The organism is Enterococcus sp. DIV0755b (assembly GCF_051713765.1).
In the GTDB taxonomy this organism is placed as follows: domain Bacteria; phylum Bacillota; class Bacilli; order Lactobacillales; family Enterococcaceae; genus Enterococcus_C; species Enterococcus_C canintestini.
This window is the reverse complement of the sequence record NZ_JBIOQN010000001.1, coordinates 1,586,201-2,508,946: the sequence shown is the minus strand read 5'-3', so window position 1 is coordinate 2,508,946 and position 922,746 is coordinate 1,586,201. Positions and strand designations below refer to the sequence as shown.

Sequence of the window (922,746 nt, the reverse complement as noted above, 5' to 3'; positions counted from 1 at the left end):
ATCCTGACCAGTTTAAACATGGATCAGTAAGTGCAAAATATGAGAAACCTAATACTCAAACAAAAGATGGTTCAGGATCCACAGGTGCTAATGGAGCTATAATCTTAGATCATAAGTTAACGAAAAATTATAATTTCTCATATTCATCTTCCGCAAAGGGCACGCCTTGGTATGCTAATTACAAAATTGATGAACGATTAGTTCCATATGTAGCGGGTATACAGATGCACATGGTTCAGTCTGACAAAGTAACATATGATGTTTCGTTTGAATCCGGAACAAAAGTGGCTGATTTATCAATTGAACGACGTAAGGATCATGAAAATTATGGTGTAGGATCAATTACTGATAATGATTTGACTAAACTTATCGATTTTGCTAATGCAAGTCCACGTCCAGTCGTTATTCGATATGTTTTACAATTGACTAAGCCATTAGATGAAATCTTAGAAGATATGAAAGCAACAGCACAAGTTGAAGAAAATAAACCATTTGGTGAAGATTTCATCTTTGATTCTTGGTTGTCGGATACGAATAAAAAATTAATCCAGAACACTTATGGAACAGGTTATTATTATTTGCAAGATATTGATGGTGATGGAAACCCTGACGATAAAGAAGAGAGCGGAGACACGAATCCATATATCGGGAAACCTGAATTAGAAGAAGTATATGATGTTGACACAACAGTTAAGGGGAAAGTATTCATCCACGAGTTAGCGGGAACAGGTCACAAAGCCCAGCTAATGAGTTGGTAGTGATAACAGTGGTTCGGGTAACAGACTTATTTGGGTAGACAAAGCTACAGGAGAGAGTAGTAAATTCCCGTTGGATCCTTTCCATACATCCATTGTACTCTGAGAAATCACGCAATAACGAAACAAATTCCGGAAGGAATTGATTGCAGAAGTCAAACAACGTTACCAAAAATATATTACTGAATTCGAGACCATTCCAGAAGAGTTGAAAAATAAGCGGATTGAAGAAGTTGATAAAACACCTTCTGAAAACTTATCTTATCAATTGGGCTGGTTAACCTTATTATTAGGGTGGGAAGAAAAAGAGAAGGCAGGAATTGAGGTTCAAACACCTGCAGAAGGTTATAAATGGAACAATTTAGGTGGACTTTATCAATCGTTTTATGAAGCATATGGAACAAAAACTTTGGCTGAACAAATTACACAATTAAATAAAAAAGTGATTGAATTATGTACTTGGATAGAAATGTTAAATGATAAAGAGCTGTTTGAACCTGAACAACGGAAGTGGGCAACGACGAAAGCCAAATGGCCCTTGTACAAGTGGATTCATATTAATAGCGTAGCACCATTTACAAATTTTAGAACTAAGATTCGTAAATGGAAGAAGATTGTCTTATGAAATATGTTTGTGCATAAGTAAGTACCCTCAACCAAAAGCAGTAATTTAAAAATAAAAAAGAAAAGATGGCAGGGCCAAGTGAGGTGAATATACAAATAAGTATAGTTATTTTGGCAGAGAAACCTAGTCAAACCTTAGCTTATGCTAATGCTTTGAATGCTTTGAAGTACAGTGGTGAGTAGTTCACAAAATTCGATCACTTCTTCTAAATCTTCCATGACAGCTACCGCATTGGTTTTTCAGAGATTCTATACGAGAGGATTTTACTGTTGAATAGATCCATAAATGGATCTAAATAAAGTTTTTTCTGACGAATGATAGTGTTTACTTCGAAATATTTAAATTCTGTTGTATCCGTTGTAATCTTTTGATGACAAACGCTAGTATAGAAACGATGATGGATAAGGTTTTTGGCAACTACACCAACTATTAATCTTTAAGAGCTAAAAAATACTCAAAACAATTGAGTGATTTCTTAGTTCTTTTTTCCAAATGAAGTGTTCATAAAATCAGACATAAAAGTTTGGAATATTTCATTGGGGAGTGATTAAGAAATAAATGATAAATTCATTTCTGCAGAGGCTGCTGTTTTGGATTATTACAATATCAGTCTGACCTAATTAATGTCTTTTGTTAAGAAAAGCAGTCATTTTTATAAACCTAAGTTTTAGCATCACTTTTTCTTACGATTTTTATGATTATCACCCAAGAGGTTTAAATCCTTAATTAAGAAATATATAAATATAGTTACAGGAATAAGCGAGAAAGCAATAATAAGAGTGTTTTCCATGATTATCACCCCTATCTATATAATGAGTTCAATTGATATGTTTAAAACAGTTAATTATTAAATAAAATCCATCAATTTACTTATCCATAGAGCGTGAGTATAGTTTTCCTACACATTCAAGTGCTATACGAAGTTCTTTAATTCTCTGTACAACACAATCATCACTACTGCGCGTCATCCAATCTGGATTAGCATCCATTAAATTCATTATTTTTATCCTAATTTCTTTTTGCCACTGTTTCCTTTTTTTCTTGTCCATTAATCTCTCACACCTCAGTTAATTATTATGTAGCAACAGATAGGAATAGATAGCTGAACAACAGAATCTCTATACTAGAATATTATAATTCTGAAAAGCTGATTAGTAAAGAAGTTGAACAGTAAATGCATTTAACCATCTTGTAATAGAAATACTGGGTAGAAAAAAATTAAATGTTATAGTATTATTAGCATTGAGAATAATTCTCAATTGTTTAGGGTCTAAAGTTGTTAAATCATGCCAATACATATTATGGTTACTTTTTCGGACATAATGAGGAGATAGTGTTTTGAATCTGTAGCATTTCATATTTTCCCGAATATGTGGATTTATGTGTTTAATGCCAATATAATAAGACTTACATCATCAGATTGGTTGAATCTTTAGAACTTTTGAATTTACTGTATCTATTTTGAAGTAAGAATAGCGTTTTCAGTGTCCATGCTCAAGAGAATTTTCATTAACAAGATTGCTAATTTATATTGTTTGCATACGTGTAAAATCATCCTACAGGGTGGGAGTTAATATACGAGGAGGAAAGAGACACATGAAAAAGATAGTTTTGTGTTTGCTTTTGTTGTCATCGCTTACATTTAATCAGCAAGTTTTTGCAGAATCTTATGAAAATTGGACTGAAGTTGCCACGGAAATGAATATTTATTTGGATAAAGCTGTGAAAAGTTACTTTTCCGGAGATATGGTCCAAGCTAAAGAAGATATTAACACTGCTTATTTCAAGTTTTATGAGAAGTTGGGGTTCGAAAAAACCGTTAAAACACATATCTCTGGAAGGAGGGTAAAAAATATCGAAGCTTTGTTTCATTTGTCTAAACGCTTGAGTGTGGAACGAGGAAACGAGGAAGAGTTAAGCGATACGATCAAAGAGTTAAAAATTAATCTTTTGGAAGATGCCACTAAGTTAGACAATTTCAACGGAGAAAAAACTTCAACTCAAGCAAGGAAAAATGTTAATAATAGCTCTGTTGTTTTTATTTCTTCGTTTGGACTAACGCTAAGAGAAGGATTGGAAGCGATTCTAGTCATTTCTGCAATTATTGCCTATCTAGTAAAAACTAATAATGGAGAATTAGTGAAGAAAGTTTATGTAGGAACAGGATTAGGCGTTGTTTTTAGTGTTATTTTAGCAATTATTTTCACCTATACTGCACAATTTTTAGGAGATGTAGTAAGTGGAAGGGCACAAGAATTATTTGAAGGTATCACTATGTTTTTAGCCGTAGCTGTTTTGTTTTATATGAGCAATTGGATGTTGTCGAAATCATCAATTGAAAATTGGAATAAATATGTTTCTCAAAAGGCACAAATCTCTGTTTCAACGGGTTCACAAGGAGCGTTAATATTTTCAGCATTTTTAGCCGTGGCAAGAGAAGGGGCAGAGTTAATTTTATTCTTTCAGGGACTTCAAACTACTGTAAGAGAGAATAGGCAGTATATTTGGTATGGGTTAGGTTTAGCAGTTCTCATTCTGCTTTTTGTGTTTGTTTTAGTTACAAAATTCAGTGTAAGACTGCCAGTAAAACCATTTTTTTATGGAACTAGCATTTTGATGTTTATTATGTGTTTTTCATTTTTAGGGAAGGGGGTATCGGAATTGCAAGAGGCTGACGTGGTCACGCAAACGTTTGTTCCATGGATGAATGGATTTAGTGTTGATTTTTTTGGAATCTATGATATGTATGAGTCGCTTATACCACAACTTATTTTGCTGGTTATTACTATAATGATGTTTATTAAATCTACTAAAGGTGGGGGAAAAAATGAAAGATTATAGAAAAAATTATTTTTATTTAACCGCATGTATGTTGCTATTATTTTTCACTCTGAGTGGTTGTAAAACAGTAGAGAAAGTAACAAATATGAGTGAGGAGAAGATGACTATAGTAAATGAAAGTACTATGGAAGAACATGATTTAAAGAGTGATGATTCTGAAGTGGCATCACCTAAAGATGTAGCTGGATTTGAAGAATTTGATATTGGTGATTCTGTTGAAAAAGGACCATTGCATATTGCAGCTGTGTATTTTCAGCCAGTAGATATGGAACCAGAAGGGAATAGTCTTGCCAAAGCTGATGCTGATGCGCATATTGAGGCGGATATTACTGCTACGCAAGAAGGTGCTGAGATGCTAGGTTACGGAAAAGATGAATTTGTTCCTGGATTAGGTGTCAAAGCAATTATTCAAAAAGAAGGTAGTGATGTAGTTCAGGAAGTAGCTTTTATGCCAATGAATGCTTCTGATGGCCCTCACTATGGATCGAATGTTAAATTTGAGGAGGGGTTAGGTACGTATAAAGTGAAATTTGTAATCAGTGCTCCAGGGAATGAATACTTACTTCATGTAGATAAAGAAACTGGTGTAAATGGTAAATTTTGGACAACTCCTATTGAAACAGAATGGCTCTTTGATTGGGAGGGCCCCAAGTGGTAATACTTCTTAATTAAGAAAGGTAATTATTTATCTATCAGGATAAAATTACGGTCAATAAGGAATGCTCTATTGCATTGTTAAAGCATTCTTTGCAGAGCATGTTTAATACTTGATAATGTTTTGATTTCTGGCATTTCCATATACCTAATTGAAGTAAAATCGTAAGTCATTTTTATTATTATGCTAAAGTTTATAAGGAGGAAGTGGAAGTGTTTAAGAGCTTTATTCTATATATCCAAACATTTTTGGTGCTGAGCTCTGTACTTTTTTGTTTTTATCAGTTAATTCAATCAAAGAAACTGAAAAAACAGACAACAATTTCTGCGTTATTACTATCTTCTCTAGTTATTTTGTTTGTTCGTATTCCGAATTTTTTTAATAAATCCGAATTTTTAAAATTGTTATCTTTGGTGTTAATCCTGCTCATATGTCTTTTCTATTTAAGTTTTCTATTGCAAAATAGGTCCAACCAAATAAAAAAATATAGTTTAATTGGAATTTTAGTGTTAACAATTGTTCAAGCTAGTCTAAAGCTATATGACACAGTCTCAAAGATTTCGGTTTATGAGCACAAACTTTTCGAAAAGAGTTCAGTGCTAGAAATCTCAGGCAATTTATTAGGAGTTTTATTCATTTTGCTTTGGGTAATTGGTTTAAAAAAAAGTGTATCAACTATGTTGGATAAAGAAAAAAATTTTTTTTCAAATTTAATATTGATAGTCTTTTTATTTCAACAATTTGGACTAGGGATGCTTTGGTTGTATCAAAAAACTATACTGCTCGACGGGAGCCCATACATTTTTCAAGTAATTTCTTTGTTAATAAATCAGCAATTGTGGTCGGTTTATGCTTTGTTGATAGTGATATCTTTCTTTTGCATAAGTTTAAATAAAAAGAAGAGAACGCAGCCACTGTATGTAGACAATATGACTGCTGCAGAAAGAAGGAAAGTCATCGCTTTGGATCGAAAAAACCGACGAGCTCTAATTTTTTTGGTTATGATGATGTTTTTAGTTTTGCTAAGTACAACAATTTTAAAAAGAGCGACAACACAGGAAGAAACTTTATCAGAACCAGAACCTTATGAAATCGAAGGTAGTGATATTATTATTCCTTTATCTAAAGTTTCAGATGGGGATTTACATCGTTATGAGTATATTACAGAAAGCGGAATTCCAATTAGATTTATTGTGATACAAAAAAGCGAAGGAGCTTACGGTGTGGGACTAGATGCGTGTGAAATTTGTGGAGCTAGTGGATATATTCAACGAGGGGATACAATTGTTTGTAAACTTTGTGATGTAGTTATGAACAAAGCCACGATTGGTTTTAAGGGAGGGTGTAATCCAATTCCTTTGGCGTATGACATAAATAAACAAAAAATAATTGTTCATGAGAATGATTTGAGCAAACATGAAACAACTTTTAAATAGCCTAATAACATTAATTGGTAAACTTTGAGGGGGGACTGAACAAAATCTGACAATGACCAATTTCAAAAAAGATTCATGTTAACAGTATTGCAGCTCCCTCCTGTAAACAATTTTAATGTTGTGTCTGATTAGGCTGGTGAGTTTCATGGTAGTTTATCATTAATTGCGGAAAGCTTCTCATAGTTAAGATAGATATTTGTGTTGTTGTTTTGGTTTCCTCTTTATATTTTAAGTGAAAATCTTGAAGCATAGGATGACTGATTTTGGAAAGATGGCACCTATATTTTACAGTATCCAAAATCGTACCATAATCGAAACAACTAGCACGTTAGGAGTATTAATAATCTCTTGGGTGCTAGTTTTTTACATGGATGTCATAGGTGTGGCTAGAAGGTTCTCGTTGCCAGTTCTTTTTTTGCTCTATTAAAAATGAGAAATCACGAATATTGAAACGTATTCTGCAAAGAATTTTGTTACTTATTGCTTTTAATAAGAGCAAGCAAGAAAGATAATCATTTTAGAATATATTTATTGAAAGGAGGCAAGGAGATGTTCTTAATAAAAATAATGATACACTCTATTTTCAGAAATAAGAGACATTCCTTGCTGATAGGTGTGACTACCATTATTGGTATCACTCTATCGGTCTCTATGCTGTCAACCATGCTTGGTATTCAAGAGAAAATAAATTTGGAATTAAAAAGTTATGGGGCTAACATCGAGGTAACACCAAAAACTACAGAAATTATTAGCGATTTATATGGAACCAAGAAACATATGAAACAAAGGGACAGTTTTATTAATGAAAAAGATATTATAAAGGTAAAATCTATGTTTTGGGGATTTAATATTTTGGATATTGCTCCTTACTTAATAACCTCAGTACAAATAGATCAAACTCATCAACCGGTAGAAATGGTTGGTACTTGGTTTAATAAAAAATTGACGCTTACCAATAATGATACGATGGTAACAGGCCTTCCAAAAATAAAAAAATGGTGGGCGATAGAAGGAACCTGGTTAAAAGATAACGATCTTACAGGACTCCTAGTTGGTGAAGGTATAGCTAAAAATAAAAATTGGCAAATTGGCGATATAATTGTTTTGAAAGGTATAGGAACTGAAAAAAAGCTCGAAATCAAGGGGATTTTTCATTCTGGTGAGGGGGATGACCAACGCCTTTTTGTCAATTTAAGGGTTGCTCAGCAATTGTCTGGTAATACAGGCAAAGTTTCTAAATTTGATGTAAGCGCATTAACGACACCAGATAATGAATTGGCCAAAAAAGCGGCAATTAATCCTAATCAATTAACAGTGAAGGAAAGGGAAATTTGGTATTGCACAGCTTACGCTAGCTCCATTGCGTATCAAATCCAAGAAGTGATGCCAGATGTGGTTGCAAAACCCGTCAGAAGAATTGCTGAGTCAGAAGGAAAAGTTTTAGAGAAAAATAAGCTACTTCTGATTTTCGTTTCAATTATTAGTGTTCTAGGTGCAGCAGTTGGGGCGGCTAATCTAGTATCCGTTACATTAATGTCACGAAATATTGAAGTTGGTCTGAAGGAAGCTCTTGGTATTACAATGGGCATGCTTTGTTGGGAATTACTTTCAAGTATTTTTTTGATCAATTGTGTGGCAGGTGTGATTGGTTTTATTTTAGGGCAAGGCGTAACACAAATTATTGGGCATATTGTCTTTGGTTCGGGAGTTCCGTTTTCAATTTATTCGGTTCCTTTAACGATTGGGCTAATTTTGTTTATTTCTGTGATTGGTAGTATTCCAATGATTCATTATTTACGGACTTTTAACCCAGCAGATGTGCTACATGGAAGGAGCTAAGTTCAATGAACATGAGGAGAAAGTTGCTTGTTAAGGCTATTTTTAATCGAAGAGGACGTTTTTTAGTTTCTTTGTTATCTTTGATTATTGGAACAGCAATTATTTTCAGCTTGCTAACATTATATTTTGATATTCCTAATCAATTTTCTGGTGCCTTTCGATCGTATGGTGCTAATATGATTTTTGTATCAAAAGACGCAAAACGTCCCTTGACTTTAAAAGATGTCGATAGTTTGTTAAAAACCATTGGTGATGAGAAATTGGTTGGTTTGGCACCGTACCATTATGAAACAGTTACGTTAAACCAACAGCCTTATTTACTAAGTTTAACAGATATAAATCAAGTAAAAGCGAACAATACTTCTTGGAGGGTAGAGGGAAAGTGGCCTAAAGCCAGCCATGATTTGTTAATTGGTAAAGAAATTGCTGAGTTTAGTGAAATTAAGGTAGGTAGCATTATTAAATTACAGACTATTTTAGATAAAACAGATATGGATTCCCGATTAAAGTCAGATAATTTCGTTGTAAGTGGGATTGTTACTACTGGAGGAAACGAAGAAAACAGCCTTTTTATGAACTGGTCTGGTGGTAATCAGTTATTTGGTCAGATGGGAGAAGTGGATGTGGTTGAGGCAAACTTAGAAGGAAACAAAGATGAGCTCACTCAGTTAAGTCAAACAATCAATAAAAAATTTGGCACTATTGAAGCGCGTTTAGCAAGTCGAATTAGTGAGGCGCAAGATAAAGTGTTTAAAAAAATTGCGCGTTTGTTTTTAGTTATTGTGATTTTTGTGGCTTTATTAGTGTCATTAATTTTATTCACCACATCTTATGCAATGATTTCTGAGCGTTGGAAAGAAATCAGTTTGAAAAAAACACTAGGGGCTTTTGAAACAATGATTTACCAAGAGTTTATGCGTGAGAATCTATTAATTTCATGCATTGGCTATGTACTAGGGTTTATTGGTGGGATTTTGGGAACAAAATGGGTGTCGGCAACATTTTTTCTAAGAGAAAGTCACTTGTATTGGTGGGTTTTTTTATTAGTCCTAGGTGTAATGATGTGTATTAGCTTTTTTTCTACATTAATTCCTCTAAGAAAGATAAAAAAAATAACTATTGAGCAGGTATTAAAGGGGGAATAATAGTGAAAAAGATTCTGGAAATGAAGAACGTATCTAAAATATATAAAGATGTTTATGCGTTATCAAAAATTAATTTTGATGTTTACGAGAAGGAGTGGGTGTCTATTGTAGGGTCCTCTGGATCAGGGAAAAGTACGTTGTTAAACATAATTGGTTGTATCAGCAATGCTAGTGAAGGAACGATTATTTTTGACAATCAAGAAATAACCCAATTAAAGCCTAAAGAATTAACTGCTATTCGTCGGGATAAGATTGGTTTTGTTTTTCAACAATTTCATTTGGTTCCCTATTTAAATGCTCTTGAGAATGTGATGCTCGCTCAATATTATCATAGCATTGTTGATAAAAAAGAGGTCATTGAAACCATGAAATCTGTTGGATTAGAGAATCGCATGTACCATTTTCCAAAACAATTATCTGGTGGTGAGCAGCAAAGGGTTTGTTTTGCTCGCGCAATTATTAATTCTCCGCGTCTAATTTTGGCGGATGAGCCAACTGGTAATTTGGATGAAGAAAATGAAAAAATTGTCTTAAGCTTACTACGTAAAGCACATAACCAAGGCTCGACCATTATTGTAGTGACACATGATGAGACAGTTGCTAAGGAAGGCGATCGTATTGTGAAACTTAATCACGGAAGAGTAATTGATTCATATGCATAGGCTTAATACATGTTGATTGAAAAGTCAGAGCTATTCTTCAATCGAGCAGGTTCATCTAAACAACTAAAGTCGCGAAAATTTTGGTTTTTAGATAAAATGTTATCAAAAATCAATGGTGAATTACTAATTATATTGATTAAAATAAGTAACGTTAAGAAGAGTAAAAAACGATTAGCGATTAGTTGCAAAAAACAAGGGTTCTATGTAGCATATAGTATATAGATGTTATAAACAACATCACTCCAGAAAAAGAGTAGCCGGTTCCAGAAGCTTGGGGAAGTCTTTCAAGGAAACTCGCTACTCTTTTATTGCACATAAGAATAGCATACTATGCGAAATTTAATCAAGATGGTATTGAAAAATCAATCGTGTTGGTCTTATGAAATCACTGGAAGGAAAGGCTCTAAGTCCTATTTGACAAAGAGCCATTATCTATTGAATTTCTTCACCAACACTCATTGACGAAGAGCCAGTTCTATTGAGACAGAGTAGTTTTTTTAATAGTATTAAAAGGGGTACACAGAAACTGTTATGAATTGTTATTCAACAGTTTCTGTGGTGAATATGAAATCAATTAATTTCGCATATTCTTTTTTTACAGAGTCAGTTAGTTGATTGTTAGTTACAATGTAATCGCCAGGATGTAAAGTATAAAAATCAAAGAAAGCACGTGTATTGAATTTATGCATATCTGAAACAATAAACCGTTTGGAAGAATTCAGTAAAACCATGTTCTGAAGCTCGCCCGCCTCAATATTATAGTTAGAGACGGAAAAGTTATTAATTCCATTAACGCCGATAAAAGCTTTGTCAAATTGTAATTTTGCTACTGTAGCATACGACAGCGGTCCGTTGAAAGATCCAGTGTCTGGATCATAACTCCCCCCAGTAATGATAACTTGGAAACGACGGTCAGTTTTTCGAATGCGATCAAAAACAGTATTGCTAGAAGTTACAACCTGAACATTTTGTGCTGTAATGAAATCTACCATTAATTCAATGGTGGTTCCTGGTCCAAGAAAAATAATATCATTATCTTGGACTTGTGTGGCAGCAGCTTTTGCAACAGCCAATTTTTCTTTTAAATGCAATTCCATGCGTTGGGAATAATCTAGTTGTCGATTTTGACCAAAAGTAAGACTAATGGCTCCACCATGAGTACGAATAATTAAGCCTCGTTCATCTAAAGTATCCAAGTCTCGACGAATCGTCATTTGTGAAACACGTAGCTCGTTTTCCAATTCAGTTACAGAGACTTCCCCGCGATCGTTGATTAAAGTAGTAATCAACTGTAAACGTTCTCTCTTTTTCATTATACCTCCTCAAACAATTAGTATTAATGATTAACTACTTACCTATTAAAAGTATTATACTAAATAAATCTAACTTTCTTTACAAGACTAACATATTTCTACCAAAATATAAAGAGAATAAGTAATCAAAGAACAATAAAAACAGTATTTTGTTAATAAACAAACAATTAATTAACACAAATCTCAAAAAAAGCACAAAAAATGTTGACTTATTTGTTCGAAAACGCTATCATTTGATTGTGAAAAAAATAATATGAATGGAGAGAGCAAATGAATTTTTTACTGATTAGTCATGGTCCTATGGCAGAAGCCGCAGTAATAAGTGCAGAAATGATTATGGGAAAACAAGAAAATGTCCGGACCTTATCTGTTACGCATGATACAACATTAGAAAGTATGGAAAAGGCTATCTCAGAAGTCTATGAATATTTTGGTTCGCATGACTTGATGATTTTTTGCGATATTCTAGGAGGAACACCTTCTAATGCTAGCTTGCGTTTCAAAGCTAGAAAGCCTTCGGTTGAAGTTGTGACAGGTTTTAATTTACCAGTTTTGATTGAAGCTTTCATGGCCAAAAATTTACCTGCTCCAGAACTATTAGAAATCGTTAAGATTGCTTATAGCAAAGGACAAACAATCTTGGAAACACCCCCGGCAGTTAAAACAACAGAAACAATGGATCTGTAAGTAAAAAGGTTACGGATTATTGAATCATGAAATTTGAGATTAATCAAGGAGGAAACAATTATGGCAATCGAGTTAGTTAGAATTGACGACCGTCTGATCCATGGACAAGTTGCAACAACATGGACACGTAATTATGAAATTGAACAAATTTTAATTATTGATGACAAGACTCGCAATGATCCCATTGCCCAATCAGTAGCAAACTATGCGGTACCTGTTGGAGTTAAGGTGATGATATTTGGTGTGGATCAATTTGCCGGAGTTTTGAAGAAGACAGAGATTAAGAAACGAACGATGCTATTATTTACAAATCCAATTGATATTTTAAGGCTTGTCAATGAAGGGCTGCAAATCTCTGAAGTGAATGCTGGAGGTATGCGCTTTAACGAAACACGCAGGCGCTTATCTAAAGCTATCTCTGTCACAGATGCAGAAGATGAAGCTTTCAAAAAATTGATGGATAAAGGGATTCACATCAATGTTCAAATGGTACCAAAAGACCCACGAGTAGACTATGGGACTTTGGAAAAATAATCCAATCTGTTAAGAAAGGGGCGATCGAATGTTTTTTCAATCATTACTGATTGCATTATGGGCCGGTATTTGTGCCCTAGACCAGTTTGGGCCGCATTTAGGATTTCGAAAGCCATTGCTGGCTGGGGTAGTTGTAGGTTTTATCCTTGGTGCACCTGTGGAAGGCTTGATAATTGCCGGAACGTTAGAACTGATGTGGCTGGGAACTAACAATGTAGGAGCTTACCAGCCACCAGATGTAATTTCTGGTGCTGTGGCCGGTGTAGCAATTGGAATCATGTCAGGTGGAAGCGAAGCTGCCGGTGTAGCAGTGGCAATCCCAGTAGCTTTATTAGTTCAACAACTGAGTATGGTTATCATGACCACGAATGTTACTTTGGTCCATAGTGCAGATAAATTAATTCAAGCTGGGGAATTTGGAAAAATTGATCTACTCCAATATCTTGGAGGCTGTTTCTTTTTCCTAAGTCGCGCAATTCCAGTATTTATGGCCGTTTTTTTAGGTGCACCTGCTATCGAGACAGTATTAGATGTAATTCCTGAGTTTGTTATGACAGGGTTAACTATTGCGTCTAAGATTATTCCTGCAGTTGGGTTGGCGATGCTATTGTCTATGATGATGAAAAAAAATATGTGGATTTTCTTAATATTGGGATTCACATTGGCAACTTTTTTACAATTACCAACTATTGCTATTGCCTTATTTGCTTTATGTGCAGCCGCTGTTTACGACATTATCATGAACCAAAGTTCTGATGATCAAGGAAAAAGTACTGATAGTGCAACAACAGTTACAGTAGCTGAAGATGATGGGGGGGGGTACGACCTTTAATGGGAAATAAAATTACAAAGAAAGATTTGAATAAAGTGTTCTGGCGTTCGCAATTGATTCAATTTTCTCATAATTATGAACGTATGCAGAGCTTAGGCACCTTGTTTGGGATGTCTCCCATTTTAAAGCGATTATATAAAAATCGTTCTAAAGAAGAACGAATTGCAGCGTATGCTCGTCATTTAGAATTTTTTAATAGCCATCCGGTGTTAATTCCGTTTATTTTAGGAGTAACAGCCGCTTTAGAAGAAAGCACAGAAGAAGATGAGAAAGAAACCGTAATTGCTGTAAAAACAAGTTTAATGGGACCGTTGGCCGGGCTTGGAGACAGTTTATTGAATTTTACTTGGTTTCCTATTGCTGGTAGTATTGGTGCTTCATTTGCTGTTGAGAAGAATTTTTTAGGTCCCATTCTAATGTTCTTAATGATTAACATACTTTATTTTCCATTGAAATACTATGGGGTTCATTTAGGGTATTCGAAAGGCCGGGATTTATTAATGTCTTCCAATGGCAAGAAAATTTTAGATCGAATAAGTACTTCTGCCAATGTTTTAGGTGTCATGGTAACGGGAGCTTTAATTGCATCTACTGTACAGATGAATCTGGGATTACAGTATGGTAAAGGGGACAGTGCTATTAAAGTTCAAGAAATGTTAGATAAAGTTATACCGAATCTCTTACCAATGCTGATGACTTTGTTGTGTTTGTATCTTTTTAAAAAATGGAATGGCAAACATGTAGTTGCTTTGATTTTTATAATTATTTTCGCGGCTATCGTTTTATCAGCTTTTGGAATATTAGTTTAAGTTGGTGGTTTTAAAATGAGGACAATTTTAGTTTTGATGGATACGCTACGTAAAGATGTATTGTCGGCGTATAATCCGCGTACCAAAGTAAAGACACCAAATATCGATGCTTTTGCTGCAGATTCGCTAGTATTTGACAATCATTATATTGGTTCAACTCCATGTATGCCTGCCAGACGAGACATTATGACTGGACGTTTAAATTTTTTAGAGCGGTCTTGGGGACCTATCGAGCCTTTTGATATTACATTTCCTAAATTGTTGCAAGAAAACGATATCTATTCGCATTTGACTACTGACCATACCCATTATTTTCGTTTGGGAGGGGAAGGATATATCAATCAATTCACAACTTGGGATTTTCATCGAGGACAAGAAGGTGATCCGTGGGTTTCAAAAATTCGTGATCCAGAATGGATGCCAGAGCAGTATTATGGCCGTTTGAGAAAACAATACCAGGCGAATAGAGAAAAATGGATTAATGATGAAGAAGCCTATCCAACACCACGTACTTTTCGCTCCGCCTGTGATTGGTTAGAGGAGAATAAAGGAGAAACGGACTTTTATTTGCAAGTAGAAGTCTTTGATCCCCATGAACCTTTTGATGTTCCAGATCAGTATATGAATATTTACAATTCAGCCTATGAAGGGCCCTTTTTTGAAACGCCTATCTATGGGAAAGTGGATGTACCTTGTGAGGCTGTTGAATATATTCAACAACGCTATGCAGCTTTAGTTACTATGACGGACAATCATTTTGGGAGATTGATTGCTAAGTTAAAGGAATTAGACATGTATGAAGATACTTTGATTATTTTGACTTCTGATCATGGCTATTTATTGGGTGAGCATGGTTTGTTTGGAAAAAATTATATGCACAATTACAATGAATTAGCAGCTATTCCTCTAATGGTTCGTGATCCAAAGGGAAAACGAAGGGGAGAGCACACGAACAACGTTTCCCAAAATATTGATATTATGCCAACAGTGTTGGAATATCATGGTATTGCAATCCCAGAAGATGTACGTGGACATTCTTGGGTGTCGATTATTAATGGCAGGAGCAATGGGAAAAACCACGCTATTTATGGTGCTCACGGCATTACTGTCAATATCACAGATGGTAACTATACGTATTTCCGTGCCCCAAAAGCAGACAATCAGCCGTTATTCGAGTATACCGGCATTCCAACAACTATCCGACATTATATTGGGGAGAGCGATCCAACATCTATCGAGATAGGACGTTTTTTAATGCGCACTCAGTACCCAGTATTTAAAGTGCCAATCAACCAACCTGCTATTTTAGATGGTTTGGGAGATATGTCTGCTTATACTAGAGATAGTTTGCTTTTTGATTTGAAAAGGGACCCACTACAGATGACTCCTCTACAAGAAAGAGAAAAAGAAGCCGAAATGATTGACCAGTTGATCCGTGTGATGACAGAAATGGATGCTCCGCAAGAACAATATCAGAGATTAGCGTTGAAGCGTTGATATGAAAATGAAAGGCAGAGTAGATTATGCTTTGCCTTTTTATACATAGAATATGTATCTAAAATAAAGGAGAACCCTTTAATGAAAAACATTACTGTATTAATAAAACCTGCCTCAGCGCTATGTAATATTCGCTGTAGCTACTGCTTTTATGCCAATGTCAGTTCCTTGCGGGAAGTCCGCTCGTTTGGCAAAATGAAAGAAAAAGTGACGGAGAAAATGATCGAAAATATTTATGCAGACTTAGAAGACGGTGATCAATTGACATTAGCGTTTCAAGGTGGAGAGCCAACGATGGCAGGTCTCAATTATTTTCGAAAAGTGACCCAATTAGTGGATCAACAGCAAAAGCAGATACAGGTTCATTATGCGATTCAAACGAATGGGACCATGATTAACGAGAATTGGTGTGCTTTTTTGAAGAAACATGATTTTTTAGTTGGTCTCTCGATCGATGGCCTTCCACTTTACCATGATCTATACCGAGTTGATCCAAAAGGAAGAGGCACTTTTCAGCGAGTGTTACAAACAAAACAGCTTTTTGATCAATATGAGATTGAGTACAATGTGCTTTGTGTCTTGACGAACCCGTTGGCTAAAGAGGGCAAGAAAGTCTTTCACTTTCTAAAAGAACAACAAATCAAGTTTGTTCAATTTATCCCTTGTTTGGATGATCTAGATGCGAAGAAAAAAAGTAGCTATGCTCTCACACCAAAACGTTTTGCGGGATTCTATAGACAGTTGTTCCCTTTATGGCTAGAACAGTTAAAAAAGGGCAATTATATCAGTATCAAGCTTTTTGATGACTTAATTAATTTGTTAGTACGAAAAGAGATTACTGCATGTGGTATATTAGGAAACTGCCAAGTGCAATATGTCATTGAAGCAGATGGCAGTGTTTATCCTTGCGATTTCTACGTATTAGACGAGTATCGAATGGGTTACATCCAAGAAAACACTTTAAAAGAGCTTTTTGAAAAAGAGATTACTTTTGATTTTGTTTGTAAAAAGCCAAATTTACCTAAAAAATGTGGCAATTGTCCTTTTATCAAAGTTTGTGGCGGAGGATGTAAACGTATGAAAAATGCCGTTTATGTTGACTCTTCTGGACAGTATTGTGGATACCAGGACTTTCTAAGATACTTCATACCTCGGATACAAGAGATTTTACAACTAATCAGTAGTAAAATAGTGTAACTATTGGTCTGTTATATTTATATTAATATTTGTGTAATTTAAAGTATGGGTAGCGAGTGTAATCATCAAGCTAATCTTGGATCTGGTAAAGCTCACTCAGTTATGGAAATATCTTTTTATTCAATAATATTACAGTCTTCATAATGTCTAAAGTTACTGTTTCTGGATGGAATAAAAAGTGGCTAGGAAATCTTATAACAGTTATTAGAACAGATTTTTGATGAAAGGGTTCTAGGTAGCTTTTTTAGAAATTCTGGGATGATGACGGTACTTAATAAAAGGAGCTCGGATAAAATAAATTTTCAGGCAGTAGCAATTATAAAAATTGAGACTGAATTACTTTGGCAATTTAAAAAATTAAAAACGAGTAAAAGATAACCACTAATAATCAGTTGTTTCCATTCCAATCAAAGGGCTATCGGGAAGAAGGTGATGCATGCCAATTAATTTAAGAAGTTATTCCCCTTTTTGTTTTGTATTGGCTATGCGCAACGTTTTTCCAAGAGGGATGCCTTTGCTGTCAACTTCATGGTTATGCTTACCAAAATCAATAAAGAATATAAAAACAAGTCCCTTCGTGGATTTGTCAGATAAGGTTGGGTTCTAATTTTTGGACGATATAGCATTGTGAGATATTCAGAAATGATGTTCTGTCTAGCTCAATCTATCTACTATTACAATAGAAGAAGACGTCAGTTTAAAAAGGGAAATTAAATTAGACTTCAAGACAAACTATGTGAATTGTCAATAGAAATTATTTCTAAAAATAACAAGAATGGAGGAATGCCAAATAACCGTTTAGAAACAAAAAATTTTAAACAGTCTGGAAAAAATATTCAGTAAAAAAAGCTTACTTAAGTTTCTGCTCATCAAATGGTTGATTAAATTTGAGAACAAAGAAGATAATACGCACGAGCTTTTTAGCAACGTGTGTGATAGCTACATTAAAATGTTTTCCTTCAGCTAATTTTTTATCTAGATAAGCGCCTATAGTAGGGGAGAAACGGGCAGCTAATCTAGCTGCTTGAATAAGCGCCCAACGAAGATGAGGAGACCCTCGCTTCACCATATGGCCTTCATTATCCAATTGTCCAGACCGGTGAATAGAAGGCTCTAATCCAGCGAATGCCAATAGTTGACTAGGAGATTGGAAATTTTGAATATCTCTAATTTCAGCCAATATAGTTTCACCAAGACGAAAGCCTATACTAGGAATAGATAGAATCGGCGAGTCCAACTGAGTCATTCATTTTTGAATTCTATTATCTGCTTTTTTGATTTGATTGGTTCGAAACTCGATGGCTTCAATCACTTGAAGAAGCTCAAAGGTTAGAGCCTCAGAGACACGACCGATAGATTGCTTAGCGGCTGTATGAATTTCGTGCGCTTTTTCAGCAGACATGTATGGAATTTTGACTAATGAGCTCTCACGAGCTCTAGAAATTTTTCCAGTTGTCGGGTACTTTTTGAAAAGTTCATAAATACACTGAGCATGTGTGCCAGTTTTCCCTACAATATCGGCTAATTCAGGGGAAATAATATCTAATATTTTGGTATATTGCACTTTTTCATAGGAACGTTGTTTAACTAAACGCTCTCTATGACGAGTATTAAATTTTAATTCTTGGATATGATCTTCCGCAACAAAATTATCTACGGGAGTATCTGTTCGTAACTTTTGCGCAATGGCTAGTGCATCCTTTTTGTCAGTCTTCGTTTTCCGTAAGGAAGTAGACTTGGCAAACTCTTTAATTAATAAAGGATTATAAGAAAATACTTTATAACCATTCGCACGCAAAAACCAAAGTAAATTGTAAGCGTAGTGCCCAGTATCCTCTAAAGCAATTTGAATATCAGTATCGAAAGATACTTGGCATAATTTTGAATGAAGACGATAGAAACCATCATAATTATTCCGAAATTTAAACTTTGTGAGGTCTTCTCTATTGTCATCTAAAAGAGCAACATCATGTTTCTTCTTCGATACATCGATACCAACCCAAATTGTCATAATAAATCTCCGTAATTGTATTTTGCGGTTGTGATAAGCTCCACTTGACTCTTTGCCGTGTATCCTTACTGGAGATTAAGCGTCGCTGGTATGGATAGAGTTACACGTTTTAATGTCATTGCCATGTCTGGAAAGGCAGTAGAAGCCTGTGGTGATGTAGACACAATGATTCTGGATAAAACTGGTACTATTTACTTATGGTAATCGTCTGGCGGCTGATTTTTTCCCGGTAGATGGTGTAGATCGCAAAGAACTAATCCATTATGCGGCGTTGACCTGTTTGCATGATGAAACTCCTGAAGGGAAGTCCATCCTGGAGCTTGCTCATCGAATGGGTGATAATAGCACAGAGATAGTAGGTTCTAGTTTTATTGAATTTACTGCTCAGACAAGAATGAGTGGTATTGACCTTCCTGATGGAACAAAAATCCGTAAGGGTGCATCTGATGCAATTGAAAAATATGTTAAGGGACAGGGCGGAAAGATTCCAAAGAATCTATGGGAAGAGGTAGAAAAAATTTCCAGCTTGGGGGGACACCTCTTACAGTCTGCGAAAATAGCCGTATTTTGGGAGTTATTTATTTGAAGGATACTGTAAAAGAAGGTATGACAGAGCGTTTTGAACGTTTTCATGCAATTGGAATAAAGACAATTATGTGTACTGGTGATAACCCTTTGACTGCAGCTACCATTGCAAAAGAGGCTGGCGTAGCTGGGTTTATTGCAGAATGCAAGCCAGAAGATAAAATTGAAGTAATCAAAAAGGAGCAAGCTGAGGGAAAAGTTGTGGCTATGACAGGGGATGGTACAAATGATGCTCCGGCCCTTGCACAGGCTAATGTAGGTCTCGCCATGAATAGTGGAACAACTGCTGCTAAGGAAGCTGCCAATATGGTAGATCTTGATTCGGATCCGACTAAGATGATACTTGAGGTCGTGGAAATAGGTAAACAATTGCTAATTACACGTGGTAGCCTAACTACGTTCTCTATTGCAAATGATATTGCAAAATATTTTGCGATTATCCCAGCGATGTTCATGCGGGCGATTCCTGAGCTGAATGTGCTTAATATCATGAATCTTGCAACACCGAACACTGCAATACTGTCAGCCTTGATTTTTAATGCCGTCATCATTCCTTGCCTGATTCCATTGGCTATGAAGGGCGTTCAGTACCGACCCATGTCTTCGGGGAAAATGCTTCTTAGGAATATGATGATTTTCGGTGTTGGTGGGATCATCACACCGTTTATTGGTATTAAAATTATCGATATGATTCTTTATCCAATATTAGGCTCATTAGGTATGTAAAGGAGAAAGTGGCTATGAACAAACAAATACAAATAAAGAATTTACTGCATGGTGCACGTCAGGCATTTTCTGTCTCCCTTGTTTTTATGTTGATATGCGGATTATTTTTCCCTACTCTATTAACAGGACTTTCAACTTTGTTTTTCCCGCACCAAGCAGAAGGAAGTCTACTGAAAGTTGAGGGGAAAACAATTGCGGCAGAAAATGTAGGACAAGAATTTTTGCAGGATTATTATATGTGGAGTCGCCCTTCTGCTTATCACTATAATGTGTATATAGAAAAGAAAGATGGAAACAAAACTTATAAAGATGGAACAAAATTTTCAGGCATTGCTTCTGGTTCCAATAACTATGCAGCATCTAATCCGGAGCTTACCAAACGAGTAGAAGCAGATATTGTGGACTTTCTAAAAAAGAATAGCAGTGTCAAGCGCGAAGATATCCCTACCGATCTGTTGACGGCTTCCGGTTCTGGACTTGATCCCCATATCTCTCCGAGATCAGCGAGCATTCAAATTCCTCGTATAGTTGAGGCTTCTGGTCTGACCGAAGAGTTAATTTGCTAGATTATCAAGAACAATACAAGCGGGAAATTTCTAGGTGTATTTGGGGAAGAAACAGTAAATGTAGTCAAGGTTAATCTTGATATTGGCACTGCCATGGGGTTGATTAAAAGATAAAAAGCTTTGTCTATAGTAACTCGGAATGGAGATGAGTCATATGTTATTGCGTCCTTATAAGGAGGCATCTAGGTTGAAAATTCCTGTGGAAATAGCTGATGTAAAAGTGACTCCCGGTCAGGCACTGCTTACTCTCCTATGTGATGTCAATGAGTGGTTGGACATTATAGAAGCAAATCCATGTATATGCGGTTCGAATGATGGGAAAGCCATATATGTTCTCTATCGCGACGTAGCTTTTGTTATTTCAGAGTTTTGGGAGTTCTTTGCATTGATAATGGCAAAGATCAATCAGACTTGGGAGATATGTGCGTTTGGAACAACAGAAAATTAGGATTCGATTATCTGCTGAAAAAGTTGGGCCATTTGTTGAGCTTACTCAACAGACAATTTCAGGAAGTAGTTCAGATGCTCTTCGGACACTTTGTTTTCAACTTATTTGTGATGAAAAAGAAACTGCAGATAATCTTCTTGAATTTCTCAAGAAAGTTAACTGGTTAGTTGATGTTGCCGTAATGAGTTGGCGAAAGTCAAGTTTTTTAAAAAGCAAAAGCTGGCTCTGCTGCCCAAAAGCAAAACCCACTTTTGCTACGCAGGATTAAGGAATGATATGAATACAAGAGATTTGTTGGAGGCTTTGAGCTTCAGCCAGAAGATGGAGCTTTGGGAAAGTTTTTTGCAGGATGGAGTTGAACCAACAGAGTTTGAGTGGTTACAAAATTCTATTTATCAGGATTGCCTAAGCAATCGCATAGAATGGGAACTTTCTTTGCATGAAGCTATGGATTAGTTAGGATTTCATATTACTAATCAAAACCAGAATTTTGAAATCTATGATCGAACAGGGAAAAGATACTATTTTGGTGCTAATATGCAGCATCCAGCGGAATGGATATTTATAAAAATCCTGTTTCCCATAAACTATCAATAAGCAATAAATTCCTTTTAGTTATAATGTAACTAATAAGAAGGAAGCTAGTACGACGACAATTTAAAAATAATCCATTAATGAGGAATTGTTTAGATAAAATTGCGAAGGGACCTCCTATACATCATATTATCTTACTACTTTGTTTTCTTCGCAATATTTCCTGGATGCCTACTCTTGTAAGTTGGGAACTTGAGATGATATTAGGATATATAACGAAACACTAAATGAAGGTAAGTAAATCGTGAAGTAATCACAAGTAAACATTGCAAAAGTAGTGGTTCCGAAAGTCTCGAGTGCTTTGCTACATGTAATGACATAGTGCGACAAGGGTGGAAGGTATGCATTATTACGGATTCACTGCAATACTAGTTTTGGATGAAATGAGGTGTACTTAGGTAGCGTGATAGAAAGTGATTTTCTTCGACTTGTTCTTGTAACTGGAAAAACAGATTTAAAAAGCTACGAATAATATTGAGATATATGAAATCTTTCGGAGAAGTTTTTGGAAGCCTCTCCATATTTACGCACTTCTATTTTAATTAGTTTTAACATCCCCAGAACAAAGTGTTACTCTTATTATGGATGATAGAGACTATCTTTGCGGCATTGTAACGAAGGGCCCTTTATTGCAGACTTATATTAGAAAGATAGTTAATACTATTTCTTTGATTGTGTAGATTATAATCTTAGCAATAGGAGAAAGTATTCTTATGCCTATTTAATTTGTGTCTAAAAATGAAATATCAATAGGTTGTTAGCCACAGTGACTTAGAGGCGTGTGGAGGTAAGTGATTATTTGTTGAATATTCGACACATTGCTTAATATGAGAGATAAAAGTTTGTGATTATGCCATTGAAACACAGTTCCATTGTGAGATAAATTTATGTATAAGCTAATACTTTTACAAACTTTATATTCTGGGTGTATATGTTTCTTAGGAGGTGATTACATGAAAAATTCTAACCAAACTCCGGAGCAACTATTAAAGGTGATTCAGGAGGAAGAACGAAATAAGGCAATAGGACGCTAGAAAATTTTCTTCGGCTATGCTGCCGGGGTCGGAAAGACGTACGCTATGTTGGGAGCTGCTCATTCGGCGAAAAATAGAGGAATAGATGTCGTTGTGGGTTATATTGAACCACATACGCGTCCAAAAACGATGGCTCTGCTACAAGGATTGGAGCAGTTGCCTAATTTTCAGCTAGAATACAACGGTATCAAACTGCGTGAATTCGACATAGATGCGGCTCTTCAGAGAAAGCCCGGAATTTTGCTTGTAGATGAACTTGCTCATACCAATGTAATAAGTTGCCGTCACGAAAAGCGTTATCAGGATATTGAAGAATTATTAAATGCTGGCATTGATGTCTATACGACGATTAATGTGCAACATATTGAGAGTTTAAACGACACGGTGGCATCAATTACTGGTGTTTTGGTCCATGAACGTATACCGGATTTTGTTTTTGATCGTGCTGATCAGGTGGAACTAGTGGATATTGAACCGCAAGATTTGATTAATCGATTTCAAGAGGGAGATGTATATAAAGAAAAACAGGCAAGGCAGGCGCTGCAGAATTTTTTTCCATTAAGAACCTGACTGCATTGAGAGAAATTGCTATGCGTCGGTGTGCAGATAAGGTCAATAAACTGACAGGTATTTTCAATATAAATAATCAGGCAGATTATCATACGGATGAGCATATTCTTGTATGCCTCTCATCTTCCCCTTCAAATGCTAAGGTTATTCGTACAGCTGCCAGAATGGCAAATGCTTTTCAAGGTACGTTCACGGCACTATTTGTAGAAACATCTGATTTTTCTAATATGAGTAAGAAAAACCAAAAACGCTTTCATGAAAATGTTCATCTTGCGGAGCAACTTGGGGCAACCATAGAGACTGTTCATGGAGAAGATATTCCTTTTCAGATAGCGGAATTTGCTCGGCTCTCAGGTGTTTCTCAAATTGTTATAGGGCGAAGTATAGCCATTAAAAAAAGATTGTTCAGCTCAAAAACATTGGCTGAAAAACTCATATCCTATGCTCCCAATATGGATGTGCATATTATTCCAGATATCATTTCAAGTGATTCTGTTTATCGAGCAATAAAAATAAATAGCAAGTTGAATATAAAATTTTCTTCTGCAGACATATTGAAAAACATTTTGACTTTATTAACTGTCAGTCTGATTGGTTTTTTGTTTCAGAGTCTTGGCTTTGTAGAAGCTAATATTATTATCATTTATGTTTTTGGAGTGCTCCTTATCTCTGTGGTCACGAGGAATCGGATATACAGCTTAATTTCCTCGGTTCTCAGTGTACTGTTGTTCAATTTTTTGTTCACTGACCCTAAATTTACTCTTCAGGCCACTGGTCAGGGATATCCGGTTACATTTGTTATTATGTTTTTTGCCGCTTTTCTAACAAGTTCTTTAGCTGTGCAACTAAAGAGGAATACAATTCAATCGGCCAAGGCAGCGTATAGGATAAAGGCTTTATTTGATACAAACCAACTTTTACAGAAAGCTTCTGATAAGGATGAAATTGTGTCTATAGCAGCTCATCAGTTGAATAAACTTCTTAGCAAAGATATTGTCTTTTATTTTGTTGAGAACAATATGCTTGGGACACCAAAAGTTTTTGCTTTGCAGAAAAAGACAGTAAATTCTGAACTTTTATCGAAAAGTGAAAAAGCTGTGGCAACATGGGTACTCAAAAACAACAAGTATGCAGGATCGACGACAAAAACTTTCTCCAATGCAAAGGGGAGGTATTTGGCCGTTCGCGCAAATGACCGAGTGTACGGTGTCGTGGGCATTGTGATGGAAGAAGAGACCCTGGATGCCTTTGAAAACAGCATTCTTTTATCTATTCTTGGTGAATGTGCGCTCTCCTTGGAGAGTGAAAATAACGCTAGAGAAAAAGAAGCGGCCACAATTCTTGCCCAAAACGAGCAACTTAGAGCGAATATTCTTCGAACAATATCTCACGATTTACGAACGCCGTTGACTTCAATTTCTGTGAATGCAAGTAATCTTATCTCAAACAGTGAGTCCTTCGATTATGATACGAAAAAGCAGTTATACAAAGATATTTATGATGACTCTATGTGGCTCATCAATCTTGTAGAAAACTTGCTTACCGTTACACGGATTGAGGAAGGACGAATGAACCTTCGTATGTCCGAGGACTTGGTTGATGATGCTATTGCAGAGGCCCTTCTCCATGTCAATCGAAAAAGCGTAGAGCACTATATTACTGTTGAGAGCAAACAAGAATATCTTCTAGCTAAAATGGATGCCAAGCTTATTGTACAAGTGATTATCAATATTCTAGACAATGCAATTAAATATACGCCAAAAGGTTCACATATCGTGATTCGGACAAAAAAGCAAGGAGATAAAGTTGTTATATCTATAGCAGATGATGGCGATGGCATCTCTGATGAAGCCAAGGCAAAGGTATTCGATAGGTTTTACAACGGAGCAAATAAATTTGCCAACAGCCGCAGAAGTCTTGGATTGGGTCTGTCGCTCTGTAAATCCATTGTTAACGCTCATGGTGGGGAAATCTTTGTTTCTGACAACAAACCACGCGGAACGGTGTTTACATTTACATTACCTAGAGGGGAGGTACAAATTCATGAATAATCCATTGATACTTGTTGTGGAAGATGATACATCTGTAAGAAATTTAATGACAACGACATTAAAGGCACATGATTATCGTTATCTTACTGTCTTTAATGGGGCATCGGCAATTCTGGAAGCTTCTTCTCATAATCCGGATATTCTACTGCTAGATTTAGGTTTGCCGGATATGGATGGAGTTGAAATTATTCAAAAAATCCGTACATGGTCGAATATGCCAATTATTGTTATAAGCGCACGTAGCGAAGACAGTGATAAAATTGATGAGCTTGATACTGGTGCAGATGACTATCTCACCAAACCGTTTTCTGTTGAGGAGTTACTTGCGAGGATTCGTGTAACCCAAAGACGGCTTCCAATTATGCAGAGAAGTTCATCTGAAGAAACTGCTGTTTTTACGAATGGGGCACTTCGAGTTGACTATGCTGCTGGTTGCGCATTTCTTAATGAAGAAGAGCTACACTTGACACCTATTGAATACAAATTGCTTTGCACGCTGTCCAAAAATGTTGGAAAGGTTCTGACACACACCTTTATAACGTAAGCCATTTGGGGGAGAAGTTGGGATAACGATCTTGCAAGCTTGCGTGTCTTTATGGCAACTTTGCGAAAAAAGATAGAGAATAAACCAGATTCTCCGCAATATATTCAAACCCACATTGGTGTCGGCTATCGGATGATGAAGATAGAGTAACCCATCTCTATGCAAAAAAAGTATAAGGTCAGTCGGGAGAAAGTAAGCTATCAAACAATCAGCAAAAGAAGGGATGAGATTTTAGAAAAACTAAGAGGGAGATTGAAAAATAAAATTTAAAAATAGTTAGTAAGATAATGCTGTTCAAAAAGAAGATGAAAGTTATTTTTTCATCTTCTCACCATATAAAATTCATAGTTCTTTCGTGTCTTATTAAGTCCCTACATATAGTTTTTGTAGAAGAATACTCTTGTATAGGAGCTTTCTTTTTTTTGCAGCTTATCAAGTTTAGCTATACCCTTTGAATTTGAGAGTGTAATATAAATCGTGTAAGTAACCATCACTCCTAGGCAGGTGGTTGCTTCACGGTTTTTCTTTTTTTTTAAATAAGAGCAAGGGGGAGTACACAGTGGCTAGAAAATCCCAATGTCGAAAAGTTAGTTAAATCCATTCTGAATGCCTATCAACCTGAATTTATCAATGGCATGTAAGATGCTTTAAAAGATGTACTTGAGCTTTTTTTTGAAAAGTAGGGTATGATGCCCATTCTAAAGAACCCAAGGAGCACAATAATCGCCGAAATGGTTATGAAATAAAACACTTCAAACCAGTTTTGGTGAAATAGCTATTGATAGATAAGTTTAATTCCTAGAAACTGTCAAAAGTTTTTTCATGAAAAACTTTTGTTTTAATAAGCCGAAAAATTTTCCGTTGTATCCGGTGTCATTTTTGATGGTAGATACTGGTGTAGAAACGACGATAACTCTGATTTTGGGCTATTGCTCCGACTTTTCTCCAATAAGAATTGTGGCAATGTGATTTACGCGTGTATGCGTTACTTTCATTCCTAGCTTCTTGATCGAGCGCTAAACTTTCTTTTTATTGATAGAGAAATCAAGAGTTCTAATTCATTAGCCATCCGTAATAGCCATAATTCTTATACTTTTCTCAAATTTAGAGCGCTTCTGATTCAATCTTCTGATCTGGTTTTTTACGGGCAAAGCGTTTTTGTAAGTAAATGAAGGTTGTCTTAAGAAACTTTAGGTTTTCTAGAGACTCAACTAATTAAATGATTCTCGGAGGCTTGCGATGATTCGTGCGATTGATTCATTCATTTTTGTTGGGCTTCCTATTTTCGCAGCTTTCCCAATACCAATATTTTAACAAGGCATTTTTAATTGAAGAGATCGTACTTATTTAATATAACTCTATCTCACCCAGCTTAACTTAAAATGAATAGAATATTTTTTACTTTGATGCTTTCTTATTAAATTTTCTTCACCAAATTCTTGACAGGCATTGATCTAGCGCTTCACTTGTGATGGAACCTTAATGGAATACTTCTTTGACAGATAATAGTTTCTATCTTTGTTTGACCGCATTATTAAAGATCTTATTTTACAGATTGCAGTCTTGATTGCAGGAAACAAGAGTATACGAAATCAAAACTAAGACAAGCACAGGAGGATTACCTTAGTGAAAGTAAAGGGAAACTATTGAAGATGTCTTATAGTTCATCCTCTATAAATCTAATTTTTTATGGTTGCTTAAAAAGTTTATGTGCAGACATCTGTTGATTCTTTATATTAGACTAGTGTATGATTAATTATGGAATTTTTAATCAGCTGATTTTATTAGTAAAAGGTTACTTTCTAAAAAATAATCATAAAAATGTAATTGAAATACTAGACTGAAAGTTATAATTTTTTTAAAAATAATGCAAAATTTATAAATGGATTATGAGCAATAAACGACTATGAATTGAGTATTTTTATATCATGGTATGTTATAGACTTTTTACAGATATCAATTTACATAGCTTTTGTTGAACTGTATTAGAGTCTCACTACAATATGAATTTACTGTAATACTCTTTTTTCATTTTTTGAAGAGAGTGTTTAGAATTATTTTGAGGTGATGAATTGATTACTATTAGTGATGTTGTTAAATTGGATGAACTTTCAAGAGGAAACTGTGTAATGGCCGTAAATAGCCTTGAAGTTGAAGTAACAGGGATTAATATCATGGATACCCAGGACATGAAAAATTGGATAAAGCAAGGGGAACTAATAATTGTTGGAGGGGAATACATTAAAGTTTTTTTTACGGAAGATTATTTGTTACAAATTATTAAAAGAAAAATTAGTGGCATTATAACTAAAAAAAGATATAAAGAAATTATCGATGGAAATTTGATAAAACTATGTATTGCTCATGGTATATCTATTTTTTTTGTAGATAATTTTTTTAGTTGGAGCGATATTATGTCCCCTATCCAACGTTTAATAATAAGTAATCAAAGTAAGATGCTTCAAGATGTAGATATTTTTCATAAAAAGATGTTAATAACACTGTCAGATAAGAAAAGTTATAAAGATATGTGTGAGATTTTTTATGAATTAGTAGGTTACTCTGCAGCTGTAATTAATTCTCACTTTAATTTGATTGATCATAGTTTAGATTTTGAGTGGGAAAACTATCTTAGTAACATTGCTCAAATTGTTCCAGGTATATTTGAAAAAATCGGTACAAGTTATGAAGGAAAGCATATTACGGGGATAATTGATCAACGCGTAAACGATTACACTAAAAAAAGTAATTTTTTTTATATACCTATCATAGATTCTCGAAAGGATTCCCCATATTTAATAATAAGGCAAGAAAAGCAAACAAAACTATTAACGGAAGATGTTTTAGCAAAAATAGAATTTTTTTGTTTAATATATAGATTAAAAGCATCCTATCAATATGAATATAAATTAGCGAGTAATCATTATAGAAATTTAGTATTTGAGGATTTGTTGAGCATAAAAGAAAACAATGAAAATGAAAAAAATAGAATTAGTTACTCATTGGAAAGTAAAATCTTTGATAACTATAGATTGATTTTAATCAAGGATGTTTCAGAAAAAAGTAATTATACTTCCATTCAAAAAAATAGTATCTTTATAAAATTTAGAGAAGAGCTCTCACAATGTTCCTTTTTTAATGATAATTATTTGGTTTTTTTCAAAGGTGATTATTGGGTAATACTTGTTCCTTATATAAGTAGTAAAATCGAGCCGTTTATTTCTGAACTTTTTAAATTTCTCCAAGACAAATATCGCAGTGGTAAATTTTGTATGGGGGTAAGTGAAGTACATCCTTATTGGAAGCTACATTTAGCTTTTAAAGAAGCTGAACAGTCAGTATATGTACTAATTTCAAATCATTCTGATAAAAAATACTTTCTATATCAGAAATTAGGAATCTTAAAGTTGTTTTTAGATGATCAGGGGAAAATTAATCAACTATATGTTAATAAGATGCTAGAAACGTATGTTTATCCGCTTGTTAATTATGATCAAAATCATCATACTTCTTTGCTTTCAACACTAGAAGTATTTCTAGAGTCTGATTTTTCTCACAGTAAAACAAGTAAGAAACTTTTTATTCATAAAAATACTTTATATGCAAGAATAAAACGAATCGAACAAATTTTAGATGTAGATATTAATCATTCAGATAGTTTAATGAACATATATATAGCGTTGCAAATTTATCAACTATCCAACGAATAATATTTTGAATTGTACAAACGTCCAAAGAAATCGCTTTCATTTTAGGTGTTTGTACAATTTCTTTTTTTATAGATTTAGATAGAATGAAGGTATCAAAGGAACAAGGAGATGTTAATTATGAGAAACAGATTCAAAGGGAAAGATTTTTTAGCTTTTAAAGATATGGATCGTGAAGAAATTGAATTCCTTACGGAGTTATCTTTAGATTTTAAACGTAAATGGACTGCCAGAGAACCACATGAATATTTAAAGGGACAAGTATGGGCAGGGTTATTTGAAAAAAATAGTACTCGTACACGTAACGCATTGGAGAGAGCTGCTGCTGATTTAGGTATTAAAATTGTTTATCTTCGTCCAGATGAAATGCAAATGACTCGTGGAGAGCCTTTAAAAGATACATGTCGTATTTTAGATCGCTACTTTGATGGTTTATTTATTAGAACGTTTGGTCATGAGATTGTTGAGGAATGCTCTAAGTGGATGCAGACTCCAGTTATTAATGGTCTAACAGCATTAGAACATCCCACACAAGGCATTGCAGATTTAATGACTATCAAAGAGAAAAAAGGTAAATTTGAAGGTTTGAAGATTTGCTATTCGGGTAATTTATACAATGTATGTTATACGACAATGATTATGTGTGCTTCTTTAGGAATGGATTTGTATATTGCATGCCCAGAAGGACTTGAACCAGATGCAGAAATTGTTGAAGAAACCAAACGCAGAGCTACATTAACTGGCGTAAAGGTAGTATTTACTCAGGATTTTGATGAAGCTCTAAAGGATGCAGATATTGTATATGGAATGTCTCAATATAGTATGGGCCAATCTGATGAAGAAATTAAATATTTGAAGAAAGCTTTTGCACCTTATCAAATTACAATGGATGCAATGAAAAAAGCTAAACCAGATGCAATTTTCATGCATTGTCTGCCAGCTCATAGAGGAGAAGAAGTAACAGATGAAGTTATGGAATGTAGTCAATCAGTTATTTTCGATGAAGGTGAAAATAGAATGCACTCTATTAAAGCAATTTTAGCAGCTTATGCAAATTAATTAAGAGAAATTAGGTGAAAGTATGGCAAAAATAGTTGTAGCGTTAGGTGGAAACGCTCTTGGGGATAGTGCGATTGAACAAAAAAGAGCAATACAGAAAGTAGTTCCTGGATTAGTTGATTTAGTTGAGAAGGGTCATCAGCTAATTGTGAGTCATGGGAATGGACCGCAAGTTGGAATGATTAATCTTGCATTTACAGAGTATTACGAGAACATAGAATCGAATGATGAATTACCATTTCCTGAATGTAATGCCATGAGTGAAGGGTATATCGGTTTTCATTTACAGAATGAGATAACAAATGAGTGCAATAAAAGAAGTATTACTACGAAAGCACAGACGATTATTACACAGGTTGAAGTAAGTTCGAATGATCCAGCTTTTCTTAATCCTACCAAGCCTATTGGAAAATTTTATACAAAAGAAGAAGGGAAAAATATATCTCAAAAATATGGACATACTATAAAAGAAGATGCTGGACGTGGCTATCGGCGAATGGTACCTTCTCCAAAGCCATTGGATATAGTTGAACTAGATACAATTAATTCATTATTTAGTGAGGGGAAAATTGTAATCGCTTGCGGTGGTGGTGGTATTCCAGTAATAAAAAATGAAGGGCGATATGAAGGAGTTGCTGCAGTTATTGATAAGGACTTTACAAGTGCCCGATTAGCAGAATTACTGAATGCTGATTATTTAATTATCCTTACTGCTGTTCCAAATGTTTTTATCAATTATGGGAAAGAAAATCAAGAAGCTCTTCAAAATGTTACAGTTGAGAAACTAAGTAAATATATTGCTCAAAATCAGTTTAGCAAAGGTTCTATGTTACCTAAAGTTGAAGCAATCCTTAAATTTGTTGATTCAAGTAAACTAAGAGTGGGAATAATTACATCGATAGATTACTTAAATGAAGCTTTGCGTGGAGAAGAGGGGACGATAGTTGTAGGGAGTTGATGAAAGATGGAAAAGAAGAAATTTAAATCTCCAAATACTTATGTAATAATCTTCTTTATTTTAATTTTAGTTGCGATTTTAACATGGTTTATCCCGGGTGGAAAATATGAAATCAATGGAGCAGGCCAAAATATAGCGGGAACGTACCAAAGAATTTCAGCAAATCGACAAGGACTATGGGATGTTATTATGGCTCCAATTATTGGTATGGTTGGAAATGAAAAAATATCTGGGGCTATTACGATTTCATTAAATGTTATGTTATTCGGCGCATTTTTAGAAATGATGGATACTATTGGAGTTATTAATATTGCACTTAAGGGTATCGCATCAAAATATAAAGAAAAGACAGCAGTTTTGATAACGGTTCTTACATTCGTAATGGGAATATTTGGAACTGTTCAAGGTGCATATGAAGAAGGCTTTGTGTATTTATTGATGTTTCTTCCAATAATTTTGTCTCTTGAATTAGACACAATTACAGCACTGATGATTGTTATTTTTGGTACTCAAGCAGGTTGTGCATCATCTATAATAAATCCATTTTCAACAGGAATTGCATCTGGTATTGCTGGTATAAGTCCTGGTGAAGGAATTGTGTTTAGAGCGTTTGTTTTTGTAGTTTTATTATCTCTGGCTGCATTTTTCATTTGTCAATATGCAAAAAAAGTTCAAAAGAATCCTCAAAGTTCCCCACAGTATTATAGACTTCAACAAGACATTGAAGAATTTACTAGTGCAGAAGGGAAACAAGAAGTAATGAATAGCCGCCAAAGAAAAGTATTTTATATTTTTTTGGCTACTTTTTCTATAATGATTATTTCTTTGATTCCATGGACGGCTTTAAATGAGAACTTTACATTTTTTGAAGAAGCTACCAATTGGTTGAATAATAATATTATTATTGGAACAATTATAGGTAATCATTTAGTGCCATTTGGAGATTGGTATTTCAATGAAATTAATGGTCTATTGATTATTATGACTTTCTTGGCTGGTTTTGTAATGAAATATGATGTTGATAAAATCATTAAAATATTGATCAAAGGATCGGCTGCTTTAGTTTCTACAGCGTTTATCGTGCCTTTAGCACGAGGAATTCAAGTAATTATGACAGATGGGAATATTACCGCAACTGTATTAAATGCATGTGAAAAGACATTAGGTAGTTTGCCAACCTCAATTTTTGTAGTAGTTTGCTTCATTGTTTATATTGTTTTAGCTGTATTTATTCCTAGTTCAACAGGTTTAGCAGCGGCAACAATGTCGATTATGGCTCCACTAGCTATTTTTGCAGGGGTTAGTGAATCAACAATGGTCGTTATCTACAATTTTTCTTTAGGGTTAGTCAAAATAATTGCACCAACCTCAATTATTGTAATGACGTGCACCCAAGCTGTACATGTTGATTATGGTACATGGATAAAAGTTACTTCTAAGTATTTACTTATATTCTTTTTAGCGTGTGTGGGCTTATTACTATTAAATATTATAGTGCTTTCTTAAAAAATTAAACTATTATAAGGAGTGTTCGATTATGTCAGAAAACATTTTTGTAAGTAATGCAACAAATGTATTGAAAGAGGTTGTAGTATGTTCACCTAAATTTTATGTATTCAATGCCATTAATGAAATTACTAAATCTTGGATGGAAAAAGGTGAAACTGAGCAAAATGAACGTATGGTAGCTGAATGGCAAACTTTAGTAGATGCATACAAGGCTAATGAAGTAATTGTTCATGAAGTGGATGCATATAAAGAATTAGAAGTTCAAACTTTTGCACGTGACTTCGGTGCAATGGTTAAAGAAGGAGCAATCATTGGGAAATTTCGTCACCCTGCTCGTCAAAAAGAAACAGAAGTATATGAAGAAAAATTAAAAGAATTAGGCGTTCCAATCATTGCGCGTGTGAATGCAGGCTGTTTTGAAGGTGGCGATTTCTGGATGATTGACGAGCACACTCTTGCTTTTGGTTTAGTGGATAGAACAGATCAAGCTGGTGTTGATAATTTACGTGAACAGTTGGCAAAATATGGTTATACGGTTGTTGGCGTTCCTGTGCCGCCTGCTAATTTACATTTAGACATGGTTTTTAATATTGTTGCTGAAAAAATATGTATTGCTGCTACAGAACAATTACCTTATAACTTTATTCAAATGTTGAAACGTAGAAATTTTAAGATTATTGATGTTCCAAGTGAATTGGTATTTAAACATGGATGTAACGTTCAAGCATTAGGAAATGGTAAAGTGCTAGGAATTGAAAATAATAAATCTGTTAACGAAGCAATGGAAGCTGAAGGGCTCAAGGTAATTAAATTACCGTTAGAACAAATTCTAAAAGCTGGTGGTGGTCCTCACTGTATGACTTATCCAGTACGTCGTGCATAAAACTTTTATAAAAGAAGGGAGTGAAGAGCTCATAGTAATTTATTTACTTTGGGATAATATGAAAATAGTAATTTCTGATTATAAGGATTCTATGATGCCTACCCATGATGTTGAATTAGAAGTATTGAAAGAAGGATTAGGCGAAGATGTTGAAATAGTCATTTATGAATATATTGATGAAAAAAAAGAAGAATTTTATGAAATTATCAAAGATGCTGATGCTTTATTGACAGCTTTTATTCAATTTAATAAAGAAATGTTTGAACATGCGCCAAACATCAAAGTTATTTCAATAAATGCAACAGGATATGATAACGTTGATTTATCAGTAGCTAAAAGTCGTCACATAGGTGTTTGCCCTGTTGGCGAATATTGTACAATTGATGTTGCAGAATATACAATGTCATTAATCTTATCACTTGTCAAAAATCTGAAAATATATTCTTATGATGTAGAAAAAAATCATCAGTGGAGATATGAAGTTGGAGAAGAAAATAAGAGAATTCAAGATTTAACACTTGGAATATTTGGTTTTGGGAAAATAGGTAAAGCAGTAGCAAAAAGGGCTATTGCTTTAGGGATGCGGGTATTAGCTTGTGACCCATTTGTTGATAAAGAAGAAGCAGTTAAATTAGATGTTCAAATTGTTGACATTGAGCATTTGCTACAAGAAGCAGAGGTGATTACAAATCACATGAACTTGAATGAGAGTAATTATCAGTTCTTTGATTTAGACAAGTTTTCGCAAATGACTAAAAAACCATACTTTATTAATACGGGGCGCGGGGCATGTGTAGTAGAAGAAGATTTATCTAAAGCTTTAGCTTTAGGGTATATCAAAGGTGCAGGCTTTGATGTATTAAAAGACGAACATCCTGATTTAGCTCATCATGAATTAGTGAACAAGGACAATGTGATCATCACACCGCATGCAGCTTTTTATACAAGTTCATCAATTGCGGAATTACAACGTATATCAACGCAAAATATTGTTTACTATCTGACTAACCAAAAAAACAAAGTATTTAAATTAGTTAGTGACTAGGATGGTATTGATACTGTATCGAAGTATATTCATTATTTTGTAAACTTCAATACAGTATTTTTAGTATTGAGTTGATTGTAATTGGAAAAAATATACAAAATAAATTAAAATATGATACAAAGGATGGCTTGAAGTTTATATATGCATCTCCTGGGGGGAATTATTCTTTTGATTTGCTTATTAGAGGACCCAATAAAGGTAGTCGACTGTATAGTTTTGCGAACACTGGACAGAAACGCACAAAGAGTCAATAATTAGTGATTTTCCCCGAGCAATTTAACACTTTTAGATAAGCTTTTGCTATTTTCCCATCATATTGGATAGAAACTTCATCGTTTTTTCTTTTGAATTGGCCTGATAAACAACTGTAAAATCAGCACAGATTTCTTTGAGATTTTTGATGCGTACTTTATAAGCGATGTTATGGTGGATAGGGACACAACACTGTTGGTATTTTTCTTTAAGGTATAGCGGGGGCGTGTGTCTTTCACCCTTTTTAAGCTATTTGTGATGAAGAGCAATATATTTTGAACCCCTCTGGAGTAGATGCTCTGTAGTATAGTATCTCATTCCAAATGAGGTCGATTTAGTTTCATAATTACAGAGCTATATAATATTGGGGAAAGAATAGTGAGTTGCTTTTCTATAAGTAAAATTAACTAAAAAAGTTTTGAAATGTAAGGCATATTATGATGTATCTCTATACAAAAATTGCAATAAAAGCAGTGTTAAAATCAAACCATACTAGTAGAGATGTTTTTTAGGATTAGGTTTCCCTGTACATTTCTAGAATACATAGACACATCTCTTTAAGTAATATCAATTCAGTTTGATAATAACTTCAGCGAAAACTAGCTAGGAGTGTACCTTCGCTTTGAAACTACGATAGTAAATATTATGTAATAATTCTATAGTTAGGAGAGAAAGGAATTGGATTTTGACAAAAAATTTTTTTGGGAAATTACTGACTTGAGTTGTTTTGTAGAATCTGAGCGTCTCAGTAATGGTAATAATAGTATATTAAATGAGTATGACAAAGTAGTAATTAATAGAGTAAAAAACTTATGTGAAGAAGCTAAAGAATCCATCAATCACATTAATGACAGCAATTTTAAACAAACACTTTTGCATCTGATAAAGCTGGATGCTAAAATATCGAGTTATTTATTCTTTTTAATATATAACGAATTTATAGACTATCAAAGATTAGATCAGTTCGTAGAAAGGGATAGCCTAGACGACTATTATGTTGGACTAACTTTTCAAGAGAACTTAAATATTTATAAGCTAATCGATTATCGATTATCAATATACGAATAAAACAACTGATTATATTTTTCATATATTAAAGATATCTTAAACGGATAGTTAAGTTAGTATATAGTTTATTTGGTCATTAATAAATTCAGTGATGTGCGATAAGAAATCTTATCCTGTTGTTTGAGTGATTTGAGAGCTAATTTTAGAAGAAAAGTAATTTTTAGAATTGCCTTCATCGCTTAGAAGATCTAATAAGTTTATATATGTTGGTTGCTTGATGCAACTAAAGCCAAACTTCAATTGGAAATATTCCATCTATACGGACACGACTAAAGTCGCAAGTATTCTCAGTTATTTTAGAAATGGTTTCAAAAGAATACTCACTATCTTTATGTAGTTTTAACTAATGTGAAAAATGTAACAGGAGAAAATGATGAAGAAATATTCTTTTTATTGAGATAAATTACTATTTTAAGTGCAACACCAATCAAAAATAAAAGTCCACATGACTCTTTGATAAAATGTGAGTGACAAAACTAACATTTACAAGGAGAACACATGAACTACCATCATCTTAACATAGAAGAAAGAATAGTTATATTGCAACTATCTGTTTCGGGAGTATCCATTAGAGAAATAGCTAAGCAACTAGATAGGAGTCCAAGTACTATTTCTCGAGAACTAAAGCGAAATAGTTATAAGACTGAGGGAAATGATTCTGCGTCGCCTTATAACCCTGCTATAGCTCAAAAACGCTATATTTCCAATAAAAGCAGATGTGGAAGGAAAGCAATAACAGAAAAAGCTGTCTTACGTTACATCAAAACAAAAATTGAAGCACACTGGTCACCAGAACAGATCGCCAATCGATTAACCTCTGATGTCAAGTTACCTTCAACCACAACTATCTATCGAATGATCCATCAAAACCGTTCAGGAAATATTTTGATGAAAGATTTGAGAAGAAAGGGACATTTTCTAAGACCAGCTGAAACCCGAGGTAAGTTTAATGATGGAGGTAGATCCATTAAGAAAAGAGATAAAGCGGTATATAAAAGAATAGAAATAGGTCATTGGGAAGGGGATACTATCGAATCAGGGAGAAGAGATCATAAAAGAAAATCAAAATGTTGTTTCGTTGCATTAGTAGAAAGAAAATCAAGAAATACCTAGCTATAAAAGTTCCAGATAGAACAGCTACAAATGTCACACCGGCCATTATCAATGTACTGAAAGAATATCCTCAAGAATTAGTAAGAACGATTACTTTTGATCGAGGAAAGGAGTTTTCTGGTTACTTAGAAATAGAATTTGCTCTTGGATGCAAAACATACTTCTGTGATCCTTATTGTGCATGGCAAAAAGGAACGAATGAAAATTCAAACGGATTACTTAGAGAATTTTATCCGAAAGGAATGGATCTATCAGAGGTGAAAGAAAACGAATTATCACATTATTTAGAATTGATGAATAATCGGCCTAGAAAATGTTTAGACTATTTAACACCTAATGAAGTTATCCACTCACATATGTTGCAATTAATTTGACAAATTATCTTGAAAAAATTATCCATATTGCAATGAAAAAGTATATATCATAAGTGTTCATAATTCCAACTTGATAGATAATACTTATGGAGTTATTTTTATCTTTTTCTTACTCACACTAAAGAATAATTATTGAAAGAGTCGATTTGAGTATGGTTGATAAGAATAACAAGGACCTAATATTTAGAAAAATAAGGAACAAGTATTGGAAGTGGAGCAACAGTCTTTGCAGTGAAAGATGGCGGAAGTTTGTCAGAAGACAAACTTCCGGTGTTAAAAGCAAAAGATGGTTATAAGTAGGCAAAATGGACACAACGCAACCAATTACAGCGGATGATACAGAATTTGTATCAAGTGCAACAAAACTAGAGGGTAAAACTGATACTGACAAGTATAAACCTGAAGGTTAAAAAGTGATGACAGAATTAAATAAAGAACCAGATGTATCTGAGGGAATAAAAAATAAAGATGATTTACCCAGGGATTCTACGTTCACTCGGAAAGAAAAAGTAGATGTTGGCACACCTAGGAACAAAAAAGTTACTGTTGTAGTAACCCTATAAGGCTGGATCATTTGATGAAGTTGAAGTAGATGTTACGGTGACAGACAATCGTTCTGACGCTGATAAATATGAACCAATGCAGAGGGGACAGTTACATTACCAGACGGAGGTCAATACCATGGGACAGCTGATAAGAATTGTAATTTTACAGTTAAGGGTCCTAATTAGAGGCAGGGACAAAAGTGAAAGTAACTGCAACGGATGGATCTGGCAATACTAGTGAACTTACTAATGTATTTGTTTCTTCCAACGAAAAAGACAGTGGAAAAGATAATAGTAAAGATAATAAGTCTAATAATCAAGGCAACAATCGAGTCAAAAATCAATTCTTAAAACTTAACCTAAGGAGGGAGAGATTGATAGGAGAGATTGATAGCAATATCGTTACTATTAGGGGCGGTTTAATCCTGTTAATAATTTTAGGGTTATTAGAGTATAAAAATCGAAGAAAAGAGAATGAATAGAAAATCAATTTCTTAAATCTCCCCTAAAAAGAGGAAGAAAAAGATTCTTCCTCTTTTTATTTACTATTTGGTATTGTTTATAGTGAAACATGAAGCAGGGGCGCACTAATTTATAAATTATGGTTACTTGTACTGTACAGGGTTAACGTGCTTAAATATCTATAAAACAATTTTGAGATAAAAGCAAAAAGAGAAGTAAACTTACGTAGAAAAAAGAGTTTTGTGAAATTAATTCTACTGTAAAACAATCTATCTGTAAGGATTCTATTCTATTTAGAATTTTTTATCAAGGGAATAGCGGACATTATTAACTAAGGAAGTTTTGCAAAAATATACTGCAAATGTAATAGCGTCTAGATCGGTATTAGCTATTAGCTTAATTAAGTGTAACAAAAAACTATGAGAGAGCTGTAGAAAAGCTAAATCTTTCTGATGCTATAAAAATCACTGAGTTTGCTAGAAAAACAGAGAAGTAAAAATTGAAATTTGGAATAATGGAAGCACTTATTGTCTCTTCACTCATCGCGAAAATGTAATATAAACCGTGTAAGGAACCATCAATCCTGGACAAGTGGTGGTGGGCTACCTATCAATAGGACAACGAATAAAGAACGATTTTTCAGAACTACTCTTTCATCTTTGAAGAGTAGTTTTTTTGTTTTTTTTCAAGCAGTAACTGCCGTGCTACTGCTTGCTTGATCATGCTTTAGGTAGGCTATTTCATAATATAAATGATGATATTCCATAAGCGTTAATACATGCAATTTTGAGACTCCCTTCCTAAAAAAACCCTTAACCATATTCGCTCAAAAGTAAAAACTAGCGCTGTCTTTGAATCTATTCAATCAAATATCAACGCTCAGATGTAAAACAGATGTGTACAGTTCTGGAGGTGGGCAAATCTAGTTATTATGACTGGGTGAAGAGGAAGCCCTTCAAATGTCAATCAGGAAATGAACACTTAAGTCGCTTGATTTCAAGAATCTACTTTGAAAATAAGGAGATCTATGGCGCACCCAAAATCTATAAGATTCGTATTGGTCGGGGTGAGACTAGCTCTCTAAAAAGAGTCCAAAAGTTGATGTGGGAGTTAGGTCTACGCTCAATCATCATGAAGAAATACAAAACAGACAAACAAGCAAACGTTGGACCTTAGGGACGAAAAAATTTGTTAAACCAAGATTTTACCAATACGGCAATCAGCCAAAAAGGGCAACGGGTATCACTTACATTCATACAAAAAATATCGGGTAGAAATTTGGCAAGAAAATGACCTAAAAATTGGTTATGGAAACCCTTGAAGATGTGTGTTTAAATCATATGTTCTCAGAGAACTTGATTCCCACTCAGATTTAGGTTCTCAATACACTAGCGAGGCCTATGAAGCAAAACTAAAAGAATTAAACATCCATCATTCCTTCAGTCTTTCAGCCGGAAAGATTGCCCATACAACAACGTTGGTATTGAATCGTTCCACACATCAATTAAGAAGGAAGAAGTGTGTATGTCAAAAGCATATGAAAGTTTTGAAGTCACTCATTTAGATCTGTTTCAGTATTATTGAGGGATTTTGCAATCATAAACGAATCCACAGCAGTATCGACTATTTAACACCAAATCAGATGGAGGAGTTGGCTTTACAAGCTTAGGTATTATCAACCGTCTACATTTTATTGATGAGAATTCCACAAGGGGAATCCTTCATCGCTTCAACCAGCAAGTCGAAGTGATGAGATGCCTACCTGCCGGAATCTCGAAAAATTCTCGCAAGTCGTGTTCGAGGTATTGACTCAAATCCATACCTTTAGAAGTATTGTAGATCTGATTCAAAAATTTATGAAGTATCACTTCAACAATCTGAATATATTGCGAAAGCTATCTTTAAAAGCACTCATAGTTTCTATCGTTTAGAACGTTCCATCGAGATACTTGTAAATACTGTTTCAGGGTGTTCTTGTTAAAGAAATCCGAAAAATTTAATTAAAGACTTAGATAAAGTTATTTAGTGTATGCAAATCAAAGAAAGGCCAATAGTCAAAGAACCGAGATTTCTGATATAAAGACATACTATTTTTACGGCTAGAAGTGTAAAAGAAAAAATAGAGAAGATTACTATATAAATGATAGGATTGAGAAAGGTCATTTGTAAGTAAATTAAAAGAAACTAGTACTAGAATACAATGTGAATAGAGAAGCTTAAGTAACTAAGGTTTTAGATTTTAATATATCAACCATATCTCCTTTTTTATTACCTTGTAGGCAGTGATCAAATAATAGTCTAGAGAATCTATATAAATTGCATTTTTATTAGTTAATAAAAAATGATCAATCATTATCAAAGATTGAATTATAATCAATAAACTAACTTTAGAAAGTATATTTTAATATCCCTGTTTTTTTCATAATGATACTCTTAGATTGCTGAAGAGTCGCTCCTTTAAAAAGAGGGATTCTTTTTTTATAAAAAAATCATTTTTATATACAAAATAAATAAAAAGCGCTGTTTGAAATTGTTGCTAATATGAAGGGAGGAAAATAGTTTAAGAAGACACTTTACTTATTAAAACTTTACGCGAAGGGGAGTGATCTGTAAATGCTTAAATTCTTTTATGAAAAGGATGTAAAGAGTATGCACTTTTCTATTAAAATATTTTAATAGAAAAGAATATTGTTAACAGAAAAAACATGTAATAAATGCACTTTTTTAAGTACTTAAACATAAAGAATATGTTGTTTTATGGGAGAAAAAACTAAATACTCTGTAGACTATAAAAGGAGTAAAGATTAACTATTCTCATCTCTTCAAAATTAAGGAGAGAGAACTATGGTTAAAGAGACAAAGTATAGGAACAATAAAGTTGAAAATCAAATTATCAGTTATTTTAATAGAGTAATAAAGAATGCTGCAGTAAATTATTATAATCAAAAAATAAATAGAAAGAAAAAAGAATTTCTAACTGATAGTTTTGATAGAATTATTTCTGAAAATTATACTATAGATTCTGAAATACCAAATACTGTTATTAATGGAATTCCACTTCACATTGAGGATGATTTTGTTTTCAACTTGCTAATAAACTTAGAGGAAAAAGAATCATTATTCTTAGTTTATTATTATTTTCTAGACTTAAGCATAGAAGAAATTGCGTATTTATTTGAAATGAAGGTATCAAGTGTCTATGGTTTAAAAAGAAGATTGTTAGAGAAAATTCGTCAAAAATATTCTCTCTAAGGAAGTGCTTAGATATGCTAGAGAATTTAATAAAAGAAGCACAAAATGGAGATTCAACGGCTTATTATGAACTCTTTCTTCGTTTTCAACCACTTTTAATAAAAGTATCTACTAATAATGGTTACTTTGATCAGGATTGTTTTGATGAATGCTTACGTATTTTTTATTTATCTATCAGTAAATTTCGGTTTTTGGAAAGAGATTCGTAGTTATGAATAACTAGCATGTAAAAAGTTGTTATTAATAGTGAAGAAAGTTTGCTTATAAAAGTAAGTCAGAAGTAGATTTTCTTTTATGATCTTTGATAATTAAATAGAATCTATTAACTACTTTAATCTAGTATGAGCTGGATTGAGTCTGCGCCAAAACTCAAATAATTTTGATGAGCGGAAAAATGACGATAAATCAAATTAATTTTGTCAAAATTAATTGCGATGACTTACTAGAGGATAATGATACTTCCGCAAGGCTGCTCAATGACTGAGGAGAAGTTTTATAACTTATGTGCTTGACGAGCAAGTTAATAGAATTTTCTTATGTTAAATTACATGAAGAGTTTTTAGGAGGTTATAGTATGGAAAAAGATTTCGATACGATGGTTAATCGGTCAGATCTTATAAATTTGGGATTTAAAGCTAATCAGGCTACACAAATGATAAAAGAAGCGAAGAAATTTTTAATAAATATTGAAGGAATTGAGTTATACAATAATCGACAAATAAATATGGTTCCATCGAGAGTAATCGAAGAATTATTTCATTTGAAAATAAATAAATGAGCGTTATACTTATTATAGATGGTAGATGTTCATTATAATGAGAGGTTATTCGTTATGGTGAAAATACAAAATATTTATCGTGATAATAAGACGAAAAAGTGGTATTTTAAAGTATATTTAGGTACTGATGCTGATGGTAAAAAAATACAAAAGACAAAACGAGGCTTTTCTAGTCAGAAAGAAGCTAAATTAGCTTATGATAGATACATGGCTACTCAAGGGTTTCATGAATTTTATGGGAATCACCTTAATTTATTAAGTAAACAAATGACATTTGAAGAGTTTTATAAAGTACGATTTGTTAGGTGGTATGAGAAACAAGTTAAGAGACAAACTTTCGAAAATGCTCAGTTTATTTTCGAAAAAAAGATGAGATACTTTTACCATATGAGAGTGAGAGACATTACAAGTGTAGATATTGAAGACTGGATGTTTGAATTAAGCCAAACTATTACTCGGAATTCTAGATTGCAAGAAAAGCAATCTACTTTGTCAAATAGTTATATTAACCGTATCAGAGGACATTTAAAAATTGTTTTAGATAGAGCACAAAAGGAGGGCCTGATTGATCAAAATCCTATAGATAATGTTTGTTGTTTGCCAAAAGAAAATGAAAAAATAGACTTTTGGGAGTTTAAAGAATTCCAAAAAGTAATGGAATATTTCAATGGTAATAACATGCAAATGAAGCATAGGCGCTTGGTGTATGAACTATTATTTTTTACTGGAATGAGAATTGGAGAATTGTCTGCTCTTCCGTGGAAATATGTTGATTTGGAAAAGCAACAAATTACAATAGAAAAAACACTAGTATACTCAAAAAAAGATGAATGGTATCTTTCTACACCCAAGACCAAAAATGCTTATCGCACAATAGGTATTGGTAGTCATTTATCAAAAAAATTATACGAATGGAAAAAGCTACAAAGTTTACTAGGAAACTTCGAATATGTAATTCAATTAGATGGTACGTTTACTCCCCCATATTCTTTTGCTAGTTGGTTAAAAGAAGCAGCTCTTGCGATGGGAGTTAAACCTATTAAGTTACATTCCTTACGGCACTCACATGTTGCTTTTTTAATTGAACAGAATATTCAACCTTTAGTAATACAAGAAAGAATGGGACATTCTAATATTAATATTACTTTAGGAACATACGGACACTTATATGCAAAGGCGGATGATCGCGTAATCCATGCAATAGATAGTTTTGAGTCGGATACTGTTATTTAAGGTAAAACGTAAAAGAATTTATAGTCTATTTTCTCTCATTTTTCTCTCAAAGATGGTAATAATACTATAAAATCAATGAGGAAAGAATGTTCTTTCCAGTTTAAGATGTATCGGAAGTAATAAGTGTTTACGTTTAAATTAAGATAATTTTCCCTATTATAAAACTTCATAAAAAACTCTCTACGCTAAAAAGCTGAACGATTTCGTTCAGCTTTTTGTTTTATTAAATAAAGATAGTAAAGAAAAAAATTTGCATCAGGAGATGAATTAAGCACAGTGTTTTTTTCGATATTGTCCAGGAGTTAATTGATATGTTTCTTTAAATAATTTGAAAAAGTGGGCTTTATCGCTATAGCCTAATTCTTCAATAATATTTTGAATGGTCAAATTAGTTTGTAATAAGTATTTTTTCGCATACTCTAAGCGATAAAATGCAAGCCACTCCGAAAAAGTTTTATCGGTATTCTTTTTGATAAAACTGGAAAGATAATTTGGATGGAAATGAAACTTTTCTGCGGTAGTCGTCAAATTGATTTCTGCTAAATGCGTTTGAATGTAGGCAAGTATTTCTTCCACAAGTAGTGAAGACGAAAGATTGGAATCTTTCATCTGAAGACATTTATCTGATAGTTGACTAATTTCAATAATAAATAAGACAAAAGCAGCTTTTGTCACTTTATTATTGAAATAACGCATTTTTACAATTTGTTTGAGTAAAAGTAAAGCATAGAAATGAACATCATCAGTTGGAGAAAATTGAAAAATAAAGTAGTGACTTTGCTTTTCTGTATCTTTAATACTTTCAACAAAAAAGCGATAAAGCATTGATTCTTCTACAAACTGTGCCAACAGTGCATCATTAAAATACTCTTTTTTAAAGTAAAAACTTAATAAAGCGGTATTCGCTTCTAATTCCTCATATTCAATAGTGGTATATTGATTTGCCATGATAAGTGCGCCAGCTTGGTATGAAAATTCTTTTCCATCCACAAAGACTCTAACTGAACCACTCAGTACATATAATATTCGAATGTATGGGGCGGGATATGAGAGGCGAGTGCGAGAATTAAGACAGACAAAAGAGGCAATCTGGCGTTCATCGTTTTCAGTAAATGCGGCTAACTCATTGATCATGCCACTTTGCGTTTTATTGTAACAGTCTAAAGTTTTCAAATAACTAAAAAAGTTTTGAAATTGTTCATTGGAAAAATGATACATAAAATACTCCTCACCTTATAATAACCTACTAAAGAACTTCAATTTAACTAATTCAATAGTGAACAAATTTAAGTATAATGATTCCGAGCTCACAAGTAAATAGCTATTTAACGAATACAATTAATTGTGAATTAAATTTCAAATGGTTGGCTTTTAAAAAAAGGTAGATGGAATACGCTACTTTATTTGGTGAGGAGAAAACAGATATGGAAACAAGTACCAAGAAATATCCAAGTAAATTAACGATTGCGATTGCAGCAATTGTTACAAACGTCATTTGGGGAACCCCTTTTAAGTTAATCAAAATTATGAATGATGAAATGGGAATTTCCCGCGAAGCATTTGGTGAAAATTATATGGGTCAAGTACTCGCAACAATAAGTATCCGTTTTTTTATTGCAGGTATTATGACATTAATATTTGCTATGTTTATTAAACAAGATATTTTCAAAATAAAAAAATCACAATGGAAAGAAGTTATTGTGATGGGGTTATTATCGACCACTGCTGCTTATTTTTTCTTTAATATTGGGAATGTTAATATTTCATCGACCATAAATTCTACGATTTTAGCCCAGTCTACGATATTTTTTGCTGCAATTTTAGCTCATTTTGCTTACAAGAATGATAAATTAACTTTTCCTAAAATTACCGCACTTATTATTGGTTTTATTGGCTTGATTGTTTCGCAATTGACTGGTGGTACTACCCTCCAAGACATGTTCCAATTTTCTTTAACTGGTGAAGGTTTCATGCTTATCTATGGTTTAATTGCAGCACTTGCGACTATGTTAGCAAAAAAAATTGGTTCCACGCTAAATTCTTTTGTGATGACCGGTTGGAATCTTGTTATTGGTTCTATTGTACTTTTATTCATCGGTATTTTGATGGGCGGCAGTCTTTTTGCAATTAATTGGACTCCCTTAGGAATATTACTATTAATTATTTTAGCAGCTGCTTCAGCAATTCCATTTAGTTTATGGTATTGGTGTGCACAATACGCTAATTTAGGCGAGATTACAGTTTATAAATTTATTATGCCAATCTCAGGGAGTTTACTAGCTGTAGCATTTGGGGAAAGATTTACTGCACCATTAGCAATTGGTTTAGTGTTGGTTTGTATTTCCATTATTATGATTAACAAACCACCCAAATTTATACAAAAACTAAATCAAAATGAAAAGAATGCTTTTTAGTGAGGAGAAAAAAATGAAAATTGGATTTATTGGAACAGGAAATATGGCTTCAGCAATTATATTAGGGGCTGTTAAAAGTAATTTTATTCCAGGAAAAGATATTTACTTATACGATGTTTTTACCCAAAAAGCTCAAGAGTTAAGTAATGAAATTGATGGAAATGCTTGCGCGACAGCAAAAGAAGCCATAAAAGAAGTAGATATCGTATTTTTGGCAGTTAAACCCAATATGATCGAAAAAGTATTAGCTGATTTAAAGGAAGAAATTGTTAACCAGAAAAAAATTGTTGTTTCAATAGCAGCTGGTACAACAATTGATAAATTGGAAAAGAATTTGAGTAAACAAACACCCATTATTCGAGTTATGCCAAATGTCAACGCGATGATTAATCTGGGTGCAGCAGCGGTTACAGGAAATACAGCCTCAAATAGCGAACAAGTTCACTATATTATTGATTTATTTGCTTCCATTGGTAAAGCGTGGGAAGTTGAAGAAAAAGATTTCTCTACCTTCACTGCGTTAGCTGGTAGTTCACCAGCTTATGCTTACCTTTTTATTGACAGCCTGGCACGGGCAGGGGTAAAGCATGGTATTGCTAAAGATAAAGCTTTACAGTATGCAGCTCAAGCAGTTTTAGGAAGTGCACAAATGATACTAGATTCCAATGAAAACCCCTGGACTTTAATCGATCGAGTATGTTCACCGGGTGGAACAACTGTTGCTGGTTTACTGAAGTTAGAAGAAGAAGCTTTCTTAGCAACTGTTGTTAAAGGAATCGACGCAACGATAGCAAGAGATGAAGAATTGAGCCAAAATTCAAAATAGACAAAGAGATAATCATACTCAGTTTTTATTAAAACATATAAAATTTAGATAGAATCATATTTTTCTGAAATTTATGCAATAAAAAAACGGCTATATAGTTTATATAGTCGTTTTTTTTATTGCATAAATTTTAATTCAAATATTTAATAAATAATCTATTTTCCTTTTTTTATCTATATTCTTAATATTTCAATAGATACAGCTATTTTTCATTTGATTCATATGAATATTAGTGAATGAAGTATAAATAATAATTGAAAAGTACTATTTAAAATAACGAATAGAGGTTAAACTTAAATTATGTTTCTTCAATTAACTTACATAGGTTAAAACTTTAATATTTTGCTCATGGTTTCCCCAATGTTCGCCAAAAAGGGTTAAACCACCAACATGTTCCATATTTTCTTCTGAAGCGATACGTAATGTAAAATAATCAGTTCCTTTTAATTCTAAATCATTAATATTTAGATTGGTTGTTGGAACGCCATCAATGCTTGTATCGTATTGATTAATACGAATATGCTTTAATTCTCCATACTGACTACAGGTATCAGGCCACCACGTTGGTGTCAAACGTCCGCGCACATCAGCATAATTACCGCGTACTGTATCACTGCCTAGTTTTTTGCCATTGATGTAATAAGTAATATCACTGGGCCACGTGTTGTTAGAGATAGGAAATTCAGAAGCAATTTCAAAGCTAATATCTAATAATTCGAGATGATCATCAGCTTGGACTAAATTAGGAATCTTGTATTCTAAAAATCCTTTACCAGTCCAAACTAGCTGAGCATTGACACGTTGTCCATCAAGAAAAGAACGGGGTTGATCTGCCATTCCAATATGTCCTTCTTCTGAAGCAAGACCGCACGTTGGTTCTGCGTGATAATCGGTAAAATGTCCAACTTTTACATCTGCATGGTAATGACGGTATTCCGGAAAAATTTTTTCTGGAAATTCAATTCCAATTTGATCAATTGCTAAGGCCGCGATTTTTTGCAAGCCGAATTTGCCAGGACATCTTCTGGTTTTCACAATACCAGCGTCTTCTAATTGTTGGATGTGGCGTGTTGTAATAGCATTTGAAATCGAAAGTGTTTCTGCTATTTCCCCAATATTCATTTCTTTTTTTGCTAGTTGATTCACTATTCCCAAACGAGTTTCATTTGCTAAAGCTTGTAAAACGGGAAGTGATTTTGTAGAAGTATCAATTATCATGGATAAGCTCCTTTACTTATTTGTTAAATATAAATATTGTAGTCGTTGTAATTTTATATCTTCGTTTACTAATTGGTTAAAATAATTAAGGTTGATATATCGGGATTGACGGTGAATGAAAACGCTGTTATTATTTTGTGTGTTGACATATAAGTTAAATAGTAATGTTATTATAAGTCTTTTTTAACCAAAAGGTCAATAAAGATTTTTTGAAATAGAGCAAAGAAATTTTGGAGGTAACAATGCTAAATAGAAAAGAACATCCTCGACCGCAGCTAATAAGAAAGAAATGGCAAAGTTTAGATGGAAAATGGGATTTCACTTTTGACGATGAAGATATCGGCTTATTAAAACATTGGTATAACAGTTTTCCTAAATCCCATGAAATTGTCGTTCCGTTTACATATGAGACGGAATTGAGTGGTATTCAAGATACGTCTCACCATAAAATAGTTTGGTACCAACGAGCATTTGAAATAGAAAATGATCAAAATCAAGTTTTGTATTTCGAAGGTGTCGATTTTGAAGCAAAGGTCTGGCTGAATGGAAACTTTCTAGGTACGCATAAAGGTGGTTATGAAAGATTTTCTTTTGACTTAAAAACTTATTTAACTAAAGGAACAAATACTATTACAGTACGAGTTGAAGATTCACTTTCATGTGAACAACCAAGAGGTAAACAACGTTGGTTAAAAGATAACTTTGGGTGCTGGTATGTTCAAACCACAGGGATTTGGAAATCAGTTTGGATAGAAGAAGCCAATGAGCAAAGGATAAATCACTTAAAACTGACACCTGATTTGGATTCTGATCTAATAAAAATCGAGACTGAATTGAAAGATGCCACTGTTCTGCCTGAAAGTAAGAGTTACTTTATTGAAGCAGAGGCAAGTTTTAAAGGCGAGATAATTAGTTATTATAAAGGACTGTTTCATCATAATAGTAGTAGTTTTACTTTAGATACACGATCAAAAGAAAATGCTGATTCCGGAACGCATCGTTGGAGTCCGCATACCCCCAATTTATATGACTTAACAATTCGTTTATATAACGAGACAGGTGAGTTATTAGATGAAGTCGATAGTTATTTTGGGATGCGAAAGATTAGTATCGAAAATGGTCAAATTTTACTGAATAATCGGCAGTTATACCAACGCTTAATTTTAGATCAAGGTTATTGGCCTGAATCGGGCATTACACCTCCTTCGATTGCAGCAATGGAAAAAGATTTAGAAAAAATTTCCCAAATGGGCTATAACGGCTTGCGTAAACATCAAAAAATTGAAGATGAGCGTTTTTTATATTTGTGCGATGAAAAAGGGATTCTTGTGTGGGTGGAGATGCCTTCAACGTATGTCTTTAACGATGTAGCAATTGAGCAGTTTACCAAAGAATGGTTGGAAGTGGTTAAACAGCACTACAATCATCCGGCTGTTATTACATGGGTACCTTTTAACGAAAGCTGGGGGATTAAAGGGGTCAATGAGCAATCGCGCCCGCAACATTTTACTGAAGGAATTTATCATCTCACAAAAGCGATTGATTCCAATCGTCCTGTTATTACAAATGATGGGTGGGAACATACAATTTCAGATATTTTGACTTTGCATGATTATGAAGAAACGGGACTCGCATTTGCAAAACGATATTCAGATCATCAAGATTTTGCTGCTTATGGCTATTCAAATAAAGAAAAGATTGTGTCAAATGAAATTCAATTTAATGATGGCTGGTTTGCTTTTGCAAAAGGCTTCGAGTATAAAGGGCAACCAATTATGATTAGTGAATTTGGTGGTATTGCTTTTACAGTTGATAGTGAGGGGCAATGGGGATACGGTAATCAGGTGAAAAATGAAAACGAATTCATTGTTCGCTTTGAAAAAATACATGCCGCCATCCAGAGCATTCCATATATTGCTGGTTTCTGTTATACGCAGTTAACAGATGTAGAGCAAGAAGTAAATGGTCTATTAACTGCAGATCGTCAGGACAAAGTTGACTTGGAAAAAGTGAGAGAAATTAACGAACGTCGGCTCAATTTTAGTGAGATGAAAATAGAAAATAATTTTTGAACCAGGTACTAATTCGCAGTTTTTTTGTAAAAGAAACTAGCAATTTTATTATTTTTGGAGGAAGAGACATGAAAAAATGGAAGAAATCTTTATTGGGATTAACATTGTCAGCGGCTGTATTGGTATCACTTAGCGCTTGTGGGTCAGGTAGTGCAAGTTCTGAAGACAAAGGAGGAGACAGTAAAGGTTTTACTTTGTTGAGTCCTGACCACAGTGCGGACCATCCAAAAAATAAAGATCTTTGGATGTGGAAAGAGTATGAGAAAAAAACAGGTATTCCCATTACATGGCAAGAAACAAAAGATATTAACGAAAAGAAAAATTTACTTTTATCAGAATCAAAATTACCTGATGCTTTTTATCAAGTTTATTGGACATCAGATGAATTAGTTAAATATGGTGGACAAGGAATGTTTCAACCTATAGAAGATTTAATTGAAGAACATGCGCCAAACTTTAATAAATTAATGGAAGAACATCCTGAAATCAGAAAAAGTATTACTGCGCCAGATGGGCATATTTATTTCTTACCAGAATTGTCTATTGATCCACAAATTATGGGGCTAACATTTAGATATTATATCAATCAAGAATGGCTGGATAAATTAGGTCTTGAAAAACCACGTACAACAGAAGAATTAAAAGATGTGTTAACACAGTTTGTTACAAAAGATCCAAATGGAAATGGTAAAGCGGATGAACAAGGCTGGTATATGAATAGTGGCGAACTACCAAATAGTTTTGAAAAACTATTAATGGCAGCTTACGGTATGGGAACAGGCGGAAGAACAGGAATTGAGTCTTCAGTTTATTTTGAAAAAGATGGTTCAATGCAACTAACTTTAAACAGTGATCGGATGAAAGATGTCTGGAAATACGAAGCTGACCTTTACCAAAACGGTTTAATGTCTAAGAACTCTTTTGCGGGCGCTGATGGAGATAAATGGCGTGCAGATGCAGCAAATAATACAGTTGGGCTTTGGACGTGGGTTAGTCCAGAATTTATTGGGGGTTCAATTCAAGATAAATATACACCAATTAATGTCATTGCAGGTCCTGAAGGGGATAAGAGTTTAGTAATTAATGGCCCAGTAGGAACATCGGGCTTAGTTATTACTAAAGACTGTAAAGATCCAGGAAAACTATTGGAATGGACAGATTACTGGTACAGCCAGGAAGGTTCCGACTTTGGCTATTTAGGATCAGAAGATGTTACTTACCATAAAGTAGGAGATAAAAATGTTTATGTTGATAAAATTTTGAACTATGACAAAGGTGCGCAATTAGGGGCGTATCAGTACCTAGATAACGTTTACGGTGGAGGTTATCCTTATTTAAATCCTGCACAAGCTAATCGTGATATTGCACAAGGATTAGAACCAATTCAATATGATGATTTTAAAGAAGAATATATGCCAGAAAAAATGTTATCTCCGGTAATGCCAACACCAGAAGAATCTGGGCAGTTATCGACAATTATGACAGATATGAATAACTATGTTGAACAATCTCGAGTTAAATTTGTGACTGGAGAATGGAACTTTACTAGTGATTGGGATAAATATGTCAAACAGTTGAAAAAAATTGGTTCTGACAAATTACTCGAGATTCGCCGTACACAATATGAACGTTACGATAAGGAATAGCTAAATTTTTGTCCAGGCTTAAAGCAAAATGACAAAATCTGCTTTAAGCCTGGTTTTTTGAGAAATTGTTTTATTGATCTAATCAGCTTAGTATCAAGATACTGCGCTGAACAGTTTAATAAAACATGGAGAAAGGAAGAATAATAGATGGTAGAAAAAATATTATTCGATATGAAAAAACATAAATGGCTTAATACGTTATTCGTTGCACCGATGGAATCTTTTCACAAGTTATTATTTGATATAAAAAAGCATAAGTGGCTGTATATTATGCTCGTTATTCCCGTTTTATTTGTACTTATTTGGAATTACTGGCCAATGTATGGTGTTGTGATTGCTTTTAAAGATTATTCCCCTGCTTTTGGTATTTGGGGTAGTCCATGGGTTGGGTTCAAACATTTTCAACGTTTCTTTGATTCTTATTTCTTTTTAGAAATTATTATCAACACCATTCGCGTTAGTTTTTATAGTTTATTAGTTGGTATCCCATTACCGATTATTTTAGCACTGATGTTTAATGAAATTAAACGGAAATGGTTCAAATCGACAGTTCAAACAGTTTCATATATACCAAATTTTATTTCAGTAGTTGTAGTTATTGGAATGGTAACCTTCTTTTTCTCTGAGCAAGGTTCAATCAATCAGATTTTGACTTCATTACACATGAAACCAATTGATTTTTTAGGCGATGCAAAATGGTTTCCTCATGTCTATGTATGGTCAGGGGTATGGCAAGGCGTTGGTTGGGGAACGTTAATTTACACTGCTGCAATGTCTGGTGTACCTCAAGATCAATATGAAGCTGCTTATCTTGAAGGGGCAACACGGATGCAATGTATTCGCAACATCACAATCCCTGCGATTATGCCTACAATTGTTATTTCAGCAATTTTAGCAACAGGGAGTGTTATGTCCGTAGGTTTTGAGAAAGCTTATTTATTACAAAACGCCTCGAACCTTGCAACTTCTGAAGTATTGTCGACTTATACATATAAAGTCGGTTTGATTAATGGAGAATATAGTTTTTCTGCTGCAGTTGGGTTATTTAATAATATCGTCAATTTCATTATGCTTTTTGTTGTAAATAAAATTGCACAAAAAACTGGTGAAAATAGTTTGTGGTAGAAAGGCAGGTCTTTTAAATGGAAAAAATGCGATATATTTCAACTAAATCAGATAAAGTTTTTGATGTCGTAAATATTATTATTATTACATTACTGACGTTAATTCTGTTATATCCAATTATTTTTGTAGTAAATGCTTCTTTTAGTAATCCCAATAAAATTTACGAAGTACCTTTATTACTTTGGCCACGAGGATTTAATGTAAATGGTTACACAGAAATTTTAAAAAACAAAGATATTTTAGTTGGTTTTAAAAATGCAGTCATTTACACCGGGTTAGGAACGCTTGTTAGTGTTCTTGTTACGACGTTAGGCGCATATCCACTTTCTCGCAAAGATTTGCGTGGCCGCTCTATGTTCACCTTATTTTTCACTATTACGATGTTTTTTGGTGGAGGTCTAATTCTCACATATTTGGTAAACCAGCGTTTAGGTATCATCAATACGTTATGGGTAATGATTTTACCAGGTGCTGTAGGTGTCTATAATATGATTTTGATGCGAACATATTTCCAACAAAATATTCCTTCTGAATTAGTAGAAAGTGCTTATATGGACGGTGCCAATGATTTACAACTACTATATAAAATTGTGTTACCGCTTTCTACACCGATTATTGTTGTGATTGCTATGTTTAATGGGGTAGGGCGTTGGAATTCATATTTTGATGCCATGATTTATTTACGTGATCGAGCACTTTTTCCTTTGCAGTTAATTTTACGTGAAATCTTAATACAAGGACAATTTGGCGATGACGTGAATCAAACTTTAGTAGGAAGTGCACAAGCTGAATTAATGATGTTGAAATTGACCTTAAAATATAGTGTCGTTATTGTTTCAACGTTACCGGTTTTATTGTTTTATCCAATTGTTGCAAAATATTTTGAAAAAGGGATTTTAGTTGGAGCTATAAAGGGGTAAGAAAAATGGTTAATAAAATTTATGAAGTTTTTAATCGGATTTACTATTTAATGAAATTAAACGGATTGTGGCTTTTATTTACCCTTTTGGGTGGCGTTGTTTTTGGTGTTGTACCAGCGACGATTGCTCTTTATGCCTGCATTCGTCAACAGATCCGAAATGAAACCGAAAATCATTTGTATCAAATGTTTAAAAATTATTATGTGGAAAACTTTCGCCGTAGCATATTGTTTAGTATGGTTTTTGCCGTGGTTGTTGCCTTTTTCTTAGGTGAAACTATTATTTTGACAAATATTGGTTCAGGAAATTTATTACTTGAAATTGCAATTAAAGTAACGCGTTTATTAATAATTTTAAGTGTTGCCATGTTTTTTCCAATTTTTGTTCATTTCGATGTTAGAGGAATAAAAACAGTAGTACAACCTTTAATTTTCTTACTTATTTGTCCGTTTGAAGTCATTTATATGGGGTTGGTTTTTCTTGTAGTTAGTTTATTGTTTGCCGTTAGTCCATTTTTAATTCTTTTTATTGGCATTTCATTGCCGGCTTATGGGATGAGTGTAATCATGTTAAAAAAATTTGCTCGACTAGAAAAAAATATTAATTTTACAGCATCAGCTTAAGCAAAACAACTTGATTTTAAGGAGCATTTAAATGGATATTAATCAGATCGATACACGTCATGGTACGAGTAACTCTTTTGAGTTATCGCGAGGTAATTGCTTTCCCTTTACTGGAGTCCCTTTTGGAATGAATTATTTTGCTATTGAAACTCATGAAGATAATTGGTGGTTTCGGCCAGAAGCATTGCACTATCGTGGAATTCGTCTTTCGCATCAGCCAACGATGTGGGCAGGGACCAAAGGTGATTTTTGTTCTTTGAGAATTTTACCATTTACTAAAAATACCAAAGGTTTAACAGTAGTTCCTTACACACCACAACAATCGGATTTTCATCCTAATTATTTAAGAATTAGACAACTAAATAATCAGCTGGATACCACTTTAATCCCTTCTGAATATGGTGCAATTATTACAATGGAGTCACCACAAGAAAATAAAGGAATTATGATTAGCTTTCCAACTGATGGAATAATTACAAAAGCACAAGGTCATATAATTGAAGGGTATTCGAAACAATTACACGTTCATCGTACCGTTCCGTTGAAGTTTTATTTTCATATTGAAGTAAGTGAAGAGATTGTTAGTTTTAATGAAAAAGATGGTTCCTTTGAGATTGACTTTGCGGATGCAAATACTGTTGAATTGCGGCTAGGAACATCGTTTATCTCTTCAGAGTTCGCAGAAAAAAATTTACCAAAAATAAAAAAGGAGCTGCAATTACAACAAGTTACAACGCAATGGAATGAAAAGTTAGCTAAAATTACTGTTTTTGATCAAGATTTAGAAAAAGTAAAAACTTTTTATCACAATATGTATCGAGTATTTTTATATCCACAAAGATTGTATGAGTGGGATGAAAATGGAGAACCTATTCACAGAGATGCCTATGCGAATGAAGTGAAGCCGGGATATCTGTATATGAATAATGGTTTTTGGGATACGGCACGAACGGTTTATCCATTATTTTCTTTAATTGAGCTAGAAGAATATAAAAAAATATTAGCTGGTTTTTTAAATAGTTATCGGGAGAGTGGTTACTTACCAAAGTGGCTAGCGCCTGAAGATTCTGGGGGGATGCCAGGAAATTATATCGATGGCGTTATTGCAGATGCGGCAGTAAAAGGTATTGCGACAGAATTAATGCCTGAGTTCTTAGAGGGCATGTTACATTCTGCTAACTATCAAGAACCAAGTCGTAGTGCAGGGCGGTCATATGCTAATGAATACAATGCTTATGGTTATGTTCCGTCAGATCTTCACGAATCGGTCAATCACACATTGGATTATAGCTATAGTGACTATTGCATTGCAAAAGTTGCCGAAAAATTAGGCGAAAAAGAGATAGCTGAGATTTTTATAAATCAGTCTACTCGTTATCAAAATTTATTTTCTCATAAGGATAAGTTTATGGTGGCAAAAGACCGAAAAGGAAAATTTAAAGTGAATTTTAGTCCGTTTTCTTGGGGTGGTGATTACACAGAGGGATCTGCTTGGCAGTCTACCTTTTCTGTAAACCATGATATTGGTGGACTCATCGCATTATATGGCGGAGAAGATGCATTTGAAGAAATACTAGTAAAACTTGCCAATACGCCACCAGAATATACGGTTGAAGGTTATGGTCATGTGATTCATGAAATGGCAGAAATGGAAGTAAATGGTTTTGGTCAGATTAACGTGGGCAATCAACCAAGTTTTCATTTGCCATACTTATTTCACTTTATAAAAAAACCGTATTTTGCTCAACCTTTGTTAAAACAAGCCGTTAACCGTTTGTTTTCGGCTGGCTTTAAAGGATATCCTGGTGATGAAGATAATGGTAGTATGGCAGCTTGGTATATTTTTAACGCTTTGGGTTTTTATCCATTTTGCCCAGGTAGTGGTGAATATCTGATAGGGATTCCGAATTTTGATAAAGCGATTATACATTTAGCTAATAAAAAAGAGATTAAAATTACAACTAATTTAAACAATCCACAACAACAATTTATTCATCATATTACTGAGTGTGGAGAAAATTTTAAAAAATGTGTGCTTTCCCATGATGAATTAATGAAGGGAAAAGATTTCACTTTTGATTTGGGAATGGTACCCAATTTAAAATGTTTTGATGAAATTTTACCAGCTAGTGTAAGTAAAAAATTAGTACAAGAAAATAGTTATTAACTAATTAAAAATGCTTTAAAAGAATTATTGTAGACATAGAAATGGAGTTATTAGAAGATGACAAAAGTAAAAAGAGGAGCTTCAATTCCTCTAATTGTAAATGACCCTTATTTTTCAATCTGGTCCCCAGCGGACTGCCTAACAGATTGTGATACACAAAGTTGGACAGGAAAAGAACAGCCAGTTCGGGGGTACATTCGAGTAGGAAAAAGCACATATCGCTTTATGGGAGCAGATGATATTATTCCAGTAATTGATCAGACGGGTTTAGATGTCAGTGCAACGCAAACAACGTATACCTTTGAAAACGAAGTTGTTTTTTTAGAGGTAACATTTGCAGTTGATTTAGATTTACAGGATTTAAATAAAATTAGCGAGCCTGTGACGATGATAACAGTAAAAGCAGATATAAAAAATGGTAATGAAGCAGCAATAACATTTGCTTTTTCAGAAGAAATTTGTCGGGATCAAGCATCGGAGGAGCTTCACTGGCAAGCGATTACAACACCAAGTGAAAAAATGGTTTGGATGGGGAAAGGGAGACAAACACCACTGAGTTCTTCTGGAGATTTGATTGACATTGATTGGGGCTATCTATACCTAGCAGCTAAAAGTAATTTGGCAATTAATTACCAAAAAAAACATGGTATGTTATTAGCTAATTTTGCTGTTTGTTCGGGAGAAGAAGCAACAATTTTAGCTGCATACGATGATGTTCATGCAATTAATTATTTTGGTAGAGCAACTAATGCTTTATGGAAAGAAAATTATACGGGGATGTATGATTTACTACAAAATTATTTAGCCAATCTAGCACAAAGAAAAGCAAGTTGCAAAAAAATTGATAAAATGATTCAACAAGATGCCCATACAGCGGGTGGAGAAACACTTGATTTTATTACAGCATTTAGTTACCGCCAGTCAATATGTGCTCATAAGCTGATTCGAGATTCAGATGGAGAAATCGTCTTTTTGTCAAAAGAATGTAGCTCAAATGGATGTATTGGCACTGTGGATGTAAGCTATCCATCAATTCCTTTATATTTACTTTATCAGACAGAATTAGCCAAAGGTATGTTACGTCCGGTATATAAATTTGCTAATATGCCCGTATGGGAGTATGATTTTGCCCCTCATGATATTGGACGCTATCCTTATGCGACAGGTCAAGTCTATGGTGAGATAACTCATCCAAATAGTAAAGGCTGGTCAGATCGTGGTCCTCACGATACAGTATATGACTATTATCAGTTACCTAAAGGACAAAACGTCTATTGTTTTGAACAACAAATGCCGATTGAAGAATGTGGCAATATGTTAGCGATGATTTCAGCAGTTTATTTGCGGGATAAAGATGATAAGTTTTTTACGCAGTATTTAGCAACGAATCTAAAGTGGGCTGACTATTTAGCAACTTTTGGTCAGGATCCTGAAAATCAATTATGTACCGATGATTTTGCCGGCCATTTAGCACACAATTGTAATTTGTCACTAAAAGCAATTACTGCGCTCGGAATGTTTGGTACTGCATTACAAGTAGCCGGATATGAAGAAGAAGGAAATCTTTATTTCAATCAGGCTAAAAAAATGGCGGAAATTTGGCAAAAAAATGCTATTTCTAGTGGAGAGCACACACCATTAGCTTTTGACAAACCTGATAGTTGGAGTATGAAGTATAATATCGTATGGGACGATTTATTTAATTTAGGTTTATTTCCTGAGAAATTAATGCAAAAAGAAATTACCAAATATTTAGCAGAAGCAAATGAGTATGGAATTCCATTAGATCAACGTGCAGAATATACAAAAGCTGACTGGATTATGTGGATTTCAATTTTTGCTCAAAATGAAGAAGAGATGGAACAAATTATTGGGCCTGTACGTTACTATTTAGAAAATACAACAAATCGTGTACCATTTTCTGATTGGTACGACACAAAAGATGCCCGTGTGATGAACTTTAAAAATAGAACAGTTGTGGGTGCTATGTTTATGCCAATATTAAAACAGGCATTGATTAAAAACTTAGTGAATGTATAGAAAAAGAGGAAATTAAGATTAATCTTAGTTTCCTCTTTTGGTTTAATCAACTTGTCTACTCTTTTTAGAATGCAAAACAACTCTTTTTACCTATATCAAAGTAGATAACTCTGTGTGCGGTAGATTTAAATCCTCTGCCACTGCCTGCATTGTTAATTTACCTTGATAAGTATTAACACCGTGGTAAAGAGCGTTATTGTATTGCAATAAATCGGCTAAATTAGTCGAGGCTAAGAGTTTTACATAAGGTAAAGTAGCATTACTTAATGCATAAGTTGAAGTTTGGGGAACAGCTCCAGGCATATTTGCCACGGCATAATGAATGACCCCAGAATGTATATATGTGGGAGCTTCATGGGTGGTTACTTTACTACCGGTTGCAAAAATTCCACCTTGATCAATAGCAATATCCACAATAACCGATTCATTAGGCATGCTAGCTACCATTTCTTCTGTAACTAAAGTTGGTGCTTTGTGACCTGGAAGTAAAACCGCACCAATAACCAAATCAGCTGTTTTCAGTGAGGTACGAATATTTAATTCATTTGAAATAAGCGTTTGGACTTGACCGTTAAAGATATCATCTAATTCTTTTAAGCGGTCTAAGTTAATGTCCAAAATCGTCACGTGCGCGCCTAATCCAAGAGCCATTCGAGCCGCATTATAGCCTGAAACACCGCCCCCGATAATTACCACATTTCCTTGTCTTACCCCGGGAACTCCGGCTAGTAAAATTCCTTTTCCTCCAAAAGTTCGTTGTAAATATTGGGCTCCAATTTGTGCGGCCATTCTACCGGCGATTTCACTCATCGGTGCTAAAAGTGGGAGGGTATTGTCTGCTAACTGGACATTTTCATAGGCGATAGCAGTAACACCTTGATTCATTAATTCTTCTGTTAATTCTTTATTAGCAGCTAAATGCAGGTAAGTAAATAAGAGTAGTCCGGGTCTAAAATAATGGTATTCACTTGGCTGTGGTTCTTTTACTTTCATAACCAATTCACAATTCCAAACTTCAGCAACTGTTGTTAAGATTGCACCAACATCTAAATATTCTTTATCTGAAATGCCCGAACCCAAACCGGCACCTGTTTCAACTAAAACAGTATGTCCAGCTTTAATTAATTCTAAAACACCACTAGGCGGTAATGCGACGCGATTTTCATGATTTTTAATTTCTTTTGCGATTCCAATTTTCATGGACAAAACTCCTTTATTTAGTTATTTAGCTTATTATAATTACTATTTGCAAAAAAGGACTTCTCACTTTCTAGTATAGAATAAAAGAAAACGATTACAAAGTAACTTTTTGAAATTTAGAAAAAAAGTGACAAAATTCTTGTGATAAAACAATTCGATGGCTAGAATAAGAAAGACAAGAGGTGATGAGATGCTCAAAAAATTGCAAAAAAAATTAAATGAGTATAATCCACAATATCACGTTTTAAATTTAACTTTATCAATTATTTGGATTATTTTAATGTTACTAGATTTTGCATCTGTCATTAATATTAATGAAAATCCTTTTCGCATTTTAGATTATTTAATCTGGCTTTTATTTACTGTTGATTTTTGTGGCCGCTTAATTGTTGATCCAGATAAAAAAACTTTTTTCAAAAAGAATATTTTTGATTTAATCGCGATTTTACCGTTAAATTTTATTTTTGGTATTTTCGGTTTGGCTCATTTTGGCAAAATATCACGGATTAACCGAATCGCTCGCATTATTGGCTTATTTGGTAAGCTATCTCGCAATAAGCGAAGTATTTTATATACCAACGGTTTCATTTACGTCCTTTATATTAGTCTGGGGATTATTGTCATTGGTGCAGGTTTATTTTCAATTGCGGAAAATAGGTCTTTTGCCGATGCTTTGTGGTACGCAATTGTGACGGTAACAACAGTCGGTTATGGAGATATTGCCCCGACAACAGATGCTGGTAAACTGATTGCGGCTGTCTTAATGATTTTAGGGATTGGTTTTATCGGGATTTTAACTTCAACTATCACGTCTTACTTTAGTCATAAAAATGAAGCGATGCGGCAAGTTGAAGAAGATAGTGAGTTAGCGGAATTAAAAAAAGAAATTACAGCTTTGCATGCGCAGTTGGATCGGATTGAAAAATTATTAAAAAAATAGCTAAAAAGCAGGAGTAAATTGAACCAGATTTCAAAAGTTCAAATTACTCCTGCTTTTTTAGTTAATTAAAAGTAAATGTAACGCTGTTGGTAAAATTTTACATATCATACGCAGAAAACTTTAATTTTTGCTTTGGCTATATTAGCTTTTAGTAAACGTCCAATAGTGAACAATATCACCAGTTACGTCTTCAGGATGAAATAGTTCTTGATAAGTATTTTTTTCAGGGGTGTCATTGGGATCTAAAACCAACACTTGATTGTTTTTTTCTGCACCTAAGACCATAATGTGTCCCACTTCAGTAAAGCGGCCGGGTTTAACAGAAACAATAACTGGAATTTTTTGTTGTAAATACTTACTGGCGCTTTGAAAATCATTGCCCAAATCATGATACTGCAGATGATAATGACTAGCAAAATCACTGAAAATTTGCCATGAAGTTCCTTGTCCATTAACAAAATATTTGTTCTGTGCCCAAGATAATATGTCTTGAGGTGTTGCTTCTTTTTCTTCAAAATACGAAAGTACCATTGTTAAAGACAAAATGGCACAGCCGTTTTTTGCTAATGTATTGTCTTCACCAGTACCGTAACTATCTTGTGCCCAACGCTCATCTGTTTGAAGAATAAGCGGTGTCAGGACCTGGTTACCTTTTAATGTTTGATTTGCTTCTTGGCTATATTGTTGCTGCGTAATAGTTGGAGTAGTGTTAAAAAAAGTAGTATTAGCTGGTTTTGCGACTAAAAGCCAAAGTCCACCTAGTAACAACATGCAAAAACCAATAAAAATTATTTTAGGTTGCCGTGTTTTTTTACGGGTCATCAAAACACCTCGCTTTACTTGTTACTGATACTCTAAAGCAAATTGTATGAAAATAAAATCGGCCACAGGTCTGATTTAGGAAACTTTAAACTTTGAAAGAGCCATGAAGTTCTTTCATAAAGATCTATTAGCAGTGGTATTGATTAAATCAGTGGTTTTAGTGGTGGAATTAAAGAAAAGTAGAAGTTAGCTAATAGTTGACAAAATTTTTATTAGTTGATAATCTAGTGGAGTTCAAAACGAAACGATTACGATTTGCAAAAAAATAAAAAGTAAACTGAAAGGAGCTATTGTGATGGCTAAAAAATCAAAAATTGCAAAAGCGAATAAACAAATCGCACTGATTGAAAAATATGCAACACAACGAGCAGCACTCAAAGCTGCAAATGATTATGCTGCTTTGGCCAAGTTACCGAAAGATTCCAATCCCAATCGTTTGAAATTACGGGATCAAATTGATGGTCGACCACGAGCTTACATGCGTAAATTTGGTATGTCACGAATTAATTTTCGCAAACTCGCCCACGAAGGATTAATTCCGGGCGTGAAAAAAGCGAGCTGGTAAAAAAGTAGAGATATTTAGGAGGAATAGACGATGGCAGTCCCTGCACGAAAAACATCAAAAATGAAAAAACGCCTTAGAAGAACCCACCAAAATTTGAATCGCCCTGAAATTTCCTTTGATGAAGCAACGGGCGATTATAGACGTTCTCATCGTGTTTCTTTAAAGGGGTATTATAAAGGACGTAAAATTACGACTGATAAATAGGAGGTAAATATGCAAATTATTTATCCACCTTTAGTTGAAGAATACTTTAACTATCAACGGCATAAAACAAAAGAAGCGTTAGACAAGAGTTTAGTCTATCAAGATATGGTGGCCGCTGGTTTAATTACAGAAACAGGTATGCCTACAAAAGAAGCGTTAGCAAAAGGAATGATTAAAGATTTTTATGAAGAAGAAGATTTAAGCTTCCATGAGTTTTTAGCTTTGTATCCTGTTTTTGCCAATTACGATAAAGAACTGTTTCAACAAATTGCTGGTTTTTGGGAAATAACCCTCGACTTTAAAACAGAATTATTGGCTGCTTTGGCAGCAAAAAGTTTTGATTATGATGAGATGGTACAAATCCAAATGTATCTAGCAGATCGATAATAGGAGAGTAAAAATGCGACAAACGATTATTTTAGAAGGGGTTCAGAGTAAAGAACGCCTTTATTTAACTACTAAAAATAAGCGTAATCACCCAGAGCGCTTGGAACTTAAAAAATATTCACCCAAACTACGTCGGCATATCACGTTTAAAGAAGTGAAATAGACATTTTGTTTATCATCTTGGTTGAATAGTTGAAAGGAGCAAAGAAATTGGAAAAGACAGATCTAGCAACAGCATATAGACGATTAAAGAGCCCGAATATTCAAACGCGAAAGCGGGCCTTAAAAGTTATTAAAGAGCATAAAAGAGCGAAAATAAAAGCGTACTATGCAGCAAATTAAAAACAGATTGTGACAAAAGTGGTCTTCTTCAAGGATAAAAGAAGTTTTTAGAAGTTTTGCGCAAATTTCAGTTTATTTAAGAAGAAGTTGCTTCTTTAATAGTGTTTATAAAAAAACAGGGATGTGACAAGATTTTGGTCACATCCCTCTTTCATATGGTTCATTTTCTATTCGTATTCTTCTAACTCAAGACTTAATTCTTCCCATTGTTCTAATAGTTCATTTTGTTTGCTTCTAGCAGCCTCTAACTTCTCATTTAATTCTTGTAATTGGACATGATCGGCGAGAATTTCTGGTTTAACCATTTCGGCTTCTAACTGATCAATTGTAGCATCTGTTTGGCTCATGGTTTGTTCCACGTCGTTGACTTTTCGTTGCAGGCTACGGACGAGTTTTTGTTGCTCTTTACCTTTTTGGAAGTTTTCTTTGCCGGCAGAAATTACAACCGGCGTATCATTTTCTTCTGCTGCTAGTAATGCGGCAATTTCTTCTTCTTCCTTTTTCTTTTCCAAGTAATAATCGTAATCACCTAAAAATAGACGACTGCCTGTAGGGGAGAGTTCAATTACTTTTGTAGCAATTCGATTGATAAAATAGCGGTCATGAGAGACAAATAGCAATGTACCTTCATAATCAATTAAGGCATTTTCTAAGACTTCTTTATTATCGATATCCAAATGGTTTGTTGGTTCATCTAAAATTAGAAAGTTTTCTTCATCCATTGCTAATTTGGCTAAAGCCACTCGAGCTTTTTCGCCACCACTTAATAAGTTGATTGGTTTGTCGACATCTTCCCCTGAAAAAAGAAAGCTGCCTAAGATATTGCGAATTTCTAATTCTGGTGTAGTAGGATGTTCATCCCATAATTCTTGTAAAATCGTTTTGTTACTATTTAAATCTGCTTGTCCTTGATCGTAATAGCCGATCGAAACATTGGCACCTAATTGAACTTCACCACGAATAAAGGGCAATTGTCCAATAAGAGATTTCAATAGCGTCGATTTGCCAATCCCATTTGGTCCCACTAAAGCAATCGCATCTTGGCGGCGAATGTCTAAATCAACTGGCTGCGCTAAAATTTCATCAGCGCTATAGCCAATGGCTGCATCACTTAATTGCAAGACTACATTGCCGGAAACTTTGTCAATGTGAAAGAGAAAATGAGCAGATTTTTCTGCACCTTGCGGACGATCAAGACGGTCCATTTTTTCTAACTGTTTACGGCGGCTTTGGGCGCGTTTAGTCGTGGAGGCTCGCACTAAATTACGGGCGACAAAATCTTCTAGTTTATTGATTTCTTGCTGTTGTTTTTCGTAAGCTTTCCATTCACTAGCAAGTTGTGCAGCTTTTAAATCCAAATAACGGCTATAATTTCCTTTGTAATGGGTCATTTTATGCCGGCTTAACTCATAGATTTCATTGGTTACTTTATCTAAAAAGTAGCGGTCATGGGAAACAATTAAAAGCGCACCACTGTAATTTTGTAAATAATTTTCTAGCCAACTTAGTGTTTCAATATCTAAGTGGTTGGTGGGCTCATCCAAAATTAAAATGTCGGGTTTTTGTAATAACATTCTTGCTAGCGCTAAACGGGTTTTTTGTCCCCCGGAGAGATTGTTAATTTTTTGCTGATAAAAACTTTCATCAAATTGAAAGCCGTGTAAGACAGACCGAATCTCATTTTCGTAACCATAGCCATTTATATCGGCAAAATCATGTTGTAATTTATCGTATTCTTTTAAAATACTTTCATAATCACTACTAGTTTCATTACTCTTGGAAATTTTAATTTCTAAAGTGCGCATCCGCTGTTCCATTTGCCGCACTTTATCAAAAGCAGCTAGCATTTCATCCCATACCGTTGCATCTGAAGAAAGACCAGTATCTTGGGCTAAATAACCCAATGTAGCTGTTTTATTTTTGGCAATTGTCCCTTCATCCGGAGCTTCAATTCCAGCAATTATTTTTAATAAGGTTGATTTACCGGCGCCATTACGGCCAACTAGGCCAATCCGGGCTTTAGTAGCAATCTCTAAATGTATGTTACGAAATAAAACGTCTGCACCAAAAAGACGGGCGATTTGATTTGCTTGTAATAATATCATGGTTAATCTTCCTTTAAATGAATTCTCTCATTTGCGTAATTTCACAAATTTTAATAGATATCGTATCTAATAAGATAGTAGAAATTTAGCATATCAACTGTAGTCTATCATAATTTTCCTACTAGTGTATATTGTCCTCTGTTATAAAAATAAAAATTCACAAATTTATGAGCAGAGAAATTGCATTTCCCCAGTCACCCTGTTATGATTTGTCAGTAAATTACGTGAAAAATTCACAAATGGAGGCGTACACGTTGAAAGATCATCACATTCCAAAGGCAACAGCAAAGCGTTTGCCCTTATACTACCGTTATTTGCGGATTTTAAATAATGCTGGAAAACAAAAAGTTTCTTCAACAGAACTAAGTGAAGCCGTTCAAGTGGATAGTGCTACTATTCGCCGCGACTTTTCATATTTTGGAGAATTAGGAAAAAGAGGCTATGGTTATGATGTGGAAGCATTGATGAATTTCTTTGCCAAAACATTAAATGAAGACCACATGACCAATGTCGCATTAGTTGGGGTCGGGAATTTAGGAACTGCCCTTTTAAAATATAAATTTCATCAAAGTAATAGCATTCGGGTAAGCGCGGCTTTTGATGCAGATGAAAATATTACTGGTCGTATTATTGACGGTGTACCTGTTTATGCCATGAAAGATATGGTAGAACAAATTAAAATTCAAGAAATCGATATTGCGATTTTAACTGTACCGGCTGAATTTGCCCAAGGTATCGTAGATGAATTAGTTGGCGCGGGTATTAAGGGAATCTTGAACTTTACACCAGCACGTCTGAATGCTCCCAAAAGCATTTTAATTCAAAATGTTGATTTAACAAATGAATTACAAACTTTAATTTACTTCCTACATTCACAAGATGAAAAATAAAAAGAAAGACTGGAACTGAAATTGTAGGGATTTAATAAGTTAGACTAAAATCTAGCTTATTTTATCACTACAAAAGTTCCGGTCTTTTTTTGTGGTTAAAATTAAAGAAAAGTAAAAGCACTAAGAAAAAAGCTCTTCGTAGTTAGGTGTTTCGTCGGAAAATTCAGTAATAATTTTAGTTAAGGACAGATAATCGATGAAACGAGCCGAACGCGTTAATTCTTTACCATGACTAAGTAAGACAACTAACGGGGCAGTTAATGCTTGAAAATGACCTGCGACTTCCGGAAACTTGCTACCGTCAAAATGATAAATAGGTACATCTTGTCCAAAACGAGCTTCTAGTTGTGGCTTTACAGCAACACAAATACTACATCCTGGTTGGGAAATATAGGCAATCGCTAATTTTTCTTGATTTAATTGTTGTAAGTCTTGATTAAAATTTGTGACCTGAATCATATCGTTCACCTGCTTTTTATTCAATTTCAACTTTAATTTAAGATTTTGGTCAATAAAAGTCAAATAAACTGTCTGCTCCTTTTCAAAAAGTAAATGAAAGATTAATTTTTTTATCTCTAGCTTGTGAGTTTTAGTAAAAAAGCGTATATTAAGGCGACGAAAAAACAAAATAAAAAAATATTTTCTTATCTTAATCCTTTTGCTAAAGGATTTTTATTGTGATGAAAAAACAGATCTGATGACCAGATTGAAATGAATAAAGGAGTTTTTTATGTTTAATCATTTACCTGATTCGATTTTACAAATGAGCATGATATTTTTATCGATTGTGATTGAAGCTTTACCTTTTGTATTATTGGGCTGTATTATTTCTGGGGCACTTTATGTGTTTTTGACACCGGAAAGAGTGCAAAGGTTATTGCCCCAAAATAAATTAGCTTCTATTGTAGTGGGCTGTGTGTTGGGTTTTTTCTTTCCTTCTTGTGAATGTGGCATTGTGCCGATTGTTAATCAATTTGTGCGTAAAGGAGTACCAAATCACACTGCTTTTGCCTTTATGTTAACGGCTCCTATTATTAATCCAATTGTGATATTTTCCACGTTTATTGCATTTGGCAATTCGATGCAATTTGCTTTTTTACGGGTAATAGGAAGCTTAATGGTAGCACTAGTGATTGGTGTATGGTTGGCTTACTTTAATCAACGAAGCATTATTAAAGATGCGACTTTGCAACAAGCGGTTATGAACGTGAAACATTCGCATCACCATCATTTATCCGCAGAACAAGAACATCACGAAAAAACAAAAAATAGTTTTTTTCAACAAGTCGGACATGTTTTAGAACATAGTGTTGATGAATTTTTTGACACTGGGCGCTATTTAATAATTGGTGGCCTATTGGCTGCAGCAATGCAAACTTATTTACCAACTGGTGTAATGTTGACATTAGGCTCAAATAAAGTTTTAGCCGTTTTTGTGATGCTATTTTTAGCATTGGCAATGTCATTATGTTCAGAAGCAGATGCCTTTATTGGTTCTTCTTTGTTAAGTTTATTTGGTACTGGACCAGTAGTGGGCTTTTTAGTTTTTGGTCCCATGGTCGATATAAAAAATCTGTTAATGATGAAACGTTACTTTAGCGGCAGATTCATCGTCAGTTTAGTAGCGATTATTGTCGTTTGTGTAACAGGTTATGCATTGGTGGTGTCATTATGATTCGATTTTTAATTTTAGGCGGTTATTTTGAATTAATGATGTATTTGCAAGTTAGTGGCAAATTAAATCAATTTATTAACGTTCATTATCGTTACTTGGCTGTTTTATCGATGATCTTATCTTTGCTACTAGCAATGGTGCAATTAGTTTTATGGGTGAAAGCAGATGGTAAATCAAAAGAACACCATCATGAAGAGGGCATGGAACATGAACATGGGTTGAAAAAAAGATACCAACGCGTGATTGCGTATGTTTTATTAGCGCTACCGGTGATTGTTGGGACTTTTTTCCCAGTGGTAAGTCTGGATACAACAATTGTGCAAGCAAAAGGGTTTCAATTTCCCATTAGTAAAGAGTCTGTAGGAGATCTCCAAATGCAGACACAATATCTCCAACCCAACACAAGTATGTATTACAATAAGACTGAGTATCAAAAGCAAATGGATAAACTGATGAAAAAATATGATCAAGCCGGTACATTAGCTGTAACAGAAGAAAATTATTTAGAAGTCATGGAACTAATTTACAACTACCCAAGTTCATTTATTGGACGTAAGATTAGTTTTGATGGTTTCATCTATCATGCCAAACAAGACAAACAAGAAGATGATTTTGTTTTCCGTTTTGGAATCATTCATTGCGTAGCTGATTCAGGTGTTTTTGGTCTACGTATTCATTTACCAGAAGGAACGGCTTTGAAAAATGATCAATGGGTGCATATTGAAGGGGTTATTCAAAGTAACTTTTATCAACCGTTAAAAAGAGAATTACCAGTGGTACAGACAACAAAAACAAGTACGATTACCGCACCGAAAAATCAATATGTTTATCGCTCATTTTAAGCTCTTTTTTGTAGAAAAAAATGTTAAAATAAGAAGTGGATTTCATAAAAAAAACATATTCCTTTGCTAGGATAGGAATTGTAGACGCTTTGTTTGTAGTTTCAGATAAGTTTTAGTAAAATGAAAAGTAGCAATAGTGAGAAGAAAGAGGTGTTAACTGTGGGGTTTACAGATGAAACAGTCCGTTTTGATTTTGACGATAGTCGCAAAAAAGAAGTGAGCGAAACGTTGGCCATTGTTTATCGCGCTTTAGAGGAAAAAGGATATAACCCAATTAATCAGATTGTAGGGTATTTACTTTCCGGAGACCCGGCTTATATACCTCGTTATCGTGATGCACGTAATTTAATCCGTCGTCATGAAAGAGATGAGATTTTAGAAGTCTTAATTCGTTACTACCTTGGTAACCATGGGATTAGTCTTTAATGCGGATTATGGGATTAGACGTCGGCTCAAAGACTGTCGGAGTAGCTGTTAGTGATTTATTAGGTTGGACTGCCCAAGGAGTGGAGATTATCCGCATTGATGAAGCCCAAGGAGAATTTGGTTTTGACCGAATAAAAGAGCTGGTAGCAGAATACGAAGTGACACAATTTGTGGTCGGCTTACCAAAGAATATGAACAATACTATCGGCCCACGTGCCGAAGCGTCACAGGCGTATGGTAAAAAATTGGAAGAACTTTTTCATCTACCTGTTTTTTATCAAGATGAACGCCTAACAACAGTTCAAGCAGAGCGCATGTTAGTTGAACAAGCCAATACATCACGTGCTAAGCGCAAAAAGGTAATTGATAAATTAGCCGCCGTGATGATTTTGCAAAATTATTTAGATCGCAGCGATACCAAGTCGCCTTTATAGGAAAGAGGAAAGTATATGACAGAACATAATCACGACCACAACCACGATCATGAAGGACATGAACACATTACCTTAGTAGATGATCAAGGCAATGAAACACTTTACGAAATCTTATTAACCATTGATGGCCAAGAAGAATTTAATCGTAATTACGTTTTATTGTATCCAGCAGGCGCGTCAGAAGACGAAGATGTTGAATTACAAGCCTATGCTTACATCGAAAATGAAGATGGCACAGAAGGCGAATTAGAACAAATCGAAACAGAAGCAGAATGGGATATGATTGAAGAAGTTTTCAATACATTCATGGCTGAAGAAGAAGAATAAGATTTTTAGAGGGCAGAATCATTAGTATATAGGGATTCTGCCCTTTTTCTTCTTTTTTGAATGCCAAATTGAATGCCATTAGATTATCAGGCATTAAGATGTTGAACAAACTTATCAACAGTTTGTACTTTTGTCTCTTTACTTAGATGACCATAAGTATCCATTGTAATTTTGATTGAAGCATGTCTTAGCCGATCTTGTACGTCCTTTAATGATGCACCAGCGTCTAAAAGAAGGCTAGCATGTGTGTGCCTTGTCACATGGATACCTAGAAAGGGAACTCCAGCTTTTTCGGTAATTGTTTGTAACCGTACATAGATAGCATGATGAGTTACGATTTGTTTATAAATACCACAAAAAATCATTTCAGGATTGGTTAATCCAATGTGCAACATAAATTCTTTTTGATTTAATTGCCATTTTTTTAGGAAAGATAAGGTAACATCATCAACTGAAATTGTGGCTGTGCTGGTATCTGTTTTCGGTGAAGAGACCTTATAGCCATGTTTTGTTTGACTGAGAGTTTTGTTGATAGTGACTGTTTTTTCATCGAAGTTGATGTCATTCCAGTTTAAGGCAAGAGCCTCGCTGATTCGACAACCTGTGTAAAATAGGAATCGCATAAGTGTCTTATCATATTCAGAACGGTATGTCCCACTCTTTGATTGAAGATACTCAGAAATTTTTTTTACTTCTTCCTTGGTGTAGGCTTTAATCTTTTCTGTGGTTATTTGCTTTTCACGTTTTGGCATCATAATATGTGACAATGGATTGTTTGTTATAATGCCAAGATTTATCGCATATTCAAATACTCTTTTTGCAGTTGAATGCAGTATTCGGTACTGATCTGTTTCTTTTGCCCACTGATTAATGATTTCTTGTGCCATCCGTACAGTCACTTTATTCACTCTTAGATCACCATATTTTGGTAGAATCCATTTTCGAAACTTAATTTCGGTTTTCATGAAGGTTACTTCTTTTACAGTAGTTTTATAAGTGTCTAGCCACAAATCATAAACTTGTTGAAAAGTCTCATTTCCATCTTTTTCGAGACCTTTTTGTTCAAAGTCCACTTGCAATTTAGCTAAAGCAAGTTGGGCTTCTTTTTTTGTTTTAAAATTTCTTCGAGTGGTTTTAATGGGTTTACCTGTTACTTTGTCAGTTCCCAGATAAGCTTGGAATTTCCATGCTTTATCTCCGTTCTTTTTTTCATATTGATCAAAATTAGCCATTTTAATTTTCCTCCTATTGTGTGGGGCACATAGGAAAGGAATGAACTTTCGTTACTTGTTCTGTTGTGCTTCTTGAATGAAGGCTAAGTCTTTTGCGGTTTTTTCAATTTCCTCAAATGGTAAGTTGTCAAAGAAGACTGGTTTCATCTCTGGTTTCCCATGACGATCCAAAATCGGATTTCCTTCTTCATCCAAACGTATTTGTGGGGTAAAGAAACGTTCAATAAAGGCTAGCTTTTCTGCTACCTCATCTATTTCTTTCACTGTATGGCTATTCAAAATTTTCGCCAAAGTAAACAAGTTTTGGACTTTTTGATCGTATTCGTCAATGCGATCGAGAATAACCGTTGTTTCGGAGACCGCAATCTCTTTTGGTGAACCAAAGAGCTGAATCGGTGTCGCATGAAAGACCGTCGCAAATTTTTCCAAGCTCTCAAAGGTCGGGTAACGGATTCCCCGTTCGATATTGGAGATGGTTTGTTTTTGTACACCAATCTTTTCGGCCAATTCCGTTTGGGAAAGTCCCATTTCTTTTCGTAAACGTGCGACATTGCCGCCAAAGTTTTCTATCATTTTCCTCACCTCGGGTCTATCATAAGCGCTTTCTCTAAAAAATTCAAGTAAAAAATAAACTAAATAGTATTTCAAGTAAGCTTTTAAAATATACTTGACATCTATTTCGAATCGCGGTAGAGTGTACAAAAAGATACTATTTTATTTATTTATAGTTCTTTTAGTTTTAAAAAGAAAATATAAGGAGGTGGAAAGGATGTCGGTATTGGAACAAGCGCTCCTGGATTGGCAAAAAGATCAGACCAATCAATTCTTTGCCCTGTTAGAAACCCGCTTGGAAGAAACACAAACCCAACAGGATATCGTCAAACAAAAATACTGTGCGGCGCATTTCGATGTGAGTGTTAATACATTGAAATAATGGGTTCTTCAGGGCTGTCCAGAAATTCGATTGGACTCAGGTATGGTTTTATACAGCATTCAAGCGGTGAGAAGATGGTTATTAACCTATCAAAACTAAACAAAGGTGTGGGGCCAAGGAAAGGAGCCGGTGTCGGGTTGGTGTGGTTTCCGCAACCGTTGCCTCGTCTGCGATGGCTGAAAGCCAATCAGCATGCGAGGCTTACGGACGCGTGGAACGCACGGGTCTTTTGCGAACACCAGACGCCGGCTTAGGATAAGGTGCCTTTCTAATAGCACCTTATAAAGAGAAAAATAATGGCTAATAACTACCGGAAAAATGCGAAAAAAGCCGATACTACCAAGCTTTTGAACAACAAAAAAGATTTGCGAACAATCGCAAATTTTAAAGGAGGTGACCAAATGACCAAAAGTACCCAGAATGTGCTAGGAAAAGTAGATTGGTTTCAAGCGGTCTTGCATCAAGTCAGTTATCAGACCGTCTTTCAAGACTTATTAAAAATCAATTTAGAATCCGTCTCGATTCAAGCAGGTAGTTTAAAACATGAAGAATACGATATTGTGTACACCTGTGGTTTTCTCAAATACTATACCTATCATCAGCCAGAAAAGGCCAAAGAACGCGGAACCCTTGTCTTAAGCGGACAAGCTTGTACCACCTATGAATGGATTTTGCTTTCGTATAACCCCAAAGCGAATGTCTTTCAAGAACTCGCCACCCGCTTTTACGAGTATGCCAGCCAAACCGCCTTCACTTTTGAAATCAAGCGTCTAGATTTAGCCTTGGATGATTACAACGAAGTGCCCTATTTCACGGTGGATCAGATTCACAATAAAGTGAAGCGAAAACAGTTCCTTTCAAAAGGGCGAAGCTATCAACTCCATGACAGCGAGTTTGATGCCAAACAACGGGCAAAAACGGTTAGTATCGGCGTTCGAGGATCGGCTTGTATGTTTCGGGCCTACGACAAAGCCAAAGAAATGGCCAAAGATTTTGATGGAGTGAAACAAGAGGAAATTCTGGCGCGGGCTCCACAAATTCGTTTGGAAGTCGAGACACGAAATGACGTGGCAGAAAGCCTCTTTCGAACGATTGCCTTTTTACCGCAAGATCAATGTATCGCAAACTTAATTCGAGGATTTCTACAAACGGAACTTACCTTTTACACGGACGGCTCCTTAAAGCAGGTCTGTCGTTGGTGGCAAGACTACCTAAAACCAAGTCTGGTTCCTACTATCACTCGGCAGTATCAAGTGAGTAGCTTTGACCGTTCCTTGAACTGGTATGAATATGGTGGACCCATGGCATTAACTCAGGCACTCTTTTTCTTGCATCATGAGGGTGTCGGGATTGATCCAAGTTTGTTAGAGATTCGCCCCAATTATGAATGGACCCCTGAACTTTCTGACCGCATGATTCAATACGTAAGTGAACAACAACGTCCCGATTTGATTCCGCTTATTCAAGAACGCACCAAAAAAGCGTCCGTCACTTCCCAATAAGTGAACGAACGCTCGGTTAAAAAATTTTTCTAAACCAAGTATAGCAAAGAAAGGAAGAAAACACGATGCCAAAAATGTTAAGTATCAACGATTTTGATTTTGGAGCCATTGGTCCAACCTTTGAACTAGATGAGGTCACTCCGAAATTTGCGACCGAAACCCGCACTGATGAAAATGGTCAAGTCATTCTAGATCGTGAAAACAAACCAAGAAACTTCTATACCGATGAGATTATCGGGTACAAATACTCAGTGACCATCCTGGAAGGAAAGTTCCGTAAAAAAGCAACGCAAGTCACCGTCAACACCTTAGATCATCCGATTGACAATGACGAAATTATGAAACGTGAAAGTGTCAAATGCCGGTTTGAGAACTTACAACCAAGTAGACCTGGGCACCCGATGTATTACAAGGCAGATAAGATTGTATTGTTAGGAAATCAGAAATAGAAATGTATATTCATAAATAGCAAAGACTCCATCAATTTATTTTTGAAAACTCATTAAACAGCCTAATCTATCATGTCAATTTAGAAAAGGCTACTTCTCTCGATTCAGGACAGTTTTTTAGTGTTTTGAGATAAATACCCAAACAAAGAAGAAACTGGTGGTACCTTGTATATGTAGCATAAATCTATTTGAAAGGGAGTTTTATCATGCAAAAGTTTCAAAAATTAAACGAACAAGAATTGAAACGATTAATGGGAGGGTATAGCTCAAAAGATTGTCTAAAAGACATTGGTAAAGGAATAGGGGCAGGAACTGTAGCTGGTGCAGCTGGTGGCGGATTAGCTGCTGGATTAGGTGCTATTCCAGGAGCATTTGTTGGAGCGCATTTTGGAGTAATTGGTGGTTCTGCTGCATGTATTGGTGGACTATTAGGAAATTAGGAGGAACTATTAATGAAAAAAGAAACACTGAATCAAGCAGAAATGTTAAAAGTAATTGGTGGAAAAATTAACTGGGGTAGTGTAGGTGGTTCTTGCGTTGGAGGAGCAATAATTGGTGGTGCCCTAGGTGGACTTGGTGGAGCTGCTGGCGGTTGTCTGACGGGAGCTGTTGGAAGTATTTGGGACCAATGGTAAAAGCATTAGTTTTCTCTGCTGTAATCTCTTTAATTGCATTGGGTAACTACCTAAAGAAGAAAGATTTACCTTCGAAAAAGAAATTGATTTTAACAGTTGCCATAGCAATCTTTTTGATTATCTATGAATTTTTCTGGAGTATTCTAACTTGATAGATAATGTCATTTACATTTTAGAGAACAGAATAAAGACAAATTGTTACTAACTTAAAATTTTTTGAGAAATTAATCTGCATCATGGATTTGTATTGAGACGTTCTATGATGCAGATTTCTATTTTCTTAACAATTTATTAGCTAATAATTCAATTAATTGAAAAAATTGAAGGTGTTCGTTTTGAAAAAAATTGTCAAAGCAGCAATAAGTGTACTAATTGTAGTATCAATTTTCTCGGCTTACCTGCCACAAACTGTTTTTGCAGCAGAATCTGTCATTGATACAAATGAACAACAGCAATCAATAAAAAAGTAACTACAAATGAATAAATGTTAAAAGTAAAATAATATAGAGTCATTACTAAAATAATGGTGGTGGCTCTATTTGGGTATTGTCTAGCCTTAAGCTAATTTATCTCCATTTGTGAGGTACATGACAAAAGAATTAAGGCTAAATTACTACCAAGCAAATTAAATGTATTGTTGTACTAGAGATTATTGGAAGAAATGCTAGGTTGAATGGGAATCAATCGGATTAAGATGATAAGAATCAATTGAAAAATAATCCAAATGATTGGAGAGCCTAAAAAATTCTTCATTTTTCCCTTACGAGAAGCTAGGAAAATATTGTATAGAACAAACTATTTGGGTAAATAAAAAAGAAAACTCCTTAGACTCTATCTTTTAAACCATAAAGAAACAAGGAGCATGCAACCCTCTATCTTTTCAAATAGGGATTCTGACCCTTGTTTCTGATTTTAATATAGAAAATCTTTGTTTTGGATCTACAGATACATCAGGAGTCGGAAACAAACCAATTATTAATAGTTTCTAACAAGTTATCTGTTCCTTGAGAAGATAGAAGATCTTGATCACTATCCTTTAGTAATGAAAAATCGACCTTATAATCTGGAGGAATGGGTTGGTTATTAAAAATACACTGTCCATTTATTGGGAAGTTAACTTCATAATACCCTACGGTGTAAATAAGCCACCAAAGCTCCTTTGAGTTATGATTAGAAAAAAAGCGATTCATATTAACTGAAGTATAACCGGCGGATGGGAGGCCAAAAACTCTTACGTTAGGATTATTTCGTAGTGCTAGTATAAGGCTTTCTGCTGCGCTGGAAGTTTTATCATTTGTTATAACAGCGACTTTTTGATTTAAGATTTTTTCTTGTTGTGAAGGAAGCCAAGATGTAGATAACGTATTGATAGTGCCAGGAATACCTCCGAGTAGTTGAGCATTTTTTAATAATACAGGGTATCTATTTCTGTGGTTGTCTATTTCGTTAAAAAGTACACCATCAGGAATCAAAGAACTGGTACCAAGAATCATTGGTTCTCGAGCGCCTCCGTGATTATTAGATAGATTTAAAACAATATTTCCTGATGCGTGATTAATCAGTTTAGCAAGTGTAGAAGCATAATCTTCTAAAAAGTTCTTATCGTCTGGACTGTATGCACTTGGAATATTGATGATTGTCAAGTTTTTATATTTTGAGATTGTAGGGAAATTACTATTTTCGAATGTTTGAAACTCTTCATCAGAAGTAATTTTCACTAAAGAGCTATGTTTATTGATACTATAAAGCAACCCATTCCAATCATCTACATTATTTATTTTTTTCCCGTAACTAGTTAGTTTTGAAATAGTTTTCCATGTGGGTTGATCGTTGATAATTTCGTATTGTGATAGAGTAGAAAAAATTTCATATCCACGGGAATCAATTGATTTCGGATGTATCCAAAATAGAGAAAGAGAACCAAAAATAATGATCCCGATACCGCTGATAAAACTTAGATATTTTTTGATACGCATAATGCTGCTCCTACAGATAAATTAAACAGATGATTCTATCTTTTACGACAAAGGTTCTGACCGCCACCGATGTAACCAAGTGTATCGGAATCAATTGGGCAGGCGCCTTGATGGGGATAGGTAGTGCCACCTAATGCCATATCGTAAGGATTAGTTTTCCCATCGGGATTAAAAAAGGCACCTTTGGGAGGTGTAACTCCACCCCCACTGATTTTAGTCAATTTCAAATGACTTAGTTCTTTCAAGTTTTGCATAATAAAACTCCCTCTTAAAAAGATTTATGTTACATATACAAGATACTACTGATTTCTTTTCTATTTGTTTTTTTATCTCAAGACAAAAAAAACTATCCTAAAACGTAAAAAGTGGTTCTTTTCTAAATTGTCGTGATAGATTAGCAACTTGATTGTTTCTTTAGAATCAAATAAAACCTCTGAAAATCTACGATATGTGAGAGAACGTATATGAGTTAAAATCTACTTTGAAATATAGTAATTGATGAAAATAATCGAAAAAGACATCATACTTTTTTCTACCACTAAAAGTAGTGATTTTTTGAAATTACAGTTCGTCGCAAGTTATATCTTATTTATTTTATCAATTCGTTTTTCCAATTATTTCCTAAAAATAAAAAAATAGATAATTTGAACCGCCCCCCAAAAGTTAGACCAAAAATCTAGGCTTTTGGGGTCGGTATTTTTATGTCTAAATATAGTTTTGAATTCAAATTGGAAATTGTTCAAGAATACCTAGATGGGAAAGGAGAGTATGTTTTTTTAGCAGAGCTGTAGGCAGTCAAGCAGGGAGCTAAATCAGAGATTGGATGAATTTCTACTGTGAGCTCGGTGGCACTTCAGTTCTTTAACCTACTGCTTTTTCCATGATTTAAAATTGGTTTTTATCACCATAATCTGATCGGTAAACTCCATTCAACCCGGCTTTCCTTCCAATGGTACTTAGCTCCATTATCCATTCATTTTGCATAGAGGAAAACTTGAGCTTTTTTGTAACAGCAGTAAACGAAATGTAATTCACGAGCCGATTGACCAGTGGGGCCTGCTCAATCTTAGGATCGTCAAGTTTTTGATAGACTTTCATTAACACATCTTGAATATCCTTAAACGAGCTATCTTTGCTTTTTTCAAGATCGTTGAAGAGATCATGAATAATTTTCTGTGCTGCTCGTTCCCTTTGATTTAACATTTTCCTGGCACCGCCCCACCAAGCCAGCCTCCAATTGCGTACTGGGCTAGACAGCCTCCAGTAATTCCCCATTCAACCCAGCACTTCTTTGAATCACAGTATAGACCATTACCATAGTAAGTTGCTCCTCCGGTTACTTTTTTTAATTCTACTAATGAGATTTTCTCCACGTTTTTCATTTTCTATTCCTTCTTTCCAAATTATATTATTTGAAATATCACTTTTAAGCTAGCGATACTATTTTGGGCTTTTCTTTGTAATTGAATGAATATTTAAAAGTAGTACAACTGCTAAAATAACTATCTTAATAGTTAGCGACCCTGTATTTTTATATGGCTTTAAAATAAAGAAGAATAAGCTAAATGTAATTACTAGAACAAAAATATCTACTGGTTCCATCCGTTCTTTTATTTCATTGCCTTTTTTAAGGAGCATTATAGCCGATAACTCCTCCAATAATTCCTCCAATTACACCACAACCAGCCATAGCCCACGGTCCTCCAGCAGTACACCACTTTACGCCCGTTGCAGCACCACTTAAGCCACAGGTTAATGTATTAGTAGCTTTTCCACTACCTGTAATATCTTTTAAATTGTGCAATTCTGATGTTTCATATTTCATTTTTTTCGTCTCAATCTACTTTTATTTTTTTGAATCAAGCCCAGCTGTAAATCCTCCAGCTACTGCACCGTATATTGCTCCTAAAGCGCTACATACTGGAGAACCAACTACTGTTGGTACGCAAATTGCCGCTCCCACCGCTGCACCACCGGCAGCTCCGCCACCCATAGCATATATAAGATCCTTAAAAGAGCCACCTCCTTGAACGACTTTCATTTCCAAAGTTGATAATTTTTCCCCTATTTTCATAACAAACACACCCCATTTTTTATTTTTTGGTACGAGAAAATTGTATTCAAATCTACATCTTTGATATGATTTCTTCAATTGTATAAAGCTTAGAAGATGCTATACCAGTTCCTAGTACAGTATAATTTTTTAATTGGTTCGGAGTGACTTGAGTAGCTTCATAAATATTTTTTTGTAAAGTAGTATCGATTCTATTTAAATAATCCGTAATTAATCTGCGCTGTTTCTTTTTTCTGATTTGAACTGGTAGAGTAGTTAAGACTATTATGCCGATTAATAAAAACGACATCGCTAAACTATTCAAAAATACATTTGAAAAGTATATTGCTGTCAACCCAATTATCGCTATAGAAGCAGTTAAAAAGAGATCCTTTTTTTCGTTCTTCGGCATAGTCATCCTCCTTATAAAGATTTATTTTTGTGAAATCCAGTCTTGTCCTGCACCGACTAGAAGTATCAATTCTTCTTTGCTTAAACTTTGAACATTTTTCATAGTAAAACTTCCCATATAATTTTTATTACGAGAAAAATATATCATTCGAATTGAATTTTTAATTTAATTTGTCTCAAGATGATAATATTTTGTACTGAAATGTAAACGACCCTATTCATCTGTGTCTTTTTAGTGTAATTTTTGTTTATTTTCGTTTCAGCTGCAGTTCTATTCACTTTAGGATACGAATGAGAGATTTCAGGACAATTCGGAATAATATTCTGTGAATACAAGTATATTTACACCATATTAAGTGCTAGAGAAGGTGTAAGTACAATGAGAAAAATAAAATTGATTAAGCAACATGATGAAAAAGATTGTGGTGTTGCCTGTCTTTCTATGATCCTAAATTTTTATGATACGAGCGTTCCTATCAGTAAATTACGCTTAATGTCAGGGACAAACAGCCAAGGTACCTCAGCTTTTGGATTAGTCCAAGCATTAAATGATTTCCAATTTCAAACGCAGGTTTTTCAAACTGATGAATCAATTTGGAATGAAGAATACGTGACCTATCCATTGATTGCTCACGTAATCATTGATGGAGCATTCTTCCATTACGTTGTCGTTTATGGAATGAAAAATGGGAAGTTGCTTCTGGCTGATCCGGCTAAAGGAAAAATTGAACGAACGCCAGAAGAATTTTCTTCGATATGGACAGGAATCTTATTAACTACTACTCCTACTGAGAATTATCATCCCATACAAGATAGATCCAATGGTTTATTCTCTTTTGTTCCGTTATTGGCAAGTCATAAGAAGACAATTGCCGGTATTGTACTTCTTTCTTTTATATTAACTGTGTTTGGCATCATAGGTTCTTATTATTTTCAAGTGATAATTGATCGAATTGTTCCTTCAAGATCTGTTAACTTATTAGAAATCATCTCAATAGGTCTTTTGTCAATGTATGTGATACAAACACTATTCCAGTATTTTAAACAGTATCTTTTAATTAGGTTAGGACAACAGCTGAGTTCTTCGATTATGCTGAAGTATTTCAATCATGTTTTGAATTTACCAATGAACTTCTTTTCAACAAGAAAATCAGGGGAGATTGTCTCAAGATTTTTAGATGCCAACAAAATTATCGATGCCTTAGCAAATGCCACACTATCCCTATTTTTAGATGTATCCATGGTTACATTTATTGGAACTGCTTTGTTTTTACAAAATCGTCTTTTGTTTTTAATTAGTTTCAGCACACTTCCAATTTACGGTTTAATCGTCTTTCTATTCATGAAACCATTTGATCGAACAAATGAAGAGCAAATGGAATCTAGTGCTGTAGTCAATTCTCAGATTATTGAAAGTTTGAAGGGGATAGAGACAATAAAGTCCTTTAATGCGACAGATCAAGTATTTGAGAAAGTACAGAGTCAATTCAAAGAGATGATGGATAAGTCATTTAAAAATGCGAATCTTGATAACCTGCAATCGAACCTAAAAACGGCACTTCAAGTAATAGGTTCTACTACGTTATTGTGGGTAGGTACGTACTTAGTAATCGAAGGGAGCTTGTCTATCGGGCAATTGATTACTTACAATGCCCTGATGTCTTTCTTCACAACACCTTTGCAAAATATCATCAATCTTCAGGTAAAGATTCAAACAGCTAAAGTAGCTAACGATCGATTAAATGAAGTTTTCTTTCTGGATCGAGAATCGATGGGTGAACCAACCGGTCAACAAACGAATAATGTTGAATTGTTTACGAAAGAGCCATTAATCAAAGTAAAGCACTTATCCTTTGCATATGGATTTGATGAAAACGTTCTAAATGATCTTTCCTTTTCAATTAAATCAAATGAGAAAGTAGCAATCGTTGGAATGAGTGGATCAGGAAAATCGACTTTAGCTAAATTGTTCGTGAACTTCTATACTGCTCAAAAAGGCGAAATAGAAATTCAAGGAAAATCTATTCAAGATATTCCAAGAATCGATTTGAGAAATAAGATTGGGTATGTATCACAAGAAACCTTCTTTTTTAGTGGCAGTATCTTTGAAAACTTAATTTTTGGTTTAGACTATCAACCCACGGAAGAACAGATTATTTGGGCATGTGAAATAGCTCAGATAAAAGAATACATTGAAAGGCTGCCCCTTCAATACCAGTCTCCTATTGAAGAAGGTGCCAGCAATCTTTCAGGGGGTCAGAAACAGCGCTTAGCTCTTGCGAGAGCGTTGTTAAAGAATTCAGAAATACTCATCCTCGATGAAATAACTAGCGGTTTAGATACACGCTCAGAGCATCAAATAATTGAAAATTTGATGAACCTAGAGAGTAAAACCATTCTGTTCATCGCGCATCACTTATCCATTGCAAAAGATTGTGATCAGGTATTTGTCTTAGATAAAGGGCAACTTGTCGAATCGGGAACACATACCCAATTAAGAGCACTACATGGGACGTATGAAGAGCTTTGGGAAATGATGGCAATTGCTTAAAAAAGAACAATATAGATCACTTTAAACACTCTGCCTATTTTTATTGATCCTTGTTATAATTAGATATCAAAAATAATAGGGAAGTGTTTATATGGTTTTTGTAGATTCTTTCTCGTATTTCTTTAAAGAATTATTTGATCTGTTGCTGTTTCTATTCATGATTGGGTTATTAACAAATATTCGAAAAAAATCATTCTATTTTTTTCTACTTATATTCCTTTTTCCGCTCACATTACTTTCAGTAACAGATGCACTTTTGACTGGAATCGCATTGATTTCTTTAATTATGATACTAAGATTTAGGTCTTGGAGAAAGGAACCAGAAGCTAAATTTACCGAGTTATTGGGTCTCTTGCTTTCTTTAACAATTTATTGCATAGTGCCACTCTTTTCATCCATCATTGTATCCAGAATCTTTAAACTCGAATTCAACGTATTGAATAAACGAGGACTTCCGTTAGTAATTATTTTGATCGGAATTGATTGGATTCTGTCAATTATTATTGCGTTGATAATAAAATCAAAGGTAATGAGCCGTTCAATTTCTTCCGAAGAAGCAAAGATATATTGTATGCAGCTGGGAATATTTTTGACTTTTGTCTATTTGTTTGGCGAAGTATTAAGAAGGATGCAGATTCTAGGTATTTTTCAAATTGTAATGATGAGTTTTTTAATTACTCAATTCTCGGTTACAATGTATTTTACTTATCTTACTTTGAAAAAGAATCACGAAAAAACTGAATTGAGCAACCTGAAAGAACAGATGGAAATGATGCGAGTATATACTGCGGACATTGAAAGAAACTATCAGGAATTGCGTAAATTTCGTCACGATTATAAAAATATGCTACTAGGTCTCAAGGCAATGTCAAATGAATCTGCGATCGATGAAGGGTATTTAAATAAAATGATTGATTACTCTCATCAGATGATAGATAACAGTGTGATGCGTTTTTCAGGACTAAGCAACTTAAATGTAGACTCCGTAAAATCTTTGATGATAGCAAAGTTAATCCACGCAGAACAATCTGGCATTGAGGTAAATTTTGAATGTCTTTTTCCTATGGCAAATATCAATATGGATGAAATAAAACTTATCCGAATCTTAGGTATATTAATCGACAATGCGGTAGAAGCAGCAATTGAATCAGAAGAAAAAAAAATGAACATATTGTTCATTGATTCCACCGATTCGCTTGAGATTTCAATTGAAAATTCTTTCCTTGGCAAGCTGCCTTCTTTATCAGAGATGAAAAAAGTAGGGTTTAGCAAAAAGGGAAAGAACAGGGGGCTAGGCTTATCCAATGCACAGGATATCATTACTGCAACCAAGCAAGCTGATCTGGCACATTACTCAAATCTAGGAATGTTTGTTTCTACACTAACTATAAGAAAGAGTGAATAATATGACATTACCAATTATTCTCTGCGAAGATGACATAATATTGATGTCACATTACAAGGCAATTATCGATAATTGGGTCATGATCAATGATTATGATATGCAATTGGTTTTAGCAACGACTGATCCGGAAGATATTTTCTTGTATTTATCAAAAAACAAGATAACAAATAGTTTATACTTTTTGGATATCGATCTTGGAAAAGATTTTGATGGAATTGATGTTGCACAACATATTAGAACTGATAACGAGTTCGCCCAAATCGTCTTTATCACTTCTCATCAAGAATTGGCAATGGAGACGTTAAAAAGACAAATAGCACCGTTAGATTATATTGTTAAGGGCGAACAAAGTGAAAAAGGACAAATAGAAAATGTATTAGATGGACGCCACAAGTCAACATTTGTAGACAATAGGACCAATGAACGTCATCTATCCTTTATGATTGGTGCAAGGAATTTTAGAGTAGATATTACTTCGATTTATTTCTTAGAAACGTCGGTTACGCCTCATAAAATTATATTATACGGCGAAAACCTGATGTATGAATTTTATGGAAAGATGAATGATTTAGAAAAAGAATATCCTGAATTACTTCGTGTTCATAAGTCGTTTTTGATCAATCCAAAAAAAGTAATTTCTGTAGATTATAAGAGTAGAATGATATTTTTTCCAGACGAGTATTCTTGTAGGTTTCCATTGGCTAAAAACAAAATCTTAAGAAAAACCCTAGATAGCATTGAAAGATCAAATCGTAAATAGGTGCATTACTATGCTATAACGATTGATAGGACGATAAACAGGAATAATCAGCGAATTTAGTTAAATGATGCTGCAACAATTTAGTGGTGGATTGTAATTTATTCTTGTAATTTTTCGATAATATTAAATTTCAGGTCTCTTAATCATAATACATTACCTAGTATCTATTGGTGTTTTTAGATAATCTCAATTCGAATAGCTAATTGCGATTTAACATTAAACTGTAATAGATTAATAGATTGAAAAACTCAAGAACCTTCAAACTCAAGAACCTTCGCTCTTGAGTTTTTTTCTATTGCGGAATTATCTTTTGAGGAAAATTATAAAAGAATCATCTTTTGAACTCAAAATAGGGATTCATTTCAAGACACAAATTGTTGATTTCCGGATATAAGCCACTAAATAGTCAAAGATAAAAATATACTAATGTTATCAATTAGAAGGAGAGTGGTTCATATGACAAATCGAAAAACATTACCAAAAGAAGAGTTGAAAAAAATAAAAGGAGGAACTCCTGGAGGAATTGATTTCATTTCTGGCGGTCCTCATGTCGCCCAGGACGTATTAAATGCAATAAAGAACTTTTTTAAATAGAAGTGGAGAGAGAAGAATGAAGAAAAAATTTTTACCCCTAATAGCATTATTATTTTCAATTACAATTGGGCTGTCATTTGCTCCGCAAAATTCCTATGCAGATGAGAATAGTCCTGGCACAAATTCCACTGAGGTTGACCATCAAAATGCGACAAATGTAACAGAAGAAGAATATCTACAAAATATATCTGGTATTAAGGAAGTAAATGATTCAGAACTAATCAATCTACTGAAAAGTGATGATTCATATTTTATGTTGATTGGTTATAAAGGATGTCCGTACTGTCGAGAGTTATCAAAAGTGTTGTCTGAATTCAAAGAGACTAGTAAATTGCCAATCTATTATGTTAATTTAGAAAAAAAATATGGTGAAACGTTATCAAGTGAAGACAAACAATTGATGCTATCATTCTTTAATGAAAAAATTGGACTTCTATATACTCCAACATTTATTAGAATCGAGCATCAGATTCCAGTAAATGGGTTTATTGGCTCAAGCACTACATTAGTTGATCTTCAGTCTTTGAATTACTAATTCAAAGCAACACTATTATGAATGAAAAATCAATTTAATCGGTAGAGGACGAGATTAATATCTTGTCCTCTATTTATTTTGAAAGAATCATCTTTCTGAAAAATGTTACTTTTTGCGAATATTACTTTTTCGAAAAGATAAAAACAATTAATACGTATATCTGAGAAGCCCAGATATCTGCATATTGGCTGAAACTTGGATATTCATGAAAATGTTCACTACATGTGGTTTAAGTCCTGAAATCATTATTAATGCCTAATTATTTGAACGTTTCAGGTAAATGAAGTCACTTTAGAAGTGTTGAAACTAAAATTACTCTATATTACTTTCCTATGTGCCCCAATTTTGAATGCTATTTTGAATGCCATTCTTTTGATTTTTAGTTCTATTTAGTGATATTTGAAGGTTCTCTCTGCTTTTAAAAATATTGATATTCCATAGAATGATGTCTACTGCTTCGTAGATATCATTCATGTGATGATGATTCATCATTAGTTCAATACTATAAGTCTGTGATTGAAAACTGGATCATGATCAATGATTATGATATGGAGCTCATTTTCGCAACTACAGATCCGGATGATATTTTTCTATATCTGAAAAAAAATAGTATTACCAATTGTTTATTCTTTTTGGATATTGATCTCGGTACGTATCTTGATGGTATCGATATTGCTCAATAAATTAGAAGTGATAACGAGTTCGCACAAATTGTTTTTATTACTTCACATCAGGAACTAGCAATAAAGACCCTACAAAGACAGATATCACCATTAAATTATATCGTGAAGGATAGTCAGACTGAAAAAAATCAAATTCAAAAAGTACTAAATAGTTGTCACCAAAAAACTTTTATTGATCGTTTACCGAACCAACGACATTTATCATTTTTGATGGGTTCAAGAAGTATCAGAGTAGATATTTCGACTATTTATTTCATCGAAACTTCTCCAACCCCCCATAAATTAATTCTATATGGTGAGGATATTATGTATGAATTTTATGGAAAGATGGATGATTTAACAGATGAGTATCCTGAATTGCTTCGTGTACACAAATCATTTTTGATCAATCCACATCAAATAAAATCAATTGATTACAAATCTCGCACTATAATATTTCCAGAGGAATACTCATGTAATTTTCCACTTGTTAAAACTAAGCTATTGAAAAAAATGTTTCATAATTAGTTGATTAGGCTTTATCAGTATGCATCTAAAAATCTCGCAGATTTATTCGGTGAGTTTTTAGATGCTTTTTTGCCATTTTTCAGTCATATGAATACAAAGATGTAAAAATTGTTGTATACAAAACGAATTTTACATACTTGTACATATCGCAAGTGTTAAATTTTGTTATAGTGAATATATTAAAATTAGTTTCATTTTTTCAAAAAATATGTTCATATGGCTTAATTTAGATTTTGAGATAAAAAAATACGATGTTATGACAATTTAATCCCTTCTTATATGGAGAGTCATATAATTTAGTTACTAATTAAGAGGAGTGATTACATATTGAATAAGAAGAAGCTTACGAAGCAAGAAGCAAAAGCTATCAGAGGGGAGCGCCAAGTGGTGGATCAATATTTTCGGGAGGGAAAAATGCAGTACAAGATTTGTTTAATAAAGTTAAAGACTACTTTAAATAGTTAATGTCTCATACCGTAACATTCATGATTTGATCTGTGAGTTGAGAGTTTAATTACTTGATACTACTATCGTTCTTGTATTTTTCAAGATTGATTTTAGTTATTTCATGATAAAATTATTTTTTGTAATGTTCCCTGTGCTAGAATTTTCTTGTGAAAATAATAAATTGGAGGTTTTTTGAATGGGAAAAGTAATGATGTTGTCAGTTGAAGATACCAAAAAAGTAATTGGGGGTAGTGCTTGGAGTAAATTAGGACAAGTTGTTGGTGGGTTAGCTACAGGAGCTGCTGGAGGTGCAGGATTAGGAACCGCGATTTGTGGACCTGCTTGTGGTGTTGTTGGTGGACTGTATGGTGCTGTAGCCGGTGGTGCTGCCGCTGGTTGGGATGCAAAAAAATAAAGGGGTGTTTTGACTATGAATGAAAAAGTATGCACAGTTTATCTTTCTAATCAGGAATTAAAAGCAATTGGGGGAGGTAGTGCAGTAGGAATTTTAGGTACTACTTTATCAGGAGCAACCGCAGGTGTAAAAATATGTTCGGCTGGTGGACCATATGCAATGGCTGCTTGTGGGGTAGGTGGTGCTTTGCTAGGAGCTGGTTTCGGTGCATGGACAGGTGCCTAAGAAAATCTTTGGAATAAAAGTTCAAGACTGGTTCATTTCAATAACTAACATAGTAATGTTTGTCATTTTTTCTAAAATATGGAATGGGGAAAGAGTGTTATCGAAATTTCTATTTTTAGGCTTTGTTATATTAGTAAATATTTTTATTTTATGTAATTCAAAATCAACAGGTTCAAAAGAATAACTCTATGGAAATTCATCTACAATTAAAATAGACTAAAAATAAAATTGAAGGCCTATAACAATCTGTAAAGATTAAGGAAGTAAATGATTCTGAACTAATTAATCTACTGAAAAGTGATGATTCATATTGAATTTTGGTTGGCTATAAAGAATGCCCTTACTGCCGAGAGTTTTCAAAAATGTTAACACTACATTAGCTGATCTTAAGTCTTTTAATTACTAATTCGAATCAGTACAATTAAGAATCAAAATACAATTTAATTGGTAGAGGATGAGATTAATATCTCGTCCTCAATTTATTCTGAAAAATGGTACTTTTTCGAAAAGATTAAAACAAATAATTAATCCGTATATCTGAAAAGCTCAGACATCTGCATATTGACTGGCATATAGATCTTCACGAAAATGTTCACTACATGAGGTTTAAGTATTGAACTCATTATTAATGCCTAATTCTTTGAACACCTCAGATAAATGAAGTCTTTTTGAAAGTGTTGGAACTAAAATTTCTCTATATTACTTTCCTATGTGCCCCAATTTTGAATGCCAATTTGAATGCCATTCTTTTGATTTTTAGTTCTATTTAGTGATATTTGAAGGTTCTCTCTGCTTTTAAAAATATTGATATTCCATAGAATGATGTCTACTGCTTCGTAGATATCATTCATGGCTGAAGAAGAAGAATAGTCTTAAAATGACGGCTGAACCCTTGATGGATAAGGGTTCAGCTTTTTTGTGTTTTGAATTGAATACGAGATTGAATACGTTCCACTAGAAATTTAGGTGCTCTGCAAGTTTTTCTACGGTTTTTTCTTTCGTTTCTTTAGTTAGATGAGCATAAGTATCCATTGTTAATTTAATTGATGAGTGTCTAAGACGTTCTTGAACTTCCTTCATAGAGACGCCTGACTCTAACAGCATACTAGCATGAGTGTGTCTAGTTACATGGTTGCCAAGAAATGGAATACCAGAATTCTTGCAGATTGTGATCATACGAGAATAAATAGCGTGTTTAGTAATGATTTCCTTGTATATTCCACAAAAAATCATTGTTGGATCAGTAATACCGAGGGTTAACATATATCTTTTTTGATTGATTTGCCATTTCTTTAGCCAATTAATGGTTTTATTGTCTAAAGATAGGGAACCATAGCTATTTCTCGTTTTTGGACTTGAAATTTTGTACCCATATTTTGTTTGGCTTAAGGTTTTGTTTATAGTGACGGTGTTTGAATCAAAGTCAATATCTGACCAATCTAAAGCTAAAGCTTCGCTAATTCGACAACCACTAAAAAATAGAAAGCGAAGTAGCGTTTTATCGTAGTCGGCTCTATAGGTGCTTCTTTTTGATTCCAAGTATTGGAAGAGACTTTCTAGTTGATCCCGTGAATAAATTTTGACAGTATCTTTCTTTTTTTCAATGTTTCTATTGGGCATGATTACAAGTTCACAGGGGTTTTTAGTAATTAGCCCTAAAGTCATTGCATATTTGAAAATACGGCTCACAGTAGAATGTAGGACTTTATATTGATCTGTTGTTTTAGCCCACTGATTCAATATCTTCTGAACATGTTTTGTAGTAATTTCTTTAATTCTAAACTGCCCATATTTTGGAAGAATCCATTTATTAAACTTAATCTCAATTTTTAATTGAGTCACTTCTTTTACAGTAGTTTTATAGCTTTCATACCAGAGAGTATACACTTCTTGGAAAGTTTCGTTGGTTTCCCTTTTAAGTCCATTCTCTTCAAAGTCTACAAGTAGTCTATTAAGCTCGATTTGAGCTTCTTTTTTTGTTTTAAAATTCCTACGTGTAGTACGGACTTCTTTACCAGTTAGTGGACTGATTCCAAGGTAGGTTTGAAACATCCATGCTTTAGTTCCGTCTTTCTTTTCATATTGTTTAATTGTTGCCATTATTTTTCCTCCTATCAGTTGCGTGGCGTGCTTTTGATAGGAATTTAATAAATTATTTTGATACATCTTCTGAAAACTTCATTTGAAAATAATTTTGTTTACTTTCTTTAATTATTTTTAGCTCTTCAATAAAATTTTGAGCTTGTGTAAGGTACTCCTTTGAAATCTGTGTAGATGGAAGTTTCTTTGCTTCTATTAACTCAGACTCCATCAATTCCAAGGCAACTTCTAAATAATTAAAGACTTCTCTGTTTACGGAGCTAGTATTTTTTGATAATAAATCTATTTCTTTTTGTAATTCATTATATATGTTCCCAACTATTCTTCTTTCATCGTTAATATTAGCAATAATTACGCGTTCAAAAACCTTGTCTGTTAATTTAGAAATACGATAGTTGTATATCTCTTTATTACCTAGTCTAAATGAAGAAATATATGAATCAATAAGTGTCTCTAAAGTAGGATTAGAATGGGCATCTTTATAATTATGATATCTTTCGAAAATGTCTCCTTGTTTTAAAACTATGTTCTCAATCAAACCATATATATACTCTTTTGTTTGTGTCGTATCTCCAGTCAATAAAAAGTCAACAGAGACATCTCCTAGTTCAGCAATACTTTTTAATCTTTCATTATTAGGTAAATTTTTGCCCGTTTCCCAGTTGCTTACTGTTCCGCTTTTAGCCTTTTTGTCAATTTTTTTTGCAAAAGCAGACATACTTAATCCTAAGTTTTTTCGAATATTACGTATTCTGAGTCCTACTTCCTCAGGAGAATACATATACTTCACCTCCTGAAGAATATTATATATTAGGGGACAAAGAAATGCAAAGTTGTGTATTGATTTTTTCAACAGTGTATATTACAATATGAGTACAAAACAAAGAAATACAAAGATTTTAATAAGGAGGTGAAATAAATGAATAATAAAATTGCTGGATATAGAAAAATATGTAATTTAACACAGCAACAGTTAGCGGATATTTTTGAGATAACTAGACAATCGTATTCTTTAAAAGAGCGGGGTATAATTCCTTTTAGAGATAAAGAAAAATTGATTTTTAAAAAATTGGTTCAAAATAAGTTGCCAAACGTAAAAATTGACGATATTTTTTTTTAATCTATTTAGCAAAGAAATGCAAAGAACGCGTTTGCTGAAGGAGGGAACAATGAAATGAAGCAACAAAGTTTTCAGGTTTTACTACCACCAGATTTAGATCAAGAATTACGAAAATATTTCTATCATGTTGCAAAAGAAGCAGTCGATCAGGTTAGAATTGAAACTAGTCTAAATAAAGAGATTTTTAGACTGGGAGAAGCGTGTGAATATTTAAGTGTGAGTAGAAGTACATTAAAGAAATTTATACATGAAAAAGGATTGAAAGTCAGTACTATCAACGATTGTAAATTTATTAGAAAAGAAGAATTAGCAAGGTTTATCAAAGAATATGAAGTATAAAAAGTTGCGTGGCGTGCTTTTGATATGAAAAAGGAAGTGACTATTTGAACGATGATGAAGAAGCAAAGTTGAGTTTAAAAGAAATCAAGATTTATTTTCTATTTGATTTAATAAAAGGTGAATATACAGAAAAAGAGTGCTCCTTACAGTTTGCAGACCGGAAGAACACTCAATAATAAAGTTCTGTGAAAACTTTATTTGACTACATTTTAAAATACTTTAAAAATAGGGAGAAAGTATATGAGTGATGAACAAAAGATTCAAAGAAATTACTATGCTATCATCCCCGCTAATGTTAGATATGACCGAGACTTAATTCCAAGTGCGAAACTTTTATATGGTGAAATCACTGCTTTATGCAATGAAAAAGGATTTTGCTGGGCGAAAACACAGTATTTTCAAAATTTGTACGGCGTCAGCAGGGTATCTATTCAAAAATGGCTTAAATCTTTAGAAACAAATGGCTACATTTCGAGAGAAGTTATATATAAAGAAAATTCGAAAGAGGTAGCTAAAAGAATAATAAGAATTGTTAACACCCCTTATAAAGAAAAGTTAGCTACCCCGCTAACAAAAGTTAACTCCCCTAGTAAAGAAAAGTTAACAGAGAATAATACATCTAATAATACAATTAATGAAGAAGAGGATAATATAAGAAAAAATATTTACGATAATATCTATTTTCTTTATGAAAAAAACAAAGAAGATGGTCAAAAATTATTGCAAGTTTATTACTATCTGAAAAACGCTAGCGTAGATATAGAAGATATCAGAAAAATCATTGAATTTTTATATGGAAATAATCAGTATCTTATTGCTGAGTGTATTATAAAACAACATGAAGCATGCGTTTTTCAATCAAAAACTGAAGAAGGATTATACGATTATTCAATTTACTTTTTGAATGGACTTCGAAAAAGATATAAAAGTCAATTTTTAGAAAATATAGAAACTACAAGTCAGTTTAAACGAGTATTCGGGATTAGAGAACTGCCAGTAATTCCATTGCACAATTGGCTAGAAGGAGATTTAAAATGATTGAAAATCATCTAGTAGATAAGATTTACTGTCTTGATCATAACACAGATGCTCTTGAGTTAATCGAGAGTATCTGCTTCAACACTATAGTTCTCGATTTAAGAGCTGAAAATGACAATTGTGTAACCCATATCATAATTAATCAAAAAATGGCTCAGAAACTCTCTGACAGTCTCAGCAAATGGGTTGAGGGAGGTAACAATGAAAATAGTTAAAGAAAAGATTGCTGTTAGGAAAATAAATTGGTTAGCCATGAGCATACTTGTTTTAATGTTTATCATTGTTTTCACCGGTAATATTGCTTATGCCAGTGTTTTTAATTGGTTCGATGATACAGAAAATCAGACAGAATTTTTGAATAACCCTGTATATCAACCATACTTAAAAAAATATAACGGAAATCTTTACAGTCAGTTTGGATTGTGGATAGGATGGTCTGTTATAAAATCAATGTTCGCAATCGTAGATGGAATTCAAAATATGATTCCCGATGTTTTAGATTTGTTCACTTTTGTTGAAAGTACCGGTTTAGATGAAATTTACCAGTCCGTTCTGAATACCATTGTTGTTGGATTGATGGTGCTTTCACTTATTTTTATTGGTTATAAAATGATTACAGGTAGAGGAACGGTTGATCTAAAATCTGTTGGAATGAATGTTGCCATGTCGATTGCATTGATTCTTTTAATGCCAACGTTGATTTCTAGTGGGATAGAATTTGCTAAAACCTTTTATAATGATTCAACTACGGTTACAGATTCGGATGAAGGCGTGGCGTGGTCGTTGATTGAACAGGGAGTGACAGATTTAGCTTATATCAATAAAACAGATCAGTATTCAGTGATTGATAAAACGAATGAACGGAATAATTTAACAAAAGAAAATTTTTGGAAAACGGATCTTACACAAGTGTTGACAGATAAAGTTGTTGATAAATTAGAAAAAGAAAACCCAATCGCTGACAATTTACGCTATGAATTAGTTGAAAATTCCGATAATGAATTTATTGCAACAAAATTTGCGGATAACTTCTTATCTACTTTTTCTGAGGGACTAAAGTCGGGTTATTATCGCTACCAAGCAAATTTATGGGGTATTTCAATTGGCCTGATAGCTTTGGCAATTGCATATCTTTTTAGCGCTTTTGTGATTATTACCGCAATTTTAGAATTGGCATTTAAACGAGTTTTGGGAGTTTTAGTATTTGCCACAGATTTAGAAACAGGTCAGCGCTCAAAATTAGTGTTATCAGATATTTTACAGTGCTATTTGACGGTCGGTTTTCAAGGTTTTGGGTTATCAATGTTCGCTATGTTCATCAATTTTCTAAATGCAGGGCAAGGTATTTCAACCAATATTTTTATAAAAACAATTGCTTATATTTGTGCCGTGATTGTATTGATTAAAGGTAGTGGCACAGTAATGCGGTATTTTGGTGTTGATATTGGCTTGAAAGAAGGATACGGACAACTTGCTTCAGCATTCGGTATGGGCGCAATGCTGATGAAAAAAGGTTCGGGTCTTACCAATCGTGCTAAAAGTGGAAAAAGTATCGGTAGCAATGATCCAATTGATGGTGAAGAACGAAAACCAGAACGGAACTTTGGAGAATCTTTATCTCAAAAAGCTAATAAAACAGGGAAAGCACTTGGGTACGCTCGTGAGAGAGGAATATCAGGGCTTGCTTCAGATGGCATGTCAATGGCTACTGAAAAAGCGACAAAACCATTTAAAGATGTCCGTGGGGGTGCTGAAGTAGCCGGAAAAGGCTTTAGAGATGGCTTAGATGATGGTACTGTATCAGCTATCAAGAAAAACAGTAAGCCTATGTCAGTTTCAGATAATGAGAAGGAAACTGGCCGATACGATACTTCTGCTCCAACAAGATTATCAGATCGTCAAGATAGTGCGAAAACACCTGATAAAGTCTTATCAAGTTCCGAACGTATGAGAGAAATGCAACAAAATGGTAGTTCTTTAGGAACTCAACAAACACAATCTCAATTACAACAAGACTTGAAACAGCGTATCATTAAAGCAAATGAAAGCGAAACAAATGAAGCAAGAGAAGAATATATCCACCAGAAGCGACAAGAAGCGAAATATACGCCTGAAGCGCTTAGTCGTGAGGAAATGGTTAAGCAACGAGCAGAAGGGCATACAAGCGCAAATACAGGCTTAAAAGATATGCAAGTTCGGGAAAGCCTACAAAATACTACAAGTAGTCAAGGCAATAGCCGGACAGTAGATGTTCGTGAAAACGTACAGACCGGAGGGACAAGTCAACCAAGAACGGTAGACGTTCGGGAAAACTTACAAAATACTACAAGTAGTCAAGGCAGTGGCCGGACAGTAGATGTTCGTGAGAACGTACAAACCGGAGGAACAAGTCAACCAAGAACGGTAGATGTTCGGGAAAACTTACAAAATACTACAAGTAGTCAAGGCGGTAGCCGGACAGTAGATGTTCGTGAGAACGTGCAAAGCGGAGGAACAAGTCAACCAAGAACGGTAGACGTTCGAGAAAATCGGGTATCTGATAGTCGTAATGAAGTTAAATTGGATGATATGACACAAAAAATAAATATTATTGAAGAACGGAAAGGAACACAAAACGAAAAAGTAACCGTTGAGAAAGAAGTAAAAGAGCAGAAAAAACCACGGTTTACTTACGAGAACAACTCATTATTCCAAGATAATTCGGATAAGCCCAATCCACTTTTCGATAGTCTTTTCAAAAAATGAAGAGGGGAGTGGATTGCAATTGATTCTACAGATAAGTACGAATGATTTTTCAATGCTTGACGAGTTGTATAGGGAAATTAGCAATGTGACAAATGAAAAAATAACCGTTACGGATTACATTGAATTCATGATTCAAGAGGAGTTAAAGCTGAAAAGTACGATAGAGGGCATTCTAAAAAAATGTCCTCTATCAGAAAAAAGGGGTTGTAACCAATGAATGATAAGCAAAAATTGTATGAAAAAAATCGCAAACATAGTGAAGCCTTAAATTTTCGTGTCGATAAAAAGACGTATCTTGAATTAACATTGATTGCAAAGCAAAAAGGAATTTCTAGATCAGATGTTTGTCGTGAACGACTAAGAGGACTTAGATATGAGCCACCATTATTTGCTGAAGAGGATAAAGTAGTTTTAAACAAACAGTTAAATCAAATTGGCAACAATTTGAATCAAGCTGTCAAAGCATTAAATATCATTGCAAAATATTTTAAAGAACAATCTGAATACAAAAAAGAAAAGAGTATAAGTTTTAGTTTTGGCAGCATTCGTTATGACATCTTTAAAGATGAAATTGCAAATAGCATTGCAAAAAAATTGATGATTAGTCATCCAGATGATGTTTTTTTAGAGTCCAATCGTAGTAGTAGTTCTTTTCTTAAACTATCTGAAATAGAAAAAAATTGTTTTGAGTATTGGATAGGAAAACAAGATAGACCAGATACAAAAGAAGAGTATTCACAAAAAATTGATCGGAATTTAATTCAATCTATTCAGATTATTGTCAAAATAGAAAAGGAAGTTGATCGTGTTTGGGAGCTACTATAACGTCAAAGGGGCGCAAGAAAAATTTATCCTCATTGTTACAATATGCAGCTAAGCCCTCAAAAAAAGAGAAATGTGTAGCTGTAACAGGAATAAATTGCAGTGATGATAGTACAAAAGCGTTGGCTCAAATGAATAGATTAAGAACTAAGATGAATAAATCAAAAGATATAGCGCAGGCTTGGCATGTCATTCACTCATTTGATAAGAGTATTTCTAAAGAATTAAGTATTGAAAAAATGCACGAAATAGCTATTGAGTTTGCTGAAAAAGCTTTTCCGAATTCGCAAATAATTGTTGCGAGTCACAATGATAAAGATCATTTTCACAGCCATCTTGTTATTAATAATATTGATATGGAGACATGTAAAAGATTGCGTATTGACCCTAAAGATTTAGAACGATTTCGGAAAATTAACGATGAGGTGCTCATTAAAAATGGACTCGATCCAGTGGACAATGAGTACTATGAAAATTTAGAAAAGAGAACGAATCTCTATTCAAATGATCCGAGTAAGTTGAAAAGTGGAAAAATTAATTATCAAGAATTTGTGCAAAATGCGATTGAATCCACGTTGGAAAATCGAGAGGTCAATTCTTTTGAACATTTTTCGGATTACTTAGCGAAGGAATATAATATCGAAGTTTATCAATTTTCAAAAACAAATAACAAGCTTGGCTATGTTCTTTACAAAGATGATGTAGATTTTTATAAGCGTAGAGATGAGCTCATAAATTTGGGTAGAGATAAACAAACACGGAAAGAAAAAAGTCAGTATGTTGAACGTACTTTTAGTGCGAGAAAGTTAGGGAAAAGATATTCATTTGAATCTGTTTATGAACGACTTGAAAATAATTTAGAAGAAACACATCAGAATAATCTTGTTGAGTTAGATACGGAACAAATCATGTCATTAGCTAGTGGGGTCGATTATAAAACTGGGGAGTTAAATGTACCGTTTGTTGAATTGGATTCCATTGCACAAAAGCAGTTTAGCAATCATAATGGTGATAAAAAATTCATTAAATATGATGATTTCTTGCGAGAAGTAGACAAGCATTATGATAGCACAACATTTTTAGAAGATGACCAAGAATATACAATTAAACTCCATACTGATGTGAATCCTCGAAATTTACGTAGTACTAACAATAAAAAAATTGCTATTAAAAAGACAGATCAAAAAGAACTATTTCTACCGGCAGAAGGTTTTAAAAATTGTTCCCACACACCTTCAGCTAAGCATCTTCATTATCAAATTAGTCGTATAATAAATGACGATGTAAAAATGTACCGTGCGAAAAAGGATTTTGAATTCACACAACAAATGATTGAAAACCAACAAAAAAGGCAACAAAATTTTGAAATGGAATTCTGAATGGACTTATCATTGGTCTTTCCAGTTTTCTATCGATAAAACCGTCTCTTGGAAAGAGACGGTTTTCAGGACATACGCCAGCTACCCATCTACTTGCCAGTCAATCCGCCTTTGCTTACGCTAGGCTACTTTCTGGCAAGTTAGATGGTGAAAATCTCTGAGGGAGCAAGCTCCCTACAGACTCCCTGAATAAAAAAGAAAGGTAGAGAATAGAAATATGAGTGATCCATATTTTAGAGTTTCTGCTTCAGAAGAAACAAAAGAAATATTCAACAGTTTTTATAAAAAAAATAAAGGTGTGTTTGGTTCAAAGGCAAATATGTTTCGTGTAATTGTTTCAAATTTAAAAATACTTGTTAAAGAAGAATCAGAATATATTGATAAAGATTATCAGCACTTAGAAAAGAAACTAAGAAAAGCAGAAGAGAAAATTTTTATTTTAGAAGCCTTTCTCGCTACAAAAGAAGAATCTGAAAATGATATAAAACAAATAATTGAGAAACTAAATAAAATTGACAAAATGTTAGAAACTATTTCATTGAGGGAGAAAAAATATGTTTAGGATGTTGGCAAAAGGAACTCTTTTATTTCTAGTAGGAATGTTTCTCTTCGGAAGTTATTTAACAATTAAAGCAAGATATTTTCCAGAAGAAAAACCGTTGCAACTTATAAAAAAAGATTTAATAATAGGAGAAACTTATCAAGCAGACGGCGTTGAACTAACATTTAAAAATATTGAACTAACTGGAAAAAGAAATGAGTTTTCACAACATGATCGTGTATTACAAGTAACCTATGCACTGAAAAATGAGACTGGAAATCCAATACGTCCGCAACAGTGGTTGATTGAAAATAAAGATGGTGAGGAACTTTACGAGTATGCTATGATACTAGATAATCCAGAATATGTTGAAAGTGGCAAAGAAGAAACAGTTCATTATTATTATGAATTACCAAGTGAAGTGCGAGATTATCAGATTGTAATACGTCGAGCAAATGGTTATTTTGTGAGATTACCTTTTACTTTGTAAGTTTTATTTTGGCATATGTTATTAAGCTTTATACCTGTCAATCAGGTGAAATAGATGATTTATTGGCTATCTATGGCTGATTGAATACGAAGAAAATAATAGTAGTTTAGCGACTTTTGAAAATGAAAGTGGGGAAATTGGAAGAATGGTTGATGAAAATAAATTTGTTCCTATTAAAACATTAGTAATAAATAAAGAAGAATTTGATAAGAGTTTTTTGGATTTTTTTGTTCAATATGACAGGACTTACGAGTTCGGTTCTTCACTAGATTTATTTGAATTAGAAGCAGAAATAATAAAAAATAGTCGAGAAGAAGAGGGAAATATCATCATTTTAGTAGAAAAATTCAAAGAATTATTCGCAGAAACATTTGAAACGGATATAGAGTATTATCAACCGCAAGAAGTTTTTCAAGAGTTTAAAAATCAAATTATTCGTTTGAATCAAACTACAAAATGAAACCTTAATAAGCAAGCGTTGAAAGAATTATTCCTCAACGCTTGCTTTATTTTATGGGCGATTCATAATAGAGGTATAGAGAAGAGAGGTGTTCATTTTGGATACTATTACTCCAACAAATTTCAAAAAGAATATAGGTAAAGTGTTGCAAGAAGTAGTTCATTCCAATTCTGAAATAGAAATTACTAGGGATTCTAGAAATGGATTGAACGATGGCGTCATTATGATTTCTAAGAGAAAATGGGAGCTACTACAAGAAGAACTTTATTTACAACGAACGGGTACATGGGCTTATGTATCTGATTTAATGAAAAACGAGAAGGAAGATGATTTTAAAGTAGTTTAGTATGAAGGACAATTGATAAAATCGATGTGAAGTGATACTAAATAATGAGTAATTTTTCAATAATATAAAAACTGTGTACAATAGTAGTAGAGAAAAGCTAGTGTCGAAAAAAGGTATTTTTTGTGAAAAATACTAGGGATTAGAAAAAAATACACAATTTATCTATGTTTCTAAGCATATAAAAAAGAGCGTTGAAAGGAATATTTCTCCTTCAACGCTTCTTTTTAGAATGTTTTAATAATCAAATCAGCTTCATTTTCAGGAGTAGGCAGTTCATGGAAACTTGTGTTTATAGTACTTAATTGATCAAGTAACCATGTTTTATTTTTTGAATCGTAAACAAATCTGAAATTAATATCATTGTTATCATGTTGAAGAGGTGTCTCCAAATAATCTGGTGAATATTTATAGTCAACGTAACCTGCTAATACGAAAGAGAGCAATCCATTATTTAGTGTCAGATTTAATGGTTGATCATAAGCCTTTATTTTTTTCAATGTCATATTATACATATCTTCAGCCATAAAAGTCGAGTTTGTAATTTCATCTTGTGTTTCATTAAAGAAGTTATCTGAATAATCGGTTATTTTTGAGAAGTCTTTATTGGAACCAGCTTCAAAAAATTGTTCAACTTTTTTAGTGTAAAGTTGTGCTAATGTTCCTTTTTTTATATTTGTCTTAATATTGTCATGCCAGTCAATTTCTGTACTGTTTAGTAATGGCAGGTCTGCTTTTAGTAGGATATCCTCTTGATTTTTTTGTATTTCAATTGGCAAAATATTTTCAATAGAATCAGTTTCAGATAAAGAAATATCTAGTTTCTTGTCATGATAGTAAGCGTTAAATCCATCTGGAACCGGTAAAAAGCGTACAGGATAATTCTTTTCAGATATTGTTGTATTGCTTTCTGTGTTGACAGAGCTTGTTTCAGAAGTGGTACAACCGCTAATACCTAATAAAAATACAGTGCTAGTTAGAATGACTATAAATCTCTTCAAAAAAATTCCTCCTTGAAATTAGATGTGGACTATTACGAGTCCCATTCTAGCATACCTAATCTTTAAAATTAACAAGAAAAAGGACTAATTTTAGTCCAAAAGGTGTGCTATTCTTGAAAGAAGAAAAGATTATTGATAAAGAGAATATAATCGGAAGTAATATAAGACGAATTCGATTAGAAAAAGGGATTGGTCAAACAGAACTTGTTAGAGAATTACAGCTTAGTAAAATAGCTATGACAAGAGAAACATTAGTGAAAATTGAAGGCGGTAGACAACATATTAAGTTAGATCAGTTAAGAGCTATTAAGAAGATTCTGCAGGTATCCTATGAAGAATTACTACAGTGACTACATGTAGTCACTGGCAGAAGGATGGGTGAGGAATGAAAGTATATACTATCCAAGCAATTGATTTTTTAGATCATGTTGATAATGAAGGGTTTATTATTCCAAGACGTATTGAGTCTGAACTATCCATTTTTACTGACAATCCAAATGCTCTAGGAGCACTCAAATGGATGAAAAAAGAATATAGCAAACGAATTTCACTGCCTTTGGATCGAGATTTCATTTGGTTGTGGCGAGATACCTGTCATTTAAAGTATGCTCGTAAAGATAAATTTACAGATTTCAGCAAATACAACTTTTATTGTTTTGAAATCCCTATTGATTTTTATAGAACGAATATTTTATGGTCAAGGTTTGTAGAGTGGCATGAGCCATTGAATCATGAGTGGGAGACAGATGAAGATCAGGAATTTGAGCGTATTTTTGATATTCCGAAACGTCCGAGGTATGGTGATATACAAGGGGTAACAACAAGGTTACACAAGGATTGGATAAAGAGAGTTACTCGTAAATAATGGTGACTACTTGTAGTCTTTCGGTGAGAAGTCTCAATGTTACACCCTTATGTATCACGGATAAATACTGGTATAATGGTAAATAAGGTGTGTAACAATAGTGTATACTCTTGCGTTGCTTTTTTAGAAGTATGAATAAATCTCTAACTATTTTATCCTTGTTTGGTGTGATATTATTTGTTTCTAAAGCAGATGATTTATTTAAAAGAGGCGGTATTATATGGGACAATTATTATCAAGTGTGGCTGAAAACACTCAAAAATTTTTGAGCACAAAAAATAGAAGTGAGAGAAAAAAAATTGGGCAATTTTTTACAGATAAATCTACAGCAAGCTTTATGGCTGGGTTATTCGAATTATCTAAGTCACCTAAGAAGATAAGTGTTTTAGACCCTGGAGCAGGATCCGGGATTCTTTCTGCGGCATTGATAGAAGAAGCAGAGATTCATTCTTCTATCGAGGAGATTGATTTAACGCTTGTTGAAAATAATATAGAAGTGCTTGAAGTTTTAAAAGAAAATGCTCAAATTATGATAGAGAAAACTAAACTTAAAGTTAATATAAAAATTATTGAGGAAAATTATATCACAATGCAGTCTTTAGAATTCTCCATGGGATATTCTGATAGTTTCAGTAGTTTTGATTATGTTATAAGCAATCCTCCGTATAAGAAGATTTTACGAAATGAAGCAGAAACCGTTGGTATGGAGAAAGTTATTTCAGGCGCGCCAAATCTTTATTTCCTTTTCATGACTTTAGCGATATTTAACCTAAAGAAAAATGGCGAATTAGTTTTTATTGTTCCAAGGTCATGGACTTCGGGTGCTTATTTTAAGAAATTTAGAGAGTATTTTTTTTCTGAGGGAGTTATTGAAAACATTCATCTTTTTGTGAGTAGAAAAGATGTCTTCAAAGGAGAAAAAGTTCTTCAGGAAACTATGATCATTAGATTTGTCAAAAAAGAAGCTGAACCAGTGAACGTGAATATAACTAGCTCTGAGAATACTGAGTTTAAGAACTTAAAAAGAATATTAGCTCCATACAGTATTGTTGTACACGGTGAAAACAATTATATATTTTTACCTGTAGATGAGTTTCAAATAAAGGTATTGAAAGACGTGGATTCGTTTAAATATATATTGCCGACATTAGGGCTAAAAGTAAAAACAGGATTAACTGTAGATTTTAGGAATAGGGCTCTGTTAAGAAAAATACCGGAAAAAGGAACTATTCCTCTACTATATTCATCAAATATAAGCCGAGGTAGAATTGTTTTTCCTAGTGAAGCGGATAAAGAGCAGTATTTAAAGCCGGATAAAAGTGGATTGATTCAAAAAAATAAAGACTACCTACTACTGAAGCGACTTACAAGTAAAGAAGAGAGGAGAAGATTACAGGTAGGAATATACTTAGAGGAAGATTTAGATGTAACTCATATTTCTACTGATAACAAACTAAACTTTATTGAAAGACAGGATGGAGGAGTATTATCTCGAAATGCAGTATACGGATTATTTTGTCTATTCAATTCTTCTTTATATGATGAATATTACAGAATAATGAATGGTTCAACTCAAGTAAATGCAACTGAAATTAATCAGATTCCAGTCCCTGATATGGAAGATATCGAATTTTTAGGGGAAAAATTAATTAATATGAATGACTTATCAACTACTGTCTGTGATATTTTACTAAATGAAATACTTTATAAGGAGCAGAGTTATGCCTAAAATCGAAGAATCTAAAGACATATTAAAAGCGGTAGGAATGCCAATCAAACAACAAGCAGATATAGTAGCACTTACGTTACTAGCTATGACAACGTTGACCGAGGGGCAAACGTGGAAAGATGCTCAAAATGAATGGATTAGAATACATGATATAATTCAATTTGTTAATATAAATTATGAACGAACTTATGCAGAAAATAGTCGAGAAACGTTTAGAAAACAAGCCTTACACCATTTTAGAAATGCTGCTCTAATCGAAGATAATGGCAAAGCCACGAACTCCCCAAATTATCGTTATCGGATTACAAATGAGTTTTTGGAGTTGATTAGAAGCTATAACTCTGATTCTTGGGAGCTTGAACTAGCTGATTTTATGAGTACACATGAATCCTTGATCTCAATTTATGCTTCGAAGAAAAGAATGAAAAAAATGCCAGTTACTATCAATGGTGAAAGTTTGACTTTTTCTCCGGGAAACCATAATCAATTACAAAAAGCTATTATTGAAGAATTTGCTCCCAGATTTGCCCCAAATTCGGAGGTTATATACGTTGGGGATACCACTGATAAGGCAATGGTTCTAGATAGAGAGCGACTTGGGAATTTAGGCTTTAGCGTTATTGTACATGACAAAATGCCTGATGTTGTTTTATATTCTTCTGAAAAAAATTGGTTATTCTTTATTGAAGCTGTGACTTCTGTGGGACCGGTAAGTCCGAAAAGAAAGTTAGAAATTGAAGAAATGACAAAAAATGTTAATTCAGGAAATATCTATGTAACAGCGTTTTTAGATTTTAAGACATATAAAAGATTCTCTAACGAATTAGCGTGGGATACGGAAGTTTGGATAGAAGAAATGCCAAATCATATGATCCATTTAAATGGTGATAGATTTTTAGGGCCTAGATAAATAGGGCCCAGATAAAAAAATCTGATTTTTTTCAAAGGAAATTTCGAGGAACATTTTTATGGATGAACAAAAATTGAGAAATTTGATTGAATCTAAAAAGGTAGAAAACGATAGATTTGATTATAAACAAAAATGGCATAACGAAAACGGAGAGTTGCTTAGAGATATACTTTCTTTTACGAATACGGCACATAATGATGACTGCTTTCTTATTTTTGGCGTGGAGGATAAGACTAAAGAAATTATCGGAGTCAAGAGTGATTCGAAGAGAAAAAATACTCAAATGTTAGTGGACATGCTACTTAATATGAAGTTTTCGAGTGAAATTCCAACAGTGCTTGTAGAAACTTTTTTTATTGAGGATAAAGAAATTGATGTTTTGACAATTTTTGATACGAAAGAAACACCCATATTTTTACTAGAACCTTACCTCCGAGGGGGGAGACGGGTTAATGCAGGACAAATATTTGCAAGGATAGGTGATACTAATACACCCAGTAATCACTCTGCTAATGACAAAATCGTAGAAGGGCTCTATAAAAAAAGACTGAGGTTAGATACAACGATTTACGATCGATACAAGTATTTAATCGAGCAAGTAAACGATTGGACTTATATTGACCATGAACAGAAGCTACTTTATAACTACGATCCTAATTTTTATATTTTAATAGTTCCAGATGAGGAAGAGGAGCGTAAAATCCATTCAGGTGACAATTATTCTTGGTTAGTTGAATCAAGCACGTTCCCTAATGAGTGGGTAATCAAAGAATACAGATTTGTAGAATTTATGTATGGAAATCATCAAATTTTTGGAATAGGTCCGCTTTTTTATTTTGATAGATTCCGAGGTGTAACAGTCTCTCCAAAGCATGGTAAATTAGGATACGATAAAGAAACCGCATATAACTATCTCATTGAAGATTCTTTTGAAATTAAATTTATGAAGCTATTTGCCACAGCTTGGGACAATATCATGGGTGAGGAATTTTATGAGAGTCATTATTCTGCAAATAACATTTTAAAAAATGTTGTTATGTACAAAAATGTCGAAGAAAAGGAAAATATTGAGAGTAGATTTTATTTGGAAACCAAGTTAGAGGATATTGAGTTAGAGCTAGATTCAATAATCCATCCATCAGAAGAAGAGGTTTTGGCACTTCAAAGTTTAAATGCTGAGTATGGTCGCAGCTCATTGATTCAAAATAGAATTGCTAAGGCGATAATGAGAAAATTAGAAAAAATGCGAAAAAATACTTAGCTTCTCGGAAATGCTGAAAGCTTGTTATCTGAACAATCTCCTAACAAAAGCACGCCACGCAACTTGAATACGTTTTTGAATACGATTAGAAAACCAATCAAGGTGATTTATTATCAATAAAGCGATTATCTCTATTCAAAAATCGTTGAAATACCAACTATCTTCAATTATATTTAATGGACTTAACTTCATGGCTGAAGAAGAAGAATAGTATTAAATCTCTAGAAACCTTGCGAAGCAAGGTTTCTTTTTTTGACTGATTTATCTTTTCATCAGAACCCATGCAGATTACCTTAGCTGTACACGCATAAAAAAACTCAGAGCATAATTGAAACATGCTCTGAGTTAATAGATCAAATATTTTACTGTGACATAAAAATGAGTTAACTATTTTTTGCAACTGAAATTTATTCTCTACTATATTAGTAACCTGTAAAATTAAACCGTTAAATATTTTTCAAAAAAGGCAGTTAATTTTTCGACTGCGGGATCGACCGCTTTTGGTTGATCGTATAAGTCATAGTGACTGATATTAGGTAAAACTAGAATATCTTTTTCCTTTGATGCTGCTCTGGTATAGACTTCAAAGCCATTGCGGTAAGAAGCAAAGCCACCAACTTTATCTCCAACGATAATCTGAAGGGGTTGGGTTAAGAATTTTTCCAATAAAATATTAGTATCAAAACCAAGAATAGCTGCATAGTTTGTAAATGGTACCAAGTTTGTTGCAAGTGAATTGTAACCTCTGTCTGTGCGGTAGTAGTCGACAGCTTCTACAAAATCAATATCTGTCATCCCAGATTCTTTTAATTCTTTTGGTGAATTGGGAATCCAATTTACTTCTAAGACATCTGCGCCACGAGCTTCTGCAGTGCGTTGTTGCCCAATTTTATCTAGCATGGCTAACAAATTATCTTCTGGACCAAAAGCACCACGGAATGTTGCGCCAATATTAGCCGGAGCGACACCTGCGACAGCTTTAATGCGGCGTTCTGTTTTTGCAGCATTAATCGTGTAACCACCGCCTGCACAAATTCCTACTGCGCCAATTCGATTTTCATCGACATAATTAAGTGTAACGAGGTAATCAATTGCTGAACTAATATCTTCAGTCCGTACAAAAGGATCTTCTGTATTACGAGGATCACCTTCACTACGGCCTTGATAAGAAGCATCAAAAGCGATTGTGACAAAACCATTTTGTGCTAATCTTTCGGCATATAAGCCTGATGTTTGCTCACCTACGCTACTGGTGGGATGAGAAACGACAAGTGCAGGATATTTTTTGTGGGCATCAAAATTATTTGGTACAAAAATATCGCCAACAAGATTAAAATGACGTCCTTTAAATGTTACAGTTTTTTTATCTACCATCCTATTTCCTCCTTTATTAATTCCCTTGTGTTGTTTATGACACACATGTATAATAACTCTCGAGATGAGCAGTAGGCAACTACCACTTAAAGGTAGAATGTAAAATAATACCCACTTTTTCATAAATTGGGTATTATTTAAGAAAGAAGGATAAATAATGCAACTAGAGGGAAAAAAAGTTGATCGTCGGATTTTGAAAACAAAGAAGGCAATCAAAGCTGCTTTTACTGACTTAATTATGAAAAATGAAATTGATGCTATCTCAATTGCGATGATCACAGAACAAGCTGATATTGGACGCAAAACTTTTTATCTTCATTATTATGATAAATACGATTTAATGGATCAGATTATCGCAGAATATTTAGTGCAATTAGGTCTACGTTGTGATCAGAATAAAATGAAGCGCTTAGGCTTTGAAGCCTCCACTTTGGAGTGGTTTACCTTTTTAGATGAGAACTTTTCACTTTTTGCGCGTTTATTTCAAAGTAAGGCGGCTAATTCCTTTCGCAAGCAGTTTTTAGTTTTTGTGGGAGAGCAATTGCGTAAAAAAGAAAAATTAGTTGGATCAGCGATTAATCTGGAATTTAAATTACAATTTTTGAGTTATGCAATTACGGGGATTATTGAGGAGTATATTACGAAAGATTACCGACATAAAAAACAAGATGTAGCCAAACAATTAAGTATTATCGTCAAACAAAATTTAACGCTCTAGCTGAAAATTGTGATGGCTCAATCTTAGCAGCTTAAAAATATTTTTTCAAAAGTAATTGTCAAAAAATTATAAATACGCAAAAAATTAGGAAGAAGGGGTAATATGAAAGTTTTAGTCGTAGGTGCCAACGGGAAAGTAGCACGACACTTTGCAGATCAAGTTAAAGAACACCCTACAATTGCAGAAAAAGCAGTTATTCGCAGTGAGGAGCAGCTTGCATTTTTTAAAGATCGGAAGATTGAAACAGTTTTGTTAGATATTATCAATAACTCAATTGAAGAATTTTCTGCAGCAATGAAAGATGTGGATGCAGTCGTTTTTAGTGCTGGTGCTGGTGGTAAGGGATTGGATAAAACAATTATGGTCGATTTAGACGGAGCGATAAAGATAATGACTGCTGCCCAACAAGCAGAAGTTAAGCGGTTTGTGATGGTAAGTACATTTAAAACTGGTCGCAAAGAAATTAGTCGTGAAATAAAAGCCAATTCTAGTTTAGCTCCATATACAATCGCTAAAAATTATGCGGATGAATGGCTAAAAAATCGGACTGATCTTGATTGGACCATTATTCATCCTGGCTCTTTAACAGATGAGAAGGGGACTGGAAAAATTACTTTAGCGGATAGTTTAACTAAAGAACTTGAAAAAGCGTTTATTTCACGAGAAGATGTCGCTACTGTGATTTTGGCAGTCTTAGAAAATCCCAATACGATTGGTAAAGAATTTGAAATTATTACAGGCGAGACACCAATTAACACTGCGTTAGAGTCTTACAAATAAATTTTAAATTCATAATGAAAAGAAAATAAAGCAGGGTTTTATTTTTAAATCTTTAAGTAAAAATCATAACAGTTGTCTTTGATAGATAAAAAGTATATTTTGAAATTAGTGACGATACAATCAATTGCTTATGAGTAGTTGTAGATGAACTAATGGAGGGGTAAGCGTGAAATTTACGAAGCGTCGTAAAAATAAGGATAAGTTAACAGATAATAAAGAAGTAGTCATGGTAGAAAATAAAGTGGACGTAGATGATGTCGATGATGCGGCCTTTCAATCTTTTTTTGGTGATGTCTTAAAACGGCTCCCCGCTCCTGCGGCAAAGATTATTTCAAAAACTTTTTCCAGCACTAAGAAAAAAGCAGAAGTGTTATTAGCAGATACGCGTGAGCGATTTGATAAGGTGTTTGCTGATTTTTTAAAAGATGTTGATTTGCCTACTCGCAAAAAGGCGCACCAAATTATTCATATGGCTTCATTGAGTGCCGCCATTATTGGATTATCGCCCATTCCATTTTCTGATGCTATTTTACTTGTTCCTGTCCAATTAGTGATGATGGCCCGCTTATATAAACTTTTTGGTCGCTCTTGGTCTGAAGGTATCGCCAAAAGCATCACCAAAGAATTAGTCGTTGTTAGTTTTGGTCGAAGTGCAGTGGGAAATGTTTTGAAATTTATTCCAGTGGCCGGAACAATTAGTGGTGGTGCAGTTAATGCGGTGGTAGCCATGGCGGTTACGGAATCTTTGGGCTGGGTAACGGTTAAGATGTTATATGACGGCGAAGATATGTTTGAGCAGGTGATGTCGTTTAAAGGTCAATTTAATACCTTATTTAAGGCATTACAGTCTGCTAGTAAAAAATAATACGATTTAAAAAGATATAGATGAATAGATTATGTACCTGCCCCCAAAAGTTAGATTTTTAGTCTAACTTTTGGGGGCAGGATTTTTTAGCTATAATGCATGAATTAGCGAATTGATTGCAGTGCCACTAAGATAGTTTCTGTGACAAAGTCGCAGTCTGCTGAAAGTTTTGGCACATAAAATTGTTCATGAAAAAGCAATTCTTCCAGCTTTCTTTGGTCTGCCACTGCTTGGGCAAAAAAGTTAATCAATTCTAAAACTTCACGAAAGTTTGTGATTAATTGTGCGCCTAAAAGTAAATGGCTTTTTTTATCAAAGATAATTTTGATGGTCAAGGTAAAATTCGCATATTCAGGTAAATCAGAATAGTGTTGAAAATTTTTAGTCACGGTATGAATAGTAAAGTCTTGTAGGGCAGCTTCTGTGGCGGTGATACCAGTACTACCTAAATAATAGTCAAAAATTTTTGTAGCAATAGTACGTTCCATCGGCTTAATTGCTATATTTGGAATACCTGCTATATGGCTTGCGGCAATAAGGGCAGTTTTTCTTGCGATTGAAATTAGTGGGATATATGCTTTATTGATTGCTGAACTAAAAGGAACTTTTACTAAATCACCAATCGCATAAATATATGGATCTGTCGTTTGCATATAAGCGTTGGTATTAATCGTTTTGTCAAAATCTACTGCTACAGTAGAAGGAACAATAGCAATATTTGGTTTAGGATTAATTGCCAGAACTGCTACATCACTAGTTTTTGTTGTATTGTCAAAAAAAGATAGTTTTATCCCTTTGCCTTTTTTTTTCGACTGATAAAAAGTCTTATTGAAGACAAAAGTTAAACAGTCGGGTTTGTGTTCTAATAATATTTGTGTGATTTCTTCGTCAAAATAGCGAAATAAAGGACGACTCATCTGCTCAAAAATAGTAATTTCTTTATTTTGCAACAGGGCCAAACTGCTTGCTAATTCTAAACCAATTAATCCTGCCCCGATAATGGCAATATTTTGACTGTTCGCTAGTTTATCATAAGCAGAGGCTGTTTCACTAGGGGATTTATATGTTAGTAGTTTCAAATCTTCAGCAGTTTTATTTGTTTCAGGCAAATGAAATTTAGCAGATCCCATCGCCAATATTAAATAATCATATGATAGGTGTTCTATTTTGTTAGAAGTAGAATATAAAATCTTCTTTTCAGCCGGCAAAATAGTAGTTACTTGGCAATCAAGTAAGACACTAATCCCTAGCTCTTCAAGTGTTTCTTTTTTAGTAAAATCTTTTGTATGAATAGTTTCATCTGACATAGAGCCTTCAAAAATGAAATTTATACTACTGGGTATGAACCCTAATTTATTATTTTCATTTATAAGAATAACTTCATCTGTTGGTTTTAGTTGTTTTAAATAGCCCGCAGCAGATGTGCCTGCGTGGGAGCCGCCGATTATTATAATTCGCATGGTATTTCCTTTCTTGTATCAGCATGTAAAATTTCTTGGATTGGTAGTAAATTAATTTGATCTATTTGATTTGTATAAAAAAAGTGATCAAATGAAAAGCTATATTGGCAGGCATCGGTATCTGCGATTAAAATATCGTAATGCTTTGATTCATCGGCTATATCAATTGAAATATTTTCAAATTGTTTATACGTCCGTTGTAGTTGGTCAATGTAAATCATGGATAATAACGGCGTTTTACTTAGATGTACGCCAATTGAAATCGGACGTTTGTGTTCTAAAATGTGCATAATTACATAGGAATAAACCCAGGATAAATAGAGTTTGTCATAGTAATCAAAGTTTTGTCCTATCACTTTTTCGGTTGTTTGAATTAAGCGATCAATTAGTGACTGCTCCGAAGTTTTAACCAATTTATGGCGTAGATGTTTAAAAAAAGTTTCATTATTGTAATCGATAATTTTCCCTTTGAGATAGAGTAATTTGGAATGTGTTTGTGATAAAAGAAAGCGAGAATAAAAATCGTTAAACATTTGATTACTTTTTGTTTCAAGTGATAAAGCCAAATCGATTTGTTCCAAAACAAGTTCATTTAAGTCGACAACATCAGCTAAATAAGTCGGCCAGCCATCTGCACTTAGTTCGTAACGAACGTGCATCGCGTAAGGAAATGAAGAGAGTAAAAATAGGTAAATATAGGCAGCACTATAATCAGAACCAAAGACGGCCGAATAGCTTAAAGAGATAAAGTAAGTTTCTTTTACAAGTTGAAAGACCGGATCTAAACGAAATGAGTTTAAAAGCTGGAAAGCAGTTTTCGATAAGGTTTTATTCCGGGAACTACTGACTTTTAAGGTTTGACACCAAAGAGAAATTCTTAAGCGCGTAATCGGTGTTAAATGGATATCAATTCGCTTTTCTAACAAATCGGTAAATCGTAGAATATCTTGATCGCAAACAAATTGTTCAATTTCTGTTTGAGACATCGAATTCCAAAAAAATTGAAAGTAAAAATGACACCATTGCAGATCATCACCGTGAATTTTGCCATTTTTGATTACAAGCTTAAATTCAGCTAATAGCTTATTCGCGTGGTTGATATTACGATAAACGGTCGCTTCACTAATAGCCAATTCTTGGCATAGAATAGGAACAGTATAGGTTGTGTTGTTATATAGATACCAAATAAGTTTATAAAAAAGAGACCCTCTTATGAATTCATAATATAAGGTCTCGAGATCTTGTTGATGATAATCGTTTATTTTGTAACTACTTGTTTTTTTGTAATAGTGAATATGCATATTCAAGCGTAGTTGTGTCATCAAATCATTTAATTCTTCATAAGACCGTTCCAAAATGAATGTAGAAATATTCAATTGTTCTTTTATTTCTTCTTTTTTTACAGAGCCTCCTTTCTCGATTAAGAATAACAGGATAGAAAATTGTACTTTTGTTTTTTTATCAAAGAAATCTCTAAAATCCATTATCGTTAATCCCCGTTTCTCAAGTACATATTATCTATCTTTGTACTTGTTTCATTTTATTTGTATTATTATAAAGCTTTATTATAACAATTTTTTATCACGTATTTTAATTTTTTTGTGAATAGTTGATAAATAATCCACTATATTTCTTTTATCATGAAGGTGTGGAAATGATAAGTGAAAGGGGGATGTTTATAAACATGCACAAACACAAAAAAAGGTTTATTTCTTTGATAGTCGTAACTTTTTTTGTCATGTCATTTTTTATTAGTGTTGGTGCTGTTACTGTAAGTGCCATATCTATCAATGATTCTGACACATCACAATTAAAAACCAAGTCTGCTGATTTTACTTTGTCTACTGATACGGCTGAAAAAAATGGTACGCTCTTACAGCTTAATGTTCACAATAAGACCCAAGATGATACTTCTTTTCAATTAGAAATTACATACGATGGTATGAAAAAAAATGTAGTTTTGCAAAACCAAACAAAACAATTATCAATTGAAAAAAATGATGCGGGTTATTATGAGCTACCAAATGAAGATGCTACGTGGCTTTTTGAAGTAGGAGAAGCAAAAAATATCGTGGTTGCCGTCAATGCAAACGAAAATAAAGAACATTTGGGAGAATTACATGCCTTTTTATCTACAGATCAATTCACTGATGAAGAGATGACCAAAGAAAGTGAAGATACACATTCTTCGACTACTAGTGAGGAAATGATAAATGAAAGTAGCGTAGCTAAAGAAACTGAAAATACGACTACAAGTATGACTGAAACCACACAAACAAGTTCTTTGTCACAAATAAAAGAGTCTAAACCTGCTGAAAACGGACAATCTCGTAGTAAAAAAGCAGTCCGAGACGGATTAACAGGTAATCCTGAAGTGCCAAAAGGAGCGATTTTATTAGATGGCATTTTTGGTGATATTAATGAAGCAGGTAGTGGTAGTAAGGCTAGTAGCGGTGTTAATACAATTCATGACCCGGATGTTAATAATGGTATGCCTTATTCTGAAATTACACTTTCTGGTAAAAAGAATTGGCTTTCTATCTGGTCTAATGATCAATATAAAATGGACTTTTCCGATAGTTTTCATGGGCGCACATATATTAACTTCGGTGAAGGAACGGATGCTGATGGGTTGGCTTTTGTTATGCAAAATGATAATGCCAATGCGCTAACAGGCGCAAATACGTCAGATGATGGTCAAAACTTAGGAGTTTATGGTAACAACCAAATGACACTACTTTTTGGAAATAAGCCCAATGAAAAGGCAGTTCAAAATTCTGTAGCAATAGAATTTGACTTATACACTAATAACAGTGGTGCGCACATTTTTGATAGAGATAACCCAACTACCCCGCATATGGCGTATACATTTCCTGGCGATTTAAAAAAAGGTTATAAGTCTGCCAGTCTTCTAGGTGAAAATGTTTGGGCTGTAGGGGATAAGGCAATTGTGCGACATCAAGGATCGCAAACTTTGAACGGAGTAGTAGGGGATAATATTCGTGATGGTACTTGGTATGAATTTCGTTACGATTTTGATGTGACAACACAAACTTTTTCTTATTATCTGAAAAATCCGCTGACAGATAATAAAACGGAGGTTGTTACGATTCCATGGGATGATTTAAGTTCAGAATTGGCGTTGTCTGATAATAATATGAAGGCTTATTGGGGCTTTACTGGTTCTAATGGCTCAGCGCAAGGGACAGTCAAATTTGTCTTTACTCAAGTGCCGGTTAATTTGAGTACACAAATTGAAAATGATGTATTAGTCAATGAAGAATCAATTGTTGATGTGGATGAACATGATCAATTTAGTCCTGAATTACCTAGTGCCTCTGATAAAGACGAGCTTACTTTTCGTACGCACTTTTCTGTAGAAGAAGGAGAAGCGGGCTTAGATATCACAGCTTGGAAGTCAACAATTAGTGGCAATGATATTGATTTAACACAAGATTTAACCAATGTTTGCGCCCAAATGGATGGGAAAACCTATAGCGGAGAAGCTGTTGTTAATGAGCAAACGGGTGAAATTGAGGTTACTTTTTCTGATTTAGTCGTTCAACCAGGACATGATGTCTATCTGTCTTATACCGCCAAGCCATTACAACATATTGAAGCAAGTAAATCCTATTTTTCAAGTCAAGTATTGACAACCGAGATTGGGAACGATACTTCCAGCGATTTTTTAAGTAATCAAGTAGCTTTTTGGTTTAGAGGTAATCAGCCACCGGTATTAAGTCAAGTAAAAACAGAAAAAGACACTTTTTCTGATTTTGTTGATTCCTTTGGGTACTCTTTTTCTTATCAAGATGTAGATGATGATGATCTAACCTTTGATGTTGCAATTAACGGCATTTTAGTAGCAGAAAAGCAACCGTTAAAAGGAACGAGCCTGAATCAAACTTTTCAAGCTAACGAAAACGAAAAAATTGACTTATTAAATGATACGACGGCTTTTAAAACAGGGGAAAATATATTAACAATTACACTTAGTGATGGTATTCATGCTGCTGTGACGAAAGAAGTTTCTTTTACAGTGGTAGGGTACTTTGGTTTTGAAGAATTAACCGATCATTATGAGTGGCAATATGCGAAATCTGATTTAGGTAAGACAGATGTTGGCATGCCACGGCAAAAAGAGATGAGGATTAAGATTAGAGATACAAGACAGTTAAATCAAAGCGAAAATGTAAAAGTGAAATTTAGTGCAACATCAACTGACGGCGCTTTAGAAACAGAACGATTTGTCTTTGATGATCAACCTCTGGACGATTTGTCTTTACCAATTAATAAAGAATTGGTTTATGCCAAAGACCAAGGTTTACTGTTGAAATTAAACGATCAAACTAACGCAAAAAAAGTCACAGGAAATGTAGTGTGGACAATTGTAGATGCACCATAAAGGAGGACTGAAAAGATGAAAAAAAATAATAAGCGATTAAAAAAATTTCTTTGCGCATGTATCATCTTTTTCTGCCTAAGTGGCTATGCTCCTTCTGTCAGAGCTGCTACTGTGTCTGATCACGATCAAAATAGTAGTGTGATTGAATTGTATAAAGGAAATTCAGCAGATGACCAAATAAGTGATCCAGGTAGTAAACACGGGAACTATCCACAAACAGGTGAGTTAAAAACAATGGGCTATTCTTTTTTAGGTACAACTGTTGTATTACTCGTGTTGATTACTTTTTTTAAAAAAAGGAGGCAACTAGATGAAGAAAATTAGTTTAATTTTTTTCAGTCTCTTGTTTTTAATCTTTTTTAACAGTGGCATTACTCACGCATCTGTTGGACAAACGAGTTTAGAAATTACGCCGTTAGATGAAGTTTTACCCCGTATTTATTACATTAGTGATTTAGATTTTGGTTCACATTCACTCGCCCAATCCAATCAAACAATCCATCCTAAGGAAGATTTGATTATTAAATTATTAGATGCTAGAAAAAAGACACAAAAGTGGCGTCTGGAAGTGAAATTTGCCCCTTTAAAAAGTAAAGAAGAAATTTTAACGGATGTCCGTTTTAATTTAAAAGAAGGTATTTTAACTGGTGAAAATACAGCAGAAGTTACGAAAAAAGAGTTGAGTCAGTCATTAGATGATGCAAAATATCAAGGAATTCTAGAATCTCAGGCAACTTCTGATCGTGGTTGGTTAACTTATCGGATCAAAAAAGAGGATATTTCACTTTACTTTGGTAAAAATAACAAAGCAGGGAAATATGAAGCAGTAAATAATTGGCGTTTTGTCAATGCTGTATAGTCGGGAATAACAATTTTCATATTAAATTGTTAAAATATAAAAATTTAAAATAAAAAATTGGAGGAAGTAACAATGAAAAAACTACTAGGGACATTATTTTTAAGTGGAATTATTTTAGGTAGTACAACACCAGCTGCACTAGCGGCAGAACAAGAACTTAACTCAGGAGATGGGATCACAACATTAGAAATTACAGATTATACCATCGACCCAGATACAAACTTACCTTCTGATCCAGGTACATTTAAGTTGAATGAAGTTCCAGATATTGACTTCGGACAACATGCATTAGATAGTGTAGCAGCAGAAAACCAAACATTTACTGGTACTTATGTAGGTGACTTTAATATCACTGATACACGTCCAACGCAAGCTTCCATCGATACTGCAAAAAGTCAAATTGAAACTGTAACCCCTAGTGACAAAGTAACACAAGAACAAATTGATGCAGCAAAAGACAAGTGGGATCAAGCAGTGGCAGCATCAGCTTGGCGGATTGATGCAACAGCAACTCAATTAGACGCAATTGGTACATCTTTAAAAATTGGAGATGTAGAAGTCTTAGGTGAAAGTGGCACTGTTTTATCAGAAGCTGCGACAGCGCCTGTTGGAACAAAATCATATTTAGACCAATTAAACAGTCCTGTCTTAACAATTGCTAACAATAATTTAAGTATTCAAAAATACGAAGGTACAATTAGCTATTCTGCAATCAATGCATTGTAAAAGAACTTTTCTATTAACTTTTTAGCGTACTGGTATTGAAAATTAATGTTTTACAGCATTAGTATTTAGCTTTAAAAATGGCGGTTATTTGCAATCTGAGACTGTGACAAGTTTTTGTCACAGTCTCTACATAATGGAGGAATAAAAGTGAAGAGCAAGTTATTGATTTGTTTACTTTTTGTGACGTTTTTTTTACCAATAAAAGGCTATGCAGCAGAAACAAATAATGTTGATTACAGTGTTGAACCGATTTTACCGACTAACCAAATCGACAGGGGAAATACATTTTTTGATTTAAAAGTCCAACCGAAAACAGAGCAGAAAATTCAATTGCAAATTAATAATTTTGCCAAAACTGAACAAACCTTTCAAATTAGCGTAAACGATGCCAAAACAAATAGTAATTTAGTTATTGATTATAGCCAAAAAAATAAAACACAAACAACTAGTGAAAAGCAACTGTCTGATTGTTTTAATTATCCCAAAAAAGTAACGATTCCAGCTCAAAAAGCTGGCATCGTTAGCCTAACGTTAAAAGTACCAAAAGAAAAATTTGATGGAATTTTACTAGGCGGGATTCAAATAAAAAAAGATTCAAATGCCAAAAAAACTAAAATTAATGGTATTACGACCGATTATGATTATATTGTCGGGGTAATGTTAAGTGAAACAGACAAAGTAATTACACCAAAGTTAACGTTAGAAAGTATTAAACCAGATGTCATTCATAATAATGCTGGCATAAAAGTGACACTTAAGAATAGTCAACCGATTAATCTTACCGCAGTCAAAATGCAAGGCAATATTTATAAAGCAGAAAAAAAAGAGCCCGTTATTACCCGTGTCATTGAAAAAGGCAGTATAGCGCCTGCCTCTACTTTTGATTTGGCTTTTTATAACGGACAGCAAGGCACAACTAAACCGCTTAAAGCGGGAAAATATCGGCTTGAGTTAACTTTTCAAGATGAAAAAAACCACCGGTGGGATTTCAAAAGTGACTTTACTATCAGCAAAAAGCAGGCTGAAGTGGTAAATAATCAAGTCTTCGTTGTAAAAAAAGACAATACTCTTTTATATATTGTGATTGGAATTTTATTGGCTTTGTTATTTGTGGTTATTTTGCTGTGGTTAAAGCATCGAAAAAAGAATGGGACTGAATGAAAAATAGGTTAAAGAATTTTACTTCTCGTTGCAGGATGAACAACCAATAATAACTCTATAGCAGAAGCGGTTTTCATAAGTGATGAAATTTTAGATAGTCTATATATTCATATAGGAGGAAAGAAGATGAACTTATCGAGGTTAAAAAAGCTTGCTATGGTCTTTGTGGTCATATTGATGGCTTTCAATCAGATTAGTAGCGTGAATGTAGTAGCTGCAACAAAAGCTCAAGGAGATGATCCAGGAGTAACTATTCATTCTCCTGAAAAAATAAACTCTCAAGGGCTAGTTGACATTGATGTAACACTTTCAGCCTCTGCTGGAAAATTAAGTGAGAACGGTCAGATAGAGGTGAAAATTCCTAAAGAAATAGTGGACGATCCCATACAGTTATCTTCCATGATTAGACTTACAGACCCCTTTTATTTAAATGATCTAGCTTATAGGGAGGACGGAATTGGAAATTATATTTTAAGTGTCAATTATGATGCAACTAAAATAAATCAAAATGAGGCAGTAGGATATAGCTTCACGATAGAATTTAGAGCGCCATATTTTACAGATAATACAGCCGTAGCTGATAATGTTGCTTTTACCTCAGATCTAAAAATTTCTAACAAGGTCGTAAGCACGGATAGAGATAGTTCTAAAATCCTACCTTCAACTAAAGGAAATCCGGCTTTTTTAAAGTACAGTGGCTCGGGTTCAATTAACGATAATGGTGTTACAAAATATGTCATGTCACCAAGTAACTCTCAATTGAATAATTTTGTGATTGTATTTAACTACAACCATCAAACTTATGAGAACGTTACAATATCTGATACTCTACCTGAAGGATTAAGTTTAGCGGATACTTATCCGTTATTTAATGGTGCACCAGGCAATACAGAACGTGTAGGCCACTTATACGTTTATAAAGTAACCGTGGATGACAAGGGTAATCCTACTAATCCACAACTAGTAACCGATAACTTTTCTAACAATATCCAAGCAGATAGTAGAGGATTTTCTTTACATTTAGGAAAAGTTGAAGCAAATGAGTCTTATGCAATTACCTATGGAGCAGTTGTAAACGAAGGATACACGGTAGAAAATTTTGGTACACAGTATAATCAAGCTACATTAATGAATGAGACAGTAGAGCTTTATAGTAGTAAGGTTCCTTTGATTATGCAGGACTTATCACCATCCGCAACTAGCTTAAAAAAACAGGTAAATCAAGATTTATTGGCAACAAATAGTGCAAGTCTAGTGTATACACTAACTTTAAGAAATAATACGGGTAATCTTAAGGCTGGAACAGTAGTATCCGATCCATTGCCAGATTATGTTTCCTTTGACTCTACATTATCGAATAACAATTTTAGTGATGCGGTCTATGACAAAAGTACAAACACGGTAAGTTATACGCTGTTGAGTGATATACCTCAAGGAGAAAGTAGAGAAATTCAGCTTAAAGTTAATTATACAAATAGTTCAGCTCAGATTGGGGATAAGATTATAAACAAAGCTAGCTATGTCTACGCTGGTTCGACAATATATAGTAATGATTCGGTAACTATTATATCAGGGTCAGCTGTTTTGCAAAAATTAGATAGCAAATCAGCTAAACCATTAGCTGGTGCTATATTTAAAATTATAGATAATGAAGGAAGTATAGTTGCTGATAATCTTGCAACAGATGCTGATGGGAAAGTAAATTCAGGTTTACTCTCACCCGGAGAATATTCATTTGTAGAAACTAAAGCGCCTGAGGGTTATGTTTTGGATACTACTCCGAATAAATTTACTGTGACTAGTAATCAAGAGACTCAAGTTAATATGACTATGTATAATACACAGTCAACGAGAATATCTGGAACAAAAACATGGATTGATGATAATGATGCTAACAAATTACGTCCTAAAAATATAACAATAAATCTATATAGAGACAACCAAAAGATTGATTCTACAAAAATAGGTGCAGTAAACAGTTGGAAGTATTCTTTTACAGATCTTCCTAAATATAATAAAGATGGGAAAGAATATGTGTATTCAGTGAAAGAAGTTTCAGTTAAGAACTATACTTGTGAACAAGATGGTTTTAATTTTATTAATACACTGAATAAAAATGAAAAGCCATCTATAACATCACCAAGTTCAGAAAATACCGGCACGGTTTCTTCATCGACACCTCTTGAAACAAATAATTTAGAGGGTAACAAAATTAAACCGACAAATGGAAAATCATATCCTAAAACTGGAGAAAAAAGTTCGTTTGGGCTTGTGGTGGGCGGTATTATCCTGATACTTTTATCTGTTTGTTTTTTTTATAAAAGAAAGAGAGTTTAGAACTAGCTTAAGTAGGTTCTAGACTAACTATCATATTCTGCGATAAAAGATATATAAAGAAGGCATACTCTTTTATATATTGTGATTGGAATTTTATTGGCTTCGTTATTTTTGGTTATTTTGCTGTGGTTAAAGCATCGAAAAAAGAATGGGACTGAATAAAAAATAGGTTAAAGAATTTTATCTTAACTTACATGGGTATAAGTTTCTCACTTTGTAACGAATATGTGGATTTCCTCTTGGACTACACTGGACTAAGTTATATTTTTACTAAAATTTTGATGGAAAAGGAAAATATAAACATGAAAATATTTAACAAAATGAATGGATTGAAGCGTATTTTTACTATTGGGGTCAGTTGTGGAATTATACTAAATGTCTTTGCTCCTGCTTTTGTTGTGCGTGCGGATAGTCAAAGTACACAGACGGCACAGGAGACTTCTATCGCAACTGATTCTTTAGCGTCTCAAAAGGAAAGTGACTTAAATTCTACAGTAGAAGAGGCACGTATTTGGATTCCCAATGAAACAGTGCGACAAGCCATCAATAAAGCGCTTAAACGAACAATCGATATTAATACGTATTCACCAACAAAAAGTGAATTAGCGTCTATTAAAGGCGACTTTAGACTAGACTTTAAAGATCCGGTTGATTCCCTTGAAGGTATTCAATATTTGACTGGAATTTCTAGTTTATACACGACAAATACAAAAATTCTCAATGAAGAAGAGTTAAGTAAAATTGGTGAACTAACACAGTTAACGTATTTGAGTATGGGCAATAGTAATCTCACTTCGATTGCTTTTGTCAAAAATCTAACAAATTTGACGGGAATGGTTTTACCAAATAATGCTGTAAGAGATGTAAGTTTCAGTCATGATTTTTATTATTCAAATAACCGCAAACAGTACAATTTTCAATCGCAACAAATTGAGGAGACAATTGAAACAACCCAAACAAGTAATGTGACTATTCCTGAATTAAAAGTGATCGGTGTTAATAATAATCAAGTTTCTTTTGAGGGATTTGCTATTAATAGCTCAAATAATCCCAATCATGTCGAAAATAATTTTATAATCGATAATTTAAAACCGGGTGAAGTGAAAAAATTTACTTATCGTTTTGCGGATAGAAGCATCAATCACGCCGGTGCTTTTAGCGGAACGGTCACAATAACGGTCAAAAATACTTTAGAAGAAGCCATGCCTTTGACAGTGAAGTATCAAGATGTTAATGGGAATCAGATTGCTGAAGATCAAGTGATAAACGGTTATATTGGTGATTCATATGATGTTTCTACAGAAAAGTATAATTTAAAAATTGATGGCTACACTTTAAAAGAAGTACAGGGAAGTCTCAATGGTATTTTGGCAGAGACGCCCCAAACTGTTACTTACATTTATGAAAAAAATGCAACGAAGGCAAAAGATGTTGTTGTTCACTACCAAGACGCAAACGGTAGTAAAATCGCTGATGATCAATTTTTTTCTGGGAATGTGAATGCTCCTTATGACGTATCGACAAAAGAATATCAGCTTGAAATATCTGGCTATACATTAGAAAAAGTTGTAGGTAGTGTAACAGGCTTTTTATCTGAAGAAGAACAAAATGTGACGTATGTGTATGAAAGAGCAGAAGGGCAACCCGTGACTGTAAACTATGAAGATGAAGAAGGTAATAGTCTAAGTCCATCTGAAATTCTAAACGGCAAAATTGGTTTGCCTTATGAAACAACGGCAAAAACAATCGCAGGATGGGTATTAAAGACAACCCCTGAAAATGCGCAAGGAGTATTTTCTGAAGAAGAGCAAAATGTGACGTATGTGTATGAAAGAGCAGAAGGGCAACCCGTGACTGTAAACTATGAAGATGAAGAAGGTAATAGTCTAAGTCCATCTGAAATTCTAAACGGCAAAATTGGTTTGTCTTATGAAGCAGCGGCAAAAACAATCGCAGGATGGGTATTAAAGACAACCCCTGAAAATGCGCAAGGAGTATTTTCTGAAGAAGAGCAAAATGTGACGTATGTGTATAGCAAACTTTCTGATAATGAAAAAAATGACGATGACTCTGCCACTATTGGTAAAGATAAAATACCAGTTAATCAAGCTGAAACACCAAAAAATAAAGGTAAAACAATAACGAAGAAAAATAAAACCACAGTCAGCAAAGATAAATCTTCTCTGACTGCGGATAAATTGCCCAAAACAGGGGAAATAATGAACCATAGTGGGGTTATAATTGGTCTTTTGGTAATTATCGTAGTTTTCTTTATCGCAGTAATCAAACACACACGTAAAAAATAGCTGTGTAATAAAATGAATACCAGTGCAATATTCCTAATTTTAAGATAGATGAACAGGCAGAGATGTCTTTTCATCTATCTTTTTTATTTATTATACATTTCTAAAACAGCTAGAACTTTAAGGGTTTCATCATAATAATTTTTACCTTGAATAGGCTCTTCAATCACCCATTTTTGCGAAGTGACAAGACCGCTATAAGGTTCATCTTTGTAGGCAGCAGCTAAAACTGGAGCAGAAAAACTTTGATTTTGGTAATCAACTAGTGCTTTTCCTTTCAATGTGTAGCCAGCATAAACAAATTTTTGTTCAGTAAAGAAGTCCAACATTTTATTTAAAATGGGTGTTAGCTTCTCGTTATCCGATTGCATTAGGCGTAACGGGATCCGACAAGCATTTGCTGAGTAATCACCATCAAATTGATTGTTAATTTGATGGGGTTTGGCTGGTATCAAAATGTTATCTGTTTTTATCCAAGCAAAATCAGGCATGAGGCCAGTTTTTGTTTGTTTGCTTAAAATTTGGAGCAATTCAATTCCTCGGGTATTCAATTCATCCCAAAATGGATCTTTTGTAAAATGGTAAAAATCACTAAAATAAGCCGGCATAATATCAGAAGGACGTAAAATTGTACTGGCTTTTTGATCAACTGTGGCCCAATCACCTACCGTTAAAAAGCCGGTGGTCGCATTATAATTATATTGTTTGATATCAGCTAAAAGATTTCTTGCCGCATTGGCGTAGTCGTGTTTACTTTTCGGCCATAATTTGCTTGCTTTAATTAAACTATAAGCGATATCCAAATCACCATCTGTAGCATTGTGCAAACTATCAGACTGCCATTTATTTTTTGTTTGGCTTTGGCGCCACTGCATGAGATGATTGCCTTTACCAATTTGGTAGTGGGTATAGTAAGTATAAAGGGCATTAAAATCGTCTTGGGTTGCAAAACCTTTTTCAGCCGCTAAAGTCGTGATAACCATTCCATAACCTTGTGCTTCAGAAAGTGCTGTTTGCTTAGTTGTGCCGGTATTAACAAACGCGCCTTCTTTTGTAGAAACGATGTAGTGTTCTTTCCAGTTTTGATAAATCTCGACTTGAATATTGTGTTCATTATCTGCGATGGTTCGAAATAAAATCGCAACATAAGAGGCTAATAATAAAATTGCTACGCCCCATAATAATAATGGCTTTTGTTTCATTGTTGACCTCTACTTTCTAAAAAATATTCTTAGTCATTAAAACGCTGTGTTTTATACCATTTAGTTCCGTCGCGTTTAAAAATTCGATCTAACATCAGAGAAAAAAAGGCAACAACAGATACAGCTAAAAATAGTTGGGAATAAGTGAAATAAGAGGCAACTGAGTATAAAAAGTTTTCCGTTGTTGCCTGCCCATATTGACTTACTAAAGCAACGTTAATTTGCAGTAGATAAATGGCAAACATTAAAGCCCAGTTGACCAGTAAGATTGCAGCAATTTGACGATTACCACCGCCAAAAGTAAAAGGTACTGGTAAGTTTAGCTGGAAAAAATTGAGCAATGTCGTAATCAAATTGGTCCAAAAAATAAGGGTCGAAACGACAATGGCACAATTAAACCAAAAGAAGGTATTGATATAGTAAAAAATTTCCCATTTAATGCGCCAATTACTACGGTCAAATAAGTGTTTTAAATTACCTGTAATAACTTCATAATTTCCTTTAGCCCAACGCTTGCGTTGGTTGTAGTAAACATTTATAGTTTCGGGTTCTTGTTGAAAAGCTTCTGATTGGGCTGCAAGGGCAATTAATTCTCCCTGTTCCATGATTTTAAAAGATAATGCGGTATCTTCTGTTAAGGCGCCGTTATCCCAACCACCGATTTTTTTGACATAATCTTTTTTGATAATAAAGTTAGTCCCTGGAATGTGACCAATTTTAAAAAGTTCCCACAGTCCTGTATGTTGAATACGTTGGGTAGTCACGACTTCTAAATTAATGCAACGAGTCAAAAAATTTTGTTTATAGTTCCGTGTTTTATTACGGCCGAAAACTGCAGCGTAACGTTTAGGATTTTCTAGTGCTTTTTTGACAAGAAAATATAAAGCATTTTGTTCTGGCATCGCATCAGCATCATAGACACATAACCAATCACCTTTTGCCCTTTTTAGCGCATCGTTTAAAACACCGGATTTTCCGCCTGTTCCTGTTCGCTCAATGATCTGAATATCATGATTTGAAAATTGCGGTAAATTTTTAACACTCATCGCTTCAGCATAGGTATTATCCGTACAATTATCGGCAAAAACTAAAAATTCCAACCGATTGACAGGGTAATTTAAGCGCAAAATGGACTGGACGGTATCTTTAATCACAATTTCTTCATTGTGGGCGGGTACGACAACGGTGATTAAAGGATATTCTTTTAACGGCTCTAAAAAGCGCTTTGGTGGCTTTAAATTTTTTAATAGGAATTTAATTGCACCAAAAACTGTCATCAAAGAAAAGAAGACAGAAATCCAAATTGAAACAATCGTAAAAATCATGAGTCCCTTAGCCATTTAAGTTCCTCCTTTTAAAATATTTCCAGACTCTTGATTGAATAATTAAAGCTGAAATAAAAAGAGCGACGGTTGCAATGAAAAATAAAATAGTAACCACAATACTCAACCAATAAAAAATATTTAACAAGCCACTCACTCCTTAAACGATGTATTCTGCCATTAAATCTGTTTCCGCTCTGCGATTTAATCTTCCTAAAACTTGTTCTGCTGTTAGTTGTGAATCTCGTTGTAACACAATCATACTTTGGCGAATTGTGATATCTTGTTGGTGATTAAAAGGAATAAGCATTAATTGTGTTTTGGTAATTTGATTCAAAGTCTCTGTCTCTGTGCTACATTGATTGTTAAAAAGGGGAGAGATAACAATAAATGTTCCTTCGTCTACATAAAAAAGTTGTTCTTCTGGTAAACGAATAATTTCTAAGTCATCAGCTAAACTAAGCAGTAGTTCATTGGTTTTACTTTCACTTTGATAACGATATTGGTCCAGATTATCAACATAAAACATGGAGATCGCTAAAGAACGATTGAGTTTGGGACGAATGGTCATCGTATTTAAAAACTTATCATAGCGTGCAATAAATTTATTCATCGTACCAAGTCCAGTTAGGGCATCGGTATTTTGTAAAAAAGTCGCAATTTCTTTACGACTACTAATCAGTCGTTTGCGTAAAAAGATATCGATTTTGATGAAATAACCGGCAATTGTAAAGGTCGGAACAATAATAATCAGATAAATTTTTAACCAGCCGCTCATAACAACAGGGAAAAAGTAAAGTATAAAACTACCAATAGCAATCATAAACATCGTAATAATAACTACAAAAAGAGAGCTCCCCATCATCCCAAATAAAATGCCTAAAAAGACGAGCAAATTTGCATAGTAAAAAGTCTGGCGATCGACAAAATTATATAAAAGCATATCTTGGATCAAACTAAGCACCATTAAAAGTAAGACGCCGACTTCTAATGGAATGCGATAACGAATTTTCTTCACAAATTACACCTCATTTAAAAGTTAGTTGTATTAAAACAAGCCTACCACAGCCGGTTGCATTCTACCTTTATTTTGTTTATTTTTCAAAACAAATCTATTGAGAATTGAAGATTTTAATTTTTTTTTGAATGTTTTAAAAAAATTTGATGAGAATATAAAGTGCTACATCTTGTTATTCTGTACTAAACTAAAGTGTCATTTAAGTTTTATTTGCTGATATAAACTTAATTTCAGTGATTTGATACAGATTTTTTAGTTGTACTATTTTGGGGAGTATGGTAAAAATAAATAAAAAAGCGCTTGCGTATAAGTTTAGTTGTAAAAATAAAGTTCAAGGTGAGGAGTAAGAAAATGAAAGACGCAACAGATTATGCCCTGGCATTAAAAAACGATACTCTTACAATTGATGAAGTACTCGGGATAATTGTTAAAAAAGCCCAAGTAAATAAAGAATTAAATGCTTTTATTCATGATTTTGATATAGAAAGTGCAAAACGTGATTATAAAAAAACAAAAGACGGTCTTTTTGGTGGCCTTCCTGTTCCTTTGAAAATTTTAGGTCAAAACAAAGCGGGGTGGCCTGCGACATCTGCTTCGCGAATTTTTAAAGATGCAAAAGCTAGTAAAAGCAACAATTATGTGAAAGCTTTGCAAAAAAGTGGGTTAACACCTTTTGGGCAAACCAACGCACCAGAATTTGGCTTTAAAAATATTACTGACCCAACACTTTATGGGCCTAGTCGCAATCCGTGGAATCTTAGTCATTCACCTGGTGGTTCTAGTGGTGGTGCCGCTGCAGCAGTAGCAGCCGGAATTTTCCCTTTAGCAGGTGCCAGTGACGGCGGCGGCTCGATTCGCATTCCCGCTTCTTTTAGCGGCTTAATTGGGTTAAAACCAACACGCGGCACAATTCCCACCGGTCCTGATTCATGGCGGGATTGGCAAGGTGCGGCGATTAATTTTGCGCTGACTATTTCGATGCGGGATACAGAAAAGCTTTTTTATAGTATTAGAGGGCAACATCCTGCGGCACCTTATCAGGCACCACAAAGCGAGTGGGAAAGAAGACCTTTAAAAAATAAATTGAAGATTGCTTACACAACGACTTCTCCTGTGGGCAGTAAAGTATCTCCAGACGCCAAAAAAGCAGTTGCAGATGCGGTTGTCTTTTTAGAAAAGTTAGGTCATGAAGTGGTAGAAATTAATTATCCCTTAGATGGTCATAGACTTATCTCTGATTATTACAAAATGAATGGTGCTGAAACGGCAGCGATGTTTGCCGACATTGAACAAGGTATTGGGCGTGCGGTTACAAAAGAAGATATGGAACCAATGACTTGGGGCATTTATCAAGCAGGATTAAAGACGCCAGCGGCAAAATATGTCGCTACCTTGCAAAATTGGGATCGCGCTGCATTTGTGATGGAAGAATTGTTTAAAAATTACGATTTATTTTTAACACCAACCACAGCTTATTCTGCACCAAAAATTGATGCCAAATTGCAAAGTGAAGTAATTTTTCAAAAGTTGGCTCATGCTGAAGAATTAAATGAAATTCAAGCTGATGAATTGGTTTATGAAATGTTTGAAAAAAGTTTAGCATTGTCTCCTTTTACACAATTAGCGAATTTAACCGGTGAGCCGGCAATTAGCTTGCCAACTTTTATCACGCCAGCAGGGTTACCACTAGGGATTCAGTTTATGGCGGCTAAAGGGCGAGAAGATTTATTGTTTCAAATTGGTAAAATTTTTGAATCTGAAGGTCAATTTCGTTTACCAAAAGCTTATCAAAATGAGGCTTTTTAAATAAAATATAGGAATTACAGGGGGAAGACAATGAAAAAATGGGCAACAATAATGGTAGTAGCAATCAGTGGGGTAGTTTTAACTGCATGTAGCAGTAATGAAACAAAAGCAAAGACAGTCAAAGATATTAGTTGGAGTAAAGTTGAAAAGGATAAAACCTTAACCGTAGCTACTTCTGGTACGTTATTTCCATCTTCTTATTACAATGATAAAAATGAATTGAATGGCTATGACGTGGATATTGCCAAAGAAGTAGGCAAACGTTTAGGGGTTAAAGTTGTCTTTAAAGAATACAATGTGGATGGTCAGATTGCTTCGATTAATCGTAATGAAGCAGATTTTGCCGCTAATGATTTTGGCTTATCAAAAGAGCGGGCCAAGAAATTTTCTTTATCTGTACCGATTAAATATTCTTTTGATAGCATGATTGTTAGAAAAAGCGATGATTCAGGCATTCATTCTCTTGAGGATTTAAAAGGGAAAAAAGCGGCGGGAGAACCTAACACTAGTTACATGAAAATCGCTGAAAAATATGGTGCAACACCAGTAACTTATGATAATGCTACCAACGATCAATATTTAACCGACGTTGCAAATGGTCGGACTGATGTTATTTTAAATGATTACTATTTACAAAAAATGTCTGTTGCTGCGCTACCAGATATTCCCGTGAAAATTTTAGAAGATGTGTATTTCAACGCTAATCATACCGGTTTTTTATTTGTTAAAGATCACAAAGCGCTAAAAGCTAAAGTTGATGCGGCATTAAAAGAAATGCAAAAAGACGGCACTTTGAAAAAAATCTCTGAAGCGTATTTCCAAACCGATGTTTCAGTTAAACCAAAACAAGAAATTAAAGAAACGGTGTCAGCGGATTAATGTATATTCCAAAACTTGATTTTCCTTTAATGATAGAGTCGTTACCGTTTGTTTTACAAGGATTACGCTATACGTTAGGAATTAGTATTTTAACGTTTTTATTAGGTAATATCATTGGGATTTGTTTAACGGTACTTTCTTTTTTAAAAAGTAAACTATTGCGTCATTTCATTCGCTTTTATATTTCTTTTTTAAGGGGAGTACCAGCGTTAGTTTTGTTATTTTTACTCTACTTTGGTCTACCTTATCAACTGCCTGCGCTGAGTGCGACGATTATTTGTTTTAGTTTAACCAGTAGCGCGTTTATCGCAGAAATTTATCGCGGAGCAATTACTGGAGTTGATCGGGGACAATGGGATGCAGCCTATGCGACGGGGTTAAATTTTTGGCAAACGATGTATTTGATTGTTTTACCGCAAGCTTTTCGTCTGTCAGTTCCGGCTTTAGGCAATGTCGCGATGGATTTAGTTAAAGGAACTTCACTAGCAGCTATGATTACGATTCCGGATATTTTTCAAAAAGCTAAAATTGTTGGTGGGCGGACGTTTGATTATATGTCAATGTATATTCTGGTAGCTGTCATTTATTGGCTTTTGTGTATTTTGATTGGCCTTGGGCAAAAGCAGTTAGAAAAATATTTCCAAAAACGTTTTGGCGCTATGACTTAAGTGTAAAATCTGATAGATAAAGCTTTTTTAGGAATACGGCCTTACCTAAAAAGGATGATTAAAAGTACAAAAAAGCAAATATTTTTAAATATTTATGAATAAAATGCTTGTGTAATTTTTTAGAACCTGCTATTCTTTGTGTAACGTTTACAAAAAATTGGGAAGGAGGAAAGCATGATGATCAAATTAACAAAAAAAGAATTAACCCTATTCATCGCAAATAATTCCTTACTCCCGTATGATATTTCCAATTAGCTAAGCTGCTGAATTAACACTCAGACTCTGCCCTTGGTATACACGGGTAGAGTCTTTTTTGTGTGCAAAAATACAGAATATTAAAAAAATATTTGCGATAAACAAATACGCGGTTTATGGTGAATTTTAAATTGGAGGTTATCATGAGTTACGTTTTAAAGCACTTATTCACTTATATTAAACAACATAAAAAACGTTACGCTGTCGTTTTATTCTTTATGGTTTTAAACAGCGCATTAGCAGTTGTACCCACATATATTATTCGTCTTTTTATCGATGCGATTATTCAAAAGACGTTGACATTTTCTTTATTGCTACAATATGGTGGTATTTTTTCATTGACGATAATTTTATGTTATCTAGCAGATTTCACTTGGACCTATCTGTTATTTATTGGCTCGTATGACTTACAAAAAAGTTTACGCGAACAATTAATGGCCCATTTTCTAAAAATGGGCGCACCCTTTTACGAACGATTTCGTACGGGCGATTTAATGACACGTTCTAGTGACGATGTACAAGTGATGGGAATGACAGTCGGGTATGGCCTGATGGTATTTATGAATACGAGTTTATTTTTAGGCTTTATTTTGCTGATGATGGCAACTACTGTTTCGGGTCTATTAACACTTATCGCTTTACTTCCGATGCCAGTTTTAGCCTACTTCATTTTTAAATGGGGATCAAAAGTAGACCAACTTTTCACCGAAGCCCAAAAATCAGTTTCCGATTTAAATAGCGAAGTGCTAGAAATCATTGATGGTATTCGAGTGGTGCGAGCTTTTGGTCTAGAGGCAGAAACAACGACTGCTTTTGAAGCAAAAACAACTGCAGTGAAGGAAAAAAATAATCAAGTTTCAGAACTTGATTCACGTTTTGGTCCGTTAATTACGATTATTTTGGCCATTAGCTTTGTAGCAAGCTTTGGCGTAGGGGCATTTATGGTTCAAAACCAACAAATTACCGTTGGGGCTATGGTTTCTTTTCAAGTTTATTTAACAATGATTGTATGGCCGATGATTTCTGCGGGCGATTTGGTAAACGTCATGCAACAAGGGGCTGCTTCTTGGCGGCGGATTAATGAAGTCTTAAAAGCAAAAGATAATTTAGAAGAAGATGGAACGAAAGAATTAACCCAAATTGAAGAAATTAGTTTTGAAAACTATGATTTTTCATATCCGTCAAGTACTCAAAACGTTTTACAGCAGGTAAATCTGACGATTAATAAAGGCCAATTGATTGGTATTGTTGGTAAAACCGGTAGTGGTAAAACGACGTTACTACGCCAATTACTTCACCGCTATCCTTATTCGGCGCAAGTGCCACAATTAAACGGACATCCATTAACGGACTATAAGTCCTGTGATGTACGGGGGCAATTTGCGGAAGTACCACAAGAACATACACTATTTTCACGTACGATTAAAGAAAATTTATTGTTTGGTAAAAGTGATGCCACCGAAGCTGAACTTTGGCAAGCTTTAAAGGCCGCTGCTTTGGCCGATGATATCAAAAAAATGCCAGAACAGTTGGAAACGTTAATTGGTGAAAAAGGAATGTCACTATCTGGCGGACAAAAACAGCGTTTGGCTTTAGCCCGTGCTTTTTTACGTCAGAGTCACGTTTTATTATTAGATGATGCGCTTTCTGCTGTCGATGCCAAAACGGAACAAGCAATTATTGATCAGTTAAAGCAAGTACAAGAAAAACAAACAGCGATTATTGTGACGCATCGGCTCTCTGCAATTACCACAGCCGATCAAATCATTGTGTTAGAAGAGGGAAAAGTGGTGCAACAAGGCACGCATCACGCGTTAATTCAAACACCAGGCTGGTATCAAGAGCAATATTACCATCAGCAATTAAATGAAGAAAAAACGAAAAGTTAAAACGCCATACCGCAATAATTAACGAAAATTAAGCTAATTTCTTTTGCTAGCTTTAATTTTAAAGGGTTGTTTTACTTATTTAAAAGGAGTTGAAAACATGCTTCAGACAATCAGAAGGCTTTTAGGTTATGTCAAAGCTCATAAATTGATTTTTAGTATTAGTGTGGGCTTACTAATTGTAGCATCTGGCTTGGAACTTATCTCACCTTTAATTGCCAAGCGCATGATTGATAGTGTAATGACGCCAGCTTTTGATACGGGAAATTTGCCGCTATTATTATTAATTCAGTTGCTGTCATTTTATTTATTGTTAAATATCGCTGGTTCCCTTTTTCGCTATTTTAGTATTTTACAGTTGCGTAAAATGGCCAATCAAATTGTTAAAAGAATGCGAGATCAGCTATTTAACCATTTGCATCAATTACCGATTTCTTATTTTGATAAATTACCTGCCGGCAAAATCGTGGCGCGTATCACAAATGATACAGAGGTTTTACGCTCCAGTTTTTACGTCAGTGTCATTAGTAATTTATTAAGCAATATTATTCAAATTATTGGTGTTTATATTGCGATATTTCTATTAGATCCCCGCTTAGGTACAGCTTTATTGCTGCTGTTACCACTATTAGTATTATGGCAACATTTTTATACAAAACGAGCTTCTAAATATAATCTGGCTATGCGGGAGTATATTTCACAAATTAGTGGGCAATTAAACGAATTCATTCAAGGGGTAGCGATAATTCAAGCCTTTCAAAAAGAAAAACAATTATTAAATGAATTTCGCCAAACTGTAACCAAATGGTTTAACGTCGGTAAAAAAGCTTTATTCTTAGATGCCGGAGCGGCTTGGGGACTTGGTACCTTTTTACGCAATGCCACCATTTTATTAGTAGTGACCACTTTAGCTAGTTTCTTTTTAAACGGTCAGTTGGCTATTTCAGCGGGATTACTGTATGCCTTTATTGACTACATTAACAGACTGTTTGATCCAATTGAAGGAATGGTCCAAACTGTTGCTGGTGTGCAACAATCACTAGCGGCAGGGACTAGAATTTTTGACTTGGCGGATGAAAAGATTGAAAGTCAAGAAACGAAAAGCATTCAAATAGAAAAAGGCGCAGTTGCTTTTCAAGATGTTTCGTTTGGCTATACAGCCGATCAAACCGTTTTACATGATATTAACTTTACCGCCAAACCAGGAGAAACGGTGGCTTTAGTGGGGCATACTGGTTCGGGTAAGTCGAGTATTTTAAATTTACTTTTTCGTTTTTATGAACCCAATAGCGGGGCTATTTTCATCGATAATCAAAAAATTTCAGATTATAGTCGTCAGTCACTGCGACACTTTATGGCCATTGTGATGCAAGACCCTTATTTATTTAGTGGCACGATTGCTAGTAATATTAATATGGGGGATAAAAGTATTAGTGACGCGATGGTTTTAGATGCTTTAAAACAAGTTGGCGCAGAATATTTGGTCAAACGCTATCCTAAAGGTATTCACCAGCCGGTAGTGGAAAAAGGTCAAGCATTTTCTAGCGGTGAAAGACAGTTAATTAGTTTTGCGCGGGCGTTAGTATTTAATCCTAAAATTTTAATTTTAGATGAAGCAACTAGTCATGTGGATACTCAAACGGAAACGATTATCCAAAAAGCGATGGAAGTCTTGCAAAAAGGACGGACGACTTTTATCATTGCCCATCGTCTTTCGACAATTAAAGAGGCAGATGAAATTTTAGTTTTAGAAGATGGTCGTATTATTGAGCGAGGCTCGCATCAAAGCTTACTGGAAAAATCGGGTATTTATTATCAAATGTATCAGATGCAAGCGGCACAATTGTCGGCTTAAGAGCTCGGTTTTGACATTTAAAGTCCCTGTGTTAAAATCGAAACAGACATTTTTGATGTTTGAAATTGATTTTTAACGGATTGGAAGTTTAACATGATCAGTGATATTTTGAGTTTATTTATTATGATTTTAGTCGGAATTTATAGTGCGCTGTTTTTGAGTACAGGGGTTTGGTTATTGTACCTTCAAATTAAAAGTAGGATCAGTAAAATGGATCAAAATAGCTGGGAAAACTATTTTAATAAAATTAAACCTAAAGGTGTTATCCTGCGTGTTTTAATTTGTTATGTAATTGTCTTGGCGTTAATTGCGACTTTAAATACTTTTGCAATTTGGCAAGGTAATTTTTACTATGGTATTTTAATGGTTGCTTGTGGTTTATTCCATATTTTTTATAAATTCCAAACGCAAAAAGGTGATTTCAGCAAACTTTTTAAAGGTCCTAAATCTTAGTTTACTTTTTAAGCTGAAAATACCCAAAAGATGTATCTGCCAGTCGTTTTTGACGACTACTGCTTCGTATAAAAAAGAAGTAGTAAAACAGTCATATATCTTTTGGGTATTTATTTTTTAGAAGCCGGCGATCTTTTCTGCTTTTTTTGTATTGGCAAAATGCAACTTGGCATATTTAGCTAGTAAGTTTATGCCACCTTGTTGTAATATTTTGGCAGCTACTTGATCAGATTTATTGCCCGCACCAGAAGGAAGTAAAAAGCCCAGATTTTTAGAAGCCCTCTCTAACTCTTCTAAAAAACTAGCCCGACATAAAATAGAGGCGGCTGCGACAGCTAAATGATATTGTTCTCCTTTTGTAATAAAGTGAAGATCTGTCGTGACTGGGTTTTTTTCTTGCCGTAAATATTTTTTGTAGTTTGCCTCTGAGGTAAATTGGTCAATGAGGATACCTTCTGCTTTTGTAGGGGCAATTTTTTGTTGCAATAGGTAAATCGCTTGATTGTGCAGCGCGACCTTCATTCGCACGGCATTATATTTGGGCTGAATCTCGTTATATTTTTCTGGTGTAACCACTAGTTTTTGAAAAGGAACTGTTTCAGCAATTTTTGGTGCCAGTTGGCGAATTTCTTTGTCGGTCAACATTTTAGAATCTTTGACGCCGATTTTTTTTAAATAAGAGAGGTTTTCTTTTGCTGCATAGACAGCACAAACTACTAAAGGTCCAAAATAACTACCGTTGCCTACTTCGTCACTGCCAATGATACTTTTTTTAGAAAAATCTTTTGGTAAATGGGTTGCGACTGCGCTTGTTTTTTGAGGGGCATTTTTATTGTCATTTGGCTTTATACTGGCTTGTGCTTTGTCCCATTTTGCGGCTTCTGACTGTGCATTTGGTCCTTGAAACATTACTTTTCCTGAAGTATAGCCGGTGATAGTGACACCGTTTTTTTTAGCGACAAATAATGTATATGGGTTTTTATTTGGAACGCTTTTTGTCGCATAATGAGTTTTTAGCTGGTCTAATTGGACATTACTAAGTTTTAAGACAATCGTATTCATATAAACTTCCTTTGTTTAGTATTTCTTTATTTTAATAATTGATAGGCTTTCACTGTATCATCGTAATAGTAAAAGAGCCATTTTTAGTCAGTCTTTTTTACTAGATTGGCTCTTAGATTTTAACATAGATTCAAAAAAGCGTAAGGGAAGTAAGAGATTTTTATCTAATCATGGAAATTTTATCTTTTTTCCCCTATAATATACAGGAGTTTGCCACTTAAACATTTCGTGGTAAAAATGCTATAATAGTGCAGTTGTTTTTGTGAAAGTTATGAAGAAGGGAAGACAAAGCATGGTAGCGGAACGCAAACGCTATAAAGCTGTGATTGCCAATCGCACCTATACGATTATTGGTGAGAAGAGTGGACAGCATATGAAGCTGGTCACAAAACTGGTTAATGAACAGCTTAATGAAATTAAAGCTATTTCACCCCAAATAAATGATGAACAAGCCGCAATTTTACTGGCAGTTAATGCGGTCTCAGATCAAGTCGACAAGCAAGAAGAAGTACTGCGTTTACAAAAAGAAGTGCAAGAATTGCGGGAAAAAACTGTTAGAATTGTTGAATTAGAAAATCGCGTAAAACGAATTGAAGCAATTGAAAACGAAGCCCGTAAGTATTTAGCCGAGCAAGGCAAATCAGATATTAAAATAAAAAATCATGTTCAGGCACAGCAAATTTTAAATGAAGCCCGTAAAAATCAAATTAAACAAAAGACGTCTTTGGACAGAAAGGATTAACAGATGATCGGATTACTTATCATCCTGATACTCGTGATTGCGTTTTATATCGGAGGTCGCAGGGGAGCACCGTTACAGCTGGCCCATACGTTAGGTTATGCTTTATCTTTTGCGATAGCGTGTTTTAGCTATCAGAGTTTGGCAAAGAAATTAGAATTATTTGTTCCTTATCCTTCCATTACGCCAGATGCGAAAATGGCTTTTTACAGTCAAACCGAATCGTTAGATCTGGATAAGGCTTATTATGCTGCGATTGCTTTTTTACTAGTTATGTTTATTGGCTGGCTGATTACGAGTTTAGTCGCGGTATTTTTAAACAATTTGCGTTTTAAACGCTTATTGGAAAATTACGATTGGGTTTTAGGCGGCTTATTAAACGCACTGACAGCGTATATAGTTATCTTTTTTGTGCTATTTGTGTTAGCAATGATTCCTCTAGCAACCGTGCAAAATATCTTTTTTAATCACTTTTCTGCTCGCATGATTGTGGAACATTCTTTTATTTTGTCTTGGCTTTTTAAAAATCTGTGGGTAACAAGTATTCTTGGTTAAAAAACAGGGCAGTGTTTGGCAGTAGCTAAACTGTCCTGTTTTTCATAATGAAATAGGTAGGTGAAACAAATGAATAAAAGAATCTATGAAACATTAGAACTTTCCCGTGTGAAGCAAATGGTCGCAAATTACCTTCAAACTGCCCAAGGGCAAGAAGAGTTAGAAAATTTAGTACCAAGTATTGATGAAACGGTAATAAATAGTTGGTTAAATGAAACCGAAGATGGTTTAAAAGTCCAACGTTTACGCGGTGGCATCCCAATTCCAAAAATTGAAAATATCCGGCCCCAAATGAAACGAATTGAAATTGGCGCGGATTTAAATGGTCCTGAATTAGCGCAAATCGCCCGTGTTTTATCCACAGCCGGACAAGTCAGAAAATTTATCGCTGACTTAAAGGAAAGTGAAATCGAATTTTTGCGTCTTTATGATTGGGCCGAACAATTGGAACACTTACCAGATTTAACCCGTCGCTTACAGACGGCAATTGATGAAGATGGCTATGTGACAGATGAAGCCTCTAGTGAGCTAAAAATGATTCGCCAAAATATTCGGCGCAGTGAACAAACTATTCGAGAACAATTAGATGGAATTTTGCGGGGGAATAATGCGCGCTATTTAAGTGATACGATTATTACAATGCGTAACGATCGTTATGTCATTCCAGTCAAACAAGAATATCGCAGCGTTTTTGGCGGTGTCGTCCACGATCAAAGCTCCTCTGGTCAAACTCTTTTCATCGAACCTAAACAAATTGTTGACTCCAATAATCGCTTGCGTCAGCATCAAATTAATGAACGGCAAGAAATTGAACGAATTTTAGCCGAACTTTCAGCGGAATTAGTACCTTATCAAAAAGAAATCATTCATAATGCTTTTGTCTTAGGAAAATTTGATTTGATGAACGCAAAAGCTCGTTTTGGTAAAGAATTAAATGCAGTTGTGCCTGCTATTAGCGCTGAAAATCACGTCTACTTTAAACAAGCGCGTCATCCTTTAATTGATCAAGAAGTCGTGGTGGCAAACGATATTATGATTGGTCAAGATTTTCAAGCCGTAGTGATTACGGGCCCAAATACAGGTGGTAAAACGATTACGTTAAAAACTTTAGGCTTATTGCAATTAATGGGTCAGTCAGGGCTACCCCTTCCAGTAGCTGAAGAGAGTCAAATGGGGATTTTCCATGAGATTTTTGCCGATATTGGTGACGAACAGTCAATCGAACAAAGCTTATCAACCTTTTCTTCTCATATGACAAATATTGTTGCGATTTTAGCAAAAGTGGATGAACACAGTTTAGTTTTATTTGATGAACTGGGTGCTGGGACTGATCCACAAGAAGGTGCTGCACTGGCTATTGCGATTTTAGACGCATTGGGCGCTAAATCTGCTTATGTAATGGCAACAACTCACTATCCGGAATTAAAAGTCTATGGCTATAATCGTAGCAACACAATTAATGCGAGCATGGAATTTGATGTTGATACGCTTAGTCCGACTTATCGTTTATTAATTGGGGTACCAGGGAGTAGTAATGCCTTTGAAATCTCGAAACGTTTAGGCTTGGATAACCACATTATTGATGCCGCCAAACAAATTATGGATGGTGAAAGTCAAGACTTAAATGAAATGATTGCAGATTTAGAAAACAGACGGAAGATGACGGAAACGGAATATTTAGAAGTTCGCCATTATGTCGATGAAGCGGAAAAATTACAACGAGAATTAAAAGAGGCTTATAGTTATTTCTTTGAAGAACGGGAAAAAGAGTTAGCCAAAGCTAAAAAAGAGGCCAATCAAATTATCGATGAAGCCAAGTCAGAAGCTGAGGTCATTATTTCAGACTTACGTAAAAAGCAGTTGGCAGCTGGTCAAGCGCAAGTAAAAGAGCATGAATTGATCGATGCTCGCAGTAAACTAGATAATTTACGGCAAGAAGACAATCAACTTAAGAAAAATAAAGTTTTGCAAAAAGCGAAACAAAAGAAAAAACTAAAAGTTGGCGATGAAGTATTAGTGGCTTCTTACGGTCAAAGAGGAACCTTGATTCAAAAAATGAGCGATGGCAATTGGCAAGTACAATTAGGTATTTTGAAGATGACACTACCAGAAAGTGAATTACAAAGTGTAGCGCCTGTTAAAGAACCAATCCAACGTGTTGTAAGTACTGTTCGTTCTGATAATAGTAGTCATGTTGCGACTCAACTGGATTTAAGAGGGAAGCGGTATGAGGAAGCTTTAAATGAAGTTGATCAGTATTTAGATGCCGCTATTTTAGCTGGTTATCCCCAAGTAACGATTGTTCATGGCAAGGGAACTGGCGCTTTACGCCAAGGAATTACAGATTATTTGAAAAATCATCGGAGTGTCAAAAGCTTTGAATTTGCTCCGCCAAATCAAGGTGGAAATGGGGCAACAGTGGTTAAATTTAAATAATTAAAAAAGATTTAACACGTTTGCTTTTAAAAAGCGCGTTGTTTAGCGCGTTTGGTGCTATCTTTTTGAGCACTTACCAATTGTAAGCAAAAAAATGTCATCATAAACTTTTCAGTGCTATACTCTCTTTAGAGAAATGATCAATCTTACTTAAGGTTATCATTTGGGGAAATCCAATTGGGAAGATGCCCAATAGTAAAATCGGAGGTAATATTATGTCAAAAGCAGTTACAGATGCAACATTTGCAAGTGAAACAGATGAAGGTTTAGTTTTAGTCGATTTTTGGGCAACTTGGTGTGGTCCTTGTCGCATGCAAGCACCGATTTTAGATCAATTAGCCGCTAGTCATGACGAAGATGAATTAAAAATTGTAAAAATGGATGTGGATGAAAACCCTGAAACACCCGCACAATTTGGCGTTATGAGTATCCCAACTTTATTACTTAAAAAAGACGGGGAAGTTGTCGATAAAGTAATCGGGGTTCACACAAAAGATCAATTAGAACAATTAATTGCATCTCATTTATAAAATATTGTTTTGCTGATTAGCCGGCATTTAGCCGGCTTTTTTCATTTTTACATAAAAAAATAATCTTAAGTGGTTGCAATTTAAGATTAAATCATTTATATTATCTGTGTAAACGGTTACACACGAAAGATGGTGAACAGATGGCAACGATTCGCGATGTCGCAAAATTGGCAGGATTATCTGTCGCAACAGTTTCAAGAGCAATTAACGGTAGTGGCTATGTAAGTGAAGAATCCCGCCAAAAAATTGAGCATGCAGTAGCAGAACTAGATTTTCGTCCGAATGAAGTCGCACGCTCGCTTTTTCAAAAAAAATCAAAACTAGTGGGCCTACTGTTACCCGATATCTCTAATCCTTTTTTCCCTTTATTGGCTAAAGGAGTAGAAGATTTTTTACAAAAAAAAGGCTATCAAGTTATTTTAGGCAATGTGCAAGAAAATCCTGAACGCGCTAACGACTATCTTCATGCTTTTCATCAAAATAATGTAGCTGGCGTCTTATCAGCAGTTGATAACGACTATGCTTTTTATGATAATGTTCATCCGCTAGTATTTTTAGATCGGGTGGGTAATGATTCAGAGTACTCGATTCACGCCGATGATGTTTCCGGTGGTGCCATAGCAGCAAGAGCTGTTTTAAAAAGAAAGACCAAACAAATTATCGTGATTTCTGGTCCAAAAGAAATTGATCGTTCTAAAGAAAGGCTACAAGGTGTTTTGAGTGTTTTAGAGGAATCAAAAAAAGATTATTCCCTCGTACACTCAGCCTCGTTTTTACTAGAAGATGCGATTATTACCGCACAAACAGTTTTTAAACAATTTCCCACAGTCGATACAGTTATTGCGCCAAGTGACATTCATGCGATTGCATTAATTCAAGAGGCTTATCGACACAATATAAAAGTCCCTGAAGACTTGCAAGTAATCGGTTATGATGATATTCCCATTAGTAATTTAGTGGTGCCGCCACTAACAACGATTCATCAACCAGCTTATGAAATGGGATATAAAGGAGCAGAGATGCTTTACAAGCTGATGAATGAACAAGAAGTAAAACAAAAAAAATTGATTTTACCTACTCGTTTAATTGAACGGGATACTCTACGAAAGAAGGAAACACAATGAAAATAACAGTGGTAGGAAGTATGTCGACTGATTTTGTAGTGACGACAAAAGTGAAACCAAATCAAGGCGAAACAGTTTTTGGTGAAAAATTTTCGACTGCTTTTGGTGGTAAAGGAGCCAATCAAGCGGTAGCGGCCAGTCGCTTAGGTTTGGATGTTGCAATGGTAGGAGCAGTGGGGAAGGATGATTTTGGCACAGAAATTGTTGCAAATTTAGTTAAAAATGGTGTTGATGTAACTTGTGTGGAACGGGTTACACATACTGAGAGTGGTTCAGCTCACATTGTTTTATACGAAAATGATAACAGTATTATTGTAATTCCTGGTGCGAATAATGAAGTAAAGCCGGCAACTATGACTAAGTTCCAATCCCAACTACTAGCCAGTGATTTAGTTATTTTACAAAATGAAATCCCGCAAGAAACAAATGAGGCAATCATTGATTTTTGTTGGCAAAATGGTATTAAAACGCTTTTAAATCCAGCGCCAGCCCGCAGTATTGCTAAAGAGTATATTGAAAAATTAACGTATTTAACACCCAATGAACATGAATCAGCCATTATCTTTCCTGACCAGAGCCGTTCAGAAGTTTTGGCACAATACCCAAACAAATTAATTATCACGCTTGGTGCGATGGGCGCCATTTATCACGACGGAACAAAAGAAGAAATTATTCCCGCTTTTGAAGTTCAGCCGGTCGATACAACTGGTGCTGGCGATACATTTAACGCTGCCATGGCAACTGCTTTACTACAAGGATTAAAAATGTCTGAGGCTTTACGTTTTGCTAATTTAGCTGCGGCAATTTCTGTCCAAGGTTTCGGTGCTCAAGGTGGTATGCCAACACTAGAAAAAATAAAGGAGCAAAAACAGTATGAAAAAGCATGGAATTTTGAATAGTGAGGTTACCAAAGTTTTAACCGATTTAGGACATACTGATCAAATTACCATTGGAGATGCCGGCTTACCGGTACCCAATGATGTTAAGAAAATTGATTTGGCTTTAAAATTTGGCTTACCTAGCTTTCAAGAAGTGTTACAAACGGTTTTAAGTGATATGGCAATTGAAAAAGTTTTTTTAGCTGAAGAGATTAAAAGTCAAAATAGCAGTCAATTGCAAGCAATTTTGAAAGCGCTACCTGATGATATCGAAATAATTTATCTCAGTCATGAGGAATTTAAAATACAAACACAGACGAGTAAAGCCATTATCCGTAGCGGTGAAGTAACGCCTTTTTCCAATATTATTTTACAATCGGCTGTCATCTTTTAAGGAGGTTCTATGATGCATGTTGCAATGAAAAATATTTCAAAATCTTTTGGTACCAATCAGGTTTTACGCGACGTTAGTATTGAATTAAAAAGCGGCGAAATTCACGCATTGATGGGGGAAAATGGCGCAGGTAAGTCAACGCTTATGAACATCTTAACCGGACTACACAAAAAAGATTCTGGCACGATTTTAATTGATGGCCAAGAAAAAGTCTTTTCTAGTCCCAAAGAAGCCGAAGAATTTGGCATTAGCTTTATTCACCAAGAAATGAATTCATGGCCCCAAATGACAGTGCTAGAAAATTTATTTCTAAATAGTGAATTAAAAAATTCTTTTGGCTTACTGGATATAAAAAAAATGAGGAATGTTGCGTTGGAACATTTTCATGATTTAGGAATCTCCCTTGATTTGGATAAAGAGTTAGAAGAGCTTTCAGTAGGTCAGCAACAAATGATTGAGATTACAAAGTCGCTTATGACGGATGCAAAAATTTTGATTATGGATGAACCTACTGCTGCACTATCTGAAACAGAAATTAAAGCATTGTTTAAAATTATTATGCAACTAAAAGAACAAGGAGTGGCAATTGTTTATATTTCTCACCGGATGGAAGAAATTTTCCAAATTAGTGATGAAATTACGGTGATGCGAGACGGTTTATCGATTGATACAACCAAAACAAGTGAAACCAATGTAAATGAAGTGGTGCGTAAAATGGTTGGAAGAGAAATTTCTGATTATTATCCAGAAAAAAACGCGGCGATTGGTGAAGTAATCTTTACCGCTGAGAACTTAACTGCTACAAATGGTACTTTTAAAGATATTTCTTTTAGCGTTAGAAGTGGTGAAATTGTCGGTTTTTCTGGCTTAATGGGAGCTGGTCGAACAGAAATTATGCGGGGAATCTTTGGTTTGGACCCCTTATCAAAAGGCACTATTACAATTGAAGGAGTTATTAAAAAAATTGAATCACCAGCTAAATCGATTCAAAATGGTATCGGCTTTTTGACAGAAGATCGAAAGTCAGAAGGATTAGTCTTAGATTTTTCTGTGTTAGATAATATTAGCTTGCCTTCCATTGATGGTTTTGTAAAAAATGGTGTAATTGATAAAAAAACTGAAGCAGAATTTGCCGAGCTATTGATCAAACGCCTATTAATTAAAGTGCAATCAGCTGAAGATATCGTCGGAGATTTATCGGGAGGTAATCAGCAAAAAGTCGTTTTAGCCAAATGGATTGGAGCCGGCCCTAAAGTTTTAATTTTAGATGAACCAACTCGTGGTGTCGACGTCGGGGCTAAACGGGAAATTTATCAACTAATCAATGAACTAGCTGATCGTGGTGTCGCGATTATCGTTGTCTCAAGTGACTTACCTGAAGTAATGGGGATAAGCGATCGTATTTTAGTGATACACGAAGGCAAAATTAACGGTGAATTACAAAAGAAAGATTTTGACCAAGAAAAAATTATGACCTATGCCACAGGAGGAAAATAAAATGGAGAATAAAAAGAACGTCGCAAAAAAGAGCAATTTTGACGCAGCCGGTATTGTCACAAAGCTAGGGCCCTTATTGGCACTGATTGTCTTGGTTATTGTCGTTTCGGTTATGAATCGTGAATTTTTAAACCCAAATAATTTATTAAATTTACTACGCCAAGTAGCAGCGAACGGTTTTATTGCCTTTGGGATGACCTTTGTTATTTTGACAGGTGGAATTGATTTGTCTGTTGGATCGACTTTAGCACTCTCTAGCGCATTAACAGCTGGCTTTATTGCAAATGGAATGAGTGCGCCATTGGCAGTTTTAATTGGCCTTTTAACCGGTGCAATCTTAGGTGCGATTAATGGCTTGTTAATCTCAAAAGGAAGTATGGCGCCTTTTATTGCCACTTTGGCGACAATGACAATTTATCGCGGTGCAACACTTGTTTACACCAAAGGAAATCCGATTACAGGTTTAGGAGATAGTTTCTTCTTTAGCTTTTTAGGTCGTGGTTATTTATTTGGCATTCCTTTTCCTGTCGTTTTACTTTTCATTATGTTTATTATTTTGTTTGTCTTGTTGCACAAAACGGCATTTGGTAAGAAAACTTACGCTATTGGTGGAAATGAAAAAGCGGCCTTTGTGGCAGGGGTAAAAATTGATAAAATTAAAATCTTAATTTACTCCTTATCAGGCTTAATGGCAGCTATTAGCGGCATGATTATTACCTCACGTCTAAATTCAGCGCAACCGACTGCTGGCCAATCTTATGAAATGGATGCCATCGCTTCTGTTGTGTTAGGGGGAACGAGCCTTTCAGGCGGGAAAGGTCGGATTTTTGGTACGCTAGTGGGTGCTTTAATCATTGGAACATTAAACAACGGCTTGAATTTACTAGGCGTTTCAAGTTTTTATCAACAAATTGTCAAAGGGATCGTCATTGTTATTGCTGTATTATTAGACCGTAAAAAGAAATAAGCACAATTTTGCGTAAAGTATTGTAAGCCCTTTAATTACTTTTTTATAAACAGCAGCACTTTAAACGGTTTTTAGGAAAATGATTTTCCTTTAAAAGAAATTCACTCATATGAGGAGGAAGAAACGATGAAAAAATTTTTCGTATTAGCGGCAAGTGTTCTTATGTTAGCAGGCTGTGGTGCAACAGGTCTTGAAGGTGGTTCTAGTAGTTCAGAGGGGAAAACAGCTGAGAAAAAACCCGCAGAATTGACAGTTGGTGTTTCGGTTTCAACATTAAACAATCCTTTCTTTGTATCGTTACGAGATGGTGTCCAAAAATTAGCAGATGAAAACAAAACGACGATTAAAGTTGTTGACGCTCAAGATGACACAGCCAAACAAAGTAATGATATTGATGATTTAATTCAACAAAAAGTCGATGTCATTTTAGTAAATCCAGTTGATTCTTCGGCTATTGTGCCAGCAGTGGAAGCTGCTAATAGTGCTGATATTCCAGTGATTGCCATTGACCGTAGTAGTGACGGCGGTAAATTGTTAACGACGGTTGCTTCAAATAATGAAGAAGGCGGTAAAATGGCGGCGCAATTTATTATTGAAAAATTAGGTGAAAATGCTAAAGTAGCAGAACTTGAAGGCGTACCTGGAGCTTCTGCGACCCGTGAACGAGGCAAAGGGTTTGATGATTACGCAAAAGATAAATTAGACGTTGTCGACAAGCAATCTGCTAACTTTGACCGTGCTAAAGGTTTAACAGTTATGGAAAATATTTTGCAAGCTCACTCTGATTTACAAGGTGTATTTGCCCAAAATGACGAAATGGCTTTAGGGGCTTCTGAAGCTGCTAGCAGTAAAGGCAAAGATTTTATTATCGTTGGTTTTGACGGTACCGAAGATGGTTTAAAGGCAATTAAAGACGGTAAGATGAGTGCGACGATCGCTCAAAAACCAGAAGAAATGGGTAAACTTGCCCTACAAGCGGCTTATGATCATTTTGCAGGTAAAAAAGTTGATGAAAAAATCGATTCACCACTAGATTTAGTGACAGAATAAAAGTAAGTAGTCGTACTTTTATAAAACAATAAAGCAATTTAAAAGTAAGTTTTTCATGAGGCTGTGACAGATGCTTTGTCACAGCCTTTTTGCGATGTAAAAATTATGCGTTAACAAAAATATAGTCGAGCTGAGGAGCAGTATTTGCGGACTAAAAATTCTCATTTTATTAAGAATAATTTCTAGATTTTAAATAACACAAAAATTCAATTTTAAAGCAGATTATTCGACACCATTTTTTTAATAAAAAGTTGTTTTTTTGGTGGTTTCTCACTTCTGTTTTTTCTGAGAGAACGATATAATAAGTTTGTAAAGATAAAAAAATAATTAAAGAAAAAGGAGTAGAAGATGAAAAAAAGTAAATGGGTTAAAGTGTTGTTGGTTGCAAGTATTTTAACGACTTCATTGCCACTAAATGTTTGGGGGCAGGAAGCTACTGGGGAAACTAGTGAGTCAAATATAACAAGTTCTTTATCAGAGCTACAGACAAATGAAACAACTACTGAAGAAAGTACAACAAGTCAAGAGGTAACAGCTACTACAACTGATTCAAGTACAACAAGCCAAACAGATTCTTCTTCAACGAGTACACCAAGTGCAACAAGTACACCGCCAACAACTGCGACAAGTGAAACTGCGCCGGTAGAAAAAGTTCAACCGCAACAAGATGAAGCTTTAGAAACTGTGGTTGGGAAAAAAGAAGCTTTAAAAACATATGCCAAACTAACCGATGGACAAGAATTTGCTTATCGCTTAAACGAGCAAAATCAATTTATTAAACAAACAAGTTTAGCTGAATATAAAAATCAAGTTTTCCGTGTAACAGATAAGGTAAAGACTAGTGGAGATAAAGAAATGATTCGACTAGTTAAAGAAGATAGCGCCAATACAGAGTTTGGTTGGGTACCAAAAACAGCACTAGTATTACATAATGGCACATACACGAAAAAAACAGGCTATGTTGCCGTTACAACTTCAAAATTAAGCCTACAAAAAGATGTCTTTAGTAATGCCCAAATTAAAAACTTTAACAAAAAGACTTTGCAATATCGGGAAATTTATACAGTAAATAAAAAAGAATATTACGCTCTTTATAATTATCAAAATCAATTTGTAGGTTTTACCGCTAAAGGGAATGGCTTAGTGCTGAATACAAGTGCTGGCGGTAAATTTTATAGTGAAAATCGTTATGCTACTTTTATGCAAAAAGGAAAAGTCTTGTGGAACAACTTTTCTTTTAACAGTGCCCGCGGCAATACTTCTTCTTACTATGGTAAGACAGTAAAAATTAAAGGTTACTATCAGCACTTTAACGGTAAAAAGTACTATACTCTTTATGAAAATAAAAACAAAAAAGATACTTGGGTAGGTTATCTGGAAGCTAAAGATATTAAACTTGCTGCCGGTAGTCAAGGTGTCTATCAAAGTTTGAATCGTTATGTCACCATTACCAATAAAAACTATAATACTTGGAGTAATTTTAGTTGGAAAAAACGTGCGACGACTGCTTCAATGGCAACCAAAACTTACTTGGCTAAAGGCATGTATCGCCATTACAATGGGGCAACTTATTATAGTTTAAGCGATAATAAAAATCATTGGGTGGGCTACTTAAATGCTAGTGCTGCAAAACAAGCTAAAAGTGCTGGCGGAATTGCCCAAAAAGAAAATCGTAAAGTAAGAATTAATTCAAAAACAGCAACTTTCTGGCGTAACTTTAATTGGCAGAAAAAAGAAAGTGCCGCAAAATACTATGGCAAAGTTTATACAGTGAAATGTAAATATCGTCATTTTAATGGTGCTTGGTATTATTCCATTTATAACGGCAATACTTGGATAGGCTATTTAAATGCTGGTTTTACTGGAACACCTCATACAATTTACAGTACTAAAAACATTAACCGTTACGTCCGGATTAATTCCAATAGTGGTAATTTTTATAGTCAGGCAGATCCCAACAGTAGTAAAAAAGGCGCGAAAAAGACTTATAAAGGCTACATGGCGCAAGCGACAAAAGAGGCAAAAACAAGTAGCGGTACGTATTATTATGTGGTTTTACCAGGTGGAGCTTTGGGCTGGTTAAAGGCAAGTGAAACGACGAATGTTCATAATCGCTTTTACATGTATACTACCGGTGGACGCTATCCTTCTTTAAAAGTTAAAAACTTGAATATTCAAGTTTCAGTCAAAAAACAACGGGTATATATTCGTTCAGGTTCTAAAACGATTTATACGATGTTATGTTCAACGGGTTTGGGCTTGTGGCCTAATAATTTAAGTACGCCTTATGGCAATTTCAAAATTCAAGCAGAACGAGGAAATTCCTTCTGGTTTGGTGGCTCTGGTGGTGCGTTTTATCGTTCTTACCACCAACATGGTGTGTACTTGTTCCACACTGTTCCAATCGCTTATCCTGGTACAACGACTGCCTTTAATCATATTGAAGGTATGAAATTAGGACGGCGGGCATCTCATGGTTGTATTCGTATGTCAGTAGCAGATGCGAAATGGTTCTATTATAATATGCCAGGAAACACACCGGTAAAAATTTACTATTAAATTGACACAAGTAAAAGCAGCGAAAAAATCTTTTCGCTGCTTTTGGCTTTTCCAATGGCTTTATGAACGAACTCTCTACGGCAATAAGCCAAAATCTTGCGAAATTTGAGAAACAATTTAACAAGATTTAGTCTTATTGCTTGAGAGCTGTGCGAGTTCCTTTAGCTTTTCTTATGATTTGACGTGCATGTTATAATGGAAGGTGCTTTTAAAGCATACCATTAGCAAAAGAAATGGGTGAAAAAGACGTGAATGAACGAATTAAAAATAAATTGGCACTTTTACCAGATCAGCCTGGCTGTTATCTAATGAAAGATAAAAATGGCACGATTATTTATGTCGGAAAAGCCAAAATTTTGAAAAATCGAGTTCGTTCTTACTTTACCGGTAGCCACGATACTAAAACAGAGCGACTGGTATCTGAGATTGAAGACTTTGAATATATTGTGACCGAATCAAATATTGAAGCGTTATTGCTTGAGATTAATTTAATTAAAAAGAACGATCCCAAATACAATATCATGTTAAAAGATGATAAGACGTATCCTTTTATTAAAATTACTAATGAAGCGTATCCACGCTTATTAATTACCCGTAAAGTTTTAAAAGATAAAGCGTTATATTTTGGGCCGTATCCAGATGTGGGGGCAGCTAATGAAACCAAAAAACTTTTAGACCGTCTTTTTCCTTTACGAAAATGTAAAGTATTACCAAAAGAAGTCTGTCTGTACTACCATATGGGGCAATGTTTAGCACCTTGTGTGTTTGATGTCCCAACGAAGGTTTATGAAGAAATGGTTGCTGAAATTAAACGCTTTTTAAGTGGAGGACACACGGAAATTCGCGACAATATTGCAGCAGAAATGGAAACGGCCGCTGCAAATTTGGAATTTGAAAAAGCAGCGGAATTACGGGACCAAATTAAAGCAATTGATACGGTAATGACCAAGCAAAAAATGACCCAAACTGACTTTATGGATCGCGATGTTTTTGGTTATGCAATTGATAAAGGTTGGATGTGCGTCCAAGTCTTTTTTGTCCGCCAAGGTAAATTAATTGAACGCGATGTTTCCATCTTTCCTTTTTATAATGAAGCCCAAGATGATTTTTTAACCTATATTGGACAATTCTATCAAGAAAACGAGCATTTTATTCCAAAAGAAGTTTTAATCCCTGATGATATTGATAAAGAGTCTGTGGAAGCTTTATTGCAAACTAAAATTTTACAGCCTAAACGCGGTGAAAAGAAAAAATTAGTAGAATTGGCGAATAAAAATGCTGGCGTTGCGCTAAAAGAAAAATTTGATTTAATTGAACGTAAAGAAGAGCGAACAATTGGCGCAATTGAAAGTCTGGGAAATGCGATGGGTATTCCTACTCCTGTTCGAATTGAGGCCTTTGATAACTCTAATATTATGGGGACAAATCCGGTTTCTGCGATGGTAGTTTTTATTGATGGCAAACCGGCTAAAAATGAATACCGCAAATATAAAATTAAAACCGTAACAGGGCCAGATGACTATGCATCGATGCGGGAAGTGATTTATCGGCGTTATTCTCGTGTTTTAAAAGAAAACCTTCCTTTTCCTGATTTAATTGTCATTGATGGAGGAAAAGGACAAGTAGATGCGGCTAAAGAAGTTTTAGATAACCAGTTGGGTCTTGATATTCCGATTGCTGGTTTAGCGAAAAATGATAAACATAAAACTAGTGAAATGCTCTTTGGTCCTGAATTAGAAGTGGTACCGCTGGAACGAAATTCACCTGAATTTTTCTTGTTACAACGAATTCAAGATGAAGTCCATCGTTTTGCGATTACTTTTCATCGGCAACTTCGCAGTAAGAATAGTTTCGCGTCAAAATTAGACGGTATCGCAGGTCTTGGGCCCAAACGAAAAAAAGCTTTATTAAAAGAATTCAAATCGTTAAAAAATATTCAGGCTGCTTCATTAGCAGAAATTAAAGCGATTGGGATTCCAGAGGCAGTAGCCAAAACAATTCAAACAACATTAACTGAAGACAAAAAAAATGAAGAACAATAAATTTTATGTTTTATATCGTTGGGGACAAAAGGTTACTAGACTGTAAATGCAAACAGCTTAGTTATTTCATCCCAATTATTAAAGCGTAAAAAATATCTAATCGTTACAGATGGGAGAAGTGGTTAGATTACAGAATAAGAAGCAATATTCGAAATTTCGGTTTATTAAGAAGTTACTTCTTTCAATCCCGTTTGTTTAAAATTAGGGGTGTGACAAGTTTTTTGTCACGCCTCTTTTTTGACAAAATCATTATTTTTTTCGTTGTTAAATTAAAGGGGGGAAAAATAATGTATTTGATTGTTAGTCCCAATCAACTGGGATATTTTAAGCCAGAAACAACAGCGCGACGTTTAAAGACGTTTTTACAAGCCGAATCAGATGAAGCTCGTTTTTTGGCGTACATTGATTTTATTCAAATTTGTCATAAATTATTTGTTAAAGTCGCCCCTTTAAAACCTGCCCTTTATCAAAAAGAAGTCGATACAATTTATCGGCGCTCCGATTGGACACCGTATATGGCTTTTTATTTTGAAAAGTTAAGTGTTTTTTTCACAAGGTTACTTGGGTTTATCTGTTAAAAAAATACCAACTATATCAACGGCAATTTTTAGTTTGCTTACTTTTTTTGCAAGCAGAAAGAAAAAGAATAAAAAGGTGGTTACGGTGGCATTTGATTTTGACAAATCCAGTTGGTTACAAGAATAGTAGCTAATAAAAAAAGCAAATAGGAGTGAAAAAAACAGCTTTCTATGATTGACAGTAGTGAAAGTCTAGCATACTATATCATTAAGTGATATATCATGGTGTGATATAGAGGAGGGTTAAAATGGAAGATGCACTGTCAGATAGTGTATATGTGATTTTGCTCGTATTGTTAAAACCCCAACATGGTTATGGAATTATGAAAGAAATTAGTGAAATAACTAGTGGCGAAATGGAGATTGGTCCGGCTAGTATGTATACGAATTTAAAAAAATTACAAAAGACTGGATTTATTACACTGACAGAAAATTCGGATCGTAAAAAAGTTTATCAGATTACAGCAAAAGGAAAAAAAGCATTAGCCAAAGATGTCCAAAGACGACGCATTTTTTATGAAGCTGGTGCAACGTTACTTGCAAATCACGACATTTACTGATTAAAAAAGTTGCCATAAAAAGTGGTTATTTTGACAGGTTATTTAAAAGTGAGGGGTACGTATGAAGATTGGGAATAGAAAATATTTGTTAAGTTTAGGCGTTGCTTTTTATCCTGAAAAAGAAATGTTGCGCTTAAACCAGCAGGCACAGCTAGGCTGGCATTTTGTTAAGATGAACGTATTTGGCTTATTAGTCTTTCAAAAAGCAGCCCCGCAAAATCTTTTTTATGCGGTAGATTATTTTGCAGGACCAAAAGGGGAATTAGCTGACTATCTGGCGTTATATGCCAGTAGTGGTTGGAACCATGTCACGACATTTGGCAAACGTTATTGTTATTTTGTCAGCACTAATAATAAAAGCATACCACTTTTTACCGATGAACAAAGTTATCGTAGTCGAATTTTGCAAGAATGGCAGCAACAATTACTGCGCTCTTGCTGGGCAACACTACTGGGAATTATTTTTTATTTTTGTGGCAAAATAATATTCGGTAGTGATTTGGTTACTTGGCCCCTTCTTTTTTTGGCGGCAACTTTATTGCTAGCCAGTTTTCCTGTTATTTTTTTTATGTGTATGCTCACAACGAAATTAATTTATCAAAAAAGAACAGCCTATTATAAACAACCACTTAAGTTTGCAAAAAAACAAAATATTATTCGTGACACACTAATATTGATGATTTTAGGAGGACTTTTTGGCGCTTTATTAGCCTTTATTGTAATTTAGACAATTTTTTTATGATGGAGCATAAACGAAATTAGGAGGAGTGAAGAAATGCTAACGGTTAAAAATTTGGAAAAAAGATTTGGAGATTATACAGCAGTTGATAACCTTTCTTTTACGATTCAAGATGGAACAATTATGGGATTGATTGGCCAAAATGGCGCGGGAAAAACAACGACTTTTCGCTTAATTTTAGATTTTTTGACGCCAGATAAAGGTGAAATTTTATGGAATGGGGAAAAGATTGGCAGTAAAGACTACAATATTATTGGTTACTTACCAGAAGAACGAGGACTCTATCCTAAAGTAACGATTGAAGACCAACTGATTTATTTTGCGGAATTACGAGGAAAAAAACGTAAGGATATTTTGCCAGAAATCGACAAGTGGATGGATAAATTCGAAGTAAAAGGGAAAAAAACAGATAAAGTAAAATCATTATCAAAAGGGAATCAACAAAAAGTACAACTCATTGCCACTTTAATTCATGAACCGAAACTGGTTATTTTAGATGAACCGTTTAGTGGCTTGGATCCGGTTAATGCTGAACTTTTAAAAAATGGCATTATTGAATTGCGACAAAAAGGAGCCTGTGTCATTTTTTCCAGTCATAATATGGATAATGTGGAGAAAATATGCGATCACCTGATTATGTTAAAAAATGGTCAGACAGTTTTAAATGGTAAAGTCCATGAAATTCGTGAATCATTTGGCCGCAGCAAGCTCTTTTTAGAATCGCCTTTAACAAAAGAAGAGGTGGAAGGAATTGATGGGGTAGCTGAGGTAGTTAAAGCAGAAGATAATACCTTAGCCATTAGCTTAAAAGATCCGGCGGCAGGGAAAGAAATTTTCATGCGCGCGACTCAAAATGGCTATATTCCGATGTTTAATCAGCAACCCCCAACCTTAGAAGAAATCTTTAAATGGAAAGCAGGTGATGACCATGAATAAGTTTTGGGTGATTGCAAAAGATGTCTATAAGAAAAATGTAAAGTCAGTCAGTTTCTTAATTTTAATTCTTGCACCCTTTATAATGGGAGCTTTTTATTACTTTACAGGTCAGCTGGCAGATAATTCAAGCGTTAATAAAATTGGTGTCTATTCTGAAAATGAAGCCCTAGCAAAGGCCTTTACACAATTGAATCATGATGATTATGAATTCCAAGTAATTTCTTCAAAAGAAAAAGCTGAAAAAGAATTGTCAGCAGAAAAATTAGATGCCTTTTTAGTTTTAACCGCCAAAGAAGATAGTTTTACCGGCAAAGTCTATGCTGAATCTTCGGTGGGACAAACGACGCAAATAATGTTACAACAACTATTAAGCCAAATGCAAAGTACTTCACGGGCAAAAGAAATAGGTCTAACTTCAGCAGAAGTAGCGCGTTTAAGTGAACCAGCCCAGCTCACCACACAAAAGGTCTCATTTGATAAGGCTGGTAATATGTCAACTGAAACCGATCACAGTAGTTTACAAATGATTGTCACCAATGTTTCGGCGATTATTTTATTTATTTTTGTCGTAACGTATTCAAGTATTATTGCCCAAGAAATTGCTTCTGAAAAAGGTACTCGGATTATGGAAGTTATCTTATCAAGTACCAAAGCCCAAACCCATTTTTATGGGAAATTAACCGGTGTTTTAATGGTGGCCTTAACACAGCTGGTGATTTATGGCGTCATGATTGTCTTTGGCTATCAGAAATTTAAAGATATGGATATTGTTAAACAATTCATCGGCGATACTTCTTTGGAGAGTCTTTTTGGTCCATTTCTAATTTTCTCAGCTATTTTTGTAATATTGGGAATTTTACTGTATGCCGTTTTAGCAGCTCTTTGTGGTTCTTTAGTGAATAAAGCCGAAGATACGTCAAAAGCGATTATTCCCGTGACTTATTTGTCAATGGGGGCTTACTTTTTAGCATTGTTTGTGGGAATGTTTGATCCGCAAAATATTGCGCTACGGATTTGTTCTTATATTCCTTTCTTTTCTTCTTTTGCGATGCCAGTACGTTTAGCCAATGATACTGCTAGTATCTCTAGCGCTATTGTTTCAGTGGTCATTTTAGCTGTCTTCACTATTTTCTTAATGCTGATTTCATCTGGTTTATATAAATCAAATGTTTTAGTTTATAACGAAAATGGTGTGATTGCAGCCTTAAAACAATCCTTTACCATGATGAAATCAGAAAGTAAAAAATAAAAAACAGCTTGTCTGAAGACTGATCGTTGTGGCGGTGTGACAAAACTTTTGTCACACCGCCTTTTTTGTAATACAGTTCTGCCCAAAAAACTTCTGTCACAACAGTATTACAACAATCTCTCAGATAAGCTGTTTCTAATTTTGGCTTTCCTTACGAGCAATTAAGCAAACTTTTGCACGAAATAATTGAAAAATTCGCGTTCTTTTTCAACAGTAAAATAAGCCAATTCTGGATGCCATTGAACCCCCATAATCGGATGGTTGATACTTTCAATACCTTCAATAACGCCATCTGGTGCTGTTGCAGTGACGATAAATTCATCTGCCAGTGTATCTATTACTTGATGGTGAAAAGAGTTGACTTGGTAAGTTTGAGGTAGAAATTCTCCCAAGCGCGTATTAATATCAATTTCAACGGTATGAGTTGGTAGCTCAAATGGTGTTGGCACTTGTACATGTTTTAAAAGCGGTTCGTCTGCTAAACTTAAATCTTGTAAAAGGGTACCACCAAAAGCAACGTTTAGCAATTGCATACCACGACAGACGCCAATAATTGGTTTTTTTGCTTTGACGGCTTCTTTAACGAGTGCCATTTCAAATAAATCACGGCGATGATTGGTTGCCCCTAGTTTTTGATGAGGCAAAGCACCATAACTTTCTGGCGATACATCTTGGCCACCTGCTAAAAGTAATTTATCAATTTGTTGAACATAGCTTTTAGCATCTTCTACTGAACCAATGGGTAAGAGTAGCGGTAAGCCACCGGCATTTTGTATGCCAGATACAAAGTTGCGGGGAGTATAGCTAATCCAGTGACTATCTGTGTCGATCATGGTTTGTTCATTGGCGGCAATGCCAATAATTGGCTTCATATTTTCACGTCCTTTTAAAAGAGAACTGTTATTAAAGAAGTTGACTAAAAATTGTACCGAGCATTTTTAGTGAAAACTAAAAGTTAAAGGTAATGAAGGCCTTTATTAACAGTTCAATTTAAATCCTATTATTTTTCTCGGATAACTTCGATTTTATAACCGTCAGGATCAACTACAAAATAATAAGAAGGAGCTGTACCAGGTAAGCCTTTTAAATCAGTTAGATTATATCCTGCTTCTTTTTGCTTTTTGTGTAAGGCCTCTAAATCACTAACGGCAATTGCAATATGACCATAACCATCACCCAAATCATAAGCACCATGATCGTAGTTATATGTTAATTCTAACTCGTAATCATCTTCTGGTAAGCTTAAGTAAACCAAAGTAAATTTATTTTCTGGAAAGTCACGGCGACTTTTTTCAACAAAGCCAAAAGCTCCCTCATAAAAGGCTAATGAAGCCTCTAAGTCTTTGACACGTACACAAGTATGAGCCATTTTCATAAAAAATCAGTCCTTTCTATTTTATAAAATCATCTTATCATAGCCAGTTAGCCCTGATAAGAAATACGCTTTAGCTTGTGAAAATAACAACATTTCGGTAAAATAAACAAAATGAAAAGTGGAGGTTGCAAAATGGAACCAGTGTTTGGGAAAAAGGAGCAAGATAAAACCTATCAAGCGCGCTATGGTGCTTATGTCGTAGTAAGCCGCAAAAAAGGACAAGAAGTTATTTTGGTACAAGCTCCAAATGGTGCCTATTTTTTACCGGGAGGAGAAATTGAAGGGGCTGAAACGCATCTTGAAGCTATAAAGCGGGAAATGTTAGAAGAATTGGGCTTTGAGGTTGTAGTGGGAAATTATTTAGGTGAAGCGGTAGAATATTTCTATTCAAGCCATCGGGATACATATTTTTATCATCCTGGTTATTTTTATGTGGTCAACAGTTGGGAAAAAGTTGCCGCCCCCACTGAAAAGACCAATAATTTACGTTGGGTAACTCCTGATGAGGCGATGCTTTTGTTAAAACGGGGCAGTCATCGTTGGGCAGTGCAAAAGTGGATGCAAACAGAAAATTAAAAAATTATAGGACTTTAACCAAGCTAATCTTTTTGGTTAAAGTCTTTTTGTATTTTTTACCAGAAAGAGGCGCGAATTGTACTGTGTTTTTGCCAAAACTTCGTTATAATGGATAAAGTTGTCTGCTGTTTTCGTGTTTCTGACAAGAAAAATCATCAGCGGTTTGTAGTAAATTATTTGCAAAGGAGCAAAAAGATGCTAAAACGTTTTTTTAAATATTATCGTCCTTATAAAGGACTATTCATCTTAGATTTTACCTGTGCTGTTTTAGCGGGTCTATTAGAGTTGGTATTTCCAGTGGCAGTCAATGAAGTTATTGATAAAATTATGCCCCAAAAAGAATTTCGCATTATTCTAATGGCTTGTTGCGCACTGTTTTTATTTTATATATTAAATACTGTTTTACAATATATCGTGGTCTTTTTTGGTCATAAATTGGGAGTTAATATTGAAACAGACATGCGTAAGGAATTATTTGCGCATTTACAAACCCAACCTTATGAGTATTACGACAATCAAAAGACTGGTAAATTAATCAGCCGTTTGACCACCGATTTATTTGAAATTTCAGAAGTTGCCCACCATGGTCCAGAAGATATTTTTATTACACTTATGACGTTAACGGGTTCGTTTTTATTAATGTTGCATACCCATGTGAAACTAGCAATTGCAACTTTTGCTTTATTGCCTTTAATTACGATTGCACTAGTGTTTTTCAATAAAAAAATGACGAAAGTAAATACGCGCATATACGAAAACTTAGGCGAATTTAACGCTGGGGTTGAAGCTTCGGTTAGTGGTATTCGAGTAACCCAATCTTTTGCAAATGAAAATTTTGAGGCAACTCGTTTTGCGGGCTTGAGTGAAGCCTATCGACAATCGAAGATTTTGTTTTATCGTGTGATGGCGGTAAGTTCAGCTTATAACTATTTACTAATTCGGCTAATCAATTTATTTACTTTAATATTTGGCTCTTATTATGTAATTCAAGGTGAGTTAACGAACGGTCAATTTGTTGGTTTTATATTATTAGCCAATGTTTTTGTGCGACCGATTGAAAAAGTGAATAATATGATTGAAAGTTATCCCAAAGGTATTGCTGGTTTTAAACGTTTAACAGAAGAATTAGATAAAAAACCTAACATTTTAGATCGTCCCGATGCTATTGCGGTGAAGGAATTAAAAGGAGATATTTTATATCGGGATGTTTCATTTTCTTATGGGGGAGAAAAACCAGTTTTAGACCATATTAATTTGGCTATTGCACCGGGAGAAACGGTGGCTTTTGTTGGTCAAAGTGGTTCTGGTAAAACAACTTTATGTAACTTATTGCCCCGCTTTTATGATGTAACCGGTGGTGCCATTACAATTGATGGCATCGATATTCGGCAAATGACATTAAAATCGTTACGCAATCAAATTGGGGTTGTGCAACAAGATGTTTTCTTATTTCCAGGCAGTATTAAAGAAAATATCGCTTATGGTCGTTTAGATGCAAGCGATGAAGAAATCATGGCCGCCGCTAAGCTTGCTCACTTGGATGGCGTCTTAGCGCAAATGCCTGATGGAATTGAAACTCAAATCGGGGAACGTGGAGTAAAATTATCTGGGGGACAAAAACAACGGGTTGCCATTGCACGTATGTTTTTAAAAAATCCGCCAATCTTAATATTAGATGAAGCAACTTCAGCGCTTGACACCGAGACAGAACAAGTCATTCAAGAATCGCTTAATTCGCTGGCTAAAGGCCGGACAACTTTAATCATCGCCCATCGATTAGCTTCTATTAAACATGCTAGCCGAATCGTTGTGGTCAGTCCAAAAGGAATCGTAGAACAAGGTAGCCATGAAGAATTAATGGCAAAAGGCGGCGCTTATCGGGCGCTTTATGAAGCACAGTTTAGAAAATAATAAAAAAATCGCTATTAAAGATTAGCCCCTAAGTTAGATTAAAATCTATGTTAGGGGTTTTTATATAGCATAATCTGCTGGCGGGCTGCTAAAATTTGTTATGCAAGTACTAAAGTTTGTTGCTATAAATTTATTTATTTTATCCGTATACTAAAATAGTGTTAGCGCGTTTTTGAACTTAGAATCAAAAGTCTTTTAATTAATATATTTTAGTGAATAACAAAAAAATGAAAGCGTAGACAATGTTATTTTAATGCGTTATAATCAAAGCTGTTGCAAAAGCATACAAAATGTGATTTTTAAAAGTAACTAATATTTCACATCTTGTTGCGATTTTACATAGGAAAAGGAAACCGAATGAAGGAAAACGAGGTGCCAAAATGAAGATTGTCGCAGTTGATATCGGCGGAACAGGGGTAAAAACTGGCTTGTTAAAATTAGACGGAGAAATAATGCAAAGCCATGATTTTAAGACACCAAGAGAAAATTATGCGCTTTTAACCGAGCAACTTATTGCGCATATTACGAAATATTACGACCGTCAGTTTGACGGTATTGCCATTAGTAGCACGGGCTTAGTCGATCCGCTAACACAAGAAATTGGGATGAGCTCACCTATTTATGAACCTTTTGGTAAAAAATTAGTAAGTACTTTATATAACCATTACCACGTTCCGGTGAGTGCAGAAAATGATGGGAATTGTGCGTTATTAGCCGAAAAATGGTTAGGAAATGGCAAAAATTGTCAAGATCTCGCGTTGATTGTCTTAGGGACTTCAGTCGGTGGGGCAGTTATGTTGAACAATCAATTGGTTCGTGGCAAACATTTATTGGCAGGGGAATTTGGTTTTATGCTATTTCCTGTTACATCCCCGCATAAAAAGTGGGAGATTTGGAGTATTACGGGTGCTACGCGTAGTTTAGTAAATGAGGTTGCTTGTAAAAAAGGGATAGCGGCTGAAAAATTAGATGGTCAAAAAGTCATAAAACTCTATCAGGCCAAAGATAAGAGTGCAATTTTAGCAATGGAGCACTTCATCGAAGAACTAGCGGTTGCTTGTTACAATTTACAGTATATTTTAGATCCAGAAAAAATTTTAATTGGTGGGGGAATTTCAAAAGCGGAAGTATTGTTACCGCTATTACAAATAAAAATCAATGAATTGGCGGCTAAAATTCCCAGCAATGTTTTAATCCCTAAAATTGAAAATTGCGCCTTCTTTAATCAATCTAACTTGTTGGGGGCTTGTTATGATTGGCAACAAAAATATCATTTGGATTAGCTAAAAGATTGTAGAAAAGTGATAGGGGAGAAAAAATGAAATTTAAGTTGAAGAAATTACCATTATTTCGCATGACTGGGCTGACGCGTTCCATTTTGTCTTATTTAGTCGTTTTTTTATTTCCATTTTTAATTGTTTCAGGAATTTGGTTTAAAACATCCAAAGACAGCATTAATCAACAAGTCACATTATCTGCACGCAATCATTTATTACAATTACAATCAGCCTTTGAGAATAATTTGATGCAATTAAATGATTTATCCCATCAAATTCCTTTTGATAACAAACTCTCTTTGGCACAAACAAATCATGCCTATTACGCCACAGAAGGACAACAAAGTCTAAAGAAAAATCGTCTAGCAGGTAGTATCGTAGCGGATGTCTTTTTGCTTTATTATGATAAGCCAGAGGCGCTTTTTTCGGCTGACGGTTGGCTTTCTCTTGATGTCTTTTTAAAAGAAGCTAAGGCAGAAAGCTTTGCTAAAAACCAAGTGGCAGAATTATTTCAAACTAAAGTACCACAACTGATCAATTTAGCGTCAAAAACAGCAATAAGTAAGCGCCTTTATTATCTTGTTCCCTTACAAAATCACGACCAAGTAGCTTATGGAACAGCTATCTATGCCATTAAAGACTCCAGTATTCAACAACTTTTAGACCAATCAACTTTTGGTGAAGAAAGTTCCAACTTTATTGTCAATAAACAAAATGAAGTTTTATTTCATACTGGCAAAAAAGAACTTTTGACCTACTTGAAAGAAAAAGAACAACTGCAACAAGTAACGAAAAAGACTCACGTAAAAATTGAGCAACAAGATTATCAAATCCAAGCTTTAGACAAGTCTAGCTTTGATTTAGCTTATATTTCTTTAGTAGATCCTAATAATGCACTAGACTCAGTAAATCAAGTGCAGCGAAATTTGCTTTATTTTATTGGTTTTATTTTAATCATTGGGGCTATGGTGGTCTATGTCTTAGGCAGGCGTAGTTATCAACCAATGCGTCAGTTGGAAAAATTGATTGCAAATTACACGACCCAAGAAGTGAAAGAAGGGGAATATGCGCCATCATTTGTGCATGAAAGAATTGAACAATTTCTAGACGAGAATAAAGCACTACACCAAGAAATTAAACGGCAAACACCCCATGCTAGAGAACAAGTTTTACGTAAATTAATTGGGGATAGGATTAAAACACAAGCGCAGTTGCAACTTTTATTAGACTCGGTGCACGTAAAACTGACGGGTCAACACTTTTTTGTTATGACAATTAGTACAAAAGAAAACACATTAAACGAATTTTCAACAGAGCATGACTTATTAATCGAATATTTACAAACGGTTAAAGGAAAAGGTTATACCGCTTATGCCACGGAAATTTTATCAACACAAGTTATTGCAATTTTAGTGGGCTATGAAGAGATAACTGGTGCCAAACGCATTGCAGAAGCTTTCCATCATGAGATTTTTGATTTAGTTGGCTTACAGTTAACCATTGCCATAGGAGATCCGGTGGATAACTTGATTGAAATTAACCGCTCCTTTATTGAAGCATTGGCAGCTTTGGAATATGCCTATAGTCAAAAAAGTCAAAAGATTATTTTTTACGATGCATTAAAAGATGAAACGAAAAAAGCTGGGATTCATTATCCTGACTCAGAAGAAATGAAACTAGTACAAAGTTTAACGCAAGGGGATTATGCAGTAGCCACAGAAACAATTCACGCTTTAATTGAAGTTGGAGTAAAACAAGGCTCCCCTAATGCCCAAAAAATGTTTGGTTTTTATTTATTAAATACACTAACCAAGTTTGCTAGTAAAATTGATAGTCACGACGCGCTAATGGTGGCTGAAAAAGCGACCGATTTTCATAGTTTATATGATTTAGAACCGAATCTACTGCAAATTGCTCAGCTTCTTTGCGCATTAGTGCAGGAGAAGCCACAAAATAAAGAATCGCAATTAAAGCAAGAATTATTTGACTTTATCAATAAAAATTATGCCGCCTCACAACTATCTTTGGAGTGGCTGGCTGAAGAATTTGACATGTCTGTTTCCTATTTAAGCCGTTTTATTAAAAAAGAAAGTGGACTCACTTTCTCAAAATACGTTCAAGAACTACGCTTAAATAAAATTAAACAAGCTTTAGTTGAAACCAATCGTCCGATTAAAGATATTATTCGTGATGCAGGATATTACGATGTTTCCAATTATACCCGTAAGTTTCGGACAATCGTAGGTGTAACGCCAGGGCAATACCGCACCTTACATCAAAATTAGCAGCCAGTAAATAGGTACAAACTGTATTTTATTATTATAGGAAAATAAAACATATAAATGAGAGCTCAAAATGACAAGCGAAGTTAAAGTCACACATTGTGGCAAAGACAGTAGCCTTTTATGATAAAAAAGTAAATAGAAATAAAGGAGCTTAATAAAATGATAACAACCAGTAAAAATAGTCTAGCCAATGTGACCAAACGAATTAACTTACTTTGCCAAGAGCTACAAGTGGAAAAACCGAATTTTATTTTTGAACTCACTGATAAGGTCACAGCTGATTTTGAAATTAAAAAAGAAGCAAATGGCATTTATATCAAAGCCCAAGAGGAAAAACAACTTTTTTACGGTGCCACCAAAGTTATGCAATCTCTACTGGTGAAAAGAAACTATAATAGCAGTTACAAAGGGGCGATTGCAGAACGCTGTGTGATGATTGACATGGGGCGCAAATTCTTTTCTTTGGCACATTTAAAACAGTTAATCCGCAGTTTAGCGCTATTTCAATTCACACATCTACAACTCCACTTTTCTGAAAATGAAGGATTTCGGATTGAATCGGAATTGCATCCAGAAGTCGTGTCAAAAGCGCATTTAAAAAAATCAGAAGTAAAAGAAATTATTGCTTATGCAAATTACTTCTTTATTCAAGTTATCCCAGATTTTGATACGCCTGGTCATTTGCAAAAAATTCTGGCCCATTATCCTCAATATCAATTAACGTGTTTTGATGAAGCGGGAAATTTAACCAAAGACAAAAAAGCGTTAAATATCCTTGATCCGGCTGCCGTTAAATTGATTCAAGATTTTTATCGGGAGTATGGAGAGCTATTTGCTGAAAGTTGCTATTTTCATATTGGGGCTGACGAGTTTGTCGATTTTGATCAAATCGAGCGCTATCCGACTTTAAGTGCTTACGCAAAGGAAAAATATGGGATTGATGCCAGTGGGATTGAAGTATTTATCGAATATGTGAATCAAACAATCGACTTTGTGCGTCAATTAGGTTTTATTCCGCGGGTTTGGAATGACGGCTTTTTCCGTTTGAATCGCTCAGAAAAGTTATCTCTATCACCAGACTGCGAAATTTCTTATTGGACGCGCTGGAATCAAAATATGGCACCAGTAGAAACTTTCTTTGAGAAAGGGTATGAAGTTATTAATCATAATGATAACTTTTTTTATTACGTTTTAGGGGAAGCCGCGAGTTATACTTATCCGACTTATGAAAAAATCAGTCAAGATTTTACTTTAACGACATATGCCGGCAATCAAGTAGTCGCTGAACAATACCTTTTACAAACGCCCCAAATTGCTTTAGCTATTTGGTCTGATATTCCGCAATCTAAAACACAAGCAGAAGTTATTGCAGATGTTTTTTATCTGCAAGCTGCGCTCAGTCAAAAAGTATTTGCTGAAGAGCCTTTAAAAAAGACTGATTTTGAGCCACTTTTTGATATTTGGCAACAGTCTTTAAAAGTTGAATAAACGTGTCTAGCTCACAAGTAATAAGCTGGAATTTCCGAAAATTGCTACTCAAATTTTTGCGAAATTTCAACTTATTACCGTAGAGAGTTCGTTTGTGAAACTAGACAATAAGAAAAGTTGAATAAACGCGTTTAACTTGCAAATAGAAGAAATAATTTAATAAATTATTCTTCACATCGCTAAAATTTTTGACATATTTAGTCAGAAGTTGCTTCTTTAACATTGTTTATTCGCAAAAAAAAGCTGTGACAAAAACTTGTCACAGCTTTTTTTAGTCTTTTAATGTGATTTCAATGACTGGAACTAAGACAGGTGGTTTTTCAACCGGCAAAGTAATGACGATATCATCAGGGTCAATGATAGCCTCAGTGGAAGTGATGACTTCGTCTTTGTCAAAACCACGGTAAAAAATTTCTGATCCATCATTTAATAAACGAATAAATGAAACATCTTTTGCTAATCCTTTTAAATGCAGATTGCGATAAGGATAAGAAAAGAGGTGTAAATATAGTTTATTTGCATTTTGCGTATAACGACAATCAAGTGGTGCTTCATAGTTGGCTTGTGTACAGCCGATTATAGCATCCTGATGAAGTCGCATCCAATCCCCGATTTCTCTTAAGCGTAGTGCTGTTTTGTCATCAATTTCGCCCCGCGGATTCGGCCCAATATTCATTAAGAAATTTCCATTTTTAGCAACCGTATCGATTAACATTTTTAATAACATTTCACTTGATTTCCATTCGTAATTATCTCGATCGTAACCCCAAGTGCCGTACATCGTTTGGCAAGCTTCCCACAAGACTGGTTTTCCATCTTTTACAAATGGTTTGTCAGGTTGGAATTGTTCGGGGGTGGTCACGCCTCTGTTTAAACCAAGCCGGTCATTGATTAAAATATGGGGTTGTAACTGTAAGCAAAGTGCCTCTAGTCGCTCACTGTCCCAATCGAATGCGCCTTTACCTTTTGCAAAGCCCCAATCGCGGTGGGCATAAGAAAAATCAAACCAAATATAATCAATTTTTCCATAATCTGTTAGTAATTCTTCGACTTGACCTGCTAAGTAATCTTGATATTTTTTTAGCTGGCGTAATTCATTACTCTTTTGATAGGTTTCGTTATTACGCATTGGATGTAAGCCGTCGATGGGAAAATCTGGATGATGCCAATCAATTAAAGAGTGATAGAGTCCAATTTTAATGCCTACTTTTCGAAAGGCTGGTAAAAGTTCGGCTAAAAAATCTCGTTTAAAAGGTGTATTGGTAACTTTATAATCGGTTAAGTGGGAATCCCACAGCGCAAAACCTTCGTGGTGCTTAGTGGTAAAAACCATGTATTTTACCCCGCAGTCTTTGGCTGCTTGCGCCCATTTTGTAGCATCAAATAAATCGGGATTAAAGTTTTTGAAATATTTTGCTTGATATTCTTTTGGATCGATTTGTTCTTTAGTCATAAACCACTCATGACGTGCTCCAACACTAAATAAACCAAAGTGGATAAATAAGCCAAAGCGATCATGAATAAACCAGCTGGGATCAGGGTAAGTAGTAGGCCAATTGGCAAAATTTGTCATTTTAAGAGAACTCCATTTCTATTATGTTAATCAATGAAATTTGTGTCTGCCATATTTGTTTCTTTAATTTTCCAGCTACCATCTTCTTTGACAAATAAATGCCGTGCTTCTGAGATATGGTTGCGGTATTTTTCTTTTCCTTGATTGATAGTTTTTTGTTGTGCTTTAATTACCATTTGATTTTGTTCTTGCTTGATTACCTCAAAGCTCAACAGTTCGTGATGTAAATCGTAGGAGGCAAAAAATTTATCCATCTCTTTTTTAGTAGCGGCTTGGGCTTTTTTGATTAAAGTATCTGCATAAGCGGTGCTATCTTTAGCATTGGCGGCTTGTAGATTTTGTTGTAACAAGGTTAAGCCTGCTTTTGCCGCTTTTTGGTCCGTAATTTTACCGGTAATTTGGATACTTTCTGTCTTATCTTTTGATGGCGTAATAATCGCTTCTGCTGCCTTTTGATGGGGAAAAACATAGAAGAAAATAACGCCTGACAAGATAATAAGAGTTAAAATCAGTTTGCAATAACTTTTATTCATAACAACACTGCCTTTCTAATTTTTGTAAAATTTTTATACGTCAGATAACTTACTAGCAGAATAGATGCCATAAAAGAGGTTACGGCCAATCGTGCCAGGATCTAATGGATAAGGTCCGTCAAAAGGTAATCTTGGTGCATCTAGTTCTTCAAGCGTGTTAATTTTTCCTGTTACATATTGTTCTATACGCCAAATTGCCGTTTGACAGCGTTTTATTAATCCTGCATAACGCAACTCTAAAATTTCCCAGCCAAAAGGTTTGTACCATTCAAACCATAAATTACGATGGGCCAGATGGAGTTTTTCTAGTGATAAAACCAATTCTTTTAGCTGTAAAATACTCTGTTTCAATTCCTCATCATTGTGATGTTGGTACGCCAAAAGAGTTGCATTATTAATCGTTGCCTTTTTAGCTAAGACGTTTGCAAGTTGCTGGTAGTAAGCAAATAAAGTAGCACTTACGGTGGTTGGCTGAACAGTTTTTAAAGTTCTAGCTAAGTTTTTATACCAGTTTTTTAAATCATAGGGTTGTAAAGTTTCTTCATAAAGCCCAAAAAGCAGATCTTGATAGAGAAGCAATTTACTAACATTGGAACCACCGGGATTATTTTTTGCCACGCCTGGCGTTTGATCAAAGCTATCTAAAAGTAGATAGTCATGGGCTGTTTGCCCATGAAAAAGTTTAAATCGTTTTTCTACTAATTGTTGACTGGTTTTTTTTGTATATTGTGCTTCGGCGAAATACTGAAGACCTAAAAGTGCAGCAATATGTGCTGTCTCCTGGCCGTCGTCACCCCATAACGTAGCGTAGACTTGTTTAATTTGTTGCTTTTTAGCAGCGCTGAGGCCCGCGCTAAGAGTAACAATCGACTTGCCATAGTTTGGCGCTAAGCCATTCCAAGTCCAAACGCCACTTGCAAAAATCACGGGTTTTGCTAATTTTTTGTGATTTTTAAAATTTGTAAGATAATCTTTTTCTTCATGGTGATAATAATCCCAATAGACCATGGCAACGTTTGGGATATTTTGCACCAATTTTTTTTGGAAATGAACTTCAGGATCATAATAGTCTCCAGATTTACTACCAATCCGAAAGAACATATCACTCCACATCATTGCTTCTAAGCCGTATTTTTCGCAAATAGGAATGACTTTATTTAAGTGTTTGGACATAATGCTAAAGGGATCTTCTAAACCATGTTGTTTTAAATAGTGTCCCAGACCTAATTGGTGGGCTTCATCCATACCAATGTGAATTTGTTTTGAGCGAAAAGAATTTGCACAAGTTTTAATCATACTTTCAATCAATAAATAAGTATTTTTATCATCCACTAAAAGAATGTCGGAAGTATCTTTTAGCTTGCGAGCGTAATTCCAACGTAACGGGTTACTAAGATGGGCTAATGTTTGAATCGCTGGAATTAATTCCACCCCCAAAATAGCAGCAAAATCATCTAATTCTTTTAATTCTGCTTGCGTATATCGCCCCCTAAAATGGCCAAAATAAGGATATTCTTCTATTTTATAAGTATCTTCTAAGTACAACATACAACTGTTTAATCCCATTTTTGCGATCAAAGTGAGCATTTTTTTTAATGCAGGCACCGTCATAACTGCATTGCGAGAAAAATCTAATAAGGGACCAATTTTTTCAAAATGAGGCTGTTCTTCATAATTAAAACGCTCGCCACGCTGATTATGCCAAAGGGTGAGGGCGCGAAATAATTGCGGTAAATTACCGTAAATGAAAGTAGCTTTTTGAAAACTGGCATAAATTTGTAAGTGCTCACCTGGTTGTAATTGTAATTGGTAATCACTTTGTTCTTTTGAAGTGAGTTCCCAGTTCAAATTTTTAGCTACAATGTTGCAAAATAGTGGCGAAATACCAGCTCCGCTTAAATGGACTTTCATTTTTTTCCATCCTTTATAAAAATTAAGTTTATTGTTAGGAAGTGTTACATGTACAACATTTTATTTCAAAGTATGACTAGCTTTTGGCGTTACAATTATTTGCTTCAATTTTTTTCATCGCTTGTAAAGAAAACCAGCTAATTGGTAAAAGTAAAAGCGGTACCGCTGCAATTAACATTAAGATGGGAAAAATTGTAGTAATAGCGGTGACAACCGCAATCCCAACACCAATGGCAATCGTTTCAACAATACTTGCAATCATTAAAAAAAAGGCTTGTTTGAAATAATTTAAGCAGCTGAGTTCGTAGCGCAAATAAACGGGAAATAAAAAGACTCCCACCAGTAGTGAAAAAACAAAAAAGATAAGTAAGAAAAGATGAATTAGCTGATTTTGTAGTAATTGACCTGCAACACGAATATCTAACCACAAGACAGCTAAGATAAATGTTTGGATAAAGCCTAAAAGATTAGTCTTTTTAAAGGCGACCTGATAGCTCTTTTTGAAATCTACAAAAAGTTGACTTGAAAATTCTTTAGTTTGGAAAAACTGAAAAAAGAGACTAATAACAGCACTTGTGGCAGGAAAAACGCCTAGCAAAATGCCTCCTTTTAAAACGCCGTACCACCAAAAAAATTGTAGTTTGAATAGTGCAATTAAAAATTCGCCTAAATTATAAGTTGCTTTGATCATACCTTTTTGTTTTTTTTCCATTGTTATGCCTCCATCGTATTAAAAATAGCAAAGTACAATTTTCTTATAAAAAAATGATAGCACTTACAAAGGCTGTAAAATAGAGGTTTATCTAAAATACATGCTGAGGTAAAAACTTACACATTCTACCAAATGCTAAAAAATCAAGCTCTTAAATCAAATTTGCAAAAAGAATGCGTTTACATATCCACTTTTGTTTTACATATTGTTAGCTCTAATATTTACCGCTACATTAAAAGAGAAAAGAGCAAACAAAACTTAAAAACAAAATTGAAAGGAGTATTAACGTGACAGTAATTAGAGGCGATATTGAAGTAGCTAAAAATAGTGATGTCATTGATCATAATATTTATCCTGAAACAGAGATGTTAGAAAAACGATTGGAATGGTTTCAGGATTTGAAATTAGGTGTCATTTTTCATTACGGTCTTTATGCGCAAGCGGGGATTGTTGAATCGTGGCAATTATCGCAAAAAGATGAATGGGCTAGAACGGGGCGCGCGTTTCGGCAAGACTTTAAACAACTGCAACTGGACTATTGGAACTTAATTTCAAAATTTAACCCTACCCAGCTAGATGCCAAAAAGTGGGCGAAAACATGTAAAGAAGCTGGTTTTAAATATTGTATTTTTACGACGAAACATCACGATGGCTTTAATATGTTTAATACAATGGAAAGCGAATATAAAATAGGTGGGAAATTGAGTCCGTTTAAACGCGATATTTTAAAGGAAGTTTTTGAGGCTTTTCGGGCTGAAGAAATGGCAATAGGCGCTTATTATTCCAAAGCAGATTGGTACTCGCCTTTTTATTGGTTAGACGATGAGACGATAAAAGGACGTACGGCAAGTTATGATCCAACAGCGCATCCTGAAATTTGGGCGCGCTATAAAGAATTTGTCCACCGTCAGATTCATGAAATTACCCATAATTATGGAACAGTAGATTTATTGTGGCTTGATGCTGGGTGGTGTGGTCAAGGAAAAGAAGATTTAGATATGGATCAATTGGCTGAAATTGCTCGTGAGCAACAAGAGGAATTGATTATCGTTGATCGCATGATGGGGGGACGGCATGAAAATTATGTTACCCCGGAACGAAAAATTCCAAGCTACGCAGAAATTCCTAATAAGCCATGGGAAAGTAATATTCCGATTGGGAATGATTGGGGATATGTCCCAAGTGACACCTTTAAATCTAGCCAAGAATTAATTGAAACATTTGTAGAAGTAGTAGCCAAAGGTGGCAATTTAATTTTAGGCGTTGGACCTACTCCAGAAGGAACTTTTACTAAAGAAGAAACTGCGATTTTAAATGATATTGGTAATTGGCTTAAAATATATGGTCATGGCATTTATGAAACGCGTGCTAAAGTCGAAGGAAAGATTAGTCCTTGGCAACTAACATACGCTAAAGATGAAAAAAGACATTTCGCTTTTTGCAGTATCAACCAGTTACCAAAAAGAATCTATTTAAATGAAATTAAAGCCCAAATAACCGATCAACTAGTCGATATGAAAACAGGTGTGCAGCTTAAAATTTATCACGAAAATGAAAACGCTTATCTAAATGTGAAAGATATTGAACTACCAAAGGTTGGTATGATAGGAATTGAAATTATCACACATTGAAAAAAATCCACACATTGCTAAGAAAGCGGATACATGATTAGATAAAAACAACAGATCACGATAATCAAAAAACAAGGAGGACTAGAAATGGAATTATCATCAAGAGAGCTTTTAAAAAAGAAGCAAGAGAAGACACGCTGGGAAAAAATAAAATTAAAATTTTATACAGGACGTCAGTTGTACTTATTCGTCTTACCAGCTTTTATCGTCGTCCTTATTTTTTCTTATATTCCGATGTACGGTGTAATCATTGCGTTTAAAGATTTTATTCCTTCATTAGGAATTTGGGGTAGCCCGTGGGTTGGGTTCAAACATTTTCAACGTTTCTTTGAATCGTATTACTTTTGGGATTTACTTAAAAATACGTTAGGGATTAGCTTATATTCTTTAGCAGTTGGCTTTCCTTTACCAATTATTTTGGCTTTAGCTTTAAATGAGCTAAAAGATAGTCGCTTTAAAAAATTCACGCAAACTGTTACATACGCACCGAATTTTATTTCAGTCGTAGTTGTCTGCGGGATGTTAATTGCCTTTTTAACTCCTTCCACCGGGATTATTAACCACTTATTAGACTTTTTAGGTTTTGAGCGAATTGCGTTTATGAATGATCCCCGTTGGTTTAAAACAGTTTATGTTTTATCTGGTGTTTGGCAAGGGACAGGTTGGGGTTCCGTGATTTATCTAGCAGCTTTGTCTGGTGTAGATACACAGCTTCATGAGGCTGCGACAGTGGATGGTGCCACACGTTTACAACGCGTTTTTTATATCAACATTCCGACGATTATTCCGACAATGGTTATTTTACTAATTATGAATGTTGGTAGCTTGATGTCTTTGGGCTATGAAAAAATTCTATTAATGCAAAATGCTTTAAATATGGATTCATCCAATGTTATTGCGACTTTTGTTTACAAACAAGGTCTATTAGATGCCCAATATAGTTATGCATCAGCAGTGGGACTTTTTAATGCCGCAATTAATGCGTTTTTATTAATTGTAGTCAATAAAATATCCCGTAAAGTCAGCGAAACGAGTTTGTGGTAGGAAAGGAGCAAGCAGATGAATACAAAAACTATTAGTGTATCTAAAACAGATCGACTTTTTATGGGCGTCGTCTACTTATTTATTGCCTTAGCACTATTTCTGGTTTTATATCCGTTAATTTATGTTGTAAGTGCCTCAATTTCGAGCCCAACAGCGGTCAATTCCGGTGAAATGTGGTTGTTACCAAAAAATATCACTTGGGAAGGATATAAAACGATTTTAGGTTATGACACGATTTGGCAAGGATATTGGAATACGATTAAATATACCGCCATTGGAACATTTATTAATTTGGCATTAACGCTTCCTTGTGCTTATGCAATGGGGAGACCAGAATTTTACGGTCGTAATTTATTTATGAAATTTTTGATGGTGCCAATGTTTATTGGTGGTGGATTAATTCCAAGTTATTTATTAATTAAAAACTTAGGGATGATTGATACAGTTTGGGCCATTACTTTACCAGGTGCGGTTTCTGTTTACAATATCGCCATTACTAGAACTTTTTTCCAAAGTACCATTCCAAGAGAGATGGAAGAAGCGGCGTTAATTGATGGCTGTACAGATTTTCAATTATTTTTCCGCATTATCTTACCACTTTCCATGCCAATCATTGCCGTAATGGGATTGTTTTGTGGCGTAGCTCATTGGAACAGTTACTTTAGCGCATTGATTTATTTCACTGATAAATCTATGTATCCATTGCAACTTGTTTTAAGAGAAATACTAGTTAATTCTGACATGGCAAAAGAAGGTGCGGCTATGAGTTCTGCGGCGGCTGAAGTGGCCTTTAGTAAACAACAATTAGCAGCCGTGATTAAATACGGCGTCATGATTGTATCGACATTGCCGATTATTATGATTTATCCGTTTTTACAGCGTTACTTTGTGAAGGGCGTAATGGTTGGCTCACTAAAAGGTTAACCGTCAAAATATAAATTTTTTAAAGTGAGGGAATGAAATGAAAAAGAAATATGTGTTAATCGCGTCATTATTAATGGCAACATCTTTATTAGCTGCTTGTGGGAGTAAAGAAGGTTCTGCCACGCAAAAAGAAAATATTAAAGTTGAAGAAAAAGGTATGCCAATTGTTAAAGAGAAAATCAAAATGACGATGATGGCTCCGGGTCTAACTAAAACTGAATGGGAAGATTTAGCCGCAGCCAAAGCTTTAGAAGACTTAACGAATATTGATTTTGACTATATTACACCACCCCAAACCGACTTTGAAACCAAATTAAACTTGGCTTTTGCTTCAGATGAATTACCAGATGTTATCTTTGGTGCAGGATCATCACTATTGAAAAATTCAGTTCAGTCTGATCAAGGGGCACAAGGAAATTTACTAGCTTTAGAAGATTTAATTAAAGAACACGCACCGAATTTAAATAAAATTTTGGAAGAAAATCCAGAATTTAAAAAATCGATTACAGCGCCTGATGGCCATATTTATTCACTACCGCGCTTATATCCTGAAGAAACATCAAATCCGCTTTATATTTCACCACTTTGGTATAACGGAGAATGGTTAGAAAAACTTGGCGTAAAAGAATTACCAAAAAATACAGACGAACTATATACATTATTGAAACGTTTTAAAACAGAAGATCCAAATGGAAATGGCAAACAAGATGAAATTCCATTATCAGATGGTAACAAATTGTTAATTATTCGGACTTGGTTACTACCAGCATTTGGAATGAAGTCACAAACGATTGAAGAACAAGACGGCAAAGTTCGATTTGCTGCGATGTCAAAAGACTATAAAGAATATTTAACTTTTATGAACAAGCTATATTCTGAAGGTTTATTGGATAAAGAAGTCTTCTCGCAATCACCTGATCAATTCCAAGGTAACACTGAAACAGATAAAGTTGGTTTGTTTAGCGCATATGCTTCTTACATGGCTACTGGTAAAAATCCAGCAGATGCTTTAAATGACCCAATGTTCCAACAACTAACTTCTGATATTCAAGATACACCACTAGCACCAGGGCATCCGCGGGTTGGTACCGGTACTTTTGCGATTACTAAAAAATGTCCATCACCTGAAGCTGCAATTCGTTGGGCAGATTACTTGTATACAGAAGAAGGCGCTGATTTAGCTGGTAATGGTCCAGAAGGTGCATTTTGGCAATATGAAACCAATAAAGATGGTGAAAAAGTCCGCGTTTATGTCGGAGAAGATAAACAAAAAATGGAAGAAGATCGCGGTAAAATCGGGATTGACTACGGCTTAGTAACACCAGGTTTACAAAACGACTACGTTACTTCAATTAGAGAAACCGCAGATGCACCAGCTCGTAGCATTTGGTCTGAATTCCAAGAAAAAGAAACTAAAGCAAAAGTAACGCCTTATGAAGAAGTTCCATTCCCAGTTGTGTATATGACTAAAGAAGAAACAGATCAAATTGCAACTACTAGCACTGACATTTTAACTTATGTGGAACAAATGGAAGCCAAATTTATTACCGGTGTGGAAAGCTTAGATAACTGGGATAAATATGTGAAAAATCTAAAAGGCATGGACGTTGATAAATATGTGAAAGTTTATCAACAAGCATACGATCGCTGGGCAAAAGCTGAGTAAAACTTGCAAAAAAAGGTGCTCGGTATAGCAAAATTACCTTTGGTGAAAATCGGATACCCATTTGTCTAACAGAGAGAAACTATTTTTTAAGGAACCTGATTTTGCTAAAAAGTTCTTTTAAAAATGCCGTTTATAGCTAATAAAGGGCTGTGACAAGTCTTTTGTCGCAGCCCTTTTCGATTTGACAACTATTTTTTTACTGATTGAAGGAGGAAAAAAATGTATCAATTTCCAAAAGATTTTTTATGGGGAGCAGCGACTTCTGCGCCACAATCAGAAGGAGCAGCTTTACTTGATGGGAAAAGTCCTTCTACATGGGACAAGTGGTTTGAAATGGAACCGGAACTTTTTTATGAAGGGGTGGGACCAAAAGATACATCCAATACGTATTATTGCTACAAAGAAGACGTCGCTAATATGAAAGCCATGCATTTAAATTCTTTTCGGACCTCAATTGCTTGGACCCGCTTATTACCAGATGGCAAAACATTAAATAAAAAAGCCGTGCGTTTTTATCGCAATTATTTTACCGAATTAATTGAAAATGGCATCGAACCTATTGTAAATTTGTTTCACTTTGATATGCCGTGGTGGCTAATGGAAAAAGGTGGTTGGGAAGCACGAGAATCTGTTGAGCATTTTGCCTATTATGCCCGCGTTGCTTTTGAACAGTTTGGGGATTTAGTAAAAAAATGGGCAACGTTTAATGAACCTCTTGTTCATATTGAATGTGGCTATTTTGGCAATGCGCATTGGCCTAAAGTAAGGGATTTTAAACGGGCTTTACAAGTGGGGTACCACACATTGTTGGCTCATGCCAAAGCTGTTGCTGAATATCGCAAAAGTATTCATGGGGATGGTAAGATTGCAATTATTTTAAATTTATCACCGGTTTATGCCAAAAGTGAAGCAAAAACCGATCAAGAGGCTGCGCAGTGGGCAGATTTACTTTATATTCGTAGCTTTTTAGATGTAGCTGTTTACGGACGATTTCCTAAAGAACTAGTGACGTTATTAAAAGAAGCAGATTTATTACCTGTTACTGCCCAAAATGATAAAGAAATCTTTGCCAATAATACTGTTGATTTTTTAGGTTGTAATTATTATCAACCGTTACGCGTACAAGCACCAAAAAATGCTCATTGTCCTATTACTGAACCGCGGGATTTGTTTAATGGTTATGATTGGCCACAAAAACGAATTAACCCGCATCGCGGTTGGGAAATTTATCCGACTGGGCTATATGATATTGCGATGCGTTTAAAAAATAGTTATCAAAATATTCCGTGGTTTGTTTCTGAAAATGGCATGGGAGTATCTGATGAAGAGCGCTTTACAAATAGTGAAGGGGTAATTGAGGATACGTATCGTATCGCATTTATCAAAGAACATTTAATCGCGTTACAGCGGGCAATTAACGACGGTTCGCCATGTTTTGGCTATCATTTATGGACTTTTGCTGATTGTTGGAGTTGGTTGAACGCTTATAAAAATCGCTATGGTTATTATCGCGTTGAGCTGGATGATCATTTTAAACGAATCCCTAAAAGTTCAAGTTTTTGGATGGCAGATGTGATTTTAAACAATGGCTTTAATCACGAATAGCGAGAATATTTAAGTAAATGTTATTTCTTAGTTAACGAGAAAAGATTCGTTTTTTACATGTTAATGAGATGGTTAAATTAAGGAGTAAAGATAAAGATGAAATTACAATATTTTGGTACCGCAGCAGCTGAAGGGGTACCGGCACTTTATTGCCAGTGTGATTTATGCAAAAAAGCACTCAAAAATGGTGGGAAAGATCTTCGTAGTCGTTGCCAATCACTAGTTGATGATTTTTTAATGATTGATTGGCCAGCAGATAGCTATTGGCACTATTTGACTTATCGTTATGATTTATACCACCTCGAGCATCTATTAATTACCCATAGTCATTCTGATCATTTTTATCCCGAAGATTTGGTGTTGCGTTTAAGTGGCTATGTGAAAAATACGCCAGCAACATTAAACGTATACGGCAATGAAATGGTTGCATCATTTTTAGAGCGTGTCTTTGATTTAGAAGGTTATAAAGAGCAAGAACGCATCCAATTTCATTTGATTCAGGCTTTTGAACCTTTTCAAATTGAAAACTATCAAATTACCCCATTAGTTGCAGATCATGATCCGCGGGAAAATTGTCTCATTTATGCTATTTCTGACGGCTTAAAAAATATGCTTTATGCACATGATACAGGAGAGTTTCCCTTAGCAACATGGGAGTATTTAGCAAAAAATGGTTCCTATTTTGATTATGTCTCACTAGATTGTAATAGCCAAAACAATGATACTATTCATAATCATATGGGCTTTCCTAATAATTTAAGGACAAAAACCCGATTAGCCCAATTAGGCTTAGTGGATGAAAAAACTATTTTTACTTGCAGTCACTTTTCCCATAATAGTCAACTTACTCATGGTGAAATGGAGGCGTTAGTTGCATCTGCAGGGTTTCAGGTAGCATATGATGGTTATGAGGTAATTTTTTAAGGTTAGATAGATAATGTGGAAAAAAGATAAGCTCGATATGAACAAGAAGAGTCAGGAAAATAGAGCGGCTAAAAAATGATCAAAATGTAGCTGTCTTCCTTTAATTAAGAAGCGTTTATCTAAGAGTAGAAAGTGAGTGCAGATGCAAGAAAGTGTGTTATTCAAAAGCGAATGGAGAAAAATCAGTAAAATTTTGTTTGGCAATAGTTTACTGGCAATCGCCTATGCAAAATGGATGGTTCCCCACAAAATTATTAATGGCGGCGTCACGAGTTTAGCCTTGGTTTGTAGTAAATTACTGGGAATAAATCACGTCTTTTTAACGAATTTGATCACAGTATTGTTGTTAATTTTATGTTTTTGTTATTTGGGTAAAGAATTATTAGTTAAATCGTTTTTTAGTAGTATTTGTTACCTTAGCTTTTTCTCCTTTTTTTCAAATTTGCCACTGCGTTTATCCGTAAATTTTATCGTCGATTTTAGTTTGGCGTGTCTTTTTATTGCAGCAGGATATTACTTTTGTTTGTCCGCTGCAGCATCGACAGTTGGAATGGATGTTGTTGCTTTAATTATTCAACAAAAAAGACCAAAATTTCAATTAGCGACCATTATCCGTAATTTAAATTTTGCCGTTTTATTATTAGGTTTTCTCGTTTATGGAAGCAAATCCGTTTTAATCGGTGTTGTCTTTAGTTTTTGCTATGCTTTTTTATTAGCAAAATTTTTGAAACCCAAAGAAAAGTTTAAAGCGTCTAAAAATTATCAAAACAACTAAAAATACGACCAGAAAACATCATTTGTTTTTTGGTCGTGTTTTTTTATAGTTTATTGCCTGTAAAGCTATTACTTTTTTAATGGTGTTTAATAACGGAGGGAACATTTTTTATTAGCAGAATTTTTCGATAGCTTCTTTAACCCCGTCTTCGTCGTTTGAAGCCGTGGTAATATAGTCAGCAACGGCTTTAGTTTTTTCCACGGCGTTTTGCATGGCAACGCCAATTCCAGCGTATTCCAACATTGCCATATCATTTTCATTATCGCCAATTGCCATTACTTCTGCCTGTTCAATCGCTAAGTGTTCGGCCAGTTTTTTTAAGGCAATGCCTTTATTGGCACCTTTGTGTAAGATTTCCAAATAAAAAGGAGCACTTTTTACAATATTATATTGTTCTTTAAATTCAGCTGGTAGTTGGGTAATGGCATGATCTAAAATTTCGGGTTCATCAATCATCATCATTTTAATCATTTCGTAATCGTTATGGATCATTTCATCGGAAGTACGATATTTAATGGGCATGTGAACCAACGTTGATTCGTGAACCGTATATGGACTGATATTGCGATTGGCTGTGAAAATGGCATCGACACCTGAAACATGGAAATGGACGCCTAATTTTTGAGCGATGTAATTGATTTTTAAATAATCATTTTTCGTTAAGTTGGCTGAAAAAACAGTGTGTTGGGTAGCGACGTTTTGCACCAACGAACCGTTATAGGTAATCACATAATCATCAGCACTTAATAAATCTAATGCCTTTAAATACTCTGTTACACCAGGAAGGGGACGACCGGTACATAAAACGATGCGGATACCCTTTTGTTTGGCTTCTTGTAGTGCTTTTTTGACGCCTTCACTTAATTGACCAGCACTATCGAGTAAAGTGCCGTCAATATCAATTGCAACTAGTTTGATACTCATGAAAATCCTCCTAAAATGAATCACTTTATTTATTTTTGCTACTGAAATTGTCTTAAAGTGACAAGATACGTGTTCTATTCTACTAAAAGAAAACTCCCTTTTCTAGTAGTGAAGTAAAGGGAGTTAAATTTAATGCAGTTATTCTACTAATTCACCATTTTTAATATGGCGGGCAAATTCAGCATAGGTTTCGCTAAATAAATCATAATTATCTTGTAAAGTACGATCGACCATCTCTTTTGGAAAGTAATAGCGATGATCGCCAGTTTTTTGGCCGGCTAAGGCGGCAACAAGTTGACTGACTTTTGAAAGTTCGACTAAGGTGCCATCTTTTTGTTGCAATTCGATTTGGGTACGATGGACACCAGATTTTGGCCGGTAAAAATCATAAGGCAAATCATAGCTGGAATTGATGGCGGTATAGTACTTGGGATTGTAGCCGACTTCTTCGACTAATTTACATAGTTTTTCAATTAAAGCAGTTTGATTTTCTTTAAATTTTGCCGATTTTAATGGTTTTCGCGATAACCAGCGATTAGCTAAGTCACTTAAAATCGCATCGTCTTCATCCACCCACTGAATAAAATAAGTGATTAAAACACCATCATCAAGCTTCAGATAATCGGCTAAAGTAAAGTCTTCTTTTAAAAAGGGAATTAATAGTTGTGAGTGTTGTTGGAACATATCTGAATTTTCGTTATAAAGTTCATGGGCACGATTTAATAGATGTTCCAATAAGACTTCCATACTCCGGGAAACTTGGTGGAAATAGACTTGGACATACATTTGATAACGACTAACAATGTAATCTTCCACCGCATGCATCCCATTCATCGAAAAAGCAATACCACCTTCATAAGGACGAATGACCCGCAAGATACGAGTTAAATCAAAGGTGCCGTATTCAGTGCCGGTAAAATAAGCATCCCGTAACAAATAATCCATTCGATCGGCATCAATTTGACTAGAAATCATCTGGACAACTTGGGGATTGGGATAGTCATGGGTAATGACACTGGCAACTTTTTCAGGAAAACCAGCTGCGACTTTATTTAAAATTTGATAAACCTCAGTTTCAGGCGAGGTGATAATTTCAACTGTGATTTTTTCGTGATCAGTATGAAAGATATGTTCAAAAGTATGAGAAAAAGGCCCGTGGCCGACATCGTGTAATAATGCAGCGCATAATGCGACAAGCCGTTCATTGTCATCCCAACCACCAGCGCCAATTTTTGAAACCGAAAAATTTCGTTCAAAAATATCACAAATGCGACGGGTAATCTCATAAACGCCTAAAGAATGAGAAAAACGGCTGTGTTCAGCTCCGTGAAAGGTAAATGAAGAGGTCCCTAGCTGTTTTACGCGTCTTAGCCGTTGCACTTCTTTTGAGTTGATTAAATCTAAAATTACTTGGTGTTGAACGTGAATATAGTTATGAACAGGATCGCGAAAAACTTTTTCAATTGGCAATTTTTGATCCTTATATAAAGTCATCATCGTGTTCCTCCTTTTGGTTGATGAATTTTTAAGTTACAAGCTACATTTGAATAGCTAGATTGTATCAAGAATTTGATTGCGGGTAATCATGTGACTGAGTTTGTCTTTATAAGTAGCAAGTCGATCTGCTTCATTCAGCCAATCACGACTATTAATAGAACTGATTGTATCATTTGTAAGCGCACTAAAGGCGTTTACAAAGCGTTTCTTTGTTTCTGCAATGGAAACTTCTTCTCCCATGACCGCAGTCACAGTGGTCATACTGGTGGGGTTTACCGGCGGATAGCCATCTTGGCCAAATTTTTCTGATAAACTTGTTAAATAGAAATCTCTCACAACTTCCCCGCGGGTAAGTTGCGAGCCAGTAACGCTTAAGTACATCATAATAGCGATTCCTGCTTTAATTTTTCGTTGGGCAATACCAGCGATTTTTTTTCCGTTACAACTTAAGTCATAACTTCCCGGACAATAAGAATCAAAAACTTCACCAGGCGTAATAATAAGTTCGGGAAAAGCTAGTTTAGTTAAGTGATACATCATTTCATAAGCAGAACTTGTGGTATGTTCACCTTGGGGAATTAAAAGCGAAATATTTAATATACCCGCGTCACTTATAACGCCCAAGCCACCGGCACTGCGCACTACTGGCGGATAACCTGCTTTTTGCAAGTGAGCTACTCCTTGTTTTAGGTTTAAAACACGAGTATCTTTCATACCTAAAATCATTGTGTTTTCCAGTTGCCAAAAATGCAGCAGCGGCTGTTTGGCTTGACTGACCGCTTCTATTAAGACATCGGTTAAGGCAAAAGGCAAAAGAGCCTGTTGATTGGCATAAATCGGTTGATCTAAACTTAAATTCATAACTTAACTCCTAAATATCTGGTTTTGTTGTCATCTAAAAAAAGTGCTAAAAGTAGGAGACTTTTGTGACAAACTTTTAATCGCAGAAAAAATATTCCACTTTTCTTTCATTATATACGAAAAAGACTTGAAAAAATAACAGAAGGCCTCAAAATAGACGCAATGTTTGACAAAAGAGGCAAAACTGTGAAGAATGAAACTAAAGGTGAAAAGTATCGTGGCTTTTTAAAATACTTTTTTACAATGATTGTGGGAAGTGGAGGATACAACAATGGATTTAAAGAATGGCGTACCGGTTTCAATCCATCTGAAAACAAAAGTAAAGCAACATCATGAAGTACAAGATTTTAGTTTTGATTTGCCGGGACAACTGGTGACAATTGGGGATAAACTGTATATTCGCTATCAAGAAGTACAAGAAAATGGGGAAAAAATTCCTGTTATTATTAAGATTATGCCAGATGGGACCGTGCAATTGACACGTTCAGGGGAAATGCGGTTGCGTTTAAAATTTGATTATAAGAAAAAATTAGAAACTAGCTATACGACGCCTTATGGGGTAATGTACTTTGGCACATTTACACGAAATCTACACATTAGTTTAAAAGATCGCCCAACCTCTGGGACTATTTTTATTGACTATGACTTGTACATGGCAGACGAACGAGTTGAAGAATATCAAATTAGCTTAGATTTCACAGCATAATTTTGCGAAATAAATTGATTTTTTCAAAACATTTTTGTATGATAAAGCGTAGACTGCGAAAGGACGTGTCCTATTTTGGAAATTACAGTATTTGAAGGGGCAAACAAAAACGAGTTGTCCATGATCGAAGTGGCTCATGCGATTTTAGAGCAAAAGGGCGACGTAATGGAGTTTTCAGATTTAGTAAACCAAATTCAAACCTATTTGGGTAAATCTGACAGCGAAATTCGTGATTCATTGGCCCAATTTTATACCGATTTAAACATTGACGGCAGCTTTATCTCATTAGGTGAGAATCGTTGGGGCTTGCGTTCATGGTATGCAATTGATTCAATTGACGAAGAATTGTCTCATGGTCTTGATGAAGACGAAGAAGACACACCACGCAAACGTAAACGTAAAAAGGTTAATGCCTTTATTAACGACGATGAAGATGCTATCGACTATAACGATGATGATCCAGAAGACGCTGATCCAGAAGATGAGGAAGACGACAAAGAATTGTATGACGATGATGATGAAGATGATGAAGAAATCTCAGCTTACAACAGCGACTTACAAGAAATTGGCGCCGACGATAATTCTGATGACGAAGAAGAAGTCCCTGGAAACATCGAAGAAGATCTAACCATTATCGATGATGACGATGATTTAGATGACTTTGATGACGATGATGAAGACGAGTAATAAAATTAGCAAAAAGAAAAATTTATTTTAAAGCACTCCACAAAAGTTAGACCAAAACGCTAACTTTTGTGGAGTGCTATTTTTATAGCAAAAGGAATAATTTTTAATTTTAACAAAACCCGTTTAATTTGCAAATTTTTATTACATACGAAATACTAAAATGAAAGGGAGGTATGCTTGTGAAAGAAAAAAAAGAAGAATTGAAGTCAGAAACAGCAGCTAAAAAAGACGAAAATACGGTTTTTGAGGACAAATTTTTTGAAAAAGGTCACTTTTGGCTAAAATTACGTACAATCATTCTGACAATAATTGCTTGGCTTGGAGTCGTGATTCCTATGTATTGGACTGTAACCTCTACATTGTTACGACATTATAAAAATGTAAAACCGGTTTGGTACTACCAAGAAGGTATTGACACGTTTTACTTTTTATTAAAAGTCTTTGTGCTATTTTTTATTGCCGCTACAATTTTTACTGTGCTGATGACATTGCGGAGTAATCGGCGTATAAAAGATAAGTACAGCCAGGAATTTACTTATGACTTTAATGCAATGCTAAGAAAAAGACATGCTTTAGAGGAGTTTTATACGAAACGTTTTGGGCCAATTGAAAAACGCGTTGTCCAAAAGACTTATTCTATACCACCAGAAAAAAATATTACAAAAGAGGAATTAGCTACAGCCTTAAAAGAGGAGGAAAATAAATGAAACTCCTACAAACTGGTAATACATATCTCGATTTTGTATTAAATGTGATCTTATTTATTCTCTTTACCTACCCAATTTTAGGTGCATTTATGTGGTTTATTGGGGTGGTGAGTTACCGCTTTTTATTTCGCTATCAGAAACTAGATTTTAAAGAGATTACCCCTTTTGATCAGCCCTGTGTTTCCATTATGGTTCCAGCTCACAATGAAGAAGTTGTAATTGAAAAAACGTTACATTATTTACTTCATGAATTAAATTATTCAAATTATGAAGTATTAGTAGTAGACGACGGCTCAACGGACAAAACACCTCAGATTCTAGCCGACTTAGCAGCACAAGAAGAGCGTTTACGGGTAATCACGATTGAAAAAAATAAAGGAAAAGCCCACGCTTTTGATATTGGTTTTGCTTTTTCTAATGGTGAATTTATTTTAAGTAATGATGCGGATACAATTCCTGAGCCTGATGCACTGGGCAAATATATCAATTATTTTAAGACCTCAAACGATGATAATATTGGTGCGGTTACTGGTAACATGGACGTTTTAAATCGTTCAAAAATTATTGAAAAAGCACAAACCGTAGAATTTTCAAGTATTGTTGGGGTAATTAAGCGTAGCCAACAAGGAACATTAAATACAATGTATGCTTTTAGTGGTGCTAACACGATGTATCGGAAAACAGCGCTGTTAGATGCAGGATTATTTCGCCAAGATCGTGCTACAGAAGACATCAGTATTGCTTGGGATGAGCAACTCTTAGGCTGGGTACCGGTTTTTGCGCCGGATATTATGTTTTATATGATGGTGCCAGATACACTTTCAATGCTTTACCGCCAACGTAAGCGCTGGGCAAAAGGTGGTACTGAAGTCTGGTTGACTAATTTTCCTAAAATCGCCTTACATCCGATTAAACATTTTAATCAGTTGGTGATGTTCATCGATCAAACCTTAAGTATTCTCTGGTCACTTTTCTTTTGGTTCTCAAGTTTGATTTTTGTTATAACCTTATTGTATTTTCTTGTAACTCAAAACTATGAACGGATTTTTCATATGTTTGCGATGGCTTTTATCTTTGTTAACTTCCAAATGGTAGCAGGCTTTTTACAACTTGGCGCTGCCTTATTTATCGATGACAATGGTAGAAAATTGCGTTACTTTATTTTTGCACCATTTTATATGCTTCTGTATTGGATGATGAACGCGTTAACAATTTTAACGACATTAATTCCTGCCATCAAAACAATTATGGGATATGGTAGTGGGACGTGGGTGAGTCCGGAAAGAAAACCAAACGAATAAAAAATGTAAAAGCCCCTGCGCATGAGATTTTCTTAAAAGAAAATCTAAATGCATAGGGGCTCTTTTAATAAGACGTGAGGCTAGTCAAAGCGTTTGCGTTTACTAGAGCTGGGGATTTTTAAAGCGTCGCGATACTTAGCGACTGTACGGCGGGAAATTTCAATTCCTTCAGCTTTTAGTAAATCGACTAATTTTTGATCAGATAATGGTTTATTTTTATCTTCTTCTGCGACTAGGGTTTGTAAACGAGTCTTCACATTATCAGTAGACAAATCTTCGCCACTTTCATTTTGAATGCCAACTTTTTGGCTAAAGAAGTGTTTTAATTCAAAGATGCCAAAATCCGTTTCTAAATATTTTCCATTCACGGCTCGACTGACAGTAGACTCGTGAATATCTAATTCTTCGGCGATATCTTTTAAAATTAAAGGCTTGATTGGGCGCTGTTCATCTAAGAAAAACGCTTGTTGGTGGGTAATAATTGCTTGTCCTACCCGTAAAATCGTATCGCCACGCTGTTGGACCATCTTTTTTAGTGATTCGAAATCTTGTTTCTTTTCATTTAAATACTTTTTAGTCTCATCATCGGCTTTTTTAGTCATCTGGTCAAAATAGCTTTGCTGAAAGTGCATCTCTGGCATGCCCCGACGATTGCTGGAGATCTTGATTTTACCATTGGCATTCACTTTAACAGTTAAATCGGGAATAATATAAAGGCCATCTGTTGTACCAAAGCTAGCACCAGGAGTGGGGGTTAGCGTTTGAATATAGTCAAATACTTCTTGCACTTCACTGATTGGGATTATTAGTTTTTTAGCTAATTCAGGCCATTTACGATTGACCAATTCTTCAAAGTGTTCTTCTAAAATAAGATATGCTAAATTAGGCGCAGTATCATCCCGCTCTGTTTGTAACATTAAGCATTCTTGTAAATTACGAGCCCCGACGCCTGCTGGATCTAATTGTTGTAGTAAAGTCAATGCATCTAAGACTTGAATTTTTGTAGCTTGCATTTTATTTGCCACTTCTGCTAAATCAATCGTCAAAAAACCGTTTAAATCAATGTATTCGATTAAAAATAAAACAATATCCCGTAAAAAAGTATCACGATAATTCAAATGAACTTGATCGAGTAAATACTCAAATAATGAAATTCGATCATCGGGGATTTGACTTAAATAATTTAATTCTTCGCCACTAGAAGAACGAGGTTTTGAATAAGTTAGCGCATAATTTGCTTCTGAAACTTCAATTAATGGATTTTCCATCGCTTGTGTTTCAACAAATTCAGCTAATTCATCAATTGAAAATTGTAAAACTTGAATCGATTGCTGTAACGACTGCGTCATAGCAAGCTTTTGCGATTGTTTTTGTTTTTGTGAAAAACTTTGTTGAAATTTCATGTATTTTCCTCTTGATTTTATTCTGATTATTAGCTAAACTAACATGTGTTCGGCGCTCTTAGTGTAGTGGATATCACGTAAGATTCCGGTTCTTGAGACAGGGGTTCGATTCCCTTAGAGCGCGTCACTGACATCTTCTAGCTAAGAAGATGTCTTTTTTTATGGTAAAAGGACCATCTTATTTGATAAAAAATGAAACAGAACTACAAAAGGCTTTGGTGTCAGCGCTATAAATGAATTTGCGTTGGTAATAAGCGAAAAGAATCATTCTGCTTTTCTGTTGGGAGAAAAAACGCTCTCACAACCACTGAGTTATTTTAACATGATTTTTAAAGGAAATGAATATTTCGGAAATGATTCTTATTATTTTTCCTAAGATCAATTATACTATTGCACAAATTAGTTGTGTTTTTTTTATTTTAATTAGGTTGTGCAAGATATCACTTAGCGTCAAATCAATTAGTAAAGCGATTTTACTGAAAAGAAGTGAATTTAGCGGGATTTTTTCTTCGCGTTTTAGTTGCACATTCGCCATGAAAATGGTACTATTACTTCCGTAAGGTTAATGGATTTTGACCTACAGGAAATTTTTTTTGGTCTTGATGGGTCGAAATAGGTCTACGATGGACGAAAAGCGTCCACCGTTAAAAGGAGAGTAATCATGCTTGATGACTTAAAATTGATCGAAGCAGTTGCTCCTGATATCCTCCATGTTTTGCAAGAACGGTATAAGATTTTGCGCAACATTTATTGGATGCAGCCTATTGGTCGCCGTAATTTAGCAGATAGTTTAAATATGACCGAACGGGTTTTACGAACTGAAACCGATCTATTAAAACGATTGGCGTTAATTGATGTCACCAAAAGTGGGATGAGTTTAACTAAAACTGGTGAAAAAGTTTTTACTGATTTAGGCAAAGTCATGGATCAATTATTTGGTATGCATCAATTGGAAAAGCAGTTGGCCAATTATTTTGGCATTACACGTTGCGTCATTTCTGCAGGAGATAGCGATCGTCAAGAAAAAGTCGTGAAAAACTTTGGTGAAAGTCTAAATGAATCTTTGGATTTACTTTTACCAGAAGGCAAAAATATTATCGCAGTTATGGGTGGGACAACGATGGCCCAAGTTGCGGAATGTTTGACAAACCTTGAAAGTGACGAACGACATAACCTTTTTGTTCCAGCCAGAGGTGGTATTGGAGAAGCTCTGACTGTACAAGCCAACTCAGTTTCTGCTATGATGGCTATGAGGTCTAATGGGGAACATCGGGCATTATATGTCCCAGAGCAACTCAGTTCAGATACGTATCGTTCGTTGATGAAAGAGCCTTCGATTCTGGAGGTCTTAAACTTGATAAGCCATGCCAACTGTGTTATTCATAGTATTGGACGGGCACTGCATATGGCGGCTAGACGCAAGATGAGTGAAAAAGAAATCTTGATGTTAAAAAAAGCCAATGCAGTTGCAGAATCATTTGGCTATTTCTTTGATGAAACTGGCAAAGTGGTTTATAAAGTCCCGCGTATTGGTTTACAATTAAAAGATTTACAAAAGGTGCCAATTATTTTGGCTATTGCTGGTGGCAAAAGTAAAGCCAAAGCAATTAATGCCTATATGCAAAATGCACCAAAACAAACGTGGCTTCTAACCGATGAAGCTGCTGCTAATGAGATTTTAAAAGGGGTAACCCTTTAAAATAAAAAACCTGATTTTCATAAGGAGGAAATCGCAATATGACAGTTAAAGTAGGTATCAATGGTTTTGGACGTATCGGTCGTTTAGCATTCCGTCGTATCCAAGATGTAGAAGGAATTGAAGTTGTTGCAATCAATGACTTGACAGATGCTAAAATGTTAGCTCATTTATTAAAATACGATACAACTCAAGGACGTTTCAACGGTTCTGTTGAAGTAAACGACGGTTCTTTCACTGTAAACGGTAAAGAAGTTAAAGTTTTATCTAACCGTAACCCTGAAGAATTACCTTGGGGCGACCTAGGCGTAGATATCGTGTTGGAATCAACAGGTTTCTTCACTTCTAAAGAAAAAGCTGAATTACACTTAAAAGGTGGCGCTAAACGCGTTATTATTACAGCTCCTGGTGGAAACGACGTACCAACAATCGTTTATAACGTTAACCATGAAACATTAACTGGTAAAGAAACAGTTATCTCTGGTGCTTCTTGTACTACTAACTGTTTAGCTCCTATGGCTAAAACTTTAAATGACAAATTTGGTGTTGTTGAAGGTTTAATGACAACTATCCACGCTTACACTGGCGACCAAATGACTTTAGATGGACCACACCCTAAAGGCGACTTCCGTCGTGCGCGTGCTGCTGCTGAAAACATCGTTCCTAACACAACTGGTGCTGCTAAAGCTATCGGCTTAGTAATCCCAGAATTGAACGGTAAATTAGACGGCGCTGCACAACGTGTTCCAATCGCAACTGGTTCATTAACTGAATTAGTAACAGTTCTTGACAAAGAAGTTACTGCTGATGAAGTAAATGCAGCGATGAAAGAAGCATCTAACGAATCTTATGGTTACAACACTGACGAAATCGTATCTTCTGATATTGTTGGTATGACTTACGGTTCATTATTTGACGAAACTCAAACTAAAGTATTGACAGTTGGTGGCAAACAATTAGTTAAAACTGTTGCTTGGTATGACAACGAAATGTCTTACACTGCACAATTAGTTCGTACTTTAGAATACTTCGCTAAATTATAAGATCTGCGCCTTTGCGTAATCTAATGTAGTACTTTTTAAAGCGGGGAAGCGACGCGCTTCTCCGCTTTTTTTATGAAATAAATTTAGGAGGCAAATTTTAAAGATGGCTAAAAAAACAATCGAAGACATTCAATTAAAAGATAAAAAAGTTTTAGTCCGTGTTGACTTTAACGTTCCTTTAAAAGATGGTGTAATCGGAGATGATACTCGTATCAAAGCTGCATTACCAACAATCAAATACGTTATCGACAACGGCGGTAAAGCAATTTTATTCTCTCACTTAGGTCGTGTGAAAACACAAGAAGATAAAGAAGGTAAATCTTTAGCTCCAGTTGCAAAACGCTTAGGTGAATTATTAGGTAAAGATGTAACATTTGTACCTGAAACACGCGGTAAAGAATTAGAAGACGCAATTGCAAATATGCAAGATGGCGATGTATTAGTATTTGAAAACACTCGTTTTGAAGACATCGACGGCAAAAAAGAAAGCGGCAATGACGCTGAATTAGGTAAATATTGGGCTTCTTTAGGTGATGTATTTGTAAACGATGCATTCGGTACTGCTCACCGTGCTCATGCTTCTAACGTAGGGATTGCTTCAACTGGTATCCCAACTGTTGCTGGCTTCTTAATGGAAAAAGAAATCAAATTCATCGGTGAAGCTGTTGAAAATCCTAAACGTCCAATGGTTGCTATCCTTGGTGGCGCAAAAGTATCAGATAAAATTGGCGTAATTGAAAACTTGATTCCAAAAGCTGACAAAATTTTGATCGGCGGCGGTATGACATATACTTTCTACGCAGCTAAAGGCATGAAAATTGGTAAATCATTAGTTGAAACAGACAAAATCGACTTAGCAAAAAGCTTAATCGAAAAAGCTGGCGACAAATTAGTCTTACCAATTGACAATATCTGTGCAGCAGAATTTTCAAATGATGTCCCAACACAAACAGTTGAAGGAGAAATTGAAGGCGACGTAATGGCATTAGACATTGGTCCTGCTTCAATCGCTTTGTTTGCTGAAACATTAGCAGGTGCAAAAACTGTTGTTTGGAACGGACCTATGGGTGTTTTTGAAATGTCTAACTTCGCTAATGGTACAATTGGTGTATGTGAAGCTATCGCAAACCTTGAAGATGCAACAACAATCATCGGTGGTGGGGACTCTGCAGCGGCTGCGGAACAATTAGGCTTTGCAGACAAATTTACTCACATCTCAACTGGTGGCGGTGCTTCTTTAGAATTATTAGAAGGTAAAACATTACCAGGTTTAGCTGCCATTAACGATAAATAATTTAAAACGTAATAGGAATATTACTGTTTAATTTAAAAAGAGGAGTTGCACAAAATGCGTAAACCAATTATCGCGGGTAACTGGAAAATGAATAAAACATTATCAGAAGCACAAAGCTTTGCAGAAGCAGTGAAATCAGCTGTTCCTTCAAAAGATGTTGTAGATTCTGTGATTGGTTCACCAGCATTATTTTTAGCACCATTAGCTTGGAGCTTAAAAGATTCTGATGTTCAATTATCTGCTCAAAACTGCTACTGGGAAAACGAAGGAGCATTCACTGGTGAAAACTCACCAGCTGCTATTGCAGACCTTGGCGTCCAATATGTGATTATTGGTCACTCTGAACGTCGTGAATATTTCCATGAAACAGACGAAGAAATCAATAAAAAAGCCAAAGCAATTTTTGCTAACGGTATGACACCAATCTTGTGCTGTGGTGAATCTTTAGAAACTTATGAAGCAGGAAAAACTGCTGAATGGATCGAAGGACAAATCACTGCCGGTTTAGCCGATTTATCTGCTGAACAAGTTTCAAGCATGGTAATTGCTTATGAACCAATCTGGGCAATCGGTACTGGTAAATCTGCTGATGCCAACATCGCAGACGAAATCTGTGGCGTGGTACGTCAAACTGTTGCAAAATTATACGGTTCAGAAGTAGCTGATAAAGTACGTATTCAATACGGCGGTTCAGTTAAACCTGAAAACATTGCAGAATATATGGCAAAAGAAAACGTTGACGGCGCATTAGTCGGTGGCGCAAGCTTACAAGCTGATTCATTCTTAGCCTTATTAGATGCAGTTAAGTAATCTAACAACAACATTAAAAAGCTGAGTTTTGATTTGCAGAAATGCACAAAATTCACTAAAATTGTGGATGAAGGGTTTTAACCCTTTTGAAATACAAATCAAAGGAGAGAGACAAACATGTCAATTATTACTGATGTTTACGCACGCGAAGTCCTTGATTCACGTGGTAACCCAACAATCGAAGTAGAAGTATACACAGAATCAGGTGCTTTTGGTCGCGGTATGGTTCCTTCAGGTGCTTCAACTGGTGAATACGAAGCCGTTGAATTACGTGATGGCGACAAATCTCGTTACGGCGGCAAAGGCGTTCAAAAAGCCGTAGACAACGTAAACAACATTATTGCAGAAGCTATCATTGGCTACGATGTTCGTGACCAAATGGCGATCGACAAAGCAATGATCGAATTAGACGGAACTCCTAACAAAGGTAAATTAGGTGCCAACGCAATTTTAGGCGTTTCAATCGCTGTTGCTCGTGCAGCTGCTGACTACTTGGAAGTACCTTTATACCACTACTTAGGCGGTTTCAATACTAAAGTGTTGCCAACTCCTATGATGAACATCATCAATGGTGGTTCTCACTCAGATGCGCCAATCGCATTCCAAGAATTCATGATCTTGCCTGTAGGTGCTCCTACATTTAAAGAAGGCTTGCGTATGGGTGCTGAAGTATTCCACGCATTGAAATCTATCTTATCAGAACGCGGCTTAGAAACTTCAGTCGGTGATGAAGGTGGTTTCGCACCTCGTTTTGAAGGTACTGAAGATGCTGTTGAAACAATCGTTAAAGCAGTTGAAAAAGCTGGCTACAAAATCGGCGACGATGTACGCTTAGGTTTTGACTGTGCAGCTTCTGAATTCTACGAAAACGGTGTTTACGACTATTCTAAATTCGAAGGTGAAGGCGGAGCAAAACGTACTTCTGAAGAACAAGTAGCTTACTTGAAAGAATTAGTTGAAAAATATCCATTCATCATCACTATTGAAGATGGTATGGACGAAAACGACTGGGATGGCTGGGAAAAATTAACAGCTGAACTAGGCGATAAAGTTCAATTAGTAGGTGACGATTTATTCGTTACAAATACTGAAAAATTATCTGAAGGTATCGAACGTAACGTTGGTAACTCAATCCTTATCAAAGTTAACCAAATCGGTACATTAACAGAAACATTCAACGCTATTGAAATGGCTAAAGAAGCTGGTTACACAGCAGTTGTTTCTCACCGTTCTGGTGAAACAGAAGATTCAACAATCTCTGATATCGCTGTTGCAACAAACGCTGGCCAAATCAAAACTGGTTCTCTTTCACGTACTGACCGGATTGCTAAATACAACCAATTATTACGTATCGAAGACCAATTAGGCGAAGTTGCTGAATACAAAGGCGTTAACGCATTCTACAACTTGAAAAACAAATAATCACTGAATTGTTTGAAGACTCCAGACTTATGTCTGGGGTCTTTTTTAGTATGAAAAGAGGGATAATATCCTTTTCACCAGAAGTGCAGCTAATTAAACGATTGACTTTTTATCTTATCAATAGAATAATTTAATTTGTAATGAGTAAAGGAAATGTTAGTGGATATAAAAAGGCGATTATTATTTTTCTATTTCTGTGGTTTACGTATTAATGAAATTAATACCTCAGGAGGTTACGGTAGTTTTATTTCATTTAGTAAGGAAATAAATATTTGGCTATCTTATTGTTAATTTTATCGCTTATGTAGTTAATTCTAACTTTTAACAATAAGGAAATTTCATTCATTGAGGTGGTGTGGTCACTTATTTTCATTGAATTAAGCAAGGGGGAGTAATTATGACGGAAAAAAATGCTCAAACTGAAGCAAATAAACGTTGGCAGGAAAAGAATAAAGAACGTGCAAAATATTTAAGAAATCGTAGTACATCAAGATCCTTCATCCGAAATCAAGCTACTTTAGAAGATCTTGAAGAGCTTAAACAGCTAATGTTAATACGTAAAGATGCTGTGATAGAAATGGACAGTTTCAAGAAATAAGAAGGAATTTCATTAAATTGCTACTTAAATTTTTTTCAAAATTTCGGCTTGTTTAATAAGAAGTGGTTTCTGAAATACCATTTATTTGTAAAAAAGTAGGTGTGACAAGATCTTGTCACACCTACTTTTTTACGTTCTTTTTTCAGCGAGAATGAATTTCTAATTGTTTCAAGGAGAAAAGTGCGCATAAAATAAAAATTATACCTGAAAGAGCGAGGCTTAAAGGTGTGAGCCGATAAAGTTGACCAATTAGTAAAGGGCCAATAATTCGGGCTAATGATTGAATACTTTGAGCACCTCCTTGAACTTGCCCTTGGCTGCTTTCAGCTGTCATTTTTGATAAAAGTCCATTAAAAGCAGGCCCAAAAATGGCATCACCGAGACTAAAAAGTATCATTCCGCCAACAAATATACTAGAAGCATGAGTAAGATAAGCAGTTCCAATAAAAAAATACCCCAAAACTTCAGCAATCATTCCTAAAGAAATAATTTTTTGATCCGAAAAATGCTGCAAAAGAAAAGGCATAATTAAACTTTGCGAAAAAATATCTAAAATACCCATCATAGCAAATATTAAGCCGATTAAGGCTGGTTTCCAAGCAAATGTATCGATTGAAAATTGTGAAAAAATTGCTTGTAGACCGCCATTTGGTAACCAAAGTAAAAATCCAGTGAACAAAATACGATTGATAACAGGTAGCGTTAAAATTTTAGTTAACTGTCTGATGGGAGATAAGTGGTGCCACGACATATTGTGATTTCTTTGGTTCAGGGGTAAAGTTTCTGGCATAAAAATGAAGCCATAACCGGCATTTAATAAGCAAATGATAGCGCCAATAAAAAATGGTACGCTATTACCAAAAGTGGCTAAAACACCGCCGATAACCGGACCAAGAGCTGTCCCAATACCTACAGTTGCACTAATCCAACCAAAATATTGTGTTCTTTTTTGTGAAGGAGTAATGTCAGCGAAGTAAGCAAAAATCGCTGCGATTTCCCCACCGGTCAGTCCATCGATAATCCGACCTAAAAATAAACACCAAAGTGAACCGCCAATGCCAAAAATGAGGTAGCCAAGAGCTGCTCCTAGTAAACTAATAAGCAAGACTGGCCGTCTGCCAAAATGATCACTTAATGCACCCAAAACAGGGGCAGCAAAAAATAGTGCTGCAGCATAAGCGGCTGCTAAAAATGTTATGATTGTTGCTTGTTGACTTGGCATAACATAAGGGGCCACTAAAAAAGGCACGACTGGATTGACAATTGTTAATCCTACTCCTGTTAAAAAGACTGAGATAAATCCAAAAATTAAAGCGTGTTTGTTTGTATTAGTACGATTCATAAAAAAGCCTCCAATGTTTTTGTTTCTTCGTTAACAAAAATGAGTGTAAGACTTTTATGTTTCCTTGTCAACAAAAAATGCTCAGCTAGAAAAATATTCTAACTGAGCATTTTTAATCAATTATTATTTTTAGAGCCTGATTTTGTATTAGCGGGCCGAACGACTTTTTTTAGATGTTGCCGATATCGTCCGATAAAACGGAAAATTGTGTCAAATTCTTCCTCGGTCATATTGGTAAAAACTTCTTGATCACGATTTGCAAAACTTTGATGCAACGCTTGGTGAATTTGATTGACTTGTTCACCTTGACTCGTTAGGCGAAAATAAATTTCTTTTTTGTTTGTTGGTAGTTGATAACTTTCAATCAAATTTTTTTCTGTTAGCTTTTTAGTAAGTTTGCTAATAGCACCACGGGTCATGTAAGTAGCAGCAGCAAGTTTAGTGACATTGGGTTCAGGAATTAAGCCAATTTTTTCAATTAAGTCAATTTCGTTTAACTTATAACCGTTTAGTGCTTGTTCCATTTTAGGTCGATTAAGCCATACTAATTCATTTGTTAAATCCATTAGCTGACTCATTAACAATTGTTGTCGTTTCAAAATTGTCCACCTCACAAAAATTTATTCTGGCGTTAGTATAGCATGTTTTGTTGCATCGGCAACATTTTTAGTTTTTTTAGTATTTTAAAAAAAGATAGCTGAAAACGATAAAAAAACAGCAAAATACTATTGTCATTTTACTTATTTTTGCGTATAGTTAATTGAAAGTGAGAATCATTATCAATTAGATAGTTAGGAATATGCTTGTGAAAAAATTAGGAATCTTTTTACTTGTCATTTTATTTTTTCTTTCCATTTTTAGTGGTGTAGGAAAGATGAGTTTGACAGGTTTACTACAAGGGACAAAAAGTCAGTGGCTTCTAATGGAAGAAACAAGATTACCCCGTAGTGTAAGTATAATATTGGCGGGAAGCATGTTAAGTATCTGTGGTTTAGTCATGCAAAAAGTACTACAAAATCGTTTTGTTTCGACTAGTTCGATTGGTATGATGGATTCTGCTCGTTTAGGAATCTTGTTAGTAATGTTATTTATGCCTAATAGTAGTATTTGGCAGCGCTCTTTGGTCGCTTTTATTTTTAGCTATGCTGGTGTTTTAGCCTTTCTCTTTTTAACACGATTACTACCAAAAAATAACCCTCTAATCGTCCCGTTAACCGGTATGATGTTTGGCAATATTATCGGGGCGGTCGCCAATTTTTTTGGTTATCAATTTCAGTTAGTACAAAATATGTCTTCTTGGTTGCAAGGTAATTTTGCAACGGTTATGAAAGAAGATTATCGCTTAATTTATTTAACCATTCCGGTATTTATTATTATTTTTTTACTATTGCAACAAATTATGGTGTTAAGTTTAGGTGATGATTTAGCGCAAAATTTGGGCGTGAATGTCAAAGGAATGCAGTTTGTCATTTTAGGTTTAGTCGCACTAGGTTCAAGTGTGGTATTAATCATGGTAGGAAGTGTACCATTTCTAGGAATTGTTGTCCCCAATCTGGTAACCTGGTATTTTGGTGATCATTTGAATCATTCTTTAGCATTTACTGGTATTTGGGGGGCAAACTTTTTATTGATTTGTGATTTACTTGCCCGCAACCTCATTAGGCCCTATGAATTACCTGTAAGCGTAGTGGTGGGTGTTATTGGCGGTATTATCTTTTTGCTGCTAATTGTGAGGAGGCGCAATTTTACATGAAAAAAGATAGTCACAAAATTTTAGCATTGGCGTTATGTGCGGGTTTATTTTTAGTCCTCTATCTTAGTTATGGTACTTATGGAAATTGGTCTTTTGCCTTTTCTTTGCGGGGCAAAAAAATCGTTGCTTTTATTTTAGTCGCTATTTTGTCGACAGTTAGCACGATTAGTTTTCAAACGCTAACGCAAAATAAGTTTTTAACTCCTGGCATTTTAGGAATCGATCAGCTATACGTGACAGTGCAAACGCTTTTGTTTTTTCTTGTTGGTGGTGTAGGCGTCTTAGCAGAAAAGTCTATCGCTTTGTTTTTATTAAATATTACCTTAATGGCAGGGCTTAGCGTACTTTTTATCACCTTCTTTTTAGGTAAATCTGGTAAAGATTTATTTACACTTTTAATGGTGGGAATGATTGCTTCTAGTTTATTTGGTAGCATCAGTACTTTTTTACAAGTTCTAATGGATCCAAACGAATATGATTTATTACAAGGTAGGCTTTTTGCCAGTTTCAGCAATGTTTTAGGCAATCATTTATTACTTAGTGCCGGTTTACTTTTGTTGATTGTTAGTTTTTTCTGGTACTTTTCACCGGAATTAGATGCGTTAAGATTAGGGGTTGATTTGGCTGTTAATCTTGGCATTTCAGTAGCGCGATTGCAAAAGATAATGCTATTTCTAATCGCTGCTGCAATCGGAGTTGCAACTGCTTTAGTAGGGCCAACTATCTTTTTAGGTTTTATTATTGCAACTATCAGCTATGAAGTTTTTCCAAAAGCGAATCATCGGCAACTTTTTGTGGGAGCGAGTCTAATTGCAATTATTTTTTTAATTGGCGGACAATTTTTATTAGAACAAGTATTTGGCTTGAACACCACAATTAGTATTTTAATTCAATTTATCGGTGGCCTATTTTTTATTGCCAAATTAGTTATAGAAAGGAAAAAGGCATGATTGAGCTAAAAGAAGTAAGTAAAAAGTATCAACAAAAAATCGTATTAGATAAAATTGGATTGCAGTTACCTAAAGGCGAATTGATTGCATTTATTGGTCCCAATGGTGCTGGTAAGAGTACGTTATTGAGTATCATGAGTCGTCTACAACAAGATTTTTCTGGTGAACTTTTTATTGATAATGGCGAAATTCGCACTTGGCACTCCAAAGAATTGGCTAAGCGTTTAGCCATTTTGAAACAGAATAATCAAGTGCAAGCCCGTCTAACGGTAGCTGAATTAGTCGCTTTTGGGCGTTTTCCTTATACACGAGGAAAATTAAATGAAACAGATCAACAAATCATCTCAGATGCATTAAAAGCAATGGCTCTAAGTGATTTAGCTGAAAATGAATTGCAAAATTTATCTGGCGGACAATTACAACGAGCCTATATTGCGATGATTTTAGCGCAAGATACCGAATATATATTGTTAGATGAACCGTTAAATAATTTGGATATGAATCATGCCAATCAGATGATGCGTTTATTAAAAAAATTAGTCAAAGAAACTGGGAAAACGATCTTCTTAGTAATTCACGATATTAATTTTGCAGCGGCTTTTGCCGATACTATCGTGGCGATGAAAGATGGAGCCATCTTCAAAAAAGGACCGGTGGAAGAAGTTATCACATCAGCAGTTTTGGGCGAGCTTTATGAGATGGACGTACGCGTTTGTGAGTTAATGGGTAAACGAGTTTGTATGTATTTTGATACAGATACTAGCGTTTAGACGCTTATCAATAATTTTTTAGGAGGATATGATGAAAAAAACAGTTTTTATGCTAACAGCAGTAGCGCTAATGATTTTAGCGGGTTGCAGTAATAGTGCTGCTAAAACAGATGGATCAAAAGATAGCCAAGCGCAAACAAAAAGTGAGGTAACCATTCAAGATGCTAACGGAGAAATAACGGTACCAAAAGCACCGGAAAAAGTAGTGGTTTTTGATAATAGTGCCTTAGATACAATGAACGTTTTAGGTGTAGGCGATAAAGTAGTAGGAGCGGCTACGAATAATTTACCTGACTTTTTAAAAGCTTATCAAAAGGTGGAGTCAGCCGGGGGAATTAAAGAGCCTGATTTAGAAAAAATTAATGCGCTGAAACCAGATTTGATTATTATTTCTGGACGTCAACGGGATTTTCAAGAAGATTTGGCGAAAATTGCGCCAACGGTTTTCTTTTCTACGGATAACAAAGACACTTGGAAATCAATTCAAAACCAAGTCAATGCCATTGCTAAAATTTTTGGCAAAGAAGATAAAGCCAAAAAGGAAATTGCAGCTTTACAAGAACAGATTGAAGCCACTAAGAAAAAAGCGGCTGATAGTGGTACGGCATTAGTGCTATTAGCCAATGAAGGTAGTATTTCAGCTTATGGCAAAGGATCACGTTTTGGTATTGTTCACGATACTTTTGGCTTTAAAGAAGCCGACGACACAATTAAAGCTTCTACCCACGGTCAAAATGTTTCTTATGAATACGTGTTAGAAAAAAATCCAGCCATCATTTTTGTAGTGGATCGTACTAAAGCAATTGGTGGCGATGACAGCCAAAATAATGTGGCGAATAATGCGTTAGTGAAACAAACCACTGCTGGTAAAAATCAAAAAGTGATTTCTTTAGACCCTAGTGTTTGGTATTTAGCCGGTTCAGGGCTGGAATCAGTTAAAATTATGATTGAAGATGTTAATCAAGCTTTTTAAAAAATAAAAGTCATTTTTATTATTCTGAAGCCCCGTAACAGTTTACTTTTAAGTGAACTGTTACGGGGCTTTTTTGTCAGATAGAAGATTGTGTAATCTTCAATTGAAGTGTGTGGATCAAGATTTCGACGAGTATTTGAAAATTAAGCTGTCCGTTTAGCTTTTTTTGCCCAATAGTTGCGTAAATCAGATAGTTGTTTCGTGATTATTGCTATAATGAAATTTTTGTATTATACTTTATGATACAAAGAGGTGAGAGTATGTTATTAGAGATTAATACACGTTCTGAAATTCCTATTTATCAGCAATTAAGTGAACAGATTATTATGGGAATTGCGACGGGGGAATTAGCAATTGGAGAAAGCTTACCGACAGTCCGACAATTAGCGGATGAATTAGGGGTCAATACGATGACGATTTCAAAATCATACAATCAATTAAAAGAAGCTGGTTATTTAATTACTGATCGTAGAAAAGGTTCCATCGTTACAACCCCAGACGCATATGAAGAAATAGATAAAAATGATTTAAAAAAACGATTGGCACAATTATTAGCCGAAGCGAAAATTCATCAATTCAAAGAAGCGGAATTAACTGCTTTTATTGATAAAACTTGGTCTGGTTTTGCAGAATTTAAAAAGGATGAAACTTCGTAACTAAGCCAATGATAAAGGAAGAAGGAATAAAAATGCTCGTAGTAATTTTAGTTGGAGTTCTGATTTTTTTGTAACGTTATCATGGCCTTTTCATTGGGACTGGCCGCTACACCACATAAAAATGTTGTTTTAGAAAATACATTGCCTAGTGAGGCTTTACTTCATCCTGAGGTAAAAGCTTTAACTAAAAAGTATCGTCTGAGCTTATGGAAAATTGCACTTGTTTTTAGTCTTTTGAATTTTACGATGTTTTTTGTGCACTATGAGTCCATTTTAATGACTTTGTTTTGGCTGTTCCTCCTTATTCCAATGGGAGCTTGTTATGGAACAGAGATATTTTATATTCGTCAAATGGCTCAGTTAAAAGTAGATAAAGGCTGGTTGCTGCCTGTCACACCTGTATTGGTGGATACAAAATTGACCCTCACCAAAAATAAGAAAATGTTACATTTTGGTTATCTAATTCCCGCTTTACTTTTATCGCTTGTTTTAGCTTTCATTATGTTAAATAGTCAAAATGATGGGGCAGTAATTTTATCGCTGTCATTATTAGTTGGCTGGTTGATTGCTTTTGCATGTTGGTATGGTGTGAAACGATTACCGGTAGCAGCACCAACAAACGTGGAAAAATTGAATCGTCAATATAATGATTTAACAAAGCATGATTGGTCAGTAGTGGCCGTAGGAACTGCTTATGCTATTTTATTTGCTTTAGCCTTGCCATTTTTTGCCAGTCAATTAAGTGGAATTTGGGCGCAAGTTACGATTTGGTTTTTGCTGATTGTCGTTGTTGGCTTTAGTCTTTTTACAGTCTGGTATTTAATTCGCTTGCGTAAAAAACAAGACGCCCTTTTAAATCAAGTAACCGATTATCGCTATCAAGGTGAAGATCAATATTGGCGTTTTGGAGTTTATATTAATCCAAGTGATCACCGCTTGATGCTGCCAGATCGTATTGGTTTAAATATGACAATGAATTTAGGTCGCCCAATCGGTAAAGTTATTATGGGAGCAATCGGCTTATTAGTAGTAGGCGTGCTATTTGCCACCTTAATTCCAGTCTATATGATGGATTTTAATAAAGAACCTTTTTCGGCTGAATTAAAGAGTGAGGAATTGGTTTTGAAGGCTCCTTTTGCTACTACTAGTGAAATTAAACTAGACGATATTGAGCAAGTTGCATTGGTGAATAAACTTAAAAAGCCAGTGGAACGTACCAATGGTTATGGAGGAGAAAATTATAGTACCGGATATTATATGGTCGCTAATAAAAAAGCGACACTTTACTTGGATAATCGCGTCCAGCCATTTTTAAAGATAACTACTAAAAAACGTGATTACTATTTTACTTTTAAAGAAGAAGAAAAAACCAAACAGCTCTATCAAGATTTAACCCAACAATTGCCATAATAGCACCATGAAGCGCAGGCCAGTATTGGTTTGCGTTTTTTTATTTGGATTTTTTTGAAATAACTGTAAAAAAAGTTTCATCTTTTTTGAAAAGGAATACATCTGTGCATTTTTTTTAATTTAATTTCTAGACAGTGGTTAAAAATTGTCTAAAAAGAAAAGAAACGCAGTTGCTTATTTTTGCACAATCAATTGTTCCGGTCTATCCTTTATTTAGAAAGAAAAAACTGTTGGAAAGTTTTAGTGAAAGGAAGTGATCAAGATGAAAAAAGGATTCATTCGTTTTGGCATCGGCGTTGCCGTTTTATCACTTGGTATTGCCTATGTAGCAAAGAAAACTGGCTTTTTTGAAGACGATAGTCATTTATATGATGAATTTGAAGCATAACAATTGGCTTAGATCCAATTGCCGTGTTCCTAATTGGAGGGAATTACAATGAGAAAAAAGAAAGCGATTATGATTGGAGCTGGCTTAGCCAATATGGCCGCTGCCGTTTATTTGATTCAAGAAGGAAAATGGTCTGGCGATAAAATTACCTTCTATTCTTTAGATGACCATGGTTCAAATGATGGTTCACCGTTAAAAGATGCAACAGATGACTATTGGAATGAAAATCATCCCTTAGAAAATCAAAAAGGTTATATTGCTCGGGGGGGACGGATGCTAAATTACCGCACATATGTTGATTTAATGGATTTGTTAGAAAGAGTCCCCTCTGCCACAGAAGCAAATATGACAGCCGCAGAAGATACAAGAGATTTTGACGCAAAGCATCGTACTTTTGATAAGGCGCGCCTTTTACAAGGGGGCAAAGGAATTGTGGATGGCGGTCATTTAGGTTTTAGTAACAAAGATCGTCTCTTATTGACCAAACTAATCGCACTACCTGATTCTGAAGAAGAAAAACTTGATAATGTGACAATTGCTGACTATTTTAAAGATGATCCTGGTTTTTTTGAAACCAACTTTTGGTATATGTGGGAAACAACCTTTGCATTTCGGACGAAAAGTTCAGCGCAAGAACTACGGCGCTATATGCACGAAATGATTTATGAATTTACCCAAATTGAACATCTAGTTGGGGTAAATAGAACCCGTTATAATCAATATGAAAGCATCATGTTACCTTTAATTAATTATTTAAAAGAACAAGGCGTTAAAATTATGTTAAATCGACTCGTAACGGATTGGGAGTTTAAAGAAACACCAATGCAAGATGAAATTACAGTCACAGGTTTATCTATGACCAATACAAAAACAAACGAAGAAGAATTTGTCCCAGTCGATGAAGATACGGCAGTTATCTTTACTAATGGTTCTATAACAGATGCTGCTAGCTTAGGCGATTATAATACACCGGCACCGGAAAATATGGATTATGGGGCAGCAGCTAGTTTGTGGAAAAAAGCCGCCGAAAGATTTTATAATCTAGGCAATCCTGATAAGTTCTTTGCAGATCGTGATGCCAGTGAGTGGGTAAGCTTTACTTTAACAACTAATGATCATTTGTTACTAAATGAAATCACACGGATTACCACGCAAGAACCAGGCAATGCCTTAAATTCGTTCTTGTCTACGACACCGATTACGCCTTTGAATCAAGTTGATGTTAATATGTCGATTGTTGCTCATCACCAACCCCACTTTACGAGTCAAAAACCAAATGAAACGGTCATTTGGGGGTACTTCTTGTATCCACGCCGTAAAGGAGAGTTCGTTGATAAACAATACATTAAGATGACAGGTAAAGAGATGGCCCAAGAATTAATTGGTCAACTATCAAAAGTAGATCCTGGTCCGGTAAATATAAAAGAACATGAAGCTGAGATTTTAGACAGTATTATTAACAACATCCCAGTCTATATGCCTTATGCCTCTGCTTTATTTAATAATCGTGCAAAATCAGATCGTCCGAAAGTTATCCCTAAACACAGTACGAATCTAGCTTTTACCGGTGAATTTGTCGAACAACCGTATCAAATGGTCTTTACTGAACAAAGTGCAGTTCGTTCTGGTGAAATTGCTGCCTTCCATTTTGCAGGAATTCCGATGAGTCGGTTGGTTAAAACACCGCGGTATGATAAAGATTTACCAACCTTAATGCGGGCTGCTAAAAAAATGTTTGCTTAAAAATTATTTTTGGTTGAAATGAAAAATCGTTTTATAAATTTAGTTAAAAAAGGGAATTTGAGTCTATTGAGAGGCTCAAATTCTTTTTTTTATAGGAAAGACTGATGGATAAAGGGTATTTTCTGAGCAAATTAGTTAAACTCGTCAGCTTTTTATGGCGTAGTAATTGATTCCCAAATTATAAATTCGTCAGTTTCCCTTTAATTATTGAAATTTTCAAAAAATTCATGACAAATTTAAAAAATTGTTGTACCATAGCAAAAAGCACTGTCAGTAATAAAAAGGAGTGAAGTTACATGGAAATAAATTGGGCCGAACTAGGTTTTGATTATATGAAATTGCCTTATCGTTTTATTGCTCATTTTAAAAACGGAGCTTGGGATAGTGGACAATTGACAGAAGATGAGTTTTTGCACATTCACGAAGGATCCACCGCCTTACATTATGGTCAGCAATGTTTTGAAGGTTTAAAAGCTTACGGACGAAAAGATGGTAAGGTTAATTTATTTCGTCCAGATCAAAATAGTGCCCGCTTAAATCGTAGTGCACGGCGCTTATTGATGCCAGAAGTTCCAGAGGAGTTGTTTTTAACCGCAATTAAACAAGTCGTTTTAGCCAATCGCGAATTTGTGCCGCCTTACGGTACTGGGGCAACGCTATATCTTCGCCCTTTATTAATTGGGGTTGGACCAAATATTGGCGTTCATGCGGCTCCTGAGTATATTTTTACTGTCTTTTGTATGCCAGTAGGTGCTTATTTTAAAGGTGGCTTAACGCCGACTAATTTTATTGTTTCTGATTATGATCGCGCGGCACCAAAAGGAACGGGGGCTGCTAAGGTTGGGGGGAATTATGCGGCGAGTCTTTTACCTGGGGAAGAAGCGAAAGCCCGTAATTTTTCTGATTGTATCTACCTTGACCCAGAAACACATACTAAAATTGAAGAAGTCGGTTCCGCTAACTTCTTTGGTATCACGCAAGATGAGCAATTTGTGACGCCTAAGTCACCATCAATTTTGCCAAGTATCACCAAATACTCCTTACTATTTTTAGCAAAAGAACGCCTTGGACTAGAAACACTAGAAGAAGATGTGCCAATTAATAATCTAGCACGTTTTAAAGAAGCGGGGGCTTGTGGTACGGCAGCGGTTATTTCTCCTATTGGTGGTATTCAATACGAAGATAAATTTCATGTCTTTTATTCTGAGAGTGAAGTCGGACCGGTAACACAAAAATTATATGATGAGTTAACGGAAATTCAATTTGGCGACAAACCAGCTCCAACGGGTTGGATTATCACTGTGGATTAAATAAATAAAACAAGAGGTGCGACCAAAAACTGGTCGTACCCCTTGTTTTTTAGAATAACTGATGTTAAAGCAGTAGCTTCTTAAATAAGGTGAAATTTCACGAAAATTTGAGACATGACTTTCTTAAAATTTCTTTCTATTGTTGAAGTTGACCACTTTGACAATAATTTTAGTTAGGATATTTTATTGTGCTAACAAATCAACTAATGTTGGCATGTCGTGAATTTCATAACGTTCTTTATAAGCGCTAATTTGGTCTGCACTAAAAGTATTAGGATCTAAGACCATTGATTCCACAGGTAGTGGGCGATCGTTGGCGATTTTCACTTCGATGACAACTGGACGATCACTATCTTTTGCTGCATCAAATGCAGGGGCTAATTGATCGTAATCTGTAACAGTAAATCCTTTTGCACCCATTGCTTCAGCAGCTTTACCAAAGTCTACATCATATAAATCGACCCCAAAAAGCGCTTTGTTGGTTTCTTCTTGTTCTGCTTCAATAAAACCAAGGGAGTCATTAGTTAAGATGACATTAATGATTGGCAATTTGTATTTAACTTGGGTGATGATATCTTGCATATTCATCGCAAAACCACCGTCACCATTAATGGTGAAGACTTGACGATTTGGATAACTCAATTGAGCACCAATCGCACCTGGAACAGCATAGCCCATAGTTGCAAACCAACCAGAAGTGGTAAATTGTTGTTTACCATTCATTTCTAAGTGACGGACAGAATGGGTAGTCACGTTACCAACATCAACGACAAAAATTGCGTCATCTTCAGCAATTCGGTTGATTTCTTTATAAACTGGTTCAGGGCGCATTGGTTTGCGTTTATCATCGTAAAAACTATGGCGCCAGTTATGCCAGTTTTTAATATTTGTTTGGTTTGCTTCATACCACTTATCTGCTGTGCGAGCTTCACCAAGTTCTGTTAGGCGTTGTAAAGTTAAAATACCATCACCTAAAATCGCCACATCGACATCATGACGACGACCAAATTTTGAACCATCAATATCGACTTGAATAAATTTGGCATCTTTGTTAAAGAACGCACCGCCAAATGGGAAGTTACTCCCAACGGAAATAATCAAATCAGCGTTCGCTAATGCTTCATTAGCAGGTTTTGTTGCGACGCGGGCAGCAGAACCTAAATAGTTTTCATAATCATCATTGATAATTCCTTTGGCTAATACAGCAGCTGCAACTGGCATACTAAAGTGTTCAGCAAAAGCTTTAACAGCATCTGCACCACCTCGTACCCCTTGGCCGATATACAAGACTGGTTGTTTTGCTGCTTGAATTAAAGGCAATGCTGCTTTTAATTGTGCTTCATTTGGTTGAATGGTAGTGGTTTGATAGGTTGCAGCAGTTGAAACAAATGTATCTTCAATTTCTTCGTAGCCATAATCAACAGGAATCGTAACCACCGCTACACCGCTATGACGGTAGGCAGCTTTGATTGCTTCATCCACCACAAAAGGTAAACTTTGCGCGTTCATGACTGTTCGATTGTAGACACTTACGTCAGCGAAAAGTGGATTTTCATTTAATTCTTGGAAAGCGTTCGTATTCATTGCACTAGAGGCAACTTGCCCCAATAAAGCTAAAACAGGTACATTATCCATTTGAGCATCATACAGACCATTGATTAAATGAGTAGCCCCAGGACCTGCTGAACCAAAAACAGCACCAATTTTACCAGTTACTTTAGCATCTGCTGCTGCAGCTAAAGAACCAGTTTCTTCATGACGGACTTGAATGTACTTGATGTGATCTTGTTCGTCGAATAAAGCATCCATTGTAGAGTTGAAGGAACCACCAGGTAAACCATATAGATGATCAATTCCCCAATCTTCCATGACTTTTAACATTGCGACACCGGCATTGATTTTTGTCATTTCAAACACTTCTTTCTTATTTTATCGAGCAAACTAAAAAATGTACTCGTTTTATTGACCTAAATTTATGTTACCGCCAATTCAAAAAAAATACCAATATTCTTACTCAAAGTAAGCGTAAAGGAAAGCTACTTTTTTCCTTAATTACTGCTAGTGGGAATAAAAGGAGCGATTAAATTTGCAAAGGCTTCAATATTACGACTTTGGATGATAATTTTGCCTTGTCCTGAAAAGTGATTGACCACGCCTTCACCGGTTTTAAAACCAAAAGTACCAGAAGCAAATTCAATATGGTAATCAAGGGACTTACTCCAAGCTAAGACGTGTTCGTTATCGACTACAAAATCTTGGCTACCATCCATAGTAATTTCAACTAAATCGCCATAACCATTGATTAACATTAAGCCTTCTCCAGAAGTTTCCATTACAAATAAACCACCAGTCCCTCCTAATAGCGCGCCTTCTAGTTTTTGTCGTTGCATTGTATAAGAAACGCTACTTTCACTAGCCAAAAAAGCACCAGTATTTAGTCGCCATTGGGTAGGGCCAATTGGCAGCTCACGAATAGTACCAGGTGTTGAAGGGGCAATTGTAACTTTGGCATTTGGTTCATCCCCGTGTACTTTAGTAATAAAGAAACTTTCACCGCTTGATAAAGAACGGCCCAATGCCCGGACCATTCCACCCAGTCCTTTTTTACCGTTACTATTCATGTGGCCTTCCAATGTAACTAAACCGTTGTGATAAACCATCGAGCCGGGTTCGATCTGAATTTCTTCTTCTTTATCTAGGGTAATGTCAACTAAAGGGAAAACTGAAGTGGAGCTTAAGTTGTATTTCATATGCTAACCTTCTTTCCTTTTGATACTTTTATTATAGGGCAAAGCGGGTTTTTGACAAAAAGTTAACTTCTGACTAAGAAGAGTGTTATTGATGGTGGTTTAATTTTTGAAATGATAAACTTAATTAAAGTGAAGGTCTGATGGGGAAATTACATTGTTGAGTTTAGATAGAAATAGGTGACGTGGATGTTAGTGATTATCGGAATAATTGTAGTGGTATTAGGAATTAGTTTGCTTTTTTATTTCTATTATTTGAGACGTTGGGCACGTTTTTTTGTTGATGCGATAGTCGAAAGAGATAATGATTGGTATTTAACTAAAGGACGAAGCACGTTAAACCCTAGTCTGAAAAAAGAAGAGCCAACAGATGAACTTTACAATTTTTGGTTAACGGAATATGAATGGGGAGCGATTAGTTTTGATCAGCAAAAACTAGTAGCTTCGACTTTTCTACAAGATAGCAATCGGTGGGTGGTCTGTGTTCACGGTTACCGTAGCACGGGTTTTGATGAAATGGCGCAGACGGCTAAAACATATTTTGAAGCCGGTTATAATGTCTTGGTGCCAGATCTTAGAGGGCATGGACGCAGTAGTGGTAAAGTGATCGGTCTTGGCTGGTTAGACCGCTTGGATTTGATTACATGGATAAACCTAATTACAGATAATAATCCTCAAGCTGAGATTATTCTGCATGGCGAAGGGATGGGAGCAGCAGCGGTCTTAATGACTAGTGGAGAAAAACTACCAGATCAAGTCAAGTTATTAATTGCTGATAGTAGTTATACTTCAGTTTACAGTGTCTTTAAATATCAATTACACCGCTTTACCAAATATCCGGTTAATCGTTTTATGGGCTTGGCAAACAGCTATGCTAAAAAACGCATTGGTTATTCATTACTTGAGGCTTCTGTGACGCGGCAGTTAGGAAGTAATCACTTACCCGTCTTGTTTTTACATGGAAAGGCAGATCAATTTATTCCTGTCAGTGAAACTGATACTTTAATGGAAGCTACAGCCGGTGTAAAAGAGCGACACATTTTTACGAATTGTGACCATTTAAAAGCTAAAGAAGAACAACCAGTAGCATATTGGCAGGTAATTTGGTCCTTTATTCATAAAAATTTAGGTTAATTTGGCCTAGATTAATCGTATTTTAGTTAAAAGGATAATTATTTGTCTAATACTAATACTACTGATAAAATGTAAGTGGTTATGGTTTGGTTTACCGAATCAATTAAAGTTATGATTCACAAAAAAGGAGGCAGACAGATGGAAGGTAATAAAATCGGAAATAAAGCTGTGACAGAAGAAATGTTAATTGCCGATGGCTATCGTAAGTATTCTGGTAAAGATATCGATATTTATTACAACAAAGACATTTGTGCCCATGTGGGAAATTGTGTGCGGGGAAACAGTGCTGTATTTGAAGTAGGGCGCAGACCGTGGATACTAGCAGATAATGCTAGCGCAGATGAAGATGCACGCGTTATTAATACATGTCCAACTGGGGCATTAAAATTTATTCGGAAGGATGTTTAAGATGGAATTTAAAGAAGAAAAAGATCGCTTTGCAGTATACGATGATGGAAAAGAAATTGGTGAAATGACTTGGTCTTCTGCCGACAACATGATGATCATTGATCACACTTTTGTTGATCCGGCTTATCGTGGTCAAAAAATTGCCGAAAATTTGGTTTTACACGGTGTGGAACGCGCGCGTCGCGATAATTTGAAAATTATTCCATTATGCCCGTTTGCTAAAAAGGAATTTGCGGAAAAACCTGAATATGACGATGTATTACGTAAATAATCCATTTAACGATTAATGACTATTAAAAGTGTTGTGACGTGGTTTGTCACAGCACTTTTTCTATTTTTGATAATAGTAAAGTAATTAACAAAGTATTTTCCCAAGGCTATTCCTTGTGGTAATCTCAGAACAATTATGCTAAAGTAAAATGGACGAATTGTATTTAAGGAGGAAGCGGCGAATGTATAATTTTTTATTGGGCGTAGTGATTGTGCTTTCAATCATTATCATTATCGCTATTATGATGCAGCCGAGCAAACAAAATAGTGCAGCCAGTGCCTTTACCGGCGGTGCCGATCAGTTATTCGGAAAACAAAAAGCCCGTGGTTTTGAAGCTGTTATGCAGCGCACAACAGCAGTTTTAGGTGCTATTTGGTTGATTTTGTTATTTGTATTAGCCTTTTTATCATCAAAATAAACGGATTAATCCGATCATTTTTTGGCTGAAGCTTGTGGCGTGTCTTGCGTCAGGTTTCAGCCTTCTTTTATTTTTATGGTAAAATTGGGCTAATGAGGTGAGAAATCGTGGAAAAAAAACCAACATCATTTTTTACAGCACAAGGAAAAACAGCTGTTTTACTCTTTCATGCCTATTCTGGTAGTCCCAATGACGTGAGAATGTTATCCCGTGCATTAGAAAAAGAAAACTATACCGTTTATGCGCCGCTTTTTTCAGGTCATGGGACAGTAGAACCAAAAGAGATTTTGGCGACTGATTTTAAACAATGGGAAGAAGATGCCGAAAATGCATTTAAATTTTTAGTTCAAAAAGGTTATCAAGAAATCGCTGTTTTCGGTCTTTCAATGGGCGGCATTTTCGCTATGAATTTATTGACAAAAGGCTATCCGCAAGTTATTGGTGGTGGCGCTTTTTGTTCGCCTTTATTCAAAACTAAAAACAATGTACCAGAAAACTTCCTATTATATGCAAGCCAGGTTTATGAACGACAAAAAATTATTGGTGATATAAAGGCAGAAAAATTACGAGAGTTAAAACCATTAGTAATAAAGCAATTAGAAAAAATTGAATTGTTTGGTGAAAAAGTGAGTCAAAATTTAGCCGCTGTTAAAGTACCTATTTATTTGGCCCAAGGTGGTGCCGATGAAATGATTGATGCAAAAACGGTATTTAAAACGGCAGCAGCGTTAGCACAAGTTGATGTCACACTAGCTTGGTATGCCAAGAGCGGTCATGTCATTACAGTAGATCCCGTTCACCAGCAATTTGAAAAAGATGTGAGCCACTTTTTGAAGAAAGTGGAATGAAAAGAGGTAGAAAATGAAATCAACAATTAAAGAGCAGATCCTTTCTTTTCTTACAACAAGTAATAAGAAGAGTTTTTCTGCTGAAGAAATTGCCGCAGGCTTAGCATTAAATAAAAGTAACGATTTTAAATTACTCGTGCAAACATTAGCGGCAATGGAGCGTGAAGGGGCAATTGTTTTTAATAAAAAAGGGAAAGTAAAATTGCCTCCTCAAAAAGTATTAGTCGAAGGTGTTTTTCGCGCCAATGAACGCGGCTTTGGCTTTGTGACGATTGATCCTGAAGAAGACGATGTTTTTATTCCCAAAGAAGCGACTGGTTATGCAATGGATGGTGATACAGTAGCAATTGATATTGTCAAAATTTCCGATCCTTTTTCTGACCGGGGAGCAGAAGGCCAAGTTGTTGCGATAAAAAAACGAGCAGTGACTCAAATTGTTGGGGAGTTTACTTTATTTGATGAAACAGAAATTGCTGAAAGTGATTTATACGGCAGTGTTAAACCAAAAGACAAAAACTTTAATGGCTTAAAAGTCTTAGTTGCCGCAGAAGGAATCAAGCCTGTTGATGGTAGTATCGTTATCGTCGAAATTACCCATTATCCTGAAAAAGGGTATCCTACTAGTATTGAAGGAATTGTAAAACAAGTTATTGGTCATAAAAATGATCCTGGGATGGATATTTTGTCGATAGTGATTAGTCATGGGATTCCGACTCGTTTTCCAGAAGATGTTTTAGCCCAAGCCGATCAAGTTCCTGAGACAATTAATCCAGCTGATTTTCCCGAACGCAAAGATCGCCGTGATCAGTTAATTGTGACCATTGATGGAGAAGACGCCAAAGATTTAGATGATGCGGTGACTGTCAAAAAATTAGCGAATGGTCATTTTTTCTTAGGCGTTCATATTGCAGACGTATCTTATTATGTCACAGAAGGTAGTCCACTAGACCAAGAAGCTTATGATAGAGGAACCAGTGTTTATTTAACTGATCGCGTGATTCCAATGATTCCCCAGCGCCTATCAAACGGAATTTGTTCTTTGAATCCTCACGTTCCGCGGTTAACCATGAGCTGTGAAATGGAAATTGATCAAACAGGGAAAATTGTGAAACACGAGATTTTTCCAAGTATCATTCAAACAACAGAACGAATGACTTATACTGCGGTAAACGCCATTATTGAAAAAAATGATCTCGAAGTTTCTAAACGTTATGAACAATTAGTGCCAATGTTTTTTGAGATGGCAGAATTGCATAATATTTTAGAACAAAATCGGATTCAAAGAGGTGCAGTGAGCTTTGAAGACCGCGAGGCCAAAGTTGTGGTAGACGAAAACGGTCAACCACAAGATATTCTTTTGCGTAGTCGGGGTGTAGGGGAGCGTTTAATTGAATCATTTATGTTAGCTGCCAATGAAACTGTGGCGGAACACTATAATAAATTAAATTTGCCATTTATTTATAGAATTCACGAAGATCCAAAAGAAGAAAAGTTACAACGTTTCTTTGATTTCGCTGCCGCTTTAGGGATGGTAGTGAAGCATACAAAAGGGACGATTACACCTAAAGACTTACAAAAAGTGGTAGCAGAAGTGGCAGAGCGCCCAGAAGCAATGGTCGTAAATATGATGTTATTACGTAGTATGCAACAGGCAAAGTATTCTGAACATAATGCCGGGCACTACGGCTTAGCCGCAGATTACTACACGCATTTTACTTCACCGATTAGACGTTATCCGGATTTAATTGTGCATCGCTTAATTAGAAGTTACGCTGAGGATATGAGTAAAAAAACGCAGAGCAAGTGGCAAGATAAATTGCCAGAAATCGCACATCATTCTTCTGATATGGAACGACGTGCTGTTTTGTGTGAACGAGAAGTAGACGCAATGAAAAAAGCGGAATTTATGCAGGCGCATATTGGTGAAGAATTTGACGGTGTCATTAGTTCGATTACGAAATTTGGTATTTTTATTGAGTTGCCAAATACAATTGAAGGTATGATTCACATCAGTAACTTAAAAGATGACTACTTCCATTTTGTCGAACAGCAATTGGCTTTAGTGGGTGAAAGAACCGGTATGACTTTTAAAATCGGTCAAAAAGTGCGGGTTAAAGTAACAAATGCCAACCCGGAAACTAGAGAAATTGATTTTGAATTGGTTTCGGCTGAAGAAGTAACCCAACTGCCTCGTCCACAAACAAGTAGGAGTAACAGAGGCGGTAAAAAAGCTGATAACCGCGCTAACCGAAGAAAGAAAAACGCCCCGAAAAAAGATCGCACTACAAATAAAAAAGGGAAACTAAAAGTTGATCTGAATAGTGGCAAAAAGAAAAAAGGTAAAAAGCCTTTTTATAAAGGCGCTAAAAAGAAAAAAGCGAAATAGAACTGTTTGAAAATAGAAAAAACAGGTCACAAATGAAGGAGGTAGCTTCTATGCCAAAAGGTGATGGAAAGTTAATCGCGCAAAATAAAAAAGCCCGTCACGATTATACAATCATTGATACTCTAGAAGCCGGAATTGTGTTACAAGGGACAGAAATTAAATCAATTCGTAACGCTCGGATTAACTTAAAAGACGGTTTTGTCCGCATTCGTAATGGCGAGGCATTTTTATATAATGTTCACATCTCTCCTTATGAACAAGGAAATTTATTTAACCATGATCCGCTAAGAACGCGTAAACTTTTACTGCATCGAAAACAGATTGATCGTTTATATGGTGAGATGAAAAGTGCGGGGATGACCGTGGTACCGTTAAAAGTTTATCTAAAAGACGGTTTTGCTAAAGTTTTAATTGGTCTGGCAAAAGGGAAAAAAGAATATGATAAACGCGAAACATTAAAACGAAAAGATCAAGAAAGACAAATCAGCCGTGTTTTAAAAAATTATTGAAGAAATTTGATTTTAACAGGGGCTATTGCTTTATAAAGTTAGGTCTTTTTGATAGCATTTACTCAGACGGTGTGCAAAATTTCATTTTTTTAGTTAATGATTCGTTTTACTGATTATAGGTATTACACATTTCTATTAGTCATTTTGCTAAAAGTGTCGAATCTTGCTGAAAATCTTTTGAAATTTTCTATCCGTGGTGGTATGATACGCATTGGTTATCATGCCAAAAGCATTGACAGCACTTATTTACCAGCTCTTTTTTAGCTGGAGCATACGTATGAAAAGAGGTGAGAAATATTGAAAGAAAAACCACTCGTTTTCAATATTGGTCCCATCTGGTTTGATGGCACCATCCTTTTGATGACACTTATCACGTGTGTTATTGTTTTTACACTAGTTTTTGTTTGTACCCGTAATTTACAATTGAAACCAAAAGGCAAACAAAACTTTATTGAGTGGGTAATTGATTTCGTTCGCGGTATCTTAGGAGATAACCTCCCAAGTAATGAAGTGAACAACTTCCATTTATTATCATTTGCCTTGTTTCTATTTGTTTTTGTCGCCAATGAGATTGGCCTTGTGACGAAAATCGTTGTCGGTGAAACAACTTTTTGGAAAAGTCCAACCGCGGATCCCTTTGTGACATTGACGTTGGCATTGATGATGATTGCCATGACCCATTTCTTCGGGGTGCAAAAATTTGGTTTAAAAGGGTATTTCAAAGTATCATTCCTACAACCCGTTGCCTTTTTATTACCAATTAAAATCATCGAAGAATTTACCAACATCATTACCCTAGGTTTACGTCTTTACGGGAATATTTTCGCCGGTGAAGTTTTGCTAGGTTTAATCGTCGATATGTTAAATAATGTCGGTTGGCTAACACTTCCTGTGGTTATTCCACTAGAGATGATTTGGATTGGCTTCTCTTTATTTATCGGGGCCATTCAAGCATATGTATTTGTCACCTTATCAATGGTATTTATGGGGCATAAATTGGAAACAGAAGAGTAGATTTAAAGGATTTTATCAACTGGTTTGACGAGAAAATGTAAATTACATTTATCCGATCGTCTCAACTTAATTATTTAGGAGGAAAAAAATTATGAACTTTATCGCAGCAGGTATCGCAATCGTCGGGGCAGCTATTGGGGCTGGTTATGGTAACGGGAAAGTTATCTCACAAACGATCGAATCAATGGCACGCCAACCAGAAATGTCTGGTCAATTACGTTCTACAATGTTTATCGGGGTTGCCTTAGTAGAAGCTGTGCCTATTCTTGGTGTGGTTATCGCTTTGTTACTTGTTTTCATGGGCTAAAACCATTGAAAAAGCAGAAACGGATCTTAACTGTTTTTGCTTTTTTGCCATGATATGGCACCCTTAATTAGTAGAAAAGGAGCTTACGCTTATGCTAAATATTGTATTAGCAGAAGTCGGGAATACAACAATCAGCAGTATTGTGGTAGTCTCTGGTTCTTTCTTATTATTGGTTGTACTTTTAAAGCATTTTGCTTGGGGTGCAATTTCAGATATGATGAAAAAACGGGAAGACAAAATTGCCAATGATTTAGATTCAGCTGAACAATCCCGCACTAAAGCAGCTAAGCTTGAACAAGAACGTCAAGCTCAATTGATGTCTTCCAAAAGCGAAGCAGCTGAAATCATTAAAAATGCAAAAGACAGCGGCGAGCTCAGCCGTCAAAATATTTTAAACGAAACCAAAGAAGAAGTATCTCGTTTAAAAGATAAGGCAAAAAGTGATATTTCAATGGAAAGAGACGCTGCTATGACAAGTGTTAAAGACGACGTAGCGGAACTTTCTTTACAAATTGCTGAAAAAATCTTGAATAAAGAGCTATCGCCAGAAGCCCACGAAGCTTTGATTAATCAATATATTGAAGGATTGGGCAGCAATGAAACTCGATAAATATACAGTAGGCAAACGCTACGGTAAGGCGTTGTTTGAACTGGCGACAGAAGAACGGGTTACCGAGACTGTCTACAACGATTTGCTCAGTTTGAAAGAAGTTTATAAAGCTATTCCAGACCTTGGTAATATGCTAAGTGATGTTCGCTTAGACTTAGGAGCAAAACGTGCTTTAATGGACAAAATCGTTTCCGAATTTGACGGAATTACGAAAAACTTTTTAGAAGTCGTTTTCCGTTACAATCGTATGGATGATTTAGAGTTAATTATCGATGAATACGAACGCCGTTATGATGAAGCCCAAAGCTTAGTGTTGGGTACGGTCACAACTGCTGTGACTTTATCAAATGAGCAAAAAGAACAATTAGAAACAAAAATTGCGGGCTTATTAGGCTATAAAAAAGCTAATTTGGTAGAAAAAGTCGATCCGCGTATTTTAGGCGGTGTCGTAGTTGAAGCCAACCATCAAGTAATTGATGGCAGTGTGAAAAGCCGATTAGAACAACTGCGATCTATGATCGGTAGATAAGTTTAATTAAAGAGGTGAAACAAATGGCCATCAAAGCAGAAGAAATCAGTGCTCTGATTAAAGAACAAATCAAAAATTACCAGAGTGAACTTGCAGTTGAAGAAATTGGAACTGTAACGTATGTCGGTGACGGGATTGCCCGGGCCCACGGTTTGGAAAATGCCATGAGTGGTGAATTACTAGAATTTTCCAATGGTTCATTTGGGATGGCACAAAACTTAGAAACAAACGATGTCGGGATTATTATCTTAGGTGATTTTGAGACCATTCGTGAAGGAGATAAAGTAAAACGAACTGGTAAGATTATGGAAGTTCCAGTTGGGGATGCTTTAATTGGTCGGGTCGTTAACCCATTGGGACAACCCATTGACGGCTTAGGTGAAATTTCTACCACGAGTACTCGTCCAGTCGAAACATTAGCACCTGGTGTTATGCAACGACAATCTGTCTCAGAACCAATGCAAACTGGTTTAAAAGCCATTGATGCGTTAGTTCCAATCGGTCGAGGACAACGGGAATTAGTTATCGGGGATAGAAAAACCGGTAAAACTTCAATTGCGATTGATACAATCATCAACCAAAAAGGTCAAAATATGATTTGTATCTACGTTGCCATCGGACAAAAAGATTCTACAGTACGGGCACAAGTTGAAACGTTACGCAAATATGGTGCGTTAGACTACACTATTGTTGTTTCAGCAGGGGCATCTCAACCCGCGCCATTATTATATATCGCGCCATATGCAGGAACTGCTATGGGTGAAGAATTTATGTATAACGGCAAACACGTTTTAATCGTCTTTGACGATTTATCAAAACAAGCGGTCGCTTATCGTGAACTTTCTTTACTATTACGTCGGCCACCAGGTCGTGAAGCATACCCTGGGGATGTTTTCTACTTACATTCTCGTTTATTGGAACGGGCAGCAAAATTATCTGACGAATTAGGCGGCGGCTCAATGACCGCTTTACCATTTGTGGAAACACAAGCTGGTGATATTTCTGCTTATATTCCAACTAACGTTATTTCAATTACCGATGGACAAATCTTCTTAGAAAGTGATTTGTTCTATTCAGGTGTTAGACCCGCTATTGATGCCGGTTTATCTGTTTCCCGTGTCGGGGGTTCTGCTCAAATTAAAGCGATGAAAAAAGTTGCCGGAACTTTGCGCTTAGACTTAGCTAGTTATCGTGAATTAGAAGCCTTTACTCAATTTGGTTCTGACTTAGACCAAGCGACCCAAGCAAAACTAAATCGTGGTCGTCGCACAGTGGAAATTTTAAAACAAAAATTACATGCACCATTGGCAGTTGAAAAACAAGTTTTAATTTTATATGCCTTAACTCATGGATTTATTGATAGTATCCCAGTAAATCGGGTTTTAGACTTTGAAGAAAACTTATTTGAATATATTGATGCTAACCATGCAGATATTTTTGAAACTATTCGGACCACTAAAGATTTACCTGCAGAAGAAGAATTAGATGCAGCAATTAAAGAAGCAAAAGATATCTTTATGGCAGCAGGTAATAGTAGTTCTGCTTCTGCTAAAGATACCGCCGCTTCAATCGAAAACGAACGTTCTTAAAAGAGGTGAGATAAATGGGAGCTTCCTTAAATGAGATTAAGCAACGGATTGCTTCAACAAAGAAAACTAGTCAAATCACCAACGCCATGCAAATGGTTTCGGCTGCCAAATTGACCAAATCTGAAGCTCACTCAAAACAGTTTCAAATTTATGCCTCAAAAGTTCGGGAAGTAGTTACGCATTTAACTGCACAACAGTTAAATGATATTTATTCTGCCGGCCCACAAGACGGGGTGAACTACAATAGTATGTTAATTAGCCGCCCAGTTAAAAAAACTGGTTACATCGTGATCACCTCTGATGGTGGTCTAGTTGGTGGCTATAATAGCTCGATTTTAAAACAAATGATGTCAATGTTAAAAGAAGATCATACTTCACCTGAGGAATACGTTATGATTGCCATTGGTGGTACTGGCGCAGACTTCTTTAAAGCCCGTGGTATTGATTTAGCTTATGAATTGCGTAACCTATCTGATCAACCAGGTTTTGAAGAAGTACGTAAGATTGTCACGATGGCAACTACGATGTATCAAAATGAAGTATTTGACGAATTGTATGTGTGCTATAACCACCATATTAATTCATTGACTAGTCAATTTCGGGTAGAAAAAATGTTGCCGATTGTTGACTTAGATCCAGAAGAAGCAGAAAGTTATGAACAAGAGTATTTGTTTGAACCTTCTAAAGAAGAAATTTTGGATCATTTACTACCCCAATATGCTGAAAGCCTGATTTATGGCGCAATTGTTGATGCTAAAACAGCAGAACATGCTGCGGGGATGACAGCAATGAAGACAGCAACTGACAACGCGAAGAATATTATCGCTGATTTGACGATTTCTTATAATCGCGCACGTCAAGGGGCAATTACCCAAGAAATTACCGAAATCGTAGCGGGTGCTGCGGCACTTGATTAATGATTTCGTAAGTGAATGGAGGAAAACAGATGAGTTCAGGCAAGATTGTTCAAGTAATCGGTCCCGTTGTTGACGTGGAATTCTCTTTAGATCAATCATTACCAGACATTAACAATGCTTTGGTTGTCTATAAAAATGACGAACAAAAAACCAAGATTGTACTAGAAGCTGCCTTAGAACTAGGCGATGGTGTGATTCGAACGATCGCAATGGAATCTACTGATGGCTTGCAACGGGGAATGGAAGTTGTTGATACAGGCAGTTCCATTTCTGTACCAGTGGGAAAAGATACTCTAGGTCGTGTATTTAACGTTTTAGGCGATACAATTGATTTAGAAGAACCTTTTGCTGCTGATCAAAAGCGGAGCGGGATTCACAAAAAAGCGCCTGATTTTGACGAATTAAGCACTAGTACTGAAATTTTAGAAACAGGGATTAAAGTTATCGACTTACTAGCTCCTTATTTAAAAGGTGGTAAAGTTGGTTTGTTCGGTGGTGCCGGTGTAGGTAAAACCGTTTTAATCCAAGAATTGATTCATAATATTGCACAAGAACATGGTGGTATTTCTGTTTTTACCGGTGTTGGTGAACGAACTCGAGAAGGTAACGACTTGTATTATGAAATGAAAGAGTCTGGCGTTATCGAAAAAACAGCCATGGTGTTTGGCCAAATGAACGAGCCACCTGGTGCCCGGATGCGGGTTGCTTTAACTGGTTTGACCATTGCAGAATATTTCCGCGATGTTGAAGGCCAAGATGTATTATTGTTTATTGATAATATCTTCCGTTTTACCCAAGCCGGTTCAGAAGTATCTGCTCTATTAGGCCGAATGCCTTCTGCCGTTGGTTATCAACCAACATTAGCTACTGAAATGGGGCAATTACAAGAACGGATTACCTCAACGAAAAAAGGTTCTATTACCTCAATCCAAGCGATTTATGTGCCAGCCGATGACTATACTGACCCAGCGCCAGCGACAGCCTTCGCTCACTTAGATGCAACAACCAACTTGGAACGTAAATTAACTGAACAAGGGATTTATCCAGCGGTGGATCCACTTGCTTCATCTTCCAGTGCTTTAGCGCCAGAAATTGTGGGAGAAGAGCACTATGAAGTAGCCAGTGAAGTCCAACACGTATTGCAACGTTACCGTGAATTACAAGATATTATTGCCATCTTAGGGATGGACGAATTATCTGATGAAGAAAAAATCTTGGTCGCTAGAGCGCGCCGAATTCAATTTTTCCTTTCACAAAATTTCCACGTTGCCGAACAATTTACCGGTCAACCAGGTTCTTATGTGCCTGTTGCTGAAACAATTAAAGGCTTTAAGGAAATTTTAGATGGGAAACACGATGAATTACCAGAAGAAGCCTTCCGTAATGTCGGTACAATTGAAGAAGCGGTGGAAAAAGCGAAAAAACTAGGCTACTAGAAAGGGGTGCACCATGGAATACTTAACTGTAAATGTGGTAACACCTAATGGTTTAGTCTATGACCATCATGCAAAAATTGTGGTGGCCAATACAACGGCTGGTGAAATTGGTATTTTACCAAAACACGCACCGATTATCACACCTTTAGCAATTGATGAAGTTCGGGTGAAACGGACCGATTCTGATACTCATGTCGATTGGATTGCAGTGAATGGTGGCATTATGGAAGTAAGAGATAATGTCGTATCCATTATTGCCGATAGTGCCGAAAGAGAACGAGATATTGATGTTTCTCGGGCAGAACGCGCAAAACAACGCGCGGAACGAATGATTGAAGAAGCCCGAGAAAAAGAAGACGTCGATCAACTACGGCGGGCAACGGTTGCTTTACATCGTGCCATTAACCGCATCAATGTTTCAAAACATCAATAAAATGAAAAGGTTATGACTCCTAGCAGTCATAACCTTTTTTTACATTCTTTTACTTTTATAGCTGTTGTTATTTTTGGAAAATCACTAGATCAGTCTTTTTGGTTTGCAGAAAAAGTAAAATAGACTAAAATATAAAAGAGATTTTAAAAAAACGTTTTAAAACCTTAAAAAAGTTTTTGTTTTTTTAAACTACCATTTGTGGTATTATGGGATTGTTGAATTTTTTATTCAGGAGGAAGAACGAATGCAAATCTACGGTATTGATGCTATTGTACGGATTATTAGTCATTTTGCATTTGTTTATTTAGCCTTCTGGGGATTGCGGTCATTACGGCTTGATACACAGTTTAAAACGTTTCAGACTGCGCAAATCAGAATCGTTCTTTTGATGCTGGCAATTAGCCTAGGCTTTTTAACCAGTAGTTTTTTCTTAGAAGTTCTGAATTTATTGAAAAGTGTTTTTCTATCAATCGTATAGTGAATACAAAAAACGTACTTTATGAAAAAGTTATGGTATAATAAAACAGATTTTGAGTGCAAAAGCATTCAGGCTATTTTCTGGAGGGAATTTTAATGGAAGAGATTATCGTTCAAAGTGGTAATCAGCTAAAGGGTACTGTCAAAATTGAAGGCGCCAAAAATGCCGTTTTACCAATCTTAGCTGCAAGCCTATTAGCTGAAGAAGGGACAACCACTTTACGGAATGTGCCAATTTTATCCGACGTTTTAACAATGAATGAAGTTATCCGCCACTTAAATGTGGATGTGAATTTTAATCAAGCTGCAAATGAAGTAACAATCAACGCTTCTCGTCAATTGGAAATTGAAGCACCGTATGAATTAGTAAGCCAAATGCGTGCCTCAATCGTTGTAATGGGACCACTTTTGGCTCGTAATGGTCATGCAAAAGTTGCCATGCCTGGTGGCTGTGCGATTGGTAAACGCCCAATTGACTTACATTTAAAAGGTTTTCAAGCCTTAGGTGCGAAAATTAACCAAAAAGAAGGTTACATCGAAGCAATTGCTGATGAATTACACGGCAATACAATTTATTTGGATTTCCCAAGTGTTGGCGCAACCCAAAATATTATGATGGCTGCTGTTAAAGCTAAAGGGACTACTATTATTGAAAATGTTGCTCGTGAACCAGAAATTGTTGATCTTGCCAACATTTTAAATAAAATGGGAGCTCAAATTTTTGGTGCTGGTACAGAAACAATGCGCATTGAAGGAGTAGAACATTTACATGCGGTTAATCACTCTATCGTTCAAGATAGAATTGAAGCCGGTACGTTTATGGTAGCTGCCGCAATGACCGAAGGAAATGTCTTAATTCAAGATGCTATTTCAGAACACAATCGCCCTTTAATTTCTAAATTGAGTGAAATGGGTGCTGAAATTATTGAAGAAGAAGATGGACTTCGTGTTATTGGCCCTAAAGTGTTACAACCAACGGATGTAAAAACAATGCCTCACCCAGGTTTTCCAACAGATATGCAGGCACAAATGACAGCTATTCAAATGATAGCTCCTGGCACTAGCGTTGTGACTGAAACAGTTTTTGAAAATCGTTTCCAACATTTAGAAGAAATGCGTCGCATGAATGCTCATGTAAAAATTGACGGTAACGTAGCTGTTATTGAAGGTGGACATGAAATGCAAGGTGCTTTAGTGTATGCCACTGACTTACGTGCTGCGGCTGCTTTAATTTTAGTTGGTTTACGTTCAAATGGTATTACACGTGTCCGTAATTTAAAATATTTAGACCGTGGCTACTATAACTTCCATAAGAAACTACAAGCGTTAGGCGGTAATGTTGAGCGCGTTGAGATTGAACACAAAGCAACTACTAAAAATGCGACAACGATTGCTTAAGAAATAGAGGTGTAACTGGATGAGGTTAAATCGTTATATCATTACGACATTAGTGAAAATTCTCTTTGTCCTTTTACTGGCTATGATTATGTTCATTATCGGAACAATGATTGGTTATGGCGGAATTGGTGAAGGAATGCCATTAAAAGTTTTCTATCCAGGACTTTGGACCCATATCTTAGATTTCATGAAATAAAACTTGTTGCCGGCCATTTTGGTCGGCTTTTTTAGTCTATACAACTTTTAATAATGGTAGCATTTTATCTTAAAAGAAATTTTTTTCCTGCCTCTAATTTTTTAAGTGGGAGAAAGAGAAGTTGTTACCGTTTTATATTTTGTCTTTTTTGTAAGGTAGGTGTAATAAAAGGTTGCTTTTGGTGCATCAGCCCAAATCTACTGTAATATTTTGCTGCTCACTCTTTTTTTATACCCATCTTTTTAAGTAAATTAATAGGAAAAATTACTACTTGTAATATTTGAAAATGTTGTTATACCAAGGTTTTTAAAGAAGAAATCAAAATTATAAGACAAATATTTCGTTTGTAACAAGAAATAAAGCTGTTCCTTTTTTCTTGTCAAAGAGGTTTAACTCTCTTGTAACCTACGCTTTTAAAAGAGATGCTATGATACTTCTCGTGGAAAATTTCAAATAATTGTAAAGGCTCATGTTTAGCCATTCGAATTTTTATTTTTTGAGGAGTGTCAAATAAATGCAAACCCGATTATTACCAATTTTAAGTGCAACAATTGTTATCGCAGTAGGAAGTATGTTGCCTGTTTATGCGGCAGAAAATGAAGTAACGAGCGAACCGACAGTGCATACAGAACTTGTGACGAAAAATCAAGCAACGAATTTATCTAGCTCACTATTAGTTGAAACGACAAATAATCAAGCAGTAGATTTGGTGAAAGAAGATATTAAAGCAAAAGAAGCTGCTAAAAAAGCAGCGGCTGAAAAAGCTAAAAAGGAAGCGGCCGAAAAAGCTGCTAAAGAAAAGGCAGCAAAAGCAGCCGCCGAAAAAGCAGCCGCCGAAAAGGAAGCGGCCAAAAAAGCGGAAGCTAGCGAACAAACCGCAGATCAAAGTCAGCCAAGTGGCCAAACGATGATGATGGAAGCGACTGCTTATAGTTCAGATCCAGCTGATGCACTAGGAGGCGGTTCAATTACCGCGACTGGCCAGAATTTATTAGAAAATCCAATGGCCGTTGCCGTTGATCCAAGTGTTATTCCACTAGGTACACGTTTATATGTCGAAGGTTATGGAGAAGCTTATGCAGTCGATACTGGTTCAGCCATTCAAGGTAATATTATCGATGTTCACTTTTCAACTGCCGGACAATGCGAAGCGTGGGGAAGACGACAAGTAAAGGTAACAATTTTAGGATAATACTAAAAAAGGTTCAAGTTATTTAAACTTGAACCTTTTTTACTTGTCTCAGTGCTAAAATTGACGTATGCTTTTGCCAGTATGAAATGTATACAATAGAAAGGACAGCTTTCATGAAAAAAATAATGATTGGGTTAGTCAGGGGCTATCAACGCTTTATTTCCCCGTTATTTCCGCCCAGTTGTCGCTATTATCCGACATGTTCTTCTTATATGATTCAAGCCGTGGAAAAACATGGCGCATTAAAAGGTGGTATCATGGGAACTGCGCGCATACTACGGTGTCACCCTTTTGTAAAAGGTGGTTTAGATTATGTGCCGGAGATATTTTCTCTGCGACGTAACCCGCAAAAGCCAGCAGATTCACAAACAAATTTACATCACCATCATCATTAAAGAGTAGCGATGACTTAGTCGCTACTCTTTTTTACTGGCGTAGAAGAAAACGTATTAAAATAAGTGGGCTCAAAAAATAGTGGATAAATTTTTGAACACTGAATTATCTTATTGCTTTTCTTTTAAAGTTAAATCAGATTTTATTATTAGGCGGGGAATAAATACATCTGACAAAGCGTGATTTTAAATTGCTTAAAAAAGCTACAAGTTTCTAAATAAAAAAAGCCTTTTAGGTTCTTTTGTTACGACATTTATAAAAAAACTATTCACTTTTAAATTTTTCACCTAAAAGCACTGCCACGACTGTTCCTAAAAGCATACCACCGGCAACGAAGAAGACCATTCTAAATGAAAGAAGGGTTAAATTAAAAATAAGTGCTGATAAAATATGTACCAGTAAAGCAACCAGCATAAAAAGAGGAATTGCTGTCCAGATATTCTCTTTGTTTTTCATCTTCTCTCCTTAAAATAAATCAACTTTATTCTTTAATAAGTGTAAAGCCAATCAAAATCTTTTTCATTATTAAGCATAAACTTTTCAAGCTAGCTTTTCAACCTGATTATTAAAAAGCGTAGGAAACTTGCAGGTTTAGGTTAAAATAGACTGCCAATTATTTATTTTACTTTTTGATCTTTTTTAGTGTGGGGTTAATGATAATAGCTTTTGTTTTAAATTTCTAAGCTTTTTGATTACACTTTAAATGAAAACGCTAAAAAAGGAGTGGAAGAAAAATGATGCTTTTAGTTTTTGCCTGTGATGAAAAGAAAATCATGCATGGCTATTGGAATGGTAGCCAATTTGAAGAACAAAGCTCTTTTAAGACACCAACGACGTGGGAGCAGTTAAAACAAGATTTTTTAACGGTTTATGAAAGTTTAAAAAAGCCAATTAATGGCATTGCTCTTTCTGTTCCTGGGATTGTGAACACAGAAAAACAACGAATTGAAGGAGCTACTGAAATTTCTTATTTACATGGTTTTAATATTTTTGCTGAGTTAGAGGAATTATTCCGCTTACCGGTTACAATTGAAAATGATATTAATTGTGCCGCCATGGCAGAGTTTTATCTAGGGGCAGCAAAGAATGCGCAAGATAGTGCTTTTGTTGCGGTTGCAGAGGATGAAATTAAAGGAGCCTTGTTTACAAAAGGTCAGTTACACAAAGGTAATCACCTGTATAGTGGACAATTTGGTTATATGTATCTCAATAACGGGAATACTTTTTCAGAATTAGCTACGCCAGCTCAAATGGCCTTTCGTTATTGCCAGAGAATGGAGTTGGATCCCACTGAAAAAAATAGCGATGCCGTTTTTACACTGGCTAAAACAGGAGATAAGTTAGCAAAAGAAGAAGTAAACAATTTTTATGAGTATTTGGTAGCGGGCTTATGGAATATTCAATTCCTGTATGATCCGGAATTAATTGTTTTAGCAGGTGATGGTATAGTTGGGAAAAATACCGAGTTGCTGGAGGAAATTAATCAGCGACTATTAAAAAAGCTATCAGAAAAAGGAATCGATGCGTTTGTGCCTAAAATAAAAATTTGTCACTATCCTAAGCAGGCACCGTTAATTGGTGCCGCTATGAATTTTAGCGCCAGACAACAAGGTGAAGTTTGAAGAATATATAAATGTAAACCTGAATGATAATATCTGACAAAGGTCCCTGCTTAAAAGTTGGTGACATCTTACTGTGAGATAAAAATTCAGGTTTTTTTGCGTGGACTTATTATAAATAATTATCTAAAAACAAGATTCTCTTCTGATATTATTTGTCTTAAAAAATATAAGATGATAATATTATTAAAACAAGATAATAAAAAAATTATTTTATGTGGTGATGTATACGTTAGAGTAATTAATTCCTATCAGTTACATCATGATGTTTAAGCCCAATATTTTTATTAAAAGGATTAAATAAAATAAAATAGCAAAAATTAACGAAATATTCTGAAAATTTATTGACTTTATTCTGAATTTTCAGTATATTTTATAGCATATCCCATTCACCATCGTCATGTTAGCAATAATTGATGAAATAGCTGGTATTTTTTAGACCATAATTTTATCTTGTTTAAAATTAAGTAGGCGAAAATTAAATGAAAAGTTTAAAGGGAAGTTTTGGTGAGAGTAAGAAAGAGGAGGAGTAGTATGAAGAAATTTGTATTTTTGTTTGCGGGATTAGTGTTGTTGTCTGCGTGTAGTGCAGCGCCAAAAGGAGGCGGTGCCACTGAAGGTTCTGCAGGCGGAAATAAACAAGAAGGTGACACAATTAAAATTGGGATGAATATGGAGTTGTCAGGTGCTGTTGCAGCTTATGGGACTGCTGAAAAAGAGGGAATTGAATTAGCGGTCGAACAAATTAATGCTGATGGCGGAATTGATGGCAAAAAAATTGACTTAATCTCTAAAGATAATAAGTCTGATAACAATGAAGCGGGGACTGTTGCGACGAATTTAACGACAAATAGTAAAGTCGTTGCTTTAATTGGGCCTGCAACTTCTGGGGCGGTAAAATCCGCTTTACCTAATGCAACGAAAGCCGAAGTACCATTAATTACACCTTCTGGAACTGATGACGCGATTACAAAACAAGGAAACAATGTGCAAGAATATGCTTTTCGTTCTTGTTTCCAGGATAGCTTCCAAGGCAAAATTTTAGCGAAATACGCCCACGAAAACTTAAAAGCAGATAAAGCGATTATTTTAGGCGATAATTCCAGTGATTATGGTATTGGTTTAACCAAAGCCTTTAAAGATGAATATAAAGGTGAAATCGTAGCGGAAGAAAACTTTACCGAAGGCGATAAAGATTTCCAAGCTGTCTTAACTAAAATCAAAGATAAAGATTTCAACGTTTTATATATTCCTGGTTATTACACAGAAGCCGGTTTAATTATTAAACAAGCACGGGAAATGGGCATTGATACACCAATTGTGGGAGCCGATGGTTTTGGCGATGCCAAATTAGTTGAAACAGCTGGTGCTAACAATGTCTCAAATGTATTTTATACTGGTCACTTCTCAACTAAAGCTCCTGCAACAGATAAAGTGGAACCATTTATTAAAGCCTTCAAGGAAAAATATGATAAAGAACCATCTTCATTTAACGCGTTAGCTTATGATGCGGTTTATATGGTAAAACAAGCAATTGAAGATGAAGGATCAGCAGATTCAAGCGCAATTAAAAAAGGTTTGGAAAACTTGAAAGACTTTAAAGGTGTAACTGGTGAAATGACGATTGATAAAGAACATAATCCGGAAAAATCGGCCGTTGTACTTGGTTTAACGGATGGAAAAGAAACTTCAGCGGAAACTGTGAATCCGTAAATATGAACTTTGAAAGGTTGGATAAAGTAAACTGTAGTTAAAAGGATCAGATAATTATTTATAGGCTACTATTAAAGCAATTACGTCTATGAATAATATCTGTATCTTGACTACAGTGCCTTTTATCTCAGCCTTTTTTTAAAAGATAAATGGATGTGATGAGATGGAAACGGTGATTCAACAATTGATAAACGGCCTATTTTTAGGAAGTATTTACGCGTTATTGGCACTAGGCTATACCATGGTTTATGGAATCATCAAATTAATTAACTTTGCCCATGGTGAAGTGTACATGATTGGGAGTTTTATTGGCTATTTTTTAATCAATTTAGGCGGATTGGGCTTTTTTTCTGCCCTATTTATTTCCATGATTGCCAGTGCTGCATTAGGCGTTGTAATTGAATTTTTAGCTTACCGCCCGCTGCGAAAATCAACGCGAATCGCAGCTTTAATTACGGCGATTGGGGTCTCTTATTTATTACAAAACGTGATGATTTTCTTCTTTAGTCCTGATGTACGAGCGTTTCCGCAAGTAATTAAGCGAACGACATACAGTTTGGGCTTTATTAAAGTCAGCAATATTCAAGTTTTGATTTTAGTGGTATCGGTAATTTTGATGATTTTATTGCAACTGATTGTTAAAAAAACCAAAATGGGTAAAGCGATGCGAGCAGTAAGTGTTGATCCTGATGCGGCGCAACTGATGGGAATTAATGTGAATCGGACGATTTCGTTTACTTTTGCCATCGGTTCAGCTTTAGCAGCAGCAGGGGGGATGTTAATTGGTCTTTACTACAACTCCATTGATCCGATGATGGGGGTAACCCCGGGGTTAAAATCATTTGTAGCAGCGGTTTTAGGTGGAATTGGAATTATTCCCGGAGCTGCATTAGGTGGCTTTGTGATTGGCTTAATTGAAACAATTGCTACCGCATTAGGCTTTTCTGATTTTAAAGATGCAATAGTGTACTTGGTTTTGATTTTAATTTTATTAATTCGGCCAGCGGGAATTTTAGGCAAGAATATTAAAGAGAAAGTGTAGGTGACCAGGATGAAAAAGAATTTGAAATACAATTTAACCTGGTTAGGCTTAGCAGTTTTTGTCTATCTGGTTTTATTAGTCCTATACAATACCGGTGTTATAACATTGTTTACCGATCGTATCATCGTTAATATTGGGATTAATATTATTTTAGCCGTGGGATTAAATTTAATCATCGGCTTTTCAGGTCAGTTTTCTTTAGGGCATGCGGGCTTTATGGCAATTGGTGCTTATTCTGGCGCGATTATGTCGATTAATAATCCGACTTATGGTGGTTTTTTCTCCGGCTTAGTGCTAGGAATGTTAATTTCTGGTGTTGTAGCTTTAGTGGTAGGTGTCCCAACGTTGCGGCTAAAAGGTGATTATTTAGCTATTGCAACTTTAGGAATTTCTGAAATTATTCGGATTTTAATCGTGAATATGCGGGATATCACCAATGGTCCGACAGGAATTTTTGGTATTTTACCATTTACGACGTGGGAAACAGTTTATATTTTTGCTGTTTTAACGCTACTCGTCGTTTCAAATTTTGTTCACAGTGGCCCTGGGCGCGCAACATTAGCGGTTAGAGAAGATGAAATTGCCGCCGAAGCGATGGGAGTAAATACAACAAAATATAAAGTTGTCGCCTTTACATTAGGAGCGGTGACGGCTAGTATTGCGGGAACTTTATTTGCCGGTTACCAACAATCAGTCTTTCCCAAAGATTATGGGTTTATGAAATCTATTGATATTTTGATTATTGTTGTTTTTGGTGGGATGGGCTCTACTACTGGGGCAGTTGTTTCTGCCATTGTATTAGGCGTCTTAAATATGTTTTTACAAGATTTTGGCTACGTGAGAATGATTGTCTATGCACTAGCGTTAATTATTATTATGATCTTTAAACCAAGTGGCTTATTAGGAACTTGGGAGTTTTCAGTGAAGAAGATTTGGCAAAAATTCACCAAGGGGGATGATGCAGATGCCTCTATTAACAGTTAAAAATATGACCAAAAATTTTGGTGGTTTAGCTGCTGTTTCACATGTAAATATGACTTTAGAAACGAATGAATTAGTCGGTTTAATTGGTCCAAATGGGGCAGGAAAAACTACTTTATTCAATCTTTTAACGGGCGTTTATGAGCCTAGTTCAGGAGATGTTTTCTTCTCACCCAATGGACAAGAAGAAAAATTAAACGGGATTAAGCCTTATCGGACTGCTAAAATGGGGTTATCGCGGACATTTCAAAATATTCGTCTTTTTAAAGATTTAAGTGTCTTAGATAATGTCTTAATCGCGATGAATGCCAAACATCAAGAAGGCTTTTTTACCAGTGTTTTACGTTTACCCAAGTTTTATCACAATGAAGAACATTTAAAGCAAAATGCAATTGAATTATTGGCAATTTTTGGGTTGGATCAGAAATTGACGACATTAGCAAAAAACTTACCTTACGGCGAACAACGCCGCTTAGAAATTGTGCGCGCCCTAGCAACGGAGCCGAAAATTTTATTTCTTGATGAACCAGCTGCCGGCATGAATCCCCAAGAAACAGCAGAATTAACGGAATTGATCCGTAAAATTCAAAAAGACTTCCAACTTACGATTCTCTTAATTGAACATGATATGAGTTTAGTTATGGATGTTTGCGAACGCATTTATGTCTTGGAGTATGGACGCATTATTGCAGAAGGTGAACCAGAACAAATTAAATCAGATCCCCGTGTTATTAAAGCGTATTTAGGAGGGGAGATGTAATGCTTAAAATAAAAAATTTAACAGTTCATTACGGTGTGATAGAAGCGGTTCATGACGTTTCCTTTGAAGTCAATAAAGGTGAAATTGTTTCTTTAATTGGCGCAAATGGTGCGGGTAAAACGACGATTTTGCGCACAATTTCGGGTTTGTTAAGTCCTAGCCGTGGCGAAATTACGTTTAATGAACAAACTATTACTAAAACGCCCCCGCAAAAAATTGTAGCGGCAGGATTGTCACAAGTGCCAGAAGGTCGTCATGTTTTTAGTGGTTTAACTGTCCAAGAAAATTTGGAAATGGGTGCTTTTTTACGTAAAGATGGTGCAGTGAAAAATGACTATGAACAAGTCTTTGAAAAGTTTCCTGTCTTAAAAGAACGACGCAATCAAGATGCCGCGACACTTTCAGGTGGTGAACAGCAAATGCTGGCAATGGGAAGGGCGTTAATGTCAAAACCGGAACTATTGCTTTTAGATGAACCTTCGATGGGGTTGGCACCAATTTTTATTAAAGAAATTTTCAATATCATTGAAGAAATCAAGCAACAAGGAACCACCATTTTACTCATTGAACAAAATGCAAAAATGGCTTTATCCATTGCAGATCGCGGCTATGTTTTAGAAACAGGTAGCGTAGTTTTAAACGGTACAGGTGAAGAGTTATTAGCCAGCGATGAAGTGAAAAAGGCATATTTAGGGGGATAAAAAATGAGTGTTAGTGACTTTATGACAAAAAATTTAGTAGTAGTAGCACCAGAAACTCCAATTTTTGATGCGATTGATTTAATGAAACAACACGATATTCATCGTTTACCAGTTTTAAAACATGAAAAATTAGTCGGTCTAATTACAGAAGGCATTATTCAAGCGGCAATGCCTTCACAAGCTACTAGTTTAAGTGTTTATGAAGCAAATTATTTATTGAATAAAACAACAGTCGGCGATGTCATGGAAAAAAATGTTTTAACTATCGCCCCAGATGCGTTATTAGAAGATGCCATTTATAAAATGCGTACCAATAAGATTGCGGTCTTACCAGTAGTTGAAGGTGATACGATTAAAGGCATCATCACCAATAATGATATCTTTGCTGCCTTTTTAAAAATTACAGGTTACAACGATGGCGGCACGCGGGTAACACTACAAATCTCAGAAGATCACGTGGGAATTTTAGCTGAAATTACACAGCTTTTAGCTGAACATAATTTTAGTATTTTAACTATTGTGGTTAATCGTATGGAGCTGGCAACCATTGTTGAAATTCAAGTTCAAAGTCGAAATGTTGAAACGGTAAAAGAAGTTCTTAGTGCTGCTGGTTATTTGGTGACTGCTGCAGTTTTAACAAATACTGTAAACGATTAAAGAAGGAATAACAAATACTCGAATAATCCCATTTTAGCTAGCTGGTTGGAAAACTGACGTTAATAATGGTCTTGTTTGGGTATTTCGTTTCCTTTTTATACCCAAGCAGAAAAGAATGTGATAAAATACTTTAGCGAGGTGAGAAGTTTGACAAAGAAAAAAGATATCGAAGTTAAAGTAGAAGAAATAAAAAAAGATATTAAAGGTAAAAATTATACTGTGAATCAATTATTGATTGGTAAAAAAATCATTGGCGAAATTTTGACAATGGGTGAAAAAAATTATGAAGCCTTTTTGGGAGAAGAAGATTTAGGTGCGTATAAATCGCTTGATTTAGCGGTAGAAGCGATTTTATTACAGCATAATTTGCACGACTAAAATTTCTGTAAAAAAAATTGAAATTACCACTTGCATTTTTTAGTTATTTTTTGTATTATAACTAAGTCAGGTTGATTAAAACCTTTCGGAGGAGTAGCGAAGTGGCTAAACGCGACGGACTGTAAATCCGTTCCTTAGGGTTCAGTGGTTCGAATCCACTCTCCTCCACCATTGGGGTATAGCCAAGCGGTAAGGCAAGGGACTTTGACTCCCTCATGCGTTGGTTCGAATCCAGCTACCCCAGTTATTGACACATCTTCTTTTGAAGGTGTGTTTTTTTTGTACAAAATTTTAGTCGAAAAATTTACTAAATGTTACTAAATAAATTGACGTTCTTTTATGGCACCGTTATACTAAAGAAGAGAATTGAAAAGGCTTTAATAAATAGGCTAAGTCAAACTAGAGGAGCGGTGTTAATGGCAACAGTTGAAAGGTTAACGAATCAAGCGTGGGGAACTTATTTTGAAGTGAAAAATAAAGATGGTGTAATTTTAGAACTCCATCCTTTTGGCGCACGAGCGCTATCATTAGTGCTGCCAGTTGATGATGGAAAGCGCGATATCTTAGTCGGTTGCAAAAACTTAGATGATTACAAAGAAAATAGCTATTATAACGCGGCGATTGGTCCGGTAGCTGGTCGGATTGCAGCTGCTCGTTTTGAATTAGAAGGTGTCGAATATAACACCGAAGCTAATCAAAAAGGTAATACATTACACGGTGGTTTTGAAGGGTTTGATCAACGAGTATGGAAAGCCGAACCATTTGTGGCAGAAAATCTGGCAGGCGTCGTTTTTAAATTAATTGATCCAGATGGCAATCATGGTTTTCCTGGCAATGTCAGTGCAAAAGTAACGTATACATTATCTGATGATAATCAATATAGTTTTACATTTGAAGCAACCACAGATAAACCAACATTATTCAATCCAACCAATCACGGCTATTACAATTTAACGGGTACACCAAGTAATGCAATTGATGAACATACACTACAAATCAATGCCAATTTTGTCGCCCAAACAAATGATGATGTCACGACTACTGGTGATAAAGTTGCGGTTACGGGGACAAAATTCGATTTTGTCTCAGGTAGAAAAATTGGACCGACGTTATTAGATGATCCATTTTTAATTGAAGCTGATGCGCCAGATGCACTCACTTTAACTGCTCCTGATGGAAAAGTCGCACTAACGCTTCTAACACAAGCTCCGGCTGTGGTGATTTATACGACCGGACAAGGAGAAGCTGGTACGAAGATGAATACTGGTGTTATGCACAATCATGGTGCGATTGCTATTGAACCACAAGGGGTACCAGGAACAGAAGTTTATCCGCAATTTGGCGATATTACGCTAAGACCAGAAAAAGAGTATTCGATGACAAGTACATTTAAACTCATTTTTTAATCGCAAAAAAACCTCACTAAAAATTTTAGTGGGGTTTTACTTGACCATTTTCGATTACAGTTGTAAACTTAAAAAGAAGTTGAGATTACATTTGTAAACGAGGTGAGAATTAATGATGTTAGAACCTGTGAAAATTAGTGATGCAGAGTGGGAAGTTATGCGTGTTTTGTGGACATTGCATGCGGCAACCGCTCATGAGATAGCAGAAATTTTGGCCGATAAAATGGATTGGAAGTTGGCGACGGTTAAGACGCTTTTGGGTCGCTTAAGTAAAAAAGAGGTGATCTATAGTGAACTAGATGGCAAAAAGTTCATTTATTATCCAAAGGTTTCAGAATCTGCCACCGTGCAAAGTGCAACCGAAAATCTATTTTCTCATATTTGTGCTAAAAAAATTGGTGCAACGATTGCAGATTTAATTGACGATGCGCAATTAACAGCACAAGATATAAGCGCTATTCAAAAAGCGTTGGCAGCTAAAACACCAGTAGCTAGTATTGCTTGTGATTGTATTCCTGGACAATGCGAATGTAGGATTCATCAAATAAAACATAATGATTAAGAAAAGAGGAAATAAAAATGAAACAAACTTTTAATATTAGTGGTATGAGTTGTGAACACTGTGTGGCCCGCGTAGAAGGTGCGATTAATGCGTTACCCGGTGTAAAAAAAGTCAAAATTAATTTAAAGAAAAATAACGGTGTGGTGAAATATGACGATACCCAATTAACGACTGACAAAATTGTTGAAGCTGTAAGTGCTGCTGGTTATCCCACAGAGGTGGCCTAATGAATAATGAACAAGTTGCGACATTTGTCATTACCGGAATGACTTGTGCCAATTGTTCGGCTCGAGTCGAAAAAGAATTAAATGCCCAACCTGGTGTGGCCCAGGCTACTGTCAATTTGGCAACTGAAAAAGCTACTGTTCAATTTAATGAAACTACTGCTGAAGCACTGATTGAAAGTGTGGAAAATATTGGCTATGGAGCTATTTTAGATGATGAGGCGCATCGGCAACAAGTTGCTGAAAAAAAACGTGGACAGATTAAAAAAATGCAACGGGACTTAATTTTTAGTGTCGTTTTAGTTGCACCTTTAATGATCGCTATGATTGCGATGTTATTGGGAGTGAATGCTTCATGGGTGCATTTTTTCCACCGTCCTTTCGTTCAGTTGATTTTAGTTACACCGATTCAATTTGGTGTGGGATTACGTTTTTATAAAGGCGCGTATCATGCGTTAAAAACGAAAGCACCTAATATGGATGTTTTAGTTTCTTTAGGAACAACTGCTGCTTTTTTGTTGAGTTTTTATAACGGATTTTTAGGAGGCAATCCCCATGAGCTGTATTTTGAAAGCAGTGGGATGATTATTGCTTTAATTTTATTAGGAAAATATCTAGAAATTACTGCGAAAAATAAAACCAGTTCAGCAATTAAGCAATTAATGCAGTTACAAGCCAAAACTGCTCGCGTTTTAAATGAAGATGGTAGTCAAAATGAAGTAGCTGTGGAAGCTGTAAAAAAAGGAATGAAAGTTATTATTTTTCCTGGCGAGCAAATTCCGGTAGATGGTCTTGTTATAAGCGGGCAGACGACAGTTGATGAAAGCATGTTAACTGGTGAAAGTATGCCAGTGGAAAAAAATGTAGATAGCACGGTTTTTGGTGGGACTGTTAATAAAAATGGTCAGTTCATCATTCAAACTTTAAAAGTGGGCGATGAGACAGTTTTAGCTCGAATTATTCGGATGGTAGAAGATGCTCAAGGTCAAAAAGCACCAATTCAACAAATTGCAGATCGAATTTCTGCAGTGTTTGTACCCAGCGTTTTAGCGATTGCTATGGTAACATTAATTGTAACAGGACTAGTGAGTGGTAACTGGCAAGAGGCTTTGATTCATAGCGTCGCCGTACTCGTAATTGCTTGTCCATGTGCGTTAGGGCTTGCAACGCCAACTGCGATTATGGTGGGAACAGGTTTAGGCGCGAAAAATGGGATTTTAATTAAAGGTGGCGCTGTTTTAGAACAAGCTGCGCAATTAAATGCGATTGTACTAGATAAAACAGGAACCATTACGAAAGGAAAACCCACTGTCACAAATTTACAATTAGTAGATGAGGCACTTTTACCTGTTTTGGTTAGTTTAGAGGCAGCTTCTGAACATCCTTTAGCGTCGGCAATTCTGGCTTATGCCAAAGAGAAAAAAGTAGTGCCTGATGGGATTGAGCAATTTGAAGCACTCCCAGGCTTAGGAATTAAAGGCAATGCGAATGGCAAAACGTATTATGTTGGGAATCCGAAACTAATGCTTGGAAAAGTGGATAATGAAAATTATCTTATAAAACTAGCGCAATGGACCAATGAAGGTCAGACAGTCATGTTATTAGCAGATGAAAAGGCAATTTTAGGAATCGTAGCAGTGGCAGATGAAATTAAAGCAACCTCAAAAGTTGCGATTGAAACCTTACAAAAACAAGGGATTTCAGTTTACATGTTGACAGGTGATAATCACGCAGCCGCAAACTATATTGGCAAGCAAGTAGGTATTCCGGTGGAAAATATTTTTTCTGAAGTATTGCCCGCTGAAAAATCGGCTAAAGTGGCAGAATTACAGCAACAAGGTAAATTAGTTGGTATGGTAGGTGATGGCATTAATGATGCGCCAGCCCTTGCATTAGCTGATGTAGGGATTGCGATGGGAAGTGGTACAGATATCGCTATGGAAACAGCAGACGTCACTTTGATTCACAGTGATTTGAATTATTTAGAGCAAATGTTGCAATTATCAAAAGCGACGATTAAAAAAATTAAGCAAAATCTTTTTTGGGCGTTTATTTACAATACTGTTGGAATACCGTTTGCAGCTTTGGGCTTTTTAAATCCAATTATCGCTGGAGGTGCCATGGCCTTTAGTTCCGTTAGTGTTTTATTAAACTCACTTAGTCTAAATCGATTAAAACTAGAAAAGAGGGAGTAGTGATGAAAGACCAAAAAGAAATGGATGAGAATATAAATCACCATAATCATAACCAAAAGCAACAGGATATGTCTCAGATGGCTCACAATCATGCTGATCATAAAATGCATGATGAAATGAATCATGGAATGCACCATGATATGGATCATAAGATGAGTGGTGATATGCATCATGATATGAATCATATGGATCACGATATGAATCACGCAGGTCATGATATGAGCCATATGGATCACGATATGGGGGGCATGGATCATTCCATGCACATGGGAAACTTTAAACAGAAGTTTTGGCTTTCGTTAGTCTTAGCGATTCCCATTATATTACTTTCACCTATGATGGGAATTAATTTACCGTTTCAATTTACTTTTCCAGGCTCAGATTATGTTGTTTTAATTTTAGCGACAATCTTATTTATTTATGGTGGTCAGCCATTTTTAAGTGGCGCCAAAATGGAACTGCAAATGAAAAATCCGGCAATGATGACTTTAATTGCGATGGGGATTTCCGTTTCTTACATTTATAGTCTTTACGCCTTTATTGCCAATCATTTCTTACAGACAAAACACGTAATGGACTTTTTCTGGGAATTGGCGACATTAATCGTGATTATGTTATTGGGACACTGGATTGAAATGAATGCCGTCTCAAATGCCAGCAGCGCCTTAAAAAAATTAGCGGAATTATTGCCTGATACGGTAACGCGTGTCCACGATAATGGCCATGAAGAAAAAATCTCCCTCCAAGCAGTACGTGAAGGTGATACTTTAATTGTGCGAGCTGGAGATAAAATGCCAACGGATGGCTTGATTTTAAAAGGGCAAACAACGGTGGATGAATCGGCAGTGACAGGTGAGTCTCGTGGGGTAGTACGCAAAACTGGCGATCAAGTAATTGGTGGTTCAGTGAATGGCGACGGCACAATTACAATTAAAGTAACCGGTACGGGTGAAAATGGCTACTTAGCCAAAGTAATGAAAATGGTAAAAGACGCACAAGCGGAAAAATCACATTTAGAAGCTTTATCAGATAAAGTCGCCAAATGGCTCTTTTATATCGCTTTGACAGCTGGTATTTTAGCTTTTATTGCGTGGCTAATCGTCGCAGATTTACCAACAGCCTTAGATCGAATGGTAACCGTCTTTGTGATTGCCTGTCCGCATGCTTTAGGGCTTGCGATTCCATTAGTAGTGGCCCGTTCGACTTCTTTAGCCGCCCAAAATGGTTTATTACTAAAAAATCGCAATGCAATTGAAAATACTCATGATTTAGATGCAATCCTCCTAGATAAAACAGGAACCTTAACAGAAGGAACCTTTGCTGTAACTGGGGTTGAAATATTAAATAAAGATTGGCAAAAAGATACAGTATTACAATATATTGGTGCGTTGGAAAAAAATGCTAATCATCCAATTGCCACGGGTATTATGAAATATATCAATGCTGAAAAAATCACTGTACCTAATAGCCACGATTTAAAAAATATTGCCGGAATTGGCTTATCAGGTATGGTAGCAGATCACCATATTTTGATTGCAAATGATAAAGAACTAACTAAGCGTAGTTTATCTATTCCAAAAGAAACACTGGCACCATATTTGGCCCAAGGGAATACAATTAGCTATTTATTTGTCGATGATGAATTAATTGCCTTAATTGCATTAGGTGATAAAGTTAAACCAGAGGCCAAAAAATTTATTCAAGCATTAAAAGATCGCGGGGTAGAACCTGTGATGTTAACTGGTGACAATCAAGAAGCCGCTTCTGCTGTAGCGAATTATTTAGGTATTGATAATTTTCATGCTGGTTTATTACCAGATGGCAAAGAAAAGATTGTTAGTGAAATGACAAAAGCAGGTAAAAAAGTTGCTATGGTTGGTGATGGTATTAACGATGCACCAGCACTGGCACGGGCGACAGTAGGGATTGCCATTGGTGCTGGAACAGATGTTGCGATCGATTCTGCTGATGTTGTATTAACCAATAGTAATCCAGAAGATATTTTACATTTCTTAGATTTATCTAAACAAACACGTAATAAAATGATTCAAAATCTATGGTGGGGCGCAGGTTATAATATTATTGCTATTCCTTTAGCAGCTGGTGTTTTAGCGCCACTTGGGATTATTTTAAGTCCTGCTGTCGGTGCCATTTTAATGTCGCTTAGTACGGTAATTGTCGCTATCAACGCGATGACTTTAAAAATAAAAAAATAGATTACTAAAAAACTGTTACCTCAATCTTGAGATGCTTTTTGATAAAGTAGACAAGGAAACAAGATCTCGCTACTTTTTCAGATCCATCTCATTTTTAAAGGGACAGTTTTTTCTTTTATCAATTTTCAGCTAAAAATTAATCAGAAAGAAAAAAATGAAGGAAAAAACCGTGACAGTATATACTTAGTGGTATATACTGTTTAAAAAGAGTGTCGGAGGTCTTTTATGCCACAACGGGTAAAAAAAGGATTAATCGCCATTTTATATGCTTTTTTAGCGACGGTTGCATTGAATATGTTTTGGTTACCAGGAAAAATTTATGCCAGTGGGATTACAGGTACCGCGCAGTTATTATCCCAAATTCTAAGCGATTATCTACACGTTGAATTTTCGCTTCCGTTACTGGTTTTATTTTTTAATATACCATTGTTAGCGGTTGCAGCAAAAGTAATTGATCGTGAGTTTACTTTATTGACGATTTTTGCAGTTGTTTTAACATCTGTTATGATGAAGATTGTGCCAGTGGTGACGTTAACGTCTGATCCAGTTATTTGTGCTGTATTTGGGGGCGCTCTTCATGGTGTTTCTGTTGGGCTGACGTTAAATAGTGATTTTTCTACTGGTGGTTTAGATATTTTAGGGATTTTAGTTAAAAAAGCTACTGGTCGCAGTATTGGTTCTTTTTTTATTTTTTATAATGTGACATTACAAATTTTTGCTGGTTTAATATACGGGTTTCCTTTTGCTTTTTATAGTGCAGTTTCCTTTTTTATTAGTGGTCGGATGGTTGATTATGTAAATGACAAACAAAAACGTGTTCAACTGATGGTGGTGACTGAAAAAGCACCAATGTTAACCGGAGTATTGCAAAGTTATTTTCAGCGGGGAATTACCGTGATTAATAATGTCGAAGGTGGGTTTGATCACCAAGAAAGAAAGTTATTACTATTAGTTATTTCAAAGCGAGAATTAAAAGCTGTCGAAAAAGTCATTGCTGATTTTGACCAAGAGGCTTTTGTCAGTGTCGCGACAGGGGTTAGTGCTAACCGCAACTTTTTTGAATGGTAAGAAAGTAGGATAAAAATGAAAAAACAAGCAGTATTTGAAGAAATTGCCGCAGAGATTTTGCAACGGGTGGAAAAAGGGGTCTATGTGACTAGCCAAAAATTGCCCTCAGAATATGATTTAGCTGAAGAATTTCAGTGTAGTCGCTTAACGGTTCGCCGCGCAGTGGAATCCTTGATTAAACAAAATGTGTTGATGAAAGAAAAAGGCAAAGGAACCTATGTTATGAAACAACCGAAAATTCAAAGTGGTTCAGGCGGTTTACAAAGTTTTACCGAAACGGCAAAAGCACAAGGAAAAACTACCCGTACTGAAGTCTTACAATTTGAAACAGTTTCCCACTTGCCTGAAAAAATGAAACAAGCCTTTGGTGCTTATGCTAATGAAGAGATTGTTTATTTAGTCCGGCGACGCTATTTTGATGAAGAACCGATGACAATTGAGAATTTGTATATCTTAAAGCGTTATTTAGGGGATTGTACTAAAGAGCAATTACGCGCTTCTTTATATCAAGTTATTGAGCAACATATTGAAATTGGCTATTCTCATCAAGAAGTTGAAGCTGTTAAAGTTACCACAGATTTAGCGGAATTGTTACAAGTGCCAGCCGGCGAACCACTTTTATTAGTACATTCAATGACCTATTCGCCTTCTGCTAAGCCAATTTTATTTGATACATCGTTTTATCGGGCGGATAAATACACCTTCAAAAATATTTTGGTAAGACAAAAATGATTTTTAAACTCATTTTAGGATAAAAAAGGAGATTGAAGAAATGGATCAAGTCAATACGTTAATTACTGCCAACTGGTCTGATTTTTTAAATGTTTTACAGCAAATAATGCAAGTTCCCAGTGTAAAAGGTGAACCTGAAACAAATGCGCCTTATGGCAGGGAACCTCGCCGCGTTTTAGATTTGGTTTTAGCTTTAGGTGAGGAATATGGGTTTAAAACTGGGCTTGTAGATGATGCGGTAGGCTACATTCAGTGGGGGGAAGATGAAGATTATCTTGGTGTTTTAGGACATTTAGATGTGGTGCCAGCAGGTAGTGGCTGGGATTTTCCACCTTTTGATTTAAGTGAAAAAGACGGGCGCTTTTACGGACGGGGGATTTTAGACAACAAGGGACCAATTATTAGTTGCTTTTATGCGTTAAAAATCTTAAAAGATGCCGGTTTTAAACCACAAAAAACGATTCGTATTTTATTTGGAACAGATGAAGAGAGTGGGATGTCTGATATTCCTAAATACTTAGCTAAGGAAAAACCTCCTGTTTTTGGCTTTACGCCTGATTGTAAATATCCGGTAGTTTATGGTGAACGTGGCATTGTCAATATTCAGATAGCAACAAATTTTAAAGCTGAAGAATTAAAGGTATTAGGGGAGTTTAAAGGCGATCAAGCCAGAGATCACGTTCCAGATGAATTGAGCGTTACTGTAAACCAAAATGAAGTGACTGTAAAAGGAAAACGTGCGCCTTCAAATGCGCCTGAATTAGGCGTGAATGCCATTGTTTTATTAGCAGAAAAACTCGCAAAAGAAAATGACTTAAGTGTCGCGTTAAAGCAATACTTTACTTGGTTAACCAAGGTATTAAAAGACCAACATTATGGTGAAGGTCTTGATTTAGCACTAGCCGATGAAGATTCCGGCAAATTAATTTTAACTCCTGTCATTTTGCAAAAAAATGATACTGGCTTGACATTAGAAATTGCTTTTCGCTATCCAGTTTCGGCTACGCAAGAAGACGTTGTAGCCGGTGTGTTAAAACAAGTACCAAAAAATTCCACAGTTAATATTGTTCGTAGTTTACCTGGCATTCGGCATGAAAAAGATTCGCCTGAAATTGAAAAATTATCAGCGATCTATGCCAGCGTGACTGGTAATGATAGTCGTCCTGTGACGACAACAGGCGCTACTTATGCGCGGAAAATGCCCAATATTTTAGCGTTTGGTCCTTCATTTCCTGGCCAAAAAGGCATTGCCCACAATGCCAATGAGTATATGGATGTTAGTGACTTAAAATTAAACTTGGAGATTTATCTACGGAGTATTCAAGCGTTGTTAAGTGAATAAGATAAAAAGGTGTGGCAAAAGTCTTGTCACATCTTTTTTTGCTTAAATAATGTGACAAGACTTTTGTCATAGGCTTTTCCTACAATGAAACACGAGATCACATCTTAGGGAGAATGCATACATTTATTATGCTTTTATTGACGAATACAATAAGTCAGAATTTGAAAACGTTTTTTGAAAATGATAAAAGACTAAAAAAATCAAGATAAAATGGAAAATAGTATAGACGTACTAGTATATACTATATAGAATATACAATATAAAGAAAACGCTCTATTATCTGATATAGGAGGAAAGAAAAATGTGGGGAATTATCGCAACGTGGCGAATGGCACACGATGGCATTATTGCAGCTAAAGAAATGTTAAGTAAAAATGCAACTGCTGCTGATGCCTTAGAGACAACGATTAAAACCGTAGAAGATTATCCATTTTATAAATCTGTTGGCTACGGCGGGTTACCAAATGAACACGGAATTTTAGAAATGGATGCAGCTTTTATGGATGGGGATACATATAAAATTGGTGCAGTGGCTGGAATTGTTGACGTTGCAAATCCAATTTCTGTTGCGCGTAAATTGAGCGATGACAAATTTAATAGTTTTCGCGTTGGTCAAGGGGCAACAGAGTATGCGATGTTAAATGGCTTTGAAATTAAAAATATGCTGACACCACGGGCAAAAAAAATCTGGGAAAAACGTGTTGAAGAAATTGCCAAGTCCAATCTAAGTCCATACGATGGTCATGATACTGTTGGGGTTGTCGCCTTAGACGAACACAATAGTATGGCTGCAGGGACATCAAGTTCTGGTTTATTTATGAAAAAAAGAGGGCGCGTGGGCGATTCACCATTATCTGGATCTGGTTTTTACGTCGATAGTGAAATCGGCGGAGCTACGGCAACAGGTTTAGGAGAAGATTTAATGAAAGGCTGTCTTTCTTATGAAATTGTTCGTCTGATGAAAGAAGGTCTGACCCCACAAGCTGCTTGTGATCAAGCTGTCTATGAATTTAGTGACCGTTTAACGAAACGTTATGGTAAAGCTGGTGCCTTTTCCCTTATTGCTCTTGATAAAAATGGCCGTTGGGGGGTTGCGACAAATGTAGAATTTACTTTTAGTGTTGCAACAAAAGACGAAAAACCAGCGATTTATATTGCCAATCCTGGTCCAAATCAAACAACAGTAATTGAACCTATCACCAAAGAATGGCTAGATGCCTACGAAAAACGGATTAAAGCACCAGTATAAACCACGTGTTTATTTGCAATATTGTAAATAAAAATAGGTAAAAATAAGGAGGAAATAACATGGCAACAAAGAAAATTTATTTATTCTGTGAAGCAGGAATGTCAACAAGTATTATGGTAAACAAAATGATGACGGTGGCAAAAGAACATAATATGCCAATTGAAATTGAAGCTTTTCCAGCAATTCGAGCTGAAGAAAAAGTGGCAGAAGAAAAACCAATTGCAATTTTATTAGGCCCGCAAGTACGTCATTTAGATGACAAAATGAAGGCGACGTTTGAACCACAAGGAATTCCGGTGGGTACAATTGCCACTGAAGCTTATGGCATGATGGATGGCGAACGTGCTTTAAAAGATGCCTTGAAATTAATCAAAGAAAATAAAAACAAATAAAAACTAAATAGGAGGCGTTAAAATGCAAAAGTTTCTGAACTGGTTGGAAAAAGTTTTAACCCCAATGGCAAAAGCAATCGGGGAAAATAAATATTTGATTGCCATTCGGGATGGTTTCTTACTTTCCACTCCTTTGTTAATTGTTGGTTCACTATTTTTAGTTTTAACTAATTTCCCAATTCCAAATTGGAATGAAATGATGAGTTCTTTTCTAGGTGATAATTGGGCTTCAATGTTAAATATGCCGGCAACAGCGAGCTTTGATATTATGACAATTTTAGCTGTGGCAGGTATTGGGTATAGTTTAGGGAGACAATTTCATGTAGATGCGATGCAATCAGCTATTATTTCATTGGTTTCTTTTTTCATCGTCACACCATTTTCTACCCCGTTTACCCCAGAAGGTACAACAGAAGTTTATGATGTCGCTAGCTTACCTTTACGTTGGATGGGTTCTAGCGGTTTGTTCTTAGGAATGGTAGTAGCGCTAATCTCAACTAGAATGTTTGTTGCTTTGTTAAATAAGGGCTGGACGATTAAAATGCCAGATGGCGTACCGCCAACTGTTGTGAAATCTTTTGAAGCATTAATTCCAAGTTTTGTAATTGTGACAGTTATGATGATTGCCAACTGGATTGCCCACGCAACGCCTTATGGCAACTTACAAGAAATCTTGTTTAAATTCTTACAAACGCCACTTTTAAGTCTAGGGAATACTTTAGGGGCAATGATTATCGCCTATTTATTCTTACATTTCTTCTGGTTTTTTGGGATCAATGGTTCTTCTGTTGTGGGTGCGGTCTTTAATCCAGTATTACGAGCGCTATCTGTAGAAAACATGGATGCCTTTAAGGCAGGAAAAGAAATTCCTAATATTATCACAGGGCAATTTCAAGATATGTTTGCAACTTTTGGTGGTGGCGGTTCTACTTTATCTTTAATTATCGTTATGATTATCTTTTGTAAGAGTCAACGAATTAAAAAACTATCACAACTATCTTTAGTACCAGGAATTTTTGGTATAAACGAACCTATTATTTTTGGTTTACCGATTGTGTTAAACCCAATTATTTTAGTTCCTTTTGTCTTAGTACCAACCATTAACATCATTATTTCTTATGTTTGTATGAATTTAGGTTTAGTCAATTATACCAATGGGATTCAGTTACCGTGGACAACACCGCCGATTATTTCTGGCTTTTTGGTAAGTGGCTGGCAAGCAGCAATTTTACAGGCTATTTTAATTGTTTTGGGAATGTTCATTTATTACCCATTTATTAAAGTGATGGATGATCAATACTTAAGAGAAGAAAAAGAAGCAGAAGAGCAAAAAGAAGACGATGATATCAATTTCGATGATTTTGACTTTGATGATTTATAAGAATTAGGTGAATGAAATGAAAAAAATTATTTTAATTTTAAATCATGTGCAAGCAGGCATGGGAAGTGACGAAAATGCACAACTTGCTCCGAGTGGGAAAAAAACTGCTTTAGGTCCAGGTCAAACATTGAATCCTCTTTTTAAAGAACACGATGCCCAGATTATTGCTACACTATTTTGTGGTGATCAATATTATGAAGGCCATCAAGCAGAAGTTCAAAAGAAATTTATTGGTTTTGCCAAAAAATTTGAAGCTGATGCAGTGTTATGTGGGCCGGCTATGCACTATCCTTACTTTGGTGAAATGGCAGCAAGCCTTACAGAAGCTTTAAATAAAGCTGACATTCCAGCAGCAGCTGCAATGTCTGAAGAAAATCCGGCAGTGGAAAAGTATGAAAAAAAAGTGGCAATTATTAAAATGCCTAAAAAAGGCGGAATTGGACTAAACGATTCTTTCAAAAATATGGCTGCTTACGTTTCTGCTCTGGCACATGGCGAAGATGTAAGTAACATGCAAGCAATGCTATTTTAAAGTTAGTAGACAAAAGCGCACTACGACTGGAATCGTGGTGCGCTTTGTTAAATTAGTCAAATCAAATTGGTAAGAAAAAATTCAATTTTTAGTTTTGAAAAATAATTTCAAAAAAGTAGCTGTTTTTTTTGCTATTTTTTCCAACTTTAATGTATTTGACAGCATTTGTGCTATAATGTGTTCGTTGAACTACTTTGCTATGGAATTGATAAAAAAGCAGTGCTTCTTGATTACTGCCTTTTCTATAGTGGGAATTTTTCAAGGAGGAAGGAATATGGAACTGAAAAAGTTAGAGGTGCCGACGACTTCTATTACCGAAGTGAAAAAATCTCCAATGGATGTTTTTAATCAGGCCCGAGAAGCGGGAACAGCTGTTTACGTTTTTAATCGTGAAAAAGTAGCAGGTGTCATGCTAACCCAAAAACAATATGAAAATTTATTACAAGAGCTACATAATCGTCCGGAAGTGGCAGAAGATGAGTTACAAACTGCCGATGGGTTAGAAGAATTTTTAGGCAAAATGCGTAACGCTTTAATTACGGGTGCCGCAATTTCAGCTAAAAATCTTGATGAACGGATGGTTGCATTAGGCTTTATTACGCGTAAAACTGGATTTGGCGGGGTAGTTGACATGATTTCCGAGCTAAAAGAAAGTGGTAAAATTGTCTACCAATTACGCAAAAAACATGAAGGTAAAACGATTGTGGCTGAAGTTATTGGTGAACAAGATAGCACTTCTAGTTTGTTTGATAAATTGATCATTAAAAAAATCTATTTGAAAGAATCATAAAAAAAACTTCGTGTTCGCAATTTTAAGCGAACACGAAGTTTTTTTATTTGGAGATATGAACCTGTAAGCTAGTTGCCCAAATAATACCCATTACTTGTGGAATTAAATACAGTAAAGATAAAAATAAGACTAAAAAGGCGGGATTAAACGGTTGATAAAAAAAATGCCATTCAGGATGTTGAAATTGTAAAATAACAGAAAATACTGTGGATAGAATATTTCCTGTCAACCATAAAATTAAATGATTGCAAGCTTTAAAATAAAAGCCGACCATAAAAGAAAAGACTAGAGTCATTAAAAAACCTAGAATAGAATGAAAATATGCATCAAGAAGTAATGATAAATAAACAAACGGAATTGCAAAAAACATAACCGGTAGTTTTAAAAATGTTTTTGACATCACGTACCTCCTCGTTTAATATGAATGAGCAGTATTACTCTAATATTTCATTCTTTAGTTAAGCTATAATTCATTTTAGGCACTAAAAATGATAAAAACAACGTTATTTAATAGGATTGTTTTAAATTTAATAAAATTCTTATTTATTTCTTTTTTAATTGAAATACAACGTTTTTTATTTTTTGCGATATTAGGGAATAAATAGGGTTGATTTGAAGTGATATAGTGAACTATTACTACTATATCACTAAAATAAGATTGAATTTTTATTGAGGAAATCAAAAATATCAGAGCTTTTTTAAAAGAATAAATGTTATTTTGTGGGTAAGGAGATAAACGGATGATTGAAGCAGATCAAATTTTGGCTAAGATGAAAAATCAAAAAATTAATTATGATTATGTGTTACGAAAAATGATTACTACTTGGGAAACTGAAGAAAAACGGCCACGGATTTTAATTCATAGCTGTTGTGCGCCTTGTAGTACTTATACATTAGAGTTTCTAACACAATATGCCGATGTGACTATCTACTTTGCCAATTCCAATATTCATCCCAAAAGTGAGTATGAACGTCGTTTGTTTGTGCAAAAGAAATTTGTGCAAGATTTCAATGAAAAAACGGGGGCGAATGTAGGTTTTATTGCCGCGGATTATAAACCCAATGAGTTTTTAGCCATTATCAAAGAAAATCATTTGCAAAACGAACCAGAAGGCGGTAAAAGATGTACGGCTTGTTTTCAAATGCGCCTGGATTTAGTCGCAGAAGAAGCATTAAAAAGAGGATACGATTACTTTGGGAGTGCATTAACCATTTCACCGAAGAAAAATGCGCAATTAATTAATCAAATCGGGATGGATATTCAAAAAATCTATAGCGTGAATTACTTGCCGAGTGACTTTAAAAAAAATAAAGGCTATGAACGGTCAATCCAGATGTGTAAAGAATACGATGTCTATCGCCAGTGTTATTGTGGCTGTGTTTTTGCCGCTAAACAACAAGGCGTAGATTTAAAAGCGGTTAATAAAGAGGCTAAAGCATTTTTGGCAGAGAATACTGAGTTAGTAAACTAAGAATAATATAGCATCTTTACGTGATAAGTAGGAAGTAGTTTTAATAATCAGACGCTAGCTTACTTTTTAACAACTATTTTATTCTGATTTAAACAGCAAGGAAATGAAAATTTCTTTGCTGTTTTTTTTCATTTTGTGGTAGGATAAAACATAAAAAGTAAGCGGACAAAAAAATTTTAAAAAGGAGTAGTGTAGATGGATTTAACACAACGCTTTAATAATCAAGTCTATCAAATTGCAGTATCTTTAATTCGCCAATTTGATGAAAAAGTTTCGGGAATTGAAGGAATACTAAAATTGACTTTAGGAGAGCCAGACTTTAATACGCCACTTCATATTAAAGAAGCAGGAAAAGATGCGATTGAACAAAATTATAGTCATTATACTGGCATGTCTGGTTTGGCGGACGTAAGAGAAGCCGCTGCGCTTTTTTTAAAACAAAAATATCATCTTACCTACGACTATACTAACGAAGTTTTGGTAACCATTGGTGCCACAGAAGCAATTTCTGCATCGTTATTAGCGATTTTAAATCCTGGTGATAAAGTTTTACTACCAGCACCGATTTATCCTGGGTATGAACCGGTAATTACTTTAGCTGCTGCACAACCAATTTATATGGATACCACAGCCGATGACTTTGTTTTAACACCAGCAGTCTTAGAAAAACATTTGTTAGAACACGGGGATGCAGTTAAAGCGGTAATTTTAAATTATCCAAGTAATCCGACTGGTGTGACCTATTCAAAAGAACAAGTCAAAGCGTTAGTGGCTGTTTTAAAAAAATATCCTGTCTTTGTAATTAGTGATGAAATTTATAGTGAGCTTTCTTATGATGAAGAACATGTCTCCATTGCCGAATTTTTACGGGAACAAACGATTTTGATCAATGGATTATCAAAATCTCATGCCATGACAGGGTGGCGCGTAGGTTTTATTTTTGCACCAGAAGACTTAACAAAAGAAATTATTAAAGTCCATCAGTATTTAGTAACCGCAGCTTCCACTATTTCTCAAAAAGCAGCTGTACGAGCTTTAATTGAAGGAATTGATGACGGCTTAATTATGAAAGAAGAATATCGCGTGCGCCGCGATTTCTTATATGAAAAAATGACAAGCTTTGGGTTTAAAGTAGCAAAACCAGCCGGAGCATTTTATCTTTTTGCCAAAATTCCTGACCATTTAGAACAAGATTCGATGAAGTTTTGTGTCGATTTGGCTCAAAAAGCTAAATTAGCGGTGATTCCTGGTATCGCCTTTGGTAAAGAGGCAGAAGGATATATCCGCTTAAGTTATGCAGCAAGTATGGAGCAATTAGAAGAAGCGGTCAGCCGTCTTAATCAATATCTTTTGCAAGCATAAAAAAATAGATGGTACTCTCTTAGCTTTCAGTTAGTAAAACAAAGACTAAGAGAGCGCCATCTTTTGTATTTATTGCGACGAAAAAAATTAGATGTTATTCGCTTACCTTTTTAGCAAAACGACGGGTTGCCCAATATTCCAAATCGTTTAGTAGAGCACTGATTTTTTGTAAGATTTCTTCTGTCAGCTCCTGTGGCACTGTATGGTTTGATAAAAAGCGATTAGGATAATCTTGTTCGGTAGCCAAAAAGGAGGTGACAAAAGCATTGAGTTCAGCTTTTAAATCAACATTTGTGTCTTCACCGGAATAATGGCGCCAAAAATCTACAGCATAGCCATAATTGGGTAATTCGTAATCTTGGTTTAAGTAGCAAACAGGGTAATTTTCAACTAATAGTACCAACTGATTGTAATACTCGGCAATTTCAAAGTGGTGGATACAAAAGTTTTCAAAGCGCGTATTTTTTAAGTGCATCAGTTCTTTTAAAATCGGTGAACACTCTCTTTGTTGTTGTTGCAAAGCCATTGCTTTTTTCTCCGCCCAGTCTGACAAATCACCTAAAAGGGGAGCAAGTAAAGAGAAACGGTATTGTGCGCCTAGCTGAATGTCTTTGACCACTGCATCATAATTTTTTAAAAGATAGCTATTTTTTGAAAAGAAAGCTTCTATATGCCGCTTTACGAAATCTTCTTTATCAACTGGGGCAAATTGTTCCCAAAGTGTACTAGCATAGCCCATGATATAGCGGTTTCCTACACCTTCATCGGTCTGTAAATAGGTAAATTTGGGGGTAGTTGCTATGACGGAGCCATTTTTACGATCTTTCATGTAATAGATAGTAAAATCTACTTCTTCGCCATCAAAATATTTTGTTACTTTTTCTTGAAAGCTGATAAAGTCCATTTGTTCTAATAAGCGGGTCGTTTGCTCTTTGCTTAGTAAGATTGTCATCACCTACTTTTTGTAATAGTTGTTATCTCATCTTAAATTAATTATAATTTAATTATAGCTGGGAATATAAAAGATGTAAACTGCGGTAAAATAAAGAAAAAAAGCAGTGAACAAAGGCCTATATTAGGAGGGAAAGCTTATGAAATATGCGTTAACAGAATTTTTTCGTCGTTATCGGCAAGGAATTATTTTCTTTGAACAATTACTTTTTATCCCAACTATGGTAATGATGTTGGCAACAGGACTGCAATATTTTGTTCGTTTTTTTATTGGCTTTCTTGGTGTCGGTCTGCTTTATACGGTTATTCATTTCTTTAGCTCTAAAAAGCAAAACCGGGAAGAACGATTGTATGCTTTACTCCATCCTAATCACGATCAACGGGAGACAGTTTTATTGGTAGTCCTTACAGCTTTTTTACTTTATGCTTTTATTGTTTTTAATTTTAGACCATAAAAAAACGGGACGATGACAATTTCTTGTCGTCGTCCCGTTTTAAAATATTCAAAAATTCTAATTTAGTCTAAAGACTTTTATTTGTTTAAGTAATTGAATAAACCACCGATAGTTTTATCGTCTAAGTCAATTTCTTTACCATCTAGTAATACTTTTGTTACTTGGTAGTTATCTTGTAGATCGGGTACTTCTTTATATTGCGCACCGACAAAGTCACTTGCTTTATCATATTTTTTTACTTCTTCTTGTGAACCGGCAATGCTGTAATGAATTTCTAACATAATAATCAATTCCTTTCTAATTGGAACATAATTGTCTTACTGAGTTAAGTATAGTCCTTTTTTTTTATTTAGGGGTGAAATACGCTCATACTTTTGGCTTTACGTAATCTTTACACAGCTTGATAGAATCTTTACATGCTACTTAAAGTAAGTTTACAAAACGTGTGTAAACTAAAGTTGTACCTAAAGAAAAAGGAGTGACAATTTTGAAAAAAGTTTATTTAGTAGTAACTGCAGCAGTTGTAACGCTTTTACTAGCGGCCTGTGGAAATGGTGGCAAAAAAGCTGAGAGTGCAAGTAATGAAAAAGACAGTGGTGTAAAAATCACGGCAGTAGGATCAACGGCGTTACAACCGCTAGTTGACGCAGCTAAGGAAAGTTTTGAAAGTGAAAATAAGACGTATCAAATTACCGTTCAAGGCGGTGGCAGTGGTACTGGTTTAAGTCAAGTATCTGCCGGTGCGGTAACAATTGGAAATTCAGATGTTTTTGCTGAAGAAAAAGAAGGCGTCAACGCAAAAGATTTAGTTGATCATAAAGTCGCAGTTGTCGGAATGGCACCGGTGGTGAATAAAGAAGTAGGGGTAAAAAATATCTCCAAAGAGCAACTTATTGCTATTTTTACAGGTAAAGTAACCAATTGGAAAGAAGTTGGTGGTAAAGATGAGAAAATTGCGGTCATCAACCGAGCTTCTGGTAGTGGCACGCGAGCAACGTTTGAAAAATGGGGACTAGATGGCGCGACAGCTATTCAATCCCAAGAACAAGATTCTTCAGGGACTGTCAAAAAAATTGTCGCTCAAACACCTGGTGCCATCAGTTACTTGGCGCTATCTTATATCGATGAAAGCTTGCAGGAACTTTCCCTTGATAATGTAGCTCCAACTGCTGAAAATATTGCTACTAATAAATGGCCTATTTGGTCTTATGAACATATGTACACAAAAGGTGAACCGGATAAAAACGTTAAAAAGTTTTTGGATTATCTTTTAGCTGATGAAATTCAAAGTGGACCAGTTAAAGAATTAGGTTATTTACCAATTACTAGTATGAAAATTGAGCGGACAGTTGATGGCAAAGTTACGCCAATTAAATAGAACTTGAAAATTCCCCAAGTCAGAGCAAAACCCCCGTAGTAAGCGTTAATTTACTACGGGGTTTTTTATGTTTTAGTAGTTAGAGGACAGGTAAAATGACAGTAAAAGTCGAGCCTACACCGGGGTGGCTTTGTACTTCAATTTTACCCCCTAGTTTTTCAATCGATTCTTTTACGATGGCTAACCCTAAGCCGGTGCCGCCAGATTGACGGTCTCGGGCTTTATCAACGCGATAAAAACGTTCAAAGATGCGCTGTTGGTCATCACTATCAATACCAAACCCTTCATCGGCAACCGTTAAAGTTAAAACATCTGTTACGGCGTAAGTGATAGTGATTTTTTTACCTTCTGGCGAATATTTAATCGCATTTTCAATTAAATTTTTTGCGATTGGATAAAAAAGCGCAACTTTAGTTGACCAAGTCAAATCAGGATTACCATTGATAGTTAAAGTTAAGTCCTTTGCTTTTCGTTGCGTCGCATAATTTTCTGCGATTTGATTTAATAACTCATAAAGGAAGACAGGTTGAACTGGATCATCCAAAGCTTGTTGTCCTTTTGAAAGTTGAATGATATCTTGAATCAATGCTTGCAGGCGTTTGGCATCTTTTTCCATAATTTGCAAAAAGGCAGTAGTCGTTTCAGGATCGTCTTTTGCGCCATCTAGTAAAGTCTCCGTAAAACCAATTAGTGAAGTAACGGGCGTCTTTAACTCGTGAGAGACATTACTCACAAAATCTTGTTGCATTTTTTCTAATTGGCGAACTTGGGTCATGTCATATGACATGACTAAAATTTGTCGTTCTTCATTGAAAAGACGGGCGTCAATATCTAAAACACGTTCACTTTCACCATGCAAGCGAATTTCTTCATGTAAAAAAGGATTTTTTAAAGAAATGCGATAAACAAGTTGAATCAATTGTGGCTCTTTAATTACTTCTGCAAAATTGACATTTTCAGGTAAGTTTTGAAATAGATTCAATTGTCGCTTCATCTCAGGGTTAATCATTACCAATTTGTTTTCACTGTCGACAATAAAAATACCAATCATTAAATCATTTAAAAGAGTGTGTAGTTGCTGTTCTGTTGCAGAATAGGCGTTGTAAGTGTCAGTCATCTGTTCACTTAATTGATTTAATGCTTGATATAATTCTTCCCATTGCGGTGTAGTTTGCATAATGGTTTCTGTTCGACTGGGATTAGCTACCATTTTTTTTATCGCTGGTAGTAGTGTTTCAAGCGGTCGATTTTTTTGGCGTAAAAAATAAAAGACGACAGCTGTAATTAAGCTGCATAAAATAAGATAGACAGTTAAAATTGATTTTTTTACGTTGCTTGCTTGTACCATAAAAGTATGAGTACTTTCTGCAATTCGTAAGATGCCAATTAAATGGTTGTCACTTACAATAGGGAGTGCAACATACAGTAATTCTTTTTTTAAAGTAGCGCTTTTTCGTAAAGCAGTTCCTATTTTTCCGCCGGCTAAGACTGTTTTTACTTCAGGACGATTGGAACGAGTGCCTGAAAGGGTTTGATTAGAAGTGTCAAAAATGATTTCACCGGTGGGAGATAAAAAAGTAACGCGCTCATCCGCATGTTCAATATAGTGCTGACTTAAAGTTTGGAACTTTTTTTCATCATAGTTATCTTCAGCGGCAAGGCGCAAAAGTAAATTACCTTTTTTTTCTAAATAATTTTCTTGCTGGCTTAAGACTTGATGTTCAAAAAAACCACTAATCAGTTGCCAAGCGCTAAAAAAGACCATGAGCAAGAGGAAAAACCAAAGAAAGTATTCCAGTAAACGTCTTTTTTTCATAGTTTTGGTTCCTGAAATTTATAGCCAAAGCCACGCACTGTCAATAGGTAACGAGGCTTTTTGGGATCAACTTCAATTTTTTCACGTAAATGGGAGATATGGACGTCGACAATGCGACTTTGACCGGCAAAGTCAAAATTCCAAATGCGATCTAGTAATGTATCGCGATCGATCACCCGATCTTTTCGTTTCATAAAGTAAACGAGTAACTCAAATTCTTTCGGGGTTAAAAAGATCTTTTGATCGTTAACGGTTACCTCATAATTATCCAAATCAGCTTTAATAGCCCCAATCTGCAAGATTTCCCCTGTTAATTCGTCATCTGTATTTTCAATTTCTGCACTTTTTTGTGTTTCTGCTGGTCGCATCCGTCTAAAGATAGCTTTCATCCGCGCTAACACTTCTCTTGGACTAAAGGGTTTTGTCAAATAATCATCTGCCCCAATTTCCAGTCCCAAAATTCGATCAATCGTATCATCTTTTGCGGTTAATAATAAAATGGGGGTTTCTTTTTTTTCTTGCCGTAATTTTTTGGTGATTTCAATCCCATCAATACCCGGTAGCATAATATCTAAAATAATAAAATCAAATTCTTTTGTTAAAGCTAATTCTAGCCCCTTGTTACCGTCAGTTGCGGCAGTAACAACATAACCTTCTTTTTCTAAATTAAAAGTCAGTAGCGTAACGATTGATGGTTCATCGTCTACGATTAACACTTTTTTCATAGTAAACTCCTTTGTGCGGTTTTACCTTTTAAGTAAAATTTTCAGGCATTTTTATTTTAGCATACAAACGCAGTGGGGACTATTTAAGGGGTAGAAATAATGCTATAATAAAGGGCGTTAAATCAATTTTTAGAAAAATTATTGCCTTCTTTTTAAAAAGAGCAAAAAGAGCAAAATTGAAATTTATGTCAAGACCACGTTAGCAAAGAGATTTATTAAAGGAGAGAACTATGCTGGGAATTAGTGCCTGTTTAGGAGGCATCTTTTGTCGTTATGATGGAAAAACACAAAAAATTACTGAATTAGCCCAACTAGTGGTAGAGAATAAGGCAATCTTAGTTTGTCCTGAAGTTATGGGAGGCTTAAATACTCCAAGAGATCCAGCAGAAATTATTGGAGGCGACGGCTTTGATGTTTGGAACGGAACAGCGCAAGTTTTAACGTGTCGGAAAGTCGATGTAACAGCCGCCTATAAAGCAGGAGCAATAGCAGCATATCAAAAACTAAAAGCAGCAGGGGTCACCCACCTAATCTTAAAAGAGCGGAGTCCATCTTGTGGGAGCAGTCAAATATATGACGGCACCTTTAGCGGTAACAAACAAAGTGGTGTCGGAGTTGCCACCGCCTATTTTATAAATAAAGGTTTAAAAATCTATTCTGAAAATAATTATCACCGATTATTAGCTAAAGAATAAGTTGGAGTTTTTTTGATAGGAGGGATTTTATGGAAATTGAAAAAACGAATCGGATGAACGCGCTATTTGAATTTTATTCCACGCTTTTGACCGAAAAACAAATGAATTACATGGAGTTGTATTATGCGGATGATTTTTCACTAGGGGAAATTGCTGAAGAATTTCAGGTGAGTCGTCAAGCAGTTTATGATAATATAAAACGGACAGAAAAAATTTTGGAAGATTATGAGCGCAAACTACATTTATTTTCCGATTATATAGTTCGCGGCGAAGTTTTAGATCGGGCCGAAAACTATATTAAAGCCCATTATCCAAAAGATGAAGAACTGCCAAAATTTTTGCAGGAACTTCAAGAAATTGATGAATAGTTTTTAGTTGAAAGGAACGAAGACAATGGCATTTGAAAATCTAACAGAACGTCTGCAACAAGCCATGAGCAAGTTGCGTAAAAAGGGAAAAATTACCGAGGCTGACGTCACGGAAATGATGCGGGAAATCCGCTTGGCATTACTAGAAGCCGATGTAAACTTAAAAGTAGTAAAAGAATTTGTTAAAAATGTACGCCAAAGAGCGGTGGGGACGGAAGTCTTAGATAGTTTATCGCCAGCCCAACAAATCGTTAAGATCGTTGATGAAGAATTGACCAAAACTTTGGGAAGTGAAACAGCGACTTTAAATAAATCGCCTAAAATCCCAACTGTTATTATGATGGTTGGTTTACAAGGTGCCGGTAAAACGACATTTGCGGGTAAATTAGCTAATCATTTGATGAAGACGGAAAAAGCACGCCCGTTGATGATTGCTGGTGACGTTTATCGACCAGCAGCGATTGATCAATTAAAAGTTTTAGGCCAACAATTAAATGTACCTGTTTTTGATATGGGGACAGATGTTAGTCCTGTTGAAATTGTGCGGCAAGGGATGGCATTAGCACGGGAAAAGAAAAATGATTATGTTTTAATCGATACGGCAGGTCGTCTGCATATTGATGAAAAGCTAATGGATGAGTTAAAACAGATCAAAGAAATTGCCCAGCCAAATGAAATTCTTTTAGTTGTCGATGCTATGACGGGTCAAGATGCGGTGACGGTAGCAGATAGTTTTAACCAACAACTCGGCATTACTGGGGTCGTGATTACTAAATTAGATGGGGATACGCGTGGTGGTGCAGCACTATCTATTCGCCAAGTAACAGGTGCTCCAATTAAATTTACCGGTACTGGGGAAAAATTAACCGATTTAGAAGTTTTCCATCCTGATCGTATGGCCAGCCGAATTTTAGGCATGGGGGATATGCTGACGTTAATTGAAAAAGCGCAGCAAGATTACGACGAGAAAAAAGCTGAAGAACTAGCGAAAAAGATGAAGGAAAATACCTTTGACTTTAATGATTTTATTGAACAAATGGATCAAGTCATGGGAATGGGACCGCTAGAAGATTTATTAAAGATGATTCCAGGAATGAATCAAGTGCCAGGAATTGAAAACGTCAAAGTTGATCCAAAACAAATTGCTCGTCAAAAAGCAATGGTCATGTCGATGACACCTGCAGAACGGGAAAATCCTGATTTATTAAATCCAAGTCGACGTCGACGAATTGCAGCAGGTTCTGGTAATTCAGTCGTTGAAGTTAACCGGATGATTAAACAGTTTAAAGAAGCCCGTAAAATGATGCAGCAGATGACAAAAGGTCAAATGCCAGCTGGGATGGATCAAATGTTTGGTTCTGGTATTAAAGGTAAAATGGGTAAAATGGCCATGAATCGGATGATGAAAAAACAAAAGAAAAAGAAAAAGCGTAAATAAGACGCAGCGCTACGTAAAAAATTAATAAAAAACCCGAATAATATATACAGCTTTTCTTATCAAAATGATGAGTAAAAGAGCAAAGCTTTTACTTGTATATAGTCTATTCGGGTTTTTATTGGCGCTAAATTTTGATAAGAAAAGGAGCAAGCAATGGAAATTGAAACAACGCGTTTGATTTTACGGCCGTGGCGAGCTGGCGAAGAAGCGTTTTTATCCCAATTTTTACAAGATGAACGTGTGATGTATGCTTATGAGGGAGCTTTTTCAGCTGAAGAAGTAAAAAATTGGTTGCAGTGGAATTTGCGTTTATACCAAGAAAAAGGTTACGGCCTTTTAGCTATCGTGCGTAAAGGTGATAATAAAATCATTGGTGAATGCGGTCTAACCGATCAAATAGTGCAAGATGAAACATATTTGGAAATTGGCTATCATTTAATTTATGATGCTTGGAAAAATGGCTATGCTATAGAGGCTGCTAAGGCGGTAAAAGAATATGCGCTTATGCAGTTAGGTGCAAAAGAAGTTGTGTCAATAGTAAGAGACACTAATTTGGCCTCCATGAATGTAGCCATTCGTAATGGTATGCTGGTAAAAAGACGATTTATCAAAAATTATCGCAATGTGGTTATGCCTCACTACTTATTTTCTACCTGTACATCTACAATAAGCCAGAAGTAAAAGGTTTAGCGCCTTTTACTTCTGGCTTATTTTGCTAAAAACTTTTATAAAAAATGATCGCCAGTTTATTACGAAAGATATAATTCCATGAGTTAAAATGTTCCACTTTTTAACTCAATTAGTTTTTGGCTTGGAGTGTGAGTAATTGTTTCATCGTCAATAAAACCCCGTTTTCATCATTACTGCGACAAATATAGTTGGCAGCCGCTTTTGTTTGTTCAAAAGCATTGCGCATAGCAAAGCTAAATGAACCAGCTTGCATCAATTCTAAATCGTTATGGCCATCACCAAAAACCATCGTTTCTTGTGGTGTGACGTTTAAAATTTGTTGTAATTGTGTCACGGTGTGGCGTTTATGTACGCCAAAATTAGTAATATCAATCCATGCGGCTTCAGAAGCGACAATGTGAGCTTGTTTTTTGAATTCAACTAGTTGTGGTGCGATTTTATAACTTCTTAATTTGTCATCGTAAACTGTAATTTTTACAAAGTCGGCTGTGATGCTATGATAGTCAGCGGTTTTTTCTACGATTTCATAAGAACCGCGCACCATTCTTTCGTTTTCAGCGGATGTGTTTTCATGAATAATAGCCGCTTGTTTTGTGCAAGCAATAATCGTTAGATCATTATGAATCGCTTGTAGTTTACGGATGATTTCTTTACCTAATTTGTTTGGTAATAAAGATTCATAGATATATTTGTCTTCATGCTTAATTCGAGTAGCGCTATCGCCTAAAATCCACAAATCTTTTGTTCCAACGTTTTGAAATAAAGCTTCTACGCGTTCACATTGTTTACCAGTACAAGGGGCAAAGGCCACGTTTTGTTGGTGCATATATTGGCGAACTTCTTGATACAATTTTTCGTCAAATGTACTTTGACTGTTCAAAAAGGTACCATCTAAATCGCTGATAATTAGTTTAATCATTGCTTTCTCCTGTAATCGTTTTTTTTAGTATAACAAGAAATGCTGTCAAAAAATAAAACGTCACAGCAGATTCCATGACGTTTTACAATTTGTAATTCAAATTTTTAGTTTTTTGTAAATTTTATTACGAAAAATCATTTATTTTTAAGTTGTGCTTTTTAGCACGATAAATCTCCCACTTTGTTTTGATAGCAGAAAAGAAAACTAAAGCAAAAAGAAGAATTCCTATTATCGTAATCGTAATGAAGGTACTTAAAATTGTTTGTGTAAAAGAGACTGCTTCCTGGCTGTCTTTTAAGATAAAGTAAAGTTGCCACGTATTTGTAAAGGCGTTTATTATAATAAAACTTGTAAACACCCACATCAAGCCCCAAATCGGCCAGCGTGAATCTTGGTGTAAGAGATAATCACCATCATTTTCTAACGAAAGAGTACGATATTTACGGGCAGTCCAGCCTAAAAATAAAAAGATCAGCACAAGAAAAATTGGTATCATCCACCAATAACCACCAGTTTTTCCTAAGGTGTAAATAAATAGATTCTCTGGATTAAATGAAAACGGGTCAGCGTTTTGGCGACTAAAGAGATTTAAAAAACTATTCCAAGCAGGGGGTAAAAAGCTAGCAAAAAAGACAAATCCTACCCAAGTTAGTGGTCCCAAAATCAAATTACCGACCATTGACCCAATGAACATACTACATGTAAATAAAAGCACATTTAAGGTAAAGCTAGTTACCACAGAATGGAGTAACTGCCCCCAAGTTACATTTAAATATGGAGCGGGAATACCTAGTTTTAAATAGCAAATATAAAAAAGTTGGCTAAAGAGTAAACTACCTAGAATTGGGAGCGCTACGTAAATTAATTTTTGAGTAAAAAGTTGGCTGCGTTTTTGTGGTAATGCAAATAAGAAACGATTAAAAGCTGTCTTTTCATCAATAAAAAAGATAAGAAACCCTGCTAATCCGACTAACAATAAGCTTAATAAAGCATATCCTTGTCCAGTCATGCCATAATAAACAGTCTTGGGGTTATAGTTTTGATGTTCTTTATTTGAATTTTGTTGGGCTTGGTAGGAATCACGATAAAAATAAAGTTGATCTGCAATATAATCTTGCCGAGAAGCGTAAGGAGTATCTTGATTTTTCTCACTATTCCAATAAGTAAACGCTTCTGAGTGATTTTCATATTCCGCTTTAAATTCTTGTGAATGAAGATAATTGTTTTGAGAATGCCAATTTGAAACCGCGCTAAAAGCATTTAAAAAGTAAATACCAAAAATTATTAGCGCAAAGGCGATGAGTGCTTTGCCATATCGTTTTAAATAGATTGTTTTTAACATAAGTAAACTCCTTTTCTAAGCTAGCAACTGCTCGTTTTTTAAGTTTGCTTCAAAAAGATCTTCCAATGATAATGGCAGTTCTTCAAAGACTAAAGGATCATAGCTTTTAATGAGCGCTGCTAATTCAGCGGTATAATTTTCAAATACCGCCACAATAACTCTACCTTGGATAGTAATAAGTTTTGAATTCTCTTTAATAAACGGTGGTACTTGTTTGGTACGAAAAACCAATTGAAGTTTGCGGGCGTTTTTTCGCATATTTTCTAACGTATAGTCTTTGGTTATTGTCTGTCCTTTTAATAATAAGGCTCGATCAATTAGTCCTTCTAATTCTTGTAAATTGTGCGATGCAATGAGGGCACAACGATTATTTGCTGCCAAATGGGTTAATAAAAGCCCGATGACTTTTTTACGAATAATGATATCTAAACCATCAAAAGGTTCATCTAGTAATAAATATTTGGCATTTGAGGCAATCGCTAAAATCATTTGATATAACCCTTGGATACCTTTAGAAGCTTTGCGATAAAGCATTTTAGGATTGAGTCCATGTTCTTTTAATAGCTGTAAATACAAATCTTGATCAAATTTTGGGTAAGCGGTACGATAAAATTCATTAATCGCTTGCAGGGAATAGTATTTTAAAAAATTATCCAATTCATCAATATAAAAAATTTCAGTTTTTAATTGACTATTTCGAGCAATATTTTGTCCGTTAATCGTAATCTCACCTGCATCTGGTAGATAATTGCCAGCAATCGTGCGGAATAAAGTCGTCTTACCAGAACCATTACGGCCGATTAAGCCGATAATTTCATTTTCATTCAAACTAAAATCAATATCTGTTAAGACAGTTTTCGTTCCAATCATTTTTGTTAGTTGTCTAATTTTCATTTTAAATTTTCTCCTTTAAATTGAGGATCTTTCAGCCAGCTAATTAGTTCAGCTTCTGAAACTTGTAGTTGTAACGCTTCGATGACGAGTTCTTGGAAGTGTTGTTTTAACTGGCTAATGCGCATTTCATCGCGGGGAATATTTTCCTGACTTTTAACAAATGTGCCTTTACCTTTCACTGTAATCAAAACATTTTCAGTTTCTAAAACTTTATAGGCCTTACTAATCGTATTGGGGTTCATTAAAAGATCTTTGGCTAATTCACGGACAGAGGGTAAGCGATCCCCAGGTTGTAATAAACCAGTCACAACCTGATGCTTAATATTTAAAATCAATTGCTCGTAATAAGGCTTGCTACTGTTTTTATCAATGGTAAACATGAGGCGCTCCTTTCTAGTGATAATTTTTATCTAAAACAATCTTGTGTCTATGTGTACTAATATACGCAGTACACTTTAAAAATGCAATAGGTTTTTGGCTAAAAAATTTAATTAACAACTTTTAAAGCGTAAATATAGCTAAGCAGATTACAAATAAATTTTATTTGTATTTTTTATTATTGAATTCGAAAAGAATTTATTATCTGATAAAATAAAAAGAAATGATTATTAAAGGAGAAAAGGATGAAACGATGTGATTGGGCAAAATCTGGCAATGCTGCGATGAAGGATTATCATGATACCGTCTGGGGAGTACCGGAATATCGGGATGACTATTTATTTCGTAAATTAATTTTAGATATCAATCAAGCGGGATTAAGCTGGCAGACAATTTTAAATAAGAGTGAGGCTTTTGATGAAGCGTATGCTAATTTTGTGATAGAAAAGGTCGCCGCTTTTGATGATAAAAAAGTGACAGAATTAATGAACAATGCAGGTATTATAAGAAATCGACGCAAAATTGAGGCAGCCATTCAAAATGCAAAATGTGTGTTAGCTATCCAACAAGAATGGGGGAGTTTTGCTAATTACTTATGGCATTTTGTGGCGGGAAAACCAGTTGTTTCAGGTTTTAAAACAGCAACAGAAGTTCCAGCGACCACCGCATTATCTGATGAAATCACAAAAGATTTAAAAAAACGTGGATTCAAATTTGTTGGCAGCACCATTATTTATGCTTTTTTACAAGCAACCGGAATTGTAAATGATCATTTGACCACCTGTTTTCGTTATGAAGAGATTATAGAAGAAACTATGGATAAGAAAAGTTGAATAGATGAATAGAGTGAACCTGTTTACTTGTAAAAATTAGGCTATTAGCTTTAATCATGGTGAAAATAGGCTATCTTGTCTAATAAAAAATACCAAAACGACAATAAAGTCGTTTTGGTATTTTTAATCTTCAATTAGGCTGTTAATTTATTGAAAAATGTTACATATTTGTCAACGATTAATTGGAAGAATTTCGCTGTGTCTTCCACGATAGTGCCATCTTCTTTAACTAAATTATGAATGCCGCCGATATATGCTTCTGGTTGTTGCAAGGTAGGCATATCTAAAAAGACTAATGATTGACGTAAATGATGATTAGCGCCAAAACCGCCAATACCACCAGGAGAAGCAGTTACAACAAGCGCTGGTTTACCGCCCCAAACACTTGAACCCATTGGACGTGAACCAACATCTAAAGCATTTTTTAATGCCGCTGGTACAGAACGATTATATTCAGGTGAGAAGAAGAAGACACCATCTACATCTGCAACTTCGGAACGAAATCTTTTCCAAGCTGCGGGCATATTGTCATTTTCTAAATCTTCATTGTAAAATGGTAAATCGGCAATCTCAATGAATTTGGCCTCAAAACCAGCTGGTAATAGTTTTGCAAATTCTTTAGCGACCGCTAAGTTGTATGAGTCTTTGCGTAAACTCCCGACGATAAAACCAATAGTTTTCATAAATACAATTCCTCCTAAAATTTTATGAGTTACTAACTTTTGTTACCATAATCATAACAAGAAAAGTAGGCAGAAAACAAAAGATACGTCTTGTTAAAAAACGAGCGATATTTTTTACTTGAAATACTGATTATTGCTCACAAAATTATGCGTCGAAAAAAATTATTTTACCTGTAAAGAAAAAACTCTTTACACCAAAGAAAAAACCTGTTAAACTACCTCTTGTGATTAAATTATATGGAGGTGGAATTGTAATGGCAGTAAAAATCCGTTTAAAACGTATGGGTTCTAAAAAGAAACCTTTTTATCGTATCGTAGTAGCAGACTCTCGTTCTCCTCGTGATGGACGTTTCATCGAAACTGTAGGTACTTACAATCCTTTGATTGACCCTGCAGAAGTAACAATCAAAGAAGATTTAGTTCTTGATTGGTTGCAAAAAGGTGCACAACCTTCTGATACTGTTCGTAACATCCTTTCAAAACAAGGCGTTATGAAAAAACACCACGAAGCAAAATATACGAAATAAGGTGACTGATGATGACTGATTTAACTGATTTAGTCTTGACGATTGTTCGTCCGTTAGTTACTCAGCCTGATCTTGTGAAACTTGATGTTGAAGAGTCAGCTGACTTTTATGAATATAATTTGAGCGTGGCACCAGAAGATATCGGTCGTATCATCGGCAAACAAGGTCGGGTCGCAAAAGCAATCCGTACCATTGTCTATGGCGTACGAACGGAAGGTACCAAAAAAATCCGACTAAATATTTTAGACGGGAAATAAACAAAGATTAAGGCAGTTCCTTTTAGGAACTGTCTTTTTTCATACTTCAGACGGAGGAAAAAGTTATTTTTTTAGGCGATAATAAAAGAAAAAGAGGAGGAAAAAACGATGACAGAATGGCTTGTAATTTTAGCAATTATTATTATTTTGTTTATTATTTTTAAACTGGGTTCTTTTTTATGGCGCTTTTTAGGCTTAGCAATGGCTATCTTTTTAGTGTGGGTCTTTAAAGATGATATTAGCAATTGGTTTAACCAAGCGGTAACACAAATTAATGCCAATGGTATTGAATCTGTGTTAAACAGTGGTGTCGACTTTGTGAAAGAATCGTTTACTAGCATCAGTAATTGGGTTTCTAATCAAATTGGCTAGTAAGATAAGTCGTATTAATTGTCAACTGACTTCAAATTGAGTACGCTTAATTTTAATCAATAAATCTTTTTTTATTGACGTAAAAAGATGAAATTTTAAGTCTTAAATTTGGAGGGTTAAAATGAAAAAGATAATCATAATGAGTGTATTACTTTTAACTTTAGCTGGCTGCGGACAAAAAGCAGCCGAGACAAAAGACACAGATCAAGCAGAAACGACAGTTACAACAACTGCCAAAAGTACTAATACGCAGTCGACTAGCAGTAGTACAAGTACAAAAAATAGTACAAACACAAAGCAAACAGATGCTTTGGCTGAATTAAAAAAGGAAAATCCCAAGGTATTACTACCCACTGATATTCCACGGGATGAAAATCGTGCTTTAAATATCGCAATGGATAAACAAAGTGACAGCTTGGCAGTGTTGTACTACATTATGGATACCCCATTAGTATTAAATGATCAAAGTTTAAACCAACAAACGCCTTTTGCTCGCTATAAAATGGAGCAATTTGACACAAAAGCCGCGGCTAAAAAAGCTGTTTCGTATCAATTTGATGACGGAGGCAAAAAAGTTGATTTAGGTCATAATATTACCGCTTATAGTCAAGGTGCCGCTGGTTCAACTTATTTAAATTGGCAGGAAGGTAACTGGTCAATTTTAGTGCGGGCTAGTAATGTAGCCGGCCAAGACGGAACTGCATTAGCAAAAGAAGTTGTCAATTATCTAGAAAAAGCAACTTTGCCAGCGCCAAAAGACGTAGGTCAAATTACAATTGATATGGCCCAAAACGGTTATGAAGCCAATCAGGTGGTTTGGCAAGAAGGTAAAACTGTTTATACTGTGGCCCATGAAGATACTATTCCAGCTCTAGAAATGGCTGTTTCGATGAACAAATAGCTAATTTGTCTTACTTTATAAAATTAATTCTTCCCAAATAAAATTATCTGCTTAGCTATTTAGAAGCTGGCAAAGATGATTTTGTTTGGGGATTTTTTTGGTTTTTTACTAATTGTTTAATTATTAGATGTAATCGCGATAGAAAAATATGGAAATGTTATAATAAAAGTATCGTTACCAAAATGATTTGTCCAATTGTTAGAAAAGTAGGTTGGTTTATGCAGTTATATCGTAATTTAAATTTATTAGAAGATGAAAAAATTATAAAAAAATTGAATATTGCTTCACTAATAGTGATGGCGGTTTGCTACGTTCTTTTATTATTACCCCCTATCAGTCAGCCTCCCTTTAAAAGTATGTTTTTTTTAGTTGAATTTTGTGCTATTGTCATTAGCCTTGTAATAGTGGTAATCCTTCATGAGGGCATACATGGTATCTTTTTCAAAATTTTTAATCGTAAAGGAAAAGTAAAATTTGGTTTTAAAAACCAAATGGTATACGCCACTAGTCCGGGATCTTTGTATCGAAAATGGCAGTTCTTTTTAATTAGTATTGCACCCTTTGTCATTTTGACGACATTGTTACTTATTGTCATGCGAGTATGGCCATATACTTGGCTACGTTTATTAATTGCGGCTCATAGTGGTGCTTGCGTCGGCGATTTTTATTGGTGCTATTTACTATTAACGACGCCTAAAAATTTATTAGTAGAAGATACTGAAGTAGGATTGAACCTCTACAAAGTAGGCTAGCAGAAAACTCTGAGGCATGATAAAATGAATCAGAAATTTTACTTGAGATAATAAGGGAAAAGAGGCTATAAAATGGAATATTTAAATGTTGGAAAAATTGTCAACACCCATGGCATTCGTGGGGAAGTGCGGGTTATTTCGCAAACAGATTTTCCCGATGAGCGCTATCAAAAAGGAGAAAAACTATTTTTATTTCGTGAAGGGATGCCACCGCTAGAATTGACTGTAGCGGGTCACCGTCGCCATAAAAACTTTGATTTGTTAACCTTTGAAGGTTATCCTAACATCAATGATGTTGAAAAATTTCGCGATGGTATTTTAAAAGTTGCTAAAGACAATCTTGCCCAACTGGCTGAAGATGAATATTATTATCATCAAATTATTGGCTTAATTGTTGTTGATGAAGATGACAAAGAAATTGGTAAGATAAAAGAAATTTTATCTCCGGGGGCAAATGATGTCTGGGTGGTGCAACGAAAAGGTAAAAAAGATGCTTTAATTCCTTACATCGCCTCAGTTGTAAAAGAGATTGATTTAGCAAATGGTATTGTAAAAGTAGAATTGCCAGAAGGGTTGATTGACGATGAGGATTGATGTATTGACTCTGTTTCCCCGTATGTTTGAAGGACCAATGGGAGAATCAATTATCGGCAAAGCACGAGACAAAGAGTTGTTAGAAATTAATGTTGCTAATTTTCGTGATTTTGCTAATAACAAGCATAAAACGGTCGATGATTATCCTTATGGTGGGGGCGCTGGGATGCTTTTAAAAGTGCAGCCGATTTATGATAATTTAAAAGCTATTGAAGAAGCAACTCCGAACGTAAAAAAAAGAGTCATTTTATTAGACCCTGCCGGTAAGAAATTTGACCAAAAAGTTGCCGAAGAGTTTGCCAAAGAAGAGCATCTGATTTTTATTTGTGGGCACTATGAGGGCTATGACGAACGGATTCGTAGTCTTGTCACCGATGAAGTTTCTTTAGGAGATTACGTTTTAACCGGTGGAGAACTCGGTGCGATGGTGATGATTGACGCTACTGTGCGCCTTTTACCAGATGTTTTAGGCAATGAGACTTCAGCAAAAACAGATTCCCATTCAACTGGTCTATTAGAACATCCGCAATATACCCGTCCAGCAGAATTTGCGGGGATGAAAGTGCCAGAAGTTTTAATGAATGGTAATCATAAATTAATTGAAGCTTGGCAATTAAAAGAATCCTTAAGACGGACTTATTTACGTCGTCCGGATATGCTGGCTTCTTATCCTCTAACTAAAGAAATGGAAAAAATGCTAGCAGAAATTAAACAAGAAGAGCAATCCGTGAAATCGTAATTTTTTTTATAACTAATAGCCATACTTATCTACTTTGTCTGTTTGTACAGTTGCGGTAGTTAAGTACATGGCTTTTTTTGTGTTTTAGCTCGGGTTGAATGTAAAATTGTTCAATTGCGATTTTTAATGGTGTTTAGATTTCATAAAAAACTTTTCTCTTGGTACAATTAAAAGAGAAATTGCTGTTAAAGGAGGGCTTCTTATCGTCAAAAGTGGGACATTAACCAATGAAGAGCTTTATGAAAAGATTTCTGCTGGTGTCAATATTAAAAAAGAAAATTTTGTTATTTTAGTTTGTGCTATTTTTATTGTTTCAATTGGCTTAAATATAAACTCGCAACCAATTTTAATTGGGGCTATGTTAATCTCGCCATTGATGGCACCAGTCCAAGGTCTAGGTATGGGGTTGGGCGTTTTTGATAGTCATTTAACGATTCGCGCGTTACGTTTATTAGTATTAGAAGCGCTTTTTGCAGTCGTAAGTGCCTTGCTTTATTTTTGGTTATCACCTCTAACTTATGCAAGTAGTGAAATTTTAGCACGGACAGAACCGACAATTTGGGATGCAATCATTGCTATTTTAGGTGGCACGGCAGGAATGATCGGTGCCAGACAAAAAGAAGCGAATAATATTGTACCCGGTGTAGCCATTGCGACAGCTCTGATGCCACCACTATGTGTGATGGGCTATGCGATTTATACCCAAGATTTGGGGATGTTTTTTGGATCGGGATATTTATTTTTAGTCAATGTTGCTTTTATTACGATTACAACATTTCTGGTGGTGCGGGTATTACATTTAAACTATCGAATAGCAGTTGATAATAAAATGGAAAAGCGGCGGCATTATCTTATGGTTGCAGTAGCTGTTTTAATTGCAATTCCCAGTTTTATTTCAGCGGGAAATTTGATTCAAACAGAAATGTCGCAACAACGGGCAAAAGGATTTGTTAATAATGCGATGGCTGATTATTATGTTTTAAATCAAAATATTGATGAAAATAAACAAATTTTAACTTTGGACCTATTAGGAAGAAAGCCCGATGACACTGAATTAGAGCAGTTGAATCAAAAACTAAACGACTATCATCTGGGAGAGTATCAATTGGTTATTAATCAAGTAGCCAATAACGAGACAATCAATATGCAAGATATCGATCACTATATTGATCAAAAAATACAAAACCAACAGCTACCTAATCGCGTAACGACGAAGCCCAGTCAGTCTTTATCAGATACTATGGATGAGATAAAACGGCAATTATTCTTAGATTATTCCACGCAAATAAAAAAAGTTAGTAGTGACACGCACACCACAAACGATAATGAAACAGGAAAAATAACCGTTACTTTAGCGCCAGATGTAACCAAAAACCAACAAGAGCAAATAAGACAATCATTAGAAAAACTAATTTCTGAGACTGATTATGACATTGATAGTGAACTAAAAAAATGAGTTTGACAAGAATTTCTTCTTTACATCTCGATTTAATATATGGTAGTATGTTTGAGTGAGTGTTTCACTCAACTATTACGATAATCCGCTGAGGTGACGCACCTTAAGATTGTTTGGAAATAAGGAGAATGATAAAAATGAATCCATTGATTCAAGAACTAACTCAAGAACAATTACGTACTGACATTCCTGCTTTTCGTCCTGGTGACACAGTTCGCGTTCATGCGAAAGTTGTCGAAGGTACAAGAGAACGTATCCAGTTATTTGAAGGTGTTGTTATCAAACGCCGCGGTGCTGGTATCAGCGAAACTTACACTGTTCGTAAAGTATCAAACGGTGTTGGTGTTGAACGTACTTTCCCATTACACACACCACGTGTTGCTAAAATTGAAGTCGTTCGCTACGGTAAAGTTCGTCGTGCAAAATTGTACTACTTACGTGCTTTACACGGCAAAGCTGCTCGTATCAAAGAAATCCGTCGTTAATAATAACTTATCGAATGGTAAAAGAACCCTTAACTGTAAAGGGTTCTTTTTTTTGTTGTCATTATTATTTAGGGGAAATGAGATGAGAAGTTTTTTGTAAATATGATTAGTACCTATCAACCATCAAAAAATCATATCGGACATTTTGAATTGGATAAATCAGTTCAACTACTACTTTCACCCCAGTATTTACTTTTAAATAACGACAATAAAATTTAAAAGATAAAAACTTGTTATAAAATATTTTTTACAATAAAGAAATAGTATATTAACATGGGATAAATGCGTATATTTTCAGATTTGAATAATATTTGTATTTAGAAGTGGTTGACAAGCTGTTTTTCGTTTGTTATTCTTTCAACGGAAAATAAAATATGATTTGTTAGGTGAGGCTCCTATACAAACACAGGCTACTGCCCAAAAATGTCGAGAGACGCCAATGGGTAGAACAGGAATTGTCGAATACAAGGCTCTTCTTAAGGTAGCTAAGATGTTTATCTTTACGTTGTATAGTGCCAAAACTCAACGATTAGATCAACGTCTATTTGTCATGTGTTTTGATAATTATGGTACGGCTTTTCGTGGAGTTTACTGCGAAAAGCCGTTTTTTTGTTGGTCTGATTGTGATTTTCCAATAAAGCGAAAGGAGAAAAAGGGATGTAGCTTTAAATTTACATTTTTTAAGAATAAGTAACTAGCCAAGTGGTAATTACTGCTAAATAAGCAAAGCATTTTGAAACGAGGAGATGAAAACAAATGGACGATAGTAGTTCGAAGAACATGGGTTTGCAGAAATGGGGAAAACAAACTAAAAGGCAATTATTGTCTATTTGTTTTTAGCTCCTCATCTCTCCAAACCCTAGCTCAGGAGGTTTTTTATGAAAACGCTAGGAGAATTTGTCCTATTTTTAGGGATAGGAATTTTATTGTGGCGAATGTTTATTGGAGAGAAGGAAGAGAAGATGGAAAAGAAAAAACTAAAACGAAACAATGTTAATTATGAATTAATGGCCAAAAAGACAGTAGACAATCTTTTTGAGACATTTCAAAGTTCCAACAGAGGATTATCCTTTGAACAAGCTGAAAACCAAAGAGCAAAATATGGTGATAACAAAATTGCATATGGAAAGAAAATGCCACTTTTCATTGAAGTGCTAAAAGCTTACATTACGCCATTTACTTTGGTTTTAATTGGACTTGGGATTACATCATTTGTGACAGATATTGTTATTGCATCTCCTGAAGAACGTGATTTTTTTGGTAGTGGGATAATTTTTACGATGGTATTAATTAGTGGTACTATGACTTTGATTCAGTCGGTTCGTTCTAATCAAGCTGCAGAAAAGTTGAAGTCTTTAGTTAAAGTGACAGCTACAGTTAAACGAGAAAATCAATATGTTGAAATTCCGATGTCAGAAATTGTTTGTGGGGATATTGTAAAATTAGCTGCCGGAGATATGATTCCGGCTGACATGCGTCTTGTAAATACAAAAGATTTATTTATTTCACAATCAGCTTTGACAGGAGAGAGTTATCCGGTCGAAAAACGTGCCGAAGCACTTATCACGAAACGGAATACAGAAACTAGTTATGAAAACATGGTGTATATGGGAAGCAATGTAGTCAGTGGAAGTGCTAAAGGAATTGTAATTGCGACTGGCAATCAGACATTATTTGGAAATATCGCAGAGTCATTAGCTAGTACACCGGTTAAGACCAGTTTTGAAACTGGTATCAAAAAGACCTCATTTGTGTTTATTAAATTTATGGCATTAATGGCACCAACCGTAATCATCATCAATGGGTTTACTAAAGGTGATTGGCTAGAAGCGTTTTTGTTTGGACTTTCGGTGGCTGTCGGTTTAACTCCAGAAATGTTACCAATGATTGTGACTACCAATTTGGTTAAGGGTGCTACTGTTATGGCAAAAAAAGGCACTGTCATTAAAAATTTGAATTCTATTCAAAACTTTGGCGCAATCGATGTTTTGTGTACGGATAAAACAGGAACTCTAACGCAAGATAAAATCATTTTAGAATATCATTTGGACTTAAATGGTAATGAAGATGCGCGGGTACTACGCCATGCTTATTTAAATAGCCATTATCAGACTGGGTTAAAGAATTTATTAGATGTTGCGATTATTGAAACGGCTAGAGAGCAATTGGACACAAATAAAATTCGTTATAAAAAGGTGGATGAAATTCCTTTTGATTTTGAACGTAGAAGAATGAGTGTAGTCGTAGAAGATCCAAGTGGAAAAACACAAATGATCACAAAAGGCGCAGTCGAAGAAATGCTGCAAATTGCTAGTTTTGTTGAGATTGATGGTAAAATTACGGCTTTGACACAAGCGGTTAAACAAAAGGTTTTAGAAAAAGTGAATGAGCTAAATGAAGATGGCTTGCGGGTAATTGCCGTAGCTCAAAAAACTAATCCAAGTGTTGCTGGTGAGTTTTCGATTTCTGACGAAGCTGAAATGGTTTTAATCGGTTATTTAGCCTTTCTTGATCCACCAAAGGAAACGACAAAACAAGCATTGGAAACACTAAAAAATCACGGTGTAGGGGTCAAAGTCTTAACTGGTGACAATGCATTAGTAACAAAATCTGTCTGCCAACAAGTGGGACTACAAGACGAAAACATTATTAGTGGAGAAGATCTTAGTAAAGTATCGAAGCAAAAACTAAGTAAATTAGTGGAAGAAAACAACATTTTTGTAAAGCTAAATCCACAGCAGAAACAACAAATTACGACCGTTTTAAGAGAAAACGGTCATACTGTAGGTTTTCTTGGTGATGGCATTAATGATGCGCCGGCAATGAAAGCCGCAGATGTCGGCATTTCGGTGGATACAGCAGTTGATATCGCCAAAGAATCTGCAGACGTTATCTTATTGGAAAAAGATTTAATGGTCTTAGAGCGTGGAATTATTTTGGGTCGCGAAACCTTTGGCAATATTATGAAGTATATTAAAGCGACTGCAAGTTCTAATTTTGGCAATATGTTTTCAGTTTTAGTAGCTAGTACTTTCTTGCCATTTTTACCAATGTTGCCATTACAAATTCTCTTTTTAAATCTTATTTATGATATCTCATGTGTTTCAATTCCTTGGGATCGGATGGATAATGAGTATTTAGTTACGCCAAAACGCTGGCAAGCTAAAACAATTGGAAAATTTATGCTATGGTTGGGCCCAACGAGTTCTTTTTTTGATATTACTACGTATTTATTAATGTATTTTATTATTTGTCCGGCTGTAATCGGAGGAAACTACCATACATTAAACCCACAACAACAACTAGCTTTTATGGCTCTCTTCCACGCTGGCTGGTTTGTAGAATCACTATGGTCCCAAACGCTTGTCTTACATGCATTACGTACACCTAAAATTCCATTTATTCAAAGTCGTGGCTCGTTTATTATGATGACGATCACTTCATTAGGAATTTTAATCGGTTCTATTTTACCTTTTACAACATTTGGTCACAATTTAGGGCTCGCGATATTACCAACGAATTACTGGTTATGGTTAATTCTGACGATTATAGCTTATCTTACATTAGTTACGTTAGTTAAACGATTTTATATTGGGCGTTACCAAGAATTATTGTGAGCATAAAAAGTAAAGTTTATAGACAATGAAAATACACTATAGTAAAAAAGGAGTCTGTTATTAACGACTCCTTTTTTGTTAGCTTAAATTATAATTTAGCGTCTTTTTGCTTTTTTATTAACGATTACTGTCAAATTAAGAAATTGGTAGTCATTTAATTCGTTTATCAATTAATCCCACTTGAAAGCCCGCTGCAATTTTATCGGTACGAGATGGATGGACAAGCATAAATTTATTCGTTACTTTAACAAGGGGATTATCAACTTCTGTGGTTAAGGGGGTATTTGTCCCTTTAATTAAAGCAATTGCCTGTTGATAGCCATCATCATTTGTTTCAATGGGACTGTAATGTAAAGTTGTACTGAATAGTTCAATTGCGGTGCCTTTTTCTAGTAAAAAACTTTCCATTAAAGTTGCATCGTAAGTATTATCTACAATATCGTAACGATGCCCTACAACCAAAATTGCATCAGTAAGTGCGACAATTACTTCACTACCTTGATGAAATTCAATGGCGGTGATTGCTTTGTTATGTCCAGCGCCAGAACCAAATTGAATTGGTAAGCCTGCAAAAATATTTTTTTGCACCCAATCAAATTCTGGCAAAGCTTCAATCGCTGGGACTGAAGCGAGATATTGATTTCCTTCTTTTGGTGTGGCGATCAGCTTTTTTTCTTCCATCGTGATCACCATATTGCTAAAATCGTATTCTGTTATAGTGCGGCCATAAGTTTTAAAAGATGGATCTTGAGTTGTTTTCATTTTTACTCCTTTCTTCTTTCCTTTTTATTTTACTCCCAAATGTTTTTATTTGCATCAATTTGTTTGGTTTTTAATATTTTTAGTTTTGTTTTGTTCGTTTTTATCGATTGATACGATAAAGATAGAAATCTGAGCTGATATATTTACTAATGAAGTAGAATAATTTTTTAGTTCTATACCACCATCTTAATGTGAAAAAAATAACTCTTGTCTCATGAAAAAAATTAAAAAATCTTGATTTAAAACTGATGAAGTAAAAACAAAATTTAAAATTCTCATTGACATTAAAAATGGTGGTTATTTAAATAAATTTCTCTCAGTTAATTATTCTTGAAATTTATAAATGAAAAGAATAAACTAGTCTCTGTGAATTTTCAGAAAAATTTATCTATTTATGATACTGAAGCAAAAGGAGCTTTTATATGGAAGAAAAAACTTTTATGGGGCAACCACGAGGGCTTGCGACGCTTTTTTTCACTGAGATGTGGGAACGATTTAGCTATTATGGTATGCGGGCAATTTTACTTTATTATATGTACGATGCTGTCACAAATGGTGGTCTGGGTTTACCAAAGGCAACAGCTGTGGCGATTATGTCTATTTATGGTTCAATGGTTTATATGTCAAGTATTGTTGGGGGCTGGATTTCAGATCGACTTCTAGGTTCTCACAAAACAGTCTTTTATGGCGGGATTTTCATTATGTTTGGCCATATCGTTTTAGCAACGCCATTTGGCTTAGCAGCGCTATTTATTTCAATGATTTTGATTGTAATTGGAACAGGGATGCTAAAATCAAATGTCTCCGGCATGGTTGGGCATTTGTATTCTAAAGAAGATTTAAGACGTGATACAGCTTTTTCAATTTTTTATATGGGGATTAATATTGGTAGTTTAATTGCGCCGATTATTGTGGGGACTTTAGGTCAAAAAGTTAATTATCACTTAGGATTTTCTATTGCTGCTGTCGGTATGTTTTTTGGTTTAGTACAATATCGTCTGCAAGGGCGGAAAACCTTGGCTAACGTTGGGGTAGAAGTCGCAAATCCACTTGTTGGCGCAGAACGAAAGAAATTTTTCCGTAATCTATTTATCGCATTAATCGCTGTAGTTATTATTTTTGGTGGAGCAGCGTTAACCAATCATTTAGACGTTGACTTTTTCATTGATAGTGTAAGTATTTTAGGTGTTTTATTGCCTATTTATTATTTCACTACGATGTTACGTTCAAAAGATGTAACAGCAGACGAAAAGAAAAAAGTATTGGCATACATTCCTTTATTTTTATCAGCGATTGTATTTTGGTCACTAGAAGAGCAAGGTTCTTCTATTTTGGCTTTATTTGCGGCGGATCGTACCCAAGCAACTATCTTTGGAATTACGATTCCTGCTAGCTTATATCAAACTTTAAATCCATTATTTGTTGTACTATTAACACCTGTGTTTGTCTGGTTATGGACAAAATTGGGTAAAAAACAACCAACAACAGAAGTGAAATTTGCAATTGGTTTAATTTTAGCCGGACTATCTTTTGTTTTATTAATGTTTCCAAGTTTAATTTATGGCGTAAATGAAAAAGTCAGTCCTTTGTGGCTAGTGGCTAGTTTCTTTATTATGATTGCAGGTGAAATGTGCTTGTCACCGGTTGGCTTATCTGTGACTACAAAATTAGCTCCTAAAGCGTTTGAAGCACAAACTTTAGCAATCTGGTTATTAGCAGATGCTTCTTCACAAGCAATCAATGCTCAGATTACGCGGTTTTATTCACCTAGTACAGAAGGTAGTTACTTTGCAATAGTTGGTGGGGTGGCAGTAATAGTCGGTATTTTACTTTACAGTGCAAAAAAACCAATTCGGCGCTTAATTGGTAATATTCACTAAAAATGTATTTTGTAAAAGGGTATTGAAAATGATTTTTAAATCATTTTCAATACCCTTTTTTGCATACTTACATTTTATAAAAAGAAGCTTTTTTATGGCTGAAATACTTTGAATTCTTTGATTTTAGGCAATTTGTGAAATAAGAATTTTACCAGTGATAAAATTATTTTTTTTACTTTCAGATTTTGAAAAAAATCGTCTTAAGAAATTCTTAATATTTTATTCTGTTTTTTTATTTATATAAAAGGAGCGAATTTTTTAAATAAAACCGCTATTTTTCTTTTCTTTTAATTAATTCCTCATAGACTAGTGACGTCATGGTTTAATGGGGTTGTTGAAAGACAATTCCAGTATAGATTAGAAAATATATTCAATTTAATTCAAAAAAAATTTGTTTTTTTATAATTATTTCTGTATTTATGAAGTACACTTTGTTTAATATTTTTTTCAGTAAATGCTATGATTTTTATAGAGATTGATCAAACGTAAACGTTTTAGATGGACGTTTAAATAAAAAGTGAAAGGAGTTTTATTTATGGGCTTATTATGGTCGTTAATTGTTGGAGGTGTCATCGGTGCGATTGCGGGTGCAATTACCAACAAAGGTTCTTCAATGGGGATAATTTACAATGTCATAGCTGGTTTAGTTGGATCGGCAATTGGCCAAGCGTTATTTGGTAGCTGGGGACCTGTGATTGGCGGAATGGCAATCATCCCTTCATTAATTGGAGCAGTAATTTTAGTTGCCGTCGTGTCCTTTTTCTTCGGACGAAAAGCAGCATAAAAAGGATGTGATTGTATGCGAAAAAGTATGAAGGTAGTCTTACTTTTAGTTATCTTTTTCTTGTTCTTTCCCTTAATGCATACGTTAATTACAACGCAATATGTTGCAAATCTATCGTTTTCATTATTACCTTTTAATGCTTATCCTTTTGTGGGTAGTGTAATGGGACAGTTTCTATTTTGGACAGCTGCTGGATTGTTGATTTTACTTGTCATTTGTATTTTTGTAATAATCTTTTTCCCAAAAGTCAGCAATCAATTAGAAATTGAGACTGAAAATGGTAGTTTAACGATTCAGAAAAAGGCGATTGAAAACTACGTCTTAACAGCAGTGAAAGAAGAACCATTTATTGCCAACCCAAATGTTAAAGCGGTAATTAAGAAAAAGAAAATTAAAATCTACGTTAGTGGTCAAATGCGCAAAGTCTTTCAGACAACACAGCGACAAGAACTTCTATCAGATAAAATCAAAAATGATTTAAACCAATTATTCGGTGCCAAACAGGAAATCGTAACCGATGTTATCTTTAAAGATTTTCGTGAACAAAAATACGAAGATGACGAACCAAGAGTTCAATAGGAGGGATAATAATGAAAGAATTAGTCGCACAATATAAATATCCTTTGATTTGCGGAGCCCTTGGTTTATTATTGGCAATTTTAATCCTTACGATTGGCATTTTGAAAACATTGCTTTTAATAATATTTACAGCAATTGGTTTATACTTGGGCTTTTATCTGCAATCAATTGGATTTTTCGAACAATTCCGTTCAAAAAATAAAAAATAGGTAATAAACCGCAAGTTCGGTTAAGAAATATTTAGGAGGAATTAAGCATGGAAAACAAAACACCAAACATGAAACCAGAAACAAAACCGGTACCACCAAAACCACCAGTAGAAAAAGCAGAGGGAATTAAAGGTGAATTGACTTTTGACGATAAAGTCGTTGAAAAAATCATCGGGATTGCTTTAGATGAAATTAGTGGTTTACTAACTGTTGATGGCGGCTTCTTCTCCAATATCGCTGGAAAATTAGTAAACACAGATAACCCAACTTCAGGTATTGATGTAGAAGTTGGTAAAAAACAAGTTGCTGTTGATCTTTCAATTGTAGCTGAATATGGTAAAGATATTACCAACATTTATAATCAAATTAAAGAAGTTATTGCCCGTGAAGTTAAAAAGATGACAGGTTTAGATGTGATTGAAGTAAATGTGGATGTTGTAGATGTGAAAACAAAAGAACAACATGAAAAAGATTCTGTAACTGTTCAAGATCAATTATCAGACGCAGCGTCTGCAACTGGTGATTTTGCTTCAAAACAAACTGAAAAAGCCAAAGCAGCGTTAGGAAAAGCTGGCGATAAAGTCAGTGATGGCGCACAAGATGTAAAAGAAAATGTCCAAGAAGCAAAAGAACCACGCGTTGAATAAAAATTAGTAAAGATTATCAGCCAGGCTGGAAAGAAAGTGATATTTTCTTTCCAGTCGCTTTTTTTATAGCTAAAAGGAGCGATGATTTTTACATAAAGTAAAATAATACATCTAGGTTATTATTTGAGAGCGGGTGTGACAGAAGTTTTGTCTCATCTCCTATTTCCGAATAAACGTGTGACAAAAGTAGCTTCTTCGGGGGTTCCATCTTATTTCTTGAAACTGGTCGCTTCTGTCGCAACCTTTTATGCTTTTATTTGTCTAACTTTCTGAGATAGCGTAACATAAAAGTAAACGACGACAGGAGGGGAAAAATGGAGAGTGAAGTCAGTGGTTTTTTGGAAAAAATTTTTACTGAAATAATTAATAATGTCAAAGATCCTAATCAATTAACTGGTAAAAGTGGTATATCTGTTATTTTGTTGATGATTTTAATCCTTTTAGAATGGTTTTTTAAAAAGTTTTGGCGTAAAATCATTGCCAATATTAAGCTATTAAATGTCGTGAACACACTGACTCATTTTGTTTTACGTTTTTTCTTTTTGATTAGCTTATTAGGTTTGTGGTTAAATGCGCTTGATGCACTTATCATTTTACTCGTCTTTATTGGTGTCATTATTTCGTTATCTATTAAAGGGTTAATCAGTAATCTTGCCGGCTGGTTTTTAATCGTTAATAAACATCACTTTCGAATTTATGACCGCATCGAAATCGATACAATCAAAGGAGAAGTAATTTCAGTTGGGCTATTGTATTTTACGTTAATGGAAATTAGTAATTGGTTTGAAGCAGAAGCACCAACTGGCCGCACAATTAAAATTCCAAATAGTAAAATATTAACGACAGCTGTTTACAACTACAATGATGTGACTCCTTTTGTTTGGAAAGAAATTTGCTATTTATTGGCTTTTGAAAGTGATTGGCAAAAAGCGCAAAAAATTATAACGGATATTCTCTTAACGTATTATCAAAATTTTGAAAAAGAATATTTAGCTGATTCGTTATATAAAGAAGTTGTGTTAAAACAATTACAACTTTTTGATGGCGAGTTAAAACCGGTTCAAATTGTGGATGTGAATGAAAATGGCGTGCTATTAAAAACACGTTATGTAGTTTACTACACAAAAGGGACAACGGTTGCGACTAAATTACATCAAGAAATATTATCGGCCCTCCAAGATGCTGCTATTCAAATGGCCGGTAAACGTATGTACTTCATTAAAAATAATGAGAGCGTTAGTTAAGGTATCTTTTTGCTAAGAATGGTGCCGGTATTGTCTACTGGCTTTGAGACAACGTTTTTATTATATATAGTTGGCGCCGTCAGCTATTTCATTTTAGCTTCAATGAAATAGGAGTTTGTTCCGATGTTTCTTTTTGAGATTTAGGAAATAAATTAATTTAGAAATAGATAAGTATTCGTGACTGCAAATAAGTAGATTAGCTGCTGATTTTTGCGGTCACTCTTTTTAATCTGAACATTAGGATATTAAAATGTTAAGCAGATTTCCTATATTTCATAAAAAAAATTTTTGAATTTGACTTTCGCTAAGTGAATAAAAACAAATTGATTTTTAAAGCGTTTTTATAAGCCGTGAGAACAGACAGATAAAGTAAACTAACTTATAATAAGTAAATCGAAATTCTTTTTTTAGAAAAACGATAAATTGTCACAAAAAATGTTAATGGAATTATTTGGGGGTATTTGATGACTACTGTATGGATCATAGCTGTATTGCTGGTTTTTGCGGCGTTACTTTTTGTTTTTTGGCGCCAACAAAAAAAACACTTGAAATTTTCAACCCGCGTTTTTGTAGCACTTTTTGCCGGTATCATTTTTGGCGGGGCACTACAATTAATTTTTGGAACTAAAGATGCCGTTGTAACTGGTGCTTTGGAATGGATTAAAATTGTCGGAAATGGGTATGTCAGCCTCTTACAAATGCTGGTTATGCCACTTGTTTTTGTCTCGATTGTTTGTGCTTTTACCCGCATGAAAGAAAGCAATAAATTAGGGAAAATTAGTTTTACTGTCTTGGCTACTTTACTTGCAACCACCGCTGTTGCAGCTTTAATAGGGTATACAAGTATTGTATTGTTCAATTTAGATGGTGCTTCTTTTACACAAGGTGCAGCTGAGTCTGCGCGGATCGCTGAGTTAGCAGAACGCCAAACGCAAGTACAAAACTTGTCGATTCCACAACAAATCTTATCTTTTATCCCGACGAATGTCTTTGCTGATTTAGCGGGAACTAGAGCGACAAGTACAATTGGTGTAGTTATCTTTTCTGCTTTTGTTGGAGTTGCTTATCTTGGTGTGAAAAGAAAAGCGCCTAAAGAAGCCGAGTTTTTTGCAAAATTAATGGATAGTCTTTATAAAATTGTGATGCGGATTGTAACATTAGTATTACGCTTAACACCATACGGCGTCTTTGCATTAATGACTAATGTGCTGGCATCAAGCGATTTTGCTGCGATTGTCAATTTAGGTAAATTTATTCTTGCTTCTTATAGTGCTTTAATTGTGGTCATGCTAGTTCATTTACTAGTTTTAAGTTTTGTCAAAGTAAACCCAGTAACGTATTTGAAAAAGGCAATGCCTGTTTTGAGTTTTGCTTTTACTTCACGTTCTTCAGCTGGCGCGATGCCGTTAAACATTGAAACACAGACTAAAGCTTTTGGTGTGGACGATGCGACTGCTAATTTTGCGGCAAGCTTTGGTATTTCCATTGGGCAAAACGGTTGTGCAGGCGTTTATCCTGCGATGTTAGCCACTATTGTTGCACCAACTGCAGGAATAGATATTTTTAGTGTCCAATTTGTATTAATGTTAGTAGCAGTCGTGACAATCAGTTCATTTGGTGTTGCTGGTGTCGGTGGCGGTGCAACTTTTGCTTCCTTAATTGTTTTAGGTTCTTTGAATTTACCAATCGCAATTGTTGGTTTGGTTATTTCTGTTGAACCGTTAATTGATATGGCACGGACAGCAATTAACGTGAGTGATGCAATGGTCGCTGGAATTGTAACTTCTACACGTATTAAAGAAATCGATCGTAAGGTGTTAGAAAATCCAGATGCTGTAATTGATACACAAGCCTAATTTAAAAGAATAAGGAACTACAAGACTAAAAGAGTTAGCCGCAAAAGGGCAACTTTTTTAGTCTTTTTTGTGAAAAGAAAATTTGAGTTTTAGATTGTTTCACAGCGACAGTCTAATTCTCCGCTGAGTTAGAAAATTTTTGGGGAAAATATAATGATATTTTTGCTTTTTTATCAGGTTTTAGAAATTTTATTTTGATGTCTATGTTATAATTACTTTGCTTTAAATGGTAAGCTGACCTACATTGCTGGATTTTAAAGCTAGAGAAGAGGTTATATTATGTACAGAAGAGAACTTCTAAATGATTGGGATAAAAAAATTATGGAGTTTCTCCGCTATCTTACCCAAAAAGGAAACCATGCCACAAAAAAAGAAGTTGCTGAAAAACTGTCACTTACACGTCCAACTCTGTTAAAACTGGTGGCAGATATTCAAGCAATTTTTAAAAGGATGGACGGTTTTAATCTAACGGCTTCTAATCACGAATATCACTTACATATTGATTTAACACAAAATTTAAGTTTTATTACTAAGTATCTAATGCTCTATTCTCGCAAGTATAAAATTTTAAAGGAAATTTTCGAGCAAGAAAACGTCAATATCCATTACTTTTGTGATTCCAACGGTCTGAGTATCGCGACTTACTATGCTGAAATTAGAGAACTAAATGAATTGATAGCTGAATTTAATCTGATAATAAAAAATAATCAAATTCATGGTTCAGAACTGCAAATTCGTCATTTTTTTAGCTCTTTATTTTTTCATACTTTACCTGTGGAAAAAATTGAGCTGTTAAAAGAGCAGTTACTGCCAGTTGATTTTGTCGCAGATCTAGAAGAACAGCTGGAAATTAGAGTAAACTATTCTTTTTTACATGAATTGACAATATACTTGTGGGTAGTAAAAGTTCGAACAGAACGTAAAAAGGATTATTCAACCAGTGAGTCTGATTTTGTTGAAGAGATTCGCAATTTGGGGAATCGTGAGAGTTTTGTAGCAGGAATAAAAGCGATAAAGAGTTTTACAATTTTACAAGATTTATGTCAAAAGTATTTGCCCTATTTTCCCAGCCAACAAGATAGTGAGATTAGTCGCTTGATTTGCTTTTTTATGAGCCATCATTTTTCTTCTTCAGATTCATTATTATTTAGAGAATTAAATGCATTAGGTCGCTATCATAACTTTGTTAGTTACAATTTTGTTCAAACTTTTTTTGATTTAACAGAAACTTCTGCAGCTGAAAATGAGTACATTGTATACAATGTACTCAAGTCTATTTGGCAGAATATTTTATTAGAAGGGCAAATTATGATGGATCAAACGATCTTTTTTAACCGTTATCTTGATGAATTAGATGCTATCAATCAAAAAAGACAGTTTGAACAACTTATTTTGCAACTAGAAAATCGCTTTCCAGAGTTATTTAATTATCAAAAAATTAAGGATCCACTAAAAGGGGACTTAGGACGCGCTTTTCTATATTTACAAGAAAAAAAAGAAGCGTTGTATCGTGTAGGTATTTATTATGTGGGTAATCAGCTACTCGCTCGTCAAATGACAGATTATTACTTATATGAGTTAAATAAGTATCCTAATTTATACGCCACTGCTTGGAATAAGGATAGTCAATTTGATATTGTATTAAGCAATTATGAAATTGGGGATTTAATTAAAAGTGAGCAACTGTTTTACATTAATGTTTCTCATCCGGATTTAAATATCCAAGAGATACTGCAATATGTTAAACAAGATAACAGCAGATAAATTAGATTAGTACTAAGTAAAAAATAAAAGTCACAATCTTAAGTAAAATGATTTTAAAGTTGAAACAAAAATTGAACGCTGCGAATTATTTTTGGGATAATGCGTTTTTTAGCCATTTATACCCGCGCATGCAAATATAAAATAAAGGATAAAAGAACGTCTGCTGTTTTTCATTTTTTACGAGGGTATAAAAAATAATAAAACTTTTCTTCTTGATGAATTGTTAAAATTTTATTAGATGAGGGGGAGTTATATGAGGAAAACAAAATTTACGAAAAAAATGATTCTTAATAAAGCGGCAAAATTTGTTCAGACATATGGCTTTGATGAATTAACAACTCGTAATTTGGCTGATTATATGAAGATGAGTACGCAGCCGATTTATAAGCAGTTTGATTCGATGGCGGATTTAAAACATGAATTAGTAGCGAATTATTTTAAAAAACTCCATTATGATTTTCAAAAAGATTTTCCAAATTCCCATGGATTAGCCGATTTTGCACAGCATTTTGTGCTGTACAATCAAAAATGTTATGACTTGTTTTTACATATCTTTTTTTATCCTAAAAAGAAACGAAGTACTTGTCAGGCCATTCATGATGTTTCCCATCAGTTTTTTTATGAATTAATTCAAGCTGACCCACAATGGTGTCACTTCGATTCAAAAGCAAGACGACAACTAGAAGATAAATATTTTTTACTGCTGATTGGTAGTGTGATGACGCATCGACGTTTTATGGAAATGAAACAAGAGAGTAGTTTATTGCTTCATCTAACGAGTTTAGTAGAAAATTTAAATCAAATTAAAGCAGCATAACGCATAAAAAGCCTGCTGAATTACATTTAAACCTGAGGAAAGTTTAGCTTTATTTCTGGTTTAACGACAATTCAGAAAAAGGCTTTTTTGTTGCGATTAATTCTCATAAATGGGGGTTTTTTTAATAGAGGGTACGAGGATGATTGTAAAATGATTATTTTTTGCTAAGCTAAATGAGAAAGTAGTTAGCAAAAATATTAGTCAGGAGTGATTTGATGAATTTAAGATCATTGCTAAATAAAAGTATGTTACGTCATTTGCGCTTAATCGAATTATTGTATGAAATAAAACAAGGACTACCTACTGATCGCCTGATGGCAGAATTGGGTTGCTCCTTGCCTGTTTTATTAAATGATATTCGCTTAGTCAATGAAGAACAAGACATTGCGACAATTGAGAAGTACAAAGGTTTGTATCAACTAAAAGTTCAAAAAAATTCTCCTGTCAGTAGATTATATGCTGAATTTTTACAGCGATCGTCAGAGTTTCAAATTTTTGAAGCACTACTTTATGAACAACATGAAAATATTACCGAATTAGCGAGTGATTTATATTTAAGTATTTCCAATACGCAACGCTACTTGAAGAAAATTCAACTTGTCTTAAAAGAGGCAGATATTGAGCTAAAACATCGTCCTTTGCGCTTAGAAGGTAAGGAAAGTGTGATTCGGCAATTATATTATCGTTATTTTAACGAAAAACATTTTCAAATGGGAATTAATTTACCAAAATTAAAAGGAGAACATCAAGAGGTAATTTTTGCATTTGTAACAGATTTTCTAGTGAAAAATAATTTTCCTGTTAAACATATTTTTATTCAGCGCTTGGCTTATAATTTTTATATTAGCTTGTGGCGTATGAAAAATCAGCATCATTTTCCCAAATGGCAATTAAAAAATGACTTTCTTCAGTTACCGCTAACGACCCGATTTATCACTTGTCAGCAATTAGTAAAAGAGTGTTTTGATTTTTCTTTAGATGAAAGAGGCTGTCAAGATGCCTTTTGGCTTTTATATAGTGATAGCTTGATTTTTAGTGAAGAACAGTTGGACTATATAGTAAAAAACAATGAACGAGGTAAAGTTCACTACGATATTCATGAGCAATTAATTACACAATTGAATGCAGCATTTATCAAACCTTTGACACAAAAAGAACAAGTCCAACTAATTTGTACTTTACAAAACTCTTCTTTTTTATACGCTACTAAAGGAACGTGTGTAAATATTCTTCGTTTAGATAAAGAAAGTTTTGTTTTAGCAATGGCAAAAACTTATCCAGTCGGTGTCGCTAAAATCACAAGGTTAGTTGAAGACATTACAGCGCAATATTATTTCTATTTTGAAAAAGATTTTGTGATTTCCTATGTCTATTGGATTTTAACCACTATACCAGACTGGGTGGAACGGATTTCATGGGGGCAAAAAAGAATCAAAATCTTATTACTTTCCAATTTGTCACCAACTGCCGAAAATTATTTGGCTAGTCAAATAGAGAAAAAAATATATGGTGATTTTGAAATATACCAAGGAAACCACGAAACAACAACACTTTTTCAAAACCTTGAGGCCTACGATTTAATCTTAACCACAGAAGACTTAAAGATTCCTTGTTCGGTGCCACTACTGCCCATTGACTCCTATTTATCTTGGCAAAATATCGCTTCAATTCAAGAAATAGTTAGTGAATTGATTGAACAATGTAACGTAAAACAAAGAATTGTTTCTTAACAGTGGCTACAATTCTAAAAATAAACCCTCAAAATGTCAGACGTGGTCCTGGATTTGAGGGTTAAGGTTTGAAACTAAATTTAGCCCGATTTATTTTTTTAACTGAAAATCGAGTGTAACCGGATTATGATCAGAATAAGCAAAAGATGTATTAACTACAGCTACGTTTTTAACTGCAATATTGTCTGAAACGATGAAGCCATCAATCAATGTGACAAACGTTTTACCTTCTTTGTAGGGTTCATTTAAATTTCTGGCAGAAGGAATTTTTGCGGTCGCTAAATTTTCTGTCGGGATATGAAAGCCTGGTGGCAATTGATCTTTTGGAAATGGATGTGTCCAAGTCAATGGCTCTTTGGTAGTGCCAAAAACAGTTGGTGCATTGCCCAAAATGTCATGATTAAAATCTCCTGCGACTAAAACATAGTTGTCTTTTTGATATTCCTGGGTTAAAAAATTAGTTAGTTTTTCTAATTGGGCTTTTTGGACAGCTTTATTTTTGGTATAAGCAGAAAGATGGATATTAATGACTACCATATCTTTACCATTTTCAACAGGTGATCTTGTGACGGTAAAAGCACGGTCATAATCTAAAATTTTCGTTACACCGGTATCAATCGGCAGTTGATAACGCTTGGCATTTGTTAAAGAGCTCTTACTTAAGGTCACTAAACCAGATTTTGTTTTTCCAATCGGTTGGGTAAACGGATAAAAGAGATAAGGGGAGTCATAATTAACCCCATAAACGGTATTATAATTCCCAAATTTTTGTTGGAGAAAATTCACTTCATTGACATGGTAGGAACGATCCCCAGTTTCATCAACCTCTTGATAAAAAATAAAGTCTGGATTTTGTGCTTTTACGGTTTTGGTGATGCCCCCAAGATTTTTATATACAATACCCTTACTATCGGCTCGTGACTGAGTGCCACCGTCCATAAAAAAACTATATGTTGGTGGATAAGAAGCATAACCAATATTATAAGTTAAGGCGCGGTATGATTTTTCTATTGCTAATTTTTTTGTTTGTCTTGTTTTGACCGTTAAATTTTGATTATCCGGAATGCGATGATAACTTAAAAATACGTAACCCAGATAACCAATTATAACGACAAGAAAAATGCTAATGAATGCTAAAATTATTTTGAACCATTTTTTCATGTACTTACCTCCCAGTTTATCCTACACAAAATTTTAAAAACTGTCACACGATTTCTTTTGTTAAAATTTTTGTCATTTCGTTCATTTTACAGAAGCATTTTGAAATAGATTAGCGTATAATGCCAACAAGAGGTGATGTGTGTGGCTTTTACAAAAGAAGAAAAAGTAGCTGCTTATGAATTACTATTATTACAACAAAAAGGATTACTTGAAATTGAAGATGATTTATTAGCAAATTTAGCAAATTCATCAGCTTTATTAAAAGAAACATTACCAGATACAGTTTTTGCGGGCTATTATTTGTTTAAAGCAGAGCAGTTAATCTTGGGACCTTTTCAAGGGCGAGTTTCTTGTACCAGAATACAAATGGGCAAAGGTGTGTGTGGCGAGAGCGCCCAAAAACGTCAAACTGTCATTGTCGGGAATGTCAAAGAATATGAAAATTATATTTCTTGTGATTCTGCTGCCATGTCAGAAATTGTTGTACCTTTGATTAAAAACAATGAATTAATTGGTGTTTTAGATTTAGATAGTAGTAAAACCAACAGCTATGACGAAATTGACCAAAAATTTTTAGAAGAATATGCGCAATTACTAATGAAATAAAGTGGTGCTGGCATTTTGTCAGCACTATTTTTTTATTTATTGTTAAAAATACTTGGCATAAACATTAAATAATGATATATTAATATTACAAAACAATTAAAAAAAGATTATAAAAGGAGTCGCGATGAATAAAGATAATATTATTTTAGGCCAAGTATACGAATGTAAACCAGTGGGACTTCAGCGTAGAGTAATTGGTGAAGTAGTGAAAAAATTGGAAAATTGTTTGGTATTAAGCGTTGAAAAATACGATTTGGTTGATCATGATGAAATTCAAGAACGCTTTGGAAAAGTAGTTGTTAAATATTCAGAAGTATATGGTAAAGCAGAAATAGAATGTTTCTTTAGTTAAAAATAAAAGGTTTTTAGAAAAAACAGGAGTCTAAAAATCAAAAATGCTTCAAAAAGTAGCTGGTAAATTTCCGCTGCCTTTTGAAGCATTTTTATTTCAAGATAATAAAGAATAAAGCCAATTAAATGGTGCAAAAAATAGTTTCTCCAAAGGGCAAACCTCCTTTGCTAAATTTTAACACGATAATCGATTACAAGATGATGAACTTTTTTTACAGTTTGAGGAAGTTTAAGACAAAGATGACAAAACCATAACGATAAGAACATGTTGTACTTAGATACTAGCAAAGAAATATTTTATCCATATACAAATTACTTTTTTAAAGGCTAATGAGGATCTATACCGTCTAGTAGAACAATAATGCTGGTAGTTGCTACAATCTCAGGACCATTGACATATCATTAAAAATAATAATTAGTCACTTTTGGAGCCTAATAAAAATAATTAAATAATTATTATAGCTCCCGTGACAGCTCCCGTACGCAGTTATTAAATATTCAGAAGATTATCAATCACTTTTAGAAGTGTGATATAAGTTTGCCAAATCTCTTTTTTAATGTAAATTATCGTTTGAAGTATTATAATTAAGAAATACTTAAACCTTAAATAAAAAATATTATGAAAATAAAAGGAGAATTCTTTATGTCTGATTCGAACATTATCGTAATTAGTGGCGTAACGGCAAGTGGAAAAACTACTTTAACAAAGGCTTTATTACAAAATGTTGAAAATGCATATGCTCTCTTTTTTGATGACTATAGTATTGACGCGTTGCCTAACGCTCCTACATTTAATTCCTTTCTAAAATCTCCTAAAGTAGCAATCAACCAATATGATATTTCCGCTTTAATTACTGATTTAAAACATGTCAAAAACCACTATCACCATATATTTATTGATTTTCCTTTTGGATATGAACATGACGTATTAGCACCTTTTATTGATACAGTCCTTTATATGAAAACACCATTGGATGTAACACTTGCACGACAAGTTCTTCGAGATTATACAAATAAAAGCAAAGAGGATATTATAGAATGGCTTGACATTTATCTAAACTACGCGCGGCGTTTATTTGTCATGCATGAGACTATTATAGCTCCTAGTGCGGATTATCTTCTTGATGGTACGAAGGATATAAAAAGTCAAATTGAGCAACTTAGCTTGTGGCAAGTTATATAATTAGAAAAGAATGTTTTCTATATAACGAATCTTACTTTTCTAATTAAAGGAAGTAGCAATTTTGCATACTATCTCACTCCATTAAAAATTTTTGCGGAACTTTTATTTTAATTTATTGCATAAGTAAGAGATTCCATCCTTATAGACAGATGTGTTTATCATATACGAAAGATTATTTCCTTTTGGATTAATATTTTTTTGAAATTCAATTAATGAAAAAGTAAACGACCTGGTCTCTTGGTTGAGGTCAGGTTTTTTTGAATGCCAAATTGAATGCCCTCTAATAATTTTTAGTGAAAACTAGCAAAAATAAAAATCAGCCACAAACCCTGATTTATAAAGGTTTGTGACTGATTTTTAATTCAGCGAAAACCGCCGAAAAGTACAATATGGAGACGGCGGGAGTCGAACCCGCGTCCAAACACATCGCCACCCAAAAGACTACGCTCATAGTCCGCTCTTTTGAGATTCGCGCGGTAAAACGCCGAGGGACAGGCTTTTTACTTTGCTAGTCTGATAATCTCTTCTAAGTTTTACAGACGGAAAAACTTAGCGTATCCCACTAAATTTGAGACCCTTACCCGAGCACATGGGCGATGCCGGGAGGATCTACGCTAACTGTTTTTAGGCAGCTAAGGCGTAAGAGTTTTCGTTTTTAGCAGTTATATTTAACTGTAACGTTTTAACGTAGCCGTAACCTACGAAGCGCCATTCAAGCTCGAACTATGCCTGTCGAATCCGTAACGTCCCCGTTATATAGGGCATCACAGCAAAATTAATTATAACATGAAAGCCAGACGATGAAAAGTCTGGCTACTTTTTCTGGCTACTTTTATAGTAATTAAATTAAGTCAAAATGTTTCAATGCATGGACAATTCCGCCCTCGGTATTACTTTTTGTCACAAAGTCTGCTTTTTCTTTTAACAACGGCACACCATTACCCATAGCTATTTTAATATCGCAAGCATCAAAAAGTGCGATATCATTAGGACCATCACCAAAAGCATAGGCGGGAACATTAGTTAATTGTAGTTTTTCTTGTAAAAGTTTAACGGCATTACCTTTTGAAACGGTCTTTTTAACCGTATCTAGTGAGTAAGGAGTATTGCGATAAAAATTCAACTGAGGGAAACGTTCAGTGTAATAAGTGTCATTATTTTGCCCTAAAACGAGTAACATGTTAACAGGTTTAGTCAGATAGCCGTCAGGGTCTAATGGCGGAACAGGTGTATGAATGAAGTTGTAAGCACCTAGTAAGAATTCATTGTGTTCGTTACACCATATTTCGTTTTCATTATAAAAAGAAATGGCATCACCATTTGCTTTGGCAGCATCATAAACTTCTTTAATTAGTGTTTTCTCGTATAAATCAGAAAAGATAATTTCACCGTCGACTCGAATAAAAGCGCCATTCATAATAATATCACTATCAATATTGGCTTGTTTCATTATTGACGCCACTTCCACTTCGGTACGTCCTGTGGCGATGACCGGTAAGACGTTGTTTTCTTTTAATTGTGTCATTGCACTTGCAATTTCAGGTCGTACTTGTGATTTATCATCCAGTAAGGTACCGTCTAAATCAAAAAAAGCTGTTGCTTTATACGTCGTCATGTATCATTCTCCTATCTTAGTTGTAAATATTTGAAAGTAAAGTAATCAAATAGCTTGCTACAACCGTTTTGTTTTCTCATTATCACTTTAGCAAATTAAACGTAACCTTACTAGCCTTTTTAATTTAAAAGCCAAGATACTCAATGGAAATAAAAGCGTGTAGAATTTTATATTTTGGTTGGTATTTAATTTGTTACCGTAATTTTTCTTAATAAAGGGTGAAAAAACAGGCAAGCTTACTTGAAGAAAATGTGAAGTTGTTGGTCTTGCTTTACAATTTCAGTTATACTATGAGCAAGGAGTGAGACAGTTGTGATTTTTTTATATGTGGGTGTTATCATGCTGGTTATCGGTTTTTGTTTCTTCTTATTTCCAGCTAAAAAACCAAATTTAATTTATGGATATCCTTCTGTTTTAGCAAAGAAAAACAGCCAAAATTGGCGCTATGCGCAAAAAGTAAATAGCTTGTTATTATTAGTAGTTGGCTTTATTTGTGCTGGAATTGGTTTTTTACTAAAAGAGACGGGAAATACAAATTATTTTATTGCAGAAATGCTTTTAATTCCATTACCAATTATTGGTGTTTTTGCTGGAACAGAAGAATTATTACAGCGATTTGATCGCCGGCATGCTGCAAAAGAAGCAGAAAGGTAGGGGAAAAAATGAATATTTTAATGATTGAAGATAATGAAGCTGTTTCAGAAATGATGCAGATGTTTTTTTTAAACGAAGGTTGGGAAGCAACCTTTAAGTATGATGGCCAAGAAGGTCTTGATGCATTTATGCAAGAACCAGAACATTGGGATATGATTACACTTGATTTGAATTTACCCAGCTTAGATGGTATGGCAGTTGCACGAGAAATTCGTAAAATTTCCAAGACAGTACCCATTATCATGTTAACGGCTAGAGATTCAGAAAGTGACCAAGTTATTGGTTTAGAAATGGGAGCAGATGATTATGTCACGAAACCATTTAGTCCTTTGACATTAATTGCAAGGATGAAGGCATTGCATCGTCGTAGTGAGCTGGCTGAAAGTGTTACGACTGAAAAAGAAGATGATAATACTTTTGATATTGTTACCAAGCACTTTAAAATGAATACGAAAACTAGAGAAGCGTATTTAGATGATACTTTAATTGATGGTTTAACACCAAAAGAATTTGATTTATTGTACACGCTAGCAAAAAAACCACGCCAAGTTTTTTCCCGCGAACAGTTATTAGAATTAGTTTGGGACTATCAGTATTTTGGGGATGAGCGGACGGTGGATGCTCATATTAAAAAACTACGGCAAAAAATAGAAAAAGTAGGACCACAAGTGATTCAAACTGTGTGGGGTGTTGGGTATAAATTTGATGATTCTGGGGTGGCATAATGCGTTACCTCTATCAGCAGTTGATGGCTTTTTGGGTCGTTATTGCCGTAATTTTATTAATTGTTGGTATTTCTTTTACGCAATTGACCAAACAAACCATGGAAGATAATAACTATCGGCAATTATTCGGATATGCAGAATCAGTGGCAAAAACTGCACAAAATTACGCGGAACTACCAAATGCTAATGTAACGACACCAGATGATAGTCTGCATAATTCGCTGATGTTCACAGAACTTGCCCTAAACCAACAAGACGTGAATTTTGTCTTTATTAATAAAAGTGGAAAATCCACTTATCCCAATAATGCTAACGTTCATTTTTCAATTACAGAAAGCCAGTGGAATGCTTTAAAAGCAGGCGAGCGGCAAAAAAAGACTTCTGATACGAATGTATTTGGTGAAAAAGAAGTAACTTCCTATGCCATGGTGCCTTTTAATTTGGAAGGTGAATTTTACGGAGCGCTCATTGTAACGCAACCGGCTAAAAATATTTCAGATAGTGTTAATTCTGTGACGTTGAACTTGTTTAAAGGTTTTATCATCTCTAGTGTTATTGCGCTAATTATCAGTTACTTTTATGCTAGCATGCAGGTGAGACGTATTAATCGTATGAAAAAAGCAACAAAAGAAATTGCCAATGGTAATTTCGATGTACAATTACCGGTTCATGATAAAGATGAATTTGATGAATTAGCAGATGATTTTAATAAAATGACGATCTCTCTAAAAGAATCACAAGAAGAAATTGAAAGACAAGAAGAACGGCGCAAGCAATTTATGGCCGATGCTTCTCATGAAATGCGAACACCTCTAACCACCATTAACGGGTTATTAGAAGGTTTAGAATATAATGCGATTCCGGAAAACCAAAAAGAAAACGCTGTGCGTCTAATGAAAAATGAAACGGAGCGCTTAATTCGTTTAGTAAATGAAAATCTGGACTATGAAAAAATTCGTACCAATCAAATTTCGATTGTAGTAAAAAAATTCAATGGAACAGAAGCCCTACAAAATATTTTGACACAGCTTGAGAAAAAAGCAGAAGCAGCGGGGGATAAATTACATTTTGACGTCACTGAACCGATTGATGTATATGCGGATTACGATCGGTTTGTCCAAATTGTGGTCAATATTATTCAAAATGCGATTCAGTTTACCCAAAATGGTGATATTTATATCAATTTGAAAAAAGGCTATTTGGAAACAATCGTTGAAATCAGTGATACAGGCATTGGCATGACAGAAGAACAACAACGTAATATTTGGGATCGTTATTACAAAGCGGATCCTTCCAGAAAAAATCGTAAATTTGGTGAGTCGGGTCTTGGGTTACCAATTGTCCAACAATTGGTTCGTTTACACAAAGGAAGCATTAAAGTAGATAGTAAATTAGACGAAGGAACTAAGTTTACGATAACTTTTCCAGATGTTGAAATTCCAGATGAAACAAACGAGTAAATATGTGAATAGTAGTGGTAATTGTATTACTACGCCAGTTAAAAAACCGGCTACACTTTTTAAGTGTAGCCGGTTTTTTAGTAAGGATTGCTTTTGAAATAACTGTTTTTTTAGTTTTGCTAAAATTATAAATCAACTTGTTTTAAGTTATCAACCAATGTTGCATCCGTAGTTAAAAGATAAATTACTAAGTCTTCTTTTTCAATTAAATCTCGAAACAAGTTAAAGAGTTGCTGGCGTTCGGGGATGGTTAAGGCCGTGATGATGTCTTCTAAACAAAGAATCTTATTTTCAGCTAGCAAGGCGCGAAAAATCTGTAATTGAATCATTTCTACTTGCGTTAAACTTTCCGGTTCTTTATTTAAAAGAACATCGCTTACTTGTAACTCTTTCGCCAGTGGCAGTTCAGTAATTTTTTGCTTATAAAATTTATTGGGAAAACCCATTAAAAGATTTTCGGTTAGTGAAAGATAAGGAATAAAATCAGGAGTGAGACTAATTTTTCCTACATCTGCGGTGAGACGTTGTAGTTCTCGTTGGAAATTTTGTTGTGCTTGAGCTAATGTTTCCCCGTAAAAAATTTTAAAATGCTGTTGTGAGCTGATTTTTTCCATGAAATCACTTCCTCTAACTTAAATATTTACGTCGTACAAAGTCAAATCAAAACGTTAAATTCTGCAATAGAAAATTGCGCTACTTTAATGCCTTCTAAAGAAGCGAATTTTACTTCCTAAGATAGCTAATGGTAACCCGACAGCAAAGTTAAATAACAATAAGCAGACTGTCTGTCCAATTGTGGTAGTCAAAACATTCAGCCAATCACGACTACTTATAAAAACAGATTGGATTAAAAGGGGATAGTTTTTGGGTAAACGAATACCAAATTGGGTGCCATTATTTAAATTTGTTAAGTCATTTGTTCGAATCATTTGCGCGGTTTGCGTATGGATTGTTTCACAAATTCGTTGGATGAAGGGTTGAAAAACCAAGGTAAGACACGTAATGACGCCTACCACCAACAGCGCAGGTAAAACAAATTCATATATAATTTGTAGGGCCACGTTAAAATGTGAACGTCCGGAAGCAAAAAATGTTTGTAATTCTTTTTGGCGCCGGTTATAAGAATAGCTTGCAAAAAAGAACGTCAAAACAGTCAACGCGACTAAAAAAACAAGTGTAAAAGATAAATAAATATTTTTCATTTGGCTAAAGAAAAATTGTAAAGCATTATCCCAATTTTTATCTTCATTTAGTGGGTTATTTGTGAGCATATCTTGTAAGCTGTGGTAAACAACTTGAGCTGAATTAATTAAACACAATGCAAAAAATATACCAACAGTCATCACGACTAATGCAATAAAATAGGGAAGATATATTTTTTTATGGTAGTGTAGACTGGCAACTGCATAATGGACTGTCCGCATCTTTTTCACCTCATAGAAATTATACGTGGTGAGTTTGAACAAAGTATGAAGTTGTTTTTGCAAAAAAAAGAAGTTCCGGTTAAAAAACCGAAACTTCTTTTTTTATTTATGACCTTCTGCTTCGTATTGCTTGTAGGTCTTTGTTTGGTATAAATCTTGCGTTGATTTATCGCCATGTTCAGAATAAACGCTGGTCGATTTATTTCCAAGTTTACTTTCTTGTTTTCCTAATTGATCCAAAGCATTCTTATAATTGAATTTTTCTGGATCGAGTTCTTTTAAATTACTGCCGGTGTAAAAGCGTAACAAGTCTCCATTATTAATTTGATCTGAAGTAGCAAGCTGTTTGCTGACTTCTTCTTTCCATTTGGTTACTTGGTTTTTTAACTTTTCATCTGGAGCGGTAATTGCTTGACCGGTCGCGTTATCGTACAATGTGCCACCGTAGTAGGTGTATTTATCTGTTACAAAATCACCGTCACGGAATGCCACTAGTTGTTCATGTTGTTTTGAGAATAAATCTTGACCAAGTTGAATGTAGTTTTTAGTATCAACACCCAACAAGTGTAATAAAGTTGGCAATGCATCGACTTGACCACCATAAGTATGGTTAATGCCACCTTTTGATTGACCTGGAATATGAATCATATAAGGAACACGTTGCATTTGTGCATCATCATAACCAGTCCAAGTTTCTTTGTCTTTGCCTAAAAGTTCAGCTAAGTTTTTATTCCGTGAAGTGGAAATACCATAATGGTCACCGTATAAAACAATCACGGAGTTATCATACAAACCGCTAGCTTTTAAGTAGTTAAAGAATTCTTCTACCGCACGATCCAAGTAGTTAGCAGTGGCAAAATAGCCATTGATTGTTTCATCGTTTGTGTTTGCCATTGGAAAACCAGCTTCATCATTTGTAAATTGTGAATAAGGGAAGTGGTTTGAAACTGCGATAAACTTAGTATAAAACGGCTGTTGTAACTGTTCTAGATATTTTACAGATTGTTCAAAGAATGGTTTATCATGTAAGCCATATTGGAATGAATTACTATCATTGACATCGTAATAAGAAGCATCGAAGAAGTTTTGATAACCCCAACGTTTATAAGTTTCATTACGATTCCAAAAAGTTCCGGCATTTCCGTGGAAAACAGCACTAGAGTAACCTTGTGTTTGATTTAAGATATTTGGCGCAGATTGGAATGTATTTTTACCACCTAATTGTGTCATCAAAGCGCCTTGGTTTAAACCAAATAATGAATTATCCATTAATGTTTCAGCATCGGATGTTTTCCCAGCTTTTACTTGATGGAAGAAATTGTCAAAACTAAAGGTACTCTTACTGTGATAGAGGCTATTGATAAATGGCATAACTTCATGTTCTTTACCTTCAGCATCTTTTAATTTGTAATCGATTAAAAATTGTTGCGTACTTTCCAAGTGAATATAAATGACATTTTTACCTTTTGCCATGCCAAAATAATCACTATTAGGTGCGGCATAATGGCTTTTCACATAGTTTTCGGCTTCTTTCATATCATTAGCACTGGCTTGTGCTCTTACTTGCGAAGCTTGGTAGGTTTGAATGCCATCATAAACGGTAAATGCGTTAATGCCGAGATATTTTACTAAATAATCACGAGAAAAAGTTCGCGTTAATAGTTCAGGTCGATCCACTTCAGCTAAGAATAAATTACCAGAGAAGATCATGACAGATAATGTCGAGATGGCAAATGCCATTCTAGCACGTACGGGTCTTTGGTCCATTTTTATCTTTTTGGTGAACAGTAACGCTACAATCACGACGATATCCACAAAGTAAAGTAAATCATAAGGACGGAATAAGCGGATGGCACTTTCACCTAGTCCACTTGCGACTTTGCCGGCCCCTAGCATTGTATTAATGGTAATAAAATCGGTGAATTCCCGATAGTAAGAGACGTTAGAAAAAAGAAGTAACGACATCAAAAAGTAAATTACCATCATGGTGATATAAGAAGCTTTGGTGCGCCTTACGTATAATGCAATTGACAACAAGAATAAAGTTGTCGCAATTGGATTAATAAATAAAATTAAGTATTGACGCATACTTTCAATGCCTAAGTTGAAATCAACAAAGTAGGCAAAAATGTTTTTGGCCCAAAAAAGAACGGCTAATAATGCAAAGAAGCCCAGCCGTTTATTTAAGAAAGCGGGAGTTTTAATATTTTTCACTGTTTTATCCTTCCTTTTCCAAGTCTGCTTTTGCAAGCTTAATGAAAAAATGAAAATATACACTGTTTACATTTTACTAATCACCGTTTTTTATGTCAATTGAAATTGCGGGCGGGCTAATTAATTAAGTAATTCTTTAACTTCAGAAAGCACAGACAAATACTGTTATTTTTGCTATACTTTTTTTGAAAGAAGAGCAGGTGAAAGTATGAAAATTCAAATGAATAAATTTGGTGTAAAAAAAATGCGCCAATCAAATCCGTTAGTTCAATTAGAAGATATCGCAACCAAATTAGAGCATGAGACAGGTTGGGTTGATTTTGTCGATCAAAAAGGTAATTTTTTAGCTAAAGGTTATTTAGGTAAACAAAACAAAGGAATCGGTTGGGTTCTTACTTGGCAAGATGAAGCAATTGATCAAAGCTTTTACGCCCGTGCCTTTGCTAAGGCAAAAGCCCTGCGACAAGCATTTTTTAACGATGATGCTACAAATGCCTTTCGCCTTTTTAATGGGGAAGGCGATGGTATTGGTGGAATTACGATTGAATGGTATAACCAATATGCTGTTTTTTCTTGGTACAATCAAACCTTGTTTGAAAAAAAGGATCAGATAATTGCTGCTTTTAAAGAAATTTTTCCCGAAGTTTTAGGCGCCTATGAAAAAATCCGTTTTACAAGTGATTTACCGGAATCTGACCATTTATACGGACAAAAAGCACCGGAACCATTACTTGTAAAAGAAAACTTTGTTAATTTTGCTACGTATTTAAATGAAGGGTTAATGACGGGCATCTTTTTAGACCAACGTGCTGTGCGTGGTCTTTTAGTTGATGGTCTGGCAGCAGGAAAAACAGTCTTAAATATGTTTAGTTATACAGGAGCTTTTTCAGTAGCTGCGGCAATGGGAGGTGCTAGTAGTACTACTAGCGTTGATTTAGCTAAGCGTAGCCTAGGGAAAACTCGTGAACAATTTGAAGTCAATGGTTTAGATGTTGCGGCCCAAAAAATACACGTGATGGATGTTTTTAATTATTTTTCGTATGCTTTAAAGAAGAACTTGAAATATGATGTAATCATTTTGGATCCACCGAGCTTTGCCCGTAATAAAAAACAAGTTTTTAAAGTGAAAAATAATTATGGTCAGCTGATTGCAGCAAGTCTGCCTATTTTAAATAATGAAGGAATTATTATCGCATCGGCCAACACGGCAAATGTAACTTTGGAAAAATTTCAACAGATGATTGAAAAAGAATTTATAACAGCAAAAGTAGACTACCAACTATTAGATACAAAACGTCTGCCTGCTGATTTTCAGGTTAATCCGGCTTTTAAAGAGGGGAATTACTTAAAAGTTTTAATTTATCGTGTACAACAATAGTTAGTAAATAAGAAAGTCAACTCGGAAGGTAAAAGGGGCAAGAGATAATGCAAATTACGATAAAAGATGTAGTTTTTGGTAAAGGTACACCTAAAATTTGTGTGCCACTGATAGGAAAAGATAGTCCAACACTTTTAGCACAGGCCCAAGTTGCGGCTGCTTCAGTCTGTGATGTTGTCGAATGGCGGGTAGATTATTTTGCGGATTTTGCAAGTGAAAGTGCCGTTTTAGAAGTTTTATCCCATTTACGAACGGTACTAAAAGAAAAGATTTTATTGTTTACTTTTCGGACTGAAAAAGAAGGGGGCGCAGCAGATTTATCTTTACGAGACTATCAAAGCTTATATGTAGCAGTGGCTGAAAGTGGCTTAGTTGATATTGTCGATGTAGAGTTAGAAAGAGCAGAATTTTTAGGGCGCGGCTTTTTAAATCAGTTAAAAAAACAACGTGCTGCCTTACTTTTAAGTAGTCATAACTTTGATAAAACACCTGCAGATGGTGAGCTGGTAATGAAACTTGGGGTGATGCGTCAATTTGAAGCAGACTTTGGTAAAATTGCTGTGATGCCGCATTCATTAAAAGATGTTTTACGGGTGATGGGCTTATCACAAAAAATGCAAGGCTTAGCTAGTGTTCCTTTAATACTGATTGCTATGGGTGATTTAGGTAAGGTTACGCGGGTAGCTGGGGAGTTGATGGGGTCTGTGATGACATTTGCGGCTTTAGAAGAAAGTTCTGCTCCAGGTCAAATTGACATTGTAGAAATGCCGAAAATCTTAGCGGCTTTGTCCTTAGAGGAGTGATTTTTCGTGGCAAAAAAGAAAATTGTTAAAACCAATGCAATTCGGCTAGTGGAACAAAAAAAGATTTCTTACAAAGAGTATGCCTATGAGTGGCAAGAAAATCATTTAGGTGCCGATGCGGTTGCCGCTAAATTAGGTCAAAATCCCGCCCAAGTTTTTAAAACCCTTGTGGCAGTGGGAAATAAAACTGGCGTTATTGTCGCTGTTATTCCTGGTAATCACGAGTTGGATTTGAAAAAATTAGCACAACTCAGTGGCAATAAGAAAGTCGAAATGCTTCATTTAAAAGATTTGGAACAAACAACCGGTTATATTCGCGGTGGATGTTCACCAATTGGCATGAAAAAATTATTTCCTACTTTTATTGATGAATCTGCTAACGATTTTGCTACCATCATTATTTCTGCAGGTAAACGGGGGTTGCAACTGGAAATTGCCCCAAGTGATCTGGCTTTTTTAGTCAGTGGAAAATTCGGTGCCTTAACGGAATAAAAAAGTGCTATCCTTTGCCATTTTTAGGGTAAAGGACAGCACTTTTTTTGATAAGAGAGTACCTCAATTTTTTATATGTTTTGCCAACTGGCAATTTCTGCGGCTGACTTTCCTGCGACATGGCCGGTACACAAAGCGGTCGTAATATTGTAACCGCCCGTATAGCCGTTTATATCCAAGACCTCTCCTGCAAAAAACAAGCCTTCGCAAAGTTTACTTTCAAGTGTTTTGGGATTCACTTCTTTTAAGTGAACGCCTCCACCGGTCACAAATGCCCGCTCAAGTCCAAACGTACGAATAATCGGAATTTCAAAATGTTTAACCAATGTGATTAAACTTTCTATTTCTTCGGTGCTTACTTTTTCGGCTGGTATATCATTTAGAGCCAATTTATCCAAATAAAACTGTAATAAGCGTTCAGGTAGCCACTGGGATAAAGCATTTTTTAAACTCTTTTTGGTTTGGAGACGAGCTGTTAAATCGGCTAATAGCATCTCTTTTGTTTGATTAGGAAAGCAGTCCAATGCGACAGGCACACTTACTTTACCGTTGCGTAATTCTTGATTGATAGCATAAGAACAACGAAGGGCGGCAGGTCCTGATAGACCAAAGTGAGTAAAAAGTAAATCCATCGTGTGGCTTGTCACTACTTTTTTATCTGCTAAAACACTTAATTTAACATCTTGTAAAGACAGGCCTTGTAAGGTCTTATCTAGAATAAAATCTGCATTTGAAATTAATGGCGCTTCGGTGGGAAAAAGTGGTGTCACTTTATGGCCACAAGCTTTCGCCATTTTATAGCCATCCCCTGTAGAACCGGTACCCGGATATGTTTTTCCACCGGTAGTTAGGATAACACAAGGGGCTTTGAACTCTTCTTTGTCAGTTTTAATGCCATAAATTTTGGTCTTGTCATGAACTAGTTTTGTAACCGTAGTATTGGTTAAAAGAGTCACGTTTTGTCTTTTTAATTCTTCATGAAGAGCATCAACAATTGTTTTAGAACGATCGGTTACCGGAAAAATCCGGCCATGATCTTCTTCTTTTAACGCAACATTACGGCTGTTAAAAAAGGCCATGATATCTTGATTGTTCCATTGTGAAAAAGTACTATATAAAAATTTACCATTGCCGGGAATATGGGTAATTAAGTCATCCACCGGTCGATTATTTGTGACGTTACAGCGTCCACCGCCAGTTAAGAGTAATTTTTTACCTAAGCGTTTGTTTTTTTCTACTAATAAAACGGTTGCCCCATTTTCTGCTGCGCTAATAGCCGCCATCATACCTGCAGGGCCTGCACCAATCACGATTACATCGTATTTTTTTTCCATGCTTTCACCTCAAGATGCAGTGTAGCATAGTTTGAAAATTTGTTCTATTATCAAATAATTCTGACGATATTGCGGTTTTTTGGTAAAATAAAAACGTGATAAATATTTTACTTGGAGGGAAATTATGACAAACGCAAAAGAATATATTCAACAAGTGCAACAAAGTCTCCATGAAAAAGATCAAGATCAAACAGAATTTTTACAAGCTGTAGATGAATTTTTCTCAACGATTGAACCTTTTTTAGCGGAGCATGATGTCTATCAAAAAAGTAATTTATTACAATTGATTACTTTGCCAGAACGGGTCATTCAATTTCGTGTTCCTTGGCAAGATGACAAAGGAAATTGGCAAGTAAATCGAGGATATCGAATCCAGTTTAATTCAGCTTTAGGACCTTATAAAGGCGGCTTGCGTTTTCATCCAAGTGTGAATTTAAGTATTCTAAAATTTTTAGCCTTTGAGCAAATTTTTAAAAATAGTTTAACAGATTTACCAATTGGCGGTGGTAAAGGTGGCGCCGATTTTGATCCAAAAGGCAAATCTGATAATGAAATCATGCGTTTTTGCCAAAGTTTCATGACCGAACTTGCTAAGCATGTAGGACCTGACACCGATGTTCCAGCCGGTGATATTGGGGTTGGTGGTAGAGAAATTGGCTATTTATTTGGGCAATACAAACGTTTAAAACAATACGATGCAGGTGTCTTGACTGGTAAGCCTTTGGAATTTTGGGGTAGTAAAGGTCGAACTGAAGCAACAGGTTATGGTGTCGTTTATTATGTAAAACATTTATTAGAAGACAAAAAAGATAGTTTAAAAGACAAGACAGTGATTGTTTCTGGTAGTGGTAACGTGGCGATTTATGCGATTGAAAAATTAATTGAACTTGGTGCAAAAGCTGTAACTGCCTCTGACTCTAGTGGTTATGTTTATGATCCAGATGGCATTGATTTAGCTTTATTAAAAGATGTAAAAGAAGTTCGTCGGGAAAGATTAACCGCTTATGCTAAAGAGCGACAAAATGCGCAATATTTTGATGGGGATAGTGTGTGGAATAGTGAGATAAAAGCAGATGTCGCCTTACCTTGTGCTACTCAAAATGAAATTGATATAAAACAAGCCCAGTTGATGGCTGAAAACGGAATAAAAGTCGTTGCAGAAGGAGCTAATATGCCTTGTACCATGGAAGCTGCGGAATACTTTATTGAGCAAAAAATTTTTTACTGTCCAGGTAAAGCTGCTAATGCTGGTGGAGTAGCTGTTTCCGCTTTAGAGATGGCACAAAATTCCCAACGGCAACAGTGGGGTAAAGAAGATGTAGACCAACAGCTGGATGATATTATGCTAAACATTTATGAAAACTGTCGTGATACTGCCGCACGGTATGGTCAAAAAGATAATTTAATGATGGGAGCGAATATTGCAGGTTTTGCCAAAGTAGCAAAAGCTATGCTGGCTCAAGGACTTGTCTAAAACTGGCAAACAGGTTGAATTCATGGCGTTTTCTTACAGTAAGTTACTTGAAAAAAAAGCATAAAAAACGTAAAGTATTACATGTATTAAATTTATCCATTTCAAGGAGGAGCTAAAATGTCACATATTAAATTTGACTATTCAAAAGTAGCACCATTTGTTAATGACCACGAATTAGGCTACATGCAAAGTCAAGTCACTGCCGCCCATGAAGCATTGCGTAATGGTACTGGTGCCGGAAGTGATTTTATTGGTTGGGTAAACTTACCAACAGAATATGACAAAGAAGAATTTGCTCGTATTAAAAAAGCAGCAGAAAAAATCAAATCTGATTCAGAAGTATTGGTTGTAATCGGAATTGGCGGATCTTACTTAGGTGCCCGCGCTGCGATTGATTTTCTAAATCATTCATTTTATAACTACATGAATGCAAATGACAAATCAGCTCCACAAATTTTCTTTGCTGGTAATTCTATTTCTTCAACTTACTTAGCTGATTTAATTGAAGTTATTGGCGATCGTGATTTTTCTGTTAACGTTATTTCAAAATCTGGCACAACAACAGAACCTGCGATTGCGTTTCGTGTCTTTAAAGAATTATTAATTAACAAATATGGTCAAGAAGAAGCTAATAAACGTATTTACGCTACAACTGATAAAGCAAAAGGTGCGGTAAAAGTTGAAGCAGACGCTGAAGGATGGGAAACTTTTGTTATTCCAGATGATGTAGGTGGACGCTTCTCTGTTTTAACTGCTGTAGGTTTATTACCAATTGCAGCTAGTGGAGCTGATATTGATGCCTTAATGCAAGGGGCAGCAGATGCTTCTAAAGCTTATGCTTCTGATAATTTAGCAGAAAACGAAGCTTATCAATATGCCGCAATGCGTAATATTTTGTACCGTAAAGGAAAAGTAACCGAATTACTAATTAACTATGAACCAGGTATGCAATACTTTTCTGAATGGTGGAAACAATTATTCGGCGAATCTGAAGGTAAAGACCAAAAAGGAATTTATCCTTCTAGTGCAAACTTCTCTACTGACTTACATTCATTAGGTCAATATATTCAAGAAGGTCGTCGTAATATCTTCGAAACTGTTGTGAAAGTAGAAAAACCACGGAAATCAGTTAAAATTCCAGTAACAAAAGAAGATCTAGATGGTTTAGGTTACTTACAAGGTAAAGAAGTAGACTTTGTTAATACAAAAGCCTTTGAAGGTGTTCTATTAGCTCACACTGATGGGGATGTACCAAACTTATTAGTGAAAATTCCTGAAATGGATGCATATACTTTAGGTTACTTGATGTACTTCTTTGAAATCGCAGTTGGTATTTCTGGTTACTTAAATGGTGTTAATCCGTTTGACCAACCAGGGGTAGAGGCATACAAGAAGAACATGTTCGCACTCCTTGGTAAACCAGGTTTTGAAGAATTATCAAAAGAATTAAATGAACGCTTATAATTAAGGCATAAAAAAGACAATAGCTTTTAGCTATTGTCTTTTTTTCGTTTATCATATGTGTTGTATCACTTCTTATTCGACTAAATAAATTGGAAGATTTCATATTGTTAGTAAAAACGTGGACGGCAGGAATCGAACCTGCCTCTCAAACATAGACAACCTGTCGTCACAGATCATCCTAGAGCAAAGCACCAAAACTCGCCCACCAAATGTATGAATTCATCATAGTTACTCCAACTTAAAGCTCCCTTAAATCTTACAAATTTATTGAGATGGGTGACAATTGTGTTAGACAAACTAAGTCTAAAGTACGATACTTTTGCGAGTGTTAGCCAGTATGATGAAAGCAATAAGAAAAGTCATAAAGGAGCGGAAATAAAATGTTAAAAGGATTAATTAAAGGTGCTGTGGGTGTTACATTAATTTTGGGTGTTTTGATGGGAGGGGCGTTAGTATTTTCTGACGATGCTTCTGGCGAGTTTGCTCAAATCGTGGATCGCCTGAATCCTTTAGTAAAAGAAGGTAACGTCTATGTGAAAACGGCACAACCTCTTGAGGTGAACGGTTATGGGACAGCCCATTACCGTCAAGTTGCTGCAGATGAGAAGGGGAATAAACGCACGATTGAATTTTCTGGGATGTCAAAACTAAGACAAGGACATTACTTAAAGTTAGAAAATAAAGGGTCCTTTGTAAAAACTTATGAAGAAGTTCAAAAAGAAGAAATTCCTAAAGCGGCACTAGCCGTTATCGACTAAAAATATAGCGCTACAACTGTTTTGTTATATTTTTTAATCCTCATTGGTTTTTATTGCAATTGAAAGTTTATCTTTATATCTCTATTGCTAATTGAGAAGAATTTTCGAATAAAAAACCTCAGCTCTAATCAAGTAGCTGAGGTTTTTTGCTGGAATTTTAAGAAATTTGAAAACCAGTTTATTAAAATTCTCGTCGATTACTAAAAGTTGAATGAATCAGCTTAGCTTTTCTTCGCAGAAATGCTGACGTTATTCTGGTGTACCAATAACTTTAATATAATCATCAATATTTTTAATTTGCATGTGCTTAATGACCAACTGATTGCGTTGATTACGTTTACCAGTAACTTTTAAAGTATATTTATTGTTTGGTAAGCGGAAAATATAATTTGAAAGATAGCGGTCTTTAATGATTCCTTCTGTAATTTCGCCATCTTTTGCAAGTTTGATTAGTGAAAGACGCATTGGTTGTTCTTGCAAAAGGACGGTTTTAATTAGAAGTCCTTCGAATTCTTCCATTTTTTTCACCTCATCTAAAGTCTTCTTTCGTCATTATAAAGGTTTTTTATAAATCCTGCATGAAAGAAGTCCAAGAAAATAAAATCCTGTTAAAAATTATTTTGACAAGTTAGCATAGGTTCTCTGTTTAACTACGCTAAAAAAAGATCATTTTTAAAGGGCGGAGTGTCTCCTTTTTATTGGGTCAATTTAAATAGTCTGGCAGAAACTGTCAGAATCATATTTCCTCAAAATGCTATTTATACAACAAAATGATATATACCTAGCGTTATTTTAAAATAGATATTTTCTAATGTAATTCATGAAAAATTGATTCTCTTTTTTGTTTAAATCTCTTTAATGATATTTCATTTTATAATTGGTATTGTTTGTTTTTTTGTCTCGTTAAGCTTTAACTTATAAAAACTTGAAAATAATCTCTAGTAAATATTAAGCAATATTAAAAGAATAGTAGTTCTGATGGTTTAGGATTATTCTCTTTTGAAGATACTTATTCAACACTAAGTGAAAAAACATCTCATTTGGTCTATATCAAAAAATAAAAAAATAGAAAAATTAAAAAAATCTACAAAAAGCGTTTCCAAATTTAATTTTTTCTGTTATGATATACCTGAAATTGAACAGAGGAGGTGTTATTAATGGAAGTGGAAATTGGGAAAACTTACATATGCCAACCAGTAGGATTCACAAGAGAAGTCACAGGATTTGTCGAACATACATATACGAACACAGTCTTAATTTCTGTGGCGGAATGTGAACATTGTGATCGACCACAAGTGATTGAAGCACAAAATCGCTTATTGGTGCGCTATGAAAATATTCGCGAAGTTGCGGTGGTAGCTTAACAAATGACAAATTTCTAGTGAAAACTAGAAAAACAGGAATTGTCATTTTAAAATGAAATATAGGTAAAATAAAAAGACTTCAAGTGGCCTATTACTTGAAGTCTTTTTATTGTATCGGTAAAAGGATTTCCTGTGTTTTTAGCCAACACCAATAACAAAGTTCAATAATTTATCGGAATAAGTGACTTTTTCTTTGGCATCACGAATGGTTTTGTTTAGCGTTTCCATTTGATCGGTGATGATGCCATCTACTTCGTAAAAAATCATTCGACTCATGTCCTCACTACTATTAGGAGTCCATACAAAAACTTTTTTACCATCCTCTTCTGCTGAAGTAATGAAATTATGGTTAATAGTTGAATATTCCATTGTTAAAAAATCAGCTTTTGTAATAGGAGGCCCAATGACATTAAAGGGTAAAATATAACCAACTGTTAGCTGAGGGGCTTTTTCTTTTAGTGATTCAACAATGGAAAAAGTTAGACTTTGTACCAGATGGTGTTCTGACTGAATTTCATTTTGATACTTTTTCAAAAAGGTATCCACGATTAATGTCGTATCTTTTTGTTGGGTTTTTATTTCTACTAATAGCTTTTGATTGAGCCGTTTTGCTTCAGCTAAATATGTGTCAAAGGTTGGGATTTTTGCGCTTTTACCATTTTCATGCAAAGTAACTTGTTGAATTTCAGCAAGCGTCATTTGCTCAGGTACGCCTTTTACAGCGGCTAAATTTTTTAAATTGAAATCGTGCATCACTACAAATTGATGATCTTTTGTCATTTGGATATCCATTTCAATATAATCAGGATGCCAAGTTTGACTCGTTTTTTCTAACGCTTCTAAACTATTTTGAACACCATTTTTGTCACTGACACCACGGTGAGAAATTGTCGCAGGTATCTTTTCGATTTCTTGGTCCAGATAGTCTAAATTATATAAACTCACACCCACCCCAAAAAGTATCGCAGTGAAAAGTAAAAGTGTGTTTTTGACACTTTCAAAACGAGGTGTCGGTAAATCTTCTTGGTAAAACCAATGAGGGATGTCTGGTAAAAAGCCTTCATCGTTCATAAAATCAATAATAATATAAAAAATACCAACAGTTGATAACACCAAATTTACTAATAGAAAAAATTGCAATAACGTCATGGCAAAAACAGCGCTAATTAGTGCATAGTCGGGGAAAAACTCTTCCACTAGTGCTTGAGCACCTACTACGACAGTAAAACTAATTCCGGTAATTAAAAGAATTGCCCCGCCAATAAAAATAAAGCGTCCCACAATTGCCAAAAAGCGGCGCTTGGTAATTAATAAGCTCTCTTTGAAAGCTTCTTTAAAAGGACGGTCCCGTAAAATCATTTCCGGTAGGGCAAAAATGAGTCGTATCCCAATATAAATTAAAATTAGATAGAAAAGAACAAAAGCTGAGATGATTAACAAACGATTGGTAAAAATAAAATCCATGATAAAGGCGGGGATTTTAATTCGCGCCAATAAATCTGAGTTAAAGCTCAAACCGCCGATTGGCAATATGAGTAAAAAATAGAAAAGGAAAAATAAGAATACGCTGGGACGTAATTTTTTTAATTGAATCGTTGTCATCCGTAATAGCTGTTTTAACGAAACGGCTTGCTTTTTTTCAATGAAATAGACACTTAATAATAAAAAAGTAAATTCAAAGAAAACGAGTAGTAAAATAAGAAGTAGTAGGGCGACTAATAAAAATGCTACTGCTGGATGCTGTGTAGCAATTTCGCTTAAATTGTCATAAGAGATATACTGAATCTGCCCGCGTTTTAAAATAAATTTAGTCGAACTACTTAGCAGTGGAATAACTACAAATAAAATAAAACCATGCATTAAAAGCACATCACGAAAGTAAACATTTGTTTTTACTAAAAAGTCCCACGTATTTTTCAACGAATCTTTTAAATACTTCATCTTCATCACCTATTTCCATTGTAGCTGAAAATCAAATTTCAACAAAGAAAAGCGAATAGTAAACCCAACAAAAAAACTCGAACACATTTGATTAGAACTACTTGCTTAAAGGAAGCGTAGAACTTTCAAAGGTGGTCGAGTTTTTATAGTAGATTTAACCCAGCAAGCCCGTTAAAAAGGAACCGCCATAAATTAAAGCCATACTATATAAGAAAATAGAAAGTGGCTTAGCTAATAGGATAATCCAGACGTACTTTTTGACAGAAATATTGGTCAAACCAGCCATCAAACAAAGCGCATCATCTGGTGCTACAGGTAAGAAGATGGCTAAAGCAAATAACTTTTCAAAGCGACTTTGGTTGTCTAACCAACCAATATATTTGTTATACGTTTTATCGCTAATCATACTTAAAATAAATGGCTTACCGTAACGACGTCCCAAAAGGAAAATAATAATGGAACCGATACAAATACCGACATAGTTATAAATAAAACCGGCAAAAGGACCAAATATTAAGACACCCGCAGCACTAGAAATGCCGCCAGGAATAATCGGGATCACTACTTGTAAAATTTGTAAAAGGATAAAGATGATAGGACCTAAGATAATAGAGTCGCCAACTAAACCTCTTAGGGCATTTATATCTTTAAAGACACCTAAATTAAAAAAATAGATTGTTAAAGCAATTGAAATTAAAATACCCACGATAGAAATCGTATTAATGATTTTGCGAGAAAGAGCGATACTCATGGTCTCATCTCCTTTGTTTGGTATACTTGTATTATACAAGGTTCTTTTTTATTTGCCCTCGTTTTTGTCTGACAAAAAACAAACAAAAATGTAAGAGAGGTTAAAAAAGTTACTTTAATCATCTGTATTATAAGCGCTTTTACTAGGTATTACCATCATACTAGAGTCTGATTTATAAAAACTAAAGATTTTTTAGTCTATTTGTTTGGTTTCTAGTTTACAGAAAAAAATTTTAGGTGTACACTCAATTTGTTAAATATTTCGGTTAACCTAAAAATTAATTAAGCTATATAGAAAAGAGTGATAGGATGAGTCATAATAAAGAAAAATTAATTGAATATGCCAACGGCCCTAGTTTAGAAGAAATTAATAATACCGTGGATGTCCCAAAAGATGCGAGTTTTTTTAGGACTTTGTTGGCTTATAGTGGCCCAGGTGCCCTTGTTGCAGTGGGCTATATGGACCCAGGTAACTGGATTACTTCAATCGCCGGGGGAGCAGAATATAAATATGCTTTGTTGAGTGTGATTTTATTATCGAGTTTAATAGCGATGCTTCTACAGAGTATGGCAGCAAAATTAGGTATTGTTACCGGACGTGATCTAGCTCAGGCAACCCGCGAGCATACTTCTAAAAAAACTGGTTTTGTTTTGTGGGTCATTACAGAGCTTGCTATTATGGCAACTGATATTGCAGAAGTTATTGGGGGCGCAGTTGCGTTACAATTATTATTTGGGCTACCGCTACTAGTCGGGGTATTGATTACGACACTAGATGTTTTATTATTGCTATTATTAACCAAATTAGGTTTTCGGAAAATCGAAGCAATTGTGGCTGTCTTAATTGCAGTGATTTTTATGGTTTTTGCTTATGAAGTTGCTCTAGCCCAACCTCATTTAGGTGAAGTTTTGCGTGGCTTTATTCCAGATACAAAAATTGCGACAGATAAATCAATGCTTTTATTAGCGTTGGGGATTGTAGGGGCAACGGTTATGCCTCATAACTTATACTTACATTCATCTATTTCCCAAGCTCGAAAATTTGATCGCAATGACGATGAAGAAAAAGCACGGGCAATTAAATTTACAACATGGGATTCTAATATTCAGTTGACAGTCGCTTTTGTCGTTAACTGTTTATTATTGGTTTTAGGTGGTGCATTATTTTATGGTACTAATAGCGATTTGGGTAAGTTTGTCGATTTATATGACGCATTAAAAGATCCAAGTATTGTAGGCGATATTGCCAGTCCTCTTTTAAGCACTTTGTTTGCTGTCGCTTTATTAGCTTCCGGTCAAAATTCGACAATCACAGGTACGCTTTCTGGTCAAATTGTGATGGAAGGTTTTATTAATTTAAGAATGCCTTTGTGGATGCGCCGAGTGGTCACACGATTACTTGCGATTGTACCGGTTATTATCTGTGTCATTTTGTATGGTGGTCGTGAGTCTGCTGTTGAAGATTTACTTTTATATACGCAAGTGTTTCTAAGTATCGCCTTACCAATTTCTATTATCCCCTTGACTATTTATACCAGTGATAAAAAAATCATGGGGCGCTTTGCAAATCCAACGTGGATGAAAATTTTAGCTTGGATTATTGCAATTGTACTAACGCTATTAAACTTGTTTTTAATTTACAGTACTTTAACAGGGGCTAATAGTTAAATAGGAAGGTGAGGGGAAATGAACAAATTTAATTGTATTTTAGTTGCAGTAGATGATTCCAAGGATTCAAAGAAAGCTTTTGATTACGCGGTGGCTTACGCTTTAGAGCATCAAGCAAAATTAACTATCACGACGATTTTTGAAATTAATCGTTTAAACGTCTATGAATATTTAACTAAAGAAACGATTGCAGCACATAAGGAACAGACAATTGCCATTGCAGAAGATTATCGCAAAAAAGCAATCGAAAAAGGATTAAAAGAAGTCACAATCGTTGTCGACGAAGGATCACCGGCACAAACGATTTTAAGTACAGTTATACCTGCCGTTAAACCAGATTTGTTAGTATGTGGCTCTAAAGGAGATGCCAATCACACGCCACTTGTTTTGGGTAGTCAAGCGGCTCTAATGGCCAAAGAAGCACATTGCTCGGTTTTAATTGTTCGCTAATAGGAAGTGTGACAAAAGCTACTTCTTTGAAAATAAGACGGAATTCCTCGAAATTTGAAAAATAATTTCCGGGAATTCCGTCTTATTTCTTGAAGCTGGTCGCTTCTGTCATAATCTTTTTTTTAGCGCAGTGTTGCATTTAAAAACTAATGTTTCAACGAGGGAGGTAATCATAAAACCTGCTGCAATTGCTCCGGCTGTGATCACAACAATTTTTAAATTATCAAACGATTTTGTTGAATCCCCTAATACAAGTTCGCGAATTGCTTGGTAGGCAGGCCCCCCGGGGACTAAAGGGACTAAGCTAGGAATGTTGAAGATAATCATAGGCATTTTTAGTCGGCGAGAGAAAAAAATACTCAAACAACCAATTGCGATTGCCGCAATGAAGTTAGCAAATCCCAATCCTTGCTCGTGTTGCCGTAATCCCCAATAGACCATCCAGCCAATCGCTCCGGTTAACCCACAAGCTGCTAAAGAGCGCTTGGGAATATTAGTGATGATACCAAAAGCTACGGTACTAATAAAACTAAATAGAAAATGGATGCCATAAGTTATCATGCAATTCCACCTCCAAATAAAAGGAGCGTGGTGGCAATTCCGACTCCAATTGCTGCAGCGACAAATAATGCTTCGATTCCACGGGCGGTACCGCTGAGTAGATCGCCAGATAAAATATCACGAAAAGAATTTGTTATCGCCACGCCCGGTACTAAAGGCATCACCGCTCCGATAATAATATGGTCAACGTTATTTGCCAGTCCCAGTTTTACACTAGCAATCGCCAAAGCACCAATCACAAAGGCAGCAACAAACATATCTAAAAAGCGCATTTGTAACCATTTTTTAATATATACACCAGCTACAAAACCGATGCAGCCAATGAGAAAAGTAGGAATAAAATCGCGCCATGTCCCTCCAAAAATATACATTAATGTACAACTAACCAAGCCTGCTGCTAATGTTTGCCATAGAAAAGAAAAACTCGGTGTATCGTAGTTGACTCGTTTCAAGCGGGTGTTTAACTCATTTAAAGAGATTTTTTTTGCTGCAAACTCGCGGGAAAGGTGATTTACAGCAACAATTTTTTCTAAATTAATCGAACGTTCGTGTACTTCTTCTAGTTGCGAAAAAGAAGAAGTACGAATGCTCATAAAAAGGCCTGTAGCCGTTACGTAACTCACTGTATTGGAGATGCCGGCATTTTCTGCAATTCGATTCATGGTATCTTCCACCCGGTAAACCTCAGAACCATTTTCCATCATAATTCGACCTGCTAATAAACAGGTGCTTAAAACCAATGCTTCTTTCATCTTTTTACCTCATTTATAAAGTTGCTTTTATTCTACCATTTCATTTTCAGAATTGCTTTTAATTTTTAGCAGGATAAAAATATTTGCTGTGTTCAAAAAACGAATCGAAATAAATGTCAGAAAATTAAGGAAATTTCTTTATTGCTTAAAATAAATTAATATAGATTTAATAAAAATAACGGTTGTAATAGCTTGTGAAATGCCTTAGTATCTTTTTAAGATATTTTATGTCATATATTTATTGAAAACTATTGATTAATTTATCATCCCTCGTTATCGTACGAATTTTTTTCTTTAAGATAGATAACTAGTTTTGAGGTATATCATTTCCCAAAAAATCTATTTTTGTTTACAATAAACGTATGAATGATAAATGTTATTATAAAGGAGAGGTGACTTTTTTATGCGTCGTAAAGTTTATACAAAAGATCAGATTTTGAAAGCTGCTTATGAAGTTATTTCAAAAGATGGTTTTAGTAAGTTTACAGCCCGTAATATTGCTAAAAAAATGGGAATTTCAACCCAGCCAATTTACTTAGAGTTTAAAAACATGCAAGATTTAAAAAATACGTTAGTTGAAACCGTGATGCGGGATCTACAAGAAAATGTATTTCCGATTGAACATACTGGCAATCAAATTGTTGATTTGGGTTTAAATTATATTAACTTTGCCCAAGAAAACCGCAATTTATATGTTGCCTTATTCGTAGACGAGTACGGTGGCGGTAAGATGATGCATGAGTTTTCTTATGAGTACTTTAAAAATATGGTGTCAAATTGCCCTGAATACGCTGACTTATCAGATGAATACATTAAAGCGTTACATGACGGTACTTGGATTACCGTAACAGGGATTGCTTCTTTGATGTCTTCAGGTATTATCCATCCATCACAAGAGCAAATTGCAGAACTTATTCAATCTGCTGTAGATGGCATTTTGAAAATGGATGAACCAGAAAAGATTTTTAATCCGGAAGATTAATAAAAAGCAACTTGGCGTATAAGTGCGCGTGTTAATTGCTAAAGTGCTAAAATCACCTGGTCTAGATTGCCAGCTGCATTTTTATGATAGGTGATTTTTTCTTTAGGGTTAGTACGCGTTTTTTGGCAGGTATTTCTTAATTGACTTTTTTTCAAATTTAGCGAAAATAAAAGAAGTGAGAACTTGGAGAGTTGGCAGAGTGGTAATGCACTGGACTCGAAATCCAGCGAGCCGGTTTACGCCGGTGCACGGGTTCAAATCCCGTACTCTCCTTATCGTACTTAGTACAACTTTTAGGCTGCTTGATTTTTATCAAGCAGCCTTTTTAAGTTGACTCTTCTGTTAACGCCTTTTATAAAGTTGAGAGAAATTATTAAGAGAAAGTAAAAAACAATTTTGTAAAAAAGGTCATTTGGCAAATTCTATCGTAGGATTTTTAATTTTATGGTATGATAATTCCTGGTTTGTAAAAATGAAATTTTAATAATAGGACGTGAAAATATGTGTGGCATTGTCGGTTTTGTGAATAGCAAGGACCAAAAACAAGAAATTATTGAAGATATGATGGATCGCATCGTCCACCGTGGTCCTAATAGTTCTGGTAAATATACAGATAAAAATGTAGCATTAGGCTTTCGTCGTCTGTCAATTATTGACTTAGAAGGCGGTTCTCAGCCTATTTATAATGAAGATCGTAGTAAAGTTATTATTTTTAATGGCGAAATTTACAATTTTCAACCATTAAGAGAACAACTTATTGCAGCTGGCCACGTTTTTTCTACTCATGCTGATACAGAAGTATTATTGCATGGTTATGAAGAATGGGGTGCTGAACTTTTACAAAAAGTGCGGGGGATGTTTGCCTTTGCCATTTGGGATATTGAAAAACAAGAATTATTTGGTGCCCGCGATCATTTTGGGATTAAACCTTACTATTATGCAGAAATGAACGGTACGTTTATGTTTGGTTCAGAAATCAAGAGCTTTTTACCACATCCAGATTTCAATAAAGAACTAAATACAGCAGCGTTAAAACCGTACATGACTTTTCAATATTCTCCTTTAAATGGAGAAACATTCTTTAAAAATGTGTATCGCTTACCAGAAGGTCATTATTATACTTATAAAGACGGCAAACTTACCATTAAAGAATACTGGGATGCTGACTTTACTAAAAAAGATGATCATTCTCGTGAAGAATGGGTCGATGAAATTGATAAAAGTGTTGAAGCTTCTATTGCAGCACATCGAATCGCTGATGTTGAAGTGGGTGCCTTTTTATCCAGCGGTGTGGACTCAAGTTATGTAACTTCTGTCTTGCGTCCAGATCATTCTTTTTCAATTGGGTTTGATGATAAGACGTATAATGAAGCCATTGAAGCTCGTAAATTAACGAAAATGCTCGATTTAAATAATACTGCCGCAGTAATTGATGGGGACATGTCTTTTAAGGCTTTTCCGCTTATTCAATATCATTTGGATGAACCGGATTCTAATCCTTCTTGTGTGCCACTTTACTTCTTAGCAAATTTGGCATCACAATCTGTGCGGGTAGTACAATCTGGTGAAGGTGCCGATGAGTTATTTGCCGGTTACCAAACTTATGGTTTCCATACCAACTCAAAAATGGTGCGTGTTTTTGCTCAAGGGTTGAAAAAATTACCAAAAGGCATGCGTTATTCCATTGGCCGTAAATTTGGCCACATGAAAAATTTCCATGGTCGAATTCATTTATATGAAGCGACTGCTCCTGCCCGTGACTTCTTTATTGGTCATGCGAAAGTTTTTGATGAACAAGAAGCTGCAAGTTATTTAAAACCTGAATTTCAAAATGCCCCTTCTGTTAAAGAAATTATGAATCCTCATTTTGATCAAACAGAAGGTATTGAAAGTGAAGTTAACAAAATGCAGTATGTCGATGTGCATCAATGGATGCCAAAAGACATTTTGTTAAAAGCCGACAAATTATCTATGGCAAGTTCACTTGAATTACGGGTGCCACTACTAGATATTGAAGTGATGAAATTAGCACAACGAATTCCAGCAAAATATGTGATGAATCAAAACAATACAAAAGATGTTTTCCGTCAAGCGGCGAACCGTCATTTACCAGAAGAATGGGCAAATCGGGAAAAATTAGGTTTCCCAGTGCCGATTAAAGCTTGGTTAAAAGAAGATCATGGTTATGAAGAAGTAAAAGCGTTATTTATGGCAGATTTTGCCAAACAATTCTTCGATCAAGATAAAATCATGAAATTATTAAATGATCACCACGAAGGTAAAGCAGAAGTGCAACGTAAAATTTGGACAATCTTTACTTTCTTGACTTGGTATAAAGTTTACTTTATCGATAAAGAAATTCCAAAAGCAGAAGCTATTACCTACGAAACATTATAATAAAAAAAGCCAAACGCTCGCTGTTGTCTAGCAGTTGAGCGTTTGGCTTTTTTTATAGTTTTAAGGCGTCACCGCTAATACCTACATCAACGATTTGCAAGTTGCCACAGGCTTCAAGTCCAGGTGAAATGGTGAAGCCGGTCTTTTTAAATTGAAAAGTAACCGTAGTGTCAGCATGAACAAACTTTCCTAATGAAGTGCCTGTTGAAGCATCAATTCCAGAAGGCACATCAACAGCCAGAATAGGTAGTTGGCTATGATTTATTTGGTCAATAACATTTTTAGCAGTTTCGTTTAACTCTCCATTAGCCCCAATGCCTAAAAAACTATCGATGATTAAAGTAAAACCCAAAAATGTTTCCAAATGATGCAAAATAGGAATCTTATAATAGTCGCAAATAGCGTATTGTTGTTGGCATTCAGTTGTACGATGAGTTAAGTTTCCGACAAAATAGACAGTAACATTTTTGCCAGCTAAATGAAGGAGTCTAGCAATAGCTAATCCATCGCCGCCATTATTCCCACTTCCACAGACGATTAAAACTTGTGAAAGGTCGTATTTTTCTTTTTCCATCAGTTCATTAAAAACTGCTAATGCTGCTCTTTCCATTAAAACCATACTCGGAATACCAATTGTGTCAATTGTATACTGATCACATGCTTTCATTTGCTTTGCATTCACTAATTGTGTCATGGTCACGCCTCCTGCTTTTGTTTTTGGATTGCTTTATTTTTATTGTAGCGGAAGTCTAACTTTTTGCCAAAAATCCTAAAGGGGACGTTTGCGGAAAATCAAAAGACTTAGAGTCAATAATAATATGATAAGCAAAACTGCAATCCAGACCGCAGGCCAATAATGATAAAATTCTGTTTTACCTGTTAACCAATTCAGCGAATTGCTTCCTAAAATAAAAGGATTATAATATGCGATTTTCTTTAATATACCACTAAAGCTACTGATTAAATAAAAACTAGCCAGAATCAAAAGGCTTTGCCCAGTGCTTTTAGCTAGTGTTGATGACAAAATCGTAGCTGCTAAAAAAATTGTTCCGTAGAGCCAAAAAGCAAAAAGCGGGAATAATAAATGAGGACTTTTATTATCATTAAAATAATAGGTAGTATAAGCAACATTAACTAAAAAGGAACTGATCAAGGTTACAGACCAAATAAAAACTAAATAGAGTGCTTTACTAATAACAAAGACGTTGCGAGAGAGTCCTTTAGTAATAAAAGGTAATAGCGTGCCTTTTTCTACTTCATTACTAATCGTACCAACTGCCAATAATGCGATAGCCAATAAAACAAATTGTGATAAATTCTTATAATATTGTGTCCAACTATCTATTGATGTTGGAGTTGGTAAAGAAACGGGTAGGTCAGCTGGTAATAAAGAAGACATTATATCAGGCATAATTTTCGCTAGAAAAGGGGATAAGATTCCAACAGCTACTGCAATAATCAATAAGATGGGGATTTTTTTAGTACGCCAATTAGCGAAGCATTCTTTTATGAAAAAAAGCTTGATTTGTTTCATTTTGCCACCACCTTTAAAAAGATATCTTCTAATGTGGGTTCGACTAATTTTAGTTTGCGAGGTACAACTTTTAGCCTAGCAAGAGTTTCGACAATTGCCAATCCAGAATCTTCCTGATTTAAAACTGGGAGAAGTAGCGTTAGACTATCTTTTTTTTGCCCATCAAAAGCAGTATGTTTTAGGAAATAAGATCTGTCAGCTGTGTCTTTAAATTGCAGTTCATAGTACTTGTTATGTTCAGCTTTAATATTTTTTAGTGCTCCTTCTAATTGAATTTTACCCTCATTTAAAATAGCAATATGATCACAGATAGATTCAACATCATGCAAAATATGAGTAGAAAACAAAACAGTTGTTTCGTTTTTTAGATTTTTTAAGATAGTTAATACTTCTTTGCGTCCAATAGGATCTAATGCTGAAGTGGGTTCATCACAAATTAGTAATTTTGGATCGTTTAAAAGTGCTTGTGCTAAACCTAAACGTTGTTTCATTCCGCGTGAAAAACCACCTATTTTTTGTGAAGTATTGTTTAGACCAACTTTTGAAAGTAATGTGGGGATTTTAGCGGCTATTACGTTTTTTGTTAGGCCGCTAACCTTTCCGCATAAAGCTAAGTATTCTTTAGCAGACAGATAGTTGTAAAAAGCCGGAACATCCGGTAGATAACCAATGTTTTGATTGGTTTTGCTATCTCCGTATTTTACGGTCTGACCTGCGATAGTAACTGTACCACTATCAGCGGCTAAAAGCCCTAAAATAATTTTCATCGTGGTAGTTTTACCTGCGCCATTTTCTCCCACAAAGCCATAAATACTTCCTGAGGGGATAGTTAAAGATAAATCATCTAAAATAAGACGTTGACCAATTTGTTTTTTTAGATTCTGAATGACAATCATAGATTCCATTTAATCTTCTCCTTTACCAAAAGCAAAATAAATAATTGGGCCTAAAAAAGAAATAAAAGCACAGATGATAACCCAAAACACACGGTTGCCAAATTTATAATGAGGATGTTTGAATACATCGACGACAGCGTAAATTGCAAGTCCGATTTGTAAAATAATGAGGGGAATTAAGATTGGAATATATTCTTGAATGTTTAATTGCATAGCAATCACTCCTTGTCTTATAGTGAAACTTTTTTGTATTAATAATTATAATACAAAGTATACAAAAACACAAAAAAAGCCTTGAAATTCTCAATAAGAGAGTTTCAAGGCCGATAAATCTTAATTTAGATGGCTAAATATTTTTCTAAATAATCAGCTAATCCATCTTCATCATTTGTTTTAGAAGTGATGTCATTACTAATAGCTTTTGCTTCGGGGCTGGCATTTTTCATAGCTACGCCCCAGCCGGCGTAATCTAGCATCTCAAGATCATTGTGTTCATCACCAAAGGCAATAATATTTTTACGATCAATCGCAAAAGAGTCCGCGATAATTTCTACCCCACGGGCTTTTTGAATGCCTTTTGCCACAATTTCTAAAATTGCATTGGGACCACCCCAAGTTCTAACATCGATATAGTCAGAAAACTGAGCTTTTAGTGTATCTGAAACAGTTTCGGCTAACTCGGTTTTGGTTTGAATTAACATCGAAGTGGGGTTTGTTTTTAAATTTTGGAGTAGATTATCATTGGTTGGTTTTTGATTATCAAAAAGATATTCACTACCAAAATCTAGGCGATCAACGTAAAAAGTATCACGATTTTCCGCTGCCACAAAATCCAATTGTAAATCATTTTTTTGTTTTAAAATTTCAAAGACAATATCACGACTAAAAAGTGTTTCCGATTCAGAAGCCCATTTTGTATAAGGTACGTGAACTAAAGCACCATTAAAATTGACCATTGGTGTGTTTAATGCTAATTGGTGATAAAATTTTTCGCTGATACGAAATGGACGACCAGTCGCAATACTGACAATATGACCACTAGCGACAGCTTTTTTTAAAACAGCTTCTGTTTTCGGGCTGATTTGAGATTGGGCATTTAAAGTAGTGCCATCTAAATCAATGGCAATTAATTTTTTGTTCATATCTATTTCTCCTTTCGTCTAAAAGATACGCTGTTTTAGTTTAACACATTTTGTTTTTTTCACAAGATTGCTAGTTTAAAAGTAAGATACCTTTAAAAAATGAGCATAAGAAAAAGGATTCGCTTTCATAGCAAAACACGAACATTAATGATAATATTTCAGTTGAGTGAAGATGAAATGTTGTTTTTTGGCTTTTTCCAAATTATAATCAGTCTTTGTTGGATGATAAATCCGAAATATGCCCTTATTCTTTTGTAGGAGTGAACAATTGATGGAAAAGTTTTTTAAATTAAAAGAAAGTAACACAAACGTTTCAACAGAATTTGTCGCAGGTTTAACTACCTTTTTTGCGATGAGTTATATTTTATTTGTAAATCCAACGATCTTATCAGCTTCAGGAATGCCATTTCAAGCGGTATTTCTAGCAACAATCATTGCTTCTGTAATCGGAACGTTAGTAATGGGACTTTTTGCGAATGTACCTTACGCGCAAGCTCCTGGGATGGGATTAAATGCCTTTTTCACATTTACAGTAGTATTTGGCCTAGGGTATACCTGGCAACAAGCGCTAGCGATGGTCTTCATTTGTGGTTTGATTAACATTTTCATTACCATTACGAAAATTAGAAAAATGATTATTCACGCGATTCCTGAAAGTATGCAACATGCAATTGGCGGCGGGATTGGGATTTTTGTCGCGTATGTTGGCTTGAAAAATGCTAACTTATTGAGTTTTAGTGCAGATTCAGCAACTATCACAAGTAGTGTGGTAGAAGGGGACAAAGCAGTCAATGTTACAATGAATGGTGGCATCGTGCCAGCTTTGGCTAATTTCAATAATGCACCTGTTTTATTAGCTGTGATTGGGCTAGTTTTAACTACAATTTTAGTTGTCCGCAATGTGCGGGGGGCTATTTTAATTGGAATTGTCGTTACAACTGTTCTGGGAATTTTCATGGGTGTTGTGGATTTAAGTGCAATTGATTGGAAAGCAAATTCACTAGGAAGTTCAATCAATGAGTTAAAGACCACATTCGGTGCCGCGTTTGGGGTAGATGGCATGCAATCACTGTTTAGTGATGCAAGTAAAATTCCTCAAGTTCTAATGACAATTATCGCCTTTAGCTTATCAGATACATTTGATACGATTGGAACCTTTATTGGGACTGGTCGTAGAACAGGAATTTTCTCTAAGGCAGATGAAGAAGCTTTAGAAGATAGTCGTGGCTTTAACACCAAAATGGACAAAGCGTTATTTGCAGATGCAATCGCTACTTCTATTGGCGCAATCTTTGGGACATCTAATACAACGACATACGTAGAGTCTGCTGCTGGTATTGGCGCTGGTGGACGTACTGGTTTAACTTCAGTTGTAGTTGCAGGTTTGTTTGCTATTAGTAGTTTCTTTTCTCCGTTAATTTCGATCGTTCCCGCCCAAGCAACTGCACCAGCGTTGATTTTAGTTGGGGTAATGATGATGGCTTCATTTAAAGATATTGAATGGACCGATTTAGAAGAAGCAGTTCCAGCCTTTTTTGCCGCTATTTTCATGGGCTTTTGTTACAGTATTTCTTACGGGATTGCCGCAGGATTTATCTTCTACACAATTGTGAAGGTGATTAAAGGGAAATTCAATGAAATTTCACCAATTCTTTGGGTAGTCGATATTTTATTTATTTTAAACTTTATCATTTTAGCTGTTATTGCATAAATTAGTTAAACATATTAGTTAATAAACCGTCTTTTAAAGAGGAGATTAATTCTACCTTTTAAAAGACGGTATTTTTATGCCAATCGATAATTTCAATAAAATTTTTAAAACATTGAAATTAATTGTGGAATAACGAGCATAAAACAAGGATAATTTTTACTTTTTTGAAAATTACATTAGCTTTCCAATTCACCTCTTTGAAAAAATAGGCTATAGTAGTAGTGAAAGAGGGTTGACTATGAAGCTGGATTGGAAACGAAATTTATTTATCTCATGGATTGGTTGCTTTTTTACCGGGGCGAGTTTTAGTTTGGTGATGCCATTTATTCCGCTTTACATCGAACAATTGGGCACACCTAAAAATCAAGTAGAGCTTTTTGCAGGGCTGGCTATTTCAGTGACCGCATTTGCTTCTGCTATTGTTGCACCTATCTGGGGAAATTTAGCCGATCGAAAAGGACGTCGTTTGATGATGATTCGTGCGGCAGTAGGAATGACATTTACAATGGGGTCGCTAGCTTTTGTTCCAAATGTTTATTGGCTGTTAATCATGCGTTTTATGACTGGGATTTTATCGGGCTATATCCCCAATGCAACAGCGTTAATTGCTTCGCAAGCACCACGAGAAAAAAGCGGTTGGGCACTTGGAACCCTAGCAACGGGGGCTGTAGCGGGAAATTTGATTGGTCCTTCAATGGGTGGCGCATTGGCACAGGCATTTGGTATGGAAAATGTCTTTATTATTACCGGGACGGTTTTGGCAATCACGACAATTTTGACGATTTTCTTTGTGAAAGAAGATTTTGTCCCAGTTCAAAAAACTGATCTTTTGTCGGTCAAACAAATCTTTAGTCGTATTTCAAATGTTCAAGTTTTAATCGGTCTATTTATCACTTCTTTAATTTTGCAAGTTGGAGTGACAAGTATCAGTCCAATTTTAACGCTTTATATTAGGCAGTTAAGTGGTAGCAGTGAAAATATTTTATTTGTTAGTGGCTTAATCGTGTCTATCGCAGGTGTGTCGGCAATTATCTCTTCGCCAACACTAGGAAAACTAGGAGATAAAATTGGCAATCAAAAAATCTTGCTGTTTGGCCTAGTGCTATCTTTTCTTTGTTTTATTCCGATGGGATTTGTTAAAACACCATTTCAACTAGGAGCTTTACGCTTTATTCTAGGCTTTTCAACTGGCGCTTTAATGCCATCGATTAATACGTTAATTTCTAAAATAACCCCACCAGAAGGCGTAAGTCGAATTTATAGCTATAATCAAATGTTTACCAATTTCGGTCAAGTGCTCGGTCCGATGGTAGGTTCTACAGTTGCCCATGGTATGGGTTATCGGGCTGTCTTTTTTGTCACAAGTGGTTTTGTATTTTTAAATATCTGCTTGTCGACATTTAATTTTCGCAAAGTTTTAAACCAAAGGCTTTAGTCTTTTGAAAAAACCCGTTACAATGTTTTGTAGCGAGTTTTTTTGTAGATAAAAGATTATATGATTTTCGCAAGGGAAAAGTCTTATATAAAAAGGCGACTACTTGGGAGGACAGGTTCATTAAGCTTTTTTGTGAGATGAAAAATGAGGGAACAAAAAAAGATTGCATCGCTGCAATCTTTTTAGTCAGTTACACCAGAAGGTAAAACTGTTTGTTTATGCGTGTTTCTTTTTGGGCGTAGCCACTTCAGCAATGAGGATAATGATGATTCCTACAATTAGAGAAATGATTGAGCTTAGTTTAAAATCATAAGTGCCGCTGTTTAAAGCACTACCTAGGTAGCCAACGACTTGACCCAAGATATACGTCCAAAACAAAGTAACCAAATATTTCATAGCAGACACCTCTTCTCTTGCGGGTTTCTCGAATACAGTGTACCATATTTTTCTTGAATGTAAAGTTTTCAAGTTTTTTCAAAAAGGAGGACATACAGTGTTACCGCAATTATATACCGTGACCGCTTATTCCTTACTACAAAGTACGATTGAAATTACACGTCTAGTAGAAGTAGCCAAACAAAGAGGTTACGATACATTAGGTTTATGTGATCGTAATGTCTTAGCAGGCGCAGTTTCTTTTTATACTGCGTGCCATAATGCCGGCTTAAAAGCTGTAATTGGTTTACATTTAGACTATTATTCTCCGGTCCAAAACGGAGAAAATGAAATTTTGCTCTTTGCTAAAAATCTAGCGGGCTATCACCAATTAATTGCGCTAAGTAGTCAAAAAGAAATCAAAGGGCAAGTGGATCTGGCTGACTTTGAATCTTTAACAGACGTCTATGCCATTTTACCACCCCGTAATGAAATTCAATACTTTATTACACGTGAGATAAAAAAAGCTGAGGAACGGCTCTATTTTTTACAAAATATTTTCTCAAAAGATCAGTTTTTTTATGGTGTTTCACCTCGACAAGAACTGAGTGAAATGGAAATAGCATTTTATCAGGAGCACCAAGTTGAACCTTTTGCAATTAATGAAGTAAATACAATTGATCCTAGTGAAAAAGGCGCGATTGCCGTGATGGAACACTTGAAAAACGGCACTCAGCTAGAAGATTTAGCAGAATTAGAACAAGGTAGTGGGGAATATCTGCTACCGTCTGAACAGATTACCAGTTACTTTGCAGAAAACCAGCCGCAAGCTTTAGCAAACACAAAAAAAGCAGCAGCGATTTGTAGTCAATTTGAATTGCCACTACACCAAAAATTATTACCACATTACCCTATTCAAGCTGATGTAACAGCAGCTACCTTTTTGCGCAATCTATGTCAAACACAGCTAGAACATCGTGTAAAAGAAGTAACAGTAGAGTATAGAGCAAGGCTTGATTACGAGCTGAATATTATTCATCAAATGGGTTTTGATGATTATTTTTTAATCGTCTGGGATGTAATGGATTTTGCCCATCGTAATAAAATAGTAACCGGCGCCGGAAGAGGTTCCGCGGCAGGGTCTTTAGTGGCTTTTGTGTTAGCTATTACAGATGTTGATCCAATTGAGTACGATTTACTTTTTGAACGTTTTTTAAATCCAGAACGTTTTACGATGCCTGATATTGATTTGGATATTCCTGATAATCGAAGAGAAGAAGTTTTGCATTATGTAAAAGAAAAATATGGGACTTATCAAGTGGCACAAATCGCTACTTTTGGGACGATGGCAGCCAAAATGGTTTTGCGAGATGTAGCTCGCGTTTTTGGTTTGTCACAAAGTGAGGCCAATCGTTGGAGTAAAGCAGTACCCAATACACTTAAAATAACCTTGAAAAAAGCTTACGAAGAATCAAGTAATTTAAGAGAACTTGTCGCTCGCAATGAACGTAATCGTCAGCTTTTCCAAGTGGCATTAACATTAGAAGGTTTACCGCGACATGTATCCACCCATGCAGCTGGTGTGGTTATTAGTGACCAGAATTTGCAACAGTTAATTCCGTTACAAGCAGGTGCTAATGATATTTTACTAACTCAATTTACTATGAATGATGTAGAAGCAGTTGGTTTATTAAAGATGGACTTTTTAGGCTTGCGTAATTTGTCGATTATTGACGATACGTTAAAGGGAATTAAAAAAGTTACCGGTAAAGAACTTTCACAAAAAGATATTCCTTTAACAGATGAACCTACACTTAAGTTGTTTCAGGCTGGGAATACGGCGGGGGTTTTTCAATTTGAGTCAGCAGGAATCAAAAACGTCTTGCGCCGCCTAGGTCCTGAGAATATTGAGGAAATTGCCGCTGTTAATGCGTTATATCGACCAGGACCGATGCAAAATATTGATCACTTCATCAAACGTAAAAAAGGTCAAGAAAAAGTAACTTATTTAGATGACAGTCTGATACCAATTTTACAAAATACTTATGGCATTATGGTCTATCAAGAGCAGGTCATGCAAGTTGCCGCTCAAATGGCTGGCTTCACTTTAGGGCAAGCCGATATTTTACGACGTGCTATAAGTAAAAAGAAAAAAGATGTTTTAGATGAAGAACGTCGTCATTTTGTAAACGGGGCTGTAAAGGTCGGTCATAGCCAGGAAAAAGCCAATAAAGTCTATGATTATATTGAGCGTTTTGCAGATTACGGCTTTAACCGCTCCCATGCTTTTGCTTATTCTTTTGTCGGCTTTCAAATGGGCTATTTAAAAGTTCATTATCCTGCGCCTTTTTTTGCCGCGCTCCTTCATTCGGTTCGTAATAATACAACTAAAGTGAAAGAATATTTAACAGAAGCCAAAAAACAAGGCATTAAAATTTTACCCCCTTCCATTAATACTAGTAGTTTCAGTTTTTATTTATTGAATAATGAAGCGATTCGTTTTGGACTAGGTAGTATTAAAGGGACGCGACGTGATTTTATTGCGGCAATCATTGCTGAACGCAAGGAAAATGGCCCGTTTCGTTCATTAGATAATTTTTTATATCGTCTGCCGGCAAAATGGTTAAAACTTGATTTGATTCAACCTTTAGTTGAAATTGGAGCTTTTGATGAATTGGAAAAAAATCGTCGTCAATTAGTAACAGGATTAGATAGTAAAATTCAAAATATCGAATACAGTGGGGGCAGTATGGATTTATTAGATATTATGGCACTAAAACCCACTGAAGTTAGTGACTATACTTTAACGCAACGTCTTGATTTGGAAGAACAGTACTTGGGTGTTTATGTTTCTGGCCACCCGACAGAAAGTTATCCCCTTTTAAAAAAAGAACGACAAGTACAACTAATTAGTGATTTATTACCAAAACAAAATGTTCGTCTTCTTTTATATGTCCGAGGAATTCGGGAAATCCGGACTAAAAAAGGGGAACAAATGGCTTTTGTAGAAGCTAATGATCCAACCGGAGAAGTAGCGTTAACCCTTTTTCCAAATGTCTATCGCCATGTGCGACAAACATTTGCAGTAGACGATGTCGTCTATGTAGAAGGAAAAACAGAGATTAGCACATATAATCAAGAAATGCAGGTAATTGTCGATCAAATTGTTTTAGCTCAACAAATAAAAGAATTAAAAATAGCGCCGACTTGCTATCTCCGCTTAACTGGTATAGCTGATCCAGACAAGCAGTTAAAAGAATTGTATGCCTTAATTAAACAGGCGCCTGGCGCAAGTAAAATAATACTTTTTTATGAAAAATCAAGAACTAAAAAAATACTGGCTGAAAAATATCAAATTGCTGATAATCCTAATGTAAGGCGAAGTTTGGTAGATATTTTTGGTGAAAATAACGTAATTTTCAAGTGACTTTCAGTAAATTTTACTTTTCGTTTTCAATTTTTTCAATTTTCTGCTCGTATCCCAAGACATTTTGGTTTTTTAATGGTAAAATGTACAACGTGGTTAATGCCAAAATGGTATTATTTAGGGGAACCTAAAAATATTTTAATGAGGTGAAAATGTAGATGAAACGCATCGGAATCTTAACCAGTGGCGGTGACGCTCCTGGTATGAACGCAGCAGTCCGTGCGGTGGTCCGTAAAGCAATCTTCGATGGAATTGAAGTATACGGAATCAATTATGGATATGCCGGTTTAGTAGCTGGTGATATTCGCCGTTTAGACGTTGCAGATGTTGGAGATAAAATCCAACGTGGTGGGACTTTCCTTTATTCAGCCCGCTATCCAGAATTTGCTACGCAAGAAGGACAATTAAAAGGTATTGAACAATTGAAAAAATTCGGCATTGAAGGCTTGGTCGTTATTGGTGGAGATGGCTCTTATCATGGCGCAATGGCGTTAACACGTCATGGTTTTCCTGCTGTTGGTATTCCAGGGACAATTGATAATGATATTCCTGGGACTGATTTTACAATTGGTTTTGATACAGCAATCAATACAGTCTTAGAATCAATCGACCGCATTCGTGATACTGCAACTTCTCACGTACGTACTTTTGTAATTGAAGTTATGGGTCGTGGCGCTGGCGATATCGCATTATGGTCAGGTGTAGCTGGTGGTGCTGATGAAATTATCATCCCAGAACATGACTTTGATATGGCAGCTGTAGCAAAACGGATTCAAGATGGACGCGATCGTGGTAAAAAACATTGTTTAATCGTTTTAGCAGAAGGCGTTATGGGCGGAAATGAATTCGCTGATAAGTTATCTGAATATGGCGATTTCCATACCCGAGTTTCTATCTTAGGACACGTTGTTCGTGGGGGTTCTCCAAGTGCGCGTGACCGGGTCTTGGCAAGTAAATTCGGAGCTTATGCGGTGGAATTACTTGAACAAGGTAAAGGTGGCTTATGTATTGGTATTGAAGACAATAAGGTTGTTGCCGCTGATATTATTGAAACGCTTGAAAGCAATAAACATAAACCTGACTTAAGTTTGTATGACTTAAATAAACAGTTATCATTCTAATTGACAGCTACTAAAAGATAATAAAACAGCTATGGTTGTTTTAAATAAAGGAATAGGGGCGTTTAAAGTAATGAAAAAAACTAAAATCGTTAGTACATTAGGACCAGCAAGTAATAATGTGGAGATTATTTCACAATTAATCGAATCTGGAGCTAATGTTTTCCGTTTTAATTTCTCTCATGGTGACCATGAAGAACAATTAGGTCGGATGAATATGGTTAGAGAAGCAGTTAAAAAGACTGGAAAAGATGTCGGTATCTTATTAGATACAAAAGGGGCAGAAATTCGGACTACTGTTCAAGACACTACTGAAGCAGACTTCGGTCGTGCGGGATATATCCAATTTAACGTTGGTGATACAACTCGTATCTCAATGGACCCTGAATTAAAAGGTACAAAAGAAAAAATTGCCGTAACTTACCCTGGTTTATTCGATGATGTTCACGTGGGTGGTCATATTTTATTTGATGATGGCTTAATCGACATGGAAATCACAGAAAAAGACGAAGCAAACCGTGAATTAGTCATGGTTGTAAAAAATGCTGGTATGCTAGGTTCAAGAAAAGGTGTTAACGCTCCTGGTGTTTCAATTAGCTTACCTGGTATTACTGAAAAAGATGCAGATGATATTCGTTTTGGTTTAGACAATGACATCGACTTTATCGCCGCTTCATTTGTACGTAAAGCACAAGACGTTCTTGAAATTCGTGAAATTTTAGAAGAAAAGAACATGACACATGTTCAAATTTTCCCTAAAATTGAATCACAAGAAGGTATTGATAATATCGACGAAATTATCAAAGTTTCAGACGGTATCATGGTCGCTCGTGGTGACATGGGTGTTGAAATTGCGCCTGAATTAGTACCAATGGTGCAAAAACGCATTATTCAAAAATGTAATGCAGCCGGTAAGGCAGTTATTACAGCAACTCAAATGTTAGAATCAATGCAACAAAATCCACGTCCAACTCGTGCGGAAGCTTCTGACGTTGCCAATGCCGTTTTTGATGGTACAGATGCAACTATGTTATCTGGTGAATCTGCAAATGGTGACTACCCAGTTCAAGCAGTTGCTACAATGGCACGTATTGATGTTGAAGCAGAAAAAGCTTTATCTGAATTAGGTTCATTCCAAATTAACGAATTTGATAAAACAGATGTAACTGAAACAATTGGTTTATCTGTTGCTCGTGCTGCGAAAAACTTAGGTGTTAAAACAATTGTTGCAGCAACTGAATCTGGTTATACAGCTAAAATGATTTCTAAATACCGTCCAGATGCTGATATTTTAGCCGTTACATTTGACGAACGGACAAAACGTGGTTTAATGCTTAACTGGGGTGTCTTCCCAACTGTTGCTGAAAAACCAACAACAACTGACGAAATGTTTGATTTAGCTGCTAAAAAAGCTGTAGAACTAGGCTTTGCTAAAGAAGGCGAATTAATTTTAATTACTGCTGGTGTGCCAGTTGGTGAACGCGGAACAACAAACGTAATGAAAATTCAATTAATTGGTTCTAAATTATTAGATGCACAAGGTGTTGGCGAAAGAACAGTTGTAGCCAATGCAGTTGTTGCAAAATCAGCTGAAGAAGCTAATTCTCGCGCTAAAGAAGGAATGGTCTTAGTTGTTCCAACAACTGATAAAGATTACATGCCTGCTTTTGAAAAAGCTGCTGCTGTCATCGTTGAAGAAGGTGGCTTAACTTCTCATGCCGCTGTTGTCGGAATTGCAAAAGATATTCCTGTAATCGTTGGTGCTACTGACGCTACAACAACAATTCAAGACGGTGAATTAGTAACTGTTGATCCTCGTCGTGGTATTGTTTATCGCGGTGAAACAACAGCCATCTAAAAAAACAAAAAAACTTTAATCGCTAGAACGAAGTAGTCTAGGCTACTTCGTTCTATTTTTTGAAAAGGTGTCAAGAAAATTTCATTGACAAGCTAAAATACTCCCTGTATAATAGCTTTTGTTGCTTAGAGGTGATAAAAATGAAGTGGTCTTTATTGGAATTAAACAAATACCATGAAACGCCGTTAACTTTTTCAGAGACTTTGGATTTGAAAAAGGAATTGATGAAACGGGACAATCAAATATTAGATATCACGCCTATTAAAGTAGATGGGCTCGTTACCGTCTCAAAAAGTGATTATCTTGTTCATTACACGTTGAAAACGACGTTGACACTTCCTTCTTCAAGAAGTTTAGAGCCAGTTGAATTACCGCTGGATTTAGTCGTTGACGAAGTTTTTATGACGCCTGAGCAGTTTCAAATGCGGACTGAACTGATTTCTGATGAAGAAGTCTTACTTGTAGAAGGTCAGACGATTAGTTTGGATGAATCAGTTGCTGATAATATTTTATTAGCGATTCCGTTGCAGATTTTAACAAAAGAGGAAGCTGAGTCTAATCAAATGCCTGCTGGCCAAGATTGGGAAGTGATCTCCGAAGATGATTTTCTGCAACAAAAAGAAACAGCCGCGCCCAAAATTGATCCTCGTCTTGCTAAATTATCAGAACTGTTGGATACAACAGATGATGATCAGTAAGATTGGAATAAATAGCAGGTAATATCGCTTGCTTTTCATAAACAAGGAGGTGTAACAAATGGCAGTACCAGCTCGTAAAACATCTAAAGCTAAGAAAAACAAACGTCGTACTCATTACAAATTGACTATTAACGGTTTGAACGAATGTCCAAACTGTGGTGAATTAAGAAAAAGCCACCACGTATGTGCCAACTGCGGTTACTACGATGGCAAGGACGTAACGACTAAAGAAGCATAATTCATTTTTTTCAGAAAATGAAGGATTAAAACCCACAAAGCTAACCATGGAGCTTTGTGGGTTTTTTATTTTATTTAAACGAATCTTGAACTGATAATAATGTAATGCTTCTAGAAGAAAAGCAGAATTTGCGAAGATAATAATCTAAAAAAAGCAATCAAAATAAAAAAAAGAAAAGAATACTCAAAAGTTTAGCTTCGGTTACTAATTCCAGCCACCTTTATTTTGAAAGCAGGACTTTTTACGTTATAATGAAAAAGATTAAAGCTACTAGGAGGAATTCAAAATGACAAAACAACAAATTGGTGTTGTCGGTATGGCCGTCATGGGGAAAAATCTAGCCCTAAACATTGAAAGCCGTGGCTATTCAGTAGCATTGTTTAACCGGACAGCTGCGAAGACAGAAGAAGTAGTAAAAGAACATCCTGATAAAAAATTTAAAGCAACCTATACAATTGAAGACTTTGTTGCTGCAATTGAAAAACCACGTCGAATCTTGTTAATGGTAAAAGCCGGTGCGCCAACAGATGCCACCATTAAAGAGTTATTACCGCATTTAGATAAAGGAGATATTTTAATCGACGGCGGGAATACTTTCTTTAAAGATACAATTCGTCGGAATGAAGAACTAGCTAACTCTGGAATTAATTTTATCGGCACTGGAGTATCTGGTGGTGAAGAAGGCGCGTTAAAAGGCCCTTCAATTATGCCTGGTGGGCAAAAAGAAGCTTATGATTTGGTAGCACCTATTTTAGAACAAATTTCCGCTAAAGCAGAAGACGGTGCACCTTGTGTTACTTACATTGGGCCAAACGGAGCTGGACATTATGTGAAGATGGTTCATAACGGAATTGAATATGGCGATATGCAACTGATTGCTGAATCTTATGATCTAATGAAAAATGTTTTAGGTCTTTCTGTTGCTGAAATGGCAGACATCTTCAAAGAATGGAATGAAGGAGAACTTGATAGCTACTTAATCGAGATCACTGCTGATATTTTAACTAGAAAAGATGACCTTGGTACGGGTAAGCCAATCGTTGACGTTATTTTAGATGCAGCTGGGAATAAAGGAACTGGTAAATGGACAAGCCAAAGCGCACTTGATTTGGGTGTGCCACTTCCTCTTATTACAGAATCAGTGTTTGCGCGTTATATTTCTGCATATAAAGAAGAACGTGTTATTGCAAGTAAAGTGTTGCCAGCACCTGCTACGTTTAAATACGATGGTGATAAAAAAGAATTGATTGAAAAAATTCGAGAAGCTTTATATTTCAGTAAAATCATGAGCTATGCGCAAGGTTTTGCCCAATTGCGTAGCGCTTCAAAAGAGTATGATTGGGATTTGCCATTTGGAGAAATTGCAAAAATTTGGCGCGCAGGTTGTATCATCCGTGCTCGTTTCTTACAAAAAATTACAGATGCCTATGATAAAAATCCGGATCTTGAAAACTTATTATTAGATGATTATTTCTTAGAAATTACCAAGAAATATCAACAAGCAGTAAGGGAAGTTGTTGCATTGGCAGTTCAAGCTGGCGTTCCTGTTCCAACATTTTCTTCTGCCATTGCTTATTTTGACTCTTATCGTTCAGAACGTTTACCTGCTAATCTGATTCAAGCACAACGAGATTACTTTGGTGCTCATACGTATGAACGTACTGATAAAGAAGGCATTTATCACTACAGTTGGTACCATGAAGAATAAGTAAAAAACAATGGAATTTTGCTGAATTCTAATTTATTGATGGGAAAGAGTAGCTGTGTTTTTTTGAAACATTGCTACTCTTTTTTTATTACGATTAGGAAAACTGTTGACGAATAAGAGTTTTGCTACTTATTAATACACTAATAAGATTTTCAGATAGCTCTTTTTTCTTTCATTGTTTCATGGTAAAATGACTATAGTATTTTAATAAAAAAACAACCATTTTTTTTAGAACAAAAATTTATAAAGAAAAGGGATCTAAGATCAAATGAGTAATATTTTAATTATTGAAGATGAAAAAAACTTAGCTCGTTTCGTAGAATTAGAACTAACGCATGAAGGGTATCATACAGAGGTTCATTATAACGGACGTACAGGTTTAGATGCAGCATTAAATAATGATTGGGACGCTATTTTATTAGATTTGATGTTGCCAGAATTAAACGGTTTAGAAGTATGTCGTAGAGTACGTCAAGTGAAGAATACACCGATTATCATGATGACAGCAAGAGATTCTGTGATTGATCGGGTTTCTGGCTTGGATCATGGCGCAGACGATTATATCGTGAAGCCTTTTGCAATTGAGGAGCTATTAGCTCGCCTACGTGCTTTACTTCGTCGTATCGACATTGAAGGTGACAAAAATGTTGCTAAACAGACAACGATTACGTATCGTGATTTAGTCATTGAAAAAGAAAACCGTGTTGTGCGTCGAGGCAACGAGGTTATTGAATTGACTAAGCGTGAGTACGAGTTATTGTTAACATTGATGGAAAATGTGAATGTTGTTTTAGCACGAGATGTTTTGTTAAATAAAGTTTGGGGTTATGAAACAGAAGTCGAAACAAACGTCGTGGATGTTTATATCCGTTATTTGCGCAATAAAATTGATGTTCCCGGGGATGAGAGCTATATTCAAACTGTACGGGGAACTGGCTATGTGATGCGCTCGTGAGCAAAAAAAATAAATCTTTTAACAAAGAACTGAAAGGCCCATCTTTAACAATTAAGTGGGCCTTTGCAAGTTCTTTCTTTATATTTATTGTTTTTACCATTTTTGCTGTAATTACTTATAAATCTTCAATTAATTTAATTGTCGCAAAAGAGCGCCACAATGTTGAAGAGGTTATTTCTGAAGTAACTTCTCGTCTGTCTAATTCTGAAGAAGAACTCACCACGCAAAGTGCCTATTTTGCTATTGCTAAAATTTCTGAAGAAAACCGGACGCCAGAAGCAATTTCTTATTTGGATAAGGATATTTTGAAGCTCGATCAATTTGTATCTGAATTAGGACAGCAACAACTCAACTTATACGTTTATAATCTAAAACAAGAACCGATATTAAAAACTCATGAAAATAAATTTGATCTCGTTCAAACAAAACGCAAAGAACCAACAATTATTACTATAAACGGCCATACTGGTTTTTTATCAATCCACCCAATATTTTCAAAAGTTACCCGAGAAAAAATTGGCTATGCCCAGACTTTTTATGAATTATCTTCATTTTATGAAATACGTAGTAAGCTATTATTAACTTTAATTATTTTAGAAGTCGTTTCTCTAATTTTATCAAGTTTTTTAGGTTTCTTTTTATCTACTTATTTTTTGAAGCCGTTAAAAGTATTACGCGATACAATGGATACTATCAGAAAAGATCCAGAGTCAGATGCCTATATGCCTAAAATTGATACAGATGATGAGCTAGCTGATTTAGCAGAAATCTTTAACGACATGTTAGAACGAATGCGCATGTATATTGAACAACAAAAGCAATTTGTTGAAGATGTTTCTCATGAACTTCGTACACCAGTAGCCGTTATTGAAGGTCATTTGAGCATGCTACAACGTTGGGGTAAAAACGATCCTGAGATTTTAGATGAAGCACTCGTTGCCAGCCAGCAAGAAATTAGTCGTATGAAAAGCCTAGTACAAGAAATGCTCGATTTATCTCGGGCGGAACAAGTGGAGTTACACTATGCCAACGAAACAACCCAGGCAAAAGAAGTAACGTATCAAGTTTTTAATAACTTTAAAATGCTCTATCCTGAGTTTTTGTTTACGATAGATGATGATCTAGCAGAAGAAGAAACGTTAGCAATCTATCGAAATCATTTTGAACAAGTTATTATTATTATTTTGGATAACGCTGTGAAATATTCGACTGATCGCAAAGAAGTACATTTGAAGATTGGAAATAGTGGCGCTTTTTTTGAAATTGATATTCAAGATTTTGGGGAAGGAATCGCACCAGAAGATTTAGAAAAAATATTTCATCGTTTTTATCGCGTGGATAAAGCGCGAGCGCGTACTAAAGGTGGCAACGGCTTAGGATTATCTATTGCAAAACAATTAATTGATAGTTATAAAGGTGAACTGACTGTCGATAGCGTTGTGGGACAAGGAACAATTTTCAAAATTTTTATTCCGATTAAATAAAATATCGCAAAATATTTAAATGAACTATAGAAGTAAAATTGCTACCAGATAGTAATTTTGGCTCTATAGTTTTTTATTATCAAATTTAGCAGGTAATACAAGCGAATAATTTTTACCGCAAAGATATTATTGTACGTCATTTTTTGGTGGAAAATGCTTTATTTAATCAGATTATAAGTGGAAAATTCGGTCATGAAAAAAATCGGAATTTATTGATGTTTTTTGTTGCTTTTTATATTCAGAATTGCTATATTAATATTTGTTCCAAGGGAATAGAACGTTCTGAAAGAAAAGTAAAAAAACTACTTGACGTTACTTAGTCAGCGTGATATTCTAATGAAGCTGTTGTAACTATTTGTTATTTACAGCAACAAATAGCAACTAAAAAAGTTGTTGACATCTGCTTTACAAGATGTTAAACTGGCAGAGTTGTTGTTATTAAAAAGCAAGTTATTGAAATATCGTTTCAAAAAGTTTTTAAAACTTTTTGAAAAAAACGGTTGACAAACAAAACGTCAGCTGATAAGATATAAGAGTTGCTGAAACATTTAAAAAGCAACAATCAAGTGGTTAAATAAATGAGGAACGACAGTAAGTTGATTTCTAAACACATTCTTTTAACAGCTGATGTAGACCTTTGAAAACTGAACAAAGCAAGCAAACGAACCAATGTGTAGGGCGCTTCTATTATAGAAGCAAACAACATGCAAGCAATAGCTAGCAAAGTTAATTTTATTGAGCTTAACAGTCTGATGACTGTTCAAACACTTTTTATGAGAGTTTGATCCTGGCTCAGGACGAACGCTGGCGGCGTGCCTAATACATGCAAGTCGAACGCTTCTTTTTCCACCGGAGCTTGCTCCACCGGAAAAAGAGGAGTGGCGAACGGGTGAGTAACACGTGGGTAACCTGCCCTCAAGCGGGGGATAACACTTGGAAACAGGTGCTAATACCGCATAACAATAGTAAACACATGTTTATTATTTGAAAGGCGCTTTTGCGTCACTTGAGGATGGACCCGCGGTGCATTAGCTAGTTGGTGAGGTAACGGCTCACCAAGGCCACGATGCATAGCCGACCTGAGAGGGTGATCGGCCACACTGGGACTGAGACACGGCCCAGACTCCTACGGGAGGCAGCAGTAGGGAATCTTCGGCAATGGACGAAAGTCTGACCGAGCAACGCCGCGTGAGTGAAGAAGGTTTTCGGATCGTAAAACTCTGTTGTTAGAGAAGAACAAGGATGAGAGTAAAAAGTTCATCCCTTGACGGTATCTAACCAGAAAGCCACGGCTAACTACGTGCCAGCAGCCGCGGTAATACGTAGGTGGCAAGCGTTGTCCGGATTTATTGGGCGTAAAGCGAGCGCAGGCGGTTTCTTAAGTCTGATGTGAAAGCCCCCGGCTCAACCGGGGAGGGTCATTGGAAACTGGGAGACTTGAGTGCAGAAGAGGAGAGTGGAATTCCATGTGTAGCGGTGAAATGCGTAGATATATGGAGGAACACCAGTGGCGAAGGCGGCTCTCTGGTCTGTAACTGACGCTGAGGCTCGAAAGCGTGGGGAGCAAACAGGATTAGATACCCTGGTAGTCCACGCCGTAAACGATGAGTGCTAAGTGTTGGAGGGTTTCCGCCCTTCAGTGCTGCAGCAAACGCATTAAGCACTCCGCCTGGGGAGTACGACCGCAAGGTTGAAACTCAAAGGAATTGACGGGGGCCCGCACAAGCGGTGGAGCATGTGGTTTAATTCGAAGCAACGCGAAGAACCTTACCAGGTCTTGACATCCTTTGACCACTCTAGAGATAGAGCTTCCCCTTCGGGGGCAAAGTGACAGGTGGTGCATGGTTGTCGTCAGCTCGTGTCGTGAGATGTTGGGTTAAGTCCCGCAACGAGCGCAACCCTTATTGTTAGTTGCCATCATTTAGTTGGGCACTCTAGCGAGACTGCCGGTGACAAACCGGAGGAAGGTGGGGATGACGTCAAATCATCATGCCCCTTATGACCTGGGCTACACACGTGCTACAATGGGAAGTACAACGAGTTGCGAAGTCGCGAGGCTAAGCTAATCTCTTAAAGCTTCTCTCAGTTCGGATTGTAGGCTGCAACTCGCCTACATGAAGCCGGAATCGCTAGTAATCGCGGATCAGCACGCCGCGGTGAATACGTTCCCGGGCCTTGTACACACCGCCCGTCACACCACGAGAGTTTGTAACACCCGAAGTCGGTGAGGTAACCATTTGGAGCCAGCCGCCTAAGGTGGGATAGATGATTGGGGTGAAGTCGTAACAAGGTAGCCGTATCGGAAGGTGCGGCTGGATCACCTCCTTTCTAAGGAATATTACGGAAACTACACAGTTTGTAACTTGTCTTTGTTCAGTTTTGAGAGGTCTACTCTCAACTTAAAAGTACGACGGGGCCTTAGCTCAGCTGGGAGAGCGCCTGCTTTGCACGCAGGAGGTCAGCGGTTCGATCCCGCTAGGCTCCATTGACAACTAAAGTTGTCAGAATTTGTTCATTGAAAACTGGATACTTGAAGAAAAAAATCAAAACAAACCGAGAACACCGCGTTGAATGAGTTTTTTAATAAGTTCAATTGCTTATTTTCTTGAGTAAGCTTCTATCGCTAGAAGAACTGCTCAAAACCAGACCGAAAGGTCTTATAAGGTTAAGTGAATAAGGGCGCACGGTGGATGCCTTGGCACTAGGAGCCGATGAAGGACGGGACTAACACCGATATGCTTTGGGGAGCTGTAAGTAAGCTATGATCCAGAGATTTCCGAATGGGGGAACCCAGCATCTTTTATAGGATGTTACGTATACGTGAATACATAGCGTATACGAGGTAGACGCAGAGAACTGAAACATCTAAGTACCTGCAGGAAGAGAAAGAAAAATCGATTCCCCAAGTAGCGGCGAGCGAAAAGGGACCAGCCCAAACCAAGATGCTTGCATCTTGGGGTTGTAGGACTCCGATATGGTAGTTCTTTCAGATAGTCGAATGACTTGGAAAAGTCAGTCAAAGAGGGTAAAAACCCCGTAGACGAAATTTGGAAGGCACCTAGGAGGATCCTGAGTACGGCGGAACACGAGGAATTCCGTCGGAATCCGGGAGGACCATCTCCCAAGGCTAAATACTCCCTAGTGACCGATAGTGAACCAGTACCGTGAGGGAAAGGTGAAAAGCACCCCGGAAGGGGAGTGAAATAGATCCTGAAACCGTGTGCCTACAACAAGTTAGAGCCCGTTAATGGGTGATAGCGTGCCTTTTGTAGAATGAACCGGCGAGTTACGATTGCATGCGAGGTTAAGTTGAAGAGACGGAGCCGCAGCGAAAGCGAGTCTGAATAGGGCGAATGAGTATGTAGTCGTAGACCCGAAACCATGTGATCTACCCATGTCCAGGTTGAAGGTGCGGTAAAACGCACTGGAGGACCGAACCCACGTACGTTGAAAAGTGCGGGGATGAGGTGTGGGTAGCGGAGAAATTCCAAACGAACTTGGAGATAGCTGGTTCTCTCCGAAATAGCTTTAGGGCTAGCGTCGAAGTGAAGAATGATGGAGGTAGAGCACTGTTTGGACTAGGGGCCCATCTCGGGTTACCGAATTCAGATAAACTCCGAATGCCATTCATTTATATTCGGCAGTCAGACTGTGAGTGATAAGATCCATAGTCGAAAGGGAAACAGCCCAGACCACCAGCTAAGGTCCCAAAATGTATGTTAAGTGGAAAAGGATGTGGGGTTGCACAGACAACTAGGATGTTGGCTCAGAAGCAGCCACCATTTAAAGAGTGCGTAATAGCTCACTAGTCGAGTGACCCTGCGCCGAAAATGTACCGGGGCTAAACATACTACCGAAGCTGTGGAGTACACCGTAAGGTGTATTGGTAGGAGAGCGTTCTAAGGGCGTTGAAGGTAGATCGTGAGGACTGCTGGAGCGCTTAGAAGTGAGAATGCCGGTATGAGTAGCGAAAGACAGGTGAGAATCCTGTCCACCGAATGACTAAGGTTTCCTGGGGAAGGCTCGTCCGCCCAGGGTTAGTCGGGACCTAAGCCGAGGCCGACAGGCGTAGGCGATGGACAACAGGTTGATATTCCTGTACCCGTTGTATTTGTTTGAGCAATGGAGGGACGCAGGAGGCTAAGAAGTGCAGACTGATGGATATGTCTGTTCAAGCAGTAAGTCTTGAGATGAGTCAAATGCTTATTTCTATAAGGACAAGCTGTGATGAGGAGGGAAATAATAGTACCGAAGCTTCTGATGTCACACTGCCGAGAAAAGCTTCTAGTGAGAAGACAACGGCCCGTACCGCAAACCGACACAGGTAGTCGAGGAGAGAATCCTAAGGTGAGCGAGAGAACTCTCGTTAAGGAACTCGGCAAAATGACCCCGTAACTTCGGGAGAAGGGGTGCTGACCGCAAGGTCAGCCGCAGTGAATAGGCCCAAGCGACTGTTTATCAAAAACACAGGTCTCTGCAAAATCGAAAGATGAAGTATAGGGGCTGACGCCTGCCCGGTGCTGGAAGGTTAAGAGGAGTGCTTAGCGTAAGCGAAGGTACGAATTGAAGCCCCAGTAAACGGCGGCCGTAACTATAACGGTCCTAAGGTAGCGAAATTCCTTGTCGGGTAAGTTCCGACCCGCACGAAAGGCGTAACGATTTGGGCACTGTCTCAACGAGAGACTCGGTGAAATTTTAGTACCTGTGAAGATGCAGGTTACCCGCGACAGGACGGAAAGACCCCATGGAGCTTTACTGTAGTTTGATATTGAGTGTCTGTACCACATGTACAGGATAGGTAGGAGCCGTAGAGATCGGGACGCTAGTTTCGAAGGAGGCAATGGTGGGATACTACCCTTGTGTTATGGCCACTCTAACCCGCACCACTAATCGTGGTGGGAGACAGTGTCAGATGGGCAGTTTGACTGGGGCGGTCGCCTCCTAAAAGGTAACGGAGGCGCCCAAAGGTTCCCTCAGAATGGTTGGAAATCATTCGCAGAGTGTAAAGGCAGAAGGGAGCTTGACTGCGAGACTTACAAGTCGAGCAGGGACGAAAGTCGGGCTTAGTGATCCGGTGGTTCCGCATGGAAGGGCCATCGCTCAACGGATAAAAGCTACCCTGGGGATAACAGGCTTATCTCCCCCAAGAGTCCACATCGACGGGGAGGTTTGGCACCTCGATGTCGGCTCGTCGCATCCTGGGGCTGTAGTCGGTCCCAAGGGTTGGGCTGTTCGCCCATTAAAGCGGCACGCGAGCTGGGTTCAGAACGTCGTGAGACAGTTCGGTCCCTATCCGTCGCGGGCGTTGGAAATTTGAGAGGAGCTGTCCTTAGTACGAGAGGACCGGGATGGACTTACCGCTGGTGTACCAGTTGTCTCGCCAGAGGCATCGCTGGGTAGCTATGTAGGGAAGGGATAAACGCTGAAAGCATCTAAGTGTGAAGCCCACCTCAAGATGAGATTTCCCATTTCTTAAAGAAAGTAAGATCCCTGAGAGATGATCAGGTAGATAGGTCAGGAGTGGAAGTACAGTGATGTATGGAGCGGACTGATACTAATCGATCGAGGACTTAACCAAAGTAAAAAAAAAACTCGGAAAGAGTTTTGATAACTTCAAGATCCAGTTTTGAGTGAATGAAATTCACTTAATTAAATAGTGTGGTGGCGATAGCGAGAAGGATACACCTGTAACCATGCCGAACACAGAAGTTAAGCTTCTTAGCGCCGATTGTAGTGAAGGGTTTCCCTTTGTGAGAGTAGGACGTCGCCACGCGGTTATTCCGGCATAGCTCAGTTGGTAGTAGCGCATGACTGTTAATCATGATGTCGTAGGTTCGAGTCCTACTGCCGGAGTTCTCAATTGTTTGAGAAAGAGTATTGAGCTTCTTTCACTCTGGAGAGTTGTCCGAGAGGCCGAAGGAGCATGATTGGAAATCATGTAGATGGCTACAGCTGTCTCAAGGGTTCGAATCCCTTACTCTCCGTATTTAAACTGACTGGTCCGTTGGTCAAGTGGTTAAGACACCGCCCTTTCACGGCGGTAACACGGGTTCGAATCCCGTACGGATCATTAAAATTTAATTGGGGGTTTAGCTCAGCTGGGAGAGCATCTGCCTTACAAGCAGAGGGTCAGCGGTTCGAACCCGTTAACCCCCATATAGTGTGGTCCCGTAGTGTAGTGGTTATCACGCCTGCCTGTCACGCAGGAGATCGCGGGTTCGAGTCCCGTCGGGACCGCCATTATAAATTTTAAATTGGCTCGGTAGCTCAGTTGGTAGAGCAATGGATTGAAGCTCCATGTGTCGGCAGTTCGATTCTGTCCCGCGCCACCACGGAGGAGTAGCGAAGTGGCTAAACGCGACGGACTGTAAATCCGTTCCTTAGGGTTCAGTGGTTCGAATCCACTCTCCTCCATTTGCTTTATTAGGGGCATAGTTTAAAGGTAGAACAGCGGTCTCCAAAACCGTTAGTGTGGGTTCAATTCCTGCTGCCCCTGCCATTAATTTAATACGGCGATCGTGGCGAAGTGGTTAACGCACCGGATTGTGGCTCCGGCACTCGTGGGTTCGATTCCCATCGATCGCCCTTTACATTGGGGTATAGCCAAGCGGTAAGGCAAGGGACTTTGACTCCCTCATGCGTTGGTTCGAATCCAGCTACCCCAGTTGATTTCTTGTTGAAATCATATTTGTTTTAATAGTATAATGGCGCTATAGCCAAGTGGTAAGGCAGAGGTCTGCAAAACCTTCATCACCGGTTCAAATCCGGTTAGCGCCTTAGTACTACTATTTTAATTATGCCGGCGTGGCGGAATTGGCAGACGCGCTGGACTCAAAATCCAGTGCCCGTTGAGGGCGTGCCGGTTCGACCCCGGCCGCCGGTATAAAAAACTAAGATGATATTTCATCTTAGTTTTTTATTTGAAATTAAATAGGATTTTGGCGATCGTGGCGAAGTGGTTAACGCACCGGATTGTGGCTCCGGCACTCGTGGGTTCGATTCCCATCGATCGCCCTAATGTAGACTCAGCAGAAATCTGCTGAGTCTTTTTTGTTTACGAAATAACCTTTTGTTCTGATTGAGATGAAGCTATTCACTTAAGTTAGCATATTCTATTTTTGTTTTAAATGCGTTTTTATATTAAAATGGCAAGGATGAATGAGAGAAAAGAGGAAAAATGATGAATGATACACAAGAAACGATGAAAAAGATTAATAAGTTTCGGGATGAAAGAAATTGGCGTCCATTTCATAATGAGAAAGATTTAGCGCTATCTATTTCGTTAGAGGCGAATGAATTACTAGAAATCTACCAATGGAAAACTTCTGAGGAAGGTAATTTAGACCAAGAACACCTGAAAGAAGAAATTGCAGATGTATTGATTTATAGTTACATGTTAGCAGATAATTTAGGCTTTGATATCAATGAAATTATTGCTGAAAAATTAGATAAAAATGCTATTAAATATCCCAAGCCTACAAAATAATAAAAATTTCGTTTAAGCTTATTTTTTATGTGCTAGTGTTGATAAAAGTTAAAATTTTGAGAAAAAAAGTAATTTATTATGATTTTTTTTTGTTTAAAAATTGAATGTCTCTGTTAAAACTTTTAATTTAACACATCGTTTTAAGACAATGTGTGCTGATTCAAACTAGTAACCTAGCAAGGAAAGTGATATAGTATTTCTGAACATCTTTGAAGGGAGTTATTTGATGAAATATCAAAAACCAAAAGGAACCATGGACATCTTACCTGGAAATTCTGCTAAATGGCAATATATAGAGGATACTGCACGTAAAGTCTTTGGTGAATATAATTTTAGAGAGCTACGTACACCAATTTTTGAACACTTTGAAGTAGTAGCTAGAAGTGTGGGGGAAACAACAGATATCGTAACTAAAGAAATGTATGATTTTTTTGATAAGGGAGAACGCCACATTACTTTGCGTCCAGAAGGTACGGCTCCTTTAGTTCGTAGTTATGTAGAAAATAAATTATTTGGCCCAGAACATATTAACCCTTTTAAAGGATACTATGTAGGTCCCATGTTTCGCTATGAGCGACCTCAAGCGGGGCGTCTACGTCAATTTCATCAGATTGGTGTAGAAGTAATTGGCAGTAAAAATCCAGCTACAGATGTAGAAACGATGGCAATGGCGCTAGATTTTTATCAAAAACTAGGCGTAAGTCATGTGAAGTTAGTGATTAATACTTTAGGAAATAAAGAAAGTCGCTTGCGTTATCGCGAGGCATTGATTGCTTATTTAGAAACAGTAGAAGAACAATTAAGCGAAGATTCTAAGCGTCGATTACATCAAAATCCATTACGTGTATTAGATAGTAAAGATAAAAAGGATAAGGCAATTGTTGAAAATGCACCTTCTATTTTAGATTATTTGGATGAGTATAGTGCTACTTTCTTTAATGAAGTAAAAGGTATGTTAGATGCTTTAAATATTCCTTTTGTAGTCGATCACCGGATGGTTCGTGGTCTTGACTATTATAACCATACTGTTTTTGAAATTATGAGTGAAGCTGAAGGTTTTGGTGGCGTTTTAACAACGATTTGTGCTGGTGGACGTTATGATGGCTTAATTAGTGAATTTGGAGGACCAGTTGATAAAGATACTGGTTTTGGATTTGCATTAGGAATAGAACGAGCTTTGATTGCCGTTGAAGCTGAAGGAAAGGAAATCCCTATCGATGAAAGTATCGACGTTTATGTAGCCTGTATGGATCAATTAGGCAATGTTTTAGCACAAGCTGTAGCTCAAAGTGCTCGTCATGCAGGTTTAACTTGTGAACGAGATATTGATTTCCGTAAATTAAAAGCGCAATTTAGAACCGCTAACCGTCTAGGGGCTAAACTAGTGGTGGTTATCGGTGATAATGAAGTGGAAGAACAAAAAGTAGTGATTAAAGATATGGAAAAAGGAACAGAAGAAAAAGTTGCCATTTCCCATTTAAATGACTATTTTAAAAATTACAGTAATTAACAAAAAAGGCATGTACCATCTGTATTTAAGATGGTACATGCCTTTTTATTTACTTTGTATCTTCATTACGATAAAAGCGGATGTTATCTTTAATAGTGGTAATACTAAATGGTAAAGGATCATTAAAAGTTGTTGTAGCGTTGTAATCTACTGCTTCTTTAAACATTTCTTCATATTCAAAAACAGAAAGCTTGGTGCGATTTGTTAATAAAGCTTTGTGATGATCAGGGAATAACTGTTTTTCATAGCCCGATTGCAGTATTCCAGTGAAAAATTGCGAAACGGCACCTGAGCCATAACTGAAAAGTCCCAATTTATCTCCTGCTTGTAATGATGTACTGTTTTCTAAAAGAGAGATGAGCCCTAAATATAAAGAACCAGTATAAAGATTTCCTACTTGCCGACTATAAGTAATACTTTCTTCATAACGGGCTAAAAGACGCTCTTGATCTTGTGGTGTAGCTTTGGGTAAAACAGCTTGCAAAGCTTTGCGCCCCATTTTGGTATAAGGAATATGAAAGGCTAGTGCTGCAAATGTATCAAAACTTTCCTGGTAAATTTCTTCATAACGTGTATAAACTTTTTTAAAAGAATTGATATAAGTTTCATTTGATAATGGACCATCTACTAACGGATAAGCATGTCCTGTTGGTCGCCAAAAATCATAAATATCTTGCGTTAAGTTCACAGTATCATCGCTTAAAGCTAATATTTTTGGTTCACTACTAATAATCATCGCCACAGCACCGGCTCCTTGTGTTGGTTCACCGCCGTTATTTAAACCATATCGAGCGATATCAGCAGCAATCACGAGTGCCTTACTTTTAGGATGTTGCCGAATGTGATTTTTAGCTGCTTCAATTCCTGCAGTTGCCCCATAACAGGCTTCTTTTATTTCAAAAGCGCGAGCAAACTCTTGAATCCCTAATAGGCGATGTAAAATGACTGCACTTGCCTTAGATTCATCAAAACTCGATTCTGTTCCAACTATAACTAAATCAATAGCTTCTTTATCTTCTTTAGTTAAAATGTTGCTGGCAGCATTTGCAGCGTAGGTGACAATATCTTGACTACTTGGACCAATCGCCATTTGTGACTGTCCAATCCCGATTAAATACTTCCCAGGATCAACTGCCCGTGCTGTTGCTAATTCGGCCATGTCAACATAGTATGGTGGTACAAAAAAGCTAATTTTATCTATTCCAACCTTCATAAACAAACCCCTATCTTAAAGTTTTTCTTTTGATGTGTTACTTTTGCAGTCATATTTGCTATTATAAGGTAGCATAAAAAAAGGTTTTTGACGAAAAAATTATTTTATAATTTAAAGTTTATTTAAACTTTGGATTCCAAATGGTCAGAATTAGTTAAGGTTATTTTTTTTTTATCAAAGAAATGATATATTCCCTAATGGAGGTGCTACATTTGAAAAGAATAGTCATTGTTGCTGCCTTGCGCAGTCCAATCGGAAAGTATAAGGGGGCGTTAGCCCAATATAGTGCTGTTGATCTAGGTACTACAGTTACTAAATCCTTATTATCACGTTATCCTGAAGTAAAAGCTGATATTAAACAAGTTATATTTGGTAATGTCTTACAGGCTGGAAATGGTCAAAATGTGGCAAGACAAATTAGTCTAAATAGTGGCTTATCTTATGAAGTTCCGGCAACAACTGTTAATGAAGTATGTGGTTCTGGCATGAAAGCTGTTATTATGGCTTGGCAAAGTCTGCAATTAGGCCAAGGAGAAGTTGCCATTGCAGGGGGAACAGAGAGCATGACCAATGCTCCTGAATTGCGCCATTTTAATTATGAAACAAATGAATATGGTGAACCACTATCAGCGATGATTGTGGACGGTCTAACGGATGCCTTTAGTCAAAAGCACATGGGGCTTACTGCTGAAAAAGTGGCAGAAGATTTCCAAGTTTCCCGTCGTCAACAAGATGAATTTGCTGTTTTTTCTCAAAAAAAAGCAGCCCAAGCACAAGCAAAGGGTGCCTTTGAAGCAGAAATTGTGCCGATTCAAACCAAAGTAGGCATGATGAGCCAAGATGAAGGAATAAGAGCAGATAGTTCTGTTGAAAAGTTAAGTCAGCTAAGGACCGTTTTTAAAGAAAATGGGACGGTAACAGCTGGTAACGCTTCTACCATTAATGATGGGGCGGCTGTTTTATTGCTGGCTACTAAAGAGTATGCAGATAGCCACAACTTGCCTTATTTAACTGAAATATGTGGCTTTAGTGAAGTTGGAATCGATCCTGCTATTATGGGAGTATCCCCAATTAAAGCGGTCACTGAATTATTGGCGACTCAAGAAAAAACGGTGGCAGACATCGATTTATTTGAAATTAATGAAGCTTTTGCTGCTTCTTCTGTAGCGGTAGAAAGAGAACTAGGCTTAGATCACAATAAAGTGAATCAATACGGTGGTGGTATTTCTTTAGGGCATGCCATTGGTGCCACTGGAGCCCGCCTGTTAACGACCCTTAGTCATCAGTTACAACAAGAAGATAAAAAGTATGGGGTAGCTTCTTTATGTATTGGTGGTGGGTTAGGTTTAGCGATGCTACTTAAAAGTCCCAACCAAAATATTCAAAAAAAAAAATTCTATCAAATGAGTCAAACTGAGCGTTTAGATAAGTTACAAAATGATGGCAAGCTGACTGCGAGTCAAACAGCCGAATTACAAAAGACTGCATTAGATTCCACTATTGCCAATCACATGATTGAAAATCAAATTAGTGAAACACAAACGCCAATGGGCTTGGCATTAAATCTGGTGGTAGATGATAAAGAGTATCTCGTTCCGCTTGCAACAGAAGAACCTTCAGTTGTTGCCGCTTGTAGTTATGGTGCAAAAATGGCAGAAAGCTTTAAAACTGTGATTAAAGAACGATTATTACGAGGTCAAATCGTTTTTTATGATGTAGTGGATGCAAAAAAATTAATTACATGGTTGGAACAGAATCAATCATTGCTATTTGATGTTGCTAGGGAAAGTTATCCTTCGATTGTCAAACGCGGGGGTGGGCTAAAAGAAGTCAGCTGGCGTCAAATTGAAAATTATCTTTCGGTTGATTTAAAAGTAGATGTAAAAGATGCCATGGGCGCTAATATTGTTAATGGTATTTTAGAAGGTGTTGCTACGAAATTACGCACAGTTTTTCCGACAGAAAACATTCTCTTTAGTATTTTAAGTAACTTAGCAACTGAGTCTTTAGTTGAAGTAAGTTGTCAGGTGCCAGTTAGTAATTTAGCCAAGGGCGGAAATGGCTATAAAGTAGCAGAAAAGATCGTTGTAGCAAGTGACTATGCTAAAAAAGATCCATATCGTGCTACTACTCATAATAAAGGAATTATGAATGGCGTGGATGGTGTTATTTTAGCCACTGGAAACGATACGCGAGCAGTGGCAGCCGCAGCCCATGCCTATGCAGCTCGTAATGGCCAATATGAAGGCTTAAGTGAGTGGCAATTAGACGGTGAGTATTTGAAAGGTCGCTTAGTTTTACCACTTGCAATTGCCACTGTCGGTGGTGCAACAAAAGTCTTACCAAAAGCCCAAGTTGCGTTAAATATTTTGGATGTTTCTGATGCAAAAGAATTAGCAGCAGTGGTCGCCTCAGTAGGATTAGCTCAAAACTTAGCGGCGTTACGAGCTTTAGTATCAGAAGGTATTCAAAAAGGCCACATGGCATTACAATCACGTTCTTTAGCAATGACAGTTGGCGCTAAGGGAAGTGAAATCGCAGTAGTTAGTCAGGCTTTGCAAAAAGAAGCAAAGATGAATCAAGCAACAGCAAAGAAAATTTTAGCACAACTACGCGACGAGTGATAATGGGTTAAAATAAAGAACAGGTCACTTCAATGTGACCTGTTCTTTTTAATGTAATGAGCTGTGATTGAAAGTAAAACTTGTTTATTTTACTTTTTATTAGCGGTCCGAAACAGGAGTTGCTGCAAAAGCCTCAATAATTGGAATGACATCTGTTTTCAATTTGTATTTTCGATCCAACGCTTTTTCAATTGTAAATGCGTCACTATCTTTTGCCACAGTAGCTAATAGCCGTTCTTCTTTTGGCGTTTTTTCGATAACTTCATAGTGATCGCCAGTGGTTTTAACTGTAAATTTAGGGAAGCTTTCAATTTTTTCTACAAAATTAGCGACCGTCATGGCATCGTGGTTCTCTTTTTTCTCATCTTGAACTTCAGCAACATTATTTTTTTCAGTTTCTTTTTGTGGTGTTGCTTGTTTAGTATCTGGTTCTTCTACAACTTCTTGGCTGTCTGCAGCGGTGGTACTTGACAATCCTTGTGGTAAATTCGGTTGTAGGTAAGAAGCGATACTGTCAGCTAGATTGGTACTAAAGCGATCCAATAATCCTTTTTCTTGTTTTTGAATCCGTTTAACCACGGTATTGAAATTTTCATCCATTGGTACAGTGAATTGTTGGACCTGTTGTCCATTGTTAAAGGCTACTGTCATATCGTCTTTTTTCTTCGGATCGATGAAAATATCCAAGCTTAAATTATAATCTTTTTTGGCTTTTGAAACGATCTCGTTGAATAATTGTAAACGGACTTGTTCAAAATTAGGACGAAATTGTTTTAATAATTTTTGTTTTTGTTTCTTCTTCATAAATATCTCCTTTTCTGAATTGAGTTCTTTATGATTATAAGAAAAGTTAGCGTAAATGAAAAGCGATAATGTAAAAAAAGTGAAAATAAAGACAATGATTGCCAAATTTGTCGTAAAATATGACAACCATTGTCTTTATTATTGTTCCATTCCCGGTAAAATCAGGATTAAGTCACTATTTTTTTCAAATACTACCGAATAATTTTGAAAAGTAGTATAAATTGGAGTAGTAAAATAGTCGGAAATGGTCTTTTTAAATTGTGCTTGACGCCAATTTCTAGCTGGAAAATGTTGAACTTTTTTAGGCCAAACTAAGAAAACGAAATCAGAATGAATAGCGTTCAAAACTGCAGTGGGTAAATTTTGCAGCCGCTGTTGTACATTTTCTTCTGTCATCTTAAAAGTTTGCAGTATCAGGGTTTTTCGCTTTACCGACAACCCCATCCAATTGGTTAATAGTAGCCATTTCTTCTTCAGTTAATTCAAAGTCAAAGATTTCACTGTTTTCTTTAATTCGGTCGGCATGAACAGATTTTGGTAATGGTAAAAAGCCGTGTTGTAATGACCAACGAAGAGCAACTTGAGCAATTGATTTATTGTGATTGGCGGCAATTGTTTGCATTTCCGGAACACTAAAAATTTTACCTGTGCCAAGAGGACTATATGCTTCTAATAAAATATCATGTTCTTGGGCATATTTCACGACTTCAGGTTGCAATTCACCTGGTGCTAAGAAAATTTGATTAACTTGTGGCATAATTTTAGCAGTCTTTTTTAACTCATCAAGGTGATGGGGTAAGAAATTGCTGACACCAATCGCTTTGATTTTACCTGCTTCGTATAATTCTTCCATTGCCTTCCAAGTTTGGGCATTAGCTTCTTGCCAGTTATCTCTAAAGGTCACAGGATTAGGCCAATGTATTAAGAATAAATCAACATAATCTGTATCAAGTTCTTTTAATGATTGGGCGAAACTTTCCATTACTAAATCATAACTATGATTTTCATTCCATAATTTTGTGGTTAAAAAAATTTCAGAACGTGGTACACCACTGTCTTTGATGCCTTTACCGACACTTTTTTCATTATGGTAACCTTGAGCAGTGTCAATATGGCGATAGCCGGCTGCTAGCGCTGCTTTAACAGATTCTACCGCAACATCCCCGTCAGGAGTTTGCCAAGTGCCAAAACCGACTTTAGGGATTTTGACGCCGTTTGCCAGAGTGTAAGTTGATGTAAGATTTTCCATCTTTAAAGCCTCCAATTCTATTTGTTACTCTTAGTGTAGCGTAATTATTGATTTTTTTCTTTCATTTTGTTTTTAGTAAACAAATTTTCCTCTTTGCAGTATAATCAGCACCAGAAAAGAGGCAACTTCATGAAAAAGAGATATTGGTTAATGATAAGTGTGGTATTCGGTGCATTATTTATTATTGTCTGGCAGTTCGTAAAAACACCTTTACCAGATAGTACCAAAGAGACAACTACAGTCTCCAGTATGCTGGTACAAAGTAATCCTTTAGTCAAGGCAGATATTAGCCAAATGGTCAATAAAGAGCATTTTAAAGGCGTGGTATTAGTGGTTAAAAACGGTGCTGTCATCAATCGTAGTGCTTATGGCTATGCCAATTTTGGTCGTCTCAAAAGAAATTCTAGCCGTTTGGCATATCCAATTGCTTCGTTACAAAAATTTATGACGGGTAGTTTAATTGCTCAATTAGTAGCGTCTGGAAAACTTTCTTACGATACCAAATTAGCAGAGTTTTATCCTGATCATCCAGAGCTTGCTGATATTAAAATCCGGCAACTTTTAGATCATACCTCAGGAATTCAAATGGCTGAAAGTAACCCTGGTAAACTACTGGGGTTAGAAGAAGATCAGTTAAACTATGTTTTAAGTGAGATTAACGTAGGAGAAGATCATAGTTTTCAATATACTAACGCAAATTATACTTTGTTGTCGGGTGTAATTAGTCAGCTGACAGGTGAAAAGTATGAGACTGTTCTGCAGAATAAAATTATTACACCACTGCATTTGAAACGTACATTTTCCTGGGAAAAGCGTCCGCCTAAAATGACATTACCAATTGCCTATTGCTACAAAGATGGTAAGGACTATCAAGATGATGCCTTTCACGCAGATAAAGCTCTTTTTTCTAGTTTATTAGGAGCAGGAAACTTATTTATGAGCATTGATGATATGTTGAAGGTGCAAGAAGGTTTAACAAATGGCAAAATTTTAACAGCCAAAGAGTATAAACAGTTAGCACAAATAGAAAATGCTGGTTACGCCGGTGGTATTTGGCATGATGAAGGACTAAAAAGCATTCATGGTTCACTGGGAGGTTATGATACTTTTGTTTACGGTGATGAAAGTAATCAAAACTTGGTTATTCTATTTGCCAATCAACCAGCTGTTGGCGGTGACGAACAGTTAGCAACAGAAATTTACGATTTTACTGTGGCTCTTTAAATTATTTTAATGAGGCTAAATGAGGATGAATTTTATCTTTTTAAGTAAAATCCATTTAAAAATAGCGGAAAGACTTGTCTTTTCGTTATTTTTTTCTGTACACTAGAACAGAATGTTAATTTAAGAAAAGAGCGAAGACAATGGATATCTATTTAAAAAAAGCAATTTTGCATATTATTGATCGTCAAAGTGGCGATCCTGTGTACTCTCAAATGGAATTGGATCTAACGACAGAATATATTCGGGATTACTTGACAAAGAAAATTCAAAAACTAGCAAGTGCACAAACAAAAACGGGAAGTTTAGTGCCAGGTTCTGCTTTTGAGGCATTAGCAAGTCAAGCACAAGATGATTTTGTCCAAGTATCTGAACAATTAGTCGCCCGTTGGTATGACATTTACAGTCAAAGTGAAGATGCGCCTAGTGCGGATGTTTTTGTCGTTTTATATGAATTAGATACAAAAATGCAGTTGGCGTTTTTAAAAGTTAATTATAATGACGGCTTTACACATTTTGTGGATGCGACAGAAACAGGACTAAACAATCAACTTATTATTAACCGTGCGATTTTAGCTGGCAAAACACAAAAAGCAGATGAAGGGATTACCATTGACTTAACGGAGATGGTGTATGAATTAATTGAAAAGAAATATACTTTTTCTGGTGAAAAGGGGTTCTATTTTTCAACGCGGGTCATCGAAAGTCAACCCATCCCGTCACTGGAAGAAAATGTTAAAGTTATAAAAAAAGTAGCTGAAAAAATTGGCAAAAAATATGAAGCAGCAAGTCATGACATTGTCGCTGATGTAAAAGACGCTGTTTATGAAGCGATTGAAGAAAAAGGACAGCTAGAAGTAAAAGAAGTCGCACAAAAAGTTTTTAAAGACAATATTACCGCCCAAATGGCTTTTGAAGAAGAAGTAGTAGAGAAGGGCTTTGTCAATGAGGCACCATTGTTAAGAGAAGTAAAAGAGATTACCGAAAAAAAATACAGCAAACAAAAATTAAAACTTTCCAATGGTATCGAATTAATCGTACCACTAGAAGTTTATCGCGACCCTAATTTAATTGAGTTTACTAATAATCCCGATGGCACAATTTCAGTGATGATTAAAAATGTAGAAGATGTGATTAATCGGTTATAAGTTAAAAGCTGTCGTTTTGAAGCGATGGCTTTTTTCTTTTGGCTTTTTTTAGTTGGAAATTTCAACTTATTTTGACCCAAGACATATCTTTTGACTTTGACTAAAATTGACCTATAATAAGAGTCAGATAAAAACTTATAAAAAGTAAGCAATTTACAAGCGTAAATTTTTTACAATTGTAAGGAAAAGTCTATAATAGATATCAGAGAGTCAGCAATGTTTGACCCGCTGATAATAATTATTGGAGGTTTTATTAATGGCAAAAGAACATTATGACAGAAGTAAACCACATGTTAATATCGGGACTATTGGACACGTCGACCATGGTAAAACGACATTAACTGCCGCAATCACGACTGTTTTAGGTAAAAAAGGATTAGCAAATCCACAAGATTACGCAAGTATTGACGCTGCACCAGAAGAACGTGAACGTGGGATTACAATTAACACTGCACACGTAGAATATGAAACAGAAAAACGTCACTATGCGCATATCGATGCTCCAGGGCACGCGGACTATGTTAAAAACATGATTACCGGTGCGGCCCAAATGGATGGTGCCATTTTAGTTGTATCTGCAACTGATGGTCCTATGCCACAAACTCGTGAACATATTCTATTAGCACGTCAAGTAGGGGTTAAATATTTAATCGTCTTCTTGAACAAAACAGACTTAGTTGATGACGAAGAATTATTAGAACTTGTTGAAATGGAAGTTCGTGAACTATTAAACGAATACAATTTCCCTGGTGATGATATTCCCGTTATCCGTGGCTCTGCTTTAAAAGCATTAGAAGGCGACCCAGAACAAGAAGAAGTCATCATGAACTTGATGGACACTGTGGACGAATACATCCCAACTCCAGAACGTGACAATGACAAACCATTCTTGTTACCAGTAGAAGATGTCTTCACTATCACTGGCCGTGGTACTGTTGCTTCAGGTCGTATTGACCGTGGTAAAGTTAACGTTGGTGATGAAGTTGAAATTATCGGGATTAAACCAGAAACACAAAAAGCTGTTGTAACTGGTTTGGAAATGTTCCGTAAAACTTTGGATTATGGTGAAGCAGGCGATAACGTCGGGGTATTATTACGTGGGATTACTCGTGATGAAGTCGAACGTGGTCAAGTTTTAGCTAAACCAGGTTCAATTACACCACATACAAAATTCAAAGGTGAAGTTTATATCTTAACAAAAGAAGAAGGTGGACGTCATACTCCATTCTTTAATAACTATCGCCCACAATTTTACTTCCGTACAACTGACGTAACTGGTAACATTTCATTACCTGAAGGAACTGAAATGGTAATGCCTGGTGATAACGTTACAATTGAAGTAGAATTGATTCATCCAATCGCGGTTGAAAAAGGGACTACTTTCTCAATTCGTGAAGGTGGACGTACTGTTGGTTCAGGTATGGTAACTGAAATCGAAAACTAATTTTAGTTTCTTTTAAAGGCACGCTGCAAATTTGCAGTGTGTCTTTTTTTAGGTGAAATTTATTGCGACGATGAAATTTTACTTGAAGGCTAAAGTAGTTCCTATATTTTTTCATCCTAGTTATTTATATGCCCCTTATTAGAGGGCTAAAATAGATTATATAAAGCTAAAAACTCAATAGAACACATTTTAAATTGTGAATTTTCATGTTAAAATGCCAAAGATGTGTGTTAAATGAGAGGAGTTGCCTAAAATGACAATTCAATGGTTCCCTGGACACATGGCAAAAGCCAAACGGGAAGTTACTGAAAAATTAAAGTTTGTTGATATTGTTTTTGAATTAGTTGATGCTAGATTACCACTATCTTCAAGAAATCCATTATTAGATCAAATTTTACAGCAAAAGCCACGCTTAGTGATATTAAATAAAGCAGACTTAGCGGATCCTGAGCAAACTCAAAAATGGCAAAATTATTTTGAAAATCAAGGATTTGCTGCCTTAGCTTTGAATGCTTTAGAAAATCAAGGGACTAAAAAAATTGTCGCTAAAGCCAAAACAGTTTTAGCAGCTAAATTTGCAAAAGATAAAGCGCGTGGGATTAAACCACGGGCCATTCGGGCTATGGTGATTGGAATTCCCAATGTCGGTAAATCTACTTTAATGAATCGGTTGGTAGGTAAAAAAATCGCCCAAACGGGAAATAAACCTGGAGTGACAAAAGGACAACAATGGTTGCGGTCTGGTAGCGAACTAGAGCTTTTAGACACACCAGGAATTTTATGGCCTAAATTTGAAGATGCTGAAATTGGTAAAAAATTAGCCCTCACCGGTGCGATTAAAGATCAGTTATTACATTTAGATGATATCGCATTGTATGGCTTGGACTTTTTTACGCGCTATTACCCTGGTCGCGTAGCCAAACGCTATCATTTGACGTTGGCAGATGAGGAGCTTCCCCTACCAGAATTACTAATGCTAATTACCGAAAAAAGAGGATTTCGAGATGATTATGATCGCGGGAGTGAATTGGTTGTCGTTGAAATACGTCAAAGTAAATTAGGACCGTTTACTTTAGATCGATATGAAGAAGCAGGAGCCTTTTATGAAAGCAGAAGCAATTAAAGAAATAAAATTAAAACTCGCAACATTAACAGATGCTCACGATCCTTATCTGACTATTTTAGCGGAGGATAAAAGATCAGGAGTGCAAAAATTATTGCAGCAATTTTATCGTCGCCTAGAAAAAGAGCAGGCACTAAAAGATCAGTATTTTGAAATGACGCGTTTTGAACGAGAATTGTACCAAAAGGGGCACCGTTTTGTGGCAGGGATCGATGAAGTAGGTAGAGGACCTTTAGCTGGACCAGTAGTAGCCGCAGCCGTAGTCTTACCTGCGAATATTGAAATTTTAGGCTTAAATGATTCCAAGCAATTGTCAGCTAAAAAAAGAGCAGAATTGTACGCTGAAATACAAGCTCAGGCCGTGAGTGTTGGAATTGGTGTAGTAGATCACGAGGAAATTGATCGCATCAATATTTTACAAGCCAGTAAAAAAGCGATGCTACTTGCTTTAGAAGACCTGACAATAAAACCTACTCATTTACTAGTCGATGCTGTGAAATTAGATTGTGATCTGCCGCAAGATAATTTAATCAAAGGGGATGCACGTTCTGTTTCTATCGCCGCAGCCAGTATTATCGCCAAGGAAATGCGGGATAATTTAATGAAAGAATACCATCAAATTTTTCCCTTTTATGCTTTTGACAAAAATGCAGGCTATGGGACAAAAGATCATTTAAATGGTTTGGCGCAGCATGGTATTTCACCAATTCACCGGAAGAGTTTTGCACCGGTAAAAAAATATTTATAAAAATTTTCCTTCTTTTTTGCGTATCTTTAGTTTGAAGATAAGTAGAAAGAAGGTTTTTTTATGAATAGAGAGTGGTTTTTATTAAAATTAGCTTTAGTTAAAGGTGCCGGTATCATTACGAAATGGCGTATTTTTGAATACGCGCAAAAGCAGAAATATTTTGATTTTACTGCCAGTGAATTGCGTCCATTTTTATCCAAAAGATGTGATACTTTTGTTTTTTGCAATGACTGGAATTTTTTGACTAAAGAAGTTTTGCAGCAAAAATTAAAGGGGCAAAAATACATTACACTGGATTCGCCACTTTATCCTGAACGCTTAAGACAACTTCCACAGCCGCCTTTTGTTTTATTTTATGAAGGTAAAATTGAATTATTACAACAAGAAAAAGTTATTGCTTTTGTCGGTTCACGTAATGTATCTGCCTATGGGCAAGAAATTGTTAAAAAATTTGTTCCACCTTTGTCAGTTCAAGGCTATACAATTGTTAGTGGCTTAGCAAAAGGGGTAGATAGCTATAGTCACTTAGCTGCCATGCAGTCTTTTGGAAATACCATTGGCGTTGTGGGTTGTGGCTTAGATATTTGTTATCCTAAAGAAGTTTTTTCAATTTATTGGGAAATGTTAAAAAAACAACTAGTGATTAGTGAATATCCATACGGGACACCGGTTAGAAAATATCATTTTCCTATGCGCAATCGAATTATTGCGGGGGTAGCACAAGCAGTATGTGTCGTCGAAGCGCGGGCCAAAAGTGGTTCGCTTACAACTGCGCAATTGGCACTTGATACAGGTACAGAAGTTTTTGCTTTTCCAGGTGATATATTAAATGGACGTTCAACCGGTTGTTTACAGCTAATTCAAGATGGTGCGAAATGTATTATTTCCTTAAAAGATATTTTAGAAGAGATGCCAAATTTTGAATAAGATTAATTGCCTTCCTTGACAAACATTTTTTTAATGGATATGATTACCTACGATTTGGTTACAAAATTTCAAGTATAATATAGTAGTAAAAATGTTAGGAAGGAGCCATCATTTTAATATGGCATATAAATATTTAGTAATTGTTGAGTCACCGGCCAAAGCCAAGACAATCGAAAAGTACCTCGGGCGAAACTATAAAGTCGTTGCCAGTGTAGGTCATATTCGAGATTTGCCAAAAAGCAAAATGGGGATTGATGTCGAAAATAATTATGAACCTCACTATATTTCCATTCGTGGTAAGGGCGATGTTATCAAAAGTTTAAGAAGTGCGGCTAAAAAAGCGCAAAAAGTTTATCTTGCAAGTGACCCGGACCGTGAAGGAGAAGCAATTGCTTGGCATTTAGCTCATTTATTAAATCTTGATTTAGCAGATAAAAATCGGGTCGTCTTTAATGAAATCACAAAAGATGCAGTTAAAGCAGCATTTAAAGAACCGCGAACTATCGATTTAGATTTAGTTGATGCCCAACAAGCACGCCGAGTTTTAGACCGGTTAGTGGGTTACTCGATTAGTCCTATTTTATGGCGAAAAGTTAAAAAAGGTTTAAGTGCAGGTCGCGTACAATCTATTGCTTTAAAAATGGTTATCGATCGCGAAAAAGAAATTCGCCAATTTATTCCCGAAGAATATTGGTCAATTGATGGTAATTTTCAAAAAGAACGCAAAAAATTCAAAGCGAATTTTTGGGGTGTCGATGGTAAGAAGAAAAAATTACCCAATGCTGAAAGTATTAAGGAAGTCACCAGCCGGTTAGATGGGAAAGATTACGCGGTTACCAAAGTTGAGAAAAAAGAACGCAAACGTAATCCTGCTGCACCTTTTACCACCAGTAGTATGCAACAAGAAGCTGCTCGTAAGCTTAATTTTCGTACTCGTAAAACGATGATGGTAGCCCAACAGCTTTATGAAGGGATTGCTTTAGGTAAACAAGGAACAGTTGGTTTGATTACGTATATGCGGACGGATTCAAAACGAATTGCAGATTCCGCTAAAGCTGAAGCAGCTGAATTTATTGAAACAACTTATGGTAAAGAGTATTCTTCTCATAGCCACAAGAAAGTAAAAAATGCACAAGGAGCACAAGATGCCCATGAAGCAGTGCGGCCTACTAGTGTAATGCGGACGCCGGATGAAATGAAAAAATATTTGGATAAAGATCAATTAAAACTTTATACGCTAATTTGGTCACGTTTTGTTGCCAGCCAAATGACACCGGCTATCTTAGATACGATGAAAGTGACATTGGAACAAAATGGCGTTATCTTTATTGCCAATGGTTCAAAGGTTAAATTTAAAGGCTTTATGCAGGTTTACGTAGAAGGTACAGACGACGGGAAAGAAGAAAAAGAAAATATTTTACCTGAATTGGTTGTCGGTGATGTGGTCAAAGCAGTTGACATTGAACCAAAACAACATTTCACACAGCCGCCAGCACGCTTTAGTGAAGCGACGTTGATTCGGACTTTGGAAGAAAAAGGGGTAGGCCGTCCTTCCACGTATGCGCCGACTATTGAAACGATTCAACGCCGCTATTATGTAAAACTCCAACAAAAGCGATTTGAACCAACTGAATTAGGGGAAATTGTGAATTCATTAATTGAAGAATTCTTCCCTCAAATCGTCAATGTGAACTTTACTGCTGAAATGGAAACAGATTTAGATAAGGTAGAAGAAGGTAAAGAAAACTGGATTAAAGTTGTCGATCGTTTCTACAAACCTTTTGAAGCTGAACTGACTACTGCGGAAGAAAAAATTGAAAAAATTCAAATTAAAGATGAACCAGCAGGCTTTGACTGTGATGTTTGTGGCCATCCAATGGTGATTAAATTGGGCCGTTATGGAAAATTTTATGCTTGTAGTAATTTTCCTGACTGTCGTAACACAAAACCCATCGTTAAAGAAATCGGTGTGACTTGTCCTGTTTGTCACGAAGGTCAAGTCATCGAAAGAAAATCTAAGAAAAACCGCTTATTCTATGGCTGTTCGCGCTATCCAGATTGTGACTTTACTTCTTGGGATAAACCAGTTGGTCGCGATTGTCCAAAATGTGGCCAGTATTTGGTGGAGAAAAAAGTCAAAGGTGGCAAACAAGTCGTATGTATTAATGGCGACTACGAAGAAAACGTGCAAAAATAAATCATACAAAAGGCTAGTAGCCATTTTCTAATGAAGAGGCTACTCCTTTTGTTAAAAATTAGGAACGGAAGAATAAAATGACTGAATTTGTAAATGTAATTGGTGCCGGTTTGGCCGGTAGTGAAGCTGCTTGGCAAATTGCTGAGGCAGGAGTTCCGGTACGCCTTTATGAAATGCGTCCGGAAAAATCAACAGAAGCACATCACACTTCTGATTTTGCGGAATTAGTATGTTCAAACTCATTAAGAGGCAATAGCTTAGCCAATGCGGTCGGTGTTTTAAAAGAAGAAATGCGCCGTCTAAACTCGGTAATTATAACATCTGCTGATGAAACAGCGGTGCCTGCAGGGGGTGCTTTAGCAGTAGATCGTGATTCATTTTCTGCTACAGTTACTAAAAAAGTTAAAAAGCATCCTAATGTAACTGTTATTTCAGAGGAAATCACTGAAATTCCTAGTGGGATTACAGTAATTGCTACGGGTCCTTTGACTTCTTCTAAATTAGCAGAATCCATTAAAACGTTTAATGGTTCAGATGGTTTTTATTTTTATGATGCGGCAGCACCGATTATTGATAAAAGTACGATTGATATGGATAAAGTCTACTTAAAATCTCGCTATGATAAAGGTGAAGCTGCATATCTTAATTGTCCTATGACCAAAGAAGAATTCGATGCTTTTCGTGAAGCTTTAATTACAGCTGAGGTTGCTCCTTTAAAAACTTTTGAAAAAGAAAAATATTTTGAAGGATGCATGCCTATTGAAGTTATGGCAGCCCGTGGAGAAAAAACGATGCTTTTTGGCCCGATGAAACCAGTGGGACTAGAAGACCCTAAAACAGGTAAGCGTCCATATGCTGTTATTCAATTACGGCAAGATAATGCTGCTGCTTCTTTATATAATATTGTTGGTTTCCAGACTCATTTAAAATGGGGCGAACAAAAACGGGTTTTCCAAATGATCCCTGGCTTAGAAAATGCAGAATTCGTGCGTTATGGCGTCATGCATCGTAATAGTTTTATGAATTCACCAGAATTATTACGTCCGACATATCAGTCTGTTAAACGAGATGATCTCTTTTTTGCCGGTCAAATGACTGGTGTAGAAGGTTATGTAGAAAGTGCTGCCAGCGGCTTATTAGCTGGCCGAAATGCTGCGCGTTTAGCTTTAGGACAAGATCTTTTAACGATGCCACAAGAAACTGTCATTGGTTCAATGGCATATTATATTACTCACGCAGAAGGCAAACATTTTCAACCGATGAATGCGAATTTTGGTCTGTTACCAGAATTACCTGAACGTATTCGTGATAAGAAATTGCGCTATCAAACATTAGCCGAACGGGCGTTAGATCACTTAGCTCAAACAGAAATTTAAAGCAAAAAGCTATGACTTATGTCATGGCTTTTTTGGCGTCATTTGAATAAAAATTTTTAATCGTTTGATGTAATTTCAAATATGTTAAGGTGAAATAGTTGCGACATTTTATCGATTGCAAAAGAGAATAAAGTTTGTTACCTTTTTTATGGTAAAGCTGACATGTGAATGACAAGTTTTAAAAAGCTTAAAAAGTTGTGTCATCCTTGTTAGCATCCTTTTTATCAGCATTTTTTTAGAAAAAAATATGACAATATTGTGTAAATTGTGATAAAAGAAGGAAATATTGTTTAAATTCTGACAATTTGTTTGTTTTTTAATTCGTTGTATGCTACATTAATTGCGGACAGAAATGAGGTGTATAATGACAACATTTGACTGGCCACAAGAATTTTTTCGTTACTTGCAATTTGAGAGAGGCTATTCTGTTTTAACGACGGCAGCTTATCAAGAAGATTTGCAAGATTTTCGTGACTTTTTAAAAGAAAGCGGCGACAGTGATTTTTTACACATTGACCATCGTGACGTACGGGTCTACTTGAGTTTTTTAAACGAACACCAATACAGTCGCAATTCAATTAGTCGCAAAATTGCCAGTTTGCGTTCTTTTTATCAATATTTATTAAAGCAAGAAGTAATTGAAGAAAATCCGTTTTCTTATATTCATTTAAAAAAGCAAAATAGCAAGTTACCTCGTTTTTTTTATGAAAATGAAATGGCAGCGCTCTTTCAAGCTGCCCAAGGGGATAAACCACTTGAGATTCGTAATCGAGCCTTGCTGGAAATTATCTATGGTTCTGGTTTACGGGTAAGCGAGTGTGCCAAATTAACATTAGATGCAATTGACTGGCAAGGTGAAGTCTTATTGATTCATGGTAAAGGCAGTAAAGATCGCTATGTTCCTTTTGGTTCGTATGCTCAAGTAGCTTTGCAAGAATATTTGACATTAGCTAGACCATACTTGATGGAAAAAAGTGCACAAGATCATCCTTTTGTGTTTGTTAATCAGCGAGGTGGCCCAATTACCACTAGAGGGATTGAGTATATTTTTAATCAGCTGATTAAAAAAAGTAGTTTAGATAGTAAAATTCATCCCCATATGTTACGGCATACTTTTGCCACTCATTTACTAAATAATGGGGCAGATATGCGAACCGTACAAGAATTATTAGGACATGCCAATTTATCATCAACTCAAATATATGCCCACGTAACAAAGGAGAGTTTACAAAATAATTACCGTAAATTTCATCCGCGGGCACACGAATAGGCAATTGAAAATTTAGGAGGACTAAAATGGAATCACAATTTCATTCCACTACTATTTGTGCAGTGGAAAAAGACGGCAAGTTTGCAATGGCCGGAGATGGCCAAGTTACCATGGGAGAACAAGTTGTAATGAAAGGGACTGCTAGAAAAGTACGCCGAATTTATCATGGCGAGGTAGTGGTCGGTTTTGCCGGTAGCGTGGCGGATGCTTTTACTTTAGAAGAAAAATTTGAAGCTAAATTAAATGAATATAATGGCAATTTGCAACGAGCAGCTGTTGAATTAGCCCAAGAGTGGCGCACCCAACAAGCTATGCAAAAATTAGAAGCAATGCTGATCGTGATGAATAAAGAAGAAATGCTACTTGTTTCAGGTACTGGTGAAGTGATTACGCCAGATGACGGAATTTTAGCCATCGGTTCTGGTGGCAATTACGCTTTAGCGGCAGCGCGGGCAATGAAAAAATACAACAATGATGAAATGACAGCTAAAGAAATTGCCGAAAATGCATTAAATATTGCAGCTGACATTTGTATTTTTACTAACCACAATATTATTGTGGAAGAAATGTAGTGAGGGAAGCTTATGAATGAAATGACAAAATCACCCCGGCAAATTGTGTCAGAACTCGATCAATATATTGTCGGTCAAAAAGACGCCAAAAAAGCGGTTGCTGTAGCGTTACGCAATCGTTATCGTCGTTTACAACTAGATGAAGAAATGCAACAAGATGTGACCCCTAAAAATATTCTTTTAATCGGACCAACTGGGGTCGGTAAAACAGAAATCGCACGTCGCTTAGCTAAAATTGTTCAAGCGCCGTTTGTAAAAGTGGAAGCAACAAAATTTACTGAAGTGGGTTATGTAGGGCGCGATGTTGAATCGATGGTTAGAGATTTAGTCGAAAATGCGATTCAAATTGTTCGTAAAGAGCAATATAGCCGTGTTTATACCCGGGCTGTAAAAAAAGCCAATCGTCGTTTGGTAAAAGTATTGGTGCCAGGAATTAAAAAAGAACAAAAGAAGACGAGTAATCCTTATGAACAAATGATGAATATTTTTAATACCCAACAAGAAGAGCCAAAAGAAGAATTAACTGAAGAAATTAAAACAAATCGTCAAGCGATTTTTGAACAGTTAGAACGTGGTGCCTTAGATGAAAGAGAAGTCACGATTGAAATTGATGAGCCCCAAACAAAAGGGCCAATGATGAATAATGGCTTGGAACAAATGGGGATTGATATTAACGAAACACTAGCTGCATTAAAACCGCAAAAGAAAGTAGAGCGTACTGTGACAGTCAAAGAAGCACGGGAACTTTTGGTCCAAGAAGAGTCGGCCAAACTGGTTAATGATGCAGATATTCACAGTGAAGCTATTCGTTTAGCTGAAGCAAATGGAATCATCTTTATCGATGAATTTGATAAAATTACATCTCGCTCTCAGCAATCTGGTGAAGTCTCAAGAGAAGGAGTTCAACGGGATATTTTACCTATTGTAGAAGGTTCTCAAGTAAATACCAAATATGGCATGATTCAAACAGATCATATTCTATTTATCGCTTCCGGTGCCTTTCATGTGGCAAAACCAAGTGATTTGATTCCAGAATTACAAGGCCGCTTCCCAATTCGAGTTGAATTAGATGACTTGAGTGCTGAAGACTTTGTTAAAATTTTAACAGAACCTAATAATTCGTTGATTAAACAATACATTGCATTAATTGGAACAGAAAATGTTAAAGTGATCTTCACCAAAGAAGCAATTGAAAAGATTGCTCAAATCGCCTTTGATGTTAACCGTGATACCGATAATATTGGCGCCAGACGCTTGCATACGATTTTAGAAAAACTGTTGGAAGACTTATTGTTTGAAGCTCCTGACATGCAAATGGGAGAAATTACAATTACAGCTGCGTATGTTGAAGAGAAACTGGATGCGATTGTTGAAAATCAAGATTTAAGTCGCTATATTTTGTAATCACAGGAAGGAAAATGAAAAAGATGACAACTTTATTAGACAAAACCCGCCGTATCAATCAATTACTCCAACAAAAGAATACGTTTGATATGACATTAGACCTGCCTTATAACAATATGGCGTTAATTTTAGGGGATATTTTAGATAGTAACGCCTATATTATCAGCAGTGAAGGTGTTTTGTTAGGGTTTAATGAAAAACATGATGTGAATAATGATCGCGTTAAAAATATGTTTGAAGAAAAACAATTTCCACAAATCTACACAGATATGGTAGATCATTTAACTAAAACTGAAGCCAATATTCCTATTTCTTCTGATATGACTGCCTTTCCAATTGAGCAACGAGAAAAATATCCGAATGGTTTAACGACAGTGGTGCCAATCTTTGGGGCAGGAGAACGTTTGGGAACAATTATTTTAGCCCGAATGGATACTGCTTTTGATGAAGATGATTTGGTATTAGCAGAGTATGGTGCGACGGTAGTAGGGATGCAATTTTTATATCAAAAATCCCGTGATATTGAAGCGGATGTCAGAAGTGCTACTGCTGTTCAAATGGCGATTAGCACCCTTTCTTATAGTGAATTAAAAGCAGTACAAGCGATTTTTGCCGCTCTACAAGGAGATGAAGGGCGTTTAACTGCTTCTAACATTGCCGATGAGATTGGCATCACCCGTTCTGTGATCGTTAATGCTTTACGTAAATTGGAATCTGCTGGTATTATTGAATCCCGTTCATTAGGAATGAAGGGGACATACCTACGAGTTTTAAATAAACGTTTTAAAGAAGAATTGGATAAACACAGTCACTAAGGGAAATAAGTAAAAGTTCAGATAGCTAAATGAGGAGGTGCCGTATATGACGGTTACAATTGAAAATGATCAATTACGTGCCAAAATTGCGTTACATGGTGCAGAGTTACAAAGTTTAGTTAGCAAAACGACAAATTTAGAATATATTTGGCAAGCAAATCCAAAGTATTGGGGCAAACACGCGCCAGTATTATTTCCGATTGTCGGGGCATTAAAAGAAGATAGTTATCAGTACAAAGGGGAAACATATCACATGTCCAAACATGGCTTTGCCCGGGATATGGATTTTGCACTATTAGAAAAAAGTGATGATAGTGCGAGTTTTATTTTGAAAGCAACTGAAAAAACAAAAGCTATTTTTCCTTTTGATTTTGAACTGATTATTCGTTATGAACTGGGTGGGGATGGTTTAACAGTAAAATATGAAGTCGAAAACTTAGCTGAAGACGAAATGTTCTTTTCAATTGGTGGGCACCCAGCTTTTAATGTGCCACTGGAAAAAGGCTTAAATTTTGAAGATTACTATTTAGCTTTCTCACCACGTAAATCGCGTTTAAGTTTACCTCTTGAAGGTAATTACATTGACTTAGAGCAACGAACATTGGGACAAACGAATACAAATCTAGCTTTAACCCATGATATGTTCAAAAATGATGCAGTAATTTTTGAAACAAAAGGTTTAAACGCAATCTCTATTTGTAGTGAAAAATCGCCGCATAGTGTGACCCTTAGTTATAAAGATATGCCTTATGTTGGAATTTGGTCGCCTTATCCAACAGAATCACCTTTTGTCTGTATTGAACCGTGGTGTGGGATTGCCGACACTACAGATGCTACAGGTGAATTAATTGAAAAACTAGGTATTCAGCAATTAGCAGGGCGAGAAAAATTCACTACGAAATACGCTATTACTGTCAAGTAACTATAAAAAGACCTTTAAAAGTTTTAAACTTTTAAAGGTCTTTTTGGGAATCAATCTTTTTTATCACGATTTAAACCAAAAGGGATATGGCTTTCAGTGCCATTTTTAATTCGGGTAATGTTATCGCGGTGCCGATAAAAAATGAAAATAGTTAATCCACAAGCGATTAAAGTTAACAACCAATTATGTTCTGGTAATACTTGTGGCCAAATCTCAGGTAAGATGACAGTCGACAGTGTAATTAAAACGGCTGCAATCATACTTGTTAAACTTACCATACTTGTCACAAACAAGCTGACAACAAAAATTGTAGCGGAGTATAAAAAGAAAATAGGGCTGTAACCTAATAACATCCCAGCGCTAGTTGCAACTGCTTTTCCACCTTTAAAGCCAGCAAAAATTGGAAAAGTATGACCTAAAATAGCACAGACACCAAACCATAATGGATTGATATTATTGACGTGAAATAACGTAGGTAAAAGTGTAGCGAAAGTTCCTTTTAAGATATCCATCAGTAAAACAATAGTGCCAGCAGTTTTACCTAAAACCCGAAAAGTATTAGTAGTACCAGTATTACCACTGCCAAATTGCCGAATATCTTTTTGATAGAATAGTTTTCCAATCCAAACGCCAGAGGGAATCGAGCCTAGTAAATAGGCGATTATTAGTAAAATAATTATTTTCATAAAAAACCTCAATTCTTCAAACTAGCGTCATTTTAGCATGAAAGAATTACAGGAACAACTCTTTGCCAATATTTCTTCATTAGCGTATAGTCTAATTGATTGCTATTTCATTTTAAAAGGAGTGTTTTTTATGTTTAAAAATCCTAATCAAGAACAAATTTTTCAAATCTTAAAGGATGCCAAAAATATTGCGGTGGTGGGTTTGAGTCCAAAAGAAGATCGCGTTAGTTTTCAAATTGCACGTTTGTTGCAAAATCGGGGCTATCGTATTATTCCCGTCAATCCTCAGTATGCTGGTGACGAAATTTTAGGTGAAAAAGTATATGCTGATTTAGTCAGTGTGCCAGAGAAAATTGACATTGTTGATATTTTCCGGCGTAGTGAATTTTTACCAGCAGTTGCAGCTGATTTTTTAAAAACCGATGCTAAAGTTTTTTGGGCCCAATTAGGTTTGCAAAGTGAAGAAGCTGCAGCGATGCTTGAAGAGGCGGGAAGAAATAACGTCATTATGGATCGTTGCATTAAAATCGAGTTAAATAAAATGATTGCTTAATTTAAAAACTAAGTAAGTTTTTGAAACCGACTTTTAAAAGTGGTGTAAAAAGAGCTTACTTAGTTTTTTCTATGTTTTTGTTGTGTAAATTAGAATCACACCCATCTAGCATAATTTGTTAAGGGGAAACTTAGAATTACGATAAAAAGGTCATATTTAGCTAGATAACTAAAAAAGAAAAAAATTAAGTAAAAATTTTTAACAGAGGAGAACGTACGTTTCCCTTGTGTTTGTAGCCTAAAAAAGCATGGCTTTAATTATCTGGGGATATTTAAGACTTTTTTTCACCGGTTTTTTAGAGTAAGATAGAGGAAGCGCACTTTTAAGTTGCGTGAAAAAAGGTATAAGCGGGCTTAGCCCATTACTTTTATCAAAGGAGCGTTTGCTTTGGCAAAAAAAACAACTGAGTATAATGATGCCTCCATTCAAGTCTTAGAAGGACTTGAGGCAGTTCGAAAACGTCCAGGAATGTACATTGGTTCAACTGATAGCCGGGGCTTACATCATTTAGTTTATGAAATAGTCGATAATTCTGTTGATGAGGCACTATCAGGTTTTGGAAATGAGATTGCTGTTACAATTAATCAAGATAATAGCATTACTGTTAGTGATAACGGTCGAGGTATGCCTGTTGGAATGCATGCGTCTGGCATCCCCACAGTCGAAGTAATCTTTACTGTTTTACATGCCGGCGGAAAATTTGGTCAGGGCGGTTACAAAACGTCTGGTGGTCTTCACGGTGTGGGAGCTAGTGTCGTTAACGCATTATCAAAATGGCTAACAGTAACTATTGTTCGTGATGGAATTGCGTATGAGGAGAAGTTCAAAGATGGTGGTAAGCCTCAAGGAACTTTAAAAAAACTGGGTAAAACAAAAAAGAAAAATGGAACCACCGTTACTTTTTTACCTGATGATACAATTTTTTCAACCATTAAATTTTCTTATGAAACTTTAGCAGAACGGTTAAGAGAATCAGCCTTTTTATTGCGAGATGTTAAAATTACGTTGACTGATTTAAGAGGTGAAGAACCTGTCGTTGATGTCTTTCATTTTGAAGAAGGCATTAAAGAATTCGTAAGCTATCTAAACGAAGAAAAAGATTCATTGACACCGGTTATTTATTTTAATGGTGAAAAAGATGGAATTGAAGTTGAAGTAGCAATGCAGTATAACGATGGCTATTCAGAAAATATTTTGTCCTTTGTTAATAATGTCCGCACAAAAGATGGCGGTACTCATGAAGCAGGGATGAAAGCTTCTTTAACGAAAGCTTTTAACGAGTATGCCCGTAAAGTAAACTTACTAAAAGAAAAAGACCGCAACTTAGAAGGTAGCGATTTTAGAGAAGGGTTAGCTGCTGTTCTTTCTGTCCGAGTACCAGAGAATTTATTACAATTTGAAGGTCAAACAAAAGAAAAACTTGGTACTCCTAGTGCTCGAAATGCAGTTGACGGTGTTTTAGGTGAGCAGCTTGGTTTTTATTTGCAAGAAAACAGTGAAATGAGCCAAATGCTTGTACGAAAAGCCATTAAAGCTAGAGAAGCTAGAGAAGCGGCACGCAAAGCACGAGAAGAAAGTCGTACCGGTAAAAAGCGCAAAAAAGGAGAGTCATTACTTTCTGGTAAATTGACGCCAGCGCAATCTCGCAATCCGAAGCGAAATGAACTGTATTTAGTCGAAGGGGATTCTGCCGGTGGTTCTGCCAAACAAGGGCGTGATCGCAAGTTTCAAGCGATTTTGCCATTGCGAGGAAAAGTGATTAACACTGAAAAAGCGAAACTACAAGATATTTTAAAAAATGAAGAAATCAATACGATGATTTATACTATTGGAGCGGGCGTGGGACCGGAATTTACAATTGCAGACTGTAATTATGACAAAGTTATTATTATGACCGATGCCGATACCGATGGCGCCCACATTCAGGTGCTGTTACTTACTTTCTTTTATCGCTACATGAAGCCATTAATTGAAGCGGGAAAAGTCTATATTGCGTTACCACCCCTTTACAAAGTTTCAAAAGGCGCAGGTAAAAAAGCAGTCACTGAATACGCTTGGACTGATGAAGAATTGCAACAAGTCATTCAAAAAGTAGGCAAAGGTTATATGTTGCAACGCTACAAAGGTTTGGGTGAAATGAATGCCGAACAGTTATGGGAGACCACGATGGATCCTGAAACGCGGACATTAATTCGCGTGCGAATTGACGACGCCGCAAAAGCTGAGCGACGCGTTACCACTTTAATGGGAGATAAAGTTGAACCTCGAAGAAAGTGGATTGAAAGTCATGTTCAGTTTTCATTGGAAGAAGACGGGAGTATTTTGGAGAAAAAAGTAGATGAAGAAGCTCCTAACAGCGAAATTTTTGATGAAGAAAAGGCACATGCCAAAAATTCAGATGACCAAAATGATGATTTTTCAGAAATTAATTTATTTGACGACTAGGAGGTGGCGAAGTGGAACACAATCATAATGTTCAAGAATTAACACTTGAAGAGGTCATGGGCGACCGCTTTGGCCGCTATTCAAAATATATTATTCAAGAGCGAGCTTTACCAGACATTCGTGATGGTTTAAAGCCAGTTCAACGCCGTATTTTATTTAGTATGAATAAAGATGGCAATACTTACGAAAAAGCATTTCGTAAATCAGCGAAATCTGTCGGTAATATCATGGGGAATTATCATCCCCATGGCGATAGTAGTATTTATGAAGCGATGGTTCGGATGAGTCAAGATTGGAAATTACGTGCAATTTTGATTGAAATGCATGGTAATAACGGGAGTATGGATGGTGACCCACCAGCTGCAATGCGTTATACCGAAGCAAGATTATCCCAATTAAGTAGTGAATTACTAAAAGATATTGAAAAAGAAACCATTGATATGGTCTGGAACTTTGATGATACAGAAAAAGAACCAACTGTTTTACCAGCGAAGTTTCCTAATCTTTTAGTCAATGGTTCTACCGGTATTTCAGCGGGGTATGCAACAGAAATTCCCACTCATAATTTAACTGAAGTTATTAATGGCACTATTTATTTGATTGATCATCCTAAGGCGACTTTGGATAAATTAATGGAATTTATTCCAGGACCTGACTTTCCTACTGGTGGTATTTTACAAGGGAAAGCCGAACTAAAAAAAGCCTATGAAACGGGTAGAGGAAAAGTCATCTTACGTTCAAAAACGGAGATTGAAAAAATTAAAGGAAATAAAGAACAAATTGTGGTGACTGAAATTCCTTATGAAGTTAATAAAGCGACGCTCGTGAAGAAAATTGATGAAATTCGTTTAGCCAAAAAAATTGACGGTATCGCAGAAGTACGGGATGAAACCGATCGTACCGGTTTACGAATTGTCGTGGAGCTAAAAAAGGATGCCAATGCAGAAGGAATCTTAAACTATTTATTCAAAAACACAGAATTACAAATTAACTATAACTTCAATATGGTCGCAATTGATGAAATGCGCCCGAAACAAGTCGGGTTACTGACAATTCTAAAAAGTTATATTAAACATCGACGCGATGTCGTTATAAGACGCAGCCGTTTTGAATTGGAGAAAGCACAAAAACGACAACATATTGTCGACGGTTTAATGAAAGCATTGTCGATTTTAGACGAAGTCATCGCCACTATTCGTGGTAGTAAAGACAAAAAAGATGCTAAAAACAATTTAATTATCGCTCATGGATTCACAGAAGCCCAGGCAGAAGCAATTGTGAATTTGCAATTATATCGCCTAACCAATACCGACATCACGCAATTACAACAAGAAGCAAAAGAATTAGCTGATTATATTGCTGAATTGAAAAAAATATTGGCGGATGAAGGAGAGCTTTTAAGTGTCATTAAAAAAGAGTTGAAAGAAGTTAAAAAGCAATATGGACAACCTCGTTTGACACAAATTGAAGCGGAAATTAAAGAGTTAAAAATTGAAACAGAAGTTCTTGTTGCCCAAGAAGATGTCGTTGTTTCCGTAACTCACGATGGCTATATTAAACGGAGTAGTCTACGTTCTTATGCAGCTTCTAAACCAGAAGAATTAGGAATGAAAGATGGCGACTTTGTTTTATACACCGGTGAAGTGAACACATTGGATCATCTTTTACTGATTACCAATAAAGGAAATGTCATCTACCGACCAGTTCATGAACTACCGGATTTACGCTGGAAAGAAATCGGAGAACACATTTCTCAAACGATGCTTAATATGGCTGTGGATGAAGCGATTATTGCAGTCTATCCTTATAAGCAGTTAGATCCTGCTAAGAATTTTGTTGTCATCACCAAAAATGGTTTAATTAAACAAACCAAAATGACAGAATTTGAGCCTTGGCGGACGTATAAGAGCAGACCGCTTGCGATTATAAAATTTAAAGATATTGAAGATGTAATCACAAATGTCTTTTTAGTGGATGAAAATGACGAATTAGATGTATTTTTAGTCAGCCATCGTGGTTTTGGTTTGCGTTATGCGTTAAGTGAAGTTCCTGTTGTTGGTCCTAAAGCATCTGGGGTTAAATCAATTAATCTAAAGGATGAAGATTTTGTCGTCAATGGCCAACTCGTATACCGAATGGGAGATAATCCAATTGTCATTGTGACCCAAAGAGGAGCAGTCAAACGCATGTTAGCGCAAGAGTTGAATCAATTAGGACGTGCAAAACGCGGCTTAATGGTCTTACGCGAATTAAAAAATAATCCTCATCGTGTCATTTATATGGGAAATGGCAGTGATCAAACCTTGTTACTTACAAATCAAAAAGGACAACAAACAGAAATCGATGTTGCCAATTTCAATATTTCAGATCGTACTTCAAATGGTTCTTTTGTTATGGATGAAAAAAAGGGTGGTCAAATAATAGATGTGCAAGAATTAAAACATCCGATTATTGTAAAAGATTAACCTGTTATAATGATTGTATTTGAAAAGCATTTCTGTGTTAATACAGAAATGCTTTTTTGTGAGCATGATAAATGATGAAAAGGCTTATTTAATAAAAAGATAAACTCTTCAAGTGTGTTGATATTACTGATATGACAGTGTTTACATAATGGTTTGTAAGATAACAAATGAAATTGTTCAATGAAACACAAGAAAATGCTTGCAAAGTAAAAACGATGTGTTATACTGTGTTCGTAAAGCTGTTACATAAAGTATAGCGAATTTTTAAGGAGGTCCATTCAATGGAACAATGGAACGGATTTAAAGGTAAAGCTTGGCAAAACGAAGTAAACGTACGTGATTTTATCCAAGCAAACTACACACAATTTGACGGTACTGATGAATTTCTAGCTGGTCCAACTGAAGCAACCACAAAACTTTGGGATCAAGTAATGAAATTAAACCAGAAAGAACGTGAAGCTGGTGGCGTTTTAGACATGGATACAAAAGTTGTCTCCACCATCACTTCTCATGGTCCTGGTTATTTAAACAAAGATTTAGAAACAGTAGTAGGTTTCCAAACGGAAAAACCATTTAAACGTAGCTTACAACCATTTGGCGGTATCCGCATGTCTGAACAAGCGGCAGAAGCTTATGGTTATGAAATTGATTCAGAAGTTTCACACATTTTCCGTGACTATCGTAAAACCCATAACCAAGGAGTATTTGATGCATACACGCCTGAAATGCGGGCAGCTCGTCGCTCAGGTGTTATTACAGGTTTACCAGATGCTTACGGTCGTGGTCGTATTATCGGGGATTACCGTCGTGTTGCCTTATACGGGGTTGACTTTTTAATCAAAGAAAAACAAAAAGACTTATTGAACTGTGGCAATGGGGTTATGTCTGATGATATCATTCGTCAACGGGAAGAATTAAACGAACAATTACGTGCCCTAAACGAATTAAAAGAATTGGGTACGATTTATGGTTTTGATATTTCACAACCCGCTTCAAATGCAAAAGAAGCTTTCCAATGGTTATACCTTGGTTACTTAGCTGCGATTAAAGAACAAAATGGTGCGGCAATGTCGCTTGGTCGTACCTCTACTTTCTTAGATATTTATGTAGAACGTGACTTACAAAACGGCGTTTTAACAGAAGAAGAAGCACAAGAAATTGTCGATCATTTTGTAATGAAATTACGTTTGGTGAAATTTGCCCGGACACCAGATTACAACGCTTTGTTCTCTGGAGATCCAACTTGGGTAACCGAATCAATCGCAGGTGTCGGAGAAGACGGACGCCACATGGTGACAAAAAATAGTTTCCGTTTCTTACACACGTTATCAAACTTAGGCCCTGCGCCAGAACCAAACTTAACGGTTTTATGGTCAACTCGTTTGCCACATAACTTCAAAACATTCTGTGCGAAAATGAGTATTCAAACGTCTGCCATCCAATATGAAAACGACGATGTAATGCGTCCACATTGGGGTGACGACTACGGAATTGCTTGTTGTGTTTCTGCAATGCGTATTGGTAAACAAATGCAATTCTTCGGTGCGCGTGCCAACTTAGCGAAAACATTGTTATATGCGATTAACGGTGGGGTAGATGAAAAATCTAAAGCGCAAGTCGGACCTAAATTCCAACCAATTACTTCAGAATACTTAGCGTATGACGAAGTCATGGAAAAATATGACACAATGATGGACTGGATCACAGAACTTTATGTGAACACTTTAAACATCATTCACTACATGCACGACAAATATTCTTACGAACGCATTGAAATGGCGTTACAAGATACTGATATCTTACGTACCATGGCAACTGGTATTGCCGGTTTCTCTGTTGCCGTTGACTCATTATCTGCCATTAAATACGCGAAAGTTAAAACAATTCGAGATGAAAATGGTATCGTAGAAGATTACGAAATTGAAGGGGATTATCCAAAATATGGGAACAACGATGATCGCGTAGACGAAATCGCTGTGAACTTATTGAAGACCTTCATGACAAAAGTAAAACGTAACAAAACTTACCGTGACTCAAAACATACGACTTCAATCCTTACGATTACGTCTAATGTGGTTTATGGTAAGAAAACAGGGAACACACCAGACGGACGTCGTGCCGGTGAACCATTCGCACCAGGGGCAAACCCAATGCACGGTCGCGACACTCACGGTGCTTTAGCTAGTCTTTCTTCTGTAGCGAAATTACCATACGATTACTCATTAGATGGTATTTCAAACACATTCTCTATCGTACCAAAAGCATTAGGGCGCGATGAAGCAACACAAGAAGAAAACTTAGCAACCATGTTAGACGGCTATGCTGCAAAAGGTGGTCACCACTTGAACATTAACGTCTTCAACCGTGACACATTACTAGATGCCCAAGCGCATCCAGAAAAATACCCACAATTAACTATTCGGGTATCTGGGTATGCCGTGAACTTCATCAAGTTAACAAAAGAACAACAAGATGATGTAATTGCACGGACTATGCACGAATCGATGTAATTAAAAAGTACGATACGGTGGCGGATGGGAAACTATCCGCCACTTTTGTTTTTAATAAAAGAAAACACGCGAGAAAATAAAAAGTAAGCCAAAAGTGCTGTTTTCAAATACGAAAGGAAGTCCTCTTTATGACTGTGACAGGACGTATTCATTCTACTGAAAGTTTTGGTTCCGTTGATGGCCCGGGAATTCGTTTTATCGTCTTTACCCAAGGCTGCCGCATGCGGTGTGAATTTTGTCATAACCCGGATACGTGGAAAATTGGGACCGGAACAGAACGTACCGCTGATGATGTTTTAGCAGAAGCGTTAAAATATCAAGAATTTTGGGGAGAAAAAGGCGGGATTACCGTAAGTGGTGGGGAGCCATTGCTTCAAATGGACTTTTTAATTGATTTATTTCAAAAAGCCAAAGCTGCCGGTGTACATACGACAATAGATACGTGTGGCCAACCCTTCACCAAAGCCGAACCTTTCTTTTCCAAATTCAATACGTTAATGGAATATACGGATTTATTGTTATTTGATATTAAACATATCGATAACGACGCCCATAAAAAACTGACCAAACAAGCCAATACACCGATTTTAGAAATGGCAACTTATTTATCTGAAATCCAAAAACCGGTTTGGATTCGGCATGTATTAGTCCCGCATCGAAGCGATTATGACGAGTATTTGATTCGTTTAGATGCCTTTATTCAAACTTTACAAAATGTCGATAAGGTAGAAATCTTACCGTATCATACGATGGGCAAATACAAATGGCAGGAAATGGGATTAAAATATCCTTTAGAAGGAATTGAACCGCCGGCTGAAGATCGGGTTAAAAATGCCAAAGAGCTTTTGCATACTGATAATTATACAAAATATTTAACCCGTTAAATTTAACAGGAAAGATGCATTTTTGATTGAATCTTTCCTGTTTTTTGCTATCATAAAGAAGAATGTAAAACCTATGATTATTAAAGGAGTGTCTTATATGTCAAAAATTTTAGTTTTTGGTCATCAAAATCCAGATACTGATGCAATCGGAGCAGCAATTGCCTTTGCTCATTTGCAAGATACATTACGTGAAGAAACAGTTGAAGCTGTTGCATTAGGTACACCAAGTGAAGAAACACAATACGCGTTAGATTACTTTGACTTAAAAGCTCCGCGTGTTATTACAAATGCTAAAGAAGATACAGAAAATGTAATGTTAGTTGACCACAATGAATTTCAACAAAGTGTAAACGATATTGCAGACGTTAATATTTTGGCCGTTGTAGACCATCATCGGATTGCCAACTTTGAAACTGCTAATCCGCTATACTACCGCGCTGAACCTGTTGGGTGTACTAGTACCATTGTTTTGAAATTATACAAAGAAGCAGGAGTAGAAATTCCTAAAGCAATTGCTGGAATGATGTTATCTGCGATTATTTCCGATACATTATTATTTAAATCTCCAACTTGTACACCAGAAGATATCGCTGCAGCAAAAGAACTTGCTGAACTAGCTGAAACAGATTATGAAAAATATGGTTTAGATATGTTGAAAGCTGGTACAAATTTAAGCGATAAATCTGCTAGCTTTTTATTAGATCTTGATGCTAAAAGCTTTCCAATGGGAGATAAAAACATTCGCATTGGCCAAGTTAATACAGTTGATTTAGATGAAGTTTTCAATCGTCAAGCTGAATTGGAAGCGGCCATGACAGAAGAAAATGAGAAAAATGGCTATGATTTATTCGTTTTAATTGTAACCAACATCTTAGATAGTGATTCTGAGTTATTAGTTGTAGGCGAGCCAAAAGAAAAAGTTGAAGCTGCTTTTGATACGAAGTTAGAAAATAGCCGCGCGTTATTAAAAGGTGTGGTTTCCCGTAAAAAACAAGTTGTACCGCAATTAACTGAAGCTTTTAGTTAAGCTAGTCGAGTTAAATACTAAATGATAAAGTACGCCCGAATGAGAGCAGGATTTTTCTTTATTACTATTGTGGTAATAAAGAAAACCGCTCTCTCGGGTTTTTTATATGGAATGTAAGCTTAAAAACAAGGAGTAATGTTAAAAGATGAAATTTTATTACGGTGGTGGTAAAAATGAGGACTATCAAAATTTAGCGCATAGTGCTACTTTTCAGCAACTTTGTAGCTATTTATATCTGCATGAAGGAACTATTTTACGTGATTTGAAGAAAAATATTCCGATGAAAAATTTAGAAAAAACAATTGACCTGGCGATTGAACTAAACTTAATTTTAAGAGAAGAGCGGCGGTATCGGTTATTGTTTCCAATCGTTACAAAAGAGTTAGTGACAGCCATAGAAAAGAAAGCAGATTTTCAAATTACACTAAGCCAATTACAACAAAGCTCTGCTGCTATAGTGGCAGCATTTGAGGATTATGAACATCTCATGAAGCAAGATTATTTTTACGGTGTAATAGATACGATTGCGTTAGCAGAAGTCGCTTTGTTTAAAAGTGATACTTTACAATTTGTTAGTTGTCAATTAGATGCTAAATATGACACTATCCCTTCTTACTTTGAAGCGTTAAAACAAGAACAATTAACTGAAACCAATCCTTTATATGCCATTTTAGGCGATGTAGATCCAATCTATGCAGGTTTGCAGTTTGCTTATATTATTGAAAGAGTAGTAAAGGGTAAAAAGGTTCGTCCGTCTATTTTTAGTCGGGCATTATCGTTGACTGGAATTTTAATGGTTAATGAAGAAAGTAGTTTAGAATTAAAGGTACCTCTTTTAGCTCATACTGATGAAAAAATGAAGTTTGAAAAGACAGATCTGCTAAAATGGCGACTATTATTAACGAGTTATTTAGCAGCACAAAACGCCCAAACGCTGCAGTTTATTTTATTAAATGAAAATTAAATGAGATAGCAAACGCTTTTTGTTTATCAAAGAGCGTTTTTTTAGCTAATAAGCTAATTTGTGGGGAATCGATACGAATAATATGATTTTTTGAGCAAAGCACTCATTTTTATTCGCGTAAAATTAAAAAACGATAATAAAATCATTGAAATTATAATAATAAAATGATATTATTATTATAGAATAAATTTGGGGGGACTTTTGGATGGAGAAAATCAAAAGGGAATATGTAAATGGGAAAGTAAAGGCGACAGGTTCAATGGTTCAATTTATTTCAATGGCAGAAGTAGAAGCTGCCCGATTAGAACTTAAAACCAATCAAATTGATGAGAGTCAATTTTCTGATGGCGAAGTTATTTTGGCAATTCAACAAAAACAAAAAATTGGCGCCCAAACCATTGTTCCTATTGTGGTGGATTGGTTAATTGAAAATAATTTTATTGTTACCGCCCCACAAGCAATTAAATATTTAATAGACAATGCAAACTACGATAATCGACCACTTTCATACAAAGTCGTAGGAGATCTGGATTATGATACTAACGGAAAGTTTTATTTAATTGTAGCCTCAAGTCCAAAACGTAAAGTTGAATCACTATATAAAGTTTATACTAATGGTGTCATTAAAGAATTGTGGGTTGAAAACTAGTTTGTTCTAGAAGTGAGTGATCACTTCTTTTTTATAACCTAACTTTTTAATGCTAAATGGTTGTGATAGAGGTGATTAATTTCTAGCATAATGAGAAATTTTAAGAAAATAATGGCTCAAATTTATAAATTTTTCCGCTGGTTTAAGTAGAAGTTCTTTCTTTGGCAGTCTTTATTTGAAAAAAATAGGTATGACGTATGACAAATCTTTTGTCATACGTCATACCTATTTTTTTAGATGGTTTTTTCTTTTTTTATTGGTGTTGTTAAAAAGAAAAGACTGAAAAAAGTAATATTAATGCTAGCTGCAATATTACTGCCTAGGTTAGGAAGAGAAAAATCCGTTAATAAGACACTATATAGTACACTTCCCATATATATTAAAATATCCACCATCATCAAAGCCGCAAATAAAAAAGGATATCTTCGGTTTAAAAAGACGATTAAAAAGAAGAAGAGTGCCATTAGAGTGGCTAATATTTGTATACCTGCAGCCAGAAGATAGGTAAAGGAGTGAACGTCGCCACTAGGAAGGAAGGTACGTAAAAATAAGATTAAAAAGGCAATGAAATAAAAAAAAGTGGCTTCTTTAAATTCCGATTTATCGGTTTTTTTGCAATAGTAATAGAGCAGGCCGCTAAAAACGACAGTAAAAAAAATAAAAAGATGATTAAAAAAATTTGCTACAATGTTACTTTCTCCTAGTACATTTAATGATAATTTACTTGCGAGTGTGCTAGCAAAATAATCAGTAAATACCGTAGAAATAAAAAGAATCGTAGCAATAAATCCACACGCTACGGTAAGATACTTTAGTAATTTTAAATTCGACATAACTTCGCTCCAAACATTTATTCTCATTAATAATAACAAAATAATAAGTAAATGTCGAATTATTCTCATAAAAAAAGTTGTTTATTAATTTAATCTGATAAAGAAAAAACTAACTTTTAAGTAATACGCTTAAAAGTTAGTTTAATTAAAAGAATTAGATGATTTTACAAGTGATAAGAGCAGTATTCCAAAATATTGTTATCTAGCAAAAAAGAGGCGATACAATTATATTTATTGTCGCTGTTGGCGTTTACGTACTTTTTTAGTCCAAAAGCCACCAGAAATATATTTGGGTTCATAAGAAATGATAAAGGCGCGTTCTTCTACGCTTTTAATGAGTTGGTATAATTGCCGCTCGTTTTTTCGTGGTGATAATATTTCTAACACGACTCGTTCGCCTTCAAGACCTTGTGCACTGCTTTGGGTAACACCATAGCCGTTGTCTCTTAATACTTTAGGTAAATGATTATCTTCATTTGTATTAGAAGGTAAAATTGCAGTAACCATAATATAGCCTAGGGCGAGTTTATCTTCTATTTTAATCCCCACACTAATCCCTACCGCATATCCTAAAGCATAAACAAATAAATTAATCGGGTCATCTAAGCGATCTAAGACCATTGAAAGACCTAAGATATAAATTGTAATCTCTACCATACTTACTAATGGCGCGATGATGCGATAACCTTTCATCGTCAACATAAAACGCAATGTATTTAGCGTAATATAAGCAAAATTAATAGCAAAAATCATAAATAAAAGTTTAAAGTCCAATTAAAACCCTCCTTATTGCTCCAAAATACACCACAAAGACAAAAATTACAATTGAAACACTAATCAAAATGGAACTTTATTGCGAAAATATTAAAAAAAGATTACAATTGTTATATAGAACGATTGTTATAAATGGAGGGGGAGAGGAAATGAGCCGACGCCTTTTATTAGTCAGTCATGGTATGGTGGCATTTTTTGGTTTATACTATTCGATTTATTTATTATTGATTAATCCAGAAACTTTGTTTTCCGTCCAACATGCACTCGATTATCATCCTGCTTTTGACCATTTTTTATTTGTCTTTTTTAAGTTTCTGTTGATTTCGATGGGTAGTCTTTTTGCTTATTTGGCGTTGCGCTTTGCCTTTCCTTTTGGCTACTATTATTCTTTTGTACAAGGTTTGATATTATTATTTATAGCATTACTTATTGTATATTTACCCATTAGTATCCGTATTTTTTTGATGATAATGGGGACACTCCAATGTAGCATTATCATCTACCATCGTTTTTCCTTATTGTAAAGGATTTTTTTAATTGGTAAGTCTCTAAATTATGAATTATTTTAAAGTATCTGATTTTTAAATCATCAGATGCTTTTTTCTTGAGCAAAAAAGAGACAATTCTACGATAATATTGCTCATCATAGTCTCATATAATATTGTGTCATCTTTTCAAGCGTACTTTTCGTTATATAACTTTTATTTTTTGTGCTGTCAAATCATTGGATTTTGCTGGGTCTTTATTTTAACAATAATGTTATCGTATTCAAAATAATATTTGAAAACGCTTTACATGTCAGCTTTTTTCATTAACGAAGATGTAATGGAATATTTTTAGGAAAAAGGAGTTATTTTTTTGCTAAAACTCTTTTCTTAGATTAGAAATGTGTTATTATTATATTAGAAAAACTTAGCGAGGTATTTAAGTTTTTTTCTAGTTTTTGGATTTGAAAAAATGAGTTGATGCGCAATATTCAGGATAGAAAGGAAACTGGTATGGTTGAAGAAAAGCAAGCAAATGACGTTCTAGTTGCAGAAGAACGTTTTTTAACAGGGGAAAATTTTTACAGCCAGCATTTATTAGGTGCACATAAAAAAACAGATGGCAGTTTTGTGTTCCGGGTTTGGGCTCCTAATGCCCAACAAGTGTGGTTAGTGGGCGATTTTAACGATTGGGACGATTCACTTCCTTTATCCAAAAGAGAATCTGGTATCTGGGAATTAACGACATCTCAATCTAATGAAGGTGATCTTTATAAATTTAAAGTGCGGCAAGCAAATGGTCGCGAGATTTTTAAAATAGATCCCTTTGCAATTCGTTTTGAAAAACGGCCCGGAAGTGCAGCTGTCTTACATACAATGGCAGAAAAGAAGTGGAAAGATGGCTTATGGCAAGGACGAAAAAAGCGTACTAATCACTTTAAGCGTCCAATGAATATTTATGAAGTCCATGCCAGTTCTTGGAAGCATCACAAAGACAACACCCCTTACACTTTTGCAGACTTAAAAGAAGAATTGGTTCCTTATGTGAAACAAATGGGCTATACCCATATTGAATTTATGCCTTTAATGGAACATCCGTTAGGGAAATCATGGGGTTATCAATTGGTTGGCTATTTTGCCCTAAGTTCTTATTATGGGACACCAGAAGAATTTCAGGATTTTGTTGAAGCTTGTCATAAAGAAAACATCGGTGTTTTAGTTGATTGGGTGCCGGGGCATTTTTGCATTAATGAAGATACATTACCTTACTATGATGGGACGCCGACTTTTGAATACGAAGATTATGATCGAGCTCAAAATGTGCGCTGGGGTGCGATTAATTTTGACCTAGGTAAGCCTCAAGTGCAAAGCTTTCTAATTTCAAGTGCACTTTTTTGGTTGGAATTTTATCACGTGGATGGTATTCGGGTGGATGCTGTTTCTAATATGATTTACCGCGATTATGATGAAGGCCCTTGGACGCCAAATCATGAAGGGGGAAATCGTAATTTTGAAGGGTATTACTTTTTGCAAAAATTGAATGCGGTTGTGAAATTAGCTCACCCTGATGCGTTAATGATTGCTGAGGAAAGTTCATCTGAGACCAAAGTTACGGGCATGATTGAAAGTGGTGCTTTAGGGTTTGATTACAAATGGAATATGGGCTGGATGAACGATGTGTTACGTTTTTACGAAATGGATCCTATCTATCGGCGTGACAATTTCAATCTCTTAACATTTTCTTTCATGTACATGATGCGTGAAAATTATATTTTGCCACTTTCCCATGATGAAGTTGTTCATGGCAAAAAAAGCTTAATGCATAAGATGTGGGGAGATCGCTATAAACAGTTTTCCCAACTCCGCAATCTATACACCTATATGATGACACACCCAGGGAAAAAACTACTCTTTATGGGTAGTGAGTGGGGACAGTTTTTAGAATGGAAGTACGACCATGGGCTAGAGTGGGTTGATTTAAATGATGACATGAATCATAACATGCAACATTTTACGCAAACTTTAAACGCTCTTTATAAGGATGAAAAAGCGCTTTTTGAATTAGAAGGCGATTACGATACCATTGAAATTATTGATGCGGACAATAAAGATGATACAGTTTTAAGTTTTATTCGACGCAGCAAAACAAAAAAAGATTTTGTCATCGTCGTTTTAAACTTAACACCAGTTGAGCGTAAAGATTTTGTCATTGGGGTGCCATATCCTGGTACCTATAAAGAAATTTTAAATACTGAGATGAAAGAATTTGGTGGGACTTGGACTAAGTCAAATCCCGTGAGAGAAACTTCTGCGTTACCTTTTAAAGATTATCATTATCAGTTTAAAACGATTGTACCAGCTTTGGGTGCATTGTTAATTAAACCTGAAGACATTAATACACGAGCAAAACCAAAAACTAAAAAAGCAAAAGCAGAAAAATAAAAGGGGGGAATGGTGAATTTTCACCGTAAAAATGAAAACAGAAATGTTAGCGATGATCTTAGCCGGTGGTCAAGGAACGCGGCTAGGAAAATTAACCAAAAATATTGCCAAACCAGCAGTTCCGTTTGGAGGCCGTTATCGGATCATTGATTTTACTTTAAGTAATTGTGCCAACTCTGGTATTCGTAATGTAGGTGTTGTTACACAGTATCAACCTTTAGCATTAAATAACCATATTGGAAATGGAGCAAGTTGGGGCTTAGACGGTATTAATTCTGGGGTGACAATTTTACAGCCGTTTTCAAGTTCTGAAGGAAGTAAATGGTTTGAAGGAACTGCCCATGCGATTTACCAAAATATCGCCTACATTGATCAAATGGATCCACAATATGTGCTTGTTTTATCTGGCGATCATATTTACAAAATGGACTATGAAGAAATGTTAGAAACGCATAAGGCAAATAACGCTTCATTATCTGTAGCAGTTATCGAAGTACCAATTAAAGAAGCATCCCGTTTTGGAATTATGAATACGGATGAAAATGATCGTATTATTGAATTTGAAGAAAAACCAGCTGAACCAAAAAACAATCTCGCTTCAATGGGAATTTATATTTTTAACTGGGGACGTTTACGCAATGTCTTAATGAATAGCTATTCAAAAGATGGCCAAATGATTGACTTTGGTAAACATGTAATTCCAAATTACCTTGAATCAGGTGAGAATGTTTTTGCTTATCGTTTTTCCGGTTATTGGAAAGATGTAGGGACTATTGATTCATTATGGGAAGCCAATATGGAATTTATTGAACCGGAAATGGAACTTGCAATTCGCGATAAATCATGGCGTGTCTTTTCAAAAAATACTATTTCACCGCCTCATTTCCTAACAGAAACAGCTGCTGTTAAAAATTCGCTAATTGTCGATGGTTGTTATGTTTCTGGTGAAATTAATCATTCTATTTTATCTGATGATGTCCAAGTAAAAGAAGGAACCACCATTACTGATAGTGTGATAATGCCTGGGGCAACAATTGGAAAAAATGTAAAAATTCATCGTGCGATTATTGGTGAAAATGCCATCGTAGGTGATAATGCAGTGATTGATGGCAGTGAAGAAATTGCTGTTGTCGGCTATTCTGAAGTGATTGGAGTGACTCTTGATGAGAACTAATAAAATGTGTGCGATTTTGGGTAATTTACATCGTTATAATGAGTTATTACCATTAACAGAAAACCGTCCCCTTGCAACACTACCTTTTGATTGTAAATATCGCTTGATCGATTTTAATTTATCTAGCATTGTCAATGCGAATATTAGTACTGTTTTTATGGTCTTTAACGAAGGAGAAACACAGTCAGTTTTTGACCATATCGGTGGCGGTAAAGAGTGGAACTTAGATAGTGTCCGCAATCGCTTCTTCATTCATGTTTACCAAGATTTTCTAAAACAAAAAGCAGAAAATAAACACTACTATGATACGTTAATTGACTATTTACAGAAATCAAAATCGGAATATACCGTTTTTATGGGTAGCAAAATGTTATGCAATATTGATTTGCGAGCAGTCTTGAAAATCCATCAAATGCAAGCAAACGATATGACAGTTGTATATAAACGTATGCCAAAATCACAAGTTTATCCGACTGATATGGTATTAGAAATGGAAGAAAATGGCAAAATTCTTCATGCCACACAAGCAAAAGATAGTAATTTAACTGATGCCGTTAATCTTTGTGCTGATATTTACATTGTGCAAACTGAAAGATTAATTGAAGCGTTGTCCCAAGGGCAAAATGAAGGCGTATCTGTTAATTTGGAAAGCTTCTTACGCTCAAAAATTACAAGTGTCAAAAGTTCAGCTTATGAATACACCGGCTATTTGAATAATATTTTTGATATTCACTCTTATTATCAAGCCAATATGGATATGTTGGACCCTCAAAAATTTAGTTCACTACTTTATTCAAGTAAAAAAATCTATACGAAGTTGAAAAATGAAGTTCCAACTTATTATGCACCAACTTCACAAGTGGAAAATTCACAATTTGCCACGGGTTCAATTATTGAAGGGACAGTGAAAAATTCTTTAGTTTCCCGTCATACTGTAATTAGTGAAGACGCGGTAGTAGAAGATGCGATTGTGATGGCTAATAATAAGATTGGTGCAGGTGCCACAGTGAAATATGCAATTTTAGATAAAGCCGTTCAAGTTGCTCCAGGGGTTAAAATTATTGGTACAAAAGAAGAACCAATTGTGATAAAGAAACAAAGTCATATTATTTCCGATGTTTACGGAGGCGAATAAGATGAAAGTATTGTTTGCTGCCGCTGAGTGTGCTCCTTTTTTTAAAACAGGTGGTCTAGGAGATGTCGCTGGTGCTTTGCCAAAAGAACTAGTCAAAAAAGGTATCGATTGTCGCGTCGTATTGCCTTATTTTGCCAAAAAAATACCTGCTGAATATGCTAATCAATGTGAAGACTTATTCTCTTTTTACGTAAATGTCGGTTGGCGAAATCAGTATTGTGGCGTAAAGCAACTAGTATTAAATGGCGTTACGTATTACTTCTTAGATAATTTATACTATTTTGGCGCTCGGGATGGTTTATATGGGTATTACGATGACGGTGAACGTTTTGCCTTTTTCCAATTGGCGCTAATTGAAATGATGGAGCGCATTGATTTTATCCCAGATCTTTTACATGCTAATGATTATCATACAGCAATGCTCCCGTTTTTATTAAAAGAAAAGTATCGTTGGATTCATGCATATAATAACATTAAGACCGTTTTGACTATCCATAATATTGAGTTTCAAGGGCAATATGCCGGTAGTGTTTTACCAGATTTATTTGGCGTCGGGATGGAACGCTATGAAGATGGTACGTTGCGCATGAACAATTGCTTAAACTTTATGAAAGCTGGGATTTTGTACGCTGATCGGGTCAACACGGTAAGCCCTTCTTATGCTGAAGAAATCAAAACGCCTCAATTTGGCTCTGGGTTAGATGTTATTTTGCGAATGGAAGCTGGTAAGTTAAGTGGTATTTTAAATGGTATCGATTACGATTTAAATGATCCTGATACTGATCTTTTATTACCTTATCACTACAATGCACAAAATCTAAGTGGAAAAGCAAAAAACAAGGCAGATTTACAAGCAAAAATGGGACTACCAGTCAAAGCAGATGTGCCACTTTTTGCAGTAGTTAGTCGTTTAACTTATCAAAAAGGCTTTAATCTTTTACTTGATGAGTTACACAGTCTTTTACAAAATGATGTCCAGCTAGTGCTATTAGGGACAGGAGAGAAAGATTTTGAAAATGGCTTTCGTTACTTTGCCGCAACTTATCCTGATAAATGTGCGGTCAGCATTTCATTTGATGTTAAACTGGCACAACAGATGTACGCAGCAGCAGATGCTTTTTTGATGCCGTCTGCTTTTGAACCGTGTGGCCTATCTCAAATGATTTCTATGCGTTATGGAACTTTACCAATCGTTCATGAAATCGGTGGCTTAAAAGATACAGTCATCCCATATAATATTGTCACAGGTGAGGGGACCGGTTTTGGTTTTGCTGAGTTTAGTTCTTATCAATTATTAAAAGCGATTGAAAAAGCAATTACTTTATATGTAGGTGACCCAAAAACTTGGCAAAATCTTATGCAACAAGCAATGGCAAAAGATTTTAGTTGGAAAACTTCTTCAAAACAATATGTTGCCTTATATGAAACGTTAGTTTAAAAAATATGTCGGTAAGAAACTGGGAAGCAGCCCGCTGTTTTTCAGCTTCTTACCGACTAAATTTTAAAATTGAAATAGCAAAAAATTAAGCTGAAGAAGCCTGCTTCTTCAACTTTTTATTATCTAGGAGGAAAAGAGATGAAAATTACTAAAAAGGTTTTTAAAGAAGAAATGATCCAACGGTTAAAAGAAAAATATGCGATGGACATTAATGATGCTACACCGCAGGAACTTTTTCACGTATTAGGTAGCGTGGTTAAAGCTTATTACGCTGATGACTGGGTGCAAACGTGGAAAGACTATCTCACAGAAGAAACAAAGCAAGTTTATTATTTTTCAATTGAGTTTTTACCAGGAAAAATGCTTAAAAGTAATTTGTTAAACTTAGGCATTTTAGATACCGTTCGGGATGGTTTAACCGAGTTGGGCTTTTCTTTAGATGCAATTGTTGAACAAGAAAAAGATATGGCATTAGGAAATGGTGGGCTAGGTCGATTAGCTTCTTGCTTTATGGATTCGATTGCTTCTTGTGGCTTACCGGGAAATGGGAATGGTATCCGTTATGATTATGGTTTATTTAAACAACGTTTTGTTGATGGTTATCAAGTAGAATTGCCTGATGAATGGTTAAACAATGGTAACGTTTGGGAAGTCCGTAAAGAAAGTAAGGCAGTGGATGTGCGTTTTGGCGGTAACGTATATATGTTACCTCTAGCAGACGGGCGCTTAAAGCCAGTTTATGAAAATAGTCGTTTAATTAAAGCTGTGCCTTATGATACCGCAATGGTAGGCTATCAAAATGACGTAGTAAATACGTTAAGACTATGGTCAGTAGAAATTCCCGTTTCAGAAGAAAACCGCTACCGCAGTTTAGAAGAGCGGCGGGAATTAGAAGATTTAACAGCGGTGTTATATCCAGATGATTCCAATGAAAGAGGAAGAAGAACGCGATTATTGCAAGAATACTTCTTTGTTTCGGCTGGAGTCCAAAGTATTGTCCGCTACTTTAAAAAATTGAATAAGCCATTAACGACCATGAGTCAATATATTGCCATTCATATTAACGATACACATCCAGCATTATGCATACCTGAAATGATGCGTATTTTGTTGGATGAATGTGATTTAACTTGGGAGCAAGCTTGGGAAGTAACAGTGAAGGTAATGAGTTATACTAATCACACGATTATGGCGGAAGCTTTAGAAAAATGGCCGATTGAATTGATGCAAGAAATGTTACCGCGCATGTATCAGATTATTGAAGAAATCAATCGCCGCTTTGTAAATCAATATAGTCAGTATTATGATATCGAATTAATTGAACGGACTAGCATTATTCAAAATGGACAAGTTCATATGGCTAATCTATCGATTATTGGTAGTCACAGTACCAATGGTGTTGCCAAATTGCATACGGATCTATTAAAAAATGTTGTATTGCATGATTTTTATACAATCTTCCCAGACCGCTTTAATAATAAAACTAATGGGATTGCCCAAAGACGCTGGCTGCAACTGTCAAATGAACCATTGGCTAATCTTTTAGATCAAACAATTAAGACTTCTTGGCGGAAAAAAAGTAATGACTTGCATTTACTACAAAATTATGTGGAAGATGATGCTATTTTAACTGCTTTAGCCAAAGCAAAAAAAGAAAATAAAGTAGCATTAGCACAATATATTGAAGAAACAACCGGAATTGCAGTTTCAGCTGATGCAATTTTTGATGTGCAAATCAAACGACTACACGCATATAAACGTCAATTATTAAATCTCTTACACATCTTAAAATTATATTTTGCGATTAAAGATAACCCTGATTTTCAAATGGTGCCACGGGTTTTCATTTTTGGAGCTAAAGCAGCGCCAAGTTATACGTATGCAAAGGCAATTATTAAAGCAATTAATGAAACTGCCCAATTAATTAATCACGATCCAGATGTAAAAGATCGCATCAAAATTGTCTTTTTAGAAAATTACAATGTAACTTTAGCAGAACGAATTATTCCAGCAGCAGATGTCAGTGAACAGATTTCACTAGCCTCAAAAGAAGCTTCTGGTACTAGCAATATGAAACTGATGTTAAATGGTGCGATTACACTTGCTACTTTAGATGGTGCTAACATTGAAATTCGCGACGCTGTGGGTAAAGAGAATATTGTTATTTTCGGTTTAACAGAAGAAGAAGTATACGGCTATTATCAATCGCAAAATTACAATGCCATGGACATTTATGAAAATTCACCTACACTACAACGAGTTTTAACTGCCTTTATTGATGGCACCATTCCTAATATTCACTTTGAAGGCCAAGAAATATTTGATTCTTTAATCAAATATAATGATGAATTTTTCGTCTTAAAAGACTTTGATTCTTATTGTGCTGCTCAAAAACAAATTGAAGAACTATATGGTGATAAAAGACGTTGGCAACAGATGAGTTTAATTAACATTGCAAATGCGGGCCAATTTTCTGCTGATCATACTGTTGCGCGTTATGCAGAAGATATCTGGCAAATAGAACCAGTCTTTGCCCATAAAGAGTTAATGAGGTAAGGTTTATGACAGCGGTATATTTTAATTCATGGTTAGAAGAGTATAAGAAACCATTTGGAGCGGTTTTGGAAAATGAGTTTGTCTCCTTTAAAATTAGTGTCGAAGATGATTTTGTTACAGGTGTTACGTTAGTCATCGCAAAAGATGGTAATAAACCTCACACCATTGCCATGGAAAGCTATGGCACGCAGCAGTATCACTTTGATTATTTTTTCAATGAAGGCAAAGGCGTTTATTTTTATTATTTTGAAGTTCATTATTTGGACGCTAATCGCGCTGAGCACACTCGCTATTATGGCGCAATTGAAGGTGGGGGAGCTGGGCATTTAGTCGATCATTTTGATGAAATTAAAAGGTATCAAGTTACCTGCTACAAAAAAGCTGAAGTGACACCTAAATGGTATCGTGAAGGCGTTTTTTATCAAATTTTTCCTGATCGTTTTTATAATGGCAATAAACACGGGTTAGTGAATCATCCCAAACCAAATACTTTTATTTATGGGAATCATCATGATGAACCAATGTATATTAAAGATGAGAATGGCGATATTAGTCGCTGGGACTTTTTTGGTGGTAATTTTAAAGGCATTAAAGAAAAAATCCCGTATTTAAAAGAGTTAGGAATCACTGGAATTTATTTGAATCCCATTTTTGAAGCGCGCAGTAATCATCGGTATGATACCAGTGACTATTTAGCCATCGACCCAATTTTAGGCACTGAAGCAGAGTTTTTAGAGTTATTGTCTGAACTACATGAAAATAATATTCATGTGATTTTAGATGGTGTTTTTAGTCATGTTGGTCGCAATAGTATCTACTTTAATTATGATGGCGCTTATGGACAAACAAAAGGTGCTTATCGGAACATCCATAGTCGCTATTATCCTTGGTTTAATTTTAATCGTTATCCTGATGATTACCGCTCTTGGTGGGGAGTAAAGGATTTGCCAGAGATTAATAAAGACAACCCAGAATTTCAGCAGTTCATTTATGGCGATAACAGTGTGTTGGCAAAGTGGAATCAGTTTGGCGTTGACGGTTGGCGTTTAGATGTAGCTGACGAACTGCCGGATGAATTTATTGCGGGAATCCGGCATAATCTCGATCAATTTGAAGAAAAAGTATTACTAGGCGAAGTGTGGGAAGATGCTTCAAATAAAATTTCTTATGGTAAAAGGCGCCAATATATTTTAGGTAATCATCTGCACGGTGTGATGAATTATCCGTTGCGCGAACAAGCGCTAGCATTTTTAACAGCAGGCTGTGCACCAGAGACGATTGCGAAACATTTTACTACCTTACAAGAAAACTATCCTCGTGATGTTTTTTACAATAGTTTTAATAACATTGGAACCCATGACACCGAACGAATTTTAACCCAATTAGATGGTGATACTCGTAAATTATCTTTAGCTTTTGGCTTGTTACATCTTTTTCCAGGAGTTCCTTGTGTTTATTATGGAGATGAAGCGGGCTTAACGGGCGGAAAAGATCCTGAAAATCGGAAGTTTTTCCCCTGGGATAACATCGATTTGAAATGTTATGAAGCCTGTCAAAGTTGGATTGCTTTACGTAAAGACAATCCTGTTATTCATCAAGGGGAATTTTTACTTTTATACACAAAGCGATTGTTGGGCGTTTTGCGTTATGATAGTGAAGATTTTGTTTTGGTCTTTTTTAATCCTAGCAACGGGATGCAAGCTATTGATGTAGCAGAAATTCAAACTTTACGTCCCTTGCCTATTACAAAAGAACGATTAAAAGTAATCATCGGAGAAAATCAGACGATTCAAGAGGCGGACACTTGTGTCTTTAGCGGGAAATTATTTGCTTAAGTTGGAATTTTAAAATTCCACTTAGCTGGGGTAAATTTTCAATAGATTTATTTGCTTTATGGTATGATAAAACAAAGTAGATAAAGGATGAAGTTATAATGGGAAAATATACCGATATAAAGCGGAAACATTACCGCTTTCCAGTTTACGATGACAATGAAGATGTTAAAATTCAAAAAGAAAAACGCAATCTTTTTGCCAAAGATCGTAGTTGGCTTTTAACTGATGAAACAGAACATAATGGAACTTCTTTTTACACGCCACCGAAAAAAAGTGTACTAAAAAGTGATCAATTAAAGGAAGAACGGGCTTTGCGCCGCTCCCGGAAAGCAACTGCCGCCAAACAAGGTCATACCTTAGCCCAAGAAGAAGAACTAAAGAAGCATCGGGCCAATTTACCAGATTACAGTAAAAAAATTAAGCCCGAAACAGATTTAGCTGGACGAACTTCTCTTTTTGGCAAAGAGTACAAACGGTCAACATATAAAGTGAAAAATGACACTTCAACACCAGAAAAGAGTACGGTGAAACGCTATAGTGGTGGGCGCTCTTATTTTGTACCTAAATATATTCCGGCTTCTTTAATTTCAGATGAAAAAAAAGAGACAGTTAATGAAACAGAATTGTTGGCCTCTTTATCCAAAAATAAAGATCAATATTTATTGTTTGATCATGAACCAGCCGCGTTTCAAGAAAAAAGAGCCGATGACCCTACGGTAGAAAAGTTTTATCATGATGAAGACTTAAAAATAGAGGAAGCCACCTCAAATTTAGAAGCAAAACAAGGAAAAAAAGGTAAAGTGTTGGAACGTGATTTAAAAGGTCTCATTGAAGACGGTCAATCTGAAGGGCGTCGTTCGAGTTATTTTGAAGAATAAGAGGGTAGCAGTAAATGGAAACATATGATGTACAATTAGAAAAGTTGAAAAATGGTGAAATCAAAAAAATTGAAGTCAGCCGCGAAAACTTCTTTTTATTTCGCAATGCGTGGGTTAACCGAGCTGATAAAAAATATTTTGTTGGTGAAGCTCATCATAATGGTGATATCACCTATCATTATGATCCAACTGTTTTATAAGTAAACAAAATTAGACTATAAAATAATCAGTCCCAATAAAAACCTCTCTGAGATGATAAATAATCATTTCAGAGAGGTTTTTGGGTAAAAAAGTTTAATGCTATCGTAAACTGAGTAATAGAATAAAAAATAGTCCTTGGTGACAATTACACTAAAGACTAAAGCTGTTATTATATAATTAGTAACTTACAAAGAACTTCATCAATCATGTTAATAGAAATACAATCATTTGAGTGTAAATGACCTTGAAATTGACCTTGAAGAAATAGCATTCCGTAAAAACATTATCATAAGAGCTGATCTGACGGTGTTTTAACATTCTGTAAAAACCTAAAAAAACGCGTAATGCAGAAGACGGGACTCGAACCCGCACGAGCTTACGCTCACAAGACCCTCAATCTTGCTTGTCTGCCAATTCCAACACTTCTGCGAGACAACAACTTATGATACCTTAGAAAAAAATCCTTTGTCAAGATGAAGACAAGAAATGTGAGGAGACAATGAAAAAATCAGATGGTACTTATCTTTTCCCAACTATTTTATTAGGACTTCTTATTGGTTTAATTTGTGACAACGTGTTAGCTGGTATTTTCTTAGGGATAGTAGCGAGTATTTTCATTGATATCGTCATTAATTTTTATCGGCAAAAAAATTAAAAGTTTTACGAAAAATCATAGGAAAGATTGCTTTTTAAAGGATAAAAAAGTAAAGTAATTACAACAATCCATTAAAAAAGGGGCGATGTTATGAAACACTTTGAGAAATCAAATAAATTAGAAGGTGTTAGCTATGATGTGCGTGGGCCGGTGTTAGAAGAAGCCGAACGTATGCAAGAAGAAGGAGTTAGCATTTTAAAATTAAACACTGGCAATCCCGCACCCTTTGGCTTTGAAGCCCCCGATGAAATCGTCAGAGACTTAATTATGAACGTTCGTTCTTCAGAGGGCTATTCTGATTCCAAAGGTATCTTTTCGGCTCGAAAAGCAATCGAGCAGTACTGTCAGTTAAAAGGCTTTCCCAATGTAACGATTAATGATATTTATACTGGTAATGGTGTTAGTGAATTGATTACTATGTGTATGCAAGGTTTATGTAACGATGGGGATGAAGTCTTGGTTCCTTCACCAGACTACCCATTGTGGACTGCCTCTGTTTCTTTAGCTGGCGGCAAACCGGTTCATTATATTTGTGATGAAGAAAGTGAATGGTATCCTGATTTAACTGATATGCGGGCTAAAATTACGAGCAAAACAAAAGCCATTGTCGTAATTAATCCGAATAATCCAACCGGCGCACTTTATCCTAAGGAAATCTTAGAAGGAATTGTTGAATTAGCGCGGGAGTTTGATTTAATTATTTTTTCTGATGAAATTTATGACCGTTTGGTGATGGATGGCTTAACCCATATTCCGATTGCGACATTAGCACCTGATCGTTTTGTTGTCACATTAAATGGGCTATCAAAATCGCATCGTGTAGCGGGCTTTCGGGTCGGCTGGATGGTATTGAGCGGTGATAAAAAAGGCGTTAAAGACTACATCGAAGGGTTAAATATGTTATCTTCGATGCGTTTGTGTTCAAATGTATTATCCCAACAAATCATTCAAACCGCTTTAGGTGGTTACCAAAGCAGTGATGAACTTTTATTACCTGGTGGTCGAATTTATGAACAACGAGAATATATTTACAATGCGTTAAATGATATTCCTGGACTTTCCGCTGTAAAACCGAAAGCTGCTTTTTACATTTTCCCTAAAATTGATAGCAAGCGGTTTAATATCACCAATGATGAACAGTTCGTTTTAGACTTTTTACATGAGCATAAAATATTACTCGTTCACGGTGGTGGATTTAACTGGCAAAAACCAGATCATTTCCGTATTGTTTATTTACCGAAAATGGATGATTTAAAATTTACGGCTGAAAAATTACGAGAATTTTTGGCCACTTATCAGCAAAAATAAAAATCGTGGTAATTTAATAGAGAAAGAGGTGTGATAAGACTTTTGTCGCACTTTCTTCTCTATTTTTTTAGCTATCTTTTAATAATTGGATTTTAGTAAAGTAATCTCAGCCTATCTTTTAGTTCGAAAAGTTAGGCTGAAGTTGCGGATTATGTAGGGAAAAAAGAAAGAATTCTTTTATAGAAGCTAGTGAAGTGAAAGTGTTAAGTATATAGTAATGGGGGTACTTTTTAAAACCATTTTAAACCCATTCACAGACTTTTTTACTGATGATAATTCGTTTTGCGTATTTTGTAATTAACTCTTTATTAGGATTTGTCACATTGATCAGAAATGAATTTTGATATTCTTTTTCAACCCAGACGTAAAACTGTTTATTTTGCCATTTAAAAATTATATTTGAAGCTTGTTCCATCTCAATTTCCTCCTGATTTTTTTCAATTATTGAGAAAAAGTTGTTCTTTTTCGGTCATACCTTTTGAGGTATTATGTGATAAAATTAACAAAAAGGGTAATGCTAATTCACATAATTGGAGGCATTAAAATGAAAAAGGAAACTGTTTCGTTTGGTCATGTGTTAAAACAAATTCGTAAAGAGCGCAAATTAACACAAAAAATGTTATCACAAAATATTTGCTCTCAAAGCGTTTTAAGTCGAATTGAAAATGATGAGGAGTTACCAAATGTCTTGGTAATGCAGAATCTGTGTGAGCGTCTAGGCGTGACAATTGATCAGGTCATGACGTTACATTCTGAAGAAATTCAAAAGGTAAACCAATTACTCAATCAAATGGCATATCATTTTTTTCATAAAGAATACACGGAGCTCGCTGACTTATTAAAGCAGCCCGCTATCTTGGATCAGTTGTATTTAGACACAGATTTACAATTGTATTATTACTATTTGGGTAGCTGTGAATATTTTTTAGGGCGTGATCTAGAATTAGCACTTCAGCATTTAAAACAAGGGCTTTCTTATACCTTTCAAGCAGATAAACACTATATTTCTTCTAATGAAATCCAATTGATTTCTTGTATTGGTCGAGTTCAGACTGACTTAGGTCAAAAAAAAGAAGGGGAGGATAACCTTGCTTATAGTATGGAACTGTTTGAGACATTGCCAAAAGAGCGGATTGATTGTCGCCTAGCAAAAGTTTTTTATAATTTCAGCTTATTTTTATATCAAGAGAAGCGTTACGAAGAAGCTCTTGCGGTGGTGAAAAGCGGTGCTGAAATGGTCCGAAAACAAAAAAGTTATTATTATTTAGAAGAACTCTTTCAGCTTAAAGGTTTGATTTACAAAGCACTAGGAAAAAAAGAGCATGGTGAGAAATATTTTAAAATATCAAACTCTGTCCAACGTATTACAAATCTCTAAAATGGTTTAGACCTTTCTTGACTTCTACGAAAAGAAGGAGTAATTTTAAGTTAGTAAATCAAAGGAGCGATTTAAATGCGAACATTTATTTATGCTGACAAATTTTTCTTAAACTCTGATACTAAACCTGCTGGCTATTTAGAAATTATTAACGACAAATTTGGTAATTATTATACTGAATTACCAGAAAAAGATGCTAATGTAGTGGATCATAGTGGGCAATGGATTGCTCCAGGTCTTGTAGATACACATATTCATGGCTATAAAAATCAAGACGTTATGGACAATAACGCTGAAGGTCTAAAAATTATGTCTGAAGGATTGTTGGAATGTGGAGTAACTTCTTATCTACCAACAACATTAACTTCAACTAAAGAATTATTAAAAGATGTTGCCAAAACAATTGGTGACACCTATCAAGAAGTTAAAGGAGCTAAAATCCAAGGTATTTATTTTGAAGGACCTTTCTTTACCGAAGAACATAAAGGTGCTCAAAATCCTTCTTATTTTGGTGATCCAGATATTGATACTTTCCACGAATGGCAAGAAGCTTCTGGTGGCTTGATTAAAAAGATTGCTTTAGCACCAGAACGAAAAGGGGTTAAAGAATTTGTTAATCAAGTAACCCAAGAAGGTGTTGTGGTAGCTTTAGGTCACAGTAATGCAACTTTAGAAGAAGCAACAGAAGCTGTAGAAGCTGGTGCTAGTGTGTTTGTACATGCTTATAACGGTATGCGCGGCTTAAACCATCGTGAACCAGGGATGGTCGGAGCACTACTTAGCTTACAACATGTATTTTCAGAATTAATTTGTGATGGACATCATGTTCATCCGCAAGCGGCAGAAATTTTAATGGAAAAAGCAGGTCATGATCATGTTGCTTTAATTACTGACTGTATGATGGCCGGTGGGATGCCTGATGGTGATTATGTATTAGGTGAATTTCCAGTGGTTGTAAAAGATGGTACTGCTCGCATGAAAGAAGGCAATTTAGCTGGTAGTATTTTAAAACTAAAAGAAGCAATTAAAAACGTTGTGGACTGGGAAATTGCAACCCCTGAAGAAGCAATCATGATGGCGACTTGGGTTCCAGCTGTCAGCTGTAAAATTGATGATAAATGTGGCTTAATTCGAAATGGTCGCGATGCTGACTTTATCGTCTTAAATCCTGATATGACCTTAGCGGCTACTTATTTAGATGGTGAAAAACGCTACGAAGCATAAAATTTTATTTATAAATTTTGACGACAGACAAATTAGTCTGTCGTTTTTTTTTTTTTTTTTTGATGGAAAATAATCTGATTTTCATAGATTGTACCTTTATATAGTGGTATGTTTGTTTAGCTTTTCTTTTGATCTAGCACACAAACGAACTCTCTACGGCAATAAGCTGAAATTTGAAGAAATTTGGAAAGCAATTTATTAAAATTCCATCTTATTACTTGAGAGTTTCCCACGTTTGTTTTGCTTTTCTTATTGCTCGTGCGTTATTTTTCGAAAAAAGAGTTTTTTGGCGGTAGAATTTTTGTTAAAAAAATATCTTATGTTAAACTTAATTTAACGAGAATTTATTTAAGGGAGCTAATTTTTATGAGTTATATTGAAGTATTTAATGAGGTGAAAAAGTATCAAATGGGAGATACTGAAATCATTGCCAATGACAAGATTACCTTCAGTGTTGAAAAAGGAGAGGTTGCTGTTATTTTAGGACCCAGTGGCGCGGGGAAATCGACAGTTTTAAACATTTTAGGTGGTATGGATACGTGCGATAGTGGCCAAGTGACAGTGGATGGGGTAGATATCGCTCGTTTTAATAACAAACAATTAACCGGTTATCGGCGCAATGATGTCGGCTTTGTCTTTCAATTTTATAACTTAGTTCCTAATTTAACGGCAAAAGAAAATGTTGAGTTGGCTGCTCAAATTGTACCAGATGCCATGGATGCTGAAGAAGTGTTGTTACAGGTTGGTCTAGGAAAACGAATGAACAATTTTCCCTCCCAATTATCAGGTGGTGAACAACAACGGGTAACAATTGCCCGTGCATTGGCAAAAAAGCCTAAAATTTTACTTTGTGATGAGCCAACGGGAGCATTGGATTATGAAACGGGAAAACAGATTTTAGAAATTTTAAAAGAGACTGCGACAAAATTTGGTACAACTGTCATTATTATTACCCATAATTCCGCGATTGCGCCAATGGCTGACCGAGTAATTAAAATAAACGATGCCAAGGTTAGAAGCATCACTTTAAATGAAAATCCACTTGCTGTTGAAGAGATTGCGTGGTGATGAAGCAGTGAAAAAGGCATTATTAAAAACCAGTATTCGCGAAATTCGTAATTCTCCGGCCCGCTTTTTGTCGATTTTAGGCATTATCTTTTTGGGAACCGCTTTTTTTGTCGGCATTGGGGCAACTGGACCGGATATGGTTACTTCAGGTGATGACTACTATGATCGCCAACAACTAGCTGACGCGACAATTGTTTCAACATTAGGTTTATCAAACACTGATTTAGCATTAATAAATGAAGATAATCAAGTTGCACAAGCACAAGCAGAGTACTTACTTGACTTAAATTTGAGTGATAAAAACCAAGTATTGCGCTTTTTTGGTTATAATAGTGACCAAAAATTAAATCATTATCAGATAGTAAAAGGTCGTCTACCCGAAAAAAGTGGGGAAATTGCCCTTGATAGTTTAGCTGATTACAACAAAGATTATCGCATTGGAGATAAATTCACAGTAGCAGTTGATGATGATAAAAAGCAACAGCTAAAAAAACGCGAATTTAAAGTAGTCGGTTTTGTGAACAGCCCAGAATATATTGAAAATATTAAAAGGGGCAATACAAATGTTGGCAGCGGGACCATTGATTATTTTGCCGTTATTAATGAAGCTGATTTAAATTTGTCTGCCTATAGCCGTATTTTAGTGCAATTTAAAGATACTAAAGGGCAGACGGCTTATTCTGATGCGTATGAAAAGTCAACAGACAAAGGAATGAAAAGTTTACGGGCAAAACTAGCAAATCGTCCGCAGTTGCGATTACAAGAAGTAAAAGAAGAAGCACAAACACAGCTAAAAAAAGTTCAAAATGAAATCGCAAGTGGTGAAAAAAGTTTAGACGACGGGGAAGCAAAGTTAGAAAAAGCGCAAGCTGAAATTAAAGCTGCCAAGGATAAATTAGCAGCTCAAAAAGAAGCGAGCCAAACAGAAGCGCAAACAAAACAAACAGCTTTAACACAACAAGAAGAAGAGTTAAAACAAGCGGAAATCACCTACAATGAACAAGTAGAAAAATTAACAAACCAACAAGCAGAAGTGGCAGATCAACGAAAAGCTGCTATGGCACCTACTAATAACCAAACGAAAGAAAAAATTCAGCAAACAGAAGAAAAAATTGCCAGTGGAAATAATTTACAAAAGCAATTTGAAGCATTAATGGTTGATGAAGAGGAGCTTGGGGGACTTATCGACGAACAAAAAAATACGTTGATACAGTTAGCCGAAAAAGTCGGCGATGACGCGCTTATTAATACTGTGAAAAACTGGGATGAAGAAAATACTACCAGTGAAGAAGTGGCTGTTGCAGTAAAAGATTTGACTCATGAATTGAGTGATTTAAAGACGCAATTAGAGCAATTAAAACAAAGTGAAGCTGCGACAGATCTTGATCTAAGTGAAATTGAAGCAAAAGAACGCACTTTACAAACAACAGCGACACAACTAGCCCAAACAAAAGAAACTCTTGATCAAAGGGCTGCTGAATTACAAACAGCTAAAGAGGAATTAACCAAAGCGAGTGAGAAAGCTGCAACGGCATTAAAAGAAGCAGAAACAAAAATTAATGCTAGTGAAGAAGAATATAAAACACAGTTGGCTGCATTTCAAGAGCAAACTAGTGCAAATATGCCGAAACTTTTAGATGCGGAATTACAATTGAAAAATGAACAAAAGCGTTTAGCAGCGTTAAAACCAGCAGAATATATTTTTAGTAATCGTGATGATAATCCAGGTTATACCGAATATAAGCAAAATGCTGATCGTATTACGTCACTAGCCACTGTTTTTCCACTGATTTTTTATTTAATTGCAGCTTTAGTTAGTCTAACTACTATGACGCGAATGGTTGAGGAAAAAAGAGGAGAAATTGGTACTTTTAAAGCACTAGGATATCGTAACCATGAAATTGCGCTAAAATTCTTTATTTATGCTTTATTGGCGGGAATTATTGGTTCGCTATTAGGATTAGTGGTTGGTTTTAAACTATTTCCTAGCATTATCATTAAAGCCTATGGACAACTTTATAATTTACCTTCCTTTGTGACACCGTGGTATTTAAATTATACAATCATTGGAATTGTGGTCGGCTTAATTTGTACGGTAGGTGTGGCGATGTTGACGGTGCGCTTTGATTTAATTGCACCACCAGCGACATTACTGCGTCCTAAAGCACCTAAGGCTGGGAAGCGGGTATGGTTAGAAAATATTAAACCGCTTTGGCGGCGGCTTAATTTTAATCAAAAGGTAACTTTGCGTAATTTATTCCGTTATAAATTGCGAATGTTAATGACAGTAGTGGGAATTGCAGGTTGTACAGCGATGATTGTAACCGGTTTTGGTTTGCGGGATTCGATTACAGATATTATTCCTTTACAATTTGAAAAGTTATGGCACTATCAAGCGGTCGTTTCTTTTAGTGACGAAGATCAAAATGCGCAAGCACGTTATGAAAAAGAAGTAAAACAGTTAAATCGATACAAAGCTAATATGCCAATTGCAACGGAAACATTAACACTTTCCGGTCACGGCAAAACACCACAAGATGTTAGCGTCTATGTGCCAAAAGATCCTAAAGATTTGGCTGAATTTGTTTTATTAAATAATCGCCAAAGTAAACGGGAATATTCTTTGCAAAATAATGGTGCGGTTATTAATGAAAAATTAGCCCAGCTTTTTGATGTGAAAATTGGCGACACAATTAATTTAAAAGATAATGACAAACAAACTTATCCAGTCAAAGTTACCGGCATCGCAGAAAATTATACTGGTCATTTTGCTTACTTGACACCTGATTATTATGAACAAGTTTTCCAAAAAGCACCAAGTTATAATGCAGCTTTTTTACTCTTTAAAAAAGATTTGAGTAGTAGTCAGGAAAAAGATGTCGCAGAAAAATTGATGGAAAATACTGGGATTGTCAATGTCAGCTTTTTATCTGATTCTTTAAATGCCTTAGATGATACCACGCAAGCTTTGACAATTGTCGTGTGGGTCTTGATCATCTCTGCTGGTTTATTAGCCTTTATTGTGTTGTATAATTTAAACAACATCAATATCTCAGAACGTATTCGTGAATTATCTACCATTAAAGTTTTAGGTTTTTATGATAATGAATTAACGATGTATATTTATCGCGAAAATATTATTTTAACGATCCTAGGAATTTTAGCTGGTCTTTTATTAGGTAAAATTGAACACGATTTTGTATTAAAAACAGTCGAATTGGATATGGTGATGTTTTCTCCTACGATTCAACCATTGAGTTATTTGTATGCAAGTCTCATTACAATTTTCTTTTCGATTATTGTGGGCATTTTTGTTTATTTTAAACTAAAAAATGTCGATATGATTGAAGCGTTAAAGTCAAATGAATAATGGGTAAGGTCAAACCACTAGTGTAATTGAAAAATAAAAGACTAGTGGTTTGATTTTTTTTGTTCTATTTGTATCCGTTTTCGTTTTGTCTTCAGAAGGGGTTTTGTTACAATTAAAGTAACGATAAAACAAAGGAGGTTTAAGATGTCACTAGTAGAAGCGGGGATGATTACACTTGTATCCATGTTGTTTGTTTTTTTTATCTTGGCAGCGTTATGGGGAGCGTTACTGCTATTTAAAAAAATTTTTAAGGAGATGAAAGATGACTGAGATTATTCAAAACATGTTAGAAACATCTGGTTTTGCCGGCATGACAGGTAAACATTTCATTATGATTATAATTGCGATTATCTTTTTATATTTAGCCATTTTTAAAGAATATGAACCGTATTTATTGTTGCCGATTTCTTTTGGAATTTTGTTAGTAAATTTGCCTTTAACTGGTATTTTTGCTAGTCCGACAGCAGCAGAACCAGGTGGTCTTTTATATTACCTCTATCAAGGAACTAATTTGGGAATTTATCCACCGTTAATCTTTTTATGTTTAGGTGCCTCAACGGATTTTGGCCCTTTAATTGCAAATCCTAAAACGTTACTTTTAGGCGCAGCCGCTCAATTTGGCATTTTCGCAGCTTTTTTCGGTGCAATTCTTTTAGGCATGACCGGTCCAGAAGCAGCGGCAACTGGAATTATCGGTGGGGCAGATGGTCCGACGGCTATTTATCTAACTACTAGATTGGCACCACATTTGTTATCAGTAATTGCGATTGCTGCGTATTCCTATATGGCGTTAGTGCCTCTTATTCAACCGCCGATTATTAATGCATTAACTACTGAAAAAGAGCGTAAAATTAAAATGCAGATGCAGCGAACAGTCACCAAAAAAGAACGTATTGTTTTTCCGATTTTTACGACGATTTTTGTTGCATTAGTAGTACCAGCGGCGACCACTTTAATTGGTTGTTTAATGTTAGGGAATTTGATTCGTGAATCACAAGTAGTACCAAAATTAACGGAAACGTTGCAAAATGCAATGATGTATATTATTACCATTTTACTGGGACTGACAGTTGGAGCAAAAGCAGAAGCCGATATTTTTTTATCGGTGGAAACAATAAAAATTATTGTTTTAGGTTTATTTGCTTTTTCGATCGGCACAGCAGCTGGAGTTTTATTTGGGAAGTTAATGTGTAAATTAACTAAAGGACAAGTAAACCCGATGATTGGTGCGGCTGGGGTATCAGCTGTACCGATGGCAGCCCGAGTTGTTCATAAAGAAGGGTTAAAAAATGATCCAACAAACTATTTGCTTATGCATGCGATGGGACCAAATGTAGCTGGAATCATTGGTTCTGCTGTTGCAGCGGGGACGTTACTAGCCTATTTTGGTTAATAAAAAAGGAGACGACCATTAATGGCCATCTCCTTTTTTATCTTTCCGTTTAATTTCAGCTTGGACTTCTGCTAGCATAAAATGTAGTTTTTCTTCTTTTTGTTTTAGTTCAACGAGATCTTCAGCGATTTCTTTTTCTTTTTCATTCGTGGGAGGTCGTAGGATAAAGTTAATGGCAAGCGCAATAAAAGTCCCAATAAAAGTATCCAAAACCCGATCGATGGCAAAATAAACAGATTGACTTTCCGTCACACTTAACGTGATTAAGAGCATCGTGGCAATAGCTGAAATAATTCCTGAGTTATTGTTGATGCCATCAGAAATAATGATTACTAATGCTACAAAAATCGGTAAAGCAATCAGTTCTACGAGGAAATCGTGGTGGAAATATTGCTTGATAAAAAAGTATAAAATCGCAGCGAAACCACCAATCGAATTACCTAAAACACGCGATTTACCAAAAGATACAGTGGTCGTTAAGTCTTGGCGCAGTGCAAAAACTGCTGCTAATGCTGCAATCAACGGCTGTCCACGATTAATAAAATGAAAAAGGAAAATACAAATCATAACAGCTAATGCTGTCTTCATCGTTCGCATTCCGATCCGAAAACGTCCTAAGTGCATCTTTTTGCTCCTATTCTAATTTTTTCACCGTAGCAGGTATTTTACTCTCTATTAATATGATAACTAAAATCTTTTAATATTGCCAGTTCGCTGTCAAATCAGTAAACTAAAACTAAAGGAGGTACTTATGAAAATTGGATTACGTACGATTAAAACGGTATTAGCTGCTAGTCTGGCAATGTTTTTTGCGCAATCATTAAATTTACTATATGCTCCAGCAGCAGGGATTATTGCAGTTTTAAGTGTCGGTAACACTAAAAAGGCTACTTTACTAACAGCTTTTTATCGCGTTGTATCTTTAATTATCGCCACAATCATTTCATTTTTTTGTTTCAATTTGTTAGGGTTTAATCCGTTTGCTTTTGGTGTTTTTTTATTACTTTTTATTCCGGTATCAGTTTATTTTAGGTTAGAAGATGGCATTGTTGTCAACTCTGTTTTAGTTACTCATTATTTATCCGAAAATTCTTTTGCGTGGCAACTAATTACTAATGAATTTTTACTCATGAGTTTAGGTGTTGGTTTAGCGCTCCTTGCTAATTTGTATATGCCAGATATTGGTAAGACATTAAAAGAAGAACAGGCAATTGTTGAGGTGATGTTTAAAAAGTTGTTGGGACAACTAGCTAATGGGCTAAACACTCCAAGTGCTGCGAGTAAGGCTCGTCAAACCTGTGCTGTCTTAGGTGATTATTTAGCACAAGCTCAAGTTAAAGCAAAACGTCATCAGCAAAATCGGTGGTTTCAAGAAGATTCTTCCTTTGCGACTTACTTTACCATGCGCCGTGGTCAGGTGTTGATTTTAAGAGATATGATTCAATTACTTGATCAAATTGAAGTAGAAGAAGAGTATTTAGCGGATATGCGCTATTTGTTACAAACGACAGCAAAAACATTTGGCTATGATAATGACGGACAAGAGCTATTGGCATTAATCAAAGCTATTAGTCAAAATTATGAAGCAAGCCCACTGCCTAAAAATCGCTCAGAGTTTGAAAATCGGGCCCGATTATTTCAATTTTTGCAGTTATTTACTAGTTTTATTGAAACAAAAGCTGAATTTAGTCGCAAATTAGAAAACTAAAAAGCAGTGAAACATTCGCAATTTGTTTCACTGCTTATGGTGACTTATTTTTAAATCAAGTTGGTATTTAAGCGTTTAAGCCCAATCCTTTTGCATTTGGTCCAAAATACGAATGACATCGTGGGTTAAAAAGAGCGACTTGTTAGGTTGGCCTTCAATTGTAGCTGTAAAATTATCAATTTCATATTGAAAAGCAACTTCACTTGCTCCGCTAATGATGGTCTCTTTGCTGCCATCAGTATAAGTTAAGGTTGCTTTTGCTGCCCGTGGATAATCGGGAATTTCTAGATAACCATTTTCAAAAGCGACAATGCCGACTTTGGGCATTTTAGCTTGAAAAGATAGACTGACAGTTGCTAATTCATTTTCTTGTGTGCGCAAAATAGTAACAGATTGCTCATCAACACCAGTTTCAAAAGGAACCATGGTCGAAGCGATTACTTTTGGTGCACTGGATAAAAAATAACGGGCAAAAGAAACTGCATAGGTCCCAATATCCAATAAAGCACCGCCGGCTAAATCAGGATTAAAGAAACGATTCTTAGGATCAGGCTCTTTATAGCTACCAAAAGGCGCTTGAATCATTTTTAATTTACCTAGTTTATTTTGATCAATTAAGCGGGTCAGCTCATCGTATAATGGCATATTAAAAATCGTCATAGCTTCTTGCAAGATTAAATTTTTTTCTGTCGCGATTTTCATGACATCTTCTAGCTCGGCTAAATTCATGGTGATGGCTTTTTCACATAAAACGTGTTTGCCGGCTAATAATGCTTTTTTAATATAGTTGTAATGGGCAGCATTAGGTACAGCGACATAAACAATATCTATATCACTTGTTAGCATCTCTTCATAAGTGCCATAACTAGCAGGAATTTCATAACGTTGGGCGAATTCAGCTGCTTTTTTTGTGGTACGTGAAGCAACGGCTGCTAAGCTACTTTGTTTTCCGTTAAAATTTGATGCAAATTCGTGGGCAATACCACCGGTTCCGGCAATACCCCATTTATAATTTTTCAATACTATCAGCTCCTTTAAATTTAGTTTAGCAATCTTTTAAAAAATAAGAAAGTTATGGGGATAAAACTATTATATCTAAAAAAATAAAGTAAAATAGACAAGAGGAGGATTTATTATGCACGAAGTTTATATTGCAATTTTACTACAAACAATTAAGGAACAATATACGTCTGAGACAACATTTTATCAAAATGTTTTAAATAGTGATGAAATCACTTGGGAAAAATGGAAAAGTGGTAATGGCACTTTGTTACCCGAACAAAATCAAAAAATTAAGAACTTATTTAGTGATTATGAGTGGATGCTGATGCAAAAAGTGTTGCGTCAAACGATTATCTTCCCAGAAAAAAGGACACAAGCTGTGAGTGAATATAGACGCTTAAAAACCAAAATTGCCCAAACGTGGTTGCAAAAACGCTTAGCCGACGTCGAAGTCATTCAACATACTGAAGACAATCGTAATCAGCAGTTACTTGATTTGCGTGTCTTTATTACGTATGATGAGTGGGGTTTTGATGATATTTTAAGTTTTCGTCTTCCAGCAAAAATTCAGCAACAACTACAGCAAGAAAAAGTTGGTCTGTTAGCATGGGTAAGTGAAAACTTAGAAGAAACCTACAATCAATAGTTATTAAAGGAGCGTTTTAGATTTTTGAATAAAATAATCGGAGCAGCTACGATTTTGATGGTAGCTGTGGCTGCTTTCTTTATATTTTTTGATGATTATCAAAAAAATAATTCCAGTTCAATTGCATCATCCACAGCAACTACGCTGACGTCAAGCACCGCAAGTACACAAGAAAGTACACAGGCAGTTTCCGACTCTTCAGGTGATATGCGACCAAAGGATTTGCCCCAAATAAAAAGTAATGATTGGCGTTTAGTACTGGTTAGTCCCGATCATAAAATAAAACAAGAAATATCAGAAGATCAACTTACCACCTTAGCTGATGGTCATATGGTAGATAAAAGAATCGCAACAAGTTATGAAGCGTTAAAAGCCGCTGCAAAAAAAGCAAATATTAATCTCCATTTGGTTTCCTCATATCGCTCGGTTGCTTATCAAAAACAAGTTTTTAATGAACGGGTTAGTCAATTAGAAAGTCAAGATCATTTAGGACGAGAAGCTGCAATTAAAAAAGCAAAATTAACTATGACAGAACCGGGTTATAGTGAGCATCACACTGGGTTAGCAGTTGATGTAGTCGATGAAAAGTGGCTCTCATCTAATCCGGATATGATTTTAGACGAAAGCTACAGTAAACAACCTGGTGCTCAGTGGTTACAAAAAAATGCCAGCCGCTTTGGCTTTATTGTGCGCTATCCTGCTGGAAAAGAAAACATTACAAAAATCACTTATGAACCTTGGCATTTGCGTTATGTAGGTATAGAAAGCGCCCAATATATTACTACGCATGATTTAACATTGGAAGAGTATTTGACCCAGTTAGAAAAGTGGGAGGGGTATGAGCATTAAAAGAAAATATCGTAAACGTAAAAAAGCCGGCTTCCCAGCAATTTTAGCTGGATTTCTACTTATTTTAGCGGCTTTTGTTTTTTCAATTCGGCAACTCAGTCAACCTGTTACTTCAACCCAAGTGGCACAAGTAACAGATGAAGATAAACTTCGTAAAAATTTTATTGAGCAATTGGCTCCTCATGCCAAAGAACTACAAAAAGGATATGGTGTTTTACCAAGTATTATATTGGGACAGGCTGCACTAGAATCGAATTTTGGTCAAAGTCAATTGGCTAGCGAATATAAAAATTTATTTGGAATTAAAGCTTATGGTGATGTACCTAAAGTGAAATTAGATACCCAAGAATTTGTAGATGAGCAATATATTACAATAAAAGGGGAATTTAAAGTTTATGATTCTTGGCAGGCTTCAATGGATGATCATACTATGCTTTTTGTTAATGGTGTGAATTGGGATCCAAAAAAATATGAAAAAGTATTGTTAGCCAATAATTATAAAGAAGCAGCTAAAGCGCTACAAGAGGCGGGATATGCGACAGATCCGCAATATGCTGATAAAATTATAACTATGATAGAGGAATATAATTTAATGCAATATGACGTATAATCTCTAGCATGAAAGGAGTGTTTTTATGGAGCAAAAAATGCCAAAAATTTCGACCGAATTACGGAAAGATATCGTTCGCGTTCCTAAAATTATTCGTGAAGCAACAGGGATTCAAATTTTTGGTCGGCGGGTGCGTTCCATCATCTTTACCACTGATATTGCGATTATTCGCAATACTGATGCGGACGCTGTAATTGCAGTTTATCCTTTTACCCCACATCCGGCGATCACCAAATCAATCATTGAAGCTGCAGATATTCCAGTTTTTTCTGGGGTTGGAGGCGGGCTAACCCAAGGGGAGCGTTCAACTTATATGTCGATGTTTGCCGAAGCCCAAGGATCGATTGGGGTTGTTTTAAATGCACCGACTTCGGTAGATACTGTTAAAATGGTTTGTCGGGTCGTCGATATTCCGGTAGTAAGTACGGTTACTTCTAAATTGACACCAATTGATGAAAAACTCGCAGTTGGCGTTAAGGTCATAAACATTAGCGCTGGCAAAGAAACGGCCGCTACTGTTCGGCATTTCCGTGAAAACTATCCCGATTTACCGATTATTGCTACAGGTGGACCTACTGAAGAGAGTATCTTAGAGACAATTGAAGCTGGCGCAAATGCCATCACGTATACGCCGCCTTCTAATGGCGAGTTATTTAGCCGTAAGATGGAACATTATCGTCAAATGGAAATAGATAAAGAATAAAAGATGGTCTGGTGTTATCATGCAATAACGCCAGACTATTTTTTGTGTAATTTTGTGTGAAATAGGAAAAAAATAGTCGAATTATTTATAAAATAATTTTTTTGTCTTTTTCTTTTATACCATAAACTTTCCGTTTTTGATTGTCTTTCAAATAATAAAGTTCACGACTTTTATTGGTCATCAGTAAAACTAAAATAGTTTGCAACGTAAGAGCAGGTTGACTATTTTCAGCGCTAAAAACAAAATCGTCTGCTGCATCTATTTTTAAATTGGTGACAGGTTGCTCACCAAGATAAAGCTGGTAGTGCTCTTTTTTTTGTGGCATAGTCGCTAAAATAGTAACCAATTCTTTTGCTTGCATTATGACACCTTCTACTTTTTACTTTAACGTTATAGTAGCATAATTTTTCTAAAAAGTAGCGCCAGTAAAAAAGTAGGGGCAGAAAAATGAAATGACTGCCGCGTGTTATTAAAGGGAAAATGCTAGCTTTTGAAAAAAGCTTACAAAAATTGTCATACTTTCACGAAAATTGGTTGCTAGTTTTCAAATGAGGTGTTATACTCCAATACATAATTTATTGCGCAAGACGCAGTAAGATACATACCTGCTTATATATCGTCGTAATCTGGTCGACAGTCTCTACCCAGTACCGTAAATACTGGACTATAAGCAAAAAACGTGCGTAAGGCGCTTTTTTTGCTTAGACTGGCAAAAAGCGTCTTTTTTTGCTAGTTTGGCAGTAAAGATGAAAATTAAAAAAGGAGCAGTGTGATTATGAAAGAATTAGTTGCAAGAATCAAAGAAGACGGACGTGTGTTAGGTGACGGTGTTTTAAAAGTGGATAGTTTTGTGACCCACCAAGTTGACCCGGTCTTAATGGAGGCGATTGGCAAACGCTTTGCCCAAGTATTCCAAGCGGCTAATATCACAAAAGTTGTTACGATTGAAGCTTCTGGCATTGCTCCTGCGCTTTATACTGCGCAAGAATTAGGGGTTCCCTTAGTTTTTGCTAGAAAGTCTAAAAGTTTAACAATGAACGAAGAACTTTTGACTGCGCAAGTTTATTCTTTTACTAAACAGGTGACGAGTACTGTTTCGATTTCTAAGAAATTTTTGACTGAAAACGACAATGTATTATTAATTGATGACTTTTTGGCTAATGGCCAAGCGGCTAAGGGCTTGATTGAACTTTGTCAACAAGCTGGTGCTCATGTAGAAGGAATTGGGATTGTGATTGAAAAATCATTCCAAGACGGCCGAGAACTTTTAGAAGACATGGGGATTAAAGTTGTTTCTTTAGCCCGAATTGCATCATTAAAAGCAGGTGAAGTAGAATTTATCGAGGAGGATGCTTAATTGGATAAGCAGACACAAAACGGAAAAGCAGCTGTTTTAGGGTTGCAACACTTACTTGCAATGTACGCTGGTGCAGTAGCAGTACCACTTTTAATTGGGACTGGTTTAGGTTTTAACGAAACACAAATGACATATTTAATTTCTATTGACATTTTTATGTGTGGGATTGCCACATTGTTACAATTAACGGTTACGAAATTTTTTGGGATTGGTTTACCAGTCGTACTAGGTTGTGCGATTCAAGCCGTTGCCCCTTTAATTTTAATTGGAAGTAAATCAGGTGTTGGTGCCATTTATGGTTCAATTATTGCTTCTGGTATTTTTGTTGTTTTAATCGCGGGCTTTTTTTCAAAGATCAAAAAGTTATTTCCTTCACTTGTGACAGGAACGGTTATTACGGTTATTGGTTTAACTTTAATTCCAGTTGCTATTACGAAAATGGGTGGTGGTGACGCTACAGCGCAAAACTTTGGCGAACCTGATCAATTGATCTTAGCTTTTGTCACGATTTTATTAATTATCGGGATTCAAGTTTTTGCTAAAGGATTTTTACGTTCAATTTCTGTATTAGTAGGACTTGTTGGGGGTACTCTTTTAGCTTACTTGATGGGGATGGTTGATTTTGCTGCCATTGGTCACGCACCTGTTTTCCATATTCCGCAACCTTTTTATTTTGGGAAACCTACGTTTGATGTGTGGTCTATTTTACTTATGATTATCATCTCGATTGTAAGTATGGTGGAATCTACTGGCGTTTACTTTGCTCTTGGTGATATTACCGGTCAAGCAATCAATGAAGATGATTTAAAACGCGGGTATCGTGCAGAAGGATTAGCTGTTATTCTAGGCGGAATTTTCAATACATTTCCTTACACAGGTTTTTCTCAAAATGTGGGCTTGGTGCAATTATCAGGGATTAAAACCAAAAAGCCGATTTATTTTTCCGCTATCTTTTTAATTATTTTAGGTCTATTTCCTAAGATTGGTGCGATTGCGCAAATTATTCCTGAGCCAGTATTAGGCGGTGGGATGTTAGTGATGTTTGGTATGGTAGCTGTCCAAGGAATGAAAATGTTAGCTAAAGTTGATTTTAATAATGATAAGAATTTATTAGTAATCGCTGTTTCACTTAGTTTTGGCTTAGGTTTTAATTTGATGCCTCAATTGTTCAGTCAATTACCAGAAACACTGCAAATGTTTACCGGTAACGGGATTGTGATGAGTAGTTTAACTGCCATTCTTTTAAATTTAATTTTTAATGGTTTAAAAGATGATAAAGAAACAACTTTAACTAAAGCAGTTAGTGAAACGAAATAAAAATGTGCAAATGACGTCAAATGATGTCATTTGCTTTTTTTGTCTATAAAGAGATTATTGAATTCTTGTAAGAAACAAGATTAAGGTATTAATATTTTAGCATTGCGTTTTATAAACAAATCTATCTAAGACAACGAGAAAAATAAGTTGTTCGGTGTGTTTGTTTAAAACACGAACGAACTTATAATTTGTATGTTTAATATTCGAGTAAATATTTACAGCTAAATTTTAACTTGCTACAATAATGACAAGTTAATTGTAAAGGAGCAAAACATGAAACCACAAGTTGCAGTTATTATGGGAAGCGTGTCAGATTGGGAAACGATGAAGTACGCATGCGAACAATTAGATGAGCTAGGAATTAGCTATATAAAGCAAGTTGTCTCTGCACATAGAACACCAGATTTAATGTTTGAATTTGCAGAAAACGCAAGAGATAACGGGTTAAAAGTAATTATCGCTGGTGCAGGTGGTGCTGCTCATTTGCCGGGGATGGTGGCAGCAAAAACTACATTACCGGTGATTGGTGTTCCGGTTAAATCCCGAACATTAAATGGTTTAGATTCGCTACTTTCAATTGTACAAATGCCTGGTGGAATTCCAGTAGCTACGACTGCAATTGGACAAGCTGGTGCAACCAATGCCGGACTACTTGCGGCGCAGATGCTTTCCATGTATGATTTAGACATAGCGCAAAAATTAGCTATTAAGCGAGAAAAAATGCGTGATATTGTGATGGAAAGTAGTGATCAACTTGGTTAAGCCTTTATTACCAGGCGCTGTAATTGGCATTGTGGGCGGTGGACAATTAGGTCGGATGATGACCATTAGCGCAAAAGAAATGGGTTTTCGGGTCGGCGTTTTAGATCCTGCTGCTGATTGTCCGACTGCACAAGTAGCAGATTGGCATATTGTGGCAGCGTATGACGATGTATTTGCTTTAGAAGAAATGGCCCGACGCTGTGATGTAATTACGTATGAGTTTGAAAATGTTAGTGTTGATGCCTTAAATGCCATTATTTATAGTGCTAATGTCCCTCAAGGAACGGATCTTTTAGCAATTACACAAGATCGGTTAATGGAGAAAGCTTTCTTGGAAGCAAATAATATTGTTATTGCACCGTATGAAACAATTATTAGTCCAACAGATATTCAAGATGCCATTGATAGTATTGGTTATCCTTGTGTCTTAAAAACAACTCGTGGTGGTTATGATGGTAAAGGACAATACGTTTTGTATAGTACTGCAGACTTAGCACCTTCAATGAATTTACTACGTTCTGGCACTTGTGAGCTGGAAGCTTGGATTCCTTTTGAAAAAGAAATATCTGTCATGGTAGCAGGAAATGGCAGTGGGGAGTTTATGGTGTTTCCAGTAGTAGAAAATATTCATCGCCATAATATCTTACATGAAACTATTGCACCGGCTAGAGTCGCACCAGAAGTAGTAGAAGAAGCCCAACGAATTGCTAAGGTGATTGCTAAAGCTCTGGATTTACGCGGAGTGTTAGCGATTGAGATGTTTTTGACCAAGACTGGCAGTATCTATGTCAATGAGCTTGCACCGCGTCCGCATAATTCAGGACATTATTCCATTGAAGCATGTAGCCAAAGTCAATTTGATGCCCATATTCGTGGGATTTGCGGTTGGCCTTTAGGGGAAGTAAAATTACTAAGCGATGCAGTTATGGTCAATATTTTAGGCGATGAGTTGCAAGAAACATATGATTTAATTGCTAGAAAGCCAAACTGGCAATTCCACTATTACGGCAAAGCGCAGGCCAAGCCAGGGCGTAAGATGGGACATATTACCATTACAACAGAAGACATCTATGCCACATTAGAAGAAATTTATCAAACAAATATTTGGGATTAGTCGTATTTTTTAGTATGAATAAACTATTTTTTCAAATTTAAAATAAGCGAGGAGCTATTGCATGTTAGAACGTTACACACGCCCGGAAATGGGTGCAATTTGGACTGATCAAAATCGTTATCAAGCCTGGTTAGAAGTTGAAATTTTAGCCGATGAAGCTTGGGCAGAACTAGGAGAAATTCCCAAAGAAGACGTTAAAAAAATTCGCGAGAACGCAAAATTTGATATTGATCGTATTTTAGAAATTGAAGAACAAACGCGTCACGACGTCGTAGCTTTTACCCGTGCTGTTTCTGAAAGTTTAGGATCAGAGCGCAAATGGGTTCATTACGGATTAACCAGTACCGATGTTGTTGATACTGCTTATGGCTATTTATTAAAACAAGCCAACGATATTCTACGTCAGGACTTACAAAATTTCTTAGAAATCATCGGCAATAAAGCTAGAGAACATAAAAATACAGTTTGTATGGGACGTACTCATGGGGTTCATGCCGAACCAACAACTTTTGGCTTGAAATTAGCTACTTGGTATTCAGAAATGAAACGTAACATCGAACGTTTTGAACATGCGGCAAAAGGAGTAGAAGCAGGTAAAATTTCCGGTGCAGTTGGAACTTTTGCGAATATTCCACCTTTTATTGAAGAATTCGTTTGTGAAAATTTAGGAATTCGTCCCCAAGAAATTTCTACGCAAGTGCTGCCGCGAGATTTACATGCGGAATACTTTGCAGCACTGGGATTAATTGCCACTAGTATCGAACGTTTTGCTACAGAAATTCGTAGCTTACAAAAATCCGAAACAAGAGAAGTAGAGGAATATTTTGCTAAAGGGCAAAAAGGTTCATCGGCAATGCCTCATAAACGTAATCCAATTGGTTCAGAAAATATGTGTGGTTTAGCGCGGGTTGTTAGAGGGCATATGCTAACTGCTTATGAAAATGTTCCATTATGGCATGAACGTGATATTTCACATTCTTCTGCTGAGCGTATTATCGTACCAGATACGACAATTTTATTAGATTATATGTTGAATCGTTTTGGTAATATTGTTAAAAATTTGACTGTTTTTCCGGAAAATATGAAACGCAACATGGACGCAACTTTTGGTTTAATTTATAGTCAAAGGGTGATGTTAAAATTAATTGATAAAGGTATGACAAGAGAAGAAGCCTACGATTTGGTACAGCCAAAAACAGCTTTTGCTTGGGATCATCAAACAAGTTTTAGACCTTTATTAGAAGAAGACGATAAAATCACGTCAATTTTGACTAAAGCGGATTTGGATGATGCTTTTGATTATCACTATCACCTTAAAAATGTTGACGCAATCTTTAAGCGAGTAGGTTTAGAATAAAAAGTAAAAGAAGTCGTGGCGATAATGCTAAGGCTTCTTTTTTGTAGATAAAAAGTTTGTGGCAGTAAAAAAAGGCGGTATGACAAAAAAATGTCATACCGCCTTTTTCGATTAAACGTTGTGTCAGAAGGAACTTTTATCACAACTACTTTAAATAAAGGCAACTTTTGGTTGTGTATAGTGGCGCAATCTTTCATCACGAAGGATTGCAAGTAAAGTCTCCACTAAAGAAAAATTATACTCTTCTAAATTGAAAAACACTTTAAAAGTGTAATGGTTTTTAAAAAAGCGTTGCTCGTGAATTTGTTCAATAATTAATTCTTCGTTGTGACTGTTTTGATAACGAAATATTCGTTTACGGCAGTCCACTTGACGTTTTGAAGCTTGTTTTACTTTGCGAAAAGTGTAAAAAGAAGTGTTCTTATTCAGTTGGTAAACTTCTTCTACTGCTAACAAGTCGTTAAATAAACGACGTCTATCATCAAAAGTAAGCGAATCTAAAAAATTGGCAATTACCTGATTGTCACTTTCCATCCATAAGCCCCCTAAAAATCCTATCAATGAATCTAAAAGTACTATATCACTTTTTTGTTTTGTTGTAAACGCTTCACTAAATACTAGTCTAAATTATAAAATTTAAATAAAATTTATTAAAAAGAAGACAATGAGAAAACTAAAAAATAAATCATGTGTTTTAAGGTTAAACACGAACAATATATTCGTTTTGATCATTAAATATCCTGAAAAATATTGACCTTGATTTTATCAGTTGTTAAAATAAGCACAAGTTAAACACGAACGATTTCGTTGTTTGTTCAATTTAATGTCAATAAAACGAGGTGCGAAATGCAAAAGAAGGAATTACGCTATGCCGGTAAAGCAAAAAAACTTTACGCTACTGATAATCCGGATGTTTTTTGGGTAGAGTATTTGGATCAAGCCACAGCTTTAAATGGTGTGAAAAAGGATAAAGTAGCTGGGAAAGGTGCTTTAAACAATCAAATTACTAGTTTGATTTTTGAACAACTAAAAAGCGAAGGGATTCCCTCACATTTTGTTAAAAATGTATCTAAAACCGAACAATTAGTCGAGTGTGTGGAAATTATTCCATTAGAGGTTGTCGTTCGCAATGTTGCTGCTGGGAGTTTTTCAAAAAGATTACAAATTGAAGAAGGAACGCCTTTAGATTTTCCAATTGTAGAATTTTATTACAAAGAAGATGCATTAGATGATCCATTTATTAATGATGACCATGTAAAACTGTTGAAACTTGCTACAGGTAAAGAAATTAACGACATCAAGCATTTGGCACGAGAAGTAAATGTGGCGTTGCAACAAATTTTTGAACAAATTGGAATTAAATTAATTGATTTTAAAATTGAAATTGGCCGTACCAAAACCGGTCAATTACTTTTAGCTGATGAAATCTCACCAGACACCTGCCGTTTGTGGGATTTATCAACTAATGAGCATTTAGATAAAGATATCTATCGTCGTGATTTAGGCGATTTGGTTCCAGTATATGAGGAAGTATTAATGCGTTTAGAAAATCAATTTTTAGTAGAGGAGCAATAGCATGTATTTCGTAAAAGTTTATGTAACGTATAAAGAATCAGTTTTAGATCCCCAAGGAGAAGCGGTTAAAGGGGCAGTTCACCGAATGGGTTATGAAGAAATCGATGAAATTCGGATTGGAAAATATTTTGAAATTAAGGTAGCAAAAAGTGATTATCCCGTTGAAGAGATGATTGAAAATATTTGTGACAAATTATTAGCCAATGTCAACATGGAAACTTATCGTTACGAAATTACTGCAATGGAGGAAGTCTAATATGAAATTCGCCGTAGTCGTATTTCCCGGCTCTAATTGTGATATGGATATGCTTTGGGCGATTAAAGATGTAATGGGAGCAGAAGCGGAATATGTACGCCACGATGTGAGTTCATTAGCAGGTTTTGATGGCGTGTTGTTGCCTGGGGGCTTTTCATATGGTGATTATTTGCGTTGTGGAGCGATTGCTCGTTTTTCGCCAATTATGGCAGAAGTAAAACGTTTTGCCCAAGAAGGAAAACCTGTCTTTGGTACTTGTAATGGTTTTCAAGTTTTAACAGAAGCTGGCTTGTTACCAGGTGCTTTAATTCGTAATAAATCATTACATTTTATTTGTAAAACAACACCCCTAAAAGTCAACAATCAAACAAAATTTACTTCTGAATATGAAACAGATGAAGTGATTGATCTTCCTGTTGCTCATGGGGAAGGTAATTATATTTGTGATGAACAAACTTTAGCGCAATTAAAAGCAAACAATCAAATCGTTTTTACTTATGAAGAGGATGTAAATGGTAGTGTAGAAAATATTGCTGGTATTTGTAATGAAGCTGGTAATGTCTTAGGGATGATGCCTCATCCAGAACGTGCAATGGAATCATTACTAGGCTCAACTGCTGGCAAGCGTTTTTTTGCCTCAATTTTGAAAAATTTCGGAAAGGTGTCCGTTAAATAATGATGAAAATAAGTGAACCAACACCACAAGAAATCAAAGAACATAAAATTTATGCCGAGTGGGGCTTAACTGATGAAGAGTATCGCTTGATTGCAGAAGATATTTTAGGTCGTATGCCTAATTACACAGAAACTGGTCTTTTTTCTGTTATGTGGAGTGAGCACTGTTCGTATAAAAATTCTAAACCCGTTTTGCGCAAATTCCCTACTAGTGGCCCACAAGTTTTACAAGGACCTGGTGAAGGTGCGGGAATTGTAGATATCGGTGATGGGAAAGCGGTAGTTTTTAAGGCAGAAAGTCATAATCACCCTTCCGCGGTTGAACCTTATGAAGGTGCAGCAACAGGTGTCGGTGGGATTATTCGCGATATTTTCAGCATGGGTGCCCGTCCAATTGCAATTTTAGATTCATTGCGTTTTGGCGAGTTAGACAATTCGCGAACGAAATACTTATTAGAAGAAGTAGTAGCTGGTATTTCCGGCTATGGCAACTGCATTGGGATTCCAACTGTTGGTGGAGAGGTATCCTTTGATCCTTGTTATGAAGGAAATCCACTAGTAAATGCTATGTGTGTTGGCTTAATCGAACATAAAGATATTCAAAAAGGACAGGCTAAAGGTGTCGGCAACGCCATTATGTACGTCGGAGCAAAAACAGGGCGCGATGGTATTCATGGTGCAACATTTGCTTCAGAAGAATTTGTTGAAGGCCAAGAGCAACAACGTTCTGCTGTTCAAGTTGGCGATCCTTTCATGGAAAAATTATTACTAGAGGCATGTTTGGAATTAATTTTAGAACACCAAGATATTTTAATTGGCATTCAGGATATGGGAGCAGCAGGACTAGTATCTTCTAGTGCAGAAATGGCATCAAAAGCCGGATCTGGGTTGAAATTATATCTCGATGACGTGCCACAAAGAGAAACTGGGATGACGCCTTATGAAATGATGTTATCTGAGTCACAAGAGCGGATGTTAATTTGTATCAAAAAAGGCGCAGAAAAAGAAGTTGAAGAACTTTTTTCTAAATATGAATTAGATGCCGTTACAATCGGTGAAGTGACAGATGACGGTCTTTATCGTCTCTATCATCATGGTGTTGAAGTGGCGAATTTACCTGTCGACGCTCTAGCAGAAGATGCTCCGACTTATTATAAGGAGTATGTAGAGCCGGCCCGCATTAAAGCATTCGCTGAAATGGAAGATTTCACTCCTGTAGTCGAAGATGCTACAGCGACGTTATTGCAATTGTTACAACAGCCGACGATTGCATCAAAAAAAATGATTTATGAAACGTATGATTCTCAAGTGCGCACGAATACTGTTGTAACACCAGGAAGTGATGCAGCAGTTTTACGAGTAAGAGGAACAAACAAAGCGCTGGCCATGACAACAGATTGTAATGCTCGCTATCTGTATTTAAATCCAGAAATTGGCGGACAAATTGCCGTCGCCGAAGCAGCCCGTAATATTGTTGCTAGTGGAGGGCAGCCTTTAGCAATCACAGATTGCTTAAACTATGGTTCTCCTGATAAACCAGAAGGATTCTGGGAATTATGGACTTCAGCAGATGGTATTAGTGCTGCTTGCCGTACTCTTAATACGCCAGTGATTTCAGGAAATGTTTCGTTATATAACGAAACAAACGGTAAAGCAATTTATCCAACACCTGTAATTGGAATGGTAGGGTTAATTGCGGATACAAAAGATATTACCACTCAAGATTTTAAAGCTTCTGATGATCTTATTTATATCGTCGGTGAAACTTTTGCTGATTTCAACGGTACAGAAATTCAAAAAATGCAAAAGGGTTTAATTGAAGGTAAACTAATGGATTTTGATTTGGCAACAGAAAAAGCTAATCAAGATTTGGTGTTAAAAGCAATTCAAACTGGACTTGTCACAAGCGCCCACGATTGCGCAGAAGGAGGTCTAGCGGTAGCTTTAGCGGAATGTACTTTTAAAAATGGTTTTGGGCTTAATGTAGCTGTAAAAATGCCAAAAGAAAACTTATTTGCAGAAACGCAATCTCGTTTTGTTTTATCCGTGAAAAAAGAAAAACAAGTAGCTTTTGAAAAATTGGTGGAAGACAAAGCGACATTAATTGGTAAAGTTACAGACGATGGTGAAATTAAGATTCAAGCCTTGGACGGCAATATCGCAGTTGCAACACATACTGCCAAAGAACTTTGGGAGGAAGCCATTGCATGTCTTATGAAGTAAAAAGTTTAAATGAAGAATGTGGCATTTTTGGCGTCTGGGGTCACCCAGACGCAGCACGTGTCACTTATTTTGGTCTTCACAGTTTGCAACATCGAGGACAAGAAGGCGCAGGAATTGTTTCAAATGATAACGGCAAACTATATGGCTATCGTGAATTAGGTTTATTATCTGAAGTCTTTAAAGACGATCGTCAATTGGCACAATTAAAGGGAAGTGCTGCAATCGGACATGTTCGTTACGCGACAGCCGGAAATGGTAGTGTGGATAACATCCAGCCTTTTTTGTTTAAGTTTTATGATGGTTCAGTTGGGTTGGCTCATAATGGCAATTTAACAAATGCGCGTAGTTTGCGGACTAGCTTAGAACAAGATGGCGCAATTTTTCACTCCAACTCCGATACAGAAATTTTAATGCACTTAATCCGACGCAGTAAAAAAGAAAATTGGTTGGAACAATTAAAAGAAGCGCTAAACGAGGTAAAAGGTGGTTTTGCCTATATCTTGATGCGAGAAGATTGTATGGTGGCAGCTTTAGATGCTAACGGTTTTCGCCCGCTAGCGATTGGTAAAATGAAAAATGGTGCCTATGTGGTCGCTTCTGAAACTTGTGCGTTGGAAGTAAGTGGGGCTGAATTTGTTCGTGACGTCCAACCCGGTGAAATTATTATCATTAATGACGGAGGCGTGACAATTGAGCACTTCACAGAAGATACACAACATGCGATTTGTTCAATGGAATATGTTTATTTTGCTCGACCAGATTCTAATATTGCTGGGGTGAATGTCCATACAGCTAGAAAAAACATGGGACGCAATTTAGCTAAAGAAGCCCCAGTTGACGCAGATATGGTAATTGGGGTTCCCAATTCCTCACTATCAGCAGCCAGTGGTTACGCCGAAGCATCAGGTATTCCTTATGAATTAGGCTTAGTAAAAAATCAATATGTCGCCAGAACTTTTATTCAACCGACACAAGAGTTAAGAGAACAAGGCGTGCGGATGAAATTATCTGCTGTTCGCGGAGTTGTTGCGGGCAAAAAAGTGATTATGGTCGATGATTCTATCGTTAGAGGTACCACCAGCCGTCGCATTGTCGATTTATTAAAAGAAGCAGGCGCAAAAGAAGTACATGTCAGAATCGCTTCGCCGCCTTTAAAATATCCTTGTTTTTATGGCATTGATATTCAAACTCGCAAAGAATTAATCGCAGCCAATCATTCAGTAGAAGAAATTCGTCAAGTTATTGGTGCGGACTCTTTAAGTTATTTGAGTGAAGATGGTTTAATCGATGCGATTGGATTAGACTTTGATGCACCATATGGGGGCTTATGTATGGCCTATTTTAACGGTGACTATCCGACCCCTTTATACGATTACGAAGAAAAGTATCAAGCTTCACTAAAAGAACAAACTTCATTTTTCTAAATAAAAGGAGCGAAAAAAGTGGCGAATGCATATGCAAAAGCTGGCGTTGATGTGAATGCTGGTTATGAGGTAGTAGAGCGAATTAAAAAACATGTCAAAAAAACGGAACGCTTAGGAGTTATGGGCGCTTTAGGTGGTTTTGGCGGTTGTTTTGATTTAAGTAGTTTGAAGATCAAAGAACCAGTTTTAATTTCTGGAACCGATGGTGTGGGGACCAAATTGATGGTGGCTTTTAAAGAAGATAAACACGATACAATCGGGATTGACTGTGTGGCAATGTGTGTTAATGACATCGTCGCCCAAGGAGCAGAACCGTTATATTTCTTAGATTATTTGGCAACTGGTAAAAATGAACCTGCCCGTTTAGAACAAGTCGTAGCAGGAGTTGCTGAAGGCTGTTTACAAGCAGGAGCCGCTTTAATTGGCGGCGAAACTGCTGAAATGCCTGGAATGTACGATGAACAAGAGTATGACTTAGCTGGTTTTGCAGTTGGTGTAGCCGAAAAAAGTCAACTAATAACAGGTGAAAATATTCAAGCCGGAGATGTGTTATTAGGCTTGCCTTCTACAGGGATTCATTCTAATGGTTTTTCTTTAGTACGTAAAATTTTCTTTACAGAACATAACTTAGCTGGTGACACGAAGATTGCAGCGTTAGAAGGTAAAACGTTAGGTGAAGTTCTTTTAACCCCAACGAAAATATATGTTAAAGCATTGATGCCTTTAATAAAAGAAAATTTAGTTAATGGAATCGCTCATATCACAGGCGGTGGCTTTGTGGAAAATATTCCGCGGATGCTACCAGAAAATGTGGCAGTTGAAATTACCGAAGGAGCTTGGCCGGTGTTACCGATTTTTACTGTTTTGGAAGAATACGGCCAGCTTAACCATAAAGAAATGTTTGAAATCTTTAACATGGGAATTGGGATGGTTTTAGCAGTAAGTAAAGAAAATGTAGCGCAAGTAAAAGCAGTATTGGCAGAGTTAGACGAGCCATGTTATGAGCTTGGTCAAGTGGTAGCTGCTACAAAAGATGCCCCTGCGATTACAATAAATGAGGAAAAGAAATGAGAATTGCCGTTTTAGCTTCTGGTAATGGGAGCAATTTTGCAGCGCTGGCGGATTTTTTTCAAAAAGAAAAGCTCCCCGCAGAAATTGCTCTTGTTTTTAGTGATAAAAAAGATGCTTTTGTTTTAAAACGAGCTGAGAAATTTAATGTGCCAACTTTCCACTTGGCACCAAAAGACTTTGCGGATAAAAAGGCCTATGAAACAGCACTGTTGGCGCTATTACAACGCGAAAAAATTGATTTAATTGTATTGGCAGGCTATATGCGCATTATTGGTGAAGGATTATTAACAGCTTTTCCTAAAAAAATTATTAATATCCACCCATCATTATTACCGGCTTTTCCGGGTCTTCATGGGATAAAGGATGCTTATGATTATGGTGTGAAAGTAACGGGTGTGACCGTTCATTATATTGATGCTGGAGTGGATACTGGACCAATTATTGCCCAAGCGCCAGTAAGCATTGCCCTAGAAGATGACTTAACTACTTTAGAGGCAAAAATTCATCAAGTGGAGCATCAACTGTATCCCGAAGTTCTAAAAAAAATTGTAATGTCTAAAGGGAAATAGCGCTAGAATAAGTACCTTTAGTTTATTCTTTTAAACTTAAATCAGAGGAGTTAATGAAATGAAGCGAGCTTTAATTAGTGTTTCAGATAAAACCGGTATTGTAGAATTTGCAACGGGATTACTTGCTGCAGGTTGGGAAATCATCTCTACAGGTGGGACTCAAACGGCCCTTAAAAATGCCGGTGTAAAAACTATTGGAATTGAAGAGGTGACCCATTTTCCCGAAATGATGGACGGACGAGTTAAAACGTTACATCCTCTTATTCATGGTGGCCTTTTAAGCCGAAGAGATAACAGTGAGCACGTTAAAGCGATGAAAGAACACGATATTCAACCAATTGATTTAGTAGTGGTGAACCTTTATCCTTTTAAAGAAACGATTTTAAAAGCTGATGTGCAAACAAAAGATGCCATTGAAAATATCGATATCGGTGGGCCAAGTATGTTACGTTCGGCGGCTAAAAATCATGAATTTGTTACAGTAGTGGTAGATCCGTCAGATTATGCAGCCGTGTTAGCTGAAATTAAGGAAAACAATCAGACAACATTTGCGACTAGACAAAAGTTAGCCGCTAAAGTTTTTCGTCACACTGCAGCTTATGATGCGTTAATTGCTGGCTTTATGACCGATTTAGTCAAAGAAAAAGAACCAGAAAAATTAACCTTAACTTATGAACTAAAACAAGATTTACGCTATGGTGAAAATTCTCATCAAGAAGCTTCTTTTTATAGTGATGCTTTACCTGTTTCTTACTCCATTGCCAAAGCGCAACAATTGCATGGCAAAGCACTTTCTTACAACAATATTAAAGATGCAGACGCAGCTATTCGAATTGCCAGAGAATTTACCAAACCGACTGTGGTTGCCTTAAAACATATGAACCCTTGTGGCATTGGAACAGCAGAGACGATTTTAAAAGCATACGATTTTGCCTATGAAGCAGATCCAGTCTCAATTTTTGGTGGTATTATCGTTTTAAATCGCGAAGTTGACTTACCTACAGCTGAAAAAATGCATCAATTATTCTTAGAAATCATTATTGCGCCAAGTTTTTCTGCTGAGGCTTTAGCGTTATTAAGCGGTAAGAAAAATATTCGTTTAATGACATTGGATTTTCGCGATGCCAAAGATGCAGCTTCACCTGAAAAAGTTTCCGTTTTAGGCGGACTTTTAGTCCAAGAGCAAGATGTGGTTGAAGAAAATTCGAGGGAATGGAAAGTTGTAACGAAACGACAACCAAGTGAAGCGGAATTAGAGGCGTTATCTTTTGCTTGGAAAGCGGTAAAACATGTCAAATCAAATGCGATTGTTTTGGCGAATCAACATCAAACTGTCGGTATTGGTGCGGGGCAAATGAATCGAGTGGGCTCGGTGAAAATTGCAATCGAGCAAGCTGAAACTGCAGGTAAAATGGATGGAGCAGTCTTAGCAAGTGACGCTTATTTCCCGATGGGGGATTCTGTAGAATTTGCAGCGCAACATGGGATTAAAGCCATTGTGCAACCTGGCGGCAGCATTCGCGATCAAGAATCCATTGATATGGCAGATAAATATGGAATAGCGATGGTCTTTACTGATATTCGTCATTTCCGTCATTAAGAAAAGGAGCTTCTATGAAATTATTAGTTATTGGTGGCGGCGGACGGGAACACGCCATCGCAAAAAAATTATTATGCGATCCAAAAGTGGTAACTGTTTTTTGTGCACCGGGAAACCCTGGTATGCAACAAGATGGTATTAAGACTGTCCCTATTGCAGAAGAGGATCACGGAAAACTAATCGATTTTGCAAAAGCGGAAAATATTGCATGGACTTTTGTAGGTCCAGAAGCGCCATTACAACGTGGGATTGTCGATGACTTTCAAAAAGCTGGTCTATTGATTTTTGGTCCAACTAAAAAAGCAGCTCAAATTGAAAGTTCAAAAGATTTTGCCAAACAGATTATGCAAAAAAACCAAATTCCTACCGCCGACTATCAGACTTTTTCCGATTACCAAAAAGCGGCTGCTTATGTAAAAGAAAAAGGAGCGCCGATTGTCATTAAAGCAGATGGACTTGCTGCTGGTAAAGGGGTCGTTGTGGCACAGACGGTTTCAGAAGCTTTAGTTGCATTATCTGATATGTTAGAAGCTAACCGTTTTGGTGAAAGTGGTGCAAAAGTTGTAGTGGAAGACTTTTTAGCAGGAGAAGAATTTTCATTATTGGCTTTTGTAAAAGATGAAGCTATCTACCCAATGGTCATCGCTCAAGATCATAAGCGGGCTTTTGATGGCGATAAAGGACCAAATACTGGCGGTATGGGTGCTTATTCGCCGGTGCCCCAAATTAGTGATGAAATGGTTGCAAAAGCGGTCAAAGAAAATTTACAACCTGCAGCTAGAGGGATGGTTAAAAATGGTACGCCTTTTACGGGGATTTTATATGCTGGCCTAATTGCCACCACAGAAGGTGCGAAAGTCATTGAATTTAACGCTCGTTTTGGTGATCCAGAAACACAAGTCGTCTTGCCTCGTTTAAAGTCAAGTTTGGTGGATATTATTACCGCTTTACTTACAGATGAAAAACCTGAACTATCCTGGCACGATAATGCTGCTTTTGGTGTCGTGGTAGCGGCTAAAGGTTATCCTGGTGAGTATCAAAAAGGGATGATTTTACCGCAAAAGACAACGGCAAATACAGAACTTTATTATGCTGGTGCGACACTCGCAGAAGATCAACTCGTGGCAAACGGGGGAAGAATTTTCTTGGTTGCCGCCCAAGCTGCTAGTTTAGATGAGGCTTGTCATGAGGTTTATACAGCGCTAAGTCAAATGGCATTACCAGAGATGTTTTACCGGCAAGATATTGGAGCTAAAGCGTTAAATAAGAGATGATAAAAAGCCAATTTAGCTAGAAATGAGGTGTGACAAAAGTCTTGTCACACCTTTTTTAATAAATCGTATTAATGAGCACCTTTTAAAGAAGTTGAAATTTCGTAATAATTTGGAATAGCAATTTTCTTAAAATGACTTCTCATTGCTTGTAGCTGACACTTTTATCACAACTACTTTTTCGGATTTAAAACGGTAAAATTTGTTAGCGTTTTCTAACAGGTGTGGTAAAATTTAGCAGTAGTTAAATTTTATCAATTGTGATTTTTAATGGAGGGAAGAAGATGAAGCAAGTTAATTTTGGCCCAAATGAACTGGGAGTTTCCAGTATAGTTTTAGGGTGTATGCGTATTACGGAGGCAAAAGATCCGGTAGCTGTAATTCAAACAGCGGTAGAAAATGGTATTAACTTTTTTGATCATGCCGATATTTATGGTCAAGGCAAATGTGAAGAGATATTTGCAGAAGCTTTTGCTAAAACCGGTTATAAAAGAGAAGATATGTTTATTCAAAGCAAATGTGGTATTGTTCCAGGCGAAATGTATGATTTTTCTAAAGAACATATTATTACTTCGGTGGAAAAAAGCTTACAACGTTTACAAGTAGATTATTTAGATGCCTTATTATTACATCGACCAGATACTTTGATGGAACCAGAAGAAGTAGCAGCTGCTTTTGACCAGTTGGAATCAGAAGGAAAAGTAAAATACTTTGGTGTTAGTAATCAATATTCTCGACAAATTGAGTTGTTGCAAAAATATGTCCGTCAGCCTTTAGTTGCAAATCAATTGCAATTTGGAATTATGCACACTGGTATGATTGATTTTGGCCTGCATGTTAATATGACAGATCCGCGTAGTGTCGATCATGATGATGGCATCTTGGAATTTTCTCGTTTAAATGATATGACCATCCAAGCTTGGTCGCCTTATCAATATGGTTTTTTTGAAGGAGTCTTTATTGGGAATGATAAATTTCCAAAATTGAATGAAAAATTGACTGAAATGGCAGAAAAATATCATACAACACCAACAGGGATTGCTTCTGCTTGGATTTTACGTCATCCGGCCAATATGCAAGTAATTATTGGCACCATGAATTTACAGCGCATTGAAGAAATTGCCAAGGCAAGTGATATCGTCTTATCAAAAGAAGACTGGTATAGCATTTATCTTGCGGCTGGTAATGATCTGCCATAAAGTAATTTCTAATAATATTTTAGGTTAAAGTGAAAATCGTTCGGAATTTCCGAACGATTTTTGCGTTTTATCACTTTTTTTACTTTCTTTTGTTGCATTTCTAATTTAGATGCGCTAAATTACATAGGGCGCAAAAAATGTGACCCAATAAACAAATGGAGGCTATTCATTATGTTTGATATGAAAGTTTTTGATTATGAAGATGTCCAATTGATTCCAAATAAATGTATCGTAAGTTCTCGTTCAGAATGTGATACGACTGTAACTTTAGGGAAGCATTCCTTTAAAATGCCAGTGGTTCCTGCTAATATGCAGACCATTATTGATGAAAATATTGCGGAATTTTTAGCTGAAAATGGCTATTTTTACATTATGCATCGTTTTAACGAAGATGCGCGCATTCCTTTTATTAAAAAAATGCAAAGTAAAAACTTAATTACTTCTATCAGTGTGGGAGTAAAACCCCATGAATATACTTTTGTAGAAGAATTGGCAGCAGAAAATTTAGTACCTGATTATATTACTATTGATATTGCCCATGGTCATGCCAATGCAGTGATTGAAATGATTCAACACATTAAACGACTTTTACCAGAAAGTTTTGTCATCGCCGGTAACGTTGGGACTCCAGAGGCTGTTCGCGAGTTAGAAAATGCTGGTGCAGATGCAACTAAGGTCGGAATTGGACCTGGTAAAGTTTGTATCACCAAAATTAAAACTGGTTTTGGGACAGGCGGATGGCAACTAGCGGCAGTTCGTTGGTGTGCAAAAGCTGCTCGTAAACCGATTATCGCCGATGGTGGAATTCGTACTCATGGTGATATTGCAAAATCTGTCCGTTTTGGGGCAACCATGGTGATGATTGGTTCTTTATTTGCCGGCCACGAGGAATCTCCTGGTGAAACTAAAGTGCAAGATGGTGTGGTTTTAAAAGAGTACTTTGGGAGTGCTTCTGAATTCCAAAAAGGCGAAAAGAAAAACGTCGAAGGAAAGAAAATTTGGATTCCTTATAAAGGTAAACTTTCTGATACACTGATTGAAATGCAACAAGATTTACAATCTTCTATTTCTTATGCCGGTGGTAAAGACTTAGAAGCAATTCGCAAAGTCGATTATGTAATTGTAAAAAATTCAATTTTCAATGGCGATACAATTTAATGATCTTTTTACCACGACTATTTTTAGTCGTGGTTTTTTTATCTAGTGGTTGGTTATGCTAAAATAAGTTCAAGAGAAAATAACTGTTTTTTTATCAATGGTTATTTCATTTTGAAAAGAGGAGATTAATGATGACAATTAAAGTAATGTCAATTTTTGGCACGAGACCAGAAGCAATAAAAATGGCGCCACTAGTTAAAGAGTTAGAAAAAGATGAACGTTTTGAATCAATTGTAGCAGTGACAGCGCAACATCGTGAGATGCTAGATCAAGTTATGAAAATTTTTACGTTAAAGGCTGATTTTGATTTGGATATTATGAGCCAAGGTCAGACATTAACGGATATTACAACCAAGGTGTTGTTAGAATTACAACCTGTCTTAAAACAAGCTAAACCAGATATTGTTTTAGTTCATGGGGACACCACTACGACTTTTGCAGCGGCAACGGCTGCTTTTTACCAACAAATCCCCATTGGACACGTTGAAGCAGGATTACGAACATACAATAAATATTCCCCTTACCCAGAAGAAGCCAATCGTCAACTAACAGATGTTTTAAGTGATCTTTATTTTGCACCAACAAAAACCAGTGAGGCTAATCTGCAACAAGAACACCATCTGCCAGCACGGATTTATGTAACCGGCAATACTGCTATTGATGCCATGAAGTACACGGTTCAAAAAGATTATCATCATCCGGCTTTGACTACTGATAAAAAGCAAATCTTAGTAACAATGCACCGGCGAGAAAATTTAGGTGAGCCTATGACCGCTGTTTTTCACGCTTTACGGCGTTTAGCTGAAGAATTTTCGGATGTTTCTATTGTGTTTCCAATGCATAAAAATCCTTTGGTCCGAGAAAATGCCCAGAAAAATCTTGGTGATCTTAAAAACGTGGCTTTAATTGAGCCACTAGACGTCGTGGATTTTCATAATTTGGCTGCTAGAAGCTATTTAATTATGACCGATTCAGGTGGAGTACAAGAAGAAGCGCCTTCTCTTGGGGTGCCTGTTTTAGTTTTACGAGATACAACTGAACGCCCAGAAGGCATTGAAGCAGGGACTTTACGTTTAGTGGGAACAGATGAAGAGCAAGTTTATGAGGCTGCAAAACAATTATTGACTGATAAAAATGCTTATGAAAAAATGGCGCAAGCAAAAAATCCCTATGGCGATGGTCAAGCAAGTGAAAGAATTTTAAATGCTATTGCCGATTACTTTTCCGCGTAATAAAAAAACTTTCTCGCAAATTTTATAGTGTTGCGGGAAAGTTTTTTTATTAAGTAAAGGAATTCTAGCTAATCACTGGAGAGCGAAACGAGTTCATTTTCTTTTCTTAATGTCTAGCATAATGAACTAACTCTCTGCGGTAATTAGCTAAAATTTGAAGAAATCTGAGGGGCAATTTATTAAAATTCTATCTAATTACTTGAGAGCGAAACAAGTTCATTTTCTTTTCTTAATGTCTAGCATAATGAACTAACTCTCTGCGGTAATTAGCTAAAATTTGAAGAAATCTGAGAGGAAATTTATTAAAATTCTATCTAATTACTTGAGAGCTAAACGAGTTCATTTTGCTTTTCTTATACTGGAGGGATTGGTTTCATTTTTTTATTAGTAGTCTGTTGTAAGGTGGTTTCGATTTTTAGAAAGTCATGAAAATCTGGTGTTGCTTTAATTGTTACCACTGGCAAATGTGCAAACATTTCTTGTGGTGAGAAAGTTGAGATGATTAAATCATAGGCTTCCAATTGTTCATGAACAGCATCTTGCTCGCTTGTAATAGTTTGAATAATTTCAAATTGTGTTTCAGTTGGAAAGTGTTGCCGTAATAATTGATGTAAATATTGAGGGTGAGTTAAAGAAACATCGGATAAGATCAAAGTTTTCGTTCTAATCTGCCAATATGCTAAAACTTGTGGTAATAAGGTAATAATAAGGAATAGTTGTTGATAAATTTGATCTGTCGTCACAATAAACTGGTGCTTTTGCTTATAATCCTCTATAAATCTTTTTAAACCCGCTATTATACTCGGATTTTTCTTTTCATAATTTAAAACAAATTCCCGTCTCGAATTAGATAAAATAGCGATGAAGTCACAGTCTTTTAGATAGATGTAATTTTCGTTACAGAAGTACCAAATTAAGTTATCTTTTTGTGTTTGCGTAACACTTTGTTTCGTTGTATTTAATAACTCCGTCAGAAAATGTTCCGTTTTTTTAGCCAGTTGATTGATGCGGGGATTTTTTAACTTTGCTTGTTTAAAATGTTCAAAAGATAATAATAAATAATCGTAGGCAACTGACCAAAAGGTTTCGGTAAAATCAAAGCGCCAGTTCATTTGTAGTAGCGTTTCTTTCAATTGTAATAAAGCATCTTGGGTCATTTTCCTTTCAGCTTTTAAAAAATCGCTTTTTTCTGTTTGCATTGGTAATTTATGCCCTGTATTTTGACGCCAGATAGCGACTGCCCCTGAAAAATAAAGTTCCTCATGTACTCGATAGTTTTCTGGCAGCTGATTTTCTTTTAAAATCGCTGTAACTAATGCACTTAAAGCGTTATCGCTTTGACTATCAGGCAACAAGTAAGCTGCCCCATGTCGTTTTTCGCAAAAATATAACGTATATAAACTACGGATGAAAATTTCATTGCCTTCGATGCGAAAAGGACGATTGCAAATTTTAACGCCATAAGGAGCTAAAAGATTTTGAAATTTTTTGCGTAGTCGATGAAAACCGGCATTACTTAAAAAAAGCGTGTTGGCACAATCAGAATATGTAAAACAGTCTTCAAATAAAAGGTGTTCTAAAAGTTTCATCTCACTTGTTTCTTGCATTAGATAGTCATAAAAACGGTCTAATCCTAAATTGCTAGGTGCTTGCCAATAATAATGTTGGCGGTGGGAAACAATTTTAAAAGCGGGAAAGCGCAATTGAAGCTCACCAATAATAGTGCGAATAGTTTTTTCAGATGCACGACTTAACTTCAAAAGTTCTGCTGAAGTAATACCACTAGGATGTTGATAGAGTGCTTCAACTACTTCTAATTGACGTTGTTCGCGCCAAGATATAAAATCACGTAAATTCATCCAGTTCTCCTATATATTGTTATTAAAAAATTAGTATTAGATTTTATTTAAATATAATAAAGGCAAAATATGCAACGTGCAATCAGAATCGGGGCTTTTTGCTATTCGCTAATATTTTTTAATTTATAACGATTGTTTTCAGATGATTAGTTATTTTCTAACTGAAAATTTTTTTTAATGGTTGACAAAATTTGCTAACTTCATTAGGATATAAATGAAAAGAGATTGAAATTTTCATAATCAAATATTTGTTAGGTGAGGCTCCTATATGGACATAAGCTGCTGCCGCGAAAGAATCGAGAGACTCTTAGTTGGTAGAACAGGGATAATCGTGAAGGTTATCCATAATGCAGCTGATAGTAATTGCTATCTACGCCCTATAGTGCTAAAGCTCAACATGAACATACGCTTATTAGACGCGTGCTCATTGTTGAGTACGTGTCTTTTTTATTTTGGTAATTGTCTTACAAGTTAGAAAGAAAGTCATGAGTGAAGTGAAACCTTTATTTAGCCAGTTTATTGGCACTCTTACCAAAAAAAGATAACGAATGTGACTTTCAAATAGTCCAAAAAATTTGAAATAAAATTTAGAAAGGTTGATGGATATGGAACACCCCAGTCCCTCGCGACAGAAATTAAATAAAATAGCTAAGAGGGAGTTTGTTCTCTCTTAGTAAAAGGAGAGAGAATATGTTATTTACAAAAAATACTAAAGAACAAGAATTGAAAAAATTAGCATTTTTATCAGAACGTGAATTATTTATGGAGTTACGAACATCGATTAATGGGTTATCCTCTGAAGATGCGAAAGAGCGTTTAGAAGAATATGGTGAAAATCGTGTAGATGCCCAAAAACCAACTCCAGCTTGGCTATTATTTATAGAAGGATTTAAAGATCCTTTTGTATTGGTATTGGCTGCTTTAGCAGTAGTATCTTTTGCTACGAGTGATTATGAAGCAGCAATTGTGATGTTGGTGATGATTTTAGCCAGTGTTACCATTACGTTTGTGCAAGAATTTCGTTCTCAAAAAGCTAGTTTAGCGCTAAAAGAATTAATTGAAAATACCTGTGCAGTTACCCGGGATGGTCGCACCAAAGAAATTCCAATGGATGAAATCGTACCAGGGGATATTGTGACTTTAGCTACAGGGGATATGATTCCAGCGGACGCTGTTTTAATTTGGACAAAGGACTTATTTGTTAATCAATCATCTTTAACAGGTGAATCGATGCCGGTGGAAAAATTTGTCGATGCCGGTGTAAAAAAAGATGAAGATATCTCAGCTTTAGATTTAGATGATTTAGTTTTTATGGGAACTGATGTATTAAGTGGACAAGGTAAAGCAATTATTTTAAAAACAGGTCAAGAAACGTTTTTTGGAGATATTGCTCGCAATGCCACTAGTAAACGAGGTAAAACAGCATTTGATGTAGGCTTAACGCGAGTGAGCAAATTACTATTGCGGATGGTAATGGTATTATTTCCAGTAGTTTTTTTAATTAATGGCTTAACAAAAGGTGACTGGACATCGGCGTTCTTTTTTGCGATTGCCGTGGCGGTTGGTTTAACCCCTGAAATGTTACCGATGATTGTAACGAGTAATTTAGCCAAAGGAGCTTTGGCATTATCCAAACAAAAAGTTATTGTAAAAGAACTTCCTTCTATTCAAAATCTTGGTAGTATGGATGTTTTGTGTACTGATAAAACTGGAACAATTACAGAAGACCGTGTAGTTTTAGTGCAACATTTAAATCCTTTAGGAAAAGAAAATCAAAATGTGTTGGCGATGACCTATTTAAATTCTCATTATCAAACCGGTTGGAAAAACTTGATGGATATTGCTGTTTTAAATTATTTTGAAGAAAATAACTGTACGCTACCTTTTAATGATGTGGTTAAAATTGATGAGATTCCATTTGATTTTTCGAGACGTCGCCTAACAGTTGTAGTTAAAGCGGACCAACATCAAATTATGGTCACAAAAGGTGCCGTTGAAGAGATGGAACAAGTATGTAAATACGCTGAAATTGATGGGGAAACGGTCCTTTTAGATGATAAGTTAAAAGAGAAAATGCGCAATGTTAATATTAAAATGAACGAACAAGGGATGCGTGTTTTAACTGTGGCGGTAAAAAAAGACGCGCATAGTGATGCAACTTATTCGGTGGCTGATGAAAAAGATATGACGTTAATTGGTTTTATGGGCTTTTTGGATCCAGCAAAAGAATCTGCTATTTCAGCGATTAAATCTTTACATGAACATGGTGTTGCTGTAAAGGTTTTGACTGGTGATAACGCCATTGTCGCAAAAAAAGTTTGTCAAGATGTTGGCATTGGTGTGACGAATATTTTGTTAGGAACAGATATTGAAGTATTATCCGATGAAGAATTAATGGATCAAGTCGATGAAACCAATCTATTTGCCAAATTAAATCCCATGCAAAAATCGCGTTTAATTGAAGTGATTCAAAGAAAAGGTCACACGGTTGGTTTTATGGGGGATGGTATTAATGATGCACCTGCTTTAAGAAAAGCGGATGTGGGTATATCTGTTGATACCGCAGCGGATATCACAAAAGATGCCAGTTCAATTATTTTACTAGAGAAAAGTTTAAATGTGTTAGAAACAGGTGTGATTGAAGGACGTCGTGTCTTTTCCAACATGATGAAATATATCAAATTTACGATTAGTTCAAACTTTGGTAATGTTTTTTCTATTTTAGTAGCGAGTGCTTTTTTACCATTTTTACCAATGCTTTCAATTCAACTATTGGTTCAAAATTTAGTCTATGATATGGCTCAATTAACAATTCCTTGGGATAATGTTGATGATGAAGAATTAGTAAAACCTGTGCGTTGGGAAATTGGTGATTTATTCAAATTTACCGTTGCAATTGGACCGGTCTCTAGTATCTTTGATATCTTGACCTTTTTAGTTATGTGGTTTGTCTTAGGGGCTAATACAGTAGCTGCACAAAGCCTATTCCAAACTGGCTGGTTTTTGGTGGGCTTAACAACACAAACATTAGTGGTCCACATGGTGCGTACTCGAAAACTACCATTTATTCAAAGTCGCGCCTCTTGGCCAGTTATTTTGACCAGTATCTTAGCGATTGTTACCGGCTTTGTACTCGTATTATCTCCATTACGAACTGTTTTTGAATTTACGACTTTACCACTGAATTATTGGTTGTGGTTTGTCCTAATTATTTTAGGCTATTTAATTGCAATTGAAATTGCTAAACGAATTTATATTAAGTTTACTTCTGATTGGGTATAACATAATGCGACAGTCCTTAAATGGCTGTCGCATTTTTTATATTGCTGTACTAAAATTTTTGAAGATCTTAAAAAAATAATGGTGTATTCTTTAAAGCGCTTTACACGTGTGATTGGTTTCACAAAAAACAAACTGCTGTTAAGCTATTTTTATTGATTTTTTTTCGTGATTTATTGAGCTTCTGAGTTGTATTTCTTTCCGATAAATGATAGTTTAATGATGTAAGTTCTACTAAATACCTAATACAGAATATTAAGCTGTTATACTTAGGGTCATTTATTTAAGAGAGGAATGGGTAATAAAATGGCGAAGAATGTAATCGATTTCCAAAAGATTTTGGATGAGATCAATGCTGATTTTCCAACATATCAGGCATTGGACAAAGATGGTAAGGTGGTTAACAAAGATTTAATCCCTGATTTAAGTGACGATGAGTTAGTTGAATTAATGACACAGATGGTATGGTCTCGGGTTTTAGATCAACGTTCAACTGCATTAAACCGTCAAGGTCGTCTTGGCTTTTACGCACCAACAGCAGGACAAGAAGCAAGTCAATTAGCAAGTCATTTTGCATTTGAAAAAGAAGATCGTCTATTTCCTGGTTACCGTGATGTACCACAACTTGTCCAACACGGATTACCTTTAAAAGAAGCATTTTTATGGTCTCGCGGACACGTGGCAGGGAATTTATATCCGGAAGATTTACACGCAATGCCACCTCAAATCATTATTGGGGCACAATATGTTCAAGCAGCTGGTGTGGCTTTAGGTCTTAAAAAACGCAATAGTAAAAACGTTACATTTGTCTATACTGGTGATGGCGGTTCATCCCAAGGGGACTTTTATGAAGCAATGAACTTTGCTGGTGCTTATCATGCCAATGCAGTTTTTTATATTCAAAATAACGGTTTTGCTATTTCAACACCAAGAGAAAAACAAACAGCGGCTAAAACATTAGCACAAAAAGCTGCAGCAGCAGGTATTCCAGGAATCCAAGTAGATGGCATGGATCCGCTTGCAGTTTACAGTGTATCAAAAGCAGCTAGAGAATGGGCTTCAGCCGGTAATGGTCCAGTTTTAATTGAAACATTAACTTATCGTTATGGTCCACATACACTTTCTGGTGACGATCCAACTCGTTACCGTTCAAAAGATTTAGATAATGAATGGCAACAAAAAGATCCATTGATTCGCATGCGTAACTACCTAACTGAAAAAGGCCTTTGGTCAGAAGAAAAAGAAGAAGAAGTTATTGAAAAAACAAAAGAAGAGATCAAAGCAGCAATTGCAGAAGCTGACCGTGTACCAAAACAAAAAGTTTCTGATTTCTTAAAGAGCATGTATGAAGTACAACCACAAAGTATTAAAGAGCAAATTGCATTTTATGAAGCGAAGGAGTCGAAATAGTCATGGCGCAAAAAACAATGATCCAAGCGATCACCGACGCATTGAGTTTGGAATTAGGTTCTGACGAAAATGTCTTAGTATTTGGTGAAGACGTAGGTAAAAACGGTGGGGTTTTCCGTGCAACTGAAGGTTTACAAGATAAATATGGCGAAGAACGTGTATTTGATACACCTTTAGCTGAATCTGGTATTGGTGGTTTAGCTTTTGGTTTAGCACTTGAAGGTTTCCGCCCTGTTCCTGAAATTCAATTCTTCGGTTTTGTCTTTGAAGTAATGGATGAAATTGTCGGTCAAATGGCCCGGACCCGTTACCGTATGGGAGGAACACGTAATTTGCCGATTACCATTCGTTCACCATTTGGTGGTGGCGTGCACACACCAGAACTTCACTCGGATAATTTAGAAGGTTTAATGGCACAATCTCCTGGTTTACGGGTGGTTATCCCTTCAAATCCTTATGATGCTAAAGGATTACTAATTGCTTCAATTCGTAGCAATGATCCAGTTGTCTTTTTAGAACACATGAAATTGTATCGCTCTTTCCGTGAGGAAGTGCCAGATGAAGCTTATGAAGTTCCGTTGGATAAAGCTGCTGTTACCCGTGAAGGTAAAGATGTTTCAATTATTACTTACGGAGCAATGGTACGTGAAGCTATTAAAGCAGCGGATAATTTAGCTAAAGAAAATATTGACGCTGAAATTATTGATCTTCGTACAATTGCGCCATTAGATATTGAAACAATTATTGCTTCTGTTGAAAAAACAGGTCGTGTTGTTGTCGTTCAAGAAGCGCAAAAACAAGCGGGTGTAGGCGCCCAAGTTGTTTCTGAAATTTCTGAACGCGCTATTTTATCACTTGAAGCACCTGTTGGTCGTGTTTCTGCGCCTGATACAGTTTTCCCATTTGGTCAAGCAGAAAACATCTGGTTACCAAATGCCGCGGATATTGAAGCTAAAGTAAAAGAAATCGTCAACTTTTAAATAGACGTAAGGCAGTGAATTTTATTTTCAGGAAGGAAAGATTATAAATGGCTTTTCAATTTAAATTACCGGATATCGGCGAAGGAATTGCTGAAGGCGAAATCGTAAAATGGTTTGTTAAACCCGGCGATACAATTAACGAAGATGATACTTTATTAGAAGTACAAAATGATAAATCAGTAGAAGAAATTCCATCACCTGTGACAGGTACAGTTAAAAATATTATTGTTCCAGAAGGTACAGTGGCAAACGTTGGCGATGTCTTAGTCGAAATCGATGCTCCTGGACACGAAGACAACGATGGAGATAGTGGTGTAGCAGCAAGTGAGCAAACACCGGCACAACCGGCTGCACTTCCTACCACTGAAGCACCTGCTGCAAGTGGCGGTGGTGTTTATCAGTTTAAATTACCAGATATCGGTGAAGGAATCGCTGAAGGCGAAATCGTAAAATGGTTCGTTAAAGCTGGCGATACAATCAATGAAGATGATACTTTATTAGAAGTGCAAAATGATAAATCAGTAGAAGAAATCCCATCACCTGTGACAGGTACAGTTAAAAACGTTATTGTTCCAGAAGGTACAGTGGCAAACGTTGGGGATGTCTTAGTTGAAATCGATGCTCCTGGGCATAATGATGCACCGACAGCTGCTGAAACACCAGCCACAAGTAGTGAAACGACAACATCATCAGCTGCTACAAGTAGCGTAGTAGAAGCGTCTGATCCAAATAAACGCGTTTTGGCAATGCCTTCAGTACGTCAATATGCTCGTGAAAAAGATGTTGATATTACGCAAGTAACTGCTACTGGTAAAGGTGGTCGGGTTACAAAAGAAGACATTGAAAGCTTCTTAAGTGGTAGTGGTGTGGCGACTAAACCTGCTGAAACACCAGCCCAAGAGTCTACAGCTCCAAGTTCTGAAAGCCAAGCACCTGCTAAGGCTGCAGCAGCACCAAAAGCCTTTACTTCAAACATGGGCGATATGGAAGAGCGTGTTGCTTTAACACCAACACGTAAAGCTATTGCTAAAGCTATGGTGACAAGTAAACAAACTGCTCCTCATGTAACATTACATGATGAAGTAGAAGTTTCAGCTCTTTGGGATCACCGTAAGAAATTTAAAGAAGTTGCTGCTGAAAACGGCACAAAATTAACTTTCTTACCATATGTTGTTAAAGCATTAACTGCTACTGTGAAGAAATTCCCAGTTTTAAATGCTTCAATTGATGATGCAAAACAAGAAATTGTTTATAAACATTATTATAATGTTGGGATTGCAACAGATACTGATCATGGCTTATACGTACCAAATGTTAAAAACGCTGATCAAAAAGGTATGTTTGCAATTGCCGATGAAATTAATAATAAAGCCCAATTAGCACATGATGGCAAACTTTCAGCTGATGATATGCGCAATGGTACAATCACAATTAGTAATATTGGTTCAGTTGGCGGTGGCTTCTTCACACCAGTTATCAATTATCCTGAAGTTGCTATTTTAGGTGTCGGTACAATTTCACAACAACCTGTCGTAAGTGCAGAAGGTGAAATCGTAGTTGGCCGCGTAATGAAACTTTCTTTAAGTTTTGATCATCGCATCGTCGATGGCGCGACTGCTCAAAAAGCAATGAATAATATTAAACGCTTGTTAGCTAATCCAGAGCTAATGTTAATGGAAGGATGATAGACTCATGGTAGTTGGAGATTTCGCTATCGAATTAGATACAGTTGTAATCGGAGCCGGACCTGGTGGCTATGTTGCTGCCATCCGCGCTGCGGAAATGGGACAAAAAGTTGCCATTGTTGAAAAAGAATACATTGGTGGTGTCTGCTTAAACGTTGGATGTATTCCTTCAAAAGCGTTAATTTCTGCTGGGCACCACTATCAAGAATCACTAGACTCTAAAATGTTTGGTGTTTCTAGTGAAAATGTAAAATTAGACTTTGCTGCAACACAAGAATGGAAACAAAATGGCGTCGTTAACAAATTAACGAGTGGTGTTGGTTTCTTATTGAAAAAACACAAAGTCGAAGTTTTAGAAGGGGAAGCTTATTTTGTTGATGATCATACATTACGTGTGATTCACCCTGATTCTGCTCAAACTTACTCTTTCAACAATGCTATTGTTGCGACTGGTTCAAGACCAATTGAAATCCCAGGCTTCAAATTTGGTGGACGCGTGTTAGACTCTACTGGCGGCTTAGCTTTAAAAGAAGTACCGAAAAACTTCGTCATTATTGGTGGCGGTGTAATCGGTGCAGAACTTGGTGGAGCTTACGCTAACCTAGGAGCCAATGTGACAATTTTAGAAGGTTCACCACAAATTTTGCCAACTTATGAAAAAGATATGGTTAAAATTGTTGAAGATGAATTTAAGAAAAAAGGGATGACTGTTATTACCAATGCAATGGCTAAAGAAGCCGTTGATAATGGTGATAGTGTGACTATCAAATACGCAGTTGATGGCAAAGAAGAAAGCATTACAGCGGATTATGTAATGGTGACAGTTGGTCGTCGTCCTAACACAGACGAGCTAGGTTTAGAACAAGCTGGTGTTGAAATCGGCGAACGTGGTTTAATTACTGTCGATAAACAAGGCCGTACAAATGTTTCTAATATTTTTGCAATTGGCGATATTGTTCCAGGTGCAGCTCTAGCACACAAAGCAAGCTATGAAGCAAAAATTGCTGCTGAAGCAATTAGTGGCAAAAAAGTTGCAGTTGACTATAAAGCTATGCCAGCAGTTGCCTTTACAGATCCAGAACTTGCCTCTGTAGGGATGACAATTGCAGAAGCTAAAGAAGCTGGTTTGGAAGCAAAAGCTTTTAAATTCCCATTTTCTGGTAATGGTCGCGCCTTGTCATTAGGTAAAACAGAAGGCTTTATTCGACTAGTAACAACTGTAGAAGACAATGTTTTAATTGGAGCACAACTTGCGGGTGTCGGTGCAAGTGATATGGTTTCAGAATTAGCCTTAGCCATTGAATCAGGTATGAATGCTGAAGATATTGCGCTAACGATTCATCCACACCCATCATTAGGGGAAATCGTGATGGATGCTTCTGAACTTGCTTTAGGTATGCCAATTCATATTTAAAAACTTGAAATGGTTATTTTGAGCTGCGCCAAATGGTGCAGCTCTTTCTTTTGTATCCGTTAGACCTATGCTAAACTAACATTTGAGGTGAAATATATGCGAGAATATCAATATCCCTTGGATTTATCTTGGTCCACTGAAGAAATGGTGACCGTTATGAAAATGTGGGAAGCACTAGAAGCAGCCAATGAAAAAGGGATACAAGCAACAACGTTTTTAAAATCCTATGAAAATTTCAAAAAAGTTGTCCCAAGTATTGGTGAAGAACGACGCTTAGGAAAAGAATTTGAAAATTTATCTGGTTATTCTTTATACCACACACTCAAGTTAGCAAAACAAAATCCAACTGGAAGGTTAAAGGTGAAAAACCAATATGGAAGAAATGATTAATGAAATTAAAAGCTGGATTTATGAAGCCGGTGAAGTGATTAAAAAAAGTTTTCAAGCAGATGATTTAGTAGTTGATACCAAAAGTGGCCGAACCGACTTAGTGACAAACTTAGATAAAGCTACTCAAGATTTTTTGACAGAACGCATTATGAATTTTGATCCTAGTGCCAAAATTTTAGGTGAAGAAAACGGCAAAGACCAACTTGAAGACTTTAGTGGCCGCGTTTTTATAATCGATCCAATTGACGGGACGATGAATTTTGTTTTAGAACATGAAAATTTTTGTATTATGGTTGCAGTTTATGAACAAGGTGTCGGAAAATTAGGCTTTGTTTATGACGTGATGAAAGATGAATTTTTATGGGGCGGACGTAACATTGGCGTGTATTGTAATGATCAAAAAATCAATCCACCAAAAGATATTTCCTTATCAGAAGGATTAGTAGGATTAAATCATGTGATGTATCAAAAAGATAGTTGGAATGTGCAAAAAATGGGAGAAGTTGCCTTGGGTGTGCGCATGACAGGTTGTGCCGGCTATGAATTGATTAGTTTAGCGATGGGAAGAAGAGCTGCTTATATTTCGCGACTTGCACCGTGGGATTATGCTGCCGGTGGCGTTTTGATTGAAGAATTAGGCTTGCGCATGTCAAATATCAATGGCGACCCGCTAAAATTAGCTGGACGGGAATTGTTTGTAGCAGCCACACCTAAAGCTTATGAAAATATTATGGAAATAAAAAATCAATAATCCCTTAGTAGTGGGATTTATAACAGATTTGTAAAAGTTATGACATGGAATGAATCTTTTTGAAAGTTTTCACTATATTTCAGAAAGATAATCTGTTATAATGAGCCGTCAGATTATACACAAGATTAAAGGAGCCAGATAAATTGAAATTAAGAAATGATATTCGCAATGTGGCAATTATCGCCCACGTTGACCATGGTAAAACGACACTCGTAGATGAATTATTGAAACAATCAGATACATTAGACAGCCACACTCGCTTAGAAGAGCGGGCCATGGACTCCAATGCATTGGAAAAAGAACGTGGTATCACGATTTTGGCAAAAAATACAGCTGTCGAATATCAAGGTACTAAAATTAACATCATGGATACACCAGGACACGCGGACTTCGGTGGTGAAGTAGAGCGGATTATGAAAATGGTTGATGGTGTTGTTTTAGTTGTCGATGCTTATGAAGGCACAATGCCACAAACACGCTTTGTATTGAAAAAAGCTTTAGAACAGCATTTAACTCCAATTGTAGTTGTAAATAAAATCGATAAAGATTCAGCTCGTCCTGCTGAAGTTGTGGATGAAGTTTTGGAATTATTTATTGAATTAGGTGCAGATGAAGATCAATTAGAATTCCCTGTTATTTATGCGTCTGCAGTTAATGGGACTTCTAGCTTATCAGATGATCCAAGTAAACAAGAACACACAATGGCGCCAGTCTTTGATACAATTTTAGAACACATTCCAGCACCAGTTGATAATAGCGACGAACCTTTACAATTCCAAGTTTCACTACTTGATTATAACGACTATGTCGGTCGTATTGGGATTGGCCGTGTTTTCCGTGGTAAAATTGCCGTTGGCGATCAAGTTTCTTTAATTAAATTAGATGGCACGATTAAAAACTTCCGTGTGACAAAATTATTTGGTTTCTTTGGTTTGAAACGTTTAGAGATTACAGAAGCAAAAGCTGGGGATTTAATTGCAGTTTCTGGGATGGAAGATATCTTCGTTGGGGAAACTGTTACACCTGTTGATCATCAAGATGCACTACCAATCTTACACATTGATGAACCAACTTTACAGATGACTTTCTTAGTTAATAATTCACCATTTGCTGGTCGTGAAGGTAAATGGGTTACAGCACGTAAAATTGAAGAACGTCTAATGTCACAATTACAAACTGACGTTTCGTTACGCGTTGAGTCAATTGCACCCGATGCTTGGACAGTTTCTGGCCGTGGTGAATTGCATTTGTCAATTTTAATTGAAAACATGCGTCGTGAAGGCTATGAATTACAAGTTTCACGTCCTGAAGTTATCGAACGTATCGTTGATGGTGTAAAATGTGAGCCCTTTGAACGAGTTCAAATTGATACACCAGAAGAATACATGGGTTCAGTCATTGAAGCCCTAGGACAACGGAAAGCTGAAATGCAAGATATGATTCACGTCGGCAACGGCCAAATCCGTTTAGTCTTTTTAGCACCTGCCCGTGGTTTAATTGGTTTTACTACTGAGTTTTTATCCATGACACGAGGCTATGGTATTATGAACCATACTTTTGATCAATACTTGCCAATGATTCAAGGAGTTATTGGTGGGCGTCACCATGGCGCTTTAGTTTCAATGGAAAATGGTAAAGCGACAACTTACTCTATTATGTCGGTTGAAGAACGTGGTACTGTCTTTGTTGAACCAGGTACAGAAGTTTACGAAGGAATGATCGTCGGCGAAAGCTCTCGTGATAAAGACCTTGCGGTAAACATTGTCAAAGCAAAACAAATGACTAACGTGCGTTCTGCTAACAAAGACCAAACTTCAGTTATTAAACGTCCACGTATTTTAACGTTAGAAGAATCACTAGAATTTTTAAATGATGATGAATACTGTGAAGTAACACCGGAAAGCATCCGTTTACGTAAACAAATTTTAAATAAGAGTGAACGTGAAAAAGCTGCTAAAAAGAAAAAATAATTACTTAAACCAATCTTCAATGGAAGATTGGTTTTTTGTATGAAAAGGATCATCTGTTTTTCGCTAAAAACAAGTTCATTATGGTGATGAACTGAAATTTGAAAAGCAATTTATTAAAATGCCAACGCATTGCTTGCGAGTTGTCCTAGTTCATTTAGCTTTTCTTGAGGTCTAGCTGATGAACTAGCTCTCTACGGCAATAAGCCAAAATCGTGAGAAATTTGAGGAACAATTTATCAAGATTTCGTCTTATTGCTTGATAGCTGGACGAGTTCATTTAGCTTTTCTTGTGGAAAAGTTTTACTGTTAAAAAGTTGTTTTGTCACTGTTTTTGCGTAAATAATTATAATTAGGTATTTTTGCAGCATTTTTTTTGTTTCACATTTATCTTTGTTTCACGCAACAAAAGATGAGAAACAAATTTACTGTTTTCTTTAAAAATGTTCGGATTAATGCGGTGGTTCGTGAAAATTTTAAGAAGGTTTTCCGGATTTTATCCCAATCAATTCGGGATTATGCTATAATAATGAAACTAAGAAAGAAAGGTTGGATTAGAGATGGATTCAGTTTCTCATGAATTTGCTTTGGAATTATTGATGCAAGATGCCGACCGCATTAAAAAATTAATTCGCAATCAAAAAAATAGTTTATGTATTTCTCAATGTAAAGCTTTTGAGGAAGTTGTTGATACACAAATGTATGGCTTGTCTCGTCAAGTAACTTTCGCGGTTCGCCTAGGTATTATTAGAAGCGACGAAGGTCACCAACTGTTAAGTGATTTAGAAAGAGAATTAAATCATTTATACGCAGAGGTCTACGAAGATCAAAAGACGAACAAGGAGGCGTAAGCCTTGCCACAAAAGATAAAAAAACGTCACCTTTTAGATTATAGTATTTTAATCCCTTACTTAATTTTATGTGTATTAGGTTTGGTAATGGTATTTAGTTCAACTTCTTATCTCTTAGTTGAACAAAACCAGAATTTTATGAGTTCGGTTATTAATCAAGCGGTTTTTTGGCTGATTAGTTTAGTCGCCATTAGTTTTATTTATAAGATGAAAACAGATGTCATTCGCAATAAAGCCTTTGCTTCGATGGCGATGATTATTGTTATCGCGTTGTTATTAGTTGTGTTAGTAATTGGTAAAGAGGTTAATGGGGCCAAAGGCTGGTTATCATTTGGTCCGGTTAATATCCAGCCAGCTGAATTTTTCAAAATTACCACTATCTGGTTTTTAGCGTTAAAATTGTCCACCCGTCAAAAAACAATTCAAGGCAGAACTTTTTTTAGCACAGTCTTTAGACCACTAGTTTATGTACTGGTAGGTTTAGGTTTAATTGCGTTACTTCCTGACTTTGGGAATGCGGCAGTTATCACTTTGATTGCTTTTTCTGTCATTATGGCTAGCGGAATTAATTATCTGTATACCTTAGTTTTAGGGGTAGCAGGTGTCATTGGATCATTTGGTGTGATTCAATTGATTAATTTGACAAAGGGAAAATTTATTCCAGCCCATGTTTATAGTCGTTTTGCAATTTATCAAAATCCATTTAAAGATGAGTTTAATTTGGGGCATCAAATGGTTAATGGCTATTATGCTATTTATAATGGCGGACTTTTTGGTCGTGGGCTAGGTAATAGTATTCAGAAAAAAGGTTTTTTGAAATTTGCCCATACCGACTATATTTTTGCAATTGTGATTGAAGAATTAGGCTTGATTATTGCGTTGTTGGTTTTAGCCTTATTATTTTACATGATTGCGCGTATTTTTCTAGTAGGAATTCGTTCAACCGATCCGTTTAATTCTATGATGTGTATTGGGATTGGTTCTCTTTTTTTAATTCAAGTTTTTGTTAACTTAGGTGGGATTACTGGAGTTATTCCTTTAACCGGGATTACATTTCCTTTCTTAAGCCAGGGCGGTTCGTCACTTTTGATGTTATCTATATGTGTTGGTTTTGCCTTGAATATTAGTGCGGATGAAAAGAAAAAACAATATGGTATTTTACCTGCTAAACAAGTTAAACAAAGAAAAAATGTATCAGCTAAAAAATGAGTTAAGCTAGCTTTTAGCTAACAATAGATTAATTCTCAAGGAGTGGTTTGATGAAAAAAATTCTCGTTGCTAACCGTGGTGAAATCGCCATCCGTGTTTTCCGTGCCTGTTCAGAATTACAGATAGGAACGGTGGGTATTTATGCTGCTGAAGATGAGTACTCAGTTCATCGATTTAAAGCTGATGAAGCTTATTTAGTTGGCAAGGGGAAAAAACCAATCGATGCCTACTTGGATATTGAAGATATTATCCGCATTGCAAAAGAATCTGGTGCAGAGGGAATTCACCCTGGTTATGGTTTTCTTTCTGAAAATTTGGCATTTGCAAAACGTTGTGCAGAAGAAGGATTGGTATTCATTGGGCCAAGTGTTCATCACCTTGATATTTTTGGTGATAAAATTAAAGCCAAAGAAGCTGCAATTGCAGCTGGTATTCAGTCAATTCCTGGTACAGATGGTCCAGTAGCTTCAATTGATGAAGTTTTAGCATTTGCTAACACCCATAGTTATCCGATTATGATTAAAGCGGCTTTGGGTGGTGGCGGTCGTGGTATGCGGGTAGCTCATGATGAAAAAGAAGCACGGGATGGCTATGAACGAGCGAAAAGTGAAGCAAAAGCGGCTTTTGGCAGTGATGAAGTTTATGTTGAAAAATATATCGGTAACCCTAAGCATATTGAAGTGCAAATTTTGGGAGATAGTCACGGAAATATTGTCCATCTATTTGAACGGGATTGTTCAGTACAACGTCGTCATCAAAAGGTAGTTGAAGTCGCGCCATGTGTTTCCTTAAGTGCATCCCAACGAATGGAAATTTGTCAAGCAGCTGTAAAACTTATGAAGCATGTTGGGTATGTAAATGCTGGAACAGTCGAATTTTTAGTAGAAGAAGATAAATTCTACTTCATCGAAGTTAATCCTCGTGTTCAAGTAGAGCATACGATTACTGAAATGATTACAGATATTGATATTGTGACTTCGCAGATTTTAATTGCACAAGGAAAAGACCTGCATACAGATATTGGTATCCCGCAACAAGCCGAGATTAAATACAAAGGGGCAGCAATCCAATGCCGCATTACGACAGAAGATCCGGTTAATAATTTTATGCCAGATACCGGTAAAATCGATACTTATCGTTCTCCAGGTGGCTTTGGCGTGCGTCTGGATGTTGGGAATGCTTATGCTGGTGCAGTGGTCACACCTTACTTTGATTCATTATTAGTAAAAGTTTGTACCCACGGTAGTACTTTTGAACAAGCCATTCAAAAAATGCAACGTTGCTTACGAGAATTTCGTATTCGTGGTGTGAAAACAAACATTCCTTTTATGACAAATGTCATCAATCATCCGCAATTTCAAAGTGGTGAAGCAAAAACGACATTTATCGACAATACTGCTAGTTTATTTGTCTTCCCGTCTACTCGAGATCGTGGGAATAAAACAATGAAATATATTAGTGAAATTACAATTAATGGTTTTCCGGGAATCGAAAAAAACAAGAAAAAATATTATGGTGAAGCGAGACTTCCGCATAAGTTGATTAAACCCGACCAAGAAATTGTAACGGCTAAAAATATTCTCGATCAAAATGGGGCAGAGGCAGTAGTTGCTTGGGTTAAGCAACAAAAAGAATTGCTTTTAACCGATACTACTTTTCGTGATGCTCACCAAAGTTTGTTAGCTACGCGAGTAAGAACCCACGATTTTGAAAAAATTGCCGCTAAAACGGAGCTCGCTTTACCACAATTGTTCTCGACTGAAATGTGGGGTGGGGCTACTTTTGATGTGGCTTATCGTTTCTTAAACGAAGATCCATGGGTTCGTTTGCGTACTTTGCGAAAATTAATGCCCAATACATTATTCCAAATGTTGTTCCGTGGCTCCAATGCGGTAGGATACTCTAATTATCCAGACAATGTGATTGCTGAATTTATCAAGGAATCAGCGCAACAAGGAATTGATGTTTTTCGTATTTTTGATAGCTTGAACTGGTTACCACAAATGGAAAAAAGTATTCAAGCAGTGCGAGATACAGGCAAAATCGCTGAAGCTGCTATTTGTTATACGGGTGATTTAAATGATCCAAGCCGGGCTAAATATAATGTTGATTACTATAAGAATATGGCCAAAGAATTAGAACATGCCGGTGCCCACATTATTGCGATTAAAGATATGGCAGGGTTATTAAAACCCCGAGCTGCTTATCGTTTAATCAGTGAATTAAAAGGTACAGTCTCATTGCCAATTCATCTACACACCCATGATACAAGTGGCAATGGGATTATCACATATTCTGCTGCTACCCAAGCTGGTGTGGATATTGTCGATGTTGCCACTAGCGCGATGAGTTCATCTACAAGTCAGCCAAGTATGAATAGTTTGTATTTTGCTTTAGATCAAGATGAAAGACAGCCTCAGATTAATATTGATAACGCGCAACAATTAAATCATTATTGGGAAGATGTCCGCATGTTTTATAAGCCATTTGAAAATGGCTTAAATGCACCTCAAACAGAAGTATATAAACATGAAATGCCAGGTGGACAATATTCTAATTTACAACAACAAGCAAAAGCCGTTGGTTTAGAAGCGCGTTGGGATGAAATCAAAGAAATGTATCAAACAGTTAACTTGATGTTTGGTGATATTGTCAAAGTAACGCCATCTTCAAAAGTTGTCGGAGATATGGCACTATTCATGGTGCAAAATAACTTAACTGAAGCAGATGTTTATAGTCGCGGAGATGAGTATAATTTCCCTGAGTCTGTAATCACATTTTTCCAAGGGGAATTGGGACAACCGGTAGGAGGATTTCCTGCAGACTTACAAAAGATCATTTTAAAAGGTCGTCCTGCCTTTACAGTTCGCCCCGGCTCGTTAGCAGAACCGGTTAATTTTGAAAAAATCAAAGCAGAATTAATGGAAAAAATCGGTCGTGAACCAAAACACGAAGAAGTATTGAGCTATTTGATGTATCCGCAAGTTTTCTTAGATTACCAAAAAGCTTATGAAAAATTTGCTGATATTACTGTTTTAGATACGCCAACTTTCTTCCAGGGCATGCGACTAGGTGAAACCATTAATGTCGAAATTGAAAAAGGTAAGATTTTAATTATTCGTCTGGATGAAATTGGTGAGCCAGACATTGAAGGGAATCGTGTCTTATTCTTTAACTTAAACGGTCAACGTCGTGAAGTGGTAGTAAAAGATACGTCGATTATTAGCGCGGTTCAAACCAAACAAAAAGCAGAACCAACTAATAAAGAACAAATTGGGGCAACAATGCCCGGATCGGTGTTAGAAGTTTTGGTGAAAAAAGGTGATTCCGTTAAACGAGGGGATACATTATTAATCACCGAAGCGATGAAAATGGAAACTGCAATTGAAGCTCGTTTTGATGGTGTGGTCAAACATATTTATGTAGCAAGTGGTGAACCAATTGCCCAAGATGATCTTTTAATTGAAGTTACTGAAAGCTAGAAAGTAGGGCTTGCTGTGAAACGTAGAATTATTTTTTTGTTGCTACTGGTAACTGCAATACTTGTGGTCTATTTACAACCGGTCTTCTTTGCGCGGCAAGCACCTGCCTATGATAGTCAAACAAATAAAGATATTAGTCAAACGAGCTTGAAATATAAACCAATTAAAGTTTCCGGCTATGCTGATTTAATTGGTAAAAGTTCAAGTGAATTAAGAAATCTTTTAGGCAAGCCACTGGTTAGTTATGACAGTGGCTTTGGCTATCGGGTGAATACGTATCAGACCGATAATGAAAAAAGCTATATTGCGGCAAATATCCGTAACGGGAAAGTTGCGGCAGTAAAAATTGCCGGTAATGATGATAAACATACCGCTCCTTTTAAATCAGGAATGACGATGAATGATTTAACCAAAGTAACCATGTTGTATCCCAATTTTTCATTGGATTATAATGGTGAGAAAATTCAGTTTGAACTGATGGAAGAGGACATGAATTATCGACCACTTGTGGCTTTTACTAACGATACCTTTGCGATTCTCTTTTTTAATCAAAAAAAATCTCAATTAATGGGAATTACTTATTTAGATAAACAAATGTTATTAGAATTAGCGCCTTATACTTCAATTGAAGGTCAATTACCTAAAGTGACAAAAGCACAGTTAACCAATTGGGATGAAGTCAATCGTTTAAAAGAAGCTTCGGCTTTTGAATTGTTAAATGTGTTAAGAAAATTAGAAGAGCGAGATGTCTATAAAACGAACTTTACTTTACAAGGACGTGCCGATGATATTAATGCCGACTTTTTGAAAGAACCAAAGCGATTTTTAAACGAAGAACGTTTTAAACAATTAGAACGAATGAATGATGTAAGCAATCCTCAACCTTTCTTAATTGTTAGTGATGAATTTGATCAAATGTTAAAAAAAATGAAAATGCCAGCGATGTCAGGTTTTTATTATCGCCGCATGATTGATACAATGTTTCAAATTTTGTCTTTTTATAGTGATCCTTATTTGCATACTCGTTTTTTAAATGAAGGACAACAAAAAGTTGGTGTTGGCATTGATGAAGACAATATGGTAATCTTGTTAGAGGATACTGAAGAAACTAAGGATAGTGAATAACGTGATTTACAACGAAGAAACATTACATCTAGTGCAGCTATGTGAAAATTTAAGTGAGACAATTTGTGAGAGTTTGACTTTCCAACAATATGAAAACGCCCGTAATGAGATGACTTTAGATAACTCTGCTTTAACAGCGAAAGCAACTTTTCAAAAGGCAAAGGAAAGTTATGAGGAGTTAAGTCGCTTTGGTGAATATGCTCCGGGAATCAAAGAACAGCGCAAAGCACTTTATCAAAAAAAGCGTCAGCTAGACTTATGCGAATCGGTCGCTAATTTTCGCCAGGCAGAAACCCAGTTACAAGAGCTATTAGATAGTATTTGTCAGCAAGTGGCCTATAGTTTTTCTGAAGATGTAAAAGTTGATTATGGAAATCCGTTTTTTGAAACAACCAAGTCTAATTGTGGAGGAAATTGTCATGCAAGTTGATACAACAGTAGAATTTAAACCAAAGCAAAGACGCGGATTAATCGTCTGGGTTTATAGCTTACGTCAATTAAAAAATTTGAAACGCTATGGTTTAGTGCATTACGTTTCCCGCAAACTAAAATATGTCGTGTTGTATCTAGATGAAACAGGATTTGAAGAAACGATGGAAAAAATTGAACATTTGCACTTTGTTCGGAATGTTGAACCTTCTTATCGACCTGATGTAGAAATGAATTTTGCAGACAAAATCGGTACAAAGGCTGCTTATCAAGTGGCAGATGATGACGGTTTTGATGTGGAAGAAATGAATACGACCATTCGTTTAGCTGAAAACGTCTAAAAGATTGCTGGCTTCTCATAAGAAGTCAGTGATCTTTTTTATATAGCAACAAATTATCTGATTTTTATAAAGAATAAAGCGGATCATGGAATGTGTTATTTCAAAACCAAAACAATCCAGTTATTTTTTATTAAGCGAGTAGTGATACCTTCTATTTGAAAAGTTTGAAGACAGTATAAAATTTTTTAGATTTGTCGCAGGCTTTAGACCCTCATTACTTCGCAGTTATGGTAAAATATTGTGGATACAACAGATGAGGTGAAATAAAATGAGAGTCGTAGCTGGAGAATACGGTGGACGAAAGTTAAAGAGTTTACCAGGAGACAATACACGACCAACCACTGATAAAGTAAAAGGAGCTATTTTTAATATGATTGGGCCTTTTTTTGATGGTGGCGATTGTTTAGATTTATATAGCGGCAGTGGTGGGTTAGCGATTGAAGCCGTTTCAAGAGGAATGGATCATGCTTATTGTGTTGAGCGTAACTTTAAAGCAATGCAAATTATTAAAGAAAATGTTGCTATTACAAAAGAACCCGAAAAATTTACGTTGTTAAAAAAAGATGCGCAACGAGCGTTAGCCGACTTTATAACGGATAAAAAGCAATTTGATTTGGTGCTTTTAGATCCCCCTTATGCAAAACAGCAATTAATTACCGAATTAGAAGAACTAGTTAACCAGCAACTATTAGCCAATCAAGCAATAATTGTATGTGAAACAGCAAAAGAGGTTGTTTTACCTTCCGTCATTGCTACTTTAAAACAAACCAGACAACAAAACTATGGTATAACGAGTATAACAATTTATAGAAATGAGGCGTCTCATGCGTAAAATAGCATTATTTCCTGGCAGTTTTGATCCTTTTACAAATGGACATTTAGATACCATTGAACGCGGAGCAAAACTATTTGATGAAATTATCGTTGGTGTCTTTGTGAATACCAATAAAAAAAGTTTATTTAGTCCAAAAGAGCGTAAAGCATTGGTAGAGGCCTCTGTGGCTCACTTGCCAAACATTCGTGTTATCGAACAAGATAGTGAATTAACAGTGACTAGTGCTAAAAAATTAGGGGCAAACTTTTTATTACGAGGAATTCGCAGCGTCAAAGATTATGAATATGAAAAAGAAATTATGACGATGAATCATCATCTTGATAGCGATATTGAAACAGTCTTTTTATTGGCACGACCAGAGTACACTCATATCAGTTCTAGTATCTTAAAAGAAGTTATCGCTTTTGGTGGCGATGTAAAAGAATATCTACCACAGCCTGTATTTGAGGCTTTGGTGAAAAAGAGTGACCACTATGAAGCGTAAAGTGCCAATTAAACGTCTTTTACTTTTATTATTCGCTTTAATTTTAATGGCTTGTGTGGCGTTACCGATTCCTTATTATATTGAAGCACCAGGATCTACCATTAAGTTAGATACTTTGGTTAAAGTAAATGACCAAAAAGATAAATTTAGCGGGTCTTTTTCATTAACTTCTGTAGGAATTCGCCAGGCGACAGTTGCAACCGCACTCTTTGCCAAAACGCAATCTTTTTCTGACTTAGTAACAAAAGAAGAATTGATGGGCTCTGCTAGTAATGATGATTATAATCGGATTCAAAATTTTTATATGGAAAGTTCGCAAAATAATGCAATCACCGCAGCACTAAATTTAGCTGAGAAACCTTTTAAAATGGATTATCTTGGTGTTTATGTTTTAGGAATTGAGCCAAATTCTGCTTTTTACGGTCAAATTAAAATTGGGGATACCGTAGTGCAGGTCGATTCAAAGGCTTTTAAAAGTAGTGATGATTTTATGAAATACGTCCAAAGTAAAAAAGTTGGTGATCAGGTAACGATTACTTATCTGCAAGATGGTAAAGAAAAAAAAGCTAGTGGTGCTCTCATTAAACTGCCAACTAATGGTAAAGCAGGTATTGGAATTACCTTAACAGACCACACTAAAGTCAACAGTCAAGAAAAAGTACAATTTGATGTCGATAATATTGGCGGACCATCAGCTGGATTAATGTTTACATTAGAGATTTATCAACAGTTAATCAAACAAGATTTACGCAATGGTCATGAAATTGCCGGTACTGGTACAATTGATAGTGAAGGTAATGTGGGCCAAATTGGTGGAATTGATAAAAAAGTAGTGAGTGCTTCTGAAAGTGGGGCGGAAGTTTTCTTTGCTCCAGCTGATTTAGAAAAAGGGGATACCAATTATCGTGATGCGAAAAAAGCCGCGAAAAAAATCAAGACGAAAATGAAAATTGTTCCAGTAAAAACCGCCGAAGAAGCGGTTAAATATTTAAAAGAACATGTAGCCAAATAATTTTTAAATGGTAGCTAAAAATATATCTTCAAATTTACCAGCATTCACAAACCAAACTTAGGTAATTTTAGCTACCATACTTTAAAAAAGCAATTCTAGCAAAAAGACAAAACTTAGGAGGAAAACAAGTGGAAATAAAACGCCAAAAACCAGTAGTGGCTGCGTATCACTATGATCAACCAAACCCAGAACAAACTATTGAAACTAAACTACAAGTAGGCTTCACCCCTTTAAACACAGAGGATCCAAACTATCCTAAAGAAAATTCAATTATTCGTTGTATTTTAGATTTTCGTTTAGTTTTTGAAGAATACATTATCTCAGGGCGGGTTAGTCAAATTAATCATGTAATTAATCGTAAAATAACTAATCAAGCAGATGTTACAGAAGAAGAAGTTAGTGAGATTGTTGCACCATTGTTTGATATTGTAAAACGGTTAACTTATGAAGTTACAGAAATCGCAACTGATGAACCAGGGTTAACACTTAACTTTCAAACCGAAGCATAGGAGAAAAAGATGTTTACAGAAGATATTCAAATTATGTTATATGTGGATGATGTTAAAAAAGCGGTGGCTTTTTGGCTGGCGTTGGGTTTTGTTATTATTGAAGAACAAGAAGTTGACGGCACCAGCGTAGTAGAAATTGCGGCAAGTAAAAATGCGCAGGCTCATTTTGTTTTGTACGATCGGGAATTCATTGAAAGCAACTCACCAGAAGTTGCCACCAACTCCCCTTCTCTAATGTTTTTTAGCCAAGATATTGTGGCACTTTATCAAAAAATTGAGGAAATGGCTGTACCTTTAGGTGAGATGATTTCATTAGGTGAGCGCATGGTCTTTAATTTCGCTGATCCAGATGGTAATTATTTTGCCGTTTCAAGTATGTAAAGAAAGAGGTTGTGACAAGACTTTTGTCACAACCTCTATTTTTTTGTGCATTTTAAAAATGATGGGTGCTACTTTTAGTGTTAACCATTATCTCGGGCAATAGCACCAGTATCTTTTGCTTCTTTTAAATCTTTTTTGAATTGCTGCATAAGTTTTGTCAGCTTATTCATAACGCAATGCCTCAATCGGATCCAATCGAGCGGCTTTACGGGCAGGATAGACACCAAAGAAAATCCCAATGGCACTAGAAAATAATAGGACAAAAGCAATCGCGCCTAATGAAAATTGAGCGGTAATATTTAAGGCGTTGGCGATGATTAAAGCCAATGAGGCCCCTAGTAATAAACCAATCAATCCGCCGATTAAACACAAGATAACTGATTCTGTTAAAAATTGGAATAAAATATTATTGTTTGTTGCCCCCAGCGCTTTTCTGGTACCAATTTCTCTGGTTCTTTCCGTTACAGAGACTAACATAATATTCATTACCCCAATACCACCTACTAATAATGCAATTGCAGCAACAGCAGCAATAAAGTTAATGAATAAACCTAAAACATTATTGACTTCATCTAAAGCTTTTAAAAAATTAGTGGCCGTATAAATTTTATCGCCTACAGTGTCATGACGTACCGATAAGATATTAACAATTTGTTTTGAGATGGTATCAATATCATCTTTTGATTTTGCGATAACGGTCAAGTCGCTCATTTTTGTAGCATCTGGTTGCAAAGTAACCGCCGTAGTGAGGGGCATTGCTAAGTAGCCTGGCATTTTCTCACTATCAAATGAACCCATCATGTTTTCCATTGTGCCTTTTGTCACGCCAATAATGCGCAGAGTAATTTGGCCAGTTTGGTTTTTAACCGAAATTTTTTCACCGACCACATTTTCTCGTCCATTGAAAAAATAGCGGGCAGTATCGGCACTGATGATCGTTACCTTAGCATTTTCTTCGTATTCCGTTTGATTAAAGTAGCGACCATAAAGTAGTGTTTTATCCATCATTTGATTGGTATATTGTAAATCTGGCATCCCGGCAATTGCCATCCCAAATTTACTTTTATCATTTGCAGTCAAGCTTCCTTGAATGTTTGTAACCGGTGAGATGTGGTCAATATTTGGAATGCTACGTTTTAATGCTAACACATCTTGAGAGGTAATCTTTTGACTTTCAGTAGCGTCTTGGCTAGTGGAAACTGAGATAGTAGAAGCACCAAGGTCACTGAAAGTACCGTTGATTTCTTTGGTGGCACCATTTCCGACTGCCAAGATTGCAATAACAGCACTAATCCCGATGATGATCCCTAGCATAGTCAAAAATGACCGCATTTTGTTGGCTAAGATACTATCTAATGCCATTTTAAAGCTTTCGCTTATCCCCATTTTTGACCCTCCCTATAATTTTTTTCGTTCTGAAACTGGATTGTCGGCGATAATTGCACCGTCTTTAAAGGACACAATCCGTTTGGTATATTGCGCAACATCCGGTTCATGGGTAACCATGACAACCGTCGTGCCGTTATCATTTAAGTCTTGAAAAATCTTCATGATTTCAAGTGTCGTTTTGGAATCAAGGTTACCAGTCGGCTCATCGGCCATTAAAACAACAGGATCATTAACAATCGCCCGCGCAATTGCTACCCGTTGTTTTTGTCCACCTGAAATAGCATTGGGACGATGGTGAACGCGATCGGCTAACCCAACTTGTTCCAGTGCTTTTAATGCTCTATCTTTGCGCTCTGATTTTGAGATACCGGCATAGACTAAAGGGAGCCCCACATTTTCTAATAACGTCATACGGGGCATTAAATTAAATGACTGAAAGACAAAGCCAATTTCTTGGTTGCGGACTTTCGCACTTTGTACATCTGTTAAATGGGTAACGTTTTGGCCATTTAACAGATAAGTACCATCATCAAAGCGATCCAATAAGCCTAAAATATTCATCATAGTCGACTTACCAGAACCACTTGGCCCCATAATAGAAGTGAATTCTCCTTCTGCGATATGAAGGTTGACATGTTTTAAAGCCATTAATTCTTCACCGCCAGTACGGTAAATTTTCACGACATTTTTCAAATCAATCATTTTATCACCTACTCTTTAGTGACGGCGCTACCGTCTTTAAGGTTAGAAGCAGGGGATAAGACAACACTAGCACCATTTGTAAGACCGTCTTTAATCACAATAAATTGATCAGATTGAATACCTGTTTGAACTTTTATCAGGTGAACTTTGTTATCTTTTACTTCGTAGACGATTGGTTCGTTTTTGTCATTATACGTTAGTGCTTCGATTGGAATCGCTAGGGCATCTTTTTCTGCTGCAATGGTGATAGTTACATCGGCTGAAAAGCCTGCGTATAATTCTTTTGGTTTATCGTCAAAAGTTACGACCGCGCCTAATGTAGCACCGCCAGTCGCTGTTTGAGATGCTGTAGCAGTAGGATCTTTTTCTGTCACTTTGCCATTATAGTCGTGGCCTCCAGATGAAATGACAGCTTTTTGATCTACATTTACTTGTCGTGCTTCTGAATTAGATAAGGCTAATTGCACTTTTAAATTGGCTAAATCAGCAATAACAATTGCAGCTTTTCCTTGTTGTGCGCTAGTATCTGATTGGCCACTTTTAATATTTACTTCTGTGACAGTGCCGGCCATGCCAGCAGATAAAGTTAAACCACTATCGTAAGTAGCTAAAACTTGATCTTTTTTGACTTCATCGCCAACTTTAACATTAAGTTCTGTGACATTCCCTGTGCCAATCAGGTTTTCAGTTTGATTGGGAATTAAAGTCCCGGTTGTGCTTAATGTTTCTGTGACATCCATTTTTTTGGCAGTAGCACTTCGAATGGCAATCGTTTCGTTTTTACTACTTCCGCCATTAAATAAAGCAAAGCCAACTGCTCCAATAATGACGATACCTGCTAATAGCATACCAATTGTTTTTTTCTGCATGTATTTCACTCTTTTCCCCATAGTTTATGACAAGGTGTCGTTTCCATTTTAAAGGTTTTTCTAACTGGTGTCCAAATATAGTTATTGAAAGTTTTGTGAAGTTTTTTGGTATAATTTAGGTGAGGTGAGGAAGATGAAAAAATATGTATATGCTATTGGCGATATTCACGGTGAGTACCAGTTGTTTAAAAAACTTTTAACATATTTTGATTCTACCCAACATCAGCTTGTCTTGCTGGGGGATTTAAATGATCGCGGAAAACGGAGTAAAGAATGTTTATTATTAGGGCAAAATTTGGTGGATCAATTTGGTGCAATTTATTTGCGAGGCAATCACGAAGAATACCTTTTGCAATTTTTAACCAAACCAGGAGATTGGTTTCCTTCTTATTTACACAATGGCGGCAAAGAAACGATTGAAAGTCTTTTGCATCCAGGGGCATGTGAGGAGTATTCTCCCACTGAAATTGCGTTAATGATTCGTAGCCGTTATCGCGATTTGCTTGATTTTTTAACAAAGCGCCCCTTATATTACGAATGGAATGATTACATTTTTGTCCATGCTGGTGTAGATTTAACTAAAAAAGATTGGCATGATACTGCTTTAGCTGATTTTATTTGGATCAGAGAACCCTTTCATCAAGGTAAAAACAAGACCGGAAAAAAGATTGTTTTTGGTCACACGATTACGCCGTTACTCCATGGCGATATGAAGACGACAGACTTATGGTTATCAGATAATAAAATTGGGATTGATGGCGGTGGTGTCTTTGGTGGTTCAATTCACGGTGTGGTTTTTAATCAAAAGGGAATTGTCCAAGATATTGAATACCAAAATTTAACGGGGCCATGGCAACCAGATTTTTAAGTGTTTAATAAAAAGAAGTGTTAAAAGAGGTGACGTTTTATCGTCACCTCCTTTTTTGCATAATCAAGGAGCTATTCTGTGTTAAAATAGATGGGTCAAAAGAAAGGTGAGATGACATGACAGCAGTTAATCAAGAATTAGTAACACTATTAAAAGAAGAACTGACTAATTATACGCAAAAACAATTACAACAAGTTTTAAACTTGTTATTAGATGGAAATACAGTACCTTTTATTGCTCGCTACCGAAAAGAAGCGACTGGCAATTTAGATGAGGTACAGATTCGTGAAATTGAAGAACGCTACCAATACTTAGAAAATTTAGAAAAACGCAAAAGCGAAGTATTGCGTTTAATTGAAGAACAAGAAAAATTAACGCCTGAGCTGGCTGCAAGTATTAAAGCTGCTAGTAAAATGCAGCAAGTGGAGGATTTATATCGTCCCTATAAGCAAAAACGTCGCACCAAAGCCACTATTGCTAAAGAACAAGGTTTAGAACCGTTAGCGAAATGGTTGTTGACTTTTTCTGCTGAATCAGTCCTTCAAAAAGCGGAAACTTTTGTCACGTCAGAAGTTGCCGATGCAACTGCCGCCTTAGCCGGTGCCCATGAAATTTTAGCAGAAACATTTGCTGATTCGGCTAAATTTAGAACTTGGATTCGCCAAAAAACTTTCGATCAAGGACTTTACACAAGTACCGGTAAAAAAGTCGAGCAAGATGAAAAAGGAGTATACGAAATGTATTACGCCTTTGAAGAACCTGTAAAAAAGATGGTGTCGCATCGTATTTTGGCAACAAATCGGGGTGAAAAAGAAGACATCTTAAAAGTTTCAATTTTAGCGCCAGAAGCTGAAATCTTCAGTTATTTGAACCGTCAAATTATTAAAGGCCAAGGAGAAGCAGTAGATTATGTCACTGCAGCCTATGAAGACGCTTATAAACGCTTTATCGCACCAGCAATTGAACGTGAAATTCGCAATGAATTAACCGAAAAAGCTGACGAACAGGCAATTGCAGTTTTTGGCGAAAACTTACGGAATTTATTATTACAACCACCATTGAAAGGAAAAGTGGTCTTAGGATTTGACCCTGCTTATCGAACGGGTTGTAAATTGGCAGTCTTAGATGAAACTGGTAAAGTTTTAGACATTGCTGTGATTTATCCGCATAAACCTGCGCCCCAAAACAAACGCCAAGCTGCCGGGCCACTTTTTAAAGACTTAATTACAAAATATGGCGTTCAAATGATTGCAATTGGAAATGGGACAGCAAGTCGAGAATCAGAACAATTCGTAGCCGAACAAATTCGTGATTTAAAACAAGAAGTCTATTATGTGATTGTAAATGAAGCGGGGGCTTCTGTGTATTCTGCCAGTGCGGTTGCCAGAAGTGAGTTTCCGGATTTACAAGTAGAGGAACGAAGCGCGATTAGTATTGGCCGTCGTCTGCAAGACCCATTAGCAGAATTAGTCAAAATTGATCCAAAAGCAGTAGGAGTAGGTCAATATCAACATGACGTTTCGCAAAAACGTCTAGCTGAGCAATTGGATTTTGTCGTTGAAACAGTGACAAACCAAGTCGGAGTGGACGTTAATACTGCTAGTCCACAGCTTTTACAACATATTGCCGGTTTAAATAAAACCACTGCCCAAAATATTTTTAACTACCGGGAAGAAAATGGTGCTTTTATTAAACGAAATCAATTGAAAAAAGTTCCGCGCCTCGGGCCTAAAGCTTATGAACAGGCAATTGGCTTTTTACGTATTCCAGGTGGCAGTGACATTTTAGACAATACTAGTATTCACCCAGAAAGTTATAGCTTAGCTAAAGAAATTTTAAATCGGGCACAGGTTCGATTAACCAACTTAGGTACCAAAGAGGCAAAGGAGCGTCTCGTAAGTTTAAACGCTGAAAAAATCGCCGTCGATTTAGCTGCTGGAACGGAGACTGTTAAAGATATTTTACAAGCTTTAGTTCAACCTGGCCGTGATATGCGGGATGAAATGCCAGCTCCGCTATTACGAAAAGACGTTTTAACTATGAGTGATTTAAAACCAGGGATGGAGTTAAAAGGAACTGTACGTAATGTGATTGATTTTGGTGCCTTTGTTGATATTGGTGTCAAACAAGATGGATTAGTTCATATTTCAAAATTAAGTCACCGTTTTGTAAAACAACCAAAAGATGTCGTAGCAGTTGGCGATGTGGTCACGGTTTGGGTTGAACAAGTGGACGAACAAAAAGGACGCATCAGCTTAACTATGTTAAATCCTACTGGTGAGTGAAATGACAGAGGCACAGTTGCAAACATTAGTAGAAGAAATATCATTACAATTTTTTAAGCGTCCTTTTAGGCATCGTGCTGTTTTTAATAAACGCTTAAAAACGACTGGTGGCAGGTATCATCTGTCTGATCATCACCTTGACTTTAATCCAACACTATTTGCAGCAATTTCTCCGAGTGAACAAGTCGGGATCATTAAGCATGAATTATGTCATTACCACTTACATCTATTAAAAAAAGGTTATCGTCATCAAGATCGTGATTTTAAAACGTTACTTGCTGCAGTGGGAGGAAGTCGCTATGCACCGCGTTTACCGCAAGAAAAAAGTAGTAAAGTTAAAAGGCAAGTAACCTATCGCTGTTGTGGTTGCGGTCAACTATTTATCCGCCAACGAAAAATTAATACAGAACTTTTTGTTTGTGGCAAGTGCGGTGACAAGCTGCAATTTTTAAAAATTGTTAGCTAATTTTTGGAAAAAAGTTGGCAAAAAGAGTCGTCAAGCGCTTTTTGAATAAAACTCATTGAATTTTTAGCGTTTTTGTTAGATAATGAAGCTCGTGCAAATTATTAGCTCGTTTTTTAGAAGATAAGATTGCATTTTATCTGAAAAAAATGATGCATTAGTTTAAAAAAGCAAGCAAAAACAAAAGAGTTTTTACACGACTGATAGAATGGAAGAAAAGAGGCTAAAAGTAGGATGAATGACAAAGATAAGCTTTATCATTTTGTTGGAATCAAAGGTTCTGGCATGAGTTCACTAGCATTAGTATTACATGAAAAAGGCTATAACGTACAAGGTTCTGACGTAGAAAAATATTTCTTCACCCAACGAGATTTAGAAAAAGCGGGAATTACAATTTTACCATTTAGCGCCGATAATATTAAACCGGACATGATTGTGATTGCAGGTAACGCATTTCCTGATACGCACGAAGAAATTGTTCGTGCCAAAGAATTGGGCTGTGAAGTAATTCGTTATCACGATTTTATTGGTCGCTTTATTAATGATTATACAAGTATCGCTGTGACTGGTTCTCACGGTAAAACGAGTACCACTGGTTTATTAGCTCACGTCTTTAGTGGTGTTTCACCAACGAGTTATTTGATTGGTGATGGTACTGGCCATGGTGTACCTGAGGCAGACTTTTTCGCTTTTGAAGCCTGTGAATATCGCCGCCACTTTTTAGCGTATGCACCAGATTATGCGATTATGACTAATATTGATTTTGATCATCCTGATTACTATAAGAGTATTGAAGATGTTTTCACTGCGTTTCAATCAATGGCGCATCAAGTGAAAAAAGGTATTTTTGCTTATGGTGATGATGTTTATTTACGTAAGTTAGAATCAGAAGCGCCGATTTACTACTATGGTTTAAATGATGACGATGACATTCAAGCTAAAAACATTAAACGGACAACAAAAGGTTCTGAGTTTGATGTTTTAGTCAAAGGTAAAGAAATTGGTCACTTTAGTTTACCGGCTTTTGGTAAACATAATATTTTAAATGCCTTAGGTGTCATTGGTATTGCCTACCTAGAAAAGATGGACATGCAGGAAGTTGCTGAAGAAATGCAAACATTTGCCGGTGTGAAACGCCGTTTTAGCGAGAAAAAAGTAGCAGATATGACAATTGTCGATGACTATGCCCATCATCCAGCTGAAATTAAAGCAACCATTGATGCAGCACGGCAAAAATATCCCGATAAAGAAATCATTGCTGTTTTCCAACCACATACATTTACCCGTACAATCGCTTTAATGGATGATTTTGCCCAAGCTCTTGATTTAGCGGATAAAGTATTTTTATGTGATATCTTTGGCTCTGCCCGCGAAGCAAAAGGTGACGTTAAGATTGAAGACTTAGGCGCTAAAATTAAAAAAGGTGGTCAAGTTATTAAAGAAGACAACGTTTCTCCTTTGCTTGATTTTGAAAATGCCGTGATGATTTTCATGGGTGCAGGGGATGTTCAAAAATTCGAAGCAGCTTATGAAAAACTTTTGAGCAATACTACGCGTAATCGTTCTTAATAAAAAAACTGGTGCACATTGTTGCGCCAGTTTTTTATTAATAAAGTGTTAGCTCTAGATTGAAAACTTGCACTTTTAAAGGGTTCTGATACAATAATAATGATAAAATCGACAAAATGAGATTAAAACATGGAGGAATCAAGTTTGCAGATCAATCGTGTTAAAAAAATAGGTAAAACCATCGAAGAAATTGAGGAAGGCGATTCGTTATCTTTAACAGAATCAATTGAAGATAATCAGCTACTATTATATCTCGGGTTAACCAATGATGCCAATCCGCTTTATATTCAGCATGACTATGCCCAACAAACAGCTTACCTGCGCCCAATTGTCCCTTCTGTGATGTTAATGGGGATTATTACTAGTGCAATTTCAAAACACTTGCCTGGTCCTGGCTCACATGTGGTGAATTTTTCGGTGAATTTTATCGAACCTGTCTATCATTATGAAACACTGACATTTGCTTTTGAAGTGATTAAAGTGGATAAAATGAAAGATGTGGTGACGATTTCTGTGGAAGCTACTAACGCAGAAGAAGACCGTGTGTTAGATGCGGTCGTGATGGTACAACCTCCAATAATTGAAACAGAAAGTGTAGGGGATATCCATGAATAATTATCAAATACCTGTGGTTGAAAAAGATACATTAAATCGCTTTTACGCAAAAGTTTATGCTTTCTTTGCAGTTGGCTTAGGTATTAGTGGTCTAGTTTCTTATCTTTGTGCTACTGCATTTTTACCCCAAACAATTAGTTTTATTAATGGCTTTCCATTAGGTTTTTTAGGCTTATGGATTGTGCAACTAATTTTGGTTTTTGTTTTAGCCGCTAAAGCAAGAAAAAATCCGGCGATGACGATTGCAGGCTTTCTAGTATACTCGTTATTAAACGGCGTGACTTTAACTGCTACACTTTTGTATTATGATATTAGTACGATTTACGTGGCTTTTGGTGCAGCTACTGCGACATTTGCAGCGACAGCACTTTTTGGTGTCTTTACTAAAAAAGACCTATCAATAGTTGGACGGATTGGTTTTATTGCTTTAATTGGGATTATTATTACCATGCTTTTAAATGGCTTAATCCTACACAGCGGTCCAATGGAATATTTGTTATCAATCGTAACTGTTTTTGTTTTTGCGGGCTTAACTGCCTATGATCACCAAATGATTAAAAAGTACTATGAACAAAGTCGTGGCACTGAAAATACAGGAATTGCGGTATTTGTCGCATTACAACTTTACTTAGACTTTATCAACTTGTTGTTAGCTTTCTTACGAATTTTTGGTCGGGATTAATTTTTTTACAAAATAAATTGTAGAATCTATAGCTGTGGCTATGGATTCTCTTTTTTTATTAGCGCTCATAAAAAAATGCTGTGTAATAAGGGGTTAAAAATCAAATTGCCCATCAAAACAGCACTATTTTATTTTTTGCTTAATTAAGCTCTATAATCACACTACTTTGTACTTTTTTATTAATTGATTTAAAAACAAGTAGTCAATAATCATCGCTAGTTTCTTTGAACTTTGTTAGAATAAAGAGGAACTTTTGTGGGGATGCAATAAAATATTGCAAGAAAACAACGAGATAAGGAGAATTTCCATGACGAAGAAAAAACTTTTATTAGTGGATGGCAATAGTGTGGCGTACCGCGCTTTTTTTGCTTTACACAATTCGCTGGAGCGCTTTAAAAACAAGAGTGGTTTGCATACCAACGCAATTTATGCTTTTAATACAATGTTTGAAAATGTAATGACAAAGGAAAAACCTACCCATGTCTTAGTTGCTTTTGATGCAGGGAAGACGACATTTCGGACTGAAATGTATCAGGATTATAAAGCAGGACGGGCTAAAACACCGGGGGAATTTCGCGAGCAACTGCCCTATATTCGTGAATTGATTACGGCTTTAGGTGTAAAACATTATGAGTTAGAAAATTATGAAGCTGACGATATTATTGGAACGTTAGCAACTCAAGTGGACAAAAATGAATTTGAAGTTGTCGTGTTATCAGGAGATCGTGATTTAACTCAGTTAGCCAGTGATGATATTACTGTCGATATTACAGTCAAAGGTGTTAGTGAAATTGAAGCATATACGCCTGCGCATATCGCTGAAAAATACGATGGCCTAACACCAAATCAAATTATTGATATGAAAGGTCTAGCAGGCGATGCATCTGACAACATCCCGGGCGTTACAAAAGTTGGCGAAAAAACTGCTATCAAGTTATTAAAAGAATATGGTTCAGTTGAAGGCATATATGAAAATATCGATCAGTTGAAAAAAAGCAAAATGAAAGAAAATTTGATTAATGATCGCCAACAAGCTTTCCTATCAAAAAAATTGGCTACAATCAACACCCAAGCTCCTGTCACAATTCAAATAGATGATTTAGTCTATGAGGGCAAAGATTTAGACAAACTCGTACCATTTTATAAAGAAATGGACTTCAAACAATTTTTAAGTAAATTAAATATCGCTGAAGAGCCAGCCGACCTTGCCGAAATTATGTTTGAAGTAGTCGATGAATTTACCCCTGAAATGTTCCAAGCTGATATGGCTTTATATCCTGAAATGTTATCTGATAATTATCATATTGCTGATATTGTTGGCGTTGCGTGGGGGAATGAGCAAAAAATTTATGTAACTGATAATTTAGCTTTATTTGAAAACCAAGCTTTTTGTGATTGGTTAACAAGCCAAAATAATAAAAAAGTTTACGATGCCAAACGGACGTATGTCGCTTTAAAACGTTATGCTAAAAGACCTGAAGGCATTAGCTTTGATGTTTTATTAGCAGCTTATTTACTTGATACTAATGACAGTAACAACGACATCGCTGGCGTGGCAGAGCACTATGGGTTTACCGATATTCAAACCGATGAAGCTGTTTATGGCAAAGGTGTGAAAAAAGGTCTGCCAGAAGATATGGAAGAGTTTTACGCCCACTTAGCCCGTAAAGTTAAAGCAATTTTATTCTTAAGTAATAAATTAGACGAGGATTTAAAAGAAAAAGATCAAAGTGATTTATTTTACCAAATGGAACTTCCTTTATCACAAATTTTGGCGGAAATGGAAATCGCCGGTATCACAGTCGACAGTAAACGATTGTTAGATATGAAAGGGGAGTTTGCAGCTCGTCTGCATGAAATTGAAGAAAAAATTTACGCCGAAGCAGGGGAAGAGTTCAACTTAAATTCACCAAAACAATTAGGTGTGATTCTTTTTGAAAAAATGGGACTACCTGTGATTAAAAAGACTAAAACTGGTTATTCCACCGCAGTCGATGTGTTAGAACAGTTACAAGATCAAGCACCGATTGTGGCAGACATATTAACTTATCGTCAAATTGCGAAAATTCAATCGACTTATGTGGAAGGCCTATTAAAAGTAATTCAACCCGATCACAAAATTCATACACGTTACGTGCAAACATTAACACAAACTGGACGCTTAAGTTCAGTGGATCCTAATTTACAAAATATTCCGATTCGTTTAGAAGAAGGAAGAAAAATTCGGCAAGCTTTTATTCCGCGAGCAAAAGACTGGGTTATTTATTCTTCTGACTATTCACAAATTGAATTGCGGGTATTGGCTCATATTTCAGATGACGAACATTTAAAGGCAGCTTTCCTAGAAGGGCAAGATATTCATGCCAGTACAGCGATGCGGGTTTTTGGTATCCAAAAACCAGAAGATGTGACACCAAATATGCGCCGGCAAGCAAAAGCCGTGAACTTTGGGATTGTTTATGGTATCTCCGATTACGGTCTATCCCAAAACTTAGGAATCTCTAGAAAAGAAGCCCAACAATATATAGATACTTACTTTGAAAAGTATCCAGGTGTTAAACAATATATGGAAAAAATTGTTAGAGATGCTAAAGATAAGGGGTATGTTGAAACGTTATATCACCGCCGTCGTTATTTACCTGATATTAATGCGCGTAACTTTAACGTGCGTTCTTTTGCTGAAAGAACGGCGATTAATACACCAATTCAAGGAAGTGCCGCTGATATTTTGAAGATTGCCATGATTGAGCTGGCAAAACGCTTAAAAGAAGAACAACTAGAAGCAGTTATGCTATTACAAGTACATGATGAGTTGGTCTTTGAAGTACCAGAAACTGAGCTTGAGAAATTAGACAAATTAGTTAAAGAAGTCATGGAACATGCCGTAAGTTTAAATGTACCACTTGTCACTGATAGTAGTTGGGGCAAGACGTGGTATGATGCCAAATAAGAAGGTGGAAAAATGCCAGAATTACCAGAGGTGGAAACTGTCCGTCAGGGGCTGTTACAGCTTGTTTTAAAAAAAGAAATTGCAAGTGTTGATGTCTTTTGGCCTAAGATTATTGCACTACCTGAAGTCGAAACTTTCAAACGCGAATTAGTTGGTCAAAAAATTGAAACAATTAACAGACGGGGAAAATATTTAATTTTTGAACTGTCTAATTATGAACTTATCTCCCATTTACGTATGGAAGGAAAATACGAATTCTTTTCAGCCGAAAAAAATGCTGAGGTAACAAAGCACACGCATGTCATTTTTCATTTTAATGATGGCAGTCAATTGCAATATCGTGATGTACGTAAATTTGGACGTATGGAGCTGGTTTTAAAAGGGGAAGCACAAAATTTTAAAAGTATTGCTCAATTAGGACCAGAACCAACGCCGGAAACTTTTAAATTAGCCGCCTTTAAAGAAAGCCTCGCTAAAACAAAGCGAGAAATTAAACCAGCCTTACTCGATCAAAAAATGGTGACAGGTTTAGGAAATATTTATGTAGATGAAGCTTTGTGGCAGGCTAAAATTCATCCTATGCAGCCTTGTGATACATTAACGGATTTAGAAATTAAACAGTTACGTTTAGCTATTATTGATGTTTTACAAAGAGCTGTAGCTGCTGGCGGAACGACTGTGCGCACTTACTTGAATGCCTTAGGAGAAGCGGGTAAATTTCAACTGTCATTAAATGTTTATGGCAAAACCGGTCAACCATGTCCCCGTTGTCAAACACCAATTGAAAAAATTAAAGTGGCACAACGCGGTACGCACTTATGTCCCCACTGCCAAAAATTAAGCATGAGGTGAATAGCATGGGATTTATCTTAGGAATTACCGGTGGTATTGCTAGTGGTAAAAGTACCGTTGTCAATGTTTTTAAAGAAAAGGGCTTTCCAATTGTGGACGGTGATATTGTCGCACGACAAATTGTAGAGCCTGGAAAACCAGCCCTAGCAGCGATTAAAGCAGCCTTTGGTTTAGAAGTGATATTACCAACAGGTGAACTAAATCGCAAAAAATTAGGGGAAATAGTCTTTCAAGACAGCGATAAACGTCAGCAACTGGATCGTATACTAAATCCGTATTTGCGTCAGCAGATAAAAGCGGAGATGGCTTTTTGGAAAAACAAAAGTCCGTTAGTTATTGCCGATATTCCGTTAATGTATGAAGGTCATTATGATCATTATATGGATGAAGTTGCAGTAGTGTATGTTGATTTTTTGCAACAAAAAAAACGACTGATGGCGCGAGATAATATTGATGAAAAAACCGCAGAAGCAAAAATTAATAGCCAAATGCCATTAGCTAAAAAAAGAGCGTTAGCTGATACTGTTTTTGATAATAACGGCAGTAAAGAAGAAACGGTGCAACAAGTATTAAATTGGTTGGAAAATCATTTTGAAAAGTAACCATAATTTGCTTTATTCTTTTTAATAATATGTAAGGTGTGAGGTGTGACAAAAGTCTTGTCGCACCTCATTTTTATTAATGTGAATCGTCTTCTGAAAATAACGTCTACTTTAATAAGTGGAAATTTTTCATCAGTTTTTTTGCGAAATACTTTTGCTAGATGCAAATGATAGCCTCGACTTTATTTCCTTTTTTAGTCGAACCCTTTAAAACTACAAAGGGACTGTGTTATTGACAATAAAATAAATAGCCAAAACTATTTTCTAAAAAGTTTATCAGTTTTTAAAATAATCTATTAAAAGCAGATAAATCCAGTCTTTTCTTAGGTACAAGACAATACAACACAAATTTTTTCTGTTATAATATAAGCAAAATTCCTAGAAATTAAATGAGGTGAGAAGATGCGTTGTCCAAAATGTCACCATAATAGTTCACGGGTGGTCGATAGCCGTCAAACCGATGATGGCCGTACAATCAGAAGAAGAAGAGAATGTGAAAATTGTGGCTTTCGTTTTACTACTTTTGAAAAAATTGAAGCAGCTCCTTTATTAGTGATCAAAAAAAACGGTGAACGAGAAGAATTTAACCGCGAGAAAATTTTACGTGGGCTGATTCGTTCAGCTGAAAAACGACCGGTTGCAATGGAGCAGATGGAACAAATTGTTGATCATGTAGAAAATCGGATACGCTCATTAGGTGAAAATGAAGTATCGACGACTTTAATCGGCGAATATGTCATGGAAGATTTGGTGGATGTTGATGAAATCGCCTATATTCGTTTTGCCAGCGTCTACCGCCAATTTAAAGATATGTCAGTTTTCTTGAAAGAATTACAGGATATCGTGGCAAAAGCTAACGGAAAAGATGAAACACAATAAAATTGGAGGCTGCATTTTTTGGAATATGCTTATGAAGCCAACTTACAACCAAAAACTGTTTATGAAGTAAAAAAAAGTGTTCCCCTCACTAGTGAAGGACAAAAGGCTTTAGTCAATTTGTACCAACCAATTATTGGCGCAGATGCTTTGGCTTTGTATTTTTGTTTATTACAAGACTTTGAAGATACACAAGAAAAATATACTCACCTGGAATTGCTTAATGCATTAGACATGGGAATTGGCACCATGAAGATTGCTAAAAAGCGTTTAGAAGGAATTGGTCTGTTAAAAACGTATTATAAAGAACAACCAGAAGTGGCCTTTTTATATGTTTTAACAGAACCACTGGCTCCAAAAGAATTTTTAAAAGATGAACTGATGTCTTTTTTATTAGTCGTAAAAGTTGGTCAAAGTAAGTTTCGCCAGTTAAATCGACGTTTTAATTCTCTTGTGATTAACACGGATGGCTTCCAGGAGGTCACGGCAAAGTTTGGTTCTGTTTATAATTTTTCTCAAAGCGAATATCAAGCCAATCAAAGCCTAGTAGAGAAAACTACAAGTGCTTTAGCAAACGAGCAGACAAGTCAATTACCTTTAGACGATAAACAGCTAAACTGGCCGTTATTACGAGATTTAGCCACCAAAAAATTTATTAATCCTGCCCAATTGACCGATACTTTGAAAAAGAGTTTACTTTTATACCACGAGTTGTTTGGCTATGATGAATTGCAATTAACTAATTTGATGGCTGAAGCGGTGGCTCTGACAGATGGTGTGATCGATCAGCGAAAATTAAAAAATATCGTTTATAAACAAAGCCAGCATCTGTTACCTGATAAAAAACAAACCAACCAAAATTATCAAAGTGATGAGCAGATAAGAAGAAAAAATACCTTGATGGCTCAAGGTTTTACGCAAGCTGATTGGCAGACCATTCTTGATAGTGAACGTTTGGCACCGATGGAGTATTTAACAGCGCTAAAAGCGGCTAAAGGTGGTTATGTAACCAAAAATGAAGAATGGTTATTAACCGACTTAGTAAGTAAATCACCGTTACCGCCTGCTGTAATTAATATCTTGTTAAATTACTTATTGGTAGTGCAAAATAAAGCACAATTACCCCAAGCGTTAACCAATCAGATCGCTAACGACTGGTCGCAAAATAAATTCAAGACACCAGAAGAAGCGATTTTGTATGTCAGAACAACTGTCAAAGAAAAACAAGTTGCTAAAGAACAACGGAAAAAAACAAGTGGACGTCCTCAAAATATTGTGAAAAAAGAAGACTTACCCGACTGGTCAAAAAATCAGGCTAGCAGTGATCCTAGCCGTAAAGCTGAAATTGATAAAATGATGCAAGAGTACTTTAATGATGAAGAAGGTGAGAAATAGTGGAAGATGTTGGTAAGGGTGTTAATGAACTGTTTGAACGCCGTAATTTTCAACAAAAATATGATGCCATGATGCAAGCCGTCTTAGCTGATTTAGATGTCAAACAATTTTTGGCTGAAAATAAAGAAAAACTAACTGCCGAAGAAGTGAAAAAGAGCTATCCGAAGCTGTATGAATTTGTCCAAGAAAAACGTAAATTCGAATTAAACGATCCCACCATGATGGCCCCAGGCTATGAGCCTCGCTTAGTTTTGAATTTTCATTACGTGGATGTCGCTTATGTACCGACAGAAGACTTATTAGCACGGCGCAAACAAGAAGAAATTAAAAATCGCGTGAGCACTATTGATATTCCTAAAGATATTCGCAATGCGAACATGAAAAATTTCGACAAAACAGATGAACGGGAAGAAGCTTTATTTGAGACGATGAAGTTTATTAAAAATTATGCTCAAAATCCAAAAGCGTTTCATAAAGGCTTATATTTAGCTGGTGATTTTGGGGTCGGTAAGACTTATTTATTAGGGGCGATGGCCAACGAATTAGCCAAACGAGGTTATACTTCTATGATGGTGCATATGCCTACTTTTACTTCAATGATGAAAAGTTCAGTGGCAGATAACACAGTCGCAGAGAAATTGGAACAAGTAAAAAAACCGAAAATCTTAATCTTAGATGATGTCGGCGCAGATGCACTGACAGCTTGGACCCGCGATGAAATTTTTGGGGTTATTTTGCAGTATCGCATGCAAGAACAGTTGCCCACATTTTTCACCTCTAATTTTACAATGGATGGGTTAGAAAATCATTTGCGGTTGACAAAGACTGCGGATGAACCCTTAAAAGCCAAACGGATTATGGAGCGTATTCGCTATTTAGCAAAAGAGATTATTATGTCTGGTCCTAATCGTCGCAATGACTAACTCCAATTGACACAAATTTTCTTTTTTTGAATTTTTGTGTCAATTTTTGCGAAATAATAGTCTGAGAATAAATAAGTGTTAATTTTTTAAAGGAGTGCAAAAAATGAATGAACAAGAACTCTCACAACGCCTGACAGTGGTGGGAAAAGCAGTACCAAAGGGAGCACGTTTAGCCGATATTGGCTCAGATCACGCTTATTTACCAGTTGCCTTAATGCTAGACGATAAAATTACTTACGCAGTTTGTGGCGAAGTGGTAGCAGGGCCTTTTCATTCCGCGCAAACACAAGTTGCAAAAAGTGGGCTGACAGAAAAAATTGTCGTACGCTTAGCAGACGGGTTAGCAGCGATTGAACCAGCAGATAATATTAATGCCATTACAATTGCTGGAATGGGTGGTACATTAATTGCTAATATTTTAGAAAATGGCAAGATACAAGGGCAATTGACCGGAAAAGAACGATTAATTTTGCAACCCAACGTTGGGGAAGCAAATGTGCGTTTTTGGTTGCAAAAAGAAGGTTACCAAATTATTGAAGAAGATATTTTAGCAGAAAATGACAAAATTTATGAAGTTATCGTTTCAGAAAAAACTGGTGTAAAACAACAGTTATCTGAAAAAGAAGTTTTCTTTGGTCCCCATTTGTTAGCAGAAAAAAATAGCGTCTTTTTAAAAAAATGGCAACAAGAGCAACAGGCATTAAAAAAAGTATTAACTCAATTACAAAAAGCCAAAGTCATACCAGAAGAAAAAGTAGCAGCTATCCAAAAAGAACTAAGCTGGATTGAGGAGGTTTTATCTTGTTAGGAACAGATTTTATCAAACGCTTTGAAGCTTATTGCCCTTTGTGGCTTGCTGAAGAAGGGGATCCGGTGGGGCTACATATTGGGACATTAAATAAGCCGATTAAACGGGTTATGATGACCTTAGATGTACGTCCAGAAGTAGTCAAAGAAGCCATTGATAAGAAAATTGATTTAATTGTGGCAAAACATCCACCTATTTTTCGGCCGATTAAACGCTTAACTGAAACAGATCCGCAAACTAAAATGTATTTGGATTTGGTGAAACACGATATTGCGGTTTATGCAGCTCATACGAATATGGATATTATTCCTGATGGGTTAAATGACTGGTTTTGCGAAATGTTAGACATTAAAGTTGAAGATTTTATGACGCAAACCCATGAAGTAAATTTTAAAAAATTAATTGTTTATGTGCCAGTTGAAGCTGCAGCCAGCATGCGTGAAGCACTAGGAAAAGCTGGAGCTGGCCAGCAAGGTAACTATCAATTTACCAGTTTTCAAACTGTGGGGATGGGACGCTTTACGCCAGTTGAAAATGCAAATCCTACCATTGGAAGTGTAGGGCAGCCACAAAGCGTGCAAGAAGCCAAAGTGGAAGTTATTTTACCTGCAACAATTGAAGCAGAAGTCTTAAAAGCGATGTATGCTACTCATCCTTATGAAGAACCCGCTTTTGATTTATTTACTTTAGACAATGAACCAATGCGCTATGGCATTGGTCGTGTCGGTTATCTTTCTCAGCCAATGACGATTGAAAACTTTACCGCTAAAGTCAAAGAAGTCTTTGAATTAGATGGCTTACGTTTAGTCGAACCGCTGGAAAATGCCAAAAAAATGGTACAAAAAATTGCTATTTGCGGTGGCTCTGGCGGAAATTTTTACCCAGATGCCATTAAAAAAAATGCCGACGTCTATCTAACCGGCGATGTTTATTATCATACGGCTCATGACATGCAGGCAAATGGATTGACGGTAATTGATCCAGGGCATAACATAGAACGTGTCTGCATTCCCCGTTTTATTGAAAAAATGAACGAGTGGAAAAAAGAGGAAAATTGGGAGGTAGAATTCATTCCTTCTACAACCAATACAAATCCTTTTCAATATCGTTAAATAAATAGTGTGACAAACACTTGGGAGGAATTATCATGTACGAAAACTTATTACCGCGTTTTTTACGCTATGTTAAAACGGAAACGCGCTCAGATGCAACCAGTAAGACAACACCTTCAACAAAAACACAAGTGGCTTTTGCCCATGAATTAAAAAAGGAACTAGAAGATTTAGGTTTAACAGATGTTATTTACAACGAAACAAATGGTTATGTCATTGCGACCTTACCAAGCAATACTGACAAACCTGTTAAGACAATTGGCTTTATCGCACATATGGATACGGCTGATTTTAACGCTGAAAATGTTAATCCCCAAATTATTGAAAATTACGATGGTGAATCGACGATTAATTTAGATAAAGAGGGCAAGTACACACTTAACACGAGTGACTTTCCTAATTTAAAAAATTACGCTGGTCAAACGTTAATTACAACTGATGGCACGACTCTTTTAGGCGCTGACGATAAAGCCGGAATTGCTGAAATCATGACGGCTTTAGAAATCTTAATTAAAAATCCTGAAATTAAACACGGCACAATTAAAGTCGGCTTTGGTCCAGACGAAGAAATTGGTGTCGGGGCAGATAAATTTGATGTTGCGCAATTTGGTGCAGACTTTGCTTATACTATGGATGGTGGACCAGTCGGCGAATTGCAATACGAAACCTTTAATGCGGCAGCCGCTGAAATTACAATTCACGGTAAAAATGTGCATCCAGGGACTGCCAAAGACACAATGATTAATGCGTTACGCTTAGCAATTGATTTTAACAATCAGTTGCCACAAAATGAAATCCCAGAAAAAACTGCTGGTTACGAAGGATTCTTTCATTTAATGGCATTAAATGGTAACGAAGAAGAAGCTACAATGAGCTATATTATTCGTGACCATGATCGAAATAAATTTGAAGAAAGAAAAGCATTAATTGAAAAAATTGCTGACAAAATGAATAGTCAATTTGATGAAAAACGGATTGATGTTAATATGTACGATCAATATTACAATATGAAAGAAATTATCGAAAAAGACTTGAGCATTGTCGAAATTGCTAAAAATGCGATGTTAGCGTTAGATATTGAGCCAATTATTGAACCTGTTCGTGGTGGTACTGACGGCTCTAAAATTTCACAATTAGGAACACCAACGCCGAATATTTTTGCCGGTGGCGAAAACATGCACGGTCGTTTTGAGTATGTTTCTTTACAAGCGATGGAAAAAGCGACAGATGTGATTGTGAAAATTGCCGAATTAAATGCTACAAACGCATAATTTAGTCAAAATTTTCAAATATACTTGTTATAATGAAGCGAGAGGCCTACGCTTGGCGTAAGTGTTCTCGCTTTTGTTTATTTTAGAAGCGTTAAATTTACAAAAAAAGGAGTCTTGTGAGTGTTTAATGAAAATCCATTGTGGTTTTATCTCGTTTTAGTAAATCTTTATGTCTTTTTCTTGATGTATTATGATAAACGGCAAGCTGTAAAAAAAGGCCAACGAATTTCAGAGAAGAATCTCTTATTTATGGGAATCGTCGGTGGTGGTTTAGGTGGCTTATTAGCGCAAAAAATATTTCGCCATAAAACCCGTAAGAAAAAGTTTTACCTGTGTTTTCTAATTGGGATTGCGGTTGATTTGTTGCTGATTGTTTACTATCACTAATAGTCTAAAGGAGTTTTTATGAAAATTAGTTCAAAAACAAAGTTACTCTTAAATATTTTACTATTAGTTGTAATTTTGGGTGTAATGTTTTATTTATTACAAAATTCATTTGCCGAAATTTTAGCGGAATTAAAAAGTACTTCCATTTACGCTTTAATCACTGTTTTTGGATGTGGTACGCTTTATCTAGTAGTAGAAGGGCTGAATATCAAAACCTTAGCCGAACCTTTTACCCATGATTTTAAAACACAAGATGGCTTTTTTGCAGTTTGTTATTATACTTTTTATCGGGTTGTCACTTTTGGTGCGGGAACATTAATCTCTGAGGTGAATTATTACCGGCGTAAAGGCCTGCGCCTTTCAGATGGCGTGGGGGTGACAGCATTGCATATGGTAATGTATAAATTGGCGCTGTTCATCTATGCTTTATTGGGACTAATCATTCAGTTTTCTTTATTTTATGATAAAGCACCGAATATGATTCCTCTTATTTTGGCGGGGATGGTGGTAACTTTTCTAATTATTGCGGTCTTGTTATTGCTTTCTTTAAGCTTAAATTTGCAAGTTTTTTTCGTCAAGGTAACCAATAAAATATTTAAGTCACAACGATTGCGAAACATAGTAGATAAAGTAAATTTACAAGTTTATTCGCTACGAATTGCAGTAAATGGGATTTTAAAAGAACGTCCCCGTATCTTTAAAATCTTCTTGTTGAATTTAGCGAAAATGGCTATTTGGTATGTATTGCCATATTTTGTATTAGTGGAAAATCACCCTTCATTAGATTTTCTTTTAGTCTTTTCGTTAATAAGTTTTACTGTTATTTTAGCTGGTGTTATTCCCACGCCGGCCGGAATAGGTTCCTTTGAATTTGTCTATTTATTACTGTTTAAACCATTAGTTGGTACCGTTGACGCTGTATCATCAATGTTATTGTATCGTTTTGCTACGTATCTGTGGCCCTTTATGTTGGGATTTTTATATGTTTTATGGGATAAACGAAAAACGATTAAAGGTGAGCTGAAAGAACTGAAAGATTGAATTTTAGTCATGAAGATACAAGCTACACAATGATTGTTTGAAAGAACTATAAATCGTGATTTTTGATTATCAGTAGTAATTGTTAAAGGGTAAGAAGATTGAATTATCAATCCTCTTACTCTTTTTTATTTTGTAATAGATTGTGAATTAATTAGAATGTTGCTTCTCATTTTTGACATGACTAAAAACTAGTATTTAGCCAATTATGATGAGTAAAAAGAGTTAGCTACTTTTTTTATTTGAAATTGATGAGATTTTTATGAGGAGTGCTCGATACAAAAAATGTTGTAAAAAATATTTTTACCTAAAGTAAAATAGCTGAAAATAGCCAAATGTTGTTGTTTTAAGCCAATTTTTTCGGTCAACATTAACAGAAATTTTTTGACTTTTTAGCGAGAACCTTTGTTTTAATGAATTACATAAATAAGAAATTAGTAAGAATATACTAACAACAAGGAAAAGAGGACAATAAATAACACTCATTTGATATTCTTCTTGTGCCAGTAGTATTTTGTGGCTTTTTGAACAAAAAAAGGAAGGTTGTTACAATTAGTGTAGTAAGATTCTAAGGAATATTTTACAAAGGAGGGAGCGAAAAATGAATAAGCGCAAAAAAATTATTGTCGTTATTGCTGTTTTAGCAATATTATTGCCTATTCTTGAAGGGTTACTTTCGATGTCATCATTATGGCGTACTTCGGCTAACGAACCTACATCTACAGAGATTATTAATACAGATTTTTTAAAAGTAAATTATACAGCTCAAAATGATACCGAAAAGGGCACTACCAGCTGGCTAGTTAATTATGATTACGATTTATCAAAAAGTACGGGTAATGAGCTGAATGGTGAATTTGAAAAGGTTAAATTGAAATTCAATCTAACAAATGGTAGCGCTATTCAAGCTAGTGATGCAGGATTGCAACTGGCAGAAAATGAGTTTCAAAATGGAGAAGATGGCTGGATTATACAAAGTGCGTTTTCTGACAAAGCAAAAGGGAGTTTTAAATACACTGCTTCGACTGGCACACAGCCACAACTGGCCTTTCAGATGGACGGTGAAAAACCACTAGTCATTGACACAATAAGCTCTGGTGTAACTTCTGAGTCGCAAGAAAAAGAAGCAACTTCTGTGTCAGAGGAATCTGAAATCATTCCCAATATTTTAGCAGATAGCTTAACAAAAAAACATACATTAGAAAGTTCACCAGCAACTGAAGAAATTAAGCAAAGTGCTGAGACTGAGCAAACCACAAAGCAAAATCAGTCTAAGGCAAAATCAATGCTACAAGCGAACACCCCAATTGCAGGCGAGGACTTAATTATTTCACAAGAATCAATTGTTGATAAAATTACTGTAATTTCAAAAGCAGCTAGTGAAGCGAATGTTTCTACAGACTATCAGCCAAAAATCTATCATAAAGACAACAATGTAGCTCACACTGGGGACTATAGTTCAGCAGCAGAAGCCGTCAAGACAAATGTAACGTATAAAAACTTTACACAAGGTGCTGCTGGAACAACAATCGCTTATGGTTATGATGTGGACAATAATCCTTTTTATAACGCAATCAAAGATTCTAAAACTGCTCCGCTTCAATTTTTACAAGGAGAAAAGTGGGTAAATGAAGAGTTGACTTTAATTTATCAAAATGTGGGTGCCTATAAGTCAATAGATGGCAAGTATCATCAAGTTGGAGCTGTTATTAATCTTACCAATATCATTATAGGTGGGACAGCTAGTAGTTGGACAGCAAAAGATGGTATTCCATGGATGGAGTTTTCACACAATTTATTCTCAGGTGTAATTTATGGTAATATTCATAAATTTGATATTGAATTTAACTTTTTTGATACTGCAACATTTCCAGAAATAAATGAAAATTCTGTTCCTAATCAGTTTATTGATTTTAGCGAGAGCTCTAAGGCAACGATGACGTTTGCTTCATTAAATGGTTACGGTGATATAAATCTTCATTTTAGTGGCACAGCAAAAAATGCACATGAATTTGCTGGGAAATTAGATGGTAACCCAAATGAAGCTACTGCTGGGAATACTCTAAAATACCATGGAAATGGTTCTTGTTCGTATGATAAGCAAAGTTACTACAGTGATGGAGAGAATAAATTTGATGATTATCTTGGGGGGGCTTCCTTTGCAACCGCAGCAGTAACTTTTCCTATGAGTGGTACGAGTCATAAATATAAATTTGGCTCCACGCAAGGACGTGCTTGGAATACATTTGCCAGTTCAAGTTTAGCGCAGGTAGAGCAAAATGAACCAACCAAAACCGTTCAACCGCTCAAGCAATATAAAAAGGGCGATACTTGGGACAATCCAACCGGAGAAGAATCAGGTTATGAACAACGTTATTACAATGATCTAGATCGTTATAATGATGGTGATGATCCATGGTCATTACCTGAAGAATATCGCGTAAAAGGTCACGATGCAGATAAAGCTAGTGAACTCACTTCAGGTGTACCAACTAAAGAATCTCGTTTTGTAAAAACAGGGCAAGAACATTACTATTTTATTAACCAAGAAACAATCGATGTCAGCTCCAAATCATTAGTTGTACCTAGCCAATATATTATTGAAGATACATTGCCGGCTGGTGTCGAGCTGTCTGAAAGTAATTGGTTAGATAGTATTACACTTTATAATGTCGACGGATCAACAAAATTTCAAACTAAAGAAATGAATGAATCTACTTGGAACTATGAATATACCGATGTTACTAAACTTTTTGATTCATCCGAATATGATCGTTCTACGGGAAAATTAAAACTCGTACTGACAGAAGAAGCATCCCGAGCTATTAATGAAAAATCTGGGGAAGATGGCTTCTATGGTAAAGACTTTAGTGTTCGACTTAAAGTAAAAGTCACAAATACAACTAATGATAACATTCCTGATCTAATGGCAAATAAAGCGCAAGTAACATTTGTGTATGGGGAGAAAGACGGGCAAAAACTAGTGTCTAAAACAAACTTTGTTCATACGAAGGTTCGTGACAATACTACTACAATTGAATTTGAGAAAGTGGATGGTATGGGAAATCCGCTAGCAGGCGTAGAATTTAAACTATATGATGAACAAGGTGATGGTAAACCGATAGCAACAGCTAAATCTACTAAAAACGGGCAAGTTAAATTTGATCGAGAAGTTGGTCCTGGTAAGTATATTATTAAAGAAACACAAGCGCTTGAAGGCTATGTAGCTATTGAAGACCTTAAAGTCACCGTGGATCAAAATTTGAATGTTATCATTACTGATAAGAATGATAACAAAATTGAGAAAAACAAAGTTAAAAACCATTTAGTGCCATTCCGATTAGAATTAATCAAATTAGATAGTTTTGGCAATGATTTAGCCAATGTAGAATTTACCTTGTCAAATGGAAATGACACTTATAAAGCAACATCAGGTGAAAAAGGTAAAATCACTTTTACAGAAGATTTAAAACCAGGGACATATACATTAACTGAAACAAAAACAGTAAATGGTTATACAGGTTCTGGTAATAAGTGGGAGATTATAATTGGTGAGGACAAGACTGCTAGAATGGCAGGTGAAAATTTATCGGTAAGTTACGATAAAGAAGCAGGTCGCTGGTTGATAACCGCAAATGATGAAATTGGAAAAATTGAGAATACAATCAAACCATTTGAGCTTTCAATTTTGAAGACCGACGAAGTCACCAATGGAAAACTAGCAGATGCCACATTTGAATTATTTGCCGCCGATGACACTGAGTTTAAAAATCCATTAGCAAAAGCAACTACAAATGGCGATGGACAAGCAACTTTCAAAAATAAAGATGACGTTTATGAATTAAAAGCTGGTGAAACTTACTACGTAAAAGAAACATCTGCGCCAACTGGCTACATTTTGTTAAAAGAACCTTTTAAAATTACGATTTCACAAGATGGTACCGTAGCAATTGAATATGCTGAAAAAGCGATTGCTAAAGACGATTTTAATTGGAAGTTAATAGAAGGTGAAGATCAAAATAATACAATTGAATTAATGGCTAAAAATACGCCGGAAGGTAGTTTACCAACAACTGGAGGACAAGGTATTAAGAAATTTATGACATTTTCATTAGTAGCTTTAGCACTTGTTGGAGGATTAGGTGCCTTTTATGTTTATCGAAATAAGAAAGGGGGCGCTTAAGATGAAAAAAATCATGACCAGCTTATTTGCTTTAGTGATGTTGTTACCATTATTAATGGGAGTTAATATTGGAGGAGAAAAAGTCGTAGAGGCCGCCGATAATCCAGATGAAGTGACGATTTATTTACACAAACGAATTTTCCGTGATTTACGTTGGAAAAATAATGAGCAGTTAGATAATTGGTTTTATGATAATGATGGTAAACCAATTGATCGTGAACAAACGACAGAACAAGATGACTTGATGCTAGAAAATTCTTTACCACTAAATGGCGCAATCTTTGATATTTATGATGCGACCCCTTGGTATCAAGCGGTGGAGAATAATCAGGCTTTACCAGATGGTAGTAAGTTTTCATCCACTAAAGATTTTGTCGATTATATTTCAAAATTAACTCGTAAAGAGGCCATTAAAATGGCGACCGACGAAAAATTGGAAAAAGTTTTTTCACAAGGAAAGGTTTCTGAAGAAACTGAAATGCCTGATGGAAGAACGTTAGAAGGAATTGCGACATTTCCTGGTTTAAAAGTTAAAGAGGGAAATCAATATAAAGCTTATCTCATTGTTGAAACAGGCTTGACGAATAAGAAAGATTTAAACGTCGACTTGGAAAAATTAGGTCGCCCTATTCTAGTAGCATTACCAATTACTACTGGAGGCGAGACCTTATCTGATATTCATATTTATCCTAAAAACGTCGGTTATGTCCGTGACCCGTATTTCTTCAAATTTGGTAAAGAAGCGGATGGCGATGATTTAGGGCCTGTCGCAGGTGCGAAATTTGCTATCTATCGAATTGAAAATGGTAAAAAACTTTACCTAGATATGAGTGATGTCAATGACCTTAAAAATAAATGGGTCGAGTCAGAAGATCCGCTTTATGATGATCGGGTAAATATTTTTGAATCAGATAAAGACGGTTTGGTGAATACAGGGGCCCGTTTCTTACCTTCTGGAACATTTTATTTTGAAGAGTTAGAAAGTGCTGAAGGTTTTGTGATCGGAAATGAAGAAAAAAGAATTAAAATTGAAATACCCGAGTCTTGGTATGATGAAGAGGGAAATTACTTGCCGGTTTTAATTGATGGACAACCAATGTTAGAAAATCCTGATGGTGAGGTCCCTGAACAAGCGATGGAAGAAAAGACACCCCGTGTTTATAATATAAAAGAAACCACAACGGAGTCTTCCACCACGCCGCCAACTCAGACAGAAGAAACAACTATTACACCGACACCGCAAACGCCGCAAACGCCAACTAGTACGCGTAGTCGTTTACCGCAAACACTTGGTCAATTAGTCGATACGGTCGCTACAACTGCAAGACGGATGTTACCAAGAACCAATGAAGGAAAAGCAGCATTCTCTTTATTAGGAGTTGTTGTTGCAGGTGGGGCAGTCTTCTTATGGAAGAAAAAAAATGATAAAGATGATAAGTAATTTATATGAAAAAAGCCGGAGAAATTTGAAGTGATCTCCAAAAGTGAGACTTTTTCGGAGTAGAGAATTCTACTCCGGCTTTTTTTTTGCCAAATATTTTGACAGTATCAGACTTTTTTTCGTTGTTAAGAAAAAAGGAGAAAAATAGATGTATCTTGTCGTGAGTCCAAATCAATTAGGCTATTTTAAACCGGAAACAACAGCGGTACGGTTAAAAAATTTTTTAAAAAAGAGCGAAGATGAAAAACGTTTTTTAACTTATTTACACTTCATTGAAATTTGCAGTAAATTATTTATAAAAGTCCAGCCATTACAGCCTGAGTTATATCAAAATGAGGTTATTTCGATCTTTCAAAAAGAAAGATGGGAACCGTTTTTAGCAGAATACTTATTATTTTTTCAACCATTTTTTAAAGATGAACGATGGGTTTATATGGTGCGCAAGTTGCGGCAATTTCAACGCCTTTCTTTAGTCAGACTATTAAAGATGGTGTTTTTTTGCTACTGGGAAAAAATAAATGCAGTTGATGAATTGTGCCGAAAGTTTAACTATTCAGCTCTTGAAAATTCCAGTTAATAAAGGCAACAGATTTTTCTAAAAAGAATAAAAAAATTGTTATAATGCAGACTTAGTTTTTGACCTTTACTGACCAAATAGGTATAATATTGTTGTGAGTAAAAAATCTTCTTGCGGTATTTATGCCAAAATAGGCGGATAGTAGTATGATAGAAGTAGTAAAACTCACTTTAATGATGAACTTTAGGAGGAATGGCAAATGAATATTGAAAAAATGACGACAACGCTACAAGAAGCGATTGCACAAGCGCAACAGATTGCAGTGACCCGTCATCATCAAGAAATCGACATTGCTCATTTATGGAAAATTTTCTTACAACCCAATCATTTTGGGCGTAATTTTTATACAGATGCTGGTGTCGATGTGGCAGGTTTTGAACGAGAAGTCGACAAAGCACTTGATGAGTATCCTAGTGTTGCAGGTGGTAACGTCGCTTATGGTCAAAGTATGAGTCAAAATCTCTTCAATTTATTGAATGAAGCAGATCAATTACGGGAAAGTTTCGGTGATGAATTTTTAGCAACTGAAATTGTAATTTTAGCCCTTATGAAATTGAAAAATTATCGTTTGACGAAATACTTGACGAGTCAAGGTGTGACAGAAAAAGAATTGCGTCAAAATATTGAGTCAATGCGAGGAGGGGAAAAAGTGACCTCAAAAAATCAAGAAGAGCAATATAAAGCACTGGAAAAATATGGTGTCGATTTAGTTCAACAAGTTAAAGCTGGTAAAATGGATCCCATTATCGGCCGGGATGAAGAAATTCGCGATGTTATTCGGATTTTATCCCGCAAAACAAAAAATAACCCTGTTCTAATTGGTGAACCTGGGGTGGGGAAAACAGCCATTGTTGAAGGGTTAGCTCAACGTATTGTTCGCAAAGATGTCCCTGAAAATCTAAAAGACAAAACAATCTTCTCACTAGATATGGGTTCATTAATTGCCGGAGCAAAATTTCGCGGTGAATTCGAAGAACGATTAAAAGCTGTTTTAAAAGAAGTAAAAAAAGCAGATGGTCGTATTATTTTATTCATTGATGAAATTCATAATATTGTTGGAGCTGGTAAAACAGAAGGTAGTATGGATGCTGGTAATTTATTAAAACCCATGTTAGCTCGAGGAGAGTTACACATGATTGGTGCTACTACCTTAGATGAATACCGGCAATATATGGAAAAAGATAAAGCATTAGAACGCCGTTTCCAAAAAGTATTGGTGGCAGAGCCAACCGTTGAAGATACTATCTCTATTTTGCGGGGCTTAAAAGAACGTTTTGAAATTCATCACAGCGTTAATATTCACGACAATGCGCTAGTTGCAGCAGCGACTCTTTCTGATCGTTATATTACTGATCGTTTTTTACCTGATAAAGCAATTGATTTGGTAGATGAAGCGAGTGCTACGATTCGCGTTGAAATGAATTCAATGCCAACAGAATTAGACCAAGTCACGAGACGTTTGATGCAATTAGAAATTGAAGAAGCTGCTTTGAAAAAAGAAAGTGATGACGCTTCTAAGAAACGTCTCGAAATACTACAAGCAGAATTGGCTGAATTACGTGAAGAAGCCAATGCAATGAAGATGCAATGGGAAACAGAAAAAGAAGAAGTAAATAAAATCACGACAAAACGTTCTGAAATTGATAAAGCAAAGCATGAATTAGAAGATGCTGAAAATAATTATGATTTAGAACGGGCAGCTGTTTTACGTCACGGTACTATTCCCCAATTAGAAAAAGAGTTGGCGGATCTTGAGGAAAAAGGTATCGATGATCACGTACGTCTAGTACAAGAATCAGTGACAGAAGAAGAAATCGCAACTGTTGTTGGTCGCATGACGGGTATCCCGGTTACTAAGCTAGTAGAAGGGGAACGAGAAAAATTAATGAAGTTAAATGAAACACTTCATCATCGTGTCATCGGTCAAGACGAAGCGGTAAATGCGGTTAGTGATGCGGTAATTCGCTCCCGAGCAGGCTTACAAGATCCAAACCGACCATTAGGTTCTTTCTTATTCTTAGGTCCAACCGGTGTCGGGAAAACAGAATTAGCCAAAGCCCTAGCAGAAAACTTATTTGATTCTGAAGATCACATGGTACGAATTGATATGAGTGAATATATGGAAAAACATTCAGTCTCTCGTCTTGTTGGAGCACCTCCAGGTTATGTAGGCTATGAAGAAGGTGGCCAATTAACCGAAGCAGTGCGCCGCAACCCATACACCATTGTTTTATTAGATGAAATCGAAAAAGCCCATCCTGATGTCTTTAATATTTTACTGCAAGTATTAGATGATGGTCGTTTAACCGATTCCAAAGGACGGGTAGTAGACTTTAAAAATACGGTTTTGATTATGACGAGTAACATTGGTTCACAGCTTCTTTTAGAAGGTGTGACAGGAGAAGGGACAATTCCAGAAGCTGTAAAAGAACAGGTTATGAATTTATTGCGTGGGCACTTTAAACCAGAGTTTTTAAACCGAATTGATGATACTATTTTATTTACGCCATTAAGTTTAGCGGATGTAACTGGTATCGTAGATAAAATCATTGGACAACTATCAAAACGATTGGAAGATCAAGAAATTGTCTTAGCTATTACCGAAGAGGCGAAAACCTGGATTGCTGAAAATGCCTATGAACCTGCTTATGGGGCACGACCTCTCCGTCGCTTCATTACCCGTGAGGTAGAAACCCCACTAGCAAAAGAAATTGTTTCTGGACGCGTGCTACCAAAAACAAAAGTTACAATTAGTCTTTTAAATGACCAATTGGTTTTTCAAAATGAAGCCATAACAGAAGCTTAATATAAAAAGTCACAACAAGTCTGAACCGACTCCAAAAGTTAGAGTAAAAATCTAACTTTTTGGGGTCGGTATTTTGATAGCTAAAGAAAAGACGATATGATTATTTAAGCGCAATTTGCTGCTATTTGCTTTCCTATGACAAATAATTAGGTGAAAAAATTAAACTCGACTATAATTAAAAGAAAGAGATAAAGGAGCGGGTGAAAATGGAAATCAAGACACAAACAATACCCGAGATATTATTATTAGAAAAAGAAGAAGAAATCGCAAGTGAAGACTTTGGTGCCGCTTTGGCCCAAGCGTATGAAGAAATGGCTACAGCCTTAATTTCAGCGGGTGTTTCAATTAAAGGAGAACCTTTCGTACATTACTTGGAAGTCAGTAGAGAAGGTGAAATCCATACAAATCCTTTAAAAGTGGGTTTTTGCTTGCCAATTGAAAAAGACTTTTTAGTGACTGCACCATTAAAAATTACGAAACGGCCTACTTTTAAAGCTGCAGTGGCGACTTTTATTGAAGACGATAATGATAGTGGTCTTATTTATCGCCTGCTATTAGAAGAAATTCAAAAAGAAAAAGGGACATTTCGCCAAGAAAGTTATGAGTATTATGAAGAGATAAATGGGAAAGCAGAAACCATTATTGAACTACCTTTTCAATAATTTCTCAACGCAAAATAGTGCTCTCTTTTTTTCGTGAACGAAAAAAGCGCTAAGTAACTCTATTTATAAAGAGTTAACTCAGCGTTTTTTTTTAGAAATAATCACTAAAATATGCTTCCATGTCCGGAATAATTTGTTCTAAGATATGGATGGCCTTTTTATCTGTTACTTGTAGACGTTCAATTCGATATAAATAGGAGGCGCGTCGGTAGTTCATTAAAAGACAGCTTAGTGTTTGAATGTCAATCTCAATTGCAGGCCCGACTGTTGTCCCTGTTTGAATAGTAATAGAATCATTCTCACCAATAATTGAAAAAGTATTATTATTCCACTCTGCCAAGGGATCATGGACGACAAAATGAAAAGCACCATTAAAAGACTCAAAAGGAAATCTTTTTAAAAATTGTTCGACATCCACGATTCTCGCCATATAATACGGTTCAATGGTCTCTCTAATTTGACTATCTTCTAATAGAAATGCTAATGGCTCGTTTTTATAAATATTGCCTTTCACCCAATAAACCATCGAAAAATGGGCTGAAATGAAATTCCATAATCCATTCCGAGCTTCTTGATTTAAGTAAAACATTTCTTTGACGTGAAAAACTTCTTCAGCTACCCAATAAAATAAAACGCCCGTTGGATTGCCTTTACTGTCGTAATAAATAGCAGCAGTTCGTTCTTCTTCGTTTTCGTAACGCCAATATTCTTCCCAATGAAAATGGCTGCGTTTTAAGGCACCATGATTTTGGGTTGCAAAAATATCGTAAACTTTAAAAACATCTGGATGATCGACATTTCGCCTCTCCACCATACCCGGCACATCAACTTGTTTTGGCAGCTGGGTATCACGGATTTTGAAAGTCAGTTTATCCGACATAATTTCCCAACCTTTGCGTCGATAGTAGGGGATATTGTAAGGGTACAAATAGGAAATCCACTGTTGGTCTGCCCGCATAGTTTCTAACGCTTTTTTCACTAAGTCTTGCATTAGTCCGTGACCTGCATACTCTGGATAAGTACCCACACCTGTAATTCCGCCCATTTTATATTCGGCACCATGAATATTTACTTCACAGGGGTAGATGGCAATTTGCGAAATTAACTGATCTTTATGAAACCAACCAAAGACTTTTGATAATTCTAAGATTGGTTTTTTTGATTTAATCATTTCCTTCTTACTATCAAAGCCACTTTCTTCAATATCAGACTCTGTGATTTGAAAAACATAACTTAATAGCTCGTTAAATTGATCGACATCTTTTTCTTCCACTGGTAGAATTTGTAATTCGTCGCGAAAGTGTTCTTCCATAATTTCAACTCCAATTTTTGTTCTTGATTTTAGTATAACAAAGATTGCCAAATTTGTTGTTTACAAGCTAGGGAAAACTCTTTAAATATCTAAGTTTCGTTGGTATAATAAAAAGGCTGAAGTTAGCAGACCGCAAGGATTTTTTCGCGGTAATAAAGAAATGAGGGTATATATGAATCTAGCAGATATGAAAAAAAGACAGGAAATGATTCGGAACTTCTCCATCATTGCCCATATTGACCACGGAAAATCTACCTTGGCAGACCGTATCTTAGAGCAAACCCACACGGTGACGAGTCGAGAAATGCAAGATCAATTGCTAGACTCAATGGATTTAGAACGTGAACGTGGGATCACAATTAAATTAAATGCTGTTGAATTAAATTACACGGCAAAAGACGGAAAAACATATATTTTCCATTTGATTGACACTCCAGGGCATGTCGATTTTACGTATGAGGTTTCCCGTAGTTTAGCTGCTTGTGAAGGGGCTGTTTTAGTCGTTGATGCAGCGCAAGGTATTGAGGCCCAAACTTTAGCTAATGTCTATTTGGCGTTGGATAATGATTTAGAGATTTTACCGGTTATTAATAAAATTGATTTACCTGCAGCAGATCCTGAACGAGTTCGCCAAGAAATTGAAGACGTCATTGGTATTGATGCCAGTGAAGCAGTGTTGGCTTCTGCTAAAGCAGGAATTGGGATTGAAGAGATTTTAGAACAAGTTGTTGAATATGTTCCCGCTCCAAGTGGCGACTTAAATGCACCGTTAAAAGCATTGATTTTTGACTCTGTCTACGATTCTTATCGGGGCGTAGTATTAAACGTGCGCGTAATGGATGGAGTAGTGAAACCTGGGGATAAAATCCAATTAATGAGTAACGGTAAAACTTTTGATGTAACAGAAGTTGGTGTCTTTTCACCTAAGGCAATCGCCCGTGATTATTTAATGGTAGGCGATGTGGGGTATATTACAGCAGCGATTAAGACAGTTCAAGATACACGTGTCGGGGACACAGTAACACTAGCCAATAACCCAGCTGAAAAAGCATTGGATGGCTATCGAAAAATGAACCCGATGGTATTTTGTGGGTTATATCCAATTGATACTTCCCGCTATAACGATTTGCGAGAAGCGTTGGAAAAACTACAATTAAATGATGCTGCACTACAGTTTGAACCTGAAACTTCCCAAGCATTAGGCTTTGGTTTCCGTTGTGGTTTTTTAGGCTTACTGCATATGGATGTTATTCAAGAGCGCTTGGAAAGAGAGTTTAATTTAGAGCTGATTACGACAGCTCCTTCTGTTATTTATCATGTAAATAAAACGGATGGCACTCAAGTTGTTGTGGATAATCCGGCTGATTTTCCTGATCCGGTCTCAATTCAAAATGTCGAAGAACCTTACGTGAAAGCCCAAATTATGGTGCCAAATGATTATGTTGGTGCGGTCATGGAATTGTCTCAGCGTAAACGTGGTGATTTTGTTACTATGGATTATTTAGACGATTATCGGGTGAATGTTGTTTATGAAATTCCATTATCTGAAATCGTGTTTGATTTCTTCGATAAATTAAAATCCAGCACCAAAGGCTACGCTTCTTTAGACTATGAAATATCTGGTTACCGTACCAGCAAGCTCGTTAAAATGGATATTTTATTAAATGGTGAAAAAGTTGATGCGCTAAGCTTTATCGTGCACCGCGATTTTGCTTTTGAACGTGGGAAAGCAATTGTTGAAAAGCTGAAAAAATTAATTCCTCGACAACAATTTGAAGTACCAGTCCAAGCTGCAATTGGCCAAAAAATTGTGGCCCGTTCTGATATTAAAGCACTGCGTAAAAATGTTTTGGCCAAGTGTTACGGTGGGGACGTTTCCCGTAAACGTAAACTGTTGGAAAAACAAAAAGAAGGTAAAAAACGCATGAAACAAATTGGTTCAGTTGAAGTCCCACAGGAAGCCTTCATGGCCGTTCTGAAAATGGACGATGATGAACCTAAGAAATAAGCAAGGGGTCTAGAGATTACTCTAGACCTTTCTTTTGTATTTTCCCACATTTTTCCCACCAAAAAAGACTCTACGGGCTAATGAAATAGCAAGGAATTTTTGAAAACAAGTGAAAGAAATAGGCTGTTTTCATCAAGACTTCCGCCCAATGTCCGCCCTGAAAAAATTAGGGCGGACATTTTTATGCCAACATCATTTCTAAATGACCTGTATTTTCATGATTTGCCTACGATTTGCCGACATAAAAATTATATCGTCGGCAAATCTTTTTTATTTTTGGTTTCCCATTGCTTTTGTAAAGATTTCAATTGATTCATTTTTCATCTTTTTTGTAACGTGAGCGTAGGTGTTGAATGTTGTAGAAATTTTATTGTGCCCCAGCCGTGCTTGAACAGATTTAGCGTTTGCTCCGTGCTCAAGTAAAATGACGTAAACCGTGGAAATTAAATCAGAATAAACTTGGTTACATTTCATTAGAGAAAAAGCGAATAGCTGATGATAAAATTCAGTCTCAGAATTTCAAGAGAAGAATATGAAGCTGCAATTATTAAGTCGGAAAAAGAGAAACAGACAACGATGGGTACTACAATTGTTGATTTAGAAACAGGTGAAGCAATAGCCGCTGTTGAAGATGAAACTACTCTAAAGACAATGACATTTACTTTAGAAATTTCTGGTACTTATCAAGCGTTGATGGCGATGAATATTTTTATAAAAAATTGAATAGATTTCGAATAATAATTCTATCAAAAGACAATGATAAAAAGGATATGGTTTCCTTGTTTTCAAAAACAGGTGAGAAAAGTTTATCTAAAATTTGGGTAATTATAGGAGTTTTATTAATTGGATTGTCTACTTATATTATCAAAAGACTTATAAAAAATAAGAAGTAGAAATACACTAATTTCTGGTGTGTTATTCATTTTTGCTAAGAGAGCTTCTGCTATGAAAGTAAGGACATCGAATGCTTTATATGAGTTTATAGAGTAAAAAAGTAATTAATTTAGAAAGAATGAAATATATTGGTATTTTTATTCTATAGACGTTGAATCAATAAATAGAAATTTTTGTAGAACTGATTTAGACGAATTATGTGGTTAAAAACTGGAATCTACAAAGACATAATAAAAAGACAAAAGTAGGCGATATATTTAAAGCTTAGAGTATTCAAAAAAAATATTATAAATAATTTCACTAATTATAAAGTTGTGGCAAAGCAATTATTGCGATATAAGCCGCAATATAAGGTGAAAAATGATTTCAAGTTCTTGACGGCGCTTTGAAATCATCTTTTTTATTATGGAATATTATTGTTGGGGCTTACCTTGACGGAATTTCAAAAAATATGAACTGAATTATTTTGAATCTAAATGTTCTTTTGTATATATTTCTGTGTCCAGAATCTTTTAAATATATTTTTATTTGTCAAGTTCTTTTAATACGGATGAAGGTACTTCTTCAGCTTTGACTTCTTCCCATCCTACCACGCCTTTTTGCTTGTTGAAATGTAAAATGAGATAAGCGTTTCTTTTCAGAGGTCTATCGGCATTAGAATCAAATGATAAATCTGATTCTTGGTTATCTTTTGTAAAGCTAGGTAAGTTGTAAGTATAACGATATTGTTTTTTTCCATTATTACTTTTTCCGATAAAAGTTCGGTTTCCTTCCGTAACGATTTTAGTATAGTAATCTGTTGTAGCAAAATTTTTTTCATAAATAAGCCAAGCACCTCCTATCAATAACAGTGCTAAGAAAGCATTAAAAATAATTTTTTTCATAATCGTCATTCCTTTCTAAAAATAGTGTAATAAAATCTAAAAACTAAAAAATAAAATTAGAGTCCTAAATATTGCAAACAGAATTGTAATCTGTTTTTTTGTGGTGGTAATTTTGGTTATTATTCAACGTCATAAATACCGGTGTTTAGTAATAGCCGACATGTAAAAATATGAAAGCTGGTCTACAATCTTTTTTTTAACAAATAATTATCTAACGACTGTACTATAAAATTGAAAGATTGTTCACTGTCTGTTTCTTCAATAAATACTACTTGTTGGTCTGAACGGATTAATTTATGAAGAGTATCAGTTATAATAATTTCTGCATCTTCAATAGAAGTAGTTATCTGAACCTGCCTTGATCCATAAAAATTTAACAGTTTATTCGCAATGAAGATTTCATTTGTCAGTGATTTATTGGAAAATAAGATATAGATTTTAGCTTGTACAGTTTCTCTTTTTTGAAGAAGTGCAAATACTAAATCAGTCAAAAAGTCAATATTCTTTCCTTCTGGAAAAAGAGAAAGTAATCTAGTTTTTAAATCTGAATATTTTTTTCCACTAGAGAACAGGGCAGTATGATTTACTAATGAATAGGTTTCTACCAAATCTTTTCCGGCACTTTCACATTCACCAAAAATATCTATTGAAAGAAAATATAGCGTTAGGTAATAAGTCAGTTCATACTTAAAAGCGTTTGAAGTATCTTTTAGATTGAGGGAGTTTAACAAGTAAGAAATCTGAGTAGTACATTCATTCTCAGTGTGATAAAGAATATTTCCGATTTTATATCGTGTCTTTTGATTATCAAGTTTAGGAAATAGTAATCGGAAAAAAAATTAGCAAAACATATTTCGTTAGATTTTTCTTGCAGTACCGTATTAAATTCAGAAACATTTAATTGTCCTTTATAGATATCTATAATATGTTGAGTCTGTTCGCTCATTTTATCTACATAATTTACCCCTAAAACTCTCATATGACATATAGCTAGAAGAAATAGAACTCTTTCTTCTTCAAGGGGATTCAATGTTTTAAGAACAGCAATTATTTTGGGTGAACATAATTTATATATATATTCTCTGGTCTGGGGGAAAGGCCAGTCTAACCCCAAGTAAATTTTACTAATTATAGAAAAGATAATTAATCGAATCATTGCTTCGTTTCCAGATAAACAAAGAAATTCGCCTTTTTGTATAATCTGGATTCTATATGGATTCAAGATACTATTGACAATACATAAATCGCTATTTAGCTGTTTTTTGGAGATAGATAGTTCTTCGCAAATATGGTTGAAACGTATTCTAGTTTTAAAAAATATTTTCTCGCAGATTTCAAATGGGTAATTTTGCTTTAAGTAGACTAATCGCAATTCGAAAAACGCTTTTTGAAATTCTTGATTATTGTTGCAACTTAATTTGTATAAAAAACCTGCACCTTGTTCAATTTCAAGAGAAGAGTCCGTATATTTTTTTATATCACAATTTATTTCTGTTAATGCCCTCTTGATACTTGATCTGGAATAATTGAATGTTGAAATCAGAGCTTGTATTGATACTTGTCTTTCTATATATATCAACCTTAGAATATCAAGCTTTAATAATACCGTCCTTTTTAGAAATTTATAAATCAATATAATCACCCTTTCTACAACACTCAAATAATAACTATATTATTGTATATTAAAGCGTTATTTTTGTATAGTTAGCGTTTTTTTGGTCACTAAGTTACCAAAAAAATCGTTTAGATGAAAAATAATCGTTTTATAATTGATGTAGGTAATGCTCTTAATAATAAAGTTAATTAGATTACAGAATGTATGTGAGGGGTTAGAAAAATGAAAAAAATATCTTTACTTATAGCTATTGCTGGACTCTGCGTGACAGGGTTGATACCACTAGTGTCTTCTTATGCATCAGAACAAGAGTATGTTAACAATTCTATGTTTACCCAAAAAGAAACTATTCAAGAATACTCATTTGATACTGACACAAGTTCCGTACTTAATAAATGGTTCGTACAAATGCCAAACAATTATGGATATGGATGGAATGCTACTCAAATTGGAAATGGTAAGGCTGTTATTTCAAGCAATGATGGGAATATTTCTACTATTCAATCCAATAATGGAGATCAAACTTCTCGAAGAAGCCCGACATTAAAACAAAATGTTCAAGTCTCCCCAAATAAAAAATACGTTCTTAATATTGAAATTGAGAAATTTAGCGGAGATAGTTCCTATCTAGTTATTAATAACGAAAATCTTAGTTCAGAGGTAAACGGGTTTATAAATGGGCCAGCTGTAAATACTCCTGTATATAATTATTCTTACAATCGTGAGGTAATGTCTGATGATAGTGGAGTAATTCCGATTTCGATTTATATGCAGCACGCAGCTGATAAATGGGTATTTAGTTGGGCTCCTTTTACCATAATAGTAGATAAAGTAAGCATAGTTGATATTACAGACCCCAGTTCAGATTCAAGTAGTGAATCTTCATCAGATTCAAGCACTCAAACTACCTCGGAGTCGGGTTCCGAAACCAGTTCTCAATCTGATACTGAAACTACTAATACTGAAATGGATTCTGGATCAACTAATCATTCAAGTGTAGATTCCACTACCAATTCACTTTTTCAATCAAATACAGATCCTAGCTCAGAAGTGAGCTCCAAGGCTGAGAAGAAAAAACAGATTGTTGCTATTACAAGTAGCTCCAGCAGCTCAAGTAATAAGGGAAAAAGAACTTTTCCTAAAACTGGTGAGAAATCCAACGAAAGTATAGCAGTCATTGGTGGGATTATTATTATTAGTTTAGGCGGTTATGTATATTTTCGGAAAATGAGATGATGGTAGCTATAAAAATAGACAAAAAATTTAGATTTAAAAACTTCAAAACTGACAACGTTCAAGATATGTCCGAAATGTTTAGTCGATCAATCAGGTTAAGAAATTTAGACCTATCAAGTTTTGATATAACAAACTGTGATGCAAAATGTATCAAGTATATTCAAAAACCATTCCTAATACTGCAACAAATTACTTTGCTAAAAATACTCGATTAAAAAAGGCTGAAATTATTACTGGTCAAAAAAATTTACACTATCTGATTGAAGATCGGTCAAATTTAGCTTTAGAAATGGTTAGGATTCAATCTGAGAATACCTTACTTGATTTTAGGAATCCATATTTAGCTTCGGAGTTTCTAAATCTAAGTGACGGGAATAAAACTTTTTTAATTCGAAAGTATATTTTAGGGTATTCTGACTATGAAATTTCTGTTCAATTGTCTTTGAGTAGACAAGGTGCAACAAAAAAGCGTCAAAGAATTCTAAAAAAATTCGCGAACGATTATTGAACTAATTAAGTTAATCTATATGATTCGTCATCCTACTCGAACTTCCACTGATTGAAGAAATAGTGAGAAGGAAATGGAGGATATAGAGAATGAAATCATGAGAAAACCTTGTCGCTCTAGTTCAAGAAAATGACGAAGATGCTTTTACACAAATTGTTAAGGATTTCAGACCATTGTTAATTAAAGAGTCTTGTCGAAATGGAAAATTTGACGATGATTGCTATCAGAAATGTTTGATTAGGTTATTTTTAGCTCTGAAGAATTACAAAATACGCAAATAATTTTTTTCAAAGTGTATTTAAAAAAAGAAAGTCATACAAAATCATACAAGGTAGGTTTGAACTTTTAAAGGATAAACCTACCTTGTATGATGACTATGAAGACATTTCTAGATTATGAATTATGAAAAAAGCATTGTAGTTATAAAAGGAGAATTTTTATGTGGTTGTTTCTATTAGGTTTATTTATCGGTTGTACAATTGGAGTCATCCTGATGGGGTGTTTATCTGCTGGGAAATATAATGATATAAAATCTGGAAGGGAATAGAAAACAAAAAAAGAAATAAAGCAATTATTGAGAGGAGTATTTATATATGAAACTCAAATTACTAGTAGTTACTTTATTGATATTAATATTAGCAATAATTTATTCATACTTGACGCCATTTTCTAAAGATGTTGTAAAAACAATACTTGCTATTGTGGGTACAGTCTCAATGATTATAGTTTTCTGTTACGGCATAATATTAAGGAAAATAAAAAAAAGAAACTAAAATAATTTATTCTATTAAGAAATAAAGAGCATGCTAATAAAAGATGCTTCTTCTTTACGGTTATACGATATTTAATTGGACCGTCTTTTATATATGTAGAATATCCAAGAATATTACCTCTTATGGTCCCAAGTAATTACGAGAAATGATGGATATAGTAGAGAAGTAGTTATTACATTATTCTTTACAGTTATACTTGATTAATTTGTTATAAAAAAGCGATAGGAGTTAAGTAGATGGATTTTTTAGCAGGAACTTTATTATTTGTTTCTCTAGTGGGAGGAAATATAGGAACTATACGGTGGCGAAAGAAAAAACAAGATGCAGATATCTTGTTTTTCTGCCTAATTTGGACGTGTATCTGTCTAATTTTCTATTTTTCTGGTATTGAGATTTCCTATGGTAGTTATTATTTTTTGCTTCCCCTTTTGTATTTGGCTTTTTTTTTAGGGGTATATTTCAAAAATAAGACGCGGCTGTTAAATGGGATGTTATTTAACGTTTTAATTATTGTTTTTGGAATTTATATGGTATATAACGTGAATCTTACAGCTAGTCCAGTGTCCTTTGCTCTGCTTGGAGGACTCGCTCTTGTTATAATCATCGGACTTTTACTTTTCGGTTTCATATCACTATTAATTTTTCTTTATTTGAATTCCTTGGTTGTATTAAAAAGAGAAGCCCATTCTTTGGCTAATATGCTGACTTTGCTTCTTGCAATTTTTTTGACTCTATTTCTAATTTATAACTTTTTTATTTCCAAACTCATACCAGATTGGCTAACGAGTCTTTTAGCAGCATTACCTTTTATAATGGGCTATTTCATTCTCATTTTTTTCAATTTCTTTAGTGTTTCCATTTTATATCAATTTAATCATCCTAAACCTGACCAAGATTACATCATTGTTTTGGGTGCTGGTCTTTTGAAAGGGGAGATAGTTTCCCCACTTTTAGCCAAAAGGATTGATGCTGCAATTAAATTCTACCAACATCAAATCAATGTTAGTGGTAAACATCCTAAAATTATAATGTCTGGGGGTCAAGGAGTAGACGAAAATATTCCTGAAAGCGTAGCGATGGCACAATATGCTAATCAAAATGGAATACCTGAAGAAGATATCCTGTTAGAAGATCAATCTACTACTACTTTAGAAAATATGAAGTTTTCTAAAAAAATTATGGATAGAAGATCCCCTCTACCCTACAAAGTGATTTTCACTTCGAATAACTATCATATTTTTCGTGCAGGTATTTATGCACATCAGGCAGGGTTAAAAGCAGACGGAATTGGAGCTAAAACAGCACTTTACTATTGGCCTAATGCTTTTTTAAGAGAATACATTGCCATTATAGCGCTTCACAGGAAAAGACATTTAGTTGTTTGTGGATTAATTGTAGTGTTATCTATTTCTTTATCGATTATATCCTTTTTTAGGGGTTAATAACTTATTGAAATATAGAGTTTAACTACAAAATTCAGCGATTAGCCTTCCAATATTTTTCAGCTCTTCGTCAGATAGTATTGGTGCTCCAACTTGAATGAAGACACGGTGAAGAACTCAAAAAAGAGCTATTTTTTGATGCGGTCTCCTAACCAAGATAACGAAAAAGATGAATCTTAATTAGGGTAGCCTGTCAGTTTACGTTAATTTGAATCTAAAAGAGTTTAACTAGCACTTTCTAGCATTATCAGAAAAATTCAGGAATGAATGCCAAAAACAAAAAAGTAAATTAGTTGGTCAAGTTCTAAAAATCAAATTAACAAGGAATCAGGCAACGAAAAATAGGCAATACAATAAGTTTGATTTAGAAGATATACAGTTCGTGGAAATGCGCCTGTGATGCAAGGTGATGCTTTTGGATTGAGATTTATTATACCAAATGAATTACCTAATCTGTTCACAGCACCATACAGATTGTAGAAAGTCGGAACCTATTGAGGGAGGTTATTATGATGAAGAGGGAAAATAGAATATTTTAACTATTAATTTGTGTACGGCTGTTGTTCATATTTTCTTATCTTAGTTTTTACAATGTAAAAAAGATAGTTTGTACTTTTAACGGAAAAAGAGAACTGACAATTTATATAGAAAATACAAAAATTCCAAAAAAGGATATTATGCCTATTGATGAAGGAATTGGAGGAAAAATGTTTACGATATTTTCTTATTCTAGAGATATAACTACCAAAAGAGATTATGAGAATTGGAAAAAAGAAATAAAAGATAGTGGTAATTTCTTAAATGGCGAGTCTGTTTCTAAAAATTATAAACCACAACCTAAGGATTGTGAATTGCAGTACTCTTTCACTTATGATTTTCAAAGAAAAAAAGTTGATTTTCAATATGTATTAGCTGGAACCTATACTGCTGACAAGAAAACTATAGAGCGGGCATTCAGTTATCCTAACATCCCTTTTTACTCTCCACCTGAATAAATTTTTAACGCATTCAGTCCTTTATCGTCCATCCTCTATAGATGGGTGATGAAGGCTATTTGATATGAGAATTACCATTGGCAATTCGAAAACTGATAATTAGGCACGTTACCTTTTTATTTTTCGGTGGCTATTCAATATTATAAGTGGTAACAATAATGTAGGAGACAGCAATTTGCCCTTGCTGCTTTTCCTCCATTTTTTATCTTGAGTGAATGAATGCAAGAGAAAAAAATCCACAATTAGTCTTGTATTCTCCTACTATTTTTATAGGAGAGAAGAATCTTTAGTTACTCTTCTTTCATGAAAAAAACAGGGCGTACATTTTTATGCCAACATCATTTCTAAATGACCTTTATTTTCATGATTTGCCTACGATTTGCCGACATAAAATTTTATGTTTTAGCAAATAAATTTTCGTAATAGTTGTGCAAAAAAAGTGAAAAATTCCATTCTCAAATAAGTAAGCCCCTAAAACTTGCCAATGGTGGTTAGTTTTAGGGGGCTTTTTCATTTTGAGACATATTATTTGAAAGCAAAAAATTCAAATAGTAGATTTTTATTAAATATTTTTGAGCAGAACATATGAAATAAAAAAACATAAGTATTATGCTATTAATGTATGGTAAAGGAATCTAGTTTTACCATTAAAAGGAAGGGGAGAATAGTATGAGTAAAAGCAAGGTTATTATCGTAGGTGCTTCACACGGCGGACACCAATCCATCCTTGAATTATTATCAAGATATGAAGACGATGTCGAAATTACATTATTTGAAGCAGGTGATTATATCTCATTTATGTCATGTGGGATGGAATTGTATCTGGAAGATCAAGTCACTGACGTCAATGATGTGCGTAACTTTAGACCTGAAAATTTCCCAGAATCTAATGTGCATATTTTAAATAATCAACTTGTTCAATCCATTAATGCCGATAATAAAACAGTAACAGTTAAAAATAAATTAGACGATACCACCGCAGACTATGAATATGACAAATTGATTTTAAGTTCTGGGGTGAAACCAAATTCACTTCCTGTCTCTGGCACCGAATTAGAAAACGTCTATTTAATGCGGGGTTATGACTGGGCGACAAAGATTAAAGATAAATTATCTAATCCTGAAATCAAGAAAGTAGCTGTAATCGGTGCGGGTTATATTGGGATTGAAGCTGCCGAAGCTTTTCAAAAAGCCGGCAAAGAAGTCATTTTGTTAGATATGATTGATCGGCCTTTAGGAACTTACCTTGATAAAGAAATGACTGATATATTAGCTGCGCATTTGACCGAAAACGGAATTAAAGTAATGACTGGGGCAAAGATTGAAGCATTTTTAGGAGATCAAAAAGTTTCAGCTATTCAAGTAAACAACGAAGAAATTCCAGTGGATTTAATTATCCAAGCAGCAGGGGTGAAACCGAATACAGAATGGCTAAAAGGCACTGTCGATTTGGATGACCGTGGCTTTATTATGACTAATGAATATTTACAAACCAATTTACCAGATGTTTATGCAGTCGGGGATGCAACTTTGGCTTATTCTGTTCCTGCTAATGCCAAGATGCCGATTGCGCTAGCGACAGTGGCTAGAAGAGAAGCGAGATATGTTGTAAAACATCTATTTGAAAAAGTACCAAGTAAACCATTTGGTGGCGTTGTAGGTTCTTCTGCATTGAGTGTCTTTGATTATCATTTTGCGGCTAGTGGCTTAAATAGTTTTACAGCGCAAAAAGTAGGTAAAAACCTTTACACTTCATATTACGAAGATACGTTACGACCTAAATATGTGCCAGAAAAATTTGGCAATAAAAAAGTTTCTGTCCAACTCTTCTTTGATCCAATCACGCATCAAATTTTAGGGGGAGCAGTTTTATCTACCTATGATATTACTGCCCAAGGAAATGTTTTAGCATTGGCGATTCAAAATAAAATGACCATTGAAGACTTAGCAGAAGCTGATTTCTTCTTCCAACCAGGTTTTGACCGTCAATGGAGCTTGTTAAACTTAGCGGCCCAACATGCATTAGGTGAAAAAGAATTTATTGAATAGACATTAAAAATGATTTTTTAGAGTAAACTAATTTTTAAAGGGAATTTTTGTAATGCAATTCAGACGCGTATATTGTTAGCAGAATTTTAAGAATGATGTGTAGTGATAGGAGTCCATTTTTGAAGACTGTAACGAATAATTGAAAAGAGAATCTGGTTTACAGGTAGACAAATTATATGTCTGCCTGTAAGCTTTTTTTATTTGCCTAAAATTTATTCTCAATCAAATGGTCTTAAAAAGCTAGTTATTTTAACAATAAGTGAATGCTGAAGATGACGTTAGTTTCTTTAGTAAGAATCCAGTAAGAAAACAACTTACCATATTCTTACGTTACTTGCTTTAAAGATTATCTTTGTTATGGTGGAGAAGTAGTTGTGACTTTATTTGCGATTAGAGGAGGTGATAGTCTTGCAAGATGAAGGTGTGGCGGTGGGCTATTGCCGTCTTAGTAAAATAATCAAAAATTAAGGAGCAAAATAAAATGTATCTGATTCACGGAGAACAACGAAAAATTAGTCATGTTTGGGCGCATATTAAGTGGCAACATACTGGAGAAAAAATTGCAGTAGTGGGATTTCCTAAAAAGTTACCAGAAAATTATTTGCGTAATAAACAAATCACTTTTTATGAGAGTTTGACAATTAAAGATAAATGGCTCGTACAAGCAGATCGGTTTTTAGCAAAATTTGAAGACGAATACGATGGAATCATCTTTTATGTTGATTGTACCTTAAAAGAAGCAAATGAAATGAAAAAAATTGCTGCAAAATATCGTAGTCTTGTTACACTAACGGTAGCCAGTGATTTGCCAATTTCTATTGAACATCATCCTTTAAAGCAGGTGGCATAAGTGTGGCGTCCGGTTATTTCTGAAAAGGTAATTAAAAGTGGTGTCTTAATTAGCGGATTACGGTTAATGCAAAATCAAGCTTGGCGCTCTAACAAGAAAAAAAGGGAATTAATGATTTTAGGAAATCAAATTTCTGAGATTATGGCTTTGCATATGACTTCAGATGAATTAATTGTGGGAATTCCTTTAAATCGGGTGGAAGTGAAGCTTTTAGAAGTACCACGGTATGAAAATGAACAAGGATTTCATGTTTTAAGCCAAATTAGCGAATCAATTGAGGGTTATTTTATTCAGATTGAAAAAATTGTCTAAACGGGTTTATTAAGTGGGAGACTATTCATTTTGGTAAAAACTTGATTTAAATTTTATAAATGAATTTGAAACGTACAAAAAGAGAGTTGGTAACTTATCATCTCCATCAGAGTATAGGTGGGACAGATAAAGCAACTCTCTTTTTAATTTAGTTTTTATAGTAGTTAGAAAATTATTTTTCTAATTCTTTAATTAAAGTTTTCATTTCCTCAATTTCTTTTTCCTGGGCTTCAATAATACTTTCTGCTAGCTTTTTAACTTCTGGATCGGTCAAATCTGCTCTTTTACTCGTTAAAATTGCAATAGAATGATGGGGAATCATCGCCTTCATCCACGCAACATCATCAACAGCGGTTTGACTGCGAACCATAAAAAGAGAGCCTAAAAATAGACAAATACTTGTAATCAAGATTGCTAGATTCATTTTTTTATTGGTGTACATTTTCCACATAAACAGCAACATTACAATAGCCATCGCCGCTCCCATCATAATAGCCATGAAAACGCGGGTTTGGCTAAAGAAAATATGGTCGATTTTATATACATTCAAATACATCATCAAAAACATCAGAATTGTGGAAACCCCAATCATCACTAAAAATTTTACATACTTTTTCATTTTTATTGCCCCTTTCTTTTATCCGTTATAATCAAATAACGTAAAAATTTTCTTATATAATTAGTATAACGAAAAAGATAATTTTAGGATAATTTCTTACATTTAGAGCTAGCTTTGGACCTCAGTTAGAATATTATGAAATTGTTTTAGCAGCGTATTGTAAATTGAACATAGTGTTAGGTAGAAGAGATATTTTGCTAGGAAGCTATCTTGTATTAACTAGCAGGACGCCAAATTGATACAAAGAGTTAGTTTTTACGCTATAATTAAAGATAATTGATATAAGTAAAAAATAGATAATTTTTTAGTGGATGTAAGGAGGGTGGCTATGAAAAAAATTGCAATTATCGGTGCCGGGCCATTTGGTTTGAGTGCATTAGCCAGTTTAGTTAAAACAGCTAGAACTTTAAATGAAGAAACTGAAATTTTAGTCTTTGATCCTTATGGGCCAGGAGGAAGTGTTTGGCGAAGTGATCAAAGTGGCGAAGTAATTATGAATACGGTGATGCAACACGTCACGTTATTTTCTGAAGATGAAGGACCAAATCTTGGACAATGGAGTCAAAACCTGGCATTGTCTTTTTTAGCTTCATTGTCTGTAGAGGAGCAAAAAAAGTTTATCCCAGAAACAAAATTAGCCAAAAATGATTATTGTTCGCGCCGGTATTATGGACTTTACCAGCGCTGGTTTTTCAATGAAATTATAAAAAAGTTGCCTGAAAATGTTCGCATTACATTCATTAGTGAAAAAATTACCGATTTAACCATTAGAGATGAAAATATCCAATTAATAGCAACGAAACTATATTTGGTATCTGATGTTATTCTAGCCACCGGTCATTCAAAAAATGAAGCGCGTAGGGGTGAAAAGAAACAGCAATTATTTGCCAAAGAAAATGGAATCTTTTACCAAAATCCAAGTAATCCTGCTGATGCTCCATTAGAATATTTGGTGTCAGGGCCTGTTATTATTAGAGGCTTGGGTTTGAGTTTTTATGATTATCTACCCTTACTCATAAACAAGTGGGGTGGAAAGTTTCAAGAAGAAAAAGGCGAACTCATCTATCTTCCTTCAGGTAAAGAAGAACAAATTATTGTTGGTTCCGGGCGGGGATTACCTTATCATGCGCGTCCTACTAATCAAAAAGAACCAGGAGAAGATGCACAACCACAAATTTTGACGCCAAAATTTATGACAACGTTTGATGGTTCGGTCAAAGAATTGGTGTCATTATTAAAAAAAGAAGCAGAATTAGTTTATTATGAAATTGCTTTAAAAGAAGCTAACTTAGATCTGACGGCCTTTTTAAGCGAGTATCGCCAGTCTGATGCCAGCAGTGTGTTAGAGAAATATCAGGTTCCCAAACAGATTCAACTCGATTGGGATAAGTTGTTAAAACCTGCGCAAAATGTTTCAGCGACTGATTTTCCTGATTTTGTAGGAAAGTATCTACAAGAAGATATCTTTAATGCGCAATTCGGTAATAAAACTGGAGCACTTGCCGCTGCAATTGATACTTTTAAAGAATTACAGGCACCTTTTGAGTACATGCTTGACCATGAGAAATTCCTACCAAAAGAATATTATGAAGATTTTTTTGGTACATTTAATCGAGATTATAGTTTCTTGACGATTGGTGCACCTGTAATCAGACAAAAACAATTATTGGCTTTTTTTAAGGCTGGTTTTATTACTTTTTTAGCGCCAGATATGACAGTAGAGCAAGGCGATAGTGAATTTATTGCATTTAGCAAACAAGATAAAAAGCGGATTTTTAAAGGTAAAAATCTGATTGAAGCGCGTTTACCAGGCACAAGTTTAGTTAGAACGAAAAATCCCTTACTTCGCAATATGCACCAAAAAGGTTACTTAACTCCTCATACTGTCACCTTTGATGGAAAAAAACATGAAACAGGAGCGCTTAGAGTGAGTCGCAAAACGCACCAAGTGATAGATTGCAAAGGTGAGATTCAAGAACATATCTACTGTTATGGGATCCCACTAGAAGGCTTAGATTGGCTCAATGCAGCCTCACCTCGACCTAAAAGTTGTGATCGCGTCTTTTATTTAGCCAATCAAATCAGTGAAACTATTTTTAAAGGAAATGACAGTCCAATTTCTTTTAAGCAATAAGACAGAAAACAGCGACTATAATTTTGCAACTAGCTGTGGGTGATGTTCAGTTAAGCTACTACTTTTCTAAAAAGCTTATAGGTAGTTGAAGGAGGTGTGACAGAAGTAGCTTCTTCAAAAAATAAGACGAAATTCCAAATAATTTTAAAAACAATTTTCAGGAATTCCGTCATATTTTTTGAAGCTAGTCGCTTCTGTCTCAACCGCCTTAAGATTTAGACTAGTTTTTCTTATCCCATTAATTTATCAGTAATGTTTGGCATCTTTGGTAGGATAGCGACTACTTTCAAATTCGATTACAATTTGGGGTTTCCCCAATACGCTGTATTTTCTTACTACCAATTGTTTGCGGGAATTATATGCGCCCAAAACGCTAATGGTGCTGCCAACGGTGACATCAGCCAAAAAATTTAATGCATGACGGCTGATTAAACAATGAATATCGTCTAATTGAAAATAGACGAGGGGATGTTCAGCTATTTTTAAAATTTTTATTTGACGAATTGTGCCTTTTAAATTAATCATCATCATCCCTCCAATGAAGACCATTTTTTGACAGTGATAAATTCTACGTTACGGATTTCATCATAATCAATTTTTTGATTGGCAATGTAAATACCTAATGTATCATAACCTTGTATCTTGCCGGTAATGTCTGGCAGATAGTGGCCTTCTTCATTTACTTCTTCTTTTTGGATAGCAATACTTTTGTCTTTTAAACGGGCTTCATATAAAATACGATCAATTTCAGTGGGCGATAGTGTCGGTTTTGCCGGCCAAGAGTAAGCTTTCGCAGCTTTTTTAGCGTCCATTTGAGCAGTGTGTTCGGATAAATAAAAACCATTCCACTTTAATAATTTGCGGTCTTCGTAAGGTGGCGGTGTGCGCATAAGATCACTTCCAACGATTTGATAATTTTATTATACGAACGTATGTTTGTTTTGTAAAGGAAGAAATAAAATTTTAGTATAAAATGGACAATAGCCCTCTCTATTACTAGAGAAGGCTATCTGACTAATCAATATTATTATTTAAGGTTGGATCAAGACTATTACTAAAATTCATGTTATTTCTCGTTTAAACGATGTATTCCCTAACCTCTAATACATCTTTGTAACTCTGAAGTTACGCCAGTTTGATTAAATTCAACGAAATAAATCAATCTATCGCATAACAATATTTTTCGCGTAGCATTAAGTATAACAGATAATAGGGCTACTTTTTATTTTAAACTATAACTTATTAAAAACTTAATTTTTCCTAAAAACTAGAAAAAATTAAATCATTGGCACCAATGAAATTTAAGATATAAAGAAATAAGACAATGCCGTTAATCAAAAAAGAAAGTAAAATAACGGCAAAACGAAACGTAACATAAGAATAACCTTCAGGACGATAGTTGGTATAGCGCTTGCCGCGATAACGTATCATGAGTAGCAGCAGACATAATGTCATTACGGCTTGAAAAATTAAGCCTAAAAAGCGTAATGCAGAACTATCAATATTTAACTGTAAAAAATAAGCAGCTAACGTCAGAAAATCAATCAAAATAGCAAGAAATGGCATAATTTTCTCCTTAAAATTGAGTCGTTTTTTTAAATTTATATTAGTAATAAGAAAAACAAGCAGAATTTTCTTGTTTTATAAAAATAAAATGCGGAGTAAGGGATTTGAACCCTCACGTCCGTAATGGACATATGCGCCTGAAGCATACGTGTCTGCCGTTCCACCAACTCCGCTAAAAATAAGCTATGATTTATTTTAGGACAAGGTGATTTTTATTTCAAGGAAAAGCATTGGTTATAAGACGCAGTCAAAAGGGGGCGAAAAACTATTTCTACTTGTTTTCAAGACCGCTGTTTGCTAGGGTATAAAGGAATACTAAATTTATAGAAAAGAAGGAAATAGATGGATACTGTTTTAATATTAGGTGGATTATTGGGGATAATAATTGGCGTTGTAACTTTAATCAATGCGACCACCAAACATCGTAAAAAAAAGTCTAGTTTAACACTCATTGCATTTTCGGCTGTGGCATTGTTAACAGGAAGTGGTCTGTTACCAGAAAATGAGCAACTGATGCCTACAACTAGCCAGACGTCAACTCTCAATCGTCAAGACACTTCTGATGAGCCAACAAATCAGACAGGAACGACTGCGAGTGAAGATGAAGAAAGCCCACAACAAAGTTTAAAAAAGCGCGAAGCTTTAAAAAAAGAGTTGGCAAAATTAAATTATGCAGGTAAACAAACTATCACAATCAACAAAGGACAGCCGACATTTACAAAAGCTGAATTAACGACAAAAAATGGCGCCTGGGAAAAATATTACCCATTGGATACATTAAATCGGGCTACAGGGGCAGAAGCATTACTAAATCAAAGTTTGATGCCAACTGAAAAGCGGGGCGATATTTCTAAAGTGAAACCAACAGGCTGGCGGAATAAAAAAATTGGCGGCAGCTATTTGTATAATCGTTCCCATTTGATTGGCTTTGCCTTAGCTGGTGAAAATGCCAACTGGCAAAATTTAATCACAGGTACGCGTCAATTAAATAATCCAGAAATGCTACGTTTTGAAATGGATATTAAATATTATTTAGAACAAGATAAAAAACATTTTGTGCGTTATGAAGTGACACCAGTATTTCGTAACGACGAACTTTTAGCGCGTGGCGTGCATTTAATGGCACAATCGGTGAATAGTGATGCGATAAAAATAAATGTCTATATTTTTAATGTTCAAGCAGGAGTAAAATTGAATTATCAAGATGGGTCAAGCCAAATTCTTGATTAGACACCGGTAAGATAAAATAAACAAAATACCCAAACTATCAAATGACGATAAATTTTTACAGTCGCAAGGATAGCTTGGGTATTTTTAATTTAAGGCTAAGAGATTATTTGCTTTTTGATAATGATTGAGTTGTTCATCTACTTTGTCTAAGCGACGGGTGATGCGCTGTAGTAACTCTTTTGGTGCTTCATTTTTTTCTTGCATTCTTTTGGCAAGGAGTAAAATACACCGTTCTTTATCCAAACGATTTTGCGTGTGGTATAAAGTAGCAACACGCTCGATGTATTCATAGCGTTGGTAGTGGGTCGCCTCACATAAGTAGATGAGTAGATCCTCGGCTTGATCATATTGTTTTAAGTAAAAGTAATTTAAAGCTTCGCGATAAAGTTTCAACTCAAAATCTTCTTTATCAGCGTTAAAAGGATGATTTTCTAACCATTCTTTGACTGAAACTTTCCGTAAAATTTGGCCATTATCGTCTTTTACAATGATTACGGGTTGTTGTTTTTGTTGGCTTTTTTCAATTGGCATATTTTCACCTCCTAGTCCATTATTCATAACAAAAGTAATTATAAAGGAAAAGGATTAAAAAAAGTGTTCATATTCTTTAAAAAGATTGTCATAATTAAAATTTTAACTATTTCTTAAGCGGAAAAAATCGACTAAACGCGAAATGCCTAAAACAACAAGCACACCTCCAAAAATTTGGAAAACAAGTAAGACACTGCGGAAAGGATTGAACAGTAATAAAGCACCTACAATCATTAATAAGATGCTAAAAACAAACCAACCTGTCCGGGCTACACCATCTTTTTTCAGTTGTAGTTCTTGAACTAATTGTGTGATACCGCTAATTAAAATAAATAGACCCAAGAAAACAGGAATAATAGAGACGAGTCCTTTAGCAAAAATTAAAATTAAAAGAGCCGCCACTAAAAGTAAGATACCAGTTGTTAATTGTGAACCTGAATACCCTTGCTTTTGCGCGCGATAATGGTTAAATAGGTTAATTGCGCCCATAATAGCAAAAAAGGCAGCGAAAATGTAGACAATCATATTGAAAAAAGGTTCTGGCTTAATTAAAATCAAAATCCCCAAAATACCATAGGCAATCCCACTTAATAAAAAATTCTCACGAAATGTTTTAAAAAAATTATCCATTATAAAAACCCCTTTTCTTCTATTCTCTTTTTTATTGTAACGAAAAGTGACGAATAAAGGAAATAGTAGGTTTAGTTGAGGTGGATAAAGTTAGAGGACTTCAAATTGGGCTACCAATCTTTTTATGGTAAGATAAATGAGAGAGGAGGTAATTATAGTGACGACATTTACCATTTTACTGTTTGTTTTTGTGGTCGTTTTATTTGCCTATTTGTTTTTGATCGAAAAAGAAATTGTTTTTAAATCACGCCGCAAATCCACCAGTTTTTATCTCATTTTATTGTTAGGCGTGGGAACGATTGTCATGGTTTTATTAAATCCGACAACTTTAGATGAAAATATGCGCAGGATATTGGCGGGACTGATTATTTTAAGTTTTTTAATGGACGCCAAAGGTTTTGCAGAAAATCATATTAGTGTGAATGCGATGGATAAAAAGGGAATTCCTTATAGTGAAGTGGAACGAATTGTTTTGTTAAAAACAAAAACTCAAGTGAAAGTTAATTTCTTTCGCCGCGGAATGCGCGGGCCATTGTTTGTGTTAAATGAACCGTTAGAAGAAATTGTTGAGTTTTTAGCAACGCATTTAAAAGAAGGTACACCCATCGATATTTTATTAGACGAAAAAAAATAGACTAGTGCCAAACGATCCGTTTAGCACTAGTCTATTTTTGTATTCAAATTATTTAAAAGTTAAGAAACGTTCGTCGTCACTTAAGAAATCTTTTTCGCCAGCTTCAGCTTCTTTTGAGCCAAATACTAATTGTGAACGTAATTGCCAGTTGGCAGGAATATTCCATTCTTTAGCAACAGCTTCATCAATAACTGGGTTGTAGTGTTGTAAGTTAGCACCAAGACCGGCTTCTTCTAAAGCAGTCCAAGTGTTAGCAGTAGCAATACCATTTGATTGTTCTGCCCAATCTGGGAAGTTGTCAGCATATAATGCAAATTCTTCTTGTAAGTTTTTCACTGTATCCGTATTTTTAAAGAATAACACAGTACCAAGGCCTGCTTTAAAACCAGCTAATTTAGCTTGTGTATTTGGAAAAGCTTCTGCAGGTGTTAATGGTTTTAATGCTTCTTCAGTCATTTCCCATAATTTTTCATGTGCGTCACCAAATAAGATGACAACGCGAGGAGATTGTGCGTTAAATGCAGTTGGGCTATATTTTACTGCTTCTTTAATAATTTCTTCGATCTCTGTTTCCTTAAGGTTAACGTTACGTCCTAATGCGTAGATTGAACGACGATTTTTGATTGCTGCTAAAAAGTTTGACATGTAATAACCACCTTTTTTTATTAAGTAACAACGTTAGTATACATACTTACATTTAGTTAGTAAAATAATATGCTCACTTAAATTTTTCTTATTACTAGTCGCAAATTTTGGTGAAAAAAAGAGTCTATGGTAAAATTATAGTACGAAACTTGAGGAAGAAGGATAAAACGTTTGAAAAATAAAAATTATGAATGGCTGAAATCAGCGCTTTTTTTAATCGGCTTAGTTGTCATTTTAGTAGCAGTGCGTTTATTTATTTTTACTCCCGTTGTAGTAAAAGGAGATTCAATGGATCCCACACTACAAGATGGCGAACGGGTCATTGCTTTGTTAAATACGAAGGTAAAACGTTTTGATATCGTTACTTTTCCAGCTCCTGATGAGCCTGATAAGTACTATATTAAGCGGGTGATTGGGTTACCAGGAGATGAAGTTAGCTACCAAAATGATCAACTGTTAATCAATGGTAAAAAAGTAGCCGAACCTTATTTGGAAGAATACAAAAAACAGTTGTCTGATGGTATGCCACTAACATTAAGCCCAAATCAAGAACCGAACTTTAGTTTTGAAAAAGTGCCGGCCGGTAAAATTTTAGTCTTAGGAGATAATCGTCGTATTTCAAAAGATACGCGTTCGATTGGATTCATTGATGAAAAGACGGTTTCTGGTGATGTGAAATTTATTTTTTGGCCCTTAAAAGAAATAGGTTTTATTAACAAGTAGTTATGAAATTAAAGCAAAATAAAAGTTGACGATTGACGCGATCCGTTCAATTTGTCGGCTTTTTTTTGTTATACTATGATAGTACCTGTACTAGGATAACTTCAACTTAATGCAAGAAAGGAAGTTTGAGATGACGTTACAATTTTTAATTGGTAATGGTGCTTTGGATCATCGCCAAATTTATATAAAAAAAGCGCAAGAGTGGCTCAGTCAAGATGAAGAAAATCAGGTTTTCTTTCTGGTACCTAACTATAATAAATTTGAACAAGAACAAGAAATTTTAAAGGCTTTAAAACCAGCAGATGTAGTATCATTTTCGACTATTCGCGCGCAAGTCTTTAGTTTTTACCGCTTGGCGTGGTTTTATCTGCAAAAAACAGGCCAACTGGCTAATCAAACATTATCTGAAGCAGGTAGTTTGATGCTTTTGCAAAAGGTATTAGAAGAAAGTGAAGAAGAGTTATTACTTTATCGTGGCGAAGTAGAAAAAGCCGGATTCTCCGCTAAATTATTAGGGTTATACCAAGAATTACAGGTGGGAAATTTAAAACCAGCAGATTTAGTAACTTCATTATCAAGTCAGGGTCAGCAGGCAAATGCCGATCAAACGTTAAAATTCGCGGAATTGAGTTTGGTGTTGAGTCGTTATGAAAACGAGTTAACAAAACGCCAACTACAAGTGGTGGATCCACTGGCTTTATTAACTGATTATTTTCAAGCTACAACAACTAATGGTCTTTTTGAAGCCCCTGATTTAACCAAAACCTTATTTATTGCCACCGACTTTCAAGAATTATATGCCCAAGAGCGCTGTCTATTGACGACATTGGCGCAAAAAGGGCACTTGTTGATGGATTTAGTTTTAGATAAAGCTTATGTAGAAACAGCGCCAGAAGTACTTGATTTATTTTACGATACTGGGAAAATTTACTACCAACTGTTACATGCGGCCCGCGAAAACGGCACAAAAGTATTAGTCGATTTAAAAGCTGCTCAAAAAAAGGAAGCAACTTTGCAAATTCCAGTTGAAGAATTTTGGCGTCAAACGCAAAACGATGGCAGTAAAGCTGTGGCTGCATTACCCAAAGAAAATATTCATCTTTTTCAGGCGTTAAAACCAACTGATGAAGTGAATCGTCTTGCGATTGAAATTCGTAAACTGGTTGCAAGTGGAAATTATCGCTATCAAGACATTCAAATTTTAACCAATGATTTAGAAACTTATGGGCACTTAATTCCACCGGTCTTTCGTGAATTTGAGATTCCTTTTTATTTGGATCAACAAGTTTCTATGGCGCAACATCCATTGGTGGAATTTTTACAAGCGTTGTTTGCTTTAGGGGAGTACCATTACCGCTTAAGTGATATTATGCGTCTATTAAAAACGGAATTGTTTATTCCAGATTATTTTTTTGAAAATACCACAACGGGTCTACAAGATTATCGTAATATTGTAGATCAGACGGAAAATATTGCTTTAAAGTTTAACTTTCAAGGGAGTTTTTGGACACGAGCAGAAGATTGGCAGATTGTTCAATATGATTTTGAAAATGAAACACAAGAAGATGTGGATGAATTAACCACTAATAGTAATCGTTTGCGGCAAGCTTTTTCTCAGCAGATTGGTGGATTTTTACAACGACTTGAAAAAAGTCGGACGGCAAAAGAAGCCGTAGTCGCCCTTTATCAATTTTTAATCGCTATTAAAGCAGATGTACGCGTTAAAGAATGGCGTGAAAAAGATATTGCCAAAGGAAATTTAGAATTGGCCCGCAATCATGAACAGACTTGGTCGGCTTTAATGGCTTTAATGGATGATTATGTAGAGATTTATGGTGAGGATCCATTTAATTTAGCTAATTTTAGTTTACTTTTTACTACAGGTTTAGAAAATACTTTTTATGGAAAAGTTCCTTCTGCAATAGATCAGGTGCAGCTAAATCAATTAGGCCTCGCTCGGATTGGTCAAGCTAAAATTACTTTTGCCATTGGCTTGAATGATAAAAATTTTCCTGCGCCAGTTTCAGATGATAGCTTATTAACTATTGAAGACAGAGTCGTTTTAAATACTGCTTTAACTACTGACAAACAGTTGCGGGATTTAAGAGAAGAAAGTGTTTCAAAAGCTCCTTTTGTCGCCTATAAAGTTTTTTTATCTGCTTGTGATGAACTTTTTTTAAGTTACGCTATAAATCACGACACGGAGCAAAATTTACGTATTTCACCATATCTCCAACGTTTTGTTACGCGCGGCAATCTAGCTGTAGTGGCGCTAGAGGAATTGTCAATTACCAGTGAACCGGAAAATTTTGTGGCGACGTATCGTAATTTAGTTGGGCAATTAAATTTATTGTATCGATATGCAAAAGATGAGAATTTATTGCTAAGTGCAAAGTGGCGTACCTTAGAAAAAATGTTATTGGAGTCGACTTATCATAATCTGGCACAGCGAGCTTTTGAAAGCCGTGATTATGTGAATCTACCGGTTACATTACCTAAAGAAGTCGCTGAAAAACTGTATGGTAAAGATTTATATTCCTCAATTTCACAAATGGAAAGTTTCTATCAGTGTGGCTATCGTTATTTCGCCAACTACGGATTACGCTTAAAAGAACGTGAGCTTTTCGGTTTAGATTCATTGACAACGGGTACATTGTTCCACGATGCGCTAGATCAATTTTTACAGGCAGTTTTTTCCAAACAGAAATTATTAGTCGAATTAGACGAACAAGAAGCACAACAATTAATTGATACAGTTTTACAACAAATCTTTGCCGAACCGCGCTTTATGATTTTAAAAAGTTCAGCGCGTATGCATTATTTGCGTTACCGTTTGGCAAAGACAATTAAAAAAGTGGTTTGGGCGCTACAAAAGCAAAGTCAGCGGACTAAAATGACACCTTTGGCAACGGAAATCGTTTTTGGTCAATTGGCCGGGACAAATGGTATCAAAGGAATCGAGGAGCCTTTATCAACTGGCGGCAAATTAGCGGTGCGAGGAAAAATTGACCGTCTGGATATCGCTACGACTTCAGAGCATACTTGGCTTGGGGTAATCGATTATAAATCTGGTGCCAAAGACTTTAATTTAACTGATGCTTACTTCGGTTTAGCGATGCAATTGTTAACTTATTTAGATGTTGCATTAGTGAATGCGGCGGAATTAGTAGGAAATAAAAATGTTAAAGCAGCAGGCGCTTATTATATGCGAATTCAAGATCCGGTTTTAAAAGCAGAAGAGGCAAGTTTAGCTGAAGTTTTAAAAGCATATAAATATAAAGGAATTTTCTTAGAAGACAGTGAACTCTATCCTTTATTTGATGAGACATTAGCGGTAAAAGAACGCTCTGTCATCTATCCAATCTTAAGTAATAAAGATGGTGTATTAAATAAAGAAAGTAATTCAAAAGCATTTTATAAAGAGGATGATTTAACGTTATTGCGCCGTCATAATCGCAATTTAATGAAAAATGCAGCCGAAAACATCGTGACAGGACAGATTACTTTAAATCCTTATAAAAAGAGCAGTGGGGAAAAAGCGTGTACGTTTTGTCCATTTCGAAGTTTATGTGGTTTTGATGCTATGTTAAAACAAAATGATTACCACGAAATTCCAACTTTAGCAAAAGATGAAATTTTAAATGAAATAAAGGAGGAAAACGGCGATGTCTAAAATAAACCCAATTATTCCAGTGCGACCAGAAAATGAACGCTTTACTGATCGTCAGTGGCAAGCCGTTTTTGATGGTGGAAATAACTTATTGGTTTCCGCTTCAGCAGGATCAGGCAAGACCACGGTTTTAGTCAGACGAGTGATTGAAAAACTGAAAAGTGGCAGTGATATTGATCGTTTACTGATTGTTACTTTTACAGAAGCTGCGGCAAGTGAGATGAAAGAGCGGATTGAAAAAGCATTGCGCCAAAGCATTAATGAAGAAGGAAATAGTCAACTGCGCGCGCATTACGTCAAACAACTCGTCCTTTTACCACAAGCCAATATCTCGACACTGCACGCTTTTTGTATGACTGTGATTAAACGATTTTATTATCTCATTGACTTAGATCCGGTTTTTCGCCTGTTAAGTGATGAAACGGAAAAATTGTTATTACAAGAAGAAGTTTGGACGCAATTAAGAGAAGACTATTATGCCAGTGATGATGAAGTGTTCTTTAAATTAACGGAAAATTTTGGTAGTGATCGGTCTGACGAAGGTCTGACGGATTTGGTTATGCGTTTGTATCAATTTGCTTGTGCAGCACCTGATCCTAATGCGTGGCTGGAAAAATTGTCGGAAAATTACCAGGCAAAAGAGGGGTTCCAAAATACTGCCTTATACCAAGAAAACATTAAGCCTGCTGTATCGGCAGAATTAGAGTTAGCGCGAGTAAACTATGCTAAAGCTATTGCTATGTGCCAAAATGAAGAAAAACTCTTAAAAGACTTGGAATTGTTAACGAATCAATTAGATCAAGTAAACCGGCTATCTACAGCTATTTCAAATGATGATATGACTGCTCTTTTTGCTCAAATGGAAGGCTTGGATTTAAAAACGAATATTCGAAAAAAAAGAGGAGAACTTGCTGAACTTTCCGTTAGTGTAAAAGAATTACAAGCAACCGCCAAAGAAAGTGTCAGTCAAGTTACGACATATTTTCCTTATCCAGAAGCGGTTATGAATGATTTGTTGGCTAAATCTTATGATCTTGTCGTAAAAATGAGTGAGGTGACAAAAGCGTTTAGCCTCGCTTACACGCAAAAAAAATTAGCGAAAGGCGTATTAGATTTTAACGATTTAGAACATTATACGTTAGCAATTTTGGCCTCTCCTCAAAGTCCAGCTGCCAATTATTACCAAGCTAAATTTACTGAAGTAATGGTTGATGAATACCAAGACGTCAATCGTTTGCAAGAAGCTATTTTGAGCTATGTTAGAGACAATACCGAAAATGCTGGGAATATGTTCATGGTCGGAGATGTTAAGCAGTCGATTTATGCTTTTCGTTTAGCAGATCCCACTTTATTTATCGAAAAATACAATAGCTATCACCACGAAGATAATGGACGGCGAATTGTTTTATCAGAAAATTTCCGTTCCCGTAAAGAAGTCCTAGATTTTACTAATTTAGTTTTTGAGCAATTAATGGATGAACGCGTCGGCCAGATAAATTATGATGAAGCCGCGGCGTTAGTCGCAGGTTTTCCTAACTTTCCTGCCAGTGAGGCATTTCAGACGGAATTACTTATTTTTGAAAAAGGTGGCAAAGAGGATGTTAAACATTTTGAAACGCGCCAAGCTGGTGAAATCCAATTAACTGCCTTGAAAATAAAAGAGTTAATGACGCAATCGTTTGAAATTTATGATAAAGAAAAAAAACAAATGCGTCCGGTAGAATATGGGGATATCGTTATATTAACTCCCACAAAAGGGAACAATCAGATAATTGTGGATACTTTTTATGAGCTCGGGATTCCTTTAGAAATTACGGATGCAGAAAGTTATTTCCAAACCACAGAAATTCAAACAATTACTAGTTTGTTAAAAATTATTGACAATCCTTATAATGACATTCCACTAGCATCAGTTTTGCGCTCGCCAATTGTCGGTTTATTAGAAGATGAATTGGCACAAATTCGGTTGCAAAATAAAACTGGTTTTTATTATGAAGCTTTAAGAGATTATGAAAGTTACGGTACCAATGAGCAATTAAAAGCTAAAATACAAGTCTTTTTAGCACAGTTGGAAAGCTGGCGGGCTTTTTCAAAACGCAATGCGTTACCTGATTTGATCTGGCGTCTTTATGAAGAAACGGCTTATTTAGATTATTGTTTAGGTTTACCAAATGGTATCCAACGTCACGCAAATTTAATTGCTTTAGTTGAGCGGGCAAAAAATTACGAAAAAAGTAATTTTCGTGGCTTATATCAATTTATTCGTTTAATTGAAAAAATGCAGGAAAAAGATTTGGATTTAGCCGAACCTGCTACAAAATCAGTGGAAAATGCAGTACGGGTGATGACAATCCATGGTAGTAAAGGATTAGAATTTCCGCTTGTCTTTTTATTGGATATGGCCAGAGATATTAATCGCCTTGATTTTAACCGTAATTATATTTTTGAAGAACATTTGGGAGCCGGCATTAAATACATTGATCAAATGCGTCAAGTGAGTTATGAAACAATGCCCTACCAAGCGATAAAACAAGTCCGTTTGAATAAAGCTTTTTCCGAGGAAATGCGCAAACTGTATGTCGCTTTAACGAGAGCAGAACAAAAATTGTATTTAGTTGGCTCTTATGAAAGTAAAGAAAAGACCTTACAAGCCTGGCAAGGTGTCCTTACGCAAGAAAGTCGCATCTTAAATCCCGCATTACGCTTAAAGGGAAGCCATGTCTTACTAAACTGGGTTGGCATGACTTTGATGCGTCATCCCGATATGGAAGCTATTTTTACTGAGGCCAAAGATCGTAGTTATACTGTGGAAAGTCCCGCGCATTTTACTATTCAATGGTTTGACCAAGAAGATGTGAAAAACTGGCGAGAAAACTACGAAAAGCTAGAAAATTCATCTGTTGGAATTCCTGAAGAAAATCTTTCATCAGATATAACAAGAATAAAGGAGCGTTTAGATTTTATTTATCCTTATGAAAAAGCAACCCAAACTACTAGCTATCAGTCAGTAACCGAAATTAAGCGCGTTTTTGAAGATCCTGATAATACACAGGAAAATCGCTTGGATTGGCAAAGTAATTTGGAAAAACAACAGACAGTAAATCGTTATACTGCAGAAAGTTTAGCAGTGCCAAAATTTGTGGCAGAAACCACGCAGGATGCTGCCAGTGTTGGAACGGCTACCCATACAGTTTTACAATTATTAGAACTTACACAAACACCGACTGAAACAACATTAGAGCAGTTTATTGCAAAATTAGTAGCTAACGGAATTTTAACCACGGAATTAGCACAAGAGGTTTCCATACCAGATATTCTTTGGTTTTTTAATACGCCATTAGGACAAGAGTTGCTCAGCCAACCTGAAAAAGTTCATCGGGAAGAACCGTTTGCCATGTTGCAAAAAACGACAACAATTTTTAAAGATTACGATAATAGTGTCGATGAATTGTTAATTCACGGTATTATCGATGGCTATGTATTAGATGATGAAATTTTACTTTATGATTTTAAAACGGATCATTTGTGGCAAGGCAATGAAGCCGAATTGGTAAATCGTTATCAAGGGCAAATTAATCTTTATCGTCAAGCATTGACAGAAACTTATCAGCGCCCTGTTACAAAGAGTTATCTAATTTTTTTAAAGGGACGTAAAATAATTTCACTTTTGTAATCTTTTGTGCTTACAAAATGTAAGAAGCGTGCTATAATGTGACAAAAGAGGTGACCGAAAGTGGAACAAGTTGTAGAAACTGAATTTTGTTTGTGTCCAAAATTTGAAAAAGCTTTTTCAATTTTGGGAAAGAAATGGAACGGTTTGATTCTCGATGTATTATTAGAAGATGGGTCCCAACGCTTTGTTGATCTGGCAAATAAAATTCCCGAAGTAAGTGATCGGGTTTTAGTGGAACGTTTGCGAGAATTAGATGCTGAAGGTATTGTTGAAAAAGACGATAACTTATATCAGTTAACTAAAAAAGGCCGCGATTTAGAAACTAGTTTAATTGCTGTTAAAGATTGGGGCAATAAATGGATTGATGCTTCAGAATGCAGTTGATTTTCAGACAAAAGTTTTGTAAACTAAATACAATTAAATAAAAAGCAATGATGGAAACAAGTAATTTGGTTGATACGAAAAAAGGGAGACCTGTCATAGACTGAAAGCAGGGGTCGTAATCGAAAAATGAAATTCACTTCCTAGCTTGCTTAGTGAGAGCTAAGCCGGTTGTCTAGCAATCGTTATTAAAATAAAGTGCGTTGATTTTTGACGAATTAGGATGGTATCGCGAGACCTCGTTCCTTTAGGAATGAGGTCTCTTTTTTTGATAAAATAAAGATTTTCTTAGGCTTTAAGCTTAAATAAAAAATGAGAAAGTCTTTTCATTAAGGAGGAACAAGAATGTCATTACAAGCCAAGTTGGAATCATTGAAAAATGAAACTATGGAAAAAATTGACAACGTAAGTGATTTACAAGCGCTAAATCAAATTCGGGTAGAAACGTTAGGGAAAAAAGGCCCGATTACTGAAGTATTGCGTGGAATGAAAGATTTATCAGCCGAAGAACGTCCCAAAGTGGGAAGTTTTGCTAATGAAATTCGTGATGCATTAACAAAAGCCATTGAGGCGCGTAAAGAAGTATTAGAAGAAGCGGCATTAACTGCTGCGCTTTCAAAAGAAAGTATCGATGTTACTCTACCGGGACAACAGATAAATAAAGGAAATCGCCATGTTTTAACCCAAATTATGGAAGAAATTGAAGATATTTTTGTCGGTATGGGGTATCAAGTTGTCGAAGGTTATGAAGTTGAAAGTGACCACTACAACTTTGAACGGATGAATTTACCAAAAGATCACCCAGCCAGAGATATGCAAGATACATTTTATATTTCCGATGATATTTTAATCAGAACCCATACTTCACCAGTTCAAGCACGGACAATGGAAAAACATGATTTTTCTAAAGGACCGTTACGAATGATTTCTCCAGGAAAAGTTTTTCGCCGTGATACTGATGATGCTACGCATAGTCATCAATTCCATCAAATTGAAGGTTTAGTTGTTGATAAACACGTTACGATGGGGGATTTAAAGGGAACTTTAGAGGTAATGATGCAAAAAATGTTTGGGGAAGATCGCAAAATTCGTCTGCGTCCAAGTTATTTTCCTTTTACCGAACCTTCTGTAGAAGTGGATGTAAGTTGCTTTAAGTGTGGCGGTGCGGGTTGTAATGTTTGCAAATATACTGGCTGGATTGAAATATTAGGCGCTGGTATGGTTCATCCAAACGTTTTAGAAATGTCTGGAATAAATCCAGAAGAATATGCTGGTTTTGCTTTTGGGATTGGACCAGATCGAGTTGCGATGTTGCGCTATGGTGTCAACGATATTCGTAACTTCTATCAAAATGATCTGCGCTTTTTAAGTCAATTCAAAGGAGAGTAAAAATTTATGTTAGTTTCTTATAAATGGTTAAACGAATATTTAGACCTTACTCAAATTTCTCCGAAAGAATTAGGGGATAAAATGTCTGTTACAGGCATTGAAGTAGAAGGTATTGAAGTGCCCGCAGAAGGATTAAAGAAAATTGTCGTTGGGAAAGTTGAAAAATGTGTACCTCATCCAAATTCTGATCACTTATCGATTTGCCAAGTCGATATTGGTGCAGAAGAATTATCGCAAATCGTCTGTGGTGCTCCTAATGTTAAAGAGGGAATTAAAGTAATTGTGGCATTACCTGGGGCACGTATTGCTGGTAATGTAAAAATTAAAAAAGGTAAAATGCGGGGCGAAGTTTCAAATGGTATGATTTGTTCTTTACAAGAACTTGGTATTTCAGAAAATGTCGTACCAAAAGAATTTGCTGATGGTATTTACTATTTGCCTGAAGATGCCATTGTAGGAGAATCTGTTTTTCCTTATTTAGATTTAGATGATAGTATTATTGAATTATCTATCACTCCTAATCGTGCAGATGCCTTATCTATGCGAGGTGTGGCTTATGAAGTCGGGGCAATTTACAATCAAAAACCGCACTTTAAAGATGAAAAATTAGTTGAAAGTAATCAGGCGGCTCGTGATAAAATTAAAGTGAGCGTAGCAGATGAAAAAGATGCGCCAGCTTATCAAATTCGTATCATTGAAAATGTTAAAATTGCGCCTTCACCACAGTGGCTACAAAATCGTTTAATGAATGAAGGAATTCGGCCGATTAATAACGTGGTGGATGTTACCAATTACATTTTATTATTATTTGGTCAACCGTTACATGCTTTTGACTATGCTAAATTAGGTAGTCAAGAAATTTTAGTTCGTCGGGCGAATGCTGGAGAAACACTTACTACTTTAGATGATGAACAAAGAAATTTAACCCCAGAAAATATTGTGATTACGAATGGAGAAAAACCAGTAGCCTTAGCTGGTGTAATGGGTGGATTAGATTCTGAAATTACAGATACGACGACAACAGTTGCCTTAGAAGCTGCTTTGTTTGATCCATTGTCTATTCGTCTAACCTCAAAACAATTTAATTTGCGAAGTGAATCTTCTGCTCGTTTTGAAAAAGGTATTAACAAAGGTGCTATTAACCAAGCCTGTGAAGTGGCGGCTGCAATGATTGCAAAACTTGCTGGCGGCACAGTTTTAAAAGGTGCGGTAGTAGGCTCTGCTGTTGAAGTTAGAAATGAAGAAGTTAGCATTACTTTAGCTAAAATCAATCGTTCTTTAGGAACTGACCTTTCTGTAGCGGACGTGGCGGCAGTGTTTGAAGCGTTACAATTTCCATTTACTGAAAGCGATGGATACTTTACAGTGACGATTCCACCTCGTCGCTGGGATATTCACATTGAAGCAGATATTCTTGAAGAAGTGGCCCGTATTTACGGTTATGATAAAATTCCAAGTACATTACCAAGTGGGGAAACTGTTGCAGGTTCTTTGACAGACGAACAATTAAAAACACGTGAAGTCCGTAGCACTTTAGAAGGTGCCGGGCTAACCGAAGCGATTAGTTACGCTTTAACCACAGAAGAAAAATCTAGTCAATTTATGCTACGTAAGAGTAATGTAACCCGTTTGGATTGGCCGATGACAGAAGATCGTGCTGTGTTACGTATGAACTTAATTAGTGGTTTATTAGATGATGTGGCTTATAATGTGGCGCGGAAAAATGATGCTATCGCATTATATGAAATTGGCCGTGTCTTTTACCAAGACGCAGATCCGTTGAAAAACTTGCCATTAGAAGAAAACCATGTTGCTTTTGCGTTGTCTGGGTTATGGCAAACAAAAGATTGGCAACAAGCAAGTGAAAAAGTTGACTTTTTCTTAGCCAAAGGAATTGTTGAAACACTTTTAACAACTTTAGGTGCAACAGATATTTCCTATGTTAAAACTACAGCAATAAAAGAAATGCATCCAGGTCAAACTGCTGAAATTTATGTGGGTAGTGAGAAAGTTGGTTTGGTGGGACAAGTCCATCCGACAGTCACGAAAGCTTATGATATTGGCGCAACTTTTGTAGCTGAATTAAACTTAGCAGCATTATTGGCAACTCAAAAAGCACCGTTAGTTTATCAAGCTGTTTCTAAGTTCCCGGCAGTCAGTCGTGATATTGCGATGTTAGTAAAAGAAGAGGTTACAAATCAAGAAGTTGTAGCGGTAATTAAAGAAGCAGCCGGTAAATTCTTAAATAAAGTTAGCTTATTTGATGTTTATCAAGGTGCTAACATTGAAAATGGTTATAAATCACTTGCTTACAGTTTGACTTTTGTAAATCCAGAAGCAACCTTAACCGATGAAGAAATCAATAAAGCAATGGAAAAAGTAACCAGAAATCTAACTGAAAAATTAAACGTAGAAATTCGGTAATTAAAAAAAGCTTTTATCAGCGTCATTGTGACGCTGATAAAAGCTTTTTAATGTTTTTCTTTAGTGAAATGAAGAATGAACAAAGGAATTAGTAAGATGAGAGCAGAAAGAATAATTGTGGCAAATCCTAAAACGTTTGCTAACAAACTATTTAAGGTAGCGCCACAGACAAAACTAAAAATGATAATCGCCGTATCTTTGAACTTGGCGCTAGCTTTTCGATCGTGATGAATAAAAGCATCCCAAGTTGTTTCACCTAGTGTCCGTAAATTTCCAGTCATCATTAAAGAAGTAAATGGACCCGCATGAAGCTTGCGGAACTCTTGTAATTGGGCAGCGGCCGCTAATGACAAAAGAGCGCTGGCGAATTTATCAGAAATATAAGGTGAGAGGAGTGCCACACCTACCATCAAGCTAATTTCTAGTATTAAAACAATTTTTTGACGGCTTCTTAGACTAGTATCATCTGCTAATTGATGTTGAAGAAAACGAGTGGCTACACTACCAATGAAAAAGGCTGTGATTGGCACTAGATAGCGTAAAATAGCAGCAAAATTACCTTGTCCTAAATTTAATCCTAATAAAATAAAGTTCCCCGTTTGTAGACCAGCAAATACTTCGCCGTGGAAAAGATAAGTGTAAGCATCTAAACCACCAGCAGCAGCGGCTAAAAACACCCCAATAATTAACCGTTCATGTAAAGGATATTCTCTATCTTTCAATTTTTTCACCTCACCAACATGTCTTATCTTTAATCTAGTCGCAAGAAAAGATTTTGACAACTATTTTGTCTTTACAAAAAAGCGCAATTTAAGAAAAGATTTTCTTAAATTGCGCTTTGGTAAAAAGATTAAAATGTAAAAAAATCAAAATAAAGAAGAATGTGAATTAATTGAAATAAGCAATCCCCATTGCTGCCTTGACTTCTGCTAATGTTTGAGCAGCCACTGCTTCAGCTTCTTTAGAGCCATTTTGTAAGATTGCCATAACGGCAGCTGGATCCTTTGCTAACTCTTCACGACGTGCGCGAATTGGGGCAAATTCAGCTTCTAAAACATCAATTAAGTAGCGTTTAATTTTGACATCACCTAAACCGCCACGACGATAATGATCTTTTAACTCCGCGATGTATTCTTTATCGGTTCCAAAAACATCTAAGTAGGTAAAAACCATATTACCCTCTACTTGCCCGAGATCTTCTACGTGAATATGATTGGGATCGGTATACATACTCATAACTTTCTTTTTAACAATATCGATAGAATCTGCAATATAAATGCCGTTACCAAGTGATTTACTCATTTTACCGTTACCGTCAATGCCTGGTAAACGTCCCATGCCTTTAGGTGGTAAAACAGCTTTTGGCTCAACCAAAACAGGACGGTAAGTATTATTAAAGCTATGAACGATTTCTTGTGTTTGTTCTAACATTGGTTTTTGATCTTCACCAACTGGGACAAGATTAGCTTTGAATGCGGTTATATCAGCAGCTTGGGAAACCGGATAAATGAAAAAGCCCGTTGGGACACCTTCACCGAAATTCTTTTGTTCAATTTCACTTTTTACTGTCGGATTGCGTCGCACACGTCCTACTGAAACTAAATTTAAAAAGTACATGGTCAATTCAGCTAGTTGCGGAATTTGAGATTGGATAAATAATGTCGATTTACTTGGATCAAGGCCGACAGCTAGATAATCCAAAGCGACCTCTAAGACATTAGAAGAAACTTTTTCAGGATTTTTGGCATTATCAGTTAGTGCTTGCATATCGGCAATCATAATGTAAAGTTTGTTGTTTGGATCAGCTTGCATTTCTACCCGTTTTTTTAAAGAGCCAACATAGTGACCTAAATGAAGGCGGCCTGTGGGACGATCCCCAGTTAAAATAGTATTTTTCAAGAGTTTTCACCTTTTCTACTTTCTATTCTCATACATGTCAGTTTACCTTTTTTTAAACTTTCCGGCAACTATCAAAAAAGCAAATAACTGGAAAATAGTAATGTAAACTGGGAGAATATGTTAGGGATAAAAATAAAGTTAAAATATTACTGAAAATAAGAGTAAGTAACATGAACGTGTGATAAAACTTATCAATTTGGCGAAATATTATTGTCAGAAAAATCTGTCGATTTAAATCTTTTTTTGTAAAAAAACTTTACAAATGTTTTTTAATTTGCTTATAATACTACTTAAACCAAACAACAATAGAATTTAAATTTAAAACAGGAGTGACGCCAATGTCTATGATCGAATTTCAAAACGTGGAAAAATACTATGGTAAATTTCACGCACTAAAAAATATTAATTTGAATTTTGAAAAAGGGGAAGTTGTCGTAGTTATTGGACCTTCCGGCTCAGGAAAAAGTACCATGTTACGCTGTATCAACGGTTTAGAAAACATTTCTTCAGGACATTTGTTAATTAATGATCAAGATTTATACAGTAAAAAGACGAAATTAACAGATATCAGAAAAAACATTGGGATGGTTTTCCAACACTTTAATTTGTATCCAAATAAAACTGTGTTAGAAAATATTACATTAGCGCCGATTAAAGTTTTAAAACAAAATGAACAAGATGCGATTGCTTTAGCAGAACGTTTATTAGATCGGGTAGGAATGTTGGATAAAAAAGATTCTTATCCTTCGATGCTTTCAGGTGGACAACAACAACGGGTTGCGATTGCCCGCGGATTAGCGATGCAGCCACAAATGCTGTTGTTTGATGAACCAACTTCAGCGTTAGACCCAGAAATGATTGGTGATGTTTTAAATGTTATGAAAAAAATCGCCAAAGATGGTATGTCGATGATTGTCGTTACCCATGAAATGGGTTTTGCTAAAGAGGTAGCCGATCGCGTTGTCTTTATGGCTGATGGCGAGGTAGTGGAAGAAAGTCGCGATGTCGAAAATTTCTTCAATAATCCAAAAACTGATCGCGCGAAACAATTTATTAGTAAAGTGATTAATCACTAATAAAAAAGTCTGTGATAAAAAGTGAAAAGGATTGGAGGAAAGTTGATGAAGAAAATCTTTTCGGCGTTTTTTGGATTTGCTGCAGTTTTACTTTTACTAAGCGGTTGTGGAAAAAGTGTAGCAGATCAAGATATCGCAAAAGTTAGTAAAGAAAATAATCAAATTATTTGGGGAGTAAAATACGATACCCGCTTGTTTGGAATGATGGATGTCACAACCAATGAAGTTAAAGGCTTTGATATTGATATTGCCCGCGGCATTACTGAAAAAATCTTAGGTAGAGATGGCAACGCTATTTTTGTGGAAGTTACCTCAAAAACGCGGATACCATTATTAAAAAACGGTAACATCGATGCCATTATCGCGACGATGACGATTACAGAAGAGCGTAAAAAGCAAGTGAATTTCTCACAAGTGTATTTTGACGCTGGTCAGTCATTACTTGTACCAAAAGATAGTAAAATTACGAGTGTTGATAGCTTAACAGCTGATGATACTGTCTTAGCTGTTAAAGGCTCTACTTCGGCGGTAAATATTCGTGAGCATGCACCTGATGCTAAAATTTTAGAGTTAGAAAATTATGCGGAAGCTTTCACTGCCTTACAGTCAGGCCAAGGCGATGCGATGACAACCGATAATGCAATTTTATTAGGTATGGCATCAGAAAATAAAAATTATAAATTGGCCGGTGAAACATTTACAGAAGAGCCGTATGGGATTGCCATCAATAAAGGGCAAGATAATTTCTTAAAAGAAGTGAACAAAGCCTTAGATGAAATGCATGCAGATGGCACGTATGATGAAATTTATAATAAATGGTTCCCAGGGGATAATACTGGGAAAGTAAAATAAAGGAGGCCGGTTATGCTGACACTATTTCAAGAATACAGCGGTATGTTTTTTGAAGGGTTCAAATTTACAATTTATTCCAGTGTAATTGCCCTTTTCTTTAGTTTAATTATTGGGACGTTAATGGCGATTTTGCAACTTTCCAGCAATCGAATTATCAAATTTTTAGCGCAAGCTTACGTGGAATTTTTCCGTAATATTCCACTGCTGATTATTGCCATGTTCTTTTTTGTCGTTGTACCTTTATACTGGGTTCAAATCGACGGGTTTCAGGCAGGGACAATTGGTTTAGTCATTTATACTTCGGCCTTTATCGCCGAAACGGTCCGTTCTGGGATTCAAACGGTTCCAAAAGGTCAGACAGAAGCGGGCCTTTCCCAAGGACTAACGTACAGTCAAACAATGCGTTACATTGTTTTGCCCCAGGCATTTAAAATTGTTGTCCCACCACTAGGTAATCAGTTTATCAACTTAGTCAAAAATTCTTCTGTCCTAGCGATGGTGGCAGGTCTTGATTTAATGTATCAAGGTGATCTAATTGCTAGTACCACCTTCAATACATTTGATACGTATATTATCGTCGCTTTGTTTTACTTAGTTTTAACATTGCCACTTTCTTATTTAATGAATCATTTAGAGAAAAAATGGGCCGTAACAGGCTAGAAAGGAGCGGGTTAGATGGATTTTTTTGATGCATTTTCTTTTGTTAATTTACGCTTTTTATTCGATGGTCTGCGGGTCACAGTAGAAGTGTCAATCTTATCGATTATTTTTAGTTTTATTATCGGTGGCGTCGTGGGGGTTATTCGTTTTAGTAATATCCCATTTTTATCCAAAATTTTAGGTTTTGTGATTGATATTATTCGTAATTTACCGTTATTGTTAATCATCTTCTTTACGTATTTTGCACTACCTCAAATTGGGATCCGCTTTGATATTTTCTGGTCTGCGGTTGTTGCGTTGACGATATTTGAATCGGCAATGTTATCAGAAGTTTTTCGAGCAGGGTTAAACGCAGTGCCAAAAGGGCAGATGGAAGCAGGTCTTTCGACTGGTCTAACTTATAGCGAAACCATGCGGGCTATTGTAATTCCACAAGCTTTTAAATCGATGATTCCGGCAATTGTTAGCCAGTTAATTTCTTTGATTAAAGATACTTCTTTGGCGGTAATTATTTCATTGCCAGAGCTGACTCATAACGCGAAAATTATTTATGGTCAAAATGAAAATTATGTATTGCCGATGTTTTTAGCTATGACGGTTGCTTATTTTGTCGTTTGTTACGCTTTATCTTTGGTATCGAAATATCTCGAAACAAAACAATACAACTATTAAATACTAGCAGCAATTTTTTAGGTGATGGGGTTATTGCCTAAAAATTTGCTGTTTTTAATTGCTGTAAGAAATGTAAATATTTTTTATTGTAGCGTTAAATAAAGCAGCGTTTTAAAGATAATCAGCAAGACTTGAAAAAAAAGGAAAAAAAAGCGAAAATAGAGACATTAGTGGAATAAATTTGCTTTAATTTTAATTAAAGCTTTAAAGGGTGAAAAAATATGGGAAATAAGCACGCAATCGGTTTAATCGATTCGGGTGTGGGTGGCTTAACCGTTTTAAAAGAAGCATTAAAACAGCTGCCAAATGAAAATTTAATTTATTTAGGTGATACAGCCCGATGTCCTTATGGTCCCAGACCAGCGGAACAAGTAATTGAATTTACCCGACAGATGACACATTTTTTAATCCAAAAAGAAATTAAACTTTTAGTTATTGCATGCAATACCGCCACAGCAGTCGCCCTTGATGTGATTCGCCAAGAAATTGATATTCCGGTTGTAGGGGTTATTTTACCGGGGACACGAGCGGCAGTTAAAGCCACAAAAAACCATAAAGTTGGGGTTATCGGCACACAAGGTACAATTAAAAGCGCCTCTTACCAACGAGCACTGCAAACTAAAACTCCTAATATTCAAGTATTTAGTCTAGCGTGTCCGAAATTTGTACCTTTGGTGGAGAGCAATCAATTTTCATCCCCAGTGGCTAAAAAAACGGTGGCAGAAACATTATCTCCTTTGCAATATAGCGGAATGGACACGTTGATTTTGGGTTGTACCCATTATCCGTTACTACGACCAATTATTCAAAATGTCGTAGGAAGCCAAGTGCAGCTCATTGATTCGGGTGCTGAAACAGTGGGGGAAGTTAGTGTGTTGTTGGATTACTTTGAAATTGCAAATAGTAGTGAAAATAAAAAACCGCAGTATGCGTTTTATACAACTGGTTCAACAAAAATGTTTGATGATATTGCAAATGAGTGGCTGGATAATATCACTGTTCAGTCTACGCACGTAAATTTAGAAGGGAATTAATAAAATGAGACATGATGGCCGCGCTGTGCAACAAATTCGTCCGGTAACAATTAAGACCAATGTTTTTAAACATCCAGAAGGGTCTGTGGTGATTTCTTTTGGCGATACGCAAGTCGTTTGTTCGGCTACAATTGAAAATCGCGTACCCCACTTTTTAAAAGATAGTGGTAAAGGTTGGGTCAGTGCGGAGTATAGTATGCTTCCGCGGGCGACTAGTTCTCGTAACCGAAGAGAAAGTGCAAAAGGAAAGTTATCCGGTCGAACCATGGAAATTCAACGTCTAATTGCCCGTTCTTTACGAGCGGTAGTAGATTTAGAGAAGCTGGGGGAAAAAAGTATTATTGTCGACTGTGACGTTTTACAAGCTGATGGTGGTACCAGAACAGCAAGTATTACGGGGGCTTTTGTTGCATTGCGCCTAGCTGTCAATAAATTATTACAGCAAAACGAATTGACAGAAGATCCGATTAAAGAACATCTAGCAGCAATTAGTGTGGGAATTTTACCCGATGGTACTTGTGTGACAGACTTAGATTATGCAGAAGATTTTTCTGCTTTAGTCGATATGAATGTGGTCATGACTGAAAGTGGTCAATTTGTTGAATTACAAGGTACCGGCGAGGAAAGCACATTTAGTGGTGAAGAATTAAATGAGATGTTAATTTACGCTAAACACGGCATCACTGATTTAATCGCTTTTCAAAAAGAGGCACTTTTAGGCAAAGAAAAAATTGACCAGGATGATAAAAATGAAGACGATGCACGAACAATCGTGATTGCGACTAAAAATCCTGGTAAAGCCAAAGAATTTGCTGCAATGTTTGGTCAAGCAGGCTATAAAATAAAAACATTATTGGACTATCCTTCTATCCCCGAAGTTCAAGAAACTGGAAAAACGTTTGAAGAAAATGCCCGCTTAAAAGCAGAAACGATTGCTCAATTATTACAACGTCCCGTTTTAGCTGATGATTCTGGTTTGGCTGTAGATGCTTTAAATGGAATGCCTGGGGTTTATTCGGCTCGTTTTGCAGGAGAAACTAAGAGTGATGCCGCTAACAATGCCAAATTGCTTCACGAATTAACCAATATTCCTGATGAAGATCGGACTGCTCATTTTCATTGTACGTTAGTATTTGCAGCACCTTTAAAAGAAAGTTTAGTTGTATCGGCAGATTGGCCTGGTAGAATCGGACGCATACCACGGGGAGACCACGGCTTTGGTTATGATCCACTATTTATTCCAGCCGGGATGGAAAAATCAGCAGCAGAATTATCAGGCTCTGAAAAAAATGCCATTAGCCATCGGGGGCAAGCGCTAAAAAAACTACAAAAAAATTGGCAGGCATGGTTAGAGGCGTAATGTCATTTTTTTCATTAAAAATAGTTAGTTAGAGGAGCGGAATATGAAGTATTTAGTCGTAAGTGATAACCATGGAGATCGTGAAATTCTTGTTGATATTTTAAATCGTCGTCAAAGTGAAGTTGATTACTTTTTTCACTGTGGTGATTCTGAATTAGCTAGTAATGATCCGTTATTTGAAACGTATAATGTCGTTGCGGGAAACTGTGATTTTGATCCCGGTTTTAAAAATCAGTTGGTTGTAAAAACGAAAGAAGATACAATTTATTTAACCCATGGACACTTGTCAAACGTTCGTTTTGGCTTAACCCAAATCTCATTAGAAGCAAAAGAAGTTGCTGCGGATATTTGTCTGTTTGGTCATACCCATCAAATTGGCTGTGAAGCGGTGAAAGGGTGCCTATATTTGAATCCAGGAAGTATTTCACAACCAAGAGGGCCGATTCAAATTCAAAGTTATGCGATTATTGAAAGTACAGAGAATAATTGGGAAATACAATATTACGATCGTACACACGCGGCAGTAGCAGATTTACATTTTACTTTTAAAAAATAATTTGTAAGTTTTTCATAAGGCTAATAACGCAAGATGTTTCCCCTTACAATTTTTTGTACAATAAGGTTGTATGTTGGGTGGAAATGGAGGCAATCAATTTGATAGGAACCACTGTCCAAGAACTTTTATTAGAAAATCAGCATAATTTTTTAGTGCCAGCAGAAAACGTTGCATCACTAATGTATTCGAATCCGTTAGATCACGCATTGTTAGTTTTATCAAAAGTCGGTTATTCAAAAATTCCAGTGTTGGATAAAGATGATCGCTTTGTAGGGTTAATTGGTTTAAATGATATCGTCGGGAAAATGATCGATTTAAGAAAGATTGATACCGATAATTTAGCCGGTTTAACTGTTGCTGATGTGATGGAAATTGGAGTTGATTATGCCAAAGAAGATGCACAATTAGAAGATGTATTACACTTATTAGTCAACAATGCTTTTTTACCAATTGTAAATAGTGAACGGATCTTTTTAGGAATCGTTACCCGCAAGGAAGTTTTAAAAGCAACCAATCATTTGGTTCATGAATTGGAAAAACGTTATGAACTGGTAGCAAAATCTGAAAAAAAGAAAGATAAGCTATTTGTTGTTTAGGTAGTTATAAATAAATAGCATTTCATAAAAAAACTTCCAGCCACCTCGTATTAACGTGAGGTTAGGCTGGAAGTTTTTTTGTTACATTATGGAGCCGGTAAAATTGGTGTGGATGGAATAGATAAACCTGCTTCATTTAATTCTGTGATAGAGGCGGCTAGTAAATCTTCTTTAATTTTGAATTGTTGGCCATTTAAAACGTAAAAAGTTGTCCGAATAGCATAATTACTATTACCTAAATCAACTAGACCGAAAATTGTCGGTGGTGTTTGAATTTCATCTTTATAAGTTGTGGCAATTTTATCGTTGGCGGTCTGAATAGCTGCTTTTATTTTATCTAAACCTTCATTTGGTTCAATTCGGACATCTACGATAACTTGCATATTGGAACGAGAATTATTACTAATGGTAGTGATATTACGATTTGGGATAAAGTGAACGGTACCATTGGCGGAACGCAATTCAAGCGTTCTAATACCCACTGAAGTCACAGTACCTTCAATAGACAAATTGCTTAAAATTACATAATCGCCGACATCAATTTGTTGTTCCATAATAATAAAGAATCCGGTGATAATATCATTCATAAAGCCTTGAGCACCAAGACCAATAGCTAAACCAGCAATTCCTGCTCCGGCTAATAGTGACCCAACTGGAACCCCTAAAGTCGAAAGAAGTGAATAAATAAAGAAAAAGCCTAACGTATAATGAATGACATTGCGAATCAAAGTATTTAATGTGTTCATGCGGCTTTCGCTGAATTTTTGTCTTTTTTGATAAGATTGATAGCTACGTTCAACTAAAAAATCACAGATACGTAATAAAACGCTAAATAATAAAATTAAAAAGAGAATCATTAATCCTTTTGAAATTAATAGTCCTGTGACTTTTTCCCAATCGATTGTATCCCACCAACGTTGAAACGCATTTAATTGGCGTACAGCAGGTTCTGTTAGACTAGAACCTGTCGAGTCTGTTGTTTGTGCTATGATGTGTAACATGCAAGTCCTCCCTTTATTGTACTATTCATTGAAGTGGAAAGATCCCACGTACTTATCTTAACAAAAAGAGTAAAAAAAAACTGCCTAGAATTCGGCAGTTTTCTATTTCTTAATTATTCGTCTAATTGTTGCAGGTATGAAGCAGGTGTTTTAAAGCCATAAACATTTCCTAAGATGTATTTTGCGATGTGTAGTGTTCGATCACTGCTGCGTTCTAAATTTGAACTGATATCGATAAATAAGACACTATCAGCGGCACGACCATCACCTTTACTCATTAAACGGAAGTATTTTCTTCTTAATAAGTCGACAAGTTCATTGACTTCTTTTTCCCGTGAAAGAATTTTTGTCGCTAAGTCGTGATCATCTGTTTCCAACACTGATAAGGCATCACGAATATTTTTTAAGACTTTATCAAATAACAAGACTAAATCTTCATCATATAAAAGTAAGGCAGTACGAGTAGGTTTGGGATTGTTGCCATTTCGCTTTTCTTTGTTCCGTTGTTTTTGTTCCAATTCACAAGCTTCTTCTACAAAGCCGACGATGTTTTTACAGTGATCTCCAATTCGTTCAAAATCTTTGGTAAATTCCAATAACATGGCTTGTTCTTGGCTTTCTGTTTGAGATAGTTCTACCGTAGCAACTTTTGCTAAGTATTCCGTTAATTCTACATCAAAACGATTTATCGCTTCTTCATATTGAAAAACATCGTCTTTTATATCTTCAGCTGGTTTAACATAAAAATCTTTTGTCGCTGACAAGGCACGTAGCGCATAATCTCCCATTTGAATAACTTCATTTGAAGCCTGACGCAATGCAATGCTTGGTGAAGTATAAAGAAAATCTTCATTTAATTCTACTGCGCGGATATCCAATGATTTTTCCGTACCTGGAATAATTTTTTTAACAAGTAATTCAATTTGTGGAATAAACCAAAATTGAATGGCTAAGTTAGAGAGATTAAATAAACCGTGGGCAAAAGCAATTTGCATGCTTGGGTTTAAATGGAAAACATCTGTCATTGCGATGACGACATGGGTAAAAGGTGTTAATAATAATGTGAAAATAATTGCACCGACCAAATTAAATACTACATGGGCACCTGCTGTACGTTTAGCAGCGATGCTAGCACCTAAAGCGGCAATCACGGCAGTAATCGTCGTCCCGATATTATCACCAAATAAAATTGGTAGTGCGGCTCCTAGAGCTAAACTATTTTGAGTGTACAGTTGCTGTAAAATCCCAATTGTCGCACTGGAACTTTGTAAAACCATTGTAAGCAATGTACCAATAAAAACACCTAAAACAGGATGGTGGGAAACGCTAATCATTAAATCGTTAAATTGAGGTAAATCTTTTAAAGGTTCCATACTGGTTCCCATTAATTTTAAACCAAAAAATAAACAGCCAAATCCAAATAAAATTTGTCCGCTATTTTGAAATAATTTACGCTTCGTGAAAAATAAAAGGATCGCGCCAATTCCAATGATAGGTAGGGCATAGGCACTTAAATTAAAACCAATAATGAAGGCTGTAACAGTTGTCCCGACATTTGCACCCATAATAACGCCAATCGCTTGACGCAAAGACATAAACCCGGCACTAACCAAACCGACGGTCAAGACCGTGGTACCTGAGCTGCTCTGAATCAGGCCAGTGACAATAATTCCGGCCAGCACAGCCCGCAGTGGGGTAGAGGTGAATTTATTCAGCACTTCTCGCAGGCGATCACCAGCGGCTTTTTGTAAGCCATCTCCCATATATTTAATACCAAACAGGAAAATTCCTAGACCACCTAAAAAACTAAATAGCATTTCTTGATACGACATAAAACTTCCTCCAGCAATAAATTTGACCAATTACTGCTAGCATAGCGAAAAGAAGCTTAGTTGTAAACGGTTTTTGACAATTGTGAACAAAAAGTATAGCCAGATTTGTACATCTTTTTAAATACTATGAAAAAATTTCGATAAATTGGTATTTTTAATGGTGCCGCTGCTTAAAATAAAATTGACACTAAAATAGTGGCGTCTAAAAGTTAGCTTTTTACACTAACTTTTGGATGTCACTTTAAAAATTTTTCTTTCGTTATTTTCTTAAGACAAATGCACACCCTTATCAACAAAAATTACTTCGCCGATAATGCCACTGGCTGCAGGACTAATAAGAAAAGCACATGTATTACCGACTTCTTCAATGGTCACACCAACGTGATCTGGTGTTCTTTCTTCTGAAAGTTGAATCAATTTTTGGTAATCTTTGACACCTGTGACCGCCAGCGTTTTGATGGCGCCAGCAGAGATTCCATTGACGCGAATGCCTTGAGGAGATAAATCGGCTGCTAAATAGCGAACGGCAGCTTCTAAGGCAGCTTTAGCAATTCCCATCATATTGTAGTTCGGCACGGCTCTTTGTGAACCTAAATAGCTCAGTGTCACAATCCCACTGTTTTGGGCCAAATAATCTTTGGCATAACGTGTTACGGCAATTAAAGAGTACGCACTAATATCTTGTGCAAGGGCATAGCCGGCTCGGGAAATATCTACTACACTGCCGGATAAATCTTCTTTATTTGCATATGCTACGGCATGAACTACTCCGTGAATTTCTCCGGCGTAGTCGCCGATTTTTGTAAAACATTCTTTAATGCTTTCATCACTGGCGACATCGCATTCGACTTTAAAAGCCTCGCTGCCGATTAATTTTTCTAGTTGTTTTGCCATCCGCTCATTTTGATAAGTATAAATTACTTCAGCACCTTGATCGGTTAATGCTTTCGCGCATCCCCAGGCAATCGAACGTTTATTGGCAACACCCATCACGACAATTTTTTTTCCAGTTAATAAACTCATGTGTACACTCCTTGAATAAATATAATAAATAAATGCAATGTTTTCTTTGTATGATTTCTTATTATTAGATAAAATTGTTTGATTGTCAAACTATTTTTTTTAGCTAAGTTTAGATATTTGCAAGCATTTTGTAGTTGTGATACTTTGATAATCAAAATAGATTATCTCGATTACTATTTTTGTTAAAAATAAGGAGGGGTTCTTATGAGCCAAACACTAAGCGTTGCCCAAGTAAAAGAATTGATTCCAAATCGCTTTCCGATTTTATATATTGATAAAGTAACGGCTTTAAAAGCGGGTAAGGAAATTATTGCTCAAAAACAAATCACTTATAACGAAGATTTTTGTCAAAGCCAGCCTGAAAATCCTCATATGCCCGGTACACTTGTTTTAGAAACATTAGCGCAAGCGGGTTCGATTTTAATTTTGAAATCACCTGAGTTTCTAGGTGCAACGGCTTATATTGGCGGGATTAACAACGCGCATTTTTATGAGTTTGTACGTCCAGGAGATAGTTTAGAATTGCGATTTTCTATTACAAAGTTAAAAGGAAATGTTGGAACCGCTGATTCAGTGGCTACCGTGGAAGGAAAAGTAGTCGCCGACTGTGTCTTTACATTTATTGTAGGGGCTAAATAATTAAAAAAGGTTGTGAGAGAAGCGACCCGATTCAAGAAATAAGACGGAATTCTCGAAAATTGTTTTTCAAATTTTTGAGAATTCCGTCTTATTTACGAAGAAGTTGCTTCTGTCACTTTTTTTGTAGGTAAAGAGAATATCTGTTTTTTTTAAGAAGTAAGTTGAAAACACGAAAAATTTATAGATTCAGTTTTCGAGTGTGCATCTTATTACGTAAAAGTTAAGCGATCGGCTTATTTATAAAACATTGTAGTTTCAAAAAGTTTTTTTTAAAACTTAATCATGCTGGAGCAATTTCGTTTTTACGGTTATGATTTTGCTTCTTGTAAAATTTTAATCGTTTTAATTTTAACTGCTGTTTCCGGTTTGTCGTTTTCGTCAGTTTTGACCGCTGCGATTTTATCTACAACATCCATACCCTCAATCACTTGACCAAAGACAGTATAAGTACCATCCAAAGAAGGATAACCACCTTTTTTATAAGCTTCAATGATCTTATCTGGCACCCAACCTTTTAAAAGACCATCACTCATATCATCTTTATTTTGAACGATATAAAATTGGCTACCAATACTATTAGGTTCTTGGGACTGTGCCATAGCTAATGCGCCACGAATATGATAAAGCTGGTTGGAAGGTTCCGCAGCAAATCCTTCGCCCCAAATACTTTCACCGCCTGTACCATCACCTTTTGGATCGCCACCTTGAATCATAAAATCATTAATAACACGGTGAAAAGTTAGACCGTCGTAGTAGCCTTTTTTAGCATGTGTCATAAAGTTTTCTACGGCTTTTGGAGCAATTTCAGGAAAAAGCTTTATTTTAATATTACCTTTATCTGTTTGAAGTTCTACTAAATCTTCGTTTTCTTTTACCTCAGGATCTAATTGGGGTAAATCAAGTTGGTTAACGTCAACTTTTTCTGAAGTTTCGGTTGTTTTGTTTGTGCTAGAAGCGGTGGTTGAAGTTGAACTGGTATTACAGCCGGTGATAAAAAGTGTCACTGAAAATAAAAGTGCAACCCCTAAAATACGTTTTTTAATCATGCGATAAGCTCCTTTATTTAAGATAGTTTTAGAATAACAAATATAAAAAAGTTTGACTAGTCGTGAAAAGAAGGGTCATAAATAAGAGTCCCAAATTAAAAAGGGAAAGGTGTAGACCAATTAAAGCGCTTTTGTTATAATGTAAGAGCATTCAAAGTTAGCAGCAATAAGGAGGAAATGAGTAATGGGAAAATTAGGTATTTCAGTCTATCCAGAACGTTCAACTTTTGAAAAGGACAAGGCGTATTTAGATTTAGCGCATAAATATGGCTTTAAACGAGTTTTTACTAGCCTTTTGGAAATAGAAGGTGATAAAGACCAAGTATTAGCAGGTTTTAAAAAAGTAGTTGATTACGCTAATAGTCTTGATATGGAAGTTATGGTCGATATTAATCCTGGTTTGTTTGAACAGCTAGGTATTTCTTATGATGATCTTTCATTTTTTGATGAAATGGGAGCTTATGGCGTTCGTTTAGACCTTGGTTTTACTGGAGCCGAAGAAGCGAAGATGACGCGTAATCCGTATGGTATTAAAATCGAAATTAATATGAGTCAAGGAACTAACTATGTCGATAATATTATGAGCTATTCACCAAATACAAACAACTTACTAGGTTCTCATAACTTCTATCCTCATCGTTATTCTGGCTTAAGTTATGACCACTTTGTTTTTTGTTCAAAAAAATTCCGTAAGTACAATTTAAATACGATGGCTTTTGTCAATTCTCATGCGGCAACGTTTGGTCCCTGGCCTACACAAGATGGTTTGTGTACATTAGAAGATCATCGTGACTTAGAAATCGCAACCCAAGTTAAGCATTTAATTTTAACTGGTCTAATTGATGATATTTCCGTTGGGAATGCCTATGCTTCAGAAGCAGAATTAAAAGCAATGGCAGAAGCTTTCTTTGCCGAATATCCTAGTTTAAAAGTGGATCCCGCAGATGACATCACTGCAGATGAACGAATTTGTTTATTTGATAACTTGCATAGTTACCGTGGTGATCGTTCTGAGTATATCTTACGCTCTACTATGACACGGGTCTATTACAAAGATAAACCTTTCCCAGCTCATAACACAAAAGACATGGAGCATGGCGATGTGTTGATTGATAATGTAGGTTATGGACAATATAAAGGTGAAACACAAATTGCTTTAAAAGCGATGAAAAATGACGGTCGTGTGAACGTTGTCGGTCGTATTAGTGATGATGAACTTTTCTTATTAGACTTTTTGAAACCATGGTCAAGTTTTAAATTAATCGAAAATAAATAGAGTTGAAATTTCCAGTTGACATCTTCTTTAAAATGAAAAGGTAAAAGTTACTTCTTCGTTTTAATGGCTGTGTTAGCTGGTTTTTTTGTTAAGGAAACGATTATTTTTAGCTTTTCAAGTCGATTTTTTAGTTACTAATAGTTATCTCTAAAAATATTTTTGGTATAATAATAAAGTTGGAGGCGAGAAGATGGAAAAGCAACTGGCACTTTTGCTAAATGAATTACAAGGAATTGGCCAGTCGGGTAAAAAATATGGTCATGATGTCTTTGATCAAGAGCGATACGATCAACTTTTAGTGGTAACAGAAAAGTTGTTGGGGCTACTAACCGATTGGGACGAAACTCAAATTCAACATTATCTTTATACCGATGATGGCTATGCTACTCCTAAAGTAGATGTCCGTGGTGTTGTTTTTGTGGCGGATAAACTGCTACTTGTTAAAGAAAAAAGTGACGATAGTTGGACACTTCCTGGTGGCTGGGGAGATATTGGGTATTCTCCTTTTGAAGTAGCTGCAAAAGAAATCTATGAAGAAGCTGGCATTATGGTTACACCACTGCAATTAATGGCAGTCAAAGACAAAGCCAAACATAATTATCCTGCTAGTTTAACGTATGTTTATAAGTTTTTTGTTTATTGTAAAGCAAAGAACACAGCGATTAAAAAAGGATTGGAGACAGTTGATGTCGGCTTTTTTACGCAACAGGAATGTGAAAATCTAACACTTTCGTTGGCACGAACATCAAAAGAAGATATCAAGGCTGCTTTTAGTTACCATCATCAACCGAAAAACACGATTTGTGATTAATTTTTAAGTGAGGAAAAGAAATGAAAAAAGTCTGGATTACAATTGGTATTATTTTTGTTTTATTACTTGGCGGTTTAGCTTTTGCGGGTAATTATTTTTATGATTACGCGTTTGTTCCAGCTGAAAAAGATTTTTTAGCTAATGATGAGGCACAAGCATCCGTAGATAACAAACCAACAGATAAAGCATTAACATGGTTTAAAGGGAGTACAAGAACTAACTGGTATTTAACTAGTCAAGATGGATTGAAATTAAGAGGAATTTATTTACCGGCTGAAAATGAAAGTCATAAAACTGCGATTATCGCCCACGGTTATATGGGAGATGCTGAATCAATGTATCAGTTTGCCGGAATGTATCATGAATTAGGCTATAATGTATTAGTACCAGATGCGAGAGGGCACGGTGAAAGTCAAGGGGATTATATTGGCTTTGGTTGGCCAGAGCGAAAAGATTACGTTCAATGGATAGATAGAGTCCTAACACAAAACGGTGAAGATGAGACGATTGTTCTACATGGTGTTAGTATGGGTGCTGCTACTGTGATGATGACATCTGGAGAAAAACTACCTGCAAATGTTAAAGCAATCGTAGAAGATTGTGGTTATTCTTCCATTAAGGCAGAACTTGTCTATCAGTATCAGCAAATGTTTAATTTACCGACATTTCCTATTATTCAAGTGACAAATTTAGTCACACGCTTGCGCGCAGGTTTTTTCTTTACTGAAGGAGATGTCACTAAGCAATTGGAAAAAAATAAGACACCAATGCTCTTTATTCATGGCTCTGATGATACATTTGTACCATTTAGCATGCTAGATGAAGTTTATGCTGCCACTAGCGCACCGAAAGAAAAATGGGTGGTAGATGGAGCTGAACATGCAGAAAGTTACAGTAAAAACCCAGAACGATATAAAGAGAAGGTTAAGAGCTTTTTAAGTCTTTATGAATAAAGTTGATAAATTTTAAAATCATAGACAAATAACCATTTGGTCGTTACAATAATGAAGACTTAATTATGGGAATAGAATGGAGGACAAAAAATGTCCATGTTTTTAGATCAAGTAACAATTGACGTTAAAGCCGGCAAGGGCGGTGACGGTATGGTTGCTTTCAGACGTGAAAAGTACGTACCTGACGGTGGTCCGGCTGGAGGCGATGGCGGTCATGGCGGTGACGTTATATTAGTTGTGGATGAAGGCTTACGCACCTTGATGGATTTTCGATTTCATCGTCATTTTAAAGCTACTCCCGGAGAAAATGGGATGAGTAAAGGGATGCACGGCCGTGGAGCAGAAGATGCGTATGTCAAAGTTCCGCCAGGGACAACTGTTCGAGATGCCGAAACCGGTGCGTTATTAGGAGATTTGGTAACAGAAGGTCAAACGTTAGTCGTGGCGCGTGGCGGTCGTGGTGGTCGTGGCAATACTCGTTTTGCTTCACCGCGTAATCCAGCTCCAGAGTTAGCTGAAAATGGTGAACCTGGCCAAGAACGGAAAATCGAATTAGAATTAAAAGTGCTAGCAGATGTTGGGTTAGTTGGTTTTCCTTCTGTCGGTAAATCAACATTACTTTCTGTTATCTCTTCTGCCCGTCCTAAAATTGGTGCATATCACTTTACTACTTTAGTGCCAAATCTTGGTATGGTTACTACTAGTGATGGTCGGAGCTTTGCTGTCGCTGATTTACCTGGATTAATTGAAGGGGCTTCACAAGGCGTAGGCTTAGGCACGCAGTTTTTACGTCATATTGAACGTACGCGGGTCATTTTACATGTGATTGATATGAGCGGGATGGAAGGGCGCGACCCTTATGAAGACTACTTAGCGATTAATAAGGAGTTGGAAAGTCATAACTTACGTTTGTTAGAACGTCCTCAAATTATTGTCGCCAATAAAATGGACATGCCCCAGTCAGAAGAAAATTTAAAAAACTTCAAAGAAAAATTACAAGGGCAAAAAACAGACGAATTCGCGGATGATATTCCAATTTTTCCAATCTCTGCAGTTTCTAAAAAAGGTTTACAAGCACTGTTGAATGCAACTGCTGATTTATTGGAAACAACACCTGAATTTCCTTTATATGATGAAGAAATTGAAGAAGACGTGGTGCATTACGGTTATCAGTCGGATGAACCTGAATTTGAAATCACACGCGAACCAGATGCTACTTGGGTCTTAAGCGGGGATAAAATTGAAAAATTATTCCAAATGACTAATTTTGCCCATGACGAAACGGTAATGCGCTTTGCACGACAACTAAGAGGGCTAGGTGTCGATGAAGCCTTGCGCGCTCGCGGTGCAAAAGACGGCGATATTGTTCGGATTGGCAATTTTGAATTTGAATTTGTCGAATAAATAAAAAAGCAAACGAGTACAGTGTAACTTTAAAGTGGTGGGAAAATGACACACTTTAAAAAAACACCGACTCGTTTGCTTTTCTTTTTTCTTTCTTTTACTTTACTGGTACACTCAACTTATAAAACAAAATAATACGATATAGTTAGGAGGACTATTATGAGTAAGCGGGTAATTGTAATGAATTTTGAAGTTGCATCAGAAAGTTATCAAGCGTTTTCAGAAGTAAAGCAATTAGTTTTAAAGCGGGAATTAAAGGCAGAACAAATGGCCGTTGTAACCCATCAAGATGATGGCAGTCATCAGTTTAAAATTGAAGATTTTATGGACTTTACAGGCAACGATAATGCCTCAAAAGGTGGATTTATCGGCATGTTAGTCGGGGTATTAATCAGCCCGTTGGCAATTTTGTTGGGTTGGTTTGGTGGTAGCATGATTGGTGCCACGAGAGATGCAAAAGAAATTAGTGAAGCGCAGGACATTTTCAAATTTCTTCTAAATAAAATAGCTCCCGGGCAAACAGGCTTAATAGTTATCGCCGAAGAAGAAGACAATCGTCCACTAAACAAAATTGTCTTTGAACAACTTCATGGTGAAATTACGCGTTTTGATTATGATGAGGTGCAAGCAGAAATTCAAAAAGCCCAACAAGTCACCAAAGAAACAAAAGAAAAAGCCAAAGATAGCTGGGCCAAAAGCCATGAAGGTGATAACAAAAATTCAAAAGAATAAAACAAAAATAAAATTTGGCTTTTAGGCGTGTTATACTACTGTAGAACCTTTCGTTCGTTAAATTTTTAGAAAGCCAGGTTAAAAAATGGAATTAGAGTTTTTAGGAACCGGTGCTGGTGTGCCGGCAAAACATCGCAATGTGACAAGCATTGCATTGAGATTATTAGATGAGCGCAATGCCGTTTGGCTATTTGATTGTGGCGAAGGCACGCAAATGCAAATTTTGCGGACCAATATTCGTCCTCGTAAAATTGAAAAAATATTTATTACACATTTGCATGGCGATCATATTTTTGGTTTGCCTGGTTTAATTAGTAGTCGTTCTTTTCAAGGTGGAATGGAACCTTTAGAGATTTATGGTCCAGTTGGGATTAAGCAGTTTGTTTTAAATGCTTTAAAAATCTCACAAACACGTTTAGCTTATAGTCTTAAATTTATCGAAGTAACGCCGGGGGTTGTTTTTAGTGATTCACAATTTACGGTTACTTGCGAGTTGTTAGATCATGGGATTGAAAGTTATGGTTATCGCGTCGTTGAACATGATCATGATGGTGAATTACAAGTTGCAAAATTATTAGAATTAGGAATTAAACCTGGTCCCATCTTTGGCCAATTAAAAAAAGGAAAAACTGTAACGCTTGCAACAGGTGAAATAATCAAAGGATCAGACTACGTCGGGCAAGCAAAAAAAGGACGGATTGTCACCATTTTAGGGGATACTAGAATTACGAATGCTTCGGTGAAATTAGCCCAAGATGCCGATGTCTTAGTACACGAAAGTACTTTTAATAAAACAGAAGCGAAAATGGCGCGCAATTATTATCATTCTACGACGCATCAAGCAGCAGAAGTTGCAAAAGCTTCCCGCGCTAAACGGTTGATTTTAACCCATATCAGTGCCCGCTATTTAGCTCAAGATGCTCTAAATTTGGAAAAAGAAGCGCAAGAAATTTTTCCCAATACGAAAATTGCCAAAGATTTTGATATTATTGAAATTCCCTTTCAAAACGAATTAAAGGACTGATGATAATGGATTTAACAGATAAAGTTGTTTTGGTGACAGGTGGTTCTGGTGGACTAGGAGAAGAAATTTGTTATGAAGCCGCAAAAAAAGGGGCAATTGTTATTGTTTGTGCCCGTCGCATCAATTTAATCGGTAAAGTCAAAGAACAATGTGAGGAGTTAAGTGGCAAAGCTGCTTACGCTTTTCAATTGGATGTTGCGCAACCTGAAAGCGTGTTCTCAATGCTTGAAAAGGTTCAAAATGAAGTGGGAAGTGTTGATGTATTAGTTAATAATGCTGGTTTTGGAATTTTCGCCGATTTTGTTTCTTTTGATATGCAAAAGGCTTATCAAATGTTTGAAGTTAACGTTTTAGGGATGATGGTCTTGACACAACAAATCGCGCTAGGAATGCTAGAAGCTGAAAAACCAGGTACTATTGTAAATATTGCGTCAATGGCTGGGAAAATGGCTACACCTAAGACTGCTGTATATTCTGCAACAAAATTTGCTGTGTTGGGTTTTTCCAATGCGTTACGCTTGGAACTAAAACCAGCGGGTATTCATGTTATGACTGTTAATCCAGGCCCGATTGCTACTAACTTTTTTGAACAAGCAGACCCAAGCGGCAATTATTTAGCTAATTTAGGTAATATGGTTTTAGAACCGGATGTGTTGGCTAAAGCTATTATAAAAGGAGTACAAAAGAGTAAAAGAGAAATCAATCGTCCGCGGGTAATGGCGGCGGCTAGTCAATTGTATAGTCTGTTTCCTAAAGTTGGCGATTGGCTAGCGGGTGGTATCTTTAATCAAAAATAAGCAAGTTTAAGAGATTGTGACAGAAAGCTACTTCTGTCAGGTTATTTATTTCTAAAAAAGGCGATGTGACAAGACTTTTGTCATATCGCCTTTTTTTGAGGAAAGCCAATTTAGTCATTTTGTGAAAAAAAGCTTTCGTTGGAATCGTTTGAATGGATAAGGAGATGCTAAAATGATTGGCTTAGTTTTGTAAAATCTATTTGTAGTTTAGCGCAAATGGTCAAATAACAATTAAAAGCGTAGTGGAAAACTTTCCAAGCTTTGCTGCTTTTGCTATAATAATCTGGTTGGGAGTGATTTTTTGAGTAGCTCTATGTATAACTGGCAACTTCCGAAAAAGACGGAAATGCCAATAGAATTTTTGCAACAATGCGAAAAACTTAATTTAAATAAAACGTTAGCCCGCCTTCTTTGGCAGAGAGGAATCCAATCAGAAGAAGCGTTAGCGGAATTTTTACAACCACAAATTGAAAGATTACATGATCCTTTTCAGTTATTTGAGATGGAAAAAGTGGTGGAGCGTATTCAAGGGGCTGTTTTAAATGGTGAACGAATTATGGTCTATGGTGATTACGATGCAGACGGTATTACCAGTACGACTATCATGACCGAAGCCTTGGAGCTTTTAGGGGCAGATGTTAGTTTTTATTTGCCCAATCGCTTTAAAGATGGTTATGGTCCTAATCTTGCAGTCTATAAAGAGATGATTGCTAGTGGAATTCAGCTGATTATTACTGTTGATAATGGGGTATCAGGACATGAAGCGATTGATTACGCTAATGAACAAGGTGTTGATGTTATCGTTACCGACCACCATGAATTATCAAAGACATTGCCAAATGCTTTTGGTATCATCCATCCCCGTCATCCTAAAGGCAATTATCCTTTTGGCGAACTTGCCGGTGTCGGTGTGGCATTTAAAGTAGCGTGTGCGCTTTTAGAAGAAGTTCCCGCTGAATTTTTGGATTTAGTGGCTATTGGTACTGTGGCGGATATGGTTTCTTTAACTGATGAAAATCGTATTTTGGTCACCTATGGACTAAAAGCATTGCAACAAACGGAGCGTTTAGGCTTACAGGCTTTGTTAAAAATTAGTGGAGTTGATGAAACTAAACTCGATGAACAAAGTATTGGTTTTGCTTTAGCCCCTCGCTTAAATGCGATCGGTCGCCTCGCTGATCCAAATAAAGCGGTTACTTTACTAAAGACATTTGACCAAAGCGAAGCTGAATCATTAGCGAAAGAATTAGATAGTATTAATAAAGAGCGTAAAAGTTTAGTTGAAACGATTACGAAAGAAGCATTGGCGTTAATTGAGCCTGAAGATGATATTCATATTGTTGCAAAACAAGGATGGCATGAAGGCGTCTTAGGAATTGTCGCCGGCCGTATTTTAAAAGAAACAGGTAAGCCCGCTCTTGTGCTAACGATTAAAGAAGATGGCATTGCTAAAGGATCTGGTCGTAGTACTGACTCACTTAATATGTTTGAAATGTTAGATAGCTTGCGGGATTTATTTACAAGTTTTGGGGGGCATCATGCGGCAGTGGGAGTTAGCTTGCCACAAGGTGCGTTAACAGAATTTAAAGAGCGGGTAGAAAATTTTGCCAAAGGACATAAAGAGCTGCTGTTGGGGAATTCACTAGCAATTGATGCAGTGATTTCAATTTCTGAGGCTAATTTAGACTTAATTAAAGAGTTAAAAAAATTAGCTCCTTTTGGAATGGACAATCCGCAGCCATATTTTATGTTTCAACATGTTTATCCAAAAGATATCAAAACTATTGGTGCCGATAATAATCATCTTAAATTTACTTTAACTGACAATGATCATGCCCAGCTAATGACCATTGGTTTTGGTTTTGGCAATCAAGCTGCTGTCATTGAAAACAATGAACTATCCTTAGTTGGACAACTTCAAATTAATGAATGGAATGGTCGTCAATCGCCACAGCTACAACTAGTAGATTTTGCAGCTGTCGGTTTACAAGTGATCGATTTAAGGGCAAAGAAAAATCGGCAACATTTACGGTTTGCAGCTGATACGCTTTTTATCCACTTCAACCATAAATTACCAGAAGAATTCCAAAAATTTCATTTTACAGAAGTAGTTCATTTTCAAGATTTAGCGCATCTAAGTGCATTAGAATCAACGAAAAGATTTTCTAGTATTGCCTTTTTAGACTGTCCGAATGACGCTGTAACTTTAAAAGAAATCAGAACAGCAACAAATGTCCAACAAGTATATTTAATTTTAAGTGCCAGTGACGATGCTTATTTAGATGGGTTAGGTACAAGAGAACAGTATGGACGTTTATTTAAATTAATCGCTCGCCAAAAAACATTAGACGTGCGTTATAAATTACCAAGTATTGCGCAATTTCTAAGAATACCCGAAAAATTATTAATTTTTATGATTCAGGTGTTTTTTGATCTGGAATTTGTTACAATAAGCGATGGTGTTTTGCGCCAAGCTGAGATAGCTGGCAAAAAAGATTTGACTTCAAGTCAAGTCTATCAAAACAGACAACAAAAAATTAAAACTGAAGAGTTTCTTTTGCTAAGTGACATAGCAACTTTAAAAACATGGTTTGAAAACTAGGAGGAAACAAAATGGATTTAAAAGACTATATTGCAAGTATTCCCGATTATCCTTCAAAAGGAATTGTTTTTCGCGACATTTCACCTTTAATGGCAGATGGAATGGCATATCGTGAAGCTACAAAACAAATTGTAGATTATGCTAAAGAAAAAAGAATCGACATGGTAGTTGGACCTGAAGCTCGTGGTTTCATCGTTGGGTGTCCAGTTGCTTATGAATTAGGAGTAGGCTTTGCACCAGTACGGAAAAAAGGTAAATTACCCCGCAAGACAATCGAAGTAACATATGATTTAGAATACGGTACAGATACCTTAACGTTGCATGAAGATGCAATTAAGCCAGGACAACGTGTTTTAATTTGTGACGATTTATTAGCAACAGGTGGTACGATTAAGGCGACGACAGAATTAGTTGAAGAATTAGGTGGCGTTGTTGTTGGCTGTGCCTTTTTAATTGAATTGATGGAGTTACATGGTCGTGATAAAATTAAAGATTACGATATGATTACTTTAATGGAATATTAGTCTAAAAGGTGTCTTGCGAGTATACTCGCAAGATACCTTTTTAATTTTTTTAAACCAAGTATTGCAATGGAAAAAAATACTTATTAAAAAGCGACTTTCCTTTAAAATTTTAAAAGTAATTGTGAAAAATATTCAAATCTAATATTGTCGTAGCGACTATAAAAAAACTGATTACAAAAGAAATAAAACGTAAAAAGAAGAAAAATGTGGCAATAAATATTCTAATGACCGCGACTTTGCGCTGTTTTATACAAGCAGAGAAATTTCTTCTAGCCTGCTGATTCGCTATACTACTAGCGAAAGGGGATTTGATATGGATTACGAAGTGTTACTCTACTATAAATATACAACGATTGAAGATCCAGAGAGTTTTGCAAAAGAGCATTTGGAATTTTGTCAAAAACTGGGTTTAAAAGGTCGAATTTTAGTTGCAAAAGAAGGAATTAACGGTACTGTTTCTGGTTTAAAAAAAGCGACTTTAGCTTACCAACAAGCTATGCAAAACGATGACCGCTTTAAAGATATTGTTTTTAAAGTGGATGAGGCAAAAGAACATGCCTTTAAAAAAATGTTTGTGCGTCCGCGGCAAGAAATTGTGTCATTGAAATTGGCGGAAGATTTAAACCCTAATGACTTAACGGGAGATTATTTATCACCAATGGCATTTAAAGAAGCTTTGTTGGATGAAAATACTGTAGTAATCGACGCTCGCAACGATTATGAATATGATTTAGGACATTTTAGAGGGGCAATTCGTCCTGAAATTCGCAATTTCCGTGAATTACCCCAGTGGATATTAGAACATAAAGAAGAATTTATGGAAAAACGTGTCGTAACTTATTGTACTGGTGGAATTCGTTGTGAAAAATTTTCCGGTTGGCTTGTAAAAGAAGGCTTTAAAGATGTTGGACAATTACAAGGCGGTATTGCAACTTATGGTAAAGATCCAGCAGTTCGTGGTGAACTGTGGGATGGTAAAATGTATGTTTTTGATGAACGGGTTAGTGTAGAGATCAATCAGGTAGATAAACAGGTAGTTGGTCGCGATTATTTTGATGGCACTCCTTGCGAGCGATATATTAATTGTAGTAATCCTGAGTGTAATCGTCGGATTTTGGCTTCTGAGGAAAATGAAGCCAAACATTTAGGTGCTTGTAGTGAAGCTTGCAAAAATCACCCCCGCAACCGCTATGTAAAAAACAGCTAACGAATTAAAAAGGCTAGAAGGGAATTTTCTAGTCTTTTTAATTTTTACATAAAAAACGCCAGAGCTTAATGAAATGACCTGTTGCATAAGCTTTTAAAAAGCCTTTCTATCTTGAATATATGACTTATGGTAAGATAGACGAAGTAATAAGTTATGAAAAAGTAACGTTAATTGAGAGGAAATAAGTAATGAAGCAAGTAGAAAAACAAATAGATAAAGCTATTTCGGCATATATTCATATTCCTTTTTGTGAACATATCTGTTATTATTGCGACTTTAATAAAGTCTTTTTAGAAGGACAGCCGGTAGATGAGTACATTGATTGTTTATTAAAAGAAATGGCACTTGCCTTAGAAAAAAATCCTATTCAAAAAAGTCCCACGTTGTATGTTGGGGGTGGAACGCCAACCTCGCTTTCAGTGGGGCAATTGGATACTTTATTAAGTGGCATTAATCAACTTTTTCCCATGGAATCTGTTAAAGAGTTCACCGTTGAAGCAAATCCGGGTGATTTAACTTATGAAAAGCTACAAGTGATGAAAAACTATCAAGTCAATCGCTTGTCCATGGGGGTTCAGACTTTTGACGATGTATTGCTTAAAAAAATCGGTCGTAAACATACGGTAAAAGACGTTTACGCTACGATGAATTTTCTAGAAAAAGCGGATTTTCAAAATGTTTCCATTGATTTAATCTATGCATTGCCCGGCCAAACACTAACGAGTTTTCGTGATACACTAAAACGGGCAATTGAACTAGATTTACCACATTATTCACTTTATTCTTTAATCTTGGAAAATAAGACAATGTTCATGAATTGGGTAAGACAAGGACGTCTAGAGATGCCAGATCAAGAAATTGAAGGTCAGATGTTTGAAGAAACAATGATCGCCATGCAAAATACGGGGAAATTTCAATACGAAGTCAGTAATTTTGCCAAACCAGGCTTTGAGTCACAACATAATTTAGTTTATTGGAATAATGAACATTATTTTGGTTTTGGCGCTGGCGCAAGTGGTTATCTCGGTAATGAACGCTATAAAAATTTTGGTCCAATTCAGCATTATTTAAAACCTTTGCGAGAAAATCAATTACCTATCTATGAGACAGAAATATTAAGCCGAAATAATCAAATAGAAGAAGAAATGTTTTTGGGTTTACGCAAAAAAAGCGGAATTTCAAAGTTTAATTTCCAACAAAAATTCGGAGTGGATATGGAAGTGATTTATGGGGATGTGATGCGTGATTTGGTCAAAAAAGATTGGCTTGTGGTGTCTGATAAACATATTGCTTTGACTAAAAAAGGGTTACTGATTGGAAATGAAATTTTTGAGAAGTTTTTGTTAGATTAATTTTTTAATTCTTTGAAACCCTTGATATAACTGAAAAAGATTGTTAGCACTCTTTGTATAAGAGTGCTAATTTTTTGTTGCGCATTTCTTGACAATATTCTTTCTTGTGGTATATTAATATGTGTTAGCACTTAGAATGATTGAGTGCTAAATACGAGGTGATGAATATGTTGACGAACAGACAACAAGATATTCTGCGTCTCATTATCCAACATTATACGAAGACCGGGTTGCCGGTAGGATCAAAGTCGTTAATGGCCGCTGGAATTAAGGCGAGTTCTGCTACGATACGTAATGATATGAAGGCCTTAGAAGAGGCTGGTCTATTACAAAAGACCCATTCTTCTTCTGGTCGTATTCCTTCGATGAAGGGTTATCGTTATTATGTCGATCATTTATTGAAACCTACCCGTGTAGCCAAGACAGAGATGCAGGTGATTAAGCAATCTTTTGGTCAGGAGTTTCATGAAATTAATGATATTATTCAGCGCTCTGCTGAAATTTTATCAAGCTTGACTAGTTATACTGCGTTTTCGTTAGGTCCAGATATGAAGGATAGACGTCTGACAGGATTTCGGATTGTGCCTTTAAATAGCCGTCAAGTGATTGCGATTATTGTAACAGATCAGGGCAATGTCGAAAGTCAAGTTTTTGCCTTACCGCAAAATGTCAGCGGAGCTGACTTGGAGAAGATGGTACGGATCATCAACGATAAACTAGTAGGTGAGCCGTTACTTACGGTTTACCAACGTCTGCGTACTGAGATTCCGATGATCTTGCATAAGTACTTTCAAACAACTGAAGGTATTTTAGATTTATTTGATTTAATGTTAGGTCAAATTTTTGAAGAAAAAGTGTTTGTAGGCGGTCGAATGAATATGATTGATTTTGAACCATCACAAGATGTGGCTCAGTTTAAATCCATTTACCGCTTTATGAAAGACCCTGAAGAATTGATGCAACTTTTGATTCCTCCCACAGATAGTATCGCTATTAGAATTGGTGATGAATTGGGCAATGACTTATTTCATAATATGAGCTTGATTCAAGCTAGTTATGATATTTCAGGTCATGGTAAAGGAGTTATAGCATTATTGGGGCCTGCAAGTATGCAGTATTCTAAAATGTTTGGTTTACTTGATGTATTTTCTCGTGAACTAGCTGAGAAACTAGCGGAATACTACCGCGGGTTAGATGCAACAAGTTAAATAAGAAATTTGCATAGAAAGGTGGCAAGTTCAGTGTCAGAAAAAGATCAAGAAGTAAAAGATCAAGAATTAGAAGAAGAAGTAGCCGAGTTGAAAGATTTAGAAGAACAAGAATCGGTTACAGATGAGTTAACTGAATTGACAACAAAAATTGATGAATTGGATGATCAATTACTACGTGCCCGAGCGGAAATTGCTAATATTACCAATCGTAATCGTAATGAAAGAGAATTGTTACAACGTTATCGCTCCCAAGATTTAGCCAAAAAATTATTGCCAGCAATTGACAATTTGGAACGGGCAATGGCAACTGAAGTGACAGATGATCAAGGTATGAACTTGAAAAAAGGTGTCGAAATGACACTGGCTAGTTTACAACAAGCGCTAAAAGAAGAAGGAATTGAAGAAATTCCTGCAGCTGGTGAAACTTTTGACCCAAATTTCCATCAAGGCGTACAAACAGTTGAAGCAAGTGATGATGTGCCTGCAAATACAATTGTGCAGGTATTACAAAAAGGCTACAAATTACATGATCGCGTTTTGCGACCAAGTATGGTTGTTGTAGCACAATAAATGATTAAAAATTTACTAGAGATAATTAACAAAGGAGCGTTTTATTATGAGTAAAATTATTGGTATTGACTTAGGTACTACAAACTCTGCTGTTGCAGTCTTAGAAGGCGGAGAAGCAAAAATTATTGCAAATCCAGAAGGTAACCGTACAACTCCTTCAGTTGTTTCTTTTAAAAACGGTGAAATTCAAGTTGGGGAAGTTGCAAAACGTCAAGCAGTGACAAACCCAAATACAGTTTCTTCTATTAAACGTCATATGGGTGAAGCTGGTTATAAAGTTGAAGTAGAAGGTAAATCTTATACACCACAAGAAATCTCAGCGATGGTTTTACAATATATTAAAGGCTTTGCTGAAGATTATTTAGGTGAAAAAGTTGAAAAAGCAGTTATTACAGTCCCTGCTTACTTTAACGATGCCCAACGTCAAGCGACAAAAGATGCTGGTAAAATCGCAGGTCTTGAAGTGGAACGAATCGTAAACGAACCAACAGCAGCTGCGCTAGCTTATGGTCTAGATAAAACAGATCGTGATGAAAAGATCTTAGTTTTTGACCTTGGTGGTGGTACTTTTGACGTTTCTATTTTGGAATTAGGCGACGGTGTCTTTGATGTATTATCAACTGCCGGTGATAACCATTTAGGTGGGGATGACTTTGATAACAAAATCATCGATCACATGGTTGCAGAATTCAAAAAAGAAAATGGAATTGATCTTTCAAATGATAAAATGGCAATGCAACGTTTGAAAGATGCTGCTGAAAAAGCGAAAAAAGATTTATCTGGTGTAACAAGTACACAAATTAGCTTACCATTTATTACCGCAGGCGATGCTGGTCCATTACACTTAGAAATGACATTAACGCGTGCTAAATTTGATGAATTAACAGCTGACTTAGTTGAACGTACTAAAGTTCCTGTACGCCAAGCCTTAAAAGATGCTGGTTTATCACAATCTGAAGTAGATGAAGTTATTTTAGTTGGTGGTTCAACTCGTATTCCTGCAGTTGTAGAAGCAGTTCGTAAAGAAACTGGTAAAGAACCTAATAAATCTGTTAACCCAGATGAAGTTGTTGCGATGGGTGCCGCTATTCAAGGTGGGGTTATTACAGGTGACGTAAAAGATGTTGTCTTACTTGATGTTACACCTTTATCATTAGGGATTGAAACAATGGGTGGCGTATTTACTAAATTGATTGACCGTAATACTACTATCCCAACAAGTAAATCACAAGTATTCTCAACCGCAGCAGATAACCAACCAGCTGTTGACATTCACGTGTTACAAGGTGAACGCCCAATGGCAGCAGATAACAAAACTTTAGGTCGTTTCCAATTAACTGATATTCCGGCTGCTCCTCGTGGTATCCCACAAATCGAAGTAACCTTTGATATTGATAAAAACGGGATTGTAAATGTATCAGCCAAAGATTTAGGAACACAAAAAGAACAAAAAATTACAATCAAATCTTCATCAGGTTTATCAGATGATGAAATCGAACGGATGGTAAAAGATGCTGAAGCAAATGCTGAAGCAGATAAAGCCCGTAAAGAAGAAGTAGACTTACGTAATGACGTCGATGCTTTATTATTCTCTGTTGACAAAACATTGAAAGAATTAGAAGGTAAAGTTGACGCTGACGAAGTTAAAAAAGCAGAAGATGCACGAGATGAATTAAAAGCAGCAGTTGAAGCAAATAATTTAGAAGATATGAAAGCGAAACGTGATGCATTGAGTGAAATCGTGCAAAACTTAACGGTTAAATTATATGAACAAGCTGCGCAACAACAAGCTGAAGCTAACCCAAATGAAGCACAAGGCGGCGCAGATGACGTTGTCGATGCTGATTTTGAAGAAGTAGATGGCGACGATAAATAATTTTAGTCTATAAGATCTATTTTGTACTTTAGGAGGAAAAAGCCAAGGCCATTGCTTTGGCTTTTTCTATGAGATAGTTTAGCTTCCTTTTAAAATGTGTTAAAATACCCAAGTGAGAATAAAAGTATGTGGAGGGAAAGCCTATGGCAGACAAACGTGATTATTACGAAGTCCTCGGGCTGCAAAAGGGAGCTTCCGATGACGAAATCAAAAAAGCATATCGCAAGCTTTCCAAAAAGTATCACCCGGATATTAATAAAGAACCTGATGCTGAAGAAAAATTTAAAGAGATTTCAGAAGCTTATGAAATCTTAAGCGATCCGCAAAAACGTGCAGCTTATGATCAGTATGGTCATGCTGGTACCGATCCTAATTATGGTGGTGGCTACGGTGGTTTTGGTGGCAACTATGGTGGATTTAGTGGCGGCGGTAGTTTTGGCGGCTTTGAGGATATCTTTGAATCCTTCTTTGGTGGCGGTGGTGGCCGTTCTGTTGATCCAAACGCACCGCGCCAAGGGGCAGATTTACAATATGCGGTGAATTTGAAGTTTGAAGAAGCAATTTTTGGCGTCGAAAAAACGGTTAAATATAACCGTGAAGAAGTGTGTCATACTTGTGGTGGGAATGGTGCTAAACCAGGAACTCAACCAGTGACATGTTCAAAATGTCATGGTGCAGGTACGATTAATGTGGAACGTCAAACACCACTAGGACGAATGATGAGTCGTCAAACTTGTGATGTGTGCCATGGTACTGGTAAAGAAATTAAAGAACCATGTCCAACTTGTCACGGTTCTGGTCATGAAAAAAAAGCGCATGAAGTAAAAGTTACAGTTCCAGCTGGGGTAGAAGACGGTCAACAAATGCGTCTGCAAAATCAAGGTGAGGCTGGTGAAAACGGCGGACCTTATGGTGATTTATACGTTGTCTTCCGAGTAGAAGAAAGCGACATCTTTGATCGCGATGGGGCTGAAATCTACTATGAATTACCACTTAATTTTGTCCAAGCAGCACTAGGAGATGAAATTAATGTACCGACTGTTCATGGTGAAGTGAAATTAAAAGTGCCTGCTGGAACACAAACAGGTACCAATTTCCGTTTGCGTGGAAAAGGTGCGCCAAAACTTAGAGGAACAGGTAACGGTGACCAACACGTCAAAGTTAAGCTGATTACGCCGAAAAACTTAAATGAAGAGCAAAAACAAGCTTTACGTCAATTTGCGGAAGTGAGTGGCACAAAATTAACCGAACAACAATCAGAAGGTTTCTTTGATAAAATGAAAGATGCTTTTGGTGGTAAGAAAAAATAGACAAAAGAGTTCATGGAAAATTCCCATGAACTCTTTTGCTTTTTGCGGTATAGTTAAAATAATTGAGAAAAAGGAGTGATTTTATGCGCGTTTTTACCAGTCCCGAAGAGTACATACAAGGTCCGGATGCCTTTAAAACGCAACTACATCGGCTACTTAGATTAGGTAATCGAGCGTTAATAGTATCTGATTCTTTTGTAATGCAAATGCTAGGAACAGATTTTGTCCATCATTTAGTCGAGCAAGAAATTGCAAGTACGACAATTTTAGTTGATAACGTCATCTCAGGAGAACTTTTAGTAGAAGCTAAAGAAGTTATAAAAAATTTTAATTGTCAATTTGTCATTGCTTTAGGTGGTGGTAAGGCAATGGATTTGGGGAAAATGATTGCCCATGTGAGTAATTTACCAATTGCTGTCTTACCGACTTCCGCTGCGACTGATGCGGCTACTTCCCGTATTTCAGTGATTTATGACGAAAAAGGAAATTTCCAAAAGTATGATTTTTATGAAAAAAATCCAGCGATTGTTTTGGTAGATACGAACGTCATTTTAAATGCGCCGCAAACCATGTTAATTGCAGGATTTGCAGATGGGATTGCAACTTATATTGAAGCTAGAAGTATCTTTGAAGAAAATGGACGAAATACACGCCATGAAAAACCAACGTTGGCCGCGTTAAGCCTAGCGAAAAGTTGCCACGATATTTTAATTGATGAAATTGCAAATGCTTGTCACGCTCAAAGAAAAGGGATGATTACGCAATCCTTTGAAAATGTCGTTGAAGCTAATATTTTGTTAAGTGGTCTAGGTTTTGAAAATGCGGGCTTAAGCTTAGCTCATGGCTTTCATAATGTTATTATGGGAGACAAAGAATTAACTATTACAGGTAGTCATGGTCAAATTGTTGCAGTGGGTATTTTACTGCAATTGTTAGCAGAACAAAGACTGGCAGAATATCCTTTTTACCATGATTTATTTGCTAATCTCTTATTACCGACAACACTTAAAGAACTTAACTTGAAGATAGAAGAAATTAATTTGCAGCAATTTGCTGAAAAAATTTTAGAAACTAAAAAAGCGGGAAATCATATTTCTCCACAAGTGAACACTAAAAGAATTATTATGGCGTTAAAACAACTAGCTTAATGGAGGACAAAATGAAAATTTTAGTAACGGGCTTTGACCCGTTTGGCTCTGAGAAAATTAACCCAGCTTTAGAAGCGGTAAAAAAATTACCAACCCAAATAAGTGGTGCTAAGATAATTACCTTAGAAATTCCCACTGTATTTAATGAAGTTGGACCAATTATTCAGCAAGCAATTCAAACTTATCAGCCTGATCTGGTTTTAAATGTTGGGCAAGCAGGGGGACGCTTTAATATTACGGTAGAAAAAGTTGCTATTAATCTAGCAGATGCGCGAATTGCTGATAATCAGGGGAATCAACCGCTTGATGAAGCTATCTTTGCCGATGGTCCAACGGCTTATTTTACCCAATTGCCAGTTAAAGCAATTGTTTCGGCTCTTAATGAAAACGGAATTCCTGCCGCGGTTTCGTATACGGCGGGTACCTTTGTTTGTAATTATGTCATGTATTATGTCCAGCATTTAATTTCTACGCGTTATCCCAAAATAAAAGGGGGCTTTATTCATGTTCCTTATATTCCAGCCCAAGTGGTTACTAAGCCAAATCAGCCGGCGATGAGCTTAGAAGATATTGTTAAAGGATTGGAATTGGCAATTGCTGCAATGGTTACTTACAATGGTTTAGAAGATATTAAAACTATTGGCGGTACAGAGCATTAAAAAAGCAATCATTTCCCAAGTTAGTCTTGGTGGAAATGATTGCTTTTTAGTTGCTTAAATATTTAATACTTTGTTCAAGAAGTCTTGTGTCCGTGGGTTAGTTGGATTGTTAAAGACTTCATCTGGCGTGCCATCTTCTAAGAACTTCCCACCATCACAGAATAAGACGCGGTTGGCTACTTCTTTGGCAAAGCCCATTTCATGGGTAACAATCACCATGGTCATCCCTTGTTGAGCTAATTTTTTCATAACGTTTAAAACGTCACCTACCATTTCAGGATCAAGAGCAGAAGTAGGTTCGTCAAACAACATAATATCTGGATTCATCGCTAATGCCCGAGCAATTGCAACCCGTTGTTTTTGGCCACCAGATAAGCTATCTGGTAAGGCATTCTTTTTATCAGCTAAACCGACAGTTTCTAACAAACTAACAGCTTTTTTCTCTGCATCAGTTTTTGACATGCGACCAAGGTCTGTTGGTGCTAAAGTAATATTTTGTAAAACTGAAAGATGAGGGAAAAGGTTAAAGTGCTGGAAAACCATGCCAATATGTTGGCGGACTTTATTAATATCGGTTCCTTTAGCCATTAAGTGGGTACCATCAATTTCGATATCACCACTAGTTGGCTCTTCTAAACGGTTTAAACAACGTAAAAAAGTACTTTTCCCAGAACCAGAAGGGCCGATAACACAAACAACTTCTCCTTCATTGATGGTAATACTCATATCGTTTAAAACGGTATTATCGCCGTATTTTTTTACTAAGTTTGTTACTTTGATTTTTTCTGCCATCTTATTTCACCTTCTTTTCTAAAACTTTAGCCAGACGAGTCAGGGCAGTGATAACAATTAAATACATCACACCAACAATTAAATAGACATACGTACTTTGCATGTTACGTGCGACGATAATTTTACCTGTTTGCAACAATTCAACAACCCCGATAACAGAGATAATTGTAGTATCTTTTAAGGAGATGACAAATTGGTTAACAAAAGATGGAATCATAATTTTAATCGCTTGTGGTAAAATGATTTTTCGCATCGTGTGGGTATATCCTAACCCCAAGCTACGAGAGGCCTCCATTTGACCCACAGGAACAGCGTTAATACCACCACGAACGATTTCAGCGATATAAGCACTCGCATTTAAAGTTAGGGTAATCACACCCGCCGTATAATCTGGAATAGTAACCCCAATTGCATCTGAAAGTCCAAAGAAGATAAAGAATGCCAGTACCATCATCGGAATTCCGCGAATAATATCAACATAAATTGAAGCGAAAATTCGCAAACCTTTAATTGGTGCGACGCTGAATAAACCAAAGATAACGCCAATCACAAGAGCTAACGCAAATGATATTAAAGCTAGGGTGATGGTTTTCCATAAGCCTTCTAATAACACTTTCCAGTTGTTTTTTAATAAGCCACCAATAGTAGATTCATCAACTGTCGATTTTTTTTGTTCATTTCCATCGGCAATATATTTATCTAAGATTTTGTCGTATTCACCAGTACGTTTCATTTCTTTTAAAGCTTCGTTGAACATTTCTAATAATTCAGGAGATTGCCCTTTTTTGACAGCAAAGCCATAAGAACCACCGCTTTCACGTTTAATTGGCGTAGCGAGTTCTTGTCCTTGGCTAATGGCGTAGCCAATCACAGGATAATCGTCCATAATAGCATCGATTTGGCCACCGCGAACAGAATCATATAGGCCATCTGCTGTATCGTATTGCTTAATGGTATAACCGTATTTGTCTTTATTTTTTTGAAGGAAATCGGCGCTTTCAGTTCCAATTTTAGCGCCAACTTTTTTTCCTTTTAAATCAGCATAAGATTTGATTTCATCATTGCCTTTTTTGATGGCTAATTGAATCCCAGATTCAAAATAAGGATCAGAAAAATCAAAACTTTCTTTACGTTCATCTGTGATTGTCATGCCAGCAATCATCGCGTCGGCTTGGTTACCTTGAACTGCTTGGACAGCGCCAGCAAAACCAATGTGATTCCATTTTAGGTTAAAGCCTTGCATTTCTGCAGCTTTATTTAATAAATCAACATCAATACCTTCATACTTGTTATCTGTATTTTGAAATTCAAAAGGAGCAAAGGCTGTATCACTGGCAATTACGTATTCAGCTTTTTTTGGTTCAATTTTTTTCATAGCAGTAGCAGCTTCATCATCGCTTTTGGTAACGTATTTTGCGACGATTTTATCATACTCGCCATTGGCTTTTAAATCTTTTAAACCAGCGTTGAATTTTTCCAGTAATTCGGCATTTTTACCTTTTTTAACAGCGAAACCATAAGAATTACCTTTTTCTTTTTCGCCAACTAATTGTAATGGTTGACCTTGTGTCACCGCATAACCCAAAACAGGTTCATCATCAAAAATAGCTTGGACAGTATCGTTGTTTAATGAGCCATATAAGGCATCTGCTGCGTCATATAGTTTGATATCAAAACCGTATTTTTCTTTATTTTCCTCTAAAAAAGTAGCGGATTCGGTTCCGACTTTAGCGCCGACAGTTTTACCTTTTAGATCGTTATAATCTTTAATTTTTTCATTGCCTTTTTTTACCGCCATTTGAATACCGCTGTCGTAGTAAGGGTCAGAAAAATCAAAAGATTTCTTTCGTTCGTCTGTAATGCTCATCCCAGCAATCATCGCATCTAGTTGGTTAGATTGCACACCTTGAATGGAACTGTCAAAGCCTAATGGTTTTAGTTCAATTTGGAAATTTTGGTCTTTGGCGATTGCTTTTAACAAGTCAATATCAATACCGACATACTCATTTTGATCATTTTGAAATTCAAAAGGGGAAAACGTAATATCCGTGCCGATTTTGTAGGTTTCTTCTGCAGCTGCAGCTGGTTTACTAACAGCTAAAGTTAAAAAACCCGCCAAGAAAGACAAACATAAGAGCAGTTTTCTTTTCATTGTTAATTCCTCCTATAAATAAATGTTAAAAGACTTTTAACTACCAAATAAAAATGATAGCAAGATTAAGCCTACTTAACTAGTTATAACAAAGTGCTTATAAAATTCGCATATGAAATATTATATGCAGTAATTCTTCTCTTCACAATGCTTTTTTGCTGATTATGAGAAAAAAGTCTAAAAAAGTAACAACTCATGTAATAAAACATAACATTAAGAAAAACTTCAGACGCAGTTCAAAAGTGGCGAAAATATGTTCGCTATGTTAAAATATTTCGTGGACAAAATGCGTATTTATTTTCTTTTATATAGGAAAAGAATACAATTTTTGTAAAGAGAAAATAATATCAGGGAGGAAGATGTGAATGATTGATCGAGTAACCTCCAATCAATTTCAGTTAGTTTCAAAATATGAACCTGCTGGGGACCAACCAGAGGCGATTAGCCAGTTAGTAGACGGGGTTAATGCCGGCAAGAAAGCACAAGTTTTATTAGGTGCAACTGGTACTGGTAAAACTTATACAATTTCAAATGTTATTAAAGAGGTTAATAAACCAACTTTAATTATTGCCCATAATAAAACTTTAGCAGGACAATTGTATGGAGAATTTAAAGAATTTTTTCCTAACAATGCTGTAGAATATTTCGTCAGTTACTATGATTATTATCAACCAGAGGCTTATGTTCCATCTTCTGACACCTATATTGAAAAAGACTCTAGTATTAATGATGAAATTGACAAATTACGTCACTCCGCCACTAGCGCATTATTAGAGCGCAACGATGTGGTAGTTGTGGCTTCGGTATCGTGTATTTTTGGCTTAGGTTCACCAATGGAATATCAAAAACAAGTCGTGTCATTACGTGTCGGCATGGAAATCAGTCGGGACCAATTATTGCGCGACTTAGTTGAAATTCAATTTGAACGCAATGATATCGATTTTCAACGGGGACGATTCCGGGTCCGAGGAGATGTTGTTGAGATTTTCCCAGCTTCAAGAGATGAGCGTGCACTGCGGGTTGAATTCTTTGGTGATGAAATTGATCGTATTCGCGAAGTTGATGCTTTGACAGGCGAAATAATCGCCGAAACAGAGCATGTTTCGATTTTTCCTGCCACTCACTTTGTAACAAATGAAGATCATCTGGAAACAGCAATTGCTTCTATTCAAAAAGAATTAGATCTGCGCTTGAAAATTTTACGTGAAAACAACCAATTATTAGAAGCGCAACGCCTTGAACAACGGACCAATTATGATATCGAGATGTTACGAGAGATGGGGTACACTTCTGGGATTGAAAATTATTCACGTCATTTAGATGGTCGTAAAGAAGGAGAGCCTCCTTATACATTACTAGATTTCTTTCCAGAAGATTATCTGATTGTGATTGATGAATCTCACGTTACTATGCCGCAAATTCGCGGAATGTATAATGGTGATAGAGCACGAAAACAAATGCTAGTGGATTATGGTTTTCGTTTACCATCAGCTCTTGATAACCGGCCACTGCGCTTAGAAGAATTTGAAGAACATGTACACCAGATCATCTACGTTTCTGCTACTCCAGGACCATATGAGGCAGAACAAACGGATACCGTAATTCAACAAATTATTCGACCGACTGGTTTATTAGATCCATTGATTGAAGTGCGACCAATTATGGGACAAATTGACGATTTAGTCGGAGAAATTAATGAGCGGGCAGCAAAAGATGAGCGCGTGTTTGTGACAACATTAACGAAAAAAATGTCAGAAGATTTAACAGACTACTTTAAAGAATTAGGGATTAAAGTGAAATATCTTCACAGTGATATTAAAACGTTGGAACGAACTGAGATTATTCGTGATTTACGTTTAGGCAAATTTGATGTTTTAGTGGGAATTAACTTATTAAGAGAAGGTCTTGATGTACCAGAAGTATCTTTAGTTGCGATTTTAGATGCAGATAAAGAAGGTTTCTTACGCAGTGAACGTTCTTTAGTTCAGACGATTGGACGGGCAGCTCGTAATTCAGAAGGGAAAGTAATTATGTATGCTGATAAAATTACTGATTCTATGCAAAAAGCAATGGATGAAACCTCTCGTCGTCGTAGTATCCAAGAAAAATACAACGAAGAACACGGTATCATACCTAAGACCATTATTAAAGAAATTCGTGATTTAATCGCAATTACAAAAGCTAGTGATGATACAGGTGAAGAAGTTACACTAGCCAATTATGATGAATTGACCAAAGAAGAAAAAGATACTTTATTAATCAAATTAGAAGCAGAAATGAAAGATGCGGCAAAAGCGTTAGATTTTGAAACAGCTGCAACGTTGCGAGATACAATTTTAGAATTAAAAGCAACAGAATAAAAATAAGTTTAAAAGCGTCTTTTGGCGCTTTTAAACGATTAAGGAGTAAAAATATGGCAAATGATAAAATCGTAATTCATGGCGCCAGAGCCCATAATTTAAAAAATATTGATGTCACGATTCCACGAGATGAACTAGTTGTAGTTACAGGACTTTCTGGTTCGGGGAAAAGTTCACTTGCTTTTGACACATTATATGCTGAAGGACAACGACGTTATGTTGAAAGTCTATCGGCTTATGCGCGTCAGTTTTTGGGTCAAATGGATAAACCAGACGTTGATAGTATCGATGGTTTAAGCCCGGCGATTTCAATTGATCAAAAAACCACGAGTAAAAATCCCCGTTCAACTGTCGGTACCGTTACTGAGATTAATGATTACTTGCGGTTGCTATACGCTCGTGTTGGTCATCCTATTTGTCCAAATGATCATATTGAAATTACGAGCCAATCGGTAGAACAAATGGTCGATGAAGTTTTAACATTACCTGAGCGTACGAAAATTCAAATTTTAGCTCCGATTGTTTATCAAAAAAAAGGACAACATAAAAAAGTTTTTGAATTAATTCAAAAAGAAGGGTATGTGCGGGTTCGGGTAGATGGTGAAATTTATGATATTAGTGAAGTGCCAGAATTAGAAAAAAACTTAAAACACGAAATTGCGATTGTGATTGACCGTATTGTCGTAAAAGATGGTATCCGTTCACGTTTATTTGATTCTTTTGAAGCGGCACTGCATTTAGCTAAGGGCTACGCAGTGGTGGATGTCATTGGACAAGAGGAAAAACTGTTTAGTGAACATTACTCCTGTCCTTATTGTGGTTTTACCGTTGGCGAGTTAGAACCGCGTTTGTTTTCTTTTAATGCGCCTTTTGGAGCTTGTCCAGAATGTGATGGCTTAGGGGTGAAATTAGAAGTCGATTTGGACTTGGTAATTCCAGATCAAAGCAAAACATTACGTGAAGGAGCGATTATTCCTTGGAATCCCATCAGCTCACAATATTATCCGGAAATGTTAGCGCAAGCTTGTGATAGTTTTGGGATCGATTTAGATACACCGTTTGAAGAGCTGCCTGAAGAACAACAGCAAATTGTTCTAAGAGGTTCCAATGGAGAAACTTTTCACTTTCATTATGAAAATGACTTTGGTGGTGTGCGGGATGTTGAAGTACCTTTTGAAGGGGTTTTAACCAATATTAAACGTCGCTATCATGAAACCAATAGTGACTTTACCAGAGATCAAATGCGTCTATACATGACAGAGCTCACGTGTGAAACTTGCCATGGTTATCGTTTGAATCCACAAGCTTTGTCGGTCCAAGTGAATGGTACCCACATTGGTGAAGTAAGTGAAAAAGCAATTCATAATGCATTAAACTTCTTTGAAACAGTAAAATTAACCGAACAAGAACAGATGATAGCAAAACCAATTTTAAAAGAAATTAACGATCGTTTGAATTTCTTGCAAAATGTAGGATTAGATTATCTGACTTTAAGTCGAGCTGCTGGAACATTATCAGGTGGTGAAGCCCAACGAATTCGTTTGGCGACGCAGATTGGGTCAAACTTATCTGGGGTGTTGTACATTTTAGATGAACCATCGATTGGTTTACACCAACGAGACAATGATCGCCTGCTTGATTCTTTGCGGAAAATGCGAGACTTGGGGAATACGTTAATCGTGGTTGAACATGATGAAGATACAATGCGGGCGGCAGATTATTTAATTGACGTAGGTCCTGGTGCAGGAGCCCAAGGTGGCGAAATTGTAGCAGCCGGCACACCTGAGGAAGTAGCTGCCAATGAAAATTCTATCACAGGTCAATATTTATCAGGCAAAAAAGTAATTCCAGTACCAAAAACACGTCGTAAAGGCAACGGTAATAAACTAAGAATTACAGGTGCTGCCGAGAATAATTTGAAAAATGTTAGTGTTGATTTTCCATTAGGGAAATTTATTGCCGTTACTGGGGTTTCAGGTTCAGGTAAATCAACGTTAGTAAATGAAATTTTGAAAAAAGCATTGGCGCAAAAAATCAATCGTAATTCAAATAAACCGGGTAAATTCAAGAAGATAACAGGTTATGAAGCGATTGAAAAAATAATTGATATCGATCAAAGTCCCATTGGCAGAACGCCTCGTAGTAATCCGGCCACTTATACAAGTGTTTTTGATGATATTCGTGATTTATTTGCTAAAACGAATGAAGCTAAAATTCGTGGTTATAAAAAAGGTCGTTTTAGTTTTAATGTGAAAGGCGGACGTTGTGAGGCGTGTCGCGGAGATGGTATCATTAAAATTGAGATGCACTTTTTACCAGATGTTTACGTACCTTGTGAAGTTTGTCATGGCAAACGCTACAACTCTGAGACTTTAGAAGTTCATTATAAAGGAAAAAATATTGCTGAAATTTTAGAAATGACTGTAGAAGATGCCGTTGAATTTTTCAAACATATCCCTAAAATCCATCGTAAATTACAAACGATTGTTGACGTTGGTTTAGGATATGTCACTTTAGGTCAACCAGCAACGACTTTATCCGGCGGTGAAGCCCAACGGATGAAATTGGCCAGTGAATTGCATAAAAATTCTAATGGAAAAAGTTTTTATATCTTGGATGAACCGACCACTGGGTTGCATACAGATGACATTGCCCGTTTATTAAAAGTTTTGGAACGTTTATCAGATGCAGGCAATACTGTTTTAGTAATTGAACATAATTTGGATGTCATTAAATCAGCGGATTATGTGATTGATCTAGGTCCAGAAGGTGGTGACGGTGGTGGTATGATTATCGCCAAAGGAACCCCAGAACAAATTGCAAAAGTAAAAGAAAGTTATACCGGTCAATATTTGAAAAAAGTTTTAAACTAAATCACTAATATTTCTTTTAGAAAAAGAGCAGTCAGAAGATAGCTTTTGATTGCTCTTTTTCTTTATGGTATGATACGAATGTTGTATTAATAGAAGATTCTATAGTTAAAGTAAAACATAAAGTGAGTGTGGTAAAAGTGGAACGACAATCTTTTGTCCCCATATTATTAGGTAGTGACATGAATGTTTACGGCATGGCCCGAGCATTTTATGAAGAATATGGTATAAAATCAACAGCATATGCTTCTTTTCAATTGGCACCAACAAAATATAGTAAAATTGTCGATGTTAATGTGATTTCCGGTTTTGATCAAGATCCAGTTTTTATTGATGAATTATTGAAATTAGCTCAAACCAAGTATCACGATCCCAGTGTAAAATATTTATTGGTAGCTTGCGGAGATGGTTATGCGGAATTGTTATCCCAGCATAAAGAAGAGTTAAAAGAACATTATGTTTTTGCGGCAAATGATTACGCTTTGTTTGAGAAATTAATTAATAAGGTTAGTTTTTATGATATTTGTGAAAAATATCAACTGCCTTATCCTAAAACATTAATTATTACAAAAGATATGGTTATTGACGGCAAATTAAATCAAGAGTTGCCTTTTGATTTTCCGGTGGCTTTAAAACCGGCCAATAGTGTGGAATGGTTATCTGTCGATTTTGAAGGACGTAAAAAGGCCTTTATTATCGATAATTTACCCGAGTTTAATATGATTTTAGATCGTCTATACAAAGCGGGCTATACAAGTGAAATGATTGCTCAAGATTTCATTCCTGGTGATGATAGCAATATGCGCGTGTTAAATGCCTATGTCGATCAAAATGGGCAGACTCGTTTTATGTTTTTAGGCCATCCGCTATTAGAAGATCCTGCGCCAGCGGCTGTGGGAAATTATGTAGTGATTGTGCCAGATGAAAATGATGAAATCTACCAAACAATCAAAGCCTTTTTGGAAAAAATCAATTATGTTGGTTTTGCTAATTTTGATATGAAATATGACCGTCGTGATGGTCAATATAAATTATTTGAAATTAACTTACGCCAAGGACGAAGTAGTTTTTTTGTTACTTTAAGTGGTTTTAATTTAGCCAAATATGTAACAGAAGACCTGGTTTTTAGCAGCGTCTTTAGAGAAACTGAATATGGGCGTAAAGATAATCCTAATGCTAAGGTTTGGCTAGGTGTCCCTAAAAAAGTCTTTCGTCAATATGTTAAAGACAACGCAGATAAGCAGTATGCCGAAAAATTAATCAAAGCAGGACGTTACGGCACAACTTTGTTTTATGAAAAGGATTCATCAATTCGTCGTTATCTTTTGATGAAATATGCTTTCCACAATTATGTTACAGGCTTTAAGAAATATTTCAGTGAGAAAGAAGGCTAACCTAGTGGAAAACTTTTTTAGTATTTTAGGTGGGATGGGTACCCAAGCAACAGAAAGTTTTGTTCGTCTGTTAAATCAGCGGACGGTTACGCATAAAGATCAAGATTATCTAAATTATGTCTTGTTTAATCACGCGACCGTTCCTGATCGAACAGCTTATATCTTAGATAAAGATGCAGAAAACCCGCTACCGTTTTTATTAGATGATATAAAAAAACAAAATTTGTTACAGCCAAATTTTATTGTCTTGACTTGTAATACTGCGCATTATTTTTTTGAAACGCTACAAGCGGCGACTGAAATTCCTATTTTGCATATGCCACGAGAAGCTGCGATTGAAATGAGTCGGCGTCAAGAAGGTGGCAAGGTGGCCTTTTTAGGTACAGAAGGCAGTGTAAAAGCGGGTGTTTACCAACGCGAACTGGAAAAAGTTGGTTTTGAAGTAATGCTGCCTAATGCAGCGTTACAACAAAAAGTGAACGATTTGATTTATCGTGATATTAAAGAAAACGATTTTCTAAATAAAGAGTTATATTATGAAATTCTGACAGAAGCGATTGAAGAATGTGGCTGTGCTAGTGCAGTTTTAGGCTGTACTGAGTTGTCTTTAATGGAGGAATTTGCAACGGATAATCCATATAGCGTAGTGGATGCGCAATCTATTTTAGTTGATCGTACGATTGAACGGGCGCTAGCTGATCGTAAAAGCGCAAAAGAAAATTAGTGATAGTTTAACTAACTGATTACAAAGACGCCAGTTGTACACGTGTCGTGTTAAAAGGATTGTGATGAAGCTTTTTGATCACAGTCCTTTTTTATTAATGGAAAAAAGATATACATAGAAAATGGATTGTTTATTTCTAAAGTAAAAAGTAAAGAGAATATAATATTATTGCTTATGATACGCCCGGAATGTTATAATATCAGATGGAGAAGTTTTCCAGCTGAGAGTTTAGAGGAATACTAAAAACCCGAGCAAAGAAAGCCAAAGTAGTTGCCATTCTTTGTTCGGCTTATTCATGTCGAGATAACTTTAAAAAAACTGCAACTTTTGAGAGGAGCTGCTTTTATGCAAGACAATTTAAAACTAGTGATTATTACCGGAATGAGTGGTGCTGGTAAGACGGTAGCGATTCAAAGCTTTGAAGATATGGGGTATTTTTGCATTGACAATATGCCACCTTCTTTAATTCCTAAATTTTGGGAACTAATCAAGGAATCCGGCAAAGTTACTAAAATTGCACTAGTCGTTGATTTACGCTCCCGCTCCTTTTTTGAAGAGATTCAAGAAATGTTGGTGGATATTGAAAACACGAACTTTATTGATACGCAAGTGTTATTTTTAGATGCTTCAGATGAGGAATTGGTTTCACGTTACAAGGAAACTCGACGCGTGCATCCTTTGGCAATGGAAGGTCTAATTACAGAAGGAATTCGAAAAGAACGCGCCATTTTGGAAGATTTAAAAACTAAAGCAACCTTTGTTGTCGATACAACCAATTTAACGCCACGGCAACTGCGGGAAAAAATCAATCAAGAATTTAAAACGACCAATGAGGGCGGTTTTCGGATTGAAATGATTTCATTTGGCTTTAAGTATGGTTTGCCAATTGATGCCGATATTGTAATGGACGTGCGTTTCTTACCAAACCCGCATTATATTCCTGAATTGCGTCCGTTAACAGGGAAAGATCAAGAAGTTTATGACTATGTTATGTCATTTCCAGAGACAGAACAATTTTATCAACAATTCTATCAGTTACTAGAGACGATTATGCCTGGTTATGTAAAAGAGGGTAAAAGTAGTTTAACGGTTGCAATTGGTTGTACTGGTGGACAACATCGATCGGTTGCTTTGACAGAACGCGTAGGGCAAGCATTAAGCAAAAACTATAAAGTTAATATCACTCATCGGGATAAAGACAAACGCAAAGAGACGGTGAACCGCTCATGAAAATGAAAACATATCGTATTCGTAAACCAAAAGTCGTGGTCGTAGGCGGCGGAACTGGTTTGCCAGTTATTTTACGGGGATTAAGAAATCAAGGGATTGACATCACGGCTGTTGTAACTGTGGCTGACGACGGTGGCAGTAGTGGTGAGATTCGTAATTCCGTTGCAATGGCTCCACCAGGGGATTTACGCAATGTTTTAGTCGCTTTATCAGATATGCCCCAATTATATGCTGATATTTTTCAATATCGTTTTCATAAAGATGACAAATTTTTAGCGAATCACGCCTTGGGAAATTTGATTATTGCTGCGATTTCAGAAATGCGAGGCAGTACTTATGAAGCAATTCAATTATTGAGCAAGATGATGCATGTCGATGGCCATATTTATCCTTCTAGTGAAACACCATTAGTTTTACATGCTGTTTTTAAAGATGGCACCCAGGCAGTCGGAGAATCAAAAATAGCGATTGATCGCAAGACAATTGATCATGTTTTTGTTCGTAATCAAGAAGGAGACAAAGAACCAAGTGCTGCTCGAAAAGTAGTTTCTTCGATTATGGAAGCAGATATGATTGTGTTGGGGCCAGGGAGTTTATTTACAAGTATTTTACCTAATTTAATGATTTCAGAAATTGGTGCCGCACTTTTGGCTACGCAAGCGGAGACGGTTTATATTTGTAATATTATGACTCAAAAAGGTGAAACAGAGCATTTTACTGATGCTAATCATGTACAAGTTTTACATCAGCACTTAAACCAACCTTTTGTAGATACTGTTTTAGTTAATACTGAAAAAGTTCCGGAAGGGTATATGGATCCTGAAGTATATGATGAATATTTGGTTCAAGTGAAACACGACTTTAAAGGTTTACGCAAAGAAGGATGTCGTGTTGTTTCAGCTGACTTTTTACAATTACGCGATGGTGGCGTTTTTCACGATGGCGAAAAAGTCGTTGAAGAATTATTGCGCATATTGTATTAAAGATTAAAAATTTAATGAATCATAAATAAAGCAGAAAGGAGGTAAAAAAATGTCATTTGCAGCAGACGTAAAAAAAGAATTGACGACTTTAGAAGTCCATCGCGAACACGCAAAAGCCGAGTTGGCTGCTTTAATTCGTATGAATGGATCGGTTAGCTTAAGTAATCATCAGTTTGTTTTAAACGTTCAAACTGAAAATGCCGCAATTGCGCGCCGTATTTATACTTTATTAAAGGATCATTTTGGCGTACGAAGTGAATTATTGGTCCGGCGTAAAATGAAATTGAAAAAAAATAACGTATATATCGTGCGCTTAAAAGAGCGAACGCAGGAAGTTTTAAATGAATTGGCAATTATGGATGGTTTGATGTTCCAAACACATATTTCTGATGAAATAATGGGAAATACGCAAAAAATGCGTTCTTATTTGCGCGGCGCTTTTATGGCATCCGGATCGGTGAACAATCCTGAAACGAGTCGTTATCATTTAGAAATTTACTCTCTTTATGAAGAACACAATCTCGATGTCTGTCAAATGTTAAATTATTACGATTTAAACGCGCGCACCTTAGAACGGCGTAACGGCTATATTTCTTATTTAAAAGGTGCAGAAAAAATAGCGGATTTCTTGACGTTAATTGGAGCGACCAATTCTATGTTGAAATTTGAAGATGTTCGGATTGTGCGGGATATGCGCAATTCAGTCAACCGCTTGGTTAATTGTGAGACTGCTAATTTGAATAAAACAATTGATGCTGCTTCAAAGCAGATTGAAAATATTGAATTTATTGAAAATCGAGTTGGTTTACAAGCTTTACCAGAAAAATTGCAAGAAATTGCCGAGTTACGTTTAGAGCATCCGGAAGTGAGTCTAAAAGAGTTAGGGGAAATGATTCCTTCAGGTGCTATCTCAAAATCGGGAATTAATCACCGTATCCGCAAAATTAATGAGTTTGCCGAGCGACTAAGAGAACAAGCAGTTTAAATAAAAAATGATCATAAAAAAGCCTGTATTTTTTCTTTTAAAATTGTCACGATTTAAAGAGTTAGTTTTGGTTTAACTTTTTAAGATCGATACAACCATAAAGGTAAAAAATACAGGCTTTACTTTATTCATTTAGGTAAGCTAACAGGGTTTCTGCAGAGATGCTTTCATCAAAAATATGGTCGTTTAAAATCATAGTTGGCACAAACTGAATATTGGCCCGTTGTGCTTCTGTGACGATAGCTTTTTGTGTTAATTCATCTGTATAGTTTTCCAGTTTTAAATCTTCTTCGGCAAATTTGGCTACAGCTTCTAAAGATAAATCCCCCCATAAGTCTTGTGATAAGAAAATTTTCTTGATATCAGCCAGCGCTTTTTTCTCATCTCCTTTTGTCACGTACTGATGCATGACATTACCGCGTTGCAAACTTTCTTTGTCTTTATTGTATAATTTAATGACACGTTTTAAATTGCCACTCGCAACCTCTTTTTCTAACAGTTTTTCATGATCTAAAAACCATTGGCGGCAATAAGGGCAACGGAGATTAATAAATTCGACTAATGTCTTTTTTGCATCTTTATCTCCAATAATGATCCCCACATCGCCATTTGTTTCGGCGGCATTAATGATACTAATATCCAAAATGTTTCATCCTCTCTGTTTTCTTACTGTTAGTGTAGCGAAAAGTGGGTAAAATGGGAAATATTGTGTTTAATAATATTTTTTTTGAATAGAAATGAAAAGAGTATGAAAAAAATGTAACTTCCATTGTTTTGCAGGTGAGGGGAGAGAAAAGCTGTGCTATACTAGTGAAGTAAGTCCAATTGTAAAGGGAGTCTGCCTATGTCATTTAGTATTCAAGAATTATTTAATATCGATTATTGGAAACAAATGTTTAACGTCGATATTTTTTCTTGGAATTTTTTTGTTAATATTTTAGATATTCTTGTTGTGTGGTATATCGTTTATAAGTTGATTCAACTAGTGAGAGGCACTAAAGCCATCCAGTTGTTTAAAGGTGTGGCAATTTTTATTGCTATCCGTTTTGGCGCTGAACTCATTGGGTTACACACGTTGTCTTGGTTAATGGATCAAGTTATTACCTATGGGGTGATTGCAGCGATTGTCATTTTCCAACCCGAAATCAGACGTGGGCTGGAACATTTAGGGCGGAGTACCTTCTTTAAGACGACAAAACAAGAACAAAAAGAAGACGAGCAATTGATCACGTCACTAGACAAGGCTGTTCAATATATGTCTAAACGTAAAATTGGCGCTTTAATTACGATTGAACGTAATACAGGCCTTGAAGAGTACATTGAAACCGGGATTCCCCTTGAAGCCGATATTACCGGTGAACTTTTGATCAATATCTTTATTCCAAATACTCCACTACATGATGGTGCTGTAATTATTCGCAACGATAAAATTGCTGTGTCGTGTGCGTATTTGCCTTTGTCTGAAAGTATGCTCATTCCAAAGGAATTCGGGACTCGTCACAGAGCGGCCGTTGGAATTAGCGAAGTCAGTGACGCTGTTACCGTCGTTGTTTCAGAAGAAACTGGTGGGGTTAGCATTACATTGAATAATCAATTGTTATCGGAACTCTCCCAAGAAGAATATTTGAAAATTTTACACAGAGAATTAATTCCTGAAGAAAAAACAGAGACAAAGAAAAATCTGCTTCAATCCTTTATCGAAAGTTTCGCTAAAGGAGGTAAGAAATGAGCTCAAGTCGTAAAAGCAATATCTTGTATGGCTTCTTAGCGTTTATTTTCAGCTTGATTTTATTTTTTAATGCCAATGGCCGGAATGTGCAAACGACTTTAAATACTAATCCCGAAAATTTTGAAGAAACGGTCAATAAAGTTCAAATTCATCCAGTCTATGATTCGGATAAATATTATATTTTAGGTTTTGATCCTTATGTTTCTGTAAAACTGAGTAGTGCCAACCGGATTCAATTAAACGCAGAAGCCAATCCGGATACACGGGGATTTCGAGTTGTTTGTGATCTGACTGGTTTAGGTGAAGGTACTCATGAAGTGAAGCTACGGATTCAAAACGGTAGTAGTGCGGTAGGTTATACTATTAGTCCGGCAAAAGTTACGGTAACAATTGAAAAGAAAGTCACAAAATCTTTTAAAATCAATCCAGTTGTATCTTCGTCTAATCTTGGGGAAGGTTTTTCAGTTGATAGTATTACCGTTGAACCAGAAGAAGCACAAATTACCACTGGTGAAAAAACATTAGCTGAAATTGATCGCGTGGTGGCAACAGTTGATCCATCAAAAACTGCTAGTGCGGATTTTGAAGAAAAAGCGACAATTGAAGCGCTGGATAAAGAAGGTAATCGTTTAAGTGTGATTTCTGATCCAGCAGAAGCGCAAATATCAGTTAAAGTAAAAGCACCTGAAAAAATTGTCAGTCTTTATGCGTCTCAAATTGGCACGGTCCCAGCCAACATTTCCCACTATGAATTTAAACTAGATAGTTTATCTACAGCTATTCGTGGACCGCAGTCTAAATTAGATGCAATTGAAAGTATTGCGTTGCCGGTGGATATCACTAATATTTCTGAAAAAACAACGCGGGAAGTTGCTATCCCGACTGAAAGTGGCGTTGTTGCTTCTCCTAAAACAGTTAAAGTAGAAATTACACCAGTTCGTAATACAACAAGCACAACACAAACGACAACTTCTTCCACACGAGCAAGTACAAGTCAGGAAGAAGAAACAAGTGCTTCCTCGTCAAGTGAAGAAAGTCAGGAATCAACTGAAGCAAGCGTAGAACAAACGTCAAATGAATAAAATTAACTAAAACAATTTAGTGAGGTAAGAAAAAATGGGTAAATATTTTGGTACAGATGGTGTTCGTGGCGTAGCCAATGTAGAGTTAACACCAGAGTTAGCGTTCAAACTTGGTCGCTGTGGTGGTTATGTATTAAGTCAGCATGAGGACAGTGATCACCGGCCTAAAGTTTTAGTCGGACGCGATACTCGGATGTCTGGACAATTATTAGAAAATGCATTAGTAGCTGGTTTATTGTCTGTTGGGATTGAAGTTTTCACATTAGGCGTTATTTCAACGCCGGGGGTTGCTTATTTAACTCGGGTTCAAAAGGCAAGTGCTGGTGTAATGATTTCAGCTTCTCATAACCCAGCAGAAGATAATGGTATTAAATTTTTTGGTAGCGATGGTTTTAAACTGGTTGACGAACAAGAAGCGGAGATTGAAGCATTACTTGATGCGCCAAAAGACACTTTACCTCGTCCTTCAGCTGAAGGGCTAGGGACAGTCGAAGAGTTTCCAGAAGGTCTGTTAAAATACTCTCAATTTCTAGAGCAAACGATTACGGGAGATTTATCTGGCGTAACAGTATGTATTGATGCTGCTAATGGTGCTACTGCTACAAGTGTGAATCGCTTATTTGCCGATTTAGAAACTGATTTTTATACTATGGGTACTTCTCCTAATGGTTTAAACATCAATGATGGTGTTGGCTCTACGCATCCTGAAAAATTGGCAGAATTTGTTGTTGAAAAAGGTGCTGATGCAGGGTTAGCGTTTGATGGTGATGGTGACCGCGTTATTGCAGTGGATGAATTAGGGAATATTGTCGATGGCGATAAAATTATGTACATTTGCGCGAAATATTTAGCAGCGAAAAAACGACTTAAACAAGACACAATTGTGACTACTGTTATGAGTAATTTAGGTTTTCACAAAGCGGTGGAAGCAATTGGCTTAAAAGATGTGATTACTCAAGTGGGCGACCGTTATGTCGTTGAAGAAATGCGTAAAAATGATTACAATTTTGGCGGCGAACAATCTGGTCACATGGTCTTTTTAGACTTTAATACAACCGGTGATGGAATGCTTTCTGGGATTCAATTATTAAGCATTATGAAAGAAACTGGTAAAAAATTATCAGAGTTAGCTTCTGAGGTTACGATTTATCCGCAAAAATTAGTCAATATTCGCGTTACGGATAAAAACGGTGCCATGGAAGTTCCCGCCATCAAAGCTGTAATTGAAGAGGCTGAAAAAGAAATGAATGGTGAAGGTCGAATCTTAGTCCGTCCTTCAGGAACTGAACCGTTATTACGCGTAATGGCTGAAGCCCCAACAGATGAGTTAGTCAATTATTATGTTGATAAAATTGCAGCTGTTGTTGAAACTGAAATTGGTGCTTAAATACTAAAAAGACTGTGACAAGTTTTGTCACAGTCTTTTTTTAATTGGAATGTTTTATATTTTTATCTAAAGTACATAAAATAAAAAATGATAACAGCTAAAAACGCTTATTTTACCTGCTGTCCTTTAAAGTAACTTTTGGCAACAGGAATCCTTCGAGCCACAAACTCAGCCGTGGAACTGGCATTTACCAAGGTGAAATCAGCAGGCATACCTTCTTTTATCCAACCAGCAGGAGTAATTAGTTTTTGATTTGTAACCAACTCCAGGCTTTCGGTTAGCTCTTTTTGGGAGGTTAAATCAAATATTTCAGCGTAGCGATTTAGTTTATCTATGACGTCGCCACTTCCAAATGGCGACCAGCAATCATAAATGTTGTCATTTCCGATAAAAGTTTTCACCCCCGCAGACTTTAATTCAATTAAAGGTGGAATGACAAAGTCTAAAGGGATGCTTGAAATAATTGTTACTTTATTTTTAGCTAGCTGGGCAAACAATTCTTTTCTTTCTTCTTTTGGTAAGTCTCTTAAACCATAGGCGTGGCTAATTGTTACTCTTCCTTGCCAGTTTGTTTCTTCAATTAATGACAAAAATTTCGCAAATGTTTGGCGGGCATCATGATGGCGTTCATGTAAATGATAATCAATTGGAGCATTAAACTGTGTAGCAAGTTCAAAAGTCTGATTTAGTGATTTCTCTAAATTGCCATCAATACTAATCGGATCTACTCCGCCGACTAGGTTAGCGCCGTTTTGGAGGGCGCTTTTCATCTCTGAAAAAGCATTTGATAAGAGTAGACCGTGTTGAGGAAATGCGACTAATTCATAATCCAATTTATCATGATAATTCTCTAAAACTTTTTTCGCAGCTTCAAGCGACTTTTGTCCAACAGCAGGATGAATATCAATATGGGAACGAAAATGAGTAACGCCATAAGAAAGTTCTAAGTTTAGCAAATTCTCCATTCTTTGCGTAAAAGATAATGGTGCCTTTTTTAAATAATCAAATTCCTTTTCAAAACGTTCAATCCGATTTTTGACTGGTTCTACTGGCGTCCAGGGGATTCCCAATTTACTTTTATCAAAGTGTACATGCATCTCACGTAATTGCGGTAATAATAAATTATTTTGACCATCAATGACGATGATATTTTGGGCTAATTTGGCTTTGTTTATTTTAACTTCATCATCTAAAATATCAGTAACAACCCCGGCATCAAAAATAATTGCAATTTCTTTTGTTGCGGTACCATAGGTGAAGTTGTCTTGTGTTAAATAACCTGTTTCAATGCGGATATTTGTAAGCAAAGTCTTCATAAAAGCACCTCCAATTTAGTATAAAGATACCGTGAAAGTAGCTAAAAAGCGAATTTTTAAACTTTAATCATAAGTAGCACGGGCCAAGTTAAGTAAGGAGGAATGGGATTGGTTAATTGAACCAAAAGTAAGTTGTAACCAAAAAGGGGCAGTTTGAAGAATAAGAAGGGATTTAAGAAAACACTACTCAAAATTTTTCGCGAAGTTGCGGCTGATTGAAGCTGTTGCTTTTTCTTTGACTAATCATAAAAAAGAGATTGGGACAAATGCTGCTTTTGTTACAACTGTTTATTCGGAAACAAAAGGTGTGACAAGATTTTTGTCACACCTTTTTAAAAATTATTCGACTGTTACAGATTTAGCTAGGTTACGTGGTTTATCAACATCGTAACCTCTTTGTAAAGTAGCAAAGTAAGCGATAAGTTGGGTTGGTACTACGGCTAATAGACTGCTTAGTAATGGGTGAACTGTTGGTAATAAAATTTGATCATCTGCTTTTGCGAGATCTTCTGTTGCAATGACCAAAGTCCGCGCACCACGGCTTGTTACTTCTTGCAAGTTGCCTCTAGTATGCGGGCCGGTTACAGCATCAGTAATAATGCCAATAACGGGTGTTCCTTCTTCAATTAAAGCGATTGTACCGTGTTTTAACTCACCAGCGGCAAATCCTTCTGCTTGCAGATAAGAAATTTCTTTTAGTTTTAATGCAGCTTCCATCGAAACGTAGTAATCATTTCCCCGCCCAATATAAAAAGCGTTGCGAGTGTCAGTTAAATAATCAGCTGTTAATTCAGCCAAGGATTCTTTTTCGTTTATCATTGTTTCCATCGCACTAGCCACGAGACTTAGTTCATGGAACAAATCAAATTGAAGGGCAGCAGAAATTCCTTTTTCTACTCCCAGTGCTTTAGCTAAAACGGCCATGACAGCGATTTGAGCAGTATAGGCTTTTGTTGAAGCCACAGCTATTTCAGGACCTGCGTGAAGTAATAGCGTATAGGTTGCTTCACGAGATAAAGTTGAACCAGCAACATTTGTAATCGTTAATGAAGGGTAAGCTAATTCATTTGTTTTGACTAAAACTTGGCGACTATCTGCAGTTTCGCCACTTTGACTTAAATAAATGAAAAATGGTTTTTTTGATAATAACGGCATGTTATAGCCAAATTCACTAGACAAATGAATTTCGACTGGTATTTGGGTTAGTGTTTCGAAAAACTTCTTAGCGGCCCAACCAGCATGACTACTCGTGCCACAAGCGACAATATAAATGCGATCACTATTTTTTAAACTGGTTAATAAATTTTGATCGATGGCAACTGACCCATCGTCATTTTGATATTTTTGAACAATTTTACGCATCACGACTGGTTGTTCATCGATTTCTTTTAACATGTAATACGGATACGTACCTTTTTCAATATCACTGGCATCAAGTTCAGCTACATAATAGTCTCTTTTGATGATTTCTCCAGCTGCATTTTCAATTGTTACATTATCAGCAGTTAGTGTCACCATCTCACCATCTGTCAATTCCACAAAACGGTTAGTTTGATCTAACATTGCCAAGGCATCACTACATAAAACGTTAAAACCTTCCCCTAGGCCAATCAAAAGAGGACTTTTGTTTTTTGCGACATAAATGGTTTCACTATCTTTTGTATCAACTAATGCAAAAGCGTAAGAGCCGTCAATTACAGCTAAAGCTTTTTTAAAAGCAGCTTTTGTTGTTAATCCTGTATTTTTAAAGTGAGCAATTAGATGGACGGCTATTTCGGTATCTGTTTGGCCATAAAAATGATCTGTTGCTAAATAAGTTTGACGTAATTCATCGTAGTTTTCAATCACACCATTGTGAACCAAGACAAGTTCGCCGTTTTGACTAGTATGTGGATGAGCATTTGCTACGGTTGGCTTTCCGTGAGTTGCCCAACGCGTATGGCCGATACCCATTGTCCCTGTAATTGTAGTATCTAATTTTTCTTCTAAATTTTTAATCGGTCCAATTGCTTTTACTAAATGACTTTCATCTCCAGCGACATAAATACCAGCTGAATCATAGCCTCGGTATTCTAAGCGTTTTAAGCCATTTAAAATAATTGTTGTTGCGTCGTTTTTACCAACGACTCCGACGATTCCACACATATATATACCTCTTTTCTGTAGTTGCGGTTGTTTTCTTTTTTTATCATTTACCGCGTATAACACAAACGATTTAATTAGACCAATTAATTTTTTGGGGGATATTTTTTATTGGTCTAAATCAAAAGACAATCAAAATAATATTATTTAATGTGATTTTTGTCAATGATTATTTTTGTTTTATTTAAATTGGTATAGTCTTATTCGTTTAAAACCAATTTTTCGAGTGGAGTTTTTTTGCTTTTTTCATTTTCCATTTAGTGAAATTATCTAGGAATAACTGTTTTTTTTGCAGTCTTTTCGCTACAATGATAAAAGATGATGCTGTTAAGAGCAGAGTTTAGAAAATGAAGTTACTCAGTGGGAGGATAATATGGAAAATATGGTACGCTGCATGAGTTTTAAGCAATTAAAAGCAATAGTTGCAAAATTAGAAGCAACAGAAGCCGTTTTGGATGAGACTAAAATTTTTCTTGATACAGGCTGGGATAGTTTACAAGAAGTGGCCCCAGAGAGCATCGAAATAAAAAAAGCCCGCTATTTTGAAGTGCAAGATCCTGTTAGTAAAGAATATTTTGGTGGTTTTGCTTTAACGGAAAAAGCGGAAAAAGTTAATGCGACAGGGGAAGAAGAAACTGTTATTGTGATTGAAAATTTATATTAAAAGGAGTTTAGGAATAAAGATGAATAAAAGACGTTGGATTGCCGTAGTAATTGCGGTGGGGTTATTTCTATTTTCAGCTGTGTCTTCAAGAGTGGCAACCCACAATAATGAGGAGACAAAAGAAGCGCTAGCGGGGTTAAATGCGTTACTTTATGGTTCAAATCAGTTGGAAAAAAAGGTACTAGAAGATGGGAATGAGACACAACAGATTGCGAAATTGTCAGTAGATGGAACGATCGCCGATACAGGATCAGGTGGGATTTTTTCGACTGAATCATACAGTCATCAAGATTTTTTAGCGCAGTTAAAAGAGATTCAAACCGATGAAAATATTAAAGCCATCTTATTGGAAGTAAATTCTCCTGGGGGCGGGGTTTATGAAAGTGCTGAAATCGCCAAGGAATTTGCTAAAATTAAAAAATTAAAGATTCCTGTCTATGTTAGTATGAAAAATATGGCAGCAAGTGGGGGTTACTATATTTCTGCTGCTGCAGATAAAATCTTTGCTACTGATGAAACAGTAACAGGTTCAATTGGTGTTATTATGTCAGGCGTTAATTATAGCGGCTTGATGGAAAAATTAGGAATCACTGATCAAACTTACAAAAGCGGTGCTTTAAAAGATATGGGCTCTGCTACTCGTAAACCAACTGAAAAAGATAAAGAAGTCCTACAAACATATGTGAACAATGCCTACAATCGTTTTGTCAAAGTGGTGGCCAATGGACGCCACATGTCAGAAGATGCCGTTCGTAAAATTGCAGACGGACGTATTTACGATGGGGCGCAAGCTAAAAATATTGGCTTAGTAGATGAAATTGGTTTTCCAGAAGATACGTTAGCAGCGCTAAAGAAAGATCAAAAATTAACAGATGCTCAAGTAATTGAATACACAGTAGGTGATACTGGTTTTTACTCTTCTTGGTTAGGTAGCAAAGTGGCACAATGGCAAGGACTTGCTCCAACTGAAAGTAGCAAGGTGTTACATTTATTTGAATCGTTGGGAAGTGCCCAAGCACCAAAACCTCTTTATTATTATGGGGGTGAATAAAATGAGTGAAGATAAAGTACAAGGGCCAAAAATTTTTAAAAAAGCTCCGGCAAAAGAAAAGTTTAGCGAAATAGAAACCAAACAAAAACAACAATTATGGCACCGATTAACAAATGAACAAGCACCACAAAGAAAAAACTATTTTCCCAATTATTTTTATGCGGGTTTTTGGATTCGTTTTTTTGCTTATTGTGTTGATTTACTTTGTATAAGTGCTATAACGAATGGAACAGTTGGGCTAGTATATCGCATTATGGGGTTAAAGATGCCAACTAGCTTTTTAAGTTTTGCTTCTTTATTGACACTAGCTATTTATTTAAGTTATTTTACTTTATTGACCAAACTAAATGGCGGCCAAACGATTGGTAAAATGATTTTTGGGATTCGTGTGGTTTCCTTGACACAATCTGAGTTATCGTGGACTACAGTTATTATAAGAGAAACTGTTTGTCGCTTTATCTTAAAAGGATTTCCTTTTATATTAGGTTATGTAGTAGCCGCTTTTACAGATCACAAACAACACGTAGGCGACTACTTTTCAGATACGTCTGTAGTTACGATTAATATTTTGAAAGCTTTTAACAAAGAAGTACGAGCGTAATTTGCAATAGGAGCAGGTGCTAACAATGGGAGAAAAAATCGTCTTTCCTGATGAACTCCAACGAATTATTCGTTTAGGTAAAAAGAAAATGGCAGAGGAAGAATACTTATCCAGTTGTCAATACTTTAAAAAAGCCTATGAAATGGAAATGTCATTTACTGTTAATCAACTTTATGTGGCAGCATTACTAAAATTAGAAGATTTTCCAACCGCGTTAAATGTAGCAGAAGACTTTCTTGAAGAATATAAAAAAGAAGAAGAGACGCTGGCAAAATATCTGCGAATTTTATTGTTAAATCAACAGTTTTTAGTTGCCCGTAAAACTATTTATCAAAGTTCTCTTTTGACTAAAGAAAAAACACATGCTTTTATGCACCAAGTAGAACAACTGGAATTGGCAGTCGATTTACTTGATCCAGAAAATTTACAACAAAAAAGACAACTTCTAAAAAGTTGGGATCAAAAGAAAGGGCCCGTCACACCAAATGCGTGGGCCAAATTTCAACAACAATTAACTTATCCACAATTTGTGGCTTTGATGCAAGATTTTTTACCGACAAGTAAAAATAATTTTTTACGGCCGCGCTTAATTGAAGAGTTAGTCCTGCTAAAATGTGACAAAACCATTACGACCAATAGCTGGCAAGATGTCGCAATGCAAGTGGAGTTAACTAAACTATCTTTACCAGAAGAAATTCCTGCTTATAAAGCGATGCAACATTATTTTGAATCAGAAATTGCTGCTATCGATGTCCAAATGGCACAATATTGTCTAGCGGAATTAAAAATGGATTTAGCTTTAACTTATCCTTTTGTACCGTTTACTAAAAACACGGCTCTTTGGCAAGAAAGCTATGTTTTAAAATATCAACAAATAATGGGGAAAAGCATTGCTGAAAAGCATTTAGAGGAACTTTTGGAGATCGATTTACAAAAAGAAAAAATTCGTCAAATTTATCACGAAATTTTATAAGGTTTTTTTACTTTCCATAACCTTAAAATGTTTACAATTCAATAGGGTTAGTGTACTATTTAAAAGTATGCATGAAAGTATTTCATAGTAAAATTAGTTTATTCGGAGGGAAACACATGACTGCAAAATGGGAAAAAACTGGCACCAATGATGGTGTATTGACATTTTCAATTGATCAAGCTGAAATTCAAAAAGGTTTGACACAAGCTTTTAATAAAGTAAAAGGGAATTTAAACGTACCTGGCTTCCGTAAAGGTAAAGTTTCACGCCAAGTATTTAACCGCATGTATGGGGAAGAAGCGTTATACGAAGATGCATTAAACGCTGTTTTACCTGAAAATTATGAAGCTGCTGTTAAAGAAGCGGGTATTGATCCGGTTTCACAACCAAAAATTGACATTGAAAGCATGGAAAAAGGTCAAGACTGGGTTATTAAAGCAGAAGTTACTGTAAAACCAGAAGTAAAATTAGGTGACTACAAAGATTTAACTGTTGAAAAACAAGATCGTACAGTTACTGAAGCAGATGTAGATGCTAAATTAAAACAAGAACAAGAACAACAAGCAGAATTAGTTATTAAAGAAGACGAAGCTGCTGTAAATGGCGATACTGTTGTGATTGATTTTGAAGGTTTTGTTGATGGTGTTGCTTTTGAAGGCGGCAAAGGCGAGAACTATTCATTAGAACTAGGTTCAGGTTCATTTATTCCTGGTTTTGAAGAACAATTAGTCGACCATAAAGCAGGTGACAATGTTGAAGTAACAGTGACATTCCCTGAAGACTACCAAGCAGAAGATTTAGCTGGTAAAGAAGCAATCTTTAAAGTTGTTGTTCATGAAGTGAAAACAAAAGAATTACCAGACTTAGATGATGAATTTGCTAAAGACGTTGACGAAAACGTTGAAACTTTAGCTGAATTAAAAGAAAAATACATGAAAGAATTAACTGAAGCAAAAGAAAAAGCAGCTGAAGACGCAAAAGATGAATTAGCGATTCGTACAGCCGTTGAAAATGCTGAAATTCTTGACTTGCCACATGTAATGGTTCATGACGAAGTACACCGTTCAATGGATGAATTCTTAAACAACATGCAACGCCAAGGTATCTCACCTGAAATGTACTATCAATTAACTGGTTCAACTGAAGCGGACTTACACAAACAATTTGAAGGTGAAGCTGAAAACCGCGTTAAAACTAACTTGGTGATTGAAGCGATTGCTGCTGCAGAAAACTTGGAAGCAACAGATGAAGACATCGAAAAAGAAATCGCTGAATTATCTGAAGCTTACAACATGCCAGTTGACCAAATCAAACGCGTTTTAACAGAAGATATGTTAAAACATGATATCACGATGAAAAAAGCAGTGGAACTTGTAACTGGAACAGCTGTTGAAAAATAATTTTTAGTAACTTTTAAGAGGTGTGACAAAAGTCTTGTCACATCTCTTTTTTGCAAGTAAACAGTATTAAAGAAGCGATTTTCTAAAAGTTTCTTTTTTATTTTGAAGTTAGTTGTGTCTGACACAAGCTTTTTTACATAGTAAAATTTATATAAAGTAAAAAGTTGTTATTCTAAAGTTACTTGCATTATATTTTATAAGGAACTTTTGTAATAATAATCTAAGTCTTAAAGGGAAAATTTATAAATTTTTTTCTTGCTGCTTAATAAAAAGCGTATTACTACGTTTTTTTATGAGAAAACTAGTTAATAAATCTTAAAAAAAAGCGAACTTGCAAAACAATAAAAGCAACTACTTTTGCTTTGGTAAATTGTATGCTATCATAGTCTAAGACTGTTTAAATTCAGTTATCCACCACTCGTTAAGAGTACGGAAATTTTTCAAGGGGTGAGACCATGTACGACAATACTAACGGAAATGAAACTGTACGTTGTTCATTTTGTGGTAAGTCACAAGAAGAAGTGCGTAAGATCGTCGCCGGTCCCGGGGTCTACATTTGTAACGAGTGTATCGACTTATGCAAAGAGATCATTGACGAAGAATTCCTAGATGAAGATGTGCGGGAATTCATCGATGTACCTAAACCAAAAGAAATATTAGCAATATTAAATGAATATGTAATCGGACAAGATCGTGCGAAAAAAGCATTGGCAGTGGCTGTTTACAATCATTACAAACGTGTGAATGCACAAAGTGTCGAAGATGATGTAGAATTACAAAAAAGTAACATTTGCTTAATTGGACCAACTGGATCTGGGAAGACTTTTCTTGCCCAAACACTGGCTCGCTCATTAAATGTTCCTTTCGCAATTGCAGATGCTACTAGCTTAACTGAAGCAGGTTATGTTGGTGAAGATGTTGAAAATATTTTGTTGAAATTGTTGCAAGCAGCTGATTTCAATGTGGACAGAGCGCAAAAAGGGATTATTTATATCGATGAAATCGATAAAATTGCGCGTAAAAGTGAAAATGTTTCTATCACTCGAGATGTCTCAGGTGAAGGGGTTCAACAAGCGTTATTAAAAATCCTTGAAGGAACAGAAGCAAGTGTGCCGCCACAAGGAGGACGCAAACATCCTCATCAAGAAATGATTCAAATTGACACTACTAATATTTTATTTATTGTTGGTGGTGCTTTTGACGGTATTGAAACGATTGTTAAAAATCGGATGGGCGAAAAAGTCATCGGTTTTGGTACCAATAATAAAAAAATCGGGGATGATGAAAGTGTTATGCAACATATCATTCCAGAAGATTTATTAAAATTTGGGTTGATTCCTGAATTTATCGGACGTTTGCCAGTCATGGCGGCATTAGATAAATTAACCAATGATGATTTGGTAAGAATTTTAACTGAGCCTAAAAACGCTTTGGTAAAACAATATAAAAAATTACTGTCATTAGATGAAACTGCGCTAACCTTTGAACCAGAAGCGTTAAAAGCCATTGCAGCAAAAGCGATTGAACGAAATACTGGTGCGCGGGGGTTGCGTTCAATTATTGAAGACATTATGATGGATGTTATGTTTGATGTGCCAAGTGATGAAGAAATTAAAGAAGTTGTTATAACTGAAGATTCTGTCACTGGTAAAGGGACACCAAAAGTTATTTATGCTGAAAAAAAAGCCGGATAACCGGCAGCTAAAGCTGGGTTTTATACCCAGCTTTTAGCTTGAGTAGAATAATTTATCAAACTTAACAGTGTGTGATGTTTTAAGAAAGGAGTGAATTTTTTGAAAGTTCACAATGCAGAAATCGTGATTAGTGCGGTTGCGCCTAAGCAATATCCAGAAACTGACTTACCAGAAATTGCTTTAGCCGGGCGTTCTAACGTGGGGAAATCTTCGTTTATCAATACCTTAATTGAACGAAAAAACCTGGCTAGAACCTCTTCGAAACCTGGTAAAACCCAAACGCTTAATTTTTATTTGATTGAAAATACTTTGCATTTCGTTGATGTTCCCGGGTATGGCTATGCTAAAGTTTCAAAAACAGAACGGGCAAAATGGGGACAGATGATTGAAACTTATTTGACCCAGCGGGAACAACTAAAAGCGGTCGTATCATTAGTTGATATGCGTCATGAACCAAGTGTAGAAGATGTCCAAATGTATCAATTTTTGAAGTATTATGATTTACCGGTAATTGTCGTTGCTACGAAAGCAGACAAAATTCCGCGCGGCAAGTGGAATAAACATGAATCGGTTATCAAAAAAGCGTTGGATTTTGATAAAGATGATACATTTATCATTTTCTCTTCTGTTACAAAAGAAGGAAAAGATCAAGCCTGGGCGGCAATTGAAGCTGCTATAAAATAAAGAGTCGAATCATTTTTGATTCGACTCTTTATTTTTATTCTTTTTTTTATCTTTAATTTCTGGTTTTAAAAAGCGGGTAACATCTACCTCTTCTTTTTTATCTGGCATAATGACAAAGTCATCAAACATCTTATCTAAAGAATCATCGCGCTCAAATTTAAGTCCCATCTATGCCACCTCCTCTTAGAGTTTAACATGTTTTCGTTTTATTTTTAAGAAAAAGGATGTCTTTTTACTTTTTTTTAAAAGCAATATTCGTTATAATGAAATTATAAAAACATTAAAAGGTGGTGAGAACGTGAAGCTGACAAATAAAATGTTTATTACAATTCAATATATTAATTTAAACGATCAGATGATTAAACGCCACCTACAAGATTGGTTGGTCTTTACTCGCTTGCTTTATACTCCTGCTAAAATGATTATTAACCATGAAAAAGCACAGCCGTTTTCCTTACGCATGGTCCACCAATTATTAAATAAATTAACAGAACATGAAGATTTGGAGTTTGTTGCAAAAAATGGTCCAAATGAATCCTATTTTCATTTAGTTGATGGGAATCTATTAGAAAAACATCTGGTCACCCAAGATATATTTTTAAAGCAAAAACAAATGATCTTAAATTATATGGATATCAAAATGAGTAAACGGGGACTATTTGGCTATTTACGCAGTTATGATGAATATTTGTATCATAATACTGAAGAAATAAAGATGCGTTTAGCTTTTGAGGAAACACAAGCTATTGAACAACTCCCCAAAATCCGTAATCAAAAAAATGAGATAGCCGTCGATTGTAATCAATTTGCCGGTTACGACATTTTCTATCGGGGATTTTGTTTGACATCTTGTTGGCGGATCTACTTTAGCTCACGTTATCACAAAATTATTCCACTAGCAGTAGTCCAAGAAGTTCAACAAGTTGAACAAGTGTGTAAAGTCGCAGAAGATGTTTGGTTTGTTGAATTATACAAAGATCCTTATCGATGGCAAGAAAAGCTAAACTTAAATTATCAACGGTTATTTCGTGACCAAATGGGGATTGACCAATTGGCTTGGAATAACGGTGTAGGGATCTTACGAGAACCGCTAATTGAATACGCATACACAGATAATATCATCCAAACCGTTCAATATCAAAATGATCGTTTGCAACCGACACCAAAAAAAGAAGCGACACATTTTGTAACACGGGTTTATGATATTATTCACGACAACTATCAAGAGCGTCGTGTAAAGGGCACCTTAAATGCGCAAGCATATTTTCCTTGGGTAGATGAACAAGGGATGAAAATGATGAATTATTTAGTTCTAAACCCCAAATATTCTTTGGATGAAGGGCTTTGTGCATATGAGTTTTATTTACGAAATTATTTAGAAATTAATGTAGCAGATGAAAGGTATCAGGAATATTTAGCCATTTTAAATATTTATCTACCGGATGAATTTTTGACTAAAATACCATATAAACCATTAAAAGAAAAAATGTCAGATATTCATTTCAGTCGCTTGAAAAAACGGCGTAAACGCATTTTTTTTGACCTTAAGAAAGAGAATAATCATTTACGAGTCAATTTTATTCCATTTTCAGCAATGAAAAATACTAATGAAATCAGCCGAATAGGGGGTTAAAAGATGGAAGATTTATTGTTTAAAAAGTATATGTTACCAACTGGTGTATTAACGATTTTATTACTATTTCTACCAGACTTTTTTATGAAGATTCCTCTGGCTATTACGATTATTTTACTTGGAAGCTGCTTATGTATTTACAATTATTGGAAATTAGAAGTGAAGTTAGAGGTACAAAAAATAAGAGCACAGAAAGAAAAATAAAAATAAGCATCAGCAATCAATGATTAAAATTGACTGCTGATGCTTTTATTTATTTATTAATATCTTTTTTTAATAGGCCAAAGACAACCCCTGAAATTACGGCACCAATTGCGATAAAGACTAAATATAAAATTGGATTACTTACTAAGAAGACGACGAAAATACCACCGTGAGGCGCAAGTAAAAGAATATCTTTAGCACCTACTAACGCACCTGTAATTGCAGAACCAACAATAAAGCTTGGAATCGCCCGTAATGGATCAGCTGCGGCAAATGGAATGGAGCCTTCTGTAACAAAAGATAGTCCCATAACAATATTAGTTAAACCAGCATCTTGTTGATCTTTGGTGAATTTATTTTTGAATAAGCGAGTAGCTACAAAAATTGCTAATGGTGGTACCATACCACCGGCCATAACAGAAGCCATAACCACACTACCACCAGAGGCAACAGTAGATGCTAATGTTGCTGTACCAAATACATAAGCAGCTTTATTAATCGGACCACCTAAGTCAGCTGCCATCATCCCAGCGAGTAACGCACCAAGCAAGGCTGCGTTTGAACCACTTAAGCCAGTTAAGAAGCTATTTAAAGCATCGTTGATGACTTTCATTGGTACGTTTACGATCAACATTAGAAAGCCTGTAATTAGCAAACCGAAAACAGGATAGAATAAAATTGTTTTAATCCCATCTAATGATTTTGGCAAGTTTTTGAAAAGTTTACGTAAGAATAAAATGACATATCCGCCAAGGAAACCACCGATTAATGCACCTAAGAAACCAGCACCACCAGCGTTAGCCAACGCACCTGCGGCAAAACCAACAATTAAACCAGGACGATCAGCAATACTTGAAGCGATAAAACCAGCTAATACAGGTAACATAAAGCCAAAGGCAGCATTCCCGATTTGATTAAACCATGAAGCTTGCATATTATAATTTCCTAGTTGTGCTAAGCTATCTTGTGGTACACCCATAAATTGGTCAATCATAAAGGATAAGGCAATGGCAATCCCACCACCGATAACAAAAGGTAACATATGGGAAACGCCGTTCATTAAGTCTTTGTAAATTCGTTGGCCAACTGTGCCGTCAGCGCTCTCTTTGCTATCGCTGACACTTGATCCGTCACCTTTAAAAATTGGTGCGCTGCCACTTAAAGCTTCATTGATTAAATTTTCTGGTTTGCGAATACCATCACTAACAGGGCGATTCACCAAATGTTTACCATCAAAACGATCCATTTCAACTTTTTTATCAGCAGCTACAATAACACCATCAGCGCGGGCGATATCTTCAGCAGTCAAACGGTTTTTGATTCCTTCTGAACCGTTTGTTTCAACTTTAATGTCAACACCCATTTCTTTGGCTTGTTTTTTCAAAGCATCTTCTGCCATATAAGTGTGGGCGATACCAGTTGGGCACGCAGTAACCGCAACGATGTATTTACGATTAAAACTTTTCAACTCTTCTTCTTCAGCTGCTTTTTTCTCAGCTTGTGCTTCTGCTTCTTTTTTTGCTTCAGCATCCGCGAAAAGCTTTTGCACTTCGTCAGGTGTTTTAGCTGATTTTAATTGTGCGACAAAATCGGCATCAATTAATAGGCGTGAAAGAGCAGCTAGGGCTTGTAAATGTGTATCATTTGCGCCTTCTGGAGCAGCAATCATAAAGAACAAGTAAGTTGGCTGTCCGTCTAATGCTTCGTAATCAACCCCAGTATTACTTTTGGCGAATAAGACAGTAGCTTCTTTTACAGCTTTGTTTTTAGCATGGGGCATAGCAATTCCATCACCTAAACCAGTTGAAGTTTGGGCTTCACGGGCTAAAATTCCGTCTTTGTATATTTGGATATCAGAAATTCGACCTACGTCATACATTTTTTGTACCATTTCATCAATTGCGCCTTTTTTATCAGTCGCCTTAAGATCCATAATCATGACATCTTTAATCAATAATTCATTGATATTCATTGTTTTCCTCCTTAATTTTAAAACAGTGTCTTATTTTTAGTCCAAATTAATCGGCAATTTTTTCTACAATAACTTCAGCTAATAGCTCTTTAATGAAAGGAGCTTGTGCTAAATCATCGGAAAAGGCAGTTGCACTTCCGCAAGCCACTCCCCATTTAAAGGCGGCTACAGCATCTTTGTTTTGGCTATATTCCCCGATGAAACCTGCAATCATGGAATCGCCAGCGCCAACTGAATTTTTTAATGGACGCTTTAAGACGTTAGATTGATATACGCCATCACTTGTAAAGAGTAGGGCACCGTCACCAGCCATTGAGATAATCGCATTTTTGGCTCCGGCTGTTAGTAATTTTTTACCATAAGGGACAATATCAGCAATGCTGTTAAAAGTTGTTTGATAGGCTTCTGCCAATTCATGATTATTAGGCTTCACTAATAATGGCTCATTAACTAAGGCATTCATTAAATCTTGTCCGGTTGTATCAATGACAAATTCCGCTTGATTTGCTTTAACTAGTTGAATTAATTCTTGATAAAATCCGTTTGGTAAGCTTGCTGGAGCGCTACCGGATAAAACAACGATATCGCCTTTTTCAACTTTTGAAAGTTGCGCTTTTAAATCTGCAATATCAGTCGGCGTAATGGCAGGGCCAAGGCCGTTAATTTCAGTTTCTGATTCCGCTTTTAGTTTAATGTTAATGCGCGTATCATCTTCAATTTTCGTGAAGCGTTGGGAGATGTCTTCTTGCTTTAGCCAGTCGGCGATAAAGTTACCGGTAAAGCCGCCTAAAAATCCCAAGGCCTTATTTTCAACAGCGATTCTTTTTAAAATTCGTGAAACATTGATACCTTTGCCACCGGGTAATTTTAAATCTTTTTTCATTCGATTTACTTCGCCGATTTTTAAATCGTCGACGTGAACGATATAGTCGATGGAAGGGTTAAGTGTTACTGTGTAAATCATTTTTGTGCCTCCAATATTTTGACATCATGATACAATTCAGCGTGTTCAGCTGGACAGTAGTCAGTTAAGATTGTTACGGCTTCAAGAGCGGCCACTTTTGCAAAACTTATCTGATTAAACTTGCTGTGATCGGCGAGAATAAATCCTTCTTCCGCTTGTTGCAATGCAGTTTTTTTTAAAATAGCTTCTTCTGGATCAGGCGTGGTTAACCCTGCATTTAAATCAATACCGTTGATCCCAAGAAAAGCTTTGTTAAAATTAAACTCTTGTAGTTGTTTTAAACTCGTGTTCCCTAAGGTTGCGTTAGTGGAAAGTTTAATCATTCCCCCTAAGATAATGGTGTCAATATTCAAATCAATCAGTAGTGATGCGTGCTTGACGGAGTTTGTGACAACTTTTAAAGGGGTGTCAGTAGGAAGCAAGGGGATAAGTTCTAAGGTACTGCTACCTGCGTCTAAATAAATGACGTCGTCTTTTTTTATTTGTGTGGCAGCAAGTTTGGCAATCATTTGCTTGGCGTTTACATTTTCTTTTGATTTTGTCTGCATGTCTGCTTCAAAGCCAATATGTTGTCCAATTCTTTTTGCGCCACCGTGAACACGAATTAATAATTTTTGATTCTCGAGCTCTTGTAAATCACGTCGAATGGTGGATTCAGAAGCAGCTAATAAGTCCGTTAATTCGTGTAGTTTGACGATGTTATTTTGAGCAAGGAGTTGCAAAATTTTTTGTTGTCTTTCTTCTGTAAGCATTTACAATCTCTCCTTCGACCATATAATAGCACGTTGTTCAATCAAATTCAACTACAATCGTTCAAAAACGTTCAAAATAAATCACAGAAGAAATAAAAAACTAATGGGGAGGGGAAAATTAGTACTTGGAAGGGTTAACAATTGAAAAAGCTGTCATTTTTTGGCTTAATTAAAGTAGAAGGGTGTTGGTAAATATGAGGAGAACTTTATTGCAGGCATTTCAATGGGAACTTGAGGCAAATAGTAATCACTGGAATTTGCTTGGCGAAGAAATAGATTATTTTAAAAAATTAGGAATAAACGCATTGTGGTTACCGCCAGCGGCAAAAGGATCCGCGGGAGTCAATGATGTGGGGTATGGTACTTATGACTTATACGATTTGGGAGAATTTGACCAAAAGGATACCGTGTCCACTAAATATGGTACCAAAGCAGAATATATAAACGCGATAAAAAAACTGCAAAAAAATCAAATTGAAGTTTATGCAGATATTGTTTTTAATCATTTTATGGGAGCAGATGAAACAGAACAAGTTTCAGCTGTAAAATATAGTTGGGATAACCGTAATCAGCAAATTAGTGATGAAGAAGAAATCGAAGCTTGGACACGCTTTACCTTCCCGGGTCGGCAAGGTAAGTATAATGACTATGTTTGGACTTGGCGTAATTTTTCAGGCGTTGATTATGATGCCCATAATAAAGATCATGCAATTTTCAATTTAGCAGACAAGGGCTGGGTTTCAGATGTTGATTCAGAAAACGGTAATTTTGATTACTTGATGGGCTGCAATTTGGATATGACTTATGAAGAAACTGTTCAACAATTAGATCGATGGGGAAAATGGTTTTTAGCCGAAACTGATGTTGACGGCTTTCGGTTAGACGCTGTAAAACATATTCAATTTGATTTCTTCGTGGATTGGTTATTACGGCGCCGCAAAGAAAAAGGAGCACCTCTTTTTGTAGTAGGAGAGTATTGGACAGATGAGTTGGATAAATTGGAAAATTATATCGATTCGTCTGGAAATTTAATTTATTTATTTGATGTACCTTTACATTTTAATTTGTATCAAGCTAGTCGCAGTAATGGCGATTTTGACTTGCGGGAAATTTTCACAGGTACTTTAGTGGAGTCAAGACCAGATTATGCAGTTACTTTTGTTGATAACCATGATACCCAAAAAGGACAAAGTTTGGAATCTTGGATTGATGGTTGGTTTAAAGTCCATGCTTATGCGCTAATTTTATTACGTAAAATTGGAACACCGACAGTCTTTTGGGGAGATTTATATGGAATTCCAACACAAAATATCGGTGCAGTTGGCAAAAGCTTAGAATATTTGTTGAAAATTAGGTGTCATTTGGCTTATGGTAATGAAGTCGATTATTTTGATGATCCTAATTGTATTGGTTGGGTTCATACTGGTGAATTTGAAAAAGAATTATCCGGTTTTGCGGTAGTTTTAACAAATGCAGACGCGAATCAAAAAGAAATGACAATTAGTGCGATTCATGCGGGTAAAACTTTTGTAGATGTCCTACAAAATAATGAGACAAAAGTCGTCTTAGACGAAAATGGAAGGGGGGTGTTTCCGGTAAATGGTGGGCAAATTTCTGTTTATGTTAATGAAGATGTTGCAGAGTTAATCTGGAAACAATAAGAAAAGAGGGGAAAAAATGAAAAAATTAGGTGTTTGGTTTGGGTTGTTGTGTATCTTGCAAGGTGTGGTGCCTATGCAAGTTGTAGCAGAAGTTTTACCAGCAGATCCGCGTACAACGCAAAGTGCTGGAACAACGGATTCTTTGGTATCAGATGAAATGATAACGCAAAGTAGCGCAACGAGTGATTCTGTAATAAGTAGTACTGTTAGTGAAGAAGCGGTTGAAAGTAGCACTGCGACATCAAGTAGTAAAGAAAATACGGCTACTACCGAAAGCGATACGTCTACATCAGAAACAGAAAGTCCACTTTTAGCGCCACAAAATCTATTACCAAAGAAAAATAAAGTTGGCGATTTCAAATATGTAACGCTAACAAGCGATAATACTAATTTGAAATTATTTCAAGATTTAACCAATTTAAATGTCTGGAACACGCCAACAAAGAATCAATTAAATAAAACATACCAAATTAAAGAAGTTTATCGTTTTAACGAGCAAGATTATTATCTCCTTGGGGATTCTACTAGTGAGCTTGGCTATGTAGTAGCTTCAGCGGTTAAACCAACTACTTTTTCTCAAGGTAGTGAGCTACCATATGGAGAAGAAAAGTATTTTGTAGCTGTGACTGAAACGAATGCTTTATGGAAAGATTTCTCACAAGCGCCCCAATCAACAAAAAGCATTTTACGTAAAACATTAAAAGCAAAAGGGTATTATCTTGATTTTGATGGTACACGGTATGAAGTTTTAGTCGATAGAAATGGTGCGCAACAAGGGATTGTGAAAACCAGCGCCTTAAAAGCTACGAATGCAGGTGGGATTTATCAATCTGCCAAGAAATATGTTACTTTTGTTAAAAACAATAGTCCAATCTATAATAATTTTACTCTAAGTGTACGTAGTAAAACAAATACTTATTATTTAAAAACCTATGAAGCGCGTGGGTTCTATCTCCATTTTAATGGAACTAAATACTTAACAATTTACGATAATAAAGGCAAATGGATTGGTTATGTCCCAGAAAACTTTGTTAAAACAGGCAATGGTAAAGGCGGGATTTACCAAAGTAGCAATCGCTACATTACCTTTACGAGCGCTAATTATGCGATGTATAGTAATTTTAATTTCAAAAAATTACGGACGACAAAAGGGTTATACAAAAAAACTTATCAAGCCCGCGGTTACTATGAGCATTTCAATGGCGCAAGATATTATACGGTTTACGACAACAAAGGCAAGTGGCTAGGTTACGTCAATGCCGCAAGTGCCAAAACAGGTAATGGTAAAGGTGGGATTTACCAAAGTAGTAATCGCTATATTACCTTTACGAGCGCTAATTATACCATGTATAGTAATTTCAATTTCAAAAAATTAGGGACGACAAAAAATTTGTATAAAAAGACCTATCAAGCCCGCGGTTACTATGAGCATTTCAATGGTGCAAGATACTATACAGTTTATGACAACAAAGGCAAGTGGCTGGGTTACGTCAATGCCGCAAGTGCTAAAACAGGTAATGGTAAAGGTGGAATGTATCAGAAATTAGGCGATGAAGGTGTCGTTATCTCACGAAATTATGCGACATACACCAATTTTAATTTTAAAAAGAGGGGAAAAACCTCATCTGTCTTTAATCAAAGTGTTCAAGTGCGCGGCTACTATCAACACTTTAATGGCGCAAAATATTACACAATTTATAATGCTAAAGGTAAATGGCTAGGCTATGTTAATAGTGCTGCAGTACGCATTAAAAAAGGTGCAGCCACTTATTTAGGTACAAGTCGGGCGCGAGTATTGAAACATTTAAAAGCAAATGAAAAAAATGGCTTTTACGTCGGAACACGCTATCGTGGTCTTGGTTATGGTGGCGTTAGTAACCAAGAAGTATTCATGCAGCCAAAAGGAAATCCAAATAAATATGGACAAGGGATGAATTGTACAGGTTTTGTGGCAGCTGCAATGCGTAACAGTGGCGCAAATCTAGCCCCTATCTCTCGTTTAGGTTACGGCGGAGCTGCCAATGCGACATTATGGCGCGATTCTTTGAAGAAAAATTGTAAATATTATACTTATGGTTCCATTAGTGCGTTATTGAAAAGCGGTCGTGCGAAAAAAGGTGATATTTTGTATTTAGAAGGCCGCTGGGGTGAGTATGGTGCCGATTGTCATATTGGGATTTTCTGGGGAGACAACGGACATCAAAACCGCTTCTGGCACCAAGTATTAGCAGGCAATATGATCTCAAATATTTTCTCAGGGACGCCTTATTCTATGGTTTACTTATTCCCACAAGAATAAAAAGCTTTACTAAAGCGACTGAGAAAAAATGTGTATTTCAAAAACAGATTGTGACAAAATCAAAAAGCTTCTAGATGTAAACAGAAATTACTTTTTTAACACCATTTATTTGCAAAAAGGCAGTGGCAAAATTTTTGTCACTGCCTTTTTGGCGGGAAATTTCTTATAACAATTGTTTAATGATCAAGAGCGAGCTACTATATTTTTTTTATAGCTGTTCATTGATAGTTTGGACAATAGAACTAGCATGTGTCGTATCCGTAAGTATTTCTAAAGTATCTCCAATTTTCATGACGGTATCCCCATGAGGAATAATCTCACGGTCACCTCGATGTAATAAAGCCAATAACATGTGGTCTGGCCATTCAAAATCTCGGACTAGAGTTCCATCGAGTTTACTGCCAGCTAAAACCGGGATTTCAACGATTGTTCGTTGACCGATGAGATGCGTTTTTTTGCTTTTAACCAGACGTTCCAAAAGAGCTTCGTAAATCGGATCTCCGCCAAGAACATCCACAACAATATAAGCTACAAGTGCTGTTAAGCCAAGCGGCATTAGATGAACAAGGGAGCCGACCATCTCAGTCACTAAGATAATTGCTGTCAATGGAGCTTTACCAATTGCAGCGAAGTAGCCAGCCATGGCAATGACAATAAAATCTTTGATGAAAACAGGCTCTAAACCGAAAGTTGTAGTGGCAAAATTTGCAAATAAACTACCGATAATTGCGCCTAGTGTTAAGATTGGCAAGAAGATGCCGCCGGGCAGACCCGAGCCATAAGAAACCATCGAAAAAGTAAAGCGTAAAAATAATAATAAAAAAAGTGCAATTAGTGTAGGCGAATGTTGACCTAAGGCAAGAATGATTTGATTTCCTCCTCCTAAGATATGAGGAAAAAAAAGACCGATTGGAATAATTAGAATAAAAGGTAAAACACCACGAAAATAACTAGGTAGAGGTAGCAGAGCATACCAATTATCAAGCGCTAATAAAATAATTTGATAAAATCGTCCTAAAACACCTAATAATATACCTAATAAAATTAACAGCCAATAATGTCTTAGTGGTAAAGAAGGAATGTCCCCTAAATGCAATACCGGTTGTAAACCAAAAAAAGTTAAAGAAACGAAATTTGACGTTAATGCCGCCGCAAATGAAGTTAACCAAACAAGAGGTGAAAAATTGTGATGGACTTCTTCTACAACGAATAATAGACCGGCAATAGGTGCGTTAAATGCCGCTGCTAAGCCAGCAGCAGCGCCACTTGACAGTAAGATTTTTTCTTCGCTCTTCGTGGCTTTTAGTTTAACGGCAATACCTTGTGCACAACTAGCGCCAAGTTGAATAGAAGGGCCTTCTCGTCCTAGAAAAAGTCCAGTTCCAACACTTAAAATACCACCGACAAATTTTTTCCATAAAACAGACCACCATGAAACACTCACTTCATCTTTTAATTGGCCCTCTACTTGCGGAATCCCACTACCTTTAATATTAGGATCGCTTTTAATTAATAAACCAACCACAATTGCTAAAAAAATCATAAATAAACACCAGGGGATTAGCCAAAGGGGGTGGCTTTTTAGTTGACTATAAATGAGTGGCAACACTTCACCAATTTTTTCAATTGCCAGTCGAAATAAACTAACCACAACTCCTGCTAAACCACCAACTAACACGCCTTTTGCAATGTATTTTATTTTGGTTTTATCCAATGTATCTAAAAAATTCTTCACAACAACCCCGCCATTTCTTTTATTCACTTGTCAAAAGTCTGCGTTTTTATCATAGCGGATTTTTTTATAGAGGACAAATAGAAATCGTAGCTTAAAAAAATTTGTTCTTTTTTTGTTTTAAAACCTTTATAAAAAACCCAATATTTTTTTCTTTTTCAATTTATCCAAAGAAGCTAAAATGCTATAATTGAAAAGATTGAATGAGAGAGGATGTTGTAAGGTGTCACCCAATTCATTATTAGAGGGAATGAATCCTCGGCAAAAAGAAGCTGTAAAGCAAACTGAAGGCCCGTTGTTAATTATGGCAGGTGCCGGTAGTGGTAAAACACGCGTATTAACTCATAGAATCGCGTATTTAATTGAAGAAAAAGAAGTAAATCCTTGGAATATTTTAGCAATCACGTTTACTAATAAAGCTGCTAAAGAAATGAAAGAGCGGGTTAATAAGATTATTCCTACTGGTGGTCAGGATGTTTGGGTATCGACGTTTCACGCTATGTGTGTGCGTATTTTAAGACGAGATGTTGACTATATTGGGTATTCTCGTAATTTTACCATTATAGATAGTTCAGAGCAGTTGACGTTGATGAAGCGTGTCTTAAAAGAGCTAAATATCGACCCTAAAAAATATGATCCCCGTTCCATTTTAGCGGCTATTTCAAATGCAAAAAATGCCCTCTTAACGCCTAGTGATTATGAAGCGCAACAAGGAGCTTTTTTTGAAGAGATTGTAGCGCGTTGTTATGATATGTATCAACAAGAGTTAAAAGTAAATGAGTGTATGGATTTTGACGATTTAATTATGAATACCATTCGTTTATTCCACGATCATCCGGAATCATTACAGTACTATCAAAATAAATTTCATTATATTCACGTAGATGAGTACCAAGATACTAACCACGCCCAGTACACTTTAGTAAATATGTTAGCGGCCCGCTTTAAAAATTTATGCGTAGTCGGTGATGCCGACCAAAGTATCTATGGCTGGCGGGGAGCGGATATGCAAAATATTCTGGATTTTGAAAAAGATTATCCTGATGCTAAAGTTATTTTACTAGAACAAAATTATCGTTCAACTCAAACTATTTTAACTGCAGCCAATCAAGTAATCCAAAACAACCAAAACCGCAAAGACAAAAAATTGTGGACAGAAAATGATGCAGGAGAAAAAATCACGTATTATCGAGGCGATAACGAACGGGATGAGGCGCGTTTTATCGTAAGTGAAATGCAAACAAAGCGTCAAACGCAAGCGCGAGAATATGGTGATTTTGCTATCTTATATCGGACCAACGCCCAATCTCGTGTAGTGGAAGAAACATTATTAAAAGCCAATATTCCCTATAAGATGGTGGGAGGACATAAATTCTACGATCGTAAAGAAATCAAAGATATTTTGGCCTATTTACAAGTGATTGCTAATCCTGCTGATTCTTTAAGTTTTGAACGCATTGTGAATGTACCAAAGCGGGGGATTGGTGCTACTTCTTTAGAAAAACTACGCCAATTTGGAAATCTTCATGGTTTTTCACTTTTAGAAGCTGCCGAAAATTCCGCTTTAGCTAATATTAGTGGCAAAGCCGGTAAAGAGTTGGAAAACTTTGCCACACTCATTACCAATTTTCAAAAGATGAGCTCGTTTTTAACGATAACGGAACTAACAAAAGAAGTCTTGGCAAAAAGTGGTTATGAAGACGATTTAAAACGCCAAAATACGCTGGAATCTCAAAATCGCTTAGAAAACTTAGAAGAGTTTTTGACTGTAACCCAAGAATTTGATAAAAATTATGAACGGGAAAATGAAGAAGATACAGAAAACGCAGCCGATAAGTTATCTGTTTTTCTAAATGATTTGGCTTTATTATCAGACGTAGATAGTTTTGAAGAGTCCAATAGTCAGGTCACTTTAATGACGCTGCATGCGGCCAAAGGTTTGGAATTTCCAGTAGTCTTTTTAATTGGACTAGAAGAAGGTATTTTTCCTTTATCTCGCGCTTTGATGGAAGAAAATGAATTAGAAGAAGAAAGACGCTTAGCTTATGTTGGAATTACGCGTGCAGAAGAAGAATTATATTTAACCAATGCTTTTACTCGCACATTATATGGAAAAACACAATATAACCGTCCTTCACGTTTTGTAGAAGAAATTGAGGATCAGTTGTTAACAAAAGCAGGACAAGTTGTACAACCTGCCAATAACCGTCCCTTTGCCGTCAGAAAAGCTTATGCAACAAGGCCAGCCTATGAACAAACAGCAACAACTGGTGTTCATGCTAAACAAAATACCGGTGGTGAAAAAGCTGCTTGGCAAGTGGGCGATAAATTACGACATAAAAAATGGGGCGTCGGGACAGTAGTTAAAACAAGTGGTGCCAAAAAAGATATGGAATTAGATGTAGCTTTTCCTGAACAAGGAGTAAAAAGACTACTCGCCGCGTTTGCCCCGATTGAAAAAATCTAGTTTTCAGAAAGGAAAAGTGGAGATGGCAGAATCAATGGCAGATTTAACCAAAAAAGCAGCTGCTTTAAGACAAGAATTAAACAGATATGCTTATGAATATTACGTTAAAGATAATCCAACTGTAGAAGATTACGTTTACGACAAACTCTATCATGATTTAGTAGCAATCGAGATGCAATATCCCGAACTTGTTACTGCTGATTCTCCTACCCAACGTGTGGGGGGGGAAGTTTTACAGGGATTTGAAAAAGTTGTTCATGACGTGCCGTTGTATAGTTTAAATGATGTTTTTAGTAAAGAAGAAATTGAGGCTTTTATTAACCGTGTCACAAAAGAGTTAGGCAATGACGTCTCTTACGTTTGCGAGTTGAAAATTGATGGATTATCGGTGACATTGCGGTATGAAGATGGCCTGTTTGTGCGAGGTGCTACTCGTGGAGATGGCACAGTTGGTGAAAATATTACGGAAAATTTAAAAACAGTGCGTTCCATTCCGTTGCGTTTAGAAGAACCCCTCACGATCGAAGTACGGGGTGAGTGTTTTATGCCAAAGAAATCCTTTGTGGCCTTAAATGAACAAAGAGACGAGGCGGGACAAGCTATTTTTGCTAACCCCCGTAATGCGGCAGCGGGAAGCTTGCGCCAACTAGATCCCAAAATAACGGCAAAGCGGAATTTGGATACCTTTTTATACACGGTGGTAGACTTTGGTCCGTTGCATGTAGACAGTCAAGCGGCTGCTTTAAAGCAATTGGAAAAGGTTGGTTTTCATGTGAATCCAAACCGAAGAATATGTAAAAATATTGATGAAATTTGGGACTACATTGCAGAATTTCAAGCAAGCAGAGGAACGCTACCATATGAAATTGATGGTGTCGTAATTAAAGTCAATGATTTTCATCAACAAGATGAACTTGGTTTTACCGTCAAAGCACCAAGATGGGCGGCGGCTTATAAATTCCCTCCTGAAGAAGCGCAAACTGAGCTTTTAGATATTGAATGGACTATTGGTAGAACTGGTGTGGTGACGCCTACTGCTGTTATGACCCCTGTTCGTGTGGCAGGAACAACGGTGAGTCGCGCTAGTTTGCATAACGTTGATTTCATTAAGCAAAAGGATCTACATGTAGGAGACACTGTAACTATTTATAAAGCTGGCGATATAATTCCTGAAGTTGCGCAAGTTGTTCTGGCTTTGCGACCAAAAGACAGCAAACCTTACCCTATTCCTACACAGTGTCCGGTGTGTGGTAGTGAGTTGGTCCATTTAGACGATGAAGTGGCGTTGCGTTGTATCAATCCGAAATGTCCAGCTTTAATTAAAGAAGGATTACGTCATTTTGTCTCACGCGATGCCATGAACATCGATGGTTTAGGTCCTAAAGTCTTGGCCCAGATGTATGATCATCATTTATTAAATGATGTTGCTGGTTTGTATAGCATTACAGAAGAACAATTACTGACTTTACCAAAAATCAAAGAAAAATCGGCTAACAATATTTTACAAGCGATTGCCAGCAGTAAAGATAATTCAGTTGAACGGTTATTGTTTGGTCTTGGGATTCGTCATGTTGGAGCTAAGGCAGCCAAAATATTAGCCGAAAATTTTGGCAACTTAGAGACAATTGCCAAAGCGGATAAAGAAAGCATTGTTGCTTTAGATACTTTAGGTCAAACCATCGCTGACAGCATTGTGACGTATTTTGACAATGAAGAGGTCCATGACCTCCTAGAAGAATTAAAAGCAGCCGGCGTGAACTTTACTTATAAAGGCCGCTTAGTAAATAAGACAGAAATCAATTCGCCATTTAATGGCAAAACAGTTGTTTTAACTGGTAAATTGACTCACTATAATCGTAATGAAGCCAAAGAAAAGATTGAAAATCTTGGTGGAAAAGTAACTGGCAGTGTTTCAAAGAAAACAGATATTGTCGTAGCTGGTGAAGATGCTGGAAGTAAACTAACAAAAGCAGAAGAATTAGGCATTACTGTCTGGAATGAACAACAGATGGTAGAGGCTTTGGATAGGAGTTTAGTTCATGAAGATTAAATCATTATTTTTAACTAGCGCTATGTTACTGCTCCTCTCTGGTTGTGGCAATTTAGATAAGGGTGTTAGTAATGTTGATAATGGGAATAAATCAGATGGGGGCAATATGACAACAGGCCGCATTGATCGTTCTGAATATCAGGCTATCATCAATGACGGTCGCTATAAAACAAGTGCAGCAAGAGAGCTAAATGCCACTAAATTAAATAGCGGTTATAATCAAGATAATTTTGAATCGGGTTTATTACGCTTATCGCATCAAACATTTTCACCAGATAAATACTTCTTTCAAGAAGGTCAAAAACTCGATTACGATACTATTGAAAAATGGTTGGCGCGCAATTCAGATGACAATAATCAAGGTTTAAACCCGGCTGATGAGAGTCAACCAATTATTTTCCAACAGTTAATGGAACAAGATTTCTTAAAAGAGGATGGGAAAACATTAGCTGGGATGTCTTTGGGCTTTGCTTTTAATTCGGTCTACTATGGCAATGATAGTGAAACTTCAATTTCTCGCGATGAATTAATGGCCAATGCCAGAAAAACTATTAATGCGGTTTTAACAAGAGTTCGTAAAATGGAAGGATTAAAAAATATTCCCATCGTCGTAGGTATTTTTGAACAAGCTTCAAAAGAAGATATTAATGGTGGTAACTATATTTATACAGCAGTTAGCAAAGATGGTGGCACTACGATTGCTGATTTTAAGGCAGTAAATGAAAGTCATTTGTCGCTACCAGTAGCTTCTGAGGTTAAGAATATCGCTACACAAGATGGAATGAGCACTAAATTTAATTCTTTTCAAGCTGCTGTCCAAAATTTCTTTCCTAACTTAGTAGGTGTGACAGGCCAAGTTTATTATGTCGATGAACAAGTTGAAAATTTAACGATCAATATTGAAACAAAATATTATAGTAAAACTGAAATTACTAGCTTTACGCAGTACGTGGGTAAACAAGTGGAATCTATCTTTGATTCTGTCGCTGGAAATGTCGAGGTTCAAATTAATTCTGTCGAAGGTCCACAAGCTTTCGTGGCTAAAAAACCGGAACAAAAAGAGATTATTTCCTATATTTTCAATTAGTTACTTGAAAAATAGGCAGAATTATTTCATTATAGAAAAGAAAAAGTATTTTGTGCACCATTTAAATACTTAGTGGCAAGAAAGAAGGGGTAGTATGGCAATTAGTGAAGAACAAGTAAAGCACGTGGCAAAACTTGCAAAACTTGCATTTTCTGAAACAGAAGCAGTAGAATTTACTGATCAATTAGGCAAAATTATCGAAATGGTTGAACTTTTAGACGAAGTCGATACAACTGGCGTTCCATTTACATCTAATGTGGTAGAAACAGTTAACGTCATGCGCCCAGACCGTGCCGAAGCTGGCATGAATCGGGATGATTTAATGAAAAATGTACCAGAAAAAGAAGACGGCTTTATTAAAGTGCCGGCGATTATTGATAATGGGGAGGCTGGCGCTTAATGGAAAAATTATATGATAAAAGTTTAAGTGAACTACATGATTTATTAGTGGCAAAAGAAATCACTGCCACTGATTTAACCGCGTCTACAATCGCGCGGATTAAAGAAACAGAACCACAAGTAGAAGCATTTATAACTGTCAGTGAAGAAAAAGCTCTCGCACAAGCCAAAGCGTTGGACTTAAAAGGAGTTACAGAAGCGAATGTTTTAGCCGGTATTCCAATTGGGATTAAAGACAATATTGTTACAAAAGATATTTTAACTACTGCGGCTTCTAAAATTTTATCAAATTTTGAACCAATCTATGATGCGACAGTCATGGACAAAGTTTATCAAGCAGATATGATTCCGGTTGGTAAATTGAATATGGATGAATTTGCAATGGGAGGAAGTAGTGAAACTTCTTACTTCAAAAAAACCAAAAACGCTTGGGATGAAAGCAAAGTACCAGGAGGATCTTCTGGTGGTTCAGCTGCAGCAGTAGCTGCCGGCCAAATTCCAGTTTCATTGGGTAGTGATACGGGTGGTTCTATTCGCCAACCAGCAGCATTTAATGGCATTGTGGGAATGAAACCAACTTACGGCCGTGTCTCTCGTTTTGGCTTGATTGCTTTTGCGTCTTCTTTAGATCAAATTGGACCTTTAACTCGCAATGTTAAAGATAACGCCTTAACCCTAAATGCGATTAGTGGTTACGATGAAAAAGATGGTACTAGCTCTGGTATTTCAGTGCCAGATTTTACCGCTAATCTTGAAAAAGGCGTGCAAGGCCTTAAAATTGGTTTACCAAAAGAATATTTAGGTGAAGGTGTCGAACCTGGCGTTAAAGCAGCGATTGAAAAAGCAGCGGCTACCTTTGAAAAATTAGGAGCAACTGTTGAAGAAGTTAGTTTACCCCATTCAAAATATGGTGTTGCGGTATATTATATTATCGCCTCTTCTGAAGCTAGTTCAAACTTGCAACGTTTTGATGGTATCCGTTATGGTTTCCGGGCTGAAGATGTTGAAAACTTGGAAGATGTTTATGTAAAATCTCGCAGTGAAGGTTTTGGTACAGAAGTTAAACGTCGGATTATGTTGGGCACATTTTCTTTGAGTGCTGGTTACTATGATGCTTATTTCAAAAAAGCAGGTCAAGTACGGACTTTAATCAAACAAGATTTTGATAAAGTGTTTAATGACTATGATTTAATTATTGGGCCAGCTTCACCAACCGTTGCTTTTGGCTTAGGTGAAAAAATCAATGACCCTGTTACAATGTATATGAGTGATATTTTAACGATTCCAGTAAACTTGGCGGGACTACCGGGAATGTCAATTCCAGCTGGATTTTCAGAAGGGTTACCAGTCGGTTTACAAATTATCGGTAAACAATTTGATGAAGCTACAATGTATCAAGCTGCTGCAGCTTTTGAAGGTGCAACAGATTTCCATTTACAAAAACCAGTGATTTTAGGGGGGAATAAATAATGAATTTTGAAACAGTTATTGGGTTAGAAGTTCACGTGGAACTAAAGACCAACTCTAAAATCTTCTCACCTGCACCAGCACATTTTGGCGCAGAGCCAAATAGTAATACTAATGTTATTGACTGGGGCTATCCTGGGGTTTTACCAGTAATGAATAAAGCGGCAGTTGAATTTGGTATGAAAGCAGCGCTAGCATTAAATTGCGAAATTTCAAAAGAAACACATTTTGATCGCAAAAACTATTTTTATCCGGATAATCCTAAAGCCTATCAAATTTCACAGTTTGATCAACCAATAGGACATGACGGCTGGATTGAAATTGAAGTAGAGGGGAAAAAGAAAAAAATTCGGATTGAACGGGTGCATTTAGAAGAAGATGCCGGTAAGAATATGCATGGTATTGGCGGTTATTCTTATGTCGATTTAAACCGTCAAGGCACACCTTTGATTGAAATTGTTTCAGAAGCAGATATGCGCTCACCAGAAGAAGCCTATGCGTATTTAGAAGCATTACGTTCTATTATTTTATTTACCGATGTCTCAGATGTCAAAATGGAAGAAGGCTCCATGCGTTGTGATGCCAATATCTCCATTCGACCTTATGGACAAGAAGAATTCGGAACAAAAACGGAATTGAAAAACTTAAATTCCATGAGTTTTGTTAAAAAAGGTTTGGCCTTTGAAGAAAAACGTCAAGCAAAAGTCTTGCTTTCTGGTGGAGAAATTCAGCAAGAAACACGTCGTTTTGATGAAACTAGCAATAAAACTATCTTGATGCGGGTTAAAGAAGGTTCAAGTGATTACCGTTACTTCCCAGAACCAGACATTCCCCGATTTGTGATTGATGATGAATGGATTAGTAAAGTAAAAGCAAGTTTACCTGAATTACCAGCTTCTCGTCGTTTACGTTATATCAATGAATTTGGCCTGCCAGAATACGATGCTAAAGTTTTAACCTTAACCAAAGAAATGTCTGATTTCTTTGAAGCAACTCTTGCTGCCGGTGCAGATGCTAAACTGGCTTCAAACTGGTTAATGGGTGAAGTATCGGCTTACTTAAATAGTGAAAAACTTGAATTAGGCGAAACAAAATTAACACCTGCTAATTTAGCTGGAATGATTGTTTTAATTCAAGATGGTACGATCAGTTCAAAAATTGCTAAAAAAGTTTTCCGCGAATTAATTCAAAACGGTGGCGATGCTAAAGCGGTTGTTGAAGCAAAAGGTTTAGTGCAATTATCTGATCCTGCTCAATTACTGCCAATTATTAATGAAGTTTTAGATAACAATGGCCAATCAATTGAAGACTTTAAAAACGGTAAAGACCGCGCTGTTGGCTTTTTAGTGGGACAAATTATGAAACAAACGAAAGGGAAAGCAAATCCAGCTGTTGTAAATCAATTACTCCAGACTGAATTGGCTAAACGCTAATAAGAGTATGAAAAAAGCACGTGTGATTTATAATCCAACATCAGGTAAAGAGGCAACAAAACGTAGCTTAGCCGATATTTTACAAGTATTGGAACAAGCCGGTTTTGAAGCCAGTGCTTTTGCAACGACTCCAGAACCAAATTCAGCTAAAAATGAAGCTATGCGGGCTGCTAAAGCTGGCTTTGATTTAATTGTTGCCGCCGGTGGTGATGGTACCATTAACGAAGTCGTTAATGGTATCGCCCCTTTAAAGAAACGTCCGAAAATGGCCATTATCCCCGCTGGAACTACAAACGACTATGCCCGCGCTTTGAAAATTCCCCGCGATAATTTAAAAGCTGCCGCTGAAGTCATTTTAAAAAAACAAACGATTAAAATGGATATCGGTCAAGCCAGAGAAAACTATTTTATTAATATTGCCGCTGGTGGTCATTTGACTGAACTGACTTATGATGTTCCTTCTGAATTAAAAAGTATTTTCGGGTATTTAGCCTACTTAGCTAAAGGTGCAGAATTATTGCCCCGCGTAAAACCTATTAAAATGCATTTAAAATATGACGAAGGTGAATACAAAGGAAATGCTTCGATGTTTTTCTTGGCTTTAACGAACTCTGTTGGTGGCTTTGAACAAATCGCTCCGGATGCTAAACTAGATGACGGTAAATTTTCACTTATTATCGTGAAGACGGCTAATATTTTTGAAATTGTCCATTTGGTAGCTTTAATGTTAAATGGTGGGAAACATATCAACGATAAGCGAATTATTTATACTAAAACCAGTCGTTTAGAAGTAGATACAATTGGTGAAAAAAATCAACTAATGATCAATCTTGATGGCGAATATGGTGGGGATGCACCGATGACGTTTATCAATCACCATCACCATATTGAAATGTATGCTAATCTTGATGCGATTCCTGACGATGCAGTCGTGGGTTATGAAGAAGAAGAAGCGGAATACGAAGAAGTAAGTCGTGATTTTATTAAAGAAGTTGAAAAATTGACGGATGAAGATATTGATGGTGATGGTCAAATCGCGGATCAAAATGATAAGAAATAATTATAAACTCCACATTCATACAGACGGATGTGGAGTTTTTGGTTGTATATGTCAAGGTTATGCCTTAGAATAAACAAGGATTGTTTAGTGAGAATCAGTCAGCAGCCGATGCGGTTGTTTTTGTTCTAAATTTAGGAGGAACTATGAAAAAAACAGATCAAGTATATCCAGTAGTAAAAAACAATGAATATGAAGTAACTATTTCTGACTTAACTTATGAAGGCATGGGGGTGGCTAAAATTGATCATTACCCATTATTTGTAGATAATGCTCTGCCTGGAGAAAAAGTTATTTTAAAAGTAATTAAAGTAGGCAAAAAATTTGGGATTGGGAAAGTTCGTTCTTATTTGGAAAAAAGTAGCAAGCGTGTAGATATAAAAAATGAAGACTTATTACGAACTGGTATTGCTCCTTTGAGTCATTTGGCTTATGAAGAACAGTTACTTTTTAAACAAAAACAAGTGGAAACAGTTTTACAAAAAATTGCTAAAATGCCTGATATTCCGGTACTTCCTGCTATTGGAATGGCAAAACCTTCAGGCTATCGAAACAAAGCGCAAATTCCTGTCCGGCGAAAAGACGGAAAACTCCAAACGGGCTTTTACCGCAAAAATAGTCATGATTTGGTTGCAATTGAAGACTTCTTTATTCAAGATCCAGCTATTGATGCAGCCATTATTAAAGTCCGTGATATTTTAGAACGCTTCAATGTTAAAGCGTATAACGAGCAACAGCACGAGGGCTTATTGCGTCATATAGTGATTCGTCAAGGACATTATTCCCGCCAGATGATGGTGGTATTGGTAACGTTACGTAACAAATTTTTTAAAGCCGAAGAAATTGCCAACCAAATTCACCAAGAAATTCCTGAGGTTGTTAGTGTTATTCAAAATGTTAATACTGAAAAAACCAACGTTATTTTTGGTGAGAGAGAAAAATTACTTTATGGTAAAGATCATATTGAAGATACATTGTTAGGAAAAACATTCCGGATCTCCGCTAAGTCTTTTTACCAAGTTAATACAGAGCAGACCGAAGTATTGTATGAAACAGCTTTTGAAATGGCAGCCTTAAAACCGGATGACGTGGTTATCGATGCTTATGCTGGAATTGGGACGATTGGTTTATCAGTTGCTGATCGCGTTAAACACGTTTATGGGATGGAATCAATTCCAGAAGCGGTAGCAGATGCACAAAAAAATGCAAATTTAAATGGCATTGAAAATGCAACTTACTTAGTCGGTGATGCCACAAAAGTAATGGGACAATGGTCAAAAGAAGAAATGCAGCCGGCAGTCATTTTTGTTGATCCACCCCGAAAAGGATTAACGCCTGACTTTATTCATGCAGCTTGTGATATGCAACCAGAAAAAATTGTATATATTTCCTGTAACCCAGGAACAATGGCTCGTGATTTAATTGATTTCAAGGCTAGAGGATATAGCTGTGAAAAAATCCAACCAGTTGATTTATTCCCACAAACTACGCATATTGAAGCAGTCGGCTTATTAACAAAAGATTAATAATTTATTCTCTGGTTTAGCCGGTGGGCTGAATTAGCCTAATTGAATAAAAAAGTTTGATATTTAACTAAACTGAAGATAAAGGCGTCTTTAAAAAGGGACGTCTTTATTTTTTTACAGTAAAACAAAAAGATACAGTAAAGGTGAGATTAATCGAATTAATTTAATTAACGGTTATGCAGTTAATTTTTACAAAAAGGCTAAAAAGGTAAGAAAACTAACAAGAATGGTATAATAATACTACTAGTAACACGACTAAAATGGCGCATATTATTCATAAGGGCTGAAATAAAATTTTTGAAGAATTTGGTCGATATTTTGATGCGGATCTTAAAAGGAGTGAAAAAAATGAAACTAGGTCGCTTTTCCTATCTTTTAGCTTTATTAGTGACACTGACAGCCTGTAGTACCAAAACTACAACAAATGAAACAACAATGACAACATCAAAATCAGAATCAGTTGCTACAACCGATTCAACGACTAAAGAAACTACTACTGCTAAATCTACCGATGTTTCAACTACTACAGTAAGTTCAAGTGAAAAAAATGTGTCAGTTGCACTCGCCGGCATTTTTTATACTGAAACAGGAGAAGAAGCTCAAATTCGCAATTTAAGGCAAAATGAATGGGAAATTTTCTATCCAACCTCAGAAGGAAATGTAAGTGGTACGTTTACGACAAATTGGCAAGAAACAAATAGTGGAATGCAGTCTGATAGTATGTTAAAAAAATCAGATGGCAGTGAAAATTTTGAGATCTCAATTCGATACCGTAATGAAGAAAATATTTTTATTACGATGGGAGATGGCAATGTTAATCACGAGATGAAGTTGACGAAACAAGCGCCTCAAGTTGATGCCCAATATGAGGAGATTTTAAAGGGTGATTTATCTAGCTTTGCGGGTCAATTTTCTAACGATCAATTCAATCAAACCATTGCCGAGTCAAATTTTACCTTGGGTGGCTACAGACCAGAAGATTATTTCAACAATCAAACCACAGTTTTTCCGGCAATTGTTCAAAACGGCTATTGGAATGGGATTACTTCACATGGTAGTTATGAAATTAGACAATCCGATTTACCTAAAAAAGTCGACAACTACTATCTGGTTCACGTTTACGGTGCAAACGCAGGAGCTAATGATGGAAAAATTACGTTTTATCTGGTACCGCCTTTTGTTAAAGGCCCGGATGGTATTGCCGCAAAAGAAAAACGCGTATTTCAAGTAATGGCTGATGGATCGCTTTATCCTTTAGAATACCAAAAAGAAAATTGGTGGCAAGATTACCAGCACAAAGAATAAGTTTTAATCATATAGAGAATGGATCGTTATGATTTATTAAACAAGTACATAAGAAATTACTCTTATGATTAAAACAATAAGATACGTTTCATTGCTTAAACTTGTGTTTCAGAAGAATTAAAATTAAGTAGTGAGGGTCGCTTTAATGTTTTGTGAATAAATTTGTTACTGAGATAAAAAGGAGATATGAAAAATGGAACAATACCCACAAGCTTTAACAATCGCAGGCTCTGATAGTGATGGATCTGCTGGTATGCAGGCAGATTTACATACATTTTTTGCTAGAAAGGTGTATGGTGCTTCTGTTATGACTGCTTGTGTGGCAGGCAATTCCTATGGTATTGAAGCTAGTGTCACATTGCCTTCAACATTTATTGACAAAGAATTTGAATTATTGGCTGCTGATTACAAAATTCGGGCAAGTAAAACGGGAATGTTAGCCAATTCTGAATTAATCAAAACTGTTGCTAAAAATTATCGTTTATATGATTTTGGTCCGTTAGTCGTGGATCCGGTAATTGTAACGAAACATGGCAACATGTTAATTGAAGAAGATGCACTAAAAACTTTGAAAGAAGAGTTGCTTCCTTTGGCGACAGTTTTGACACCAAATTTCTATGAGGCGGAAAAACTAACCGGAATCGCTTTAAGACAAGAACAAGATTTTGTTGCAGCTGCAGCTGTTTTACAAAAAATGGGTGCTAAAAATGTCGTCATAAAAGGTGGCCATCATGATGAAAAACAAGAAGAAGTTGTGGATTATTTAGTATTAGAAACAGGTGAAAGCCACTGGTTAAAGGCGCCTTATCACAAAACCAATCGAATTAATGGTACTGGTGATTCGCTATCAGCCTGTATTGCAGCCGAATTGGCAAAAGGCAACGATGTTTTAACCGCTGTGAAAATTGCCAAAGAATTTGTTAATCATGCTATTGCAGCTGAATTAATTATTGGCCACAAATTTGGCCCCATTAATCATTGGGCAGGTAATAATTTTGAGTTAGCCTAAGTGTTGTGACTTAAAAATACTGATGAATTCCTTAAACTAAAAATAAGAGTAACAGCTTGTAATCAGGCTTTTACTCTTATTTTTAGTTTAACTTGAACCGTTACTAACTAAGCGCAGTTTAAACTCCATACTTTTCAATTGAAAGAATGTAAAAAATATTTTTCTGCAAAACAGATAAATTAAGTGTATCATCGTTGATAAATAAAGAAATGAGTGGTATATTAACTTTTGTTAGTGATACAGATTTTTAAGGAGATGTAACACAGTGAGTAAAAAAGGTGCAGAAATTATTGTTAATAGTTTAGAAAATCATAACGTACCATTCATTTTTGGTATTCCAGGCGCCAAAATTGATGGTGTTTTTGATACATTAGCCGATCACGGGCCTAAATTAATTCTTGCTCGTCATGAACAAAATGCAGCGTTTATGGCCCAAGCAATTGGTCGTTTAACAGGGGAGCCAGGTGTAGTAATTGCTACTAGTGGTCCCGGGGCAAGTAATTTAGCTACAGGATTAGTAACAGCGACAGCTGAAGGTGATCCAGTTTTAGCCTTAGCCGGTCAAGTAAAACGTTCAGATTTATCAAAATTAACCCACCAAAGTATGAATAATGCAGCATTATTTGCACCAATTACTAAATATAGTTCTGAAATACAAGATCCAAATACTCTTTCAGAAAATATTGCCAATGCTTATCGCATCGCAAAAACAGCTAAAAAAGGGGCAAGTTTTTTATCGATCCCGCAAGATGTCACTGATGGAAAAGTTAACGGAGAAGCGATCAAACCTTTGGCAACGCCAAAACTAGGAGCTGCTTCTGATGCAGATATTAATGAATTAGTAAAACGTATCAAGGAAGCAAAATTACCCACTCTATTAGTAGGCATGCGAGCTTCTGGTAAAAAAGAAACAGCAGCGATTCGATTATTGGTTGAAAAGACCGGCATTCCTGTTGTGGAAACTTTTCAAGGTGCGGGTATTATTTCTAGAAAATTAGAAGATCACTTTTTTGGTCGTGTGGGATTATTCCGCAATCAACCAGGAGACATGTTGTTAAAACGTAGTGATTTAGTAGTAGCAGTGGGATATGATCCAATTGAGTATGAAGCTAGAAACTGGAACGCAGAAAAAGATGCGCGCATTGTTGTCATCGACGAAGTACCAATGGAAATTGATCAATATATGCAACCAGAAGTAGAACTAATTGGTAATATTGAAAAAACAATTGAAAAGTTAAGTGAAGCCATTGAAAATTATCATTTATCAACAGATGCTAACCATTACCTAGCGACTTTACAAGCAAAATTGAGCCATAATACGCAAGAACATCCAATCAAGCAAGGAAAGGTTCATCCTTTGGAAATTATTGATACTTTACAAAAAAGTGTTTCAGATGAAATGACGGTTACTGTGGATGTAGGTAGCCATTATATTTGGATGGCACGTCATTTCCGTAGTTATGAACCAAGACATTTATTGTTTAGTAATGGGATGCAAACATTAGGTGTTGCTCTTCCATGGGCGATTTCAGCTGCATTGGTACGTCCAAATACGCAAATTTTCTCCATTTCAGGAGATGGTGGCTTTTTATTTTCTGCCCAAGAATTAGAAACAGCAGTACGCTTAAAACAAAAAATTATCCATCTTATTTGGAACGATGGAAGTTACAATATGGTGGAATTCCAAGAAGAAATGAAATATGATCGTTCATCAGGTGTACATTTTGGTTCTGTTGATTTTGTGAAATATGCTGAGGCTTTTGGTGCCAAAGGCTTAAGAGCTACTTCAAAATCAGAGTTAGAAAAGGCAATTGAAGAAGGTTTGGCTACCGATGGTCCGGTAATAATTGATATCCCCGTTGATTACGCAGATAACAAAGAATTAGGCAAGACAATTTTACCCGATCAATTTTATTAAATTTTAGATATTTACGGGGTTTATGTATTCCATAAACGAATTCTATGTTTTTCTAAAGTCAAAATAGGAGAGGATTTAATATGACTGTGAAAACGACAAGTTACCTTTATCAACATGGGACCTTAGGTGGTCTAATGCAAGATTTAATGGACGGCACAGAAAAAATTGGTACACTGTCTAAGTATGGCGATTTTGGGTTGGGAACATTAGAAGGGTCCAATGGCGAAGTTATTTTTTTAGACGGTACAATTTATCATGCTGATGAAACAGGTAAAATTAATCGATTGACAGGAGCAGAATTAACACCGTATGCAGCAGTTACTCAATTTGAATCGGACCGTAATTTTTTTGTTACTGCCAGTGATGATGATGCTCTGAAAACAGAAATTTTGCAAAAAATTAGTCATAATTTATTTGCTGCGATTAAAATTCATGGGACATTTACACACATGCATGTACGCGTAGCTCCCAAACAAGTGAAGCCATATCCGCGCTTTGTAGAAATAGCGCGCAATCAACCTGAATTTGAAGCAACTGACATAACTGGGACGATTGTTGGGTTTTTCACGCCCGAATTATTTCACGGGGCTGCTGCCGCGGGTTTTCATCTACATTTTATTAGTGATGACCATAAATTTGGTGGACATGTACTAGATTTCACAATAGATAAAGGAAAAGTAGAACTAATGGAATTAGCGGAATTTAGACAACATTTTCCTACCGAAAATCCGGACTATTTAGAAAAAGAAATCGAAATTTCAAAAATAGCTGACGACATTAAAGAAGCCGAATAAAAAATAATAGCTAAGATAGCGGATTTCATATTAATTTTGAAAAAGGAATGCGTAATGAAAAAACTTTAGAAAAACGATTAATAATTTGTTTTTCTAAAGTTTTTTAGTATCACTATTTTAATGGATGGACGACTATTTTTTGATCCGATAAATTATCGTCTTGTAGACTATAGTCAAGATATTGTTGTAAAAAAGGAGAATACTTTTTTAAGTTATCATAAGCTTCGGAGTCTTTTATAGCTGCTATTTGGTTTGAAGAATAATTATCATTACCAGTAAAATAGTTATAATTAACTTTTGCAACTAACTTTGCGACAGGATCTAAAATTTCTTCATCTCTAACATTTTGTTCCAATAGTTGTTGATAAGCTAGTCTTTCACCATCTTTTATAAAAAGATTCTTTAAATAGGTATTGTGATGACGTAGATTTTGCTCAGTTTTTTTATTTTCTTTTGCCCATGTTTCGACATTAACTTGTTTACGCTTATAAATAATTTGATTAGCTTGGAGTTGTAATTCACCATAACTATGATCTGCAATTGCAAATGAACTCGTAACAACTTCTATGATTGATGTTTCTTCCGTTGGATCTTTCATGATGTCTTGAGCATGAATATGACCAGAAAACACGATGGGAACGTGATATTTAGCAAAAAGTTTTTTTACAATCTTATCATTTGAGAGAACATATCCTTTATAAATAAGAGGGTTATGTTTAAACAAATTGTGATGCATAAAAACAATGGGGATTTTCTGATTGTTTTCGGTGGTTTTTAACCTGTCTTCAAGCCAAGTGAGCGTAGCTTCTTTTACTTGTCCACCAGTATGTGGTTGGGCACGACTATTCTGAATCGGATATTCATTTGTGTCTAAAAAAATGAAATCATACGTTTTGTTAATATTTACCGCATAACTTAATGAAGCAGAATCCGTATTAAAAGCCATTTTATACCCATCAGGAAAAAACTGTTTAAAGTCTGCCGGTGAAACTTGGTCGATTCGCTCTTTTTTATCTTCTTGATACTTTCTAGCCCAACCGTCATAAATATCATGATTACCCGGGATGGCCAAAACGGGAATATCAATAGCTTTTAATGGAGAAAAAATTTGTGCCATTTCTTTGGCACTTTGCCTTTCACCGTTTAAGGTTAAGTCACCTGTTAATATAATGGCTGCAGGCCGTTCTTTTTTTGCTTTTGCGACAAATGCGCTTAATGATGCTACTTGATAATCCAAATCTTTTCCGGCCGCTGTTTTTTTGATAAACTGAAATTCTTTTCCGTCATCGTGTAGCGACGGGGTAATAAAGTGAATGTCTGTAGCTATCCAAAAGATATCATTAGTCGAGAAACTTTTTGTGAATTTTTCATTTTCTTGGCAGCCGGCTAAAAAGAAATTAGTGCATAATAGCAAAAACAGTAATATTTTTTTCATTATTCTCACTCCCGCAGTTTATGATAGCACAAAGAAGAAATACACGTTGAAATTTTCCTTGCGAATTACTGATTGATTTAAAACGATAGGAAGTCTTTTTAAAGACTTTACAGTAATGTCGGGGCTTATACAAGGGAGGAATAAAGATAAGATTTATTTTAGTGATTACTTTTGAAAATACCCTCCAATTTGCTTTCAAGAGAAGCTTCTTGTATAATCAGTAGGCGCTGAGTGGATAGACAGCAAGTAGTAAAACTATAGTAGGTAATTTAGTAGCAGGTTGAGCTAATCAAGGAGAAAAAATGAATACAAAAGAAAAAATGCTAGAGTTAATTAAGAAAAAACAAGGTGGCGGACGCGTAAAAGAAATGCAAGCCCCCAAAAACGATCGCAAGAATATGCGCAAAGGACCCAAAATTTATAATAAATAGCTTAAAAAGTGTACTTTCTTAATGAGAAAGTACACTTTTTTATTGCCGCTAATTAGATGGCCTCTGGATCTATGTTTTGTTTCGCTGCTTTTATTACTTATCAGACTATGGATTTATTACTTTACCAAAGATTAACTGAAAATTTCATTTAGTGGATTTATAAAAATAAGTTCACTATCATAATAATATGTAAACTAAAAGGATATCGCGATTTATTAATTAAAAGAAAAAAACCGCCTTTGAATGAAGAAATCATTCGAGGCGGTCAAACTGGAATGTTATTTTTCAAATTTTAATTGGCTAAATAGGAAGAAAAGAACGCTAATGTTTGAGGCAACGCCAATTCCCAATAACCTTCACCGTGGACTGTTCCTGCGATTAGTTTTACATCACTGGGAACGTCAACATCAGCAAGTGACTGCTGTAACTTTAAGACACCGCTAATTGGAACTAATTCATGTAATGAATTCGCTAAAAATACAGGGCCACTTTTTGAACTGACGCGGGTCAGAGGAGTAGCTGATTTTAATAGGTTTAAATCATTACGTACATAATTTAAAATAAACCATTTATAAAATTGATCATTGTTGCCATCTTGATCAATTTCGCGACTTTCATGGGCATCAAAATGTTGCTCTTTATTCATTACTGCTTTTACTTCAGGATGTTGTGTCACCCAATCATACATATCGATAATTCCTGACCATGATGCAGTAGGAATGCCTTTTTGCAAAGCCAGTTCAACAGCTAAATTGCCACCGGCAGAAGCCCCCAACGCGAAAATTGGCGTATTAGCAGCCAAAGTATTTTTTTTCGTCCAAGCGTATGCATTGAAAACGTCCGTCAGAGCACTAGGATAAAGATCAGCAGGAGCAAGGCGATAATTGGGGGCGACGACAAAGAAACCTTCATTGACAAATTTTTCAGCTAGAAAACTTTCTTTTTCCTTATCCCCACGAAACCAACCACCACCATGGATTAATAATAGGGTTGCTTTTGGTTTTGTATCTGGTGCATAGGTATCTAGTTTTAAATCATTGCCGCTATCATAAACGATATCTTGAGTAATTTTCATCGTGATCACTCCTAAATCAGATTGTTGGGATCATCAGGCTGTAGTGATAAAATTTGATCAATTGTTTTTCGTAAGGCTTGTTGTGCTTGTTCGTATTGGGGCAATTGATCGCCAAATTTTTCATTGAATCCAGCTAAACCATTACTAGCAAATGCCATTTCGTATTGATAAACTGCATCGTACTGAGTTGTAAAATCTTTTAGCAAATCCATCTGATTACCAGCAAGTTGCAATGCCATTTGAGTTACACGAAAATCCGTATAGGCGAGTTCAAATTGGACCGCCCAAGCCCGCATAAATTCATGTTGATTTTTAATATGCAAAAAGTGATGCTCTACTGTCCAAGCTAAATTTTTTAAAGAGCCTTGAATGTCTAACATACAAACATCTCCTATTTTTTATTCTAATTTCAAGAAAATTCCTTTGTCTTGCATTGCCTTTACAAATTTTGCTACTGTATCCGTTCGATTCCAATCCCGCTGGAATTCACAAGCTAATTGGGCAAAGGTGGTCATTTTAGCCCCCGCTTGTTCAACACGATGAAGTGCCATTTCGTGTGCGATTTTACTCGTGCCGCCAACAGCATCAACAACAGGATAAACCTCATAGCCTTCTTTTAATGCATCCAAAGTAGGGAAGGTTAGGCAGGCTTCTGTCCATAAGGCAGCAATAATAATTTTCTTTTTGCCAGTGGACTTCACTGCACCATTAAATTCCTGATCTTCCCACGCATTGATAGAGGTACGATCGTAACTTGGTAAATCTTTTACCAGTTCCTTTAACTGAGGAATAGTATCTTTGTTGCGTCCAGTTGCCACATTAACCGTTGATACAATTGTGGGAACATTGTAAGCACGCATTAAAGCAGTTAAATTTGTAATACTTTCAACCAGTTCATGGCGGTTCATCGAATTAATCGAGTTGACTTGAGTTGGTTGGTAGTCAATTAAAACAAAAACACTATTGTCGGGGGAAAGTAGTTCATCTTTTTGGGGATTTCTTGGTTCATAACTTGTCATAGTAAAATGCCTCCTTAATTTTGCGCAATATTTTGCTCTTAAAATCAATATACTGCCGTTTTTTAAATAAGGAAAGTAATCTGACTTCCTAAAAGGAATCGCTTACATTTTTTAAAAGTAAATCATTTAGATAAATGTGATGTAAAAGAACTGTTGTTTAAGTAACCTATATTTTAATCTCCTCAAATTCAGCGATACAAAAATTTAAAGAAAAAAACACCTCACTTGGGAGGTGTTTAAACAAAATTTTTGAAGGGAAAAACTATGCTTTGACTAAAAAAGATACAAGTTACAAAATTTGATCTATTTATATGGATGGTACGTATTACGTGGTTTTTGGGTGTAGGGAGAAAACTTGCGAATGCTTTGGCGATATTTTTTCTCATCCCACAAAGCAAACCAAATTAAAAAAGGCGGGACAAAAATTAAAGCAGCTAAAGCAACACCATAGTGACTAATGACAAAGCTAACGATTATACCTAAAACGATTAAAGAAATATTGCGAATTGTATTCATCCTTTTCACCTCAATTAAATTATACGAACAAACGTTTGTATAATGATTATACGAAAGTATGTTCGGTTTGTAAAGTAAAAAAATAAATCTCCGAAAAATACGAAGATTTATTCATAATTTTAAAGTAAATCCCGATAAAGACCAACCACTAAGCCTAAGATTTTGACATTTGGCAAGATAATGGGTTCCATATAATCATTTTCGGGTTGTAAACGAATGTAATTATTTTCTTTAAAAAATCTTTTACAAGTTGCTTCATCTTCATCAGTCATCGCAATGACAATATCACCATTATTTGCAGCTGATTGTTTGCGGACAATAACTTGATCACCATCTAGAATACCTGCATTGATCATACTTTCTCCACGGATTGTTAACATAAATAAAGCACCGCTATCATTTAATAAATGAGGCGGGATAGGGAAGAAATCAGATGCCTCTTCCACAGCTAAGATTGGTTCACCGGCTGTAACGACGCCAAGCATCGGAATAGTCTCAGGCTGTGCACCAATTTTTTCCAATCCTAATTCCGTTAATTCGATTGCACGGGGTTTAGTAGGATCGCGTAAAATAAGACCTTTCTTTTCTAAACGGGAAAGATGACCGTGTACTGTCGATGTGGAAGATAACGAAACCGCTTCGCCAATTTCTCGAACTGTAGGGGGATATCCTTTTTCTGAGACGCGGTCATGAATAAATTTTAAGATTTCAATTTGACGATTTTCTGTGCGTTTAGCCATATTGCACCTTCTTTCTTTCGATACATTTAGTTTAGCATAAAGCAAAAAACAATTCAAACAGATGTTCGTATTTAGTTGGTAGTTGTCACGAACCTTTTTTTTAGCTAAGATAAGAGGGAATATAGGAATGTAGTCTCAATTTCAAATTATAAGCATAAAGGAGATTTTATAATGCTATCAGATGAAAAATTAGCGCGTATTAACGAGCTTGCTAAAAAGAAAAAAGAAATGGGTTTGTCAGAAGCCGAAACAAGAGAACAAAAGAATTTACGGGAAGAGTATTTAAAAGCTTTTCGATCAGGAATGCGGCACCACATTGAAGGTATGAAAGTCGTGGATCCAAAAGGAAATGACGTAACACCAGAAAAATTGAAGCAAATTCAAAAAGAAAAAGGCTTACACAATCGTGATTGATATTTAATTGCATTTAAAGCGAAAATCCTTTACAATAGGAAAGTAAATAATAAAGGTAAAAAAAACCTAAAAACTGGAGGAAGCACAATTGTTTGATAAAATCGATGAATTGAGCGTTAACACCTTACGTACTTTAAGTATTGAAGCAATCCAAGCAGCAAATTCTGGCCACCCTGGTTTACCGATGGGGGCTGCACCAATGGCGTATGCACTTTGGACAAAGCATTTGAAAATTAATCCGGCCACTTCCCGTAATTGGGCTGATCGTGACCGTTTTGTTTTATCTGCTGGGCATGGTTCAGCATTACTCTATAGTTTATTGCACTGTGCAGGTTATAAAGTTTCAATTGATGATTTGAAAAATTTTCGTCAATGGGGAAGTAAAACACCTGGACATCCTGAAGTGAATCACACTGATGGTGTCGAAGCGACAACTGGTCCATTAGGTCAAGGGATTGCAATGGCTGTAGGAATGGCGATGAGTGAAGCACATCTAGCTGCGACTTATAACCGTGATCAATTCAATATCGTCGATCATTACACTTATGCTCTATGTGGTGACGGTGATTTAATGGAAGGTGTTTCTCAAGAAGCGGCTTCAATGGCTGGGCATATGAAACTAGGAAAGCTAGTTGTTTTATATGATTCAAATGATATTTCATTAGATGGACCAACTTCAAAAGCTTTTACTGAAAATGTTGGGCAACGTTTTGAAGCATATGGCTGGCAACATATCTTAGTAGAAGACGGCAATGATTTACAAGCAATTTCAGATGCTATAAAAAAAGCAAAAGAAAATTTGAGCCAACCTACATTAATTGAAGTCAAAACAATCATTGGTTTTGGTGCTCCAAACGAAGGAACAAACAAAGTTCATGGCGCACCTCTTGGCGCAGAAGGAATTACTGCTGCTAAAAAAGCTTATGGTTGGGAATATCCTGACTTTACAGTACCTGAAAAAGCAGCTGCTCGCTTCAAAGAAGCAATTAATGACCGAGGCGAAAAAGCAGAAGAAGCTTGGAACAAGATGTTTGCTGAATATAGCCAAAGGTATCCAGAATTAGCTGCGCAATTTAAAGCTGCATTTGCAGGCGAGCTGCCAGATAATTGGGAGAGTGAATTGCCTACTTATGAAGAAGGTTCTGCTCAAGCAAGTCGTGTTTCTAGTAAAGAAATGATTCAAGCGCTATCTAAAGCAGTCCCAACTTTGTGGGGAGGCTCAGCTGATTTATCATCTTCAAACAACACCATGGTGGCTGCAGAAAAAGATTTTGAACCTGGTCAATATGAAGGACGTAATATTTGGTTTGGTGTTAGAGAATTTGCAATGGCTGCGGCGATGAATGGTATTCAATTACACGGTGGCACCCGAGTTTATGGCGGTACGTTCTTTGTCTTTACCGATTACTTACGCCCAGCATTACGGCTGTCTGCAATTCAAAATGCGCCAGTTATCTATGTTTTAACCCATGATTCTGTAGCAGTAGGAGAGGATGGACCAACGCATGAACCGATTGAACAACTAGCAAGTGTCCGTTGCATACCAAATGTTCAAGTTATTCGACCTGCAGATGGAAACGAAACAAGAGCTGCTTGGAAGATTGCAATGACCACTAAAGATAAACCAACTGTCTTAGTTTTAAGTCGTCAAAATTTACCAGTATTACCAGGGACAAAAGAAAATGCTGATGAAAATGTGGCTAAGGGTGGTTATGTAGTTTCCCCTCAAGAAGGCCAAGTACCAGAAGGGATTTTAATTGCGACTGGTTCAGAAGTTGACTTAGCTGTTAAGGCTCAAGCTGAACTTAAAAAAGCTGGTAAAGATGTTTCTGTGGTTTCTTTACCAAGTTTTGATTTATTCGAATCGCAAAGTCCTGAATACAAAGAAAGTGTATTACCAAGTTCTGTTACTAAGCGTGTTGCCATTGAAGCAGCATCTCCGTTTGGCTGGGAACGTTACACTGGCTTTGCCGGTAAAGTAGTAGCAATTGATCACTTTGGCGCGTCTGCACCTGGTGACACAGTGCTTAGTGAATTTGGTTTCACTGTTGAAAATGTTGTAAACGTCTATAATTCATTGTAATTAACTGTTAAAAGACTCTTTGTCAGATGTTTTATTTAAACAATCTGCAAGGAGTCTTTTGTTTTTGTTTCGTCACAATGCTGATTGTGCATAAAATCATTTAAAAAGCTTTTTGGATTGTTGCATATATTAAATATATGTTACAAGATAGGAATTATTTGATATGAAAAAAAATTCAAGCTATAATACATACATCTAGTTATCGTTATAATAATCTTAATTTATATAAGTTTTTTCAGGAGGAAGAAAATGGTAGAGTATCTAACTCGTAGTGAGCGACATCAAAAAAAGCAAGTAATGTTTAAATACCGTTTTGATAGTAAGAAGGCTATGTCAATGGCTGGGGTTGGTTTAATTTGTACACCAGGTATTATGGCAGCAATGCCAACACAAACTGTTCAAGCGGCAGAACTCCAAAATCAAAGCGTGGATAGCACGGCTAGTTTAATCAATCAAATCGGTGCAGCAGCGACGCAAATTGCTCAACAAAATGATTTGTACGCTTCAGTCATGATTGCCCAAGCAATTTTAGAAAGTGGTAATGGTTCCTCAGTTCTAGCTCAAGCGCCATATTATAATTTATTTGGGGTTAAAGGGGCATATAATGGTCAGTCTGTTACTTTTCCAACGCAAGAATATTTGAACGGACAATGGGTGACTATGAATGAACCCTTTCGCCAATATAGTTCTTACTGGGAATCTTTAGCGGATCACGCTTATGTATTACGCAGTACAAGTTTCGCTACAGGAATGCCACATTATGCAGGGGCTTGGAAGAGTAATACGAATAGTTATTTAGATGCGACTGCATATTTAACAGGACGCTATGCCACTGACCCTACCTACAACCAAAAACTAAATTATTTAATCTCAGCTTACAATTTGACACAATATGACACACCAGCTTCTAGCTATGTGCAAACTAGTTATGATGCAACTGCTCAAACAACAAGTAGTGAAAATCAAGTTTCACAGCAAGAAACAGCTGTTACTTCCCAAGATAACGTTGCGGGAACTACTTATACTGTTGTGTCTGGTGATACACTTTGGGATATTGCCGCTAAATACGGTACTACTGTAGATCAGCTAATGGCCAATAATGGACTTTCCAGCGATGTTATTATGGTAGGACAACAATTAAATATTTAATAAAATCAAAACTACCATCGACTAAACAGTAAAAACTGTCTAGTCGATGGTAGTTTTTTTGTGAGACAAAATATTCGCACATGTTGCGTAATTTCGCTATTATATTAAATGAGTACAGTTGTTTTTAGAGCTTAAAAGGAGGAAATAATATGAGCGAAATTTACCAATCTGTTTTAGATTTAATCGGACATACACCCATTGTAAAACTGAACAATTTAGTTTCAGCTGAAGATGCCGAGTTGTATGTAAAACTCGAATTTTTCAATCCCGGTAGCAGTGTAAAAGATCGAATTGCATTGAGCATGATCGAAAAAGCTGAAGCTGATGGCAGTTTAAAAAAAGGTGGAACAATCATTGAACCAACTTCTGGTAATACTGGCATTGGTTTAGCAATGGTTGGGGCAGCAAAAGGCTATAACGTTATTTTAGTGATGCCAGATACGATGAGTATTGAACGTCGTAAAATAATGCAAGCTTATGGAGCTAAATTAATTTTAACACCAGGATCTGAAGGAATAACTGGTTCTATCAAACGAGCTGAAAAAGAAGCACAAGAAAATGGGTATTTCTTACCATTGCAATTTGAAAATCCAGCTAATCCAGAAATTCATGAAAAAACAACTGGTAAGGAAATTGTGGATGCCTTTGGGGTTGGCGGTCTTGATGCTTTTGTCGCAGGCATTGGCACAGGTGGTACTATTACAGGGACAGGTCATGAATTAAGACGGGTTTATCCTGAGATAAAAATTTATGGGGTAGAACCACAAGAATCTGCTGTTTTAGAAGGTGGCAAGCCTGGACCTCATAAAATTCAAGGAATTGGCACAGGCTTTATTCCAGACACCTTGGATACAAAAGTTTATGATGAAGCCGTGGCCGTTTCTAGTGATGATGCGATTGCAACAGCCCGCAAAATGGGAACACAAGAAGGTATCTTGGTGGGGATTTCCTCTGGTGCAGCAATTAAAGCAGCTATTGATGTTGCCAAAAAACTTGGTAAGGGTAAAAAAGTTTTAGCGATTGTCCCTGATAATGGTGAGCGCTACTTATCTACAGTACTTTATCAATTTGACGAAGAATAATAATTTTTGACGAACTTCTTAATTATTAAGAAGTTCGTTTTATTTAGTCCATGTTTTTTTGGCATCGCTTAAAGTAGATACTTTTCTTTTTTTTTGACTCATAGTATGATTAAAATATATTAAAAAAAAAAGAGGAGGGGATTTGTTGGAAGCGCACATTAGTATAGAAGAAGTAATTGCAAAATTGAAAAAAGATAATATACGTATCACCCCTCAACGTCAAGCTATTTTAGATTATTTAATCGCCCACCACTCTCATCCGACTGCTGATGAAATCTATCATGCGTTATCGCCGTCATTTCCGAGTATGAGCGTTGCAACAGTCTATAATAATTTACGCCTATTTACAGATATTGGTTTTGTCCAAGAAATGAACTATGGGGATGCTTCAAGCCGTTTTGATTTTGCGGTAAAACCGCATTATCATGCAATTTGTACCAATTGCGGAAAAGTTGTTGATTTCTTTTATCCATCTTTAGAAGATGTAGAAACAGCGGCAAGTCAACTTACCGGTTTTGAAATAAACAATCATCGTTTAGAAGTATATGGGTTATGCCCAGATTGTCAGAAAAAGGAGTAATGAAATGAAAGATGTTGCTACTAATTTAGCCCCTAAAGCGATTGGTCCTTATGTACAAGGAAAAATTGTAAATGGTTTTTTATTTGCTTCTGGTCAGATACCTTTAAATCCTGAAACAGGGGAATTAGTGGGTAAGACTATTCAGGAACAAACAAGACAAGTTTTTGAAAATATTAAGGGTCTGTTAACAAGTTGTAATTTAACACTTGCTGATGTTGTTAAGACAACGTGTTTTTTAAAAGATATCAATGACTTTGCAGATTTTAATGCTGTTTATGCTTCTTATTTTGCTACAAGTTTTCCCGCTCGGTCAGCTGTTCAAGTTGCTGCACTACCAAAAGATGCGCTAGTGGAAATTGAAATTATTGCAGTGGTTAAATAGTTTTTTTGAAAACTTTTTTGCCGTGAGGTCAGTCCGACAGTCTTTGGTTGGATTGGCTTTTTTACGTGTTTCGTTTAAAAATACGTTATACTAGTTAATAGAAATGAGGGATAACATGTTAGCATTAGAAGATTATTTGGCAGCTGGTCAGACGGTTGTTTCCAATCTTATTTTAGATCATTATCATGAATTGGGACTAAATAGTGATGAGCTAGTATTTTGGCTGCAATTGTATCGTCATCATGAACAAGGCGACTACTTTCCTGACTTGAATCAAATTGCAAAGGAAATGGGTTTAAGACAGCAAAAAGTATTTGAGCTTTTAAATCAGTTAGTTTTAAAGCAAGTGATAAAAATTGAAACTGTAACAGTAGATAACAAACAACAAGATCACTATCTTTTTACTCCTATATTTGAAAAAATTGCACAACTCATTGAACAGTCAAAAAATAAAGATTTTGAAAACAGCCACCAAGAAGCTGTGGCACAATTATTTCAGCATTTTCAACAAGAATTTGGTCGCCCGTTATCATCTTTTGAGTATGAGCGTATTGCCCAGTGGCTAGAAGAAGATAAATATACGCCGGAATTGATTACGTTAGCTTTAAAAGAAGCTGTTTTGAATAATGCACGCAGCCTGCAATATATTGAAAGTATCTTATCTAGCTGGCACAATAAAAATATTCGTTCACCACAAGATGTTGAAAATGAGAAAAATCGTTATCAAAAAAACAAACAGAAACCAGCTGAGGCAAAAGAAATGCCATCAATTTCTTTGCATAATTGGCTAGAGGGAGATTGAATATGTTAAATGCTGAAAAAACGCAGTATGCATTAAAAGTGATGGGAGAGATGTTCCCAAAAGCTCACGGCGAGTTAATTTATCATACTCCTTTTCAATTATTAATTGCTGTTATCTTAAGCGCACAAGCTACTGATGTTTCGGTCAATAAGGCAACACCAGCACTTTTTGCAGCTTTCCCAACAGCAGAAAAACTAGCAGCTGCACCACTTGATGAAATAATGACAAAAATAAAGACAATTGGTTTATATCGGACAAAATCTAAAAATATTAAAGCTTGTGCCACAATTATTGCAACAGAATATGACGGAATGGTTCCAAATGATCGTAAAATTTTAGAATCTCTACCAGGTGTAGGAAGAAAAACAGCGAACGTGGTTTTAGCAGAAGCGTATGGTGTTCCGGCAATAGCTGTGGATACACACGTTGAGCGGGTATCTAAACGTTTACGTATCTGTAAGTTAGACGCAACGGTTAGTGAAGTCGAAAAAACTCTAATGCGTAAATTACCAAAAGAAGAGTGGATTAAAGATCATCACCGAATGATTTTCTTTGGGCGTTATCATTGTTTGGCCCGTAATCCTAAATGTGATATTTGTCCTTTATTAGACATTTGCCAAGATGGAAAATTGAGAATGAAAAAAAGAACATAAAATAATCCACCCGTCTTTTAACGGGTGGATTATTTTATTAAATTTAATTATTAGTACCATTATTGCCACCGCCAGCAGAACCGCTAGTAGCCGGTGGAGTAGCTGTAGACGCCGTGGTGGAATTTTCTGTTGGTGTTGAAGGCTCTGGTGTTGGTGTTGGCGCTATACTACTACTTTCTTGGGTAGCAGAAGAGGCATTCGATTCTTCAACACTACTAGAGCTACTTGTTTCAGGTTGTTTTTCTGAGCTGGTACTTGGAACAGTTGGTGCTTGATAAGAAGAGCTTGGTGTTGTTAAAGATTGCTCATATTTATCGCGCCAATACAATTCATTCCCCACACGAATCAGATCATCTGGAATTTCCCAATCATTATTATCACCGTTTTGTGCGACGTATTGCATCAATTCGCGGTAGACGTCAGAAGCAATCATGTTTGATTCTGAGGTGATTGGTGTTAAATGTTTTTCATAACCTGTCCAAACAGAAATGGCATACTGGCGATTATAGCCAACAAAAGTGACATCAGGGGAGATTCCGTCTGTAATGCCGATTTTTTCTAGATCTTCATCTGAGTAATTAGAAGTTCCCGTTTTACCGGCTTGAATCAAACCATCGATCATCGCGTTAGTACCAGTACCTTGTGTGATTACATCTTTTAAAATATCAGTAATCATATAAGCAGTTCCTTTAGACATTGCTTTTTTGCCTTCTGGTTTAAATTCGTCAGAAGAGCCATCTTGATAGACGATTTTGTTGACATATTGGGGCTTATAGTATGTTCCGCCATTGGCAAAAGCAGCATAGGCAGCAGCCATTTTCAAGGAAGAAACCCCGTATTTATCGCCATCTTGAGTAGTGTTACTAGAAATTGCGTTTGATTGAACCAAGTCTTTATATTGAATACCAAGACCGTTTAAGAATTTTGAGACATCTTCTTTGCCAACATCATTAAATAATTTTACGGCTGGAACATTACGGGATTCATAAAGAGCTGTTCGCAGTGAGATGTTTCCCATATATTGTTTATCCCAGTTATTGACGCTAATATCTGTTCCATCATATTTATAAGGGGCATCATCAATTCGTTTTGCTGTCGAGTAGTTTAAATCTTCAAAAGCAGGTCCGTAATCGGTAATCGGCTTAACGGTGGAACCGAAATCTCGGGCAGTGCTAACAGCTTGATTGTTCCCAAAGACTACATTATCTGGAACATTACGCGCACCAATTTGAGCCAGAACTTTACCGGTATTAACATCTACCATAGTTGAGGCAACTTGTAGCTTTTCATCAGGATAGTTGACATATTTATCGGTATTAACGATTTCATACAAACGTTTTTGAGCGTTTAAATCGAGATTAGTATGAATCTCAAGTCCGTCAGTATAGACATCTTTACCGGTTGTATTTTTTACTTCAGCAATCACTTCTTTGACATAGTTATCAACTAATTGCAGATTTTCACTGGATTTTTCTAAATCTTTCAAGCCATCTTTAATTGGCTTTTTGATCGCTGTTTGATATTCGTTTTCGGTAATTTTATTATTCTCTTTCATTGTGTAAAGAACCGTATCCCGGCGTTCTTTCGCTGCTTCGGGATGTTGGTATGGATCATAAGCATTCGGCGCTTGTGGCATTCCGGCAATCAGTGCCGTTTGGGCTAAATCTAAATCTTTTAAATTTTTGCCATAATAAGTCTCCGCTGCAGTTTCCATGCCGTAAAGACCATTTGCCATATAAACTTTATTGATGTAATAAGTCAAAATTTCTTGCTTGGATTTTTCTTGTTCTAACTGTAATGCTAACCAAGCTTCTTGGGCTTTACGTTTTAAAGTTTGATCAGATTTTTTTGTAGAAAAATACGACAGCTTGATTAACTGTTGTGTCAATGTACTTCCGCCTTGTAAGCCACCTTTTGTAACGTTCGATAAAGCAGAACCGATAATTCGAATTGGATCAACACCGATATGTTTATAAAAGCGACGATCTTCTACTGAAACAACGGCATCTTCTAGTAACTGCGGTACATCTTGAGCAGAAATCTTTTTCCTGTTTTCAGAGCCCAAGTCTGCAACAATATCATTATTACTTGCGTATATTACTGAAGAGACAGATGCATCTAATTTACTATCTTCAATTTTTGGTGCATCTTTAGCATAAAACCAAAAAAGTCCCATCCCAGAAAGTAAAGCGATACAACCGAGGATAAAAAAACCAATCAAACCTTTTAAAACGATTGATCCAACAGAATTTTTGTTTTTCTTTTTTAACTTTTTAGGCTTCTTATTTGGTGCATTATTCCCATTGTGACGGGATGCTCTTGAAGAGGTATCATTTCCCATTTTTAGTTGACTCCTTTAAAACGTATTTTTTAACTGCTTCCAGATAAGGAATGCGGGGGGCAATCTTTGGTATAATCTCAATTCCAACTTCTTCAATTAAGGATAGGGGAATCGATTTTTTTCCATCTTTTTGTTGTTTCCATAATGAAACTAAGGTTTTACTATCTAAAAAAAAGCAACGATGTAAGCTAGAAAACCATAATAAAACAAAACAAATCCCTCCTTGGGCTAAGCAGACTTCCATATGTCGAATTTGATGGTCATGGAAGTTTTTAAAAGGAAAGGATGCCTTATTTTTAGTTTCTTTGGCCTCAAAGTCAAGGTAAAGACCCTGATAGACGCCATTATAATCTGTCGTAGAAGCTTCTTTAAAATAGGCTTCTTTGATAACAGCTGCGCTGCGTTTAGGATAATCTACGTTGACGATTTGAATGGGAGTTGGCTTTTTATGAACAACTGCCTGATTGTGGGTTAAATAATAAAGGTTGCTTTCATTAATGGCTTCTTCAAACCGCATACCACGGTTACTGAAGCTTACGCTCCCTTGAGTTTTCGTCTTTGATTGTTTATGCTTAGCAGGTAGCGCAGCTTGATAAATTTGACCGTTGGGATATTTTAAAACCATATGTGTCACACTCCTACCGGTGTATTATACCAAAAAGCTAAAAAGAAAGAAAAGGTATCGTTATGGAATCTATAAAAACATTATTATTAACTGGTTATCGCAGTTACGAACTTGGCATATTTCAAGAAAAAGACGCAAAAATTGCAATTATTAAGAAAGCGATAAAAAATAATCTAATCCAATATGTTGACTCAGGGTTGGAGTGGGTTTTAATTGGTGGCAATCTCGGAGTTGAAATGTGGGGAGCAGAGGTTATTAATGAGTTGAAAATAGACTATCCTCAGTTGCACCTAGGCGTTATCTTTCCATTTGCTGAATTTGGCGAACAGTGGAATGAAGCTAACCAGGAAAAATTAGTTCATCTAAAACAAGAAGCAGATTATGTTGAAGCGGTTAGTCATAAACCTTATCAAAATCCACAACAGCTACAAAATCATACGAATTTTTTATTGCAACATTCAGATGGAATTTTAGCAGTATTCGATCCGGAATTTCCGGGAAAACCGAAATATTTACTGGATGCAGCGGATAAAATGACAGAAAATAACGAATATCTTATTCATCTCATTACAATGGATGATTTACAAAATACCTTCTACGAATGATTTTTGTTGCTTTCTAGCTTATTTTTGATAGAATGTTTTAAGAGAGTTTCTAAAAATAAATGAGGTGTATGAATTAATGGCGAATTTAAATTATAGTCCTAAAGACATTTTGCAACAAGAATTCAAAACAAAAATGCGTGGTTATGATCCAGTTGAAGTAGATGAGTTTTTAGATAATGTAATTAAAGACTATGAAGCTTATAACAAAGAAATTTTAGCATTACAAGAAGAAAATGATCGCTTACAGGCAAAATTAAGCCAACAAGCTGCAAACCCAACTCCGGCAACAAGTCGTGTACAAACAGAAGCACCAAAAAGTCAAACAGTAACAAATTTTGATATTTTAAAACGTCTTTCCAACTTAGAAAAAGAAGTATTTGGTAAAAAATTAGATCAAGATACTGTTACAGACCATAGTGAAGTAACTACACGTGTTTCTCAGGCGTTAAATGGGAATTACACAAATGACGAAAATAGTGATGATAATGAACGGACACGTCGTTTCTAATTTTTAATGAAGCTCTGTGATTTTCGGGTAATCGCGGTCTAGCAATAGGCTGAGGAAAGTCCATGCTCGCACAAGCTGCGATGCTTGTAGTGTTCGTGCCTGGCGAAACCATAAGCCAGGGTACTATTTAGTAACGGCAGGAAAATTTCCTAAGGCGTAAGCTATGGATTAGTATCCTTGAAAGTGCCACAGTGACGAAGCGCCCATGGAAACATTGGCGGTGGAACGCGGTAAACCCCTCGAGCGAGCAACCCAAACAATGGTAGGGGCACTTCTTTGACGGAATCAAACGAATACAAGAAGGTATCTTTATGATGCAGATAGATGATTACCCCGTAATTTTTGACCCTGAAAAAATTACGGACAGAACATGGCTTATAGAAAATCACAGGATTCAGGGCTTATTTTAGAAGTAAACTAAAAGCTGAACAAGTGGGTTCAGCTTTTTTTCTTTGCAATCATTTGCATTCAAGTGTTTGTCGTGTTTCAATACATTTAAGAACATTTTAAACCTGCGGGTAAAGGAGCATATATGAAAGAACAAATATTTAATTTAGTGGCCACATGCGCCAGTGGACTAGAAGCTTTAGTTGGAAAAGAATTACGCGATTTAGGAATTGAATGCCAAGTAGAAAATGGTCGGGCTCGTTTTAAAGGTGATTTGCAGACAATTGCTACTGCCAATTTATGGCTTAGAACAGCGGATAGAATTAAAATTGTCGTCGGTGAATTTGATGCTTATACTTTTGATGAATTATTTGAAAAAGTAAAAGCACTGCCATGGGAAGATCTATTGCCCCTTGATGCAGAATTTCCGGTTAGCGGTAAATCTATCAAGTCAAAACTTTACAGTGTACCAGACTGTCAAGCCATTACCAAAAAGGCGATTGTCGACCGTTTGCGTTCTTATTATCACCGGCCCAGTCATGTACCGTTAGCAGAAACAGGGGCACTTTTCCCAGTGGAAGTGGCGCTGTTAAAAGATCATGTCATGCTTACACTTGATACAACAGGGCCAAGTCTATTCAAACGCGGGTATCGCTTGGAAAAAGGGGGCGCACCTTTAAAAGAAAATTTAGCAGCGGCTTTAGTGTTGTTGACCAATTGGCGTAAGGATCGTCCTTTTGTTGATCCAGTTTGTGGTTCAGGAACAATTTGTATTGAAGCAGCTTTAATTGGCCATAATATTGCCCCGGGATTTAATCGTGAATTTTTATGCGAAGCATGGGATTGGGCAGATGAAGAAATATTTGAAAAGGTAAGAGCAGAAGCTGATCTTGCAGCAGACTATGATATTGAACTAGATATTAGTGGCTACGATATTAATGGTAAAATGATTGAAATTGCAAAAGCAAACGCAGCAGAAATCGGTTTAGGTGACTCTATTACTTTTAAACAACAGGCTGTCAAAGATTTTACTACGACAAAAGATTATGGTGTGATTGTAGCTAATCCCCCTTATGGTGAGCGTTTAGGAGAAACAGAAACCGTGCAGAAACTGTATCAAGAAATGGGCGCTGTATTACGTCCTTTAAAAACTTGGAGTAAATATATTTTAACTAGTGATTTACAATTTGAATCATTCTACGGTGCAAAAGCTACTAAAAAGCGCAAATTATATAACGGTGCGTTACGGACGGATTTATTCCAATATTGGGGAATGCGACCACCGCGTCAAAAGGAGGAAGCTTAATGAAAGAAAAAGAATTTTTAGCTGAATTAGAAGAATTAGCCTTATTAAATCAAACACTAGCCTTACTAGATTGGGATAGTCAAACGGGGATGCCAGAAACTGCAGCTACAGAAAGGGGTGCCGCTAGTGGCTATTTGAGTGGTTTGGCTTTTGAAAAACAAATAGGACCAAAAATTAAAGCCGCCTTGGACTACTTTAGTGCGCATAATGACGAGCTTTCTGAAATTGGCAAGACAGTATACCAAGTGACAAAAAAAGATTACGAAGAATTACATGCGATTCCTAAAGAATTGATGGTTGAACGGAGTCGGTTATATAGTCAAGCCCATACTGCTTGGTTAAAAGCTAGACAAACGCAGAGTTTTTCAGATTTTCAAGCAGCTTTAGCAGAAAATATTCGCATTACAAAAGAGCTAATTCCTTATTATAAAAAGGACGAAGCTACAGATTACGATGTCTTATTAAATATGTTTGAACCCGGCATGACAACAGAAGTCTTAGACCAGGTTTTCGGCGAGCTTAAAGCAGGACTAGTAAAAATTCGGCAAACTATTCATGAAAAGGGTCAAAAACCAGATACTAGTTTTAAAAATCGGACGATGACAAAAGAGCAACAGCAGTTTTTTGTCAAAAATTTAGTCGCTAAACTGGGATTTGATTTTAAGCGGGGGCGTTTAGACGATACTGTTCATCCTTTTGCCACAAGGATTACGCGGGATGATGTTCGGATTACAACGCGTTGGAATGAAGAAGATTTTACCATGGGGATTTTTGGTGTAATTCATGAAGCAGGTCATGGTATCTATGAGCAAAGTATTGACGCAAAATATAATATGACCCCCGTTTATGACGCACCTTCAATGGGAATTCATGAATCGCAATCTTTATTTTATGAAATTATTTTAGGAAGTAAACGCAGTTTTTGGGAAAAACAATATCCGCATTTTCAAAAGGCTGCTGCTGGTACTTTTGATGATATTGACTTTGAACGATTTTATCGTTCTTTAAAGGCAACTGCTGCCAGTCTAATTCGGATTGAAGCGGATAGTTTGACGTATCCATTACACATTATTATTCGCTATGAATTGGAAAAAGCGCTCTTTGATGAAGACTTAGCTGTAGAAGACCTACCGCAAGCGTGGAATGATAAATATGAAGAGTACCTAGGAATTCGTCCTGAAAATGATTTAGTCGGTGTTTTACAAGATGTGCATTGGTCTGGGGGAATGTTTGGTTATTTCCCATCTTACGCATTAGGCTATATGTATGCTGCTCAATTATTAGCTGCCATGGAAAGAAAATTAGATGTGGATAATTTATTAGCAACAGAAGATTATGCTCCAATTAAAGCGTGGTTGACTGAACACATTCATAAATTTGGCAGAAGTAAAACGCCAAGTGAATTAATTACAGCAGCAACCGGCGAATCTTTAAATCCGCAATACTTACTTCAGTATTTAACTGATCTTTATTATGATGTTTATCAAATTGATAAATAGAAGAGAAGTTAATTTCGTTTTTATTCTGGAGGTTAGCTAGTTATCTATTCAAATGAGTAAAGCTAAATAGTTGCCTGCAATTTTTAGAACTGAATTAAATAGAAGGAAACGAAATTTATTATCTACAAAAATTAGTGCCAGGCGATTTCGCCTGGCACCTTTTGGGGAAGTGGCTAGAATTTGTCTTTAGTATTTACTAGTCAGACCAGGGGAATTGTCCAACTATCAAGCAACAAGAAACCACTCTGTTAATAGTGTAACCGCTTTTTAAAAATTGCGGAAATTCGAATTTGCATAATAAAGGGGATAAAATGGAAAAGTTAGCCAAAATAATCGCATATACTAAACAACAATTACAAACTGATCTGACGGGGCATGGTTTTGACCACGCACAACGAGTAGCGACTTTGTCCCACAAAATTGCCAAAGCAGAAAAAGCGCCAGTCGATGAAATCGTACTGCTCGCTTCGGCTTATTTACATGATACGATTGATGACAAAGTAGTAGCAGATGTAGACACCGCTTGTCGTGAGCTACAGCATTTTTTGCTAGAAATCGGCTTAAGTGCGCAACAGCAAGAAGAAATTCTTTTTATTATTAACAATATGTCATTTTCTAAAGAATTAACAGGAAAGGTTTCTTTACCTCTAGCGGGAAAAATTGTTCAAGATGCCGATCGCCTAGAAGCACTAGGAGCTATGGGGATACTGCGGACTGCTTATTTTGGCGGCGGTCACCAACATCCACTCCATGATCCTGCGATAAAACCAATTACTTTTACTGACAAAACACAATATCGCAAAGGGAGTACAGTGATTAATCATTTTTATGAAAAATTATTTTTGTTACCAGAAAAAATGAACACACAAACGGCTTACCGAGAAGCTTTACGGCGCCAGAAATTTATGGAGTCTTTTTTGGCTGAATTTTATCAAGAATGGCAGCCTGAAAACATTGATTTGACAGAACTAGAATAATTTATAAATTTTCTTTGGTAACGTAGATCAAAGCAAAGCATAAAAAGTCTAAGATTTTTATGCAATGTGTTAATTTTAGGTATATTCATACAACACTTATTATTTTATTTTACTATCAATATCTCCTATAATTAACTTAAGGGGGGATAGAGATGTTTTATCAACAAGCTATGGAGCCAACTGAGCTTTTAGATACCTTAGCTTTAAGTAGTGAGTGCTTTTTTGTCATTACAGCGCAATTACCTAAAAGACAATATCGCGTAGCAATTTATAAATACGATAAAGAATATTTCCTACTTTTAGACCCTCGCTTATTTCAACAAATTACTAAGACAAAAACGGAGTCTCACGGGGATGAAGACGAGGTTTTGCCTTATATTGAAGAAGCATTAGAAAAAAATCTTTATGAATTAGTAGCAGAAGATTATGTAAAACTAGATCTTTTGACATTGTCTCATTTAGCTACAAATAGCACTGTCAGTATTCGTTTTTATGAATTTTATTAGGAGAGGTTAAAAATGAAAAAAACAGAGTATTTAACTTTTAAAGATGAAAACTTTATCAAATTACTCCAAGATTTAGGTGATGATTATTCTGCTGTTGAATTAATTGATGAACAAAATGACGTTGATGCTATCGTTTTATCACAAGCTGATTTTAATTATTTAGTTAGTCAGCTGGATGAAGAAGAGCGAGGGCAATATCTGGAGGATAACGACGAATCGGAGTTTTTAGAAGACTAAGCGTCTAAATGGATTAAAAAGTAAAAAACCCAAGCTATCTTAGCTTTTGAAAGCACAGTAGAAGATAGTTTGGGCATTTTTATTTCAACTTAAGAAAAATTCAATTATGATTTACTTTGAGGCTTAATTCGTTTATAGGCACGAAAAATATTGATGATAACTAAAACGATACCAATAATTAGCGGTAAATAAAGCAACCAAATTGGATAATTCAACGCCAATATAGCGCCTGTTTTAGTTAGCTGGCTTTGCTCTTTTAAGGCATATTGTAGCACCTGGTAACTAAATGCAACCATAAAACCTGCGATAATAAATAAGACGAAGCCAAGATAGTGAATTTTGCTTTTTTTACGTAAGAATAAAATTAATGCATATAAAACAATTAGTGCAATAGGAACACCCAATGCAAAATATTCGTTTAACATAATTGCACCTCCTGTAATTATCATACGCCAAACTATTTTTTTTGGGAAATATTTCAAAATTTTATTTTCTCACCATGAAAGAAAGGATTTTTTTATGTCTGCTTATATTGAACCCCTTAAAACTGCTTTACTTATTTTTCCTTTTTTAGCGTTGTTTATCTCATCTTTTTTCTTTATTTATGAATACCGTAAATTCGGGCGCTTTATTATTAGTCGAGCTATTATTTTGTATTCTTTTGTCTTTTATTTATTGTGTGCGTATTTTTTAGTGATTTTACCGTTACCGCCAATTAGTGAAGTTGCGCATTATGGTGGTCCTCATTATGAATTACATTTAGGCGCGTCGTTACATAACTTTTTAAGCCAAACGGTGTTAAAAATTGACGATCCTAGTACCTATCTACCAGCGATGCGTCAAGGTGTTTTCTTAGAACCGGTCTTTAATGTATTGCTTTTATTGCCATTTGGTGTTTATTTACGCTATTTCTTTGGTTTTTCATTAAAAAAGACTATTTTGGCTAGCTTTTTATTATCTTTATTTTTTGAATTAACCCAACTAACTGGCTTGTACTTCATTTATCCACGGAATTATCGTCTAGCAGATGTGAATGATCTTTTTCATAATACGCTTGGTGGAACACTAGGTTATTTAGTGGAACCATTGTTTGCACTACTGCTACCAACACGGGAAAAATTGGAAGAAATAGCCTATGAAAAAGGAAAAGATGTAACTCTTTTCCGTCGTTTTGCTGCCTTTTTATTAGATTGGTTCATTATTTATTTCTTTACTTTTGTTTTGTCTGTTGTTTTACGTCTAGTGACAAATAGTTATTCGGATAAATATTTTGATTCACCACTGTGGTATTTTGTAACCATTCTTGTTTATTTTATTTTCTTTAATTATTTGTTAAACGGCCAAACCCTAGGTAAAAAAATTGTGCGGATTCGGGTAGTGGAAAACAATCATCAACATGTCACTTTAAAAGCTTTATTTATCCGCTATGGTTTGTTATACCTCATATATGGTGGTATCGGTCAAATTGGTGCACTTTTTGCTCCTTTAATCGGCGATAATAATCACTTCTTAGTGGGTATTGCCTCATTTATTACTATCGGTGCAACCATTATTCAGTTTTTATTTGTGATTAACGTTTTATGGGCAGTTATTCGTAAAAAGAGACAATTATTTTATGAAAAAAGAAGTGGAACTTATGTGATTAGTACGATTTTGAAAAAAGAAATCTGACGGCAGAAACCTTTTGTGCTATAATCCCTAAGAACATTATGAAAAGAAGGTGGAAACATGCAATTTAAGGATTTTCAATTTAAGCCCTTTATATATGAAGCTCTTAAAGAAAAGAATTTTGAACAACCAACTGAAGTTCAGGAGCGGCTTATTCCAGTTATTCAACAAAACAGAAGCGTAGTGGGACAATCTCAAACTGGTACTGGTAAGACCCTTACATTTTTACTGCCCTTATTGGATAAAGTTGATCCTACTAATGAGAGTGCCCAAGTTGTTATTACTGCACCAAGTCGTGAACTAGCCAATCAAATTTATACTGCAGCAAAACAGATTGCCGCTTTTTCAAACCCTGTGATTCGCGTTAGTAACTTTGTAGGGGGGACAGATAAACAACGACAAATTGATAAATTACAGCACCAACAACCTCATGTCGTGATTGGTACGCCAGGACGTTTATTGGATATGATTAATGAACAAGCTCTGTTTATCCATAAAGCATTTGCTTTTGTGGTTGATGAAGCAGATATGACACTAGATATGGGCTTTTTACAAGAAGTCGATCAAATCGCTAGCCGTTTACCAGAGAAAGTACAAATTTTAGTCTTTTCGGCTACCATCCCAGAAAAGTTACGACCATTTTTAAAAAAATATTTAGAAAATCCGGTCATTGAAGCTATTCAACCTAAAGCGGTCATCGCGGAATCAATTGACAATTGGTTGATTGCCACAAAAGGCAAAGATAAAAATCGGTTGATTTATCAGTTATTAACTATTGGTCATCCTTATATGGCGTTAGTTTTTGCCAACACGAAACAACGGGTGGATGAAATCAGTGACTACTTAAAAGAACAAGGATTAAAAGTTGCGAAGGTGCATGGCGATATTACTCCGCGCGAACGAAAACGGATTATGCGCAGTATTCAAAACATGGATTATCAATATGTTGTTGCCACGGATTTGGCCGCTAGAGGAATTGATATTGAAGGTGTATCTCACGTTATCAATGCTGAAATTCCTAACGATTTGGAATTTTTCATTCATCGTGTTGGTCGAACAGGACGCGGTAATCTTGAAGGAACTGCCATCACATTGTATAGTCCTCAAGATGAAGAAAAAGTCGCTGCTATTGAAAAAATTGGGGTAACTTTCAAACCAAAAGAAATTAAAAATGGCGAAATTGTCGACAGCTATGATCGTAACCGTCGTAAAAAGCGGGAGCAAACTAAAAAAGAGGAACTTGATCCTACGTTAATTGGTTTGGTAAAAAAGAAAAAGAAAAAAATCAAACCAGGCTATAAGAAAAAAATTCAATGGGCTGTAGATAAAGATAAAAAACAAAAACGCAAAATCGAAAAACGCCAACAGTTACGGACAGCTCGTAAACACAAGAAAAAATCAAGTCAGTAACAAAAATTGGTGTAAGAGAAGTAGTCAAATTAAGAAGTACGTGAAAATTGTATGAAAACTACTGCTTAAATTTTTGCGAAATTTCAGGTTGTTATAAGCTGAAGTTATTACTTTAACACCGTTTATTTGTAAAAGATGAGGGATGACATGATTTTGTCATCCCTCGTTTTTGTTGTAAAAGAAATTGTCTGAGGCTCACACTAAAGAGCTATCTACTGTTTTTAGCATTTCTTATCTTCTCAGTATCCGTTAGTAGCCTCGGTTAAAAATTTTTTCATTTTTTGGCACCAAATACCGTCTTCTAAATAAGGTGCACTCACGATTTGATAGCCGCTGTTGAGATAAAAGGGGATTGCGGTGAGTTCTGCTGATAGTATCGCCCGCTGGTAGCCATCTTTAATCGCCTGCTTTTCGTAAAATGCAAGTAATTTTTTACCAAAGCCTTTTTTTCGCCACTTTTTTGTGACACAAAAGCGATCTGGTTGAATTGTATTTTCATTAAGAGCTTGATAACGAATTGTAGCGATTGCTTCTTTGTTGTGAAAGTAAACAAAATAACATGCAAGCTTATCGTCATGTTGATCAAATTCTAATTCTGGTGGAATTTTTTGTTCCAAGACAAAAACGCGGTATCGAATTGAAAAAGCAGCTGCTTGCAAATAACTCGCTGATCCAAAAGAAATTTTATCCATAATGCACTCCAATCATGCTATACTTAATTTTAGCAAGTTTTCTTAAGGGTAACATGAAAAGAAACTGTTGAAGGAGAATTTCGATGAATTTATTTGAAATGCTACATTGGAATAACTGGAAAAATTTAACCGACGAGACAAAAATTCAGGCTTTTCAACAAGTCTTAATGTATTTTGTCAGTCCATTAAAAGAAATAACGAATCTTGAACTTTTAACTTACCAGTTAGATGGCGTAAAATGTCGGACCTTTGAGTTGGAAATTGATGGAGAAGCTTTTGTTTTTGTGCCTGGACAAAATGAAGCAATTTTAGGCTGGGATCTAGGTGTACAAGGTTTAGCGAGTAGCGCTTGGGCGACTACTGAAAAGACTGTTTTGACAGAAGCTGACAAACGGATTGTCGCTGAATATCAGTTGAAGAATATGGATGACTGGGATTTATTTGTAGATTTACATACTTCGCCATTACGAAAGAAAAACATCCCTCCTATGCTAGTACAAAAACACGCTTTGCCCGCTGGGACGCGATATTTAGGCATGTTAGATACTATTACAGGTGAATTCACAGGGAACATGGAAAAATTCAGTATGCTTGAAAGGAAAATTAAAGCACAATTTACAGCCCCAAAAACTTTTCAAGAAAGCTTAAATTATTCATTGCCGTATCATATCTTAGTGCCAAATGAATTTTATTTAGAAATTGCCGATGGAACAGATAGCTATTATGTATTTGAACATTTTGATTGTACCCAACAAACTTTAATCAAAACGATTCAAAAAGACGGTTTTGATTTATTGAATGAAGACCAGTGGGAATTTATGGTGGGTGCAGCTACCCGTAAGCTATTCCGTTGGGGGAATGCAGCTGATGTGGATCAAAGTTATTGGGGCAAACAGGTGAAAATGCTAAAAGAAGGTCCCAATATGTTTGGAGTAGTCATTAACGGTGGGGCAAATCGTTACGAGTTAACGACTGAGCCTATTTTAAAAATGGATCATAACCAAAAAAGTGCCATTGCTTTGTTGGCATTACTACCAGAAGCAACGTATTATCGCGCTAATCGTCGCTTAAAAGCCGATGAAAATTTAACACCACAAGATTTTTTATATCGTAAAACAATTTTAATAGAATTAGATTAAATCGTTGACAAGTATAGGTTTGTCACCTATACTTTGTAGGGAAAAAGGATATGACCAGACAGTTACTTTGTTACAGAAAGCTTTTATTTGCTGAGAAAAAGCACAAATCTGTTTGTAGTTGCTCCCTTTTTTTATTTCAGTAGCAATACTGACGCAACTCTGCGTTATGGAGCTTAAGAGGTAATGAATGACATCATTGCAAACAAGGTGGTACCGCGGTTTTCGTCCTTGTCTTGCAGTGGTGTCTTATTTTTTTTGGAAAGTAGGAGAAATGATGAAAGAATTATCTAGTGGCCAAGTCCGCCAAATGTTTTTAGACTTCTTTAAGTCAAAAGGACATAGTGTTGAACCTAGCGCATCTTTAGTTCCAGTTAATGATCCCACTCTTTTGTGGATTAATTCTGGGGTAGCTACGCTAAAAAAATATTTTGATGGATCCGTTGTGCCGGAAAATCCCCGCATCACTAACGCCCAAAAGTCAATTCGGACAAATGATATTGAAAACGTTGGGAAAACTGCTCGTCATCATACTATGTTTGAAATGTTAGGTAATTTCTCAATTGGTGATTATTTCAAAAAAGAAGCGATTCATTGGGCTTGGGAATTTTTAACCGATGAAAAGTGGATGGCTTTTGATCCGGAAAAATTATATGTTACTGTTTATCCAAAAGATACAGAAGCAAAACGAATTTGGCATGAAGAAGTTGGTCTTCCTTTAGATCATATTGTTGAAATTGAGGATAATTTCTGGGATATTGGCGCAGGTCCTAGTGGTCCAGACACTGAAATTTTTTATGATCGTGGCGAAGAATTTAACGATTTGGCTGCTGACGATCCGGAAAATTATCCTGGTGGAGAAAACGAACGCTATTTAGAAATTTGGAACTTAGTCTTTTCTGAATTTAATCACAAGCCAGATGATACGTATGAACCACTACCGCATAAAAATATTGATACAGGCATGGGGTTAGAACGGATGGTTTCCATCGTTCAAAATGCACCAACAAACTTTGAAACTGATTTATTTATGCCAATAATTAAAGAAGTTGAAACTTTAAGTGGTAAATTCCAATACGGAGACGCACCACAAACAGATATTTCTTTTAAAGTTATTGCCGACCATATTCGTGCTTTAGCCTTTGCCATTGGAGATGGTGCATTACCTTCAAATGAAGGACGGGGCTATGTTTTACGTCGTTTGTTACGTCGGGCTGTTATGCATGGTAAAAAATTAGGTATTGATCAAGCTTTCTTGTATAAATTAGTTCCAGTTGTAGGCAAAATCATGGACAGCTATTACCCTGAAATATTGGAACAACAAGAGTTTATTGAAAAAGTAATTCGGACAGAAGAAGAACGTTTCCACGAAACAATCAATGAAGGGTTGGAAATTTTAACGCAAGTCATTGAAAAAGTGAAGGCTGAGAAAAAAGATACATTAAGTGGCGAAGATATTTTCAAATTATATGACACTTATGGTTTCCCAGTTGAATTAACTGAAGAAGTTGCCGAAGATGAAGGCCTAAAAGTAGACCATGCTGGTTTTGAATCCCAAATGCAGGCACAAAGAGAACGGGCTCGTGCTGCTCGCAGTACGGATGCGTCAATGGGAGTACAATCTGCTTTATTGACCGAAATTAAAGTCGATAGTAAATTTGTGGGTTATGCTAACTATGAAACTGAAAGTGAATTACTGGTTGTCATTCAAGATGAAGCTGTTGTTAGTGAAGTGAAGACTGGCGAGGCCCAATTAATTTTTGCCCAAACACCATTTTATGCTGAAATGGGTGGACAAGTTGCGGATACTGGTATGATTTGTGATTTAGAAGGTAATATTGTGGCAGAAGTGCATGATGTGAAAAAAGCACCAAACGGTCAATTTTTACACACTGTGACAATCAAAGCACCGGTGATTGAAGGAACGACTTACTTCTTACAAATTAATGTGGGGCGCCGTAATCGAATCATCAAAAACCATACTGCAACCCATTTATTGCACAAAGCATTAAAAGAAGTCTTAGGAAATCACGCTAACCAAGCTGGTTCATTAGTAGCACCAGGTCATTTACGTTTTGACTTTACTCATTTTGGTCAAGTAACTACAGAAGAGTTGCGTCAAATGGAAGCAATTGTTAACCAAAAAATTTGGGAAGCTCTTCCAGTTGTAACGATTGAAACAGACATCGATACTGCAAAAGGGATGGGAGCGATGGCTCTCTTTGGCGAAAAATATGGTCATGACGTGCGGGTAGTAAATATTGCGGATTGGTCTATTGAACTTTGTGGGGGGACTCATGTTGCCAATACAGAAGATATCGGTATTTTTAAAATCGTTGCGGAATCTGGTATCGGAGCAGGTGTACGCCGGATTGAAGCAGTAACAAGTAAAGAAGCTTATGAATTGCTTTATAGTGAAGAAACACAACTAAAAGAAATTGCGACAATTGTGAAGTCACCGCAATTAAAAGAAGTCGTTACAAAAACAGAACAATTACAACAACAGCTAAAAGATTTACAAAAAGAAAATGAACAGCTTGCAAGTAAGTTGGCAAATCAACAAGCAGGGGACGTTTTCAAAAATATTGAAACTGTAAATGGCATCTCATTTATATCAGCGGAAGTAAAAGTTAAAGATATGAACCAATTACGTCAATTAGCAGACCAATGGAAACAAAAAGCTGCTTCTGATGTTTTAGTATTAGCAAATGCGAGTGATCAAAAAGTTAATTTATTGGCAGCAATGTCGCCAGAGGCTGTAGCCCGTGGCTTAAAAGCAGGAGATTTAATTAAGACGATTGCTCCGCTTGTCGGTGGCGGCGGCGGTGGCCGACCAGATATGGCACAAGCCGGGGGCAAAAACCCAGCAGGAATTAAAGACGCTTTAGCAAAAGTAGCTGAGTTTTTACAACAAGCGTAACAAACTACTAAATTAGAATAATAGCTCGTTTTATAACCCGAAATATGGCTGAATTTACTTTTGTCTCTTTGAGGCAAAACAAAAAATTGGCTCATATTCGGGTTATTATTGTGGAGATGACTTAACTTACAACAAGAGCACATGATAATCTAACAATCATTTGTCAAATATTGCCTTTAGTTTGTTTGAAAGTGATAAAAAGGGTAAAATGAAGAGAAGTTTTGATTAAGGAGTTTTAAAGAAATGCTGAATTATTTTATGAAAAAAATCACAAAAAATAATCCGAATAAAAATCGAACTTCTTTTGGTTTTTTAGCCGGAAGTTTAGGGTTAGTTTCAAATGGTCTTTTATTTATTATGAAATTTTTGATCGGCCTTTTTGCCCAAAGTGTTTCCATTATGGCAGATGCCATTAATAGTTTAAGTGATACGGCATCTTCTGTTTTAACTTTAGTTGGTTTTCGGATTGCAGCTAAGCCCGCAGATAAAGAACACCCCTATGGGCATGAGCGTTTTGAATATATTAGTGGTTTTATGATTTCAATTATTATTACATTTGTCGGTTTTCAATTTCTCATTTCTTCGGTTGAAAAAATTCTTGACCCAAGTAAGATCAAACTTTCGCCTTTAGTTTTTATTATTTTAGTTTTATCAATTGTAATTAAAATTTGGCAAAGTTTAATGTATAAAAAAATAGCGGGTAAAATTAATTCAGAGACCCTTAAAGCAACGGCACAAGATAGTTTAAATGATGTAATTACGACCGCAGCTGTTTTAATTTCAGCCTTTATCGAGTTATTTACCGGACTACATGTCGATGGTTGGATGGGGCTTTTCATTGCATTATATATTTTATACAGTGGCTTAAAAATGGTAAAAGAATTCATCGATGAATTACTAGGAAGTCGCCCTAGCGCAGAAGAAATTTTAGTAATGGAACAACATTTAAATGATGTTCCTGAAATTTTAGGGTATCACGATTTATTAGTCCACAGTTATGGGCCTAAAAGCCAGTTTGCTACTGTTCATATTGAAGTAGATGATACGTGGAGTCTAAATTATGCTCATGACCTTATTAATAAAATTGAAAAAGACTTTCGAGAAAATTTGAAGGTTGAATTGGTGTGTCACTTAGATCCAGTGGCTGTTAAAAGTCCAGAGTATCAACAAAAATGGGAAATTGTGAAGGCAGCTATCACAGCGCTGAATCTGAACTTACGGGTACATGATTTTCGGATTGAAAAAAATCAACTGTCTTTTGATGTTGTTGTGCCACCTAATTGTCCCCAATCTGACTTAGCAATTCGGCAACAACTAACAGAATATTTGACTGCGCAATTAGGTGAAGTCACACTTGAAATCACTTTTGATCACAATTACTTATTATAAAAGCAAGCTTTTATTTGAAAGGAGCCTACTTTATGACCATTCAACAGGATTTGAGTATCTTACAATCGGTTTTTTTGTTAGTTATTTTTATTAATACTATTGGCGCTTTAATCACGGTGTTTCGAAAACCTCGTTCAATTACTAGTATTTTAGCGTGGTCTTTAACATTAGTTTTTATTCCTGTAATCGGATTTATTGTCTATTTATTTTGTGGTCGGGGCATCGATGGCGAGACGGTTTATAAATTCGATGTTGAAACTAACCGCAAAATAAAAGAAATCAATGCTTTAATTCATCAAAATAATAAGCGTTACGATAAAGAAGAAGTTGAAATAGAGCTAAAACTATTAGAGCGCTATTTAAAATCGGTGGATGAATCTCCTTTAACAAGAGGCAATAGTGTGGAATTATATACAGATGGCAATGAAAAATTTGCAGCATTATTTGCAGATATCAAAGCAGCCAAAGATAATGTTCATGTTGAGTATTACGCTTTTTTCCCTGACCGGATTGGCCATCAATTTCTGCATTTATTAGTTGAAAAAGCCAAAGAAGGTGTAGAAGTCCGTCTTATTTACGATCCATGGGGAGCAAAAGGATCAAATGAGAAGTTTTTCCAACCTCTTGTTGCTGCTGGTGGGAAAGTGGCTGCTTTTATTACTTCCCGTGACTTAATTCGTAAAACGCGCTTAAATTACCATTTACATCGTAAAATAGTGGTGATTGATGGTCAAATTGCTTGGACAGGTGGCTTTAATGTTGGGGATCAATATCTTGGCCGCAGTGAAAAATTTGGTTATTGGCGGGATACGCACGGGCGAATAGTTGGAACTGCAAGTTTTAGTTTGCAAGAGATTTTTATTAGGGATTGGAATGCATCAGTTAGAAAAAAAGAAGATCTACTCGATTATGAAAGTCGCTATTTTGTTATTGGTGAAGATACAAAAGGCGAAGCTGAAATTCAAGTTGTCGCAGATGGCCCTGAAAATCAAATTGATATCTTAAAGAGCGCTTTTGTTAAAATGATTTTATCAGCAAATGAAAAAATTTGGTTACAGACACCGTATTTAATTCCTGATGATGTGATGTTTAACGCACTAGTCACAGCTGCTCGCTCGGGGGTAGACGTGCGCATTATGATACCAAATATGCCTGATCATCCCTTTATCTATCGCGCTACCCAATACTATGCTAATTTGCTTCATAAACGTGGTGTCAAGATTTATCAATATCAAGAAGGCTTTTTACACGCTAAGACAATTGTCATGGACGACAATCTTTGCTCTTTTGGTTCTACTAACCAAGATATTCGTAGTTATGAATTAAATTTTGAAGTTACAGCTTTTGTGTATGATGAAGCATTGACTAAACAAATGCAACAAATCTTTTTAGCTGATCAAGAAAAGTGCTACTTATTGACAGATGAGATGATTGAACAGCAATCTTATTGGTTACGCTTTAAGCAAAACTTCTCCCGTCTTTTATCGCCAATTTTATAAGGAGCTTTTATTGCTTACTTTGAATTATTTTTTTGACGAAGTGCTTTTTGTAATCCTTGACGTGCTAGCTTATCAGCCCCTTTATTTTTATTTTCGGGAATCCACTGTAAGATAAGTAATGGAAATTTAGGTAGTAAGGTTTGAATTTTTTGGAATATTTCTTGGAAATTTTTGTTATTTGTGTAGTTTTTATCGACAGTTTGGACTAAAATTTTACTATCCGAGTAAACGAATATCGTTTCGTGAAAATAATTATGTTCTATTAAGTAATTCAGCAATTCATAAAAAGCATAAAATTCTGCTTGGTGATTATTTAAGACAGGGAGTGCTTGATGAATTTGTTTATGAAGATTTTGACCAACTAAAAGTATACCGGCCCCACTCGGACCCGGATCGCCTTTAGTCGCGGCATCGATATAGGCTTTAATCATTCGTATCATCCTTTTATTCATTTTGTTTACGAATTAACTTTAGCAGAAAAGAGGCTCCTTGTAAGCATGAAAAATAGAAAATATCGTTGGCAGCCAGAACTTGCTGTCAGTATCATTTATTGGTCATTAACAATGATTGTTCTCTTTTATAGTTTGACATTGTCTTTAGAAAATACCCGGCCGTACTGGAAAAGCAATTTAGTCATGGTCTTCTTTTTTGTCTGTGTTATAATTGGCTGTCTGCGGCGTTTTGTTTTATTTAAAGATTACCTACTTATTTTTTATGCGCGCTTTTGGAAGAAACAAAAATTTTATTATGCTAATATAACCCGTATTGCCATTTTACCAAATGGAATTGAATTTTTGTATTTAGGTGAAGAATATAGCTTTTTAATGCGAAAAAAAACCAAAAAGGCATTTTTAAATGAATTAAAAACGTATCTTCCCGCTGAAAAATTTGTGACAAAAGATACGAATTTATTTGAATAAAGGAGTTAGCAGATGGCTAGTAATGCAGATATATTCTTAGCAAGTTTCAATCGAATTAACAAATGGCTAAAAGAAAAATTGAATCATCCCCAAAATATGGGCTTTAGCGAAATGGTTCGGCGGCTAAGTAGGCAGCCAGAATTTTTAGCAAATGATTATGTTGATGATTTATTGCAAATGGCGCAGTTGCGAAATGCCATTGTTCACGATCAAATTAGTACTGATTTTGTGATTGCTGAGCCAAATGACTGGGTAGTCAAACGAATTACAATGATTGAACAGGCTCTTTTAAAGCCAGAATTGGTCTTACCTCGTTTTGGTAAAAATGTTACTGGTTTTGAAATTACATTACCAATTAAAGAAATACTAAAAACGATTGCTCATAAACGTTATTCTCAGTTTCCGCTTTATGAAAAAGGGGTTTTTAAGGGATTAATTACTTTACGTGCTTTAGGTTATTGGTTTGCAAAAGAAAGCTTAAAAGGTGAGATTGTTTTAGAAAACCGTCTAGCTGAAGAACTGTTAATAGCAGATGGAAAAGTTACCAATTATCAATTTGTTACAGGAAAAACCACTGTAGCAGAAGTTGAAAATATGTTTCATCAAAATACTTTATTAGAAGCAATTTTAATCACACGAGATGGTGATCCAAATGGCAATTTATTGGGGATTATCCGCCCGCGCGATTTATTTACTGTTTAAGAAATGAGTGGAGTTTATGATAGTTTATTTAGTTATTACTGTTTTATTAATAGTGCTTGATCAATTGGTAAAAGCGTGGATTGTGGCAAATCTTTCTTTAGGCGAGTCATTGCCGCTAATTAAAAACGTTTTTTCTTTGACTTATTATCAAAATACCGGGGCTGCTTGGAGTATGTTAGAAGGGCAAATGGGCTTTTTTACTATTGTCACACTGATTGCTGTAGCCGTATGTAGTTATTTATTATATAAAAATCGCCGGGGAGCTAAAATATATTCTTTTGGTTTAAGTCTTGTACTGGCAGGAGCTTTAGGAAATTTTATCGACCGCTTGCGTCTAGGTTATGTGGTAGATATGTTTCAAACAGATTTTATCTCATTTCCCATTTTTAACGTAGCCGACTCTTGTCTTGTGGTTGGTGTGATTTTGATTTTCATCTATATTTTATTTGAAGATCATTTTAAAGGAGCAAAAGTATGAAAGAACTGCTAATCGTTATCAAAGAAAAAGGCCCACGAATTGACAAAGCCTTAACCCAATATCTACCAGACTATACACGTTCTCAAATTCAGCAATGGTTAAAAGAAGGGGTAGTTTTTTTAAATGGCCAAACTGTAAAAGCAAACTATAAAGTAAAAACGGGAGATGAAATCGTAATTCAAATTCCAGCCCCCGCAACACTCGAGCTTATCCCAGAAGATCTTGATTTAGATATTGTTTATGAAGATGAGGATGTAGCTGTAGTAAATAAACCGCAGGGAATGGTTGTTCATCCTTCTGCAGGTCACAGCCAAGGAACACTTGTTAACGGTTTATTATATCAATTAAATAATTTGTCCACGATTAATGATGTTGTTCGCCCAGGGATTGTACATCGGATTGACAAAGACACTTCGGGTTTATTAATGATTGCCAAAAACGATGCTGCCCATGAATCCTTAGCAGCTCAATTGAAAGATAAAACGAGTTTACGGAAATATGTCGCTTTAGTTCATGGAAACATCCCCCATGAAAAAGGGACGATTGAAGCGCCCATTGGACGTTCTAAGGTTAACCGTAAAATGCAAGCGATTCGTGAAGACGGTAAGCCGGCAATCACGCATTTTACTGTCCTAGAACGTTTTGGTGATTTTACGTTAGTCGAGTTACAATTAGAAACTGGTCGCACACATCAAATTCGGGTGCATATGCAATACATTGGCTTTCCTTTAGCAGGTGATCCAACTTATGGCCCTAAAAAAACACTAAAGGGAAATGGGCAATTTTTACATGCAAAACTATTGGGCTTTACTCATCCTAGAACACAAGCCAAAATGGTTTTTGAGGCACCACTACCGCCAGTTTTTGAAAAAACATTAACAAACTTACGAAAAAAAGATTGATTTTTGGTTTAAAGAAGTGTAATCTATGTCTAAGAAAAGTAAATAGTAATCCTTTAAGAGTAGTCCCGTGAGGCTAAGAAGGAGTTGAGCAAGAATTTTAGTAAGGTGCGCCTTAGTAAAACTTGCCTTGTGAATTGAAGTAAAAAGGGTAGTTATACCCAAATACTAAATCAATTATCACTCCTGCCTAATTTCGGGCAGGAGTTTTTTTGTCTTTTAAATGGACGAGGAGGAAGAAAATGGCAGTAAAAGAAGTAGTAGATGCAGTAACAATGAAGCGAGCTTTGACTCGGATTACTTATGAAATCATCGAGCGTAACCACGGTATTGAGGACTTGGTTTTAGTCGGTATTAAAACAAGAGGAATTTATATTGCAAAGCGAATTGCAGAACGTTTGCAACAACTTGAAGGCATAGCAGTTCCAGTGGGCGAATTAGATATTACTTTGTACCGAGATGATGCTAAAAAAGAAGACGATCCGACGGTACACGCTTCTGATATTCCAGTCAATTTGGAAGGAAAAGAAGTTATTGTAGTCGACGATGTCTTGTTTACTGGTCGGACTATCCGTGCGGCGTTAGATGCGATCATGGATTTTGGTCGTCCTAGAAAAATTTCATTAGCAGTCCTAGTCGATCGCGGGCATCGGGAACTGCCGATCCGTGCCGATTACGTGGGAAAAAACATTCCTACATCTTTAGCCGAAGAAATTATTGTTGAAATGGAAGAAGTTGACGGTAAAGACCGTATTGTCATTAATAAAGAAGCAGAATAAAAACTTTTAAGCCAAACACGCAGGAGGAAAAAAGATGATCATCCAACAAGAAAGAATTAGTTTAAAACACTTATTAACAGTCGAAGCTTTAACTGACCAAGAAGTGATGGGATTAATCCGCCGAGGACAAGAATTCAAAAACGGGGCAAAATGGACGCCAGAAAAAGAACAATATTTTGCTACAAATTTATTTTTTGAAAACAGTACCCGGACACATAAAAGTTTCGATGTAGCGGAGAAAAAATTAGGTATTGAAGTAATCGAATTTGATGCTTCGACTAGTTCTGTTCAAAAAGGCGAAACATTATACGATACTGTTTTAACAATGTCAGCTTTAGGAGTTGATGTAGCTGTCATTCGCCATGGTGATGAAAATTATTACGATGATTTGATTCAAAGTAAAACAATCCAATGCGGTATTATTAACGGTGGTGATGGTAGTGGCCAACACCCAACGCAATGTTTATTAGACCTTATGACGATTTATGAAGAGTTCGGCCGCTTTGAAGGATTAAAAGTTGCGATTGTCGGTGATATCACTCATTCCCGCGTAGCAAAATCAAACATGCAGATGTTAAAACGTCTAGGTGCAGAAGTCTTCTTCTCTGGTCCTGCTCAGTGGTATGATGAAGAATTTGAAGTATATGGACACTACTTACCATTAGATGAACTTGTTGGTGAAGTAGATGTCATGATGATGTTACGGGTGCAACACGAACGTCATGACGGTAACGAAAGTTTTTCAAAAGAAGAGTATCATCAACAATACGGTTTAACAGTTGGTCGCGCGAAAAAGATGAAAGAAGGTGCAATTATTATGCACCCAGCACCAGTTAATCGCGACGTTGAATTAGCAGATTCATTAGTAGAAGGTTATCAAGCCCGGATTATTCAACAAATGACCAATGGTGTTTTTGTCCGGATGGCAATTTTAGAAGCTGTTTTAGCTGGCAGAGCATAAAGATAAACTAGGAGTGGGCTCAATTTTGGTCCTCTCCTTTGTCATAATAAAGTAGTACCCTTAACGAAATTTAGGAGGATGATTATGAAAACACTCATTAAAAACGGTAAAATAAATACTTACGAAAATCACTTAACAACAGCAGAAATTTGGATTGAAGATGGAATAGTGAAGGCGATTGGAACCGACTTTGATCCTAACCTTTTTGATGAAGTGTTCGATGCCAAGGGGCAATTAATCACTCCCGGTTTAGTAGATGTTCATGTGCATTTAAGAGAACCAGGATTTGAATACAAAGAAACCATTAAAACAGGTAGTGAAGCGGCAGCTAGAGGGGGCTTTACGACTGTTTGTGCGATGCCAAATTTGAATCCTGTTCCAGATACGGTTGAAAAATTTGAAAAAATCCAAGCGCTTATTAAATCTGATGCTGTAGTAAAAGTTTTACAATACGCTCCTATCACAGAAGAATTGCGCAGTGATGTTTTAACCGATCAAAAGGCTCTAAAAGCAGCTGGTGCGTTTGCTTTTACAAATGATGGCGTTGGTGTTCAAACAGCAGGCACCATGTATTTGGCAATGAAAGAAGCAGCAGCCAATAATATGGCACTTGTGGCCCATACAGAAGATGAATCCTTACTTTTTGGCGGTGTAATGCACGCTGGGAAAAAAGCAGAAGAACTTGGTTTACCTGGGATTTTAAGTGCAACGGAAAGTTCTCAAATTGCCAGAGATCTAATTTTGGCTGAAGAAACAGGCTGTCATTATCACGTATGTCATGTTTCCACTAAAGAAAGCGTACGGATTATTCGTGAAGCTAAAAAAGCAGGAGTTCATGTCACTGCTGAAGTTTCTCCTCACCACTTAATTTTATCAGAAGAAGAAATTCCCAATGATTTTGGCTACTGGAAAATGAATCCACCATTAAGAGGAACTACAGATCGCGATGCTTTAATTGAGGGCTTATTAGATGGAACAATTGACTGTATTGCGACGGATCATGCCCCCCATGGTTTTGAAGAAAAAAATCAAAGCTTCCTAAAAGCACCGTTTGGAATTGTCGGCTCAGAATATGCGTTTCAATTGATTTATACTCATTTTGTTAAAACTGGCATTTTCACTTTGGAACAAGTTATTAATTGGATGGCAACAAATCCGGCTGCAATTTTTGGCTTACAAGCAGGACGTCTACAAATTGGTCAACCTGCTGATTTAGCTGTCTTTGCAATTCAAGAGGAATCTGAAATTGACGCGCAAAATTTCTTGTCAAAAGCAGTCAATACACCATTTAATCACGAAAAAGTTTTTGGTGAGACTTTATTAACATTCGTTGATGGTCAAATAGCTTGGCAAAAAGGGAAATAAATATGAAACGATGGTTAATCTTAGAAGATGGAACTTACTTTGAAGGAGAAGGCTTTGGTGCTAGTAACAATGTAGTCGGCGAAATTGTTTTTACAACTAGCATGACTGGTTACCAAGAAACCATTACCGATCAAAGTTTTAATGGGCAAATTATTACATTCACTTATCCCATGGTGGGGAATTACGGGATTAACCGCGATGATTATGAGTCAATTGCACCAACATGTAAGGCAGTTGTCGTAAAAGAACACGCTCGCGTTGCTAGTAATTGGCGCAATCAAATGACACTAGATGAGTTTTTAAAGCGCAAAGAAATTCCTGGAATTGCAGGGATTGATACCCGTGCTTTAACACGGAAAATTAGAAAATACGGTACGATGAAAGCCAGTATTGTGGCAGAAGAAGATTTTACCCATGCTTATGATCAGTTAAAAGCTGCGGTTTTACCAACCAATCAAGTAGCGCAAGTTTCAACAGCAAAACCTTATCCTAGTCCTGGTGTGGGCCATAATGTTGTAGTGATTGACTTTGGTTTAAAACATAGCATTTTACGGGAATTATCAAAACGAAATTGTAATTTAACTGTCTTACCTTATAACACTAAAGCTGCTACAATTTTAGAATTGTGTCCTGATGGTGTCATGTTAACCAACGGACCAGGAGATCCTAAAGATGTGCCAGAAGCTATTGAAATGATTCGAGAAATTCAAGGTCAAGTTCCAATTTTTGGTATCTGTTTAGGTCATCAACTATTTTCACTAGCAAATGGTGCAGACACATTTAAAATGAAGTTTGGTCATCGAGGCTTAAATCATCCGGTGCGCGAAATCGCAACAGGACGGATTGATTTTACTTCTCAAAATCACGGCTATGCAGTAGATGCAGACTCCATTGATAATGAGCGCTTAATGATAACTCACGTAGAAGTTAATGATGGCACCGTCGAAGGCGTGCGCCATAAAAACTATCCGGCTTTTACGGTTCAATTTCATCCTGATGCAGCACCAGGCCCTCATGATGCGTTGCACTTATTTGATGAATTTATTGAAATGATGGATGCATGGAAGGAGCAAAAAGATGCCAAAGCGTACGGATATTAAAAAAATTATGGTGATTGGTTCTGGTCCAATCATTATTGGTCAAGCGGCTGAATTTGATTATGCCGGCACCCAAGCGTGTTTGGCGTTAAAAGAAGAAGGCTATGAAGTAGTTTTAGTCAATTCCAATCCCGCCACCATTATGACGGACAAAGAAATTGCCGATAAAGTCTATATTGAACCCATTACGTTTGAATTTGTTTCTCGTATTTTACGTAAAGAAAATCCTGATGCACTCTTACCAACACTAGGTGGACAAACAGGTTTGAATATGGCAATTGAACTAGCCGCTTCTGGTATTTTAGCAGAATTAGAAATTGAACTATTGGGGACTAAACTTTCTGCAATTGATCAAGCTGAAGATCGTGATTTATTTAAACAGCTGATGGAAGAACTTGGCCAACCGATTCCTGAATCTGCTATTATCAATACAGTAGCTGAAGCAGTCGCTTTTGCAGATGAAATCGGTTATCCTGTGATTGTTCGTCCCGCCTTTACATTAGGTGGTACTGGTGGCGGGATGTGTGATAACGAAGAAGAATTACGTCTGATTGCAGAAAATGGCTTGAAGTTATCACCGGCTACTCAATGTTTAATTGAAAAAAGTATTGCAGGTTTTAAAGAAATTGAATACGAAGTGATGCGAGATTCAGCCGATAACGCTATTGTTGTATGTAATATGGAAAATTTTGATCCAGTGGGTATTCATACAGGAGATTCGATTGTCTTTGCCCCTAGTCAAACATTATCTGATATTGAATATCAACTCTTACGGGATGCTTCTTTATCTATTATTCGCGCTTTAAAAATTGAAGGTGGTTGTAACGTACAATTAGCACTAGACCCCCATAGTTTTAATTATTATGTCATAGAAGTAAATCCACGTGTTTCCCGCTCTTCTGCGCTAGCTAGTAAAGCGACGGGCTATCCAATTGCTAAGTTAGCTGCGAAAATTGCGGTGGGGTTGACCTTAGATGAAATGAAAAATCCAGTTACTGAAACCACGTATGCTGAATTTGAGCCAGCGTTAGATTACGTTGTAGCAAAAATTCCACGTTGGCCCTTTGATAAATTTGAACAAGGAGAACGTGTGTTAGGAACTCAAATGAAAGCGACCGGTGAAGTAATGGCAATTGGTCGCAACATTGAAGAATCACTTTTAAAAGCAGTGCGTTCACTTGAAATTGGAGTATGTCACGTAGAATTAAATGAATTAGCAGAACTTAGTGATAATCAATTGACAGAAAAAATGATTAAAGCACAAGATGATCGTCTATTTTATGTGACAGAGGCGATTCGACGTAACTATCCAATTAAAGAAATTGCAGAAATGACTAAAATTGATCTGTTCTTCTTAGATAAGTTGTTACATATCGTCGAATTAGAAAAAGCTTTGGAACAGGCGCCAAATGATCTTACCGTTTTGAAAAAAGCCAAGCAAAATGGCTTTACAGATAAAAAGATTGCCGATCTTTGGCAAACAACAGCAGCTAAAGTACGTCATTTTCGTAAAGAACAAAATTTAAAACCGGTTTATAAAATGGTAGATACATGTGCTGCTGAATTTGAATCAGAGACACCTTATTTTTACAGCAGTTATGAATTTGAAAATGAAAGTAAAGTGACTGAAAAACCTTCTGTTTTAGTCTTAGGTTCAGGACCGATTCGAATTGGCCAAGGTGTAGAATTTGATTATGCAACTGTCCATTCGGTTAAAGCAATTCAAGCAGCAGGGTATGAAGCAATTATTATGAATAGTAACCCTGAAACAGTTTCGACTGACTTTTCAATTTCTGATAAGCTATATTTTGAACCTTTAACTCTAGAAGATGTTTTAAATGTGATTGAATTAGAACAGCCCACTGGTGTTATTGTGCAGTTTGGCGGACAAACTGCAATTAATCTGGCAGAACCGCTTCAAAAAGCTGGTGTCAAAATTTTAGGAACGCGAATTGAAGATTTAGATCGCGCAGAAAATCGCGATTTATTTGAACAAGCATTAAAAGAGCTTAATATCCCGCAACCGCCAGGTGAAACTGCGACCAATCAACAAGAAGCAGTTGCGATAGCAGAAAAAATTGGTTATCCTGTCTTAGTTAGACCAAGTTATGTTTTAGGTGGTCGGGCAATGGAGATTGTGGAAAATAAAGCCGATCTTTTAGATTATATGAAAAACGCTGTGAAAGCTTCACCAGAACATCCGGTTTTAGTCGATCGCTATTTAACTGGTAGTGAATGCGAAGTAGACGCCATCTGTGACGGACAAACCGTTTTAATTCCGGGTATTATGGAACATATTGAAAGAGCAGGTGTCCATTCGGGAGACTCTATGGCAGTTTATCCGCCGCAATTTTTAAGTCAGGAAATTCAAGCAACTATTGCTGAATATACTGAAAAGTTAGCTTTAGGTTTAAATTGTATTGGCATGATGAATATTCAGTTTGTCATTAGCGACAATAAAGTTTATGTCATTGAAGTTAACCCAAGAGCAAGTCGTACAGTTCCGTTTTTAAGTAAAGTTACAGGAATTCCGATGGCCCAAATTGCCACCAAAGCTATCTTAGGAGAAAAAATCATTGACCAGGGCTATGAAAACGGCCTGTATCCAGCAGATAGTGGTGTTCATGTTAAAGCGCCAGTCTTTTCTTTTACTAAATTACAAAAAGTCGATACCTATTTAGGACCGGAAATGAAATCTACCGGCGAGGTTATGGGGAGCGATCGTAATTTAGAAAAAGCATTATACAAAGCTTTTGAAGCGGCAGGATTAAAGGTGCCCGAATTTGGTTCAGTATTATTTACTATTGCAGACGAAACCAAAGAAGAAGCTTTAGCTTTGGCTAAACGTTTTGCTGAAATTGGCTTTAGTTTAATTGCTACTAAAGGAACTGCCAATTATTTAACATCTGCTGGTTTACGGGTTAAAGAAATTGCAAAAATCTCTGAAAATAAAGAGCATAACGTGGTGGAATTAATTCGCAATAATCAAGCACAATTAGTGATTAACACGATGGATAAAGATCGCCAAAGCGCTTCAGTTGATGGTTTTATAATTCGGCGAGAAGCTGTGGAACATGGTGTACCTCTTTTAACATCGTTAGATACAGCCGATGCTATTTTGAAAGTTATGGAAGATAGAGCCTTTTCAACAAAAGCCCTATAAAATAAGCGGAGTGTGCGGTTTTCGCACACTCCATTTGTGAGAAAATGTAAATGAATACCAGGGGGAGCAGTATGGAACAAGGAATGTTGACAGTCATCACACAACAAGAAATTGCACCTAATATTTTTGAATTGGTTTTACAAGGAGAACTAGTAAGAGCAATGGAAAAACCAGGGCAATTTTTACATCTTTTGGTACCACAAAAAGATTTATTACTGCGCCGGCCGATTAGTATTAATCAGTTTGATCGTCAAAATTTGACTTGCCATTTAATTTATCGCGTTGAAGGTCAAGGAACTAAAGCTTTCACTCAGTTATCAGTAGGAGATAAAGTAGATTGTCTTGGGCCTTTAGGGAATGGTTTTGACCTTAGTGGGTTAAAGGCAGGCGATATTGCTTACATTATTGGTGGCGGTATCGGTGTGCCACCACTATATGAACTATCACGACAACTGGTAGCAAAAGGCGTAAAACCAATTCATTTTTTAGGCTTTGCTAAAAAAGAAGTTGTTTATTATGCCGAGAAATTTCAAGCACTAGGTGAAACTTTTTTTGCCACTGATGATGGTAGCTTTGGGGTGCGAGGAAATGTATCACATCTTTTAGAAGGGCGCACAGAAGAACCGGCAGCTGTTTTTGCCTGCGGAAATAATGGCATGTTAAAAATGGTGGATGCAAAATATCAAAATCATCCCAATGCGCAAATTTCAATGGAAGCCCGGATGGCCTGTGGTGTGGGGGCTTGTTATGGCTGCGTTTGCCATGTCAAAAATGAACCGACAAAAAGTCTAAAAGTTTGTGATGAAGGACCAATTTTTAAAACGGGGGTAATCGTATTATGAGTAATCCACTACACATTCAATTACCAGGACTCGATTTACCTAATCCGATTATGCCGGCAAGTGGTTGCTTTGGTTTTGGAAATGAGTATGGCAAATTTTATGATTTAAATAAGCTCGGTGCGATTATGATTAAAGCCACAACACCAGAAGCGCGCTTTGGCAATGAAACACCACGAATTGCTGAAACACCAAGTGGGATGTTAAATGCTATTGGACTACAAAATCCAGGGTTAAAGGTAGTACAAGCAGAAATATTACCGGACTTAAATACACGTTATCCCAATTTGAACATTATTGCTAATGTCGCAGGTTCTTGTGAAGAAGATTATGTGGCAGTTTGCAAACAAATTGGCGATGCGCCGAATGTTAAAGCGATTGAACTGAATATTTCTTGTCCCAATGTAAAACATGGTGGGATTGCTTTTGGGACAGATCCCAAAGTGGCCGCGAGCTTAACTGAAGCTGTTAAAAAAGTAGCTAAAGTCCCTGTTTATGTTAAACTGTCCCCTAATGTAACCGACATTGTACCAATTGCTAAAGCGATTGAAGACGCTGGTGCAGATGGTTTTACAATGATTAACACTTTATTAGGCATGCGCATTGATTTAAAAACTAGAAAACCACTTTTAGCCAATCAAACAGGGGGCTTATCAGGAGCTGCAATCAAACCAGTCGCTATTCGTTTAATTCATCAAGTTTTTCACGCGACAAATATTCCAATCATTGGAATGGGGGGCGTTCAAACGGTTGATGATGTATTGGAAATGATGATGGCAGGTGCGTCTGCTGTGGCAATCGGAACAGCGAATTTTACCGATCCTTTTGTCTGTCCTAAAATAATCGATGCTCTACCAGCACGAATGGCAGAACTAGGGATTAATAGTTTGAGTGAATTAATTCAACAAGTCAGAGAGGAAAAATAAAAATGAATGAACGTCCAATTATTGCACTAGATTTTTCAAGTCGTGGAGAAGTTGAATTGTTTTTTAAAAAATTCCCAAAAAAAGAATCTTTATTTGTTAAAATTGGGATGGAACTTTTTTATCAAGAAGGGCCAGAAACAGTCCGGTGGTTAAAACGAAACGGTCATGACGTGTTCTTAGATTTAAAACTACATGATATTCCTAATACAGTCGAAAAAGCAATGCGGGGCTTAGCAGGACTTGGCGTAGACATTACTTGTGTTCATGCAGCTGGCGGTGTCAAAATGATGGCAGCGGCAATGCGCGGTTTAGAAGAAGGTACACCAATGGGCAAAGAGCGGCCTAAGCTTTTAGCCATTACCCAACTGACTTCAACGACTGAACAAGAAATGCACGATGATCAATTAATTGAAGTACCTTTAGCAAAAAGTGTAATTCACTATGCCAAATGCGCAAAAAAAGCGGGATTAGATGGTGTTGTCTCTTCTGCGTTAGAAGTTGCAGATATTAAAGGGGCGACAAGTGAAGAGTTTATCTGTTTAACCCCAGGAATTCGGCCGACAGGTAGTGAAGTAGGCGACCAAAAACGCGTAGTGACCCCAGGAAATGCTCGCAAAATTGGCTCTAATTTTATCGTGGTGGGGCGTCCGATTACCTTAGCAGAAGATCCTTACAAAGCGTATACTCAAATAAAAAATGAATGGAATGGTATTGAAAATGACTAGTTTAGAAACGACAATTGCCAAAGACTTGTTAGCAGTGGAAGCAGTATTTTTGAGCCCAAATGATCCTTTTACGTGGGCTAGTGGCATTAAAAGCCCAATTTATTGTGATAATCGGATTACCATTAGCTATCCTAAAGTGCGAAAACAAATCGCTCAAGGCTTAGCAGATAAAATCAAGGCCCAATTTCCTGATGTCGAAGTAATTGCTGGCGCTGCTACTGGTGGTGTACCTCATGCTGCTTGGGTAGCGGATATTTTAGACTTACCAATGGTCTACATTCGCGCCAAAGCCAAAGATCACGGCAAAGGCAAACAAATTGAAGGTCGGATTGAAAAAGGCCAAAAGATGGTTATTATTGAAGATTTAATTTCAACTGGCGGCAGTGTATTAGGTACTTGTGAAGCAGCTAAAAAAGAAGGCGCAGATGTATTAGGTGTCGCTGCTATTTTCACTTATGAATTGCCAAAAGGCTTAGCTAACTTTGAAGCAGCAGAGATTCAGTTAGTGACATTAACCAACTATTCAACCTTAATTGAAGTCGCATTAGAAAGTGATTATATTAACAACGATGAGCTAGCGTTGTTAAAAGCATGGAAAGAAGATCCTGAAAACTGGTTAAAAAAATAATCTTAAAAAGTTGTGAAGTTTGCATGATGTAAGCTTCACATTTTTTTTAGTAATATTTACTAGGATAACGCTTCTTACTGCGTGCATTTTTTACATAAATTTGAATTTTAACGATAGAATGATGCTATCTGATACGTATATTAAGTGAACAAAGAGGAGGAGGCTAGATGACAGACGAAGAAATTGTAAGATTAATTACAGCTCAAGATTTTATTGGGTTAGAAAAAATGATTGCTGTGTATGGTCAAACGATTATTAAAACTATTCGTGGTGTGTTATCAAAAAGCGATGAACGTACCTTGTGGGCAGACTGTGAAAATGAAGTGTTTTATACTTTATGGCAAAAGATTCCCACTTATGACAAACAAAAAAGCAGTTTGGCTACATTTATTATGGTGATTACCCGTAATAAAGCAATCGATTTTAAGCGCAAACAGCAAAAGCAAAGTAGTCGTCAAACAGAATTGCAGGAAGAAAGAATTGACCAAAACTATCGACAAGAAGAAAATCCCTTAGCAAAAGAAAAATTTTTAGAACTGCTCGATACATTGTCCAAGCAAGATCAATTAATTTTTTTGCACTACTATTTTTATCAAACACCGCCGCATGAAATCGCCCAATTATTAGCTATTAACGTAAGCGCTGTTTATAATCACTTATCACGGGGAAAAGTAAGATTGCAAAGTGGGTTAAAGGAGGAATTGTCATGAGCTTTAAAGACGTTATTTATGCTGAAAATGCCAAGTTACAGCCTGACTATTTAAGTAACACGGATAAAAAAGAGCTTTTTGAGCAGAGTAAGTACTACATTTTGTTTCAAGAAATTAAAACGAAGTTACAGCCACAATTAGAACAATCAGAAGAAATTATGGGCTATTTGCCGATGACAAACGAGGGGAATTCAGGGATGATGACTTCTGGTCTAATGGGGATGGGGTACGCAAGAAATAAGCAAGCACGAAATTATGTCACCACATTTCATGATACACGGGGCAATCGCTTATTAATTTTTACCTCTACTCGCCTGATTTTTTTAACTGTTTTGGACTTTTTTGAAATGAATCATTTCTCTAGTTTTGCCTATGATAAAATTAAAGGGATTACGACCAAAAAATGGAGCATTCGTTATCGGGATGAAAAAAATCAACGCCAGACAGTTAATTGGTATTTCCTAGATTTTGCAGCAGACACTAAAATTTTCAGTGAAGTCTTGACGGAAAAGGAAATGATGTTATTTAAAAACAACTGGCAAAACATTGAAAAAATGAAATCAATTCCTGAAACGAGAAAGGTTTTGCGTAATCAAAAGATGGATATGGTATTTAGCAATGTCAAAATCTGGTTTAGTTTACTGCAAGGGGTTAATGTCTTATTCATTATACTTGCGATTTTGCTTATTTTAGCTGTTTTATTTATGTTAGGGCCAGGAAAAACGTTATTTGATGCTATTGGGTTCCCCACTTATCAGTTTTTTTATTTGCCACTTGCTAGTGTATTTGATATGCTATTAAAAATATTTTGACAAATTTAGCAATTTAGCGAGGTCAGCAAATGAAACGAAACTTAGATGTTCCCTGGAGTTATAGCGGCACTAACGGACCAGAGTATTGGCACACACTTTGTGACTGGTATGCTGAAGGGGCACAATTTGCCTATCAATCACCAATTGCCATCAATAGTGAAGAAACACTAGCGGGCAAAAAAAAACACCGTCTGACTTTTTCTTATCAGGTGGAAAAATTTACCGAAAAAGAATTTAAAAATACAATTCATTTTGTTCCGTTTGATTGTCAGAGTTATGTCTTATTTGAAGGAGAAAAATACGGTTTAACCGATATTCACTATCATCTACCTAGTGAGCATATTTTAGACAACCAGCAAGCTCCTTTAGAAATTCATTTGGTCCATATGAAAAAAGATGGCACCAATTTAGTAGTGGGGGTTTTGTGTGATATTCTACCAGGTGTTTTACCCGATGGTCCTTTAAAACAAGCACAACGTTGGGATTTAAAAGAGCATATTGAAGTTTTTAATCCTAATTTATTTTTACCTACAGAAAAAAGTTATTTTCATTACGTGGGTTCTCTCACAACACCGCCTACAAAAGGACCGATTAACTGGTTTGTTTTTAAAGCACGCCATCAAATTTCTCGCGCATTTTTATCGCAGTTTCAAGAGGAAATTTTAAAGGGAAATAATCGACCGTTACAAGAAAAAAAGGGCAGACACATCTATTTTTGTGAATAAACTTTTTAAAGTTTAAGGAACAATATTATGCTCACTGAAGAATACAATCCTATGACACCTAAAAGAAAATAAAAGACCATAATCAGCGGCTTAAAACTGATTATGGTCTTTTATTATTGTTTTTGTAAACGGGTGACAATGTCTTCTTCTGGGGTGACATAATACGTTTTTTGATTTTCGTAAATAACATAGCCCGGCTTAGCACCATTTGGTTTTTTTATATATTTTACTTGAACCAAATCTACCGGTACTTGAGCGGAATGGCGATATTTCGAAAAATAAGCTGCAAGTTCAGCTGCTGCTAGAATAGTTTCATCACTAGGATTGCTACTTTTAATAATAACGTGAGACCCGGGAATATTTTTGGTGTGTAACCAATAGTCAGTTTTACGAGCTGTTTTTAAGGTCAATTGATCATTTTGTAGATTGTTTTTACCAACCAAAATAATCGTTCCATCATCTGTAAGATACTGATCGGGTTGTGATTTTGACTGAGCTTTCTTACGTTTCGTCGTTTTTTTCAAATAGCCTTGTGCTACCAATTCTTCTTTGATTAAATCCAAATCCATTGGTCCGGCAATCTCAATTTGAGCCAAGACAGATTCCAAGTAAGCAATTTCTGCTTTGGCTTCATCAATTTGTTGATAAATTAACTTAACGGCATTTTTTAATTTTTGATAGCGATGAAAGTATTTTTGCGCGTTTTGATTAGGCGAAAGAGCGGGATTTAGTTTAATTTCAAGGGGGCGATCTTCTTCGTAGTAATTAGGTAAAACAACTTGATTAGCCCCTTTTGGTACTTCGTGTAAGAAGGTGGTTAAAAGTTCCCCTTTTTGACGATACTCTTCTGCGTTTTCAGAGTCTTTAAGTGTTTTTAACCGCTTTTTTAACTTGGTTTGGTTACGGGCGAGTTCGTTTTCCACTTTTTTTAATAATTGGCCGCCTTGTTGTTTGACGCGATCACGTTCAGCCTTATCTCCGTAAAAAGCATCTAATAGTTCATTTAAATTGGGATAATTAGTCTGGCTGATGGCATCTTTTATTAAATAGTTAAAAACAATTGGAGTAAAAAATTCTTTTGTTTCTGTAACCGTTAAAGTAGGTTTTATATGGTCCAACTCTTTAAAAAAATTACGCCAAGTCGCAACTTTTTCATTTGGATTTTTATTTAATCGAAAAGCGACCTCTTGGGCAGTATCAGCACCTAATCCTTGAAATTTTTGTTGCAATGCTTTGCCATTTAGCTGTGGTAGTTGGGATAGGGCATCAAAAAGAGCCACATCGTTTACGCTAAAAGGATTTAATAAATCTTGTTTAGGCGGGGCGATGTAAATGGCACCTGGTAAAATGGAACGATACGTATTTTGACTACTGCCAATATGCTTAATGGCATCTAAAATCTTTCCGTTGGCTTCATTTAATAATAAAATTGTACTGTGACGGCCCATTAACTCAACGACTAAAACAATATTTTGCAAATCACCCAATTCGTCTCGTTTATTAAACGTAAAATGGACAACCCGATCGTTTTCTAATTGTTTTATTCCCGTTAAAATCGCACCATCCAAATACTTGCGTAACATCATCACAAAATTTGGTGGGGTTTCAGGATTTTGATATGCAATTTCAGTTAATTGAATTCTTGCATAACTAGGGTGAGCAGAAAGTAGTAATTTATGATTGGTTCCTTTTGAACGAATTACTAAAATAATTTCGTTTTGATAAGGTTGGTGGATTTTTGAAATACGACCACCTATCAATGTTTCGGATAATTCCTTTGTAACTAAATGGGTAAAAACACCATCAAAAGACATGATGTAACCTTCTTTCTTGCAAGAGTAATATTATTATAGCAGATAAAAGCCAGATTCTTACTTAACAGAATCTGGCTAAGTTGGTAAATGTACTAACAAAAATTATTTGTTTTTAGCATTTATTTTTTCCATCGTTTCCTCGTTATCTAATGCGTCTTGAATTTCACGATGTAAGAAATAAGAAATAACTGTGCGAATGATAACAACTGCTGCTAAACGCAAAATATCAGCGGGAGTCGGATTAACAATAGATTCAATAATGTCAGCAGCAATTAAAATTTCTAGACTGAGTAAAACATAACTACCTAAAAAATTACGAATAAAGTTATTATGACGGGCAGCTTCGACGTGATTGGCATGTGAACATTCAGCGCGGATAAAGTCATAACCGGCAATGGCAACACCCCAAACCAAGACGATAATTGACAAGAAGTTAAGAAAAACAATAATAACATCAAAAAAAGGCGTGGCGATATTCATAATCATATGTCCCAAGTTCTCCATTTGACGCCTCCTTATATTCATTAAAGTACTATCACTATTATGATAGCGAATATTTAAAGAATTGCCAACTATCTTGACGATAATAAACAATGATTGCTACTATAAAGACAGCAAGAAAAAATTAGTATCACTATTTTACAGCGGCAGTGTTATTTTTTATTATTAATTTTCTTAGGAGCAAACCAATGAAGATAATTCAATCCTTTTTTGCCAGTGTAAAGGCTGGTTTTTTACAAATATGGCGCGATTTTGCCAATTGGGCAGAAGCAAATAAGCGCAAAGCTCTTTTGACTGTTTTAGGACTCTTATTAGGGGTCACTCTTTTTTCGGCTTCGATGATAGTGGCAGTGGCCCATATTCGTCAAGCTGAGTATACGGAACTTTTACTTCCGACGATTCAAAGTAAAAAAATTGAAATGTTGGATTATGGCAATGAAGAACAAGAAATCAAAAATTCAAAAGCGATTTCAGTTATGTTTTCTCCACCTTATGGAGCAGAATACGAAAAGATAATGCGTACATTTTCCGGTAAAGAAGCACAAGAGATAAATCGTCAGTTTTATTATTACCCTTTAGTCTATAATACCGAGAATGTAGCGCAAAAATACCAAATTGATCCTAGTAAAGTGACCTTCATTTTTTTTGAAAAAGGGATAGAAAAAAATCGTTTTGAAGTGGAAGAATTATCAAATTACACTGAAGAATTCATTCCAGAATTGAACCGCTTGCCAATGTGGAACATTAAAGATTTGGACGAGTGAGTTGAACGAATTTTCTGAAATCTTTAAATGTTGCTTGACGCTTTAAATTTTCTACGGTATGCTTAATTACGACAAAAACAAAACGAGGTGAGCCATCATGAAACTATTTACTACACAAAGAGAAACTGCATTTGCATGGCAATTTTGGCGTAGATAGTTGTATTGATGGATTTTTCCATAGATACAACTTTTTAGTGAACTCTAAAACTTGTATCTATGCTGGTAATAGTGAGATGATTCCGCATAGAGACAACCTCTATGCGGATTTTGTTTAAAAGCAATTTCCTTAAGGTAGAGGAAATTGCTTTTTTTCATCTCAAAAAACATTAAATATATTTAGGAGGAAATAATAATGAAAAATAAAGGGTTAGTATACACAGTTATCGCATTAGCAGTAGTTTTGGTAGGGTTTTTAGGCTTTCAACTTTTAACAGGGCAAAAAGATGATGCTAATAACGATACCCCGGCTGTAAAAGAGAAGATCCATACTGTTGGTGTTTTGCAATTTGTTAGTCATCCAGCTTTAGATCAAATCTATACCGGTGTCAAAGAAGGGCTAAAAGAGGCAGGCTATGAAGAAGGAAAAAATTTGAAAATTAATTTTCAAAATGGTCAAGCTGATCAAAGTAAACTAGATACAATGAGCAAACAATTAATTAATGACAATGCAGATGTTTTAGTTGGGATTGCTACACCTGCCGCCCAAGCATTAGCAAATGCTACGACTAGTATTCCAATTGTATTAGGTGCAGTCACTGATCCAGAAGGGGCGGGACTTGTGGCCAGTAATGAACAACCCGGAGGTAATATTACTGGTGTTTCAGATCAACCACCTGTTGCTTCGATTATTGAATTAGCGCATAAATTATTACCTGAAGCTAAAAAAGTGGGCCTTTTATATTCTTCATCTGAAATGAATTCTAAATTTCAAACAAATCAAGCAGAAGCGGCTGCAAAAAAACTTGGTTTAGCTGTAGAAAGAAAAGCAGTTTCTTCAACCAACGAAGTAGCACAAGCGGTACAAGTTTTATCACAATCAGTTGATTTTATCTTTATTCCAAATGACAATACCGTCGCTAACGCAATGGAAACAGTCAGTCAAGAAGCAGACAAAAATAATGTACCAGTTTTTCCTTCTGTTGATACTATGGTGGAACAAGGTGGTTTAGCAACTATTGGCATTAACCAAAAAGAGTTAGGGGTTAAAACTGGTGAGATGGTCGCTGCGATTTTAGCTGGCAAATCAAAACCCGCTGATACACCGGTTTATACATTTACTAATGGCGATACGATTGTAAATGAAGAACAGCTAGCTAGATTTGGTCTAACTTTACCAGCTGATTTAAAAGATAGTGCCAAATTAGTCAAGACAGTTAAAGGAGATACGGAATAAAATGGTCATTTCAACTATCGGACAGGGTTTATTATGGTCTTTATTGGGAATTGGTATTTATTTAACTTATCGCATTTTAAATTTTCCTGATATGACTACAGAAGGTACTTTTCCTTTAGGCGGAGCTGTTTGTGTAACAGCGATTACCAGTGGTGTTTCGCCCTTGTTGGCGACATTATTAGGAATTTTAGCCGGAATGGCGGCTGGTTTTGTTACGGGAATTTTATTTACAAAAGGTAAAATCCCCGTGATTTTAGCCGGTATCTTGGTGATGTCAGGTCTTAACTCTGTGATTTTATTTGTTATGAAAAGCCCCAATAAAGGCTTGAGTAATTTTCCGCGCATTCAGACTGTTTTCACCAATTTAAACTTACCAAATTATTTTGATATCGTTATTCTCGGCTTAATCGCTGTAATTCTTACGATACTTTTCGTGCTCTTTTTCATCAATACAGACTTAGGACAGGCTTATATTGCAACTGGTGATAACGAAGTGATGGCCCGCTCTTTAGGAATTAAAACAGACCGTATGAAAATCTTAGGCTTAACTGTTTCAAATGGTGTGATCGCACTTTCTGGTGCCTTAATTTCTCAAAATGACGGCTATGCGGATGTTTCTAAGGGAACTGGTGTAATCGTTATTGGACTGGCCTCCATTATTATTGGTGAAGTTTTATTTGGCGAGTTAGCCTTTTTAGAACGTTTGGTGGCTGTTGTTGTAGGTAGTATTCTTTACCAAGCTATTATTACATTAATTATTTACTTGGGCTTTGATACTACTTATCTGAAAATTTTCTCCTCTGCCATTTTAGCCATTTGTTTAATGATTCCAACGTTAAAAGAAAAACTAAATTTAAAAACAGGGTTGGAAAAGGAGGCCTAGCCGGTGAGTGTCTTAACAATAAAAAAAGCAGTAAAAAAAATTAAAAATGGCGTAAATGATGAACGCGTAATCCTAAATGATGTTAATTTGACCTTGAATCCTGGCGATTTTGTCACAATTGTAGGCGGCAATGGTGCTGGGAAAAGTACACTGTTTAACACCGTAACTGGCACTCTCTCACTTAGTAGCGGCCAAGTTTTTTTAGACGACGAAAATGTTACCAACTTTGGTGAAGAAAAAAGAGCAAAATACTTAGGACGAGTCTTTCAAGACCCCAAAATGGGGACTGCTCCGCGAATGACAGTAGCTGAAAACCTGCTTTTAGCTGAAAGAAGAGGTCAAAAGAGAAAATTACGTCCCCGGAAATTAAATGAACGAAAAGAAGCTTTTAAAATTTTGTGTGCGAAAGTTGGTAACGGCCTAGAAGAGCATTTAGACACTCCTACAGGACACTTATCTGGTGGACAAAGACAGGCATTAAGTCTTTTAATGGCTACGATTGAAAGACCGGAACTTTTATTATTAGATGAACACACGGCTGCTTTGGATCCTAAGACTTCTAAAAATATCATGGCGTTAACAAATGATTTAGTAAAAGAAAATAATTTGACTTGTATGATGATTACCCATCAAATGGAAGATGCCTTAAAATACGGTAATCGGTTGTTACTTTTGAAAAAAGGTGAGATTGTTAAAGATTTAAATCAGCAGCAAAAAGCTAAACTTACTTTAGCTGAATTATTGCTCTTCTTTGAAGAAGAATTGTGAAAACAAATGAAATAATTTGCAGCTTTTACAAAAACTTATTGACAGTCTGATCAATACAATCTATACTTAACACCATCTTACTCAGTTCGGAGGACTTTTTTATGTTAGAAAAAAGCAGACCACAACTGAATAATTATTACTTTAGCTATTTTAGATAGTTTGTATTCATGAAAACATGGATACAAACCAACTCGTTTGTATCTATGATGGCTAAGGGATTTTGTAATGACTTTACAGCCACGTAGATCAAGAATCTATAGTGGCTCTTTTTATTCCCAGCGGAAAAAATATTTTTCCTATTAGGTGTTCACTGTAGATTGTTGTATCTTAGGTGAACACTTTTTTTGTACCCATAGGCTGCTAATATTTAAGGGGTGAGTAAAATGGAAGTTACAGGTTATACTCGTCTAGCAGGTTTAATTGCCAAACCTGCTAAGCATAGTATTTCACCGTTAATGCATAACGCTGCTTTCAAAGCAAATAACATTGATGCGGTCTATTTAGCTTTTGAAATAGAAAAAGAGCAATTAGCGGTGATGATGAAAAGTATTACCGCACTGAACATGATCGGGGTAAATGTTTCAATGCCTTATAAAAGAGCGGTGCTATCTTATCTGGATGAATTAAGTGAAGCTGCAACATTAACCGGTGCAGTCAATACGATTCTACCGCAAAAAGATGGTCGCTTAGTTGGACACAATACAGACGGTAGTGGATTTATGCGAAGTTTAGTTGATAGTAAGATAGATATTATTGGTGAAGAAATAACTGTCATTGGTACTGGTGGTGCGGCTACTGCAATTTGTGTTCAAGCTGCTTTAGACGGGGTAAAAAAAATTAACGTCTTTAATCGGCAAGGTAAATTTTTTAATCAGAAACAGCAAAAAATCCATGAGATTGAAAAAAAGACACAGTGTAAATTATCTTTAACAGATTTAGCGGATGTTAAAGCTGTCAATAAAGCGCTCAGAGATAGCAAATTGTTAGTAAATGCAACAGATGTCGGAATGAAACCTAATGACGATCAAACACCAATTCAAGATTTTAGTGCATTGCATAATGATTTAGCTGTATATGATGTAATTTATAATCCACGAAAAACGAAATTAATCCAAATTGCTAATGAAAAAGGATTAAAAACTGTCAATGGTTTAGGTATGTTGCTCTATCAAGGCGCGTATGCTTTTGAATTATGGACAGGTAAAAAAATGCCATTAGAAATCGTTAAGCCACTTGTGGCTAACAGTTAAAAAGGAGAATATGAAAATGATTGTAATTATGAAACCAGGTGCGACTAAAGAGCAAGTTGAATTAGTCGTTAAACGCATTCAAAAAGAAGGACTAGATGTCAATATTGATCAAGGTACTGAACATATTGTCATCGGCTTAAAAGGTGATGTTAGGGGCGTCCAAGATGTTCCTTTTAACACGTACGATGGCGTAGAGAAGACATTAAAAATTTCGAATACTTACAAGTTGACATCACGAGAATTTCATCCTGGTAACACAGTTGTGGATGTAGACGGGGTTAAAATTGGTGATGGCAGTTTTGTGACAATGGCAGGACCGTGTTCTATTGAAGGCTTAGAACAAATTTTAGAATGTGCCAAAATTGCTAAAGCGGGTGGTGCTAAAATCTTGCGCGGAGGCGCATTTAAACCACGTACTTCCCCTTACGCTTTCCAAGGATTAGAAGAAGAAGGATTAAAATACATTCGGCAAGCAGCAGATGAATTTGATTTGAAAGTAATCACAGAAGTAATGGATGAAGGTCATATTGAAATGGTGGCAGAATACAGTGATATTTTACAAATTGGAGCCCGCAATATGCAAAATTACAAATTACTTCAATCCGTTGGTAAAACAGGTAAACCAATTGGCTTAAAACGAGGGATTGCCGGGACTATTGATGAGTGGTTAAATGCAGCGGAATACATTGCTGTTCAGGATAAATCACCTGTTATTTTCATTGAGCGGGGAATCAGAACTTATGAAACAGCAACGCGAAACACATTTGATTTATCAGCGGTACCTCTAATTAAAAAATTAAGTCATTTTCCTATTATTGTTGACCCAAGTCATGGAACTGGTGTTTGGGATTTGGTTACTCCAATGGCGCGGGCAGGCGTTGCTGCTGGTGCTGACGGAATGATTGTCGAAATTCATCCAGATCCTAAAAATGCCTGGTCTGACGGACAACAATCGTTAAATGAAGAAAATTACTTAAAGATGATGCAAGAAGTAGATATTTTAACGGCTGCAATGAAACAAATTAAAGAAATCGAGGGCTAACTTATGCGAGTTAACTTAAAAGAAGATTCCTACGAAATTTTAATTGAACGTGGCGCCTTAACCAAATTGGGAAGCTGGCTCAATTTATTATGGAAGCCTCAAAAAGTTGCGGTTATTACAGATACAAATGTAGCACCACTTTATAGTCAAACTGTAATGAATCAACTGAGCGCAGCTGGATACACGCCGCATTTAGCAGTCGTGCCAGCAGGCGAAAGGAGTAAATCATTACAAACTGCCGCAGAATTATACGATTTTCTAGCTGAAGCAGAGTTTACGCGCAGTGATGGTATTCTAGCATTAGGTGGAGGCGTAATTGGCGATTTAGCCGGTTTTGTAGCTTCAACATATATGCGGGGAATCCATTTTGTCCAAATTCCGACAACATTACTTGCGCAAGTAGATTCTAGTATTGGTGGAAAAACAGGTGTTAATACTGATAAAGCTAAGAACTTAGTCGGTACTTTCTGTCAACCAGCAGGTGTTTTGATTGATCCCAATGTATTAAAAACATTAGCAATGCGGCGGGTGCGAGAAGGAATTGCCGAAATTATCAAATCAGCAGCGATTGCAGATTTGAATTTATGGCAGACGTTATCGCATTTAAAAGATGAAGCTGACTTATTAGATCACGCTGAAGCAATAATTACCTCAGCCTTAGAAGTAAAGCGCCAAGTAGTAGAAGAAGATGAATTTGATAATGGGATGCGTTTAATTTTGAACTTTGGCCATACTATCGGGCATGCGATTGAAAAAACAGCTGGGTATGGTGTGATTAGCCATGGTGAGGGTGTAGCTTTGGGAATGATAAAAATTAACAGTGTCTCAGAAGCAAAAGGATTGTCCCCGGTTGGTAGTACTGCGCAATTAAAAGAGATGATTATGAAATTTCATTTGCCAACGCAATTACCTGATTGGGATGAAAAAGCACTCTATCAAGCGATTACTCACGATAAAAAAGCTCGAGGTGACAATTTAAAACTAATTTTATTAACCGAGATTGGTCAAGCCAAAATTGTAGAAGTTCCTTTAGTTGAAATAAAAGATTATTTGAAGGAGGCGTTATAATGCGTTATTTAACAGCAGGAGAATCCCATGGGCCAGAACTTACGGCTATTATTGAAGGCTTACCAGCGGGGATGCCGCTTTTAGCCGAAGACATTAACTTAGAATTAGCAAGACGACAAGCCGGTTATGGTCGCGGTGGTCGGATGAAAATTGAAAAAGATCAAGTCCGTATTACCTCGGGTGTGCGGCATGGAAAAACATTAGGTTCACCCGTAACATTGATTGTCGAAAATCGCGACTGGAAAAACTGGCAAACTGTTATGGCTAGTGAAGAGGTTCCTAAAAAGGAACAAACAATGCGACAAGTAACACACCCCAGACCAGGACACGCTGATTTAGTCGGTGGAATGAAATACCATCATGCGGATTTACGCAATGTTCTAGAGCGTTCCTCTGCCAGAGAAACTACTATGCGGGTTGCAGTTGGTGCAATCGCTAAAAAACTATTAAAAGAACTTGAAATAGAGGTTGCGGGTCATGTTACTGTTTTAGGGGGAATAAAAGCAGAAATTCCGGCTGAAATCAGCCTGACAGAAATAAAAGAGCGCTCAGAAAAATCTGAAGTTCGTGTTGTTGATCCAAATGTTGAAGTGAAAATGAAACAACTAATTGATCAGACGAAAAAAAATGGCGATACTATCGGGGGTATTGTAGAGGTTTTAGTGGGAAATGTTCCAGCAGGACTTGGTAGTTATGTTCAATGGGATACAAAGCTAGATGCAAAACTAGCCCAAGCAATCGTTGGCATTAATGCTTTTAAAGGGGTAGAGTTTGGTGTTGGTTTTGAAGCGGCTAATTTACCCGGCTCAAAAGTAATGGATGAAATTATTTGGTCAAATGCTACTGGCTACCGCCGTAAAACCAATCACTTGGGTGGCTTTGAAGGCGGCATGACAAATGGGGAAACAATCATCGTAAAAGGCGTTATGAAACCAATTCCGACTTTATATAAACCATTAATGAGTGTAGACATAAAGACCAAAGAACCGTATAAAGCTAGTGTAGAGCGCTCAGATAGCACCGCTGTTCCTGCGGCAAGTGTGGTAGCAGAAAATGTAGTCGCAACGGTCTTAGCAACAGAAATTTTAGCTAAATTTTCTAGTGATTCTTTTGCAGAATTAAAAGATGCGGTGGCAAATTATCGCCAATATATTAAAAACTTTTAGGAGGTCTGTGATGGAGCAAAAAGTTTTTATTGTCGGCTTAGGATTAATTGGTTCATCTTTAGCATTAGCAATCAAAAGTAAACATCCTAAAGTTGAGCTTAGCGGTTTTGATTTACATGAAACAACCGTGGAAATTGCAGTAAAAAAAGGCATTGTTACCAAAATGGCTAATAATTTTGCCCAAGGTGCACTTGATGCAGATATTATCATTTTAGCAGTACCAGTTTTTAAAACAATGAGCTATTTGGAAGAACTTGCGAAGCTTCCCTTAAAAGAAGATGTTCTTGTCACAGATGTTGCAAGTACCAAAGAACAAATTATGGCTACCGCAAAAACACTACCTTTTTCATTTATTGGTGGGCACCCGATGGCTGGATCGCATAAATCAGGGATAAAAGCAGCAGATGCTCATCTATTTGAAAATGCCTATTATATTATGACTAATCAAAAAGAATCTCAAAATAAAGTTGTACTTTTACAAGAATTATTGTCAGGAACTAAAGCAAAGTTTGTCGAATTAACAGCTAGTGAACATGATCAAATCACAGCAATGCTTAGCCACTTGCCGCATATAATTGCAGCCGCCCTTGTAACTCAAGGGGATTGTTTTAATCAAGAGCATCCTCGTGCCAAACAATTAGCAGCCGGTGGATTCCGGGATATTACACGCATTGCTTCTTCTGATCCGAAGATGTGGACTGAAATTTTATTAAGTAACCAAGCGGCTATTTTACAGCAGTTGAACAATTGGCAAAAAGAAATTATGAAAGTAAAAAAATGGGTCACAAATAGTGATCAAAAGGAAATTTTTCATTTTTTTGATCAAGCTAAAGATAATCGCGACAGCTTGCCTGTTCACAAAAATGGCGCGATTCCAGCCTTTTATGATCTTTATGTTGATGTTCCAGATGAACCTGGGGTAATAGCAGAAGTGACAGGACTTTTAGGTCACCATCAGATCAATCTAATTAATCTGAAAATTCAGGAAACAAGAGAAGATGTTAATGGGATTTTGCAAATTAGTTTTCGTAACGAAAATGACTTGATGCGGGCCAAAGCCTGCCTTTTAAGACATACGAATTATCCTACGCGCTTAAAATAAAAGGAGGCAACTATGGAATTATTACAAGCACAAAACGGATTAGCCGGCAGTATCACTGTCCCGGCAGATAAATCAATTTCCCACCGCAGCATAATGTTTGGTGCTCTAGCAACAGGACAAACAACCATCAAGAATTTCTTGCGTGCCCAAGATTGTTTAAGTACCTTAAATGCATTTAAAAAACTAGGTGTCCCAATTTCAGATGATGGTACGACGATTACAGTAACTGGTGTTGGGTTTTCTGGTTTAAAGAAAAGTCAATCAGACATTGATGTTGGTAATTCTGGCACAACGATTCGTTTGATGATGGGAATTTTAGCCGGCCAAAACTTTACCACAACACTATTTGGAGATGATTCCCTAAATAAGCGACCAATGCAACGGGTAATGACGCCTTTACAGCAAATGGGTGCGACTCTTACCGGTAAAGCAAGCAGTGAATTTCCACCCATCAAAATTCAAGGTACAAAAGAATTATTAGCCATTGATTATCAAATGCCTGTAGCCAGTGCTCAAGTAAAATCGGCAATTATCTTTGCAGCTTTACAAGCAAAAGGCACATCAACGATTATCGAAAAAGAAATTTCTCGTAACCATACTGAAGAAATGATTCGCCAATTTGGCGGTGAAATTACCACAAATGGTCGCAAGATTACACTCACCGGTCCACAAACCTTAGTCGGTCAAAACGTTGTGGTTCCAGGGGATATTTCTTCGGCGGCATTCTTTTTAGTGGCTGCTGCCATTACCCCGAATAGTCAACTACACCTTAAAAATGTAGGGATGAATCCAACGCGAACAGGTATCATTGATGTTTTAAAACAAATGGGGGCTAATTTAACGATTGAAAACCTTGATACAAACAATCAAGCAGCAGATTTGAAAATTGAAACATCTGCACTTCACAGTACTATCATAAAAGGTGAGATTATTCCCCGCCTAATTGATGAATTGCCCATTATTGCGTTATTAGCCACGCAAGCTAGTGGTCAAACGGTTATTAAAGACGCAGAAGAATTAAAAGTAAAAGAAACAAATCGCATTGATGCAACCGCAGCAGAATTAAAGAAAATGGGGGCTGATATTACGCCAACAGAAGATGGTCTCATCATTAATGGACCAACGCCACTAAAAGGGGCTGAAGTCTCAAGTCGAGGCGATCATCGCATCGGGATGATGCTACAAATTGCTGCTTTAATTGCCACTGGTACCACTATGTTGCAACAGCCAGAAGCCATTAACATTTCTTACCCAGATTTTTTCCAAGATATCAAAAAAATCATAGTAGGTGAGCGCCATGAGTAGTATTTTACTAATTGGTTTTATGGGTGCAGGAAAATCAACAGTTGGAAGCTTACTGGCGGAGAAAATGAAGCGACCATTAATTGATTTAGATGATTTAATCACAAAAGAAATTGGCATGCCGATACCTGATTTTTTTGCTTCTAAAGGAGAAGCAGCTTTTCGCCATGTCGAAACAACTGTTTTAAAAGATCACTTTACTGCTAATGCCATCATTGCAACTGGCGGTGGGATTGTAGTCAATGAATTAAATCGTAACCTTTTAAAAGATCATCCTCATGTCATCTATTTAAAGGCGGACTCTAAAACATTAATTGCCCGTATCAAAAACGATGCAAAAAATATTCGTCCACTGGCAAGTCAAAAAAGCGCAGCAGAAATTACCGCGCTCTTGAATTCGCGTCTGCCACATTATGAAGAGAGTGCGGCAATAATTATTGAAACAACGCAACGCGATCCTGAAGAAATTGCTACAGAAATCATAGAAAGGTTGGGAAAAGCATGAAAATTGGTTATTTGGGACCTAAGAGTTCATTTTCTCACCAAGCCGCCAAAAAACAATTTGATGCAGTCGATTTGGTGGCGTATGCCTCTATTCCAGCCTGTCTAAACGCCGTGTTAACAAAAGAAGTTGCATATTCCATTGTGCCAATTGAAAACTCGCTAGAAGGATCGGTTCACGCAACAATCGATACATTGTCGCAAAATCATCAACTACAAGTTTTAGCCGAAGTTATTTTACCAATCAACCAACAATTACTAGCAACTAGTAAAGGGCCGTTTAAAAAAATCTATTCTCATCCGCAAGCGCTAGCTCAGTCGCAAAAGTTTTTAGCAGCACATTATCCCACTGCTGAATTAGTACCCACCACTTCTACTACTGCAGCGTGTGAATATGTCGCAACGCAACAGACAAAAGAAATTGCGGCCATCGCCGCGGCTGAGGCTGCTGTATCTTATGGTTTAAAAATTATCAGCTCTAATATTCAAGACAATGATTTTAACCAAACACGCTTTTGGATTGTAGGGCTAAAACCGACAACTACATTTGGCAAGGCAGAAAAAATGTCTTTAATTTTGACACTGCCTTCAAATAAAGCGGGGGCACTTCACCAAATGTTGGCCGCTTTTGGTTGGCGTCAAATTAATTTAAGCAAAATTGAATCGCGGCCTTTAAAAACTAGTCTTGGTGAATATTTCTTTGTAATTGATCTCCTATTAGATCAACCGCAACAATTAATTGACAATGCTATAGAAGAAATTAAATTACTTGGTGGGACTGTTATTCACTTAGGGACATATCCTGTCACTTTATCGAGCTAACAAAATTGAAAGAAATGCTATGAAATGCTTAAATTTTTTCATAGCATCTTTTTTTGCACTCAAGTTAGGGTAAACTTGTAGAGAAATGATTTACTTTTGGAGGTAGCCACATGAGTCGCATGGATCGCTATAAAAAAATACATGAAGAAACAAATAAAAAAGAAAGTGTATTTGCTCGTAAGCAATTAACTGATAAAGAGTTGGAAAAAGCAGCATCCGAAGAAGAAAAACGCAATCAAGAGGATTTTTCTACTACTAATGAAGAGTACAATGCACGTAGTAAAAAAGCGCAAGGCAATTTTGAGATAAAAACAAAGGGGTTTAAAGCCCGAAATAGTCATCCTCGTAATTTAAGGAATAAAAACAATCCAAAAAGTGTTCAAAAAGATGAAGAACAGCCACGCCAAGTAAAAAAAGAAAAGAAAATTAAGCCTAAGAAAAAACACCCTATTTTTCGCTTTATCATTGGCTTACTCCTGTTATTACTCGTTTATAGCGGCGTTGCCTTTGCACTAGGAAAAATGTCCGCTGCTTCTGATAGTGAGATTCCTAAACAAGAAGTAGAGAATTTCAACGGTTTTACTTCAGCAGATGGCGCAAATAATATCTTATTACTGGGAAGTGATAGTAGAAAAGGCGAAACTGCACGCGCAGATACCATTATGGTTTTACAATTAGACGGACCAAGTAAAAAACCGAAACTAATTTCTTTTATGCGGGATACATTGGTTGATATTCCAGGGGTTGGGCAAAACAAAATTAACGCAGCTTACGCTTATGGTGGGGCAGATTTAGTTCGTCAAACCATCTCACAAAACTTTGGTTTAGAATGTAAGTATTATGCTGTTGTTGATTTTAAATCTTTTGAAAAAGTAATTGATACGTTGTTTCCTGGCGGAGTTGCTATTAACGCCGAAAAAGACATGAGTACTAACTTAGAAGTACCAATCAAAAAAGGCCAACAAAATATGGATGGCTTACACTTATTACAATATGCCCGTTTTCGGATGGATGAAGAAGGCGATTTTGGCCGCGTAAGACGGCAACAACAAGTTATGGATGCCATTTTTAGTCAGATGAAAAATCCACTTGCAATTGCTAAATTACCTTATGCTGCCGGAAAAGTTTTAGGGTATACTGGCACAAACCTTAAAACGAGTTTCTTAGTCAAAAATAGCTTGCACATTTTAAAAGGAGCAAGTGGGATTGACCGACTGACCGTCCCAGCTAAAGATACTTGGGAATATGGAAATACAGCGGAAGCTGGAAGTGTGTTAGTCGTAGATAAAGAAGCCAATCAAAAAGCAATCAATAATTTTTTAGCAAAATAATTATAAAAGGGTAGGGATAGATGAAAAACTATCCTTTCCCCTTTTTTATTTTAGTAATAGTAGTTTCTTTTAAGGTGAATCTAGTATAAACTATTTTCCTGAATCTTAGTTTATGCTATATTTGTAGAAGTAGTGAAATTTTCTTGAAACGAGGATTATAAATGAAATTAGCAGTTGTAACAGATAGTTCTGCATTTCTACCTGAAACCATCAAAAATCATTCGGACTTATATATTATTCCTGTACCAGTCATCATTGATGGCAAAATCTATAATGAAGGCGTCGATATTGAAGCCGATGAATATTATGAAATGCTAAATGGTAGTAAAGAATTTCCCACAACCTCTCAACCGGCTTTGGGTGAAGTAATTGAACTTTATGAAAATCTAGCCGCTAAAGGCTATGATACAATTTTAAGTATCCATTTATCTGGCGGAATCTCAGGATTTGTAGCAACGCTCAATACGATTAAAGATGAAATAAAAGGTGCAACCGTCATTCCGTATGATTCTAAGATTACGAGTATGCCAATGGGTCACATGGTAGAAAGTGCGATTCAAATGAAAGATGCAGGAAAAACATTAGCAGAAATCATCCAGCATTTAGATATTATTCGTGACAATACGTATGCGTATTTAATTGTCGATGACTTAAACAACCTCGTTCGTGGCGGGCGCTTAACTAATGGTGCCGCATTAATTGGCGGTTTGTTAAAAATTAAACCGATTTTGACCTTTAATAATGGGAAAATCGAGTTATTTGAAAAAATTCGTTCTAGCAAAAAGGCTTTTAATCGCGCCGAAGAAGTTATCGGGCAACGGGCTTCTGAAATTAATCGTCCTGTTAAATTGTATGTCATCCATGCGAATAATTTGACAGTAGCGCAAGAGGAGAAAGAAAAATTAGCAGCTAAATATCCTGATGCAGACATTGAAATTGGTTATTTTGGACCAGTTATTGGAACTCACTTGGGAGAAAAAGCAATTGGAATTGCAATTGCTGCTATCTAAACTTAATTATTAATAGATAATTAGACTGTAACTGAAATAGTCAGCTTCAAGAACAGGCAGAAGTTTTAACAAAATTGCTACTCAATTTTTGCGAAACATCGGCTTATCTGGCTTATCTTAAAAGAAGTTACTTTTTGAAACTGCTTAGTTAAAAACAAAAGGTATGACAAAAATTTTGTCATGCCTTTTTTGCTTTTCTTTGTGAGCACATACTAGCGCAATAAGTCAAAATGATTGGCAATTTATCCATCCTTTTTTATACTTTAGTAAAGTAGTATATTACTAAAGTACTATCTAATAAATTAATTATTCAAAATGATAAGAGGAGTGAGTACGGTGGAAATTCCAACAAATTTGAAACACAAACCCGTTCTAGTAGTAGAAAACTATGATAATGCAGATGGCAAACAAGCTTTTGAATCAGATGCAAAAGGACTTTCTTTGGGGCTCGCGCAATGGAATGATCGCGGTAAAGTTGATATTTCAGGTAAGGTTTGGCGTCATACAGGCGAAAAATGGTCTCGTCAATCAGAAGAACTACCGATTAACCGTATTTTAGATTTAGCTATTTTAGTGGCACAAGCGAGTATTTATTTTCAAGATGCGTATCGGTATCCTAAATTTTATGACCCTGAAAATCCTGTTGTCGATATTGTTGGCGTACAAGGAAATCGCATGACCGTCGAAGTGGATACAAATAATCCGATGATTGATGAAGATATTAAACTTTTTCATGATATTTGGCAAAAAGATGGTGAAATTTTAGGTGAGCGTTTTCGTATTTTAAAACGTTTATTAGAAGAAGCCGGTTATTAAAAAAAGTAGGTGAGATTATGCTAACGCCATTTGAAATCACAAACACACGCGTCTTTAGCCGTCTAGAAAAACAAATGATTTGGCAAAAGCCACAAAGTCACCAAACAAGTGAAGTCGAAATACGCGTCGCTTCTGAAATTAAAAATAATTGGGATGATTCTGAAATGAAAATCATGAATGTCCTATTGGAAGGAGACGCCGGCTCAGGGAAAACACAGCTAGCAAAAGCTTTATCTTATGACTTACAACTGCCCTATACTAAAGTAACTTGTTTTGCCGATATGGATAAATCAGATGTTTTTGGTGCATTACTGCCGGTAGTAACAACAGATGATGAAAGTGATGGCGAATTATTAGAAGCAATTTATCAAACAGACAGTTTGGATGCTGTTTTAAAATTAATTGCCCAACATCATAGTATTACAATTGAGCAAGCAAAAACTCGGTTAAAAGAGCTAATTGAACGCATTGATCGTAACGAACAAGAAGTGGTGCATTATAAATTTTATCCTTCTGAAATTGTGCGGGCAATCGAAAAAGGCTATTTATTAGAGATTCAAGAACCCACAGTAATTCGCGATGCATCTGTTTTGGTCGCTTTAAATTCAGCTTTAGAACCAAACGGGATGTTAAATTTACCAACGGGAGTTATAAAAAGACATCCTGATTGTGTTATTGTCATTACTACCAATCGCAACTATCAAGGAAACCGTCCCTTAAATGAATCCTTAAGAGACCGGATGCAACACGCGGAACGGATGGACTTACCTGCTCTTGAAGTAATGGTAGAACGAGCAGTTGCTAAAACTGGCGTGACTAATTTAGCCGTCGTTACCAAAATGGCTGAAGTGATTCGCTTATTAGATGAAACAGCAAAAGCTAATGCCATTAAAGGTGTGGCAGGTATGCGATCTTATTTTTACTGGGTCAATACCTTTAAGCAAGGGCAAGATATTTTTGAAAGTCTTTATCCTAAAGTCATTTATAAATTAACCACTGAACCAAGTGAAATAACCTTATTAAAAGAGGCTCTGGATGATAGTAAATTGCTAATTTTGTTACGTGAAGCGCTTAATCCCAATCCTACAGAAGTGTTAAAAGATATTAAAGGACGCAAAATTTCTGCTGCTGAGGCTGATTTGCGTAATATAACTGAAGAAGCTGAAAGTGAGGCTGTTTTAGCTAGTCTTGCTACTGAAGATAAAGACGGTTCTTTAGATACTAGCGATTCTACCAGTGACAGACAATCCCCAAAAGAGCAATCAATAAATTCTAGCGACGAAAAACAAACGGAAATGGCAGGAGAAAAAGCTGCTCATGATGGTGCTAGCCACGTAGGAAAAGAAAGTGATGAAGGGATTTCAAGCGAGCAAAATGTTGATATTAAAGCTTATGAAAAAAAAGAAAAAGAGTTACGGAAAGAATTAAATAAAACTGCTCGCGCGACAATGAAAGGAACAATTCATGAAAAAGAAGGCTTAATTTTACAACGGCCAACTTTTACCAAAGAAGATATGAAAGAAGCTGCTGTTTTAAATCAGAGCATCACGCCTGTAGTCGATCGTTTAGTCAAAAAGATTACTGATATTTTAGAAAATGAACAAAGTGAGGTTTACGGAAAAGGAAAGTATAGTGGCACTCGTTTTGATGCCAGTCGCGTTGCCTATGGCGATTATCGGACATTTGATAAAAAGACACCTCCTCATGAAAAACCTTCCCTTGCTTTAGCAGTACGCATTGACGAATCTGGCTCCATGTTAAAAGATAACCGGATTGACAGTGCCCGCCTAGCGGCGTTAGCAGTCGCAAGTTTTGCTAAGAAAATGTCAATTCCTTTAATGATTTACGGCGATACAGCCGATTTGTCTTCTCGTGAAAAGACGTCTATTTATTCATATAAAGAATTTAAAGATGATTTTCGTTACTTAGAGGCAAAACTGGTGACCATGAAACCACGTCAAAATAACCGTGATGGCGTGCCGTTGCGTCTTTTAAGCCAAAAATTAGCTGCAGAAAATGCCACAACTAAATTATTAATCAATATCTCTGATGGTCAGCCAAAAGCACTACCGGATTATACAGGAGATAAAGCTAAAAACGATATTCAAACTGTCATGAACGAATTTGAACGCCAAGGAGTTATTTATCTAGCAGCTGCTATCGGAGACGATAAAGAAGCGATTAAAAATATTTTTGGTAGCCAACGTTTCATAGATATTGGTGATCTTACAACATTTCCAGAAGATTTAATTCAATTGATTTCCCGTTACTTATAATTCTTATAAAATTTCTTTTTTGTAATTTATAGACGAAAAGTATTTTGTTTAATGAGAAAAATGAGAAACTTATTGTTTGAAGGACGGATTTATATCCGTTAAAGTAAAGAAAGACGCACTGACCGCTGCTTGCGGTTGGTGTCTATTTTTAAGAATAAAAGAAAGGACGGAGGATATGATCAAAAAACTATTGGCTAATGTAGGTCAGTACAAAAAAGACAGTTTACTTACACCGGTTTTTGTCGCCGGTGAAGTTGCCCTTGACGTTATTATGCCGCTGATTATGGCGATGATGATTGACCAAGGTGTTGAAAAAAGTAATACGAGTGTCATTTTGAAATTAGGCGCGCTTCTTTTTTTATGTGCGCTAATTGCTTTAATTTTTGGCGCATTAGGAGGGAGGACTGCGGCGATTGCATCGGCTGGTTTTGCTCGTAATTTACGCCATAATTTATTTAGTCGAATTCAAGATTTTTCATTTTCAAATATTGACCGCTTTTCTACTTCAAGCTTAATTACGCGTTTGACCACTGACGTAACCAATGTTCAAAATGCGTATCAAATGATTATTCGCATCCTTGTCAGAAGCCCTTTGATTTTAATTTTTTCACTAATCATGGTTAGCCTCATCAATCCACAACTGATGTTAATCTATTTAGTGGTTTTACCATTTTTAGCAATTGGCTTAGCAATTGTCATTCACTTTGCTCACCCTTTATTTATGAAAGTCTTTCGTATTTATGACAAGCTGAATAACGTGGTACAAGAAAACTTGCAAGGAATTCGTGTCGTTAAATCATATGTGCGGGAAGAACAGCAAGAAAAGGTATTTGATGAAGTATCAACAGATGTTTATAAAAACTTCACGAAAGCACAACGAATCGTCGCTTTTAATAATCCCCTATTACAAATTTCTGTTTATACGTGTATGCTTTTACTTTCATGGTTTGGCGCACAATTAATCGTTGATAAAAGCAGCCTCACAACCGGCGAACTAGTTAGTATGTTCAATTATACGATGCAAATTTTAATGAGCTTAATGATGATGTCAATGGCTTTTGTTCAAATTTTAATTGCCCGTTCTTCGGCTGAACGGATTACAGAAGTTTTATCAGAAGAAAGTGATTTAAAAAATGACGCTAAACCTTTATATGAAGTGACTGATGGTTCGATTGCTTTTGAGGATGTCTGTTTTAGTTATGCTGACGATATGGAAAAATTAGCCTTAGAACATATCAATCTTTCCATTAAATCCGGTGAAGTTATCGGCCTGATCGGTGGTACGGGTAGTTCAAAATCAACCCTCGTGCAATTGATTCCCCGCCTTTATGATGTGACAGACGGTACAGTTAAGGTTGGTGGCGTTGATGTTAGAAAATACGATCTGGCAACGTTACGTGACCAAGTAAGTATGGTTTTACAAAATAATGTTTTGTTTACTGGAACTATTAAAGATAATTTGCGTTGGGGGAATGAAACTGCAACTGACGAGCAACTAATCGAAGCTTGTAAAATAGCCCAAGCTGATGGTTTTATTAATGAATTTCCAGATAAATACGATACTTTAATCTCACAAGGTGGTAATAACGTCTCTGGTGGACAAAAACAACGTTTAACAATCGCACGTGCCTTGCTTAAAAAACCTAAAATTTTAATTTTAGACGATTCTACTAGTGCAGTCGATACTAAAACAGATCGGGCTATTCGTGAAGGCTTAGCCAAAGCGATTCCGGGGATGACAACACTAATTATCTCCCAAAGAATCAGCTCCATTCAAGATGCAGACCGCATTGTCGTTTTAGATGATGGCAAAGTAAATGGTGTTGGTACTCATGCAGAATTATTAGCGACTAATCAAATTTACCAAGAAGTTTATCAATCGCAACAGAAAGGATTTGGTGAAAGTGGAAATGAGTAAACCGATAATCAAGCGTTCAACTGGATCTAATCTGAAACGATTGTTGACTTTAATGTTTAAAGAATACAAACTCCAGTTGGTTTTAGTTCTAATTATGATTTTATTAAGTGCCTATGCCAATGTTAAAGGTTCACTATTCTTACAAGTAGTTATTGATCAATATATCACACCGCTTGTTGGACAAGCACATCCAAATTTCAGCGGGCTATTGCAAGCAATTTTACAAATGGCGCTTATTTACTTAGTTGGAGTCATTGCTTCTTTAACATATAACTTCATGATGGTTAAAATAAGTGAAGGCACCCAAAAGAAAATACGGGATCAAATGTTTACCCATTTAGAAAGTTTACCGATTCGGTATTTCGATGCGAATTCTGATGGCGATATCATGAGTCACTTTACCAATGATACTGATACATTGCGACAAATGATTTCACAAAGTATCCCCAACTTGATGATGGCCATGGTGACATTTGTTTCTGTTTTCATCGCGATGTTCACGATTAGTTTACCCTTAACCGGCTTTGTCTTAATATCTGTTTTTTTAATGATGAATGTAATTCGCTTTATCTCCAAAAAAAGTGGTCGCTTCTTTGGTGCCCAACAAAAAGATTTAGGCCAAGTGAATGGTTATATTGAAGAAATGATGCACGGCCAAAAAGTTGTGAAAATCTTCAACCATGAAAAAAAAGTGATGGAAGAGTTTGATACTTTAAACGACCAACTACAAGAAAGTGCAACTAAAGCCAATATCAATGCAAATACGCTAATGCCAATTATGATGAACCTTTTAAATGTGCAGTATGTTTTAGTCGCAATTATTGGTGGGCTTTTTGCAATTAATGGTATTTCTGGTCTGACCGTTGGCATGATTGCTTCGTTTTTACAGTTGAGCCGCTCATTAAATGGGCCGATTAGCCAAATATCACAACAAATTAACTTTGTTATTATGGCATTAGCTGGAGCTGGTCGTATTTTCAACTTACTTGATGAAAAGCCCGAACAAGATGATGGCTATGTGACTTTAGTTAATGCTAAAAAAGTTGACGATCAATTAGTAGAAACAAAAGAACGGACTGGGTTATGGGCATGGAAACATCCTCATGAAGACGGCAGCATCACTTACACAGAACTAACGGGTGACGTTGTCTTTGAAGATGTTGATTTTGGCTATGTTGACAATAACATCGTTTTACATGATATTAATCTTTATGCGAAACCTGGTGAAAAAGTAGCCTTTGTTGGCGCTACAGGTGCAGGTAAAACGACCATTACGAATCTGATTAATCGATTTTATGATATTCAAGATGGTAAGATTCGTTATGACGGAATTAATATTAAAAAAATCAAAAAAGATTCTTTACGCCGTTCACTAGGGATTGTTTTACAAGACACGCATTTATTTACTGGTACAATTCGCGAAAATATTCGTTTTGGTAAATTAGATGCAAGTGATGAAGATGTATTGGCTGCTGCAAAATTAGCCAATGCCGATGGCTTTATTAATCATTTACCGGATAAATATGATACTGTGATTACCGGCGATGGCGAAGGTCTCTCACAAGGCCAACGGCAATTACTAGCGATTGCTAGAGCAGCGATTGCTGACCCACCGGTGATGATTTTAGATGAAGCAACTTCAAGTATCGATACCCGCACAGAAGGAATTGTCCAGTCAGGTATGGATCGTTTAATGCATGGTCGGACAGTTTTTGTCATTGCCCACCGTCTGTCGACTATTCAAAATGCGGATGTGATTATGGTTTTGGATCACGGACGGATTATTGAGCGTGGCAGTCATGAGGCTTTATTAGCGCAAAAGGGTATGTATTATCAACTTTATACCGGAAAAGTTGAATTAGATTAATAACTATAAAAAATGCAGAACGCATTCGCCTAGTAGGCGATCGGTTCTGCATTTTTTAAGTTGAAAATCTTTTTCTAGCTAAGAATTTTATTCATAAACAGCCCGTGGACCACCGATATATTTTGGTCTTGAACGTAAAGCGGTCACGTGCGCACTACCTAAAGTATTAGCGACAGGTCGCACAGGCACTTGGACATGTTTCACATGCATGCCAATAGAAGTATCACCAATATCGATTCCTGCTTGGGCGACGATATGTTCCACTTCAACCGGATGTTCAAATTGTTCAAAAGCTGCAACAGAGCAAGCTCCTCCTGCATGTAGTGCCGGTTTAACCGCAACGATTTCAAATCCATTTTTCTTTGCAACGTCACATTCTACTACTAATGCACGATTTAAGTGTTCACAGCCTTGAACGGCTAAATGAATGTGTAAAGGATCTAAAATATTTTTTAACGTTTCGACCACCCATTGGCCGACTGTGGCGCTAGAATTTTTTCCAATAACACCACCTATGATTTCACTTGTAGAACAGCCTAAGACAAAAATATCATCTTCTTGTAAATCTGCTACTGCAAGGATACTTTCAACCATTGCTGTTAATTGTTCTTTTAATTCAGTTTCACTAATTTGGCTCATTTTTTTCACCTCTGGTTTTATTATCACTAAAATTTAAAACATTGCAAGTAACTCTTATTAGTATCAGTAAAAACAGCCTCCATGGTAAAATGAAACTAAGGAGGGGATCATGATGGAAGAAACAGTTTTTTTCAATCTAGGAAATGCCATTGCTTCTAACTTTGATACCAAAGAATTAGCACGTACCGCGCAAATTGAACAATCAAAGGATTTAAAACGACGGGGGCTAGTGATTGCAACTGATCTTGATTCAGGCGAACATTTTCTTTTTTATGCTGATGATGCAAAAAAAGCCTCCGCGGATACGAAGAAATTTAAACTTCACGATACTTTATAAGTAATCTAGAGACAGTCTTTGACAAGTAAGAAGCTTCATGATAGGCTGTAACCTATACCATCTGGATATAACAAAAAGCGGCGGATGATTTTTGTCTGGCGCTTTTTACTATGAGAAATGAGGATTTAACCATGTTACGCTTAGAAAATATTACCCAACAGTTCGGCGATAAAGTTTTATATGAAGATGTTTCAGTTCAAGTAAATCGCGGTGAACACGTTGGTTTAATCGGTCGCAATGGGGCTGGAAAAAGTACATTAATCAAAATTATTACTGGTGAAATATTGCCAGATGACGGGCAAGTTATCTTTCCGAAAAATTTACGTTTGGGCTATTTGGACCAATATGTTGGCGTAGATGAACACTTAACAATTCGAAAATTTATGCAAACTGCTTTTAAAGAAGATTTTGCTAAAGAAACAAAAATAGCTAAACTCTATGAAGAATACAGCGAAAGTTTCGATGATCGTTTATTAGAACAAGCTGGGCGCTTGCAAAACGAATTAGATCAAGGCAATTTTTATCAAATGGATACATTAATTGATGATTTAGCCACAGGACTTGGGATTAATGTTTTGGGAATGGATAGCCTTTTAAAAAATCTAAGTGGTGGACAGCGTTCCAAAATTATTTTAGCCAAGATGCTATTAGAAAAACCCGACTTACTGATACTAGATGAACCAACCAATCATTTAGACGACAACCATATTCAGTGGTTGACGCAATTTTTACAAGAATTTGATGGAACTTTTGTCGTTGTTTCCCATGATCAAGCTTTTTTAGATGCGATTACCACGCATATTATTGATATCGAATTTGGCAAATTAACCAAATACACGGGCAACCTAAACCGCGCATTGAAGCTAAAAGAGCTACAACAAGAAACCTATATGCGCCAGTATGAAGCCCAACAAGAGCATATCAAAAAAACAGAAGCCTATATCCGTAAATACAAAGCCGGATCTCGTTCAACGATGGCGAAAAGTCGTGAAAAACAATTGGCGAAAATCGACCGCCTAACTCCGCCAACAGACGCGCCAAAACCTCACGTGACCTTTACTTATGCGCCGATTGTAACGACTTTGGCACTAGAAACCACACAACTTGTGATTGGTTATGAAAAACCATTACTTGCACCAATTGACTTAACCATTCGTGCTGGTGAAAAAATTGCCCTAAGAGGATTCAACGGTATCGGTAAATCGACCTTAATTAAAACTCTATTGGGCATTATCCCAGCTGTTGACGGTGAATTTCATTTCCCCCAACATACAAAAGTGAATTATTTTGAACAAGAATTAGCCTGGGAAAATCCACTAGCCACTCCTTTACAGTATTTAAGTGATAAATACCCAACCATTAACAACAAAGAACTACGGCGGTATTTATCCCGTTCCGGCTTGACCAGTCAACACGTTCAAGAATCATTGAAATATTTGAGTGGGGGAGAACAAACGAAAGTTAAATTAGCTGAAATGATGCTACCTAAAAGTAACTTCTTGTTTTTGGATGAACCTACCAATCATATTGATCAAGCTTCTAAAGAAAATTTGCAAGCAGCGTTAATTGCTTTTCCTGGAACAATTGTCGTTGTTTCTCACGAAGCTGAATTTTATGAAGATTTTGTCGATCGTGTTGTAGAATTAGACAGTTAAAAAAATAAATCAGCTGAATTATTCAGTCTGGTTTATTTTTTTGCTAATGAACAAAGAAGTCATTTCACTTTTTTTATAAGATTTTAAGAAATAAGATGGTTGTATTTATTGAACTAGGGTTAAAGAGGCTCTAGCTTTTCTTCAATAATGATTTGAACTATGCTACATTTAAAATAAATAGTTAAAAGTTAATTATAAGGAGAATGAATATGAAGCTACAATCAGAAATAGCTCCCATTACGATTCGAAATATAACAGAAGAAGAACTGCAACATCTGTGGGAAATAAGCTATGGTCCTACGGCAGATTTAACGTGGAAAGACTTTGATGGACCTTATTTTAATGATCCGATTCTTTCGTGGCCAGAATATAAAGAAGGATTTGGCAGCCGTTTTTTAAATGACGAAAGTGCCGGTGTGATTTTTTATGAAGAAAAGATGGTAGGGGTAGTAACAGCATATTTTGAAGATGGCTCATTAAAACGCTGGTTAGAATTTGGCATTGCAATTTATCAACCTAAAAATTGGAATAAAGGTATTGGAAGTAAAGCAAGTGATTTATGGATAAAACATTTATTTTATACTTATCCTAAGATTGCACGTGTTGGTTATACAACCTGGTCTGGAAATAATAGAATGATGGCTTTAGGTGAAAAAATTGGTATGAAAAAGGAAGCGCAAATTCGGAAAGTGCGCTACTGGCAAGGACAGTTTTGGGATTCAGTGAAGTACGGTATTTTAAGAGAAGAGCTAACCCTTAATCAGCAGGTAATTCCCAATGCGTAAACTCATTATTTTACGAGGAAATTCAGGCAGTGGTAAGACAACAATTGCAAAAATGTTACGAAATTCCTTACCCCATGAATCCATTATGACAATTGGGCAAGATGAAATCCGCCGTCAAATTCTAAATGTAAAAGATACGCCAAATAATTTAGCTGTTTCTTTAATTCAACAGCTCGCTTTATTTGGCCGCGAACACTATCCGGTAGTTTTGATTGAAGGAATTTTAAATCGCGCTATATATGGTCAAATGCTTGCAGAATTGGCTACTCATTTTGATCAGACAAATTATTATTACTTTGATCTTACATTTAATGAAACTGTAATCCGTCATCAAAGTAGAGCAAAGTTCACTTCATTTACTTCTCATGAGATGGCCAAATGGTGGCTAACAGATGACCGTTTAGGTTTTGCCGACGAAAAACTAATTACTTCTGAAATGACAAAAAAGACGATTCTTGCCATGTTAATGGCAGAAATATTGGCAAAGTAAAGGAGTAAGCGGCATTTTAGAAGAAATTTTGAAAAAGGTGAGATACACAAGTTTAGTGTATGACCATCTAAATAAGAAATTAAGAACACTTATTTATACAAAACAGCAAAATTGAACTATTAGTCCAGATGGCTTTAACTGATAATCAAACAAAGATTATCCAAGTAGGAAAAAACTATATTAAGAGGGCGGACAAAAGTGGGGAGCACAGTAATTTTGTCAAAATAGCAAGATATTAAAAAGTTGAGAATTTCAAAAAATAATAAAATTACTAAATTTGATTAATAACCATTAAACACTAAGTAATGAAGGAGAGTTAATGGTTATTTTGTAATTTAAGCCTCTTTTGAAAATATTTTCAATAATTTTTCGCCCTTTAAATGAAAATATTATTAATTGTTAGTGAAACTGTGCTAAAATCAGCATTTTAGTAGTTGAAGATTCTTTTAAAAATAACTATGATATAGAAGTTGCAATTTATTATTTAAAGGAGTTTTCATATGAGTCAAAATCAAAAACAAATGCGGTGGTTCACCGTTGGCTTAATTGCTTTTAATATGGTTTGGGGTATAGGAAATGTTGTAAATAATTACGCCCAACAAGGAATCTCAGTTGTAACTTCTTGGATTCTTATTCTAGCACTTTATTTTATTCCCTATGCTTTAATTGTCGGCCAATTAGGCTCAACTTTTAAAAGCAGTAAAGGTGGCGTCAGCTCTTGGGTTGAAAATACGTCAACAAAACGATTAGCTTATTATGCAGCTTGGACTTATTGGGTTGTCCATATTCCTTATTTAGCGCAAAAACCACAAGCAATTTTAATTGCATTAGGTTGGGCTGTTCAAGGTAATGGTGATATGGTTTCCAATATGTCAATGACGACAATCGCTCTAATAAGTTTAGTTATTTTCTTGCTATTTCTATTCTTATCAACAAAAGGTTTGACAACACTTAAAGTTATCGGTGGTTTAGCTGGTACAGCAATGTTTGTAATGTCGATTTTATTTATTTTATTAGCTGTAGGCGCACCGGCAGTAAGTAAAGGAATGCATTTTGCCACTCCTGATATGGGCAATATTAAAACCTACATTCCAAAGTTTGATTTCTCTTATTTTACGACAATTTCAATGCTAGTTTTTGCCGTAGGGGGAGCAGAAAAAATTTCACCATACGTTAACCAAACAAAAAATCCCGCAAAAGAATTTCCGCGCGGTATGTTCTTATTAGCAGGTATGGTAGGGGTCTCTGCTGTTTTAGGTTCCGTAGCAATGGGTATGCTTTTTGCAAGTAATAATATTCCAGCTGACTTAATGCGAAACGGCGCTTATAGTGCTTTCCAACAACTAGGAAATTATTATGGTGTCGGGAACCTATTAATGATTATTTACGCTTTAACGAATACAATTGGTCAAATTTCTGCTTTGGCATTTTCAATTGATGCTCCGTTACAAATTTTACTTGCTGATGCTGATCCAATGTTTGTTCCAAATTGGTTGCGTAAACGTTCAGCTAAAGGAACATTGGTAAACGGGTATTTATTAACAGGTATTTTAGTTAGTGTTATCATTTTATTACCGATTTTAGGAATTGGGAATACTGATGAATTAGTAAAATGGATGACAAACCTTAACTCCGTTGTAATGCCGATGCGTTACTTATGGGTATTCTTTGCTTATATGATGTTAAATAAAGCGTGGAAAAACTATCAATCTGAATATAAATTCTTAAAAAATCCAAAACTTGGCTTTATTGCTGGTACTTGGTGTTTTGCATTTACAGCCTTTGCTTGTGTATTAGGAATGGTACCAAAATTGGATTACGCAACAAATCCAAAAGCTTGGTGGTTCCAATTAATAACCAACATCTTAACACCAATTGTCTTAATCTTACTAGGTATGATTTTACCTGCGATTGCGCGAAGAGATAAAGATAAAACTGTAATGCCTGAATTAAAAGAAGTTTAAAATAAAAGCTGCTAATCCTCATATGGTTAGCAGCTTTTATTTTATATTAATAGCCAAAACGTAAAGAAATATATTTTATTTTATAAAAAATATAGTCTAGTGGTAAGTAGCGCAAATATATAATTATAACTGAAATAGGGCAAAAAAATAAGCCTGACAGCTTTAGATTTAAAATTATAACTTCGTATAATATATATTATGTAAACTAAAATATAAAATTATGGTTAATATCTGCTATTTTTACTTTATTTTGCACTTCCCAGTCAAAATATATTGCTGCATTTAAAAAATGTTAAATGTAATTTTTATTTATACATCTGCTTTATGTTAATTTTTACGATTCTAAATATAAATTAATGACAATGTTTTTAGTAAATGTAAATGTTGCCATTAATTAAGTCAAACAATGCAAGATTACTTCTGGCTAATTTCATTTCAATTGAAATTCTGTCTAACTTTTAAGCTCAAAAACAAGTAATTACAATACTTATAATTAAGCTTGCTAACTACTTGTTTTGAGCTTTTTTATTGATTAAATTTTAAATGCTTCCCACCAACTTTTTTTAACGTTGTTGTTAACGGCATTGCAACAATAATCCCAAATCCTGTTTGAAAAAGATTACTTGGAATTGAGGCAATTCCTGCACCAAAGCCATAAAGCAATGCAGTTGCTAACGCATAACCAACTACCATAATGATAGCACCCAAAATAAGTCCTAATATTTTAAGAGCCTTTTTTTGTTGGAAAAAATAGCCAAATATAAAACCTTGCAGGCCATGAATTATTAATGAGAACAAAATCCATTGCGGATAGCCTGCTAATAGATCAATCATTCCCCCGCTGATTGCACCGACAAAAAGGCCAGCGACAGGTCCAAATAATAGACCAGTTACAGCTATGCCAGCATCACATAAAGTCACAATACCATTAGTACCAGGTATTGGAATGACAACAAATAAAGAAATAGCCGTAATCAAAGCAGATAAAATTGCATAACGAGATATTTTTCTTATTGCCATGTTTCTCCTCCTATTTTAGAAATAATCTGAGTCCCTTCAACTTTTTCAAACTTGCGATCGTAGTAGACACTTCCAAACTCACGTGTTACGACGACTCCATTTTGAATACTTTGATAGACGTAATCTTTTGCGTTTTTGATTACTTCATCTAATTTATCGTTTTCAGCCAGTCCGCTGGCAATCGCAGAAGATAAACTGCAACCTGCCCCATTTATTGTTTTGCTATCAATTTTTTTATTCGTAAAATGACTAAGTTGGCCAGTAGTAGTTGCGAATATATCAACCGCAAACTTTCCAGCTAAACGGTTCCCACCCTTCAGCAAAACCGCAGTATTGAAATCTGTTTGTAAACGGGTTGTGGCTACTTGCATATCCTTTAAAGTAGCTATTTTATTTTTAAGCTTAAGCAGCGTTTGTGCTTCAATTAAATTTGGTGTCATGATAGTAGCTAAAGGTGCTAGATTTTTTTTAATCCCAGTTACAATCGCTTTTTCAAGTGATAAGTCCCCTTCTTTAAAGGCTAAAACAGGATCTAGTACAACGGGTGTATCTGGATGATATTTTAAAAACGTTTCAATTAGTGGAATGAAAGCAGGATTAGCAATCAGACCAATTTTAATGGCAGCAAAAGAAATATTTTGTATCGTCTCTAATTGTGCGGCAAATATTTCTGTATCAATTGGATGAATTGACAGACAATCTTCTTTTAAAGTTACGATAGAGGTTAAAACCGACATTCCTAACGTATGATAATCACTAAATGTTCTTAAATCTGTTTGAATACCGCCACCAGCAAAAGGATCTGAACCACCAATGGTTAATACTATTTTTGTCATCACCCTACTCCTCTCTTACTGAGCTAAAGTTTAGCAAAAATTTCAGGTATTGCCCACGACCAATTGGAGTGTTTTCATACCAACCAATTCTGAAAACCTTTATGGCTAGTTATTGTTTCAAAACTATCTCTTGTAAAAGTTAAATCTTGACTTAACTTTTACAAGAGATAGTGAGCGTTTTTATTAATTTCTTTTTGTAGAAGAAAATAAGGATACAAACTCTTCAGAAACCAGTTTAACTTGAGGACTTATCTTTTTAAATGAATGATTAATATCAATAAATTGATTATTTTTATTGAACATTTCTTTTGATATATTCAAAGGCGGATTTACCGACATATTATACATATTTAAACCCTGCGTTACTAGTTTCATTGCAATCAAACCTTGAAAACCACCATGACCACCGTACACCATAATGCTTACAGGTTTATGACGCCATTCATCATATAGATAGTCCAAAGCATTTTTTATAACAGCTGGATAGCCCCAGTTATACTGGGGGAAAACCAATACAAAACCGTCATATTTCTTAATCGTTTCACTCCAACTTTTTGTATGCTCTTGTTGATAGTTACCTTGGGCGGGAATGTTCGGTTCATCTAAGAAGGGAAGCTTTATTTCTGCTAAATCAATAATATCAATATCAAGTTGATCATGGTTCATAGTTTTTTGAACCCACTTTGCCACATCCCCACCGATTCTATTTGGACGATTACTGCCTAAAATAATACCTACTTTATTTTTCATATCTGTTATCCTCTCTTAAAGAAATTTATGTGCATATTGCACATAAATTATTATAGTGGCATTGTGCTATAATTACAAGTATGGAAAAAGAAATATTTAAATCTCTCTTTCAAATCGTTAATTTTTTCAATAATCCTACTCATGACATAAATCTACTAAGGAAGGCTGGTGTAAAAGAAGATCAAAATTTATTACCAATAATTGTTCGTGTAGGTATGGCTAAAATAATTAACATTGGCGATTTAGCAAAACAAATTGGAAAAACGCACTCTTCTACGAGTCGACAAGTAGATAAATTTGAAAAACAGGGATTACTCACTACAACCTATAATAGTAAGGATAAGCGAATACGTGAAATTTCATTAACGGACAAAGGAAGCGAACTATTTGAACTCATCAGTGAGGTACGATTTGATCTATTTGATCAAGTACTAAAAGAACTATCTTTTACTGAGGCTAATAAGATCAATGAAAGTTTATCGTTACTTGCAGATATTTTAAAAAAAATAGACTTAGATATAAAAAATTGATGGAAGTAACGGGCCAGTAAATTTTAGCAAAAAATTCGTTTCTAAAGTAGAAAAGTAGGCATAACAAAAGTTTTGTTATGCCTACTTTTTACGTATAGAGGCTGTTCTAAAAGCAGATTTTTCAATCAACAGAAACTGAGTCAAAATTAGAGCAACAATTTCTTAATTCTTAACTCCCCTGCTTATTCTTGAAGTTGACTACGTCTCTTATAACCATTTTATGTCATTCATTTATTCGCCTAAAAGCTGATCAAAACTAAAAATCATCGCAACAATTTGCGCCACATTCCCTAATTCTACTAAAGTTGCGGACTCAATTTTTTTCCAACTACGTGCGTTATAGTCCAATGTTTTAACTTGTAGTGGATTTACAAATCCCTTAATCTGATGACTTTCATCTAAAGGTACAAAATGAGGCTTATTTGTACTAGTAATTGGGCAAACTGCCACTAAGCCTGTCACTGCACTATAATTTTTCGTACTAACAACAAGTGCCGGCCGCCTTTTTTGAATTTCACGCCCCGCACTGGGATCAAAATTCAATGTTATAATATCACCTTGCGCGGGATAATTACTCATTATAAAATTTCCTCTCCCTGTGGTTGCTCTTCTGGAAATCCTAAAGTAGCATCAAGTTTTTGACCTTGTTTGATTGCTTCATCAAAAATATTTTTTTTCTTTTTAATGAAGGTAATGGAGTCATCCGCACCTTTTACTGCCAGATACTCAACATTTTCTGCTATACCAAATTTCGTCGGGACAGTGAGTACAATTGCGTTACCTTGCCGTCTTGTTTTCATAGTATCCCTCCTTAAAAGTAATTACAATGTAATTATATATATAAATAGTCGTAAATACAACCCAAACACAAAGTGAATGGGCTTATTAGTGCGCAGGTTTAATTGTAAGAAAGATTAAATAGACTTTCCTTAAGCTTTATTATTCCCAAAAAAAGAACTCATCTTAACCGTAGTTTTACGGCAAGATGAGTTATAAATAAACAAAATCTATTCTTCTGACTCTTCTAAGTTAGATGCTAAGGCCTCTGTTTTTTTCAACAGATAAATTTTACGAATATTAATAATAAGTGTTTTAATGACAGCATAGACAGGAATACAAATCAACATTCCAATAATTCCAGAAACTCGTCCAGCCCCTAATAATACCAAAATAATCGTAATTGGATGCACATTTAATGACTTACCAAATAAAAGCGGCTTAATGACATTACCATCTACTTGTTGAATAACTAAAATTGAAAGTGCCATATAAAGTGCTTGCCATGGTGAAATAAATAAGCCGACAATAACAGCTGGAACTGCTCCAATAAAAGGACCCACGTAAGGAATAATATTAGTTATTCCGCAAATTAAAGCAAGCAGTAAGGAATATGGTTGTTGAAATATTGTCATGGCAATAAAACTCATAATCCCAATAATGAAAGCATCTAAGACGGTACTACTAATATAAGCCGATAATGTATCGTTTAGGTCTCGAACCGTTTGTCTTAATTCTTTACGAATTGTCCGAGGGAAAAAATTAGAAACAGCATCTAAAAAGCGATGACCATCTTTAAACATAAATAGTAAAATAAATGGCACTGTAAACAAAAGAACGAAAAACTTCGTTAAGACCGAAACAATCGAAGATAAACTTGAAGTCACACTGACAATAATAAAATTAATAATACGATTAATTGTAATATTTGCCGATTCCAATTGTTGCTCTAAATTAAAGTTTTTAAATTCATCTTGCTTAGCCAACCCATCCAACCATTGCACGAATTCATCCGCATAGGTGGGTAATTGCTGCGTTAATTGAACGGTTTGTTCAATTAGTTGTGGAATCACATTCATTGCAGTGACTACAATAATAATAACCACGACTAAAAAGGATATTAAAAAGCCTAGAACACGAGAAAATCCTCTTTTTTGTAAAAAATTAACGATTGGATCAAACATATAATATAAAAAGCCGGCAATAAAGACTGGCAGAAGTACTGCACCTACCATTTCAATGACGGGCTGAAAAATTCCCGGCATTTGCCATAAAAAATATACGCCAATAATAACGAGAACCAACTCGGCGGTCCAATAAAACAATTTTGAATTCTTAAACGACTGCATACTAAAACTCCTAATAATTTAATATCTTTATTTTAGCATAACAAATACTGGAATCGTTTTTTTACGCAAAGATTATTATAAAATTTTTGAATTTTTGCTAATAACAAATAAAATAAAAACTAACCACTCCACATGTCCTAGGGTTGGTTTTTATTTTATTTGATTGACTTCTTTAAGAATTCTGTCTCTTTTTTTCTGCGATTATATTAAATCTTTTTGATAGACAAATAAAAAACGATCAAAAATATCTTCTTTAGTTCCTATTTTGTGATAACCAAATTTTTCATAGAGGCTTTTGTGGCTAGTTGCAATAAAAACTTTTTTGAAACCCAATTCAACTGCTTTTCTTTCTGCTCTTTTTACCAGTTGCTGACTAATTTTTCTGCCACGGTATTTTTCAGCAACAAACACGACACCAATAAAAGGAGTAAGGGTTGTTTCTTTTACAATATCTTGTTTTAAAAGCGCACAAAAGCCAACGAGTTCTTTTCCGTTCCAACAGACTAAAACATTTTCCCAATCCGTTAAACTGTTGCTTTTCATTTGCTGAGCTAAATATGCTCCTGCCTGCCAAGATACTTGTGCGATTAAGGGAATTGCTTTTTCCCATTCACTGGTGTCTTTAATCCATGTAAAGCGCATCTTCATCATCTCCTAAAAAGAGCATAGCATAAAAAAGGGCCCTCACCTAGATAGTTTGAATTTTAACAATTAATCTTCTTTACCGGCTAAACCAGCAAAAATAGTTCTTAAATTTTCCTTCATCATATTATAGTAACTATCGCCTGGATTACCTGGTTCTGCAATTGAATCGGTAAAAATTTCGCCATAAATTGGAATACCACTATCTTTAGCTACACTTTGCATCGGTTTTTTATTAACGGAACTTTCGACAAATAAAGATTTAACATTGGATCCTTTTAACTGATTAACTAAAGTTGTAATTTGCTCTGGTGTACCTTCTTCTTCAGTATTGATCTCCCAAATATAAGCAGAGGGAATATCATAGGCTTTTGAAAAGTATTTAAAACATCCCTCACTTGTTACAATCAGTTTCTCATCTTGTGTTAAAGTAGCAAACTGTTCTTTTGCTACTTTATCTAAAGCGGTTAATTTTTGTTCATACTCTGCTAAGTTATGACGGTAGGTCTCTTTGTTGGCTGGATCTTTTGCCATTAACGTTTTTGCAATATTTTGCGCATAGATAATCCCATTTTCAATATTTAGCCATGCATGGGGGTCTTCTTTGCCGTGTCCATCCCCTTCTAAATAAATAATATCGACACCATCACTGACAGCAAAATAATCTTTGTTTTCCTTTTTTTGCCCATTTTTCATTAATTTAGTAAACCAGCCATTGCCCCCTGTCTCAAGATTTAGCCCGTTATAAAAAATTATATCCGCTTCTTGGGTGCTTCTTACATCTTTTGCTAGCGGTTCATACTCGTGAGGATTTTTTCCAACCGGAACAATACTGTGTAAGTTGACCTTATCACCGGCAACTTCTTTCACCATATCTGCAATAATAGAATTTGTCGCGACTACTGCCATCTTATTTTCAGCCGCACTCTCACTAGGGGCTAGAAAACGTTGATAACTAAACACCCCTATGACAAGGAGCACTCCTGCGGCCAAGATGGCGTAAATTTTTTGTTTCGTTTTTGTTTGTTCGACTTTTTTTGGTGATATGAAAAAGCCAATTAAAAACATTGTGGCAGCAGTTAAAACAATTGCTGATCCAGCGGCAATATTAAAACTATAACCGATAAACAGGCCGATAAGTGAAGATAGACCTCCTAAAGTGGATGCTAAAATAATCATATATTTTAATCTTTTAGTAAATAAATACGCGGTGGCAGCAGGCGTAATTAAAAGCGCCACGACTAAAATAGTCCCCACACTTTGCATCGCAGTCACAGAAACGAGCGTCAGCATTAACATCAGTAAATAATGATACACGTTAACTCTCATTCCAAAGGCTTTACCCATCATCGGATCAAAAGAGCTCAAAAGCAGCGGGCGATAAAAAATGACTAAAAGTAATAAAACTACAGCAGCAATCCCAAGTGTAATCCATTTGTCTATATCTTGAACAGCTAATACATTACCAAATAAAATATGAAATAAATCAGTGGAACTATTCGCCACGCCAATTAAAATGACACCTAAAGCTAAAAAGGAACTAAAAGTAATTCCAATAGCAGTATCACTTTTGACCGTACTGTTATTTGCAATATAGGTAATAATCAAACTCGCCAAAATACCAAAGATGACTGCACCAACAAAAAAGTTAATGCCTAAAATATAAGATAATGCTACTCCTGGTAAGACAGCATGGGAAATGGCGTCTCCCATAAGTGACATCCCCCGCAAAATAATAAAACAACCAATGGCTCCTGCAACAATTCCAATTACAATCGACGTAATAAGCGCGTTTTGTAAAAAATGATAGTCTCTTAAACCTTCGATAAAATGTACTATCATGTTAAATCACCTCCAATAAATAGATAATCTCCATATGCTTCTTTTAAATACTGTGAAGTAAAAACCTCTTTTACTGGACCATAAGCGATCTTTTTTTGTTTTAACAATAAAATTTCGTCAAAATAATCGGAAACTTTACTCAAATCGTGATGAACAATAAAAATAGTTTTACCTTTTTGCTTTAAGCTACGCAACAGTTCCATAATAATTTGTTCACTTGTTGTATCGATGCCGACAAAGGGTTCATCCAAAAAAATTAGCTTTGCATCTTGGACAAGTGTGCGTGCTAATAAAACGCGTTGAAACTGGCCGCCAGAAAGTTCACCAATTTGACGACTCGAAAAGTTTTGCATGTCTACTGCTTTTAAAGCGGTATTGACTTTTTCTAAATGATTTTTCATCCGTTGCCAAGGTTTTAAATGGGGATATAAACCTAAAGCTACTACTTCAGATACTGTAATTGGAAATGTATAATCAATCGCACTTTTTTGTTCGACATAAGCTACTTCTTTTTGATTTTTAGCTAACGGTTCTCCTTGGTACAAAACATTCCCACTGGCTGGGATCAATTTTAAAGCAGCTTTTAAAAAAGTAGATTTACCCGCACCATTTGGTCCTAAAATACCTACAATGGCCGGTTTATTGACGCTAAAACTGATCTGATTGACTGCGATTTGTTGATTGTAGGCTGCTGTTATATTTTCAAAGCGTATCATTTCTCCACCTCATTTTATTTTTAGGTTAACCTAAATAATTTATTTTTATCAGTATAGCGAAGTTTTTATTTTTCGGCAAGCCTAACTTTTTCAAAAAAGTAAAAAAAGACGCGATTTTATAATCCCGTCTTTTAAAAATTATTCGCTTTGTTGGTCAAAAAAACGACTCATCAATTCCAGATGGTGCATCACACTGGCTTTTCGTAACACTCCCATACCAGGAAATTTTTTCTTAAAGTAATTTTCTTTTAAAAGTTTTAATCCGCTTGTATCTATTTGCTTTTGCAACGGAACAAACTCCAATACTTCAGCCATTACAGCAAAAAAGCGACTCGCAAAATCCGGCAACTCATCTTCTGGCGAAATAAAGTGATGAATACGTAATTGTTTATCAGCAGTAAAATAGACCAAATGTAAGACGATCTCTCTTGTTGGATAGCTTTGCTCATAATAAATCCGACTATCAATCGAAAAGTCGCTAAATCCTACAAATCCTCTTTTTAAAAAGGTTAGGTGAGTAGTACTAAAAATTTCATCCGGTATTACCCGATAATAGTTTGCTTTTAAGCGTAAAAAATGATCTTCAGATAAAACTAGAGGCCCTTTTATGTGTTGTAATAAACGAAATTCCATTGGAGCAATAGTCGGTACTTCTAACTGAATCTCACCATTTTCTTTTAAAGACTCGGCGTTTTGTACAATCAATAGCTGTGCATCTTTTAAATCATCACTTACACCAGTTAACAGACGCGCTTTTTTATTGGTGATATGTTGCAACTTTTCTTGGCCTGAGACGGTTAAAAAATCTCCCGCCTGGGGATTGGCAATCAGTGAATAAGGTTGTTTTACAGCTTCAAATTGTTTGATCAATTTAAATAAGGCCGGATTATCTTTAACTGGTTCAATAACTGGATGAATTGCAGCACTCAATTTATTTTCTTCACTTAATTGTCGCAAAGCCAACAAATCAAATTGTTTTCCCCGCAGATAAGGATAATACATCACGCATCCTCCAATAGCCGTTTTTCAAGCTGAAAATAGGCAGCTCGAGTAGCCTCAAGTTCTTCTTTTAGAGCCTCGATAGCTTGGTTTTGCGTGTCTGTTATGAATCGGTCATAGTAATTGTTGCCACCACCAAAAAGGTCATAATCTTTTTGGCGTCTTTTCAATTCTTTATACAACTGCTGAGTTCCAAAAACACGCAATCCTCTTTCGGTTTGTTTCGCTTTGCTGACTTCTCTTGCTTGGGCTGTAATTAGTCGATATAAAAGTTCATTCTCGTTTACTTGTAAAGTTTGACGTTGTGCTTTTTTTATCGTTTCAAAATATCCCGGTACTTCATATTCTGAATCATCTAAATAAGGATGAAAAAGTAATACGCCGATATGAACAGGTATTTCTTCTTTTACTTGTTCATAGAGTGCTTGAGGCAAAACAAAATAGTTCAAATGCCCGACAAAAGACAACTTCGCCGTACTTCTAAAATCTGCTTTCGTTACTTTTAACTCGTAACAGCGCCACTCAAATGTTTGATTAGGCAAAATTTTACATGCAAGCGTATCGACAATTCCTTGATCATCTGGCATAACTACCTCTTCAATTACTACGTCACCTTTTTGGCGACAATGAAAATACAATGCTTCTTCCATTGCCAAAGTTAGTGCGGTTTTCATAATATCCCTCATTTACTACAGTACGCTTATGGCACGTAATTTAGTCTTTTTTATAAAAGATACTTTTTAATAACTTTTATCTTAGATTGATCACTAACCCAGTATAGAACGTTTGTTCGCAAAAGTGAAGTTAATTTTTCCATAAATAAGTAATATCGGCTAAAATATTTTGTGCATCCGTTAATTCTTTAAATGGAATTTGAATTATTTCGCTTGGAACTTCTAAGACAATAGTTGATGCATCAATTTTGACATGAATGTTTTCAGGTGAAATAAAAATGTGCGTAAATGCATCTAACGAAACGTTTGGAGTCACAATATATAGCCCTTTTTGGCTAATTAAACAAAATCTTTCATCACTTGTTTCGTTTAATAAAAAAGTCATTAATTCTTCTTCTGACATAATCGAATCAGCATAGGCTTGCAATAATAAAAACTGCTGAGTCTTTTTAAAAACACTAAAAAAGGGATTCAAATTTCTTCCTCCTTTTGTAAATTTATTTTTGTGTGGGCTAAAAAGCTGTCGGAGAATTTATTACCTTTTAAAAAAACTTTGCCAAACTCATCGATTAATCCATGAAATTCCTGCGCCTCCGTTAACGTGAAACCAGTAAGATTGACTAATCTTTTTAAAGACTGATAATTTGAAAGTCCGGGAGTGCCTAAGTTGGTAAAAAGACGTCTTGCATACGTGTCTGAGACAAATACTGGTACATCAAAAACATATAGCATTAATACATCAGCCGTTTCTTCCCCAATACCATGAAGATTGAGCAACTCATTTCTTAAATCATCTCCATAATAATCACGAATTTTTATAAAATCTGTATCAAACCGCAGTAACCAATTAAAGACTTCGTGAATTCCCCGGCTTTTATTTTTAAAAAAGCCACTCGGACGAATAATTTCTTGTAGTTTTTCTAAAGGCAGTGCAACAATTTTCGTACTTGAAAATTCGGTTTCTTTTTTTAAGTTTTTTAAAGATAGCGCCGCATTTTGCCAATTAGTATTTTGGACTAAAATCGCCCCTAATACTATCTCTTCTTTTGAATCAGCCGGCCACCAACCTTGCGGCCCCATCTCTTGAAACATTTTTTGATATAATGCATATAGCTGTTGATTCAAATAATCACCTCATCTTTATTATAGCGTAACTAAAAAATAAAGCTGGAAAGGAGTCTTTTTATGTGTGGCCGTTACCTCTTTGATTTAAAAACGTTGGAACTAGAAAAATATTACAGTCAATTACAAGAATTAGGAAAAACCGGGGAGGTTTTTCCTAGCGAAAAGGTGCTAACCATTGCTATCACTAAAAATGATCAAATTAGTCTAGGGCTCACCAATTGGGGCTTTACCACCGATAAAAATAAAAGCCGCATTATTAATGCCCGCAGTGAGACTGTCACGGAAAAAACATTATTTGCCGAAAGTTTCCAAACGCACCGTTGTGTATTTCCAATGACTGGTTTTTATGAGTGGGATAATGCAAAAAATAAATTATTGTTTATTCCACCAACTGAAGAAGCTATTTATGTCGGTGGTTTTTATCGCAAACATAAAGGCGAATTAGAATCAATTATTTTAACGACTACGCCTAATGAGGTAGTGGCACCTATCCATAATCGCATGCCGTTAATTATAAAAAAAGCAGACATTCGGTCCTGGTTAAAAGATGAGCAATTTGCCATTGATTATCTTAAGCAATCAGTTGATACTACTTTAATCGTAAAAAAAAGTATGTCGTAAAATGCACGACATACTTTTTCACAACGTTTAGTTTACATATTCAAATTATTGACAACTTAATGCTATCCAATTAAAACTGATTCTTCGGGATATTTAAAGTGTTGTTCTTGTTGACGTGCTTTGGCAATCAGCGAGAATAATACTGTCATAATTCCAACTCTACCAATAAACATTAAAGAAATAATAATTACCTTGCCTATAATACTAAGCTCTGGTGTTAACCCCATCGTTAATCCTACAGTCCCAAAGGCTGAAATCACTTCAAAAACAATGTATTCTAAACCTAGACCATCTACGTCGGGAATTTTTTCGGTTACCGATAAAATCATCGTAGCAAAAATGCATAAGGTAAGTGTAACAAAAAATAGCGTTAGTGCTCTAAAAATGGCATCAGCGGGAATAGTCCGACCGCTAAATTCGGCCCGATTTCTTCCTTTTAAAATACTCTTCATCTGAATTAGCAAAACGCCAAATGTTGTCGTCTTTAAACCACCAGCAGTTGAACCTGATGTACCACCAATGTACATTAAAACAATGGTTAAAATTAAGCCGGCATGGCTCATTTCAAAATAGTTTACTGAATAATAACCTGCCGTTCGCGGGGTAACTGCCATAAACATCGTATTAAAGAAGCGTTGTAACTCATTTCCAGCTACGAGAAAATGACCATTGTGCTCGGTTACATAAAAACCCACTGTTCCAAAGAATAAAAGAATTCCAGTCATTAGTAACGCAATTTTAGAATGTAAAGACAAGCGTTTTTGCTTGCGATAACGGATTAAGTCAAACCAGACTAGAAAACCAAGTCCACCCGCAATAATTAAAATCATGATGACAAAAAGGAGCCAAATGTCCTGTTGATCATTAGCCAAGCTATCACCTAAAAGATCAAACCCCGCATTACAAAAACTAGAAACAGAATGAAAGACGCTAAACCAGATACCTTTTAACCATCCATATTTTGGTACAAAAGAAAAGCTTAAAGCAAAACTTCCTAAACATTGAATAATAACAGAAGTTAAAAGGATGTACCGCATTAAATTGACACTACCATTCATTTGCTCCAAGTTAAGGGCATCTTTTAAAATCATCCGCGTTCGTAAATTGATTTTCTTTTTGGCAATCATAAAAAAGAAAACTGGTAAGGACATAAAACCTAATCCTCCTGTTTCAATCATGACTAAAATGACAAATTGACCAAAAGGAGTCCAGTGTTCAGCTGTATTGACTGTTGTTAATCCGGTCACACAAGTCGCTGACGTGGCTGTAAATAAAGCGTCAATAAAAGACGTCACTTCCCCCGTCCGACTGGAAATAGGTAACATCAATAATAATGAGCCCACCAAAATCACGGTTGCAAAGCCCAATGAAATTAGCTGGGGCGTCGCTAAGCGGATTTTTTTCAATTGTTTCAACAAACTAACCTCCACCCTACCCAATCAAACTTAGTGATAGGAAATATAATTGGGTAAACATTTTATTACCTCTGATTGTACCAGATAAATAAAAAAAGTTTCCGCTTTTAAACGGAAACTTTTTTCGTTAATTGCGATTCATGTTTTTTATTTTAATCATTCGTGTTACTTCAGAGCGCTCATTTTCTTCAAGCTTCATTTTAATGTAGTAAATTGTTTCTTCAAGTTCAGGAATTGTCATATATTCCAATGCATTCACACGACGTCGGGTTTTTTCAATCTCACTTGCCATCAGCTGACATGTTTTTTCGATTTCTGTTAACGCCAATAATTTGGGTAAAACCGTCTTAAAACGTTCAATTGCATTATCTAGCGGTACATTGGAATTAATATAGCCATATTCTAAAGGCGCTTTGAAAATATCTTCATCATAATGAAAGTTTAAAACTGGAACTTCCACGCTCATAATATTTTTTTGATCCATTTCAAGTTCCACCCGCGTTGCTGGTAGAATGAAAAGTTCTTCAATAAAAGCTTCGTTTAACGTCACATTAGCTAAACGAAAAGCGCGCATCGCACTTTCCATCATCTGCTCAACGGCTTGACGTAAATGATTGTTTTCTTTGACCATTAAAATAAAGCGGCGCATCAGTTCATCTTGTTTATCTTTTAGTAATTTATGTCCTCGCTTAGCGGTTGTTAGCTGCTTTTGTAGCCGGGCTAACTCCATTCGCGTTGGATTCACATTTAAACGCGCCATCTAAATTACCCCTTTTCTGGCAAATACTTTTCAATCATATCGTCTTTAATTCGTTTTAATTCAGTTTTTGGTAAAATACTCAATAATTCCCAACCTAAATCAAGCGTCTCAATAATCGAACGATTCGTTTCATAGCCTTGGTTCACATATTCAGTTTCAAAACGTTCCGCAAATTGGGCATAAATTTTATCTACATCAGATAAAGCAGAATCCCCTAAAACTACGGCCAATTCTTTTGCTTGTTTTCCTTGAGCATAAGCTGAGAATAATTGATTCATCGTAGCCGCATGGTCTTCTCTAGTTTTGCCTGGTCCAGTCCCTTTATCTTTTAAACGAGATAGAGACGGTAAGACATCAATTGGGGGCTTAATGCCACTTTTATATAAATCACGCGACAAAATAATCTGACCTTCAGTGATATATCCCGTCAAATCGGGAATTGGATGTGTTTTGTCATCTTCAGGCATGGTTAAGATTGGAATCTGCGTTACAGAACCTTTCAACCCTTTTATTCTACCTGCGCGTTCATACAAAGTAGCTAAATTGGTGTATAAATAACCTGGATAGCCACGACGACCAGGGACTTCGCGACGTGCAGCTGAAATCTCACGTAACGCCTCACAGTAATTGGTCATATCTGTCATAATGACTAAGACGTGCATACCTTTTTCATAAGCGAGATATTCCGCCGCAGTAAGAGCCATCCGTGGTGTGGCGATTCGTTCAATTGCCGGATCATTCGCCAAGTTCATAAAGACCACAGAGCGATCAATCGCACCAGTTTTACGGAAATCTTCCATAAAATATTCTGCTTCTTCAAAAGTAATTCCGATACCCGCAAAAACCACGGCAAAATCATCATCTGTATTTAAAACAGATGCTTGTCTGGCAATTTGAGCAGCTAATTCTTTATGAGGCAAACCTGAACCAGAAAAGACAGGTAATTTTTGTCCTCGTACTAATGTATTTAGGTGATCAATCGAAGAAATACCAGTTTGAATAAATTCATCCGGATAATCTCTTGCCATTGGATTGATAACTTCACCGTTAATATCCAACATTTTCTCAGGCAAAATTTCTGGACCGTTATCTTTTGGTCGGCCTAAGCCGTCAAAAGTACGACCAATCATATCCAGCGAAACACCTAATTGTAGCGGATGGCCTAAAAAACGAACAGCAGAATCTTTTAGATTAATGCCGCCTGTCCCTTCAAAAATTTGGACCAAGGCTTTATCTTCAGATATTTCTAAAACTTGCCCTTTACGTAGTTCACCTGTTTGTAAACGTACTTCAATTAGTTCTTCATACTTTACACCGGCGACTTTATCGACAGCCATTAAGGGGCCAACCACTTCACCAATCGTTTTATATTCTTTAATCACGGTTCATGCCCCCTTCTTGGATAATTGTTTTGATTGTTTCTTTAATTTCTTGTGCTAAAGCAGTAATTTTATTAATCTCATCTTCTGGCACATATTTCATGCGGGCAATTTTATCCCGTAATAAAACTGTTCCGGCCATGATTTCAGACAAATAAGAACCTAATTCTAACGCCCTTTCGGCTTCTTTACCAAATGATAAAATATTTGAAAGCATTTGATATTGTTTTTCCCGTGAAGTAAAAGTATCTACATCATCAAAAGCGTTTTGTTGCAAGTAGTCTTCACGAATAGATTTTGTGACCTCTAGTAATAATTGATCTTTTTCAGACAAAGAATCAATTCCGACTAAACGCACGATTTCTTGTAGTTCAGATTCTTTTTGAAGTTGTCGCATTGCATCTGTTACCAGCTCAGACCAAGGAACTTGTAATTCTTGATCTAAATAATTTCCAACTTCTGTGTCATATAATGAATAACTCTTTAGCCAATCAATCGAAGGAAAATGACGTTTTTGAGCTAAGGTTGAATCCAAGCCCCAGAAGACTTTTACAACGCGTAAAGTATTTTGAGTGACCGGTTCTGAAACGTCCCCGCCAGAAGGAGATACGGCACTGATTGCTGTAATACTTCCTTCACGGCCTTCTTGTCCAAGAGCAATAACTTTACCCGCACGTTCATAATATTCTGCTAAGCGTGAGCCTAAATAAGCCGGATAACCTTCATCCCCTGGCATTTCTTCTAGACGACCTGACATTTCCCGTAACGCTTCAGCCCAACGAGAAGTCGAATCGGCCATAATCGCAACAGAATAGCCCATATCTCTAAAGTATTCCGCAATGGTAATCCCAGTATAAATAGAAGCTTCTCGAGCTGCCACCGGCATATTAGAGGTATTGGCGATTAAGATTGTTCGCTCCATTAATGATTCACCAGTATTTGGATCAATTAATTCCGGAAATTCGTTCATAACGTCGGTCATTTCATTACCACGTTCGCCACAGCCGACATAAACCACCAAATCGACATCCGCCCATTTGGCAATTTGATGTTGAACGACGGTTTTGCCCGCACCAAACGGACCGGGAACGGCTGCTGCCCCGCCTTTTGTAACAGGAAAGAAAGTATCAATTACCCGCTGGCCAGTAATCATAGGCGCTTGTGGATTCATTTTTTCTTTCACTGGTCGTGCCCGCCGGACAGGCCATTTTTGTAGCATCGTAAATTCTTTATCACCCGTTGGTGTTTCTAGTACATAAATAACTTCATCCAAAGTAAATGATCCTGATTTGATTGCTTTAATCGTACCTGAAACGCCATTTGGTACCATAATTTTATGGGTAATAATTTTTGTTTCAGCAACAGTACCAATAATATCTCCAGTTGAAACAAAGGTTCCCTCTGATGCACTAGCAATAAATTCCCATTTTTTTTCATGATCTAACGCAGGTAATTGCACCCCACGAGTTAAAAAGTTACTTTTTGTCTGGGCCATGAAAACATCTAATGGTCGCTGAATTCCATCAAACATTTGCGAGATAATGCCAGGGCCTAATTCAACCGATAACGCTTCTCCAGTTGAACGAACAGGCTCACCCGGCCCAATTCCTGCAGTTTCTTCATAAACTTGAATTGAGGCAATATCGCCTCTCATTTCAATAATTTCGCCAACAACGCCAAGACTACCTACAAAACAAATATCTTGGATGCTGGCTTCACTCATATTTTCGGCCATTACTAAAGGACCGGATACTTTGATTATTTTGCCAACTTGCACTATTTTTTAGCTCCTTTACAAAATGTTTTGCCCGACTGCTTTTTCAACATTGTCTTGAATCATTTGGCGTCCAATGCCTAAAGTACCATCGTGATTTGGAATTAAAACAACAGATAACTTAGGATTGGACTTATATCGCTCAATTTCATCTGCAATTTTTTTGCCGCATTCTTCCGTTAGATAAATAACGCCATAGCCTTCAGCTGCCATGTGACGAAAAGCTTTTAAAACAGCCTCTTTGCTAGTATCAGAATAGACGGAAAACCCAAACAATTTAAAGGGTAATACAGACTCTTTATCTCCGATTACGCCAATTTTATATGTCATAGGTTATACGCATCCTCTCTTTTATTTGTTCATTCGTAAAGCCACTTCTTTTCCCAGTAACGATTAAACGTAAATTTTTCGTTTCAATTTCTTTTGCATTTAAATATGCTAATAATGGTAGTGGACCAAAAGCTTGTGTTTGAGCGGATGCAAACATTTCTGTCAACCGGTTATCTTTAATCTGATCCAAGCGAGCAAAATTAATGGTTTCACCGCCAATAGCATCTTTTAAAAGATCTGCGTATTCACTTGTTAACAGATAATCACGTAACGCTGTTATCTCTTTATCGGCAAAACTTAAGTATGTTTCTTTTGGAATACTGCCAGAGCTGGATAAAACGGCCGTTAAAAAAGCTTGACTGCGATTTTGCAACACACAACGTAATGCTGTAATAATATTAGTTAAATCGATAAACGTAATGATTTCTTGTAACAATTCTGGATAGCCCAACAGCTCACCTAAACGTCGTTGCTCTTTTAAAAAGCCACGATCGTAAATGACGTCAATCCCTTGTAAAATAGCTGATTCCAAAAGATATTCTCGCACTTCATTGATACTGTCCAAAATAGAAGAAGGCAAAACTGCTGATTTCCCTGTATCAATGGCATGTTTTAATTCTTCTAATGAATAAAAACCATCTGGTAAATAGAGGTGGTCAAAGTTTTCACCAATATAGTGGGCTTTTGTCAATACCTTTAAATTATGCAATGTAAAGCGCATCGTGAAGATGAAAACCACTTCAGGTACTGGTGCACGTTCCACCAATTCGCTGTAACTTGCTAAAAGCTCTTTATTTAAAACCGCAGCAAAATCATTGGGAAAATCAGCCGTTAAATAGTTGCCATAAACAGTTGTATTTAGAAGTTCTTTTATTTTTGGTAAATCAGCAGCAATTAATTGCTCATAAAAAGCAGGAGCTAAAATTTCGGTTTCTTTTAAACGAATGTAAGGATTCAGTTGATGATATAAATCTTGTTTCATAAACGCGCTCCTTGTCATAAAATCACTTTTTATAACAGACTAAAATTAGTACTGTTACTCCTCAAACAGCATTTTTGAAATGCTGTTACTATCTGTTGCTTTAATTTCATTTAATAAATCACGGTATAAAAAGTTATATTGCACACCTTTATCGTCTACTACAAAGCCATAAGATTCTGTTGTAATAGGATCACCATAATGTAATTCGTAACGTAATTTAGCATTTAATTTTGCTAACCAATCTGCAGTATATATTTCAGCGGGCATTTGCTTGGATGGTTGGAAGACAACTTTTTTGTCAGCTTCAAAGGGTAACTGTTCCAAACAACTTGCTGCAAAACTTTGGGCCTCACTTACATCCCAAGCTTGCATTTTAGCGTATGCTTCTGAGAAGACTTGGCTAAGGTAACTTTGTTTTGCCATTAGAGTCTCTTGTTTAACTTCCATCTGTTGTCTGGCGTGCAACTGTTTATATTTTACTTTTTGATTTTTCGTTAATTGCGCTTGTAACTTTTCGTCCTCAATTTCCAATTTTTGTTTTTGTTTCAAAAAATCTGCGTCAATTTGCGCGCGTTGCTCTTTTTCAAATGCAGTTCTTTTTACCGTAGCGGCTTCATCAATCTGTTCGATAATTTTTGTAATTGCATCCATCTGTCTGCCTCCTTCTACAATTAGAAACTAGATGCTACCTAATAATAGAAATGAGATAACAAACCCTAAAATAGCATACATTTCAACCATTACCGCAAACATTACCCCTTTAAAGAAATGCTCAGGTTTTTTGGCTAAAATTTGAATACCAGCAGCAGCAACTTTACCTTGCGCCATACCAGAAAATAAACCGGTAAAGGCAACTGGTAAAGAGGCCATTAAATAAGCCATGCCAGTCACAATTGACATATCGCTTGATAGGCTACCATAAATCATAAAGGCGATAACAAAGCCATATAAACCTTGAGTACCAGGTAATAACTGTAAAATTAAGGCTTGACCAAATTTTTCAGGCTGACTAGTAGTTAAAGCAGCTGCGGCTTCACCGGTTAGTCCTACCCCTTTAGATGAACCAATTCCTGAAAATATTGTTGCAATCCCCATTCCAATAATTGCAAAAATCATACCACCTTGGTTATTAATTAAAAAATCAATCATTTGTTTTTTCCTCCATCTTCTTCGTTAAAATTTACATATTTTTCCGTTGGTTTAAACGTTTTAAAAGCACGGCCACCACCGTTATAAAATTTGCCGAAAAATTCGACATATTGTAAACGCGCCGCATGAACATAAGCACTTAGTAAGGATAAGAAAATATTTAATCCTTGTAGGGCGATAATTAAAACTGCACCAGCTGTAAAGCGCGCTGCTGGGGGCATGTAGCCAACTAACATATTAAAGGCTGCAGCAATACTACCACCAGAAATTCCTAAAGCCATTAAACGACTATAACTTACAAAATCACCAATATAGCTGGTAACACCATAAAGCTCATACAAGCCCATGAAAAAGCCGCCTACTTTTGATTTTCCTGTTACTGCAGGAATTAACAATACGCATAGGGCACCAATTACTGCTACAATTACCCCTAATACGAAAATTGCATTTGAAGCAAGCACCATTTTACCTGCTGCAGCAATGATAATACCAGCCAAAATAGCTTGCCAAGAAAAGCCTTGGTTAACTGCTTGCAAGTAATCTTTTTTCTTGATATTTTCTTTGGCAGCTAAAAACAAACCGGTGAAAAGTTGAATCCCACCAAAGACCATTGAAATACCAAAAATTGCCATAAAGTCTTGAGACGGCGATAAGACGTGAAACGGTAATTCCGCCCCAAAACAGCTACCGTAGATAAGACCCCAAATAATGGTTGAAACTGATAAATATTGAAACAGTTTCATAAAACGAGCGACACCTTTACTTAAGATGATTTTCTTTAATGCAAAAGTTGTAACTAAAAGCATTAAAATACCATACCCTAAGTCAGCCACCATCATCCCAAAAAAGACAAAGTAAAAAGGTGCGAGCCATGGTGTTGGATCGATTTCACGGTACTGGGGTAAGCTATACATTTCTGTCAACATTTCAAAAGGTTGAACAATTGCAGGATTTTTTAATTTCGTTGGTGTTTTTAAAGTGACAATTTCTTCTTCTGTAGGTTCACTATAAGTATAATAAATCTCATGATTAGGAAAATGCTGCGCTAACTGTGTTTCAAAATGCTGACAGTCGTCTTTTGCTAACCAACCAGTTAGTACAACTAAATTCTCGGATTTTACTAAACCAGCTTTGACATTTTCCCGTTCCTTTTTTGCTAAAATAACTTCTTCGGCTAATTGTAATTGGGCAACTTCTTTTTTGTATTGGCCAATCTCTGCTACCAGATCATGTTCTTTTTTAGCAAGTTGGGCTAACTGTGTTTTTGCCTCTTGTAACACTTGTTTTGGCAACTCATTATAAGGATTGGTTTCTTCTTTTACGCCAAATTTTTGTAGTAGTGACTGGACTAAATTAGCTTCTTCTTTTAAATACACCAATGCAAAACCAGTGACTTGTTTTTCGGTAAAAATATTTTCCACATATAAATTAGGGTTTTCTTTTATTTCACTTAAAAAATCAAGCCATGATTGATCATCTAAAGTACCAAGTAACATATTGGCACTAGCGGTATCATCGGCAGTATAAGCATCTAAGCTTTGCCACAATGTTGCCCACTGTTCTTTTTCTTGGTTACTCTTTTTAGCTTCTTGCACGGTGCGCCAACGATTTTGTAAATCTTCCAAGTTTTCCAGTTGACTAACAAGGGCTTGTTCATCAAATTGTTTTTCAAAAGACAGAAAATCCAAGTTTTTCCGTTTTAATTCAACTGTTTTTTCTTTCGCATTACCATGATTTTTTACAAAGCGTAAGTTTCTTTCAATTTGTTGTAATAATTTTTCGTATTTTTGTAGGTTTAAAGAAGAAGATTGTAAACCTAATGGAAAATAGTAATCAATCCATTGTCTATTATCTTCATCAGCCAATAAATCTGTAATTTCCACTATTTGTAAAGATTGCAATAATTGTAGCAAATGCTCTTGGTGAGATTTTTCTAAGATGAGGGAAATCTTTTTTACTGCTTCAACTGCCATAAGTTTGTTGCACCCTTTCTATAATGAAAGTGGCGACTTTTTCATGGCGCTCGTTATAAAGCGTAGTAAATGTCGCTTTTTCTTTTTTAGCAGCAGCTAAAAGATCTTCTTTTTCTTTTTGTAAGGCAGTGGCTGCAATTTTTTCATTGGCATCACTTTCTTGTTGCCGCTTTGCTTTTAGGCCGTCTTGTAATAATTTTAGTTCGGCTTCTTTTTCAGCAGCATACTCTTGTAATTCCTTTTGTAGCTCCGTTTGCAAATTATCATTGCGCATTTCTGCTGCTTTTATTTTATCTAAAGCTTCCTTCAAGTTAATTCCTCCTTTACTATGCTATAAAAAAAACGCACTTCAAAAATTTGAAGTACGTTTTAAAAAGCACCTCAAAAATGCTCTTCTCACCCCTTGAAGAACGCGATCCTTGAAGTCTTTGACTCAACCATTACAAAATATAGAAAAATAATACTCTATTATGATAACAAACCCTAAAAAAAAAAGCTATGACTTTAGCAAAAAAGTCATAACTTTTCGACGAATAAACGGCTTAGCCACTGTATCTTGCCGCTTTAATCAAAGCAGAAAATTCCCGCTAATAATTTTTATCCTTTACGAATCAAGTAATCAAATGCACCTAAAGCTGCCGTAGCACCAGAACCCATGGCAATGATAATTTGTTTGTAACGACTATCAGTACAATCTCCGGCTGCAAAAACACCGGTAACATTTGTCGCACCGTCTATAGCAGTAATAATTTCACCACGTTCATTTAAATTGACAGCCGTATTTTCTAGCCATTTGGTATTAGGCTGTAACCCGATTAAAATGAAGGCTCCCGCTACTGAAATGGTTTCTTCTACACCAGTTTCCCGTTGCTGATAAGATAAGCTTTCAACTCTATCACTACCGTTGATACTTGTTGTTTGCGCATTTAAAATTACCGTAACATTTGGCAACTCTAAAAGTCGTTCTTGCAGGATTTTATCTGCTTTTAAGGTTGGTAAAAATTCTAAGACATAGACATGATTGCAAATACCTGCCAAATCAATCGCCGCTTCAATTCCAGAATTACCACCGCCAACTACCGCCACATCTTTTCCAGCAAATAAAGGTCCATCACAATGGGGACAATAGGCCACACCTTTATTTTTAAATTCCGCTTCACCAGGAATGTTTAAATTCCGCCAACGAGCACCAGTAGCTAAAATAACAGCTTTACTGTGTAATTGTTCACCATTTTCTAAATCAATTCTGACCATTTCATCTGCTTGAATGCCAGTAGCCATTTCACCGCTAATTAAATCTACGTCATACTCTTGTACATGTTGTTTAACTTCACCCATAAACTTAGGCCCTTCTGTTTTGGGCGTACCAATGATGTTTTCAATTGTAAGTGTTTCTAAAACTTGTCCACCAAATTCGTTTGCAAGTAGACCTGTCCGAATACCTTTACGTGCAGCGTAAATTGCAGCGCTTGCCCCAGCCGGACCGCCACCGACTACCAAAACGTCAAAAGGATCTCTTGGCGTGAAAGCTTCTTTTTTTAGACTCGGAATTTTTTTAAGCAATTGCATTAAAGTAGCGCGACCATTTGAAAATTCTTCGCCATTTAAAAAGACTGTTGGTACAGCTAAAATATTGCGACTTTCCGCTTCTTCTTTATAAGTTCCACCTTCAATCATAGTGTGACTAATATTAGGATTTAACACAGCCATAATATTTAATGCTTGTACAACATCTGGACAATTTTGGCAAGTTAGACTAATAAACGTTTCAAAGTGAAGTGGTTCTGTAATCGCTTCGATTTGTTTAAGTTCTGCTTCTTCAATTTTAGGTTGACGACCACTAACTTGTAAAACAGCTAATATAAATGAAGCAAATTCATGCCCCATTGGTAATCCAGCAAAGACAATCCCGCTTTTTTTATCCGGCTGATCTACGCTAAATTGAGGTGTACGTCCGCCGCTAACCTCATCAAAGTGTAACAACTCAGAAAGAGCAGTTACCTCTTCAAGAAAGGTTTTCATTTTTGCGGAATTTTCATCATTACCGAGAGTTGCGTGAAAAACCACGGGCCCTTCTAACATCGTCAAATATTGTTTTAATTGTTGAATTGTATTATTATCTAACAATTTATTTTCTCCTTTAAAAAAGCCACCAGCTTTTACAAAGTTACAGCGCAAAATGCTGATGGTTGTAAATTCTGGCGGCAGCTGTATTTTAAATTAATTTCATAAGGTGATGCTCTTTTTAGATTTTACCAACTAAGTCAAAACTTGGCGTTAATGTTTCGCCACTTTCTTTCCATTTTGCAGGACAAACTTCACCAGGATGATTACGAACATATTGTGCCGCACGAACCTTATCAACTAATGTACTAGCATCACGGCCAATACCATCGGCATTAATTTCAACTGCTTGAACAATTCCATCAGGATCGATAATAAAAGTTCCCCGTTGCGCTAATCCTTCTGCTTCATCTAAAACGTCAAACATTTCAGCGATTTTATGACTTGGATCGCCAATCATATAATATTTGATTTTGCCAATCGCTTCTGATGTTTCATGCCATGCTTTATGCGTAAAATGAGTATCTGTTGAACATGAATAAACTTCAACTCCTAATGATTGCAATGTAGCATATTGTTCTTGTAAATCTTCTAATTCAGTCGGACAAACAAAAGTAAAGTCAGCTGGGTAAAAGCATAGTACACTCCATTTTCCTTTAAAGTTTTCAGCTGTTACTTCGACGAACTCACTATTGTGATATGCTTGCGCACTAAACTCCGCAACTTCTTTTCCGATCATTGACATTACGTTACCTCCAGTAATTATTGAGAATATATTTATGTAATTGAAAAAAATCTTTGGATAAAAGCCTTTTAGCAGGAAAAGATTAATTATCAATTTATAATTACTATAATCTAAAACGATTCAAATGTGAACCTTTTCTGGCAAAAAAAAATAATATTTTTTTATCCTTTGGCAATAAGTGTTTATTTATACTACCTTTTTAAGATAGTGGTATTATAAAGGTGAAGGGATTGATAATCATGGCATTAACAATGAAACAAGCAGAAGATTATTTGACAAATCATGTATCCGGTATCACTGTGATGGATGTCACAGTCGAGTATCCTGAGGAAAAAGAAGTCCTCTATATTGAAGGCGAAAAAGATTATTTCTTCTTTATTAGTCCAAAAGATACTTATCGCTTCACAGATGGTCAAAAACACGAAAAAGCGTTCTCTCATGAAGATCCAGAAAATCCGATGACTGAAGAAGAATTTTTAGACAAGATGGTACGGGTTATCCTAGCTGAAGAATAAAAAATTCTCTGTCTGCTTTATCCACTGCAAGATTAGTAAAAATCGCTAATTTTGGTGGCTTTGCTGACAGAGTTTTTTTCTTTCTAACTATTTTTAACTATTTCTGCTACTAAATGCATCTAAACGCAAAATACCTTGTATACTGATTTTTTGAGATAGCATATATTGATTACATAATTGCTCAGGCTAATCCTTTTATGTGTGCAATTATAATTGTAAAACTAATTTTCATTGTACTGATAATAACCATTTTTCTTTTTGACGACATAGTTATCTTTTTGCCAGACCCCGCGCTTATTTTTTTGCGCTAGTTCTTGTGCCGTCATTAATTTTGAAACATAACTATCGCCACCAGCGTTCACATAACGTACAATACCCAATCCTGCCTTTAAAAGGGCCGTCTGTAGCATTTCATCTCCGATATAAACATAAGCTAAGTAGCGCCCATAACTATCTTTTATACTTCCCTTATCAAAAACGAGACTAACGTTTCCCTTTTTTAACATTTCTTTTGAAAAATCACTTGCTTCTTTGCCAAAAGGTTGGACTTTCATACCTGGTTTGACACTTTCGGGCGTATCTACCATTAAAAGTCGGAGTTTGTATTCTTTTTGGTGAAAATAAAAAGCAAATGTATCACCATCCACATTGCGTATGTTATTAACCGCGATTTTTTTGAAACGAGGCGGATTATTTAAATCAACATTTTCAAGCGAAAGTTGTTGGTTACTAGTAACTGTAGTGTGGGTTTCTTGTGATGTCAGTTCATGATCAAAGGGTAATATACCTGTAACTTGTATAATAACAACTACTAAAACTGTTAAAATCCCGCCAAAACTAATTTTTTTCTTCATTTTTCCACCTTAAAAAGTTTGTTGTCAGATAATAATTACATTATTAAAAAATAAAAGCCTTCACTTTACTGCAACCTATTTATCCTTTACTGTAATTCACCCTCAATTATCCATTTATTATGCCTTAAATTTAAGATTTGGACAAATGAAATATAATTTTGAGAAAATTTATACAATAGAGTGTTGAAATTTTCAGAATATTCCAGTATGATACTGTTTGTTCTTTAAAATCTTAGGTATTTGTTATTTAACAAAGCCTTTTAAGCTAGGTGAAAAAATGGAAAATAAATTACAAAAGAAAATGCATTCCCGCCACGTTACTATGCTGGCGCTGGGAGGCGCGATTGGTGCTGGTTTATTTAAAGGAAGTGGTGAAGCGATCAATTTGGCAGGTCCATCTGTTATTCTTGCTTTCTTTTTAGGCGGATTATTATTATTTAGTATCATGAACGCTGTCGGTACGTTAGCCGTCAATAACAGTCACGCTCAGAGTTTATCCGGAGTAGTGGCACCTTATATCGGCGCTTTTTCGGCCTATTTTACCGATTGGCTTTACTGGACGATGTGGATGATTAATATCGTTGCTGAAGCAGTCGCAGCGGCAAGCTTTATGCAACTCTGGTTTCCCGATGTACCAGCTTGGGTTTTTATTTTGATTATTTCTATCCTGACGACAATGATTAATTTTTTATCTGTTAAAATTTTTGCAGAAACAGAATTTTGGTTAACGATGGGAAAAATTAGTGTCGTTGTTTTATTAATCGTGTTTGCCAGTTATCTCGTCTTAAGCAGAATTCTTCATGAAGGCTTAGTTCCTACTATGAGTTCTTTAACGAGTCATGGTGGCTTTTTTCCTCATAAAATCCAAGGACTACTAAATTCTTTACTATTAGTGGTTTATTCATACGGTGGTACTGAGCTGGTAATTATTGCTATGGGGGAAACAGAAGATCCGGCAAAATCAATTCCCAAGGCAATTCGTAGTGTGTTATTTCGTATTATCGCCTTTTATATCGTACCTATGTTTTTATTATTAGTAATTTATCCTTGGCAAACGTTGGCACATTCAGATGCAAGTCCATTTGTATTAGTCTTTGAAAAAATGCAAATTCCTTTTGCCGCAGATATTGTGAATTTGGTGATTGTATTCGCCTTATTTTCTTCCATTAATTCAGGTATCTATGCATCTTCTAGAATTTTACATTTACAACTTTCAAAAACAAAAAAATTCAGTAAAGTTATGCGTTTAAATAAACATGGTGTACCAAATCGAGCAGTGATGTTCTCGACAGGAATGCTTTATGTTGGTGTTTTATTATCTTATCTTTTTGGTGAATCACTTTTCAATTATTTAGTCGGTTCACTATCATATACGGTTCTTTTAATTTGGCTAATGTTATGTTTAGCTTATTTCCGTTACTTGCAGCAAAACAATACCTCTTTTGTCAAACGAATAATCAATATTATTACATTATTAAGCTTAACTTGTATTTTTATTGCGATTTTAACCACCAGTAATTTAGTAGTTACCGAAGTTACAATTGTGATGTATGGTTTAATTGTTGTTTCTTATTTTTTACAAAAACGTGGAATGATTACTGATAGCATTTTAGATTAATTCATTTACATTAGAAATAAAGACCCTCTATCTACTTTCGGTAAATGGTAGATAGAAGGTCTTTTTAAATTAATTACGAACGAGTAATGGTACTAAAAAAGCATAGCTGGTAAAAAAGTCTAAAAGTGAACGACGTCTTTGATTGGAATCAATAAATAATGATGTTAGTCCCTTGTTACCAGGATAAATGGCAACTTTTTGCTCTTGATCCAGTAAAACTTCATAATGATGCCTTTCAACTTTTTCAAAATCATAGTCTTCATTTTCCATTGCAATGATAAATATTTCGTCTAAAACTGAAGTTGATAGCTGATATTCTGTCTCAAGTTCAACGTGTAATTTTTGCGTATTATCCAACAGCGTAGCCGCTACTTCAAAGCCAAGACTGCGTAAGTGTTGTAACAATAAATTAATATCGTAGTTCACTAAAGATAGCTGACTTTCTGAAAAAACTTTGTCAGCATACCAAAGATGAATTAATCGCAAAACTTCATCATCTTTAATTGTCACTTTCATATTTTTAACATCAAGCGTCAATAGTGGCATGAATTCTGATGTGAAACGCTGATCAACGGGATTAATTTTAAAATTAAAAATTAATTGTTGTGATTCATCTAAATAGTATTGAACTAAGAAGTGTTTTGTTTCCCACACATCATAATTATTTTCGGCTGGTTTTAACCCAACCGAATGTAGTGGTTTTAAAAGCTCATAGGAGAAATATTCTAATAGAATTTTTTTAGCGATTACCGAGATTTCAACTTGAGGAATAATCAGTCGTTTATATTCTTCTAACAATTCTGTAAAGTCAGCTTCCATTAATGATTTACGTAGTTTTAAGTCCGCCAGTTCTGCCTCAGACGCTGCAATTAATCGCACAATTTCATCATGATCATTTTCTTTGTTTTGCTGATACGCTTGTTCTTCTGTAGTCTTTGTTGCTTCATAAGTCAGACCATCTTCTGCTAAATTAGTCGCCCCAGTAGTATCTTCTATCTGCGAATCAGTAGGTGGTTGCGTTGAACTAACGTTTTCTGCTACCGTTTCTTTTTCTTCCAAATTGTTATTTTCTTCTCCCATTACGCTTCCCCTCCTTGATTCAAGTAGTCGGCTAAGAAAGTTTGCAACTGTTTTTGTAAGTCTTCTAAGCTGCCAAAATAACGGTTAATTTGGCGAAATTCCTTAATAACGACAGCTCGGTTTAATCTTAGTTGTTGGTAATTATTTTCTAAAGTCGCTTTTTGTTGGGCCGTTTGTTCCTTTTTTTCAACGTATGGTAGCCACTGGGCCCGCTGTTTTTCCAATTCTTCCTTTTGTTTTACGATAACATCCAATTCTTCATCTGCTTTATTTCGATTAAAAAATCCTTTGGTATTCTCAACTGCTTTTTCTTTTTGATTAAGCTCCTTAATTTCTTCATCTAATTTTTCGATTTGTTTTTGAGCCATGATTGCATTAGCAGTAAGTTGATCAATTTCTTGTTCAATTTGTCTCATTGGACCTTCATGATCGGTGATAAATGCTTCCCACTGGCTATCAATTTTAGGAATAATAAAAATTTCTGGTAAACTAGCATCAATCCCTACTGTTGCTCTTTGTCGATAATAATCACCAATGCGATAATAATTTAAAGTTTCAGAAACTTTTTCATGATGTTGCATAAATGGAAATGTTTCTAAAAAACTATCATGAATTTTTTTCGTTAATAACTTATCGATTTCGTGGTTTGCGTTTGAGGTTTTTTTCAGCTCGTCATGTAAACGGCCGTTATATATCCGATAAATATCGGGAATTCGTTCTTCTGTAATCGCTAATTCAAAATCTTGCAAATCATGCAACATTTGACCAATGTTTTTTGAAGCAACTTCTTTGATCTCACTAAAACTTTTTGAGTCTTCAACTTCAGTGGACTTCAAATTTGTTTCTTCATAATCGTTATTCATCTTAATCCCTTCTTTCACCACAATATAGTACTATTTTAGCATTAAATAGTGAATAAGCGTTATTTGAACACACTAGATAATAAAAAACCGCAGTAACGAGATCGCCTCGACTGCGGGTAGACATTAATTAAAAAGGCCATTAAAGAAATCTTTAATACTCTGCCATAAATTACTGAAAAATCCCTGGTTGTCATTTAATGTTCCTTTTAGTTTCTCACCAAAAGATCCCAGTTCATCACTTAATTTATTAACAGTTTTATTAAAACTATCACTGAGTTTGTCTAATTGTGCTAGTGAGTTCTTATCTAAAACACCATCAGTTTTCTGATATTTTTCAGCTAAAGACACTAATTTATTGACATCCTCGCTTGACATGTAATCAGATAAATTATATTTTGCTAGGGCATCATTAACAATTTTCTCAACATCTGCTTTAGTAGCTAGCTCACCTTGTTTTTCTTTTAAAGCAGCTAATTCTTGTTTGATTTCCACCAATGTTTGATTTAATTGGGTACGATAAGCTTCATCTGCTTTTTCTTGCTCTTGTTCAGTTAAGTTTTCGTTTGCATTTTTTTCTGCAGCGTTTTTAACAATTGTATCTGACACACTTTGCGTTGTATCCAATTCTTCTTGGGCTAATTTTGCTCGATTTTCATCAACTTTTTCGCCATTTGCTTCAAAAGCTTTATAAACGCCAGTTAACGCACTTTCACCAGTCACTTTAACTACACTGGCTACTTTAATTGTTGCGTCTGTAATACCGGCAGTAATCAAAGGATTTTTATACTGATCAGCAGTAATTAATGTTATATTTTCTGGTGTTAAAATATCAACTTTAACACCTTGGCCTTCATTTTCTCTTGTGACCATGACAGAGCTGAACATAACATTATCATCTCCGCTACCATAACCTAAATATTTCACTAAGTCCGCACCGTTTGCAACATCGATATTAACAGCATCTACACTTACTCCAAATTTCTCCAAAGTTTCAGCTCTTTGGGTACTATTTAAGGCTGATCCTAAAACAACCGTAGGCTTTCCCCAACGTTCATTAATTACCGCGTCTTCAGCAGCAGAAGCGTTTTTGGCTAGACCAATAAAAAACGTTAATAACATTGCGATTATAATAGGTAATAAATAATTTGATTTTCTTTTATTTTTTATACTCATCGTACTACTCCTCTCATGATAATAATATTGTAGACAATTTAGATGAATGAATACAATAAAAAAAGATATTTTAAGAATTACTTTATCATTTTTATGTAATTTTAAAATCAAAAAAAAGCCAAGTCTGAATTGACTTGGCTTTGTCATTGCGTGGCGACGTCCTACTCTCACAAAGGGAAACCCTTCACTACAATCGGCGCTAAGAAGCTTAACTTCTGTGTTCGGCATGGTTACAGGTGTATCCTTCTCGCTATCGCCACCACACTATTTAATTAAGTGAATTTCATTCACTCAAAACTGGATCTTGAAGTTATCAAAACTCGTCCGAGTTTTCTTTTACTTTGGTTAAGTCCTCGATCGATTAGTATCAGTCCGCTCCATACATCACTGTACTTCCACTCCTGACCTATCTACCTGATCATCTCTCAGGGATCTTACTTTCTTTAAGAAATGGGAAATCTCATCTTGAGGTGGGCTTCACACTTAGATGCTTTCAGCGTTTATCCCTTCCCTACATAGCTACCCAGCGATGCCTCTGGCGAGACAACTGGTACACCAGCGGTAAGTCCATCCCGGTCCTCTCGTACTAAGGACAGCTCCTCTCAAATTTCCAACGCCCGCGACGGATAGGGACCGAACTGTCTCACGACGTTCTGAACCCAGCTCGCGTGCCGCTTTAATGGGCGAACAGCCCAACCCTTGGGACCGACTACAGCCCCAGGATGCGACGAGCCGACATCGAGGTGCCAAACCTCCCCGTCGATGTGGACTCTTGGGGGAGATAAGCCTGTTATCCCCAGGGTAGCTTTTATCCGTTGAGCGATGGCCCTTCCATGCGGAACCACCGGATCACTAAGCCCGACTTTCGTCCCTGCTCGACTTGTAAGTCTCGCAGTCAAGCTCCCTTCTGCCTTTACACTCTGCGAATGATTTCCAACCATTCTGAGGGAACCTTTGGGCGCCTCCGTTACCTTTTAGGAGGCGACCGCCCCAGTCAAACTGCCCATCTGACACTGTCTCCCACCACGATTAGTGGTGCGGGTTAGAGTGGCCATAACACAAGGGTAGTATCCCACCATTGCCTCCTTCGAAACTAGCGTCCCGATCTCTACGGCTCCTACCTATCCTGTACATGTGGTACAGACACTCAATATCAAACTACAGTAAAGCTCCATGGGGTCTTTCCGTCCTGTCGCGGGTAACCTGCATCTTCACAGGTACTAAAATTTCACCGAGTCTCTCGTTGAGACAGTGCCCAAATCGTTACGCCTTTCGTGCGGGTCGGAACTTACCCGACAAGGAATTTCGCTACCTTAGGACCGTTATAGTTACGGCCGCCGTTTACTGGGGCTTCAATTCGTACCTTCGCTTACGCTAAGCACTCCTCTTAACCTTCCAGCACCGGGCAGGCGTCAGCCCCTATACTTCATCTTTCGATTTTGCAGAGACCTGTGTTTTTGATAAACAGTCGCTTGGGCCTATTCACTGCGGCTGACCTTGCGGTCAGCACCCCTTCTCCCGAAGTTACGGGGTCATTTTGCCGAGTTCCTTAACGAGAGTTCTCTCGCTCACCTTAGGATTCTCTCCTCGACTACCTGTGTCGGTTTGCGGTACGGGCCGTTGTCTTCTCACTAGAAGCTTTTCTCGGCAGTGTGACATCAGAAGCTTCGGTACTATTATTTCCCTCCTCATCACAGCTTGTCCTTATAGAAATAAGCATTTGACTCATCTCAAGACTTACTGCTTGAACAGACATATCCATCAGTCTGCACTTCTTAGCCTCCTGCGTCCCTCCATTGCTCAAACAAATACAACGGGTACAGGAATATCAACCTGTTGTCCATCGCCTACGCCTGTCGGCCTCGGCTTAGGTCCCGACTAACCCTGGGCGGACGAGCCTTCCCCAGGAAACCTTAGTCATTCGGTGGACAGGATTCTCACCTGTCTTTCGCTACTCATACCGGCATTCTCACTTCTAAGCGCTCCAGCAGTCCTCACGATCTACCTTCAACGCCCTTAGAACGCTCTCCTACCAATACACCTTACGGTGTACTCCACAGCTTCGGTAGTATGTTTAGCCCCGGTACATTTTCGGCGCAGGGTCACTCGACTAGTGAGCTATTACGCACTCTTTAAATGGTGGCTGCTTCTGAGCCAACATCCTAGTTGTCTGTGCAACCCCACATCCTTTTCCACTTAACATACATTTTGGGACCTTAGCTGGTGGTCTGGGCTGTTTCCCTTTCGACTATGGATCTTATCACTCACAGTCTGACTGCCGAATATAAATGAATGGCATTCGGAGTTTATCTGAATTCGGTAACCCGAGATGGGCCCCTAGTCCAAACAGTGCTCTACCTCCATCATTCTTCACTTCGACGCTAGCCCTAAAGCTATTTCGGAGAGAACCAGCTATCTCCAAGTTCGTTTGGAATTTCTCCGCTACCCACACCTCATCCCCGCACTTTTCAACGTACGTGGGTTCGGTCCTCCAGTGCGTTTTACCGCACCTTCAACCTGGACATGGGTAGATCACATGGTTTCGGGTCTACGACTACATACTCATTCGCCCTATTCAGACTCGCTTTCGCTGCGGCTCCGTCTCTTCAACTTAACCTCGCATGCAATCGTAACTCGCCGGTTCATTCTACAAAAGGCACGCTATCACCCATTAACGGGCTCTAACTTGTTGTAGGCACACGGTTTCAGGATCTATTTCACTCCCCTTCCGGGGTGCTTTTCACCTTTCCCTCACGGTACTGGTTCACTATCGGTCACTAGGGAGTATTTAGCCTTGGGAGATGGTCCTCCCGGATTCCGACGGAATTCCTCGTGTTCCGCCGTACTCAGGATCCTCCTAGGTGCCTTCCAAATTTCGTCTACGGGGTTTTTACCCTCTTTGACTGACTTTTCCAAGTCATTCGACTATCTGAAAGAACTACCATATCGGAGTCCTACAACCCCAAGATGCAAGCATCTTGGTTTGGGCTGGTCCCTTTTCGCTCGCCGCTACTTGGGGAATCGATTTTTCTTTCTCTTCCTGCAGGTACTTAGATGTTTCAGTTCTCTGCGTCTACCTCGTATACGCTATGTATTCACGTATACGTAACATCCTATAAAAGATGCTGGGTTCCCCCATTCGGAAATCTCTGGATCATAGCTTACTTACAGCTCCCCAAAGCATATCGGTGTTAGTCCCGTCCTTCATCGGCTCCTAGTGCCAAGGCATCCACCGTGCGCCCTTATTCACTTAACCTTATAAGACCTTTCGGTCTGGTTTTGAGCAGTTCTTCTAGCGATAGAAGCTTACTCAAGAAAATAAGCAATTGAACTTATTAAAAAACTCATTCAACGCGGTGTTCTCGGTTTGTTTTGATTTTTTTCTTCAAGTATCCAGTTTTCAATGAACAAAATTGTTTGAGAGTAGACCTCTCAAAACTGAACAAAGACAAGTTACAAACTGTGTAGTTTCCGTAATATTCCTTAGAAAGGAGGTGATCCAGCCGCACCTTCCGATACGGCTACCTTGTTACGACTTCACCCCAATCATCTATCCCACCTTAGGCGGCTGGCTCCAAATGGTTACCTCACCGACTTCGGGTGTTACAAACTCTCGTGGTGTGACGGGCGGTGTGTACAAGGCCCGGGAACGTATTCACCGCGGCGTGCTGATCCGCGATTACTAGCGATTCCGGCTTCATGTAGGCGAGTTGCAGCCTACAATCCGAACTGAGAGAAGCTTTAAGAGATTAGCTTAGCCTCGCGACTTCGCAACTCGTTGTACTTCCCATTGTAGCACGTGTGTAGCCCAGGTCATAAGGGGCATGATGATTTGACGTCATCCCCACCTTCCTCCGGTTTGTCACCGGCAGTCTCGCTAGAGTGCCCAACTAAATGATGGCAACTAACAATAAGGGTTGCGCTCGTTGCGGGACTTAACCCAACATCTCACGACACGAGCTGACGACAACCATGCACCACCTGTCACTTTGCCCCCGAAGGGGAAGCTCTATCTCTAGAGTGGTCAAAGGATGTCAAGACCTGGTAAGGTTCTTCGCGTTGCTTCGAATTAAACCACATGCTCCACCGCTTGTGCGGGCCCCCGTCAATTCCTTTGAGTTTCAACCTTGCGGTCGTACTCCCCAGGCGGAGTGCTTAATGCGTTTGCTGCAGCACTGAAGGGCGGAAACCCTCCAACACTTAGCACTCATCGTTTACGGCGTGGACTACCAGGGTATCTAATCCTGTTTGCTCCCCACGCTTTCGAGCCTCAGCGTCAGTTACAGACCAGAGAGCCGCCTTCGCCACTGGTGTTCCTCCATATATCTACGCATTTCACCGCTACACATGGAATTCCACTCTCCTCTTCTGCACTCAAGTCTCCCAGTTTCCAATGACCCTCCCCGGTTGAGCCGGGGGCTTTCACATCAGACTTAAGAAACCGCCTGCGCTCGCTTTACGCCCAATAAATCCGGACAACGCTTGCCACCTACGTATTACCGCGGCTGCTGGCACGTAGTTAGCCGTGGCTTTCTGGTTAGATACCGTCAAGGGATGAACTTTTTACTCTCATCCTTGTTCTTCTCTAACAACAGAGTTTTACGATCCGAAAACCTTCTTCACTCACGCGGCGTTGCTCGGTCAGACTTTCGTCCATTGCCGAAGATTCCCTACTGCTGCCTCCCGTAGGAGTCTGGGCCGTGTCTCAGTCCCAGTGTGGCCGATCACCCTCTCAGGTCGGCTATGCATCGTGGCCTTGGTGAGCCGTTACCTCACCAACTAGCTAATGCACCGCGGGTCCATCCTCAAGTGACGCAAAAGCGCCTTTCAAATAATAAACATGTGTTTACTATTGTTATGCGGTATTAGCACCTGTTTCCAAGTGTTATCCCCCGCTTGAGGGCAGGTTACCCACGTGTTACTCACCCGTTCGCCACTCCTCTTTTTCCGGTGGAGCAAGCTCCGGTGGAAAAAGAAGCGTTCGACTTGCATGTATTAGGCACGCCGCCAGCGTTCGTCCTGAGCCAGGATCAAACTCTCATAAAAAGTGTTTGAACAGTCATCAGACTGTTAAGCTCAATAAAATTAACTTTGCTAGCTATTGCTTGCATGTTGTTTGCTTCTATTAATAGAAGCGCCCTACACATTGGTTCGTTTGCTTGCTTTGTTCAGTTTTCAAAGGTCTACATCGTTGCTTTTTAAATGTTTCAGCAACTCTTATATCTTATCAGCTGACGTTTTGTTTGTCAACTGTTTTTTTCAAAAAGTTTTAAAAGCTTTTTGAAATGATATTTCATAAAAGTGCTGCTCACTAAGCAACTTCGTTAGTTTAGCAATCATTGTTACAATTGTCAACAACTTTTTTCAAGAATATTTCAAGTTGTTTTCAACTGTGTGACTGCTTCGTCAACGTTGATTAATTTATCACTTCTCCGGCTTTGGGTCAATGATTTTATTTGCTCAGTACATCGAAAAAAATCAAACTGAAAATCATTTTTTTGTTTCATTCGCTTTTTTTGCGCTTTCATACTTATAAAATCCAGTTATCCGAGATTTAATAGTCTCAAAACATTCATTTTGTTCTTTATTTAACTATTATAATTCGTTAAAAATTTTTCACAAAAAAAGGAGACTCTCATCTCCTTAAGACTTATTTATCTCGTGTTAAAAAGCGTATACGTTTGTCTTCATCGCGATAAATAATTGTTTCTTCATTCAAATACGAAAAAGTCAATTGCTCTAATTCTGGTTCACTGATCATTTTTTCGTATCCGGTAAAAATATCATGAATATATTTTTTATAAGCATGCTTTTTCTTCAATCTTTTTTTCATGAGGCACCTTCCTTTTTCAAATCATTGTCATCTTACCAAATGTAGAGTTGATTGGACAAGTGATTTTCGCAAATTGCAATTATCTTATGAAGGTTATGTGTTCCTCATAATTTTATACTTACTCCAATTTTCCACCACATTAATCACATCAGACAGATTATCTATAATTAAATCTGCCTCATTTTGGTTAATTGGAAAATCTTGTTTTAATGCTATCGTATATAGTTGAGCCGCTTTGGCCGAAGCTATTCCTACTGGTGAATCTTCCACTGCAATATAATTATCACAATGTAAAGCTTCTTTTGAAAGCAGGTAAATTTCAGGATGTGGTTTACTTTTGGTCAAACTTTCACCTGAAATGATAAAATCAAAAAAGATTCTAAATTATTTTGATGTAACATCGCTTTGATTTCGTTTTCTGAAGAAGAGGAAGCTAACGCTATTTTTATTTGATTATACTTTAAGTAAGTTAACACTTCCTTTACATCACATCTTAGAGCTTTCACAAAATCAAGCGGATGTGCTTTGCGATACTTTTGATATTCTTTTTTTAGGATTGCCCGATTTTCTACGTCTGGAACTAATACTTGCCAAATCCCCTCTTCTGTTAATCCAACAAAGTCAAGTTTATCTTTTGAGCCTGGAGTTAGTTTTTTTTCCTTAAAAAAATTCATTCGGCGTTCAAAATAAAAACTTTCTGAATCGATTAAAACCCCATCCATGTCAAAAATTACACCTAAAGTCATTGTAACCTCTCCTTAACCATTAATAATTTCGTGAATTAGACGCAATTCTAAGTCAGAAATCTTGATGGTATATTCATTTTCAACGTTTCGAAAAGCGCGATGGATCAGTTCCATCTCAGAACCCGCCTGTTCCACATAAGGTATTAAGTCTGTTTGTTCATCTACGCTTTCTTTCCTTAAAATTCGTTCAATCATACAGCAGCAATGTAAATAAAGTAAAAATAATTTGCTGTTTGACAATGTAATTCCTAAATTTTCTTCTGCTAAAGAAACAGCACTTTGCACTAGTCGCAAAAGCTTAGTCGCATCTAAAATGGTTAAATTCTCTATAATTTTATTAATTGAAAAACTAAACATCAACTGTTCTTTCAACGCTTTATCACTAATATCAAAATAGCCTTTTAAAAAGCGGCTAATACGCATTTCTCCCAACACTTCCAACACAATTCACTTTTATTTAAACAGTGTTGAGCTATCTTCTGCGAAGTGTTGAGATACAAAGAAGATTGATCTTTTACAATAAATTTCCCTAATTTTGCTAAAAAAAAGACAGTCATCAAAGATCGATGACTGTCTTTTTTATCTGATTACCTTGGTGCAATATATGTTACGTTACTTGAACGCGCGATACTATTTGGAATGATACGATAAGAAATAGTTGTTGGGCTGATAACATTTCCTTCAGAAACTAAAATTCCATCAGGACCTACTGCTTCAACAAAAGCAACGTGTCCATACGTTGTACTAGAGCCAGCTATACCAGGATGAAAACTTACAGCATAACCAACTTTTGGCGTACTTGTGGTTTTATAACCCAGTTTTGCTCCTTTTTGGCCCCATTCTCCGCCATTTCCCATAAAGTTATCAACGCGACCACCGAGTTGTGTAATCCGATTATAAACATACCACGTGCACTGACCGACTGGATAAGAACCAGAAGTATTGTAGTTTTTACCATCATAATCTGGAAAAATCATTTTATTCCGATAGTACATAGGAATATTTTGGCGCGATTGGATGACTACGCCCGTTTGAGTGCCTTCTGGTGTTTTAGGCTCATCAAATTGCGTCAAATGATATGCAGCAATAATTGAATTTAACTTGTTACTATATTGCGTATCGGTTGCGTATTTTCCCATTAAATGATCGGTAGCTTGTAAATAATTACCCGCTTCAGAACGCCAAGCTGCTTTATAAAAGCTGTCATTACCAGCAATTCCACCACGAATTAATTCAACATAATCTTTTAAAGACTCTTTATAGCTCGGATAGCTTCTAAAATTTGCTGTAATTTGATACAATTCACCATTACCGTTATCTTCCATTGTCTTCATAGCTACCGATGAACCAGCGTGAGAGCCCTTAATGCCAAATAAATTATAATAAGGAGCTCGTGATAAGCCGCTTGCGCCAGATCCGCTTTCTAAAATAGCTTGCGCAATCATTACAGATGCAAAAACATCATATTTTAAACCTAACTCCCTTGCATCATCAGCAATGGATTCAATGAAACGTTGCGTAATCGGGTTAACTTTGAAATCAATCGTAGCAGCATAGCTATCTAATGTTTCTTGGCCTTTTTCAGTTAAGTTTAAATCTGTTGGCATACTTATAACGACGTTTGGATTTTCTGACACTCCATATTTTTCACTTAAAGAAGAGGTTGTCTTTTCATCTGCTTTAACAGCATCATCGTTAATTTTCACCACACCAGCATCGTTTACCTCATAACCTTGAAGTGTAAAGATTTGAACGCCGGGTAGCTCTGTTTGTTTGTTTTCATTATTATTTTCTTTATCAGCATCTTCTTTTGCTTCTTCTTTTAATTGGCGTTGCTCTTTTAACGCCTCATGATTTTCATCTGTCGCTAGCATGTATTTTCCTTGACCCAGATATAGCGCAACCTTATTTATTTTTTTATCGTTTTGCCAAAAAAGTAAATCGCCTGGTTGGGCTTTTTCTAGAGTTGTCTGCTGATTTACTTTTATCATTTCATCGTATGTTTTGCCTAACGTGATTCCAAAAATTTCATGATATAAGTAGTTTGGTAAGCCTAAGTTATTAAAGGCTTCCGGTGCTTTGCCGTTTTTTTCAAAGGGTTTATTCAACGTCTTTAACGCCGCTGCAATCAAAGCTGCCTGTTTTTTATCTTTAAAGCTACTCAACAATGGAAGCTCAAATCCATTTAAATTAGAATCAGTCAAACTGTCTACGACTAAGTCTTTATCTAGTGATGTTGCATTTTCCTTTTGACTAGGTCCTTGATTTGCAGGTTTTGGTGTCTTAGCCTGAGTGCTATTTGTTTTTGACTTGTCATTATTAGTTGACGTACTTGGTTTATTTGGCTTATTTGCAGTAGATTGATTAGGCTTTGGCTTTGGCGTTGGCACAGGATCTGGTTTTGGCTGTGGCTTAGGTTTTGGATCTGGTTTTGGTGTGACTACTTTTTCTAGTCCATCAATTGCTTTTTGTAAATCAATTTGAACAGTCGCCACTTGTTCATTTGTTGCATCTTCATTTTTTGAAATCTGTGTTGCCAGGTCAATTTGTGTTTTTAAGCTCTTAAAAGAAGCCGGTGTGTAGTCACTTTCTTTAAAACTTGTAGCTTTAGTTAGTAAAGCTTGTAAATTAGTTTTATCAGCTTTAAGTTCTAAAGCGCTTCTTACGTTTTCTATCTCATTAGTACATTCATCAACTGTTTGTTGATCAGATTCAGTAGCAGCAACCAACTCACTGCCCAATTGATAAAGCTGATTTATTTTTGCTGCTGGATAAGTTGATGGTCGGTACTGTTGCGCATTAGCCATCACTTCTTTTAACAGACTAAGTTGTTGTTCCAATTTTGTCTTATCTACAATAACCGGTGTTGGTGGAGTAACTTGTTCTTCTTCACTTTCACTCGTTGTTGTTTCTGTTGTACTTTCTAAAACTGCCTCACTAGAACCACTAGTAGCAACTACATTTGCATAAGCAGGCGCGCTTTGGGAAAACAAAACCAACAGCACACTAAATGCCGAAAGCGCTCGTCGCAAGCGCAAACTATTTCTTTTTTTCATAGAGCAACCCCCTTTTATTACCTCGTTATTATTTTAGCACACATTCTCATGGAATTCTAAGCAAGAAGGGTATTTTTATTAAAATAACAATTGTAAAGATAACAGAAATAAAAAAAAGAATCCTACTGCCCCAAGGAAAACAAGCAGATTCAGATTCATCCGGCGTTGGTTCAACCATTTTTAATAAATAAATTTTATTATTTTGACGCCAGTTTTCAGCAAAAAAAAGTATAAATAACTAAAATTAAGCTAAAACTAACTGATAAGCATTGCGTACCCCCGCTGGTATCGGAAAATGGACTTGACCACAGTAAAAAAATCCCAAAGCTTCAATCGTCTTAATCATCGGCTTATTATCAGGATATGTATCTATTCTAATATCTTTGTAGCCTTGCTCCTGCGCTACTTTGATTAGTGCAGTTAAAAATTGACGCGCGATACCTTGTTTGGTGAAATCTCTACTGACAGCGACACGATGAATGGCAATATAGCCCATTTCATCCTCATAAGACCAAGCACCCGTTATTTCACTATAGACAGGATCAACTCCTCTTATAAGACTAGCTACAGCAACTATTTTTCCTTTCAAAATGGCAATAAAACAAAATTGATTGGCAATATCTTCTGCCATTTGCGCTTCACTAGGGCCATAACCATTTTGCCACTGTGGTAGTCCTTGACGCTTTAAAAAGGCACGTCCATCTTCAATTACTTCCATAATTTCAGGTAGATTTTTTTGTGTGGCTAATTGTATTTGCATTTTATACTCCTCATTTAAAATAGTCGAAACGAACTAATTGGATAAAAACGTAAACGAAATGTCCCAATAATCTCGTCGCGGTGAATCGAACCAAAATTACGACTATCGGTTGAGTGATCCCGATTATCTCCTAAAACAAAATATTCACCCGGAGCAATTTGATAAATAAAATTATCCATTTCCCAAATCATATCCTCGGTTTTAAAATTTTCTTTTGTCGCTTTATTATTAATATATAGATTATTATTCTTGTATTCAATCTTTTCACCTGGCAAGCCTACGACGCGTTTAATAAATTTTTCCTCTTCACTGAACTGATCCGGATTGTTTAACACTACGATACTAAAGCGTTGCAATTTCCCAATTTTCAAAGCAAAGCCTCGATCACTATCATAAAGCGTTGGCGCCATGGAAGACCCGTCAACGATTACTGGTGAGAAAATGAATATTCGAATGATTATTAAAATGGCAATAAAACCGCCGAAAATCCCGATATCCCGCAACGATATCTTCATTTTTTTCATAAACACCATCCTTTGACAGGTTCAATTTATCCAAAATAGTTAAAACAAAATTAAAATATCATTAACTAACATAGTGGGATAAATGATAATATGTATCTCTTCATAATAAATATATAATATCCCCACTACCATTTCAATGAATATCCTTATATCGATAAATAAAAGAGATTGCACCGTAAAAGTACAATCTCTTTTATTATAATATTTTAAACGATAGCTTTTAATTTGCCACGAAATTCAGCAATTGTTTTATAGCCCTTTTCTTCCATAATAGCCATTAGTTCTTTTTGTAAACGATCAAAAATGGCAGGTCCTTCTTTTTGCAATTGCGTTCCAACTTGTAGCATAGTTGCCCCACATAGTAAATGTTCATACGCATCTTGTCCAGTTAAAATGCCACCAGTGCCAATAATTTTAATTTCAGGTTTAAGACGTGTATAAAAAGCACGAACATTTGCTAAAGCAGTTGGCTTTACGTATTCACCGCCAATTCCCCCAAATCCTTCTTTAGGTTTAATGACAACTTGATCACTATCTGTGTCAATGTATAAGCCATTGCCAATACTATTTATTGCATTCACATAACTTAAAGGATATTTATTTAATATTGCTCCCATTTGATCAAAATGAGCCATATCAAAGTACGGCGGTAATTTGACCCCTAATGGTTTAGTAAAAAAGTCAAATACTTGTGCTAATGTTTCATCTGTCAATTCAAAATCATAGGCAACTTGGGGTTTACCAGGAACGTTGGGACAGGATAAATTTAATTCTGTCACCCCTTTGAAGTCACTTGCTTCGATTTTTTTAAGCATAGCAATATTTTCCGCTACACTCATACCCGCCACTGAGAAAAATAATGGGCGACTTGTCTTTTCTTGTTGTTTTAACGCATAATCCAAGTAATAATCAAAGCCTAGGTTTGGCAATCCCATTGAATTAATACTACCCAGGGGAACATCAAAATAGCGCGGTTCCGGATTACCTTCACGTTTTGCTGGCGTGGCACTTTTCATAATATATGCACCAGCGTTTGAAGCAGCTAATTCATCAAGCTCATTAGTCGTCATACAATGAACACCAGATGCATTCATAAATGGATTGGAAAAATCAAAATCTAAGAAATTAGTGGTTAACACAAAATCGCCTCATTTCAATTTGGTTGGACTTAGCATAGCGACTTTTTAGCTGAAATTCAATAGTAAGTTTCAAAATGTCCCCAAATCCAATTCCTTCGTTCGTCTTTACTTAATTTTAGAAAACAGATGATTTACAAATTCGAAAAAACAAGTTATTATTTGAAAAGAATTCTAAAAGGGGTTGCTGTTATGAACGAAACGCGGACGACACAAGAAATTGAAGAAATTAAAGAACGCATTTTAACTGCTTTAGAAACTGTGATTGACCCTGAATTAGGTATTGATATTGTCAATCTTGGTTTAGTATATGATATTGAATTTGAAGGCGAGACTGGTGAAACTGTCATTAAAATGACATTGACAACGATGGGATGTCCTTTAGCAGATATTTTAACTGATCAAATTCATCAAGCTTTAGCTGAAGTACCAGAAGTTACCAAAACCGAAGTCAAATTGGTTTGGTATCCAGCGTGGACGACTGATAAGATGAGTCGTTATGCTCGAATTGCACTAGGGATTCGTTAAAATTTAATTGTAAAAAAAGACAGCTAGCAACACAATCATTTTGTGTGGTCCAGCTGTCTTTTATTTATTAGTAAAAATCAGATGATAAAAGTATCTGAATTATTTATTTCTGACGTTGTGCCTTTAAGCGAATTAACTTGTCACACTCTGTAATCGCCAAAATAAGAATACCTGCGATCAACGCAACCAGCCATTCTAGCAGTGATAATCCACCTGTATAAAACCAACTTTGCATAAATGGCAAGTATGTTAGTCCAACTTGCAATAAAAGCATAATTCCGATAATTATAAAAGCTTTCGGGTTCGTAAAAAAGCTTTTAGAAAAAAGCGGCGCTTTCGTCCTAATATTGAACAAGTAAAAAATTTTACTTAAAACGACAATATTAATCATCATGGTACTTGCAGTCGTTGTGGAGACACCTTTTGAAAGCAACCATTCATAGGCTATTAAACTTATCGCTGCAACCAAAACGGAAACATATCCCATTTGGAAAATATCATGACGGTTAAAAATCCGGCCTGTTGATTGTCGTGGCTTTTTCATCATAATATTTTTTTCTGCAGGTTCAAAAATAAAAGCAAATTGGATTGTAATTGCTGAAACCATATTAATCCAAAGCAGTTGCGTTGGTTGCAAAGGCATGTCTTTTTGCAACAATATTGTAAAAGCAATAATCAATCCTTCTGCAAAGGACGTAGGCAGTAAAAAGAGGATACTCTTTTTGATGTTATCATATATTCTTCTGCCCTCACGAATTGCAATCGCCATAGTACCAAAATTATCATCGGTTAAAATCATGTCAGCAGAATCTTTAGCAACATCTGTCCCTTTTTCCCCATTGCAACGCCAATGTCTGCTTTCTTTAAAGCAGGTGCATCATTGACGCCATCTCCAGTCATAGCGGTTGTTAAACCATTTCGTTGAAGTGCTGCGATAATTTCCAACTTATTTTGCGGGGTAGTGCGGGCAAAAACTTGATTTTCTACTACCGCATTTTCCAATTCCTTTGGCGACATTTGATCAAGTTCTCCACCAGTCACAACCGAAATTTCCGGTGCTAAATTTAATTTTTCAGCTATGGCTTTTGCAGTCTGCGGATGGTCACCTGTAATCATTTTGACTTGAACACCAGCGCTATTCATTTCTTTTAACGCTGGAATAACAGCTTCTTCTGGCGGGTCAATAATTCCGGTAAGCCCTAAAAATTGAATGCCGCTTTGCAAAAGTTCAGGGGTAATTTCATTCACTGTTTCATCCACCACTTTATACCCTACCGCCACTACTCGCTTTCCTTGTTCCGTTAATGGTCTGACTTGTTTTGTCCAATATTCTTCATCAAATTCTGCTTTTTGATAGGATTTTGCCATTCGAAATAACTTATCAGGCGACCCTTTAATAAACAGCAAGCGTTGCTTGTCTTTGTTTTCAACTAATTTAGCGATATAACGATAATCAGAATCAAATGGTAACATGTCAATTTCTTTATATGCAGGCTGATTGGGAAACTGAAACTGCTTATAATATAGCGTTAAAAAAGAACCATCCGTGGGTTCGCCATTAATTTTCCAACCATCGTCTTGAATTAAAACCGTATCATTTGCTTCGAAACCAGCTTCTAAAAATAAACGTAACTCTTCATCTAACTGAGCTTTCACACCATCGCTTGTTAAAATGTTACCAATAGGTGCATAGCCATCTCCTGTAACTTGATATTTATTTTTGTTTAATATGATGTCTTTAACTGTCATTTCATTTTTCGTCAGCGTTCCCGTCTTATCTGTAGCAATAACCGCCACTGAACCTAATGTTTCGACAGCGGGTAGTGTTTTGACAATAGTATTGTTTTTCTTGGCCATATCACTAACACCCATCGCTAACACAACAGAGGTTGTAGCAGGCAATCCTTCCGGAATCGAACCGACAATCATTGTAACAACAGCCAATGAAAGAGCTGAAATTGCATAAGTTTCCAGTACCAAACTAATAATAAATAAGAGAAGAGAAACACCAATAATAACCCATGTAATCCCTTTGCCTAAGTTATCAATTTCTTTCATAAGAGGTGTTTTTACACTTTTAGTTTGAGCAACCTCTGTCGAAATCTTACCAATTTCACTTTTTACCCCTGTTGCAATCACTACCCCAATACCACTTCCGGCTGTAACAGAAGTGGAGGCAAAAGCTAAGTTTCTTCTTTCTGCCAGCGGCGTTTTAGCATAGGATATCTTTTTCGAGTTTTTTTCAACGGAATCTGCCTCACCCGTTAAAGATGATTCTTGAATCCTCAAATTATCCGTTTCAATCATACGTAAATCAGCAGGAACATTATCCCCTGCTTCTAAAAAAACTACATCACCTACTACTAAAGTTTCGGCTGCTATATCTTGTCGAATACCATCTCGATAGACTGTGGCTTCTTGTGACAGTAAATTTTTAATTTTTTCCAAAGCATCAGCAGCGCTTGCCTCTTGATAATAGCCAATGAAAACATTGACTAAAACAACCACAATAATAATAATCGCATCTGAAGTATGACCCATAAGAAAAGTCAATATAGCCGCAAAAAGTAAAATATAAATAATCATATTGTGAAACTGACGTAACAGTAAACGCCACCTTGAGGTTTTTTGACTTGTCAATTTATTCAATCCATCTTTTTCCAAACGTCTTTTTGCTTCTTGACTAAAAAGTCCTGACTTAGTCTTTAAACCATATTTTTCTAATACTTCTTGTTCATCTAACTGAAATGCTTGTGTTTTTTCCATTGTTTGTTTGCTCCTTTAATTTTTAAATAAACGACAAATAAGCCCCTTACAGACGTAACGACAGCCTGTAACGTGCTTTTTATTTCGTTTATTCAATTAAGAAGTGCGCCAAACAAACTAAAAATTCTAAAAATTTCTGCTCTCCCTCAGGCGAGTCTTCGTCCAAAAAAATCATCTCCTTTCTAATCTCATGCTAGTATTTGAGAAATAATTGCCTTCTCTTAATCAAAATAACACAAATTATCTTTGGAAAAAAGTTTTTTTAAAAAAAGGAAGAATGATCATTTCGATTTTATATTTTTCTTAAATTTCTTCATTATTATTTCTTATTTTAAAAATTGAATGTGTGCAGCTTATCATAAAAAAACACAACCTACCTTTTATTACCTATAAAAAACTATTCAAGTCAATTAAGTATCACCCGGTCAATGTAAAGTATAAATGACGCAAGAGGTAATTAATAACTTGAATAGCTCATTAAAATATTAATTTTTAAAATCGTAATCTTATTTATGTCCTTTTTTCTTCGTCATTTTAATTTCTGGAAAAACACCAGTTGCTTTAAAAGTACGCTGATCATCTTCACTGGCAAAACGACCAATAATCGATTGAGTTGGAACAAAGTCAACAAACGCGTTTTCATCGACCTCTAAAATAGCTTGTTCTAAATCATAGACTTCATACCGGGTAACAACCATCATAATCATTTTACCTTCCACACCAGAATAGCCACCCATCGAAGGTAATAGTGTCATGCCGCGAAAAACATGTTCAGAAATATTTTGGCCCACTAGATCAGGTTTGGTAGTAATAATAAAGGCGGTGACTTTTTGATGACTGGTATGAATTGCATCCACCACATGGCTCATCGCATAAATCGAAATAATCGTATATAACGCACTTTCCCAACTAAAGATAAAACCGGCAATCAAAACGATAATCCCATTTAGTAACAACATAAAGTTTCCGACTGTTTTTCCGGTGGTGTTGGATAAAATCAACGAGACAATATCTAAACCGCCAGTCGTAAAACCAAATTTTAAAGATAAGCCACCACCAACGCCTAATAGCACACCACCTACAATAGCATTCATTAAGATATTATTTGTGACTTCACCTTGCGGAACGATAATGGTAAACAATGAAACGCTAATAACATTCATAAAACTCCAAAAAGTCGCCGCTTTGCCTAACTTTAAAAAACCAACAATAAAAATTGGAACGTTTAATAGGAAAATAAAAATCCCAGTATCAAAAGTAATACCGAAATAGCGGTGTCCTAAAGAAACCACAATTTGTGCTACCCCGTTCATACCTGCCGCTAAAACCTGAGCGGGAATTAAAAAGAAGTTCAGTGCCACGGCTGCAATTACCCCTGATAGCAAGACAACTCCAATTTTTTTCATCATTTCCATTTGTAGATGTTGCTGCCAAACTTTTGTCACAACCCTCAAACTCCTTTTACAATAAATTTATGGTAATGCCGTAACCGGCAATTTTATTCCCTTTCTAATATAGCAGTTGTCGCTTTGAATGCAATCTTTTTAATCATTTTTTTGTTCCCAAAAGTGTAATAAATTCGACTTTAATTCTTGAGGATTGTGAATTGGTAAAAAGTGATGCCAGTGAGGCGGAAAAAGACTCAGATATTCAGGACTTTCAAAACGTTGATCGACTAATAACACCACACCATAATCCTTTTGATCGCGAATCACACGACCAGCAGCCTGTAAAACTTTATTCATCCCCGGCAGACGATAAGCATAGTCAAATCCTTTTTTACCACCATAATAACCTTTTAGTAATTCTTGTTCATGGTTCATCTGCGGCAAGCCGACTGTTACAATCATACTTCCAATTAAACGACTTCCTTTTAAATCAATTCCTTCTGAAAAGACCCCGCCTAACACACAAAAACCTACTAAAGCAGTTTGGGGATCAGAAATAAATGCCGCTAAAAAATTCTCCTTTTCTCCTTCTGACAGTTCGTTATTTTGAATAAGAGTCTCAATCTCAGGATAGGCTTTTTTAAAAGCAGTTGCGACTAAATCTAAATACGCATAAGAAGGTAGAAAAACAAAATAATTTCCTTTTTTAGCCATCACCATCTCATATATTGCAGCCACTAGATTTGTCAGGCTGTTTTCCCGTTGTTTATACGTGGTCGGGATGTAATCTAATATAAAGAGTGCTTGTTGCTCAGGCAAAAAGGGACTCGGCAAACGGTAACGCAACGCTTCTTTCCCTCCACCTAAAACTTCTTGATAATAAGTAAGTGGGGTAAAACTAGCAGAAAATAAAATAGCACCTTTGCCTTTATTTAACATTTGATTTAAAAACGGAGCAGGATCTAAACAAAATTGTTTTAGCGTAACGTCACGATAATTACGCGTAACAGTAGTAATATAATGCTCATCGTAAAGCTCACTAATCTTCAAATAATTTAGCACTGTAAAATAATAATTTAGCGCAATTTCTTGCGCTTTATCTTCGGGATTTTCTCCTAACCATTCATGGAGCTTTTCACTGACTTTGTATAACTGCTTGTTAAAACTATCCGCAGGTGGCTTTTGGGCAAAAAAATGTTCTTTCTTTTCTGTCACCGCTGTTTCAATTAATGTAAATTCATCGTCTAATCTTATTAGACTACGTCGCAGTTTTCGATCTTTTTGCGGTAATAGCCCTAGCAAGTGTTCCCCGCTTTGACGCGAAATCTCTGCTGAATACATCTCTTTTGAACGAGCAACAAGATTATGGGCTTCATCAATTAAGAAATAATGATTTTCATTTTCTTCTTCAAAAAAGCGGCGTAAATAAACCGTCGGATCAAAAAGATAATTATAATCACCTATAATAACATCACACCACAGACTAACGTCTAATGATAATTCAAACGGACAAAGTGTATGCTTTTTTGCATAGGTTTCAATCACTGAACGGGTAATCTGATTTTCATGGTGTAACAAATCCCATAAACCTTCGTTAATTCGATCGTAATAGCCATCTGCAAAAGGGCAATGCTCTGGAGTACAGTTGCGCTCAGCTAAAAAACAAATTTTATCTTTAGCAGTTAAGGTGACGCTTTTTAGTTGCGCTTTGTCATCATTACAAAGCGCCTTTAGTGCATCTTCTGCCACTTGCCGGGTAATTGTTTTAGCCGTTAGATAAAAAATACGATCATCATCTTCTTCACCTAATGCTTTCAGTGCTGGAAAAAGTGTTGAAATCGTCTTACCTGTTCCAGTCGGCGCCTCAACAAATAAACATTGTTGTGTTTTTAACGTTTTATAAGCGGCCACTGCCAACTCTCTTTGTCCTTTACGAAATTCATCGTAAGGAAATTGCAGCAATTGTAACGAAGTATTTCGAACCCGACGCCAATTATTTTGAAATTCCAACCATTTTTGATATTCACCTGTTAATTGTGTAAAAAAATCAGCTAGTTCTTGAAATAAAAAAACACGTACTTCTTTTGTAACCTTTTCTTCGATAGTTTGAAAATAAGTTAACTGTACTTTAATAGTCGCTAAATCATGTTGGACTGCGTAAATATACGCATAAACCATTCCTTGGTAGAAAAATAATTCTTTTTGTTCTGGTGCTAATTCCTCAAAGGGCGTTTCTGATGTTTTAATTTCATCAATAACATACTCTAACCCATCTTTAAAGATCCCATCCGCTCGGCCCTCTACCGTTAATTCATCTTTTGCTATTTTTAACGTATGTTTTAAAGCGACTTCTTTTTGATAGTCATCACCTGCGGCTTTTTGTAACCGGCGATGAATCTTAGCACCTTCTTGAGCAGTATGATTGCTAGTATGACGACTGTCGATACTGCCTCTTCGTAAAATAAATTCCACTAGTTTTCGAACTGACACCCGCGCATGCTGCAAAAGACCACCTCCTATGACTAAAAAAACTGTATCGCTTTTAATTTTTTTAAGGGTTGTAAAATTATCTAGTAATAAAGTTGTATTTTTAAAATACAACTCAATTTAACAGAAATCACCACGAGAAACAACTCATGTCTTTGGCTAATAAAAAAACACTGACAAGTCCTTTGTCAGCGCCATTTTTCGTGTTCTTTTAAAAACTAAAACAATTTTATTTGCGTTTTTTTAATTCGGCTAAAAATTTTTTAAAGATAGTCGTGTCTATTCCCAGCTTACGATAATTTTCTAAAATTGATTCAATTTCTAACCACAAATAACCTAAATAAAAAACCCATAACATTGCAACACCCGTACTAGCAGGCAAAATAAACGCCACAGGTATAAAAAAGAGCAATAAAAACATACTCGCAAGCTTACGAATAATCCCATTAATGCCAATGCGGGAAGATATGGTTTTTGTCCAGGTAGCCGCAAGCATTCCACTAAAAAAATCAAAGATCATTGCCACTGCTAAAACCGCTACAACATTAAAAATCCCTGTACTCTGCAAAAACACAAGAAATTGCCAAAATTGTTGATACATATCATCTCCTCCTTCACCTTAACAACGGAGAAAATGAAGTTAATGTCAAAAATTATTCAAAAAAAGTATCTGCTTTTTGGGTCACAACCGCAATTTCATAAGTCGCATTCGGACATATTTTTTGAATGTTATCACAAACACGTGTTAAAGCAGCAACTCGTATCATAACATTCGTATTGGCATTTCCCTGCATAATTAATAAAAGATTTTTCGTCTTTTGTGTAATTTTATAATCCTCACCATCTCTGGCATCAAGATAAGCCATCACACCTTTTTGATCACGATAAAAAATATCTCCGATTTCAACTTGCTTATTTTTTGATCCAATTGGTGTAAAAGTTGTCGGTTCACTCGCTCGCGTAAATTCAACAAAATCTGTAATCGTATCATAATCGTGCGCACCAATTGCTAAAAAAGAATGGAGTGCTTCGGCATTATACAAATCAACAATGCTGTTAACACGTGGCAGACTCCCACGACGCTGAATATTTTTAATTAAGGCTTCTGCTGTGGGAGGATTTTTCTTCACACTTTTATCAATTTTTTGCATTTTTTCCCGATAACCGGCGATAACGGAATGCACGCGAATTGCCTCGCGGTCGTATGCAGCGGCTAGGTCCTCACTTGTAGCAATATATTCCTCTAAATCTGCTGTTAGCGGCGCATTGGGATCCACATTGCTTACTTTGGCTAAGACAATTGCCTCCATCCCTAGTTCCACTAAGCTATCTCGTAAATAAAATTTCACATCTCTCAACCTTTCAAAGCGCTTTTTCTTTTATCATAGCATAGGACACTTTAGAATTTACTTAGACATCTCCCTTTGTTTGTTTTCTTCTTTAAGCTATACTGGAAGTGAGAACCAGTGTGGAGGCGAAAAAATGGAAATTATTAAAATTTCGACAGGTGCAATTGAAGAAAATTGCTATCTAGTCGTGAAAAAAGAACACCTACTAATTATTGACCCTGGTGCTGATGGTCCTTTAATTATGCAAGAGATTAAAAAATTAAAGGCAAAACCGGTTGCTATTTTATTAACCCATACCCATTATGATCATATTGGTGCTGTGGATGACTTACGTGAATACTACAAAATCCCTGTTTATGTTAGTCCTTTAGAAGCTGATTGGTTGCAAGATCCAATTATGAATCTTTCAGGTTTAGATCGTCACGATGATATGGCAAACATTATTGTCGCACCAGCCGATTTTTTATTTGAACTAAAAGAATATACTTTAGGGGAAATGACGTTTACTGTTATACCTACGCCAGGACATTCGATTGGCAGTGTTAGTTTTGTTTTCGATGACTTTGTGATTAGTGGTGATGCACTCTTTCGCGGTAGTATCGGACGAACTGATTTACCCACTGGCAATTTAGAGCAATTATTAAATAGTATCAAAACAGAACTTTTCACTTTGCCAGATGAGTTCCCTGTTTACCCAGGTCACGGTGAAGCGACGACTATCGAGCGAGAAAAGAAAACAAATCCTTTTTTTAAAGGAACGTTTTAAAGCATAAACTTATAATCGAAATTAAATTATAAAAAGGAGATCTTCAGATGGAAAAAGTTGAATTATATGTCATTCGTCACGGTAAAACAATGTTTAACGCACTACAACGGGCACAAGGTTGGTGTGATACCCCACTAACAGAAAAAGGTGCGGAAATGATTCATTATTTAGGCCTTGGCTTAAAAGATATTGATTTTGTGGAAGCTGTTTCTAGTGATTCTGGTCGCGCAATTGAAACAATGCGCATTATTTTAGGGGAACATCATGCCGGCAATAATATTTCTTATTCAATCGATAACCGTATTCGCGAATGGTGTTGGGGTTCATTAGAAGGTGGTTATGATTCTGAGATGTGGGGAGTCTTGCCCCGCGTATTAAACTTTAAAGATAGTGAAGAAATGTGGGAAACAAATATTTCTTTTGAAAAAATTGCTGAAGCTGTAAAAGATGCTGATACTGCAAATTGGGCAGAAGATTTTGAAACGATTAAAAATCGTGTCTTTTCTGGTTTCGAAGATATTGCGCATCGGGTGCAAAAAAAAGGCGGCGGAAAAGCTGTCATTGTTTCCCACGGTTTTACAATTGCCTTTTTACTAAATCTAATCGATGCTAAACAACCCGTCCGTGTCGATTTACAAAATGGTAGTGTCACTCGCCTAACTTATGATGAGAACGGTAATTTTACAATTGAAGAAGTTGGTTCGACCGCTTTTATTGAAGAAGGACAAAAGATTTCAAAAAATCTTTTAGCTTAAAACCAAAAAAGAAAGAGTTTATAAAAAAATATTTTTATTTGAGACAGTCCGTCAAAAGATTTTGCGGATTGTCTCTTTTTTGTAAAAGACTCAATAAAGCAATTGGTTTTCCAAATATTTCAATGTATACTATAGCCTGTAATCTTTTTATCGGACTAACTCCCGATTATAACTTTATCTTAAGAAAGGAATGAAAGCATGTTTTTGCTTAACATTTTAAAAGCAATTATTCTGGGGATTATTGAAGGCATCACCGAATGGTTGCCAATTAGTAGTACCGGCCATTTGATTTTAGCAAATGAATTTATCAAGCTACAAGAATCAGAAGCCTTTATGACCATGTTTAATGTTGTCATTCAATTAGGCGCTATCCTCGCAGTTATTTATCTTTACTTTAATAAATTAAATCCTTTTTCTCCTAGTAAAAGTGAGATTGAGAAAAAGGATACTTGGAATCTTTGGTTTAAGGTTATTGTAGCTGTTATTCCATCTGTTATTATCGGCTTACCTTTGGACGACTGGTTAGATGCGCATTTCCACAACTTCTTCTCCGTTGCTTTAATGCTAATTATTTATGGGATTGCCTTCATTATCGTGGAAAAACGTAACAAAACGGCAACACCTAAATGTACCGATTTAAATAAATTCACTTATAAAGCCGCATTAATCGTCGGTATGTTCCAAGTATTATCTTTAGTTCCTGGGACTTCTCGTTCTGGTGCAACAATTTTAGGTGGTATTTTAATCGGCGCTTCCCGTTTTGTTGCAGCTGAATTTTCATTTTTTATGGGCATTCCAACTATGATTGGTGCTAGTGGCTTGAAGATTGTCAAATTTATTTTAAATGGCAATAGCTTTAGTTTTCAAAGTACAATCGTTTTATTAGTCGGAACAGTAGTCTCTTTTATAGTTTCTGTTATCGCAATTAAATTCTTAATGAATTACATCAAGAAAAATGACTTTACCGTCTTTGGATGGTATCGGATTATTTTAGGTATCATTCTAATAGGTTATTGGTTAATCGCCATGTAGTCCAAATAAAAACGCAAACTTTCTCTTAATTAAGAAATAGTTTGCGTTTTTTGTTTAAGTATTTTTAATTACCATACCGTCAATAATATCTACTGCTGCTTCAGTGGCATTAACAATTTGTTCTAGACGATCATAGACATCTTTCCATTTAATAATTTCTAAAAGATCCGTTTCTTCTGTGAACAAGCCCTTTTTTAATTTAGAATAAAGACGATCAGATTCTGATTCAACACGATTTACTTCATCGATCATTTTTTTCAATGTTTTGGAATGTTTAAACTTAGGGAATTCCAACATCGCAGTATGAACACCATTAGCCGCTACCAATACTAATTGGGCAAACTCATCCGTTTGGGGACGCATTTTAGTAATGGCCAAATTTTCAAATAAATAAGTTAGCGCATTGATTCCATCTAAAATATCGTCAATGCGTTCAGCAATAATTAAGATATCTTCGCGATCAATCGGTGTGATAAACGCATCGTACAATTCATTGGTTAGCTCTGTGACGATCTTATCTCCTTCTTTTTCTAAATCGTGAATTTTTTCCGCTTCAGTTATTAAATTTTCTGCAGAATAGTTTTTAACTAATTGCACCAAAACTTCAGCCGCAGCTGCAGCATTTTTAGTCAAATGTGCCATTGCATCTAAAAAATCATATTGTTTTCTTCGTGCCATTTTTAAACTCCTTATCTAAATTAAAAGATTGCGACAAATAATTTCGCCATTAAATAAGCGATTAAACCACAGCCGGGAAATGTCATTACCCAAGCAAAAATCATTTCTTTAACGATACGCCAGTCCACACTAGAAAGCCTTCTTGAAGCACCTACTCCCATAATTGCGGTGGTTTTTGTATGTGTAGTTGAAACAGGAATCCCAAATACTGAGGCCAAAAATAAAACAATGGCCGCACTAATATCAGCAGAAAAACCTTGGTATTTTTCTAGTTTTACCATATCCATCCCAACTGATTTAATAATCTTCATACCGCCAACTGAAGTTCCAATCCCCATGGTAATTGAACAAAGTGCCATTACCCATAGTGGAATAGTAAAGCCGCCACCGGTTTTTTCAGCCAAATTATTATAATAAAGGCCTAGCATAAAGACCCCCATAAATTTCTGACCGTCTTGTGCCCCATGTAAAAAGGCGTTCGCCGCCGCAGCGGTTGCTTGTCCAACTGTAAAAAATTTATTGGCTTTTCTTCTGGGAACATCGCGAAAAATAATGACGATAAGCTTGGTAATTAGAAAACCGCCACCAAATCCTAAAATTGTTGAAACAATAAGTCCAAATAATACTTTGAGCCATTCTTGTCCATTTACTGCTCCTAGCCCGCCTAAAGCCATCGCTGAACCAGTCAATCCCGCAATTAACGCATGCGATTCACTAGTCGGAATACCAAAATACCAGGCTGCTACAGCCCATACTACAATTGAAAAAAGCGATGCAGCTAGTGCTACTTGTGAAGCACCAATATTTCCTTGGGCGTCAAAACTCACAATATTACTAATTGTTTCCGCCACTTGGGCATTAAAATATGTCATAACAAGCGCGCCGAGAAAATTCATCAATACCGCAATCCAAATCGCCACATTTGGTTTTAAAACCCTGGTTGAAACTGCTGTTGCAATGGCATTGGGGGCATCGGTCCAACCGTTGACAAATATAACCCCCATCACCAAAGTAATCGTTATCACTAATGCTATACTCAAAAAAATTACACCACCATAAAGCAGATTTGTTTTTTACGTTTGTATCATAGCATATTTAATTTTTGTATGTGTGCTTTTTTTAACTTTTTCTGTTAAGTAAAATTTCTTTACAACTTTTATTGCATTGGATACAATGTTTGGGTATAATGACTAGTGTTGATTTGTATGACTTGTCATGCAAAACTTTTTATTCGGAGGTGAAACTTATGCCAAACATTGAATCTGCAATCAAACGCGTGAAAACTAGTACTGCTGCTAACGCTAAAAATTCATCTCAAATGAGTGCTGTGCGTTCAAGCATCAAAAAATTCGAACAAGCTGTTGAAGCTGGTGCTGATAACGTAGAAGCTTTGTATAAAGAAGCTAGCAAAGCAATCGATATGGCCGAAACAAAAGGCTTGATCCACAAAAATAAAGCTAACCGCGATAAAGCTCGTTTAAGCAAAAAAATCGCTAAATAGTCTTAAAAAGCGTTGCAGCCTAGGCCGCAACGCTTTTTTTATTATTGTCTTTTTGACTTTTACTTTTAATGGGCAGATTTTAATACAAAAAGCTGGAATAAAAACTCTTTATCCATTTGGCCAGTCTTTACCAGATAATCATTTTCTACTAATTCATCATACAAATCCATTAGTTGTTTTTCATCGTATTTACGTACCTGTTGCATCGCAAGTTTAACGCGGTAAGGATGAACTTTTAAAGTTTGAGCGATATTAGCTTGTTGATAGCCTGCTTTTGTTAAGATTTTTGTTTGCAATAATAAGCGTACTTGACCAATCAAAATCGCATTAATTTTAATTGTCTCCTCACCTTGCAAATGTAAATCCTCATAGATCCGCAACGCTTTGTCAGCATCACCTTTTAAGACATTTTCTGTCAATTCAAAAATATTATTTTCTAATGACTTGGGAACTAATTGCAAAATGACCTCTTTTGTTAACGGAGCACCATTGACCCCATATAAGATTAATTTATCTAGTTCTTGCATAGCTTTTGTTAAATCCATTTCAGTTAGTTGCATGAAAGTATCAAAGGCTACTCTGTCTAACTGGATATTTTCAGCTGTTAAGGTTTGACGAATGTAACGTTCAACCTCTTGTTCTTTTAAAGGCTGTACATCGATTACAACCGCCTGTTTTTTTAACAACTTGCTTACTTTTTTGCGCTCATCCAATTTTTCATAAGGTGCGATAATTACTACTACCCCACTATCTGATGGCGCTTTTAAATAACTTAAAAAATCAGTTAAATCTTGATCAATGACATTACTCTTTTTTTCAGCTGTTAAAAACAACGGATTTTCAGCGATAATTAGCCGCTTATCTTCTAATGAAAATAAAGATGGTGCTTGCGCTTCTGCAACTACTAAATTTAAAGGATCTTGCTCTAAATCAAAATAAACCAAGTCTAAATCGTCTTTTTGTAACTGCAGGCGTTCCATAAAAGCCTGTTTGATGCGGTCTTGTAGGTAACTTTCTGTTCCTAAAACCAGATACAAAGGCGCTAATGGCTTTTCTTTAATAGCTTGTAATGCTTCTTGAGCTTTCATAATCGTTCTCCTTCAAATACTCTTTTTCTATCCTACCATTTCCTATTAATTAGAGCTAGCGGATTCTTCCATTACTTTAGGCATTGCTTTATCTTGAAATAAACGCCAGCTGAAATAAATCATCCCTTGTTGATCGGTACGTAAAACCTGAACGTTTTTAACTTGTAAGGTTGTTAAAACCTCATCATGAGGATGACCAAAACGATTATTTAAACCGCAAGAAATAACGGCTGCATCTGGGGATATAGCCTGAATAAATTTTAACGATGAAGAAGTTCGGCTGCCGTGATGACCTAACTTCAATACGTCACTTTTTAATCCACGGTATTTTCTTACTAGTAATTCTTCTCCTGCTTGATGTAAATCACCTGTCAATAAAAAGCGTTGCTGTCGCATTTGAATTTGTAAAACAAGCGAGTCTTCATTTTCTCCTTTACCTTCGAGCGGAGCAAAAACGCGGATAGGAAAATGGTCGTTAATCAAATACTCTCCTTTAACTACACGTAAATTTGTTTTAGAGGGTAATTTTTTTAAAGTCTTTTGCAAGTTTTGATGCTTTTGACTACCGGCTCCCAAAATTAAATTCTCCACTTTAAACCGTTTTAAGACCTCGTCTAAGTCTCCCATATGATCAGTATCTCCATGAGTAATAAAAATCTTATCAATCTTAGTAATTCCCAGCGCTTTTAAAAGTGGAATCAGTGTATTTTGAGCGTTACTATTTTGAACTTTTTCTTGCCAATTTTCACTCTGAAATGATAATTTCCCACCAGTATCAATTAAGACAACTTCTCGATTGAACGCCGACTTAAACAAAATCGCATCTCCTTGGCCGACATCAACAAAAATCGCCATTAAGGGAAAAAATAAACGATTGATCATAAAAGGGAGTAAAATTAGTCCCACAATTAGCCAATAAGTACGTCTTTTTTGATAGATAAAAATGCCACTTAATAAAAAGAAGATGACAAAAATTGGTGGCAGCCAACCTATTGGCAGCGTAAACGCACTAAGACTTAAAAGACTTTCAAAAAACTCGATAAATTTTTCAAACAGTAGCACAAAAATGTTTACGGGTGTAATAAAACTCATCATTAATAAGATAAAACCTACTGGCAATAAGAAAAATTTAAACAGTGGTAATAAAAGGACTGTTAAAAGACCGCCTAAAAGTGGCCATTCATAAAAGTAATAACAAATAATTGGCACAGCTAATAAAGTCAACCAATAACTTTGTTTCACTTGACCTAAAAAAGTCGTTTCTTTAACGGTTACTAAAAGTAACAACGCCATCACAAAAGATAGTTGACCTGCAGTTTGAAAAATTAGTAAAGGATCTTTAACTAAACACAGTAAAAAAACGAGACTAAATTTATCTAACGGTGAAAATGTAAGGGGAATTAGTTGAGTCAAGATGCTTAAAAAGAAAAGTGCTGTGGCGCGAAAAATACCGATACTTCCGCCCGTTAGAATTATTAAGATGCCTGCAAATAACAACAACGGTAACACACTCGCTTTTAAGGTCAAACGTAATACTTGGAGGACATTCAAAAACGCTCCTAAAAAAAGATGAACATGTAACCCTGAGATACTAAAAAAATGTAAAATACCAGTTGGTGACAACGTAGCTTGCGTTTCTTTAAAATCTTGATCTTTATAGCCTAAAAATAATGCGGCTAGATACGCTTTGGTTTTCCTAGGAAACTTCTCCTTTAGGTGTCTAATTAAAGCTGCACGTATTTGACAAAAGTTAAACGTCTTTTTTTCGTGCCACTTTAATTTTTCAATATTTAACGTGCCACAATAATGATGACTTCTTAAATAGTTCTTCTGATCAAAGCCCCCAAGATTACGGCGACTGCGTCCTTTAGTAACTTCGCCCCAAACGGTAACAAAATTTTGATTAAAGTTTTTGTTGTTAACAAAATCTTTTTCCGTTTTATTTTTTAAACGGTAATAACAACTAAAATTTTCTTGTTGTTGATTTTTAGCACTAAAGGTTAAACTGTCGCCATTAACCTTTAGACTATCTATTTTTATTTGAAGTAAGAATTGTTGTGGTCCGTGATAAATCTGATCCGTTTTTTCTAAGATATTAATTAGACGTGGTACGATAAAAAGACTGCAGAGGCCAATCACTAAAAGCAGTTTAAAATGGCGACTACAGTAAAAATAGCTACAATATAAAAACAAAAGTAATAAAAACAGCGGTTGTCTAAAATAAATACTACAAATAATTAACACCAACCCCAGACTCGGGAAAATCCAGTAGTTGGTTAAGTCTTTATTCAGTTAATTCATTTAATGAACCAAAAGAAAGTTTTTGAAAATATTCGGGCTCTAACACAACTTTTTGCGCAGTAGCGCCAACTTGGTCGATTAATTCGACCGCATACGGATCGTTGCGATAATCATGTAAGTAATAAATTTTACGAATACCAGCTTGTAAAAGAGCTTTAGTGCATTGTAAACAGGGAAAATGGGTAACATAGACTTCTGCCTGATCGGTAGAAATACCCAATTTAGCACATTGTAAGAGTGCATTCATTTCAGCATGGATGGTCCGAATACAATGATTATCTACAACGTAACAGCCATCGTCAATACAATGGACATCCCCACTAACTGAGCCATTATAGCCCCCTGCGATAATGCGTTTGTCTTTTACTAAAGTGGCTCCCACTTCAAGACGTGTACACGTGCTTCGTAATGCTAAAAGGACTGCCTGTGCCATAAAATACTGGTCCCAAGGAATTCTCTGATCAGTCATAACTTTGCTCCTTTAAGATTTTATTTATATTGTAATCGATGCACGTAATTTTTCAACCGTCTTTTCCCCGATTCCCGAAACTTCTTTTAGTTCTTCAATTGATTTAAAATTACCATTTTCTTCCCGATAAGTTAGAATTGCTTCTGCTTTTTTTATCCCAATTCCAGATAACGTTTGTAACTGTGTTAAATCTGCTGTATTAATATTTACCTTTTCATTTGACGTAGCACTTGCCATATTACTACCTTCAGTATCATTTACTTCATTAGTCTGTAGCTGTTCTTTTTTATTGGGGACATAAACCATCTGTTGATCTTGAAGTTTTTGGGCTAAATTAATCTCTTTCTGTTGTGCCTCTTTTGTAAAGCCGCCAGCTAGCTGCACCAATTTTTGCATTCTAGCATCATTGGAAAGCTCGTAAACGCCAGGTTTTACCACTTCTCCTTTAATATCAACAGTAATGGTCTGGCTTTGGCTTTGACTGGTTTTAACTTCACTACTTGTAGTACTCGTAGTATTTGTTAAATTTTCCCATGATTTTTCTTCATTTTGTTTGTGCCAAATAAAAAAGATCCCCACTAGTAACAGGCAAATGCAAACTATTCCCCCAACAAACAACTGATTTTTTTTATTCGCTAAAAAGTCCATTTTCTCCTCCTTTCACATTTAATTACGCAATAAAAGGCGCTAATATTTTAAACTTCAAAAAAACAGCAAAAAATCGTCAAAGATTAGATTTATTATCTAATCTTTGACGATTGCTTCAACATATCAGTTTATCTGCATATCTATAGGCTTTTTTAAGTAAGTTACTTATCAATTAAATTTTCTAACTGTAAAAAATCGGTCGCATAATAATCAGCGACAATATTTTTTAGCAAACCTTCATTATCAAAAAAACACGTTTTTAAGCCCGCTTTTTTTCCCGCCTCAATATCTAAAAGTCGATCACCTATCATCACAGTTTGCATTTTTGGCAAATGATATTTTTTCACAAGATAATTTAGTGCCGCTGGATTAGGTTTTCTGGCAAAATTATTTTCTTCTCCCACAATTTCAACAAAAAAATCAGTTAAATGATAATAATCCAATAATTTTTTCGTCGAAGAAACTGTACGATGTGTCATGATAAAATTGCGACCACCATTTTTTTGCACCGCATCTAATGTTTCTGCGACATGATCAAAAGGATGAGGCCACTTTTCCATTTCATTTTCATACTGATGAAAACGTTGCGAAAAGTCACTAAAATCTAGTTGATAGCGCTGGGTAACAGCCTTTGAAGATTTTTCTTTTAATAGTTGATAAATCGCCTCTTTATCTGCAAATATACCTTCTTCTTGTAAAACTTTCAAAATTGCTTTTAACATGTTGGGGTAAGTATCAAATAGCGTACCATCAAAGTCCCAAATAAAATCTTTCATAGCCACCAACCTTTAGTTTTTAAATGAATGAATTGGGGCTGGAATCCGCCCACCCCGGGCAATGAAATCACTACTTTTGGCTGGATTAACTTTCATTACCGGCGCGCGACCTAACAAACCACCAAATTCTACCATATCGCCTACTTTTTGTCCTTTGGCTGGAATAATTCGTACCGCAGTTGTCTTGTGGTTAATCACTCCAATAGCTGCTTCATCGGCAATCATAGCTGCAATTGTTTCAGCGGTTGTATCCCCTGGAATAGCGATCATATCTAATCCCACAGAACAAATTGCCGTCATAGCTTCTAATTTTTCTAAATTTAACAAGCCATTTTCTACGGCTTTAATCATTCCTGCATCTTCAGAAACAGGGATAAAAGCACCAGATAAGCCACCAACATGATTACATGCCATTACGCCCCCTTTTTTAACTGCGTCATTTAAAAGAGCAAGAGCAGCGGTTGTGCCGTGAGTACCGACAGATTCTAATCCCATTTCTTCTAAAATAAGGGCCACACTATCTCCCACAGCAGGTGTTGGTGCTAAAGACAAATCGACGATTCCAAACGGTACACCTAAACGCTTTGAAGCCACTTGTCCCACCAATTGTCCCATTCGCGTAATTTTGAAGGCAGTTTTTTTCACCGTTTCAGCAACCACATCAAAGGATTCCCCTTTAACTTTTTCCAAAGCTCGCTTCACTACACCTGGACCACTAACACCAACGTTAATTTCACAATCTGCTTCACCAACGCCATGAAAAGCTCCCGCCATAAATGGGTTATCTTCAACTGCATTAGCAAAAACAACTAATTTTGCACACCCCATGTCTGATGCTTCAGCCGTTTTTTTGATTGTTTCTCCCATTAATTTAACAGCATCCATATTAATTCCAGCTCGCGTTGAACCAATATTGACAGAAGAACAAACAAATTGCGTTTCCTTTAGGGCTTCAGGGATTGAAGCAATTAACGCTTGATCGGCTCCTTGGTAACCTTTTTCAACCAAAGCAGAAAAACCGCCGATGAAATTTACACCTAATGCAATTGCGGCTTTATCTAAAGTTTTAGCAAAAGGAATACAATCATTAGTCCCGCTTGCTGCGGCAATGAGTGAAATTGGCGTGACCGAAATTCGCTTATTAATAATTGGAATACCAAATTCTGTTTCAATCTCTTCGCCAACTCTAACCAAATGACGTGCTTTTGTGGTGATCTTGTCATAAATGTTAGCACAAGTTTTATTGACATCACTGCTGATACAATCTAGTAAAGAGATTCCCATTGTAATCGTTCGTATGTCGAGGTTTTCTTCTTCTACCATGCGAATGGTTTCTAAAATCTGATTTGTTTCCATGGTCTAAACTCCTTACTTATAATTTATGCATTGCATTGAAAATTTCTTCGTTTTGAATGTTGATTTTCACACCCAATTTCACCCCGACAGAATGCAATTCTTTTTTTATGTTTTCAAAATCGGCATTTTGTTTTAATTGCAACATCATAGTCATTGTAAAATATTCTTCCATAATTGTTTGTGAAACATCCAAAATATTAATATCCAAATCCGCCAGTTTTTGGCTTACCACAGCAATGATTCCTACTTTGTCTTGGCCAATTACAGTTAAAATAGCTTTCATATAAAAATACCTCCTGTTTTTTCAGAGTATAACAAAAATACAATTTCCTTACGATAAAAAAAAGAACAAAATAAATTTCATTAAAAGAATAGTTCGGATTTATAGCATAGTTTTCTTAATAAGTGCCAATTTATCATTAAATTCATAGACAATTGGTTGTGCATTAGGAATAACAATAGTATCCAATTGATTATCAGGTACTTCTTCTAAATATTTTACTAGTGCTCGTAAACTGTTGCCGTGTCCTGCTACTAAAATATTTTTTCCAGCCAATAGAAGCGGTGCTATCTGATCTTGCCATAACGACACAACTCGTTTTTGCGTTTGTGCTAAACTTTCACCTTTTGGAAGATCTTTTGAACCTAAGCCTTGGTAGCGACGATCAAAAGTTTGGCTACTTTCTAAAGGTGGCATCTCCCAATAGCCACGGCGCCATTTTTTTACTTGTTCAACTCCGTAAAGAGTCGCCATTTCATCTTTATTTTTACCGATTAACGCCCCATAATGCCGTTCATTTAAGCGCCATGTTTTTGTGACCGGCACCCATAATTGCTCAGCTTCTTCTAAGACTAATTGACTGGTTAAAATGGCTCTTTTTAAAACCGAAGTAAAGACAGCATCAAATTGAATATCAGCTTTATGAATTTTCTTGCCCGCTTCTTTTGCTTGCTGTTTACCTTTTTCCGTTAATGGAACATCCAACCAACCAGTCCAGTAATTTTCAAAATTTGCGATACTTTCACCGTGACGTATTAATACAACTTTCATCTTGTTGCCTCCTCTTCTTTATTATCCCAGCAATAAAAAGAAATGTCATGAAAAAAGTGAAAATTCTTGCAAAATCGCCTGAAAAAAGCTTGTATTTGATGACTTTTATGCTACCATTTACTTTACTTAGACAAACAGTTAAAAATAATAAATATTCAAAAAATTAGGAGTAATTACATGAAAGATTTGACAACCGGAACGCCTGCCAAACTGATTTTTATGTTTACCATTCCATTGTTTGTGGGAAATGTTTTTCAACAATTTTATAATATGGTCGATATGATTATCGTCGGTCAAACTATCGGCAAAGATGCTCTAGCTGCTGTTGGATCTACCGGAAGTATTACGTTTTTAATCATCGGTTTTGCCCAAGGTCTAACAGCCGGGCTATCTATTATTACTGCACAACGATTTGGTGCTAGGGATTACAAAAGTGTCAAAAAAAGTTTTGCAGCAAGTCTTGTTATTAGTTTAGTCGTCACACTTATTCTAACCATTCTAAGCCTAGTCTTTTTGCGGCCCCTACTGATTATTATGCAGACACCACCAGAAATTCTGAATCAGGCCCAAGAATTTATTTCTGTTATTTTAGGAGGAATGTTTGCCGCTATGGCGTTTAACCTTTTAAGCAATATGGTCCGTGCTTTAGGGGACAGTCGCACGCCACTATTCTTTTTAATTTTTGCAGTTGTCATTAATGTCGTGCTCGATTTAGTTTTCATTACCCAATTTAATATGGGCGTTGCTGGTGCCGGTTATGCTACTGTCATTGCACAGATGTCAGCTAGTTTAATGTGTTTTATTTATATTAAGCGACGAATTCCACTGTTACAAATTAGTAAAAGTGACTTTAAGGATTTGAAAGAAGAATACCGTGTTCATTTAAATGCTGGACTGCCGATGGCTTTTCAAGCTTCAATTATCGCAATCGGCGCTGTTGTTTTACAATCAGCCCTTAATAGCCTTGGTACAGATGCAGTAGCAGCGCAAGCAGCGGCCGGTCGAATTGATCAATTTGCAACCCAACCAATGATGAGTTTTGGGGTTACGATGGCGACTTTTACTGCCCAAAATTATGGTGCAAAAAAATATGGTCGTATCTTAGAAGGTGTTAAACAGTGTTTAACCATGAGTATCATCTTTAGTATTATCGCCGGTATTGTCGTGATTACATTTGGAGATTCTTTTGTCGCTTTATTTGTCAGTCGTAGTGAAACCAAAGTTTTTGAACTATCGCGAATCTACTTTCTCATCGTCGCAAGTTTATATTGGATATTAGCGATTTTGTTTATTTTGCGCTATACCTTACAAGGATTAGGGCAAACCAAAATCCCAACCATTGCCGGTATTATGGAATTGATCATGCGTTCGTTTGCAGCAATTGTTTTAACCCATTATTTCCAATATCCCGGTGCAGCAGCGGCATCACCACTTGCTTGGACGGGATCTGTCATTGTCTTACTATACTCCTATATTAAAGCTATGAAAGAATTACGTCGCTTAGATGAAGAACAAAAAATGCAGTTAACTTAACGAAAAAACACCCGTAATCTGTTTTTACCCTATGATAAAATAGGACAAAAATAGGTTACGGGTGTTTTATTTTTTATAAGTAATTAATCGAGTAATTGATCCATATCGACAACTCTACGATAAGAGTTAATTTCTGTAATTCCCATCACCTTATCAATATCGATACTAAAACAAATACCATTACCCGGTTCATTAATTTTAATGCCTTTACCAATGGCATCCATTACTTCATTCGTGAGACTATCTGGCACCAAGGTTAATACAATATCTTTTTCAGGTTCGATTTCAATTCCAAAAAAGCGTCCTTTATCATGAGAACCAGACCCTTTACCGTGAAGTAAGGTTCCTCCATTTGCGCCAGCCTGTTTGGAATATTCAATGACAGCATCGCCTATGCCACGTTCCACAATAGTAATAATCATCTCAAGATTCAATGCTACTGGTTTGTTCATTTTTCAGCCTCCACTTTCACTACTTTTTGTTCCGCTCTTCTTTTATAAATATACCCTAACGCAAGTGTTGATAAAATCGGAGTTAAAGCAATTAACGCTACTACTCCAAAACCATCAATTAACGGGCTCCGTCCTTCAATTTCAGCAGCAATCGCCACTGCCATTGATAAGATGAAAGTTGAACACATAGGTCCAGTTGCAACCCCGCCATTGTCAAAAGCCATTGCTAAAAACATCTTATCTACTTTTCTACCTAAAATAAAAACGAGGATGTAACCCGGAATGAGAAAATAATACAAGCTAAAGCCTGCTAATAAGCGCCACATCGACAAACTGACAGCCGCACCTATCCCCAGTGAAACAACAGCTAACAAGACTTTACTGCGGACAGTTCCGCCACTTTCTTCTTCTACTTGTTTTACCATTACATGAATCGCCGGTTCAGCAAAACCAACTAAAAAGCCCATCAAAAATCCTAATGGAATTAAAATCCAGTTATAATCTAACTTGGCAATTTCACTCCCAAGATATTGTCCTACCGGCACATATGCAATATTTACACCATGTAAAAATAGAATTAAACCCACTGTGGTAATTAGAAAACCTTTCAAGATTTGAATAAATTTTTTCTTCTTCAATTTAAAACTGGTGAAATTCAACAAGACAAAGAGAAAAACAATGGGAAAAATTGCCAGTAATACTTCTTTAATCATCGTAGTAAAACCACTAAATACTTGTTGGAGAAAACTCATTGGAAAATCACCCCCAACACCATCACAGCTAAAATTGGTCCTAAAGAAGAAACGCCCACCATGCCAAAGCTATCATTTTCACCTTTTTTCTGATGAATCATACTGGTTAACCCACTCGCCAACGCTAAAATAAATGGTACCGTAACCGGTCCAGTTGTTACCCCACCAGCATCAAAAGCAATTGGCATAAATTCTGGACTAGTGAAAAATGAGGCAATAAACACAGCTACGTAGCCTAATAACATCATCTGATAATAAGATAGACGAAATACTGTTCGTAATAACGCAAAAGCTAAGAAAATACCGGTCCCGACACTGACAACACCAATTAAAACCGCTTTAGTGATAGCGCCTTCAGAAATTTCAGTAACTTGTTGTGCTAGAACTTGAACAGATGGCTCCGCTATTGTAATGCCAATTCCAATTGAGAAACCTAAACTAATCATAAGTGCTAAGCTCCGGCGTTTAATCATGTATTCTCCAACCAATTCGCCCACACGTAACATGGAATACTCGGCACCAAATAAAAAGAGTGTCATTCCAATCATCATGATTGCTGCGCCAATAATAAAGGTTGCTAAGTCTTCAGCGGGTAATGGTGCAAAAATAAAGGTTAAAATGACAATTAAAACTGTCATCGGTAAAATTGCAACAATCACTTCTTGAAAATTTTTTCGCATACAGTCCCTCCTTAAAAAAATTTGGACTACTTGAAAAAGTACCCATTACCTTAAGTATACATGAAAATAACAAATAAAATACAAAACTATGTACATTTTTTAATAAAACAAACTGTAAACTCATTTATTTATTAATCAAAGTGGAACGATTATGTTTCCTCACTAGTATTGAGGTGAAATATTAATACTTATTCTTAAAAATTTAGCTACATATAAAAATACCCCAGCTACTTTTCAAAAAAATGTGAAAAGTAGCTGGGGCTTACATGATTTAATTATCTAAAATAGTTACTTGTACTTGACGACGTCCCCAAGACTCACATTGAGCCGCAGTTGGAAAATGGACATCAATGATATTACCTTGAATTGCTGAACCAGTATCGACAGCGTAAGCTTCGCCATAGCCTTCAACATATAAATGTGTCCCTAATGGAATAACACTTGGGTCAACAGCCACCGCCATTGGATTTTCCAATAAATTTTGTCCCGTTGCTGTTACTGTACCACCACCTAGTGCATCGGCTGGATCAGAACTATAAGCTGTTGATTCCATCGTAATTGTGCGACCGGAATAGGTAGTATTAGTGTTTTGTGTAGCTGTTTCATTTTGGCTTACTGATTGTGAAGCTGACGTATTATTGTCTTCAGAAGCACTTGTTGCTTTGGCGTCTGTATCAAATTTTAATACTTGACCATCGATAATTAAATCGACATTTTGAATGTTATTTGCTTTTGCAATTGTATTTACGTGATTTGTATCACCATAATATTTTAAGGAGATACTTGTTAATGTGTCAGAGCTGGTTACAGTATGGCTTACTTCAGCAGCATTGGCATTCATACCAAAAGCTGCAAAGCCAGCTAAAACGGCAGTTGTGGCAAAAAGTGATTTTACTAATTTCATATATGAGTTGCTCCTTTGTTATCCAATATTCGTCTCAAACGACTTCCATATCATAACAAGGAGTACGCGCTCATAGGTGACAACAACTTAACAGAATGTTTCAAATTCAAAATAATTATTACAAAAAACCAAGTTTATTTATAACCACGTGTTTAATTGCTTTAGTACCTTGGAAATTTGGACTTGGAAATTTTCTGACGATTGTCATATAACAACTTTATCTTTCCCAACAATAATTAAGAAACTTTTAAACGCGCTTAATTTCTTCTTTTTCCTTAGTAAAAATTACAAAACTGTTAATTTATTACCGCTAGATTAGCTATATCTCAACTTAAAGCCAAATTGACTTATTTTTTCTTAGCTTGAACTTTTATAATTTTTTTTATTACCAACGTCCCACAAACAATCAGTGTGACTGTTTGGATCAGCTTATCAGATAGATCTAACTGATAATGAAAATTCTTATTTTCCACCTGTACTTTCACTCTTTTTCCTCCTAAACAAAATCCACAAAATACTCTTGAATTTCCAAATAGTCAACCATTACGATATTATTTATATTGTAAGTGATTAATTTTCGTATTTTTGAATTTTTGCTGTGTATTCACGAATAACATTAGCAGAATGTTGGAATTTTTCTTCTTCTGTAGCGGTCATATGAATTTCTAAAATATCAAAAACCCCAGAACGATTCAATACAGCTGGTACACCGGCAAATATTCCTGTCTGGCCATACTCCCCTTCCAACAAAGTCGAAACCGGGATGATGGAGTTTTCATCATATAAAACGGCTTTAATAATCCCCACACAAGCAGATGCAATCCCATAATAAGTGGTTCCTTTACGATTATAAATTTCCCAACCTTCTTGGGTTGTTTTATAGACGATTTCATCTAAGTCCACGTCTCCAACAAGTTCTGCGTTGTCGGCGATAATATCTGTAAAGGATTTACCCGCAATTGTGACCGTTGACCAAGGAACCATTAAAGAATCACCATGTTCACCTAAGGCATAAGCATAAACACTTCTAGGATCGACATCCACTAAGTCTGCTAAAAAGTTTTGTAAACGGGCGGAATCAACTGAAGTTCCTGAACCAATGATTTGATTTTTTGGTAAACCAGAAAGTTTATAAACCAGATGAGCTAGCATATCGACTGGATTTGAAACGACTACAAAAATACCATCAAAACCACTTTTCATTACCGGTTCAACGATTGATTTGGCAATCTTTGCACTAATATCAAGCGTATCTAGACGTGTTTGACCAGCTTTTGGTGGTGCTCCGGCTGTGATAACAACGATATCTGCATCGCCACAATCTGTATAAGTTCCAGCTTTTACTCTAACATTTCGACCTAGAAATCGAATGGAGTTTCTTAAATCTCTGACTTCACCCGATGCTTTTTCCGCGTTAATGTCTACCATCAACACTTCATCACAAACTCCTTGTGTAATTAAGCTAAAGGCAGTTGACGAGCCTACTAAGCCACTACCAATAATGGCAACTTTTGATTTATTTATCCGCATATTTTCACCTCATAATTATTTTAAATACATCATCATGTTATCAAAACATTGGCTAACTGACAAAACATTGACGTTTATCATTTTCAAAAAAATTTCTGAAATTTTCTTGACTCTGCACATTCTTTTGGCTAAACTAACTACAGTTAAATATTTAGGGAATGATGTTCTCCCTTGGCTTTATCCAAAACCGCTTTTAAGCTAATGACTTCTACAAGTTTATTTGTAGAACCATTAGCTTTTTTTGTTTTCATTTTATTTTTTTTATCATTCACAGTTAGCGCGTTGAAATATTTAACAAAATTATCTCTAGGAGGATTTAAATGGATAAACAGGCAATAGTCAAAATCATAAAAGAAAGTGGCATTTTTTATAGCGCAGTTATAATAGTTGCAATTGTCACAGGTATTGTTTCGCATTTTTTACTGGCTGGTCTAGCTTGGGTAGGAAATTTTCATGAGCAGCATGCCTACTTACTATATTTTTTACCACTTCTTGCAATGTTGACTGCTTACACCTATCAAAATTATGGCAAAAATGCTGGTAAAGGAAATAACCTCATTATTGAAAGCATTCAAACAGAGGTAAAGGTTCCTTTGCGGATGGGCTTTTTGACTTTTATTTTCACTCTTTTATCTCATTTTTTTGGTGCTTCTGTTGGTCGTGAAGGCAGCGCCGTTCAAATTGGTGGTGTAATTTCTAATAAATTAGGTGAGTCTTTAAAACTCACTAATAAAAGTCGCAAATTACTAATTCACGCTGGTGTTAGTGCTGGTTTTAGCTCAATTTTTGGCACACCATTAGCAGGAGCCTTTTTCGGTATGGAGATGGCCTATATTGGAAAAATCGAACGGAATGCACTTCTATCTTGTTTTACCGCCGCTTATGTCGGAAATTTCACTGCTCTTTTATTGGGGACACCCCATAGCCATCATTTCATTTCAAAGGTAAATAATTTAACCCCACAATTTATTTTAGTTTTTTTATTAGCTGGTATTGTATTTGGTCTGACAGGACGCTTTTTTGCTTATTTAACCCATCGCTTAAAAAAAATCTATCAGCAAGTTTTTGCTAGTTATTTACTAAGAGCCTTTATCACAGCGCTCATTGTAGTTTTACTCATGTTAATTTTCCAAGGAAAAAAATATGAAGGTTTAAGTTTATGGATGATGGATGATGCTTTTGCAGGATTAGCAACAGTGAAACAAGCTTTATTCAAATTGTTCTTTACTAGCTTAAGTTTAGGAGCAGGTTTTCAAGGCGGAGAAGTTACCCCCTTATTTGATATTGGATCTGCCTTGGGTTCTGGTATTGCAAATGCGTTCCATTTATCGCCAAGTTTATTTGCAGCAGTGGGTATGATTTGTGTCTTTGGTTGTGCTGCTAATGCTCCTTTAACAACTATTATGCTGGGGATTGATTTATTTGGTTCTGAGATGATTCCTTTTTATGTTGTTGGAACTTTTATTAGTTACTTTGTTTCAGGGCATCAAGGAATTTACACTGCACAACTGATTATTCGGCCAAAATCTCGCTTTTTAAAACATCAACAAGGCTATCGTCTATCAGATCTTCCTTTAAAAGGAGTAACAAATGAAAATCAACACTGAAAAAATCACACTGACTAAACTATTTGGTCGAAAACGAATTCATACAATTAACTTTAATGAGACAGGCGAAAGATACTTTCACATTAAAGTTCACAATGGAGCCGTTCTAGTCATTCATAACAGCTATAGCATGGATAGTAGCAACTGGGTGGCTACGCCAAAGAAGGTGACGAGTTATAAATCACAGCATCTTATAAAAGCCGGCGAAGAAAAAATTATTAGCTATACGATTGGAAAAATCCATAATCACCATGATAAAGTTTTTATTATAAATCATCATTTATTTAAACCAGCACTTTTTTCTATTTGTGAAATTAAAAAAGATAAAATTTAATCTCATTTTATACATGACTATAAAAAGAACCTTGAAAGCCAATTAAAAATTTGACTTTCAAGGTTCTTAATATTAATGGTGAAAAATTTCTTTATTTATTTAAATCGGCTAACTGGCTGTAAACGCCTGTTCTTTCTTCCATATCTTGAACCGTTTGTTCCAGCATTTCGTCCACTTCTTCAGTAGAAGTTTTAATATTACGTAAAGCAGAAAAACGCACTTGATTTTCTAAAAACTCATTCATCTTTGTAAAATCAACTTTTTTAAAGTCAATTCGCATTGGATCTTTCCCTTTTTCACGTAAACGTGGATCGTAGCGATACAGTTGCCAATAACCACTCTCAACGGCATCCTTACTTTCTTTAATCGACTGACTCATACCACCTTTTAGACCGTGATTAATACATGGAGTGTAACCAATTATAAGGGAAGGACCAGGATAGCTTTCCGCTTCCAAAATTGCCTTCAATGCTTGTTTAGGATTGGCTTCAATTGAAATTTGAGCGACGTAAATATCTTGGTAAGCAATCGCCATCATACCTAAATCTTTTTTCTTGGTCTTCTTACCACCAGCAGCAAATTTAGCAATCGCAGATGTTGGCGTTGCTTTTGACATTTGCCCACCGGTGTTGGCGTATAGTTCGTTATCCATGACAAAAATATTTACATCTGCACCAGTTGCTAACACATGGTCGATACCGGAATAGCCAATATCATAGGCCCAACCATCGCCACCGACAATCCACTGACTTGGTTTAACAAACATATCTTGATATTCCAGTAAAGGCGCAACAGCTAGCTTATTTGTTTCTAATTTCAAAGCGGCAATAGCTTTTGCTGCTCGTTGTTGCGTGCCTTTTCCATCATGTACGTGCTCTAGCCAATCTACTAATAATGCCGCCGTATCAGCAGAAACAGCATTTTTTTGCAAGACATCTTCTACTGCACTGGCTAAACGTTTCCGTTTAGTTTCATTGGCGATATACATACCTAAACCAAATTCAGCGTTATCTTCAAATAAAGAGTTTGACCAAGCAGGTCCACAACCATTGGCGTTAGTAGTATAAGGGGTTGCAGGAGATGATCCACCCCAAATAGAAGAGCACCCTGTCGTATTGGCAATCATCATGCGATCGCCATACAATTGCGTTAATAATTTAATATATGGCGTTTCACCACAACCGGCACAAGCTCCGGAAAATTCTAGCAACGGTTGCTCAAATTGCGAACCCTTAACAGATTCTTTTTTCACAGGATTGGCTTTTTGCCGCAATGTCATCGCAAAAGCCCAGTTCATCGCTTCATCTTTCATCTCTTCGTAAGGTCGCATAACTAAAGCTTTGCCTTTAGCCGGACAAGCTTCCACGCAAAGTCCACAACCGGTACAATCTTCTACTGACACTTGAATACGGTACTCTAAACCATCAGCCCCCCGCATTTTACGTGTGATAAAGCCTTCTGGCGCTTCTTTTTCTTCTTCTTCATCAGCAAGGAAAGGACGAATCGCCGCATGGGGACAAATAAAGGCACATTCATTACATTGGGTACAAGCATCTGGTAACCACTGCGGTACTTCTAATGCGATACCGCGTTTTTCATAAGCAGCCGATCCCATTGCCATTGTGCCACCTAACATATCATTATCCATTAAATCTTTAACAGAAAGACTGTTACCTTCTTGACGATTAATCGGTTCTAAAATATTACGAATATAAGCAGGTTTATGGGCATCATCTTCTGGTTTTCTAACCCGAACTTCAACATCTGCCCATTCTGTTGGTACGTCAACTTTTATTAAAGATTCAAATGTTTCATCAATGGCCTGCCAGTTATTTTCAACTAATTTCATAGATTTTTTGCCATAAGCATTTTGAACTTCTTGTTTTAATAATGGTAAAAATGTATCTCTGTCCATGATGTCTGTCACTTCAAAAAAAGCAGCCGAACAAACGGTATTAATTCGCCGTCCGAGCCCGTTTTTAATTGAAATATCCATCGCATTGATAATATAAAAATTAATATTATGCACGGCTAAATATTTTTTCAAATGACTTGGTAAATTTTTCTTTACTTTTTCTTCGTCCCAGACAGTATTAAGTAAGAAAGTCCCGCCATCTTTTAACCCTTTTAATAAATCGTACTGATGAATATAGGCGCTATTGTGACAGGCAATATAATCAGCAGACTCAACATTATAAGTTGAACGAATTTCGTGATCGCCAAATCGCAAATGAGAAATGGTCAACCCACCAGATTTTTTTGAATCATAGGCAAAATAAGCTTGCGCATATTGATCGGTATTATTACCGATAATTTTAATTGCTTGTTTGTTTGCTCCTACTGTCCCATCTGAACCAAAACCCCAGAATTTCGCTTGAAAAGTGCTAGGAGACGTTAAATCTAAAATTTCTGATTGTGGTAAAGATAGGTGGGTAACATCATCTTTAATCCCGATCGTAAATCGATATTTCAATTGATCAGGAGGTAACAATAAATGATCAAAAACCGTCACAATTTGATCTGGCGTAACATCTTTTGAGGCAATTCCATAGCGACCGCCGATTACAATTGGGCGATTTATATGACGATATAAGACACTTTGGACATCTAATAATAACGGTTCTCCATCTGAACCAGGTTCTTTGGTGCGATCTAATACAGCAATTCGTTCAACTGTCGCCGGTAAGTTTTGCAACAAGTTTTCAGCTGGGAAAGGACGGTACAAATGAATATTTAAATGTCCGACTTTGCGCCCTTGTTTATTAAGGTAATCCACAGTTTGTTGAATTGTTGGAGAAACAGATCCCATCGAAATAATAACTTCAGTAGCCGCAGGATCGCCATAATAATTGGTTAAATCGTAATTTGTCCCACGTAAGTCATTAATTTTCCCCATATATTTTTGTACTATCGGTAAAATATTATCATAGTATTGATTAACCGTTTCTCTTTGTTGAAAATGAATATCAGAATTTTGCGCTGTCCCTGAAACAGTGGGATGGTTTGGATTCATGCCACGCTGACGGAATTTTTGCAATTCTTCCCAATTTACCATTTCCTTTAAATCTTCATAAGCCAACACTTCAATTTTTTGCAATTCGTGACTAGTCCGAAACCCGTCAAAGAAGTTCATAAATGGTAGACTACCTTCAATCGCTGCCAAATGCGCTACAGCTGATAAGTCCATTACTTCTTGCACACTAGATTCAGCCAGCATACAAAAACCTGTTTGTCTTGCCGCCATTACATCGCTGTGATCACCAAAAATGGATAAAGCATTTGTCGATACAGCGCGTGCCGCAACGTGAAAAACAGTTGGCAAAAGTTCCCCTGCAATTTTAAACATATTGGGAATCATCAAAAGTAAACCTTGTGATGCAGTATATGTGGTAGTTAAAACACCTGTTTTTAAAGAACCGTGAACAGTACCCGCTGCCCCTGCTTCTGACTGTAACTCTACTAAATTAACAGGTTCACCAAAAATATTACGTTGTTGGTTAACAGAAGACCATTCATCGACCATTTCCGCCATTGTTGAACTTGGCGTAATCGGATAGATGGCAGCAACTTCTGTAAAAGCATAAGAAATATAAGCTGCAGCGGTATTCCCATCCATCGTTTTCATTTTTTTCATTCCGTTCACCTCACTTAAAATTATGACAAAAAGTCATAAATACTTTGCTATTATACATGGAGTTTTTAGTTTTGGATATAGTTGTCGATTTGCCTTAGAGTAATTTTACCAGTATCCATCGCCAAAATGACTGTCGCTGTTTCTGTAACGATATCTCCACTAGCAAAGGTATTAGGAATATTCGTTTCACCTGTTGTGAAATCAGCAGCAATAAGTCCTGTTGATTAAGTTGTAATTGTTTAAAAAGTATCCCAATAAAACGCAGTTAGCGCCTTGACCAATTCCTGCAATGGCGTATCTACTTTTATAATAAACGCGCTGCCATTCCTCATTCAAGATTTCACCGAGCTTGATTAATCAGACCCTTTTTTAGTTATGCTTGTGTTAAAGCTTTTACAAATGCTTTTAGCACCTCTTCATCTTCATCATCAGCATCATTTTCAATTTTGACTAATTGTGCTCCTCGTTTTGCACCGGTTTTTTCAAAAGCTTGATCAAAATCAACCGCTGCTTGGCAGAAGTAATCTGGATATAATTCACTATCACCAGATCCGACTACGCCAAATACTTTTCCTTCTAATTCAAAATCAGGTAAATCATCATAGAAGTCTTCTAAATCAAAAGGAACTTCACCATCACCATCAGTATAAGTTGCTACTACGCAAATATCTGCATCGTCAAAAGTTGAATCATCAGCATCGTCTGCTTCAATTCTTTCTACCTCGATTGCTAAATCTTTAAAAGCATCTTCTAAAATTTCTGAAATTCCCTCTGTATTTCCTGTTGCACTTGCATATACGATTTTTGCTACTGTCATTATAATTCCTCCTTGGATATTTGAAATATTCTTAAAGTAAATTCTTTATAGTAATTAATACTTAATCACATTTTACTTCATTCTAGATAAGAACTAAACAAAATTCAGCATTTTTTTCAGCTCCCCAAAAACAAAATAACATATTTTATTTTTATGTAATCTAGATACTTTTTATTATAACCTATTATCCAAATATTCGAATAATGATTTTATCATCTCTTTTATAGCTTTATCTCTTGCAATAAGCACGATTTAAGTCGTTAAAATTGTGCTTACAAAAAAAGAAGCCTACTTTTTAGTAGGTTTCCTTTTATTTAGTTATTAAAATAATTACGAGTATCTTTTTCATCTTGATTGAGCTGTTTGACTAGACCATCGGCACCAGCAAATTTTACTTGTTTGCGAATAAGATGATTAAACCGAACGCGTACTGTTTCACCATAGATATCTTTATTGAAATCTAAAATAAAAACTTCAACTGTTAATTTTCGCCCTTCACCAAACGTATCATTATGGCCAATGGAACTCATCGATTGATACCATTTATCAGCGACTTTAATTTCAGAAACATACACGCCTTCCATCGGTAAACGAACGCTATTTTTAAAACGAATATTTGCCGTCGGATACCCCAGTGTGCGACCACGGGCATCTCCGTGTACCACTGTTCCTTCAATTTCATAAATGTATCCGAGTAATTTTGTTACTTCTAGCATATTGCCTTCATCTAATAATTCACGGATTCGAGTTGAACTAATTTTATCCCCCGCCAATGTTTCTTTTGGGACGGTGACAATTTCAAACCTTCCTTTGGCATACTCAGGTAAGTGTGAAACATCTGCTATATCTTTCGGACCGTAAGTATAATCAAAACCACTAACAGCAGCTACAGCGTGTAACCCCACAATATACTCATCTACGAATGTTTGCGGTTTTAAATGGGCAAAATTTGAAGTAAATTCAATCTCATATAAATAATCGACACCAAGTTCTGCCATATGATACTCTTTTTGTTTTAAAGAAGTTAAATACTTTTGATTTTCGCCTTCTTGTTTTTTAAAGACGATAGAAGGATGTTGATTAAACGTCATTACAGCAAGTTTAACCCCTTTTTGTCGGGCTAATTCTTTGCCAGTCAAAATAACTTTTTGATGTCCCCGGTGAACACCATCAAAAAAACCTAAAACTAAAACTACCGGCTCACTTGGAATTTGTTCTTTTGTATAAGGATGATGAATTTGGATAATTTTCACAATACTATACCTCAGTTCGTAACATTTTTAACGGTTTCAATTTATTTTTTTCTTTTGGATTGTTCTCATATAAAGCTACAACTTTTTCCTGATAATATAAAGCAATTGGTTTTTTAGGCATAGAATCTAAACCAAAGACTTCAGGAGCTAAGCGCATACCATTTTTTACTTGAAGCCATGTTTTTTCGTTAATGGTAATTTTGTCAAAAGCTGATAGCCCATATTCTAGCGGCAATAAATATTCACTAATCGTATCGTCTGCAACAGCTTGCGCTACTTGAGCTAAAGTTAGTGCTTGGGCTGGTTTTAGTCCGCCACTTTCCAAACGTGTTAAATCAGACATGTGAGCAGCTACTCCCAGTTTTTTACCAGTATCTACTGCTAAAGTACGTACGTAAGTTCCTTTGCCACAAACAACTTCAAAACGCCAACTTTGAGTTTTATTTTCTTTGTCATATTCAGGTTCACTTATACGGCGAAAACTTATAATCTGGGCTTTACGTTTCGGTCTTTCTACTTCTAAACCAGCCCGCGCATATTCATATAATCGCTTTCCATTCACTTTAACAGCAGAATACATAGGTGGAATTTGTGTAATCTCGCCTTCCATCAATTTCATAATATTATCAATCTCATTTTGGCTAAAAGGAGTTGCAATCGGCGTTGTTGCAACTACTTCCCCTGAGGCGTCTTCTGTTGTGGTCGCATAGCCTAATGTAATTTCTCCAGTATAAACTTTACCACTATCTTGCATGAATTCAATCACCTTAGTTGCTTTACCAATACAAATCGGCAAAATACCATCCACATCTGGATCCAAAGTCCCACCGTGACCAATTTTTTTCGTTTTTAAAATCTTACGTAATTTGAATACACAGTCATGACTAGTCATGCCACGTTCTTTCCATAAAGCTAAAATGCCGTCCATTCAAACTCCTCACTATCTCTAAATTCATTTCAACTGCCCTATTATAGCAGAAAAAAAGCCTCTTTAAAAAGTCTTCCTTTCTAAAGAGGCTTCTTTATCTTAATCCTTGTGTAAATTACGGATCATTTCGTCGATTTTGTTACCATATTGCACAGAGCTATCTAATTCAAAAGAGATTTCCGGTGTTTTATATAATGTTAACCGTTGGCCTAATTCTCGTCGAATTAAACCACTCGCTTTTTCTAAACCCGCTTGTGCTTTTTGTTTATCAGAAGCTAAGTCAGATAAAATACTATAAAAGATTGTTGCTTGTTGTAAGTCTCCTGTTACCCGGACATCTGTAATAGTGACATCTTGCACCCGTGGATCGCGTACTCTTTTACGTAAAATATCGTTGACTTCTCTTAAAATTTCATGGGCAACACGACGGTCACGATAATTGGCCATCCTTATCCCTCCATTTATCTTAGTAGTTTTTGATTTCTTCCATTACATAAGCTTCAATCACATCGTCAACTTTCAAGTCATTGAATTTTTCGACCATAGCGCCACATTCAAAGCCTTGTTTTACTTCTTTAACATCATCTTTGAAGCGTTTCAAGCTAGCAAGAACGCCTTCGTAAATCACGATACCATCACGAATGACACGGACACCACTGTCGCGGCGAATAAACCCATCGGTTACATAGCAACCGGCAATCGTACCAACTTTTGAAACTTTATATGTTTCACGGACAATCATTTGACCAGTAATTTTTTCTTCAAATTCTGGGTCAAGTAAGCCCTTCATCGCTGTTTCAATTTCTTCGATTGCTTTATAAATGATACGGTGTAAACGAATATCAACCGTTTCAGCATCTGCTTGTTGTTTTGCTTGTGGTGTTGGGCGCACGTTGAAACCGATAATAATCGCATTACTTGCAGCTGCTAAGGTAACATCACTTTCATTAATAGCACCAACAGCAGAATGGACGATATTAACTCGTACGCCTTCTACTTCAATTTTCTTCAATGAAGCAGCTAGTGCTTCTGCTGAACCTTGTACGTCTGCTTTAATAATCACGTTAACTTCTTTTAATTCGCCTTCTTTTAGGCTTTCAAATAAGTTATCCAATGTTACTCGGCTATTAGAAGCACGTTGTTCCATCAAAGCACGTTTTGCCCGTTCTTCACCGGCAGCCCGCGCTGTTTTTTCATCTTCAAAGACGACAAAACGATCGCCTGCTTGAGGAACATCATTTAAACCAGTAATTTCGACTGGTGTCGCAGGTCCCGCTGATTTATCCCGTCGGCCTAAATCATTGGTCATTACCCGTACACGGCCATAAGTATTTCCGACTACAATTGGATCGCCCACATGTAAAGTACCTTGTTGCACGAGTAATGTTGCCACTGGGCCTTTACCTTTATCCAAACGAGCTTCAATTACAGTACCAATGGCTCTTTGGGTTGGATCTGCTTTTAAGTCTTCTACTTCTGCTACAAGTAAAATCATTTCTAATAATTCATCGATGTTTTGACCAAATTTCGCTGAAATTTCAACAAAAATTGTGTCGCCACCCCAACTTTCAGGAATTAATTCATATTCACTTAGTTCTTGCATTACGTGTTGTGGGTTAGCACCAGGTTTATCAATTTTATTCACTGCAACAATAATTGGCACTTTCGCTGCTTTGGCGTGGTTAATCGCCTCAACAGTCTGTGGCATAACGCCATCATCTGCTGCAACAACTAAAATTGTAATATCTGTAATACTTGCACCTCGAGCCCGCATACTTGTAAAGGCCGCGTGTCCTGGTGTATCTAAGAAAGTAATTGGTTTCCCATCAATGTCAATTTGATAAGCACCAATATGTTGCGTAATCCCGCCAGCTTCACCACTTGTTACTCGTGAGTGACGTAGTGTATCTAGTAAAGTTGTTTTACCATGGTCAACGTGACCCATAATCGTCACAACTGGTGGACGTGGTACTAAGTTTTCGGCTGCAACTTCTTCTGCTTCAAAGAATTTGTCAATGTCGGCAATATCGACTTGTACTTTTTCTTGAGGCTCAATTCCATAATCTGTCGCCAAAAGTTCAATTGTATCTTTATCTAGCGCTTGGTTTTGGTTAACCATGACACCCATCATAAATAATTTTTTGATGATTTCGGCTGGTTCACGGTGAATTTTTTTAGCAATATCAGCTACATTCATGCCTTCTGTATATTCTAATACTTCTGGCAATTCTCTAAATTTACGTGGTGGTACTGCCGGTTTATTGGAAACTTGTTGTTTTCCTTTTTTACCTTTTTTCTTAAACTTATTACGGTTTTGTTGATAGCCACCTTGACGATTTTGTTGACCATAATTTTTGTTACGATTATCGTTACTACGGTTACCAGCTTTATTACCATCAGCTTTGGCAGCTGGTTGAGTATTTGCAGATTTTGCGGCTGGTTTATTAGCGTTCGTAGCAGGTTTTGTCGTAGTACGTTGTTGTGTGGCTGGTTTTTGTTGTGTTGCTGGTTTTTTATTTTGTTTCGGAGCTTGTTGTGCAGGTTTTGTCTGCTTGGTTTGGTTACTCCGTTTTTGATTATTATTATTAATAGGCTTTTGATCCTCCGTTTTTTTATTAGCTGTTTTTTGATTTGCTGGTACATTTTTTTGTGATGTGTTTTCAGTTTTATTTGAAACAGCTTTAGCTGAAGGTGTTTCAGAATGATTGAAACGATTATTTTGCTCAGCTTGTGTTTTATTTACAGTCCCTTGTTGACGGTTTTGCGTTGCTTGATTTTTCTGTTGCCCTTGTTGGTTCCCTTTATTTTGACCTTGTTTGTGGCCTTGTTTTTGGTTTGGATTATTCCGATTTTGGAATTTCGGATTATTCCGTTGGGTAACAAATTTTTTATGCTCAGGTTTTTTTGCTTCATCTGGGTTAGCTGGTTGGGATGCAGGTTTTGGAGCATTGTCAGTACTTTTTGTTACACCAACAGCTTGGCGTAACTTTTTCTCCTCAGTATCTGAGATTGCTCCCATATGATTTTTTACATCAAATCCTAAAGATTGTGCCGTATCCACCAATTCTTTACTCGATTTGTTGATTTCTTTTGCAAGTTCATAAATTCTTTTTTTTCCCATGCAATCACCTTCCTAACCTTGTATTAATTCTCCTATCTTTTTGGCAAAGCCCGCATCTAAAATACCAATTACCATCCGGGGTTTACCAATCGCACCTCCTATTTCCAAGGCGGTTAAACGATTATTATAGGGAATTTTATAATAAGTGCACTTATCACTTATATTTTTGTAAGTATTTTTACCAGCATCTGTGGCAATTAATACCAAACGAGCTTTGTTGCGACGAATCTCTTTTAACGTTAGTTCTTCGCCAGTGACCAACTTTCCAGCGCGCATTGCTAAACCTAACATGTTCAATACCTTGTTTTTATCCATTGCCAAATAACTCACGACGGGCTTTTTGATGGGTAACATAATCAAGAAGTTCTTGATAAAACGCATCAGTCAGTGGTGTTTCTAAGACCCGATCCAAGATTTTTTTATCCCAAGCTTTTTGTACTTCTGCTGGCTCAATTGCAACATAAGCACCGCGACCCGGCATTTTACCAGTGGGATCAATCGAAACTTCGCCTTCTTTTGATCGAGTAATGCGAATCAGTTCTTTTTTTGGTTTCATTTCACCGGAAACAACGGATTTACGTAAAGGAATCTTTCGTTTCTTCATGAAATCGCCTCCTGATTAATCCTCTTTTTCTTCATCAAAAGCAATATTTTCATAATCATCACTTGTCATATCGCTATTTTCAATTACTTCATCAACAGAATCGGTTGCATTTTCATCAACTGTTTCTTCAGTTACAAACTCGCCTTCATCGATATAGTCGCCTTCTTCTAATTTGGCATAAAATTCTTCCATATCAGATTCAGCTTTAATATCAATTTTATAACCAGTTAATTTGGCTGCTAAGCGAGCATTTTGACCTCTTTTACCAATCGCAAGTGATAGTTGATAATCTGGCACAACAACGGTACAAGCACGGGGATTATCCAAATCAAAAATAACGTCTTGTGCTTCAGCTGGATTCAATGCATTAGCAATATAAATAGCTGGATCTTCATCCCATTCGACAATATCCATATTTTCGCCTTTTAATTCGTTAACAATTGCTTGAACTCGCTGACCTTTAGGGCCGACACAAGTACCCACAGGATCAATATTAGGGTCATCTGAACGCACTGCAACTTTGGAACGATCGCCAGCTTCTCTAGCAATGCTAACAATCTCTACAGTACCATCATAAACTTCTGGCACTTCTTGTTCAAATAAACGGCGTAATAAATCTGGATGGGAACGACTAACAAAGACTTGTGGACCTTTTGAAGTATTTTCAACCCGAGAAACATACACTTTAATACGATCATGTGGTTGATAAAATTCGTTTGGCATTTGATCTTGTTTTGATAAAACAGCTTCGATTTTACCCAAATTAACATAAATGTAACGATTGTCTTGTCTTTCAACAATACCTTGCATAATATCTTTTTCATAAGCTGAAAATTCATTATAGATAATCGTTCTTTCTGCTTCTCTGACGCGCTGTAAAATAACTTGTTTGGCTGTTTGTGCTGCAATTCGTCCAAAATCTTTTGGCGTTACTTCAAAACGAATTTTGTCACCAATTTCATAAGCTGGGTTGATTTTGATTGCTTCTTTTAAAGAAACTTCTAATTGGGAATCCATGACTTCTTCTGTTACTTCTTTGACAGCATAAACATGAATGTCACCTTTTTTTTGATTGAATTCTACTTCTACGTTTTGGGCTTGGCCGTAGTGACGTTTATAAGCTGACACTAAAGCGGCTTCTAGTGCTTCAATCACGATTTCTTTTGAGATGCCTTTTTCAGCTTCTAAAGCATCTAATGCATTCAACATTTCTTTACTCATCTGCTTGGAACTCCTTTTTTAAAATTGAATAGCTAAACGGGCTTTGGCAATATTCTTGCGATCAAAAGTCAGTTCTTTTTCTCGCGTTTTAACTCTGATCTTTAATACAAGTTCAGCTTCATTTAAAGAAACTAAAAATCCTTCATATTGCTTTTGTCCTTCAACTGCTTGATATAATGAGATGTGGATATATTCACCCACGGCTTTTTGATAATCGGCTTCTTTTTTCAGCGGACGCTCGGCACCAGGAGAAGATACCTCTAGAAAATAAGCTTGAGGAATTGGATCTGGATCCATATTATCCAACTTTTCACTTAGCTTTTCACTTACATAGGCACATTCTTCTATATCAATGCCGCCTTCTTTGTCGATGAATACTCGCAAAAACCAGCTTTTCCCCTCTTTAACAAACTCAACTTCGACTAATTCAAAATTTTGTTCATCCAAAATTGGAACAACTAAATTTGTTACTGTTTCTACCACTGTACTCAACAATCATCGCCTCCTTGACCAATTCTTTTCATTAAAAAGAGTGAGGGAAAAAATCCCTCACTCCACTAAGTATCATTACCGTTATACATTCTAACATATTTTTTTGAAAATCACAACTGAAAGCAGAAATAGCGTTATTTAAGTAGCAACAATTTGCCACAATCGCGGCAAAAAAGCATTAAAATTGAAATCCAATGGAGCTTGATGGGGAAAATACTGAACCATTCGATATAAATAAACAACTAAAAACAGACCTATAATTCCCATCCACCAATATTTATTAGTCAAAAGCCGTGCTATAACCGCTTTTTTTAAACTAACTCCATAGAGTAAAACCAACAAAATAATTACCCAAAAAAGTGGATGATAATAAAACGCTGTCGTAATATCCCCCTGTGCCAAATGAATAAAAGCGCGCGTCATACCACAAACCGGACACGGCAGACCTGTCACAGCTTTTAAAGGACATTCTAATAATCCGACCATTCGTCGTCTCCTTGAGTATTCATACCTGTCACACCTTGATTTAAATGATCATAAACATCATTTAAGTCAGATTGTAAAATTGCCATATTAATCACGGCTAGGCCAAAAATGCGCAAGACAATAAATAATAGCTTATTGTCACTACGATAAGGTCGCAATGCTCTTTCTTGCGCTGCCATCACCAAATCATTGATGCGATACCACCAATAAAACATGTATAGTCCACAAGTAATAAGTCCAAAAAATAATGTCCATCCTGGTTTTAGTCGATAGTCACCAGTTAAATCATTTAAATCTCGGTTGGTAGTATAAATCCAATAAATTCCATAAATGCCACCAGTGAGTAGTGTAAATAAAATCACAGCTATTACAGAGCGTTTTTGCCAATCGTTTTTCATCATAGTCGCTATTTCCTTTCGTATCTCACTATGTAAAAGAAGCTGCCGCCTCTTTAACTTTAATTGATAAAATAATTTTTCCTGTTTGAAAATTCGTTTGAACTTCCTTAAATTACTTTACCATAAAAGAGTTAAATTAGGCAGGACAGCTTAAAAATTTATACGCGACTGTAGTTAGCTACTTCTGCTGCAATTGCATCCACAAAAATATTTAGCTCTTCAACTGAAGTTTCTTTACTTCCATAACGACGAACGTTTACAGTTGCATCTTTTACTTCATTATCCCCTACAACAAGTTGATATGGAATTTTTTGTGTTTGTGAAGCTCGAATTTTATAACCCATTTTTTCATTTCGGTCATCGACTTCAACCCGAATTCCTTTTGCTTGCAGACGTTCTTTGATTTCATAAGCATAATCAGAATGTGCTGCAACAGAAACTGGAATAATTGTTGCTTGAATTGGCGCTAACCAAGTTGGAAATGCACCTTTGTAAACTTCGGTTAAATAAGCTACAAAACGTTCCATAGTAGAAACAATTCCGCGGTGAATCACGACCGGACGATGAGTATTTTCGCCATCTTCACCGACATAAGTTAACTCAAAACGTTCAGGTAATAAGAAGTCTAATTGAATAGTAGACAATGTTTCTTCCATCCCCATCGCTGTTTTCACCTGCACGTCAAGTTTTGGTCCGTAAAATGCTGCTTCTCCTTCAGCTTCAAAATAGTCTAAGCCTAATTCATCCATCGCTGCTTTTAACATTGTTTGCGCGTTATCCCACATTGCATCATCATCAAAGTATTTTTCAGTATTGTTAGGATCACGATAACTCAAGCGGAAACGATAATCTGTCACGTTGAAGTCTGCATAAACCGCAATCATCAAGTCCAAAGTCCGTTTGAATTCATCTTTAATTTGATCCGGACGCACAAAAGTATGTCCATCATTTAATGTCATTTCCCGTACCCGTTGTAAACCAGATAAGGCACCAGATTTTTCATAGCGATGCATCATGCCAAGTTCTGCAATTCGAATTGGTAGTTCCCGATAAGAATGAATATCATTTTTGTAGACCATCATGTGATGCGGACAGTTCATTGGACGTAAAACAAGCATTTCGCCATCGCCCATATCCATCGGTGGGAACATATCTTCATGATAATGATCCCAGTGACCAGAAGTCTTATACAAATCAACATTGGCCATAATTGGTGTATAAACGTGTTGGTAACCTAAACTTACTTCTTTATCGATAATATAACGTTCAATAATCCGGCGAATTGTAGCACCTTTTGGTAACCAGAAAGGAAGCCCTGAACCAACTTCTGGTGAAACCATAAATAAATCTAATTCTTTTCCTAATTTACGGTGATCGCGTTCTTTTGCTTCTTCTCTTTGTTTAATAAATTCTTTTAGATCTTTTTTATCAAAGAAAGCTGTCCCATAAACACGTTGCATCATCTGATTATCGGAATTACCACGCCAGTAAGCACCCGCAACAGATAATAGTTTGAAAACTTGAATGCGACCAGTTGAAGGAACATGTGGGCCACGGCACAAATCAACAAATTCTCCTTGACGATAGGCTGTAATTGTTTCATCTTCTGGCATTTCATTAATTAATTCGACTTTATAAGGGTCTGCATGAAACAAATCCAATGCTTCTGCTTTTGATAAGACCAAGCGTTCAATCGGTAAATTTTCTTTCACGATTTTCATCATTTCTGTTTCAATTGCTGGTAAGTCTTCGGCTGTGATTGGATGTTGACCGTTATCAGTATCATAATAAAATCCACTGTCAATCGCAGGGCCTACGCCAAAGTGAATATTCGGAAATAACCGGCGGGCCGCTTGTGCCATTAAATGAGCAGCAGAATGGCGAAGTAAAGGTAACGCTTCTTCATCAGCTGGGGTAATAATTGCTAAGGTAGCATCTTCATTAATTGGACGATTTAGGTCTACTAATTCGCCATTAACTTTTCCCGCCAAAGCTTTTTTTGCTAAGCTATTAGAAATACTAGCCGCAATATCTTTTGTTGTACTACCTGATTCAAATTCTTTTTTTGCACCATCAGGAAATGTAATTGTAATTGCCATAGATAATTCCTCCTTAAATAATAAAAAAAGTCCTAGCGCTATAATAGCACTAGGACGTGATTAACGTGGTTCCACCTAATTTTAAGACATATTATCGTCTTCTCATTTGCCGCTAACGGTTGCCACCGCCTAAGATTAATTAGGAATAAGTAAAGTGGTCATCCTTTGGTTTTCTGTTGGAAAACTTTCAGCAGTTGTTTTCCTCTCTGTTACAGACTCTCAAAATCAGTTGGCTTTACAAGTTGAATATATTTAAACACTTCTTTTAAAAAAATGCAAGAATGAACTTACTTAAATTCACCATTAACAGCATAAGTACCTTTTTTCATTTCATTAATAATCACATGAATATGTTCTTTTGGCGCACCGGTATTCTTATGAACAGCTTCAGTAATATCTTTCATCATTGCAGTCAATTGTTCTTTACTACGTCCTTCTACTAATTCAACATGGACAAATGGCATATTATTCACTTCCTTTTTTAAATTACCTCTATTTTAACCTTAAATAAGTCAAAATGTCCCGCACAAAACTGAAATTGTTGCATAAAATTTGAAACTTTATTTTCGATATTTTTTATAAAGATACTCTGTTAGCTTATGCTAATGGCCTAAACTTAATTTTTTCCTGGTATCTTTATTTTTACGATCGTTTTTGGCCCGTAATGCACTTAAAATGGAGACCGTATCAACAACCTCTTGTAACATCGCACCGATTAACGCAGGGATCACCCCCGTGCTAGCAACTAGCATCAAACCAACACAGATAAAAATTCCGATTAAAACTGATTGTCGGGCGATTTTCATTGTATCTTGCGAGATACTAACCGCTGCTGCAACGCTACTTAAATCATCCTTCAAAATAACAGCATCTGCACTTTCAGAAGCCGCTGAAGAACCGTGAGCCCCCATAGCAATACCGACATCAGCAATCGCTAAAGCTGGCGCATCATTAATACCATCACCAATCATCACTAACGGCCGATCTGCTTTAGTGATATTTTTTAAAACGTTAATTTTATCTTGTGGCAGGCATTCGGCATGAACTTCTTTAATTCCAACTGCAGTAGCTGTTAATTCTGCGATTCCTTTACGATCGCCAGTTAACATAATTTCCTTATCGACACCTAAATTGCGTAATTGGGTAATCGTGGTTTGGGCTTCTGGTCTTATTTCATCTGCAAAAGTTACACTACCGATGTATTGATCATCTAACGATGCAAAAATCATTGTCGCATTACCAGCAGAAATACTAGCGTGGGCAAATTCTGCCCGCCCAATTTTGATGACTTTGCCATCAATTTCACCTTTTACACCAGAACCAACAACTTCTTCTAAGTTTTTAATCGGTACTAATTCTACTCGTTTGGTAGCATAAGAAACAAGTGATCGCGCTAAAATGTGCAGTGATTCTTGTTCGGCACTGGCAAGATAGCTCAAAAATTTATCTTCTGGAAAACCAGCTACAGGATTTATCGCTTCTACTGTTAATTGGCCTTTGGTAATGGTACCTGTTTTATCAAAAGCAATGGTCTTAGCTTCGGCAAGTTTTTCGATTGTAGTACCAGTTTTCACTACAATACCATTACGACTTGAACGACTCATGCCTGCTACTAATGCAACTGGAGCTGCTAAAATCAAAGGGCAAGGAGAAGCTACGACTAAGACTTCAGCAAAACGGACCGGATCTTTCGTAACAAACCAGGCAATCCCTCCAATGAGATACGCAATTGCAGTAAATGGCACAGCGTAACGGTCTGCCATCCGCACAAAATGAGCAGGTTTTTCTTGCGATTCTTTTACTAATTTAACGATTTGTTGATATTGTGAATCTTCAGCTAGTGAAGTTACTTGATAAACCAAAGTTCCCTCACCATTTATAGCTCCAGACATAATGTCATCTCCGCTATTTTTATCCACTGGCCGAGATTCACCAGTTAAAGAAGATTCATCGACACTACCTTCTTGTAAGGCAATCCCATCAACAGGGACAATTTCATGGGGCTTAACCACTAAAATATCGCCAACTTTAACCTTATCTAAAGTTAAATCTTCTAAGCGATCTCCATTTTTTCGATGCGCAACTTGAGGAGAATTATCTAATAGAGATTGTAATTCACGGCCTGCTTGACGACTGGCATAATCTTCTAAACTATCTCCGCCGGTCAACATGATTAAAATCATCAAACTCGCCCAGTATTCCCCAACTGCTAAAGTAGCGACAATAGCCGTAATCGCTAAAATATCCACACCATAACGGCCAGATCGCAATGTTATTACCATTTCAATTAACATGGTAAAGGCCATGAAGCCACCCACAATTGTCACGAGTAGATAGGCCCACTGTCCTTGTTTCAAAACAAACTCAAAAAGACAAGCTATGACTCCTACCACTAAAGTTAAAAAGAATTTTTTAAAATGACTCATTTCCATCCCCTACTTTCCCAACTTGAATAGTTCAAGCTTCACTTAAAGGATAACTTGCTTATTTCCAAATGAAAATAGAAAAGTGCTAAATGAAAAAAAGAATCATTTACAATTAGCTTTTATCATCCTGATGCTGCCAATTGTGACTGTATTTCTTCACAGCATTGGCTGTTTTAGCATCATAAAAAAAACCACTCATTTCAGCAAATTTTACAGCTGTTTGATGAAAAAGGTTTTGGGTTTTATAAAGACTCTGCCAAATTTTTTCACCAGTAGTAAAATCCAGCAAATCAAGCAGTGATTGTCTTATTTCATCAGACAAATAATTTAGTAAATACTTATCGTTTTTGCCAATACTAACGCTACATCCTTGTTCTAAAGCAACTTGCCAACTCAGCAAACGACGTAATTCCTTTTGACAAATGTTATAAAGATGATCAGTAGCATATAACCATTCTTTACGCCATAGACCTTTAACTACATAAGTGGACACCCACCAAAACTCATTACAACAATCTGTAAATTCCGCTTGACTCGGCGCTTTTTGAAGATATAAGGAATCAGGATTTGTTTTCTTAATATCTGTAAGTAAATTTTGAGGATCCCACAAAGGTAAAACTACTTTTTCTGTTTTTAACCAATCTGGCAGATTTTTTATAGGACAAAGCATTAAATCAATGCGGTTATTATCTTCAAATAACATTAAAAAGGTAAAACAATCTCCTAAAGTAGCTGGAAACAAAGTCATTTCCTCGGGACATTGCATAATTAAAATTTCACCAAAAGCTTTTAACCAACTGCGCTCTTTTAATAAACTATCTTTTTCACCTACTAAGTAAACGACATCATAATCTTGAAATATATCTTTGGGGACGTGAGGATTTGCTCGCGAGCCAGAAAGCGCTACGCCTTTGACCTGAGGTAATTTTTGAGCTACTTGTTTTATTAATGCTAACATTTCATCTTCCTTACGCATTGTTTCTTCCTTTCTCATTTACATAAAATTTTAAAAAAACTTTGAAAGCAGTAACCTTTTTTTCAGAGTCGAACTTGTGCTATAATTTTATGGCGTGATTTTATCACACACATAGGAAATGGAGGCTTGTTTAATGGATGAACGTGCCAAAGAAAAGCAGCATGTCGCATGGACTGTTGCACTTATTCAAAATGAAGAACAACTAATTAAAGAACAGCAACAACAGCTAAGTGGCAAGATGCAAGCCGAATTAAAAGAAGTTGCCGATCACCAAATCCGGGGCGGTTCAGATGAGTCTTTTTATGAATCTGCAATGGAGTATCGCCAACATGAGCAAGAACTACTCTTGAAGTATCACACAGCCGAAAGCCAAGTAAAACGTTTAAAGACACTTAGTACAATGGAGGGAAATCCTTATTTTGCGCGGATTGATTTTAAAGAAGGACAAGAAAATAAAGAAACACTTTATTTAGGTATTGCTTCTTTACGGGATAAAAATCAAGAAACCATCGTCATCGATTGGCGCGCGCCAATTGCCAATCTTTATTATGAAGGTGAATTAGGTCCAGCTTTTTATGAAACCGACCACGACCGTTATGAAGTAGAACTTTTATTAAAACGCCAGTTTAAAATTCAAGATGGGCAAATGCTTTCAATGGTGGATACTTCTGAAGTAATTAATGATGAATTTTTATTAGAGATTTTAGATGAAGCATCTTCTTCTCAAATGAAAAATATCGTCTCCACGATTCAAAAAGCCCAAAATAAAATTATTCGCAATACAACAAGCAAAGTCATGTTAATTGAAGGTATAGCAGGTAGTGGTAAAACTTCTGCCCTTTTACAACGAATTGCTTTTTTACTTTATCGTAATCGTAAATGGTTGGCTGATGAACAAGTTCTCTTATTTTCACCTAACCATCTATTTTCTGATTATATTTCAATGGTTCTGCCTTCCCTTGGAGAAAGTACTGTCCCAACTCGAACATTCCGCTCTTTTATGGATCAGCTACTGCCACAATTTACGATTGAAAAAGAAGCTGAGCAAGAAGTTGTCTTTTTATCTGGCAATGAAAAACAAAGCGAGCGACTAAAAAGCAGTTTAGTTTTAGTCAAGGCTATTAAAAATTATATCAAAGCAATCACCGACTTAGGACCGTTATTTCGTAATTTGAAAATTAATGGAGAAACTTTGATTTCAACAAAACAAATGCGTACTTGGTATCAAGAAACAAATCCAAATTTACCACTTTACCAACGGACACAATTATTGCAGACAAAACTATTGAAAAAAGTTGGTGGCCTGCAAAAAGACGAAGCCAAAAAAAATTGGGTAAAAGAGGCCGCCGAAGAAGAATTACAACAATATTTTGCAGATCATCCTAACTTAACTGATTCTGAAGAAAACGAACGAAAATTACGCAATCAGATTAAAAAACAAATTGTAAAGCGCCACTTTCGCAGTATGGTTAAAAGTATTAATCGTTTCCAATTTATTAACTTTTCCAAACAATATTTGCACTTTTTACAAAACGTTTCTAAAAAAACTTTAGCTGAAAATCATGTGACTGTAAATCAATGGCAAGAAAGTCTCGAAGCTACCCGCGACTTATTAAAAAATCGCCTGTTAAAACAAGAAGATGCTGTTTTATTCTTCTTACTATTAAAAGGATTGCGACCAGTTGACTTACCAGTCAATGCTCGTTTCATTTTTATCGATGAAATGCAGGACTTTCCACCTGCACAAGTGGCGCTATTACGGGAGTTGTACCCCCAAGCTAACCTTACGCTGTGTGGAGATTTAAATCAAAAAGTCTTTGGTAATGAGACCATTGTCGGTAATTTAGCTGCCCTTTTCCCAGATCAAGAAGTAACCCGGTACCAATTAACAACAAGTTATCGATCCACTAAAGAAATTACAGACTTTGCCAATCAATTTTTATCAGAAGAAGATACTGTGGAAATGACTGCCAGAAAAGGAGATCTACCAACCTTAGTAACTGGCTTTAATAAAACGGAATGTCTGAATTATTTAATAAATGATTTAAAAGAAAATGAAGCAAAAGCTCAATATTGGCGGACAGCAATTATTTGTCGGACCAGTCAAGATTGTGTTGCCCTTTATGAAGCACTAGACGAAAAAATGAAACAAGAGATTCAATTAATTATCTCTGAAGAGGATTTCATGAAACGACGTATTATGATTATCCCTGCTTACCTAGCGAAAGGCTTAGAATTTGACCGTGTCTACGCTTGGCAAATTGACGATAGTTTTAAGACGTTGCAGGATCGGTTAATTTTTTATACTATTGCAACTCGGGCGATGCACGAACTAACCGTTATTAGCCATGAGCCCCTCTCACCATTTTTTGACACAGCGGATCCATTAACATTTAACAAAGTCGTTTTATAAAAACTCAAAATTTCACTAACAAAAATAAAAATACCCAAACTATCACAAACGATTGGTTAGTTTTAAAAACTAGTAAATCGCTGTAATAGTTTGGGTTTTTAAATGAATAATGGCACCTGTGGATATTTTAATTGAATAATATTTAATATCATTTTAAGTTCTGACAACTGCTTTTTATCTTCTTCATCAAAAAGTTTCGCGTGACGTCCTACCAAACCATTATCAATTAAATGATGTTTTTTATTCCATGTTTTAAAATCATTCAAGTTTTGACACTGGCTTAAAGGTAACCCAGCCGCATCTATTATTTCAGACAGACGAAAAACTAAAAAGGCGCTGTCAATCACTGTATATTCTTGATATTTATGAGATTTTTCTTGATTTCTACGATCTTTTAAAATTACTTTTTGAGGTTCATTTTTCAAATACCAATCCAATAGTATAAAAAAACCCTCTAAACGAAATTCTTCAGCAAATAATTCATAACTCTCAGGGTTTTGGCGAAAAACCAAAGGAATCAAATAATTACGACGATAAATAAGCATTGGCGCTTGGGTCACACTGTAGTAAACATAACGATTCAAGTAACCAGCTCCACGAAAATCACCTAAGCGATACCCTTCTACCCCAAAGCGTTGACATCGAGCAGCTAAGGTAGAACACGCACCTACTGATACTGCTAACTCCGCTTTTTGTTCATAGTCGCTTAAAATGCGATCAAAAGGTTCCAAACTGATTTTTTCCAAACAACAACACCACCTCAAAGATAACGTTTTCTCTTCAATAGTATAGCATAATTTCATTAAACCATTTGCAGAGAAAATTCGAAAAAATAAAAAAATTCATTTTCTGACAATAATATCAGCCAATTTATACTTCAGTAATTAAATCATAAGCGGAATTGGAATTTTTTTAAACGTTGCTATCAAGATAATACCGTAATTTTTTTCCTACCACTTATTTGTTTATTTTTTTGAAAAGACATAATAGTTTTCAAGAGATAAAAATAAGTCTAAAATAAATAAGAAAACAAATGAAAACATACTGGAGTGATGGTATTGAAATTATTAAGAGAATATGGCTTTTACCTGCTACTATTAGCTATTATCAGTGAAATTGCACTCCCTTTTATTTTGGCGCACTATTATCCCAATTACAGCCAAATAAATAATTTAATTTCAACTTTCGGTGAAACCGATAGTCCGACGAAATGGGCCTTTAAAATTTGGGAAATTATTAATGGCACCCTTTTTGTTTTAAGTGCCCCAGCAATTTATGAACGATTTAAAGAAACCAATCAAAAGTTTTCTCTTATTCTTTCATTAATGGTGGTGGTTTTTGGAATTGGCGATTGTATTATCACTGGTTTATTTGATCGCGCCGCAAATGAAAGTGAGGTAGATTTTACTTCCTTATTGCACAATTATGCTTCTGGCGCAGGCTTCGTTGCACTTTTGTTAGGAACGTTCCTTTTGTTTTTGCTTTATCGCCATGAAAAAAATGAAATTTTCATCGTCTTTTTGCCACTCATTTTTATTGCCGCTATGGTATTTATGTTTTTATTCGCAATGCCAAAGATTCCGATCATCAGCCAATTTCAAGTTTCCCATCGTGGTTTATGGCAAAGATTGAATCTGTGGTTTTTGTATTTACCTTATTTTCTCACTGCTATTCAAAGTCTTTTAATAAAAAAAAGCTAAAAAACAAGCCTTCATTTTTAATCCTGAAGGCTTGTTTTTTTACTTTTTCTTTTAGTATCAATTGGCTACAGCTCTGATTGATTGATCGGCCAGCGGGTGTTGTCTTTACTTGGTAAAATTAAAGTGATGAAAATAACGATATTACCAATTAAAGGAATCAAGTAAAATAAAATCCACCAGTTACTGTGATTGCGATCATGCAGGCGACGTGCGCGTACAGTAAAATTAGCCAACCAAATTAGTGCGCTCAATAAGACAAAAACTAACGTTACTGCATTCCATTCTTTGATAATTGTACCGTCATCAGCTGTAATTTCAATATAACGGTTAACTCCTGTCACAACCGAATAGATTGCTAATACTAAATAATTGATAACTTGCGGCCACCAATATTGCCCTCTTTTGGCAGATGCGTTCATAACAGTCATGTTATGCCAATATTCTTTATAAGCATTAATCATTTTAACACCTCCTATTTTACTATCCCAAAGCCTGTAGCAGTTGTCAAAATTTAAGCTTAAAATCCTTTTAATAAATTTACCAATCATTTATTTTATTTAGAAAGCAATTTATAAATGAAGTTATAAATGCCAACAAAAAGATAAATGAACCCACACGTGCCCGCCTAAATAATCATAGCATCTCCATTTAACCCATAAAATTTTGAACTTACTGAAAAAAGATTAAATTTTTATAGGCCAGTACTTGTTCAAACTACTTTCTTGATATGAAGAAGGAATTTTTAATTCACATTAAAGGATGTAATCACTTCTTGGATATTTAAATTTAAAACTCTAATATTTACCTCTGTGCCACCGCCACCCCATTTTACCAGTGCTAAATCGCCATATCTTCTAAAGACTGGAACGTTGCCAACTCCATTTTGATATTGAAAACTATACCAACCAGAAGTGGTAGTTTCCTCTTGAAAGCCTATGTAATTTCCAGTTGCTTCAGGAGTCAGAGTGTTCCAAATTTTTTCAGCAACTTCATCTGTCATTGTCGTATCAATCGTATTCAATTCTGCTTTCAATTGTCGTAATTCTGTGTTTTTTTCAGACAATGTTTCTTCAAGTTCTGAAATTTTCTGCTTATTTGTTTCTGCACTTGCTAATTCTTTTTCTTTTTCGAGTAATTCTTTTTTCAATGATTCAACTTCAGTCATTAAAGAATTGGTAGTACTAGTATTACTAGTTGATGTAACATTTGTTTGACTTTTTGATGTTTCATTACTTATTGAGCTACAAGAACTTAAGATAACTAGGCTTACAAGTAACGTTGCAAATCCAATCTTTTTCATCAATTTCTCCTTTAATAAATTTTTTTTGCAATTAAACGAATGCTAAATAGCTAATAAAACCGGATGAATAGATACATAAAAAGGTTTAAGGAAAATAGAAATATGTATTTTGAGATAGTTTTTTTATGTACTTAACATCCCTTAAATTCACTATATATATATGAGTTTAACATGCTATTTTCGAATTTTAAATCATATTTTTCCGCTTACAAAGAATATTTTTTAATTCTATTAAACTATTTTATTTTTTATACTTTTTTCAAATACCAAAGAAACTAACTTAGAAAAAAAGACCAACGAATTTCTTCGCTGGTCTAAATTTATCTTATCTTACAAAATTTCTGTAGTACTACTTTTTAAACAAAGTGCCGTTTCATACTGACACTTTTCCTATTAAATCAAAACTAATCATCTAATTCTACATTATGGAAAATACGTTGCACTATCTATCTGAGCTAATCCATAGTGGTGTAAAAACACTGTGAAATAAGCGTTTTTTCGATATTTTTGGATTTATTTTCTTGTACTAATTTGTAGTAGTACAAATTTTTTGCCCCTTTTTTGCCCCTTGAAAATTCATTCTTACAATCTGTTAGCTTTACAAAACAAACATACGTTCGTATAATAAAAGTGGAAATATGTAGGAGATGATTTTATGCGTACGCCACCACCTTATCAAGATCGAAAATTATTAAAGTGGAATGGTTTCTTTTTATCCGAACACACAAAACAAATGTCTGAAGTAAAAAAAGAAAAAAATTTTGTGGTTCCGGCTAAAGAGCTAATGACCTCTGATGAAATTGATCGCACTTTATACGAAGCACGCTTAAAAGACAAAAGTGTTGCTATTCAAAAAGAAGAAATGAACGAAGAAGGACAATATCAGAGAGATATTGTTGGAAAAGTGCAAGGATATGACGAATTGGGAATATACATTGATGATCAGAAAATTGATTACGATGAAATCCGCAACGTAGAATTCGTGAGTGTCGCTAAGTGGTCTGCATTGGAGGAATGATGATGATTCATTTAAACGGAACTGTTAAACATGTTAAGATTTTGAAATCTAGCGAGCGTCCCCTTGTGTTTTTCAAATTAGATGATACAAATTGTCTCATCGCTTCTCATTCATTAAACTTTTTAGCTGACGCAGCAGAAGGAACTAAGATAGCCGTCGCTGGTGAATATAATAGTAGAAAACAATTCGTTGTGAGGAAATATGCGGTGATTGGCAAACCTCAAATAGTGATTGAATTCGAAAAAAGTTTATATCCGAAAAGAAACAAATAACAACTATTCGCCATATTAAAATGACAACTTTCACCTAAAATGATATCCTTTAAGCGGGAATATTTTCCTAAATTAAAAGAGTAGCACCTCACCTAGAAATCTTCCCCAAGCTGACTAAGTGTGCTACTCTTTTTATGGAGTATATTGTTGCTAACAGAATTATAGTATATTGTTATTTCAAATATTGCAAAAGATATACTGATTAATGACAAAAACCATGTTAAACTAAGTATGTGGTCAATTCCTTAGTGACTCCTTTTTCTAACCTTGGCCACGCGCCTACTCCTTTTTTGGGGTAGGTTTTTTGTTAAAAAAAAGACCTTAGCGTGGGCTAGGTCTTTTAACGTTGTATTAACTTTAAAACAGCAGTTGCTGTGAATTCGTTTCAATTATTTCGATTGTTTCAACTCTAGCTCTTTTTGAGCCCGGAAACGGCAAGGACTTCTTTTTCTTATTAACAAAAAAAGTGACTGGAGCATATACAGAAGAAGTATTTTCTCTCAGGCCTAAATTAAGATATTTATTCTTATAAGGATGCGCAAACGCAATATCTAGGTTCATAGAACTTCCATTCTTATCTCCATCAGAAAGATATATAACTGACTTATTATAGTCTTCTAAGAAAATATCTAAAATAAAAGGGAACAGCGTAATTCTATCTTTGATTTGTCCGAAGTTATGATGGCGTTGGATATTCTCGTAACATATATCTCCAGTTCGCAAATCTTTACACAATTCCTGTGGCTTACGATTATAGATTTTGTGCAATCCTAGCAAATGGGGTAACTGCTTTATATCAAATTTGACGTAGAAAACATCAAGTTTATCGTAACTTGTTGTCATCATTGCAACTTTCCCATCGAAATTTGAAAGATACTGATTATAGGTAAATTTTAAATCTATGGCCATAATAGTACCCTCCTAAAAAAGTGCAAAAAAAAAGAGTGCAAAGCATGGTTACCGTCCCATGCAGACCAACGCTAGGCTAACCCGCCTGCTGGGGTGCGTGAGTGCACTCTTCTCACTTTGACTCTATTGAGCCTTAAACTAGACAAGACAGAGGAATGAGCTCTATTATCCTCAAAGGTAATATAGCATTAGATAATAAATTAATCAACCAAAACCTTTGAATTTAAATTTTCCTATAATATTTTATACAAAAAAATAACCCGACCTCAATTAAGAGATCGGGTTTTACTTCTATTTAAATGTTCCCCATGCGACTTTGCCAACAGGTCGTACAGGAATATAGCGTTTATCAGTTGTGTAAATCCATGTGTATCCTTCCGCTACTTTCCACCCAAGGTAGCTAACTTTTTCTTTTGCTTTTAGTTGCTTGCCAACTTTACCTTTTAAGCTTGGCTTATCAGTACGGGTCGTAATCGATGTGTCGCCGTTTATAAATGTGGCTTTTTCTGCAGTAAATCCAGCAGGTAATTTAATCGATGTACTGCTAGATGAAGCACGTTTAATCAATTGAATATCATTAGGGTGCGCCCATCCCCAATTCTCAATCAAATATTTCTTACCGTTTGAGACAATTCGCTTAATTTTACCTTGTTGGCCACGTTTAGCCGTTGACCGTCTAGCGCCAGTAGAATCGCGATATAGTGCATCATAAACTTTGACAGTATCTCCAACCTTACCATCATTAAGTGGTTTAGGATTCTTAGCCAAGCCAGAACCTGTTGAGGAACTTCCACTTGAACTGCCTAATCCGTTCTCAACATCTTTCTTAAATTGCGCACGACTAATTCCCCACTTAGCTAAATACGGATATGGGTCAACGTGATCGCTACCATTATTAGGTTGATGTTTTGTGCAATAATCATGACTCAAAATGCCCACGTTCCCCGCATCAACTTTTAACGGAATATTTGCTTCTTTTGCTAATTGTCGAAGTAGTTCTACATATAGATTGTAGTCTTTTGTGAATTCTGCTTTTGTTTTGTGACTCTCAATCAGCTCCACTTGCGCATATCCCCAAGCATTCCAACCACCACCGACATCATAAGCACCGCGGTTGACTGGCGCGGTTTGAATAATACGACCATTCCCGACTACGTGACTAAAAAATCCACTTTCAATTGGGCGTCTCATGTGATAGTCTGCTTCATTTTGAGCTGTCGAGCTAGGATTACCAGTTGAATGCGCATGGATTTGCCCGTAAGGTTTAACGCCAACTTGCGGTAACCCCTGACGAATTTGTTTTTCGATTTTTAAAGCCATGCTATTCACCCTCCTTTATAAACCCTGCACCTAAATCATAAAAACCACCTGCCGCAAGTCCTGATAACGCACCAGCCCAGCCATACACCGCTAAATCACCGCTACCATTAATAGTGATTGAATAAATCAGACCAATAAAAATACCAGCAATCACATTGATCACTGGTAGCCATTTGTTATTGGGAATTTGATTTTTAATTAACTGTGTTACCCCCAGAACTACAGCACTAATAATTGACGCTGCTGTTAAAATTTCTGTCATACTATTTACCACCTTTCAAATTTTCCAATTCTGATACCAACATTTCGTTTTCGTCCTCTAACCGCTCAATTTCCTTTTGATAGAAGGCAATTTCTTTTTCGTATTTTTCTTGCAATTTTTCTAATTTATCTTCTAGTCGATCTACTTTGCTTTGTAATTGGTCATTAAGTTCTTTGTATTGCTGAAATAGTTGAATGGCATTATCATTATTCGTTTTGGTCAATGTCGTGCTATTTGTTGATTTTGTGGCAATGAGCGTTGCTAAAGCACCTATCAACGCGCCCCCTAATGTAATTGCCCATTGGTAATTAGCCATCCGCTTCAACCCACAGGGCAAGTAAGAAGATTGCAATATTAATACTCAATGCCATTATCCAACTGGAGTTTTGAAAACCACTGACAGCTCGCCATGCATAGGCTAAAAATAAAATCATCCAAACAAATTGGTAAAAAACTAATAAAAAAGAACGATATTGTTTTTTGTTAAGACAAAATAAAATGACACCAATAATTCCCGCGACCATAATGGGCACAGAAAAAACGGCATCATCTAGCACGTTCATGATAAAAGCATATGTGGACTTATCTTCCAACAAGCCTGGGTGAATTAAGAAATTAAGACCTACTCCAGCAGTGGTTAGTGCCACAAGAATAAATTGCCAATCTTGTCGCAATCGCTTTTTAAAATCTGACATACCTCACCAACTTTCAAAAAATAAAAGACAACCGGCGATAAAGCCGATTGTCCCAATTACCAAGTATTTTATTGCTCTGTTTCTTCTTGCTTTTTTGCATTATCCACAATTTCCTGAACATTTGAACGTAACATTGATGGTACATCTTCAATCTTTCGCTTACCTTCTAAAACATGGGTTGCAAATAACATTTCTAAATTTGAGTACATCCTCTTCGCTCCTCTCTATCTGCTTACAAGCATTTCCGCTAAATCTAAAATAGCTCCCTCGGACATCTCCAAGCGAGCTTTCAAAGTTTTGTTTTCTGTTGCCAGTTCTGCTAGCACTTTGTCTTTATCTTCGTGCCACTGCATATCAATATAATCAAACTTTGGATATTTATATTCTTCTGGCGGCGGCACAATCACCCAGTCTGGCGACAAAGGAATGTCGTCGGGTACTTCAAAAATGTCATACCACTTATCGTCTTTAAATTCACTTCTTGGCAAATAAATAATCATTTTTTATCCCCCTATATGTCGTAAGTTACCATCGAAATATCAACATAATCAGTTGCAGAGCTACCAATAATTGTGCCAAAATAACCACTCGAAGTAACATATGGTCTCGACCCAGTACCAGTGCTTGCTCCACCATAAGACATAATTGTTGTCGCTGGCGCTAAACTCGAAGGTACATCAAATGGGTGTTGATCGCTACCAGCAACCATCTTACTATTGTCAGATTTCTTGAACTGTCCTCTAAAACTCAAATGTTGGGTACCATCAAGATTGTAAGTTACCCGATATTGTGGCCTGTTATTTTCGGCTATTGCATATCCAGTTCTTAAATTCAAATTGATCCAAGGCGTATTGGACAACATAGAAGCCTGTATAATGCCACCAAAATTTTTAGTGTTGTCACGCATAACAATGTTATCATAATTGGCAGCTAAAATATTCCGAATAGTGGTCTTACTGCTGTCTGTATATGTTGTCAGTGTATAGCCAGTACCAGTGTATCGCGTCATAAATGGAAACGTGTTGTCAACTGTACCGGCAATAGTTAACTCACCATTTGATAAGGTTGCACTCCCAGACATTTTACTAGTTCCAGCAAATGGAACGGGTACATCTGTAAACGTTGTGATAAAGTTCGAACCATACATATCTGTACCTGTGATAGTTGACCCAGTAATTGTCACGGCATTTAAAGCAATGATATTTAGCACTGACTGTTGAATAGTTTGACCTTGCCATGAACCAGACTTGTAAACGTAAAAATTGGTAATATTACCGCTACTATCTGACTTCCACCACTGCTGTTCCTCTTTAGGATTGGCTGGCTGTGTGGGTCCAATATACGGGTAGATACCTGTCATGCCTTGGATTAAAGCTGGCGTGGTATAGCTGACTGTGCCGTCAGACATGGTGTTTTTAACTCTGCGCCAGACGTACAGATTAGGATTGGCGTTGTTTGGCACAGTAGTGGACCATTCACCGCCTGTTTGTTCTGTGTCGCTGGTGGAGACGTAGTATTCTTCTGTGACGGATGCTACACTAACGCCTGTTTCACCCGTGTCACCTTTAATCAATGACCATGCGTAGTCGTTCACGTCCGTGCTACTTGCTGATTCAAAGTCCACATACTGCCCTAAATATGAGCCCGCATCTTCTCCTGAATTTCCTGTAAATGTTTTACCACCATCATTAGAATACTTGATGTGCAGATAACTGGTCTTACCGTTTACTGTTTCGCCGGGAATACCCTGAGGTCCTTTCACCATAGACCAATCATAGTCAGCTGGCACCGTAGACGCAGTTGGGTTCTGGGAAACGAGCAATCCCAGATATACCGCATTGGTAGGGTCACTAGTCATAGGATTTCCGTTAGCATTTTGTGAATATCTAACATGAAGGTAAGCAGAAAGACCATTAGTCCCTGGCTTCCCATCAAAGTAATCCACACCTTTGATAGGTGTTTTACCATTCTCACCATCATAAACCTTTGTCACAACACCAGAAGCACCGCCATATATCAAATCATCCTGCAAAGCTTCATAACTAAATGTAGCCGTATCTTCAAAATCTTCCGGTTTAACAGTTAACGCTTTGCCAAAATTCTTATGTGCTTCATTCCATGCAGTATCCAATGATCCGTCTTTTTTCTGCTTAGTCCAGTTAAATTCTGTAAACTCACCAGTCGTATCTTGATTATTTTTCTCAATTTTAGCGGTAAAGATTACTTCACCTTCACCATTTTTAAACATTGGTGAGCCAACGTTATTAATAGAAAAAATATACGTCTTTGCAACTTGTTCAGCGTATTTTTTAACTTCATCAATTCGATCTAAAAGTGATTTGCTGACTTTATTTTCTAAAATTCGATAATTTGAGTAGACTGTCTTGTTCTTCGTTGGGTCACTAAAACTGATTGTCTGCTCACTAATTCGAGCTTCTAGCAAAAGAATTGGATTGTATCCTTCATCAATTGCTCGTATAGTGTCGCCAATATCGATGTCATAAAATCCTTCAATCTCGAACTCGTAAGCCGGCACACATTTCTTTTCTAACTCCGTTAGCGCACGATTAAAAAGCTCTGTATCTGATTTAGTATCATAACTAAATTGGCCAACAATGTAGCCTCCGCCTTTTCGTTTTGGGTTCCCATACTCTTGATTAGCCATCGGCGCATAGATGTATTCCGAACCCTTTTTAGTATAGAAAACTACGTTACCATTTTCATCTTTGATTTCTTTTTCTACATTCGCGATTGTTGTAACTTTGCCGTCTTCTTCATGACCGCGTGGTTTGATGGCTGTGATTAATTCTGTAACATCCACATTACGGCGAATACTTGAGACATCACGACCGTATTTAAGCTCAACATCTGGGTGATCCATCCCAACGCGCTTTCTCAAATGAACTAACTGCTTATCGACAGTGCGATCATCATTCAGTATCGTTTCAAATTCGATTTCAGCTTCAAAACTATTACAAATTGATAGCAATCGTTTTAAGACAGTTTGATCACCTTCCCACTCTAAGGTACGCTCGTTTTTAGTGAACTCATTAATTCCAATTTCGTAACCGGAATCTATTAAACAATCATTGACATATTTTGAGATTGGATATGCTTTATCAGCTTTATATGGTCCGCGATATTCGTTTAATAAATCAAAAGACAAGTCTTCACAAAAAAGACGCAATGAAGATTCAGTTTCTTCAACGCGTCTAATGGTGAATTTATAATCTCTATTTTTGTACGTGAATACTAAGAAGTGGTTCTCTTTTAGATATTGGAAATCATCTTCTGAACCAGTTGAAGCATTCGAGTACATCATGTGCTTTTTAGCAATAGATAAATCAAATGTGCTTGCACCAGTTTCAAGATAGCGGTGGAATTCATCATCAAAATAATGGATTGCGCTAGAAAGTGAATTATCTAAAATAGCTACCGTTTCATCAGCTTTCGTCATTACATATATTTTCAAGGATTATAGCCACCTTTCTCTTAATGTTCCCACAATATTGGGTGGAGTTTTTCCAAAATTAGAATAATGAAATTCAACGATCCAAAAACCTGGTGGGATTTTTAAATCAGTTGAGCCGATAATAATATCGTTCATAGCCAACACTTCGTTAACATAGAACTTACCAGTCGTACCATCATAAGAAAGTACGTCACCCTCAGAATACCGGTTTGGGTCGTCTGACCATTTGTCAACGTTAATCCACCTAAACACGAAGTTCGTAATACTTTCTTTTTTAGAATTTAGTGGTGGAACCGCAGCATTTAAATACCTAGTATGAGGCCAGTAGGTCGTTCCTGTAATCGGTACATTTTCAAAGTCCGCTAACGTGAACATCTTTTGATACTGCCAATTTGACTGGGCCACTTCGTCACCAGAACCCAGTTTTTTGATTTGAGAGATTCGGAAAGTAACTTTGGGACCAATTCTTGAAATTCGAACATCATACCAAGAGCCTGTCGCTTTCTTTAAATCAATCGTGCCGTCTTGTCGAAACTTTGTGCCGTCTGGTAATATCACGGCTAATTCGAATTTACCTTCCACTTTTTCTTGCATGCTATCACGCAAAACAATCGATGCTACAACTTTATTCCCACTCATCAGATTAAATTCTTCTCGAATTGCTTCTTTAACCTTCGTAGTTTTAAAGTTACAGCGCCAAATCGCTTCAAAGTTTTTAGTATTGTCTTCATTACTGTTTTTAGGAATATCTCGATAAAGAGTAGGACCTACCCAACATGCAGTGGTATTTGTCGGAAAAACAGGTTCTGGTCCTTCCGATCCAGCATTCCACTTAAATGAGCCTTCGCCAAAGCGATTTCGTATTCCGGAAACTGCAATTGGATATACCGTTCCAGCTTTAGCACTGTTTAATTCCCAATTTTTTTGGTCGTCAGGTTTTAAGCTATTTTTGGCCACGATATCCGTTTTTTGATAATTATGACCATCTAATTCTTCGATACTTCCAAATTCCATTGCGCCCAACGGTCCGACTGCACCTAAAAAGCCGTTATCACTTGTCATCGTTGCTTCAAATGATAATTCTGCGGTTTCGGTTCCGTTATTCGCAATTTGCATTGCTAAAATTCCATCATCATTTGGTGTGGCGGTATATTTAGATGGAATGAGTGCTTCACAGTATCCAGCGGGAACTAAGAAAGAAAGTTCACCGCTAACCTCTGTTAAAGAATCAATAGACCTCGTCATGATAGATTCACCATCGAGAATTGCATACCAGACTTCGTTTGGTCTGTCAGAAAAAATCATCGGTTTTGGTTCTTTGACGTTTAATAAACCATTAATTTTGTTTTTAATAAATTCAACAGAATATCTATCAGAAAAGATGTTTAGTGTAATAATCCGTTCTGTATATCGACTTCCTATGAAGTGTGAACCATTCGTTAACCCCATCTGTTGAATACTGTTCTCTCTATTTTGAATATTTCTTCCAGCAGGTTCGGCAGTCAAGTCGAAATAATCTGTTAATTTATCTCCATCATAAGTTATGACTAAATCACTAATCATCTTAAACCCTCCAACCTCGACTGCATTCGATTATTTTTCATTTGTTCATTCGATATGATTCTTCCAACTTCACGTTCATTCATTACTATTTTAAGTTTCTGTAAATCGGAACTAAATCTTCCTATTAATTTAATTATTTGACTGAGCTGTTCCGAATAATTTTCTTTTTCAATTTTTATTTCAGTTTTAGAAGAATTATTTTGAGTGCTGATATTTTCTAAATTACGAATCAGCGTTGAATTTTTAGGCACGCCCACACCGTCTTTGTAGTGAGGCACTAATTTTTTAGTTTGACGTGCCGGAATGATTTTAGACCCTCTTGGCAAGTCTGGAAGGAATACATCTCGACCTTCCGGAATGAATGGAACGCCACCTTTCGGTAAAACTAACTCTTTGTAAGTTAAACCTTTTTGGTCATTTACGATTGCAGGTCCGCCTAAATGGTAATTTGTGCCAGTTGCATACTGGGAGGGCCCAATGAAATTTACTTTCGCAGTTTTTGTAACAGTATCAGGTATATTATTCATAAAGTTACGAAACGCACTATAAGCATTATTCGCCGCTCCTGATGCTTGATCATGGCCTACAGCTGTTTTGTCGTTTGGAAAAATATTTTTGTTATATCGACTAATTGAAGCAGTTGCTCCTGATATTGCATTCTGAAGATTTTTTCCATCACCAAATAAAACTTTTAAAGCAGGAATAATATTTTTGTTGTAAGTTTCAACTGATATAGTTCCGTCTTTAACTTTCGCCAAAATATCTTTGTTATTCCCCAACATTTGTTTTACTGGTTCAGGTAATTTCCCCCACGCTTTAAAGGTTTCGGTGGACGTAAATATCTTACTTAATAAATCTGAATTATCAGCAAGCATTTTCTTTTGAGAATCCGGTAATGAATTCCATTGATTTAAAGCTTCTTCAGAATTGAGCAGTTTAGAAAGAAAGTCTGTATTGTCTGCAAGTAATTTCTTATCAGAAGCTGGAATAGTGTTCCAAACATTGAGCTTATCTTCTGAATCTATTAGTTTCCATATGACATCCGCGTTATCTGCACCAAGAATTTTGCGATCAGCTTCATACTCGTTCCAAGCTTTTAACTCATCAATAGTGTCGTATAATGCTACTTTTGCTTCGTCTCCATTAACTGTTAAAAGTTTGTCTGACATATACATGAGGTTCCACTTGCCGGCAAGTCCCATTGCAACCGCAACTTCTTCTTTGGCGTTAGATTCAATATTGGCATTTTTCAACATGAATTTCAGTTGCTGCCAACCTTCGTCAGTTTTTGCCATATCTACTAAGGTTTCAGCCATGTTCGTTTTGACTTCGCCTGTTTTGGGGTCTAGCGCCAGTGCATTCCATGCCATATCTGCTTCACTTGTCCCTTTAGCAAGTAAATCTAAGTTATCTGACGATGCTTTAATGGACGTATTGACTAGAGATAACACTTCATCGGTGGTATAGCCATACGCTTTCCAAATTTCTGACAGTTGAGAAATATCTTTGCCTTGCGCTTGAAATACTTTGGCTAATCCTGTCACTAAAGTATCAGTAGATTGCTTGTATTCTTTATTTAATTTATCCATCGAAGCTTTAAGCGCCTGTGGATTTTTAGCATAGATTGTTTTTAAACTTTCTACTTGTTTCTCATACGCTGATTTTTCGTCTTTCAACGCAGTTTGCAATGTTTCTTGTCGTTTTGACAAATCTTTGTAGTTTAGCTTAGACATATCCGCTTGATAGGCAGTTTCAATCGCTAAACGTTGTTTTTTACTAAAACCTGCTGCCTTCAACTGATCTTGACTTAATAACTTATAGTTATTCGCAATAAATTGTCGTTCTTCATTTGATAGATTACGACTATTTTTTGATGCATTCGTTAGTACTTGATTGATTGCATCAACTTTCTTTTGCGCTTGCTGCACTTCTGCTTTATTAACTGTTTCTTGCCACTTGATGTAGTTTTCAGCTTTTTTCTTTTCGGCATCGTCTACTATATTTTCAGCAGCTTTTTTCTTGCGTTCAATTTCTTTATCTAAAACTTTTTGAATTGAATTAACTATTTCTTGATTAGCTTTCTTGGCTTTTTCAGCAGAACTCGCAATTCCATCAGCATATTCATTAACATACGTAGAAGCTTTTTCGTTTAATTCGTAAGCTTTTTTAATTACGTTGTCCTGTTCTTTAGTAACTTTTGTACCCCAACGGGCTCCAGCTAATTGATTTGATTCGTACGCTTTATTTGCTGCATAAAGGGCAATTCCTACAGCAGCTACACCACCAACGGCAATTGCGGCAGGAACCGCAACGCCAGATAGTCCGGCTGTCAATGCACCCACACCGGCTTTTCCACCGGCTAAGCCAGCTAATTTGCCGAATAAACCAACTTTCGTTCCTGCGCCAGCTACAGCAGTTCCCATTGATGTGGCAGATACAGCACCCGAGGCCATTTCAGCAGCCATAGCTGTCATAGCTTTTTTCTTCGCCATGCTAGCTGTTAAATCAATGAATGATTTTCCTAGTTTACCGATTCCACCGGTTAATTTTCCTGCGATTGATAAAACTGGTCCTGCTGCGGCAGCTATACCTACCCATTTAATAATATTTTGCTGTTGCTCTTTATCTAAAGAGCTAAATGATTTAGCTAAATCTCCCAGGCCTTTTATTAGAGGCTTGCTAGCTTGCAGGCCATCACGTAATGCATCGATAAGTGGGCCACCCAATTCAATCGCAGCATCCACAGCTTCGTTTTTCAGCATTTTTAATTTTGATTCTGTGGTTTCATAACGCTTGCTGGCTTCATTAGTTAACGCAGTATTTTCTTTCCATGCTTTGTTCCCCATTTCAATTGCATCACCGAATACACCACTCGCATTTGCGGCACGAAGTAAGCTATCACGTAAACGAACTTCTTTAATATCCATGTCGTTTAACACTTTAATGGCAGAAGTTCCTTTTTCTTCGGCATGGGATAGGCCTTCAACAAATTTCATAATTGCTTTTGAAGGGTCCTTTTTAAAGAGGTCTGCAAATTCAGCGTTGGTCATTCCGGCCACTTTTGAAAAATTTTCCAAAGCAATTGCAGATTTATCAGCTTCTTTATACATAGAACGAAGTTGCGTATTGGTTAAGCCCATTTGTCCCGCAGTAGACTTAAGGTTTTTTCCGCCATCTTGAACCGCTTTTGAAATATCAGATAAAGAAAGACCAGCTTTCGAACCCATCGCGGATAATTCATCAAATGCACCTACGCCATTTTCTACGGCCAATTGCATATTTACCATTACTTTTGAAAATGCAGAACCTCCGGCTTCTGCTTCAATACCAACAGAACTTAATGCCGTAGCAAGACCCATGATTTCGCCTTGCGACATACCTAATTGCTTACCAGCACCGGCTAACCGTAGACCCATTTCTGTAATTTCTGATTCCGTGGTGGCAAAGTTATTCCCCAAATCAACGATTACAGAGCCTAAACGATCAAAATCTTTTTGCGACATCTGGGTGATATTGGCAAATCGCGCCAAAGAGGTAGCTGCGGTCTCTGCACTCATGTTTGTCGATTCACCTAAGTCAATCATTGTTTTTGTGAATCCAACAACGTTAGGCGTTTGAATGCCTAATTGTCCTGCGGCTTCCGCAACATTTGCAATTTCAGCGTGACTTGCTGGAAGTTCTTTCGCCAATCCTCTTAATCCATTTTCCAAATCTTTGTATGAATACACGACTTGACCAGTGGAGTTAATGACTTCATCATTTGTCTTTTTGACACCAGCAAAGGCGGATTCCCATGAAATGGCCGCTTTACCAACAGCGAGTGCGGCGCCGGCAATCGGCAATGTTAAGCCTGTAGTGAGTTTGCCACCAACAGAGGCCATTTTATCTCCGGCAGAAATCATCTTTTCGGAGCCTTTATAAATCGCACCTGTTAAACCTTCATTTTTAACCTTGTACTCGGCTAAAGCACCAGCGGATTGAATTAATTGTTGCTTGTAGTTAGCCAATTTTCCATTTGCTTCTTGCAATTGTGCAGCATATCGCTTCGTAGCTTCTGTAGCTTTGCCATTATCGTCAAAAGATTTATCATATGCTGTTTTAAGCGCATTGACTTGTTTTTCTTGCGCTTGAACAATATTAGTAAGCGAGCTAAATTTAGATTGCAATTTACCAAGTGAGTTACCTGCCATGTCAGCAATCTTCATATTTGCTTGCATTTCTTTAGCCAAATAGCGCACTTGTTTTTGGGAGTTAGCAACACCTCTTCCAAAATCAGCATCATCTAAACCTAATTTTATGACCATATTTCCTAATGGTGTTCCACCAGACATATTCAGGCACCCCCTTTAACAAGTTCCGCTAACGGTTTAATATCTTTTTTCTTCTTTTTATTCTTATTGGAAGATGCAAGTAAGATTTCATCCACATCTATACAATCCGTTTCCATCAAATCTCGAATTCCCATATTCGTACTTCCAATTACTTCGCGGACAAACTCCAGATTTAGATCGTAGAATTCTCGCCAAGTAAGAGTTCCTCCGCCAGTGCTTTTTTTGCGGCTTCTTCCTCTTCTTTTGAGAAGCCAAGAACCCTATAGCGAATAATTTCCATGATCTGATCGCTTTCCAAAGTATCAATTCCATTTAAAATTGTTTTTCCAGTAACTTCTTTGTCATCGAATAAACTTGCCACAAAATCTGCTTGCAACTCTGAATAATCATTTTGTGTCGGAATAATTGGATTGCCATCTTTATCTTTTCGCTCTTCTAATTCTGCTTCTTTTCGAATATATTCTTGCCGTTTCGAAAAAGGCACGAAATCTGTCATAAAAGTTTTGTACTCCCCGTTTTTCATACGCAATCTCAATTTAATTGTTTTATCCATAATTTCTCCTCCAAAAAAATAGAGACTAATCATCTCTGATTAGCCTCATAATTTATTATTCTCCAAGGTTAGGTTCAGCTGGTGTTTCAGTACCTAAAACCGCTGTTTTTAACGATGCGACATTTTCTTTGCCAAACGCTCGCATCACTGTCATAGATTCTGTTTTAGATTCAATAGTGATATCTCGTGACATCGCATTGTAGACGTATTCTCCAGCCTCAGGATTAAAGTCTTCGTCGTTTTTTGTTGCAAGCGAAAAACCGTCACGGTTAAAAGAACCTGCTAAAAACGCGAACGCGACTGGTTCACCATATAAATCTTCTGATTCAGCTACCGCGGCGCAGTATGGCGCTTCAGTATTTTTACCAAATCCATCAATACCACCGTCAGTTCCAAACGTCACCAACCCTAACAATTCTTGTTCAATAGCGAATGGGATATCTAGTAAGCCGAAGTTAGCCGCTACATTACCTGTTCCTTTTCGTACAATGTAGTATTCGCGGTCACCTGCAAATACTTTTTGTGCTTCTTTTGAAAGCCCAGTTAATTCCATTGCAGTCGGGCCACCTTCTTTTGGCGTGCCGTCCAAAACATGGATTTTTTTTGATGTATCTGGCGTCAAATCATTTTTTAAAACTCGAATTGAAAGTTTATCAAAACCGTAAGTTTCCATTTACTAATTCCTCCTAATAATCTGTATCGTGTATTTTTGTATTTTTTCGATAACGTCGTGCATCAACGTATCGTTTTGTTTCTGCAAAGTAAGTATCTAAGCCTCCCGTAAGTTGGCCAAATTCCATTTTTCGCATCACGTCTTGTACTGCTTTTGCAATTTTTTTAGTCGTTAAATAATCAGTAGATTCTACATTTATCTGATAGCTAAACCGCTTCGATAATTCTCTATTCGCTGCAAAATAAGCAGAAGTAGAAGGACCTAAAGGTGAATCTATAATGATAAACGGTTTAGATGTGTCTAACGTTTCAGGCGCTTCAAAAAATTTAATTCTATCGCTATCAACTAAACTTGCTATAGTAGTATCATTTTTTAAAGCTTCATAAACTTCCATCATCATATACTTCATCGTCCTAGCTCCTTTAATTCATCGTGCATTTCATTAAACGCAGAACCTTTTATTTTATCCACAGCTCCTTGTAGTTTGCCAAACCCGCGGGGGCGGATATAACGACCATTTACTGTATAACCAAATTCGTTCAAATGAACAAGCGGAGCGCGTTCTTTACTTGCCCAACCTGTTTCAACTCTTTTAGGATTGGTCTTAACGTTACTGGTGATAACTAAATCATACGTTTTTCCAGTATCGATATAACTCGATACTTGTTGCTTCACGATTTGTTTGTTTTTTTCTCCTGTTTTTCGTAATGCTTTATTAATCACACGATTTGCGCGATTTTTACCTAGTTTTGCTTCAATATTCCGGATAATTTCATTTGTACCAGTGACAGATACACTCATGACGTCACCCCTAAAATTATCTTGATGAACCGACTGTCTTTAGAGTTTGGTTGAACATCAATCACGTTCCAGCGAATATAATTTTCTTTTTCATCGAGAAAATGAAAATCTTGTAATTCTACAACATGTTTATTGGTTGGCTGGTATTCATTTAACGGGTCACGAATATTAATCGTTACAGCACGTTTCGTGTTCTTAGTATTGAGTAATTCCCAGTCTTTCATTGAGGGATTGTAGACCTCAGCCATGGCTTTATGCATAATTTTTTTTTGTGATTCGCCAGGGAATGGTCCCTCATTTGGAACATATGCATAGAAAAAGACCGGCGTGCGAAGTTCTGCACCACCAGTCTTAGGGCGTTTGTAATTTTGACTAATCGCCAACGGTATCACCTGCCATCAAGTCTAAACTAATGTTTAAGATTGATTCTTGAAAGTTTGGATAGAAATATTCTAATTGATCGTTATATGCATAACGGCCTCGTTCGAAAATCAATTCTTTTCCACGTGGGTATTCTTCGAGTTTGAAATCACCAACCAACGTCTGAATTTCTTCTTTTGAAGCAGATAGAATCATTTTAAGATTTTCATCTTCAGATGAATGATAAATCTTCATTCTTGCTTTGAATTCTTTCAAAAGTTCATCCATCTATTCACCTACTTTGCTTAAAAGAACAGATTTTGTATCTGACGATTTGTAATTAATCCCTTTTTCATCAAGATATTTCTTAATTTCAGGAATAGTCCAGCTTTCGTTTGGTAATGCCACATTTAGCGTGGCAGAATTAGGGTGTTTCTGTTTCCCCTTCACTGGTTAATTTTAACGTCCACACCGCTGTCGCTTTAATATCTTTAGCCATGCCGAAAGCAAATTGTTTAGCGGCATATAATTCTAAATCTTCTAATGCTAATGTTTGGTCAAATTTAGAAATCTTAACACCGCCAGCCACGTACGCATCGTAACGACCTTTTACAAAGCTTGTAACCTCTCCTGCTGTTTGAGCGATTGATTCAACAATATTCAAATTAAATGGTAAAGCTGTCACATAAACACCAGCAGCATTCAAATGAGTATATTGCGCACGAACTTCCCAAGCGTCTTCAGGGTTCACTACCATGGTCACCAAGCCAGAAATTGTTAAAGGTTGACCGTTTTCTTTCGTGCTGTGATATTTAAACACTTTTGTCAATTCTTTAACAGTCGTTTTGGGGTCAGCAAAAGTAATTTCGCCTTGAGAAGCTTTTTTAGGGTATGTTGTGACACCGTTCGAAGTCGTACCATTTTTAATATCGCGATTCAAGCCAATTGGCTTATCTTGACCATCTCCATCTAAAAACGCAATTTCTAAGGCTAAAGAAAACACTTCAGTAATTTGCAAACGCACAAATCGTTCAACCCAAGCAGGTCCAAAATCTTTTAAATCTTTCGGAATGACAACAAAAGCAGTTAATTTATTAGAAATTGCTTCTTCATCGCTAAATGTCGCATCCAATTGACCTTTAATTTCACCAAAGATTTTTCCCCAAACAGCAACACCGCTTGTTTCAGATTTTAAGAATTTCAAACGCAGACCTGCATTTTTTAAACCAATTGCAGCTAATAAAGGATGTTGTGTTGTTAAGTCTTCAAAAATTTGGTCAATCGTTTCCTCTGGTAATAACGTTTCGTCTTTATAGCCGACTTCTGTATTGATTGCATTAAAGAATTTACGTTGAGTAGCGGATAGTTTCCCATCTGCTACAGAACCAATCGCATAACTTTCAGCTTCTTTACGCGCTTCCTTACGCGCTTCTGCCATTACATCTTCAGCAAGGGCATTTAACATATCACTATATGCCTCTCCTTGTTTGTCTTTGTCATCAGTAGATTTTACTAAATTGACAAAAGCTGTTTTTGCTTCGTTAAATTTTTCCATATTGTTCAATTTCATTATCTTTCCCCCATTTTTTTGTATTAAAAAAAGAACCTAGCAAACGGTGATTCGTTAACTGGTTCATTTTTTTTGTCGTTAATTTCATTTATTTTTGCATCAATATAATCGCTGATTTCATCAGTATTAATTTTTATTTCAGCAACAGGTTTTTCCTGTTTATTTTTTAATTCACGGACTTTTGCAATAATTTTTGGATTAATCATATTATTGGCGCCGTTAGCAACCAACAATGGTTTTTCTTGACTTTCAAACATAATTTCATCAGCAAAACCAAGTTCAACTGCTTCTTGTGCTGTCATCCACGTTTCACGGTCCATCAAAGCTAATATTTCTTCGTGACTTTTACCTGTTTTTGCCTCATAAGCCGATGCAATAGATTTATTAGATTTCTGCAAAATTTCACTAGCTTTATCCATATCGTGATAATCACCGCCAGCACCCATTCGAACATTATGAATCATAATTTGACCAACAGGAGACATTTTAACAACATCGGCACCCATAGCAATAATACTTGCTGCGCTACCAGCCATAATGACATTAGCAGTGACTTTGCCGGGGTAATTCCGAAGCGCGGTATAAATTTCATTGCCGGAATCAAGTAATCCACCATAAGAATTGATTGATATTTCAATATCTTCGTTGTTGTCAGTTAAAACGCTTAATACATCATTCGGGCATGTTGCTTCTTCTTCAAAATAATCATAAACCCACTTGTCGTCATTACTAATAATGGGACCATTCACTTTGACTTTAACTGTCATTCTCGCTCTCACCACCTTTCACATCTTCATAATTTTTGGTACGTAATCTTTGCTTACCCTCATCGTCAGGTAGGTCGTCATAACCAGCTTCATTTCGAACCTCGTCAACATAAAAGGCACCACTCGATACAATCTTATCGATTGCTTCGGACAAGTCGAAAATATTCGGTGATAACACATTTAGCACTTCAATTCGCTGGCCTGCTTCGTATTCAGATTTTGAAATAAGCTTTGCAGATAATTCATCCGCTAATTTACGAATCAGCGGCGCTAAACACAATTTGCGGTATGCGTCCAAATTACTATCTAATTCAGCGTTTTCTGCCATGATTAAAGCCGGCGGTACACCAATCATTCGGGCGACATCATTAATCAATGATTTTTTCATGCGATCCAATTCATCTAAAGACTGGTTAGATACACCCATTTTGTTCGTATATTCTTCGTATTCAAATCCCTTCATTTTCGGGACGATTGCCACCGATGACGTTCGAAAACTTTTATAAATTTTATCAATGAAATTTTGAAGTCTTTGTTTACGTGAATCTTTTTCATCATCGTTAAACGAACCAGTTGTCTCGACAGAAACACTCCCTCGAATTTGATTGTTCCGCATCGAAATTTCAATCATTCTACCGAATAATTCCCCATAGTCATTAAACAATCCATCAGTGAATTTTTCTAGTTGTTCATTGTTATATTGTAGATATATCACGTCTTCCATTAAAAACGAACGCTTAAATTCATAATCTTTAACGATAACATTTTTAAATTGGTCGTCATAAAGAGCGTATTCTTCTCGATAAAAATCATCGGCAATTAACAACTGATTGTCGTCACTTAAAACAACCAAAACTTCATTGTCAAACATTAATTTGTAAATAAATTTCTGCCAAAATAGTGTGGCAGACATATCCTTATTCGGTCGAACGTTCAAAATATAATCCCAAGGTGAACGAATCGCTTTTTTATCTTTAGTAAATTTAAATTGAACTGTAGACATGGTTCTCCCGACAAAATTAAGAACTGAATCAATCGCCATTTTCTTTAGATATACACGTTGAGACGTCTCGCTTACGAGCTCCAAATCCCACATCCATTCTAATTCCTTGTTGCGCTTGAAAATATCTGCAAAACTCAATACTTTCGCCACTCCTCCACCCCCTTTCTGCTTTTTGTATATTACTTATAAAATCTTCGGCCCGATTTGTTTGTAATTTTTTCGGGCGGTTTTTTTCGGTAACCCAGAGGCGTAGTGGTAATTTTGCGAAAATACACTGTATTACCAGCCATCACTAATTTTTCTTGACGGTCAACATTTAAATATTGTGGTTTATACATATTTTCCCTCCTAAAAATCCAAATCGTCCATCAGATCCATAAATTCAGAAAAACTAGCGGTCTCTTCAATTGATTCTCGTTTGTAAAGTGCAGCTATAAAAGCGTGGAAGCCGTCTGTTTTTCGTCTCACTGGTTCTTTTTTCAAAAAAGTACGATTTCCAAGTGAATCTTCTTTAATATATGAATTATTCACATACCAGCGCATCATAGGGTCATCACCAAAAATAAAACGTTCATTAGCAAATCCGTCTTCTATAATCGGTGCTACTTTAGCTTGCACACCACGTGGATTTCTTAAAAATTCATAAGTATAGCCTTCTTTATCTAGCAACGGTTTCAAAAGGTCCATTCTAAAACCATCCGCACACACAAGATCGATTGAGTAAGTTTTTCGCTTTTCATTTAACCAATCAATTAAATGTTGAGGGTCAATAGATGGTTCATCCACTATTGTGACTAAGCCAGCATCTTCCCATTCCCGAATTGGCGCTTTTAATTTAAAGGCATCTAAGAATTTTTTTCTAGCAAAACTGTGTTGATGCCAATAGAATTTATCATCAACTTTGAATAATAGACCCACACTGACAAAATCTCGAATACTTGCATAGTCGAAACCTGCAACGCAATGTGTCCCAGCTGGTACTTCAATAGTTTGTTTCGTTGCCAGTAGCTGTTCATGTGTCGCTATATCTCGTTCAGCGTCACCTTCAGTAAAATTCATTCGTTTCACAACAAATTCTTTGCGTCCTGAAGGTTCTTCCTCTAATTTCAAATATTCCTTCATAACTGTGCTATACAATCGTTTAGCATACGGTGAATCTTCTTCAAACATCGGATTAGCTTTAGACCACATCTTTGGATTGTCCATTTCATCGATGGTATCCAATTTACATATGAACGGGAATAACCTATCGTTCTTAGCTTCACCAGAAAATATTTTTTGTGCTCTTTCTAAAATTCGGTCGTAAAAGCCTTCCCTTAAATGGCCGTTTGTTCCGTTATAAAAAGTGCGAGGGTTTTTAATCTTACCTAACCCACTCCTTTGAATATCGACCATATCTGAATTCTCAAACATGTGGATTTCGTCAAATTCAAGACAACCATCACGGGCACTATCCATTGTCTTTGGATTGTTAGTACGATAACTAAATACTGAATTTGTCACACGGTTAGTAATTGCCATTTTAGTGAGATAAAACTGTTTCTCAAGCCTCTTCCGTTGAACCGTTTCATAAACCTCTTTGAAACTTACTTTGCCTTGTTTTTCAGAATTTGCCGTTATGGTAACATCATAATTTTCTATTCCGTGTAGGGGGCTGATGAAAAAAGAATCTCTAGCAGACATAAAACCATTCTTGCCACCTCCGCGCGCTATCGAGTTTAAAAACTCATCAAAAAACACCTCATCATCTTCTTTGCGATAAAGAAAAATGAAAGGTGTGATAAATTTTTGATATTTAGCTAGCGGAAAAAAATTTTTCTCGGTATATCTAATAAATTTTTGAATCATGTCTTCATCAAAATAGATATCATCTCGAATAAGGACTTCATTTTTTAAGTAGTTAATAAGTTGAATACGCTCTTTGTTAAACGGAATAATACCCCGTTCATATAAATCCACATATTCTTCAAAAAAATATGGTGTCACAATAAATCACTTCCATCAGCGGAAGGTCCATCATTTGGTTTTGGCACACCTTCAGGAAGCAAATCGGATAATTGCTTAATAATACGTTGATAGGCGAGGTCACGAGCGTTGTACAATTTAGCGGCCGGACGTTCTCGTTCATATGACGGTGTTTTTTCTGATTGCGTGAATTCTTCGTAATCGCCATTCTTCGTTAAATCTTGCCACAACTCGTCTAGTGATACTCGCAATCGTGCCGCCTGAACAATCAGACCTTCAACTACTTTTTTCTTTCTGTCAGGGATATCTTTAAATAGTTGTGTTAATCTGTTTTTTTCTTTGTTAACCAATTTGTCACGTTCACTAATTGCCACAATAATCTCACCTTCTTTGTATTAGTTTCAGTAGGGGGTAGGGGTTACGCGCTTTTTGTAAGAACATCTGCGTAGTTGACCCCATCCACCGGTTTGATTTTCTGTAAATTTTATGAAAAATTTTCACAGGGGGGGTACTTTTAACCCCACCATTCATCCTGCCATTTTTTCTTTTTTTCACTCCCGCGATAATTCATGCGATTATGTCGCTTGTTATGACAGTCTTTGCATAACGTTCGGAGATTATTTGGTTCCATCGCTAATTCTGGATAATCAGCTAGTTCTTTGATATGGTCTACTTCAAGCACAGTATCAGTTGCCACGCGTCCTTCTTCCTTGCACCATTGGCACTCGAAGTGATCGCGTTCTAATATTGATTGCCTCAGTCGTCGCCACTCACTTGAAGTATAGAACCTTGCTCGTGATTGCTTTGTTGATACGTCAATCATGGTCTTCTCCTCCAAAATAAAAAGACCACTCTTGCAAGCGATCTAAACAGTTAAATTAAAACAGGAAACAAGACACTATCATTCCAGAATTGATTTCAGGAGGAAATCTCATGTAGTAGCTGTTCTGTCTGTTTCCCGCTTCTTTTGATAATACTAGTTTAACACCTTGACAGACCTCAAAAGTGCAATGATAGTGCAATAATTAATTAATTTCTCCTAGCTCTTTGCCTAGGCTTTCAATGAATTCATTCCGCAATAGATGGCACATGCGTTTTGAATAGCCTACTTCTTCTGCTATGCCGTCCCACGTCTTCGTTCGCGGCTTAGTCCAATACCACAACCGGATGATTTTAATCGTCTCTGGCTTCGCTGTCTGCACAACTTTATCTAATGCTTTCTTGCGTTCTCTAATTAATCGCAAATGTTTATCAGTCGCTAGCTTTAGTCCTGTTCGTTCCGTAATCGAAGTAGTCGCAGTGGAACGGGAACCTCCAATATTATCATCTGATTCCTGCCACGGATATTCGATTTCTAATTCAACTTGCTTAATATATCTTTCCATCGTTGGATAATCTTCAATTAATCCTTCTAGCATTTTGAATGTTCCTTTTTTCAACTGCATGCCTCCCAACTTAAAATCGTTGTAACTAATTCAATTATATCTTTGCTTTTAAAAAAATATAATTTGTAAAAATGCCAAAACACCAATAAATAAACCATAAAAAAAATTTAAAATACTACTCATTTATTGTTGACAATTACTACTCATACGTTGTATAATATAAATGTAGATGAGGGAGATATAAAAAAGGAGACGATTAATATGAAAACAATTATTAAATTCAACAAAAATACTGAAGTTAAAGAAATCGAAAAAGTTATCGAAGCAGCCGCTGCTAAATACGTTGTGAAACACGACCGTTACTCAACTGAAAAAAATAGTCAGTTTGAAATTACAAAAAACGGTACTGGATATTATGTAGAAGGAAAACGAATCAACAGTCACTGCATCGACTTACAATTAGGCTACGATGAACTTATTGACGATGATGTTTATGAATTAATCATTGATACTTACGAAATTAGCGAATTTGAAGGTTATGTTGAAAACACAGAATTCTATTCACTTGTTTCTGTTAAAGAAGACAAAGCGGTTGTTGTTGACGATGTAACATTCACACAAACTAAAAAAAATATCAAACGTGCTGAACAATTATTTAGTAATTATGATTCAGAATCTTTTATTATTGCACATTTTTTCATTAGAAGAGAAAACGATAAGTTGAATCAATTGAAAGAAACATATAGAAAAATTGGTTAAAAAAATATTAATAATAAGGAGAGATTATCATGAAAACAAAAAAAGTAGAAACTATTCTAATCACTAAGCAATCCTCTTTTTATCAAAATGTGGGAGAAAATCAAGTCGGTTTTGAACTTAGCGAGTATCACAATCATGCGGTTGTTCTTACTGAATACTATTCTTGGGATAATCCGTGGGAAGACGGCGGTTTTTGGGCCCCTGCTGGTCGCAAGTTTGATATCTATACAGAATATGCAAATATGAATGATTTGGAAACAAAAGCACTGATAGATGACTTAAAATCTAAAAACATTAAATTTTCTGTTGATTCACAAATTATTGAAGAATTAAAAAATCTTGCTTAGAAAAGGAGCGATAATATGACTTACCCTGTCACTAAATTTATTGAAACTGATTTAAAAATGTCGGTTTATGCTTTCGCAAAACAAAGCTCAATTAGTCAGCAAACCCTATCCACATGGAAGCAGCGTGATAAGCCCGTTGCTTCCCTACCAATCCAAATTCTTGATGAATTTTCTTACTTTGCTGAAATGTCAATGTCTGACATTCGTAATAAGTTAGCACAATACGAACTTGAAAATGAGTTAGCTAAATTAAATCAAACGAAAGAAGGGGAAAATATGATTGATAAAGAAGAAAGTGTTAAATTAAAATCATTTTTAGATGCGGGTTACACCTTCGGGAAAGCACTATCTGCCGGTGGAAATCGTAAAAATAGTAAAATTCATCTTCAAAAACTATTAAGAGATAGTCCAAAGCAGGAAGGCGATTCGCTTGATGACTTCTTAGAAGATTACTTTAAAATTTGTATTGCGTATAACATAAAAACTTTTGATGAGATGACAGCATTAACTCCAAAAAACAGTGTGCCTTTTATTCAAAACTTTTTAATTGGCGCGCATAATGCAACCTTCGCAGGAAAAAAGACTAGTTAGACTAGTCTTTTTCTGCGTGAGTAGCCCAACAATAATGTCATTAAGAAAAATAGCGCTCCTACAATCATTTTGATAATCATTCTTTTCCCTCCTACCAGATATAGACTGTGTTTTCTTTGATGTCAATTTCTACTCGTTCTGATTCGTGTGTGAAATATTCACCAACCATCATTTGTGTGACTTCCACAATCATGGACTTATCTTCAATTTTCATTAATTCATTAATCAATTCTTGGACTGTCATGCTTTCCCTCCTGAAATGTAGTAGCGGTAGAGAGAGCTGTTAGTCCTCGTCTACCAATCTCTCCACGTATCTCACTTGTGCCCAATTTAAATGTATGGTTACTCCATCATCATCGATTAGCCAAACATTATTATTCTTAGCATCTCGAAAATTCCAAGAATGAGCTTTGAAGAACTGCTCGGTACCGTTCTTCCACACAACTTTAATCATTTCCTTCCTCCCTCACTCGAGTCCCGAGCTTAACAGTTCGGGGTTTTCGTGGATTCTTGATTTTATAGTTGACCAATCGCACCCGTATAGATCAGCAATTCGATTTATCGAAAAACCAAATCTCAACAAATCACTCAATTGGTAATTAGGGATGTTGTGTCTCTTTTTCTGTTTTACCCCTTTTCTATTATGATTCGCATCACTTATTTTCTTCCTGTGCTCCTCGCTAAGGCGTTTACCTCTATTATGGTTACTGTTATGGGCCGAATTTATAACGATAGCCAAATTTTCTTTTCGTGCATCCAACTTATTTTCGTTAATATGATGGACGCTTGCGTGAAAAGGTAATTTAACTCCAATCCAATACTGCATTAACAATCTGTGAACATGAATTTTAGTATTTCCAACACTAACTGCTGGATAACAGCCGTGCATATATATTTTCTTTTTTGACATTGTCGGCCTGGATTGATACCACAAAATTGCATTCGCTAAATCATTTTCATCGACAATACAGTTACAATCATTAATAAGCTCTATTGCATTCTGTTTCTTTATTGTCATCTAAAAGGTCACCGTCCTCCCAAACGTTGCCAATTACCTCATGTCCGCTTGCCACATCATAGGGCTCACCCGTATTTCTGTGGCCTAATCGATAGTCCAATTTTGGCAAGACAACTACAAATCCTGCTTCTTGTTTAAGGTATACGACTCGCCCAATCTCACCTTTATCATTCTTTACGATATCCCCCTCAAAAATCTCCACGCCGTTCTTGTCTTTCAAGCCGGTGGATTGCATGAGGATTACGTCTTCAAACGATCTGAGATTATCATGTTTGTACCAAACAATGTCCTTCTGGCTAACCGTCACAGTCTTTTCTAAAAAATTAATATCTAATACATCTTGAATCGTATCAGTTAGCTTATCCCACGCTCTAAACTTAATCATCCTTCGCCGTCTCCTTCTCATACCAGCCCCAATCGATATTATTAAAAATTGCTTGCTTAGCAACCTTTTCAACTTGTTCTTCGGTAAAGTCGTTTGGAACAGTAATTGTCTCGTAGATGTCATTACCAGCATCAGCGCTTAGCCACACAATAATTTCTCTCATGGATGTTCCTCCTTAATTCCCCATTCCGCAAAAGCAGCGAGGACTTGATTAGACTCGTTCCTATCTAACCTTAAAAATTCATCTGACATACCTTTGTTAATAAAAATGTACACTGCTTGCATTTTTGATTTGTAGCTTTGTTTCATAAAAATCTGGCACAACTGGTTCAACACGACCTGCTGATCGTCGGTGAGATTAGGTGGTAACATTCCCCTAAACTCATTTGGGTGCATCTCAATCCACTTTCGGATGTCTGGGTCGTCGAGAGTACTGTGCCCGGAATTATAAATCACGCCAATCATGATGCTGTCAAAACTATCAGTAGTGAGGTTTTTATCCACGATCCACTCTTTGACTTGCTCTTTCATTCCGCTACCTCCTCAATCTCAAACTCAGCGTTCGTGTCGTAAATATTAATAATCACATTGACGTGTTCATTGATATCATTTTCCTGACCTTCTCTTACATACGGTTTTCGACCATCGAAAAGTGGATAGCCAATGCCTTCAATAAATCGCTGGTTGTTCTCTATCACATTAAAAATGATATATTCGGCTAACTCGTCTAGCGTGAAATAATCATAAAAGAAATCTCGAAACCCTTCGAACCATTCTTCGTTAAAAAATGATTCGTCAAACTCTACTCTTGCGACATTCGTTCTAGTCATTTCGACTTTGTATGTTTTCATACCTCTTCCACCGTCCCATCAACCAACGTAGCGACTGCCTCGGCTTTGGCGCGGTCGTCAAACTTAAACACGCAGTCTTTATTTTTTTTCTTGTAACCATTTGGCACAAAAGGATTGTCGGCTGTTTTATAAATTTCAGACCAGCCCATAAAATAATAGTCTGTTTCCTCCTCATTGAACTTAACCACCCACCGCTTCGGCTTGACGGTGTAGCCGTCTTTCATGCGGATGAGGGTTTCGATAGGCTCGTTGTTAAAATCAGAAAACCACTTTTCAAAATCATTTAATTTAAGGCCGCGTGAATGGAATTGAGTAATTGAGCTGGCATAAGCCCAAATCGAATTGTCTAGATTATATTTATGTTCTTCGTACCACTCCGCCACATAATCAGGAACTTCCATCTTTTCGGCTTGTGGTTCAGCGAGGGAGATCTCATCTTCTTCCTGTAGCCAATTGTAAGCACCACATCCTAGACATAAATACAAGGGACTTTTAGTATCATCTTTTTCCAAAACTTTTCCCTTCACCCACACCGTATCTCCGACTTTTAACCGGTCAATTGCTTCGCTTACTTTCATTTTCCTTAACTCCTTTTGAGTAAATTTTAGTTAAATAATTTGGTGGTTTGTGGAATTATTCAGCAACATTAATCGCTTTGTTTTCCCACTTTTTATAAGCGTCAAAATAAATTTCTTTTTTATCGCCGTTCAAAGTACATTCGTAGTACATTCCATCTGAAACGGTAGTGCTTAGAAGAGCCTTGCTATTTTGAAGCGTCTTACAACTCCAAACAACAAAAACTTCTTCTAATGTAATCTCTTTTTTGTCTGATTTATCCATATGATTGTTGGTGTATTCAGCAACTAATTCTTTACATTTTTCAATAAATTTTTGATTATTCATTATAGTTCTCCCTTTTTCTCTTCTAATTTTTTTAGTCTGCTATTTCTGTCTCTAACTGGTTCGTGCATTTTTTGCACAGACCACTCAGCTATTCGTCATGCATTCAAAAATATCCATTTGATGCTCATAGCGTCAGTCACTGACCTTCTAATCCTCCCACCTATCAATTTCGATGACGGATGTAAACTTCGTAGACTTATGCTGCAAGCTCCGAGCGTACTCTTCCGAAAAATTCTCACGCTTCGCAATTTCTCTAATGGTACCGATCGTGATATGTCCTCTTTTTTGATATTTATATTTTTTCGGTCTATATTCGAGCAGAAATCCATTTATGACAGTATTATTCGCTACTTTTCTAAAATCTTTGCCTAGAAAATTACACGCTTCTGCTTTAGTTCGAAAATAAATCTGTCGCCCTGTTTCTTGATCAGTTAGTCTACAAGAATTACCAGGTTTCGGCTTAGGTGCTTTTTTTACTTCTTGCTTTTTCAAGCGAGCAAATTCTTTAAACAGCGGTTTAAGCTTTTCGTTTCTTTCCTCTTCTGATAAATCGCTATCTAAGATTTCACATTGCCTCAAAACGATTTGATGTTTCTGTTCCTTAATGGTCATATTCATTCACCTCAAACAATATGGCGTAGTCATCAATATCCAAATTACGTGCAATATCTCCCACCGTACGAAGATTAACCCCAGCACGTTTTTTGCGTGCTGTTTCATATGACTGCCGTAATTCAATATTTTTATTTTTAACGTGCCAATCCACGTTGTCCCAAAAAACCTCGATTATATTCTTAGTAACTGGACTTGCTAAGTTTCGATAACCAATATTTAAAAAATATTCTTCAATACAGTGCAATTCTGACTGATATTTTGCTATTCCTTCTGAATTCCGCGCTTCATCTAAACTGATATGCTTAAACGTGCGATTATCTTCGTCTGATACGATAGCGGAATAATCGTTGTAGTAGATTTTAATCATGAGTGCCTCCTTCCAATATGCGTACTGCATCTTCCACACTTCGAGCTACACCGTAAATAATTGGTTGGCGCTTTAAGAATTCTCCAAACTGCGTTTGGTCCGGTCTTAATTTTCCTGTTTCATTTTTCACTTCAATAGCAAAGAATTTACCCTCTTTGGTCCAGCCGAACAAATCCGGCCACCCTTTTGGCAATCCGGTATCAAACCAACGGCCATCCATCATCTTCACTTTACCGACATTGCCACGATAGACAAAGTGCCCATGTTTTGGTAGCTCCCGACGGATTGCATTTTGTATCTCTATTTCTGCTGTCATGGTTTCCTCCTAAAAATCTGGACAGTTACTTTAAAATCTGGACAGTTTGAAAATCTGAAATCCCTTGTGGCTCTAAGGTTTATATAATATTCTGGACAGTTGGACAGTTTTTTTGGGTTGCTTCTCTATTTTTATATATTTATTACTTTTTATTTTTATTATTTACTCCTAAGAAAAACTGTCCAACTGTCCACTGACATACGTTAAACCCTTGTGGCTCTAAGGCTAAAGTAGGTTGGACAGTTTACCACAAACTGTCCACAAACTGTCCAGATTTTCCACACGTGAAACAAATAATGTTTCACAACCTAACATACGTTCGGTTTTATAAACCGGGTACATTAACTGAAAATTCTCTATATTCTTTTTTTAAATCGATGCCTAAATATCTGACTTTACCTTTTTTTTCTTTTTGAAATTTATCTGCAATTTTCTTTCCGAATTGTGTTTGAGTAAAAGAGTGTTCATTCATTTCTTTTGCCCATTTATCATAAGCTTTGAATAACTCTGTTGCCCCTATTGTTTTTCCGGGTCCTGTTTCGCAACATTGTTCGATAAAGCTTCCGATAACATCCATTTCTTGTCGATATTCCATTGTTGCTTGCTGAATGCTTGCAGATGGTTTTAACCCCTCTCTCTGCCACATTAGACAGCCTTCGACAGCCCAGTTAAATATTCCCGGTAGTTCTCTCATGAGTTTTTCTTTTAAATTCTTATCAACTTTCTCAATCGGAATCTGCACAGTAAACGGTATGAGTGGTAGGCGACGCCAGATACCATCGTCATTGCCTCGAATAATTGGCTTGTGATTGGTAGCTAACCAAATTTTATATTTTGGTTTGTAATCAAAAACATGACCGCCTTTAAAACTAGCCGATACACTGTCACCGCCGGTTAGCTGTTTAATCAATCCTTCATCTAAACGAACGCCTTCATTTGGCTCACTACTCGTGACTAAACGTGCGCCGTCTAAACGCGCGATATCTTCGTTATGGCCACTGCTTCCACCTTGCTTCACCATCAAACTGCTAGCTTGCATGCCCATTGCATACGTTCCTAATATTTCAGAAATAATATCAAGAAAAACTGATTTACCATTTCTCCCATTTCCAAAAAGAATAAACATCACCTGTTCTCTAACTGATGCAGTCAATGAATACCCAACAGCTTTTTGAATGTAATGGATAAGTTTTTTATCACCATCAAAAATCTGACTTAAAAACAATTCCCACCGTGGACAATCAGATTTATCTGTAAATTCGGCATTTGAAATTCTTGTAAAAAGCTTATTGATATCGTGTTCTTGCAAAATTCCATTTGATAAATCTAAATATCCATTTTGCGCATTAAATAACATATCGTCGCTATCAAATTCTTCTGGAAGAACTGCTACATTATGTTTTAACTCGCGCATCATAGCTTCTTTTCCTGCGTTATTACGCGAACGCTTCAAATGCTTTTCTTTTGCTATTAAATATTCTTCTTGTTCTTTTTTTGTGGCATCCTTAGGAAATTGAACTGGTTCATTCTTAAAAATATCGATTGTCTGATCTACCCATTTTCGTACTGCACCGATATTATCTTGTTCCCAATTTTTGCCGTTGTAAAAATACCAAATTTTATTAACGTAGCTATATTTTGTCAATTTACCAAAAATATCGAGGTAACGTTCTGCATTACCAGTATCATCATAGGAATAGAATTTTTTTATTTTTTTAACATCTTTGGTAATCCCCGGAATTGAAAGAAAGTAATCATCCGCTTTCTTTTTCCCAGTGTAATGATTGGTGCTTTCAGAGATAGCTTTATTTAGCAGTCCAATCCCGTAGGTAGTTTTTCCACGCTTTTTGTCGTATTTTTCCCGCATTAGAGCTGACATCCGAAAAATTTCATCCATTTTTTGAAAATCACCAGCAGTCCAAAAAGCTAAGTCGTTGGCAAATGCCATATCTGCTTCTGATTGACTGGAGTAGGCTTTCTCCCAGCCACCATCTAAAAACATTCGGAACCGCTGACCTGTGGCAGAAGCTTTGGCAGTATCAATGATTTCTTGCACGGATAAATCGTTGCTGTCTCGCCAAGTGTGCTGGAAGTTCCCTGCCACTACCTCGCCACTATCTAGGTAGCGTTCGTAAAGGAATTTAATCTGTGGCTCTGGTATTTCACTTACTTCGTTGTTATTGCCGAAAAAATTACCTGTTATGGCAAAAAAACGGCCATCCGTGTACATTTCAACGTTTTTTTTCCTTCTACGCTCACCAGGAATTTCAGCTTTTCCGATAATGTGGACACCCTTGCCTGACATTGAGATTTCAGAATATGTTTTTGTAGAATTCATAAAAACATAAACAATATTATTTTCTACATCGCCATTTAGGTACCGTTCTAAGTCGTCGCCAATATCATCTAAATCGATGCCTATATACGGCGGTTTAAAATAGAACGCTAAGCCATCTGCGTTAAATTTTTCAATAGCAGAGAGAGCGGTCTGAAAATCAGACCACGTACTCTCATCTGTGCTACTTGCTAAAAATCCAGTGTATGGATTGTGTGGTTTCTTCTTCCATTTTTGTCTATCCTCATCCCATTCGCGTTTGTAAATTCCCCATTGATTTAATTCACGAAGTTCAGAGGGAATTTTTTCATAAGTCATTAGAATGGAAGGTCATCGTCTTTAATATCAAATGTGCTTGATGGGGATTCGGCTGCATCTTTAAAGCGATGTTGCAGACTTGGATATTCACTCGCACCAAATTTTTTGATATTTGTGTTTTCGTATTCTTTGCCGTTATATTCCGATTTTTCATTTTTCACACGTACTTTTGCAACACGTGTAGAAAAATCATTTAAAAAGTCTTCGAAGGAGCGATAATCTTTTCCGTCCGGCAAACCAAATGCTTTTGCTAAAGCCATTACCATACCCTTGTTGTATTTACCGTTTTCTTTCGATTTCCACACACGATGGAAAAGGTGACTATTTTTATATTGTTGATTCACATCGTTACGAATAATTAAATCAAAATTAATAAATTCTGCTCCCCCTTTTGTCGCATCTTCATGCGCATTAAAGACAACTACTTCATAATCTCCGTCTGCTACCGTTCCGAATTCTTGCGCTTCACTATAATCAACTTTAAATCCCATTTTCTATACCTCTTTCTGAATTGTATTTTTAAAATTATTAATAAAATTTTTGTGTTGCCCAAACGGGCATTTGTTTGTGTTCTTTTGCCTTTGTTAGCGCCCAATCGTATGATTTTTTTAATGCCCAATCATAGGCCTTTAAAATTCTATCCATCGATATTTTACTGGTTAACGAAAATTCTTCTAATTCATGTAATGAATATTCTTTCTTGTGATACGCCGTCAAAGAACCGAACATTTTAAACAAGGGATTTCCTTTACCCTCGAATTCAACTTTTGCTTTTGCAATTTCGTAATTATATTCAAGAGATTGTTTCGTAGAATATTTTTTTCGTAATAATCTAGCCAATTTTGCTTTTTCAGCGTTTAGTTCTATCATTTCTACCGTCTTGTCAAACGTAAAGGATTCATCTTTTTCTTTCGTCTTTATTTCTTGCAAGCAAAACGGGCAATGTGGTTTATCATCTATTTTCAAGAGACTTTTTACCAGAAATTGTTGCCCGCAAGTCGTGCAGGTGATTTTGGGCGGCTCACTACTTATGCTATTTTTCTTCTTGCGTCCCTTAATTGACCATTCGAACTCATCAGCAGGAAGACCTAAATTAGCACCATTACCTACGTGATCTAATATGACAGACACCTTGTCTGGCCGATACCGCATCCCGCGCATTGATTGTTGTAGGTGTAATACGATTGATTGCGTGGGCCGACAAAGGATAATGACCCCCACGTCTGGCACGTTAAATCCCTCGCTGATTAAATCAACGTTGCTTAGGATAGTAATTTTCTTGGCTTTAAAATCTGCCATAATCTGGTCGCGTTGTTTGATTGGCGTTTTACCATCGGCGTGTACCGCATAGATACCAGCATCGTTAAACCATTTAACGATTAACTTACTAACCTCGATCGTTGGCGCATAAACTATCGCTTGCTTGCCATCTGCGTATTTTTGGTAATTGCCCACGATATCCCCTTGAATGGTCGCGTCAGACTCAAACAGTACTGCCGAGCTTTCGGCCTCTCGTGACATGTTTTTAAAGTCAACTTTTCCCCGGTCAATTAACGGGATAGAAAACCAGCGATAAGGTGCTAAATTATGGTTGTCTATCAGCCACTGGATGCTTGGGCCTTCCACCATTTCTTCATAGATATCAGTGAACCCTTCCCCGTTCATGCGCCAAGGCGTGGCGGTAAAACCTAGCCGTGGAACGTTTTTAAAGTGTTCGTATATTGTCTTATAGGTCTTTGCTTTTCCATGATGGCCTTCGTCTGTAATGATGAGAGAGAGTTTTGGAAGTGAGCTAAGTCGGTTTTTAGCCATAACAGCCGATAATACAATTACATTATTTAAATCCACTTCGTTTTCTTTTAGAGTTTCTCGAATGTTGTCTAGAAGCTCCCTCCTATGGGCTAAAAACAGCACTTTACCGCCTTTAATCGTAGCTAATCGTACTATTTCCGCTATGACTACTGATTTTCCACTGCCTGGTGGCGATTGAATCAGTACACCGACTTTTCCATTAGCTAGATGTTTTCTGCTTTCCATCACCAGTCTGTTTTGATACGGCCTTAGCTGATACATTATTGCCACCACCAATCAAAAACAATTCTTCTGCCGGGGTAGCTGTCCGATTATCTAAACGATTTTTAGCGTATACAGCATCATTACCCTCTAAGATGATGCCGCGGTTACCTGTATCAGGATTGATAATCATTCTTCCAACAATATCAGTCAACCCCATCAAATTATCTCGAACACTATCTCTAATTTGAGGTGCGTATTGATTAAATGTTTGTCCGCGTTCCGTGGTAATTTCCCGTTGATTCTCCCACGCTGTGACTAAAATATTGATATTTTTTAGCAAATAAATCGTAGTCATGATTCGAGCAAAATAATTCGTCCATTGGCTGTAATCTTGGATCTCATTTGAAATGCCGTTTTTTGAAGTTCGGCCACGTTCGACAAACCAGTCTTTTTCAAAGCTTGAAATATTATCGATTACCAAATTGTCATAGTTTTTAATTAAATCTGACGCTTCATTGATAAACTTTGTGATGAATTCGTGAGGGTGAACACGATCAAATTGAATAATATCGACGTTTGGTAAACCGGCTAAAACCTTTGTCGAATCATCCATATCAAGAACAAGCGTATTTCCTTTTAAATATCTCGCTAAAGAAGTTTTACCTGTGCCTGGTTTTGCATAAATCATGATGCGCCAGTCTTTGTCGCGTTTTAAGTCGGTTGCTTTTTTAATCTTCATCATTGTCACCTTCGATTACGATGTTTTCTAATGCGAAATTCAGCATCATATCAGTTAGTTTCCGAATTGGAATACCTGTTTCGGCTTTTAAAGCGACCATTTTTGAGTGCGTTTTGATATCTACAAATACAGGCATAGCAGCTTTTACATCTTTTTCTGTCTTTAATATCAATTTGTCTGTCATCGTATTCTCAACCCTTTCGTCTGTATCAGTTCAGCGCCCGGAATATAACCGTGTTTTAATTCCTCTTTTAAGGCTTTCTTATCCAAATTGGCTGGCTGTGGAACAAAAAATCCCTCTGGAATTAATGATTCGTTTAATACGTTGACCGATACTGGATTATTTTGAATTCCAATGTTAAATAATTTCCCCTTGATCTTCGTTTTCCCGATTTTTTCCATTTCTGTTTGCAAGTATCCTTTAATTCCTTTTGTATTGTTTATAAGGGTCGATTTTCGCTCTTGAAGTCGTTTAATTTCCGCATCAATCGCGTTGACTTTACCTTCTAATTCTTTAACTACTTTCGCAGTGTTTTCAGCCTTGACCTCAATGGCATCATCAATACTATCGAGAGTATCCTTTAAAACCTCTGCGTCTAATTGTTCTGCTAGATCCAATACATGTTGATATTTTTCTGTTAATTCATATAATGTGTTCATCTCTCTACCCTCATTTCCATGTTAAATGGCTTAACAAAGCCGTTATCACGGAACCAATCGAACAAGGCTTCTTTGATTAGTTCTTCATATTCACCTTTTGACATGACTTCTCGTAATTCTTCATTCGCTTCTCCTGCTGTAAGTTCATCCACGTATTCTTGGACAAAACGTGATAAACTTTTATCTGATAAAATTCCATCAGCCGCTACATAGTAAGTTTCTTCTTTAAAAATTTCCTCACCATACATATCGAATAAAACTGGTTCATTTTTTGGCGGTTCTAATTTCATATGGTATAATTCCTCCTATAGAGATATTTTTTTGACTAGCTTAGTTTGGTAGACGGGGCTAGTCTTTTTTTCGCTTTGCATTTACTCACCCCTTTCGATTAATAAAACTTTCGATCGCATACACAATTGCGGTCCCTGCAACGAATGACAAAGCTACTTTCAAGTTGTAGTAACCCAAAACTGCTACCATACATAGAACTAGCAAAGTTTCTAAATCATTTATGAATTTCTGCATTTTCATGTTTTCACCTCGTCTGGTGTCGGTTTTTTCGACCGATACCGGCTAGCGTCCTTCCACCGCAGATACCAGATAAACGTGCCAATGTGGATGAACGTCACACCTGGGCGCATGATCCCTTGCTTAAATTCCGGAATACTGTCCATCTCTTTTAGATAGTCGTAGAGTTTGGATTTTTTCAGGCCGTTGAACCGTATCATGAGTTCTTCTGGGCGATCCCACTCTGCGGCTACTTCTTTTGTCTCAACGCTATGGATGAGTTCTTTTAGGGTTGGTTGCATGGTTATTCCTCCTTTATAGATTGTTTTTGGTATAATTTCCTTATCAGTCAGTGGTCGGCTGAAATACTGATAAGGGGTATAGAATATTGAAGTTAAATCACGATTGCATTCGAGATGTTTTATTGTTTACTGAAGAACTTCCATACAATAATCAAGTTACTAACGATAGTATTTTCGAATCGGAACGTCTCGTGAAATATTCGAAAGATGAAATTTGCTACACTATTACTAAAATTGGAAATGATGATGCTAAACTAATTAATGGTTATGTGAAAATCGCCAGTAGTAAGCCTTATATTACTTGTATAAAAAGCTTGACTTTTGAAGGTCATAAATACTTGGATAATATTAGAGACCCTAAAATTTGGAAAGAAAGTAAAAAGATTTCATCTAAAATCGCAAGCGTATCAATCGACATAATGAGTACCATTGCTAGTAATGTAATTATGAAGACTCTTAAATTGGATTAATCAATTTCCCAATCCTCAGCCATTAAATCATCAGCAGTAGGATTCCATCTAATACCAATCTCTTCTAAATTAGGTGAAATAAGCAAACAACATTCCCAACTGCTGGTGGTCGGTTTTACTTTCACATCGATTCCTACTTCATTTTCAGATTTTCTATATATGCACTTTCCATCTGATAAAGCTTTTTTTACAGCTTCTTTTATGTTCATAACTCTTAATCACCTCTTTATCTGACTAATTCATTTGCAAAGCTTTCTTTGTAATTTTTCAATTGCTTTTTGCATATCATTAACGTTTATAATAAGAGTTTCTTTTAACTCTTTACTCGCCTTAGTATCTTCTGCCAAAGTGCTAAGGCTATTCGCTATGCTCTCTAATGCGGTAGCGATTCGTTCATCTGTAGTCATGCTGTTACCTCCTTCTCTGGTATACTAACTGTAGAAAGTGAGGTGAAAATTATGAGTAGAAAATCCAGCGTTAACATCAGTGGCGACCTTGAAAAAATCATAAAATCCAAAACTAACAAGATTTTAGAAAAGGGTGTCGATTATACTTGTCCTTCCTGCGGAAAGAAAATCAAAATATCTAATGGAAAAAACAAGTGCAAATATTGCGGAGCTGAAATTGATTTCAAAGGCAAGGTTTAGTCCTGTTTAATTCCGATTTCAAACTCCACTGAAGCCAATTCGTCTGCCAACGTTTTGGCTTCTTTTAATAGTTCGACATACCGTTCTGCTTTTGACACCGCTTCTTCTACACCGATTACATCAACTTTCACTTTTAGTTTTTCTTCATTCATCCTGGAACCTCCTCTACTAATAAATTCCTTTTTCAACATCAACAATATGCATGCGGTATCCAAACAATGCAGATACAATTAAAGCCGCGATAACAGCAATTACAATTAGTGTTATGCTTAAGTTAATACTTCCCATCCATGCGAACAGCACTATGACAATCGCTACGACGATGGTGAATAGCATTAGCATTGAGCATTTATGTTTTGTCATTATTCAAAATCTCCTTTGGCGGTATTTTTTTAGAAAGGTAACGGTTTGCTTCTTTCCACTTGAGGTACCAGATAAACACGTGAATATTGAACCAAGTTACAGACGGAGATGGCTTGATGATTCCCTCTTTGAATTCCTTGATTGATTCCATCTCTTTTTGATATTCATTAAGTGTTGATGCTGACAAACCATTGAATCGCACCATTAATTCCCCGCGTCTATCCCAATCAGCTGTTACCACTTTTGATTCTGCTGCTTCTATCAATTCAGCTAGTGATGGACGTTTCATTTGAATTCTCCTTTCTATTAGTTAAAAAAGTTTCTCAATTGTCGGATACACATCGTGTTTTTTCAGCAATTCGTAAATAAAGATATGTCCTTTTTGCGTCCACTTTGTGCTTGGGTATAATCCTTCGCCTTTACGATCCGGCTTCATTTCGGTGTGCGTATATCCTTTATCCTGATATTTCGAATAAAGTAACCAAGTCCCGCTTTGTGAATATTGAATACCTAGATTGTGAAGCAGTCGGTTCATTGCAACAGCACTCATACCGTAATTTTTCGCGATAACACTAATATTTACCAAGCTCTTGTTAGACAGAATCATGTCGTAATAATCTGCTTTTGGTTTCAATTCTTTCACTTGTTGTTCAGCAATTAGACGTTTTGTCCGTTCTTCTTTAAGCGTTGTCGCTAGTTGGATAAGCGTATCTGGATTAAGCAAGGCTTCCTCAATTTTCTCTGGAGTCAAATAGCCACCATGTTTCCGGATTGCAGGTAAGACTTCTGTTGCTAACCAATCTTGGAATTTTTCTGCAAGAGAGTTATTTGCTTTGAATGCTAGTTTGTAGACCATTGGTTCGCTAATGAAATCACCTTTCCCCACTTGTGGGGAATACTTCTTTAAATAGTCCTTTACTCTTTCCCACCTAACAAACTCTTTCCCGCTTTTCACTTGTGTAATTCCTAAACTTCTAGCTACAGTTTCGACATCAAACAAAGATTCACCATTTTCTGTTTTAACTTCTAATTGAAATAGATTATTTTCAAATTTTTGTGTATTCATTTTTATCTCCTATCTGATTTTGTAATCTGAAATAATTCGCAAAATAACTTGATTTGCTTTCGGTGTTGTTAGTTTTCCGCTTAAGTAGCTAGCCATATCTTGCGGTTTCAACCCATAAGCGACAGCTAAGTCATGGATAGATATCTTGTTTTTTTGAATATATTCAAGAACCTTCTCGCGCCCTGCATCAATACTCGGCATGTCATATTCTCCTTTCCGCTAAAGATAATTTGTAAGAAAATTCAACAGAAAATCTACATTATGATTGACATCATGCACAAAGTTTTGTACTATAACCGTAAAGAAATAAACCTATAACAAAAACCTTTTATTTTGCAGTCGGTCGCCAAACTTATGCTAATTAAGGTGTGTTTTGGTTTGCTTATTTCTGCCGAATTAACTTACAAGGAAAGTATAGTACATTTTTTTGTGCATGTAAAGATATTTTGCACATTTTTTTATACTAGGCTTTTTTTGGAGAAAGGAATGGCTTTGTAATGCTATTTGAACGCGTATCTAAATTAGCTAAAAAGAGAGATAAAAGCTTGAAACAAGTTGCTGAAGAGTTGGATTTGAGTCGGAATGCCATATACCAATGGAAAACGAGCAGCCCAAAAGCAGAAACGCTTGATAAGCTGGCAAATTATTTCAATACTACCACCGATTATCTTTTGGGTAGAACTGACGATCCAGAGCCTTTGGAAACGGGGAATGATAATATGCCTCCTGAATTTTTTGCGATTCAACGCAAATCCAAGAAATTATCTCAAAAAGATCAGCGGACGTTATTAAGAATCATGGAAGCTACTTTTGAAGAAATCGATAACGGGACTTTTGAAGAAGAAGATGACGAAGACGAATTATAAACCTGACTATTCAAGAGCTCAATTTTTTGCTTATAAAACAATTCAAGAGTCCAAACAAAGTAATTTGCCAATTTCTGTAAAAAAAATTATCAAAGCAATGCCTAATTTACATCTCCAGTCTTATACAACTTTTGCTAAAAGAAGAGGCCTTACAATTGAACAAGTATCTGAGTATCTAGACTCTGAGGAAGGATGCTTGTGGATGAGAAGTGATAAAACTTACGTAATACTTTATAACGATACAGTTAAAAATAAATCCCGTATTAGATTTACCCTAGCTCATGAATTGGGACACTATGTACTTCAGCATAATGAGATAGGAAATCAGACAAGGCTTATGAGGTACTCTTTAAGCGATAGAGAATATGATGTATTCGAAAAAGAGGCTAACTATTTCGCCAAAAGATTGCTTGCACCTATTCCACTTATAGATGCAATAATGTCTCAAACGGATAGTATAGACATTTATCAGCTTGAAGAAATTTTTAAAATCTCTTTTAGCGTAGCTAACTACTTGCTCAAAGAACTGAAACAGCGAAATAGAATTACGAATATTTCAAGAGAAATCCACGAATTAGTTTCAAACTTTAAGCACGAACTTGAACTGCTAAATGTAAAAAAATGTAATGTGTGTGAATCTGAGATAAATTCAAAATACAACCATTGTCCTTTCTGCGGAATGAGTGATTTTTTAGGTGTTATGGACTATGGATTTAAAGACTATAAAAAAGAAAGGAATCAAACAATGATTTATTCTGGCATAGAAACAAATAGTAACGGCACCCCTATTGAATGCCCTAGGTGCCACGCTGAAAACTTGAAAGACGATTATATGTTTTGCCCTTGGTGTTCTGTTATTCTACATAACTTTTGTTTAGGAACCGAAGAAAATCAATACCGTCAAATCGATGCATTTGGAAATACAGAGAAAAAAACAATCTCTGAACAAATTCAAGATGGATGTGGCAAATTATTAGATGGTAGTTTCCGTTATTGTCCTGATTGCGGAGGAGAGACAACATACCACCGGCAAAAATTACTAAGTGACTGGCTTACAGAGTATGAGGAAGATTACCTTCCTTTTTAAACAAAAAAGCCCCATGCTGTGAACACGGGGCCCTCTCATTTCTGAGGATATCGTATATATATTATAACAGAAATGAGGAAAGAAAATGAAGAAAATGTTTTTAGGGATAGTAATCATGGGGATCCTATTACTAGCTGGTTGTAATAACAAGGTAACAAAAGATAAATTTGAATCGATTGACATTGGTTACGATATCAAAAAAGTAGAAGAAGTTTTAGGAAAACCGGACGAAATTTTATCAAAATCGAAAGCTAAAGATGAACTAGAATTCATTAGAGAATCAGCGTGGGATAATTATGCTAAAGATGATGGTTCTTATGATGAAGATTTCGAAAATATGTATAATTTAGCAAATGAAGCATATCATAACAACAAGCTAAAAGGCTACGAATACAATTATAAAGCAGGAAATAAAGACAGCGATGGAATTATCTGGATAGATGATAAAGAAGTAGTATTTGTAGTTAAACCATTGGAGGAGTATTAACTTAATTTTTATAAATAAAAACACATCTTTGAAAAAAATAGAAATGAATTATTTGCTGATATAGCGAAGGTAAAATAAAAAAATACTCTCGTCGCCCCATCAAATAAAAAGGCCCTTGCTGCGAATATAGACTACAAAACCAAATTATCAAAGAAAGTGGGTAAGGTGATTTTCCTAACATACCGAGAATTGATTGGAAACGCGTCTGATTGGTTTAGACCGTAAATTTGTAATGATACCCATTATAAGTTGAATACGAAATAATTGCGTGTTCAACTATTTCATCTTTGAATAACTCGGTTTCATACCACCCACAAGGAGCAAAAATTATTGGCATATCTTGTTCTAGTTTTGATAATTCTTCAATTAATTCCTTAACAGTCAAGGTTGTTTCAGTCATTTATCTCGCCTCCTAATTGGTCGGTTCACTACACAACCAATTATACCATCATAAATAAAAAAACACATCCCCCCGCCTGCAAGCTAAAGGAATGTGCAAAAAATAAAGACCTATAATAGGTTTATTTAGCTATGTCTATTATAACAAAAAATAGGAGTGATAGACAATGTGGATTGAAAAACTAGAAGATGGACGTTTTAAATATATTGAGCGATATAAAGATCCGTACACAGAAAAGGCGCGGCGGATTTCTACTATATTAACTAGCGATTCTCCTCAAGCAAAGAAGAAAGCTAGAAAAATTCTTGAGAAAAAGCTTAGCCTAAAAATTCTAAAATCCTCGCAAAAAAACATGACGTTCGAGGAATTGTTTGAAAAATGGAAACCTATTTATTATCAAAACGTAAAAAATCAGACTTATCGGAATGCTTTATCTGCTTATAAAGTAGTAACAAACTGGTTTGATGAAAATACAATCGTTAGAAATGTTGACTCAACTTATATCCAAGGTTTGCTTGATGATTTTTACTATAACAAAAACTATTCTTATTCTTATACCGAACTTTTGCGCAATTTTCTTTCAAATGTTTTTGAATATGGAAAGAACATTGGCGTGGTAGATAAAAATGTAATCAAAGAAACAACTCTCAAAAAGAAAAGCCAAGAAAAGAATCAATCTAGAAGACAAACAGTTAGGTTTCTTGAAGCTGATGAACTAGATTTAGTATTAGATCGTGTGCGTTCTTGGAAAGCCCCTATTAAGCCACAAAGGCGAAAAAGATATGCAGATATTTTAGAATTAATGTCTTTGACTGGCTTGCGGTTTGGTGAAGCAGCTGCATTGAAAAACAATGATATAGACGGAAACAAATTAACTGTCGATGAAACACTTTATTATAACTACGGAGACTTAAAAAAAGGTACTACTGATACACCAAAAAACCAATTTTCCGAACGGACTATCCTGCTTTCAAACCGCGCTCTTGAAATAGTACATGAGTGGCAACTAGAAAACGAAATAAATAAAAGCTTAAACCCAGATTATAAAAACATGGATTTTCTATTTACAAACGAAAATGGTATCCCGATTGGAATTGCACCTGTCAATCATATTTTAAGAAATATACGAGTTCAGTTAAAGAACGAAGGAAAACTAGATAAGGAATTAACTACTCACATTTTTAGACACACCCACATTTCGCAACTTGCCGAAATGGGATTGCCGCTGAAAACAATTATGGCTCGCGTAGGTCATGTAAATCCGAACACAACATTAAAAATTTATACCCACGTGACTAACCAAATGGACAAGCAACTTCTTGAAAAATTAAACGAACGGGAACAAAAAGAGAACCACAGCTAATGCGGTTCTCTTTATTTTTGCCCCTTTTTTGCCCCTTTTGATTAAATCCGTTAGCAAATAAGGACTATTTTGTTGTTATATCAATAGATTTATAAATCTTCTACATTATGGAAAATACGTTGCACATCTTCTAAATCATCCAAGGCATCGATCATTTTTTCAAATTTTTCCAAGTCTTCACCGGTTAATTTGATTTCATTTTGAGGGATCATTTGAATTTCAGCTACTGAAAATTCACTGATTCCTTTTTCTTTCAATGCTTCTTGAATGCTGTTGAAATCTTCTGGTTCACCGTAAACAATAATTTGATCATCTTCTTGAATTACATCACGAACATCGATATCTTTTTCCATTAGATATTCTAAAATTTCGTCAGCATCTTCACCGGCAAAACCAAAGATTGCCGTATTATCAAACATATAACTAACCGCTCCAGAGACACCCATGTTCCCACCATTTTTACCAAACGCAGCTCGTACGTCTGCTGCAGTACGGTTCACATTGTTTGTCAAAGCGTCTACAATAACCATTGAGCCATTTGGTCCAAAACCTTCATAACGCAATTCTTGATAATTTTCATCGCCAGAACCTTTTGCTTTTTCAATCGCACGATCAATGATGTGTTTTGGCACATTATACGTTTTCGCCCGTTCGATAACAAAACGTAATTTTTGGTTAGCGTGGGGATCAGGATCACCTGATTTTGCTGCTGCGTAGATTTCAATCCCAAATTTTGCATAAATACGGCTGTTTGCACCGTCTTTTGCGGTTTTTTTCGCGACGATATTTGCCCATTTACGTCCCATACTTTCACTTCCGTTTCTATTATTATTCAACTGACGAAAAAACGTCCTTTTCCATTATACTTGTGTCACAGCTTTATGTGAAGTGTTTTTTTACATCAATTCACTATAAGTGGCATCTGACCGAAGTTTTGTTCTTTAATCTCTTTACTGGCTAAACGATAAACTTCATCTGAGCGTAGTGTTAAAGGTACTTGTTTTGCGCCACTTTTCCCTACTCGTGCTAGAATAGGCCAAGTGACATTTTTTTTGATTTGATTTAAATATTTTTGCCCATTAGCCGTAAAACCTAAGATCCGCAAATAGTTATTTTCCCATGCATTTGTGATTTCTTCAGTACGTATATTTAATAATACATAGCAGAGTTGACGTTGAATGCGGGTCACAGTAAAATGTTTTGATTTCACGTCTTTTAAAAACGTTGTGAACTCACTTTGTTTCACTGCCACTTCTTTTAATTTTAAAGCTAACCCTAATTCCATTTGATAAATTGCTAATAGTTCTTCTACTGTGCTGCTTATTAAACGATAGCGCAAATAAGGCCAAAATTGCTGCCACGAAATATTAGGTTGTTTCAATGCTTGCACCATTTCCTTTGGTACAAGATCAGCAACATTTTCATTTGCGGCTAGTAATCGCCGAATTGCCGTTGCACTGGCAATTTTCTCATCTGTAACCGCAAGATCATGATACCCAGCTTTTTGTCGCTTAATCGCAATTAAATTCATTGGCTTTTGTAATTGTGCATTTTCTTTAGCGTAACTTAAACCTAAGATATGATTAGGTAACACTTGTTCAACTGGTGGCAAAGCAAAAAGCGTTTGATAAACTTCTTGCATAATTTGAGGATAAGTTCTTTTTTGATCCGCTTTTTCTTTAAAAAGCCCTGCTACTTCTTCTGCTCTAAAATTTAGTTGACGACCAAAATAATTATAGTCAAAAGAAGTCTCATAGTCTGTACCAAAACACAAGCTATCACACTGTAATTGTGCTAATGTTTGGACACTCCCCTTGGCAAAAATATCTGCTGCTTGGCAGGCGTATTGAAAAGGGAGTTCTACCACTAAATCCGCTCCATTTGAAAGGGCTGCTTGTGCTCGTTGCCATTTGTCTACCACAGCAGGTTCTCCCCGCTGTAAAAAATTACCACTCATTACTGCTACCATTACATCAGCCTGGCTTTTTTCGCGGGCTTTTTTGAGATGATAAAGATGGCCATTATGAAAGGGATTATATTCAACAATTACGCCACATGCTTTCATTGATTTCTCCTTTATAGCAAAAAATGTAAACATCTTAGTCCTAAACAAAGATATCCGAACTCAGTATGTTTTATACTAACACACAAAGTTCGGATAAAGGTTTAATTATTTTTGACAGACAAAAAACCAACGGCGCGTTTTTTCATTGGGTTCACTATCAGTAAAATCTCCCAAACAGGCGACTTGGCTAAAACCTGCATTTTCTAACATTCTTTGATAAAGCTCAAGCGAATAAGTACGCTCTTTATGCAATTCATCACGACGTTCAAACAAATCACTTTCTGTATCTTGGGCGACAAAGAAAGTTAAAAAATGTTCAATACTATTGGGAAGTTCTCCTGCATAACTTTCCCACAAAAAGGCAAAATCATCCGTTTGGTAATGGTAATTATAATCTGGGAAAACTTCATTAATTTGATAAAGAGAGTGAACATCAAAAATAAAGATACCTTCGTCTTTTAAAATTTGATAGACGCCATCAAATACTTGTTGTACTGCTTGTTCATCTGGCATATAGCATAATGAATCTGAAAAACAAGTCACTGCTTCATATTCGCCAATATCATTTAAATCTAGCATGTCCCCTTCAATAAATTGAACGGAAACATCCGCTTCAAGCGCTCTTTGACTAGCAATCATTAACATTTCTTCAGACAGATCTAACGCTGTTACATCATACCCAGCTTTGGCAAAGCGACAGGCTAAAGCACCTGTCCCACAAGCGAGTTCCAAAAGTTGTTTTTTTCCTTTTAAGTGGCGCTTTGAAAATTCATACCACTTTTCATAGAGGCTTTTATCCATTACTTCATCATAGACAAAAGCAAAAGTTTCATAGGCCATTTTAAGACACAAGCCATGCGTTTAAGTCGACTAAAGGTGCATCAGACCACAATTTTTCTAAATTGTAAAATTCGCGTTCGCTCGTGCTAAAGACGTGAACGATCACATCGCCTAAGTCAATTAAAACCCACTTAGCACCATCTTTACCTTCAATCCGTTTAATGGCAACTCCTTGTTCTTCTTCTTTTTCAACAATTTCATCGATAATTGCATTGATTTGACGTTCACTATTGGCCGAACAAATTAGAAAATAATCCGCTAATAGTGAAATCTCCCGTACATCTAACGCAATAATATCTTGCGCATGTTTTGAATCAGCAGCTTTTACAGCTGTCTGTAAAATATTTTCACTTTCTATGGTGATTCCCTCCTAAATTATATCTTGCTGTAATTAAATGTGTTTTGCAACCCACTTATTATATGTCTCAATTGTTTTGGGGTAGATTGGTTTTCCTTGTTCAATCAAATACGTCAATGTATGTTTAGTTTCATAAGCTACCGCATCATCTAAATTAACCAAGGCAATTTCTCTTGCTTCATTTACACCAGGAAAATCACGGCCTGGTTCAATAAAATCTGCGACATAAATAATTTTAGCTAAAAGTGACATTTCAGCAGCGCCTGTTGTATGCAACGCAATTGCATTCAGAATTTCTTCATCATCAATGCCAAGTTCACGTTGAACAAAATCAGCTCCAACAATGCCATGCCAAATCGCGTTGTTCCATTTTAATAAGGCTAAATCAAAACCATCGCGACGAATAACCAATTGGAATTCTTCATCGCTTCTTTCTTTAGCATAATCATGAGTTAGCGCAGCAATACTTGCTTTTTCAGGCGAGGCACCATATTTTTCAGCTAGCGCAATCGCGGTTTCTTCAACGCCTAAAACATGTTTGAAACGTCTTTCGCTCATTTGCATTTGCACTTTTTGCATCAACAATTCACGATCCATTGCCGTATAATTATCACTATATTTCATCAAGATACAGCCCCTTTTCTAAAATATAGTTTAACACAGGATCAGGTAGAAAGTAGCGAACAGAGCATCCTTGCGCAATTTTTTTCCGAATCTCAGAAGAACTTAAATCCATTTGGGGAATATCCACCCAGATAATTGGATAAGGTGTTTCTTGACTGTAATTTGGCCGTTTCACCCCGACAAATTGAACCAAATCGATTAGTTCATCGATTTGACGCCATTTTGGCAAATACGCCACCATATCACCGCCAATAATGAAATAAAAATCGACATCAGGGTTTTGCTCTTTTAAAAGCTTCATGGTTTCAATCGTATAACTTACACCTTGTCGCTTTATTTCAATGTCTTCCACTTTCAAGCGCGGATTATCTGCCACAGCAAGCTCCAACATCGCCAAGCGATGTTCTGGCGCAATTGTTTTTTTTGCATCGACATGAGGTGGCAGATATTCAGGCATTAAGCGTACTTCATCCAGGCCCAAAAGTTGACCAACTTGATCGGCAATAATTAAATGCATCAAATGAACAGGATTAAAATTTCCCCCTAAAATTCCAACTTGTTTCCGCCGCTTCGTATTAAGAGGAGCAACTTTAACATTGGGCACAACATCAATTGTCACTTTTTGCATCTGCCAAACCTCCTAAATTGCTTTTACTTCTTTTGAAATTCGTTGATATTTTTCTTTGCTACTTGGACGATACAAAACCAAAACCCGCCCAATAATTTGGACAACTTGGCAATGTACTTCATCGGCCAAAATATGCGCCACATCTGTTGCAATTTCATCGGTATTTTGTAACAAAGAAACTTTAATTAGTTCGCGTTTTTCCAACGCTTCTCCAATTTGTGTTAGCATTGGTCCACTAACCCCACCTTTACCAATTTGAAAAATTGGTTGTAAGTGATGTGCTTTACTTCTTAAAAAACGTTTTTGTTTTCCTCGTAATTCCATAATTGCCTTCTTTCTAAATCAATGCTTTTCTAGTTAAAACAGATACACCCTTTGGAGCCCACCCAGCTATAACACAAGGTTCAGTAATTGTAATCCATCCTAGACCAGCAAAGACAATATCAGTTTTTTCTTTAATTGAAAATTCAAAACGTTGTAAAGGCGGAAAATCTTTCACTTCATCAAGACGAGGTGGTTGTAATAATCCCCCGACGTGTTTTTCATAAAAAGCATCCGCATTTATAAGCTTCGTGCGGTGAATCTCTACGTCATTTGAAACATAAGTTACAAATGAACTACGCTTCCCTTTAATAAAGTCAAAGCGAGCCAAACCACCTAAGAAGAGTGTTTGTTCTGGATTTAATTGATAGACTTTAGGTTTAACTTCTTTTTGCGGTGCGATAATTTTTAAATCTTTAACCCCTAAATAGTGAGCCATTTGCTCTCTATGAATAATTCCAGGAGTATCAATTAAGAAATGTCCATCTTCTAAAGGAATTTCAATTTTATCTAACGTGGTACCTGGAAAGCGAGAGGTAGTAATTAAATCTTGTACGCCAGCCGTCTGCTTAATAATTTGATTAATTAAAGTCGATTTACCAACGTTGGTTACTCCGACCACATAGACGTCGCGCCCTTCACGATATTTTTCAATCGCTTCAAGTAATTCCGTCATTTCTTGCGGTTTTTTTGCACTAGTTAACAAAACATCGACAGGACGTAATCCAGCTTCATGGGCTCTTTCCCGCATCCATTGTGTCATTTTTCCGCGTTTTAAAGATTTCGGTAAAATATCCACTTTATTACCTACTAATAAAACGGGATTATTCCCCACAAAACGATGCAAACCTGGAATAATCGAACCATTAAAGTCAAAAATATCGACCACGTTAACAATTAACGCATCCTTTTGACCTAATTCATTTAATAAACGTAAAAAATCATCATCCGTTAAAGTAACGGGTTGGATTTCGTTATAATACCGCAAACGAAAACATCTTTGGCAGTAGACTTCGCCACTTTCAAGGCCTTTATCTAATGCAGACTGAGGTGTATAGCCCATTTCCCCAGGATGTTGTGTTTGAATTTCTGCACCACAGCCAATACAATAAATCGCTTCAGTTTCAGTCATTTAATTCACCTTGCCATTTCATATCCGGATTATTTTTTTGTAGATGCTTCATAATTTTCCGTTCAAAAAAGCGATTAATACGGGTATTCCAGCCATCTGTTGCCACCACAGGCTTGACTAAAATACTTTTCACGCCTGCTCTATTGGCACCGCGAATATCCGTCATAATTTGATCGCCTACCATTACAACATCTTCTTTTTTCATTCCCAGCTTTTGATAGCCTGCCCTAATTCCTCTAGCAAAAGGTTTTAACGCGCGCGCAACAAAATCCAAGCCAAACGGCTCCAATGCATGGGCAATACGTTCTTGATTATTATTAGACACTACCACAACTGGAATTTTTGCCTCATCCATTTGTTTTAGCCATTGGCGCAGCTCTTCTGTGCCATTTGGATTATTCCATGCGATTAAAGTATTATCTAAATCTGTTAAAACAGCTTTAATACCATGTTTTTTTAATTGTTCCGGTGTAATTTGATAGATGGCTGATACCATCCAAGTTGGTTTATATTCCTGAAACATAGGTGCTCCTTTACTCAAAAAATGAAGAAGTACCCCGTACTCCTCAAACCGAAATTATACTATAAAAGCTGTGATAATTCTAGCTTTGGTAATTTTCATAATAATTCTTTCAAACTTTATTAAACTATCTCCCGCTTTTTTATAAAAAGGAATTACAATTCTTTTTTATAAACGCATTTTAAAAAAAGTCCATCAAATTACTTGCTCGAAAATAAAAAAAGCTATATACTAGTTCTTGTTTCGCGGGTGTAGTTTAGTGGTAAAACAGAAGCTTCCCAAGCTTCCGTCGCGAGTTCGATTCTCGTCACCCGCTTTGATTACAAAGCCACAAACCTTGTTATTATAAGGTTTGTGGTCTTTTTTTTATTTCTTCTGCCACGAAAATCTCGTTTTTAGTCTCACTTTGATTTAGATTTTCATAAAAATTTCATCCCCGTCTGAAAGGGTCAGATTCCCCCAAAAAAAGACAAAAGACATTGCTATTTTTTAATTTTATAAGTTGTATGCGTAATAAGGTAGTGCTGTGATTTCAGATAAAAAAAGAAAACGATCGCTTAAAAAGATAAAAGAATTTCTTTATGAAATATATTCTTAAATGTTTAATGGTGTTTTCTTTAGTATTTATTTTGACGAGTTGTGAATTAAATAAAACTAGTCAAATTAGTTCTATAAGAAAAAATGAAATGACTTCCATCAGAACAAAACGAAATATTTTTTAGACAAAATCCCCGACTTTTTGGATTCACTCAATTGTATTCATTAAATCAGCACGATTTTTCTTTATTGATGCATATATAAATTTAGATGTGCTTTTTTACAAGCTGTAACATTACATTTAATTAATATCTTTCATTGGTTATTGACTATAAAAAGTATAAACCTTATTTCAGTCAAAACCGTAAAAATATGCTAAAATTATTGAAAGCGATATTTTCACGCTGAGAGTTATTTTTACTACTTTTATTTAAAACTATTAAGGAGTATACACAGATGGAAATTTTAGGAAACCAAGCTGCTTTTTTAGCAGACTACAAAAAAATTGTTAAAACTGGTGATATGTCTGATGAAATGATTATTGACAAAGTTGTTGGTGAATTGCCTACTGCGCCAAACTTTCAAATCATCGCCGACAATAACGAAACGAAATTAGGACAACGAATTTGTTTTCCTTTTAAACAAGAAGTCACCGCTACTGACCCAGATGGCGTGATTACTACGCGCTATATTTATATCGGTTCACCTTTTGAGCTGGATACTAAAGCAGACGAACAGCCATAAAATAAAAACGTGTAAAACTGTAAGACCATGATATCTTTTTTGTCACAGTCTTTTCAGTTTTACACGTTTTTTTATGCTAGAACCTTTGATAAGAAGCTAATGGTACGTGGATGTTTGGGCTGATCAAAAATAGCAGTCGGTGTTCCTTCTTCCATAATAATTCCTTCATCCATAAATAAAACACGGTCTGCTACCTCTTTGGCAAAGCCCATTTCGTGGGTGACAATTACCATGGTCATACCATCTTTGGCTAAATCTTGCATGACCTGCAAAACTTCGCCTACCATTTCAGGATCAAGAGCAGAAGTCGGTTCATCAAATAGCATCACATCAGGTTGCATAGCCAGTGCACGGGCAATCGCAATCCGTTGTTTTTGGCCACCGGATAAAGATTGCGGATAAGCAGTAGCCTTGTCCGCTAAACCAACTTGAACTAACAATTTCTCTGCAATTTTTTCTGCCTCTGAATTGGAAATATTTTTCACTTTTCTAGGGGCTAATGTAATATTGGCTAACACATTCATATTAGGAAACAAATTAAAGTTTTGAAAAACCATGCCCATTTTCTCTCGCATGTGATAAAGATCGTTTTTTGCATCTGTAATATTTTGTTCTTCAAAAAAGATTTGTCCACTTGTTGGTGTTTCGAGTAAATTCAGACAGCGTAAAAAAGTACTTTTACCTGAACCAGAAGGGCCAATGACTACAACGACTTCACCTTTTTTTATTTCAGTGCTAATTCCCTTTAAAACTTCATTATTTTTAAAAGATTTGTGCAAATTTTTGACATCAATTAAAACAGACATTTTATCGCTCCTTCAAATTTTACTTATCGACTGTAACCAACACCCATTTTTTGTTCCCACCAGGCTAAAAGACGACCGGTTGAAAAAGTAATTACAAAATAAATAGCTGCCGCTACAAAGTAAGGTTCTAAAGGAATATAAGAATTGGTAATGACAATTTGTGCAGTATTCATTAATTCATAAATACCAATGGTTGAAAGTAAAGATGAATCTTTAATCAAAATAATAAATTCATTTCCCATCGGTGGTAGAATATTTCGTAAGGCTTGGGGAAAGATAACATAACGCATTGCCTGCATTGGCTTTAATCCCAGCGACCCTGCTGCTTCTTTTTGACCAGCGTCAACAGATTGAATTCCACCGCGAACAATTTCAGCTACATAGGCACCTGAATTTAAAGAGATGACGATAAGTCCAGGAATAAGACGGGTAAAATCCAACTTTAAAATCCCAATATCAATCGTTGGAGCTGAGAATGTCCCTTGTAACAATACAAAACCAATCATAATTTGAATCAACATTGGCGTACAACGAAAAATTTCAATATAAATATTGGCTACCCACCTTAAAGGAGCGATGGGACTAAGTTTTGCCAGTGCCATCAAAATTCCGATCACAGTGCCAATAATAATTGTTACAACAGAGATAATTAAAGTTATCACAGTACCATATAAAAAATATGGATAATATTCAGCTAAAAAAGAAAAGTCCATTTTTTATTCCCCATTTTATTCTTCGGTCGATTTATTGGCTAAAGCCGTATTTTCTTTGACATATTTTTCAATTTCACCAGAATCATTTAATTCTTTGATGATTTTATCAATTTCTTTTTTCAAAGTATCGCTATCTTTTTGCAACGCAATAGCATAAGCTTCATCTTCGCTAGATTTTAAATCAATAGCAGCAAATTGTAGTTCGGAATTTTGAGCGATATAAGAAGCGCCCACCGTTTCTTCTACAACTAAAGCATCAATTGAGCCTTGTTTTACCTCTAAAATTAAATTTGGCACTTTGGCCACGGAAACGATTTGAGGATCAGCAAATTGTTCTTTGACGATATCTTCTTGAATAGAACCTTTTTGGGCTCCAATTTTTTTACCACTTAAACTCTTAATTGAATTATACTTGGCTGCGTCTTTTTTATTAATGACTACCTTTTGTGGTGGATTGTAATAATTAGCAGAAAAATCAAAAGATTTTTGACGTTTCGGTGTAGCGGAAATTCCAGCAATTCCTAAATCGACTTTTCCTTCTTTTAAAGTAGCTAAAACAGCATTGAATTCCATGTCTTCGATTTTTAATTTTACTCCTAGTTTATCTGCTATAGCCTGGGCCAAATCGATATCAGCACCAACAATTTTATCTTTGCCATCGATTAATGTATGAAATTCAAAAGGAGCAAATTCAGCCGAAGTACCAACTTTTAGTTCTCCGCTTTCTTTGATGGCGGCTAATTTATCTTCTTTTTTGTTGCCACATCCACCTAATAAAAAACAAACACCAATAATTGCTAAGCTAGTCCAAAACTTTTTCATCCTACCACTCCTAATAAATATATATTCATTTTCACTCTCTTTATTGAGAATATATACATATTATCATATCGTTTTTTCAAATGCACGCTTTTTCTGAATTTTTCTTACAAATATTCGTATATTTTTACAATAAAAAAACAAGCGTTTTCAAAACGCTTATAAACATCGCCCAAAATAAAGAGAATATCGTTTTTATATCCCCGCTTTTTTACAACAAATCAAATTCTATTCATTTTTTATACAAAAAAGCATTTTTCTAATTTTTTACAAAAAAAAGACTTATCATTCATCATCGTCATGAATGATAAATCTTCAATTAAAATTTTCGAAAGCGTTGATAGCGATCAAATAGTAGCGTCTGAGTATCTTTTTGTGATAACTCGGTTAGTTTTTCAACTAAATTTTGTTGAAGCGTTTTAACGATAACTTCTTGTGGTAATGCTTTTCCATCTTTTGTTTCAGGAATTACTTTTTCAATTACATTTAAGGCATATAATTCTTGTGCGGTAATTTTCATTAAGTCTGCCGCTTCAGCAGCGCGACTACCATCTTTCCATAAAATAGAAGCAAATCCTTCTGGTGATAAAATTGCATAAATAGAATGTTCCATCATCCAAACCTCATCACCTAGCGCCAATGCTAACGCACCACCACTTCCACCTTCGCCGATAATAATCGCAATAATGGGTACATTTAAATCTGACATTTCCATTAAATTTTTGGCAATTGCTTCTCCTTCACCACGCTCTTCTGCCCCAACACCACAATAAGCCCCCGCCGTATTGATAAAAGTAATCACGGGACGTTTAAATTTTTCAGCTTGTTTCATAAGGCGCAAAGCTTTCCGATAACCTTCTGGATGAGGAGACCCAAAATTAGTTTTCAAATTTTCTTTTAAATCCCGTCCTTTTTGAATCCCAATGACCGTGACCGGCTTATTATTTAAAGTGGCAATTCCACCAACGACTGCTTCATCATCAGCAAATAAACGATCGCCATGAAACTCTTCGTAATCTTCAAAAATCAACTCAAAAAACTCTAATGCACTTAGGCGTTCTTTGCTGCGGGCTAATTGGACAATTTCGCAAGCTTCGGTCATTTAGCCAACCACCCTTCTACTGTGTGTAAACGTAGTAAATGCTCGATTCGACTTTTCAATTCTGTGCGGGGCACAATTTGATCCACAAATCCGTGTTCTAATAAAAATTCAGCTTTTTGAAAGTCTTCTGGCAGCTCTTGTTTAATCGTCTGCTCAATAACTCGTCTTCCAGCAAAACCAATTAGACTTTGCGGCTCCGCCAAGATAATGTCACCTTCCATCGCAAAACTAGCAGTGACTCCCCCAGTTGTAGGATCAGTTAAGACTGTTAAATAAAAAAGGCCGGCATTACTATGTTGTTTTACTGCCGCTGAAATTTTTGCCATCTGCATTAAAGAAAAGATTCCTTCTTGCATTCTAGCACCACCAGAAGCTGTAAAAATAACAACAGGCAAACCTTTTTGGGTTGCTTTTTCAAATAAACGCGTAATTTTTTCTCCGACGATTGTTCCCATACTCCCCATAATAAAATGAGGATCCATTACACCTAATGCAAAAGCTACGCCATTAATGGTTGCTTCTCCTGTTAAAACAGCTTCATTTAAACCTGTTTTTGCTTGTGTTTGTTTTATTTTTTCTTTATACCCAGGAAAGTTCAGAGGGTCTTTGGTAACAAGATCTGCGTCCCATTCGTCAAAACTTTTCTCATCAATTGTAATTGCGATTCGTTCCCACGCACTAATCCGAAAATTATAAGCACAATAAGGACAGATTTTTTCGACGCCGATATCTTTGGTATAAAGCATATGTTTACAATTGGGACATTTTGCCCATAAATTATCCGGAACCTGCGGCTTTTGACTTGGTGTTTGGGTACGATTGGGATTAATCCGGATATATTTTTTCTTTTTAAATAATGCCAAATAAATCCCTCCTATGTTTCAGGTGTCCACGCTGGTAAAAAGACACTTTGTAAAAAGGCCGTATCATAATCACCAGCAACCACATTCGGATGTGAAATCAAATCCAATTGAAATTCTGCATTAGTAGTAACACCTTCTGTCACTAACTCTCCTAGGGCACGTTGCATCTTCATTAACGCTTCAAAACGAGTCTGACCATGAACAATAATTTTTGCAATCATAGAATCATAATAAGGTGGAATGGTATAACCTGAATACATCCCACTTTCAACGCGAAGCCCTAATCCGCCACTTGGCAAGAATAAGTTTTTGATTTTACCAGGAGCTGGTGCAAAATTAAAAGCTGGATTTTCTGCATTAATTCGACATTCGATTGCATGACCACTAATTTTTATATCACTTTGCTTTAACCCCAGTGCTTCACCAGCTGCAATTTCAAGCTGCTTTTTAACTAAGTCGACGCCGGTGATCATTTCAGTAATCGGATGTTCTACTTGAATACGCGTATTCATTTCCATGAAATAAAAAGAACCTGTCTCATCCATCAAAAATTCAATCGTACCAGCATTGCGATAATTTACCGCTTTTGCTGCCCGTACTGCCGCTGAACCCAGCGCTTCTCGCTTTTGCTCTGAGATTACAACAGAAGGCGCTTCTTCTAAAACTTTTTGATTATTACGTTGTAAGGAACAATCCCGTTCTCCTAAATGAATGACATTACCATAATCATCCCCTAAAATTTGCACTTCAATATGACGCGCTGGGTAAATAATTTTTTCCAAATACATCGCATCATTACCAAAGGCCGCTTTAGCCTCTTGTTGAGCTGATTTAAAATGTTGCGGTAATTCTTCTTTAGTCATTACTTTACGGATTCCTTTGCCGCCTCCACCAGCTGCAGCTTTTAGCATCACCGGATAGCCAATTTCATCAGCTATTGCCAGTGCTTCTGTGACGTCTTTTAAATCCCCTTCGCTACCTGGAATAACCGGAACCTCTGCTTCAATCATTAATTGACGGGCGTTAATTTTATTCCCCATTGCATCAATTGTTTCACTTTTTGGTCCAATGAAGGTGATATTGCATTCTTCACACATTGCTGCAAAACGACTATTTTCAGATAAAAAACCAAAGCCCGGATGGATTGCTTCAGCTTTTGTGACAATCGCAGCACTTAAGATTTGTTGCACATTCAAATAAGAATCACTTGCTTTAGCAGGACCAATGCAAATTGCCTCATCTGCCATTTCAGCGTGGAGTGCATCTTCATCTGCTTCAGAATAAACGGCCACTGTTTGAATACCTAATTCGCGACAAGCGCGAATAACACGGACTGCAATCTCACCGCGATTTGCAATTAAAACTTTTGAAAACATACATTCACCTATCCAATCATAAAGGTTAATTCTGCTTCAGCTGCTTTTTTACCGTCAACATAGGCCACACCTTTGCCAATTCCGGCTGTAGCTTTCACTTTTAAAATTTCAACTTCTAAAATTAATGTATCGCCGGGAACAACTTTTCGGCGAAATTTAGCTTTATCAATTCCACCAAAATAAGCAGTTTTTCCTTTAAAATCTGGTAACGAAAGTAAAGCTACTGCACCAGCTTGTGCCAAAGCTTCAATAATTAAAACCCCCGGCATAACAGGTTCTTTAGGAAAGTGCCCTTGAAAAAATGGCTCATTTACTGTCACATTTTTTTTAGCAACAACCTTTTGCCCTGCTTCAAGTTCTTCAATGCGATCAATTAATAAAAAAGGATAGCGATGTGGAATAATTTCTTTGATTTCTTCAATTGTCATAACTGCCATAATTTAACCTTCTTTCACAACAAATAACGGTTGATTAAATTCTACTACTTGTTCGTTTTCCACTAAAATTTCCACGACTTCACCAGTCACATCACTTATGATTTCATTCATCACTTTCATCGCTTCGATGATACAAAGGACTTCTCCTTTTTCAACATGGTCGCCTACATTTTTGAAGACTGGTTGATCTGGCGCACTCTTTAGGTAGCAGACGCCAACAAGTGGTGAGACGATTTCTTTACCTGCTACTTTTTGTTCAGTTATAGAAACTGGTGAAGATTTAGATAACGAATCCTCTAAAGATTCGTTATCTAAACGAAAACTTGGCGTTTGTGTCGGTATGGGTTGTGCGGAAACAACTTCTCCAGTAGCAGCTTTTTCACCACGAACTTGCTGATTTTTATTAAAGTACAGTTCAAAGTTATTATCTTTTAAATCAAATTCAGTTAAAGTTGACTGATCAAATTGCGCTAATAAATCTTTGATTTCGTTGATATTCACTAGCTTATGCCTCCCAACGTTTTAGACAGATAACAGCATTATGACCACCAAATCCCAAAGAGTTACTCATGGCGTATTTTAACTCTGCCTCTTTTGCTTTATTTGTCACGACATTTAAATCAATGGCGGGATCTTGTTTTGTGACATTAATAGTTGGCGGTACAAATTGGTATTGTAAGGCTAATAAAGAAGCAATCGCTTCAATTCCTCCGGCTGCACCTAATAAGTGGCCTGTCATTGATTTTGTACTGCTGACATAAGTATCTTTATAATTTTCCCCTAAGCCGTATTGAATTGCTTTGGCTTCTGCTACATCATTTGCTGGCGTACTAGTTCCATGAGCATTAATATAATCTACTTCACTAGCTGTAATACCTGCTTCTTTCATCGCTAACTTCATCGCTTTACCAGCACCTGAGCCATCTGGATTTGGTGCAGTCATATGATAAGCATCACAATTTGCACCGTAACCGACGATTTCAACTAAAATATTGGCACCGCGCGCTTTGGCATGTTCTAAAGATTCCACCACAACGACACCGCCACCTTCGCCCATGACAAAACCACTGCGATTTTCATCAAAAGGAACAGAAGCTTTATTTGGATCCGTTTCATTTGTCAAAGCCGTTAAAGCAGCAAAACCAGAAATTCCAATCTCATTAATTGAAGCTTCCGCGCCACCAGCTAAAATGACATCGGCATAACCATGTTTAATATTCCGAAAAGCTTCACCAATAGAATGCGTACCTGAAGCACATGCTGTCACCGTACTCGTACAAATTCCCTTAGCACCAACTTTCAGTGCAATATTGCCCGCTACCATATTAACAATAGACATTGGTACAAACATCGGTGAAACTCGTTTTGCTCCTTTATCATGCATGCGGATGACCTGATCTTGAATTGTCTGTAAGCCACCGATGCCAGAACTTACCATTACACCAAACCGATCAACATCCATTTCTTTGGTATCTAAACCAGACATTGCCATTGCTTCTAGTGCAGCATAAAGGCCAAATAATGAAAATTTATCCATTCTTTTAGCGTCTTTTTTAATAAAGTATTTATCAAAAGGAAATTCTTTTACTTCAGCTGCGACAGTGATACCTGTTTCACTAGCATCAAACTGCGTAATCTCACCAATTCCATTTTTTCCTTCTTTTAAACTATTTAAAAATGTTTCTGCATCATTACCAATGGGAGATGCAACACCATAACCTGTAATTACTACGCGATTCATATTATCCTCCTTATTAAAAGCAGCTTCTTAATCGTTAACCATGCATTACCAAACCGCCATCAACATTAATCACTTGACCGGTGATATACGGGCTTTTAGCAAGAAATACTGCCGTTTGTGCAATATCTGTAACGGTCCCAAATTTTTGTAACGGAATATTTTTACTTACTTGTTCTTTTACTTTCTCAGAGAGTACCTCTGTCATATCGGTTGTAATAAATCCTGGTGCAATGGCATTACATGTAATGCCTCTTGGAGCAACTTCTCTGGCAACAGATTTTGTGAACCCTACCATTCCCGCTTTACTTGCCGCGTAATTTGCTTGACCAGCATTTCCAATTAAACCAGAAACTGAAGACATATTAATAATTGTCCCACAGCGGTTCTTCAACATTTTTTTCAAAACTAATTGCGTCATGTTAAAGGTCCCGCTTAAATTAATTTTCATAACATCCTCAAAATCTTTTGCGGTCATGCGTAATAGTAGTTTATCGTTAGTAATACCAGCGTTGTTAATTAAAATATCAACACAGCCCATTGTTTCTTCAATTTCTGCTAATAGATTTTTAGCTGTATCGTAATCACTGATATCACCAGTTACACCAATACAAGATACGCCATACTTTTCAATTGCTTCAATTTGCGCTAGCGGCACTGGGCGTCTCCCATTTAAAATGATATTAGCGCCTTCTTTTGCAAAAGCTTCTGCAATACCTTTACCGATTCCTCTTGTACTACCAGTAATTAAAACATTTTTTCCTCTAAGCTCCATCTCTTCCTCCTGCAACGTGACTATTTATTTGCTAAAATCGTCATCGTTTCATTCAATGTTTTGCTATCTTCTACTCTTGTAGTCGTCAATGTTTTGTCAATTTTTTTGATAAAGCCACTCAGAACTTTACCCGGTCCAATTTCGACCATTTGATTAATTCCCAGTTCTTTTAAAGTAGCGATACTTTCATAAAAATGAACCGGAGACATTACTTGGCGCTCAAGTAATGATTTAATGTCTGTTTGTGGCATCACTTGTGCTGTGGTATTACTAATAACCGGGATCTTCATTGGTTCAAAATTGATATTTGCCAACTCTGCTTGTAATTTAACAGCTGCTGGTGCTAACAAAGCCGTATGGAAAGGGCCACTCACATTTAATGGAATCAGCCGTTTTGCACCCGCTTTGGTTAGTAATTCGCAAGCCTTATCAACAGCAGCCACCTCACCACCAATAACAATTTGCTGCGGCGTATTATAGTTTGCCGGTGACACAATACCAATGCTACTTGCTTCTTTACAACACTTTTCAATTACTTCACTTGCTGTATTCATAACTGCCACCATTTTGCCACTACCAAGAGGAGCTGCGTTTGCCATAAAGTGTCCTCGTTTAGCAACTAGACCTACAGCAGTTTTAAAATCAAGTGCACCACTTGCCACTAGCGCAGAATATTCGCCTAAACTTAAACCACAGACGGCATCTGCATTAAAGCCGTTTTCTTTTAATAAACGCCAAAAAGCAATACTGACAGTTAATATAGCCGGTTGTGTGTATTGCGTTTGATTTAATTTGTCTTTTTGCTGCTCTTCAAAACATAAAGCCGCCATATCATATCTCAGCACTTCACTAGCTTCAGCAAAAGTTTGAGCGACAATCGCTTCACTATTGTATAGTTCTTTTCCCATTCCAGTGTACTGTGCTCCTTGACCACTAAATAAAAAAGCCGTTTTCATCTATTGCCCTCCGTCTTTTCAGCCCAAGCCGTTATCTTCAAATACTTTTTTTGAAATTTTTAAGCTCTCAATTTAATTGATTAGCTTTTCTTATAATGAAAGACGCGTCTTTCATTATAAGAAAAGCCAGACTAACGCCTAGCTTAAAAGAAATTATTCAGCTTTTTGAGCTTCAACATATTTCACAAGGTCTGCCACAGTTGCAATACCTTCTTCTGTTTCGATTTTTACATCGAATTCGTCTTCAATTTCATTGATGATTTGGAATAAGTCTAAGCTATCCGCTTCTAAATCTTCTTGAATATTAGTTGTTAATTGAATTTCATCTTTTTCTTTTCCTAATTCTTCTGCTACGATTTCTTGAATTTTTTCAAATACCATGTTTATTTCCTCCAATTAAATGAATGATTTTATAATTTATATTGCAAACAGGTTTTAAAGCGTGGCTTGCATAACACCCCAAGTCAAACCACCACCAAAGCCTGAAAACACCACATTTTGTGTTCCATCTAAACGGATAACACCGGCCCTTACAGCTTCATCCAATAAAAGCGGAATACTTGCAGCTGACGTATTGCCATATTTATCCATATTTTGTAAAAAGCGTTCTCTGGGAACTTTCAATTTTCTAGCTACTTTATCCAATATGCGCGCATTGGCTTGATGTAACAAATAAAAGTCAATTTTTTCTTTATCTTCTACTACTAATTGGTCAATTGCATTTACTACATCCCGTGTCGCAAAATCAAAAATTTCACGACCCGCCATTTTCAAATATGAAAAGGACGTATCATCTTCTTTGAAAGGATTAGTATTTTTGACATAACCTGAAGTTAGTGCTGCACCTTTAGTACCATCAGCAGACAACTTTTCTTTTTTTATCATTGGTATTTCACTGGCCTCCAGCAAAACTCCCGCCGCACCATCACCGAATAAAACAGCAGTGGAACGATCTTGCCAGTCAACTACTTTAGATAAAACTTCACCGCCAATAACGATACCTTTTTGAGCGGTTGTTTGAATGAGTTTTTCTGCCATCGACAGCGCGTAGACAAAGCCCGAACAGGCAGCAGATAAGTCAAAAGCAAAAGCATTTGTAGCACCAATTGCACCTTGTACCATACAAGCAACAGATGGTGTCATATAATCTGGTGTCATGGTTGCAACAATAATGAAATCCAAATCTTCAGCTGTCAGCTGACTTTTCAAAAGCAATTTTTCAGCCACGCCAATACAAAGATCAGAAGTATTTTCACTTGTTGTAATGCGTCGTTCTAAAATACCCGTACGACTTTTTATCCAGTCATCTGATGTCGCCATAAGTTGCGCTAAGTCATCGTTTTTAACAATTTTTTCTGGAACAAAACTAGCTGTCGCAGTAATTTTCCCGTATTTTTTCATCTTCACACTCACTTATACTCTTGTAAAAAATCATGGAGATTTTTTAAAGCTTTTAATAAAGTCGCTTCCTCATCACTATCCATGCCAGCTAAAACACGTTTAATCATTTGACGATGAAAATATTCATGAACACGGAATAATAATTTGCCTTTTTTCGTCAATCCGAGTTTGACCACTCGCCGATCGTCTTCACTACGAATCCGTTCAACATAGCCCTTTTTTACTAATCGGTTGATGGCGGTAGTCAAAGTCCCCACCGTGATAGAAAGTTCTTTTGCCACTTCTGAAGTGGTCTTTTTTTTATACATGCCAATAGCCTCGATTGTGTGCATTTCCGTAATACTCAAATCATTGAACTGCGATTTTTGCAACTCAGATTCCTCAATTGTTAAGATATCGTTGAAGACACTCACAAGGTAGTCATTGACTGTTTCTAAATCTTTTTCCACACTTTCACCATCCAAATTAGTTTGATTATCAAATCGTTTGACTATCAAAATATATTATAACTTTTTTTAAAATGCAATAGTTTTTTTAAATTTTTTTATTTTTCTAAAGCTATACTCATCTGCTTTTGATTCTCGGTGAATTGTTTCAAAAAAATATTGACAAGTATAAAGGTGAAAGCTAACATTTAATTTAGTTTGAAAATCAAAGTATTTTATTAAGGAGACTATTATGAAATTAACACCAGTCAAAATTGGTGATTTAGCTTTACAAATCCCCATTATTCAAGGTGGCATGGGAATTGGTGTCAGCCTCTCTCGTTTAGCGGGAAGCGTTGCAAAAGAAGGTGGTATGGGGATTATTTCATGTGCTCAAATTGGATTTAATGATCCTATTTTTGAACGGGCACCGTTTAAAGCCAATATGAAAGCTATTAAAGAGCAATATCAAGCTGCTAAAGCCATTGCTGGAACAGGCATTGTCGGCTTTAATATTATGTGCGCAACTTATAAATATGAAAAATATGTACAGCGTTGTGTTGAAGTTGGGGCCGATGTTATTATTTCAGGTGCAGGATTGCCAATTCATTTGCCTGAATTAGTCGCAAACTCAAAAACGAAGATTGCACCTATTGTTTCTTCTGAAAAAGCAGCTAAAGTTTTGTTGCGAACCTGGGCTAAACGCTACCAGCGCACGGCAGACTTTTTAGTGATTGAAGGTCCTGAAGCTGGTGGACATTTAGGCTTTAAGTACGATAACATTCACGAGGCAATTAAAAAGATGGATCAAGAAGTTATTAAAATCGTCGCAGTAGCAAAAGAATACGGTGAAAAATTTAATTGCCAAATTCCTATCTTTTTCGCAGGAGGCGTATACGACCGCAATGATATTGACCATTACTTAGGTCTTGGTTGTGCAGGTGTACAAATGGCGACGCGATTTGTCGTCACAGAAGAATGCGACGCGCCTATTTCATATAAAGAACGCTATTTGCACGCCACAAAAGATGCCGTTAAAATTATTAAAAGCCCAGTTGGTATGCCAGGACGCGCAATTGAAAATGAATTTACCCAAACGATTACGAGTAAACAAATTCCTATTAAAAAATGTCGGAGTTGCCTTTCTCACGATCATTGCGATCGCAAAACTATTCCTTATTGCATTACGGAAATGTTGTTACAAAGCGTTAGCGATAATCCAGATCATGGACTCATTTTTGCTGGCAGCAATGTTTTCAAAATAAATGAAATGACTACTGTTTCCCGCTTATTAGCAGAATTGAGCCAATAAAAAACACGAGAGGAAAATCCTCTCGTGTTTTTTATTACGATTATTGAATTAAATCATAGATTTCCATTGCTACGATATCAATATTGTCGAATTGATAGTGCTGTTGGGTATCTGTTTCAGTCAATTCAAATGTTTCAGTTGATTTATCGTAAGTTACGGTACATTTTTCAACGCCTTCTTTTTCAAAGCGGCGAACTTGGATTTCATTATCGGTTGCTTCAGTCATTGCTTCTAAACGTCTGATAATGGCAACTAATTGTGAACTTGTCATGGGGAAAGCCTCCTTTTTCTCAACTTCTGTTATATTGTATCAAAAGCGCCAGCAGCTTGCATTGGTTTTTACAAAAAAATCATATTTTTTTGTAAAAACATTAGTTTCCCCACCATAGTTTAATTAAAGCTTGTGTTCCATCATTTTCGTATCCTTTTTGCGCGAGCAATTCATACAAACGAGTTGCTTCTTTAGTAGCTGGTAAATCAATTGCCATTTTCTCAGCTTCAGCCAATGCAATCTTTAAATCTTTGATAAAATGCTTCACAAAAAATCCTGGCGTATAATCCTCTTTTAAGATACGAGGTGCGTAGTTTGCTAAAGACCAGTTGGCACCACCGCCACCACCTACAGTTTCAATAACTTTTTCCAGATTTAAACCCGCTGCCTTAGCGTAAACCAGCATTTCTGTCATCCCAGTCATAGTGCCGGCAATCATAATTTGATTGGCCATTTTCGTATGCTGTCCTTTACCAGGACCGCCATGTAAAACATAACTTTTTCCCATCACTTTAAAAAGTGGCATTACTTTTTCATAAGCTTCCTGGGAGCCACCTACCATAATGGTTAAAGTTGCGTTTTTCGCACCTAAATCACCACCAGAAACTGGTGCATCTAATGATTCTGCGCCTTTTTGTTTCGCTGTTTGAGCAATTTGTTCTGCTAAAGAAGGTGTACTGGTCGTCATATCAACTAAAATTTTATCTTTTACATCCGCAGTAAAGATTCCATTTTCGCCATAATAAATTTCTTTTACATCTTGCGGGTAACCAACAATCGAAAAGACCACATCTGCATTTTCTGCTACAGCTTGTGGTGTATCGCACCAAACCGCACCTTGTTCTACGATTTGCTTTGCTTTAGCTTTAGTTCGATTGTACACATACGCTTCATTACCAGCCGCTAATAAATGCGCGGCCATCCAATGCCCCATAACGCCGATACCGATAAAACCAATTTTCATCTGCTACCATCCTCTCAACTAGCCATAAATGCCATAAATAAAAAATCACAACTTTAGTATAAGCTAAAGCCGTGATTTTTTGTTGTGATAAGACTGTATTTTAATTAGAAGTCCGTTTAAATGAATACAATTTTACTTTAATTTTTTTCATCGTTGGAGCAGTTTCTTTTTCTAAAGATAGGTTGGCATAATAAGCAATCATATCGTGATAAAAATCTAACATCGCTTCACCAAAATGAGTCGCAGAAATTTCATACAGTTTATTAGAAAGCTTCATTGGATCTGATTTTTGGCCACTGGCGATATAATCCAATAATGCATCAGCAAACTCTTCATCTTTGGCAAAAGTGACCCCAAACGACGCATCATCAATCAAATTATTTAAATAATCATTTCCCTCAACGATTAAAGGTGTACCCGCAGCCATTGCTTCTGTGTAAGTTAAGCCTTGTGTTTCTGAAGTTGAAGCACTAACAAAATAATCCGCTGCATGATAATAAAGAGCGACTTCATCATTTGGTACTTCGCCGACAAAATAGACGTAATCTGTTAAATCTAATTCTTCAACTAGCTCTTTTAATTCTTCTGTATAAGGACCTTTACCAACAATGACTAAACGGGCTTTGGGTAATTGTGATACGACTTGTGGTAAACCGTGAATAATTGCTTGAATATTTTTTTCATAAGAAATACGACTCAATGATAAAAGCATAATTTCGTCATCTTCAATGCCCATTTCGTTTCGCACTGTTTTTTTCATTTCCGAAGTAATGTCAGGTCGTTCAAATTTTTCCAACTCAATCCCAGTCGGAATAACACGCATCGGAGAAGTAACACCATAGCCTCTTAAGGTATCGATGACACGTTCACTTGGGCAAACGACTCCAGTTGTATGATTTGCAAATAAACGGGAAAAGTATTTTACATGAGATTGTCTGACTACTTTTCCTTTTGCTATATAATGCAAATAGTCTTCATACATAGTATGGTATGTATGAATTACTGGTATTTTTAATTTTTTTCCGACCATTTTACCTAAAAGTCCTGCACCAAACTCAGTATGCGTATGAATTAAATCTAACTCTAATTCTTTGGCGATTAGATAAGCATACCACATTCCTCGCACAACAATCCGTCGATCTTTAAACGAAACAAAAGGCACACTTGGCATGCGAATAATGTCATCTTCTACGCCAGTTGCATTAGGATCGGTCGTAGTAAAAATGTAAACCTCATGTCCTTTTTTTTCTAGCTCCGTCTTTAATGTTTTAATTGATGTCGCAACACCGCTAACTTGCGGAAAATAGGTATCTGTAAAAAATCCGATTTTCACAGTCTTTCCTCCAAACTATCTCGCTGTAACTTCTTCAGTTAACCAACAACTTTTCTATAGTGTAGCACAGCTTTTTCATACTTTAATCAAACTATAGTCCTATTTCAAGTTATATTTTAGCGTTAATATCACTAAAATAGCAATGAAAAAAAAGCAAGTGACAAACTCGTTAGATACTTTGTGCACATACATGCCACATTTTCACTAATAAATTCTAGTAGCGTTTAATTTTAACCATTTTATTCTTTCTTCTAGCATAGCATATAAGCTGTCGTATTTCTTTTTTTAAAACTACAAAAGAACAGATTTAAAAATAGAAAAACAAAATTTAAAAGTAAAATTCAGATAAACAAAAAAACCCCAGAGAAAAATCTCCGAGGTTAAAAATAACTTTTATTTTACCGCTTCTTCTACTAATTCAATGACTTCTTCCATTGTATCGCAGTCATTTAATGCTTTATCAGCAAGAACTTTCATATCTTCAGTAGATAAACGTTTCATTAAGCTACGTGTTTTAAGAATTGATGTTGCGCTCATTGAGAATTCATCTAAGCCCATTCCCATCAAAATTGGCACAGCAGTTTGATCGCCGGCCATTTCACCACACATACCAGCCCATTTACCTTCAGCGTGAGCTGAATCAATTACATTTTTGATTAAACGTAAGATAGATGGGTTATATGGTTGGTAAAGGTAAGACACGCGTTCGTTCATACGGTCTGCAGCCATAGTATATTGGATTAAATCATTAGTTCCAATACTGAAGAAGTCGACTTCCTTGGCAAATTTATCAGCTAAGACAGCTGCCGCTGGAATTTCAATCATAATACCAACTTGGATTGTATCAGAAACTGCTACACCTTCGTCGATTAATTTTTGACGTTCTTCATCATACATTTTTTTCGCTGCTCTGAATTCTTTCAATGTTGCGACCATCGGGAACATAATTCGTAAGTTACCAAAGGCAGAAGCACGTAACAACGCACGTAATTGCGTACGGAACATGTCGTCACCTAATTCTGATAAACTAATACGTAATGCACGATAACCTAAGAAAGGATTCATTTCATGCGGTAAAGTTAAGTATGGTAATTCTTTGTCCCCGCCAATGTCCATTGTCCGAACAACGACTGGTTTATCACCCATACCTTCTAAAACTGCTTTATAGGCTTCAAATTGATCTTCTTCGGTTGGAAAATCAGGTGAGTCCATATAAAGAAATTCTGTTCTATATAAGCCGATTGCTTCAGCGCCGTTATTGTGTACCCCTTCTAAATCTTTTGGTGTACCAATGTTAGCAGCTAATTCAAAGTGTTTACCATCAGCAGTGACAGTATCTGCTTCTTTTAATTTTTCCCATTCAGCTTTTTGGGCAGCAAAATCTGCCCCCGCTTTTTGGAATTCAGCTTTTTGTTCTTCAGTTGGATCAATGATGACGTCACCGATAATACCGTTAACAGCTAGGATGTCACCTGCTTTAACTTTAGCTGTAATTTCTTTTGTTCCTACAATTGCAGGAATTTCAAGAGAACGAGCCATGATAGCAGAGTGAGAAGTCCGTCCGCCAATGTCAGTAACAAAAGCTTTAACGAATTTCCGGTCTAATTGTGCAGTATCACTTGGTGTTAAGTCGTGGGCAACCACAACAACTTCTTCATTAATCATTGAAGGATTTGGTAAAGTAACTCCTAATAAGTGTGCTAAGACACGTTTGGCAACGTCACGGATATCAGCTGCGCGTTCTTGCATGTAAGCATTGTCATCCATTGCTTCAAACATGCCAATATACATGTCAGTAACTTCTTTCAATGCAGCTTCTGCATTGACTTTGTTATCTTTCACGTTTTGTTTAATTTGACCAATCATTTCAGGGTCAGATAAGACCATCAAATGGGCGTCAAATACTTGAGCTTCTGCTTCGCCCAAACTTTGCGCTGCTTTTTCCCGAATTTGTTGTAATTCTTCAGTAGATTTTGCTAAAGCATCGTCTAATCTTTTTGCTTCTGCTTCAGTATCTTCTACTGAAATTTTGTTAAAGGATAAATCCGGTTGAACTAGCAGGTAAGCTTTCGCAACGGCAACTCCGTCACTGGCGGCGATCCCTTTTAGCATTTCAACCATTATTCAGATAATCCTTCTTTCTTCATTGTTTCAACGATTGCAGCCATTGCGTCTGCTTCGTCAGCACCTTCTGCTGTGATTGTTACGTCAGAGCCTTGGCCAACACCAAGAGACATAACGCCCATGATAGATTTAAGATTTACTGATTTGCCTTTGTACTCTAAGTTAATGTCAGAGTTAAATTTGCTAGCAGTTTGTACTAATAATGTAGCGGGACGTGCGTGAATCCCTGTTTCTGCAACTACGTGAAAATCTTTTTTTTCCATATTAATCGGTCTCCTTTGTGAAACAAGTTTTTTGTGAGGGTTTTCTTTTTTAATAGTGGAAATAAATCATCAAAAAAGGCCCTTTCAACTGTTAAGATTACCATTTTTTTTACAATCGTACAACCGTTTTCTCTCATATTAACTAAAAGATATCTAGTCCAATTAAATTTGAAAATTTTTCTTCCTTTATTTAAAGCAATTCCGATCTCTTTGTTATTAAACAAAAGATGCTGACTTACTAGCAAAAATTATCTTCTTATAATAGAAGCAGACAAATTACTTGCACCCTACAATAATTTTAGTATAATACAGTTATGGTCAATAAAGGTCAAAGATAACTTTGACTTGACCCCGCTTTTTAGGTGTATCTTTTTACTCATTAAAAAAAGCGCGTTACAATAATAATTGAAAGTAAATCCATGAAAGGTCGTGAATTATTTATGCTTTGTCAAAACTGTGGCAAAAATGAAGCAACCATTCATTTATACGCAAATGTAAATGGCCAAAGAAAGCAATTAGATTACTGCCAAAGTTGCTACCAAAAATTGAAAAATCAAACTGGTAGTCAAACAAATATGATGGCACAAGATCCATTTGGCTTTGGAAGTCTTGATGATTTGTTCCGTCAAATGTCGCAACAAATGCAACCAAGAAATCCTGGAGATCAAACTCCCCCTACCCAATTTGGTGGTGGCAATAACTTTAACGGTGGGCAACCCCCTCGTCAAAACCAAGGAGCCAACGGACTATTAGGTGAATATGGTATTAACATTACCGAACAAGCCCGCAATGGTGACATCGATCCTGTTGTTGGTCGTGACGATGAAATTAAACGTGTAATCGAAATTTTAAATCGCCGTACAAAAAACAATCCTGTTTTAATCGGTGAGCCTGGTGTTGGTAAAACAGCCGTGGTTGAAGGTTTGGCACAAAAAATCGTCGATGGCGATGTACCACAAAAATTAATGGATAAAGAAGTAATTCGTTTAGATGTCGCTTCTTTAGTTCAAGGTACAGGTATTCGCGGTCAATTTGAAGAAAGAATGCAAAAATTAATCGATGAAATTAAGCAAGCTGAAAATGTTATCTTATTCATCGATGAAGTTCACGAAATTGTCGGTGCTGGTTCTGCTGGTGATGGCAATATGGACGCAGGCAATATTTTAAAACCTGCTTTAGCCCGTGGTGAACTACAAATGGTAGGTGCTACAACCTTAAATGAGTACCGTATCATTGAAAAAGACGCTGCCTTAGAACGTCGGATGCAGCCAGTTCGAGTGGATGAACCTTCTGTTGAAGAAACAATTGCGATTTTAAAAGGTTTGCAACCACGTTATGAAGATTATCATCATGTAAAATATACTGATGAAGCAATAAAAGCTGCTGCAATTCTATCAAACCGCTATATCCAAGATCGATTCTTACCAGATAAAGCAATTGACTTACTAGATGAATCTGGCTCTAAGAAAAACTTAACTATTCAATTGGTAGATCCAAAAGCGATTGAAAAGAAATTGCAAGATGCGCAAGCACAAAAACAACAAGCATCCCAAGAAGAAGATTTCGAAAAAGCAGCCTACTATCGCGATCAAATTAACAAATTAGAAGAAATGAAAAACAAACAAATCAGTGATGAAGAAACACCAACAATCACTGAAAAAGATATGGAACAAATCGTCGAAGAACGAACAGGTATTCCTGTTGGCGAATTAAAAGAAAAAGAACAAACGCAATTGAAAAACCTTAGCCATGACTTAAAAGAACATGTTATCGGCCAAGATGAAGCTATTGATAAAGTAGCCAAAGCAATTCGTCGTAATCGGGTCGGTTTAAGTAAAAAGAATCGTCCAATTGGTTCATTTTTATTTGTCGGACCTACTGGTGTTGGTAAAACAGAATTAGCAAAACAACTGGCCTACGAAATGTTTGGTTCTGAAGATTCTATGATTCGCTTTGATATGTCAGAATACATGGAAAAACATAGTGTGGCGAAATTAATCGGTTCTCCTCCTGGTTATGTCGGTTATGAAGAAGCCGGTCAATTAACAGAAAAAGTTCGTCGTAACCCTTACAGTTTAATTTTATTAGACGAAATTGAAAAAGCCCACCCTGATGTTTTACACATGTTCTTACAAATTTTAGATGATGGCCGCTTAACAGACGCACAAGGTCGCACGGTTAGCTTTAAAGATACTTTGATCATCATGACAAGTAACGCAGGTACTGGCAATGTTGAAGCAAGTGTTGGTTTTGCCGCAGCAAGAGAAGGTGTTACTCGTTCTGTTTTAAACCAACTAAATAACTACTTCTCACCTGAGTTCTTAAACCGTTTTGACGGTATTATTGAATTCAAAGCTTTAAGCAAAGAAAACTTATTGCACATCGTAGAACTAATGCTACAAGAAGTAAACGATATGTTAGCTTCACAACATCTTCACATCACAGTACCAAAAGATGTCGAAGAAAAATTAGTTGATTTAGGTTACAACCCTGCAATGGGTGCTCGACCATTACGTCGTACCATCCAAGATCAAATTGAAGATGGCATCGCCGAATACTATTTGGATCACCCTGAAGCAAAAGAGTTGGCAGCACGCTTAACAGAAGATGGTAAAATTGAAGTTACCCATGCTGAAGAAAAAGAAAGTGAAAAACCTGCTGACACAACAGAAGAATAACTAAAAAAAGCTCATAATCTAGCGGAAATGTACTGGATTATGAGCTTTTTCTCGTCTTATTTTTTTAATAATCGGCTTAGATCAGGAAATAATTCACCAAACTTTGTTATCTTTTCAAGTGTAATCACTTTTCTTATCGCCTTTTGAACCGTATAATAATAGATGAGTTAGTTCAAACTTGCCTTGAAGGAGTGAACCAGATGAAATTAATCAACGTAACCAACAGTCACTCACGTTTGGTGCGCAATCAATTGGAAAATACAGATGCCGAATTGGTGAAAGTTTATACGGCTGGCAACTCTACTGTTGTGTATACAGTAGCACCCAACCATAATGAAATTTTATTGATTAATAAAAAGCGCAATCTGAATGAACGTGAAATTAACGAAATAAAAGAATATTTTCTAAAGAAATTACCAGCTGGCAGCTACGAACCTGATTCTATCACCCAGATTGAGCTACCTGGGCTAGTTGAAATTTCGATAAAAACAAATCAGCTAAGTAATAACGCATCATAAAAGTGACGACAATCATACTTTTAAAACTAAAATACCGTTTCTAGTAACCTTTGCGGATACTAGAAACGGTATTTTTAACTTATGAAAGTTGTAAAGCTGTTTTTTGCTTTTTTTGTTTTTCTTTAAACACACGGAACAAGAAATCATCCGTAGCATCAAAAGACCCTTCACCTTCCACAATCCAATATTGGTGATTATTAGCAGGTACCAAAGAAGCAGCACACGTAATAATTGCATCATATTGTTCATTGGAGGTTGTATTCATTAACGAATACTCGACAAAAGGCAAATCTTCAATTCGATTAATTAAAGAGTACAAAAGAAAATGGTTTGGAAAACCAATGATTCCAACTTTGATTTTGTCAGTCTTTTCATTTCGTTCCACTTGAGGTAAACTCACCAACGTCAAAAGATTAACTAAATCGTCACTTTTTTTTGCCGCTAAAATATTTGCCACATACCCTTGTAAGATTTCATAGTTGGGATGTTGCACTTTTAAACTTTCCAAAATAAAATCTAAATTTTTAGGGGCTTTGCCATCAAACAATTGCTGGCGCAAAAAGATAGTTTGATAATTTATTAGTAGCAGTTCTTGTTTATTGCGTGGGAAATTCTGAAAATATGGTAACATTTCTGCCAAGAAGTCTGCTGCTTTTGCTTTTGATTCAGTCAAACTTTTATAATTTTTTCGAACGTAAGGTAAACGCGGATCGTTTTCTGAGAAATACTGTGGCCAGTAAAAAATAATATATGCCACAAAATTGGCTTCTCTTTCCCGATAAGTTTCAGCCACACCGTCTTGGGCTAACTTTTGTTTAAACCGTGTATTTAAAGCTACAGGATATAAAAAGTGATTAATTTCTGGCTCATCAACGTAATGCCCATGCTTAGTCCGCAACAAGCTTATTGCTTGATAAAGAATTTGTTCTCTTTGTTCAAAATACTGTAAATAAATTAAATCATTTTCATCGAGAAGTGTATGTAAATCAAAATTATTTTTTTCAAAGTATTGAAATAATTCTGTTCCAAAATCAACCATCCACAAAAAGTTAAAATACATAATCCGAATCAACGCTTCCCGTCCGGTTACTTCCATTTGCAGACAATTTAGACGAATGCCTTTATCTTTCAAATAAGCAACTAATGGCTTTAGCCGCCGCATCAAAGAAGACTGACTTAAATCTGTTAATTGCCCAAACTCTTTTAAATCCATTTCTGGTTGTAAAAGTGTCGCTAGTAAAACTTGATAAGGCACACTATTTTGTAATAAGAATTGACGGTAACTATGTAGCTTAGGTAAACTGCCATCAATCTGGACTTTTTCTTTTTCTGTAAATAAGACATAACCTGTCTCTAAATCAAACAAATCTTGATTCATTTGGTTTAATAAATTAGCCGTTTTAATATGAGAAAAACCGGTATATTTTTCAAAATAGTGAATTGGATACAACCCCTGTTCCAATTCCAACATATGTTTAAATAACATAAGTTTATTCTGTGCTGGATCATCTAATAAAATCGTTTCTAACATTTTATGGCCCCTTTTAAGTTTATACCTCATAATAGCATAAATACGATTTGTTTTACTAGATGATTGTGTTTTGCTAAAAAAAATTCTCAATTTGAATAAGTTCATAGAATCTTTTTTGAATTTTTTGTCGCTCTTTCTTCTTTTTGTGATTGGTCTAAAAAAAACAATAAAAAATGCAGCGTCACTAACAAACGCTGCATTTAAAATTTACTACTATCATTTACTAATAACACATTACTACTTAGGTGTAAGACGTACTGACTAAAATTATTTAGTTGTCTTTTTCCTAAAACGGGAGACAATCAACGTAATACTTAAGATAATCATTAATACTCCCATAATGAGGTAGTTGGTATTTATCTCATCCCCTGTTTGTGGGTAAAACTCCTTTTTTGTCGAAACATAGACAACTTCATTGGATGTCGAACTTGAAGTGGTTTCCCCTGGCTCTGAAACAGACGACTCAACAGGCATGTTTAACACTCCCGTTACTTGAATATCTCCACTCATCTGCAAGCCCTCCTACAAAATTAAGGTGTATCTTCTGGCCAACTAACAGCTTTAAATTGAAGAGTCATAGTATAATTTTCAGTAATTATATCCTCCTCAGCCAGTGGATCCTTAACCTCTCCAACGTATCTAAAAGTAACAGTATTAGCAGTTGTGTTCAGTTCAGAAGGATCATCTTTTCCAAGTTTTCCATTATTATTTGCAAGTGTATGAATAGTCTTTCCGTTATCCTCTGAAGCTACTAAACCATTTTCAATAATTTTAGGAGTACTAGTAAAGCCCTGCAATGAGACTGAGTACTTAAATGGGGCAGGATCGACAGGATTTTCTTTCACTATTTCCTTAAAAAGAATATCTACTGGACGACCAGAATTATTAGTAATTGTATAGTCAGGTGATGCAATAGGTGCATTTGCTTTTTTATCGGTACTATAAAAGATTGTATCAGTCGGAAGTGTAACATTGATCCAAGCATCCTGTCCTTCTGGAATTGTCGCATCCTCAACTGTATTATCCATACCTAATGTACCATTAATCTTAACCTCTCCAGAATTGTTACTAACAATATCCTCTGCATATGCCGGTAGGGCCATCAACACGACGCTTGATAGTGCAACTAAACCAAATATTTTTTTCATTTTTCCTCTTCCTTTCTTTTTTTATTTCACAACAAAATCAATCGCTGCGGCAACTTGTCCACGTTTTCCTTTGGTATTACCATCATAAATGCTAAAAAGCGCAGTTGCCGGATAACTCCCCTCCTCCAATTTTTTTTCCAGAGTAGCTCCTTTTATTTCATAACCCGGGTGAATAGCACCCGAGGTATAAACTAATTCATTTGAATCTTTTAACCGAATTTCCACGTTGATTGGATTGGCGTTATGAGGTGGATTTTGAATAAACAAATCACTCTTTGTACCTTGTTGCACATTGGCAGTGGGGGCGATAACCATATTGAACTGGCTCGCATCTACTTTTTTTTGCGCCAATTGTTGTAATTCTTCACCTGAAATTTTGGATGCATCTTTTCCATCTGGCAAAAACTCACCACTAATGATTGTCACAGGTACATCAGGTTGATTAAAATGACGATAAACAAAATATCCCCCAACACTTAACAACAAAAGTAATAATAGAAGTAAAATTATTTTTTTGTTTTTTTGATTGGACTGCGTGTTAGTTGTATTCATTCTGTTACTCCCCCGTTCTCGTAAATTCCAAAATCATGTTGTATTTTGTGTTGATTTCCTTACCTGCGTTACCAAAGTATTCACCAGTAAACTGTAAATTTATTTGCTGATCGATATCTAATTCTCCCATATCAACATTTGCTAAATCTTTTTTTAATGTAGTGGGTTCTTCACTGTCTTTTGCTAGCTGTAAATATAAGTGACCTTTCGTATCGCCGTCTATATTTTCTAACAAGTCAACGCCTGACTCACCGTCTTCACTAAAAGAATTTATCTTTAATTCAATTGGATAAGCACTATTATTTTTGACTCGATAGCGTTGTGATGTGACTAGTAGTCGTCTGTCTTCTTCAGACATTTCCGTATTAAAGAACATTTCAGTTGGGAATGTTACATTGAGTGCATCCGTCTTTGTGGTAAAAGATAATTCATACCATTCACTATCACCTGATTCAAAACCCGCTTCGATTTGGACATAAAGCCAATATTCTGTCTGTTCTGCTAAATCGGCAAACTCTACAGAACTTGTAATTTCTGCTTCAGTAAGCCCTGTTGCTTCTCCTGCTTCTTCTGCTTTTGCTTCTATCTTTTGTTCAGTGATTTTATCAGTATCATTAAAGTTTTCAGTATCTTGTTGTTTACTAAATAGCAAATAAACTACGCCAGTAATAACATTATAGTTGGTCAAATAATCAGTCAGATTAAAAACAGCGCTAGTATCTTTAACCACTTGTTTGACATCTAGTATCACTGCTGGGTTGGGCAGGCGTTGTAAGACAATACTTCTTGCTCCTCGAATCGTTGTTTTTTCGTCTGTCTCAAAATCGTCTTGAGTCGAATTTAACGTGAAATCGGTCCCATTCGAACTAACGACAGCACTACTACCAATAATGGTGTTTATAGGAGTATTGCCTGCCGTAATGCCGTAACCGGTAATATCGTCGACAAAGTCAGAAAATGTGAACCCCGCATTGACGGGTTCCTTGTTCGTTGATCCAGAAACATTAAAAGATAAACGATAAGCATTATCAATAATGAAATTTGCTGCAGGAATGGTATTATTAAAAACTTGATTTGCATTTGTCACTTCCATACTTAATGTCGAATCCCTCGCAAAGTTGAATTTGGAAGCATTAGAAAAATTAAACTTGCTCGCAAAAGTCAAGTCGAGTTTTCCACCTTCATCAACTTGAAGACTCATTGGTCGACTAAGGTTGACAAACGTTCCATCACCATTAATCTTAAGCGATGCATCCTCTCCAATCTTCATTGTTCCATTACCTGAATAGTTATCGACAAACCGACTACTCGTTGTGTTATAATCCACAACCGCTCCTGCCTCTAATTCAAAACTAAAATCACGTCCTGTCCCATATGTCACGATCGAATTGCTCTGTCCAGTATCATGTTCAACTGTCGTGTGGCTATCTTTTTTAAATAGAAAATGATTACATTCTGCAAATTCTTGAGATGAGGTCCCATCTTGTACTGAGAAAAAGTTTTCTCCTGAAAAGACAACTTTACTATCTTTCCCACGATTAAAAAAAGGTTGCGCTCCTCTATTTGAATAATATGTGACATTTTCAACTTCAACTGTAACATTTGAATAAGTAGTATTTCCTCGGCAAAGACCGTAGTACTCATTAGTAGTTACGGAATAATCGGGTGAACCAAATGTCATATTCATAAATTTCACCCAAACATTATTTGCTTTAACTTCAAGAGTATTCTTGTTGTATGATATGGTACGATCACTACCATCAATCGTAACATTACTTGTAACTTGAGGAGAACTTACATCAAAATAAAAAATTTCCTCTGAAGGAGCTAATTTAATGTACGCAATTTGTGGATCTTCAATTGCTGTTTTTAGCTCTGCTGAATTTTCGACAATTCGAGGATCATCTTCGGAAGTCCCACTACCACTTGCCTGTACACCCACAGCACGGCTGACACTTTCTTTTGTCGGCGGGTCTTTAGACTCACTTTCTTTTGTACTGCTATCGGCTACTTGCTCCTCAGCGATTACTTGTTCCTCAGAACTAGCACTTGTTTGACTCTCAAGGGTTGCACTAATGCTATCATGAAGTTCTAATTTTTTAGTGGATTCGGTAGTCGTTTCGTGCGTTTTTCCACTTGAACTTTCATCATAATTTTGGGTCGCGGAAAACGAGGAAGAACCCGTTGCAAAAAGAAGTTGGGTACCTAAAAGCAAAGCGCTTAATTTTTTTATACCAATCATTCCAGATAATCTCCCTTCTTTTAATACTCAATACGAATTCATAAAATTAAAAAAATATAACGCTATTTAATTAAATACTAATTTATAATCCGATATTTTTCAAATATAATGAATATTACATCTATTATTATCGTTAGAAAAACAACGAATTACACCGATTTTCACTAAAAACAGCACAGATATTTCTAATTCGAAGGGGTATAATTTTACGCTTCATTAAATAATGAAGTGAATTCAAATAAATTTATTAGATAACATAAAAAAAGCTATGCAACGTAATTGCATAGCCTAAAACAACAACTTAAGTTTTATATTATAAAATTTTACATCAAACTCTTCAACTTCACATCGGGGTACTTATCGGCAAACCAGCGTTCTGCAAATTGGTTTTCAAATAGGAATAGTGGCTGGTCAAAACGATCTCGCGCCAAAATATTTCGCGAGGAGCCCATTTTTTCATCCAATTGTTCTGGATCAATCCAACGAGCGATTTTGTGTCCCATTGGTGTCATTACCACTTCAGCGTTGTATTCGTTTTTCATCCGGTATTGGAAATGGAATATTCTCTTTTCTATCAAATTCTATATTTTAATCTTACTTGATTCTGTGAAAAAAACAAGGGTCAACCATCCGTAAGTAAAACTTTATTTTCGTTTTTATATAACTTCTGGCAAGAAAGTTTATATGTTACTTTTACTAAGAAAAATCTCTATCATCTAGTAGAAATCCTCGATCATTTCAAACAAAGCATCTTCAGCAATATCCTTTTAAAAGTATCCCTCATCCACCCAATTTCATTAACAATAAAACCAACAATTTTTCTCAGAGTAAAGAGTTTCCCTACTCTTCAAATCGTTTATTCATCTCAACTATTCTTTCTTGGTGCTCTACTACTGTCCAACCATCGAAGGTTAAATCCCAGATAATATCCCCAATTAATTCAACTTTATTTTGATATCCTTCAACAGGATAATTTAATAGTTCAATCAGAGGAATAAAATCAATAGCATACTTGTCATTATCCTTATCTATGAGACAAATATGCCAATAGAAAACAGATTCTTCAAAGTCATCTCTTTCTTTAGTAATTATCAACTTACTATTATCCAATATGACATTAGCTCTATTAGCTGGCTCAAGAACTTTTATGAAATCATCCACACGTTTACCAACACTTTCTGTCGAGTACTCAACCATAAATTGCTCTTTAATATATTCGATAATTTGATTTTTCATCTTACCTGTTAATGAATAGTATAATTCGGTACCAATAGATTCCAATTAATCACCTCCTTATTCTTCAGCTGATAAATGGTTATATGACATTCCATAAACTCCTATATCAAAGTAAATCCACTAACAATTAATGCAATTCCAATTCTGTGCGTTTTCACTATAGGTGATCCACTACCACATGAACAAACAAAATAGGACTGAGAGATACATTAAACGACTAGCTTTTCTTCTCGCTGAAATCTCCTTGTCTTTCGATAAATCTCCAATTGGTGATTAGAACAATTGATTCAAAAATTAAACTAGATTAACGAATGGATTTACTGGTCAATTTAGGAATTTTTTCTATTTAGCTCTCTACTCTTCATTGTCAGTTAATTTTCTTCCATAATCTTTTTGACTGTTTTCTTTGTAAAATAGTAATCCTCTAGAATATCATGCATCTTTGAAATTGAAATATTTTCAAACTCATTACCTCTTTTATCATAATCAAAGTTAATTAATATGTCTGTATGATCCCAGTTTGAGCAGCCTCTCTCACCTACTACAATATTTTATCTAGACTCTGCTTGATTCCAATATAAATAATTTAGTCGTATCAACCCATCCTCTTCATTTGGAAGGTTAAAGATTTGAATTTTTTGACCGAGAGGATCATAACTTTTGACAAATGTAGTTACCGTATGTGGAACACTATCCAACAAGACAAAAGCATAATCAGACGAACGAAGATGATTAAAGACATAATCTTCTCCCTTTTCATATGCATCAATTTGTTCAACCTTTTTTACATATTTACTCAATAATGCAACAAAAGGCTTAACACGTTTGTTTCCAACAACAGTCAACGATAGACCCGCGACCCATTTTTTCACTTCTTCATTAGCAAATATATCTTGGGGATGATTTTTCTTGGTTGCTGTCTTCTTTTTCAACTTTCTTTCTTCAGTTGTTTCCTTTTCAACAATAGGATAGCAGTATCCTATGGAAACAACATCGGGTTCATCTAACTTACGAAAAACCTGTATTGCCATTCCATCAACTAGTAAATCTTTTCTATCGTACCCACGATGGACTTTCAAAGGTAGAATAATTTCATCATTTATATCATGAAAAAAAAGATCCTGTTCAGTTGTGACTTCAAGATATCCGTACAAAACATCAGACTGAGCTTGGTTCATCTCCCTAGAATTATGAAGAAAAAGCCATTGATACTTTTCAAATAGAGTATTTAGCTGATTAAAACTTCTAAATGTTCTACTGTCCAACTGTTGAATCAGTCTTGGTATAACATCTTGCGGATTTATACTGTTTATTTTGTATAAATTTTGTTGCATTTTTTTGTACCTGGATTGTAGCTTATCGCTTTTAATTTGCAAATTTTCCAAACGGCGTTCTTGCTGGACGCTAAATTTCCGAGTCTCTTTAATTAGTTCTTTTAATTCTTCTATCTTATGATCGCGCTCCTGAATCTTTTGATTATAACGACGATCTCTTTGATGCTCTTTATCTACGTACCGCTTCATCTTAATTCTATCTTGAAGTAAAAAGGCGATTAACTCATTTCGAAGTTTCACCTCTTCTAATGCTGTATTTTCTTCATCCCATCCAGATAACCGCAAATCATTCAATAACCTGTCAGCTTCTTTAAATCTTTTGTCAGCATCTTCTCTAATATTTTCCGCATCTTGAAGTTGCTGTGTCGCATACGCTTTTACTGCCTTTAACTCACTTCTTACAGTTCGAGATTTTTTTCGTTCCAATGCAGCATCATTTTTAAATCGTTTTAATTGCCGCGTCAAATCCATTACTTGTTTATTCAAACGAGAAACTTCATCTTGATTGACTTTGACTGACTTTTTTTTGACGCCCTCATTTGAATCAGCTTTAGAGCGTTCCACAGATAGTCGTTTTTGTTGTTTTTCTTTGGCTTGCTCAAGCAATTTTTGATATCTTTCCTTATGCTTTTCCTTGTTACTTTTTTCAAGTTCTTTAAAATAATTAGATTTTTTCATTGCTTCTCACTACTTCCTATGAAAAATGTCTGTATACCCTGCTCTTGATTTTCTTTAGGATACCCAATCGCATTCATGTAAAAAGTTGTATTTTCCCTTTCAAAAGTACCAACCAGATGTTGATGACCACAAATCCATTTTAAAGCTTTGAATCGATTTACTGAAGACACATAGCATTCATTAAAAGGAAATGGACTGAATGGTGGTTGTACAGGCGGAAGATGAGTAATCATAACATCTACGGAAGATAATGAATTGTAAAAATCAAAATCTTCACGATGATACTCTTCCCACACTTTTTCAGAACCTTTCAAATTTGAAAAAATAAATTGACTATCATTATTGTACTTTTTATAATAGGTCAAACTATTTTCAGAAGTCAGCTGATACCACAAACGCGTTCCCGCAAACGTAACATTATCAATTGTTTTGATTTGATTTTGAAGAATATGGATGTCATCTCTTAAAAGAAAATAGTTCTGAATTTCATTTAAACGATTTTCAGAACATTCCTGGTATTTCTTCTTTTGAGATTGCGATATGAGATAGTGATCATGATTGCCAAATACAACCACGACATTTTTATAAAACAAAGCAAAGTGCTCAATCATACAAATTGTTTGAAAGTTGTACTCAGAATAGTCACCTGCTAAAACAATCACATCACCGCGATTACAAGAAATAAACTTTCTTTCAATAAACGATTGGACTTGTCGCCTTTGTTTTTGAGGATTCTTGTCAAATGATACATAATGATTTAAATGGAGATCCGAAATATAATCAATTTGCATTTTTTATCCCTCTATACCTATAACTTAAATCAAGTTTTATAGTAGACCCTTTGGGAAGTCGAATATTATTTACTCTTTCAGTATTTGTTCTTGTACGAATACCTTGCATTATAACAACATCATTAAAATTACCCCTATTTTCGATAGAAAAATATATTCTTCTGACTTTCTGCCACTGAGCTTTTTCTATCAATTCAACAGGAAAAGAAAATGCCAACTTTTCTCTCTTCTTATTTTTACTGATGTTTACAATTTTAATTTTCCCCATATTTATTTCCTCCATTAAAGTAATAGTATAGAGCTTATTGGTAGGAGTAGGAGTGAAAAAAGATACTTCACTCCCTTTGCGAGCACAATAAAGTCTATTTTGAGAAAATCCTCCCCCTACCTCTACAAAAAATTTCTTATATCAATTATTACAACGATATTTTTCGTCATCATTTCATATCGAGGATATTATAAATAACCAAATAAGTAAAATAAAACCACTTAAAAGGCTTATTCAAAGCTTTAGAGTAAACAAATAGATAACAATTAAAAAAAGTCTATAAAATTTCAATTTTATCAAGCGTTACTTTTAAAGATGAATCTCCTGATATTGAATATAATTACTTCAGATTATTTTTTTGATGTTATCTCCAAGTACAATTTCAAATTCACTTTGGCTGTGTATTTTGATGTAAACTTGATTGTGTACCGTAATGTACACTTGGTTATGTACCTTGATGTACACCTAGTTATGTACCTTGATGTACACCTAGTTATGTACCTTGATGTACACCTAGTTATGTACCTTGATGTACACTTGGTTATGTACCTTGATGTACACTTGGTTATGTACCTTGATGTACACTTGATTGTGTACTTTGATGTACACTTGGTTGTTTACTTTGATGTACACCTAGTTGTGTACCTTGATGTACACCTAGTTGTGTACCTTGATGTACACCTAGTTGTGTACCTTGATGTACACCTAGTTGTGTACCTTGATGTACACCTAGTTGTGTACCTTGATGTACACCTAGTTGTGTACCTTGATGTACACCTAGTTGTGTACCTTGATGTACACTTGGTTGTGTACCGTAATGTACACTTGGTTATGTACCTTGATGTACACCTAGTTGTGTACCTTGATGTATACTTGGTTGTTTACTTTGATGTGCACCTGGTTATGTACTTTGATTATGATGCCGAAATTAGAAATAAAAATGCTAGGGACTTATCACATTGAAAGCCTCTAGCACCTGCTATTAATCAGTAACTTTTTGTCTATCACGAATAGCGTAAACAGTCTTTCGTGGAATACCAACCTCAACAGAAATATCTTTAATTGACCTCTGTTGATTAAGCATCTCAATAATTCGGTCATACACCAATTTATCAGCACCTATAGCTTCAGAACTATATTTAACTCTTCTCCCTTTATAAACACCACGTTGTTTTGCAAGTTCAATCCCTTGGCGCTGACGTTCTTTTATTTTCTTTCGCTCTGATTCAGCAACATATGAAAAAACCTCGATTACTAAATTAGTTAATAAATCTTTCAGTGCTGGCTCCGTAATACCTGTGAAGGCAGGTAGATCAAGTATTTCAACGTTTGCACCTTTTTCCCGAATAGTCTGTAGGATTCGCTTGATATCCCTACTGTTGCGACTTAGCCTATCCAGACTAGTTACGACAACGGTATCTTTCTTCCTAATAAAGTGGAATACTTCTTGTAGTTGCATCCGATCTTCAATATTTTTACCAGATACTTTTTCTTCAAAGATTAATAGATCATCATCCAATATATTATTTCTTTGTTTCCATTCATTGATCAACTCTTCTTGTCTTGCTAGATTCTGATCAGCAGACGACACTCGTAAATATGCAACAAACAAAAAATCACCTCAGCTCAAATTTAAAATAAGATAAAACCCATAGGTAACACAATTATTTAAAGAAAAAGCCATATTTCATATGACTTTACTAGTATATCGTTTTATTACTTATAAGTACACTTAAAAGTTACAAAGGTTCTTTCCAAAAATAGCAACTTTTTTCCAAGTTATATCCGACGTTGTCTAAACTCTCCACCACAAAATTGCACTCTTCGTTCTTACAAATACCGTAATAAACTTTTTGTCTAATCAATTCTTGAATGACACTATAGTTGCCTTCATAATTTGTTTCAAGTCGATCGAATAACTCTAAATACTCATTATTTAAAATAACTCCGTTTTTCTTACATTTTGGGCAAATCATTTCAATTTCTTTCTTGATTATCATAATGATACCATCTCCTTATTCTTGATAGTTTTAACTGTAAAATCAAAGTTTGATTCGAAATGAAGCTCTCTAAAATAATTATCTAGATCTCCATTAAGAATAATAATTTCGACAAACTCATTCTCCTTAAAGTGACTCAATTTAGTCGTGTAATAGTCGGTAATCTTTTGGGAATCAATCTTATCAATAAACCTATAAAATGCCCAATATGCCAAATCCTGCTTCCAAAAGTACGAAATTTCCTGCCCACTCTTTCTTAGTTGATATGCTATCAAATTATGAGCAAAGTCTGGTACTAAGCGGTCCCGTTCTAAATACGAACTAGCGCAGTCAGAAATATGCTCAATTACCCTATTAATAGTTCGAAAATGAAAATCTTCAAACCAAGCTAATTGAAATTTTTCCAGTAGCAGGCTGCTTTGTTCGTTATCCAAAGGAAATTTGATTTCCTTTCCATTAAAGTTATAGTAGTACTTGTTTTTATGTTGAATAACTTGATTTAAATTGATCTCGTATTCAACCCAAACAAGTATGACATCATATCGTTCATATAAAAGAAGTTTTAATTTCCAATCAATTGTTGGGTTATCGTCTATTTTAAGTTTATCTTTCAGTTCATCAATTTCTTTTTTTTGATCATACGTCAATTCCTTACGATTATATTGTCCAGATTCACCTTGATTCTTTTCTTCATCAATAGCCATATCAAGCTCCCATTTTTTTTGGGAACAAAAATTCACAATCTGAAACTTTAATTCCTCATGAGTTAGTTTTTCATAATCAATGTCGGTTAGTTCAAGAAACTGTTCAATTTTTTCTACTGATAATTCTTCCCAATTTAAAAGAATCTTGTTACATAAGACGTTCACATCAAATTTCTCAATATCATAATCTACATCTTCAAAATAGAATGTAATCATAAAAGCTCTTAACCATAGTTTCAATAAACTTTTATACGATGGTACAGATCCTACATGAACTTCCTTAAAAGTAATGTGTTTTTCTAATTTTCTCTTAACAGATTTAAACAAATCATTGTAGTGACGTTCTTTTACTTCCCAGTAACAGCACTTCATAGCATCTTGTTTAATATTTTCTCTGTATACATTATTCTTGAACTTATTGTAGTAATACATATTCTTTACGTAATTGTATTTGCCATCATCTCTCATCGAACTCGGTAAAATATCTGCGGCAATTAGCCATTGCTTTGCAGTCATTTGCCAATCTGAATATTCTTGATATTCCTTAACTTTAAACTCTTTTCTTTCAGTTCTTCCTATCATATAATTCCATAATAGAGCAGTTGCCTCATTTTGAAATTCTTTTACATTATGAATACCTGTACCAGAAAGTTTTACTAAGGATTTTTGCTTAATCTTACTACCTAGAATAATCGCTAACTCTTTCCCGCTAGTGCCTTCAACGCGTTGTACATAATCGTAGTCTTGACTAATTCGCTTTTCAATTTCTGACCATCGATAATGGCCATGCTTTTTTAAGTACGCTCGATCACCAACAGTAACGTATTTTTTATTCCTGTCAATATTGTTTTTAAAATCTTTCAAAGTCATTTTTCTTCCTGTTTTCCCCATAGACATCCCCTCATCTTACAGTTTTACGATGTTTAACGTCAAAAAAAGCACTAATTTTTAGGAACCTACTCCAGTAAAAACACTTCGTTTTTATACCTGTAATTATTAAAACCAATAATAATAAATAATTATAGGTATAGAAACGAAGTTGATCTGGATAACTAATCAACTTAAAAATAGAACAAGAAAACGCTCTTTACTTCGTAAAACCTCTTATTGGCACATAAAAACAACAGCATTTATTATACATGAAAAGTCCCTATTTTTCATTTTTGAACCTAACTAAAATTTAGTTTTAAAAGTCTTTTCCAAAAAAAGTCTTTTTTTATTTTCTTATTCAGAGTGCAGCTATGTATTAACAATAGAAATGGCATAACAATCTTAAAGGGCTCGAGCGAAGCGAGACCCTTTAAAGATGCCGTGGGGTATGGGAGCGGGCACGCCTCCCATCAAAGCAGAGCGTTACAAGCCAAGGGCTTGTTAGCGATTGCGCAGCGTTCTTTACCATCCCTACAGTGGAAAAATTGAGACAAGATAAATAAAAAAAGCTGATCAGTTTATGACCAGCTCAACTCACTATTATTATTAATGTTTATAAAATACTCATTTTACATAACAGATCTCAAACAATAACTATTCCTACTTGTTAGACAAAGTGTATCATGGTTCAATAACATCGATATTTTGACGTTTTTGAACCACGGTAATTGCTCTTGTTTCGCTTCCATAAAGAGATCTGAATTTATAGCCATATCACTCATATAGTTTCAAAGTTAATACAAAGATACTGTATTAAAAAATATTAGTAACATAGTCGAATGATTATAAAGAAGTTTCCCAGAAATCATACTCATATCCACTTACTCTGTTACTTTATCATTCTACAAACGCCAGGTAACTTGGACAAGCATGAATTAATTTACTATGCAACTTAATCTTTGTCTTTAGTATATAATCTTTCTTCCGCATCTTTTGGGATTATCCCTAAAAAGTAATCTTCAATTTTTCCCCAAAAAAAATCGGTATAGTTTTGGATTCTTTCTGATTTCAAACGTCCTTCCGCTTTATAGGTGAACAAATAGGTTAGCATTTCCACGCTCATACGGTGCCTTCTATGAACATCTTCAAGCAAATAATTTCGATAATGATCCCCAGTTTTTATTGCTTTTTCCAACGGATAAATCGAATTTATTCTAATATAGATTTGTGGGTTAAAGCCACTTGAAACTTCATAATCGAGGATATCCAGAGATTGGCCTAAACCTAAAACTAGAATTGCTTCATCAATACTAGAATTATCATTACCACGATAAAAGTAGACAGAGAGGATTTTACTATCTTCATAACGATTTCTACTTTCATGATAAAACTTAGACAGACCATATTTTATAGCATCAATAAATCGATCAATTTGACCAACAATTTTATACGAACTATTTCCATTCTTATCCGTTCTTTCATGGAAGAAACGTAATCCTTTGATCTTTCCAAAGTCAAAAACTGCATTAACAATAACTTGTGCTACTGATCTAGCTTTAAAAACATCCATGCTAGGAAAATCTTTTTGAATAAAAGAACCTAATTCTTTAATATTGAAGAATTTTTCGATTCGGCTCTTTTCTCTACAAAACCGTTCAAAAGAATTGAGTAATGCATTGTAGCTACTTACAATTTTACTATATTCTTTTTGATTAACACTTGGAACTGTGATTCCAGTTGCAAAAGTAAAGTGTTTAAAAATACTAGAATAGTCTAACTCCCTCCGCTTACTCTCATTAAACAGTGAAAACTTAAACTGTGGGAAAGTCATTTGTTTAAAATACTTTTCCCAAATCCCAGCAACATCAACAGAATATACATACTTATAGTTAGAATTTTCCAACTCACAAATTTTTGTAAAAAATGGCTTTAGCCTACTGTTCAGCAAAACTGATTCCGAGTGTTCCTTTACAAGTATTTGCTCATTACCAAACAACGATCTTGGTCTTGCAACAAAAGGCGAATACCCGATTTTCTTAGGAGAAGAAAAATCTTTTTCTATCATCAACATAACTGTTTTAATTTTATTATCCAGTGCTGTTGGATCATCCAAATCTTTTGAAAAGATATATCGAAATTCATCAGCATTAACAATCAAATTCCGACTTAAGCCCTTTGATTTATATATACTAATAATTTTTCTCATCACTTCAACGATCTGTTCTTTTTTGATTGCTCCCATACCTTGCAATTTATTTACTTCAGAAAAATCATTAGAGAGATAGTCGAACCAAGCATAGCCTTGTTTAACTAGACTATGATCCCGTGCTACTCGCCCTATTTCTTGTATATAATCTACGACATTTCCTGTTGGTGCAAAGTGATATACATTCGTTATATCTGGAATATCAATTCCCATACCAAAGGCTTTTGTCGCAAGAACAAAGCGAATATCCCCAGATTTAAAACTTTTAAGAACTTCATCCTTCTCTTCTTTGTCCATCGGTCCATAGTACATTCCTGTCACATCAGATATTGAAGGATCATTTAATTCTAAAAAGTTCTTAAACTCACGTAGTAATCTAACTGTAGGAAAGTACATTAATGTTTTTTGCCTCAATTTTTCGGCTCTTTTTAGATTGTCCCATGCAAGCTGATATTTTGCTTTTCGATAATCTTTCCCCGCTTTATTAAATGACTTACCAGAAGAATCAATGCACATAACAATATCATCCCGTTTGACCTTACCAAAATAGGCAATTGGTTTCTCCATATTCAAACTATCACGTGTATCCATATACATATCATCTTTTCCACCATATATTGCAGTAGCGGTAAAAGTTACAATTGGAAAGCGCTGTTTCTTTCTCAGTTTCGAAAGATAGATTCCTAAATACCAATAATCAGCTCGAAATGACTTTCCCCAGGTTGTTACAATATGCGCTTCATCAATAATTACTAAGCCAATTTTTCGTTCCCCAATCAGCATTGAAATATCAGATCGACTTTGTAGAGTTTCTGGTGAAAGATACAACAAGTCAATGCTACCTTCAGCGACATCGTTTAATATCTTATCCCGTTTATAAGGAGGTGTATTTGAATGGATTCTCGCTGCATTTTTAATTCCCCGTTTTTCCATCGATTCAACTTGATCATTCATCAATCCAATCAATGGGGAAATAATCAAAGTCAAAGGTTTCTCAGTTGAAAATCTTTCACGCATAAAGAGTGCTGGAATTTGAAACATGATTGATTTTCCTGAACCAGTGGCAGATGTAATATAAATATCCTGATAATCTTTGCCAGTAATTGCAGCATCAGCTTGATTAACAATGTCATCAATAATTTGAGCCTGTGAAATTAATACGGTCTTTAGATCCCGACTTTCAATGTTTAAGTACATTTCAAGTTCTTTAAATCCACTATATCCCCAATAACTTTTCAGAATCTCTAAATATTCTGGTAATCTTTTTATCTCTTTTCGCTTAATTGTTTTTTCTGTAAAAACAAAATTAACTCTTGGCGATATGACATTCTGAAGTATATTTATTCTACCAAGATAATTGTTGGATAATTCTCGAAAGTCAGTTGTTAAGATAAACTCTATTACTCCAGTATCTTTCTGCTTTGAAGTTAATAATTCTGTCAAATCCAAAAAAGGGAGCTCATCATCTGACAATTCAATAGAATAATCTGCAGTTAATATTTCCTCAGAAAACACTTGATCGTTGGAATTATATTCTTCTTCGTTTTCAAAAAGACTAACTACCTCTATTTCACCAGTATCTACCACATGATACGTAACATAATAACTATTTGTCTCAGATGAAAAGTCAATATCACCATAAAAGGTCGCTACACTCTCATATTCTCTTTGTTTTGATTCTTGAATCATTTCATCATTATCATAATAAAACCGAGTATAAATATCCTCAATATCTGATAACGTACCTCTATAAGGGAATTTCGTGAGATATAAGTTATTTTCAATAATTTTAATCTCAAACGCAATTGTTAAAATATTCTCTAAAACGCAATACTCTTCAAATGTTATCCAGAAAAACTCTGTACTTTTATTATTTTTAGAAATCATCTCAGAAAATGTCTTTGTTCGAACATAGTCCACATCGATTTTATCCAATGGGAAAAACAATGAAGAATCTACCAATCGAGTCCCAAAATCGACGGGAAGATATTCGTCGGGTATTCCCTTAAAAACGATGAGAAAAGGTTTTTCTTTCTCCCCAATGACAGCGCTCTCTATTCTGCTTCTAACTATTTCCTTCATATTTGCCATCATCAATACTATCCTTTCCATTCGTATAGTAATAATCACTTATCAATTCTCGATTAGCTCTTTTCTTTAGCTTTCGAATTGCCTTTGCCTCAATTTGCCGTATTCTTTCTCGAGTGACACCAAACATTTGCCCTATTTCTTCAAGAGTTTTTATCTCACCGTCTTTAAGACCAAATCTTAAATCAATAATTTTCCGCTCTTTTTCATTCAAATAATCCAATGTCTTTTCTAAATCTGACCTTAAAAAATCATGTTCAATGACTGTCTCAATATCATATTCATTATCTGGCAACATATCACCAATAGTGGTATCTCTATCAATACCAATTGGCATATCCAAACTAATTGTAGAAAGATAGGTATTTCGAAGAGCCACTAAATCATGGTACTGCTCTATCGAAATATTCATTTCTGCCGTAAGTAACGGGAGGTTTACCTCAAGTTTTTCATTTAATATTGTACTTTCAAGCCGTGTCAATTTATTAATTTTTTCTATTAGGTGAACTGGAAGTCTAACTGTTAGACTGGTATCCATAATCCCTCTACTAATTGACTGTCGAATCCAATGAGTGGCATAAGTAGAAAAAGCAAAGCCTTTCGATAAGTCAAATTTTTCAGCAGCCTTCATAAGGCCAAGCATACCAAATTGTTCTAGGTCATCCATATCAATTGAATTAGTCAACTGTCTCTTGTACCGTTGAGCAATTTTTAATACCAGACGTCGATTTGCTTCGACTAATGCGGCAAGAGAAGATTGATCATCATCTTCCTGAAAAGCTTCTATATAGTCATTATTATACAGAGAATCAACTTGAAGCTTTTGAGCTTTTAGTTTTTGTTGAAAATCATCGGATATCATTATTTCATCCAACGATCTGAACTCTTCATCATCAAACATTGAAAGATCTAGCTTAGATTCTAGGGAAGCTATGTCTCCAGTGTGCTCTAATTCAGAAATCAATTCATTTCTCAATTCTGATATAAAAATAGAGCTATCTTTTTTAAGATCCTCAGTAGTAATAATCTCAAAATTTATCTTTTTATCAGGGTACTTTCTCTGAAAAAATTGAATCTCTTGATTAATTGATTCATCAAACAATCCTCTCCCCCCACATCTCATCAAATTAAATAACTCCTACAACGATCCCGCCATCAACTCTGCTTGCTGCACAATCTTATCTACGGCCATCTTTTGCAAATCAGGTGGATAACCATACTTCTTCAACAATCTACGTACAGTTACACGCATTTTGGCACGGGCGCTTTCTCTAACTGACCAATCCACACTCATATTGTTTTTGATAGCAACTGTCAGTTCATGAGCAATAGCTTTTAGGGTCTCATCTCCCAAGACCTCTTTTGCTGTTTGGTGATCCGCTAAGGCATCATAAAAAGCAATTTCATCTTTTGAAAGGCCTAAATCTTCCCCACGTTGTAAAGCTTCACTCATTTCTTTAGCCATTTGAATCAGTTCTTCAATGACCTTAGATGTTTCAATTGTCCGTTTATTATACTTATCAATTGAGCCGTTCAGCATCTCTGTAAATTTCTTTGCTTGGACAAGATTTGTTCGCTGAACAGATTTTACTTTTCCACGCAACAAACGTTCCAAGAGTGTTACCGCAACATTCTTTTGTGGCAAAGCACGAACTTCAGCTAAAAATTCATCTGATAAAATGGACAAGTCAGGTTTTTCCAACCCTAGAGATTCGTAAATATCAACAACACCTTCTGCAACTACCGATTTTGAAAGGAGTTGTTTCAATTGTTCATCGACCTGTTTTTGAGTCGGCTTGCTGCCAGTAATATCCAACTTCATCAGCGCAACTTTAACAGCTTTAAAAAAAGCAATTTCAGCATTGATTTCTTGTGCAGCATCCTCAGTGGCGCACAGAGCATAAGCTTTTGACAATTCTGTTACCAGATCTTTGAAAAGCTTGGTTTGCTGCTTACCCAAGCCTAGAATATAATCCATTGTATTATTAAGCGTCTTCATTTTCACAGAAGCTTTCTCACTGTTGAAAGACTCATAGTCAATACCGTATAGCTGTTCTGTTATGAGATCATACTTTTCCAACATAATGTTCACGGCAGCCGCTACATCCACGCCTGCTTGTTCTTGATCGCTAGGAGTATACTCTTGCAACGCTTCCTTTAAACTATCGGCAATTCCAATATAATCGACAATCAAGCCGCCCTCTTTGTCTTTAAACACACGATTGACACGGGCAATCGCCTGCATCAAATTATGACCTTTCATCTGTTTATCAAGATACATGGTATTCATCGCTGGCACATCAAACCCTGTCAGCCACATATCTCGAACAATGACAATTTGCAGCGGATCATCATTATCCTTCATCCGATTCGCCAATTTCTCACGGCGAGCCTTATTGCCTATAAAGGGTTGCCAACTTTCGGGATCGCTAGAAGATCCAGTCATAACAATTTTGATTCGTCCTTTGTCGTCATCGTCTGAATGCCAGTTAGGACGTAACTTCACGATTTCTTTGTACAAGTCAATTGCGATTCGTCGAGACATGGTTACAATCATTGATTTTCCAAAAGAGGCTTTCTGACGTTCCTCAAAGTGTTCCACAAAGTCTTTAGCTAGAACTTCTAATCGAGATTGTGCTCCGGCCACTGCTTCAAGACGACTCCATTTACTTTTCGACTTAGAGACAACATAATCTTCTTGTTCTTCCATGATTTCGTCTACCATCGGATCCAGATTAGTCCCTTCAGGCAGTTTCAGTGGAATAATACGACTTTCATAATAGATTTTTACCGTTGCACCATCTGCAACCGCTTGTGTCATATCATACACATCCACATAATTGCCAAAAACGGCACGGGTAGACTTATCGGTACTGGCAATTGGTGTCCCTGTAAACCCGATATAAGAAGCATTTGGCAAGGCATCACGAAGGTATTTCGCATAACCATACTTCATCACATACTCGTTTTCTTCTGTTTGAGATAGCTTACCCGAAAAGCCATACTGACTGCGATGGGCTTCATCTGCCATTACGATTACATTTCTTCTCTCCGTCAGCGCAGCCATCTTTACCCCTTCCTCGGGTGAAAATTTCTGCATCGTGGTAAAGACGATACCACCTGCTTCAACAGATAGTAAGTTTCTTAGATCTTCACGATTTTCAGCCTGTTTTGGCGATTGTCGCAAGATCTCACTAGACTGACTAAACGTCAAGAAAAGCTGATCATCTAGATCATTTCTATCTGTCAGTACAACTATCGTAGGATTATCCAGCTCTTGTATCAACTTCCCAGAATAGAAAACCATCGATAAACTTTTCCCTGACCCTTGGGTATGCCAAACTACACCAATTTTCTGGTCTCCCTCAGTGGAAGCTGCTCGTTTCGTCTCGTCCACTGCCCGATTAACAGCATGGTATTGGTGATATGCTGCCAATATTTTAATGACCTCTCGACCATCGTCTTTGAACAGAATAAAATGATGAATCAAATCCAAAAGAACTGTTGGATTCAGCATTCCTTTGATCAAAACTTCTAGTTGAGTATGAGTCGTTCCTGTTTCATTGTGCCCATCCATGGTACGCCAAACCATGAAACGCTCTTCATTACTAGAGAGAGTTCCTGCCTTGGCATTAAACCCGTCACTGATTACCATAATCTCGTTAAAATTGAACAAAGTTGGAATGGATGATTTGTAAGTTTGCAACTGGTTAAACGCGTCACTGGTTCCCACATTCTCATTCGTCGCATTTTTTAACTCGATCACCACCAGAGGTAATCCGTTTACAAAAAGAATCACGTCAGGTCGCTTTTCCTTATCTCCTTCTTGAATAACAAACTGATTCACGGCGAGAAATTCATTATTCTCAGGATGTTCAAAATCAAACAACCATAACTTTTTCGTAACGTTGTTGATCCCCTCTCTGGCTTCAATATCGATGCCATCCGTAATATACTTATGAAAGGTTCTATTATTGACCATTAGTTTAGGATGCTGCGGAATCGTCACCTTGCGCACTGCTTCATCAATTACTTCCATCGTTACTTCTGGATTAATTGAAATTAATGCATTCTTTAGATTATCCACTAAGACAACATCATTGTAGCTCTTACGAGAAGATAGATCCCCGCCTGGTTCAAATTGTGAACCAGATAAAGCAATATAACCAACTTCTTCTAGCCATTCCAGGGCTGTTTCTTCTAGTTCTGCTTCAGTGAAACGGAAATCTGTCATTTTGCACCTCCTTAGTTTATCTCTACTTATATTGATTTGTTATTCAAAAGAATTGATATCACTTAGCATAGTAAGGATATCTATCATATCTTTCATCACATAATTTTCGCTTTCTCCCTCAAATGAAGAATCATCCACCTGGGTAATATACTGATAGATTTTTTCTGCTTCTACTTCAAAGTCGAAAGGATTATCCTCATTTTCTTTTCCAAAGTTTCTTTTACCAAAAAATTCACGATCTGTAAAATTATTTTTTTGACAAAAAGCAAATTGTATTTACATAACGATATTGGAGACTAAACTTATTCGAAAACTTATATCTTAAATACTCTTTTACATCTACGGGAGGTAAAGTAAATTCAAAAAAACGATTCAAATATTTATATCCATCAAACTCCTGTCCATAAATTAGTTTGATAGTTTGGATGAGCTCAGTCTTGTTACTTGCAAAAAGAAACACTATATTATCTGAATTAAATAAATGCTTAATCACTTCTAAAAGTTCAACAGAATACGATGGTTTACACCGATCTAATTCATCAATTATAATTAGTAAATTCTTATTCAATGATTCCACTATTAGTTTCAACAATTCCTCAATTGCTTGCTTTCTTTTTTTAGTAGAGGTTATTGGTTTAGTGATATCCTCTTTATCAGTTTTGAAATCAGACAGTTCTATCAAACCACCTGATATTTTTTCAAAACTATATTACCACCTAGAATACCCGCAGAGTTCAAAAGACTATTGAAGTGACTGGTATTCTCTTGGACTTGATACTCTCTTTGATCTACTTCACTAAATTTTATTAGTAATTGAAATACTAAGGATTCCAGTGGCGATTCATACAAGTCATTCTTCCAAGCATTATAACAAAACACTTCATATTTTTCCTTGAAATTATCGATTAGATTAGGAGGCATTTTTTCAACAATAGTTGGTGAAAATTCATAATGATTTTGATTGATATATTCTAGTTGTTTTAAAAAAATAGATTTTCCAGTTCCCCAGCCACCATCGGGATTCAAAACCATTTGACCTTCAATATTGTTTAAGAAATTGATCAATACTTTCAAATTTTTATTTCAATTTAATGAGTCTATCTCCAGCAACTTTCTGATTGCATCATCATTATTACTATCAACCAACATCTACTTTCTTCAAAAAATCAAACATCCACTTCGCCGGAAATAAGTTTGGGTAATAAGAGATTTCTCTGTTTTATTAACAATAAAGACTGTTCTTCTATATTTCGTACTTTTTCAAAAATACTTAAAATTAAATTTTCGAAATCAACTAATACTTTCTCTGTAGGAACTAGAATTGGCATAGCTTTAATTATTTTTGAATTTACTGCTTGAGCTATTGAAGATGTATTTCCAAGATTAGCAAATTTGAACTGCTTTAGGTATAAATATAAATACTGATAAGGAACTTTGGGTTCTTTAAACTGCGCTATAGCTTCATTTGTTACCATATCACTATTAGTAATGTTTACGCGGCCTAAAGTTAATTTAAAACTTAAAATAACTGTGTTTTTCGGTACAATGTTTATGTTGAACTTATTTATCGCGGATTCCACTAAGTTTTCCTTTGTCCTTAAAGCAAAAATATTATTCTTGCCCATATCTGCAATTGAAATCCACTTAATTCCATCTTGATTAGAGAACCATTTACTCTCTTTTCTAGGAGGTGTCTTACCGATTTTTATATTAGCAATTTTTTTTGCTTCTTTCACTTCCCACCCCTCAGGTATTTCCCCTAACTCACTATCCACCATCTTACCACCGCTGGATTTATAGGGATTCCCATTTTCATCAGGAAACTCAAAATCAACAAACCAGCGCTTGAATAGGGTCGCTGCTAACTCCTCCAACGTAGCAATCATTTGATTATTGAGTTCGATTTTAGAATCAAGAATATACAAGATATTTGAAATTTTCTTCTGAGTTTCCAGATTGGGTATATCAATAAATAGTCGTGAAATCATTTCATTGTTTAAACTTGCTCTAGTAGACATTGTTGTCATTGCGATAATTTGATTTCTAAAAAAAGGACTTCTCATATAGTAAGCTAGATATTTTATATCAAATAACTCTTCATATTTTTGTTTAAGTCTCAACCTTTTACTGAAGCCATTAAACGTTGCTTTAGGATAATCCTTCAGTGCAATGCTACTCATACCTAATTCATCAAATTTTTCTGATGTCCTTGTTAAAAATAAATCTCCTTTTTTTACAGAGAACTTTTGCTGCTCTACTTCATTAGTCTGAACTAATTGAGTCAATTTTTTTGGTAAAAATGTATTATCAAAAACTTCTTTAAAAGAAACAAATGGATTCCCAGTACCAAACTCACCTTTTTTTTTGGAGAGACCTGAAGATACACTAAAAATCTCTTCAAAACTATATCTCATATCCTATCCCTCCCAGAGCTTTTCTTATTTCTTCTTCCAACTCATGAGATTTAGCAAATTGTTCTGAAAGTGTTGTCGTCAATCGTTCCATTTTTTCTTCAAATGGTTCGCTGTCTTCTTCTTCAGCAGCTAATCCAACATAGCGTCCTGGAGTTAGGATATAGTCTTGTTTCTGAACTTCTTCTAGGCTTGCTGCTTTACAAAAACCAGCTACATTTTCATACGCTTGATCATTCGTACCTTTCCAGGCGTGATAAACATCTGCTACCTTTTCAATATCTTCAGAGCTAAACTCTTTATGGGTTCGATCAGCCATAAAACCTTCTTTTCGGGCATCAATGAACAGAATTTCACCACGATGATCACGTTCATTGAGCTTAGCTTTTGACTTCGTTGTAAACCATAAACAGACTGGAATCTGAGTGGAGTAAAACATTTGTCCTGGTAATGTAACGATGCATTCCACAATATCTTCATCTACAAGATTTTTACGAATAGCCAATTCAGCTTGTTGACTAGTCGACATACTGCCGTTTGCTAAAACAAACCCAGCAGTTCCCTCTGGTGCCAATTTTGATACCATATGTTCAATCCATGCGTAGTTGGCATTACCTACTGGTGGAACTCCATATTTCCAACGAGCATCTTCTGTAAGCTTTTCACCACCCCAATCGCTAATATTGAATGGTGGATTTGCAAGAATATAGTCAGCCCGCAATCCCTTGTGCAAGTCATTATGAAAAGTATCCGCATTATGTGGCCCAATATTGCCATCAATTCCACGGATTGCCAAATTCATCTTACATAATTGCCAAGTGGTAGGATTTGACTCTTGACCATAGATCGAAATATCGCCAATTTTCCCTTGATGTTCTTCGACAAACTTTTCAGATTGGACAAACATCCCACCAGATCCACAACAGGGGTCATAAATTCGCCCCTCATAAGGTTCCAGCATGGCTACCAACAAACTAACGACTGAACGTGGCGTATAAAACTCTCCGCCACCTTTACCTTCAGCGCTTGCAAATTTGCTTAGGAAATATTCGTATGTTCTCCCTAATACGTCTGTACTTCGACTCGCTTTGTCTCCAACTTTGATATTGGTAATCAAATCAATGGTTTCCCCTAGACGTACTTTGTCTAGTTGTGGTCGTGCATAATTTTTAGGTAGGACATTTTTAAGAGTGGGATTTTCTTTTTCAATCTCAATCATGGCATTATCGATAATCTGACCAATTTCTGGTGATTTTGACTTCTTATTGATATTTGACCAACGTGCATCTTTTGGTACCCAAAAAATATTTTCTGCCAAGTATTCGTCTTTGTCTTCAGGATCAGCATATTCGTCCTGAGATAGTTCTGCATGTTTTTCCTCAAAACTATCTGATACATATTTCAGGAAGATCAATCCTAAAACAACATTTTTATATTCAGAAGCATCCATGCTTCCACGTAACTTATCAGCCGTTAACCACAGCTGTTCTTCAATTTTTAATTCTGCTGAAGCCATAAAATAAATTCTCCTAGTCTATAATAATGTATTCCACGATACTATTTTATCATTAAAAAGACGATTTGTTGTTATGAACCAACAAATCGTCTTTTTAATGATAAGCTATCTTTTTTTATTCTTCGGAATATTTGGTACTACTTTCAACTTTTCTTTAATTGCTTGCGAACAAACTTCTGTCAGCGGTTGTCCAATTGCTTCTCTGTAATTAAAACCAAGTAACTGCATCGTTTTCAAAGTATCTTTATTTAGCAGTTCAATTAAGGTATCAATTGAAAATTTCACTTCATCTGTTTGGGGAGAAAATGCAAATAATATTTTAATAGCTCCTCGCAAAGTTTTCTGAAGATACTCAATGTCCTCGTCACTGATTGTAACTTGCTCATAGGCTTCTTTATATTTTGTAGCAAGTAAAATTGAATTATTTTTATCTTCTAGCAATTGATTAATGATTTCCTCATATGCTACTGAACGACTTTGTAAATCTTTTTTCTCTTTTGCTAATCTTATTTTATCTCCGACATAATCAACTGTATTTCGGGAAAGTACATCTGCTAAAGAGACTCCTAAGCCAATTAATGCTGTATCCATCCACTTCTCCTCCTTTATTTTATAATTAGATTATAAATTAAAAAAGCGGCACAATCAAGAACGTACGTTCGCTTTATTTCAAATTCATCAACGTACTTGTCTTAATAGATTTCTCGATAAAGTCATCACTTCTTAGACTGCTTAAATATTTCTGAGTCGTATTAATTTCACTATGTCCCATGTTCAAGCTAATTGTAAAAATATCCAAACCATTGCGTACCTGCATACTGGCATACGTATGACGAAATGTATGGGGATGTACGGACTTTCTTATCCCTGTCTGATTTAATAATCCTCTTAGAATTTCCCAGATGGCTTTTTTATTCAAACGTCGCTGTTGATAACTCACTATAAAAGCTTCTTGATCTTCTCCATGATACTTTTTCTTTTTTATCCGCTTGTACTTAATCAATTCTTTCTTCAGGACAGGACTAATCGCGACAGCACGGTCTTTATTATTCTTTGAATTACGAATAATAATTTGCTTATCTAAAACGTCTTGATTGTTAATTCCCACAACTTCACTTATGCGCAAACCACAATCCACCATTAGCATCAAAATGACAACATTTCGTTGCGCCAGTAAAGGATAGCGATGTTTTTTAGCTGCTACAATGAGCTCTTTAATCTCATTGTCCGTCAAGATACTCACAATTTTCTTTTGTTCTGGTAAGGGACGAATACGCACAGGATTTTCTTGAACCAAGTTTTCTTCAACAAGATAATCAAATAGCTTCTTCAAGCGACTAATATTAATATTGATGGTGCTTGCTTGATAGTCCCTTTCCTGATAATGCAAGATTAAGCGTTTCACATCGGTTGTTCGTAATTCTAGAATTTGGATATGTTTTTCGGTAAAGTAGTCTGCGATATTTTTCAATTTACTTCGATAATTTTTAATCGTTATTTTGGAGAACCCACGAATAGTAATGTCCAAACAAAACTCTTCTATTCCTTCATTCCAGTCCATTAAAATAACCCCTTTTCCATCAAATTCTGATAGAAAAGAGGTTATAAACCATCCAATAGTCAGCATTTATTTGAAGTAATTCTCAATTTAACATCCCATAAACACTGTTAAATCACCGTTCCTTACATCAAACTCTTCAACTTCACATCGGGGTACTTATCGGCAAACCAGCGTTCTGCAAATTGGTTTTCAAATAAGAATAGTGGTTGGTCAAATCGATCTCGCGCCAAAATATTTCGCGAGGAGCCCATTTTTTCATCCAATTGTTCTGGATCAATCCAACGGGCGATTTTGTGTCCCATTGGTGTCATCACCACTTCAGCGTTGTATTCGTTTTTCATCCGGTATTGGAAAACTTCAAATTGCAATTGCCCAACTGCGCCAATTACATACTCATCAGTTAAGTACGTCCGATACATTTGAATTGCACCTTCTTGCACTAGCTGCTGAATACCTTTATGGAAAGATTTTTGCTTCATCACATTTTTTGCTTGAACTTTCATAAATAACTCTGGTGTAAATGACGGCAATTCTTCATAAGCCACTTTTAACTTGCCTTCATAAAGGGTATCGCCAATTTGATAATTACCAGTATCATAGACCCCGATAATATCGCCGGCTACAGCTTCTTGGATATTTTCTCTAGCATCAGCCATAAATTGCGTTACATTACTTAACTTCATTTTTTTACCAGTACGCTCTAAAGTAATGTCCATGCCTCGTTCAAAAGTGCCAGAACAAATCCGAACAAAAGCAATCCGGTCACGGTGGGCAGGATTCATATTCGCTTGAATTTTGAAGACAAAACCAGAAAATTCTGGTTCATAAGGGCTAACTTCATCACCTGATTGTGTTTTATGAGCATAAGGTGATGGGGCAAATTCTAAAAATGTCTCTAAGAAAGTTTGGACACCAAAATTGGTCAAAGCAGAACCGAAGAAGACTGGCGTTTGTTCCCCGTTGGCAATTTTTTTGCGGTCGAAACTATCTCCTGCTTCTTTGACTAGCTCTACTTCTTCTAAAACTTGCTCGTATTGCCCGCTCCCTCTAAAAGGATGGTCGGCAGGAATTTCACCATCTTGATCTAAAGGAATTAAACGTTCACCACCATAATTTTCAGGACGATACAGTTCAATCCGTTCATTATAAATGTCATACAGTCCTTCTAAGCCTTTTCCCATCCCAATCGGCCAATTCATTGGGTAAGATTCAATTTGTAATAAGTCTTCTAATTCTTCTAATAATTCCAGTGGTTCTCGGCCGTCACGGTCCAACTTATTAATGAAAGTAAAAATTGGAATTCCCCGTCTTTTGACAACTTGGAATAGTTTTTTTGTTTGGGCTTCAATCCCTTTGGCGCTATCAATTACCATGACAGCACTATCAACTGCCATCAATGTTCGATAAGTATCTTCAGAAAAATCTTCGTGCCCGGGCGTATCTAAAATATTTACCCGTTTATCATCATAGTCAAATTGCATCACTGAACTGGTTACAGAAATCCCCCGTTGTTTTTCAATTTCCATCCAGTCAGATTTAGCAAAATTACCGGTCTTTTTACCTTTGACGGTTCCGGCTTGGCGAATTGCGCCACCAAAAAGTAATAATTGTTCAGTAATTGTCGTTTTCCCAGCATCCGGGTGGGAAATAATCGCAAATGTTCGACGACTATCGACTTCTTTTCTTAAATTTGGATTATCCATTATGTTCTCCTTTGGTTCATTAAATTAAAAATGGCTTTAACCATTAACTTGATTTTTTTTATCTAAAACAACTATGCTAGTATAGCACGGATTGAAAATTTCATAAATGATAAAAAAAGGATGTGCTAAAATTTCAGCACATCACTTCCTTACTTAACGTCTTGGTTCATCATCTTCAAATTCTTTACGAAAATGACGACGTTCTTCTTCTGGTTCAACTTCAATTTCAGGATCATGGAAAATAACGCGTATTTTTAACACTCGAGATCCTTCCATCTCTTCTGAAATCAGCGTTAGGTTATCTACTTTAAAGGAAAGTTTTTCACCTTCATCTGGAATTGTCCCTAGTGCTGTAATTAAATAACCCGCCATTGTATCTACGTCACTCATATGCAGATCCGTATCAAAAGCTTCGTTAAATTCATCGATTAACATCCGCCCTTGGATAATGTATTCATGGTCATTTACTTTTTCATACAGCTTTTCGACTTCATCTGTTTCATCGTCAATTTCACCGACGATTTCTTCTAATAAGTCTTCTAAAGTAACAACCCCAACCATCCCGCCATACTCATCTAAAAGAATCGCCATTTGGTTACGGGTTTTTTTCAATTCGTATAATAAGTCATCGATAAAAACTGTTTCTGGGACAAATAAAGGCTCTTGTAAAATCTTGTGCATATCAATATTTTCAAAACCAAATTGATACGCCGCTTTTAACAGATTTTTCGTATGCAAGACACCAATTACTTTGTCTTTATCTTCATTATAAACTGGAATACGAGAATAATTTTCTGACAGTACTTCGGTTACGATATCGCCAATTGGATCATTAATATCTACCATAAATGCGTCTGTACGTGGCACCATCACTTCACGGGCGACTTTTGTATCCAAAGAAAAAACGCCTTGCAGCATTTCTAATTCGTCTTCTTCTAAAACGCCTTCTGTTTCTAACATATAACGCATTTCGTCTCGCGTCATTTTCGAATCTTCATCGTCAAAATCCATTGGCGTAATTTTAGCCAAAAGACTCGTTGAAGCTGATAATAACCAAACGAATGGTTTTGCAATGGTTCCAATTACACGGATTACACCAGAAGTAAAGGTCGCCACTTCTTCTGATTTATTTAAAGCAATTCGCTTAGGATACAATTCACCAAAAACGATTGATACGTAAGTTAAAATTGCTAAAACAATAATATTGGCAATGCTTTTAGCGGCGGCTCCGCCACCTAAAACAGGTGCTAGACGACTGGATAGTGTGTCGGCTAAAGACGCCCCAGATAAAATATTGACTAATGTGATCCCCACTTGAATCGTAGATAAAAAATTCGTTGGGTTTTCCAATATTTTCAATAACTTTTGCGACTTGACATTGCCTTCTTCAGCTTTTTGCTCCACCCGGTTTTTGTTAATTGAAACAACGGCAATTTCCGATGCTGCCAAAAAGGCATTAATTAACGTTAAAACAATTAGTAATAAAAACTGGGCGATCAGCGACTGACTCTCGGGGTCAGAATTCATAATTTCTTTCTCTCCTTATATTTTCATGTTTAAATAGAAAAAAAGCGTGGTACTTACCACGCTAAAATCGTATCACAAAGGTAAATTCTTTGCAATAAAAACCACACTACTCTATTTTTTGCCCTTCATCTTTTGTTACGGGAACTTCTGCTACTTTTTTATCTTCTTTAATAAGTTTGACAATAAAGGTAACCAAAACACGGCAGACGGCATAAAAAGGCACGCCTAAGAAAATTCCTAATAGACCGGCAATATTTCCCGCCACTAACAACACTAAAATAATTGTTAAAGGATGAATGGCTAATGTTTTACCGATTACATTCGGATAAATGATATTGCCATCTAGTTGTTGGACGATTAAAACCACGACACAACATAATAATGCTTTTAGCGGTGAATCAAAGACTGTAACTAAAACAGCCGGCATCAAACCCAAATAAGGTCCAAGGTAAGGTATCAAATTCGTAACACCGGCGATAACGCCAAATAAAAAGGCGTAATCGACCCCAATAATTAGATAACCGATAAAAGTAAAAGTCGCCACAAAAACACATTCAATCGCTTGACCACTAATATATTTAGATAAGGTATAATTCAATTTCCCTAACAAATCAACAATTTGTTCGCGGCGATTTTTAGGAAAGAAGCGTTCAATGTTTGGCACCAAACGATTGCCGTCTTTTAACATATAAAATAAAATAAACGGTGCAGTTACAATAATCATTGTTGCATTGGCTACTTGACCGACAATTGAGCCGATACTGTTTGATAAACTACTTAAGAAACGTTGAATGATATTCCCATATGAAATATCTAATTTATCAAACTGGGCTTGTAAGTCAATTTGTTTGAAAAATGGACTTTGGGCCATTTCTCTAATCCACTTTTCCACACTGGCGATAAAAGATGGCGTACTCTCTGCTAAAGAACTAATCTGGCTAACCAGACTTGGAATCACGCTACCAATCAATAAGACCAGTGCACCAATTAAAAGTAGAAAAACTAAGATGATGCCGTAAATACGTTTTAATTTGACTCTTTTTTCCAATAAGTTCACAATTGGATTTAACAAATAATATAAAAAGCCAGCAATTAATACTGGAGCAAAAAGAGTAGAAAAAAAGGTACCGATAGGTTTAAAAATAAAATCAATTTTAGTTGAAACAAAAATCAAAGTAGCTAAAATCAGCAACTCCAGCGACCAAAACATGATTTTTGAATTCTTTAGTTTGTCTAACAAGCGAACACTCCTTTGTCTAAACAAAACAGTTTACAATTTGGTGATTCTGTTTTAATTTTAGTTGTTACTAATCTTATCAAAAAATAACTAGATTGCAAACTTAAAGCAAGCAAGTTTGCCGATTATTTGGCAATAATCAAAAAAATAATGAAAGAAGGCGATTTTTTTGCGCATACTCCAAACTCGTGACACAATGAGTGACATTTATTTAGCGGCAGTAAAAATTAGGAATCAAGTTTTTGTCAAAGAACAAAACGTACCGCTATCTGTTGAAATCGATGAAAATGAAGCCTATGCTGTTCACTTTGTTTTATATGACGATAAAAAAGTACCATTGGCGACAGTTCGACTACTACCGATAAATGATGAAATTGTAAAAGTCCAGCGAATGGCCGTTTTAAAAGAAGATCGGGGCAAAGGTCTCGGTAAAAAATTACTAAAAGGTGCCGAAGATTTTGCCAGAGAACACGATTTTAAAGAAATTACCTTAGGAGCACAATGGCAAGTTCGTGATTTCTACCATAAATTAGGGTTTATCCCCCAAGGAGAACCTTTTTATGAAGCGGGTATAAAACATATTACGATGACAAAAAAATTGGCTGAATAGTTAGATTTCAAAAAGAAGATGAAGTTGTAATAGAGGGGGTTAGCTTCAACGAATAAGTTGAAATTTGCGAAAGTTGCTTTTCAAATTTTTGTAAAATTCCAGCTCATTTAAAAAGAATTTATTACTTTAAAACTGTTTACATCAAAAAATGGAGAGCTTGTGATAGAGGCGACCAGCTTCAAAAAATAAGACGAAATTTGCGAAAGTTGCTTTTCAAATTTTTGAGAATTCCGTCTTATCTAAGAAGAAGCTACTTTTGTCACAACGTTTATTCTAAAAAAGAAGCTGTGATGATAATTTTATCACAGCTTCTTTTTTGGTTTCTATTTGTTTAAACTCTCCACATAAGCACGTACACCTGTTGCAATTCCATTCGCTACATTCGCTTGAAAATCTGTTTGCTTCAATAGCGCTAAATCACGATCACTATTCAAATAACCTAACTCCAATAATAGACTAGGACGATTGGACTGACGTAAAACAAAATAATTACCTACTCGAATGCCATTATTATTTAAAGAAAGATTTTGGTCAAGAGCATTATTTAAAATTGTTGCCACTTCTTTATCTTCTTGATAGTAGTAATAAGTTGTTTGCCCATCCATGCCATTATCATAGTCGTATTTATCATAATGCAGACTGATAAATAAATCGGCATCTTCTGCCATAGCTTTTTTAGTAATGGTACTTAACTCAAGGTACTCATCTTTAGTACGGGTATATACAACTGTTACGCCTAGCTTTTCTAAAGCCGCACCTACTTTTTTTACTGTTTGTAGCGTCAACTCTTTTTCAATTAAAGTCCCGTCTTCACTTTCAGCGCCGGTATCAACCCCGCCGTGTCCGGCATCTAATACTACTTTAAATTGGGCTAATGTTGGCTTTACTTTACGAGAACTGGTTGCAATCTCGGTATTTTCTTTTTTGAGCCAACCGATTTTCCCTTCATTGGTGTTTATTTTTATCCAGTCACCTTGCGTTACCAAATAAAGCCCCCACTCACCACGATACAATTTTGTAACTGTTTCGCTCTTTTCATCTGGTTCTTTTTTTAGCAAAACATAATCATTATCTGTTTCTGCCACCGTGCTGTATAAAGACGGATCAACGTAAACTTGAACTTTTTTACTGGTGACGGTCAAAGGGTTCGTTTGATCAACTGTCAAAACCGAAGGCTGTTCTTTTTTCTCTACGGTTTCTTTTGTGGCGTCGCTTTTTAATTCACTCTGCCAAATAACCCCTGCTATACTTATTAGACTAACGGCTAAAATAATAAATCCTAACTTAGTTTTTGTCTTCATTTCTTATCCAACCTGTATTTTATTTTTATATCTTTATTGTACCTTAAAATCCTTAAATGAAGATAAAAAAACTATCCTACCAAAAAGTAGGATAGTTTTTTTATTTTCGTGACAATTGCTTGTAGCGGTCATACCAAATATCGATATAGCCTTCAGAAAAAGGACCTTTACCATTATTAATCCAATCCACTAATATTTTGACGTTTTCTTTTAAAATATAATCAACGTCTTTGGGATAATGCATGAGCTTACTGTGCTGCTCATATTCATCCACATCTAGTAGCCGCTTTTCACCGTCAGGAAAAACCTTGATATCAAGATCATAATCAATATACTTCAAGGCCTCCTCGTCTAATAAATAAGGTGAAGCTAGATTACAATAATAAGAGACACCTTTTTCACGAATCATGGCAATGACGTTAAACCAACACTTTTTATGAAAGTAGACAATCGCAGGTTCTCTTGTCACCCAGCGTCTACCGTCTGACTCTGTTACAAGTGTGTGGTCGTTGACACCAATCATCGAATATTCACTGGTTTTTAAAACCATTGTATCTCGCCACGTACGGTGCAAATTGCCATCGTGTTTATAACTTTGGATCGTTACAAACTCGCCTTCTTTTGGAATTTGCATGCTATAACCCTTCCCTTTTAACCATGATGGTATGTTGGGTATGTTTTACACCGACATCGTAATTATTATAGCAATAAAAGTAAGCCTTGACTAGAAATGTTTATTCACTGTTTGTTTTTTTCCAATAGGTCAACTAACTTTTGCTGTGGCTTAGGGAAAACGTAGTGGTCAAATTCTTTTAAAGGGACAAAGTGACTTTTTTGAGGCAGTAAAAAGTCGGCTTGTTTAACACCATAAAAAAGCAGTACATGCCATTTTAAATGACTAAAAATATGCTTGATCTCACCTAAGTGTCGTTTTTGCCACACTACATCTTTAGGCAACACCTCAGGTAAAGAGATATCTTCTGCTACTGAAAAAAGATTTAATTCATGACTTTCTTTATTAAAATTTTTTTGCCCGAATTCAAACGTCTCCTTACTAACTTCAATTAAAGGAAACGTCCACATCTTTGCCAACAACCCGTCATCTGCTCTTTGTGTTAATAAGTATTCACCTTGCGCATTGGTGATAGCTGTCGCAAAATAATAAACATCTTTTGGTTTAGCTGCTTTTGTTTTAACTGGATATTTTTCTTGCTGACCAGTTTGATAGGCAAAACAAAAGTTTTTTAAAGGACAGGTTTCACATTCTGGTTTTTTAGGCGTACAAATCCCTGAGCCTAAATCCATTAGCGCCTGATTGAAATCTCCTGGTGCAGCAACAGGGATAAGTTGACGCAATACTTGATCAAAAATTTTGCGACTGGCAGGTTTAGCGATGTCAGCGTCAATCCCATATAAGCGACTAACTACCCGCATGGCATTGCCGTCAATGGCAGGTTCGGCTTGATTAAAAGCGATACTAGCAATTGCCCCAGCAGTGTATGGTCCGATACCTTTTAATGAATGAATCTTCTCAATATCAGTTGGAAAGGTCCCGTCAAATTCTGTCATAATTTGTTGGGCGGCTTTTTTTAAATTACGGGCGCGTGAATAATAACCTAACCCTTCCCAGACTTTTAAAAGTTCTTGTTCATCACTTTCTGCTAGTGCTTTAATAGTTGGATATTTAGCAGTAAAACGATAAAAATAAACAATAACTGTATCCACGCGAGTTTGTTGCAACATAATTTCAGAAATCCAAATAAAATATGGATCACGACTTTGGCGCCAAGGTAGATTACGTCTGTTTTTTTGATACCAGGCAATAAAAACTTGTTGCAACTCTTTTATTTGTGCTTCATTTAAATGCTCATTCTTCTTGTTCATCGATAAACTGCTGAATCTCCTCTAATGAAAAGCCTTTTTGATAAAGACTTTGTTTGATTTTTTGCTTACGAATTTGCGGTGCTTTATTTTGATGTCTGCGCCAAAGTTTTTCACCTGCTTTTTTTAAAGCTTCTTTTTCCAAATCCTCATCTATTTCCAGTTCCAAATTAGCCAATACTAAATTGGTAATATCGCCACTAAAACCTTTTTGTCGTAGCGTTAATTGTAATTTTTGTTTTGTTTCTTTAAAACTTTTATTATGAATTTTTTTTAGAATTTTTTGGGCGGCATGTTCTGCTACTTCAATTTGAGTCTTATCATCATATAACCACAGCGCGTTTTCGATTACCTCTGGAGTTAGACCCTTTTGACGCAATTGTTGTTTAATTACCGCCGGTCCCTTATCGCTCAAACGCATTTGCGTTCTAACGTAGCTTTCGCCATAGATTTTATCATCTAAGACAGATAAGTCTTTTAAATGTGCGATAATTTTTTCTCGATCTGAACTAGGAATTTCACGATCTTTCAAATATGTTCGCACTTCTTTTTCTGAGCGCAGCTGATAACTGATATAATTTAATGCCAATTGAACACCGACATCATAGTGCGCATTTTTATTGATTTCTGCTAGTGTCTTTTCGTCTAGCTCGAGTCCTTTTAACAAACGAAATTTAATTAGTAAATCCTCTGAAACTCTTAAAGTTTCACCATTGGATAAATCAACTTCATAAAATCCGTTTTTCCCTTTTGCTACCCGCGCAACAGTAATCATCAGTAAGCCTCCTTTACCAGTTTTCATGAATAGATAAAACACGAATATATGTTTGTAGTGTACCATAAAGTACTACTTGTCTAAAGCCTTTCGGTTGGTTTTGTTTCTGAATAGATTATGTTAAGATAACTACAGTAAAAAGACAAAAAGAACAGCACTTTTTATAATTGCTGTCACAAACAAGGAGCCAGCTATGGAACAAGTTGTCAAACAGGGACAAAAAATTAACGTCACGATTAAACGCTTGGGTATTAATGGAGAAGGAATTGCCTATTTCAAGCGCTTAATCGTCTTTATACCCAAAGCTTTACCCGGAGAAAAACTAACCGCTCAAGTTACAAATATTACTGCAAAATTCGCTGAAGCTCAGATTTTACAAATCATAAAAAAAAGTCCACATCGGATTACGCCCCCTTGTATTTTTTATGATCGTTGTGGTGGCTGCCAGTTGCAACATTTGACTTATGACAAACAATTAGATTTTAAACGCGATTTATTGCAACAAGCTTTAACAAAATTCAAACCAGCTGGTTATAAAAATTACGTGTTAAAAGAAACTATTGGGATGGAAGACCCATGGCGTTATCGTAATAAAGCGCAATTTCAACTACGATATAATACGAAAAAACAAAAAGCTGAAGCTGGTCTTTACGAAACGGGTTCGCATAACTTAGTGGCAATTGATAACTGTCTGGTGCAAGAACCAGACACACAAGCTGTTATGAATACGACGGTACAATTAATTAATAAATATCAAATTCCAATTTACGATGAAAAGAAAAATAGTGGGATTTTAAAAACATTGATGGTACGAAAAGGGGTACAAACTGGTGAAGTCCAGTTAGTATTTATTACACATACTAATAAATTACCCCAAAAAAACAGCTTAATTCGTGAGTTAACCCAGCGTTTACCTTTTTTAGTCTCTATTATGCAAAATGTTCAAAATAAAAAGACGTCACTGGTTATGGGAGAACAGACCGAACTTTTATGGGGAAAAGAAAGCATCGCAGAAGCATTGGATGAATTGCAATTTGATTTGTCTGCTCGCGCTTTTTTCCAGTTAAACCCGTATCAAACAAAAATTTTATACGATGAAGCCCGCAAAGCACTGGCTTTATCGCCACAAGAAACATTGGTAGATGCTTATTGTGGTGTCGGGACAATTGGTCTTTCGATGGCAAAAATAGCGAAAGAAGTACGGGGAATGGACACAATCGAACAAGCCATTTCAGATGCTAAGCGCAATGCCAAACGCTTAGGTGTGACAAACACCCATTATGAAACTGGAACAGCTGAAGAACTCCTTCCTCAGTGGTTAAAAGACGGTTTTAGTCCGGATGCCATTGTCGTAGATCCTCCCCGCACTGGTTTAGATCAAAAATTATTACGTGCGTTAACGCAACAGCCAGTCAAAAAATTTGTCTATATTTCTTGTAACGTCTCAACGTTAGCTCGAGATTTAGTTAGTTTAGCGAAAGTTTACGACATTCATTATTTACAATCAGTGGATATGTTTCCTCAAACTGCTCGCTGTGAAGTTGTTGTAAAAATGACGAAAAAGTAAATTAAGTAATGAGCTTCATTCAAGTAAGAAGAGAAAAATACTACGAAATAAAATCAATACTTTAGCTACAAAAAAAGGCTACTGGAAAAATCCAGTAGCCTTCCTTTTTTTCTTAAAATTTAACTGGTGTTGCCGTAGCTTGTAACACTTCGTTTAACTCTTCAATGTTTTTGCGACCTTGTGTCCGCATCCATTCTCTTGCAGCTTCTTCGCCCCCTGTGATAAATGGTTCTACACCATTAGCCCAAGTTGCCCGACCACATAAGACACCATTGAAAGTGGAGCCGGCTTCTTTAGCGAATTTCAATGTTTCTTGGAATAATTCTGCTGAAACACCTGCTGATAAGAAGATAAATGGCAGATTCGTTGCTTCTGATTGTTCTTTAAAGTAAGCCATCGCTTCTTCTTTTGTATAAGCAACTTCACCTTCTGTATAGCCTTCAACATAGTTCATGTTAACAGGCACTTCCATTTTCAAGACATCTACACCATAACGTGGTTTTGAAAATTCTTTCATCATTTCAATGACTTTATGTGGTTTTTTCAACGCATATTCTTTCGTGCTAGCATCGGCATCGTTAGCGTCATAAGATACTAATTCTAAGAAGAATGGTAAATCTTCTGCCGCACATTCCGAACCGATGCGTTCCATGAAGGCTTTCTTTTGGTCGTTAATTTCATCACTTTCATCCACATCGTAGTAAAGTAAGAATTTACATGCATCTGCTCCAGCTTCTTTTAGTCGTTTCACAGACCAAATCGACAAAATATCTGGTAAGCGTCCTGGTGTTGAAGCATCATAACCAGTTTTTTCATAAGCTAATAATAAACCAGCATTTTCATCTCTTACTTTTGCTGCCGGTAAACCATATTCTGGATCCAGTAAGATAGAAGAAGCATATTGGGTTAATTCTGAAGAAACGATTTTTTTGAATTCTTCAATTTGTTCTCCTTGGGCTTCTTGGTCTTGGTATTTATTGATCATTTTCTTTAAAGCGCCCCGTTGGTCAATAGCTAGTGCGGAAATCACACCGTTTTTGTCACTTAATTGTTTGATATAGGCTTTTTTTGCTTCGGTTGTCATATATATTCCTCCTAAAATTTTTCTAAACTAAAGACACGTCCAGTTGATCAAATAGATCTTGATAATGATCCAAATTTACATGTCCGGTTACTGCTTCTTGCGCATTAAGCATACCCAAAACATTGGCTTTTTTCAAGATGTCTTCATCTGAATCACCATTATTAATTGCCGAAGTTAATCCGGCTACAGTCGAATCTCCAGAGCCAACTGGATTCACAACCTCAATTTTGGGAATTTTTACCCGATAAAACTTATCGTTATGTTTTGCAAAGGCACCCTTAGCACCCATTGAAACTACAATCCACTCTACTCCATCAAATAAACGATCTTGAAGTGCAGCTTTTAATGCCGCAATATCATCACTAACATCTCGACCTAATAAATCCGCTAATTCTTCGGTATTGGGTTTAATGAGTAGTGGTTTGGCATCTCCTTTTAACACTAACTTCAAAGATTCACCAGAACAGTCCAAAACAACTGGTTTATGTTGTTCATTGCAAATTGCAATCATTTTTGCGTAAAAATCTTTGGGTAAGCCCGTTGGTAGACTGCCGGAAAAAGACAAAATGCTAGCCTTTTTAACTAAATCAGTAAAGTGTTCTAAGAAAATTTCAGCTTCTTTATCTGAAATAACCGGACCACTTTCTAAGATTTCAGTTTGCTTTTCCTCATGTAAAATCGCAATACAGTTTCTAGTTTCACCGTCGATTTGACTAAAAGAATGTGAAATGCCAGCTTCATCTAAGTCTTTTTTGATGCTTTCACCTAAAAAGCCGCCTAACAGACCACTTGCTGTTACATCATCTGCTAATTGTTTTAACACTCGGGTTACATTTAATCCTTTACCACCGGCAGTTTTCTTTACGTCAACGACCCGATTGACAGTATCAAGCTTAAACGTTTCAAGGGGATACGAAATATCAATCGAAGGGTTCATCGTAATGGTTACGATCATGCTAAGACCTCCATTTAATAAATTATTTTATTAGTTAGTCGTGGTACTCGCCACGATCCCATTTTTCTAAAAATTCATCAAAATAATGGGGATCTGCTTGGGCTGGTTTTTCCCCTTCGACAGCATTGATTTTTGCAATTAACGCTTCATTTTCCGGCGTTTTTTGATAATCGGCTTTAATAAACGCTTCAATAATATCATTAATTAAAAATTCACCTGTAATCTTACCACCAAAACCAATGACATTGGCATTTAATTGTTCTTTGGCATAAATGGCCGTCGTCATATCTCGTACTAAAGCCGCCCGGATACCGGGAACTTTATTGACTGAATTGGTAATCCCTACGCCAGTGCCGCAAATCGTTACGCCTAAATCCGCTGCGCCACTTGTGACTGCTTCGCCGACCCGTTTCCCATAAATTGGATAATGCGTCCGGGTAAAATCATATGTCCCACAATCGATTACTTCATAACCTTTACTTTTTAAAAAATCGGAAACAGCGATTTTCGTATCTGTGACAATGTGGTCACAACCAATTGCAATTTTCATCATTTTTCCTCCATTTTATTACGCCATTTTATTTAACATATCTACACGAATTTGATGGCGTCCACCATCATAGTGCGCTGCTAGAAATTCTTTAACGATATTTTTAGCTAGTTCTTCGCCGACTATTTCTGAACCAATAGTAATCATGCGGGCATTGTTATGTTCTCTTGTCATATAAGCGGAACGTTCATCGGAAACTTCAGCTGCGACCATACCTTTCACTTTAGTTGCGACCATAAAACTGCCAGCGCCATAACCATCAAAAGCAATACCCATTGACCCATCATTTGCTTTAATATCTTCGGCAATCGCTAAAGTAGAATCAACAAAGTCCGCTCCGGCTACTGTCTTATCTACGACTTCATAACCTTCACTCACTAAGTAATCCTTTATAACATTTTTTAATTTTTCTCCTTGTGCGTCAGCACCAATTACAACACGCATCGTATTTCCTCCTAATGTATGATATTTGTATACTGTTCATAATGATTCTTTACAACTTCGCTGATTGTATCATCTGTATAAAGCGCATCGATCTCGTTTAAGTTATAAAAATTATAGAAATCACTTTGATTAAATTTATACGCATCGGCAACTAGAAACTTTTGTTGGGCTTTATCTAAGACAAGTTGCTGAAATTTGCCTTCTTCTATACTAAATGTCGAGACAAATTCTTCCATAATTCCATTAACACCGACAAAAGCTTTTTGAATACTTAGCTTTTGAATTGTTTCATTGGCAATTGATCCGACAAAAGCACCCGTAATTTTGCGATACGCCCCACCAATGAGATACAAATCATAGTGATCGTTAGTGGTAAGTAAGTTAAACACAGGTAGACTATTGGTTATAATTCGTAATTTTTTCTTAGGCAAATATTTTGTCATCAATTCAATTGTCGTCCCCGGTCCTAGAAAAACTGTATCATTTTCATGAATTGCTTCTGCGGCTTTTTTGGCAATAAACTCTTTTTCACGACTGTGTAATTGCTTTTTTTCACCATGGGATAATTCTGTCGGTTTTTCATTTTCAAAATTAAGACTCTTGGCGCCACCATGAACTCGAATCAACAAGTTTTGAGAAGCCAATTCATCTAAGTCACGTCGAATTGTCATATCGGAAACATTTAATTGTTCTTGAATGAACTTCACCGTAACTACACCATGCAATTCACATAATGCAACAATCGCTTGTTGGCGTTTTGTTTTTAGCATCTCATCACCTTCCTCTATCATAATAAAACATTTACAAACATTTATCAACAATTATTTTGTAGATAATGTTTTATTTTTTGCGTTTTTTACAATGTTTTTCCTTATCCCTCACATTAAAAACAAAAAAACAAACACTTTATAGTAGTAAAGTGTTTGTTTTAACTCAAAAGATAATTATTTTATGACTTGAACTTTATCTTCAAAAATTTGCGAACTGTTGTATTCATCAGGGTTTGTTATAACAGCAGTCACATCTTTTAAGCGATAAAAAGTATAAAAATCTTCTTTATCGATTTTGGAAGTATCCATCAACAAGTAACGTTCAAAAGAATTTTGCAATGCGATAAGCTGCGTTTGTCCTTCTTCAATCGTGGCTGTCATAATTTTGTCTTCCTTTAAGGCATTGCAACTAAAAAAACTTTTATGAAAGTGCATGTCAGCTAAAGACAGATTGGCAATTTCGCCAAAAAAAGAACGTGTCCGCATCCGCATCTCGCCACCGATTAAATAGACTTTTAAGTTTCCCGGCTTCTGGCTTAGCGTTTCAAAAACAGGTAGGCAATTTGTCACCACTCGTAACGAATCATGCTGAATTAATTGAGCCAATACTTCAATCGTTGTACCCGGCCCTAAAAAAATTGTTTCCTCTTCTTTTATCAATTCCAACGCTTTTTGTGCGATTAACTTTTTTTCAGCCATGTTTATAATTTGTTTATCAGAATGAGATAGTTCTTCGTAACGATAAGTATGGACGGTTTTGGCGCCGCCGTGAACCCGCTTTAAGCGCCCTTGTTCTTCTAATTCAGTTAAATCTCGCCTAACAGTCATATCCGATACATTCAAGCGCTCGACAATGTCGGACACGCGAATCGTTCCTTTTTCATCTACTAAAGAAACGATAGCATTAAATCGTTCTTCTTTTAACATCCCTACTCCTCCTTTACACGCATTTTTTTAAATTCTATTACGCTATTTCAAAATAAAATAATAGTTGAAAAGGACTGTGAACAAAGACTTGTCACAGCCCCTTATTTAAATAAACGGCATTTCATTAGTGGTTTTATTGATAGATTCTAAAATAAAAAAGTTAATTGTCACTATCGACTTTATCTTTTACAACAAAATTTGTTGTAATTTTAGTGTCTAGTCGAACATAGAATCAAATAAAGACAGTTGGTTTTCATCTGGTAAGTCTTTTAAAACGCCATTTTCTGACATATATTCAATCAGTGTTTTAGAAACTTTCCCACGATTAGCTAAATCTTCTTTTGAAAGAAAAGGACCATCTTTTCTAGCTTCCACGATTTGTTTGGCAACGTTAATTCCCAAACTTGGTACTGCTCGAAATGGTGCGATTAACTTATTGTCTTCAATGACAAAATTCACGGCATCTGATTTATACAAATCAATCATACCAAATTCCAAACCTCGCTCTAACATTTCATTGGCGAGTTCTAAAACCGTCAATAAATTCTTTTCTTTGGTGGAAGCTTCCATCCCTTTGTCGGTGATTTCTTTCATACGATCTTTGACTGCATCTTTTCCTCGCGTCATAGAAACTAAATCAAAGTCATCTGCCCGCACTGAAAAATATGCACAATAATATAAAATTGGATAATAGACTTTAAAATAAGCCACCCGTAACGCCATCAAGACATACGCTGCCGCATGGGCTTTAGGGAACATATATTTAATTTTAGAACACGAATCAATATACCAATCCGGCACATTATTTTCCCGCATAGCTGTTAAATAGGTTTCTCTTAAGTCATCTGGAATTTTATTCCATTGACCTTTACGGACTGTTTCCATAATTTTAAAAGCCATCCCACTTTCAAGGCCCGCATGCATTAGATAAACCATGATGTCATCCCGACAACCAATTACTTCGGCTAAGGTAGCTTTTCCTTGGCGAATCAATTCTTCTGCATTTCCTAACCAAACGTCGGTACCGTGAGAAAGACCAGAAATTTGTAATAATTCAGCAAAAGTTGCCGGATGCGTTTCTTCTAACATCCCTCGGACAAAACGCGTCCCGAATTCAGGAATTCCTAAAGTACCAGTACGAGAATAAATTTGTTCTTCTGTTACATCCAAAACTTCAGGCCCATCAAAAATCCGCATAACATTTGGATCATCTGTCGGAATTGTTTTTGGATCAATACCAGATAAGTCTTGAAGCATCCGAATTACTGTTGGATCATCATGGCCTAAGATATCCAGTTTTAAGATATTGTCATGAATCGAGTGAAAATCAAAGTGAGTTGTTTTCCACTCTGCACTTAAATCATCGGCTGGATATTGAATTGGCGTAAAATCATAAACATCCATATAATCTGGAATAACAATAATCCCCCCCGGATGCTGACCTGTCGTTCGTTTCACGCCAGTAGCACCTTGGGCAAGCCGATCAATCTCTGCAGCGCGCAATTGCATATTATGATCACGTTCATAACCTTTAACAAAGCCATAAGCTGTTTTATCGGCCACAGTACCAATTGTCCCTGCCCGATAAACGTAATCTTCACCAAATAGCACTTTGGTATAGTTGTGAGCTTCAGGTTGATATTCTCCGGAGAAATTCAAATCAATATCTGGCACTTTATCGCCTTTAAAACCTAAAAAAGTTTCAAAAGGAATATCATGCCCATCTTTATTTAAGCGAGTGCCACATTTAGGACAAGCTTTTTCCGGCATATCAAAACCTGAACCGTAAGATCCATCTTCATAAAATTCTGAGTACTGACAATTTGGACAATAATAATGCGGCGCTAGGGGGTTTACCTCGGTAATCCCAGTCATTGTCGCTACAAAACTAGAGCCCACTGATCCTCTGGAACCAACCAAGTAGCCATCTTCATTACTTTTATGCACCAATTTTTGAGAAATCAAATAAATAACGGAAAAACCATTACCAATAATCGATTTCAACTCTTTTTCCAAGCGTTTTTCAACAATGTCAGGTAACGGATCACCGTATAATTCTTTGGCTCGGTTATAACTTAAATTGGTGATTTCTTCTTCTGAACCTGGAATTTTAGGGGTATATAATTTATCTTTCACTGGAATAACTTTTTCACAAGAATCTAAAAGTTTATTGGGATTTTCCACGACAATTTCTTTAGCCACTTCTGATCCTAAAAATTGAAAGGCGGTTAACATTTCATCCGTCGTGCGAAAATGAACCGCTGGTAAACTGTGACGATTTAGTGGGTTGGCACCACCTTGGGAGTTAATTAAAATTTTGCGGTAAATCGCATCTTCTTCGTTCAAATAATGAACATTCCCTGTCGCCACTACCGGTTTATCTAGCTCATGACCAATCGCTACCAAATTACGAATAATTTCTTCTAAATCTGCTTCATTCTTGACTAGTTCTTGTTCAATCAATGGTGCATATACTGCTTTTGGCATGACTTCAATATAGTCATAAAACTTGGCTCTTTCCTTTGCTTCTTCGACACCTTTTTGCATCATGGCGACAAAAACTTCACCTTTATCACAAGCAGTTCCCAATAAAAGACCTTCCCGTAATTTTGAAATTTCTGAGCGAGGTATTCTTGGAACACCACCGTGGAAATATTTCACATTTCCCATTGAAATTAACTTAAAGAGATTTTTTAAGCCGGCTTGTGTCTGCGCCAAAATGGTCGCATGAAATGGCCTTGCTGCTTTAAAGGAGTTTTCACCACCAACATGGCGGTTTAAATCTTCATGATAGTGCATATCATGATTTTCAATTGCTTCTTTGACAAAAATCCAAGCCAGATGTCCGGTTGCTTCAGAGTCATAGATTGCCCGGTGATGTTGTTCTAAGCCAACACCAAATTTTTTCGTTAAGACCCCTAAACCAAAACGCTTAAATTCTGGATACAAATAGCGTGCCAATTCCAAGGTATCAATCACTGGATTTTTTGCTTCCGGCATTTCCAAACGTTTATAAGTAGTATTAATAAATCCCATATCAAAAGAAGCATTATGGGCGACTAAAACACTATCTTTGGCAAATTCAGTAAATAAAGCCATCACTTCTTTTTCTGGCTTTGAGCCCCGTACCATTTCATCAGTAATCCCAGTTAAATCAACAGTTGTTTTTGACAATGGGTGACCAGGATCAATAAATTCATCAAAAGAGGCAATAACATTTCCCTTATGCATCTTCACTGCCGCTAATTCAATAATCGTATCATAGACGGCAGATAGCCCCGTTGTTTCCACGTCAAATACGACGTAGGTTGCATCGGTTAACGATACATGAGCTGGATTATAAGCAATTGGTACACCATCATCCACTACATAAGCTTCAACACCGTACAAAACTTTGACACCTGCTTTTTCACCAGCATGGTAAGCATCTGGAAAACCTTGCGCGCCACCATGATCTGTAATAGCAATCCCACGGTGTCCCCATTTTCCGGCTTGGGCGACTAAATCAGAAATACTATTGGTTGCATCCATTGTACTCATATTAGAATGTAGGTGTAGCTCCACTCTTTTTTCATTTTCAGGTGCATAATCTTTGCGAGGTTCGTGTTTCACTTCGGCAATATCTTGTGCAATCATGACTAAATCGCGTTGGAAAGTATCTTCTTGGATACTACCGCGAATTTTCAGCCATTTACCTTTTGTTAATGCTTCAAAGATTTGTTCATCTTTTTCACCATTGGAAAACTTTTTCACGATGAAAGAAGAAGTATAGTCAGTTACTTTCAATGTTAAAAGTTTCCGTTTTGTCCGTAATTCCCGCACTTCTGCATCAAAAACAAAACCTTCAAACGTAACCCGTCTTTCTTCTTCAATTATATTGACCATTGGTGTAATTGGTTCATCACTAGGAATATTGCGACCTAAAACAAGTGGTCCTAGCACCGGATTTTTCTCTTGTTTTTTCTTTTGCTCATGAAGGGCCATGTTCTCTTGCGCTTGTTGCATTAATTGTGCATGTTGCGCTTCTTGCCTTTTGGCCATTTCTTGCATGGCTTGGGCTCCTTTTGCTTCGTCAAAACGAGGTTCAATCCGAAACTTAGGAAAACCAAAATCTTGATAACTCAACTCAAGTTTTGGTAGATACTCACTTGTTAAATAAGAAATAACCGCTTCATTTACCACCGGCAAAATAATTTTATTATCTTCTAGATAAGGAAGTTGTCCTTTTACAGCTTGTTCAACTGCTTTTGTACTACAATTTTGCTGCATAGCCAATAGCCAATAATCTTGTAATAGTGCTTCGTTAAAATCAGCCTGACTAACCTTAAGATGCAATTTCACGCTCGCAATTTCATTGAATGCTAATTGCAATTTTTGCCAAATCTTTTGATACAATGTAGCTGGTAAAATTTCTGCTAAAGATAAGGTGAATTCCCAGACACGCGATTTCCGATGTACCACAACTTCGGTAATTTCGCCGTCTTTTAATAAGGGATGTTGCCTTTCTTCTGGCGCTAAATCAATTTGCTCTAATAAAATCGCAAACCGTTCATTTTCATTTGCCAAAAAACCTTCCCCCTTTTTTATAAAAAGCTTGAAGCATCAAAATAAACTTCAATTAATTTTGCTTAATAAGCAAATAAGTACCTAAAAAATCAATTTTTAATCTGAAAATCGAACCATTAAATTTACTAAGGTACCTGAAATAGTATAAGCCATATTTGGAATTATTGCACCCATAAAAAAATGCCAAACAATGAAAACTGTTTGACATTTTTAATGTATTTTTTCTATTTTCTTAAACTTTCAAGCTACGTTTTAAAAGAACCAGCGTTGAATATCATTCCACGTAACTAAAACCATCAGCAATAGCAAAAAGCCAAAACCGATTAATGTTAAAATTCCTTCTTTTTCTTGACTGAGCGGTTTCCCTCGCAGACCTTCAATAATATTAAGCACAATTTTCCCGCCGTCCAATGCGGGGATTGGCAATAAATTCATTACGCCTAAATTCATTGAAATAACAGCCATTAAGAGCATGACCGTCAAAGGACCTTGTTTAGCCGCTTCTGATGACATTTGAAACATCGCCACTGGTCCACCTAATTTATTAATATCTGGTTTGGCAATTAAATTACCCAAAGCCCGTAACAATTGGACTGAACTGTTAACTGCTTGTTTTACACCCCCAGTTAACTTCGCTGTGACACTGGTATCCATAGGAACTTGCACCCCAATACGAACCACTTCTTGCCCTTCAACATTTTCTTTTTTAGGGGTAACTTCAGTCGTAAATGTTTCATTTCCTCTTTTAACGGTAAAATGTAAGACTTTATTTTTACTACTTGTAATGGCAGCAGTTAAATCTTCCCAAGAAGAAATCTGCTTACCATCAACACTTTCAATTGCATCGCCTTCTTTTAACTGCGCCATTTGCGCGGGTGAATTATCGCTAATTGCCCCAATTTTATTAGTATTGGTAATCGCTACGCCGCCTTGAAGGAAGGTAATAACAATAAACAAAATAATCGCTAATAAAAAATTATTCATCGGTCCAGCAAAGTTGGTCAACATCCGCTGCCATAATTTGGCAGACTGAAATTGCACATCTCGAGGTGCGATTCTCACTTCAACCCCATCAGATTCAATAATTGTCGCATCATGTAAAACTTCATAACGCATTTGCTGGCTGTCATCGCCATTTTGATAACCTGATACAAATAACTCGTCTTCTAAATCAAATTCAGCCAATTCAAAAGGAAAAGCTGTGGGTAACTGTACTTTGCTACTAGTATTAATTTGCTTTACTTTACCTTCATCATTTAAAACTAGTCCTACTGGCATCCCTGGTGTTAATTCAACCTCATCTTCACCATTTCCCGCCATACGAACGTAACCTCCAATCGGTAAGGCCCGTAAAGTAAATGTCGTGCCATCTTTTCCTTGATGGCCCCAGATTTTAGGTCCCATTCCAATTGCAAATTCCCGCACCAAAATACCAGCTCTTTTAGCAAAAAAGTAATGCCCGAATTCGTGTATAATAACGATTACACTAAACACGAGAATAAACGTAATAATTGTCTTCATGTTGTGTCTTCCCTTCATGCATAGTTTTGTTTTATTTCACCAAAAACTATTTTTCCCACACCTAAAGTAGTGCCTTTTTATTTTAGCATACAAATAGTCTAGACAAAACTTTCCTAGGGCTTTTTGTCATTTTATTCTTTTATCGATTTGAAATCAAATCTTTCAGCAGCTTAAAAACGTTACAAGAAATCTTTTCCAGTAGCAAGTTTCCTACATTCGTAAAATTCCATCCATTCTTCATAAAAAAAGCCTTTAAAAGCTAGCCATAGCGCCAACTTTTAAAGACTGCCTTTTTTTAAAAAATTCCAAATAAGTGCATAATTGGAAAAACAAACAACATACTATCAAAACGATCTAAAATACCACCATGGCCAGGTAAAATATTACCAGAATCTTTCACGCCAAAATGTCGCTTAATTGCCGATTCAACCAAATCACCAAATTGCCCCACAATTGAAAAAATAATCGTAAAAATAAGGACTAACGGTAAAGAATGACCAAAGTCTTGCTGGCTTTGGAAAATTAAAACATAAATCGCAGCTACAACTACCGCAGAAACAATCCCACCTAGAGCACCTTCCACTGTCTTATTAGGCGAAATTTCCGGCCACAATTTATTTTTGCCATATTGGCGACCAACCATATACGCTCCAATATCTGTTGCCCACACGATTAGTAAACCAAAAAATAGAATAATTAAACTCTCAGTCCTGGCACTAACAAATTCACGAAATCCCATACCGACATATAGACTAACTAAAACTGGAAATCCAGCTTCGTCGATGGTGTACATGTTTTTAGAAACGACAGCTGCCCCTAGTAGTAATAATACCGTTAAATAAAACAACGAAAAATTATCCACATTAGCGGGTAAAAAGAAAAACCAGCGCGCTTTTGGCAATACTAGTAGTACCGCACCAATAGCACTAATAATTCCTTCAAAACTAATGATGTTCAGTTCTTTCATTCTAAATAATTCATAAACAGCCACTACAGCAAGCACTGCTGCAGTCACTTCAATTGCTACGCCCCCGACATAAATAATGGGAATAAATAATGCCAGCGCAACAACTGCTGTGATAACTCTTTGTCTCACAACCATTCCTCCTTTGTTTTTACAAATTTAACTATTTTTTTAAACCGCCAAAACGCCGATCACGATTTTGGAAAGTAGCAATGGCCATTTCCAACAACTCGCCATTAAAATCTGGCCACAAAGCATCTGTAAAGAAAAATTCACTATAGGCAATTTGCCACAATAAAAAGTTGCTGATTCGTTCTTCACCACTTGTTCGAATTAGTAATTCGGGATTTTGCAATTCAGCAGGTAGAAATCCTGTCATCAAATGATTGCTGATCACTTCTTCTGTGATTGCATCTTTTTTAGCATCTTTTTCTTTAAATTCTGTATAAATATCTTGCACAGCAGTGACTATCTCTGCTCGACTGCCATAGTTTAAAGCGAAGTTTAGTACCATCCCAGTGTTATCTTTGGTTTGTTCAATTGCGCGGTTTACCGCATCTTGTGTATGGGTAGGTAAAAATTCAATGTAGCCCATTACGTTTACTTTCACATTTTCTTTGATTAGTTCTGGAACAAATTTATCAAAAAAGTCGACCGGTAACTGCATCAAAAAACTCACTTCTTCTTCTGGTCGTTTCCAATTTTCAGTTGAAAAAGCGTATAATGTTAAAACTTTTACCCCCAAACGAGATGCATGTTTCGTAATTTTTTTGACCGTTTCCATCCCTTCTTTATGTCCAGCAACACGGGGCAAACGACGATTTTGTGCCCAGCGACCATTACCGTCCATAATAATTGCGATATGTTTGGGAATTTCCTTATTCTGATCAAATGTAAACGCCGCTTCTTCTTGAACGTATTTATTTTTCTGTGGAAAAAAACGCCACATAAAAAAGCCTCCTAACTATTTTTACTCGCAAGTAAATCATCTTCCCTATTATAGCAATAATCAGAATACTTGCCTATGAAAAGCAAGAATGCTTTTTAAAATTATTAAAGGATGTTATCCACAAAATGGATTTCAAAAGCGCTTTTTTACTCGGAGTAATGTTTCACAAAAAAACTCCTTTCCTTTATAAAGTTGAAAATTTATTGGTAAATTAATCTTTTAATTTAAAATTGTTCCACAAAAAAAGAGGCTATTTTTTTAATACCGTTTATTCGCAAAAAAAGAAGGTGTGACAAGACTTTTGTCACACCTTCTAAAAACTTTTATTAAACTTCTAAAAGTTCTTTTTCTTTATCTGCAGCAATTTGATCCAACTGCTTAATGCTATCATCAGTTAATTGTTGCACGTCTTTTTCTAAGTTGCGCAAGTCATCTTCTGTAATATCACTATTTTTTTCTTGTTTCTTATAAGCATCCATTGCATCGCGACGAACATTACGAACTGCAATTTTAGCATTTTCAGCTTCTTTTTTCACTTCTTTAGCCAGTTCTTTTCGGCGTTCTTCTGTTAGCTGTGGGAAAACTAAGCGAATTACAGTACCATCGCTTTGTGGTGTAATCCCGATATCACTCGTTAGTAAAGCTTTTTCCACTTCCTTAATCATTGATTTATCAAAAGGTGTGATTAAAAGAACTCGTGCTTCTGGTGTTTGAATAGAAGCCATTTGATTAAGTGGTGTTGGTACCCCGTAATAAGGTACTAAAACTCGGTCTAATAAACCAGAGTTCGCACGACCTGCACGAATTTGTCCTAATGTACGCTGCAAGTTTTCAGCGACTTTTTGCATTTTTTCTTTTGCTTCTGTCATAGTTGCATCAGCCATTTATTTCTTCCCCCTAACTGTTGTGCCGATATGTTCGCCTAAAATAACACGACGAATATTTCCTGGTTCATTTAAATTGAAGACGACTAAAGGAATATCATTATCCATACTTAATGAGCTTGCAGTTGAATCCATAACTTGAAGACCTTTTGCAATCACTTCTAGATGTGTTAATTCTTCAAATTTCACCGCAGTATCATCTAATTTTGGATCTGCTGAGTAAACACCATCAACATTGTTTTTTGCCATTAAAATGACATCAGCATCGATTTCTGCTGCCCGTAATGCAGCCGTAGTATCCGTTGAAAAGTATGGATTACCAGTACCACCGGCAAAAATTACAATACGACCTTTTTCTAAGTGGCGTTCAGCTCGACGGCGAATATAAGGTTCAGCAATTTGGCGCATTTCGATGGATGTTTGCACGCGCGTTGGTACTCCTTCATTTTCCAACGTATCTTGTAATGCCAAAGCGTTCATAACGGTAGCTAACATTCCCATGTAATCTGCTTGAGCGCGTTCCATACCCATTTGGGCACCAATTTGTCCCCGCCAAATGTTACCGCCACCAACTACAATTGCCATTTCAACACCCAATGCATGGACATCTTTAATTTCTTTGACGATTTCTTTAATAGTTGGTGGTTTAATACCAAAGCCTTCATCACCGGCTAATGCTTCTCCACTTAATTTTAGGACTACTCGTTGATATTTTGGTTTAACCATTTTGCTTCCTCCGTATCTTCTACTGACTATTGTAGCATAAATTGCGATAATCTTTATACTGTCGTCAGGGTTTGCCGTTATTTTTTTATAACTGGCTTTAAAAAAAGGGAGCGCATAAAATGCGTTCCCTACTATTCAATTGAATAGAATTATTTTTTAACTTGGCTCATAACTTCTTCAACAAAGTTATCTTCACGTTTTTCGATACCTTCGCCAACTTCAAAACGTACAAATGATTTCACTGTAGCGCCTTTTGAAGCAACGTATTGAGAAACAGTCATATCTGGGTCTTTAACAAATGGTTGGTCAACTAAAGAAATTTCAGCTTTGAATTTCTTCAAGCGGCCTTCAACCATTTTTTCAACGATATTAGCTGGTTTGCCTTCGTTTAATGCTTGTTCAGTTAAAACATTTTTTTCATGTTCTAATTCTTCAGCTGGAATTTGTGATTCATCAACATAGCGTGGGTTGATAGCAGCAACGTGCATTGCAACGTCTTTTGCTACTGTTTCATCAGTTGTACCTTCTAAAACAGTCAATACAGCAATCCGACCACCCATGTGTAAGTAGCCACCAAACGCTGCGTTATCGTCTTTTTCAACAACTTCAAAACGACGGAAGCTGATTTTTTCACCAATAACTTGAGTTGCTTCAATTAAAGCTGCTTCAACAGTACCTTTAGCAGTTTCTAATTTCATTGCTGCTTCCATGTCAGCTGGTTTATTCGCAGCTACTAATTCAGCGATTTCTTTAACTAAATCTTGGAACATTTCGTTTTTAGAAACGAAGTCAGTTTCTGAGTTAACTTCAACAACAGCAGCAACGTTACCGTTTACTGCAACAGAAGCTAAACCTTCTGCGGCAATACGATCATTTTTCTTAGCTGCTTTTGCCATACCTTTTTCTCTTAATAAGTCTACGGCTTTTTCAATATTGCCTTCAACTTCTACTAATGCACGTTTTGCATCCATCATACCGACACCAGTCATGTCGCGTAATTCTTTAACCATTTTAGCTGTAACGTCTGCCATTTTGTGGTTCCTCCTCGAAGTTTGTTGCAGGTAGCCTGCATTTCTTTAAAAAAAGCTGTTTCAAAGGAGAGTGAGGCTTGCCGCCTAGCCTTTGAAACAGCTCCGTGTCAAAATTTATGCAACTGAATTATTCAGCTTGGTTGTCGCCTTCAACAACGTCAACGATTTCTTCAATTGAAGTTGTGCCTTCAGCATCTTCTGATACGAAAGTTTCTTCAACAACTTGGTCTTCACCTTGGTTGCCTTCGATTAATGCATCAGCCATTTTAGCTGTAATTAATTTAACGGCACGAATCGCATCGTCATTTGATGGGATTACAACATCGATTTCATCTGGATCACAGTTTGTATCAACCATCGCTACGATTGGGATATTCAATTTACGAGCTTCTTGAACAGCAATACGTTCTTTACGAGGGTCAACGATGTACATTACATCTGGAATACGAGGCATATCAGCGATACCACCTAAGAATTTTTCAAGACGTTCGCGTTCTTTGTTTAAGCCCACAACTTCTTTTTTAGGTAGTACTTCAAAAGTACCGTCTTCTTCCATTTTGTTGATTTGTTTCAAACGTGCAACACGTTTTTGGATTGTTTCCCAGTTAGTCAAAGTACCACCTAACCAACGATGGTTAACGTAGAATTGACCTGCACGAGTTGCTTCTTCTTTGATTGCTTCTTGTGCTTGTTTTTTAGTACCAACAAACAATGCAACGCCGCCTTCTTCTGCAACGTTTTTCATGTAGTCGTAAGCTGCATCTACTAATTTAACTGTTTTTTGCAAGTCAATAATGTAGATACCATTACGTTCTGTGAAGATATATTTCTTCATTTTTGGGTTCCAGCGACGTGTTTGGTGACCAAAGTGTACGCCGGCTTCTAGCAATTGTTTCATTGAGATTACTGCCATGTTTTTGTTTCCTCCAATTTGGTTTTTTCCCTTTCAAAAACGTCAAGCTCCTTGGCAGACTTTACTATTTGGTAAAGCACCCTGTCTCAGATCCGTTTTTGATGTGGATTTTGTGGTCTGTAGGTTTTCCCCACATCCTTAGCCATTATACCGATAATGGTGATGAGTTTCAAGTCTGAAAGTCGCTTTTTTTAATCTTTATCTTTTAAATAAAAAAAGAGTTACTTGACAACATATAAAAAGTGACGATTTTTTATTATTCGGTAGAAAATTATTCAGAGAAATATTTTTCTGTTAAAAAAGACAGATAATTCAAACTTTTACTATAAAAGTGCTACATTACGCATAAATTTGTATTATGAAAACATCCAGTGTATAAAAAAACATTAATAAGACTATCAAAAAATAAAGTATTTTGTTATGATGAGGTTGCAAATTTATTGATAAAGGAGCAAACAAATGCGTAAAGCAGACCGTCATTTATTAATTAAACAAATCATTAGCAATCAAACCGTTCGCACCCAAGAAGAATTACTAAATATCTTGGAAAGTCATGGTGTAAGTGCTACTCAAGCTACAATTTCTCGTGATATTCGCGATTTAAAAATCATTAAGGCACCTGATGACAACGGCATCGCTCGGTTTGAAATTTTTCAAGGTGACCGCTTTGATGGAGATGGTCGCGAAGAAGAACGTCGTCTAATCCATATGGTTGAAGATGTGGTAGTTAAAGTGGAACGGGTACATTTTTTAACCATTATTGTAACGATTCCCGATAACGCCCAAGTCTTGTGTGCTTTAATCGATGATATTGAAGTACCAGAAAAAGTAACCACTATCGCAGGCTTTGATACGGTTATTGTCATCTCCCGTACCGAAGAAGATGCAGCTAAAATTGAAGAATACTTCAACTCTCATATCATTGCTTAGTATAAATTTAACACTCAAAACAGTTAACTGTTTGAGTGTTTTTTATTTGCCCTGCTGCAAAACAATCTTTAAAAAGAGCAAAAAGGAATTTTTTTCAATTCAATGCTACAATTAAAAGAAATAGCTGAATAAATTTTAACAAGGAGGTTTTTTTATGCATTGGGCTTTTGACATCGCTAATAAGTTAATCAAGCAACAGTCAGATCAAAAAAATACGATTACATGTGCTTCTGGTGTTAGTCCTTCTGGTTACATTCATGTGGGGAATTTTCGTGAAATTGCTACCACTTATTTCGTCACTCAAGCACTCACTTTTTTAGGCGCCAAGCCTCGTTATATTTTATCTTGGGATGATTATGATCGTTTACGCAAAATTCCACAAAATGTTATGGGGGTATCAGCCAAAAGTATCGGCATGCCTTATACAAAAGTAGCAGCTCCTAAAAAAGATACTACAGCTACTTCCTATGGTGATTATTTTGAACAATTATTTCGCAATGATTTAGAAAAAATGACGATTAAACCTGAATTTATTTTTGAAACACAAGCTTATGAAGGTGGAAATTACGATGAGGAAATTGCCCTAGCTCTGAGTAAGCGTAAAGAGATATATGATATTTTAAGCCGTTTTCGTTCCGAAAAACCTGATCAAACTGAGCGAGAAAATTATTATCCAATCTCTTTATATTGTGATAATTGTTACCACGATACCACTAGAATTACACGTTACGATGAAACAACACAAACTATTTTTTATACATGTCAAAATTGTCAGCACGTTGGCCAACAAACGATTGGACAAAAGCAAAGAATCAAACTTCATTGGAAAATTGATTGGCCTATGCGCTGGCGGTATGAAAAGGTGGCTTTTGAACCTGGAGGAAAAGACCATTCTTCAAAAAATGGTAGCTTCGACGTGGCAAAAGCGATTGCAAAAGAAATCTTTAATTGGCATGCGCCAATCTATCAACCTTATGATTTTGTCAATATCAAAGGGCAAACAAAGAAAATGTCCAGTTCCACAGGGAATATTTTAACTTTGCCCGATTTATTATCTATTTATACACCAGAATTGGTATTTTACTTATATGGAAAATACCAGCCAAAAGCTCAGTTTGATTTAGGCTTAGATGATGATGTTTTGCGAAACTACGCAGAATTTGAACGCTTAGTATCAAAGGCTAAAAAAGGCGATTTAGACGAAACAAACCAACAATTATTACAATTAACTGGTGTTGATCTTACAAAAACTTATCCTGAATTTGGGCATGTTGTAAGTATTTTATCTCTAACTGCGAATAACGCCACTCTGGCCCAAAAATTATTAGAAAAAGAAAATCTCTATTCATCAGAAGCAATTGCTTATATTCTGCCACGATCCCAATACTGGATTGAAAATGATGCGAAAAATCGTCTGATTACAATTTGTGAAACGCCAAATACAAAAGTATACCAAACACTTAGCCCAGAGGTAAAACAACAAATAAAAGAATTTCGCCAGCTTCTACCTCAGACAACTGCTCTCACAGAAACAGAATTAATGCAAAAAATTTATGACTTAAGTACTGCAACTGACAAAAAAGAAAAACGTACTGCACAAAAAGCGCTCTTTACCGCACTTTATCAATTAACGTTAAACCAAGATCACGGACCACGCATTCCGCTTTTAATCAAAGTTATTGGCCGTAACAAACTAGAACAATTACTTTCATTTGAGGATTAACATGAAGCATGCTCTTTTTGGTCTAGATAACTTAACTGTGTTTTTAATTGTTGGTCTTTCTTTTACAACATTCTTACTTTTTTTAAGTATAATGTTAAAAATTAGCGATGGTCTATTTTGGTCTCGTTCTCTAAAGAAATTTCAATTAGATCGCAACGATCCCGCTTATAAAAAAGAAAGAGAAGTTGGTAAGACGATCAGTCATTTTATTTTAGTAGTCGTTCCTCCCTTTTTTATCGGCTTTTTACTACTAATTATTTGGAAGTTTTTAATTTGCTAGTAGTTAAATATAGTAAAATAGTAAAACGGTAGCAACTATTTAAATAGCTGCTACCGTTTTTTTATTTAGATTTACATTTTGTCTGGGGCGTGTAATCCTAATAGACGTAGGTCTTCTTTTAGTAAAACTGTCACAGCATATACTAATGCTAGACGGGCATCTTTTTGATTGTCATCCGCCAAAATTTTCACATTCGCATAATATTTATTAAATGCTTGTGCTAATTTGATTGCATGTTTAGCAATCACAGATGGTTCGTAATTAGATGCAGCTTTTAAGATTGTATCTGGGTATTGTTGAATTAATTTTACAACTTCCCAAGAAGCTTCGTCATTTAATGTATAGTGCGCATTTTCATCTGGTGTAAAGCCAGCTTTTTCTAAAATACTCATTGCCCGAGCATGAGTGTATTGTACATACGGACCAGTTTCGCCCTCAAAACGAACCACTTCTTCTAATGTAAAGTCAAATGTATTTAAGCGGTCATTTTTAAGATCGTGGAAAATAACTGCGCCTACACCGACTTGTTTAGCTACTTCGTCTTTGTTTTCTAAATCAGGATTTTTCTCAGAAATTTGTTCTTTCGCTGAATCAATTGCTTGATTTAAGACTTCTTCAAGTAAAACGATCTTCCCTTTACGCGTTGATAATTTTTTACCACCTTGCGTAATCAAGCCAAATGCAATGTGATGCATGTCGTCAGACCAGTCAAAGCCCATTTCTTTTAGAACTGCTTTTAATTGTTTAAAATGATAGCTTTGTTCGTTACCTACTACGTAAATAGATTGGGCAAAATCATAAGTCCGTTTACGATATAACGCTGCCGCTAAGTCACGAGTGATATAAAGTGTGGCACCATCAGATTTACGGATTAACGCCGGATTCAAATCATAAGCAGATAAATCGACGATTTCTGCGCCACGATCTTCTTTTAGTAAATGTTTTTCTTCCAACAATTCGATAATTTCATCCATCTTATCATTGTAGAAAGCTTCCCCATTTAAAGAGTCAAATTTAACTTCTAACATATCGTAGATTTTATTGAATTCTTTCATTGATTCATCACGGAACCACTGCCATAATGAAACAGCCTCTTTGTCACCGTCTTCTAGTTTTTTAAACCAAGCACGAGCTTCATCGTCCAGTTCAGGCTGTGTTTCAACTTCTTCATGAAACTGTACATACAAACGTAATAATTCGTTGATTGGTTGCTCTTTAACCGCTTCTTCTGAACCCCATTTTTTATAGGCAACAATTAATTTACCAAATTGTGTACCCCAGTCACCTAAATGGTTAATCCGAATTGGGTTATAGCCAATTTTTTCCATAATAAATCCAATGGAGTTACCAATAACCGTAGAACGCAAGTGTCCCATTGAAATCGGTTTGGCAATATTTGGTGAAGACAAATCGATTGGTACATTACGATTTTCTCCAATATTAGCATCTCCGTAGTGTTCTTTTTCTTTTACTACAGTGGCTAAAACTTTTTCTGAAATAGCACCTTTATTCATAAAGAAGTTTAAGTATGGACCAACAACTTCAATTTTTTCAAAATTAGCACCATCAATTTTTTCTGCTAATTCTGGCGCAATTTGTTGTGGTGCTTTTTTATACGCTTTAGCTAAGGCAAAAGTAGGAAAGGCCACATCCCCGTGATCAGCAGATTTGGGATTTTCCAAAAGCTTTTCAATTTGTTCCATTGATAAATCATCTTTTAATACAGCGTAAAGTGCTTTTGCTACGACATCTTTGTTATTCATCAAATATCCTCCTTAGATTAAAATGAGCATAAAACTCATCAGTTACCATTATTTTACAATTTAATTGCAACCAAAACCAGTTAGAACCTTTATCTAGCTGGATTTTACCAATAAAAAAAGCCCCTAACGATAATCGTTAGAGACGAGACTTCCCGCGGTACCACTCTTATTGTCTGAATTTCAGACCAGCTTCTTCTATAACGGTAGATGGCCGTCTGCTTTTTTAGCAGATTTTCCCAAGTGCGCTTCTTATTTGCCTTCCTGCTTGGCTTACACCTTCCCAAACTCGCTATGTTTTCCAACAAATAATACTCTCTTGTTCACAAAATCAATTATTAAACTGACACCGATTATAGCAAATACTTTTTTTTCTGGCTAGTCTTTTTTATTATTATTTTAAAACAACAAGTATTTTATTTCGTTTTTCACTAAATAGTGCATATTTATAACCAGCATTAAAAAAATACCTCCACTGTACCCTAAAGGAGAAAAATGTACAGCAGAGCTATTTTTTCACAAAATAATAAATTAGTCGGCAACGACAATTGTTCCATCTTCATTAGCTAATAGGTTTTCAATATTTTCTAATGAAGTGATGATTGCTTTGCCTTCAGGACGAGCTTCAACAAATTCGATACATGCTTGCACTTTTGGTAACATGCTACCTGGTGCAAACTGATCTTCTTTAATATATTGTTTCATTTCAGAAACAGTTACGCGTTCTAGTTTCTTTTGATCTGGTTTTTGATAGTTTACATAAACATTATCGACACCCGTTAATACAATCAAAAGATCTGCATTGATGATTTCAGCTAATTTTTCAGAAGCAAAATCTTTATCGATAACCGCTTCGCGACCTTCTAAGCCATTTTCAGTTTCAACGACAGGGATCCCGCCGCCACCAACAGAAATAGTTACAACGCCTTGATCGACTAAACTTTCAATGACACGCGCTTCTTTAATTGAAATTGGTTTTGGTGAAGCTACAACTTTGCGCCAGCCACGACCTGCATCTTCTTTAAAAGTGGCATTGCTGCTAGCAGCCATTTGTTGTTTGGCTTCTTCTTCTGTAAAGAAAGGACCAACTGGTTTACTTGGGTTGTTAAATGATGGATCGTCTTCTGCTACGATTACTTGAGTTACTAAAGAAACGACATCTTTATCGATTCCTTTTTCTTTTAAAATTGATCCCATTTCATTTTGTAACCAGTAGCCAATTGAACCTTCTGTCATCGCCACACAAGTATCTAAAGGCATTGCTGGTGTTTTTTCAGAGTCAGCGGCCGCTTGTTGAATTAATAAGTTCCCAACTTGAGGACCATTACCATGAGAGATGATTAACTCATCACCTTGTTCAATAAATTGTACCAAGTATTTTGCTGTTTCTTTTAATGCGTTTTGTTGTGCTTGTGCAGTTGCATCATCAGATAAAATTGCATTCCCGCCTAAAGCCACAACGACTTTACGTTTTGCCATAATTATCGCTCCTCGTAAGAAATTTCATAAGTTTTTAGAAACACCAAAACAAGCCAGCTCTTTTGACAGGCAAAAGGCTCAAAGAACTGACTCGTCTTAGTTAAAGTAGGTTTTTAGTTTAGTAACGATTAAACGCGGGGAATGAATAGATTACCCAATGTTGCAGCCATAATCGCTTTGATTGAGTGCATACGGTTTTCTGCTTGATCAAATTGACGAGCATATTTTGAACGGAATACTTCATCAGTAACTTCCATTTCAGTGATACCAAATCTTTCTTTCATTTGTTCACCGTAGACAGTGTTAGTGTCATGGAATGCTGGTAAGCAGTGTAAGAAGATTAATCGATCGGTATTATGTGTTTTTTCAATCATTTCCATGTTGATTTGGTAAGGACGTAATAATTTAATCCGTTCTTCAAATTTGTCTTCTTCACCCATTGATACCCAAACGTCTGAGTATAATACATCGGCGCCGTCAACACCTTTGTCAACATCGTCTGTAACCATCAATTTAGCACCTGATTTTTCAGCAAATTCTTGTGCCATTTTTTGGATGTCTTCTTCAGGTTGTAATTCTTTTGGCGCTACGATTCGTACATTTGTACCTAAAATTGCACCAGTTACTAATAATGAGTTTGCCATGTTATTACGACCGTCACCACAGTAAGCTAATGTAATATCTTCTACAGTTCCAAAGTTTTCTTGGATTGTTAGGAAGTCAGCAATCATTTGTGTTGGATGCCATTCATCTGTCAAACCATTCCAAACTGGAACGCCTGAAAACTCAGCCAACTCTTCAACCATTTTTTGGCTGAATCCGCGGAATTCAATCCCGTCAAACATACGGCCCAATACTTTGGCAGTATCTTCAGTAGATTCTTTTTTACCTAATTGGATATCATTTGCACCAAGATATTCAGGATGTGCACCTAAATCAATTGCAGCTGTAGTAAAGGCAGCACGGGTACGAGTAGAAGTTTTTTCAAATAAAAGGGCAATGTTTTTGCCTTCTAAGTAGTGGTGTGGAATACCACGTTTTTTAAGATCTTTCAAATGTTCAGAAAAATCGATTAAATATTGAATTTCTTCTTTCGTAAAATCTTTTTCAGCTAACAAGCTTCTTCCTTGGAATACAGATTCTTTCATAAGTTGAGCTCTCCTTTAGTTATAATTCATTTGGTCCGCTAAGGCAGCCTAAAGCTGCCCGCAGAACCAATTCATCTTTTTATTTTTTTAAGTCTTCACGTACTAATGGTTGACTCATGCAACGAGGACCACCACGACCGCGTGATAATTCTCCTGAATGGATTTCTAACACTTTAATACCATAGCTACGCAAAATTTCATTGGATACATAGTTACGATTATAGGTTACAACTACACCTGGTGCAATTGCTAAAGTGTTTGAGCCATCATTCCATTGTTCACGAGGAGCAACAATTGCATCGCCGTTACCAGTTGGAATTAAAACTAAATCATCTAAGTGTAATAAATCTTTTAAGGTGCCGTGTAAATCATTTGTTTGTGTGATTGTAATATCGTCACCATTTGGTTCTAAGATAAAGCAGTCAATTTTACCGTCTGCATCTTGAATTGCTGGATGAATAGTAAATTTATCGTAATCTACCATTGTAAATACAGTATCTAAGTGCATCATCGCGCGGTTATTTGGAATTTTAATAGCTAGAACTTTTTCAAAGCCGGCATTTTTTGCAAACATATTGCGCGCCAATTTTTCCAATGTTTTCGCATTAGTTCGTTGTGAAATACCCACTGCTAAGACTTCATGGCTAAGAACTAATTCGTCCCCACCTTCAATGTGACCGTCAGCTTCACGATCTAACCAAACATCAACTTTACCAGCAAAGCGAGGATGATGTTTTAAGATATATTCTGTAAATAATGATTCACGACGACGTGCTTCAAAAGTCATTTTGTTAACTGTCATACCGTTACCAATTGAAGCGGAAGGGTCGCGGGTGAAGTATAAGTTAGGCATTGGATCCATATAAAATGGATAGTCATCGTCACTAGATAAATCTAAAAGTGAACGTGATTTAACATCAATTTCTTTTGTGCGGACACCAGCCATGATTTTATCTACCATGTCTTGGGTTTCCATACTTAGTAAGTATTCAAATAAGCCTTGACGCACTGTAGCAGAGTCAATATGTGATTCATCAAGAATGCGATTTAAAAATTCTTCTTTCACATTTCCAGCATCAATTGCTTCTGTTGATAATTTTTCTAAATAAAGTGTTTCTGCCCCATTGTCTTGTAAAACTTTGGCGAACTCATCATGCTCAGCTTGGGCATTTGGCAAATATGGAATATCATCAAATAGTAAACGATCCATAATGTCTGGAGTTAAGTTTTCAACTTCTACGCCAGGTCTTTTTAATAGAACAGTGTTCAGTTTTCCGATTTCGGAAAACACGTGAATTGGTTTGTCCATTTTTTATTGCCTCCTCGTTATTGATTACATTAATAGATTAACGCTTAAAAGAAAGGGTTTTCAAATTTATTCGGCATTACAAACGAGAAATATTTCACATTATATCCGGTGTTATTTATATTTACCCGATTAGACGACAAAATAATCATAACAAGGACTATATTTATTCATTTTTACTCTAAAAAAAATATTTATTCATTTAGTTTTTTTTTTTGCATATAAACATTCTTTCTATATTATCAAGGATTTCTAAATTTGAAAACGCATACTATTTTAACGTTTTGTATATTTTCAATATACAACGATAGCTTTTATTCACTTTTTTCATTTTCTTTTGATAAAAATTCGAATTAGAATTTTTCATTATTTTTTTGCCCAATCTCCCCTTATTTGCATTAGTTCACTCTTTACAAACAACTCGAAAAAAGCAACAATATAAAATAGAGAAAAAAAGAGTAAAAAGGAGTTAGCCAACGATGTATGCAGACAAGGTAGATTACCAATTTTCTCGTTTAAGATACCAAGCAGATTTTGAAAATCTAACAGAGGATGAATTCCAACTTTTAAAAGCAAACGTTTTATTACGATCATATAAAAAAGGACAAGTTCTTTTTGACGAAGGCGACGCTCGAGACCGGCTTTACTATGTCGTGGAGGGTTTAGTTAGAATTGAGCGTTACGATGAAAGTGCTACTTATTATTATTATGATTATGTTTCAAACAATAGCGTTTTTCCTTTGGGTGGTATATTTGAAGCAGAAGTATATACCCACAGCGCACAAGCCTTAACAGATATTGAAACTTTCTATTTCCCAACCCAAATTTACGAACAAATTTGTCAAAAAAACAACAAACAATTACTTTACCTAATTAAAAAGCAAAATAAAATTATTGAAAGTCATCAATTACGGCTTCAAACCGGTTTAACTTCGAATGCCCACGATCGCGTAACGCAAAATCTCTACATATTGAAACGGGAACTTGGGCACCAAGAATCAAAATCAAAAACCACCATTCCTTTTCCAATTACTTTAAAGGAACTAGCCGTTAATAGTGGTACTACCCGTGAAACAGCCGGACAAGTGATCAAAAAATTAAAAGAAAAAGGTTTAATTGACTACGATAAGAAAATTTTTACTTTTTATGAAAAAGCCATAAAGTAACTTCAGTAAAAAAATGGACACTTAGCACAAGCCAAGTGTCCATTTTTTAAGAAAGGAAGCCAGAAATAGTAATCTTACAATCAGATGATTTCATTTCCCCCAAAAATCCATCAGCCTGAAGAAAATCACTACTTCTTGACTACACCAATAATATAACTCTTTTTTACCATTAATTTTTTCAAAAGCTACCACTATTAAAAACACAATTTGAAAAAGCTTACGCTAATGCTAAACCTGGTTTTGCATTTAAACGATAGTCGCCTACGTTTTGTTTAGCTAATTCCACATGAGCTGCCGCTCCAATCATCGCAGCATTATCCCCACATAAACGTAGTGGCGGTACAATTAATTCAACACCAGGCACTTCTTTAGGTAATTCTTCACTCAAACGTTCCCGTAACCCTTTATTTGCCGCAACTCCACCGGCAACGATTAGTTGTTTAACCGGCCAATTTTGACAAGCCCTAATTGTTTTTGCTGTTAACACGTCTACTACACTGGCTTGAAAACTTGCAGCTAAATCTTCTTTACTTAATTCGGTTCCTTTTTGATTGGCGTTATGGACTAAATTTATAAAGGCACTTTTTAAACCGCTAAAACTAAAATCATAATTATCATCGTGAATCATCGCCCGCGGGAAGTTAAATGTGTCGTTGCCAAGATGAGCAAGCGTATCGATTTCTTTTCCACTTGGATAAGTTAGTCCTAACACTCGTCCCACTTTGTCATACGCTTCACCAGCTGCATCATCGCGTGTTTCTCCAATTATTTCATAAGTTCCATCTGCTGCCATATAAACCAGTTCTGTATGGCCACCGCTAACTAATAAAGCCATTAATGGAAATTGTAACGGCTTCACTAAACGGGCCGCATAAATATGGCCAGCCATATGATTAACTGGGATTAAAGGTAACTGGTGTGCCCAAGCAAAAGCTTTAGCTGCTGAAATTCCAATTAAAAGTGACCCGACTAAACCAGGACCATAAGTTACTGCTACTGCTGTTAAATCCGCAGGTTTTACTTGTGCTTGAGCTAAAGCATCTTCTAGACATATCGTAATTTGTTCTACATGATGTCTGCTAGCAACTTCTGGCACCACCCCACCAAAACGTTGGTGACTTTTAATTTGAGACGCAACAATATTACTTAATATTTCATGCCCATCTTTAATCACTGCTACACTGGTTTCGTCACAGCTACTTTCAATAGCCAAAATTAATTCAGACTTCATTTTCTAAAATTGGCCTCACTTTCTTTACCATAATTAAAGCATCCTCGACCGGATTTTGATAATAGTCTGCCCGTCGGCTAATAACTTCATAACCATGGGCTAAATATAAATTTTTAGCCGAGAAGTTTTTTACCCGGACTTCTAAAAAGATTTGGTTTACACCAGAAATTTTATCTACCAATTTCATTAATATTCCGCCATACCCTTTATTTTGAGACTTAGGATGAACTGCTAGATTAGCAACTTCAACTTCATCAACAATCTTTTGATAGGCTAAAAAAGCAACGATTGTTTCTTTTTCTTCAATAATAAAATAATTGGTTAAAGCATTCGTTAAATCCGTCAGATATTGCTCTTTTTTCCAGGGGCTTCCGGTTTGATAGGCAGCCTCTGCCAAGTTATACAATGAATCAGCCAATTCCGTCAAGTTGTAATCTTTTTTTTCTTTAATCTTAAAATTATTCAATATATTTCACCATATCCAAAGCGTCTTCATTGGTTTGGTCGTAGTAGGCAGGTTTAATCGCTCGTGAAACGTAACCTAACTTGCGGTAGAGTCGCTGAGCGTCACGATTACTAAGACGTACTTCTAAAGACATCGTAAGACAGCCGTGTTGGCGCGCAAAAGTTTCAAGCTCTTCTAATAAAAAAGTCCCGATACCTGCACCTTGAAATTTAGGATGAACTGCAATATTGGTGATATGGGCATCATTTCCAATAATCCTACATCCGCCAAAAGCTAAGATATCCTCGTTTTCGATACATAAATACAAATGTGGCAGTGGTGAAATCAATTCAGATAAAAAAGCTGATTTTGTCCAAGGTAATTTGCCATGATAAACTTCTCGTTCCACTGCTAATAGAGCTTTAATATCTTCATTTGTCACTTCCCGCACAAGCCATTTGGTATTTACAGGATAAGGCCGTGAAGTATATCCTGCTGATTTAAAAGGAGGCTTTGGCAAAAGAGCTTTAAATTTTTTCAACATAATTCTCATCACCTGTCCAATCCTGGTGGCTTGCTATCCATTTTTCTTCTGCTTCTACTCGTTTTAAATATAATGGTAAAAAAGCATCAATCTCTAAAACAGGTGCTTTTTTTGCCCCTAGTTCTGCTAAGACAGCACCATTTGGCACTTGCCAATGAGGAACCTGATTGATTGTCGCATGTGGCAATGCTGTTTTTATCTGGTCAGAAAATTTAATCGCATCTTCACCAACAAATAAAATTTCCTTTTCAAAAGCCAATTGTGGTAATAAATCGGTTAGGGCAATATGTGTGTCATTTTTAACTGTTTGTAATTCATTTTCTTGCCATTTGTAAAGACCTGTATAAACATTATTTCTTCTTGCATCAAATAATGGTACAATCACGCCATTATAATTACGGCAATTTGCCGCGAGTACAGCTAAACTTGAAACACCGACTAATTCACAATTTAATGTATCTGCCAATGTTTTAGCTGTCGTTACCCCAATTCGCAGACCCGTATAAGAGCCAGGACCTTGTGCGACTACAATCCGATCAATATCTTGTGGTGTTAACCCGACTTTCTCCATTAAATCAGCTATAGCTGGCATTAAGGTTACACTGTGGTTTTTATTTACATTAGTGGTAATTTCTCCTAATAAAAGAGTATCTTCCATTAAACTGACAGTTAATGTTTTATTTGATGTATCAAACGCCAATATCTTCACGCTGTTATCCTCTCCTTTAACTCTAGTGTATTTTACCACATATTTATAAAAGTTAAATAACCGCTTGTAAAAAGTAAGTAAATAATAAAAAAAGCTAAACAATTCACCCAAGCAATATCGGGTAATAAACTTGTTGTATAGAATTGTTACTGGTAAAAACACTTAAACAATTTTCCGCTAAAAAAATTACCGTAGCCAATTTTTAAGGCTACGATAACTTTTCATCATTGAGAAATTAAAGTTGAATCTCTTAGCATTAATTTTGTACCAAGGGTAATCTTTCTTGGTACCGGCGCTTCATCTTTTGTAAGTTGCAATATCGTTTCTAATGCCAATTCCCCCATCCATTCTGTTGGAACTTGAACAGTGGATAGTGCGGGTGTGACATATTTAGCCACGCTAACATCATTAAAACCAATAACAGAAATATCTTCTGGTACTTTCAACCCAAATGCTTGTATAGCTTTCAAAGCCCCTACTGCCATTGCATCACTAGTTGCAAATAAAGCCGTGGGTAGTTTTTTTGTAACTTGTAAAAATTTATGAACAGCTTGGTAGCCACCTTCTACTGTAAAGTCGGCGGTAATTTCATATTCAGAATTTAACAGGCGCAATTGTTGTAGGCGTTCGTTAAAAATCGTCAGCCGCGGATCTATGATTTCATTATGGAAGTCTTTGGTATACTCGATACCAGTTAATATCGCAATTCTTTCATGGCCTTCTTTAATAAAATGGTCGATAACTAAATCGACAGCCTGATGAAAATCGACGACTAATGAATCAAATCCGGCTGACATGGTGTCATAGTCAACAAAAAGAAGTGGTTGTCCCATCTCTTTTAGCCTTTTAATCTGTTTGGCATCAAATTTTCCCAACGCGATTGTTCCATCTGTCTTCATTTGAGAAAGTTCAAAAAGAGATTCTTTTACGAGCTGAATATTTAATTCTTCCGCTTTTCTTTCAATCCCTAAACGAATCGCTAAATAATATAAATCAGCTAATTCTTCTTCTGCATTATACCACTGTACTAAGCGGATAACTTGCTCCGCTTTTTTTTGCTTATTTTTATATTTTGTATAATTTAGCGCTTCAGCTGCTTCAAAGATTTTTCGTTTGGTTTCTTGCCCCACTGCAAGACCAGTATCATAATTTAAAACTCGTGAGACAGTAGCGGCAGAAACATTAGCTTTTTTGGCAATATCTTTAATGGTCGCCATTTGACACCTCCTTTATTTTCTAAGTGACACGTTGCAGTGAGAAATTTCAATTAAAAATTTGCCTACATTATCCTGCTTATGCAGCATCACAAATTTTAAAGTGTAGCGGTAAAACGTAAAAACGCTGCTTGTCCAGTAGTATCTCGCTTAAAGACACCTGCATCTTCTAGTACCTGAGCAAAAATCTGACCAACTTCAGCATGAATGATTTCCATCGCGTTAGCTTCTGTAAATTGATAGTGCTTCATCATGTGATCAGCCCAGACTTGATGATAGCTCGCCATATCATTAGCTTTTTTCAGCACATAATTTTTGACTTCTTCTAACTCATTTAATAGTCTTGGGGGTAATACTGCTAAGCCCATCACTTCAATCAGACCAATATTTTCTTTTTTGATGTGTTGGACTTCTGGATGAGGATGAAAGATGCCATCTGGAAATTCTTCTGAAACATTATTATCTCGTAAAACTAAATCCACCTCATATAGTTCACCATTTCTTCTTGCAATTGGTGTAACTGTATGGTGAGGTGTTCCATCTTCACTGTATGCTTTTATTGAGACACTCTCATCTGAATATTGTTTCCATGCTTGTAAAATATAATCACAAGCATTAATCAGCTCATTTTTATTACTTCCTTGCAGGCGAATAACAGACATTGGCCACTTGACAATCCCAGCCTTGATATTTTTAAAAACACTCAAACTAATTTCTGTTTCAATTGGTGCTTTGGCCATGGCAAAAGTATGCCTTCCACCTTGATAGTGATCATGAGATAAAATAGATCCTCCCACAATTGGTAAATCCGCATTAGAACCAACGAAATAATGGGGAAAAACTTCAATAATACTTAACAAGCGTTCAAAAGTGGCCCGACTAATTTTCATCGGTCGATGTTCTTCTGACAAAATAATACAATGTTCATTGTAATAAGCATAAGGTGAATATTGAAATCCCCAGCTTTCTCCATTTAAGTTCATCCGAATAATTCGATGATTACTACGAGCTGGATAGTTCAGACGGCCTTTATACCCTTCATTTTCCATACATAACATACATTTAGGATAATTAACATCAGCAACATTGCGCATGGCGGCGATATCTTTAGGGTCTTTTTCAGGTTTTGAAAGATTAATCGTAATTTCTAAAGCACCATATTCAGTTTCAGTCGGAAAAACAATATTTTTTGCAATCGCTCGCGTTTTAATATAGTCATTTTCTTGACATAATTTAAAGAAGTAATCCGTAGCATCAGCCGGTGCTTTAGCATAGTGTTGGGCAAAAAACGCATTAACAACAGAAGGCGGTGGAGTTAGAAAATCCATTAATTGCGCTTCCAATATTTCTTTTTGCGCAAAGCTATCATCAATCACACCGTTATCTTTTGCTTTTTCAATCAATCGATCTAATAAGACCAGTGAACTTTCCAATTGTTTGTGGGGTAAAACGTCTTCTAGACTATCTTCACCGATTAAAGCGATAATTCGGTTTTGCAAATAAAGGCGGTCTAGTTCCATATAACCCCCAGCTTGAATTGCCAAGGTAGCAAAATCAACTACTGTTTGACTGATACTCATTATTTTGCCTCCGAGTCTTCATACCCATGAGGATGACTAACATGCCAATCCCAAGCAGTTTTAATAATATCTTTAATATCAGTGTAAGCTGGTTGCCAGCCTAAAATTTCTTTTGCTTTCTCACTAGAAGCCACTAATACCGCTGGATCTCCTGCTCGTCTTGGTGCAACTTTAGCAGGAATTTCTTTGCCAGTGACAGCTCTAGCTGCTTCTAGCATTTCTTTAACGGAGTAACCATTATTACTTCCTAGATTGAAAACATTACTATCATTTCCTGCTTTTAAATATTCCAAAGCTAAAATATGGGCAGCAATTAAATCTTCTACTTGAACATAATCACGAATACATGTACCGTCTGGCGTTTTATAATCATCACCAAAAATTTGTAATGCTTCTCTTTGGCCTAAAGCGACTTGTAAAATAATCGGTACTAAATGCGTTTCAGGATCATGATCTTCTCCAATGGAAGCGTCAGATTTCGCTCCTGCGACGTTAAAATAGCGCAAGGCGACATACTTCATACCATAAGCGTTGTCACACCACTTCATCATTTTTTCCATCATTAATTTACTTTCGCCATAAGGATTTTTAGGGGCAGTTTCAGCTGTTTCTTTAATCGGAACAACTTCTGGTTCGCCATAAGTTGCTGCAGTTGAAGAAAAGACAATATTTTTCACATTATTTTCTTGCATTACTTCAAGTAAAATCTGCATACCGTAAACATTATTGTTAAAGTATTTTAACGGTTTTTCCACTGACTCACCGACTAAAGAGCTAGCGGCAAAATGGATGACACCTTCAATATTTTCTTTTTGAAAAACAGTCTGTAAAAAGGGTTTATCCCGGACATCGCCTTCATAAAAACGCGCTTCTTTATGAATTGCTTGTTTGTGACCTGTTAATAAATTATCCACTACCACAACGTCGTAGCCTTTGTTAATTAATTGATCTACCGCGTGAGAGCCAATATAACCTGCTCCGCCTAATACTAAAATTGCCATCATAAAACCTCCAATTTTTTATTATAACTTGCGGGCACCATCGTCAATATTTGCTTTATAAATATCTGTATCGTACCCAATTTTGTCTTTATAGACAGCTTTCACATTTTCTGAAAATTGATTGAACGCACTTGCTTTGACTAATGCAATACCACAGCCTCCAAAACCTGCTCCTGTCATACGCGCTCCTAAAACTCCTGCTTGTTTTTGGGCTGCAGCAACCAAAGTATCCAATTCATTACCTGTCACCTCATAATCATACTGCAATGAGGCATGAGATGCATTCAATAATTTACCAAAAGTTACTAAATCACCTTTAACCAAGGCTGCTTTGGCTTTTTTTGTGCGCTCATTTTCTGTTACCGCATGTTTGGCCCGCTTAATTAAGATTTCGTCTCCAATTAAATCAGTATTACGTAAAAATTCTGCTTCTGATAGCTCACCTAACGATTTAATGGATAATTTAGTTTGCAGGCGGCTTAGAGCCTCTTCGCATTCACTACGACGTTCATTATATTTTGAATCAGCTAATTCACGACGTTTATTTGTATTCATGATAGCCACAACATAATCACCAAAATCAGCTGGCACTAACTCATACTCCAGTGTATTTGTGTCTAATAAAATGGCCTGATCTTTTTTCCCCATGCCAATGGCAAACTGGTCCATAATTCCGGAATTGACTCCAATAAATTTATTTTCTACCCGTTTGCCAATTTCAACTAATTCAATCATTTTCACGTCAAGCTCAAATAAATCTTGCAAGATAACACCCGTTAATAGTTCAATCGATGCAGAAGATGAAAGCCCTGCTCCATTTGGAATAGTACCATAAAAAAGAATTTCCATGCCACTTTCAATTGCAAAGCCATCATTTTTTAAAAAGCGCATCATTCCTTTAGGATAGTTGGTCCAATCGTGTTCTTTTTTAAATTCCAAATCATCAATAGAAAATTCAATTACGCCTTTTTCAGCAAAATTTTCTGAATAAAGCCGTACTTTCTTATCTTTTCTTTTTCGTGCTAACCCGTAAGTACCAATTGTAATCGAAGCCGGAAAGACGTAACCCCCATTATAATCAGTATGCTCACCAATCAAATTAATGCGCCCTGGTGCAAAATACTCACCACTTGCTTGTCCACCAAACTTTTCATTAAAAATTGCTTGTAAATTCTTTTCCATTCAAAACACCCCGTCAATTTTATTTAGTAAATTTATTATAAATAATTTACTAAATTTTTTCAATAACTTTTATTAATATAAAAGACCAACAGAAAACAAAAGAAAAGGCTTTTAACTTTTATTTTTAGATAACTTGTTACATAATATAATAAAAGTATGAACGGAGTGATTGAGATGAAAAAATTTGTATCTGGTGTTTTAGTGGGCACATTAGCTACTGTTGCAGCAGCGGGTGCTTTTGTAACGGCTGTTAAAAAACAAGTGATCGATCCAATTGATGAAAAAGAAGCGATGATTGAAGAAAATCGCAAAAAAGCAATGCGCAAACGCGTAGCTCGCTAAAATAAAATTTCGCTCAACAAAAGGCCCAAAGTTAGACGTTTAATCTAGCTTTGGGCCTTTATATTAACTTTAATATTCCACAGTTTAAACTGAAGCAAGCGCTATTTTTAGCATGTCGCTAAATAAGCCTCTAAAACAACGGCTTGATTATGCTGTTCATCTTTTGCTCCGTACAACAAGGTAACTGTTTCATTTTTAGCCATAACTGCCAAAAGCTCTTTTACAGCTGCCTCTTGTGGTTCTTTTTTTAATTCGTCTTCATAACGTTCTTTAAAGGCATCAAATTTTGATGGATCGTGATTAAACCACTTTCTTAACTCTGTACTTGGTGCAACCTCTTTTAGCCAAAGATCAACATAAGCATCTACTTTTTTTACTCCCCGTGGCCACATGCGATCGACTAAGACGCGGTATCCATCACTTTTTTCGTAGCTTTCGTAAATTCGTTTGAGTTTAAGCAATAAAATTCCCTCATTTCTATTTCATAAATCTACAAAGTAAGTTTTCACTATTATTATACCAGTTTCTTATTAGAAAAATGCTAAAATAGCCAGTAGCGCAAGGGCTACTGGCTATAATTAAGAGGAAGATTACATCGCAGGGCTTATTTCACAGCACCTTCTGCAACACCTTTGATGATTTGTTTTTGCATAATAAAGTAGAAAATTACTACTGGTAAAACAGCAATGACTAAACCAGCCAACGCTAAATGCCATTGTTTGGTATATTGTCCGAAAAAGAAGAACATTTTCAATGGAATTGTTTGTGTTTCAGGTGAATTAATTACCAACGATGGTAATAGATAGTCATTCCAGATCCACATTGTATTTAACACTGCCACAGTAACTGTGGTTGGTTTTAACATTGGAAAAATCACATGCCAAAACACTTGGAAACGGGATGCACCGTCGATAATAGCCGCTTCATCTAATGCTTTTGGGATAGATTTTAAAGCACCGTGGTACAAGAAAATCGACATGCTTCCGCCAAAACCAAGATACATGAAAATAATCCCGACTTGGTTTAACATTTGTGCTTTACCAAATAAAGATACTAATGGAATCATAACTGATTGGAAAGGTACTAACATCGCCGCAACAAAGGCCATAAAGATAATTCCACTTAATTTACTTTTCGTCCGTTCTAGTGCATAAGCACACATGGCAGAAAAAATAATGATAACAATCACACTAACAACAGTAATTAATAAGGAATTAAACAAAGTTTTTATAAAGTCTAATTGTTTAAAGGCCTCTGGGTAGTTAGCCCAAGTAAAGTTTTCAGGAATTTTCAAAGGATTCGTAAAAATTTCTTGTTTGGATTTAAAAGAGTTCGAAATCATTAAATAAAAAGGAACTAACCAAACTAAACCTAAAATTAAGCCGAGCACTGCCCGCAAAAGTTGACTTTTTGTCATATTTTTCATTATGCTTCGACCTCTTTTCTTTTTGTGACATAAACTTGAGTTAATGAAATAATAGCAACAAACAAGAAGAAAATTACCGCCTTCGATTGCGCATAGCCCATTTTATTTTCAACAAAGGCTGTATTATAAATATTCATTGCAACCATTTGAGTTGAATTATAAGGACCACCATTAGTTAAAGATAAGTTTTGATCGTACAATTTGAAACAGTTAGAAAGAGTCATAAATAAGCTTACTGTGAAACCAGGCATAATTAAAGGAAAACGAACGTTCCAAAATTTTTGCCAAGGTGTGGCACCATCTAAGTCAGCCGCTTCTAATAACGATTCATCTACACCTTGTAAATAAGAAATATAGATAACCATAATATACCCTGACATCTGCCAACACATCACAATAACCATGGCCCAAAAGCCAGTTTGAGTAGTTGATAACCAAGTTTTCAAACCCGGACTACCAAAAAAATCACCCATTGCTGAAAACGCATTAATAAAAATAAATTGCCAAATAAAACCTAAAATTAAGCCGCCAATTAAGTTCGGCATAAAGAAAATTGTCCGTAAAAGATTTGCGCCTTTAAATTTACTAGTCACTAATAACGCTAGGCCTAAACCGATGATATTAATTAACGCGATTGAAATTACCGCGAATTTGACTGTAAACCAAATGGCATTACGGAAACCTTCATCTTGAAGTAATTTTTGATAGTTTTCTAAACCGACAAAATTCCCTCTGGCAACAGCATCCCAATCGGTAAATGAATAATAAATACCATATAAAAATGGCACAACAACAACTAAAATAAGTGCAATTACTACTGGTGCAGCAAATAAATAAAACCAAGTCTTCCTTTGATGTTTCATACGTTAACTCCCCCTTATAAGAGAAAACACGAGAGAGCATACTTTTCTCCCGTGTTTTCAATTTAAGCTTAATTATTTACGTTCGTCTGCCCATTTATCTTGTGCAGATTTCACAACTTCATCCCAAGATGCATCACCGGCAACATATTTTTGAATTTCAGCACCTAGTGTTTGTTCACCCCAGCCTGCTGGATAACCCATGAATACCCAACCAGTTGTTTTGCCATCTGTGTAATAAGTGTAAACATCTTTTGAAAGTGGATCAGAAATTTTATCAGTGTCGTAACCTTTATACGCTGGTACAAATTTGAAGTCTTCTAAAACAATCTTTTTACCTTCATCAGAAGTATATAAATAATCCAAGAAATCTTTAGAAGCTTTAATTTCTTCATCACTTGCATTTGGATTAACACCCCAATACATTGGTACGCCAACAGGAATTGTTCCTTCTGTTACACCATCAATTGGAATTGGTAATAAACCGATATTTTTATTTGCAAGATCTTTATTAATCCCTTCAATTGTTGGATATACCCAGTTACCTTGTTGTGTCATGGCAACTTTTCCATTTGAGAATAATTGCTCAATTTGTTGTGAATAATCCAAGCTATTTGTTGGTTGAACAGAGTATTTATTGCTAATATCTAGATATTTTTTAAATTGATCACCATATTTGAATTCGACTGTTTTAGATTCATACGCTTTCATTACATCGTTATCAAATTCTGCATTTAAGAAAGCATTTGATCCATGTAAACCTGTAATCCATTGTTCTTTTGCAGCTAAGGCAAACGGTGCATCAATACCTAGCTCGCTTTTTTTGCTATCTAAAGTTTTAGCAGCAGCTTCTAGGTCATCTAAAGATTTAATTGAAGAAGCATCAATACCGGCTTTTTCAAAAATTTCTTTGTTATAAAGTACGCCGTAACCTTCAATGTTGTATGGTAATCCTAAAACTTTTCCGTCTTTAGTGGCACCTGTTAACGTACCATCTAAAGCTTGTTTGGCAGCTTCTGTGTCGCTTAAATCAGTTAAGCTATCGATCCACATGTTAACATCTTCAGGTCCGCCAATATTATAGATGTTTGGTTCATTACCAGATGAGAATTTTGATTTTAAGGCTGCACCATAATCTGATCCGCCACCAACAGTCTCCACATTAATTTTAATGTCTGGATTTTTTTCTTCATACTCTTTGGCTAGCTTTTCAAATTGGTCCTTGAATTCTACTTTAAACTGAAAAATATCAATTTCAGTTTGATCTGATGAACCACCACTATTGCTACTGCTATTATCTCCTGCATTTCCACACGCCGCAATAGTCAATGCTACACCAGATAGTAACAATCCTGCGCCCACTTTTTTCCAAAATCCCTTCATTTCTGAATCCTCCTTCGTGTTGTCCCTTATTTCTTATTACATTTCTATTATGCAATCGTTTTCTTTTTAAATCAATAGTTTATCAATTGTTACCGGTAACAAAATAAAAAATATACTTTTCATTTTTATAAAACTCGATAAAACCAATGATATTAACAATGCAACCGATTGCTTAAAATTATGATTTTTTTGCATAAAAAAGTAATATAACGTTTGTCGTAGCCATTTTACTTGTAAAATTGATTTACAGAATGTGACGGACTTATTCTGGGGAAAACCAGCACCTTTCTTATTTATATAAAAAAGGATTTGTGGCAAAAGTTTTGTCACAAATCCTTTTTGTATATAAACAGAAGCAGTGTTAAAAAACAAGTTCTTTTTAGATAGGCTAAAAGTTAAACATTAATTTTCTTAAATTACTTTTCATTTCGTGCATCTGAGTACTTCAATTATAATTTCTTTGATTGAAGTGATTTTTGTTAAAATTATTTATCCGCACGCGTAGACTCACGTGCCACCAACTTTGGTAAAAATCTGCGATACCCTTGCGTCTGTCCATTTTCCTCAATTTTTTTAACTAGCATTTCACCACAAGCTTCACCCATTTTGATAATATCTTGTTTCATCGTTGTTAGTTTTGGGGAACTCACTTGATCCAAAAATACCCCATCAAAACCAATAATGCCAAAATCTTCTGGTACTTTTGCACCACAATTGATTAATCCTCTTTCAATTCCAATAGCTAAGCGATCCGAAGAGCAAATGAAACAAGTATTTTTTTCAAACGAATCCCATTGTTCTTCAATAAAGATTTCACTT

Annotated in this window: 866 protein-coding genes, 21 tRNA genes, 6 rRNA genes, 2 other RNA genes, 15 pseudogenes, 4 riboswitches and 1 other annotated feature (2 of these 915 only partly in view); of the genes and pseudogenes, 556 read left to right on the top strand and 354 right to left on the bottom strand. The window is 36.0% G+C overall.

Annotated features, from left to right (window positions below):
• Together IGI65_RS12085 and IGI65_RS12080 are read left to right on the top strand one after the other, a co-directional pair.
• Positions 1-749: pseudogene (locus IGI65_RS12085) on the top strand (YSIRK-type signal peptide-containing protein) (its annotated part extends 796 nt beyond the left edge of the window); the annotation flags it as partial.
• 148 nt (positions 750-897) lie between these two features.
• Positions 898-1,380, top strand: coding sequence for a ClbS/DfsB family four-helix bundle protein (locus IGI65_RS12080; protein ID WP_412259351.1), 483 nt, complete (start codon positions 898-900; stop codon positions 1,378-1,380).
• 191 nt (positions 1,381-1,571) lie between these two features.
• Here the strand turns inward: IGI65_RS12080 and IGI65_RS12075 are convergent.
• Together IGI65_RS12075 and IGI65_RS12070 are read right to left on the bottom strand one after the other, a co-directional pair.
• A pseudogene (locus IGI65_RS12075) lies at positions 1,572-1,807 on the bottom strand (IS3 family transposase); the annotation flags it as partial.
• 439 nt (positions 1,808-2,246) lie between these two features.
• Entirely contained in the window at positions 2,247-2,429 is a 183-nt protein-coding gene (locus IGI65_RS12070; RefSeq protein WP_033646960.1) for a hypothetical protein, read from the bottom strand.
• Between the two features lie 547 nt (positions 2,430-2,976).
• Between IGI65_RS12070 and IGI65_RS12065 the strand changes: the two genes are divergently transcribed.
• From IGI65_RS12065 to IGI65_RS12040, 6 genes are all read left to right on the top strand, one after another.
• Complete coding sequence (locus tag IGI65_RS12065; protein WP_412259353.1) at positions 2,977-4,221, top strand: FTR1 family iron permease; 1,245 nt, start codon at positions 2,977-2,979, stop codon at positions 4,219-4,221.
• A complete protein-coding gene (locus IGI65_RS12060) occupies positions 4,208-4,879 on the top strand; it encodes an iron transporter (protein ID WP_071865784.1) in 672 nt (223 codons plus the stop codon). The genes IGI65_RS12065 and IGI65_RS12060 overlap by 14 nt, the downstream gene beginning before the upstream one ends.
• 203 nt (positions 4,880-5,082) lie before the next feature.
• The gene (locus IGI65_RS12055; protein ID WP_412259354.1) at positions 5,083-6,312 is read left to right on the top strand and encodes a Fe-S-containing protein; all 1,230 of its coding nucleotides are present in this window, start codon (positions 5,083-5,085) and stop codon (positions 6,310-6,312) included.
• 549 nt (positions 6,313-6,861) lie between these two features.
• Positions 6,862-8,151 carry an ABC transporter permease gene (locus tag IGI65_RS12050; protein WP_071865786.1) on the top strand — a complete coding sequence of 430 codons (1,290 nt, stop codon included), beginning with the start codon at positions 6,862-6,864 and terminating at the stop codon, positions 8,149-8,151.
• 5 nt (positions 8,152-8,156) lie between these two features.
• On the top strand, positions 8,157-9,296 hold the full coding sequence (locus tag IGI65_RS12045; RefSeq protein WP_412259356.1) for an ABC transporter permease: 1,140 nt from the start codon (positions 8,157-8,159) through the stop codon (positions 9,294-9,296).
• A gap of 2 nt (positions 9,297-9,298) precedes the next feature.
• Entirely contained in the window at positions 9,299-9,958 is a 660-nt protein-coding gene (locus tag IGI65_RS12040) for an ABC transporter ATP-binding protein (RefSeq protein WP_143350975.1), read from the top strand.
• A 539-nt stretch (positions 9,959-10,497) separates the two neighbouring features.
• On the opposite strand, the gene IGI65_RS12035 is transcribed toward IGI65_RS12040, so the two are convergent.
• Entirely contained in the window at positions 10,498-11,271 is a 774-nt protein-coding gene (locus tag IGI65_RS12035; protein WP_412258092.1) for a DeoR/GlpR family DNA-binding transcription regulator, read from the bottom strand.
• A gap of 270 nt (positions 11,272-11,541) precedes the next feature.
• Between IGI65_RS12035 and IGI65_RS12030 the strand changes: the two genes are divergently transcribed.
• The 6 genes from IGI65_RS12030 to IGI65_RS12005 all read left to right on the top strand — a co-directional run bounded on the left by IGI65_RS12030 (position 11,542) and on the right by IGI65_RS12005 (position 16,827).
• Complete coding sequence (locus tag IGI65_RS12030) at positions 11,542-11,958, top strand: PTS sugar transporter subunit IIA (RefSeq protein WP_438774224.1); 417 nt, start codon at positions 11,542-11,544, stop codon at positions 11,956-11,958.
• Between the two features lie 60 nt (positions 11,959-12,018).
• Entirely contained in the window at positions 12,019-12,492 is a 474-nt protein-coding gene (locus tag IGI65_RS12025) for a PTS system mannose/fructose/N-acetylgalactosamine-transporter subunit IIB (protein WP_071865715.1), read from the top strand.
• 28 nt (positions 12,493-12,520) lie between these two features.
• Entirely contained in the window at positions 12,521-13,324 is an 804-nt protein-coding gene (locus IGI65_RS12020; protein ID WP_412258088.1) for a PTS mannose/fructose/sorbose/N-acetylgalactosamine transporter subunit IIC, read from the top strand.
• Positions 13,324-14,133: a PTS system mannose/fructose/sorbose family transporter subunit IID gene (locus IGI65_RS12015; protein WP_412258086.1), complete on the top strand. Its 810-nt coding sequence runs from the start codon at positions 13,324-13,326 to the stop codon at positions 14,131-14,133. The genes IGI65_RS12020 and IGI65_RS12015 overlap by 1 nt, the downstream gene beginning before the upstream one ends.
• A 15-nt stretch (positions 14,134-14,148) precedes the next feature.
• Positions 14,149-15,630 carry a sulfatase gene (locus tag IGI65_RS12010; RefSeq protein WP_071865718.1) on the top strand — a complete coding sequence of 494 codons (1,482 nt, stop codon included), beginning with the start codon at positions 14,149-14,151 and terminating at the stop codon, positions 15,628-15,630.
• Positions 15,631-15,711: 81 nt separating this feature from the next.
• Positions 15,712-16,827, top strand: a complete 1,116-nt coding sequence (locus tag IGI65_RS12005; protein ID WP_412258084.1) for an SPASM domain-containing protein — start codon at positions 15,712-15,714, stop codon at positions 16,825-16,827.
• Positions 16,828-17,677: 850 nt separating this feature from the next.
• Here the strand turns inward: IGI65_RS12005 and IGI65_RS12000 are convergent.
• Positions 17,678-18,838 (bottom strand): annotated as a pseudogene (locus IGI65_RS12000) (IS110 family transposase).
• 280 nt (positions 18,839-19,118) lie between these two features.
• Here IGI65_RS12000 and IGI65_RS11995 point away from each other — a divergent pair.
• The 10 genes and pseudogenes from IGI65_RS11995 to IGI65_RS11950 form a co-directional block, all read left to right on the top strand.
• Positions 19,119-19,424 (top strand): hypothetical protein, encoded by a 306-nt coding sequence (locus tag IGI65_RS11995; protein WP_438774223.1) that lies wholly within the window; start codon positions 19,119-19,121, stop codon positions 19,422-19,424.
• Positions 19,379-20,149 (top strand): annotated as a pseudogene (locus IGI65_RS11990) (HAD-IC family P-type ATPase); the annotation flags it as partial. The gene IGI65_RS11995 and the pseudogene IGI65_RS11990, both read left to right, overlap by 46 nt.
• Positions 20,150-20,163: 14 nt before the next feature.
• Positions 20,164-20,829 (top strand): annotated as a pseudogene (locus tag IGI65_RS11985) (potassium-transporting ATPase subunit C).
• A gap of 73 nt (positions 20,830-20,902) precedes the next feature.
• A complete protein-coding gene (locus IGI65_RS11980) occupies positions 20,903-21,163 on the top strand; it encodes a hypothetical protein (protein ID WP_438774222.1) in 261 nt (86 codons plus the stop codon).
• Positions 21,144-21,431: a hypothetical protein gene (locus IGI65_RS11975; RefSeq protein ID WP_438774221.1), complete on the top strand. Its 288-nt coding sequence runs from the start codon at positions 21,144-21,146 to the stop codon at positions 21,429-21,431. The genes IGI65_RS11980 and IGI65_RS11975 overlap by 20 nt, the downstream gene beginning before the upstream one ends.
• Before the next feature lie 8 nt (positions 21,432-21,439).
• Complete coding sequence (locus IGI65_RS11970; RefSeq protein ID WP_412258080.1) at positions 21,440-21,619, top strand: hypothetical protein; 180 nt, start codon at positions 21,440-21,442, stop codon at positions 21,617-21,619.
• A 1,217-nt stretch (positions 21,620-22,836) separates the two neighbouring features.
• Positions 22,837-23,361: a histidine kinase gene (locus IGI65_RS11965; RefSeq protein WP_438774220.1), complete on the top strand. Its 525-nt coding sequence runs from the start codon at positions 22,837-22,839 to the stop codon at positions 23,359-23,361.
• 20 nt (positions 23,362-23,381) lie between these two features.
• A complete protein-coding gene (locus IGI65_RS11960; RefSeq protein WP_438774219.1) occupies positions 23,382-25,412 on the top strand; it encodes an ATP-binding protein in 2,031 nt (676 codons plus the stop codon).
• Positions 25,405-26,106 (top strand): annotated as a pseudogene (locus tag IGI65_RS11955) (response regulator). The gene IGI65_RS11960 and the pseudogene IGI65_RS11955 overlap by 8 nt, the downstream one beginning before the upstream one ends.
• Before the next feature lie 386 nt (positions 26,107-26,492).
• A pseudogene (locus tag IGI65_RS11950) lies at positions 26,493-26,736 on the top strand (hypothetical protein); the annotation flags it as partial.
• 76 nt (positions 26,737-26,812) lie between these two features.
• On the opposite strand, the pseudogene IGI65_RS11945 reads toward IGI65_RS11950, so the two are convergent.
• A pseudogene (locus tag IGI65_RS11945) lies at positions 26,813-27,461 on the bottom strand (hypothetical protein); the annotation flags it as partial.
• 567 nt (positions 27,462-28,028) lie between these two features.
• On the opposite strand from IGI65_RS11945, the gene IGI65_RS11940 reads away from it, so the two are divergent.
• From IGI65_RS11940 to IGI65_RS11870, 15 genes and pseudogenes are all read left to right on the top strand, one after another.
• Positions 28,029-29,666 carry a helix-turn-helix domain-containing protein gene (locus IGI65_RS11940; protein ID WP_412258076.1) on the top strand — a complete coding sequence of 546 codons (1,638 nt, stop codon included), beginning with the start codon at positions 28,029-28,031 and terminating at the stop codon, positions 29,664-29,666.
• A gap of 108 nt (positions 29,667-29,774) precedes the next feature.
• Positions 29,775-30,722: an ornithine carbamoyltransferase gene (argF, locus tag IGI65_RS11935; RefSeq protein WP_438774218.1), complete on the top strand. Its 948-nt coding sequence runs from the start codon at positions 29,775-29,777 to the stop codon at positions 30,720-30,722.
• 22 nt (positions 30,723-30,744) lie between these two features.
• A complete protein-coding gene (gene arcC, locus IGI65_RS11930) occupies positions 30,745-31,680 on the top strand; it encodes a carbamate kinase (RefSeq protein ID WP_412258072.1) in 936 nt (311 codons plus the stop codon).
• A 6-nt stretch (positions 31,681-31,686) separates the two neighbouring features.
• Positions 31,687-33,186, top strand: coding sequence for a YfcC family protein (locus IGI65_RS11925; RefSeq protein WP_412258069.1), 1,500 nt, complete (start codon positions 31,687-31,689; stop codon positions 33,184-33,186).
• Positions 33,187-33,217: 31 nt separating this feature from the next.
• Positions 33,218-34,072 carry a dimethylarginine dimethylaminohydrolase family protein gene (locus tag IGI65_RS11920; RefSeq protein ID WP_071865791.1) on the top strand — a complete coding sequence of 285 codons (855 nt, stop codon included), beginning with the start codon at positions 33,218-33,220 and terminating at the stop codon, positions 34,070-34,072.
• A 58-nt stretch (positions 34,073-34,130) separates the two neighbouring features.
• Complete coding sequence (locus IGI65_RS11915; RefSeq protein ID WP_071865794.1) at positions 34,131-35,117, top strand: NAD(P)-dependent oxidoreductase; 987 nt, start codon at positions 34,131-34,133, stop codon at positions 35,115-35,117.
• A gap of 930 nt (positions 35,118-36,047) precedes the next feature.
• Positions 36,048-36,437, top strand: a complete 390-nt coding sequence (locus IGI65_RS11910) for a DUF7006 family protein (RefSeq protein WP_071865790.1) — start codon at positions 36,048-36,050, stop codon at positions 36,435-36,437.
• A 498-nt stretch (positions 36,438-36,935) separates the two neighbouring features.
• Positions 36,936-37,924, top strand: a pseudogene (locus IGI65_RS11905) (IS30 family transposase).
• Positions 37,925-38,340: 416 nt separating this feature from the next.
• On the top strand, positions 38,341-38,487 hold the full coding sequence (locus tag IGI65_RS11900) for a Rib/alpha-like domain-containing protein (RefSeq protein ID WP_438774437.1): 147 nt from the start codon (positions 38,341-38,343) through the stop codon (positions 38,485-38,487).
• A gap of 182 nt (positions 38,488-38,669) precedes the next feature.
• The gene (locus IGI65_RS11895) at positions 38,670-38,951 is read left to right on the top strand and encodes a hypothetical protein (RefSeq protein WP_438774217.1); all 282 of its coding nucleotides are present in this window, start codon (positions 38,670-38,672) and stop codon (positions 38,949-38,951) included.
• Positions 38,952-39,825: 874 nt separating this feature from the next.
• Positions 39,826-40,107, top strand: a complete 282-nt coding sequence (locus tag IGI65_RS11890; RefSeq protein WP_412258064.1) for an IS3 family transposase — start codon at positions 39,826-39,828, stop codon at positions 40,105-40,107.
• 1,668 nt (positions 40,108-41,775) lie between these two features.
• Positions 41,776-42,183 carry an RNA polymerase sigma factor gene (locus IGI65_RS11885; RefSeq protein WP_412258062.1) on the top strand — a complete coding sequence of 136 codons (408 nt, stop codon included), beginning with the start codon at positions 41,776-41,778 and terminating at the stop codon, positions 42,181-42,183.
• A 14-nt stretch (positions 42,184-42,197) separates the two neighbouring features.
• A complete protein-coding gene (locus IGI65_RS11880; RefSeq protein WP_071865006.1) occupies positions 42,198-42,392 on the top strand; it encodes a helix-turn-helix domain-containing protein in 195 nt (64 codons plus the stop codon).
• Between the two features lie 365 nt (positions 42,393-42,757).
• The gene (locus IGI65_RS11875; protein WP_412258059.1) at positions 42,758-42,961 is read left to right on the top strand and encodes a DUF3173 family protein; all 204 of its coding nucleotides are present in this window, start codon (positions 42,758-42,760) and stop codon (positions 42,959-42,961) included.
• Between the two features lie 54 nt (positions 42,962-43,015).
• The gene (locus tag IGI65_RS11870; RefSeq protein WP_071865007.1) at positions 43,016-44,194 is read left to right on the top strand and encodes a site-specific integrase; all 1,179 of its coding nucleotides are present in this window, start codon (positions 43,016-43,018) and stop codon (positions 44,192-44,194) included.
• A gap of 267 nt (positions 44,195-44,461) precedes the next feature.
• Here the strand turns inward: IGI65_RS11870 and IGI65_RS11865 are convergent, their stop codons facing one another.
• On the bottom strand, positions 44,462-45,412 hold the full coding sequence (locus tag IGI65_RS11865) for a helix-turn-helix domain-containing protein (RefSeq protein ID WP_095006333.1): 951 nt from the start codon (positions 45,410-45,412) through the stop codon (positions 44,462-44,464).
• Positions 45,413-45,618: 206 nt separating this feature from the next.
• Between IGI65_RS11865 and IGI65_RS11860 the strand changes: the two genes are divergently transcribed.
• A complete protein-coding gene (locus tag IGI65_RS11860; RefSeq protein WP_438774216.1) occupies positions 45,619-46,608 on the top strand; it encodes a DMT family transporter in 990 nt (329 codons plus the stop codon).
• 13 nt (positions 46,609-46,621) lie between these two features.
• Positions 46,622-47,434: a pyrroline-5-carboxylate reductase gene (gene proC / locus IGI65_RS11855; RefSeq protein ID WP_438774215.1), complete on the top strand. Its 813-nt coding sequence runs from the start codon at positions 46,622-46,624 to the stop codon at positions 47,432-47,434.
• 312 nt (positions 47,435-47,746) lie between these two features.
• On the opposite strand, the gene IGI65_RS11850 is transcribed toward proC, so the two are convergent.
• Positions 47,747-48,652: an ArsR/SmtB family transcription factor gene (locus tag IGI65_RS11850; protein ID WP_438774214.1), complete on the bottom strand. Its 906-nt coding sequence runs from the start codon at positions 48,650-48,652 to the stop codon at positions 47,747-47,749.
• A gap of 242 nt (positions 48,653-48,894) precedes the next feature.
• Here IGI65_RS11850 and IGI65_RS11845 point away from each other — a divergent pair, with 242 nt between their 5' ends.
• The 7 genes from IGI65_RS11845 (at position 48,895) to IGI65_RS11815 (ending at position 59,245) form a co-directional block, all read left to right on the top strand.
• Positions 48,895-50,724 (top strand): glycoside hydrolase family 2 protein, encoded by a 1,830-nt coding sequence (locus IGI65_RS11845; protein ID WP_438774213.1) that lies wholly within the window; start codon positions 48,895-48,897, stop codon positions 50,722-50,724.
• Positions 50,725-50,792: 68 nt separating this feature from the next.
• Positions 50,793-52,370, top strand: coding sequence for an ABC transporter substrate-binding protein (locus IGI65_RS11840; protein WP_438774212.1), 1,578 nt, complete (start codon positions 50,793-50,795; stop codon positions 52,368-52,370).
• A gap of 147 nt (positions 52,371-52,517) precedes the next feature.
• Positions 52,518-53,495, top strand: a complete 978-nt coding sequence (locus IGI65_RS11835; RefSeq protein WP_438774211.1) for an ABC transporter permease — start codon at positions 52,518-52,520, stop codon at positions 53,493-53,495.
• 17 nt (positions 53,496-53,512) lie between these two features.
• Positions 53,513-54,415, top strand: a complete 903-nt coding sequence (locus IGI65_RS11830; protein ID WP_438774210.1) for a carbohydrate ABC transporter permease — start codon at positions 53,513-53,515, stop codon at positions 54,413-54,415.
• Positions 54,416-54,420: 5 nt separating this feature from the next.
• Positions 54,421-55,038, top strand: coding sequence for a YesL family protein (locus tag IGI65_RS11825; protein WP_438774209.1), 618 nt, complete (start codon positions 54,421-54,423; stop codon positions 55,036-55,038).
• A 31-nt stretch (positions 55,039-55,069) separates the two neighbouring features.
• Positions 55,070-57,205, top strand: coding sequence for a GH92 family glycosyl hydrolase (locus tag IGI65_RS11820; RefSeq protein ID WP_438774208.1), 2,136 nt, complete (start codon positions 55,070-55,072; stop codon positions 57,203-57,205).
• Between the two features lie 57 nt (positions 57,206-57,262).
• Positions 57,263-59,245 carry a glutaminase domain-containing protein gene (locus IGI65_RS11815; RefSeq protein ID WP_438774207.1) on the top strand — a complete coding sequence of 661 codons (1,983 nt, stop codon included), beginning with the start codon at positions 57,263-57,265 and terminating at the stop codon, positions 59,243-59,245.
• Between the two features lie 90 nt (positions 59,246-59,335).
• Here the strand turns inward: IGI65_RS11815 and ald are convergent, their stop codons facing one another.
• Positions 59,336-60,445: an alanine dehydrogenase gene (ald, locus tag IGI65_RS11810; RefSeq protein ID WP_438774206.1), complete on the bottom strand. Its 1,110-nt coding sequence runs from the start codon at positions 60,443-60,445 to the stop codon at positions 59,336-59,338.
• A gap of 190 nt (positions 60,446-60,635) precedes the next feature.
• Between ald and IGI65_RS11805 the strand changes: the two genes are divergently transcribed.
• Positions 60,636-61,385, top strand: coding sequence for a potassium channel family protein (locus IGI65_RS11805; protein ID WP_071865018.1), 750 nt, complete (start codon positions 60,636-60,638; stop codon positions 61,383-61,385).
• A 141-nt stretch (positions 61,386-61,526) separates the two neighbouring features.
• Here IGI65_RS11805 and IGI65_RS11800 read toward each other — a convergent pair whose 3' ends face one another.
• Complete coding sequence (locus IGI65_RS11800; RefSeq protein WP_438774205.1) at positions 61,527-62,207, bottom strand: C39 family peptidase; 681 nt, start codon at positions 62,205-62,207, stop codon at positions 61,527-61,529.
• 295 nt (positions 62,208-62,502) lie between these two features.
• Here IGI65_RS11800 and rpsN point away from each other — a divergent pair, with 295 nt between their 5' ends.
• The 5 genes from rpsN to IGI65_RS11775 are packed head-to-tail and all read left to right on the top strand — an operon-like array spanning position 62,503 to position 63,705.
• Entirely contained in the window at positions 62,503-62,772 is a 270-nt protein-coding gene (rpsN, locus tag IGI65_RS11795) for a 30S ribosomal protein S14 (RefSeq protein ID WP_071865020.1), read from the top strand.
• Positions 62,773-62,802: 30 nt separating this feature from the next.
• The gene (rpmF, locus tag IGI65_RS11790; protein ID WP_071865021.1) at positions 62,803-62,976 is read left to right on the top strand and encodes a 50S ribosomal protein L32; all 174 of its coding nucleotides are present in this window, start codon (positions 62,803-62,805) and stop codon (positions 62,974-62,976) included.
• A gap of 9 nt (positions 62,977-62,985) precedes the next feature.
• A complete protein-coding gene (locus IGI65_RS11785) occupies positions 62,986-63,363 on the top strand; it encodes a hypothetical protein (RefSeq protein ID WP_438774204.1) in 378 nt (125 codons plus the stop codon).
• Between the two features lie 13 nt (positions 63,364-63,376).
• Positions 63,377-63,526 carry a 50S ribosomal protein L33 gene (rpmG, locus tag IGI65_RS11780; RefSeq protein WP_071865023.1) on the top strand — a complete coding sequence of 50 codons (150 nt, stop codon included), beginning with the start codon at positions 63,377-63,379 and terminating at the stop codon, positions 63,524-63,526.
• 47 nt (positions 63,527-63,573) lie between these two features.
• Entirely contained in the window at positions 63,574-63,705 is a 132-nt protein-coding gene (locus IGI65_RS11775; protein WP_143350955.1) for a putative metal homeostasis protein, read from the top strand.
• Between the two features lie 167 nt (positions 63,706-63,872).
• Here the strand turns inward: IGI65_RS11775 and IGI65_RS11770 are convergent, their stop codons facing one another.
• Positions 63,873-65,810 (bottom strand): ABC-F family ATP-binding cassette domain-containing protein, encoded by a 1,938-nt coding sequence (locus IGI65_RS11770; protein ID WP_412258029.1) that lies wholly within the window; start codon positions 65,808-65,810, stop codon positions 63,873-63,875.
• Positions 65,811-66,064: 254 nt separating this feature from the next.
• On the opposite strand from IGI65_RS11770, the gene IGI65_RS11765 reads away from it, so the two are divergent.
• The gene (locus tag IGI65_RS11765; protein WP_071865025.1) at positions 66,065-66,700 is read left to right on the top strand and encodes a redox-sensing transcriptional repressor Rex; all 636 of its coding nucleotides are present in this window, start codon (positions 66,065-66,067) and stop codon (positions 66,698-66,700) included.
• A gap of 120 nt (positions 66,701-66,820) precedes the next feature.
• On the opposite strand, the gene IGI65_RS11760 is transcribed toward IGI65_RS11765, so the two are convergent.
• Entirely contained in the window at positions 66,821-67,159 is a 339-nt protein-coding gene (locus IGI65_RS11760) for a thioredoxin family protein (protein ID WP_071865076.1), read from the bottom strand.
• A 271-nt stretch (positions 67,160-67,430) separates the two neighbouring features.
• On the opposite strand from IGI65_RS11760, the gene IGI65_RS11755 reads away from it, so the two are divergent.
• From IGI65_RS11755 to IGI65_RS11735, 5 genes are all read left to right on the top strand, one after another.
• Entirely contained in the window at positions 67,431-68,375 is a 945-nt protein-coding gene (locus IGI65_RS11755; RefSeq protein WP_412258026.1) for a permease, read from the top strand.
• Positions 68,372-69,217 carry a TIGR03943 family putative permease subunit gene (locus IGI65_RS11750; protein ID WP_438774203.1) on the top strand — a complete coding sequence of 282 codons (846 nt, stop codon included), beginning with the start codon at positions 68,372-68,374 and terminating at the stop codon, positions 69,215-69,217. The genes IGI65_RS11755 and IGI65_RS11750 overlap by 4 nt, the downstream gene beginning before the upstream one ends.
• 159 nt (positions 69,218-69,376) lie before the next feature.
• A complete protein-coding gene (locus tag IGI65_RS11745) occupies positions 69,377-69,643 on the top strand; it encodes an IreB family regulatory phosphoprotein (RefSeq protein WP_016171403.1) in 267 nt (88 codons plus the stop codon).
• Entirely contained in the window at positions 69,643-70,077 is a 435-nt protein-coding gene (ruvX, locus tag IGI65_RS11740; RefSeq protein WP_071865028.1) for a Holliday junction resolvase RuvX, read from the top strand. The genes IGI65_RS11745 and ruvX overlap by 1 nt, the downstream gene beginning before the upstream one ends.
• Positions 70,078-70,092: 15 nt before the next feature.
• Complete coding sequence (locus IGI65_RS11735; protein ID WP_071865029.1) at positions 70,093-70,404, top strand: DUF1292 domain-containing protein; 312 nt, start codon at positions 70,093-70,095, stop codon at positions 70,402-70,404.
• Between the two features lie 86 nt (positions 70,405-70,490).
• Here the strand turns inward: IGI65_RS11735 and IGI65_RS11730 are convergent, their stop codons facing one another.
• Together IGI65_RS11730 and IGI65_RS11725 are read right to left on the bottom strand one after the other, a co-directional pair.
• The gene (locus IGI65_RS11730) at positions 70,491-71,636 is read right to left on the bottom strand and encodes a tyrosine-type recombinase/integrase (RefSeq protein WP_438774202.1); all 1,146 of its coding nucleotides are present in this window, start codon (positions 71,634-71,636) and stop codon (positions 70,491-70,493) included.
• 51 nt (positions 71,637-71,687) lie between these two features.
• Complete coding sequence (locus tag IGI65_RS11725) at positions 71,688-72,209, bottom strand: helix-turn-helix domain-containing protein (RefSeq protein ID WP_071865031.1); 522 nt, start codon at positions 72,207-72,209, stop codon at positions 71,688-71,690.
• A 196-nt stretch (positions 72,210-72,405) separates the two neighbouring features.
• Here IGI65_RS11725 and IGI65_RS11720 point away from each other — a divergent pair, with 196 nt between their 5' ends.
• The 6 genes from IGI65_RS11720 (at position 72,406) to IGI65_RS11695 (ending at position 75,626) form a co-directional block, all read left to right on the top strand.
• A complete protein-coding gene (locus tag IGI65_RS11720; RefSeq protein WP_438774201.1) occupies positions 72,406-72,570 on the top strand; it encodes a hypothetical protein in 165 nt (54 codons plus the stop codon).
• Between the two features lie 401 nt (positions 72,571-72,971).
• Entirely contained in the window at positions 72,972-74,072 is a 1,101-nt protein-coding gene (locus IGI65_RS11715; protein ID WP_438774200.1) for a replication initiation factor domain-containing protein, read from the top strand.
• Between the two features lie 65 nt (positions 74,073-74,137).
• Complete coding sequence (locus IGI65_RS11710; RefSeq protein ID WP_071865034.1) at positions 74,138-74,521, top strand: hypothetical protein; 384 nt, start codon at positions 74,138-74,140, stop codon at positions 74,519-74,521.
• A 206-nt stretch (positions 74,522-74,727) separates the two neighbouring features.
• On the top strand, positions 74,728-74,961 hold the full coding sequence (locus tag IGI65_RS11705; RefSeq protein WP_438774199.1) for a Blp family class II bacteriocin: 234 nt from the start codon (positions 74,728-74,730) through the stop codon (positions 74,959-74,961).
• Positions 74,962-74,973: 12 nt separating this feature from the next.
• Positions 74,974-75,156: a Blp family class II bacteriocin gene (locus IGI65_RS11700; protein WP_022795488.1), complete on the top strand. Its 183-nt coding sequence runs from the start codon at positions 74,974-74,976 to the stop codon at positions 75,154-75,156.
• A gap of 335 nt (positions 75,157-75,491) precedes the next feature.
• On the top strand, positions 75,492-75,626 hold the full coding sequence (locus tag IGI65_RS11695; RefSeq protein WP_022795486.1) for a hypothetical protein: 135 nt from the start codon (positions 75,492-75,494) through the stop codon (positions 75,624-75,626).
• 480 nt (positions 75,627-76,106) lie between these two features.
• Here IGI65_RS11695 and IGI65_RS11690 read toward each other — a convergent pair whose 3' ends face one another.
• The 7 genes from IGI65_RS11690 to IGI65_RS11660 all read right to left on the bottom strand — a co-directional run bounded on the left by IGI65_RS11690 (position 76,107) and on the right by IGI65_RS11660 (position 79,597).
• Positions 76,107-77,132: a S41 family peptidase gene (locus IGI65_RS11690; protein WP_071865036.1), complete on the bottom strand. Its 1,026-nt coding sequence runs from the start codon at positions 77,130-77,132 to the stop codon at positions 76,107-76,109.
• Between the two features lie 35 nt (positions 77,133-77,167).
• Positions 77,168-77,386: a hypothetical protein gene (locus tag IGI65_RS11685; protein ID WP_022795484.1), complete on the bottom strand. Its 219-nt coding sequence runs from the start codon at positions 77,384-77,386 to the stop codon at positions 77,168-77,170.
• A 631-nt stretch (positions 77,387-78,017) separates the two neighbouring features.
• A complete protein-coding gene (locus tag IGI65_RS11680) occupies positions 78,018-78,335 on the bottom strand; it encodes a bacteriocin immunity protein (protein ID WP_022795483.1) in 318 nt (105 codons plus the stop codon).
• Entirely contained in the window at positions 78,329-78,514 is a 186-nt protein-coding gene (locus tag IGI65_RS11675) for a leucocin A/sakacin P family class II bacteriocin (RefSeq protein ID WP_022795482.1), read from the bottom strand. The genes IGI65_RS11680 and IGI65_RS11675 overlap by 7 nt, the downstream gene beginning before the upstream one ends.
• A gap of 245 nt (positions 78,515-78,759) precedes the next feature.
• Positions 78,760-78,957 carry a Blp family class II bacteriocin gene (locus tag IGI65_RS11670; RefSeq protein WP_438774198.1) on the bottom strand — a complete coding sequence of 66 codons (198 nt, stop codon included), beginning with the start codon at positions 78,955-78,957 and terminating at the stop codon, positions 78,760-78,762.
• 21 nt (positions 78,958-78,978) lie between these two features.
• Positions 78,979-79,206 (bottom strand): hypothetical protein, encoded by a 228-nt coding sequence (locus IGI65_RS11665; protein WP_438774197.1) that lies wholly within the window; start codon positions 79,204-79,206, stop codon positions 78,979-78,981.
• A gap of 52 nt (positions 79,207-79,258) precedes the next feature.
• The gene (locus tag IGI65_RS11660; RefSeq protein ID WP_438774196.1) at positions 79,259-79,597 is read right to left on the bottom strand and encodes a hypothetical protein; all 339 of its coding nucleotides are present in this window, start codon (positions 79,595-79,597) and stop codon (positions 79,259-79,261) included.
• A gap of 378 nt (positions 79,598-79,975) precedes the next feature.
• Between IGI65_RS11660 and IGI65_RS11655 the strand changes: the two genes are divergently transcribed.
• The 8 genes from IGI65_RS11655 to IGI65_RS11620 all read left to right on the top strand — a co-directional run bounded on the left by IGI65_RS11655 (position 79,976) and on the right by IGI65_RS11620 (position 87,718).
• Entirely contained in the window at positions 79,976-82,147 is a 2,172-nt protein-coding gene (locus IGI65_RS11655; RefSeq protein WP_095006314.1) for a peptide cleavage/export ABC transporter, read from the top strand.
• A gap of 91 nt (positions 82,148-82,238) precedes the next feature.
• Positions 82,239-83,552 (top strand): sensor histidine kinase, encoded by a 1,314-nt coding sequence (locus IGI65_RS11650; RefSeq protein WP_245812947.1) that lies wholly within the window; start codon positions 82,239-82,241, stop codon positions 83,550-83,552.
• Between the two features lies 1 nt (position 83,553).
• A complete protein-coding gene (locus IGI65_RS11645; RefSeq protein ID WP_438774195.1) occupies positions 83,554-84,312 on the top strand; it encodes a LytR/AlgR family response regulator transcription factor in 759 nt (252 codons plus the stop codon).
• 456 nt (positions 84,313-84,768) lie between these two features.
• Positions 84,769-84,906: a hypothetical protein gene (locus IGI65_RS11640; RefSeq protein WP_180708227.1), complete on the top strand. Its 138-nt coding sequence runs from the start codon at positions 84,769-84,771 to the stop codon at positions 84,904-84,906.
• A gap of 16 nt (positions 84,907-84,922) precedes the next feature.
• Positions 84,923-85,441, top strand: coding sequence for a PedC/BrcD family bacteriocin maturation disulfide isomerase (locus tag IGI65_RS11635; protein ID WP_438774194.1), 519 nt, complete (start codon positions 84,923-84,925; stop codon positions 85,439-85,441).
• Positions 85,442-86,334: 893 nt separating this feature from the next.
• Positions 86,335-86,631: a LytTR family DNA-binding domain-containing protein gene (locus IGI65_RS11630; RefSeq protein WP_245812960.1), complete on the top strand. Its 297-nt coding sequence runs from the start codon at positions 86,335-86,337 to the stop codon at positions 86,629-86,631.
• Between the two features lie 643 nt (positions 86,632-87,274).
• A complete protein-coding gene (locus IGI65_RS11625) occupies positions 87,275-87,493 on the top strand; it encodes a Blp family class II bacteriocin (RefSeq protein ID WP_077451851.1) in 219 nt (72 codons plus the stop codon).
• 15 nt (positions 87,494-87,508) lie between these two features.
• Positions 87,509-87,718 (top strand): bacteriocin, encoded by a 210-nt coding sequence (locus IGI65_RS11620; RefSeq protein ID WP_095006311.1) that lies wholly within the window; start codon positions 87,509-87,511, stop codon positions 87,716-87,718.
• 954 nt (positions 87,719-88,672) lie between these two features.
• Here IGI65_RS11620 and IGI65_RS11615 read toward each other — a convergent pair.
• Entirely contained in the window at positions 88,673-89,818 is a 1,146-nt protein-coding gene (locus tag IGI65_RS11615) for a tyrosine-type recombinase/integrase (RefSeq protein ID WP_412258002.1), read from the bottom strand.
• A 52-nt stretch (positions 89,819-89,870) separates the two neighbouring features.
• Positions 89,871-90,599, bottom strand: a complete 729-nt coding sequence (locus IGI65_RS11610; protein ID WP_412258001.1) for a helix-turn-helix domain-containing protein — start codon at positions 90,597-90,599, stop codon at positions 89,871-89,873.
• Between the two features lie 138 nt (positions 90,600-90,737).
• On the opposite strand from IGI65_RS11610, the gene IGI65_RS11605 reads away from it, so the two are divergent.
• From IGI65_RS11605 to IGI65_RS11545, 13 genes are all read left to right on the top strand, one after another.
• Positions 90,738-90,938: a helix-turn-helix transcriptional regulator gene (locus tag IGI65_RS11605; RefSeq protein ID WP_412257999.1), complete on the top strand. Its 201-nt coding sequence runs from the start codon at positions 90,738-90,740 to the stop codon at positions 90,936-90,938.
• Between the two features lie 54 nt (positions 90,939-90,992).
• Positions 90,993-91,277 carry a helix-turn-helix domain-containing protein gene (locus IGI65_RS11600; protein WP_412257996.1) on the top strand — a complete coding sequence of 95 codons (285 nt, stop codon included), beginning with the start codon at positions 90,993-90,995 and terminating at the stop codon, positions 91,275-91,277.
• A gap of 44 nt (positions 91,278-91,321) precedes the next feature.
• Positions 91,322-91,453 carry a hypothetical protein gene (locus IGI65_RS11595; protein WP_412257993.1) on the top strand — a complete coding sequence of 44 codons (132 nt, stop codon included), beginning with the start codon at positions 91,322-91,324 and terminating at the stop codon, positions 91,451-91,453.
• Between the two features lie 64 nt (positions 91,454-91,517).
• Positions 91,518-92,315, top strand: coding sequence for a helix-turn-helix domain-containing protein (locus IGI65_RS11590; RefSeq protein WP_412257992.1), 798 nt, complete (start codon positions 91,518-91,520; stop codon positions 92,313-92,315).
• A complete protein-coding gene (locus tag IGI65_RS11585) occupies positions 92,312-92,530 on the top strand; it encodes a hypothetical protein (protein ID WP_412257990.1) in 219 nt (72 codons plus the stop codon). Before IGI65_RS11590 ends, IGI65_RS11585 begins: the two co-directional genes overlap by 4 nt.
• Positions 92,517-95,060 (top strand): pLS20_p028 family conjugation system transmembrane protein, encoded by a 2,544-nt coding sequence (locus IGI65_RS11580; RefSeq protein WP_412257987.1) that lies wholly within the window; start codon positions 92,517-92,519, stop codon positions 95,058-95,060. The genes IGI65_RS11585 and IGI65_RS11580 overlap by 14 nt, the downstream gene beginning before the upstream one ends.
• Before the next feature lie 13 nt (positions 95,061-95,073).
• On the top strand, positions 95,074-95,277 hold the full coding sequence (locus tag IGI65_RS11575; protein ID WP_412257984.1) for a hypothetical protein: 204 nt from the start codon (positions 95,074-95,076) through the stop codon (positions 95,275-95,277).
• Complete coding sequence (locus tag IGI65_RS11570) at positions 95,274-95,885, top strand: plasmid mobilization protein (RefSeq protein ID WP_412257983.1); 612 nt, start codon at positions 95,274-95,276, stop codon at positions 95,883-95,885. Before IGI65_RS11575 ends, IGI65_RS11570 begins: the two co-directional genes overlap by 4 nt.
• Positions 95,870-97,261, top strand: coding sequence for a relaxase/mobilization nuclease domain-containing protein (locus tag IGI65_RS11565; RefSeq protein WP_412257982.1), 1,392 nt, complete (start codon positions 95,870-95,872; stop codon positions 97,259-97,261). The genes IGI65_RS11570 and IGI65_RS11565 overlap by 16 nt, the downstream gene beginning before the upstream one ends.
• 217 nt (positions 97,262-97,478) lie before the next feature.
• Complete coding sequence (locus tag IGI65_RS11560; protein ID WP_412257979.1) at positions 97,479-97,823, top strand: hypothetical protein; 345 nt, start codon at positions 97,479-97,481, stop codon at positions 97,821-97,823.
• Complete coding sequence (locus tag IGI65_RS11555; RefSeq protein ID WP_412257976.1) at positions 97,816-98,292, top strand: hypothetical protein; 477 nt, start codon at positions 97,816-97,818, stop codon at positions 98,290-98,292. Before IGI65_RS11560 ends, IGI65_RS11555 begins: the two co-directional genes overlap by 8 nt.
• Before the next feature lie 145 nt (positions 98,293-98,437).
• Complete coding sequence (locus IGI65_RS11550) at positions 98,438-98,752, top strand: hypothetical protein (protein ID WP_412257973.1); 315 nt, start codon at positions 98,438-98,440, stop codon at positions 98,750-98,752.
• Between the two features lie 97 nt (positions 98,753-98,849).
• Positions 98,850-99,098 (top strand): type II toxin-antitoxin system Phd/YefM family antitoxin, encoded by a 249-nt coding sequence (locus IGI65_RS11545; protein WP_412277880.1) that lies wholly within the window; start codon positions 98,850-98,852, stop codon positions 99,096-99,098.
• A gap of 224 nt (positions 99,099-99,322) precedes the next feature.
• Here IGI65_RS11545 and IGI65_RS11540 read toward each other — a convergent pair whose 3' ends face one another.
• Complete coding sequence (locus IGI65_RS11540; protein WP_412257969.1) at positions 99,323-100,096, bottom strand: hypothetical protein; 774 nt, start codon at positions 100,094-100,096, stop codon at positions 99,323-99,325.
• Positions 100,097-100,200: 104 nt separating this feature from the next.
• Between IGI65_RS11540 and IGI65_RS11535 the strand changes: the two genes are divergently transcribed.
• The 5 genes from IGI65_RS11535 to IGI65_RS11515 all read left to right on the top strand — a co-directional run bounded on the left by IGI65_RS11535 (position 100,201) and on the right by IGI65_RS11515 (position 104,861).
• Positions 100,201-100,446 carry a helix-turn-helix domain-containing protein gene (locus tag IGI65_RS11535; protein ID WP_412257967.1) on the top strand — a complete coding sequence of 82 codons (246 nt, stop codon included), beginning with the start codon at positions 100,201-100,203 and terminating at the stop codon, positions 100,444-100,446.
• A gap of 35 nt (positions 100,447-100,481) precedes the next feature.
• On the top strand, positions 100,482-100,961 hold the full coding sequence (locus IGI65_RS11530) for a DUF3841 domain-containing protein (RefSeq protein WP_412257964.1): 480 nt from the start codon (positions 100,482-100,484) through the stop codon (positions 100,959-100,961).
• Between the two features lie 220 nt (positions 100,962-101,181).
• Complete coding sequence (locus IGI65_RS11525; RefSeq protein WP_412257962.1) at positions 101,182-102,690, top strand: Eco57I restriction-modification methylase domain-containing protein; 1,509 nt, start codon at positions 101,182-101,184, stop codon at positions 102,688-102,690.
• A complete protein-coding gene (locus IGI65_RS11520) occupies positions 102,683-103,600 on the top strand; it encodes a BsuBI/PstI family type II restriction endonuclease (protein WP_412257961.1) in 918 nt (305 codons plus the stop codon). Before IGI65_RS11525 ends, IGI65_RS11520 begins: the two co-directional genes overlap by 8 nt.
• Before the next feature lie 58 nt (positions 103,601-103,658).
• On the top strand, positions 103,659-104,861 hold the full coding sequence (locus IGI65_RS11515) for an AlbA family DNA-binding domain-containing protein (protein WP_412257959.1): 1,203 nt from the start codon (positions 103,659-103,661) through the stop codon (positions 104,859-104,861).
• A 438-nt stretch (positions 104,862-105,299) separates the two neighbouring features.
• Here IGI65_RS11515 and IGI65_RS11510 read toward each other — a convergent pair whose 3' ends face one another.
• Complete coding sequence (locus tag IGI65_RS11510; protein WP_071865043.1) at positions 105,300-106,235, bottom strand: alpha/beta hydrolase; 936 nt, start codon at positions 106,233-106,235, stop codon at positions 105,300-105,302.
• A 157-nt stretch (positions 106,236-106,392) separates the two neighbouring features.
• On the opposite strand from IGI65_RS11510, the gene IGI65_RS11505 reads away from it, so the two are divergent.
• The 3 genes from IGI65_RS11505 (at position 106,393) to IGI65_RS11495 (ending at position 108,598) form a co-directional block, all read left to right on the top strand.
• Positions 106,393-106,953 carry a TetR/AcrR family transcriptional regulator C-terminal domain-containing protein gene (locus tag IGI65_RS11505; RefSeq protein WP_412257956.1) on the top strand — a complete coding sequence of 187 codons (561 nt, stop codon included), beginning with the start codon at positions 106,393-106,395 and terminating at the stop codon, positions 106,951-106,953.
• Between the two features lie 102 nt (positions 106,954-107,055).
• Positions 107,056-107,733 carry an SDR family oxidoreductase gene (locus tag IGI65_RS11500; RefSeq protein ID WP_412257953.1) on the top strand — a complete coding sequence of 226 codons (678 nt, stop codon included), beginning with the start codon at positions 107,056-107,058 and terminating at the stop codon, positions 107,731-107,733.
• Between the two features lie 226 nt (positions 107,734-107,959).
• Positions 107,960-108,598, top strand: coding sequence for a YcjF family protein (locus IGI65_RS11495; RefSeq protein WP_412258093.1), 639 nt, complete (start codon positions 107,960-107,962; stop codon positions 108,596-108,598).
• A 104-nt stretch (positions 108,599-108,702) separates the two neighbouring features.
• Here IGI65_RS11495 and IGI65_RS11490 read toward each other — a convergent pair whose 3' ends face one another.
• Both IGI65_RS11490 and IGI65_RS11485 read right to left on the bottom strand, forming a co-directional pair.
• A complete protein-coding gene (locus tag IGI65_RS11490) occupies positions 108,703-110,058 on the bottom strand; it encodes an FAD-dependent oxidoreductase (protein ID WP_412257951.1) in 1,356 nt (451 codons plus the stop codon).
• Positions 110,046-111,542, bottom strand: coding sequence for a helix-turn-helix domain-containing protein (locus IGI65_RS11485; RefSeq protein WP_412257950.1), 1,497 nt, complete (start codon positions 111,540-111,542; stop codon positions 110,046-110,048). The genes IGI65_RS11490 and IGI65_RS11485 overlap by 13 nt, the downstream gene beginning before the upstream one ends.
• 200 nt (positions 111,543-111,742) lie before the next feature.
• On the opposite strand from IGI65_RS11485, the gene IGI65_RS11480 reads away from it, so the two are divergent.
• The 7 genes from IGI65_RS11480 (at position 111,743) to IGI65_RS11450 (ending at position 121,852) form a co-directional block, all read left to right on the top strand.
• Positions 111,743-114,463 (top strand): lectin-like domain-containing protein, encoded by a 2,721-nt coding sequence (locus IGI65_RS11480; RefSeq protein ID WP_412257948.1) that lies wholly within the window; start codon positions 111,743-111,745, stop codon positions 114,461-114,463.
• Between the two features lie 15 nt (positions 114,464-114,478).
• Positions 114,479-114,787 carry an LPXTG cell wall anchor domain-containing protein gene (locus tag IGI65_RS11475; RefSeq protein WP_412257946.1) on the top strand — a complete coding sequence of 103 codons (309 nt, stop codon included), beginning with the start codon at positions 114,479-114,481 and terminating at the stop codon, positions 114,785-114,787.
• Complete coding sequence (locus IGI65_RS11470) at positions 114,774-115,322, top strand: WxL domain-containing protein (protein ID WP_412257943.1); 549 nt, start codon at positions 114,774-114,776, stop codon at positions 115,320-115,322. Before IGI65_RS11475 ends, IGI65_RS11470 begins: the two co-directional genes overlap by 14 nt.
• Positions 115,323-115,394: 72 nt before the next feature.
• Complete coding sequence (locus IGI65_RS11465; protein ID WP_412257940.1) at positions 115,395-116,048, top strand: hypothetical protein; 654 nt, start codon at positions 115,395-115,397, stop codon at positions 116,046-116,048.
• A 147-nt stretch (positions 116,049-116,195) separates the two neighbouring features.
• Positions 116,196-117,209 (top strand): DUF916 and DUF3324 domain-containing protein, encoded by a 1,014-nt coding sequence (locus IGI65_RS11460; RefSeq protein ID WP_412257937.1) that lies wholly within the window; start codon positions 116,196-116,198, stop codon positions 117,207-117,209.
• 126 nt (positions 117,210-117,335) lie between these two features.
• On the top strand, positions 117,336-119,546 hold the full coding sequence (locus tag IGI65_RS11455; protein ID WP_438774193.1) for a Cna B-type domain-containing protein: 2,211 nt from the start codon (positions 117,336-117,338) through the stop codon (positions 119,544-119,546).
• Positions 119,547-119,848: 302 nt separating this feature from the next.
• Positions 119,849-121,852, top strand: coding sequence for a MucBP domain-containing protein (locus IGI65_RS11450; RefSeq protein ID WP_438774192.1), 2,004 nt, complete (start codon positions 119,849-119,851; stop codon positions 121,850-121,852).
• Between the two features lie 83 nt (positions 121,853-121,935).
• Here IGI65_RS11450 and IGI65_RS11445 read toward each other — a convergent pair whose 3' ends face one another.
• From IGI65_RS11445 to IGI65_RS11435, 3 genes are all read right to left on the bottom strand, one after another.
• Positions 121,936-123,051 carry a glycosyl hydrolase family 8 gene (locus IGI65_RS11445; protein ID WP_412256628.1) on the bottom strand — a complete coding sequence of 372 codons (1,116 nt, stop codon included), beginning with the start codon at positions 123,049-123,051 and terminating at the stop codon, positions 121,936-121,938.
• A gap of 29 nt (positions 123,052-123,080) precedes the next feature.
• Positions 123,081-124,391 carry a glycosyltransferase family 2 protein gene (locus IGI65_RS11440; protein ID WP_412256626.1) on the bottom strand — a complete coding sequence of 437 codons (1,311 nt, stop codon included), beginning with the start codon at positions 124,389-124,391 and terminating at the stop codon, positions 123,081-123,083.
• Positions 124,392-124,533: 142 nt separating this feature from the next.
• Positions 124,534-125,391 (bottom strand): hypothetical protein, encoded by an 858-nt coding sequence (locus tag IGI65_RS11435; RefSeq protein ID WP_412256624.1) that lies wholly within the window; start codon positions 125,389-125,391, stop codon positions 124,534-124,536.
• 351 nt (positions 125,392-125,742) lie between these two features.
• On the opposite strand from IGI65_RS11435, the gene IGI65_RS11430 reads away from it, so the two are divergent.
• From IGI65_RS11430 to IGI65_RS11405, 6 genes are all read left to right on the top strand, one after another.
• Complete coding sequence (locus IGI65_RS11430; RefSeq protein WP_412256623.1) at positions 125,743-127,197, top strand: amidase; 1,455 nt, start codon at positions 125,743-125,745, stop codon at positions 127,195-127,197.
• Positions 127,198-127,227: 30 nt separating this feature from the next.
• The gene (locus tag IGI65_RS11425; RefSeq protein WP_412256621.1) at positions 127,228-128,076 is read left to right on the top strand and encodes a transporter substrate-binding domain-containing protein; all 849 of its coding nucleotides are present in this window, start codon (positions 127,228-127,230) and stop codon (positions 128,074-128,076) included.
• Positions 128,076-128,744, top strand: a complete 669-nt coding sequence (locus IGI65_RS11420) for an amino acid ABC transporter permease (protein ID WP_412256620.1) — start codon at positions 128,076-128,078, stop codon at positions 128,742-128,744. The genes IGI65_RS11425 and IGI65_RS11420 overlap by 1 nt, the downstream gene beginning before the upstream one ends.
• Positions 128,745-129,142: 398 nt before the next feature.
• Positions 129,143-130,888 carry an ABC transporter ATP-binding protein gene (locus IGI65_RS11415; RefSeq protein WP_412256618.1) on the top strand — a complete coding sequence of 582 codons (1,746 nt, stop codon included), beginning with the start codon at positions 129,143-129,145 and terminating at the stop codon, positions 130,886-130,888.
• 97 nt (positions 130,889-130,985) lie between these two features.
• Complete coding sequence (locus IGI65_RS11410) at positions 130,986-132,740, top strand: ABC transporter ATP-binding protein (RefSeq protein ID WP_438774191.1); 1,755 nt, start codon at positions 130,986-130,988, stop codon at positions 132,738-132,740.
• Between the two features lie 93 nt (positions 132,741-132,833).
• The gene (locus tag IGI65_RS11405; RefSeq protein ID WP_071865063.1) at positions 132,834-133,193 is read left to right on the top strand and encodes a hypothetical protein; all 360 of its coding nucleotides are present in this window, start codon (positions 132,834-132,836) and stop codon (positions 133,191-133,193) included.
• Positions 133,194-133,310: 117 nt separating this feature from the next.
• Here IGI65_RS11405 and rnhC read toward each other — a convergent pair whose 3' ends face one another.
• A complete protein-coding gene (gene rnhC / locus IGI65_RS11400; protein WP_412256615.1) occupies positions 133,311-134,255 on the bottom strand; it encodes a ribonuclease HIII in 945 nt (314 codons plus the stop codon).
• Positions 134,256-134,547: 292 nt separating this feature from the next.
• On the opposite strand from rnhC, the gene IGI65_RS11395 reads away from it, so the two are divergent.
• From IGI65_RS11395 to IGI65_RS11315, 17 genes are all read left to right on the top strand, one after another.
• Positions 134,548-134,997, top strand: a complete 450-nt coding sequence (locus tag IGI65_RS11395) for a cell division protein ZapA (protein WP_071865065.1) — start codon at positions 134,548-134,550, stop codon at positions 134,995-134,997.
• Positions 134,998-135,000: 3 nt separating this feature from the next.
• Complete coding sequence (locus IGI65_RS11390; protein WP_071865066.1) at positions 135,001-135,549, top strand: CvpA family protein; 549 nt, start codon at positions 135,001-135,003, stop codon at positions 135,547-135,549.
• 69 nt (positions 135,550-135,618) lie between these two features.
• Positions 135,619-137,985: an endonuclease MutS2 gene (locus IGI65_RS11385; RefSeq protein WP_412256614.1), complete on the top strand. Its 2,367-nt coding sequence runs from the start codon at positions 135,619-135,621 to the stop codon at positions 137,983-137,985.
• Positions 137,986-138,200: 215 nt separating this feature from the next.
• Positions 138,201-138,515 carry a thioredoxin gene (gene trxA, locus IGI65_RS11380; RefSeq protein ID WP_071865068.1) on the top strand — a complete coding sequence of 105 codons (315 nt, stop codon included), beginning with the start codon at positions 138,201-138,203 and terminating at the stop codon, positions 138,513-138,515.
• 140 nt (positions 138,516-138,655) lie between these two features.
• Positions 138,656-139,639: a LacI family DNA-binding transcriptional regulator gene (locus IGI65_RS11375; protein WP_412256613.1), complete on the top strand. Its 984-nt coding sequence runs from the start codon at positions 138,656-138,658 to the stop codon at positions 139,637-139,639.
• Positions 139,636-140,538 (top strand): ribokinase, encoded by a 903-nt coding sequence (gene rbsK / locus IGI65_RS11370; RefSeq protein WP_412256611.1) that lies wholly within the window; start codon positions 139,636-139,638, stop codon positions 140,536-140,538. Before IGI65_RS11375 ends, rbsK begins: the two co-directional genes overlap by 4 nt.
• Positions 140,513-140,911: a D-ribose pyranase gene (gene rbsD, locus IGI65_RS11365; protein ID WP_412256609.1), complete on the top strand. Its 399-nt coding sequence runs from the start codon at positions 140,513-140,515 to the stop codon at positions 140,909-140,911. Before rbsK ends, rbsD begins: the two co-directional genes overlap by 26 nt.
• Before the next feature lie 12 nt (positions 140,912-140,923).
• Positions 140,924-142,408 carry a sugar ABC transporter ATP-binding protein gene (locus tag IGI65_RS11360; RefSeq protein ID WP_412256634.1) on the top strand — a complete coding sequence of 495 codons (1,485 nt, stop codon included), beginning with the start codon at positions 140,924-140,926 and terminating at the stop codon, positions 142,406-142,408.
• 1 nt (position 142,409) lies between these two features.
• A complete protein-coding gene (locus IGI65_RS11355; RefSeq protein ID WP_412256607.1) occupies positions 142,410-143,375 on the top strand; it encodes an ABC transporter permease in 966 nt (321 codons plus the stop codon).
• A gap of 126 nt (positions 143,376-143,501) precedes the next feature.
• Positions 143,502-144,425 (top strand): D-ribose ABC transporter substrate-binding protein, encoded by a 924-nt coding sequence (locus tag IGI65_RS11350; RefSeq protein ID WP_071865074.1) that lies wholly within the window; start codon positions 143,502-143,504, stop codon positions 144,423-144,425.
• Positions 144,426-144,773: 348 nt separating this feature from the next.
• The gene (locus tag IGI65_RS11345; RefSeq protein ID WP_412256604.1) at positions 144,774-146,984 is read left to right on the top strand and encodes a L,D-transpeptidase family protein; all 2,211 of its coding nucleotides are present in this window, start codon (positions 144,774-144,776) and stop codon (positions 146,982-146,984) included.
• 248 nt (positions 146,985-147,232) lie between these two features.
• A complete protein-coding gene (gene uvrC / locus IGI65_RS11340; protein WP_412256633.1) occupies positions 147,233-149,026 on the top strand; it encodes an excinuclease ABC subunit UvrC in 1,794 nt (597 codons plus the stop codon).
• A 287-nt stretch (positions 149,027-149,313) separates the two neighbouring features.
• Positions 149,314-149,604 carry a hypothetical protein gene (locus IGI65_RS11335; protein WP_412256602.1) on the top strand — a complete coding sequence of 97 codons (291 nt, stop codon included), beginning with the start codon at positions 149,314-149,316 and terminating at the stop codon, positions 149,602-149,604.
• Positions 149,605-149,852: 248 nt separating this feature from the next.
• Positions 149,853-150,164 carry a PadR family transcriptional regulator gene (locus IGI65_RS11330; RefSeq protein ID WP_412256600.1) on the top strand — a complete coding sequence of 104 codons (312 nt, stop codon included), beginning with the start codon at positions 149,853-149,855 and terminating at the stop codon, positions 150,162-150,164.
• A 61-nt stretch (positions 150,165-150,225) separates the two neighbouring features.
• Positions 150,226-150,891, top strand: coding sequence for a DUF2812 domain-containing protein (locus tag IGI65_RS11325; RefSeq protein WP_412256598.1), 666 nt, complete (start codon positions 150,226-150,228; stop codon positions 150,889-150,891).
• A gap of 48 nt (positions 150,892-150,939) precedes the next feature.
• Positions 150,940-151,839 carry an ABC transporter ATP-binding protein gene (locus IGI65_RS11320; protein WP_412256597.1) on the top strand — a complete coding sequence of 300 codons (900 nt, stop codon included), beginning with the start codon at positions 150,940-150,942 and terminating at the stop codon, positions 151,837-151,839.
• Positions 151,832-153,088: an ABC transporter permease gene (locus IGI65_RS11315; protein WP_412256595.1), complete on the top strand. Its 1,257-nt coding sequence runs from the start codon at positions 151,832-151,834 to the stop codon at positions 153,086-153,088. Before IGI65_RS11320 ends, IGI65_RS11315 begins: the two co-directional genes overlap by 8 nt.
• A 161-nt stretch (positions 153,089-153,249) precedes the next feature.
• Here the strand turns inward: IGI65_RS11315 and IGI65_RS11310 are convergent, their stop codons facing one another.
• Together IGI65_RS11310 and gloA are read right to left on the bottom strand one after the other, a co-directional pair.
• Positions 153,250-153,960, bottom strand: a complete 711-nt coding sequence (locus tag IGI65_RS11310; RefSeq protein WP_412256593.1) for a gamma-glutamyl-gamma-aminobutyrate hydrolase family protein — start codon at positions 153,958-153,960, stop codon at positions 153,250-153,252.
• A 128-nt stretch (positions 153,961-154,088) separates the two neighbouring features.
• Complete coding sequence (gene gloA, locus IGI65_RS11305) at positions 154,089-154,463, bottom strand: lactoylglutathione lyase (protein ID WP_071865458.1); 375 nt, start codon at positions 154,461-154,463, stop codon at positions 154,089-154,091.
• Between the two features lie 132 nt (positions 154,464-154,595).
• Between gloA and IGI65_RS11300 the strand changes: the two genes are divergently transcribed.
• The 5 genes from IGI65_RS11300 (at position 154,596) to IGI65_RS11280 (ending at position 162,000) form a co-directional block, all read left to right on the top strand.
• Complete coding sequence (locus IGI65_RS11300) at positions 154,596-155,039, top strand: NUDIX hydrolase (protein ID WP_095006280.1); 444 nt, start codon at positions 154,596-154,598, stop codon at positions 155,037-155,039.
• Between the two features lie 195 nt (positions 155,040-155,234).
• Positions 155,235-156,950 carry an ABC transporter ATP-binding protein gene (locus IGI65_RS11295; protein ID WP_438774190.1) on the top strand — a complete coding sequence of 572 codons (1,716 nt, stop codon included), beginning with the start codon at positions 155,235-155,237 and terminating at the stop codon, positions 156,948-156,950.
• Positions 156,951-157,330: 380 nt separating this feature from the next.
• The gene (locus IGI65_RS11290; protein WP_412256589.1) at positions 157,331-158,233 is read left to right on the top strand and encodes an ROK family protein; all 903 of its coding nucleotides are present in this window, start codon (positions 157,331-157,333) and stop codon (positions 158,231-158,233) included.
• A gap of 35 nt (positions 158,234-158,268) precedes the next feature.
• Positions 158,269-160,512, top strand: coding sequence for a helix-turn-helix domain-containing protein (locus IGI65_RS11285; RefSeq protein WP_412256587.1), 2,244 nt, complete (start codon positions 158,269-158,271; stop codon positions 160,510-160,512).
• Between the two features lie 159 nt (positions 160,513-160,671).
• A complete protein-coding gene (locus IGI65_RS11280) occupies positions 160,672-162,000 on the top strand; it encodes a family 20 glycosylhydrolase (protein ID WP_412256585.1) in 1,329 nt (442 codons plus the stop codon).
• A gap of 271 nt (positions 162,001-162,271) precedes the next feature.
• Here the strand turns inward: IGI65_RS11280 and IGI65_RS11275 are convergent, their stop codons facing one another.
• The 4 genes from IGI65_RS11275 to IGI65_RS11260 form a co-directional block, all read right to left on the bottom strand.
• Entirely contained in the window at positions 162,272-163,573 is a 1,302-nt protein-coding gene (locus IGI65_RS11275; protein WP_412256584.1) for an alpha-L-fucosidase, read from the bottom strand.
• 26 nt (positions 163,574-163,599) lie between these two features.
• Positions 163,600-164,106, bottom strand: a complete 507-nt coding sequence (locus tag IGI65_RS11270; protein ID WP_412256583.1) for a hypothetical protein — start codon at positions 164,104-164,106, stop codon at positions 163,600-163,602.
• 33 nt (positions 164,107-164,139) lie between these two features.
• Positions 164,140-166,017, bottom strand: a complete 1,878-nt coding sequence (locus IGI65_RS11265) for a beta-N-acetylhexosaminidase (RefSeq protein ID WP_412256582.1) — start codon at positions 166,015-166,017, stop codon at positions 164,140-164,142.
• Positions 166,018-166,093: 76 nt separating this feature from the next.
• Positions 166,094-166,729 (bottom strand): YesL family protein, encoded by a 636-nt coding sequence (locus IGI65_RS11260; protein ID WP_412256580.1) that lies wholly within the window; start codon positions 166,727-166,729, stop codon positions 166,094-166,096.
• Positions 166,730-167,016: 287 nt separating this feature from the next.
• Here IGI65_RS11260 and IGI65_RS11255 point away from each other — a divergent pair, with 287 nt between their 5' ends.
• The 7 genes from IGI65_RS11255 to IGI65_RS11225 all read left to right on the top strand — a co-directional run bounded on the left by IGI65_RS11255 (position 167,017) and on the right by IGI65_RS11225 (position 175,298).
• A complete protein-coding gene (locus IGI65_RS11255; protein WP_412256578.1) occupies positions 167,017-168,360 on the top strand; it encodes an alpha-L-fucosidase in 1,344 nt (447 codons plus the stop codon).
• 87 nt (positions 168,361-168,447) lie between these two features.
• Entirely contained in the window at positions 168,448-169,404 is a 957-nt protein-coding gene (locus IGI65_RS11250; RefSeq protein ID WP_071865469.1) for an ABC transporter permease, read from the top strand.
• A gap of 15 nt (positions 169,405-169,419) precedes the next feature.
• Positions 169,420-170,328, top strand: coding sequence for a carbohydrate ABC transporter permease (locus IGI65_RS11245; RefSeq protein WP_071865470.1), 909 nt, complete (start codon positions 169,420-169,422; stop codon positions 170,326-170,328).
• A 37-nt stretch (positions 170,329-170,365) separates the two neighbouring features.
• Positions 170,366-171,994, top strand: a complete 1,629-nt coding sequence (locus IGI65_RS11240; RefSeq protein ID WP_412256575.1) for an extracellular solute-binding protein — start codon at positions 170,366-170,368, stop codon at positions 171,992-171,994.
• Between the two features lie 219 nt (positions 171,995-172,213).
• Complete coding sequence (locus IGI65_RS11235) at positions 172,214-173,599, top strand: glycoside hydrolase family 1 protein (protein WP_412256573.1); 1,386 nt, start codon at positions 172,214-172,216, stop codon at positions 173,597-173,599.
• A 96-nt stretch (positions 173,600-173,695) separates the two neighbouring features.
• A complete protein-coding gene (locus IGI65_RS11230) occupies positions 173,696-174,523 on the top strand; it encodes an MBL fold metallo-hydrolase (protein ID WP_412256572.1) in 828 nt (275 codons plus the stop codon).
• 142 nt (positions 174,524-174,665) lie between these two features.
• Positions 174,666-175,298 (top strand): YitT family protein, encoded by a 633-nt coding sequence (locus tag IGI65_RS11225; RefSeq protein ID WP_412256571.1) that lies wholly within the window; start codon positions 174,666-174,668, stop codon positions 175,296-175,298.
• A gap of 111 nt (positions 175,299-175,409) precedes the next feature.
• On the opposite strand, the gene yidA is transcribed toward IGI65_RS11225, so the two are convergent.
• The 3 genes from yidA to IGI65_RS11210 form a co-directional block, all read right to left on the bottom strand.
• Positions 175,410-176,222 carry a sugar-phosphatase gene (gene yidA, locus IGI65_RS11220; protein ID WP_438774189.1) on the bottom strand — a complete coding sequence of 271 codons (813 nt, stop codon included), beginning with the start codon at positions 176,220-176,222 and terminating at the stop codon, positions 175,410-175,412.
• A 138-nt stretch (positions 176,223-176,360) separates the two neighbouring features.
• A complete protein-coding gene (locus IGI65_RS11215) occupies positions 176,361-177,719 on the bottom strand; it encodes an HD domain-containing protein (RefSeq protein ID WP_412256567.1) in 1,359 nt (452 codons plus the stop codon).
• Between the two features lie 54 nt (positions 177,720-177,773).
• Positions 177,774-178,580 carry a lipoate--protein ligase family protein gene (locus IGI65_RS11210; protein ID WP_412256566.1) on the bottom strand — a complete coding sequence of 269 codons (807 nt, stop codon included), beginning with the start codon at positions 178,578-178,580 and terminating at the stop codon, positions 177,774-177,776.
• A gap of 271 nt (positions 178,581-178,851) precedes the next feature.
• On the opposite strand from IGI65_RS11210, the gene IGI65_RS11205 reads away from it, so the two are divergent.
• From IGI65_RS11205 to IGI65_RS11190, 4 genes are all read left to right on the top strand, one after another.
• Entirely contained in the window at positions 178,852-179,286 is a 435-nt protein-coding gene (locus IGI65_RS11205; RefSeq protein ID WP_438774188.1) for a DUF1934 domain-containing protein, read from the top strand.
• 75 nt (positions 179,287-179,361) lie between these two features.
• On the top strand, positions 179,362-179,973 hold the full coding sequence (gene rpoE, locus IGI65_RS11200; RefSeq protein WP_071865477.1) for a DNA-directed RNA polymerase subunit delta: 612 nt from the start codon (positions 179,362-179,364) through the stop codon (positions 179,971-179,973).
• Positions 179,974-180,152: 179 nt separating this feature from the next.
• Entirely contained in the window at positions 180,153-180,680 is a 528-nt protein-coding gene (locus IGI65_RS11195; RefSeq protein ID WP_412256565.1) for a hypothetical protein, read from the top strand.
• Positions 180,677-181,981, top strand: a complete 1,305-nt coding sequence (locus IGI65_RS11190; RefSeq protein WP_412256563.1) for a glycosyltransferase family 2 protein — start codon at positions 180,677-180,679, stop codon at positions 181,979-181,981. The genes IGI65_RS11195 and IGI65_RS11190 overlap by 4 nt, the downstream gene beginning before the upstream one ends.
• A gap of 80 nt (positions 181,982-182,061) precedes the next feature.
• Here the strand turns inward: IGI65_RS11190 and rpoN are convergent, their stop codons facing one another.
• Positions 182,062-183,384, bottom strand: coding sequence for an RNA polymerase factor sigma-54 (gene rpoN, locus IGI65_RS11185; protein WP_412256560.1), 1,323 nt, complete (start codon positions 183,382-183,384; stop codon positions 182,062-182,064).
• 52 nt (positions 183,385-183,436) lie between these two features.
• On the opposite strand from rpoN, the gene IGI65_RS11180 reads away from it, so the two are divergent.
• The 7 genes from IGI65_RS11180 to IGI65_RS11150 all read left to right on the top strand — a co-directional run bounded on the left by IGI65_RS11180 (position 183,437) and on the right by IGI65_RS11150 (position 190,247).
• Positions 183,437-183,508 (top strand) — tRNA-Arg (locus IGI65_RS11180).
• Positions 183,509-184,045: 537 nt separating this feature from the next.
• Positions 184,046-185,083: a sugar-binding transcriptional regulator gene (locus IGI65_RS11175; protein WP_412256558.1), complete on the top strand. Its 1,038-nt coding sequence runs from the start codon at positions 184,046-184,048 to the stop codon at positions 185,081-185,083.
• A gap of 38 nt (positions 185,084-185,121) precedes the next feature.
• Positions 185,122-186,123, top strand: coding sequence for a type I glyceraldehyde-3-phosphate dehydrogenase (gap, locus tag IGI65_RS11170; protein WP_071865481.1), 1,002 nt, complete (start codon positions 185,122-185,124; stop codon positions 186,121-186,123).
• A gap of 103 nt (positions 186,124-186,226) precedes the next feature.
• Positions 186,227-187,417, top strand: a complete 1,191-nt coding sequence (locus IGI65_RS11165; RefSeq protein WP_071865482.1) for a phosphoglycerate kinase — start codon at positions 186,227-186,229, stop codon at positions 187,415-187,417.
• A 54-nt stretch (positions 187,418-187,471) separates the two neighbouring features.
• Positions 187,472-188,227, top strand: a complete 756-nt coding sequence (tpiA, locus tag IGI65_RS11160; protein ID WP_071865483.1) for a triose-phosphate isomerase — start codon at positions 187,472-187,474, stop codon at positions 188,225-188,227.
• A 117-nt stretch (positions 188,228-188,344) separates the two neighbouring features.
• Complete coding sequence (gene eno / locus IGI65_RS11155; RefSeq protein WP_071865484.1) at positions 188,345-189,649, top strand: phosphopyruvate hydratase; 1,305 nt, start codon at positions 188,345-188,347, stop codon at positions 189,647-189,649.
• A 397-nt stretch (positions 189,650-190,046) separates the two neighbouring features.
• On the top strand, positions 190,047-190,247 hold the full coding sequence (locus IGI65_RS11150) for a hypothetical protein (RefSeq protein WP_412256555.1): 201 nt from the start codon (positions 190,047-190,049) through the stop codon (positions 190,245-190,247).
• A gap of 142 nt (positions 190,248-190,389) precedes the next feature.
• Here IGI65_RS11150 and IGI65_RS11145 read toward each other — a convergent pair whose 3' ends face one another.
• Positions 190,390-191,589, bottom strand: coding sequence for an MFS transporter (locus IGI65_RS11145; RefSeq protein ID WP_412256554.1), 1,200 nt, complete (start codon positions 191,587-191,589; stop codon positions 190,390-190,392).
• 116 nt (positions 191,590-191,705) lie between these two features.
• On the bottom strand, positions 191,706-192,188 hold the full coding sequence (locus tag IGI65_RS11140) for a MarR family transcriptional regulator (RefSeq protein ID WP_412256553.1): 483 nt from the start codon (positions 192,186-192,188) through the stop codon (positions 191,706-191,708).
• 206 nt (positions 192,189-192,394) lie between these two features.
• Between IGI65_RS11140 and IGI65_RS11135 the strand changes: the two genes are divergently transcribed.
• From IGI65_RS11135 to IGI65_RS11095, 9 genes are all read left to right on the top strand, one after another.
• On the top strand, positions 192,395-193,342 hold the full coding sequence (locus tag IGI65_RS11135; protein ID WP_412256551.1) for an ABC transporter permease: 948 nt from the start codon (positions 192,395-192,397) through the stop codon (positions 193,340-193,342).
• A complete protein-coding gene (locus tag IGI65_RS11130; RefSeq protein ID WP_412256549.1) occupies positions 193,339-194,292 on the top strand; it encodes an iron chelate uptake ABC transporter family permease subunit in 954 nt (317 codons plus the stop codon). The genes IGI65_RS11135 and IGI65_RS11130 overlap by 4 nt, the downstream gene beginning before the upstream one ends.
• Positions 194,289-195,062 (top strand): iron ABC transporter ATP-binding protein, encoded by a 774-nt coding sequence (locus tag IGI65_RS11125; RefSeq protein ID WP_412256547.1) that lies wholly within the window; start codon positions 194,289-194,291, stop codon positions 195,060-195,062. Before IGI65_RS11130 ends, IGI65_RS11125 begins: the two co-directional genes overlap by 4 nt.
• A gap of 31 nt (positions 195,063-195,093) precedes the next feature.
• Positions 195,094-196,035, top strand: a complete 942-nt coding sequence (locus IGI65_RS11120; RefSeq protein ID WP_412256545.1) for a siderophore ABC transporter substrate-binding protein — start codon at positions 195,094-195,096, stop codon at positions 196,033-196,035.
• A 260-nt stretch (positions 196,036-196,295) separates the two neighbouring features.
• Positions 196,296-196,691: a GntR family transcriptional regulator gene (locus IGI65_RS11115; protein WP_071865616.1), complete on the top strand. Its 396-nt coding sequence runs from the start codon at positions 196,296-196,298 to the stop codon at positions 196,689-196,691.
• Between the two features lie 81 nt (positions 196,692-196,772).
• A complete protein-coding gene (locus tag IGI65_RS11110) occupies positions 196,773-198,101 on the top strand; it encodes a PH domain-containing protein (RefSeq protein ID WP_438774186.1) in 1,329 nt (442 codons plus the stop codon).
• Positions 198,102-198,363: 262 nt separating this feature from the next.
• On the top strand, positions 198,364-198,489 hold the full coding sequence (locus tag IGI65_RS11105) for a methanol dehydrogenase (protein ID WP_071865618.1): 126 nt from the start codon (positions 198,364-198,366) through the stop codon (positions 198,487-198,489).
• A 48-nt stretch (positions 198,490-198,537) separates the two neighbouring features.
• Positions 198,538-200,232 carry an oleate hydratase gene (locus IGI65_RS11100; protein WP_412256540.1) on the top strand — a complete coding sequence of 565 codons (1,695 nt, stop codon included), beginning with the start codon at positions 198,538-198,540 and terminating at the stop codon, positions 200,230-200,232.
• 296 nt (positions 200,233-200,528) lie between these two features.
• Positions 200,529-201,542, top strand: coding sequence for a branched-chain amino acid aminotransferase (locus IGI65_RS11095; protein ID WP_412256538.1), 1,014 nt, complete (start codon positions 200,529-200,531; stop codon positions 201,540-201,542).
• Between the two features lie 183 nt (positions 201,543-201,725).
• Here IGI65_RS11095 and spxB read toward each other — a convergent pair whose 3' ends face one another.
• Both spxB and IGI65_RS11085 read right to left on the bottom strand, forming a co-directional pair.
• Positions 201,726-203,450 (bottom strand): pyruvate oxidase, encoded by a 1,725-nt coding sequence (spxB, locus tag IGI65_RS11090; protein WP_412256536.1) that lies wholly within the window; start codon positions 203,448-203,450, stop codon positions 201,726-201,728.
• A gap of 140 nt (positions 203,451-203,590) precedes the next feature.
• Positions 203,591-204,292 (bottom strand): TIGR00266 family protein, encoded by a 702-nt coding sequence (locus IGI65_RS11085; protein ID WP_095006254.1) that lies wholly within the window; start codon positions 204,290-204,292, stop codon positions 203,591-203,593.
• Positions 204,293-204,478: 186 nt separating this feature from the next.
• On the opposite strand from IGI65_RS11085, the gene IGI65_RS11080 reads away from it, so the two are divergent.
• The 20 genes from IGI65_RS11080 (at position 204,479) to yidD (ending at position 220,756) form a co-directional block, all read left to right on the top strand.
• Positions 204,479-205,423: an alpha/beta hydrolase gene (locus IGI65_RS11080; protein WP_412256533.1), complete on the top strand. Its 945-nt coding sequence runs from the start codon at positions 204,479-204,481 to the stop codon at positions 205,421-205,423.
• Positions 205,424-205,561: 138 nt separating this feature from the next.
• Positions 205,562-205,831: a (4Fe-4S)-binding protein gene (locus IGI65_RS11075; protein WP_071865624.1), complete on the top strand. Its 270-nt coding sequence runs from the start codon at positions 205,562-205,564 to the stop codon at positions 205,829-205,831.
• 1 nt (position 205,832) lies between these two features.
• A complete protein-coding gene (locus IGI65_RS11070; protein WP_071865625.1) occupies positions 205,833-206,102 on the top strand; it encodes a GNAT family N-acetyltransferase in 270 nt (89 codons plus the stop codon).
• A gap of 181 nt (positions 206,103-206,283) precedes the next feature.
• Complete coding sequence (gene secG, locus IGI65_RS11065) at positions 206,284-206,520, top strand: preprotein translocase subunit SecG (RefSeq protein WP_071865626.1); 237 nt, start codon at positions 206,284-206,286, stop codon at positions 206,518-206,520.
• Between the two features lie 107 nt (positions 206,521-206,627).
• Positions 206,628-207,368 (top strand): alpha/beta hydrolase, encoded by a 741-nt coding sequence (locus tag IGI65_RS11060; RefSeq protein ID WP_412256530.1) that lies wholly within the window; start codon positions 206,628-206,630, stop codon positions 207,366-207,368.
• Positions 207,369-207,381: 13 nt separating this feature from the next.
• Positions 207,382-209,754 carry a ribonuclease R gene (gene rnr / locus IGI65_RS11055; RefSeq protein WP_412256529.1) on the top strand — a complete coding sequence of 791 codons (2,373 nt, stop codon included), beginning with the start codon at positions 207,382-207,384 and terminating at the stop codon, positions 209,752-209,754.
• A gap of 50 nt (positions 209,755-209,804) precedes the next feature.
• A complete protein-coding gene (gene smpB, locus IGI65_RS11050) occupies positions 209,805-210,263 on the top strand; it encodes an SsrA-binding protein SmpB (RefSeq protein WP_071865629.1) in 459 nt (152 codons plus the stop codon).
• Between the two features lie 297 nt (positions 210,264-210,560).
• Complete coding sequence (gene atpB / locus IGI65_RS11045; RefSeq protein ID WP_071865630.1) at positions 210,561-211,277, top strand: F0F1 ATP synthase subunit A; 717 nt, start codon at positions 210,561-210,563, stop codon at positions 211,275-211,277.
• A 91-nt stretch (positions 211,278-211,368) separates the two neighbouring features.
• Positions 211,369-211,584: an ATP synthase F0 subunit C gene (gene atpE / locus IGI65_RS11040; RefSeq protein ID WP_016171491.1), complete on the top strand. Its 216-nt coding sequence runs from the start codon at positions 211,369-211,371 to the stop codon at positions 211,582-211,584.
• A 91-nt stretch (positions 211,585-211,675) separates the two neighbouring features.
• Positions 211,676-212,194 (top strand): F0F1 ATP synthase subunit B, encoded by a 519-nt coding sequence (atpF, locus tag IGI65_RS11035; RefSeq protein ID WP_095006251.1) that lies wholly within the window; start codon positions 211,676-211,678, stop codon positions 212,192-212,194.
• A complete protein-coding gene (gene atpH / locus IGI65_RS11030; protein WP_071865632.1) occupies positions 212,181-212,723 on the top strand; it encodes an ATP synthase F1 subunit delta in 543 nt (180 codons plus the stop codon). Before atpF ends, atpH begins: the two co-directional genes overlap by 14 nt.
• A 23-nt stretch (positions 212,724-212,746) precedes the next feature.
• Positions 212,747-214,312 carry a F0F1 ATP synthase subunit alpha gene (atpA, locus tag IGI65_RS11025; protein ID WP_071865633.1) on the top strand — a complete coding sequence of 522 codons (1,566 nt, stop codon included), beginning with the start codon at positions 212,747-212,749 and terminating at the stop codon, positions 214,310-214,312.
• 14 nt (positions 214,313-214,326) lie between these two features.
• Entirely contained in the window at positions 214,327-215,229 is a 903-nt protein-coding gene (locus IGI65_RS11020) for a F0F1 ATP synthase subunit gamma (RefSeq protein WP_071865634.1), read from the top strand.
• A 29-nt stretch (positions 215,230-215,258) separates the two neighbouring features.
• Positions 215,259-216,665, top strand: coding sequence for a F0F1 ATP synthase subunit beta (atpD, locus tag IGI65_RS11015; RefSeq protein ID WP_071865635.1), 1,407 nt, complete (start codon positions 215,259-215,261; stop codon positions 216,663-216,665).
• 13 nt (positions 216,666-216,678) lie between these two features.
• On the top strand, positions 216,679-217,098 hold the full coding sequence (locus IGI65_RS11010; RefSeq protein ID WP_016171497.1) for a F0F1 ATP synthase subunit epsilon: 420 nt from the start codon (positions 216,679-216,681) through the stop codon (positions 217,096-217,098).
• Positions 217,099-217,342: 244 nt separating this feature from the next.
• Positions 217,343-217,576 (top strand): DUF1146 family protein, encoded by a 234-nt coding sequence (locus tag IGI65_RS11005; RefSeq protein WP_412256524.1) that lies wholly within the window; start codon positions 217,343-217,345, stop codon positions 217,574-217,576.
• A 95-nt stretch (positions 217,577-217,671) separates the two neighbouring features.
• Positions 217,672-218,973, top strand: a complete 1,302-nt coding sequence (murA, locus tag IGI65_RS11000; protein ID WP_412256522.1) for a UDP-N-acetylglucosamine 1-carboxyvinyltransferase — start codon at positions 217,672-217,674, stop codon at positions 218,971-218,973.
• A gap of 19 nt (positions 218,974-218,992) precedes the next feature.
• A complete protein-coding gene (locus tag IGI65_RS10995; protein ID WP_016171500.1) occupies positions 218,993-219,169 on the top strand; it encodes a DNA-directed RNA polymerase subunit beta in 177 nt (58 codons plus the stop codon).
• 514 nt (positions 219,170-219,683) lie between these two features.
• Positions 219,684-220,361 (top strand): 3D domain-containing protein, encoded by a 678-nt coding sequence (locus tag IGI65_RS10990; RefSeq protein WP_412256519.1) that lies wholly within the window; start codon positions 219,684-219,686, stop codon positions 220,359-220,361.
• Positions 220,362-220,474: 113 nt separating this feature from the next.
• Complete coding sequence (yidD, locus tag IGI65_RS10985) at positions 220,475-220,756, top strand: membrane protein insertion efficiency factor YidD (protein ID WP_412256518.1); 282 nt, start codon at positions 220,475-220,477, stop codon at positions 220,754-220,756.
• A 262-nt stretch (positions 220,757-221,018) separates the two neighbouring features.
• On the opposite strand, the gene IGI65_RS10980 is transcribed toward yidD, so the two are convergent.
• Positions 221,019-221,210, bottom strand: a complete 192-nt coding sequence (locus IGI65_RS10980; protein WP_412256516.1) for a hypothetical protein — start codon at positions 221,208-221,210, stop codon at positions 221,019-221,021.
• 278 nt (positions 221,211-221,488) lie between these two features.
• Here IGI65_RS10980 and IGI65_RS10975 point away from each other — a divergent pair, with 278 nt between their 5' ends.
• The 23 genes from IGI65_RS10975 to IGI65_RS10865 all read left to right on the top strand — a co-directional run bounded on the left by IGI65_RS10975 (position 221,489) and on the right by IGI65_RS10865 (position 242,694).
• A complete protein-coding gene (locus IGI65_RS10975) occupies positions 221,489-222,376 on the top strand; it encodes an ROK family protein (protein ID WP_412256514.1) in 888 nt (295 codons plus the stop codon).
• A 531-nt stretch (positions 222,377-222,907) separates the two neighbouring features.
• Positions 222,908-224,086, top strand: a complete 1,179-nt coding sequence (locus IGI65_RS10970) for an ABC transporter substrate-binding protein (protein WP_438774185.1) — start codon at positions 222,908-222,910, stop codon at positions 224,084-224,086.
• Positions 224,087-224,249: 163 nt separating this feature from the next.
• The gene (locus tag IGI65_RS10965) at positions 224,250-225,128 is read left to right on the top strand and encodes a branched-chain amino acid ABC transporter permease (protein ID WP_071865778.1); all 879 of its coding nucleotides are present in this window, start codon (positions 224,250-224,252) and stop codon (positions 225,126-225,128) included.
• A 9-nt stretch (positions 225,129-225,137) separates the two neighbouring features.
• Entirely contained in the window at positions 225,138-226,112 is a 975-nt protein-coding gene (locus IGI65_RS10960) for a branched-chain amino acid ABC transporter permease (RefSeq protein ID WP_071865777.1), read from the top strand.
• Positions 226,093-226,869, top strand: coding sequence for an ABC transporter ATP-binding protein (locus tag IGI65_RS10955; RefSeq protein WP_412256509.1), 777 nt, complete (start codon positions 226,093-226,095; stop codon positions 226,867-226,869). The genes IGI65_RS10960 and IGI65_RS10955 overlap by 20 nt, the downstream gene beginning before the upstream one ends.
• The gene (locus IGI65_RS10950) at positions 226,869-227,570 is read left to right on the top strand and encodes an ABC transporter ATP-binding protein (RefSeq protein WP_412256507.1); all 702 of its coding nucleotides are present in this window, start codon (positions 226,869-226,871) and stop codon (positions 227,568-227,570) included. The genes IGI65_RS10955 and IGI65_RS10950 overlap by 1 nt, the downstream gene beginning before the upstream one ends.
• A gap of 3 nt (positions 227,571-227,573) precedes the next feature.
• Complete coding sequence (locus IGI65_RS10945; protein ID WP_095006238.1) at positions 227,574-228,227, top strand: CBS and ACT domain-containing protein; 654 nt, start codon at positions 227,574-227,576, stop codon at positions 228,225-228,227.
• A 147-nt stretch (positions 228,228-228,374) separates the two neighbouring features.
• A complete protein-coding gene (locus tag IGI65_RS10940; RefSeq protein ID WP_095006237.1) occupies positions 228,375-228,605 on the top strand; it encodes a DUF2969 domain-containing protein in 231 nt (76 codons plus the stop codon).
• 87 nt (positions 228,606-228,692) lie between these two features.
• A tRNA-Tyr gene (locus tag IGI65_RS10935) sits at positions 228,693-228,776 on the top strand.
• Between the two features lies 1 nt (position 228,777).
• A tRNA-Gln gene (locus IGI65_RS10930) sits at positions 228,778-228,849 on the top strand.
• 172 nt (positions 228,850-229,021) lie between these two features.
• Positions 229,022-230,011, top strand: coding sequence for an aldose epimerase family protein (locus IGI65_RS10925; RefSeq protein WP_412256504.1), 990 nt, complete (start codon positions 229,022-229,024; stop codon positions 230,009-230,011).
• 112 nt (positions 230,012-230,123) lie between these two features.
• Positions 230,124-230,573 carry a CopY/TcrY family copper transport repressor gene (locus tag IGI65_RS10920; RefSeq protein WP_412256502.1) on the top strand — a complete coding sequence of 150 codons (450 nt, stop codon included), beginning with the start codon at positions 230,124-230,126 and terminating at the stop codon, positions 230,571-230,573.
• Positions 230,574-230,590: 17 nt separating this feature from the next.
• On the top strand, positions 230,591-230,800 hold the full coding sequence (gene copZ, locus IGI65_RS10915; protein ID WP_412256500.1) for a copper chaperone CopZ: 210 nt from the start codon (positions 230,591-230,593) through the stop codon (positions 230,798-230,800).
• A complete protein-coding gene (locus IGI65_RS10910; protein ID WP_412256498.1) occupies positions 230,800-232,992 on the top strand; it encodes a heavy metal translocating P-type ATPase in 2,193 nt (730 codons plus the stop codon). The genes copZ and IGI65_RS10910 overlap by 1 nt, the downstream gene beginning before the upstream one ends.
• 2 nt (positions 232,993-232,994) lie before the next feature.
• Complete coding sequence (locus IGI65_RS10905; protein ID WP_412256496.1) at positions 232,995-235,208, top strand: heavy metal translocating P-type ATPase; 2,214 nt, start codon at positions 232,995-232,997, stop codon at positions 235,206-235,208.
• Positions 235,209-235,433: 225 nt separating this feature from the next.
• Complete coding sequence (locus IGI65_RS10900; RefSeq protein ID WP_412256494.1) at positions 235,434-236,276, top strand: YitT family protein; 843 nt, start codon at positions 235,434-235,436, stop codon at positions 236,274-236,276.
• A 15-nt stretch (positions 236,277-236,291) separates the two neighbouring features.
• A complete protein-coding gene (locus IGI65_RS10895) occupies positions 236,292-237,008 on the top strand; it encodes a GntR family transcriptional regulator, LSA1692 subfamily (protein ID WP_412256492.1) in 717 nt (238 codons plus the stop codon).
• Between the two features lie 40 nt (positions 237,009-237,048).
• Positions 237,049-238,350, top strand: a complete 1,302-nt coding sequence (locus IGI65_RS10890; RefSeq protein WP_412256490.1) for a Sapep family Mn(2+)-dependent dipeptidase — start codon at positions 237,049-237,051, stop codon at positions 238,348-238,350.
• 301 nt (positions 238,351-238,651) lie between these two features.
• Positions 238,652-239,599: a N(4)-(beta-N-acetylglucosaminyl)-L-asparaginase gene (locus IGI65_RS10885; protein ID WP_412256488.1), complete on the top strand. Its 948-nt coding sequence runs from the start codon at positions 238,652-238,654 to the stop codon at positions 239,597-239,599.
• 59 nt (positions 239,600-239,658) lie between these two features.
• Positions 239,659-239,991 carry a PTS sugar transporter subunit IIB gene (locus IGI65_RS10880; RefSeq protein ID WP_071865741.1) on the top strand — a complete coding sequence of 111 codons (333 nt, stop codon included), beginning with the start codon at positions 239,659-239,661 and terminating at the stop codon, positions 239,989-239,991.
• A 22-nt stretch (positions 239,992-240,013) separates the two neighbouring features.
• On the top strand, positions 240,014-241,372 hold the full coding sequence (celB, locus tag IGI65_RS10875; protein WP_071865740.1) for a PTS cellobiose transporter subunit IIC: 1,359 nt from the start codon (positions 240,014-240,016) through the stop codon (positions 241,370-241,372).
• Positions 241,373-241,388: 16 nt separating this feature from the next.
• A complete protein-coding gene (locus IGI65_RS10870; protein ID WP_412256486.1) occupies positions 241,389-241,904 on the top strand; it encodes a GrdB-related putative oxidoreductase in 516 nt (171 codons plus the stop codon).
• 274 nt (positions 241,905-242,178) lie between these two features.
• A complete protein-coding gene (locus IGI65_RS10865; RefSeq protein WP_438774184.1) occupies positions 242,179-242,694 on the top strand; it encodes a type II toxin-antitoxin system Phd/YefM family antitoxin in 516 nt (171 codons plus the stop codon).
• A gap of 43 nt (positions 242,695-242,737) precedes the next feature.
• On the opposite strand, the gene IGI65_RS10860 is transcribed toward IGI65_RS10865, so the two are convergent.
• Positions 242,738-243,094, bottom strand: a complete 357-nt coding sequence (locus IGI65_RS10860; RefSeq protein ID WP_071864849.1) for a hypothetical protein — start codon at positions 243,092-243,094, stop codon at positions 242,738-242,740.
• Positions 243,095-243,434: 340 nt separating this feature from the next.
• On the opposite strand from IGI65_RS10860, the gene IGI65_RS10855 reads away from it, so the two are divergent.
• Positions 243,435-244,166 (top strand): epoxyqueuosine reductase QueH, encoded by a 732-nt coding sequence (locus tag IGI65_RS10855; RefSeq protein WP_071864850.1) that lies wholly within the window; start codon positions 243,435-243,437, stop codon positions 244,164-244,166.
• Positions 244,167-244,361: 195 nt separating this feature from the next.
• Entirely contained in the window at positions 244,362-245,528 is a 1,167-nt protein-coding gene (locus IGI65_RS10850; RefSeq protein ID WP_412256482.1) for a pyridoxal phosphate-dependent aminotransferase, read from the top strand.
• 94 nt (positions 245,529-245,622) lie between these two features.
• On the opposite strand, the gene IGI65_RS10845 is transcribed toward IGI65_RS10850, so the two are convergent.
• Positions 245,623-246,480: a hypothetical protein gene (locus tag IGI65_RS10845; RefSeq protein WP_412256480.1), complete on the bottom strand. Its 858-nt coding sequence runs from the start codon at positions 246,478-246,480 to the stop codon at positions 245,623-245,625.
• Between the two features lie 139 nt (positions 246,481-246,619).
• Between IGI65_RS10845 and IGI65_RS10840 the strand changes: the two genes are divergently transcribed.
• Entirely contained in the window at positions 246,620-246,934 is a 315-nt protein-coding gene (locus IGI65_RS10840) for a hypothetical protein (RefSeq protein WP_412256479.1), read from the top strand.
• Between the two features lie 77 nt (positions 246,935-247,011).
• Here the strand turns inward: IGI65_RS10840 and IGI65_RS10835 are convergent, their stop codons facing one another.
• Positions 247,012-247,215 (bottom strand): DUF4649 family protein, encoded by a 204-nt coding sequence (locus tag IGI65_RS10835; RefSeq protein WP_180708224.1) that lies wholly within the window; start codon positions 247,213-247,215, stop codon positions 247,012-247,014.
• Between the two features lie 206 nt (positions 247,216-247,421).
• On the opposite strand from IGI65_RS10835, the gene IGI65_RS10830 reads away from it, so the two are divergent.
• Positions 247,422-248,312, top strand: coding sequence for a phosphate ABC transporter substrate-binding protein PstS family protein (locus tag IGI65_RS10830; RefSeq protein ID WP_412256477.1), 891 nt, complete (start codon positions 247,422-247,424; stop codon positions 248,310-248,312).
• A gap of 79 nt (positions 248,313-248,391) precedes the next feature.
• Here the strand turns inward: IGI65_RS10830 and IGI65_RS10825 are convergent, their stop codons facing one another.
• Positions 248,392-250,128: a sensor histidine kinase gene (locus tag IGI65_RS10825; protein ID WP_412256475.1), complete on the bottom strand. Its 1,737-nt coding sequence runs from the start codon at positions 250,126-250,128 to the stop codon at positions 248,392-248,394.
• On the bottom strand, positions 250,125-250,853 hold the full coding sequence (locus IGI65_RS10820) for a response regulator transcription factor (protein WP_412256473.1): 729 nt from the start codon (positions 250,851-250,853) through the stop codon (positions 250,125-250,127). Before IGI65_RS10820 ends, IGI65_RS10825 begins: the two co-directional genes overlap by 4 nt.
• 230 nt (positions 250,854-251,083) lie before the next feature.
• Here IGI65_RS10820 and IGI65_RS10815 point away from each other — a divergent pair, with 230 nt between their 5' ends.
• The 4 genes from IGI65_RS10815 (at position 251,084) to IGI65_RS10800 (ending at position 254,035) form a co-directional block, all read left to right on the top strand.
• Positions 251,084-251,548: a DUF523 domain-containing protein gene (locus tag IGI65_RS10815; protein WP_095006222.1), complete on the top strand. Its 465-nt coding sequence runs from the start codon at positions 251,084-251,086 to the stop codon at positions 251,546-251,548.
• A 29-nt stretch (positions 251,549-251,577) separates the two neighbouring features.
• Positions 251,578-251,916, top strand: a complete 339-nt coding sequence (locus tag IGI65_RS10810) for a putative DNA-binding protein (protein WP_095006221.1) — start codon at positions 251,578-251,580, stop codon at positions 251,914-251,916.
• 25 nt (positions 251,917-251,941) lie between these two features.
• Positions 251,942-253,354: a signal recognition particle protein gene (ffh, locus tag IGI65_RS10805; RefSeq protein WP_071864858.1), complete on the top strand. Its 1,413-nt coding sequence runs from the start codon at positions 251,942-251,944 to the stop codon at positions 253,352-253,354.
• A 153-nt stretch (positions 253,355-253,507) separates the two neighbouring features.
• A complete protein-coding gene (locus IGI65_RS10800) occupies positions 253,508-254,035 on the top strand; it encodes a GNAT family N-acetyltransferase (protein ID WP_412256471.1) in 528 nt (175 codons plus the stop codon).
• A 118-nt stretch (positions 254,036-254,153) separates the two neighbouring features.
• Here IGI65_RS10800 and IGI65_RS10795 read toward each other — a convergent pair whose 3' ends face one another.
• From IGI65_RS10795 to IGI65_RS10780, 4 genes are all read right to left on the bottom strand, one after another.
• Positions 254,154-254,963: an HAD family hydrolase gene (locus IGI65_RS10795; RefSeq protein WP_412256469.1), complete on the bottom strand. Its 810-nt coding sequence runs from the start codon at positions 254,961-254,963 to the stop codon at positions 254,154-254,156.
• Between the two features lie 124 nt (positions 254,964-255,087).
• On the bottom strand, positions 255,088-256,305 hold the full coding sequence (locus IGI65_RS10790) for an ABC transporter permease (RefSeq protein ID WP_412256468.1): 1,218 nt from the start codon (positions 256,303-256,305) through the stop codon (positions 255,088-255,090).
• A 15-nt stretch (positions 256,306-256,320) separates the two neighbouring features.
• A complete protein-coding gene (locus IGI65_RS10785; protein ID WP_071864862.1) occupies positions 256,321-257,199 on the bottom strand; it encodes an ATP-binding cassette domain-containing protein in 879 nt (292 codons plus the stop codon).
• Positions 257,196-257,579 carry a GntR family transcriptional regulator gene (locus IGI65_RS10780; RefSeq protein ID WP_095006217.1) on the bottom strand — a complete coding sequence of 128 codons (384 nt, stop codon included), beginning with the start codon at positions 257,577-257,579 and terminating at the stop codon, positions 257,196-257,198. The genes IGI65_RS10785 and IGI65_RS10780 overlap by 4 nt, the downstream gene beginning before the upstream one ends.
• Positions 257,580-257,822: 243 nt before the next feature.
• Between IGI65_RS10780 and IGI65_RS10775 the strand changes: the two genes are divergently transcribed.
• Entirely contained in the window at positions 257,823-258,410 is a 588-nt protein-coding gene (locus tag IGI65_RS10775; protein WP_412256465.1) for a DNA-3-methyladenine glycosylase I, read from the top strand.
• Between the two features lie 134 nt (positions 258,411-258,544).
• Here IGI65_RS10775 and IGI65_RS10770 read toward each other — a convergent pair whose 3' ends face one another.
• Entirely contained in the window at positions 258,545-259,093 is a 549-nt protein-coding gene (locus IGI65_RS10770; protein ID WP_438774183.1) for an NADPH-dependent FMN reductase, read from the bottom strand.
• A gap of 254 nt (positions 259,094-259,347) precedes the next feature.
• On the opposite strand from IGI65_RS10770, the gene rpsP reads away from it, so the two are divergent.
• The 10 genes from rpsP (at position 259,348) to mgtA (IGI65_RS10720) (ending at position 268,793) form a co-directional block, all read left to right on the top strand.
• Positions 259,348-259,620, top strand: coding sequence for a 30S ribosomal protein S16 (gene rpsP / locus IGI65_RS10765; protein WP_016171544.1), 273 nt, complete (start codon positions 259,348-259,350; stop codon positions 259,618-259,620).
• An 11-nt stretch (positions 259,621-259,631) separates the two neighbouring features.
• Complete coding sequence (locus tag IGI65_RS10760; protein WP_034864609.1) at positions 259,632-259,877, top strand: KH domain-containing protein; 246 nt, start codon at positions 259,632-259,634, stop codon at positions 259,875-259,877.
• Positions 259,878-259,985: 108 nt separating this feature from the next.
• The gene (locus IGI65_RS10755; protein WP_071864866.1) at positions 259,986-260,249 is read left to right on the top strand and encodes a hypothetical protein; all 264 of its coding nucleotides are present in this window, start codon (positions 259,986-259,988) and stop codon (positions 260,247-260,249) included.
• A 121-nt stretch (positions 260,250-260,370) separates the two neighbouring features.
• Positions 260,371-261,150, top strand: a complete 780-nt coding sequence (locus tag IGI65_RS10750; RefSeq protein WP_412256461.1) for a hypothetical protein — start codon at positions 260,371-260,373, stop codon at positions 261,148-261,150.
• A 218-nt stretch (positions 261,151-261,368) separates the two neighbouring features.
• A complete protein-coding gene (locus IGI65_RS10745) occupies positions 261,369-261,902 on the top strand; it encodes a DUF3267 domain-containing protein (RefSeq protein WP_412256460.1) in 534 nt (177 codons plus the stop codon).
• A 72-nt stretch (positions 261,903-261,974) separates the two neighbouring features.
• The gene (gene rimM / locus IGI65_RS10740; RefSeq protein ID WP_071864869.1) at positions 261,975-262,496 is read left to right on the top strand and encodes a ribosome maturation factor RimM; all 522 of its coding nucleotides are present in this window, start codon (positions 261,975-261,977) and stop codon (positions 262,494-262,496) included.
• The gene (trmD, locus tag IGI65_RS10735) at positions 262,486-263,235 is read left to right on the top strand and encodes a tRNA (guanosine(37)-N1)-methyltransferase TrmD (RefSeq protein ID WP_071864870.1); all 750 of its coding nucleotides are present in this window, start codon (positions 262,486-262,488) and stop codon (positions 263,233-263,235) included. The genes rimM and trmD overlap by 11 nt, the downstream gene beginning before the upstream one ends.
• A 166-nt stretch (positions 263,236-263,401) precedes the next feature.
• Entirely contained in the window at positions 263,402-264,691 is a 1,290-nt protein-coding gene (locus IGI65_RS10730) for a TIGR00341 family protein (RefSeq protein WP_412256631.1), read from the top strand.
• 137 nt (positions 264,692-264,828) lie between these two features.
• Entirely contained in the window at positions 264,829-265,176 is a 348-nt protein-coding gene (gene rplS / locus IGI65_RS10725; protein WP_071864872.1) for a 50S ribosomal protein L19, read from the top strand.
• A 371-nt stretch (positions 265,177-265,547) separates the two neighbouring features.
• Positions 265,548-265,717, top strand: a riboswitch (M-box (ykoK) riboswitch).
• A 421-nt stretch (positions 265,718-266,138) separates the two neighbouring features.
• A complete protein-coding gene (gene mgtA / locus IGI65_RS10720; RefSeq protein ID WP_412256630.1) occupies positions 266,139-268,793 on the top strand; it encodes a magnesium-translocating P-type ATPase in 2,655 nt (884 codons plus the stop codon).
• A gap of 150 nt (positions 268,794-268,943) precedes the next feature.
• Here the strand turns inward: mgtA (IGI65_RS10720) and IGI65_RS10715 are convergent, their stop codons facing one another.
• On the bottom strand, positions 268,944-269,555 hold the full coding sequence (locus IGI65_RS10715; RefSeq protein ID WP_412256457.1) for a DUF4867 family protein: 612 nt from the start codon (positions 269,553-269,555) through the stop codon (positions 268,944-268,946).
• A 422-nt stretch (positions 269,556-269,977) separates the two neighbouring features.
• Here IGI65_RS10715 and IGI65_RS10710 point away from each other — a divergent pair, with 422 nt between their 5' ends.
• From IGI65_RS10710 to IGI65_RS10665, 10 genes are all read left to right on the top strand, one after another.
• Positions 269,978-271,435, top strand: a complete 1,458-nt coding sequence (locus IGI65_RS10710; protein ID WP_071864875.1) for a peptide MFS transporter — start codon at positions 269,978-269,980, stop codon at positions 271,433-271,435.
• Positions 271,436-271,970: 535 nt separating this feature from the next.
• Positions 271,971-272,219 carry a GlsB/YeaQ/YmgE family stress response membrane protein gene (locus tag IGI65_RS10705; protein ID WP_071864876.1) on the top strand — a complete coding sequence of 83 codons (249 nt, stop codon included), beginning with the start codon at positions 271,971-271,973 and terminating at the stop codon, positions 272,217-272,219.
• A gap of 15 nt (positions 272,220-272,234) precedes the next feature.
• Positions 272,235-272,798 carry an alkaline shock response membrane anchor protein AmaP gene (gene amaP / locus IGI65_RS10700; protein ID WP_412256454.1) on the top strand — a complete coding sequence of 188 codons (564 nt, stop codon included), beginning with the start codon at positions 272,235-272,237 and terminating at the stop codon, positions 272,796-272,798.
• 11 nt (positions 272,799-272,809) lie between these two features.
• A complete protein-coding gene (locus tag IGI65_RS10695) occupies positions 272,810-273,007 on the top strand; it encodes a DUF2273 domain-containing protein (protein ID WP_071864878.1) in 198 nt (65 codons plus the stop codon).
• Positions 273,008-273,054: 47 nt separating this feature from the next.
• Positions 273,055-273,654: an Asp23/Gls24 family envelope stress response protein gene (locus IGI65_RS10690; protein WP_438774182.1), complete on the top strand. Its 600-nt coding sequence runs from the start codon at positions 273,055-273,057 to the stop codon at positions 273,652-273,654.
• Between the two features lie 314 nt (positions 273,655-273,968).
• Entirely contained in the window at positions 273,969-274,898 is a 930-nt protein-coding gene (locus IGI65_RS10685) for a mechanosensitive ion channel family protein (RefSeq protein WP_412256451.1), read from the top strand.
• A gap of 464 nt (positions 274,899-275,362) precedes the next feature.
• The gene (locus tag IGI65_RS10680) at positions 275,363-276,754 is read left to right on the top strand and encodes an L-cystine transporter (RefSeq protein WP_071864881.1); all 1,392 of its coding nucleotides are present in this window, start codon (positions 275,363-275,365) and stop codon (positions 276,752-276,754) included.
• A 279-nt stretch (positions 276,755-277,033) separates the two neighbouring features.
• Positions 277,034-278,518, top strand: coding sequence for a helix-turn-helix domain-containing protein (locus IGI65_RS10675; protein WP_412256449.1), 1,485 nt, complete (start codon positions 277,034-277,036; stop codon positions 278,516-278,518).
• A gap of 253 nt (positions 278,519-278,771) precedes the next feature.
• Entirely contained in the window at positions 278,772-279,335 is a 564-nt protein-coding gene (locus IGI65_RS10670; RefSeq protein WP_412256447.1) for a TetR/AcrR family transcriptional regulator, read from the top strand.
• Between the two features lie 215 nt (positions 279,336-279,550).
• Positions 279,551-281,065 carry a helix-turn-helix domain-containing protein gene (locus tag IGI65_RS10665; RefSeq protein WP_412256445.1) on the top strand — a complete coding sequence of 505 codons (1,515 nt, stop codon included), beginning with the start codon at positions 279,551-279,553 and terminating at the stop codon, positions 281,063-281,065.
• A 90-nt stretch (positions 281,066-281,155) separates the two neighbouring features.
• Here the strand turns inward: IGI65_RS10665 and IGI65_RS10660 are convergent, their stop codons facing one another.
• Complete coding sequence (locus tag IGI65_RS10660) at positions 281,156-282,226, bottom strand: endonuclease/exonuclease/phosphatase family protein (protein WP_412256444.1); 1,071 nt, start codon at positions 282,224-282,226, stop codon at positions 281,156-281,158.
• A 141-nt stretch (positions 282,227-282,367) separates the two neighbouring features.
• Here IGI65_RS10660 and IGI65_RS10655 point away from each other — a divergent pair, with 141 nt between their 5' ends.
• The 3 genes from IGI65_RS10655 to IGI65_RS10645 all read left to right on the top strand — a co-directional run bounded on the left by IGI65_RS10655 (position 282,368) and on the right by IGI65_RS10645 (position 284,366).
• Positions 282,368-282,832, top strand: coding sequence for a GAF domain-containing protein (locus IGI65_RS10655; RefSeq protein WP_412256442.1), 465 nt, complete (start codon positions 282,368-282,370; stop codon positions 282,830-282,832).
• A 124-nt stretch (positions 282,833-282,956) separates the two neighbouring features.
• Positions 282,957-283,184 (top strand): hypothetical protein, encoded by a 228-nt coding sequence (locus IGI65_RS10650; RefSeq protein ID WP_412256441.1) that lies wholly within the window; start codon positions 282,957-282,959, stop codon positions 283,182-283,184.
• Positions 283,185-283,826: 642 nt separating this feature from the next.
• Positions 283,827-284,366: an adenylyl-sulfate kinase gene (locus IGI65_RS10645; protein ID WP_412256439.1), complete on the top strand. Its 540-nt coding sequence runs from the start codon at positions 283,827-283,829 to the stop codon at positions 284,364-284,366.
• A gap of 387 nt (positions 284,367-284,753) precedes the next feature.
• Here IGI65_RS10645 and ssrA read toward each other — a convergent pair.
• Both ssrA and IGI65_RS10635 read right to left on the bottom strand, forming a co-directional pair.
• Positions 284,754-285,117: a transfer-messenger RNA gene (gene ssrA / locus IGI65_RS10640) on the bottom strand.
• Positions 285,118-285,207: 90 nt separating this feature from the next.
• Positions 285,208-285,981, bottom strand: coding sequence for a Cof-type HAD-IIB family hydrolase (locus IGI65_RS10635; protein WP_412256438.1), 774 nt, complete (start codon positions 285,979-285,981; stop codon positions 285,208-285,210).
• A gap of 312 nt (positions 285,982-286,293) precedes the next feature.
• Between IGI65_RS10635 and IGI65_RS10630 the strand changes: the two genes are divergently transcribed.
• From IGI65_RS10630 to IGI65_RS10620, 3 genes are read left to right on the top strand one after another with little or no spacing between them, the layout of a single operon-like run.
• The gene (locus tag IGI65_RS10630) at positions 286,294-286,635 is read left to right on the top strand and encodes an SdpI family protein (RefSeq protein WP_071864889.1); all 342 of its coding nucleotides are present in this window, start codon (positions 286,294-286,296) and stop codon (positions 286,633-286,635) included.
• A gap of 8 nt (positions 286,636-286,643) precedes the next feature.
• Complete coding sequence (locus IGI65_RS10625) at positions 286,644-287,360, top strand: response regulator transcription factor (protein WP_071864890.1); 717 nt, start codon at positions 286,644-286,646, stop codon at positions 287,358-287,360.
• Positions 287,360-288,820 carry an ATP-binding protein gene (locus IGI65_RS10620; RefSeq protein ID WP_412256437.1) on the top strand — a complete coding sequence of 487 codons (1,461 nt, stop codon included), beginning with the start codon at positions 287,360-287,362 and terminating at the stop codon, positions 288,818-288,820. Before IGI65_RS10625 ends, IGI65_RS10620 begins: the two co-directional genes overlap by 1 nt.
• 125 nt (positions 288,821-288,945) lie before the next feature.
• Here IGI65_RS10620 and IGI65_RS10615 read toward each other — a convergent pair whose 3' ends face one another.
• From IGI65_RS10615 to IGI65_RS10605, 3 genes are all read right to left on the bottom strand, one after another.
• A complete protein-coding gene (locus tag IGI65_RS10615; RefSeq protein ID WP_412256436.1) occupies positions 288,946-289,434 on the bottom strand; it encodes a hypothetical protein in 489 nt (162 codons plus the stop codon).
• An 84-nt stretch (positions 289,435-289,518) separates the two neighbouring features.
• On the bottom strand, positions 289,519-290,244 hold the full coding sequence (locus IGI65_RS10610) for a hypothetical protein (protein WP_412256434.1): 726 nt from the start codon (positions 290,242-290,244) through the stop codon (positions 289,519-289,521).
• A 102-nt stretch (positions 290,245-290,346) separates the two neighbouring features.
• Positions 290,347-292,458, bottom strand: a complete 2,112-nt coding sequence (locus IGI65_RS10605) for an LTA synthase family protein (protein WP_412256433.1) — start codon at positions 292,456-292,458, stop codon at positions 290,347-290,349.
• 208 nt (positions 292,459-292,666) lie between these two features.
• Between IGI65_RS10605 and IGI65_RS10600 the strand changes: the two genes are divergently transcribed.
• Genes IGI65_RS10600 through ybaK form a run of 3 tightly spaced genes read left to right on the top strand, consistent with a single transcriptional unit; the run spans position 292,667 to position 295,131 of the window.
• Positions 292,667-293,836 carry a class I SAM-dependent rRNA methyltransferase gene (locus IGI65_RS10600; protein WP_412256431.1) on the top strand — a complete coding sequence of 390 codons (1,170 nt, stop codon included), beginning with the start codon at positions 292,667-292,669 and terminating at the stop codon, positions 293,834-293,836.
• A gap of 47 nt (positions 293,837-293,883) precedes the next feature.
• Positions 293,884-294,639 carry a type I 3-dehydroquinate dehydratase gene (aroD, locus tag IGI65_RS10595; RefSeq protein WP_412256430.1) on the top strand — a complete coding sequence of 252 codons (756 nt, stop codon included), beginning with the start codon at positions 293,884-293,886 and terminating at the stop codon, positions 294,637-294,639.
• 6 nt (positions 294,640-294,645) lie between these two features.
• Positions 294,646-295,131, top strand: a complete 486-nt coding sequence (gene ybaK / locus IGI65_RS10590) for a Cys-tRNA(Pro) deacylase (protein ID WP_412256428.1) — start codon at positions 294,646-294,648, stop codon at positions 295,129-295,131.
• Positions 295,132-295,202: 71 nt separating this feature from the next.
• On the opposite strand, the gene IGI65_RS10585 is transcribed toward ybaK, so the two are convergent.
• The gene (locus IGI65_RS10585; protein ID WP_412256426.1) at positions 295,203-296,465 is read right to left on the bottom strand and encodes an NAD(P)/FAD-dependent oxidoreductase; all 1,263 of its coding nucleotides are present in this window, start codon (positions 296,463-296,465) and stop codon (positions 295,203-295,205) included.
• Between the two features lie 124 nt (positions 296,466-296,589).
• Here IGI65_RS10585 and gdhA point away from each other — a divergent pair, with 124 nt between their 5' ends.
• The 3 genes from gdhA (at position 296,590) to IGI65_RS10570 (ending at position 300,161) form a co-directional block, all read left to right on the top strand.
• Positions 296,590-297,939 carry an NADP-specific glutamate dehydrogenase gene (gene gdhA / locus IGI65_RS10580; RefSeq protein WP_412256424.1) on the top strand — a complete coding sequence of 450 codons (1,350 nt, stop codon included), beginning with the start codon at positions 296,590-296,592 and terminating at the stop codon, positions 297,937-297,939.
• A 117-nt stretch (positions 297,940-298,056) separates the two neighbouring features.
• On the top strand, positions 298,057-299,403 hold the full coding sequence (locus IGI65_RS10575) for a glucose-6-phosphate isomerase (protein WP_412256422.1): 1,347 nt from the start codon (positions 298,057-298,059) through the stop codon (positions 299,401-299,403).
• 380 nt (positions 299,404-299,783) lie between these two features.
• Positions 299,784-300,161 carry a YxeA family protein gene (locus IGI65_RS10570; protein ID WP_412256420.1) on the top strand — a complete coding sequence of 126 codons (378 nt, stop codon included), beginning with the start codon at positions 299,784-299,786 and terminating at the stop codon, positions 300,159-300,161.
• A 249-nt stretch (positions 300,162-300,410) separates the two neighbouring features.
• On the opposite strand, the gene IGI65_RS10565 is transcribed toward IGI65_RS10570, so the two are convergent.
• A complete protein-coding gene (locus tag IGI65_RS10565) occupies positions 300,411-300,680 on the bottom strand; it encodes a hypothetical protein (protein ID WP_071864902.1) in 270 nt (89 codons plus the stop codon).
• A gap of 638 nt (positions 300,681-301,318) precedes the next feature.
• On the opposite strand from IGI65_RS10565, the gene IGI65_RS10560 reads away from it, so the two are divergent.
• Positions 301,319-301,525 (top strand): hypothetical protein, encoded by a 207-nt coding sequence (locus IGI65_RS10560; RefSeq protein ID WP_071864903.1) that lies wholly within the window; start codon positions 301,319-301,321, stop codon positions 301,523-301,525.
• A 138-nt stretch (positions 301,526-301,663) separates the two neighbouring features.
• On the opposite strand, the gene IGI65_RS10555 is transcribed toward IGI65_RS10560, so the two are convergent.
• Entirely contained in the window at positions 301,664-303,466 is a 1,803-nt protein-coding gene (locus IGI65_RS10555; RefSeq protein WP_412256418.1) for a glycerophosphoryl diester phosphodiesterase membrane domain-containing protein, read from the bottom strand.
• 154 nt (positions 303,467-303,620) lie between these two features.
• Positions 303,621-304,217, bottom strand: a complete 597-nt coding sequence (locus tag IGI65_RS10550) for a TVP38/TMEM64 family protein (RefSeq protein WP_095006190.1) — start codon at positions 304,215-304,217, stop codon at positions 303,621-303,623.
• Positions 304,218-304,525: 308 nt separating this feature from the next.
• Between IGI65_RS10550 and IGI65_RS10545 the strand changes: the two genes are divergently transcribed.
• Together IGI65_RS10545 and IGI65_RS10540 are read left to right on the top strand one after the other, a co-directional pair.
• A complete protein-coding gene (locus IGI65_RS10545; protein ID WP_071864906.1) occupies positions 304,526-305,884 on the top strand; it encodes an Nramp family divalent metal transporter in 1,359 nt (452 codons plus the stop codon).
• Between the two features lie 18 nt (positions 305,885-305,902).
• Positions 305,903-306,334, top strand: a complete 432-nt coding sequence (locus tag IGI65_RS10540; RefSeq protein WP_412256416.1) for a universal stress protein — start codon at positions 305,903-305,905, stop codon at positions 306,332-306,334.
• Between the two features lie 108 nt (positions 306,335-306,442).
• On the opposite strand, the gene IGI65_RS10535 is transcribed toward IGI65_RS10540, so the two are convergent.
• Both IGI65_RS10535 and IGI65_RS10530 read right to left on the bottom strand, forming a co-directional pair.
• Positions 306,443-306,895, bottom strand: a complete 453-nt coding sequence (locus tag IGI65_RS10535) for a threonine/serine exporter family protein (protein ID WP_071864908.1) — start codon at positions 306,893-306,895, stop codon at positions 306,443-306,445.
• Positions 306,892-307,647 (bottom strand): threonine/serine exporter family protein, encoded by a 756-nt coding sequence (locus tag IGI65_RS10530; protein ID WP_412256414.1) that lies wholly within the window; start codon positions 307,645-307,647, stop codon positions 306,892-306,894. Before IGI65_RS10530 ends, IGI65_RS10535 begins: the two co-directional genes overlap by 4 nt.
• Positions 307,648-308,050: 403 nt before the next feature.
• On the opposite strand from IGI65_RS10530, the gene IGI65_RS10525 reads away from it, so the two are divergent.
• The 3 genes from IGI65_RS10525 (at position 308,051) to asnB (ending at position 311,026) form a co-directional block, all read left to right on the top strand.
• A complete protein-coding gene (locus IGI65_RS10525; protein ID WP_071864910.1) occupies positions 308,051-308,629 on the top strand; it encodes a TetR/AcrR family transcriptional regulator in 579 nt (192 codons plus the stop codon).
• 185 nt (positions 308,630-308,814) lie between these two features.
• Positions 308,815-308,902, top strand: a tRNA-Ser gene (locus tag IGI65_RS10520).
• A 228-nt stretch (positions 308,903-309,130) separates the two neighbouring features.
• Entirely contained in the window at positions 309,131-311,026 is a 1,896-nt protein-coding gene (asnB, locus tag IGI65_RS10515) for an asparagine synthase (glutamine-hydrolyzing) (RefSeq protein ID WP_412256412.1), read from the top strand.
• Positions 311,027-311,078: 52 nt separating this feature from the next.
• Here the strand turns inward: asnB and IGI65_RS10510 are convergent, their stop codons facing one another.
• The 5 genes from IGI65_RS10510 to IGI65_RS10490 form a co-directional block, all read right to left on the bottom strand.
• A complete protein-coding gene (locus tag IGI65_RS10510; protein ID WP_412256410.1) occupies positions 311,079-311,720 on the bottom strand; it encodes an NAD(P)H-hydrate epimerase in 642 nt (213 codons plus the stop codon).
• A 75-nt stretch (positions 311,721-311,795) separates the two neighbouring features.
• The gene (locus IGI65_RS10505) at positions 311,796-312,560 is read right to left on the bottom strand and encodes an ABC transporter permease (protein ID WP_412256408.1); all 765 of its coding nucleotides are present in this window, start codon (positions 312,558-312,560) and stop codon (positions 311,796-311,798) included.
• Entirely contained in the window at positions 312,557-313,465 is a 909-nt protein-coding gene (locus IGI65_RS10500; protein ID WP_412256406.1) for an ABC transporter ATP-binding protein, read from the bottom strand. Before IGI65_RS10500 ends, IGI65_RS10505 begins: the two co-directional genes overlap by 4 nt.
• Entirely contained in the window at positions 313,466-313,669 is a 204-nt protein-coding gene (locus IGI65_RS10495) for a PLD nuclease N-terminal domain-containing protein (RefSeq protein ID WP_071864915.1), read from the bottom strand.
• A gap of 125 nt (positions 313,670-313,794) precedes the next feature.
• The gene (locus IGI65_RS10490; RefSeq protein WP_071864916.1) at positions 313,795-314,598 is read right to left on the bottom strand and encodes a Cof-type HAD-IIB family hydrolase; all 804 of its coding nucleotides are present in this window, start codon (positions 314,596-314,598) and stop codon (positions 313,795-313,797) included.
• A gap of 271 nt (positions 314,599-314,869) precedes the next feature.
• On the opposite strand from IGI65_RS10490, the gene IGI65_RS10485 reads away from it, so the two are divergent.
• On the top strand, positions 314,870-316,309 hold the full coding sequence (locus IGI65_RS10485) for an NCS2 family permease (protein ID WP_412256404.1): 1,440 nt from the start codon (positions 314,870-314,872) through the stop codon (positions 316,307-316,309).
• Positions 316,310-316,547: 238 nt separating this feature from the next.
• The gene (locus tag IGI65_RS10480) at positions 316,548-317,744 is read left to right on the top strand and encodes a multidrug efflux MFS transporter (protein ID WP_412256402.1); all 1,197 of its coding nucleotides are present in this window, start codon (positions 316,548-316,550) and stop codon (positions 317,742-317,744) included.
• Between the two features lie 216 nt (positions 317,745-317,960).
• Here the strand turns inward: IGI65_RS10480 and IGI65_RS10475 are convergent, their stop codons facing one another.
• Complete coding sequence (locus IGI65_RS10475; protein ID WP_071864919.1) at positions 317,961-318,140, bottom strand: YjzD family protein; 180 nt, start codon at positions 318,138-318,140, stop codon at positions 317,961-317,963.
• 97 nt (positions 318,141-318,237) lie between these two features.
• Between IGI65_RS10475 and dnaE the strand changes: the two genes are divergently transcribed.
• The 27 genes from dnaE (at position 318,238) to hisS (ending at position 338,601) form a co-directional block, all read left to right on the top strand.
• The gene (gene dnaE, locus IGI65_RS10470; RefSeq protein WP_438774181.1) at positions 318,238-321,546 is read left to right on the top strand and encodes a DNA polymerase III subunit alpha; all 3,309 of its coding nucleotides are present in this window, start codon (positions 318,238-318,240) and stop codon (positions 321,544-321,546) included.
• 158 nt (positions 321,547-321,704) lie between these two features.
• Positions 321,705-322,667: a 6-phosphofructokinase gene (gene pfkA / locus IGI65_RS10465; RefSeq protein ID WP_071864921.1), complete on the top strand. Its 963-nt coding sequence runs from the start codon at positions 321,705-321,707 to the stop codon at positions 322,665-322,667.
• Between the two features lie 70 nt (positions 322,668-322,737).
• Positions 322,738-324,522 (top strand): pyruvate kinase, encoded by a 1,785-nt coding sequence (gene pyk / locus IGI65_RS10460; RefSeq protein ID WP_071864922.1) that lies wholly within the window; start codon positions 322,738-322,740, stop codon positions 324,520-324,522.
• Between the two features lie 140 nt (positions 324,523-324,662).
• Entirely contained in the window at positions 324,663-325,220 is a 558-nt protein-coding gene (locus IGI65_RS10455; RefSeq protein ID WP_071864923.1) for a YceD family protein, read from the top strand.
• Between the two features lie 58 nt (positions 325,221-325,278).
• Positions 325,279-325,458 carry a 50S ribosomal protein L32 gene (gene rpmF, locus IGI65_RS10450; RefSeq protein WP_016171672.1) on the top strand — a complete coding sequence of 60 codons (180 nt, stop codon included), beginning with the start codon at positions 325,279-325,281 and terminating at the stop codon, positions 325,456-325,458.
• A 286-nt stretch (positions 325,459-325,744) separates the two neighbouring features.
• Positions 325,745-327,166: an NADP-dependent phosphogluconate dehydrogenase gene (gndA, locus tag IGI65_RS10445; RefSeq protein ID WP_438774180.1), complete on the top strand. Its 1,422-nt coding sequence runs from the start codon at positions 325,745-325,747 to the stop codon at positions 327,164-327,166.
• 268 nt (positions 327,167-327,434) lie between these two features.
• Positions 327,435-328,121, top strand: coding sequence for a response regulator transcription factor (locus IGI65_RS10440; protein WP_071864925.1), 687 nt, complete (start codon positions 327,435-327,437; stop codon positions 328,119-328,121).
• Entirely contained in the window at positions 328,118-329,605 is a 1,488-nt protein-coding gene (locus IGI65_RS10435; RefSeq protein ID WP_438774179.1) for a HAMP domain-containing sensor histidine kinase, read from the top strand. The genes IGI65_RS10440 and IGI65_RS10435 overlap by 4 nt, the downstream gene beginning before the upstream one ends.
• 769 nt (positions 329,606-330,374) lie before the next feature.
• Positions 330,375-331,933: ribosomal RNA gene (locus IGI65_RS10430) — 16S ribosomal RNA — on the top strand.
• A gap of 84 nt (positions 331,934-332,017) precedes the next feature.
• Positions 332,018-332,090 (top strand) — tRNA-Ala (locus IGI65_RS10425).
• 178 nt (positions 332,091-332,268) lie between these two features.
• A 23S ribosomal RNA gene (locus IGI65_RS10420) occupies positions 332,269-335,183 on the top strand.
• A gap of 79 nt (positions 335,184-335,262) precedes the next feature.
• A 5S ribosomal RNA gene (gene rrf, locus IGI65_RS10415) occupies positions 335,263-335,378 on the top strand.
• Between the two features lie 6 nt (positions 335,379-335,384).
• Positions 335,385-335,458 (top strand) — tRNA-Asn (locus tag IGI65_RS10410).
• A gap of 42 nt (positions 335,459-335,500) precedes the next feature.
• A tRNA-Ser gene (locus IGI65_RS10405) sits at positions 335,501-335,589 on the top strand.
• Positions 335,590-335,603: 14 nt separating this feature from the next.
• Positions 335,604-335,675 (top strand) — tRNA-Glu (locus IGI65_RS10400).
• 13 nt (positions 335,676-335,688) lie between these two features.
• Positions 335,689-335,761, top strand: a tRNA-Val gene (locus IGI65_RS10395).
• A gap of 8 nt (positions 335,762-335,769) precedes the next feature.
• Positions 335,770-335,845, top strand: a tRNA-Asp gene (locus IGI65_RS10390).
• Between the two features lie 16 nt (positions 335,846-335,861).
• Positions 335,862-335,937: transfer RNA gene (locus tag IGI65_RS10385), tRNA-Phe, on the top strand.
• Position 335,938: 1 nt separating this feature from the next.
• Positions 335,939-336,019, top strand: a tRNA-Tyr gene (locus IGI65_RS10380).
• An 11-nt stretch (positions 336,020-336,030) separates the two neighbouring features.
• Positions 336,031-336,104, top strand: a tRNA-Trp gene (locus IGI65_RS10375).
• A 13-nt stretch (positions 336,105-336,117) separates the two neighbouring features.
• Positions 336,118-336,190, top strand: a tRNA-His gene (locus tag IGI65_RS10370).
• A gap of 8 nt (positions 336,191-336,198) precedes the next feature.
• Positions 336,199-336,270, top strand: a tRNA-Gln gene (locus IGI65_RS10365).
• A 41-nt stretch (positions 336,271-336,311) separates the two neighbouring features.
• A tRNA-Cys gene (locus IGI65_RS10360) sits at positions 336,312-336,382 on the top strand.
• A gap of 21 nt (positions 336,383-336,403) precedes the next feature.
• Positions 336,404-336,488, top strand: a tRNA-Leu gene (locus tag IGI65_RS10355).
• Between the two features lie 58 nt (positions 336,489-336,546).
• Positions 336,547-336,619: transfer RNA gene (locus tag IGI65_RS10350), tRNA-His, on the top strand.
• Positions 336,620-336,785: 166 nt separating this feature from the next.
• Positions 336,786-337,091 carry a nucleotide pyrophosphohydrolase gene (locus IGI65_RS10345; RefSeq protein ID WP_071865566.1) on the top strand — a complete coding sequence of 102 codons (306 nt, stop codon included), beginning with the start codon at positions 336,786-336,788 and terminating at the stop codon, positions 337,089-337,091.
• A gap of 226 nt (positions 337,092-337,317) precedes the next feature.
• Positions 337,318-338,601, top strand: a complete 1,284-nt coding sequence (hisS, locus tag IGI65_RS10340; RefSeq protein ID WP_438774178.1) for a histidine--tRNA ligase — start codon at positions 337,318-337,320, stop codon at positions 338,599-338,601.
• Between the two features lie 49 nt (positions 338,602-338,650).
• On the opposite strand, the gene IGI65_RS10335 is transcribed toward hisS, so the two are convergent.
• Complete coding sequence (locus tag IGI65_RS10335; protein WP_438774177.1) at positions 338,651-339,814, bottom strand: hydroxymethylglutaryl-CoA synthase; 1,164 nt, start codon at positions 339,812-339,814, stop codon at positions 338,651-338,653.
• A gap of 212 nt (positions 339,815-340,026) precedes the next feature.
• Here IGI65_RS10335 and IGI65_RS10330 point away from each other — a divergent pair, with 212 nt between their 5' ends.
• Complete coding sequence (locus tag IGI65_RS10330; protein WP_438774176.1) at positions 340,027-342,438, top strand: hydroxymethylglutaryl-CoA reductase, degradative; 2,412 nt, start codon at positions 340,027-340,029, stop codon at positions 342,436-342,438.
• A gap of 99 nt (positions 342,439-342,537) precedes the next feature.
• Here IGI65_RS10330 and IGI65_RS10325 read toward each other — a convergent pair whose 3' ends face one another.
• The 3 genes from IGI65_RS10325 to IGI65_RS10315 all read right to left on the bottom strand — a co-directional run bounded on the left by IGI65_RS10325 (position 342,538) and on the right by IGI65_RS10315 (position 344,491).
• A complete protein-coding gene (locus IGI65_RS10325; protein ID WP_438774175.1) occupies positions 342,538-343,242 on the bottom strand; it encodes a hypothetical protein in 705 nt (234 codons plus the stop codon).
• 138 nt (positions 343,243-343,380) lie between these two features.
• On the bottom strand, positions 343,381-343,638 hold the full coding sequence (locus IGI65_RS10320) for a hypothetical protein (protein WP_071865562.1): 258 nt from the start codon (positions 343,636-343,638) through the stop codon (positions 343,381-343,383).
• A gap of 1 nt (position 343,639) precedes the next feature.
• Positions 343,640-344,491, bottom strand: a complete 852-nt coding sequence (locus tag IGI65_RS10315) for an aldo/keto reductase (RefSeq protein ID WP_438774174.1) — start codon at positions 344,489-344,491, stop codon at positions 343,640-343,642.
• A gap of 129 nt (positions 344,492-344,620) precedes the next feature.
• On the opposite strand from IGI65_RS10315, the gene IGI65_RS10310 reads away from it, so the two are divergent.
• From IGI65_RS10310 to IGI65_RS10250, 13 genes are all read left to right on the top strand, one after another.
• On the top strand, positions 344,621-345,715 hold the full coding sequence (locus IGI65_RS10310; RefSeq protein WP_438774173.1) for a serine hydrolase domain-containing protein: 1,095 nt from the start codon (positions 344,621-344,623) through the stop codon (positions 345,713-345,715).
• Positions 345,716-345,855: 140 nt separating this feature from the next.
• Entirely contained in the window at positions 345,856-346,860 is a 1,005-nt protein-coding gene (locus IGI65_RS10305) for a nucleoid-associated protein (RefSeq protein ID WP_438774172.1), read from the top strand.
• A 256-nt stretch (positions 346,861-347,116) separates the two neighbouring features.
• On the top strand, positions 347,117-348,304 hold the full coding sequence (gene tuf / locus IGI65_RS10300) for an elongation factor Tu (protein ID WP_071865558.1): 1,188 nt from the start codon (positions 347,117-347,119) through the stop codon (positions 348,302-348,304).
• A gap of 253 nt (positions 348,305-348,557) precedes the next feature.
• Positions 348,558-349,427: a ribosome biogenesis GTPase YlqF gene (ylqF, locus tag IGI65_RS10295; protein WP_071865557.1), complete on the top strand. Its 870-nt coding sequence runs from the start codon at positions 348,558-348,560 to the stop codon at positions 349,425-349,427.
• Positions 349,408-350,175, top strand: coding sequence for a ribonuclease HII (locus IGI65_RS10290; protein ID WP_095007179.1), 768 nt, complete (start codon positions 349,408-349,410; stop codon positions 350,173-350,175). Before ylqF ends, IGI65_RS10290 begins: the two co-directional genes overlap by 20 nt.
• Before the next feature lie 60 nt (positions 350,176-350,235).
• On the top strand, positions 350,236-351,102 hold the full coding sequence (dprA, locus tag IGI65_RS10285; RefSeq protein WP_438774171.1) for a DNA-processing protein DprA: 867 nt from the start codon (positions 350,236-350,238) through the stop codon (positions 351,100-351,102).
• Between the two features lie 118 nt (positions 351,103-351,220).
• Positions 351,221-353,299: a type I DNA topoisomerase gene (gene topA / locus IGI65_RS10280; RefSeq protein ID WP_071865554.1), complete on the top strand. Its 2,079-nt coding sequence runs from the start codon at positions 351,221-351,223 to the stop codon at positions 353,297-353,299.
• Between the two features lie 77 nt (positions 353,300-353,376).
• Positions 353,377-354,675, top strand: coding sequence for an FADH(2)-oxidizing methylenetetrahydrofolate--tRNA-(uracil(54)-C(5))-methyltransferase TrmFO (gene trmFO, locus IGI65_RS10275; RefSeq protein WP_438774170.1), 1,299 nt, complete (start codon positions 353,377-353,379; stop codon positions 354,673-354,675).
• A gap of 364 nt (positions 354,676-355,039) precedes the next feature.
• Entirely contained in the window at positions 355,040-355,945 is a 906-nt protein-coding gene (gene xerC, locus IGI65_RS10270; protein ID WP_071865552.1) for a tyrosine recombinase XerC, read from the top strand.
• Positions 355,946-355,971: 26 nt separating this feature from the next.
• A complete protein-coding gene (gene hslV / locus IGI65_RS10265) occupies positions 355,972-356,517 on the top strand; it encodes an ATP-dependent protease subunit HslV (protein ID WP_071865551.1) in 546 nt (181 codons plus the stop codon).
• Positions 356,518-356,529: 12 nt separating this feature from the next.
• Positions 356,530-357,921, top strand: coding sequence for an ATP-dependent protease ATPase subunit HslU (gene hslU / locus IGI65_RS10260; protein WP_071865550.1), 1,392 nt, complete (start codon positions 356,530-356,532; stop codon positions 357,919-357,921).
• A gap of 23 nt (positions 357,922-357,944) precedes the next feature.
• The gene (gene codY, locus IGI65_RS10255) at positions 357,945-358,736 is read left to right on the top strand and encodes a GTP-sensing pleiotropic transcriptional regulator CodY (protein ID WP_071865567.1); all 792 of its coding nucleotides are present in this window, start codon (positions 357,945-357,947) and stop codon (positions 358,734-358,736) included.
• Positions 358,737-358,782: 46 nt separating this feature from the next.
• The gene (locus tag IGI65_RS10250) at positions 358,783-359,658 is read left to right on the top strand and encodes an aldose 1-epimerase family protein (RefSeq protein WP_438774169.1); all 876 of its coding nucleotides are present in this window, start codon (positions 358,783-358,785) and stop codon (positions 359,656-359,658) included.
• A 50-nt stretch (positions 359,659-359,708) separates the two neighbouring features.
• Here IGI65_RS10250 and plsY read toward each other — a convergent pair whose 3' ends face one another.
• Entirely contained in the window at positions 359,709-360,344 is a 636-nt protein-coding gene (gene plsY, locus IGI65_RS10245; RefSeq protein WP_071865548.1) for a glycerol-3-phosphate 1-O-acyltransferase PlsY, read from the bottom strand.
• A 130-nt stretch (positions 360,345-360,474) separates the two neighbouring features.
• Between plsY and IGI65_RS10240 the strand changes: the two genes are divergently transcribed.
• The 8 genes from IGI65_RS10240 (at position 360,475) to IGI65_RS10205 (ending at position 371,841) form a co-directional block, all read left to right on the top strand.
• On the top strand, positions 360,475-360,897 hold the full coding sequence (locus IGI65_RS10240) for a CoA-binding protein (protein WP_438774168.1): 423 nt from the start codon (positions 360,475-360,477) through the stop codon (positions 360,895-360,897).
• Between the two features lie 387 nt (positions 360,898-361,284).
• Entirely contained in the window at positions 361,285-363,342 is a 2,058-nt protein-coding gene (gene parE, locus IGI65_RS10235; RefSeq protein WP_071865546.1) for a DNA topoisomerase IV subunit B, read from the top strand.
• Positions 363,343-363,353: 11 nt separating this feature from the next.
• Complete coding sequence (parC, locus tag IGI65_RS10230) at positions 363,354-365,807, top strand: DNA topoisomerase IV subunit A (protein WP_438774167.1); 2,454 nt, start codon at positions 363,354-363,356, stop codon at positions 365,805-365,807.
• A gap of 281 nt (positions 365,808-366,088) precedes the next feature.
• A complete protein-coding gene (gene pflB / locus IGI65_RS10225; RefSeq protein WP_438774166.1) occupies positions 366,089-368,317 on the top strand; it encodes a formate C-acetyltransferase in 2,229 nt (742 codons plus the stop codon).
• 128 nt (positions 368,318-368,445) lie between these two features.
• On the top strand, positions 368,446-369,201 hold the full coding sequence (gene pflA, locus IGI65_RS10220) for a pyruvate formate-lyase-activating protein (RefSeq protein ID WP_379956967.1): 756 nt from the start codon (positions 368,446-368,448) through the stop codon (positions 369,199-369,201).
• 97 nt (positions 369,202-369,298) lie between these two features.
• The gene (locus tag IGI65_RS10215) at positions 369,299-370,228 is read left to right on the top strand and encodes a manganese-dependent inorganic pyrophosphatase (protein ID WP_438774165.1); all 930 of its coding nucleotides are present in this window, start codon (positions 369,299-369,301) and stop codon (positions 370,226-370,228) included.
• 145 nt (positions 370,229-370,373) lie between these two features.
• Complete coding sequence (locus tag IGI65_RS10210; RefSeq protein WP_438774164.1) at positions 370,374-371,192, top strand: DUF1803 domain-containing protein; 819 nt, start codon at positions 370,374-370,376, stop codon at positions 371,190-371,192.
• A gap of 205 nt (positions 371,193-371,397) precedes the next feature.
• Positions 371,398-371,841 (top strand): hypothetical protein, encoded by a 444-nt coding sequence (locus IGI65_RS10205; RefSeq protein ID WP_438774163.1) that lies wholly within the window; start codon positions 371,398-371,400, stop codon positions 371,839-371,841.
• A 233-nt stretch (positions 371,842-372,074) separates the two neighbouring features.
• Here the strand turns inward: IGI65_RS10205 and IGI65_RS10200 are convergent, their stop codons facing one another.
• Positions 372,075-372,674, bottom strand: a complete 600-nt coding sequence (locus IGI65_RS10200) for a hypothetical protein (protein ID WP_438774162.1) — start codon at positions 372,672-372,674, stop codon at positions 372,075-372,077.
• Between the two features lie 231 nt (positions 372,675-372,905).
• A complete protein-coding gene (locus IGI65_RS10195; RefSeq protein ID WP_071863787.1) occupies positions 372,906-373,448 on the bottom strand; it encodes a DUF2179 domain-containing protein in 543 nt (180 codons plus the stop codon).
• Between the two features lie 149 nt (positions 373,449-373,597).
• Between IGI65_RS10195 and IGI65_RS10190 the strand changes: the two genes are divergently transcribed.
• The 9 genes from IGI65_RS10190 (at position 373,598) to IGI65_RS10150 (ending at position 385,591) form a co-directional block, all read left to right on the top strand.
• Complete coding sequence (locus tag IGI65_RS10190) at positions 373,598-373,972, top strand: hypothetical protein (RefSeq protein WP_438774161.1); 375 nt, start codon at positions 373,598-373,600, stop codon at positions 373,970-373,972.
• A gap of 474 nt (positions 373,973-374,446) precedes the next feature.
• A complete protein-coding gene (glgB, locus tag IGI65_RS10185) occupies positions 374,447-376,375 on the top strand; it encodes a 1,4-alpha-glucan branching protein GlgB (protein WP_438774160.1) in 1,929 nt (642 codons plus the stop codon).
• 31 nt (positions 376,376-376,406) lie between these two features.
• Positions 376,407-377,549: a glucose-1-phosphate adenylyltransferase gene (locus IGI65_RS10180; protein WP_071863790.1), complete on the top strand. Its 1,143-nt coding sequence runs from the start codon at positions 376,407-376,409 to the stop codon at positions 377,547-377,549.
• The gene (gene glgD / locus IGI65_RS10175) at positions 377,539-378,684 is read left to right on the top strand and encodes a glucose-1-phosphate adenylyltransferase subunit GlgD (protein ID WP_438774159.1); all 1,146 of its coding nucleotides are present in this window, start codon (positions 377,539-377,541) and stop codon (positions 378,682-378,684) included. Before IGI65_RS10180 ends, glgD begins: the two co-directional genes overlap by 11 nt.
• A 1-nt stretch (position 378,685) precedes the next feature.
• The gene (gene glgA, locus IGI65_RS10170) at positions 378,686-380,122 is read left to right on the top strand and encodes a glycogen synthase GlgA (RefSeq protein WP_438774158.1); all 1,437 of its coding nucleotides are present in this window, start codon (positions 378,686-378,688) and stop codon (positions 380,120-380,122) included.
• 138 nt (positions 380,123-380,260) lie between these two features.
• Positions 380,261-382,678 (top strand): glycogen/starch/alpha-glucan phosphorylase, encoded by a 2,418-nt coding sequence (locus IGI65_RS10165; RefSeq protein ID WP_438774157.1) that lies wholly within the window; start codon positions 380,261-380,263, stop codon positions 382,676-382,678.
• 5 nt (positions 382,679-382,683) lie between these two features.
• Entirely contained in the window at positions 382,684-384,513 is a 1,830-nt protein-coding gene (locus IGI65_RS10160; RefSeq protein ID WP_438774156.1) for a glycoside hydrolase family 13 protein, read from the top strand.
• 98 nt (positions 384,514-384,611) lie between these two features.
• On the top strand, positions 384,612-385,391 hold the full coding sequence (locus tag IGI65_RS10155) for a hypothetical protein (RefSeq protein WP_438774155.1): 780 nt from the start codon (positions 384,612-384,614) through the stop codon (positions 385,389-385,391).
• A 14-nt stretch (positions 385,392-385,405) separates the two neighbouring features.
• Positions 385,406-385,591 carry a hypothetical protein gene (locus IGI65_RS10150; RefSeq protein WP_071863796.1) on the top strand — a complete coding sequence of 62 codons (186 nt, stop codon included), beginning with the start codon at positions 385,406-385,408 and terminating at the stop codon, positions 385,589-385,591.
• 346 nt (positions 385,592-385,937) lie between these two features.
• Here IGI65_RS10150 and IGI65_RS10145 read toward each other — a convergent pair.
• Positions 385,938-386,021: transfer RNA gene (locus IGI65_RS10145), tRNA-Leu, on the bottom strand.
• Positions 386,022-386,091: 70 nt separating this feature from the next.
• On the opposite strand from IGI65_RS10145, the gene IGI65_RS10140 reads away from it, so the two are divergent.
• A complete protein-coding gene (locus IGI65_RS10140; RefSeq protein WP_169818337.1) occupies positions 386,092-386,247 on the top strand; it encodes a hypothetical protein in 156 nt (51 codons plus the stop codon).
• Positions 386,248-386,337: 90 nt separating this feature from the next.
• A complete protein-coding gene (locus IGI65_RS10135; protein WP_071863797.1) occupies positions 386,338-387,555 on the top strand; it encodes a pyridoxal phosphate-dependent aminotransferase in 1,218 nt (405 codons plus the stop codon).
• 241 nt (positions 387,556-387,796) lie between these two features.
• Here IGI65_RS10135 and IGI65_RS10130 read toward each other — a convergent pair whose 3' ends face one another.
• Positions 387,797-387,970 carry a DUF2187 domain-containing protein gene (locus IGI65_RS10130; RefSeq protein ID WP_438774154.1) on the bottom strand — a complete coding sequence of 58 codons (174 nt, stop codon included), beginning with the start codon at positions 387,968-387,970 and terminating at the stop codon, positions 387,797-387,799.
• Positions 387,971-388,099: 129 nt separating this feature from the next.
• Between IGI65_RS10130 and IGI65_RS10125 the strand changes: the two genes are divergently transcribed.
• From IGI65_RS10125 to IGI65_RS10100, 6 genes are all read left to right on the top strand, one after another.
• Positions 388,100-388,933: a helix-turn-helix domain-containing protein gene (locus tag IGI65_RS10125; RefSeq protein ID WP_071863799.1), complete on the top strand. Its 834-nt coding sequence runs from the start codon at positions 388,100-388,102 to the stop codon at positions 388,931-388,933.
• A 75-nt stretch (positions 388,934-389,008) separates the two neighbouring features.
• Positions 389,009-390,157 carry an N-acetylglucosamine-6-phosphate deacetylase gene (gene nagA, locus IGI65_RS10120; protein ID WP_438774153.1) on the top strand — a complete coding sequence of 383 codons (1,149 nt, stop codon included), beginning with the start codon at positions 389,009-389,011 and terminating at the stop codon, positions 390,155-390,157.
• 366 nt (positions 390,158-390,523) lie between these two features.
• On the top strand, positions 390,524-391,225 hold the full coding sequence (locus IGI65_RS10115; protein WP_071863801.1) for an ABC transporter ATP-binding protein: 702 nt from the start codon (positions 390,524-390,526) through the stop codon (positions 391,223-391,225).
• Positions 391,188-394,595: an FtsX-like permease family protein gene (locus tag IGI65_RS10110; protein WP_438774152.1), complete on the top strand. Its 3,408-nt coding sequence runs from the start codon at positions 391,188-391,190 to the stop codon at positions 394,593-394,595. Before IGI65_RS10115 ends, IGI65_RS10110 begins: the two co-directional genes overlap by 38 nt.
• Before the next feature lie 144 nt (positions 394,596-394,739).
• On the top strand, positions 394,740-394,865 hold the full coding sequence (locus tag IGI65_RS10105; protein WP_438774151.1) for an OadG family transporter subunit: 126 nt from the start codon (positions 394,740-394,742) through the stop codon (positions 394,863-394,865).
• Complete coding sequence (locus IGI65_RS10100; RefSeq protein WP_438774150.1) at positions 394,858-395,988, top strand: sodium ion-translocating decarboxylase subunit beta; 1,131 nt, start codon at positions 394,858-394,860, stop codon at positions 395,986-395,988. The genes IGI65_RS10105 and IGI65_RS10100 overlap by 8 nt, the downstream gene beginning before the upstream one ends.
• An 18-nt stretch (positions 395,989-396,006) precedes the next feature.
• Here IGI65_RS10100 and IGI65_RS10095 read toward each other — a convergent pair whose 3' ends face one another.
• Entirely contained in the window at positions 396,007-396,612 is a 606-nt protein-coding gene (locus IGI65_RS10095) for an FUSC family protein (RefSeq protein ID WP_438774149.1), read from the bottom strand.
• 127 nt (positions 396,613-396,739) lie between these two features.
• Between IGI65_RS10095 and IGI65_RS10090 the strand changes: the two genes are divergently transcribed.
• Complete coding sequence (locus IGI65_RS10090) at positions 396,740-397,696, top strand: aromatic acid exporter family protein (RefSeq protein ID WP_071863806.1); 957 nt, start codon at positions 396,740-396,742, stop codon at positions 397,694-397,696.
• Positions 397,697-397,771: 75 nt separating this feature from the next.
• On the opposite strand, the gene IGI65_RS10085 is transcribed toward IGI65_RS10090, so the two are convergent.
• A complete protein-coding gene (locus IGI65_RS10085; protein ID WP_438774148.1) occupies positions 397,772-398,716 on the bottom strand; it encodes a Gfo/Idh/MocA family protein in 945 nt (314 codons plus the stop codon).
• A 115-nt stretch (positions 398,717-398,831) separates the two neighbouring features.
• On the opposite strand from IGI65_RS10085, the gene IGI65_RS10080 reads away from it, so the two are divergent.
• Genes IGI65_RS10080 through IGI65_RS10065 form a run of 4 tightly spaced genes read left to right on the top strand, consistent with a single transcriptional unit; the run spans position 398,832 to position 401,506 of the window.
• Entirely contained in the window at positions 398,832-399,344 is a 513-nt protein-coding gene (locus tag IGI65_RS10080) for a hypothetical protein (RefSeq protein WP_095005805.1), read from the top strand.
• 24 nt (positions 399,345-399,368) lie between these two features.
• Positions 399,369-400,193 carry a M15 family metallopeptidase gene (locus IGI65_RS10075; RefSeq protein WP_438774147.1) on the top strand — a complete coding sequence of 275 codons (825 nt, stop codon included), beginning with the start codon at positions 399,369-399,371 and terminating at the stop codon, positions 400,191-400,193.
• The gene (locus tag IGI65_RS10070) at positions 400,183-400,803 is read left to right on the top strand and encodes a glycoside hydrolase family 73 protein (protein ID WP_071863810.1); all 621 of its coding nucleotides are present in this window, start codon (positions 400,183-400,185) and stop codon (positions 400,801-400,803) included. The genes IGI65_RS10075 and IGI65_RS10070 overlap by 11 nt, the downstream gene beginning before the upstream one ends.
• 25 nt (positions 400,804-400,828) lie before the next feature.
• Positions 400,829-401,506 carry a hydrolase gene (locus tag IGI65_RS10065; protein ID WP_412258660.1) on the top strand — a complete coding sequence of 226 codons (678 nt, stop codon included), beginning with the start codon at positions 400,829-400,831 and terminating at the stop codon, positions 401,504-401,506.
• 85 nt (positions 401,507-401,591) lie between these two features.
• Here IGI65_RS10065 and IGI65_RS10060 read toward each other — a convergent pair whose 3' ends face one another.
• Positions 401,592-401,867, bottom strand: coding sequence for a hypothetical protein (locus IGI65_RS10060; protein WP_438774146.1), 276 nt, complete (start codon positions 401,865-401,867; stop codon positions 401,592-401,594).
• A 228-nt stretch (positions 401,868-402,095) separates the two neighbouring features.
• A riboswitch (purine riboswitch) is annotated at positions 402,096-402,193 on the top strand.
• Between the two features lie 88 nt (positions 402,194-402,281).
• Between IGI65_RS10060 and IGI65_RS10055 the strand changes: the two genes are divergently transcribed.
• The 5 genes from IGI65_RS10055 (at position 402,282) to purB (ending at position 407,413) form a co-directional block, all read left to right on the top strand.
• On the top strand, positions 402,282-402,863 hold the full coding sequence (locus tag IGI65_RS10055) for a xanthine phosphoribosyltransferase (RefSeq protein WP_016171736.1): 582 nt from the start codon (positions 402,282-402,284) through the stop codon (positions 402,861-402,863).
• Positions 402,864-404,180, top strand: a complete 1,317-nt coding sequence (locus tag IGI65_RS10050; RefSeq protein WP_412258662.1) for a nucleobase:cation symporter-2 family protein — start codon at positions 402,864-402,866, stop codon at positions 404,178-404,180.
• A gap of 273 nt (positions 404,181-404,453) precedes the next feature.
• On the top strand, positions 404,454-404,942 hold the full coding sequence (gene purE, locus IGI65_RS10045) for a 5-(carboxyamino)imidazole ribonucleotide mutase (protein ID WP_438774145.1): 489 nt from the start codon (positions 404,454-404,456) through the stop codon (positions 404,940-404,942).
• A complete protein-coding gene (purK, locus tag IGI65_RS10040; RefSeq protein WP_438774144.1) occupies positions 404,926-406,056 on the top strand; it encodes a 5-(carboxyamino)imidazole ribonucleotide synthase in 1,131 nt (376 codons plus the stop codon). Before purE ends, purK begins: the two co-directional genes overlap by 17 nt.
• A gap of 61 nt (positions 406,057-406,117) precedes the next feature.
• Positions 406,118-407,413, top strand: a complete 1,296-nt coding sequence (gene purB / locus IGI65_RS10035) for an adenylosuccinate lyase (RefSeq protein ID WP_071863817.1) — start codon at positions 406,118-406,120, stop codon at positions 407,411-407,413.
• A 150-nt stretch (positions 407,414-407,563) separates the two neighbouring features.
• Here purB and IGI65_RS10030 read toward each other — a convergent pair whose 3' ends face one another.
• Positions 407,564-407,947: a hypothetical protein gene (locus IGI65_RS10030; protein ID WP_071863818.1), complete on the bottom strand. Its 384-nt coding sequence runs from the start codon at positions 407,945-407,947 to the stop codon at positions 407,564-407,566.
• A gap of 312 nt (positions 407,948-408,259) precedes the next feature.
• On the opposite strand from IGI65_RS10030, the gene purC reads away from it, so the two are divergent.
• The 12 genes from purC (at position 408,260) to wecB (ending at position 421,666) form a co-directional block, all read left to right on the top strand.
• On the top strand, positions 408,260-408,988 hold the full coding sequence (gene purC, locus IGI65_RS10025) for a phosphoribosylaminoimidazolesuccinocarboxamide synthase (protein WP_438774143.1): 729 nt from the start codon (positions 408,260-408,262) through the stop codon (positions 408,986-408,988).
• Position 408,989: 1 nt separating this feature from the next.
• A complete protein-coding gene (gene purS / locus IGI65_RS10020; RefSeq protein ID WP_071863820.1) occupies positions 408,990-409,244 on the top strand; it encodes a phosphoribosylformylglycinamidine synthase subunit PurS in 255 nt (84 codons plus the stop codon).
• 1 nt (position 409,245) lies between these two features.
• A complete protein-coding gene (gene purQ / locus IGI65_RS10015) occupies positions 409,246-409,920 on the top strand; it encodes a phosphoribosylformylglycinamidine synthase subunit PurQ (RefSeq protein WP_095005798.1) in 675 nt (224 codons plus the stop codon).
• Positions 409,920-412,142, top strand: a complete 2,223-nt coding sequence (gene purL, locus IGI65_RS10010; RefSeq protein ID WP_438774142.1) for a phosphoribosylformylglycinamidine synthase subunit PurL — start codon at positions 409,920-409,922, stop codon at positions 412,140-412,142. The genes purQ and purL overlap by 1 nt, the downstream gene beginning before the upstream one ends.
• The gene (gene purF, locus IGI65_RS10005; RefSeq protein ID WP_438774141.1) at positions 412,127-413,566 is read left to right on the top strand and encodes an amidophosphoribosyltransferase; all 1,440 of its coding nucleotides are present in this window, start codon (positions 412,127-412,129) and stop codon (positions 413,564-413,566) included. The genes purL and purF overlap by 16 nt, the downstream gene beginning before the upstream one ends.
• Before the next feature lie 18 nt (positions 413,567-413,584).
• Positions 413,585-414,637 (top strand): phosphoribosylformylglycinamidine cyclo-ligase, encoded by a 1,053-nt coding sequence (purM, locus tag IGI65_RS10000; protein ID WP_438774140.1) that lies wholly within the window; start codon positions 413,585-413,587, stop codon positions 414,635-414,637.
• A complete protein-coding gene (gene purN, locus IGI65_RS09995) occupies positions 414,634-415,206 on the top strand; it encodes a phosphoribosylglycinamide formyltransferase (RefSeq protein ID WP_438774139.1) in 573 nt (190 codons plus the stop codon). Before purM ends, purN begins: the two co-directional genes overlap by 4 nt.
• A 58-nt stretch (positions 415,207-415,264) precedes the next feature.
• On the top strand, positions 415,265-416,806 hold the full coding sequence (purH, locus tag IGI65_RS09990; RefSeq protein ID WP_438774138.1) for a bifunctional phosphoribosylaminoimidazolecarboxamide formyltransferase/IMP cyclohydrolase: 1,542 nt from the start codon (positions 415,265-415,267) through the stop codon (positions 416,804-416,806).
• A gap of 14 nt (positions 416,807-416,820) precedes the next feature.
• On the top strand, positions 416,821-418,080 hold the full coding sequence (gene purD / locus IGI65_RS09985; protein ID WP_438774137.1) for a phosphoribosylamine--glycine ligase: 1,260 nt from the start codon (positions 416,821-416,823) through the stop codon (positions 418,078-418,080).
• A gap of 281 nt (positions 418,081-418,361) precedes the next feature.
• A complete protein-coding gene (locus IGI65_RS09980; RefSeq protein WP_438774136.1) occupies positions 418,362-419,276 on the top strand; it encodes an aldo/keto reductase in 915 nt (304 codons plus the stop codon).
• 180 nt (positions 419,277-419,456) lie between these two features.
• On the top strand, positions 419,457-420,434 hold the full coding sequence (guaC, locus tag IGI65_RS09975) for a GMP reductase (RefSeq protein ID WP_084035442.1): 978 nt from the start codon (positions 419,457-419,459) through the stop codon (positions 420,432-420,434).
• Between the two features lie 131 nt (positions 420,435-420,565).
• A complete protein-coding gene (gene wecB, locus IGI65_RS09970; protein ID WP_438774436.1) occupies positions 420,566-421,666 on the top strand; it encodes a non-hydrolyzing UDP-N-acetylglucosamine 2-epimerase in 1,101 nt (366 codons plus the stop codon).
• 353 nt (positions 421,667-422,019) lie between these two features.
• On the opposite strand, the gene IGI65_RS09965 is transcribed toward wecB, so the two are convergent.
• The gene (locus IGI65_RS09965) at positions 422,020-423,525 is read right to left on the bottom strand and encodes a helix-turn-helix domain-containing protein (RefSeq protein WP_438774135.1); all 1,506 of its coding nucleotides are present in this window, start codon (positions 423,523-423,525) and stop codon (positions 422,020-422,022) included.
• A 240-nt stretch (positions 423,526-423,765) separates the two neighbouring features.
• A riboswitch (M-box (ykoK) riboswitch) is annotated at positions 423,766-423,936 on the top strand.
• Positions 423,937-424,215: 279 nt separating this feature from the next.
• Between IGI65_RS09965 and mgtA (IGI65_RS09960) the strand changes: the two genes are divergently transcribed.
• From mgtA (IGI65_RS09960) to IGI65_RS09870, 19 genes are all read left to right on the top strand, one after another.
• Positions 424,216-426,807 carry a magnesium-translocating P-type ATPase gene (mgtA, locus tag IGI65_RS09960; RefSeq protein ID WP_438774134.1) on the top strand — a complete coding sequence of 864 codons (2,592 nt, stop codon included), beginning with the start codon at positions 424,216-424,218 and terminating at the stop codon, positions 426,805-426,807.
• Positions 426,808-427,098: 291 nt separating this feature from the next.
• Positions 427,099-428,214: a pyruvate dehydrogenase (acetyl-transferring) E1 component subunit alpha gene (pdhA, locus tag IGI65_RS09955; RefSeq protein ID WP_438774133.1), complete on the top strand. Its 1,116-nt coding sequence runs from the start codon at positions 427,099-427,101 to the stop codon at positions 428,212-428,214.
• Between the two features lie 2 nt (positions 428,215-428,216).
• Positions 428,217-429,194 (top strand): alpha-ketoacid dehydrogenase subunit beta, encoded by a 978-nt coding sequence (locus IGI65_RS09950; RefSeq protein ID WP_071863832.1) that lies wholly within the window; start codon positions 428,217-428,219, stop codon positions 429,192-429,194.
• A gap of 47 nt (positions 429,195-429,241) precedes the next feature.
• Complete coding sequence (locus IGI65_RS09945; protein WP_438774132.1) at positions 429,242-430,879, top strand: dihydrolipoyllysine-residue acetyltransferase; 1,638 nt, start codon at positions 429,242-429,244, stop codon at positions 430,877-430,879.
• A gap of 7 nt (positions 430,880-430,886) precedes the next feature.
• On the top strand, positions 430,887-432,293 hold the full coding sequence (gene lpdA / locus IGI65_RS09940) for a dihydrolipoyl dehydrogenase (RefSeq protein ID WP_071863834.1): 1,407 nt from the start codon (positions 430,887-430,889) through the stop codon (positions 432,291-432,293).
• Between the two features lie 96 nt (positions 432,294-432,389).
• On the top strand, positions 432,390-432,683 hold the full coding sequence (locus tag IGI65_RS09935) for a UPF0223 family protein (protein ID WP_438774131.1): 294 nt from the start codon (positions 432,390-432,392) through the stop codon (positions 432,681-432,683).
• Positions 432,667-433,434 carry an inositol monophosphatase family protein gene (locus IGI65_RS09930; protein WP_438774130.1) on the top strand — a complete coding sequence of 256 codons (768 nt, stop codon included), beginning with the start codon at positions 432,667-432,669 and terminating at the stop codon, positions 433,432-433,434. The genes IGI65_RS09935 and IGI65_RS09930 overlap by 17 nt, the downstream gene beginning before the upstream one ends.
• Before the next feature lie 143 nt (positions 433,435-433,577).
• A complete protein-coding gene (typA, locus tag IGI65_RS09925) occupies positions 433,578-435,404 on the top strand; it encodes a translational GTPase TypA (RefSeq protein ID WP_071863837.1) in 1,827 nt (608 codons plus the stop codon).
• A gap of 557 nt (positions 435,405-435,961) precedes the next feature.
• On the top strand, positions 435,962-436,252 hold the full coding sequence (locus IGI65_RS09920; RefSeq protein WP_438774129.1) for a DUF1507 family protein: 291 nt from the start codon (positions 435,962-435,964) through the stop codon (positions 436,250-436,252).
• 3 nt (positions 436,253-436,255) lie between these two features.
• Positions 436,256-437,461 carry an FtsW/RodA/SpoVE family cell cycle protein gene (locus tag IGI65_RS09915; RefSeq protein WP_438774128.1) on the top strand — a complete coding sequence of 402 codons (1,206 nt, stop codon included), beginning with the start codon at positions 436,256-436,258 and terminating at the stop codon, positions 437,459-437,461.
• A gap of 50 nt (positions 437,462-437,511) precedes the next feature.
• Positions 437,512-440,943: a pyruvate carboxylase gene (locus IGI65_RS09910; RefSeq protein ID WP_438774127.1), complete on the top strand. Its 3,432-nt coding sequence runs from the start codon at positions 437,512-437,514 to the stop codon at positions 440,941-440,943.
• A gap of 15 nt (positions 440,944-440,958) precedes the next feature.
• Complete coding sequence (locus IGI65_RS09905; protein ID WP_438774126.1) at positions 440,959-442,068, top strand: CAP-associated domain-containing protein; 1,110 nt, start codon at positions 440,959-440,961, stop codon at positions 442,066-442,068.
• A gap of 1 nt (position 442,069) precedes the next feature.
• Complete coding sequence (locus tag IGI65_RS09900; RefSeq protein ID WP_095005782.1) at positions 442,070-442,498, top strand: YlbF family regulator; 429 nt, start codon at positions 442,070-442,072, stop codon at positions 442,496-442,498.
• Positions 442,488-442,838 carry a YlbG family protein gene (locus IGI65_RS09895; protein WP_438774125.1) on the top strand — a complete coding sequence of 117 codons (351 nt, stop codon included), beginning with the start codon at positions 442,488-442,490 and terminating at the stop codon, positions 442,836-442,838. The genes IGI65_RS09900 and IGI65_RS09895 overlap by 11 nt, the downstream gene beginning before the upstream one ends.
• A gap of 268 nt (positions 442,839-443,106) precedes the next feature.
• A complete protein-coding gene (rsmD, locus tag IGI65_RS09890) occupies positions 443,107-443,670 on the top strand; it encodes a 16S rRNA (guanine(966)-N(2))-methyltransferase RsmD (protein WP_071863844.1) in 564 nt (187 codons plus the stop codon).
• On the top strand, positions 443,663-444,157 hold the full coding sequence (coaD, locus tag IGI65_RS09885; protein ID WP_095005779.1) for a pantetheine-phosphate adenylyltransferase: 495 nt from the start codon (positions 443,663-443,665) through the stop codon (positions 444,155-444,157). Before rsmD ends, coaD begins: the two co-directional genes overlap by 8 nt.
• Complete coding sequence (locus IGI65_RS09880; RefSeq protein ID WP_438774124.1) at positions 444,147-445,169, top strand: SepM family pheromone-processing serine protease; 1,023 nt, start codon at positions 444,147-444,149, stop codon at positions 445,167-445,169. Before coaD ends, IGI65_RS09880 begins: the two co-directional genes overlap by 11 nt.
• A 128-nt stretch (positions 445,170-445,297) precedes the next feature.
• Positions 445,298-445,678, top strand: a complete 381-nt coding sequence (locus tag IGI65_RS09875; protein WP_095005777.1) for a DUF1149 family protein — start codon at positions 445,298-445,300, stop codon at positions 445,676-445,678.
• A 9-nt stretch (positions 445,679-445,687) separates the two neighbouring features.
• Positions 445,688-446,059: a VOC family protein gene (locus IGI65_RS09870; protein ID WP_438774121.1), complete on the top strand. Its 372-nt coding sequence runs from the start codon at positions 445,688-445,690 to the stop codon at positions 446,057-446,059.
• 162 nt (positions 446,060-446,221) lie between these two features.
• On the opposite strand, the gene IGI65_RS09865 is transcribed toward IGI65_RS09870, so the two are convergent.
• From IGI65_RS09865 to IGI65_RS09855, 3 genes are read right to left on the bottom strand one after another with little or no spacing between them, the layout of a single operon-like run.
• Entirely contained in the window at positions 446,222-447,445 is a 1,224-nt protein-coding gene (locus tag IGI65_RS09865; RefSeq protein WP_438774119.1) for an ABC transporter permease, read from the bottom strand.
• A 12-nt stretch (positions 447,446-447,457) separates the two neighbouring features.
• Entirely contained in the window at positions 447,458-448,150 is a 693-nt protein-coding gene (locus IGI65_RS09860; RefSeq protein ID WP_438774117.1) for an ABC transporter ATP-binding protein, read from the bottom strand.
• A gap of 8 nt (positions 448,151-448,158) precedes the next feature.
• Positions 448,159-449,019: an efflux RND transporter periplasmic adaptor subunit gene (locus IGI65_RS09855; RefSeq protein ID WP_438774115.1), complete on the bottom strand. Its 861-nt coding sequence runs from the start codon at positions 449,017-449,019 to the stop codon at positions 448,159-448,161.
• Between the two features lie 133 nt (positions 449,020-449,152).
• Here IGI65_RS09855 and IGI65_RS09850 point away from each other — a divergent pair, with 133 nt between their 5' ends.
• From IGI65_RS09850 to IGI65_RS09745, 22 genes are all read left to right on the top strand, one after another.
• A complete protein-coding gene (locus tag IGI65_RS09850; protein WP_438774114.1) occupies positions 449,153-449,887 on the top strand; it encodes a metallophosphoesterase in 735 nt (244 codons plus the stop codon).
• Between the two features lie 116 nt (positions 449,888-450,003).
• Complete coding sequence (locus IGI65_RS09845; RefSeq protein ID WP_438774112.1) at positions 450,004-452,172, top strand: Tex family protein; 2,169 nt, start codon at positions 450,004-450,006, stop codon at positions 452,170-452,172.
• Between the two features lies 1 nt (position 452,173).
• Positions 452,174-452,638 (top strand): SprT family protein, encoded by a 465-nt coding sequence (locus IGI65_RS09840; protein WP_438774110.1) that lies wholly within the window; start codon positions 452,174-452,176, stop codon positions 452,636-452,638.
• Positions 452,639-452,869: 231 nt separating this feature from the next.
• The gene (gene murC / locus IGI65_RS09835) at positions 452,870-454,204 is read left to right on the top strand and encodes a UDP-N-acetylmuramate--L-alanine ligase (protein WP_438774109.1); all 1,335 of its coding nucleotides are present in this window, start codon (positions 452,870-452,872) and stop codon (positions 454,202-454,204) included.
• Positions 454,205-454,333: 129 nt separating this feature from the next.
• The gene (locus IGI65_RS09830) at positions 454,334-454,819 is read left to right on the top strand and encodes a MaoC family dehydratase (RefSeq protein ID WP_379923998.1); all 486 of its coding nucleotides are present in this window, start codon (positions 454,334-454,336) and stop codon (positions 454,817-454,819) included.
• Positions 454,812-455,501 carry a Bax inhibitor-1/YccA family protein gene (locus IGI65_RS09825; RefSeq protein WP_438774107.1) on the top strand — a complete coding sequence of 230 codons (690 nt, stop codon included), beginning with the start codon at positions 454,812-454,814 and terminating at the stop codon, positions 455,499-455,501. Before IGI65_RS09830 ends, IGI65_RS09825 begins: the two co-directional genes overlap by 8 nt.
• 307 nt (positions 455,502-455,808) lie before the next feature.
• Entirely contained in the window at positions 455,809-458,451 is a 2,643-nt protein-coding gene (polA, locus tag IGI65_RS09820; RefSeq protein ID WP_438774105.1) for a DNA polymerase I, read from the top strand.
• Between the two features lie 12 nt (positions 458,452-458,463).
• Positions 458,464-459,303, top strand: coding sequence for a DNA-formamidopyrimidine glycosylase (gene mutM / locus IGI65_RS09815; RefSeq protein WP_438774103.1), 840 nt, complete (start codon positions 458,464-458,466; stop codon positions 459,301-459,303).
• Between the two features lie 5 nt (positions 459,304-459,308).
• Complete coding sequence (gene coaE / locus IGI65_RS09810) at positions 459,309-459,905, top strand: dephospho-CoA kinase (protein WP_071863860.1); 597 nt, start codon at positions 459,309-459,311, stop codon at positions 459,903-459,905.
• A gap of 402 nt (positions 459,906-460,307) precedes the next feature.
• Entirely contained in the window at positions 460,308-460,784 is a 477-nt protein-coding gene (gene nrdR, locus IGI65_RS09805; protein ID WP_438774101.1) for a transcriptional regulator NrdR, read from the top strand.
• A gap of 18 nt (positions 460,785-460,802) precedes the next feature.
• Positions 460,803-462,176, top strand: coding sequence for a replication initiation and membrane attachment family protein (locus IGI65_RS09800; RefSeq protein WP_438774099.1), 1,374 nt, complete (start codon positions 460,803-460,805; stop codon positions 462,174-462,176).
• Positions 462,176-463,099, top strand: coding sequence for a primosomal protein DnaI (gene dnaI, locus IGI65_RS09795; RefSeq protein WP_438774098.1), 924 nt, complete (start codon positions 462,176-462,178; stop codon positions 463,097-463,099). The genes IGI65_RS09800 and dnaI overlap by 1 nt, the downstream gene beginning before the upstream one ends.
• A 103-nt stretch (positions 463,100-463,202) precedes the next feature.
• Complete coding sequence (locus IGI65_RS09790; protein WP_438774096.1) at positions 463,203-463,907, top strand: tRNA (adenine(22)-N(1))-methyltransferase; 705 nt, start codon at positions 463,203-463,205, stop codon at positions 463,905-463,907.
• The gene (locus IGI65_RS09785) at positions 463,898-465,019 is read left to right on the top strand and encodes a Nif3-like dinuclear metal center hexameric protein (RefSeq protein ID WP_438774435.1); all 1,122 of its coding nucleotides are present in this window, start codon (positions 463,898-463,900) and stop codon (positions 465,017-465,019) included. The genes IGI65_RS09790 and IGI65_RS09785 overlap by 10 nt, the downstream gene beginning before the upstream one ends.
• 35 nt (positions 465,020-465,054) lie before the next feature.
• Positions 465,055-466,290: a peptidase T gene (gene pepT, locus IGI65_RS09780; protein ID WP_438774094.1), complete on the top strand. Its 1,236-nt coding sequence runs from the start codon at positions 465,055-465,057 to the stop codon at positions 466,288-466,290.
• 120 nt (positions 466,291-466,410) lie between these two features.
• Positions 466,411-466,677, top strand: a complete 267-nt coding sequence (locus IGI65_RS09775; RefSeq protein WP_412257208.1) for a DUF1294 domain-containing protein — start codon at positions 466,411-466,413, stop codon at positions 466,675-466,677.
• An 18-nt stretch (positions 466,678-466,695) separates the two neighbouring features.
• Positions 466,696-467,718 (top strand): lysylphosphatidylglycerol synthase transmembrane domain-containing protein, encoded by a 1,023-nt coding sequence (locus IGI65_RS09770; protein ID WP_438774092.1) that lies wholly within the window; start codon positions 466,696-466,698, stop codon positions 467,716-467,718.
• Between the two features lie 598 nt (positions 467,719-468,316).
• A complete protein-coding gene (locus tag IGI65_RS09765) occupies positions 468,317-471,898 on the top strand; it encodes a SpaA isopeptide-forming pilin-related protein (RefSeq protein WP_438774090.1) in 3,582 nt (1,193 codons plus the stop codon).
• 1 nt (position 471,899) lies between these two features.
• On the top strand, positions 471,900-473,339 hold the full coding sequence (locus IGI65_RS09760) for a pilin N-terminal domain-containing protein (RefSeq protein ID WP_438774089.1): 1,440 nt from the start codon (positions 471,900-471,902) through the stop codon (positions 473,337-473,339).
• A gap of 148 nt (positions 473,340-473,487) precedes the next feature.
• Positions 473,488-473,916, top strand: coding sequence for a hypothetical protein (locus tag IGI65_RS09755; protein ID WP_438774087.1), 429 nt, complete (start codon positions 473,488-473,490; stop codon positions 473,914-473,916).
• A 199-nt stretch (positions 473,917-474,115) separates the two neighbouring features.
• Entirely contained in the window at positions 474,116-476,722 is a 2,607-nt protein-coding gene (clpB, locus tag IGI65_RS09750) for an ATP-dependent chaperone ClpB (RefSeq protein WP_071863871.1), read from the top strand.
• 206 nt (positions 476,723-476,928) lie between these two features.
• A complete protein-coding gene (locus IGI65_RS09745; RefSeq protein ID WP_438774086.1) occupies positions 476,929-477,384 on the top strand; it encodes a hypothetical protein in 456 nt (151 codons plus the stop codon).
• A 91-nt stretch (positions 477,385-477,475) separates the two neighbouring features.
• Here IGI65_RS09745 and IGI65_RS09740 read toward each other — a convergent pair whose 3' ends face one another.
• Complete coding sequence (locus IGI65_RS09740; RefSeq protein ID WP_438774085.1) at positions 477,476-478,696, bottom strand: GNAT family N-acetyltransferase; 1,221 nt, start codon at positions 478,694-478,696, stop codon at positions 477,476-477,478.
• 172 nt (positions 478,697-478,868) lie between these two features.
• On the opposite strand from IGI65_RS09740, the gene lepA reads away from it, so the two are divergent.
• Positions 478,869-480,704 carry a translation elongation factor 4 gene (gene lepA, locus IGI65_RS09735; RefSeq protein ID WP_438774083.1) on the top strand — a complete coding sequence of 612 codons (1,836 nt, stop codon included), beginning with the start codon at positions 478,869-478,871 and terminating at the stop codon, positions 480,702-480,704.
• Between the two features lie 270 nt (positions 480,705-480,974).
• Here lepA and IGI65_RS09730 read toward each other — a convergent pair whose 3' ends face one another.
• Positions 480,975-481,178 (bottom strand): tyrosine-type recombinase/integrase, encoded by a 204-nt coding sequence (locus tag IGI65_RS09730; RefSeq protein WP_438774081.1) that lies wholly within the window; start codon positions 481,176-481,178, stop codon positions 480,975-480,977.
• Positions 481,179-481,199: 21 nt separating this feature from the next.
• Here IGI65_RS09730 and IGI65_RS09725 point away from each other — a divergent pair, with 21 nt between their 5' ends.
• On the top strand, positions 481,200-481,427 hold the full coding sequence (locus tag IGI65_RS09725) for a hypothetical protein (protein ID WP_438774080.1): 228 nt from the start codon (positions 481,200-481,202) through the stop codon (positions 481,425-481,427).
• A gap of 695 nt (positions 481,428-482,122) precedes the next feature.
• Here the strand turns inward: IGI65_RS09725 and IGI65_RS09720 are convergent.
• The 3 genes from IGI65_RS09720 to IGI65_RS09710 form a co-directional block, all read right to left on the bottom strand.
• Positions 482,123-482,482: a YxeA family protein gene (locus IGI65_RS09720; RefSeq protein WP_438774079.1), complete on the bottom strand. Its 360-nt coding sequence runs from the start codon at positions 482,480-482,482 to the stop codon at positions 482,123-482,125.
• A 182-nt stretch (positions 482,483-482,664) separates the two neighbouring features.
• Positions 482,665-483,090 carry a hypothetical protein gene (locus IGI65_RS09715; protein WP_438774078.1) on the bottom strand — a complete coding sequence of 142 codons (426 nt, stop codon included), beginning with the start codon at positions 483,088-483,090 and terminating at the stop codon, positions 482,665-482,667.
• 116 nt (positions 483,091-483,206) lie between these two features.
• A complete protein-coding gene (locus IGI65_RS09710) occupies positions 483,207-484,115 on the bottom strand; it encodes a helix-turn-helix domain-containing protein (RefSeq protein WP_438774077.1) in 909 nt (302 codons plus the stop codon).
• A gap of 204 nt (positions 484,116-484,319) precedes the next feature.
• Here IGI65_RS09710 and IGI65_RS09705 point away from each other — a divergent pair, with 204 nt between their 5' ends.
• The 9 genes and pseudogenes from IGI65_RS09705 to IGI65_RS09665 all read left to right on the top strand — a co-directional run bounded on the left by IGI65_RS09705 (position 484,320) and on the right by IGI65_RS09665 (position 492,262).
• Positions 484,320-485,333: an LPXTG cell wall anchor domain-containing protein gene (locus IGI65_RS09705; protein WP_438774075.1), complete on the top strand. Its 1,014-nt coding sequence runs from the start codon at positions 484,320-484,322 to the stop codon at positions 485,331-485,333.
• A 145-nt stretch (positions 485,334-485,478) separates the two neighbouring features.
• Positions 485,479-485,841 (top strand): sigma-70 family RNA polymerase sigma factor, encoded by a 363-nt coding sequence (locus IGI65_RS09700; protein WP_438774074.1) that lies wholly within the window; start codon positions 485,479-485,481, stop codon positions 485,839-485,841.
• A 134-nt stretch (positions 485,842-485,975) separates the two neighbouring features.
• A pseudogene (locus IGI65_RS09695) lies at positions 485,976-486,122 on the top strand (helix-turn-helix domain-containing protein); the annotation flags it as partial.
• 158 nt (positions 486,123-486,280) lie between these two features.
• A complete protein-coding gene (locus IGI65_RS09690; protein WP_438774072.1) occupies positions 486,281-486,388 on the top strand; it encodes a DUF3789 domain-containing protein in 108 nt (35 codons plus the stop codon).
• A gap of 462 nt (positions 486,389-486,850) precedes the next feature.
• The gene (locus IGI65_RS09685; protein ID WP_438774070.1) at positions 486,851-488,056 is read left to right on the top strand and encodes a YdcF family protein; all 1,206 of its coding nucleotides are present in this window, start codon (positions 486,851-486,853) and stop codon (positions 488,054-488,056) included.
• Positions 488,057-488,733: 677 nt separating this feature from the next.
• Positions 488,734-489,051: a hypothetical protein gene (locus tag IGI65_RS09680; RefSeq protein WP_438774068.1), complete on the top strand. Its 318-nt coding sequence runs from the start codon at positions 488,734-488,736 to the stop codon at positions 489,049-489,051.
• Positions 489,052-489,720: 669 nt separating this feature from the next.
• Entirely contained in the window at positions 489,721-491,100 is a 1,380-nt protein-coding gene (locus tag IGI65_RS09675) for an FAD-dependent oxidoreductase (RefSeq protein WP_438774066.1), read from the top strand.
• 481 nt (positions 491,101-491,581) lie between these two features.
• On the top strand, positions 491,582-491,950 hold the full coding sequence (locus IGI65_RS09670; protein WP_438774065.1) for a hypothetical protein: 369 nt from the start codon (positions 491,582-491,584) through the stop codon (positions 491,948-491,950).
• Complete coding sequence (locus IGI65_RS09665; RefSeq protein ID WP_438774064.1) at positions 491,951-492,262, top strand: hypothetical protein; 312 nt, start codon at positions 491,951-491,953, stop codon at positions 492,260-492,262.
• 172 nt (positions 492,263-492,434) lie between these two features.
• Here the strand turns inward: IGI65_RS09665 and IGI65_RS09660 are convergent, their stop codons facing one another.
• Complete coding sequence (locus IGI65_RS09660) at positions 492,435-492,881, bottom strand: DUF305 domain-containing protein (RefSeq protein ID WP_438774063.1); 447 nt, start codon at positions 492,879-492,881, stop codon at positions 492,435-492,437.
• A gap of 328 nt (positions 492,882-493,209) precedes the next feature.
• On the opposite strand from IGI65_RS09660, the gene IGI65_RS09655 reads away from it, so the two are divergent.
• Positions 493,210-495,015: an FAD/NAD(P)-binding protein gene (locus IGI65_RS09655; protein ID WP_438774061.1), complete on the top strand. Its 1,806-nt coding sequence runs from the start codon at positions 493,210-493,212 to the stop codon at positions 495,013-495,015.
• A gap of 246 nt (positions 495,016-495,261) precedes the next feature.
• Here the strand turns inward: IGI65_RS09655 and IGI65_RS09650 are convergent, their stop codons facing one another.
• The 4 genes from IGI65_RS09650 to IGI65_RS09635 all read right to left on the bottom strand — a co-directional run bounded on the left by IGI65_RS09650 (position 495,262) and on the right by IGI65_RS09635 (position 496,754).
• Positions 495,262-495,540: a hypothetical protein gene (locus tag IGI65_RS09650; RefSeq protein WP_071863880.1), complete on the bottom strand. Its 279-nt coding sequence runs from the start codon at positions 495,538-495,540 to the stop codon at positions 495,262-495,264.
• Between the two features lie 2 nt (positions 495,541-495,542).
• Positions 495,543-495,905 (bottom strand): hypothetical protein, encoded by a 363-nt coding sequence (locus IGI65_RS09645; RefSeq protein ID WP_095005752.1) that lies wholly within the window; start codon positions 495,903-495,905, stop codon positions 495,543-495,545.
• A 370-nt stretch (positions 495,906-496,275) separates the two neighbouring features.
• Positions 496,276-496,581 (bottom strand): hypothetical protein, encoded by a 306-nt coding sequence (locus tag IGI65_RS09640; protein ID WP_071863882.1) that lies wholly within the window; start codon positions 496,579-496,581, stop codon positions 496,276-496,278.
• Positions 496,582-496,670: 89 nt separating this feature from the next.
• A tRNA-Leu gene (locus IGI65_RS09635) sits at positions 496,671-496,754 on the bottom strand.
• Positions 496,755-497,094: 340 nt separating this feature from the next.
• Here IGI65_RS09635 and IGI65_RS09630 point away from each other — a divergent pair.
• A complete protein-coding gene (locus tag IGI65_RS09630; RefSeq protein ID WP_438774434.1) occupies positions 497,095-497,811 on the top strand; it encodes a DNA/RNA non-specific endonuclease in 717 nt (238 codons plus the stop codon).
• Positions 497,812-497,895: 84 nt separating this feature from the next.
• On the opposite strand, the gene IGI65_RS09625 is transcribed toward IGI65_RS09630, so the two are convergent.
• Positions 497,896-498,342: a hypothetical protein gene (locus IGI65_RS09625; protein WP_438774058.1), complete on the bottom strand. Its 447-nt coding sequence runs from the start codon at positions 498,340-498,342 to the stop codon at positions 497,896-497,898.
• A gap of 102 nt (positions 498,343-498,444) precedes the next feature.
• On the bottom strand, positions 498,445-498,972 hold the full coding sequence (locus IGI65_RS09620; protein WP_438774057.1) for an HdeD family acid-resistance protein: 528 nt from the start codon (positions 498,970-498,972) through the stop codon (positions 498,445-498,447).
• Positions 498,973-499,129: 157 nt separating this feature from the next.
• Between IGI65_RS09620 and IGI65_RS09615 the strand changes: the two genes are divergently transcribed.
• Positions 499,130-499,606 (top strand): hypothetical protein, encoded by a 477-nt coding sequence (locus IGI65_RS09615; RefSeq protein WP_438774055.1) that lies wholly within the window; start codon positions 499,130-499,132, stop codon positions 499,604-499,606.
• Positions 499,607-499,654: 48 nt separating this feature from the next.
• Here IGI65_RS09615 and IGI65_RS09610 read toward each other — a convergent pair whose 3' ends face one another.
• Positions 499,655-500,251, bottom strand: coding sequence for a nitroreductase family protein (locus IGI65_RS09610; protein WP_071863887.1), 597 nt, complete (start codon positions 500,249-500,251; stop codon positions 499,655-499,657).
• A gap of 171 nt (positions 500,252-500,422) precedes the next feature.
• Here IGI65_RS09610 and lepB (IGI65_RS09605) point away from each other — a divergent pair, with 171 nt between their 5' ends.
• The 6 genes from lepB (IGI65_RS09605) to pheT all read left to right on the top strand — a co-directional run bounded on the left by lepB (IGI65_RS09605) (position 500,423) and on the right by pheT (position 512,511).
• Positions 500,423-500,974, top strand: a complete 552-nt coding sequence (gene lepB / locus IGI65_RS09605; RefSeq protein ID WP_071863888.1) for a signal peptidase I — start codon at positions 500,423-500,425, stop codon at positions 500,972-500,974.
• A 130-nt stretch (positions 500,975-501,104) separates the two neighbouring features.
• On the top strand, positions 501,105-504,647 hold the full coding sequence (locus tag IGI65_RS09600; RefSeq protein ID WP_438774053.1) for a PD-(D/E)XK nuclease family protein: 3,543 nt from the start codon (positions 501,105-501,107) through the stop codon (positions 504,645-504,647).
• Complete coding sequence (gene addA / locus IGI65_RS09595; protein ID WP_438774052.1) at positions 504,640-508,317, top strand: helicase-exonuclease AddAB subunit AddA; 3,678 nt, start codon at positions 504,640-504,642, stop codon at positions 508,315-508,317. The genes IGI65_RS09600 and addA overlap by 8 nt, the downstream gene beginning before the upstream one ends.
• A gap of 60 nt (positions 508,318-508,377) precedes the next feature.
• On the top strand, positions 508,378-508,701 hold the full coding sequence (locus IGI65_RS09590; RefSeq protein WP_071863891.1) for a winged helix-turn-helix transcriptional regulator: 324 nt from the start codon (positions 508,378-508,380) through the stop codon (positions 508,699-508,701).
• A gap of 342 nt (positions 508,702-509,043) precedes the next feature.
• On the top strand, positions 509,044-510,087 hold the full coding sequence (gene pheS / locus IGI65_RS09585; RefSeq protein WP_412257169.1) for a phenylalanine--tRNA ligase subunit alpha: 1,044 nt from the start codon (positions 509,044-509,046) through the stop codon (positions 510,085-510,087).
• Between the two features lie 6 nt (positions 510,088-510,093).
• A complete protein-coding gene (gene pheT / locus IGI65_RS09580) occupies positions 510,094-512,511 on the top strand; it encodes a phenylalanine--tRNA ligase subunit beta (RefSeq protein WP_438774050.1) in 2,418 nt (805 codons plus the stop codon).
• Between the two features lie 47 nt (positions 512,512-512,558).
• Here pheT and IGI65_RS09575 read toward each other — a convergent pair whose 3' ends face one another.
• Positions 512,559-513,233 carry a YoaK family protein gene (locus IGI65_RS09575; RefSeq protein WP_438774048.1) on the bottom strand — a complete coding sequence of 225 codons (675 nt, stop codon included), beginning with the start codon at positions 513,231-513,233 and terminating at the stop codon, positions 512,559-512,561.
• A gap of 166 nt (positions 513,234-513,399) precedes the next feature.
• Complete coding sequence (gene trpS, locus IGI65_RS09570) at positions 513,400-514,410, bottom strand: tryptophan--tRNA ligase (protein WP_438774047.1); 1,011 nt, start codon at positions 514,408-514,410, stop codon at positions 513,400-513,402.
• A gap of 338 nt (positions 514,411-514,748) precedes the next feature.
• Between trpS and IGI65_RS09565 the strand changes: the two genes are divergently transcribed.
• The 8 genes from IGI65_RS09565 to cbpB all read left to right on the top strand — a co-directional run bounded on the left by IGI65_RS09565 (position 514,749) and on the right by cbpB (position 521,216).
• Positions 514,749-515,486, top strand: coding sequence for an amino acid ABC transporter ATP-binding protein (locus IGI65_RS09565; RefSeq protein ID WP_071863896.1), 738 nt, complete (start codon positions 514,749-514,751; stop codon positions 515,484-515,486).
• A gap of 45 nt (positions 515,487-515,531) precedes the next feature.
• Positions 515,532-516,338 carry a transporter substrate-binding domain-containing protein gene (locus IGI65_RS09560; RefSeq protein WP_071863897.1) on the top strand — a complete coding sequence of 269 codons (807 nt, stop codon included), beginning with the start codon at positions 515,532-515,534 and terminating at the stop codon, positions 516,336-516,338.
• 12 nt (positions 516,339-516,350) lie between these two features.
• Positions 516,351-516,998 (top strand): amino acid ABC transporter permease, encoded by a 648-nt coding sequence (locus IGI65_RS09555; protein ID WP_071863898.1) that lies wholly within the window; start codon positions 516,351-516,353, stop codon positions 516,996-516,998.
• A gap of 15 nt (positions 516,999-517,013) precedes the next feature.
• Positions 517,014-517,670, top strand: coding sequence for an amino acid ABC transporter permease (locus tag IGI65_RS09550; protein WP_071863899.1), 657 nt, complete (start codon positions 517,014-517,016; stop codon positions 517,668-517,670).
• A gap of 221 nt (positions 517,671-517,891) precedes the next feature.
• Entirely contained in the window at positions 517,892-518,704 is an 813-nt protein-coding gene (gene racE / locus IGI65_RS09545; protein WP_095005743.1) for a glutamate racemase, read from the top strand.
• Between the two features lie 4 nt (positions 518,705-518,708).
• Entirely contained in the window at positions 518,709-520,064 is a 1,356-nt protein-coding gene (gene rph / locus IGI65_RS09540; protein WP_438774044.1) for a ribonuclease PH, read from the top strand.
• 43 nt (positions 520,065-520,107) lie between these two features.
• Positions 520,108-520,620 (top strand): metallophosphoesterase, encoded by a 513-nt coding sequence (locus IGI65_RS09535; protein WP_412257158.1) that lies wholly within the window; start codon positions 520,108-520,110, stop codon positions 520,618-520,620.
• A 98-nt stretch (positions 520,621-520,718) separates the two neighbouring features.
• Entirely contained in the window at positions 520,719-521,216 is a 498-nt protein-coding gene (cbpB, locus tag IGI65_RS09530; protein WP_071863903.1) for a cyclic-di-AMP-binding protein CbpB, read from the top strand.
• Between the two features lie 86 nt (positions 521,217-521,302).
• On the opposite strand, the gene IGI65_RS09525 is transcribed toward cbpB, so the two are convergent.
• The 3 genes from IGI65_RS09525 to fabI form a co-directional block, all read right to left on the bottom strand.
• On the bottom strand, positions 521,303-522,217 hold the full coding sequence (locus IGI65_RS09525; RefSeq protein WP_438774042.1) for a mechanosensitive ion channel family protein: 915 nt from the start codon (positions 522,215-522,217) through the stop codon (positions 521,303-521,305).
• Positions 522,218-522,330: 113 nt separating this feature from the next.
• Positions 522,331-524,049 (bottom strand): Na/Pi cotransporter family protein, encoded by a 1,719-nt coding sequence (locus IGI65_RS09520; protein WP_438774040.1) that lies wholly within the window; start codon positions 524,047-524,049, stop codon positions 522,331-522,333.
• 267 nt (positions 524,050-524,316) lie between these two features.
• Positions 524,317-525,072 carry an enoyl-ACP reductase FabI gene (gene fabI / locus IGI65_RS09515; RefSeq protein ID WP_071863906.1) on the bottom strand — a complete coding sequence of 252 codons (756 nt, stop codon included), beginning with the start codon at positions 525,070-525,072 and terminating at the stop codon, positions 524,317-524,319.
• A 204-nt stretch (positions 525,073-525,276) separates the two neighbouring features.
• Between fabI and fabZ (IGI65_RS09510) the strand changes: the two genes are divergently transcribed.
• Entirely contained in the window at positions 525,277-525,711 is a 435-nt protein-coding gene (gene fabZ, locus IGI65_RS09510) for a 3-hydroxyacyl-ACP dehydratase FabZ (protein ID WP_438774038.1), read from the top strand.
• Between the two features lie 308 nt (positions 525,712-526,019).
• Here the strand turns inward: fabZ (IGI65_RS09510) and IGI65_RS09505 are convergent, their stop codons facing one another.
• A complete protein-coding gene (locus IGI65_RS09505; protein ID WP_438774037.1) occupies positions 526,020-526,757 on the bottom strand; it encodes a peptidylprolyl isomerase in 738 nt (245 codons plus the stop codon).
• Positions 526,758-526,941: 184 nt separating this feature from the next.
• Between IGI65_RS09505 and IGI65_RS09500 the strand changes: the two genes are divergently transcribed.
• The 17 genes from IGI65_RS09500 to pcp all read left to right on the top strand — a co-directional run bounded on the left by IGI65_RS09500 (position 526,942) and on the right by pcp (position 546,213).
• Positions 526,942-528,033, top strand: a complete 1,092-nt coding sequence (locus IGI65_RS09500) for a DUF871 domain-containing protein (protein ID WP_412257145.1) — start codon at positions 526,942-526,944, stop codon at positions 528,031-528,033.
• Between the two features lie 190 nt (positions 528,034-528,223).
• Positions 528,224-528,844, top strand: a complete 621-nt coding sequence (locus tag IGI65_RS09495; RefSeq protein ID WP_438774036.1) for an NUDIX hydrolase N-terminal domain-containing protein — start codon at positions 528,224-528,226, stop codon at positions 528,842-528,844.
• Between the two features lie 20 nt (positions 528,845-528,864).
• A complete protein-coding gene (locus IGI65_RS09490) occupies positions 528,865-529,797 on the top strand; it encodes an alpha/beta hydrolase (RefSeq protein WP_438774035.1) in 933 nt (310 codons plus the stop codon).
• Between the two features lie 90 nt (positions 529,798-529,887).
• Positions 529,888-531,201 carry a GTPase ObgE gene (obgE, locus tag IGI65_RS09485; protein ID WP_438774033.1) on the top strand — a complete coding sequence of 438 codons (1,314 nt, stop codon included), beginning with the start codon at positions 529,888-529,890 and terminating at the stop codon, positions 531,199-531,201.
• A 159-nt stretch (positions 531,202-531,360) separates the two neighbouring features.
• Complete coding sequence (locus IGI65_RS09480) at positions 531,361-531,933, top strand: DUF1269 domain-containing protein (RefSeq protein ID WP_438774031.1); 573 nt, start codon at positions 531,361-531,363, stop codon at positions 531,931-531,933.
• An 85-nt stretch (positions 531,934-532,018) separates the two neighbouring features.
• Positions 532,019-532,957, top strand: a complete 939-nt coding sequence (rnz, locus tag IGI65_RS09475) for a ribonuclease Z (protein ID WP_095005732.1) — start codon at positions 532,019-532,021, stop codon at positions 532,955-532,957.
• 5 nt (positions 532,958-532,962) lie between these two features.
• The gene (locus IGI65_RS09470) at positions 532,963-533,754 is read left to right on the top strand and encodes an SDR family NAD(P)-dependent oxidoreductase (protein ID WP_438774030.1); all 792 of its coding nucleotides are present in this window, start codon (positions 532,963-532,965) and stop codon (positions 533,752-533,754) included.
• A gap of 301 nt (positions 533,755-534,055) precedes the next feature.
• On the top strand, positions 534,056-536,356 hold the full coding sequence (gene recJ, locus IGI65_RS09465; protein WP_438774028.1) for a single-stranded-DNA-specific exonuclease RecJ: 2,301 nt from the start codon (positions 534,056-534,058) through the stop codon (positions 536,354-536,356).
• Between the two features lie 11 nt (positions 536,357-536,367).
• Positions 536,368-536,880, top strand: coding sequence for an adenine phosphoribosyltransferase (locus IGI65_RS09460; protein ID WP_438774027.1), 513 nt, complete (start codon positions 536,368-536,370; stop codon positions 536,878-536,880).
• A 313-nt stretch (positions 536,881-537,193) separates the two neighbouring features.
• A complete protein-coding gene (gene trhO / locus IGI65_RS09455; RefSeq protein ID WP_071863917.1) occupies positions 537,194-538,087 on the top strand; it encodes an oxygen-dependent tRNA uridine(34) hydroxylase TrhO in 894 nt (297 codons plus the stop codon).
• Positions 538,088-538,275: 188 nt separating this feature from the next.
• Positions 538,276-539,439 carry a radical SAM family heme chaperone HemW gene (hemW, locus tag IGI65_RS09450; RefSeq protein ID WP_438774025.1) on the top strand — a complete coding sequence of 388 codons (1,164 nt, stop codon included), beginning with the start codon at positions 538,276-538,278 and terminating at the stop codon, positions 539,437-539,439.
• A 167-nt stretch (positions 539,440-539,606) separates the two neighbouring features.
• On the top strand, positions 539,607-540,647 hold the full coding sequence (gene hrcA / locus IGI65_RS09445) for a heat-inducible transcriptional repressor HrcA (protein WP_071863919.1): 1,041 nt from the start codon (positions 539,607-539,609) through the stop codon (positions 540,645-540,647).
• Positions 540,648-540,680: 33 nt separating this feature from the next.
• Positions 540,681-541,220 (top strand): nucleotide exchange factor GrpE, encoded by a 540-nt coding sequence (gene grpE / locus IGI65_RS09440; protein ID WP_071863920.1) that lies wholly within the window; start codon positions 540,681-540,683, stop codon positions 541,218-541,220.
• Between the two features lie 46 nt (positions 541,221-541,266).
• Complete coding sequence (dnaK, locus tag IGI65_RS09435; RefSeq protein ID WP_071863921.1) at positions 541,267-543,096, top strand: molecular chaperone DnaK; 1,830 nt, start codon at positions 541,267-541,269, stop codon at positions 543,094-543,096.
• Between the two features lie 143 nt (positions 543,097-543,239).
• Entirely contained in the window at positions 543,240-544,406 is a 1,167-nt protein-coding gene (dnaJ, locus tag IGI65_RS09430; protein WP_095005727.1) for a molecular chaperone DnaJ, read from the top strand.
• Between the two features lie 83 nt (positions 544,407-544,489).
• Entirely contained in the window at positions 544,490-545,554 is a 1,065-nt protein-coding gene (locus tag IGI65_RS09425; RefSeq protein WP_438774023.1) for an iron-containing alcohol dehydrogenase, read from the top strand.
• A gap of 11 nt (positions 545,555-545,565) precedes the next feature.
• Positions 545,566-546,213, top strand: coding sequence for a pyroglutamyl-peptidase I (gene pcp, locus IGI65_RS09420; RefSeq protein WP_438774022.1), 648 nt, complete (start codon positions 545,566-545,568; stop codon positions 546,211-546,213).
• Between the two features lie 54 nt (positions 546,214-546,267).
• On the opposite strand, the gene IGI65_RS09415 is transcribed toward pcp, so the two are convergent.
• A complete protein-coding gene (locus IGI65_RS09415; RefSeq protein WP_438774021.1) occupies positions 546,268-547,005 on the bottom strand; it encodes an amino acid ABC transporter ATP-binding protein in 738 nt (245 codons plus the stop codon).
• Between the two features lies 1 nt (position 547,006).
• On the bottom strand, positions 547,007-549,157 hold the full coding sequence (locus tag IGI65_RS09410) for an amino acid ABC transporter substrate-binding protein/permease (protein WP_438774020.1): 2,151 nt from the start codon (positions 549,155-549,157) through the stop codon (positions 547,007-547,009).
• 365 nt (positions 549,158-549,522) lie between these two features.
• Here IGI65_RS09410 and uvrB point away from each other — a divergent pair, with 365 nt between their 5' ends.
• From uvrB to whiA, 7 genes are all read left to right on the top strand, one after another.
• Positions 549,523-551,517 carry an excinuclease ABC subunit UvrB gene (gene uvrB / locus IGI65_RS09405; protein ID WP_438774019.1) on the top strand — a complete coding sequence of 665 codons (1,995 nt, stop codon included), beginning with the start codon at positions 549,523-549,525 and terminating at the stop codon, positions 551,515-551,517.
• A gap of 53 nt (positions 551,518-551,570) precedes the next feature.
• Entirely contained in the window at positions 551,571-554,390 is a 2,820-nt protein-coding gene (uvrA, locus tag IGI65_RS09400) for an excinuclease ABC subunit UvrA (protein WP_438774017.1), read from the top strand.
• Between the two features lie 179 nt (positions 554,391-554,569).
• Complete coding sequence (locus IGI65_RS09395; RefSeq protein ID WP_438774433.1) at positions 554,570-555,781, top strand: carboxylate--amine ligase; 1,212 nt, start codon at positions 554,570-554,572, stop codon at positions 555,779-555,781.
• 4 nt (positions 555,782-555,785) lie between these two features.
• Positions 555,786-556,505 carry an amino acid racemase gene (locus IGI65_RS09390; protein WP_071863929.1) on the top strand — a complete coding sequence of 240 codons (720 nt, stop codon included), beginning with the start codon at positions 555,786-555,788 and terminating at the stop codon, positions 556,503-556,505.
• A 345-nt stretch (positions 556,506-556,850) separates the two neighbouring features.
• Positions 556,851-557,735 (top strand): RNase adapter RapZ, encoded by an 885-nt coding sequence (rapZ, locus tag IGI65_RS09385; RefSeq protein ID WP_095005721.1) that lies wholly within the window; start codon positions 556,851-556,853, stop codon positions 557,733-557,735.
• Positions 557,732-558,718, top strand: coding sequence for a gluconeogenesis factor YvcK family protein (locus IGI65_RS09380; RefSeq protein ID WP_095005720.1), 987 nt, complete (start codon positions 557,732-557,734; stop codon positions 558,716-558,718). Before rapZ ends, IGI65_RS09380 begins: the two co-directional genes overlap by 4 nt.
• Before the next feature lie 49 nt (positions 558,719-558,767).
• Positions 558,768-559,703, top strand: coding sequence for a DNA-binding protein WhiA (whiA, locus tag IGI65_RS09375; protein WP_438774015.1), 936 nt, complete (start codon positions 558,768-558,770; stop codon positions 559,701-559,703).
• A gap of 124 nt (positions 559,704-559,827) precedes the next feature.
• Here whiA and IGI65_RS09370 read toward each other — a convergent pair whose 3' ends face one another.
• Complete coding sequence (locus IGI65_RS09370) at positions 559,828-560,346, bottom strand: DsbA family protein (RefSeq protein ID WP_095005719.1); 519 nt, start codon at positions 560,344-560,346, stop codon at positions 559,828-559,830.
• A 201-nt stretch (positions 560,347-560,547) separates the two neighbouring features.
• Between IGI65_RS09370 and cdaA the strand changes: the two genes are divergently transcribed.
• From cdaA to glmM, 3 genes are read left to right on the top strand one after another with little or no spacing between them, the layout of a single operon-like run.
• On the top strand, positions 560,548-561,432 hold the full coding sequence (cdaA, locus tag IGI65_RS09365) for a diadenylate cyclase CdaA (protein WP_071863934.1): 885 nt from the start codon (positions 560,548-560,550) through the stop codon (positions 561,430-561,432).
• Positions 561,429-562,514 carry a CdaR family protein gene (locus IGI65_RS09360; RefSeq protein ID WP_438774013.1) on the top strand — a complete coding sequence of 362 codons (1,086 nt, stop codon included), beginning with the start codon at positions 561,429-561,431 and terminating at the stop codon, positions 562,512-562,514. Before cdaA ends, IGI65_RS09360 begins: the two co-directional genes overlap by 4 nt.
• A gap of 34 nt (positions 562,515-562,548) precedes the next feature.
• Positions 562,549-563,901, top strand: a complete 1,353-nt coding sequence (gene glmM, locus IGI65_RS09355; protein ID WP_438774012.1) for a phosphoglucosamine mutase — start codon at positions 562,549-562,551, stop codon at positions 563,899-563,901.
• 107 nt (positions 563,902-564,008) lie between these two features.
• Here the strand turns inward: glmM and IGI65_RS09350 are convergent, their stop codons facing one another.
• Both IGI65_RS09350 and glmS read right to left on the bottom strand, forming a co-directional pair.
• On the bottom strand, positions 564,009-565,217 hold the full coding sequence (locus IGI65_RS09350) for an amidohydrolase family protein (protein WP_438774011.1): 1,209 nt from the start codon (positions 565,215-565,217) through the stop codon (positions 564,009-564,011).
• 339 nt (positions 565,218-565,556) lie between these two features.
• Positions 565,557-567,362 carry a glutamine--fructose-6-phosphate transaminase (isomerizing) gene (gene glmS, locus IGI65_RS09345; RefSeq protein ID WP_438774009.1) on the bottom strand — a complete coding sequence of 602 codons (1,806 nt, stop codon included), beginning with the start codon at positions 567,360-567,362 and terminating at the stop codon, positions 565,557-565,559.
• Positions 567,363-567,732: 370 nt separating this feature from the next.
• Here glmS and IGI65_RS09340 point away from each other — a divergent pair, with 370 nt between their 5' ends.
• From IGI65_RS09340 to yihA, 7 genes are all read left to right on the top strand, one after another.
• The gene (locus IGI65_RS09340) at positions 567,733-568,023 is read left to right on the top strand and encodes a hypothetical protein (protein ID WP_095005715.1); all 291 of its coding nucleotides are present in this window, start codon (positions 567,733-567,735) and stop codon (positions 568,021-568,023) included.
• Positions 568,024-568,042: 19 nt separating this feature from the next.
• On the top strand, positions 568,043-569,074 hold the full coding sequence (gene sppA, locus IGI65_RS09335; RefSeq protein ID WP_438774007.1) for a signal peptide peptidase SppA: 1,032 nt from the start codon (positions 568,043-568,045) through the stop codon (positions 569,072-569,074).
• 1 nt (position 569,075) lies between these two features.
• Positions 569,076-569,675, top strand: coding sequence for an RDD family protein (locus IGI65_RS09330; RefSeq protein WP_438774005.1), 600 nt, complete (start codon positions 569,076-569,078; stop codon positions 569,673-569,675).
• 25 nt (positions 569,676-569,700) lie between these two features.
• On the top strand, positions 569,701-570,648 hold the full coding sequence (locus IGI65_RS09325; RefSeq protein WP_438774004.1) for a hypothetical protein: 948 nt from the start codon (positions 569,701-569,703) through the stop codon (positions 570,646-570,648).
• 116 nt (positions 570,649-570,764) lie between these two features.
• A complete protein-coding gene (gene tig / locus IGI65_RS09320) occupies positions 570,765-572,048 on the top strand; it encodes a trigger factor (protein WP_071863943.1) in 1,284 nt (427 codons plus the stop codon).
• A gap of 455 nt (positions 572,049-572,503) precedes the next feature.
• Positions 572,504-573,742 (top strand): ATP-dependent Clp protease ATP-binding subunit ClpX, encoded by a 1,239-nt coding sequence (gene clpX, locus IGI65_RS09315; protein ID WP_071863944.1) that lies wholly within the window; start codon positions 572,504-572,506, stop codon positions 573,740-573,742.
• A 99-nt stretch (positions 573,743-573,841) separates the two neighbouring features.
• Positions 573,842-574,426 (top strand): ribosome biogenesis GTP-binding protein YihA/YsxC, encoded by a 585-nt coding sequence (yihA, locus tag IGI65_RS09310; RefSeq protein ID WP_438774001.1) that lies wholly within the window; start codon positions 573,842-573,844, stop codon positions 574,424-574,426.
• Between the two features lie 9 nt (positions 574,427-574,435).
• Here the strand turns inward: yihA and IGI65_RS09305 are convergent, their stop codons facing one another.
• Positions 574,436-574,594, bottom strand: coding sequence for an SPJ_0845 family protein (locus tag IGI65_RS09305; protein WP_169818338.1), 159 nt, complete (start codon positions 574,592-574,594; stop codon positions 574,436-574,438).
• Between the two features lie 130 nt (positions 574,595-574,724).
• Between IGI65_RS09305 and IGI65_RS09300 the strand changes: the two genes are divergently transcribed.
• The gene (locus tag IGI65_RS09300; protein ID WP_438773999.1) at positions 574,725-576,059 is read left to right on the top strand and encodes a hypothetical protein; all 1,335 of its coding nucleotides are present in this window, start codon (positions 574,725-574,727) and stop codon (positions 576,057-576,059) included.
• 3 nt (positions 576,060-576,062) lie between these two features.
• Entirely contained in the window at positions 576,063-576,263 is a 201-nt protein-coding gene (locus tag IGI65_RS09295) for a hypothetical protein (protein WP_071863947.1), read from the top strand.
• 49 nt (positions 576,264-576,312) lie between these two features.
• On the opposite strand, the gene IGI65_RS09290 is transcribed toward IGI65_RS09295, so the two are convergent.
• The 3 genes from IGI65_RS09290 to IGI65_RS09280 are packed head-to-tail and all read right to left on the bottom strand — an operon-like array spanning position 576,313 to position 579,951.
• Positions 576,313-578,235, bottom strand: a complete 1,923-nt coding sequence (locus tag IGI65_RS09290; RefSeq protein ID WP_438773998.1) for a PTS fructose transporter subunit IIABC — start codon at positions 578,233-578,235, stop codon at positions 576,313-576,315.
• A 46-nt stretch (positions 578,236-578,281) separates the two neighbouring features.
• Positions 578,282-579,199 (bottom strand): 1-phosphofructokinase, encoded by a 918-nt coding sequence (pfkB, locus tag IGI65_RS09285; protein WP_438773996.1) that lies wholly within the window; start codon positions 579,197-579,199, stop codon positions 578,282-578,284.
• On the bottom strand, positions 579,196-579,951 hold the full coding sequence (locus tag IGI65_RS09280) for a DeoR/GlpR family DNA-binding transcription regulator (protein WP_438773995.1): 756 nt from the start codon (positions 579,949-579,951) through the stop codon (positions 579,196-579,198). Before IGI65_RS09280 ends, pfkB begins: the two co-directional genes overlap by 4 nt.
• A 194-nt stretch (positions 579,952-580,145) precedes the next feature.
• On the opposite strand from IGI65_RS09280, the gene IGI65_RS09275 reads away from it, so the two are divergent.
• Both IGI65_RS09275 and IGI65_RS09270 read left to right on the top strand, forming a co-directional pair.
• Entirely contained in the window at positions 580,146-581,612 is a 1,467-nt protein-coding gene (locus IGI65_RS09275) for an alpha-amylase (protein ID WP_438773994.1), read from the top strand.
• A 16-nt stretch (positions 581,613-581,628) separates the two neighbouring features.
• Positions 581,629-583,911 carry a hypothetical protein gene (locus IGI65_RS09270; RefSeq protein ID WP_438773993.1) on the top strand — a complete coding sequence of 761 codons (2,283 nt, stop codon included), beginning with the start codon at positions 581,629-581,631 and terminating at the stop codon, positions 583,909-583,911.
• Positions 583,912-584,119: 208 nt separating this feature from the next.
• Here the strand turns inward: IGI65_RS09270 and IGI65_RS09265 are convergent, their stop codons facing one another.
• On the bottom strand, positions 584,120-585,646 hold the full coding sequence (locus IGI65_RS09265; protein ID WP_438773992.1) for a chloride channel protein: 1,527 nt from the start codon (positions 585,644-585,646) through the stop codon (positions 584,120-584,122).
• Between the two features lie 247 nt (positions 585,647-585,893).
• On the opposite strand from IGI65_RS09265, the gene pcrA reads away from it, so the two are divergent.
• The 12 genes from pcrA (at position 585,894) to budA (ending at position 602,155) form a co-directional block, all read left to right on the top strand.
• Complete coding sequence (pcrA, locus tag IGI65_RS09260; RefSeq protein ID WP_412257218.1) at positions 585,894-588,110, top strand: DNA helicase PcrA; 2,217 nt, start codon at positions 585,894-585,896, stop codon at positions 588,108-588,110.
• 22 nt (positions 588,111-588,132) lie between these two features.
• Entirely contained in the window at positions 588,133-590,160 is a 2,028-nt protein-coding gene (ligA, locus tag IGI65_RS09255; RefSeq protein WP_438773991.1) for an NAD-dependent DNA ligase LigA, read from the top strand.
• Positions 590,150-591,247, top strand: a complete 1,098-nt coding sequence (locus IGI65_RS09250) for a CamS family sex pheromone protein (RefSeq protein ID WP_412257070.1) — start codon at positions 590,150-590,152, stop codon at positions 591,245-591,247. The genes ligA and IGI65_RS09250 overlap by 11 nt, the downstream gene beginning before the upstream one ends.
• A gap of 94 nt (positions 591,248-591,341) precedes the next feature.
• The gene (gene gatC / locus IGI65_RS09245) at positions 591,342-591,647 is read left to right on the top strand and encodes an Asp-tRNA(Asn)/Glu-tRNA(Gln) amidotransferase subunit GatC (RefSeq protein WP_071863954.1); all 306 of its coding nucleotides are present in this window, start codon (positions 591,342-591,344) and stop codon (positions 591,645-591,647) included.
• Positions 591,647-593,116: an Asp-tRNA(Asn)/Glu-tRNA(Gln) amidotransferase subunit GatA gene (gene gatA, locus IGI65_RS09240; protein ID WP_412257067.1), complete on the top strand. Its 1,470-nt coding sequence runs from the start codon at positions 591,647-591,649 to the stop codon at positions 593,114-593,116. The genes gatC and gatA overlap by 1 nt, the downstream gene beginning before the upstream one ends.
• Positions 593,116-594,546: an Asp-tRNA(Asn)/Glu-tRNA(Gln) amidotransferase subunit GatB gene (gene gatB / locus IGI65_RS09235; protein WP_412257065.1), complete on the top strand. Its 1,431-nt coding sequence runs from the start codon at positions 593,116-593,118 to the stop codon at positions 594,544-594,546. The genes gatA and gatB overlap by 1 nt, the downstream gene beginning before the upstream one ends.
• Before the next feature lie 7 nt (positions 594,547-594,553).
• Complete coding sequence (locus IGI65_RS09230; RefSeq protein WP_412257063.1) at positions 594,554-595,606, top strand: diacylglycerol kinase; 1,053 nt, start codon at positions 594,554-594,556, stop codon at positions 595,604-595,606.
• Between the two features lie 143 nt (positions 595,607-595,749).
• Entirely contained in the window at positions 595,750-597,129 is a 1,380-nt protein-coding gene (gene rlmD / locus IGI65_RS09225; RefSeq protein WP_412257060.1) for a 23S rRNA (uracil(1939)-C(5))-methyltransferase RlmD, read from the top strand.
• Between the two features lie 348 nt (positions 597,130-597,477).
• Positions 597,478-598,434, top strand: coding sequence for a hypothetical protein (locus tag IGI65_RS09220; protein ID WP_412257059.1), 957 nt, complete (start codon positions 597,478-597,480; stop codon positions 598,432-598,434).
• A gap of 193 nt (positions 598,435-598,627) precedes the next feature.
• On the top strand, positions 598,628-599,443 hold the full coding sequence (thiD, locus tag IGI65_RS09215) for a bifunctional hydroxymethylpyrimidine kinase/phosphomethylpyrimidine kinase (protein ID WP_412257058.1): 816 nt from the start codon (positions 598,628-598,630) through the stop codon (positions 599,441-599,443).
• A gap of 265 nt (positions 599,444-599,708) precedes the next feature.
• Positions 599,709-601,361, top strand: a complete 1,653-nt coding sequence (gene alsS / locus IGI65_RS09210) for an acetolactate synthase AlsS (RefSeq protein ID WP_412257056.1) — start codon at positions 599,709-599,711, stop codon at positions 601,359-601,361.
• An 80-nt stretch (positions 601,362-601,441) separates the two neighbouring features.
• Positions 601,442-602,155: an acetolactate decarboxylase gene (budA, locus tag IGI65_RS09205; protein ID WP_412257053.1), complete on the top strand. Its 714-nt coding sequence runs from the start codon at positions 601,442-601,444 to the stop codon at positions 602,153-602,155.
• Between the two features lie 112 nt (positions 602,156-602,267).
• On the opposite strand, the gene IGI65_RS09200 is transcribed toward budA, so the two are convergent.
• Positions 602,268-603,590, bottom strand: coding sequence for a metallophosphoesterase (locus IGI65_RS09200; RefSeq protein WP_412257051.1), 1,323 nt, complete (start codon positions 603,588-603,590; stop codon positions 602,268-602,270).
• A gap of 302 nt (positions 603,591-603,892) precedes the next feature.
• Between IGI65_RS09200 and IGI65_RS09195 the strand changes: the two genes are divergently transcribed.
• A complete protein-coding gene (locus IGI65_RS09195; protein WP_016171945.1) occupies positions 603,893-604,021 on the top strand; it encodes a hypothetical protein in 129 nt (42 codons plus the stop codon).
• A gap of 292 nt (positions 604,022-604,313) precedes the next feature.
• Here IGI65_RS09195 and IGI65_RS09190 read toward each other — a convergent pair whose 3' ends face one another.
• The 5 genes from IGI65_RS09190 to lexA form a co-directional block, all read right to left on the bottom strand.
• Positions 604,314-605,096, bottom strand: a complete 783-nt coding sequence (locus IGI65_RS09190) for an alpha/beta hydrolase (RefSeq protein WP_412257049.1) — start codon at positions 605,094-605,096, stop codon at positions 604,314-604,316.
• An 11-nt stretch (positions 605,097-605,107) separates the two neighbouring features.
• The gene (locus IGI65_RS09185) at positions 605,108-605,476 is read right to left on the bottom strand and encodes a hypothetical protein (RefSeq protein WP_095005696.1); all 369 of its coding nucleotides are present in this window, start codon (positions 605,474-605,476) and stop codon (positions 605,108-605,110) included.
• 18 nt (positions 605,477-605,494) lie between these two features.
• Positions 605,495-606,115 (bottom strand): hydrolase, encoded by a 621-nt coding sequence (locus IGI65_RS09180; protein WP_412257047.1) that lies wholly within the window; start codon positions 606,113-606,115, stop codon positions 605,495-605,497.
• Positions 606,116-606,418: 303 nt separating this feature from the next.
• Positions 606,419-606,631, bottom strand: coding sequence for a hypothetical protein (locus IGI65_RS09175; RefSeq protein ID WP_412257045.1), 213 nt, complete (start codon positions 606,629-606,631; stop codon positions 606,419-606,421).
• A 119-nt stretch (positions 606,632-606,750) separates the two neighbouring features.
• Positions 606,751-607,371, bottom strand: a complete 621-nt coding sequence (lexA, locus tag IGI65_RS09170; protein ID WP_071863968.1) for a transcriptional repressor LexA — start codon at positions 607,369-607,371, stop codon at positions 606,751-606,753.
• A 171-nt stretch (positions 607,372-607,542) separates the two neighbouring features.
• Here lexA and IGI65_RS09165 point away from each other — a divergent pair, with 171 nt between their 5' ends.
• From IGI65_RS09165 to nth, 8 genes are all read left to right on the top strand, one after another.
• Positions 607,543-607,785, top strand: coding sequence for a DUF896 family protein (locus IGI65_RS09165; protein WP_071863969.1), 243 nt, complete (start codon positions 607,543-607,545; stop codon positions 607,783-607,785).
• An 88-nt stretch (positions 607,786-607,873) separates the two neighbouring features.
• The gene (gene tkt / locus IGI65_RS09160; RefSeq protein WP_412257043.1) at positions 607,874-609,868 is read left to right on the top strand and encodes a transketolase; all 1,995 of its coding nucleotides are present in this window, start codon (positions 607,874-607,876) and stop codon (positions 609,866-609,868) included.
• A gap of 249 nt (positions 609,869-610,117) precedes the next feature.
• Positions 610,118-611,017 carry a glucosaminidase domain-containing protein gene (locus IGI65_RS09155; RefSeq protein WP_412257040.1) on the top strand — a complete coding sequence of 300 codons (900 nt, stop codon included), beginning with the start codon at positions 610,118-610,120 and terminating at the stop codon, positions 611,015-611,017.
• A gap of 149 nt (positions 611,018-611,166) precedes the next feature.
• Positions 611,167-612,099: a cysteine synthase A gene (cysK, locus tag IGI65_RS09150; protein ID WP_412257039.1), complete on the top strand. Its 933-nt coding sequence runs from the start codon at positions 611,167-611,169 to the stop codon at positions 612,097-612,099.
• A gap of 145 nt (positions 612,100-612,244) precedes the next feature.
• Positions 612,245-612,679, top strand: a complete 435-nt coding sequence (locus tag IGI65_RS09145) for a Fur family transcriptional regulator (protein WP_412257036.1) — start codon at positions 612,245-612,247, stop codon at positions 612,677-612,679.
• 4 nt (positions 612,680-612,683) lie between these two features.
• Entirely contained in the window at positions 612,684-613,061 is a 378-nt protein-coding gene (locus IGI65_RS09140) for a RidA family protein (RefSeq protein ID WP_412257035.1), read from the top strand.
• Between the two features lie 115 nt (positions 613,062-613,176).
• On the top strand, positions 613,177-613,863 hold the full coding sequence (locus IGI65_RS09135; protein WP_412257033.1) for a DnaD domain-containing protein: 687 nt from the start codon (positions 613,177-613,179) through the stop codon (positions 613,861-613,863).
• 2 nt (positions 613,864-613,865) lie between these two features.
• Complete coding sequence (nth, locus tag IGI65_RS09130) at positions 613,866-614,516, top strand: endonuclease III (protein ID WP_412257032.1); 651 nt, start codon at positions 613,866-613,868, stop codon at positions 614,514-614,516.
• Positions 614,517-614,559: 43 nt separating this feature from the next.
• Here the strand turns inward: nth and IGI65_RS09125 are convergent, their stop codons facing one another.
• A complete protein-coding gene (locus tag IGI65_RS09125; RefSeq protein WP_412258460.1) occupies positions 614,560-616,857 on the bottom strand; it encodes a PBP1A family penicillin-binding protein in 2,298 nt (765 codons plus the stop codon).
• Positions 616,847-617,482, bottom strand: a complete 636-nt coding sequence (gene recU, locus IGI65_RS09120) for a Holliday junction resolvase RecU (protein WP_412258462.1) — start codon at positions 617,480-617,482, stop codon at positions 616,847-616,849. The genes IGI65_RS09125 and recU overlap by 11 nt, the downstream gene beginning before the upstream one ends.
• Positions 617,483-617,544: 62 nt before the next feature.
• Here recU and IGI65_RS09115 point away from each other — a divergent pair, with 62 nt between their 5' ends.
• The 8 genes from IGI65_RS09115 to IGI65_RS09080 all read left to right on the top strand — a co-directional run bounded on the left by IGI65_RS09115 (position 617,545) and on the right by IGI65_RS09080 (position 623,507).
• Positions 617,545-618,087, top strand: a complete 543-nt coding sequence (locus tag IGI65_RS09115) for a DUF1273 domain-containing protein (protein ID WP_412258463.1) — start codon at positions 617,545-617,547, stop codon at positions 618,085-618,087.
• A 76-nt stretch (positions 618,088-618,163) separates the two neighbouring features.
• Complete coding sequence (gpsB, locus tag IGI65_RS09110) at positions 618,164-618,595, top strand: cell division regulator GpsB (protein ID WP_071863980.1); 432 nt, start codon at positions 618,164-618,166, stop codon at positions 618,593-618,595.
• A 19-nt stretch (positions 618,596-618,614) separates the two neighbouring features.
• Positions 618,615-618,978, top strand: an RNA gene (gene rnpB / locus IGI65_RS09105) — RNase P RNA component class B.
• A 149-nt stretch (positions 618,979-619,127) separates the two neighbouring features.
• Complete coding sequence (locus IGI65_RS09100; protein ID WP_412258465.1) at positions 619,128-620,288, top strand: THUMP domain-containing class I SAM-dependent RNA methyltransferase; 1,161 nt, start codon at positions 619,128-619,130, stop codon at positions 620,286-620,288.
• Positions 620,288-621,787: a carboxypeptidase M32 gene (locus IGI65_RS09095; RefSeq protein ID WP_412258467.1), complete on the top strand. Its 1,500-nt coding sequence runs from the start codon at positions 620,288-620,290 to the stop codon at positions 621,785-621,787. Before IGI65_RS09100 ends, IGI65_RS09095 begins: the two co-directional genes overlap by 1 nt.
• A 311-nt stretch (positions 621,788-622,098) precedes the next feature.
• Positions 622,099-622,764, top strand: coding sequence for an HD domain-containing protein (locus tag IGI65_RS09090; RefSeq protein WP_412258469.1), 666 nt, complete (start codon positions 622,099-622,101; stop codon positions 622,762-622,764).
• A gap of 152 nt (positions 622,765-622,916) precedes the next feature.
• Positions 622,917-623,270: a hypothetical protein gene (locus tag IGI65_RS09085; RefSeq protein ID WP_245812881.1), complete on the top strand. Its 354-nt coding sequence runs from the start codon at positions 622,917-622,919 to the stop codon at positions 623,268-623,270.
• 12 nt (positions 623,271-623,282) lie between these two features.
• Positions 623,283-623,507, top strand: a complete 225-nt coding sequence (locus IGI65_RS09080; protein WP_071863985.1) for a hypothetical protein — start codon at positions 623,283-623,285, stop codon at positions 623,505-623,507.
• Between the two features lie 104 nt (positions 623,508-623,611).
• On the opposite strand, the gene IGI65_RS09075 is transcribed toward IGI65_RS09080, so the two are convergent.
• A complete protein-coding gene (locus IGI65_RS09075; RefSeq protein ID WP_412258470.1) occupies positions 623,612-623,932 on the bottom strand; it encodes a hypothetical protein in 321 nt (106 codons plus the stop codon).
• Between the two features lie 94 nt (positions 623,933-624,026).
• On the opposite strand from IGI65_RS09075, the gene IGI65_RS09070 reads away from it, so the two are divergent.
• Together IGI65_RS09070 and IGI65_RS09065 are read left to right on the top strand one after the other, a co-directional pair.
• A complete protein-coding gene (locus IGI65_RS09070; RefSeq protein WP_412258472.1) occupies positions 624,027-625,178 on the top strand; it encodes a VanZ family protein in 1,152 nt (383 codons plus the stop codon).
• A 57-nt stretch (positions 625,179-625,235) separates the two neighbouring features.
• Complete coding sequence (locus IGI65_RS09065; protein ID WP_412258474.1) at positions 625,236-626,585, top strand: DEAD/DEAH box helicase; 1,350 nt, start codon at positions 625,236-625,238, stop codon at positions 626,583-626,585.
• A gap of 239 nt (positions 626,586-626,824) precedes the next feature.
• Here IGI65_RS09065 and IGI65_RS09060 read toward each other — a convergent pair whose 3' ends face one another.
• Entirely contained in the window at positions 626,825-627,277 is a 453-nt protein-coding gene (locus IGI65_RS09060; protein ID WP_412258476.1) for a GNAT family N-acetyltransferase, read from the bottom strand.
• A gap of 83 nt (positions 627,278-627,360) precedes the next feature.
• On the opposite strand from IGI65_RS09060, the gene IGI65_RS09055 reads away from it, so the two are divergent.
• From IGI65_RS09055 to cls, 4 genes are all read left to right on the top strand, one after another.
• The gene (locus IGI65_RS09055) at positions 627,361-628,416 is read left to right on the top strand and encodes a DUF7278 family profilin-like fold-containing protein (RefSeq protein ID WP_412258477.1); all 1,056 of its coding nucleotides are present in this window, start codon (positions 627,361-627,363) and stop codon (positions 628,414-628,416) included.
• A 274-nt stretch (positions 628,417-628,690) separates the two neighbouring features.
• Positions 628,691-631,333 carry an alanine--tRNA ligase gene (gene alaS / locus IGI65_RS09050; protein ID WP_412258588.1) on the top strand — a complete coding sequence of 881 codons (2,643 nt, stop codon included), beginning with the start codon at positions 628,691-628,693 and terminating at the stop codon, positions 631,331-631,333.
• Between the two features lie 243 nt (positions 631,334-631,576).
• Positions 631,577-632,722, top strand: a complete 1,146-nt coding sequence (locus IGI65_RS09045) for a cation diffusion facilitator family transporter (protein WP_412258478.1) — start codon at positions 631,577-631,579, stop codon at positions 632,720-632,722.
• Positions 632,723-632,754: 32 nt separating this feature from the next.
• Complete coding sequence (cls, locus tag IGI65_RS09040; RefSeq protein WP_412258480.1) at positions 632,755-634,221, top strand: cardiolipin synthase; 1,467 nt, start codon at positions 632,755-632,757, stop codon at positions 634,219-634,221.
• Positions 634,222-634,235: 14 nt separating this feature from the next.
• On the opposite strand, the gene IGI65_RS09035 is transcribed toward cls, so the two are convergent.
• On the bottom strand, positions 634,236-634,652 hold the full coding sequence (locus IGI65_RS09035; protein WP_412258482.1) for a ribonuclease HI family protein: 417 nt from the start codon (positions 634,650-634,652) through the stop codon (positions 634,236-634,238).
• Positions 634,653-634,718: 66 nt separating this feature from the next.
• Here IGI65_RS09035 and IGI65_RS09030 point away from each other — a divergent pair, with 66 nt between their 5' ends.
• The 16 genes from IGI65_RS09030 (at position 634,719) to IGI65_RS08955 (ending at position 649,950) form a co-directional block, all read left to right on the top strand.
• Positions 634,719-635,141 carry an EbsA family protein gene (locus IGI65_RS09030; protein ID WP_412258484.1) on the top strand — a complete coding sequence of 141 codons (423 nt, stop codon included), beginning with the start codon at positions 634,719-634,721 and terminating at the stop codon, positions 635,139-635,141.
• Between the two features lie 12 nt (positions 635,142-635,153).
• Positions 635,154-635,843 (top strand): CBS domain-containing protein, encoded by a 690-nt coding sequence (locus IGI65_RS09025; protein ID WP_412258485.1) that lies wholly within the window; start codon positions 635,154-635,156, stop codon positions 635,841-635,843.
• Between the two features lie 16 nt (positions 635,844-635,859).
• On the top strand, positions 635,860-636,321 hold the full coding sequence (gene lspA, locus IGI65_RS09020) for a signal peptidase II (RefSeq protein ID WP_071863996.1): 462 nt from the start codon (positions 635,860-635,862) through the stop codon (positions 636,319-636,321).
• Entirely contained in the window at positions 636,318-637,223 is a 906-nt protein-coding gene (locus IGI65_RS09015) for an RluA family pseudouridine synthase (RefSeq protein WP_412258488.1), read from the top strand. The genes lspA and IGI65_RS09015 overlap by 4 nt, the downstream gene beginning before the upstream one ends.
• A 239-nt stretch (positions 637,224-637,462) precedes the next feature.
• A complete protein-coding gene (gene pyrR / locus IGI65_RS09010) occupies positions 637,463-637,999 on the top strand; it encodes a bifunctional pyr operon transcriptional regulator/uracil phosphoribosyltransferase PyrR (protein ID WP_071863998.1) in 537 nt (178 codons plus the stop codon).
• Between the two features lie 34 nt (positions 638,000-638,033).
• Positions 638,034-638,960 carry an aspartate carbamoyltransferase catalytic subunit gene (locus IGI65_RS09005; protein WP_071863999.1) on the top strand — a complete coding sequence of 309 codons (927 nt, stop codon included), beginning with the start codon at positions 638,034-638,036 and terminating at the stop codon, positions 638,958-638,960.
• Positions 638,961-639,044: 84 nt separating this feature from the next.
• Positions 639,045-640,325 carry a dihydroorotase gene (locus tag IGI65_RS09000; protein WP_438773986.1) on the top strand — a complete coding sequence of 427 codons (1,281 nt, stop codon included), beginning with the start codon at positions 639,045-639,047 and terminating at the stop codon, positions 640,323-640,325.
• 2 nt (positions 640,326-640,327) lie between these two features.
• Positions 640,328-641,425, top strand: a complete 1,098-nt coding sequence (locus IGI65_RS08995) for a carbamoyl phosphate synthase small subunit (RefSeq protein ID WP_412258492.1) — start codon at positions 640,328-640,330, stop codon at positions 641,423-641,425.
• Positions 641,403-644,585 carry a carbamoyl-phosphate synthase large subunit gene (gene carB / locus IGI65_RS08990; protein ID WP_071864002.1) on the top strand — a complete coding sequence of 1,061 codons (3,183 nt, stop codon included), beginning with the start codon at positions 641,403-641,405 and terminating at the stop codon, positions 644,583-644,585. The genes IGI65_RS08995 and carB overlap by 23 nt, the downstream gene beginning before the upstream one ends.
• A 71-nt stretch (positions 644,586-644,656) precedes the next feature.
• Entirely contained in the window at positions 644,657-645,427 is a 771-nt protein-coding gene (locus tag IGI65_RS08985) for a dihydroorotate dehydrogenase electron transfer subunit (RefSeq protein ID WP_071864003.1), read from the top strand.
• Positions 645,421-646,350: a dihydroorotate dehydrogenase gene (locus IGI65_RS08980; protein WP_412258590.1), complete on the top strand. Its 930-nt coding sequence runs from the start codon at positions 645,421-645,423 to the stop codon at positions 646,348-646,350. The genes IGI65_RS08985 and IGI65_RS08980 overlap by 7 nt, the downstream gene beginning before the upstream one ends.
• Positions 646,351-646,352: 2 nt before the next feature.
• The gene (pyrF, locus tag IGI65_RS08975) at positions 646,353-647,075 is read left to right on the top strand and encodes an orotidine-5'-phosphate decarboxylase (RefSeq protein WP_071864005.1); all 723 of its coding nucleotides are present in this window, start codon (positions 646,353-646,355) and stop codon (positions 647,073-647,075) included.
• Complete coding sequence (gene pyrE, locus IGI65_RS08970; protein ID WP_412258495.1) at positions 647,068-647,703, top strand: orotate phosphoribosyltransferase; 636 nt, start codon at positions 647,068-647,070, stop codon at positions 647,701-647,703. Before pyrF ends, pyrE begins: the two co-directional genes overlap by 8 nt.
• Before the next feature lie 167 nt (positions 647,704-647,870).
• Positions 647,871-648,413, top strand: coding sequence for a sigma-70 family RNA polymerase sigma factor (locus IGI65_RS08965; RefSeq protein WP_412258497.1), 543 nt, complete (start codon positions 647,871-647,873; stop codon positions 648,411-648,413).
• Positions 648,410-649,225 carry a PH domain-containing protein gene (locus tag IGI65_RS08960; protein WP_412258499.1) on the top strand — a complete coding sequence of 272 codons (816 nt, stop codon included), beginning with the start codon at positions 648,410-648,412 and terminating at the stop codon, positions 649,223-649,225. The genes IGI65_RS08965 and IGI65_RS08960 overlap by 4 nt, the downstream gene beginning before the upstream one ends.
• A gap of 29 nt (positions 649,226-649,254) precedes the next feature.
• Positions 649,255-649,950 (top strand): carbonic anhydrase family protein, encoded by a 696-nt coding sequence (locus IGI65_RS08955; RefSeq protein WP_438773984.1) that lies wholly within the window; start codon positions 649,255-649,257, stop codon positions 649,948-649,950.
• 113 nt (positions 649,951-650,063) lie between these two features.
• Here the strand turns inward: IGI65_RS08955 and efbA are convergent, their stop codons facing one another.
• Complete coding sequence (efbA, locus tag IGI65_RS08950; RefSeq protein WP_438773982.1) at positions 650,064-651,764, bottom strand: fibronectin-binding protein EfbA; 1,701 nt, start codon at positions 651,762-651,764, stop codon at positions 650,064-650,066.
• 102 nt (positions 651,765-651,866) lie between these two features.
• The gene (locus tag IGI65_RS08945) at positions 651,867-652,268 is read right to left on the bottom strand and encodes a DUF1622 domain-containing protein (protein WP_071864010.1); all 402 of its coding nucleotides are present in this window, start codon (positions 652,266-652,268) and stop codon (positions 651,867-651,869) included.
• A gap of 185 nt (positions 652,269-652,453) precedes the next feature.
• Here IGI65_RS08945 and IGI65_RS08940 point away from each other — a divergent pair, with 185 nt between their 5' ends.
• From IGI65_RS08940 to IGI65_RS08855, 18 genes are all read left to right on the top strand, one after another.
• Positions 652,454-653,029 (top strand): hypothetical protein, encoded by a 576-nt coding sequence (locus tag IGI65_RS08940; protein WP_438773980.1) that lies wholly within the window; start codon positions 652,454-652,456, stop codon positions 653,027-653,029.
• A gap of 352 nt (positions 653,030-653,381) precedes the next feature.
• A complete protein-coding gene (gene trpX, locus IGI65_RS08935) occupies positions 653,382-654,422 on the top strand; it encodes a tryptophan ABC transporter substrate-binding protein (protein WP_438773979.1) in 1,041 nt (346 codons plus the stop codon).
• 1 nt (position 654,423) lies between these two features.
• Positions 654,424-655,305, top strand: a complete 882-nt coding sequence (locus IGI65_RS08930) for an ABC transporter permease (protein WP_438773978.1) — start codon at positions 654,424-654,426, stop codon at positions 655,303-655,305.
• Positions 655,306-655,308: 3 nt separating this feature from the next.
• Positions 655,309-656,073, top strand: a complete 765-nt coding sequence (locus tag IGI65_RS08925; protein ID WP_095005667.1) for an ABC transporter ATP-binding protein — start codon at positions 655,309-655,311, stop codon at positions 656,071-656,073.
• Positions 656,074-656,456: 383 nt separating this feature from the next.
• Positions 656,457-657,323, top strand: coding sequence for a shikimate dehydrogenase (locus IGI65_RS08920; protein WP_438773977.1), 867 nt, complete (start codon positions 656,457-656,459; stop codon positions 657,321-657,323).
• A 16-nt stretch (positions 657,324-657,339) separates the two neighbouring features.
• On the top strand, positions 657,340-658,365 hold the full coding sequence (gene aroF / locus IGI65_RS08915) for a 3-deoxy-7-phosphoheptulonate synthase (RefSeq protein WP_071864016.1): 1,026 nt from the start codon (positions 657,340-657,342) through the stop codon (positions 658,363-658,365).
• Positions 658,366-658,368: 3 nt separating this feature from the next.
• Entirely contained in the window at positions 658,369-659,433 is a 1,065-nt protein-coding gene (gene aroB, locus IGI65_RS08910; protein WP_438773976.1) for a 3-dehydroquinate synthase, read from the top strand.
• The gene (gene aroC / locus IGI65_RS08905) at positions 659,433-660,599 is read left to right on the top strand and encodes a chorismate synthase (protein ID WP_438773975.1); all 1,167 of its coding nucleotides are present in this window, start codon (positions 659,433-659,435) and stop codon (positions 660,597-660,599) included. Before aroB ends, aroC begins: the two co-directional genes overlap by 1 nt.
• Positions 660,600-660,609: 10 nt before the next feature.
• Positions 660,610-661,701, top strand: coding sequence for a prephenate dehydrogenase (locus IGI65_RS08900; protein ID WP_438773974.1), 1,092 nt, complete (start codon positions 660,610-660,612; stop codon positions 661,699-661,701).
• A gap of 12 nt (positions 661,702-661,713) precedes the next feature.
• On the top strand, positions 661,714-663,006 hold the full coding sequence (gene aroA / locus IGI65_RS08895) for a 3-phosphoshikimate 1-carboxyvinyltransferase (protein ID WP_438773973.1): 1,293 nt from the start codon (positions 661,714-661,716) through the stop codon (positions 663,004-663,006).
• Positions 662,999-663,508: a shikimate kinase gene (locus IGI65_RS08890; protein WP_438773972.1), complete on the top strand. Its 510-nt coding sequence runs from the start codon at positions 662,999-663,001 to the stop codon at positions 663,506-663,508. Before aroA ends, IGI65_RS08890 begins: the two co-directional genes overlap by 8 nt.
• A complete protein-coding gene (gene pheA, locus IGI65_RS08885) occupies positions 663,505-664,326 on the top strand; it encodes a prephenate dehydratase (RefSeq protein ID WP_438773971.1) in 822 nt (273 codons plus the stop codon). The genes IGI65_RS08890 and pheA overlap by 4 nt, the downstream gene beginning before the upstream one ends.
• Before the next feature lie 110 nt (positions 664,327-664,436).
• Positions 664,437-665,657 (top strand): LCP family protein, encoded by a 1,221-nt coding sequence (locus tag IGI65_RS08880; RefSeq protein WP_438773969.1) that lies wholly within the window; start codon positions 664,437-664,439, stop codon positions 665,655-665,657.
• Between the two features lie 161 nt (positions 665,658-665,818).
• Positions 665,819-666,667 carry a DegV family protein gene (locus IGI65_RS08875; RefSeq protein ID WP_438773968.1) on the top strand — a complete coding sequence of 283 codons (849 nt, stop codon included), beginning with the start codon at positions 665,819-665,821 and terminating at the stop codon, positions 666,665-666,667.
• A 336-nt stretch (positions 666,668-667,003) separates the two neighbouring features.
• A complete protein-coding gene (locus tag IGI65_RS08870; RefSeq protein ID WP_071864025.1) occupies positions 667,004-667,483 on the top strand; it encodes a DUF6530 family protein in 480 nt (159 codons plus the stop codon).
• Positions 667,484-667,500: 17 nt separating this feature from the next.
• On the top strand, positions 667,501-669,759 hold the full coding sequence (locus IGI65_RS08865; protein WP_438773966.1) for an AAA family ATPase: 2,259 nt from the start codon (positions 667,501-667,503) through the stop codon (positions 669,757-669,759).
• A gap of 175 nt (positions 669,760-669,934) precedes the next feature.
• Positions 669,935-671,677 carry an ABC transporter ATP-binding protein gene (locus IGI65_RS08860; RefSeq protein WP_438773965.1) on the top strand — a complete coding sequence of 581 codons (1,743 nt, stop codon included), beginning with the start codon at positions 669,935-669,937 and terminating at the stop codon, positions 671,675-671,677.
• Positions 671,670-673,544, top strand: a complete 1,875-nt coding sequence (locus IGI65_RS08855) for an ABC transporter ATP-binding protein (RefSeq protein ID WP_438773963.1) — start codon at positions 671,670-671,672, stop codon at positions 673,542-673,544. Before IGI65_RS08860 ends, IGI65_RS08855 begins: the two co-directional genes overlap by 8 nt.
• 87 nt (positions 673,545-673,631) lie before the next feature.
• Here the strand turns inward: IGI65_RS08855 and IGI65_RS08850 are convergent, their stop codons facing one another.
• Positions 673,632-674,183: a TIGR01440 family protein gene (locus tag IGI65_RS08850; protein WP_438773962.1), complete on the bottom strand. Its 552-nt coding sequence runs from the start codon at positions 674,181-674,183 to the stop codon at positions 673,632-673,634.
• A gap of 109 nt (positions 674,184-674,292) precedes the next feature.
• On the opposite strand from IGI65_RS08850, the gene IGI65_RS08845 reads away from it, so the two are divergent.
• The 5 genes from IGI65_RS08845 (at position 674,293) to IGI65_RS08825 (ending at position 679,414) form a co-directional block, all read left to right on the top strand.
• The gene (locus IGI65_RS08845; protein ID WP_249024138.1) at positions 674,293-674,520 is read left to right on the top strand and encodes a hypothetical protein; all 228 of its coding nucleotides are present in this window, start codon (positions 674,293-674,295) and stop codon (positions 674,518-674,520) included.
• A 131-nt stretch (positions 674,521-674,651) separates the two neighbouring features.
• Positions 674,652-676,175 carry an ABC-F family ATP-binding cassette domain-containing protein gene (locus IGI65_RS08840; RefSeq protein WP_438773960.1) on the top strand — a complete coding sequence of 508 codons (1,524 nt, stop codon included), beginning with the start codon at positions 674,652-674,654 and terminating at the stop codon, positions 676,173-676,175.
• Positions 676,176-676,384: 209 nt separating this feature from the next.
• Positions 676,385-676,960 (top strand): GNAT family N-acetyltransferase, encoded by a 576-nt coding sequence (locus IGI65_RS08835; protein WP_438773959.1) that lies wholly within the window; start codon positions 676,385-676,387, stop codon positions 676,958-676,960.
• The gene (locus tag IGI65_RS08830) at positions 676,953-677,450 is read left to right on the top strand and encodes an AAA family ATPase (protein ID WP_438773958.1); all 498 of its coding nucleotides are present in this window, start codon (positions 676,953-676,955) and stop codon (positions 677,448-677,450) included. Before IGI65_RS08835 ends, IGI65_RS08830 begins: the two co-directional genes overlap by 8 nt.
• A gap of 500 nt (positions 677,451-677,950) precedes the next feature.
• A complete protein-coding gene (locus tag IGI65_RS08825) occupies positions 677,951-679,414 on the top strand; it encodes an APC family permease (RefSeq protein ID WP_412258541.1) in 1,464 nt (487 codons plus the stop codon).
• Between the two features lie 525 nt (positions 679,415-679,939).
• Here IGI65_RS08825 and IGI65_RS08820 read toward each other — a convergent pair.
• From IGI65_RS08820 to IGI65_RS08810, 3 genes are all read right to left on the bottom strand, one after another.
• Entirely contained in the window at positions 679,940-680,434 is a 495-nt protein-coding gene (locus IGI65_RS08820) for an ECF transporter S component (RefSeq protein ID WP_438773957.1), read from the bottom strand.
• Positions 680,425-681,270: a hydroxymethylpyrimidine/phosphomethylpyrimidine kinase gene (locus IGI65_RS08815; RefSeq protein WP_438773956.1), complete on the bottom strand. Its 846-nt coding sequence runs from the start codon at positions 681,268-681,270 to the stop codon at positions 680,425-680,427. The genes IGI65_RS08820 and IGI65_RS08815 overlap by 10 nt, the downstream gene beginning before the upstream one ends.
• 183 nt (positions 681,271-681,453) lie before the next feature.
• Complete coding sequence (locus IGI65_RS08810; RefSeq protein ID WP_438773955.1) at positions 681,454-682,020, bottom strand: NADPH-dependent FMN reductase; 567 nt, start codon at positions 682,018-682,020, stop codon at positions 681,454-681,456.
• Positions 682,021-682,100: 80 nt separating this feature from the next.
• On the opposite strand from IGI65_RS08810, the gene IGI65_RS08805 reads away from it, so the two are divergent.
• On the top strand, positions 682,101-682,550 hold the full coding sequence (locus IGI65_RS08805) for a MarR family winged helix-turn-helix transcriptional regulator (RefSeq protein ID WP_438773953.1): 450 nt from the start codon (positions 682,101-682,103) through the stop codon (positions 682,548-682,550).
• A gap of 231 nt (positions 682,551-682,781) precedes the next feature.
• On the opposite strand, the gene IGI65_RS08800 is transcribed toward IGI65_RS08805, so the two are convergent.
• The 11 genes and pseudogenes from IGI65_RS08800 to IGI65_RS08750 all read right to left on the bottom strand — a co-directional run bounded on the left by IGI65_RS08800 (position 682,782) and on the right by IGI65_RS08750 (position 690,674).
• The gene (locus tag IGI65_RS08800) at positions 682,782-683,129 is read right to left on the bottom strand and encodes a type II toxin-antitoxin system PemK/MazF family toxin (protein WP_438773951.1); all 348 of its coding nucleotides are present in this window, start codon (positions 683,127-683,129) and stop codon (positions 682,782-682,784) included.
• Complete coding sequence (gene mazE / locus IGI65_RS08795; protein ID WP_071865640.1) at positions 683,129-683,350, bottom strand: type II toxin-antitoxin system PemI/MazE family antitoxin; 222 nt, start codon at positions 683,348-683,350, stop codon at positions 683,129-683,131. The genes IGI65_RS08800 and mazE overlap by 1 nt, the downstream gene beginning before the upstream one ends.
• A gap of 207 nt (positions 683,351-683,557) precedes the next feature.
• Positions 683,558-684,676: an AI-2E family transporter gene (locus tag IGI65_RS08790; protein WP_071865641.1), complete on the bottom strand. Its 1,119-nt coding sequence runs from the start codon at positions 684,674-684,676 to the stop codon at positions 683,558-683,560.
• 201 nt (positions 684,677-684,877) lie between these two features.
• Positions 684,878-685,318 carry a GNAT family N-acetyltransferase gene (locus tag IGI65_RS08785; RefSeq protein ID WP_438773949.1) on the bottom strand — a complete coding sequence of 147 codons (441 nt, stop codon included), beginning with the start codon at positions 685,316-685,318 and terminating at the stop codon, positions 684,878-684,880.
• Between the two features lie 69 nt (positions 685,319-685,387).
• Positions 685,388-686,386 carry a metal ABC transporter solute-binding protein, Zn/Mn family gene (locus IGI65_RS08780; protein ID WP_438774432.1) on the bottom strand — a complete coding sequence of 333 codons (999 nt, stop codon included), beginning with the start codon at positions 686,384-686,386 and terminating at the stop codon, positions 685,388-685,390.
• A pseudogene (locus tag IGI65_RS08775) lies at positions 686,363-687,160 on the bottom strand (iron chelate uptake ABC transporter family permease subunit); the annotation flags it as partial. The pseudogene IGI65_RS08775 and the gene IGI65_RS08780, both read right to left, overlap by 24 nt.
• Positions 687,157-687,876: a metal ABC transporter ATP-binding protein gene (locus IGI65_RS08770; protein ID WP_438773948.1), complete on the bottom strand. Its 720-nt coding sequence runs from the start codon at positions 687,874-687,876 to the stop codon at positions 687,157-687,159. The pseudogene IGI65_RS08775 and the gene IGI65_RS08770, both read right to left, overlap by 4 nt.
• Before the next feature lie 138 nt (positions 687,877-688,014).
• Entirely contained in the window at positions 688,015-688,878 is an 864-nt protein-coding gene (locus IGI65_RS08765) for a sce7725 family protein (protein ID WP_438773947.1), read from the bottom strand.
• Positions 688,878-689,549, bottom strand: a complete 672-nt coding sequence (locus IGI65_RS08760; protein ID WP_438773946.1) for a hypothetical protein — start codon at positions 689,547-689,549, stop codon at positions 688,878-688,880. Before IGI65_RS08760 ends, IGI65_RS08765 begins: the two co-directional genes overlap by 1 nt.
• Before the next feature lie 130 nt (positions 689,550-689,679).
• On the bottom strand, positions 689,680-690,024 hold the full coding sequence (locus IGI65_RS08755; protein WP_438773945.1) for a hypothetical protein: 345 nt from the start codon (positions 690,022-690,024) through the stop codon (positions 689,680-689,682).
• A complete protein-coding gene (locus IGI65_RS08750) occupies positions 690,021-690,674 on the bottom strand; it encodes an endonuclease III domain-containing protein (RefSeq protein ID WP_438773944.1) in 654 nt (217 codons plus the stop codon). Before IGI65_RS08750 ends, IGI65_RS08755 begins: the two co-directional genes overlap by 4 nt.
• 60 nt (positions 690,675-690,734) lie before the next feature.
• On the opposite strand from IGI65_RS08750, the gene IGI65_RS08745 reads away from it, so the two are divergent.
• A complete protein-coding gene (locus IGI65_RS08745; protein ID WP_438773943.1) occupies positions 690,735-691,295 on the top strand; it encodes an SOS response-associated peptidase in 561 nt (186 codons plus the stop codon).
• A 62-nt stretch (positions 691,296-691,357) separates the two neighbouring features.
• Here IGI65_RS08745 and IGI65_RS08740 read toward each other — a convergent pair whose 3' ends face one another.
• The 12 genes from IGI65_RS08740 to ahpC all read right to left on the bottom strand — a co-directional run bounded on the left by IGI65_RS08740 (position 691,358) and on the right by ahpC (position 703,866).
• Entirely contained in the window at positions 691,358-692,713 is a 1,356-nt protein-coding gene (locus IGI65_RS08740; protein ID WP_438773942.1) for a TrkH family potassium uptake protein, read from the bottom strand.
• 124 nt (positions 692,714-692,837) lie between these two features.
• Positions 692,838-693,470, bottom strand: coding sequence for a V-type ATP synthase subunit D (locus IGI65_RS08735; RefSeq protein WP_071865651.1), 633 nt, complete (start codon positions 693,468-693,470; stop codon positions 692,838-692,840).
• 5 nt (positions 693,471-693,475) lie between these two features.
• Complete coding sequence (locus IGI65_RS08730) at positions 693,476-694,852, bottom strand: V-type ATP synthase subunit B (RefSeq protein ID WP_095005644.1); 1,377 nt, start codon at positions 694,850-694,852, stop codon at positions 693,476-693,478.
• A complete protein-coding gene (locus IGI65_RS08725) occupies positions 694,845-696,626 on the bottom strand; it encodes a V-type ATP synthase subunit A (RefSeq protein WP_071865653.1) in 1,782 nt (593 codons plus the stop codon). The genes IGI65_RS08730 and IGI65_RS08725 overlap by 8 nt, the downstream gene beginning before the upstream one ends.
• Before the next feature lie 15 nt (positions 696,627-696,641).
• Positions 696,642-696,953 carry a V-type ATP synthase subunit F gene (locus IGI65_RS08720; RefSeq protein ID WP_438773941.1) on the bottom strand — a complete coding sequence of 104 codons (312 nt, stop codon included), beginning with the start codon at positions 696,951-696,953 and terminating at the stop codon, positions 696,642-696,644.
• Entirely contained in the window at positions 696,943-697,935 is a 993-nt protein-coding gene (locus tag IGI65_RS08715) for a V0D/AC39 family V-type ATPase subunit (protein ID WP_438773940.1), read from the bottom strand. Before IGI65_RS08715 ends, IGI65_RS08720 begins: the two co-directional genes overlap by 11 nt.
• A gap of 54 nt (positions 697,936-697,989) precedes the next feature.
• On the bottom strand, positions 697,990-698,586 hold the full coding sequence (locus IGI65_RS08710; protein WP_438773938.1) for a hypothetical protein: 597 nt from the start codon (positions 698,584-698,586) through the stop codon (positions 697,990-697,992).
• A 27-nt stretch (positions 698,587-698,613) separates the two neighbouring features.
• Positions 698,614-699,084, bottom strand: coding sequence for a V-type ATP synthase subunit K (locus IGI65_RS08705; protein ID WP_016172044.1), 471 nt, complete (start codon positions 699,082-699,084; stop codon positions 698,614-698,616).
• Positions 699,081-701,057, bottom strand: a complete 1,977-nt coding sequence (locus IGI65_RS08700; RefSeq protein ID WP_438773937.1) for a V-type ATP synthase subunit I — start codon at positions 701,055-701,057, stop codon at positions 699,081-699,083. The genes IGI65_RS08705 and IGI65_RS08700 overlap by 4 nt, the downstream gene beginning before the upstream one ends.
• Positions 701,047-701,367 carry a hypothetical protein gene (locus IGI65_RS08695; RefSeq protein WP_438773936.1) on the bottom strand — a complete coding sequence of 107 codons (321 nt, stop codon included), beginning with the start codon at positions 701,365-701,367 and terminating at the stop codon, positions 701,047-701,049. Before IGI65_RS08695 ends, IGI65_RS08700 begins: the two co-directional genes overlap by 11 nt.
• A gap of 287 nt (positions 701,368-701,654) precedes the next feature.
• Complete coding sequence (ahpF, locus tag IGI65_RS08690) at positions 701,655-703,184, bottom strand: alkyl hydroperoxide reductase subunit F (RefSeq protein WP_438773935.1); 1,530 nt, start codon at positions 703,182-703,184, stop codon at positions 701,655-701,657.
• A gap of 118 nt (positions 703,185-703,302) precedes the next feature.
• Positions 703,303-703,866 (bottom strand): alkyl hydroperoxide reductase subunit C, encoded by a 564-nt coding sequence (gene ahpC / locus IGI65_RS08685; RefSeq protein WP_071865660.1) that lies wholly within the window; start codon positions 703,864-703,866, stop codon positions 703,303-703,305.
• Positions 703,867-704,105: 239 nt separating this feature from the next.
• On the opposite strand from ahpC, the gene IGI65_RS08680 reads away from it, so the two are divergent.
• On the top strand, positions 704,106-704,381 hold the full coding sequence (locus IGI65_RS08680; protein WP_071865661.1) for a hypothetical protein: 276 nt from the start codon (positions 704,106-704,108) through the stop codon (positions 704,379-704,381).
• A gap of 221 nt (positions 704,382-704,602) precedes the next feature.
• Here the strand turns inward: IGI65_RS08680 and IGI65_RS08675 are convergent, their stop codons facing one another.
• Positions 704,603-705,235, bottom strand: coding sequence for a thermonuclease family protein (locus tag IGI65_RS08675; RefSeq protein ID WP_438773934.1), 633 nt, complete (start codon positions 705,233-705,235; stop codon positions 704,603-704,605).
• 277 nt (positions 705,236-705,512) lie between these two features.
• On the opposite strand from IGI65_RS08675, the gene IGI65_RS08670 reads away from it, so the two are divergent.
• Positions 705,513-706,853: an amino acid permease gene (locus tag IGI65_RS08670; protein ID WP_438773932.1), complete on the top strand. Its 1,341-nt coding sequence runs from the start codon at positions 705,513-705,515 to the stop codon at positions 706,851-706,853.
• Between the two features lie 69 nt (positions 706,854-706,922).
• On the opposite strand, the gene IGI65_RS08665 is transcribed toward IGI65_RS08670, so the two are convergent.
• The 13 genes and pseudogenes from IGI65_RS08665 to IGI65_RS08605 form a co-directional block, all read right to left on the bottom strand.
• Entirely contained in the window at positions 706,923-707,933 is a 1,011-nt protein-coding gene (locus tag IGI65_RS08665) for a hypothetical protein (RefSeq protein WP_438773931.1), read from the bottom strand.
• On the bottom strand, positions 707,933-708,796 hold the full coding sequence (locus IGI65_RS08660) for a viral A-type inclusion protein (protein WP_438773930.1): 864 nt from the start codon (positions 708,794-708,796) through the stop codon (positions 707,933-707,935). Before IGI65_RS08660 ends, IGI65_RS08665 begins: the two co-directional genes overlap by 1 nt.
• A gap of 123 nt (positions 708,797-708,919) precedes the next feature.
• Positions 708,920-709,969 (bottom strand): DUF1002 domain-containing protein, encoded by a 1,050-nt coding sequence (locus tag IGI65_RS08655; protein WP_438773929.1) that lies wholly within the window; start codon positions 709,967-709,969, stop codon positions 708,920-708,922.
• A 148-nt stretch (positions 709,970-710,117) separates the two neighbouring features.
• Positions 710,118-710,233, bottom strand: a 5S ribosomal RNA gene (gene rrf / locus IGI65_RS08650).
• Positions 710,234-710,310: 77 nt separating this feature from the next.
• Positions 710,311-713,225 (bottom strand): 23S ribosomal RNA (locus IGI65_RS08645).
• Between the two features lie 231 nt (positions 713,226-713,456).
• Positions 713,457-715,015 (bottom strand): 16S ribosomal RNA (locus IGI65_RS08640).
• A gap of 604 nt (positions 715,016-715,619) precedes the next feature.
• Positions 715,620-715,802, bottom strand: a complete 183-nt coding sequence (locus tag IGI65_RS08635; protein WP_071864671.1) for a hypothetical protein — start codon at positions 715,800-715,802, stop codon at positions 715,620-715,622.
• 93 nt (positions 715,803-715,895) lie between these two features.
• Positions 715,896-716,548: pseudogene (locus tag IGI65_RS08630) on the bottom strand (HAD family hydrolase).
• A gap of 12 nt (positions 716,549-716,560) precedes the next feature.
• Positions 716,561-716,953: pseudogene (locus IGI65_RS08625) on the bottom strand (PRD domain-containing protein); the annotation flags it as partial.
• Positions 716,954-717,135: 182 nt separating this feature from the next.
• The gene (locus tag IGI65_RS08620; protein WP_438773928.1) at positions 717,136-719,604 is read right to left on the bottom strand and encodes a glucosaminidase domain-containing protein; all 2,469 of its coding nucleotides are present in this window, start codon (positions 719,602-719,604) and stop codon (positions 717,136-717,138) included.
• Positions 719,605-719,848: 244 nt separating this feature from the next.
• A complete protein-coding gene (locus IGI65_RS08615; RefSeq protein WP_071864680.1) occupies positions 719,849-720,364 on the bottom strand; it encodes a GNAT family N-acetyltransferase in 516 nt (171 codons plus the stop codon).
• Between the two features lie 14 nt (positions 720,365-720,378).
• Entirely contained in the window at positions 720,379-720,888 is a 510-nt protein-coding gene (gene lepB, locus IGI65_RS08610) for a signal peptidase I (RefSeq protein ID WP_438773927.1), read from the bottom strand.
• 206 nt (positions 720,889-721,094) lie between these two features.
• Positions 721,095-722,027, bottom strand: a complete 933-nt coding sequence (locus IGI65_RS08605) for a dihydroorotate oxidase (RefSeq protein ID WP_438773926.1) — start codon at positions 722,025-722,027, stop codon at positions 721,095-721,097.
• Positions 722,028-722,216: 189 nt separating this feature from the next.
• Here IGI65_RS08605 and IGI65_RS08600 point away from each other — a divergent pair, with 189 nt between their 5' ends.
• Positions 722,217-722,552: a metal-sulfur cluster assembly factor gene (locus IGI65_RS08600; RefSeq protein ID WP_071864683.1), complete on the top strand. Its 336-nt coding sequence runs from the start codon at positions 722,217-722,219 to the stop codon at positions 722,550-722,552.
• A 103-nt stretch (positions 722,553-722,655) separates the two neighbouring features.
• On the opposite strand, the pseudogene IGI65_RS08595 reads toward IGI65_RS08600, so the two are convergent.
• From IGI65_RS08595 to IGI65_RS08575, 5 genes and pseudogenes are all read right to left on the bottom strand, one after another.
• Positions 722,656-725,318: pseudogene (locus IGI65_RS08595) on the bottom strand (HAD-IC family P-type ATPase).
• A 506-nt stretch (positions 725,319-725,824) separates the two neighbouring features.
• Positions 725,825-726,733, bottom strand: a complete 909-nt coding sequence (locus IGI65_RS08590) for a YitT family protein (RefSeq protein WP_438774431.1) — start codon at positions 726,731-726,733, stop codon at positions 725,825-725,827.
• Between the two features lie 129 nt (positions 726,734-726,862).
• Positions 726,863-729,211, bottom strand: coding sequence for an ATP-dependent DNA helicase (locus IGI65_RS08585; protein ID WP_438773925.1), 2,349 nt, complete (start codon positions 729,209-729,211; stop codon positions 726,863-726,865).
• 211 nt (positions 729,212-729,422) lie between these two features.
• A complete protein-coding gene (locus IGI65_RS08580; protein ID WP_438773924.1) occupies positions 729,423-729,794 on the bottom strand; it encodes a phage holin family protein in 372 nt (123 codons plus the stop codon).
• A 52-nt stretch (positions 729,795-729,846) separates the two neighbouring features.
• Positions 729,847-730,542: a B3/B4 domain-containing protein gene (locus tag IGI65_RS08575; protein WP_438773923.1), complete on the bottom strand. Its 696-nt coding sequence runs from the start codon at positions 730,540-730,542 to the stop codon at positions 729,847-729,849.
• 133 nt (positions 730,543-730,675) lie between these two features.
• Here IGI65_RS08575 and IGI65_RS08570 point away from each other — a divergent pair, with 133 nt between their 5' ends.
• The 3 genes from IGI65_RS08570 to IGI65_RS08560 all read left to right on the top strand — a co-directional run bounded on the left by IGI65_RS08570 (position 730,676) and on the right by IGI65_RS08560 (position 733,095).
• Positions 730,676-731,308: an MBL fold metallo-hydrolase gene (locus tag IGI65_RS08570; protein WP_438773922.1), complete on the top strand. Its 633-nt coding sequence runs from the start codon at positions 730,676-730,678 to the stop codon at positions 731,306-731,308.
• A 47-nt stretch (positions 731,309-731,355) separates the two neighbouring features.
• Positions 731,356-732,063, top strand: a complete 708-nt coding sequence (locus IGI65_RS08565; RefSeq protein ID WP_071864689.1) for a histidine phosphatase family protein — start codon at positions 731,356-731,358, stop codon at positions 732,061-732,063.
• A gap of 198 nt (positions 732,064-732,261) precedes the next feature.
• On the top strand, positions 732,262-733,095 hold the full coding sequence (locus IGI65_RS08560) for an undecaprenyl-diphosphate phosphatase (RefSeq protein ID WP_071864690.1): 834 nt from the start codon (positions 732,262-732,264) through the stop codon (positions 733,093-733,095).
• Between the two features lie 54 nt (positions 733,096-733,149).
• Here the strand turns inward: IGI65_RS08560 and IGI65_RS08555 are convergent, their stop codons facing one another.
• Together IGI65_RS08555 and IGI65_RS08550 are read right to left on the bottom strand one after the other, a co-directional pair.
• Positions 733,150-733,773: a DUF47 domain-containing protein gene (locus tag IGI65_RS08555; RefSeq protein ID WP_412259129.1), complete on the bottom strand. Its 624-nt coding sequence runs from the start codon at positions 733,771-733,773 to the stop codon at positions 733,150-733,152.
• Positions 733,774-733,793: 20 nt separating this feature from the next.
• Positions 733,794-734,777: an inorganic phosphate transporter gene (locus tag IGI65_RS08550; protein ID WP_071864774.1), complete on the bottom strand. Its 984-nt coding sequence runs from the start codon at positions 734,775-734,777 to the stop codon at positions 733,794-733,796.
• Between the two features lie 242 nt (positions 734,778-735,019).
• On the opposite strand from IGI65_RS08550, the gene rpsT reads away from it, so the two are divergent.
• Positions 735,020-735,274: a 30S ribosomal protein S20 gene (gene rpsT / locus IGI65_RS08545; RefSeq protein WP_071864692.1), complete on the top strand. Its 255-nt coding sequence runs from the start codon at positions 735,020-735,022 to the stop codon at positions 735,272-735,274.
• Between the two features lie 65 nt (positions 735,275-735,339).
• Here rpsT and holA read toward each other — a convergent pair whose 3' ends face one another.
• The 8 genes from holA to IGI65_RS08505 form a co-directional block, all read right to left on the bottom strand.
• Positions 735,340-736,362, bottom strand: coding sequence for a DNA polymerase III subunit delta (gene holA / locus IGI65_RS08540; RefSeq protein WP_438773920.1), 1,023 nt, complete (start codon positions 736,360-736,362; stop codon positions 735,340-735,342).
• A gap of 45 nt (positions 736,363-736,407) precedes the next feature.
• Positions 736,408-738,501, bottom strand: a complete 2,094-nt coding sequence (locus tag IGI65_RS08535; RefSeq protein WP_438773919.1) for a DNA internalization-related competence protein ComEC/Rec2 — start codon at positions 738,499-738,501, stop codon at positions 736,408-736,410.
• 145 nt (positions 738,502-738,646) lie between these two features.
• Complete coding sequence (locus IGI65_RS08530) at positions 738,647-739,132, bottom strand: ComE operon protein 2 (protein WP_438773918.1); 486 nt, start codon at positions 739,130-739,132, stop codon at positions 738,647-738,649.
• 24 nt (positions 739,133-739,156) lie between these two features.
• Positions 739,157-739,780: a helix-hairpin-helix domain-containing protein gene (locus tag IGI65_RS08525; protein WP_438773916.1), complete on the bottom strand. Its 624-nt coding sequence runs from the start codon at positions 739,778-739,780 to the stop codon at positions 739,157-739,159.
• A gap of 161 nt (positions 739,781-739,941) precedes the next feature.
• Positions 739,942-740,556, bottom strand: a complete 615-nt coding sequence (locus tag IGI65_RS08520; RefSeq protein ID WP_438773915.1) for an HAD-IA family hydrolase — start codon at positions 740,554-740,556, stop codon at positions 739,942-739,944.
• A gap of 12 nt (positions 740,557-740,568) precedes the next feature.
• Positions 740,569-741,912 carry a PFL family protein gene (locus IGI65_RS08515; RefSeq protein ID WP_438773914.1) on the bottom strand — a complete coding sequence of 448 codons (1,344 nt, stop codon included), beginning with the start codon at positions 741,910-741,912 and terminating at the stop codon, positions 740,569-740,571.
• 16 nt (positions 741,913-741,928) lie between these two features.
• Entirely contained in the window at positions 741,929-742,195 is a 267-nt protein-coding gene (locus IGI65_RS08510) for an ACT domain-containing protein (RefSeq protein WP_438773913.1), read from the bottom strand.
• A 99-nt stretch (positions 742,196-742,294) separates the two neighbouring features.
• Positions 742,295-742,963: a 2,3-bisphosphoglycerate-dependent phosphoglycerate mutase gene (locus IGI65_RS08505; protein WP_438773911.1), complete on the bottom strand. Its 669-nt coding sequence runs from the start codon at positions 742,961-742,963 to the stop codon at positions 742,295-742,297.
• 177 nt (positions 742,964-743,140) lie between these two features.
• On the opposite strand from IGI65_RS08505, the gene IGI65_RS08500 reads away from it, so the two are divergent.
• Positions 743,141-744,496 carry an MATE family efflux transporter gene (locus IGI65_RS08500; RefSeq protein ID WP_438773909.1) on the top strand — a complete coding sequence of 452 codons (1,356 nt, stop codon included), beginning with the start codon at positions 743,141-743,143 and terminating at the stop codon, positions 744,494-744,496.
• Positions 744,497-744,579: 83 nt separating this feature from the next.
• Here IGI65_RS08500 and IGI65_RS08495 read toward each other — a convergent pair whose 3' ends face one another.
• The 6 genes from IGI65_RS08495 to IGI65_RS08470 form a co-directional block, all read right to left on the bottom strand.
• Positions 744,580-744,948: a P-II family nitrogen regulator gene (locus tag IGI65_RS08495; protein WP_095006708.1), complete on the bottom strand. Its 369-nt coding sequence runs from the start codon at positions 744,946-744,948 to the stop codon at positions 744,580-744,582.
• Positions 744,945-745,700: a DUF1538 domain-containing protein gene (locus tag IGI65_RS08490; RefSeq protein ID WP_071864703.1), complete on the bottom strand. Its 756-nt coding sequence runs from the start codon at positions 745,698-745,700 to the stop codon at positions 744,945-744,947. Before IGI65_RS08490 ends, IGI65_RS08495 begins: the two co-directional genes overlap by 4 nt.
• Entirely contained in the window at positions 745,697-746,380 is a 684-nt protein-coding gene (locus IGI65_RS08485; protein WP_095006709.1) for a DUF1538 domain-containing protein, read from the bottom strand. Before IGI65_RS08485 ends, IGI65_RS08490 begins: the two co-directional genes overlap by 4 nt.
• A 271-nt stretch (positions 746,381-746,651) precedes the next feature.
• Positions 746,652-747,284 (bottom strand): 3D domain-containing protein, encoded by a 633-nt coding sequence (locus IGI65_RS08480; RefSeq protein WP_071864705.1) that lies wholly within the window; start codon positions 747,282-747,284, stop codon positions 746,652-746,654.
• 347 nt (positions 747,285-747,631) lie between these two features.
• Positions 747,632-747,769, bottom strand: coding sequence for a hypothetical protein (locus IGI65_RS08475; protein WP_169818345.1), 138 nt, complete (start codon positions 747,767-747,769; stop codon positions 747,632-747,634).
• A gap of 85 nt (positions 747,770-747,854) precedes the next feature.
• Positions 747,855-748,814 (bottom strand): L-lactate dehydrogenase, encoded by a 960-nt coding sequence (locus IGI65_RS08470; protein ID WP_095006711.1) that lies wholly within the window; start codon positions 748,812-748,814, stop codon positions 747,855-747,857.
• Positions 748,815-748,959: 145 nt separating this feature from the next.
• Positions 748,960-749,032: riboswitch (Fluoride riboswitch) on the top strand.
• A gap of 102 nt (positions 749,033-749,134) precedes the next feature.
• Here IGI65_RS08470 and IGI65_RS08465 point away from each other — a divergent pair.
• Complete coding sequence (locus tag IGI65_RS08465; protein WP_438773908.1) at positions 749,135-750,421, top strand: chloride channel protein; 1,287 nt, start codon at positions 749,135-749,137, stop codon at positions 750,419-750,421.
• Positions 750,405-750,755: a hypothetical protein gene (locus IGI65_RS08460; RefSeq protein ID WP_438773907.1), complete on the top strand. Its 351-nt coding sequence runs from the start codon at positions 750,405-750,407 to the stop codon at positions 750,753-750,755. Before IGI65_RS08465 ends, IGI65_RS08460 begins: the two co-directional genes overlap by 17 nt.
• Before the next feature lie 91 nt (positions 750,756-750,846).
• Here IGI65_RS08460 and nifJ read toward each other — a convergent pair whose 3' ends face one another.
• The 16 genes from nifJ to IGI65_RS08380 form a co-directional block, all read right to left on the bottom strand.
• Complete coding sequence (gene nifJ / locus IGI65_RS08455; RefSeq protein ID WP_438773906.1) at positions 750,847-754,389, bottom strand: pyruvate:ferredoxin (flavodoxin) oxidoreductase; 3,543 nt, start codon at positions 754,387-754,389, stop codon at positions 750,847-750,849.
• Positions 754,390-754,762: 373 nt separating this feature from the next.
• A complete protein-coding gene (locus IGI65_RS08450; protein ID WP_438773905.1) occupies positions 754,763-755,206 on the bottom strand; it encodes a flavodoxin in 444 nt (147 codons plus the stop codon).
• A gap of 314 nt (positions 755,207-755,520) precedes the next feature.
• Positions 755,521-756,459, bottom strand: a complete 939-nt coding sequence (gene ribF, locus IGI65_RS08445) for a riboflavin biosynthesis protein RibF (protein ID WP_438773904.1) — start codon at positions 756,457-756,459, stop codon at positions 755,521-755,523.
• A 4-nt stretch (positions 756,460-756,463) separates the two neighbouring features.
• Positions 756,464-757,387, bottom strand: coding sequence for a tRNA pseudouridine(55) synthase TruB (gene truB, locus IGI65_RS08440; RefSeq protein ID WP_438773903.1), 924 nt, complete (start codon positions 757,385-757,387; stop codon positions 756,464-756,466).
• A 99-nt stretch (positions 757,388-757,486) separates the two neighbouring features.
• Positions 757,487-757,834, bottom strand: a complete 348-nt coding sequence (gene rbfA / locus IGI65_RS08435) for a 30S ribosome-binding factor RbfA (RefSeq protein ID WP_071864713.1) — start codon at positions 757,832-757,834, stop codon at positions 757,487-757,489.
• 19 nt (positions 757,835-757,853) lie between these two features.
• Positions 757,854-760,508, bottom strand: coding sequence for a translation initiation factor IF-2 (gene infB / locus IGI65_RS08430; protein WP_438773902.1), 2,655 nt, complete (start codon positions 760,506-760,508; stop codon positions 757,854-757,856).
• A gap of 12 nt (positions 760,509-760,520) precedes the next feature.
• Positions 760,521-760,823, bottom strand: a complete 303-nt coding sequence (locus IGI65_RS08425; protein WP_438773901.1) for a YlxQ-related RNA-binding protein — start codon at positions 760,821-760,823, stop codon at positions 760,521-760,523.
• Positions 760,816-761,112: an RNase P modulator RnpM gene (gene rnpM / locus IGI65_RS08420; RefSeq protein ID WP_071864716.1), complete on the bottom strand. Its 297-nt coding sequence runs from the start codon at positions 761,110-761,112 to the stop codon at positions 760,816-760,818. The genes IGI65_RS08425 and rnpM overlap by 8 nt, the downstream gene beginning before the upstream one ends.
• A 15-nt stretch (positions 761,113-761,127) precedes the next feature.
• Complete coding sequence (gene nusA / locus IGI65_RS08415) at positions 761,128-762,333, bottom strand: transcription termination factor NusA (RefSeq protein ID WP_438773899.1); 1,206 nt, start codon at positions 762,331-762,333, stop codon at positions 761,128-761,130.
• A gap of 18 nt (positions 762,334-762,351) precedes the next feature.
• A complete protein-coding gene (gene rimP, locus IGI65_RS08410; RefSeq protein ID WP_438773898.1) occupies positions 762,352-762,825 on the bottom strand; it encodes a ribosome maturation factor RimP in 474 nt (157 codons plus the stop codon).
• Between the two features lie 138 nt (positions 762,826-762,963).
• Positions 762,964-763,311: a DUF2752 domain-containing protein gene (locus IGI65_RS08405; RefSeq protein ID WP_438773897.1), complete on the bottom strand. Its 348-nt coding sequence runs from the start codon at positions 763,309-763,311 to the stop codon at positions 762,964-762,966.
• Complete coding sequence (locus IGI65_RS08400; RefSeq protein ID WP_438773896.1) at positions 763,296-763,712, bottom strand: DUF4234 domain-containing protein; 417 nt, start codon at positions 763,710-763,712, stop codon at positions 763,296-763,298. The genes IGI65_RS08405 and IGI65_RS08400 overlap by 16 nt, the downstream gene beginning before the upstream one ends.
• A gap of 155 nt (positions 763,713-763,867) precedes the next feature.
• Positions 763,868-765,808, bottom strand: a complete 1,941-nt coding sequence (thrS, locus tag IGI65_RS08395; protein ID WP_071864720.1) for a threonine--tRNA ligase — start codon at positions 765,806-765,808, stop codon at positions 763,868-763,870.
• A 287-nt stretch (positions 765,809-766,095) separates the two neighbouring features.
• Positions 766,096-766,272 (bottom strand): 2-hydroxymuconate tautomerase, encoded by a 177-nt coding sequence (locus IGI65_RS08390; RefSeq protein WP_071864721.1) that lies wholly within the window; start codon positions 766,270-766,272, stop codon positions 766,096-766,098.
• Positions 766,273-766,410: 138 nt separating this feature from the next.
• Positions 766,411-768,234: a heavy metal translocating P-type ATPase gene (locus IGI65_RS08385; protein WP_438773895.1), complete on the bottom strand. Its 1,824-nt coding sequence runs from the start codon at positions 768,232-768,234 to the stop codon at positions 766,411-766,413.
• A gap of 112 nt (positions 768,235-768,346) precedes the next feature.
• Complete coding sequence (locus IGI65_RS08380) at positions 768,347-769,210, bottom strand: aminoglycoside 6-adenylyltransferase (protein ID WP_438773893.1); 864 nt, start codon at positions 769,208-769,210, stop codon at positions 768,347-768,349.
• Between the two features lie 133 nt (positions 769,211-769,343).
• Here IGI65_RS08380 and helD point away from each other — a divergent pair, with 133 nt between their 5' ends.
• The gene (gene helD / locus IGI65_RS08375; RefSeq protein ID WP_438773892.1) at positions 769,344-771,623 is read left to right on the top strand and encodes an RNA polymerase recycling motor HelD; all 2,280 of its coding nucleotides are present in this window, start codon (positions 769,344-769,346) and stop codon (positions 771,621-771,623) included.
• Between the two features lie 98 nt (positions 771,624-771,721).
• On the opposite strand, the gene IGI65_RS08370 is transcribed toward helD, so the two are convergent.
• Positions 771,722-772,369 carry a hypothetical protein gene (locus tag IGI65_RS08370; protein WP_438773891.1) on the bottom strand — a complete coding sequence of 216 codons (648 nt, stop codon included), beginning with the start codon at positions 772,367-772,369 and terminating at the stop codon, positions 771,722-771,724.
• A 312-nt stretch (positions 772,370-772,681) separates the two neighbouring features.
• Between IGI65_RS08370 and IGI65_RS08365 the strand changes: the two genes are divergently transcribed.
• Positions 772,682-773,323 (top strand): DUF998 domain-containing protein, encoded by a 642-nt coding sequence (locus IGI65_RS08365; RefSeq protein ID WP_438773890.1) that lies wholly within the window; start codon positions 772,682-772,684, stop codon positions 773,321-773,323.
• A 65-nt stretch (positions 773,324-773,388) separates the two neighbouring features.
• Here IGI65_RS08365 and IGI65_RS08360 read toward each other — a convergent pair whose 3' ends face one another.
• Together IGI65_RS08360 and IGI65_RS08355 are read right to left on the bottom strand one after the other, a co-directional pair.
• The gene (locus IGI65_RS08360; RefSeq protein ID WP_438773889.1) at positions 773,389-773,784 is read right to left on the bottom strand and encodes a DUF805 domain-containing protein; all 396 of its coding nucleotides are present in this window, start codon (positions 773,782-773,784) and stop codon (positions 773,389-773,391) included.
• Positions 773,785-774,065: 281 nt separating this feature from the next.
• Positions 774,066-774,623: a hypothetical protein gene (locus tag IGI65_RS08355; protein ID WP_438773888.1), complete on the bottom strand. Its 558-nt coding sequence runs from the start codon at positions 774,621-774,623 to the stop codon at positions 774,066-774,068.
• Positions 774,624-775,278: 655 nt separating this feature from the next.
• On the opposite strand from IGI65_RS08355, the gene IGI65_RS08350 reads away from it, so the two are divergent.
• Positions 775,279-775,641 (top strand): hypothetical protein, encoded by a 363-nt coding sequence (locus IGI65_RS08350; protein WP_438773886.1) that lies wholly within the window; start codon positions 775,279-775,281, stop codon positions 775,639-775,641.
• 2 nt (positions 775,642-775,643) lie between these two features.
• A complete protein-coding gene (locus tag IGI65_RS08345; protein ID WP_438774430.1) occupies positions 775,644-775,913 on the top strand; it encodes a hypothetical protein in 270 nt (89 codons plus the stop codon).
• 357 nt (positions 775,914-776,270) lie between these two features.
• Here the strand turns inward: IGI65_RS08345 and IGI65_RS08340 are convergent, their stop codons facing one another.
• From IGI65_RS08340 to IGI65_RS08220, 25 genes are all read right to left on the bottom strand, one after another.
• Positions 776,271-776,822: a PBECR4 domain-containing protein gene (locus IGI65_RS08340; RefSeq protein WP_438773885.1), complete on the bottom strand. Its 552-nt coding sequence runs from the start codon at positions 776,820-776,822 to the stop codon at positions 776,271-776,273.
• 291 nt (positions 776,823-777,113) lie between these two features.
• Positions 777,114-778,142 carry an N-acetylmuramoyl-L-alanine amidase gene (locus tag IGI65_RS08335; RefSeq protein WP_438773884.1) on the bottom strand — a complete coding sequence of 343 codons (1,029 nt, stop codon included), beginning with the start codon at positions 778,140-778,142 and terminating at the stop codon, positions 777,114-777,116.
• A gap of 1 nt (position 778,143) precedes the next feature.
• Positions 778,144-778,404 carry a holin gene (locus IGI65_RS08330; RefSeq protein WP_438773883.1) on the bottom strand — a complete coding sequence of 87 codons (261 nt, stop codon included), beginning with the start codon at positions 778,402-778,404 and terminating at the stop codon, positions 778,144-778,146.
• 1 nt (position 778,405) lies between these two features.
• Positions 778,406-778,720, bottom strand: coding sequence for a hypothetical protein (locus IGI65_RS08325; RefSeq protein WP_438773882.1), 315 nt, complete (start codon positions 778,718-778,720; stop codon positions 778,406-778,408).
• Complete coding sequence (locus tag IGI65_RS08320) at positions 778,713-779,099, bottom strand: hypothetical protein (protein ID WP_438773881.1); 387 nt, start codon at positions 779,097-779,099, stop codon at positions 778,713-778,715. The genes IGI65_RS08325 and IGI65_RS08320 overlap by 8 nt, the downstream gene beginning before the upstream one ends.
• A 68-nt stretch (positions 779,100-779,167) precedes the next feature.
• The gene (locus tag IGI65_RS08315; RefSeq protein ID WP_438773880.1) at positions 779,168-779,308 is read right to left on the bottom strand and encodes a CD1375 family protein; all 141 of its coding nucleotides are present in this window, start codon (positions 779,306-779,308) and stop codon (positions 779,168-779,170) included.
• A gap of 15 nt (positions 779,309-779,323) precedes the next feature.
• Positions 779,324-779,599: a hypothetical protein gene (locus IGI65_RS08310; protein ID WP_230711487.1), complete on the bottom strand. Its 276-nt coding sequence runs from the start codon at positions 779,597-779,599 to the stop codon at positions 779,324-779,326.
• A gap of 11 nt (positions 779,600-779,610) precedes the next feature.
• Positions 779,611-782,571 (bottom strand): phage tail spike protein, encoded by a 2,961-nt coding sequence (locus IGI65_RS08305; protein ID WP_438773878.1) that lies wholly within the window; start codon positions 782,569-782,571, stop codon positions 779,611-779,613.
• Positions 782,572-782,574: 3 nt separating this feature from the next.
• Entirely contained in the window at positions 782,575-784,134 is a 1,560-nt protein-coding gene (locus IGI65_RS08300) for a distal tail protein Dit (protein ID WP_438773877.1), read from the bottom strand.
• Positions 784,131-788,465 carry a phage tail tape measure protein gene (locus IGI65_RS08295; RefSeq protein WP_438773875.1) on the bottom strand — a complete coding sequence of 1,445 codons (4,335 nt, stop codon included), beginning with the start codon at positions 788,463-788,465 and terminating at the stop codon, positions 784,131-784,133. Before IGI65_RS08295 ends, IGI65_RS08300 begins: the two co-directional genes overlap by 4 nt.
• Before the next feature lie 2 nt (positions 788,466-788,467).
• On the bottom strand, positions 788,468-788,599 hold the full coding sequence (locus tag IGI65_RS08290) for a hypothetical protein (RefSeq protein ID WP_438773874.1): 132 nt from the start codon (positions 788,597-788,599) through the stop codon (positions 788,468-788,470).
• 38 nt (positions 788,600-788,637) lie between these two features.
• Entirely contained in the window at positions 788,638-789,018 is a 381-nt protein-coding gene (gpG, locus tag IGI65_RS08285; protein ID WP_438773873.1) for a phage tail assembly chaperone G, read from the bottom strand.
• A gap of 55 nt (positions 789,019-789,073) precedes the next feature.
• Positions 789,074-789,691: a phage tail protein gene (locus tag IGI65_RS08280; protein ID WP_438773872.1), complete on the bottom strand. Its 618-nt coding sequence runs from the start codon at positions 789,689-789,691 to the stop codon at positions 789,074-789,076.
• Between the two features lie 13 nt (positions 789,692-789,704).
• Positions 789,705-790,100: a hypothetical protein gene (locus IGI65_RS08275; RefSeq protein WP_438773870.1), complete on the bottom strand. Its 396-nt coding sequence runs from the start codon at positions 790,098-790,100 to the stop codon at positions 789,705-789,707.
• Positions 790,097-790,492, bottom strand: coding sequence for a hypothetical protein (locus IGI65_RS08270; RefSeq protein WP_438773869.1), 396 nt, complete (start codon positions 790,490-790,492; stop codon positions 790,097-790,099). Before IGI65_RS08270 ends, IGI65_RS08275 begins: the two co-directional genes overlap by 4 nt.
• Positions 790,489-790,875: a phage head-tail adapter protein gene (locus IGI65_RS08265; RefSeq protein ID WP_438773867.1), complete on the bottom strand. Its 387-nt coding sequence runs from the start codon at positions 790,873-790,875 to the stop codon at positions 790,489-790,491. Before IGI65_RS08265 ends, IGI65_RS08270 begins: the two co-directional genes overlap by 4 nt.
• Positions 790,865-791,140, bottom strand: coding sequence for a phage head-tail connector protein (locus tag IGI65_RS08260; RefSeq protein ID WP_438773866.1), 276 nt, complete (start codon positions 791,138-791,140; stop codon positions 790,865-790,867). The genes IGI65_RS08265 and IGI65_RS08260 overlap by 11 nt, the downstream gene beginning before the upstream one ends.
• Positions 791,141-791,276: 136 nt before the next feature.
• Entirely contained in the window at positions 791,277-792,422 is a 1,146-nt protein-coding gene (locus IGI65_RS08255; RefSeq protein ID WP_438773865.1) for a phage major capsid protein, read from the bottom strand.
• A 23-nt stretch (positions 792,423-792,445) separates the two neighbouring features.
• Complete coding sequence (locus tag IGI65_RS08250; protein WP_438773864.1) at positions 792,446-793,189, bottom strand: head maturation protease, ClpP-related; 744 nt, start codon at positions 793,187-793,189, stop codon at positions 792,446-792,448.
• A complete protein-coding gene (locus IGI65_RS08245) occupies positions 793,179-794,330 on the bottom strand; it encodes a phage portal protein (protein WP_438774429.1) in 1,152 nt (383 codons plus the stop codon). Before IGI65_RS08245 ends, IGI65_RS08250 begins: the two co-directional genes overlap by 11 nt.
• Before the next feature lie 41 nt (positions 794,331-794,371).
• Positions 794,372-794,530, bottom strand: a complete 159-nt coding sequence (locus tag IGI65_RS08240) for a hypothetical protein (protein WP_438773863.1) — start codon at positions 794,528-794,530, stop codon at positions 794,372-794,374.
• Between the two features lie 10 nt (positions 794,531-794,540).
• Positions 794,541-796,181, bottom strand: a complete 1,641-nt coding sequence (locus IGI65_RS08235) for a terminase TerL endonuclease subunit (protein WP_438774428.1) — start codon at positions 796,179-796,181, stop codon at positions 794,541-794,543.
• Positions 796,175-796,534, bottom strand: coding sequence for a hypothetical protein (locus IGI65_RS08230; RefSeq protein ID WP_438774427.1), 360 nt, complete (start codon positions 796,532-796,534; stop codon positions 796,175-796,177). Before IGI65_RS08230 ends, IGI65_RS08235 begins: the two co-directional genes overlap by 7 nt.
• A 137-nt stretch (positions 796,535-796,671) precedes the next feature.
• The gene (locus IGI65_RS08225; RefSeq protein ID WP_438773862.1) at positions 796,672-796,980 is read right to left on the bottom strand and encodes an HNH endonuclease; all 309 of its coding nucleotides are present in this window, start codon (positions 796,978-796,980) and stop codon (positions 796,672-796,674) included.
• 202 nt (positions 796,981-797,182) lie between these two features.
• On the bottom strand, positions 797,183-797,602 hold the full coding sequence (locus tag IGI65_RS08220) for a hypothetical protein (RefSeq protein WP_438773861.1): 420 nt from the start codon (positions 797,600-797,602) through the stop codon (positions 797,183-797,185).
• Positions 797,603-797,803: 201 nt separating this feature from the next.
• On the opposite strand from IGI65_RS08220, the gene IGI65_RS08215 reads away from it, so the two are divergent.
• The 3 genes from IGI65_RS08215 to IGI65_RS08205 are packed head-to-tail and all read left to right on the top strand — an operon-like array spanning position 797,804 to position 799,239.
• Entirely contained in the window at positions 797,804-798,301 is a 498-nt protein-coding gene (locus IGI65_RS08215) for a hypothetical protein (protein ID WP_438773860.1), read from the top strand.
• A 29-nt stretch (positions 798,302-798,330) separates the two neighbouring features.
• Entirely contained in the window at positions 798,331-798,648 is a 318-nt protein-coding gene (locus tag IGI65_RS08210; protein ID WP_438773859.1) for a hypothetical protein, read from the top strand.
• 15 nt (positions 798,649-798,663) lie between these two features.
• Positions 798,664-799,239, top strand: coding sequence for a hypothetical protein (locus IGI65_RS08205; protein ID WP_438773858.1), 576 nt, complete (start codon positions 798,664-798,666; stop codon positions 799,237-799,239).
• Positions 799,240-799,330: 91 nt separating this feature from the next.
• Here the strand turns inward: IGI65_RS08205 and IGI65_RS08200 are convergent, their stop codons facing one another.
• From IGI65_RS08200 to IGI65_RS08110, 19 genes are all read right to left on the bottom strand, one after another.
• Positions 799,331-799,483 carry a hypothetical protein gene (locus tag IGI65_RS08200; protein WP_438773857.1) on the bottom strand — a complete coding sequence of 51 codons (153 nt, stop codon included), beginning with the start codon at positions 799,481-799,483 and terminating at the stop codon, positions 799,331-799,333.
• A 39-nt stretch (positions 799,484-799,522) separates the two neighbouring features.
• Positions 799,523-799,693, bottom strand: a complete 171-nt coding sequence (locus IGI65_RS08195) for a hypothetical protein (protein WP_438773856.1) — start codon at positions 799,691-799,693, stop codon at positions 799,523-799,525.
• 526 nt (positions 799,694-800,219) lie between these two features.
• Entirely contained in the window at positions 800,220-800,642 is a 423-nt protein-coding gene (locus IGI65_RS08190) for a YopX family protein (protein ID WP_438773855.1), read from the bottom strand.
• Positions 800,635-800,805 (bottom strand): hypothetical protein, encoded by a 171-nt coding sequence (locus IGI65_RS08185; protein WP_438773853.1) that lies wholly within the window; start codon positions 800,803-800,805, stop codon positions 800,635-800,637. Before IGI65_RS08185 ends, IGI65_RS08190 begins: the two co-directional genes overlap by 8 nt.
• The gene (locus IGI65_RS08180) at positions 800,802-801,173 is read right to left on the bottom strand and encodes a hypothetical protein (protein ID WP_438773852.1); all 372 of its coding nucleotides are present in this window, start codon (positions 801,171-801,173) and stop codon (positions 800,802-800,804) included. The genes IGI65_RS08185 and IGI65_RS08180 overlap by 4 nt, the downstream gene beginning before the upstream one ends.
• The gene (locus tag IGI65_RS08175; RefSeq protein WP_438773851.1) at positions 801,170-801,493 is read right to left on the bottom strand and encodes a hypothetical protein; all 324 of its coding nucleotides are present in this window, start codon (positions 801,491-801,493) and stop codon (positions 801,170-801,172) included. Before IGI65_RS08175 ends, IGI65_RS08180 begins: the two co-directional genes overlap by 4 nt.
• Positions 801,490-802,071 (bottom strand): DUF1642 domain-containing protein, encoded by a 582-nt coding sequence (locus tag IGI65_RS08170; RefSeq protein WP_438773850.1) that lies wholly within the window; start codon positions 802,069-802,071, stop codon positions 801,490-801,492. The genes IGI65_RS08175 and IGI65_RS08170 overlap by 4 nt, the downstream gene beginning before the upstream one ends.
• Positions 802,072-802,126: 55 nt before the next feature.
• Positions 802,127-802,396: a DUF6275 family protein gene (locus IGI65_RS08165; RefSeq protein ID WP_438773849.1), complete on the bottom strand. Its 270-nt coding sequence runs from the start codon at positions 802,394-802,396 to the stop codon at positions 802,127-802,129.
• A 147-nt stretch (positions 802,397-802,543) separates the two neighbouring features.
• A complete protein-coding gene (locus IGI65_RS08160; RefSeq protein ID WP_438773848.1) occupies positions 802,544-803,008 on the bottom strand; it encodes a hypothetical protein in 465 nt (154 codons plus the stop codon).
• Positions 802,998-803,378, bottom strand: coding sequence for a hypothetical protein (locus tag IGI65_RS08155; protein WP_438773846.1), 381 nt, complete (start codon positions 803,376-803,378; stop codon positions 802,998-803,000). Before IGI65_RS08155 ends, IGI65_RS08160 begins: the two co-directional genes overlap by 11 nt.
• The gene (locus IGI65_RS08150; protein ID WP_438773844.1) at positions 803,371-803,694 is read right to left on the bottom strand and encodes a VRR-NUC domain-containing protein; all 324 of its coding nucleotides are present in this window, start codon (positions 803,692-803,694) and stop codon (positions 803,371-803,373) included. The genes IGI65_RS08155 and IGI65_RS08150 overlap by 8 nt, the downstream gene beginning before the upstream one ends.
• A gap of 325 nt (positions 803,695-804,019) precedes the next feature.
• Positions 804,020-806,347 (bottom strand): phage/plasmid primase, P4 family, encoded by a 2,328-nt coding sequence (locus tag IGI65_RS08145; RefSeq protein ID WP_438773843.1) that lies wholly within the window; start codon positions 806,345-806,347, stop codon positions 804,020-804,022.
• Positions 806,347-806,838 (bottom strand): DUF669 domain-containing protein, encoded by a 492-nt coding sequence (locus IGI65_RS08140; RefSeq protein WP_438773842.1) that lies wholly within the window; start codon positions 806,836-806,838, stop codon positions 806,347-806,349. The genes IGI65_RS08145 and IGI65_RS08140 overlap by 1 nt, the downstream gene beginning before the upstream one ends.
• Before the next feature lie 37 nt (positions 806,839-806,875).
• On the bottom strand, positions 806,876-808,420 hold the full coding sequence (locus IGI65_RS08135; RefSeq protein ID WP_438773841.1) for a DEAD/DEAH box helicase: 1,545 nt from the start codon (positions 808,418-808,420) through the stop codon (positions 806,876-806,878).
• The gene (locus IGI65_RS08130) at positions 808,359-809,102 is read right to left on the bottom strand and encodes an AAA family ATPase (RefSeq protein WP_438774426.1); all 744 of its coding nucleotides are present in this window, start codon (positions 809,100-809,102) and stop codon (positions 808,359-808,361) included. The genes IGI65_RS08135 and IGI65_RS08130 overlap by 62 nt, the downstream gene beginning before the upstream one ends.
• Positions 809,092-809,286, bottom strand: a complete 195-nt coding sequence (locus IGI65_RS08125; RefSeq protein WP_438773840.1) for a hypothetical protein — start codon at positions 809,284-809,286, stop codon at positions 809,092-809,094. The genes IGI65_RS08130 and IGI65_RS08125 overlap by 11 nt, the downstream gene beginning before the upstream one ends.
• On the bottom strand, positions 809,283-809,762 hold the full coding sequence (locus IGI65_RS08120; RefSeq protein WP_438773839.1) for a siphovirus Gp157 family protein: 480 nt from the start codon (positions 809,760-809,762) through the stop codon (positions 809,283-809,285). Before IGI65_RS08120 ends, IGI65_RS08125 begins: the two co-directional genes overlap by 4 nt.
• Positions 809,759-810,052 (bottom strand): hypothetical protein, encoded by a 294-nt coding sequence (locus tag IGI65_RS08115; protein ID WP_262929193.1) that lies wholly within the window; start codon positions 810,050-810,052, stop codon positions 809,759-809,761. Before IGI65_RS08115 ends, IGI65_RS08120 begins: the two co-directional genes overlap by 4 nt.
• 237 nt (positions 810,053-810,289) lie before the next feature.
• A complete protein-coding gene (locus IGI65_RS08110; RefSeq protein ID WP_438773838.1) occupies positions 810,290-810,571 on the bottom strand; it encodes a hypothetical protein in 282 nt (93 codons plus the stop codon).
• A gap of 86 nt (positions 810,572-810,657) precedes the next feature.
• On the opposite strand from IGI65_RS08110, the gene IGI65_RS08105 reads away from it, so the two are divergent.
• Positions 810,658-811,041: a DUF2513 domain-containing protein gene (locus IGI65_RS08105; protein WP_438773837.1), complete on the top strand. Its 384-nt coding sequence runs from the start codon at positions 810,658-810,660 to the stop codon at positions 811,039-811,041.
• Here the strand turns inward: IGI65_RS08105 and IGI65_RS08100 are convergent.
• Together IGI65_RS08100 and IGI65_RS08095 are read right to left on the bottom strand one after the other, a co-directional pair.
• On the bottom strand, positions 811,038-811,250 hold the full coding sequence (locus IGI65_RS08100) for a Thoeris anti-defense Tad2 family protein (protein ID WP_438773836.1): 213 nt from the start codon (positions 811,248-811,250) through the stop codon (positions 811,038-811,040). The genes IGI65_RS08105 and IGI65_RS08100 overlap by 4 nt on opposite strands.
• A 30-nt stretch (positions 811,251-811,280) precedes the next feature.
• Positions 811,281-811,448, bottom strand: coding sequence for a hypothetical protein (locus IGI65_RS08095; RefSeq protein WP_438773835.1), 168 nt, complete (start codon positions 811,446-811,448; stop codon positions 811,281-811,283).
• A gap of 51 nt (positions 811,449-811,499) precedes the next feature.
• On the opposite strand from IGI65_RS08095, the gene IGI65_RS08090 reads away from it, so the two are divergent.
• Positions 811,500-811,688: a zinc ribbon domain-containing protein gene (locus IGI65_RS08090; RefSeq protein WP_072538738.1), complete on the top strand. Its 189-nt coding sequence runs from the start codon at positions 811,500-811,502 to the stop codon at positions 811,686-811,688.
• Here the strand turns inward: IGI65_RS08090 and IGI65_RS08085 are convergent.
• From IGI65_RS08085 to IGI65_RS08065, 5 genes are read right to left on the bottom strand one after another with little or no spacing between them, the layout of a single operon-like run.
• Entirely contained in the window at positions 811,685-811,840 is a 156-nt protein-coding gene (locus IGI65_RS08085; protein ID WP_438773834.1) for a hypothetical protein, read from the bottom strand. The genes IGI65_RS08090 and IGI65_RS08085 overlap by 4 nt on opposite strands.
• Positions 811,841-811,856: 16 nt before the next feature.
• On the bottom strand, positions 811,857-812,051 hold the full coding sequence (locus IGI65_RS08080; protein ID WP_438773833.1) for a hypothetical protein: 195 nt from the start codon (positions 812,049-812,051) through the stop codon (positions 811,857-811,859).
• The gene (locus tag IGI65_RS08075) at positions 812,038-812,340 is read right to left on the bottom strand and encodes a hypothetical protein (protein WP_438773832.1); all 303 of its coding nucleotides are present in this window, start codon (positions 812,338-812,340) and stop codon (positions 812,038-812,040) included. Before IGI65_RS08075 ends, IGI65_RS08080 begins: the two co-directional genes overlap by 14 nt.
• A 21-nt stretch (positions 812,341-812,361) precedes the next feature.
• Entirely contained in the window at positions 812,362-813,117 is a 756-nt protein-coding gene (locus tag IGI65_RS08070) for a phage antirepressor (RefSeq protein ID WP_438773830.1), read from the bottom strand.
• A 9-nt stretch (positions 813,118-813,126) separates the two neighbouring features.
• The gene (locus IGI65_RS08065) at positions 813,127-813,318 is read right to left on the bottom strand and encodes a hypothetical protein (protein WP_438773829.1); all 192 of its coding nucleotides are present in this window, start codon (positions 813,316-813,318) and stop codon (positions 813,127-813,129) included.
• Positions 813,319-813,614: 296 nt separating this feature from the next.
• Between IGI65_RS08065 and IGI65_RS08060 the strand changes: the two genes are divergently transcribed.
• The 3 genes from IGI65_RS08060 to IGI65_RS08050 all read left to right on the top strand — a co-directional run bounded on the left by IGI65_RS08060 (position 813,615) and on the right by IGI65_RS08050 (position 815,557).
• Positions 813,615-813,983 (top strand): helix-turn-helix domain-containing protein, encoded by a 369-nt coding sequence (locus tag IGI65_RS08060; RefSeq protein ID WP_438773828.1) that lies wholly within the window; start codon positions 813,615-813,617, stop codon positions 813,981-813,983.
• Positions 813,964-815,070 carry an ImmA/IrrE family metallo-endopeptidase gene (locus IGI65_RS08055; RefSeq protein WP_438773827.1) on the top strand — a complete coding sequence of 369 codons (1,107 nt, stop codon included), beginning with the start codon at positions 813,964-813,966 and terminating at the stop codon, positions 815,068-815,070. The genes IGI65_RS08060 and IGI65_RS08055 overlap by 20 nt, the downstream gene beginning before the upstream one ends.
• Before the next feature lie 115 nt (positions 815,071-815,185).
• Positions 815,186-815,557 (top strand): hypothetical protein, encoded by a 372-nt coding sequence (locus IGI65_RS08050; protein ID WP_438773826.1) that lies wholly within the window; start codon positions 815,186-815,188, stop codon positions 815,555-815,557.
• Between the two features lie 214 nt (positions 815,558-815,771).
• Here the strand turns inward: IGI65_RS08050 and IGI65_RS08045 are convergent, their stop codons facing one another.
• Positions 815,772-815,957, bottom strand: a complete 186-nt coding sequence (locus tag IGI65_RS08045; RefSeq protein ID WP_438773825.1) for a hypothetical protein — start codon at positions 815,955-815,957, stop codon at positions 815,772-815,774.
• Between the two features lie 166 nt (positions 815,958-816,123).
• On the opposite strand from IGI65_RS08045, the gene IGI65_RS08040 reads away from it, so the two are divergent.
• Positions 816,124-817,320 carry a tyrosine-type recombinase/integrase gene (locus IGI65_RS08040; protein ID WP_438773823.1) on the top strand — a complete coding sequence of 399 codons (1,197 nt, stop codon included), beginning with the start codon at positions 816,124-816,126 and terminating at the stop codon, positions 817,318-817,320.
• Between the two features lie 89 nt (positions 817,321-817,409).
• Here IGI65_RS08040 and IGI65_RS08035 read toward each other — a convergent pair whose 3' ends face one another.
• The 9 genes from IGI65_RS08035 to IGI65_RS07995 form a co-directional block, all read right to left on the bottom strand.
• Entirely contained in the window at positions 817,410-818,126 is a 717-nt protein-coding gene (locus IGI65_RS08035) for a YebC/PmpR family DNA-binding transcriptional regulator (RefSeq protein WP_438773822.1), read from the bottom strand.
• A 95-nt stretch (positions 818,127-818,221) separates the two neighbouring features.
• On the bottom strand, positions 818,222-819,385 hold the full coding sequence (locus IGI65_RS08030) for a nucleotidyltransferase (protein WP_438773821.1): 1,164 nt from the start codon (positions 819,383-819,385) through the stop codon (positions 818,222-818,224).
• A gap of 105 nt (positions 819,386-819,490) precedes the next feature.
• A complete protein-coding gene (locus IGI65_RS08025) occupies positions 819,491-820,225 on the bottom strand; it encodes a class I SAM-dependent DNA methyltransferase (protein ID WP_438773819.1) in 735 nt (244 codons plus the stop codon).
• A 1-nt stretch (position 820,226) separates the two neighbouring features.
• Positions 820,227-820,568: a ribosome silencing factor gene (gene rsfS, locus IGI65_RS08020; protein ID WP_071864732.1), complete on the bottom strand. Its 342-nt coding sequence runs from the start codon at positions 820,566-820,568 to the stop codon at positions 820,227-820,229.
• 48 nt (positions 820,569-820,616) lie between these two features.
• Entirely contained in the window at positions 820,617-821,207 is a 591-nt protein-coding gene (yqeK, locus tag IGI65_RS08015; RefSeq protein ID WP_071864733.1) for a bis(5'-nucleosyl)-tetraphosphatase (symmetrical) YqeK, read from the bottom strand.
• Complete coding sequence (locus IGI65_RS08010; RefSeq protein ID WP_071864734.1) at positions 821,197-821,835, bottom strand: nicotinate-nucleotide adenylyltransferase; 639 nt, start codon at positions 821,833-821,835, stop codon at positions 821,197-821,199. Before IGI65_RS08010 ends, yqeK begins: the two co-directional genes overlap by 11 nt.
• Before the next feature lie 12 nt (positions 821,836-821,847).
• Complete coding sequence (gene yhbY, locus IGI65_RS08005) at positions 821,848-822,159, bottom strand: ribosome assembly RNA-binding protein YhbY (protein ID WP_071864735.1); 312 nt, start codon at positions 822,157-822,159, stop codon at positions 821,848-821,850.
• Between the two features lie 13 nt (positions 822,160-822,172).
• Entirely contained in the window at positions 822,173-823,288 is a 1,116-nt protein-coding gene (gene yqeH / locus IGI65_RS08000) for a ribosome biogenesis GTPase YqeH (RefSeq protein ID WP_438773818.1), read from the bottom strand.
• The gene (locus IGI65_RS07995) at positions 823,281-823,811 is read right to left on the bottom strand and encodes a YqeG family HAD IIIA-type phosphatase (RefSeq protein ID WP_438773817.1); all 531 of its coding nucleotides are present in this window, start codon (positions 823,809-823,811) and stop codon (positions 823,281-823,283) included. The genes yqeH and IGI65_RS07995 overlap by 8 nt, the downstream gene beginning before the upstream one ends.
• A gap of 242 nt (positions 823,812-824,053) precedes the next feature.
• Here IGI65_RS07995 and IGI65_RS07990 point away from each other — a divergent pair.
• Together IGI65_RS07990 and IGI65_RS07985 are read left to right on the top strand one after the other, a co-directional pair.
• Positions 824,054-824,124: transfer RNA gene (locus tag IGI65_RS07990), tRNA-Gly, on the top strand.
• A 677-nt stretch (positions 824,125-824,801) separates the two neighbouring features.
• The gene (locus IGI65_RS07985) at positions 824,802-825,089 is read left to right on the top strand and encodes a hypothetical protein (RefSeq protein ID WP_016172173.1); all 288 of its coding nucleotides are present in this window, start codon (positions 824,802-824,804) and stop codon (positions 825,087-825,089) included.
• 71 nt (positions 825,090-825,160) lie between these two features.
• On the opposite strand, the gene IGI65_RS07980 is transcribed toward IGI65_RS07985, so the two are convergent.
• From IGI65_RS07980 to fabT, 14 genes are all read right to left on the bottom strand, one after another.
• Positions 825,161-825,895 (bottom strand): amino acid ABC transporter ATP-binding protein, encoded by a 735-nt coding sequence (locus IGI65_RS07980; RefSeq protein ID WP_071864739.1) that lies wholly within the window; start codon positions 825,893-825,895, stop codon positions 825,161-825,163.
• A 23-nt stretch (positions 825,896-825,918) separates the two neighbouring features.
• Entirely contained in the window at positions 825,919-826,608 is a 690-nt protein-coding gene (locus IGI65_RS07975; protein ID WP_071864740.1) for an amino acid ABC transporter permease, read from the bottom strand.
• 15 nt (positions 826,609-826,623) lie between these two features.
• Entirely contained in the window at positions 826,624-827,430 is an 807-nt protein-coding gene (locus tag IGI65_RS07970; RefSeq protein WP_438773816.1) for a transporter substrate-binding domain-containing protein, read from the bottom strand.
• 316 nt (positions 827,431-827,746) lie between these two features.
• Complete coding sequence (locus IGI65_RS07965; RefSeq protein ID WP_438773815.1) at positions 827,747-828,529, bottom strand: acetyl-CoA carboxylase carboxyl transferase subunit alpha; 783 nt, start codon at positions 828,527-828,529, stop codon at positions 827,747-827,749.
• On the bottom strand, positions 828,526-829,392 hold the full coding sequence (gene accD / locus IGI65_RS07960; protein WP_071864743.1) for an acetyl-CoA carboxylase, carboxyltransferase subunit beta: 867 nt from the start codon (positions 829,390-829,392) through the stop codon (positions 828,526-828,528). Before accD ends, IGI65_RS07965 begins: the two co-directional genes overlap by 4 nt.
• Before the next feature lie 11 nt (positions 829,393-829,403).
• Positions 829,404-830,768: an acetyl-CoA carboxylase biotin carboxylase subunit gene (locus tag IGI65_RS07955; RefSeq protein WP_438773814.1), complete on the bottom strand. Its 1,365-nt coding sequence runs from the start codon at positions 830,766-830,768 to the stop codon at positions 829,404-829,406.
• Positions 830,769-830,776: 8 nt separating this feature from the next.
• On the bottom strand, positions 830,777-831,205 hold the full coding sequence (gene fabZ / locus IGI65_RS07950) for a 3-hydroxyacyl-ACP dehydratase FabZ (protein ID WP_071864745.1): 429 nt from the start codon (positions 831,203-831,205) through the stop codon (positions 830,777-830,779).
• A 3-nt stretch (positions 831,206-831,208) separates the two neighbouring features.
• On the bottom strand, positions 831,209-831,706 hold the full coding sequence (gene accB, locus IGI65_RS07945; RefSeq protein ID WP_438773813.1) for an acetyl-CoA carboxylase biotin carboxyl carrier protein: 498 nt from the start codon (positions 831,704-831,706) through the stop codon (positions 831,209-831,211).
• A 4-nt stretch (positions 831,707-831,710) separates the two neighbouring features.
• Positions 831,711-832,946: a beta-ketoacyl-ACP synthase II gene (gene fabF, locus IGI65_RS07940; protein WP_438773811.1), complete on the bottom strand. Its 1,236-nt coding sequence runs from the start codon at positions 832,944-832,946 to the stop codon at positions 831,711-831,713.
• A 34-nt stretch (positions 832,947-832,980) separates the two neighbouring features.
• Positions 832,981-833,718, bottom strand: coding sequence for a 3-oxoacyl-[acyl-carrier-protein] reductase (gene fabG / locus IGI65_RS07935; protein WP_438773809.1), 738 nt, complete (start codon positions 833,716-833,718; stop codon positions 832,981-832,983).
• Between the two features lie 20 nt (positions 833,719-833,738).
• Positions 833,739-834,674, bottom strand: a complete 936-nt coding sequence (fabD, locus tag IGI65_RS07930; RefSeq protein ID WP_438773808.1) for an ACP S-malonyltransferase — start codon at positions 834,672-834,674, stop codon at positions 833,739-833,741.
• A 153-nt stretch (positions 834,675-834,827) separates the two neighbouring features.
• Positions 834,828-835,055: an acyl carrier protein gene (locus IGI65_RS07925; RefSeq protein WP_071864750.1), complete on the bottom strand. Its 228-nt coding sequence runs from the start codon at positions 835,053-835,055 to the stop codon at positions 834,828-834,830.
• A gap of 54 nt (positions 835,056-835,109) precedes the next feature.
• Positions 835,110-836,075 carry a beta-ketoacyl-ACP synthase III gene (locus tag IGI65_RS07920; protein WP_438773807.1) on the bottom strand — a complete coding sequence of 322 codons (966 nt, stop codon included), beginning with the start codon at positions 836,073-836,075 and terminating at the stop codon, positions 835,110-835,112.
• 8 nt (positions 836,076-836,083) lie between these two features.
• The gene (gene fabT / locus IGI65_RS07915; protein ID WP_071864751.1) at positions 836,084-836,524 is read right to left on the bottom strand and encodes a fatty acid biosynthesis transcriptional regulator FabT; all 441 of its coding nucleotides are present in this window, start codon (positions 836,522-836,524) and stop codon (positions 836,084-836,086) included.
• Between the two features lie 229 nt (positions 836,525-836,753).
• Between fabT and IGI65_RS07910 the strand changes: the two genes are divergently transcribed.
• Positions 836,754-837,812: an NAD(P)H-dependent flavin oxidoreductase gene (locus IGI65_RS07910; protein ID WP_438773806.1), complete on the top strand. Its 1,059-nt coding sequence runs from the start codon at positions 836,754-836,756 to the stop codon at positions 837,810-837,812.
• A gap of 40 nt (positions 837,813-837,852) precedes the next feature.
• Here the strand turns inward: IGI65_RS07910 and IGI65_RS07905 are convergent, their stop codons facing one another.
• The 5 genes from IGI65_RS07905 to IGI65_RS07885 form a co-directional block, all read right to left on the bottom strand.
• The gene (locus tag IGI65_RS07905; RefSeq protein ID WP_071864753.1) at positions 837,853-838,083 is read right to left on the bottom strand and encodes a YkuJ family protein; all 231 of its coding nucleotides are present in this window, start codon (positions 838,081-838,083) and stop codon (positions 837,853-837,855) included.
• 100 nt (positions 838,084-838,183) lie between these two features.
• Positions 838,184-839,047 carry an NAD(P)-dependent oxidoreductase gene (locus IGI65_RS07900; protein ID WP_438773805.1) on the bottom strand — a complete coding sequence of 288 codons (864 nt, stop codon included), beginning with the start codon at positions 839,045-839,047 and terminating at the stop codon, positions 838,184-838,186.
• 100 nt (positions 839,048-839,147) lie between these two features.
• Positions 839,148-840,380: a glycosyltransferase family 4 protein gene (locus tag IGI65_RS07895; protein ID WP_438773804.1), complete on the bottom strand. Its 1,233-nt coding sequence runs from the start codon at positions 840,378-840,380 to the stop codon at positions 839,148-839,150.
• 393 nt (positions 840,381-840,773) lie between these two features.
• On the bottom strand, positions 840,774-842,501 hold the full coding sequence (ptsP, locus tag IGI65_RS07890; protein WP_071864756.1) for a phosphoenolpyruvate--protein phosphotransferase: 1,728 nt from the start codon (positions 842,499-842,501) through the stop codon (positions 840,774-840,776).
• On the bottom strand, positions 842,501-842,767 hold the full coding sequence (locus IGI65_RS07885) for a phosphocarrier protein HPr (protein ID WP_016172193.1): 267 nt from the start codon (positions 842,765-842,767) through the stop codon (positions 842,501-842,503). The genes ptsP and IGI65_RS07885 overlap by 1 nt, the downstream gene beginning before the upstream one ends.
• 440 nt (positions 842,768-843,207) lie before the next feature.
• On the opposite strand from IGI65_RS07885, the gene IGI65_RS07880 reads away from it, so the two are divergent.
• Together IGI65_RS07880 and IGI65_RS07875 are read left to right on the top strand one after the other, a co-directional pair.
• On the top strand, positions 843,208-845,445 hold the full coding sequence (locus tag IGI65_RS07880; RefSeq protein ID WP_180708253.1) for an ATP-dependent Clp protease ATP-binding subunit: 2,238 nt from the start codon (positions 843,208-843,210) through the stop codon (positions 845,443-845,445).
• 200 nt (positions 845,446-845,645) lie between these two features.
• On the top strand, positions 845,646-845,963 hold the full coding sequence (locus IGI65_RS07875; protein WP_438773803.1) for a DUF1827 family protein: 318 nt from the start codon (positions 845,646-845,648) through the stop codon (positions 845,961-845,963).
• A 79-nt stretch (positions 845,964-846,042) separates the two neighbouring features.
• On the opposite strand, the gene IGI65_RS07870 is transcribed toward IGI65_RS07875, so the two are convergent.
• From IGI65_RS07870 to IGI65_RS07750, 25 genes and pseudogenes are all read right to left on the bottom strand, one after another.
• A complete protein-coding gene (locus tag IGI65_RS07870; RefSeq protein WP_438773802.1) occupies positions 846,043-847,494 on the bottom strand; it encodes a helix-turn-helix domain-containing protein in 1,452 nt (483 codons plus the stop codon).
• A 267-nt stretch (positions 847,495-847,761) separates the two neighbouring features.
• Positions 847,762-848,004 (bottom strand): LPXTG cell wall anchor domain-containing protein, encoded by a 243-nt coding sequence (locus IGI65_RS07865; protein ID WP_071864761.1) that lies wholly within the window; start codon positions 848,002-848,004, stop codon positions 847,762-847,764.
• A 20-nt stretch (positions 848,005-848,024) separates the two neighbouring features.
• Positions 848,025-848,642 (bottom strand): hypothetical protein, encoded by a 618-nt coding sequence (locus IGI65_RS07860; RefSeq protein ID WP_438773800.1) that lies wholly within the window; start codon positions 848,640-848,642, stop codon positions 848,025-848,027.
• Positions 848,643-848,663: 21 nt separating this feature from the next.
• The gene (locus IGI65_RS07855) at positions 848,664-849,194 is read right to left on the bottom strand and encodes a hypothetical protein (protein WP_438773799.1); all 531 of its coding nucleotides are present in this window, start codon (positions 849,192-849,194) and stop codon (positions 848,664-848,666) included.
• Between the two features lie 4 nt (positions 849,195-849,198).
• On the bottom strand, positions 849,199-851,436 hold the full coding sequence (locus tag IGI65_RS07850; protein ID WP_438773798.1) for a pectate lyase-like adhesive domain-containing protein: 2,238 nt from the start codon (positions 851,434-851,436) through the stop codon (positions 849,199-849,201).
• A 323-nt stretch (positions 851,437-851,759) separates the two neighbouring features.
• Positions 851,760-851,990: pseudogene (locus IGI65_RS07845) on the bottom strand (peptide chain release factor 3); the annotation flags it as partial.
• Positions 851,991-852,276: 286 nt separating this feature from the next.
• On the bottom strand, positions 852,277-852,717 hold the full coding sequence (locus IGI65_RS07840; protein ID WP_412258798.1) for a DUF6557 family protein: 441 nt from the start codon (positions 852,715-852,717) through the stop codon (positions 852,277-852,279).
• Positions 852,718-853,223: 506 nt separating this feature from the next.
• A complete protein-coding gene (locus tag IGI65_RS07835) occupies positions 853,224-854,684 on the bottom strand; it encodes a hypothetical protein (protein WP_438773797.1) in 1,461 nt (486 codons plus the stop codon).
• A complete protein-coding gene (locus IGI65_RS07830; protein ID WP_438773795.1) occupies positions 854,681-855,475 on the bottom strand; it encodes a metallophosphoesterase family protein in 795 nt (264 codons plus the stop codon). The genes IGI65_RS07835 and IGI65_RS07830 overlap by 4 nt, the downstream gene beginning before the upstream one ends.
• Positions 855,465-855,743 carry a hypothetical protein gene (locus IGI65_RS07825; RefSeq protein WP_438773793.1) on the bottom strand — a complete coding sequence of 93 codons (279 nt, stop codon included), beginning with the start codon at positions 855,741-855,743 and terminating at the stop codon, positions 855,465-855,467. The genes IGI65_RS07830 and IGI65_RS07825 overlap by 11 nt, the downstream gene beginning before the upstream one ends.
• A gap of 982 nt (positions 855,744-856,725) precedes the next feature.
• A complete protein-coding gene (locus IGI65_RS07820) occupies positions 856,726-857,355 on the bottom strand; it encodes a recombinase family protein (RefSeq protein ID WP_438773792.1) in 630 nt (209 codons plus the stop codon).
• 127 nt (positions 857,356-857,482) lie between these two features.
• Positions 857,483-857,743 carry a hypothetical protein gene (locus tag IGI65_RS07815; RefSeq protein WP_438773791.1) on the bottom strand — a complete coding sequence of 87 codons (261 nt, stop codon included), beginning with the start codon at positions 857,741-857,743 and terminating at the stop codon, positions 857,483-857,485.
• Positions 857,740-859,338 carry a hypothetical protein gene (locus IGI65_RS07810; RefSeq protein ID WP_438773790.1) on the bottom strand — a complete coding sequence of 533 codons (1,599 nt, stop codon included), beginning with the start codon at positions 859,336-859,338 and terminating at the stop codon, positions 857,740-857,742. The genes IGI65_RS07815 and IGI65_RS07810 overlap by 4 nt, the downstream gene beginning before the upstream one ends.
• A 931-nt stretch (positions 859,339-860,269) precedes the next feature.
• Positions 860,270-863,617, bottom strand: a complete 3,348-nt coding sequence (locus IGI65_RS07805) for a helicase-related protein (RefSeq protein ID WP_438773788.1) — start codon at positions 863,615-863,617, stop codon at positions 860,270-860,272.
• Positions 863,589-864,713: a sigma-70 family RNA polymerase sigma factor gene (locus IGI65_RS07800; RefSeq protein WP_438773787.1), complete on the bottom strand. Its 1,125-nt coding sequence runs from the start codon at positions 864,711-864,713 to the stop codon at positions 863,589-863,591. Before IGI65_RS07800 ends, IGI65_RS07805 begins: the two co-directional genes overlap by 29 nt.
• 36 nt (positions 864,714-864,749) lie before the next feature.
• Positions 864,750-867,845 (bottom strand): type I restriction endonuclease subunit R, encoded by a 3,096-nt coding sequence (locus tag IGI65_RS07795; RefSeq protein ID WP_438773786.1) that lies wholly within the window; start codon positions 867,843-867,845, stop codon positions 864,750-864,752.
• A gap of 247 nt (positions 867,846-868,092) precedes the next feature.
• Complete coding sequence (locus tag IGI65_RS07790) at positions 868,093-868,527, bottom strand: P-loop NTPase fold protein (RefSeq protein ID WP_438773785.1); 435 nt, start codon at positions 868,525-868,527, stop codon at positions 868,093-868,095.
• Entirely contained in the window at positions 868,524-868,919 is a 396-nt protein-coding gene (locus IGI65_RS07785) for a P-loop NTPase fold protein (RefSeq protein ID WP_438773784.1), read from the bottom strand. Before IGI65_RS07785 ends, IGI65_RS07790 begins: the two co-directional genes overlap by 4 nt.
• Positions 868,920-869,011: 92 nt before the next feature.
• Complete coding sequence (locus IGI65_RS07780) at positions 869,012-870,259, bottom strand: restriction endonuclease subunit S (protein ID WP_438773783.1); 1,248 nt, start codon at positions 870,257-870,259, stop codon at positions 869,012-869,014.
• Complete coding sequence (locus IGI65_RS07775; protein ID WP_438773782.1) at positions 870,249-871,772, bottom strand: type I restriction-modification system subunit M; 1,524 nt, start codon at positions 871,770-871,772, stop codon at positions 870,249-870,251. The genes IGI65_RS07780 and IGI65_RS07775 overlap by 11 nt, the downstream gene beginning before the upstream one ends.
• A gap of 105 nt (positions 871,773-871,877) precedes the next feature.
• A complete protein-coding gene (locus tag IGI65_RS07770) occupies positions 871,878-872,363 on the bottom strand; it encodes a hypothetical protein (RefSeq protein ID WP_438773781.1) in 486 nt (161 codons plus the stop codon).
• 73 nt (positions 872,364-872,436) lie between these two features.
• Positions 872,437-873,333, bottom strand: coding sequence for a tyrosine-type recombinase/integrase (locus tag IGI65_RS07765; RefSeq protein WP_438773779.1), 897 nt, complete (start codon positions 873,331-873,333; stop codon positions 872,437-872,439).
• Positions 873,334-873,455: 122 nt separating this feature from the next.
• Positions 873,456-875,036, bottom strand: coding sequence for a peptide chain release factor 3 (locus tag IGI65_RS07760; protein WP_438773778.1), 1,581 nt, complete (start codon positions 875,034-875,036; stop codon positions 873,456-873,458).
• 153 nt (positions 875,037-875,189) lie between these two features.
• On the bottom strand, positions 875,190-876,563 hold the full coding sequence (locus IGI65_RS07755) for a hemolysin family protein (protein WP_071864766.1): 1,374 nt from the start codon (positions 876,561-876,563) through the stop codon (positions 875,190-875,192).
• Positions 876,564-876,669: 106 nt separating this feature from the next.
• A complete protein-coding gene (locus IGI65_RS07750; RefSeq protein WP_438773776.1) occupies positions 876,670-877,803 on the bottom strand; it encodes an AI-2E family transporter in 1,134 nt (377 codons plus the stop codon).
• Between the two features lie 166 nt (positions 877,804-877,969).
• On the opposite strand from IGI65_RS07750, the gene IGI65_RS07745 reads away from it, so the two are divergent.
• Positions 877,970-878,410 (top strand): GNAT family N-acetyltransferase, encoded by a 441-nt coding sequence (locus IGI65_RS07745; protein ID WP_438773775.1) that lies wholly within the window; start codon positions 877,970-877,972, stop codon positions 878,408-878,410.
• Positions 878,411-878,733: 323 nt separating this feature from the next.
• Here the strand turns inward: IGI65_RS07745 and IGI65_RS07740 are convergent, their stop codons facing one another.
• The 4 genes from IGI65_RS07740 to recX form a co-directional block, all read right to left on the bottom strand.
• Entirely contained in the window at positions 878,734-879,711 is a 978-nt protein-coding gene (locus IGI65_RS07740; protein ID WP_438773774.1) for an N-acetylmuramoyl-L-alanine amidase, read from the bottom strand.
• Positions 879,712-879,811: 100 nt separating this feature from the next.
• A complete protein-coding gene (gene ntdP / locus IGI65_RS07735) occupies positions 879,812-880,345 on the bottom strand; it encodes a nucleoside tri-diphosphate phosphatase (protein ID WP_071864770.1) in 534 nt (177 codons plus the stop codon).
• Between the two features lie 104 nt (positions 880,346-880,449).
• Positions 880,450-881,595: an A/G-specific adenine glycosylase gene (gene mutY / locus IGI65_RS07730; protein WP_438773773.1), complete on the bottom strand. Its 1,146-nt coding sequence runs from the start codon at positions 881,593-881,595 to the stop codon at positions 880,450-880,452.
• A complete protein-coding gene (recX, locus tag IGI65_RS07725) occupies positions 881,579-882,367 on the bottom strand; it encodes a recombination regulator RecX (protein ID WP_071864772.1) in 789 nt (262 codons plus the stop codon). Before recX ends, mutY begins: the two co-directional genes overlap by 17 nt.
• Positions 882,368-882,560: 193 nt before the next feature.
• On the opposite strand from recX, the gene rlmD (IGI65_RS07720) reads away from it, so the two are divergent.
• Entirely contained in the window at positions 882,561-883,934 is a 1,374-nt protein-coding gene (rlmD, locus tag IGI65_RS07720; protein ID WP_438773772.1) for a 23S rRNA (uracil(1939)-C(5))-methyltransferase RlmD, read from the top strand.
• A gap of 112 nt (positions 883,935-884,046) precedes the next feature.
• On the opposite strand, the gene lacD is transcribed toward rlmD (IGI65_RS07720), so the two are convergent.
• From lacD to rpsB, 14 genes are all read right to left on the bottom strand, one after another.
• Positions 884,047-885,018, bottom strand: coding sequence for a tagatose-bisphosphate aldolase (gene lacD, locus IGI65_RS07715; RefSeq protein ID WP_412258775.1), 972 nt, complete (start codon positions 885,016-885,018; stop codon positions 884,047-884,049).
• A gap of 22 nt (positions 885,019-885,040) precedes the next feature.
• Complete coding sequence (lacC, locus tag IGI65_RS07710) at positions 885,041-885,973, bottom strand: tagatose-6-phosphate kinase (protein WP_438773771.1); 933 nt, start codon at positions 885,971-885,973, stop codon at positions 885,041-885,043.
• A gap of 34 nt (positions 885,974-886,007) precedes the next feature.
• A complete protein-coding gene (gene lacB / locus IGI65_RS07705) occupies positions 886,008-886,523 on the bottom strand; it encodes a galactose-6-phosphate isomerase subunit LacB (RefSeq protein ID WP_095006757.1) in 516 nt (171 codons plus the stop codon).
• Positions 886,524-886,541: 18 nt separating this feature from the next.
• Positions 886,542-886,967: a galactose-6-phosphate isomerase subunit LacA gene (lacA, locus tag IGI65_RS07700; RefSeq protein WP_095006566.1), complete on the bottom strand. Its 426-nt coding sequence runs from the start codon at positions 886,965-886,967 to the stop codon at positions 886,542-886,544.
• A gap of 11 nt (positions 886,968-886,978) precedes the next feature.
• The gene (locus tag IGI65_RS07695) at positions 886,979-887,737 is read right to left on the bottom strand and encodes a DeoR/GlpR family DNA-binding transcription regulator (RefSeq protein ID WP_071865002.1); all 759 of its coding nucleotides are present in this window, start codon (positions 887,735-887,737) and stop codon (positions 886,979-886,981) included.
• Between the two features lie 174 nt (positions 887,738-887,911).
• Complete coding sequence (locus tag IGI65_RS07690) at positions 887,912-888,664, bottom strand: DeoR/GlpR family DNA-binding transcription regulator (RefSeq protein ID WP_438773769.1); 753 nt, start codon at positions 888,662-888,664, stop codon at positions 887,912-887,914.
• A 216-nt stretch (positions 888,665-888,880) separates the two neighbouring features.
• A complete protein-coding gene (locus IGI65_RS07685) occupies positions 888,881-893,230 on the bottom strand; it encodes a PolC-type DNA polymerase III (RefSeq protein ID WP_095006759.1) in 4,350 nt (1,449 codons plus the stop codon).
• Between the two features lie 252 nt (positions 893,231-893,482).
• Entirely contained in the window at positions 893,483-894,751 is a 1,269-nt protein-coding gene (rseP, locus tag IGI65_RS07680) for an RIP metalloprotease RseP (RefSeq protein WP_438773768.1), read from the bottom strand.
• A gap of 295 nt (positions 894,752-895,046) precedes the next feature.
• Entirely contained in the window at positions 895,047-895,847 is an 801-nt protein-coding gene (locus IGI65_RS07675; protein ID WP_071864998.1) for a phosphatidate cytidylyltransferase, read from the bottom strand.
• Between the two features lie 31 nt (positions 895,848-895,878).
• On the bottom strand, positions 895,879-896,664 hold the full coding sequence (locus IGI65_RS07670) for an isoprenyl transferase (RefSeq protein WP_438773767.1): 786 nt from the start codon (positions 896,662-896,664) through the stop codon (positions 895,879-895,881).
• A 326-nt stretch (positions 896,665-896,990) separates the two neighbouring features.
• Complete coding sequence (frr, locus tag IGI65_RS07665) at positions 896,991-897,548, bottom strand: ribosome recycling factor (protein WP_071864996.1); 558 nt, start codon at positions 897,546-897,548, stop codon at positions 896,991-896,993.
• The gene (gene pyrH, locus IGI65_RS07660) at positions 897,549-898,274 is read right to left on the bottom strand and encodes a UMP kinase (RefSeq protein ID WP_071864995.1); all 726 of its coding nucleotides are present in this window, start codon (positions 898,272-898,274) and stop codon (positions 897,549-897,551) included. It lies immediately after the preceding gene.
• Between the two features lie 149 nt (positions 898,275-898,423).
• The gene (gene tsf / locus IGI65_RS07655) at positions 898,424-899,305 is read right to left on the bottom strand and encodes a translation elongation factor Ts (RefSeq protein ID WP_071864994.1); all 882 of its coding nucleotides are present in this window, start codon (positions 899,303-899,305) and stop codon (positions 898,424-898,426) included.
• Positions 899,306-899,432: 127 nt separating this feature from the next.
• Positions 899,433-900,218 (bottom strand): 30S ribosomal protein S2, encoded by a 786-nt coding sequence (gene rpsB, locus IGI65_RS07650; RefSeq protein WP_095006761.1) that lies wholly within the window; start codon positions 900,216-900,218, stop codon positions 899,433-899,435.
• 459 nt (positions 900,219-900,677) lie between these two features.
• Between rpsB and IGI65_RS07645 the strand changes: the two genes are divergently transcribed.
• The 3 genes from IGI65_RS07645 to IGI65_RS07635 all read left to right on the top strand — a co-directional run bounded on the left by IGI65_RS07645 (position 900,678) and on the right by IGI65_RS07635 (position 903,151).
• Positions 900,678-901,148 carry an arginine repressor gene (locus IGI65_RS07645; RefSeq protein WP_412257610.1) on the top strand — a complete coding sequence of 157 codons (471 nt, stop codon included), beginning with the start codon at positions 900,678-900,680 and terminating at the stop codon, positions 901,146-901,148.
• A 154-nt stretch (positions 901,149-901,302) separates the two neighbouring features.
• Complete coding sequence (gene lysS, locus IGI65_RS07640) at positions 901,303-902,871, top strand: lysine--tRNA ligase (protein ID WP_438773766.1); 1,569 nt, start codon at positions 901,303-901,305, stop codon at positions 902,869-902,871.
• A gap of 1 nt (position 902,872) precedes the next feature.
• Complete coding sequence (locus tag IGI65_RS07635; RefSeq protein ID WP_438773765.1) at positions 902,873-903,151, top strand: hypothetical protein; 279 nt, start codon at positions 902,873-902,875, stop codon at positions 903,149-903,151.
• A 71-nt stretch (positions 903,152-903,222) separates the two neighbouring features.
• Here IGI65_RS07635 and argS read toward each other — a convergent pair whose 3' ends face one another.
• From argS to arcA, 4 genes are all read right to left on the bottom strand, one after another.
• Positions 903,223-904,914, bottom strand: a complete 1,692-nt coding sequence (gene argS / locus IGI65_RS07630) for an arginine--tRNA ligase (protein WP_438773764.1) — start codon at positions 904,912-904,914, stop codon at positions 903,223-903,225.
• Positions 904,915-905,049: 135 nt separating this feature from the next.
• Positions 905,050-905,247, bottom strand: a binding site (T-box leader).
• Between the two features lie 195 nt (positions 905,248-905,442).
• Positions 905,443-906,390 carry a carbamate kinase gene (gene arcC, locus IGI65_RS07625; RefSeq protein ID WP_095006766.1) on the bottom strand — a complete coding sequence of 316 codons (948 nt, stop codon included), beginning with the start codon at positions 906,388-906,390 and terminating at the stop codon, positions 905,443-905,445.
• 128 nt (positions 906,391-906,518) lie between these two features.
• Positions 906,519-907,538 (bottom strand): ornithine carbamoyltransferase, encoded by a 1,020-nt coding sequence (gene argF, locus IGI65_RS07620; RefSeq protein ID WP_071864987.1) that lies wholly within the window; start codon positions 907,536-907,538, stop codon positions 906,519-906,521.
• Positions 907,539-907,617: 79 nt separating this feature from the next.
• A complete protein-coding gene (gene arcA / locus IGI65_RS07615; RefSeq protein WP_071864986.1) occupies positions 907,618-908,847 on the bottom strand; it encodes an arginine deiminase in 1,230 nt (409 codons plus the stop codon).
• Between the two features lie 476 nt (positions 908,848-909,323).
• Here arcA and IGI65_RS07610 point away from each other — a divergent pair, with 476 nt between their 5' ends.
• Positions 909,324-910,010 (top strand): Crp/Fnr family transcriptional regulator, encoded by a 687-nt coding sequence (locus IGI65_RS07610; protein WP_438773763.1) that lies wholly within the window; start codon positions 909,324-909,326, stop codon positions 910,008-910,010.
• 217 nt (positions 910,011-910,227) lie between these two features.
• On the opposite strand, the gene tsaD is transcribed toward IGI65_RS07610, so the two are convergent.
• From tsaD to IGI65_RS07570, 8 genes are all read right to left on the bottom strand, one after another.
• Positions 910,228-911,241 (bottom strand): tRNA (adenosine(37)-N6)-threonylcarbamoyltransferase complex transferase subunit TsaD, encoded by a 1,014-nt coding sequence (gene tsaD / locus IGI65_RS07605; protein ID WP_071864984.1) that lies wholly within the window; start codon positions 911,239-911,241, stop codon positions 910,228-910,230.
• Entirely contained in the window at positions 911,231-911,707 is a 477-nt protein-coding gene (gene rimI, locus IGI65_RS07600) for a ribosomal protein S18-alanine N-acetyltransferase (protein WP_438773762.1), read from the bottom strand. Before rimI (IGI65_RS07600) ends, tsaD begins: the two co-directional genes overlap by 11 nt.
• Positions 911,700-912,230, bottom strand: a complete 531-nt coding sequence (gene rimI / locus IGI65_RS07595; protein ID WP_438773761.1) for a ribosomal protein S18-alanine N-acetyltransferase — start codon at positions 912,228-912,230, stop codon at positions 911,700-911,702. The genes rimI (IGI65_RS07600) and rimI (IGI65_RS07595) overlap by 8 nt, the downstream gene beginning before the upstream one ends.
• Complete coding sequence (tsaB, locus tag IGI65_RS07590) at positions 912,214-912,939, bottom strand: tRNA (adenosine(37)-N6)-threonylcarbamoyltransferase complex dimerization subunit type 1 TsaB (protein WP_438773760.1); 726 nt, start codon at positions 912,937-912,939, stop codon at positions 912,214-912,216. The genes rimI (IGI65_RS07595) and tsaB overlap by 17 nt, the downstream gene beginning before the upstream one ends.
• Before the next feature lie 224 nt (positions 912,940-913,163).
• Positions 913,164-914,156 carry a LacI family DNA-binding transcriptional regulator gene (locus IGI65_RS07585; protein ID WP_438773759.1) on the bottom strand — a complete coding sequence of 331 codons (993 nt, stop codon included), beginning with the start codon at positions 914,154-914,156 and terminating at the stop codon, positions 913,164-913,166.
• A 95-nt stretch (positions 914,157-914,251) separates the two neighbouring features.
• Positions 914,252-915,733 (bottom strand): UDP-glucose--hexose-1-phosphate uridylyltransferase, encoded by a 1,482-nt coding sequence (galT, locus tag IGI65_RS07580; RefSeq protein ID WP_438773758.1) that lies wholly within the window; start codon positions 915,731-915,733, stop codon positions 914,252-914,254.
• Positions 915,733-916,734: a UDP-glucose 4-epimerase GalE gene (gene galE / locus IGI65_RS07575; protein ID WP_438774425.1), complete on the bottom strand. Its 1,002-nt coding sequence runs from the start codon at positions 916,732-916,734 to the stop codon at positions 915,733-915,735. The genes galT and galE overlap by 1 nt, the downstream gene beginning before the upstream one ends.
• Before the next feature lie 21 nt (positions 916,735-916,755).
• Positions 916,756-917,916 (bottom strand): galactokinase, encoded by a 1,161-nt coding sequence (locus tag IGI65_RS07570; protein ID WP_438773757.1) that lies wholly within the window; start codon positions 917,914-917,916, stop codon positions 916,756-916,758.
• A gap of 174 nt (positions 917,917-918,090) precedes the next feature.
• Between IGI65_RS07570 and IGI65_RS07565 the strand changes: the two genes are divergently transcribed.
• Positions 918,091-918,258: a DUF3042 family protein gene (locus IGI65_RS07565; RefSeq protein ID WP_016172239.1), complete on the top strand. Its 168-nt coding sequence runs from the start codon at positions 918,091-918,093 to the stop codon at positions 918,256-918,258.
• 107 nt (positions 918,259-918,365) lie between these two features.
• On the opposite strand, the gene IGI65_RS07560 is transcribed toward IGI65_RS07565, so the two are convergent.
• The 5 genes from IGI65_RS07560 to IGI65_RS07540 form a co-directional block, all read right to left on the bottom strand.
• Entirely contained in the window at positions 918,366-918,719 is a 354-nt protein-coding gene (locus IGI65_RS07560; protein WP_438773755.1) for a DUF488 domain-containing protein, read from the bottom strand.
• Between the two features lie 143 nt (positions 918,720-918,862).
• The gene (locus tag IGI65_RS07555; protein ID WP_438773754.1) at positions 918,863-919,684 is read right to left on the bottom strand and encodes a carbohydrate ABC transporter permease; all 822 of its coding nucleotides are present in this window, start codon (positions 919,682-919,684) and stop codon (positions 918,863-918,865) included.
• Entirely contained in the window at positions 919,684-920,547 is an 864-nt protein-coding gene (locus IGI65_RS07550) for a carbohydrate ABC transporter permease (protein WP_071864974.1), read from the bottom strand. The genes IGI65_RS07555 and IGI65_RS07550 overlap by 1 nt, the downstream gene beginning before the upstream one ends.
• 72 nt (positions 920,548-920,619) lie before the next feature.
• Complete coding sequence (locus IGI65_RS07545; protein WP_438773753.1) at positions 920,620-921,927, bottom strand: ABC transporter substrate-binding protein; 1,308 nt, start codon at positions 921,925-921,927, stop codon at positions 920,620-920,622.
• Between the two features lie 485 nt (positions 921,928-922,412).
• Positions 922,413-922,746, bottom strand: the 3' end of a protein-coding gene (locus IGI65_RS07540) for a LacI family DNA-binding transcriptional regulator (protein WP_438773752.1). 623 nt of this gene lie beyond the right edge of the window; 334 of the gene's 957 nt are visible here — the last part of the coding sequence; the start codon falls outside the window, past its right edge — the gene reads right to left on this strand; it ends in the stop codon at positions 922,413-922,415.

Excerpts from the sequence above, each read along its gene's own strand:
- IGI65_RS09070 (WP_412258472.1), top strand. The coding sequence starts at position 624,027 with ATGTCTGCTTATATTGAACCCCTTAAAACTGCTTTACTTATTTTTCCT.
- IGI65_RS09555 (WP_071863898.1), top strand. The coding sequence starts at position 516,351 with ATGCTGACACTATTTCAAGAATACAGCGGTATGTTTTTTGAAGGGTTC.
- IGI65_RS09185 (WP_095005696.1), bottom strand. The coding sequence starts at position 605,476 with ATGTTAGACATTCAAGGCTCTTTAAAAAATTTAGCTTGGACAGTAGAG.
- aroF (WP_071864016.1), top strand. The coding sequence starts at position 657,340 with ATGATTGTAATTATGAAACCAGGTGCGACTAAAGAGCAAGTTGAATTA.
- IGI65_RS08655 (WP_438773929.1), bottom strand. The coding sequence starts at position 709,969 with ATGAGTATAAAAAATAAAAGAAAATCAAATTATTTATTACCTATTATA.
- IGI65_RS11385 (WP_412256614.1), top strand. The coding sequence starts at position 135,619 with ATGAATAAAAGAATCTATGAAACATTAGAACTTTCCCGTGTGAAGCAA.
- IGI65_RS08930 (WP_438773978.1), top strand. The coding sequence starts at position 654,424 with ATGGTCATTTCAACTATCGGACAGGGTTTATTATGGTCTTTATTGGGA.
- IGI65_RS11290 (WP_412256589.1), top strand. The coding sequence starts at position 157,331 with ATGAAGATTGTCGCAGTTGATATCGGCGGAACAGGGGTAAAAACTGGC.
- rbsD (WP_412256609.1), top strand. The coding sequence starts at position 140,513 with ATGAAAAAGCATGGAATTTTGAATAGTGAGGTTACCAAAGTTTTAACC.
- atpA (WP_071865633.1), top strand. The coding sequence starts at position 212,747 with ATGGCCATCAAAGCAGAAGAAATCAGTGCTCTGATTAAAGAACAAATC.
- IGI65_RS07885 (WP_016172193.1), bottom strand. The coding sequence starts at position 842,767 with ATGGAAAAAAAAGATTTTCACGTAGTTGCAGAAACAGGGATTCACGCA.
- IGI65_RS10240 (WP_438774168.1), top strand. The coding sequence starts at position 360,475 with ATGTTTAAAAATCCTAATCAAGAACAAATTTTTCAAATCTTAAAGGAT.
- IGI65_RS11660 (WP_438774196.1), bottom strand. The coding sequence starts at position 79,597 with ATGCCGAAGAACGAAAAAAAGGATCTCTTTTTAACTGCTTCTATAGCG.
- IGI65_RS07995 (WP_438773817.1), bottom strand. The coding sequence starts at position 823,811 with ATGTTTCAGGAATATAAACCAACTTGGATGGTATCAGCCATCTATCAA.
- IGI65_RS11845 (WP_438774213.1), top strand. The coding sequence starts at position 48,895 with ATGCTAAATAGAAAAGAACATCCTCGACCGCAGCTAATAAGAAAGAAA.
- IGI65_RS08805 (WP_438773953.1), top strand. The coding sequence starts at position 682,101 with ATGGAAAAAGAAATATTTAAATCTCTCTTTCAAATCGTTAATTTTTTC.
- IGI65_RS11005 (WP_412256524.1), top strand. The coding sequence starts at position 217,343 with ATGCAAATCTACGGTATTGATGCTATTGTACGGATTATTAGTCATTTT.
- rpmF (WP_071865021.1), top strand. The coding sequence starts at position 62,803 with ATGGCAGTCCCTGCACGAAAAACATCAAAAATGAAAAAACGCCTTAGA.
- IGI65_RS08600 (WP_071864683.1), top strand. The coding sequence starts at position 722,217 with ATGAACGAAACGCGGACGACACAAGAAATTGAAGAAATTAAAGAACGC.
- IGI65_RS11835 (WP_438774211.1), top strand. The coding sequence starts at position 52,518 with ATGGTAGAAAAAATATTATTCGATATGAAAAAACATAAATGGCTTAAT.
- IGI65_RS11475 (WP_412257946.1), top strand. The coding sequence starts at position 114,479 with ATGAAAAAAAATAATAAGCGATTAAAAAAATTTCTTTGCGCATGTATC.
- lacD (WP_412258775.1), bottom strand. The coding sequence starts at position 885,018 with ATGACAACCGAAGCAAAAAAAGCCTATATCAAACAATTAAGTGACAAA.
- IGI65_RS08705 (WP_016172044.1), bottom strand. The coding sequence starts at position 699,084 with ATGATTGATTTTTTAATTAATAACCAAGGTGGTATGATTTTTGCAATT.
- IGI65_RS08140 (WP_438773842.1), bottom strand. The coding sequence starts at position 806,838 with ATGGGATTTAAAGTTGATTATAGTGAAGCGCAAGAATTCGGAACGGTA.
- IGI65_RS08120 (WP_438773839.1), bottom strand. The coding sequence starts at position 809,762 with ATGAACACATTATATGAATTAACAGAAAAATATCAACATGTATTGGAT.
- IGI65_RS10530 (WP_412256414.1), bottom strand. The coding sequence starts at position 307,647 with ATGAAAGAAGCATTGGTTTTAAGCACCTGTTTATTAGCAGGTCGAATT.
- dnaK (WP_071863921.1), top strand. The coding sequence starts at position 541,267 with ATGAGTAAAATTATTGGTATTGACTTAGGTACTACAAACTCTGCTGTT.
- hslV (WP_071865551.1), top strand. The coding sequence starts at position 355,972 with ATGGAATCACAATTTCATTCCACTACTATTTGTGCAGTGGAAAAAGAC.
- rpmG (WP_071865023.1), top strand. The coding sequence starts at position 63,377 with ATGCGACAAACGATTATTTTAGAAGGGGTTCAGAGTAAAGAACGCCTT.
- gpsB (WP_071863980.1), top strand. The coding sequence starts at position 618,164 with ATGGCGAATTTAAATTATAGTCCTAAAGACATTTTGCAACAAGAATTC.
- IGI65_RS08470 (WP_095006711.1), bottom strand. The coding sequence starts at position 748,814 with ATGCGGATAAATAAATCAAAAGTTGCCATTATTGGTAGTGGCTTAGTA.
- pepT (WP_438774094.1), top strand. The coding sequence starts at position 465,055 with ATGTACGAAAACTTATTACCGCGTTTTTTACGCTATGTTAAAACGGAA.
- IGI65_RS11805 (WP_071865018.1), top strand. The coding sequence starts at position 60,636 with ATGCTCAAAAAATTGCAAAAAAAATTAAATGAGTATAATCCACAATAT.
- IGI65_RS10885 (WP_412256488.1), top strand. The coding sequence starts at position 238,652 with ATGTGGGGAATTATCGCAACGTGGCGAATGGCACACGATGGCATTATT.
- IGI65_RS08310 (WP_230711487.1), bottom strand. The coding sequence starts at position 779,599 with ATGATTATTTATTTGCCAAGAAGTGAATTTAAAGACGATAAGTGGTAT.
- IGI65_RS07815 (WP_438773791.1), bottom strand. The coding sequence starts at position 857,743 with ATGATAATCAAGAAAGAAATTGAAATGATTTGCCCAAAATGTAAGAAA.
- IGI65_RS11515 (WP_412257959.1), top strand. The coding sequence starts at position 103,659 with ATGGATGAACAAAAATTGAGAAATTTGATTGAATCTAAAAAGGTAGAA.
- IGI65_RS09060 (WP_412258476.1), bottom strand. The coding sequence starts at position 627,277 with ATGGATAAAATTTCTTTTGGATCAGCGAGTTATTTGCAAGCAGCTGCT.
- IGI65_RS11970 (WP_412258080.1), top strand. The coding sequence starts at position 21,440 with ATGAATACAAGAGATTTGTTGGAGGCTTTGAGCTTCAGCCAGAAGATG.
- IGI65_RS07980 (WP_071864739.1), bottom strand. The coding sequence starts at position 825,895 with ATGTCTGTTTTAATTGATGTCAAAAATTTGCACAAATCTTTTAAAAAT.
- yidD (WP_412256518.1), top strand. The coding sequence starts at position 220,475 with ATGAAAAAAATAATGATTGGGTTAGTCAGGGGCTATCAACGCTTTATT.
- codY (WP_071865567.1), top strand. The coding sequence starts at position 357,945 with ATGACAACTTTATTAGACAAAACCCGCCGTATCAATCAATTACTCCAA.
- IGI65_RS10865 (WP_438774184.1), top strand. The coding sequence starts at position 242,179 with ATGGAACTGAAAAAGTTAGAGGTGCCGACGACTTCTATTACCGAAGTG.
- IGI65_RS11145 (WP_412256554.1), bottom strand. The coding sequence starts at position 191,589 with ATGAATCGTACTAATACAAACAAACACGCTTTAATTTTTGGATTTATC.
- IGI65_RS09760 (WP_438774089.1), top strand. The coding sequence starts at position 471,900 with ATGAAAAAAATCATGACCAGCTTATTTGCTTTAGTGATGTTGTTACCA.
- IGI65_RS09055 (WP_412258477.1), top strand. The coding sequence starts at position 627,361 with ATGAATTTATTTGAAATGCTACATTGGAATAACTGGAAAAATTTAACC.
- IGI65_RS08865 (WP_438773966.1), top strand. The coding sequence starts at position 667,501 with ATGCTAACGCCATTTGAAATCACAAACACACGCGTCTTTAGCCGTCTA.
- IGI65_RS07860 (WP_438773800.1), bottom strand. The coding sequence starts at position 848,642 with ATGAAAAAAATATTTGGTTTAGTTGCACTATCAAGCGTCGTGTTGATG.
- IGI65_RS10620 (WP_412256437.1), top strand. The coding sequence starts at position 287,360 with ATGCGTTACCTCTATCAGCAGTTGATGGCTTTTTGGGTCGTTATTGCC.
- IGI65_RS08320 (WP_438773881.1), bottom strand. The coding sequence starts at position 779,099 with ATGTCAGATTTTAAAAAGCGATTGCGACAAGATTGGCAATTTATTCTT.
- gpG (WP_438773873.1), bottom strand. The coding sequence starts at position 789,018 with ATGGATAAAACAATTAAATTGAGATTGCGTATGAAAAACGGGGAGTAC.
- IGI65_RS11480 (WP_412257948.1), top strand. The coding sequence starts at position 111,743 with ATGCACAAACACAAAAAAAGGTTTATTTCTTTGATAGTCGTAACTTTT.
- IGI65_RS08115 (WP_262929193.1), bottom strand. The coding sequence starts at position 810,052 with ATGAAATTAGAACCGCCAAAAAATGAACCAGTTTTATTCGATATGTAT.
- atpD (WP_071865635.1), top strand. The coding sequence starts at position 215,259 with ATGAGTTCAGGCAAGATTGTTCAAGTAATCGGTCCCGTTGTTGACGTG.
- IGI65_RS08830 (WP_438773958.1), top strand. The coding sequence starts at position 676,953 with ATGCGTAAACTCATTATTTTACGAGGAAATTCAGGCAGTGGTAAGACA.
- purC (WP_438774143.1), top strand. The coding sequence starts at position 408,260 with ATGCAAAAGAAGGAATTACGCTATGCCGGTAAAGCAAAAAAACTTTAC.
- IGI65_RS10105 (WP_438774151.1), top strand. The coding sequence starts at position 394,740 with ATGTCACTAGTAGAAGCGGGGATGATTACACTTGTATCCATGTTGTTT.
- IGI65_RS10755 (WP_071864866.1), top strand. The coding sequence starts at position 259,986 with ATGACAGAATGGCTTGTAATTTTAGCAATTATTATTATTTTGTTTATT.
- IGI65_RS10305 (WP_438774172.1), top strand. The coding sequence starts at position 345,856 with ATGGATATCTATTTAAAAAAAGCAATTTTGCATATTATTGATCGTCAA.
- nth (WP_412257032.1), top strand. The coding sequence starts at position 613,866 with ATGTTAAATGCTGAAAAAACGCAGTATGCATTAAAAGTGATGGGAGAG.
- IGI65_RS08700 (WP_438773937.1), bottom strand. The coding sequence starts at position 701,057 with ATGGCAGTTGAAGCAGTAAAAAAGATTTCCCTCATCTTAGAAAAATCT.
- pyrE (WP_412258495.1), top strand. The coding sequence starts at position 647,068 with ATGACTAGTTTAGAAACGACAATTGCCAAAGACTTGTTAGCAGTGGAA.
- IGI65_RS08215 (WP_438773860.1), top strand. The coding sequence starts at position 797,804 with ATGAAAACAATTATTAAATTCAACAAAAATACTGAAGTTAAAGAAATC.
- lexA (WP_071863968.1), bottom strand. The coding sequence starts at position 607,371 with ATGGCTAAACGCACAGAAAATCGTCAAATTGAAATCTTAAAATTTATT.
- fabI (WP_071863906.1), bottom strand. The coding sequence starts at position 525,072 with ATGAGTTTATTAACTGGAAAAAAAATTGTCGTGATGGGTGTTGCCAAT.
- IGI65_RS10955 (WP_412256509.1), top strand. The coding sequence starts at position 226,093 with ATGCCTCTATTAACAGTTAAAAATATGACCAAAAATTTTGGTGGTTTA.
- IGI65_RS08260 (WP_438773866.1), bottom strand. The coding sequence starts at position 791,140 with ATGGATGAACTTTTGAAAGAATTCAAAGCAAGAATGAAGATTTATCAT.
- purB (WP_071863817.1), top strand. The coding sequence starts at position 406,118 with ATGTTAGAACGTTACACACGCCCGGAAATGGGTGCAATTTGGACTGAT.
- IGI65_RS10690 (WP_438774182.1), top strand. The coding sequence starts at position 273,055 with ATGGAAAACAAAACACCAAACATGAAACCAGAAACAAAACCGGTACCA.
- tsf (WP_071864994.1), bottom strand. The coding sequence starts at position 899,305 with ATGGCAGACGTTACAGCTAAAATGGTTAAAGAATTACGCGACATGACT.
- IGI65_RS11115 (WP_071865616.1), top strand. The coding sequence starts at position 196,296 with ATGTTATTAGAGATTAATACACGTTCTGAAATTCCTATTTATCAGCAA.
- IGI65_RS07825 (WP_438773793.1), bottom strand. The coding sequence starts at position 855,743 with ATGGGGAAAATTAAAATTGTAAACATCAGTAAAAATAAGAAGAGAGAA.
- IGI65_RS08710 (WP_438773938.1), bottom strand. The coding sequence starts at position 698,586 with ATGGATGCAATTACAAAAATTATCGAACAGATTGATGAAGCCGCTACG.
- IGI65_RS10510 (WP_412256410.1), bottom strand. The coding sequence starts at position 311,720 with ATGACACAATTAGTGAATGCAAAGCAAATGAAAGCATGTGATCAGTAT.
- IGI65_RS11915 (WP_071865794.1), top strand. The coding sequence starts at position 34,131 with ATGAAAATAGTAATTTCTGATTATAAGGATTCTATGATGCCTACCCAT.
- aroC (WP_438773975.1), top strand. The coding sequence starts at position 659,433 with ATGCGTTATTTAACAGCAGGAGAATCCCATGGGCCAGAACTTACGGCT.
- IGI65_RS08660 (WP_438773930.1), bottom strand. The coding sequence starts at position 708,796 with ATGAATAACGATTATGAAGAAACAAATTTGAAGTCCACTGAAGTTGAA.
- racE (WP_095005743.1), top strand. The coding sequence starts at position 517,892 with ATGGGAAATAAGCACGCAATCGGTTTAATCGATTCGGGTGTGGGTGGC.
- IGI65_RS11885 (WP_412258062.1), top strand. The coding sequence starts at position 41,776 with ATGGTTAAAGAGACAAAGTATAGGAACAATAAAGTTGAAAATCAAATT.
- IGI65_RS08450 (WP_438773905.1), bottom strand. The coding sequence starts at position 755,206 with ATGACAGTAGCAAAAATCGTATATGCAAGTGCAACAGGAAATACAGAG.
- IGI65_RS09115 (WP_412258463.1), top strand. The coding sequence starts at position 617,545 with ATGGAATCTATAAAAACATTATTATTAACTGGTTATCGCAGTTACGAA.
- IGI65_RS11315 (WP_412256595.1), top strand. The coding sequence starts at position 151,832 with ATGAATAAGTTTTGGGTGATTGCAAAAGATGTCTATAAGAAAAATGTA.
- clpX (WP_071863944.1), top strand. The coding sequence starts at position 572,504 with ATGTACGACAATACTAACGGAAATGAAACTGTACGTTGTTCATTTTGT.
- IGI65_RS09790 (WP_438774096.1), top strand. The coding sequence starts at position 463,203 with ATGAATGAACAAGAACTCTCACAACGCCTGACAGTGGTGGGAAAAGCA.
- IGI65_RS07920 (WP_438773807.1), bottom strand. The coding sequence starts at position 836,075 with ATGAAAAAATACGGGAAAATTACTGCGACAGCTAGTTTTGTTCCAGAA.
- IGI65_RS10710 (WP_071864875.1), top strand. The coding sequence starts at position 269,978 with ATGGAAGAAAAAACTTTTATGGGGCAACCACGAGGGCTTGCGACGCTT.
- helD (WP_438773892.1), top strand. The coding sequence starts at position 769,344 with ATGGATGAACGTGCCAAAGAAAAGCAGCATGTCGCATGGACTGTTGCA.
- IGI65_RS09135 (WP_412257033.1), top strand. The coding sequence starts at position 613,177 with ATGTTAGCATTAGAAGATTATTTGGCAGCTGGTCAGACGGTTGTTTCC.
- IGI65_RS12035 (WP_412258092.1), bottom strand. The coding sequence starts at position 11,271 with ATGAAAAAGAGAGAACGTTTACAGTTGATTACTACTTTAATCAACGAT.
- IGI65_RS09495 (WP_438774036.1), top strand. The coding sequence starts at position 528,224 with ATGGAAAAGCAACTGGCACTTTTGCTAAATGAATTACAAGGAATTGGC.
- guaC (WP_084035442.1), top strand. The coding sequence starts at position 419,457 with ATGAAAGTTTTTGATTATGAAGATGTCCAATTGATTCCAAATAAATGT.
- trmFO (WP_438774170.1), top strand. The coding sequence starts at position 353,377 with ATGACTGAATTTGTAAATGTAATTGGTGCCGGTTTGGCCGGTAGTGAA.
- IGI65_RS08845 (WP_249024138.1), top strand. The coding sequence starts at position 674,293 with ATGATGGAAGAAACAGTTTTTTTCAATCTAGGAAATGCCATTGCTTCT.
- recX (WP_071864772.1), bottom strand. The coding sequence starts at position 882,367 with ATGATTACTGTTGCGCGGGTAGCAAAAGGGAAAAACGGATTTTATGAA.
- IGI65_RS10570 (WP_412256420.1), top strand. The coding sequence starts at position 299,784 with ATGTTAAAAGGATTAATTAAAGGTGCTGTGGGTGTTACATTAATTTTG.
- galE (WP_438774425.1), bottom strand. The coding sequence starts at position 916,734 with ATGGCAATTTTAGTATTAGGCGGAGCAGGTTATATTGGCTCTCACGCG.
- recU (WP_412258462.1), bottom strand. The coding sequence starts at position 617,482 with ATGGTTTTAAAATATCCCAACGGTCAAATTTATCAAGCTGCGCTACCT.
- IGI65_RS10205 (WP_438774163.1), top strand. The coding sequence starts at position 371,398 with ATGGAGAAAATCAAAAGGGAATATGTAAATGGGAAAGTAAAGGCGACA.
- IGI65_RS10750 (WP_412256461.1), top strand. The coding sequence starts at position 260,371 with ATGAAAAAGATAATCATAATGAGTGTATTACTTTTAACTTTAGCTGGC.
- IGI65_RS10095 (WP_438774149.1), bottom strand. The coding sequence starts at position 396,612 with ATGCACTTAGGACGTTTTCGGATCGGAATGCGAACGATGAAGACAGCA.
- IGI65_RS09520 (WP_438774040.1), bottom strand. The coding sequence starts at position 524,049 with ATGTCGTATCAAGAAATGCTATTTAGTTTTTTAGGTGGTCTAGGAATT.
- IGI65_RS10130 (WP_438774154.1), bottom strand. The coding sequence starts at position 387,970 with ATGGAACAAGCTTCAAATATAATTTTTAAATGGCAAAATAAACAGTTT.
- IGI65_RS08765 (WP_438773947.1), bottom strand. The coding sequence starts at position 688,878 with ATGTATTATCCTTATCTGCGGGGAAAACAATTTGATTTGTTGGCTTTG.
- purH (WP_438774138.1), top strand. The coding sequence starts at position 415,265 with ATGAAGCGAGCTTTAATTAGTGTTTCAGATAAAACCGGTATTGTAGAA.
- IGI65_RS11130 (WP_412256549.1), top strand. The coding sequence starts at position 193,339 with ATGAAAAAAGATAGTCACAAAATTTTAGCATTGGCGTTATGTGCGGGT.
- IGI65_RS08060 (WP_438773828.1), top strand. The coding sequence starts at position 813,615 with ATGCTATTTGAACGCGTATCTAAATTAGCTAAAAAGAGAGATAAAAGC.
- tig (WP_071863943.1), top strand. The coding sequence starts at position 570,765 with ATGACTGCAAAATGGGAAAAAACTGGCACCAATGATGGTGTATTGACA.
- IGI65_RS08840 (WP_438773960.1), top strand. The coding sequence starts at position 674,652 with ATGTTACGCTTAGAAAATATTACCCAACAGTTCGGCGATAAAGTTTTA.
- IGI65_RS09655 (WP_438774061.1), top strand. The coding sequence starts at position 493,210 with ATGAAAAAAATTGCAATTATCGGTGCCGGGCCATTTGGTTTGAGTGCA.
- IGI65_RS09095 (WP_412258467.1), top strand. The coding sequence starts at position 620,288 with ATGAAAGAAAAAGAATTTTTAGCTGAATTAGAAGAATTAGCCTTATTA.
- IGI65_RS11770 (WP_412258029.1), bottom strand. The coding sequence starts at position 65,810 with ATGATATTATTACAAGCAAATCAAATCGCCCGTCTTTTTGGTGCAGAC.
- IGI65_RS09600 (WP_438774053.1), top strand. The coding sequence starts at position 501,105 with ATGACGTTACAATTTTTAATTGGTAATGGTGCTTTGGATCATCGCCAA.
- IGI65_RS10960 (WP_071865777.1), top strand. The coding sequence starts at position 225,138 with ATGAAAAAGAATTTGAAATACAATTTAACCTGGTTAGGCTTAGCAGTT.
- IGI65_RS08785 (WP_438773949.1), bottom strand. The coding sequence starts at position 685,318 with ATGCGCTTTACATGGATTAAAGACACCAGTGAATGGGAAAAAGCAATT.
- IGI65_RS11920 (WP_071865791.1), top strand. The coding sequence starts at position 33,218 with ATGTCAGAAAACATTTTTGTAAGTAATGCAACAAATGTATTGAAAGAG.
- IGI65_RS08180 (WP_438773852.1), bottom strand. The coding sequence starts at position 801,173 with ATGAAAGAGCAAGTCAAAGAGTGGATCGTGGATAAAAACCTCACTACT.
- IGI65_RS09100 (WP_412258465.1), top strand. The coding sequence starts at position 619,128 with ATGAAAGAACAAATATTTAATTTAGTGGCCACATGCGCCAGTGGACTA.
- gatA (WP_412257067.1), top strand. The coding sequence starts at position 591,647 with ATGGAAAAATTATATGATAAAAGTTTAAGTGAACTACATGATTTATTA.
- IGI65_RS08670 (WP_438773932.1), top strand. The coding sequence starts at position 705,513 with ATGGAAAATAAATTACAAAAGAAAATGCATTCCCGCCACGTTACTATG.
- IGI65_RS11715 (WP_438774200.1), top strand. The coding sequence starts at position 72,972 with ATGACCAAAAGTACCCAGAATGTGCTAGGAAAAGTAGATTGGTTTCAA.
- celB (WP_071865740.1), top strand. The coding sequence starts at position 240,014 with ATGCAAAAGTTTCTGAACTGGTTGGAAAAAGTTTTAACCCCAATGGCA.
- IGI65_RS10770 (WP_438774183.1), bottom strand. The coding sequence starts at position 259,093 with ATGAAAACTATTGGTTTTATCGTCGGGAGTTTACGCAAAGACTCATAC.
- IGI65_RS09845 (WP_438774112.1), top strand. The coding sequence starts at position 450,004 with ATGACAGCAGTTAATCAAGAATTAGTAACACTATTAAAAGAAGAACTG.
- IGI65_RS11330 (WP_412256600.1), top strand. The coding sequence starts at position 149,853 with ATGGAAGATGCACTGTCAGATAGTGTATATGTGATTTTGCTCGTATTG.
- trmD (WP_071864870.1), top strand. The coding sequence starts at position 262,486 with ATGAGGATTGATGTATTGACTCTGTTTCCCCGTATGTTTGAAGGACCA.
- IGI65_RS07775 (WP_438773782.1), bottom strand. The coding sequence starts at position 871,772 with ATGGCTTCAGCAGAATTAAAAATTGAAGAACAGCTGTGGTTAACGGCT.
- IGI65_RS09630 (WP_438774434.1), top strand. The coding sequence starts at position 497,095 with ATGCCTACAACTAGCCAGACGTCAACTCTCAATCGTCAAGACACTTCT.
- IGI65_RS07760 (WP_438773778.1), bottom strand. The coding sequence starts at position 875,036 with ATGGATAATCCAAATTTAAGAAAAGAAGTCGATAGTCGTCGAACATTT.
- IGI65_RS08525 (WP_438773916.1), bottom strand. The coding sequence starts at position 739,780 with ATGGACTTTTTAGCGAATAAAAAAAATCAGTTGTTTGTTGGGGGAATA.
- IGI65_RS11465 (WP_412257940.1), top strand. The coding sequence starts at position 115,395 with ATGAAAAAACTACTAGGGACATTATTTTTAAGTGGAATTATTTTAGGT.
- IGI65_RS10825 (WP_412256475.1), bottom strand. The coding sequence starts at position 250,128 with ATGAAAAAAAGACGTTTACTGGAATACTTTCTTTGGTTTTTCCTCTTG.
- pdhA (WP_438774133.1), top strand. The coding sequence starts at position 427,099 with ATGGGTAATAAAATGGCGAAGAATGTAATCGATTTCCAAAAGATTTTG.
- IGI65_RS12070 (WP_033646960.1), bottom strand. The coding sequence starts at position 2,429 with ATGGACAAGAAAAAAAGGAAACAGTGGCAAAAAGAAATTAGGATAAAA.
- IGI65_RS11580 (WP_412257987.1), top strand. The coding sequence starts at position 92,517 with ATGAAAATAGTTAAAGAAAAGATTGCTGTTAGGAAAATAAATTGGTTA.
- ruvX (WP_071865028.1), top strand. The coding sequence starts at position 69,643 with ATGCGGATTATGGGATTAGACGTCGGCTCAAAGACTGTCGGAGTAGCT.
- IGI65_RS10900 (WP_412256494.1), top strand. The coding sequence starts at position 235,434 with ATGCCACAACGGGTAAAAAAAGGATTAATCGCCATTTTATATGCTTTT.
- IGI65_RS08880 (WP_438773969.1), top strand. The coding sequence starts at position 664,437 with ATGAGTCGCATGGATCGCTATAAAAAAATACATGAAGAAACAAATAAA.
- rplS (WP_071864872.1), top strand. The coding sequence starts at position 264,829 with ATGAATCCATTGATTCAAGAACTAACTCAAGAACAATTACGTACTGAC.
- atpF (WP_095006251.1), top strand. The coding sequence starts at position 211,676 with ATGCTAAATATTGTATTAGCAGAAGTCGGGAATACAACAATCAGCAGT.
- IGI65_RS11280 (WP_412256585.1), top strand. The coding sequence starts at position 160,672 with ATGATAACAACCAGTAAAAATAGTCTAGCCAATGTGACCAAACGAATT.
- IGI65_RS11655 (WP_095006314.1), top strand. The coding sequence starts at position 79,976 with ATGAGAAAAATAAAATTGATTAAGCAACATGATGAAAAAGATTGTGGT.
- IGI65_RS11285 (WP_412256587.1), top strand. The coding sequence starts at position 158,269 with ATGAAATTTAAGTTGAAGAAATTACCATTATTTCGCATGACTGGGCTG.
- IGI65_RS09670 (WP_438774065.1), top strand. The coding sequence starts at position 491,582 with ATGTATCTGATTCACGGAGAACAACGAAAAATTAGTCATGTTTGGGCG.
- IGI65_RS09000 (WP_438773986.1), top strand. The coding sequence starts at position 639,045 with ATGAAAACACTCATTAAAAACGGTAAAATAAATACTTACGAAAATCAC.
- eno (WP_071865484.1), top strand. The coding sequence starts at position 188,345 with ATGTCAATTATTACTGATGTTTACGCACGCGAAGTCCTTGATTCACGT.
- IGI65_RS09415 (WP_438774021.1), bottom strand. The coding sequence starts at position 547,005 with ATGGCAGAAAAAATCAAAGTAACAAACTTAGTAAAAAAATACGGCGAT.
- IGI65_RS10760 (WP_034864609.1), top strand. The coding sequence starts at position 259,632 with ATGACTGATTTAACTGATTTAGTCTTGACGATTGTTCGTCCGTTAGTT.
- IGI65_RS10110 (WP_438774152.1), top strand. The coding sequence starts at position 391,188 with ATGAAAATCCACTTGCTGTTGAAGAGATTGCGTGGTGATGAAGCAGTG.
- IGI65_RS10555 (WP_412256418.1), bottom strand. The coding sequence starts at position 303,466 with ATGAAGTATTTAAAAGATTCGTTGAAAAATACGTGGGACTTTTTAGTA.
- IGI65_RS11210 (WP_412256566.1), bottom strand. The coding sequence starts at position 178,580 with ATGAATTTAAGTTTAGATCAACCGATTTATGCCAATCAACAGGCTCTT.
- purL (WP_438774142.1), top strand. The coding sequence starts at position 409,920 with ATGATGAAAATAAGTGAACCAACACCACAAGAAATCAAAGAACATAAA.
- IGI65_RS08790 (WP_071865641.1), bottom strand. The coding sequence starts at position 684,676 with ATGCAGTCGTTTAAGAATTCAAAATTGTTTTATTGGACCGCCGAGTTG.
- IGI65_RS10840 (WP_412256479.1), top strand. The coding sequence starts at position 246,620 with ATGAAATATGCGTTAACAGAATTTTTTCGTCGTTATCGGCAAGGAATT.
- IGI65_RS07985 (WP_016172173.1), top strand. The coding sequence starts at position 824,802 with ATGGAAATTTTAGGAAACCAAGCTGCTTTTTTAGCAGACTACAAAAAA.
- IGI65_RS11865 (WP_095006333.1), bottom strand. The coding sequence starts at position 45,412 with ATGTATCATTTTTCCAATGAACAATTTCAAAACTTTTTTAGTTATTTG.
- aroA (WP_438773973.1), top strand. The coding sequence starts at position 661,714 with ATGGAATTATTACAAGCACAAAACGGATTAGCCGGCAGTATCACTGTC.
- IGI65_RS09980 (WP_438774136.1), top strand. The coding sequence starts at position 418,362 with ATGAAGCAAGTTAATTTTGGCCCAAATGAACTGGGAGTTTCCAGTATA.
- IGI65_RS08920 (WP_438773977.1), top strand. The coding sequence starts at position 656,457 with ATGGAAGTTACAGGTTATACTCGTCTAGCAGGTTTAATTGCCAAACCT.
- IGI65_RS08460 (WP_438773907.1), top strand. The coding sequence starts at position 750,405 with ATGAAAATCAACACTGAAAAAATCACACTGACTAAACTATTTGGTCGA.
- IGI65_RS11075 (WP_071865624.1), top strand. The coding sequence starts at position 205,562 with ATGGAAGGTAATAAAATCGGAAATAAAGCTGTGACAGAAGAAATGTTA.
- IGI65_RS11175 (WP_412256558.1), top strand. The coding sequence starts at position 184,046 with ATGCTTGATGACTTAAAATTGATCGAAGCAGTTGCTCCTGATATCCTC.
- IGI65_RS11800 (WP_438774205.1), bottom strand. The coding sequence starts at position 62,207 with ATGACCCGTAAAAAAACACGGCAACCTAAAATAATTTTTATTGGTTTT.
- IGI65_RS11605 (WP_412257999.1), top strand. The coding sequence starts at position 90,738 with ATGAATAATAAAATTGCTGGATATAGAAAAATATGTAATTTAACACAG.
- thrS (WP_071864720.1), bottom strand. The coding sequence starts at position 765,808 with ATGGCAATTACAATTACATTTCCTGATGGTGCAAAAAAAGAATTTGAA.
- rpoN (WP_412256560.1), bottom strand. The coding sequence starts at position 183,384 with ATGAAATTTCAACAAAGTTTTTCACAAAAACAAAAACAATCGCAAAAG.
- IGI65_RS12020 (WP_412258088.1), top strand. The coding sequence starts at position 12,521 with ATGTTTTTTCAATCATTACTGATTGCATTATGGGCCGGTATTTGTGCC.
- IGI65_RS11550 (WP_412257973.1), top strand. The coding sequence starts at position 98,438 with ATGGTTGATGAAAATAAATTTGTTCCTATTAAAACATTAGTAATAAAT.
- IGI65_RS10320 (WP_071865562.1), bottom strand. The coding sequence starts at position 343,638 with ATGACAGAAGAAAATGTACAACAGCGGCTGCAAAATTTACCCACTGCA.
- IGI65_RS09550 (WP_071863899.1), top strand. The coding sequence starts at position 517,014 with ATGGATTTTTTTGATGCATTTTCTTTTGTTAATTTACGCTTTTTATTC.
- gatC (WP_071863954.1), top strand. The coding sequence starts at position 591,342 with ATGGCAATTAGTGAAGAACAAGTAAAGCACGTGGCAAAACTTGCAAAA.
- IGI65_RS08945 (WP_071864010.1), bottom strand. The coding sequence starts at position 652,268 with ATGGAGAACTTGGGACATATGATTATGAATATCGCCACGCCTTTTTTT.
- IGI65_RS11260 (WP_412256580.1), bottom strand. The coding sequence starts at position 166,729 with ATGGAAAAAAAACAAAAAGGTATGATCAAAGCAACTTATAATTTAGGC.
- IGI65_RS10815 (WP_095006222.1), top strand. The coding sequence starts at position 251,084 with ATGCTGGGAATTAGTGCCTGTTTAGGAGGCATCTTTTGTCGTTATGAT.
- IGI65_RS10990 (WP_412256519.1), top strand. The coding sequence starts at position 219,684 with ATGCAAACCCGATTATTACCAATTTTAAGTGCAACAATTGTTATCGCA.
- IGI65_RS09705 (WP_438774075.1), top strand. The coding sequence starts at position 484,320 with ATGAAAAAAATATCTTTACTTATAGCTATTGCTGGACTCTGCGTGACA.
- IGI65_RS07545 (WP_438773753.1), bottom strand. The coding sequence starts at position 921,927 with ATGAAGGGATTTTGGAAAAAAGTGGGCGCAGGATTGTTACTATCTGGT.
- IGI65_RS11505 (WP_412257956.1), top strand. The coding sequence starts at position 106,393 with ATGCAACTAGAGGGAAAAAAAGTTGATCGTCGGATTTTGAAAACAAAG.
- IGI65_RS11120 (WP_412256545.1), top strand. The coding sequence starts at position 195,094 with ATGAAAAAAACAGTTTTTATGCTAACAGCAGTAGCGCTAATGATTTTA.
- lacA (WP_095006566.1), bottom strand. The coding sequence starts at position 886,967 with ATGCGTGTTGTAATTGGTGCTGACGCACAAGGAGAAAAATTAAAAAAT.
- IGI65_RS07740 (WP_438773774.1), bottom strand. The coding sequence starts at position 879,711 with ATGAAGACAAAAACTAAGTTAGGATTTATTATTTTAGCCGTTAGTCTA.
- glgA (WP_438774158.1), top strand. The coding sequence starts at position 378,686 with ATGAAAGTATTGTTTGCTGCCGCTGAGTGTGCTCCTTTTTTTAAAACA.
- IGI65_RS10790 (WP_412256468.1), bottom strand. The coding sequence starts at position 256,305 with ATGTTAAAAACAATCTATTTAAAACGATATGGCAAAGCACTCATCGCC.
- IGI65_RS10820 (WP_412256473.1), bottom strand. The coding sequence starts at position 250,853 with ATGAAAAAAGTGTTAATCGTAGACGATGAACCATCAATCGTTACGCTA.
- IGI65_RS11640 (WP_180708227.1), top strand. The coding sequence starts at position 84,769 with ATGACAAATCGAAAAACATTACCAAAAGAAGAGTTGAAAAAAATAAAA.
- IGI65_RS07925 (WP_071864750.1), bottom strand. The coding sequence starts at position 835,055 with ATGGTATTTGAAAAAATTCAAGAAATCGTAGCAGAAGAATTAGGAAAA.
- IGI65_RS09675 (WP_438774066.1), top strand. The coding sequence starts at position 489,721 with ATGAGTAAAAGCAAGGTTATTATCGTAGGTGCTTCACACGGCGGACAC.
- IGI65_RS11150 (WP_412256555.1), top strand. The coding sequence starts at position 190,047 with ATGACGGAAAAAAATGCTCAAACTGAAGCAAATAAACGTTGGCAGGAA.
- IGI65_RS10140 (WP_169818337.1), top strand. The coding sequence starts at position 386,092 with ATGAAAAAATCAGATGGTACTTATCTTTTCCCAACTATTTTATTAGGA.
- IGI65_RS11390 (WP_071865066.1), top strand. The coding sequence starts at position 135,001 with ATGATCGGATTACTTATCATCCTGATACTCGTGATTGCGTTTTATATC.
- IGI65_RS09850 (WP_438774114.1), top strand. The coding sequence starts at position 449,153 with ATGAAAAAATATGTATATGCTATTGGCGATATTCACGGTGAGTACCAG.
- IGI65_RS08680 (WP_071865661.1), top strand. The coding sequence starts at position 704,106 with ATGGCATTAACAATGAAACAAGCAGAAGATTATTTGACAAATCATGTA.
- IGI65_RS07850 (WP_438773798.1), bottom strand. The coding sequence starts at position 851,436 with ATGATTGGTATAAAAAAATTAAGCGCTTTGCTTTTAGGTACCCAACTT.
- glmM (WP_438774012.1), top strand. The coding sequence starts at position 562,549 with ATGGGTAAATATTTTGGTACAGATGGTGTTCGTGGCGTAGCCAATGTA.
- IGI65_RS10970 (WP_438774185.1), top strand. The coding sequence starts at position 222,908 with ATGAAGAAATTTGTATTTTTGTTTGCGGGATTAGTGTTGTTGTCTGCG.
- IGI65_RS10210 (WP_438774164.1), top strand. The coding sequence starts at position 370,374 with ATGAAATTTTATTACGGTGGTGGTAAAAATGAGGACTATCAAAATTTA.
- IGI65_RS08250 (WP_438773864.1), bottom strand. The coding sequence starts at position 793,189 with ATGACAGTTAAAGTCAAAGTGAATGGTCCCATTATTAGTAATGACGAC.
- uvrA (WP_438774017.1), top strand. The coding sequence starts at position 551,571 with ATGGCAAATGATAAAATCGTAATTCATGGCGCCAGAGCCCATAATTTA.
- copZ (WP_412256500.1), top strand. The coding sequence starts at position 230,591 with ATGAAACAAACTTTTAATATTAGTGGTATGAGTTGTGAACACTGTGTG.
- ald (WP_438774206.1), bottom strand. The coding sequence starts at position 60,445 with ATGAAAATTGGAATCGCAAAAGAAATTAAAAATCATGAAAATCGCGTC.
- IGI65_RS10090 (WP_071863806.1), top strand. The coding sequence starts at position 396,740 with ATGAAAATTGGATTACGTACGATTAAAACGGTATTAGCTGCTAGTCTG.
- IGI65_RS08170 (WP_438773850.1), bottom strand. The coding sequence starts at position 802,071 with ATGAAAGTAAGCGAAGCAATTGACCGGTTAAAAGTCGGAGATACGGTG.
- hisS (WP_438774178.1), top strand. The coding sequence starts at position 337,318 with ATGAAATATCAAAAACCAAAAGGAACCATGGACATCTTACCTGGAAAT.
- IGI65_RS10615 (WP_412256436.1), bottom strand. The coding sequence starts at position 289,434 with ATGGAAAAAATCAGCTCACAACAGCATTTTAAAATTTTTTACGGGGAA.
- rlmD (WP_412257060.1), top strand. The coding sequence starts at position 595,750 with ATGAAAAAAACAGATCAAGTATATCCAGTAGTAAAAAACAATGAATAT.
- IGI65_RS08270 (WP_438773869.1), bottom strand. The coding sequence starts at position 790,492 with ATGAGTGTATCTGTCACTGGTACAAATGAAATTATCCGGAATATTGAA.
- IGI65_RS08485 (WP_095006709.1), bottom strand. The coding sequence starts at position 746,380 with ATGCGAAAAAATTTTCAAGAAGTGATTGTTGCAATTTTACCGATGACA.
- IGI65_RS10905 (WP_412256496.1), top strand. The coding sequence starts at position 232,995 with ATGAAAGACCAAAAAGAAATGGATGAGAATATAAATCACCATAATCAT.
- rapZ (WP_095005721.1), top strand. The coding sequence starts at position 556,851 with ATGCAAGACAATTTAAAACTAGTGATTATTACCGGAATGAGTGGTGCT.
- IGI65_RS08125 (WP_438773840.1), bottom strand. The coding sequence starts at position 809,286 with ATGACAGACAAATTGATATTAAAGACAGAAAAAGATGTAAAAGCTGCT.
- IGI65_RS10675 (WP_412256449.1), top strand. The coding sequence starts at position 277,034 with ATGTACAGAAGAGAACTTCTAAATGATTGGGATAAAAAAATTATGGAG.
- IGI65_RS09015 (WP_412258488.1), top strand. The coding sequence starts at position 636,318 with ATGAAAGAACTGCTAATCGTTATCAAAGAAAAAGGCCCACGAATTGAC.
- IGI65_RS10150 (WP_071863796.1), top strand. The coding sequence starts at position 385,406 with ATGGAAACATATGATGTACAATTAGAAAAGTTGAAAAATGGTGAAATC.
- IGI65_RS09945 (WP_438774132.1), top strand. The coding sequence starts at position 429,242 with ATGGCTTTTCAATTTAAATTACCGGATATCGGCGAAGGAATTGCTGAA.
- IGI65_RS08490 (WP_071864703.1), bottom strand. The coding sequence starts at position 745,700 with ATGAGTTTTCTCCAACAAGTATTTAGTGGTTTTACTACGATGATTAAA.
- galT (WP_438773758.1), bottom strand. The coding sequence starts at position 915,733 with ATGAGTATCAGTCAAACAGTAGTTGATTTTGCTACCTTGGCAATTCAA.
- IGI65_RS10135 (WP_071863797.1), top strand. The coding sequence starts at position 386,338 with ATGAAACACTTTGAGAAATCAAATAAATTAGAAGGTGTTAGCTATGAT.
- IGI65_RS09620 (WP_438774057.1), bottom strand. The coding sequence starts at position 498,972 with ATGGATAATTTTTTTAAAACATTTCGTGAGAATTTTTTATTAAGTGGG.
- IGI65_RS11680 (WP_022795483.1), bottom strand. The coding sequence starts at position 78,335 with ATGTTAAATCAAAGGGAACGAGCAGCACAGAAAATTATTCATGATCTC.
- IGI65_RS09680 (WP_438774068.1), top strand. The coding sequence starts at position 488,734 with ATGCCTATTGATGAAGGAATTGGAGGAAAAATGTTTACGATATTTTCT.
- dprA (WP_438774171.1), top strand. The coding sequence starts at position 350,236 with ATGAATAGAGAGTGGTTTTTATTAAAATTAGCTTTAGTTAAAGGTGCC.
- xerC (WP_071865552.1), top strand. The coding sequence starts at position 355,040 with ATGACAACATTTGACTGGCCACAAGAATTTTTTCGTTACTTGCAATTT.
- IGI65_RS10685 (WP_412256451.1), top strand. The coding sequence starts at position 273,969 with ATGGAGAGTGAAGTCAGTGGTTTTTTGGAAAAAATTTTTACTGAAATA.
- murC (WP_438774109.1), top strand. The coding sequence starts at position 452,870 with ATGAATGACAAAGATAAGCTTTATCATTTTGTTGGAATCAAAGGTTCT.
- IGI65_RS08065 (WP_438773829.1), bottom strand. The coding sequence starts at position 813,318 with ATGCCGAGTATTGATGCAGGGCGCGAGAAGGTTCTTGAATATATTCAA.
- pyk (WP_071864922.1), top strand. The coding sequence starts at position 322,738 with ATGAAAAAAACTAAAATCGTTAGTACATTAGGACCAGCAAGTAATAAT.
- mazE (WP_071865640.1), bottom strand. The coding sequence starts at position 683,350 with ATGAAAACAAGACGGCAAGGTAACGCAATTGTACTCACTGTCCCGACG.
- IGI65_RS08745 (WP_438773943.1), top strand. The coding sequence starts at position 690,735 with ATGTGTGGCCGTTACCTCTTTGATTTAAAAACGTTGGAACTAGAAAAA.
- IGI65_RS09690 (WP_438774072.1), top strand. The coding sequence starts at position 486,281 with ATGTGGTTGTTTCTATTAGGTTTATTTATCGGTTGTACAATTGGAGTC.
- IGI65_RS08900 (WP_438773974.1), top strand. The coding sequence starts at position 660,610 with ATGGAGCAAAAAGTTTTTATTGTCGGCTTAGGATTAATTGGTTCATCT.
- holA (WP_438773920.1), bottom strand. The coding sequence starts at position 736,362 with ATGAAAGCTCAAGAAGCATTACAAGCTATTAAAGAAAAGCCATTAGCG.
- fabG (WP_438773809.1), bottom strand. The coding sequence starts at position 833,718 with ATGGAGCTTAGAGGAAAAAATGTTTTAATTACTGGTAGTACAAGAGGA.
- IGI65_RS08770 (WP_438773948.1), bottom strand. The coding sequence starts at position 687,876 with ATGATACGCTTTGAAAATATAACAGCAGCCTACAATCAACAAATCGCA.
- addA (WP_438774052.1), top strand. The coding sequence starts at position 504,640 with ATGTCTAAAATAAACCCAATTATTCCAGTGCGACCAGAAAATGAACGC.
- IGI65_RS11555 (WP_412257976.1), top strand. The coding sequence starts at position 97,816 with ATGTTTAGGATGTTGGCAAAAGGAACTCTTTTATTTCTAGTAGGAATG.
- IGI65_RS09005 (WP_071863999.1), top strand. The coding sequence starts at position 638,034 with ATGATCATCCAACAAGAAAGAATTAGTTTAAAACACTTATTAACAGTC.
- IGI65_RS08635 (WP_071864671.1), bottom strand. The coding sequence starts at position 715,802 with ATGAAAAAAAGATTGAAGAAAAAGCATGCTTATAAAAAATATATTCAT.
- IGI65_RS10070 (WP_071863810.1), top strand. The coding sequence starts at position 400,183 with ATGAGCATTAAAAGAAAATATCGTAAACGTAAAAAAGCCGGCTTCCCA.
- IGI65_RS08355 (WP_438773888.1), bottom strand. The coding sequence starts at position 774,623 with ATGAAAAAGATTGGATTTGCAACGTTACTTGTAAGCCTAGTTATCTTA.
- IGI65_RS09230 (WP_412257063.1), top strand. The coding sequence starts at position 594,554 with ATGAAAAAAGCACGTGTGATTTATAATCCAACATCAGGTAAAGAGGCA.
- IGI65_RS07910 (WP_438773806.1), top strand. The coding sequence starts at position 836,754 with ATGAAATTAACACCAGTCAAAATTGGTGATTTAGCTTTACAAATCCCC.
- IGI65_RS10160 (WP_438774156.1), top strand. The coding sequence starts at position 382,684 with ATGACAGCGGTATATTTTAATTCATGGTTAGAAGAGTATAAGAAACCA.
- IGI65_RS08495 (WP_095006708.1), bottom strand. The coding sequence starts at position 744,948 with ATGAACAAACCAGTAGCATTGAATCTTGAGATGATTATTACTATTGTG.
- IGI65_RS09330 (WP_438774005.1), top strand. The coding sequence starts at position 569,076 with ATGAGTGAAGATAAAGTACAAGGGCCAAAAATTTTTAAAAAAGCTCCG.
- IGI65_RS08080 (WP_438773833.1), bottom strand. The coding sequence starts at position 812,051 with ATGACAAAACATAAATGCTCAATGCTAATGCTATTCACCATCGTCGTA.
- rnpM (WP_071864716.1), bottom strand. The coding sequence starts at position 761,112 with ATGAAGAAACGAAAGATTCCTTTACGTAAATCCGTTGTTTCCGGTGAA.
- IGI65_RS10780 (WP_095006217.1), bottom strand. The coding sequence starts at position 257,579 with ATGTTTACCATTGATAAAAACAGTAGCAAGCCTTATTACGAGCAATTG.
- lacB (WP_095006757.1), bottom strand. The coding sequence starts at position 886,523 with ATGAAAATTGCAATTGGTTGTGACCACATTGTCACAGATACGAAAATC.
- IGI65_RS08675 (WP_438773934.1), bottom strand. The coding sequence starts at position 705,235 with ATGAAGAAAAAAATTAGTTTTGGCGGGATTTTAACAGTTTTAGTAGTT.
- pfkB (WP_438773996.1), bottom strand. The coding sequence starts at position 579,199 with ATGATTTACACAGTAACACTTAACCCTTCCATCGACTATATCGTTCAC.
- IGI65_RS11590 (WP_412257992.1), top strand. The coding sequence starts at position 91,518 with ATGAGTGATGAACAAAAGATTCAAAGAAATTACTATGCTATCATCCCC.
- IGI65_RS11375 (WP_412256613.1), top strand. The coding sequence starts at position 138,656 with ATGGCAACGATTCGCGATGTCGCAAAATTGGCAGGATTATCTGTCGCA.
- IGI65_RS09380 (WP_095005720.1), top strand. The coding sequence starts at position 557,732 with ATGAAAATGAAAACATATCGTATTCGTAAACCAAAAGTCGTGGTCGTA.
- IGI65_RS08010 (WP_071864734.1), bottom strand. The coding sequence starts at position 821,835 with ATGCAAAAAGTGACAATTGATGTTGTGCCCAATGTTAAAGTTGCTCCT.
- IGI65_RS09270 (WP_438773993.1), top strand. The coding sequence starts at position 581,629 with ATGAAAAAATTAGGTGTTTGGTTTGGGTTGTTGTGTATCTTGCAAGGT.
- pcrA (WP_412257218.1), top strand. The coding sequence starts at position 585,894 with ATGAATCCTCGGCAAAAAGAAGCTGTAAAGCAAACTGAAGGCCCGTTG.
- IGI65_RS10800 (WP_412256471.1), top strand. The coding sequence starts at position 253,508 with ATGGAAATTGAAACAACGCGTTTGATTTTACGGCCGTGGCGAGCTGGC.
- IGI65_RS09305 (WP_169818338.1), bottom strand. The coding sequence starts at position 574,594 with ATGGGACTTAAATTTGAGCGCGATGATTCTTTAGATAAGATGTTTGAT.
- rpsP (WP_016171544.1), top strand. The coding sequence starts at position 259,348 with ATGGCAGTAAAAATCCGTTTAAAACGTATGGGTTCTAAAAAGAAACCT.
- IGI65_RS08520 (WP_438773915.1), bottom strand. The coding sequence starts at position 740,556 with ATGAAAGATTTTATTTGGGACTTTGATGGTACGCTATTTGATACTTAC.
- IGI65_RS08715 (WP_438773940.1), bottom strand. The coding sequence starts at position 697,935 with ATGAAACAAGATTTATATCATCAACTGAATCCTTACATTCGTTTAAAA.
- aroB (WP_438773976.1), top strand. The coding sequence starts at position 658,369 with ATGCGAGTTAACTTAAAAGAAGATTCCTACGAAATTTTAATTGAACGT.
- IGI65_RS11610 (WP_412258001.1), bottom strand. The coding sequence starts at position 90,599 with ATGTATTCTCCTGAGGAAGTAGGACTCAGAATACGTAATATTCGAAAA.
- IGI65_RS11335 (WP_412256602.1), top strand. The coding sequence starts at position 149,314 with ATGTATTTGATTGTTAGTCCCAATCAACTGGGATATTTTAAGCCAGAA.
- IGI65_RS10565 (WP_071864902.1), bottom strand. The coding sequence starts at position 300,680 with ATGGAAGAATTCGAAGGACTTCTAATTAAAACCGTCCTTTTGCAAGAA.
- IGI65_RS08720 (WP_438773941.1), bottom strand. The coding sequence starts at position 696,953 with ATGACATATAAAATTGGCGTAATCGGAGATAAAGAGTCTGTATTACCC.
- proC (WP_438774215.1), top strand. The coding sequence starts at position 46,622 with ATGAAAATTGGATTTATTGGAACAGGAAATATGGCTTCAGCAATTATA.
- IGI65_RS08290 (WP_438773874.1), bottom strand. The coding sequence starts at position 788,599 with ATGGGAATTCGAGATTTGATGGAAACGGATTGTATAGATGTGGATGAA.
- IGI65_RS10345 (WP_071865566.1), top strand. The coding sequence starts at position 336,786 with ATGAATGATACACAAGAAACGATGAAAAAGATTAATAAGTTTCGGGAT.
- IGI65_RS08335 (WP_438773884.1), bottom strand. The coding sequence starts at position 778,142 with ATGGCTTTAAAAATCGAAAAACAAATTCGTCAGGGGTTACCGCAAGTT.
- argF (WP_438774218.1), top strand. The coding sequence starts at position 29,775 with ATGTTAATTATGAGAAACAGATTCAAAGGGAAAGATTTTTTAGCTTTT.
- IGI65_RS11325 (WP_412256598.1), top strand. The coding sequence starts at position 150,226 with ATGAAGATTGGGAATAGAAAATATTTGTTAAGTTTAGGCGTTGCTTTT.
- IGI65_RS11440 (WP_412256626.1), bottom strand. The coding sequence starts at position 124,391 with ATGGCTAAGGGACTCATGATTTTTACGATTGTTTCAATTTGGATTTCT.
- IGI65_RS09640 (WP_071863882.1), bottom strand. The coding sequence starts at position 496,581 with ATGCCATTTCTTGCTATTTTGATTGATTTTCTGACGTTAGCTGCTTAT.
- IGI65_RS10925 (WP_412256504.1), top strand. The coding sequence starts at position 229,022 with ATGGCAACAGTTGAAAGGTTAACGAATCAAGCGTGGGGAACTTATTTT.
- IGI65_RS09500 (WP_412257145.1), top strand. The coding sequence starts at position 526,942 with ATGGGAAAATTAGGTATTTCAGTCTATCCAGAACGTTCAACTTTTGAA.
- IGI65_RS11495 (WP_412258093.1), top strand. The coding sequence starts at position 107,960 with ATGGTAGAAAATAAAGTGGACGTAGATGATGTCGATGATGCGGCCTTT.
- whiA (WP_438774015.1), top strand. The coding sequence starts at position 558,768 with ATGTCATTTGCAGCAGACGTAAAAAAAGAATTGACGACTTTAGAAGTC.
- IGI65_RS10550 (WP_095006190.1), bottom strand. The coding sequence starts at position 304,217 with ATGAGTATCGCTCTTTCTCGCAAAATCATTAATACGATTTCTATCGTG.
- IGI65_RS11530 (WP_412257964.1), top strand. The coding sequence starts at position 100,482 with ATGAAAGTATATACTATCCAAGCAATTGATTTTTTAGATCATGTTGAT.
- IGI65_RS09625 (WP_438774058.1), bottom strand. The coding sequence starts at position 498,342 with ATGCCAATTGAAAAAAGCCAACAAAAACAACAACCCGTAATCATTGTA.
- IGI65_RS09125 (WP_412258460.1), bottom strand. The coding sequence starts at position 616,857 with ATGGGAAATGATACCTCTTCAAGAGCATCCCGTCACAATGGGAATAAT.
- IGI65_RS07880 (WP_180708253.1), top strand. The coding sequence starts at position 843,208 with ATGCTTTGTCAAAACTGTGGCAAAAATGAAGCAACCATTCATTTATAC.
- IGI65_RS07755 (WP_071864766.1), bottom strand. The coding sequence starts at position 876,563 with ATGAATTCTGACCCCGAGAGTCAGTCGCTGATCGCCCAGTTTTTATTA.
- IGI65_RS07780 (WP_438773783.1), bottom strand. The coding sequence starts at position 870,259 with ATGAGATATAGTTTTGAAGAGATTTTTAGTGTATCTTCAGGTCTCTCC.
- purE (WP_438774145.1), top strand. The coding sequence starts at position 404,454 with ATGAAACCACAAGTTGCAGTTATTATGGGAAGCGTGTCAGATTGGGAA.
- IGI65_RS09745 (WP_438774086.1), top strand. The coding sequence starts at position 476,929 with ATGGAAATCAAGACACAAACAATACCCGAGATATTATTATTAGAAAAA.
- IGI65_RS10165 (WP_438774157.1), top strand. The coding sequence starts at position 380,261 with ATGAAAATTACTAAAAAGGTTTTTAAAGAAGAAATGATCCAACGGTTA.
- IGI65_RS10660 (WP_412256444.1), bottom strand. The coding sequence starts at position 282,226 with ATGAAAAAATGGTTCAAAATAATTTTAGCATTCATTAGCATTTTTCTT.
- IGI65_RS08350 (WP_438773886.1), top strand. The coding sequence starts at position 775,279 with ATGCGTACGCCACCACCTTATCAAGATCGAAAATTATTAAAGTGGAAT.
- IGI65_RS12045 (WP_412259356.1), top strand. The coding sequence starts at position 8,157 with ATGAACATGAGGAGAAAGTTGCTTGTTAAGGCTATTTTTAATCGAAGA.
- IGI65_RS11270 (WP_412256583.1), bottom strand. The coding sequence starts at position 164,106 with ATGAATAAAAGTTATTGCAAACTGATTTTAACTCTTATTATCTTGTCA.
- nrdR (WP_438774101.1), top strand. The coding sequence starts at position 460,308 with ATGCGTTGTCCAAAATGTCACCATAATAGTTCACGGGTGGTCGATAGC.
- IGI65_RS09035 (WP_412258482.1), bottom strand. The coding sequence starts at position 634,652 with ATGATTAAAGCCTATATCGATGCCGCGACTAAAGGCGATCCGGGTCCG.
- IGI65_RS08500 (WP_438773909.1), top strand. The coding sequence starts at position 743,141 with ATGAAAGATTTGACAACCGGAACGCCTGCCAAACTGATTTTTATGTTT.
- coaE (WP_071863860.1), top strand. The coding sequence starts at position 459,309 with ATGGGATTTATCTTAGGAATTACCGGTGGTATTGCTAGTGGTAAAAGT.
- IGI65_RS11700 (WP_022795488.1), top strand. The coding sequence starts at position 74,974 with ATGAAAAAAGAAACACTGAATCAAGCAGAAATGTTAAAAGTAATTGGT.
- IGI65_RS10190 (WP_438774161.1), top strand. The coding sequence starts at position 373,598 with ATGAGCCGACGCCTTTTATTAGTCAGTCATGGTATGGTGGCATTTTTT.
- pheA (WP_438773971.1), top strand. The coding sequence starts at position 663,505 with ATGAAAATTGGTTATTTGGGACCTAAGAGTTCATTTTCTCACCAAGCC.
- IGI65_RS09645 (WP_095005752.1), bottom strand. The coding sequence starts at position 495,905 with ATGCGCACACCGCCACCTTACGAAGACCGCAAATTATTAAAGTGGAAT.
- IGI65_RS11125 (WP_412256547.1), top strand. The coding sequence starts at position 194,289 with ATGATTGAGCTAAAAGAAGTAAGTAAAAAGTATCAACAAAAAATCGTA.
- pheT (WP_438774050.1), top strand. The coding sequence starts at position 510,094 with ATGTTAGTTTCTTATAAATGGTTAAACGAATATTTAGACCTTACTCAA.
- IGI65_RS08995 (WP_412258492.1), top strand. The coding sequence starts at position 640,328 with ATGAAACGATGGTTAATCTTAGAAGATGGAACTTACTTTGAAGGAGAA.
- pyrR (WP_071863998.1), top strand. The coding sequence starts at position 637,463 with ATGGCAGTAAAAGAAGTAGTAGATGCAGTAACAATGAAGCGAGCTTTG.
- IGI65_RS09175 (WP_412257045.1), bottom strand. The coding sequence starts at position 606,631 with ATGAATACAATTCGCAATATTTCTTTAATCGTTTTAGGTATAATCGTT.
- IGI65_RS10540 (WP_412256416.1), top strand. The coding sequence starts at position 305,903 with ATGAACAAATTTAATTGTATTTTAGTTGCAGTAGATGATTCCAAGGAT.
- efbA (WP_438773982.1), bottom strand. The coding sequence starts at position 651,764 with ATGTCTTTTGATGGTGTTTTTACCCATTTAGTTACAAAGGAATTATCC.
- IGI65_RS10950 (WP_412256507.1), top strand. The coding sequence starts at position 226,869 with ATGCTTAAAATAAAAAATTTAACAGTTCATTACGGTGTGATAGAAGCG.
- IGI65_RS10895 (WP_412256492.1), top strand. The coding sequence starts at position 236,292 with ATGAAAAAACAAGCAGTATTTGAAGAAATTGCCGCAGAGATTTTGCAA.
- murA (WP_412256522.1), top strand. The coding sequence starts at position 217,672 with ATGGAAGAGATTATCGTTCAAAGTGGTAATCAGCTAAAGGGTACTGTC.
- IGI65_RS10680 (WP_071864881.1), top strand. The coding sequence starts at position 275,363 with ATGACTACTGTATGGATCATAGCTGTATTGCTGGTTTTTGCGGCGTTA.
- IGI65_RS10775 (WP_412256465.1), top strand. The coding sequence starts at position 257,823 with ATGAAACGATGTGATTGGGCAAAATCTGGCAATGCTGCGATGAAGGAT.
- IGI65_RS11925 (WP_412258069.1), top strand. The coding sequence starts at position 31,687 with ATGGAAAAGAAGAAATTTAAATCTCCAAATACTTATGTAATAATCTTC.
- pflB (WP_438774166.1), top strand. The coding sequence starts at position 366,089 with ATGGAACAATGGAACGGATTTAAAGGTAAAGCTTGGCAAAACGAAGTA.
- IGI65_RS10610 (WP_412256434.1), bottom strand. The coding sequence starts at position 290,244 with ATGCGGACAGTCCATTATGCAGTTGCCAGTCTACACTACCATAAAAAA.
- IGI65_RS10645 (WP_412256439.1), top strand. The coding sequence starts at position 283,827 with ATGTCTGATTCGAACATTATCGTAATTAGTGGCGTAACGGCAAGTGGA.
- IGI65_RS09425 (WP_438774023.1), top strand. The coding sequence starts at position 544,490 with ATGCGCGTTTTTACCAGTCCCGAAGAGTACATACAAGGTCCGGATGCC.
- IGI65_RS08145 (WP_438773843.1), bottom strand. The coding sequence starts at position 806,347 with ATGACTTATGAAAAAATTCCCTCTGAACTTCGTGAATTAAATCAATGG.
- IGI65_RS09560 (WP_071863897.1), top strand. The coding sequence starts at position 515,532 with ATGAAGAAAATCTTTTCGGCGTTTTTTGGATTTGCTGCAGTTTTACTT.
- IGI65_RS09685 (WP_438774070.1), top strand. The coding sequence starts at position 486,851 with ATGGATTTTTTAGCAGGAACTTTATTATTTGTTTCTCTAGTGGGAGGA.
- IGI65_RS10880 (WP_071865741.1), top strand. The coding sequence starts at position 239,659 with ATGGCAACAAAGAAAATTTATTTATTCTGTGAAGCAGGAATGTCAACA.
- IGI65_RS11900 (WP_438774437.1), top strand. The coding sequence starts at position 38,341 with ATGACAGAATTAAATAAAGAACCAGATGTATCTGAGGGAATAAAAAAT.
- IGI65_RS10745 (WP_412256460.1), top strand. The coding sequence starts at position 261,369 with ATGCAGTTATATCGTAATTTAAATTTATTAGAAGATGAAAAAATTATA.
- IGI65_RS09065 (WP_412258474.1), top strand. The coding sequence starts at position 625,236 with ATGCAATTTAAGGATTTTCAATTTAAGCCCTTTATATATGAAGCTCTT.
- thiD (WP_412257058.1), top strand. The coding sequence starts at position 598,628 with ATGGAACAATACCCACAAGCTTTAACAATCGCAGGCTCTGATAGTGAT.
- IGI65_RS11010 (WP_016171497.1), top strand. The coding sequence starts at position 216,679 with ATGGAATACTTAACTGTAAATGTGGTAACACCTAATGGTTTAGTCTAT.
- IGI65_RS09865 (WP_438774119.1), bottom strand. The coding sequence starts at position 447,445 with ATGGGGATAAGCGAAAGCTTTAAAATGGCATTAGATAGTATCTTAGCC.
- IGI65_RS07585 (WP_438773759.1), bottom strand. The coding sequence starts at position 914,156 with ATGGCGACCATTAAAGATATTGCCAAAAAAGCTAATGTTTCTGCCGCT.
- IGI65_RS08760 (WP_438773946.1), bottom strand. The coding sequence starts at position 689,549 with ATGAAAACCGCACTAACTTTGGCAATGGAAGAAGCATTGTATTTTCAT.
- IGI65_RS07550 (WP_071864974.1), bottom strand. The coding sequence starts at position 920,547 with ATGAAACATCAAAGGAAGACTTGGTTTTATTTATTTGCTGCACCAGTA.
- IGI65_RS08095 (WP_438773835.1), bottom strand. The coding sequence starts at position 811,448 with ATGACTACAGATGAACGAATCGCTACCGCATTAGAGAGCATAGCGAAT.
- IGI65_RS08965 (WP_412258497.1), top strand. The coding sequence starts at position 647,871 with ATGACAGACGAAGAAATTGTAAGATTAATTACAGCTCAAGATTTTATT.
- hrcA (WP_071863919.1), top strand. The coding sequence starts at position 539,607 with ATGTTGACGAACAGACAACAAGATATTCTGCGTCTCATTATCCAACAT.
- IGI65_RS11095 (WP_412256538.1), top strand. The coding sequence starts at position 200,529 with ATGGAAATAAATTGGGCCGAACTAGGTTTTGATTATATGAAATTGCCT.
- IGI65_RS09895 (WP_438774125.1), top strand. The coding sequence starts at position 442,488 with ATGCAAGTTGATACAACAGTAGAATTTAAACCAAAGCAAAGACGCGGA.
- argF (WP_071864987.1), bottom strand. The coding sequence starts at position 907,538 with ATGAAAGAATCTGTATTCCAAGGAAGAAGCTTGTTAGCTGAAAAAGAT.
- IGI65_RS08345 (WP_438774430.1), top strand. The coding sequence starts at position 775,644 with ATGATTCATTTAAACGGAACTGTTAAACATGTTAAGATTTTGAAATCT.
- uvrB (WP_438774019.1), top strand. The coding sequence starts at position 549,523 with ATGATTGATCGAGTAACCTCCAATCAATTTCAGTTAGTTTCAAAATAT.
- trpX (WP_438773979.1), top strand. The coding sequence starts at position 653,382 with ATGAAAAATAAAGGGTTAGTATACACAGTTATCGCATTAGCAGTAGTT.
- IGI65_RS08425 (WP_438773901.1), bottom strand. The coding sequence starts at position 760,823 with ATGGATAAAAACAAGGTATTGAACATGTTAGGTTTAGCAATGCGCGCT.
- arcC (WP_095006766.1), bottom strand. The coding sequence starts at position 906,390 with ATGGCAAAACGTAAAGTCGTTGTGGCTTTAGGCGGGAATGCAATTTTA.
- IGI65_RS11750 (WP_438774203.1), top strand. The coding sequence starts at position 68,372 with ATGATTCGATTTTTAATTTTAGGCGGTTATTTTGAATTAATGATGTAT.
- IGI65_RS11560 (WP_412257979.1), top strand. The coding sequence starts at position 97,479 with ATGAGTGATCCATATTTTAGAGTTTCTGCTTCAGAAGAAACAAAAGAA.
- IGI65_RS10490 (WP_071864916.1), bottom strand. The coding sequence starts at position 314,598 with ATGAACAAAAAATTAATTGCCATTGATTTAGATGGCACTACTTTAAAT.
- IGI65_RS11880 (WP_071865006.1), top strand. The coding sequence starts at position 42,198 with ATGCTAGAGAATTTAATAAAAGAAGCACAAAATGGAGATTCAACGGCT.
- IGI65_RS10440 (WP_071864925.1), top strand. The coding sequence starts at position 327,435 with ATGAGTAATATTTTAATTATTGAAGATGAAAAAAACTTAGCTCGTTTC.
- secG (WP_071865626.1), top strand. The coding sequence starts at position 206,284 with ATGTATAATTTTTTATTGGGCGTAGTGATTGTGCTTTCAATCATTATC.
- aroD (WP_412256430.1), top strand. The coding sequence starts at position 293,884 with ATGCAAATTACGATAAAAGATGTAGTTTTTGGTAAAGGTACACCTAAA.
- IGI65_RS11020 (WP_071865634.1), top strand. The coding sequence starts at position 214,327 with ATGGGAGCTTCCTTAAATGAGATTAAGCAACGGATTGCTTCAACAAAG.
- yqeH (WP_438773818.1), bottom strand. The coding sequence starts at position 823,288 with ATGACTGAAACTGAAGCGATTTATTGTATTGGCTGTGGTGCAGAAATT.
- topA (WP_071865554.1), top strand. The coding sequence starts at position 351,221 with ATGGCATATAAATATTTAGTAATTGTTGAGTCACCGGCCAAAGCCAAG.
- IGI65_RS11890 (WP_412258064.1), top strand. The coding sequence starts at position 39,826 with ATGTGTACAGTTCTGGAGGTGGGCAAATCTAGTTATTATGACTGGGTG.
- IGI65_RS09950 (WP_071863832.1), top strand. The coding sequence starts at position 428,217 with ATGGCGCAAAAAACAATGATCCAAGCGATCACCGACGCATTGAGTTTG.
- tpiA (WP_071865483.1), top strand. The coding sequence starts at position 187,472 with ATGCGTAAACCAATTATCGCGGGTAACTGGAAAATGAATAAAACATTA.
- IGI65_RS11635 (WP_438774194.1), top strand. The coding sequence starts at position 84,923 with ATGAAGAAAAAATTTTTACCCCTAATAGCATTATTATTTTCAATTACA.
- IGI65_RS09730 (WP_438774081.1), bottom strand. The coding sequence starts at position 481,178 with ATGAAATGTAACCAAGTTTATTCTGATTTAATTTCCACGGTTTACGTC.
- IGI65_RS11250 (WP_071865469.1), top strand. The coding sequence starts at position 168,448 with ATGGAATTATCATCAAGAGAGCTTTTAAAAAAGAAGCAAGAGAAGACA.
- IGI65_RS07975 (WP_071864740.1), bottom strand. The coding sequence starts at position 826,608 with ATGGACTTTTCTTTTTTAGCTGAATATTATCCATATTTTTTATATGGT.
- mgtA (WP_412256630.1), top strand. The coding sequence starts at position 266,139 with ATGGAAAAGAAAAAACTAAAACGAAACAATGTTAATTATGAATTAATG.
- IGI65_RS08195 (WP_438773856.1), bottom strand. The coding sequence starts at position 799,693 with ATGATTAAAGTTGTGTGGAAGAACGGTACCGAGCAGTTCTTCAAAGCT.
- gndA (WP_438774180.1), top strand. The coding sequence starts at position 325,745 with ATGACAAAACAACAAATTGGTGTTGTCGGTATGGCCGTCATGGGGAAA.
- IGI65_RS09360 (WP_438774013.1), top strand. The coding sequence starts at position 561,429 with ATGAGCTCAAGTCGTAAAAGCAATATCTTGTATGGCTTCTTAGCGTTT.
- IGI65_RS08280 (WP_438773872.1), bottom strand. The coding sequence starts at position 789,691 with ATGGAAACTTACGGTTTTGATAAACTTTCAATTCGAGTTTTAAAAAAT.
- IGI65_RS08480 (WP_071864705.1), bottom strand. The coding sequence starts at position 747,284 with ATGAAATTAGTAAAATCACTTTTTGCCACAACTGCCGTTTTAGCTGGC.
- IGI65_RS10325 (WP_438774175.1), bottom strand. The coding sequence starts at position 343,242 with ATGAAGAAGAAACAAAAACAAAAATTATTAAAACAATTTCGTCCTAAT.
- IGI65_RS11570 (WP_412257983.1), top strand. The coding sequence starts at position 95,274 with ATGAATGATAAGCAAAAATTGTATGAAAAAAATCGCAAACATAGTGAA.
- IGI65_RS08075 (WP_438773832.1), bottom strand. The coding sequence starts at position 812,340 with ATGAAACGTCCATCACTAGCTGAATTGATAGAAGCAGCAGAATCAAAA.
- IGI65_RS11755 (WP_412258026.1), top strand. The coding sequence starts at position 67,431 with ATGTTTAATCATTTACCTGATTCGATTTTACAAATGAGCATGATATTT.
- IGI65_RS10030 (WP_071863818.1), bottom strand. The coding sequence starts at position 407,947 with ATGGAAAGTGACAATCAGGTAATTGCCAATTTTTTAGATTCGCTTACT.
- IGI65_RS07670 (WP_438773767.1), bottom strand. The coding sequence starts at position 896,664 with ATGTGGCGTTTTTTTCCACAGAAAAATAAATACGTTCAAGAAGAAGCG.
- IGI65_RS10505 (WP_412256408.1), bottom strand. The coding sequence starts at position 312,560 with ATGAAACAAATCAAGCTTTTTTTCATAAAAGAATGCTTCGCTAATTGG.
- hemW (WP_438774025.1), top strand. The coding sequence starts at position 538,276 with ATGAAGCAAGTAGAAAAACAAATAGATAAAGCTATTTCGGCATATATT.
- IGI65_RS11670 (WP_438774198.1), bottom strand. The coding sequence starts at position 78,957 with ATGAAATATGAAACATCAGAATTGCACAATTTAAAAGATATTACAGGT.
- IGI65_RS10860 (WP_071864849.1), bottom strand. The coding sequence starts at position 243,094 with ATGTCAAAAACATTTTTAAAACTACCGGTTATGTTTTTTGCAATTCCG.
- gloA (WP_071865458.1), bottom strand. The coding sequence starts at position 154,463 with ATGAAAATGGCTCATACTTGTGTACGTGTCAAAGACTTAGAGGCTTCA.
- IGI65_RS07765 (WP_438773779.1), bottom strand. The coding sequence starts at position 873,333 with ATGGACTGGAATGAAGGAATAGAAGAGTTTTGTTTGGACATTACTATT.
- gap (WP_071865481.1), top strand. The coding sequence starts at position 185,122 with ATGACAGTTAAAGTAGGTATCAATGGTTTTGGACGTATCGGTCGTTTA.
- mutY (WP_438773773.1), bottom strand. The coding sequence starts at position 881,595 with ATGAACAAGAAGAATGAGCATTTAAATGAAGCACAAATAAAAGAGTTG.
- IGI65_RS11215 (WP_412256567.1), bottom strand. The coding sequence starts at position 177,719 with ATGATGACTTTATATAAGGATCAAAAATTGCCAATTGAAAAAGTTTTT.
- IGI65_RS10535 (WP_071864908.1), bottom strand. The coding sequence starts at position 306,895 with ATGATAACTTATGGCATCCATTTTCTATTTAGTTTTATTAGTACCGTA.
- truB (WP_438773903.1), bottom strand. The coding sequence starts at position 757,387 with ATGGACGGCATTTTAGCTTTATGGAAAGAACGTGGCATGACTAGTCAT.
- obgE (WP_438774033.1), top strand. The coding sequence starts at position 529,888 with ATGTCCATGTTTTTAGATCAAGTAACAATTGACGTTAAAGCCGGCAAG.
- IGI65_RS08940 (WP_438773980.1), top strand. The coding sequence starts at position 652,454 with ATGAAGATAATTCAATCCTTTTTTGCCAGTGTAAAGGCTGGTTTTTTA.
- IGI65_RS11960 (WP_438774219.1), top strand. The coding sequence starts at position 23,382 with ATGCGTCGGTGTGCAGATAAGGTCAATAAACTGACAGGTATTTTCAAT.
- IGI65_RS08090 (WP_072538738.1), top strand. The coding sequence starts at position 811,500 with ATGAGTAGAAAATCCAGCGTTAACATCAGTGGCGACCTTGAAAAAATC.
- IGI65_RS07690 (WP_438773769.1), bottom strand. The coding sequence starts at position 888,664 with ATGTTAAAAGAAGAACGATTTAATGCTATCGTTTCTTTAGTAGATGAA.
- IGI65_RS11085 (WP_095006254.1), bottom strand. The coding sequence starts at position 204,292 with ATGAAATACAACTTAAGCTCCACTTCAGTTTTCCCTTTAGTTGACATT.
- IGI65_RS12025 (WP_071865715.1), top strand. The coding sequence starts at position 12,019 with ATGGCAATCGAGTTAGTTAGAATTGACGACCGTCTGATCCATGGACAA.
- IGI65_RS11080 (WP_412256533.1), top strand. The coding sequence starts at position 204,479 with ATGTTAGTGATTATCGGAATAATTGTAGTGGTATTAGGAATTAGTTTG.
- IGI65_RS09720 (WP_438774079.1), bottom strand. The coding sequence starts at position 482,482 with ATGAAAAAAATTATTTTTAATGCTTTCTTAGCACTGTTATTGATAGGA.
- IGI65_RS11225 (WP_412256571.1), top strand. The coding sequence starts at position 174,666 with ATGCAAGAAAGTGTGTTATTCAAAAGCGAATGGAGAAAAATCAGTAAA.
- IGI65_RS11860 (WP_438774216.1), top strand. The coding sequence starts at position 45,619 with ATGGAAACAAGTACCAAGAAATATCCAAGTAAATTAACGATTGCGATT.
- IGI65_RS10080 (WP_095005805.1), top strand. The coding sequence starts at position 398,832 with ATGCACGAAGTTTATATTGCAATTTTACTACAAACAATTAAGGAACAA.
- rpsN (WP_071865020.1), top strand. The coding sequence starts at position 62,503 with ATGGCTAAAAAATCAAAAATTGCAAAAGCGAATAAACAAATCGCACTG.
- IGI65_RS08030 (WP_438773821.1), bottom strand. The coding sequence starts at position 819,385 with ATGAAAGCATGTGGCGTAATTGTTGAATATAATCCCTTTCATAATGGC.
- tuf (WP_071865558.1), top strand. The coding sequence starts at position 347,117 with ATGGCAAAAGAACATTATGACAGAAGTAAACCACATGTTAATATCGGG.
- IGI65_RS08340 (WP_438773885.1), bottom strand. The coding sequence starts at position 776,822 with ATGGCCATAGATTTAAAATTTACCTATAATCAGTATCTTTCAAATTTC.
- IGI65_RS08620 (WP_438773928.1), bottom strand. The coding sequence starts at position 719,604 with ATGAAAAAAAGAAATAGTTTGCGCTTGCGACGAGCGCTTTCGGCATTT.
- IGI65_RS10625 (WP_071864890.1), top strand. The coding sequence starts at position 286,644 with ATGAATATTTTAATGATTGAAGATAATGAAGCTGTTTCAGAAATGATG.
- IGI65_RS08565 (WP_071864689.1), top strand. The coding sequence starts at position 731,356 with ATGGAAAAAGTTGAATTATATGTCATTCGTCACGGTAAAACAATGTTT.
- IGI65_RS09030 (WP_412258484.1), top strand. The coding sequence starts at position 634,719 with ATGAAAAATAGAAAATATCGTTGGCAGCCAGAACTTGCTGTCAGTATC.
- IGI65_RS10055 (WP_016171736.1), top strand. The coding sequence starts at position 402,282 with ATGAAAGAATTAGTTGCAAGAATCAAAGAAGACGGACGTGTGTTAGGT.
- IGI65_RS10845 (WP_412256480.1), bottom strand. The coding sequence starts at position 246,480 with ATGACAATCTTACTAAGCAAAGAGCAAACGACCCGCTTATTAGAACAA.
- rseP (WP_438773768.1), bottom strand. The coding sequence starts at position 894,751 with ATGAAGACAATTATTACGTTTATTCTCGTGTTTAGTGTAATCGTTATT.
- ntdP (WP_071864770.1), bottom strand. The coding sequence starts at position 880,345 with ATGCAAATTCCAAAAGAAGGCGAGTTTGTAACGATCCAAAGTTATAAA.
- IGI65_RS10315 (WP_438774174.1), bottom strand. The coding sequence starts at position 344,491 with ATGGAAAATCTTACATCAACTTACACTCTGGCAAACGGCGTCAAAATC.
- IGI65_RS07830 (WP_438773795.1), bottom strand. The coding sequence starts at position 855,475 with ATGCAAATTGATTATATTTCGGATCTCCATTTAAATCATTATGTATCA.
- IGI65_RS08530 (WP_438773918.1), bottom strand. The coding sequence starts at position 739,132 with ATGACTGATCAGAGAATTCCTTGGGACCAGTATTTTATGGCACAGGCA.
- IGI65_RS08835 (WP_438773959.1), top strand. The coding sequence starts at position 676,385 with ATGAAGCTACAATCAGAAATAGCTCCCATTACGATTCGAAATATAACA.
- IGI65_RS11525 (WP_412257962.1), top strand. The coding sequence starts at position 101,182 with ATGGGACAATTATTATCAAGTGTGGCTGAAAACACTCAAAAATTTTTG.
- IGI65_RS09080 (WP_071863985.1), top strand. The coding sequence starts at position 623,283 with ATGAAAAAAACAGAGTATTTAACTTTTAAAGATGAAAACTTTATCAAA.
- IGI65_RS11485 (WP_412257950.1), bottom strand. The coding sequence starts at position 111,542 with ATGGATTTTAGAGATTTCTTTGATAAAAAAACAAAAGTACAATTTTCT.
- IGI65_RS11295 (WP_438774190.1), top strand. The coding sequence starts at position 155,235 with ATGCTAAAACGTTTTTTTAAATATTATCGTCCTTATAAAGGACTATTC.
- IGI65_RS08295 (WP_438773875.1), bottom strand. The coding sequence starts at position 788,465 with ATGTCTGGTGGAACACCATTAGGAAATATGGTCATAAAATTAGGTTTA.
- rnr (WP_412256529.1), top strand. The coding sequence starts at position 207,382 with ATGAAATCAACAATTAAAGAGCAGATCCTTTCTTTTCTTACAACAAGT.
- IGI65_RS09860 (WP_438774117.1), bottom strand. The coding sequence starts at position 448,150 with ATGATTGATTTGAAAAATGTCGTGAAAATTTACCGTACTGGCGGTGAA.
- IGI65_RS10475 (WP_071864919.1), bottom strand. The coding sequence starts at position 318,140 with ATGAAATATTTGGTTACTTTGTTTTGGACGTATATCTTGGGTCAAGTC.
- IGI65_RS11265 (WP_412256582.1), bottom strand. The coding sequence starts at position 166,017 with ATGAAAGTCCATTTAAGCGGAGCTGGTATTTCGCCACTATTTTGCAAC.
- IGI65_RS08035 (WP_438773822.1), bottom strand. The coding sequence starts at position 818,126 with ATGGGACGTAAATGGGCAAATATCGTCGCGAAAAAAACCGCAAAAGAC.
- IGI65_RS11100 (WP_412256540.1), top strand. The coding sequence starts at position 198,538 with ATGAGAAAAAAGAAAGCGATTATGATTGGAGCTGGCTTAGCCAATATG.
- IGI65_RS11300 (WP_095006280.1), top strand. The coding sequence starts at position 154,596 with ATGGAACCAGTGTTTGGGAAAAAGGAGCAAGATAAAACCTATCAAGCG.
- IGI65_RS08855 (WP_438773963.1), top strand. The coding sequence starts at position 671,670 with ATGAGTAAACCGATAATCAAGCGTTCAACTGGATCTAATCTGAAACGA.
- fabZ (WP_438774038.1), top strand. The coding sequence starts at position 525,277 with ATGAGCCAAACACTAAGCGTTGCCCAAGTAAAAGAATTGATTCCAAAT.
- IGI65_RS10480 (WP_412256402.1), top strand. The coding sequence starts at position 316,548 with ATGAAGCTGGATTGGAAACGAAATTTATTTATCTCATGGATTGGTTGC.
- IGI65_RS11705 (WP_438774199.1), top strand. The coding sequence starts at position 74,728 with ATGCAAAAGTTTCAAAAATTAAACGAACAAGAATTGAAACGATTAATG.
- IGI65_RS10215 (WP_438774165.1), top strand. The coding sequence starts at position 369,299 with ATGTCAAAAATTTTAGTTTTTGGTCATCAAAATCCAGATACTGATGCA.
- plsY (WP_071865548.1), bottom strand. The coding sequence starts at position 360,344 with ATGAAAATAATTATTTTACTAATAATCGCCTATTTACTAGGCTCGATT.
- IGI65_RS10695 (WP_071864878.1), top strand. The coding sequence starts at position 272,810 with ATGAAAGAATTAGTCGCACAATATAAATATCCTTTGATTTGCGGAGCC.
- IGI65_RS10965 (WP_071865778.1), top strand. The coding sequence starts at position 224,250 with ATGGAAACGGTGATTCAACAATTGATAAACGGCCTATTTTTAGGAAGT.
- mgtA (WP_438774134.1), top strand. The coding sequence starts at position 424,216 with ATGTTATTTACAAAAAATACTAAAGAACAAGAATTGAAAAAATTAGCA.
- ffh (WP_071864858.1), top strand. The coding sequence starts at position 251,942 with ATGGCATTTGAAAATCTAACAGAACGTCTGCAACAAGCCATGAGCAAG.
- IGI65_RS11360 (WP_412256634.1), top strand. The coding sequence starts at position 140,924 with ATGCATGTTGCAATGAAAAATATTTCAAAATCTTTTGGTACCAATCAG.
- IGI65_RS09930 (WP_438774130.1), top strand. The coding sequence starts at position 432,667 with ATGGAAGAAATGATTAATGAAATTAAAAGCTGGATTTATGAAGCCGGT.
- IGI65_RS11105 (WP_071865618.1), top strand. The coding sequence starts at position 198,364 with ATGAAAAAAGGATTCATTCGTTTTGGCATCGGCGTTGCCGTTTTATCA.
- rpsT (WP_071864692.1), top strand. The coding sequence starts at position 735,020 with ATGCCAAACATTGAATCTGCAATCAAACGCGTGAAAACTAGTACTGCT.
- IGI65_RS10910 (WP_412256498.1), top strand. The coding sequence starts at position 230,800 with ATGAATAATGAACAAGTTGCGACATTTGTCATTACCGGAATGACTTGT.
- IGI65_RS11650 (WP_245812947.1), top strand. The coding sequence starts at position 82,239 with ATGGTTTTTGTAGATTCTTTCTCGTATTTCTTTAAAGAATTATTTGAT.
- wecB (WP_438774436.1), top strand. The coding sequence starts at position 420,566 with ATGACAATTAAAGTAATGTCAATTTTTGGCACGAGACCAGAAGCAATA.
- IGI65_RS08045 (WP_438773825.1), bottom strand. The coding sequence starts at position 815,957 with ATGACTGAAACAACCTTGACTGTTAAGGAATTAATTGAAGAATTATCA.
- IGI65_RS07965 (WP_438773815.1), bottom strand. The coding sequence starts at position 828,529 with ATGACCGAAGCTTGCGAAATTGTCCAATTAGCCCGCAGCAAAGAACGC.
- IGI65_RS08205 (WP_438773858.1), top strand. The coding sequence starts at position 798,664 with ATGACTTACCCTGTCACTAAATTTATTGAAACTGATTTAAAAATGTCG.
- IGI65_RS09180 (WP_412257047.1), bottom strand. The coding sequence starts at position 606,115 with ATGACAAGTTATGAACCAAGAAATCCCCAAAAAGATGAACTACTTTCC.
- IGI65_RS07770 (WP_438773781.1), bottom strand. The coding sequence starts at position 872,363 with ATGGATACAGCATTAATTGGCTTAGGAGTCTCTTTAGCAGATGTACTT.
- fabF (WP_438773811.1), bottom strand. The coding sequence starts at position 832,946 with ATGAATCGCGTAGTAATTACAGGTTATGGTGTTGCATCTCCCATTGGT.
- clpB (WP_071863871.1), top strand. The coding sequence starts at position 474,116 with ATGAATATTGAAAAAATGACGACAACGCTACAAGAAGCGATTGCACAA.
- IGI65_RS08465 (WP_438773908.1), top strand. The coding sequence starts at position 749,135 with ATGGATAAACAGGCAATAGTCAAAATCATAAAAGAAAGTGGCATTTTT.
- IGI65_RS08100 (WP_438773836.1), bottom strand. The coding sequence starts at position 811,250 with ATGAACATAAAAGAAGCTGTAAAAAAAGCTTTATCAGATGGAAAGTGC.
- IGI65_RS07865 (WP_071864761.1), bottom strand. The coding sequence starts at position 848,004 with ATGAGTGGAGATATTCAAGTAACGGGAGTGTTAAACATGCCTGTTGAG.
- IGI65_RS09755 (WP_438774087.1), top strand. The coding sequence starts at position 473,488 with ATGTATCTTGTCGTGAGTCCAAATCAATTAGGCTATTTTAAACCGGAA.
- IGI65_RS11110 (WP_438774186.1), top strand. The coding sequence starts at position 196,773 with ATGGCCTTTTCATTGGGACTGGCCGCTACACCACATAAAAATGTTGTT.
- IGI65_RS07905 (WP_071864753.1), bottom strand. The coding sequence starts at position 838,083 with ATGACAAGTTCACAATTAGTTGCCATTATCAGACGTTTAGAAGCAATG.
- purS (WP_071863820.1), top strand. The coding sequence starts at position 408,990 with ATGTATTTCGTAAAAGTTTATGTAACGTATAAAGAATCAGTTTTAGAT.
- IGI65_RS08860 (WP_438773965.1), top strand. The coding sequence starts at position 669,935 with ATGATCAAAAAACTATTGGCTAATGTAGGTCAGTACAAAAAAGACAGT.
- IGI65_RS09765 (WP_438774090.1), top strand. The coding sequence starts at position 468,317 with ATGAATAAGCGCAAAAAAATTATTGTCGTTATTGCTGTTTTAGCAATA.
- IGI65_RS08300 (WP_438773877.1), bottom strand. The coding sequence starts at position 784,134 with ATGATTAGTGATTTAGTCATAACTTATGATGGAGATAAATTAACAGAT.
- hslU (WP_071865550.1), top strand. The coding sequence starts at position 356,530 with ATGAATGAAATGACAAAATCACCCCGGCAAATTGTGTCAGAACTCGAT.
- IGI65_RS11685 (WP_022795484.1), bottom strand. The coding sequence starts at position 77,386 with ATGCAAAACTTGAAAGAACTAAGTCATTTGAAATTGACTAAAATCAGT.
- trxA (WP_071865068.1), top strand. The coding sequence starts at position 138,201 with ATGTCAAAAGCAGTTACAGATGCAACATTTGCAAGTGAAACAGATGAA.
- IGI65_RS10525 (WP_071864910.1), top strand. The coding sequence starts at position 308,051 with ATGCGTCGTAAAGTTTATACAAAAGATCAGATTTTGAAAGCTGCTTAT.
- IGI65_RS08380 (WP_438773893.1), bottom strand. The coding sequence starts at position 769,210 with ATGCGTAAGGAAGATGAAATGTTAGCATTAATAAAACAAGTAGCTCAA.
- gdhA (WP_412256424.1), top strand. The coding sequence starts at position 296,590 with ATGACAAACGCAAAAGAATATATTCAACAAGTGCAACAAAGTCTCCAT.
- IGI65_RS09840 (WP_438774110.1), top strand. The coding sequence starts at position 452,174 with ATGACAGAGGCACAGTTGCAAACATTAGTAGAAGAAATATCATTACAA.
- alaS (WP_412258588.1), top strand. The coding sequence starts at position 628,691 with ATGAAAGAATTATCTAGTGGCCAAGTCCGCCAAATGTTTTTAGACTTC.
- IGI65_RS07805 (WP_438773788.1), bottom strand. The coding sequence starts at position 863,617 with ATGATGGCAAATATGAAGGAAATAGTTAGAAGCAGAATAGAGAGCGCT.
- IGI65_RS08070 (WP_438773830.1), bottom strand. The coding sequence starts at position 813,117 with ATGAATACACAAAAATTTGAAAATAATCTATTTCAATTAGAAGTTAAA.
- IGI65_RS09410 (WP_438774020.1), bottom strand. The coding sequence starts at position 549,157 with ATGAAAAGAAAACTGCTCTTATGTTTGTCTTTCTTGGCGGGTTTTTTA.
- IGI65_RS09740 (WP_438774085.1), bottom strand. The coding sequence starts at position 478,696 with ATGGAAGAACACTTTCGCGACGAATTACAAATTCTACCAGTGGAAGAA.
- pheS (WP_412257169.1), top strand. The coding sequence starts at position 509,044 with ATGTCATTACAAGCCAAGTTGGAATCATTGAAAAATGAAACTATGGAA.
- lysS (WP_438773766.1), top strand. The coding sequence starts at position 901,303 with ATGCATTGGGCTTTTGACATCGCTAATAAGTTAATCAAGCAACAGTCA.
- IGI65_RS10560 (WP_071864903.1), top strand. The coding sequence starts at position 301,319 with ATGGAAGTGGAAATTGGGAAAACTTACATATGCCAACCAGTAGGATTC.
- IGI65_RS08810 (WP_438773955.1), bottom strand. The coding sequence starts at position 682,020 with ATGAAAAATAAAGTAGGTATTATTTTAGGCAGTAATCGTCCAAATAGA.
- IGI65_RS08225 (WP_438773862.1), bottom strand. The coding sequence starts at position 796,980 with ATGATTGACGTATCAACAAAGCAATCACGAGCAAGGTTCTATACTTCA.
- IGI65_RS11345 (WP_412256604.1), top strand. The coding sequence starts at position 144,774 with ATGAAAAAAAGTAAATGGGTTAAAGTGTTGTTGGTTGCAAGTATTTTA.
- IGI65_RS10870 (WP_412256486.1), top strand. The coding sequence starts at position 241,389 with ATGAAAAAAATTATTTTAATTTTAAATCATGTGCAAGCAGGCATGGGA.
- smpB (WP_071865629.1), top strand. The coding sequence starts at position 209,805 with ATGCCAAAAGGTGATGGAAAGTTAATCGCGCAAAATAAAAAAGCCCGT.
- IGI65_RS07855 (WP_438773799.1), bottom strand. The coding sequence starts at position 849,194 with ATGAATACAACTAACACGCAGTCCAATCAAAAAAACAAAAAAATAATT.
- IGI65_RS08330 (WP_438773883.1), bottom strand. The coding sequence starts at position 778,404 with ATGACAGAAATTTTAACAGCAGCGTCAATTATTAGTGCTGTAGTTCTG.
- IGI65_RS11720 (WP_438774201.1), top strand. The coding sequence starts at position 72,406 with ATGTCGGTATTGGAACAAGCGCTCCTGGATTGGCAAAAAGATCAGACC.
- IGI65_RS11645 (WP_438774195.1), top strand. The coding sequence starts at position 83,554 with ATGACATTACCAATTATTCTCTGCGAAGATGACATAATATTGATGTCA.
- IGI65_RS08275 (WP_438773870.1), bottom strand. The coding sequence starts at position 790,100 with ATGAAGTATATGATGATGGAAGTTTATGAAGCTTTAAAAAATGATACT.
- IGI65_RS08405 (WP_438773897.1), bottom strand. The coding sequence starts at position 763,311 with ATGGTCGGATTATTAGAATGTCCTTTAAAAGCTGTGACAGGTCTGCCG.
- IGI65_RS08735 (WP_071865651.1), bottom strand. The coding sequence starts at position 693,470 with ATGGCGCGTTTAAATGTGAATCCAACGCGAATGGAGTTAGCCCGGCTA.
- polA (WP_438774105.1), top strand. The coding sequence starts at position 455,809 with ATGACGAAGAAAAAACTTTTATTAGTGGATGGCAATAGTGTGGCGTAC.
- IGI65_RS08825 (WP_412258541.1), top strand. The coding sequence starts at position 677,951 with ATGAGTCAAAATCAAAAACAAATGCGGTGGTTCACCGTTGGCTTAATT.
- IGI65_RS12015 (WP_412258086.1), top strand. The coding sequence starts at position 13,324 with ATGGGAAATAAAATTACAAAGAAAGATTTGAATAAAGTGTTCTGGCGT.
- IGI65_RS09725 (WP_438774080.1), top strand. The coding sequence starts at position 481,200 with ATGATAAAATTCAGTCTCAGAATTTCAAGAGAAGAATATGAAGCTGCA.
- IGI65_RS10125 (WP_071863799.1), top strand. The coding sequence starts at position 388,100 with ATGAAAAAGGAAACTGTTTCGTTTGGTCATGTGTTAAAACAAATTCGT.
- IGI65_RS08240 (WP_438773863.1), bottom strand. The coding sequence starts at position 794,530 with ATGTATAAACCACAATATTTAAATGTTGACCGTCAAGAAAAATTAGTG.
- rimM (WP_071864869.1), top strand. The coding sequence starts at position 261,975 with ATGGAATATTTAAATGTTGGAAAAATTGTCAACACCCATGGCATTCGT.
- IGI65_RS10995 (WP_016171500.1), top strand. The coding sequence starts at position 218,993 with ATGAGGTTAAATCGTTATATCATTACGACATTAGTGAAAATTCTCTTT.
- IGI65_RS10180 (WP_071863790.1), top strand. The coding sequence starts at position 376,407 with ATGAAAACAGAAATGTTAGCGATGATCTTAGCCGGTGGTCAAGGAACG.
- IGI65_RS11665 (WP_438774197.1), bottom strand. The coding sequence starts at position 79,206 with ATGAAAATAGGGGAAAAATTATCAACTTTGGAAATGAAAGTCGTTCAA.
- IGI65_RS10980 (WP_412256516.1), bottom strand. The coding sequence starts at position 221,210 with ATGAAAAACAAAGAGAATATCTGGACAGCAATTCCTCTTTTTATGCTG.
- fabD (WP_438773808.1), bottom strand. The coding sequence starts at position 834,674 with ATGAAAACGGCTTTTTTATTTAGTGGTCAAGGAGCACAGTACACTGGA.
- cysK (WP_412257039.1), top strand. The coding sequence starts at position 611,167 with ATGAGCGAAATTTACCAATCTGTTTTAGATTTAATCGGACATACACCC.
- IGI65_RS11875 (WP_412258059.1), top strand. The coding sequence starts at position 42,758 with ATGGAAAAAGATTTCGATACGATGGTTAATCGGTCAGATCTTATAAAT.
- IGI65_RS10945 (WP_095006238.1), top strand. The coding sequence starts at position 227,574 with ATGAGTGTTAGTGACTTTATGACAAAAAATTTAGTAGTAGTAGCACCA.
- IGI65_RS11450 (WP_438774192.1), top strand. The coding sequence starts at position 119,849 with ATGAAAATATTTAACAAAATGAATGGATTGAAGCGTATTTTTACTATT.
- IGI65_RS08985 (WP_071864003.1), top strand. The coding sequence starts at position 644,657 with ATGGAACAAGGAATGTTGACAGTCATCACACAACAAGAAATTGCACCT.
- cdaA (WP_071863934.1), top strand. The coding sequence starts at position 560,548 with ATGTCATTTAGTATTCAAGAATTATTTAATATCGATTATTGGAAACAA.
- amaP (WP_412256454.1), top strand. The coding sequence starts at position 272,235 with ATGCGAAAAAGTATGAAGGTAGTCTTACTTTTAGTTATCTTTTTCTTG.
- IGI65_RS09830 (WP_379923998.1), top strand. The coding sequence starts at position 454,334 with ATGGAGGAATCAAGTTTGCAGATCAATCGTGTTAAAAAAATAGGTAAA.
- IGI65_RS11520 (WP_412257961.1), top strand. The coding sequence starts at position 102,683 with ATGCCTAAAATCGAAGAATCTAAAGACATATTAAAAGCGGTAGGAATG.
- glmS (WP_438774009.1), bottom strand. The coding sequence starts at position 567,362 with ATGTGTGGAATCGTCGGAGTCGTTGGTAAAAACGACGCAACAACAATT.
- yhbY (WP_071864735.1), bottom strand. The coding sequence starts at position 822,159 with ATGGAATTACGAGGAAAACAAAAACGTTTTTTAAGAAGTAAAGCACAT.
- IGI65_RS11820 (WP_438774208.1), top strand. The coding sequence starts at position 55,070 with ATGGATATTAATCAGATCGATACACGTCATGGTACGAGTAACTCTTTT.
- IGI65_RS11600 (WP_412257996.1), top strand. The coding sequence starts at position 90,993 with ATGAAGCAACAAAGTTTTCAGGTTTTACTACCACCAGATTTAGATCAA.
- IGI65_RS09085 (WP_245812881.1), top strand. The coding sequence starts at position 622,917 with ATGTTTTATCAACAAGCTATGGAGCCAACTGAGCTTTTAGATACCTTA.
- IGI65_RS08025 (WP_438773819.1), bottom strand. The coding sequence starts at position 820,225 with ATGGCCTATGAAACTTTTGCTTTTGTCTATGATGAAGTAATGGATAAA.
- IGI65_RS08200 (WP_438773857.1), bottom strand. The coding sequence starts at position 799,483 with ATGACAGTCCAAGAATTGATTAATGAATTAATGAAAATTGAAGATAAG.
- IGI65_RS09650 (WP_071863880.1), bottom strand. The coding sequence starts at position 495,540 with ATGATTAATTTAAAAGGCACAATTCGTCAAATAAAAATTTTAAAAATA.
- IGI65_RS11235 (WP_412256573.1), top strand. The coding sequence starts at position 172,214 with ATGTATCAATTTCCAAAAGATTTTTTATGGGGAGCAGCGACTTCTGCG.
- IGI65_RS08360 (WP_438773889.1), bottom strand. The coding sequence starts at position 773,784 with ATGATTAATGCTTATAAAGAATATTGGCATAACATGACTGTTATGAAC.
- IGI65_RS09155 (WP_412257040.1), top strand. The coding sequence starts at position 610,118 with ATGGTAGAGTATCTAACTCGTAGTGAGCGACATCAAAAAAAGCAAGTA.
- IGI65_RS10920 (WP_412256502.1), top strand. The coding sequence starts at position 230,124 with ATGATGTTAGAACCTGTGAAAATTAGTGATGCAGAGTGGGAAGTTATG.
- IGI65_RS11850 (WP_438774214.1), bottom strand. The coding sequence starts at position 48,652 with ATGATAATTGATACTTCTACAAAATCACTTCCCGTTTTACAAGCTTTA.
- IGI65_RS09325 (WP_438774004.1), top strand. The coding sequence starts at position 569,701 with ATGGGAGAAAAAATCGTCTTTCCTGATGAACTCCAACGAATTATTCGT.
- IGI65_RS12005 (WP_412258084.1), top strand. The coding sequence starts at position 15,712 with ATGAAAAACATTACTGTATTAATAAAACCTGCCTCAGCGCTATGTAAT.
- IGI65_RS08815 (WP_438773956.1), bottom strand. The coding sequence starts at position 681,270 with ATGACAAAAATAGTATTAACCATTGGTGGTTCAGATCCTTTTGCTGGT.
- gatB (WP_412257065.1), top strand. The coding sequence starts at position 593,116 with ATGAATTTTGAAACAGTTATTGGGTTAGAAGTTCACGTGGAACTAAAG.
- IGI65_RS08255 (WP_438773865.1), bottom strand. The coding sequence starts at position 792,422 with ATGAAATTGAACAATATGGAAAAATTTAACGAAGCAAAAACAGCTTTT.
- IGI65_RS10810 (WP_095006221.1), top strand. The coding sequence starts at position 251,578 with ATGGAAATTGAAAAAACGAATCGGATGAACGCGCTATTTGAATTTTAT.
- IGI65_RS10485 (WP_412256404.1), top strand. The coding sequence starts at position 314,870 with ATGGAAAAGTTTTTTAAATTAAAAGAAAGTAACACAAACGTTTCAACA.
- IGI65_RS11615 (WP_412258002.1), bottom strand. The coding sequence starts at position 89,818 with ATGGCAACAATTAAACAATATGAAAAGAAAGACGGAACTAAAGCATGG.
- atpH (WP_071865632.1), top strand. The coding sequence starts at position 212,181 with ATGAAACTCGATAAATATACAGTAGGCAAACGCTACGGTAAGGCGTTG.
- IGI65_RS12050 (WP_071865786.1), top strand. The coding sequence starts at position 6,862 with ATGTTCTTAATAAAAATAATGATACACTCTATTTTCAGAAATAAGAGA.
- ligA (WP_438773991.1), top strand. The coding sequence starts at position 588,133 with ATGGCAGAATCAATGGCAGATTTAACCAAAAAAGCAGCTGCTTTAAGA.
- rsmD (WP_071863844.1), top strand. The coding sequence starts at position 443,107 with ATGAGAGTCGTAGCTGGAGAATACGGTGGACGAAAGTTAAAGAGTTTA.
- IGI65_RS08110 (WP_438773838.1), bottom strand. The coding sequence starts at position 810,571 with ATGCAACCAACCCTAAAAGAACTCATCCATAGCGTTGAGACAAAAGAA.
- lacC (WP_438773771.1), bottom strand. The coding sequence starts at position 885,973 with ATGATCGTAACCATTACGATGAACCCTTCGATTGATATTTCGTATCCC.
- IGI65_RS09340 (WP_095005715.1), top strand. The coding sequence starts at position 567,733 with ATGGAAAATATGGTACGCTGCATGAGTTTTAAGCAATTAAAAGCAATA.
- argS (WP_438773764.1), bottom strand. The coding sequence starts at position 904,914 with ATGAATAACAAAGATGTCGTAGCAAAAGCACTTTACGCTGTATTAAAA.
- lspA (WP_071863996.1), top strand. The coding sequence starts at position 635,860 with ATGATAGTTTATTTAGTTATTACTGTTTTATTAATAGTGCTTGATCAA.
- IGI65_RS08055 (WP_438773827.1), top strand. The coding sequence starts at position 813,964 with ATGACGAAGACGAATTATAAACCTGACTATTCAAGAGCTCAATTTTTT.
- rbsK (WP_412256611.1), top strand. The coding sequence starts at position 139,636 with ATGAAAATAACAGTGGTAGGAAGTATGTCGACTGATTTTGTAGTGACG.
- IGI65_RS08800 (WP_438773951.1), bottom strand. The coding sequence starts at position 683,129 with ATGAGTAATTATCCCGCGCAAGGTGATATTATAACATTGAATTTTGAT.
- rnz (WP_095005732.1), top strand. The coding sequence starts at position 532,019 with ATGGAATTAGAGTTTTTAGGAACCGGTGCTGGTGTGCCGGCAAAACAT.
- IGI65_RS09200 (WP_412257051.1), bottom strand. The coding sequence starts at position 603,590 with ATGAAAAAAATATTACTGTTTTTGCTATTATGCACTAATTTCTTTTTA.
- IGI65_RS11415 (WP_412256618.1), top strand. The coding sequence starts at position 129,143 with ATGAGTTACGTTTTAAAGCACTTATTCACTTATATTAAACAACATAAA.
- IGI65_RS07875 (WP_438773803.1), top strand. The coding sequence starts at position 845,646 with ATGAAATTAATCAACGTAACCAACAGTCACTCACGTTTGGTGCGCAAT.
- IGI65_RS08385 (WP_438773895.1), bottom strand. The coding sequence starts at position 768,234 with ATGAGTCATTTTAAAAAATTCTTTTTAACTTTAGTGGTAGGAGTCATA.
- IGI65_RS11500 (WP_412257953.1), top strand. The coding sequence starts at position 107,056 with ATGAAAGTTTTAGTCGTAGGTGCCAACGGGAAAGTAGCACGACACTTT.
- IGI65_RS09250 (WP_412257070.1), top strand. The coding sequence starts at position 590,150 with ATGAAGATTAAATCATTATTTTTAACTAGCGCTATGTTACTGCTCCTC.
- IGI65_RS09610 (WP_071863887.1), bottom strand. The coding sequence starts at position 500,251 with ATGTCAAACTTTTTAGCAGCAATCAAAAATCGTCGTTCAATCTACGCA.
- IGI65_RS09195 (WP_016171945.1), top strand. The coding sequence starts at position 603,893 with ATGAATACAAAAGAAAAAATGCTAGAGTTAATTAAGAAAAAACAAGGT.
- IGI65_RS09295 (WP_071863947.1), top strand. The coding sequence starts at position 576,063 with ATGGAAGATTTATTGTTTAAAAAGTATATGTTACCAACTGGTGTATTA.
- IGI65_RS11275 (WP_412256584.1), bottom strand. The coding sequence starts at position 163,573 with ATGACAAATTTTGCCAATTGGCCTACTACTTACCCTGATCCCAGCTGG.
- IGI65_RS08955 (WP_438773984.1), top strand. The coding sequence starts at position 649,255 with ATGAAACGAAACTTAGATGTTCCCTGGAGTTATAGCGGCACTAACGGA.
- IGI65_RS09460 (WP_438774027.1), top strand. The coding sequence starts at position 536,368 with ATGGATTTAAAAGACTATATTGCAAGTATTCCCGATTATCCTTCAAAA.
- IGI65_RS10835 (WP_180708224.1), bottom strand. The coding sequence starts at position 247,215 with ATGTTAGAAATTCATTACAGCATTGCCGGTTCACAAGAAGAAGTAAAA.
- IGI65_RS09935 (WP_438774131.1), top strand. The coding sequence starts at position 432,390 with ATGCGAGAATATCAATATCCCTTGGATTTATCTTGGTCCACTGAAGAA.
- IGI65_RS11760 (WP_071865076.1), bottom strand. The coding sequence starts at position 67,159 with ATGATTCAGGTCACAAATTTTAATCAAGACTTACAACAATTAAATCAA.
- IGI65_RS10500 (WP_412256406.1), bottom strand. The coding sequence starts at position 313,465 with ATGGAATCTATGATTGTCATTCAGAATCTAAAAAAACAAATTGGTCAA.
- IGI65_RS10850 (WP_412256482.1), top strand. The coding sequence starts at position 244,362 with ATGGATTTAACACAACGCTTTAATAATCAAGTCTATCAAATTGCAGTA.
- IGI65_RS08615 (WP_071864680.1), bottom strand. The coding sequence starts at position 720,364 with ATGCAAATACAATTAGCCACACAAAAAAATCTACCTGAAATTATGGAA.
- IGI65_RS10600 (WP_412256431.1), top strand. The coding sequence starts at position 292,667 with ATGAAAATTCAAATGAATAAATTTGGTGTAAAAAAAATGCGCCAATCA.
- IGI65_RS11825 (WP_438774209.1), top strand. The coding sequence starts at position 54,421 with ATGGTTAATAAAATTTATGAAGTTTTTAATCGGATTTACTATTTAATG.
- IGI65_RS10715 (WP_412256457.1), bottom strand. The coding sequence starts at position 269,555 with ATGAAAACAACTCAAGATCCATCTTTTAAAACTTATGGCCGCACTATA.
- IGI65_RS08040 (WP_438773823.1), top strand. The coding sequence starts at position 816,124 with ATGTGGATTGAAAAACTAGAAGATGGACGTTTTAAATATATTGAGCGA.
- IGI65_RS09490 (WP_438774035.1), top strand. The coding sequence starts at position 528,865 with ATGAAAAAAGTCTGGATTACAATTGGTATTATTTTTGTTTTATTACTT.
- tsaD (WP_071864984.1), bottom strand. The coding sequence starts at position 911,241 with ATGAAGTCTGAATTAATTTTGGCTATTGAAAGTAGCTGTGACGAAACC.
- IGI65_RS08165 (WP_438773849.1), bottom strand. The coding sequence starts at position 802,396 with ATGAATAATCAAAAATTTATTGAAAAATGTAAAGAATTAGTTGCTGAA.
- IGI65_RS07635 (WP_438773765.1), top strand. The coding sequence starts at position 902,873 with ATGAAGCATGCTCTTTTTGGTCTAGATAACTTAACTGTGTTTTTAATT.
- IGI65_RS09350 (WP_438774011.1), bottom strand. The coding sequence starts at position 565,217 with ATGAAGACTTTGCTTACAAATATCCGCATTGAAACAGGTTATTTAACA.
- IGI65_RS09090 (WP_412258469.1), top strand. The coding sequence starts at position 622,099 with ATGGAAAAGTTAGCCAAAATAATCGCATATACTAAACAACAATTACAA.
- IGI65_RS09480 (WP_438774031.1), top strand. The coding sequence starts at position 531,361 with ATGAGTAAGCGGGTAATTGTAATGAATTTTGAAGTTGCATCAGAAAGT.
- IGI65_RS07645 (WP_412257610.1), top strand. The coding sequence starts at position 900,678 with ATGCGTAAAGCAGACCGTCATTTATTAATTAAACAAATCATTAGCAAT.
- IGI65_RS08150 (WP_438773844.1), bottom strand. The coding sequence starts at position 803,694 with ATGACAGCAGAAATAGAGATACAAAATGCAATCCGTCGGGAGCTACCA.
- IGI65_RS10670 (WP_412256447.1), top strand. The coding sequence starts at position 278,772 with ATGAGGAAAACAAAATTTACGAAAAAAATGATTCTTAATAAAGCGGCA.
- IGI65_RS08210 (WP_438773859.1), top strand. The coding sequence starts at position 798,331 with ATGAAAACAAAAAAAGTAGAAACTATTCTAATCACTAAGCAATCCTCT.
- IGI65_RS10705 (WP_071864876.1), top strand. The coding sequence starts at position 271,971 with ATGGGCTTATTATGGTCGTTAATTGTTGGAGGTGTCATCGGTGCGATT.
- IGI65_RS11350 (WP_071865074.1), top strand. The coding sequence starts at position 143,502 with ATGAAAAAATTTTTCGTATTAGCGGCAAGTGTTCTTATGTTAGCAGGC.
- IGI65_RS11470 (WP_412257943.1), top strand. The coding sequence starts at position 114,774 with ATGAAGAAAATTAGTTTAATTTTTTTCAGTCTCTTGTTTTTAATCTTT.
- rbfA (WP_071864713.1), bottom strand. The coding sequence starts at position 757,834 with ATGGCCAATTATCGTGACCGTCGTGTTGCCCATGAAATTTTAAGAGAA.
- IGI65_RS12030 (WP_438774224.1), top strand. The coding sequence starts at position 11,542 with ATGAATTTTTTACTGATTAGTCATGGTCCTATGGCAGAAGCCGCAGTA.
- IGI65_RS11395 (WP_071865065.1), top strand. The coding sequence starts at position 134,548 with ATGGTAGCGGAACGCAAACGCTATAAAGCTGTGATTGCCAATCGCACC.
- IGI65_RS08560 (WP_071864690.1), top strand. The coding sequence starts at position 732,262 with ATGTTTTTGCTTAACATTTTAAAAGCAATTATTCTGGGGATTATTGAA.
- IGI65_RS11725 (WP_071865031.1), bottom strand. The coding sequence starts at position 72,209 with ATGATAGAAAACTTTGGCGGCAATGTCGCACGTTTACGAAAAGAAATG.
- IGI65_RS08550 (WP_071864774.1), bottom strand. The coding sequence starts at position 734,777 with ATGGGGGTTATATTTGTCAACGGTTGGACCGATGCCCCCAATGCCATT.
- IGI65_RS09825 (WP_438774107.1), top strand. The coding sequence starts at position 454,812 with ATGAATAATTATCAAATACCTGTGGTTGAAAAAGATACATTAAATCGC.
- IGI65_RS10310 (WP_438774173.1), top strand. The coding sequence starts at position 344,621 with ATGAAAAAGAGATATTGGTTAATGATAAGTGTGGTATTCGGTGCATTA.
- arcA (WP_071864986.1), bottom strand. The coding sequence starts at position 908,847 with ATGGACAAACCAATTCACGTGTTTTCCGAAATCGGAAAACTGAACACT.
- IGI65_RS12010 (WP_071865718.1), top strand. The coding sequence starts at position 14,149 with ATGAGGACAATTTTAGTTTTGATGGATACGCTACGTAAAGATGTATTG.
- IGI65_RS09075 (WP_412258470.1), bottom strand. The coding sequence starts at position 623,932 with ATGTTAAACGAATATTTTGCATTGGGTGTTCCTATTGCACTAATTGTT.
- IGI65_RS07955 (WP_438773814.1), bottom strand. The coding sequence starts at position 830,768 with ATGTTTTCAAAAGTTTTAATTGCAAATCGCGGTGAGATTGCAGTCCGT.
- IGI65_RS11675 (WP_022795482.1), bottom strand. The coding sequence starts at position 78,514 with ATGAAAAACGTGGAGAAAATCTCATTAGTAGAATTAAAAAAAGTAACC.
- IGI65_RS10100 (WP_438774150.1), top strand. The coding sequence starts at position 394,858 with ATGACTGAGATTATTCAAAACATGTTAGAAACATCTGGTTTTGCCGGC.
- IGI65_RS09165 (WP_071863969.1), top strand. The coding sequence starts at position 607,543 with ATGCTATCAGATGAAAAATTAGCGCGTATTAACGAGCTTGCTAAAAAG.
- IGI65_RS10585 (WP_412256426.1), bottom strand. The coding sequence starts at position 296,465 with ATGGAAAAAAAATACGATGTAATCGTGATTGGTGCAGGCCCTGCAGGT.
- pfkA (WP_071864921.1), top strand. The coding sequence starts at position 321,705 with ATGAAACGCATCGGAATCTTAACCAGTGGCGGTGACGCTCCTGGTATG.
- IGI65_RS08325 (WP_438773882.1), bottom strand. The coding sequence starts at position 778,720 with ATGGCTAATTACCAATGGGCAATTACATTAGGGGGCGCGTTGATAGGT.
- IGI65_RS08390 (WP_071864721.1), bottom strand. The coding sequence starts at position 766,272 with ATGCCATTTGTCCATGTTGAATTAGTAGAAGGACGTAGTAAAGAACAA.
- IGI65_RS07695 (WP_071865002.1), bottom strand. The coding sequence starts at position 887,737 with ATGCTAAAAACAAAACGCCAACAAGCGATTGTTGCATTATGTGAATTG.
- ahpC (WP_071865660.1), bottom strand. The coding sequence starts at position 703,866 with ATGTCAATGATCGGAAAAGAAGTTGCGGAGTTTAGTGCGCAAGCATAT.
- yqeK (WP_071864733.1), bottom strand. The coding sequence starts at position 821,207 with ATGAAATATAGTGATAATTATACGGCAATGGATCGTGAATTGTTGATG.
- IGI65_RS09910 (WP_438774127.1), top strand. The coding sequence starts at position 437,512 with ATGAAAAAAATTCTCGTTGCTAACCGTGGTGAAATCGCCATCCGTGTT.
- IGI65_RS11310 (WP_412256593.1), bottom strand. The coding sequence starts at position 153,960 with ATGAAGCCAATTATTGGCATTGCCGCCAATGAACAAACCATGATCGAC.
- IGI65_RS11245 (WP_071865470.1), top strand. The coding sequence starts at position 169,420 with ATGAATACAAAAACTATTAGTGTATCTAAAACAGATCGACTTTTTATG.
- rph (WP_438774044.1), top strand. The coding sequence starts at position 518,709 with ATGAGACATGATGGCCGCGCTGTGCAACAAATTCGTCCGGTAACAATT.
- nusA (WP_438773899.1), bottom strand. The coding sequence starts at position 762,333 with ATGAGTAAAGAAATGTTGAATGCATTAGATGCTTTAGAAGCTGAAAAA.
- pflA (WP_379956967.1), top strand. The coding sequence starts at position 368,446 with ATGACTGTGACAGGACGTATTCATTCTACTGAAAGTTTTGGTTCCGTT.
- IGI65_RS10890 (WP_412256490.1), top strand. The coding sequence starts at position 237,049 with ATGGATCAAGTCAATACGTTAATTACTGCCAACTGGTCTGATTTTTTA.
- IGI65_RS09045 (WP_412258478.1), top strand. The coding sequence starts at position 631,577 with ATGCTGAATTATTTTATGAAAAAAATCACAAAAAATAATCCGAATAAA.
- rpmF (WP_016171672.1), top strand. The coding sequence starts at position 325,279 with ATGGCAGTACCAGCTCGTAAAACATCTAAAGCTAAGAAAAACAAACGT.
- IGI65_RS07795 (WP_438773786.1), bottom strand. The coding sequence starts at position 867,845 with ATGACAGATTTCCGTTTCACTGAAGCAGAACTAGAAGAAACAGCCCTG.
- IGI65_RS10785 (WP_071864862.1), bottom strand. The coding sequence starts at position 257,199 with ATGAAAATTAGACAACTAACAAAAATGATTGGAACGAAAACTGTCTTA.
- IGI65_RS12065 (WP_412259353.1), top strand. The coding sequence starts at position 2,977 with ATGAAAAAGATAGTTTTGTGTTTGCTTTTGTTGTCATCGCTTACATTT.
- IGI65_RS11230 (WP_412256572.1), top strand. The coding sequence starts at position 173,696 with ATGAAATTACAATATTTTGGTACCGCAGCAGCTGAAGGGGTACCGGCA.
- IGI65_RS10455 (WP_071864923.1), top strand. The coding sequence starts at position 324,663 with ATGAAGTGGTCTTTATTGGAATTAAACAAATACCATGAAACGCCGTTA.
- IGI65_RS10575 (WP_412256422.1), top strand. The coding sequence starts at position 298,057 with ATGTCACATATTAAATTTGACTATTCAAAAGTAGCACCATTTGTTAAT.
- IGI65_RS11410 (WP_438774191.1), top strand. The coding sequence starts at position 130,986 with ATGCTTCAGACAATCAGAAGGCTTTTAGGTTATGTCAAAGCTCATAAA.
- IGI65_RS07835 (WP_438773797.1), bottom strand. The coding sequence starts at position 854,684 with ATGAAAAAATCTAATTATTTTAAAGAACTTGAAAAAAGTAACAAGGAA.
- rlmD (WP_438773772.1), top strand. The coding sequence starts at position 882,561 with ATGGAACAAGTTGTCAAACAGGGACAAAAAATTAACGTCACGATTAAA.
- IGI65_RS07565 (WP_016172239.1), top strand. The coding sequence starts at position 918,091 with ATGAAAAAATTTGTATCTGGTGTTTTAGTGGGCACATTAGCTACTGTT.
- rnhC (WP_412256615.1), bottom strand. The coding sequence starts at position 134,255 with ATGAATACGATTGTCTTAAAACTTAGTAATGTCCAATTAGACCAGCTA.
- IGI65_RS09290 (WP_438773998.1), bottom strand. The coding sequence starts at position 578,235 with ATGAATATCAATGAATTATTGATTAAAGATGTCATGATTATGGATCTT.
- cls (WP_412258480.1), top strand. The coding sequence starts at position 632,755 with ATGACCATTCAACAGGATTTGAGTATCTTACAATCGGTTTTTTTGTTA.
- IGI65_RS08510 (WP_438773913.1), bottom strand. The coding sequence starts at position 742,195 with ATGAAAGCTATTTTAACTGTAATTGGCCAAGACAAAGTAGGAATCATT.
- IGI65_RS08220 (WP_438773861.1), bottom strand. The coding sequence starts at position 797,602 with ATGCAGTTGAAAAAAGGAACATTCAAAATGCTAGAAGGATTAATTGAA.
- IGI65_RS11205 (WP_438774188.1), top strand. The coding sequence starts at position 178,852 with ATGGATTTAAAGAATGGCGTACCGGTTTCAATCCATCTGAAAACAAAA.
- IGI65_RS10115 (WP_071863801.1), top strand. The coding sequence starts at position 390,524 with ATGAGTTATATTGAAGTATTTAATGAGGTGAAAAAGTATCAAATGGGA.
- dnaJ (WP_095005727.1), top strand. The coding sequence starts at position 543,240 with ATGGCAGACAAACGTGATTATTACGAAGTCCTCGGGCTGCAAAAGGGA.
- IGI65_RS09770 (WP_438774092.1), top strand. The coding sequence starts at position 466,696 with ATGAAAATTAGTTCAAAAACAAAGTTACTCTTAAATATTTTACTATTA.
- IGI65_RS11420 (WP_412256620.1), top strand. The coding sequence starts at position 128,076 with ATGTATATTCCAAAACTTGATTTTCCTTTAATGATAGAGTCGTTACCG.
- IGI65_RS08665 (WP_438773931.1), bottom strand. The coding sequence starts at position 707,933 with ATGGGAGAAGAAAATAACAATTTGGAAGAAAAAGAAACGGTAGCAGAA.
- IGI65_RS09880 (WP_438774124.1), top strand. The coding sequence starts at position 444,147 with ATGAAGCGTAAAGTGCCAATTAAACGTCTTTTACTTTTATTATTCGCT.
- frr (WP_071864996.1), bottom strand. The coding sequence starts at position 897,548 with ATGGCTGATGCAACTATGACAGAAGCAAAAGAAAAAATGCAAAAAGTC.
- IGI65_RS08570 (WP_438773922.1), top strand. The coding sequence starts at position 730,676 with ATGGAAATTATTAAAATTTCGACAGGTGCAATTGAAGAAAATTGCTAT.
- glgD (WP_438774159.1), top strand. The coding sequence starts at position 377,539 with ATGAGAACTAATAAAATGTGTGCGATTTTGGGTAATTTACATCGTTAT.
- glgB (WP_438774160.1), top strand. The coding sequence starts at position 374,447 with ATGGTTGAAGAAAAGCAAGCAAATGACGTTCTAGTTGCAGAAGAACGT.
- IGI65_RS11815 (WP_438774207.1), top strand. The coding sequence starts at position 57,263 with ATGACAAAAGTAAAAAGAGGAGCTTCAATTCCTCTAATTGTAAATGAC.
- trhO (WP_071863917.1), top strand. The coding sequence starts at position 537,194 with ATGGATTACGAAGTGTTACTCTACTATAAATATACAACGATTGAAGAT.
- IGI65_RS10975 (WP_412256514.1), top strand. The coding sequence starts at position 221,489 with ATGATGCTTTTAGTTTTTGCCTGTGATGAAAAGAAAATCATGCATGGC.
- IGI65_RS11710 (WP_071865034.1), top strand. The coding sequence starts at position 74,138 with ATGCCAAAAATGTTAAGTATCAACGATTTTGATTTTGGAGCCATTGGT.
- IGI65_RS08160 (WP_438773848.1), bottom strand. The coding sequence starts at position 803,008 with ATGACCATTAAGGAACAGAAACATCAAATCGTTTTGAGGCAATGTGAA.
- IGI65_RS08960 (WP_412258499.1), top strand. The coding sequence starts at position 648,410 with ATGAGCTTTAAAGACGTTATTTATGCTGAAAATGCCAAGTTACAGCCT.
- IGI65_RS08580 (WP_438773924.1), bottom strand. The coding sequence starts at position 729,794 with ATGTATCAACAATTTTGGCAATTTCTTGTGTTTTTGCAGAGTACAGGG.
- purQ (WP_095005798.1), top strand. The coding sequence starts at position 409,246 with ATGAAATTCGCCGTAGTCGTATTTCCCGGCTCTAATTGTGATATGGAT.
- IGI65_RS11965 (WP_438774220.1), top strand. The coding sequence starts at position 22,837 with ATGTTGGGAGCTGCTCATTCGGCGAAAAATAGAGGAATAGATGTCGTT.
- IGI65_RS11730 (WP_438774202.1), bottom strand. The coding sequence starts at position 71,636 with ATGGCTAATTTTGATCAATATGAAAAAAAGAACGGAGATAAAGCATGG.
- IGI65_RS08050 (WP_438773826.1), top strand. The coding sequence starts at position 815,186 with ATGGGGATCCTATTACTAGCTGGTTGTAATAACAAGGTAACAAAAGAT.
- IGI65_RS11405 (WP_071865063.1), top strand. The coding sequence starts at position 132,834 with ATGATCAGTGATATTTTGAGTTTATTTATTATGATTTTAGTCGGAATT.
- IGI65_RS08085 (WP_438773834.1), bottom strand. The coding sequence starts at position 811,840 with ATGAATGAAGAAAAACTAAAAGTGAAAGTTGATGTAATCGGTGTAGAA.
- IGI65_RS09920 (WP_438774129.1), top strand. The coding sequence starts at position 435,962 with ATGGATTCAGTTTCTCATGAATTTGCTTTGGAATTATTGATGCAAGAT.
- IGI65_RS09190 (WP_412257049.1), bottom strand. The coding sequence starts at position 605,096 with ATGAAAATTACTCAAGATATCGTTTATGATAGCGGCAATGATTTAAAA.
- IGI65_RS08555 (WP_412259129.1), bottom strand. The coding sequence starts at position 733,773 with ATGGCACGAAGAAAACAATATGATTTTTTAGATGCAATGGCACATTTG.
- IGI65_RS10650 (WP_412256441.1), top strand. The coding sequence starts at position 282,957 with ATGAATAAAGATAATATTATTTTAGGCCAAGTATACGAATGTAAACCA.
- purN (WP_438774139.1), top strand. The coding sequence starts at position 414,634 with ATGAGAATTGCCGTTTTAGCTTCTGGTAATGGGAGCAATTTTGCAGCG.
- IGI65_RS09395 (WP_438774433.1), top strand. The coding sequence starts at position 554,570 with ATGAATGTTTACGGCATGGCCCGAGCATTTTATGAAGAATATGGTATA.
- IGI65_RS08850 (WP_438773962.1), bottom strand. The coding sequence starts at position 674,183 with ATGAGCCAAATTAGTGAAACTGAATTAAAAGAACAATTAACAGCAATG.
- IGI65_RS08590 (WP_438774431.1), bottom strand. The coding sequence starts at position 726,733 with ATGGAAATGATGAAAAAAATTGGAGTTGTCTTGCTATCAGGGGTAATT.
- IGI65_RS11620 (WP_095006311.1), top strand. The coding sequence starts at position 87,509 with ATGAATGAAAAAGTATGCACAGTTTATCTTTCTAATCAGGAATTAAAA.
- fabZ (WP_071864745.1), bottom strand. The coding sequence starts at position 831,205 with ATGGCAGTTATGACAATTGAAGAAATCAAAGAAATTATTCCACATCGC.
- IGI65_RS10155 (WP_438774155.1), top strand. The coding sequence starts at position 384,612 with ATGGGAAAATATACCGATATAAAGCGGAAACATTACCGCTTTCCAGTT.
- IGI65_RS10065 (WP_412258660.1), top strand. The coding sequence starts at position 400,829 with ATGGAGCAAAAAATGCCAAAAATTTCGACCGAATTACGGAAAGATATC.
- IGI65_RS09870 (WP_438774121.1), top strand. The coding sequence starts at position 445,688 with ATGTTTACAGAAGATATTCAAATTATGTTATATGTGGATGATGTTAAA.
- IGI65_RS11840 (WP_438774212.1), top strand. The coding sequence starts at position 50,793 with ATGAAAAAATGGAAGAAATCTTTATTGGGATTAACATTGTCAGCGGCT.
- IGI65_RS11510 (WP_071865043.1), bottom strand. The coding sequence starts at position 106,235 with ATGGTAGATAAAAAAACTGTAACATTTAAAGGACGTCATTTTAATCTT.
- IGI65_RS11625 (WP_077451851.1), top strand. The coding sequence starts at position 87,275 with ATGGGAAAAGTAATGATGTTGTCAGTTGAAGATACCAAAAAAGTAATT.
- IGI65_RS09025 (WP_412258485.1), top strand. The coding sequence starts at position 635,154 with ATGGCTAGTAATGCAGATATATTCTTAGCAAGTTTCAATCGAATTAAC.
- IGI65_RS11455 (WP_438774193.1), top strand. The coding sequence starts at position 117,336 with ATGAACTTATCGAGGTTAAAAAAGCTTGCTATGGTCTTTGTGGTCATA.
- IGI65_RS11320 (WP_412256597.1), top strand. The coding sequence starts at position 150,940 with ATGCTAACGGTTAAAAATTTGGAAAAAAGATTTGGAGATTATACAGCA.
- IGI65_RS10250 (WP_438774169.1), top strand. The coding sequence starts at position 358,783 with ATGACGGTTACAATTGAAAATGATCAATTACGTGCCAAAATTGCGTTA.
- IGI65_RS09535 (WP_412257158.1), top strand. The coding sequence starts at position 520,108 with ATGAAGTATTTAGTCGTAAGTGATAACCATGGAGATCGTGAAATTCTT.
- carB (WP_071864002.1), top strand. The coding sequence starts at position 641,403 with ATGCCAAAGCGTACGGATATTAAAAAAATTATGGTGATTGGTTCTGGT.
- IGI65_RS11070 (WP_071865625.1), top strand. The coding sequence starts at position 205,833 with ATGGAATTTAAAGAAGAAAAAGATCGCTTTGCAGTATACGATGATGGA.
- IGI65_RS07555 (WP_438773754.1), bottom strand. The coding sequence starts at position 919,684 with ATGAAAAATATGACAAAAAGTCAACTTTTGCGGGCAGTGCTCGGCTTA.
- IGI65_RS09220 (WP_412257059.1), top strand. The coding sequence starts at position 597,478 with ATGAAACTAGGTCGCTTTTCCTATCTTTTAGCTTTATTAGTGACACTG.
- infB (WP_438773902.1), bottom strand. The coding sequence starts at position 760,508 with ATGGGAAAAAAAAGAATTTATGAACTTGCAAAAGAAATCAACAAATCG.
- purF (WP_438774141.1), top strand. The coding sequence starts at position 412,127 with ATGTCTTATGAAGTAAAAAGTTTAAATGAAGAATGTGGCATTTTTGGC.
- ylqF (WP_071865557.1), top strand. The coding sequence starts at position 348,558 with ATGACAATTCAATGGTTCCCTGGACACATGGCAAAAGCCAAACGGGAA.
- IGI65_RS09525 (WP_438774042.1), bottom strand. The coding sequence starts at position 522,217 with ATGTTACACATCATAGCACAAACAACAGACTCGACAGGTTCTAGTCTA.
- lpdA (WP_071863834.1), top strand. The coding sequence starts at position 430,887 with ATGGTAGTTGGAGATTTCGCTATCGAATTAGATACAGTTGTAATCGGA.
- IGI65_RS10795 (WP_412256469.1), bottom strand. The coding sequence starts at position 254,963 with ATGATTAAACTAATTATCAGCGATTTAGATGGTACCTTTTTGAACAGT.
- nagA (WP_438774153.1), top strand. The coding sequence starts at position 389,009 with ATGCGAACATTTATTTATGCTGACAAATTTTTCTTAAACTCTGATACT.
- pcp (WP_438774022.1), top strand. The coding sequence starts at position 545,566 with ATGAAAATTTTAGTAACGGGCTTTGACCCGTTTGGCTCTGAGAAAATT.
- IGI65_RS09140 (WP_412257035.1), top strand. The coding sequence starts at position 612,684 with ATGAAAGATGTTGCTACTAATTTAGCCCCTAAAGCGATTGGTCCTTAT.
- IGI65_RS09470 (WP_438774030.1), top strand. The coding sequence starts at position 532,963 with ATGGATTTAACAGATAAAGTTGTTTTGGTGACAGGTGGTTCTGGTGGA.
- yidA (WP_438774189.1), bottom strand. The coding sequence starts at position 176,222 with ATGAGTATCAAACTAGTTGCAATTGATATTGACGGCACTTTACTCGAT.
- IGI65_RS09275 (WP_438773994.1), top strand. The coding sequence starts at position 580,146 with ATGAGGAGAACTTTATTGCAGGCATTTCAATGGGAACTTGAGGCAAAT.
- IGI65_RS08135 (WP_438773841.1), bottom strand. The coding sequence starts at position 808,420 with ATGTATCAGCTAAGGCCGTATCAAAACAGACTGGTGATGGAAAGCAGA.
- IGI65_RS08505 (WP_438773911.1), bottom strand. The coding sequence starts at position 742,963 with ATGAAAGTTGTATTAATACGTCACGGTGAAAGTATCGCAAATTTTGAA.
- IGI65_RS08155 (WP_438773846.1), bottom strand. The coding sequence starts at position 803,378 with ATGATTAAAATCTACTACAACGATTATTCCGCTATCGTATCAGACGAA.
- rimI (WP_438773761.1), bottom strand. The coding sequence starts at position 912,230 with ATGTTGAAAAAATTTAAAGCTCTTTTGCCAAAGCCTCCTTTTAAATCA.
- IGI65_RS11690 (WP_071865036.1), bottom strand. The coding sequence starts at position 77,132 with ATGCGTATCAAAAAATATCTAAGTTTTATCAGCGGTATCGGGATCATT.
- IGI65_RS08185 (WP_438773853.1), bottom strand. The coding sequence starts at position 800,805 with ATGAGAGAAATTATTGTGTGGCTAAGCGCTGATGCTGGTAATGACATC.
- rpsB (WP_095006761.1), bottom strand. The coding sequence starts at position 900,218 with ATGGCAGTAATCTCAATGAAACAATTGCTAGAAGCCGGCGTACACTTT.
- IGI65_RS07810 (WP_438773790.1), bottom strand. The coding sequence starts at position 859,338 with ATGGGGAAAACAGGAAGAAAAATGACTTTGAAAGATTTTAAAAACAAT.
- IGI65_RS09965 (WP_438774135.1), bottom strand. The coding sequence starts at position 423,525 with ATGAATTTACGTGATTTTATATCTTGGCGCGAACAACGTCAATTAGAA.
- IGI65_RS11425 (WP_412256621.1), top strand. The coding sequence starts at position 127,228 with ATGAAAAAATGGGCAACAATAATGGTAGTAGCAATCAGTGGGGTAGTT.
- IGI65_RS08875 (WP_438773968.1), top strand. The coding sequence starts at position 665,819 with ATGAAATTAGCAGTTGTAACAGATAGTTCTGCATTTCTACCTGAAACC.
- budA (WP_412257053.1), top strand. The coding sequence starts at position 601,442 with ATGACTGTGAAAACGACAAGTTACCTTTATCAACATGGGACCTTAGGT.
- purD (WP_438774137.1), top strand. The coding sequence starts at position 416,821 with ATGAAATTATTAGTTATTGGTGGCGGCGGACGGGAACACGCCATCGCA.
- pyrH (WP_071864995.1), bottom strand. The coding sequence starts at position 898,274 with ATGGTTAAACCAAAATATCAACGAGTAGTCCTAAAATTAAGTGGAGAA.
- asnB (WP_412256412.1), top strand. The coding sequence starts at position 309,131 with ATGTGTGGCATTGTCGGTTTTGTGAATAGCAAGGACCAAAAACAAGAA.
- IGI65_RS08130 (WP_438774426.1), bottom strand. The coding sequence starts at position 809,102 with ATGAAGATTAAAAAAGCAACCGACTTAAAACGCGACAAAGACTGGCGC.
- IGI65_RS11355 (WP_412256607.1), top strand. The coding sequence starts at position 142,410 with ATGGAGAATAAAAAGAACGTCGCAAAAAAGAGCAATTTTGACGCAGCC.
- IGI65_RS09660 (WP_438774063.1), bottom strand. The coding sequence starts at position 492,881 with ATGAAAAAGTATGTAAAATTTTTAGTGATGATTGGGGTTTCCACAATT.
- mutM (WP_438774103.1), top strand. The coding sequence starts at position 458,464 with ATGCCAGAATTACCAGAGGTGGAAACTGTCCGTCAGGGGCTGTTACAG.
- IGI65_RS07570 (WP_438773757.1), bottom strand. The coding sequence starts at position 917,916 with ATGGAAAAGAATTTACAAGCAATTTTTAATGAAAAGTTTGGTGGACAA.
- IGI65_RS08315 (WP_438773880.1), bottom strand. The coding sequence starts at position 779,308 with ATGTACTCAAATTTAGAAATGTTATTTGCAACCCATGTTTTAGAAGGT.
- coaD (WP_095005779.1), top strand. The coding sequence starts at position 443,663 with ATGCGTAAAATAGCATTATTTCCTGGCAGTTTTGATCCTTTTACAAAT.
- IGI65_RS11445 (WP_412256628.1), bottom strand. The coding sequence starts at position 123,051 with ATGAAACAAAAGCCATTATTATTATGGGGCGTAGCAATTTTATTATTA.
- IGI65_RS10335 (WP_438774177.1), bottom strand. The coding sequence starts at position 339,814 with ATGAAGGTTGGAATAGATAAAATTAGCTTTTTTGTACCACCATACTAT.
- IGI65_RS10545 (WP_071864906.1), top strand. The coding sequence starts at position 304,526 with ATGAGTCATAATAAAGAAAAATTAATTGAATATGCCAACGGCCCTAGT.
- IGI65_RS10060 (WP_438774146.1), bottom strand. The coding sequence starts at position 401,867 with ATGCAAGCAAAAGAATTGGTTACTATTTTAGCGACTATGCCACAAAAA.
- lepB (WP_438773927.1), bottom strand. The coding sequence starts at position 720,888 with ATGAAAAAAATGAAGATATCGTTGCGGGATATCGGGATTTTCGGCGGT.
- IGI65_RS08820 (WP_438773957.1), bottom strand. The coding sequence starts at position 680,434 with ATGGCAATAAGAAAAATATCTCGTTATGCAATTTTATCTGCTTTGATT.
- IGI65_RS12060 (WP_071865784.1), top strand. The coding sequence starts at position 4,208 with ATGAAAGATTATAGAAAAAATTATTTTTATTTAACCGCATGTATGTTG.
- IGI65_RS09280 (WP_438773995.1), bottom strand. The coding sequence starts at position 579,951 with ATGCTTACAGAAGAAAGACAACAAAAAATTTTGCAACTCCTTGCTCAA.
- ptsP (WP_071864756.1), bottom strand. The coding sequence starts at position 842,501 with ATGGTTGAAATGCTAAAAGGGATCGCCGCCAGTGACGGAGTTGCCGTT.
- sppA (WP_438774007.1), top strand. The coding sequence starts at position 568,043 with ATGAATAAAAGACGTTGGATTGCCGTAGTAATTGCGGTGGGGTTATTT.
- IGI65_RS07970 (WP_438773816.1), bottom strand. The coding sequence starts at position 827,430 with ATGAAAAAGTTTTGGACTAGCTTAGCAATTATTGGTGTTTGTTTTTTA.
- IGI65_RS10855 (WP_071864850.1), top strand. The coding sequence starts at position 243,435 with ATGATTGAAGCAGATCAAATTTTGGCTAAGATGAAAAATCAAAAAATT.
- IGI65_RS07900 (WP_438773805.1), bottom strand. The coding sequence starts at position 839,047 with ATGAAAATTGGTTTTATCGGTATCGGCGTTATGGGGCATTGGATGGCC.
- IGI65_RS08890 (WP_438773972.1), top strand. The coding sequence starts at position 662,999 with ATGAGTAGTATTTTACTAATTGGTTTTATGGGTGCAGGAAAATCAACA.
- IGI65_RS07870 (WP_438773802.1), bottom strand. The coding sequence starts at position 847,494 with ATGTTAGAAACGATTTTATTAGATGATCCAGCACAGAATAAACTTATG.
- IGI65_RS11165 (WP_071865482.1), top strand. The coding sequence starts at position 186,227 with ATGGCTAAAAAAACAATCGAAGACATTCAATTAAAAGATAAAAAAGTT.
- IGI65_RS09505 (WP_438774037.1), bottom strand. The coding sequence starts at position 526,757 with ATGATTAAAAAACGTATTTTAGGGGTTGCACTTTTATTTTCAGTGACA.
- IGI65_RS10635 (WP_412256438.1), bottom strand. The coding sequence starts at position 285,981 with ATGACGACGTATAAAGCAACAGCTTTTTTTGATTTAGACGGTACCTTA.
- IGI65_RS09565 (WP_071863896.1), top strand. The coding sequence starts at position 514,749 with ATGTCTATGATCGAATTTCAAAACGTGGAAAAATACTATGGTAAATTT.
- IGI65_RS11490 (WP_412257951.1), bottom strand. The coding sequence starts at position 110,058 with ATGCGAATTATAATAATCGGCGGCTCCCACGCAGGCACATCTGCTGCG.
- IGI65_RS10200 (WP_438774162.1), bottom strand. The coding sequence starts at position 372,674 with ATGTCGAATTTAAAATTACTAAAGTATCTTACCGTAGCGTGTGGATTT.
- IGI65_RS11430 (WP_412256623.1), top strand. The coding sequence starts at position 125,743 with ATGAAAGACGCAACAGATTATGCCCTGGCATTAAAAAACGATACTCTT.
- IGI65_RS08175 (WP_438773851.1), bottom strand. The coding sequence starts at position 801,493 with ATGAAAACATACAAAGTCGAAATGACTAGAACGAATGTCGCAAGAGTA.
- IGI65_RS11870 (WP_071865007.1), top strand. The coding sequence starts at position 43,016 with ATGGTGAAAATACAAAATATTTATCGTGATAATAAGACGAAAAAGTGG.
- IGI65_RS11240 (WP_412256575.1), top strand. The coding sequence starts at position 170,366 with ATGAAAAAGAAATATGTGTTAATCGCGTCATTATTAATGGCAACATCT.
- IGI65_RS09700 (WP_438774074.1), top strand. The coding sequence starts at position 485,479 with ATGTATCAAGTATATTCAAAAACCATTCCTAATACTGCAACAAATTAC.
- IGI65_RS07610 (WP_438773763.1), top strand. The coding sequence starts at position 909,324 with ATGTATGCAGACAAGGTAGATTACCAATTTTCTCGTTTAAGATACCAA.
- IGI65_RS11190 (WP_412256563.1), top strand. The coding sequence starts at position 180,677 with ATGAAACTCCTACAAACTGGTAATACATATCTCGATTTTGTATTAAAT.
- nifJ (WP_438773906.1), bottom strand. The coding sequence starts at position 754,389 with ATGAAAAAAATGAAAACGATGGATGGGAATACCGCTGCAGCTTATATT.
- IGI65_RS08400 (WP_438773896.1), bottom strand. The coding sequence starts at position 763,712 with ATGATGAAAAACGATTGGCAAAAACGCTCTGTAATAGCTGTGATTTTA.
- IGI65_RS10665 (WP_412256445.1), top strand. The coding sequence starts at position 279,551 with ATGAATTTAAGATCATTGCTAAATAAAAGTATGTTACGTCATTTGCGC.
- spxB (WP_412256536.1), bottom strand. The coding sequence starts at position 203,450 with ATGACAAAAATCAATGCCGGTGTCGCAATGTTAAAAGTCATGGAAGAT.
- lepA (WP_438774083.1), top strand. The coding sequence starts at position 478,869 with ATGAATCTAGCAGATATGAAAAAAAGACAGGAAATGATTCGGAACTTC.
- IGI65_RS11785 (WP_438774204.1), top strand. The coding sequence starts at position 62,986 with ATGCAAATTATTTATCCACCTTTAGTTGAAGAATACTTTAACTATCAA.
- IGI65_RS08190 (WP_438773855.1), bottom strand. The coding sequence starts at position 800,642 with ATGATTAAGTTTAGAGCGTGGGATAAGCTAACTGATACGATTCAAGAT.
- pyrF (WP_071864005.1), top strand. The coding sequence starts at position 646,353 with ATGAATGAACGTCCAATTATTGCACTAGATTTTTCAAGTCGTGGAGAA.
- IGI65_RS11830 (WP_438774210.1), top strand. The coding sequence starts at position 53,513 with ATGGAAAAAATGCGATATATTTCAACTAAATCAGATAAAGTTTTTGAT.
- IGI65_RS11735 (WP_071865029.1), top strand. The coding sequence starts at position 70,093 with ATGACAGAACATAATCACGACCACAACCACGATCATGAAGGACATGAA.
- arcC (WP_412258072.1), top strand. The coding sequence starts at position 30,745 with ATGGCAAAAATAGTTGTAGCGTTAGGTGGAAACGCTCTTGGGGATAGT.
- IGI65_RS11630 (WP_245812960.1), top strand. The coding sequence starts at position 86,335 with ATGGGTTCAAGAAGTATCAGAGTAGATATTTCGACTATTTATTTCATC.
- IGI65_RS08780 (WP_438774432.1), bottom strand. The coding sequence starts at position 686,386 with ATGTTTTTAATTGGCTTTTTCATATCACCAAAAAAAGTCGAACAAACA.
- IGI65_RS09855 (WP_438774115.1), bottom strand. The coding sequence starts at position 449,019 with ATGCAGAAAAAAACAATTGGTATGCTATTAGCAGGTATCGTCATTATT.
- IGI65_RS10495 (WP_071864915.1), bottom strand. The coding sequence starts at position 313,669 with ATGCAATTAAACATTCAAGAATATATTCCAATCTTAATTCCCCTCATT.
- IGI65_RS08515 (WP_438773914.1), bottom strand. The coding sequence starts at position 741,912 with ATGGAAACAAATCAGATTTTAGAAACCATTCGCATGGTAGAAGAAGAA.
- IGI65_RS11585 (WP_412257990.1), top strand. The coding sequence starts at position 92,312 with ATGATTGAAAATCATCTAGTAGATAAGATTTACTGTCTTGATCATAAC.
- IGI65_RS10290 (WP_095007179.1), top strand. The coding sequence starts at position 349,408 with ATGAAAGCAGAAGCAATTAAAGAAATAAAATTAAAACTCGCAACATTA.
- atpE (WP_016171491.1), top strand. The coding sequence starts at position 211,369 with ATGAACTTTATCGCAGCAGGTATCGCAATCGTCGGGGCAGCTATTGGG.